At 63.3% G+C, this 803,855-nt stretch carries 736 protein-coding genes, 2 tRNA genes, 2 other RNA genes, 15 pseudogenes and 1 riboswitch; of the genes and pseudogenes, 435 read left to right on the forward strand and 320 right to left on the reverse strand.

Annotated features, from left to right (window positions below; genetic code table 11):
- Window positions 1-148: 148 nt before the first annotated feature.
- From ABIC03_RS17945 to ABIC03_RS17955, 3 genes are all read right to left on the reverse strand, one after another.
- Complete coding sequence (locus ABIC03_RS17945) at window positions 149-1,771, reverse strand: peptidoglycan L,D-endopeptidase MepK (protein ID WP_354059728.1); 1,623 nt, start codon at window positions 1,769-1,771, stop codon at window positions 149-151.
- 289 nt (window positions 1,772-2,060) lie between these two features.
- Entirely contained in the window at window positions 2,061-4,214 is a 2,154-nt protein-coding gene (locus ABIC03_RS17950) for a L,D-transpeptidase scaffold domain-containing protein (RefSeq protein WP_354059730.1), read from the reverse strand.
- A 347-nt stretch (window positions 4,215-4,561) separates the two neighbouring features.
- Complete coding sequence (locus ABIC03_RS17955) at window positions 4,562-6,055, reverse strand: sigma-54-dependent transcriptional regulator (protein ID WP_354059732.1); 1,494 nt, start codon at window positions 6,053-6,055, stop codon at window positions 4,562-4,564.
- 127 nt (window positions 6,056-6,182) lie between these two features.
- Between ABIC03_RS17955 and ABIC03_RS17960 the strand changes: the two genes are divergently transcribed.
- From ABIC03_RS17960 to ABIC03_RS18010, 11 genes are all read left to right on the forward strand, one after another.
- Window positions 6,183-8,165, forward strand: a complete 1,983-nt coding sequence (locus ABIC03_RS17960) for a M3 family oligoendopeptidase (protein WP_354059734.1) — start codon at window positions 6,183-6,185, stop codon at window positions 8,163-8,165.
- Window positions 8,166-8,440: 275 nt separating this feature from the next.
- The gene (locus ABIC03_RS17965) at window positions 8,441-11,407 is read left to right on the forward strand and encodes a patatin-like phospholipase domain-containing protein (protein ID WP_354059736.1); all 2,967 of its coding nucleotides are present in this window, start codon (window positions 8,441-8,443) and stop codon (window positions 11,405-11,407) included.
- Between the two features lie 141 nt (window positions 11,408-11,548).
- Window positions 11,549-11,701 carry an aa3-type cytochrome c oxidase subunit IV gene (locus ABIC03_RS17970; protein ID WP_007596280.1) on the forward strand — a complete coding sequence of 51 codons (153 nt, stop codon included), beginning with the start codon at window positions 11,549-11,551 and terminating at the stop codon, window positions 11,699-11,701.
- 137 nt (window positions 11,702-11,838) lie between these two features.
- The gene (locus tag ABIC03_RS17975) at window positions 11,839-12,966 is read left to right on the forward strand and encodes a Re/Si-specific NAD(P)(+) transhydrogenase subunit alpha (protein WP_354059739.1); all 1,128 of its coding nucleotides are present in this window, start codon (window positions 11,839-11,841) and stop codon (window positions 12,964-12,966) included.
- Window positions 12,967-12,977: 11 nt separating this feature from the next.
- Window positions 12,978-13,295 (forward strand): proton-translocating transhydrogenase family protein, encoded by a 318-nt coding sequence (locus tag ABIC03_RS17980; protein ID WP_007596278.1) that lies wholly within the window; start codon window positions 12,978-12,980, stop codon window positions 13,293-13,295.
- Between the two features lie 42 nt (window positions 13,296-13,337).
- Window positions 13,338-14,735, forward strand: a complete 1,398-nt coding sequence (locus tag ABIC03_RS17985; protein WP_085349147.1) for an NAD(P)(+) transhydrogenase (Re/Si-specific) subunit beta — start codon at window positions 13,338-13,340, stop codon at window positions 14,733-14,735.
- Window positions 14,736-14,905: 170 nt separating this feature from the next.
- Window positions 14,906-15,703 carry an alpha/beta hydrolase gene (locus ABIC03_RS17990; protein ID WP_354059742.1) on the forward strand — a complete coding sequence of 266 codons (798 nt, stop codon included), beginning with the start codon at window positions 14,906-14,908 and terminating at the stop codon, window positions 15,701-15,703.
- A complete protein-coding gene (locus ABIC03_RS17995) occupies window positions 15,657-17,138 on the forward strand; it encodes a sodium:proton antiporter (protein WP_354059744.1) in 1,482 nt (493 codons plus the stop codon). Before ABIC03_RS17990 ends, ABIC03_RS17995 begins: the two co-directional genes overlap by 47 nt.
- 50 nt (window positions 17,139-17,188) lie before the next feature.
- Window positions 17,189-18,286 (forward strand): calcium:cation antiporter, encoded by a 1,098-nt coding sequence (locus tag ABIC03_RS18000; protein ID WP_354059746.1) that lies wholly within the window; start codon window positions 17,189-17,191, stop codon window positions 18,284-18,286.
- Window positions 18,287-18,320: 34 nt separating this feature from the next.
- Window positions 18,321-18,605, forward strand: coding sequence for a cupin domain-containing protein (locus ABIC03_RS18005; RefSeq protein WP_275169581.1), 285 nt, complete (start codon window positions 18,321-18,323; stop codon window positions 18,603-18,605).
- A 92-nt stretch (window positions 18,606-18,697) separates the two neighbouring features.
- The gene (locus tag ABIC03_RS18010) at window positions 18,698-19,675 is read left to right on the forward strand and encodes a hypothetical protein (RefSeq protein ID WP_354059748.1); all 978 of its coding nucleotides are present in this window, start codon (window positions 18,698-18,700) and stop codon (window positions 19,673-19,675) included.
- Window positions 19,676-19,702: 27 nt separating this feature from the next.
- Here ABIC03_RS18010 and ABIC03_RS18015 read toward each other — a convergent pair whose 3' ends face one another.
- Both ABIC03_RS18015 and rpsU read right to left on the reverse strand, forming a co-directional pair.
- Entirely contained in the window at window positions 19,703-20,353 is a 651-nt protein-coding gene (locus ABIC03_RS18015; RefSeq protein WP_354059750.1) for a tetratricopeptide repeat protein, read from the reverse strand.
- Window positions 20,354-20,478: 125 nt separating this feature from the next.
- Window positions 20,479-20,793 (reverse strand): 30S ribosomal protein S21, encoded by a 315-nt coding sequence (rpsU, locus tag ABIC03_RS18020; RefSeq protein ID WP_007614218.1) that lies wholly within the window; start codon window positions 20,791-20,793, stop codon window positions 20,479-20,481.
- A gap of 260 nt (window positions 20,794-21,053) precedes the next feature.
- On the opposite strand from rpsU, the gene aqpZ reads away from it, so the two are divergent.
- Window positions 21,054-21,776: an aquaporin Z gene (aqpZ, locus tag ABIC03_RS18025; protein WP_354059752.1), complete on the forward strand. Its 723-nt coding sequence runs from the start codon at window positions 21,054-21,056 to the stop codon at window positions 21,774-21,776.
- 36 nt (window positions 21,777-21,812) lie between these two features.
- Here aqpZ and ABIC03_RS18030 read toward each other — a convergent pair whose 3' ends face one another.
- Window positions 21,813-22,919 carry a 5-(carboxyamino)imidazole ribonucleotide synthase gene (locus ABIC03_RS18030; protein WP_354059754.1) on the reverse strand — a complete coding sequence of 369 codons (1,107 nt, stop codon included), beginning with the start codon at window positions 22,917-22,919 and terminating at the stop codon, window positions 21,813-21,815.
- Complete coding sequence (gene purE / locus ABIC03_RS18035; protein WP_354059756.1) at window positions 22,916-23,404, reverse strand: 5-(carboxyamino)imidazole ribonucleotide mutase; 489 nt, start codon at window positions 23,402-23,404, stop codon at window positions 22,916-22,918. Before purE ends, ABIC03_RS18030 begins: the two co-directional genes overlap by 4 nt.
- A gap of 141 nt (window positions 23,405-23,545) precedes the next feature.
- Between purE and ABIC03_RS18040 the strand changes: the two genes are divergently transcribed.
- Window positions 23,546-24,307, forward strand: coding sequence for a GGDEF domain-containing protein (locus tag ABIC03_RS18040; RefSeq protein WP_354059758.1), 762 nt, complete (start codon window positions 23,546-23,548; stop codon window positions 24,305-24,307).
- Here the strand turns inward: ABIC03_RS18040 and ABIC03_RS18045 are convergent, their stop codons facing one another.
- The 3 genes from ABIC03_RS18045 to ABIC03_RS18055 form a co-directional block, all read right to left on the reverse strand.
- Window positions 24,308-24,559, reverse strand: a complete 252-nt coding sequence (locus ABIC03_RS18045; RefSeq protein WP_275169574.1) for a hypothetical protein — start codon at window positions 24,557-24,559, stop codon at window positions 24,308-24,310.
- Between the two features lie 23 nt (window positions 24,560-24,582).
- Window positions 24,583-24,801 (reverse strand): hypothetical protein, encoded by a 219-nt coding sequence (locus ABIC03_RS18050; RefSeq protein WP_354059760.1) that lies wholly within the window; start codon window positions 24,799-24,801, stop codon window positions 24,583-24,585.
- Between the two features lie 116 nt (window positions 24,802-24,917).
- A complete protein-coding gene (locus tag ABIC03_RS18055) occupies window positions 24,918-25,124 on the reverse strand; it encodes a YdcH family protein (protein ID WP_027519980.1) in 207 nt (68 codons plus the stop codon).
- A 327-nt stretch (window positions 25,125-25,451) separates the two neighbouring features.
- Between ABIC03_RS18055 and ABIC03_RS18060 the strand changes: the two genes are divergently transcribed.
- Complete coding sequence (locus ABIC03_RS18060; protein WP_007596254.1) at window positions 25,452-25,631, forward strand: YdcH family protein; 180 nt, start codon at window positions 25,452-25,454, stop codon at window positions 25,629-25,631.
- Between the two features lie 168 nt (window positions 25,632-25,799).
- Here the strand turns inward: ABIC03_RS18060 and ABIC03_RS18065 are convergent, their stop codons facing one another.
- Entirely contained in the window at window positions 25,800-26,903 is a 1,104-nt protein-coding gene (locus tag ABIC03_RS18065) for an NAD(P)/FAD-dependent oxidoreductase (protein ID WP_354059763.1), read from the reverse strand.
- A 202-nt stretch (window positions 26,904-27,105) separates the two neighbouring features.
- Between ABIC03_RS18065 and ABIC03_RS18070 the strand changes: the two genes are divergently transcribed.
- From ABIC03_RS18070 to ABIC03_RS18095, 6 genes are all read left to right on the forward strand, one after another.
- On the forward strand, window positions 27,106-29,793 hold the full coding sequence (locus ABIC03_RS18070) for an EAL domain-containing protein (protein WP_354059765.1): 2,688 nt from the start codon (window positions 27,106-27,108) through the stop codon (window positions 29,791-29,793).
- 39 nt (window positions 29,794-29,832) lie between these two features.
- Complete coding sequence (locus ABIC03_RS18075) at window positions 29,833-31,293, forward strand: glycerol-3-phosphate dehydrogenase (protein ID WP_354059767.1); 1,461 nt, start codon at window positions 29,833-29,835, stop codon at window positions 31,291-31,293.
- Between the two features lie 75 nt (window positions 31,294-31,368).
- Entirely contained in the window at window positions 31,369-32,538 is a 1,170-nt protein-coding gene (locus tag ABIC03_RS18080; protein WP_354059769.1) for an ABC transporter ATP-binding protein, read from the forward strand.
- A complete protein-coding gene (locus tag ABIC03_RS18085; RefSeq protein WP_354059771.1) occupies window positions 32,535-33,449 on the forward strand; it encodes an ABC transporter permease in 915 nt (304 codons plus the stop codon). The genes ABIC03_RS18080 and ABIC03_RS18085 overlap by 4 nt, the downstream gene beginning before the upstream one ends.
- Window positions 33,450-33,453: 4 nt before the next feature.
- Entirely contained in the window at window positions 33,454-34,266 is an 813-nt protein-coding gene (locus ABIC03_RS18090; protein WP_354059773.1) for an ABC transporter permease, read from the forward strand.
- 13 nt (window positions 34,267-34,279) lie between these two features.
- Window positions 34,280-34,777 (forward strand): DUF6622 family protein, encoded by a 498-nt coding sequence (locus ABIC03_RS18095; protein ID WP_354059775.1) that lies wholly within the window; start codon window positions 34,280-34,282, stop codon window positions 34,775-34,777.
- On the opposite strand, the gene ABIC03_RS18100 is transcribed toward ABIC03_RS18095, so the two are convergent.
- From ABIC03_RS18100 to ABIC03_RS18120, 5 genes are all read right to left on the reverse strand, one after another.
- On the reverse strand, window positions 34,778-35,770 hold the full coding sequence (locus ABIC03_RS18100) for a hypothetical protein (protein ID WP_354059777.1): 993 nt from the start codon (window positions 35,768-35,770) through the stop codon (window positions 34,778-34,780).
- A gap of 113 nt (window positions 35,771-35,883) precedes the next feature.
- Window positions 35,884-36,735 (reverse strand): carbohydrate ABC transporter permease, encoded by an 852-nt coding sequence (locus ABIC03_RS18105; RefSeq protein ID WP_007596245.1) that lies wholly within the window; start codon window positions 36,733-36,735, stop codon window positions 35,884-35,886.
- Window positions 36,732-37,604, reverse strand: coding sequence for a carbohydrate ABC transporter permease (locus ABIC03_RS18110; protein ID WP_354059779.1), 873 nt, complete (start codon window positions 37,602-37,604; stop codon window positions 36,732-36,734). The genes ABIC03_RS18105 and ABIC03_RS18110 overlap by 4 nt, the downstream gene beginning before the upstream one ends.
- Window positions 37,605-37,698: 94 nt before the next feature.
- Window positions 37,699-39,084: an ABC transporter substrate-binding protein gene (locus ABIC03_RS18115; protein WP_354059781.1), complete on the reverse strand. Its 1,386-nt coding sequence runs from the start codon at window positions 39,082-39,084 to the stop codon at window positions 37,699-37,701.
- Between the two features lie 208 nt (window positions 39,085-39,292).
- Entirely contained in the window at window positions 39,293-41,221 is a 1,929-nt protein-coding gene (locus ABIC03_RS18120) for an AsmA family protein (protein ID WP_354060860.1), read from the reverse strand.
- Between the two features lie 288 nt (window positions 41,222-41,509).
- Between ABIC03_RS18120 and ABIC03_RS18125 the strand changes: the two genes are divergently transcribed.
- The 3 genes from ABIC03_RS18125 to ABIC03_RS18135 are packed head-to-tail and all read left to right on the forward strand — an operon-like array spanning window position 41,510 to window position 43,542.
- On the forward strand, window positions 41,510-42,217 hold the full coding sequence (locus tag ABIC03_RS18125; RefSeq protein ID WP_354059783.1) for a CoA transferase subunit A: 708 nt from the start codon (window positions 41,510-41,512) through the stop codon (window positions 42,215-42,217).
- 18 nt (window positions 42,218-42,235) lie between these two features.
- A complete protein-coding gene (locus ABIC03_RS18130; RefSeq protein ID WP_354059785.1) occupies window positions 42,236-42,886 on the forward strand; it encodes a CoA transferase subunit B in 651 nt (216 codons plus the stop codon).
- 20 nt (window positions 42,887-42,906) lie between these two features.
- Window positions 42,907-43,542: a GNAT family N-acetyltransferase gene (locus ABIC03_RS18135; protein WP_354059787.1), complete on the forward strand. Its 636-nt coding sequence runs from the start codon at window positions 42,907-42,909 to the stop codon at window positions 43,540-43,542.
- A 43-nt stretch (window positions 43,543-43,585) separates the two neighbouring features.
- Here the strand turns inward: ABIC03_RS18135 and ABIC03_RS18140 are convergent, their stop codons facing one another.
- The 3 genes from ABIC03_RS18140 to ABIC03_RS18150 form a co-directional block, all read right to left on the reverse strand.
- The gene (locus ABIC03_RS18140; RefSeq protein ID WP_275169562.1) at window positions 43,586-44,464 is read right to left on the reverse strand and encodes an SUMF1/EgtB/PvdO family nonheme iron enzyme; all 879 of its coding nucleotides are present in this window, start codon (window positions 44,462-44,464) and stop codon (window positions 43,586-43,588) included.
- 51 nt (window positions 44,465-44,515) lie between these two features.
- Window positions 44,516-45,613 (reverse strand): copper-containing nitrite reductase, encoded by a 1,098-nt coding sequence (nirK, locus tag ABIC03_RS18145; protein ID WP_354059790.1) that lies wholly within the window; start codon window positions 45,611-45,613, stop codon window positions 44,516-44,518.
- A gap of 237 nt (window positions 45,614-45,850) precedes the next feature.
- Entirely contained in the window at window positions 45,851-46,057 is a 207-nt protein-coding gene (locus tag ABIC03_RS18150) for a hypothetical protein (RefSeq protein ID WP_354059792.1), read from the reverse strand.
- A 159-nt stretch (window positions 46,058-46,216) separates the two neighbouring features.
- On the opposite strand from ABIC03_RS18150, the gene hemN reads away from it, so the two are divergent.
- Both hemN and ABIC03_RS18160 read left to right on the forward strand, forming a co-directional pair.
- Entirely contained in the window at window positions 46,217-47,569 is a 1,353-nt protein-coding gene (hemN, locus tag ABIC03_RS18155; RefSeq protein ID WP_354059794.1) for an oxygen-independent coproporphyrinogen III oxidase, read from the forward strand.
- A 180-nt stretch (window positions 47,570-47,749) separates the two neighbouring features.
- Complete coding sequence (locus ABIC03_RS18160; protein ID WP_354059796.1) at window positions 47,750-47,947, forward strand: DUF1858 domain-containing protein; 198 nt, start codon at window positions 47,750-47,752, stop codon at window positions 47,945-47,947.
- Between the two features lie 87 nt (window positions 47,948-48,034).
- Here the strand turns inward: ABIC03_RS18160 and ABIC03_RS18165 are convergent, their stop codons facing one another.
- Entirely contained in the window at window positions 48,035-48,745 is a 711-nt protein-coding gene (locus ABIC03_RS18165) for a Crp/Fnr family transcriptional regulator (RefSeq protein ID WP_275169558.1), read from the reverse strand.
- A 128-nt stretch (window positions 48,746-48,873) separates the two neighbouring features.
- Between ABIC03_RS18165 and ABIC03_RS18170 the strand changes: the two genes are divergently transcribed.
- Complete coding sequence (locus ABIC03_RS18170; RefSeq protein ID WP_354059798.1) at window positions 48,874-50,085, forward strand: NnrS family protein; 1,212 nt, start codon at window positions 48,874-48,876, stop codon at window positions 50,083-50,085.
- Between the two features lie 2 nt (window positions 50,086-50,087).
- Here the strand turns inward: ABIC03_RS18170 and ABIC03_RS18175 are convergent, their stop codons facing one another.
- Window positions 50,088-51,116: an AraC family transcriptional regulator gene (locus ABIC03_RS18175; RefSeq protein ID WP_354059800.1), complete on the reverse strand. Its 1,029-nt coding sequence runs from the start codon at window positions 51,114-51,116 to the stop codon at window positions 50,088-50,090.
- A gap of 202 nt (window positions 51,117-51,318) precedes the next feature.
- Here ABIC03_RS18175 and ABIC03_RS18180 point away from each other — a divergent pair, with 202 nt between their 5' ends.
- Entirely contained in the window at window positions 51,319-51,939 is a 621-nt protein-coding gene (locus ABIC03_RS18180) for a response regulator transcription factor (protein WP_275169555.1), read from the forward strand.
- A gap of 168 nt (window positions 51,940-52,107) precedes the next feature.
- Window positions 52,108-53,784, forward strand: coding sequence for a mucoidy inhibitor MuiA family protein (locus tag ABIC03_RS18185; RefSeq protein ID WP_354059802.1), 1,677 nt, complete (start codon window positions 52,108-52,110; stop codon window positions 53,782-53,784).
- Here ABIC03_RS18185 and ABIC03_RS18190 read toward each other — a convergent pair.
- The 4 genes from ABIC03_RS18190 to ABIC03_RS18205 are packed head-to-tail and all read right to left on the reverse strand — an operon-like array spanning window position 53,781 to window position 56,847.
- Window positions 53,781-54,590 carry a heme ABC transporter ATP-binding protein gene (locus tag ABIC03_RS18190; protein WP_354059804.1) on the reverse strand — a complete coding sequence of 270 codons (810 nt, stop codon included), beginning with the start codon at window positions 54,588-54,590 and terminating at the stop codon, window positions 53,781-53,783. The genes ABIC03_RS18185 and ABIC03_RS18190 overlap by 4 nt on opposite strands.
- Entirely contained in the window at window positions 54,587-55,684 is a 1,098-nt protein-coding gene (locus tag ABIC03_RS18195; protein WP_354059806.1) for a FecCD family ABC transporter permease, read from the reverse strand. The genes ABIC03_RS18190 and ABIC03_RS18195 overlap by 4 nt, the downstream gene beginning before the upstream one ends.
- Window positions 55,681-56,634 (reverse strand): heme/hemin ABC transporter substrate-binding protein, encoded by a 954-nt coding sequence (locus ABIC03_RS18200; protein WP_354059808.1) that lies wholly within the window; start codon window positions 56,632-56,634, stop codon window positions 55,681-55,683. The genes ABIC03_RS18195 and ABIC03_RS18200 overlap by 4 nt, the downstream gene beginning before the upstream one ends.
- Window positions 56,635-56,640: 6 nt before the next feature.
- Window positions 56,641-56,847, reverse strand: coding sequence for a hemin uptake protein HemP (locus ABIC03_RS18205; RefSeq protein WP_354060862.1), 207 nt, complete (start codon window positions 56,845-56,847; stop codon window positions 56,641-56,643).
- A 257-nt stretch (window positions 56,848-57,104) separates the two neighbouring features.
- Between ABIC03_RS18205 and ABIC03_RS18210 the strand changes: the two genes are divergently transcribed.
- The 6 genes from ABIC03_RS18210 to ABIC03_RS18235 all read left to right on the forward strand — a co-directional run bounded on the left by ABIC03_RS18210 (window position 57,105) and on the right by ABIC03_RS18235 (window position 62,597).
- The gene (locus tag ABIC03_RS18210; RefSeq protein WP_354059810.1) at window positions 57,105-59,501 is read left to right on the forward strand and encodes a TonB-dependent hemoglobin/transferrin/lactoferrin family receptor; all 2,397 of its coding nucleotides are present in this window, start codon (window positions 57,105-57,107) and stop codon (window positions 59,499-59,501) included.
- A 134-nt stretch (window positions 59,502-59,635) separates the two neighbouring features.
- A complete protein-coding gene (gene hmuQ, locus ABIC03_RS18215) occupies window positions 59,636-59,968 on the forward strand; it encodes a heme-degrading protein HmuQ (protein WP_275169549.1) in 333 nt (110 codons plus the stop codon).
- A 29-nt stretch (window positions 59,969-59,997) separates the two neighbouring features.
- The gene (gene hutX / locus ABIC03_RS18220; RefSeq protein WP_354059812.1) at window positions 59,998-60,510 is read left to right on the forward strand and encodes a heme utilization cystosolic carrier protein HutX; all 513 of its coding nucleotides are present in this window, start codon (window positions 59,998-60,000) and stop codon (window positions 60,508-60,510) included.
- Window positions 60,511-60,537: 27 nt separating this feature from the next.
- Complete coding sequence (gene exbB / locus ABIC03_RS18225; RefSeq protein WP_275169548.1) at window positions 60,538-61,317, forward strand: tonB-system energizer ExbB; 780 nt, start codon at window positions 60,538-60,540, stop codon at window positions 61,315-61,317.
- A gap of 3 nt (window positions 61,318-61,320) precedes the next feature.
- Window positions 61,321-61,767 (forward strand): TonB system transport protein ExbD, encoded by a 447-nt coding sequence (gene exbD / locus ABIC03_RS18230; protein WP_354059814.1) that lies wholly within the window; start codon window positions 61,321-61,323, stop codon window positions 61,765-61,767.
- Entirely contained in the window at window positions 61,767-62,597 is an 831-nt protein-coding gene (locus ABIC03_RS18235; protein ID WP_354059816.1) for a TonB family protein, read from the forward strand. Before exbD ends, ABIC03_RS18235 begins: the two co-directional genes overlap by 1 nt.
- Before the next feature lie 60 nt (window positions 62,598-62,657).
- On the opposite strand, the gene ABIC03_RS18240 is transcribed toward ABIC03_RS18235, so the two are convergent.
- The 7 genes from ABIC03_RS18240 to ABIC03_RS18270 form a co-directional block, all read right to left on the reverse strand.
- Window positions 62,658-64,013 carry an esterase-like activity of phytase family protein gene (locus ABIC03_RS18240; protein WP_354059818.1) on the reverse strand — a complete coding sequence of 452 codons (1,356 nt, stop codon included), beginning with the start codon at window positions 64,011-64,013 and terminating at the stop codon, window positions 62,658-62,660.
- Window positions 64,014-64,116: 103 nt separating this feature from the next.
- The gene (locus tag ABIC03_RS18245) at window positions 64,117-65,121 is read right to left on the reverse strand and encodes an alpha/beta fold hydrolase (protein WP_354059820.1); all 1,005 of its coding nucleotides are present in this window, start codon (window positions 65,119-65,121) and stop codon (window positions 64,117-64,119) included.
- Between the two features lie 50 nt (window positions 65,122-65,171).
- On the reverse strand, window positions 65,172-66,143 hold the full coding sequence (locus ABIC03_RS18250; RefSeq protein ID WP_354059822.1) for an MBL fold metallo-hydrolase: 972 nt from the start codon (window positions 66,141-66,143) through the stop codon (window positions 65,172-65,174).
- Between the two features lie 133 nt (window positions 66,144-66,276).
- Window positions 66,277-67,173: a carbohydrate ABC transporter permease gene (locus tag ABIC03_RS18255; protein ID WP_106942023.1), complete on the reverse strand. Its 897-nt coding sequence runs from the start codon at window positions 67,171-67,173 to the stop codon at window positions 66,277-66,279.
- Entirely contained in the window at window positions 67,166-68,122 is a 957-nt protein-coding gene (locus ABIC03_RS18260) for a carbohydrate ABC transporter permease (protein ID WP_354059824.1), read from the reverse strand. Before ABIC03_RS18260 ends, ABIC03_RS18255 begins: the two co-directional genes overlap by 8 nt.
- A 137-nt stretch (window positions 68,123-68,259) precedes the next feature.
- Window positions 68,260-69,603 (reverse strand): ABC transporter substrate-binding protein, encoded by a 1,344-nt coding sequence (locus ABIC03_RS18265; protein WP_354059826.1) that lies wholly within the window; start codon window positions 69,601-69,603, stop codon window positions 68,260-68,262.
- Window positions 69,604-69,690: 87 nt separating this feature from the next.
- The gene (locus ABIC03_RS18270) at window positions 69,691-70,734 is read right to left on the reverse strand and encodes a C-terminal binding protein (protein WP_354059828.1); all 1,044 of its coding nucleotides are present in this window, start codon (window positions 70,732-70,734) and stop codon (window positions 69,691-69,693) included.
- 250 nt (window positions 70,735-70,984) lie between these two features.
- Between ABIC03_RS18270 and ABIC03_RS18275 the strand changes: the two genes are divergently transcribed.
- Window positions 70,985-72,670: a methyl-accepting chemotaxis protein gene (locus tag ABIC03_RS18275; RefSeq protein ID WP_354059830.1), complete on the forward strand. Its 1,686-nt coding sequence runs from the start codon at window positions 70,985-70,987 to the stop codon at window positions 72,668-72,670.
- A gap of 153 nt (window positions 72,671-72,823) precedes the next feature.
- Here the strand turns inward: ABIC03_RS18275 and ABIC03_RS18280 are convergent, their stop codons facing one another.
- Together ABIC03_RS18280 and ABIC03_RS18285 are read right to left on the reverse strand one after the other, a co-directional pair.
- Entirely contained in the window at window positions 72,824-73,801 is a 978-nt protein-coding gene (locus tag ABIC03_RS18280) for a Bug family tripartite tricarboxylate transporter substrate binding protein (RefSeq protein WP_354059832.1), read from the reverse strand.
- 97 nt (window positions 73,802-73,898) lie between these two features.
- Window positions 73,899-74,834, reverse strand: a pseudogene (locus ABIC03_RS18285) (DMT family transporter).
- Between the two features lie 105 nt (window positions 74,835-74,939).
- Between ABIC03_RS18285 and ABIC03_RS18290 the strand changes: the two are divergent.
- The gene (locus tag ABIC03_RS18290; protein WP_354059834.1) at window positions 74,940-75,329 is read left to right on the forward strand and encodes a DUF1330 domain-containing protein; all 390 of its coding nucleotides are present in this window, start codon (window positions 74,940-74,942) and stop codon (window positions 75,327-75,329) included.
- A gap of 51 nt (window positions 75,330-75,380) precedes the next feature.
- Here ABIC03_RS18290 and ABIC03_RS18295 read toward each other — a convergent pair whose 3' ends face one another.
- Window positions 75,381-76,313, reverse strand: coding sequence for a DMT family transporter (locus ABIC03_RS18295; protein WP_354059836.1), 933 nt, complete (start codon window positions 76,311-76,313; stop codon window positions 75,381-75,383).
- 368 nt (window positions 76,314-76,681) lie between these two features.
- Here ABIC03_RS18295 and ABIC03_RS18300 point away from each other — a divergent pair, with 368 nt between their 5' ends.
- Both ABIC03_RS18300 and ABIC03_RS18305 read left to right on the forward strand, forming a co-directional pair.
- Window positions 76,682-77,974: an adenylosuccinate synthase gene (locus tag ABIC03_RS18300; RefSeq protein WP_354059838.1), complete on the forward strand. Its 1,293-nt coding sequence runs from the start codon at window positions 76,682-76,684 to the stop codon at window positions 77,972-77,974.
- A 37-nt stretch (window positions 77,975-78,011) separates the two neighbouring features.
- Window positions 78,012-79,637, forward strand: coding sequence for a hypothetical protein (locus tag ABIC03_RS18305; protein WP_275169533.1), 1,626 nt, complete (start codon window positions 78,012-78,014; stop codon window positions 79,635-79,637).
- Between the two features lie 160 nt (window positions 79,638-79,797).
- Here ABIC03_RS18305 and ABIC03_RS18310 read toward each other — a convergent pair whose 3' ends face one another.
- The 3 genes from ABIC03_RS18310 to ABIC03_RS18320 all read right to left on the reverse strand — a co-directional run bounded on the left by ABIC03_RS18310 (window position 79,798) and on the right by ABIC03_RS18320 (window position 80,842).
- Window positions 79,798-80,073, reverse strand: a complete 276-nt coding sequence (locus ABIC03_RS18310; RefSeq protein ID WP_354059840.1) for a hypothetical protein — start codon at window positions 80,071-80,073, stop codon at window positions 79,798-79,800.
- 259 nt (window positions 80,074-80,332) lie between these two features.
- The gene (locus ABIC03_RS18315; protein ID WP_007614124.1) at window positions 80,333-80,560 is read right to left on the reverse strand and encodes a hypothetical protein; all 228 of its coding nucleotides are present in this window, start codon (window positions 80,558-80,560) and stop codon (window positions 80,333-80,335) included.
- Window positions 80,561-80,596: 36 nt separating this feature from the next.
- Complete coding sequence (locus ABIC03_RS18320; protein ID WP_247431606.1) at window positions 80,597-80,842, reverse strand: hypothetical protein; 246 nt, start codon at window positions 80,840-80,842, stop codon at window positions 80,597-80,599.
- A gap of 143 nt (window positions 80,843-80,985) precedes the next feature.
- Here ABIC03_RS18320 and ABIC03_RS18325 point away from each other — a divergent pair, with 143 nt between their 5' ends.
- Both ABIC03_RS18325 and ABIC03_RS18330 read left to right on the forward strand, forming a co-directional pair.
- Complete coding sequence (locus ABIC03_RS18325) at window positions 80,986-81,411, forward strand: DUF5413 family protein (RefSeq protein WP_275169530.1); 426 nt, start codon at window positions 80,986-80,988, stop codon at window positions 81,409-81,411.
- Window positions 81,412-81,472: 61 nt separating this feature from the next.
- The gene (locus ABIC03_RS18330) at window positions 81,473-82,030 is read left to right on the forward strand and encodes a DUF4112 domain-containing protein (protein ID WP_354060864.1); all 558 of its coding nucleotides are present in this window, start codon (window positions 81,473-81,475) and stop codon (window positions 82,028-82,030) included.
- Window positions 82,031-82,108: 78 nt separating this feature from the next.
- On the opposite strand, the gene ABIC03_RS18335 is transcribed toward ABIC03_RS18330, so the two are convergent.
- The 4 genes from ABIC03_RS18335 to msrA all read right to left on the reverse strand — a co-directional run bounded on the left by ABIC03_RS18335 (window position 82,109) and on the right by msrA (window position 84,054).
- Window positions 82,109-82,402, reverse strand: coding sequence for a hypothetical protein (locus tag ABIC03_RS18335; protein ID WP_007596188.1), 294 nt, complete (start codon window positions 82,400-82,402; stop codon window positions 82,109-82,111).
- A 210-nt stretch (window positions 82,403-82,612) separates the two neighbouring features.
- Window positions 82,613-82,777 carry a DUF3309 family protein gene (locus ABIC03_RS18340; protein WP_354059843.1) on the reverse strand — a complete coding sequence of 55 codons (165 nt, stop codon included), beginning with the start codon at window positions 82,775-82,777 and terminating at the stop codon, window positions 82,613-82,615.
- Window positions 82,778-82,885: 108 nt separating this feature from the next.
- Window positions 82,886-83,305 (reverse strand): peptide-methionine (R)-S-oxide reductase MsrB, encoded by a 420-nt coding sequence (msrB, locus tag ABIC03_RS18345; RefSeq protein ID WP_354059845.1) that lies wholly within the window; start codon window positions 83,303-83,305, stop codon window positions 82,886-82,888.
- 44 nt (window positions 83,306-83,349) lie between these two features.
- Window positions 83,350-84,054, reverse strand: coding sequence for a peptide-methionine (S)-S-oxide reductase MsrA (gene msrA / locus ABIC03_RS18350; RefSeq protein WP_027519935.1), 705 nt, complete (start codon window positions 84,052-84,054; stop codon window positions 83,350-83,352).
- A gap of 245 nt (window positions 84,055-84,299) precedes the next feature.
- Here msrA and ABIC03_RS18355 point away from each other — a divergent pair, with 245 nt between their 5' ends.
- Window positions 84,300-85,997, forward strand: a complete 1,698-nt coding sequence (locus tag ABIC03_RS18355; RefSeq protein WP_354059847.1) for a caspase family protein — start codon at window positions 84,300-84,302, stop codon at window positions 85,995-85,997.
- Between the two features lie 97 nt (window positions 85,998-86,094).
- Here ABIC03_RS18355 and ABIC03_RS18360 read toward each other — a convergent pair whose 3' ends face one another.
- From ABIC03_RS18360 to napE, 6 genes are all read right to left on the reverse strand, one after another.
- Window positions 86,095-87,210, reverse strand: a complete 1,116-nt coding sequence (locus ABIC03_RS18360) for an ATP-dependent DNA helicase (RefSeq protein WP_354059849.1) — start codon at window positions 87,208-87,210, stop codon at window positions 86,095-86,097.
- Between the two features lie 100 nt (window positions 87,211-87,310).
- On the reverse strand, window positions 87,311-87,964 hold the full coding sequence (locus tag ABIC03_RS18365) for a NapC/NirT family cytochrome c (protein WP_275169526.1): 654 nt from the start codon (window positions 87,962-87,964) through the stop codon (window positions 87,311-87,313).
- Window positions 87,961-88,431: a nitrate reductase cytochrome c-type subunit gene (locus ABIC03_RS18370; protein WP_354059851.1), complete on the reverse strand. Its 471-nt coding sequence runs from the start codon at window positions 88,429-88,431 to the stop codon at window positions 87,961-87,963. The genes ABIC03_RS18365 and ABIC03_RS18370 overlap by 4 nt, the downstream gene beginning before the upstream one ends.
- On the reverse strand, window positions 88,428-90,941 hold the full coding sequence (gene napA / locus ABIC03_RS18375; RefSeq protein WP_354059853.1) for a nitrate reductase catalytic subunit NapA: 2,514 nt from the start codon (window positions 90,939-90,941) through the stop codon (window positions 88,428-88,430). The genes ABIC03_RS18370 and napA overlap by 4 nt, the downstream gene beginning before the upstream one ends.
- A gap of 16 nt (window positions 90,942-90,957) precedes the next feature.
- Window positions 90,958-91,272: a chaperone NapD gene (locus ABIC03_RS18380; RefSeq protein WP_354059855.1), complete on the reverse strand. Its 315-nt coding sequence runs from the start codon at window positions 91,270-91,272 to the stop codon at window positions 90,958-90,960.
- 26 nt (window positions 91,273-91,298) lie between these two features.
- Complete coding sequence (gene napE / locus ABIC03_RS18385; RefSeq protein WP_007596178.1) at window positions 91,299-91,484, reverse strand: periplasmic nitrate reductase, NapE protein; 186 nt, start codon at window positions 91,482-91,484, stop codon at window positions 91,299-91,301.
- Between the two features lie 274 nt (window positions 91,485-91,758).
- Here napE and ABIC03_RS18390 point away from each other — a divergent pair, with 274 nt between their 5' ends.
- The 10 genes and pseudogenes from ABIC03_RS18390 (at window position 91,759) to ABIC03_RS18435 (ending at window position 100,646) form a co-directional block, all read left to right on the forward strand.
- Window positions 91,759-92,964 carry an LLM class flavin-dependent oxidoreductase gene (locus tag ABIC03_RS18390; protein ID WP_354059858.1) on the forward strand — a complete coding sequence of 402 codons (1,206 nt, stop codon included), beginning with the start codon at window positions 91,759-91,761 and terminating at the stop codon, window positions 92,962-92,964.
- A 37-nt stretch (window positions 92,965-93,001) separates the two neighbouring features.
- Window positions 93,002-93,361: pseudogene (locus ABIC03_RS18395) on the forward strand (DUF2200 domain-containing protein).
- A 116-nt stretch (window positions 93,362-93,477) separates the two neighbouring features.
- Entirely contained in the window at window positions 93,478-94,266 is a 789-nt protein-coding gene (locus ABIC03_RS18400) for a helix-turn-helix transcriptional regulator (RefSeq protein ID WP_354059860.1), read from the forward strand.
- 77 nt (window positions 94,267-94,343) lie between these two features.
- On the forward strand, window positions 94,344-95,510 hold the full coding sequence (locus ABIC03_RS18405; protein WP_354059862.1) for a cytochrome P450: 1,167 nt from the start codon (window positions 94,344-94,346) through the stop codon (window positions 95,508-95,510).
- Between the two features lie 359 nt (window positions 95,511-95,869).
- Window positions 95,870-96,820, forward strand: coding sequence for a sulfonate ABC transporter substrate-binding protein (locus ABIC03_RS18410; RefSeq protein WP_354059864.1), 951 nt, complete (start codon window positions 95,870-95,872; stop codon window positions 96,818-96,820).
- Between the two features lie 141 nt (window positions 96,821-96,961).
- A complete protein-coding gene (ssuD, locus tag ABIC03_RS18415) occupies window positions 96,962-98,119 on the forward strand; it encodes an FMNH2-dependent alkanesulfonate monooxygenase (protein ID WP_354059866.1) in 1,158 nt (385 codons plus the stop codon).
- The gene (ssuC, locus tag ABIC03_RS18420; RefSeq protein ID WP_354059868.1) at window positions 98,116-98,922 is read left to right on the forward strand and encodes an aliphatic sulfonate ABC transporter permease SsuC; all 807 of its coding nucleotides are present in this window, start codon (window positions 98,116-98,118) and stop codon (window positions 98,920-98,922) included. The genes ssuD and ssuC overlap by 4 nt, the downstream gene beginning before the upstream one ends.
- Window positions 98,923-98,942: 20 nt before the next feature.
- Window positions 98,943-99,779, forward strand: a complete 837-nt coding sequence (locus tag ABIC03_RS18425; protein ID WP_354059870.1) for an ATP-binding cassette domain-containing protein — start codon at window positions 98,943-98,945, stop codon at window positions 99,777-99,779.
- 31 nt (window positions 99,780-99,810) lie between these two features.
- The gene (locus ABIC03_RS18430; protein WP_354059872.1) at window positions 99,811-100,392 is read left to right on the forward strand and encodes a flavin reductase family protein; all 582 of its coding nucleotides are present in this window, start codon (window positions 99,811-99,813) and stop codon (window positions 100,390-100,392) included.
- Between the two features lie 98 nt (window positions 100,393-100,490).
- Window positions 100,491-100,646 (forward strand): hypothetical protein, encoded by a 156-nt coding sequence (locus ABIC03_RS18435; protein ID WP_007596165.1) that lies wholly within the window; start codon window positions 100,491-100,493, stop codon window positions 100,644-100,646.
- 152 nt (window positions 100,647-100,798) lie between these two features.
- Here ABIC03_RS18435 and ABIC03_RS18440 read toward each other — a convergent pair whose 3' ends face one another.
- From ABIC03_RS18440 to ABIC03_RS18485, 10 genes are all read right to left on the reverse strand, one after another.
- A complete protein-coding gene (locus ABIC03_RS18440; RefSeq protein WP_354059874.1) occupies window positions 100,799-101,947 on the reverse strand; it encodes a M20 family metallopeptidase in 1,149 nt (382 codons plus the stop codon).
- A gap of 163 nt (window positions 101,948-102,110) precedes the next feature.
- A complete protein-coding gene (locus ABIC03_RS18445; RefSeq protein WP_354059876.1) occupies window positions 102,111-103,361 on the reverse strand; it encodes a vanadium-dependent haloperoxidase in 1,251 nt (416 codons plus the stop codon).
- A 289-nt stretch (window positions 103,362-103,650) separates the two neighbouring features.
- Window positions 103,651-105,036, reverse strand: a complete 1,386-nt coding sequence (gene flbD / locus ABIC03_RS18450; protein WP_275169513.1) for a sigma-54-dependent transcriptional regulator FlbD — start codon at window positions 105,034-105,036, stop codon at window positions 103,651-103,653.
- Between the two features lie 44 nt (window positions 105,037-105,080).
- Window positions 105,081-105,431 (reverse strand): flagellar motor switch protein FliN, encoded by a 351-nt coding sequence (gene fliN / locus ABIC03_RS18455; RefSeq protein ID WP_007614079.1) that lies wholly within the window; start codon window positions 105,429-105,431, stop codon window positions 105,081-105,083.
- A 3-nt stretch (window positions 105,432-105,434) separates the two neighbouring features.
- On the reverse strand, window positions 105,435-106,055 hold the full coding sequence (locus ABIC03_RS18460) for a FliH/SctL family protein (protein WP_219681649.1): 621 nt from the start codon (window positions 106,053-106,055) through the stop codon (window positions 105,435-105,437).
- A complete protein-coding gene (fliG, locus tag ABIC03_RS18465) occupies window positions 106,055-107,146 on the reverse strand; it encodes a flagellar motor switch protein FliG (protein ID WP_354059879.1) in 1,092 nt (363 codons plus the stop codon). Before fliG ends, ABIC03_RS18460 begins: the two co-directional genes overlap by 1 nt.
- A 17-nt stretch (window positions 107,147-107,163) precedes the next feature.
- The gene (gene fliF / locus ABIC03_RS18470) at window positions 107,164-108,774 is read right to left on the reverse strand and encodes a flagellar basal-body MS-ring/collar protein FliF (RefSeq protein WP_354059881.1); all 1,611 of its coding nucleotides are present in this window, start codon (window positions 108,772-108,774) and stop codon (window positions 107,164-107,166) included.
- A gap of 192 nt (window positions 108,775-108,966) precedes the next feature.
- The gene (gene sciP / locus ABIC03_RS18475; RefSeq protein WP_002714638.1) at window positions 108,967-109,242 is read right to left on the reverse strand and encodes a CtrA inhibitor SciP; all 276 of its coding nucleotides are present in this window, start codon (window positions 109,240-109,242) and stop codon (window positions 108,967-108,969) included.
- A 369-nt stretch (window positions 109,243-109,611) separates the two neighbouring features.
- The gene (locus ABIC03_RS18480) at window positions 109,612-110,319 is read right to left on the reverse strand and encodes a flagellar hook assembly protein FlgD (RefSeq protein ID WP_275169509.1); all 708 of its coding nucleotides are present in this window, start codon (window positions 110,317-110,319) and stop codon (window positions 109,612-109,614) included.
- Window positions 110,320-110,332: 13 nt separating this feature from the next.
- On the reverse strand, window positions 110,333-111,979 hold the full coding sequence (locus ABIC03_RS18485) for a flagellar hook-length control protein FliK (RefSeq protein WP_354059884.1): 1,647 nt from the start codon (window positions 111,977-111,979) through the stop codon (window positions 110,333-110,335).
- A 348-nt stretch (window positions 111,980-112,327) separates the two neighbouring features.
- Here ABIC03_RS18485 and mnmA point away from each other — a divergent pair, with 348 nt between their 5' ends.
- From mnmA to ABIC03_RS18510, 5 genes are all read left to right on the forward strand, one after another.
- Complete coding sequence (mnmA, locus tag ABIC03_RS18490; protein WP_354059886.1) at window positions 112,328-113,509, forward strand: tRNA 2-thiouridine(34) synthase MnmA; 1,182 nt, start codon at window positions 112,328-112,330, stop codon at window positions 113,507-113,509.
- 21 nt (window positions 113,510-113,530) lie between these two features.
- Complete coding sequence (locus tag ABIC03_RS18495) at window positions 113,531-114,169, forward strand: class I SAM-dependent methyltransferase (RefSeq protein ID WP_354059888.1); 639 nt, start codon at window positions 113,531-113,533, stop codon at window positions 114,167-114,169.
- A 44-nt stretch (window positions 114,170-114,213) separates the two neighbouring features.
- On the forward strand, window positions 114,214-114,570 hold the full coding sequence (locus tag ABIC03_RS18500; RefSeq protein ID WP_027519907.1) for a hypothetical protein: 357 nt from the start codon (window positions 114,214-114,216) through the stop codon (window positions 114,568-114,570).
- Window positions 114,571-114,940: 370 nt separating this feature from the next.
- Window positions 114,941-115,017, forward strand: a tRNA-Met gene (locus ABIC03_RS18505).
- A 427-nt stretch (window positions 115,018-115,444) separates the two neighbouring features.
- Entirely contained in the window at window positions 115,445-115,714 is a 270-nt protein-coding gene (locus ABIC03_RS18510) for a hypothetical protein (RefSeq protein ID WP_275169478.1), read from the forward strand.
- Between the two features lie 109 nt (window positions 115,715-115,823).
- Here the strand turns inward: ABIC03_RS18510 and ABIC03_RS18515 are convergent, their stop codons facing one another.
- Together ABIC03_RS18515 and ku (ABIC03_RS18520) are read right to left on the reverse strand one after the other, a co-directional pair.
- The gene (locus ABIC03_RS18515) at window positions 115,824-116,552 is read right to left on the reverse strand and encodes a DUF72 domain-containing protein (protein ID WP_354059890.1); all 729 of its coding nucleotides are present in this window, start codon (window positions 116,550-116,552) and stop codon (window positions 115,824-115,826) included.
- Window positions 116,553-116,596: 44 nt separating this feature from the next.
- Window positions 116,597-117,523 (reverse strand): annotated as a pseudogene (ku, locus tag ABIC03_RS18520) (non-homologous end joining protein Ku).
- A gap of 929 nt (window positions 117,524-118,452) precedes the next feature.
- Between ku (ABIC03_RS18520) and ABIC03_RS18525 the strand changes: the two are divergent.
- From ABIC03_RS18525 to ABIC03_RS18535, 3 genes are all read left to right on the forward strand, one after another.
- Entirely contained in the window at window positions 118,453-118,941 is a 489-nt protein-coding gene (locus tag ABIC03_RS18525; RefSeq protein WP_354059892.1) for a hypothetical protein, read from the forward strand.
- Window positions 118,942-119,055: 114 nt separating this feature from the next.
- Window positions 119,056-119,343, forward strand: a complete 288-nt coding sequence (locus ABIC03_RS18530) for a PilZ domain-containing protein (protein WP_354059894.1) — start codon at window positions 119,056-119,058, stop codon at window positions 119,341-119,343.
- A 117-nt stretch (window positions 119,344-119,460) separates the two neighbouring features.
- On the forward strand, window positions 119,461-119,847 hold the full coding sequence (locus ABIC03_RS18535) for a response regulator (protein WP_354060866.1): 387 nt from the start codon (window positions 119,461-119,463) through the stop codon (window positions 119,845-119,847).
- Window positions 119,848-120,487: 640 nt separating this feature from the next.
- Here ABIC03_RS18535 and ABIC03_RS18540 read toward each other — a convergent pair.
- Both ABIC03_RS18540 and ABIC03_RS18545 read right to left on the reverse strand, forming a co-directional pair.
- A complete protein-coding gene (locus ABIC03_RS18540; RefSeq protein ID WP_354059896.1) occupies window positions 120,488-120,871 on the reverse strand; it encodes a response regulator transcription factor in 384 nt (127 codons plus the stop codon).
- A gap of 85 nt (window positions 120,872-120,956) precedes the next feature.
- Window positions 120,957-121,589: a response regulator transcription factor gene (locus tag ABIC03_RS18545; RefSeq protein ID WP_354059898.1), complete on the reverse strand. Its 633-nt coding sequence runs from the start codon at window positions 121,587-121,589 to the stop codon at window positions 120,957-120,959.
- A 396-nt stretch (window positions 121,590-121,985) separates the two neighbouring features.
- Here ABIC03_RS18545 and ABIC03_RS18550 point away from each other — a divergent pair, with 396 nt between their 5' ends.
- The 5 genes from ABIC03_RS18550 (at window position 121,986) to ABIC03_RS18570 (ending at window position 125,238) form a co-directional block, all read left to right on the forward strand.
- Window positions 121,986-122,816, forward strand: coding sequence for a glycosyltransferase family protein (locus tag ABIC03_RS18550; RefSeq protein WP_354059900.1), 831 nt, complete (start codon window positions 121,986-121,988; stop codon window positions 122,814-122,816).
- Between the two features lie 138 nt (window positions 122,817-122,954).
- The gene (locus tag ABIC03_RS18555; protein WP_354059902.1) at window positions 122,955-123,374 is read left to right on the forward strand and encodes a hypothetical protein; all 420 of its coding nucleotides are present in this window, start codon (window positions 122,955-122,957) and stop codon (window positions 123,372-123,374) included.
- 229 nt (window positions 123,375-123,603) lie between these two features.
- Complete coding sequence (locus ABIC03_RS18560) at window positions 123,604-123,888, forward strand: hypothetical protein (RefSeq protein ID WP_354059904.1); 285 nt, start codon at window positions 123,604-123,606, stop codon at window positions 123,886-123,888.
- A 165-nt stretch (window positions 123,889-124,053) separates the two neighbouring features.
- On the forward strand, window positions 124,054-124,284 hold the full coding sequence (locus tag ABIC03_RS18565; RefSeq protein ID WP_354059906.1) for a hypothetical protein: 231 nt from the start codon (window positions 124,054-124,056) through the stop codon (window positions 124,282-124,284).
- A gap of 204 nt (window positions 124,285-124,488) precedes the next feature.
- On the forward strand, window positions 124,489-125,238 hold the full coding sequence (locus ABIC03_RS18570) for a tetratricopeptide repeat protein (protein ID WP_354059908.1): 750 nt from the start codon (window positions 124,489-124,491) through the stop codon (window positions 125,236-125,238).
- 727 nt (window positions 125,239-125,965) lie between these two features.
- Here ABIC03_RS18570 and ABIC03_RS18575 read toward each other — a convergent pair.
- The 4 genes from ABIC03_RS18575 to ABIC03_RS18590 form a co-directional block, all read right to left on the reverse strand.
- Complete coding sequence (locus tag ABIC03_RS18575) at window positions 125,966-126,262, reverse strand: helix-turn-helix transcriptional regulator (protein WP_354059911.1); 297 nt, start codon at window positions 126,260-126,262, stop codon at window positions 125,966-125,968.
- A gap of 50 nt (window positions 126,263-126,312) precedes the next feature.
- Window positions 126,313-128,736: a DUF3631 domain-containing protein gene (locus ABIC03_RS18580; protein ID WP_354059913.1), complete on the reverse strand. Its 2,424-nt coding sequence runs from the start codon at window positions 128,734-128,736 to the stop codon at window positions 126,313-126,315.
- Between the two features lie 63 nt (window positions 128,737-128,799).
- The gene (locus ABIC03_RS18585; RefSeq protein WP_354059915.1) at window positions 128,800-129,213 is read right to left on the reverse strand and encodes a hypothetical protein; all 414 of its coding nucleotides are present in this window, start codon (window positions 129,211-129,213) and stop codon (window positions 128,800-128,802) included.
- Between the two features lie 178 nt (window positions 129,214-129,391).
- On the reverse strand, window positions 129,392-130,057 hold the full coding sequence (locus ABIC03_RS18590; RefSeq protein WP_354059917.1) for a hypothetical protein: 666 nt from the start codon (window positions 130,055-130,057) through the stop codon (window positions 129,392-129,394).
- A 725-nt stretch (window positions 130,058-130,782) separates the two neighbouring features.
- Between ABIC03_RS18590 and ABIC03_RS18595 the strand changes: the two genes are divergently transcribed.
- Window positions 130,783-131,028, forward strand: a complete 246-nt coding sequence (locus ABIC03_RS18595) for a hypothetical protein (RefSeq protein ID WP_354059919.1) — start codon at window positions 130,783-130,785, stop codon at window positions 131,026-131,028.
- Here the strand turns inward: ABIC03_RS18595 and ABIC03_RS18600 are convergent.
- Window positions 131,006-131,773, reverse strand: a complete 768-nt coding sequence (locus ABIC03_RS18600) for a recombinase family protein (protein ID WP_354059921.1) — start codon at window positions 131,771-131,773, stop codon at window positions 131,006-131,008. The genes ABIC03_RS18595 and ABIC03_RS18600 overlap by 23 nt on opposite strands.
- A 445-nt stretch (window positions 131,774-132,218) precedes the next feature.
- On the opposite strand from ABIC03_RS18600, the gene ABIC03_RS18605 reads away from it, so the two are divergent.
- The 12 genes from ABIC03_RS18605 (at window position 132,219) to ABIC03_RS18660 (ending at window position 147,123) form a co-directional block, all read left to right on the forward strand.
- On the forward strand, window positions 132,219-132,728 hold the full coding sequence (locus ABIC03_RS18605; protein WP_354059923.1) for a septal ring lytic transglycosylase RlpA family protein: 510 nt from the start codon (window positions 132,219-132,221) through the stop codon (window positions 132,726-132,728).
- 90 nt (window positions 132,729-132,818) lie between these two features.
- Window positions 132,819-133,196 carry a hypothetical protein gene (locus ABIC03_RS18610; RefSeq protein WP_354059925.1) on the forward strand — a complete coding sequence of 126 codons (378 nt, stop codon included), beginning with the start codon at window positions 132,819-132,821 and terminating at the stop codon, window positions 133,194-133,196.
- A gap of 599 nt (window positions 133,197-133,795) precedes the next feature.
- Window positions 133,796-136,573, forward strand: coding sequence for an autotransporter family protein (locus ABIC03_RS18615; RefSeq protein WP_354059927.1), 2,778 nt, complete (start codon window positions 133,796-133,798; stop codon window positions 136,571-136,573).
- 269 nt (window positions 136,574-136,842) lie between these two features.
- Window positions 136,843-137,601 carry an outer membrane protein gene (locus ABIC03_RS18620; RefSeq protein WP_354059929.1) on the forward strand — a complete coding sequence of 253 codons (759 nt, stop codon included), beginning with the start codon at window positions 136,843-136,845 and terminating at the stop codon, window positions 137,599-137,601.
- 181 nt (window positions 137,602-137,782) lie between these two features.
- The gene (locus tag ABIC03_RS18625; RefSeq protein WP_354060868.1) at window positions 137,783-138,010 is read left to right on the forward strand and encodes a helix-turn-helix domain-containing protein; all 228 of its coding nucleotides are present in this window, start codon (window positions 137,783-137,785) and stop codon (window positions 138,008-138,010) included.
- 399 nt (window positions 138,011-138,409) lie between these two features.
- Window positions 138,410-138,778, forward strand: coding sequence for a response regulator transcription factor (locus ABIC03_RS18630; protein WP_354059931.1), 369 nt, complete (start codon window positions 138,410-138,412; stop codon window positions 138,776-138,778).
- 574 nt (window positions 138,779-139,352) lie between these two features.
- Window positions 139,353-140,714, forward strand: a complete 1,362-nt coding sequence (locus ABIC03_RS18635) for a DUF2252 domain-containing protein (RefSeq protein WP_354060870.1) — start codon at window positions 139,353-139,355, stop codon at window positions 140,712-140,714.
- Between the two features lie 87 nt (window positions 140,715-140,801).
- Entirely contained in the window at window positions 140,802-142,319 is a 1,518-nt protein-coding gene (locus ABIC03_RS18640) for a phospholipase D family protein (protein ID WP_354059933.1), read from the forward strand.
- Window positions 142,320-142,675: 356 nt separating this feature from the next.
- Window positions 142,676-143,767, forward strand: a complete 1,092-nt coding sequence (locus ABIC03_RS18645; RefSeq protein ID WP_354059935.1) for a DUF2336 domain-containing protein — start codon at window positions 142,676-142,678, stop codon at window positions 143,765-143,767.
- A complete protein-coding gene (locus tag ABIC03_RS18650) occupies window positions 143,767-144,090 on the forward strand; it encodes a PilZ domain-containing protein (RefSeq protein WP_354059937.1) in 324 nt (107 codons plus the stop codon). The genes ABIC03_RS18645 and ABIC03_RS18650 overlap by 1 nt, the downstream gene beginning before the upstream one ends.
- A gap of 89 nt (window positions 144,091-144,179) precedes the next feature.
- Window positions 144,180-145,226 (forward strand): HD-GYP domain-containing protein, encoded by a 1,047-nt coding sequence (locus tag ABIC03_RS18655; RefSeq protein WP_354059939.1) that lies wholly within the window; start codon window positions 144,180-144,182, stop codon window positions 145,224-145,226.
- Window positions 145,227-146,196: 970 nt separating this feature from the next.
- A complete protein-coding gene (locus tag ABIC03_RS18660) occupies window positions 146,197-147,123 on the forward strand; it encodes a hypothetical protein (protein WP_354059941.1) in 927 nt (308 codons plus the stop codon).
- Between the two features lie 79 nt (window positions 147,124-147,202).
- On the opposite strand, the gene ABIC03_RS18665 is transcribed toward ABIC03_RS18660, so the two are convergent.
- Window positions 147,203-147,583 carry a hypothetical protein gene (locus tag ABIC03_RS18665; protein ID WP_354059943.1) on the reverse strand — a complete coding sequence of 127 codons (381 nt, stop codon included), beginning with the start codon at window positions 147,581-147,583 and terminating at the stop codon, window positions 147,203-147,205.
- A 427-nt stretch (window positions 147,584-148,010) separates the two neighbouring features.
- On the opposite strand from ABIC03_RS18665, the gene lpxD reads away from it, so the two are divergent.
- The 3 genes and pseudogenes from lpxD (at window position 148,011) to ABIC03_RS18680 (ending at window position 151,858) form a co-directional block, all read left to right on the forward strand.
- Window positions 148,011-149,036, forward strand: a complete 1,026-nt coding sequence (gene lpxD / locus ABIC03_RS18670; RefSeq protein ID WP_354060872.1) for a UDP-3-O-(3-hydroxymyristoyl)glucosamine N-acyltransferase — start codon at window positions 148,011-148,013, stop codon at window positions 149,034-149,036.
- 1,530 nt (window positions 149,037-150,566) lie between these two features.
- Window positions 150,567-150,707, forward strand: a pseudogene (locus tag ABIC03_RS18675) (helix-turn-helix domain-containing protein); the annotation flags it as partial.
- A 629-nt stretch (window positions 150,708-151,336) separates the two neighbouring features.
- Window positions 151,337-151,858 carry an HdeA/HdeB family chaperone gene (locus ABIC03_RS18680; protein ID WP_354059945.1) on the forward strand — a complete coding sequence of 174 codons (522 nt, stop codon included), beginning with the start codon at window positions 151,337-151,339 and terminating at the stop codon, window positions 151,856-151,858.
- A gap of 231 nt (window positions 151,859-152,089) precedes the next feature.
- Here ABIC03_RS18680 and ABIC03_RS18685 read toward each other — a convergent pair whose 3' ends face one another.
- Window positions 152,090-152,263 (reverse strand): hypothetical protein, encoded by a 174-nt coding sequence (locus ABIC03_RS18685; protein ID WP_354059947.1) that lies wholly within the window; start codon window positions 152,261-152,263, stop codon window positions 152,090-152,092.
- A 231-nt stretch (window positions 152,264-152,494) separates the two neighbouring features.
- On the opposite strand from ABIC03_RS18685, the gene ABIC03_RS18690 reads away from it, so the two are divergent.
- On the forward strand, window positions 152,495-153,517 hold the full coding sequence (locus tag ABIC03_RS18690; protein WP_354059949.1) for an AraC family transcriptional regulator: 1,023 nt from the start codon (window positions 152,495-152,497) through the stop codon (window positions 153,515-153,517).
- 491 nt (window positions 153,518-154,008) lie between these two features.
- Here the strand turns inward: ABIC03_RS18690 and ABIC03_RS18695 are convergent, their stop codons facing one another.
- On the reverse strand, window positions 154,009-154,725 hold the full coding sequence (locus ABIC03_RS18695) for a hypothetical protein (RefSeq protein WP_354059951.1): 717 nt from the start codon (window positions 154,723-154,725) through the stop codon (window positions 154,009-154,011).
- Window positions 154,726-155,011: 286 nt separating this feature from the next.
- The gene (gene ppk2 / locus ABIC03_RS18700) at window positions 155,012-155,860 is read right to left on the reverse strand and encodes a polyphosphate kinase 2 (protein WP_354059953.1); all 849 of its coding nucleotides are present in this window, start codon (window positions 155,858-155,860) and stop codon (window positions 155,012-155,014) included.
- 546 nt (window positions 155,861-156,406) lie between these two features.
- Here ppk2 and ABIC03_RS18705 point away from each other — a divergent pair.
- Window positions 156,407-157,759, forward strand: a complete 1,353-nt coding sequence (locus ABIC03_RS18705) for a phospholipase D family protein (RefSeq protein ID WP_354059955.1) — start codon at window positions 156,407-156,409, stop codon at window positions 157,757-157,759.
- A 340-nt stretch (window positions 157,760-158,099) separates the two neighbouring features.
- Here the strand turns inward: ABIC03_RS18705 and ABIC03_RS18710 are convergent, their stop codons facing one another.
- Complete coding sequence (locus ABIC03_RS18710) at window positions 158,100-158,873, reverse strand: bestrophin-like domain (protein WP_354059957.1); 774 nt, start codon at window positions 158,871-158,873, stop codon at window positions 158,100-158,102.
- Window positions 158,874-159,184: 311 nt separating this feature from the next.
- Window positions 159,185-160,621: a tyrosine-type recombinase/integrase gene (locus tag ABIC03_RS18715; RefSeq protein ID WP_354059959.1), complete on the reverse strand. Its 1,437-nt coding sequence runs from the start codon at window positions 160,619-160,621 to the stop codon at window positions 159,185-159,187.
- A gap of 858 nt (window positions 160,622-161,479) precedes the next feature.
- Here ABIC03_RS18715 and ABIC03_RS18720 point away from each other — a divergent pair.
- From ABIC03_RS18720 to ABIC03_RS18730, 3 genes are read left to right on the forward strand one after another with little or no spacing between them, the layout of a single operon-like run.
- Complete coding sequence (locus tag ABIC03_RS18720; protein ID WP_275169475.1) at window positions 161,480-161,674, forward strand: hypothetical protein; 195 nt, start codon at window positions 161,480-161,482, stop codon at window positions 161,672-161,674.
- A gap of 22 nt (window positions 161,675-161,696) precedes the next feature.
- A complete protein-coding gene (locus tag ABIC03_RS18725) occupies window positions 161,697-162,098 on the forward strand; it encodes a hypothetical protein (protein ID WP_354059962.1) in 402 nt (133 codons plus the stop codon).
- Between the two features lie 57 nt (window positions 162,099-162,155).
- Entirely contained in the window at window positions 162,156-163,982 is a 1,827-nt protein-coding gene (locus ABIC03_RS18730; RefSeq protein ID WP_354059964.1) for an SDR family oxidoreductase, read from the forward strand.
- Here the strand turns inward: ABIC03_RS18730 and ABIC03_RS18735 are convergent.
- The 12 genes from ABIC03_RS18735 to ABIC03_RS18790 all read right to left on the reverse strand — a co-directional run bounded on the left by ABIC03_RS18735 (window position 163,942) and on the right by ABIC03_RS18790 (window position 176,019).
- Complete coding sequence (locus ABIC03_RS18735) at window positions 163,942-166,341, reverse strand: glucose/quinate/shikimate family membrane-bound PQQ-dependent dehydrogenase (RefSeq protein WP_354059966.1); 2,400 nt, start codon at window positions 166,339-166,341, stop codon at window positions 163,942-163,944. The genes ABIC03_RS18730 and ABIC03_RS18735 overlap by 41 nt on opposite strands.
- Before the next feature lie 5 nt (window positions 166,342-166,346).
- Window positions 166,347-166,715 carry a c-type cytochrome gene (locus ABIC03_RS18740; protein ID WP_354059968.1) on the reverse strand — a complete coding sequence of 123 codons (369 nt, stop codon included), beginning with the start codon at window positions 166,713-166,715 and terminating at the stop codon, window positions 166,347-166,349.
- 19 nt (window positions 166,716-166,734) lie between these two features.
- Complete coding sequence (locus tag ABIC03_RS18745; protein WP_354059970.1) at window positions 166,735-167,370, reverse strand: c-type cytochrome; 636 nt, start codon at window positions 167,368-167,370, stop codon at window positions 166,735-166,737.
- On the reverse strand, window positions 167,370-168,209 hold the full coding sequence (locus ABIC03_RS18750; protein ID WP_354059972.1) for a substrate-binding domain-containing protein: 840 nt from the start codon (window positions 168,207-168,209) through the stop codon (window positions 167,370-167,372). The genes ABIC03_RS18745 and ABIC03_RS18750 overlap by 1 nt, the downstream gene beginning before the upstream one ends.
- Window positions 168,193-170,028, reverse strand: a complete 1,836-nt coding sequence (locus ABIC03_RS18755; RefSeq protein WP_275169469.1) for a methanol/ethanol family PQQ-dependent dehydrogenase — start codon at window positions 170,026-170,028, stop codon at window positions 168,193-168,195. Before ABIC03_RS18755 ends, ABIC03_RS18750 begins: the two co-directional genes overlap by 17 nt.
- A 111-nt stretch (window positions 170,029-170,139) precedes the next feature.
- A complete protein-coding gene (locus tag ABIC03_RS18760; protein ID WP_275169468.1) occupies window positions 170,140-170,931 on the reverse strand; it encodes a GlcG/HbpS family heme-binding protein in 792 nt (263 codons plus the stop codon).
- Window positions 170,932-170,989: 58 nt separating this feature from the next.
- Window positions 170,990-171,928 (reverse strand): cytochrome c oxidase assembly protein, encoded by a 939-nt coding sequence (locus tag ABIC03_RS18765; protein ID WP_275169467.1) that lies wholly within the window; start codon window positions 171,926-171,928, stop codon window positions 170,990-170,992.
- Complete coding sequence (locus tag ABIC03_RS18770; RefSeq protein WP_354059975.1) at window positions 171,916-172,269, reverse strand: hypothetical protein; 354 nt, start codon at window positions 172,267-172,269, stop codon at window positions 171,916-171,918. The genes ABIC03_RS18765 and ABIC03_RS18770 overlap by 13 nt, the downstream gene beginning before the upstream one ends.
- Complete coding sequence (locus ABIC03_RS18775; protein ID WP_354059977.1) at window positions 172,266-172,865, reverse strand: cytochrome c oxidase subunit 3; 600 nt, start codon at window positions 172,863-172,865, stop codon at window positions 172,266-172,268. The genes ABIC03_RS18770 and ABIC03_RS18775 overlap by 4 nt, the downstream gene beginning before the upstream one ends.
- Window positions 172,862-174,775, reverse strand: a complete 1,914-nt coding sequence (ctaD, locus tag ABIC03_RS18780; protein WP_354059979.1) for a cytochrome c oxidase subunit I — start codon at window positions 174,773-174,775, stop codon at window positions 172,862-172,864. The genes ABIC03_RS18775 and ctaD overlap by 4 nt, the downstream gene beginning before the upstream one ends.
- Entirely contained in the window at window positions 174,772-175,746 is a 975-nt protein-coding gene (gene coxB / locus ABIC03_RS18785; protein WP_275169463.1) for a cytochrome c oxidase subunit II, read from the reverse strand. Before coxB ends, ctaD begins: the two co-directional genes overlap by 4 nt.
- A 150-nt stretch (window positions 175,747-175,896) precedes the next feature.
- Window positions 175,897-176,019 (reverse strand): hypothetical protein, encoded by a 123-nt coding sequence (locus tag ABIC03_RS18790; RefSeq protein ID WP_275169462.1) that lies wholly within the window; start codon window positions 176,017-176,019, stop codon window positions 175,897-175,899.
- Window positions 176,020-176,150: 131 nt separating this feature from the next.
- Here ABIC03_RS18790 and ABIC03_RS18795 point away from each other — a divergent pair, with 131 nt between their 5' ends.
- Window positions 176,151-176,369: a DUF6894 family protein gene (locus tag ABIC03_RS18795; RefSeq protein WP_354059982.1), complete on the forward strand. Its 219-nt coding sequence runs from the start codon at window positions 176,151-176,153 to the stop codon at window positions 176,367-176,369.
- 14 nt (window positions 176,370-176,383) lie between these two features.
- Window positions 176,384-176,851 carry a metallophosphoesterase family protein gene (locus ABIC03_RS18800; RefSeq protein WP_275169460.1) on the forward strand — a complete coding sequence of 156 codons (468 nt, stop codon included), beginning with the start codon at window positions 176,384-176,386 and terminating at the stop codon, window positions 176,849-176,851.
- 20 nt (window positions 176,852-176,871) lie between these two features.
- On the opposite strand, the gene ABIC03_RS18805 is transcribed toward ABIC03_RS18800, so the two are convergent.
- Window positions 176,872-177,060 (reverse strand): hypothetical protein, encoded by a 189-nt coding sequence (locus tag ABIC03_RS18805; RefSeq protein ID WP_081747987.1) that lies wholly within the window; start codon window positions 177,058-177,060, stop codon window positions 176,872-176,874.
- Between the two features lie 42 nt (window positions 177,061-177,102).
- Window positions 177,103-177,672, reverse strand: coding sequence for a DUF1236 domain-containing protein (locus ABIC03_RS18810; RefSeq protein ID WP_354059985.1), 570 nt, complete (start codon window positions 177,670-177,672; stop codon window positions 177,103-177,105).
- Between the two features lie 148 nt (window positions 177,673-177,820).
- Here ABIC03_RS18810 and ABIC03_RS18815 point away from each other — a divergent pair, with 148 nt between their 5' ends.
- A complete protein-coding gene (locus ABIC03_RS18815) occupies window positions 177,821-177,994 on the forward strand; it encodes a hypothetical protein (RefSeq protein ID WP_354059987.1) in 174 nt (57 codons plus the stop codon).
- A gap of 791 nt (window positions 177,995-178,785) precedes the next feature.
- Here the strand turns inward: ABIC03_RS18815 and ABIC03_RS18825 are convergent.
- Window positions 178,786-179,001: a hypothetical protein gene (locus tag ABIC03_RS18825; protein ID WP_354059989.1), complete on the reverse strand. Its 216-nt coding sequence runs from the start codon at window positions 178,999-179,001 to the stop codon at window positions 178,786-178,788.
- A gap of 88 nt (window positions 179,002-179,089) precedes the next feature.
- Window positions 179,090-179,569 carry a DUF4142 domain-containing protein gene (locus ABIC03_RS18830; RefSeq protein ID WP_354059991.1) on the reverse strand — a complete coding sequence of 160 codons (480 nt, stop codon included), beginning with the start codon at window positions 179,567-179,569 and terminating at the stop codon, window positions 179,090-179,092.
- Window positions 179,570-179,796: 227 nt separating this feature from the next.
- Here ABIC03_RS18830 and ABIC03_RS18835 point away from each other — a divergent pair, with 227 nt between their 5' ends.
- From ABIC03_RS18835 to ABIC03_RS18855, 5 genes are all read left to right on the forward strand, one after another.
- Window positions 179,797-180,306 carry a DUF2243 domain-containing protein gene (locus tag ABIC03_RS18835; protein WP_354059993.1) on the forward strand — a complete coding sequence of 170 codons (510 nt, stop codon included), beginning with the start codon at window positions 179,797-179,799 and terminating at the stop codon, window positions 180,304-180,306.
- A complete protein-coding gene (locus ABIC03_RS18840; protein ID WP_275169454.1) occupies window positions 180,278-180,442 on the forward strand; it encodes a hypothetical protein in 165 nt (54 codons plus the stop codon). The genes ABIC03_RS18835 and ABIC03_RS18840 overlap by 29 nt, the downstream gene beginning before the upstream one ends.
- Window positions 180,443-180,516: 74 nt before the next feature.
- Complete coding sequence (locus ABIC03_RS18845) at window positions 180,517-181,302, forward strand: succinate dehydrogenase iron-sulfur subunit (protein WP_354059995.1); 786 nt, start codon at window positions 180,517-180,519, stop codon at window positions 181,300-181,302.
- Between the two features lie 74 nt (window positions 181,303-181,376).
- Window positions 181,377-181,850, forward strand: coding sequence for an NUDIX hydrolase (locus ABIC03_RS18850; protein WP_354060874.1), 474 nt, complete (start codon window positions 181,377-181,379; stop codon window positions 181,848-181,850).
- Window positions 181,851-182,711, forward strand: coding sequence for an SIR2 family NAD-dependent protein deacylase (locus ABIC03_RS18855; protein ID WP_354059997.1), 861 nt, complete (start codon window positions 181,851-181,853; stop codon window positions 182,709-182,711).
- Between the two features lie 152 nt (window positions 182,712-182,863).
- Here the strand turns inward: ABIC03_RS18855 and ABIC03_RS18860 are convergent, their stop codons facing one another.
- Complete coding sequence (locus ABIC03_RS18860) at window positions 182,864-183,100, reverse strand: DUF3551 domain-containing protein (RefSeq protein ID WP_354059999.1); 237 nt, start codon at window positions 183,098-183,100, stop codon at window positions 182,864-182,866.
- Between the two features lie 161 nt (window positions 183,101-183,261).
- On the opposite strand from ABIC03_RS18860, the pseudogene ABIC03_RS18865 reads away from it, so the two are divergent.
- Window positions 183,262-183,546: pseudogene (locus ABIC03_RS18865) on the forward strand (NADH-quinone oxidoreductase subunit D); the annotation flags it as partial.
- Between the two features lie 412 nt (window positions 183,547-183,958).
- Here ABIC03_RS18865 and ABIC03_RS18875 read toward each other — a convergent pair.
- The 4 genes from ABIC03_RS18875 to ABIC03_RS18890 form a co-directional block, all read right to left on the reverse strand.
- On the reverse strand, window positions 183,959-184,846 hold the full coding sequence (locus ABIC03_RS18875; protein ID WP_027566451.1) for a manganese catalase family protein: 888 nt from the start codon (window positions 184,844-184,846) through the stop codon (window positions 183,959-183,961).
- Between the two features lie 204 nt (window positions 184,847-185,050).
- Window positions 185,051-185,392 carry a hypothetical protein gene (locus ABIC03_RS18880; RefSeq protein WP_354060001.1) on the reverse strand — a complete coding sequence of 114 codons (342 nt, stop codon included), beginning with the start codon at window positions 185,390-185,392 and terminating at the stop codon, window positions 185,051-185,053.
- A 72-nt stretch (window positions 185,393-185,464) separates the two neighbouring features.
- Window positions 185,465-186,319: an MBL fold metallo-hydrolase gene (locus ABIC03_RS18885; protein WP_354060003.1), complete on the reverse strand. Its 855-nt coding sequence runs from the start codon at window positions 186,317-186,319 to the stop codon at window positions 185,465-185,467.
- A 29-nt stretch (window positions 186,320-186,348) separates the two neighbouring features.
- Entirely contained in the window at window positions 186,349-186,936 is a 588-nt protein-coding gene (locus tag ABIC03_RS18890) for a NuoB/complex I 20 kDa subunit family protein (RefSeq protein WP_354060005.1), read from the reverse strand.
- A gap of 227 nt (window positions 186,937-187,163) precedes the next feature.
- Here ABIC03_RS18890 and ABIC03_RS18895 point away from each other — a divergent pair, with 227 nt between their 5' ends.
- Together ABIC03_RS18895 and ABIC03_RS18900 are read left to right on the forward strand one after the other, a co-directional pair.
- Entirely contained in the window at window positions 187,164-187,661 is a 498-nt protein-coding gene (locus ABIC03_RS18895) for a ferritin-like domain-containing protein (RefSeq protein ID WP_354060007.1), read from the forward strand.
- A 133-nt stretch (window positions 187,662-187,794) separates the two neighbouring features.
- Window positions 187,795-188,055 carry a hypothetical protein gene (locus tag ABIC03_RS18900; protein ID WP_354060009.1) on the forward strand — a complete coding sequence of 87 codons (261 nt, stop codon included), beginning with the start codon at window positions 187,795-187,797 and terminating at the stop codon, window positions 188,053-188,055.
- Window positions 188,056-188,098: 43 nt separating this feature from the next.
- Here ABIC03_RS18900 and ABIC03_RS18905 read toward each other — a convergent pair whose 3' ends face one another.
- The 15 genes from ABIC03_RS18905 to ABIC03_RS18975 all read right to left on the reverse strand — a co-directional run bounded on the left by ABIC03_RS18905 (window position 188,099) and on the right by ABIC03_RS18975 (window position 203,795).
- The gene (locus tag ABIC03_RS18905; protein ID WP_354060011.1) at window positions 188,099-189,166 is read right to left on the reverse strand and encodes a UDP-glucuronic acid decarboxylase family protein; all 1,068 of its coding nucleotides are present in this window, start codon (window positions 189,164-189,166) and stop codon (window positions 188,099-188,101) included.
- Between the two features lie 11 nt (window positions 189,167-189,177).
- On the reverse strand, window positions 189,178-190,302 hold the full coding sequence (locus ABIC03_RS18910; protein WP_354060013.1) for a CgeB family protein: 1,125 nt from the start codon (window positions 190,300-190,302) through the stop codon (window positions 189,178-189,180).
- On the reverse strand, window positions 190,299-191,387 hold the full coding sequence (locus ABIC03_RS18915; protein WP_354060015.1) for a CgeB family protein: 1,089 nt from the start codon (window positions 191,385-191,387) through the stop codon (window positions 190,299-190,301). The genes ABIC03_RS18910 and ABIC03_RS18915 overlap by 4 nt, the downstream gene beginning before the upstream one ends.
- Window positions 191,384-192,514, reverse strand: a complete 1,131-nt coding sequence (locus tag ABIC03_RS18920) for a CgeB family protein (protein ID WP_354060017.1) — start codon at window positions 192,512-192,514, stop codon at window positions 191,384-191,386. The genes ABIC03_RS18915 and ABIC03_RS18920 overlap by 4 nt, the downstream gene beginning before the upstream one ends.
- On the reverse strand, window positions 192,511-193,614 hold the full coding sequence (locus tag ABIC03_RS18925) for a glycosyltransferase family 4 protein (RefSeq protein WP_354060019.1): 1,104 nt from the start codon (window positions 193,612-193,614) through the stop codon (window positions 192,511-192,513). The genes ABIC03_RS18920 and ABIC03_RS18925 overlap by 4 nt, the downstream gene beginning before the upstream one ends.
- Window positions 193,611-194,897, reverse strand: a complete 1,287-nt coding sequence (locus ABIC03_RS18930; protein ID WP_354060021.1) for a TIGR04295 family B12-binding domain-containing radical SAM protein — start codon at window positions 194,895-194,897, stop codon at window positions 193,611-193,613. Before ABIC03_RS18930 ends, ABIC03_RS18925 begins: the two co-directional genes overlap by 4 nt.
- Window positions 194,894-195,958: a GDP-mannose 4,6-dehydratase gene (locus ABIC03_RS18935; RefSeq protein WP_354060023.1), complete on the reverse strand. Its 1,065-nt coding sequence runs from the start codon at window positions 195,956-195,958 to the stop codon at window positions 194,894-194,896. Before ABIC03_RS18935 ends, ABIC03_RS18930 begins: the two co-directional genes overlap by 4 nt.
- Entirely contained in the window at window positions 195,958-197,070 is a 1,113-nt protein-coding gene (locus ABIC03_RS18940) for an NAD-dependent epimerase/dehydratase family protein (RefSeq protein ID WP_354060025.1), read from the reverse strand. The genes ABIC03_RS18935 and ABIC03_RS18940 overlap by 1 nt, the downstream gene beginning before the upstream one ends.
- A gap of 209 nt (window positions 197,071-197,279) precedes the next feature.
- Window positions 197,280-198,485, reverse strand: coding sequence for a phosphopentomutase (locus ABIC03_RS18945; protein WP_354060027.1), 1,206 nt, complete (start codon window positions 198,483-198,485; stop codon window positions 197,280-197,282).
- The gene (locus ABIC03_RS18950) at window positions 198,473-199,426 is read right to left on the reverse strand and encodes a glycoside hydrolase 5 family protein (protein ID WP_354060029.1); all 954 of its coding nucleotides are present in this window, start codon (window positions 199,424-199,426) and stop codon (window positions 198,473-198,475) included. Before ABIC03_RS18950 ends, ABIC03_RS18945 begins: the two co-directional genes overlap by 13 nt.
- Window positions 199,423-200,190: a TIGR04290 family methyltransferase gene (locus ABIC03_RS18955; protein WP_354060031.1), complete on the reverse strand. Its 768-nt coding sequence runs from the start codon at window positions 200,188-200,190 to the stop codon at window positions 199,423-199,425. The genes ABIC03_RS18950 and ABIC03_RS18955 overlap by 4 nt, the downstream gene beginning before the upstream one ends.
- Window positions 200,187-200,993: a sugar phosphate nucleotidyltransferase gene (locus ABIC03_RS18960; protein WP_354060033.1), complete on the reverse strand. Its 807-nt coding sequence runs from the start codon at window positions 200,991-200,993 to the stop codon at window positions 200,187-200,189. Before ABIC03_RS18960 ends, ABIC03_RS18955 begins: the two co-directional genes overlap by 4 nt.
- Window positions 200,994-200,995: 2 nt before the next feature.
- Window positions 200,996-202,099, reverse strand: coding sequence for a CgeB family protein (locus ABIC03_RS18965; RefSeq protein WP_354060035.1), 1,104 nt, complete (start codon window positions 202,097-202,099; stop codon window positions 200,996-200,998).
- Window positions 202,096-202,695, reverse strand: a complete 600-nt coding sequence (locus ABIC03_RS18970; protein ID WP_354060037.1) for a histidine phosphatase family protein — start codon at window positions 202,693-202,695, stop codon at window positions 202,096-202,098. The genes ABIC03_RS18965 and ABIC03_RS18970 overlap by 4 nt, the downstream gene beginning before the upstream one ends.
- Window positions 202,695-203,795 carry an inositol-3-phosphate synthase gene (locus ABIC03_RS18975; protein WP_354060039.1) on the reverse strand — a complete coding sequence of 367 codons (1,101 nt, stop codon included), beginning with the start codon at window positions 203,793-203,795 and terminating at the stop codon, window positions 202,695-202,697. The genes ABIC03_RS18970 and ABIC03_RS18975 overlap by 1 nt, the downstream gene beginning before the upstream one ends.
- A gap of 368 nt (window positions 203,796-204,163) precedes the next feature.
- Here ABIC03_RS18975 and ABIC03_RS18980 point away from each other — a divergent pair, with 368 nt between their 5' ends.
- Both ABIC03_RS18980 and ABIC03_RS18985 read left to right on the forward strand, forming a co-directional pair.
- Complete coding sequence (locus ABIC03_RS18980; RefSeq protein WP_354060878.1) at window positions 204,164-204,451, forward strand: hypothetical protein; 288 nt, start codon at window positions 204,164-204,166, stop codon at window positions 204,449-204,451.
- A 38-nt stretch (window positions 204,452-204,489) separates the two neighbouring features.
- Window positions 204,490-205,416: a glycosyltransferase family protein gene (locus tag ABIC03_RS18985; protein WP_354060041.1), complete on the forward strand. Its 927-nt coding sequence runs from the start codon at window positions 204,490-204,492 to the stop codon at window positions 205,414-205,416.
- Here ABIC03_RS18985 and ABIC03_RS18990 read toward each other — a convergent pair.
- Window positions 205,382-206,164, reverse strand: a complete 783-nt coding sequence (locus ABIC03_RS18990) for a Crp/Fnr family transcriptional regulator (RefSeq protein ID WP_354060043.1) — start codon at window positions 206,162-206,164, stop codon at window positions 205,382-205,384. The genes ABIC03_RS18985 and ABIC03_RS18990 overlap by 35 nt on opposite strands.
- Before the next feature lie 1,043 nt (window positions 206,165-207,207).
- Window positions 207,208-207,750, reverse strand: coding sequence for a winged helix-turn-helix transcriptional regulator (locus ABIC03_RS18995; RefSeq protein WP_354060045.1), 543 nt, complete (start codon window positions 207,748-207,750; stop codon window positions 207,208-207,210).
- Between the two features lie 224 nt (window positions 207,751-207,974).
- Here ABIC03_RS18995 and ABIC03_RS19000 point away from each other — a divergent pair, with 224 nt between their 5' ends.
- Window positions 207,975-208,712, forward strand: coding sequence for an SDR family oxidoreductase (locus tag ABIC03_RS19000; RefSeq protein WP_007614048.1), 738 nt, complete (start codon window positions 207,975-207,977; stop codon window positions 208,710-208,712).
- 48 nt (window positions 208,713-208,760) lie between these two features.
- On the opposite strand, the gene ABIC03_RS19005 is transcribed toward ABIC03_RS19000, so the two are convergent.
- Together ABIC03_RS19005 and ABIC03_RS19010 are read right to left on the reverse strand one after the other, a co-directional pair.
- Complete coding sequence (locus tag ABIC03_RS19005; protein WP_354060047.1) at window positions 208,761-209,657, reverse strand: SMP-30/gluconolactonase/LRE family protein; 897 nt, start codon at window positions 209,655-209,657, stop codon at window positions 208,761-208,763.
- A 34-nt stretch (window positions 209,658-209,691) separates the two neighbouring features.
- Window positions 209,692-210,351, reverse strand: a complete 660-nt coding sequence (locus tag ABIC03_RS19010; RefSeq protein WP_275169423.1) for a GntR family transcriptional regulator — start codon at window positions 210,349-210,351, stop codon at window positions 209,692-209,694.
- Between the two features lie 229 nt (window positions 210,352-210,580).
- On the opposite strand from ABIC03_RS19010, the gene ABIC03_RS19015 reads away from it, so the two are divergent.
- The 9 genes from ABIC03_RS19015 to ABIC03_RS19055 all read left to right on the forward strand — a co-directional run bounded on the left by ABIC03_RS19015 (window position 210,581) and on the right by ABIC03_RS19055 (window position 218,161).
- Window positions 210,581-211,597 carry a TRAP transporter substrate-binding protein gene (locus tag ABIC03_RS19015; protein WP_354060050.1) on the forward strand — a complete coding sequence of 339 codons (1,017 nt, stop codon included), beginning with the start codon at window positions 210,581-210,583 and terminating at the stop codon, window positions 211,595-211,597.
- A gap of 76 nt (window positions 211,598-211,673) precedes the next feature.
- Entirely contained in the window at window positions 211,674-212,183 is a 510-nt protein-coding gene (locus tag ABIC03_RS19020; RefSeq protein WP_354060052.1) for a TRAP transporter small permease, read from the forward strand.
- Window positions 212,184-212,244: 61 nt separating this feature from the next.
- Window positions 212,245-213,525 (forward strand): TRAP transporter large permease subunit, encoded by a 1,281-nt coding sequence (locus ABIC03_RS19025; RefSeq protein ID WP_275169420.1) that lies wholly within the window; start codon window positions 212,245-212,247, stop codon window positions 213,523-213,525.
- Window positions 213,526-213,557: 32 nt separating this feature from the next.
- On the forward strand, window positions 213,558-214,052 hold the full coding sequence (locus ABIC03_RS19030) for a type II 3-dehydroquinate dehydratase (RefSeq protein ID WP_275169419.1): 495 nt from the start codon (window positions 213,558-213,560) through the stop codon (window positions 214,050-214,052).
- Window positions 214,053-214,066: 14 nt separating this feature from the next.
- Window positions 214,067-214,723: a hypothetical protein gene (locus ABIC03_RS19035; RefSeq protein ID WP_354060055.1), complete on the forward strand. Its 657-nt coding sequence runs from the start codon at window positions 214,067-214,069 to the stop codon at window positions 214,721-214,723.
- A complete protein-coding gene (locus ABIC03_RS19040; RefSeq protein ID WP_354060057.1) occupies window positions 214,723-215,538 on the forward strand; it encodes a sugar phosphate isomerase/epimerase family protein in 816 nt (271 codons plus the stop codon). The genes ABIC03_RS19035 and ABIC03_RS19040 overlap by 1 nt, the downstream gene beginning before the upstream one ends.
- Window positions 215,539-215,565: 27 nt before the next feature.
- Window positions 215,566-217,287 (forward strand): FAD-dependent oxidoreductase, encoded by a 1,722-nt coding sequence (locus tag ABIC03_RS19045; RefSeq protein ID WP_354060059.1) that lies wholly within the window; start codon window positions 215,566-215,568, stop codon window positions 217,285-217,287.
- Between the two features lie 157 nt (window positions 217,288-217,444).
- On the forward strand, window positions 217,445-217,606 hold the full coding sequence (locus ABIC03_RS19050) for a DUF2934 domain-containing protein (RefSeq protein WP_354060061.1): 162 nt from the start codon (window positions 217,445-217,447) through the stop codon (window positions 217,604-217,606).
- Between the two features lie 267 nt (window positions 217,607-217,873).
- On the forward strand, window positions 217,874-218,161 hold the full coding sequence (locus tag ABIC03_RS19055; RefSeq protein WP_354060063.1) for a DUF2934 domain-containing protein: 288 nt from the start codon (window positions 217,874-217,876) through the stop codon (window positions 218,159-218,161).
- A gap of 253 nt (window positions 218,162-218,414) precedes the next feature.
- On the opposite strand, the gene ABIC03_RS19060 is transcribed toward ABIC03_RS19055, so the two are convergent.
- Window positions 218,415-219,146 carry a DUF3750 domain-containing protein gene (locus ABIC03_RS19060; RefSeq protein WP_354060065.1) on the reverse strand — a complete coding sequence of 244 codons (732 nt, stop codon included), beginning with the start codon at window positions 219,144-219,146 and terminating at the stop codon, window positions 218,415-218,417.
- 121 nt (window positions 219,147-219,267) lie between these two features.
- Here ABIC03_RS19060 and ABIC03_RS19065 point away from each other — a divergent pair, with 121 nt between their 5' ends.
- On the forward strand, window positions 219,268-219,528 hold the full coding sequence (locus ABIC03_RS19065) for a hypothetical protein (RefSeq protein WP_007614033.1): 261 nt from the start codon (window positions 219,268-219,270) through the stop codon (window positions 219,526-219,528).
- A 163-nt stretch (window positions 219,529-219,691) separates the two neighbouring features.
- On the opposite strand, the gene ABIC03_RS19070 is transcribed toward ABIC03_RS19065, so the two are convergent.
- A complete protein-coding gene (locus ABIC03_RS19070) occupies window positions 219,692-219,907 on the reverse strand; it encodes a hypothetical protein (protein ID WP_354060068.1) in 216 nt (71 codons plus the stop codon).
- Between ABIC03_RS19070 and ABIC03_RS19075 the strand changes: the two genes are divergently transcribed.
- Window positions 219,906-223,022, forward strand: a complete 3,117-nt coding sequence (locus ABIC03_RS19075; RefSeq protein WP_354060070.1) for a DEAD/DEAH box helicase — start codon at window positions 219,906-219,908, stop codon at window positions 223,020-223,022. The genes ABIC03_RS19070 and ABIC03_RS19075 overlap by 2 nt on opposite strands.
- Before the next feature lie 3 nt (window positions 223,023-223,025).
- Here ABIC03_RS19075 and ABIC03_RS19080 read toward each other — a convergent pair whose 3' ends face one another.
- From ABIC03_RS19080 to glgA (ABIC03_RS19100), 5 genes are all read right to left on the reverse strand, one after another.
- On the reverse strand, window positions 223,026-224,297 hold the full coding sequence (locus tag ABIC03_RS19080; RefSeq protein ID WP_354060072.1) for a DUF892 family protein: 1,272 nt from the start codon (window positions 224,295-224,297) through the stop codon (window positions 223,026-223,028).
- 147 nt (window positions 224,298-224,444) lie between these two features.
- A complete protein-coding gene (locus ABIC03_RS19085; RefSeq protein WP_275169411.1) occupies window positions 224,445-224,738 on the reverse strand; it encodes a hypothetical protein in 294 nt (97 codons plus the stop codon).
- A gap of 103 nt (window positions 224,739-224,841) precedes the next feature.
- Window positions 224,842-227,079, reverse strand: a complete 2,238-nt coding sequence (gene glgX / locus ABIC03_RS19090) for a glycogen debranching protein GlgX (protein ID WP_354060074.1) — start codon at window positions 227,077-227,079, stop codon at window positions 224,842-224,844.
- Between the two features lie 43 nt (window positions 227,080-227,122).
- Entirely contained in the window at window positions 227,123-227,380 is a 258-nt protein-coding gene (locus ABIC03_RS19095; protein WP_275169409.1) for a DUF3606 domain-containing protein, read from the reverse strand.
- Between the two features lie 74 nt (window positions 227,381-227,454).
- A complete protein-coding gene (glgA, locus tag ABIC03_RS19100; RefSeq protein WP_354060077.1) occupies window positions 227,455-228,864 on the reverse strand; it encodes a glycogen synthase GlgA in 1,410 nt (469 codons plus the stop codon).
- A 334-nt stretch (window positions 228,865-229,198) separates the two neighbouring features.
- Here glgA (ABIC03_RS19100) and treZ (ABIC03_RS19105) point away from each other — a divergent pair, with 334 nt between their 5' ends.
- Both treZ (ABIC03_RS19105) and ABIC03_RS19110 read left to right on the forward strand, forming a co-directional pair.
- Entirely contained in the window at window positions 229,199-231,010 is a 1,812-nt protein-coding gene (treZ, locus tag ABIC03_RS19105) for a malto-oligosyltrehalose trehalohydrolase (protein ID WP_502916934.1), read from the forward strand.
- 63 nt (window positions 231,011-231,073) lie between these two features.
- Window positions 231,074-231,931 carry an SDR family oxidoreductase gene (locus tag ABIC03_RS19110; RefSeq protein WP_354060081.1) on the forward strand — a complete coding sequence of 286 codons (858 nt, stop codon included), beginning with the start codon at window positions 231,074-231,076 and terminating at the stop codon, window positions 231,929-231,931.
- A 104-nt stretch (window positions 231,932-232,035) separates the two neighbouring features.
- On the opposite strand, the pseudogene ABIC03_RS19115 reads toward ABIC03_RS19110, so the two are convergent.
- Window positions 232,036-232,487 (reverse strand): annotated as a pseudogene (locus ABIC03_RS19115) (DUF892 family protein).
- A 148-nt stretch (window positions 232,488-232,635) separates the two neighbouring features.
- Here ABIC03_RS19115 and ABIC03_RS19120 point away from each other — a divergent pair.
- From ABIC03_RS19120 to ABIC03_RS19130, 3 genes are all read left to right on the forward strand, one after another.
- Window positions 232,636-232,830, forward strand: a complete 195-nt coding sequence (locus tag ABIC03_RS19120; protein WP_275169405.1) for a hypothetical protein — start codon at window positions 232,636-232,638, stop codon at window positions 232,828-232,830.
- Between the two features lie 46 nt (window positions 232,831-232,876).
- Window positions 232,877-233,134: a hypothetical protein gene (locus ABIC03_RS19125; RefSeq protein WP_354060084.1), complete on the forward strand. Its 258-nt coding sequence runs from the start codon at window positions 232,877-232,879 to the stop codon at window positions 233,132-233,134.
- A 335-nt stretch (window positions 233,135-233,469) separates the two neighbouring features.
- Complete coding sequence (locus tag ABIC03_RS19130) at window positions 233,470-233,655, forward strand: hypothetical protein (protein WP_275169403.1); 186 nt, start codon at window positions 233,470-233,472, stop codon at window positions 233,653-233,655.
- Between the two features lie 47 nt (window positions 233,656-233,702).
- On the opposite strand, the gene ABIC03_RS19135 is transcribed toward ABIC03_RS19130, so the two are convergent.
- Complete coding sequence (locus ABIC03_RS19135; RefSeq protein ID WP_354060086.1) at window positions 233,703-235,490, reverse strand: peptide ABC transporter substrate-binding protein; 1,788 nt, start codon at window positions 235,488-235,490, stop codon at window positions 233,703-233,705.
- 392 nt (window positions 235,491-235,882) lie between these two features.
- Between ABIC03_RS19135 and ABIC03_RS19140 the strand changes: the two genes are divergently transcribed.
- The 9 genes from ABIC03_RS19140 to ABIC03_RS19180 all read left to right on the forward strand — a co-directional run bounded on the left by ABIC03_RS19140 (window position 235,883) and on the right by ABIC03_RS19180 (window position 244,976).
- Window positions 235,883-236,677 (forward strand): MetQ/NlpA family ABC transporter substrate-binding protein, encoded by a 795-nt coding sequence (locus tag ABIC03_RS19140; protein WP_354060088.1) that lies wholly within the window; start codon window positions 235,883-235,885, stop codon window positions 236,675-236,677.
- A 136-nt stretch (window positions 236,678-236,813) separates the two neighbouring features.
- Window positions 236,814-237,848, forward strand: a complete 1,035-nt coding sequence (locus ABIC03_RS19145) for a putative FMN-dependent luciferase-like monooxygenase (protein ID WP_354060090.1) — start codon at window positions 236,814-236,816, stop codon at window positions 237,846-237,848.
- 47 nt (window positions 237,849-237,895) lie between these two features.
- Window positions 237,896-238,522 (forward strand): CMD domain protein, encoded by a 627-nt coding sequence (locus ABIC03_RS19150; protein WP_354060092.1) that lies wholly within the window; start codon window positions 237,896-237,898, stop codon window positions 238,520-238,522.
- Between the two features lie 12 nt (window positions 238,523-238,534).
- Entirely contained in the window at window positions 238,535-239,119 is a 585-nt protein-coding gene (locus tag ABIC03_RS19155) for an alkylhydroperoxidase domain protein (protein WP_354060094.1), read from the forward strand.
- A gap of 60 nt (window positions 239,120-239,179) precedes the next feature.
- Entirely contained in the window at window positions 239,180-240,337 is a 1,158-nt protein-coding gene (locus tag ABIC03_RS19160; protein WP_354060096.1) for an ABC transporter substrate-binding protein, read from the forward strand.
- A 13-nt stretch (window positions 240,338-240,350) separates the two neighbouring features.
- Entirely contained in the window at window positions 240,351-242,174 is a 1,824-nt protein-coding gene (locus tag ABIC03_RS19165; RefSeq protein WP_354060098.1) for an ABC transporter permease, read from the forward strand.
- Entirely contained in the window at window positions 242,174-243,007 is an 834-nt protein-coding gene (locus ABIC03_RS19170; RefSeq protein WP_354060100.1) for an ABC transporter ATP-binding protein, read from the forward strand. Before ABIC03_RS19165 ends, ABIC03_RS19170 begins: the two co-directional genes overlap by 1 nt.
- Window positions 243,004-243,744, forward strand: a complete 741-nt coding sequence (locus ABIC03_RS19175; protein WP_354060102.1) for an ABC transporter ATP-binding protein — start codon at window positions 243,004-243,006, stop codon at window positions 243,742-243,744. The genes ABIC03_RS19170 and ABIC03_RS19175 overlap by 4 nt, the downstream gene beginning before the upstream one ends.
- A gap of 155 nt (window positions 243,745-243,899) precedes the next feature.
- Window positions 243,900-244,976, forward strand: coding sequence for a HoxN/HupN/NixA family nickel/cobalt transporter (locus ABIC03_RS19180; RefSeq protein WP_354060104.1), 1,077 nt, complete (start codon window positions 243,900-243,902; stop codon window positions 244,974-244,976).
- 16 nt (window positions 244,977-244,992) lie between these two features.
- On the opposite strand, the gene ABIC03_RS19185 is transcribed toward ABIC03_RS19180, so the two are convergent.
- The 3 genes from ABIC03_RS19185 to ABIC03_RS19195 form a co-directional block, all read right to left on the reverse strand.
- Window positions 244,993-246,504: a helicase HerA domain-containing protein gene (locus ABIC03_RS19185; RefSeq protein ID WP_354060106.1), complete on the reverse strand. Its 1,512-nt coding sequence runs from the start codon at window positions 246,502-246,504 to the stop codon at window positions 244,993-244,995.
- A 102-nt stretch (window positions 246,505-246,606) separates the two neighbouring features.
- A complete protein-coding gene (locus ABIC03_RS19190; protein ID WP_354060108.1) occupies window positions 246,607-247,425 on the reverse strand; it encodes a CxxCxxCC domain-containing protein in 819 nt (272 codons plus the stop codon).
- 506 nt (window positions 247,426-247,931) lie between these two features.
- Entirely contained in the window at window positions 247,932-248,996 is a 1,065-nt protein-coding gene (locus ABIC03_RS19195) for a ketopantoate reductase family protein (RefSeq protein WP_354060110.1), read from the reverse strand.
- Window positions 248,997-249,889: 893 nt separating this feature from the next.
- Between ABIC03_RS19195 and ABIC03_RS19200 the strand changes: the two genes are divergently transcribed.
- Complete coding sequence (locus tag ABIC03_RS19200; protein WP_354060112.1) at window positions 249,890-250,972, forward strand: alpha/beta hydrolase family protein; 1,083 nt, start codon at window positions 249,890-249,892, stop codon at window positions 250,970-250,972.
- 38 nt (window positions 250,973-251,010) lie between these two features.
- Here ABIC03_RS19200 and ABIC03_RS19205 read toward each other — a convergent pair whose 3' ends face one another.
- Complete coding sequence (locus ABIC03_RS19205) at window positions 251,011-251,490, reverse strand: MarR family winged helix-turn-helix transcriptional regulator (RefSeq protein ID WP_275169389.1); 480 nt, start codon at window positions 251,488-251,490, stop codon at window positions 251,011-251,013.
- Between the two features lie 501 nt (window positions 251,491-251,991).
- Here ABIC03_RS19205 and ABIC03_RS19210 point away from each other — a divergent pair.
- On the forward strand, window positions 251,992-253,584 hold the full coding sequence (locus ABIC03_RS19210; protein ID WP_354060115.1) for a porin: 1,593 nt from the start codon (window positions 251,992-251,994) through the stop codon (window positions 253,582-253,584).
- 1,200 nt (window positions 253,585-254,784) lie between these two features.
- Here ABIC03_RS19210 and ABIC03_RS19215 read toward each other — a convergent pair.
- The 4 genes from ABIC03_RS19215 to ABIC03_RS19230 form a co-directional block, all read right to left on the reverse strand.
- A complete protein-coding gene (locus ABIC03_RS19215) occupies window positions 254,785-255,420 on the reverse strand; it encodes a MarR family winged helix-turn-helix transcriptional regulator (RefSeq protein ID WP_275169387.1) in 636 nt (211 codons plus the stop codon).
- A gap of 851 nt (window positions 255,421-256,271) precedes the next feature.
- Entirely contained in the window at window positions 256,272-257,597 is a 1,326-nt protein-coding gene (fliI, locus tag ABIC03_RS19220) for a flagellar protein export ATPase FliI (RefSeq protein WP_354060117.1), read from the reverse strand.
- Window positions 257,598-257,633: 36 nt separating this feature from the next.
- The gene (gene flgF / locus ABIC03_RS19225; RefSeq protein ID WP_275169385.1) at window positions 257,634-258,362 is read right to left on the reverse strand and encodes a flagellar basal-body rod protein FlgF; all 729 of its coding nucleotides are present in this window, start codon (window positions 258,360-258,362) and stop codon (window positions 257,634-257,636) included.
- Window positions 258,363-258,365: 3 nt separating this feature from the next.
- Window positions 258,366-259,154, reverse strand: coding sequence for a DUF1217 domain-containing protein (locus ABIC03_RS19230; protein WP_275169384.1), 789 nt, complete (start codon window positions 259,152-259,154; stop codon window positions 258,366-258,368).
- Window positions 259,155-259,296: 142 nt separating this feature from the next.
- Between ABIC03_RS19230 and motA the strand changes: the two genes are divergently transcribed.
- The 37 genes from motA (at window position 259,297) to ABIC03_RS19415 (ending at window position 290,059) form a co-directional block, all read left to right on the forward strand.
- Entirely contained in the window at window positions 259,297-260,196 is a 900-nt protein-coding gene (gene motA / locus ABIC03_RS19235) for a flagellar motor stator protein MotA (RefSeq protein ID WP_007613972.1), read from the forward strand.
- Window positions 260,193-261,131 carry a flagellar motor switch protein FliM gene (locus ABIC03_RS19240; RefSeq protein WP_245446762.1) on the forward strand — a complete coding sequence of 313 codons (939 nt, stop codon included), beginning with the start codon at window positions 260,193-260,195 and terminating at the stop codon, window positions 261,129-261,131. Before motA ends, ABIC03_RS19240 begins: the two co-directional genes overlap by 4 nt.
- Window positions 261,112-261,426, forward strand: a complete 315-nt coding sequence (locus ABIC03_RS19245) for a hypothetical protein (RefSeq protein ID WP_275169383.1) — start codon at window positions 261,112-261,114, stop codon at window positions 261,424-261,426. The genes ABIC03_RS19240 and ABIC03_RS19245 overlap by 20 nt, the downstream gene beginning before the upstream one ends.
- 76 nt (window positions 261,427-261,502) lie before the next feature.
- Window positions 261,503-261,883 (forward strand): flagellar motor switch protein FliN, encoded by a 381-nt coding sequence (fliN, locus tag ABIC03_RS19250; RefSeq protein ID WP_007595899.1) that lies wholly within the window; start codon window positions 261,503-261,505, stop codon window positions 261,881-261,883.
- 2 nt (window positions 261,884-261,885) lie between these two features.
- Entirely contained in the window at window positions 261,886-262,926 is a 1,041-nt protein-coding gene (locus tag ABIC03_RS19255) for a flagellar motor switch protein FliG (protein WP_007595897.1), read from the forward strand.
- A gap of 13 nt (window positions 262,927-262,939) precedes the next feature.
- Window positions 262,940-264,025 carry a flagellar biosynthesis protein FlhB gene (flhB, locus tag ABIC03_RS19260; protein WP_275169382.1) on the forward strand — a complete coding sequence of 362 codons (1,086 nt, stop codon included), beginning with the start codon at window positions 262,940-262,942 and terminating at the stop codon, window positions 264,023-264,025.
- 85 nt (window positions 264,026-264,110) lie between these two features.
- The gene (gene flgB / locus ABIC03_RS19265; protein WP_354060123.1) at window positions 264,111-264,491 is read left to right on the forward strand and encodes a flagellar basal body rod protein FlgB; all 381 of its coding nucleotides are present in this window, start codon (window positions 264,111-264,113) and stop codon (window positions 264,489-264,491) included.
- Between the two features lie 11 nt (window positions 264,492-264,502).
- Window positions 264,503-264,919 (forward strand): flagellar basal body rod protein FlgC, encoded by a 417-nt coding sequence (gene flgC, locus ABIC03_RS19270; protein WP_063995056.1) that lies wholly within the window; start codon window positions 264,503-264,505, stop codon window positions 264,917-264,919.
- A 2-nt stretch (window positions 264,920-264,921) separates the two neighbouring features.
- The gene (gene fliE, locus ABIC03_RS19275) at window positions 264,922-265,251 is read left to right on the forward strand and encodes a flagellar hook-basal body complex protein FliE (RefSeq protein ID WP_354060125.1); all 330 of its coding nucleotides are present in this window, start codon (window positions 264,922-264,924) and stop codon (window positions 265,249-265,251) included.
- Between the two features lie 15 nt (window positions 265,252-265,266).
- Window positions 265,267-266,055, forward strand: a complete 789-nt coding sequence (flgG, locus tag ABIC03_RS19280; RefSeq protein WP_007613959.1) for a flagellar basal-body rod protein FlgG — start codon at window positions 265,267-265,269, stop codon at window positions 266,053-266,055.
- Window positions 266,056-266,068: 13 nt separating this feature from the next.
- Entirely contained in the window at window positions 266,069-266,545 is a 477-nt protein-coding gene (gene flgA, locus ABIC03_RS19285) for a flagellar basal body P-ring formation chaperone FlgA (protein ID WP_354060128.1), read from the forward strand.
- Window positions 266,542-267,672, forward strand: a complete 1,131-nt coding sequence (gene flgI, locus ABIC03_RS19290) for a flagellar basal body P-ring protein FlgI (RefSeq protein WP_354060130.1) — start codon at window positions 266,542-266,544, stop codon at window positions 267,670-267,672. Before flgA ends, flgI begins: the two co-directional genes overlap by 4 nt.
- Before the next feature lie 64 nt (window positions 267,673-267,736).
- Window positions 267,737-268,495 (forward strand): MotE family protein, encoded by a 759-nt coding sequence (locus ABIC03_RS19295; protein WP_354060132.1) that lies wholly within the window; start codon window positions 267,737-267,739, stop codon window positions 268,493-268,495.
- The gene (gene flgH / locus ABIC03_RS19300; RefSeq protein ID WP_275169377.1) at window positions 268,496-269,191 is read left to right on the forward strand and encodes a flagellar basal body L-ring protein FlgH; all 696 of its coding nucleotides are present in this window, start codon (window positions 268,496-268,498) and stop codon (window positions 269,189-269,191) included.
- A 42-nt stretch (window positions 269,192-269,233) separates the two neighbouring features.
- Entirely contained in the window at window positions 269,234-269,677 is a 444-nt protein-coding gene (locus ABIC03_RS19305) for a flagellar basal body-associated FliL family protein (protein ID WP_354060135.1), read from the forward strand.
- The gene (fliP, locus tag ABIC03_RS19310) at window positions 269,674-270,414 is read left to right on the forward strand and encodes a flagellar type III secretion system pore protein FliP (protein ID WP_007595877.1); all 741 of its coding nucleotides are present in this window, start codon (window positions 269,674-269,676) and stop codon (window positions 270,412-270,414) included. Before ABIC03_RS19305 ends, fliP begins: the two co-directional genes overlap by 4 nt.
- A 264-nt stretch (window positions 270,415-270,678) precedes the next feature.
- The gene (locus tag ABIC03_RS19315) at window positions 270,679-271,587 is read left to right on the forward strand and encodes a flagellin N-terminal helical domain-containing protein (protein ID WP_275169375.1); all 909 of its coding nucleotides are present in this window, start codon (window positions 270,679-270,681) and stop codon (window positions 271,585-271,587) included.
- Window positions 271,588-271,856: 269 nt separating this feature from the next.
- A complete protein-coding gene (locus tag ABIC03_RS19320) occupies window positions 271,857-272,768 on the forward strand; it encodes a flagellin N-terminal helical domain-containing protein (RefSeq protein WP_275169374.1) in 912 nt (303 codons plus the stop codon).
- Between the two features lie 304 nt (window positions 272,769-273,072).
- Window positions 273,073-274,704 (forward strand): flagellar basal-body MS-ring/collar protein FliF, encoded by a 1,632-nt coding sequence (fliF, locus tag ABIC03_RS19325; protein WP_354060138.1) that lies wholly within the window; start codon window positions 273,073-273,075, stop codon window positions 274,702-274,704.
- Window positions 274,701-275,414 carry a hypothetical protein gene (locus ABIC03_RS19330; protein WP_354060140.1) on the forward strand — a complete coding sequence of 238 codons (714 nt, stop codon included), beginning with the start codon at window positions 274,701-274,703 and terminating at the stop codon, window positions 275,412-275,414. The genes fliF (ABIC03_RS19325) and ABIC03_RS19330 overlap by 4 nt, the downstream gene beginning before the upstream one ends.
- Window positions 275,415-275,420: 6 nt before the next feature.
- On the forward strand, window positions 275,421-276,752 hold the full coding sequence (locus tag ABIC03_RS19335) for a MotB family protein (protein ID WP_354060142.1): 1,332 nt from the start codon (window positions 275,421-275,423) through the stop codon (window positions 276,750-276,752).
- Complete coding sequence (locus ABIC03_RS19340; RefSeq protein ID WP_354060144.1) at window positions 276,749-277,930, forward strand: chemotaxis protein; 1,182 nt, start codon at window positions 276,749-276,751, stop codon at window positions 277,928-277,930. The genes ABIC03_RS19335 and ABIC03_RS19340 overlap by 4 nt, the downstream gene beginning before the upstream one ends.
- The gene (gene fliK, locus ABIC03_RS19345) at window positions 277,927-279,291 is read left to right on the forward strand and encodes a flagellar hook-length control protein FliK (protein ID WP_354060146.1); all 1,365 of its coding nucleotides are present in this window, start codon (window positions 277,927-277,929) and stop codon (window positions 279,289-279,291) included. The genes ABIC03_RS19340 and fliK overlap by 4 nt, the downstream gene beginning before the upstream one ends.
- Window positions 279,242-279,823 (forward strand): transglycosylase SLT domain-containing protein, encoded by a 582-nt coding sequence (locus tag ABIC03_RS19350; RefSeq protein WP_354060149.1) that lies wholly within the window; start codon window positions 279,242-279,244, stop codon window positions 279,821-279,823. Before fliK ends, ABIC03_RS19350 begins: the two co-directional genes overlap by 50 nt.
- 95 nt (window positions 279,824-279,918) lie before the next feature.
- Window positions 279,919-281,145: a flagellar hook protein FlgE gene (locus ABIC03_RS19355; RefSeq protein ID WP_275169367.1), complete on the forward strand. Its 1,227-nt coding sequence runs from the start codon at window positions 279,919-279,921 to the stop codon at window positions 281,143-281,145.
- A 34-nt stretch (window positions 281,146-281,179) separates the two neighbouring features.
- Window positions 281,180-282,655 carry a flagellar hook-associated protein FlgK gene (flgK, locus tag ABIC03_RS19360; RefSeq protein WP_354060151.1) on the forward strand — a complete coding sequence of 492 codons (1,476 nt, stop codon included), beginning with the start codon at window positions 281,180-281,182 and terminating at the stop codon, window positions 282,653-282,655.
- Window positions 282,656-282,658: 3 nt separating this feature from the next.
- A complete protein-coding gene (locus tag ABIC03_RS19365) occupies window positions 282,659-283,705 on the forward strand; it encodes a flagellar hook-associated family protein (protein ID WP_275169365.1) in 1,047 nt (348 codons plus the stop codon).
- A 67-nt stretch (window positions 283,706-283,772) separates the two neighbouring features.
- Entirely contained in the window at window positions 283,773-284,117 is a 345-nt protein-coding gene (gene flaF / locus ABIC03_RS19370) for a flagellar biosynthesis regulator FlaF (protein WP_275169364.1), read from the forward strand.
- Window positions 284,117-284,527 (forward strand): flagellar biosynthesis repressor FlbT, encoded by a 411-nt coding sequence (flbT, locus tag ABIC03_RS19375; RefSeq protein ID WP_275169363.1) that lies wholly within the window; start codon window positions 284,117-284,119, stop codon window positions 284,525-284,527. Before flaF ends, flbT begins: the two co-directional genes overlap by 1 nt.
- A 14-nt stretch (window positions 284,528-284,541) precedes the next feature.
- On the forward strand, window positions 284,542-284,955 hold the full coding sequence (gene flgD, locus ABIC03_RS19380; protein WP_354060154.1) for a flagellar hook assembly protein FlgD: 414 nt from the start codon (window positions 284,542-284,544) through the stop codon (window positions 284,953-284,955).
- Entirely contained in the window at window positions 284,952-285,218 is a 267-nt protein-coding gene (fliQ, locus tag ABIC03_RS19385) for a flagellar biosynthesis protein FliQ (RefSeq protein WP_018453982.1), read from the forward strand. The genes flgD and fliQ overlap by 4 nt, the downstream gene beginning before the upstream one ends.
- Before the next feature lie 92 nt (window positions 285,219-285,310).
- Entirely contained in the window at window positions 285,311-287,392 is a 2,082-nt protein-coding gene (gene flhA, locus ABIC03_RS19390; RefSeq protein WP_275169361.1) for a flagellar biosynthesis protein FlhA, read from the forward strand.
- A complete protein-coding gene (fliR, locus tag ABIC03_RS19395; RefSeq protein ID WP_275169360.1) occupies window positions 287,389-288,141 on the forward strand; it encodes a flagellar biosynthesis protein FliR in 753 nt (250 codons plus the stop codon). Before flhA ends, fliR begins: the two co-directional genes overlap by 4 nt.
- A gap of 6 nt (window positions 288,142-288,147) precedes the next feature.
- Window positions 288,148-288,567 carry a hypothetical protein gene (locus ABIC03_RS19400; RefSeq protein WP_354060157.1) on the forward strand — a complete coding sequence of 140 codons (420 nt, stop codon included), beginning with the start codon at window positions 288,148-288,150 and terminating at the stop codon, window positions 288,565-288,567.
- Window positions 288,564-289,049 carry a rod-binding protein gene (locus ABIC03_RS19405; RefSeq protein WP_354060159.1) on the forward strand — a complete coding sequence of 162 codons (486 nt, stop codon included), beginning with the start codon at window positions 288,564-288,566 and terminating at the stop codon, window positions 289,047-289,049. The genes ABIC03_RS19400 and ABIC03_RS19405 overlap by 4 nt, the downstream gene beginning before the upstream one ends.
- A 42-nt stretch (window positions 289,050-289,091) precedes the next feature.
- Window positions 289,092-289,604: a flagellar biosynthesis protein FlgN gene (locus ABIC03_RS19410; RefSeq protein WP_354060161.1), complete on the forward strand. Its 513-nt coding sequence runs from the start codon at window positions 289,092-289,094 to the stop codon at window positions 289,602-289,604.
- A complete protein-coding gene (locus tag ABIC03_RS19415) occupies window positions 289,601-290,059 on the forward strand; it encodes a hypothetical protein (protein WP_007613914.1) in 459 nt (152 codons plus the stop codon). The genes ABIC03_RS19410 and ABIC03_RS19415 overlap by 4 nt, the downstream gene beginning before the upstream one ends.
- A 175-nt stretch (window positions 290,060-290,234) precedes the next feature.
- Here ABIC03_RS19415 and ABIC03_RS19420 read toward each other — a convergent pair whose 3' ends face one another.
- On the reverse strand, window positions 290,235-291,005 hold the full coding sequence (locus ABIC03_RS19420; RefSeq protein ID WP_354060163.1) for a response regulator transcription factor: 771 nt from the start codon (window positions 291,003-291,005) through the stop codon (window positions 290,235-290,237).
- 819 nt (window positions 291,006-291,824) lie between these two features.
- Here ABIC03_RS19420 and ABIC03_RS19425 point away from each other — a divergent pair.
- Complete coding sequence (locus tag ABIC03_RS19425) at window positions 291,825-292,811, forward strand: hypothetical protein (protein ID WP_354060165.1); 987 nt, start codon at window positions 291,825-291,827, stop codon at window positions 292,809-292,811.
- A gap of 14 nt (window positions 292,812-292,825) precedes the next feature.
- On the opposite strand, the gene ABIC03_RS19430 is transcribed toward ABIC03_RS19425, so the two are convergent.
- The gene (locus ABIC03_RS19430; RefSeq protein ID WP_354060167.1) at window positions 292,826-293,404 is read right to left on the reverse strand and encodes a MarR family winged helix-turn-helix transcriptional regulator; all 579 of its coding nucleotides are present in this window, start codon (window positions 293,402-293,404) and stop codon (window positions 292,826-292,828) included.
- Between the two features lie 487 nt (window positions 293,405-293,891).
- Here ABIC03_RS19430 and ABIC03_RS19435 point away from each other — a divergent pair.
- A pseudogene (locus tag ABIC03_RS19435) lies at window positions 293,892-294,208 on the forward strand (MFS transporter); the annotation flags it as partial.
- Window positions 294,209-294,347: 139 nt separating this feature from the next.
- On the forward strand, window positions 294,348-295,235 hold the full coding sequence (locus ABIC03_RS19440) for a dienelactone hydrolase family protein (RefSeq protein WP_354060169.1): 888 nt from the start codon (window positions 294,348-294,350) through the stop codon (window positions 295,233-295,235).
- Between the two features lie 57 nt (window positions 295,236-295,292).
- Here the strand turns inward: ABIC03_RS19440 and ABIC03_RS19445 are convergent, their stop codons facing one another.
- Window positions 295,293-296,555: a serine hydrolase domain-containing protein gene (locus ABIC03_RS19445; protein ID WP_354060172.1), complete on the reverse strand. Its 1,263-nt coding sequence runs from the start codon at window positions 296,553-296,555 to the stop codon at window positions 295,293-295,295.
- A 120-nt stretch (window positions 296,556-296,675) separates the two neighbouring features.
- On the reverse strand, window positions 296,676-297,527 hold the full coding sequence (locus tag ABIC03_RS19450; protein WP_354060174.1) for an SDR family oxidoreductase: 852 nt from the start codon (window positions 297,525-297,527) through the stop codon (window positions 296,676-296,678).
- Between the two features lie 144 nt (window positions 297,528-297,671).
- Between ABIC03_RS19450 and ABIC03_RS19455 the strand changes: the two genes are divergently transcribed.
- On the forward strand, window positions 297,672-298,388 hold the full coding sequence (locus ABIC03_RS19455; RefSeq protein WP_354060176.1) for an HAD family hydrolase: 717 nt from the start codon (window positions 297,672-297,674) through the stop codon (window positions 298,386-298,388).
- Between the two features lie 67 nt (window positions 298,389-298,455).
- On the opposite strand, the gene ABIC03_RS19460 is transcribed toward ABIC03_RS19455, so the two are convergent.
- Together ABIC03_RS19460 and ABIC03_RS19465 are read right to left on the reverse strand one after the other, a co-directional pair.
- Window positions 298,456-298,863 (reverse strand): nuclear transport factor 2 family protein, encoded by a 408-nt coding sequence (locus ABIC03_RS19460; protein WP_354060880.1) that lies wholly within the window; start codon window positions 298,861-298,863, stop codon window positions 298,456-298,458.
- 100 nt (window positions 298,864-298,963) lie between these two features.
- Window positions 298,964-300,448, reverse strand: a complete 1,485-nt coding sequence (locus ABIC03_RS19465; RefSeq protein WP_354060178.1) for a mannitol dehydrogenase family protein — start codon at window positions 300,446-300,448, stop codon at window positions 298,964-298,966.
- Window positions 300,449-300,593: 145 nt separating this feature from the next.
- Between ABIC03_RS19465 and ABIC03_RS19470 the strand changes: the two genes are divergently transcribed.
- The 6 genes from ABIC03_RS19470 (at window position 300,594) to uxuA (ending at window position 306,831) form a co-directional block, all read left to right on the forward strand.
- Window positions 300,594-301,406, forward strand: coding sequence for a FadR/GntR family transcriptional regulator (locus tag ABIC03_RS19470; RefSeq protein ID WP_354060180.1), 813 nt, complete (start codon window positions 300,594-300,596; stop codon window positions 301,404-301,406).
- 87 nt (window positions 301,407-301,493) lie between these two features.
- Complete coding sequence (locus tag ABIC03_RS19475; protein WP_354060882.1) at window positions 301,494-302,453, forward strand: sialic acid TRAP transporter substrate-binding protein SiaP; 960 nt, start codon at window positions 301,494-301,496, stop codon at window positions 302,451-302,453.
- A gap of 136 nt (window positions 302,454-302,589) precedes the next feature.
- Complete coding sequence (locus ABIC03_RS19480; protein ID WP_027570511.1) at window positions 302,590-303,168, forward strand: TRAP transporter small permease; 579 nt, start codon at window positions 302,590-302,592, stop codon at window positions 303,166-303,168.
- A gap of 4 nt (window positions 303,169-303,172) precedes the next feature.
- Complete coding sequence (locus ABIC03_RS19485; protein ID WP_354060183.1) at window positions 303,173-304,579, forward strand: TRAP transporter large permease; 1,407 nt, start codon at window positions 303,173-303,175, stop codon at window positions 304,577-304,579.
- A complete protein-coding gene (locus ABIC03_RS19490; RefSeq protein ID WP_354060185.1) occupies window positions 304,576-305,625 on the forward strand; it encodes an L-idonate 5-dehydrogenase in 1,050 nt (349 codons plus the stop codon). Before ABIC03_RS19485 ends, ABIC03_RS19490 begins: the two co-directional genes overlap by 4 nt.
- A 15-nt stretch (window positions 305,626-305,640) precedes the next feature.
- Complete coding sequence (uxuA, locus tag ABIC03_RS19495) at window positions 305,641-306,831, forward strand: mannonate dehydratase (protein WP_354060187.1); 1,191 nt, start codon at window positions 305,641-305,643, stop codon at window positions 306,829-306,831.
- Here the strand turns inward: uxuA and ABIC03_RS19500 are convergent.
- Window positions 306,825-307,763: a LysR family transcriptional regulator gene (locus tag ABIC03_RS19500; protein ID WP_354060189.1), complete on the reverse strand. Its 939-nt coding sequence runs from the start codon at window positions 307,761-307,763 to the stop codon at window positions 306,825-306,827. The two genes, uxuA and ABIC03_RS19500, sit on opposite strands and share 7 nt — an antisense overlap.
- Window positions 307,764-307,975: 212 nt before the next feature.
- Here ABIC03_RS19500 and ABIC03_RS19505 point away from each other — a divergent pair, with 212 nt between their 5' ends.
- The 12 genes from ABIC03_RS19505 to ABIC03_RS19560 all read left to right on the forward strand — a co-directional run bounded on the left by ABIC03_RS19505 (window position 307,976) and on the right by ABIC03_RS19560 (window position 320,050).
- Window positions 307,976-309,058 (forward strand): ABC transporter ATP-binding protein, encoded by a 1,083-nt coding sequence (locus ABIC03_RS19505; protein WP_354060191.1) that lies wholly within the window; start codon window positions 307,976-307,978, stop codon window positions 309,056-309,058.
- A 36-nt stretch (window positions 309,059-309,094) separates the two neighbouring features.
- Window positions 309,095-309,811, forward strand: coding sequence for an HAD family hydrolase (locus ABIC03_RS19510; protein ID WP_018454007.1), 717 nt, complete (start codon window positions 309,095-309,097; stop codon window positions 309,809-309,811).
- A 15-nt stretch (window positions 309,812-309,826) separates the two neighbouring features.
- Window positions 309,827-311,134: an NAD(P)/FAD-dependent oxidoreductase gene (locus tag ABIC03_RS19515; protein WP_354060193.1), complete on the forward strand. Its 1,308-nt coding sequence runs from the start codon at window positions 309,827-309,829 to the stop codon at window positions 311,132-311,134.
- A gap of 27 nt (window positions 311,135-311,161) precedes the next feature.
- Window positions 311,162-312,217, forward strand: a complete 1,056-nt coding sequence (locus ABIC03_RS19520) for an ABC transporter substrate-binding protein (RefSeq protein ID WP_354060195.1) — start codon at window positions 311,162-311,164, stop codon at window positions 312,215-312,217.
- A 73-nt stretch (window positions 312,218-312,290) separates the two neighbouring features.
- Window positions 312,291-313,103, forward strand: coding sequence for an ABC transporter permease (locus ABIC03_RS19525; protein WP_354060884.1), 813 nt, complete (start codon window positions 312,291-312,293; stop codon window positions 313,101-313,103).
- The gene (locus ABIC03_RS19530) at window positions 313,100-313,885 is read left to right on the forward strand and encodes an ABC transporter permease (RefSeq protein WP_354060197.1); all 786 of its coding nucleotides are present in this window, start codon (window positions 313,100-313,102) and stop codon (window positions 313,883-313,885) included. The genes ABIC03_RS19525 and ABIC03_RS19530 overlap by 4 nt, the downstream gene beginning before the upstream one ends.
- 198 nt (window positions 313,886-314,083) lie before the next feature.
- Entirely contained in the window at window positions 314,084-315,745 is a 1,662-nt protein-coding gene (locus tag ABIC03_RS19535; protein ID WP_354060199.1) for a thiamine pyrophosphate-binding protein, read from the forward strand.
- A 3-nt stretch (window positions 315,746-315,748) separates the two neighbouring features.
- Window positions 315,749-317,014 carry an NAD(P)/FAD-dependent oxidoreductase gene (locus tag ABIC03_RS19540; RefSeq protein WP_354060201.1) on the forward strand — a complete coding sequence of 422 codons (1,266 nt, stop codon included), beginning with the start codon at window positions 315,749-315,751 and terminating at the stop codon, window positions 317,012-317,014.
- Between the two features lie 9 nt (window positions 317,015-317,023).
- A complete protein-coding gene (locus ABIC03_RS19545) occupies window positions 317,024-317,767 on the forward strand; it encodes an aspartate/glutamate racemase family protein (protein WP_354060203.1) in 744 nt (247 codons plus the stop codon).
- A gap of 312 nt (window positions 317,768-318,079) precedes the next feature.
- On the forward strand, window positions 318,080-318,619 hold the full coding sequence (locus ABIC03_RS19550; protein WP_354060205.1) for a thiamine pyrophosphate-binding protein: 540 nt from the start codon (window positions 318,080-318,082) through the stop codon (window positions 318,617-318,619).
- The gene (locus ABIC03_RS19555; RefSeq protein WP_275169317.1) at window positions 318,619-319,209 is read left to right on the forward strand and encodes a thiamine pyrophosphate-dependent enzyme; all 591 of its coding nucleotides are present in this window, start codon (window positions 318,619-318,621) and stop codon (window positions 319,207-319,209) included. Before ABIC03_RS19550 ends, ABIC03_RS19555 begins: the two co-directional genes overlap by 1 nt.
- A 58-nt stretch (window positions 319,210-319,267) precedes the next feature.
- Window positions 319,268-320,050 carry an SDR family NAD(P)-dependent oxidoreductase gene (locus ABIC03_RS19560; protein WP_275169316.1) on the forward strand — a complete coding sequence of 261 codons (783 nt, stop codon included), beginning with the start codon at window positions 319,268-319,270 and terminating at the stop codon, window positions 320,048-320,050.
- Window positions 320,051-320,195: 145 nt separating this feature from the next.
- On the opposite strand, the gene ABIC03_RS19565 is transcribed toward ABIC03_RS19560, so the two are convergent.
- Genes ABIC03_RS19565 through ABIC03_RS19575 form a run of 3 tightly spaced genes read right to left on the reverse strand, consistent with a single transcriptional unit; the run spans window position 320,196 to window position 323,963 of the window.
- Window positions 320,196-320,990 (reverse strand): IclR family transcriptional regulator, encoded by a 795-nt coding sequence (locus tag ABIC03_RS19565; RefSeq protein WP_354060207.1) that lies wholly within the window; start codon window positions 320,988-320,990, stop codon window positions 320,196-320,198.
- Window positions 320,987-322,741 carry an FAD-dependent oxidoreductase gene (locus tag ABIC03_RS19570; protein WP_354060209.1) on the reverse strand — a complete coding sequence of 585 codons (1,755 nt, stop codon included), beginning with the start codon at window positions 322,739-322,741 and terminating at the stop codon, window positions 320,987-320,989. Before ABIC03_RS19570 ends, ABIC03_RS19565 begins: the two co-directional genes overlap by 4 nt.
- A 7-nt stretch (window positions 322,742-322,748) precedes the next feature.
- A complete protein-coding gene (locus tag ABIC03_RS19575) occupies window positions 322,749-323,963 on the reverse strand; it encodes an ABC transporter substrate-binding protein (RefSeq protein ID WP_354060211.1) in 1,215 nt (404 codons plus the stop codon).
- 348 nt (window positions 323,964-324,311) lie between these two features.
- Here ABIC03_RS19575 and ABIC03_RS19580 point away from each other — a divergent pair, with 348 nt between their 5' ends.
- The 9 genes from ABIC03_RS19580 (at window position 324,312) to ABIC03_RS19620 (ending at window position 335,428) form a co-directional block, all read left to right on the forward strand.
- Window positions 324,312-325,613 (forward strand): MFS transporter, encoded by a 1,302-nt coding sequence (locus ABIC03_RS19580; protein WP_354060213.1) that lies wholly within the window; start codon window positions 324,312-324,314, stop codon window positions 325,611-325,613.
- A gap of 260 nt (window positions 325,614-325,873) precedes the next feature.
- Window positions 325,874-327,223, forward strand: a complete 1,350-nt coding sequence (locus tag ABIC03_RS19585; protein WP_247358416.1) for an ABC transporter substrate-binding protein — start codon at window positions 325,874-325,876, stop codon at window positions 327,221-327,223.
- A gap of 39 nt (window positions 327,224-327,262) precedes the next feature.
- Complete coding sequence (locus tag ABIC03_RS19590) at window positions 327,263-328,195, forward strand: ABC transporter permease (protein ID WP_275169309.1); 933 nt, start codon at window positions 327,263-327,265, stop codon at window positions 328,193-328,195.
- On the forward strand, window positions 328,192-329,097 hold the full coding sequence (locus ABIC03_RS19595) for an ABC transporter permease (RefSeq protein ID WP_354060216.1): 906 nt from the start codon (window positions 328,192-328,194) through the stop codon (window positions 329,095-329,097). Before ABIC03_RS19590 ends, ABIC03_RS19595 begins: the two co-directional genes overlap by 4 nt.
- Before the next feature lie 7 nt (window positions 329,098-329,104).
- A complete protein-coding gene (locus ABIC03_RS19600; protein ID WP_354060218.1) occupies window positions 329,105-330,211 on the forward strand; it encodes an ABC transporter ATP-binding protein in 1,107 nt (368 codons plus the stop codon).
- 24 nt (window positions 330,212-330,235) lie between these two features.
- Window positions 330,236-330,724 carry a (2Fe-2S)-binding protein gene (locus tag ABIC03_RS19605; RefSeq protein WP_502916935.1) on the forward strand — a complete coding sequence of 163 codons (489 nt, stop codon included), beginning with the start codon at window positions 330,236-330,238 and terminating at the stop codon, window positions 330,722-330,724.
- A 2-nt stretch (window positions 330,725-330,726) separates the two neighbouring features.
- Window positions 330,727-333,114, forward strand: a complete 2,388-nt coding sequence (locus tag ABIC03_RS19610; RefSeq protein WP_354060222.1) for a xanthine dehydrogenase family protein molybdopterin-binding subunit — start codon at window positions 330,727-330,729, stop codon at window positions 333,112-333,114.
- A gap of 11 nt (window positions 333,115-333,125) precedes the next feature.
- Window positions 333,126-333,923, forward strand: coding sequence for an FAD binding domain-containing protein (locus ABIC03_RS19615; RefSeq protein WP_354060224.1), 798 nt, complete (start codon window positions 333,126-333,128; stop codon window positions 333,921-333,923).
- Between the two features lie 17 nt (window positions 333,924-333,940).
- Window positions 333,941-335,428 (forward strand): amidase, encoded by a 1,488-nt coding sequence (locus tag ABIC03_RS19620; RefSeq protein WP_354060226.1) that lies wholly within the window; start codon window positions 333,941-333,943, stop codon window positions 335,426-335,428.
- Between the two features lie 3 nt (window positions 335,429-335,431).
- Here the strand turns inward: ABIC03_RS19620 and ABIC03_RS19625 are convergent, their stop codons facing one another.
- The gene (locus ABIC03_RS19625) at window positions 335,432-336,331 is read right to left on the reverse strand and encodes a LysR substrate-binding domain-containing protein (protein ID WP_027519799.1); all 900 of its coding nucleotides are present in this window, start codon (window positions 336,329-336,331) and stop codon (window positions 335,432-335,434) included.
- 198 nt (window positions 336,332-336,529) lie between these two features.
- On the opposite strand from ABIC03_RS19625, the gene ABIC03_RS19630 reads away from it, so the two are divergent.
- The gene (locus tag ABIC03_RS19630; protein ID WP_354060886.1) at window positions 336,530-337,327 is read left to right on the forward strand and encodes a fumarylacetoacetate hydrolase family protein; all 798 of its coding nucleotides are present in this window, start codon (window positions 336,530-336,532) and stop codon (window positions 337,325-337,327) included.
- 191 nt (window positions 337,328-337,518) lie between these two features.
- Here the strand turns inward: ABIC03_RS19630 and ABIC03_RS19635 are convergent, their stop codons facing one another.
- Window positions 337,519-338,370, reverse strand: a complete 852-nt coding sequence (locus ABIC03_RS19635; RefSeq protein WP_354060228.1) for an HpcH/HpaI aldolase/citrate lyase family protein — start codon at window positions 338,368-338,370, stop codon at window positions 337,519-337,521.
- A complete protein-coding gene (locus tag ABIC03_RS19640) occupies window positions 338,370-338,822 on the reverse strand; it encodes a MaoC family dehydratase (protein WP_007595761.1) in 453 nt (150 codons plus the stop codon). The genes ABIC03_RS19635 and ABIC03_RS19640 overlap by 1 nt, the downstream gene beginning before the upstream one ends.
- Window positions 338,823-339,050: 228 nt before the next feature.
- Between ABIC03_RS19640 and ABIC03_RS19645 the strand changes: the two genes are divergently transcribed.
- Entirely contained in the window at window positions 339,051-340,217 is a 1,167-nt protein-coding gene (locus ABIC03_RS19645; protein WP_354060231.1) for an acyl-CoA dehydrogenase family protein, read from the forward strand.
- Window positions 340,218-340,272: 55 nt separating this feature from the next.
- On the opposite strand, the gene ABIC03_RS19650 is transcribed toward ABIC03_RS19645, so the two are convergent.
- The 3 genes from ABIC03_RS19650 to ABIC03_RS19660 all read right to left on the reverse strand — a co-directional run bounded on the left by ABIC03_RS19650 (window position 340,273) and on the right by ABIC03_RS19660 (window position 343,223).
- Entirely contained in the window at window positions 340,273-341,859 is a 1,587-nt protein-coding gene (locus tag ABIC03_RS19650; RefSeq protein WP_354060233.1) for an AMP-binding protein, read from the reverse strand.
- A gap of 33 nt (window positions 341,860-341,892) precedes the next feature.
- The gene (gene upp, locus ABIC03_RS19655; RefSeq protein ID WP_275169298.1) at window positions 341,893-342,528 is read right to left on the reverse strand and encodes a uracil phosphoribosyltransferase; all 636 of its coding nucleotides are present in this window, start codon (window positions 342,526-342,528) and stop codon (window positions 341,893-341,895) included.
- A gap of 227 nt (window positions 342,529-342,755) precedes the next feature.
- A complete protein-coding gene (locus tag ABIC03_RS19660) occupies window positions 342,756-343,223 on the reverse strand; it encodes a hypothetical protein (protein ID WP_354060235.1) in 468 nt (155 codons plus the stop codon).
- A gap of 235 nt (window positions 343,224-343,458) precedes the next feature.
- On the opposite strand from ABIC03_RS19660, the gene ABIC03_RS19665 reads away from it, so the two are divergent.
- The 7 genes from ABIC03_RS19665 to ABIC03_RS19695 all read left to right on the forward strand — a co-directional run bounded on the left by ABIC03_RS19665 (window position 343,459) and on the right by ABIC03_RS19695 (window position 351,865).
- On the forward strand, window positions 343,459-343,629 hold the full coding sequence (locus tag ABIC03_RS19665; RefSeq protein WP_354060237.1) for a hypothetical protein: 171 nt from the start codon (window positions 343,459-343,461) through the stop codon (window positions 343,627-343,629).
- An 11-nt stretch (window positions 343,630-343,640) separates the two neighbouring features.
- Window positions 343,641-343,730, forward strand: coding sequence for a K(+)-transporting ATPase subunit F (locus ABIC03_RS19670; RefSeq protein WP_018454042.1), 90 nt, complete (start codon window positions 343,641-343,643; stop codon window positions 343,728-343,730).
- A 31-nt stretch (window positions 343,731-343,761) separates the two neighbouring features.
- The gene (kdpA, locus tag ABIC03_RS19675; RefSeq protein WP_354060240.1) at window positions 343,762-345,465 is read left to right on the forward strand and encodes a potassium-transporting ATPase subunit KdpA; all 1,704 of its coding nucleotides are present in this window, start codon (window positions 343,762-343,764) and stop codon (window positions 345,463-345,465) included.
- An 82-nt stretch (window positions 345,466-345,547) separates the two neighbouring features.
- Complete coding sequence (kdpB, locus tag ABIC03_RS19680) at window positions 345,548-347,662, forward strand: potassium-transporting ATPase subunit KdpB (protein WP_354060242.1); 2,115 nt, start codon at window positions 345,548-345,550, stop codon at window positions 347,660-347,662.
- Between the two features lie 154 nt (window positions 347,663-347,816).
- Complete coding sequence (locus ABIC03_RS19685) at window positions 347,817-348,419, forward strand: K(+)-transporting ATPase subunit C (protein ID WP_354060244.1); 603 nt, start codon at window positions 347,817-347,819, stop codon at window positions 348,417-348,419.
- 36 nt (window positions 348,420-348,455) lie between these two features.
- Window positions 348,456-351,179, forward strand: coding sequence for a DUF4118 domain-containing protein (locus ABIC03_RS19690; RefSeq protein ID WP_354060888.1), 2,724 nt, complete (start codon window positions 348,456-348,458; stop codon window positions 351,177-351,179).
- Window positions 351,176-351,865: a response regulator gene (locus ABIC03_RS19695; RefSeq protein ID WP_354060246.1), complete on the forward strand. Its 690-nt coding sequence runs from the start codon at window positions 351,176-351,178 to the stop codon at window positions 351,863-351,865. Before ABIC03_RS19690 ends, ABIC03_RS19695 begins: the two co-directional genes overlap by 4 nt.
- 225 nt (window positions 351,866-352,090) lie before the next feature.
- Here the strand turns inward: ABIC03_RS19695 and ku (ABIC03_RS19700) are convergent, their stop codons facing one another.
- Window positions 352,091-352,975, reverse strand: coding sequence for a non-homologous end joining protein Ku (gene ku / locus ABIC03_RS19700; protein ID WP_275169290.1), 885 nt, complete (start codon window positions 352,973-352,975; stop codon window positions 352,091-352,093).
- 118 nt (window positions 352,976-353,093) lie between these two features.
- Here ku (ABIC03_RS19700) and ligD point away from each other — a divergent pair, with 118 nt between their 5' ends.
- Window positions 353,094-355,778 carry a DNA ligase D gene (gene ligD, locus ABIC03_RS19705; RefSeq protein ID WP_354060248.1) on the forward strand — a complete coding sequence of 895 codons (2,685 nt, stop codon included), beginning with the start codon at window positions 353,094-353,096 and terminating at the stop codon, window positions 355,776-355,778.
- A 93-nt stretch (window positions 355,779-355,871) separates the two neighbouring features.
- Here the strand turns inward: ligD and ABIC03_RS19710 are convergent, their stop codons facing one another.
- On the reverse strand, window positions 355,872-356,036 hold the full coding sequence (locus ABIC03_RS19710) for a DUF3309 family protein (protein ID WP_007595743.1): 165 nt from the start codon (window positions 356,034-356,036) through the stop codon (window positions 355,872-355,874).
- A 184-nt stretch (window positions 356,037-356,220) separates the two neighbouring features.
- Here ABIC03_RS19710 and ABIC03_RS19715 point away from each other — a divergent pair, with 184 nt between their 5' ends.
- Entirely contained in the window at window positions 356,221-356,538 is a 318-nt protein-coding gene (locus ABIC03_RS19715; RefSeq protein ID WP_354060250.1) for a polyhydroxyalkanoic acid system family protein, read from the forward strand.
- A gap of 3 nt (window positions 356,539-356,541) precedes the next feature.
- On the opposite strand, the gene treY is transcribed toward ABIC03_RS19715, so the two are convergent.
- Genes treY through ABIC03_RS19745 form a run of 6 tightly spaced genes read right to left on the reverse strand, consistent with a single transcriptional unit; the run spans window position 356,542 to window position 370,545 of the window.
- Window positions 356,542-359,328 carry a malto-oligosyltrehalose synthase gene (gene treY / locus ABIC03_RS19720; protein ID WP_354060252.1) on the reverse strand — a complete coding sequence of 929 codons (2,787 nt, stop codon included), beginning with the start codon at window positions 359,326-359,328 and terminating at the stop codon, window positions 356,542-356,544.
- Window position 359,329: 1 nt separating this feature from the next.
- The gene (gene treZ / locus ABIC03_RS19725) at window positions 359,330-361,084 is read right to left on the reverse strand and encodes a malto-oligosyltrehalose trehalohydrolase (protein WP_354060254.1); all 1,755 of its coding nucleotides are present in this window, start codon (window positions 361,082-361,084) and stop codon (window positions 359,330-359,332) included.
- Window positions 361,081-363,159, reverse strand: a complete 2,079-nt coding sequence (gene glgX / locus ABIC03_RS19730) for a glycogen debranching protein GlgX (protein WP_354060256.1) — start codon at window positions 363,157-363,159, stop codon at window positions 361,081-361,083. Before glgX (ABIC03_RS19730) ends, treZ (ABIC03_RS19725) begins: the two co-directional genes overlap by 4 nt.
- A 3-nt stretch (window positions 363,160-363,162) precedes the next feature.
- Window positions 363,163-365,301 (reverse strand): 1,4-alpha-glucan branching protein GlgB, encoded by a 2,139-nt coding sequence (gene glgB, locus ABIC03_RS19735; protein ID WP_354060258.1) that lies wholly within the window; start codon window positions 365,299-365,301, stop codon window positions 363,163-363,165.
- Window positions 365,294-368,587: a maltose alpha-D-glucosyltransferase gene (gene treS / locus ABIC03_RS19740; protein ID WP_354060259.1), complete on the reverse strand. Its 3,294-nt coding sequence runs from the start codon at window positions 368,585-368,587 to the stop codon at window positions 365,294-365,296. The genes glgB and treS overlap by 8 nt, the downstream gene beginning before the upstream one ends.
- 11 nt (window positions 368,588-368,598) lie before the next feature.
- The gene (locus tag ABIC03_RS19745) at window positions 368,599-370,545 is read right to left on the reverse strand and encodes a maltotransferase domain-containing protein (protein WP_354060261.1); all 1,947 of its coding nucleotides are present in this window, start codon (window positions 370,543-370,545) and stop codon (window positions 368,599-368,601) included.
- A 204-nt stretch (window positions 370,546-370,749) separates the two neighbouring features.
- Here ABIC03_RS19745 and malQ point away from each other — a divergent pair, with 204 nt between their 5' ends.
- Both malQ and ABIC03_RS19755 read left to right on the forward strand, forming a co-directional pair.
- Window positions 370,750-372,711, forward strand: a complete 1,962-nt coding sequence (gene malQ / locus ABIC03_RS19750) for a 4-alpha-glucanotransferase (protein WP_354060264.1) — start codon at window positions 370,750-370,752, stop codon at window positions 372,709-372,711.
- 43 nt (window positions 372,712-372,754) lie between these two features.
- Complete coding sequence (locus ABIC03_RS19755) at window positions 372,755-374,557, forward strand: glycoside hydrolase family 15 protein (protein ID WP_354060266.1); 1,803 nt, start codon at window positions 372,755-372,757, stop codon at window positions 374,555-374,557.
- 4 nt (window positions 374,558-374,561) lie between these two features.
- Here the strand turns inward: ABIC03_RS19755 and ABIC03_RS19760 are convergent, their stop codons facing one another.
- The 6 genes from ABIC03_RS19760 to ABIC03_RS19785 are packed head-to-tail and all read right to left on the reverse strand — an operon-like array spanning window position 374,562 to window position 382,077.
- Window positions 374,562-375,374: an HAD family hydrolase gene (locus ABIC03_RS19760; RefSeq protein ID WP_354060268.1), complete on the reverse strand. Its 813-nt coding sequence runs from the start codon at window positions 375,372-375,374 to the stop codon at window positions 374,562-374,564.
- A gap of 23 nt (window positions 375,375-375,397) precedes the next feature.
- Entirely contained in the window at window positions 375,398-375,928 is a 531-nt protein-coding gene (locus tag ABIC03_RS19765; RefSeq protein ID WP_106945853.1) for a gluconokinase, read from the reverse strand.
- Entirely contained in the window at window positions 375,915-376,664 is a 750-nt protein-coding gene (gene pgl, locus ABIC03_RS19770; protein ID WP_354060271.1) for a 6-phosphogluconolactonase, read from the reverse strand. The genes ABIC03_RS19765 and pgl overlap by 14 nt, the downstream gene beginning before the upstream one ends.
- Entirely contained in the window at window positions 376,664-378,175 is a 1,512-nt protein-coding gene (gene zwf / locus ABIC03_RS19775) for a glucose-6-phosphate dehydrogenase (protein ID WP_354060273.1), read from the reverse strand. Before zwf ends, pgl begins: the two co-directional genes overlap by 1 nt.
- A 40-nt stretch (window positions 378,176-378,215) precedes the next feature.
- Window positions 378,216-379,214 carry a phosphogluconate dehydrogenase (NAD(+)-dependent, decarboxylating) gene (gnd, locus tag ABIC03_RS19780; RefSeq protein ID WP_354060275.1) on the reverse strand — a complete coding sequence of 333 codons (999 nt, stop codon included), beginning with the start codon at window positions 379,212-379,214 and terminating at the stop codon, window positions 378,216-378,218.
- 13 nt (window positions 379,215-379,227) lie between these two features.
- Entirely contained in the window at window positions 379,228-382,077 is a 2,850-nt protein-coding gene (locus ABIC03_RS19785) for a bifunctional transaldolase/phosoglucose isomerase (protein ID WP_354060277.1), read from the reverse strand.
- A gap of 309 nt (window positions 382,078-382,386) precedes the next feature.
- On the opposite strand from ABIC03_RS19785, the gene ABIC03_RS19790 reads away from it, so the two are divergent.
- The 4 genes from ABIC03_RS19790 (at window position 382,387) to ABIC03_RS19805 (ending at window position 388,109) form a co-directional block, all read left to right on the forward strand.
- A complete protein-coding gene (locus ABIC03_RS19790) occupies window positions 382,387-383,037 on the forward strand; it encodes a hypothetical protein (RefSeq protein ID WP_354060279.1) in 651 nt (216 codons plus the stop codon).
- A gap of 299 nt (window positions 383,038-383,336) precedes the next feature.
- Window positions 383,337-385,280 (forward strand): PrkA family serine protein kinase, encoded by a 1,944-nt coding sequence (locus tag ABIC03_RS19795; protein ID WP_275169273.1) that lies wholly within the window; start codon window positions 383,337-383,339, stop codon window positions 385,278-385,280.
- A gap of 19 nt (window positions 385,281-385,299) precedes the next feature.
- Window positions 385,300-386,577 carry a YeaH/YhbH family protein gene (locus ABIC03_RS19800; protein WP_179950138.1) on the forward strand — a complete coding sequence of 426 codons (1,278 nt, stop codon included), beginning with the start codon at window positions 385,300-385,302 and terminating at the stop codon, window positions 386,575-386,577.
- Window positions 386,574-388,109 carry a SpoVR family protein gene (locus tag ABIC03_RS19805; RefSeq protein ID WP_354060281.1) on the forward strand — a complete coding sequence of 512 codons (1,536 nt, stop codon included), beginning with the start codon at window positions 386,574-386,576 and terminating at the stop codon, window positions 388,107-388,109. The genes ABIC03_RS19800 and ABIC03_RS19805 overlap by 4 nt, the downstream gene beginning before the upstream one ends.
- A gap of 204 nt (window positions 388,110-388,313) precedes the next feature.
- Here ABIC03_RS19805 and ABIC03_RS19810 read toward each other — a convergent pair whose 3' ends face one another.
- The 6 genes and pseudogenes from ABIC03_RS19810 to ABIC03_RS19835 form a co-directional block, all read right to left on the reverse strand.
- The gene (locus ABIC03_RS19810; protein WP_354060283.1) at window positions 388,314-388,748 is read right to left on the reverse strand and encodes a DUF1801 domain-containing protein; all 435 of its coding nucleotides are present in this window, start codon (window positions 388,746-388,748) and stop codon (window positions 388,314-388,316) included.
- Window positions 388,745-388,957, reverse strand: a complete 213-nt coding sequence (locus ABIC03_RS19815) for a hypothetical protein (protein ID WP_502916936.1) — start codon at window positions 388,955-388,957, stop codon at window positions 388,745-388,747. The genes ABIC03_RS19810 and ABIC03_RS19815 overlap by 4 nt, the downstream gene beginning before the upstream one ends.
- A 56-nt stretch (window positions 388,958-389,013) precedes the next feature.
- Window positions 389,014-389,445: an SRPBCC family protein gene (locus ABIC03_RS19820; RefSeq protein WP_354060287.1), complete on the reverse strand. Its 432-nt coding sequence runs from the start codon at window positions 389,443-389,445 to the stop codon at window positions 389,014-389,016.
- Window positions 389,442-389,768 (reverse strand): ArsR/SmtB family transcription factor, encoded by a 327-nt coding sequence (locus ABIC03_RS19825; protein ID WP_007595691.1) that lies wholly within the window; start codon window positions 389,766-389,768, stop codon window positions 389,442-389,444. Before ABIC03_RS19825 ends, ABIC03_RS19820 begins: the two co-directional genes overlap by 4 nt.
- A 215-nt stretch (window positions 389,769-389,983) precedes the next feature.
- A pseudogene (locus ABIC03_RS19830) lies at window positions 389,984-390,433 on the reverse strand (DsrE family protein).
- Window positions 390,434-390,464: 31 nt separating this feature from the next.
- On the reverse strand, window positions 390,465-391,085 hold the full coding sequence (locus ABIC03_RS19835) for a hypothetical protein (RefSeq protein ID WP_354060289.1): 621 nt from the start codon (window positions 391,083-391,085) through the stop codon (window positions 390,465-390,467).
- Between the two features lie 309 nt (window positions 391,086-391,394).
- Here ABIC03_RS19835 and ABIC03_RS19840 point away from each other — a divergent pair, with 309 nt between their 5' ends.
- Both ABIC03_RS19840 and ABIC03_RS19845 read left to right on the forward strand, forming a co-directional pair.
- A complete protein-coding gene (locus ABIC03_RS19840; RefSeq protein WP_354060291.1) occupies window positions 391,395-392,921 on the forward strand; it encodes an SUMF1/EgtB/PvdO family nonheme iron enzyme in 1,527 nt (508 codons plus the stop codon).
- A 17-nt stretch (window positions 392,922-392,938) separates the two neighbouring features.
- Entirely contained in the window at window positions 392,939-393,382 is a 444-nt protein-coding gene (locus tag ABIC03_RS19845; protein WP_275169265.1) for a DUF4399 domain-containing protein, read from the forward strand.
- Window positions 393,383-393,386: 4 nt separating this feature from the next.
- Here ABIC03_RS19845 and ABIC03_RS19850 read toward each other — a convergent pair whose 3' ends face one another.
- From ABIC03_RS19850 to pqqA, 10 genes are all read right to left on the reverse strand, one after another.
- Complete coding sequence (locus ABIC03_RS19850) at window positions 393,387-394,442, reverse strand: 2-oxoacid:ferredoxin oxidoreductase subunit beta (protein WP_275169264.1); 1,056 nt, start codon at window positions 394,440-394,442, stop codon at window positions 393,387-393,389.
- Entirely contained in the window at window positions 394,439-396,286 is a 1,848-nt protein-coding gene (locus ABIC03_RS19855; RefSeq protein ID WP_354060294.1) for a 2-oxoacid:acceptor oxidoreductase subunit alpha, read from the reverse strand. Before ABIC03_RS19855 ends, ABIC03_RS19850 begins: the two co-directional genes overlap by 4 nt.
- Complete coding sequence (locus ABIC03_RS19860) at window positions 396,256-398,055, reverse strand: FAD-dependent oxidoreductase (protein ID WP_354060296.1); 1,800 nt, start codon at window positions 398,053-398,055, stop codon at window positions 396,256-396,258. The genes ABIC03_RS19855 and ABIC03_RS19860 overlap by 31 nt, the downstream gene beginning before the upstream one ends.
- A gap of 235 nt (window positions 398,056-398,290) precedes the next feature.
- Entirely contained in the window at window positions 398,291-398,968 is a 678-nt protein-coding gene (locus tag ABIC03_RS19865) for a hypothetical protein (RefSeq protein WP_354060298.1), read from the reverse strand.
- Between the two features lie 15 nt (window positions 398,969-398,983).
- Window positions 398,984-399,970, reverse strand: coding sequence for a prolyl aminopeptidase (gene pip / locus ABIC03_RS19870; protein ID WP_354060300.1), 987 nt, complete (start codon window positions 399,968-399,970; stop codon window positions 398,984-398,986).
- A complete protein-coding gene (gene pqqE / locus ABIC03_RS19875) occupies window positions 399,960-401,159 on the reverse strand; it encodes a pyrroloquinoline quinone biosynthesis protein PqqE (protein WP_354060302.1) in 1,200 nt (399 codons plus the stop codon). Before pqqE ends, pip begins: the two co-directional genes overlap by 11 nt.
- Window positions 401,156-401,467: a pyrroloquinoline quinone biosynthesis peptide chaperone PqqD gene (gene pqqD / locus ABIC03_RS19880; protein WP_354060304.1), complete on the reverse strand. Its 312-nt coding sequence runs from the start codon at window positions 401,465-401,467 to the stop codon at window positions 401,156-401,158. Before pqqD ends, pqqE begins: the two co-directional genes overlap by 4 nt.
- 10 nt (window positions 401,468-401,477) lie before the next feature.
- Window positions 401,478-402,269, reverse strand: coding sequence for a pyrroloquinoline-quinone synthase PqqC (pqqC, locus tag ABIC03_RS19885; RefSeq protein WP_354060306.1), 792 nt, complete (start codon window positions 402,267-402,269; stop codon window positions 401,478-401,480).
- Window positions 402,266-403,195, reverse strand: coding sequence for a pyrroloquinoline quinone biosynthesis protein PqqB (gene pqqB, locus ABIC03_RS19890; protein WP_354060308.1), 930 nt, complete (start codon window positions 403,193-403,195; stop codon window positions 402,266-402,268). Before pqqB ends, pqqC begins: the two co-directional genes overlap by 4 nt.
- A gap of 117 nt (window positions 403,196-403,312) precedes the next feature.
- Window positions 403,313-403,393 (reverse strand): pyrroloquinoline quinone precursor peptide PqqA, encoded by an 81-nt coding sequence (gene pqqA, locus ABIC03_RS19895; protein WP_007595659.1) that lies wholly within the window; start codon window positions 403,391-403,393, stop codon window positions 403,313-403,315.
- A 249-nt stretch (window positions 403,394-403,642) separates the two neighbouring features.
- On the opposite strand from pqqA, the gene ABIC03_RS19900 reads away from it, so the two are divergent.
- The 5 genes from ABIC03_RS19900 to tarD all read left to right on the forward strand — a co-directional run bounded on the left by ABIC03_RS19900 (window position 403,643) and on the right by tarD (window position 407,583).
- Entirely contained in the window at window positions 403,643-403,900 is a 258-nt protein-coding gene (locus ABIC03_RS19900; protein ID WP_007595657.1) for a DUF6894 family protein, read from the forward strand.
- Window positions 403,901-404,134: 234 nt separating this feature from the next.
- Window positions 404,135-405,535, forward strand: coding sequence for an amidase family protein (locus ABIC03_RS19905; RefSeq protein WP_354060310.1), 1,401 nt, complete (start codon window positions 404,135-404,137; stop codon window positions 405,533-405,535).
- A 2-nt stretch (window positions 405,536-405,537) separates the two neighbouring features.
- On the forward strand, window positions 405,538-406,014 hold the full coding sequence (locus tag ABIC03_RS19910; RefSeq protein ID WP_354060312.1) for a glutathione peroxidase: 477 nt from the start codon (window positions 405,538-405,540) through the stop codon (window positions 406,012-406,014).
- The gene (locus ABIC03_RS19915; RefSeq protein ID WP_018318553.1) at window positions 406,011-406,268 is read left to right on the forward strand and encodes a DUF3297 family protein; all 258 of its coding nucleotides are present in this window, start codon (window positions 406,011-406,013) and stop codon (window positions 406,266-406,268) included. Before ABIC03_RS19910 ends, ABIC03_RS19915 begins: the two co-directional genes overlap by 4 nt.
- Before the next feature lie 145 nt (window positions 406,269-406,413).
- Window positions 406,414-407,583: a D(-)-tartrate dehydratase gene (gene tarD, locus ABIC03_RS19920; protein ID WP_354060315.1), complete on the forward strand. Its 1,170-nt coding sequence runs from the start codon at window positions 406,414-406,416 to the stop codon at window positions 407,581-407,583.
- A 152-nt stretch (window positions 407,584-407,735) separates the two neighbouring features.
- On the opposite strand, the gene ABIC03_RS19925 is transcribed toward tarD, so the two are convergent.
- Entirely contained in the window at window positions 407,736-409,088 is a 1,353-nt protein-coding gene (locus ABIC03_RS19925; RefSeq protein WP_354060317.1) for a malonyl-CoA decarboxylase, read from the reverse strand.
- A 293-nt stretch (window positions 409,089-409,381) separates the two neighbouring features.
- Entirely contained in the window at window positions 409,382-410,179 is a 798-nt protein-coding gene (locus ABIC03_RS19930) for an AraC family transcriptional regulator (protein WP_275169245.1), read from the reverse strand.
- Between the two features lie 59 nt (window positions 410,180-410,238).
- Here ABIC03_RS19930 and ABIC03_RS19935 point away from each other — a divergent pair, with 59 nt between their 5' ends.
- Both ABIC03_RS19935 and ABIC03_RS19940 read left to right on the forward strand, forming a co-directional pair.
- Entirely contained in the window at window positions 410,239-411,411 is a 1,173-nt protein-coding gene (locus tag ABIC03_RS19935) for an MFS transporter (protein ID WP_354060320.1), read from the forward strand.
- Between the two features lie 436 nt (window positions 411,412-411,847).
- Entirely contained in the window at window positions 411,848-414,109 is a 2,262-nt protein-coding gene (locus ABIC03_RS19940; protein WP_354060322.1) for a cation:proton antiporter domain-containing protein, read from the forward strand.
- Here ABIC03_RS19940 and ABIC03_RS19945 read toward each other — a convergent pair.
- Complete coding sequence (locus tag ABIC03_RS19945) at window positions 414,106-417,264, reverse strand: efflux RND transporter permease subunit (RefSeq protein ID WP_354060324.1); 3,159 nt, start codon at window positions 417,262-417,264, stop codon at window positions 414,106-414,108. The two genes, ABIC03_RS19940 and ABIC03_RS19945, sit on opposite strands and share 4 nt — an antisense overlap.
- Window positions 417,265-417,279: 15 nt before the next feature.
- Window positions 417,280-418,473: an efflux RND transporter periplasmic adaptor subunit gene (locus ABIC03_RS19950; RefSeq protein WP_354060326.1), complete on the reverse strand. Its 1,194-nt coding sequence runs from the start codon at window positions 418,471-418,473 to the stop codon at window positions 417,280-417,282.
- 255 nt (window positions 418,474-418,728) lie between these two features.
- On the opposite strand from ABIC03_RS19950, the gene ABIC03_RS19955 reads away from it, so the two are divergent.
- Window positions 418,729-419,547, forward strand: a complete 819-nt coding sequence (locus ABIC03_RS19955) for an ABC transporter substrate-binding protein (RefSeq protein WP_354060328.1) — start codon at window positions 418,729-418,731, stop codon at window positions 419,545-419,547.
- 99 nt (window positions 419,548-419,646) lie between these two features.
- On the opposite strand, the gene ABIC03_RS19960 is transcribed toward ABIC03_RS19955, so the two are convergent.
- From ABIC03_RS19960 to ABIC03_RS19975, 4 genes are all read right to left on the reverse strand, one after another.
- Window positions 419,647-420,720 carry a hypothetical protein gene (locus ABIC03_RS19960; protein ID WP_354060330.1) on the reverse strand — a complete coding sequence of 358 codons (1,074 nt, stop codon included), beginning with the start codon at window positions 420,718-420,720 and terminating at the stop codon, window positions 419,647-419,649.
- A gap of 41 nt (window positions 420,721-420,761) precedes the next feature.
- Entirely contained in the window at window positions 420,762-421,223 is a 462-nt protein-coding gene (locus tag ABIC03_RS19965) for a cupin domain-containing protein (protein WP_354060332.1), read from the reverse strand.
- Window positions 421,224-421,286: 63 nt separating this feature from the next.
- Window positions 421,287-423,128 (reverse strand): ATP-binding protein, encoded by a 1,842-nt coding sequence (locus ABIC03_RS19970; RefSeq protein ID WP_354060334.1) that lies wholly within the window; start codon window positions 423,126-423,128, stop codon window positions 421,287-421,289.
- A gap of 141 nt (window positions 423,129-423,269) precedes the next feature.
- A complete protein-coding gene (locus tag ABIC03_RS19975; protein WP_354060336.1) occupies window positions 423,270-423,902 on the reverse strand; it encodes a cupin domain-containing protein in 633 nt (210 codons plus the stop codon).
- Window positions 423,903-424,120: 218 nt separating this feature from the next.
- Here ABIC03_RS19975 and ABIC03_RS19980 point away from each other — a divergent pair, with 218 nt between their 5' ends.
- The 7 genes from ABIC03_RS19980 to ABIC03_RS20010 all read left to right on the forward strand — a co-directional run bounded on the left by ABIC03_RS19980 (window position 424,121) and on the right by ABIC03_RS20010 (window position 433,072).
- A complete protein-coding gene (locus ABIC03_RS19980; RefSeq protein WP_354060338.1) occupies window positions 424,121-425,812 on the forward strand; it encodes a peptide ABC transporter substrate-binding protein in 1,692 nt (563 codons plus the stop codon).
- 27 nt (window positions 425,813-425,839) lie between these two features.
- On the forward strand, window positions 425,840-426,790 hold the full coding sequence (locus ABIC03_RS19985) for an ABC transporter permease (protein WP_275169229.1): 951 nt from the start codon (window positions 425,840-425,842) through the stop codon (window positions 426,788-426,790).
- A 2-nt stretch (window positions 426,791-426,792) separates the two neighbouring features.
- A complete protein-coding gene (locus ABIC03_RS19990; protein ID WP_354060340.1) occupies window positions 426,793-427,668 on the forward strand; it encodes an ABC transporter permease in 876 nt (291 codons plus the stop codon).
- 43 nt (window positions 427,669-427,711) lie between these two features.
- Window positions 427,712-429,040 (forward strand): NAD(P)/FAD-dependent oxidoreductase, encoded by a 1,329-nt coding sequence (locus ABIC03_RS19995; protein WP_275169226.1) that lies wholly within the window; start codon window positions 427,712-427,714, stop codon window positions 429,038-429,040.
- A gap of 12 nt (window positions 429,041-429,052) precedes the next feature.
- A complete protein-coding gene (locus ABIC03_RS20000) occupies window positions 429,053-429,979 on the forward strand; it encodes a 2-hydroxyacid dehydrogenase (protein WP_354060342.1) in 927 nt (308 codons plus the stop codon).
- A gap of 9 nt (window positions 429,980-429,988) precedes the next feature.
- Window positions 429,989-431,857 carry an ABC transporter ATP-binding protein gene (locus ABIC03_RS20005; protein ID WP_354060344.1) on the forward strand — a complete coding sequence of 623 codons (1,869 nt, stop codon included), beginning with the start codon at window positions 429,989-429,991 and terminating at the stop codon, window positions 431,855-431,857.
- Window positions 431,858-432,145: 288 nt separating this feature from the next.
- Window positions 432,146-433,072, forward strand: coding sequence for a helix-turn-helix domain-containing protein (locus ABIC03_RS20010; protein ID WP_354060346.1), 927 nt, complete (start codon window positions 432,146-432,148; stop codon window positions 433,070-433,072).
- 2 nt (window positions 433,073-433,074) lie between these two features.
- On the opposite strand, the pseudogene ABIC03_RS20015 reads toward ABIC03_RS20010, so the two are convergent.
- Window positions 433,075-434,001 (reverse strand): annotated as a pseudogene (locus ABIC03_RS20015) (catalase family peroxidase).
- A 569-nt stretch (window positions 434,002-434,570) separates the two neighbouring features.
- On the opposite strand from ABIC03_RS20015, the gene ABIC03_RS20020 reads away from it, so the two are divergent.
- Window positions 434,571-435,086 carry a hypothetical protein gene (locus tag ABIC03_RS20020; protein ID WP_354060348.1) on the forward strand — a complete coding sequence of 172 codons (516 nt, stop codon included), beginning with the start codon at window positions 434,571-434,573 and terminating at the stop codon, window positions 435,084-435,086.
- Window positions 435,087-435,403: 317 nt separating this feature from the next.
- Complete coding sequence (locus ABIC03_RS20025; protein ID WP_354060350.1) at window positions 435,404-438,733, forward strand: adenylate/guanylate cyclase domain-containing protein; 3,330 nt, start codon at window positions 435,404-435,406, stop codon at window positions 438,731-438,733.
- Between the two features lie 129 nt (window positions 438,734-438,862).
- Here the strand turns inward: ABIC03_RS20025 and ABIC03_RS20030 are convergent, their stop codons facing one another.
- The gene (locus ABIC03_RS20030) at window positions 438,863-440,086 is read right to left on the reverse strand and encodes a polyhydroxyalkanoate depolymerase (protein WP_354060352.1); all 1,224 of its coding nucleotides are present in this window, start codon (window positions 440,084-440,086) and stop codon (window positions 438,863-438,865) included.
- 183 nt (window positions 440,087-440,269) lie between these two features.
- Here ABIC03_RS20030 and ABIC03_RS20035 point away from each other — a divergent pair, with 183 nt between their 5' ends.
- On the forward strand, window positions 440,270-440,926 hold the full coding sequence (locus ABIC03_RS20035; protein WP_354060354.1) for a glutathione S-transferase family protein: 657 nt from the start codon (window positions 440,270-440,272) through the stop codon (window positions 440,924-440,926).
- Window positions 440,927-441,204: 278 nt separating this feature from the next.
- Here the strand turns inward: ABIC03_RS20035 and ABIC03_RS20040 are convergent, their stop codons facing one another.
- Window positions 441,205-441,429 (reverse strand): hypothetical protein, encoded by a 225-nt coding sequence (locus ABIC03_RS20040; protein ID WP_027570609.1) that lies wholly within the window; start codon window positions 441,427-441,429, stop codon window positions 441,205-441,207.
- 182 nt (window positions 441,430-441,611) lie between these two features.
- Between ABIC03_RS20040 and ABIC03_RS20045 the strand changes: the two genes are divergently transcribed.
- Entirely contained in the window at window positions 441,612-441,968 is a 357-nt protein-coding gene (locus ABIC03_RS20045; protein ID WP_354060356.1) for a hypothetical protein, read from the forward strand.
- A 9-nt stretch (window positions 441,969-441,977) separates the two neighbouring features.
- On the opposite strand, the gene ABIC03_RS20050 is transcribed toward ABIC03_RS20045, so the two are convergent.
- Entirely contained in the window at window positions 441,978-443,081 is a 1,104-nt protein-coding gene (locus ABIC03_RS20050; RefSeq protein WP_354060358.1) for a mandelate racemase/muconate lactonizing enzyme family protein, read from the reverse strand.
- 177 nt (window positions 443,082-443,258) lie between these two features.
- On the opposite strand from ABIC03_RS20050, the gene ABIC03_RS20055 reads away from it, so the two are divergent.
- The 4 genes from ABIC03_RS20055 to ABIC03_RS20070 all read left to right on the forward strand — a co-directional run bounded on the left by ABIC03_RS20055 (window position 443,259) and on the right by ABIC03_RS20070 (window position 447,527).
- Window positions 443,259-444,092 (forward strand): GyrI-like domain-containing protein, encoded by an 834-nt coding sequence (locus ABIC03_RS20055; RefSeq protein WP_354060360.1) that lies wholly within the window; start codon window positions 443,259-443,261, stop codon window positions 444,090-444,092.
- 134 nt (window positions 444,093-444,226) lie between these two features.
- Window positions 444,227-445,153: an SMP-30/gluconolactonase/LRE family protein gene (locus ABIC03_RS20060; RefSeq protein ID WP_354060362.1), complete on the forward strand. Its 927-nt coding sequence runs from the start codon at window positions 444,227-444,229 to the stop codon at window positions 445,151-445,153.
- 117 nt (window positions 445,154-445,270) lie between these two features.
- Window positions 445,271-445,864: a GNAT family N-acetyltransferase gene (locus tag ABIC03_RS20065; protein WP_354060364.1), complete on the forward strand. Its 594-nt coding sequence runs from the start codon at window positions 445,271-445,273 to the stop codon at window positions 445,862-445,864.
- Window positions 445,865-445,880: 16 nt separating this feature from the next.
- On the forward strand, window positions 445,881-447,527 hold the full coding sequence (locus ABIC03_RS20070) for a GMC family oxidoreductase (protein WP_354060366.1): 1,647 nt from the start codon (window positions 445,881-445,883) through the stop codon (window positions 447,525-447,527).
- Between the two features lie 406 nt (window positions 447,528-447,933).
- Here the strand turns inward: ABIC03_RS20070 and ABIC03_RS20075 are convergent, their stop codons facing one another.
- Both ABIC03_RS20075 and ABIC03_RS20080 read right to left on the reverse strand, forming a co-directional pair.
- Window positions 447,934-448,776 (reverse strand): AAA family ATPase, encoded by an 843-nt coding sequence (locus ABIC03_RS20075; RefSeq protein WP_007600695.1) that lies wholly within the window; start codon window positions 448,774-448,776, stop codon window positions 447,934-447,936.
- 91 nt (window positions 448,777-448,867) lie between these two features.
- A complete protein-coding gene (locus ABIC03_RS20080) occupies window positions 448,868-449,113 on the reverse strand; it encodes a GlsB/YeaQ/YmgE family stress response membrane protein (protein ID WP_354060368.1) in 246 nt (81 codons plus the stop codon).
- A 123-nt stretch (window positions 449,114-449,236) separates the two neighbouring features.
- Here ABIC03_RS20080 and ABIC03_RS20085 point away from each other — a divergent pair, with 123 nt between their 5' ends.
- The 3 genes from ABIC03_RS20085 to sseA all read left to right on the forward strand — a co-directional run bounded on the left by ABIC03_RS20085 (window position 449,237) and on the right by sseA (window position 451,888).
- Complete coding sequence (locus ABIC03_RS20085) at window positions 449,237-450,412, forward strand: vWA domain-containing protein (RefSeq protein ID WP_018454121.1); 1,176 nt, start codon at window positions 449,237-449,239, stop codon at window positions 450,410-450,412.
- A gap of 45 nt (window positions 450,413-450,457) precedes the next feature.
- Window positions 450,458-450,871 (forward strand): rhodanese-like domain-containing protein, encoded by a 414-nt coding sequence (locus ABIC03_RS20090; protein ID WP_354060371.1) that lies wholly within the window; start codon window positions 450,458-450,460, stop codon window positions 450,869-450,871.
- A gap of 162 nt (window positions 450,872-451,033) precedes the next feature.
- Window positions 451,034-451,888, forward strand: coding sequence for a 3-mercaptopyruvate sulfurtransferase (sseA, locus tag ABIC03_RS20095; protein WP_354060373.1), 855 nt, complete (start codon window positions 451,034-451,036; stop codon window positions 451,886-451,888).
- Window positions 451,889-451,890: 2 nt separating this feature from the next.
- Here the strand turns inward: sseA and ABIC03_RS20100 are convergent, their stop codons facing one another.
- Window positions 451,891-452,733, reverse strand: a complete 843-nt coding sequence (locus ABIC03_RS20100; RefSeq protein WP_354060891.1) for a hypothetical protein — start codon at window positions 452,731-452,733, stop codon at window positions 451,891-451,893.
- A gap of 321 nt (window positions 452,734-453,054) precedes the next feature.
- Between ABIC03_RS20100 and ABIC03_RS20105 the strand changes: the two genes are divergently transcribed.
- Both ABIC03_RS20105 and ABIC03_RS20110 read left to right on the forward strand, forming a co-directional pair.
- Complete coding sequence (locus ABIC03_RS20105) at window positions 453,055-454,245, forward strand: L,D-transpeptidase family protein (protein ID WP_354060375.1); 1,191 nt, start codon at window positions 453,055-453,057, stop codon at window positions 454,243-454,245.
- 153 nt (window positions 454,246-454,398) lie between these two features.
- Window positions 454,399-455,367, forward strand: a complete 969-nt coding sequence (locus ABIC03_RS20110) for an NAD-dependent epimerase/dehydratase family protein (protein WP_354060377.1) — start codon at window positions 454,399-454,401, stop codon at window positions 455,365-455,367.
- A 4-nt stretch (window positions 455,368-455,371) separates the two neighbouring features.
- Here ABIC03_RS20110 and ABIC03_RS20115 read toward each other — a convergent pair whose 3' ends face one another.
- On the reverse strand, window positions 455,372-456,334 hold the full coding sequence (locus tag ABIC03_RS20115; RefSeq protein ID WP_354060379.1) for a D-2-hydroxyacid dehydrogenase family protein: 963 nt from the start codon (window positions 456,332-456,334) through the stop codon (window positions 455,372-455,374).
- A 103-nt stretch (window positions 456,335-456,437) separates the two neighbouring features.
- Entirely contained in the window at window positions 456,438-456,653 is a 216-nt protein-coding gene (locus ABIC03_RS20120) for a hypothetical protein (RefSeq protein ID WP_275169192.1), read from the reverse strand.
- A 232-nt stretch (window positions 456,654-456,885) separates the two neighbouring features.
- On the opposite strand from ABIC03_RS20120, the gene ettA reads away from it, so the two are divergent.
- Window positions 456,886-458,535, forward strand: a complete 1,650-nt coding sequence (gene ettA / locus ABIC03_RS20125; RefSeq protein ID WP_027519709.1) for an energy-dependent translational throttle protein EttA — start codon at window positions 456,886-456,888, stop codon at window positions 458,533-458,535.
- A gap of 7 nt (window positions 458,536-458,542) precedes the next feature.
- Window positions 458,543-459,769: a lytic murein transglycosylase gene (locus ABIC03_RS20130; RefSeq protein WP_354060382.1), complete on the forward strand. Its 1,227-nt coding sequence runs from the start codon at window positions 458,543-458,545 to the stop codon at window positions 459,767-459,769.
- Window positions 459,770-459,857: 88 nt separating this feature from the next.
- Here the strand turns inward: ABIC03_RS20130 and ABIC03_RS20135 are convergent, their stop codons facing one another.
- Both ABIC03_RS20135 and ABIC03_RS20140 read right to left on the reverse strand, forming a co-directional pair.
- Window positions 459,858-460,142 carry a hypothetical protein gene (locus ABIC03_RS20135; protein WP_007613695.1) on the reverse strand — a complete coding sequence of 95 codons (285 nt, stop codon included), beginning with the start codon at window positions 460,140-460,142 and terminating at the stop codon, window positions 459,858-459,860.
- 212 nt (window positions 460,143-460,354) lie between these two features.
- Complete coding sequence (locus ABIC03_RS20140; protein ID WP_275169189.1) at window positions 460,355-460,699, reverse strand: hypothetical protein; 345 nt, start codon at window positions 460,697-460,699, stop codon at window positions 460,355-460,357.
- 134 nt (window positions 460,700-460,833) lie between these two features.
- On the opposite strand from ABIC03_RS20140, the gene ABIC03_RS20145 reads away from it, so the two are divergent.
- The 3 genes from ABIC03_RS20145 (at window position 460,834) to bfr (ending at window position 462,188) form a co-directional block, all read left to right on the forward strand.
- A complete protein-coding gene (locus ABIC03_RS20145) occupies window positions 460,834-461,133 on the forward strand; it encodes a hypothetical protein (RefSeq protein WP_275169187.1) in 300 nt (99 codons plus the stop codon).
- A gap of 160 nt (window positions 461,134-461,293) precedes the next feature.
- Entirely contained in the window at window positions 461,294-461,566 is a 273-nt protein-coding gene (locus ABIC03_RS20150) for a (2Fe-2S)-binding protein (RefSeq protein ID WP_027570626.1), read from the forward strand.
- 133 nt (window positions 461,567-461,699) lie between these two features.
- Window positions 461,700-462,188 (forward strand): bacterioferritin, encoded by a 489-nt coding sequence (gene bfr, locus ABIC03_RS20155; protein ID WP_007600720.1) that lies wholly within the window; start codon window positions 461,700-461,702, stop codon window positions 462,186-462,188.
- 85 nt (window positions 462,189-462,273) lie between these two features.
- Here the strand turns inward: bfr and ABIC03_RS20160 are convergent, their stop codons facing one another.
- From ABIC03_RS20160 to ABIC03_RS20175, 4 genes are all read right to left on the reverse strand, one after another.
- Window positions 462,274-462,876: an MSMEG_1061 family FMN-dependent PPOX-type flavoprotein gene (locus ABIC03_RS20160; RefSeq protein ID WP_354060385.1), complete on the reverse strand. Its 603-nt coding sequence runs from the start codon at window positions 462,874-462,876 to the stop codon at window positions 462,274-462,276.
- A 31-nt stretch (window positions 462,877-462,907) separates the two neighbouring features.
- Window positions 462,908-463,309, reverse strand: coding sequence for a DoxX family protein (locus tag ABIC03_RS20165; protein ID WP_502916928.1), 402 nt, complete (start codon window positions 463,307-463,309; stop codon window positions 462,908-462,910).
- Between the two features lie 74 nt (window positions 463,310-463,383).
- Window positions 463,384-463,728: a hypothetical protein gene (locus tag ABIC03_RS20170; protein ID WP_354060389.1), complete on the reverse strand. Its 345-nt coding sequence runs from the start codon at window positions 463,726-463,728 to the stop codon at window positions 463,384-463,386.
- A gap of 143 nt (window positions 463,729-463,871) precedes the next feature.
- Complete coding sequence (locus tag ABIC03_RS20175) at window positions 463,872-464,963, reverse strand: alpha/beta fold hydrolase (protein ID WP_354060391.1); 1,092 nt, start codon at window positions 464,961-464,963, stop codon at window positions 463,872-463,874.
- 125 nt (window positions 464,964-465,088) lie between these two features.
- Between ABIC03_RS20175 and ABIC03_RS20180 the strand changes: the two genes are divergently transcribed.
- Together ABIC03_RS20180 and ABIC03_RS20185 are read left to right on the forward strand one after the other, a co-directional pair.
- Window positions 465,089-465,355 (forward strand): DUF2277 domain-containing protein, encoded by a 267-nt coding sequence (locus ABIC03_RS20180; protein ID WP_018454139.1) that lies wholly within the window; start codon window positions 465,089-465,091, stop codon window positions 465,353-465,355.
- 96 nt (window positions 465,356-465,451) lie between these two features.
- Window positions 465,452-465,667, forward strand: a complete 216-nt coding sequence (locus ABIC03_RS20185; RefSeq protein ID WP_007613682.1) for a hypothetical protein — start codon at window positions 465,452-465,454, stop codon at window positions 465,665-465,667.
- Between the two features lie 5 nt (window positions 465,668-465,672).
- Here the strand turns inward: ABIC03_RS20185 and ABIC03_RS20190 are convergent, their stop codons facing one another.
- From ABIC03_RS20190 to ABIC03_RS20200, 3 genes are all read right to left on the reverse strand, one after another.
- Window positions 465,673-466,185 (reverse strand): collagen-like protein, encoded by a 513-nt coding sequence (locus ABIC03_RS20190; RefSeq protein WP_354060393.1) that lies wholly within the window; start codon window positions 466,183-466,185, stop codon window positions 465,673-465,675.
- Between the two features lie 113 nt (window positions 466,186-466,298).
- Window positions 466,299-466,547 (reverse strand): helix-turn-helix domain-containing protein, encoded by a 249-nt coding sequence (locus ABIC03_RS20195; protein WP_018454141.1) that lies wholly within the window; start codon window positions 466,545-466,547, stop codon window positions 466,299-466,301.
- Between the two features lie 216 nt (window positions 466,548-466,763).
- The gene (locus ABIC03_RS20200; RefSeq protein ID WP_354060396.1) at window positions 466,764-467,531 is read right to left on the reverse strand and encodes an SDR family NAD(P)-dependent oxidoreductase; all 768 of its coding nucleotides are present in this window, start codon (window positions 467,529-467,531) and stop codon (window positions 466,764-466,766) included.
- A gap of 111 nt (window positions 467,532-467,642) precedes the next feature.
- Here ABIC03_RS20200 and ABIC03_RS20205 point away from each other — a divergent pair, with 111 nt between their 5' ends.
- Window positions 467,643-468,128, forward strand: coding sequence for a J domain-containing protein (locus ABIC03_RS20205; RefSeq protein ID WP_354060398.1), 486 nt, complete (start codon window positions 467,643-467,645; stop codon window positions 468,126-468,128).
- Between the two features lie 4 nt (window positions 468,129-468,132).
- Here ABIC03_RS20205 and ABIC03_RS20210 read toward each other — a convergent pair whose 3' ends face one another.
- From ABIC03_RS20210 to ABIC03_RS20220, 3 genes are all read right to left on the reverse strand, one after another.
- Window positions 468,133-468,768: a hypothetical protein gene (locus ABIC03_RS20210; RefSeq protein ID WP_354060400.1), complete on the reverse strand. Its 636-nt coding sequence runs from the start codon at window positions 468,766-468,768 to the stop codon at window positions 468,133-468,135.
- Between the two features lie 247 nt (window positions 468,769-469,015).
- Window positions 469,016-469,276, reverse strand: a complete 261-nt coding sequence (locus ABIC03_RS20215) for a hypothetical protein (RefSeq protein ID WP_007613673.1) — start codon at window positions 469,274-469,276, stop codon at window positions 469,016-469,018.
- A 152-nt stretch (window positions 469,277-469,428) separates the two neighbouring features.
- On the reverse strand, window positions 469,429-469,815 hold the full coding sequence (locus tag ABIC03_RS20220; RefSeq protein WP_354060402.1) for a RidA family protein: 387 nt from the start codon (window positions 469,813-469,815) through the stop codon (window positions 469,429-469,431).
- Window positions 469,816-470,267: 452 nt separating this feature from the next.
- Here ABIC03_RS20220 and ABIC03_RS20225 point away from each other — a divergent pair, with 452 nt between their 5' ends.
- A complete protein-coding gene (locus tag ABIC03_RS20225; protein WP_027519692.1) occupies window positions 470,268-470,702 on the forward strand; it encodes a hypothetical protein in 435 nt (144 codons plus the stop codon).
- Window positions 470,703-470,829: 127 nt separating this feature from the next.
- On the opposite strand, the gene ABIC03_RS20230 is transcribed toward ABIC03_RS20225, so the two are convergent.
- Window positions 470,830-471,522: a glutathione S-transferase family protein gene (locus tag ABIC03_RS20230; RefSeq protein WP_354060405.1), complete on the reverse strand. Its 693-nt coding sequence runs from the start codon at window positions 471,520-471,522 to the stop codon at window positions 470,830-470,832.
- Window positions 471,523-471,678: 156 nt separating this feature from the next.
- On the opposite strand from ABIC03_RS20230, the gene ABIC03_RS20235 reads away from it, so the two are divergent.
- Window positions 471,679-473,262: an outer membrane protein gene (locus ABIC03_RS20235; RefSeq protein ID WP_354060407.1), complete on the forward strand. Its 1,584-nt coding sequence runs from the start codon at window positions 471,679-471,681 to the stop codon at window positions 473,260-473,262.
- A 121-nt stretch (window positions 473,263-473,383) separates the two neighbouring features.
- Here the strand turns inward: ABIC03_RS20235 and ABIC03_RS20240 are convergent, their stop codons facing one another.
- The 9 genes from ABIC03_RS20240 to ABIC03_RS20280 form a co-directional block, all read right to left on the reverse strand.
- The gene (locus ABIC03_RS20240; protein WP_354060409.1) at window positions 473,384-474,034 is read right to left on the reverse strand and encodes a glutathione S-transferase family protein; all 651 of its coding nucleotides are present in this window, start codon (window positions 474,032-474,034) and stop codon (window positions 473,384-473,386) included.
- 379 nt (window positions 474,035-474,413) lie between these two features.
- The gene (locus ABIC03_RS20245) at window positions 474,414-474,971 is read right to left on the reverse strand and encodes a mismatch-specific DNA-glycosylase (protein WP_502916929.1); all 558 of its coding nucleotides are present in this window, start codon (window positions 474,969-474,971) and stop codon (window positions 474,414-474,416) included.
- Between the two features lie 49 nt (window positions 474,972-475,020).
- Window positions 475,021-475,311, reverse strand: coding sequence for a hypothetical protein (locus ABIC03_RS20250; RefSeq protein ID WP_354060413.1), 291 nt, complete (start codon window positions 475,309-475,311; stop codon window positions 475,021-475,023).
- A gap of 220 nt (window positions 475,312-475,531) precedes the next feature.
- On the reverse strand, window positions 475,532-477,430 hold the full coding sequence (gene thiC / locus ABIC03_RS20255) for a phosphomethylpyrimidine synthase ThiC (RefSeq protein ID WP_354060415.1): 1,899 nt from the start codon (window positions 477,428-477,430) through the stop codon (window positions 475,532-475,534).
- A gap of 172 nt (window positions 477,431-477,602) precedes the next feature.
- Window positions 477,603-478,211, reverse strand: coding sequence for a thiamine phosphate synthase (locus ABIC03_RS20260; protein WP_354060417.1), 609 nt, complete (start codon window positions 478,209-478,211; stop codon window positions 477,603-477,605).
- Window positions 478,198-478,980, reverse strand: a complete 783-nt coding sequence (locus tag ABIC03_RS20265) for a thiazole synthase (RefSeq protein WP_275173969.1) — start codon at window positions 478,978-478,980, stop codon at window positions 478,198-478,200. Before ABIC03_RS20265 ends, ABIC03_RS20260 begins: the two co-directional genes overlap by 14 nt.
- Window positions 478,981-479,149: 169 nt before the next feature.
- Window positions 479,150-479,347: a sulfur carrier protein ThiS gene (thiS, locus tag ABIC03_RS20270; RefSeq protein WP_007600772.1), complete on the reverse strand. Its 198-nt coding sequence runs from the start codon at window positions 479,345-479,347 to the stop codon at window positions 479,150-479,152.
- Complete coding sequence (locus ABIC03_RS20275; protein WP_354060420.1) at window positions 479,338-480,348, reverse strand: FAD-dependent oxidoreductase; 1,011 nt, start codon at window positions 480,346-480,348, stop codon at window positions 479,338-479,340. The genes thiS and ABIC03_RS20275 overlap by 10 nt, the downstream gene beginning before the upstream one ends.
- Window positions 480,336-480,464, reverse strand: a riboswitch (TPP riboswitch). It overlaps the preceding gene by 13 nt.
- Window positions 480,465-480,516: 52 nt before the next feature.
- On the reverse strand, window positions 480,517-481,065 hold the full coding sequence (locus ABIC03_RS20280) for a transglycosylase SLT domain-containing protein (RefSeq protein WP_354060422.1): 549 nt from the start codon (window positions 481,063-481,065) through the stop codon (window positions 480,517-480,519).
- Between the two features lie 244 nt (window positions 481,066-481,309).
- On the opposite strand from ABIC03_RS20280, the gene ABIC03_RS20285 reads away from it, so the two are divergent.
- The 3 genes from ABIC03_RS20285 (at window position 481,310) to ABIC03_RS20295 (ending at window position 482,364) form a co-directional block, all read left to right on the forward strand.
- Window positions 481,310-481,525, forward strand: coding sequence for a hypothetical protein (locus ABIC03_RS20285; RefSeq protein ID WP_275173965.1), 216 nt, complete (start codon window positions 481,310-481,312; stop codon window positions 481,523-481,525).
- A 15-nt stretch (window positions 481,526-481,540) separates the two neighbouring features.
- On the forward strand, window positions 481,541-481,693 hold the full coding sequence (locus ABIC03_RS20290; RefSeq protein ID WP_354060424.1) for a hypothetical protein: 153 nt from the start codon (window positions 481,541-481,543) through the stop codon (window positions 481,691-481,693).
- A 125-nt stretch (window positions 481,694-481,818) separates the two neighbouring features.
- Window positions 481,819-482,364 (forward strand): PRC-barrel domain-containing protein, encoded by a 546-nt coding sequence (locus ABIC03_RS20295; protein WP_275173963.1) that lies wholly within the window; start codon window positions 481,819-481,821, stop codon window positions 482,362-482,364.
- Window positions 482,365-482,511: 147 nt separating this feature from the next.
- Here the strand turns inward: ABIC03_RS20295 and ABIC03_RS20300 are convergent, their stop codons facing one another.
- Window positions 482,512-482,787 carry a hypothetical protein gene (locus ABIC03_RS20300; RefSeq protein WP_354060426.1) on the reverse strand — a complete coding sequence of 92 codons (276 nt, stop codon included), beginning with the start codon at window positions 482,785-482,787 and terminating at the stop codon, window positions 482,512-482,514.
- Complete coding sequence (locus tag ABIC03_RS20305; RefSeq protein ID WP_354060428.1) at window positions 482,780-483,574, reverse strand: DUF899 domain-containing protein; 795 nt, start codon at window positions 483,572-483,574, stop codon at window positions 482,780-482,782. The genes ABIC03_RS20300 and ABIC03_RS20305 overlap by 8 nt, the downstream gene beginning before the upstream one ends.
- Before the next feature lie 147 nt (window positions 483,575-483,721).
- On the opposite strand from ABIC03_RS20305, the gene ABIC03_RS20310 reads away from it, so the two are divergent.
- The 8 genes from ABIC03_RS20310 to ABIC03_RS20345 all read left to right on the forward strand — a co-directional run bounded on the left by ABIC03_RS20310 (window position 483,722) and on the right by ABIC03_RS20345 (window position 493,403).
- A complete protein-coding gene (locus ABIC03_RS20310; protein WP_354060430.1) occupies window positions 483,722-484,942 on the forward strand; it encodes a helix-turn-helix domain-containing protein in 1,221 nt (406 codons plus the stop codon).
- 30 nt (window positions 484,943-484,972) lie between these two features.
- Window positions 484,973-485,611 (forward strand): Vgb family protein, encoded by a 639-nt coding sequence (locus ABIC03_RS20315; protein WP_275173956.1) that lies wholly within the window; start codon window positions 484,973-484,975, stop codon window positions 485,609-485,611.
- Between the two features lie 141 nt (window positions 485,612-485,752).
- Window positions 485,753-487,321 carry a DUF4403 family protein gene (locus tag ABIC03_RS20320; RefSeq protein WP_354060432.1) on the forward strand — a complete coding sequence of 523 codons (1,569 nt, stop codon included), beginning with the start codon at window positions 485,753-485,755 and terminating at the stop codon, window positions 487,319-487,321.
- 134 nt (window positions 487,322-487,455) lie between these two features.
- On the forward strand, window positions 487,456-488,595 hold the full coding sequence (locus tag ABIC03_RS20325; RefSeq protein WP_354060434.1) for an ABC transporter ATP-binding protein: 1,140 nt from the start codon (window positions 487,456-487,458) through the stop codon (window positions 488,593-488,595).
- 87 nt (window positions 488,596-488,682) lie between these two features.
- Window positions 488,683-489,732 (forward strand): ABC transporter substrate-binding protein, encoded by a 1,050-nt coding sequence (locus ABIC03_RS20330; protein WP_354060436.1) that lies wholly within the window; start codon window positions 488,683-488,685, stop codon window positions 489,730-489,732.
- A 21-nt stretch (window positions 489,733-489,753) separates the two neighbouring features.
- On the forward strand, window positions 489,754-491,016 hold the full coding sequence (locus tag ABIC03_RS20335; protein ID WP_354060438.1) for an ABC transporter permease: 1,263 nt from the start codon (window positions 489,754-489,756) through the stop codon (window positions 491,014-491,016).
- Window positions 491,013-491,840: an ABC transporter permease gene (locus ABIC03_RS20340; RefSeq protein ID WP_354060440.1), complete on the forward strand. Its 828-nt coding sequence runs from the start codon at window positions 491,013-491,015 to the stop codon at window positions 491,838-491,840. The genes ABIC03_RS20335 and ABIC03_RS20340 overlap by 4 nt, the downstream gene beginning before the upstream one ends.
- Before the next feature lie 348 nt (window positions 491,841-492,188).
- The gene (locus ABIC03_RS20345; RefSeq protein ID WP_275173944.1) at window positions 492,189-493,403 is read left to right on the forward strand and encodes an ABC transporter substrate-binding protein; all 1,215 of its coding nucleotides are present in this window, start codon (window positions 492,189-492,191) and stop codon (window positions 493,401-493,403) included.
- 114 nt (window positions 493,404-493,517) lie between these two features.
- Here ABIC03_RS20345 and ABIC03_RS20350 read toward each other — a convergent pair whose 3' ends face one another.
- On the reverse strand, window positions 493,518-493,928 hold the full coding sequence (locus tag ABIC03_RS20350) for a c-type cytochrome (RefSeq protein ID WP_354060443.1): 411 nt from the start codon (window positions 493,926-493,928) through the stop codon (window positions 493,518-493,520).
- Between the two features lie 113 nt (window positions 493,929-494,041).
- Complete coding sequence (locus tag ABIC03_RS20355; RefSeq protein WP_354060445.1) at window positions 494,042-494,749, reverse strand: L,D-transpeptidase; 708 nt, start codon at window positions 494,747-494,749, stop codon at window positions 494,042-494,044.
- A 274-nt stretch (window positions 494,750-495,023) separates the two neighbouring features.
- On the opposite strand from ABIC03_RS20355, the gene ABIC03_RS20360 reads away from it, so the two are divergent.
- From ABIC03_RS20360 to ABIC03_RS20370, 3 genes are all read left to right on the forward strand, one after another.
- Window positions 495,024-496,076 (forward strand): glycosyltransferase family 4 protein, encoded by a 1,053-nt coding sequence (locus tag ABIC03_RS20360; RefSeq protein WP_354060447.1) that lies wholly within the window; start codon window positions 495,024-495,026, stop codon window positions 496,074-496,076.
- Window positions 496,077-496,112: 36 nt separating this feature from the next.
- Window positions 496,113-496,802, forward strand: coding sequence for a class I SAM-dependent methyltransferase (locus ABIC03_RS20365; protein ID WP_354060449.1), 690 nt, complete (start codon window positions 496,113-496,115; stop codon window positions 496,800-496,802).
- 124 nt (window positions 496,803-496,926) lie between these two features.
- The gene (locus ABIC03_RS20370; RefSeq protein ID WP_354060451.1) at window positions 496,927-497,586 is read left to right on the forward strand and encodes a hypothetical protein; all 660 of its coding nucleotides are present in this window, start codon (window positions 496,927-496,929) and stop codon (window positions 497,584-497,586) included.
- Window positions 497,587-497,732: 146 nt separating this feature from the next.
- On the opposite strand, the gene ABIC03_RS20375 is transcribed toward ABIC03_RS20370, so the two are convergent.
- Window positions 497,733-499,397 carry an aminotransferase class III-fold pyridoxal phosphate-dependent enzyme gene (locus ABIC03_RS20375; RefSeq protein ID WP_354060453.1) on the reverse strand — a complete coding sequence of 555 codons (1,665 nt, stop codon included), beginning with the start codon at window positions 499,395-499,397 and terminating at the stop codon, window positions 497,733-497,735.
- Between the two features lie 35 nt (window positions 499,398-499,432).
- Here ABIC03_RS20375 and asd point away from each other — a divergent pair, with 35 nt between their 5' ends.
- Both asd and ABIC03_RS20385 read left to right on the forward strand, forming a co-directional pair.
- Complete coding sequence (asd, locus tag ABIC03_RS20380; RefSeq protein WP_247401800.1) at window positions 499,433-500,296, forward strand: archaetidylserine decarboxylase; 864 nt, start codon at window positions 499,433-499,435, stop codon at window positions 500,294-500,296.
- A 66-nt stretch (window positions 500,297-500,362) separates the two neighbouring features.
- Window positions 500,363-500,926, forward strand: coding sequence for an NUDIX hydrolase (locus ABIC03_RS20385; RefSeq protein WP_354060455.1), 564 nt, complete (start codon window positions 500,363-500,365; stop codon window positions 500,924-500,926).
- A gap of 184 nt (window positions 500,927-501,110) precedes the next feature.
- Here ABIC03_RS20385 and ABIC03_RS20390 read toward each other — a convergent pair whose 3' ends face one another.
- Both ABIC03_RS20390 and ABIC03_RS20395 read right to left on the reverse strand, forming a co-directional pair.
- Window positions 501,111-502,565, reverse strand: coding sequence for a FecR family protein (locus ABIC03_RS20390; protein WP_354060893.1), 1,455 nt, complete (start codon window positions 502,563-502,565; stop codon window positions 501,111-501,113).
- A 273-nt stretch (window positions 502,566-502,838) separates the two neighbouring features.
- Window positions 502,839-503,630 (reverse strand): DUF2147 domain-containing protein, encoded by a 792-nt coding sequence (locus ABIC03_RS20395; protein ID WP_354060457.1) that lies wholly within the window; start codon window positions 503,628-503,630, stop codon window positions 502,839-502,841.
- Between the two features lie 194 nt (window positions 503,631-503,824).
- On the opposite strand from ABIC03_RS20395, the gene ABIC03_RS20400 reads away from it, so the two are divergent.
- From ABIC03_RS20400 to ABIC03_RS20440, 9 genes are all read left to right on the forward strand, one after another.
- A complete protein-coding gene (locus ABIC03_RS20400) occupies window positions 503,825-504,673 on the forward strand; it encodes a DUF2147 domain-containing protein (RefSeq protein ID WP_354060459.1) in 849 nt (282 codons plus the stop codon).
- Window positions 504,674-504,979: 306 nt separating this feature from the next.
- Complete coding sequence (locus ABIC03_RS20405) at window positions 504,980-506,170, forward strand: extensin-like domain-containing protein (RefSeq protein WP_354060461.1); 1,191 nt, start codon at window positions 504,980-504,982, stop codon at window positions 506,168-506,170.
- A 320-nt stretch (window positions 506,171-506,490) separates the two neighbouring features.
- A complete protein-coding gene (locus tag ABIC03_RS20410; protein ID WP_354060463.1) occupies window positions 506,491-507,789 on the forward strand; it encodes a M20 family metallopeptidase in 1,299 nt (432 codons plus the stop codon).
- Complete coding sequence (locus tag ABIC03_RS20415; RefSeq protein ID WP_354060465.1) at window positions 507,786-508,625, forward strand: ABC transporter permease; 840 nt, start codon at window positions 507,786-507,788, stop codon at window positions 508,623-508,625. Before ABIC03_RS20410 ends, ABIC03_RS20415 begins: the two co-directional genes overlap by 4 nt.
- A gap of 29 nt (window positions 508,626-508,654) precedes the next feature.
- Window positions 508,655-509,665, forward strand: coding sequence for a taurine ABC transporter substrate-binding protein (locus tag ABIC03_RS20420; protein ID WP_354060467.1), 1,011 nt, complete (start codon window positions 508,655-508,657; stop codon window positions 509,663-509,665).
- A 62-nt stretch (window positions 509,666-509,727) separates the two neighbouring features.
- Window positions 509,728-511,107 (forward strand): amidase family protein, encoded by a 1,380-nt coding sequence (locus ABIC03_RS20425; protein WP_354060469.1) that lies wholly within the window; start codon window positions 509,728-509,730, stop codon window positions 511,105-511,107.
- Window positions 511,108-511,154: 47 nt separating this feature from the next.
- The gene (locus ABIC03_RS20430; protein ID WP_354060471.1) at window positions 511,155-511,883 is read left to right on the forward strand and encodes a Crp/Fnr family transcriptional regulator; all 729 of its coding nucleotides are present in this window, start codon (window positions 511,155-511,157) and stop codon (window positions 511,881-511,883) included.
- A 210-nt stretch (window positions 511,884-512,093) separates the two neighbouring features.
- Entirely contained in the window at window positions 512,094-512,282 is a 189-nt protein-coding gene (locus ABIC03_RS20435; protein ID WP_275173914.1) for a hypothetical protein, read from the forward strand.
- A gap of 228 nt (window positions 512,283-512,510) precedes the next feature.
- On the forward strand, window positions 512,511-513,296 hold the full coding sequence (locus ABIC03_RS20440; protein ID WP_354060473.1) for a potassium channel family protein: 786 nt from the start codon (window positions 512,511-512,513) through the stop codon (window positions 513,294-513,296).
- Window positions 513,297-513,430: 134 nt separating this feature from the next.
- Here the strand turns inward: ABIC03_RS20440 and ABIC03_RS20445 are convergent, their stop codons facing one another.
- Both ABIC03_RS20445 and ABIC03_RS20450 read right to left on the reverse strand, forming a co-directional pair.
- Window positions 513,431-513,772 carry a DUF6665 family protein gene (locus ABIC03_RS20445; protein ID WP_354060475.1) on the reverse strand — a complete coding sequence of 114 codons (342 nt, stop codon included), beginning with the start codon at window positions 513,770-513,772 and terminating at the stop codon, window positions 513,431-513,433.
- Window positions 513,773-513,816: 44 nt separating this feature from the next.
- Window positions 513,817-514,452, reverse strand: a complete 636-nt coding sequence (locus tag ABIC03_RS20450; protein ID WP_354060477.1) for a TetR/AcrR family transcriptional regulator — start codon at window positions 514,450-514,452, stop codon at window positions 513,817-513,819.
- A gap of 197 nt (window positions 514,453-514,649) precedes the next feature.
- Between ABIC03_RS20450 and ABIC03_RS20455 the strand changes: the two genes are divergently transcribed.
- The 4 genes from ABIC03_RS20455 to ABIC03_RS20470 all read left to right on the forward strand — a co-directional run bounded on the left by ABIC03_RS20455 (window position 514,650) and on the right by ABIC03_RS20470 (window position 521,331).
- Window positions 514,650-515,969: an HlyD family secretion protein gene (locus tag ABIC03_RS20455; RefSeq protein WP_354060479.1), complete on the forward strand. Its 1,320-nt coding sequence runs from the start codon at window positions 514,650-514,652 to the stop codon at window positions 515,967-515,969.
- Between the two features lie 26 nt (window positions 515,970-515,995).
- Complete coding sequence (locus ABIC03_RS20460) at window positions 515,996-517,582, forward strand: DHA2 family efflux MFS transporter permease subunit (protein WP_354060481.1); 1,587 nt, start codon at window positions 515,996-515,998, stop codon at window positions 517,580-517,582.
- Between the two features lie 484 nt (window positions 517,583-518,066).
- A complete protein-coding gene (locus ABIC03_RS20465) occupies window positions 518,067-519,866 on the forward strand; it encodes an ABC transporter ATP-binding protein (protein WP_354060483.1) in 1,800 nt (599 codons plus the stop codon).
- A gap of 58 nt (window positions 519,867-519,924) precedes the next feature.
- On the forward strand, window positions 519,925-521,331 hold the full coding sequence (locus ABIC03_RS20470; RefSeq protein WP_354060485.1) for an MATE family efflux transporter: 1,407 nt from the start codon (window positions 519,925-519,927) through the stop codon (window positions 521,329-521,331).
- A gap of 69 nt (window positions 521,332-521,400) precedes the next feature.
- Here the strand turns inward: ABIC03_RS20470 and ABIC03_RS20475 are convergent, their stop codons facing one another.
- Entirely contained in the window at window positions 521,401-522,144 is a 744-nt protein-coding gene (locus ABIC03_RS20475) for a sulfite exporter TauE/SafE family protein (protein ID WP_007600830.1), read from the reverse strand.
- A gap of 230 nt (window positions 522,145-522,374) precedes the next feature.
- On the opposite strand from ABIC03_RS20475, the gene ABIC03_RS20480 reads away from it, so the two are divergent.
- Window positions 522,375-522,632, forward strand: a complete 258-nt coding sequence (locus ABIC03_RS20480; RefSeq protein ID WP_354060487.1) for a hypothetical protein — start codon at window positions 522,375-522,377, stop codon at window positions 522,630-522,632.
- A gap of 58 nt (window positions 522,633-522,690) precedes the next feature.
- Here the strand turns inward: ABIC03_RS20480 and ABIC03_RS20485 are convergent, their stop codons facing one another.
- Window positions 522,691-524,061 carry an aminotransferase-like domain-containing protein gene (locus ABIC03_RS20485; RefSeq protein ID WP_354060489.1) on the reverse strand — a complete coding sequence of 457 codons (1,371 nt, stop codon included), beginning with the start codon at window positions 524,059-524,061 and terminating at the stop codon, window positions 522,691-522,693.
- 49 nt (window positions 524,062-524,110) lie between these two features.
- Here ABIC03_RS20485 and ABIC03_RS20490 point away from each other — a divergent pair, with 49 nt between their 5' ends.
- Both ABIC03_RS20490 and ABIC03_RS20495 read left to right on the forward strand, forming a co-directional pair.
- Entirely contained in the window at window positions 524,111-524,575 is a 465-nt protein-coding gene (locus ABIC03_RS20490) for a DUF983 domain-containing protein (protein WP_354060491.1), read from the forward strand.
- Window positions 524,576-524,647: 72 nt separating this feature from the next.
- The gene (locus ABIC03_RS20495) at window positions 524,648-525,361 is read left to right on the forward strand and encodes an alpha/beta fold hydrolase (RefSeq protein WP_354060493.1); all 714 of its coding nucleotides are present in this window, start codon (window positions 524,648-524,650) and stop codon (window positions 525,359-525,361) included.
- A 162-nt stretch (window positions 525,362-525,523) separates the two neighbouring features.
- On the opposite strand, the gene rnpB is transcribed toward ABIC03_RS20495, so the two are convergent.
- An RNA gene (gene rnpB / locus ABIC03_RS20500) (RNase P RNA component class A) lies at window positions 525,524-525,950 on the reverse strand.
- Window positions 525,951-526,099: 149 nt separating this feature from the next.
- On the opposite strand from rnpB, the gene ABIC03_RS20505 reads away from it, so the two are divergent.
- Window positions 526,100-526,453 (forward strand): YciI family protein, encoded by a 354-nt coding sequence (locus tag ABIC03_RS20505; RefSeq protein WP_018454229.1) that lies wholly within the window; start codon window positions 526,100-526,102, stop codon window positions 526,451-526,453.
- A 22-nt stretch (window positions 526,454-526,475) separates the two neighbouring features.
- Entirely contained in the window at window positions 526,476-527,708 is a 1,233-nt protein-coding gene (locus ABIC03_RS20510; protein WP_354060496.1) for an RNA polymerase sigma factor, read from the forward strand.
- A gap of 73 nt (window positions 527,709-527,781) precedes the next feature.
- Here ABIC03_RS20510 and ABIC03_RS20515 read toward each other — a convergent pair whose 3' ends face one another.
- Window positions 527,782-528,564, reverse strand: coding sequence for an N-acetylmuramoyl-L-alanine amidase (locus ABIC03_RS20515; RefSeq protein ID WP_275173891.1), 783 nt, complete (start codon window positions 528,562-528,564; stop codon window positions 527,782-527,784).
- A 523-nt stretch (window positions 528,565-529,087) separates the two neighbouring features.
- On the opposite strand from ABIC03_RS20515, the gene rsmH reads away from it, so the two are divergent.
- The 19 genes from rsmH to ligA all read left to right on the forward strand — a co-directional run bounded on the left by rsmH (window position 529,088) and on the right by ligA (window position 555,094).
- Window positions 529,088-530,077, forward strand: coding sequence for a 16S rRNA (cytosine(1402)-N(4))-methyltransferase RsmH (rsmH, locus tag ABIC03_RS20520; RefSeq protein WP_354060498.1), 990 nt, complete (start codon window positions 529,088-529,090; stop codon window positions 530,075-530,077).
- 3 nt (window positions 530,078-530,080) lie between these two features.
- The gene (gene ftsL / locus ABIC03_RS20525; protein ID WP_354060500.1) at window positions 530,081-530,473 is read left to right on the forward strand and encodes a cell division protein FtsL; all 393 of its coding nucleotides are present in this window, start codon (window positions 530,081-530,083) and stop codon (window positions 530,471-530,473) included.
- A complete protein-coding gene (locus ABIC03_RS20530) occupies window positions 530,470-532,224 on the forward strand; it encodes a peptidoglycan D,D-transpeptidase FtsI family protein (protein ID WP_354060502.1) in 1,755 nt (584 codons plus the stop codon). Before ftsL ends, ABIC03_RS20530 begins: the two co-directional genes overlap by 4 nt.
- Before the next feature lie 84 nt (window positions 532,225-532,308).
- Entirely contained in the window at window positions 532,309-533,781 is a 1,473-nt protein-coding gene (locus ABIC03_RS20535) for a UDP-N-acetylmuramoyl-L-alanyl-D-glutamate--2,6-diaminopimelate ligase (protein WP_354060504.1), read from the forward strand.
- Window positions 533,778-535,157, forward strand: a complete 1,380-nt coding sequence (locus ABIC03_RS20540; protein ID WP_354060506.1) for a UDP-N-acetylmuramoyl-tripeptide--D-alanyl-D-alanine ligase — start codon at window positions 533,778-533,780, stop codon at window positions 535,155-535,157. Before ABIC03_RS20535 ends, ABIC03_RS20540 begins: the two co-directional genes overlap by 4 nt.
- A gap of 164 nt (window positions 535,158-535,321) precedes the next feature.
- A complete protein-coding gene (gene mraY / locus ABIC03_RS20545) occupies window positions 535,322-536,425 on the forward strand; it encodes a phospho-N-acetylmuramoyl-pentapeptide-transferase (protein ID WP_106945343.1) in 1,104 nt (367 codons plus the stop codon).
- 7 nt (window positions 536,426-536,432) lie between these two features.
- Window positions 536,433-537,833: a UDP-N-acetylmuramoyl-L-alanine--D-glutamate ligase gene (murD, locus tag ABIC03_RS20550; RefSeq protein WP_354060508.1), complete on the forward strand. Its 1,401-nt coding sequence runs from the start codon at window positions 536,433-536,435 to the stop codon at window positions 537,831-537,833.
- Between the two features lie 227 nt (window positions 537,834-538,060).
- Window positions 538,061-539,212, forward strand: a complete 1,152-nt coding sequence (gene ftsW, locus ABIC03_RS20555; RefSeq protein ID WP_018454238.1) for a putative lipid II flippase FtsW — start codon at window positions 538,061-538,063, stop codon at window positions 539,210-539,212.
- 111 nt (window positions 539,213-539,323) lie between these two features.
- Window positions 539,324-540,424 carry an undecaprenyldiphospho-muramoylpentapeptide beta-N-acetylglucosaminyltransferase gene (murG, locus tag ABIC03_RS20560; protein ID WP_354060511.1) on the forward strand — a complete coding sequence of 367 codons (1,101 nt, stop codon included), beginning with the start codon at window positions 539,324-539,326 and terminating at the stop codon, window positions 540,422-540,424.
- Between the two features lie 137 nt (window positions 540,425-540,561).
- On the forward strand, window positions 540,562-541,965 hold the full coding sequence (gene murC / locus ABIC03_RS20565) for a UDP-N-acetylmuramate--L-alanine ligase (RefSeq protein ID WP_354060513.1): 1,404 nt from the start codon (window positions 540,562-540,564) through the stop codon (window positions 541,963-541,965).
- A gap of 4 nt (window positions 541,966-541,969) precedes the next feature.
- Complete coding sequence (gene murB / locus ABIC03_RS20570) at window positions 541,970-542,890, forward strand: UDP-N-acetylmuramate dehydrogenase (protein ID WP_354060515.1); 921 nt, start codon at window positions 541,970-541,972, stop codon at window positions 542,888-542,890.
- A 109-nt stretch (window positions 542,891-542,999) separates the two neighbouring features.
- Complete coding sequence (locus ABIC03_RS20575) at window positions 543,000-543,986, forward strand: D-alanine--D-alanine ligase family protein (RefSeq protein ID WP_354060517.1); 987 nt, start codon at window positions 543,000-543,002, stop codon at window positions 543,984-543,986.
- 350 nt (window positions 543,987-544,336) lie between these two features.
- Window positions 544,337-545,365, forward strand: a complete 1,029-nt coding sequence (locus ABIC03_RS20580) for a cell division protein FtsQ/DivIB (RefSeq protein WP_354060519.1) — start codon at window positions 544,337-544,339, stop codon at window positions 545,363-545,365.
- Entirely contained in the window at window positions 545,362-546,684 is a 1,323-nt protein-coding gene (ftsA, locus tag ABIC03_RS20585) for a cell division protein FtsA (protein ID WP_275173872.1), read from the forward strand. Before ABIC03_RS20580 ends, ftsA begins: the two co-directional genes overlap by 4 nt.
- Window positions 546,685-546,771: 87 nt before the next feature.
- Complete coding sequence (gene ftsZ, locus ABIC03_RS20590) at window positions 546,772-548,577, forward strand: cell division protein FtsZ (RefSeq protein ID WP_354060522.1); 1,806 nt, start codon at window positions 546,772-546,774, stop codon at window positions 548,575-548,577.
- A 360-nt stretch (window positions 548,578-548,937) separates the two neighbouring features.
- Window positions 548,938-549,900: a UDP-3-O-acyl-N-acetylglucosamine deacetylase gene (gene lpxC / locus ABIC03_RS20595; RefSeq protein ID WP_275173869.1), complete on the forward strand. Its 963-nt coding sequence runs from the start codon at window positions 548,938-548,940 to the stop codon at window positions 549,898-549,900.
- 296 nt (window positions 549,901-550,196) lie between these two features.
- Window positions 550,197-551,102, forward strand: coding sequence for an outer membrane protein assembly factor BamD (locus ABIC03_RS20600; RefSeq protein WP_354060524.1), 906 nt, complete (start codon window positions 550,197-550,199; stop codon window positions 551,100-551,102).
- A 13-nt stretch (window positions 551,103-551,115) separates the two neighbouring features.
- Window positions 551,116-552,789 carry a DNA repair protein RecN gene (gene recN / locus ABIC03_RS20605; protein ID WP_354060526.1) on the forward strand — a complete coding sequence of 558 codons (1,674 nt, stop codon included), beginning with the start codon at window positions 551,116-551,118 and terminating at the stop codon, window positions 552,787-552,789.
- A 151-nt stretch (window positions 552,790-552,940) separates the two neighbouring features.
- On the forward strand, window positions 552,941-555,094 hold the full coding sequence (gene ligA / locus ABIC03_RS20610) for an NAD-dependent DNA ligase LigA (protein ID WP_354060528.1): 2,154 nt from the start codon (window positions 552,941-552,943) through the stop codon (window positions 555,092-555,094).
- 156 nt (window positions 555,095-555,250) lie between these two features.
- On the opposite strand, the gene ABIC03_RS20615 is transcribed toward ligA, so the two are convergent.
- Together ABIC03_RS20615 and ABIC03_RS20620 are read right to left on the reverse strand one after the other, a co-directional pair.
- Window positions 555,251-556,525 (reverse strand): multidrug effflux MFS transporter, encoded by a 1,275-nt coding sequence (locus tag ABIC03_RS20615; RefSeq protein ID WP_354060530.1) that lies wholly within the window; start codon window positions 556,523-556,525, stop codon window positions 555,251-555,253.
- A gap of 324 nt (window positions 556,526-556,849) precedes the next feature.
- Window positions 556,850-558,679, reverse strand: coding sequence for an aminopeptidase P family protein (locus tag ABIC03_RS20620; protein WP_354060532.1), 1,830 nt, complete (start codon window positions 558,677-558,679; stop codon window positions 556,850-556,852).
- Window positions 558,680-558,867: 188 nt separating this feature from the next.
- On the opposite strand from ABIC03_RS20620, the gene ABIC03_RS20625 reads away from it, so the two are divergent.
- On the forward strand, window positions 558,868-559,050 hold the full coding sequence (locus ABIC03_RS20625; RefSeq protein WP_354060534.1) for a hypothetical protein: 183 nt from the start codon (window positions 558,868-558,870) through the stop codon (window positions 559,048-559,050).
- 20 nt (window positions 559,051-559,070) lie between these two features.
- Here ABIC03_RS20625 and ABIC03_RS20630 read toward each other — a convergent pair whose 3' ends face one another.
- The gene (locus ABIC03_RS20630; protein ID WP_354060536.1) at window positions 559,071-559,958 is read right to left on the reverse strand and encodes a 50S ribosomal protein L11 methyltransferase; all 888 of its coding nucleotides are present in this window, start codon (window positions 559,956-559,958) and stop codon (window positions 559,071-559,073) included.
- Between the two features lie 163 nt (window positions 559,959-560,121).
- Here ABIC03_RS20630 and ABIC03_RS20635 point away from each other — a divergent pair, with 163 nt between their 5' ends.
- Entirely contained in the window at window positions 560,122-560,277 is a 156-nt protein-coding gene (locus tag ABIC03_RS20635; RefSeq protein WP_456769831.1) for a Flp family type IVb pilin, read from the forward strand.
- Between the two features lie 274 nt (window positions 560,278-560,551).
- Here the strand turns inward: ABIC03_RS20635 and ABIC03_RS20640 are convergent, their stop codons facing one another.
- Window positions 560,552-562,162: a phytoene desaturase family protein gene (locus tag ABIC03_RS20640; protein ID WP_354060538.1), complete on the reverse strand. Its 1,611-nt coding sequence runs from the start codon at window positions 562,160-562,162 to the stop codon at window positions 560,552-560,554.
- 250 nt (window positions 562,163-562,412) lie between these two features.
- On the opposite strand from ABIC03_RS20640, the gene ABIC03_RS20645 reads away from it, so the two are divergent.
- Window positions 562,413-564,692, forward strand: a complete 2,280-nt coding sequence (locus ABIC03_RS20645; protein ID WP_354060540.1) for a spermidine synthase — start codon at window positions 562,413-562,415, stop codon at window positions 564,690-564,692.
- 147 nt (window positions 564,693-564,839) lie between these two features.
- Here ABIC03_RS20645 and ABIC03_RS20650 read toward each other — a convergent pair whose 3' ends face one another.
- On the reverse strand, window positions 564,840-565,835 hold the full coding sequence (locus ABIC03_RS20650; protein WP_354060542.1) for a glycerophosphodiester phosphodiesterase: 996 nt from the start codon (window positions 565,833-565,835) through the stop codon (window positions 564,840-564,842).
- Window positions 565,836-565,995: 160 nt separating this feature from the next.
- Between ABIC03_RS20650 and ABIC03_RS20655 the strand changes: the two genes are divergently transcribed.
- From ABIC03_RS20655 to ABIC03_RS20670, 4 genes are read left to right on the forward strand one after another with little or no spacing between them, the layout of a single operon-like run.
- A complete protein-coding gene (locus ABIC03_RS20655) occupies window positions 565,996-566,421 on the forward strand; it encodes a hypothetical protein (protein WP_354060544.1) in 426 nt (141 codons plus the stop codon).
- Between the two features lie 5 nt (window positions 566,422-566,426).
- Window positions 566,427-566,954, forward strand: a complete 528-nt coding sequence (locus ABIC03_RS20660) for a fatty acid desaturase (protein ID WP_354060546.1) — start codon at window positions 566,427-566,429, stop codon at window positions 566,952-566,954.
- Window positions 566,955-566,999: 45 nt separating this feature from the next.
- Window positions 567,000-568,382: an MBOAT family O-acyltransferase gene (locus tag ABIC03_RS20665; RefSeq protein WP_354060548.1), complete on the forward strand. Its 1,383-nt coding sequence runs from the start codon at window positions 567,000-567,002 to the stop codon at window positions 568,380-568,382.
- A 25-nt stretch (window positions 568,383-568,407) separates the two neighbouring features.
- Complete coding sequence (locus ABIC03_RS20670) at window positions 568,408-569,370, forward strand: hypothetical protein (RefSeq protein WP_354060550.1); 963 nt, start codon at window positions 568,408-568,410, stop codon at window positions 569,368-569,370.
- 6 nt (window positions 569,371-569,376) lie between these two features.
- Here the strand turns inward: ABIC03_RS20670 and ABIC03_RS20675 are convergent, their stop codons facing one another.
- The 3 genes from ABIC03_RS20675 to ABIC03_RS20685 all read right to left on the reverse strand — a co-directional run bounded on the left by ABIC03_RS20675 (window position 569,377) and on the right by ABIC03_RS20685 (window position 572,352).
- Window positions 569,377-571,077, reverse strand: coding sequence for a fatty acyl-AMP ligase (locus ABIC03_RS20675; RefSeq protein WP_354060552.1), 1,701 nt, complete (start codon window positions 571,075-571,077; stop codon window positions 569,377-569,379).
- Window positions 571,078-571,101: 24 nt separating this feature from the next.
- Entirely contained in the window at window positions 571,102-571,356 is a 255-nt protein-coding gene (locus ABIC03_RS20680) for an acyl carrier protein (protein WP_354060554.1), read from the reverse strand.
- A gap of 225 nt (window positions 571,357-571,581) precedes the next feature.
- Window positions 571,582-572,352, reverse strand: coding sequence for a L,D-transpeptidase (locus ABIC03_RS20685; RefSeq protein ID WP_354060556.1), 771 nt, complete (start codon window positions 572,350-572,352; stop codon window positions 571,582-571,584).
- A 306-nt stretch (window positions 572,353-572,658) separates the two neighbouring features.
- On the opposite strand from ABIC03_RS20685, the gene ABIC03_RS20690 reads away from it, so the two are divergent.
- Window positions 572,659-572,982 (forward strand): hypothetical protein, encoded by a 324-nt coding sequence (locus ABIC03_RS20690; protein ID WP_275173846.1) that lies wholly within the window; start codon window positions 572,659-572,661, stop codon window positions 572,980-572,982.
- 49 nt (window positions 572,983-573,031) lie between these two features.
- On the opposite strand, the gene ABIC03_RS20695 is transcribed toward ABIC03_RS20690, so the two are convergent.
- Together ABIC03_RS20695 and ABIC03_RS20700 are read right to left on the reverse strand one after the other, a co-directional pair.
- Window positions 573,032-573,793: an ABC transporter permease gene (locus ABIC03_RS20695; RefSeq protein ID WP_354060558.1), complete on the reverse strand. Its 762-nt coding sequence runs from the start codon at window positions 573,791-573,793 to the stop codon at window positions 573,032-573,034.
- Window positions 573,790-574,713 (reverse strand): ABC transporter ATP-binding protein, encoded by a 924-nt coding sequence (locus ABIC03_RS20700; protein ID WP_007600889.1) that lies wholly within the window; start codon window positions 574,711-574,713, stop codon window positions 573,790-573,792. The genes ABIC03_RS20695 and ABIC03_RS20700 overlap by 4 nt, the downstream gene beginning before the upstream one ends.
- Window positions 574,714-574,992: 279 nt before the next feature.
- Here ABIC03_RS20700 and ABIC03_RS20705 point away from each other — a divergent pair, with 279 nt between their 5' ends.
- Together ABIC03_RS20705 and ABIC03_RS20710 are read left to right on the forward strand one after the other, a co-directional pair.
- Window positions 574,993-575,706 (forward strand): hypothetical protein, encoded by a 714-nt coding sequence (locus ABIC03_RS20705; protein ID WP_354060560.1) that lies wholly within the window; start codon window positions 574,993-574,995, stop codon window positions 575,704-575,706.
- A 421-nt stretch (window positions 575,707-576,127) separates the two neighbouring features.
- Window positions 576,128-577,117 carry a zinc-binding metallopeptidase family protein gene (locus ABIC03_RS20710; RefSeq protein ID WP_354060566.1) on the forward strand — a complete coding sequence of 330 codons (990 nt, stop codon included), beginning with the start codon at window positions 576,128-576,130 and terminating at the stop codon, window positions 577,115-577,117.
- Between the two features lie 23 nt (window positions 577,118-577,140).
- Here the strand turns inward: ABIC03_RS20710 and ABIC03_RS20715 are convergent, their stop codons facing one another.
- A complete protein-coding gene (locus ABIC03_RS20715) occupies window positions 577,141-577,992 on the reverse strand; it encodes an alpha/beta fold hydrolase (RefSeq protein WP_354060568.1) in 852 nt (283 codons plus the stop codon).
- Window positions 577,993-578,118: 126 nt separating this feature from the next.
- On the opposite strand from ABIC03_RS20715, the gene ABIC03_RS20720 reads away from it, so the two are divergent.
- Together ABIC03_RS20720 and ABIC03_RS20725 are read left to right on the forward strand one after the other, a co-directional pair.
- Entirely contained in the window at window positions 578,119-578,736 is a 618-nt protein-coding gene (locus tag ABIC03_RS20720; RefSeq protein WP_354060570.1) for a CGNR zinc finger domain-containing protein, read from the forward strand.
- A 128-nt stretch (window positions 578,737-578,864) separates the two neighbouring features.
- On the forward strand, window positions 578,865-579,797 hold the full coding sequence (locus ABIC03_RS20725; protein WP_354060572.1) for a LysM peptidoglycan-binding domain-containing protein: 933 nt from the start codon (window positions 578,865-578,867) through the stop codon (window positions 579,795-579,797).
- Between the two features lie 343 nt (window positions 579,798-580,140).
- On the opposite strand, the gene ABIC03_RS20730 is transcribed toward ABIC03_RS20725, so the two are convergent.
- The 4 genes from ABIC03_RS20730 to ABIC03_RS20745 form a co-directional block, all read right to left on the reverse strand.
- Window positions 580,141-580,380, reverse strand: a complete 240-nt coding sequence (locus tag ABIC03_RS20730; protein WP_354060574.1) for a hypothetical protein — start codon at window positions 580,378-580,380, stop codon at window positions 580,141-580,143.
- Window positions 580,381-580,404: 24 nt separating this feature from the next.
- Window positions 580,405-580,722, reverse strand: coding sequence for a hypothetical protein (locus ABIC03_RS20735; protein ID WP_354060576.1), 318 nt, complete (start codon window positions 580,720-580,722; stop codon window positions 580,405-580,407).
- A gap of 117 nt (window positions 580,723-580,839) precedes the next feature.
- A complete protein-coding gene (hspD, locus tag ABIC03_RS20740) occupies window positions 580,840-581,295 on the reverse strand; it encodes a small heat shock protein HspD (RefSeq protein WP_354060895.1) in 456 nt (151 codons plus the stop codon).
- 230 nt (window positions 581,296-581,525) lie between these two features.
- Window positions 581,526-582,599 (reverse strand): tartrate dehydrogenase, encoded by a 1,074-nt coding sequence (locus tag ABIC03_RS20745; RefSeq protein WP_354060578.1) that lies wholly within the window; start codon window positions 582,597-582,599, stop codon window positions 581,526-581,528.
- 133 nt (window positions 582,600-582,732) lie between these two features.
- Here ABIC03_RS20745 and ABIC03_RS20750 point away from each other — a divergent pair, with 133 nt between their 5' ends.
- Window positions 582,733-583,650 (forward strand): LysR substrate-binding domain-containing protein, encoded by a 918-nt coding sequence (locus ABIC03_RS20750; RefSeq protein ID WP_275173402.1) that lies wholly within the window; start codon window positions 582,733-582,735, stop codon window positions 583,648-583,650.
- 37 nt (window positions 583,651-583,687) lie between these two features.
- Complete coding sequence (locus ABIC03_RS20755; protein WP_354060580.1) at window positions 583,688-584,512, forward strand: aspartate dehydrogenase; 825 nt, start codon at window positions 583,688-583,690, stop codon at window positions 584,510-584,512.
- A 3-nt stretch (window positions 584,513-584,515) separates the two neighbouring features.
- Here ABIC03_RS20755 and ABIC03_RS20760 read toward each other — a convergent pair whose 3' ends face one another.
- The 8 genes from ABIC03_RS20760 to ABIC03_RS20795 form a co-directional block, all read right to left on the reverse strand.
- Window positions 584,516-585,820 carry a PQQ-dependent sugar dehydrogenase gene (locus ABIC03_RS20760; protein ID WP_354060582.1) on the reverse strand — a complete coding sequence of 435 codons (1,305 nt, stop codon included), beginning with the start codon at window positions 585,818-585,820 and terminating at the stop codon, window positions 584,516-584,518.
- A gap of 141 nt (window positions 585,821-585,961) precedes the next feature.
- Window positions 585,962-586,171, reverse strand: a complete 210-nt coding sequence (locus tag ABIC03_RS20765; RefSeq protein ID WP_275173407.1) for a hypothetical protein — start codon at window positions 586,169-586,171, stop codon at window positions 585,962-585,964.
- 245 nt (window positions 586,172-586,416) lie between these two features.
- Window positions 586,417-587,043: a methyltransferase family protein gene (locus tag ABIC03_RS20770; protein WP_354060584.1), complete on the reverse strand. Its 627-nt coding sequence runs from the start codon at window positions 587,041-587,043 to the stop codon at window positions 586,417-586,419.
- 30 nt (window positions 587,044-587,073) lie between these two features.
- The gene (locus tag ABIC03_RS20775; protein WP_354060586.1) at window positions 587,074-588,105 is read right to left on the reverse strand and encodes an NAD-dependent epimerase/dehydratase family protein; all 1,032 of its coding nucleotides are present in this window, start codon (window positions 588,103-588,105) and stop codon (window positions 587,074-587,076) included.
- 29 nt (window positions 588,106-588,134) lie between these two features.
- Window positions 588,135-588,671, reverse strand: coding sequence for an Mpo1 family 2-hydroxy fatty acid dioxygenase (locus tag ABIC03_RS20780; RefSeq protein ID WP_354060588.1), 537 nt, complete (start codon window positions 588,669-588,671; stop codon window positions 588,135-588,137).
- Between the two features lie 154 nt (window positions 588,672-588,825).
- Entirely contained in the window at window positions 588,826-589,497 is a 672-nt protein-coding gene (locus tag ABIC03_RS20785; RefSeq protein WP_275173413.1) for an OmpA family protein, read from the reverse strand.
- Complete coding sequence (locus tag ABIC03_RS20790) at window positions 589,497-589,913, reverse strand: hypothetical protein (RefSeq protein WP_275173415.1); 417 nt, start codon at window positions 589,911-589,913, stop codon at window positions 589,497-589,499. The genes ABIC03_RS20785 and ABIC03_RS20790 overlap by 1 nt, the downstream gene beginning before the upstream one ends.
- Window positions 589,914-590,005: 92 nt before the next feature.
- Window positions 590,006-592,591: an ATP-dependent helicase gene (locus ABIC03_RS20795; protein ID WP_354060591.1), complete on the reverse strand. Its 2,586-nt coding sequence runs from the start codon at window positions 592,589-592,591 to the stop codon at window positions 590,006-590,008.
- Between the two features lie 241 nt (window positions 592,592-592,832).
- Between ABIC03_RS20795 and ABIC03_RS20800 the strand changes: the two genes are divergently transcribed.
- Window positions 592,833-593,006, forward strand: a complete 174-nt coding sequence (locus ABIC03_RS20800; RefSeq protein ID WP_007600914.1) for a DUF1328 domain-containing protein — start codon at window positions 592,833-592,835, stop codon at window positions 593,004-593,006.
- Window positions 593,007-593,011: 5 nt separating this feature from the next.
- Here ABIC03_RS20800 and ABIC03_RS20805 read toward each other — a convergent pair whose 3' ends face one another.
- Window positions 593,012-593,518 carry a thioesterase family protein gene (locus ABIC03_RS20805; protein WP_354060593.1) on the reverse strand — a complete coding sequence of 169 codons (507 nt, stop codon included), beginning with the start codon at window positions 593,516-593,518 and terminating at the stop codon, window positions 593,012-593,014.
- Window positions 593,519-593,605: 87 nt separating this feature from the next.
- On the opposite strand from ABIC03_RS20805, the gene ABIC03_RS20810 reads away from it, so the two are divergent.
- Together ABIC03_RS20810 and ABIC03_RS20815 are read left to right on the forward strand one after the other, a co-directional pair.
- A complete protein-coding gene (locus ABIC03_RS20810) occupies window positions 593,606-595,030 on the forward strand; it encodes an FAD-binding oxidoreductase (protein ID WP_354060595.1) in 1,425 nt (474 codons plus the stop codon).
- 50 nt (window positions 595,031-595,080) lie between these two features.
- A complete protein-coding gene (locus ABIC03_RS20815; RefSeq protein WP_354060597.1) occupies window positions 595,081-595,443 on the forward strand; it encodes a hypothetical protein in 363 nt (120 codons plus the stop codon).
- Between the two features lie 6 nt (window positions 595,444-595,449).
- Here the strand turns inward: ABIC03_RS20815 and ABIC03_RS20820 are convergent, their stop codons facing one another.
- From ABIC03_RS20820 to ABIC03_RS20835, 4 genes are all read right to left on the reverse strand, one after another.
- The gene (locus ABIC03_RS20820) at window positions 595,450-597,117 is read right to left on the reverse strand and encodes a SulP family inorganic anion transporter (RefSeq protein WP_354060599.1); all 1,668 of its coding nucleotides are present in this window, start codon (window positions 597,115-597,117) and stop codon (window positions 595,450-595,452) included.
- A gap of 164 nt (window positions 597,118-597,281) precedes the next feature.
- Complete coding sequence (locus ABIC03_RS20825) at window positions 597,282-597,548, reverse strand: hypothetical protein (RefSeq protein ID WP_354060601.1); 267 nt, start codon at window positions 597,546-597,548, stop codon at window positions 597,282-597,284.
- Complete coding sequence (locus ABIC03_RS20830; protein ID WP_354060603.1) at window positions 597,542-597,823, reverse strand: GCG_CRPN prefix-to-repeats domain-containing protein; 282 nt, start codon at window positions 597,821-597,823, stop codon at window positions 597,542-597,544. The genes ABIC03_RS20825 and ABIC03_RS20830 overlap by 7 nt, the downstream gene beginning before the upstream one ends.
- Window positions 597,824-597,914: 91 nt before the next feature.
- Window positions 597,915-598,244, reverse strand: coding sequence for a hypothetical protein (locus ABIC03_RS20835; RefSeq protein ID WP_354060605.1), 330 nt, complete (start codon window positions 598,242-598,244; stop codon window positions 597,915-597,917).
- Window positions 598,245-598,416: 172 nt separating this feature from the next.
- Between ABIC03_RS20835 and ABIC03_RS20840 the strand changes: the two genes are divergently transcribed.
- Together ABIC03_RS20840 and ABIC03_RS20845 are read left to right on the forward strand one after the other, a co-directional pair.
- On the forward strand, window positions 598,417-599,127 hold the full coding sequence (locus tag ABIC03_RS20840) for a response regulator (protein ID WP_354060607.1): 711 nt from the start codon (window positions 598,417-598,419) through the stop codon (window positions 599,125-599,127).
- An 18-nt stretch (window positions 599,128-599,145) separates the two neighbouring features.
- On the forward strand, window positions 599,146-600,492 hold the full coding sequence (locus ABIC03_RS20845) for a sensor histidine kinase (RefSeq protein WP_354060609.1): 1,347 nt from the start codon (window positions 599,146-599,148) through the stop codon (window positions 600,490-600,492).
- Here the strand turns inward: ABIC03_RS20845 and ABIC03_RS20850 are convergent.
- A complete protein-coding gene (locus ABIC03_RS20850) occupies window positions 600,486-601,976 on the reverse strand; it encodes a caspase family protein (RefSeq protein WP_354060611.1) in 1,491 nt (496 codons plus the stop codon). The genes ABIC03_RS20845 and ABIC03_RS20850 overlap by 7 nt on opposite strands.
- Before the next feature lie 194 nt (window positions 601,977-602,170).
- Here ABIC03_RS20850 and ABIC03_RS20855 point away from each other — a divergent pair, with 194 nt between their 5' ends.
- Genes ABIC03_RS20855 through ABIC03_RS20870 form a run of 4 tightly spaced genes read left to right on the forward strand, consistent with a single transcriptional unit; the run spans window position 602,171 to window position 606,299 of the window.
- On the forward strand, window positions 602,171-602,386 hold the full coding sequence (locus ABIC03_RS20855) for a hypothetical protein (RefSeq protein ID WP_354060613.1): 216 nt from the start codon (window positions 602,171-602,173) through the stop codon (window positions 602,384-602,386).
- Window positions 602,387-602,404: 18 nt separating this feature from the next.
- Window positions 602,405-603,436, forward strand: a complete 1,032-nt coding sequence (locus ABIC03_RS20860; protein WP_275173433.1) for a TRAP transporter substrate-binding protein — start codon at window positions 602,405-602,407, stop codon at window positions 603,434-603,436.
- Between the two features lie 7 nt (window positions 603,437-603,443).
- Window positions 603,444-605,309: a TRAP transporter large permease gene (locus ABIC03_RS20865; protein WP_354060615.1), complete on the forward strand. Its 1,866-nt coding sequence runs from the start codon at window positions 603,444-603,446 to the stop codon at window positions 605,307-605,309.
- A gap of 12 nt (window positions 605,310-605,321) precedes the next feature.
- On the forward strand, window positions 605,322-606,299 hold the full coding sequence (locus tag ABIC03_RS20870) for a hydroxyacid dehydrogenase (RefSeq protein ID WP_354060617.1): 978 nt from the start codon (window positions 605,322-605,324) through the stop codon (window positions 606,297-606,299).
- Between the two features lie 6 nt (window positions 606,300-606,305).
- Here the strand turns inward: ABIC03_RS20870 and ABIC03_RS20875 are convergent, their stop codons facing one another.
- Entirely contained in the window at window positions 606,306-607,472 is a 1,167-nt protein-coding gene (locus tag ABIC03_RS20875; protein WP_502916931.1) for an ABC transporter substrate-binding protein, read from the reverse strand.
- Window positions 607,473-607,788: 316 nt separating this feature from the next.
- Between ABIC03_RS20875 and ABIC03_RS20880 the strand changes: the two genes are divergently transcribed.
- The 3 genes and pseudogenes from ABIC03_RS20880 to ABIC03_RS20890 all read left to right on the forward strand — a co-directional run bounded on the left by ABIC03_RS20880 (window position 607,789) and on the right by ABIC03_RS20890 (window position 614,297).
- Window positions 607,789-610,179, forward strand: a complete 2,391-nt coding sequence (locus ABIC03_RS20880) for a bifunctional diguanylate cyclase/phosphodiesterase (RefSeq protein WP_354060621.1) — start codon at window positions 607,789-607,791, stop codon at window positions 610,177-610,179.
- Between the two features lie 88 nt (window positions 610,180-610,267).
- Entirely contained in the window at window positions 610,268-611,560 is a 1,293-nt protein-coding gene (locus ABIC03_RS20885; RefSeq protein ID WP_354060897.1) for an MFS transporter, read from the forward strand.
- Between the two features lie 152 nt (window positions 611,561-611,712).
- A pseudogene (locus tag ABIC03_RS20890) lies at window positions 611,713-614,297 on the forward strand (EAL domain-containing protein).
- 28 nt (window positions 614,298-614,325) lie between these two features.
- Here ABIC03_RS20890 and ABIC03_RS20895 read toward each other — a convergent pair.
- Entirely contained in the window at window positions 614,326-615,129 is an 804-nt protein-coding gene (locus ABIC03_RS20895; RefSeq protein ID WP_354060623.1) for an isocitrate lyase/PEP mutase family protein, read from the reverse strand.
- Between the two features lie 55 nt (window positions 615,130-615,184).
- Window positions 615,185-616,180 carry an alpha/beta fold hydrolase gene (locus tag ABIC03_RS20900; RefSeq protein WP_354060625.1) on the reverse strand — a complete coding sequence of 332 codons (996 nt, stop codon included), beginning with the start codon at window positions 616,178-616,180 and terminating at the stop codon, window positions 615,185-615,187.
- 32 nt (window positions 616,181-616,212) lie between these two features.
- Here ABIC03_RS20900 and ABIC03_RS20905 point away from each other — a divergent pair, with 32 nt between their 5' ends.
- The 3 genes from ABIC03_RS20905 to ABIC03_RS20915 all read left to right on the forward strand — a co-directional run bounded on the left by ABIC03_RS20905 (window position 616,213) and on the right by ABIC03_RS20915 (window position 618,838).
- Window positions 616,213-616,701 (forward strand): MarR family winged helix-turn-helix transcriptional regulator, encoded by a 489-nt coding sequence (locus ABIC03_RS20905; RefSeq protein WP_354060627.1) that lies wholly within the window; start codon window positions 616,213-616,215, stop codon window positions 616,699-616,701.
- Between the two features lie 176 nt (window positions 616,702-616,877).
- The gene (locus tag ABIC03_RS20910; protein WP_354060629.1) at window positions 616,878-618,251 is read left to right on the forward strand and encodes an HD-GYP domain-containing protein; all 1,374 of its coding nucleotides are present in this window, start codon (window positions 616,878-616,880) and stop codon (window positions 618,249-618,251) included.
- Window positions 618,252-618,382: 131 nt separating this feature from the next.
- A complete protein-coding gene (locus ABIC03_RS20915; protein WP_354060631.1) occupies window positions 618,383-618,838 on the forward strand; it encodes a hypothetical protein in 456 nt (151 codons plus the stop codon).
- A 76-nt stretch (window positions 618,839-618,914) separates the two neighbouring features.
- Here ABIC03_RS20915 and ABIC03_RS20920 read toward each other — a convergent pair whose 3' ends face one another.
- The 4 genes from ABIC03_RS20920 to ABIC03_RS20935 form a co-directional block, all read right to left on the reverse strand.
- Window positions 618,915-619,337: a hypothetical protein gene (locus tag ABIC03_RS20920; RefSeq protein WP_354060899.1), complete on the reverse strand. Its 423-nt coding sequence runs from the start codon at window positions 619,335-619,337 to the stop codon at window positions 618,915-618,917.
- 22 nt (window positions 619,338-619,359) lie between these two features.
- The gene (locus tag ABIC03_RS20925) at window positions 619,360-619,713 is read right to left on the reverse strand and encodes a hypothetical protein (RefSeq protein WP_084462369.1); all 354 of its coding nucleotides are present in this window, start codon (window positions 619,711-619,713) and stop codon (window positions 619,360-619,362) included.
- A 58-nt stretch (window positions 619,714-619,771) separates the two neighbouring features.
- Entirely contained in the window at window positions 619,772-620,308 is a 537-nt protein-coding gene (locus ABIC03_RS20930) for a hypothetical protein (RefSeq protein WP_275173453.1), read from the reverse strand.
- Between the two features lie 185 nt (window positions 620,309-620,493).
- Complete coding sequence (locus ABIC03_RS20935; RefSeq protein ID WP_354060633.1) at window positions 620,494-621,105, reverse strand: TetR/AcrR family transcriptional regulator; 612 nt, start codon at window positions 621,103-621,105, stop codon at window positions 620,494-620,496.
- A 129-nt stretch (window positions 621,106-621,234) separates the two neighbouring features.
- Here ABIC03_RS20935 and ABIC03_RS20940 point away from each other — a divergent pair, with 129 nt between their 5' ends.
- The 4 genes from ABIC03_RS20940 to ABIC03_RS20955 all read left to right on the forward strand — a co-directional run bounded on the left by ABIC03_RS20940 (window position 621,235) and on the right by ABIC03_RS20955 (window position 628,007).
- Complete coding sequence (locus ABIC03_RS20940; protein WP_354060635.1) at window positions 621,235-622,464, forward strand: cytochrome P450; 1,230 nt, start codon at window positions 621,235-621,237, stop codon at window positions 622,462-622,464.
- A gap of 138 nt (window positions 622,465-622,602) precedes the next feature.
- Window positions 622,603-626,262 (forward strand): AsmA family protein, encoded by a 3,660-nt coding sequence (locus ABIC03_RS20945; RefSeq protein ID WP_354060637.1) that lies wholly within the window; start codon window positions 622,603-622,605, stop codon window positions 626,260-626,262.
- Between the two features lie 367 nt (window positions 626,263-626,629).
- On the forward strand, window positions 626,630-627,745 hold the full coding sequence (locus tag ABIC03_RS20950) for a DUF2336 domain-containing protein (protein ID WP_354060639.1): 1,116 nt from the start codon (window positions 626,630-626,632) through the stop codon (window positions 627,743-627,745).
- 19 nt (window positions 627,746-627,764) lie between these two features.
- Window positions 627,765-628,007, forward strand: a complete 243-nt coding sequence (locus ABIC03_RS20955) for a hypothetical protein (protein WP_247288059.1) — start codon at window positions 627,765-627,767, stop codon at window positions 628,005-628,007.
- Between the two features lie 50 nt (window positions 628,008-628,057).
- Here ABIC03_RS20955 and ABIC03_RS20960 read toward each other — a convergent pair whose 3' ends face one another.
- Entirely contained in the window at window positions 628,058-628,957 is a 900-nt protein-coding gene (locus ABIC03_RS20960) for a LysR family transcriptional regulator (protein WP_275173464.1), read from the reverse strand.
- Between the two features lie 252 nt (window positions 628,958-629,209).
- On the opposite strand from ABIC03_RS20960, the pseudogene ABIC03_RS20965 reads away from it, so the two are divergent.
- From ABIC03_RS20965 to ABIC03_RS20985, 5 genes and pseudogenes are all read left to right on the forward strand, one after another.
- Window positions 629,210-629,994: pseudogene (locus ABIC03_RS20965) on the forward strand (carboxymuconolactone decarboxylase family protein).
- 168 nt (window positions 629,995-630,162) lie between these two features.
- On the forward strand, window positions 630,163-630,558 hold the full coding sequence (locus tag ABIC03_RS20970) for a (R)-mandelonitrile lyase (RefSeq protein ID WP_275173559.1): 396 nt from the start codon (window positions 630,163-630,165) through the stop codon (window positions 630,556-630,558).
- A gap of 114 nt (window positions 630,559-630,672) precedes the next feature.
- Window positions 630,673-631,065 (forward strand): putative quinol monooxygenase, encoded by a 393-nt coding sequence (locus ABIC03_RS20975; RefSeq protein ID WP_354060642.1) that lies wholly within the window; start codon window positions 630,673-630,675, stop codon window positions 631,063-631,065.
- A 13-nt stretch (window positions 631,066-631,078) separates the two neighbouring features.
- The gene (locus tag ABIC03_RS20980) at window positions 631,079-631,462 is read left to right on the forward strand and encodes a DUF1330 domain-containing protein (protein WP_354060644.1); all 384 of its coding nucleotides are present in this window, start codon (window positions 631,079-631,081) and stop codon (window positions 631,460-631,462) included.
- A gap of 237 nt (window positions 631,463-631,699) precedes the next feature.
- A pseudogene (locus tag ABIC03_RS20985) lies at window positions 631,700-632,881 on the forward strand (MFS transporter).
- On the opposite strand, the gene ABIC03_RS20990 reads toward ABIC03_RS20985, so the two are convergent.
- Complete coding sequence (locus tag ABIC03_RS20990; RefSeq protein WP_354060646.1) at window positions 632,863-633,360, reverse strand: GNAT family N-acetyltransferase; 498 nt, start codon at window positions 633,358-633,360, stop codon at window positions 632,863-632,865. The pseudogene ABIC03_RS20985 and the gene ABIC03_RS20990 sit on opposite strands and share 19 nt — an antisense overlap.
- A gap of 163 nt (window positions 633,361-633,523) precedes the next feature.
- Between ABIC03_RS20990 and soxC the strand changes: the two genes are divergently transcribed.
- From soxC to ABIC03_RS21020, 5 genes are all read left to right on the forward strand, one after another.
- Entirely contained in the window at window positions 633,524-634,795 is a 1,272-nt protein-coding gene (gene soxC / locus ABIC03_RS20995; protein WP_354060648.1) for a sulfite dehydrogenase, read from the forward strand.
- Window positions 634,782-635,330, forward strand: a complete 549-nt coding sequence (locus tag ABIC03_RS21000) for a c-type cytochrome (protein ID WP_354060650.1) — start codon at window positions 634,782-634,784, stop codon at window positions 635,328-635,330. Before soxC ends, ABIC03_RS21000 begins: the two co-directional genes overlap by 14 nt.
- Window positions 635,331-635,340: 10 nt before the next feature.
- Complete coding sequence (locus ABIC03_RS21005; protein ID WP_354060901.1) at window positions 635,341-635,811, forward strand: DUF302 domain-containing protein; 471 nt, start codon at window positions 635,341-635,343, stop codon at window positions 635,809-635,811.
- A 46-nt stretch (window positions 635,812-635,857) separates the two neighbouring features.
- Window positions 635,858-636,211, forward strand: coding sequence for a hypothetical protein (locus tag ABIC03_RS21010; protein ID WP_275173480.1), 354 nt, complete (start codon window positions 635,858-635,860; stop codon window positions 636,209-636,211).
- A 312-nt stretch (window positions 636,212-636,523) separates the two neighbouring features.
- The gene (locus ABIC03_RS21020) at window positions 636,524-637,699 is read left to right on the forward strand and encodes a GAF domain-containing sensor histidine kinase (protein ID WP_354060652.1); all 1,176 of its coding nucleotides are present in this window, start codon (window positions 636,524-636,526) and stop codon (window positions 637,697-637,699) included.
- A gap of 227 nt (window positions 637,700-637,926) precedes the next feature.
- Here the strand turns inward: ABIC03_RS21020 and feoB are convergent, their stop codons facing one another.
- The 7 genes from feoB to ssrA form a co-directional block, all read right to left on the reverse strand.
- On the reverse strand, window positions 637,927-639,798 hold the full coding sequence (gene feoB / locus ABIC03_RS21025; RefSeq protein WP_354060655.1) for a ferrous iron transporter B: 1,872 nt from the start codon (window positions 639,796-639,798) through the stop codon (window positions 637,927-637,929).
- A gap of 21 nt (window positions 639,799-639,819) precedes the next feature.
- Entirely contained in the window at window positions 639,820-640,095 is a 276-nt protein-coding gene (locus tag ABIC03_RS21030; protein WP_007600961.1) for a FeoA family protein, read from the reverse strand.
- 152 nt (window positions 640,096-640,247) lie between these two features.
- Window positions 640,248-640,502: a ribbon-helix-helix domain-containing protein gene (locus ABIC03_RS21035; protein ID WP_007600962.1), complete on the reverse strand. Its 255-nt coding sequence runs from the start codon at window positions 640,500-640,502 to the stop codon at window positions 640,248-640,250.
- The gene (locus ABIC03_RS21040; protein ID WP_275173486.1) at window positions 640,499-640,687 is read right to left on the reverse strand and encodes a DUF4169 family protein; all 189 of its coding nucleotides are present in this window, start codon (window positions 640,685-640,687) and stop codon (window positions 640,499-640,501) included. The genes ABIC03_RS21035 and ABIC03_RS21040 overlap by 4 nt, the downstream gene beginning before the upstream one ends.
- 275 nt (window positions 640,688-640,962) lie before the next feature.
- Window positions 640,963-642,435, reverse strand: coding sequence for a class II fumarate hydratase (gene fumC / locus ABIC03_RS21045; RefSeq protein WP_354060659.1), 1,473 nt, complete (start codon window positions 642,433-642,435; stop codon window positions 640,963-640,965).
- A gap of 87 nt (window positions 642,436-642,522) precedes the next feature.
- On the reverse strand, window positions 642,523-643,038 hold the full coding sequence (locus ABIC03_RS21050; RefSeq protein ID WP_275173488.1) for an SspB family protein: 516 nt from the start codon (window positions 643,036-643,038) through the stop codon (window positions 642,523-642,525).
- A 114-nt stretch (window positions 643,039-643,152) separates the two neighbouring features.
- Window positions 643,153-643,518, reverse strand: a transfer-messenger RNA (tmRNA) gene (gene ssrA, locus ABIC03_RS21055).
- Between the two features lie 84 nt (window positions 643,519-643,602).
- Between ssrA and ABIC03_RS21060 the strand changes: the two genes are divergently transcribed.
- The 11 genes from ABIC03_RS21060 to ABIC03_RS21110 all read left to right on the forward strand — a co-directional run bounded on the left by ABIC03_RS21060 (window position 643,603) and on the right by ABIC03_RS21110 (window position 653,304).
- The gene (locus tag ABIC03_RS21060; protein ID WP_354060661.1) at window positions 643,603-644,220 is read left to right on the forward strand and encodes a chromate transporter; all 618 of its coding nucleotides are present in this window, start codon (window positions 643,603-643,605) and stop codon (window positions 644,218-644,220) included.
- The gene (locus ABIC03_RS21065; protein WP_354060663.1) at window positions 644,217-644,747 is read left to right on the forward strand and encodes a chromate transporter; all 531 of its coding nucleotides are present in this window, start codon (window positions 644,217-644,219) and stop codon (window positions 644,745-644,747) included. Before ABIC03_RS21060 ends, ABIC03_RS21065 begins: the two co-directional genes overlap by 4 nt.
- 95 nt (window positions 644,748-644,842) lie before the next feature.
- Window positions 644,843-645,604: a tripartite tricarboxylate transporter TctB family protein gene (locus tag ABIC03_RS21070; RefSeq protein WP_354060665.1), complete on the forward strand. Its 762-nt coding sequence runs from the start codon at window positions 644,843-644,845 to the stop codon at window positions 645,602-645,604.
- A gap of 7 nt (window positions 645,605-645,611) precedes the next feature.
- Window positions 645,612-647,177: a tripartite tricarboxylate transporter permease gene (locus ABIC03_RS21075; RefSeq protein WP_275173492.1), complete on the forward strand. Its 1,566-nt coding sequence runs from the start codon at window positions 645,612-645,614 to the stop codon at window positions 647,175-647,177.
- 227 nt (window positions 647,178-647,404) lie between these two features.
- Window positions 647,405-648,199, forward strand: a complete 795-nt coding sequence (locus ABIC03_RS21080; RefSeq protein WP_354060667.1) for a thymidylate synthase — start codon at window positions 647,405-647,407, stop codon at window positions 648,197-648,199.
- 5 nt (window positions 648,200-648,204) lie between these two features.
- Window positions 648,205-648,690, forward strand: a complete 486-nt coding sequence (locus ABIC03_RS21085; RefSeq protein WP_354060669.1) for a GNAT family N-acetyltransferase — start codon at window positions 648,205-648,207, stop codon at window positions 648,688-648,690.
- On the forward strand, window positions 648,690-649,199 hold the full coding sequence (locus tag ABIC03_RS21090) for a dihydrofolate reductase (protein WP_354060671.1): 510 nt from the start codon (window positions 648,690-648,692) through the stop codon (window positions 649,197-649,199). Before ABIC03_RS21085 ends, ABIC03_RS21090 begins: the two co-directional genes overlap by 1 nt.
- Before the next feature lie 153 nt (window positions 649,200-649,352).
- On the forward strand, window positions 649,353-650,489 hold the full coding sequence (gene hflK, locus ABIC03_RS21095; protein WP_275173495.1) for an FtsH protease activity modulator HflK: 1,137 nt from the start codon (window positions 649,353-649,355) through the stop codon (window positions 650,487-650,489).
- Window positions 650,486-651,382, forward strand: a complete 897-nt coding sequence (hflC, locus tag ABIC03_RS21100) for a protease modulator HflC (protein ID WP_275173496.1) — start codon at window positions 650,486-650,488, stop codon at window positions 651,380-651,382. Before hflK ends, hflC begins: the two co-directional genes overlap by 4 nt.
- Window positions 651,383-651,453: 71 nt before the next feature.
- Entirely contained in the window at window positions 651,454-651,660 is a 207-nt protein-coding gene (locus tag ABIC03_RS21105) for a DUF2065 domain-containing protein (protein WP_275173497.1), read from the forward strand.
- Between the two features lie 144 nt (window positions 651,661-651,804).
- Window positions 651,805-653,304 carry a Do family serine endopeptidase gene (locus ABIC03_RS21110; RefSeq protein WP_354060674.1) on the forward strand — a complete coding sequence of 500 codons (1,500 nt, stop codon included), beginning with the start codon at window positions 651,805-651,807 and terminating at the stop codon, window positions 653,302-653,304.
- Between the two features lie 136 nt (window positions 653,305-653,440).
- Here the strand turns inward: ABIC03_RS21110 and serB are convergent, their stop codons facing one another.
- Window positions 653,441-654,346, reverse strand: a complete 906-nt coding sequence (gene serB, locus ABIC03_RS21115; RefSeq protein WP_275173499.1) for a phosphoserine phosphatase SerB — start codon at window positions 654,344-654,346, stop codon at window positions 653,441-653,443.
- Window positions 654,347-654,357: 11 nt separating this feature from the next.
- Between serB and miaA the strand changes: the two genes are divergently transcribed.
- From miaA to ABIC03_RS21170, 11 genes are all read left to right on the forward strand, one after another.
- Entirely contained in the window at window positions 654,358-655,314 is a 957-nt protein-coding gene (gene miaA / locus ABIC03_RS21120) for a tRNA (adenosine(37)-N6)-dimethylallyltransferase MiaA (RefSeq protein WP_354060677.1), read from the forward strand.
- 330 nt (window positions 655,315-655,644) lie between these two features.
- Entirely contained in the window at window positions 655,645-657,420 is a 1,776-nt protein-coding gene (locus ABIC03_RS21125; RefSeq protein WP_027570800.1) for an acetolactate synthase 3 large subunit, read from the forward strand.
- A gap of 153 nt (window positions 657,421-657,573) precedes the next feature.
- Window positions 657,574-658,557, forward strand: coding sequence for a threonine dehydratase (locus ABIC03_RS21130; protein ID WP_354060679.1), 984 nt, complete (start codon window positions 657,574-657,576; stop codon window positions 658,555-658,557).
- Window positions 658,558-658,580: 23 nt separating this feature from the next.
- Entirely contained in the window at window positions 658,581-659,123 is a 543-nt protein-coding gene (gene ilvN, locus ABIC03_RS21135) for an acetolactate synthase small subunit (RefSeq protein WP_007613340.1), read from the forward strand.
- A 3-nt stretch (window positions 659,124-659,126) separates the two neighbouring features.
- Window positions 659,127-659,816 carry a class I SAM-dependent methyltransferase gene (locus ABIC03_RS21140; protein ID WP_473319136.1) on the forward strand — a complete coding sequence of 230 codons (690 nt, stop codon included), beginning with the start codon at window positions 659,127-659,129 and terminating at the stop codon, window positions 659,814-659,816.
- Window positions 659,817-659,885: 69 nt separating this feature from the next.
- Window positions 659,886-660,782, forward strand: a complete 897-nt coding sequence (locus ABIC03_RS21145; protein ID WP_354060681.1) for an EamA family transporter — start codon at window positions 659,886-659,888, stop codon at window positions 660,780-660,782.
- A 2-nt stretch (window positions 660,783-660,784) separates the two neighbouring features.
- A complete protein-coding gene (locus ABIC03_RS21150; protein WP_354060683.1) occupies window positions 660,785-661,387 on the forward strand; it encodes a LysE family translocator in 603 nt (200 codons plus the stop codon).
- Between the two features lie 147 nt (window positions 661,388-661,534).
- Window positions 661,535-662,554, forward strand: a complete 1,020-nt coding sequence (gene ilvC / locus ABIC03_RS21155) for a ketol-acid reductoisomerase (protein WP_148740630.1) — start codon at window positions 661,535-661,537, stop codon at window positions 662,552-662,554.
- 473 nt (window positions 662,555-663,027) lie between these two features.
- Window positions 663,028-663,879, forward strand: coding sequence for an SDR family oxidoreductase (locus tag ABIC03_RS21160; RefSeq protein ID WP_354060686.1), 852 nt, complete (start codon window positions 663,028-663,030; stop codon window positions 663,877-663,879).
- 63 nt (window positions 663,880-663,942) lie between these two features.
- Window positions 663,943-664,233: a DUF1330 domain-containing protein gene (locus tag ABIC03_RS21165; protein ID WP_018454346.1), complete on the forward strand. Its 291-nt coding sequence runs from the start codon at window positions 663,943-663,945 to the stop codon at window positions 664,231-664,233.
- A gap of 231 nt (window positions 664,234-664,464) precedes the next feature.
- On the forward strand, window positions 664,465-666,177 hold the full coding sequence (locus ABIC03_RS21170) for a sulfatase-like hydrolase/transferase (RefSeq protein WP_354060688.1): 1,713 nt from the start codon (window positions 664,465-664,467) through the stop codon (window positions 666,175-666,177).
- 153 nt (window positions 666,178-666,330) lie between these two features.
- Here the strand turns inward: ABIC03_RS21170 and ABIC03_RS21175 are convergent, their stop codons facing one another.
- Both ABIC03_RS21175 and ABIC03_RS21180 read right to left on the reverse strand, forming a co-directional pair.
- Complete coding sequence (locus ABIC03_RS21175) at window positions 666,331-667,887, reverse strand: glycine betaine ABC transporter substrate-binding protein (protein ID WP_354060690.1); 1,557 nt, start codon at window positions 667,885-667,887, stop codon at window positions 666,331-666,333.
- Entirely contained in the window at window positions 667,884-668,666 is a 783-nt protein-coding gene (locus ABIC03_RS21180) for an ATP-binding cassette domain-containing protein (RefSeq protein ID WP_354060692.1), read from the reverse strand. Before ABIC03_RS21180 ends, ABIC03_RS21175 begins: the two co-directional genes overlap by 4 nt.
- 131 nt (window positions 668,667-668,797) lie before the next feature.
- On the opposite strand from ABIC03_RS21180, the gene ABIC03_RS21185 reads away from it, so the two are divergent.
- Both ABIC03_RS21185 and ABIC03_RS21190 read left to right on the forward strand, forming a co-directional pair.
- A complete protein-coding gene (locus tag ABIC03_RS21185) occupies window positions 668,798-669,616 on the forward strand; it encodes an ABC transporter ATP-binding protein (RefSeq protein WP_354060694.1) in 819 nt (272 codons plus the stop codon).
- The gene (locus tag ABIC03_RS21190) at window positions 669,616-670,401 is read left to right on the forward strand and encodes an ABC transporter permease (RefSeq protein ID WP_354060696.1); all 786 of its coding nucleotides are present in this window, start codon (window positions 669,616-669,618) and stop codon (window positions 670,399-670,401) included. Before ABIC03_RS21185 ends, ABIC03_RS21190 begins: the two co-directional genes overlap by 1 nt.
- A 39-nt stretch (window positions 670,402-670,440) precedes the next feature.
- On the opposite strand, the gene ABIC03_RS21195 is transcribed toward ABIC03_RS21190, so the two are convergent.
- The gene (locus ABIC03_RS21195) at window positions 670,441-670,890 is read right to left on the reverse strand and encodes a cupin domain-containing protein (protein WP_354060698.1); all 450 of its coding nucleotides are present in this window, start codon (window positions 670,888-670,890) and stop codon (window positions 670,441-670,443) included.
- Window positions 670,891-671,027: 137 nt separating this feature from the next.
- Here ABIC03_RS21195 and ABIC03_RS21200 point away from each other — a divergent pair, with 137 nt between their 5' ends.
- The 9 genes from ABIC03_RS21200 to ABIC03_RS21240 all read left to right on the forward strand — a co-directional run bounded on the left by ABIC03_RS21200 (window position 671,028) and on the right by ABIC03_RS21240 (window position 681,810).
- Window positions 671,028-672,053 carry an ABC transporter substrate-binding protein gene (locus ABIC03_RS21200; RefSeq protein WP_354060700.1) on the forward strand — a complete coding sequence of 342 codons (1,026 nt, stop codon included), beginning with the start codon at window positions 671,028-671,030 and terminating at the stop codon, window positions 672,051-672,053.
- Window positions 672,054-672,082: 29 nt separating this feature from the next.
- Window positions 672,083-672,787 (forward strand): NUDIX hydrolase, encoded by a 705-nt coding sequence (locus ABIC03_RS21205; protein ID WP_354060702.1) that lies wholly within the window; start codon window positions 672,083-672,085, stop codon window positions 672,785-672,787.
- Between the two features lie 95 nt (window positions 672,788-672,882).
- A complete protein-coding gene (locus ABIC03_RS21210; RefSeq protein WP_354060704.1) occupies window positions 672,883-674,193 on the forward strand; it encodes an ABC transporter substrate-binding protein in 1,311 nt (436 codons plus the stop codon).
- A gap of 31 nt (window positions 674,194-674,224) precedes the next feature.
- Window positions 674,225-674,995, forward strand: coding sequence for an ABC transporter ATP-binding protein (locus ABIC03_RS21215; protein ID WP_275173513.1), 771 nt, complete (start codon window positions 674,225-674,227; stop codon window positions 674,993-674,995).
- Window positions 674,995-675,699: an ABC transporter ATP-binding protein gene (locus ABIC03_RS21220; RefSeq protein WP_354060706.1), complete on the forward strand. Its 705-nt coding sequence runs from the start codon at window positions 674,995-674,997 to the stop codon at window positions 675,697-675,699. Before ABIC03_RS21215 ends, ABIC03_RS21220 begins: the two co-directional genes overlap by 1 nt.
- A gap of 13 nt (window positions 675,700-675,712) precedes the next feature.
- On the forward strand, window positions 675,713-676,594 hold the full coding sequence (locus ABIC03_RS21225) for a branched-chain amino acid ABC transporter permease (protein WP_275173515.1): 882 nt from the start codon (window positions 675,713-675,715) through the stop codon (window positions 676,592-676,594).
- Window positions 676,591-677,610 carry a branched-chain amino acid ABC transporter permease gene (locus ABIC03_RS21230; protein ID WP_354060709.1) on the forward strand — a complete coding sequence of 340 codons (1,020 nt, stop codon included), beginning with the start codon at window positions 676,591-676,593 and terminating at the stop codon, window positions 677,608-677,610. The genes ABIC03_RS21225 and ABIC03_RS21230 overlap by 4 nt, the downstream gene beginning before the upstream one ends.
- A complete protein-coding gene (locus tag ABIC03_RS21235) occupies window positions 677,570-678,520 on the forward strand; it encodes a polyphosphate kinase 2 family protein (protein WP_354060711.1) in 951 nt (316 codons plus the stop codon). Before ABIC03_RS21230 ends, ABIC03_RS21235 begins: the two co-directional genes overlap by 41 nt.
- 959 nt (window positions 678,521-679,479) lie before the next feature.
- Window positions 679,480-681,810 (forward strand): mechanosensitive ion channel domain-containing protein, encoded by a 2,331-nt coding sequence (locus ABIC03_RS21240; protein WP_354060713.1) that lies wholly within the window; start codon window positions 679,480-679,482, stop codon window positions 681,808-681,810.
- Between the two features lie 675 nt (window positions 681,811-682,485).
- Here ABIC03_RS21240 and ABIC03_RS21245 read toward each other — a convergent pair.
- Window positions 682,486-682,803 (reverse strand): hypothetical protein, encoded by a 318-nt coding sequence (locus ABIC03_RS21245; RefSeq protein ID WP_354060715.1) that lies wholly within the window; start codon window positions 682,801-682,803, stop codon window positions 682,486-682,488.
- Window positions 682,804-683,135: 332 nt separating this feature from the next.
- On the opposite strand from ABIC03_RS21245, the gene ABIC03_RS21250 reads away from it, so the two are divergent.
- From ABIC03_RS21250 to ABIC03_RS21265, 4 genes are all read left to right on the forward strand, one after another.
- Window positions 683,136-684,134: a Bug family tripartite tricarboxylate transporter substrate binding protein gene (locus tag ABIC03_RS21250; RefSeq protein ID WP_354060717.1), complete on the forward strand. Its 999-nt coding sequence runs from the start codon at window positions 683,136-683,138 to the stop codon at window positions 684,132-684,134.
- 266 nt (window positions 684,135-684,400) lie between these two features.
- Window positions 684,401-686,053 carry an NAD-dependent malic enzyme gene (locus ABIC03_RS21255; RefSeq protein WP_354060719.1) on the forward strand — a complete coding sequence of 551 codons (1,653 nt, stop codon included), beginning with the start codon at window positions 684,401-684,403 and terminating at the stop codon, window positions 686,051-686,053.
- Between the two features lie 239 nt (window positions 686,054-686,292).
- Window positions 686,293-686,808 carry a septal ring lytic transglycosylase RlpA family protein gene (locus ABIC03_RS21260; RefSeq protein WP_354060721.1) on the forward strand — a complete coding sequence of 172 codons (516 nt, stop codon included), beginning with the start codon at window positions 686,293-686,295 and terminating at the stop codon, window positions 686,806-686,808.
- Window positions 686,809-686,921: 113 nt separating this feature from the next.
- Complete coding sequence (locus tag ABIC03_RS21265; RefSeq protein ID WP_354060723.1) at window positions 686,922-687,077, forward strand: hypothetical protein; 156 nt, start codon at window positions 686,922-686,924, stop codon at window positions 687,075-687,077.
- Between the two features lie 21 nt (window positions 687,078-687,098).
- Here the strand turns inward: ABIC03_RS21265 and ABIC03_RS21270 are convergent, their stop codons facing one another.
- From ABIC03_RS21270 to ABIC03_RS21280, 3 genes are all read right to left on the reverse strand, one after another.
- Window positions 687,099-687,404, reverse strand: a complete 306-nt coding sequence (locus ABIC03_RS21270; RefSeq protein WP_247358856.1) for a hypothetical protein — start codon at window positions 687,402-687,404, stop codon at window positions 687,099-687,101.
- Between the two features lie 89 nt (window positions 687,405-687,493).
- Entirely contained in the window at window positions 687,494-687,766 is a 273-nt protein-coding gene (locus tag ABIC03_RS21275; protein WP_106946928.1) for a hypothetical protein, read from the reverse strand.
- Between the two features lie 128 nt (window positions 687,767-687,894).
- Complete coding sequence (locus ABIC03_RS21280; protein WP_354060726.1) at window positions 687,895-690,585, reverse strand: flavin-containing monooxygenase; 2,691 nt, start codon at window positions 690,583-690,585, stop codon at window positions 687,895-687,897.
- 191 nt (window positions 690,586-690,776) lie between these two features.
- Here ABIC03_RS21280 and ABIC03_RS21285 point away from each other — a divergent pair, with 191 nt between their 5' ends.
- Together ABIC03_RS21285 and ABIC03_RS21290 are read left to right on the forward strand one after the other, a co-directional pair.
- Window positions 690,777-691,022 carry a hypothetical protein gene (locus tag ABIC03_RS21285; RefSeq protein WP_354060728.1) on the forward strand — a complete coding sequence of 82 codons (246 nt, stop codon included), beginning with the start codon at window positions 690,777-690,779 and terminating at the stop codon, window positions 691,020-691,022.
- An 81-nt stretch (window positions 691,023-691,103) separates the two neighbouring features.
- Window positions 691,104-692,564 (forward strand): carboxylesterase/lipase family protein, encoded by a 1,461-nt coding sequence (locus ABIC03_RS21290; protein WP_354060730.1) that lies wholly within the window; start codon window positions 691,104-691,106, stop codon window positions 692,562-692,564.
- Window positions 692,565-692,581: 17 nt separating this feature from the next.
- Here ABIC03_RS21290 and ABIC03_RS21295 read toward each other — a convergent pair whose 3' ends face one another.
- A complete protein-coding gene (locus tag ABIC03_RS21295) occupies window positions 692,582-692,761 on the reverse strand; it encodes a hypothetical protein (RefSeq protein WP_027519499.1) in 180 nt (59 codons plus the stop codon).
- 158 nt (window positions 692,762-692,919) lie between these two features.
- Here ABIC03_RS21295 and ABIC03_RS21300 point away from each other — a divergent pair, with 158 nt between their 5' ends.
- Window positions 692,920-693,717, forward strand: coding sequence for a DODA-type extradiol aromatic ring-opening family dioxygenase (locus tag ABIC03_RS21300; protein WP_354060732.1), 798 nt, complete (start codon window positions 692,920-692,922; stop codon window positions 693,715-693,717).
- A gap of 47 nt (window positions 693,718-693,764) precedes the next feature.
- Here ABIC03_RS21300 and ABIC03_RS21305 read toward each other — a convergent pair whose 3' ends face one another.
- The 3 genes from ABIC03_RS21305 to glgC are packed head-to-tail and all read right to left on the reverse strand — an operon-like array spanning window position 693,765 to window position 696,776.
- Window positions 693,765-694,025, reverse strand: coding sequence for a SemiSWEET transporter (locus ABIC03_RS21305; protein ID WP_354060734.1), 261 nt, complete (start codon window positions 694,023-694,025; stop codon window positions 693,765-693,767).
- A gap of 37 nt (window positions 694,026-694,062) precedes the next feature.
- Window positions 694,063-695,517, reverse strand: a complete 1,455-nt coding sequence (gene glgA, locus ABIC03_RS21310) for a glycogen synthase GlgA (RefSeq protein ID WP_354060736.1) — start codon at window positions 695,515-695,517, stop codon at window positions 694,063-694,065.
- The gene (gene glgC, locus ABIC03_RS21315) at window positions 695,514-696,776 is read right to left on the reverse strand and encodes a glucose-1-phosphate adenylyltransferase (RefSeq protein WP_275173549.1); all 1,263 of its coding nucleotides are present in this window, start codon (window positions 696,774-696,776) and stop codon (window positions 695,514-695,516) included. Before glgC ends, glgA (ABIC03_RS21310) begins: the two co-directional genes overlap by 4 nt.
- Before the next feature lie 345 nt (window positions 696,777-697,121).
- Here glgC and ABIC03_RS21320 point away from each other — a divergent pair, with 345 nt between their 5' ends.
- A complete protein-coding gene (locus ABIC03_RS21320) occupies window positions 697,122-697,592 on the forward strand; it encodes a hypothetical protein (RefSeq protein WP_275173550.1) in 471 nt (156 codons plus the stop codon).
- A 204-nt stretch (window positions 697,593-697,796) separates the two neighbouring features.
- Here ABIC03_RS21320 and ABIC03_RS21325 read toward each other — a convergent pair whose 3' ends face one another.
- Window positions 697,797-697,976, reverse strand: a complete 180-nt coding sequence (locus tag ABIC03_RS21325; RefSeq protein WP_275173551.1) for a hypothetical protein — start codon at window positions 697,974-697,976, stop codon at window positions 697,797-697,799.
- Between the two features lie 172 nt (window positions 697,977-698,148).
- Here ABIC03_RS21325 and ABIC03_RS21330 point away from each other — a divergent pair, with 172 nt between their 5' ends.
- Complete coding sequence (locus ABIC03_RS21330) at window positions 698,149-701,247, forward strand: ATP-binding protein (RefSeq protein ID WP_354060739.1); 3,099 nt, start codon at window positions 698,149-698,151, stop codon at window positions 701,245-701,247.
- Between the two features lie 5 nt (window positions 701,248-701,252).
- Here ABIC03_RS21330 and ABIC03_RS21335 read toward each other — a convergent pair whose 3' ends face one another.
- Window positions 701,253-702,347 carry a catalase family protein gene (locus ABIC03_RS21335; protein WP_354060741.1) on the reverse strand — a complete coding sequence of 365 codons (1,095 nt, stop codon included), beginning with the start codon at window positions 702,345-702,347 and terminating at the stop codon, window positions 701,253-701,255.
- A gap of 441 nt (window positions 702,348-702,788) precedes the next feature.
- Here ABIC03_RS21335 and ABIC03_RS21340 point away from each other — a divergent pair, with 441 nt between their 5' ends.
- The 3 genes from ABIC03_RS21340 (at window position 702,789) to ABIC03_RS21350 (ending at window position 705,268) form a co-directional block, all read left to right on the forward strand.
- Entirely contained in the window at window positions 702,789-703,631 is an 843-nt protein-coding gene (locus ABIC03_RS21340; protein WP_275173554.1) for a CmcJ/NvfI family oxidoreductase, read from the forward strand.
- 106 nt (window positions 703,632-703,737) lie between these two features.
- On the forward strand, window positions 703,738-704,049 hold the full coding sequence (locus ABIC03_RS21345; RefSeq protein WP_085350223.1) for a septal ring lytic transglycosylase RlpA family protein: 312 nt from the start codon (window positions 703,738-703,740) through the stop codon (window positions 704,047-704,049).
- A gap of 49 nt (window positions 704,050-704,098) precedes the next feature.
- On the forward strand, window positions 704,099-705,268 hold the full coding sequence (locus ABIC03_RS21350) for a Gfo/Idh/MocA family protein (RefSeq protein ID WP_354060744.1): 1,170 nt from the start codon (window positions 704,099-704,101) through the stop codon (window positions 705,266-705,268).
- Window positions 705,269-705,484: 216 nt separating this feature from the next.
- Here ABIC03_RS21350 and ABIC03_RS21355 read toward each other — a convergent pair whose 3' ends face one another.
- The 10 genes from ABIC03_RS21355 to ABIC03_RS21400 form a co-directional block, all read right to left on the reverse strand.
- A complete protein-coding gene (locus ABIC03_RS21355; RefSeq protein ID WP_354060746.1) occupies window positions 705,485-706,795 on the reverse strand; it encodes an ABC transporter substrate-binding protein in 1,311 nt (436 codons plus the stop codon).
- A gap of 156 nt (window positions 706,796-706,951) precedes the next feature.
- Window positions 706,952-709,468: an excinuclease ABC subunit UvrA gene (gene uvrA / locus ABIC03_RS21360; RefSeq protein WP_354060748.1), complete on the reverse strand. Its 2,517-nt coding sequence runs from the start codon at window positions 709,466-709,468 to the stop codon at window positions 706,952-706,954.
- Window positions 709,469-709,642: 174 nt separating this feature from the next.
- Window positions 709,643-710,884, reverse strand: coding sequence for an ABC transporter substrate-binding protein (locus ABIC03_RS21365; protein ID WP_354060750.1), 1,242 nt, complete (start codon window positions 710,882-710,884; stop codon window positions 709,643-709,645).
- Between the two features lie 41 nt (window positions 710,885-710,925).
- Window positions 710,926-712,422, reverse strand: a complete 1,497-nt coding sequence (locus ABIC03_RS21370) for an ATP-binding cassette domain-containing protein (RefSeq protein WP_354060752.1) — start codon at window positions 712,420-712,422, stop codon at window positions 710,926-710,928.
- Window positions 712,406-713,332 (reverse strand): branched-chain amino acid ABC transporter permease, encoded by a 927-nt coding sequence (locus ABIC03_RS21375; protein ID WP_219683503.1) that lies wholly within the window; start codon window positions 713,330-713,332, stop codon window positions 712,406-712,408. Before ABIC03_RS21375 ends, ABIC03_RS21370 begins: the two co-directional genes overlap by 17 nt.
- Window position 713,333: 1 nt before the next feature.
- A complete protein-coding gene (locus tag ABIC03_RS21380; RefSeq protein WP_354060754.1) occupies window positions 713,334-714,209 on the reverse strand; it encodes a branched-chain amino acid ABC transporter permease in 876 nt (291 codons plus the stop codon).
- Between the two features lie 104 nt (window positions 714,210-714,313).
- Window positions 714,314-715,555, reverse strand: a complete 1,242-nt coding sequence (locus tag ABIC03_RS21385; RefSeq protein ID WP_354060756.1) for an ABC transporter substrate-binding protein — start codon at window positions 715,553-715,555, stop codon at window positions 714,314-714,316.
- A gap of 252 nt (window positions 715,556-715,807) precedes the next feature.
- Complete coding sequence (locus tag ABIC03_RS21390; protein ID WP_354060758.1) at window positions 715,808-716,911, reverse strand: NAD(P)/FAD-dependent oxidoreductase; 1,104 nt, start codon at window positions 716,909-716,911, stop codon at window positions 715,808-715,810.
- A 9-nt stretch (window positions 716,912-716,920) separates the two neighbouring features.
- Entirely contained in the window at window positions 716,921-718,102 is a 1,182-nt protein-coding gene (locus ABIC03_RS21395; protein ID WP_354060760.1) for a calcium-binding protein, read from the reverse strand.
- A 199-nt stretch (window positions 718,103-718,301) separates the two neighbouring features.
- Window positions 718,302-719,525: an SMP-30/gluconolactonase/LRE family protein gene (locus tag ABIC03_RS21400; protein WP_354060762.1), complete on the reverse strand. Its 1,224-nt coding sequence runs from the start codon at window positions 719,523-719,525 to the stop codon at window positions 718,302-718,304.
- A gap of 279 nt (window positions 719,526-719,804) precedes the next feature.
- Here ABIC03_RS21400 and ABIC03_RS21405 point away from each other — a divergent pair, with 279 nt between their 5' ends.
- The 5 genes from ABIC03_RS21405 (at window position 719,805) to ABIC03_RS21425 (ending at window position 724,378) form a co-directional block, all read left to right on the forward strand.
- Window positions 719,805-720,068, forward strand: a complete 264-nt coding sequence (locus tag ABIC03_RS21405) for a hypothetical protein (protein ID WP_354060763.1) — start codon at window positions 719,805-719,807, stop codon at window positions 720,066-720,068.
- A gap of 437 nt (window positions 720,069-720,505) precedes the next feature.
- Window positions 720,506-722,068 carry a 2-isopropylmalate synthase gene (locus ABIC03_RS21410; RefSeq protein ID WP_354060765.1) on the forward strand — a complete coding sequence of 521 codons (1,563 nt, stop codon included), beginning with the start codon at window positions 720,506-720,508 and terminating at the stop codon, window positions 722,066-722,068.
- Window positions 722,069-722,291: 223 nt separating this feature from the next.
- On the forward strand, window positions 722,292-723,296 hold the full coding sequence (locus ABIC03_RS21415) for a TRAP transporter substrate-binding protein (RefSeq protein WP_275173760.1): 1,005 nt from the start codon (window positions 722,292-722,294) through the stop codon (window positions 723,294-723,296).
- Between the two features lie 192 nt (window positions 723,297-723,488).
- Window positions 723,489-724,124 carry a Spy/CpxP family protein refolding chaperone gene (locus tag ABIC03_RS21420; protein WP_354060767.1) on the forward strand — a complete coding sequence of 212 codons (636 nt, stop codon included), beginning with the start codon at window positions 723,489-723,491 and terminating at the stop codon, window positions 724,122-724,124.
- 178 nt (window positions 724,125-724,302) lie between these two features.
- Window positions 724,303-724,378 (forward strand) — tRNA-Lys (locus tag ABIC03_RS21425).
- 263 nt (window positions 724,379-724,641) lie between these two features.
- Here ABIC03_RS21425 and ABIC03_RS21430 read toward each other — a convergent pair.
- Window positions 724,642-724,797, reverse strand: a pseudogene (locus ABIC03_RS21430) (Lrp/AsnC ligand binding domain-containing protein); the annotation flags it as partial.
- Window positions 724,798-725,311: 514 nt separating this feature from the next.
- Between ABIC03_RS21430 and ABIC03_RS21435 the strand changes: the two are divergent.
- Both ABIC03_RS21435 and ABIC03_RS21440 read left to right on the forward strand, forming a co-directional pair.
- Window positions 725,312-727,039: a cache domain-containing protein gene (locus tag ABIC03_RS21435; RefSeq protein WP_354060769.1), complete on the forward strand. Its 1,728-nt coding sequence runs from the start codon at window positions 725,312-725,314 to the stop codon at window positions 727,037-727,039.
- A gap of 168 nt (window positions 727,040-727,207) precedes the next feature.
- Window positions 727,208-728,161 (forward strand): ABC transporter substrate-binding protein, encoded by a 954-nt coding sequence (locus tag ABIC03_RS21440; RefSeq protein ID WP_354060771.1) that lies wholly within the window; start codon window positions 727,208-727,210, stop codon window positions 728,159-728,161.
- 280 nt (window positions 728,162-728,441) lie between these two features.
- Here ABIC03_RS21440 and ABIC03_RS21445 read toward each other — a convergent pair.
- The 3 genes and pseudogenes from ABIC03_RS21445 to ABIC03_RS21455 all read right to left on the reverse strand — a co-directional run.
- Window positions 728,442-728,786, reverse strand: a pseudogene (locus ABIC03_RS21445) (SAM-dependent methyltransferase); the annotation flags it as partial.
- Between the two features lie 1,170 nt (window positions 728,787-729,956).
- Window positions 729,957-730,169 (reverse strand): hypothetical protein, encoded by a 213-nt coding sequence (locus ABIC03_RS21450; RefSeq protein ID WP_275173764.1) that lies wholly within the window; start codon window positions 730,167-730,169, stop codon window positions 729,957-729,959.
- An 852-nt stretch (window positions 730,170-731,021) separates the two neighbouring features.
- Window positions 731,022-731,309, reverse strand: coding sequence for a hypothetical protein (locus ABIC03_RS21455; protein ID WP_354060773.1), 288 nt, complete (start codon window positions 731,307-731,309; stop codon window positions 731,022-731,024).
- A gap of 735 nt (window positions 731,310-732,044) precedes the next feature.
- Between ABIC03_RS21455 and ABIC03_RS21460 the strand changes: the two genes are divergently transcribed.
- Window positions 732,045-732,251, forward strand: a complete 207-nt coding sequence (locus ABIC03_RS21460; RefSeq protein WP_354060775.1) for a hypothetical protein — start codon at window positions 732,045-732,047, stop codon at window positions 732,249-732,251.
- A 1,817-nt stretch (window positions 732,252-734,068) separates the two neighbouring features.
- Here the strand turns inward: ABIC03_RS21460 and ABIC03_RS21465 are convergent.
- Both ABIC03_RS21465 and ABIC03_RS21470 read right to left on the reverse strand, forming a co-directional pair.
- Window positions 734,069-734,278 (reverse strand): hypothetical protein, encoded by a 210-nt coding sequence (locus ABIC03_RS21465; RefSeq protein WP_275173765.1) that lies wholly within the window; start codon window positions 734,276-734,278, stop codon window positions 734,069-734,071.
- A 213-nt stretch (window positions 734,279-734,491) separates the two neighbouring features.
- A pseudogene (locus tag ABIC03_RS21470) lies at window positions 734,492-734,846 on the reverse strand (SOS response-associated peptidase); the annotation flags it as partial.
- A 613-nt stretch (window positions 734,847-735,459) separates the two neighbouring features.
- Here ABIC03_RS21470 and ABIC03_RS21475 point away from each other — a divergent pair.
- The 3 genes from ABIC03_RS21475 to ABIC03_RS21485 are packed head-to-tail and all read left to right on the forward strand — an operon-like array spanning window position 735,460 to window position 736,558.
- Window positions 735,460-735,675: a hypothetical protein gene (locus tag ABIC03_RS21475; RefSeq protein ID WP_354060777.1), complete on the forward strand. Its 216-nt coding sequence runs from the start codon at window positions 735,460-735,462 to the stop codon at window positions 735,673-735,675.
- Entirely contained in the window at window positions 735,675-736,100 is a 426-nt protein-coding gene (locus ABIC03_RS21480; protein ID WP_354060779.1) for an NUDIX domain-containing protein, read from the forward strand. The genes ABIC03_RS21475 and ABIC03_RS21480 overlap by 1 nt, the downstream gene beginning before the upstream one ends.
- Window positions 736,097-736,558 carry an arsenate-mycothiol transferase ArsC gene (locus ABIC03_RS21485; protein ID WP_354060781.1) on the forward strand — a complete coding sequence of 154 codons (462 nt, stop codon included), beginning with the start codon at window positions 736,097-736,099 and terminating at the stop codon, window positions 736,556-736,558. Before ABIC03_RS21480 ends, ABIC03_RS21485 begins: the two co-directional genes overlap by 4 nt.
- A 381-nt stretch (window positions 736,559-736,939) precedes the next feature.
- On the opposite strand, the gene ABIC03_RS21490 is transcribed toward ABIC03_RS21485, so the two are convergent.
- Window positions 736,940-737,098, reverse strand: coding sequence for a hypothetical protein (locus ABIC03_RS21490; protein WP_354060783.1), 159 nt, complete (start codon window positions 737,096-737,098; stop codon window positions 736,940-736,942).
- 181 nt (window positions 737,099-737,279) lie between these two features.
- Here ABIC03_RS21490 and ABIC03_RS21495 point away from each other — a divergent pair, with 181 nt between their 5' ends.
- On the forward strand, window positions 737,280-737,810 hold the full coding sequence (locus ABIC03_RS21495; protein ID WP_275173771.1) for a hypothetical protein: 531 nt from the start codon (window positions 737,280-737,282) through the stop codon (window positions 737,808-737,810).
- Between the two features lie 191 nt (window positions 737,811-738,001).
- Here ABIC03_RS21495 and ABIC03_RS39275 read toward each other — a convergent pair whose 3' ends face one another.
- The 6 genes from ABIC03_RS39275 to ABIC03_RS21520 all read right to left on the reverse strand — a co-directional run bounded on the left by ABIC03_RS39275 (window position 738,002) and on the right by ABIC03_RS21520 (window position 743,041).
- Window positions 738,002-738,289, reverse strand: a complete 288-nt coding sequence (locus tag ABIC03_RS39275) for a DUF7662 domain-containing protein (RefSeq protein WP_473306187.1) — start codon at window positions 738,287-738,289, stop codon at window positions 738,002-738,004.
- A 135-nt stretch (window positions 738,290-738,424) separates the two neighbouring features.
- Entirely contained in the window at window positions 738,425-738,721 is a 297-nt protein-coding gene (locus ABIC03_RS21500) for a hypothetical protein (RefSeq protein ID WP_275173772.1), read from the reverse strand.
- Window positions 738,722-739,206: 485 nt separating this feature from the next.
- Complete coding sequence (locus ABIC03_RS21505; RefSeq protein ID WP_247363357.1) at window positions 739,207-739,803, reverse strand: DsrE family protein; 597 nt, start codon at window positions 739,801-739,803, stop codon at window positions 739,207-739,209.
- A gap of 34 nt (window positions 739,804-739,837) precedes the next feature.
- Complete coding sequence (locus ABIC03_RS21510) at window positions 739,838-740,398, reverse strand: hypothetical protein (protein ID WP_247363356.1); 561 nt, start codon at window positions 740,396-740,398, stop codon at window positions 739,838-739,840.
- Window positions 740,395-741,414 carry a TAXI family TRAP transporter solute-binding subunit gene (locus ABIC03_RS21515; RefSeq protein ID WP_354060786.1) on the reverse strand — a complete coding sequence of 340 codons (1,020 nt, stop codon included), beginning with the start codon at window positions 741,412-741,414 and terminating at the stop codon, window positions 740,395-740,397. The genes ABIC03_RS21510 and ABIC03_RS21515 overlap by 4 nt, the downstream gene beginning before the upstream one ends.
- Before the next feature lie 124 nt (window positions 741,415-741,538).
- The gene (locus tag ABIC03_RS21520; RefSeq protein ID WP_354060788.1) at window positions 741,539-743,041 is read right to left on the reverse strand and encodes a coiled-coil domain-containing protein; all 1,503 of its coding nucleotides are present in this window, start codon (window positions 743,039-743,041) and stop codon (window positions 741,539-741,541) included.
- Between the two features lie 3,091 nt (window positions 743,042-746,132).
- Here ABIC03_RS21520 and ABIC03_RS21530 point away from each other — a divergent pair.
- The 3 genes from ABIC03_RS21530 (at window position 746,133) to ABIC03_RS21540 (ending at window position 748,761) form a co-directional block, all read left to right on the forward strand.
- Window positions 746,133-746,378: a hypothetical protein gene (locus tag ABIC03_RS21530; RefSeq protein ID WP_354060790.1), complete on the forward strand. Its 246-nt coding sequence runs from the start codon at window positions 746,133-746,135 to the stop codon at window positions 746,376-746,378.
- Window positions 746,379-746,576: 198 nt separating this feature from the next.
- Window positions 746,577-747,695: a serine/threonine protein kinase gene (locus ABIC03_RS21535; RefSeq protein WP_354060792.1), complete on the forward strand. Its 1,119-nt coding sequence runs from the start codon at window positions 746,577-746,579 to the stop codon at window positions 747,693-747,695.
- Window positions 747,696-747,741: 46 nt separating this feature from the next.
- On the forward strand, window positions 747,742-748,761 hold the full coding sequence (locus tag ABIC03_RS21540; RefSeq protein WP_354060794.1) for a nucleotidyltransferase family protein: 1,020 nt from the start codon (window positions 747,742-747,744) through the stop codon (window positions 748,759-748,761).
- Window positions 748,762-748,832: 71 nt separating this feature from the next.
- On the opposite strand, the gene ABIC03_RS21545 is transcribed toward ABIC03_RS21540, so the two are convergent.
- Window positions 748,833-749,216, reverse strand: coding sequence for an H-NS histone family protein (locus ABIC03_RS21545; protein WP_275173779.1), 384 nt, complete (start codon window positions 749,214-749,216; stop codon window positions 748,833-748,835).
- 624 nt (window positions 749,217-749,840) lie between these two features.
- Here ABIC03_RS21545 and ABIC03_RS21550 point away from each other — a divergent pair.
- The gene (locus ABIC03_RS21550) at window positions 749,841-750,209 is read left to right on the forward strand and encodes an H-NS histone family protein (protein ID WP_275173780.1); all 369 of its coding nucleotides are present in this window, start codon (window positions 749,841-749,843) and stop codon (window positions 750,207-750,209) included.
- Window positions 750,210-750,277: 68 nt separating this feature from the next.
- Here the strand turns inward: ABIC03_RS21550 and ABIC03_RS21555 are convergent, their stop codons facing one another.
- The 3 genes from ABIC03_RS21555 to ABIC03_RS21565 form a co-directional block, all read right to left on the reverse strand.
- On the reverse strand, window positions 750,278-751,747 hold the full coding sequence (locus ABIC03_RS21555) for an exopolysaccharide biosynthesis polyprenyl glycosylphosphotransferase (protein WP_354060796.1): 1,470 nt from the start codon (window positions 751,745-751,747) through the stop codon (window positions 750,278-750,280).
- 108 nt (window positions 751,748-751,855) lie between these two features.
- Window positions 751,856-753,859 (reverse strand): hypothetical protein, encoded by a 2,004-nt coding sequence (locus ABIC03_RS21560; protein WP_354060798.1) that lies wholly within the window; start codon window positions 753,857-753,859, stop codon window positions 751,856-751,858.
- Window positions 753,860-753,926: 67 nt separating this feature from the next.
- The gene (locus ABIC03_RS21565) at window positions 753,927-756,263 is read right to left on the reverse strand and encodes an AAA family ATPase (RefSeq protein ID WP_354060903.1); all 2,337 of its coding nucleotides are present in this window, start codon (window positions 756,261-756,263) and stop codon (window positions 753,927-753,929) included.
- A gap of 354 nt (window positions 756,264-756,617) precedes the next feature.
- Between ABIC03_RS21565 and rfbC the strand changes: the two genes are divergently transcribed.
- The 9 genes from rfbC (at window position 756,618) to ABIC03_RS21610 (ending at window position 772,180) form a co-directional block, all read left to right on the forward strand.
- Window positions 756,618-757,175 carry a dTDP-4-dehydrorhamnose 3,5-epimerase gene (rfbC, locus tag ABIC03_RS21570; protein ID WP_354060800.1) on the forward strand — a complete coding sequence of 186 codons (558 nt, stop codon included), beginning with the start codon at window positions 756,618-756,620 and terminating at the stop codon, window positions 757,173-757,175.
- Window positions 757,176-757,189: 14 nt separating this feature from the next.
- The gene (gene rfbB / locus ABIC03_RS21575; protein ID WP_354060802.1) at window positions 757,190-758,248 is read left to right on the forward strand and encodes a dTDP-glucose 4,6-dehydratase; all 1,059 of its coding nucleotides are present in this window, start codon (window positions 757,190-757,192) and stop codon (window positions 758,246-758,248) included.
- A gap of 7 nt (window positions 758,249-758,255) precedes the next feature.
- Window positions 758,256-759,245 (forward strand): dTDP-4-dehydrorhamnose reductase, encoded by a 990-nt coding sequence (rfbD, locus tag ABIC03_RS21580; RefSeq protein WP_354060804.1) that lies wholly within the window; start codon window positions 758,256-758,258, stop codon window positions 759,243-759,245.
- The gene (gene rfbA, locus ABIC03_RS21585) at window positions 759,154-760,050 is read left to right on the forward strand and encodes a glucose-1-phosphate thymidylyltransferase RfbA (protein ID WP_354060806.1); all 897 of its coding nucleotides are present in this window, start codon (window positions 759,154-759,156) and stop codon (window positions 760,048-760,050) included. The genes rfbD and rfbA overlap by 92 nt, the downstream gene beginning before the upstream one ends.
- Before the next feature lie 96 nt (window positions 760,051-760,146).
- Window positions 760,147-767,034: a DUF4082 domain-containing protein gene (locus tag ABIC03_RS21590; RefSeq protein WP_354060808.1), complete on the forward strand. Its 6,888-nt coding sequence runs from the start codon at window positions 760,147-760,149 to the stop codon at window positions 767,032-767,034.
- Window positions 767,035-767,044: 10 nt separating this feature from the next.
- Entirely contained in the window at window positions 767,045-767,368 is a 324-nt protein-coding gene (locus ABIC03_RS21595; protein ID WP_275173788.1) for a hypothetical protein, read from the forward strand.
- Entirely contained in the window at window positions 767,346-769,559 is a 2,214-nt protein-coding gene (locus tag ABIC03_RS21600; protein ID WP_502916933.1) for a peptidase domain-containing ABC transporter, read from the forward strand. Before ABIC03_RS21595 ends, ABIC03_RS21600 begins: the two co-directional genes overlap by 23 nt.
- Before the next feature lie 107 nt (window positions 769,560-769,666).
- Window positions 769,667-770,983: an HlyD family type I secretion periplasmic adaptor subunit gene (locus ABIC03_RS21605; RefSeq protein ID WP_275173790.1), complete on the forward strand. Its 1,317-nt coding sequence runs from the start codon at window positions 769,667-769,669 to the stop codon at window positions 770,981-770,983.
- 24 nt (window positions 770,984-771,007) lie between these two features.
- Window positions 771,008-772,180 (forward strand): hypothetical protein, encoded by a 1,173-nt coding sequence (locus ABIC03_RS21610; protein WP_354060905.1) that lies wholly within the window; start codon window positions 771,008-771,010, stop codon window positions 772,178-772,180.
- Here the strand turns inward: ABIC03_RS21610 and ABIC03_RS21615 are convergent.
- A complete protein-coding gene (locus ABIC03_RS21615) occupies window positions 772,118-773,083 on the reverse strand; it encodes a glycosyltransferase family 2 protein (protein WP_354060812.1) in 966 nt (321 codons plus the stop codon). The genes ABIC03_RS21610 and ABIC03_RS21615 overlap by 63 nt on opposite strands.
- A gap of 191 nt (window positions 773,084-773,274) precedes the next feature.
- On the opposite strand from ABIC03_RS21615, the gene ABIC03_RS21620 reads away from it, so the two are divergent.
- The 11 genes from ABIC03_RS21620 (at window position 773,275) to ABIC03_RS21670 (ending at window position 785,273) form a co-directional block, all read left to right on the forward strand.
- The gene (locus tag ABIC03_RS21620; protein ID WP_354060814.1) at window positions 773,275-774,069 is read left to right on the forward strand and encodes a WecB/TagA/CpsF family glycosyltransferase; all 795 of its coding nucleotides are present in this window, start codon (window positions 773,275-773,277) and stop codon (window positions 774,067-774,069) included.
- Between the two features lie 3 nt (window positions 774,070-774,072).
- Entirely contained in the window at window positions 774,073-775,197 is a 1,125-nt protein-coding gene (gene wecB, locus ABIC03_RS21625; RefSeq protein ID WP_354060816.1) for a non-hydrolyzing UDP-N-acetylglucosamine 2-epimerase, read from the forward strand.
- The gene (gene wecC, locus ABIC03_RS21630; RefSeq protein WP_354060818.1) at window positions 775,190-776,452 is read left to right on the forward strand and encodes a UDP-N-acetyl-D-mannosamine dehydrogenase; all 1,263 of its coding nucleotides are present in this window, start codon (window positions 775,190-775,192) and stop codon (window positions 776,450-776,452) included. Before wecB ends, wecC begins: the two co-directional genes overlap by 8 nt.
- 37 nt (window positions 776,453-776,489) lie before the next feature.
- Window positions 776,490-777,554 (forward strand): Gfo/Idh/MocA family protein, encoded by a 1,065-nt coding sequence (locus tag ABIC03_RS21635; RefSeq protein WP_354060820.1) that lies wholly within the window; start codon window positions 776,490-776,492, stop codon window positions 777,552-777,554.
- 53 nt (window positions 777,555-777,607) lie between these two features.
- Window positions 777,608-779,083 (forward strand): oligosaccharide flippase family protein, encoded by a 1,476-nt coding sequence (locus tag ABIC03_RS21640; RefSeq protein WP_354060822.1) that lies wholly within the window; start codon window positions 777,608-777,610, stop codon window positions 779,081-779,083.
- A gap of 33 nt (window positions 779,084-779,116) precedes the next feature.
- The gene (locus ABIC03_RS21645; RefSeq protein WP_354060824.1) at window positions 779,117-779,635 is read left to right on the forward strand and encodes an acyltransferase; all 519 of its coding nucleotides are present in this window, start codon (window positions 779,117-779,119) and stop codon (window positions 779,633-779,635) included.
- Between the two features lie 95 nt (window positions 779,636-779,730).
- Window positions 779,731-780,909 (forward strand): DegT/DnrJ/EryC1/StrS family aminotransferase, encoded by a 1,179-nt coding sequence (locus ABIC03_RS21650; RefSeq protein ID WP_354060826.1) that lies wholly within the window; start codon window positions 779,731-779,733, stop codon window positions 780,907-780,909.
- Window positions 780,882-781,907 (forward strand): NAD-dependent epimerase/dehydratase family protein, encoded by a 1,026-nt coding sequence (locus ABIC03_RS21655; RefSeq protein ID WP_354060828.1) that lies wholly within the window; start codon window positions 780,882-780,884, stop codon window positions 781,905-781,907. Before ABIC03_RS21650 ends, ABIC03_RS21655 begins: the two co-directional genes overlap by 28 nt.
- A complete protein-coding gene (locus ABIC03_RS21660; protein WP_354060830.1) occupies window positions 781,847-783,043 on the forward strand; it encodes a DegT/DnrJ/EryC1/StrS family aminotransferase in 1,197 nt (398 codons plus the stop codon). Before ABIC03_RS21655 ends, ABIC03_RS21660 begins: the two co-directional genes overlap by 61 nt.
- The gene (locus ABIC03_RS21665; protein WP_354060832.1) at window positions 783,040-784,530 is read left to right on the forward strand and encodes a class I SAM-dependent methyltransferase; all 1,491 of its coding nucleotides are present in this window, start codon (window positions 783,040-783,042) and stop codon (window positions 784,528-784,530) included. Before ABIC03_RS21660 ends, ABIC03_RS21665 begins: the two co-directional genes overlap by 4 nt.
- Window positions 784,527-785,273, forward strand: coding sequence for a class I SAM-dependent methyltransferase (locus ABIC03_RS21670; RefSeq protein ID WP_354060834.1), 747 nt, complete (start codon window positions 784,527-784,529; stop codon window positions 785,271-785,273). Before ABIC03_RS21665 ends, ABIC03_RS21670 begins: the two co-directional genes overlap by 4 nt.
- 74 nt (window positions 785,274-785,347) lie before the next feature.
- Here ABIC03_RS21670 and ABIC03_RS21675 read toward each other — a convergent pair whose 3' ends face one another.
- Entirely contained in the window at window positions 785,348-786,814 is a 1,467-nt protein-coding gene (locus ABIC03_RS21675; RefSeq protein WP_354060836.1) for a glycosyltransferase family 4 protein, read from the reverse strand.
- Window positions 786,815-787,080: 266 nt separating this feature from the next.
- Between ABIC03_RS21675 and ABIC03_RS21680 the strand changes: the two genes are divergently transcribed.
- Window positions 787,081-788,058 carry a glycosyltransferase family 2 protein gene (locus ABIC03_RS21680; RefSeq protein ID WP_354060838.1) on the forward strand — a complete coding sequence of 326 codons (978 nt, stop codon included), beginning with the start codon at window positions 787,081-787,083 and terminating at the stop codon, window positions 788,056-788,058.
- 109 nt (window positions 788,059-788,167) lie between these two features.
- Here the strand turns inward: ABIC03_RS21680 and ABIC03_RS21685 are convergent, their stop codons facing one another.
- On the reverse strand, window positions 788,168-789,439 hold the full coding sequence (locus tag ABIC03_RS21685; protein ID WP_354060840.1) for an O-antigen ligase family protein: 1,272 nt from the start codon (window positions 789,437-789,439) through the stop codon (window positions 788,168-788,170).
- Complete coding sequence (locus ABIC03_RS21690) at window positions 789,436-790,230, reverse strand: FkbM family methyltransferase (RefSeq protein WP_354060842.1); 795 nt, start codon at window positions 790,228-790,230, stop codon at window positions 789,436-789,438. The genes ABIC03_RS21685 and ABIC03_RS21690 overlap by 4 nt, the downstream gene beginning before the upstream one ends.
- Window positions 790,231-790,371: 141 nt before the next feature.
- Between ABIC03_RS21690 and ABIC03_RS21695 the strand changes: the two genes are divergently transcribed.
- Both ABIC03_RS21695 and ABIC03_RS21700 read left to right on the forward strand, forming a co-directional pair.
- A complete protein-coding gene (locus tag ABIC03_RS21695; RefSeq protein ID WP_354060844.1) occupies window positions 790,372-791,457 on the forward strand; it encodes a glycosyltransferase family 2 protein in 1,086 nt (361 codons plus the stop codon).
- Between the two features lie 26 nt (window positions 791,458-791,483).
- A complete protein-coding gene (locus ABIC03_RS21700; protein WP_354060846.1) occupies window positions 791,484-792,320 on the forward strand; it encodes a right-handed parallel beta-helix repeat-containing protein in 837 nt (278 codons plus the stop codon).
- Between the two features lie 22 nt (window positions 792,321-792,342).
- Here ABIC03_RS21700 and ABIC03_RS21705 read toward each other — a convergent pair whose 3' ends face one another.
- Complete coding sequence (locus ABIC03_RS21705) at window positions 792,343-793,308, reverse strand: class I SAM-dependent methyltransferase (protein WP_354060848.1); 966 nt, start codon at window positions 793,306-793,308, stop codon at window positions 792,343-792,345.
- 900 nt (window positions 793,309-794,208) lie between these two features.
- On the opposite strand from ABIC03_RS21705, the gene ABIC03_RS21710 reads away from it, so the two are divergent.
- The 4 genes from ABIC03_RS21710 (at window position 794,209) to ABIC03_RS21725 (ending at window position 801,512) form a co-directional block, all read left to right on the forward strand.
- Window positions 794,209-796,707 carry an Ig-like domain-containing protein gene (locus tag ABIC03_RS21710; RefSeq protein ID WP_354060850.1) on the forward strand — a complete coding sequence of 833 codons (2,499 nt, stop codon included), beginning with the start codon at window positions 794,209-794,211 and terminating at the stop codon, window positions 796,705-796,707.
- 319 nt (window positions 796,708-797,026) lie between these two features.
- The gene (locus tag ABIC03_RS21715) at window positions 797,027-798,730 is read left to right on the forward strand and encodes a type I secretion system permease/ATPase (RefSeq protein ID WP_354060852.1); all 1,704 of its coding nucleotides are present in this window, start codon (window positions 797,027-797,029) and stop codon (window positions 798,728-798,730) included.
- Entirely contained in the window at window positions 798,727-800,040 is a 1,314-nt protein-coding gene (locus ABIC03_RS21720; RefSeq protein WP_354060854.1) for an HlyD family type I secretion periplasmic adaptor subunit, read from the forward strand. The genes ABIC03_RS21715 and ABIC03_RS21720 overlap by 4 nt, the downstream gene beginning before the upstream one ends.
- 857 nt (window positions 800,041-800,897) lie before the next feature.
- The gene (locus ABIC03_RS21725; protein ID WP_354060856.1) at window positions 800,898-801,512 is read left to right on the forward strand and encodes a transglutaminase-like cysteine peptidase; all 615 of its coding nucleotides are present in this window, start codon (window positions 800,898-800,900) and stop codon (window positions 801,510-801,512) included.
- Window positions 801,513-801,677: 165 nt separating this feature from the next.
- On the opposite strand, the gene ABIC03_RS21730 is transcribed toward ABIC03_RS21725, so the two are convergent.
- On the reverse strand, window positions 801,678-803,855 hold a 2,178-nt coding region (locus ABIC03_RS21730), incomplete at its 5' end, for a Calx-beta domain-containing protein (protein ID WP_354060858.1).

Genomic DNA, 803,855 nt, shown 5'->3' on the forward strand with positions numbered 1-803,855 from the left:
CTGCGGCTCCCCCCCGCCCCGAGGCGGCGGGCTGTCGCACCCTCGGCGCGTACCTGGATCACTTCCGGTGCTGCGTGTCTTCGCGCGCGCGCCCCCCGCCCCCCCCCCCCCCCCCCCCCCCACCGCGGAGGTCTTGAAGGCCCGCGCCTCAGCGCAGCGAAGCCGTCCGCATGACGAACGATGTCGTCTCGAGCTTGGCGGTCGCCGTGCCTGAGAAACTGTCGCAGGACAGGCCCTGCATCGGATCGTCGGCAAATCCCATGGCGATCACGGATTGCGGCTTGACGAAGTAGGCGCGCATTGCGGCCGTGTCGACTTCGCCCATCAGCGTCACCGACATCGCGCGGCTGGCGCTCGGCGACAGCATCACGATCTTGAGCCAGATGCTTTCGCCCTTGGCTGCGGAGAGCCGGGTCGCGGTTGCGACCATGCCGTCGACGCGTTTGCCGACCACCGTGTTGATCTCGGTCGCGGGCGTAAGGTTGCGCGACGCGGAGGCGGGACGGGCAGGGCGCGGGATCGGCGCGGAGGCGGCGACGACGTTGGCGCGGTCGACCGGAGAGGCGGACGCCGGCGCGTAGGCCAGGGCCTGATAGGCGGCACTGGACACGCTCGCGGTCGGCTGCGGATCGGTGGCGGCCGCAAGCGCCTGGCGGGCCTTCAGCGCAGCCACTTGAGCAGGCGTCGCCTGCTGCGGCGTAGCCGGGGCGTCCCAGAAGCCACGGGCATTGATGATGTCGGCGGGGGTCTCGGGCTTGGCATCAGCAGATTTGCCGGCGGCCGGCTTGTCAGCCACGGGCGCGGGCTTCGACTTGGGCAACGCGACGATCTGCGCATCGGCCGAGGCGAGCTGAATGGTCGCCGCGACTGACGGCTTGGCGCGCGGCGTCGGCACCGGATCGGCTGGCTTGGTCGCGGCGGCGACCAAGGTCGGCGCAACAGTCTTCGCGGCCGGCGCGGGCGCGCCCTCGTCATCCTCGTCGTTGCTCGCGGCGGCCGGAGCCGGCTTGCCCTTGAACAGGTTGGCAAAGAAATTCGATTTGCTGCCGGAATCCTCGCCGCTGCCGCGCCGCTCGATCTCGGCCTTGGCGAGCTCATAGCCCTTCAGCGGCGTGCCGTCGGTCGGGACGTGGACGGTGCGTCCGTCCGGGAAGACCCGGGCGAGCTGGTCATGCGTCATGCGCGGCCAGTGCCGGATGCTGCCGGTGTCCAGATGCACGAACGGCGAGCCTGAGGTCGGGTAGAAGCCGACGCCGCCGCGCTGGAGGCGCAGGCCGGCGAAGCGGATCTGCTCCAGCGGCACGTTCGGGATGTAGAAGTCCATCGCATGCCCCAGCATGTGCTGGCTGAAGCGCGCCACGCCGGAGGACCGGCGGCGGAGCATGGAGTTGGTGGCGGGCGAGCGGTAGGCGGAGATGATCTGGATCGGCTGCTTGCCGTCGACGTCGCGATAGACTTCCCACAGGATGTCGAAGAGGTGACGGTCCATGACCGTCTCGTCCTGGCTACGCCAGTCGCGCAGGAAGTGGTTGAGCTGCTTCAGCGCCGCTTCGTCGTAGCGCCCGTCGCGCTTGAAGGTGACGGTGAGGTCTTCGCCGGAATGGGTGTGGTGGAAGGAGAGCGTCTTGGTCTCGTTCAGCGCGGCAGCGTCATGAACTGAACCCGCGGCAGCAAACAGCAATACGGCAGCGAGGCCGATCCTGGATCCGGCCTTCACTCCCGCATGGGACAACGACAGCACAGCGAATTGGCGTGCGATACCAGTCAGCACGTTAGAGCCCACCCAGTCGACGAGCGTTCAAAATGGACTCTCCCGCAAACCCCGTTAGCGCGCGAAAGAGGATGAACGCTTTGTTAAAGCGAGAAGGTTAATTCGAGGTTGACCTTCCCGCCCCCAAACCAAGTCAGATTGCGAACCTAACCGGGTGAGTGTGGCGAAAAAACGCCCGCTGCCCGAGGTCAGGTGGAGAATGGTTAACGTTAAGCGACCCCATCCAGAGGATGAGGTCGCTGATTTTATTGCATAATTTCAGCAAATCAGGCGTCGGGGCGGGCCTGCCTCAGCGGGTGAACACCCGCTGCTGCTGGGGACGGCGGCCGACCGGAGCCGGCGGCGGGGTCGGGGCTCCGAACAGCCGCTCGAAGAAATTCGGGCCGGACGAGCCGCCATTGTTGGCTGCCAGCACGCCGTTCGGCAGCGTCGTTGCCGGGCGTGAATAGCTCGGCTGGGAGTGCGCCACGACGTTCTCGAGATCCCTGCCGCGGCCGTTCTTCAGGATGTTGATCATGGTCGCGTCGCGGCCATAGACGTCCTTGCGGAATTGCAGCTTGCCGCCATCATCCACGAATGCGGTCTGATAGGTGATGTTGACCGGGATCGGGGTCGGGAATTTCAGGTCGATCTCGCTCTTGCCGTACATGCTGCGCACGCGCTCCGGCGTGTACTTCTCGTTCGGCAGCGCGATGTTGAGCAGGACCGAGGCGTACTGATCCGGGTTCTGTACGCGCATGCAGCCGTGGCTAAAGGCGCGTTCGTCCCGGGCGAACAGGTTCTTGTCCGGCGTGTCGTGCTGATAGACCAGGAATTTGTTCGGGAAATTGAAGCGGATGCGACCGAGCGCATTGGCTTCACCGGGCGGCTGCGAGATGTGCACCGAGCCGTCGCGGTTCTGCTCGAGCTTGAGCCCCATCCGCTGGAGCACGGTCGGGTCCTGCTGAAGCGCCGGCAGATATTCGTTGTAGACGATCGACGGCGGCACGTTCCAGGTCGGATTGACCGTGATGTACTTCATCGTCTCGGTGAGCAGCGGGGTCGCATGCGTGCCGGGCTTGCCGGTGACGACGCGGGTGGTCCAGACCTGCTGGCCGCGCTGCATCACCTTCAGCGTGTAGTCCGGAATGTTGAGTATGACGTAGGCATCGCCGAGCGCGGGCACGCCCAGGTCGCGCGGCAGCCAGCGCCAGCGCTCCATGTTCACCAGCACCACGTCGATCTGCTTGTCGCGCTTCGGGGTGTTGATCGCCTTGACCGTCTTGTCGTCGAGGATGCCGGTCGCCTTGAGCTCGGCGCTGTTCTGGAACTTGCGCACGGCTTCGGCGACCGCCGCGTCATAGCGGGTGTCGCTGGCGTTCTCGGCGATGCCGAGCTTGGCCCGCAGCTGCGGCACGCGCGGATCTTCAACGACGATTTCAGCCTGCTTCTTGCCGGCCGGGGTGTATTTCAGCGTCGGACCATCGGCGATCTCGATCATCGGGCCGTTGCCCTGGCCGCGGAGCTCCGCGAGCTTCGCCTTCAGCTCCTTGTAGAGCTTGTGCGGCGGATTGTAGCTGTCGAGCGCCGCGGAGGCGTCCGCTGCGGTCGTGACTTTGGCGAGCACCTCGTTCGGATCGACCGGATGCTCGGGATAGAGGATGTCGCCGCTGACCTGCGACCAGTGCATGCGGCCGCTCTGGGCCTGGCGCGCATAGTCGAACATGCTGGCGGTGAGCTTGAGCTCGGCATCGGCGAGCGCATCGGGCGTCGTGGCGGCGGCGAAGTCCGGCAGCGGATAATCGGCGGGATTGAGACCGTCGGACGCTGCATCCTTCAGCCGAGCGATCACGTCCTTGGCCGCAGCGGTCAGGCTGCCGCCTTGCGTCCAGACCGGTGCGAAATCGCGTGCGCCGTAAAACTTCTCGATCGCCGCGCGTTCGTTCTTACGGTCGAAATAGCGCGCAGTCTTGGCGCCGACGATGTCCTTGAGCTTGTCGGCGACCGGCTGGTCGGCCGCGGGAACGTTGCTCGCGGCCTTCACCGGCTCCGAGGCCGGAGCAGCAGCGGTGGCGGGCGCGGCCGGCGTGTCGGCCTTGGCAGGTTCGGTCTTCGCCGTCTCGCTTTTCGGCGCCTCGGCGGCGGGCGTGGTGGCGACGTCGGAAGGCTTGGTCTCGACCTTGTTTGGCGCGGGAGCGGCTTCCGCATTCACGGGTTCCTTGACCGGCTCCTTTGCCGAGTCCTGAACCGTGGCGGTGGTGTCGAGCTTGATATCGGATGCGGTCGGGGGCGGGACGTTTGCGGGTTCGGGGCGCGGGATCGCGGCTTCGATCGCAAGCTCGGCAGCGCTGCTGCGCGCCTGATCCTGCGCCAGGGCCGAGCTGGCCGATACCGTGAGGAAGGTTGCCGCGACCGTCATCAAGACACGGTCAAAGCCTGCACGGTGGTTCAAACAGTCACGCATTGTGTCGCACCCCTCGGGTGAACTGTCCCCCATGGAACAGCTTCGTTATCGCCTATTGAGCTTCGGCTAAACCGCGCCGGCCTCTCGAAAGTTGCACGCCTGCACGCAACGATTCCTACGCAGACGATATACAGGCCCCGATTTCGCGGCCAGCGCTACCCGGGACAACTCACGACAAACTGACTTCAAGGAAGCCTCTTGGCAACGGATTGTGCGCTTCTGCCACGCGCTTTTCCGTGTGTCTGTCACTTACAAGTCACGGTTCAAATCGCAGTCGAATTCCGTCGTCATGCGAACGGCTTACAGTCGTATCGCACCGCCCGGACGAACCTCCGTTCGCGTCCGGCTCAGTGCGTCTCCTCACCGCTTTTGCCGCCATGGCCGGGAACCCCGGCTTCATCGAGTTTGCGGTAGAGGGTGGAGCGGCCGATTTTGAGGCGGCGGGCGACCTCGGACATCTGCCCGCGGTAATGCGAGATCGCGAAACGGATGATCTCGTTTTCGATCTCCTCCAGCGGTCGGACGTCGCCGGTCGCGGTCAGCATGGAGAGAGCACCAGCTTGGGGCAACGGCGCGATCGGTATTTCATTACCCGATACGACAGAGGGGGCCGCGATCGGCTCCAGCATCAGCGGCGCGGTCGGAATGTCTGTTCCCGGGTGCGGCTGCGAGGCGATCAGGGGGAAGTCGTCAAGGCCAAGCTGGTCGCCGTCGCTCATCACCACGGCGCGGTAGACCGCGTTTTCGAGCTGGCGGATGTTGCCGGGCCAATCGAGCTGGGCGAGATGCGCAACAGCCTCGCCGCTGATGCCGGTGATGGGGCGGTTCTCTTCGGCGGCAAAGCGGGCCAGGAAATGCCTGAGCAGATGTGGAATGTCCTCGCGCCGGGCGCGCAGCGATGGGATCGTCAGCGGCAGCACGTGCAGCCGATAGAACAAATCTTCCCGGAAGTGGCCCTGCTTGACCCGCTCAAGCAGCCTGCGGTTGGTCGCCGAGATGATGCGGACGTCGACCTTCACGGGTTTGCGGCCGCCGACCGCCTCGACCGCGCCTTCCTGAAGCGCGCGAAGCAGCTTGACCTGCGCGCTCAGCGGCAGCTCGCTGACCTCGTCCAGGAACAGCGTGCCGCCATGGGCTTCGACGAACTTACCGTTGTGGCGTTCGGTAGCGCCGGTGAAGGCACCCTTCTCGTGACCGAACAGGATGGACTCGACGAGGTTGTCGGGGATCGCGCCGCAATTGACCGCGACGAACGGCTTTGCCTTGCGCTCGCCGCTGCCATGAATGGCACGCGCGAACATCTCCTTGCCGACGCCGGACTCGCCCTCGATCAGCACGGGGATCGAGGAGTTTGTTGCTTTCTGCGCCGCGCGCATCACGCCCGCCATCGCCTCGGCGCGGGTGATGATATCGGAGAAGGTCAGCCGACCCTCGCGGCTGTGACGGATGCGCTGCAATTCGCCCTTGAGCGCGGACGAATTGAGCGCGTTGCGAAGAGAGACCTGGAGCCGCTCGAGGCCGACCGGCTTGACCACGAAATCGGCCGCGCCCGCGCGCATCGCCGAGATAACATTGTCGATGCCGCCATGGGCCGTCTGCACGATGACCGGGATGCTGAGGCCCGCTTCGCGGATTTTCGCCAGCACGCCCATGCCGTCGAGGCCGGGCATCACGAGATCGAGGATGACGCCGTCGATGGCCGCGTCAGGGGCGGTGAGGGCGGCGATCGCCGCGTCGCCGGAGTCCACCACGATCGTCTCATAGCCGCATTTCTGCACCATGTTTTCGACCAGCCGGCGGGCTACAGCGTCGTCGTCGGCGATCAAAATACTGGCAGCCATGGTGTTCCCCGCACGCTACTACTATCTGTATCGAATCGGGGCACTCTGGCCGAAGCCGATTAACGCACTGTTAAACCCTGATGCCCCCGCCCGCCGTCGCGATTGTTGAACACAGGTTTCCCACACAATGAATTCGCGCTCCAAGTCTGCAGTTAAGAAGTCCGCCATCAGCAAGCCCGCTCTTCGCAAGCCGAACACCAAGACATCCGCAGCCAAGGCAAAACCCTCCAAGCGTTCACCCACCAAGCGTTCACCCACCAAGCGTTCACCCACCAAGCCTTCACTCGCCAAGTCTTCTCGCGCCAAGTCTTCGCCTGCCAAGCCTGCGAGCAAGACCGGCAAGCTTCCGGAGTGGAACCTCGCCGACCTCTATTCCGGGATCGATGCGCCGGAAGTGGCGCGCGATCTCGCAAAGATGGATGCCGATTGCGTCGCGTTCGAGACGGACTACAAGGGCAAGCTCGCCACAGGAACAGCAAAGGAAGATGGCGGAAAATGGCTCGCTGAAGCCGTGCGACGCTATGAGGCGGTCGACGACCTCGCCGGCCGGCTCGGCTCGTACGCCGGCCTCGTTCATGCCGGCGACAGCGTGGACCCCAAGATTTCAAAGTTTTACGGCGACGTTTCCGAGCGCCTGACGGCGGCATCGACGCATCTGCTGTTCTTCGCGCTCGAGCTCAATCGAGTCGATGACGATATTTTGAACCGCGCGATGCAGGCCAGCGAGCTTGCGCACTACCGTCCCTGGATCGAGGATCTTCGCAAGGAGAAGCCGTACCAGCTCGACGCCAAGCTCGAGCAGCTCTTCCTGGAGAAGTCGCAGACCGGCTATTCAGCCTTCAACCGGTTGTTCGACCAGACCATCTCGAGCCTACGTTTCAAGGTCGGGCCCAAGGAGCTCGCGATCGAGCCGACGCTCAATCTTCTACAGGACCGCGACGGCGCCAAGCGCAAGGCCGCGGCAGAGGCGCTCGCAAAGACCTTCAAGGCCAATGAGCGCACCTTTGCGCTGATCACCAACACCCTGGCCAAGGACAAGGACATCTCCGACAGCTGGCGCGGCTTCAAGGACGTCGCGGATTCCCGGCATTTGAACAACCGCGTCGAGCGCGAGGTAGTGGATGCGCTGGTCGCCTCGGTCCGCGCGGCCTATCCAAAATTGTCGCATCGCTACTACGCGCTGAAGGCGCGCTGGTTCGGCAGGAAGCGCCTGGCCTATTGGGACCGCAACGCGCCGCTGCCTTTTGCGGCGACCGACGTGATCGGCTGGCCCGATGCGCGAAGCATGGTGCTCACCGCCTATCGCGGCTTCTCGCCAAAGATGGCTGACATCGCCGAGCGCTTCTTCACCGACCGCTGGATCGACGCACCGGTGCGCCCGGGCAAGGCGCCGGGTGCCTTCTCGCATCCGACCACGCCGTCCGCGCACCCCTACGTGCTGATGAACTACCAGGGCAAGCCGCGCGACGTGATGACGCTCGCCCACGAGCTCGGCCACGGCGTGCACCAGGTGCTGGCGGCCGGGAACGGCGCGTTGATGGCGCCGACGCCGCTGACCTTGGCGGAGACCGCGAGCGTGTTCGGCGAGATGCTGACCTTCCGGCGGCTGCTGGCGCAGACCAAGAGCGCAAAGCAGCGTCAGGCGCTGCTCGCCGGCAAGGTCGAGGACATGATCAACACCGTGGTGCGGCAGATCGCGTTCTATTCCTTCGAGCGCGCGGTCCACACGGAACGCAAGAACGGCGAACTCACCGCGACGCGGCTCGGCGAGATCTGGCTCTCGGTGCAGGGCGAGAGCCTTGGTCCGGCAATCGAGATCAAAGCGGGCTACGAGAACTACTGGATGTACATCCCCCACTTCATCCATTCGCCGTTCTACGTCTACGCCTATGCGTTCGGCGATTGTCTCGTGAACTCGCTCTACGCCGTCTACGAGAACGCGGCCGAAGGCTTTGCCGAGCGCTATCTCGACATGCTCGCCGCCGGCGGCACCAAGCATTATTCCGAACTGCTGCGGCCGTTCGGGCTCGATGCCAAGGATCCAAAGTTCTGGGACGGCGGCCTGAGCGTCATCGCCGGCATGATCGACGAGCTGGAAGCGATGGGCTGAGGCAGGCACGAGCCGGCTGTTACCGGAGCGGCACGAGACGAGCCAGCCGGCTCAGCGAGCGGCCCGCCCCGGCGGACCGGTCTCGAACGAGCAGGCGCCGGCGGCGGCGCCATATTTTCAGCCAGCGCATTTCGCCGCGACGTTCGAGACGGCCTCGATATCCTGGTAGGGAGTATTGAACGTCCGAGCCCGAGGCGAGACTAACCCCGTAGATACCCGCTTTATTTTTACAATTATTGATTGCAGATCACCCTCTTGCCGCTCGGGAGGCCCGCATGCCCGATCAAGGACAGGTCCGCCTACCTGGCGCGCGGAACGCCGCTGCGTTCGAAGAGGAAACGCCCTGGTGCGAGAAGCACCAGCAGATCGTCCGCGACGAGATCGAGGCGATCAACACGCGCCGCGAAGAGGCGCGGCAAGTCGATCCGGAGGGCACAGAGGCGTGCCAGATGCTCGACGTGGTCGGGCTCGCGCTCTCCGGCGGCGGGATCCGCTCCTCGGCCATGTGTCTCGGCGTGCTCCAGGCGCTGAACCACCACGATTTGATCGGACGGATCGATTATCTGTCCACCGTGTCGGGAGGCGGCTACATCGGCACCTCGCTCAGCACGACCATGACGGTGACAGGGCGGTTTGTGTTCGGCCAGCAATCGGCCGGGAGAACTGCGACCGCCAGCGAGATCAGCGATACGCCGTCGGTCGGACATATCAGGAATTATTCCAACTATCTGATCCCGGCCGGCTTCCGCGATCTCTTGACCGGGATTGCAATCGTGGCGCGGGGCCTGATCGCCAATATCGGATTGACGCTGCCCGTCGTGCTGCTGCTCGCTGCCGTCACGATCTGGTCGACGCCGCTGCGGAGCTGCCTGACGGTCGCAAATTTCTTCGGCGTCGATATTGCCGAAGGTGCTTTGCCGCAGTGTGAGCTGCATCATTTCGGCTGGATCGCGGACCGCTTCGGCTTCACTGCGATCGGGGCGATCGTCGCGCTGGCGCTGCTTGCTTGCGGCGGGATCGCTTATCTGAGTTCGCGCGCGGAGCGGGGCATCGGCCCGACCATCTTCCTGACCTATGCTGCGGCCATCGCGTTCCTGCTCGGCATCGCCTGCGATTTCGCGCGCGTCCTTCAAATTGCGCATTTCGCGCTGACGCTGGCAACGGCGATCATCGGCGTCGCCCTGTTCTTCGGCTGGGCGCTCAAGCAGTCATTTGCAAGTCCCGAAAAGCGTCAGGAGTTCCGCTCGCATTGGCCGACCGCCGGCGCGACTTTTTTGGTCCTGCTTGCCGCGATTGCGTTCTTCGAATTCCAGCCCTTCATGCTGTCGCAGATGTTCGATGTCGCCGACAGCAACGCGATCGGCGGTCCGGTCCGCGGCGTCGCGGTCACCTGGGTTCAGTCGCTGGCTGCAATTGCCGCGCCAATCGGTGTTTTCGTTACTGCTTTCAGGCAGCAGTTCGCCGAATTCCTGAAGGGCGACAGCGTATCCTCGCAATGGGGCTCGATGATGCTCGCGATCATTGCCAAGGTCGCGTTGTGGACCGCCGGATTGGCGCTGCCACTGATCATCTGGGTCGCCTTTCTCTACTTGTCTTATTGGGGCATCGCCAACGATCCGATCGAAAAATGCCAGGCGCCTCTGACCGCCATGGCGCAGAAGGGTTGCCTTGCGGCCAACAAATCAACCGTGCCCGCGTCGGGCAATCTGTCGGGCAAGATCGAATTCGACGCGAGCGCCGGCACCTTCTCAGCCGAGATCACGCCAACGGCCGCCGCAGCCACCGGGACCACGGACTGGCTGACGCCCGTATCCCACGTTCCGGCCTGGCTCAGGTCTGGCGCGAGCAATATCGCACGACAATTCGACTGGTTGGATAGAGGCTCCGGCTATGCGCACAGCCTGCCCGTGGTGATCCTGTATACGCTCGTCGGCCTGCTGCTGTTTGCGATCTCGTGGTCGCTGACGCCCAACGCGAATTCGCTCCACCGGCTTTACCGCGACCGGCTGAGCAAGGCTTTCCTGTTCGATCCGGGCCGGTCGGCAGACGGCAATATCGCGCGCGCCGAGGCCAGCCTCGATCAGGGACGCGATTTCAAGCCGCTCGATCGCATGAGGTTGAGCGAGCTCTATGCGGCCCCGAGTGACCAGGTCGCGACGGGGGACCGGCCTGCCGCGCGGAAGCTGGGGGCGCCCTATCATCTCATCAACACGGCGCTCAACATCCAGGGGTCGGACTTCGCCAACCGGCGCGGCCGCAATGCCGACTTCTTTGTGTTCTCGCCGCTCTATGTCGGCAGCGAGGCGACGCGCTACGCCAAGACCCCGGCGGTCGAGCATCTTGAGCAAAGCCTCGACCTCGCCACCGCAATGGCGATCTCGGGGGCGGCGGCGTCGTCGAACATGGGCTCGAACTCGATCAGGGCGCTGACGCCGACGCTCGCGCTGTTGAACGTGCGGCTGGGCTACTGGCTGAGCAATCCGCGCTATGTCGAGGCCACTGTCCGGCCGCAGCGCCGCTCCACGCCGCTCTTCCTGTGGTCGGAAATCTCGGGCCGTCTCTACGAGAATAGCGACGGCGTCTACCTCACCGACGGCGGCCACATCGAAAACCTCGGCGTCTACGAGCTGCTGCGCCGGCGCTGCAAGGTGATCGTTGTGGTCGACGCGGAAGCCGACGCGGCGATGAATTTCTCCTCGCTGATGAAGCTCCAGCGCTACGCCCGCATCGATCTCGGCGTCCGGATCGATTTGCCATGGACGCCGATCCGCGACCGCACGCGCGCCATCATGGCGGCGAACGCCGACAAGAAGTCCACACGAACCTCTCCTGAGACGCCGGACGAGGCCGGCGAGCACGTTCATGTGGCGATCGGCACCATCGACTATGGTGGCGATGACAGGGGCTATCTCGTCTACATTAAGTCCTCGCTCTCCAACGACGAGAACGACTACATCCGCGACTACGCGCGGCGTAACGACACGTTCCCGCACGAGACCACCGGCGATCAGTTCTTCTCGGAGGAGCAGTTCGAGGTCTATCGCGCGCTTGGTTTCCACATGACCCATGGCTTCTTGGCCGGGGACCACGTGGTGGCGGTCGGCCCCGGGACGGCCCCGCGGATGGCTCGATTCACCGAAGCAGGCGAGCCGGCGGTTGACGCGGTCCGCGAGGCACTCGGTCTCCCGGTACCCCAGCGAGCGGCCGTGAACATCACCGCCACGATGATTGATCAGGGCTGAGCGGCTGTAGCGCGGGGCTTTCCCGCCAATCGGAATTCCAAATGACCTGATTTGCCGGGAAACCGCGCCCCCGTGCCGTTGCCCTGCCCGAAAGTTTGCGGTATCCAGCCATGAAATTCGACTTTCGACTGGGGACAATTCATGGCCGACCATAGCGAAGTGGCGTACAGCACCGCCGACGGCAACGACTACGTTGCCCACGAGCAGACCTACGAGGGCTTCATCAAGCTGGTGAAGTACGGCACGGTCTCGGTCGCGCTTATCGTGATCCTGATGGCGATCTTCCTGACCTGATCCATCCCCTGCAGCACCGCCAGCGTCGTCGGTGCCCATAAAATTTGCAATCAAGCCGGATTGAAAACCGGTATCCAACGTTGCGGGAGTAACGCTAAGTTCGCGTGCGCGCTTCTTCCCGCGTCGCCGGAGGGCCTATGAAGATCGCCGTTGCCAAGGAAATCGATCCGTCGGAGCCGCGGGTTGCCGCTTCGCCGGATACGGTGAAGAAGTTCAAGGCGCTGGGCGCCGAGATCGCCATCGAGCCGGGCGCCGGCCTCAAGTCGGGCCTGCCGGACTCCGAATTCACCGCCGTGGGCGCCACCGTCAGCGCCGACGCGCTGAAGGACGCCGACATCATCATCAAGGTGAAGCGCCCTGAAGCCTCCGAGTTGGCGCAGTACAAGCGCGGCGCGCTCGTCATCGCCATCATGGACCCCTACGGCAACGAGGCCGCGCTGAAGACGATAGCCGATGCCGGCGTCTCCGCCTTCGCGATGGAATTGATGCCGCGCATCACCCGCGCGCAGGTGATGGACGTGCTGTCCTCGCAGGCCAACCTTGCCGGCTACCGCGCCGTGATCGAGGGCGCCGAGGCCTTCGGACGCGCCTTCCCGATGATGATGACCGCAGCCGGCACGGTGCCCGCCGCAAAAGTGTTCGTGATGGGCGTCGGCGTCGCCGGCCTCCAGGCGATCGCGACCGCGCGCCGTCTCGGCGCCGTCGTCACCGCGACCGACGTCCGGCCCGCCACCAAGGAGCAGGTCGAATCGCTCGGTGCGAAATTCCTCGCCGTCGAGGACGAGGAATTCAAGAACGCGCAGACCGCCGGCGGCTACGCCAAGGAAATGTCCAAGGAGTACCAGGCCAAGCAGGCCGCGCTCACCGCCGAGCACATCAAGAAGCAGGACATCGTGATCACCACCGCGCTGATTCCGGGCCGGCCGGCGCCGAAGCTCGTCACGGCCGACATGGTCAAGTCGATGAAGCCGGGGTCGGTGCTAGTCGATCTTGCCGTCGAACGCGGCGGCAATGTCGAAGGCGTCAAGGCGGGCGAAGTCGCCGAGGTCGATGGCATCAAGATCGTCGGCTACACCAACGTCGCCGGCCGCGTCGCGGCATCGGCCTCCAGCCTCTACGCGCGCAATTTGTTCAACTTCATCGAAACGATGGTCGACAAGACCAGCAAGGCGCTGGCCGTGAACTGGGACGACGAACTCGTCAAGGCGACTGCGCTGACCCGGGACGGCGCCGTCATCCACCCGAATTTCCAGCCGAAAGCGTAAGGGGAGCCGTCATGGAGCATATTGCACAAGTCGTCGATCCCTTCGTCTTTCGGCTGTCGATCTTCGTTCTCGCCGTCTTCGTCGGCTATTTCGTGGTGTGGTCGGTGACCCCTGCGCTGCATACGCCGCTGATGAGCGTCACCAACGCGATCTCCTCGGTGATCGTGGTCGGCGCGCTGCTGGCGGTCGGCGTCGGCATGATCTCGAGCGGCTCGGGCTGGGCGCGCGGCTTCGGTTTCATCGCGCTCATTTTCGCCTGCGTGAATATCTTTGGCGGCTTTCTTGTCACCCAGCGCATGCTGGCGATGTACAAGAAGAAAGTGAAGTGAGCGGCGTGCACCTCGGGGTGACGAAGACAAAGGGGACCTGAGATGAACGCCAATCTGGCTGCAGTTCTGTATCTCGTGGCAGGTGTGCTGTTCATCCTGTCACTGCGCGGGCTGTCCAGCCCCGCCTCATCGCGGCAGGGCAATTTCTTTGGCATGATCGGTATGGCGATCGCGGTCGCCACCACGCTCGCCAGCCATCCGCCGGCGGACGGCCTCGCCTGGATCCTCGTGATCCTTGGCATCGCGATCGGCGGCAGCGTCGGCGCGGTGATCGCCCGTCGCGTGCCGATGACCTCGATGCCGGAACTGGTCGCCGCCTTCCATTCGCTGGTCGGTATGGCCGCGGTGCTGGTCGCCGCCGGTGCGTTCTACGCGCCGGAAGCCTTCGACATCGGCAGCCCCGGCAACATCCATCCGCAGAGCCTGGTCGAGATGTCGCTCGGCGTCGCCATCGGCGCGCTGACCTTTACCGGTTCGGTGATCGCGTTCCTGAAGCTGTCCGCGCGCATGAGCGGTGCGCCGATCATCCTGCCGTTCCGTCACATCATCAACATCGCGCTCGCGATCGCGCTCGTCGTCTTCATCGTCGGGCTGGTCATGACGGGCAGCGCGCTCGACTTCTGGCTGATCGTCATCATCGCGCTGGCGCTCGGCGTCCTCATGATCATCCCGATCGGCGGCGCCGACATGCCGGTCGTGATTTCGATGCTGAACTCGTACTCGGGCTGGGCCGCGGCCGGCATCGGTTTCACTCTCGGCAATTCCGCCCTGATCATCACCGGCGCGCTGGTGGGATCGAGCGGCGCGATCCTGTCCTACATCATGTGCCACGCGATGAACCGCTCCTTCATCTCCGTCATCCTCGGCGGCTTCGGTGGCGAGACCGCGGCGGCGGGCGGTGGCGGCGGCGAGCAGAAGCCGGCCAAGCTCGGCTCAGCCGACGATGCGGCCTTCATCATGAAGAACGCGCAGAAGGTCATCATCGTGCCCGGTTACGGCATGGCGGTGGCGCAGGCTCAGCATGCGCTGCGCGAAATGGGCGACATCCTGAAGAAGGAAGGCGTCGAGGTGAAATACGCCATTCACCCGGTCGCCGGCCGCATGCCCGGCCACATGAACGTGCTGCTGGCTGAAGCCAACGTGCCCTATGACGAGGTGTTCGAGCTCGAGGACATCAACTCCGAATTCGCGCAGGCCGACATTGCCTTCGTGATCGGCGCCAACGACGTCACCAATCCGGCGGCCGAAGAGGACAAGACCTCGCCGATCTACGGCATGCCGGTGCTCCAGGTCTGGAAGGCCGGCACCGTGATGTTCATCAAGCGCTCGCTCGCTTCGGGCTATGCCGGCATCGACAATCCGCTGTTCTATCGCGACAACACCATGATGCTGCTCGGCGACGCCAAGAAGGTCACCGAGAACATCGTCAAGGCGATGTAGCGCAGGGGCAAGCAGACCACTGCGAAGGCGACGCGCGAGCAGCGCGTCGCATGGTACGCCGCTCAGCAGGCGGCGTGCGGCCGCCGCGCCTTTCCGGCGCGCCTCGGGCGACGTCATGAAATTGCTGCGGAGCTGTCGCAAGTCCTGAACGGGGACCGGGCCGCGTCATCATGACCATCTTCAAGTGGATCGCCATCCTGCTCGTGACCGTCTATTTCGCCGGTCTCTTCGTGCTGTATGTCAGGCAGCGCGAGATGCTGTTTCCGATCCCGCCCGTCGGTCGCACCACGCCGGACGCCGCAGGCCTCCCTGAGGCCGAAGAGCACGTCCTGACCACCTCCGATGGCGAGAAGGTCATCGTCTGGCACGTGCCGGCGAAGCCCGGTCGTCCCGTGATCCTGTATTTTCCGGGCAATGGCGATTTTCTCGCCGGTCGCATCAGCCGTTTCAAGGCCATGACGGCGGACGGCACCGGCCTCGTCGCGCTGTCCTATCGCGGCTATGCCGGCTCGAGCGGGGCGCCGAGCGAGGCGGGCCTGCTGCGCGATGCCGCGGCCGCCTACGCCTTCACCACTGTGCGCTACGCGGCGGAACGAATCGCCGCCTGGGGCTTTTCGCTCGGGACCGGCGTGGCGGTCGCAATCGCCTCGGAGCATCGTATTGGAAAACTCATCTTGGAAGCTCCCTACACATCGACGGTCGACATTGCAGCTTCATCGTTCTGGTACGTTCCGGTGCGCCTGCTGATGCGCGATCCATTTCATTCCGACGAGCGTATCCCGCGCGTCACTGTGCCGCTATTGGTGATGCATGGCACCAATGACCTTGCCATTTCGATCGTGTTCGGAGAGCGTCTGTTCGCGCTCGCGCATGAACCGAAGCAGTTCGTTCGCTTTGCGGGCGGCGGACACGACAATCTCGATGCGTTCGGTGCGATTGAAACGGCGAGGCGCTTCATTGCTTTCTAGACGGCTTGTCGTTCGGCGCGGGAGCGGGTTCATCCCCGCGATCCTGGTCGTGTTGTTGCCACAGCACGCATGGGCTGCGACCGGGCTCGACGGCGCGGCGATGGGCTGGCCCTATGCGCTGCCCTTTGCCGGCCTGCTGCTGTCGATCGCGCTCGGGCCGCTGCTGTTTGCAAAAGTCTGGCACCATCATTACGGCAAGATCGCCGCGGCCTGGTCGCTGCTGGCACTCGCCTCGCTGGTCATCCTTGCCGGGAGCATGGCGACGGTGGCTGCGCTCGTTCACGCCATGCTCGCCGAATATCTCGGCTTCATCGTGCTGCTGTTCTCGCTCTATGTCGTGGCGGGCGGCATTCTCGTGACGGGCGACATCAAGGCGACCCCGGCGGCCAACGCCGGCATCCTCGCGCTCGGTACGGCGATGGCGAGCGTCGTCGGCACCACCGGGGCGGCCATGATCCTGATCCGCCCTCTGATCCGTGCCAACCGGCCGCGGCGCTACAACGCCCATGTCGTCATCTTCTTCATCATCCTGGTCGCCAATGTCGGCGGCGCGCTGAGCCCGCTCGGCGATCCCCCCCTGTTCGTCGGCTTCCTGCATGGCGTCGACTTCTTCTGGACCACGAGGACCATCTGGCTGCAGACGGCGATCGTTGCCGGACTGCTGCTCGCGATCTTCGTCGTCATCGACGTCTGGCGCTTCCGTAGCGAACCCTTGCTCGGCGCCGCCGGCGCCGCGAAGCCGGTCCGCATCCGCGGCCTCGTCAACCTGGTGCTGATCGCAGCCATCGTCGCGAGTCTGCTGGCCTCGGCGATGTGGAAGTCCGGCATCGCCTTCGACATTTTCGGAACCAGGCTGGAGCTGGAAGGCATCGCCCGCAACGCGGCGCTGCTGGCCATAGCGGCCCTGTCGGTGTGGTTGACGCCGGACGAGCACAGGCAGGCCAACGGCTTCACCTGGGAGCCGATCCGCGAAGTCGCAAAGCTGTTCGCCGGCATTTTTATCGCAATCATCCCGGTCATTGCCATGCTCGATGCCGGCCATCACGGCGCGTTCGCCTGGCTGTTGTCGGCTGTGACCGGGCCGGACGGCGCGCCGCGCGAGGTTGCGTATTTCTGGTTCACCGGCCTGATGTCGGCGTTCCTCGACAATGCGCCGACCTATCTGTTGTTCTTCGAGCTCGCCGGCGGCGACCCGCAGGTGCTGATGCACGAGCTCTCGGGCACGCTCGCCTCCATCTCCATGGGCGCAGTCTACATGGGCGCGCTCACTTATATCGGCAATGCGCCGAACTTCATGGTGAGCAGCATCGCGAGCGAGAACGGCATCGAGATGCCGAGCTTCTTCGGTTATTTCGTGCGTGCCAGCGCGGTGCTGATCCCGCTATTCTTGCTGCTGACGCTACTACCGTTCGCGCCGATCCTGCGCTGGCATTGAATCTGCCGCCCGATTTGCTACTGCTCGGCTGAGACAATTGGAGCCGATGGATGAGCGCGCATAATCCGATGCCTCGGTCGGCCTGGATCTTTCCGACGCTGGCCGTGCTGCTGTTCGCGGCCGTCAGCGCGACGGACTATGTGTTCACGCTGTCGTTCGGCGGGCTCGTCTTCGCCCTCGTGCTCCTCGTCATCCTGTTCGGCACGGTGTTTGCCGCGGTCCATCATGCCGAAGTGATCGCCGAGCGGGTCGGCGAACCCTACGGCACGCTGGTGCTGACGCTCGCGGTGACCATCATCGAAGTGGCGCTGATCACCACGATCATGCTGGGCGACAAGCCTGCCCCGGAACTTGCGCGCGACACCGTGTTCGCCGTTATCATGATCGTCTGCAATGGCCTCGTCGGGCTCTGCATCTTCATCGGCGGCCTGCGCTATCGCGAGCAGGGCTTTCAGCTCTCCGGCGCCAATGTCTATCTCAGCGTGCTGTTCGCGCTCGCGACCATCACCCTGATCATGCCGAACTACACAACCACCACGCCGGGCCCGGTCTATTCGGCGGTTCAACTCGGCTTCGTCGACGTGGTCACGCTCGCGCTGTACGGGGTGTTTCTCTACACCCAGACCGTGCTGCACAAGGATTACTTCGTTCACGAGCGGGCGGATGGCGGCAGCGGCGAGGCGCATCTAGCGGGCCGGACCTTGGCGCTCAGCGTCGTGCTGTTGCTGATTGCGCTGCTGGCGGTCGTGCTGCTGTCCAAGAAATTCTCGCTGGTCGTCGATGCCGTTGGGGCCAGGATCGGTGCGCCGCCTGCCTTTGCCGGACTTCTGGTCGCGCTCCTGATCCTGCTGCCGGAAGGCGTCGCGGCCGTGTCGGCCGCCCGCAAGAACGACCTCCAGAAGAGCATCAATCTCGCGCTCGGCTCGTCGCTCGCCACCATCGGGCTGACCATCCCGGCCGTCGGTGTCGCAACCTATGCACTCGACAAGGAGCTCACGCTCGGCCTCAGCGACCAGGGCAGCGTGCTTTTGCTCCTGACCTTCTTTTTGAGCATGCTGACCTTCGGTACGGGCAGGACCAATGTCCTGTTCGGGCTGGTCCATATGGTGGTATTTGCCGTCTACGTGTTCATGGTTTTCGTGCCCTGAACCGGTTTTCCGGATATGCCCCAGGAGAGTTCCGATGCTTGCCGCCAAGTCCGAAGTTCAGGTCGACAATGAGCAGGTTCGGGTGACCGAGTGGCGGCTCGCGCCAAACAGCGCCACCGGGCATCACACCCACGGCATGGACTACGTCATTGTTCCCGTGGTCGCAGGGGAAATGACCATCGTGGCACCCAGTGGCGAGCGGTCCAAGGCACAGCTCGCGGCCGGAAAATCCTATTTTCGCAAGGCCGGCGTCCAGCACGACGTGCTTAACGAAACCGCAACCGAGATCGTGTTCCTTGAGGTCGAGCTGAAGCCGTAATTCCGGCGTACCCCTTTGCCATTGATCTGTCGCAGTTGATCCCTCACTATGCCTCAAAGTTCCCGCATCAGATCGCGCGGGGAGTGGCCGGAATGCTGAAATACATCGCTAAAATCTCGATGGACATCTTCCCCTCGGTGCTCGCAACGATCATCGGGGCATACATCGTTAATCATTACATCAACGCCAAGCCGGCGGCGGATGCACCCGCAGCCGTGATGGCGCCCGCCGAGGCTGGAAAGAACGGCAAGCCCGCCGATCTGGCCAACCTGCCCGCGCCCGGCGTCAAGGCCAAGGGCATTTCCGAGAAGAAGGTGGCGGACAAGCCGGCGGCCGAGAAGGCAGCCGATCAGCCCGCCGCGGAGTCGAAGACTTCTACGGCGGACGTGGCGCCGGCAGAGGCCGCCCCGCGCGGCAAGCCGTCCGCGCGCGACAAGGCCGTCGCCAAGTCCACCCCGGCCGTCAGTGCACCCGCTCCCGCCACCCCGGTGGTGGAGGCCAATTCGGCGCCGGCTGCTGCCGCGCCGGCCGCCACCCCCGACGCCAACGATCTGGTGCGCGCCGCGATCGAGCGCCTGCGTAAGTCGCCTGAGGGCAAAGCGGTTGAGGCCAAGTCGTTTGAAGCCAAGTCGGTTGAAGCCAAGTCGGTTGAAGCCAAGTCGGTTGAGACCAAGTCTTCGGAGGCAAAGCCGCCCGAGAAGACTCAGGAGCCTGCGGTGCGCGAAGCCGCCCGCACTCCGGAGGCCCCGCGTATCATCCCCCTGGATCCGTCAACGGTGCGTCCGTTGCCGCCGCCGATCACGGTCTCGACGCCCGCAGCCGAGGCCTATGGCAATGGCGGCTCGTCGCAGGCGAGCCCGCCCTACACGGCCTCGGTCGGCAACGAGAACCCGAATCGGCTGACGCCTCCGGCTGATATTCCGGTCCCGATGATTGCGCCCCCGCTCGATCTACGCGCCGATGCCGGCGGGTCCATGCCGCGGCCGAAGACCAATGTCGCCGACGACATGCTGTCGGGCGTCAAGTCCATGTTCCACTCCGTTCTGCCGAAGAGCGTCACCCCGGATTAAGACGGCGCCTGCGCTGCGCCAGGATCGTCAGCCGCCGACGCGGGCAAGGCCGCTGCGGGCGGCGTCATCGCGTGGACGAAGCGAGACCGCCTTGGTGTAGGACGCCGCCGCCTTGGTCCTGTCGCCCAGCCGTTCATAGGCCTGCCCGCGTATGGTCCAGACCTGGGCATTGTGGGGATCGGCCTCGGAAGCCTCATCCAGATCGGCCGCGGCCTCCTTGACCTTGCCGAGGGCGAGATAGCTGATGGCGCGGCCGAGCAGGGGCTCGACCTTCTGCGGGTTGAGTCCGCTTGCGGCGCTGAAATCGGCGATGGCGAAGTCGTGCTGGTTCTTGCCCTGATAGATCAGGGCGCGGCCATAGAGCGCCTGCGCATTGTAGGGATCGAGTCCGACCGCGTGATTGAATTCATCGAGCGCAGCAGCTGCGTCGCCGGACTTTGCCAGGGCCTGGGCCTTTGCCGTATGGGCCTGGGCTTCGCTGACATTGCCGGCGCTGACCACGTTCTCGGCGGTCGCAGCTGCCTTGGGTGCCTCCTGCGGCTTCTCCTTATCCGGCGTCAGCGATCCCAGGTCGAAGGAGCAGCCGCACAGCGAGATTCCCATCAAGGCCAGCGCAAATGGCTGCAGCAAGATCCGGCGTAACCGCGCCAAGCCGCGCTTGGGGAAAGGGGAAGCCATCTACGGTTCGCTCGCGCTAGTGCCGCATCGGTAGTGCCCCATCCCAGGAAGGCACCGCTCACAAAACAATAACGCGGGCCAGGGGCCCGCGTCATCGAAAACTGAAGTCTCTCAAGTCCGGTAAATCAGCGCGGTCCGCGCGGACCAGCACTTGCACCTGCACCTGCACCCGGGCCGCCGCGACCGCCACGATCACCGCCGGGGCCAGCGCCGAACACCGGCTTCGGCTTCATCGGCAGCAGGCCTTCGCGCTGCAGCTTCTTGCGGGCCAGCTTGCGTGCGCGACGCACGGCTTCGGCCTTTTCGCGAGCCTTCTTCTCGGAGGGCTTTTCGTAGTGACCGCGGAGCTTCATCTCGCGGAAAATACCCTCGCGCTGCATCTTCTTCTTCAGCGCCTTGAGAGCTTGATCGACATTGTTATCGCGAACGAGAACCTGCACGCGGCATCCTCTTCAGTGGATCGGATTTGAATTCTGGTAAGTCAAAGGGGATGGCGAAACGCACAAGCCCTTAACCTTGAGGGCGCGGATGTATCAGACAAAACCTGGGATGTCCACCGGCCAAGCGGGTTTTCGGGCCAAGTTCAGCCATTAAATGAGGCGAAATACCTCTGTGCGGCCCTGATTTGGGAGATTTGACGCCAAGGGTGGGGCCGTTTTCGGAGCTTTGTTCCGGAATCTTTGAAAGCAGGGGACGACACATGGATATGAAGAAGTACGCAGCCGAAGCTATCGGCACCTTTTGGCTCACATTCGCAGGTTGCGGAAGTGCGGTGATCGCAGCCGGCTTTCCGCAGGTTGGCATCGGTCTGGTCGGTGTCTCCCTGGCATTCGGGCTGAGCGTGGTCACCATGGCCTATGCGATCGGCCACATCTCAGGCTGCCATCTGAATCCGGCCGTCACCGTCGGTCTCGCCGCCGGCGGACGTTTTCCGGCGGGACAGATCCTGCCTTATGTGATCGCGCAGGTGGCCGGCGCGATCGTGGCCGCGTGGCTGCTCTACGTCATCGCAAGCGGAGCTCCCGGCTTCGACGTCAGCAAGGGCTTCGCGTCCAATGGCTACGACGCCCATTCTCCCGGCCAGTACAGCATGATGGTGTGCTTCCTCACCGAGGTGGTGATGACCATGATGTTCCTGTTCATCATCATGGGCGCCACCCACGGTCGCGCGCCGGCGGGCTTTGCACCGCTGGCGATCGGGCTCGCGCTGGTGATGATCCATCTCGTCAGCATCCCCGTCACCAACACCTCGGTGAACCCGGCGCGCAGCACGGGTCCCGCGCTGTTCGTCGGCGGCTGGGCGCTGTCGCAGCTCTGGCTGTTCTGGGTCGCGCCTCTGATCGGCGGCGCGCTGGGCGGGGTGATCTATCGCTGGCTCAGCGACGAACCCTCTGGCGTCGTCGCGGGCGCGAAGACGGCGTAGCTGCAAAGCGGGATCGCGGCATGTGCCGCGGTCCCGTTACTTGCCAGTCGTGGGTCGCACTTCGGTGACATGCCCCATCTTGCGGCCGGGACGCGGCGCGCCCTTGCCGTAGATGTGCACGGTCGCGCCCGGCACGCTCAGCCACTTGTCATAGTCGTTGATCTCGTCGCCGATCAGATTGGTCATGGTGACGACTTCGCCGTGGCGCACGGGCTTGCCGAGAGGCCAGCCGGCAATGGCGCGGATGTGCTGCTCGAACTGCGAGACGGACGCACCGTCGAGCGTCCAGTGTCCGGAATTGTGCACGCGCGGAGCGATCTCGTTGACCAGCACCTTGGGTCCGGTGCCGTTGGCGAGCACGAACATCTCGACGGCAAGCACGCCGACATAATCGAGCGCGCCTGCGATCTTGCCGGCAATGCTGCGCGCTTCCTCGGCGAGCACATCCGGGATCCGGGCGGGCGCACGGGAGATCTTCAGGATGTGGTCGCGGTGCTCGTTTTCGGTGACGTCGAAACACTCGACCTGGCCTGTGGCCGAGCGGGCGGCGATGACGGAAATCTCACGTTCGTAGGGCACGAAGGCTTCCAGGATCGCCGATTTGGTGGCGAGACTGGTCCACACTTTCGCAATGTCGTCGCCCTCGCGGATGATGGCTTGGCCCTTGCCGTCATAGCCGAAGCGGCGGGTCTTCAGCACCGCCGGAAGGCCGATCCTGGCGATCGCCTCGCGCAACGACGGGACCGAGGTGACGTCGGCATAGGCTGCAGTGCCGATGCCGAGCCGCGTCACGAAATCCTTCTCGGCGAGCCGGTCCTGGGTGGTCTCGAGGATCTTGCGATTGGGCAGCACCGGGCGGCGAGCATCCAGCACCATCGCGGCCGCCGACGGTACGTTCTCGAATTCGTAGGTGATGACGTCGACGTCGTTGGCGAACAGCTCGAGCGCTTCGACATCGGCATATTCGGCGCAGGTCGCATTCAGGACGACGTCGAAGGCCGGTGAGTCCGGATCGGGCGAGAACACCTGGCAGCGCAGGCCGAGCCGGGCTGCCGCCATCGCCAGCATCCGCCCTAATTGTCCGCCGCCGAGGATGCCAATGGTGTCGCCGGGCTTCAGCTTCACCTGCTTTGCGTCAGTCACGCCTTGTCCTCCGGGCGCTCGGCCACGGCCTCGGTCTGCGCCTTGCGCCAGGCGGCGAGGCGGTCGGACAAGGCCGGGTCGGACAAGGCCAGCACGGCTGCCGCCAGTAGCGCCGCATTGATGGCGCCGGCCTTGCCGATGGCGAGGGTGCCGACCGGGATGCCTGCGGGCATTTGGACGATCGAATAGAGCGAATCGATGCCCTTGAGCGTCCTGGATTCGATGGGAACGCCGAACACGGGCAGTTCCGTCAGCGCAGCCGCCATGCCGGGCAGATGGGCTGCGCCACCCGCGCCGGCGATGATGACCTTGTAACCAGCCGCCTTGGCGCCCTTGGCGAACGCAAACAGCCGGTCGGGGGTGCGGTGTGCCGAAACGATGCGGGTGTCGGTGACAACGCCGAACGCTGCAAGCGTGTCGGCGGTATGCCGCATCGTGTCCCAGTCCGACTGGCTTCCCATGATGATGGCGATTGGCGCGGTCATGACGTCAATTGTGCTCGAAAAACAGGAAGATAGGCCAGATTAGCGGTTCCGGCCGGTGGCTCGCAAGGCGGTGGCAAGGAGAAGGGAATGCACTATCCTGTCTTGGTGAATCCCCGCAAGCCTTCATTGAGCAGGATGCCCATGAAGAAACCGAAAAGGGCGAGCGCTGCGAAGGCCAAAAAGGGCCCGAAAATCAGCGCCCGTCGCTCCAAAGTTGCTCCCAAGCGTCAGGGCAAGAGTCCGGCCAAGAGTCCTGCCAAGAGTCCAGCGCGGCGTCCGAGCAGGCCGCCGCGGCGCGAAGCGTCTGCCAGTGACGGCGCCAAGCCGGCCATCAACGCGACCATCCGCGACCTCCGGAGCAAGCTCAAGGGGGCGCTGCGGCGGGTCGCGGAGCTGGAGGCGGCCGCCGACACCGACTTCCTGCTCGAAATTCCGAACCGGCGCGGCTTCGAACGCGAGCTCGCACGCGCCGTCGCCTACATGAAGCGCTACCGCGCCAGCGGCGCCCTTATCGTGCTCGACGTTGATCGGCTGAAGCCGATCAACGATTCCTTCGGCCATGCGGCTGGCGACGAGGTGCTGAAGGCGATTGCCACCACGCTGACGCGGCAGATCCGCGCCTCGGATGTGGTCGGCCGGCTCGGCGGCGACGAGTTCGCGCTGCTGCTCTGGAACCTCAGCGAGACCGATGCCAAGGCGAAGGCCGCGGGCTTCGAGCAGGCCATCGACGAATTGTCCTTTGTCTTTCGCGGCCAGCACGTGAGCGCGGGCGCCTCCGCCGGGGTCGCCCTGCTCGGAGTGCAGTCCGACGCCGCGCGCGCCCTGGAGGAGGCCGATGCTGCCATGTATGTGCGCAAGGCCCATCGGCGGCACGAGCCGCGCATCAGGCTCGTCAGCAGCTAATTACAGCGTGCCGAGGTCTTTCGGTACGTTGCCGAAGCTGCGGAGCAGTTTGGCGTCACCGAATTCGCCGGTCATGGGATCGCCGCTGCGGCTGAACGCGACCGCACCGGTGTGGCCGACGCCGTGCGACATAATCTCGGCGCGCCGTAACGCGGCCGCCACGCTCTGGCATTCCTCGGCCGCACCGGCGACCGGCGATCCGTCCTCGTCGGTGAGGAAGGGTAATGCAACGTAGTAGGTGACATCGGACATGGTCGGCTCCGATAGTTGACAGCTCAGGCGGCGCTGCTCTTGCTCCGCATCTTGCTGCGCGAGGTCTCCGGAATGCAGCCGGCGGAAATCGCCGCCTGCAATTCCTCCAGCTCGGCCTCCAGATATTCATTGGCCATGATCAGCGCCTTGATGGTGCTGCGCAGATTGCCGTCGCACATCGCGATCGCCTGATCGCAGGCCTGTTCATAATGGCTGTTGTCGAGAAGCATGGTTGCCGACATCTGCGTTTTCCTTGGACGGTTTTCCGGGGCGTTGGTGCTCAAATGTTCTTATTTTGTTCCTTTCGAGTCAAGCGGATTCAGGTGCGGCGGGGCCGACCTAAAGCTCTACCTGTGGATCAGGCGATGATGTCGGGCGTGATCTGGTCTTCGATGAACGCGATACGGTCACGCAACAACAGCTTGCGTTTCTTCAACCGCTGTAACCGCAACAGGTCGGGGGCGGGCGATTGATGCAGTGCATCGATCGCCGCATCGAGATCTCGGTGTTCCTGGTGCAACCGGGCGAGCTCGGATTCGAGTTCGCGCGCATCTTCATTGGTCATGTCTGCGGTGGCCGAAAAACCGATAGGCGTGAGATTAAGGCTGTGGATGCCCTGTGGAAACTATCGTCCTTGCGCGCCGTGATCGCAAGCGATCTCGGGCTGTCCCGCGTCGATCTCCCGCGAGATATTTCTGCGGTCGCTCCGGCGTTGCGCAAGCGCATTGATATCACGGATTTATCCCGCGTGGTTCCCTTACTCACGCTTCGTTACATATGAATTTTCAAAAATGACAGTGCGACGACGGATACCCATCGACAGAACGAATCGGTGATGTACACTTCGTTGTCCGGTCGAATCCAAGGTTCCCCCCTACCGAGGAGGTTTCGAATGACAATTCAGGCACATCTGGTTGAATTGGAACGGAAGCATAAAACTCTCGAAAACGAATTGCACGAAGCTCTCGTGCACCTTTCAACAGACGACCTGCAAATTGTTGAGTTGAAGCGCCGGAAGTTGATGGTCAAGGACCAGATCGAGCGTCTCAGGCACGGCGACACGCTCCACTAGTAACCCCTGCAACAGCGTAGAGTTGAACGTACCCTTTCTGGCAGGGATGGGAGCCTTTGCGCTCATCCCTGCTGCGAGGTGCGCATCGTGCAAGGATTTGCGCGGCTCTAGATTCGTGTCTGGGCGCGGTTCTTCACGCGCAACCGGAATCCACTTCGCTTTAGAACACTAGATGTTTGCGAGCTCGGCGACGTGATCCGCGATCGCGAGCGATGACGTCAATCCCGGCGACTCGATGCCGAACAGATTGATCAGGCCTTCGACGCCGTGATCGCCCGGACCTTGCATCAAGAAATCCTGCGTGGCCACCGCTGGCGGCACGATCTTCGGGCGGATACCCGAATAGCTCGGCATGAGCGCGCCGTCAGGCAGCATCGGCCAGTATTTGCGGATGGCCGGGTAGAAGCGTTCGGCGCGCGACGGGTCGACCTCATAGTCGATCGTTTCGATCCACTCGACGTCGGGGCCGAAACGTGCCTGCCCTGCCATGTCCAGCGTCAGATGCACCCCTAGACCACCGGGTTCTGGCACCGGATAGATCAGGCGCGAGAACGGTGCCCTGGCATTGCAGCTGAAGTAGTTTCCCTTGGCGAGGTAGGCCGTTGGAATCCGTTCCAGCGGCATGCCCTCGATGTTGCGCGCCACCGCGGTCGCCGAGAGCCCGGCGGCGTTGACGAGGAGGCTGCATTGCAGCGTCATCGGCGCTTCGCCGCCCGCCTCGATCTCGATCACGCCGGCGGTTGCCTTGGCACGGATCAGCGGGGTGTGAAACGCGAAGGCCGCGCCCGCGTCCTCGGCTTCGCCGCGCAGCGAGAGCATGTAGGCGTGGCTGTCGATGATGCCGGTCGACGGCGACAGCAGCGCGGCGTCGCAGGCGAGCGCCGGCTCCAGCGCAGATGCCGCATCGCCCATGAGCAGCTGCATGTCGAGCACGCCGTTGGCCTCGGCATGCGCCTTGATCGATTGCAGCTTCTCGGTCTCTTTCGGATTGGTCGCGACGATCAGCTTGCCGCAATTCCTGTGCGGGATGCCGCGCTCGGAACAGTAACGGTAGAGCGCGTGCTTGCCGTCGACGCACATGCGCGCCATCCAGCTTCCGGCGCGGTAGTAGATGCCGGCATGAATCACCTCGCTGTTGCGCGAGGAGGTGATGGTGCCGATGGCCTCGGCTTCCTCGAGCACGATCACCTCGCGCCCGGCCTGCGCCAGCTTTCGAGCCACCGCGAGCCCGATCACGCCGGCTCCGATGACGACGCAGTCGACCCTATCCATGGTTGTGCAGGACGTCCGTTCGAAGCGACGATGGCCTCACGCCTGGGGACGGCGGCGCGGGGGCGTTTTCCGTTAAGGAAGCATTTATCATGTCAGGGCAATTGCCGTATTTTATGCCACATTTTTCCGTTGCGCGTACAGGCGTTTACCCGATCCAAACCCGCGAGGCCAGACAATCCGACGTTGAAATCGCGGGTGGCTGATGGCTGAGAAGAACTGGCACGCGGGCAGCGCGCTTCCGATTGCGGTGCAGGCCGTCGTGTGCCTGGTCGCAGCGGTGGCGCCTGCGCGCGCCTTTGCCCTCTCCGACAGCTTCACTCCTCCGAGCTATCTCGGCCACCTCGATCCCGACGTGATCTGGGAAGCCCTGATCGCCGGCGTCGTGATCTGCTCGTTCCTCGTCGCGGTCGCGCTGTGGATCCATTCCTCGCTGCGCCGGACCAGGCGCCTGCAGCTGCGGCGCAATGCCTTCGTCTCATCCGCGATGAACAACCTTAACCAGGGCGTGGTGATGACGGATGCGCAACGGCGCATCATCTTCTGTAACGACCGCTATCTCGATATCTACGGCCTGATGCGGTCGGACATCTGGGCCGGAATGACCGGCCATGACATCCTTGAGCTGCGACGCAAGCGCGGAGTGCTCGGCGGCGCCTCCGACGAGGAGTTTTACGAGAAAGCGGCAAGCACCAACGGCCTGATCACCGAACTGCCGGACGGCCGGGCCATCCTGGTGAAGTATTTCGTGCTGCCCAATGGCGGCTCGGTGGCGACGCATCTGGACGTCAGCGAGCAGCGCAGGCTGTCTCGGCAACTCGCCTCCACCAAGCAGTTCCTGGAAACATTGCTGGACCACGTGCCGGCCTGCGTGGCCGCGAAGAACATCGATGATGGTCGCTACATCTTCGCCAATAGCGCCTATGAGCGCTTCTGGGGATTTTCGCGGGACCAGGTTGTCGGCAAGAACGCGCGCGAGCTGTTCGGGCCAAATTCGGCGGCCACCATCGAGGCGACCGATCGGGCGGCGCTCATCGCGCCCGCCGGCCAGTACCGCAACGAATTCGAGGTCGAGCGCGGCGCGACCCAGCGCATGGTAGCCTCGATCCGGATCGTGGTTCGCAACGAGAGCAACAAGCCTGAATTTCTGCTGGTGGTGTTCGAGGACATTACCGACCGCCGCTCGCTGTCGCAGGAGCTGGAGAGCACGAAGAAGTTCTTGGAGCTCGTGGTCGACAACATCCCGGTGGCCCTGATCGTCGAGCAGGTCAAGGACGGTCGCTATCTGCTCGCCAACCGCAGCGCGGAGACGATCCTCAACCGCAGGCGCGAGGAAGCCACGGGCCTGACCGCGTCCGACATCTTCAATCCCAAGGAAGCCAAGCTGATCATCGCGCGCGACGAAGCCGCGATCAAGAAGCGCGGGATGATCACCGAAGAGCACCCGATTTCCACCAAGGACGGGCTGCGGCTGTTCCTCACCCGCCGTGCCACCGTGCTGAGCGACACCGGCGAGCCGCAATATCTGATCAAGACCCACGAGGACGTCACCGATCGCCGGCAGACCGAGTCGCGCATGGCGCACATGGCCTATCACGACGGCCTCACAGATTTGCCGAACCGTGCCGCTTTCCTGCAGGCTTTGACCCAGATGATCGAGGCCTGCGAGGGCACCGGCGAAGAGTTCGCGGTTCTGTGTGTCGATCTCGACGGCCTCAAGGAGGTCAACGACGTCTTCGGTCATGCGCACGGCGACAAGCTCCTGGTCGAGGTGGCCCAGCGGCTCCAGGATTCCGCGCGCGGCGGCGTGGTGGCGCGCCTGTCCGGCGACGAGTTCGGCCTGATCATCGACGGCAAGCAGCCGGAGGCAGGTCTCGCGCTGGCGCAGCAGATCGGTAAAGCCATCGCCGAGGAATTCCAGATCGACGGCCGCCCGGTCCGCGCCGGTGTCACCACCGGCATGTCGATCTTCCCGCACAACGGCGCCGACGCCGCCTCGCTGCTCGCCAATGCCGGCGCGGCGCTGTTCCGCGCCAAGCAGAAATCGCGCGGCACGATCAGCCTGTTCCAGCCGGAGATGGACCAGCAGATTCGCGATCGCCGCGTACTGCACCAGGACCTCTCGATGGCGATCAAGAACGGCGAGCTCTCGCTCGCCTTCCAGCCGCAGGGAGCCGCGGGCCACAGCGTTGCGGAGAGCGAGATCATCGGCTTCGAGGCGCTGGCGCGCTGGCAACATCCGGTGCGCGGCCAGGTCTCCCCGGCCGAATTCATTCCGATCGCGGAGGAAAGCGGCCTGATCGTCGAGATGGGCGAGTGGATCCTGCGCGAGGCCTGCCGCGAGGCAGCGTCCTGGCCGACGCCGCTTCAGATCGCGGTCAACCTGTCGCCGGCGCAGTTCATGCACGGCGACGTGGTCGGGCTCGTCCATTCCATCCTGATCGAGACGGGTCTCGCACCTGGCCGACTGGAACTCGAGATCACCGAGGGCGTGCTGATCGAGGACTTTGATCGTGGTCTTGCGCTGTTGCGCCGGCTCAAGGCGCTCGGCGTGCGCATTTCCATGGACGATTTCGGCAGCGGTTATTCCTCGCTGAGCTATCTCCAGGCGTTCCCGTTCGACAAGATCAAGATCGACCGCGCCTTCATCATCAATCTCGGCCGCAACCCGCAATCGGCGGCGATCGTACGCGCGGTGATCGATCTCGGCCATGGCCTGGACATGTCGATCGTTGCCGAGGGCGTCGAGACGCTCGAACAACTCGCCTTCCTCGCCGCGGAAGGATGTGACGGCGTGCAGGGCTATCTGCTCGGCAAGCCCTTGCCGATCGGGAAATATGCCGGCCTCGTCGGCCGCGCCGAAGTCATGGAGCTCGCGCTCAAGACCGGCTAGTGAGGGTGGGCGCTTCTTTCGCTCTCATTCGACGGCCTCATGGCGGATTACGACCTTGCGATCATCGGCGGCGGCCTGAACGGTGTCAGCCTCGCGCGCGATGCTGCCGGCCGCGGCCTGCGGGTCATCCTGTTGGAGCAGGGCGATCTGGGCGGCGCGGCGTCCTCGGCAACACCGCGGCTGATCCATGGCGATCTCTCGGTCCTGGAACGGCGCGGCTTCCGACGGGTGCGCCGGGCGCTCGCCGAACGGCGGACCTGGCTTCGGATCGCGCCGCATCTGGTTCGGCCGATGCGATTCGTGATCCCGGCGCATTCCGACGAGCGCCCACCATGGCTGCTGCGCGTTGGCCTGTTCCTCTACGACAGCCTCACCAGCCGGAGCGGCCTGCCTGCAACGGCGGTCCTCGACATCACGCATCATCCGGTCGGCAACGCGCTGAAGCGACCGTTCGGCACGGCCTTCGAATATTCGGACTGCGTCGTCGACGATTCCCGACTGGTCGCGCTCACGGCACTGGATGCGGCCGAGCGCGGCGCCGTGATTCGGACTGGAGCGCGCTGTGTGCGCGCCGACCGAACCGACACATGGCGGCTCGCGGTGGTCGACCGCGGCCATCGCCGCACGATAACGGCCCGGGCACTGGCCAATGCCACCGGCGGCTGGACATCGATGGTCGCCGAGACCGTGCTGCGGCAGCCGCAACCCGCCATGGCGGCGATGCAGATGAGCCAGATCATCGTCCCGCGGTTGTTCGATTCCGATAACGTCTACGTTTTCCAGAACAGCGATGGCCGGTTGATCTTCGCGAGCCCTGTCGAACGCGATTTCACGCTGATCGGCACAGTCACGCACGATTTCACCGGCGATCCCGCGATCGTCGCGATGCCGGGGGCCGACATCGGCTACCTCTGCGAAGCGGCCAGTCGCTATTTCCGCGAGCGTGTCGCCCCGACCGACGTGGTGCGCGCGGTCTCCGGCGTCAACCTGACGCTTGCGTCCGCGCGCCGACGTGACGGCACGACGCTGTTCCACGCGCGGCGGCGCAAGGCGCCGCTGATCACGATGTTCGGCGGTGACGTCACCACCTCGCGCCTGCGGGCGGAGCGCGCGGTGGCGAAGTTGACGCCGTTCTATCCGATGTCGCCGCCCTGGACCGCTGGCGCTGCGCTGCCGGGCGGAGATTTTGCCTGGGATCGTTTCGACACCGAGGTCGATCTTGCGCGCGACCGCTGGCGCTTTTTGTCGGAGACGCAGGCCCAACGCCTCGTCGCGGCCTATGGCTCGCGGTTATCGGCTGTGCTTGCCGAGGCGAAGACCCGCGACGATCTCGGCCCCGCCTTCGGTCCCGAGTTGACCGGCGCGGAGGTGCGCTATCTCGTGACCCACGAATGGGCGCGTTTTCCCGAGGACATCCTGTGGCGCCGCTCCAAGCTCGGCCTGACGATGTCGGCGGAGGGATGCGATGCGCTGGCTGCGTTCATGGCGAATCCGATGTGAACGAACCGCCTCTAACCGGTTGAGTGAGGAACGATCGGCCGCTAGCGTGCGGCGGGATTGGGGTTGGCAGGGACCATGACTGACGAGTTGCCCGGAACAGACGCTATTGCGGAGGCGGTCGGAGAGAGGCAGTTCGCGGCCGGCGAGCCGCTGCTGCGCATTGAGGGCGTCGCCAAGGCGTTCGGGACGTTCCGTGCCGTGGATGGCGTGTCGCTCGACATCAAGGCCGGCGAGTTCTTTGCACTGCTCGGGCCGAGCGGCTGCGGCAAGACCACGCTGCTGCGCATGCTCGCCGGCTTCGAAGCGCCGGATCAAGGCCGTATCCTGCTCGGCGGCAAGGACATCGCGCAGGCGCTGCCGCATGAGCGGCCGATCAACATGATGTTCCAGAACTACGCGCTGTTTCCGCACCTGTCGGTGCGCGACAACATCGCCTTCGGCCTGAAGCGCGCCGGCATGGCGCGCGTCGACATTGCCACGCGTGTCGCGGAGATGGTTGCGCTTGTGAAGCTCGACGGGCTCGAGAAGCGCAAGCCCGACCAGCTCTCCGGCGGTCAGCGCCAGCGCGTGGCGTTGGCGCGCGCACTGGCGCGACGCCCGCAGCTCCTTCTGCTCGATGAGCCGCTCGCAGCGCTGGACAAGAAGTTGCGCGAAAGCACCCAAGGCGAGCTGATGGAGCTGCAGCGCCGGCTCGGCATGACCTTCATCATCGTCACCCACGACCAGGAAGAGGCGATGACGATGGCGAGCCGGATCGGCGTGATGAGGGACGGCAAGCTCGCGCAGGTCGCGAGCCCGCGCGAGCTCTACGAGGCGCCACGCTCGCGCTGGATCGCGGAGTTTGTCGGCGACATCAACCTGTTCGACGCCGAGTCCAAATTGCGCGACGGTCATCGTCTGGTCATCGGCACGCGCGATGCGGGACCGCTGGTGGTCGCGGAGCCGCGCGAGCCGCTCGGCGAGGTCAGATTATCGGTCGCGATCCGCCCCGAGAAGGTCAAGCTGTCGCGCCGTGGTCCCGTGAGGGAAGCCGGTCATGAAACGGCGATCAACCAGCTGGACGGCATGATCGCCGACATCTGCTATCTCGGCGGCACCACCACTTACAAGGTAAAGCTCGACGCCGGCGGGATGCTGCAGGCTTCGGTCGCCAACAGCGCGCGCCTCGACGTCGATGCCTACAGCCTGAACCAGCCTGTCGTCGCCTGGTTCACGCCCGACGACTGCGTGGTGCTGCCGTCATGAGCGCGCGCCGCATTTTTGCGCGACCGGCTCGCCTTGCCGCGATAGCGCCCTATGTCTGGATGGTGCTGTTCTTCCTGGTGCCGTTCGGCTTCGTGCTGAAGATCAGCCTGTCGCAGACGGCGATCGCGCAGCCGCCTTACGAGCCGGTGTTCGACCTGATGGCGGGATGGGGGGCGCTGAAGGCCGCCTTTGCCGCGCTCTCGACCGACAATTTCAAGCTGCTCGCCTCCGACGACATCTACGTGTTCGCCTATGTGCGTAGCCTCACAGTCGCCGTCACCGCGACCGCGCTGTTGCTCCTGATCGGCTATCCCATCGCCTACGGCATGGCGCGGCTGCCGGCGCGCTGGCAGGCCGTAGCGATGGTGCTGGTGATCGTGCCGTTCTGGACTTCGTTCCTGATCCGCATCTATGCCTGGATCAACATCCTCCAGCACGACGGACTGCTCAACCAGATCCTGCTGGCGCTGCATCTGGTCGGCCAGCCGGTGGTGTGGCTCTCGACCGACAGCGCGATGTATATCGGCATCGTTTATTCCTATCTGCCGTTCATGATCCTGCCGCTCTACGCCACGCTGGCGAAAATGGAGCCGGTGCTGGAGGAGGCCGCCTCCGATCTCGGCGCGCCGCGCTGGCAGGTGTTCTGGCTGGTCACCTTCCCGCTGTCGCTGCCCGGCGTCGGCGCCGGCGTGCTGCTATGCTTCATCCCCATCGTCGGCGAGTTCGTCATTCCGGATCTCCTGGCCGGCTCCAATTCCCTGATGATCGGCCAGACGCTGTGGCTCGAATTCTTTACCAACAAGGACTGGCCGGTCGCCTCGGCCGCGGCCATCGTGCTGTTGGTGGTGCTGCTGGTGCCGCTACTGCTGTATGAACGGCTGCAAAAGCGTCAGCTGGAACAGGGTCGGTGAGACGATGCGCAAGGTCTCCCGCCTGTCCCGCTTCAACGTCGCCTCGCTCTCGCTGGGTCTGGCCTTCCTCTATCTGCCGATCCTGATCCTCGTCATCTATTCCTTCAACGCCTCGCGGCTGGTGACGGTGTGGGGTGGCTGGTCGCTGCGCTGGTATCACGAGTTCTTCAATGATCGCGCCATGATCGAGGCGGCCTGGATGAGCCTGCGCGTCGCCGTTTCGTCGGCGACCATTGCGACCCTGATCGGCACGCTCGCCGCAGTGGCCCTGTCGCGCGGCGAGCGGTTCCGCGGCCGCACCCTGTTCTCCGGCATGCTCTATGCGCCGCTGGTCATGCCGGAGGTAATCACCGGCTTGTCGCTGCTGCTGCTGTTCGTGGCGCTGAATGCCGAGCGCGGCTTCTGGACGGTGACGATCGCGCACACCACGCTGACGATGTGCTTCGTCGCCGTCGTCGTGCAGTCCCGCCTCGGTTCGCTCGACCGTTCATTGGAAGAGGCCGCGATGGATCTAGGCTGCGATCCGGTGCGCGCGTTCGTGGCCGTGACGCTGCCGCTGATCGCGCCCGCGATCGTCGCGGGCTGGATGCTCGCCTTTACGCTGTCGCTGGACGATCTCGTGATCGCGAGCTTCACCACCGGCCCGGGCTCGGCGACGCTGCCGATCCGGATCTATTCGGAGGTGCGGCTGGGAGTGAAGCCCGAGATCAACGCAATCTGCACGCTGGTGATCGCCTTGATCGCGGTCGTCATCGTGATCGCCTCGCTCGCCTCGAAACTGTCGAGCTCGCAGGGCGAGAGCGCGGCGCCGCTTTGAGAGGGAGGCGTTGATGACGTTCGCCTATCAGGTCCTGGTGCATACGCCGGTCTGGGTCTTCGCATTGCTTGCCTATCTGATCTGGCAAGGCGTCCAGGCGATGCAGCCGCGCACGACGCCGATCTGGCGAGCGCTGATCGTACCAGTCGTGTTCATCGTCTGGGGGATGTCCCGGATCGGCTTCGGGCATCAGGACAGCGCATGGCCGCTGGTCGCATGGTTCGTCGCCGCACTCGCGCTGCTGCCGCTAGGTGTGCTGACGCCGCGCCCTTTCGAACTGGATCACGCGACCGGGCAGATCATCCGTCCGGGCAGTCCAATCGGTCTGGTCCGCAACCTCATCGTCTTCGCCTCGCAATATGCGGTCGGCGTGATCTCGACGATCGATGCCGGCGATCGTGCGCTGGCCATCCTCGTCGGCCGCGCCATCTCGGGCGCGACCGCCGGCTATTTCATGGGTTCGACGATCGCGCTGCTGATCGCGTATCGACGTAAGAGCGCGGTGGGATGATCAGGGCGACCGGGATGGGTGTTTCACAGCCTTGGTGCCTGTAGAACGCGATCGTGTCGCTGAGGCTGCGGCGGGCTCTGCGTACCGCGCGCGTACCGCGTCCTGAGCCGCAGCTCCAACCTGCCGCAGCGCAAGGCTGTCGAGCGGAAATTCGAGCAGGATGTGGATCAGGCTCAGCGCCAGCAGGAAGGTGAAGCCGAAGGCGTAATCGTAGAAGTACAGCGCGGTCGAGACGGCGCTGGCGCCGGCCATCGCCACCAGCCGCGCCTTTGGCACAGCGGTCCAGCGGATCACGTCGGCTTTGATGAACCAGTTGAGATAGTGATAGGTGTAGACGAAGGCGAGCAGGCTGGTCAGCCTGACATCGAGGACGAGTCCGGGCATGCCGAACAGCCGGCCGAGCGCCGGGCCGACATTGCCGAAATAATCCTGTCCGACGCGGGCAAAGCTCGTGATCCGGATTTCGGCGGTTGGCGGCAGCAGCAGGATCGTGGCGATCGCGACGAGGTAGACAGCCAACAGCGCGGCCTGCACGCGGCTGCCGGATCGGTAGGCACCGAGCACCATGAAAATCAGCGTGAACAGGCAGACGTGGATCAGGGTCGGAATCAGGATGCCGATGACCGCGAGTGACGACCCGCTCGAATACATGATGGCGGACAGCGCGATTGCCGCCATGAACAGCAGCATGCTCTCGATCGCCGAGGTGGTCGCCGCCAGCATGGCGCAGACGATCAGCGCGCCCCACATCGCAAAGCCGAACCATGACGCATTGTCGATCAGGGCCGCGACCACGGCGACAACCGCCAGGACAGCGGCAATCCCGCGGTGAGGCAGATAGTAGCTGCGATCGTGCAGCCATGAGATCTCGGTGAAATAATGCGCCGGGCCGAGCACAACATAGGCCAGCAGCAACAGCTCGAACGGCACCAGATAGGACGCCGCGAGCGCCCCGAGCATCAGGCCAAGATGGAGTGCATCGTTGCTGCGCATGAGCGCCCCGCCGGCTTTGCGGGACGCAAGTTAGAGCAGACGCGAACAACTTGCAATTGTCCGCTGGGCTGCTCAAGCGCCTTGCTTGTGGCGACCCGATCCGTCCTGTTGCGTCAGGACTTCACCGCACCTGCCGTGAGCCCGCCCACCATGTAGCGGCGGAAAGCGTAGTAGATCGCCGCCGGCGGTAGCGCGTAGATGAAGCCGGTCGTCATCAGCAGCTCCCACGGCGAGTCGTCGGCGGCCAGGAAGTTGCCGAGCGCGACCGGCAGTGTGATCTCGCGGTCGTTCGAGAGCAGCAGGAACGCGTAGAGGTATTCGTTCCAGGCGAGCAGCACCGCGTAGGTGCCGATCGCAACCAGCGAGGGCATCATCAGCGGCAAATAGACCAGGCGGAAGATCTGGAGGGTCGTCGCGCCGTCCATCACGGCGGCCTCGTCCAGCTCGACCGGCAGCTTGTCGGAGGCCTGCTTGAGCACCCAGATCGCGTAAGGGCTGGCGATCGTCACCATGGCCAGGATCAGCGACCAATGATTGTTGAGCAGGCCGTAATTGCCCATGGTGCGATACATCGGCACCGCGAGGAACGCCGCCGGGATGAAATAGGTGAACAGCGCGAGGTTCATCACGATGCGCCCGCCGGGCACGCGCAGCCGCGAGATCGAGAACGCCGCCGCGGTCGCGATGACCAGCGTCAGCACGCCGACGGCGGCCGCGATCACCAGCGAATTCCAGAACTGCACATAGAAGTCGCGCAGGAAGTAATGCTGCTGTTTGAACACGATTTCGAAGTTGTGCAGCGTCGGATGATCCGGCCACAGCTTGCCCGAGAACGCGTCCTCCTTCGGCGAGATCGCGAACAGGAACATGTGATAGATCGGTATCATCGTCCAGAGCAGGACGGGAATGCCGATCAGGAGCAGCCGCGCCTCGGTCGCGACGTCACGGAGAGAGGGAAGCTTCATCGCGACAACCGTTTCATCATGAAGTACATCAGCGGCAGGACGAACGGTATCGCGCAGACGATGGAGGCCATCGCGAGCGAGAGCTGGTCGAGCCGGAGATAGCGGATGCCGAGCGTCGACAACACGTGGGTGAGGTCGGCCGGGCCGCCGCCGGTGAGCAGATAGACGCTGTTGAAGTCGCCGAGCGTCCAGATCATCGAGAGCAGCGTGCAGGTGATGTAGAGCGTCTGCAGCGACGGCCAGGTGATGTAACGGAATTTCTGCCACCAGCTCGCGCCGTCGACCTCTGCGGCCTCGAACAGGTCGTGCGCGATCGCAAGCCGTCCGGTCATCAGAATCAGCGTCCAGAACGGCAGCGATTTCCAGATGTGGACGCCGATCGCCATGGTCAGCGCCACCGTCGGGTCGTTCAGCCAGTTCGGACCGTCATCGCCGGTCAAGGAGAAGATGAGGTGGTTGACCATGCCCCATTCGGGGTTGAACATGAAGCGCACCGACAGGATGGTCGGGATCGACGGCACTGCCCAGGGCAGGATGAAGACCACGGAGAGCCATTTGATCCAGGTGCGCTGCTGCGCGAAGAAGCCGGACAGGAACAGCGCGATCAGCATCTTGATGTTGATGCCGATGACCAGGAAGATCAGCGTGTTGACGGCGGCGCGCGCAAAGATCGGGTCGTGATAGAGCGCGACATAATTCGACGGAGCCCGCGCCAGCCATAACCCGTAACAGACGGGGTAGACGACGAAGGCGAGGAAAACGAGCAAATAGGGTGCGAGCAGCACGATGCCCCAGATTTGCGCCGGGGTCAGCCGCGACGACAAGGGCGGTGCGGGGATCGACTGATCACCAGAGAGCGTAATCGCCATTCTTGTTGGACTCTTCAAAGAGTTGCCGGCCGCGAAACGCGGCCGGTACTGTTCTTATACCTTCACCCGCAGGGCGGGGCGAGGGGATGATGACTTAACCCGCGACCTGCTTGATGCGGGCGATCAGTTCGTCGACGGCCTTGTCGACTGGAACCTTCTCGCTGACCACCCGGTTCATCGCCTTGGCCCACACGTTCTCGTTGTTGAGAATCGTGAACTTCCAGTTCTTGGTGAAGTCGAACGCAGCGGTGCCGCCGGTGAACTGGGCGTAGACCGCCTTGCGGTGCTTGTCCGCCTGCCAGAACGGGCTGGCCTGGCTTTCCTTCGTCACCGGGAACCAGCGGCCGAGCGCACCCTCGATGTAGGGACGAACGTTTTCTTCCTGGAGCAGGAAGGCGATGAACTGCTTGGCCTCGGCCTTGTTCTTGGCCGCGGTGAACACCAGCCCGGTCTTGACGTCGGAGCGATAGCGGATGGTCGAACCATCCGGCGCCTTCGGGAAGGACGCCGTAACGATGTCCTGCTCATAGGCCTTCTTGCCGGCGTCGCGCTGCTCCTGCGTCAGAGACTGATTCTGGGAATCCTCGAACCACTTCGCCGCGATCGAGATCGTGAAATTGTGGGTCATCACGATGGTCTTGTTGTGGAAGGCGACGTTGTTGTCCGGATCCTTCCAGGTCGTGGAGGACGGCGGCGTGCAGCCCTTGATATAGGTGTCGGTGTAGTCCTTCAGCGCGCCGATCAGGTTCTCGCGCACCTTGGGATCGTCGACCGTGAGCTTGCCGTCGTCGTCGACCAGCTTGACGTGGTAGGCGTCCATGAAGGTGTAGAACGACTGGAAGGCGTCGGTGGATTCGACGCCCATCGGCTGGCCGACGCCATAGATGCGCTGGCCGGTGGCCTTGCGGATTCCCGGCTGCACCTTGTCGCACCAGAACGTCCAGTAGCCCGCCCAGTCGGTCGGGATGTCGGCGAGCTTGAAGCCGGCCTTCTCCAGCATGTCGTTCCAGATCTCGACATGCATGCTCTGCTGCTTCAGCGGGAAGCCGTAATAGGCCTTCTTCTTGGTGACGTCGTTATAGAGGATCGAGGCGTCCAGCGTGTTCTGCACGAATCGGCTCTTGATCGGCTCCATGACTTCCGAGAGGTCCTCGAGCTTGCCCTCATAGGCCCACTTGCCCTGCGCCTGCACGTCATAGGAATCGGAATAGGCGACATCGGGCACGGTGCCGGCATCGAGCGCGGCGACCGTCTTCGGAATCATGTCCTGGATCGCGTACTGCGACAATTCGACCTTGATTCCAGTCTTGGCTTCGAACTTCTTGATCGTCTCGATCAGCGCGTCGTCTTCGGAGCGGTAGAAGCCCTTGCCCCACCAGACCGTAATCGTCTTCTGCTGCGCAAATGCGGGTGCAGCGGCTGCGAACAGCCCGGCCGCAGCGACCGCCAGTGATACTGCGCCAATAACCTTGGATTTCACGTTTTTCTCCCTCAAACGGCCGGTGTTTTTAACCGGTCGTATAAAACACTAGCGCATGGCCGTGGTACGATCTAGCGGCTTGTTGTCAGACATAGGTCGTGGGGGTCTCGGGCGAGAGGAGATGCTTAATGGAGGCATCGATCCAATCGCCGCATCAATGCGCCCTGATCAATTCGCACGATCGGCTGGTGCCGCTTGATCGCCGTGCTTAATTGGACTTCGCGCCTTCCTTGGCGTTCTGCGCCGTCGGCGATTCGGCCGGTGCAGGACGTTTTCCGGTGCCGGTGATGCGTTCGATCGCGGAGCGCACCGCGTCGCCCGGCTTGCGGTCTTTCAGCATGTCAAGCAGGGGCGCAGAGGCCGGCGAGCGGCGGATCAGGCTTTCCGGATCGGGAAAGACGAGGGGATCGTCCCAGGGGCCCTGCACCACGAAGGGCAATTCGAACCCCGACGCGCTGTTGAGGCTGGCCACGCCCTTCATGTCGTATTCGCGCGTCGGCACCGAGGCGGTGCCGGTCATCGTGATCTTCGCTGCAGGTCCTTCGACGCGGATGTCCTCGGCGGTGGCGACGCCGTCGGAGAACTTCACCGCGATGGTGAGATTGTCGTAAGGGGTGGAGCCGTTGCGGAAATTGCCGCCGCCGGACAGCGGCCGGCGCTCGAGCCGCTTCAGGAGCTGCTCGGCATTGAAGCCCGAGATCGCGCCGTCATGCCCGGTCACGGTGGCGCTGCCGTCGAGCGACTGCATGAGGCCGAACGGGCTCGAGCCGGATGCGAGGAGCGAGACGTTGATGTTGCCGCGGCCGGACAGCTTGTTGATACCGAACAGCTCGGAGGCGCAGGCCTGAAGGTCGACATCGGTGAACTGGAATTGCGCCTTGATGTCGGCGACGGTGTCGGAGCGCGCGATGCCGAACGAGCCCTTGGCGATGCCGCCATAGACCTGGGCCTCGCCGACCGAGAGCGCCAGCGTGCCGTTGCGTAGATTCGCGCCGATCGCGGTGCGGCCGAGTTTCGACGCCCCGACCGTCAGCTTGGCTGCCGACAGGCGCATGTCGAGGTCGGTGGTCGACAGGGCGTTGAGGTCGAACAGCTGCCTGTTCCAGTCGCGCGCGCCGCTCGCGAGCAGGCGGAAGGTCGAGATGTAGGGTGTGAAGTCGAGCGCGTCGGCTGCGAGCGTCGCCTGCAGCGTCTGCCGGCCGTTATTGGCGTAGGTCATCACGCCCTCGGCGGTGTTGCCGTCGAGCTCGACATTGACGTTGGTGAGCGCGATCGAGGCGCCGACGACATTGGCGCGCGCCTTCAGCGCGAAGCGGCCGAAGCCGCCGCTGGCGGGCTGCGGCTGGCCGGTCCAGCGCAACGCGTTGCGCAAGGACGGGCTGTCGATCGTGAGCGTGCCCTCCATCATCGGGCTGGTGCGGTTGGCGACGTTGCCGTCGAAGGCGAGCTTGAGCGGCGCGCTCGCGATCCGCGCCTTCAACCCCGAGCGCTCGCCGGAGAGGGCGGCGACGAAATCGGAAAAGCTGATCGAGCCGTCGACCCGTTCGCCGCGCCAGTCGAACTGTCCGGTCGCGGCGAAGGAGCGCGAGATCGAGGGCCAGGCCAGCGACAGGTCGATGTCCTCGAACTTCTCGGTGCCGTGCGTGGCAGCGTCCTCGTAATTGAGCACGCCGTCCTGGATCCGGATCTCGGAGAACGACACCTGATTCTCGGCGCCGGGCTTCATGGTGCGCGCGATGGTCTGGATGAACGGCGTCCAGTTGCTTTCGCCGTCCGGCTTCAGGCTGACATGGATGCGCGGCCGCAACAGCGTCAGGTCGGCGATCTCGAACCGTTGCAGCAGCAGCGGCAGCAGCCGCAGGTTCGCTGTAAGCACGTCGACACGGAGCGCGGGGTCGCTGGTGCCGCCGCCCTTCAGGCCGACGTCATGGAAGGAGATGTAGCTTGCCGGCAGCACCGAAATGTCGATCGCGCCTGCGACATTGACCTCGAGCCCGGTGACGTCGCGGATCTGCGTTTCCACGGCCTTGCGCAGCGCGTCGCGGTTGATGAGCCATGAGGTCGCGATCAGGGCGATCAGCGCCACGCCGAGCAGCGCCGCGATCGGCGTCCCGAGGCGCTTCATTCCTTGGGCCATGGTCAATGGCATGTCCTGATCGAGTTGGTCGCTGGAGCCAGAAGGCGGGCCGGGAAACCTGCGCGCCTCACGCCCAAGACCTATTGTGTTAAGTGCCGAAAGTTGATGGGTTTTCTTGTCGCTTTCAAGGCCGCGGGAACGGTTGCGCCCACAGCTTGGGCAGCTTCTATCACCCAGCGGCGGAGCGGAGAACCCCGTATCATTGACGGCTTTGGACGATTTCGCCTAATAATCGCCGCCAATAAGGCGCGACGCCTGCAAGCCGAAGGTTCAGTCGAGGTTTTTTGCATGAACAAGGTCTATCCCGACGCCAAGTCGGCTCTCGAGGGCGTTCTAAAAGACGGCATGATGATCATGTCGGGCGGCTTCGGCCTCTGCGGCATCGCCGAGACGCTGTCGGACGCGATCCGCGACTCCGGCGTCAAGGACCTGACGGTGGTCTCAAACAATGCCGGCGTCGACGGCATCGGCCTCAGCCGCCTGCTCGAAACCCGCCAGATCAAGAAGATGATCTCGTCCTATGTCGGCGAGAACAAGCTGTTCGCCCAGCAATTCCTCGCCGGCGAGCTGGAACTCGAATTCAATCCGCAGGGCACGCTGGCCGAGCGAATCCGCGCCGGCGGCGCCGGCATTCCGGCCTTCTACACCAAGACCGGCGTCGGCACGCTGATCGCCGAGGGCAAGGAAGTGAAGGAATTCGACGGACAGAAATACCTGATGGAGCGCGGCCTGTTCGCCGACCTCGCCATCGTCCACGCCTGGAAGGGCGACACCGCCGGCAACCTCATCTACCGCAAGACCGCGCGCAATTTTAACCCGATGATGGCGACCGCCGCCAAGGTCACGGTGGCCGAGGTCGAGCATCTGGTTCCGGCCGGCGAACTCGATCCCGACCACATTCACACGCCCGGTCTTTTCGTCAAGCGCATCGTCGAGGTCGGAACGGCCAACAAGCGCATCGAATTCCGCAACACCCGCCCGCGCACCGCCGCTTAAGCGTATCAGGAGAACCACATGGCCTGGACCCGTGAACAGATGGCTGCGCGCGCCGCGAAGGAACTGCGTGACGGCTATTACGTCAATCTCGGCATCGGCATCCCGACGCTGGTCTCGAACTACATCCCGGACGGCATGGACGTCAGCCTTCAGAGCGAGAACGGCATGCTCGGCATGGGCCCGTTCCCGTACGAGGGTGAAGAGGACGCCGATCTCATCAACGCCGGCAAGCAGACCGTGAGCGAGCTGCCGTCGACCTCGTATTTCTCCAGCGCGGATTCCTTCGGCATGATCCGTGGCGGCCACATGGATCTGTCGATCCTCGGCGCCATGCAGGTGGCCCAGAACGGCGATCTCGCCAACTGGATGATCCCCGGCAAGATGGTCAAGGGCATGGGCGGCGCGATGGATCTCGTCGCCGGCGTCAAGCGCGTGGTCGTGGTGATGGAGCATTCGGCCAAGGACGGTGCCAAGCTCCTGAAGCAGTGCAATTTGCCGCTGACCGGCGAGCGCGTGGTCGACATGGTCGTGACTGACCTGGCTGTCTTCACCATCGACAAGCACGGCAGCGGCGGCATGGCACTGATCGAGCTCGCCGACGGCGTCTCGCTCGACGAGGTCAAGGCCAAGACCGAAGCCGAATTCCGCGTCGCACTGAAGAACACGTAAGGTTTTCGCGAAGGGGGCGCATGACGATACGGTCTGCGCGTCCCGAAGACGCTGATTTCATCGCACAAACCATCCTGTCATCGCAGCGCGGCTACCGGCAGCGCGGCTGGTTCGACGTTGCGCTCGGCTGGCCTGAAACACAGTGCCGCGAATTCATCGCACGCGTCGCAGCCGTCCGTGCGGTGTCGATGTGGCACGTCTCGCAATTTCTGGTCGCCGAGATCGATGGCAAGCCTGCTGCCGCCTTGTGTGCGCTACCGGCGGCCGGCACGGGACCAGCGGCCTGGCGTGCGATCGAGGAAGTCGCAGCCGCGTCCGGGCTCGCCCCGGCAGAGCTGGAGGCCATTCGCCAACGTGGCGGCTACACGCGCGCCTGCTGGGTTCAGGGCGGCGAGGGCGACTGGATGATCGAGCATGTCGCGACCGATCCCGCCTATCGCGGCCGCGGCCTGGTGCAGTCACTGATCGCGCATGCGCTGGAGAAGGGGCGGGCAGCTGGATTTGCCCGGGCGACGATATCGTTCCTGATCGGCAACGAGCCGGCCGAGCGCGCTTATGCCAAGGCCGGCTTCGTCCTTGCCGAGGAGAAGCGCGATCCTGCCTTCGAGGCGATCATCGGTGCGCCCGGCTTTCGCATGTTCGCGCGGGCGATGTGAATTCCCGGTGTCGTGCTGGCGAAGGCCATGACGCTACGATCCCTCACGACCTCGCTGCCCACGTCTTGCTCCACCGCGCCGACACGCTGGCGACCCACGACGTTTCCTCGCGAACCAGGCGGAAGCCGAGATTGGCGGGCGGGACGCCTTGCGCGCAGCCGCCGGCGCGGGCGTCGCGGATGAAATCGGTGACATAGGCGCGGTGCGCACCCTCGGCGACACGCACGCCGCAATTCACGGTGGGGCGGCCGGCATTGCCGGCCTCGTCGATCCGCGAGCGCACGAAGCAGGTCGAGGTCCACTCCCAGACATTGCCGGCGAGATCCTCGATGCCGTGCTCGTTCGAACCGAACCTGCCGAACTGATGGGCCGTCGTGTCGAAGAGGTCGCGCTCGGATTCACGCTCGTAGCGGCCGATCCAGCGCTTCGATGGATCTGCTGCGTCCACCGGAAGGCCGTCATCCTTGAATCTTGAGCCGGCCGCAAAAGCCCATTCCGCGTCGCTCGGCAGGCGGTAACTGTGACCGGACTTGCGCGAGAGCCAACCGGCATAAGCCTCGGCATCGTGCCAGCTCACCTGCACCGCGGGTCGATCGGAGGCGATTGCCACGTCGCGATCAAGCGCGCGACAAGCTCCCTCCTGCACGCAAATCTGGTAGTCGGATGACGAGACCTGATGCCGCATGATGTGCAGCGGCCTCTCGAAGCGCATCGCGCTCAGCGGCGCTTCCGCCTGCTGCCCGCCACGGGTGAAATCGCCGGCCTCGCGATAGGACAGGCTGCCTGGTGCGACCCTGACGATGGCGGGCTCCGTCACGGTGCCGCCAGGCCCGATGTCCGACACCAGCGGCGCTACCGCGATCGGCCCTGCGAGCCCGGCGGCGCAGGCGAGGAACAGTTTCAGCTTGAATGCGATCAGCATGGTCGTTCCCCAAGGAAAAAGGGGCCGGTCATCACCCGCCCCTCGTCGCGTCTAGTTGGTGTTGGGGGCCGGGATATCGGCAGGGGCCTTCACCTGCATCATCAGATCGTCGTTCCATTTGCCTTCGACCTTGAAGTGCGCGGTGGCGCCGAGGTCGGCGGCCTCGATCAGATTGTGCGTGACATAGGCGTAGATGCCGGGCTGCATGAACTTGTACAGCGCAGCTCCCGCCGAGCCGCCGCGGATGAACCAGGTCTCGAGCCCGGTCTCCGGCGCGTTGGAGAACTTGCCGGTCTCCCAGACATAGTCGCCATGGCCGCCGATCAGATGCGGACGGCTGTCGCGATTGGCCTGCGAATGCACGATCAGCACGTTCTCGCCGACATTGGCGGTGAGCGCGTTCTTGCCGGTGAGCGCGCCGACCTTGCCGTTGAACACGACATGGGAGGGGATCAGCTTCCTCATCACCTCTTCGGTGTCGGTGAAGGCTTCGCCGGGCGATTCATAGGACTTGAAATTGCCCTTGTCGTCGCGCGGCACGTACATATCCTGCTCGCCGACATAGTAGATCTTGTCGTATTTCAGAGCGTGGCCCTTGCCGTCGTTGAGGCCGTCGCGCGGCAGCACCATCACGGCGCCGTTCATGCCGGAGACGACGTGCCAGGGGATCATCGGGCCGCCCGGTGCGCAATGGTAGACGAACACGCCGGTCTTGGTCGCCTTCCAGCGCAAGACGACCTGCTCGCCGGGATTGACCAGCGTGAGCGCGCCGCCGCCGAGCGCACCGGTCGCGGAATGGAAGTCGATGTTGTGCGGCATGGAGTTGGTTGCGGGATTGACCAGCGTCGTTTCGACGTAGTCGCCCTCGTGCACGACCATCATCGGACCTGGCATCGAGCCGTTGAAGGTCATCGCCTGGAAGGTGGTGCCCTTCTCGTCGATGACGACCTTCTTCTCCTCGATCGTGAGCGTGAACTCCACGATCTTGGGGCCCTGCTTGGTCGCTTGCTCGTGCGCATGCACGAAGGGCGGAGCGACCAGCTCGACCTTCTGGCGCTGCAGTTTGAGATCGTCGGCAGCCAAGGCGGGTGTCGCCAGCATCAGGGCGGTTGCGGCGGCGCTGATCAATGCGGCTCGGCGGGTGAACATCGGAAGCATCCTTCATCTGAAATGGTTTTGATGACGGAATGCAGTGTGCGCCGATCGCGGCAAGCGTGTTTGTGCTGCAACAAGCTTTTGCCGTATTCGCCTCCGGTAAAATCCTTAGGCAGTTTGTTGAAGATCGCATCGGCGATACCAAAGACGCGCCGGCGCTCGACGTCAGCCGCGCCGGCCGCAAATCGTTCGCATGTTCAGTTGCATTTATTGTGAATGGGTTGTCGTCGACTAGAGCAACTGGATCGCAATCCAGACCGTCCCCCAAACCGCGAGCGACAGCGCGGCGAAAACGGCGGCCGTGATGACCATCACGCGTACGAGGTGGCCGGCGCCAACGGCAGGGGTGGAGGGGACGGGACGAAAATCGTCGAAGCGCGGGATATGGCCGCGAACGCCGGTGAGCCACAGAACGAGATCGAGGGCGAACGACGCCATTGCCTGTCTCCAGAGCGCAATCATCAAATATCACCATGGCTCCGATCCGGTGCGCGGACTTTGAGCGAGCGCAAGGTTTCGCACCCGAAAACGGGTAATTTAGCGCTATCCGGGATGCGCCGCCCCGCTGCGCAGCATTGATTGACGAATGGGTAGGATATGAGGGCCGATCTTGCGGTGAGTTACGGCGAGGAACGACTGCCGCGCTACACGAGCTACCCGACCGCACCGCATTTCTCGCCGGCGATCGGCGCGGGTGCCTACGCCCGGTGGCTGGCGGAGCTCCCGTCGTCGGCCAGCGCGTCGCTTTATCTGCACGTGCCGTTCTGCCGCGAGATGTGCTGGTATTGCGGCTGCCATACCCAGATCGTTCGTCGAGACGGTCTCATCGCGGCCTATCTGCGTACGCTGCGCAGCGAGATCGCGCAGGTGTCCGAGACCATCGGCCGGCGCATCAAGGTCGAGCACATCCATTTCGGCGGCGGCACGCCGACGATCATGGCGCCGGAGGCTTTTGCCGAATTGATGGCGGCGATGCGCCAATCGTTCTTCGTGCTGCCGTCGGCCGAGATTGCCGTCGAGATCGATCCTCGCACGCTGACCGCCGACATGGTCGAGGCCATGCGGCTCTCCGGCGTCAACCGCGCGAGCCTGGGCGTGCAGAGCTTCGACCCAGTCGTGCAGCGCGCGATCAATCGGGTGCAGAGTTTTGAGCAGACGGCTTCCGTCGTCGACATGCTCCAGCGCGCCGGCGTCAACGGGATCAACTTCGATCTGATCTACGGACTGCCGCACCAGACCGTTGCCTCGTGCCTGAATACGGTGCGACGTTCGCTCGAGCTTGGGCCCGACCGCTTCTCGGTGTTCGGCTACGCGCATGTGCCTGCTTTCAAGAAGCACCAGCGCATGATCAACGAGGCGGTGCTGCCCGACGGCCTTGCGCGCCACGACCAGGCCTGCGCGATCGCCAATGCGTTGAAGGAGGCCGGTTACGTGCAGATCGGGCTCGATCATTTCGCGCGACCCGGCGATTCCATGGCTGTGGCCTTCGAGCAACGCACGTTGCGGCGCAATTTTCAGGGCTACACCACCGACAAGGGCGAAGTTCTGCTCGGCTTCGGCGCGAGCGCGATCGGACATTTGCCGCAGGGCTATGTCCAGAACGAGGTGCAGATCGGCGCCTATGCGCAGAGCATCGCCGAGGGCCATTTGGCCACCGCGAAAGGCTATGGGCTCACCGACGACGACCGGCTGCGCGCCGACATCATCGAACGCATCATGTGCGAGTTCAGCGCCGATCTCGGCGACATCTGCGCGCGTCATGGCGCAGAGGCCGGGGCAATGCTGAAATCGGCGTCGCGTCTGAAGCCGCTGATGTCCGACGGCGTCGTGAGACTGGACGGCGACCGCATCGCAGTCGCAAAGGACTCGCGCTTTCTCGTGCGCAGCGTCGCCGCCGCATTCGACGCGCATCTCGATCCCGCGAAGCAGTTGCATAGCCGGGCGGTGTAGTCCCGTCATTCCGGGGCGCGCCACTTGGCGCGAGCCCGGAATCCATTTCACCTCTTGGCCTGTTGCCCGATGGATCCCGGGCTCGCGCTTCGCGCGCCCGGGAATGACAACCAGCTTGCGCTCCAACAAAGAGACTCCCGCCCGCTCCGCTAACGTGGTTTCGGAACGGAGGTGTTGTCCATGCCTTTTGGATCCGACGATCTGGTCGATGACATCATGCGCACGGCGCCGTACACGATCCGCGTGTTTCTCGCCTTCAGGATGGCCTGCGTGGGCTGTCCGATCGCAACCTTTCACACGGTCGATGACGCCTGCCGCGAGCATGGCATCGATCGCGACAAATTCCTCGCCGCGCTGCGGGACCGCGTGCCGGCGTGAACCGGTCCGGACTTCGCGCGGGCCGCGCGCGGATTCCCGGGTGAGGGGCGCTTTCGCCGTAAGCGGACGCGACCCTCACCCCTGGCCCTATGCCGCGCCGCTGTCCGGGCTTCGCTCCGCCAGCACAACGATCCCATGCGGATCGCGCAGGATGATGCGCTGACGGCCGCTTTCGACCAGCCCCTGCTGTTCCCAGCCGCTCAGGATGCGGCTCACGGTGTGCAGCGTGGTGCCGGTCATCTGCGCGATGTCCTGGCGGCTGATCGGGAAGTCGATCTCGATGCCGCGGTCGAGCTTCTTGCCGGATTGTTTGGCGAGGCGCAGCAGCGCATGCGCGACGCGCTGCTCGACCTGCTGGGTCGACATTTCCAGGATTCGGGTGTGGCTCTCCTGGAGCCGCGTGCCGACAGTCTGGAGCGTGTTGGCGGCGAGCGAGGGAAATCGCTCGACCAGTCGCGGCCAGGCCGAGGTCGGCCAGATCAGGGCGACGCTGTCGTCGACCGCGATCGCCGTGGCCGGATAGCGCGCGGCCCCGATCGCCATCGCGAGACCGAACGTTTCGCCCGGCGCGACATAGCGGACCACGATCTGCTCGCCGGTCGGTGTGGTCTTGGCCGCGCGAACATGGCCGTGCAGCAGCAGGAAGAAGGATTGCGCGTCCGCGCCCTGCTCGAAAATGGCGCTGTTCTTGGGATAGCGCGCCGAGCGGGCTTCGCGCAGGATCTCATCGAGGTCCTCCGGTTTGACACCCCCAAACAGCGGCAAATGCGCAACCAGCGATGTGTCGACCTTGGCCATCCTGCCTCCTTGGCGCTGAAAGTGTGATGACACCTGCAATCGTCAGGGTGTTTGCGATAGCTCAAAAACGAGCCGGCCGGACGGCAGTATTTTTCCAGGCGACGATTTGAATCGACTGGAGTTGACCCATGGCTGGCGCCCGATCCCGTAACTTTGAGGGCTGGCCGCTGTTTGCGAACAGCTTTCGGCCCTTTTTCCTGCTCGCCGCCATCCAGGCAGGGCTTTCGATCCTGGCCTGGCTGCCGATGTTCTACGGCGAATTGTCGATGAGCTCCGCTTTCGCGCCGCGCGACTGGCACGTCCATGAGATGCTCTATGGCTTCCTGCCGGCGGTGATCACGGGATTCCTGTTCACGGCGATCCCGAACTGGACCGGCCGGCTGCCGATCCAGGGGCCGTCCTTGGGCGCGCTGCTGGCGGTCTGGCTCGCCGGGCGGGTCGCGGTGACGCTGTCCGCCGATATCGGCTGGGGGTTCGCGCTTGCCGTCGATGCCGCCTTCCTGACGCTGGTCGTCGCTGCTGCAACGCGCGAGATCATCGCCGGCGGCAACTGGCGCAACCTGCCCGTCGTGGTGCTGGTACTGGTGCTGCTCGCCGGCAATGTCGCCTTCCATCTCGAAGCGCATTATGCGGGTGCGGCTGATGTCAGCATCCGCGTCGGCATCGGCGTGGTCGTTCTGATGATCTCGCTGATCGGCGGCCGCATCATCCCGAGCTTCACCCGAAACTGGCTGGTCAAGTTCAACCCCGGCCGTCTCCCGGTGCCGTTCGGGCGTTTTGACGGTGTGGTGATCGGGTGCAGTGCGCTGGCGCTCGTCTCATGGATCGCCGCGCCGTTGAGTACGGTCACCGCGGCGGTGATGGCCTTGGTCGGTGTGCTGCACCTGGTGCGACTCGCACGCTGGGCCGGTGACCGCACCTTCCGCGAGCGGCTGCTCCTGATTCTCCACGTCGGCTATGTCTTCGTGCCGCTCGGCTTCCTCCTGCATGCTCTTTCCGTCTTCGGCGCATTGCCGCCGAGCGCGGGCATCCACGCCTGGATGGCGGGCGCGGCCGGGACCATGACGCTCGCGGTGATGACCCGTGCGAGTCTCGGCCATACCGGACAGGCGCTGACGGCTTCGCCGGCGACACAAGCCATCTATGCCGCGATCATCGTCGCGGCGCTGGCGCGGGTCGCGGCGGTGGCTTGGCCTGCGCACAGCGATGCATTGCTGCACCTTGCCGCCTGCGGCTGGATCGTTGCGTTCCTCGGCTTTGCCATCGCGTTCGGCCCGCTGCTCGCCGGCAGCCGTCGCCGCGCACTCGCCATCATGGGCGTGCCCGTCCCGGCACGCTGAATTCAAGCCGCGGTCGCCACGCTCGATGATTTCGGTGGCCGGACGCCTTTGCGCCATGCGGTGATGGTGCAGCCGAAGCGGCCGCGGAACCAGCGGGCCATGGCGCTCTGTGCGGAGAAACCGAGCTGCACGGCGATGTCGGCCAGCGGTCGGCCGGGGTCGTCGATCAGCTGGACCACGAGATCGGCGCGCTGGGCGTCGAGAATGGCCGAGAAGCTGGTGCCGGCTTCGGCGAGGTGGCGGTGGATGGTGCGGCGGGTGCAGGCGAGGTGCTCGGCGACGCGCTCGACCGTGCAGTCGCCGCCGGCGAGCAGGAGACGCACGACCTCGTCGACCTTCTCCTCCCAGCTTGCCGGCCGCGTCTCGATCGCCTCGATGCGCTTCCGTAGATAGCTCGCGATCAGCGGATGCGCGCTCGGGATCCGGCGCTCCATGTCGTGTGCCGACAACAGGATCGAATCGTCCTCCGCGTTGAAGGTCACACGACAGCCGTAGAACTCGCGGTAGCGCTTGCGGTCGTGCGGCGGTGGATAATGCAGGTGCACTTCCTGCGGCCGCCAATCGCTGCCGAACAGCGACTGGATGATGCGGTGGACGCTGCCGAGCGCCATGTCGATCGACTGGCGCGGCGCGGTCGGTTGCCGGCCGCGCAGGTGCAGCGTGACGATCACGGTCTGCTTGTCGCGGGTGACGTCCAGCTTCATGCCGTCGTGATGGATCGGGATGAAGCGCGAGAAGGCTTCGATGGCTTCACCGACCGTCGCCTGTTCGCGCACGATCAAGCCGACCGCTCCGAAATTGGTCAGCCCGCCGCGCTCGGCAAGGCGCAAGCCGAAATCTTCGGCTCCGGACGCCTCTGCCGACAATTCGAGCAGACGTCGCAGGCCGGTGACGGCAATGGGCGTGTCGGGCTTGTCGAGGCAGGCTAGCGGCAGCCTGACCTTGCGCATCATTTGTTTGGGGTCGAGCCCGACCGACCGGGCGACCTCCGGGTAATAGCTCAAGCCTGCGCTACGAATGAGGTCGGTCATGCGACCCGTTCCTGCCAGCCATTCCCGCAGATGTCCCGAAATGTAAAGTTTATGTCCCGATCCGTCAAATCCGGGAACCAGGTGGAACATACATAAGTGAAACCGAAGCACGGGCGCGAATGCCGTGCATATGACGGCGCGGCGCGATGAGGCCCGCTGCCGTCTCGGACCATTTGACCAAAGACATTGCTGGATCGGAATTATGCCGGGGAACATGCTTTCCAAGGGTGAGGTATTCGTCATCGACACCGATGCCGCCTCCCGCGAACAACTTTCCACCGCGCTTCAACAGAGCGCATACAACGTGATCTGCTTCGCCGACGGCGCATCTCTGCTCTCGGAAGCCAAGGCGCGGATGCCGGCCTGCGTGCTGCTGGAGATGCCGCCCGATCGCTCCGGTCTCGACGTGCTCAAGCGCCTGCGCGAGGAAAACTGCATGGCGCCGGTGCTGGTGACCGCGGCAAACGGCAGCATCGCCATGGCGGTCGACGCCATCAGGAGCGGTGCGGCCGACTTCATCGAGAAGCCGTTCCGCACCCGCGACATCGTCGACCGGATCGGTGCCGCCATCGACGAGTTCGCGCAGCCCGGCTCCAACCGGCAGCGCTGGTTGCCGGGCTGCGAACCCCTGAGCGCGCGTGAAGGCGACGTGCTCGAGCATCTCGCCGCCGGCCTGACCAACAAGGAGATCGCCCGGCGCATGCATCTGAGCGCACGGACGGTCGAGGGCTATCGCGCCGGCATTCTGAGGAAGGCCGGTGCCAAGAACGTGACAGACCTGCTTCGCCGCATCTTCGGGCAGGGTTCGTCTGCTCAGGATTAAGGGCTTCGTCGCGGGCCGACGACATATTGCGGGCCTTGCTGCCGCCGCGGCGACGCCCCCCGGAAACCCCAATCGAACCAATTCCTTCCCTGCCGCGTCCAACCATGTTGGCGAGGCATTGGATCGTGCGTCCGGCTGGCGGCGGCGATGAGTTGGAGGAGGGACTTGATGCGCATCACCGCAAAATGTTTGGCAACGACGAGCCTGGTTCTGTTGACCACGGCATTCGCGTCGCCGTCATGGGCCGCAGAATTGGACGCCACATCGGCCATCGATACCGTCACCGTTTACCCCGATGGCGCGACCGTCACCCGCGTCATCGCGGTGGACCTGCCGTCTGGTGACTCGACGCTCATTGCCAAGGACTTCCCGCTTGGTCTCGACACCTCCTCGATCCGGGTGGAGGGCGAGGGGGGAGCGAAGCTCACCATCGGCACGATCGATGCGCGAACACCGCGTGCGGCGCCGGTCAATTTGCCGGAGCTGGACAAGCGCATCGAGGCGCTGAACGACCAGCGCGCCGACCTGCAAGGCGCGATCGACTCGGCCAATGCGCGGCGCAAATTCGCGGAGCATTTTGCGGAAGCGTCGCCCGCGGGCATTGGCGACAAGGGCGAGGCGCGGCCGATTGCCGAATGGCGCACGGCCTTTGCCACCGTCGGTGAGGAAATTGCGAGCGCCGATACCGCCGTCCGCGACGCCACGCGCAAGATGCGCGAGATTGATCGGCAGATCGCCCAGCTCGAAGTCGAGCGGAAGGCCAAGCCGCCGAGCAAGCTCGAAGTCCGCATGGACATCGCCGCGCCGGCAGCAACCAAGGCGACGTTGAGGGTCACCTACAATGTCCGCAACGCCCGATGGCTGCCGCTCTATGACGCCCGGCTCGACACCGGCGCCAAGGACCGCAAGCCGCAGCTCGAATTGGTCCGCCGCGCCGAGGTCACGCAATCCACCGGCGAGGACTGGTCCAACGTCACGCTTGGCGTCTCCACGGTCCGCATCGGCCGCGGCGGCAGCGCGCCGGAGCTGAATTCGCTGGTCGCACAATATCCGCAGGTACCGAGGCCGCGGGCGCTGGGTTCGCTTTCGGATTCGTCAATGCCTGCGGCGGCGCCAATGCAGCAGCGAAAGATGGAAACGTCCGCGGCCAAGGCGGCCGACGACATTCGCGAGCGCGCCGAAGAACAGCAGGCGGTCGCCGAGATCGGGGACTTCCAGGCTACCTACAAAATTCCCGGCCGCGTCAGCCTCGGCGCCGCCGAGGGCGCCAAGAGCCTGCGCATCGCCTCGGTGACCGTGCCCGCCGATCTCACGGTGCGCGCGGCACCGGTGATGGATCCCACCGCCTTCCTCGAAGCCAGCTTCAAGCAGGCCGACGACACGAGCCTGTTGCCGGGCAAGGTCGCAATTTATCGCGATGGAACCTTCGTCGGCCGCGGCAAGCTCTCGCCTTCGGCCAAGGACGATATTGTGCGGCTCGGCTTCGGCGCAGACGACAAGGTCAGGATCGAGCGCGCGGTGCTCAAGCGCAACGAAGGGTCGGCCGGTCTCCTGGTCACGACGTCGAAGACCGACGAGCGATCGTTCAAGACGACGATCCGCAATGGTCACGACTTCCCGATCAAGGTCGCGATCGAGGACCAGTTGCCGATCAGCGAGAGCGAGGACATCCTCGTCGAGATGCTGCCTGCGACCACGCCGCCGACCGCAAGCAACATTCGTGACCGGCGCGGCGTCCTGGAATGGTCGTTCGACGCCAAGCCCGGTGAGGTCAAGGACATCAACTTCGCCTGGCGCATCCGTTGGCCGAAGGACAAGAGTATGGTGATCGTGCCGGCGGGCTAAATTCCCGCCACAGGCGGCACCGCGCGCATCGATTGCGGCAACACGTAAGGTACGCCGTCGTCAGCCTGATGGACGACGGCGTCGATCTCGAAGATGTCGCGGATGGTCTCGCGTGTGACGACATCGGCGCGCGGGCCGTCGGAGGCGAGCCGGCCGCGGTTCAGCACGACCAACCGGTCGGCAAATCGGATCGCAAGATTGAGATCGTGCAGGATCGCGATGACGGCGGTGCCATCCGCCGCGCGGCGGCGCGCGGCTTCGACGAGGTCGATCTGGTGACGCAGGTCGAGGCTCGAGGTCGGCTCGTCCAGCAGCAGAAGGCCCGGTCCGTGCTCGGCCTCGCCGCAGGCGAGCTGCACCAGCACGCGGGCGAAATGGGCGCGCTGCTGCTCGCCGCCTGACAGCGTCGGCAATTGTCGTTCGCGAAATTTCGTCAGGCCAACCTCGTCCAGTGCGGCATCGACAAGCGGACCGGGATCGCGCAAGCTGCGGTCGCCCGCGCCCATCAGCACGATCTCCCCGACCGTGAAGGGGAAGGTGACGTTGATGTGCTGGGACAACATCGTGCGGCGCGCGGCGAGTTCCCGTGGCGTATAGCTGCGGAGATCGCGCTGCTGCAGCCGCACCTCGCCTTCGCTCGGGCGGAGGTCGCCCGAGAGCAGCCGCAGCAGCGTCGACTTGCCGGCGCCGTTCGGACCGATGATGGCGACCATCTCGCCGGCCCCCACGCTCAGGTCGACGCCATCGAGTAGCGTCGCGCGTCCGGCGCGCTTGGTTAAAGCACGGGCTTCGATCACGGCGCTCATAGCGAGGCCAGCCCGCGCTGCCGCAGCAGAATCCCTAGGAAGAGGGGGGCGCCGACCGCGGCGGTCAAGATGCCGATCGGCATTTCCGCCGGCGCCACGATGGTGCGCGCCAGCGTGTCGGCGCCGACCATCAGGATCGCACCGAGCAGCACCGAAGCCGGAAGCAGCAGGCTGTGCGTCGGGCCGATGACGAGGCGCAACAAATGCGGCACGACAATGCCGACAAAGCCGATGACGCCGCTGATCGACACCGCGACGCCGGTCATGGCGGAGACCATGACGATCGAGATCCGCTTCAGCCGCTCGACGTCGACGCCGCCATGAAAGGCGTCGGCCTCGCCGAGCACCAGGAGATCGAGACCGCGCGCGATGTAGGTGCAGGCCAAGAGCCCGACGACCAGGATGGGCGCGAGCACGGCGGCCTTGGTCCAGGTCGCGCCGCTCATCGAGCCCAGCAGCCAGAACGTGATGTCGCGGAGCTGGCGGTCGTCGGCGACGAACACCAGCAGGCCGATGCCGGCATTGGTGATCGCGGTGATGGCAACGCCGGCGAGCAGGAAGATTGCGATCGAGGTCCGCCCCGAGCGGCTGGAGATGCCGTAGAGGGTCGCGGTCGTGACCAGCGATCCCGCAAAAGCCGCAAGCGGCAACAGCTCGGTCTGCAGGAAATGCAGCGTCTCGCCCAGGCGTGAATCGGTGAAGACAATGGCACTTGCGGCCGCGAGCGCGCCGCCGCTGGAGACGCCGACCAGCGCAGGATCGGCGAGCGGATTGCGGAACAGGCCCTGCATGATTGCGCCGGCCGCGGCGAGCAGGCCGCCGACTATCGCGGTCGCCGCGATCCGGGGGATGCGGATCGACCACAGTACGAGCTGGTCACGGGCAGTCATGGCATCGGCGGCTGCGTTGCCGGCAAAGCCGAGCGCGGCAGGCAGCCGCGAGAGGGGAATGCCGGCCGCGCCGACGGTTAGCGCAACGGTCGCCATGACGGCGAGCGCCGCGAGGAGAAGGGGAAGCGCAACCGACCCGAACCTGCGTCCCCTGCCGGCGCGTTGCGCAGCGCTACGCGCTCCAGTCCCGACCGCAACACTCATTGCCGGCAGTTCGCCGCCGACAAGGCCGAGGCGAACGTACCACCCCGGTCGGACAATGCCGGATAGAGCTTGACGGAGAGATCGCGCGCCGCCGCCGCGGTGCGCGGCCCGAAGCCGAGCAGGTAGAGCCCGTTCATCGTGATGAAACTCTTGTTGGCTGCGACCGGCGTCAACGCAAAGCCGGGATGGGCATAGATCGCGTCGGCCTGGAGTGAGTCCTTGCCGCGCTCGATCGAGAGCACGACATCGGGCTTCGCCGCTACGATCGCCTCGTCGCCGATGATCTTGTAGCCGTCGTAGTCGTCCACGGCATTGGCGGCGCCCGCGAGCTGGATGATCTCGTCGGCGGCGGTCTTGTGGCCGGCGACCATGGCGCGTCCGTTCTGGAGCGACATCACGAACATCACGCGGACCGGCTTCGTCACCTTGGCGCGCAGTGCGCGCAGCTGCGCGAGATCGGCGCTGACCGCGGCGCTCAGACATTCGGCGCGCGCGTCGACGCCCATGGCATGGCCGACCAGTCTTATTTTCTCGATCAGGCCGTCCTCAGTGAAAGTCTCCGGCACCAGCACCAGCGGCACCTTCGCCGTCTCCAGCAGGTCCATGGTCTCGCGCGGGCCCGACCCCTGGATCGCCAGGATCAGCGTGGGGCTGAGGCCGAGCACGCCCTCGGCTGAAATCTGGCGCATGTAGCCGACATTAGGTTTGTCGCGCAGCGCCGCTGCCGGATAAAGACTCGTGGTGTCGACACCGACCAGCCGGCTCTCGAGCCCGAGCGCATAGAGAATCTCGGTGATGGCGCCGCCGATCGAGACGGTCCGTGCAAAGTCGGCGACAGCGACATCGCGGTTGCGCGCGTCATGCACGGTGATACCGGCGGCGTACGCGCTGGACGCGAACGCGATCGTGCCGGAGAGCAGGAGCTTCTTGAGGGTGCGACAAAATGCCATTGCAGGTTACTTCGTCAGGATCAGCTTGTTCTGCGAGGTCAAACGCAGGCGATAATTGTCCTCGCCATGCGCGATGATGATCTCGCGCTCGGCCGCAAACAGCTCGCGGCTGTCGATCCGGCTCCCTCGCATAATGAGGGTTCTCGTTGTTGCAGAAGGGCTTTGTGTCGGCCCTGCCGCATCGCCGTCGCTGTCTCCGGACGTTGCTGACATGGTAGGTGTGATGCGCTTTCGAAATTTCAGATGCGTCTTGCTTGTATAAGCGGCGCGAAGCGCATTCCAACGGCGACGATTTACAATCGATATAAACTGCAACCTGATGTCATTGACCGTCGAAGTGTTGCCACGTAACCAATTAAGGCAGCGGACAGCTTGTCCGCGTCTCGAGAACATCAGCCAGCCAGTCGTTCGCTTTGCGAACGCACGCCAGCCAAAAGACTCCAAAAAGTGAAGTGCAGGCTGGGGCTGATATGGCTGACGGGGCTAGGTATTCGCGCGCCCTTATTTTGGGCGCGTCGGTGGTTTCAATTGCGGCATTGGTGACGGAGAGCGGCCTCGCGCAGACTGCTCAGCCGCAAGCCGAGAGTGTGTCGCCGGAGCGGCCGAAGCAGGCCAAGCGCAAGCAGCCCAAGCCGCGGGTCGCGCAGCAGGCGGCGCCCGATGCCATGAACGCCCGCGCCCAGGCCGGCGGCGTCGCGCCCGTTCAAGCGCTCGACACCATCACGGCCGCGGCCTCAAAGACCGAGGAGCGTGCCGTCGATGCGCTTGCGCCGGTCAGCGTCGTGACGTCGGCGCAGATCGAGGCGCGGCAGGCCAGTACCGTCGGCGATCTCATCTACAACGTGCCGGGCGTGTGGGTTCAGAATCGCGGCGACGAGCCGTCGACCTCGATCAACATCCGCGGCTTGCAGGATTTCGGCCGTGTCGCTGTCGTCGTCGACGGCGCGCGGCAGAACTATCAGCGGACCGGTCATTTCGCAAACGGCTCGTTCTTCCTCAATCCCGAGCTGATCGGCGGCATCGACATCGTCCGTGGCCCCACCGCCAACATCTACGGCTCCGGTGCGATCGGAGGTGTGGCGTCGTTCCGTACCAAGGACATCGAGGATGTCGTGCGCGCGGGAGAGCGATGGGGCGTGGACGTCAAGACCATCCTTGGCAGCAATTACGGGCGTGCGCTCGGCTCAGCCTTCGGCGGCGTCCGCGTCAATCCGGATGTCGACGTGTTCGCCGGCGGCACCTACTCCACGCAGGAGAACTACAAGGACGGCACGGGCTTCGAGGTTGCCAATACGGGCAACCGCCTCACGAGCGGCATCGCCAAGCTGACGGTGCGGCCTGCGGACGGGCACGAGGTCAAGCTCGGCACGATCTTCCAGGAAGACATCTACCGCGTGGGCCAGCCGCCACGGCGCGTCGGTGATCCCAACTCGACCAATGCGAACGGCACCAACAATCTCGGCGGCACGTCGATCTACGCATCCAATGTCAAGAACTACACCACGACGCTCGGCTGGAAATATTCACAGCCGGACAATCCATGGGTCGATTGGGACGCGAAGGTGTACTGGAATCGCACCGAGAACGATCAGGTCAAGAGCGCGCATACGAGCGTAACGCCGTCGGTCTATTGCGGCGGCGTGCCTGGAAATGCCGTGTCGGGCTGTATCGGCAGTAATCGCGGATATCTGCTCGACACGATTGGCGTCGACGTGCACAACACGTCGCGCTTCGAGACCGGAAGCTGGCGTCACGCGTTGACCTACGGACTGGACGCGTTCCAGGACAAGGTATCGTCGCGCGACACGACCGGCACGTCGGAGGTCACGACGCCCGGCGGTCAACGCACGGTGTCTGGCGGCTTCGTGCAGTGGAAGGCGAACTATACCTCGATGCTCGAGGTGATCGGCGCGCTCCGGTACGATAACTATCAGCTTTCCTCGGCTTCCTCGTCGTCCGGCGGCGATCGGCTGTCGCCGAAGATCACGGTTGCGCTTGTTCCCACCGCGGTCGTGACGCCGTATGTCAGCTATGCCGAAGGCTATCGCGCTCCATCGATCACGGAGACGCTGGTCAGCGGGCCGCATTCGGGTGCCACGATCAACGACTCCTTCTTCCGCTGTCCGTCAGGCACACCGGGACCGGGCGCGGATTCGACTTTCTGCTTCGTGCCCAATCCGAACCTGCGGCCCGAGGTCGGCAAGAACAAGGAGATCGGCTTCAACATCAAGAAGAATGACCTGTTCACGCCGGGTGATACGCTGCGCGGCAAGATCAACGTATTCCGCAACGACATAACGGACTTCATCGATCAGGTCGCCTACGGAAATCCCCTGGTCGTTCCCACCGGTCCGCCGCCGGCACCGAGCATCACCGTGCTGCCGTTCCTGCAATATCAGAACGTGGCGTCGGCGCGCATTCAGGGCTTGGAAGCCGAGGCGATGTACGACGCAAACCTCTGGTTCCTCGGTCTCTCCGGCACTTATCAAAGTGGCAAGAACCTGCAGACGGGGTTTGGCCTGTACAGCATTCCACCGCAGAAGATCACCACGACGGCCGGCGTGCGCCTGCTCGACCGAACCCTGATCCTCTCGGTGATGTGGACATCGGCCATCGCCAATTACGACATCCCACGAAGCTACACTCCGGCGACCTCGTACGATCTCGTGAATCTCTATGCCCAATATCAGCCGACGTCGGACCTCACGCTCAATTTCTCGGTCGAGAATCTCTTCAACCGGTATTACCGGCCTTATGCCATTCCGGTCGGCAGTACCGGCGATACGCAAAACGACGTGAAATGGGCGAGCGCCGGCGCGGGGCTCGTGATCAAGGGAGGCCTCAAGTACCACTTCGGCGGTACCTAAAGAGACTGCCGGCGATCCCGATGGGGGACCGCATCGCCTCCAAAGCCACGCCGATGTCCCCGGCGTGGTTTCGGCGCGTTCTGAAGACCCGGTCGGCGTTCGCCGATCTGCATGACTGATAGGAGAAGAGTTAAATGTTTATCGCCATGAACCGTTTTCAAGTGAAGAACGGCGCGGAGACCGCGTTCGAAACCGTCTGGGCTACCCGCGAATCCTATCTCGGCAGCATGCCGGGCTTCGTCGAGTTTCATCTCTTGAAAGGTCCCGAGGCCGAGGACCACACGCTCTACTCCTCGCACACCACCTGGGTCGACAAGGCGGCGTTCGAGGCGTGGACGCGCTCGGATCAGTTTCGTCGTGCCCATGCCCGCGCCGACAATCCGACCGGCGAGAGCCTCTATCTCGGCCATCCCAAGTTCGAAGGTTTCGAGGTGATCCAGAGCGAGCGCAAGGCCGCGGCTGCCTGAGGCAGCGCGAAGCACGAGAGGAGCTGGACATGCTGAGCACCGATCTCGCCGATCTCAAGGCGTATATGGCCGACAATCCCGGCGCGGTGATCGAGGACGTCGCGCGCGAGCGCAAGGTCACGCCGCGCGCAGTGATCGAGGCGCTGCCGTCGTCGATGGTTCGGGTGGGTGGCGGCGAGCATTTCGTCGCTGCCATGCAAGACATCGCCGCGTGGGGCGAGGTGACGCTGATCGTTCATACGGACGATGCGATCTTCGAGTTCACCGGCGCGATCCCGGCAGGCGAGATCGGCCGCGGCTATTTCAACCTGATGCAGCCGAAGGGCTTGCACGGCCATCTCCGCCACGAGCGCTGTGCGGCCGTGGCCTTCGTCGAGCGTCCCTTCATGAGCAAGACTTCGGCCTTCGTCGCTTTCGTCAACGCGGACGGCGGCATCATGTTCAAGGTCTTCGTCGGCCGCGACGAGACCCGGGCGCTGCGTGCGGACCAGCTTGTGCGGTTCCGGCAGCTTGCGGACCGCACGGCCGCGCCGGCCGCGTAGCTTTCACTGTCTGTTGGGAGATCAGGCATGCGAAGCATTTCCAGCCTTCGGCACATGATTGGATCCATCCTGCTGGCGGCACTCGCACCGACTCCAGCTTTCGCGATCGACGAAGCGCTGTTGCCGCGCAATTTGTCGCCCTGGGGTATGTTCCTCGGCGCCGATATCATCGTGAAGACGGTGATGGTGGGGCTCGCCATCGCCTCGCTGGTGACGTGGACGGTCTGGCTCGCCAAGTCCATCGAACTACGCCGCAAAGGCGCGCTCGCCTTGCAGCGGACGCGCGCGCTCGAAGGCAACATCAAGCTGATCGAGGCGGCAGAACAGACCGGCGACGCACATGACGCCGTCGCCCAGCTCATCCAGTCCTGCGCGAAGGAAGCAGAGCTCTCCGGCGGCATCCTGGACGACGGCCTTCAGGAGCGCGTCGCGCTGCGGCTGGAGCGGGTCGAAGCCGCGATGTCGCGGCAGATCGCGCGCGGCACCGGCGTGCTCGCGACCATCGGCGCCACGGCGCCGTTCGTCGGCCTGTTCGGCACGGTCTGGGGCATCATGAATTCCTTCATCGGTATCTCCGAGAGCCACACCACGAGCCTCGCAGTGGTCGCGCCCGGTATCGCGGAAGCGCTGCTCGCGACCGCGCTAGGCCTCGTCGCCGCGATTCCGGCGGTCGTGATCTACAATCACCTCGTCCGCGGCATCGCCAACTACCGGGCGCTGCTGGGCGATGCCTCGGCACAGCTCATGCTGCTGGTGAGCCGGCAGCGCGACCACAGAGAGTTCCGCATGGCGCGGGCGGCGGAGTAGGCCATGGCCGCGAAGCTCGGCGCACGGTCGGGATCGCCGCTCAAGCGCGGCGACCCGGATGATCTCGACGTCACCCATGAGATCAACGTCACGCCGTTCATCGACGTGATGCTGGTGCTGCTGATCATCTTCATGGTCGCCGCCCCACTCGCCACCGTCGACATCGGCGTCGAGCTGCCGGCGACCGCTGCCGAGCCGGCGCCGCGGCCGGACAAGCCGGTCTTCCTCACCGTGAAGCCGGATCTCTCGATCGCGGTCGGCGAGGACGTCGTCGCCCGCGATGCGCTCGGCACGTCGCTCTATGTCGCCACCAAGGGCCGCAAGGACGAACGCATCTACCTGCGCGCCGACAAGGCCGTCTCCTATGGCGACCTGATGGAGGTGATGAACACCTTGCGCAACGCCGGCTATTTGAAGGTTGCGCTGGTCGGGCTCGACGGACGCAGCTGATGGCCGCGAACGCCTTTGCCCTGCACGAGCCGCTCGGCGAGCGCGAGGGGGCACGATGGAGCGTAGCGGCCGCGGTGATCGTGGCGTTGCACGTCGCGGCCGCGCTTCTTGCGACGAGCTGGCTCAAATCGCTGCCCGAGCGGGGCGTCAGCCTGCCGGCGATCATGATCGATATGGCGCCGGTGACGTCGGCACCGCAGTCGGTGCAGGACGACGTCGCGCCGGGACCGGTGATGCAGGAGGCCGACGCCTCGCCGCCGGAGCCGGTGCAGCAGCAGACCGCCGAGGACACCATCGCGCCGACACCGCCGCAGGAGAAGCCGGACGTCGTCGCGCCGCCGGAGCAGAAGCTCGAGCCGACACCGGCGAAGCCCGAGCCGGCGAAGATCGTGCCGGTGGAAAAGCCTGCGCCGGCGAAGCCGAAGCTGGTCCGCCGCGAGGCCAGGAAGCCGTCGGAGGCGATGCCCGCACCGCGCACCAGCGCTCCGCCGCGGGCCGAGCGTGAGGCGCCGATGGCATCCGCGATGAGCGCCGGCGCGGTGGCCTCCGTGATCGCATCCTATAATCAGCGGGTTCGCGCGCATCTGATGCGCTTCCACCAATATCCGTCCGGCGGCGGCGGTCAGCGCGGCGTTGCCAGGCTCAGCTTCACCCTCAGCCGCAGCGGACAGGTCACGTCGAGCCGGCTCAGTGGCTCGTCCGGTGTTGCCGCGTTCGACGCCCAGGCCATGTCGATGGCCCGCCAGGCCTCGCCATTTCCGCCGATCCCGGACGAGATCAGGAACGGCGTGATGAGCTTTACGATTCCGGTGGAGTTTACGGTGCGATAAGCCCCCCGCTGTCATGCCCCGGCTTGACCGGGGCATGACCCGCATTGAGAGAGCGTCAGCTTATTTCGCCTTCAGAAAATCCGCGACATCGAGCAGCATGAACTCGTCGTCGTCGGCCTTGTTGGGATCGCGGCTGGACGAGAACGGCAGATTGTTGTCGTTGCCGACGATGATGTGGGTTTCATCGACACGATCGACGTTCTCGATCGTGAAGAACGGGAAGGTGTAGACGCCGTCATTAAGCGGCTTCTTCGCCTTCGTGTCGGGATCCCTGATCTTCAGGAGATCGATGTAGCCGATCTTGCGCACGGGCTTGCCGACATTGGCGTCGGTGAGCTCGATCTTGTAGACGCGCTTGAACTTGGCCACATCAGGGAAGCAGTTCTCGCCGCGGATCCCCTGAGGGCAGGCCTTGTCGGGCGTGCCTTCGCCGTTGTCGCGCTCGATGATCAGGCCGGCGCTCGGGTCGATCATGTTGAAGTCGCCGATGGCGTTGCCGTTCTGCTCGAACACATACTGCCAATAGCGGCCGGTGAACTTCTCCGCGGCGACGTCGAATTCGAGGATGCGGGAGGCTTCCTTGCCGTCGACTTTCTCCCAGTCCTTCTTCTCGGCATCCCACAGCGGGCCCTCGAGCAGGCCGTAGAGGAATTTGCCGTCCTTGGAGGAGGCGAAGCCCTCATAACCCTTGGAGCGACGCAGGTTGACGTTGGTGTAGGTTGCGCCCGGCGCGCCCGGCGTCGCCGCCGCCCAATGATCCGGCGATCGCACCGGTTTGCCGTCAGTGACCGTCTCGAACAGCCCGAGGATCTTGCCGGTCTTGTCGGCCTTCAGGATGTAGGGGCCGAACTCGTCGCCGATCCAGATGGTGTCGCCGATGATCTGAAAGCCCTCGGTGTCGAAGTCGGAGCCGGTGAGATAGCGCTTCTCGGTATCTTCATGCACGATGCGGAACGGCACGCGTTTGTCGGGATCGTGCAGGAACACGGTCTCCAGCCGCTCGATCTTGCCGCCGGCCCAATCCATCTTGTAGCGGTTGAGGTACAGCATCGAATCCGGCGAGTTGGCGCGCGCGCCCATGCCGTTGTCGGTGATGACCCAGAAGGTGCCGTCCGGCATGGTCTTGATGCCGGAATGACCCTGCAGCGGCTGGCCCTTGAACGGCAGCGACACGCCGGTCGCCCGCTCGTAGGACTTGCCCATCACCGTGCCGAGCGCGTCGACCCGCTTGCCGGTGGTGTATTTGCCGGATGTCTTGAGATCGGCGGGCGCGTCTGCCGGCGCGTCGATGAACGTGGCAGCCGGCATCACCACGTGGCCGGCGAGCTTGGCGGGGAATTCACCTTCGCTCTGCGCGAGCGCGGAGCTCGCGGTGAGAATGATCGTTGCGACGGTGCCAAGAAAAGTCGCGCGCATGTGCGTCTCCTGTTAACGGAGACCGTCTTATGCGGACCGCGCATTGCAGTTTTGTGAAGCCGGGCGAAACGCCGCAGCCGACGGTTATTTTCTTCCGGAATGATCAGGCGATCTTGCGGGAGAGGAAGCCGCGGATCAGCGGGACCATTTCGTCGAACTTGTCCTCAAGCGCGAAATGGCCGGTGTTGATGAGGTGAAATTCCACCTGGGGCAGGTCGCGTTTGTAGGGATGGGCGCCATCGGCCGGGAAGATGAAATCGTTCTTGCCCCAGACGATCAGTGTCGGCGGCTTGTGCTTGCGGAAATAGGCCTGTACCGCGGGATAGAGCGGCAAATTGGTCCGATAGTCGTAGAACAGGTCCATCTGGATTTCGCTGTTGCCGGGACGGTCGAGCAGCGCCTGATCCTGGACCCAATTGTCGGGTGAAATCCGGCTGACGTCGGACATGCCGTCGGTGTACTGGAATTTCGTCGTTTCCAGCGTGACCAGCTTCATCAATGCCTGCCGGCTGGCAGCGGATCCGTCGGCCCAGTATTGCTTGATCGGATTCCAGAACTCCTTCAGCCCTTCGTCATAGGCGTTGCCGTTCTGCACGATCAGGCCGCTGATGCGCTCTGGATTCTTGAGCGCGAGGCGCCAGCCCACGGGAGCTCCGTAATCCATGACATACATCGCGTAGCGGGTGACGCCGAGCTGGTCGAGCAGGCCGCCGACAAGCTCGCCGAAACGATCGAACGTGTACTTGAATGTCGCGCGCGGTGGCATCTCGCTCTGGCCATATCCAGGATAGTCGGGAGCGATCACGTGGTACCTGTCGGCCAGTGCCGGGATCAGGTTGCGGAACATGTGGGAGGACGTCGGGAAGCCGTGCAGCAACAGCACAACCGGGGCGTCCTTTGGACCCGCCTCGCGATAGAAGATCTTGATCCCGTCGACGGTCGCGGTTCGATGATAGGTGACCGGATAGGCAGCGGCGGTGTGTGCGTCGCGCTCCGGCTTCGCGGATGCTGCCGTCGAAGAAAATGCGACAGCCGCTCCGGACAACCCAAGAACGAGACGGCGACGATCGAGGAGCGATGGCTTGCGTGTGGTCTCCGCGGTTTTCATGTCAATGTCCTTTCAAAACGATGAGTTCGCCGATGGCCGCGAGGCGTTTTTCAAACGCCCTGATAGACCAGCCGGGTGAAGAAGCCGGGATCGATCACGAACTGCCCCCATATCGCGTCGAACGCCGCTGTCGGCTTCGCCGCAACGGTTTCATCCCGCGTTCGTCCCTGCTTCTTGAGGCGAGCGACGTTGTCGCGAATCCCGACGAGCATATCGCGAAAGGCCTGGAACTCGGCTTTGTTGCCGACGGGTTTGCCATGCCCGGCGATGACGATCGTGTCCTTGTCCATCGCCGCGAGATTGGCGTCGCATGCAGCGATCATCCCGTCGATGCTGCCGCCGGTCGAATAGTCGATGAACGGATAGATGCCGTTCCAGAACATGTCGGCGACGTGAACGATGTTGGCTTCCGCGAAGGTGACGGAGATATCGCTGTCGGTGTGCGCGGGCCCGTAATACTTCAGGCCGATCGAGCTTCCGTTGAGCTTAAGCTCGCGGCTGTGGGCAAAGACTTCGCTGGGGATTCCGCCCGCGCCGAGCGGAAGGAAATTGTAGTCCCAGTCCTCGACCCGCTGCACTTCGGCAAGGTGTTTGCGGGTGTTTTCCTGCGCAATGATTTTGGCGCCGGCTGCATGCAGCCATTCGTTGCCATCGGCATGATCGAAATGCCAGTGGGTGTTGACGAGATGGGTGACTGGATCGGCGCCCAGATCAGCCAGCGCTTTGGTGAGCTGGGGACATGAGGCGCGGATGCCCGCATCGATCAGCACTTTGCCGTCGGGCCCGGTCAGCACGGCAATGTTGCCGCCGGAGCCTTCCAGCACGGTGATGTTGTTTCGGAGCTTGTGCGTGACAATCGGCGATACCGCAGCACTGTCCTTGATCAGGCTGACGATGCCTCGCGCTTCTGCGTAGGCTTGCCTGGGGCTGAGCCATCCCGAAGCGGCGGCGGACGCGGCGGCGCCGACGCAACACAGGCAGAAACCGCGTCGAGATAACGACGGGAGCTTTGGCGAACGCATGCAATTCTCGCTTTCTCGAGCGACAATCGACGGCGCCAATGATCGACCCCGCTGTCACGATGGAGGGTGGGGCCAATGCAGCAAGCAGTCTATCACGATAGCACGATCGACTGCGCTTGCGCGCAGCCGCGAGTTACTCCTTTACCGCCCCCGTCAGCGACGACACGTAGTAGTCGACGAACAGCGAGTAGAAGATCGCAACCGGCAGCGAGCCGAGCAGCGATCCCGCCATCAGCGCCCCCCACTGGTAGACGTCGCCGGTGACGAGCTCGGTCAGGATCGCGACCGGCACCGTCTTGTTGGCGCCGCTCTGGATGAAGGCGAGCGCGTAGATGAACTCGTTCCAGGACAGCGTGAAGGAGAAGATGCCGGCCGAGATCAGGCCGGGCACCGCCAGCGGCAGCGTGATCCGGCGCAGGATCTGGAGCCGTGTGGCGCCGTCCACCAGCGCGCATTCCTCGAGCTCGTAAGGGATCGACTTGAAATAGCCGATCAGGAGCCAGGTGCAGAACGGCACCAGGAAGGTCGGATAGACCAGGATCAGGGCGAGCGGGCTGTCGAACAGGCCGAACTGCACGACCACGGTTGCGAGGGGAATGAACAGGATCGACGGCGGCACGAGATAGGCGAGATAAATGCCGAGGCCGACATAGGGGCTGCCGCGGAAGCGCAGGCGTTCGATCGCATAGGCGGCAAGCGTGCTCGCGATCAGCGACAGCGTGGTCGAGCCGATCGCGACCAGCATCGTCGTCCATAGCCAGCGCGGATAGGCGGTATTGAACAAGAGGTGTTTGATGTGCGCCAGCGTCGGCGAGGAGATCCAGAACGGATTGTGCTCCTTGTAGTTCATCAGCTCTGCGTTCGGCTTGAATGACGTGATCGTCATCCAGTAGAACGGAAACAGGAGGATCAGCACGAAGCAGCCGAGCGGCAGATAGATCATCATCAGCCGCCGCAACCCGGAATCCCAGGCCATGGTGTCCGGTGGCGTGGTGGCGACGGCGGCCGGTTGGGCGGCGGTATCAGTCATTGCTCTCTCCCTGCTGCCATTTGCGGCGCGCCAGGCCGAAATAAGAGAACAGCGTCGCGAACACGAGGAACGGGATCATCGACACCGCGATCGCCGCGCCCTCGCCGAGCTCGCCACCGGCAATGCCGCGCTGGAAGGCCAGGGTTGCCAGCAAATGGGTTGAGTTGCCGGGGCCGCCGCGGGTGATGGCGTAGACGAGCTGGAAGTCGGTGAAGGTGAAGATGATCGAGAAGGTCATGACGATGGCGAGGATCGGCATCATCATCGGGAAGGTGATGTAGCGGAACCGCTGCCAGGCGCTGGCGCCATCGAGCATCGCGGCCTCGTAAAGTGAGGGCGAAATGGTCTGCAGGCCCGCTAGCAGCGAGATCGCGACGAAGGGAATGCCGCGCCAGATATTGGCGGCGATCAGCGAGAAGCGCGCCGGCCAGGGCGAGCCGAGGAAGTCGATATTTGTGGTGCGCCAGTGCAGCACGTCGACCAGAAGGTAGGAGATGATCGAGAACTGCGGATCGTAGATCCACCAGAACGCCAGCGCCGAGAGCACCGTCGGGACGATCCAGGGCATCAGGATGATCGCACGCAACAGGCTCTTGAACGGAAAATGGTTGTTGAGCAGCAGTGCGAGCCAGAAGCCCAGCGCGAACTTCCCGAAGGTCGCGATCCCCGTGTAGACCACGCTGTAGAACACCGCGTTCCACCACAGGGAATCGGTGAGCAGATACTGGAAATTCTCGAAGCCGACGAAGACGCCTTTTCTGCCGATCGTGGTGTCGGTGAAGGCGAGCCAGATGCCGAGGCCGAGCGGATAGGTCAGGAACACCGTGAGCAGCCCGATCGCGGGTGCAAGGCACATCACGATCAGGAACGGCTTGTAGTCGAACAGGCGCACCAGCCAGGACGGCTGCCGCTGTGCGAGGGCGAGATTGGGAAGTGTGGTCACGGACATCGGTTTGTTGTCCCGTCTCTGGAAGTCACCACGCCCGTCATTGCGAGGAGCTCTAGCGACGAAACAATCCAGGCTGTAACCGCGGAGACAGGCTGGATTGCTTCGCTTCGCTCCCAATGACGCGCTTCTGTCCAGCGTTACTTCTGCCGCCGGAAGTACCGCTTGCAGCGCTGCTCGGCTTCCGCGGCCGCGGCTTCCGGCGTGGCAGCGCCGGTCGCGACGGATGCGAACATCTGGATCAGCACGTAGTCGGCGCTCACGGCGCCGGTCGCAGTCGAGATCGGGCCCGCGTAACCGTCGTAATAGGTGCTGTTCATGGTGTTCTTGAACAGCTGCACCTTGGGATCCTGCGACCACACCGAGGCCTCGGCATAGGCGGCCAGCGGCTGGGACCAGTAGCCGGAATTGGCGTTGAGCCACGGCTCGTACTGGTCCTTTTCGAGCATGTATTGCAGGAAGGCCTTTGCGGCGTTGGGGTACTGGCTGTGCTTGAACACCATGGCGTTCAGCGTCAGGCCCGCCATCGGAGAGACCTTGGCCAAGCCCTTCGGCAGCAACTGATGCTCGCTGTCGTCGGCGATCGCCTTGGTCGCCGGATCGTTCTTCAGCGAGAAATACAGCGAGACGCCGTTGGCGGTCAGCGCGATCTCCTGCGCGGCGTAGGCGCGGTTGTTGCTGACGTCATTCCAGGACGTCGTGCCGGCGATGAAGGTCGGGTAGAGCTGCTTGACCCAGTTCAGCGCGGCGATGGTCTCCTTGCTGTTGATGACGACGTTGCCCTCTTCGTCGAGCAGGGCCGCGTTGTGCGACCATAGCGCCCAACTTGCGAACCCGTTGCCGTCTCCTTTGGCGTTGCCGAGCGCGAAGCCCGCCGGCTTGCCGGCCTTCTGGAGCTTCTGGCACAGGTCGAGGATTCCGGCATGGTCTTCCGGCACCTTGTCGAAGCCGACCGATTGCAGGATCGACTTGCGGTAGATCACGGGGCCCGCGGTGGCTCCGAACGGCAGCCCGATCCAAATGGGGCTCTTGTTCTTCTTGCCGTAGCGCTGCGCCAGCGGCAGCCAGCCGCCGTACCGTTTGCCGAGATAATCGGCGACGTCGGTCAGCTCGACCAGCTTGTCGACATAGATGTGCGGCGCATCGGAGAAGCCGATGATGATGTCGGGACCGGCGCCGGAATTCGAGGTCACCGCGGTCTGCTGGTTGATGTCCTCCCAGCCGACGAAATCAACCTTGACCTCGACGCCGGTCTCCTTGGTGAATTTTGCCGCATTGGCGCGGAACACATCCTCGTCGGCCTGGACGAAGCGTACCGGTCGCAGCATGCGCAGGGATGCGCCTTTCTCGATCGGCAGTTTCGGTGTGGGGACGTCCGCGGCCTTGATCGCGGATTGCGCATTTGCCGGAGCACCGGTTGCCGCGATTGCCGCAGCGGACAGGCCCAGCGCCAAGGCATCACGACGTGTGATGTCGTTCCTCATCGGTTCCTCCCTATATGTTTCCCTTCCCGGCGTTGGTCGCCGGTGAAGGGTCTTTCCGGTTGCCGGCGCGCCTTCGCGGCCGCCCGCCTAGCTGTTCGGGCCGCGGTCCATGCTGACAGGCTGCCAGCGGCGGAGCGCGGTGTCTTGCAGCACCGACGGATTGACGCAGCTTACCGGCCACATGCCCTGAAGCACCAGTGACAATTCGTAGCCCACCCGGCGCTTGCGCGCCTCGTCAAACCGTGCCGAGGCGGAGGCGACATGGGCGGTCAGGGTGACGTTTTCCATGCCGAGCAGCGGATTGTTGTGCGAGGGCGGCTCTTTCTCCAGCACGTCGAGGGCGGCATGGGCGATCCAGCCCTCCTGAAGCGCCTTGATCAGGCTTTCCTCGTCCACGGTGGCGCCGCGGCCGGTGTTGATGAAGACCGAACCCTTCTTCATCTGCCGGAAGTGCTTCTCGGTGAGCATGTGATGCACCTCGGGCCGGGCGGGGGCGTGCATCGAGAGGAAGTCGGATTGCGACAACACCTCGTTCAGCGTCGCCGGAATCACGCCGTGGTCGGACATCAGCGTTTCCTGGATGAAGGGATCGTAGGCCATCATCCGCAGGCCGAAGGGAGCTGCGCGTTTCGCAACTGCACGCGCGACGCGGCCGAACGAGATGAAGCCGAGCGTCTGGCCCATCAGCCGCGGAATCTTCGACAGCGCCGGCCGGCCTTCGGCCCAGCGGCCGCTGCGTACCATCCGGTCCTGCTCGACCAGCCGGCGGAAGCCCGCGAGCAGCAGCATCATGGCATGGTCGGCGACCTCCTCGATGAAGGTGTCGGGGATGTTGGTGACGGGAATGCCGCGCGCGGTTGCGGCCTTGATGTCGACGCTGTCGACGCCGACCGAGCCGAGCGTAATGACCTTGCAGCTCTCCAGCGCGTCGATGATGGTCCTGGTGATCGGGATGCCCTTGGCGTAGATGGCGTCCGCTGTCTTCGCGGCGGCAATGAACCCGGCCTCGTCGGCCGGCGCCTCGACGATCTCGGCGTCGATCGGATCGAGCGCTTCGCGCTCGAAGGAATAATCGCTGCTCGCGACCGTGAAGCTCGCGCCCTTCGGCGTCACCACCCTGTATTTCGGCATATCCTGCTCCCGATTTGGTTTCTTGTTGTGACCCGGACTTTGCGCGGGCCTTTGCGTCTTTTACGCGAAATCAGGGCGGTTGCGTACAATCGGCGGTTGCCGTGGCGGCGATTTGTGCGACGGCCCGACGTTTCCTCCGGGCTTTTACGGGGCGCTCCGTAACAGGTTGCTAAGGGCTCGCCACTAAAAGTTGATTCAATTGCGATCGATTCCCTCGCGCGTCCTTATCCCTTTGTTGCCGGAGCATCCCGTGAAATTGAGCAATCTGAAGATCGCCCCCAAGCTCGGCATTCTCGTCGGCGTCACCTTGTTCGGCCTGTGCATCTCCGGATTTCTGGCCGGCTATCTGATGAAGCAGGAGATGGTGAACGCGCGTATCGAGCAGGCCAAGGCCATCGTCGACATGGGCCGCAACTATGCGGTGGCGCTGAAGAAGCGGGTGGATGCGGGCGAGATGACGAAGGATGCCGCGATGGCTGATCTTCGCCGCTACGGCAACGCGATGACCTATGACAAAGGCGCCGGCTATCTATTCGGGACGTCCTATGACGGTATCACGCAGCTGGCGCCAGATCCAAAGCAGATCGGCACCAACCGCATGGAAGTTCTGACCAATGGCCGCAAACTGTCCTTGGAGCTGATGAACGGCGCGAAGGCTAACGGTTCGATCCTTTTGACCTATGAATACGCGAAACCGGGCCAGGAAGGCTTGATCCGGAAGATGGGCTACGCGGTGGCCGTCCCCGAACTCGAGATGTATCTCGGCACCGGCGCCTATCTCGACGACATCGACGCAAAGATGGGCCCGGCCTACTGGCTGCTCGGTCTCGCCATGTTCGGTATCGTCATCGTCGCCGGAAGCGTCGCCTGGCTGCTTGGCCGCAGCATCAGCCGTCCCTTGGCGCTGCTCGGCACCCGCATGAAGGATCTCGCCGAGGGCAAGCTCGAGGGCGACATTCCCGGCGTGGGCCGTGGCGACGAAGTCGGCGCAATGGCGTCGACCGTCCAGATCTTCAAGGACAACGCACTGCGCATTCGCGACCTCGAGAGGACCGAAGCCGATGCGAAGGATCGTGTCGCGGAGGAGCGTCGCAGCGCGATGGAGGGCATCGCCAGCGAATTCGAACGCAGCGTCAACGGCATCGTCCGATCGGTCTCCTCGGCCGCGACGGGCATGCAAGCCACTGCGCAATCCATGACCGCGACCGCTAGCGACGCCTCTTCCCGTGCGGCGACCGTCGGCGCGGCCTCGCAGAGAGCGTCGGGCAATGTCGGCACGGTAGCCGCGGCGGCCGAAGAGCTGTCGAGCTCGGTTGCGGAAATCTCGCGCCAGGTCACCCGCTCGACCGAAGTGGCGAGCCGTGCCGTCAACGACGCCGAGCGCACCAATGCCACGGTGCAGGAACTCTCCACCGGCGCCGAGAAGATCGGCGAAGTGGTCAAGCTGATCCACTCCATCGCGGCACAGACCAATCTGCTCGCCCTCAACGCCACCATCGAGGCGGCGCGTGCCGGTGAATCCGGCCGCGGCTTCGCCGTCGTCGCTTCCGAGGTCAAGGCGCTTGCCAACCAGACCGCCAAGGCGACCGAGGAAATCTCCGCCCAGGTCGCGGCGATGCAGACCTCGACCAGCGATGCGGTCGCCGCCATCGGCGGCATCACCCAGACCATCGCCGAGATGAGCGAGATCACCGCGGGCATTTCCGCGTCGATCGAGCAGCAGGGCGAGGCCACCCGCGAGATCGCCCGCAACATCCAGTCGGTCGCCGCCGGGTCGAGCGAGATCAACGCCAATATCGGCAGCGTCACCTCGGCCGCGGAAGCCACCGGCACGGCGGCAAGCGACGTGCTCACCAATGCCCGCGAGCTCGACAGCCAGTCCGGCGCGCTGCGCAGCGCAGTCGACGGCTTCCTCGCCAAGATGCGCGCGGCGTAAGCCGCCACACCAGAGCGATCCATCTACTCCATCGTCATGCCCGGGCTTGTCCCGGGCATCCACGTTCTGGGACACCGTACGCGTCGATAGGCGTGGATGGCCGGGACAAGCCGGCCATGACGGAAAATGCGGAGCGCGCAGCTTCGCGAGCGCCTACTGCTTCTCGATCCCCGCCTCCCGGATCAGCTTCTCCCACAACACCAGCTGTTCGTTCACGAACGTGCCGAGCTGCTCGGGCGTGCCCGAAAACGCGTCCATGCCGAGGGTGGCGAGCTTGGCCTTGATCTCCGGCTGCTCGATGATCTTCCGGATCTCGGCATTGAGCCGCGTCACGATCTCCCTGGGCATGCCGGCGGGTCCGAAATAGCCCTGCCACGACGAGATGTCGAAGTCCCGCACGCCGGCCTCCTGCATCGAGGGCAGGTTCGGCACCAGCGACGAGCGGTCCTTTGTCGTGACGGCGAGCGCGCGTAGCGCGTTGCCCTGGACATGCGGCAGGCCGGTCAGGATGTCCACGAACATCATCGAGACGCGGCCGCCCATGACGTCGTTGAGCGCCGGCGGCGAGCTCTTGTAGGGAACGTGCAGAAGGTCGAGCCCGGCATTGTGCGCAAAGGTCGCGCCCGAGACGATCGCCGAGGACGAGCCCGAGGCGTAGCTCAGCTTGCCCGGATTGGCCTTGCCATAGGCGATGAGTTCGCCGACGGTCTTGGCCGGCACCTCCGGGTGGATCACCAGCATGAAGGGCAGGTCGCCGGTGCGCGCGATCGGGGTGAAGTCCTTGACCGGATCATAGGTCAGGCTTTTGAGCAGATAGGGATTGGCCGAATGCGTGGTGTTGGTGGTCACCAGCAGCGTGTAGCCGTCGGGCGCGGCGCGCGCGACATAGGTGGCGGCGATCATGCCGTTGGCGCCCGCCTTGTTCTCGATGACGATGCCGACGCCGAGTGCCTGCGACAAATGCTGCGAGATCAGCCGCGTCGTGGTGTCGGTGCCGCTGCCGGCCGCGAACGGCAGCACCAGCGTGATGTTGCGGCTCGGATAGTTGTCGGCCTGCGCAGCGGATGCGGCGGCGAGACAAACGGCGGCCGTACCGATGGCACGCAGGTTTCGGATCAACGCTGAAAGCATGTCTGTTCGTTCCCTCTTTTTTCGTTGGCGGGGAACCTAGCGTCTCCTCGTCGAAATCGGAAGGCGCGAGTTTGTCGCTTCGTCTCGCGCTGCGGAATTACTTCACCGCAGACCCCTGGCGCGAGGCGATCACGACGCCGGCGAGCACCAGCAGGTAGCCGATCAGGTGGAATGGCTGGATCTTTTCGCCGAGCAGCAGGATCGCCATCGCCGAGCCGAACACCGGCACCAGATGGAAGAACGGCGCGGCGCGGTTCGGGCCGATCAGCGCCACGCCCCGGTTGAAGAACAGATAGGCCAACGTCGAGGGAAAGATCAGGATGTAGCCCAGCGTCGCCAGCGTCATCCCGTCGAGTTGCAGGACGCGGCCGCTCCAGGCCTCCCAGATCGCGGTCGGGAGCAGCATCGTCGCGCCGCAGCAGGTGGTGAAGGAGAGAAAGGAGAGTTGGTGGATCTTCGGTCGCCGCGGGATGAAGGCGGAGTAGATCCCGAACGCCACCAGCGAGGAGGCGAACATGATGTCCCCCCTGTTGAAGCTGATGCTCGCGAGCGCGGCGAGATCGCCGCGCAGGATGATGATCAGCACGCCGAGAAGCGAGATCGCGATGCCGGCGAGCTGCGCACCGGTCAGCCGCACGCCGAACAGCACCAGCGATCACAGCGCCACGAACAGCGGTCCGGCCGACTGGATCAGCAGCGCGTTCAGCGCCTCCGTGTACTGCATCGCCCAGTACGAGATCGCGTTGTTGAAGGCAAAGCCCACCAGCGACAGGAACAGCATCAGGGGCAGGCTCTTGCGCAAATTCGGCCAGTCGCGCTTCAGGTGCGGCCAGGCGAAGGGCAGGAGGATCAGGAACACGCCGAACCATCGGATCGTGGTCACCGTCAGCGGCGGCACATGCGCACCGACGTGGCGCGCGAGCACGATGTTGCCGGCCCAGAACAGTGAGCTCAGGCTAAGCAGCAGATAAGGCTGGTTGTTGAGCCAACTGGCCGGATTGGAGGCCGGTGGCGCGGGCGAAGCGATCGTCATTGGCGTTGGATACAAGCTTGCGCCGGATGTACGTCGTGACACAAGTCACGCGGCCGCAATGCTACAATGCAGGCATGACCAGAGGAGGCGGGATTGGCGGTTAATATGTTGAACATCGACGGCCTGGAGCGGCTCGATCCGCATGCACCGGTGGTGATGTTGAACCTGATGCGCTTCCGCGCGCGCTCGGGCGACGGCGACGGTTCCGGCTGGGACGCCTATTTGCGCTACAGTGCGGTCACGGTGCCGATGATCAAGGCGCGCGGCGGCACGCTGCTCTGGACCGGCGAGGCGAAGGCGGTCGCGCTCGGCCCGCAGCAGGGCAACAACTGGGATTTCGCGGCGCTGGTCTATTATCCCACGGTTGCGGCTTTCGTCGACATGATGACGTCGGAGGCCTATGAGACCGAGGCCGATCCGCATCGCCTCAACGCCTGCGCCGAGCACGTCATCATTGCGACGAACGAAGCGTACAGCAAGTTCAAGACGAAATAGCCCTCGCTGCCGCGCCGCGCTTTTCCCTCTCCTACGGCGGAGAAGGAGGACCTATGCCGCCTGCTTCCGTGACGCCACGAACACGCCGGCCAGCACCAGCGCGAAGCCGATGAAGTGGAACGCCTGCGGGTGCTCGCCCAGAAATGCCATTGCCATGATGGAGCCGAACACCGGCACGACATGGAAGAACGGCGCGGCGCGGTTGGCGCCGATCAGGCGGACACCGCGATTGAAGCAGAGATAGGCGAGCGTCGAGGGGAACACCGCGACATAGAACAGGGTCAGCAGGTTCGGCCCGTCGAGCTTCATCACGGGACGCGCGGACAGCTCCCAGATCTCCAGCGGAATGAGACAGGCAGCACCACAGCCGAACGTGAAGGCGAGGAACGACAGGCCGTGCATCGGCGGCCGCTTCAGGGTCAGCACCGAATAGAGCGCGAAGATGATCAGCGCGACGATGAAGATGAGGTCGCCCTTGTTGAAATCGATGTTCGACAGTGTGGTGAAATCGCCATGCAGCAGAATGATCAACACGCCGCACATCGACAGCAGCACGCCGAAGGCCTGCGCCACGGTGAGCCTGACACCGAGGATGGCGAGCGACCACAGCGCCACGACCAGCGGCGCGGCGGATTGCAAGAGGAGAGTGTTGAGCGCCTGCGTATGCTCGAGCGCCCAATATTGCAGCGTGTTGAAGGCGCCGATGCCGGTGATCGAGAGCGTGACCATCAGGCCGAGCTTGCCGCGGATCGCGGGCCAGTCCTGCGCGAGGTATTTCCAGGCGAACGGCAGCACCAGCAGGAAGGCGAAGAACCAGCGCAGGAACGACAGCGTCACCGGCGGGATGTGACCGGCGGCGAGCCGTCCGACGATGGCATTGCCGGCCCAGCACAGCGCGGTGATGCTGAGCAGCAGATAAGGCTGGTTGGCGATCCAGTTGTGGCCGGTCGTGGCGGCGCCGGTGGTCTCGTCGGTGGCGGACATCGTGATTGTTGTGGCCCCGCGTCATGCGCCAAGCCTCCGGCCCGGCGGCACCCGGGCCGGCTCGTAACCCGGCTCCCTCAAAGACACGGAAATCGAGGTTGCATCAACGGGCGCCAGATGCATCGCGACCATGCAGCGGTGGAAGCAGCCTCTCACGCTTTGGTCGAAGCCATTGCGCTTGTCGCGAAGGGTTCTGAATTTTCCGGGGATATCAAAGGCTTGGAGCGCGCTCGCGGCCCCAAAAAGGCCCCGTTCTTGCTTGCTTACAGAGGCTGCATCCTTTATCCGGTTGGCTGCCTCGCGTTCGAGCGGCCCCGGCCGTGATTGGGCTGGGCGCATCTAACAGATTGCATAGGGATTACCCGCGAATGGCCAATGTTGTCGTCGTCGGCGCCCAGTGGGGCGACGAAGGAAAGGGCAAGATCGTCGACTGGTTGTCGGAGCAGGCGGACATCGTCGTCCGTTTCCAGGGCGGCCATAACGCCGGCCATACGCTGGTGATCAACGGCAAGACCTACAAGCTGGCGCTGCTGCCCTCGGGCGTGCTGCGCGAGCAGAAGTTGTCGGTGATCGGCAACGGCGTCGTGTTCGATCCCACCGCCTTTCTCGACGAGGTCACCAAGCTGCGGTCGCAGGGCGTCGCGGTCAGCCCGGACAATCTGCGGGTCGCCGAGAACGTCACCCTGATCCTGCCGCTGCATCGCGAGCTCGACGCTCATCGCGAATCCGCCAATGCGGCGACCGCGATCGGCACCACCCGCCGCGGCATCGGCCCGGCCTACGAGGACAAGGTCGGCCGCCGCGCCATCCGCCTGATGGACCTCGCCGATCTCGACACGCTGCCGCACAAGATCGACCGGCTGCTGGCGCATCACAACGCATTGCGCCGCGGCCTCGGCCTGCCGGAGTTCGACGGCAAGGAGATCCTGAAGGAATTGACCGCGCTCGCGCCGCAGCTCCTGCCCTATGCCGAGACGGTGTGGCGGCTGCTCGACATCAAGCGGCGCGAGGGCAAGCGCATGCTATTCGAAGGCGCGCAGGGCGCGCTGCTCGACGTCGATCACGGCACCTACCCTTACGTCACCTCGTCCAATACGGTGGCGGCGCAGGCCGCGACCGGCTCGGGCCTTGGCCCCGCCGCGGTCGGCTATGTGCTCGGCCTCTGCAAGGCCTACACGACCCGCGTCGGCCAGGGCCCGTTCCCGACCGAGCAGGACAACCCGACCGGCCGCAAGATCGGCGAACGCGGCCGCGAGTTCGGCACCAATACCGGGCGTCCGCGCCGCTGCGGCTGGTTCGATGCGGTTCTGGTTCGCCAGGCGGTCCGGACCTGCGGCATCAACGGTCTGGCGCTGACCAAGCTCGACATTCTCGACGGCTTCGACACGATCGAGGTCTGCACCGGCTACAAGCTGGACGGCAAGGAGATCGATCATTTCCCGGCGGGCGAAGGCGCCCAGGCCCGGGTCGAGCCGATCTACGAGACCATCGAGGGCTGGAAGGAGCCGACCGCCAATGCGCGGTCCTGGGCCCAGCTGCCGGCCCAGGCGATCAAATATGTCCGCCGGATCGAGGAATTGGTGGGGTGCCCGGTCGCACTGCTTTCCACCAGCCCCGAACGCGAGGATACTATCCTGGTACAAAATCCGTTTGAGGCTTAACGATCTCTTACCGGGACGCGCGTATAATTGAGTAGAAATGGCTGATTACTATCCGCTGATCGCCCGCGCTATTGCCGCCCTGGACCCCAACGCTCCCGGCGAGAGCCGTCGCGCGCTCTACGAGCGGGCGCGTACGGCGCTGATCGCGCAGCTCCGCAGCGTGCAGCCGCCGCTCTCCGAATCCGAGATCACCCGCGAGCGACTTTCGCTGGAAGAGGCCGTCCGCAAGGTGGAATCGGAGGCTGCTCAGCGTGCCCGCGAGGCCTCGCGCCCGGGTGGCGGTGCCCGCAGCAGCGGTAGTGGCGATGCCTTCCGCCGCGCCAGCACCCGCGCCACCGAGGGCAACGCGCCCGCGCCCCAAACTTCTGCCCCGCCGCGCACCCGTCCGGCTCCGCCGCCGCCGCGCGCCGACCGGCCCTCCTTCAACGTCGATGACCAGGGCGAGGCCCCGCGCGCGCCGCGGGCTCCGCGTTTCGACGCGCCGCGGCAGCCGGGTCCGTCGGCACCGCCGTCGATGCCGGAGCCTCCGCCGCCCGGACGTGATCGCGCCAGCGGGCGCCGTCCGCCCGACATGGGACCTCCGCCGCCGCTGCCGCCGGCACCGGGCGTGCGCGGCTTCCGCGACATCACGGCCGACGCCAACGATCTCGGCGGCGCCGCCGCGCAGGCCAACCGTGCCGCGCGCCGCACGTACGCCAACGTGCCCTCGCCCTCGCCGGAATTCGACCGGCTTGAGCCGAGCCTGGAGAATCGCGCCGCCGGGGCGGACGCGCCCTACTCCTACGACGAATCGATCGAGGAGGCCGAGCGCTACGCGCCGCAGTCGCAGCCGCCGTCGCAACGTCCGCACATCCCCGTTCTCGACCGCGACACGAAGAAGAAGCGCGCCCGCACCGGCCGCGCCTTTCCGTTCAAGAGCGCGATCGCCGTCGGCATCGTGCTGATCCTGGTCGGTGCCGGCATCCTCTGGGGCAAGCAGCTGGTCCAGACCGCGACCAACCTGTTGAAGTCTTCGCCGACGCAGGTGGTGGAGGCGCCCAGGGATTCGTCTCAGCCGCAGAGCAAGCCCAAGATCCCGGATCGCGTCGGCCAGCCCTCGGCCAGCGACCAGCCGGTTGCGCCGGTGGCGCAGAAGGTCGTGCTCTATGACGAGGATCCATCGGATCCGAAGGGCAAGCAATATGTCGGCTCGGTGGTGTGGCGGCTCGAGCCGATCAAGGCGTCGGGCAACCAGAAGGCCGACGTCGCCGTGCGCGCCGACATCGAGATCCCGGACCGCAAGTTCAAGATGACGATGTCGTTCCGCCGCAACACTGACTCCTCGCTGCCGGCGAGTCATACCGCGGAGCTGACCTTCGTCCTGCCGTCGGACTTTCCGGGCGGCGGCGTCGCCAACGTGCCGGGCATCCTGATGAAGTCGAACGAGCAGGCACGCGGCACGCCGCTCGCAGGGCTCGCGGTCAAGGTCACCGACGGCTTCTTCCTGGTCGGCCTCTCCAACGTCGACGCCGACCGCAGCCGCAACGTCCAGCTCCTGAAGGAGCGTTCCTGGTTCGACGTGCCCCTGGTCTATGCCAACCAGCGCCGCGCCATCATCGCCATCGAGAAGGGCGCTCCCGGCGAGCGCGCCTTCAACGACGCCTTCGCGCAGTGGGGCGACTAGATCTCTACTCCGTGAGACCTCGGCCTGCATGGTTCGAGACGCCCGCCTAGGTGGGCTCCTCACCATGAGGGTTTGATATCTCGCCGCGAAACGCGACCCCATCCTGAGGGCCCGTCCTTGGGCGGGCGTCTCGAAGGATGGCCGCAGGTACGCTCTCTCTCTACTGCGCCGTGGCTTCCCGCTTGCGCGATCCTGTCGCGGCTGCGTGCTCGCGGTCCATCACGGCGCGACAGCCCGGGCTGACCTGAGCCTTCTTCTGCACCATGCAGGCCCTGATCCTGGGGATGTCGGGGATCTCACTCGAGCACAGCCGCATGGCATCGCCGGAGCACATCTGCTGCGCTTCGGACGAGAAGGAATGGCCGGGCGATGTCTGGAATGCGATGGCTGCGGTTGTGACGGCGAAGAGAGTTGCGATGGTCTGGTAGCGTGTCATGCGGAATGCGTCCCCGAGTTCCGTGGGTTGAGCCACTTGGTTTTGGGGCGCCGCACGCGGCTTGATCGGCCGCATGTCACAGCCTTCACGCCGGGACCTCAATCCCGCATGTGGTCGCTCGATCTCTCGTGATGTTCGAATCGAAAAGTGCTGCGCCGCCCGAATCAAGTATGCGCCATTGTCGCGCAGCTGCAATGGCGGGCAAAAAGGAATTCGCAATTGTTGCGCGCACGTCACGCACAATGCGACTCGCGTGCGATCAGATCAACCGATCGGAGGACACGCTCGCTTGTTCCGCATCGCTTGCGCCAAGCGCTGCGTGCTCCTCGACAGCAGTAACGCCCTTTGCCGTGAGCTCGAATAGATCGCCGTCCTTCATCACGTAACCGTCGGCGATCAGCTCGCCTATCTTGCCGTGCCGGTCGTCGGCAAAGGCGATGGATTGGCTGATGTCCCTGAGAATCGAGAGCTGTTCGTCGCGCAACATGGCTTCACTCTCCATTATCCGGGAATGTTCCGGTCCTTACATGCCGTGGCTCTGAAACACCTTGCTGCAAGAGCGCGACAGCTTGGCTCTGTTGGCTTGCAAGCAGCCTTGTACCGCCATGTCGTTGCCGAGGTCCTTGCGGCAGAAGCGCGAGGCGTCCCGCGAGCAGGCCTGCTGCTCCTGCGGCGAACCCATATGGCCTTGTGCGAGAGCGGGCGCGTTCGACAGGCCGCTCACGGCCGTCAGCGCGATCGTCGCCAGGAAGAACAGTTTGCGGGACATCGGCGGCTCCAAATCTGACAGGTGAGTTTCAGGTCCTGTCTGAACTCGTCGCTGTGCCGCTTGTTCCCGACGCAGTGCCGCACCCCCGCTATTCAAGGTTCCCGCGGCCCTGCTATAAACGGGGTGAAGGATGAGGGTGCCTGATGAAACGCTATCTCGTGTTTGCGCTGGTTGGCCCGTTCGTGGGCGGGTTCCTGCTGCTGCTGACGACGACCTACCAGTCCGGCTATTGGACCCAGACCAGTCTCGGCGAGGTCGGCAAGCTGTTCGCGGTGTTCTTCAAAACCCTGCAATACAGCTATCTGTTCGGCTTTCTGCCCTCGCTGATGATCGGTGCGGTCGACGACATCCTGATCCACATCCGCCGGATCGGCCCGGTGCTGCGGATGCTGCTGGTCGGCGTGTTCGCCTTCATCCTGGCCTCGCTGACCTACAGCTCGCGCGGGCCGGACTCGGGCGCGGTGCAGTTCATCCTGTACGGCCTCGTCGGGTTCGTGCCGGCGGTGATTTCATCCTGGCTCGTGCATAGATATGTCGAGGAGCCGCAGCCGGCGGCGGCACAGACTTGAGGGCGCGACCTTCGATCACGCCGCAGCAACCTCCGCCGCGCTGGCGCGTTCCCTACAGGCCATGACCATGCCCGATGACGATATTCTTGCTCCGCGTCGATCCCGTTCGGGAAACCGCTCGGGTGCGGCCTCTTCGGGCATCGGGGGCCGTGGGCCGATCATCGATCAGGACGGTCACGAGATCCGGCCCGAAACGCTCGAGCAGGGCTTTCGCGAGTTTCGCTACGAGTTTGGGAAGGACAGTCCCTTTGCTGGCAACCCGTTTGGCAATCTGACGCGCGAGCAGCGGATCGCGCGGATCGAGGCGATCGCAAAGCTGCTCGATGTCGCCTTCGTGCTGCCCGGGACCAATATCCGCTATGGCATCGACGGCTTGATCGGACTGATCCCCGTCGTCGGCGACATCATCACCACCGCGATCTCGCTCTGGCTGGTGCGAGAGGCGAGGGCGCTCGGGGCACCCTGGTACATCACCGCGCGCATGCTCGGCAATGTCGCCCTCGACGGCGTCGTCGGCATCGTCCCGTTCGCGGGCGACGCCTTCGACGTCATGTTCCGTGCCAACATGCGCAACGTGCGCCTGCTCCGCCGCTGGCTCGACAAGCAGCCGCGCATCTGACACGCCCCAAAACGCAAAAAACGCGACGGCCTTTCGGCCATCGCGCCCTGAGCGCACATCGGAGTGGCTTACGGAAACTTACGCCGCGTCAGCAGCGTCGGTGCTGGCCTCAACCGGCTTGCGGTGACGGGGCAGCGGGAAGGCTTCGCTCTCATACAGCGAGCGGATGCCGTTCTGGTCGAAGCGCGCTTCCTCGACCTGGAGATAGGCTCCGTTCAGCGAGTCCGTCGGCAACTGCTCCATCGCGAACTGGACGGCTTCGGCCGCAGTGCCGAACCGGCGATAGGTGAAGCCTGCACGCTTCTTCTTGCGGATCGCAGCGGGGAAGAGTTCGGCGGAAGTATTGAAGTTGAACGGACGCAGTGGACGCATGGTCAAAGACCTCGTGATCTCTCTGGGGCTTTAAGCGCGTGGGGTTTAGACGGGCAGAGGCCACGATTGAGTGGGCGCCGCACATGTCATTTTCGTCCTCTAATATAGCCCGTTTTGACAAAATTGCGACCCCCGCGATGCGAGATGATGAATCCGCGCATGGCTGCTCCGCAACCTGGAAAGGTTCAACAATATCAGTGCCTTCAAGGGTTATAGCTTGCCAAGGAGCAGGAGCACGAGCAGCACCACAAGGACAAGGCCGCCGATCCCCATGCCGGAATGACCCATTCCGTAGCCGTAGCCACCGAGGCGGCCAGACAGGCCGCCGACGAGATAAATGATCACCAGGATGATCAGGATGGTCCCAAGCGTCATGGCATCCTCCCTGGCGGCCGCCGCAGCGCCATGGCCGGCCGCACCACGGGGGAAGAAAAGCACATCGCGCCGCCGGGTTCCATGACGGAACCCGGCGGCGCGCAAGGTTTATTTGGGTTCGAGCTTCAGCGCCGCGGAATTGATGCAGTAGCGCAAGCCGGTCGGCCCCGGGCCGTCGGGGAAGACATGGCCGAGATGGCCGCTGCACTTGGCGCACAGCACCTCGGTACGGATCATGCCGTGGCTGACGTCCCGCTCCTCGTCGATGTGGCCCTCGACGGCCGGCTGGGTGAAGCTCGGCCAGCCGCAGCCGGAATCGAACTTCGCGTCGGACTCGAACAGCACATTGCCGCAGCCGGCGCAGGTATAGGTGCCGGCGCGGTGGTCGTGTTCATACTCGCCGGAGAAGGGACGCTCGGTCGCCTTCTCGCGCAGCACCGCGTATTGCATCGGCGACAATTCGCTGCGCCATTGCTGTTCGCTCTTGATGACCTTGTCGTCCGTGGTTTTCGTGTTGGTGTCGGGCATGGGTCTCCCGTTTTTTCGATGATCTTGTTTCGATGATCTCGCGATCAGTTGGTGGCCTTGCTGGCGCTCACCAACGTCGGCTTCTCGATATAGTTATCCGCGAACAGCTTTTTCAGGTTCTCGACCTTCGGGAGGTCGTTGTAGGCGATATAGGGCTGGTTCGGGTGCAGGGTCAGATAATCCTGGTGATAGGCCTCCGCCGGATAGAACGCCTCAAGCGCGCCGACCTTGGTCGCGATCGGCTTGCTGAAGACCTTGGCGCCGTTGAGCTGGGCGATATAGGCCTCGGCCACCTTCTTCTGCTCGTCGGAGGTGGTGAAGATCGCCGAGCGATATTGCGTACCGGTGTCGGGGCCCTGCCGGTTGAGCTGGGTCGGGTCGTGCGCCACCGAGAAGTAGATCTGCAGGATCTTGCCGTAGGAGATCTTCTTCGGGTCGTATTTGATCTCGACCGATTCCGCGTGGCCGGTCCGGCCGCTCGATACGGTCTGGTAGTCGGCCGTCGCCTTGGTGCCGCCGGCGTAGCCGGAGACGGCGTTGACGACGCCTGCGGTGTGCTGGAACACGCCCTGGACGCCCCAGAAGCAACCGCCGGCGATCACGGCGGTCTGGATCCCGCTTGCGGGCGCCGCGTCAACGGCGGGAGCGGGGATCACGACCGCATCCTCTGCGGCCCGGGTCGGCGCGGCAAAAGCCAGCGTCAGGGCGGTGGTTGCGGCGAGCAGGGACAGGAGGGCAGGTCGGCGCATGGCGATCCTCTTTCCGAAGGTCTGACAGTCTAGGGCGGTTGGGGCCGGGCGAACAGCCTGCCCGGCATTTTCGGACATTCGAGATACGGGCGGACCGGGCGATTGTTACGGCCGGACGGACACGAGTGTGTGAAACGCGCCGCCTGGAGCAGCCCGGCTTGGCGAGGACCGGAACTCCGCGCTAGATGAACCGGCGCGATCGGTGATCGACTTAAAAGAATCGTGGCTGGAGCTGACCTGACAACATGCTGCGCGTCGCATCCCTGACTCTCGTCGCTGTTCTCGCCGTCCTGGCCGGCTGGAGTTCGATCGCGGCAGCCGATCCGAAACCCGGCGACGACCTCGCCCTTTGCCGCGACCGCCAGGCGGATGCGCAGGCGAGGGCGCAGGCCTGCGACAATTTGCTCAACGCCGACCGGCTCACCGGCAGGGACAAGGCCATCGCGCTCTCCGTGCGCGGCAATACGCTGATCAACAAGCGCGACTACGTCCACGCGATCGAGACCTTGTCCATGGCCGTCGACCTCGATCCCGACAACGTTGTCACGCTCAATTTGCGCGGCCTCGCCTATGAGCGGACGGGCCAGGACGACCGTGCGATGGCGGACTACAACCTCGCGCTCCAGAAGCGCCCGACCTACGGTGTCCCCTACAACAACCGCGGCATCATCCAGGTGCGCCGGGGGGCGCTGCAAAGCGCGCTCGACGATTTCAACCTGTCGATCAAATACGCGCCCAAGTTTCTGCTCGGCTACACCAACCGCGCCCGCGTGCGCACGCTGATGAAGGATTTTGACGGCGCGCTCGCCGATTTCGCGGAGGCCGAGAAGATCGAACCGGCCGCGCCGCAGATCACCAGCAATCGTTGCATCACCTACGGCATGATGGGCAAGTTCGACCAGGCGTTCGCCGATTGCAACGGCTTGATCGAAAAGCAGCCGAAAAACGTGTACGCGATCAACAATCGCGCCGACGTCAACATGTTGAAGGGCGATTTCGACGCCGCGCTGAAGGACTACAACATTGCGATCCAGATCAACCCGAACAATGTCCGGGCACATTCGGGTCGCGGCCAGATCTACGAGCGCAAGAAGGATCTTGCCCAGGCCCGTGCCGACTATCGCGCGGCGGCCTATTCGCTGACGAAGTTCGACGAGTTCGATGTCGCGCGTGCCCGCGCGATCGCACAGGAACGATTAGCCGCGCTGACCCCGCAGCCGTCGGCCGGATCCACGGGACGCCGCGTGGCGCTTGTGATCGGCAACGGTGCCTACAAGAACGTCCACGCCTTGCCCAATCCGCCACGTGACTCGAAAATGATCGCAGCCGTGCTGCGCGATGTCGGCTTCCAGACCGTGATATCCGTCAGCGACCTGACCCGCGACAAGTTCTTCGAAGCGTTGCAAACGTTTGCGGCCGAGGCGGAGAAGGCGGATTGGGCGGTGGTCTATTACGCCGGCCACGGTTTCGAGATCGGCGGCGTGAATTATCTCGTTCCCGTCGATGCCAAGCTCGCCGCCGACAGGGACGCCGAGACCCAGGCGGTTGCGCTGGAGCAGGTGATCGCGGCGGTGGGCGCTGCGCGAAAAGTGCGTCTGGTGATGCTGGATGCCTGCCGCGACAATCCGTTCGCGCCGACCATGCAGCGCACGCTGTCGCTGAAGCTGGTAGACAAGGGCTTTTCCAACATCGAGCCTGGCGCCGGCTTCATGGTGGTCTACGCCGCCAAGCACGGCGAGACCGCGATGGACGGCGACGGCGGCGCCGACAGCCCGTTCGCCACCGCGCTCGCCCGCGAAATCAAGGTGCCGCGCGTCGAGATCCGAAAACTGTTCGATATCGTCCGCGACGACGTCTGGCTTGTGACCAAGCACGTGCAGCAGCCGTTTTCATACGGCTCGCCGCCGGGCCGCGAGGATTTTTATTTCGTCGCGGGGAAGTGAGGTTTCGTAGGGCGGGTTAGCGAAGCGTAACCCACCACTGTTGCGATCCGAGGAGAAAGAGGTGGGTTACGCCTTCGGCTAATCCACCCTACGGGCTTCACACCACAATGCTCAACCTTTTAGCCGCCCGCGTAATTCCCGTGTACAGCCACCTCGCGCGGCTCTCCTGAAACGCAAAGCTCTCGTCGAACAGCACGACGTCGTCCCATTGCGAGCCTTGCGACTTGTGCACGGTCAGCACGTAGCCGTAGTCGAACTCGTCATAGGGCTTGCGCTGCTCCCAGGCGATCGCCTCGACGCCGCCCTCGAAACAATCGGCGCGCACCGAGACCTTGGTCACCTTGTGGCCGAGATCCTCGTCCGGCGACAGTCTCATGCTGAGAATGCGGGATTTCGAGCGCGAGGTGTTGCGCGACTTCACGCGCCACAGCCCGCCGTTGAACAGGCCCTTCTTGCGATTGTTGCGCAGGCAGACCAGCTTGTCGCCGGCGACGGGGAAGACGTCCTCGATGTTCTGGCGCTGGCGCACCCGCATATTATACGCGCGCCGCGTGTTGTTGCGGCCGACCAGCACCTGGTCGGCGGCCATGACGCGATCAGGATCGAGCTCCTTGCGTGATACCACCTCGCTCTCGCCGTAGCGGCCGATGTCGAGCTCGCGTCCCTCGCGAACGTCCATCGACATCCGCACGATCGGGTCGTCCTGGGCCTGGCGGTGCACCTCGGTCAGCATCGCATCCGGCTCGGTATTGGTGAAGAAGCCGCCGCCCTGGATCGGCGGCAGCTGGGCGGGATCGCCCAGCACCAGCAGCGGGCAGTCGAACGACATCAGGTCGCGGCCCAATTCGGCATCGACCATCGAACATTCGTCGATCACGATCAGCTTGGCCTTGGAGGCCGGGGCGTCGTCCCACAGCTCGAAGCTGGGTTGTTCCTCGCCGGATTCGCGGGTGCGGTAGATCAGCGAATGGATGGTGGAGGCTTCGTCGCACCCCTTGTTGCGCATGACCAGCGCCGCCTTGCCGGTGAAGGCGGCGAACTTCACCTCGCCGTCGACGCCGTCGGCGATGTGCCGCGCCAGCGTGGTCTTGCCGGTGCCGGCATAGCCGAACAGGCGGAACACCGGCGGCGTGCCGTTGCGGCCGGGTTTGGCCTTGAGCCAGTCGCCAGCGGCCTTGAGCGCGGCATCCTGATGCGGGGTGAATGTGGCCATGTCTGTCTTGAGGAGGGGGCGAAACGGAGCGATTCGCCAGCCCCAAAACTAACCATTCGCACCGCCGGTTCAAGCGGCGCAAATCCGGTTGCCAGCGGCCCTATTGCCAGCCGGGAACGCCGCGCATGTCGGGCAGATGGTGGGCGATGCCCTTGTGGCAGTCGATGCAGGTCTTTTCCTTGGTGAACAGGAAGCGCTGGTGCGCGACCGAGGCCCGCGGCGACTGCTTGGTGATGTCCATGGAATCGGCGCTGTGGCAGTTGCGGCATTCCAGCGAATCGTTGGACTTGAAGCGCGCCCATTCATGCGCCGCCAGCTCGAGCCGGTGATCCTGGAATTTCTCGCGGGTGTCGATCGTGCCGAAGATCTTGCCCCAGACCTCCTTGGAGGCTTGCATCTTGCGGGCGATCTTGTCGGTCCAGTTGTGCGGCACATGGCAATCCGGACAGGTCGCGCGCACGCCGGAGCGGTTGGCGAAGTGGATGGTCGACTTCAGCTCGGCATAGACGTTGTCCTTCATCTCGTGGCAGCCGGTGCAGAATTTTTCGGTGTTGGTCAATTCAAGTGCGGTGTTGAAGCCGCCCCAGAAGATCACGCCGGCCATGAAGCCCGCCAGCACCAGCACGCCGAGCCCGAACACCGAGCTCGGACGGATCAGCACCTGCCAGAGCTCGCGCGCAAAGTCCAAGCTTCGCGCGACGAAACCGCCCTTGGCCTTCATTCCCTCGTCGGGATCATCAGCGGTCGTCGTCATCGGCGACCACCGGGGCTTGCGCGCGACAGCAGCGTGTCGATGTCGGTGAAGTCGTTGCTGACGGGTGGCGTCGCCGTGTTCTGCGGCACGTGGCATTCGGTGCAGAAAAAGCGGCGCGGCGAGATCGAGGCCAGGAACTGGCCGTCGCGATCCATGAAGTGGGTGATCGAGACCATCGGCGCCTGCGATTCCGCGATGCGCGCCCGCGCATGGCAGGATAGGCACTTGTTGCCGTTGAGATCGACCTGATAGCCATCGATCGCATGCGGGATGACAGGCGGCTGCTCCGGATAGTTGCGCACTTCCCTTTCGGAGGTGTTGCGGTTCGGCAGCATCGGCGGCGCCGGCCCTTCGTCGTTGAGCGGCGTCGGGCCGCGCAGCCCTGACGTCACCGTCTGCGCGGTCAGCGAACTCGCGCCAGCCGCGATCGCGATTGCGAGCAGCGCTACTCCAAATCGTTTCATCATGACACGTTCACCCGCTCGATGCGCACGGCGCACTTCTTGTAATCGGTTTGCAGCGAGATCGGATCGGTGGCGTCCAGCGTCACCTTGTTGATCAGCTTGGATTCGTCGAACCACGGCACGAATACGAGGCCACGCGGCGGCCGGTCGCGGCCGCGCGTCTCGACGCGGACACGGATGAAGCCGCGGCGGGAGACCACCTTCACCTCGTCGCCGCGGCGGATCTTCGCCTCCTGCGCGTCGTCAGGATGCATGAAGCACACGGCCTCGGGGAAGGCCTTGTAGAGCTCGGGCACCCGGCGCGTCATGGTGCCGGAATGCCAATGCTCCAGCACGCGGCCAGTCGAGAGCCAGTAGGGATATTCATTGTCGGGCGATTCCGCCGGCGGCTCGTAAGGCAGGGCGAAGATGCGCGCCTTGCCGTCCGGATAGCCGTAGAACTGCACGTCGGTGCCCTGCTTGACGTAGGGGTCGCTGCCCTCGCGGAAACGCCATTTGGTTTCCTGGCCGTTGACGACAGGCCAGCGCAGGCCGCGTTCGCGGTGATAGGTGTCGAACGGCGCGAGGTCGTGGCCGTGGCCGCGGCCGAAGGTGGCGTATTCCTCGAACAGGCCCTTGTGGACGTAGAAGCCGAACGCCTTGGACTCGTCGTTGAGGTAGCCCTGCTCGATGTCGGAGACCGGAAACTTGTCGACCTGGCCGTTCTTGTAGAGCACGTCGAACAGCGTCTTGCCGCGCACGTCCGGCTTCTTGGCGATCAGCTCCTCGGGCCAGACCTCCTCGATCTTGAAGCGCTTTGAGAACTCCATGAGCTGCCAGAGATCGGACTTCGACTCGCCCGGGGCAGCGACAAGCTGATGCCAGAACTGCGTACGCCGCTCAGCATTGCCGTAGGCACCTTCCTTCTCCACCCACATCGCGGTCGGCAGGATGAGGTCGGCGGCGAGTGCGGTGACCGAGGGATAGGCGTCCGAGACCACGATGAAATTGTCGGGATTGCGGAAGCCCGGATAGGTCTCCTCGTTGGCGTTGGGACCGGCCTGAAGGTTGTTGTTGACCTGCACCCAATAGGCGTTGATCAGGCCGTCCTTCAGCATCCGGCTTTGCAGCACGGCATGTGCGCCGGGCTTGTCGGGAATGGTGCCTTCGGGCAGCTGCCAGATGTGTTCGGTCTTGGTGCGGTGTTCCTTGTTGGTCACGACCATGTCGGCCGGCAGACGGTGCGAGAAGGTGCCGACTTCGCGCGCGGTGCCGCAGGCCGAGGGTTGGCCGGTCAGCGAGAACGGGCTGTTGCCGGGCGAGGAGATCTTCCCGGTCAACAGATGAATGTTGTAGACGAGGTTGTTGCACCAGACGCCGCGGGTGTGCTGGTTGAAGCCCATGGTCCAGAACGAGACCACCTTGGTCTTGGGATCGGCATAGAGCTCGGCCAGCGCCTCCAGCCGGTTGAGCGGCACGCCCGACATCTCCGCCGCCTTCTCCAGCGTGTACTCGGCGACGAACTTGACGTACTCGTCGTAACTCATCTCGGTGGAATCGTTGGCCTTCGCCGCGCCCGTCGCCTTCTTCTGCAGCGGATGTTCGGGCCTCAAGCCGTAGCCGATGTCGGTCTGGCCGCGCCTGAAGATGGTATGCGCGGCAACGAAGTCCTTGTTGACCCGGCCGGTCTTGATGATGTGGTTGGCGATGGCGTTGAGGATGTAGAGGTCGGTCTGCGGCTTGAAGATCATGCCGATGTCGGCGAGGTCGAACGAGCGGTGCTCGAAGGTCGAGAGCACGGCGACGCGGACATGCGGCGCGGAGAGCCGGCGGTCGGCGAGGCGCGTCCACAGGATCGGATGCATCTCCGCCATGTTGGAGCCCCACAGCACGAAGGCATCGGTGGCCTCGATGTCGTCATAACAGCCGGCCGGCTCGTCGATGCCGAAGGTGCGCATCATGCCGGCGACGGCGGAAGCCATGCAGTGGCGCGCATTGGGATCGATGTTGTTGGTGCGGAAGCCGGCCTTGAACAGCTTCACGGCCGCATAGCCCTCCCAGACCGTCCACTGGCCGGAGCCGAACATGGCGACGCCGTTCGGGCCGCGCTTCTTGATCGCCTCCTTCCACTTCACCTCCATGATGTCGAAGGCTTCGGTCCAGGAGATGGGCGTGAATTCGCCGTTCTTGTCGTATTTGCCGGCCGTCTTGCGCAGCATCGGCTGCGTCAGGCGGTCGTGGCCGTACATGATCTTGGAGAGGAAGTAGCCCTTGACGCAGTTGAGGCCGCGGTTGACCTCGGCCTTGATGTCGCCGTGGGTGGCGACGACGCGATTGTTCTTGGTCGCAACCATCACGGAGCAGCCGGTACCGCAGAAGCGGCAGGCGGCTTTGTCCCATTTCAGTTCGGCGACGTCGCGCTCGGCGACGAGATTCGCGGCGAGCGCCGGTGCCGGCATGCCCGCAGCGGCGGCCGCGATGGCGGCGGCCTCGAGCTTCAGCATCTGGCGGCGGTCGAGCTTTGGCGATGTCATAATGGCTCTTCCTGACTCAGGCGGTTTCGATGGCGTGAAAGACCAGCGCTGCGGAATAGACGTCGGGCAGCGACTGGATGGTGTTGAGCAGGGTGCCGAGGCTGCCGGAATCAGGCGCCTCGGTCACGACGATGAGCTTTCCTCGCGCATCGCGGCCGTGGATCTCGCAGCCGCCAAGGGCGGTGATCGCAGCTTCCAGCTGGTCCAGACGCTCGGGGCGCGCCTGCACGATGATGCTGGCAATTTCGCAACCGGGCGGCGCGACGATGCGGTCGGCGCTGAGCACCCGGCCGGTGATCAAGGCGCGGCGGTTGAGTTTGGATTCGGCCATGATGCCTGTCTTTCGCTTCGAGGAGATCAATGCGGCGAGGGCGGCGGGCCGGGAGGGCCGGCGAACATCTGGTAGATCCAGACGCCAAGCCCGTATGAGCCGACCGTTCCGACCGCGAGGACCGGCATCACGATTGCGGTCAGGAACAGGAATGCGAAAATCTCCATGCGCTTGCGGCGCACGCGCGAAGTCGCGTCGTCGGGGGCCGACATATTCGGTCTCGTCTGAAATGTGGGGATTGGGACGGCATCCGGGCCGTTGCCTTGCTGCATTTTAGATGCAGCAGGGCCACCGACGCCTTGATCTGGATCAATCCGTCAGGCCGCCGGATTGTCGCAGCGCGGCTTCTCGGACCGCGCGTGGCGACGTATGCGCGAAAATCGATCTCCCGCACGGCGGAATTGTGTTCTCGTAGACAGCGCTGCCTCGCGCATTAAGATGAGCGCAACAAAATAAGCGGGCAAGAAAATTGGGAGAGACGGCGTCATGAAGTTCGGCATCTTCTATGAGCTGCAACTGCCACGTCCGTGGGTGGCCGGCGACGAGCTCAGCCTCTACCAGAACGCGCTCTCGCAGATGGAGCTTGCCGACGGGCTCGGCTACGACCACGCCTGGGTTGTCGAGCATCACTTTCTCGAAGAATACTCGCACTCGCCCTCGCCGGAATCGTTTCTCGCAGCCGCGAGCCAGCGCACCAGGAACATCCGGCTCGGCCACGGCATCCTCCAGCTCACCACCAACCACCCTGCACGTGTCGCCGAGCGCGTCGCGGTGCTCGACCTGCTCTCCAACGGCCGCTGCGAATTCGGCATGGGCGAGAGCGCCTCCATCACCGAGCTGACGCCGTTCGGCCGCGACATGGAGACCAAGAAGGAGGTGTTCGAGGAAGCCGTCGCCGCGATCTTCCCGATGTTCAAGGACGCGGGAAGCGAGCACCACGGCAAATATTTCGACATCCCGTTGCGCAACGTCGTGCCGAAGCCGGTGCAGAAGCCGCATCCGCCATTGTGGATGGCCTGCTCGCAACTACAGACCATCGAACGCGCGGGACGGCACGGCTTTGGCGCGCTCGGCTTCCAGTTCGTCAGCGCGGACGCCGCGCATGCCTGGGTGCACGCCTATTACAACGCCATGACCAAGCGGCTCGCCAAGCTCGCCGATTACGAGATCAACCCGAACATGGCGCTGGTGTCGTTCTTCATGTGCGCGAAGACGGACGAGGAGGCCCGCGCCCGCGCCGACGGCGCCACCTTCTTCCAGTTCGCGTTGCGCTTCTACGGCGCCTCGCAGAATCGCCAGCGTCCGGCGCCCTACACCGTCAACATGTGGGACGAGTACAACAAGTGGAAACGCGATAATCCGGAGGCGCAGGAGGCCGCGCTGCGCGGCGGCCTGATCGGCTCGCCAGAGACGATCCGCAGGAAGCTGAAGCGCTTCCAGGGCTCGCATATCGACCAGGTGATTTTGCTCAACCAAGCGGGCAAGAACAGCCACGAGCACATCTGCGAGTCCCTGGAGCTGTTCGGCCGCGAGGTGATGCCGGAATTCCAGAACGATCCGGCGCAGGCGGCGTGGAAGCAAGGCGTCATGAGCGGCGAGATCAAGCTCGAGGAAATCGACACGGAGGCCTTCACCGACCGCTACGGCAAGCTCGCCGTCAGCGTCGCGCCAGCGAAGGCGGCTGCGGGGTAGGGTGTCACGTCCTGCAACAAGCAATCCCGGAATGCTCATGACAAAACACCGGATCTATACCACCAGCTTCGCAAGCGTTTACCCGCTTTACGTTGCGAAGGCGGAGAAGAAGGGACGCACCAAAGCAGAGGTCGATCAGGTCATCTCCTGGTTGACAGGCTACGATCAGAAGCAACTGGAAGCTCAACTGGAATAGCGGACGGACTTTGAAACGTTCTTTGCGAAGGCCCCGAAGATCAATCCTTCGCGAACCCTGATCACAGGCGTGGTTTGCGGCGTCCGGGTCGAGGATGTCAAAGAGCCGACGATGCGAGAGATCCGCTACCTGGACAAGCTGATCGATGAGCTGGCCAAGGGAAAGGCAATGGACAAGATTTTGCGAAAAAGTGCCGACTGAGGCGCTCCCTTCGTCCGCCTGCCTCGGCGACGTTGCGGCAGATATCCGGCGACACCCGCCTTCCGCTGCGCGGCCATTGCTGATAAATTTCATCAAAAGGCGATGGGGAGAAAACGATGCGCCCTCACGGGACGCCCGCAAATCCGGCAGCTGGCGATGTCACGCCCGCGGTGCTCGCCATCGGTCGCCCGAATTTCCCTGATATCCTGATCGATACACTGCGCCGGGAGGCCGGGGTCGGGCATTGCATGGTGTTTTCGCTGAGCCGCGCGGGCGCCGCACACTGCCTGCTCGATGCCGGCAACATCCCGATCGGCGGCGATCTCGGCGCCGCCTATGCCGGGCAGTTCCACCAATCCGATCCCAACCGCGATGCGCTGTTCGAAGGCGAGGGCCGCGCGACGCTCGTGCTGCCCTCCTTCGCGCCGCGCATGTACGGCGCCCGCTACCGAAAACTGTTCTTTGTGGATTCCGGCATCGTCGACAAATGCGCGACCGCGATCTGGGTCGACGACACCTGCTTCTACGTCAACTTCTATCGCATCGCTGTCCAGGGCCGCTTCAGCGACGTCCAGCGTGCGCGGCTTCAGGCCATCGCACCGGCCATCAGTGCGAGCGTGGCACGCCATTTCCAGCACAGCTCGGCGGCAACGACCGAGCAGTCTCTCGCCGCGCTCTTCGCGACGCGCGCGCCGCTCGCCAGCCTCACCCCGCGCGAGCAGGACGTTTGCCGGCGGATCCTCTCCGGCTTCAGCTCCGAGGCGATCTCGCAAGCGCTCGGCATCAGCCTGCATTCGACGCTGACCTATCGCAAGCGCGCCTATGAGCGGCTCGGCATCTCCTCGCAAAGCGAGCTGTTTGCGATCGTGCTACGCCTGCTCGCCGGCCCGCGCAGCCTGAACTGAAGCTGTCCCAATCGCTGGGGACAGACGGCGCCTCCTGAAGCCGCTAACCTTGGTGGCGAACAGCAATGGAGCGAAGCTTGAGCACGGCGCCGCGCATCGACATCGACCCGGCGGCATTCTGGGCCGACCCCTATCCGATGCTTGCAAGAATGCGGAAAGAAGCGCCAATCGCCTTCGTGCCGCAGCTCGGCTCGACGCTGCTGACGTGCCGCGACGACATCTCGATCTCCGAGAAACAGATCGACGTCTTCTCCTCGCACCAGCCTGCAGGCCTGATGAACCGGCTGATGGGCCACAACATGATGCGCAAGGACGGCGAGGCGCACCAGGTCGAGCGCCGCGCGATGTTTCCGACGGTGTCGCCGAAGACGGTGAAGGCGCACTGGAGCGCGCTGTTCCAGGCCCATGCCGACCGCATCATTGACGCGATCGAGCCCGGGCGCATCGATTTCATGCGCGACTTCGCGTTGCCGTTCTCCGGCGAATGCCTGAAGTCGATCACCGGCCTCACCAATATCGGCTTTGCGGATATGGACGCCTGGTCACAGGGCATGATCGAGGGCATCGCCAACTACGCCGGCGATCCCGCGGTCGAGGCGCGCTGTCATGCGGCGACGTCAGGCATCGATGCCGCCATCGACGACATCCTGCCGGTGATGCGCAAGCATCCCGACCAGAGCATCCTCGGCGTGCTCCTCGCGTCGGGGATGGCGATGGAGAGCGTGCGCGCCAATGTAAAACTCGCGATCTCCGGCGGCCAGAACGAGCCGCGCAAGGCGATCGCCGGCACGGTGTGGGCGTTGCTGACCCATCCCGACCAGCTCGATCTCGTGCGCAAGGGCGAGGTGACGTGGCTCCAGGCCTTCGAGGAATATGCCCGCTGGATCTCGCCGATCGGCATGTCGCCGCGACGCATCGCGAAGCCGTGGACGATCCGCGACGTCGCATTCGAAACCGATGAACGCGTATTCCTCATGTTCGGCTCCGCCAATCGCGACGAGAAGCACTTTGAGCGCGCCGACCAGTTCGACGTGCGGCGTGACACGGCCAAGAGCGTCGCGTTCGGCGCTGGCCCGCACTTCTGCGCGGGCGCCTGGGCCTCGCGCGCTATGATCGCCGACGTCGCGCTGCCGACATTGTTCGCCCGTGCCAGCCGGCTCGAGATCGCCGACGACGAACCGGTGCGGATCGGCGGCTGGGCGTTTCGGGGGCTGCAAAATCTGCCGGTGAGGTGGCTGCATTAGTCCGGCAAGGACCGGTCCATCCGCAACGCCGCCATGATGACATCCTGCTCCTGTTTTGCCCGACGAGTCAAACGCATTTCGGATAATGCGTAAGTCATTGTTTTCGCACGGCCCGGCTACTGTGCATGGGGTTGTTTTCGCGATTTTTTTATCTCGGCCCGGTTGCGTGCGTTTTTCACATTCGCGTGCGGAAAAATATCCCCTGCATTCGCTCCGTGGATTGAAAGATTAATCATGCGCTCTGCCACCCGCGCAGTGCCTGCATCGCTATTTTTCCGCGCGTCTCGACACCTCCGATAAGCCACACCATCATTCCCGAGCACGAATGAAGGACGGCCGCACGCGATCGGGAGTGTCGGATGCAACGTCGGGACTTTCTCAAACTATCCGCTGGAACTGCGGCAGCCGCCGCATTCGCTTCAAGCGCCAAAGCACAAGGCGCGGTGAAGGAAATTCGTATCGGCTACCAGAAGACCGGCGTGCTGGTTATCACGCGTCAGCAGGCCGCCCTGGAAAAACATTTCGCGCCCTTGGGCATCGACGTCAAATGGGTCGAATTCTCGTCGGGACCTCCGATGATGGAAGCGATGAATGTCGGCAGCGTCGATTTCGGCGCGGTCGGCGATTCCCCGCCGGTGTTCGCCCAGGCTGCGGGCGCGGCGATCGTCTATGCCGCCGGCCAGCCCATCACCAACGGGCAGGGCATCCTGGTGCCGAAGGACTCGCCGATCCGCGGCATCGCCGACCTGAAGGGCAAGCGCGTCGGCTTCACCAAGGGCTCCAGCGCCCACAACATCGTCGTGCAGACGCTGGAGAAAGCGGGCCTCACCTATGCGGACATCACGCCGGTCTATCTGACGCCGCCGGATGCCGGGCCTGCCTTTGCCAATGGCAGCATCGAGGCCTGGGCGATCTGGGATCCGTATTTCGCGATCGGCGAGACCAAGCAGAGCGGCCGCATCCTGATCAATGCGCGCGAAGTCACCAAGACCAACTCCTTCTTCATCGCCAACCGCGATTTCGCGAAGAACAACGGCGCCATCCTGCAACAGATCATCGACGTGACGACCGCGGCCGGTCAATGGGCCGAACAGCACCGCGACGAGGTCGCCAAATCGCTAGCCGCGATCACCGGCGTCCCGCTGGACATCCAGACCGTCGCTGCCAATCGCGCGAATTTCGTGGTCGGCCCGGTCACCGACGACATCGTCACGACCCAGCAGGGTGTCGCCGACCGCTTCCACAAGCTCGGCCTGATCCCAAAGCCAATCGTGATCCGCGACATCGTCTGGCGCAACCCGGCAGCCTGATCGTGCCCACCAATCTCCCCATCTCAAAGGGTTTGAACATGAGGCGTATCGTTCAACGCGTAATCGCAGCCATCGTTATGTCGATCGGCATCGTCGCCGCCGCGGTCGGGACGACCTACGGCTAGTCATCGGAGCACATCCATGAGCAACGCCAACATCCTCTGGTTCCTGCCGACCCACGGTGACGGCCGCTATCTCGGCACCGGCATCGGCGGCCGCGAGGTCAATTTCAACTATCTGCGCCAGATCGCGCAGGCCGCCGACCAGCTCGGCTATTTCGGCGTGCTGCTGCCGACCGGGCGATCTTGCGAAGATTCCTGGATCGTCGCCTCCTCGGTCGCGCCGTTCACCGAGCGGCTGCGCTATCTCGTGGCGGTCAGGCCCGGCCTGCAATCGCCGAGCGTGGCCGCGCGCATGACCGCGACGCTCGACCGCATCACCAACGGCCGGCTCCTGGTCAACGTCGTCACCGGCGGCGATCCCGTCGAGAACAAGGGCGACGGCATCTTCCTCGCCCATGACGAGCGCTACGAGGTCACCCGCGAGTTCCTCAGCGTCTATAGCGAGCTGCTCGCCGGCAAGACCGTCAATGTCGAGGGCAAGCACATCCACGTCGAAGGCGGCAAGCTGCTGTTTCCTCCGGTGCAGTCGCCGCGTCCGCCGCTCTATTTCGGCGGCTCGTCGGATGCCGGCATCGACGTCGCCGTCGACACCGTCGACAAATATCTGACCTGGGGCGAACCGCCGGCCTTGGTCGCCGAGAAGATCGCCAAGGTGAGGGAGGTGGCCGCCGCACGCGGTCGAAAACTATCGTTCGGCATCCGGCTCCACGTGATTGTCCGCGAGACTAATGACGCGGCCTGGCGTGCGGCGAATGAGCTGATCAAGCACGTCAGCGACGAGACCATCGCGACCGCGCAGAAGAACTTTGCGCGGATGGATTCCGTTGGCCAGCAGCGCATGGCGCAGCTCCATGGCGGCAAGCGCGACAAGCTCGAGATCGCCCCGAACCTGTGGGCCGGTGTCGGCCTCGTGCGTGGCGGCGCCGGCACGGCGCTGGTCGGCGACGCCCAGACGGTCGCGGCCCGCATTAGGGAGTATCAGGACATCGGCATCGATACCTTCATCATGTCGGGCTACCCGCATCTGGAGGAAGCCTATCGTTTCGCCGAGTTGGTGTTCCCGCTGCTCTCGCTGGAGCAGCCCAGCAACGTGACCCGGCTTCACTTCAATGGTGGCCCTTTTGGTGAAACGGTCGGCAGCGATTATCGTCCGCAGCAGCAGGTGTCGCAATCATGAGCCTGATCGACAGCGTTTCACTCCCGCGCAGTTTGCGCCTGCCGCGAGTCGACGGCCTGATCCAGTGGATCGTGCCGCTCGCCATCATCGCGATCTGGCAGGTCGCCAGCGTCACCGGCTTCGTGCCGACGCGGGTGCTGCCGGCGCCGAGCGACGTGTTGCTTGCGGGCTGGAAGCTGCTGCTCTCCGGCGAGCTGGTTCGCAACATCTGGGTCTCGTTCTGGCGGGCCTCGATCGGCTTCCTGATCGGCGGCAGCATCGGCTTCGCGTTCGGTCTTGCCAACGGCTTGTCCCAGCTCTCGGCCAAGCTCACCGACACCACGCTGCAGATGGTGCGCAATGTGCCGCATCTGGCGCTGATCCCGCTGGTGATCCTGTGGTTCGGCATCGACGAGAGCGCGAAGCTGTTTTTGGTCGCGCTCGGCGTGTTCTTCCCGATCTACCTCAACACGCTGCACGGCATCCGCACCGTCGATCCCCAGCTGATCGAGATGGGCCGCATCTACGGCATGACCGACGGCGAGCTGTTCCGCCGCGTGATCTTCCCGGGCGCGCTGCCCTCGATCTTCGTCGGCATCCGTTTCGCACTCGGCATCATGTGGCTGACCCTGATCGTCGCGGAGACCATCGCGGCGTCCTCGGGCCTCGGCTACATGGCGATGCAGGCGCGCGAGTTCATGCTGATCGACGTCGTGGTGCTCTCGATCCTGATCTACGCGCTGCTCGGCAAGCTCGCCGACAGCGCCTCCCGCGTGCTGGAGCGCCTGACGCTCTCCTGGCACCCCGCTTATTGGAAACGCTGAGCAGACATACTGGGAATCACATGCAGACAGCCCTTCGTACCTCCCTTCCGGACACCGAACTCGCCAGCCGTGCCAATTTCGCGCCTCACGCCCGCGTCGTGCGCGAGGAGCGCCCGGTGCAAACGAGCGGCCTGCCGCTCAGCATCCGCGGCTTGCGCAAATCCTACGGCGACAACGAGGTGCTGCGCGGCATCGACCTGCACATTCCGGCCGGCCAGTTCGTTGCCATCGTGGGAAAAAGCGGCTGCGGCAAGAGCACGCTGCTGCGCCTCATCGCGGGCCTGGAGAAGTTCGACGCCGGCAGCATCTCGCTCGGCGACACCGTGAAGCCCGCGGATATCCGCGTGATGTTCCAGGAGCCGCGGCTGTTGCCTTGGGCCCGCGTTCTCTCCAATGTCGAGGTCGGCCTCGGTCGAGATCGTTCATCCAGTGATGCGCATACACGCGCCAATAAGGCGCTGACCGAGGTTGGATTAACCGACAAGCGCGACCAGTGGCCCTCGGTACTGTCGGGCGGCCAGAAGCAGCGCGTCGCTCTTGCCCGCGCGCTGGTCTCGCGTCCCCGTGTGCTCGCCTTCGACGAGCCGCTTGGCGCGCTGGACGCGTTGACCCGCATCTCGATGCAGCGGTTGCTGGAGCGGGTCTGGCGCGACCAGGGCTTTACCGCGATCCTGGTGACCCACGATGTCGCCGAGGCGGTCGCGCTGGCCGACCGGGTGCTGGTGATCGAGGAAGGGCGCATCGCCCACGACGTCGTGGTTAACACGGCCCGGCCCCGCGAACGCGGCTCGGCCGAGCTCGCGGGTCTCGAAGGCTCGATCCTGAGCCACCTTTTGTCGGCGGACGATCGTACCTAAATAGAGGGAACCCCGCTTCGGGGAGTATGCCATGAATGTAGTGCCCCGCGATCTCATGACTGAAATCCCCGTTTCGCCCGCCGATTTCCGCGGCGCCATGCGCCATCTCACCGGCGGCGTCAGCATCATCACCGCCGGACGGGGCAAGGACATCACCGGCATGACGGTCACCTCCGTCGCCTCGTTCTCGGTCGATCCGCCGACGCTGATCGTCAGCATCAACCGCGATGCCTCCTCCTTCCCGCTGATCCGGCGCCATGGCGCCTTCGGCGTGAACATCCTAGCAGCCGATCAGCTCGAAATCGCCGAGCGCTTTGCCGGCAAGGGCGGGCTCAAGGGGGCCGATCGTTTCGCGGGCGCCAGATGGGTGACCGCGGTCTCGGGTGTTCCGCTGCTGGTTGGCGCATTGTCCGCCGTCGATTGCGAAGTCGAGGAGATCATCGAGCGCCATTCGCACGGCATCGTCATCGGGCGGGTGCGCGATGTCAGGAATTCGACCCGCAACGCTGCGCTGGCCTATTGGCACGGTCAGTACGTGGCGGTGGATCAGGACGAAGACGCGGTCAGGCTTGCGGACGTCAGCGTTCCCACCCAGGTCCGGCGCGGCATTTGATCGCCGCCGGCGACAGGCCGTGCAGGCTGGCCTTTTCGCCCTCATCGCTCTAGAAGCGCTGCCTGAGCCTCCCGCCGGGACAGCAATGGAGCGCAATGATGAAACGCGTCGCGACCTGGGCCTTCTACGCGGTCGGCGCGCTCGCGATCGCCTATCTCGCGCTCTACGCCTATGCCATGTTCAGCGGCCATCCGATCGTGCCGGGCGACCCCATCCAGATCTTCCGCAGGCCGGATGCGCCGAGCTATTCGTGACGGCTCTCTCCTCGTCATGGCCGGGCTTGACCCGGCCATCCACGCGCAGCCGCGATTCCCGGAGAGACGTGGATGCCCGGGCTTCGCCTCGCCGAAGCGGCTTCGGCCGCGCAGGCGGGACAAGCCCGGGCATGACGGCGGAGTGTGTGCGACTACCCCCGCAAGATCGCCAGCGCCAACGCCTGCGCGCGCGGCACGATGCTGTCGAGCTCGAGATATTCCTCCGGCGTGTGCGCGAGCCCGCCGACCGGGCCGAGCCCGCAGATGGTCGGCGTCCCGACCGCGGCGGTGAAGCCGGAATCGGCGCAACCACCGGAGAACTCGCCCTGAAGCGTGGTGAGACCGGCCTGCCTTGCGGCGGCCTGATAGTTCTCGAACAGCGCCTTTGAATCGGCGCTCTGCACCACCGGCACGAACTCGCCCTTGACGGTCAGCGTCGCGCTGGTGCCAGGCACGTAAGGTGTCGTGATGATCGTCTCGATCGCGGCCATCACCCTCGCGCGATCTGCGGGATCGACGTAGCGCAGGTCGATCTGCCCTTCCGCGTAAGGCGCCGTGGTGTTGACGGACTGCCCGCCCGAGACGAGGCCGACATTAAGCGTGATGCCCTTGTCGAGATCGGTCAGCGCGTGGATATGCACGATCTTGTGCGCGAGCTCGCCGATTGCGCTGACGCCGGCGGCGAAATTGGCGCCGGAATGCGCGGCTTTGCCGGTAATGGCGAAATGCATGAAGATGCCGCCCTTGCGTCCCGTGACGATATTGCCGGTCGGGCGGCCCGGCTCGGAATTGAACACGGCGCGCGCGGTGCGTCCCTCGCGCTCGATCACCGGCCGCGAGGAGGGCGAGCCGATCTCTTCGTCCGAGGTGATCAGCAGCTTGATCGGGTGCGGGTTGCCGCCGAATTTGTGAAAGGCGGTTGCCACGAATATGTTCATGACGACGCCGGACTTCATGTCGGCAACGCCGGGACCATAGGCGCGCGTGCCCTCGATCGTAAACGGACGCCGACCGGCCTCGCCCTTGCCGAACACGGTGTCGCGATGTCCCATCAACAGCACCGGCTTCTCGTTGCTGCCGGGCTTTGCCACCTCGGCGTGGATCGCATCGCCGAAAGTACCGTGGCTTTCGCGCCGGAACGGAATGCCGTGCTCGGCGAAATGCTGCTCGAACCGCGCCCCGACCGCATCGACGCCTTCCTTGTCATAGGATCCGGAATCGATGTTCACGACATCGCGCAGCAGGTCGATCATCGCCTGCCGCTGTGTCGCCAGCCAGTCCGTGATTTGAGCTTGAGACATGTTGACCCTCGCGTGGTTTCACGCGGGGTTATAGGGCCTTGCGCCGGTGTGACCTAGTCGGAGAACGCGGTGCGGCCATGTGCCGGTCCACGGAATTGGACGCACCGTGCCTCCCACGTCGTCCCGGCTATCGCCAGAACGAGGTTGACGGTGTGGCAACCGGCTAACGGCTCGGCTCCGCCATCGCTTCCACGCCGCGAAGCTGCGTGGCGATGGTCAGGGCGCCGATCTTCCGGCCCATCTCCTTGCCGATCTCGGTCGAGAACCGATAGTGAAAGCCGGCCCAGATACGGGCGTTGGAGACTTCGTCGCTATAGTCCTGGAGCCGCGTCCATTTGCGGGTGACGCCTGGTGCCGTGGGGCTGGTCACCGAGAACTCGCCGAAATCTCCAACGATGGTCTGGAGCACGGTCGAAATCGCTGCCGACGTAATGCAGTGAGCACAGGGATATTCCGGATGCATCGGCGTGTCCCCCAGCGGCAGCCAGGATGCGTCGCGAGGCGTCGCTGCGTTCGACGTCAGGTCGGCGTTGCGTATGGCCGTGATCGGCCGCCAGAAATTGTAGTGGTACTTCGCGTCGAAAACGGCGACGAAGGCGTCGTTGCCGGCAATTGACGTCAGTGCGTACAGCCGGGCGCAGTCGACGAGATCCATACCCTTGGCCGTTGCCGCCTGCCTCACAATCGGATTGTAAGTGCGGGCACCGACAAAGAACCAGAATCGACCGACGGTGGTTTGCTCGGGCGTCCGGATCGCACTCGTTCGGCTGCCGACCTCGCGGATTTCGTTGACGTCCCGGGTCCACACCTCTGAACCAAGCGCCGGCGGCGGGCCGGGGCGATACTGCGATCCGGACGTCATAATCCAGGGCGTCGTTGCGCCCGCGGTCGAGAACAGCGGGACAGTGGTCGCAACGTAGGCACCCGGCGTCGTCACGGGCCGGTAAGTTTCAGGGGCGGCGCTACCATCGTTGGCACGAAGTGCAATGATCTGCATCGCGGCCTCCTTGCCGAGGCCGATGCCCGCGACCTTGGACTGGCCGTTGGCGATCGGTACCAGAGAATTCGTCAGCGCCGCATCCAGCTCCGGCTTGAGGTCCGGATAGAGCGACAGCAGCACATCGTGAGCCGCAACTGCGGCCGCAGCTTCCCGCGACGTCGAACGATCCGCGGATAAGGCAAGTTTATAAGGCGCGTACCGGCGATCGATCGCGTTGACCGCTTCGAACATCGCGACGTGCATCATGGACAAGGCACGGCTGTGGGGCGCTGGAAGGATTTGCTTTTCGGTGGCGATCGCGTCGGCCTTTGCATTCCAATCCATGATCACATCGGCGCGCGCAAGCGGCGCCGACGCTGCGATCAGCGTTACAATCAATGAGAGGCGGAACATGGTCCACGGCGAGTTCTTCATGGGATGCCCTTTCGATGTAAAGGACGTTTCGCGAGACCAATGCGGCTCTGCCCGACATCACGTCGCGCGGCTCGAGGACTCTAACCATCTTGTTGTGGTTTGATTGTGAACTGCTTCACGCGGCGGAAGGGTAGCTCCGAATGGGTCGGCGTGGCTTACCGTTCGCACTGAGTGATGGATCCTGACTTTCGCCGGACGCCACCGATTGTGGCGACTGTTTTGCGTTCTTCTCAAGAAAAATGCCCGGGACCAGCCCGGGCATTCGTTTCTCTCGGTCAGCGTAGAGCGCCTACGCACCCACCATCGGCATGCGCGGATATTCACCCGGCGTGCCGGCGGGGGTGATCGGAATACCGCCGTCGGAATATTCGTTGAGCTTGTTGCGCAGCGTGCGGATCGAGATGCCCAGGATGTTGGCGGCATGGGTCCGGTTGCCGAGGCAGTGCTTCAGCGTCTCCAGGATCAGGTCGCGCTCGACATCCGCGACAGTGCGGCCGACCAGCGCCCGCGTCACCTGCTCGGCAGCCATGGTGGCATGCGCCACGGCCGGCGCGGTCTTTGCGAGGTCGAGGCGGTCGCCGTCGGGCGTGAGGATCGCATCGGCGCCGATCTCGTCGCCCTGCGCCATCAGGACCGAACGGTGCATGGTGTTTTCGAGTTCGCGGACGTTGCCCTGCCAGCGGTTGGTGGAGAGCACGCGGCGGGCTTCCGCCGAGATCGGGCGCATCGGCACGCCGTTGGCTTCGGCGTATTTCTTCACGAAGTGCTGGGCGAGCTCGAGGATGTCGAGGGGACGCTCGCGCAGCGGCGGGATCTTCAAATTCACGACGTTGAGCCGGAACAGGAGGTCCTCGCGGAACGTGCCTTCGCGTACGGCCTCGACCAGGTTGCGGTTCGAGGTCGCGATGATGCGGATGTCCACCGGGACGGGCTTGGTGCCGCCGACACGGTCGATCACGCGCTCCTGGATGGCGCGGAGCAGTTTGGATTGCAGGCGGACGTCCATCTCCGAGATTTCGTCGAGCAGCAACGTGCCCCCGGTTGCCTCCTCGAACTTGCCGATGCGGCGGGCGATCGCGCCGGTGAAGGCGCCCTTCTCGTGGCCGAACAGCTCGGACTCCAGCAGATGCTCGGGGATCGCGGCGCAGTTGATCGAGATGAACGGGCGCTTGGCGCGCGCCGAGCGGGTATGGACGTAGCGGGCCAGCACTTCCTTGCCGGTGCCGGATTCGCCGGTGATCATCACCGAGGCGTCCGAGCCCGCGATCTGCTGGGCGAGCTTGATCACCTTGGCCATCGCCTCGTCGCGATAGACCAGCTCGCGGGAATCGTTGGCGACGGCAGCCAGCACCGCCGCGATCAGCTCCGGGTCCGGCGGCAGCGGGATGTATTCCTTGGCGCCGGCGTGGATCGCGGCGACCGCGGCGCGGGCGTCGTTGGTGATGCCGCAGGCGACGATCGGGGCGTGGATGTGTTCGGCCTCGAGCCGCATCACGAGATCGCGGATGTCGAGGGCGACGTCAACCAGCAGCAGGTCGGCGCCCTTGCCGCCGCGCAGCACGCGCATCGCCTGTTCGTTATCCTCGGCGTGGGTCACGGTGGCGCCGTTCGCCATCGCGATCTTGGTGGCGGTGGTGAGCTGGCCCTTCAATGTGCCAACGATGAGAAGCCGCATGTCAGTCTCCTGTCCGTCTGGTCGCGCTGCCGCGCGTCGTCGCTTTAGGCGCGTTCAGTCTTGATGATTTCGGTCATGGTCACGCCGAGCTTGTCCTCGACCAGGACGACTTCGCCGCGGGCGACCAGCTTGTTGTTGACGTAGATGTCGATGGCCTCGCCGACGCGCCGGTCGAGCTCAAGCACCGTCCCGGGTCCGAGCTTCAACAGCTCGCTGACGTCCATCTTGGAGCGGCCGAGCACGGCCGAAACCTGCACCGGCACGTCGAACACGGCCTCGAGGTCGGCGGCGGCGCGCGTCGCGTATTCGTCCTCGTTGTAGCCGACGTCGGTGCCGGCAGGCGGCATCGGGCCGTTGAGATCGGGCAGCGGGACCTGTCCGTCGGTGTCGCTCATGGCTTAGCTCCCCCTGCGGGACGCAACATAGCGTCCCACCATTTCGTCAATCTTGGCCGCGATGGCGGCGCGCTCCAGCACGACGCCACCATCGGCCCATTCGATCCGGCAGTCGCCGGTGGCAATCTCGGGCTCGGCCAGGATCACCAGCCGGCCTTCGAAGCCGTTCTGCCTGGCCAGCCGCTCGATGTTCTCGCGCGCGGAATCGTAGAGCGCGTCGTTGATGCGGACGACGAGATGCGGCGTCGCGACCAGATGTGAGAAGCAGTCCTTGACCAGCGCGACGATCTCGCCGAGCGGCTCGGCGGCGACCAGATCGGCGCACAGCTTGCGCGCCACTGCGACCGCGACGTCGACCGCTTCGGTCTCCATCTTGGATTCGATGTTGCCGATGCCTGAGGCGATGCCCCGGATGGCGATGTTGATCTCTTCCATGGCGAGCGCGACACGGCGGTCGCTCTCGGCCTTGGCCTCGCGTTGGCCGGCGGCGAAGCCGTCCTGATAGGCGCGCGCCTCGGCTTCCGCGACCTTCTGGGCGATCTCGGCCGCGGTTGCGGCCTTCTCGCGCGTCCGGTCGGGCGCGGCGAAGTCGTTGTCGAACAGGAATTTTGCCGGAGCGGCCATCAATACACCAGCTCGTCGTCGGCGCGGTTCTTGGTCAGCATGATCTCGCCCTTGGCCGCGAGGTCCTTGGCGAGGTTGACCAGCAGCGCCTGGGCCTCGTCGACGTCGCGCAGGCGGACCGGACCCATCGCCGCCATGTCGTCCTGGAGCATTTTTGCCGCACGCGAGGACATGTTGCCGAAGAAGAAGTTGCGGACGTCCTCGTTGGCGCTCTTGAGCGCGACGCCGAGCTTGTCCTTGTCGACGTTGCGCATCAGGGTCTGGGCGGAGCCGGAATCGAGCTTCACGAGGTCATCGAAGGTGAACATCAGCGCCTTGATGCGCTCGGCCGATTCGCGGTTGTCCTCTTCCAGCGAGGTGATGAAGCGGGTTTCGGTCTGGCGGTCGAAATTGTTGAAGATTTCCGCCATCACCTCGTGGGCGTCGCGTCGGCGGGTCTGTGACAAATTGGACATGAACTCGGTGCGCAGCGTCTTCTCTACGCTCTCGATCACTTCCTTCTGCACCGCCTCCATCTTCAGCATGCGGTTGACGACGTCGAGGGCCAGATCCTCCGGGAAGATGCCGAGCACGCGCGCGGCGTGTTCCGGCTTCAGCTTCGACAGCACCACCGCGATGGTCTGCGGATATTCGTTCTTGAGATAGTTGGCGAGCACCTCTTCCTGCACGTTGGAGAGCTTCTCCCACATGTTGCGGCCGGCGGGGCCGCGGATTTCGTCCATGATGCCGTTGACGCGCTCGGGGGCCAGATATTGCTGGAGCAGCCGCTCGGTGGCGTCGAAATTGCCCATCAGCGCGCCGGAGGCCGACATCCGCGAGACGAACTCGAGCAGCATGTCCTCCACGGTGTCGACCTCGACGGTGCCGAGCGTCGACATCTCCAGCGAGAGCTGGCGCACCTCGTCGTCGTCGAGCAAGCCCCAGATCTTGCCGCCATATTGCTCGCCGAGCGCCAGCATCAGGATCGCGGCGCGCTTCGGCCCCGCCACGGCTTCGACCTTCGCGCCTGCACGGCTGCCGGCACGCTGACCGAGCGTGGAGATCACGCTGGTGATGTCGTTGGAATTGGCGTTTTGCAGGGCAGCGGCCATGTCAGATCACTTCTCGATTATTTTGTGGGTTCGGTCAGCCATTGGCGGATGATGGCGACGGTCTCGTTGGGATTGCGCTCGGCGAGTTCGCCGACACGATGGACGGATTGGGCATGGACCTGGCCCTGGACGGTGGCGACGTCGATCGCGCTCGCGGCGCCACTCGGGAGGAGCGGCTGGCCGCTGGGCGCTGCTTCGTCGCTCGCGGCGGGACCGGTGAGGACGCCGGAGATGGCGGCCGCGACTTCGTCGGATGCCAGGATCCGCCTGACCAGCGGGCGGATCACCAGGAACAGCACGACCAGGCCGAGCAGCATCATCACGCCGAGCTCGACGAAGTACATGACGTCGTCCTTGGTGAACTGGAGCATGCCGAGCAAGCCGCTCGGCTCCGCGATCGGGGTGGTGGAGGGAGCATCGGCAAAGCGCAGATTGACGACCTCGACCTGGTCGCCGCGCTTCTGGTCGAAGCCGATCGCCGAGCGCACCAGCGTGGCGATTCGGTCGAGCTGCTCCTTGGTGCGTTCCTGGTAGGCCAGATCGCCCTTCTCGTTCTTGGAGTAGATGCCGTCGACCAGCACCGCGACCGAGATGCGGTTGACCCGGCCGGCCTCGGTGACCTCGGTCTTGGTGGTGCGGGAGATCTCGTAATTGTTGGTCTCTTCGCTCTTCTTGCTCTGGTCCTTGGCCGCGACGCCGCCGTTCTGCTGGTTGCCCGGCAACTCGTTGTTGACGGTGACCTGGCCGTTGTTGTCGGCGGTCATGCTCTGCTCTTCGCGGGTCTGGCTCGAGCGCAGCACGCGGCCTTCGGGATCGTACTTGTCCGAGGTCTGGGTAATCTTGTTGAAGTCGAAATCGGCGGAGAGCTGGACCCGGGCGCGCCCCGTGCCCACCACGGAGGAGACGATGTCCTCGACCTGCTTGCGCATCCGCTTCTCGAAGGCGGTGCGGCGCTCGTCGCCGATCTGCTGGTCGGGGTCGGTCTGGGCGCCGTCGGCGAGCAGCTGGCCGGTCTCGTCGACGATCGAGACCCGCTGCGGCTTCAGCCCGTTCACGGCCGAGGCGACGAGGTGGCGGATGGCGCGGATCTGCTGGGCCTCCAGCGCGCCGCGGACCCGAACCACGATCGAGGCCGACGGCTCCGGCGCCTCGCGCGAGAACAGCGGACGCTCGGGCAGCACCAGATGGACGCGGGCGGCCTGGATGCGGTCGATGGCGCGGATGGTGCGGGCGAGCTCGCCTTCCAGCGCGCGGAGATGGTTGATGTTCTGGACGAAAGAGGTGGTGCCGAGCGCATCCGACTTGTCGAACACCTCGTAGCCGACGCCGCCGCCCTTGGGCAGGCCACCCTCGGCGAGCTTCATCCGCAGGCGGGTGACCTTGTCCTTGGGCACCATGATGATGGTGCCCTCGTTACGTAGCTCGAACTGGATGCCCTGGCGCTCCAGGTCCTTGATGATGCCCGAGGAATCCTCGACGCTGAGGTCGGTGAACAGAGTCGTCATCTGCGGCGTGGTGACGCGCATGATGACGAACGCAAAGAAGCCGACGAGCGCGGCGGTGACCGCGATCATCGCCCCGAACCGGGCGGCTCCGATACCCTTCAGAAAGTCCGCAAGACCTTGCAAGCAACCGCCCCGACAGATTCGGCTGCTTTCACAGGAAAGGCCGACTGGGCAATTATTGCCTAGGTGATGGTTTCGATATGGTTAACGAAGGTTAAGAGCTGCGACAAAAGTAGCGCCAAAACGAAACGTGAAAAAAATCGGCCTCGCAAGGCGAGGCCGATTTTCGTCAAAAGCCGCAGATTTCCGGATTGCCTACTGGCGATATTGCTGGATACGGGTGGTGCGAAGTCCCGCCAGACCATGCTGGTCGATCGAAAACTGCCAGGAGAGGAATTCGTCAACCGTCAGGGTGTAACGGCTGCAGGCCTCCTCGAGGGAGAGAAGACCGCCACGGACTGCGGCGACGACCTCGGCCTTGCGGCGGATGACCCAGCGTTTGGTGCCGGGTGCAGGCAGATCCGCAATCGTCAACGGACTACCGTCCGGCCCGATGACGTATTTTACCCTCGGGCGATGGGGTTCTGTCATGGCGTACTCACAAACTCTCAACCACTGAACTCACTCAGGAACCCTACGCCCGCCGGCTTAAAAATCCGCTAAGCCTAAGGCTTCAATACAATTCTCGTTGAAAATGGCTGGAACGCAGCCGTCTCGACCGGCGGGACGGTGCGTCCAGGCGGGCCGAGGGGGTGTTCGTAAATACTTTACTAACGAACGAGGCCTGCGCGGGGTGTCGCAAGGCTCCAATTGTCGTCCTGGCGAAAGCCGGGACCCATTACCCCAGGGAGTAGTCGCTACGACGACTCGGGGTCACGTCCTCGCACCAAAACGGCTTGCGGTGGTTATGGGTCCTGGCTTTCGCCAGGACGACACCGATTATCCAGCGGCATTCCGCCTTTAATTGCTGGCCGTCGCGATGATGCTCTTGACCTGGCTCAGGGTGTAGCTGGCGCCGTCGATGGTCAGCAGCGGCGGCGACTGGGTCAGGTCGACGGACGACACCGTGCCCTGCACCTGCGCGGCGATACCGACATTGTTGTTGGCGACATCCTTACCCGTGGCCGAGATCGTGTACTTGCCGTCGGGCCATTGCGTGCCGTCATTGCCCATTCCGTTCCAGGTGAACGGGACGTCGGTGCCCGCGCCGGCGGTGTATTTGCCGGTGAACACGGTCTGGCCGCTGGCATTGGCGATGGTGATGTCGACGGTGGCGTCGCTGGGCACGTTGAGATGCCAGGTCGCCGACGAATTCGTCATGGTCCCGGTCGTGCCGTCGACCAGGGCGGTCTTGCCGACGAAGCCGAGCGCCTGGGTCGCCTGCGTGGTCTGTTGCAGGGTGACGAGTTGGGACAGCGAGTCGTTGGTCTTGAGCTGCTGCTCAACGCCGGCGAACTGTACCAGCTGCTGGGTGAATTGGTTGGTGTCGAGCGGATCGAGCGGGTTCTGGTTCTGCAGCTGCGTCGTCAGCAGCGTCAGGAAGGTCTGGAAGTTGCCGGCCAGCGTCGCGCCGGTGTTCGAGCCCAGGCTCGTGTTCGACGAGGATTTCGGCAGGTCGGTCGTGCCGGAGACAACGGATGGGGCGGTGGCGGAATTCGTGGTGGTCATGTCTCGATACTCCTCACACTCTGATGTCGACGCCGCTGCTCGATCCGAGCATGCGGCCGTAGCTGCGCCCGACCGGGGCAGCGGGAACTGCGTCCTCGTCGCTGATGATCAGCCGGCGGGCATTGCCGCCATTGTCGTTATTCTGGCCGGAGTGCTGGCCCGATGAATTCTGGTCGCGCAGGCTGAAGGACAGCCCGTTGCTGCCGGTCTTGAGGCCGGCATCGTCGAGCGCGCGCTGCAATTGCGGCGCGTCCTGCCGCAGCATCTGCAGCGTCTCCGGCTTCTCGACGGTGAGATGCGAGGTGACCTGGCCGTTGCGGTCGACATTGATGCGGACGTCGATGCGGCCGAGGTCGAGCGGATCGAGGCTGATGTCGAACCGGGTCTTGCCCGCGCGTGCGGCGGCGGCAATTTCGATCGGCACGCCGCTGATCGGAATGGCGTTGGCATTCGCCGCGGTCGCCGTGAGCGTCGCGGTCGATGCGGTCGCGGCCGAAGTCGTATTGGTCAGCGGCGCTTGAATGGCGGATGCCGCCTGCGCGCTGCTGTCGTTGGTGGGGACAGCGGCCTGCGTGCCCCCATGGGCATGATGAGTTGCCGTCGCGGGTGCCGCATCGGCGGTGCGGTCGGAAGTCCCAGCCTTGGCCTCGGCTGCGTTCGCGTCCATTGCTGGCTTGTCGGCTTGCGGATGCGCCGTGTTGGCGGACGCAGCCGTCGCCGCGGTCTGCGCGGCGTTGGCCTTGCCGGTATCCTGGCCGATATTGGAGACGTCGCTCCCGCCTTGCGCGAGGGCTGCGGCCTGGAACGAGGTTTTTGGCGTGCCCTGGTCGACGGCGGCAATCAGGCCGGCATTTGTCTTCGCATCCGTCGCGGTCGAATCGGTCGCCCCGGTCGCGGCATCGGCCAGCGTCGCCGAGGTGTCGGCATCGACCATGGCACTTGCGGTCTTGGCGCTCTTGTCGCCCGGCGTCGCGGTATCGATCTTGGTGCCGGCGATCTGCGCTGCGATTGACGCACTGGCAGCGATGCCGGCGGCGGCGATCGCCAGCGGCGAGGAGGCGGAGCCGGCGGCCTGGTTCGCAGCCGCGTTGGGATCGACCGGCACGGCCACCACGAGTGCATTCGGATCGAGTAAGGCGGCCTGCGTCGTGTCAATCTGCGCGGCGGCGGCGGTATCGACGGCGGCGGCGAGGCCATCAGTGCCGCCGGCCTCGTCCCCCTTGGTCTCGTCGGACTTGTCCGCAGACGTGTCGGCCGATTTGGCGTCGGACGCCTCCGGTTTGTCCTTGGTCTTGCTATCAGCCTTGGCCGCATCAGCCGTGGAGTCGCTCTTGGCGTCGCTCTTTGCGTCGTTCTTGGTGTCGTTTTTGGCGGACGCGGAATTGTCGGCGTCGTCGCTGGCCTTGCTCTGCGAGGACTTGTCGGTCGCCGAACGATCGCGCGGGCCCTTGTCCGAGGCCGAGGACGATGAATCGGTCCGGCGCGGGGAGTCCTGCGCGGCGGACGCCGCGCTGTCGCTGATCGCCTGGGTATTGCTGTCCACCAGCGAGCCGAAGGAATCGTTGGCGGAGCTCTCTTTCGGTGCTTGCGACCGGGCAGGCTTTTGCTGCGCGCTCTGGACTTGCACGCTTGCCACGACATCTGACGTACGACCGACCACAGGCAACCCCTTGGAAACATCTTCGCCATGAGAGGTAGCAAGGAGCGGGCCACCCTCGCGCGCAGCAATTTTATCGAGTAAAATCAAAGTCTTGATGATTTGGCGCTCCGCCGCTGGCCCTTCCCGAGCCCCGCCATTTCTGCCTCCCCGGCAAGAATTGCCGTAAACCTTGCGGGGTCCGTGATTGCTTCACCGGAAGGCCGCCTATATTAAAGAGACAGCTCTCAGCCGCTTTCGACCGGGCAGGCCGCGCCCTTCGGGAACTCTAGGTTCCCGGGGATCGCTTTTGTCCCGCCGGAAGCATCCAAGCGGATCGCCCAACGCGCCGTCCACAACGCTTTAAGGCCCATGCTCAACAGTCTGGATCTCGAAGGCCGTCCTGAGGATACCAGGGTCGTCGTTGCCATGTCGGGCGGCGTCGATTCATCGACGACGGCTGCGCTTTTGAAGGCGGAAGGCTACAACGTCGTCGGCATCACGCTGCAGCTCTACGACCATGGCGCTGCGACCCATCGCAAGGGCGCCTGCTGCGCCGGCCAGGATATCCACGACGCCCGCGACGTCGCCGCCAAGCTCGGCATTCCCCATTACGTGCTCGACTACGAGGACCGCTTTCGCGAATCCGTCATCGATAATTTCGCTGACAGCTACGCGCTCGGCGAGACGCCGGTGCCGTGCATCGAGTGCAACCGCTCGGTCAAGTTCCGCGACCTCTTGAAGACCGCGCGCGAGCTCGGCGCCACCGCGCTCGCCACCGGCCATTACGTCGCCTCGCGGCGCCGCGACGACGGCTCGCGCGCGCTGGTGTGTGCCGCCGATGCCGATCGCGACCAGAGCTACTTCCTGTTCGCGACCACGCAGGAGCAGCTCGATTATCTGCGCTTTCCGCTCGGCGACATGACCAAGCCCGAGACGCGCGAGCTGGCGCGGCGCTTTGGGCTCGCGGTCGCCGACAAGCACGACAGCCAGGACATCTGCTTCGTGCCGACCGGGCGCTACACCGACATCATCACCCGCCTGCGGCCGAACGCGATGGACCCCGGCGACATCGTCGATCTCGACGGCCGCGTGCTCGGCCGTCACAACGGCATCGCCAATTTCACCATCGGCCAGCGCCGCGGCCTCGGCATCGCAGCCGCCGCACCGCTGTTCGTGGTGCGGCTGGAGGCCGCCAACCGCCGCGTCGTCGTCGGCCCGCGCGAGGCGCTGAAGATGCACCGCATCGTGTTGCGCGACGTCAACTGGATCGGCGATGGCGACATCGACCGCGCCATCGGCAATGGTCTCGAAATGTTCGTGCGCGTGCGCTCGACCCGCGCGCCCCAGCCCGCTTGGCTGCGCGGTGCGAACGGTCATTACGAGGTCGAGCTCGTCGCCGGCGAAGAGGGCGTTTCGCCGGGACAGGCCTGCGTGTTCTACGACGCAGCCGGTGGCCAGGGCCGCGTGCTCGGCGGCGGCTTCATTCAAAGCGCCGCCGCGAAGGCCGCAAGCAGCACGACGAGGCCGCTCGCAGAAGCGGTCCGCGGCTAAAAAATATATAGGGCAGGGGGCATGGCAGCAGACATCTCGCGGGCCGGGGTCGAGAAGGCCTATGGCCGCTGGGCGCCGGTCTACGATCTCGTGTTCGGCAAGGTGTTCGACGCGGGAAGGCAGTCGACCATCGCCGAGGCCGACCGCATCGGCGGCCGCATCCTCGACGTCGGTGTCGGCACCGGGCTCTCGCTCTCCGACTATGCGCGCACCACAAGGATCTGCGGCGTCGACATCTCCGAGCCGATGCTGCGCAAGGCGCAATCGCGCGTGCGGAGCTTGCGGCTCTCCAATGTCGAAGTGCTCTCGGTGATGGACGCGAAAAACCTCGCCTTCCCCGAAAACTTCTTCGACGCGGTGGTCGCGCAATACGTCATCACCGCCGTGCCCGATCCCGAGGGCACGCTCGACGAGTTCGTGCGCGTCTTGAAGCCCGGCGGCGAGCTGATCCTGGTCAACCACATCGGCGCGGAAAAGGGTTTGCGAAAACTCTCCGAGCTCGCGTTTGCGCCGCTCGCCCGTCGCCTCGGCTGGCGCCCCGAGTTTCCATGGCAGCGCCTGGTCGACTGGACCGCCAAACACGGCGGCGTCACCCTGGCCGAGCGCCGCCCGATGCCGCCGATGGGACACTTTTCGCTGATCCGCTACCTCAAATCGTGATCGGGGGCGCGGAACACGCGGCGGCGCCCGCGCGTTTCCCTCCCATGCGCACCACATCAAAAATCATTCTGGCCAGCCTCCTGATCGCCGCCTCCGGCAGCGCGATCGCGCAGGCCCCGCCCGCCCCGGCGACGCCGCCGCAACAAACCGCGCCGCCATCCCCGCAACACGCCACCGGTTGTACGCCGCAGGACCGCCCGAACCGCTCCGCTGACGGCACCACCACCGGCCAGTCCCGGGAACCGCTCGGCGACAAATTGGCGAAATCGGACGGCGTGCTCTGCCCGCCCTCCGGCGTCGACCCCGAGATGCACGCCCCGGCGCCCAGCACGAACGGCGCCATGCCCGTCATCCCGCCCCCCGGCAGCCCCGGCGGCGACCCGACGGTACGGCCGAAATAGCCCCGTCGCGACGAAGCCTTGGCGTAGGCGAAGCCCGTTACGCTTCCCCAATTTCGCCGTCATGCCCGGGCTCGTCCCGGGCATCCACGTTCTGCTGGCCGCCCGCAAAGGTCGTGGGCGGCCGGGAAGAGGTCGTGGATGGCCGCGACAAGCCGGGCCATGACGAATCTGGCCCGAGATTCGGCCCAAAACACACCCATCCATTCCTGCCCGCCGACATGTCCCGCCGAAGCTTTAGCGAAGGCGGAAGCCTTGGCGAAGGCGGAAGCTTTAGCCCAAGCGGAAGCAAACTCGGATTGACAGCCCGCCGCCCCCTTCCTTATATGCCGCGCGTTCGCGAGATCGGCTGTTTCGGCCCTCGCGACCCTGTGGCGGGGTAGCTCAGCTGGTTAGAGCACGGGAATCATAATCCTGGGGTCGGGGGTTCGAGTCCCTCTCCCGCTACCAAAAAATCAGGCACTTCCTGCTAATCTGGGATCCTCGAACTTTCATGGTACCACATTAGTATCACGAGTTTTTCGCGAAGGCGGCGGTGGTACAGCGTTTGACGGTTCGGCGCCCGGAGTTGAAGGGTGGGCGCGCCTCAGCGGGCAGAACCCTTGCGATCTATTCTAAGGATGGGCCAGACCCACCAAGCACCGGGAAGCCAAGCGGGACAGCTATTGGTCCGAGTGTAGGATTTCCGGGAGTTTACGAACTGATCGAAACTTTCCGCGGCCTCTTCGGCCGAGCCGTGCTGCAGCCGAACGCGATCGTGCCAGAGCGCGGAACACGGGACAAACCTCAGCTCTGCCGATTGCGAATCCCTGCTGCGTGCTAAGCGCTCGGAACGAGAAGACGGGCAAAAGGATTCGTCCGGGCAGGAGCAAGTTCGATGCTGATGACGAAGGAAAGGCGGCCAGCGATCCGAACGCTGCGCGGATGGGCGCTCAGCGTGCTGCAGGAGGCGGGCGCCATCCACGAATGCGAGGAGCACGGCTGGGCGAAGGACCGGGCCGACCCGCATGCGCGCGAGCACGCATTGGATATCGCCAGGCAGGAACCACCCGAGGGCTTGTCTCCGGATCAGGCCGTCGGGCAAGTGCGCGAGGTTTTGCATTCGATTGGCGATACGTGCCCGGAGTGCCCGCCACGTTCCGATTAGGTCGCCTGCGCTGTCGCGCCGCTCGGATGGCAACGGGTGCGTGCGAGCCTCAAAGCCTTCGACGAAGTTGGAGGACGTGAGGGATATCAACTGGCCGCTGCAAAGCCCTTCAAGCGAGCAAGTCTAGTGCGTTCTCGAGTGCTGCCCCGGCGGCGGTGTTGTCGAAGATGCACCAGGTCTCACTCGACAAAGACGCAGCACCGAGCCGCCGCTTCAGGGTCCGAAGGAACGCGCCGTCGTACGCGGAGTAGTAGATGCGCGGCGCTCCATGCAGTCGAAAATAGCACAGGCACGGCCACCCGCCCGGCAGGTCGGCATCGGGCACCCGCGCCGGATCCGCGGCGACGCGGCCAATCTGACGTTCCCTGAGCCAAGCGCCGACCTCGGGCGTGAACCAGCTGACGTGACGCGGCTCGCAAGCGAGAGCGGCCGAGGTCCTTTCCTGCAGTGCGCGGAACAGGAACTCCGCATCGGACTCAACGAACATTCTGCGAGGCGCAAACTGAACGAGCAAAACCCCGAGCTTCGCGCCAAGTCCGGCGCTCTCTTCGATGAATCGATCGAGTTCACCCCGCGCAAGCTGTGACGAATGAGTAACAGACTTCGGCACCTTTACCGAAAAGCGGAAATCATCTGGCGTCGCGTTCGCCCACTTCTCATAGGTCGAACGCCGGTGCGGCTTATGAAATGATGAGTTGATCTCCGTGGCATTCAACACCCGCGCGTAGCGTTCAAGTTGGTTACCTACCCCGCCAACTCTTTCCTTCGAGACTCGCGGAACATTCCATCCCGCTGTGCCGAGCCGCAGCTCAGCCCTGACATGCGCGACCTCTTCCATGTCAGTCCGTAACTGCCATCGGGCATCACCGGATGTTCACAAACTCACGCCGACTTCCTCCGCGCGCCTGCTGTCGGCTTCTTCGCCGCTTCCTTACCCGGCTTCTTACCGGCGATCGGCATCAGCATCTCCTTCTGAGCCGCGGCAGCCTTCTTCGTCTTCTTGGCAGGCTTTTTCGGAGCCTCGGTCTTGGCTGCTGCCCCGCCGACGCTCTTGCGTAGCGCGTCCATCAGATCGACGACGTTCTCGCCTTTCGGCCGATCCTTCGGCACGATCGGCTTGCCGGCACGCTTCTGGTTTATGAGCTCGATCAGCGCGGTCTCGTAGTGGTCCTCGAACTTCTCCGGCTCGAACGATCCGGCCTTCTGGTTCACGATGTGCTTGGCCAGATCGAGCATGTCCTTGGTGACTTTGACGTCCTGGATCTCTTCAAAGTATTCTTGCTCGCTACGGACCTCGTAGGGATACCGCAGCAAGGTGCCGACCAGGCCCTTGTCCATCGGCTCGAGCGCGATGATGTGCTCTCGGTTGGTGAGCACCACGCGCCCGATCGCAACCTTGTTCATCTCGCGGATGGTCTCGCGGATGACCGCGAAGGCGTCGTGGCCGACTTTTCCGTCCGGACGGATGTAGTAGGGGCGGATTAGGTAGCGCGGATCGATATCGGCCTTGTCCACGAACTCGTCTATCTCGATGGTCCGCGTGGATTCCAGCGCGATCTCCTCAAGCTCCTCCTTGGTCACCTCGATGAACTGGTCCTTCTCGAGCTGGTAGCCCTTGACGATGTCCTCGTTGGACACCTCGTCCCCGGTGTCGGCGTCGACTTTCACTTACTTGATCCGATGACCGGTCTGACGGTTGAGCTGGTTGAAGGAGATCTTCTCACTCTCCGACGTAGCCGGGTAGAGCGCCACGGGACAGGTGACCAACGAGAGACGCAAAAAGCCTTTCCAGTTCGCGCGGGGGGCCATGCTACGCAACACTCCATTACGGGGACTTGGACTCAAGACGAACGGCGCGGCACAGTTCCGACACCGCCCGCAGGTGTCCACCGCAAATTGATGCCACGTCCCGGTCAGGCGCTCGGAATACATGGCGGGCAGCCTTGACCGGCACGAACGAAATAAGAACAGACGCGGTGACCCGACCCATGGCAGATCCCTCGGTCATTAGACCTCCGTGGAAATCAGCCAATCCGTTGCTCTAAGGGGAGCGGCACCAGCCCCGTCGGGCAACACACCCCGTCAACCCCTCTCCATAAAAATATTCCACTTTACCGAAATTCGGAATTGGCGTATGTGTCGCTCATCCCGGCTCATTCTTGAGGGGCGATCTTGTGTCGTCACGTTCGCGAGCCGGGCTTGCGGTGGACGCGGCAGCGTTCGGGTGCGAGAGGCGTGGGCAGGGCGGATTGCTCTCCGTGAGCCCAAGGCTTCGTTCCGACGAGCGGCGCTGCTAGGCTTCGTCTCGTCATCAGGTCGGCGGCAACGTGCACAACGTCGTCGAAACCGGTGGCGAAATGGCGGGCCGTGCGTACGGCAAAACCGTGTGGTCCTGGCGTCCAGTCATTTCGGGCGGTCGGGGAAAACTAAAAAGCCTCGACCAATGAACGGCTTATCAGGATGGGCGCGCGGCGTCGCGTCCGGCCGGAAAGGGCCGGGCCCTATTAGGCCCTAGTTTCACATCCGGCGGCCCGTAGACGGTCGGACGCGGTTTCGAACGGGTCGCTGTGGGCGTCACCACGCCGCCGCTGAGCCGGTATCCCTCCTGTGCTTGGCCCGAAGAAGGCGCTGTGTGGACGACGGGGTGGGAGCGAATAGGTTACTGCTACTTCTTCCCTATCACCCGGGAACGTAAACTGTCGCAGCCGCGTTCGCTAACCCAAACGGGGAGTTGTTCAATGGCGACAGGCACGGGCGCATTCTTTGCGGGGATCGGTACGACTTTTGTCATTTTGGCGGTCGGCTTCGGTGGTGGATTGTTAACGGCAGGGTCAGCCCTGAATGCGCCTAGCGGGCTCCACCATCGTTCTACTAGCGAGGTGCCCGCCCCTGTTCGCGTTGTGCTGCCCAGTTCCGCAGAAGCCGCTCAGCCGCCTCAGCAACTTGCTCAGCAGCAGACATCGGTCCAACAACCTGTCATGCAGCCAGCTTCGGAGCCGATAAAGGAAGTGCAACTGCCGGTCCAAAAGCAGGTGGAGAAGGTGGAGACCCGAAAGGCTGATGCCGAAGAACGGGACCGGAAGCGCCGCTACGCTGAGCGAAAGGCGAGGCGCGCGGCAGAGGCCCGTGCGCGACGTGACCAGCAGCGGTCGCCGCAGCAGGAAGCGCCTGTTATGGCCTTCGGCGGGGACAACTCATCGCAATATGGCGCGTGGTCCGGCAACTAGTCGCGAGATCACGTCCTTATCTCTCGCGAACTGTTGTGCCGCTTTTTCCCACGCGCGGTTACCGCCTCTTAGTCCATCTCGCTTACATGAACTAAAAACGGTTCGGTATCGAAGATGGCGAAGGAAACAGACAAAGACGGAAGGCGTGTCACGTTTGAGCGTGCCCTTCCTGCGCACATGATGGCCATCGATGGCACTTGGCGCCGTTCATGTACCATCAAGGATGTGTCCGAGACGAGCGCAACACTCCAAGTTGAAACTTCGATTGAAGGGTTGCCACTGGCGGAGTTCTTCTTGCTGCTTTCCTGCACTGGCCTTGCTTATCGTCGTTGTCAGCTTGACGGCGTCAACGGCGAGGAGATTTCGGTGAACTTCCTGCGGCAGAAGCAGAAGGGAAACTAGAAGCGGGCGCCTCGACGGGGCAAATGTAATTTTTTAGTCCCCTCCGGAACTTTCTTATTCTGTCCACTTTGTAACGTCCAGCACGGTTGCGAGCACGGGAGGGGGGAGTTCGTGGAATTGCCGACGGTACTTGTTGTCGAAGACGACGAAGCAGTTCAAGTCATGGTCGCAGACGTGTTGAACGAGGGCGGCTTCGAGCCAGCCACCGCGCGAACCGGCGAGGAAGCCGTCACTCTGCTGAAGGGTCGCCAGACCCGGTACAGCGCGCTCATCACCGACATCAATTTGCTGGGTCGATTTAATGGTTGGGACGTCGCGCGGGCGGCCCGTGCGGTCGATCCAAATTTCCCTGTGGTTTACATGACAGGTGTCGCTGCTGACGAGTGGCCGATGCTGGGTGTTCCGAACAGTGTCCTTCTTCGGAAGCCGTTTGCGCCCGCGCAGATCGTGACAGCCATTTCACAGCTATTGAATGTCGGCTCATCGTCCATATCCGGCAACTGAGTTGCCTGCCATTGTGTGGTGTAGCCGGGCGCTGTCGGCGCTCCTATCCGGTCGAACTTATCATTGGGTCAGTCCCGCTGTTGAAGCGTCGGCTTCATTGGTTGGGGCGCGGCGCGCTCCATTGCGCGACCGCGTGATGACTACGCGATGACATGATGTCGTTCCCTGTCCCGTCGGCTCGCGACTTTCTCAGCTGACCGGGCTTGCGGAGGTTCATTAGGAGTGAAACAATTCACCTTCATCTAAGCGTGCAGGGGGCGAACAGCCGTGCGCTATTACCCCGGTAAGGACGTCGAAGAGAGCCACCGCAGCACACTCGATGAGCATCCGCACGCAAAAAGAGCCGTGCAGGAGCAAATAAAACGCTCACGCGCACAGATCGCCGCATCTGAAGAACTTCTGCGCCGACCAGCAATCGGCGGATCCGGACCTGCTGAGATACCCACGGCAGCAGATTGCCGGGAATTCGCCGTTGCGTTCAGATGCAGGGCCGCTGAACCCGGCACACCCGAGCGAACAGTGAACGTGTTGAAGAATATATCTCGCAGTTTTACGGGCCTCGCGAGTCAGCTTGCGATACTGGAGACTGCAGACAAGGCAGACCGCAGGGCCTCAATTTAGGGCCTGTTCGCTGGCGGCGCTACTGCCCGCGCTCCAGCGGGCCGCGCGCCTGTTTGAGCGGTTCAATCAGCTCGTGCGCTGAGAACGGCTTCGTTAAAAATGCGACGCATCCAGATCGCAGTGCAGCCTCGCGGGTCGAAGAGCTCGCATTGCCCGTGATGAAAATGACGGGGACCGCAATGCCTTCGGCCTTGAGTTGATGCCGCAGGTCGATCCCTGATCTGCGGTTGTTAAGGTCGATGTCCAAGATGATGCAGAGTGCTTTGTCGATGTCCGCGTGCTGCTCCAGCTCTTCGGCAGACGAGAAGAGGATCGGCTCATAGTCATGCTGCCGGAGGAGCCGCTGGTTAGCCCTCAGCATTCCAAGATCGTCGTCAACGACTATGACCTGCCTACTTTGCACACCGCGACCACTTGACCGTTCTGGGGTGCATAAACGCTATCAGCTCTGCCGAGCCGTGGCGTTTACCTATGATAATCTTGCCAGCTTAGAGGGTGTGTTCGGTGGTTGGGGAAATAGCGCCGATCCTCTCGGCAACAGACACCAGCTCGGCTAACGAGCGAACCTGCATTTTTTCCATCACACCGTGACGGTGAGCTTTGATGGTGCGCTCGGTCGTTCCGAGCGTGTGTGCGATCTGCTTGTTAATATTGCCCCGAATGACAAGGTCGAAGACCTGTCGTTCGCGCGGCGTCAGTGTCCTGATGCGGGCGTGAATGACACCCAGTTTGGTCTGCTGTTCGCGAGAGGCTTGGTGATGCGCCAGCGCGCGTTCAATGGCCGGAAGCAGGTCGTCGGACGATACTGGCTTGGTGAAAAAGTCATCCGCACCCGCCTTGATCGCGCGCACCGTGGCCGGGATGTCGGGGTAGCCCGTAAGAAATATGATCGGCAACATCGAGCCGAGTTCGCTTAACTTCTTTTGCAGCGCGAGGCCGTCCAAGTCGGGGATTTGAACGTCGAGGAGGATGCAGCTCGGGATCGGGACGGTCGGTAAGCGATCCAGCAATGCCTGCGCTGAGGCATAGACAGCGACTTCATAACCGGCGTGCTTTAAATGACGCTCCATAGCCGTCCGAAAGGACGGGTCGTCGTCAACAATATGCACGAGCCCCGCCACCGCACCCCTTTTCGTTGCAAAGAGGATAGCGAACAATTGAAGGTGAGTAAGTGTCTTTCGGCGCTCTTTCAGAGCATGGCTGACCTGTCCTTGCGAGGCGATCTATGCATTTGTACCACGCCCCCCCGCCATGGCGGCCCTCCGACGACGGCGACCCTGCGCCATCGGTCTGCAGGTACTGTAAGGAAGAAGGAGCTGTGCCGGGACCGCGCGATCCTGCCTATCGATGGTATCTGGTCCGAGAAAATCGTGGTTGCAGTTACAGAAAGGCAAGGCCTTTGCTCAAGAATGCGCTGCGCCCCTAGGGCGAACATCAGCGCTACAAATTCTTAGCTCTTGCCGTTACTGCGCCTTCGCTCCATCATTGGCTAATTCGTTATCGGACAGGTGGTAGTCATGCCGGGCACGAGTGGTTGGCAGCTCCGCGACGGCGAAAAAATCATTGCTTGCAATAAAAGCCTACTGGGTCGTAGGCACTTTTTGATTGGCATTACCCGTATTCGCGATGAGGCGCTAATTCTCCAAGACGCCCTGGACTACGTCGGCAAGCACGTCGATGCCATCATCGCCTATGATGACGCGAGTACGGATCGCACGCTCGAAATCCTTAGCGGACACCCAAAGGTCGCACTGATTATTGCAAATCGGTCGTGGGAGGCGGACATTGAGGCACGCCGGATCGCCGAGGTGCGACATCGCGGTCTCCTGCTGCAGGTTGCGCGCGAACATTTTCAGTTCGAGTGGATGTTTTGCTTCGATCCGGACGAGCGGGTTACTGGAGATTTACGCGGGTTCATGGAACGAACGCATTCTACCGATTGCGACGGCGTACGAGTTCAACTTTTCGACGCCTATTTGACACCTGACGATCAGGCTCCCTATCAGGCCAATCAGGCGCTGTTGGATTTTCGTCGTTTCTTCGGCCCCGAACAGCGAGACATTCTAATGCTGTGGCGAAACCGGCTGGAAGTCATTTTCGCGAATGGGCGAGTGCCCAGCGGCGTAGAACGCGTGGAAACTGGTCTGCACTGCCAACACTATGGTAAGTCATTGTCGGTCGGACATTGGGAAGAAACCTGCGACTACTACATTCGACACTTTCCGTTCGATACCTATGGACGAAAATGGAGCGACCGCAAGGGTCGAGCAATCCACACCCAATCCGACTTCATGCGGCCGCTATACGAGTGGGGTGACACGCTATTTGCGGATGCGGTCAAGATTTGACACGACCCAAAATCGAGCGTGCAGCGCCAATGCGACCGCTTGGCTAGGAGGCTCAGGAGATGGTGCACTGCTATAGGCTCCACGGTCGCTATGCCGCGGAAGGCTGAAGTGAGCTGGCGACGCAATAGGAACGAACACATGATGGCTGATACCGCCGCCATGGACCACTCGCCCGTCGCCAAACCGGCCTCTCGACGGCAATCCGTCCAGCCCGCGACCGTCAGCGCATCCGCGCTGGCACAGCACCTCGATTGCAGCAGGACCTACATCGGCAAGCTCGAAGCCGAAGGCGTAATCCAGCGACAGAGTAACGGCTTCCCGCTCGATCAGAGCCGCGTTGCCTACCTGCGATACTTGCGGCGCGAGCGGCAGCAATCGCCGCGGGCGGAGGCGGACGCTGATCACGTCAAAGTCAAGACCGAGATGCTGCAACTGCGGCTCATGGAAGAGAAGCGCGAACTCGTGCGCCGAGAGGATGTCGATACGCTAATCGACGGGATTGCCGGTGCCACGTTGACCGCACTGTCGAGCTTGCCTACCCGGTGCGCGCCGTGGTGATCTAGCGATCCGGCGCAGCATCGAGCGGGTCGTCTTCGAGGTGCGCACCGAAATCGCCAATGTCTGCCAGTAGATGGCCGACAAAGCCGGTGAGCCGCCGCTTGATAAGCAGGACTGAGCGGCGCGTCCCCGCCGTTGTGCCCGGCACGCTATCCACCGCAATCTGTAGCGGCTTGCCGTTGCCGCGCCGCCCGGCGCATCCTCTCCCGAATGGGTGAAGGAGGCAGGAATGTTACGCTCAAAGAATTCTCTTTCGATTTTAGCTATTCTTTTCCTCGCTATGCTGTCGAGCGGCGAGGGTTTCGGACGCGTTGCCAAAGCGCAAACGGTTGCGAGCGATCTGGCTGCTCAAATCCGAAGCCAAGGCTTTGCTTGCGATGTAGCGCAGAAAGCAACGCGAGACACGAAGCTGTCAAAGCCGGATTACGATGTGTGGGTTCTAACGTGCAAGAATGCCACCTACAGAATAGGCCGATACCCCGATCTGTCCGCAAAGGTGGAAAAAATGAAATAGGACGATGCGCTCAGGATCGTCATGCGCGGGGCCGATAAAGAGGACAAGTCCACAGCATGACCGAGAGCAGCAGCCCAATCCGGCCATTGACGAAGATTAAGGTTGCGAAGGCGCAACTGGCAATGGCGCTTGACCTGTTCGTCCGCGACAAGGAGCGGCGGCGAAGTGGCGGAAAGGCTGGCGGAGACGCACGGCGAAGAGCCGTTTGCGATGCACATCCTCACAACGCAGCCACATATGGATCGTAAGGCAATCCGCCGAACGAGAAACCAGTGCTGGAATGCGTTTAAGCACTTTTTCGACCTCAAGAGCCTGCCCCGTGAGGACGAGGAATTGCTCGCTCAATTCAGCGACATCAACAACGACGTTGCGCTGTTCGTGGGCTGGTGGGATTAACGGTCCATTGAGAAATACCGCAAGGATCGCAACCTGCTCGCCGATCCCGCAACCGAAGTCTCTTAATCGTGGTCAAGGCGCAGTCGCCGGAACAGCGCGCCCCGCTCGTTGGGCCGGTCGCTCCACGCCAAGTCTGTGACCGCCACTTGATACGGGCGGCTATACAAGCCAAGCTCGCGGCAACGACGGGAGGGGCAACGGAAAATGAGCTTCAAGATTATCGCGACAATCGTTCTGGCGCTATGCGTTGCCGCGCCTGCGGTGGCCGAAGGTCCGAAGGACATTTGGGACGACGCCTTCGCCGCGATGAAGCGCGATGACTATCCAACGGCGGTGAGACTGTTCCGGTCATTGGCTGAACTGGGCTATCCCAGCGCCCAGTTTCAACTGGGTTTCCTTTATCGCCGTGGCGACGGCGTCCCGCAAGATTACGCCGAAGCTGCGAAGTGGCTTCAGCTCGCCGCCAATGGGGGCCATGCATGGGCGCAAAGCAATCTCGCATTCATGTATCGCGATGCAGAGGGAATGCCGCAGGATTTCATCAGGGCGCATATGTGGTGGAATTTGGCCTCCGCCGGGGCATCAGCAAAAGATCGCGGCATGTATGTCGAATACCGTGATGAGCTCGCCAAAAAGATGACGTCAGCGCAGATCGCCGAAGCACAGAAACTCGCGCGCGACGGAAGGCGGCGAAGTAGCTTTCTCATTGACGGCGTGGCAGCAAGAGATGCGGGATTGGGGACGATGAAATCCGAAACTTGGCTTGCAGTTTACGCAGCAGTTGTGGCTACCGCCGCGTTTGGGCTGAATTTTAGGGCTTGGTTCGAGAAACTGGTCCGGCTGAACCTATCATTGATGCCTGATGCCATTTTGATTGGGGGCCATGGCGCGGATGATGACAAGAACCTGATGGCCATAACGGTGATCAATCGCGCGGCCAGACCACCACTTTGACAAATCTTGTTGTGTTGCGGTTCGCCAACGCATGGAAGAGATGGCGAATTCGGCCTTCCGCGAGTTTCATGATCGCCAACCCGCAAGTCGGCGGCACAGGCGCGCTCCCTTGTGAACTCGATCCGGGCAAAAAATGGACGGGCATCATTCGCAAACGCCCGGACGTCATTCCCGATGTGCAAGATGGGACCTATTGTGCCGGAGTTTACGGCTCGAACCAAGACCGGCCTCATCTAATCAGAATTTCCTAAGCCACGCTCAAAGTTACCGCCAAACAGACGGCGCGCTCGTAAGTCCTCGATCAGCGAGGCGGGCTGGATACCCGCGCGAGCAAACACCTAAGCCCTGCGCGACGGATCGATGTCGTCGCCGTCGCGGTTGGATCGGGTGGAGCCAGCCGAGGAGCAACCGCTCCGCCCTGACGCGCCGTCGAACAGCCGCTGCCCTTCGGCGCGGTCTGTGATTGGAGTGCGCGAGGACGGTCAAGGACTGTCCGCGCAGCGCATCCGTCACCCGCTCAGTTGGCACGGAGCCGGGGCGGATGCGCATCTCGCTCATCGTCCGCCGACGATGTTGTAACCATGCTTCGGTGAAGTCGGACGGCAGGTCCGCGCGCGGTCCGTGACCAGCCGCACCTGCAAGATCGCAACCGGCGAGCAGTCGTCGCGATGCTCGACCGGCAGTACCGCGGCCTGGCTTTCAACCCAATCCTCAGCGCGTATTCGAATCAACCCCCAACAGCAACAATCCGGCGCGTGCGCCGGCCCTTGCCCCGCGCCCGACGCGGATTGAATTCATCGACCGAATTCTGCCACTTGACGATTTCGTCTTCGTACCAGACGCGGCGGTTCGGGCTGATGTAAGTGCACTTCGGAAACCGGCCTGCCTTCTCCATGCGGTAAAGCGTGGTGCGGCTCACGGGGATGATCTCGAGCACCTGTGTCTCGGTGAGCATGCGGCGCGCAGCGGTGATGTGCACCACTTCGGTGTCGGCTCCCGCGAGTGCTGCTTTTTTTCCGGTCATCGTGTACTTCCACTATCTCGGCGGGCCGGTAGAACTGGTCCGCGTCTTCATTACTTGGCCGCGTACTCCAGGGGGGCGCAAACGACCTGCATCACGCGCTCGGACTCGATCTCGATGAACTCGGGGAAAACACCGTGGTCCGAGAGAATCGCGCGCAGTTCGGCATCCAGTGCCGCCTGCCGGACCGTGCCGGTCGCCAGCCGCTCTTCCTCGACTTTGCCCAGATACCACTCGGCAAGCTCGCGGATGAAGCGAACGCTCAGGCCCTTCTCGGAACCTTCCACCGCAAGCCTCGTCGGCCTCTCTGTGCCGCCCGGAAAAGGCGTCACATCCGTCACATCCGTCACAGCGTCTGTAGCCTGAGCATTGTGATGTGACGGATGATCCTTGCTGGTGACGCTGCAATCGTCACAAGCGTCACCGGCTGCCCCCTGAACAGCCTCGCTTGTGACGCTTGTGACGGTTGTGACGCCTTCTCGGGGACTGAGAGAGACGGGAGGGGGCAAATAGCGCCGCCACGCATCTTCCAGATCGGCGAGGAGGTAGCCCTTGCACTGGTTCGCCCCATGCGGCCGGAGCTTGTCGGACTTGATGCCGTAGCCATGCAGCCGGCTCGCCAGGGAATGGTCGTTGAAGGGCTCCTTGAGGTGGCTCCACGGGGCTGCCTCAAGCGCGTGCAGCGCCTCCAGAATTGCCTTGGTTGGAAGCCCTTGCGGGACGGTCGTCTGGACCGCCGCGTCGGCGGCGCCGAAAATCGTCCGCAAATCAGACAGCAGGCGGATGTTCAGGCTCTGTGGTGCATCGGTGGTCGCGGCGGCAACCAGCGCGACGGCAGCTTTGCGCGCCAGTTCAGGCCACTTGCCACCCGCCAAGTCTGCGACCGCCAGCAGCGGCTCCCACACGTCTGCGGTGCGGTCCTCGATGCCTGAGGGCATTTCCGGTCGCGCTGCCTCGGCGTGGTCTGCCTTGGCTGCCGCCCAGTCTTCGAGCCGGAGGAACAGATTCCTCCCGATGGGGGAATGGGTGCGGTGACGGAAAGCCTCGACGTGCTCGTTGGGCGCGCGCCGCCGCATGCGGATGACCACGCTGCGCGTCATGATCGAGTCCGGCAGCCAGCCCAGCCCTGCCAGCGCGACGGCAGCGAAGCTCTGCACGTCCTCCGTCTCGACGCGCTTGCCGTAGATGATGCAACGACCGAAGGTGGCGCCGCGGCGGTGGCCGCTGTTGAGGAACGACCGAACGTCCTCATGCTCCCTTGCCTTGGGGCCAAAGATAGCGTCGATCTCGTCGAACAGAATCGTCGGCGGTCCTTCTTCGCCCCCGCACTTCCGATACAAATAGGCAGGCGAAACGTTCGTGGCGTGAACCGGCCTCGGCACCAGCGGCTCGCTCACCTCCAAGGCGCGAGTCTTGCCCGACCCCGGTTCCGGCGAAAGGAATGCAAGCCGTGCGGTGCTCTCCCATGCGCTCATCAGGTGCGTGTGTGCGACCCAAAGAGTGTGCGCAACGGCCGCATGCACGGAAGGGTAGCTGACAAACCGGCACAGAAAGGCACGCACGTCATCAAGGAGCGTGGCGCCGGATTCGGCGGGTTTAGCGGCAACGGCGTGGGGCGGGGGCTTGGCGGCCTCAGTCTTCCGCTTCACGGCTCCGTCAACGAGGCGTGGAATGTCGGAGACACGCTCCTGCCAGCGTTCGTCGTGCGGGGCGGTGGACTGCTCCATCAGCCCCCGCAGGCAATTCACGACGGCGCCCGGCTCCATTCCCGCATAGATCATCTTGCAGGAGAGATCGCGCAAATTGTCGTGGAGAGAATGCCCGGCAAGAATGTCGCGCTGCAGCACTTCCCAATCGGTGTTTGTGGGCTTGAGTTCGTGGCCGTTGCGGGGCTTGCGGGACGTCGCTAGCCGGTAGCCGTGCGCCTCGACGAGCACGTGCGCGATTTCGTCCAGCAGGGCTTCCGTTTCTGCCTGATCGATTGCAGGCAAAACGTCGCGCGGGGTGTCGTGCAGTGCGGCGCCGAACCAGGAGTAGGGCTTGCTGGTGCCTTCATGGATGCCGTGGACGATTACCTGCCTGCCGTCGGCCAGCATCTCAACCTTCTGCTTCGTGTCGCCGTTCGGAGCAGCAAACTTGCGCTCGGTATGTTTGAACGGCGTTTCCGTCTTGAAGAAGATCGCACGGCGAGGGGAACGACCGAAGCGAACGCAGATCGCGCCCCGCTCCTCGAACCGTTCGCGGACGACCGCTTCGACGGCATTGGCCGCATCTGCATCCTCGATGTCGATGTCGAGGCAGGGGACGGTCGCGCACAAAATGCCGGTATTGGTGTTCGGGTAGAGTCCGGACCACATCTCGATGTCGCCGGCTGACGTCCGACCGCGCTTAGTCCAGTGCGGCAACACGGGCACCTTGCCAGCCGTCGGGATGGGCTGGTAGCCTTGCGCGAGCAGCTTGAGGCGGATTTCGGTCATTGTCGTTGCAACGCAAAAAGAGAGAAGCCTCGACTGCCATCGAGGCTTCCCAGTGATTTTGGACTAGAACGGGATGTCGTTGGAGTCGGGCCCCGTCGGTCCCGGCTCCGGCGCCTTGAGCACCCTCACGCGAAGGGCGGGCTTTCCGTTGAAGATGAGGGTCGGATCGGTGTAGACGCCGACGACCGCCCCCACCCAGGCCGGCGGATCGCCCAGTTCCGCCTTCAGCGTGCGCCGGTTGGTCTTGTTCAGCTGCAGCATCTCGGAGGTGTCCGAGAAGTGCAGCACCGGCTTGATCTCCGAGCTGCCATCTTCATTGATGAACCTCTGCTTCTTGACCTTGGAAATGGCCAGGCGGAGCTTGCGGCTGCCGACAGCAGTGGAGGTCAGATACTTGCTCGCGAGAGATTTCGCCAAATCCTCCGCCGTGAAGTCTTCGTCTTCCTCTTTGGCCATGATGGCCTCCTTGAGCGCCATTACGGTATCGATCGCCGTGCCGCGCCCTGAGCGCAGCGACCGGTAACGCTGCAGGAAACGTCGGCCAGTATCAGCCGGTGTCGCCTTCGCGTGAGCGCCACGATGTTGAGGGAGGTGCGCGATTCATAGCGACAAGTCGCGACAGTCGCGACTTTGTCGCCACTTTGTGCGTCGGGGCTTAATCCGGCCGCAAAGACCTCAATGCCCGTTGGATAGTTTTGACGCTAATCTGGTCTTTGTAACGCCGCTGGAATTCCTGGAGAATCGCGTCGTTACGCTTTTTCGCTCGCCCCTTGTAACCATCCGGCCAAAGATGCTCGCAGATCTCCAGCACCTTCAGTTGAAGGTCCGGCACGTCGCCCGGTGAGGCCGGCGAACGCATCCCTCGACCAACGACATCGCGACCGCGAGGCGGCGCCGCTGCTGCCACAGCCTTGTCGACCGATTGGCGATCTAAGAAAAGGGTGACCTTTCCACTTTTTGCGGTGGCGACACCCGCTTCGAAGACACCCAGCGCTTCGATCGCAGCAGGATGAGCCGCGTTCAGGGCCGCAACTTCCTCCAGCTGCTGATCTGACAGGACACTCAAGTTGGTTCCCATCGAAGCCCAGTTGGCTCGATCTACTTGCAGGTTGCTCTTCCTCTGAGCGTCCCAGAACAATGCGACCAGTGATCCTTCAGCGAGCCTGTCGCGGAGCCACGCGCTCGCACGCAGCTGACCGCTTCGCAGGCTTTCCGGGCTGCCACCATCTTGAATACCCTGACCAATTGTTCTGCGAACGAGATCGAGGGCGTCGGAGATGGAGATCATCCCCTCGGGGATTGAATCCTTAGTGAACGACATGGCTCTTCCGCAACGAGCATGACCGAACCTTGTGACGCGGCAGGCCGGTGCGGTCTCGGCTTTTCGGGTGGCCTACCCTATCCGCGCGAAGACGATCTTAGCGTTAGCGCGAGCCGTGCGCCACTTCGCGCCATGTCGCCTGATACGATACACGGAGAGTTGGGGCGCGTAGTTAAGCACGCGACTGATGCGACGATTGGAACTTTGCCGCTGGCAAATGTACGCCGACGTGGCTGCGGCTAGGCAAAAGGTATTGTAATATAGCTGCGCTATGGAGTCTCGATGGAGCGACATCTGATGCTGCACAATTACCTCGAGGCACGACATCCGAGATCAGTTGGCAAGTCTTCTTGGCTGCGATCTAGCTAGATCAGACTAGCGTCGACGGCTGGAGGTCGCCTCAACGACAGAGATTGAGGATGGTCTAGAGGTGATCCATCCAGAGAGGTTGCTGCAGATGTTGCCGAAGGATGACGCGGAATCGTTGCGAGCGAGACTGATTGCGCTACGACGGTTCGACGTCGTTTCCGAACATGAAACACGGATGTCTAACGCCGGGCAGCTTCTCACAGCGCCGAAACAGTAAGTTGTTCCGAAGCGGATTGTGGAATAAAAAGAGTCACGTACCAAGGCGATGAGAGGGGTTCGTGAGTAGACCAATTGGAAGCGCGAACAAGGAACGGCCCTTCGCCGACGCGCTCCGGATCGCGCTTAGGAGCCGCCCGTTGGCGCTGCGGAGGGTCGCGGACCAGCTGCTGGACAAGGCGGAGCAGGGCAATCTCGCCTACATTCACGAATTGATCGACCGCTTGGATGGCAAGCCAGCCCAGATTATTGACCGGCAGGACGTTCCGCTTGAACAGCTCAGCGATGAGGAGCTCTATCGCATTGCGGCTGGTGGACGGCCGAGGGAAGAGCACCAGTTGCTGCTAAGCTCGCCTGCGAAGGTCAAGTCGGACGACCGGGAATAGGGTGCTGCTCAAGACGATTCAGCAATCTGATCACTTGGGTCGCCTGCCAGATGCCGCCCCGCGCCGTGAGGATCTTCCGGTCGTTCAGGATCGCAGAGATACGCTTGGCCGGAAGACCGAGAAGAGGTGCGATGATCGAGCGAAACTGCTCGGCCTTCACCTCAGCTTCCTCCTGGCGCGCTCTCCCGATTTCAGAATTGCCGAGCTTTCGACCGCGCGCCTTGGCGGCTGCGAGGGCTTCCCTGGTGCGCTGAGCAATGCGCTCGCGCTCTTTCTCAGCTACCGCAGCGTGGATATGGAGCATGAACGGGTCCACGTCAGGCCCGAGCTCGGTAACGATGAATGGAATCCGCTGCACCATAAGGCCGCTGATGAAGTGAACGTCACGGCTCAGTCTGTCCAGCTTGGCGATGATAATCGGTGCCGCGCCTGACTTGCCACCTCGGCCAAGCTTGCGGGCAAGCTTCATAGCGGCTGCGAGCTCGGGCCTACGCTCCAATGCATCAGCGCCTTTGCCGGTCTCGACCTCGCGGTACTCGGCTTCGATGCTGTAGCCATGCTGCGCGCAGAACAACCTTATTGCAGCCTGCTGCGCTTCGAGGCCGAGGCCGCTGCGACCCTGTTTAGGTTTGGATACGCGAATGTAGGAAACTGCCGGTCGCATAGAAGATTTATCCTCCAAAGAATTACGCGTGATCGCACGTTCATGTGTAAACGTCAGTGAATCTATCTGATCGATACGCAATTCGGAATCCACTTTCTTCGGAAATGCAATTCGTCGTGCAATGACTCACGGCTCATCGCCGGGCGCGATGGCTCTTTTTGCAAGCGGGTGGGGGCTGCAAGATCAGACCTGCCCAAGTTTCTGACCAAAGGGGTGGGGGAGGGAAAAAGTTTTGGGGAAAGCATGCTTGTGTGAATAGAGCCTCCGCCGAAACCGATTGCTCGAATTTGAATAGATCGTGCGGCGCAGGTCCCATCAGTTGATCGTCCATCTCGGGCTCTTCTCTCCGAGGCGCTGGTCCGCCTAGCAGACCATTTTGCCCCATTTCCGGCACCTTTGCCGATCAACAGAGTTAGAAGCTGCCTATGGGCTTGGCGTTTGACCTCCTGCTCCGTAGGACCTCCGATTGGACTTAGCGGTGAGGCGACACTGTCGCAGCGCCTCTTTCACACCCGAGGGATCCAGCATGAAACGCATGGTCGTGACCGGCATGTTCCTCCTCTCGCTCTCTTCCGTGGCCGAGGCGCATCGTCTCTCCGGGAGCGCCACTTATTACGGCGGGAGTGACCGCCTGTGCGGTCGCCGAACGGCCTCCGGGGGCGTGCTCAACTGCGCTGCAATGACCGCCGCCCACAGGACGCTGCCCTTCGGCACGGTCCTGATGGTCCAGAGCGGCGGCCGGTCGATCCAAGTCACGGTGACCGATCGGGGTCCATTCACCGGGGCGTTCCTTGATCTGTCACCTGGGGCCGCTAGTGCGCTCGGCTGTCGCTGCACTCATCGCAACGTGACCGCGACCATTGTGCAAATGGGATCCGGCGGGACTTTGGTCGCGAGCCGCAACCGTCAACGTCCCGTCGCTGCGGCAGCCATGCCAGTATTCTTCCAACCGACCGAGGATGTCATGCGTCCGTTGGGAACGTTCGGATCGTCAATGGCAATGGCTCCTGCGCCGCGTCATCACCGTCGCCACTAGTACAGGAGGCAGCCCGTGGCATTGCGGCGAGTTGCCATATGCTCGACGGCAGAGCCATAGTCAACAAATCGCATATCGAGGAGCCCCGTGATGCGGTTGTCCAGTTTGGCTATTGTCGCGCTTATCGTGGGTGCCTCCAACCCAACTTATGTTTCTATCGCGATGGCAGCTCCAGAATGTTCAAGATCGATGGAGCTGGCGGATTGGGGAGAGAATTCGACCGGTGACATCAACGTTGCGTCTGGGGAAAGTTGCACTTTCCCGATCACGTTGCGCGGCGCAACGACTAGCTCGGAAATCTCGCAAAAGCCAGCACACGGCAAGCTCAAGAAGGTCAGCGTTGCGATTTACGAATACAAGACAAAGGCCCGATACAAGGGAAGTGACACCTTTGCCATCAAGGCAACGGGTAAGGGGCCGAAGACTTCTGGCACATCGGTGATCACGGTCCACGCGACGATTAAGTAGCGGGTCGAACAGTTGAGCGACGCCTACGAGGCCGCACCAGTCTCGCGGCTGTTGATGGCGTCCGACCTGGGGCCGTCCGCGATTGCGAAGACGTTGAAGATCGGCCGAACATCAGTTTATCGCGCACTTGCAGAGTGAGCCGCTCTCACGTGCGATCCGCAAAGCTTCTATCCGGTACGCGAGGCGCTTGCGGCGCCTCCAGAGCTTCACGCGTCCAGCAACAAGATCAGGTCGAGCAGTTTTCCGGTCGAGGCGGGAAGGGGAGAGAAAGAAGCTTGCTGTCTGTTCGGTCTGTATTGCTGTCCATTGCGTGGCTCGGGAGCATCATCAAGCTGCGAAAACCAAACCCGAGCGGCCCTCGTCACAATTCAGGCAATACGTTGTACGACTGTGGTTCCGGTGATTTGCAGGCTGCTTTTTTTCGCGCCCTCTGTGAGATCGCCAGGAGCTGTTGGGTGCGCTCAGTCCTTCGACGTCAGCGATTGGATAACCGCCGAACTGATGCCTCAACCTGCAGCCCTGCGGGCATCACCCCGGCATTCCATACATCGGTCTGGAGACGCATATACGCGACAGTGCTGCCGATACCGATCGGAGCTGTGATCGCGCCCGCGACTCTCGCTCTGCTTGCGTCCGGCGCCGTGGTTGAGAGGGCGACCGCCCAAGCCTGTACCGTTGCAGGATCCACCGTCACGCTCACCAGTGGATCTTGTACCATTGCTCCCGATACCATTCTCAACGGCTCGCCTGCCGTTCATGCGCTCACCAGCGCCAACATCACCACGAACAACGTCAATATCAATCCTTTCAACGGCGGAAGCACCGGTGGTTTGGCCGAATCGAACGGCAAAATCACCTTCAGTTCCGGATCCAGCATTAACGGCAACTGGAGCATCGCTGCATCAGCGCAAAGCGGCGGTCAGATTATTTTCCAGACGGGATCGGCCATTAACCCGCCCTTCGGCGGCGGAAGCACCGCATTGCTCGCCAATGGAGCGAACAGCCAAATCAGCGCGACCGGTCTCTCAGTAAGTCTCAACGGCGCAGGGGGCAACGTGGCCGCGAGGGCAACCAATGGCGGCACCATCAACCTGATAGGGGGTAATTCAATCGGTTACGCGGCTGGGGGAGGAGGCAATACCGGTCTTTGGGCAACCGGCGCCGGCAGCCAGATTTTATTGACGGGTACGACCTTATCGATGCCGGGTGGTGGTGGTGGCGACATCGGCGCGAAGGCGGAAACAGGTAGCAAAGTGAGTTTGACCGGCGGCAGTGTCACCGTCAGTGGAAACGGCGGGGGAGAGACGGGACTTCTGGCGACTGGCACTGGGAGTACGATTACAGCAAACAACGTAGTCGTCTTCGTTAGTGGAGGCGGCGGTAACGCCGGGGTGAGTTCAGCGAACGGCGCCGGCATCATGACGACCGGCGGTTCGGTATCTGACGTCAACGGCGCAGGCGGCCGGCTTCAGAACGGCGGCAGCGTGACGATGGCCGGCACTAACGTGACGGCTTCGGGGAATGGCGGCATCGGCTTTCTTTTCAACAACGGCGGCGCCGCCAACACGTTGCAGTACACCAATGCGACGATTATGGCGAGCGAGGCTTCCTTCCTGGTGCAGGGCGCCACTGCCAACATCAATCTCAGCAACACGATCGCGACGGCGAACAACAACACCCTGCTCGACACGAACTCGTCCGGCAACACGACGTTCAACGCTCAAGGGGCGACCTTGCAAGGAGTGATCTCGACGCAGGGCGGCAGTATGAGCACGGTAAATCTCACGCAAAATACCATCTGGACGATGACCGGGAGTTCGACGGCAACAACCGTCATCAACGACAACAGTCAGATCGCCTACACCGCGCCGAGCGGGAATCCCACGCAACTGTCGAGCTACAAGACGCTAACCGCGGGCAACTACGTGGGCGCGAACGGCACAATCGGGCTCAACACGTTTCTCGGCACCGACGGCTCGCCTTCGGACAGGCTCATCATCAACGGGGGCAGCGCGACCGGCAATTCCATCTTGCACATCACCAATGCGGGTGGCCCCGGCGCAGAGACGGTGGCGAATGGCATCGCGGTGGTACAGGTAATCAACAACGGTACAACGGTGCCCGGTGCCTTCGCGCTCGCCGGCGAGGTGCGCGGCGGCGCCTTCGACTATTTTCTTTTCCGTGGAGGCCTCGGCGGCAGCAGTCCAAACGACTGGTTTCTCCGCTCGACCTTCGTCGTCCCCCCGGAGCCGATCGAGCCGCCAACAGTGCCGCTCGTGCCACTCGGACCGGCACTACCAACCAATCCGCCCCCTGGGACGCTGCCCCCGGGTATCTACCCAATCGTCGGGCCGGAGATCGCGACCTATGGCGTGGTCCAGCCTATCGCACGGCAATTGGGGATGACGACGCTTGGCACCCTGCATGAACGCATCGGCGATACGTTGCTCGACGCAAATGCGGGCGCGCCATGCCCCGCCGGCGGTCTGGTACCAGCGCGAGCGCCGACCGATTGCGCGAGCGCCGGCTGGGGTCGGGTCCTCGGTCAGCAGATCGACAGCCACTACAGGGCATTCGCGGATCCGCGGGCCTCCGGCCAGGTGCTGGGCTTTCAGACCGGCCTCGATCTGTGGCGGGGCGAATGGATACCGGGCCATCGCGATTCCGGAGGCATTTATGTCGGATATGCCAATGCCAATGTCGATGTGAGCGGCCTCGTCACGAACGAAGCAGCGACCGGCTACGTGCTCCGTCACACCGGCGGTCTCAATCTCAATGCATGGTCGGGCGGCGCTTACTGGACGCATTACGGCCCGAATGACTGGTACCTTGACGCGGTGGCGCACGCGACGCGCTACGAAGGCGTGGCGTCCACGCAATTCGCCAGCCTTTCGACCACCGGGTTCGGCTTCCTCTCGTCGTTGGAGACGGGCTATCCCATTCGGTTGCCGATGTTCGGCCCGGGCTTCGTACTGGAGCCGCAGACGCAGATCGTCTGGCAACATGTGTCGTTCGACGACGCCAATGATGGCCTGGGTGCGGTCGCGCTGGGTACAACGTCGGGCACCAGCGGGCGGATTGGCCTGCGCGGCCGATGGACCGTCGTCAGCGACGGCGGGCAGGTGTGGCAGCCTTATGTTCGCGCCAATCTGTGGCGCGATTGGGCGGCGCAGGCGACGACGACGTTTTCCGGTGTCGATCTGGTGCCCTTGCTTGAGCAGGCCACGCGCCTGCAACTCGGAGGTGGGGTGAGTGTGAGGATGAACGCCAACGTCAGCTTCTACGCCAATGCCGACTACCAGTTCGCTGTCAGCGACACCGACGGCGGCAGGCGTGATGGCATTCGCGGAGCAGCTGGCGTCCGGTACACGTGGTGAAGCTGGGGAAGACATCTGCTCACGTTCAGTTCTTCCATTTTTGACCCCGAGCGGACTCGGCTGCAATTTGAACACCCAAACTGCGGACCGATGGAACTCAATTGTTAAGCTGGATTAACAACTTGCGGGCCAATTTCGTCCGCAAGTGTGACTTCCACGCTACATCCCACAGGCAGCATCTCGCCTAAAAAAGGAGCAGGAATCATGAGGGGCGCTCCTGCCTAGCCTGACGCTTCGGGGACAACGGAAGCGGACTGGGAGAAATTCATATGAAGAAGATTTTGGTTGGTGCAATTTGCGCTGTGGCGCTGAGCATGTCCGCTCCTGCGAGCGCTGCAGATATGGCGGCCCGTCCCTACACCAAGGCGCCCCCGATGGTTGCGCCGATCTATGATTGGACCGGCTTTTACATCGGCGCGAACGGTGGCTGGGGTCAAAGCCGCAATTGCTGGGATTTCGTCGGTGCGGCCGGCGTGGTGACTGCTGATGGCTGTCGCGAACGCTCTGGCGGCCTGATCGGCGGTCAGGTTGGGTATCGATGGCAGGCGAGCCAGTGGGTGTTTGGCCTGGAAGCTCAAGGTGACTGGGCGGACCTCAGCAGCCAGCGTGTCAGCCTGATCAACCCGGCGTTCTCGACCCGCACGAAAACGGACGGCATCGGGCTATTCACCGGCCAGATCGGCTATTCCTGGAACGCGTCTTTGCTGTACGTCAAAGGCGGCGCGGCGGTGACGAGCAACCGCTTCAGCATCCTGGGCACGCTCAGCGGAGCTGAACTGGCAGCTGCAAGCGCAACCCGCTGGGGCGGGACGGTGGGTGTCGGCTGGGAGTATGGTTTCGCACCGAACTGGTCAGCTGGCATCGAGTACGATCACCTGTTCATGGGCAACGCAAACAACTCGTTCTCGGTTGCCAACCCCATCGTTGCGGGTGCGCTGAACCGGATCAACCAAGACGTAGATATGGTCACACTGCGCGTCAATTATCGCTTCGGCGGGTACGGTGCGCCGGTGGCGGCGAGATACTAGGCCTCGTCCTTCCATCCTTTCTCCAGTAAATTGGGCCGGCAGAGATGCCGGCCTTTTTATTGGAGAGAACATGTCCGAAAAATCTCTCAAGCTGCCAAGCCGCCCCTTAAGCCGCCGCGACGCGGCCGACGCCATCAATCGCGCCTTTGAGAGTTCGGACATCACCGAGGTCTGCTAGGCCATCGGCTCTGCTCTCCGCGACTACAACGTCTCCGACATCGCCAACGAATGCGGGATCGCGAGGCAGACCCTCTATCGCGCTTTTGCCGGTGGTCGTCCAAAGCATCCAAATTTCACAACCGTTTTGACGGTCCTGGACGCGCTGGGCTTGCAACTGCATGTCACGGTGCGCCGGAAGGCTCGGGCACGATCGGCGCTCCATAAGGCAGTTCCGCCACCGGAAAAATGATCGGTCCTGCGATGGCCCGGCGGTTGTAGTTCTCACGTTGTAATGCCAAGCATGCGAACAAGCCTATCAACTAGGTCGAGCCTGAAGGGAAAGGGTTCGTACGGTTGAGGAGCACCTCGTATCTTGGCTGTCCCTGGGTTTTTGCGTGTACCTTGGGACAATGTGCCTGAGGACAACTATTCTTCGCTTGGATTGTTAGGTTCACTGGGATTGCACCAACCCCAATGGTGCACCAGCCCCCAAGGCCCCAGTCTCGCGCGGGACTGGGGCCGACCCCGTTCGGCGGGACACAACGGGGAGAAGCCGCTGTAAGCTCTTACAGAGCAAAATGATTAAGCACCAAGAAGTGGATGAGTGCTTTGCGGCCAACTCAGATCGCGCTCGTAGAATCGAGAACGGATGCAGGCCTGCGATCACATCATAATCGTTGACGACGATCCTAGCATACTGAAGGCGGTCGCCAGACTGCTGCGTCGCGAAGGCTACAAGCCCGTCCCGTTCTCATCGGTCACCGCCTTCAAAGCCAACGCTGAGCTTGAGCGGGCGGCTTGTGTCATCCTCGACATCAATCTGCAGGATGGATCAGGCATTGAGCTGAGGCAATATCTCAATGCCTCACGCGCTGACGTACCAGTCATCTTTATCACTGGCAACGAGGAGCCGGCCGTCCGCCAGGCTGCGCTGAACGCCGGATGTGTTGCTCTCGTCAGCAAGCCGTTTTCCGCTTCTGAATTGCTGGTGCCTATAAAAAAAGCTGTTGGTGCCTGACCGATACAGCAGGCAGGAGAGCGGGGAGCTGGAGATACGGAGCGGCCATGTTTACGCACCATGTGCCAAGTTTGGCGTGTGAACAAGAAGACAAGCCGTCATCCGGCTATGGCACAACGGTGGGAAGGGCGACAGCACCAATGCAGCGTCGGGCAACGGAAGGTGCTGCTCGCCAACCAGGATCGCCTTCCACACGGCCCTCTTAATACCCTGGTGCGCTAACAAGACATTAGGTGACCTAGTTCGAGCAGGCCTTCTTCATGCGGATTTGGCGGTAGTGATCCTAGAGGATCTAGCAGAGCAGTAGGTATGCAGAACTGCAAGCTCGTCCGAGCCCTTGACGCAGATCAACATCAGAGAGCGCCTCAGCAGTCAGATTTTGGCTGGTATGTGCAGGAGAGACTTTCCAGCTCGCGCGGTCTGATCCTCGCGTTCCAGGTGAGTTGCGGCGCATTAGGCGGGTAAGGAAGGCAGGTGAGCGCTCGTGCCGAAGCTAGATGATTTCTTCAGACAGAGTGCGAGCCGAGCAGATCTTGCGAAGCTGAGCCAGCTCAAAGCGGGTCATCTTACTCGTATGGATCGGATTGCAAATGGAAGAGCACTCCGTAGCAGTGTCCCGCGCTCCTCCCACGGAGAGCTGTTTCTCAGCCGCTCACGATCCGACCCTCTTTTAGTTCTCCAGGCCCAGAATGCTACGCGCATAAAGGAACTAGTGCCGGTGCGAATGGCACGAATGCTGGCTTCCCCGTTCGCCTTTATGCGAGGAAGTGCAGCAATCATGGCCGGCGATTTGGCCAACTCTCCCCGCACAAACCTTCAGGTCATGGCCTGTGGAGATATGCACCTCCTGAATTTCGGCCTGTTCGCATCGGCCGAACGAAATCTAGTTTTTGCAATTAACGATTTTGACGAGGTTCTTCCCGCGCTTTGGGAGTGGGATCTAAAACGTTTGGCCGCAAGCGCGGCCGTTGCTGCTCAATTCATGGCCGGTGACCGCGTAGATGCCGAACATGCTGCGCGTGCTGTTGTCGAAGCACACATCGCGAGAATGCGCGGGTATGCAGAAATGGATTTTCTGGAGGTGTGGTACGACCTTATTGACGAGAAAACTATTTTGGCATCGGCGCCTCCTCGTATGCGTAAACTTGCGCAGAATACATTCAAGAAAGCGCGCGGGCGGGGCCACATTCGGGCTCTCGATCGATTGACAGAGGAGGTGAATGGAGAGCATCGCATCTTGGAGGATGTGCCGCTGATCGTTCGTGCAAAGCATCTCCCAGATGGCACCCCAGTGACTGAAGCATTAACATCAATGCTTCGTTCCTATTTGGAGTCACTGCCTGAAGATCGCAGACGATTGTTGTCGCGGTTTCGGGTAGTGGACGTGGCCCGCAAAGTGGTGGGGGTTGGAAGCGTCGGCACGAATTGCTGGGTAGTACTGCTGGAGGAGCACGGTGCTGGTAGCCCGTTATTCCTACAGATAAAGGAAGCGCAGGAGTCGGTGTTAGCTCAATTCCTGGATGGAGCAAGAGAAGTCAAGCAGCAAGGTCGGCGCGTCGTGGTGGGTCAGCGGATGATCCAAGGGTCACCCGACGTTTTTCTGGGCTGGGGTCCGGTGGACGCGAGTAAGACGAAGCGCCATTACTATGTGAGGCAGCTTGCAGATATGAAGGGCGGCCTCAGCTTGGCCGAGGGCGACAGAAAAACCCGTGACGGTCTACCAGACTATTGCCGCCTCTGCGGTTGGGCGCTCGCACTTGCTCACGCCAAGTCTGGCGATGCCGCTATGATTTCAGGTTATTGTGGCACAGGCGACGTGCTTCCGGACGCAATTGGAAAATATGCACTAGCATATCTTGAGCAGACCGAGCGTGACTATGGAGTGCTGAAGACCGCCGCTCGCAACGGCAAGGTGTCTGTAGCGAAACAAAGATGAGGGTAACGCGTCGCTCGAAGGTTCTCCAGATCGGAGCGTCAAAATGCCATGCAAAACTGTCGCCGACAGACCTCCTAAGGTGTGCTCTTGTTTCTGACCTGGATTAATCAGGTCCTTGGGCTGGTGGTTCCGACGAGGCGTCGCGATTATCGACGCACGTGCTCGAGCGCATATGAAGGCTTCGCTTCAACGTGCCTCAGTAAACAATTAGGGCCCGACGGAGACACAAAAGAAGATCATTCAGGATTTGGCCTGTTGATCCACGGGCGAGAAGCCTTTGCCGTTCGTCTGGCACTGGCGGACCTGGCCGAGCATAGCCTCGATTTGCAGTACTACATGTGGGATGGCGACACCACGGGCCGGATCATGGTTGATCATGTCATGAGGGCCGCCGCACGAGGCGTGAGAGTTAGGCTTCTTGTTGACGACCCCTTTTACAAGGACAGCGACTCCGTCAAAGCCTGCTTGGACGCCCATCCGAACGTCGAGATTCGTCTATTCAATCCGCTCGGAAATCGGCGCTGGGCTATCCTGGACTTCCTCTTTGACTTCGCTCGCGTTAACCGCCGCATGCACAACAAATTGATGATCGCCGATAACGCGGCCTCGATCGTGGGTGGTCGCAATATTGGTGACATTTACTACGGTGTGAATGTCAGTGCCAACTATCGTGATCTGGATGTCCTGGCGGTTGGACCGGTCGTTCGCGATCTGTCAAACGTTTTTGACCGATACTGGAATAGCTCATCTGCGGTACCGATCGCCGCAATCGTCAGGCGAACATATGGTGAGGCTGACCTTCAGGTTATCCTGACTCGCCTCAGGGAGGAGATCGCCACGACTGATTACCCCTATCCCATTTCTCAGCATCCTGAGCAGCTGGCTGTGCTGTGCAACGAATTGCGCGACGATTTGATATGGGCGCCAGGGCGAATCGTCGCCGATGATCCCGAAATTGTTCCCGGAAAGGAGAGCAATAGCGTTGTGATCTTCATCGGTGAGCGTGTAGCCAGTTTGGAACGAGAGCTTCTTGTTGAGTCACCTTATTTCGTTCTGCCGGCTGGGGCTCAGGCCACTGTGAAACGATTGCAGGATCGCGGAGTGAGGGTGCGGGTGCTTACAAATTCGCTTGCATCGAATGACATGCTCCCAGCGCACGCGGGCTACGCCAAGACGCGGAGAACACTTCTGGAGAATGGCATGGAATTGTATGAGCTCAGGCCCGACACTGACGCGTTCCGGCCGGGCTGGTCGATCGTGGCCGGGAGGTCCGCAGCGGCATTGCACACAAAGGCGATGATATTTGATCGAGAAGCCGTGTTCATTGGCAGCTTCAACCTCGATTCTCGGTCCGCCTTCATTAACACCGAAGCGGGGCTCTATGTCGAAAGCCCAGAACTCGCCCGGCGGTTGACGGCTTACATGGAGATGGGAGTTGGGCCGGCGAACAGCTACCGTGTCTTTCTTGAGCCAGACGGCAAACTCGCCTGGGAGACGAGGAAAGATAGCGAACTGATGCGGTATTCGGACGAGCCCGCCACTGGTCTGCGACGGCGTGTCCTCACGACTCTCCTGAAGCTCCTTCCTATTGACTCGCAGCTTTGAAGTGGCGTGGGAGACCTACCAGCAGAGCGAAGCTGCCATTGACCAGTCTCCGTTAACAAGCCGAATTGAGCGGGACTGGACAAGCAAGCGTATGCGATAGCTGGATCAGGAAGAGGCACAAGAGTTCTCTGGGCCAGGCGAGGACCGTCACGCAAGTCATGGCAGCTACCGTTCCGAGTTACAGGTTCGGCAGTTGTCCACCCGTAGGCCGCAGCGTCAGATAGCAGGTACTTTAGTACGCTGCGGAGCTCCGTTCAGATGAATAGGAACAGCCTCTCGTATGTCACGGTTGGCATATAAAGGAATCTTAACAACTTAAGCGCGTAATACGTTGGATTTGACGTGACGATATTAGAATGAATTTGGGCCAGCCAATGAGGGCAAATCCTGCGGCCGATCTCATTACTGAGTTGGATGCCGCCATCGCGAAGAGCTCATCCGAACGTTGTGCGCGCATGCTCTGGCGCACCACTGAGCTGCTCGCTGACGGTAATCACCAATTACAAGAACCGCAAGTCGGGTTGCTTGACGACGTTCTAGTTCGCTTGGCCCGGCGGATCGCGCCCGGGACGCTCGCCGAGCTCAGCACGACGCTCGCCGAGCTGCGTGCTGCTCCGATGAAGACCCTGCGATGTCTCGCCTCAAGCGGCGATCCGGCAATCGCAGTCCCTATCCTTACGAAATCTCCCGCCCTATCGCCGGCTGATCTCGTGGCGATCGCGACGTCCGGCAGCGAGGATCACCTTCTCGCCATTGCTGGCCGGCGCAGGATCGAAAGTCCAGTGACTGAGGCAATATTGCAGCGCGGCAGCAGCAAGACTTGTCTGGCCCTCATCGGCAATTCGGGCGCTGAATTCTCAGGCGCGGCCTATGCCCACTTGATCGGTAGAGCTGTGGAGGACGACGAGATCACGAAGGCGCTGACACTGAGGCCGGACACCCCGGACATGGTGGTTCGCGAGCTGCTGTCGGCATCGCCGAGGCCGGCAATTAAGGCTTCCACCGCAAGCGAGCCTTCGCAAGTATTAGCGACGGCAAAGCAACCTTGCGACGCTGAGTACGCCGCCGCGAGGCCGGAGATCATATCCCTTAATCGGAGCGGAAAGCTGAGCGATTCGACTGTCAATCGGTTCGCGATTCGGCGTGAGGCAGCCAACCTGTTCACGGCCTTGTCGGTGCTGTCGGGAGCACCGATTGAGGCCGTCGAGCAGGTGATGAGAGAGTCCGGTTACGAAGGCGCGGTTATGGCGTGCCGGGCATCGCGCTTGAATTGGCAGACCACGCTGGCGGTCCTCAACATTCGCGGCGCGGGGCTTTCACCAGGCGAACGCGTGCGAGCGCAGGAGCTGTTTGAAGCGCTTCATCTCTCGACTAGCCAATGGTCCGTTCGTTGGGGAGAAATCTCCGCGCGCGCCCACCGCGGCACTGCAAGATCGGCAGGAATATAATGAAATTCGACGGTCGCAAGGCGTCTCGGGTGCGCATGGACAACAGACAGCCCGTGAACCTGATGGGCTCCGACGGCACCTGGCGGCGAAGCTGCGTCTTGCTGGATATCTCGAACACCGGCGCCAAGATCGAAGTCGAAGGGTCGCTCGATGTTCTCTCGGCCAAGGAGTTCTTCATGCTGCTGTCGTCGACGGGACTGGCCTATCGACGCTGCGAGCTGGTCTGGATCGACGGAACCACGGCTGGCGTCCACTTTATCCAGGCAAATGGCAAGAAGGCCCAAACGACAGCGAGCGACAGGCGCGCGCATAAACCAAATTGAGCCGAGCAGTCTCATCGAAGTGAGCCAATCAAGTTGCACCACCGACGAGGCCCATTCAGCCCGGCACCCGACGAACGAAGGCACCAGTCATGCTCGTGCACGTATTGGCCGACACTTCCGAGAAGCTCTTCGGGCTCTGCTCGCTTTTTGGAGAACAGTTCACCGTTGCCGGCGAGCGGCTCGATGTAGAAGCAAAGCTTCCGCACGATGCTGCTGCGGTCGTCGTCCGTGCCGACCTGCGAGCGCTCGAAAACATTGTCGCGCTGAAAAGGAGAGCTGCGCGGTTAGCCAAAGCAAAGAAGCGGATCTTCCTCGTCGAGCAAATCTCCCACGTTTGCATCTCGCAAGCTTATGCGCTCGGCGCAACGTCGGTGTTGCGTGGGAAGATCGATGCGGCCAAAATCCTGGCCGCTTTGGCCGGAGCCGGCGACGAGAGTGGGCCGACGAGCGGCAGCTCAAAGTCTGACAATGCGGTTGACGCCGCAGCGAGCGCGATTGCATCGATGTTCACCTCGATCACCCTCGGTGAGCGGGTCGACGTGGCCGGTCCCAAAGAGGCGGGCCGCGAGATCACCAACCGGATTTCCGAGCATGGGTTAGCCGAATGGCTGACCACGGTGCGACGCCATCACGAGGGAACGTTCCAGCACTGCCTGCTCGTGACCGGCATCGCCGTCGATTTCGGGCTGAGCCTGGGGTTCCGCAAAAGTGACCTTGAACGGCTCTCCACTGCTGCCATGTTCCACGACATAGGAAAGGCGAGGGTGCCGTTGGCGATCCTGGACAAGCCAGGGCGCCTCGACGAGGACGAGCGAGCGTTGGTCGCAACCCACCCGGCGGCGGGTTACGATGTGCTGAAAGGGCACTTGGACATCTCACCCGAAGTTCTCGATGCGGTCCGGCATCATCACGAATATCTCGATGGCAGCGGGTATCCTGACGGCCTCTGCGCCGAGAACATCACCGACATCGTACGCGTCCTAACCATTTCGGATATCTTTGCGGCGCTGATCGAACACCGGCCGTACAAGCCGACAATGCCTCGTGCCGCGGCATACGAGATTCTCTGCGGCATGAGGGGAAAGCTGGACAGGGCGCTAGTCGCCTCCTTTAAGCATGTCGCGCTTACCAGATGATTGGCCCAAGCCGCCCAGTTCAACCCGGCAACTAAGACGGGATTTAGCCTTGACACAACGCAAGGCTGGATGCTCAAGGAGACATCGGAACGATCAGGCGATGACATACGTGATGCGGCATGCGCTTCGCTCAAGGGACAGCGCAAAGGCCCGGTTTGATGGGGTTCTCTCCGGGCCTCTGGCTCCGCTTCGTCGCACGCCGGTTCGGGATCGAGAACCCTCGCAGACGAGACGCCGGCAACGTAGAACCACAGCCTGAGTCGGATGGTGAAATTGAGGCGCAGACAGCGCCGCGTATGCACGGCGATCCGCGTTGGCCTGCGGAGCACCTCAGAAAGACAAGACAAGCAGTGCCACCAGCACGAGGTTGAACGTGCCTAACGCTAGCACGGCGACATCAAAAACCCGGGTCAAACTGATCGTAGTGTCCCCCGATACACGCCAACCGGGTGAAATAGTAGAACTGCCACAGCACCCGATGATGGAAGGCTCTCCACGCAGACTGCAACTGACTCGATAGGGAAGATCGCCTGAGGAGCCGAGAGCACTTGTCCCAACACTGCTGAAGAAGCGGGTCAGTTAAGAACCTTTGATCCATCTCAAGTCTTGGAAGCAAGTGCGACGTCAGCTTGGCCCGTTCATCGCTCTTCGAGGAGGTGAGAATGATCAGGTTGGTTGCAATTGGCGCGCTCGCTCTGTCTCTCGCGGTGTCGGCGCAAGCCGCGCCCGTTGCTCCTGTGCTCGCGCAGCCGGACAGCATAATCACGGAAATCGCTGCTGCCTGCGGCGCGGGCAGAACTCGGGTGAACGGTGTTTGCGTGGCACGAACAACCGTCCGGCAAACCCGTTGAGCCGTCCGCAGATGTGCGACCGGAATGACCTGCTAGCGCCTGGCTCAAATAGAGCAGTAGTTTCTCTCGCGGTCAGCGTAGCTGATTAGGCGAAGAAACGCGTCTCGACCGGTAGTGCCGTGGCCAATGAGCAAAGCCCCGCATGGATTGAAGAGCACCGCGTGCGCGGTGCACTGGACGACGTGATCATCGTTCCACTTGCTTTCATAGCGATCGCCGCGAACAAGATCCTGCGTTTCACTATCGCGGTTTTAATGCGATTGCTCGACTATACTTTCCCTCTGGTCATGGAGATCGTCTGGCTTCCGCTTTTCGCGGCCAAGGTTCTGGGTAACCTAATGGTCGCTGTCACCGCCGGTGCGCTGTGGATCCTTCCTCTGTCTGAGGCGAGGCGTCGAAATTGGATCGTGTCGATGCGCCGTCGCTGGTCGTGGCTCCGGCGCAAAATTAGCTATCGGGCGTTCGAGCGAAGCCTGCACGTTGCCTTTGCAAAAGGTATGGCGTGGGTGTTTCGAAAATGTCGTCATCTCACCCCGAACACTGCATTGCTTGTAATCGTGGCTGCGGTAGTGTGGCTTCCGATCTCTTTCGGGGTCGCGACAGTGATGCATGCGGTATTGTTTGCCAAATTAGCGTCTTGGCCAGCCTGGATGCAGCTTTTGCATCCGTTGGCTACGGTGATCGCTAAGAGCAAGCTTCTGGTATTGCCGGTTTATCCGGCAGCGTGGCCGCAGGCGAAGAAAAGTTCGTTCGCTCGGCTCATGGGCAGGGCCTACGAAAACATCCAGCGTCAGTACGTCATTAAAAAGCTAGGCTACCGTTATAGACAGGCCGATACGGTCGGCCTCGCAGTGCTTCACGCGTTGATGCGCTCAGCCTGTTTTGCGTCGCTCGCCGGATGGCTTCGCAATGCGCACGTCGCTGAACATCTTGGCGTGGAAAGACCCACGCAGAAATTGCGTTCGTTCTTCTCCCGGTGGTCGATCAAGTTTTCAGCCGAATATTACGAAGCACAGGAGCGGCAAGCTTCGAATGTTCCGCGATAGATCGCTGCGAAGACACTGCCGGGCTGGCTACGGAGATAAACCTGTTGCAAGATGCACAGACCGGCGGGAGCCGCCCCGTTCAGTTCCCTGCCACTCCTCCATTTGTCCTTTTCTCGCGCAGTTCCAACCCGATGGCGAACGCGCGATGTTCCGTCTTCATCTGATCATCGCGTGCGAGAGTTTGCGCATCAGACGGGGATACGGAGGCCGCCCTCTGGAGACGTTTTCTGACAGCAGCGCTACAAAACCGAGTGGCGGCCACCGCAACATTCTGCAGGCTGATGGGTGAACTGCCCTTTGGCTCCAATAGTCGGGCGACTTCTTGGTAGAGGCATTCTTCTCTATCGGTGACTTCGGCCGCATCGACAATCGCGGTGGCCTGGATCGGGTCAAGCTGCGCGTCGGTTCTGCACGATGCGCAAAGGATTGCCACCACAATGAAGAGCAATGCTCGCGTCATCTTTTCATCTCAGAAACCGGAAGCTCGAGAATTACCAGCCTGTCCCGATCAAAAAAGGGCGATCGCCGAGCGGAAGGTTGATCTAAGTCAACTCTGACGTGCCTGGAGAAGAGCCGGCAGGTCCAACGTTTCAAGATGCTAGGGGGGCAAGGGCGGCTTGGTGGCACCAGCAATATTACCACTATCAAGTGGCTTGTAACCGCTTTCTGAACGCGTTGCGGGTCCCGTTATCCAGTGCGAAGTGCTCAGCCGAAGATGCGGCTTGATCTGAATCAATTCTGCCGACGGCAGAGAGCAACATTGCTGTTGGCCCAAGGCATCTAGGGAACGCTTTTCGCCGCGGCTGCGACTGACCAACATACATGGATGGGCCGGGACAGGCGTAGGACGAATGCCAGTCGAACCGGGTTTGCTGCAGGGGGACGTGATGCTCGAAACAGTGCTGGGCAGTGCAAGGTTCTTCCGGCGAACTGGTCCGCATCCACTCGCGCTCGTCGCTAGCACGGCGCGGGGTGTGGCAGACGAACGTGAACTATTGCTGGAAGGTTTGGCCCCTTTGCAAGCGGCCGGGCCGACTCAAGTGAGCTTTCTAGACAATCGCCGTTACGCTTCCGCCCTGGATCAAACCTCCGCCGGCGCGGTGCTCGTTCACCCTGATATGGCTTCACGAGTACCAGCGGCAACTGTGGCGATCCAAACGAGCGAACCGTATGCGGCTTGGGCCCGCGTTGCTGCCCTGTTCTACCCTGTACCACCGCCATGTCCTGGTGTTCACCCTTCGGCAATAATAGCGGATGGCGCTCAAATTGATCCTTCAACAGAAGTTGGACCCCTGTGTGTGATCGGAAGCGGAGCGGAAATAGGGCCGGGCTGTCGGATCGGTCCTTGCGCAGTCATCGGAAGCGGCGTCAGCATCGGTAGGGACTGCCGGATTGGCACACATGTGAGCCTGAGTTACGCGGTATTGGGAGCACGCGTTTACGTATATCCGGGTGCGCGGATTGGCCAGGAAGGGTTCGGATTCGCATCCACCAACGGCGGGTTTCTCTCGATCCCCCAGCTTGGGCGAGTTATTCTGGAAGATGATGTTGAAGTTGGTGCCAATTCGACGATTGATCGCGGATCATCGCGAGACACCGTAATTGGCGCTGGCTCCCGCCTCGATAACCTCGTGCAAATCGGTCACAATGTTAGTCTCGGCCGCTGTTGCGTCGTAGTTGCACAGGTGGGGATCTCGGGTTCAACTGTACTTGAAGATTTCGTCCGCGTTGGGGGGCAGGCTGCTATGGCAGGGCATCTTCGAATAGGCCGAGGTTCGGAAATCGGAGCGCAGGCGGGCGTCATTTCGAATCTAGCACCCGGTGCTAGGGTTCTCGGAAGCCCTGCCCAGTCGATAAAAACCTTCTTCCGACAGATTGCCACGCTTAAGAAGATCGCCGCCCAGAGGAACTGAAAAGGCGGCCAGACTGGCTTGATCTACCTCAAGGGTGTTGAGCGGCGATGCGCGTTGAGGACGAGTCGCAGGAGGAGCCTAGGCTTAGGGGGCTTTGGTAATTCCTTATGGTAAAACGCGACCCGTCACTGCCGGATGAACACCGTTGCAAGGGGTGGTCGCGGCGCGACGTAGAAACGCGCTGCGCATCTCACACAGGACAAGTGCTCGGCGATATCAACGCGCAGTCCGGATCGCAATTGGTCCGATCCGCAATCCGGACACTTTCCGACGTTTAGAGATTTAAGAATGTCTGTCTCGCTCATGGCCCACGACGGTCAGACGCCGAACGAACGCTTGATGTGCTTCGCCATAACGATAGCCGCCTCAGTATACTTTCCATTTGATACTTGCTGATCACACAGCAACAAAAAAAGCAGCGCGACAACGGCGATCATAAAGCCTTTGAGCATAACGGTCTCTCCATGAAGAGACTGCCAACCGAGCAGATCTTGATAATGGTAAGTTCAAACGAGTGTCGCCGCCGCGACGATCGCAATGGTCTCATCGTTGGCAAGGACCTATTAAAGTTCCGTAAAACAGAACCGAAGGGGCGAGCGCCCTCGATCTTCGGACCAATCAATAATCCCTCGGTGAAGCATGGGAAGACGCCTCTAACAGGCTGGTCAATATAGTTGGCGTAACCGGCAGGACCTATCAACCCGCGCCCGCCTCAGTTGTGACGAGAGGTTCGGCTATTGATTCGCTTCGTATTCTAGCGTTCCTCGAGGTCGCCCAACGATCCCTTAGAACTCACAGCTTGGATCCGCCAACGATGGCGGGCAAGGGCGCCTAGTCTCATCCGGGCGCCCTTATGCTGACGTCTTAAGACCCGCGCCAGACGTGCAACACGCCTTCGCGAAAGCCGCCGACGAAATGATCTGACAGGTCCGCTGGCAGCATTTGGGCTGAGATCATCAAACGACCCGCTCACCATGGTCGCGAGCTCGTGTGCCGACGCATGCTCTGCCCAGCGGCGACCCAACGCCAAACTCGTTGCCGATCTGCCGTTGCGTCCATGGTCCAGGACTATCTCCGCCTCCGTGGCCCCGGCGAAGCGGATGCCGCGCCGGGGCCTGTACGTTCTCGCCAATTCTGAGAAGCTTGGGGGCTGGAAAGAATCGGCAAGGCGCACCGTAGACAAGCAGATCTGCAGCCTGCGGCTACTGCACTTTGTGCCAATGGGTGAATGCCGACCGGAGTCGCTGTCGGGCTGCCGGCAACATCGATCGAAGTCCGCAGATGGTTCGACGAGCGCTTCGCCGCGAACGACCTCGGCGGCTCTCAGCGACACCGGAATCGCTCTGGCTCTTTCGGACTACGGCCCTTAGTCAGCCTGTTATGCAGAAACCGCACGCGCCGAAAATGAGACGGCCTCAGTCTGGAAGACTGAGGCCGGGGGGCATTGAGTACCGTTGGGGTCGGTACTCTACAATTCTAATCACGACAGGCAAATTTGCGTATTGACCTAGAGGACAACAGGAGCAGCTTCCCGTATCCGAAGTTGCTTGGCTGCTTGGCTATCGCGAGCTGAGTTCACTCAGACACGCGTTCAAGCGATGGACCGGACTGACACCACGACAGTTCCGGTCCAGGTCTCCACACAGGCGGAGTCGCAGCGCAAAACCCTAATTGCCGTTGATTACTTTCGACGAGCGCAGTGCTTGCCTGCGTGTGGAGCGAAGAAGGGTGACGTCATTGGCGCTCGGGTTTGCAGGCCGGCTCAAGTGCTATTCATAGTGTACTCAAGGACAATGCCCTTCGGTGCAATTGCGAGTCCCTCTGCCCTGCTGCAGCTTGCTCCGGAGCAGTTCACTTGTAAGAGGGGGAGATCATGTCTTGTCATGCCTCGATCCGACGGCACTTCCCGGACCCGTCAATCACGACCGAGGACCGCGAGACGTCGCTGGCGCAAGAACCGCGGCGAGGTTCTATTTCGATGCTCGCAGGATTCCGAACCGAAGTTGAGACCCAATTGGTGATCGATCGACTCTTGAGTGAGTACTTTACGCCCGAATCGCGGCAGGCGTAAGCGCCTTCGCGGTCTCTTGCGCCAGTGCTCGCCATCCTTCCTTCGCGAGGACATACTTTGCTCGAGCCGGAATGGTTGGCAGGGACATTGCTTCGCCGGCGTTGATCTAGATCAACTAGGCAGTCGCCACGACGCCCGAATACAGTTGTGGTCACGGAATGTGTGATCATGCTGTTGCTTGATCTAATAGCCAATCGTTGCTCGGGAGGTCATCATAATGAGGTGCAGATTGCTTCTGCTTGCGCTGGTCGTAGTCTCCTCAGCTTTCGCCAGTGAGGCGCGCGCCACGACGGCCGATATTCGCAGCATCACCTGTGGCGAATATCTTGCCATGTCGGCTGCCCCGTCAAGCAAGTTTTCGGCTTGGATGACCGGTTGGTTTAGTTATGAAAGTCGGAGGACGTTTGTAGATTTTGACCTGCATCGGGCAAATGTCACAAGCGTAAGAGGGTGGTGCCAATCCAACCCAAATGCCAGTGTGATGGTAGGGCTGGAAAAATCGATAGGCGTAACTGCTGTGCCTACTGCTACGCTGGATTTTAACAAGATCACCTGCGGAACTTGGCTGGCATACGGTCCAGCAGATCAAGATTTCGTAAGATACTTCATGAGTGGCTATTACAACGCAGCGGCAAGCAACAGTGTATTGGATTACGACCGCCTGCAGCGGAATTCCAGTGCGGTCGTTGCGTATTGTAAGAAAAACAAATCCCGGACTCTACCAACGGCCATTCAGAATAGAGCTACCTAGGTCGAACCAGTTTGCAACCGCTTGCGAGCAACGGAGCGCGCTGCATTAGCGTGGCTCCTGCGTAACAGCGCAATTCATTTGAGCTTCGTTCACTGTGGCATGTTGGACTAGACTCGGTTCACCGTGATTTTGGTTTTTGCCAGTTCGTTCGGCTCTGATGAGCACGCATGTGCGAAAGGCTTACCGATAAACGTTTTTAGAAGGAAGCCAACCGCCCACGTCCCGATCTGATCATTGCACTTGTCGCAGTACTGATTTTTTGAGGTCTGCCAAAAGGCGGTAGTCATTCGCCATCTGCAACAGTTTCTCCTTCATCGGCGATCCCGGCGGCAGCGCGGCCGCGTCCTCACGCATCGCGTTCTCAACTTCATCGCACTGAGCCGCGGTCAGCGGTTTTTCACACACCGGTCCCCTCCGCCAATCTGTCTGATTTGAACCAATTCAGAACGGGGCGCTCCGAATGCTTCTTTTGTGCGCGCGCTGAGAAGCTGTCACAGGCTTGTCACACGGCCTATGCGACTTCGGCGCATCTCACAGAAATTTCTTTGCCGTTTTCGCATAGCGTAGCCGTATCGCTCGGTTAGGATTATTGTCATTGCACCCTGAGCGTGTACGCATTGATTTAGTGGGCCCAAAGTGTCGCGGAGCAAAGTACTCGGTTTCGTCGATCCCTTTCAGTACGCGGCAAACGTCCGCTCGGCTGACATTGAGATATTTCCCACGGTTAAAGGCAAATTCGGTGCTCAGCTGACGCAAGTAACGTTCGCCCAACTGTGGATGCAGCGCTTCGAGGAAACTCTGCCGCGCATTCACAGAGGAACGATTAAGCCTGATCGCAAGGTATTCACCTTCCTCACCGAAGATCAACCAGAGGTCTACAACCGCGGCAGGCTGTTTTCGTTCGGTGAAGTGTGCGCCAATGACAGCGACATGCAGCATGTCGTGACGACTGGAAATTATCGTCTTGGTGGCATTTCGCTCAAGGTTGACGAGCTTGCCGCGGCGTGTGAATCGGTCATGGGCGTCGAGTTCCGCCCAGAGCAATGCAATGGCTTCCTTCGGCCTGATCCAGAGCTGCTGAAGCGCTTTTTGGAATTGCATGCATTGGTGGGAGCCTTCGCCGCGACCACCCCTGAGCTTCTAGAAATTCCTGAACTCGTCCGTTCGGTCGAGCATACAGTGACGCACGCCTTCCTTGCGTGTATCGTTGATTGCAGCTCGTCGAAGATAAAGGAGAGGGGGCTGCGTCAGAAGGTTGTCATGGACCGGTTCGAAGCCTTCATCGAGGCACACCCAAACAGCCCATTGTACCTCGATCAAGTTTGCATGGCCGTCGGGGCCGCCGAGCGAACGTTAAGGAGCGCCTGCGAGGACGATCTAGGGATGGGACCGATCCGTTACCTGACCCTGCGGAGAATGCATCTCACTCACCGTGCATTGCTGGCGGCGCTACCAGGTTCCGCGACTGTTACGCAGATCGCGACCGCGTACGGTTTTTTCGAGCTGGGTCGCTTCGCAGTTGCGTATCGCGAACTATTTGGTGAGCCTCCGCTCGCCACCCTGCGTCGCCCGATGCACGAGCGAGGTGCGAATGCAAATCGTCGCTCAGCGATCTTATCGTCTCGGAATGAAAGCCGAGGGCCGATTTGGACGCACTGAATGGGTGCCCTTGCATCATCGGGTTAGGGTCATTCGCGCGAAAGTTTGGGGCATCCTGGGCGGCATAGCAGATGAAACATACTTGGTACGTCACCTATGAAGTGCCCGCTGATGGCACACTGCTAAGACGCCGGCATCCGCGCCTGACAAAGATGTTTGTAACCGAAGCAGAAGCGCGAGATTTTGCGCGGGCCAAATACAATGCCGGACTGATCGTTACCGCCGGGACCATACTCCCGCATCTCCCGAGAGCATTGATTCCTTCCGAGGAAATCCCATGCTGGCTTACGCCGACCAGATGTTGACCTAGCGATTCGATCCGATCTGCCAGCATGGTTCATCTCGCCGAGGACCTTCGCTGTCATAATCATTCTCACCATCGTGCTTGCTGTTCGCGCTAAGACGACTTAACCGGTTCGACAAATGCTTGCCGCAGAAAAGTTATACTCCGTGTTTGACTCGAAGAATTTGGATCGTGCCCGCGCCGGCAGTCACGCGTGTGTCGCCGAATGGACAGGCGGAGAAGCAAGCTCGCGGAGTATGGTGACTAGCTCCGCGTGAACGGGCGATGTTCGATCACTGAACGCCTCGATTGGATTGGTTTCAGTGAGCCGGTTGATGCGCGTCAACAGGCGAATGCGCTGACGGCGGGTAAGTTTGGCCTCGGACGAGCGCCAGCGGAAGAACAGACGAAACAGTTCGCCGTCACCGAAGAGTTGGTTAAGCTCGTGTGTCGTGACGTAAGCAAGGAATAGGACCATCAGCCATAACTGTATTGATAGGAAACGGGCCAACGGGAACTGATCCGCGAAATGGTCACCGAAGTCGGCGACCGCGCCTCCTGCAGCGACGAAGTGGACGAGTTCCTCGGCCAGCCGCACGATCAGCACGCAAAACCAATAGATCGCGCTCTTGAATAAGATGGGCTGGATCAATGGAGCACCGTCGAATCGGCGCATAAAGGGCAGATTGTCAGTTACCAAGACGGCCTTTCCGATTAGCAGCGCTGCTACTAACGCTATGAAGAAGCCGCTGAACTCGATGCCGTGCTCCTGCAGTATCAGGTGTTTGGTCCATAGGATTAGGTTGAAGCCGACGAGGAAAAAAATCGTCGGAGGAAGTGCATGCCTAACCTGTGCAAGCCACCAATTGATGGCCCGCCGTACAAGCTTAGTCAGCGAGGAGGCCGTAATGGCAGGCTGGCTCATGCGTAGCTCTCCAAGGTTTGCGCCGAACTGGCCGTGGCGATCACCAAGGTGTTGACAGGCTAACGGCAACTCCTCCGAGCAGTCTTTTGGCTCGGGCGCAGGTCATTGACCTAAATCAAAGATAGAAGATCGCGAACGGGTGCGACGGAAGTCAATGCGGCGATCCGAGCAACGTGGAAAACCGTCTTCCCGCGAATCTCCAATTTCGTCAGGTGCTTTGAGTTTGGCTGGACAGCAACGGCGGCGCCTTCCGCTCGTACGCAACGCCGGCATAACACGGTCCAAATCAGTAGTGGCTGGCAATCGGTTGGCCGGCGCGTAGACCCTCCGCAGCATTCTTGGGACGCTGCTGCGCGTTGGGGATCTTGGGTAGGGCGACATCGACCTTCCTATAAGGAATGCTGTCGAGCAGGTGCCGGATCAAGTTTAGACGTGCGCGCCGCTTGTCGTCGGCGGGGACGATGTGCCAAGGCGCCCATGGTGTGTGGGTGGACTCGATCATGCGCTGGTAGGCCGCGGTGTAGTCCCACCAGCGCCGCACCGATTCAGTGTCCATCGGGCTCAGCTTCCAGTGCTTCATCGGGTCGTTGATCCTGGCCTCAAACCGGCGCCGCTGCTCCTCCTGGCTGACATCGAGGAAATACTTGAGCAGGGTGATTCCATTGTTGACGACCATCTCCTGCTCGACCATGGGCACCATCTTCATGAAGCGCTCGTACTGCTCGTCAGTGCAAAAACCCATTACTCGCTCGACCCCGGCCCGATTGTACCACGAGCGGTCGAAGAGGATGATCTCGCCCGCCGCTGGAAATTGCGCAATGTAGCGTTGGATGTAGACTTGGGTCTTCTCGCGGTCGGAGGGGGCGGGCAGGGCTACGTGGCGGAAAACCCGCGGACTTGTACGAGCGGTGATCCGGCTGATCACGCCGCCTTTACCCGCCGTGTCCCGGCCCTCGAAAACAACAATGACCCGGGCCCCCTGGTCTTTGACCCAAGTCTGCAGCCGGGTTAGCTCGACTTGAAGCTTCGCGAGCTCCTCCTCGAAATGCTTGCGGGGGATCTTGCCGTTCTTGCCGAACGACGCGTCTGGAGCCTCGATTACCTCGCGATTCTTCTGCTTGCTTTTCGACGCCATCGCCAATCCTCCCTGCCAAAAGGTATTTATCCCTTACTCAAGTCCATCCGCCGTGATGCCATTGATCTATCTCAACGCTTCTCACAGCAATTAGCCTCCATCCCGGAGGAGGTGACCGCCTGCAAGGCGAGTAGCCTTGGACGGTAAGGGCAGCGACCGATGATATGGACACCCCAATAGTCGCAAGGTCGCTAGCTTGCACTTGACGGATTGCTATTATGTCGTTTGCGTTATTGACCGTGGAGGTTGGAGAGCGCCATGTGCCGCGAAACTGCCTACCACGACGCAGGCGTCCGCCGGACGGACGCCGACACACAGCGAGCCGGCAGTGCTGTGGAGTCTGTCGAGCCTCGGGCACTCGCTCGTCACGGACTCCCACGCACACTTATAATTTGGCTTGCTGAAGTTCTCACCCCCGGTAGCACCGATCGGACAGGCTTTCCCCGAAAGCCATCGACAGCATTTAGCGACCCTGCGTCGACGAGGCTGGGCCAATTCTTCGGGTCGGCGGCCGATCAGCATCCTGGCCTTTCCGGCTTCAGCCTCTTGAGCGGCGGGCGCGAGGCTTTCATCGTTCGTCTGGCGTTGGCCGACTTGGCCGAGCGTAGCCTCGACATGCAGTACTACATGTGGGATGGCGATACGACCGGTCGGATCGTCGTCGACCACGTGATGAAGGCTGCCGATCGCGGCGTCAGGGTGCGCCTCCTCGTCGACGATCCCTTCTACAAGGACAGCGATTCCGTCAAAGCGTGCCTCGACGCTCACCCCAATGTTGAGATCCGTCTGTTCAACCCGCTCACTAACCGGCGCTGGTCAATTCTCGATTTCATTTTTGATTTCGGCCGGGTCAATCGACGCATGCATAACAAGTTGATGGTTGCTGACAACGCGGCCGCAATTGTCGGTGGCCGCAACATCGGTGACATCTATTATGGGGTGAACACCATTGCTAATTATCGCGATCTGGACGTGTTGGCAGTTGGGCCTGTCGTCCCAGATCTCTCGAGGGTTTTCGACCAGTACTGGAACAGCTGCTCAACCGTGCCGATCTCAGCCATCGTCGATAGCGAGCATGGCGCAGACGATCTCGATGTCGTCATGTTTCGATTGCGTGAGGCGATTGCGGCGGCCAACTATCCTTATCCAGTCGACCATGACCTCGACCAGTTGGCGACCCAGAGCGGCGAGCTTCGCGACAATCTCGTATGGGCTAACGGCTATATTGTCGCCGACGATCCGGAAAGCATCGCCCCCGGCAGGGAGAGTGATAATGTCATTGCTTTCATCCGGGAACGGATCGCACATCTGAAAAAGGAACTTTTGGTCGAATCGCCGTACTTCGTCCTGCCGGCCGGAGCGCAGGCGACCGTTAAGGGGCTGCAGCAGCGGAATGTTCGTGTGCGCGTACTGACAAACTCACTCGCTTCGAACGACATGCTTCCGGCCCACTCAGGTTATGCCAAGACCCGACGGCGGCTGCTCGGGGATGGTATGGAGCTATACGAACTGCGCCCGGACACTGACGCTTTTCGGTCTGGTTGGTCGCTCGTTTCCGGGCGGTCACGAGCGGCATTGCATGCCAAGGCCATGGCCTTCGACGGTGAAGCCGTGTTCATCGGTAGCTTCAATCTCGATCCGCGCTCTGCCGTGATCAACACCGAAGCGGGCCTCTACATCGAGAGTGCAGAGCTGACTAAAAGGCTGACTGACTACATGGGGACCGGTGTGGCTCCCGAAAATTGCTACCGCGTCCTCCTCGATCCGAAAGGGGAATTGGTGTGGGAGACGGAGAGGGACGGTCAAAAGGTGAGCTATCGGGACGAGCCCGACGCTGGCTTTCGAAGACGTTTGGCCGCCAACCTATGTAAGCTCCTACCTATCGACTCGCAACTTTGACGCTGGTTCGTTCGCGACCGACGGCGAGCAACAGCCATGACTTCCGAACGAGGCGCAGAGGCCGCTTGCAATTGTGGCCAGCACACTATCCGCGGCAACCCCTAGCGGCTTGGCATTCCACGCCCCCCGTCGAATCGCAGTCCCCGGGCTGGAAGTCTGCGAAATGACTGCCGTTCTGCCGCCTGTGATGCGTCGCCGCGCGTTCAAACAGGCCCATAGCTTGCATTCGCTCGCATGCGAACTGGGCAGGCACGCTCAACCGTTGCAGCGCTGTTGCCCGGCCTCCATCACGCTATGCTCTGCTTTGACGTGGAATTGAGCGCGCATCTCGGCACCAACGCTAGTCGTTAAAGGTTGAAAGGCTTGCTAATGTGTCGATCAATGGTTGCTGACTTATCGTAATGAAGCCGACATTTGGGCGGTCCAGATCGAGTATTACGAATATTACGCTACAGACTAGAGCAGCCGTAATGAGAACAGGAGTTCGAGTCCGGAGCGGGTCAAGCCCGCTTGCATAGCCCGCAAAGCCGCACGCAACAGCAGCCATGCCGGAAAGCATTAGTAAGACAATGTGCGGAATGAAGTTTTGCAACGCCGCAAGACGCTTTCCTTGGTCGTCGATCATCTCGTTAAGCGCTTGAATAAATAACCCTGTTGGCACCATACTATTATCTTTGGCAGAAAGAGCTATTACCTGCTGCCATAGCGCTTCTTGGATCGTGTTCGAACGATCAACAAGTGTCGGAAGTTCCGCAAAAGGCTTGCCGGCCGGAACGATCCGTATCTGGGCATATTCCCGAAGGAGCTTCAGTGATTCGGCCCGATGAGGTGCTGGCAGGAGGCGTGCGCGCAGAGCCGTCGTGCCAATCGCGTTCGCTTCAACGAGAACCGCTTCGCGCCGAGCTTCGAAACGCGTGAGCGCCATCAGAAAAGTGAACCCAATAATCAAAGCTAGCAATCCCAAAAGCGATTGCTCCAGCGCAGAGATGTTGGCGCTCGCGCCGTGACCCTCGGTCCGTATTCCCAGTCGCCATCCAAATTCGCTCGCTAGAAAGACAATGGCGGCGCCAATTGAGAAAATGACGAGAAAGTAGAAGTTGTACAGTTGCCCCACGACCTCACCTTGAAAATTCCCCCGGTCGCTTGTGATGCTCAGAACAACTGATCATACTTTTGATCGAGATCATGGTCTTGGTATTAGTCATCCGCTGACCGGAGCGCGAGCGGGCCTCCACTGCTACCCACAGGGCTTCTGAACATTCATATATTGTCTCGCAGCCGGCCGTCGCCGGATCGCACACAAATGTAGACACATGATCGCCATTGCCTTGATATACTTAAGTTTTTTAGGCCTAAACCTTCCCTACGCAGGGGGATGGCCTGGCCCGAGACCTGTGATGGGCTCAGAGTTGGTCGGTGGCGCAGTCAGGCGACGAGCCGTGGCCCTCCATGCTCCAGGCCCTCGGCGACAGGCTCGCCGACGATCCGCCGCAGCTCGGTCGCGATTCCGTCCAGCACCGCCCGCTTTTCCTTCATCCGTTGGGAGTGGTTGTAGACCTTGCCCGTGACGGTCGGCACGATGGTCTCGCCCTTCTTTGTCACGGCGTGGTCAAGGCATTTGGCGATGGCAGCATCGTCAAAGCCAAGATCGCCGGCCAATGTTGCCGCTGTCCGGCGCAGGTCGTGCGGCGTGAACCGCTTGAGTCCGAGCAACTCGCAGAGACCGGTGGTCTTGGTCTTGTTCTTGTTCGTTTCGTGTTTCGTGCCGCGCAACGCGTCGGCCATCGCTTTGCGGTGGATCGGCTGGCCCTTGTATATCGGGCTCTCGAATACGAACTGCTGATCATCCGAGGTCAGCGCCTCCTTGATGATCTCAAGAGCCAGATCCGACAACGGCTGCTGGATCACCCGCCGCTTCTTGACCCGCTTGAGAGGTACGTCAAAACGCGGATATTTGCCTTTGATGTCAAACAACTCGTCGCGATGCGCACCGAGCACTTCGCGTGATCTCAGCATGGTCACCAGCTCGAACTTGAGCGCGAGGCGGGTGCGGCGGTCATAGGGCAGATCATTGCGGTCGAGGCCATGCCAGAAAGTCCTGATCTCGTCCTCGGAGAGAACCCGAGTGCGCGGATGCTCGGGATCGAGCTTGGGCAGGTTGATGCAAGGGCTGGCCGTCACATAGTCGCGGCCTGCCTCCGCCGCCCAGTTGAACAGGCCCGACGCTGCCTTGCGCATGTGGCGCGCGTTGCTGACCGAGGGCCTGCCAAACTTCCCCGCGACGATGTCGTTCGATAGCGTCGCGATGTCATGCTTTGTGACATCGCCCGCGAGTGTTTTACCAAGCCGGGCACCGAGGAAGCGGCGCAGGTGGGTCGCCGTATTTTCCCAAGCCTCCAGCCGGGGCCGCATCTCGCCGTCCGGCTTGCGGACTGGCTTCTTCATCCAGTCGATCCGCTCCTCGATGATCTCGGCGACGGTCTTGCCGCGCTTTGCCTTGTTGGCCTTCTGGTCCCGGAAGGTCTGGGCGAGAGCCTCGCCACCCCTTGCCTTGAGGCCATAGACCCTGCTGCGCGCGTCCTCGACCGTGAAGGTCTCCGCATTGTAGACGCCGAGCCAGCCGGTGCGCTGCTTCCCGGTCTGCCTGTCGGTGAACTTGAACGAGAAGGTTGCTGCGCCAACCGCAGTGATACTGACATAGAGGCCGGCGCATTTGCGGTCGTAGAACTTGGTACGCTTGGCAACCCGCTTCTCGCACAGGCGGTCGGTCAGGATGACGCTGCTGTTGCGGCCGCGCTTGCCGACGGGGGAGGGGGCGATGCTACTATCCATGTGGTTTCGGCTCCTAAGGCTTGGGACCAAAGGGCTCGGCTTGAAGGCTTTCAGTTTGTCGTGCGGACGCTGAAAGACTTAGGGCCGGGCCCTTAAGTTGGTGAAGCCCGCTGAAACAGCCTGCATCAGGGTAGTCGAAAAGCTCTTGTTTCAAAGTCTTTTGTTAGTTTCGGCGTGTTTCACCGAGTGCCAAAATATAGACGTGTGGTCCTGGCCGTCGTTGCTACGGTCAAGCCCTGGCGAATGCGGCATCCGCGTCAACCGGCGCGATGCCGGTGAATTTCGTTGGGGCGAGGGAGGCCAGCAGGAACTCGGCTCCCGGGAGAGCACGGCATAAGCCGTCCAACCATCGCGCAGGGAAGGCCGAGTGATTGGCTACACCTGTATGCTGCTGTGCGGTTTCCTTGCGCTACATTTTCGCGCAGCGGACCGCGGGTGCCAGCCGGCACCCGGCCTTCCCTGTGCCCTCTTGGCTTTGAGGGTGGAGTGACCAGGCAAAGCTCGGGCGAAATGCGCCGCGAGAACGAGAACTCATGTCCACTGTTGGAAAGGTCGCTCTATCATTTGCCACGTGATTCCTTTTGGGAAAGTGGTTCGTTCTGCGGCTCTTGGAGATGGCCGCTTTCGTTCGGCATCCAAGGCTGTCGACCGGGGTCCGAGAATGGAAGCATCGTCATGTGCTTTTGCGATCGCATCCACCAAGCGTTTCCCTCTCCAACTGACCAAGCTGCTGCTGATGGCGCCATACCGCTCGTGGATCGCCCAGCAGCCGGAGACCCCGCCAAAGGCGACGGGGTGGCCAAGCCAGCAAATTTTCAGATCATTAACAATGTTGAATCACAGGCCGGAGCGGTTGCCCTACCGTGAACCTTTCCGCTGGGGCTTTCCATGATCGATACCGCGACCAAGGCGTTGTTGCGCACCGTTCTCGACGAGGTGTGTGAAGGTGTTCCACGCTGTGAGATTGGCGCCCGGACCCGCGTCGCATCGAAGCTTCTGGAGACTGCAAGCAGGGGTGACATCTGTGCGGATCGCCTCAAACAGGCGGCCCGCAATGCCCTCTCTGAAATCCCGACGATGTGACGATGGTCATGTGGGGGCGGGGGTGAATTTCCACGTGACGGTCCTCAAGATCCTGGTGAGCTACCCGGATGGGTTCGCCGCAATGGAGGATCTCAAGCGGGATATGGCCATTCTGGCGACCAGCGGTCGCGACTGGACGGAGCGTACCCGGCGGCTGGGCGCGCGGGTGCCTGGCCTGGACATCTTTTCGCAAGGGCTGATCGACCGGACAAATGGCGGGTGGCGCATCACGGACAAGGGCCGCTCCGTGCTCGATCTGATGGAAGCTCGTCCGGACCAAGCCCCTGTTGCGGCCGAGGAACGCCAGTCAGAGCCGGAGCTTGCCCCGGCGATCTCGCGGCACATTCCGGCGGAGAGGGGCCGAGGACGACTCGCGGCGCGCCGCCGCCGACGCAACGCCCGCAAGCAGGCTCGGGCGTCCTAGCGAGGAACGAGCGTCGCTCCCGAAGCTTGAGCAAACGCCTTGTGATGGAAGACGCTCATGCAAAGTTCCGACGCCACCTTGTCGACCGCCCGTCTGTCGCGCGTGACGGACGATATCTGGGTCGTGGACGACGCCCCGATCAGCGCCGCCGGTCTGAAACTCCCGGTGCGCATGACCGTCATTCGGCTGTCAAACGGCGATCTTGTGCTGCATTCGCCGGTGAGATATTCGCCGGCCCTCCGCGGTGAGCTGGAGCGGCTTGGGACGATAAGGTACTTGCTCGCGCCGAATATCGCGCACTGGATGTTCCTGCCCGACTGGCAGAGGGAGCTGCCACAGGTGACGATTTTCGCGGCGCGGGGCCTTTCGGCGCGCAGGCAAGTTCGAGCAGCACGCATCCGCATCGACCGCGAGCTCGGAGACACGACGCCTGAGGAATGGAGGGCCGACCTCGAAGCCGTCTCGGTGAACGCTCCGATGTTCTCCGAGATCGAGCTGTTCGACAAGCGCAGCCGGACACTGATCCTGACGGATCTCGTGCAAAATCTCGATCCCAATGATCTCAGCGCGCCAAACGAGGCGGCGGCGAACCTCCTGGGCATTTCCAAGCCGAACGGCACGGCCCCGGTCTATCTGCGGCTTCTGCTGCGCCTCGGCGGCCGTTCCGCGCGATCCGCAGCGGAGCGGCTCGTACGGCTATCTCCGGAGCGGGTGATCTTCGCGCATGGCGACTGGTTCGAAACGCATGGGGTCGAGCGCCTCCGGCGATCCCTGCACTGGCTGCTTCCGGCGAGCGGCTCCGGATCTGAGCCGCGGCAAATGACTGGCACGCGCGTCGTCATAACCGGCGCTTCCAGCGGAATCGGGCGTGCTGCGGCGCTGGCCTTCGCCGGCAAGGGCGCAAGCGTGGTCCTGGCGGCACGCCGTGCTGAAGTCCTGACGAGCCTCGCCGCAGAATGCCAGGCGCTCGGAGGCCGCGCGTTGGCGATCGCGACCGATGTCACCGATGCCGAGGCGGTGCAGCGACTGGCCCGAGAGGCCGACGACGCGTTCGGTGGCATCGACGTCTGGATCAACAACGCCGGCACGGGCGTTTTCGGGGCCTACCAGGATGCGGATATCGCGCTTCATCGCCGAACGATCGAGGTCAATCTCCTCGGCACGATGCATGGCGCTTTCGCGGTGCTCCCGATCTTCCTGCGCCAGAACCGCGGTATTCTGATCAACAACATCTCGCTCGGCGGCTGGGCGCCGACGCCCTTTGCTGCGGCCTATACGGCCAGCAAGTTCGGCCTGCGGGGCTTCACCGCGAGCCTGCGTCAGGAGCTCAGGGCTCACCGCAACATTCATGTCTGCGGCGTCTTCCCGGCCATGGTCGACACGCCGGGCTTCGTCCACGGCGCCAATATGTCCGGCCGAACGCTCGATCCCGGTCCGCTGCTGTATCAGTCGGAGGACGTTGCCGAGACGTTCGTGAGCCTCGTTCGCGCACCCCGAGACGAGGTCGCCGTGGGCTGGCCGGCTCGTGCCGGCCAGATTGCCTATGCGATGGCTCCGCAGATCACCGAGAACATCGTGGGAGCTGCCTTCCGCTACCTGCTGTCGCGCGCGCACCCCGCAAAGAGCAGCGAGGGCACCATGATCGAAGCTGGTCCGCAGGGCACGTCGATCGACGGCGGTTGGCTGTCGCGCAAGCAACTCCCACCTGCCGGGGTCATCAGTCAGGGGCTCGCGGCGCTGGGACTAGCTGCGGGCGTGGCTCTCCTGGCTTCAGCAGTTGCGCGTCGCGCCGGCAGACCGGGACAAGGCGTGGGCAAGTACAAGCAAGTCCTGCCGAGGCAGATCACGGCAGCGCGTAGGCCCGCACGTAATCGCCGAGTTTAGTTCCGAACGAGCCGTGGCCGCCGTCGACCGTTACAACGTATTGCTTGCCGCCGGCCTCATAGGTCATCGGCGTCGACTGGCCGCCGGCAGGAAGGCGGTCCTGCCAAAGCTGTCGGCCATCGCGAACGTCAAACGCGCGGATGTAGTCGTCCATCGTTCCCGTGATGAAGATAATGCCGCCCGCGGTGACGATCGGACCGCCCAGCATGGGAACGCCGAGCTTGAATGGCAGCGGCAGCGGGGCCTGATCGCGGATCGTGCCGATGCGATGCTGCCAGACCACCTTGTGCGTTTTGAGATCGATCGCTGCGATATTGCCCCATGGCGGGGCAAGGCAGGGGATGCCGAGCGGCGAGAGAAAAATGCCGAGGTCGACGCCGTAGGGCGCGCCGTACATCGGCTGCACGCCGAGCTCGGTTCCCGGCGGATGCGCCGCATTCGGCGCGGCCGGATTGTCCTTCCCGCGCGGCACCAGGCGCGAGACGAAGGGAATCGATTGAGGGTTTGCGATCGCGATCTGGCGCTGCGGATCGACGGCAATGCCGCCCCATTCGAACATGCCGAAGTCTCCGGGAAACACCAGCGTGCCTTGTTCAGACGGCGGAGTGAACGGCCCCTCATAGCGCAGGCGCTTGAACTTGATCCGGCAGGCGAGCTGGTCGAACATCGTGCTGCCCCACATCTGCGCGTCCGTCAGCATGCCGGAGGGGCGGAAACTCAATTCCGAAAAAGGTTGGGTTGGCGACAGCCGGTCTCCCTTCGCGGCGCCCTGAGGCACCGGCTTCTCCGGTGCGGGCACCAACTGACGTCCGTCGCGGCGGTCGAGCACGAAGATGTCGCCGGTCTTTGCCGGGATGTAGATCGCAGGCGTGACGCCGCCGTTGGAGCGCAAATCGACCAGACTGGGCTGCGACGGCATATCCATGTCCCAGAGATCGTGGTGTACGTTCTGGAACGACCAACGCAGTTTTCCGGTCGAGACATCGAGCGCAATCAATGCCGAATCGTAGCGCTCGTTTTCGCGCGAACGGCCGCCGCCCCAGATATCCGGAGAACTCGAGCCGAGCGGCACGTAGACGAGTCCGAGCTTCTCGTCGACCGCCGAAATGCTCCACGAATTGGGTGAGCCGGCCGTGAAATGATGCGAGGCGGAGGGCATTTCGTTCGGATCGGAATTGCCGGCATCGAACGCCCAGATCAACCGTCCCGAATAGATATCGAAGCCGCGGATCACGCCCGACGGGACGCGATCGGAATAGTTGTCGATCACCGCTCCGCCGACGATCAGCACCTTGTCCGTGACCACGGGCGGCGAAGTGCCCTCGTAGAAGCCGAGTGTCTGGATCTCGCTGCCTTGCTTGAGATCGATCTGTCCCTGGTTGCCAAAACTCTGGCAAGGCACACCGCTCTGGGCATCGAGCGCGAACATCCGCCCGTCGTTGGTTGGGACGAAGATGCGTCCCGCACAATCGTTCAGGGCCGGCGCGCCGTTGGCAGTGACCGCGCCGGGCCTGGTCGCGTGATAGGACACGCCGCGGCAGGTCATGTGCTGGAACGCCTTGTTGTGCTGGACCTGCGGATCGAACTTCCAGCGCAGTTTTCCGGTCGCAGCTTCAAGCGCGAACACGATCTGGTGCGGCGAGCAAGTGTAGAGCAGATCACCCACCTTGAGCGGCGTTGCCTGGTTGGTGATCTCGTCGGGATCATCAGGGCCCTTGTGGTCGCCGGTGCGGAATTCCCAGGCGAGCTTGAGGTCCTTGACGTTGTCCTTGGTGATCTGGCTCAGCGACGAGAAGCGGGTGCCGAAGCCGCTGCCGCCGTAGGCCGTCCAGTTCTGGCCGGCGTCGGTCGGGGTCGGCTCGGACGAGGCAACAGCGCCTGTCGTTTCGATCTCCGGTATCGTGCCGGCGATATCATGCCGGTCCCTCGTCAGGGAAACGCCGAGCACGACGACGGCTACGATCAGCACGAGGCCGAGCGCCCAACGTGCGGTCCGCATGCTCGGTGCCAGTCGACGCGCAATGAAGGGCAACAGCAGCCAGACGCCGAGTGGTGCCAATACGTCGCCCCGCGGGGCGAGCGACCAGAAATCGAATCCGGCTTCCCAGATCGCCCATGCCATCGTTCCGGCCAGGAGCGCGGCATAAATCCAGAGCGCCTCGGCACGACGGCACGCGAGCAGCCAGCTCGTGAGCAGAAGCATGATGCCCGCGATCAGATAGTAGATGGAGCCACCGAGGGCCACGAGCCAGGCGCCGCCGGCGAGGAGGCCCAGTCCCATGATAGCGACGACCACGACGGTGACGGCCAGCAATGGCTCGTCACGGAACCAATTCGTTGAACGGTGTGTCGGTGTCATGATGGTCACTTCAGCGTGTAGAGAAACGCCGCGATGTCCCGAGCGTCCTTCTGCGGGATGCCCATTCGCGGCATGGCATTGCCCGGCAACGCCCTCTGTGGATCCTCGATCCAGTCAGCCATGTTGTCCGGCGAATTGTGGATGTAGCCGGCGATGTAGGTCCGCGTGCCGATGCGATGCAAGGGTGGGCCGACGTTACCGTCTGCACCGGCAATACCGGGAATATCGTGACAGCCGCCGCACTGGTACTGCTTGACGAGGTCGGCGCCACGACGCGCGTCGCCGACGAAGTTGTCCGGGCCCGCAGCCTCGCAGGCGGCGGTAGCGGTAGCCAGGAGTGCAGTGATTAGCAATCTCGTGATCGGATTCACCATCGCTGCTCCGCTCGGCCGATCAGGGCTTCTGGCCGAAATTGAAAGACTTGGTGGCAGACCAGGGATCGGTCGTGGAGACCTGCTCGCTCGGGACCTGCTCGACCTCGGGCGACGGCAGACTCGCCGAAAAGGTGCGGCCCCATTGGTGGCTAGGCTCGTTGCTGATCTTGCCGATATAGGTGACGAGATCCCACATCACGCTGTCGGGCAGCACGCCGCCCCAGGCCGGCATCCCGTTGGGCCGCCCCTGGTAGATCGAGAGAAAGATGTTCTCGGGCTGCGAGCCGTAAATAAAGATGTTGTTGCTCAGCGCCGGCCCCATCCCGCCACCGCCATTGGGCGCGTGGCAGCCGACGCAGTTGAGGTTGACGTAGTAGGTCATCCCGCGCTGCTGCGCGTTGGGATCGCCTTGCACGGGATTCTTGATTTGCGGCGGGTCCGGCTGCGCGCCGGGATGGAGGTGGCTGACCGGAACCTGCATGAAGACGCCGGGTTTGCCATTGCCAACGCTGCCACCGAAATTCGGGCGCGGGGACAGCGTCGGCATCTGCGCCTCCTGGGATTGCGGCAGGGTCTGCTGGGCGATTGCCGCGCCGTTCGGCACGGTCGCCAGCAGCAACGACAGGGCGCTCGCGCGCAGTACTGGAGCAGACATCACTCATGTCCTCCCGATACCGTAACGGATTGGTCCACCAGCGGAACGCCGTAACTTCGCAGCAGCGAGCTGATCTCGGACCGATGCTCGTCGATGAATGCATTAAGTCGGTCGCGCAAGGCGTCGTCGCCTTTGCGCACGCCCATCGCGATGGCGAACTGGAATTGCTGGGATGGAAAGCGTTCGTAATCCCGGATCGGCGTGACCGTCAGGGGGACGGGAGAGCGCTGGGCGAAATATCCGCCGAGCGGACCCCAGGCTGCGGCGACATCGATCTTGCCGCTTTCGACCGCCTCGATCAGGCGTGCCGGCGGATCGGCCTGGCGATAGTCACCGTAGATGGAGTAGCCGCGGACGTTGTCGACGATGCCTTGGTCGCCGAGCGCCTGCGCAGGCGGCGGATTGTTGCCGTCGTCACCGATCAGATGCACGCCGATCACGAGGTGATGCAAGCGCGGGTCGAGCAGGGACGAAAGCTCGAGGTGCTGGTCCTGCCGCGTGACGAACACGTAGCTCGATCGATAATAGGGCTTGGTCGTCTCGACGAGTTCATAGCCGGACGGCACGCCCATGACGACGTCGCATCTGCCGGCTTTCAGCGTGTTGCGGATGAAGCCGCGGCGCTGCGCCCACCAGATGTAGGAGACCTGCTGGCCGAAATGCTCGGCCACCATGGCCGCGAGCCTGTTTTCGAATCCTGCTTCGGCACTGTTCGAGAATGGCAGGTTGTTCGGATCGGCACAGACGCGAAGCTCACCCTCCGACGCTGCCGCTGCCGTTGTCGCGAGCGCGAAGAGAATGCCAAACGATATGCGGGGACGCCTATTTAGAGGGCGCATGGCTGGTGTCCTCACCATTTGCGCCGCCGAGTTTGAAGACCAGCAGCTCGCTCCCACCGGCGGTGTAGAACGGCAAATCCTGCGTCGCGCCGGTAAAGCCAAGGGCGCCGTTGCGCACCCGCGGATCGACCTCGGCATTGGCGACCACCCCCGGCCAGCCGCCGACGCCCGACAGGATCGCGATGTATTGCTGTCCGTCGGAGCCGCGATAGGAGATCGGCTGGCCGATGAACCCGGATCCAGCGCGGAATTGCCAGAGCACGCGTCCATCCTTGGCATCCACCACTTTGAAGAGCCTATCCATGGTGCCGTAGAACGCGACGTCGCCAGCCGTCACCAGCGCGCCGCTCCAGACCGGCAGCTTCTCGTGAATCTCCCAGACCTTCTTGCGCGCGATCGGATCCCACGCCATGAACTCGCCGCGATAGCCGCCGGGGCCGGCATACATGTCGACGTCTGCGCCGACATAGGGCGTCCCGGCGATGTAGCCGACTTGAGAAGCCTTGAAGCTCATGCAGAGATGCTGATGCGGAACGTAGAGAAGTTTTGTGCGCGGTGACCACGCGCTCGGCTGCCAATCCTTGGCGCCGGGCGCGCTCGGGCAGATGTTCTCGACTGTCTTCCCGACAAGCGGAGTCTTCTCCTCGTTCGGGATGATCTTGCCTGTCTTCAGATCGACGCCCTTGTAGCTGTTAACGAAATCATACGCGTCCGCCGAAATCACTTCACCGGTGGCGCGATCCATCACGTACATGTAGCCGTTGCGGCCGGGGTGGATCAGCACCTTGCGCGGCTGTCCATTCAGTTCGAGGTCGACGAGCACGTTCTCATTGATCTCGTCGTGATCGAACAGATCGTGCGGGTTGACCTGGTAGGCCCATTTCGCCTGGCCTGTGTCTGGATTTCGCGCGAAGATCGACGCGCTCCAGAGATTATCACCGCTGCGCTGGTTCGCGTTCCAGGGACTTGGATTGGCCGTGCCGTAATAGATCAGGTTCAGATCGGGATCGTAAGAGATCCAGCCCCAAACCGTGCCGCCACCGACCTGCCAGCGGTCGGCGGGCCAGCTCTTCACGCCGAGATCCTGGCCTTTGAGATTGTCGTAGAACGGCTTGAAATCGTCGCCGATCAGCACGTCCTTATCGGGCCCTGTTGAATAAGCGCGCCAGGCGATGGCGCCGGTGGTCTCGTCGAGTGCGGTGACCCAGCCGCGCACGCCCAGTTCGCCGCCGCTGTTGCCGACGAGAATTTTGCCTTTCACCACGATGGGAGCCATCGTGATGGTTTCGCCCTTGTTGATCTCGCCGAGCTTCGTGTGCCAAAGCTCTTTGCCGGACTTGGCGTCGATCGCGACGGTGTGGTTATCGAGCGTGTTGAGGAAAACCTTGCCATTGTCGAAGGCCAGTCCGCGATTGACGACGTCGCAGCAGGCAACGCCCGCGGCCGCGGGCTCCGGCTTCGGCGCGTAGGACCATTTCAATTCGCCTGTCGTGGCATCAAGCGCGAAGACACGATTGGGGTAGGGTCCTGCATAGGGGCCGACCACATACATGGTGCCGTCCACCACGAGCGGCGCCGCCTCCTGGCCTCGATCGGCGCCCACCGAGAACGTCCATGCAAGCTGGAGACGCGAAGCGTTGGACGTGTTGATCTGATCAAGGTCGCTATATCTGGTGTTGGCGTAGTCGCGCGCCGCCATCGGCCATTGGCCTGGATCCTTCATGCGGCTGGCCAGATCGGTCTGTGCCGAGGCGGATGACAGCAACGCGCAGGACGCGCACACCACGCTCACCAACTGCGTGAAGCTACGCACTAACATATGTAAAGATCTCCACGGCAGTGACGAGGCCGTGCGCCGTTGCAGGCCGGTTTACGGACGTACAAACGTTCCGCCTTTCCTTGGTTCCAAAATGCGGCGAGCGACGAAGCACTATCTCACGACATTGCCCGAAACGCCGGCGCCGAGATCTACCGCGATCTGATCCTCTTTGCCGTTGCACTTGGGATGACCGAATCCCGACGGGCTTTTGCCGTCAGGTCCGATGTCATAGATGATCGCGTCCTTCATGTTCGGGCTTACTCCGGCGGGCACCCGGTCGAGCCCGAGCTGGTGGCGCACGCGCCAGGCGACGTTGTGATCGGCGCAGGAACTGTCACCGCTCACACCCAGCGCACCGGCCACGCCGTTGCCGTCATAGAGCGCCAGCCCGCCTCCGAACACGATGGTGCCGCCGATCGGCTTGCCCACCATCGGATCCTGGGCCGTGCCGAAGCTGTCCGGAGATCCGGCGTACAAGGCTTCCGGGGACGGCGGGTTGCCGAGCGCCGCGCCGAACAGGAATCCGCCGGGCTGCGCACCGGCATAGAGATTGGCCGTCGCCATGGCCTTGTCCTTCAGGCTGAATGCATTCGCCGTATTGGCCTTCTCGGCTGCGATGGCCCGGCTGCCAAGCCACTGATCATCGGCCTCACTGCCGCTATAGGCGACGGCGCAGACGACACCCTGTCGATTGACGACGGCAGCCCATTCGTTGTTGTCGAGACCTCCGTTGCTCGGGCCGCCGCCCGGCTTGACACTCTTCTTGAGGATATCGGCGAGCTTGTCATGGTCGACCGGGCACGACATCCCTGGCCGGGGTGGGTCCTGCGCGTTCAAGGTTGCAGGCATCAAGAATGCCGCGGTGAAGATAGCCGTTGCCGCCATGACGGATCGTTTTTCCATGTGGCCTCCGTGGAGTGTCGCAGTCGACAGGCGAACGTCCGAACAGAAGTTGCGGTTCCTATGCAGCATCGCTCAGCTCGGATGTTGAAGAGAGCGGCAGGTGGGAATGGCCGCCGTTCGCAGTCAGCCACCGATGAGCGAAAAACAACGCCGCGCCGGTATAGAGTATGCCCATGGGCACCCACATCAGGATGCCGGCGAGCTGCTGATCCTCCAGTGCCGAGAGGCCGAATTCGCCAGCGAGGGCGCCCTGGCCCGGGATCCACAGCCGCGGCGACACCGTCAGCAGAGCCCCGAGCACACCCGAATGTAAAATCGTGATGAAGAGACACGCGACAGCGATGCCGTCACGAATTCGGGTGCTACGGCCCTGACCGCGGCCATGAAGCAGCACCCACCAGAACAACAGCGCGGTCGCGAAAAAGCTGATGTGCTGGAGACGATGGATCGCCGTATTCTCTAGCGCCCATGCATATAGCGGCGGTGCATGCCAGATCCAGAGCGCCGCACCGTGCAGGATGGTCGCGCTCATGGGGTGGCTTACAAAACGCCACGGCCACGCCAATATCGGCAGATTGAGCATGCGACCCGCCGCCGGGCGAAGCCGGGCCGGCAGGCTCCACAGCATCGGCCCATTGATCCGGGCGAACGCCATCAGCGGTGCCGCGACCACCATGAGCAGTTCGTGCTCGACCATGTGCGCGGTGAACAGACGCTCGCCGAGCCAGTGCAGTGGCGAGGTCACCGCGAGCGCGGCCACCAGCCATCCGGTCCAGAATGCCGCCACCTGGCGGAAGCTGACGCCACGGCCGCCGCCCGCATGGTGCCAGAGCCGCTGCGTTCCGACATAGAAGGCGATAGCGACGGCATAGAGCGGGGCCATGAGCCAGGGATCGTAGCTCCACAGCGAGCCGGGATCGACCTCCGATAGTCCGTGCGCGGCGGCCGGTGCCGCGAGCAGCGCGAGCAGCAGTGCTGCGAAGCTCAGCGCAGGCATGGGCTGATCATGAGCGAGGCGGCGAACTGGTTCGCAATCACCAACGCAAACAGCACGCCGGAGCCGACGCCGAGCCAGGCCATGAACGTTCGTGGCCCGCCGCCTTGCGCATCCGTCCATTCAGCCCCAGCGCCGCGTTGAACGGCGCGGGCTGAAATGACAGTGCCTGCGAGAGCGACGATAGCTAGAACCGCACTCATGATCGCGCCACTGATCCTGGTCTGTTCGCAGGAGAAGTGCGCGAGCACGTAGACGCCCTGCAAATTGATACCCCAAGCGATGGGTCCGAGCGCAACGCCGGCCCAGTAAAGCAGTCTGGAATGTCGATCGGCTGCGGTCATAGGCGTGGCACCCAATCGAGCAAGACGTAGAGCGGCAGCCAGGCGAGCACGACGAAGTTCCAGTAGAACACGTTGTCGGTCACATCGCTGAACCGGCGCGGTTTCGCATGGCGCGTGAACATCAACACCGCCAGCACGACGGTGTCGCCGAGATCGGTGGCAAGGTGAGTCGTGTGCAGCCCCAGAATGAGCCATACGATCGAGCCGTAGGCTGAATTGTCCCATCGGGTGTTGAGATGCGCGAATTCGAAGCCGCGCAGCACCAGCAGAGCGATGCCGATCAGGGCCATGATAATCAGGCCCATCCGCACCTTCGCGAGATCCTGCCGGTGTGCGGCCCGGTTGGTGAACTCGTTCGGAATGATGCTCAACACATAAATCACCGTCTCGACCGTTCCCGGCCAGAGATCCGGCGGGGAGGCTCCGATCGGCCAGCTCGGGTTGACTGCGTAGAGATAAAGGTACGCGCCGATGGCAACGGCAAAGCCCATGCCTTCGAGGGCCATGAAACCCATGGCGCCCCACCAGGGGCCACTGCGCGGGCCGTAGCCGTAAGTCGGCAGGTCCGAGACGTCGCGGACGATAGTCTGTCTCACTCCTCGTCCTCCTTGCTGCCGGTCGGCCAGAACCACCCGATCAAAGTTACGGCCATCGGCGGCGTGCCCCAGAGCACCGCCCAGGGGGTGAAGATCGATCCGATGAAGAAGATCGTCGTTGCGATCGCCGCAAGCAGCGGCCAGATGCTTGGGTCGGGCGATGCCTCGCGGATTTGCGGCTCGGCTTCCGCGAGCGAGGTCAACAGAACTTCGCGCCGCTCTGCACTCAGGCCCGCGACCACGGGCAGGCTCTCGCTATCAGCCCACAGCGGCTCGCGGTGCTTGACCACCGGAATACGGTCGAAGTTCTGCGGCGGGGGCGGCGACGAGGTCGCCCATTCCAGCGTCGAGGCATCCCAGGGATTGTCGCCTGCAAGCGTGCCCTTGCGCAGGCTGTAGATCACATTGACCAGAAGCAACGCGAAGCTGAGCGCGAAAATCAGCGCACCGCCGCTGGACAAGAGGTTCAGATGCGCCCAATCCATGTCGGCCCTGTAGGTGTAGACCCGGCGCGGCATCCCAATCAGCCCGAGGATGTGCATGGGAAAGAACGCGACGTTGAAGCCGATGAAGGCGAGCCAGAAGTTCCAGCGCCCAAGTCTTTCGCTCAGCATGCGGCCCGCGATCTTGGGAAACCAGTAGTAGACCGCGCCGATCAGCGGGAAAACAGCGCCGCCGATCAGGACATAATGGAAGTGGGCCACGACGAAATAAGTGTCGTGCACCTGGGTATCGATCGGGACCGAGGCGACCATGACGCCGGACAATCCGCCGAGCACAAAGATCACGATGAAGCCGATCACGAACAACAGCGGCGTCCGGTAGACCGGACGTCCGTCCCAGAGCGTTGCCAGCCAGCAGAAGATCTGCAGTCCACTCGGCACCGCGATCAGCATGCTGGAGGCGGTGAACAGGGCCGCGCCGAGTTGGGGCAGGCCCGTGACGAACATGTGGTGGACCCAGAGGCCGAACGACAGGAAGCCGGTCGCGATCAGGGAGAGGATCACGACGGGATAGCCGATCACCGGCCGCCGCGCGAACGTCGCGAGGATCGCCGAGACCATCCCCGTGCCCGGGATGAAAATGATGTAGACCTCGGGATGGCCGAAGAACCAGAACAGGTGCTGCCAGAGCAGGGGATGTCCACCCGATGAGGAATCGTAGAAGCGGGTATTGACGAGCCGATCCAGGATCAGTGACGTCGATGCAACCATGATCGATGGCATGGCGAACATCACCAGGAAGGCCGTCACCAGCATGGCCCAGACGAACAGGGGAATGCGGTCGAGCGTCATGCCGGGCGCGCGGAGCTTGAACACGGTGACGACGATCTCGACGGCGACTGCGAGCGCCGCGACCTCGGTAAAGGTGATCATCTGCGCCCAGACGTCGGCGCGCTTCGTCGGTGTGAACTGCAGGCTGGAGAGGGGAACGTAGGAAAACCAGCCGACATCGGGGCCGACATTGAACAGGAAGGAGATCCACAGGAAGCAGCCGCCGAACAGAAACATCCAATAGCTGAAGGCGTTCAGCCGCGGAAAGGCGATGTTCCGCGTGCCGACCATCAAGGGCACCAGATAGACGGCGAACGCCTCCATGACGGGCACAGCGAACAGGAACATCATCGTCGAGCCGTGCATCGTGAAGACCTGATTGTACTTGTCGGCGGAGAGAAACGTCTTCTCCGGCCCGGCAAGCTGAACGCGCATCAGGACCGCAAGGATGCCGCCGAGGAGCAGGAATACGAACGCCGTGACGATGTAACGGCGGCCGACCACCTTGTGGTCGACTGCCATCAGCGCGCCCATCCATCCGGACGGCGTGCGCCACACCCGCTCGAGCTGCGTCGAAAGCTGCAGGCCGTTCAGGACGTCATCCCGCAAATCATTTGGTTCAGCGGCGATGCTCACTTGAGCTGCTCCAGATAATGAATGATCGCGATCAGCTCATCCGATTGCAGCGGCATCTTCGGCATGAGATTGCCGGGCTTGATGTGCTGGGGATCGGCGATCCAGGCGCCGAGCGTCGCGGGAGTATTCGGCAGCGTCCCCGCCGCGATGGTCGTGCGGCTGCCGATATGCGTGAGATCCGGGCCGAGCTGCCCGCCGGCCAGCGTGCCGCTGATGTTGTGGCACAAGGCGCATCCGCGTCCCCGGAACAGAGCCTCGCCCTGTTTGCCGAGCTGATCCGCGGGGCTGTTCGCGCTCTGGTTTTCATGGTCACGCCAGCGGCCGAACTCGTCGGGAGACATCGCGATCACCGCGAACGCCATGTGGGCGTGCTGGATCCCGCAGAACTCGGCGCATTGTCCGCGATAGACGCCGGCATTCTTCGCCGTGAATTGCAGCTCGTTCTTCTGCCCGGGGATCAAGTCCATCTTGCCGGTCAGGCTGGGCACCCAGAAGCTGTGGATCACGTCGGCGGATTCAAGCTCGACCTTCACGGGCTGGCCGGTAGGGATCCGGATCTCGTTGGCGGTCACGAAACTCTGGTGCGGACTGTCGGCCTCGTAGCGGACCTCCCACCACCATTGGTGGCCGATGATCTTGAGCGTGTGGGCTTTCTCGTCCTTGACGAAGACGGTGCGCTGACCGGCATAGCTGACAAGGGAGAGGCCGAGCACGATGACGGTGGTTGCAATCCCGAGCGCGAGGATGACGCGCCCGGAGCGTTCCTCAAACGCCTGGTGAAGATCGAGCGGCCGATCGGCCGAACGCTTCCGCCGCAACATTCCGATGCCCAGGACGATCACGACAGCGGTCCAGACCATCGCTGCCACGGCGAGAAAGATGAACAGCGTGTGCAAGATCTGACCGGATTGCGGCCCTTGAGGGTCAAGCGCCGACTGCCGGCCCGCGCACGCAGCAAGCGGCCAGGTCATGCACAACACCAGAACCCTTCGCACCCAGACCCGCATTGACGTTTTGTCGCACTCCGCTTCACAGGCGGAACCGGTCAGGCCTACAAAGGTTCCTATGCGCCAATCGGGGCGATCGGCCCAACAGGGATATGTCCGACATCGATCATCGGGCTAGAATGGCCAGCCCTTCACGGCGATCACGATCGCCGCGTCACCAGCGGCCATCAGCAACAGGACGGCAAGGCTGGCGATGATAGCGCCCGGCTGGGCAAGCACGCGCAACTCTCTGAGCATGTGTCGGCTCCAAAAACGCAGCAATGCCGCGATGACCCTGAGGGTTCCTGCGGACATGCCCGGAGTTGACGTGCGAGCGCCGGAACGAAGGCTTGAGATCGCGCGTTCCTGCGACGAATTTGAGGGTTCACGTGCCGCGCTATCATTTCGATCTGATCGACTCCAAGACCGTTGCAGACGAGGGGGGTGCTGAATTGCCTGACGACATCATGGCGCTGGATGTTGCCGAAGAGATCGCGAGGAGACTTCTTGCGGAGCGTCCCGAACTCAGGAACCGTCACTTTTCGATCCTGGTCACGAACCATGAGGGTGAGGAGATCGGGAAGGTACCCCTTGATGTCCTGCACTGAAGCCTTGGTCTGACATGGCATTGAGGATCGGAGTGATCTCCGACACGCACGGCCTTCTCAGGCCGGAGGCCGAACGCTGTCTTGCGGGAGTGTCGCATATCATCCACGCCGGTGATATCGGCGCGCCGGAGGTTCTGGAGAGGCTTTGCCGAATAGCGCCGGTCACCGCCATCAGGGGAAACGTCGACGTCGGCAGTTGGGCGATGCGCTATCCCGAAACCGAAACGGTGCACCTCGGCGCTCGTTGCTTCTACCTCCTGCACGATCTCAAGACGCTCGCCATCGACCCCGCAGCGCACGGTGTGAACGTGGTGATATCAGGACATTCGCATCGGGTGCAGGTCAACACGAGAAACGGAGTGCTTTTCCTGAATCCCGGGAGCGCCGGTCCAAGGCGCTTCAAGCTGCCGATCACGCTGGCGACGCTCGAACCGGATGAGGGCGGCGACCTGCGCCCCACCATCCATGAGCTCGACGGGTGAACGAAGTACGTGCGTGCCAGCTAGTGGGTATTCGATTTTTGCCACCGCTCCAGATCAATCGGGGGACGCTTTGGGTCGATCTGCTCCTTCTCGGGATTCCCCTGCCAAGGCTGGTCCGTCTGCCGGTGGGTCGGCAAATCGGTCTGCTGTCGCGGATCGTCGACCGGTGTTTCTCTCGGGTCGTTTTCAGGCGCTTTCGCTCTCGGCATAAGTTATCCTCTTTATGGTTCTGTCGATGCGGCGGCACGCGATCAGCGTACGCCAGCGATGATTGCCGCGACGCGGCGCGAATGCTGATCGACAATGACGAGATCCTTCCCAGCGATCAGGTATTGATCGCCCCAGAACCCGTTCAGCACTTGGGTGACTTCGGGCGGCAAGTCGGCCACCTCGGTCTGGCGCGGCACCGAAGTACCGATCATCATCTCGAAATTTGGACGATCCATCGTGGGGCCGTGCGCCGACGAGCCGATGGCGCGGAGCTGTTCGCGCTGCTGATCGTTGAGGCCAGCCGGCTGGGCGGTCTGTTTGACATCCCGCGCACGGGCGCCGGTCGTATCTTCATTGCCAGCCGGGTTTTCCTTCGCCGCTTTGCTGACCGCTTCGCGTTGCGTGGGAACTCCCGTGCCGACGGTTGTGGCAGGGGCACCTTTGTCGGCGCCTGTAGAGGGGCGGCCCAGATAGTCTGTTGTCCCGAACATCTGGGGCACGGCGAACCAGACGATGAAACCTACAAACAGGACGGCTGCCACCGCCGATCCCACCATCATCAGCTTCCGGGTGCCGTCCTTCTCCGCTTCACGCGATAGATCCTTGACCATGAATAAAAAGCCTTCGGTATGAACTGCGGGTCAACCCGCGCGGGAATCGTTCGTTCCTACGGGCATGCATCAGCATCGATCAGGAACGACCGCCGCCGCATCTCATTGCCAGCGCATGAGGTCGCGAGACCGAAACAAGGAGCATGCAATGACCAAAATGCCCCCCGTACCGCCAGAGCAGCGCAGCGACAAGGGACCCGGATCTGATCCAAAGATCGAAACGGACGAAAAGGTGCCCGGCCGCGAGAACTTCGACACCCAGGGACGTCACGGCAACATCAAGCAGAACACGACAAACCAAGGCTACCAGCAGGACCGATGAATGCCACACAAGAACTCAGACACTGAACGCTTCGGTGGTCCGGGCTCCTCGCGGCAGGACCGCAAGCACCCCGAAAAGGGAGGTCGCGAGCATGAGCGCCCTGCACCCGGAACGCCCACCAACGACCGCAAATCACACGTCTCGGGAGGCGGTGGTGAGCGCGACCAACATCACACGCACAATGATCGTGAGAGGAGCTGAGCAATGCGTAGGACAAGTTCGAGCTTGATACTGATCGCCTTCCTGGCGAGCGCGTCGATAGGGGCCGCCTCGGCGCAGACTGGCGGTGGCGGCGGTGGCGGTGGCGGCGGTGGCGGTGGTGGTGGTGGTTCGGGCGGAGCAAGCGCGAGCGGCGGCGCCGGCGGTGCCTCAAGCCCTGGGTCGGCCGGCGGTGCCTCGAGCCTTGGGTCGGCAAGCCCTGGATCGGCAAGCCCTGGATCGGCAAGCCCTGGGTCGGCAGGCCTTGGGTCGGCAGGAGCTACAGACCAGACGGGGGATGTATCACCCAACCTGGGTAATCCAGCCGACGCGGCCGCGGCTTCGCGCGGGACGACGGCTACCGGCACGAACACCGCTGGAACGGCCCAATCAACCGGTGGCGGTCCGCGAGGATCGACCACCGTCGGGCGGGCCGGCAATCCCGCAGGAGGCACCAGCAGCGGGCGGATTGACGGAACTGCGACACCCGGTCCGTCGATGCCGGGCGACGCCGAAATACGCTCGGAGAACTCTCAGGACTCCCACGTCGATCGAAAGATCAAGAGCATCTGCAAAGGCTGTTAGATCGATGATCAGGACGCCGGGTTTCCCGGCGTCCAATCGAGGTCGTCTTCGCTTCGAGCTTCGGGGTCCGGCGAGCAGGGCTTGATCTGCAGGTCGTCCTCGAGCGTAGGCTTGCCCCCGCTGCTTTCGACCAGACCGGCGTCGTCGGCCTTTTTCAGGGTTTCCTCTTTCGTTGAAAACGTCCGGCTGAGTTTTTCGTCGTCCTTGAACAGGGCATACGCCATATCGGCTCCTCGCGGTTTGAATCATCGACGACTTTGACGGCGGCCGTCACGCACGGCCCCGCCGCTCCTTCGTCGCTGGGGTAAAGCTCTAGCCGACTTCCCTGAGATTGCTCAGGATCGCCAGGTGACGCTGAATGATCGGCAGCGACATCTGTGCGACCTGCTGTTCGCCGGGGTTGCCACCGGATCGCAAATACGACGCGTTGAGCGCGAGCAATTCACGGTGCCCCCGGATCTGCCCCTGCACATACATCCGGTCGAAGGGACCCGATGGTGTGGCCTGAAGGCGCTGAAGCAGGGCGGCATGATCCGGCCGCAGCGGTGCCGATCCCGGCGCTGCTCCGAGCGCGCTCGCGACCTGGACCTGTTCAGCGATCTCTGCATTCGCGAAGTTGATGACGTCGGGATTGCCGGTGCGCGTCAGGGCGAGCTGACTCGTCTGCATCGCAAACGCCCCACCCATCAGGTCGGCCGTTCGAAAATCCCGCTGTGGGGCTGGTTTGGATTGCGCAGCGTAGGTCGATAGTCCGAGGCCGACCAATGCAAGTAAAAACGATCTTCTCAGCATGATGAATCTCCAATGTTGAATTCACAAGACGCTGCGACCGTTTCGAACGCTCCTATCGTTGGCAAGAGCAGCCGAGCGACGCTCCGCAAAGCGTCTTCGCCGTCATGAGATGAGCAGGCAGCTTAACGCAGGTTATTGGCACGGGAGGTGCGTCATGATCATAGGAACGGCAGCACTGAGGATGGTTTGTCCATCATCCAGATGCCGATCGGCGCACGAGTCAATTCATGCAAGACAACAATTCATCCAGCTTCCCGATTTCCGCGGGTGTCCTTCTCGGGCTTGGTCTGGGCGGATTTTTCGATGGCATCGTGTTTCATCAGCTGCTGCAATGGCATCATATGTTAAGCGGCTGGTACCCGCTCAACTCCATCGACAACATCAAGCTCAATACGACCTGGGACGGTATCTTCCACAGTGCGACCTATCTGCTTGTGCTGCTCGGCCTGTATGTCCTGTGGCAAAGGGCGCGCAGGTCCGACATTCATTTGTCGGGCAGCCGGTGTCTCGGAGCGGTCTTGCTCGGATGGGGCATCTTCAATCTGGTTGAAGGTGTGGTGGACCATGGGATCTTCAAGCTGCATCGGGTGAATGAGACAGTCCCCGACGAACAGCGCATCTTCTGGGATCTCGGCTTCCTGCTATGGGGTGCGGCCATGCTGGTTGTCGGCATCGCCATGACGCGTGCCGGCAAGCAAGGGAGGGTACATGCGGAAAGCAGTCTACAAGCTCGCTAGAGAGACTCCGCCGGCTCTGGTCTATGCCATTTTCATAGTGCTGCTGGCGCTCGCGACAGCACCAGCCTTTCGCATCGTGCTGTTTGGTGTGTCGCTGGATGATCTTCTGCAACTCCGTTGCTTCAATCTCGGCTGATGCGAGGTTCAGCTGCGCAAGTGGAGTTGAACGCCGCGGCCTTTGTCAACGCCTCATGTCCGCCCGGAGGTAACATGGTCGAGTTCAGGCTTCCGAAACACTCCCGCGTGGAAAAGGGAAGGATCTGGCCCAAGCCGGACAGCAAATCGTTGCGCGAATTCCAGGTCTATCGCTGGAATCCCGACGACGGTCGCAATCCCCGGCTCGACACCTACTTCGTCGATATGAGCGATTGCGGGCCCATGGTGCTGGATGGTCTGATCTGGATCAAGAACAACATCGATTCCACGCTGACGTTCAGGCGGTCCTGCCGCGAAGGCGTGTGCGGCTCCTGCTCAATGAATATCGCCGGCCAGAACACGCTCGCCTGCACCAAGTCTATGATCGAGGACGTCCCGCAAGGCGAGCCGCTGCGCGTCCTGCCTTTGCCGCACCAGCCCGTGGTGAAGGACCTCGTTCCGGACCTGACGAATTTCTACGCCCAGCTCGCATTGATCGAGCCTTGGCTGCAAACCGTGTCGCCCACGCCACAGAAGGAATGGCGGCAGAGCCATGAGGATCGGGCCAAGCTCGATGGACTGTACGAGTGCATTCTCTGCGCCTGCTGCTCGACATCTTGTCCAAGCTACTGGTGGAATTCGGAGCGTTTCCTCGGCCCAGCCGCTCTGATCCAGGCGGCCCGCTGGGTCAATGACAGCCGCGACGAGGCGACGGGCGAGCGCCTCGACAAGCTCGAAGACCCCTTCAGGATATATCGCTGTCACACCATCCTCAACTGCGCGAAGGCGTGTCCCAAAGGCTTGAATCCGGGCGAAGCCATTTCCGGATTGCGTCTCAAGATGGTCGAACGGAAGTTCTGATCGGGGACGGACGCTACTGCGCAGAAGGAACGATGGCTGCGGCGTTGGCTTATCGACCAGACTGGAGGCTCCTGATGGGTAAGAAACAATTCGCCGCGTTGCCGTTCATGCTGAAAAATTCCGAACTGCGCGTGATGCTGATTACGACCAGGCGCAAGGGCAGGTGGAGTGTCCCGAAGGGATCGCCGATGCGCAAGACGGAGCCGCATCGTACGGCTGCGCTGGAGGCGTACGAGGAGGCCGGTCTTGTCGGGGTCACCGCAAAGCGCGCGCTGGGCTCCTTCAAGCATCGTAAACGGAAGGGCGATCGCAAGCGGACCATGAACGTCGCCGTCTTCCCCATGAGGGTCCATGGGCAGGAGCGCTGGTGGCCGGAAAAGGGTGAGCGCGAAGCAATCTGGGTCTCGCCGAAAACGGCGGGCCGTCTGGTCCACAAAGCGCAGCTTCGGCGTCTGATCGCCCGGTTCGCGGCGCAGACGGAGAAGACCGCTTCCTTATCGCTGGGCGATGGCCCAGGAACCCGCGTCTCGTCCAGCTATTCAAGGTAGATGAACCAACAACCGACCGGACTCGCATTCGAGGAGCGACCGCCTCACGAGGTCCTGGCCGCTGCGATCAAGCGGCGCTGCGCCATCCTGTTCGTCGGCGCCGGCGTCTCGATGGCTGTCGGCCTGCCGTCCTGGCAATCTCTGATCGACCATCTGCTGGATGACCTAGGACTTGAGCGCAACGTGATCGATGGAATGCACGGCGGCTATCAGATGCTGGCGGAGTACTATCGGCTGAAGCGCGGCGGAATTGGCCCGCTCCGCAGCTGGCTCGATCGCAACTGGCGCGTCGACCCGGACAGGATCGCGGCCTCCCGCCTCCACAAGCTGATCGTGGAGCTCGATTTTCCGACCATTTACACCACGAACTACGACCGTAACCTCGAGACAGCCTTCGAGGTCCTGAAAAAGCCCTACGCCAAGATCAGCAACGCAAAGGACATTGCAGGCGCCCGTTCCGGCGTCACGCACATCATCAAATTCCATGGCGACTTCGACGACGATGCCTCGCTCGTCCTGACCGAGACCGACTTCCTCAACCGGCTCGCGTTCGATTCGCCGCTCGACATCCGGTTTCGGGCCGATGCTTTGGGAAGCACGTTGCTTTTCATCGGATACAGCATGTCAGATCCCAACATTCGGCTCCTGCTGCACCGTATTTGGCAGAGTTGGGACGAGTCGGGACACCGCCAGGACCGACCGAGGTCCTTCGTTTTCGTCACCCAGCGCAATCCGGTGCAGGAGGCGGTATTGGCGAACTGGGGCATCATCACTGTCGCGCCGCCTGACGGCGTCAGCCCGGATGATGGTGTTACCCGGTTCTTGCTGGACATCCGCCAGCGTATCGACCGTAAGAAGTGAGGGCCTCGAACGCGCCGCCATGATACGCGCCAAGACCGAAACCGCCGGCGAACACGACGGCCGTGAGCGTTTACTCTGATGCCATGGGGCGCTCGGCTCAGCGGCGGGGTCGGTCAGAACGGGCTCGATTGCCAGTCCGCAAGCGGGACTGGTCACCGATATCCTCTATAGCGCCGGGCATAGGCATAGCGCGGATTGACGCCGCAATAGGCGTTCGTTCCCGATGCGGTCGCCATGCACTGAGCGTAGCTGGCGAACTGGCAGTTGCCCGGATAGCCCCAAACGCGGCCCTGAAGGCAGTAGCGGTCTTGTGCGATGGCGGCCGTCGAGGAGCCGAAGCCCGTCACAAGCGCGAGAGACGCGGCAGCCAGGAGCAATCGATGCTTCATGGAAAATCTCCAATTCAACATTGAACGTCCCTCGTGAAGCAGGGTTCCAAAGGGCAACGCTCACGGCTCCTTTTCTCCAGTTCGACGCGATCGTTAACCTGTGTGAAGCCGTTCGACGTCGATCGCGATTAAGGTGACCGATGTCCTCGATCGGAAGCGATATGCTTGACCAGTCTCCCAGCTTGAGAAACTTCACCATCAATTTCGATCCCCTGCATCCCGCCGCGCATGGCGTGCTGAGGCTCGTGCTCGAACTGGACGGCGAAATCGTCGCACGCGTCGATCCGCACATTGGTCTTTTGCACCGGGGCACAGAAAAGCTGATCGAGGCCAAGACCTATCTTCAGGCGATCCCCTATTTCGACCGGCTCGACTATGTCGCTCCCCGCGGACGGCACGAACCGTCCCTACAAGTGCAAGATCAGGTCGCCGGGGTTCGCCCACCTGCAAGCGATGGACTTTCTCTGCAGGGGGCATTTGCTCGCGGACGTATCGGCGATCCTCGGGTCGCTCGACATTGTCTTCGGCGACGTCGATCGCTGACTGGAGAACCGCATTGGAGGATCAACATGGATATCAAAGAAAGCTCCGCCATGACCGAAGCATCCGGCCTCGTGGACGATCAGTTCACCGCGCAGAGCGGCTCGCACGCGCCGCACGGTAATACAACAACAGGACTCGATACGCCTTCCCAAGCGCCCTCGGCGCAATTGGCCGACCAGTTGCGGAAGATGACCAGAGCAGCACCGCTGCAAGCGGTCTTTGCGGCGTTTCTGTTGGGCGTTCTGGTGGCTCGGCGTCGCTAGACGTCGGCCGGGGCCGTCCCTTTATTGGACGACCCCGGCCGTTGCACGAGTATCAGGCCAGCGCGTTCGTCACGGGCGGCTCGTTCATCTGCTCGACCTGTGCGCCGCTATCCGGCCGCGCCGGTCCGAGCACCGGCTCCTCGCCCAAAGGCTCGAACCCGGCGCGGAAGCTGAACGACCCTTGCCCGTCGAGCGAAGGACCTTCGCAGTAGCGCCCCGGCTGCAGCGGTGCCGCATTGCGTTCGGTGCCCATGAACATGTAGCTGAATTCGGTCGCCTCCTTGCTGCGGTCGAAGCTGTTCGGAATGGGCAGGGCGGCATCCGCGCCCATCTCCTCGATCACCGCGAGCCATTGCTGTTGATGCATGGTGTCGCGCGCAATCAGGTAGCTCAGCATGTCCTGCATGCCGGGATCGCTGGTGGAATTGAAGAGACGCACGGCGAGGGTCCGGCCGGTGGATTCAGCCGCGACGTTGCAATACATGTCGGCGGCCAGATTGCCGCTGGCATAGACATGCGAACAATCGAACGGGACGCCGTCGCAATTGGCAGGGAAGGCGGCCATGCCGGTCGAGAGCAGATGCCGGTGCAGCATGCCCTCGATCACATGCCGCGGCCGCTCGCCGCCGTTCATCACCGCGCCGACGACCGGGTTGGCCTGCAGGCTGGTCTCCTGCATCGTTGCCGGCGCATTCTCCAGGTTCAACGCGACCGCGGTCGCGAGCATCTCGATGTGGCTGATCTCTTCGGTCGCGGTATTGAGCAGGACGTCGCGATATTTGGCCGGCCCCCGCGCGCCCCAGGCCTGGAAGAAATACTGAAGGCAGACGCGGATCTCGCCTTCGACGCCGCCGATGGCTTGCTGCAGCTGGCGAGCGAAGATCGGATCGGGCTTCTCGACCCTGACCGGATATTGCAGTCGTTTGTCGAAATAGTACATGCGCAGCTCCTTTTGTGTTCACGCTATTGCGCAATGAGTGCTGCCGGGTTGCGTTCCTATGGAGTTTCTAGCGACTATTTTGAAAGCCTTTAAGTTGAGACGTGAACGCGATGCGGCCCCGGCGAGGAGAGGGATCTCGCCGGGGCCGCTCTCATGCGCGCAACCGCAAGGAGCGCGCTTTAGAAAATTGCGAACCGTGAACCGCTAGCGGCGCGGCATGGTGCCGTTGGACGGAGGGGTCGTCTCGTTGCGCATGCCGGAAGGACTGGAGGCACCTTGTCCGCCCCGCTCGACATGCGTGATGCCGCCGCCACCCGATCCGCCGGCTCCGCCCGAGCCGGCTCCTGCACCGCCAGCTCCAGCACCGCCGGCACCTGCGCCGCCGGCACCAGCGCCCGCGCCGCCTCCGGCGCCACCCGCGCCAGCACCGGCGCCGCCGCCTGCGCCACCACCAGCGCCGCCGCCAGCACCTTGCGCGTATGCTGCGCCCACTGAAGCGCCTGCAAGCATCGCGGCCGTGAAGATCGTCAGGATTGTCTTACGCATGTTATTTCTCCTTGAGGTTTCGATGTCGGACAATCACGTGAAGCATCGACCGTTCCTAGCCGTGCCGTGTGATTAAGCTCCACGTCGATATTGCGAAGGCACGGCAACTTCGTCGAACCGTTGGGCGAGAGCATCGAGAGCCGCGCGCATCTGCGGCCCCTGCATGGCCGCGCCGTGCCCGGTGACGACGATCTCCGGGGCGAGCGCGGCAAGTGCGCGCACCGATCTCTTCGCGCTTTCCCAATCGGGCGTGAAATACATCGGGGGCCCGTGCATCTCCGGCGTTTGGGTCACTGCGGCGTAAGCGGATTCCTGCCGCGTCGTGATGAAGGCGTCGCCGGCGATCAGCACGCGATCGCCTTTGCGCCAGAGCGAGATATGTCCTGGGGTATGGCCGGGCGTATGGATCCACTGCCATTCCGGCATGAAGGGTACGCTGTGATCACAGGGAAGATCATAGAGGCGCGATGCGACGTTGACCGGCTTGGTCGGGAATAGCGGAGAGAGCCGAGCGAGCAGCCCGCCACCGACGCTGGGATCGGCCGACGGGTAGGATTGGCTTCCGTCAAGATAGGGATGCTCGGCCGCATGGGCATAAACCGGCACCTCCCACTCACTCGCCAGCGTTTCGAGCACGCCGACGTGATCGAAATGCCCATGCGTCATGATGATGCAGGCGGGCCGGCCGTTTCCTCCAAATCTGGCTTTCGCGGCGGAGCGGATGGCGCCAGCCGATCCGGGAATGCCGGCGTCCACAAGCACCCAATTGCCGTCGCCGGCGTTCTCGAAACCCACGAAAATAACGTTGACGATCGCAAGCTGACGATAGGCGACGTCAGCGACGATCTGCCGCGTGTTGTCGTTGCGGTCGAGGTCGGATTGCGGATGCTCCGCGTCGGCGGAAGAGGGAAGCGAGATCTGCGTCATGTCCATTCGGGTCCGATTTGGTCAGCTCACTAGCGCTCGATCGTGCCGATGCGCCGGATCTTCTTCTGAAGCAGCATCACGCCGTACAGCAGCGCCTCCGCGGTCGGCGGGCAGCCGGGCACGTAGATGTCGACCGGCACGACGCGGTCGCAGCCGCGCACGACCGAATAGGAATAGTGATAATAGCCGCCGCCGTTGGCGCACGACCCCATCGAGATCACGTAGCGCGGCTCAGGCATCTGATCGTAGATTTTGCGGAACGCCGGCGCCATCTTGTTGGTCAGCGTGCCCGCGACGATGATCACGTCGGATTGGCGTGGCGATGCGCGCGGAGCGAATCCGAACCGTTCGGCGTCGTAGCGCGGCATCGACATCTGCATCATCTCGACCGCGCAGCAGGCGAGCCCGAACGTCATCCACATCAGCGATCCGGTCCGCGCCCAGGTGATCAGCTCCTCCGCGGTCGCCGTGAAGAAGCCCTTGTCCGCAAGATCGTCGCGGATACTCATGAAGAACGGATCGGAAGTGTTGTCCGGTCGTCCCTCACCCGGCCGGCCAAGTCCAGGCCTGCCAAGCGAAGGGCCTGAGTTGCTGGCATGCGGAAAGCTGCCTGTCATTCTGGTCCCTGAACGCTGCGGTCGTTTGGAGATGCGACCACATGCTTCGGGAAACAGTCATTTGCATGCCGCGTTCCTGCGGCGGTAGGTGGATTTGTGTTCTGTTATCGCAGGTTAGCTTCGGGTCCGGCCGCCGGAACCCAGCGTTCGCGTCACGGATCACCCTAGGAACGATCCACCAAAACTGCGGTTGGCGGCAACAAGGCCCGTGAAATGGAGAACATGAGATGACGAACGCAGCCCGCGATACATTCGTGATTGGACTACGCAATGCGCATGCGATGGAAGTGCAGGCGCGAGAGTTGATGGAACGTCAGTCGGAACGACTGGACGAATATCCTGAGGTCAAGGCCAAGGTCGCCGCCCACCTTCAGGAGACCAACGAGCAGCTGAAGCGCTTGGAGAGATGCCTGGAAGCCTGCGGCGAGAGTACCTCCAGCCTCAAGGATACGACGCAATCCATGATGGCGAACATGCAAGCCATGGCACACTCGGTGGCCGGCGACGAGATTCTCAAGAATACGTTCGCCAACAATGCCTTCGAGAATTTCGAGATCGCTGCCTACAAGTCTCTGCTCGCCCTCTGCGGCGCCGCCGGGCTTGCGGAGGCCAAGGAGCCGCTCGAGACGTCCCTGAAGGAGGAGCAGCGCATGGCCGCCTGGATCGACTCGAACGTCGAGAAGGTGACGATGGAATATCTGGCGCATCAGCGCCAGGCGGCCTGATCGCACTCCATCCCCACCACGGCGAGATCGCCGGTCCCGCCCGGTGCGAGACCGGCGGGTTCGGCCGCTGAGTCTGCCTGCGCTCTCATATGGGCCCGCAGGACCGAAACCCTCTCATCCGCGTTTTGCTGTCATGGCGCACATCATCTTCAGCGACTACCGCAGTCCTGCTGCCGAACAAGCCTATGAGATCGCATGGGACTTTCTGGCCCGCAGCGGGGCGATCCACGATGAGTTCGATGCGTGCGTATTTCTGGCTCAACGCATCACCATGATGGTCGAGGAAGGCCAGGCAAACCGGATCCGGATGGCCAACCGGGCGATCTCCGAATACGAGTACCATCTCGAAAACCTCTGCAAGCGGGCCCGTGGCGCGGCCGCTTCACGGGCTTGAGGGCTCGCCCGGGTTCCTCGGGCTCGTGGGCTCTTTCTGCCGCTTACTGCCGATCGGCAATTGTCAGCTGGCCGCGTGCCCCGGTACGTCCGTTCCTGCGCGGTGCAATGGCCGGAACGAGTGCCGGCGCTTCCCCGGCGATGCGCATGGCGAAATAGGCGATCGTCGCCTTGAGACCGTCTTTGAGCGCCACGCGCGGGCGCCATCCCAGCGCTCGAACGGCTGTGTCGATCACCGGTTTGCGGCGCTTTGGATCGTCCTTGGGCAACTCCTCGAACCGGAGCGGGGAAACTGACTCCGTGTACGCCAGCACGTCACGCGCAATAGCCTCGATGGTGACCTCGTGGGGGTTGCCCAGATTGCACGGACCGGTAATCGAGGATGGACTCTCCATGAGCAGCTGGAGGCCGCGCACGAGATCGTCGACGAAGCAGAAGCTCCTGGTCTGCGTGCCACCTCCATAAATCGTGATCGGCTCTCCGCGAAGCGCCTGCACAATGAAGTTGGAGACCACGCGCCCGTCGTTCTCCAGCATCCGGGGTCCGTAGGTGTTGAAGATGCGCGCGACCTTGATTTCAACCCCGTACATGCGATGGTAATCGAACATCAGCGTTTCCGCGGCCCGCTTACCCTCGTCGTAGCAGGCCCGGGGCCCGATCGGATTGACGTTGCCGAGATAGGTTTCCGGCTGGGGATGGACCTCCGGATCGCCGTAGACCTCGCTGGTCGATGCCTGCAGCACCCGGGCGCTTTTCCGTTGCGCGAGCTCCAGCATGTTGATGGTGCCGAGCACGCAGGTCTTCATCGTGCCGACCGGATCCTTCTGATAATGACGCGGCGACGCCGGGCAGGCGAGGCTGTAGATCCGGTCGATGTCGCCCTCGATCTCGACGGGATCGCGCACGTCGTGTTCGATGAAGCGAAAATTCGGATGATTGAGCAGCGGCCGGATGTTGTCGATCGTTCCCGTGAACAGGTTGTCGAGGCAGATCACGGTGTGGCCGCGTTGCAAAAGCGCGTCGCAGAGGTGCGATCCGATGAAGCCGGCGCCGCCGGCCACCAGAACGGTGGGAGAGCGGCGGGACGCGTTGATGCGGGTCTGAACTGTCATGGTGCTGCCTTTCAGATTTGAGCGACCTGCATGGGACGCGAGGCGGGAAGTTGCGGGGCTTTCCGGCGGCGACGGACCGATGCCTCGGCGTAGTAGGTCTCCACTTGCCGGGCGCGATGGTCGGAGGTGTGGTCGGCCAGAACGCGGCGCCGTGCGTTTTCCGCGATCGTGCGCCGTCGCTCCTCGGGCATGTCGCGCAGGATCTCCACGACGTCGCGGGGGCTCGATGCGAGCAGGATCTCCCGGGAAGGTTCGAAGACGGTCTCGATGCCAGGCCACCGGTCCGAGATGACGGGCGTGCCGCACGCGGCCGCTTCGAACAGCCGAACGCTGGGAGAGAAGCCGAGCGCGCGCATGTCGGCACGGGTGGCGTTCAGCGTAAAGCGTTGCTCCGCGTAAAATCCCGGATGATGTTTGGGCGTAAGGTGCTCGATCCGGGCGACATTGACGGGCCAGACCACCTCATCGGGATATTGCGCGCCGGCGACGACGAATTGCTCGCGCGACAGAGTGCGAGCGGGGGCGAGCAGCAACTGCTCTAGAACCGGCTGCCGGTCCTCGCTGTAGGTTCCGAGATAGCCTAGTGCCCATTTCTTCTGCGCGCGTTGCGGCGCATAGGTGTCGGTGTCGGCACTGCAATACAGCGCCCGAGCCAGCGGACTGCCATAGTTCTCCTCGATCATGCCGGGCACCGGGCCGCCGGCAAAGGACAAATAAAGGTCGAAGCGAGGGATCATCGCCGCGGAAAGGTAGTCCAGGCCCTGCTCGAGCTTGGCAAGCGTGACCGGCGTGTCGATGTCGTAGAAGGCGGTAATCCCCCGGGCGTGGGTCGTGATCCATTCGGAGATCGCGATGCCGTCGGGCACGTAGGAGCCGATGACCACCAGATCGGCATCGCGGATCATCTTTCCAAAACGCTGCGGGATGTCCTTCAAGGATTGATAAAGCTCGACGGTCCAAGCGGAAGGCTTGGCAAGATCACGATGCTCGCGATACCAGGGAACGTCGCGTTCCAGAAACGTGACGTGGTGACCTCGTCGTGCCAGGGCTTCGATCAGGGCGCGATAGGTCGTGGCATGACCGTTGCCCCAGGACGAAGTGACCGAAAGACCGACGACGACGATATTGAGGTTCATTCTGCTGCCTCGATTCGCGAACTGCTTGCGGCAAAGAGATCGTTGAACTGGCGCGCGCGCTGCCGGTAGGTGTGGTGGCTCAGAACGCGCGCACGAGCGCGCGCTGCGATCGCCTGAGCCCGGTCGGGGCGCAGTGCAGCAAGATGCTCTGCGACCTCCGCCCCGGTCGCGGCCACCAGCACCTCGCGATCTGGCTCGAGAAAATGATCGATGCCGTCCCACTGGTCGGTGATCAGGCAGGCTCCGGCACCGATGGCTTCGAACACGCGTGTTGGCGGCGAGAAGCCGTAGCGCGCCATGCTGTCGCGATTGACATTCAGCGTAGCCAGACCGGAGCCGAAGAACGCGTTGTGGTCGCCGGTCCCGACATGCCCGACCTTGTGCAGATTGGCTGGCGTGTCTTTGGAGTCCCACCCCGATCCGCCGAGCACGAACGTCTTGTCCGGCAATTGGCGTGCGACGTCGAGAAAGAACCGCTCGACGCGCTGCTCGCGATCGGGGAGGCGATTTGCCAGCAGGCTCAGGTCGCACGTGAAGTGCGCATTGGGCGGCGCAGGAAAGTGCGTGGCGGGGTCGAGCGCATTGTAGATCGGCACGCAGTCTCGCGCACTGATGCCGCGATAGGCGGATACGACGGCATCGCCGCCGCCATAGGTCAAAACCATGTCGTAGGACCGGATCGCATGGCGTAGATGATGGTCTGGATTGTCCGCCACCGATTCCAGCGTCGCGGGGGCATCGACGTCCCAGTAGATGCGCATCGCATTCGACGGAATTTCGGCGACTGCGTTCTCCAGCTCCTGATCGAAGACGCCGACGCCGCTGGCCTTGACCAGCATGTCGGCCGAGCGGGCGGCTTCCTCAAGCGAGCTTCGCCACCCCTCGGGCGTCGCGGCGTAGACCACCACCTTCGCCCAGTCGGGATCGTCGATGTCGCGATGGGCCTGGCGCTCGAAAGCATCGGGCTCGAAGAATGTGACGTCGTGGCCGAGGGCCGCAATCTCCTTCAGCATGCCGCGGTAATAGGTGGCGGCACCGTTCCAGTAGGATGAGACGAGGCTGGACCCGAAGAAGCAGATCTTCATGCGGAGGCTCCGATGTATCGCTTGGGCTGTGTGGAGTGGCCTGTGGCCCGGAGGTCCTGCGCGATGCCGACAAGCTGCTCCGCCCGATGACGGCAGGTGTGACGCTCCTTGATCGTGCGGAGCCCGGTCTCCACCGTGGCGGACCACAACTCCCGGTCATCGAGCAGCGCACGAAGCGCCCGCTTCATTTCGGTGCCGTCGGAAGCGCTGAGATAGGCACCTTCCGGGAACAGGCCTTCCGCATCGGACCAGGGGGCCGAGACCAGTGGAATGCCGCACGCCATCGCTTCGAAGACGCGAATGGTCGGAATGCCCGGAAGCAAGCGGACATAGGGGCCGCGGGGAACGTGGACAGTCGCGCGTGCGCCGGCGAAAGCAATGGGAGCCCAGTGTGCGGGCAGCCAGCCGCCATACCGAATGCCTGCCGCCTGAATGGTCGCGAGCGCCGCATCTGAATAGCGGACGCCATAGACCCCCGCGCTCAGCTTCAGCTCGGCCACGGGTTCGACCAGAAATTCGTTGAGCTCGGCGCTGCGTTCGCCGTCCCCCCAATTGCCGATCCAGACGACATCGTCGGTGCGCTCGATATCTGGCAGCTGATGGTACAGGGCGATGTCGGCTGCCTCGTGCCAGGTGAAGGCCCGGTCGGCCCAGCCGAGCTTCAGATAGATTTGACGAAGGACCTCGCCGAAGGCGAGCACACCGTCGAAGCCGTCGAGGTCGAACTGCGCAAGCTCGTACGGCGCGCTGACGGCGCGATGATGGGTGTCGTGGAACAGCAGCGTGAACGGAGCGCCGTGAGCCCGTCTCGATCCGATGTCTGCGATCAGATCAGGCGAATTCCATTCGTGGACGACGACGAGATCGGCGCCGTGCAAGGCTTCATCGAGATCAAGGAAGGCGTCGTAGCGGCGGATGCCGATGCCGGGAAACAGCGTTGGAATATCCTCCATTGTCTGACTGCCACCCTCGCGGATCGCATTCAATCGGCTCCAGCCGTCGATCGGCTCGAACACGACGACCTCATGACCGAGCGCGTGAAGTTCGCGGGCGTAGCCGCGCAGGAAATGGGCATTGCCGTTGTTCCAGCAGGAGGTGAACGCATGGTAGAACAGAACGCATTTCATGCGCGTACCTCCATGGGGGAGGGCGCGCGATGGACGGCAAGCAGCTCCTCGTAGAGGCTGAGATAGGCGCTCGTGGTTCGGGTCAGCGAGTAGGTCAGGGAATGCTCAAAGGCGGCTCGTTGCAGCCGCACCCGCTCGCGATCGTCGGTGCACAGACCTGCGAGTGCCCGATGCAGCGCATTGCTGTCGGTAGGGTCGACGAACACCGCAGCCCCGCTCCATAATTCCCTGAAAGTGGGAATGTCGGACAGGACGAGGGCGCATCCCGCGGCCCCGGCTTCCAGAACGGAGAGGCCGAACGGCTCATAGAGCGCGGGGCTAGCGAAGATGGCCGCGTGCTGCAAGTGCGCGCGCATGGCTTCGTGAGGCAAATGCCCAAGCCAGGTGACGGAAGCCGAAGGGCACTCGTCCGCCGGCCCGGCGACCTGAACGGGCCAGTCCAGCCCAGGCGCCGCGGCCGCCAGGACCTCGATGTTCTTGGCGCGGTCCCAGAGCCGGCCCGCCGCAAAGACCATGTCTTGCTTCCGTCCCGCAAAGCCCTGAAGGCCAATTCCATTCCAGATCACGATGCCGCGCGAGCGAGGCCGATAGATTTCCGCAATGTCATCGTGGAAGGATTGGCTGGGACAAACCCAGGCCTGTGCGGTGTCGAGTGCGGCGGTCACCCGTTCGCTGTAGCCGCGCCATTTCGGTTCGCCGAGCCAGCTCGTATCGCGGCAGGCGAGCCCCCAGGAGTTGACGCAGGAATGCGCGACGACCACGACCGGAGCGCGCCACGCGAAGGTCGCCTCGCGAAAACTATTGAGGTGAACGACGTCGGGCCTGATTCCAGCTTCGAGCTTCGCGAGGACGCGCCTGGCCTGGGACAGATCTTGTCCTTCCGGATCATGCCATTCGAGTGCAAGGTCCGTTTCGATCAGGTGGACCCGCGAGCCACGCAGCATCTCAAGCTGGCCGGCCCGCGCGCGGGGGCCCATCGTCACCAGGGTGACGTCGGCCCCCTGTGCAGCAAGGGACGAAGCAAGTGAGGACGAGTAGGTCCAGACGCCTCCGACGGTATCGGTCGTCATCAGGATCCTGAGCTGCGAGCTGCGGCTCATGATGCCACCTGCAGTTCGAGAGCCTCGAGCGGCACCGGACGATCGTTCTGCACGTCGCTGAACTGATCGAACATCGCGAGATAGTGCCGGTGTGCGCGCTCCCAGGCGTAATCGTCCGGCTCGCCCCACAGCTTCCGGTAATCCGGCGAGCCCGGATAGGGATACAGCGGGACCGGATCGTTGGCCCAGATGCCGGCATCCTGCATGGTGCGGCGCCAGCGCTGCACGATGGGGTCATCGTCCTCGGGGACTTCGATCAAATTGGCCTGCACGAAAGGAACGTGACGGCGCGCCTCGACCAGCCGTTCGGCAAGTTGGTCGGTCGTCATCTTGCAGTTCTTGGCGAGCGCGGCGCGGCCCTCGACCGTGAGGCTTTCGATGCCGGCTTCAATCGAGACGCAGCCGGCGCGGCCGAGCAGAGCCAGCATGTCCGGCTTCCAGAGGTCGATGCGGGTTTGCACACCGAACTTCAGCCCGCGTGTGGTCAGCCCTTCCAGCAGTTCTGCGTTCGGTAGGAAAATCTCGTCGATGAAATAGACATATTCGATGCCCTGATGACGCAGGCCGTCGATCTCTTCGAGAACGATGGAGGCAGGCCGCTTGCGATAGGCGTTGCGGAAGTTCTCCTTGGCGCAGAACGTGCAATTGTACGGACATCCCCTGGACGACTCGACCTCGGCGCCAGGTGCCTGTGGCTCGGCTTCGAAACGGTGGTGGTGATGGTGATGCCGCCGGATCATTTCCTCCGGCCAGTTAAGCGGCGGCTGATCCTTGAATGCGACCGCCTGCGGACCGCCATTGACGCGGAGCGATGCGCCATCGGCGAAGCACAAGCCCGGAAAGTCCCGTTCGCCATTGGCAAGACGCAACAAGGACGCCTCGCACTCGCCCATCACGACGATGTCGGTGCCGAGCTTTCGAAGCGCCGCTTTTGGCACGGTCGAGCCGTGGGGGCCTACCGCGACGAGGATCGGAGCCAGGTCCCGCACCGCCCTCGCAAGCGCCTGCGGAACGCGGAGCTCGGGAGGGGCGCACCGCCAGAACAGATAGGTCGGTGCCGTCGTGATGACGATCTGGTCGGGGCCGAACGCGCGCAGCTCGGCTTCGATCTCGGCGAGAGAAAGGTCGAACATGTGGGCATCGAGCAGCAGCGTCTTGTGCCCGGCCGCTTTCAGGTAATGCTCGGAGATCCCGAGTTCGAGCGGAAGGTGAGGGGATCGGCAGCCGAAATAGATGCTGCCGCCAAAATCCCAGTTTGGGTTGATGAGGGCAACACGCGTCATGCCAGCGCCTCGCGGCTGCCTTGTGACGATCCGAACCGGCCGTCCAGCCAGCTGTGAAGGGATCGGAGGCCGTCTGCGAACGAAACCTGAGGGGCCCAGCCGAGTGCGCTGGAGAGCGCGCGCGTGTCGGTCACGTACCAGGGCTGATCGCCGGGCCTCCAATCGGCAAAGCGATAGGCCACCTTGCGGCCGGTCAGATCGGTGATGCGGTCGATCAATTCCAGCAGACTGATCGCGTTGGCCGGACCGCCGCCGAGATTGAATACGCGTCCACGGGCGAGCGCGATGCCATCGAGCACGGCGAGCCAGGCCGAGGCCGCGTCGGAGACGTGAAGCGCATCGCGGACCTGATGGCCGTCGCCATAGATCGTCAGCTCTTTGCTGCGGATGGCGCTCAGCAGGAAATGCGCGATCCAGCCCTGATCCTCGGTGCCGAATTGGCGGGGCCCATAGATGCAGCTCATCCGCATCACCACGGTCTGGAGTCCGTAGACCCGCGCATAGTCGTGGACGTATTGATCCGCCGTTCCCTTGGAGCATCCATAGGGGCTGTAGAAGTCGAGCGGCGCATTTTCCGAGATGCCGGCGGCGAGCAGGCCGCTTGTCGGCGTGTAGCGTCGGCCGGTGAGCGCGATGTCGCCATCGTCGATCAGGCGTCCGTAGACCTTGTTGGTCGAGGCGAACACGATCGGCGCGGCGTTGTTGTGGAGCCGCACGGCTTCGAGCACGTTCAATGTGCCCCGCGCGTTGATCTCGAAATCGGCGGCCGGATCGCTCACGCTGTCGGTGACGGCGACCTGGGCCGCCAAGTGCAGCACGGCGCGGGCTTCGCGGACGGCGTCGATCACCGGGATCGGCTCGCGGATGTCGGCCACGGTGATTGTGACCCGATCGCCATGCCGGGACTTCAGCCACTGCGCATTCTCCCGCACGCCGGCGCGGGCGAGGTTATCCAGGATCAGCACCGGCTCGCCGCGCTCCGCCAGCCGGTCGGCCAGGTTGCACCCGATAAACCCGCAGCCGCCGGTGATCAGGACGGGTCTGTTGTCTCGTTCACTCATCACGCGACCAATCCTCGTTGCTGCAGCTCCTTGGTGGCTCGCTCCGCCTGATCGTCGGCGATCTGGTCGGCGAGATATTCCGCCAGCTCTTCGAGCCCGTCCCTGAATGCGACGCGCGGCTCGAAGCCGAGCACGTCGCGGGATTTTCCCATGTCGGCGAAGCAGTGCCGGATATCACCGGCGCGATATTTCCGCGTCAGCTCGGGCGCAATGTCGCGGCGCCCCATGACTTCGGCCAGATCCTCGGCGACCGATAGAATGGTGCGACTCTGGCCCGAGCCGACGTTGAAGACGTCGTGCGCGTGCTCCGCCTCCAGCGCCATCCGGCAGGCGCGGGCGACGTCATGCACATGGACGAAGTCGCGGCGCTGCCGACCGTCCTCGAAGACGAGGGGAGGACGGCCGTTGAGCAGCCGGGCGGCAAAGATGGCCAGCACGCCGGTATACGGATTGGACAGGGCCTGACGTGGCCCGAACGCATTGAAGAAGCGTAGCGCCACGGTCGGGATGCCATACGCCTTGCCTGTGATCAGGCACATACGCTCCTGCGCATATTTGTTGAGCGCATAGATCGAGCTCAGCGAAGGCTGCTTTGTCTCCGGCGTGGGGACGGGATCGAGCGGGTTGCCGGCGGTATCGCGCAGCTCCCAATCGCCGCGGCGAAGCTGCTCGACCGCCCGCTCCTCGCAGGCAACCACGCTCTGATCGGCGCTCCGGTACAGGCCCTCGCCGTAAATACTCATGGACGAGGCCACCACGAGCCGCGCGATCGGGCGCTTGGACAGTGTCTGCAACAGCACGGCGGTACCGAGCTCGTTGGTCCTGACATAGGGTTCGATGTCGTACATGCTCTGGCCGACGCCGACCGCTGATGCGAGATGCAGGACCATGTCGGTGCCGCGCAACGCATGATCGACCGCGAGAGCGTCGGTGACGTCACCGACGACGAGCTCCGCGTCTTTGGCAAGATAGGCGGGACGCTGACGGTCGCCTCCGTGGACCTGCGGCGAGAGATTGTCGAGCAGGCGGACTTCATAGCCGGCCGCCAGCAGCGCGTCGGCTGCATGCGACCCGATGAATCCCGCGCCTCCAGTGATCAATACTCGCGTCATTCACCGCTCCGTGCCGCCGTGAGATCGATCCTGCGGGATCAATCCGTGATGAGATGAAAGCGCGCTGCTGTTCTGGTCGGGCGACCGGCGCGCCAGTCACATTTGGAATTAGAAGCGATGCAAGGAATGTTCGTTCCTGCGAAACCTACAAACGAATATTTCTCTAACCTGGATCAATAACCCAGGTGAATCTGCCGAGCGCAGCGGAGCTAAAAACACACGCCGTGAACCGGCGCCTGCAGTTCGAGATGGCTCGCGACCGTCGCGCCAATGTCCGCAAATCCGGCGCGCTTGCCGATCGGAGAAGTTGACCGCGCGCTCCACGCCAAGATCGGTACTTGTTCCCGCGTATGATCGGTGCCGCTCCAGGTCGGGTCGCAACCATGATCGGCCGTGATGATCAGGAGATCATCGTCGCGCAGGCGGCTCAGCAGATCCGGAACGCGCGCGTCGAAGGTTTCGAGCGCCGCTGCATAGCCCGCCACGTCGCGCCGATGGCCGTACAGCGTGTCGAAATCGATAAAATTTGCGAACAACATCCCGCCCTCTGCGAGCGTGGCCAGCCCATCAAGCGTGGCATCGAACAGCGCCTGGTTGCCATCGCCGCGCAAGTTCCTCCCGGTCGCGCGATGGGCGAAGATGTCGTCGATCTTGCCGATCGTGACGATGTCACGGCCTGCGCTGTCGGCAAGATCGAGGATCGTCCGCTCCGGCGGCGGGACGGAAAAGTCCTTCCTGTGCGATGTTCGCTTGAAGTCGCCTGCCGACGTGCCGATGAAGGGACGTGCGATGACGCGCCCGATGTTGAGGGGATCGACCAGTCGGCGGGCAACGCGGCAGACCTCATAGAGGCGTTCGAGTCCGAACGTCTCTTCGTGCGCTGCGATCTGGAACACGCTGTCGGCCGACGTATAGCAGATCGGTTCGCCCGTTCTGATGTGACGCTCGCCGAATTCGGCGATGATCTCGGTGCCGGAGGCGTGACAGTTCCCGAGGATGCCGGGCAATCGAGCCTGTTCGCACAGGCGCTCCGTCAGGTCGCGCGGAAAGCACGGCTTGGTTCTTGGAAAATAGCCCCAGTCGAACGGCACCGGCACGCCGGCGATCTCCCAATGACCGGATGGCGTGTCCTTGCCTTTGGAGATCTCGCTCGCGCAGCCAAAGCGCGCGTGCTCAGGCCGGCCATCCAGGCCCGGCGGCACGCGCCCGGTAGCGAGATGGCAAGCTCGGCCAAGTCCGAGCGCAACCAGATTGGGAAGTCGAAGCGGCCCCGCCCGGCGTGGTCCGTCGGCATTACCGGCCATGCACATTTCGGCAATGTGGCCGACGGTATCGGCACCCTCGTCGCCGTAATTGATGGCATCGGGCGCGGCGCCGATCCCGACGGAGTCCATCACCAGGATCAGGGCGCGCATGTCGGCTCCGAGATGGCCGGGCGCGAAGACGCTGCGGACGGCGCGAGCCCGGTTTTCGCGCAATAGCGTTCGACCATCTGTGCGCAGAAATCCGCGAACTCGTTCACGTCGAGCGGCGGGCTGGTGTGATGAGGCTCGACGCCCCGATGTTCCGGAGTGAAGCAGAAGGTCACTGTGACCTGAAACTCCGCCAGCGCGTCCATCTGCCGATCGAACCAGGCGAGCGCGTTCGGACGGAAGCTGTCGGCCCAGGACAGGCCGGTCCTGAGATGCTGCACGCCGAGCCGGCGCATCCAGAGCACGGCGTCATCGAGGCGGTGGTCCTCGAAGTGAAACCACTGGCACAGGCCCATCGCTGGTGCATATTGGGCGAACAGGTCCGCCGAGGCTTTCGGCGTTCCGTCCTCGCGCAGCAGCCCCATGTGGAAGTGCCGGTAGTAGGAGGAACCTTCAGCTTCCTTGTGCCGCGTCGTCGCCTCCCAGCTCGAAGGAAGATCGTACAGGCTGTACCAGTGAATTCGCGGTGCCTGGCCAGTCAACAGCTCGGCGGTCCGCGTCAGTCCCCAGGCCTGCACCTCCTCGGCACCGAAGGACGAGACTCCCACCTCCGTGACCCAGACCGGCAGCGAGGTGACCGCCTTGATCTCGTCGAGCTTGGCCGGCCATTCCGCGATCTGCCACAAGTTCCAGTCGAGCGGAAAGCCGTGCACGGCCACGGCATCGACATGATCGAGCACGCCGCGCGCCTGCATGTTGCGTATGAAGGTCGGATCGATCGGCGATATGCCGCCAAGCACACGCGGGAGTGTGGGATGCGCGCTGCGGATCGCCTTTCCGGCAGCGAGCGCCAGGCTCGCGAACATGGTCCAATCCGGATCGATCAGGATGTCCCAGTGCGACTTGTTGTTGGGCTCGTTCCAGATCTTGGCGGCTTCGATCATCGGCTGGTCTCCCGCGACGGATAGACCGGACCTTCCGCCTGCGGCCTTGTTACCCGCTTGCAGAGATAGACTTCCTCTTCCGGATGCGCCGCGATCGCAAAGCCGGCGCTGCGCAGCATGGCTTCGGCGCAGGCGCGGTTCGGCACCCACCAATTGGTGGGGTCGTCGGCATATTTGTTCTCGATGAAGTGCAGCTTTGGATAGCCCGGGGAATCGAACTGATCGGTGGTCCAGAAGTCGTAGTTCTTGTCGAGGGGATCCACGCGGCTGTCGCCGCGCTGCATCGACTGGAACAGCAGGAGATCGCCGGCGACGTGCTCATGGATCAGGTCGAGGGCCAGCAAAGGGTGCCTCAGATGGTAGAGCACGCCCATGAAGATCACGAGATCGAACTTTTCGCGCAGCTGTCCGACATCATAGGCTGACATCTTGCGGAATTCGATCCTGAGCCCGTTCACCTCGGCCGCGAAGCGGGCTTGCGCGAGATATTCGTCGTCGGTGTCCAAGCCGAGGACGCGCTCGGCGCCGCGCCGCTTCATCTCCATGGCGTAGAAACCGGCATTGCAGCCGATATCGAGCACGGTCTTGCCTTCGAGGCGGTCCGGAATGATCCCGGAAAAGCGGCGCCATTTCACGTTGGGATAGTCGCCGAGAAAGTGTGAAGGCGCTGTCGGCACGCCATTCAGGTCCAGATTGTGAAACCATGGCCCGAGCGCATCGACGCGCTGGCGGATTTCCTCGCGCGAGAGGGCGCCTCTGCTCATGCGGTCACTCCATTGTTCATTGCGTGGGCCGGGCGGGCTGCCTCCGACGAACCGCCGGCCAGCAGTCGAGAGCGTCCGTTCCCGGGGGAGCTTTCCGCGAGCAACGCCATTGCCGTCCGGTAGCCGTCGATGGTGCCGACGTCGACATAGGATTCGCCGGCCTTGACGCCGAGACCCTGGCCGCCGGCCGCGATGTAGGCATTGACCAGCGTCCCGAAATATTCATCCCGGCGCTCGCGCTTCGTCCACAGTGACTGGAGCTCGCGAAATCCGTTGCCGGACATCTTGAAGGCGCCCCATATCCATTTCGACGCCGCATCCTGCTTGACCTGGATCTCCGTGACGCGGTCACCGTCGAGCACGACGGCATCGAAGAACTCGGGATGTTCGACCGGAAACAGCAGAAACGACAGGTCAGCGGCCGGCAGTGCCTGCAGGGCCGCCTTGGGGAACCAGACGGTATCCGGAAGTCCGACCAGGATGTCTTCGTCATGGCCAACGACCGTGCCCGCCCTGAACACGGCATCGCACAGCCCCGACGCATCGGGCTGCACGACATAGGCGAGCTGGGCGCTGCCATAATGATCGCCGAAATATTCGAGGATGTCCGATTTGCCGGGGGAGATCACGAAGCAGATCTTGTCGGCACCCCCAAGGATCAACCGCTCCAGCAGATATTCGGAGACGGCGCACGGACGGTCGATGCCGTCGTCCCGTTGGCTTCCGACCGGAAGCAATTCCTTGGAGAAGGCGAGCGGCTGGATGCGGCTGCCGCGGCCCGCGGCCGGAACGATGCCCCACATGATCAGGCCTCCTCGGGTTGCTGTCGGCGCGCGCCGAGGGATGCCGTCTGTTCGAGCAGCGAAATTAGTTCGGCCGCGCGCTTATCGGATGTGTGCTGATCCATGGTCCGTTCGTATGCGCGTCCGGCGATGTGCTGAAGCTCGGCGTCGGCCATCGTCAACGCAGCAAGCGTGTCCTTCGCATCGCGTGCGATCAGGATCTCCTGTCCGGGTGCAAAGAATTCATTCAGTCCCGGCCAGTCGTCGCTGAGGAGTGGAGCCTTGCAGGCAGCAGCTTCGAACAGGCGGCCGGAGGGGCACCAGCCCATCTCCGCCATGGCGCGGCGCGTGACGTTGAGTGTCAGCCGAGACGACGCAAAGAACGACGCGTGCTCCGAGGGCGGCAAGTGCTGCACGAAGTAGATGTTTGGCGACCAGGGAAAATCTTCCGGGTATTGTGCACCCCCAATCAGGAAGCGCCGATCCTGCCTGCTACGTGCGGGTTCGACGAACAGAGCCTCGAGCGCGCGCTGGCGATCCTGCGAATATGTGCCGAGATAGGACAGATCCGCACGGTAATGCGGCTGCGACGGCACGGGGCGATGGATGTCCGTATCGACATGGCCGTAGAGCGGACGGACATTGCAGGCGCCGAGCCTGTCGCGAAATTCGTTGCAGATGCGGGGACCGCCGGTGAAGCTCAGGACCAGCGCGAAATCCCGCAGGCCGCGCGGCCCGATATAGGGAACGGCCTCGCCGGCCATCAGCTTCGCCAGCGTGACCGGCGTGTCGAGGTCGTAGAACGCGGGCACCGCGCGACCCTCGGACAGGACAAGCTCCGTCGCGGCGATCGCGTCGGGACAATAAGAGGTCACGATCGCGACATCGGCATCTCGAATGTCGCTGCGCGCCAAAGGAAGCACATCGTCCCAGTTCGAGAACAGTCGCAGTTGGCCGCCGGGCAGTTCGTGCAAATCCCGCGCGCCGGCGTAGTAGGGCACGTCGCGCTCGAAAAAGACGACGCTGTGGCCGGCTTGCGCGAGATGCTTGCAAAGCCCTCGCCACAAGGTGGCGTGACCGTTGCCCCAGGACGAGGAAATTGTCAGGCCGAAAATGACGATCTTCACGCTGGCACCCGCTGATTGATCCCGGTGATCTTGATTCCCCGATTGTCCACGCTGAGGGTGCTGACGCTGCCGGGGTCGATCTCGATCGAGAGAAAGTCGTCGAGCTCTTTCCGGGAATAGTGCAGCAGCGCCGCGCGGATCGGTTCGGCATGGCTGACGGCGACGACAACGGTGCCGCTACCATGATCGTTGCGCACCTGTTCCAGATGGGCGACGACGCGCTTCTGGAGCGACCGCATGCTTTCGCCGCCCGGGGGACGGTTCGTTCCGCGTTGTTCGTTCCAGCGCGACCAGCGGGGGTCCCGGGCGAGCGCTTCGAACGACAGTCCGGTCCATTCGCCGTAGTCGAGTTCGTCGAGTGCCGGCACGATCTCGACCGGCAAGCCGAAGCGCGCCGCCAGGATGCAGGCCGACTGCATGCAGCGCCGCTGCGGGCTCGACTGAACCATGCTCGGGGACGGCGTGAAGGTATCGGCGCATCGCGCGATTTCCTCACAGCCGAGATCATCGAGTTCTACGCCCTTCATCCGGCCACAGAGCGTGCGGCCGAGCAGGGCATGATGCCCGTGGCGGATCAGATGAATGATCTTCGCCATCAGGTGTACGCCTTGTCGTCAATGAAGGCGCGCGTTCGCCGTCCGGCTTCCTCGTCGGTGAACTGCTGAGGCGGCGACTTCATGAAATAGCTCGAAGGGCCCGTCAGCGCGCCGGCCTGCCCGCGGTCCATCGCAAGCTTGGCGCAGCGGACCGCATCGATCACGACGCCCGCCGAGTTCGGGGAGTCCCAGACCTCGAGTTTGACTTCCGCGCTCAAGGGAACACCGCCGAAGGTCGTGCCCTCCAGGCGGATAAAGGCCAGCTTGCGGTCGGTCAGCCACGGCACATGGTCGCTCGGGCCGACATGGATATTGTCGGCATCCATCGGCACGTCGAACTGGCTGGTCACGGCTTGCGTCTTGGAGATCTTCTTTGATGTCAGCCGCTCACGCTCGAGCATGTTCTTGAAATCGGTGTTGCCGCCGACATTGAGCTGGTAGGTTCTGTCCAGCCGCACGCCGCGTTCGCGGAAAAGGTTGGCGAGCACGCGGTGCAGAATGGTGGCGCCGACCTGGCTCTTGATGTCGTCGCCGACGATCGGCAGGCCTGCATCCTCGAAGCGCCGCCGCCAGTCGGGATTCGAGGCAATGAAGACCGGGATGCAATTGACATAGCCGCAGCCGGCCTCGATCGCGCGCGCGGCGTAAAATTCGCTCGCGCGCTGCGAGCCGACGGGAAGATAGGACACAAGCACGTCCGTGCGCGATGTCGCGAGCACTTCGGAGACGTCGGCTTCCGGAACATCCGCAATCGGAACGTCGTCCTTGAGATATTGGCCGACGCCGTCCATGACCGGGCCGCGTTGGACCGTGACGCCGGTGGGCGCGACCTCGGAGAAGCGGTGCGTGTTGTTCGGTGCTGCGAAGATCGCCTCGGCCACGTCGCGTCCAACCTTGCCGGCATGGACGTCGAAGGCCGACGCGACCTGAATGTCGCTGATGTGGTAGCCGCCGAGATCGGCGTTCATCAACCCAGGTACCGGCTCATTCGATTTGGCGTCCCGGTAATAGGAGAGCCCCTGAACGAAGGAGCTCGCACAATTGCCGACACCGACGATGCCGACGCGCACGCGCCGCCTGTCCTGAAGACGAGAATGCATGGATCTAGGCCCTCCGGAAGACGTGCAGCGTTAAGGCATGCAGTGTTGAAGGATATGCAGTGTTGAAGACTTGCAGTGTTGACGTAAGTACGTCGGCGAACGTGAGGAACGTATGTTCGTTCCTGAACTCACGGCACTATGTCCGCCTCACGTCAGATTCCGGCCAAAAAAATTTCGCGCCCTTAACCTGGGATAGAATCCCGGGCAGTTTGGCGGGAACGAAAAGCTTCCATGATGAAGATGAAGAAGATGCTGCTCCAAGAGAGCCCGACACCACGAAAGAACAAATCCCTGCGTCCGGCGTTCACGGCGAACAGTCTGACGCGACCTATTCGTCGCTCGCTCTTTGTCAGCAGTCGAGGTGTCACATGTCAACCAAATCACAAACCAGCGAAGCCCAACAGACCACCAGCCATAACGTCATCCGGAAATGGGCGGAGGAGCGCGGTGGAAAGCCCGCAACGGTCAAGGCTACGGAGGAGGACGGCCACGCCGGCATTCTGCGCATCGATTTCGATCCGCCCGACGAAGGGCTCGACCGGATCAGTTGGGACGAATTCTTCGCCAAATTCGACGAGACCGGCATTGCGTTCCTTCACCAGGACCGCACCAAGGACGGCAAGATGAGCCGCTTTCACAAATTCGTGCGTCGTTGATCGGATCACCGCGGGTGTCGGGCGGTTGGACGGAGGCGATGCGGGCAGGCGACTTCGAACGCGCCTGGGCGATCAGCGACCGCGATCTGATGATGCTTGCCTATCCACCAAAGCACACCGGGCCGCGTCACCTCCAGCGGATCTGGCGCGGCGAGGCCCTGGTGGGCAAGCATGTGCTCGTCCGCTGCTACCATGGGCTTGGCGATACCATCCAGTTCCTGCGCTTCATGCGACCGCTCCGTGATCTCGCGCGCAGCGTCACTGTGTGGTGCCAAGGCGAACTTCTGCCGCTGGTGGAGCGTGTGGCGGGCGTCGATCGTGCGTTTCCGATCCACGATGGTACGCCTGAGATCGACTTCGAGGTCGATATCGAGATCATGGAGGTGCCGCATGCCATAAGGGCGAGACGGGAGCACGTCGAGATGCGTGCACCTTACGTATCGCTGCCGCCGGTGCTCGAGCTACCACTGCCACAAGGTCTTGCCGTCGGCCTGGTTTGGGAAGTCGGCAATTGGGACAAGCGAAGGACCATCCCGCCGTCCCTGCTAGGGCATCTTGCCGTTCCCGGAGTAACGCTCTGTTCGCTGCAACGCGGGGCCCGAACGTGCGAACTGGCCGAGATCGGCGCGAAGGACGTCAGCACGCCTGACATTACGGTTCTCGGTCATCTCCTCCAGCGGCTCGATCTGCTCATTTGCGTTGACACCATGGTGGCTCATCTTGCGGGCGCACTCGGCTGTGACGCGTGGGTCTTGTTGCATGCGGATTGCGACTGGCGCTGGCCGTCGTCCGAGTCCCATTCCCCTTGGTATCCGAGCCTACGGCTGTTTCATCAGAGGGCACCAGGCAATTGGGATGATGTCATTGGAGAGGCGCGGGAGGCCCTGATTGCACGCTCCGCAAGTCTCCAAGGTGTCGTCGGAATCGGGCTCAAGCGAGCGCAAGTTCCGCCGCGAGTGGTCTGAGACGCGAGGACGACGACTCGTCGCGGCTGGACGGAATGCCCAGGTAGGTCGGATCGAATCTTGCGAGCCGCACGAGTCCGGGCCAGTCCGTGATCGTTACCGTTTTGCCCTGCCATCGCAGGAGGTTGCATCGTCGCAGTTCCTGAATTGTTCGGTTGGCGTGGACTGGGGAAATGCTGCACGCTGCAGCAAGGTCCGATTGGGTGAAGGGTGATGGCAGCCTGAGATCTCTCGCCAAGCCGACGCTTTGCAGGCGGGTGGTGATCTCGCACAGCAGATGCGCCACACGCGTCAAGGCATCACGGCTACCCAGGTTCACTGTCCAGTTGCGCTGAATGGCGTGGCTGGTGAGCAGCATCAACAGCAATGCGCGAGACATGGCGGGCGAACGCGCGGACAAATCGTGAAAGAAGCGGTGTGGCACGAGAGCGACGATGGCGGGGCCGAGCGCGATCAGGTTGCCGTCAACGCGAGGACGATACAGCGTGTGTAGATCGGCGATGTCACCGGGAACATGGAGCGACGTGATCTGCCCGTCCACGCTCTCGGCATCCTGCCAGGACAGATACCCCTGAAGCAGGAGACAGCACTGGGTCGCATCGTCGCCATGCCGCAAAACGGCCTGACGCGAACTGAGATGTGCGATTGTGCTTGCCATGTCCGCAAGCAGGTGGAGATCGTCGGCCGTTACGGGAGTGAGGCTCGCCAACCGGTCGGCGAGCTTGGAGAACGCAAATCCTGCCTGCATTGGTCGCCTAATAACTCAGAGCCCGTCCCCAATCTGATCGATGAGAACGACAGAACGCATTAAACTTTGATACTTTCGCTCCACGCAGATCATTATCGGATCTCGGACGATCCGGGAACCGGAAGCGCGAGAGGCGCTCGACGCTCGATGGACCATCGAGCCAGTTGTCCAGAATGGCAATAAGTATACTGCTGCTGCTTCCCTGTGGCGAACGGCTACCATCTGCGTCGAACTACGATTTAGTATACTTAAACCCTCGAACCATCGCGTTGTTCTGACTCCAAGGCTTTGACGGATGTGATGGCTGCCTGTCGGGCAACACACCCGCCACCCAAGTCAACCCCATCCCGCAAAAATATTCCGCTTTACCGAAATTCGGTTTTGGCGTATGTGTCGCTCATCCCGGCTCATTCTTGAGGGGCGATCTTGTGGTCGTCACGTTCGCGAGCCGGGCTTGCGGTGGACGCGGCAGCGTTTGGGTGCGAGAGGTGTGGGCAGGGCGGATTGCTCTCCGTGAGCCCAAAACTTCGTTCCGACGAGCGGCGCTGCTAGGCTTCGTCTCGTCATCAGGTCGGCGGCAACGTGCACAACGTCGTCGAAACCGGTGGTGAAATGGCGAGCCGTGCGTACGGCAAAACCGTGTGGTCCTGGCCGTCGTTGCTACGGTCAAGCCCTGGCGAATGCGGCATCTGCGTCGACCGGCGTGGTGTCGGTGACTTTCGTTGGGAGGAGGGAGGCCAAAAGGAACTCGGCTCCCGGGAGAGCACGGCATAAGCCGTCCAACCACTGCGCAGGGAAGGCCGAGTGATTGGCTACACCTGTATGCTGCTGTGCGGTTTTCCTGCGTGTGCTTTTCGCGCAGCGGACCGCGGGTGCCAGCCGGCACCCGGCCTTCCCTGCGCCCTCTTGGCTTTGAGGGCGGAATGACCAGGCAAAACTCGGGCGAAACGCGCCGCGAGAACGAGAGCTCATGTCCGCTGTTTGAAAGATCAGTCGTATCATTCCCGGGATATGTCGAGCGTTGATCGCGCTACGCAGTTATCTCACGCGGCGCTGCGGTGGGCCTTTGCCTTTGTCTTTGCCCTTGTCTCTAGCTTTGACTTGGGCTTCTCCGGCGCCGCCGATGCGGGGCTGCGTCGAGCACCGGGACCGGGGTGGGTATGAACCTCCTTGGCCGAAAGCGGTTCGCCACATTCGGAGCAAACCATGACCGGATCGAAGTCCTTGCCGCATTTGCGGTGTTGATGCAGCAAAGGTCGTCCGCGCGCGTCGACCATATGAGTGTCGCCCCAGTGCACGATCGCCATCATGATCGGATAGAGATCGAGCCCCTTCTGGGTGAGGATGTATTCGTGCCGCTTGGGCGAGTCCTGATAGGGGATACGACGCAACACGCCCTGCCGGACCAGCTTCTTCAGCCGTTCGGCGAGCAGGTGGCGCGTGATTCCGAGCGATGACTGAAACCCCTCGAAACGGCGTGTGCGCAGGAAGCATTCACGCAGGATCAGAAGGGTCCAGCGGTCGCCGATCACGCCGATGGTTCGGGCCATCGAACACGGCTCGTCCTCCAGCTCACCCCATTTCATTCCAGATCTCCACTCTGCCCGCGGCTTCTGCGCAAATCGTCCAGGAATCCTTTGGTCCGAGGACCATTCTAAATCGGCACTTACTGCGAGAGCAATGTTTCTCTGATACCGAATTCAGCAGTAAATCGACCAAGATTGACAGTTCTGTTTTAGAACTGTAGAAATAGTCTGCGGCTTGGATGATGGTCCGACGACCGGATTCAGACCTGACCGGGAGAAGACCCTTGCAAAAGAGAAATGCGACCGTGGCCGTGATCGGCGCCGGTGATTTTATCGGCAGCGAGATTGCAAAGAAGTTCGCCTCCGAGGGCTTTACGGTGTTCGCGGGGCGCCGCGACGGCGCCAAGCTCGAACCGCTCGTCAAGGAGATCGAGCAAGCCGGCGGCGAAATTCACGCGCGCGCGCTCGATGCGCGCAAGGAAGACCAGATCATCTCGTTTCTCGGCGATGCCGACAAGCACGCCCCGCTCGAGGTTTGCATCTTCAACGTCGGCGCCAACGTCAACTTTCCGCTTCTGGACACGACCGAACGGGTGTTCCGCAAGGTCTGGGAAATGGCTTGCTATTCCGGCTTCCTCGCCGGCCGCGAGGCCGCGCGCCTGATGCTGCCCCGTGGCCAGGGCAACATCTTCTTCACCGGTGCGACGGCGAGCTTGCGCGGCGGCAGCGGCTATGCGGCCTTTGCCAGCGCCAAGTTCGGCCTGCGGGCGGTCGCGCAAGCCGCGGCGCGTGAATTGGGCCCGAAGAACATTCACGTGGCGCATCTCATCATCGATTCCGGCGTCGACACGGAATGGGTCCGGCAACGGCGGATCGAGGCGCTCGGTCCGAACGCGCTGGACAATCCCGACCTCCTGATGCCGCCATCGTCGGTCGCCGAGTCCTACTGGATGCTCTATCAGCAACCCAAGAGTGCCTGGACCTTCGAGCTGGAGATTCGTCCCTTCGGCGAGAAATGGTAGCGAAGCCGGTTCACGATGGCCCGTGCAAGGGTTCAGACTGAAAAGGGTTCAGATTGAATTGCCGAAGCGGTGCTCTGGAAGTCCCTGTGCGATGCCATTAATGGCCAGAACATGACCCGCTTGGGGTTCGCGGCTCAATTGCTCGCGATCCAGAAATTTTCTGGCCGTCGTCACGAACAGTGTCTTCAGATCGGTTCCGCCGAAGCACACGCAGGTCGGATTGGTCGCGGGCACTGGAATGACGGTGTCGATCCGGCCGTCCGGCCGATAGCGTATCACCCGGCCGCCGGAGAAGAAGGCGGTCCACAGTCCGCCGGCAACGTCGATACACGCGCCGTCGGGCCGCTCACCGGAGGCGCTGTAATCCGCGAACAACCGTCTGTTGCGGATCGCGCCGTCATCGAGATCGAAGTCGAACTGCCAGGTGCGGTAACGCCTCGTATCCGTGAAATAGAGCGTGCGATTGTCAGGTGAGAACGCGATGCCGTTCGTCACGACGACATCGCCGAACATACGCGTCCGGCCGTCGGCGTCCACGCGATACAGCGCCCCGTTCGGCCGATGCAGCTGGTTGTCCATGGTGCCGATCCATAGCCGGCCCCGGGCGTCGACGCGTCCGTCGTTCAGGCGGTTGTCGAGGCCGCTTTCGATTTCGCAGAGCTGACCTGGAGCACCGTCACCGGACGCGCGGCGATAAAGGCCCAGATCCTGCGCGAGCAGGTGGGAGCCATCCGCCGTCAGAGCCTGGCTGCCGAGGAAGTTGCATGCGTACGGAACAACCTGATGCGCGCCTGTTGCCGGATCGAACGATTGATGCAGCCGCCGGTCGATGTCGACCCACCACAGCTTGCGGGATCGATCGCACCACAATGGCGTCTCGCCGAGGGTATCGCCTGCGGCGACCGCCGTTTCGACGCGATGCGCGGGGACCATGTGGGGAGTCATTCCGCTATCCGATTGCAGCCACGAGCGCTGGCGATCAGCCCTCGTTCCAGGAGGCGAGGGCGTGCGCGACGCAGCCGTTGATGTGCTCGGTGAGCACGGCCTTGGCGCTTTTGATGTCGCGCTTGAGGGCGCAGTCCAGCAGCGCCTTGTGCTGATTGATCGTCTCCGCGCCGCGGTAGCGCAGCGCATAGCGGAAATATTTGTCGAACACGACCGCGTGCGTCTGCATCAGCTCGCGCGAACCGCAACTCGAGATCAGCGCCTGGTGGAATTCGCCGTCATAGCGTTTGCGCAGCTCGGGATCGTCGCCTTCGCTCAGCACGGTGCGTTCGGTCGCCGCCAGCTTGTGATGCGCCGACACCACGCGGCCTTCCCACTCCACGTCGCCGGCGCGGAACGACTCGGCCATTGCATGATGCTCCAGCAGGATGCGGAGACCAGCGAGCTCACGCAGGTTCTGGATGGATATCGGCGCCACCTCGAAGCCCCGCTGGCCCTCGGCAACCACGAATCCCTCGGACGTCAGACGATTGAGGATCTCGCGCAGTGTGCTGACGCTGAGGCCGTAATCTTCCTTCATGGCATCGAGCTTGAGGCGTCCGGATGGCGTGAGCACTCCGAAAATGATGTCGGCCCGGATGCGCTGATAGCCGCTGTCGCCTGCCGACAGGGGCCGTTCCTCGAGTGACGTCATGCCTTCTGATCCCGCCTGTCCCGATCGCCGGCCACTTCGGAGGGCGGCCGAACCATCAATGTTGCCAGCACTATAGCAGATTTTCGGTGTATGACGTACTGCAAATCATCATATGAAATAGGTATCATCATTTGACATGGAAATATATGTGTGGTGTCTAAATAGGCTGAGGGTACGAAAAATAATGGCTTAAGCCGTCGTTCGTGCCCGTCCGAACAGGGAGGAAACGATGAGCTTGTTGGTACGGGCGCTGTCTGCGACGGCGATCTGCGTGGCGCTGACGGTCGGTGCATCCGCTCAGGAGATTCAGGAGCGGACGATCAGGTGGGGACACCTGAACAACACCGATCACCCCGTCAGCGCGGGGGTGCAGAAATTTGCGGAGATCCTGCTGGCGAAGAGCGGGGGCAAGATGAAGGTCCGTGAGTTCGCGGCCTCGCAGCTCGGCAACGAGCTGCAGCAGCAATCGGCACTGCGCGGCGGTACCCAGGAAATGCTGTCGGCCTCGACGACGTCGCTCGCAACCGTAGTGCCGGAGTTCGGCCTCATCGACTTTCCATTCATCGTGAAGACCATCGAGCAGGCCGACGCGCTCGGGACCGGCAAATTTGGCACCACAATGCTCGATACGTTGCCGTCGAAGGGGCTGATCGGTCTGGGCTATTGGGGCCTCGGTTTCCGCAACGTCACGAACAGCACGCGGCCGATCACCAAGGTCGAGGATTTCAACGGCCTCAAGCTCCGCGTCATTCCGAACCCGGTCTATCTCGAGACCTTCGGATCCTTCAAGGCTAATCCCGTTCCGATGGCCTTCGGCGAACTCTATTCGGCGCTGGAGACGCGCACCGTCGATGGCGAGGAGAACCCCTTCACGGTCATTCTCTCCAACAAGTTCTACGAAGTGCAAAAATACGTTTCCGCCACCAATCACACCTTCACACTGAACATCATCCTGGTGAGCAAGGCCTTCTGGGACAAGCTTTCGCCGACCGAGCAGCGCCTGATGCGCGAGGCGTACGAGGAAAGTCGAGGCTATCAGAAGGAGCAGACGCGCCTTCAGACCGAAAAGGCCCTGTCGGAACTGCAGGCGAAGGGCATGCAGTACAACACCGTCGCGCCGGAAGAGCTCGATCGGATGCGCAAGACGGCGCAGCCGGTGGTCGACAAGATTGCCGCCAATCTCAAGCCGGAGGCGGTCAAGCTGTTCAACGACGAACTCGAGCGCATCCGCAAGGACGTGAAGTAGTCGATCTCGTCAGTATGCAAGAGGCGGAGCCGACCGGTCGGCCGGCTCTCGAATTGACTTTGCCTGGACGGCCCGTATGGCACGATTGCTCGACCTCTATTGCACCCTGCTGAAGGGCACCATCGCCGCATTTCTTGCGGTGATGGTGGTGCTGGTGTTCGGCAACGTAGTTCTGCGCTACGGCTTCAACTCCGGTATCGCGATTTCCGAGGAGCTGTCACGCTGGCTCCTGGTCTGGCTGACTTTCCTCGGTGCGGTCGTGGCAATGCGTGAGCACGCCCATCTGGGAGTCGACGCCATCGTGCGGATGCTGCCGGCCGTCGGCAAGCGCTTCTGCTTCATCATCAATTACTGCCTGATGCTGTTCGCCGATTGGCTTCTGCTCTCGGGAAGTTGGCGGCAGACGATCATCAATATCGACGACCGCGCGCCGGCGACCGGCCTGTCGCTTGGCATCTTCTATGGCGTCGGCGTGATCTTCGGCGTTTCGGCCGGAGTGATCCTTCTCTACGACCTGTTCCGTGTCATCTCCGGACAGGCCAGCGAAGCCGACATGGTTGCCGTCAGGGAATCGGAGGAGCACTGATGCTGTCTCCCCGTATCGTGCCGCCCGGCGCTCACATCCTGAAAATCACCGGGATCACGCCATGACGATTGCCGTCTTCACCTTCTCGCTGCTCGGCGCCATGGCGCTGGGCATGCCGATCGCCTTTGCGCTGATCGTCTGCGGCGTGGCCTTGATGAGCACGATCGACATGTTCGACGCCCAGATCGTGGCGCAGAACGTCATCAACGGCGCGGACAGCTTTCCGCTGATGGCCATTCCCTTCTTCATGCTGGCCGGCGAGGTCATGAACAAGGGCGGTCTGGCCAAGCGAATCGTCAACGTTGCGCTCGTCGCCGTCGGACACTTTCGGGGCGGACTCGGTTACGTCACGATCCTCGCGTCCTGCATCCTCGCGTCGCTCTCGGGCTCTGCGGCGGCCGATGCCGCGGCGCTCGCCGCCCTGCTGGTGCCGATGATGGTGGCGGCGGGCCACAAGAAGTCCTATGCGGCGGGCCTGGTGGCGGCCGGCGGCATCATCGCGCCCGTGATTCCGCCCAGCATCGGATTCGTCATCTTCGGTGTCGCCGCGGGCGTGTCGATCTCAAAACTGTTTCTGGCCGGGATCGTCCCGGGGATGTTGCTCGGGGCAGGGCTCTGCCTGGCCTGGTGGTGGGTGGTGCGCCGGGAGAACCTGACGCCCCCGCCAAGAGCATCGCTCTCGGAAATGGTGAAAGCAGTGGTCGACGGCTTCTGGGCGCTGATGCTGCCGGTGATCATCGTCGTCGGCCTGCGCTTCGGCATCTTCACGCCCACGGAAGCCGCAGTGGTCGTCGCCGTCTATTCGCTGTTCGTCGCGACCTGCATCTATCGGGAATTGAAGCTGTCGCAGCTTTATCAGGTCTTCGTCTCCTCGGCCCTGACGACGAGCATCGTGATGTTTCTCGTGGCAGCGGCGCTGGTGTCGTCCTGGCTGATCACCGTGTCCGAGATTTCGACACAGATCGTCGCCCTGCTGAAGCCTTTCATGGGCAACAACACGCTCCTGATGCTGGCGATCATGGTCGTGGTGGTGATCGTGGGAACGGCCCTCGACATGACACCGACCATCCTCATCCTCACGCCGATCCTGATGCCGATCGTCAAGGCGGCGGGAATCGATCCCGTTTATTTCGGCGTCCTCTTCATCATCAACAATGCGATCGGCCTGATCACGCCGCCGGTCGGCATTGTGCTCAATGTGGTTTGCGGTGTCTCCAGGATCAGCATGGAGGACATCGTCAAGGGCGTCTGGCCCTTCTTGATTGCACAATTGATCGTCCTGTTCGCGATGGTGCTATTCCCGGGACTGGTGACGATCCCGGCCAAATGGTTTGCCGGCTAGATGCGTCGGCAGCAAACGAAGGAAGAACGAAAATGGCCGCAAGGATCATGATCCTCAACGGACCCAATCTCAATTTCCTCGGCATCCGCGAGCCCCACATCTACGGCTCGACGACGCTTAGGGAGATCGAGGCGAGCTGCCAGGCGCTGGCTGATCAGCTCGGAGTTTCGATGTCGTTCCATCAATCGAACATGGAGGGCGAACTCGTCACCCTGATCCAGTCCGCTCAGGGCAACGCGGACGCCCTCATCATGAACCCCGCGGCCTATTCATTCACCTCGATCGCGCTGATCGATGCGCTGAAGATTTTCGAGGGTGTGAAGATCGAGGTGCATATCTCCAACATTCACGCGCGGGATGAGCTGCACCGCCACTCGATCACGTCGAGCGCCTGCACGGCGGTCATTTGCGGACTGGGTTCGTATGGCTATCTCGCCGCGATGCTCGCGGCCGTCCAACGGCTGGGGCAATTGCCTGAGACCATTGCACCGGCTCTGCACGGGCTTGCGGCCGGCGGCAAGGCGTAGGCATGGAGGGCGGGATGCGCGGCACGGGATTTCTGGCCATCTGGAGCGACGTCGAGGCTCACGACCTGACCGACTACCGGCACTGGCTGACGCGTGAGCACACGACCGAGCGCGTGACGACGAGGGGCTTCCTGGCATCGCGTGTCTTCCGCGTGGCAAGGGACGACATCAACCGCTTCTTCATTCTGTATGAGCTGGAGACGCCGGAGGTCCTCGACGGCGAGGCCTATCTGGCGCGCCTCAACGCACCGACGCCGTGGTCACAGCGCATCATGCCGAAGCTCGGCAATTTCATGCGCGGCGGCGGCGTCATGATCGCGCGGGGAGGGCGAGGCGAGGGCGCCTCGGTCGTGGCGCTCCGGATCGAGACATTGCCGAAAGATCCTCGGGGTCTGGCTCAGGCGCTTGTTGGGTGCGACGGGGTTGCCGCCGTGCAGATCGGCGCGACCGACGAGGCGCGGACGTCGGTGCGGACGACCGAGAAGGGCATGCGGAAGAACGAGGGCTTTTTCGCCGGGCTGTTGCTGATCGAGGCGCTCGACGTCGCGTCGTTGCGGGCTGCCTTGCAGCGGGCGAGCGAGCTTGCGCCCGACGCCATGACCGGGGCGAGCGAGCCGGAAGTTTATCAAAGCATGTTTGCGCTCGACGCCCGTATCGCGGATTTCGGCTGATGACGTTCTCGCTCGCCGCGTTGACCGTGCTCGAGCTTGCGCCGCCCGAGATGATCGAATTGGCGGCGCATTGCGGCTACGAAAAAGTCGGGCTCAGGCTGTTGCCTGCCACGCTTGGCGGTGTTGCCTATCGCCTGATGGACGATGCCCCGCTCCTGCGGGAGACGCTCCTGCGGTTGGGGTTGACGGGGGTGACTGTCGCCGATCTCGAGGTCGTTGCGTTCAGACCGGAAACCGAGATGGCCTCGTTTACGCCCTTCTTCGAGGTAGGTGCGCGGCTCGGCGCCAAACACATCCTCGTCGCGGCCTATGATCCGGATCTGGCGCGGTTTTCGGATCGCTACCAGCAATTTTGTGAGGCGGCAGCAAGCTACGGCCTCACCTCCGACCTCGAATTCATGCCCTGGACGAGCGTTCCAGACCTGAAGACCGCGATCCGGATCGTCGGCGACGTCGAACGTCCCGGAGCCGGCATTCTGGTCGATGCACTGCATTTCGATCGGTCGCAAAGTTCGCTTGCGGACCTCCGCGCCATCCCGGCGCAACGCTTTCACTACTGGCAATTATGCGATGGCCCCGCCGAACGCCCATCGACCACTGAGCAGCTCATCCATGCCGCTCGCGAGGAGCGGATGTTTCCGGGCGAGGGCGGAATAGACTTGATGGGGCTTGCAAGCGCGATGCCGCATGACCTGACCATCAGCATCGAGGTTCCGACCGTTCAACTGGCAAAGAGCGTCGACGCCGCGTCGCGAGCACGCCGGGCGTTGGCGGCGGGCAAAGCCGTCGTGGAGCGGGCGCGCAGCCAGAGGTGAGAATTCGGGACGGAAGGGTAGTTCGGGATGCCGCAAGCCGATCGCTCCTGGGACGTCGAGACCGATCTCCTGGTCGTCGGGGCGGGTGCCGCCGGCATGACGACATCGCTGGTGGCTGCCCTTGAGGGGCTCGACGTGATCCTTTGCGAGAAGTCGGACACGGTCGGCGGTACGACTGCGACCTCCGCCGGCACCATCTGGATTCCGGGCAATCGGCAGGGACTGCTTGCAGGGATGTCAGACTCCACCGAGGCGGCGCGGGTCTATCTTGAAGCATTGCTCGGCGAACACGCCGCGGACCCGCGCGTGGATGCATTTCTCAAGGTGGGTCCTCTCATGCTTGATTATCTCGGGCAGAGGACGAGCGTACGGTTTGCGGCGCCACCGGTACATCCCGACTACAAGAATCTTCCTGGGGCAGCGATCGGTGGTCGTGCTCTCGGCGCCGTTCCGTTCGACGGCCGCAAGCTTGGCAAGGACTTCGAGCGCATTAGGCCCCCGCGGCGAGAGTTCATGGTCCTCGGCGGCATGATGGTCGGGAAGGCGGACATTCCGGCGTTGCTGGCGCCATTCCGCAACTGGACGAACTTCAGGCATGTCGTTGGCCTTCTCGGTCGGCATTTGCTCGATCGACTTCGCTACAACCGCGGAACACGTCTGATCATGGGCAACGCTCTCGTCGCGAGGCTGTTTGACAGTCTCCGTCGTTCCGGCGTGGATCTGCGATATGAGACCAAGCTCACTGAGCTCATCCGTAGCGGCGACGCAGTCGTCGGGGCCGTTTTGTCATCGTCCTCAGGAGCATTGGCAATACGTGCCCGCAAAGGCGTGGTGCTGGCAACGGGAGGCATCGGCTGGAGCCGCGAACTCCGCGAAAGGTTTTTCCCCGAGGCCGCGCACCGATTTTCACTCGCGCCTTCGTGCAATACCGGGGACGGCCTGCTCGCGGCCGAACGCGTCGACGCGGTCATCGAGCGCGATTTCGACAGCCCCGCCTTGTGGATGCCGAGTTCGGTCATGACGCAAGCGGACGGCCACGTCTCGGTATTCCCGCACATTATGCTGGATCGTGCCAAGCCGGGACTGCTTGCGGTGAACAAGTCAGGCCGCCGTTTCGTCAATGAAGCCGACTCCTATCACGACTTCGTGGAAGCGATGTTGCGATCGGACTCCTCTTCCGTATTGGCTACGCCGGCTTTCCTGATTTGCGATCGCGCCTTTATCGGCGACTATGGCATTGGTCTCGTTCATCCCGGGACGAGGGATTTGGATAAATTTCTGAAGGCTAAATATCTGCTGGCAGGCGAAACGATCGAAGCACTGGCCGAAAACATCGGCGTCGATGGCGGCGAGCTTGCTCAAACGATCGAGCGATACAATCGCTATGCCGAGAGCGGTGTGGACGAAGAGTTCGGCCGCGGTTCAAGCGAGTTGAACCGGTTCAATGGTGATCCCCGGACCATGCCAAACCCGTGCCTGCGGCGGGTCGGTCCCGGGCCATACTATGCCGTCGCAGTATGGCCGACGGATCTCGCTAGCAGCGCCGGCTTGTGCACGGATTCAACCGCCCGCGTCTTGTCTAGCCGTGGGACGGCCATACCCGGACTCTACGCCGTCGGTACTGATTCATCCTCCATCTTTCGAGGCACTTATCCGGGTCCGGGCACGATGATCGGGCCTGCGATGGTATTCGGATGGTGCGCGGCAATGCACGCCGCGGGGGCTTCAGCTCAGGAAGAAGGCAACTGAAAGCCGGTCGTTCGCTGCGCCGAGCTAGGAACTCTTGCGCACCATCGAGGCTTGACTCAGCGGGCCAGCGTCGCCGCCGATTTGCTGGCCTGCACGGCCCCGCCTCCAAGCCCCCATACCCCCCAGGGTGGGGCCGTGTCTCTTCACAGGAGATGCAATGCCGGAGCCGACCGATCACGACATCAGAGAACGCGCGCACCGCTTATGGGAACAGGCGGGCAAACCGGAAGGCCGCGAGCAAGAGTTCTGGCACGCGGCCGAGCAGGAGTTGCGCAACGAGGACAAGTCGAACCCCATGCGGACGCCGGATACGCTGTGACCAACAAGAGCTGCCCATTCTGCCGCGGTCTGGGATGGGTCTGCGAAAACCATCCGCTCCGGGCCTGGAGCGACCAATTGGGTGGCTGCCGGTGCGGTGAGGGCATGCCCTGCACCTGCAACGCGACGGAAGATCCCGAAACAAGGGCGGTGATCGTCGAAGCGGACACGACGTGGCATTGAAGGCGGAACAGAGTCTTCCAGCAGGAATTGAGGTTGTGAGCAGCACGGGCTGCGACGCAGGCCCGTGCCTACGGCGGGGTTTGCGGTGGACGAGCGGCAAAAGATAGAGCACCAGATCGAACTCGCAACGCGAGCGGCAGCCCTTGTCAAAGACGAAACCACTGTCCAGCGATTCAGGACGTTCGCCGAGGAGCTGAAGCAAAAGCTCCTTCGCATGATGCGGCGCGGCAAGGTGCGAGCGCGTGCGTACGAGCTCTGGGAGCAAGCCGGTCGTCCGGCCGATCGGGACGTGGAGTTCTGGGTCGAAGCGGAACGGCAGATCGAAGAAGAGCGCGATCAGCGGAGGCTCTCGGATCCCTCAGACAAACGATAGAGAGCGAAGCGATAGGACGAAACGATACACAAAGAAAAAACCGCCGAGTTCTTCACCCTGGCGGTTTCAAAAGTCCGTAGCTGTTGGTCGCCTCTCCAGCCTCGTGCGTACCGCCGTTACCTTGTTTGCGGCCATGCAAGTTCATTCTAGGCCAAGGCGCTCGATTCTGCTGTGACCTGAAGCACACATTGGAAGGACGATGTCGGGAAGCTTGGGAGGGCAGCGACTTTGATAGACCTGCTCCGTCATCGTCCTACGCGCCGGCCGCGACGCCCAGGCGGCCTATGCCTGGAAGCTTCAGCGCGGGGCGGCGGATGTCGAGGCCGAGCACCGCGCCGAGGAAATTGATCTCGACCCCTTCGACCCAGCCGACGGTCATGCCGAGATAGCCGGACAGCGAGGCGTAGAGCCCGGTGCCGGACGCCGTGATGCCGGCCCAGCGTCCGCTGTAGGGAAAGTCCTTGCCGATGGCGGTCGGCGGCAGCACAGCGCGCAGCTCGGGAACGGCGTCCAGCGCCGCCTGCACGAAGGTGTTGGAATTCGGTCCCGGCCAGGCGCTGTAGTCGCCATAGGTGCGGAACTTGTAGTTCTCGATGACGGCACGGATCTTCGGAATCAGCGCTTCGGCCCGCGCGCCGTCGACGGCGACGACCGTTTCCGGGAGGGCGCCGAACCAGCGGCCGTCGGGCGCAAAGCCGTTGCTGCGAACAGGGTCGCCCCAGGCCGTGTAGTCGTATCGGCTATAGGTCGCGGCGCCCTTCTCCTTGACGACGATCCAGGTGTGGACAGCAAAGATACTGCGCCAGCGCACCGTGCGCGCGGCGAACACACGGATCAGCGCGTCCGGATTGGCGGATGCCGGCGGCAGCAGGCCGGCGCTGGAGCGATCCGCTGTCTGCCAGTTGCCGCGGCCGTCGCCGCGCAAATAATAGCGGCCGGCCGACATGGCGATCGGCAGGAAGATCAGCAGCAGGAACAGAATCAAGGATTTCCTCAAGGGCAAACGGCGGTCAGGCGGGACGATGCCACCAATATAGTTCGCAAGGCACGCCGCGCCAGCGCTCTCCTGCTCTTGCATTCGGGTGGTGCGGCCATATGTTGCGTCCATGAGGAAGTTGTCGCTCGTCGAGGACCAGGCCATCCAGGCGCGAATCGCGTACATCGCGGGCGCCGAGATTTTCGATCGCCTGTTCGCCGGCATCCGGTTCGACGAAATCGACGGCAATCTGCTGTTTGCCATTGCCAGCGACGAAGACTGCGCGGCCGAGATCGAGGACGAGTTCTCGCACCAGCTCGCCGTGGTCGCAACGCAGATCCTCGCGCAGAGCGTGGACGTGGTCGTGGTGCTGCCGAAGGTCCTACAATAAATAGCTTGCTGCCCGGCAGCCTTCTGCCCGTTAAGGCCGCTTGCCTTCGCCCTCTGTCTCTGCTTTCCAACGCAATTGCAAAATTGTAATGACGTCATTGGGCGCTCAGGCCCGAGGCGCGTTATCGACGGAGCTCGACGGGAGGGCTCGTCGTCGCTCGCCTCTATTTGCGAAACAAAGTTGGATACACATTGGCGCCCACCAGGAAAGCCCGGGCCACGACCGGCGCGATAAAGACAAAAAGCAAGAGCTCAACAAGCAAAGGCTCGATAAGCAAGAGCGCGAAAAGCAAGAGTTCGAAAAGTACCAGCTCGACAAGCAAGCGCGCGGACAAGAGCGCCTCGCGCTCCGCGGTCGCCTCCTCATCGCCGCTCGGCATGCTGGCGCTGCATCTGCTCGAGCAGTGGGAGAAGTCCGGCCGCGACGGCCTCGTCTTCCTCTGCGACGACGAGAGCAGGGCGGAGCGACTGGGCGGTGTGATCCACGCCCTCGATCCCTCGGTCGATGTGCTGGTGTTTCCGCGCCTGAACACGCTGCCCTTCGACGGCCTCGAGCCATCCCGCGAGATCGCGGGCCGGCGCAGCTCGGTGCTTCGGCGTCTCGCCAAGGCAAAGAAGCCCGTCTTCCTGGTCTCCACCGCGGAAGCCATCATGGAACGGTTGCCGCTGCCGGCGAGCTGGTCGCGGTCGAGCCTCACGCTGAAGGTGGGCGCGCCCTATTCCGGGCCCGATCTGGAGACGCGGCTGGAAGCGCTCGGCTACGACCTCGACGAAGAGGCGGAGTATCCGGGCGGCGTCCTGTTCCACGGCAAGACGTTCGAAGTGTTTCCCGCCGGCGCGCTCGCTCCCTTCCGGATCGAGCATTCCGGAGACACGATCCGCAAGATCGTCGCGGTCGATCCGATCGAGCACGAGGTCGTCTACGAGACCGCCGAATTGATCATCGATCCCATGTCCGAGCGGATCGCGCTGGGGGCTACGCGCGGACAGCGGGCGACGCTGCCTGATTATTGCAGCCGCGCGCGATGGATCGCGGATGCCGGGGTGTCGACACACGCCGAGAGTTGGCTGGGCACGATCGAGGACGCCGCCGGCCGCAGGGATGCGGAGCGCGAGTATCTGGGGCAGGCGGACTGGAAGCAGCTGAAGAGGCGCATCAGCGTGCTGCCGCGCAAGGCCGCCTTCGTCTCGACGCCTGAGTTCTCGAAGCTGGCATCGCCGCGCAAGGCGCTTCGCGCCTTCGTCGACGACATGCAGCGCGGCGGATCGCGGCTGCTGTTCGTCGCCGCCGTGGAGGATGACCTTCGCGCGATGGAGCGCATGAGCGGCATCAAGGCGGAGCGCCTGGCCGATTGGAGCGAGGTGGCGAAGGCACGGAGCCGCGAAGGCGCGCTGCTGGCCGATTTCGACGCGGGGTTCATTGGCGCCGGCCGCAAGCCGCTTGTCGTCGTGACCGCGTCCGACGTGCTCGGCAGCCGGGCCCATCATCCCCAGCCGATGGCGCGAGCCTGGAACCCGGCGTTCGATCATCCTGATGTGCCCGAAAAGGGCGCCGCCATCGTCCATCTGCAACGCGGGCTAGCCGTGCTCGATGGCTTACAGACCCTCGACATGGGCAAGGGATCGCGACGCGAGATGATCAGGCTCAAATTCGCGGGCGAGAATGCTGTGCTCGTACCGCCGTCCGATCTCGCCGTGATCTGGCCCTATGCCGGCGAGCCCGGCAAGCTGACGCTGGACAAGGCGGACGGCAGCAGCTGGTGGGCGCGGCGTACCGAGGCGGAAGCCGAAATCCAGGTCGCCGCCAAGGCACTCGCCAAACACATCAGCCAGCGCCTCCGCCGTCGCGCACCCAAACTGGTGCCGCCGGGGCCGGCTTACGAAAAATTCGTCGCGCGGTTCCCCTATTTCACGACAGTGGACCAGGGCCAGGCGATTCAAGACGTCCTCGACGATCTTGCGGTGGGCCATCCTATGGACAGGGTGATCTGCGGTGACGTTGGCTTCGGCAAGACCGAGGTCGCGCTGCGGGCGGCGGCCGCGGTGGCGCTGTCGGGCAAGCAGGTGGCGATCGCGGCGCCGACGACCGTGCTGGCGCGGCAGCATGTCGAAACCTTCCGCAAGCGGTTCGGCCCCCTCGGGATCGAGGTGGGAAGCCTGTCGCGGGCCAGTTCAGGCCCGGAGACGCGAGAGACCAAGGAGGGGCTGCGGCGCGGCACGCTGAAAGTTGTGGTCGGCACGCAGGCGCTTGTGGCAAAGGACGTGAAGTTCGCCGATCTCGGCCTCGTTATCATCGACGAAGAGCAGCATTTCGGCGCGGCGGAGAAGGGGAAGCTTTCAGGCCTCGCCAAGGGCGCCCATTCGCTGTGGATGAGCGCCACGCCGATCCCGCGCACGCTCGCGGCGGGTCTTGCCGGCTTCAGGGATCTCAGTGTGATCGCCTCGCCCCCGGTTCATCGCCTTCCCATCGTGACCAGGATCGCGCCGCTGTCCGACGCTGCCATCGCCGCGGCGCTGCTCCGCGAGCGCAGGCGGCACGGTCAGAGCTTCCTGATCTGCCCGCGCATCCAGGATCTGGAGCCGATGTTGGCCCGTGTGCAATCGGTGGCACCGGAGCTGCGCATCGTCTGTCTTCACGGCAGACTGCCCGTGGACGAGATCGACGACCGGATGATGAGCTTCGTCGATGGCGAGGCGGATGTGCTACTGGCGACCAATATCGTGGAAAGCGGTCTCGATATTCCGCGCGCGAATACCATCGTGGTGTGCTGGCCCGAAAAGTTCGGACTTGCGCAGCTGCATCAGCTCAGGGGGCGGGTGGGACGCGGCGGCACGCGCGCGTTTGCTCATCTGCTGACGGAATCGACCTCGGAGCAGTCCGAGAAGCGTCTGGCGGTGCTGGAGGAGTTCAGCAAGCCGGGGGCCGGCTTTGCGATCAGCGAGCGCGACCTCGACCTCAGGGGCGCCGGCGATCTGTTCTCGGAACAGCAGTCCGGGCACGTCCAGGTGTTCGGACCGGTGCTCTACAGTCATCTGCTGAAGCGGGCGTCCGAGCGAGGCAGCGATACCGGCGCCGATCTGTGGGTGCCCGATCTCAATATGCCGTTGGCCGACATGCTGCCTGAAGGTTACGTGCAATCGGAAGCGGTCCGGCTCGAGATCTATGGCCGCGCTGCCAGGTGCCGAAACGACGACGATCTGGAAGATCTGGAGGAGGAGATCTCGCGTCGGTTCGGCAGGCTGCCGCCGGAGGCCCGCGACTTCTTTGCATCCGCCAGGCTCCGGATCGATTGCAAGCGGCGCGGCATCGTCAGGCTCGATGTCGGGCCCGAGGCCGTCGCCGCGACGTTCCTGCCGGGGCGACTGCGGAAATCGAGGGCGAAGTCGCAGGCGGGAGCGCTACAACGCGACGGCGACCGCGTCGTCTACGCCGGTCGCCGTGATCAGGACCCGTTCAGGCGCGTCGAGGAATTCCTCGAACTCCTCGACGCCTGAGGATCATTCGGTCTGCTCGACTGCCGCGGGCATTTTCGCCACCGACATCAGCGAGCGGGCCACCTGGTTGAGGAGCTGATCGGCGTTCTCCTCCTCGGCGAGCGATTTCGACAGCAGGGCGACGACGGCACTGTGGCGAAGTTGCTGGGCGAGGTTGCGTGCCGTGGTGTAGCCGGCGATCTCGTAGTGCTCGACGCGCTGCGCCGCGCCGATCAGAGCAAGGTCGGCCGCCGCGTCCTCCTTGTCCTCGCCCTCGGCCATGATCTCCTGGCCCTCCTCGACGAGGCCCATCATGCCCTTGCAGGGCTTGGCGCGGGCGGATTTGCCGAGCATTTCGAAGCACTCGTTGATGCGCTCGACCTGCGCTTCGGTCTCTGCGAGGTGCTGCTCGAACAGCTCGCGCAACTGGTCGAAGCGAGCGGCCTCCGCCATCTTGGGAAGCGCCTTGGTCAATTGCTTCTCGGCATGCAGGATATCGCGCAGCTCGTTGATGAGCAGATCGCCGAGACCCGCTTCGTCCGCCGGCGGCGAGCTCTCCGTGACGATGGCTGTAGCCGGACCCGGTTCGCCCGCCTGGATCGCCGGCGACTCCGTGAAGACCCAGTCGCCGCCCTCGTTCCACGGCCCACGGGTGTCGATCTCGCCATGATCGCCGGCGCCGGTGGAATCGTTGAAGAATTGATCCACGAGGCCCGGCGTCGGAGCGATGCGGCCGATGCTGAACGCAGGCTTTTCCATGCTCTCGAGCGCCAGCGCGAACGCTTTCATGTGCGTGATCTCGCGCGTCATCAGGAACTGCAGCGCGTCCTTGCTGCCGGCGTCGTCGCAAAAATTGATCAGCCGCTCATAGACAATCTTGGCCCGTGCTTCTGCGGCGATGTTGCTGCGCAGATCGACGTCGAGCTCGCCGGTGATCTTCAGATAGTCGGCGGTCCAGGCATTTCCCTGCGAGTTGAACAGATTGACCCCGCCGCCGCCGGCGATGGCGATGAGGGGATCGGCTTCGGCCGCCTGGCGGTCGAACTTCGAGGGCTTGAGATGCATCCGCGCCAGCGTGCCGACCACTTCCAGATGGCTGAGCTCTTCGGTGCCGATGTCCATCAGCAGGTCCTTGCGATCGGGGTCCTCGCAGTTCAACCCCTGGATCGAGTACTGCATCGCGGCAGCGAGCTCGCCATTGGCGCCGCCGAACTGCTCCAGCAGCATGTTGCCGAAGCGGGGATCCGGCTCGTCGACGCGAACGGTGAACATCAACTTTTTGACGTGGTGATACATGGAGGGACTCTCGGATTGGAAGGACAGGAAAAGAAGGTGTCTTCCGAACGGGCGGCTTCAGCGTTCGTTCCTCGCGAAACGACCTGCGCCGATGATATCAGGCGCAGGTCGTTCGAAGTCGATCGGCAGGATTGTGGACGTATTCGTTTAGCGCTGGTCCGGACGCTTGGCGGGCGGCCCACTCTTGTTGCCTGGTGCGCCCTTAATATTCGACGGGTCCTGCGATTGCACGGCGGTGTTGCCAGTGGAGCTTGTCGAACTCGATCCGACGGTTTCACCGGGCTTGGCGGCCGGACCGTTCTTGTTGCCGGGCTGTCCGGCAATGCCGGCACCCGAATTCTGCGCACTCGGCGCGGACGAAACGTCAGGCTTGCTGGCCTGCGCCCAGGCTGCTCCAGGCAGCGCGAGAGCGGCGAGGATAACGGCACCTGTGAACTTCATCTCGGTGTTCTCCGACTGATGCCCCATCTACTCGAACGCCGGTAACCTGCGTGCGTTCCCTGTCGTCATCAACTCGACAGCGTCGGCACCGTGTCACGCCGAACTATCCCGGCAACGGCGCCTCCACGACGTCCAGCAGCGCGCCGAGGCCCTGTCGCAAACGGCGCGTGGCGATGCTCTCGGTGGCGAGACCGAACACCACGAGGGATCGCCCGGTCATCGCATAAACGTGCCCGAAGTCGAACGCGGGCATCTGCCCTTCCGGTTGATTGGTGTCGATCAACCCGACCCAGCTGCGTCCCTCGGCGACGGCAGGCAAGGTGAAATTGACGACGTCGTGATGGGCGTTGTAGATCAGCAGCATGGTTGCGTCCGAGCCGCGGCGCTTGATCCCGGTCTCCTGGGCGCGGCCGTCGAGCAGCAAAGCAAAACATTTGGCGTTGCCGTCCTGCCACTGCTCGGTTGTCATTTCCTCTCCGGACGGCGCAAGCCACGTCACGTCCTTGACGTCCAGCTCTTCGTTGTGGGAGCCGACCAGAAAGCGGCTGCGGTAGAGAATCGGAAATGCCTTGCGCGTGGCGATCAGCTTGCGCGTGAATTCGCGAAGGCTGCGGCCGTTCGCGGTGATGCCCATCCAGTCGAGCCATGTGGTCTCGTTGTCCTGGGCGTACGCGTTGTTGTTGCCGTGCTGGGTGTGTCCAAATTCGTCGCCGGCAAGCAGCATGGGCGTGCCGTGAGACAACAGCATGGTTGCCAGCAAATTGCGCTTCTGGCGCTCGCGCAGCGCAATGATGTCCGGATCGTCCGTCGGTCCCTCGGCGCCGCAGTTCCAGGAATGATTGTTGCTGTGGCCGTCGCGATTGTCCTCGCCATTGGCTTCGTTGTGCTTGTCGTTGTACGAAACGAGATCATTGAGATTGAAACCGTCATGGGCGGTGACGAAGTTGACGCTGGCCCACGGCCGGCGGCCGCGCTTGTTAAAGAGATCGCCGGATCCAGACACGCGCTTGGCGAAGTCCGCGATCGATCCTTCGTCGCCCTTCCAGAAAGCGCGCACGGTGTCTCTGAATTTGTCGTTCCACTCCGCCCATCCCGGCGGAAACTGACCGACCTGATAGCCGCCCGGACCGATGTCCCAGGGCTCGGCGATCAGCTTGACGCTGGAGAGCACGGGGTCCTGGCGACAGGCATCGAGGAAGCCGCCGCCTTCGTCGAACCCGTAGGGCTCGCGCGCCAGAATGGTGGCGAGGTCGAACCGGAAGCCGTCAACCCGCATCTCGGTCGCCCAGTAGCGCAGGGAATCGGCGACCAGTTGCAGCACGCGGGGGTGCGACAGGTTCACAGTATTCCCGGTACCGGTATCGTTGATGTAGTAGCGCTGCTTGTCCGGCAGCAGGCGGTAATAGCTGGCGTTGTCGATGCCCTTGAACGACAGGGTCGGGCCGAGCTCGTTTCCTTCAGCGGTATGATTGTAGACGACGTCGAGGATCACCTCGATGCCATGGGCGTGGAACTGGTTGACCATGGCTTTGAATTCGTTCGCGAACGGCGTCTTGAGGTAACGCGGCTCCGGCGCGAAGAAGGCGAGGGAGTTGTAGCCCCAGTAATTGCGCAGGCCTTTCTCGACCAGGTAGCTGTCGTCGACGAAGGCGTGGATCGGCAACAATTCTGCACTGGTGATGCCGAGCGATCGCAAATAGGCCGGGACCTCCGAATGCGCGAGACCGGAGAACGTGCCGCGGTCTGCGTCGGGCACCAGCGGATGCAGCTGCGTAAAACCCTTGACGTGCATCTCGTAGACGATCGTCCGCTCCCACGGCACTTCCGGCTTGCGCGCGGCGCCCCAGGTGAAGGCGGGGTCGATGACGCGGCATTTCTGCATCAAGGGCGCGCTGTCGCGTTCGTCGTAGGAGAGATCCTTGTCGGCATGGTCGAGCTGGTAGCCGAACAGCTCCGGTCCCCAGCGCAACCGGCCGACCAGCTGCTTGGCGTAGGGATCGAGCACGAGCTTGTTGGGATTGAAGCGGTGTCCCGCGTCGGGTTCGTACGGGCCGTGAACGCGGTAGCCATAGACGGTGCCGGGACGGGCGGCGGGCAAATAGCCATGCCAGACTTCGTCGGTATATTCCGGGAGTTCGATCCGCTCCAATTCGGTCTCGCCGTCGTCGTCGAACAGGCAGAGCTCGACCTTGGTGGCATGGGCCGAAAACAGCGCGAAATTGACGCCGAGCCCGTCCCAGGTGGCGCCGAGCGGAAACGGCTTGCCCTCGCTGATCCGGGAGCGGCGCAGGCTGGAGGCCGCTCGCGTCAGGGCGTCATCCGAATGTACTTGTTGATCCATCGTTCCCCCCGAACAGCCCCTCAAGAATTTGGTGCAGTTGCCGTCACTTCCGCGTCGCTTGCTCGCCGACGGTCGCCGAAGCGATCACGGCGACAGGAGGCACATCGTCCGGCTTGGGCAGCGTGGTTGCCCTTTGCAGCGCCGCCTCCTTGCTGATGGCCGCAATCGAGTTGCCGGTCCGCTCGACGATGCTGGTCAGCTCCGCGTCGGACAGTCCGAGACGCTTTCTGACGAGGCGCACCTGGGTACGGTCGGCCAGGTCGAGCTTGTTGCGGATCGGTTGTGGCTTCGAGCGGCGCATGGCGAAAACTCCTGTGTAGAGCTGCAACCGCCCCCCAAGTGATTCCGTTCCCTGCTTGCCTTGCAGTTGCGCGTCTAGATCGAAGATTTGTAGATCGCCGCGTACGATTTGGCCGACTGGGTCCAACTGAAGGCCTGTGCCATGGCCGCGCGCCGCATGTGATCGAGGCGATCCTTCATGCCGAAGGTGGAAAAGGCCCGGCAAAGGCTTCCAAGGAAGCCGGGGGCTGACGCGCGGTCGAACAGGAAGCCCGTTTCGCCATCCACGATCGTCTCGGCGAGGCCGCCGGTACGATGGCCGATTGGCAGCGAACCGAAGCGCTGGGCGTACATCTGGCTCAGCCCGCAGGGTTCGAAGCGCGACGGCATCAGGGTAAAGTCGCTGCCGGCGAAGATCTTTCGTGCCTCGGCGTCGTCGAAGCCGATCTTCACGGCGATCGAGCGCGGCGCGCGCACTTGCGCCTGCAGCAGCGCTTCCTCGAACCGCGTTTCGCCCTTGCCTGTCACGACAATCTGGCCGCCCGCATCGACGATCGCTTGCGCACTCTCGATCACGAGGTCGACGCCCTTCTGGTGCACCAGGCGCGCCACGAGCGCGAACAGGGGACCTCTTGAGACCGCCAGTCCGAACTGCTCCCTGACGTCGTCGGCGTTCAACGACCGTTCGGTCCAGTCCCCGGCGCCGAACGGCTGGAACAGCGAGGGGCAGGTGCGCGGATCCCAGCTCTCGTCGATCCCGTTCAAGATGCCGGAAAGCTGGTTGCGATCGGCCCGTTGCCGCAACAGCCCTTCGAGACCGCAGCCGAACTCGGCAGTGGTGATCTCGCGGGCATAGGTCTGGCTGACGGTCGTCAGGTGGGAAGCGTAGACCAGGCCGGCCTTGATGAAGGACAGACGATTGTAGAATTCCACGCCGTCGATGTTGAAGCTCGCCTCGGGAATGCCCAGCGGCGCGAGCGAGCTGCGGTCGAAGACGCCTTGATAGGCGAGATTGTGGATCGTGAACACAGTTGGAATGTGCGCGTACTGCCATTCCAGATAACCGGGGATCAGGGCACATTGCCAGTCATTGGCATGGACGAGATCGGCGGCCCAATCCTTGTCGACCAATCCTCTCGCGACCTGCGCTGCGGCATAAGAGAAGGTCGCGAACCGGACATTGTTGTCGCCCCAATCGGCCCCGCGGCCATCGGCATAGGGGGTGCCGTCTCGTTCGTACAGCGCCGGGCACCAGACGACGTAATAGGTCATGCCGTCGGCGGTATGCCCGAGATCGATCGCGAAGGCCGGAAGGGCCGCGAATGGCTGGCACCAACCGACGGTCGTAAGGTCTTGTAACCCGCGCAGGACAGCCGGATAGCCGGGGATGATGACGCGGACGTCGGCAAAATCGCGCAAGGCGCGCGGGAGAGCCGCCGAGACGGCGGCGAGTCCGCCCACTTGAATGAAGTCTGATACTTCAGGCGTCGCGAAAAGGATCCGCATGCGCTAGGCCCCCCGGCCCAAGGGACAACACCGGCCTCTGCCAACCATCTTCGCAATTCCAATTGCGCTTCCCCAACGGAGCGCAAATCCTGAATTCCGCACCGCAACAAACGTTCCTAACTTTCGCCACCGATCAGACTTTTTTCGTCCTCAGTCCAAAAGTGCACATAGAGCGTGTGCGCCGGGTGCGACGCTCGCCTGAGGAACGAATGCCTGCATCTCGGCTTCTTTCGTCCTGAGCATGCTTAAGCGATCGTAAAATCGAGCCTCGCGAAGCGTGTCGTCACTTCCAGCCATGCACGTAAAGGCGCCAGGTTTGAGTCACAGATTGGGAATGGCCGGGCAGGCGCGACACCACGGTCCTCGATGCCTCGATCACGGGGTCTGCTTCAATCTCTGGGCGCCGACGGCGCGCTCGGTCGAATTGCTCGAAGCCGGCCAGCCGCCCCACCGGATGACGCGAGACGACGACGGCTGGTACCAATGGTTGAGCCCCACCGCGCGTGTCGGCACGCGCTATCAGTTCAGGATCAACGAAGATGTGGTCGTTCCCGACCCCGCCTCGTTCTTCCAGCCCGACGACGTCGGGGCGCCGAGCGAGGTGGTCGACACCGCGGCGTTTCGGGATCCGGTGCTCTATCCCGGCCGCCCCTGGGCGGAGGCCGTGATCTACGAGCTGCATGTCGGCACCTTCAGCGAGGAAGGCAGCTATGCCGGCGTCGAGAAGAAGCTGCCCTATCTGCGCGATCTCGGCATCACCGCGATCGAGCTAATGCCGCTCAATGACGTCCCCGGCCGGCACAATTGGGGCTATGACGGCGTGCTGCTGAATGCGCCAAATGCACGCTACGGCAGGCCGGAAGACCTCAAGCGGCTGTTACGCGCGGCGCATGCCCTCGACATCATGGTCTATCTCGATGTCGTCTATAACCATTTCGGGCCGCAGCTGAACTATCTGCACCTCTATGCAGAGAGCTTCTTCACCGCGCGCCACAGCACCGGCTGGGGGCCTGCGGTCAACCTCGAGGGACACGACGGCGCGTTCGTGCGCGAGTTCCTGATCGAGAACGCGTTGATGTGGCTGTGCGACTATGGCTTCGACGGCTTGCGGCTCGACGCGGTCCATGCCCTGAAGGACGATTCCGAACGCCATTTCCTGATCGAGCTTGCCGAGACGGTTCGCAGTCAGCTGCCGGGCCGGCGCGTGCATCTGATGCTGGAGAACGAGGCCAATCAGGCCCACCTGCTCAACCGAGCGCAAGGGCGAACCCGGCTCTATGATGCGCAATGGGGCGATGATTTTCACAACGCGCTCCACGTGCTGTTGACGGGCGAGGACGAAGGCTATTATCGCGCCTTCGCAGACAAGCCGCTTGAACATCTCGCGCGAGCGCTCACCGAGGGCTTTGCCTACCAGGGCGAAGTCTTTCCGCTGCATGACGCACCGCGCGGAGAGCCGAGCGCCCATCTGCCGCCCGAGGCCACCATCTTCTTCGCCCAGAACCACGACCAGATCGGCAACCGCGCTTTGGGGGAGCGGCTTTCAAGGCTGGTCGGTCCGGAGAAACTGGATCAGGCCATGGCACTGGTTCTCTTGAACCCGCATATTCCGATGTTGTTCATGGGTGAGGAAGCCGCGGCCGAGACGCCGTTCCTGTTCTTCGCGGATTGGTCGGGCGAAGCGGCCGAGCTGACGCGGGAAGGGCGGCGCAAGGAGTTTTCTCACTTCAAGGCGTTCTCGACGCCTGACATGCGCGCCAGGATTCCGGATCCGTGCGATGAAAAGACCTTCGAGGCATCGAAGCTCGACTGGACCGGCATCGACCGTTCTCCCGCCAGCGCCAGGTTTCGCGGCCTGACAGCCCAATTGCTGAAGATACGGCGCGAGAAGATCGTGCCGCTGATCAAACGGGGTTTCGTGTCGGCTGATTGCAAGTTGCTGGGGGAGGACCAGCGCAAGGGTGGCCTGGATGCCCGTTGGCGGACGGAGAAGGGAGACATCTTGCAGATTGTTACCAATTTCGCTGACCGCGAACTGCCGATGCCGCCGCTGGTTGCGGGAGAGAGCCTATGGCGGTTGGGCGCCGGCGACGCGCCAGCCCTATTGCCGAACGACATCATCGTGCGGCTTGGCCAGGAGGCGTGATGGAACGGCGAGGAACGCTTCCGAAAGCTTTCCGTTAGCGGAGCAAATCTCTGGAGCCGCTTCATGACCGAATATCCAAAGCCGCCTTATCCTCCGCAACAGCAACCGATGCCCGGTTCAACCCGCGCGATGAATCCGCGACCGGATCACGGCGAGGAGAGTTATAAAGGCGCCGGGCGCCTGGCCGGAAAGAAAGCGATTATCACCGGAGGCGACAGCGGCATTGGCCGCGCGGTCGCGATCGCCTACGCCCGGGAAGGTGCGGACATTGTCGTCGCCTATTTGAACGAGGACGAGGATGCCGCCGAGGTCAAGGCGCTGGTGGAGCGCGAGGGACGCAAGGTCGTCCTGATCCCCGGTGACATCCGCAATCCCGATCATTGCCGCGCGATCGTCGCCCGCACCGTCGAGGCCTTCGGCGCAATAGACATCCTCGTCAATAACGCGGCCCATCAGGACACGTTCAAGGAGATCGCTGATATCAGCGACGAGGAATGGCAGCGGACGTTCGAGACCAACATCCACGCCATGTTTTATCTCACCAAGGCTGCGGTGCCCCACATGCGCCCGGGAGCGGCGATCATCAACACCGCGTCGGTGAACTCCGACATGCCGAATCCGACCCTGCTCGCCTATGCCACGACCAAGGGCGCCATTCAGAATTTCACCGGCGGGCTCGCCCAGATGCTGGCGGCGAAGGGCATTCGGGTCAATGCGGTCGCCCCGGGGCCGATCTGGACGCCGCTGATTCCGTCGACCATGCCGGAGGACAAGGTCAAGAATTTTGGCAAGCAGGTGCCGATGCAGCGGGCCGGCCAGCCGGCCGAGCTCGCGACCGCCTATGTCATGCTGGCCGATCCGCTCTCGAGCTACACATCGGGAGCGACCCTGGCGGTCACCGGCGGGAAGCCGTTCATCTGACCGAACGTGCATCTGACCGAACGTGCAACGAGAACGTGGCAGCCCCGCGAGCGGGGCCGCCACATCCAGTACTTCACCAGCACGTCTTAACTGGCACGTCTCGATCAAGCGGCGCTGGACGCCTTGGCATTGACGCCCTTGCGAAGCGCCACGGTGTTCAGCTTTGTGTTGGCGGCCTTCTCTTCGTTCAGGTTCGTCGTGAGGAAGCGCACGATGTCGTCGTGCCCGAGTTCCTCCGCCCATGCGATCAGCGTGCCGTAGCGGCACATCTCATAATGCTCGACGGCCTGTGCGTTGGCCACAATCGCGGCGTCGAGCACAGCCTTGTCCTCGATCTCGCCGGCGGTCTCGTCGGCCTCCTTGATGATGCCGTCGATGGCAGGACAGTGCGTTCCGCTGGGCTCCTTGCCGAGCTTCGCGAACACCTTGCCGAGCTGTCGACTTGCTTGTTGGTCTCTTCCAGATGAGCTTTCAGCCCGGCGACGAGGTCTTTGTTCGTCGCCTTGTCGATCATCTTCGGCAGCGCCTTGAGGATCTGCTGTTCCGCGTAATAGATATCCTGCAGGCCGTGCAGCAGCAGGTCTTCCATCGATTTGATGTCCTTGGTGAAGAATCCCATAAATGATGTCTCCTTTCACAATGATGGAACTGGAACGCCGCAAAGCCGCAGCTGTTCCATCCCCGGACCAGATCAGGAGAGCCCAATGAGCGATGGAGTGGATCATCTTGCGGGCCTGCTCGGACGAGCGGCGATGGACGTGTGGGGCGACATGCCGCGCGACATCCAGGAAGCGCTGTTCGAGACTGCCATGAAGGGACGCGCCGCGGAACGGGAAGAGCTTGCGCGGCTGCTGCACGAGAGGCATCCCCGTACGCTTCATCCGGCGCGGCCGGGCTGAGTCGCGGCAGGAACGATCGGGCAAGAAGCCGATTTGTAAAATGTGCATGCGCGGCGAACGGGATTCGACGAAGCCCGCGAGCCGTAGCTCCGCCCAGGATCAAATCGGTGGGTCGATCGGCGTGACTGAAATGATGATCGGAAAATGGTACGACCCGATCTCCCAGAGATGGATCGTGCCGCGCGAGGCGCGCCCGGTGGCGGGCTATTCGCAGTCGAACCCGGAGAAAGGGCCAGAAACCCGCGCATCGGGCGATGCGGAGCGGATCTGGGACCTGTTGGTCGATTGCTGCGCGCGCGGGTGATGTCCGAGCCGCACCATCATTCGCTCTGCTGTCGGCAAATCAAAGAGTGATGACATAGATCGTGAAGGCAATGATGAGTGCCAGACTCACGACGGCGGTGCCGATCAATATCTTGCCCATGGCGCGTCCGTGCTGTCTCACGGCGTCAATGAAAGAGCCGTCATTTTCGTTCCGGACCGGCAGCTGAAGGCAGCTCGAACTGGTCACATGTGAACAAAGGGCGTCGGCACCAAATGGTTTGAACTATATCATTTGATACAGACACGGCTGCGCTCGCTCTTATCATTGGCCGTCCAGAAAGGCACCGCATGGTGCCATGACATGGAGACCCGATCGTGCTCAGGCGGCATCGCGTTCAGCAAACCACCACCCTTCAAGAGCGGCTTGCGGAGTTCACCAGGACCATCCGTGAGAAGGCCGAGTCGTTGCCCGACGGCAAGGAGAGGGATGAGCTGATGAAACGGCTGAGAAGCGCCGACACGGCGTCAAACCTCGACCGCCAATTCGCGGGCAGGGATTGAGCTGGTGGTCTGCCGAGACGGAGATCGAGCGTTCAGCCTCTCCGGCGTCAGCTGCGGTACCAACCCGCCAGATTCCAGGTCGTAACGTCCCATCCCGACATGTCCACCATGAGGTTGTTGACCCCTGCGTTGACGATGTTGCGGGATAGAAGCGGCAGGAACACGTTAGCCTCGCAAAAGGTTTCGTCGACCTTGATCAGCAGCGCGGCGCGCTTGACCGGATCAAGCTCGTTCTGTGCGGCCTTGTAGGCCTTGTCGGCCTCGGGATCAGACCAGCGCGAGACGTTGCGGCCGAGCCATTTGTTGTCCTTGTTGGAGATCTCCCAGGAGACGCACTGGTTCAGGAAGCGCTCCGGGTCGGGCTGCGGCTGCGTGGTGTTGTACATCTCCATATCGGCATAGAATTTCGAGTAGGTGTCGGGGTTGCCGACGTCGGACGAGAAGAACACCGATGCCGTGACCGCCTTGATTTCGATCTCGATGCCGGCCTTCTGGCAAGCCTGCTTGATGATCGCCTGCGTCTTCTGACGCGGCGCATTGGTCGAGGTCTGGAAGACGAATTTGAGCTTCTTGCCGTCCTTCTCGCGGATGCCGTCCGCGCCCTTTGCCCAGCCGGCTTCATCGAGGACCTTGTTGGCCTTGTCGATGTCGAACTCGTATTTCAGCTTGGTCGACTTGAACTGTTTGGGTGCGTTGACGAAGCTCGCCGTGGCGATGCCGCCGCGCCCGTAGATGAACTTCTGGATCGACTCGCGGTCGATCAATAGGTTCATCGCGCGGCGAACGGCGGGATCGGACAGCGTCGGGTGCTTGGTCTTGGGGCTGGAGCGCTCGCCGTCCACCTCGGTCCACGGGTCCGTCGTGTTGAGGATGATGAACTCGACATTGCCTGAGGGCGTGACGTCGAGCTTGCCCTTGCCGCTGGCCTCCATGCGCTTGAGGACCTCCTCCTCCACCTGCATGTTCCAGGCATAGTCGTATTCGCCGGTCTGGAGCACGGCGCGCGCCGCGGACACCGCATCGCCGCCGCCCTTGATTTCGAGCGTGTCGAAATGCGGCTGGTTCTTGACGTGATAGTCGGGATTGCGTTCGGCCCGGATCAGGTCACCTGGTTTGAACTCGACGAATTTGTAGGGACCGGTGCCGACCGGCTTCAGATTGCCGGGCGCTTCGCGCGACTTCGCGCCGACATAGTCGCCGAAATGATGTTTCGGCAGGATCGGACCGACCGAACCGACGAACGGGTCGGCCCAGAACGGGGTAGGGGCCTTGAAGAGCACCTTGACGGTGTGGTCGTCGATCTTCTCGACCGTGATGTCCTTGTAGGAACCGGTGGTGTACGCCGCTGTGGCGAGATCAGAGGCGTATTGCCAGGTGAAGACGACGTCATCGGCGGTGAAGGGCTTGCCGTCGTGCCACCTCACGCCCTGCTTCAGTTTCCAGGTCACGCTCAGGCCGTCCGGGGAAAGGCCGCCGTTCTGCTTGGATGGGGCCTCGGCCGCGAGGCAGGGGACGAGATTGCCCTCCTTGTCCCAGCCGGCGAGCGGCTCGAAGAAGACGCGCGAGGCGATCTGATCCTTGGTGCCGAGCGCGAAATGCGGATTGAGCAGCGTCGGAGCCTGCCAGAGCAGGATCTTGAGCGGGCCGCCGCCCCCGGCCTTGGTCGGCTTGTAGGGCAGCGTGGCGTCCGCCATCGCCACGTCGTTCCAGACCAGGATCTGGCTCGCGACCGGCGCTGCGATCCCGATCGCAGCCATGGTCTGCATGAAGGAGCGTCGCGACAGCTTGCCCTGCTTCACCTCAGCGATGGACTTGCGGATTTCGTTCTCGTTCATCGGATGATCCCCACTTCACAGACAAGTCGTCACCGGCCAGGGCCCATCATGTTTCATCATGGGCGAGGCGGCAATGCCGACAGGGTCAGAAAACCCTGCGGCGAAATGACGAACGTGTGGGGGGAGGTTTGAAGCCCGGATGGAGCCGAGCGCAAACCAGGATAAGTCCTGCCGCGCAGGCGGCGTCCCGAGTCGCGCTTCGCTCCATCGGACTACGGGCAACGATCCGTGCCGTTTTGCCGTGATGCGCCTCACGCTTGCGCGGGTGCATTCGTTCCCCACATGCGATCGAACGGAGAAGTGTCGTCCGCGTCAGCCGGCCAATATGGATTTCCATTTCATTGATTTCGCCTCGCGGAGAAGCGAATACGGTTCCAATTATTGCCCGAGTCATGGAGACCAAGATGTCGTTCCGTTCCACCCTGATCCTCGCGATCGTGCTCGCCGCCTGGTCGGCCGCCGCTTCGGGCGAGACCATCAAGATCGGCGTGACGCCGGGGCCGCACGCCCAGATCTTCGAGGCCGTGAAGCCGATCGCGGCCAAGCAGGGTCTCGACATCAAGCTCATCGAATTCTCCGACTACGTCGTGCCGAACGCCGCGCTCGATGCGGGCGAAATCCACGCCAATTCGTTCCAGAACCAGCCTTATCTCGACAACCAGAAGGCCGACCGTGGCTACAAGATCGAAGCCGTCGGCCTGACCGTGAATTTCCCGATCGGTGTCTATTCCAAGAAGCACAAGGCCTTCGCCGATATCCCCGAGGGCGGCAAGGTCTCGATCCCGAACGATCCGACCAATGGCGGCCGCGTGCTGCTGCTCCTGCGCGACAAGGGCGTGATCAAGCTGAAGGACGGCACGGGCTTCAAGCCGACGGTGCTTGATATCACCGAGAATCCCAAGAAGCTGAAGTTCATCGAGGTCGATGCGGCGCAGGCGCCGCGCGCGCTCGACGATGTCGACGCTGCCGCGATCAACACCAATTATGCAACCCAGGCGGGCCTCGATCCCGTCAAGGATCCGATCCTGCGCGAGGACCCAAAGGGTCCCTACGTCAATCTCATCGCTATTCGCACAGTCGACAAGGACAAGCCCTGGGTCAAGATCCTGGTGGACAGCTACCACACGGCAGAGGTCAAGGAGTTTGTCCTGACCAAGTTCAAGGGCGCGGTGCTGCCGAGCTGGTAGGCAGTCTGCCTAGTCAAAGTCCAGCTCAGGGCGATCCCGGCGGCCAGCCTTGCGTACTAGCCCTGCGCAATGCCCGCTTGTCTGGAGCTGCGGCAACCGACATCATCGGGGCCCATCCTCGTCCGACAGGGGTCGTATGAAACGCTTAGCAAACCTGAAACGCCTGGGGTTTTTCACACGGCTTCTCGACGAGGCGCCGCCCGCCGACCGATATCGCTTCGCGGCCGAGCAGATCGTGCGCGCCGAGAAGGCGGGCCTCGATTCCGCGTGGATCGCGCAGCACCATTTCCACGAGCGCGAGGGCGGCCTGCCGTCGCCCTTCACCTTCCTCGGTTACGTCGCAGCCCAAACCTCGCGCATCCGGCTCGGCACCGGCATCGTCACCTTGCCGCTTGAGAATGCGGTGCGCGTGGCCGAGGACGCCGCGGTGCTCGATCTGCTCTGCAACGGTCGCTTCGAACTCGGTGTCGGCACCGGCGGCAATCCCTCGGCGTTTGCCGCGTTCGGCCTCGACAGCGCCCAGCGCAACGAGATCTTTGCGCGCAATCTGGAGGTCGTCCGCACGGCGCTGGTGGGCAAGCCGCTCGACGGTGGCGACACGCTCTATCCGCAGCGGCCGCAACTGGACGACAGGATCTGGCAGGCGACGTTCTCTGTGGCGGGCGGCGCGCGTGCCGGCAAGGCGGGCGATGGCCTGTTGCTGTCGCGCACTCAGCCCCGGACTAAGGAAGCGCCGAAGGCAACGCTGGCCGAGATTCAGAACCCGGTGATCGATGCCTATCTCGAAGCACTGCCGCCGGGACGCGAGCCCCGCATCATGGCTTCGCGCACCATCTTCGTCGCCGACGACCGCACTGAGGCGTTGCGCCTTGCCGATATCGGGCTGCGGCGCGCGCTGCCCCAATTCCTCAAGGGCGGCCACGCCAAGCCGGGCGAGACGCTGGAGGAGATGATCGCGGCCTTCGACACCCATGTCGGCGCGGCCGACGACGTCATCGCTTCGCTCCGCGCCGACGCCACGCTGGAGCGGGTGACCGATCTCGTCTTCCAGGCGCATTCCGTCGATGCCCCGCATCCCCATATCCTGCGCTCGATCGAGCTGGTCGCGGAGAAGGTCGCGCCAGCACTGGGCTGGGCGCGGACGGCGCCCGACGTGGCGCTGGCGGGATAGTCGGAATGAACGGAATCGCGTTGCACCAGGCTGCAAGAGGCTCAATGATGGCTACGAAAGATATCATCGACACGCTCGCCGGGATCGAACGGGGTTCAGCGCTCGATACCATTCGCGGGCGCCGCCTGCAGGCGCGCGACAACGCGCAGCAGAGCTATCTCTCTCTGTTCGAGCCGATCGACGCCAGTGACTTCTCGCTCGTCGAGCGCGCCGCGGTCGCGCTCTTCGTGATCGGCCTTCACCGCGAGCCGACTGTAGCTGCCTTCTATCGCGCGAAGTTAGCTGCGATCGCCGACGGCGCACGCTTGGTCGAGGCGATCGAGGTTGAAATCGTGCGGGGCGAGACCTCTGGCCCCTACGGTGCCTTTCCGGATGGGCCGCTGTCGGTCGAGAACAAGGCGGGCCTGATCTACCACGTCAGCGCGGAGCGCAAGGCCGATCTCGGGGGCCGGCTCGTTGTGGCGTTCGAGCATGCGCATCTGCTGGTGTTCCGCCCGCGCGATGCGGCTGCGGCCGACATGAAGGCGCTGCTCGCCGCCGGCTGGTCGAACACCGGCATCGTCACGTTCTCTCAGCTTGTTGCGTTCCTGTCGTTCCAGGTGCGCGTCGTCACCGCACTGCGCGTGCTCGGTGCCTCGCTCGGGCGCACCGCGAACGCCGCGGCCGGCGCGTAAGGAGGTTGCATCATGACCGCTGCAAGCAATGTCAATCCGCCCGTCGCCTTCACCCAGGATGAACTGGGCTGGGTGTCGTGGATCGATCCGCTGCCCGAAGCCGAGCTGACCGAGCGGCATTTCGCCGGCCTCGTCGATCGCTCCCGTTCCAAGTCCGAGTATTTCCGTCTGCTGGTGCGCGATCCCGAGGTGCTGGAAGCCCGCACCAAGACCGACAAGGACATCTTCTACAATGTTGCCGACGGCCTGCCGCGCGCCGAACGCGAACTCGCGGCGGCTGCGACCTCGCGCTACAACGGCTGCATCTACTGCGCCTCCGTGCATGCGCGTTTCGCCAGCACCTATTCCAAGCGCCGCGACGATGTGCAGCGGCTGCTTGACGAGGGCGTTGGCGCCGATCTCGGCGAGCGCTGGAATGCGGTCGTCAAGGCCTCGGTGGCGCTGGCTGCGACGCCGATCGCGTTCGGCCCCGACAATGTCGATGAGCTGCGCCGTGCCGGTCTCGACGATGCGGAGATCGTCGACGTCATCAACGGCGCGTCGTTCTTCAACTGGGCGAACCGGCTGATGCTGTCGCTCGGCGAGCCCTCGAAATAGGCAATCTCACCGGCATAGAAATTGCTGGTTGTTTCAACACCTGACAGGATGGAGCCGTCCATGAGCAACATCGATCGTCGTACCCTGGTCAAGGGCTCGCTTGCCGCCATGATGGCGGGAGCAGCCTTCTCGCGCGCCGCCTTCGCGCAATCGTCCGAACCGATCTTGCTGGGCGTCAGCGGTCCGCTCACCGGGCCGAACGCGCAATATGGCACGCAATGGAAGCAGGGTTTCGATCTCGCGCTCGACGAGATCCAGGCAGCGGGCGGCATCAACGGCCGCAAGCTCGCCTATAGTTTCGAGGACAGCCAGAGCGACCCGCGCCAGTCGGTGGCGATCGCCCAGAAATTCGTCTCCGATCCCAGGATCGTCATGGAGCTCGGCGACTTTTCAAGTCCCGCCTCGATGGCGGCCTCGCCGATCTACCAGCGCGGGGGGCTTGTGCAGTTTGGATTTACCAATTCGCATCCCGATTTCACCAAGGGCGGCGACTTCATGTGGAGCACCTCGGTCAGCCAGGCCGATGAGCAGCCGCTGCTGGCGGCCTATGCCGTGAAACGTCTCGGCCTGAAGAAGCTCGCCGTGCTGCACCTCAACACCGATTGGGGCCGCACCAGCCGCGACTATTTCGTCAAGGCCGCGAAGGAACACGGCGCCGAGATCGCCGTCACCGAAGGCTACATCGCGGAGGAGCGCGACTTCCGCTCTACGCTGGTGCGTGTCCGCGATGCCAGTCCGGACGGGCTGATCCTGATCTCCTATTATTCTGACGGTGCGCTGATCGCGCGCCAGGCACGCCAGGTCGGGCTGAAGCAGGTGATCTGCGCCGCAAGCTCGGTCTACTCGCCGAAATTCCTGGAGCTCGGCGGGGAGGCCGTCGAGGACGTCCATGTCGGCACGCGCTACTTCCCGGAAGACCCGCGCCCCGAAGTGCAGACGTTCATCGCGGGCTTCAAGAAGAAATACAACGGGGTGGAGCCCGACGCGTTCAACGCCTACGCCTATGACGCGATGAACATGGCGGCCGCCGTCGTCAAGATCGGCGGCACCGACCGGCGCGCGATCCGCGACGCTTTTACGAAAGTGAAGGATGTCTCGAGCGTGATCTTCGGCAAGGCGACGTTCGACGTCGAGAGCCGGCGCGTCAAGGGCGCCATGAACGCCGAGCTCGTCGTGCGCAAGGGCCAGTTCGCGCTCTGGGACGGCAAGCCGACCTGAGGGGATCTCCTGCGTGTCTTCCTGGCTCGACTACACGATCAACGGGCTGATCGTCGGTAACGTCTACGCCCTCGTTGCGGTCGGGCTCGCGCTGATCTTCGGCGTCAGCCGGCTGATCAACTTTGCGCAAGGCTCGATCTACCTCGTCGGCGCCTATATCGGCTGGGTCGCGGTGGTGCAGCTGCATACGCCGCTGCCGCTTACCATCATCGTGGTCGCGGTGGCGGCGGCGCTGGTTGGCCTGATCATCGAACGGTTCGGCCTGCGTCCGCTGCAGAACTCGGTGCGCATCGCCCCGCTGTTGGCGACCATCGGCATCAGCTTCGTGCTCGATCAGCTCGTGATGCTGACGTTCTCCCCCAATCCGCGCGCGCTGCCGAGCCAGCTGCCAGACGTCCGCTTCCAGATCGGCGGCGGCACGATCGGACCGCTCGATCTCTTGATCGCCGGCGTCGGCATCACCAGCGCGCTGCTGCTGTTCGTGTTCCTGCGCTACAGCAAGCTTGGCTGGGCCATCCGCGCCACGGCCCAGGATCGCGACGCCGCGATGCAGATGGGTGTCGACGTCAACCGCGTCAATCAAGCCGTGTTCGGCATTGCGGCTGCGCTCGGCGGCATTTCCGGTCTGCTGGTCGGCATGTACTACAACCAGATCGACACCGCGATGAGCCTGCAGGCGACGCTCAAGGGCGTCGTCGCCGAAGTCGTCGGCGGCGCCGGCAACGTGCCGGGTGCGGTGATCGGCAGCCTGCTGCTGGGATTGGTGGAGAGCTACGGCGTCGCCGTGTTCGGCACCAGCTACCGCAATCTGTTCGCGTTCCTGCTGCTGGTCGTGGTGCTTGTGCTGCGCCCGAACGGCCTGTTCGCCAGCGCACGGCAGGCGCCGCCCGAGCCGCTCACCGGCACTTTCATCGCGCCGAGCCGCCCGGTGCGCATTCCGCGCTGGGCTCTGCTGATCGCTACCGCGGTCTTCGCGATCCTGCCGCTGTTGCCGGTGTCGTTCTACGTGCTCCAGACTCTGATCAACGCCTGGCTGCTCGGCATGCTCGCGCTGAGCCTTACGCTGGTGGCGGGCACGATCGGCCAGGTGTCGCTCGGACACGCCGCGCTGCTCGCGATCGGCGCCTACACCTCCGCGCTGCTGTCGCTCACCTTCTCCGTTCCCGTCGGCCTCGCCATCATCGGCGGCGGCCTGATGAGCGCGGCGCTCGGCACAGCGCTGATCTCGCCGTCGTTCCGGCTGCGCGGGCATTATGTCTCGATCGCGACGCTCGCGATCGGCGAGATCGTCTCGCTGGTGATCCTGAACTGGGAGAGCGTCACGCGCGGGCCGATCGGCATCTCCGGCATCCCGCCGCTGTCGCTGTTTGGCTATGAGCTGGTCAGCCCGATTTCGATCTACTGGTTCAGCTTCATCGCGATGGTCGTGCTGGCGCTGCTGCAGGGACGCCTGCTCGGCTCGCATCTCGGCCGCAGTTTTCGCGCCATTCGCGATGACGACATCGCCGCGCGCGCCTATGGGCTCAGCCTGAATCGCTACAAATCGCTGGCCTTCATCTTCGGCGGGTTCGCGGCCGGCGTCAGCGGCGGCATCGCCGCGCATCTCTATTCCTACATCAACCACGAGACCTTCAATACGCAGCAATCCATCCTGGCGCTGACGGTCGTGATCCTCGGCGGACTCGGCAATGTCGTCGGGGCCATCGTCGGAGCGGTCGCGCTGGTCGGCCTGCCGGAAGTGTTCCGGATCGCGGCGGAGTACCGCATCCTGATCTACGGCATCGTGCTGCTGCTGCTGGTGCGGTTCAGGCCGCAGGGCCTGTTGGGGACGATGTGATGGGCACGACCATGCTGTCCCTGCGCGGGCTGACGCGGCGCTTCGGCGGCCTCACCGCGGTCGACGCCATCGATCTCGATCTCGCCAAAGGCGAGCTGATCAGCATCATCGGCCCGAACGGGGCCGGCAAGACGACGCTGTTCAATCTCGTGACCGGGCTTGACCGGCCGGACGCCGGGACGGTTCGCTTCGAAGATCAGGACATCACGGGTTTCTCGCCGGAACGGCTCGCCGCCGAAGGCATCGCGCGCACGTTCCAGCTCGGCCGTGTCTTCGGCAATCTCAGCGTGATGGACAACGTGTTGATCGGTGCCCACACGCGGCTGCGTGCGGTCAGGCCGACCGTGCCGGTGATCGGCCCGCTGCTGGAATTGGGATTGGCGCTGCTGCGCCCCGCCAGTGTCAAGGCCGAGGAGGAGCGGCTGCGCGAGGATGTGAAGGTCATTCTCGCGCGCTTCGGCGAACGGCTGCTGCCGCGCATCGACCAGCCGGCCTACAGCCTCTCTTACGCCAACCGCCGCCGCGTCGAGATCGCGCGCGCGCTCGCGCTGAAGCCGCGCCTGCTGCTGCTCGACGAGCCGACCGCCGGCATGAACCCGACCGAAACCACTGAGATGCAGGGCCTCGTCGCCGAGCTGAAGGCCGAAGGACTGACGATCTTGCTGATCGAGCACAAGCTCGAAATGGTGATGCGCCTCTCCGATCGCGTCATCGTCATGGACGAAGGCAAGAAAATCGCGGAAGGTCCGGGCGAAGCGGTGCGCGGCGATCCCAAGGTGATCGAGGCCTATCTCGGCCACGGCCTGACGACGAAGCAGGAGAGCGCGGCATGACGAACACGCCGCCCGATGCGCTGCTGGCGCTTACCGACGTCAACACCTTCTACGGTCAGGCCCAGGTGCATTTCGATCTGTCGATATCAGTTCCGCGCGGCCACATCGTCTGCCTGCTCGGCGGCAACGCCAGCGGCAAATCGACGACGATGAAGATCATTTTGGGCCTGGTGAAGCCGCGCTCGGGCGATGTGACTTTCGACGGTGCCTCGCTGCTCGGGCTGACCACGCCGCAGATCGTCCGCCGCGGCATCGCCTCGGTGCCGGAGGCACGGCGCCTGTTCGCGGACATGAGCGTGCGCGAAAACATCCTGATGGGTGCCTTCGTGCGCGACGACCGCGAGGCGATCGCGCAGGATCTCGACAAGATGCTCACGCTGTTCCCGAAGCTCGGCCAGCGGCTATCGCAGCGCGCCGGTTCGCTCTCCGGCGGCGAGCAGCAGATGGTCGCGATGGCGCGCGCGCTGATGAGCCGTCCCAGGATGATCGTGATGGACGAGCCGACCATGGGCCTGTCGCCGCTCTATGTCGACCGCGTGCTGGAACTGATCCGCACCATCAACCGGGAGGGCGTCTCGGTCTTCATGGTCGAGCAGAACGCCAGTCTCGCGCTCGAGATCGCGCACGAGGCCTATGTGCTCCAGACCGGCAAGATCGTTCTCTCCGGCTCCGCCCGCGCGCTGAAAGACGATCCCCGCATTCGCGACGCCTATCTCGGCGGCTCCGAGGCGGCGTGATGCAGTGCGCCGACGTCATGGCCGGGACAAGCCTGGGCATGACGACCTCCCGCAAATCCGCATATGCGATCATCAGGCGGCCGCCGGGTCTGGTCAGTATGACCATCCTGTGAAAAGATCATACCGCTCGTGCGTTGGTGCGTGCAGCGGACGGAATGATGGTCGTGACGAAATTATCTCTGCGGGCGGTCGAGCCCGGAACGGTGCTGCTGTTCGGCGGACTGATCGCGGCCAACATCGGGGCGTGGACCTGGGCCTTCGCGGCATTCGGTGACAGGCCGACGGTGATGGCGACCGCGCTGCTCGCCTGGGTGTTCGGCCTGCGCCACGCCGTCGATGCCGACCACATCGCTGCCATCGACAATGTCGTGCGCAAGCAGATGCAGGCAGGCGGCGCGCCGCGCAGGGTCGGACTCTATTTCGCGCTCGGCCATTCCACAATCGTCGTGGTCGCGACCATGCTGCTCGCGCTCGGCGTCGTCAGCCTCGGTGGCGACAGCCTGCTCAAGGAGATCGGCGGTTTCATCGGCACATCGGTCTCGGCGCTGTTCCTGCTGGTGATCGCGGCCATCAATCTCGTCATCTTCGTCGGCCTGTGGCGGACGTTTCGCGCGGCACGGGAGCGGGGGATTCACGACGCGGAGGGCGTCGATGCCCTGCTTGCCAATCGCGGCGCCCTGGCGCGGCTGCTCGGCCCGATGTTCCGCCTGGTGACAAAACCCTGGCACATGTACCCGCTCGGCTTTTTGTTTGGGCTCGGCTTCGACACCGCAACCGAAATCGGCCTGCTCAGCATCTCCGCCGGCGAAGCCGCGCGCGGCGCTTCGTTTGCCGATGTCCTCGTTTTCCCCGCGCTGTTCGCGTCGGGCATGGCGCTGGTCGATACCGCCGACTCGGCACTGATGGTGAGCGCCTATCGCTGGGCCTTCGTCGATCCGCTGCGCAAGCTCTGGTACAACCTCACGATAACAGGGGCTTCCGTGGCGGTGGCGCTGTTGATCGGCGGAATCGAGGCGCTCGGGCTGATCGCGGACCAGCTCAGCCTGTCCGGCGGCGTGTGGGCACTGGTCGACGCACTCAACGACTCGCTCGCCAATGTCGGCTTCGCCGTGATCGCGCTGTTCACGATTGCATGGCTGGTTTCGGCCGTGCTCTATCGGCGCATGTTTGCGGTTGAGCGGCGTCGCGCGGCGGATGCGCTTATCGGCGCCGATGTCACCGAAGCGGCCTGATCGACAATCCGCTGGCTCAAGCCGGCGCCGCGCTCGCGACCTGCTCTGCCGGCAGGTGGTCGGCATTGGGATCGCCCGGCGCGGTGGCCCAGGCGAGCTCCACCAGCGTCACGATCCGGCGGCCGGCGCCGTCGAGCTGACAGACGATCAGGCCCTGCTCCTCCATGTAGCCGAGCAGGCGTTGTGCCCGGCGCAGCGAATGCGAGCCGTAGGCGCGGGCGATCGCGGCGTCTCCGGGGCAGGGCCAGCCTTCCTTCGCGGCACGCGCGATCATCATGAACACGCCCTGCATGTCGTCGGGCAGGATCGAGGCGCGGAGCGATACGTCCTGCCAGGCGTCGTCCTCGGCGTGCTCGGCGCCGAGCCCGGCGCGTGCGCGTGTCAGCATGCGCCGAAATTCGGTGAGGTCGGGCACCGCCGAGCCGAGGCCCTCGATGCGGCAGCGGACCACGAACTCCTGGTAGAGCACGCCGACCGCGCGGAAACCGGCATCGGGCGCGGCGAGGACGGCACGAAGGGTCCGATCCACGCGCTCGCGCCGCTCTGCGAGTTCCTCGGCACTGACCGGGACCTCGATCATTTCGGGGCCGATCTCCGGTGCCGCAGCCTTTGCGGCGCGGAGCTGCTCGAGCAGATCGGGCGCGGGCCGGCGCTGCGGCCGGCTGGCATCGGGCGGCGGCGCTGCCAGGATCACGGCGCGCATATTTTCGAGCGTGGCCTCGGGCATCGGCATCAGCCGCGGCGTGGAAGTGCGCGGCTGGGTTTCGGTCGCTCCGATATTCAAACGCAGGGGGCGTCGCGACAGCGCGGGGCCGAGCGCCATGAATTGTCCGCGTTCGAGATCGCGAAAGGATTCGGCCTGCCGCCGCTCCATGCCGAGCAGGTCGGCGGCGCGCGCCATGTCGATGTCGAGAAAGGTGCGGCCCATCAGGAAGTTGGACGCTTCGGCCGCGACGTTCTTGGCGAGCTTTGCCAGCCGCTGGGTCGCGATGATCCCGGCAAGCCCGCGCTTGCGGCCGCGGCACATCAGATTGGTCATCGCGCCGAGCGAAAGCTTTCGCGCTTCATCAGAGACTTCGCCCGCGACCGCAGGCGCAAACAGCTGCGCCTCGTCGACGACCACCAGCATCGGGTACCAATGGTCCCGGTCCACGTCGAAGAGCCCGCCGAGGAAGGCCGCGGCGCGGCGCATCTGGTTCTCGGCGTCGAGCCCTTCGAGGTTGAGCACGGTGGAGACGCGATGCAGCCGGGCGCGCTCGCCGGCAACCTGAAGGCCGCGTTCGGTGTGATCCTCGGCCTCGATCACGAGATGGCCGAAATGCTCCGCCAGCGAGACGAAATCGCCTTCGGGATCGATGATGGCCTGTTGCACCCAGGGCGCGCTCTGCTCCAGCAGCCGCCGCAGCAGGTGTGATTTGCCGGAGCCCGAATTGCCCTGCACCAGGAGGCGGGTCGCCAACAGTTCCTCGAGGTCCATGGCCGCCGCGGCGCCCGCCGTGGTCTGCCCCATCTCGATCGCAACCGTCATGCCCGACTCAAGTCCCATCATTCGCGGAGAGGGGCTTATCAACCCGGCCGCGGCGCGTCGAGCGCCACGGCGAGAATCATGCGTCGTTGCCCACGGCGGAGTTCAGGCGTGATTCGATTGCCGTAGAAGTGCGGGCCGATAGGGGGCTTGCGGATCGTCGTCCTCGTTCTCCGGGATGGCGCAGGAGCCGAACTCCTGCCTGATCCGCTCGATCTCGGCGATGCGCTCGTGCAGCCGCTGCAAATGCTCCGGGGATTTCGCCCGCCAGAATCGAAATGTCTCGGCCGTGAGCGGCAGGAACGCGGTGCCGAACAGCGTCGGCTCGGGAACGACGGTGCGCCCGAGCAGCAGGAATCGGTCGGCGCCGGAGACGACGAGGGTCGCGTAGCCGCGGTTTCCGATTCGCCTGATCCCGTTCAGCGACCATTCGGCGAGCTTGCTAAAATAGGGCTCGTCGCGCCAGCGATCGGGGCAATGGTCGTCGACCGTCACGTTCACGGCGTCCTGGCTGAAATGCACGATGATGCCCGACTTCGCCGGAAACCAGTCGTCGTCGAGATGGCCTTGCAGCCAGGCGCAGACGAATGAACGGCACATCTGGGGACGGCGCTCGTAGATGCTGCAACCCGTGCCGGCCTGCCAATGGTTGCACAGCTGGTTCACCGGCTTGTCGACGGCGGCCACTTCGAGGATGTCGCAGCAGGCATTGCACGAGCCGCATTGCCGCGCAGGCTGGGCCGTCTTCGTCGGACCGGTTCCGCGAAAACCCTGGCCGTCGCGGACCAGCAGCTTCTGCTTCTCCAGCGCGTTCAACGCACGTTCGATTTTGAGGCGAGACAGTCCGGTGGCGTCGATCACGCCCTTCATCGTCGTCGCGCCTGCCTCTACTGCGCGGACGACGCTCAGCATCGCCTGGTCCATGCTTCTTTTCTTCGATTTTTCTTGTCTGGATCCGAACGCGGGGACCGCAAACGGTGTCTGGACAAGCCGTAGAAGACAGTTGCAAACCTATGTTGCTCAGGCCTGTCCGCGAGACAAGGCAACGAGCCTGCCGCGCGCGCATGCGGCGTTTGCGCAAATGAAGGATCTCGTCCGAAGCCCGCGACATCGTTCGCGCGCGCGGCGGGCAGAAATTGTGCGCTTTGGTTCAGTTCGAGCGGAAAGGCAGCATTTTCTCGCTGCGCCACGTCGAGACATGACGGGCAACATGGCTCTGTGTCATTCAGACGTTATTTGCGGGTGAAAGCAGGAGGGAACTGAAAGCGACACGATTGCGTGATCGACGAGACGCCATCACGCCTGTTGAGTGTGAATCACACCGGGAACAGTGCCGCGCGAGATGATTTGCGGGTAGGGCATGGTGACGCTCAGCCCCGGTGTCCTGGGAGCGCAAGCGCCGACGCGTTCGATGGCGATGGAAGCGCCCGTTACAGCGCGCCCGATCCGCCCTGCACGATCTTCTCGTTGAGCTTCAGGTCCACGGTCTCGACCGTGCGGTCGATCTCTGCATTGGGCGCGCCGAGCTGATGCGAGATCAGCTTCACCAAGAGGTCGACGCGCTCGATGAAGGGCGCGCCGCCCGCCACCGCGCGTGCGGCCGACGACGGCTTCAGCAGGCTCTCGGCAGCCTTGGCGTATTTCGCGAACGGCACCTGGTCTTGCGGATCGGCGCCGAGACGGCGGGCGATGGCGTCGACATGCTCGTAGATGGTCTGCGAGCGCGCGAGATCACCGTGCACGGCGTCGCGGATCGACTGCGGCTCGTGCGGCGTGATGCAGCGGTAGTTGCCGGTCAGCAGCATCGACCATTTCGCCAGCGGCACGAACAGAGAATCGAACACCTTCAACTTCACCGGCACGTCGTGGCCGTCGAGCGTCACCGCGTCGATGTCGGCTTCGAGCTCGCGCAGCACCTTGTTGTGCGTCTCGTCGGCGAACACGGATGCCTTGAAATTCGTGGGCAGGCCGACGTGAAGCACGTTCGCAGCCTCTTCCGGCGGACGAAACGCCTGCGGATCGGGCGAGCACAGGGTCACCAGCCCGGGCTCGAAGCGCTCCCACACCTGCGCATTGGTATAGGCCTCCTCGAGATCCATGTCGGCGAGCGAGGGGATCCGCTTCAGATAGGGCAGCGGCGGCATGTTCATGATCGACAAGCACGGCAGCTTCGCCGCGGCGATCCTGACCATGAGAACGCGCACCGTGTGGTTGGTGTATTGCGGCTCCTGCATCGCAAGGCCGACCATGTCGTATCGGGACAAGTCCACATTGGCCGGCGTCACGGCGTCGAGCTTACCGGGCAGGTCGCGCGAGAAGATGGCGCGGTGAACCGCCTCATCACGCAACTTGATGCGCACCTCGGTCCCCTCGCGGTTGATCAGCTCTGCGGTCTTGGTGCGGCAGACCAGGGTCACGTTGTGCCCGGCCATCAGCAGCTTGGTGCCCAGCAGGGAGCCGTAGGAAGCCCCGAGAATCAGGATGTTACGCGCCATGTCTCGTCCCTTTGACAATTTGTGCGATTTTTGAGCCCCGGCCGTCATCCGCGGCGAGTTTGGCGGGCATGTAAGGCAAAGTGCGCGGGAATGGCAACTGGGATAATGGATACAAGGCGCAGAAGGCGCGGCAGGCGGCCCGGCGTGTGCTTGACGGCCAAAAGCGAGACGACGCCCTGCTGGCGACAGGGTTCTGCAGGTACTTGATCTGCTCAAATAACTGGCTAACCGAAGTAGGGAATGTTGTACGTTCTCGATCGCCCTGGCTCGCCCAGAACGCGATTATACCTCGTCACGTCTCGCGCGCCGGGTGCGGATGAGCGCCTTAGGATTTGTTGCGCCGGTTTTCCTGCGGCACTAACAGCCGGAAAGTCCCTTGGCGAAGGCCGTCGGCATCGATCAGGCGGAAAGCCGCCGCATATTTTATCGCTATCGTGATGGGTGGCACGCCGGATCGGCGTCATCAGGAATTCATGATGGAAGCCGACACAGGCGATGGGTTTTCCGTCACCGAATGAGCTCCAATTTTAGTCGTCCACCGCAACAAAAAACGACAAACGCGGGACTGCAAAAAATGGCAGAGTGGTGCGGGGCCTAAACTGTGTATCAGCAACAGCCAACACCGAATGATCGTCAGCCTCGGGGCGCCGCCGCGCGGACTGAACCGGACACTGGCTATTGTGACCTTTCGCTGCGCGCCCAAAGGGCCGGGAAAGAGATCAAGGCACGTTGCACCATCGGCGGACACGAGCATGACGGCCGCGATCATGCCCGCCCACGATCGTACCTTGTGCATGGCGCTGCGCTGAAAGCGAAGCCGGCAAATCTTTGCAATTCAGGTCTTTGGCAGTCCCTGTCCGGGCAAGCGTTCACGGCGCCGTTAGGGGACTGACATGGATGGTGCTCATTCGTCTCGCTGCTCGCGCGACGGCGCGGGTGGCAATCTGGCACGCTTGCGCAGTCGCGCGTCGGAGTTTTTCGAGAACCTGTCCGTCACGGAACTTGCGCGTGAGGCGCACAGGCATCTCTGGGTTTCAGAGTGGTCGAGGATTGCCGACGACTACCGGATCTTCGCCGAATCCGCGCGGGACGATGGCTCCGTCTGGATTTCACGCGAGGCGTGGCTGTGCTCGCTGACAGCCCTCGAAATCGCACGAAGTCTATCTTGTCCGGAAGATTCCACGCGCCTCGACCTCGCAGACAAGGCCGGGATCGGCCTGAGAGGCTTCGAGGATGATGCCGGTCAGGTGATCGAGCGCGTGAAGATCGATGGCTTCGATCAAGAAGCGTTGACGGGCCTCTTTTTGCCCGCTTGTCGTCGTGAGCCTGGGGCACCCGCACTCATCTGCGTCGGTGACGATGAGGGCTCCTTGGCCTCGATGATGAGCCGATTGTGGCCGGCCGCACTCTGCCGGAATGTGTCACTCCTGCTTGTCCATGCCCGCGCTTCAGCTGCTCGTCGCTCCTTCAAGCCGGAGCACGTCCTGCAGTGCTGGCTGGACTATCTGGAGGCTCGGCCGGATGTCGATGGACAGCGGATTTCGGTCTACGGCGAAGGGATGTGCGCCAGTGATGTATCCCGCCTCGCCTTATATGATCGCAGGATAGCTGCCGCGGTGTGCGATGGCGGCCTTTTGGCGTCGGTCAAGCGTCGTGCGTCGGTTCACTGGATGACCGGCGTCGAGCAGACGGTCCTTGACGGGGCCTCGACAGGCTCGCTGCTGCCGTCGCGTCAAATCGCTTGCCCGCTGCTCATGGTCGTCGGGAGCCGCTCGATGGTCCGGGAAGCGGAGGCTCTCGAGCTGCAGGCCGGTTATCGGCACGCCGGAGCCGATTGCTCGGTCGTCGTGCCAAACCGGATCCCGTACCCTTTGGGCGAGATCGAGAATTTCATCTCCGTGGACGATTTCATCTTCCAGTGGCTGGACAGCAAACTCGGAACGGCCGGTCGGATCGATCCCGTAACCTACCTCTAGGCGTGACAGACGCACATTCCACTCAGGACATCGGAAGATCAGGACACGTCGATTGCCAGCAATCGTGCAGCCAGCCGGGCATTCTTGGCAATCGTCGTGAGCGCATCATTCAGGTCTGTCAGGGTCTTCTCGTCGAGCTCGTTGAACATGGTCGAGTTCAAGGCAAGCTTTCTCTTGGAGAGCTTTTCGATCTCCGTGGTCGCCTTTGCGGTGAGCGACATCAGGACGAAGCGCGCGTCGTCCTCTGCAGGCCGCCGCGACAGGAAGCCCCCCTTTTCGAGACTCTTGGTCTGGTTGGTCACGAAGGCCGGGTGGACGCGCAGCTTGTTCGCGATGTCGATTCCGGCGACACCTCGCCCTTCGTCCAATTCGGTGATGGCCATCAGGATCAGCCACTGCGGCTCGGTAATGCCCAGCAGTCCAGCCCAGCTGGTGTGGATGTCCTCCAGCTGGGAATGAATTTCGACGACGTTCCAGATGAAGTCCGTAATCGCCCTGTCGAGTTTCTTCTCGATCATGTGGCTCCCTCCCCGTTTATCCCTTGCCTATCTTTAATGGGATATCTTGGAAGCGTCTCGAAAATCGCGCGCCGGCCAAACGGAGGTACCGCGCGGAAGAAATCGTAGACCAAATTATTACTTGCAAAGAACAATTAATTTTATTATCGACTATCGTGCTCTATTTCGCTTTCTTGACCCACTCGATGGACAGCGATGCGAGACCTCCAAGAAGCCCTCGGGATGCCCCCTGAGGGCTTTTCTTGTTCCAGGCAACGGCTCTTCTGGGGGATATCGCCGATGTTGCTCTTAGGACACATCGCGGCTCGAACTTTCGATTCATCAAATCAATAAATTGAGGCAGTTGTTTTTATAAACTATATGTGAAGCCACGACGGAGGGGGGGCACCTCACTGTCGTTTCAGTCCGGACCTTCGTGCGGATCTGAATTGAGCGAAATTGAGAGGGTAAAGCGGCTTCCTCCGGGAGCCGAGCCCCCTGAACCGACCTGGAGGTTTACTAATGAAGTTGACGAAGACACTCTTTCTGGGCTCGGCTGCCGGCCTGATGGCCGCATCCGGAGCGTTCGCTGCCGATCTCCCCGTGAAGGCCAAAGCGGTCGAATACGTAAAGATCTGCTCGCTGTACGGCGCCGGCTTCTATTACATCCCGGGCACCGACACCTGCATCAAGCTCGGCGGTTACATGCGCGCTGACGCCGTGCTGGGCTCCAACTCGGACTTCAATCCGAACCAGGGCGGTACTGCCGGTGCTCGCAACCGCATGATGAACTACTACACCTTCCGTTCTCGTGAAGACCTCAACATCGACACCCGCACTGCGACCGAGTACGGCGTGGTCCGCACCTTCTTCGACGGCGTCTTCACCTGGACGAGCGGCAATTACACCCCGACCGGTTCGGTAACGGGTGGCACCCAGTACAGCGGCGCGCTCGGTCTCAACGCCGCGGGCACCGCCCTCGTCGGTTCGAATGGTAGCGGCAGCGTCAACGGCACCGACGGCAACACCTCGGCCGGTGCGCTCGGCGTGTACTATGCCTTCATCCAGTTCGCCGGCTTCACGATGGGTAAGGCCGTGTCGCAGTTCGACGCGCCCTGGACCAACTATCCCGGCAACATCACCGACAACCTCGTCGGCGGCAGCGGCACGGTCACTGGTGTCAACCAGTTCACCTACACCGCCGACTTCGGTCAGGGCATCACGGCAGCGTTCTCGGCTGAAGACGTCTCGGCCTACTATCAGGCCGGCAACCTCAACATGAGCGGCGCGACCGCGGGCGGCATGATCGGCGGTTCGTACGGCACCAACGCCATCGGCGGCACCCGTTCGCCGAACCTCGTTGCTATGGTGCGTGTCGACCAGGCTTGGGGTCTCTTCCAGGCGTCGGTGGCTGCGCATGACAACCACGTTGGTTACTACGGCGCGACCGAGCCGACTGGCCACCCCGACGACAAATGGGGTTGGGCGGTTCAGCTCGCTCTGTCGATCAAGAACATCCCGACCGGCGCGGGTGACACGATCAACATCCAGGGCGTCTACACCGACGGTGCGACCCGCTACAACTTCCAGAATCTGTCGGGCAGCTCCTATGCGCTGTACGGCAACTCGGGCATTGCTGGCTCTTACGGCAGCATCGGCTTCGCCAATGCTCCCGACACGGTGTTTGTTGGTGGCGCAACGCCGAGCCAGCAGGAAACTGTGAAGACCTGGGGCTTCCGCGGCGCCTACACCCACAACTGGGATCCCAACTGGAACTCCGCGCTCTACGGTGCCTACGCTCAGGCCCAGTTCGGCACGCTGGCCAAGACCACCCTGTGCGGTGCTGGCGGCGGCGGCGGCGTGTTCGGCGGCCTGGCGGGTGTGACGGGTTGCAACCCGGACTTCGCGATCGGCCAGCTGGGTGTCGTCACCCGATGGACCCCGGTCAAGAACCTGACCTTCTCGGCTGATGTCTCCTGGACCCATCTCGACCAGAAGTACTCTGGCACGGTTGGCATCTCCCCGTCGGCCACGACCGCCAAGCCGGCCGCGGTCTACGAGCTGAAGGATCAGGACTCGATCGCCATGATCCTCCGCGCTCAGCGCAACTGGTAAGATCTGTCGAAACACATCAACGAACACCCGGCGGGAAACCGCCGGGTGTTTTTTGTTGGCACGGCCGATGATGTAAAGCGGCGAAGCCGGAAGCCGGTGCCCGAGCGCAAGCGTGATCCGCGGCCACTCTTCCGGCGCGAGACCTTGCTCGAATTGCGGCGCGCTCGCTTCGGGCGACGGCCGCTCATCACCCGTCGGGCAAAACACCTGAAAGGCTGTCAATCGGCCGCCGCAAAAATATTCCACTTTACCGAAATTCGGAAACGACGTATGTGTCGCCCATCCCGGCTCATTCTTGAGGGGCGATCTTGTGGTCGTCACGTTCGCGAGCCGCGCTTGCGGTGGACGCGGCAGCGTTCGGGTGCGAGAGGCGTGGGCAGGGCGGATTGCTCTCCGTGAGCCCAAGGCTTCGTTCCGACGAGCGGCGCTGCTAGGCTTCGTCTCGTCTGTAAGTTTCCGGCTCCGTCGACAGGGCTGGGAAAACTGCGGCGAAATGGCGGGCCGTGCGTACGGCAAAACCGTGTGGTCCTGGCCGTCGTTGCTACGGTCAAGCCTTGGCGGATGCGGCATCTGCGTCGACCGGCGCGGTGCCGGTGACTTTCGCGAGGGCGAGGGAGGCCAGCAGGAACTCGGCTCCCGGGAGAGCACGGCATAAGCCGTCCAACCATCGCGCAGGGAAGGCCGAGTGATTGGCTACACCTGTATGCTGCTGTGCGGTTTTTCTGCGTGTGCTTTTCGCGCAGCGGACCGCGGGTGCCAGCCGGCACCCGGCCTTCCCTGTGCCCTCTTGGATAAGAGGGTGGAGCGACGAAGCAAAGCTCGGGCGAAATCAGCCGCGAGGATGCGAAGGTGTGTCCGCAATTCAAAATGCGAGGAACAGTGGCGCTATCGCCTCATACTCCGTCATTGCGAGCGCAGCGAAGCAATCCAGTCTGCCGCCGCGGAGGGATTCTGGATTGCTTCGCTGCGCTCGCAATGACGATGTGGAGAGAGTGTGTGCCACACTCCGCTCCCGTGCCCCGGACGCAGCGCAGCGCTCTTGCGGTACGCTGGAGAGCCGGGGCCCATGTCGCGACATGGGACCGTGTCGCCATCTGGATCCCGGCTCTGCGCTGCAAGGCTTCGCGCTGCAGCTTGTCCGGGATATGAGAGACGAAATTGTCCGCAGCGCAAGCTCCGCGCGCGGAAATCACGCGTGCCTCACCCCTGGTTCGCCACGCGCGCGCGGTCGAGATGCTCCTCGATCTTGGGACGGTCGCGGGTGCGCTCGAAACTGGTGCAGAGCAGTTCGGTCTCATCCAGCGAAACCGGGGCGCGATACAGGCGGCACATGAATTCGGCCGTTGCGCGTCCCTTGCCGGTACCCGGCCCGCGTTCGGCGAGAAACATGCAGTCCCGGCAGATGCTGGCATCGAGCCGCTGATGTGCCGCGTCGAGGTGATTGAGGATCTCGCGCAGCGAATCGCGAAGCCTGACGCACTCGTCGGGTCCGAGCGCCGTGACCGCGTTCAGCACGTGATTGATCGGATCGTGCTGGCTCAGGCACTTTTCGCCCTGCGCAGTGACGTGCAGCACGACAGAACGCTTGTCTTCGTGCGACGGCTTTCGCACCAGGAAGGACTTGCCCTCCAGCGTCTTCACGATCTGCGATGCGGTCGCCCTGGTGGCGCCGATGAAGCCGGCAAGCGCGGACGGCGTACGCGAAAACCTGTTGGCGCGGCCGAGAAAGCGCAGCGCCATCCATTCCCGGTCGCGCAACCCATGCTGATTGCCTTCGAAATACCAAGCCCTCGCCGCCTGAACCAGCAGCTCGACGGCTTCTCTTGCCAACGGCATGAATTCCTACCTTGCCCCGGGAGTCACGTTTGCGGCGCCCCGGAGCCGCCTTCCGTAGTTGCGCACGAGCCGTTTGCGAGAAGCCGTACCGACCGCGATATCCGACACATGCACCGTGCTCTTCTCTCGCGTAAAGGCACGGCCTGCCTGGCGCCCGACATGGACGGATGGGCACTGCAGGTTATGACGCGGGAAGCGGTGTTGCTGTTGGTATGCCATTCGCGGCGTCGTCGCACGGGAGCCCGAATAGCCGTCGCCAGCAGACGATGGATCGGAGTAGTTCAACCGAAGCCCCTAAGGTTCAAGTCACACGCAGACGTTTCTTATCTTCGACGAAACGATGAATGAGCTTCTCAACAAAATCAAGTAGAGACCCTCTCTGAGACAGGATGTCGTCGCAGGCGAATGTAACGTTCAAGACAATCTCGCACTTCGGGGACACATGATGGTGAACGCAATACCCTGTCCCACGAGCAACATGCACGCGACTATGCGACGGTTTTATTGCACGGCACGTTGTTGGCTGTCGTTGATGCAAGTTGGTCGAAGCTTGTGCATGACGACGATGTGCGTCGGCATGTCATCCACAACTTGTGCGTTCTGCCAAGGATTGTCCGAGGGAACTCACAGGAATTACACGCGGCGGTTGTCCGGACCGAATCACGGAATCGTCGTTCAGTCGCATTCGGCGCGGCTGCGCGATTCCCTCACCCGAACGGTGGAGGCGTTCACGGCGGAGACCGCAGACAACCGTGCATGCGCGGGAAGCGTGGCGGCATTCGCAATCACCCGTCGAAGACCACGAGCAAGGGGCGATCGCGGGGCGCCTCGCCGACTCAAGCTGAGACTTGCTAGTCGCCCTTGAGCATGTCCCGCAGCTCGCGGAACGGATCGGCGCTTGGCGGAGCCGAAGCGTCCTGCTGCATCGCGCCGTAGATTCTTGGGACCATGTCGACCGCCTGGTCGAGCCCCGAATCACGTCCCGCCTGGTATCCGCCCATCAGGCGAAGGTCGCGGGTGTCCTCGTATTTGGCGATCATGGCCCGCAGCTTGCTCACCAATTCACGCTCTTCGGGGTCCCAGACGTTATGGGCGAGGCGGGAGACCGAACCCAGAACGTCCACGGCCGGGTAACGCGCCTGGTCGGCGATGTGCCTGGAGAGCACGATGTGCCCATCGAGTGTGCTGCGGATGGTATCGGCGATCGGCTCGTTGTGATCGTCTCCGTCCACCAGCACCGAGAAAATCCCGGTGATCGTCCCGGATCCCTCCTCGCCGGGTCCGGCGCGCTCCAGAAGGCGCGGCAGATCGGTGAAGACGGTGGGTGCGTAACCGCGCGCGACCGCGGGCTCACCCGCGGCGAGCGCGACTTCACGGGCTGCGTGGGCGAAGCGGGTGATCGAATCGACCATGAGCAGGACGGATTCGCCCCGGTCTCGGAAATATTCGGCGACCGCCATGGCCGTCTTCGGCGCCAGTCGCCGCATCATCGGGCTCTCGTCTCCCGTCGACACGATCGTGACGGCGCGGTGACGGTCGGCGCCCAGCACGTCCTCGATGAACTCGCGCACCTCGCGGCCGCGCTCGCCGACCAGGGCCAGCACGACGGTGTCAAAACCCTGACTGCGGGCGAGCATCGCAAGCAGCGTCGATTTGCCGACGCCGGAGCCGGCAAAGATGCCGACGCGCTGCCCGGCGCAGATCGGGGCGAACAGGTCGATGACGCGTACGCCGGTGCGCAGCGGCTTGTGGACCCGCGCGCGCTTCATGGCCGAAGGCGCCTCCGCCTCGGCCGAGACCGGACGCGACCCGGGGGTGAGAGCGCCCTGTCCGTCCAGCGGCGCCCCGAGCGCGTTGATGACGCGGCCCTTCCAGCTCGGATCCGGCGCAAAGGACATGGGGGGCATCCGGTAGGCGACCGAGCCGAGGCCGCCGGCGAACTGCCGGTCGAACGGCTTGGCGATGATGCCCTCGCTGTCGATCCGCACCACCTCGCCGATCTGGGGCTTGCCGCCGGAGTTGACGCCGATCAGTTCGCCCAGCCTGACGAAGCGCGACAGGCCGGAGACACGGAAATGCGTCGACGCGATCTCGGAGATCGCGCCGCTGACGTTTGCCAGGGGAGTGCTCTGCTGAAGCTCCAGCAGCGCCCACTCAAGTTGCCGAAGAGCGTTCAAGGAAACCGTCCAACCTCATTGCGCGCGGGGCGCAGTCTATTTGCCGGGTTCGCCCAGCGTCCGGATTGCGTTCTGGAGCGAGCTCTCGGTGCCCTCGATCATCGAATTGGTGCCGTCGAAGGCGCGCGAGGCCGCGATCAGCTTCGTCAATTCCATCATCGGATTGGCGCCGGAGCCCTCGACATAGCCCTGCTTGAAGCCGTCGCGGGAGAAGTCGGCGATGGCGGTCGCAGGCCGGTCGGGCGTGACGCCCGAATTGCCGTAGCGGTCGAGATTGGCGTCGGCGGGAATGTTGAACAGGCCGATAGTGCCGATCTCGTTGTTGTCCTGGGTGATCGCGCCGCTCCGCGCAATCGAGACCGGTCCGCCGTTCGGATCGAGGGTGATCTGCGCGCCGCCGGAATCGATGACGGGGAAGCCGGACACGGTCTGAAGGTCGCCGTTGGCGGCGATCTGGAGACGGCCGTCGCGCGTATAGACCGTGCCGTTCGGACCGGCGAAAGCGATCCAGCCCTGTCCGACCACGGCGACGTCGAGCGGGTTGCCGCTCTCCGTGATGCTGCCCATCTCGCGCGAGATGATGTTGTCCCCGGGCGAGGAGAAGGCGACCGGGTTCGCGCCCGCCTTGGACAGCACCGTCTCGAACTTCACCACGTCGGTGCGGAACGCCGCCGTGTTGACGTTGGCGACGTTGTTGGCGATCGTCTGGAGGCGCTTTTCGAGGGCGACCTGCGCCGACAATCCTACATAGAGGGCCGATTGCATGACCTACCTGTTGAACTTAATGTTCTGAAGTGTCGTGAGCACGTTGGTATCCATGCCGATCGACGTTGTGGCGCCGCCGATTAGGACCAGCGCCGGGTTGGTCGAATTGTCGCTCTGGGCCTGGGTCGCATCCCACATCGCCGCGAAGCGCTGCACGAATTTGGTGACCTTGGCCGGGTCTTGGAAATCGGTCAGCTCGATCTTGCTCGTGATCATCTTGGCCTGGGCATCGATATCAGCCGAGCTGATCGTCGAGGGCAGGCCGAGCGCCGTCTGGACCACTTGCGTCATCGCCTTGTCAGCGAGGATCTGGTAGGAATTGGTGATCGTGGAGGCCTTGCGCGTGAAATAGAGCGCCAGCCGGAGGCCCTCGTTCTGGTCGCCGGCCTTCTCCTCCATCGTCTGCGTGACGAACTGGGTCGCCGTGCCAGTCGTGGCCGCGGCGGTTTGGGTCGCCTTGTCGCCGAGGGCGGCGAAATTGAATGCGGCGGCGAATTGCCGGTAGCGGGTGTCGGTCAGCTTGTTGGCGAAGGTCTTGTTGTCGGCGATACCCTCGGTCAGCACCTTGCGCATGAACGCCTTGGCGTAGGTCATGTCGCTGAGGCCATATGCCTTCATCGCGTAGGAATAGAGGCGATAGTCCTTCAGGAAGTCGTCGATGGTCTTCACGTTGCCGATGTGGCTGAGGAAATAATCGGTGTCGCGGCTTACGTCCGGTTGCGTCGCGACCTGCGTCAGCGACTTGCCCATGTCCTTGGTCAGTCTGGTGTAGTCCGCGATGGTGGATAGCATGACACGCGCCCCTCTGGCCGCTCTCGCGACGTCGTCCCAAGCTGCCGTGAATCGCTTGCGCGAGGCTGGCGAGGGGGAAGCCAGCCTCGCGCAAGGCTCGCCGACTAGATATTCCCGATGGGATCGGTGATGGAGCGGCGCGTTGGGCAGTTTCGTGGGGATCGTCATCACGGTAGCGGCACTGCTGGGCGGATTTGCCGCCATGGGCGGGCATCTGGGCGTGCTGATGCAGCCGTGGGAGTTCGTGATCATCATGGGCACCGCGGCCGGCACCTTCATCATGGCCAATCCCTGGAAGACGGTCGCGGATACCGGGCTTGCCTGCGTGCAGGCTGTGACGGGGGCGGTGCCCGGTCAGCGCTACTATCTCGATCTGCTCGGTGCACTGCACGCGCTGATGCGGGAGCTGCGGGGCAAGGGCCGCAACGAGGTCGAGGCGCATATCGACGATCCCGCGTCCTCCGAGATCTTCAAGGCGTTCCCGAGCGTGCTCGGAGATCCGTCGCTGCTCCAGTTCATCTGCGATTACGTCCGCCTCATCATCATGGGTAACGCGCGAACGCACGAGATCGAAGCGCTGATGGACGAGGAGATCCACACCATCGTGAAGAGCAAGCTGGCGCCCTACCACGCGCTGGTGGTGGTCTCGGAAGCGCTGCCTGCGCTCGGCATCGTCGCCGCGGTGCTCGGCGTCATCAAGGCCATGGGCGCGCTCGACCAGTCGCCGAAGCTGCTGGGCGGCTTCATCGGCGCCGCCCTCGTCGGCACTTTCGCTGGTATTTTCCTGTCCTACGGCATCATTTCGCCCTTCGCGATGAAGGTGAAGATGACGCGCGAGAAGCGTTGCCGGCCCTACATCATCGTCAAGCAGACGCTGCTGGCGTTCATGAACGGCGCCATGCCGCAGATTGCCGTCGAGCACGGCCGCAAGATGATCGCGAGCCCCGAGCGGCCCTCGATTGACGTCGTCGAGAACGAGACGATCGCGGGTCCCAAGGCTGTCGTGACCGAGGTTGAACCGAAGGCTGCGCGCGCATCATGATGGAAGCCCTCGACGTCGATCAGCGCAAGCCGCTGCCGAACTATCTGCTGGACGCCGCCGGCATCTCGATCGAGCGCATGCCGATGCTCAATGTGATCTTCGATCGCATGGCGGCGTCGTGCACGGACAGCCTGCAGCCGATAGCGGGAACGCCGTGCTATTTTTCGGTCAACGGCATTACCAACGACCGTGTCGGCGACATCATCAAGGACTACGAGGCTAATGCGGTTGCGGCTGTGCTCTATGCCGAGCAGTGGGATTCCCGCATCATCATCATGCTCGACCGCGACTTCGTGTTCACCATGGTCGAGGCGATGTTCGGTTCCGACGGCGCCGAACCGCCGCTCGACGTCGAGCGCAGCTTCTCGAACATCGAGATCCGCCTGGTCCAAGCGCTATTCGAGCGGTTCGCCAAGGCGCTGCAATCCGCTTTCGCCGGCACCTCCAACGTCACCTTCCGCGTGGAGCGGGTCGAGACCGCGATGGCGTCGCTGGCGATCGGGCGGAGCGGCAACATGTCGATCTGCGCGAACATCATGCTGCAGGCACTCTACCGCGGCGGCCAGATGTTCCTCATCATTCCCCATTCCGCGCTCAACCCGCTCAGGCAGAAGCTCGCGACCGTGGTCGTCAGCGACGGCCGCGCGGCCGATCCGCGCTGGCGCGAGCAGATGGAGACCGAGGTTCACCGAACCGAGGTGACGCTGAGCGCGGTGCTGGACGAGAAGATGATTTCGCTCGGCGACGTCGTGAAGTTCCAGGTCGGGCAGGTGCTCGAGCTCGAAGCCACGCCGCGCACGCTGGCTCGGCTCGAGAGCAACAACCAGGTGCTGTTCTGGTGTCAGATCGGCCAGCTTGATGGCTATTACGCCATGCAGGTGGCAGATCCCGTCGATCAGAAACGGGAGTTTGTCGATGATATCCTATCTCGTTGATGCCGTGCTGCTGATCGCGCTCGCCTTCACCAGCATGCGGGTGACCCGGATGCATCGCGAGCTGGCGCGGTTGCGCAGCTACCAGGGCGAGTTCTCGACCATCGTCCAGGAGACGGCGGGCGCCTTCGACACGGTCATCACCGCGGCGCATGATTCCACCGCAAATCTCGGGCGGCTCGCCAACGTGCTGAGCACGAAGATCGATCAGGCCCACGAGGCGATCGCGGCGCTCGATGCGAGGAGCGGGCTCGCATCCCCGGCGACCGCGGGCGGCGCCGACGTGAACAAGCATTGAAGCCGAAGCCGGCGGAATAGATACGATCGGAACGTCGCGGCGCTCCGGGAGCGGAAATACCAAGAGGCGATACCAGATGGCGCAATCCTTCGACTATGAGTCAGCATCGGCGTCCGACGAGGGACATACCGAGACATCTCCGCTGGAGCGGCTGGCGGAGATCGCCGCGCGCACGGCGGAAGAGACCGGCAAGTTCGCCAATGTCGATGCCATCCTGCGCATTCCCGTGACGATGCAGGTGGTGCTGGGATCGGCCACCATTCCGGTGGCGAACCTGATGAAGCTCGGCCGCGGCGCGGTGGTTCCGCTCGATCATCGGGTCGGCGAACCCGTCGACGTCGTCGTCAACGGCCGCGTCGTCGCCCGCGGCGAGGTGGTCGTGGTTGAAGAAGACAATTCCCGCTTCGGCGTCTCGCTCACCGAGATTGTCGGGCCGTTGGGGCAGGGTGATACCTGACCATGGCGGCACAGGTCGGCATGGCTCCCATCAAGCAGCGAGGCGTTGCCACGCTGGGCGGGACAGAGAAGGTCGCGGCACTCCTGCTCGCCATGGGCCGGCAGGCGGCCGCGAGCGTGCTCGCGCAGTTCGAGCCGCAGGATATCCGCACCGTTACAAAGGCCGCGGCCGAGCTGCGGCCGATCACGGCGCAGGAACTCGAAGCGATCGTCGAGGAGTTCGCCCAGCAATTCTCGATGGGTGCCAACATTCTCGGCACCCTCGGTGGCCTGGAAGCCGTGCTCGGCGACGTGCTTCCGGCCGACCAGGTCTCGGCCATCATGTCGGACCTGCTCGGCAATTCGAGCCGGTCCGTGTGGGACCGCGTCTCGTCGGTGTCGGAAAACTCGCTGGCAAGCTACCTGTCCAAGGAGCATCCGCAGACCGCGGCGCTCATCCTGTCCAAGGTCAAGCCGTCCTGCGCCGCCAAGGTCATGAGCCAGCTGCCGTCGAGCCTGCGCAACGAGCTGATGCGGCGCGTTCTCAGCCTCAAGCCGATCGTCGACGACGCCCTGAGGGTCCTCGAGAAGACGCTGCATGAGGATTTGACGCTGAACTTCGCCCGCAACCTCGGCGCGGACACCTATGCCCGCGTCGCCGACATCATCAACAAGATGGAGCGTGGACACATCGAGGACATGCTCAAGAGCCTGTCGGAGAAGCGGCCGAAGTCGGCCGAAGTACTGAAGGAGCTGCTGTTCACCTTCGACGACGTGACTAACCTGACGCCGAAGGCGCGCACCATGATCTTCGACCAGGTGCCGACCGATCGCATCGTCATCGCGCTGAAGGGCACCGACAAGCACTTCCGCGAGATGATCCTGTCCTCGGTCGCCTCGCGCGTCCGCCGGGTCGTCGAGCACGAACTCGCCATTGGCGAACCGTCGAACCAGCGCGACGTGCTGGAGGCGCGGCGCGTGATCACCGACCTCGCGCTCGACCTCGCGGAAAAGGGCGAAATCGAGCTCAACCCCGAGCAGGAGGATGAGCTGGTCTTCCGCTGACCGCTGAACGGGCATGGCAGAAACAACCGATCAGGAGAGCAAGACAGAAGAGCCGACCGAGAAGAAAGTCCGCGATGCGCTCGAACAGGGCAAAATCCCGGTCTCTCGGGAGGCTTCCATCTTCGCATCGATGGCGGCTCTGATGGTGATCCAGATGTTTCTGATCGGCCAGGGCGTGCAGCAATTGACGCCGATGCTGACGGGCTTTCTCGACGATCCCGACGGCTTCCCTCTCAGCACCGGGGCTGACGCACTCAATCTCCTCACCGTAGTGGGCCTTCAGGCACTGCGGTTCCTGACGCCGCTGGTCGTCACCCTGGCGGCGTTCGGGCTCGCAGCCTCGCTGTTGCAAAATGCTCCCAGCCTGGTGCTCCAGCGTATCACGCCGGATCTGTCGCGAATCTCTCCGCTCAGCGGCTGGAGCCGGCTGTTTGGATCGCAGGGTCTCGTCGAGTTCGCCAAGTCGCTGTTCAAGCTCGCTGCGGTGACTATCGTCGTCGTGTTCGTGCTGCGCTCGTCGGAAGCGAAGGCGTTCGAGGCGATGTACACCGATCCGGTCGCGCTGCCGGAGATGATTCTAAACATCGCCATGCGAATCGTCTCGGCGATCTGCATCGCGACCATCGTCCTGGTCGCGGTCGATCTCGCTTGGGCGCGCTTCCACTGGCGGCGCGAGCTGCGCATGACGCGGCAGGAGATCAAGGACGAGCACAAGCAGGCCGAAGGCGATCCGCTGATCAAGGCGCGCCTGCGCTCGCTGGCGCGCGACCGCTCGCGCCAGCGCATGATCGCTTCCGCATCGCGCGCGACGCTGGTGATCGCGAACCCGACCCACTTCGCGATTGCGCTGCGCTACAATCGCGAGGAAAATCCAGCGCCGATTGTCGTGGCGAAGGGTATGGACGTAATTGCGCTGAAGATCCGCGAAGTCGCCGAGCAGAACCGGATTCCGGTGATCGAGAACAAGGCGCTGGCGCGCGCGCTCTACGAGGCGGTTCAGGTCGACCAGGTGATTCCGGCGGAGTTCTTCCGCCCGGTCGCCGAGATCATCTACTTCCTGCAGTCCAAGCAGACGCCGCGGTCCGAGAAGGTTCAGTAGAATTCCGAGGACGGCGCCCCTTCCATCAGCCTGACGAAAGCTTGCGACCCTAAGGTTACACCGTCTGAACCAGAATGGTGCTGCCGTGGGACCGCTCTATCTCTTCGAACTAGCATCCTCGCAGGCGCGATACCTCGAGCTCCGCCAATCGACGATCGCCACCAACGTGGCCAACGCCAACACGCCGGGCTTCAAGGCGCGCGACGTCGAGCCCTTCAACAAGGTGCTCGATGGCACGCCGGTGAGGCTCGCGACGACGGCGCCATCGCACATGCAGCTCTCCGCTGCCGAGAGCGACACGCGGGCGACCGCGAAGAAGGACAGCTGGGAGGTGGTTCACTCCGGCAACTCCGTCAGTCTCGAGCAGGAAATGATCAAGGGCAGCGACGTCAGTCGCGACTACTCGATGAACTCGGCGGTCGTGCGGTCGTTTCACCGCATGCTGCTGTCGAGCGCGAAGACCTGAGGTGAACTGACATGCTGGACTCACTGCAATCCTCGTTGACGGTCGCGAGCTCCGGGCTCGAAGCGCAGTCGACGCGCATGCGCATCGTCTCGGAGAACCTCGCCAACGCGACGTCGACGGGGCGCGTCGCCGGCGCCGATCCGTATCAACGCAAGACGATCACCTTCGATGCCGCGATGGACCGCGCCTCGGGCGCGCAGCTGGCGAAGGTCAAGGAAATAGGAGTCGACACCACGCCGTACCGCGTGGAGTACGACCCGGGGCATCCCGCCGCCGACAAGGCCGGCTACGTCAAGCTGCCGAACGTCAACATGATGATCGAGATGGCCGACATGCGGGAAGTCAATCGGTCCTATGAAGCCAATCTCCAGGTCGTGAAACAGGTGAGGTCGATGCTGGGCATGACCATCGACCTGCTGAGGAGCTGACAATGCTTGAGGCAATATCATCCACCGCGATCTCAACTGCGCAGGCGGCGAGCCGCGCGACCGAGACGCAGGCCATCTCGCCGGCGGCGACGCCCGCGATCCAGTCCGGCGGCGAGGTCGGATTCGAATCGGTGATGAAGCAGGTGACGACGGACGCGATCGGGACGCTGAAGGCGGGCGAGGCGGCCTCGATCTCGGCGATGCAGGGCAAGGAATCGACGCGGCGCGTCGTGGAGGCGCTGATGTCGGCCGAGCAGGCCTTGCAGACGGCGGTCGCAGTCCGCGACAAGGTCGTGCAGGCCTACCAGGAAGTCGTTCGGATGTCGATCTGATCAAGGAGTGACGCTGTGAAATCGCTTGCCATCGCGGCCACGGGCATGAACGCCCAGCAGACCAACATCGAAGTCATCGCGAATAACATCGCCAACATCAACTCGACGTCGTACAAGCGGGCGCGCGCCGAATTCACCGATCTGTTCTACCAGATGGACCGCATGCAAGGCGTTGCGAACACCAGCGGCTCGTCGCCGATCCCGGAAGGTGCCAATCTCGGCCTCGGCGTCAAGTCGGCGGCGATCCGCAAGCTGCACATCCAGGGTGCTCTCACCCAGACCGGCAATCCGTACGACATGGCGATCAACGGACGCGGCTGGTTTCAGGTGCTCGGCCCGAACAACGAGGTGCAATACACCCGCGCGGGTTCGTTCAATACCAATGCCAACGGCCAGCTCGTCACGATCGACGGCTACCTGCTGGATCCGGCCATCACGGTGCCGCAGGGGACGGTTCAGGTCACGGTCAACCAGACTGGACAGATGTTCGCCAAGCTGGACACCGAAGTGAACCCGCGGCAGATCGGCCAGCTCAACCTCGCCAATTTCGCCAACGAGGCCGGCCTCGAACCGCTGGGCAGCAATCTCTATCGCGAGACCACGGCGTCCGGCACGCCGGTCGTCGGGCTGCCCGGCGATTCCGGCTACGGCAAGATCAACCAGCAATATCTCGAAGCCTCGAACGTCGACCCGGTCAAGGAAATCACCGAGTTGATCTCCGCCCAGCGCGCCTACGAAATGAATGCCAAGGTCATCCAGGCCTCGGATGAAATGGCCCAGACGGTCTCGAAGGGCATGCGCTAGTCCCGGTGTATCCATGTTGAACAGGATGGGCTCGATCATGCGCGGGTTGGCCGCCGTGCTGCTGGTTCTCGTCTCGGCGCGTCTCGCCGCGGCCGAGGAGAAGCGGCTCCCCGTGCCGGCCGTCTCGATCCGCGCCGGCGAGCTGATCCGGGACGACATGATCACCGAGCGCGCCTTCGCGCCGAACGTGCTCGGCGTCGCCATGTTCATCGAAGGACGCCAGGTCCTGGTCGGCCGCATGGCGCGCCGCGCGCTGCTGCCCGGCCAGCCGATCCCGACCAACTCGGTGGAAGATCCCTGGACGGTCGCCCGCGGCGCAATGGTCAAGGTCGTGGTCGAAGACAGCGGCCTGTCGATCGTGACCTACGGCGCAGCGATGCAGTCTGGCGCGCCCGGCGCGCTCATCCCGATAAGAAACACCGATACGGGCGTGATCATCAGGGGCGTCGTCCAGCCGGACGGAACGGTCAAGGTCGTGGACGGGTCATGACCAGAGTCCTGCTTGCGCTCGTCCTGCTCGTTTCCGCCGTCAGCGCCGAGGCCGCCGTCCGCATCAAGGACATCGCGGACATCAAGGGATTGCGCGAAAACCAGATCGTCGGCTACGGCCTCGTCATCGGCCTGAACGGCACCGGCGACACGCTCCGCAATGCACCGTTCACGGAGCAGTCCCTGCAATCGATGCTCGAGAACATGGGCATCAATGTCAGGAACGAGACCACCAGCACCAACAATCCCCCGCGTCCGACGACGCTGCGCACGCGCAACGTCGCGGCCGTGATGGTGACCGCGGACCTGCAGCCCTCGATCGGTGCGGGCGAGCGCATGGACGTGACCGTGTCGTCGCTTGGCGATGCGACCTCACTGCTCGGCGGCACCCTGGTGATGACGTCGCTGCGTGCGGCGGACGGTGCGGTCTATGCAGTGGCGCAAGGCGCGGTCACGGTCGCCGGTTACAGCGTCGGGGGCCAGGCCCAGAACGTCAGCCAGGGCACGCCGACCGCGGGCCGCATCCCGAACGGGGCGCTGGTCGAGCGCGAGGTGCAGGGTAGTCTCCATGAAATGGAGTATCTTGTGCTGGAGCTCAAGAACCCAGACTTCGTCACCGCAACGCGAATCCTCGACGCCATCAACCGCTACGCGGGCGGACGCTACCGCGCCCAGATCGCCTTCGAGCGCGACTACCGCACGATCGTGCTGTCGAAGCCGCGCCACATCGGACCTGTCCGCTTCCTTGCCGAGATCGGGGAGCTGACGGTCGAGCCGGACACGCCGGCGCGGGTGGTGATCAACGAACGTACCGGCACGGTGGTGATCGGGCGCGACGTACGGATATCGACCGTTGCCGTAACGCATGGCAATCTGACGGTTCGCGTCACCGAGCTTCCCGTGGTGTCGCAGCCGGCGCCGTTCTCGCGGGGGCAAACGGTGGTGGTGCCCCAGACAGTGGTCGAGGCCAACGAAGCCGGATCGCAGGTGGCGATCCTGAGCGGCGTCGATCTGCAGCGCCTGGTGCGCGGGCTGAACCAGATCGGCCTGAAACCATCCGGCATCATCGCGATCCTCCAGGCGATCAAGACGGCCGGCGCCCTCCAGGCGGATGTCATCGTGCAATGACGCGTAAGCGCCCGGCAAGCTTGGTCGCTCAATGCTCTCTCGACCGAGAATCGCACGCGGGCCGATGTTGAAGCTGGATCATAAAGCCAAACTCCTCCTCCTGGTCGCGGCCTCTGCGCTCGCGAGCGCTTCGCCCGTTCTGGCGCTGGATGAGGCCAAGCCGTCGAAGCCGCTCAACCTGCTGTCCTTCGCGCGCGCCCGCGCGCCTGGCCCGCAGAAGCCGATCTCATCGATACCGAGCGACAATGCGTCGATGCGAGCGACCGCGTGGGCAGCCGAAGATTCGGGAGCCGCGACCACGGGTGCCGTGCCGGCCTCCGAGAAGCCCGCGCCGGCACCCACGTCCGCGCCGCGACTGGCGAAGCCCGGCAGCGTCACGGCGCCGCCAAAGCCGGTGCCGCCCCAGGCCGCTGCAACCGCGGACAACGAAGTCGCTCTGTTCTGCAGCAATGTCGCCGACCCCGCAGTCGATGCAAGGCTGGCCTGGCAGCTCAAGGAGCTGGAGAAGGCCGAGAACCTGCTGCGCGAACGGATCGCCGAGGTCGAGGCCAAGCGCGCCGAATACGAGAAGTGGATGGCATTGCGCGACGACTTCCTGAAGAAGGCCGAAGCGAGCGTCGTCGAGATCTACTCGCGCATGAAGCCGGATGCTGCCGCAACCCAGATCGCCGGGATGGCGGACGAGACGGCTGCGGCCGTGCTCGCAAAGCTCAGCCCGAGGAGCTCGAGCGCAATCTTCAACGAGATGGAGACGGGGCGCGCGGCGCACCTCGCCGATCTGCTCGGCGGGATGCGTCGCGTGGATGACGGAAAGACCAAATAGATGAAGAATCTGATCCTCATCCTGTCGCTGTTATCGCTTGCCGGATGCGTCACTGATCCGGCCGAGGTCCTGACTGGCCCGCGATTGTCGCCGGTCGGGAGCGGGTTGAGGACGCAGGCCGATCCGATTCCCGTGACGCCCCGCATGCGCTCGCCCGTCAGCTATCGCTCGACCTGGGACGACGGCACCGACCTATACCGCGATCCCCGTGCCCGGCGGACCGGCGACGTCGTGACAGTCATCATCTCGATGCAGGACAAGGCCAAGCTCGACAACAAGACCGACCGCTCGCGCGATTCGCAGATCAAGTTCGGGCTCGACTGGCTGATGGACGTTGCGGGATGGCAGGACAAGGGCTCGACGAGCGCCAACCTCAACACCAACACCCAGATCAAGGGCAACGGCCAGATCGACCGCACAGAGGATATCAAGCTGTCGATCGCGGCCATCGTCACTGACGTGTTGCCGAACGGCAATATGATGATCAGCGGCTCGCAGGAATTCAAGGTCAACACGGAGATGCGCGTGCTCAACGTCGGCGGCATCGTGCGTCCACGCGATATCTCGCGAACCAACACGATCTCATACGACAAGATCGCCGAGGCGCGCGTGGCCTATGGCGGTCGCGGAAATCTCTCTGACGTGCAGCAGCCTGGATGGGGACATCGGATCTATGACGCCGTGGCGCCGTTCTGAGATGCGCGACCGTCGGGCCGCGTCGCGGGGGCAGGGGACGTCATGCGCCTGATTGCAGCCATCGTGGTGCTGACCCTGATCGCGATCGGCGCGGGCGCGCTTGCCGGCCTGCATCTGTTTGCGGCCGCCGAGCGCGTCGCCGATGCGAAGAAAACCGCCACGCCGCCACCTCTTGCCTCCAGCTACGCCGGCAGCGCGCGGCTCAGGAAGCTGTCCCCGATAGTGACCAATCTCGGCGCGCCGGCCAACAACTGGGCCCGCATCGAAGCCTCCATGGTGACCGACAGCATGAGCGACGAGGATGCCGGCATCCTGGCGGCCCATATCAGCGAGGACATCGTCACCTATCTGCGCTCGGCGACGGTTGCGCAGTTCGAGGGATCTCGCGGGCTTCAGCATCTGCGCGACGACCTGACCGAACGCGCCAATATCCGCTCCTCGGGCAAGATCCGCGAATTGATCATTGAGACGTTGGTGATTCAGTGAAACTGAGAGTCCTGCTGCTTGCGTTGCTCCTGGTCGTGCTGCCCGAAGTGGCGCTGGCCCAGATTCCGGACCTCAATTCGCTGCTGCCGCCGGGCAACGGCTCGACCAGCGGGCGCATCATCCAGCTGATGGCGGTGATCACGGTGCTGTCGGTGGCGCCGGGACTGCTCATCATGGTGACGAGCTTCACGCGATTTGCGGTGGCGCTGTCGTTCCTGCGCGCCGGGCTCGGCCTGCAGACCACGCCGGCCAACCTGGTGCTGATCAGCCTCGCGCTGTTCATGACCTTCTACGTGATGGCGCCGACCTTCGACCGCGCCTGGGAGACCGGGATCCAGCCGCTGATGAAGAACGAGATCTCGGAGGAAGAGGCCTATCTGAAGATCACCGATCCGTTCCGCGAATTCATGCTGGCCCATGTTCGCGACAAGGATCTGCAGACCTTCGAATCGCTGGCCGCGGAGAGCTTCCGCAGGAAGTTTGACGACAAGCGCGTCGACATGCGCGTCATCATTCCGGCCTTCATGATTTCCGAGCTCAGGCGTTCGTTCGAGATCGGATTTCTCATTATCCTGCCGTTCCTCGTCATCGACATGATCGTGGCGACGCTGACCATGTCGATGGGCATGATGATGATGCCGCCGACGATCCTCGCACTGCCGTTCAAGATGCTGTTCTTCGTGCTGATCGACGGCTGGAACCTGCTCGCCTCCGGGCTGGTGCGGTCGTTCTCTTGACGGCAACGAGCGCCAGCTGAACGGTTATGGTTAGCGAGAAGTACTGGCCTATGGTTAGCAATAGGTAACGTTAACCATCTGATTTTACAGCACAATTCAAGCCGATCTTAATCTGCGCGCAAGATTCGGCATGTTAGCAATGCGTCACGGCGGGTTGGACCCCACCCACATCAGTCCAAAGGCATGATGCCGCCCCTCCGTACCGGTGAAAGCCCGGTATGTCCCCTCGTGAAAATGTAACGCGTACATAAAGGGACATTCGCAATGTCAAGCCTGCTTACGAACTCGACTGCCATGACCGCTCTCCAGACCCTGCGGTCTGTGAGCTCGCAGCTCTCCACCACGCAGACGCGCATCTCCACCGGCCAGCGCGTCTCGACCGCTTCGGACAACGCTGCCTACTGGTCGATCGCGACCTCGATGCGCGCCGACAACGCCGCGCTCTCCGCCGTCTCCGACTCGCTCGGTCTGTCGGCTGCGACCGTCGACACCGAGTATACCGCTCTGACCACGGTCATCGGCGACAAGGACTCCGGCCTGACCAAGCTCCAGTCCCTGCTGGTCGAAGCCAAGACCGCCGGTATCGACCGCAGCAAGATCCAGGCCGACGTCACCCAGATCCAGCAGCAGATGAAGGCGACAGCCACTGCGGCGACCTTCAACGGCATCAATTGGTTGAGCACGACCGCCACCACGCCGACGACCTTCAGCCTGGTGTCGTCGTACTCGCGTGTCGGCGGTACGCCCACCATCGGCTCCATCACCGTGACGACCGCGAACTATTCGCTCTACACCTCGACGCAGACCGGCATTCTGGATACGGCCGGTTCGACCGCTCCGTCGATCAACACGATGAGCATCTCCGCGTTGACCGACTCGGCAGCTGACCAGACCACGCTCGATGGCTACATCGCGCAGGTCACCGCTGGCATCAATTCGGTGGCCTCGGCCGCCGCCAATCTCGGTGCCGTCAAGAACCGCCTCTCCACCAACACGGACTTCGTGAAGTCGCTGATGGACTCCGTGGACCGCGGTATCGGTCAGCTCGTCGACGCCGACATGAATCAGGAGTCCACCCGCCTGTCGGCCCTCCAAGTCCAGCAGCAGCTCGGCGTGCAGGCGCTCTCGATCGCCAACAACAGCAGCCAGAGCATCCTGTCGCTGTTCCGCTAAGCCTCAAACGATTTTGGGGAGGGCCGCGCTTCTCACGAGGCGCGGCCCTTTCATCTTGGCGTGACATCGCGCGCCGCAATTTCGGCCGCCTTGTTGCGGCAAAGACACAGAGCCACAAGCCCCGCGCAAGCTTCGCGGGCTATCGTCGCCGTTACGACAGGTTGGGCCTTGACGCTTTTGCGCAGCCCAAAGGCATGACGCCGCCCTGCCGTACCGGTGTAAGTCCGGTATGTCCCCAAATCTAATTCAATCTCCAAAGGGACATCAAAATGGGTTCTAGCCTCCTCACCAACTCGTCTGCAATGACCGCGCTGCAGACCCTTCGCAACGTCAGCTCGCAGCTCGCGACGACGCAGAACCGGATCTCGACCGGTATGCGCGTCTCGACCGCTTCGGACAACGCTGCCTACTGGTCGATCGCGACGTCGATGCGCTCCGACAACGCCGCGCTTTCCGCGGTCTCCGATTCGCTCGGTCTGTCGGCTGCGACCGTCGACACTGAATATACCGCTCTGACCTCGGTTATCGGCGACAAGGACTCCGGCCTGACCAAGCTCCAGGCGCTGCTGGTCGAAGCCAAGACCGCCGGTATCGACCGCACCAAGATCCAGGCTGACATCACCCAGATCCAGCAGGATATGAAGCTCAAGGCCAACTCGGCGACCTTCAACGGCATCAACTGGCTGAGCACGACCGCCACCACGCCGACCACCTTCAACCTGGTGTCGTCGTACTCGCGTGTCGGCGGTACGCCCACCATCGGCTCCATCACCGTGACCACCGCCAACTACTCGCTCTACACCTCGACGCAGACCGGCATTCTGGACACGGCCGGTTCGACCTCTCCGTCGATCAACACGATGAGCATCTCCGCGTTGACCGACTCGGCAGCTGACCAGACCACGCTCGACGGCTACATCGCGCAAGTCACCGCCGGCATCAACTCGGTGGCCTCGGCCGCTGCCAATCTCGGTGCCGTCAAGAACCGACTCGCGACCAACACGGAGTTCGTCAAGACCCTGATGGACTCGGTGGACCGCGGTATCGGCCAGCTCGTCGACGCTGACATGAACGCGGAATCGACCCGCCTTCAGGCGCTCCAGACCCAGCAGCAGCTCGGCGTTCAGGCGCTCTCGATCGCCAACCAGAACAGCCAGAGCATCCTGTCGCTGTTCCGCTAAGCCGCGGCTTCGAAAACGACCGTGCTCCTCAGGGAGCACGGTCTCCGCCATGAACGGCGGATCTGACGGCACACGACGTGCCCACATCGATCTCCTGACGCCACCTTCCAGGCAACACGCCGTCGCCGATCGCACCGCGATGCGACCGGCCGCCCGCTTGTTGCCGACGCGCGCGATCGCGTCACTCAGTCTCTTGTAAAATTGCAACGCCTCGCCGGCGAACCGACACATTCGTGATCTCGCGCAACCTTCAGACAAGGTTGGCAGCAGAGTGTCCTCTACGTTCGCATTGGTACGAGGTCACATGCTGCTCAGTCGTGCGCAGGTACAGCAACTGCTCAACAATCTGCTGGAGCTTGGGCCGCGACGCCTGATGGCCTTGGGATTGATCGGTTTCGCCGTTCTCGTCACCGTCGTGGGCGGCGCCTATTATCTGAGCCGACCTGAATTCGAAACGCTGTATACCGGCCTTTCCCGCGAAGACGTGACGCGTATGGGTGCCGCGCTGCGCGAACAAAACATCACCTTCGACGTCAACACAGCCGGCGACGCCGTCTCCGTGCGTCCGAGCCAGACCATGCAGGCGCGGATGCTGCTCGCCGAGAAGGGGCTGCCGACCAGCGCCAATTCCGGCTACGAGCTATTCGACAAGATCGGTTCGCTCGGTTTGACCTCGTTCATGCAAGAGGTCACCAAGCTCCGGGCGCTGGAAGGCGAGATCGCCCGCACGGTGCAGTTGATGAAGGGCGTGAAGGCGGCGCGGGTGCATATCGTGATGCCGGTGCGGGGGTCGTTCCGCGCGACGCAGCAGCCGCCTTCGGCATCGGTCGTGCTGCGCACCGACGGCGCGATCGAGGCGCGCACGGCTCAGTCGATCCGTCATCTCGTAGCGGCGGCCATTCCGGGCATGAGTCGCGACAAAGTCACGGTGCTGGACGCCGACGGTTCGATGCTGCTTGCCGAAGAGGATGAGGCGACGGCTGCTCCGACCAAGATGGCGAGCCTGCAGAAGACGGTCGGCGGGATGGTGCAAGAGAATATCCGTAAGGCGCTGACGCCGTATCTGGGCCTCGACAATTTCGAAGTGAGCGTTGCATCGCAGCTCTCCACCGACAAGCGGCAGATCAACGAGACCGTCTACGATCCGGAGAGCCGCGCGGAACGTTCGGTGAGGAACGTCCGCGAGAACGAGAAGTCGCAGAATGCGGACCGTTCGCAGCCGACCACGGTGCAGCAGAACCTTCCCGACCAGCAGGTGAACGCCGGCGGCACCAAGAATTCCAGCGAGGACAAGACCCGCCGCGAGGACGTCACCAATTTCGAGGTCTCGTCCAAGACCACGACGACGGTGAGCGACGGCTATTCGGTGAAGAAGCTGTTCATTGCCGTGCTGGTCAACCGCGGGCGGCTCATTGCCGACCTCGGGGACAAGAGCAACCAGGCTATCGTCGACAGCAAGCTCGCCGAGATCAGCCAACTCGCAGCCACGGCCGGCGGGCTGGACAAGGCGCGCGGCGACCAGATCCAGGTGACGGCCGTCGATTTCATCGAAGGCTCTCGCGAACTGGCACCGGTGCCGCCGATCAGCTTCGTCGAGATGATCAACAAGCAGCTCGGCAGCGTCATCAACGCAGTGACGATCCTGGCCGTCGCTTCGATGCTGGTGTGGTTCGGACTTCGTCCTGCGGTCAACGGCATTTTGACCCATCGTGCGGCGCAGGAGCAGACCGAGGCGGCGGAAGCTGCCGAGCTCGAGTCGGCCGCTGGCGCCCTTGCATTGGCGGACAGCGAGGAGGCCGAGCTCAACCTGGTCGAAGACCTCGAAGGCAAGATGCAGCGAACGCCGCAGAAGCGGTTGGAGCAGATCGTCCGTCTCGATCAGATGCAGGCGGCAGCGATCCTTAAAGACTGGATGCGACGCGAGGAGGCGGCATGAACGCGGCAATCGGAAAGCTCCTGACGCAGTTCGACGCGAACGGGCGGGTCAAATCGCCTCCGCCTCCACCGCCGCCCAAGATCCAGGACGTGCTGACGAGGCCGAGGGAAGCCCGGCGCGAGCCTCAGCCGCAGCCCCAGACCCAGACCCATTCGCAACCGCAGTCGCAGCCGCAGCTTCAGTCGCCGCCTCCGGCGCCGAAGGCGGAAGCCCCGGCGGTCAATCTCCTGGACGATGCCTTTCGGCGCGGCCATGCGGCCGGCGTCGCGGAGGGCGAGTCCAGGATCGCCGAGGAACGAGTTCGCGGCGCGATCCGGCTCGGCGAAGAACGGGCCAAGTGGTCCGACCAGCAGGCGGTGGCGGTCGTCACCGGTTTCGAGACGGCTTGTCGCGAAATCGAGACCAACATCGCGAGCTCGGTTGCGCGGATATTGCTGCCGTTCCTCGCCGATGCGGTCCGCGACAAGGCGATCGGATCGCTGGTCGAGCAGGTTGCGGCGCTGACCGGCAATTCGCCGGTGCCGGTGTTCAAGGTGACCGGCCCGAGCGAACTGCTCGACCTGGTGAAGACGCAGCTCGGGACGGCGCGGCGAACGGGCTTCGAGTATGAGGCCGCAGATACTTTCGAGGTTCGCGTCGTGGCCGACCAGACCGTGATCGAGACGCAGATCACGGCCTGGAGCGAGCGCCTGAAAGAGGCGCGCCGGTAGTCCGTCATGAATGAGGTCAAGTCAGAACTCGTCATCATCCGCCGGCGGAGCGCCTTCGACGACGAGAAGCCGCACGGCGGCGTCTGGAAGATCGCCTATGCGGACTTCATGACCGCGATGATGGCGTTCTTCCTGGTGATGTGGCTGATCAATGCACTCAACCAGGATCAGAAGCAGGTGGTCGCGAGCTATTTCAATCCGATCAAGCTCGCGGAGAACGCACCTGCCCCGAAGGGGCTCAAGGATCTCTCCAAGAAGGAGCCGTCGTCGTTCGACGGCCAAGACGGCAGGCGTCAGCCGGGAGGACCGAGCGAGGAACGTCGCGGTGACTCTCCGACGGCCGAGAAGCCGCCCTTCTACGAGGAGAAGGTCCTGTTCCGCGATCCCTATACGACGCTCGCCGAGATCGCCAGCAGCGCGAACCAGGCCTCGGGCCAGCGGCGCGCCGGCGCTCTGACGTCCGCCGAGGAGGACGGCCTCAAGGGAGGCGACGCCTACCGCGATCCGTTCGATCCCGGCTATTGGAAGCTTGCGCCGCAGGCAGCGAAGGACGCCGATCGCATCATCGAGGGCGAACCCAAGCCCGAGTCCAAGCCGAATGCGGCCGCGCGCGACACTGCGCCTGGCACAGGCGAGACGCAGGCACGCCGAGCCAGGCAGGACGATGCTGGCGGAAGCGTGGCTCCGAACGCCGATGCGTCGTCCGCAAGCCTGTCGGCCTTACTGCCGCCGGCGCCCGCGCCGTCGCAGTCTTCACGCGAAGGGAGCGCGCAGCCGGGTGCCCAGGCCGGTAATCAAGCCAACGCCGCCGCGCAGCCGCGCCCCAACGACACGACGAAGGAATCCGAGTCGCGCGACGCGATTCAGGCCCAGCAGCTAGCGGTCAGACAGCTTCAGTCGGCGATCGCGGATGCGCTGTCGGACGTCAAGGCCGGCGCGGGACCGGTGGCCGAGGTGCGTCAGGTCGAGGACGGCCTGCTGATTAGCCTGACCGACGATGCAAACTTCGGCATGTTCGCGGTCGGCTCGGCTGAGCCGCGGCCCGAACTCATCCGTGTGATCGACAAGATCGGCCCGCTGCTGACGAAGCGTCCCGGCGTGATCATCGTCCGCGGCCACACCGACAATCGGCCATACCGTTCGGAGACCTACGACAACTGGCGGCTGTCGACGGCGCGTGCGCAGATGGCCTATTACATGCTGGTCCGCTCCGGCGTCGATGCGCAACGCATCGAGCATGTCGAGGGCTATGCCGATCGGCGGCCGAAACTTCAAAACGATCCGGCGGCCGCGCAGAACAGACGGATCGAGATCATGGTCCGGGAGAAGCGTCCTTGATCAGGCCTCTTCTCCGCGCTGCGCTGCTGATGCTGCTGCCGTTCACGGCGGCAGGCGCATTCGCCGAGGCGGCACCGACATCGAGCGAGCCGTATGAGCTCGTTCGGGCGTTGCAGGCAGTGCAAGACGGCATCGCCAACGGCGATAATGCGGCGCACGGCAGCCACGGTGCATTGATCCGGCAGATCGGCGAAAAACTTCTCGCGGCCGATCCGGCCGTGTGGAGTAATCCGCAGAACGGCCAGGCCGCCGTCATCTACCTGCTCAGCGGCGGCGCGCCGCAAATCATCCGCAAGCTGCCGCGCGACAAGCTGAATGTCGACGGACGGCTGTTCGACGGCGCGCTTGCCTATGTCGAGGGTCGTCAGGACGAAGCGCGCGAACTGCTCAAGGATGTCAAACCGCGGACGATTCCGTCGGGTCTGGGCGGGCAGCTCGCGCTGGTCCAGGGCGCCCTGTTCGCACGCGCCGAAGCATCGTTTGCCATCGAGCGTCTGGATGACGCGCGCCTGCTCCTGCCGGGCACATTGGTGGAGGAGGCCGCTTTGCGGCGCGAGATCCTGCTGGTCGGGCAAGCAGAGGATTTCGACAAGTTCGAGTTCCTGGCGCTGGCCTACATCCGGCACTATCACAAGTCAGTCTATGCCGGGGACTTCTGGCAGCGTTTTTCCACGGGCCTGACGCAATCGAGCCTCGCGCTCGACGAGCGTCGGTTTGCGCGGATCTCCACCCTGCTGGAGCAGATCGACCGCGCGAGCCGCCTCAAGCTGTATCTCGTGATCGCGCGCACCGCGATGGTGCGCGGGGGGCTGGTCGTGACCCGGCTCGCCGGCGAACGCGCGCTGACTCTTAGCGCCGATGCCTCGGCGGAGCGCGAGCGGGCGCATTTGTTCCGCGGCGTGGCGCGGGCGCTCACCGACGAATATGACGGCGGTCTCGCCGAGTTGAAGGCGCTCGAGCGGTCGAAGCTGCCGGAGCGCGACATTCCCTTTCTCAATGCAACGATGCAGCTCGCACTCGACGTTCGCAAGCCGTTCGCCGGCGGATCCGCCGCCGCAGCCGACAAGCCCCCGGTCACGCCGGCGCGTGTCGATCTCGCGTCGTCGACCGCAACGCTTGCGCGTGCACAGAAGCAGCTCGGTGAGCTCGCACTCCTCACCAGGGATCGCCGTCCATGACGAAGCTCAGTGGAACCTCCGGACCGGTCTTTTCGGGTCTCGCCGAAAGCCTCAACATGCGGGGCACATCGCGCTCTGGGAAGGGCGCCGGGACGAAAGCGCAGGCGGACTCGTCCTTCAACGACCTGCTGCACACCGTCTCGAACCTCGCGAAGCGCGCGCTCAACGACGAGGGCAGCAACACGGCCGTGAAAGCCGGAACGCTGCGGACGCGCCTGGCGCATCAGAGCGAGAAGCACAAGGCGACGGACGAGACGGTGCACGAGCGGACCGCGGCGGTCGAAGAGCCCGGATCCAGCGAGAAGCCCACCGAGAAATCTTCCGACAAAAAGATCGACAAATCGTCCGGCAAACATGGTCCCCTCGATCACGCCGAGCAGGCCGACGTTCAGAGCCGAACGAGCATTGCCGGGATCATCGGACAGGAGATCGTTGCCGGGCCGCCGGTCGTGATGCCGCAGATGCAAGCACCGGCCGACGACAAGAAGGATGCGTCCGGACGTGACGAGCGGCCTTCCACGACGAAGCGCGACATTCAGGCCATGGGCACGGCGAAGGCGACGACAGCTGACTCCCCATCTCACGCGGCTCCAACCGCTGCGCATTCGCAGGCCGCGGCTTCGCACGCGACGGCTACCGACCAGGCGACATCGGCGGACGGCAGTGAGCCATCGCCTAAGGCAACGGCACCCGGCTTCGAGGCCATCGCGGCCAATGTCGAGCGTGCCGCGAAGGCCTCGGCGCGGGATGCATTGCCCGAGACGACCAAGGTCACCGTGGTCCAGCAGGAGACCCATCTGCCCCCGGCGCAGTTCAACGCGCCGCAGCAGGTTGCCAACGCTGTCGTCGCCGAGCTGAAGGAATCTCCGGCACCGACCGCGTCCGCAGCTCCAGATCTTGCAGCGTCTCAAGCCAATGCGCCGGATCAGCCGCTCAAGATCCTGACCATCAATCTCGAGCCGCCCGCCCTCGGCAATGTCACCGTGCGCCTTCGTCTCGTCGGCAACGAGGTGTCCGTCCACCTCGCCGCCCAGCGAAAGGACACGAGCCAGATGCTGGACCAGCAGCGCGACTCGATCCGCGACCTGATGCAGTCGGCGGGCTACGTCGCCGAAATTGCGCCCGTCCAGCACGGCTCGCTGGATGGATTCCAGAGCGGCTCCGGCCAGTCGCAGCCGCAGCTTTCAGGCCAGCAACAGCCCTCGTCGCAGTCGCAAAGCACGTTCGACGGCACGAGCAATTCGTCGGGACAGTCGGACGGCGGCGCGAAGCAGGCCCGACAGGAGCGCCAGTCCAACCAGGAGACGCGTCATGACCAGGACGTGGCGCCGCAGATTCGTCGCGGCCCTGTTTATCTGTAACGCCGGCACCGCGGCTGCGGCGACCGACAATTCGCGCCGCTGTGAGCGCGAGATGGCGCGTGCGTCCCAGCAGCACGGAATTCCGCTCGGCATTCTCTACGCTGTCGGCCTGACCGAGACCGGGCGGCGCGGCGCGCTTCATCCTTATGCGCTCGGCGCCGAAGGACAGACCGTGTTCGCCAAGGACATGAACGACGCGATCGCCAACTTCGAAGCCATGCGAGCCAAGGGGATCAAGCTGATCGACCTCGGCTGCATGCAGATCAACCACTACTATCACGGCGACAAATTCGCCTCGGTCCGGGCGATGTTCGATCCCGCCGGGAATGTCGACTACGCCGCGCGCTTCCTGAAGGAGCTGAAGCAGCGCGAGGGCAGCTGGACCATGGCAGTCGCCCGTTACAATGCAGGCCCCAACAACCAGCCGGCGCAGAAACGCTACGTCTGTCACATCGTTGCGCATCTTGTCTCCAGCGGCTTCGGCGCGTGGACCGACAAGGCGCGCTCGTTCTGTCAGCCCAAAACGAGCTGAAGGGCCGACATCAAGTTGTGCATCGGTCCCCATCATCAGCCTCGCGCAAGCAACAGCCTCCATTGTAACTGCAACCTACCAAAGGAGCCCAATTCATGAGCCTGTATGGTGTTATGCGCACCGGCGTTTCCGGGATGAACGCGCAGTCCAACAAGCTGTCGACAGTTTCGGACAACATCGCGAACGTCAACACCACCGGCTACAAGCGGGCTTCGACCGAGTTCTCCTCGCTGATCCTGAAGAGCGGTTCGGGCAATTACGATTCCGGCGCGGTCGAGACCACGGTCCGCTACGCCATCAGCGATGCGGGCAATTACCAGTTCACGACCTCGGCGACGGACCTCGCGGTCCAGGGCAACGGCTTCTTCGTCGTGCAGGATCCGAACGGCAACAATTTCCTGACGCGCGCCGGCGCGTTCGTGCCCGACAGCACGGGCAATCTCGTCAACTCCGCCGGCTTCCAGCTGATGGGCTACAACATCGCGAACGGCGCCACGCCCACTGTCGCCGCCAATGGCTTCGGTGGTCTCCAGGTCATCAACGTCAACCAATTGGCGCTGCAGGCCGCGCCATCGACCAAGGCAAGTGTCGCCGCCAATCTGGATCCGAGCGCTGCGATCATCGCGGGCCCGCCCGGTCCCGGTGCCTATACCTCGAAGACTTCGGTCGTCACCTACGACAACATCGGCAACGCCGTGACCGTCGACGTCTATGCCGCGAAGACCGCCGCGAATACCTGGCAGATCCAGCTCTACGATTCCTCGACAGGTACCGCGCTCGCGGGTGGTCTCAACACCTTCACCTTCGACGTCACCGCAGTGGGCAAGGGCAAGCTCGCCGCCGCAAGCCCGACATCGCTGACCGTGACCATCCCCGGCGGCTCGTCCTTCAACATGGACCTGTCGGCCATGACCCAGGTCGCCTCCAGCTTCGACTTCAAGGCGACGGTCGATGGCAACGCTCCATCGGCGGTCGAGAAGGTGAACATTGACGACAAGGGCGTGGTCACGGCTGTCCTGAAGAATGGCACCGAGCTGCCGAGCTTTCAGATCGCGCTCGCGACCGTTCCGAGCCCCGACCATTTGACGCCCGAAGTCGGCAACGTCTACTCGCCGAACCTGGATTCCGGAAACGTGCAGGTCGGCCTCGCCGGCCAGGGCGGGCTCGGTACGATCCAGTCGGGTGCGCTGGAAGATTCCAACGTCGACCTCGCGGACGAGTTGACCTCGATGATCGAGGCGCAGCGAGGTTTCACCGCGAACTCGAAATCATTCCAGACCGGCGCCGATCTGCTGGACGTGGTCGTCAACCTGAAGCGCTGATTTCTTCAGCGCTCGTTCCCGGCAAGAGCAGATCATGAACCTTACCGCCGCTCTCGAATCCGCCCGCTCCTCGCTGATGGCGTCGGGCATCCAGTCGTCGGTCATCTCGCGCAACATCGCCGGTGCCAGCTCCACCGGCTATTCGCGCAAGATTGCCGTGCTGGACAACCTCCCGGGAACCGGTGTCTACGTGGCGGCGATCCAGCGCGCCGCCAGCTCGGGTCTCTACACCAACGTGCTGACCGCGACCTCGTCGTCGGCCAAGCAGAGCGCGATCCTTGACGGTCTCCAGAAGATCGCAGCTGCCACGGTGGACGATCCGGAGCTCGACCAGTCGCCGACGGCGCAACTCAATGCGCTGAAGAAGGCGCTCCAGCAATATGCCAACGCCCCGGACAACACCACGCTGGCGCAGGCGGCGGTGGCGTCGGCCAAGGACATGGCGACCACGCTCAACCAGGCAACCCAGACCGTGCAGTCTGTCCGGGAGGGCGCGGATGCCGACATGAATACGTCGGTTCAAAACATCAATCGGTTGCTCTCCCAATTCCAGACCGTGAACACCGCAATCGTGAAGGGGACGATCTCCGGCGACGACATCACCGACTACCTCGACCAGCGCGACAGCATCGTCTCGCAGCTGTCGCAGGAGCTCGGCGTCACAATGTCGACCCGTCCCAACGGAGACGCGGCGCTCTATACCGACAGCGGCGCCGTCCTGTTCGACAAGTTGGCGCGCACGGTGAGTTTCGCGCCGACCAACGCTTATACGGCCGGTACCACCGGCAATGCGGTCTATGTCGACGGCGTGCCGGTGACCGGCGCCAATTCTGTGATGCCGCTGAAATCAGGCAAGCTCGCAGGCTTCGCTCAGCTGCGTGACCAGGACACAGTCACCTATCAGAGTCAGCTCGACGAAATCGCGCGCGGCCTGATCGATACCTTCAAGGAGAGTGATCAGTCCGGCGCGGCGCTGCCCGACGTTCCCGGTCTCTTCACTTATCCCGGTTCGCCGGCGATGCCGGCGAGCGCCACCGTCTCGGTGGGACTCGCTGGCACGATTTCGGTTGCTGCATCGGTCGATCCGGCCCAGGGTGGCAATCCTAACCTGCTGCGCGACGGTGCGATCAGCGGCAACGTCGCATACCAATACAATACTGCCGGCAACGGCGGGTACTCGGCCCGGCTGCAGCAGCTCATCGGCGGCATGGATGCGTCGCAGCCGTTCGATGCAACCGCGCAAGGAAAGCCGAACGGCAGCTTGATCGATTTCGCGTCGTCCTCGACGAGCTGGATCGAAAACCAGCGCAAGACCGCCGACTCCAACGTCACCTACCAGAAAACGCTGCTCGACCGCAGCACCGCGGCGCTGTCGAACGTCAGCGGCGTCAACATGGACGACGAGATGTCGTTGATGCTTCAGGTCGAACGCACCTATTCGGCTTCGTCGAAGATCATCTCGACCGTCGACGAAATGCTGCAGAGCCTGCTGGCCGCCGTGGGAAATTAAGTGATGATGAGCGCGAACTACATCTCGACCTTGATGCTGTCTTCGTCGTTGAGGTCCTCGATCACGAACAATCAGGCCGCGCTGGCCAAGGCCTCGAAGGAAGCCACCACCGGCCGCTTCGCCGATGTCGGCCTCGAGCTTGGCGCCACGACGGGAAGCGACGTCAGCCTGCGGGCGGACCTGAGCTTCGCCGATCAACTCGTCGATACCAACGGGCTGGTCTCGGGACGCCTGGACATAACGCAGAGCCGGATCACCCAGCTTGGTTCGACCGCAACGGACTTCCTCAAGGACCTTATCGCGGCTCGCAGTACCGACGGCGGCGGGCGGATCATCCTGCCGCCTGCGTCCTCCAACCTCCAGGATTTGATTGGCGCGCTGAACGTATCCTATAACGGCTCGTCTCTGTTCTCGGGCATCAACACGCAGAACACGCCGATCACGGCCTACACCGCGGGCTCCGCGAGCAAGAACCAGGTCGACGCCGACTTCCTTGCGACCTTCGGCTTCTCGCAATCATCGCCCAGCGTGAGCAGCATCACCCCGGCTCAGATGCAGACCTTCCTGGACACCACCTTCGATGCGGAGTTCGCGAGCCCGGCCTGGAACACCAATTGGTCGTCGGCGACCGACCAGGTCATGCAAAGCCGTATCTCCACGACCGAGATCGCCGATACCTCCGTCAGCGCCAATCAGCCAGGCTTCCGCAAGCTCGCCGAGGCCTACACCATGATGGCGGATCTCGGAAACGCCAGCCTGGATCAAGCGACGTTCCAGGTCGTCGTGGACAAGGCCATCGGCCTTGTCGGAAACGCCATCAGTGACCTTGCGACCCTCGGCGGCAACATCGGTACGGTCCAGCAACGGATCACCTCCGCAACCGACAAGCTCAAGACGCAGCAGGATATTCTGAACAATCAGATCGTCGGTATAGAGAAGGTCGATCCGACGGAAGCATCGGTCCGGGTCAACACCTTGCAGACGCAGATCCAGACGGCGCTTGCGCTCACCTCGCAGCTCCAGAAGATCAGCCTCATCAACTATCTCTGAGTCCAGCTCCTTCGTAAGGTTCGTAACCCTTGTCTTGTTGTTCGGTCTCCTGCGCAGAGTTGTCCTGATGACGTTTGAAGCCTATGAAGCGGTCGTCGACGAGAGCGGCTATGAGGCGCGGGGCCGCGAGCGGCAGGCGCTCAGCCTCGGCATCGACCGGCTCGAGCGGATCCAGAAGGACCGCTTCAGCCTCGAGGATCTGGTCGAGAGCCTACTCTATGTGCGGCGGCTGTGGACGATCTTCATCGAGGATCTCGCGCATCCGGAAAACGGGCTTCCGGAAAAGCTGCGCGCGGACATCATCTCGATCGGCCTGTGGGTCGTCAAGGAAGCCGACCGCCTTCGCGAAGAAAGGTCGAATGACGTGATGCAGCTCATCGAAATCAACCGCCTGATCCGAGACGCTCTTTGATGAAAATATCCTTGCGCGCGGGCGAACGGGTCTACATCAACGGCGCGGTGCTGCGCGTGGACCGCAAGGTCTCCGTCGAGCTCGTCAACGACGTGATGTTCCTGCTCGAAGGGCAGATCATGCAGGCCTCCGACGCCACCACGGCGCTGCGGCAGCTCTATTTCATCGTCCAGCTCATGCTGATGAATCCGACCGACGTCCGGGACGCTGCAGCTCTTTACGGGCAGCATCACGCGGCCCTGCTCGCCGTGTGCGAGAGCCAGGAGATGCTGGTCGGGCTTGGCGCGGTCGACGACCTGGTCGGGGCCAGCCGTTACTTCGAGGCGCTCAAGCGGATCCGGGCACTGTTTCCGGTGGAGCAGGCCATCCTGGCCGGCGCCAAGATCGATTCCCCATTCGAGGCTGCCTGACAGCGGAGAGATACATGAACGTCACCAGCGCGACCGATAGCACCAGCAAGTCGTCCAGTTCGACGACGTCGACGTCGAGCACCGGCGTCGACTACAACACGTTTCTTCGGCTCCTCATTGCGGAGATGAAGAATCAGGATCCGACCAATCCGATGGATACCTCCCAATACATGAGCCAGTTTGCGCAGCTTTCGTCGGTCGAGCAGGCAATGCAGACCAATAGTAAGCTCGACGCTCTGCTGTCTTCGCAGTCGCTGTCGCAGGCCAATGGGCTGATCGGAAAGACCGTGAGCTTCACGGACTCGACCGGCGCGAGCTTCAGCGGCAAGGTCGCTTCGGTTTCCATCAACAGCGACGGCTCCGTCGCGACACTCGAGAACGGCACGAAAGTCGCGATCGGCCCCGGTCTCACGATCAGCCAGTCATGAACGAACGGGATGCTCTCGACATCGTCCAGGCGGCGATCTGGACCATCATCGTCGCCTCCGGGCCCGCCGTCGGTGCCGCGATGCTGGTCGGCACTATCATCGCGCTGATACAGGCGCTGACCCAGATCCAGGAGGTGACGCTGACCTTCGTTCCGAAGATCATCGTCATTCTCGTGGTCGTCGCCGTCTCCGGCTCCTTCATTGGAGCCCATCTCTCCACCTTCACCGAGATGGTCTATTCGCACATCGAGCGCGGCTTCTGATCCGGACTGTCCTGGTCACTCTGCCACCCTGCCACCACCCCCGCGTAAGCTTTGCACGGCAGATTACGGGCCGGATCCTCTGCCGGTGACCCATGGCCGATACGTTAGCTGCTAGCCTGCCGACCCCGCGACGATTGGGCGCCGACGCCTTTTTCGCAGGCGGCATCGTGGCCATGCTCACGATCCTGTTCCTGCCGATACCGCCGATCTTGATCGATCTCGGCCTCGCATTCTCGATCGCGCTGTCGGCGCTGATCCTGATGGTCGCGCTGTGGATCCAGCGGCCGCTCGATTTCTCGGCCTTCCCGACCGTGCTCCTGATCGCGACGATCCTGCGGCTTGCGCTCAACGTCGCGACGACTCGCCTCATCCTGTCGCGCGGCGGGGAGGGAGAAAACGCCGCGGGCCATGTCGTTGCCGGTTTCTCGAAGTTCGTCATGGGTGGTGATTTCGTCATCGGCCTGATCATCTTCGCCATTCTGGTCACGGTGAACTTCGTCGTGATCACCAAGGGCGCAACGCGTATCGCCGAAGTCGGCGCCCGTTTCACTCTGGATGCCATCCCCGGCAAGCAGATGGCGATCGACGCGGATCTGTCCGCGGGCCTGATCGACGACAAGGAAGCCCAGCGCCGGCGCCGCGAGCTGGAAGAGGAGAGCGCGTTTTTCGGCGCCATGGACGGTGCCTCGAAATTCGTCCGCGGCGACGCCGTCGCCGGTTTGATCATCACCGCGATCAACATTTTCGGCGGTATCATCATCGGCGTGACGCATCACGGGTTGACCCTGGCACGGGCCGCCGACGTCTACACCAAGCTCTCCGTGGGCGACGGTCTGGTAACGCAGATGCCGGCGCTGATCGTGTCGCTGTCGGCGGGCCTGCTCGTCTCGAAGGGCGGCACCAGGGGTTCGGCCGAGCAGGCGGTGTTGCGGCAGCTCGGCGGCTATCCGCGCGCGGTGTCGGCCGCCGCGCTGATGATGTTCGTGCTCGCCTTGATGCCGGGGCTGCCGACGGCGCCCTTCCTGCTGCTCGGCGGCGTCATGGCTTTCGTCGGATACTCGCTGCCGAGGCGGCAGGCAGCCCTGAAGCAGAAGGAAGATGCGCGCAAGGCCGACGAACGCGCCCAGGTCGATGCCAAGGAATCCGTCAAGGAATCGCTCAAGACGGCGGAGATCGAGCTGGCGCTCGGCGGCCACCTCTCGGTCCACCTGCTGGGCTCGCGCCACGAGCTGGCGCACCGCGTGGCGAAGATCCGCAAGAAGTTCGCCAAGCAGTACGGCTTCGTGGTTCCCGAGATCAAGCTCACCGACAATTTGTCGATCGATCCCAAAGGATACCAGATCCGGATCCACGACACCCGCGTCGCGCAGGGCGAGCTCCGGCTCGGCGAAGTGCTGGTGCTGGTCGACAAGGACGGCAAGCCCGACGTGCCGGGCGAAGAGGTGATCGAGCCGGCCTTCGGCATGAAGGCGCTGTGGGTGACGGACGCGTTCACCGACGAGGTCAAGCGTCAGGGCTGCAAGCCGGTCGACAATCTGTCGGTGCTGCTCACGCATCTGAGCGAAGTGATCAGGGCCAACCTCGCCCAGCTGCTGTCCTACAAGGACATGCGCGGCCTGCTCGACCAGCTCGATCCCGAATACAAGCGTCTGGTCGAGGACCTCTGCCCGTCGCAGATATCGTATTCGGGGCTGCTGGCGATCCTGAAGATCCTGCTGGCCGAGCGCGTGTCGATCCGTAACCTCCATCTGATCCTCGAAGCCATCGCCGAGATCGCGCCCCATGTGCGGCGCTCCGAGCAGGTGGCAGAACATGTGCGTACACGTCTTGCCCAGCAGATTTGCGGCGATCTCTCCGACAATGGCGTGCTCAACGTCGTCCGTCTCGGCAACCGTTGGGATCTCGCGTTCCACCAGAGTCTGAAGCGCGACGCCAAGGGCGACGTCGTCGAATTCGACGCCGATCCGCGCCTCATCGAGCAGTTTGCGACCGAAGCCAGCGCCGCGATCCGCAAGTTCACCGAGAACGGCACCAGCGTGGTGCTGGCGGTGACCCCGGAAGCGCGTCCCTACGTCCGGATGATCCTGGAGCGGGTCTTTCCGACACTGCCGATCCTGTCGCATGTCGAAGTCGCGCGCAGCACCGAGATCAGGGCGCTTGGAGCCATATCGTGATCAGCGGCCTCACCGACAGCGTGCTGGTGACGTTCATCGTGTTCTGCCGCATCGGTGCCTGCCTGATGCTGGTGCCCGGCTATTCCAGCGTCAACGTTCCGGCCCAGGTCCGATTGTTCGTCGCGCTCGTCACGACGTTTGCGCTGACGCCGATCCTGATTGCTGTCCTGAAGCCTCTCACGGACAACGCGGCGCCGCTGACGCTCGTGCTGCTGATCTGCTCCGAGCTCGTGGTCGGCAGCGTCATCGGGCTCGGCGGTCGCGTGTTCTTCCTCGCACTCCAGACCATGGCCACCATGATGGCCAGTGCGATCGGGCTGAGCAACATCCCGGGGACGCCGGTGGGCGACACCGATCCGGCGCCGGCCCTGGTGCCGCTGATCATGACGGCCGTCACCACGCTGTTCTTCATGACCGACCAGCACTGGCAGGTCCTGCGCGGGCTGATGAACTCCTACGACGTCTGGCATCCCGGCGACCGGCTCGGCGGCAGCATGCCGCTCGACCAGCTCGTGGGCCGGTTGTCGGAGGCATTCGTGCTGACGCTGCGGATCGCCAGCCCTTTCATCGTCTATTCGGTCGTCGTCAACCTGGCGGTCGGCCTGATCAACAAGCTGACGCCGGCGATTCCTGTCTATTTCATCTCGGTGCCCTTCGTGCTGTTCGGCGGATTCCTGCTGCTCTACCTCACCAGCGACGAGCTCTTGACGCAATTCATGCTCGGCGTCTCGTCCTGGCTGGCGGAGTGATCGGTCATGACGTCGCGCGCGGACAAGCTCGGCCGGATGGTTTCGCTCGTGAAGCTCCAGCTCCGGCTGTCAGAATGGCAGCTCGCGCATCTGCGGCAGCAGGAGCGCAGCTTGCAGGACGAGCAGGAATGGCTGGTCGGAACTCTCAACGAGGGGAAGCCGCCGGCGGGATCATCGAGCGAATCGATCGCGCGGCGTCTGACTAGAACCAGCGTCGGCGCGCGTGCGATTCAGGCCCAGGCCTCGCAGCAGCTCGTCCAGGTTCGCGCGGAGAGCCGCCGTGTGAAGCAGTTCGAGCAGGTCGCGAAAGCGGCGCTCGCGGACAAGCTTCGCGACGCCGAGAAGCGATCGCTCGAGGAGATGACGGGAACAAGCCTCACCGTGCGCGAGTGGACGCCACGGCCGGCCAACCGGACCAAGACATGATCGTGACAGCGACACCCGACCTCGTTCTCGACGTCCTCGACGCCGCCGATCCCGTGACGCAGCGCGCGGCCACCGCGAAGCTCGACGCGCTGAAATCATCGGACACGGATTTTACCGCCACGATGGACGCGGAGGTCGGCAAGGCGAAGGCCAAGGCGGCTGCTGCCGATCAATCCGCGGCGAAGGTTTCGGAACCGCAGTCGGGTGCGGTGAACGGGGCGCCGGTGCAGGTGATCAAGGCGCCGGCATCCGGCGAGGTGTACCGCAAGTTCGAAGCCTTCATCCTCCAGACCTTCGTCGAGACGATGCTGCCGAAGGAGTCGGAGGAGGTCTTTGGCAAGGGCACGGCCGGCGGCGTCTGGAAGTCGATGCTGGCGGAGCAACTTGGTGCGCAGCTGGCAAAGGGCAAGGGCATTGGCATTGCCAAGCAGCTCGCTGCCGCGCATCCGGCGGGACCGGTCGCTACGGGCAAGGCCGGATGACGATCCGGCAATGGATGACAGAAGTTGAAGGGTGAATTTCCTATGCAGGCACAAGAAGGCGCGGCGGCCATGGTAATGGAGCAGCCGGCCGTGGACACCGAGGCGATGACGACGGCAGGCGTTTCGGGCGATGCGCTGCTGCCCGTGCTGCTGTCGAATGTCGGCGGCGAGGTGGCGAACGACGGCGCGGACGCGGCGAGATCGGACGAGGTGCGCGGACTGCTGGCTGCGATCCGCCGGCTCGCAAGCATCGTCGAAGAGGAGACGGCCGCGCTCGCGACGGGCAAGAAGATCGACTTCGACGAGTTCAGCGCCCGGAAAAGCCGGAGCATGCTGGAATTCGTCCGCCTGATGCGGGCACGAATGCATCTCGGCGGCGAGGTCGAGATCACCGAGGAGATCCAGCGGCTGCGCGAAAAGCTCGAGCGCAACCGTTCCATCCTCGAAATGCATTACGATGCGGTGCGCGAGGTCGCGACCATCATTGTCAAGGCCATCAAAGACGCCGAGTCGGACGGCACCTATACCGGCCGCGCAGCACAGGACGGAAAATGATCAGACTCGTGCTGGCCGGGCTCTGGGTATGCATCCTCACCGCGGGAACGAGCTATGCCGTGGCCTATTGGAAAGAAAATGGCAGCCTGCTGCCTGCAAAGGACGAATATCTCGAGGGGCTGCAGTACCAGAAGACGCGGGCGCTGAGCGTGCCGATGGTCGAGAGTGGCAACGTGCAGGGCTACATCGTCGCGCGCTTCGTCTACACCGTGGAGGCGCGGACCATGCACCAGCTCAACGTGCCGCCCGAGCCGTTCGTCGTCGATGAAGCCTTCCGCAGGATCTATGCGGACGATCGCCTCGATTTCAGAAAACTCGCCCGTTACGACCTCTCCATCCTCACGACGGCCATCAAGCAGCGTGTCAACGAGCGAATGCAGGCCGAAGTCGTCCAGGACGTCCTTGTCGAGGACTTCAATTACGTGTCGAAGGAAGAATTCCAGCAGAAGCCCTAGGGCATTATCGGTTCTGATCGAATCAGAAGCGAAGCTCTAGAACCTAGTTTGGACGCGTGCCGCAGCGTCGGTACTGCCGCGCCTCTGTTCGCCATTGACGTCGCTGAAACTACAACGGCCTCTGCGAAGGAAGTTCGCAGCGGCCGTTGTCGGTTTCGTAGCAGCGCCCTGCCGATCAGTTTCCGGCCGGATACGCCGCCGGGGCGGCATGCGTCCTGTTCAGCAGGATGCCGACCTCGTCGAGCTCCTGCATCGGCACGTCGATGGTTTCGCCGGCCGGGATGTCGAGCCGGTATCCGACGTAGCGCCGGGCCACGATCGCATCGAAGCCGAGGCGATCGCGGAGTTTCTTGCGCAGCTTGCTGACGTGGCTCTCGATTACGCTCTCGTCGAATGTCGCTTCGAAGATGCCGTAGACCGCGTTGAATATCTGCGTCTTGGTGACCCACTTGCCGTGGTTGCTGACCATATATTCGAGGATGCGCAGTTCGCGGCGGGGCAGGGTGAGGGCGTGGCCAGCGATCTCGGGGTCACGTCCGTTGAAGAAGACCTGGATCCTGGTCTCGCAGGGCCTCGGCAGTTCCCCGACCCGGCGGCGCGCAATTGCGGCCGTTCGGGCGAGGATCTCCCGGAGGTGAATCGGCACGTGGACGACGTCATCGACGCCCGATTCGAACAGCTCCAGCGTGTTCTTGAGCATCTTCTGGCCGCTCATGGCGATGATGGGCGCCGAGGAGCGCTTGCGCATCGCCCGCGGCAGGCTTCCGCGGGTGTCGCAATCCCCGAGGAGGAAGGCGTCCACCGCGGCCAAATCCGGTTCACTCGCAGATTGTAGCCAGTCCCAGAATTCTCCGGAGGAGAAGCCGATCGACGATACACCTTCGCGAACGAGCCCTCCGACATAGCTGTTCGTGACGCTCTCGCGATCATCAACGATAATATACATCAGTTTGTCGCCCCTGTTTCGCACTTGTTACGGCCGGTTGGTTGTTGTGATGCCCGGCTCGGCAACTGTGCTGTTTGACGATATTCCTTCCCGCGAACCGTTATTATGGTTTCGATATTCGCGGGCAGCCCTACGCATTCAGTGCCTGCGTCTCGCAGGCCTGCTACTTCGACTCGATACTGAACGCTTACTGCATGAGGCTCGGCGGGTGTCTTGCGGATCACCTCGCGGAGCGGATTGAGAAAGCGACCTAGAACAGTTGCGCCAAGTTGCTCATTGCATCCGAACGCTACTGCACTGTGTCGATCTCCTCGCCAACTGGCGAGAATCACTTGAGTAGGACCGTAACAATTGCCGATTTCCGATCAAGCGTGCGCAACTAAGCGTTTGCTACACGTGCTTGATGCAGTTGATTCGGTTCGAGTTGTTTCTTTGTATATTCAATCGCATCAGTTGATTTGGAATTCGAACTAGTTTTGCACCCTGGCGGTTCTAAAGTTCCGCATCCCCGTATGATTACAGCCATTTTGGGTAATGCTGCGCATCATGCATATTGAGGGATTTTCAACCCCGGATTGACTCTCGTCGTCGTGTTTCCACGTGCGACAATTCGACTCATGTATGGCGAAGCGACTCCAGCTTGGCGAAATCTTGGCAAAGGTGTGTCTTTCGAGTCGCACTCTCGCCGCGTGCGTGACGCTTTTGACTCATGTGACGTCGCATCGCGCGTGATGAAAAGTTTTCGATCCGCACGTTTCAGGCAAGCTTCGGCAAATAACGTCACCGTTCGACAGATCGAACCGAACGGAGCATTCTCGCATGTTGTCCGATGGACAAGCTCGTCCCAACGCAACCGCCGATGCTTCCGCAACGGCGAAGCCGGCTACAGATGCGCGCGATCCCAGGGACAATGCGGCGCCGACCGCCAAGCCTTTTGCAAATACCAAGCCTTTTGCAAATACTAAGCCTACTGCAAATACTAAGCCTGCTGCGAATACCAAGCCTGCGTCGGCAGCAGCTAGCGATGAAACTCTGGCGAAAGAGGCGCTCGAGGGCCTGAAGCGTATTCGCGCCAAGGCGCGCCTCGACAAGATGGCAATCCCCAAGCCTACGCCCACCGTGATCAAGCCGGCCGTGATCGTGGCTAAGCCGCCGCCGCCGCGTCCGACATGGGTCGTGCCGCTCGCGACATTGGCGGTCGCTGCGGTCCTGGTCGTCTGCGCCTGCACCGGCGTGATCGCCTATCTCACCACGCAGCCCGCCCAGAGCAACGTCGCCGCCAATACTGAGATCAGGAATCTGCGCGAGACGGTGACGCAACTGCGCAGGCAGGTGTCGGGCGTGTCCGATAATCTCGACGGTCTGCGCACCGCGGTCGATCAATCGAGCAAGGCGACCAATGACCGTTTTGGCCGTTTTGGCGAAAATCTGGATCGCATCGAACGGGTGAGTTCGTCCTCTACGGTGAAGCTGGACAAGCTTGCCCAGGCGCAGGCCCAGGCTCCGGCGCCCGTCGCCTCACAGCCAATGCCGATGATGGCCTCGGCCGCTACGCCCGAGATCACGGGGTCAGTATCTCCGGCCGAGCGCATTTCGGCGCCGCGCAAGACGGTCAAGGGCTGGTCGGTCCGCCAGGCCTATGAAGGGATTGCGATCCTGCAAGGCCCGAACGGCGTCATCGAGGCGGTGCTGGGACAACAGGTGCCCGGCCTTGGCCGCATCGAGGAGATCAGAAACGAGAACGGACGTCTGGTGGTCGAGTCCAGCGGGGGCGTCATCTATTCGTCACGCAAGGCAACGCCCTGATCGAGGGCCGCCTTCTATTTGCGGTGATGCTCGAAGCTGGTGCATAGCAGATCGACCTCCGCCTCGGCGATCGGCGCGCGAAACCGGCGGCAGCTGAACTCGGCCGTCGTCCTGCTGTCCGTGGTGCTGCGATCTTCGCGGAGGAAGATGCATCGCTTGCAGACGTCGGTATGGTGCCGCTGTTCGGCTGCGTCCGACTGATCCAGCACGTGGCGGAGCGCGTCGCGGAAGCTGACTTTCGCCTCGTCCTCGAGCACGGCGATGGACTCGAGGAGGACGTTGACGGGGTCGCGCACCAGGAACTTCTTGCCCTGTTGTGTCACGTTCAGCATCACCGACCGCTTGTCCTGGGCCGAGCGCTTTCGCTCGAGATATCCGAGCCGCTCCAGTTCCCCGATGATGAACGAGGCGGTGCCACGAGTGGTGCCGATGTAACTTGCGAGCGCCGACGGCGTCCGAGAAAACCGGTTGGCGCGAAAAAGGAAACGCAGCGCCATCCACTCGCGGTCGCGCAAGCCGTGCTTGGCGCCTTCGAACCACAGGATACGGGCGACCTGTTCCAGCAGTTCAATCGATTCGCGAGCCAAGTTCATTTCAATTCCAGGTCAGTAAATCTTAATTCAATTGAGCTTTTGGTAGCGCAATCCGGGCGGCTGATAATGAAGCTCCCTGAGAGAGGCGGAACCTTCGGCCGTGGAGCTAGAGCGTCACGAAGAAAGTTCGAGTAAATCGCCCGGCTCAACTCTTCTGAAAATTTCAGTCAAATGGACGCGGTGTACGCGCAAATTCCGCTAGCGCGGGATGTGCGTGCAACATGATGTGTCGCTGCGACCATCGCGGAGCCCATTTGTTGCGTGAACCGCTTTGGATTGCGCGAGCAGGCCGATGGGCCGCAACTCGTGGCAGCGCAAATGGGGACGAGCGAACCGCTATTTTCGGTTAATGGATGTTGCGCCGCAATGCGGCCAGGCGGTTAAATCGAAATAGGATCGAGCCGGAAATGCCAGTGTGTCGTCCGTGATCGAGCAAGTGAAGCCGTTCAGCGTCAAGCGCGCAGCATTGGCCGCCACCGTCGGCAACATGCTCGAATTCTACGACTTCATCACCTACAGCTTCTTCGCCATCCAAATCGGCCATACCTCTTCCCGACGGGAAGCGAGTACGGCAGCCTGATGCCGTCGCTGGCGACCTTCGGCGCCGGCTTCGTGACGCGGCCGATCGGCGGAATCGTGCTCGGGATCTATTCCGACCGGATTGGCCGACGGCCTGCCATGCTGCTGAGCTTCGCACTCATGGAGCTATCGATCCTGACCATCGCGCTCACGCCGTCTTATCAATCGATCGGCCTTGCAGCGCCCGTCGTCGTGATCGCGGCGCGTATGGCGCAAGGCTTCGCCAGTGAAACAGCATCAGATCAAGACCTGAAAACAAGGCCTGAAAGCGGTGCGCTCGTAGGCTGGTGATTTGCGTTTCGCCGGCAACTATTGGCGAATGCGCCGCCTGAAGGATCAGGCGCGCATCAGGAAGGACGAACCGATGAGTATCGAAACCACCATGACATCCGACGTCGTCGGGCTGACCAAGGTCGCCCCGGTCTCGCGCCGCGGATTCATGAGCGCCACCGCGGCGGTCGCGGCCGGCCACACGCTTGCGGCAGGGCCCGTGCGCGCCGAGGCGATCACCACTGATACCGGCGGCCTCCAGACCGGCGACGTCAAGATCAAAGTCGGCTCCGAGGAGATGCCTGCATATTTCGCGCGCCCCGCCGGCAACACCAAGGCGCCGGTGATCATCGTGGCGATGGAGATCTTCGGCCTGCACGAATACATCAAGGACGTGACGCGGCGCCTGGCGAAGCTCGGCGCCTTCGCGATCGCGCCCGACTATTATTTCCGCAAGGGCGTCGATTTGACCAAGGTCGCCGAGATCAAGGACCTGCTGCCGATCGTCAATGCCAAGCCGGACGGCGAACTGCTGTCCGATCGCGCTGCGACGGTGGCGTGGGCGGGATCGCAAGGCGGCGACACCGCGAAGCTCGGCGTCGTCGGCTTCTGCCGCGGCGGACGCACCGTCTGGGAGTATGCCGCTCACAGCGGCGGCCTCAAGGCTGGTGTTGCATTCTACGGCACCGTCGTCGATCCCGCCAATCCGCTGTGGCCGAAGAGCCCGATGCAGCTCGCGCCCGAGATGAAGGCACCGGTGCTCGGCCTCTATGGCGGCGCCGATACCGGCATTCCCGTCACTCAGGTCGAGCAGATGAAAGCCGCGCTCGAGCAAAACAAGAAGACGGCCGGGTTCAAGATCTATCCGGAAGCGCCGCACGGCTTCCATGCCGACTACCGCGGCAGCTACCGCAAGGACGCCGCAGAAGATGCCTGGAAGCAGGCCCAGGCCTGGTTCAAGAAGTATGGCGTGTTGAGCTGACGCTGATTTTAAAAGGGCGGCCCGAGTGGCCGCCCTTTCTATTCCAAGGCGTCGATCTCACTTCACCATCGCGCCATAGACGATGTCCTGGACCTGTTCGCGATAATATTTGCGCAGTTCGCCCGGCGCCGCCGTTCCGACCACAACGACAAGACGCTCCTTGGGATCGCAGAAGAACTGCGTCCCGTAGGCGCCGTTCCAGGTGAACTCGCCGGGATTGCCGGGGACCGACGACAATCCTTCGCTGGTGCGGACCGCGACTGCGAGGCCAAAGCCGAAGCCGGCGCGATGCGGTTCGATGTTCGCCACGTTGTTCTTGATCTCGGGGCCGAGATGATTGGTCATCATGTGATGCACGGTCTTGGGACCGAGGATGCGCTGGCCATCGAGCTCGCCGCCGTTGAGCAGCATCTGTCCGAAGCGGATGTAGTCGCCGACGGTGGCGAACGAGCAGGCGCCGCCACAGTCGAATTTTGTCGGCGTGTCCAAAAGCTTGATGGCTTGCGGCTTTCCGGTCAGCGGATCGTTGGCGAACGGGCGGGCGAGGCGAGGGCGCTGTGCGTCGGTCGGATGGAAGGTCGCGTCCTTCATGCCGAGCGGCTGCCAGACATTGCCGGCGAGATAGTCGCCGAGCTTCTGCTCGCTCACCTTTTCGACGACGGCGCCGAGCACGTCGATCGAGAAGCCGTATTCGAACTCCGTCGAGGGCTGATGCGCCAGCGGCAGTTTTGTCATCCGATCGATGAAGGCTTGGGTGTCGCCCTCGATCGCCGGTGCGACACCGTCGGGATATTGCCGCGCCACCGGGCTCGATGAGTCCGGGCGGCCGCCATACATCAATCCGGACGTATGGCGGTACAGGTCGTGAATGAAGATCGGTGACGCCTGCGGTTCGAGTTTCAATGAACCGTCGCCCTGCTGAACGCCGACTTTCATGTCGGCAAAGCCGGGATAGTAGTCGGACAGCTTGGCCTGAAGCGGTAGCTTGCCTTGTTCCATCAATGTCAGGCCCGCGACTGCCGCCATCGGCTTGGTCATCGATGCCAGCGCGAAGATCGCGTCGATAGCCATCGGCGTGCCCTTGTCCGGATCGAGCATGCCATAGGCCTTGTAGTGGACGAGCTTGCCGTCCCGCGCCACCGCCACGACGGCGCCGGGCACGCGCTTGGCGGCGATCTCACGCGCGAAAAAATTGTCGAGCCGTGCAAGGCCTTGTTTCGAGAAGCCGGCGTCGTCTGGGCTGGCTTCGGGCAGCGGCGCGGCGCGCGCTGCACCGAGTGTGATGACGGCAGCCGCCGCGACCATGACGATCGTCTTCATTGGATCCTCCCAAGCGCGGGCTCGTTTTGCAGTGGCCCGCTCGATGGTTAGATCACGACCGTACCGGAGCGAAGTCAAGCGCGAGCAGGGCATGCCTGGGACGCCGGGAATGCCGGAACGCTATCGTCCCTCTCCCGCGTGCCACAACGTATCCAGGGCGTGGCGATAGGTCGGATACGCAAGCGTGACGCCGAGCTCGCGCTTCATTTTCGCGTTGGAAACACGAGCGCTGCTGGCATAGAAGCTGCGGGCCATCGCCGACATCTCGGCGGTCTCGAACGCCTCTTCGGGCGGCGGTGCAACATTCATCAGCTTCGCCGCGTACGCAATCACATCCTGCGGCGGTGCGGGCTCGTCGTCGCAGACGTTCCACGTACCGCCGCTCGGGTAATGAACCGCGGCCATGATGGCGCTCGCGATGTCGTCGACGTGGATGCGGTTGAACACCTGTCCTGGCTTGATGATGCGCCGGGCCGTTCCAGCGCGGAGCGTCACCAGAGCGTTACGACCGGGGCCATAGATACCCGCAAGCCGCAGGATCGCGGCGTCGCCACCGGTCGCGTCCGTCCAGGCCTGTTCCGCCGCGACCCGCATGCGCGTGCGGTCGAGGTCGGCCTTCGGCAGCGTGCTCTCGTCGACCCAGCCGCCGGCATGGTCACCGTATACGCCGATGGTGGAGAGATAGATGATCCTGCGGTGGCGGTCCGCTGCCAGCACGTCCGAGAAGGTCGCAATGGCAGGATCGCCGGCGCTGCCGGGCGGGATCGAGATGAGAAGAACGTCGGCGTCGCTGATACGTTCGACCGTCTCGCGTGCCGGACTGCCGCCGGAGAAAGCGTGCACCTCGATGCCGGCGAGATCGCCCCGCTGCGCGGGATCGCGCACCGTGCCGGCGATATGCGAGAAGCGGCCACCGAACAGGCGGACGAAGTGCCGGGCACTGTAGCCGAGGCCAAGGATAAAGAGCCGCATACGTCTTCCTTGCAGGTCGAAGTTCCCGTTCACGCCGCAGCGCTCCTCCGCTCATAAGAGATTTTTGGGTCCGGCAAAAGATATTGCAATTTGTCCCGCCCGCCTGTGGAGGCGATGGTCGCTCATCGGAGGGACACATCGATCATGCAGGCAGAAGCGCTCGCTATAATGCCATCTGACGCCGCTGAGCTGGTCCGCCGCGCCGCCGCGCTGATCTTCGATGTCGACGGCACCCTGGCCGAGACCGAGGAGCTGCATCGGCAGGCTTTCAACCATGCCTTCGCCCGCCACGGCCTCGACTGGAAGTGGGACCGGGCCGTCTACAAGGACCTGCTGCGGGTCACCGGCGGCAAGGAACGGATCCGCGCCCACCATGAAAGGCTGCCGATCGCGGCGCCATTGTCGGATGTGGACATCGCGGAACTCCATCGCATCAAGACTGCGCGTTATGCCGAACTGGTCGAGACCGGCTGCTGCCCCTTACGGCCCGGGGTGACGGATCTGCTCGCTGCTGCCAAGGCGCGCGGCCAGCGGCTCGCGATCGCGACGACCACGTCGCACGCCAATATCGATGCACTGCTGTCGCAGGCCCTCGGAAAGCGCTGGGCCGCGGATTTTGATGCGATCGTGGCCGGGGATGACGTGCGGCATAAAAAGCCTGCGCCGGACGTCTATTTCGAGATCCTGGCGCGGCTAAAGCTCAACGCGTCCGACTGCGTCGCGATCGAGGATTCCGCCAACGGCCTGATCGCAGCCTCAAGGGCGAACATTCCCGTGCTCATCACCAGAAGCATGTTCTTCCGGGACGAAGATTTTAGCCAGGCGCGGGTCGTGCTGGATGATCTGTCCGGGCTCGGGTGAGGCGCCAAAACAAAAAAATGAAAAACAACCCCATGCACAGTAGAATGTGCCTGCGGGCCGGGCGCCCTCAATGGACGCGGTGGCTCGCTCTATCGTCCTCAGCTTGCTCGACAATTTGCGCGATCGGACTCGACTGGTGGTGCACCAGGCGCCAGTCGTCCCCGACGCGCCGAAAATGGTTGGCAGCGGCCAATGCCGTGCCGTCGACGATCTCGATGCAGAGCACGCGCGCGCTGTCGCCATCGACAATGGCCTGCGGTTCCGCGCAGACGATCTGCGGGCGTTCCGGACTCTGCAGGATGTCGCGCCAGCTTCCGATCACCGTGGCCCGGCCGATGATGGCCGGCCAGCCGGGATGAATGCAGGAAATGGCGTCATCGTCCGCCCACATCCGCTCCATTTCGTCGAAATCGCCGGTCGAAAAGGCGGCGTAGAACGCTGCGTTCGCGGCGATCACCTTGTTGTCCTTTGCCATGCCTCTCGGGTGGGGCAATGACAGGGAAAAATCAAGCGCGACTTCCGTCGACTTTCCGTTCGATCTGGACCGCAATGCAGCATTGCTGCCCGTTTTGTGGTCACGCTGAGACAAGCGTCTCCACCGCACGCCGCGCGCCATCCTTATAGAGTCGGCCGAGCGCCACGGTCACGGCCTCGCGCAGGCGCGGCTCCGCGCCCAGCGGTCCGAACACTTTTTCGACGCCGAGCAGGGCGGGCGCCAATCGTTCGGCGACGGGACCTGCCTCGCGCGCCAAGCCAGCGAACTCGGCGGCGAGCGGATCACGCACGTCGATGGTGCGGTCCTTCTCGTCGCGGCCGGTGACGTAGCGCATCCAGCCGGCCACCGCGAGCGCATGCGTCGCGATCGGCAGGTTGCTGGCGAGACGATCCTGGATCGCGCCGAGCAGGCGCTGCGGTAGCTTTTGCGAGCCATCCATCGCGATCTGCCAGGTGCGGTGATGCAGTGCCGGATTGGCGAAGCGCTTGAGCAGCGAGGCGCGATAGGCGGCGAGATCGGTGCCCCCGGGCATCGTCAGCGTCACCGCGGCCTCTTCCATCACCTGCGCCGCGAGGCGTGCGAAATGCGGATCCAGCATGGTGTCGGCGATGGTTTCGTAGCCGGCGAGATAGCCAAGATAGGCCAGCGCCGAATGGCTGGCGTTGAGCAGCCGCAGCTTCATCAGCTCGAACGGCTTGACGTCGGTGACGAGCTCGACGCCGGCAGCGGCAAGATCGGGCCGGCCTGCCGTGAAACGGTCCTCGACCACCCATTGCGTGAACGGCTCGGTCATGACGGGCCATGCGTCGCGCAACCCGAGCGCCGATGAAACCGCATCGCGGTCACCATCCGTCGTCTCCGGCACGATGCGGTCGACCATGGTCGAGGGGAAGGCCGCGGTATCCGCGATCCACTTGCCGAGATCCTTCGAGCGCAGCGCGGCGAATTGCGTCACGATCCGCTGCACGGTGTGGCCATTGGCGGCGAGGTTGTCGCAGCTCAGCACAGTGAAGGGCGGGGCGCCCAGGGCCCGCCGGCGCGCCAGCGCGGCGACGATGAAGCCGGGTGCCGAGCGCGGCGCGTCGAAATTGTTGAGGTCGTGCACGACATCAGGATGCCGTTCGTCGAGATCGCCGGTCTGCGGCGTGTGGCAATAGCCTTTCTCGGTGACGGTGAGGGAGACGATGCGAATGGCGGGATCGGCCATTCGCTCGACCAATCGTGCCGGGCTCTCGCGCGCGACCACGCTGTCGAGCAGCGAACCGATGATGCGGTGTTCGGTGCCTTCGACCGCACGGACGGCAACCGTATAGAGATGATCCTGCGGGGCGAGGGCGTCGCGTGTGTCAGGGCTGCGCAGGCTGGCGCCGACGATGCCCCACGAGGTGGTGCCGGCGGCAAGGCAATCGTCGATGACGACGGCCTGGTGGGCGCGATGAAACGCGCCAAGGCCGAGATGCACGATGCCGGGCGTGACGCGCGAACGGTCGTAGGCCGGACGGCGGATGCCTGGTGGCAGCCGGTCGAGATTGGCGCGGCCAAGGCGCGTTGGATCAAGGCGCATGGTCGTCTCTCCCCTTGTTTGGCGGCTGCTTGACATGGCGCCTGTCCTCGGTCAATGCTGCGGTCAATTGGTAAGACCAATTTTCCAAAATTGGCGGGCTGCGGGCAGCGAGAGCTGCCGGCGTGGCCTTTTCGGGAGGACCAGCGTGCCGCTGGAAGCTGTGGAGGCGAGACGGCTTTATCGCCAGGTCGCCGATCAATTGCGAAACCTGATCGACAGCGGCGAGTACGCGGTCGGCAGCCGCTTGCCGACCGAACGCGAGCTCGCCGAGCAACTCAAGATTTCCAGGCCGACGGTGCGTGAAGCCCTGATCGCGCTTGAAGTCGAGGGCCGCCTCCGTATCCGCGTCGGCTCCGGCATTTATGTGATCGAGCCCGCGGCCGTTGCCGCGATCGCGCCTGCTTCCGTCATCGAGGGCCCGTTCGAGCTGCTGCGCGCCCGCGAGTTCCTGGAAAGCGCCATTGCCGAAGAAGCCGCGCGCGTGGCGACGAAGGACGACGTTGCCCGCATCGATGCGTCCCTTGTCGCGATGGAGAATGTAGAACACCCCGGCGAAGCCTCGATGGTCCATGACCGCGCCTTCCACGTCGCGATCGCCGGAAGCCTCGGCAATGCCGTTCTGGTGCGCGTGGTCGGCGAGTTGTTCGACCAGCGCCTCAATCCCTATTTCGCGCAGCTTGCGCATTATTTCGAGAGCCCGGGCACGTGGCGCACTGCGCTCGACGAGCATCGCGCGGTGCGCGACGCGATCACGGCGCATGATCCCGAGGCCGCGCGCGATGCGATGCGCGATCATCTCGCACGATCCCAGGAGCGCTTTGCGCAGAATTTTGGCGCCGAGACCGCGGCAGGATCGTCTTCGGCACGCGGCCGATCGGCAGGCTCGCCGGTAACGCCGGCAAAACCGGAGCGAGCGCTGAAGAAGCGGGCCAAAAGCGGCAGCGCGCGGCGGCGATGAGATTGGGCGGCCCGCGTCCACTTCAGGCGGGCGAACAAGAAGTAGACTTGAAAAATGGAGGAAAAGTCAGTGTTGAAAAAGATGACAATGGTGGTGGCGGTCTCGGCCGCGGCGATGATTGCTACGACTGGCGCCGGCATGGCGCAGACCAAGCTGAAATGGGCCCATGTCTACGAGACCTCGGAGCCCTTCCACACCGCGTCGGTCTGGGCCGCGCAGGAGATCGGCAAGCGCACCAACGGGCGCTATGCGATCGACGTCTATCCGGCGTCGCAGCTCGGCAAGGAGGCCGACATCAACCAGGGCCTTTCGCTTGGTTCGGTCGACATCATCATCTCCGGATCGAGCTTCGCCGCGAAGAGCTTTCCGCCGATCGGCGTTACCTATTATCCCTACACCTTCCGCGATGCCGATCATCTGCTCGCCTACACCAAGAGCGACATCTTCAAGGAGCTTACCAAGGGATATGAGGACAAGAGCGGCCACCACATCGTCGCGGTGACCTATTACGGGGTGCGCCAGACTTCGTCGAACAAGCCGATCAAGACCTGTGTCGACCTCAAGGGCCTGAAGATGCGCGTGCCCGACGTTCCCGCCTATCTGGCGATGCCGCGCGCCTGCGGCGCCAACACCGCGCCGATCGCGTTCGCTGAAGTCTATCTCGCGCTCCAGAACGGCACCGTCGAGGCTCAGGAGAACCCGCTGACCACGATCGAGGCCAAGAAGTTCTACGAGGTGCAGAAGCACATCGTGCTGACCGGCCACATCGTCGACCACCTCAACACGGTGGTGGCCGGCGCGCTCTGGAAGAAGCTCAGCGACGAGGACAAGAAGATCTTCACCGACGTCGCGCAGGAGGCCGCCGCCAAGGCGACCGCGGAGATCAAGCAGAACGAGGCCAAGCTGGTCGCCTTCTTCAAGGAGAAGGGCCTGACCGTGACCGAGGTCGACAAGAACGAGTTCCGCGACACCGTGCTGAAGAACGTCGCGTTCGAGACGTTTGGCTATCGCAAGGCCGACTGGGAACGCATTCAGGCGGTGAAGTAACGACGTATCGTCATCCCGGGGCGGTCCGCAGGACCGAACTACGGTGCGCAATCGCGCACCTGAGAATCTCGAAGGTTCCGGGTCTGGTGCTAGCGCACCATCCCGGAACGACGTGATCAGTTTGAGGAGCACACCCATGTCCACCGCCGAAACGCACCGGCAGATCACCGCGGACGAGATCGCCCACACCTTCGAGGAGGAGGCGGCACCCAAGGTCGATCTCGGCATCTACGCTTTCGAGGACTGGGTCGCGCTGGCGATCTTCTGGGTAATGGCGCTCGCCGTCTTCCTCCAGTTCTTTACCCGCTACGTGCTCAACGACAGCTACGCCTGGACCGAGGAGATCGCGACCTACTGCCTGATCGGCGTGGTCTTCATCGGCTCCTCGATGTGCGTGCGGCTGTCGCGGCACATTCAGGTCGACCTGCTCTATCGCTATCTGCCGCACCTCGTGGCGCGGGCGTTGTCGACGGTGATCGACCTGATCCGGATCGCCTTCTTCGGCTACGCCATCAAGCTGGTCTGGGTCTACATCCAGATCATCGGCGACGAATCCATGACCACGATCAATCTTCCCAAGGACTACGTCTACTACGCGGTGCTGCTCGGCTTCGTGCTGATGTTCGTGCGCTCTCTGCAGGTGGCCGTGCAACATTTGCGACAGGGCTATTCGATCCTCGAACGTCCCGGCGCCTACGATGGTTTTGAAGGGTAATCCCATGTTGCTGTTGCTTGGAGGCTTTCTCGTCCTGATGCTGCTCGGCGTACCCGTGGCGATTGCCATGGCGGCGTCGTCGCTGCTCTACATCCTGGTCAGCGGCGTGACTCCCGACGTCACGCTGGCACAGCGCATGATCGCCGGCGTCGAGAGCTTTCCGCTGCTCGCCGTGCCGTTCTTCATCCTGGCCGGCAATCTCATGAACATCGCCGGCGTCACCGGGCGCATCTACAAGTTCGCCGTCGCGCTGGTCGGCTGGATGCGGGGCGGCCTTGGCCATGTCAACATCATCGGCTCGGTGATCTTCTCCGGCATGTCCGGCACCGCTATCGCGGATGCCGCCGGTCTCGGCACCATCGAGATTAAGGCGATGAAGGACCACGGCTACTCGACGGAATTCTCCGTCGGTGTCACCGCGGCGTCGGCGACGCTCGGGCCGATCATCCCGCCGTCGCTGCCTTTCGTGATCTACGGCATGATGGCCAATGTCTCGATCGGCGCGCTGTTTCTGGGGGGTGTCATTCCAGGCGTCGTGCTGACGCTGCTCATGATGGCTACCGTCACCTATTTCGCGCACAAGAACAAATGGGGCAACGATACGCCGTTCTCCTGGCCGCAATTGGGGTCGGCGGGGCTCGAGATCCTCGTCGTACTGAGCTTCCCGATGGCTGTCTGGCTTCTGACGGTCGCCGGTCTCTCCACCAATTGGGCAGTTGGGATTGGTCTGGTCGTGCTGCTCGCGATGGACTGGTACTTCGACTTCTCCGCGGTGATGGCGCTGATGGCGCCGGTCATCCTGATCGGCGGCATGACGCTCGGCTGGTTCACGCCGACGGAAGCGGCGGTCGCCGCCGTGATCTGGTCGCTCTTTCTCGGCCTCGTGCGCTACCGCACCATGACAATGAAGACGGTGGCGAAGGCGACCTTCGACACCATCGAGACCACGGCGTCGGTTCTGTTCATCGTCACGGCCGCCTCGATCTTCGCCTGGCTGCTCACGGTGTCGCAGGCAGCCCAGATGCTGTCGGACTGGATGCTCAGCATCACCCACAACAAATGGGTGTTCCTGGCGCTCGCCAACGTCCTGATCCTGTTCGTCGGCTGCTTTATCGACACCACGGCGGCGATCACCATTCTGGTGCCGATCCTGTTGCCGATCGTGCTCAAGCTCGGCATCGACCCGATCCATTTCGGTCTGATCATGACGCTGAACCTGATGATCGGCCTGTTGCATCCGCCGCTCGGCATGGTGCTGTTCGTGCTCGCGCGCGTCGCAAAACTCTCGGTCGAGCGCACGACGGTGGCGATCCTGCCCTGGCTGGTGCCGCTGATGCTCGCGCTGCTCGCGATCACCTACATTCCCGAACTGACCCTCTGGCTGCCGAAATACATGGGACTTTCCAAATGACCTCAACTGCTCTCGCCGCAACCCTGTTTGGCCCCGAAGATCTGCGCATGGTCGAGCATCCGCTCGACAAGCTCGCGGAAGGCATGGTGCGCATCCGCTTCGGCGCCGGCGGCATCTGCGGCTCGGACATGCATTATTTCCGTCATGCCCGGACCGGCGATTTCGTGGTGAAGTCGCCGCTGGTGCTCGGCCACGAGATCTCCGGCGGGGTCGTGGAGATCGCGGGCTCCGCAGCGAACCTGAAGGTCGGCGACCGTGTCGCCGTCAACCCGTCGCGCTGGTGCGGCCACTGCGTCGCCTGCCGCCAAGGCCGGCAAAACCTCTGCGAAAATATCTACTTCATGGGCTCGGCCTCGAAGACGCCGCACATGCAGGGAGGCTTTGCCAATTACTTCGACGCAATCCCGGCGCAGTGCGTGAAGATCCCCGATCATGTGTCCTATCAGGCCGCGGCGCTGGCGGAGCCGCTCGCGGTCTGCCTGCACGCGGTGGCGCGTGCCGGCAACATCGAAGGCAAGCGCGGCATCATTTTCGGTGCCGGTCCGATCGGGCTTCTGACCATGCTTGCCGCGCGCCGCGCCGGCATGACAGACATCACAGTGGCCGACATCGCGCCGGCGCCGCTGGCCTTTGCGACCCGGCTCGGCGCCTCACACGTCGAGAATGTCGCAGCCGGCGAGGAAGGCCTGAAGGCGCAGGCCGCGTCGCGCCCCTACGATGTCGCTTTCGAAGTCTCGGGCACGGCTGCAGGCCTTGCCAGTGCGATCGGTATCGTCAGGCGCGGCGGCGTGGTGGTGCAGATCGGCAATTTGCCGGGTGGCCAGATTCCGGTACCGGCCAATGCGGTGATGGCCAAGGAGATCGACCTGCGCGGCTCATTCCGCTTCGGGCTCGAGTTCATGACGGCGGTGGAGCTGATTGCGGACGGCAGCGTCGACGTGCTGTCTCTGGTCACCGCCGAGCGGCCGCTGTCCACCGCGCCGGACGCGCTGCGGCTGGCCCTCGACCGCTCGCAGAGCGTCAAGGTCGTGCTGACCGCGAACTGATCCGGGAGAATTCTTATGATGCTCGAGGGATGGCGCTGGTACGGGCCCGATGACCCTGTGTCGCTGGATGATGTCAGGCAGGCCGGCGCGAGCGATATCGTCTCGGCACTGCATCAGGTGCCGATCGGCGAAGCCTGGACACGCAAGGCGGTCGAGGAGCGCAAGAATTTCATCGAAAACGGCCAGCCCGGCCGTTCGCAGCTGACCTGGTCGGTGGTGGAATCAATTCCGATCCCCGACGATGTCAAGCGTCTCGGGGCTAAGGCGACGCGCTCGATCGAGACGTGGATCGCCAGCATGGAGGCGGTGGCCGCGGCCGGCATCAAGATCATCTGCTACAACTTCATGCCCGTCGTGGATTGGTGCCGCACCGATCTCGAATGGGAGTTGCCGAACGGCGCTCGTGCCATGCGCTTCGACCAGGACCGTTTCGCCGCCTTCGAGCTGCAGATCCTGAAGCGGCCGGCCGCCGCCGCCGAGTATTCGCCGGAGCAGCAGGTTCGTGCGAAAAAGCTGTTCGACCAGATGAGTCAAGCCGATATCGATTACCTCGTCATGGTGATCGCCAGCGCGCTGCCGGGCTCGACCACCGAGCCGATGACCATCCCGCAATTCCGCGACCGGCTCGAAACATATCGCGACGTCACGCCAAAAATCCTGCGGCAGCATCTGGCCGAGTTTTTGGGCCGCGTCACACCCGTCGCCGAGCAGCTCGGGGTCTCATTGACACTGCATCCGGACGACCCGCCGCGCCCGTTGTTCGGCCTGCCGCGCGTCGCGTCCAGCGCCGATGACTATCAGGCGTTGTTCGATGCCGTGCCGTCCAAGGCGAATGGTATCTGCCTGTGCACGGGGTCGCTCGGCGTGCGCGCCGAGAACGATCTTCCCGCGATGGCCGAACGCTTCGGTCCGCGTATTGCCTTTGCGCATCTGCGCGCGACCAAGCGCGAGGGGGATGGCCTGTCCTTCTACGAGTCCGATCATCTCGACGGTGACGTCGACATGGTCGCGGTGCTGAAAGCGCTGCTGAAGGAGAACGCGCGACGTTCGCCCGACAACCAAATCGTCTTTCGTCCCGACCACGGTCATCGCATGCTGGACGATCTCGCCGCCACTAAGCGCACCAATCCGGGCTACACCGCGATCGGCCGCCTCCGCGGCCTGGCCGAGCTCCGCGGCGCGATCCGCGCGATCGAGCATCAGTAGCACGCGGCCATCGCGCCGAGGTTCGGATAGAGCCGGTCGATCGCGGCAATCTCGCCTTGCATCTGCGCGATGATCCAGTCGCGGATCTCGGCGGCGATGGGGCGCATCGGCCGGTTGCGCGGTGGCAGGAATTCGCAGATGCGGCGTGTGGTGGTGAGCGTGTCGGAGGCCGGCACCAGCGCGCCGGTCAACAGCCAGTGCGAGGCGACCGTCAGCCAACCGAGCGCGATGCCCTGGCCGAGCAGGGCGGCCTGCATCACGACGGCATAGTCCGTGAAGCTCAGCGCCTTGGCCGCACCGCGGCGCCCCGTGAGAAGCGATGCGTAATCCGCGGCCCAGTCGCCCGGCGTCTCGGCGAGCCGAATGATGGTGTTGCCCTCAGTGGGATCGGTTTCGCCGAGATAGGCTGGGCTGCACATCGGCAGCATGACCTCCTTCATTACCAGCGTGCCGCCGGATGACGGCTCCTCGCGATCGCGGAAGCGCATGCCGAGATCGACATTTTCCACCGGTCCGCGCAGCGCGCCGGAGATCAGTTGAAAGCGCAAATCGACCTGCGGGAATTGCCGCTGCAGCTTGTCGATCCGCGGCATCAGCCAATGCGTTGTGAAGGCGGAGGAGACCGACAGCGTCACCGTCTCCGTGCCCTTGCGGCGTCGCTCGATCTCGACCAACCCGCTCTCGATGCTGCGAAAGCCTTCGAGCACGCGGCGATACAAGAGTTCGCCTTCCTCGGTGAGCACCGCGCGTCCCGCCTTGCGGTCGAACAGGCGGACGCCGAGATGGTCCTCGAACTGGCCCAGCATCCGGCTCACCGCGGGCTGGGTGACGTTCAGTTCGGCGGCCGCCGCCGTGAAGCTGCCGTTGCGCGCCGCTGCGTCGAAGACGAACAGGGCGTTACTTGAGGGCAGCATCCGGCGCAGCTCGGGCATAACGCCATGTTATGAGCCGGGTGAGAATTTGGCAATTGCCGAGTTTTGCCAAGTCTGGTGTCATCGACATGACAGCTTAAAGACAGGGCTTGCGAGCGAAGAACTTGGTGCGGTGCACGCTTCGAGCGTGAATGTTCAAGTTTCTTGTCTATAAAGCAGGCTTATGGCGCGCAGTGAGGCACGCCATTGTAGGGACATGGCGAGGTCGATCGTTGGACAAACGAGCGGAAAGCGTCGAGATCAGATCCGCGAGCAAGGCCTATGGCGCCGTTCGCGCTCTCGACGACGTGTCCCTCAATGTCGCCGCCGGCGAATTCGTCTCGCTGCTCGGCCCCTCCGGCTCCGGCAAGACCACGTTGCTCGGCATCCTCGGCGGCTTCATCCTGCCATCGAGCGGAACGATCCTGTTCGGCGGTCGTGACGTCACCTGGATGCCGCCGCACAAGCGCGACATCGGCGTCGTGTTCCAGAACTACGCGCTGTTCCCGCATATGAGCGTCGGGGAGAACGTCGCCTTTCCCTTGCGCGCGCGACGGCTGCCGAAGGCGGCCTGGCCGGACAAGGTACGCGCGGCACTTTCGATCGTCGGCCTTGCCGGCTACGAAGAGCGCGGCATCGCGCAACTCTCCGGCGGCCAGCGCCAGCGCGTGGCGCTCGCACGCGCCATGATCTTCGAGCCGCGGCTGATCCTGATGGACGAACCGCTGTCCGCGCTCGACAAGCAGCTGCGCGAATCCATGCAGATCGAGCTGCGCACGCTGCACAGGCGCATCGGCGCCACCATCATCTACGTCACCCACGATCAGCGCGAAGCGCTGACCATGAGCGACCGCGTCGCCGTGATGAAGGACGGCAGGCTGATCCAGATCGACGCGCCCGAGCGGCTGCACGATCATCCCGCCGATTCCTTCGTCGCGAGTTTCATTGGCGAAGCTACGATGCTGCCGGTGCGGCGCATCGATGCCTCCGGCGTTGCACTCGGCAATGTCCTTCTGCGCAGCGCCCGCGCCATTCCTGACGGAGACTCGCTGATGCTCGCCGTGCACAGCGAAAAGCTGCTGATCGACGACGGCGCGCAGGACACCGCCTGCAATCGGCTCACCGGAACGGTCACCGACATCGTCTATCAGGGCGAGAGCCTGCGCATCTTCCTCGCGCTCGCCGACGGCGTCGTGCTCAGCCTGCGCCAGGCGAGCCACCACGAAGCCTACAGCCGCATCCCGCCGCTCGGCGGCAGTCTCACCGTGACCCTTCATCCCGAGGACACCATCGTCGTGCCCAGGGTGAGGGACTGAACCGAAGTCTTGTCCAACCGAGAGAAGAAGCCAAAAATGTCGTCAGCAGCCTCGTTCAGCAATTTCAAGGTTCTCACCTTCGACGTCGTCGGCACCTTGATCGATTTCGAGACCGGCGTGCTCTCCGCGGTGCGCAGGATCTCGGGCAAATCGCCGGCCGAGCTCAGCGACGACAAGATCTTCGAATCCTATAAGCGTGGCCGCGACAAGCACCATGAGCGTTCGAGCGAGGTGATGTTCCATGTCTATCGCTATCTCGCCAAGGAGCTCGGGCTGCAGGCCGATGACGCCTCCTGCGACGTTTTCCAGCTCGCGGTGCTGCGCTGGGGACCGTTCCCGGACTCGGTCGAGGCCTTGAAGCGCCTGCGCACCAAATTTCGGCTGGTCGCCATGACCAACGCCGACCGCGTCGCGCTCTCCTGTTACGCGCATGCGCTCGGCAATCCCTTCGACGATACCGTGTGCGCCGACGAGACTGGCGTTGCGAAACCAGATCCGGAGTTCTTCGCCTACAACAAGGGCCGCCAGTCCGCTTTCGGCTACAAGCAGTCCGATATCCTGCACGTCGCGCAGAGCCAGTATCACGACATCGGGATCGCGCGGAAACTCGGCTACAAGGTGTGCTGGATCGAGCGCCGTCAGGGCATGGCCGGCTTTGGCGGTACACCGGCCGTGGAGACGCTGACCAAGCCAGATTTCCATTTCCCGACATTGAAAGCGCTTGCCGATGCGGCCATCGGACCGGCGGCGTAGGGCATGAGCGGCGGCATGACACGGGACTGGAACGCGCTGCCATCGGCCAATTCGCTGTGGGCCGCCACGGCGGAGCCGGCGCGCGAGTTTCCGGTCCTGTCGGGCGAGCAGCAGGCGGATGTGGTGATCATCGGGGCGGGCTATACCGGCCTGTCGGCGGCACACCACATCGCCAAAAGCGGTTTGTCGCCGATCGTGCTCGAGGCCAACCGCCCGGGCTGGGGCGCGAGTGGCCGCAATGGCGGCGTGATCACCGCAAAATTCCGCCTCTCGTTCCGCGACATCGACGCTGTGCACGGCCGCGCCGTGGCGCAGCGCATGTACGAGATCGCGCATGAATCGATCGACATCGTCGAGGAGCTCGTCGCCGAATATGACATCACCAGCGCAAATCTGACGCGCTCCGGCCAGGTCAAGGCGGCGCACAACGAGACGACGCTCCGGGCCGCGATAGACGAAGCCAACTGGATGACGCGCGAGATGGGGAGTGCCGAGGTCCGCATCCTCGACAAGGGGCAGGTGCGCGACGAGACCGGCTCCGACATTTTCGTCGGCGGCGTGCTCAATCCCGGCTCCGGCGGCATCCATCCGCTGAACTATCTGCGCGGCCTCGCCGGAGGCGTGGCGCGCCGCGGCGTGCCGATTTACCAGGAATCGCCGGTCGTAAGCCTCCGGCACGAGAACGGCGGCATCGTCGCCGAAACGCCGCAAGGCGCGGTGCGGGCAAAGCAGGCGATCATCGCCACCAACAGCTACTCCGACCTCACCGGCGCGACCGCGAACATGCAGCGCACGCTGATCCCGTTCCGCAGCGCCATGATCGCGACCGAAAAGCTGCCGCGCAATCTGGCGGGCAAGCTGATGCCGGCGGGCCGCACCTACACCGAGACCAAGCGCATGATGCGCTGGTTCCGGATGGTCGACAATCGCGTGATCTTCGGTGGCCGCGGTGCCTTCGGCAAGCAGGACTCCGCAGCCGCGTTCGATGCGCTGCGCAAGGCGATGGTGGGTATCTTCCCCGACCTTGCCGATATCCCGCTTGCCTACAAATGGTCGGGCCTGGTCGCGATGACGCTGGACTCGGTGCCGCATATCGGCCGCATCGACGACCGCACGCTGTTCTCGATGGGCTACAACGGCGCGGGCGTGGCGATGTCGAGCCTGATGGGCCGCTATCTCGCCGCCTTCGTGCGCGGCGAGACGCCAGAGGTCGGACTGCTCGACGCGCGGCGATTGAAAGCTATCCCGTTCTATCCGTTGCGCGAGCCCGCCGTGCGCATGGTCGCCGGCTGGTACCAGTTTCTCGATGCGATCGGTCAGTGAATTTAATTGGTGACAGAGGAGGCGAGGATGACGACGAAACGAGATTTTCGATTTGGCTACGCTTTGTTGGGCGGATCGCTCGGATTGTTTGCAACAACCGGCATCGCCGCCGCCGAACAGATCACCTTCGTCTCGCAGGGCGGGGCCTACCAGCAGGCGCAGACGGTGGCGATCCTCGATCCCTCCGCCAAGAAGCTCGGCATCACCGTCAACCAGGACTCCATTCCCGACGCCTGGCCCGCGATCAAGACGCAAGTCGGCAGCGGCAAGCCGATCTGGGATGTCGTGGATACTCCGACCGGCAACTGCCTGCGTGGCGGCGAGCAGGGGCTGATCGAGAAGCTCGACTTCTCGAAGATTCCGAACGGCGCGGCGATGCCGGAGGGCTATCGTAGTCCGTACTCGGTGTCCTACGAGTTCTATTCCAGCGTTCTGTCCTACAGCCAGAAGACATTCCCGAAAGAGGCGCCGAACAGCTGGGCCGACTTCTGGGACGTGAAGAAATTTCCCGGCCGTCGCGCACTGCGCAACCACCCGTTCGCGACGCTCGAGGCGGCGCTGATGGCCGACGGCGTCGCGCCCGACAAGCTCTATCCGCTCGACGTCGACCGCGCCTTCAAGAAGCTGGAAGAAATCAAGCCGAATATCACGGTGTGGTGGACCTCCGGCGCCCAGTCGGCGCAGCTTCTCAATGACGGCGAGGTCGACATGGAGATGGCCTGGAACGGCCGCGTCAGCGCGGTCGCCAAGGAGGGCGCCAAGGTCGCCTTCACCTACAACCAGGGCGTTTTGCAAAGCACCTCGCTCTGCATCCTCAAGGGCGCGCCGAATCTCGAGACGGCCGTCAAGTTTCTCAACGAGGCCGTCGATCCCGTGCACCAGGCCAATCTGCCGCTGCATATCGACTACGGTCCGGGAAATCCAAAGGCGTTCGAGGCCAACGTGATCAAGCCCGAGCGCGCCGCGCAATTGCCGAGCGAGCCGGCCAATGCGGCCAAGCAGGCGCTGATGTCCTACGCCTGGTGGTCCTCGCCGGCGGGCGAAGCCGCCGAGAAGCGTTGGGCGTCGTTCATGCAGAAGTAAGCGAAGCGAGGCTGCGTTGACGATATCCGTGCCAGATCCATCGCAAAAGCATCAGCGCCGCGAGCATGCGCTGATGCTGGCATTGGTGTCGCCGGCGCTGCTGGTGATCTTGGCTCTGATCGTGCTGCCGGTCGGCTGGCTCGCCTGGCAGTCGATCTACCACAACGGCTTCACGCTGGAGAATTATCGCCGCGTCTTTACCGAAGACATCTACTGGCGAAGCTTTGCGCTGACCTTCGAGATCAGCCTCGCGGTCACGGGAATCGCGCTGCTGCTTGGCTATCCCGTGGCATATCTCGCCAATTCGGTGCCGAAAGGGTGGAGCATCCTCATCCTGTCGCTGGTCGTGCTGCCATTCTGGACCAGCGTGCTGGTGCGGGCCTATGCCTGGCTGGCGCTGCTCCAGCGCACCGGCGTGATCAACCAGTTGCTGCGTTATCTCGACGTGACAGGCGAACCGCTTGCTCTGGTGCACAACACCTTCGGCACGGTGGTTGCGACGGTACACATCCTGTTGCCGTTCATGGTGCTGCCGCTCTACGCCACCATGCAGAAGATCCCGTCCGATCTGATGCAGGCGGGCGCGAGCCTGGGGGCGAGCCCGTCGCTCACTTTCGTCCGCGTCTTTCTGCCGCTGTCGTTGCCGGGCGTGCTCGCGGGCTGCACCATGGTGTTCGTGCTCTGTCTCGGCTTCTACATCACCCCGGAGCTGCTCGGCGGCGGCCGCACGGTGATGGTGTCGATGCTGGTGAGCCGCAATGTCGAGCTCTACAATCAGTTCGGCGCTGCGAGCGCGGTCGCCGTCGTGCTGCTCGTCAGCGTGCTCGCGATCTTTTTCGCCGTCAGCCGCTTCATCTCGCTCGATCGCATATTGGGGCAGAAATGACGCGATTGTCGCCCGCCCGGATCGCCCTCTATATGATCAGCGCGCTGGTGCTGGTCTACCTGATCCTGCCGGTGCTGATCATCGCGCCGATCTCCTTCTCCAGCGCGCGCTTTCTGACCTTTCCGCCGCCGTCGTTCTCGCTGCGCTGGTATCAGCAGTATTTCTCCAGCACGGCCTGGATGCAGGCGACGCGGGTGACGCTGACGGTCGCGCTGCTGACCGCGGTTATCGCGACGCCGCTCGGCGTCGCCGCCGCCTATGCCATCAGCCAGTCGAAGCTGCGCATCATGCGGCTGATCCACATGATGCTGCTGTTGCCGCTGGTGGTGCCGATCATCATCACCGCGGTGGGCATCTTCTTCCTCTATGCGAAAGTCGGCTTGGTCGCGACACTGCCGGGCCTGGTACTGGCAAACGTCATGTTGGGCCTGCCATACGTCATCATCTCGGTGCTGGCGGGCCTGCAAAGCTTCGATCCGGCGCAGGAAATGGTGGCGCTTAGCCTCGGCATGAACCGCCTGCGCAGCTTCTTCGCGGTGACCTTACCGCAGATCAAGTCCAGCGTGGTCGCAGGCGGCATCTTCGCCTTCATCTCGGCGATGGACGAGACCATCGTCGCGCTGTTCATCTCCGGCGGCCAGTATCAGCCGCTGACCAAGCGCATGTTCACCGCGCTCCGCGACGAGATCGACCCGACCATCGCCGCGATCTCGACACTGATGACGGCGGCCTCGTTCATGCTGGTGCTGCTGGCGAGCGCGCGGCAGCGCAAAGGGGCATGATGGCAAGGGGGCCTGCTCCCCGGTCGACGTCCGAGAGAGGCATGGCTGCCGCCGCTATTTGCCGGAGAGGCATGACGAGGCCGTAATGCCGGGCAGCGGTTTCGGCCTTGCACCTTGTTTCCGGCTGTCCTACGCCAGCCCGGAACAAAATTTTCGCGAAGCTGCGAAACGCATCGCCAAAGCCTTGAGGGAGCCGTCATGACCATTCGCAACACCCGCACCGGGGGCCAGATCCTGATCGATCAGCTCGTCGCGCAAGGCGTCGAGCGTGTCACCTGCGTGCCGGGCGAGAGCTACCTTGCGGCGCTCGACGCGCTGCACGACAGCCCGATCGACGTCATGATCTGCCGCGCCGAAGGGGGGGCCGCGATGATGGCGGAGGCCTATGGCAAGCTCACCGGCCGCCCCGGAATCTGCTTCGTCACCCGCGGCCCCGGCGCCACCAATGCCAGCCATGGCGTCCACATCGCGATGCAGGATTCCACGCCGATGATCCTGTTCGTCGGTCAGGTCGACACCGGCATGCGCGAGCGCGAGGCGTTCCAGGAGCTCGACTACAAGGCGGTGTTCGGCACCATGGCGAAATGGGCCGTCGAGATCGATCGTCCCGACCGCATTCCGGAACTGGTCGCGCGCGCCTTTCGCGTCGCCATGCAGGGCCGTCCCGGTCCCGTCGTGATCTCGCTGCCCGAGAACATGCTGACCGAGACTGCTGCCGTTGCGGATGCCATGCGCATCGAGCCGGCGGTGAGCTGGCCGGCGCCTGCCGATATCGAGCGCGTTGGCGCCATGCTTGCGAGCGCCAAAGCACCGCTCGTCATTCTCGGCGGCTCGCGCTGGACCGATGAGGCGACCAAGAGCATCGCGCGCTTTGCCGAACGGTTCGACCTGCCGGTCGCAACCTCGTTCCGCCGCGCGTCGCTGATCGACGCCGATCACTCGCACTATGCCGGCGATCTCGGCATCGGCCCGAGCCCGGGCCTGAAGACGCGCATCGACCACGCCGATGTGATTCTGCTCATCGGCGGCCGCATGTCGGAAATGCCGTCCTCATCCTACACGCTGCTCGACATTCCGACCCCGCGGCAGAAGCTGATCCACGTGCACCCGGGTTCGGAAGAGCTCGGCCGCGTCTATCAGCCCGAGCTCGCGATCCAGGCCACGCCCGCCGCGTTCGCGGCCGCGGTCGAGACGCTGAAGCCCGCCGGCGCGGTCGCCTGGAAGGGCGAAGCCGCCAAGGCGCATGCCGATTACCTCGCCTGGACCGACAAGGCACGCGAGCTGCCGGGCACGTTCCAGTATGGTCAGGTCATGACCTGGCTGCGCGATCGCCTGCCCAAGGACGCGATCGTCTGCAACGGCGCCGGCAACTATGCCGGCTGGATTCATCGCCATCACCGCTTCCACAGCTTTGCCTCGCAGCTCGCGCCGACCTCGGGCTCGATGGGTTATGGCGTGCCGGCGGCAGTGCTCGCGAAACGACAATATCCGGACCGCACCGTCATAGCCTTCGCCGGCGACGGCTGCTTCCTGATGAACGGCCAGGAGTTCGCGACCGCCGTCCAATACGACGCAGCCCTCGTCGTCATCGTCGTCGACAATGCGCAATACGGCACCATCCGCATGCACCAGGAACGCGACTATCCCGGTCGCGTGGTCGGCACCCAGCTCAAGAACCCGGATTTCGCGATGTACGCAAAAGCGTTCGGCGGCCATGGCGAGCGCGTCGAGCGCACCGAGGAGTTCGCGCCGGCGTTCGAGCGTGCGCTCGCCTCGGGCAAGCCGTCGATCCTGCATTGCATCATCGATCCGCGCGCGATGTCGGTCAGCAAGGACTTTGCGCCCGTGGTGAAGGCTTAAGCGATGTCGGAGGGCCGCCACGTCGCCATCATCGGTGCCGGCGCGGTCGGCGTGATCAGCGCCATTGAGGCGCTGCGCGAGGGCCATCGCGTCACGCTGATCGATCCGGGCGATCCCGGTGGCGAACAGGCGGCGAGCTACGGCAATGCCGGCTGGCTCTCCTCGCATTCGGTGATCCCGCCGGCTGAGCCCGGCGTCTGGAAGAAGGTGCCCTTCTATCTGATGGATCCCCTCGGACCGCTCGCGATCCGCTGGTCCTATCTGCCGAAGGCGCTACCCTGGTTGATCAAATATCTGCTCTCGGGCTGGACCGAGGCGCGGGTCCAGACGACGGCCTTTGCGCTGCGCGACCTTCTGAAGGACGCGCCTCTGTTGCACAGGAAGCTCGCGGAGGAGGCGGGCGTCCCTGAATTGATCGAGCGTAACGGCGTGATGCACGTCTTCCTGTCACGCGGCAATTTCGACAATGATCTCGGCTGGCGCGTGCGCAAGCGCGTCGGCGTCGAATGGCTGGAGCTTTCGGCCGACGAGATGCGTCAGCGCGAGCCCGATTTGCATCCACGCTACACTTTCGGCGTGGTGGTGGAGGAGGCCGGGCGCTGCCGCGACCCCGGAGCCTATGTCGCCGCGCTCGCGCAACATGCGCTGGCAAGCGGCGCCAAGCTTGTGCGCGCCAAGTCAATCGGGCTGAAGCTATCCGGCAACAAGCTCGTGGCTGTCCTAACCGAGACCGGCGAGATCCCGTGCGATGCCGCGGTGATTGCCGCCGGCGCGCATTCGAAGCGGCTCACCGCATCCGTCGGCGATCCGCTACCGCTGGAGACCGAGCGCGGCTATCACGTCATGATCGAGAATCCGGAAACGGGGCCACGCAGCTCGATGATGGCCTCGGATGCGAAGATGGTGGTGAACTGGACCGACAAGGGTTTGCGTGCCGCCGGGACGGTCGAGATCGCAGGCCTCGAGGCCGAGCCGAACTGGAAGCGCGCCGAGATTTTGCGCAACAACCTCTTCAGCATGTTCCCAAAACTGCCGACGGACATTCCGGCTTCGCGTATCAAGACCTGGTTCGGCCATCGGCCGAGCATGCCGGACGGACGTCCCTGCATCGGTTACGCGCGGGCCTCGCGCGACATCGTCTATGCCTTCGGCCACGGCCATATCGGCCTGGTCGGCTCGGCGCGCACTGGTCGTCTCGTCGCCCAGCTTCTGAGCGGCAAGTCGCCGGAAATTCCGCTCGCGCCGTTTTCGCCCGATCGTTTTCTCTGAGACCGCATCATGACCGCTCCAGCCAACTCGTCCTCCCGAATCGCCCGCGGCGGCAAGGCCATCTATGGAGCGCCGCTCGGCATCCTGATGCTGGAGGCGCGCTTTCCCCGCATTCCCGGCGACATGGGCAACGGCACCACCTGGCCATTTCCCGTGCTCTACCGCGTGGTGAGCGGTGCCTCGCCGGAGAAGGTGGTGTTGAAGGGCGCCGCCGGTCTGCTGCCGGATTTCATCGATGCGGCGAAGGATCTGGTGCGGCTCGGGGCCGAAGCCATCACCACCAATTGCGGCTTCCTCTCACTGTTCCAGAAGGAGATCGCCGCCGCCGTCGGCGTTCCCGTCGCGACCTCGTCACTGATGCAGGTGCCGTGGGTGCAGGCGACCTTGCCGCCGGGCAAGCGCGTCGGCCTCGTCACGGTATCCGGTTCGACCTTGACGCCGGCCCATCTCGCAGGTGCCGGCGTGCCGCTCGATACGCCGCGGGTCGGCACCGAGGACGGCAAGGAATTCTTCCGCGTCCTGATCAAAGCCGAGAAGGACGACATGGACATCGCGCAAGCTGAACGTGACGTGGTCGAGGCCGGCAAGGAGCTGGTCGCCAGGAACCCGGATGTCGGCGCGATCGTGCTGGAATGCACCAACATGCCGCCCTATGCAGCGGCGCTGCAGGCCGAGGTCGGATTGCCCGTCTACGATATCTATTCCATGATTACGTGGTTTCATGCCGGACTGCGGCCGCGTCGGTTTGGCTAGAGGTCGAGAAGCTGCCGATGACTCCTCTTCCTTCTCCCCTTGCGGGAGAAGGTGGCGCGAAGCGCCGGATGAGGGGTATCTCTCCGCGCGTGAATGCGCGGTGAGATACCTCTCACCCTTGCGAGTTCGTATCAGCCTGCGGTGATGCCCTCTCCCGCAAGGGGAGAGGGCGCAGCCATGCGCATCGTGCGCTGTCCCACCGGCAGTGGAAGAGGCAGCTATACAATCCCTCGATACCTGATCGCGCCAGACGGTCAGAGCTTTCGGGCCTGAACATCGCTAGAGTGCCGCTCGAAATCACGGAGACAAGCGGTGCACAGCCTTCAATCCAATCCCGACACGCGCGCAGACGATTGGCCGTCCGAGCTCTACCGCATCCTGAAAGCCGCCGACGTGCGGCAGATGTCCTACGTCCCCGATGCCGGCCACAGCCAGCTCATCAGCCTGTTCTCGGCCGACCGCGACGTCACCACCAACGTGCTGACGACGGAAGAGGAGGGCGTTGCCATCGCCGCAGGCGCCTGGCTCGGTGGACAGCGCAGCGTGCTCTTGATGCAGTCGAGCGGGGTCGGCAATTGCATCAACATGCTGTCGCTGTCGGCAATCGGACGATTTCCACTGCTGATGCTGGTGACGATGCGCGGCGAATGGGCCGAGTTCAATCCCTGGCAGGTGCCGATGAGCCGGGCTACCCAGCCCTCGCTGGAGGCGATCGGCCTGAAGGTGATGCGCGCGGAGACAGGAGAGGATCTGATCGAGACGGTCGAATCGGCCGCGGCGCTTGCCTACGAATCCGATCAGCAGATTGCCGTTTTGATCGGGCAGCGCCTGATCGGCAAGAAGAAGTGGTGATGCCAATGCAAGCTCAACTCGATCGCCGCGCCGCGGTCGCCGCGCTCCTGAAGAATCGCAAGGACACGCTGGTCGTCTCCGGCCTCGGCTCGCCTACCTATGACCTTCATTCGGTCGGCGACCACGACGGCAATTTCTATCTCTGGGGCGCCATGGGCGGCGCCGCGCTGATCGGGCTTGGCCTCGCGCAGGCCCAGCCGGGAAAGCGCGTCCTCGCCTTGACCGGGGATGGCGAGCAATTGATGGGCCTCGGCGGCATGGCGACCATCGGCGTCGCACGCCCGCGCAATCTCGACATCGTCGTGATCGACAATCAGCATTTTGGCGAGACCGGGATGCAGGCCAGCCACACCGGGCGCGGCGTCGATCTCACCGCGATTGCTGTGGCCTGCGGCTTTGCCGCGACCGGAACCGTGCGGACGCTCGAGGAGGTGGCACGTCTGGCGACGCAGCTCGACGAGACGGCCGATGGCCCGCGGCTTTTTGTCATCAAGGTACTGGCCGAAAATCCGCCGCGCTCGCTGCCCTCGCGCGATGCTGTCTTTATCAAGAACCGGTTCCGTGCTCATCTCGGCTTCGCGGCGGCCTGAGCCGGGTTTCTCGCCCGGCGACAGTCTGCTGTCGAAGCAGATACTCTGGAGTGAGACCATGAAACTATCCGGCAAGGTCGCCGCCATCACCGGCGCGGCGCGCGGTATCGGCAAGGCTTGCGCGAAACGATTCCTGGACGACGGCGTCAAAGTCGTCATCTCGGACGTCGATGCCGATGGCTTGGCCGCGACGGCTGCCGAGCTCGGACGGCCGGAGGCCTTGCGCACTGTCGTCGGCAATGTCGCAAAGCGCGCCGATGTCGACCAGCTGGTCGCAACTGCCGCAAAGGAGTTCGGCCGGCTCGACATCATGGTCAACAATGCCGGCGTCGCCCGCAACCGGGACCTCCTGGAGATTTCCGAAGAAGAATTTGACGAGATCATCGGCATCAATCTGAAGGGCGCGTTCTTCGGCGTGCAGGCGGCGGCGAAGCAGATGATTGCGCAAGGTAGCGGCGGCGGAGTCATCATCAACATGTCTTCGGTGAACGCGCTGCTGGCGATCCCGGCGCTTGCCACCTACGCCATGTCCAAGGGCGGCATGAAGCAGCTCACATCAGTGGCCGCCGTCGCGCTGGCTCCGCACAATATTCGCGTCGTCGCTGTCGGGCCGGGCACGATTTTGACCGACATGGTGGCATCGTCCATCTACACCTCGGAGGATGCCCGCAAAACCGTAATGTCACGCACGCCGGCCGGCCGCGGCGGCGAGCCGGGCGAGGTGGCCTCCGTCGTGGCGTTCCTGGCAAGCGACGATGCGTCGTATATCACGGGACAGACGATCTATCCGGATGGTGGGCGGTTGATCCTGAATTACACGGTGCCGGTGAGGGACAAGTAGGGCGGACCCATTCTCTGTCATCGCCCGGCTTGACCGGGCGATCCAGTACGCCGAGACGCCCGCGGTGAACCGAGGTGCCGCGGCGTACTGGATGCCCCGCTTTCGCGGAGCATGACAGCGGAGGTCGGATGAGGCAGCGAGCCCCTCACTCCGCTGCAGCCGTCATCCCGTGACCCAGCCGCTTCGAGATCCCGCCGGCGCAGTCGCGCAAAGCGTTTGCGATCGGGCTGTCCCAGCGCGCGTCAAAAGTGCCTTCCGGCCCCATCGCGGTGATCACCAGCGCGACATGGCCGGAATGGTCGAACACCGGTGCGGAGAATGCGTTGACGCCGGGCAGGGGGTCGCCGAGCGCGCGGACGAGGCCGTGCTTGCGGACCTCGGTGAGCATGTCGGCGAGCTTCGCGCCTTTCATGGTGCGCTTCGGATTGTAGCCGACGCCGTGACGATCGAGGCCGCTTTCGAGTGCGGCGTTGATGGTTTTCTCCGGCAGGAAGGCCGCAAAGGCTCGACCCGTGGCCGTCTCCAGCAGCGCCATGACCGAGCCGGCCCGCATCACGATGTGAACGGGCTGGCCGGGTTCTTCCAGCTGCACCACGGTCGGGCCGTGCGTGCCCCAGACCGCGAGCGAGACCGCATGCCCGATCTGACTTGCGAGCGCTGCGATCTTCGGTCCTGCGATGCGTACGCCGGACAGGCGGCGCAGGCTGATCAGGCCGAGCTCCAGCGCCAGCGCGCCGATCTCGTAACGGCCGGTGGTCTCGTCCTGCTCGATCAGGCCGATGCGGGAGAAGCTGGCGAGATAGGGATGCGCCTTGGCCGGCGTCATGCCGGCCTCGCGTGCGAGATCGCGCAGCATCATCGGCTCGCCGCTGCGGGCGAGCGCGCGGAGCAATTCGCCGCCGACCTCGATCGACTGGATGCCGCGGCTTTCTCTCTTCATGCGCCTCCTGGCGTGGCTGACGCCGCGTTGCGCCTGGCGGCGCTGTCGGCGAGATGACGGCCGGCAATGTAGCCGAACGTCAGTGCCGGCCCAAGCGTGATGCCGGCGCCGGGATAATTGCCGCCCATGATGCTCGCCATGTCGTTGCCGGCGGCATAGAGCCCGGGAATCACACGTCCCTCCGCATCGAGCGCCCGCGCGTTCTCGTCGGTGACGATGCCGGCATAGGTGCCGAGATCGCCAACCACCATCTTGATGGCGTAGAACGGCCCGTTCTCGATCGGCGCGACGCAGGGATTCGGGCCGTGCAGCGCATCGCCCTGATAGCGGTTATAGGCCTTTGACCCCTTGCCGAAGGCCGCATCATGTCCCTGTGGTGCGGTCGCATTGAACTGCTTGACGGTCCCGACGAACGCCGTGCTGTCGATGCCCGCCTTTGCCGCGAGCGCCTCCAGCGTCTCGCCGCGCATGAGATAGCCGGTCTTGAGGTGATGACCCAGCGGCATCGGGAATGGCGGTACGCAGCCGAGGCCGTATTTGCGCAGGGTCTGGTGATCGCAGACCAGGTAGGCCGCGATCTCCTCGCCGGGCTTCGCCGCCTTGACCATGGCCTGGACGAAGTCGTGATAGGAATTGCCCTCGTTGGCAAAGCGCTTGCCGTCACGCATCACCGCGATCACGCCGGGTTTGGCGCGGTCGATGAAATGCGGCATCACGCCGTTTGAGCCGTCCTTGCGCTTGGTGACCGAGACCGGGACCCAGGCTGCCGCGTTCGGCAGGCGGTCCTCGATGTGTCCGCCGGCGTTCTCGGCAAGGCGCAAGCCGTCGCCGGTGTTGCCGGTCGGTCCCGGCGAAAAATGCTCGTTCCCAGTCGGCGCGTGTGGGAACATCTTCTTGCGTCGTTCGACATCATGCGGGAAACCGCCGCAGGCGAGCACGACGCCTTGTCTTGCACGAATGCGGACGTCGCGTCCCTCGCGGCTGACAATGGCGCCGGTGACAGTGCCGTTCTCGACGGTCAGCTCGCGCATCGGCGCAGACAGCCACATCGGAATCTTCAAATCCTGTGCGGACTTTGCCAGGCGCCCGGCGAGCGCATTGCCGTTGGTCAGCGTCATGCCGCGGCCATAGCGCAGCACGTCCATCAGATGCCGCGACAGGCGCTTTGCGACATAGACCGCCGAGGTCAGCGACTTCGTCGCGCGCATGAAATGGACGATGTCCTTGCCGGATCCGAGCATCATGCCGAATACGGTCAGCTCGGGCAGGGGCATGCCGAGGGTCTTGATCTGGCCGCCGAGCTCGCGGCCGTCGAACGGGCGTGCCACCATCGAACGACCGCCCTGGGTGCCGCCGGGCGCCTCGGCGTGGTAGTCCGGGAACACCAGCGGCATGTCGAAACGGAGCGCCGTCTTGCTGGTGAAAAAATCGACCGCCTCGGGCCCGGCGCTCAGGAACGCATCGACCCGCGCGGCGTCAAAGTTGTTGCCGGCTTCGTGCCGCAGGTAAGTCCGCGCCTGCTCCGGCGTGTCCTCGATGCCGTAAGCCTTTGCCAGCGACGTGCCGGGAATCCACAACCAGCCGCCGGACCGCGCGGTCGTGCCGCCGAATCGCGGCTCCTTCTCGACGATCAGGACGTCGAGGCCGCGATAGCGTGCGGTGATAGCGGCCGACATGCCGGAGCAGCCCGATCCGGCCACGAGCACATCGCACTCATAGGTTTCGCCTGCGTTGCGCTCGTTGCCGGTCATGCGGGCCTCACTTCTTCAGCAGCGGACATTTGGACTCGGAGACCGGGCGGAAGGCGTCCTCTCCCTTCACCGTCTTGATGATCTCCAGATAATCCCAGGGTTCTTTGGACTGCTCGGGTGTTTTCACCTTGGCGAGATACATGTCGCGAATGACGCGGCCATCCTCGCGCAAGCGTCCGCCATGGACGAATGTATCCTCGATCGGCAGCTCGCGCATCTTGGCCATCGCCTTGGCGGGATCATCGGTGCCGGCGGCCTTGATGGCCTTGAGATAATGCAGCACCGAGCCGTAGACGCCGGTCTGGATCATGGTCGGCATCACCTTGGTGCGCTCGTAGAATTTCCGCGACCATGCGCGGGTCGCCTCGTCCATGTTCCAATACGACGCGGTGGTCATGTAGGTGCCCTGCGCGGATTTGAGGCCGATCGCATGCACGTCGGTGTCGAACATCAAGAGGCCGACCAGCTTCTGGCCGCCCTGGACCAGGCCGAACTCGCCGGACTGCTTGATCGCATTGTCGGTGTCCTGGCCGGCATTGGCGAAGGCGACGACGTCCGATTTCGAGCTTTGCGCCTGGAGTGCAAAGGAGGAGAAATCGGCCGTATTGGTCGGGTGCTTCACGCCACCCAAAACCTTGCCGCCCATCTCGTTGATGAAGCGCGTGGCGTCCTTCTCGAGCTGCTGGCCGAAGGCGTAGTCGGCGGTGATGAAGTACCAGGATTTTCCGCCTTCCTTGATCACGGCGGAGGCCGTCACCTTCGACAGCGCGTAGGTATCGTAGGTGAAATGCACGGTGTTGGGGCTGCAAAGCTCGTCGGTCAGCGAACTCGCGCCGGGGCCGGAGAGCAGCGCAATCTTGTTGCGCTCGCGCACCATGTTGTGCACGGCGATCGCGATTCCGGAATTGGGGATGTCGACGACGGCATCGACTTTGCCGTTGTCGAACCAGCCGCGCACGATCTGTACGCCGACGTCGGTCTTCATCTGGTGGTCGGCGCTGATGATCTCGATCGGCTTGCCGAGCACGGTGGGCCCGAACTCCTCCACCGCCATTTTCGCGGCCTCCACGGAGCCCGGCCCACTGTTGTCGCGGCCCCAGCTCGACAGATCCGTCAGCACGCCGATCCGCACCGCGTCGTCGGAGATTTGCGCGTTCGCAACGGTGGTCATGGCAACCGAAGTCATGGCCGCGAGCATGGCGCAGGCCAAAAGCCCTCTCATCGTCGTTCCCTCTCTTTTTGGGCCGCTTGGCGCGGCTGGTTGTTCTGGCAGACAAATTAGATAATGGCGAATAAGTTTGTCAATGGTGAATACGGACTACGTCGTCCCGGCGAAGGCCGGGACCCATACCGCGTGGTCTATCGCTGCCGGGCGGTCGCAGTACCGGAGCACGGGTCCTCGCCAAGCTCCTCCCTGTGGTTATGGGTCCCCGGCCTTCGCCGGGACGACGGTGAGGAGGCAGTGGCGCGAAAATCTCGCATCGTGATCTGGGGAGAACTAACACTCCCACAAGTTGCAACCACCATCCTGATTAGCCATGATGCCACCCGGAAATTGTGGGGCGCGGCAATGACGGCAGCATCAGGGGTCTCCAGTGCGGCGGAGAAATCGACGACGGCGCATGTGGTGTGGGCGAGCGCGCTCGGCACCGCGATCGAATGGTACGACTTCCTGATCTACGGCACGGCGGCGGCGCTGGTGCTGAACAAGCTGTTCTTCCCGAGCTTCGATCCCTTCGTCGGCACACTGGCGGCATTCTCGACCTATGCGGTCGGCTTCGTGGCGCGGCCGATCGGCGGCGCGATCATTGGGCATTATGGCGATCGGCTCGGCCGCAAGAAGATGCTGGTCGCGACCATGATGGCGATGGGACTGGGCACGTTCCTGATCGGTTGCCTGCCGACCTACAGTCAGATCGGCGTCTGGGCGCCGATCTTCCTCGTCATTCTGCGCTTCATCCAGGGCATCGGACTCGGTGGCGAGTGGAGCGGCGCCGTGGTCATGGTGGCCGAGCACGCCGGCAACCGCCGCGGCTTCTACGGCAGCCTGGTGCAGATCGGCTTCCCCGTCGGCGTCGCCGCGTCTACCGGGATTTTTGGTCTGATGACGCAGCTGCCCGAAGCGGACTTCCTGAGCTGGGGCTGGCGCGTGCCGTTTCTGATCAGCATCCTGCTCGTCGGCGTCGGCTTCATCGTACGGCTGAAACTCGCGGAGACGCCGCACTTCAAGGAGGTGCTCGAGCGCAAGGAGGTGCTGGCGCAGCCGGCGCTGGAAGTCCTGCGCCGCGACTGGCGCAGCTTCCTGCTGGCGGTCGGTATCACCGTGTCGGAAGTCGGGCTCGCTTATCTCCTCACTGTCTTCACCGTGGTCTATGCCACGACGCAGCTCGGCCTGCCGCGGCAGGTGATCCTCAATGCGGTGGTCTATGCCGCGCTCGTCGAGCTCGCGACGCTGCCTCTCGCCGGCTGGCTGTCCGACATCTTCGGCCGCAAAGCGCTGTATCTCGCCGGCGGCGTGTTCTCGGTGGCGTTGGCGTTTCCGTTGTTCTGGTTCCTCGACACCAGGGAGCCGGCCCTGATCACGCTCGCGCTCGTCGTCACGATGACACTGACGCATGCGCTGCTGTTCGGGCCGAAGGCTGCCTTCATGCCGGAGCTGTTCCGCACTCAGGTGCGCTACAGCGGCGCATCGCTGGGAGCCAACGTTGCCGCCGCGCTGAGCGGCGGCTTCTCGCCGCTGATTGCGACGGCACTGCTGGCATGGGCCGGTTCTTACTGGGCCGTGTCGGTCTACATCATCGCACTGTCGATCGTCACGATCATCGCGACGCTGATGGCGCCGGAGACGGCGCGGGACCAGCTCAGGTCCTGAGGGCGCCTTCATTACGTCTGCGCGCGAGCGGGCCCGCGCGTTCGAAGCCATCATTTTGTATGCAGGTCTTGACGCCTTCTTATGCGCGTTGCCAAAAGCCGATGCAGTGGGGCGAACCATTAGCCGCGTTTATGCAGCGAATTTTTACTTCCAATTTTACTTCACAACATCCCGCCCATAGCCTCCCTCGCAATTGATCACATCCGCAGCCGGTCAATGGCGACCGGTGCGAGCGTTCATCGTAACCAACGAGGGTTGCCATGCTTGACAGGGACAAGGGGACATCCACTGCCAATCCGGCGGGGACGAGCGACAAGCCTGCGAAAAAGCTGAGCAGGCGCACGCTGTTGAAGGGCGCCGCGGCGGTGGCCGGCGCGGCCGCAGGATCGGACGCGATCCGCGGATTCCCGACCATCTGGGCGCAGGAGATCAAGGATATCGAGCTGCGCCATGTCGGCGTGTCCTATTCGGTGGTGAAGGCGATCGGCGACCAGGCGGCCAAGGATCTCGGCTTCAAGGTGACGATGCAGAACCTCGACACTTCCGCTGCCATCAACCGCTTCATAAGCCAGCCTAATACGGTCGATATCGCCGATCTCGAAGGCTGGCAGGCCAAGCTCGCCGCCAAACGCGGCGTGATCCAGGGCATCGAGGTCAAGAAGGTCAAGGAGTTCGACAACATCCTGCCGATCTTCACCAAGGGCGAGATCGACGGTCACAAGATCCCGCGCCAGGGCATCTCGCCCTACGAGGCCATGTATATCGCCAAGCCCGATTCGACCGACCTCAACGACGGCGTGACCGAATGGGCGACCTTCCTGCCGCAGGTTTATAACGCCGACTCCATCGGCTACCGCCCCGACCTCGTCGGCCATGAAGTCACCGAATGGAAGGATCTGATCGATCCCAAGTTCAAAGGCAAGGCCGCGATCCTCGACGTGCCCGCGATCGGCATCATGGACGCCGCGCTCTGCTTCGAAAGCGCCGGCCTGATCAAGTACGGCAACAAGGGCAACATGACCAAGGAGGAGATCGACTTCACCTGCAACAAGCTGATCGAGCTCAAGAAGCAGGGCCAGTTCCGGGCGACCTGGACCACCTTCGACCAGTCGGTGCAGTTGATGGCGGCGGGTGAAGTGGTGATCCAGTCGATGTGGTCGCCGGCGGTTGCCGCGGTGCGCGTGAAAGAAATCCCCTGCGTCTACGCGCCGGTCAACATCAAGAACGGCAAGGAAGGCTATCGCGGCTGGTGCAACGGCATGGGCCTGATGAAGCATCTCTCCGGCAAGAAGCTGGACGCGGCCTACGAATATCTCAACTGGTATCTGTCGGGTTGGCAGGGCGGCTTCGTCGCCCGCTACGGCTATTACAGCCCGGTGCCTTCGACTGCGAAGAAATTCCTCACGCCGGCCGAATGGGCATTCTGGTACGAGGGCCAGCCCGCGCCCGAGGTGGTCAACGACCCCTATGGCGTGCCGATGGAGAAGAGCGGCACCAAACGCGACGGCGGCTCGTTCCTCGACCGCGTCAAGAACATCTCCTGTTGGAACACGCTAATGGACGAAGCCGCCTACATGAACAAGCGCTGGAACGACTTCAAGGTGGCCTGAAACCTGCTTTCCCTGACTGAACGAAGCGCCGGCGCGACGATGCGCCGGTGCCAAAAGATCGACTTCGAGGCGTTTGCCGACATGCAGCCAAGTCTTAGTCCAGCTCAAACCTCACCACGCGCAAATCTCGCCGGCTGGCTCTACGTGTCGCCGCTCGTGCTGGTGCTGGTGCCGTTCTTCGTGGCGCCGATCCTGGTCGTGCTGGCGGCGAGCTTTTTCGCCACTGACGGCTTTGGCGGGCTGACGCCGGGTTTCACGCTCGCAAGCTATGTCGAGGTGCTGCATTCGGCACTGACGCTGAAGCTGTATCTGGCGACGATCAAGTTCACGGTTCTGACCTGGATCTTCACGCTGATCATTGGCTTCTTCGTCGCATACTTCCTGGTTTTCCACGTCCGCAACCAACTGCTGGCGATTGGTCTGTTCCTGCTCTGCACGGTACCGTTCTGGACCTCGAACATCATCCGGATGATTTCCTGGATACCGCTCCTCGGCAAGGAAGGCCTGATCAACCAGGTGCTGCTGGGGCTCGGTGTGATCCGCCAGCCGCTTGAAGTGTTGCTGTTCTCCGACCTCGCGGTGGTCATCGCCTATGTCCATCAGCTCACCATTTTCATGATCGTGCCGATCTTCAATTCCATGGCACGGATCGACAAGAAGCTGATCGAGGCCGCGATCGATGCAGGCGCCAGCCGTTTCGACATCATGCGCCTGATCGTGGTCCCGATGTCCAAGAGCGGCATCGCGCTCGGCACCATCTTCGTCGTCTCGATCGTGATGGGCGATTTCTTCGTGGTCAAGGTGATGTCCGGCGGCGGCTCGGCCTCGGTGGTCAGCGCGTTCTACGAGGACGTCGGTGTATTGCAATATCCGACCGCAGCCGCGAGCGCCGTGCTGCTGACGCTGGTGCTGGTCGCGATCGTCTCGCTGATCCTGCGCACCGTCGACATCAGGCAGGAGATCACGCGATGAGCGCGGTTCTCGCCGACATGCCCAAAACCGACATGTCAAAGATGGTCGCGCCCGCGACGACCAAGGCGATAGCACCGAGCAAGGGCGGCCGGCCGTGGACGTTCTATCTTCTGGCGACGCTATTCGGGTTCTATGTGATCGCGCTGTACGGCCCGATGTTCTGTATCTACGTCCTGTCGTTCCAGGATATCCGTGGCGGCCTCGTGTTCCCGATGAAGGGCCACTCGCTGCACTGGTTCGTCGATCTCTTCACCCAGGTGCGGACCGGCGACGTCAAGGGCTCGTTCGACCGCTCGATCAAGCTCGCCGTCATTGTCACCGCCATCACGGTGGTGGTCTCGTTCCTTGCCGGGCTCGGTTTTCGCAAGCGCTTTCGCGGCGATACCGTCGTGTTCTACATGATGATCGGCAGCCTGGTCGCTCCGGGTCTCGTGCTCGGCCTCGGCACCGGTCTGTTGTTCCAGGCCCTCGGGCTCAATGCGAGCTGGTACACCTCGGCGCTCGGCGCGCAACTGTCCTGGACGCTGCCGTTCGGCGTGCTGGTGATGTTCGCGGTGATGTCGCGCTTCAACCACGTCTGGGAGGAGGCGGCCTACGACCTCGGCGCCAGCCGCTGGCAGTCGATTCGGCTGGTGATGATCCCGGTGCTGGCGCCCGGTCTGGTCGCGGTCGCGCTGTTCGGCTTCACGCTCTCCTACGACGAGTTCGCGCGCAGCCTCCAGACCGCGGGCTCACTGAACACGCTGCCGCTGGAGATCTGGAGCATGACCCTGAACGTCACGTCCCCCTCGCTTTACGCGCTCGGCACGGTGACGACGATCGTCTCCTTCATCGTCATCGGCGCGAGCCTGGGCAGCATCGTGCTGATCCAGAAGAAGCGCGGCAGCAGCACAAAGGGTTGAGCTGGGAATGAAGAGCGATCGCGGCGATATCGAACTGGCGGGCATCTGCAAGAGCTTTGACGGCGTCACCAATGTGGTGGACGGCGTCAATCTCAAGATCGCCGACGGCGCCTATTGCTGCTTCATTGGCCCGTCTGGCTGCGGCAAGACCACGATTCTGCGCATGATCGCCGGCCATGAAGACCCGAGCGCGGGTGAGATCGTGATCGGCGGCCAGAACGTCGTCGGGCTGGCGCCGGTGCAGCGGCGCACCGCGATGATGTTTCAGTCCTACGCGCTGTTCCCGCATCTCACGGTGCGCGACAACATCGCGTTCGCCTTGCGCGTGCGCGGCATGTCGAAGGCCGATCGTCTGCGCGCTGCGGATGCTATGATCGAGAAGGTGCGTCTGACGCAATTCGCCGACCGCCTGCCGGCCCAGCTCTCCGGCGGCCAGCAGCAGCGTGTGGCGCTGGCGCGCGCCGCGATCACCGAGCCGAGGGTGCTGCTGCTCGACGAACCGCTGTCCGCGCTCGACGAGCAGCTCCGCGTGCAGATGCGCCAGGAGCTCAGGCGGATGCAGCAGGAGCTCGGCATCACCTTCATCCACGTCACCCACACCCAGCTCGAGGCGATCGCGCTCGCCGATCTGGTCGTGGTGATGGAGCAGGGCAGAATCAAGCAGGCGGGAGCGGCGCGCGACGTCTATGCCCATCCGCACGATCGTTACGTCGCCGAATTTATGGGCGGGCAGAACGTCCTGTCGGGGCGGGTCGAGAAGGTCAACGGTTCGACCTTTACGCTCGCGCAGGCCGCGCCTGACGGCATCGAGGTCCCGCTTCAGGCGCGGTCCACGGTCAGCGTCGGTGACAGGATCGATATCGCCGTGCGTCGCGACGATGTCGCACTGGTCCGGCCGGGCAGGGAGCTGCCGCCGGGCTGCTCCACGTCGCTGCCAAGCCGTGTGCTTGCGATCGAGTACCAGGGCTATTTCGTCAAGGTCATGCTGGACACCGTGCCGGATGACGCGTTCGTCGCCTATGTGCCGGAAAAGACCTTCTTCGCGGATCCCTTCACCGTCGGCGACGTCGTGATGGCCACATGGGCCACCGGCAGCGCGCTTCCACTCGCCTAAAGACCCGTCGCGCACAGGAGTATGATCGTGCAGATATCCTTCACACTCAACGGACGGCCAACAACTGTCGAGGTCGAGCCGGCGACGCTGGTTGCCGAGCTGCTGCGCGAGCGGCTGAATCTCACCGGTACCCATATCGGCTGCGACACCAGCCAATGCGGCGCCTGCGTGGTGCATCTCGACGGCCTGCCGGTGAAGAGCTGCACGCTGCTGGCGCCCGCGCTCGACGGTGCGACGCTGCTCACCGTCGAGGGGCTTCAAGGTGCGCCGGGTTCGAACCAAATGCATCCGATGCAGGAAGCGTTTCGTGAGCATCACGGTCTGCAATGCGGCTTTTGCACACCCGGCATGCTGATGACGGCGGTGGCGCTCGCGACCGAAAAGCCGGACCTGACGGAAGCCGACGTCCGCCACGGCCTTGAAGGCAATATCTGCCGCTGCACCGGCTATCAGAACATCGTCGTCTCGGTCATGGCAGGCGCTGCCGCCATGAACGCCGCCAAGGGAGAGTGACCATGGGCAATGTGATCGGGATCGGCGCTTCACCTAAACGGAAAGAGGACCAGCGCTTCCTCACCGGCCGCGGCAATTACGTCTCCGACATCAAGCGGCCCGGCATGACGGCGGGTGTGTTCGTGCGCTCGCCGCACGGACACGCGATCCTGCGATGCATCGACAAGCGTGCGGCACTCGCATCGCCCGGCGTCATTGCGGTTCTTACCGGCGAGGATGCCGCCACGGACAAGCTGGGATCGCTGCCCTGCGGTTGGGGTATCACGGATGCCAAGGGCGTGCCGATGAAGGAGCCGCCGTTCCCGATGCTGGCGCAGGGCAAGGTGCGCTTCGTCGGCGACATGGTCGCCTTCGTCGTCGCGGAGACGCCGGCACAGGCCAGTGCGGCAGCCGAGCTGCTGACTGTCGATTACGAGGTGCTGCCCTCGGTGGTCGGTGTGCTCGAAGCCGTGCGGCAGGGTGCGCCGCAATTGTTCGACGACGTTCCGAACAACATCTGTTGCGATTGGGAGCTCGGCGACAAGGCCGCGGTCGAGACCGCGTTCCGGAAAGCGGCACATGTCGCGAAGCTCAGCCTCGTCAACAACCGTCTGATCGGCAACCCGATGGAGCCGCGCGCGGCGATCGCCGAATATGAGCCCGGCACGGATCGCTTCACGCTGTGGACCACCAGCCAGTTCCCGCATGTCGTTCGCTTCCTGATGGGTGCGCTGGTGCTGAACATCCCGCAGCAGAAGCTGCGCGTGGTGGCGCCCGATGTCGGCGGCGGCTTTGGCGTCAAGCAGTTCCACTACGGCGAGGAGGCCGTGATCACCTGGGCCGCCAAGCGCGTGATGCGGCCGATCAAATGGGTCGCGAGCCGGTCGGAAGGCTACGTCTCCGATCGCCATGGCCGCGATCACGTCACCGAGGCCGAGCTCGCGCTGGACGAGACCGGGAAGTTTCTGGCCTTCCGCGTCAACACGCTCGCCAATATGGGTGGCTACCTCTCGACTTTCGGGCCGAACATTCCGACCAATCTCTACGGCCCCTTGCTCGGCGGCGTCTACACCACGCCGGCGATCTACTGCAACGTGAAGGTGGTGTTCACCAACACCGTTCCGGTCGACGCCTATCGCGGCGCCGGCCGACCCGAGGCGACTTTCGTGTTGGAGCGCATCGTCGACGTCGCGGCAACCGAAATGGGGATCGACCGGGTCGAGATCCGCCGACGCAACATGATCCCGAAGGAGGCCTATCCGTATCAGACGCCGGTGCTGGTGCAGTACGATTCCGGCGATCCGATGGGGTGTCTCGACGGCGCTCTTGTCGCGGCCGACGTCAAGAACTTCGGTATCCGCAAGGCGGAGTCGGCGCGCAGGGGAAAATTCCGCGGGCTCGGCTACTCGACCTATGTCGAGGCCTGCGGCCTCGCGCCGTCGCGCTTCGCGGGACGATTGGGCGCGCGCGGCGGGCTCTATGAGAGCGCCACGGTGCGGGTGCATCCGACCGGCCAGGTCACGGTCATGATCGGCACCCACAATCACGGCCAGGGTCACGAGACGACCTTCGCGCAGATCGTCTCGGAAAAGCTCGGCGTCGCGTTTGACAATGTCGATATCGTGTTCGGCGATACCGATCGCGTGCAGTTCGGCATGGGTACCTACGGCTCGCGTTCGCTGGTGGTCGGCGGCGCGGCGCTGTCGAAAGCGACGGACAAGGTGGTCGCGAAAGGCAAGAAGATCGCGGCGCATCTGCTCGAAGCAGCCGAAGTGGATGTTCACTTCGAGGCCGGAAAATTCTCGGTCGCAGGGACCGACCGCATGAAGACGTTCGAGGAGATCGCGGGCGCCGCCTACGTTCCGCACGACTATCCGCTCGAAGTGCTGGAGCCGGGGCTCGAGGAGCAGGCTTATTACGATCCCGTTAACTTCACCTATCCCGGCGGCTGCCATATTGCCGAGGTCGAGATCGATCCGGAAACCGGCACGGTGACGCTGGTCAACTACACCGCGGTCGACGACGTCGGCACCGTCATCAATCCGATGATTGTCGAGGGCCAGTTGCACGGCGGCATCGTGCAGGGCGTCGGTCAGGCGCTCTATGAGAACGCGGTCTATGACGAGGGCTCGGGCCAGCTGCTGTCGGGCTCGCTGATGGACTACTGCATGCCGCGCGCCGACCACATGCCGATGATGAAAATCGCGACCCATTCGACTCTGTGCACGCACACGCCGATGGGCGTGAAGGGCTGCGGCGAGGTCGGCACCATCGGTTCACCGGCCGCGGTCATCAACGCGGTGGTCGATGCGCTCTCGCATCTCGGCGTCACCCACGTCGACATGCCGGCGACGCCGAACCGGATCTGGCGCCTGCTGCAAAACGCGTCGCTGCCGGTCGCTGCTGAATAGGGAGGATGACAATGAAGCCGTTTGCCTATCACCAGCCGGACCGGATTCCCGACGCTGCCAAACTGCTGACCTCGATCGAGGACAGCAAGCTCGTCGCCGGCGGCATGACCCTGATCCCGACGCTGAAGCAGCGGCTCGCCAGTCCGCCTGCCTTGGTCGACCTGTCGAGGCTCGGACATCTGAAGGGCATCACCGACGATGGCGCCGCTATCATCATCGGTGCGATGACGCCACATGCGGTGGTGGCCGCCTCGAAGCTGGTGCAGGCAAAGATTCCAGGTCTTGCCGCGCTGGCCTCGATGATCGGCGATCCCGCCGTGCGCATCCGCGGCACGATCGGCGGCTCCGTCGCGAACAACGATCCGGCGGCCGATTATCCGGCAGGTGTGCTCGGTCTTGGCGCGACCGTCGTCACCAGCACGCGCGAGATCGCGGCCGACGGGTTCTTCCGCGGCCTGTTCGAGACCGCGCTTGAACCTGGCGAGATCATCACGGCGCTCCGCTTTCCGGTGCCACTCAAGGCGGGCTACGCCAAGTTCAAAGCGCCGGCGTCGCGCTATGCGCTGGTCGGCGTGTTCGTCGCGAAATACGCCGATGGCGTTCGCGTGGCCGTGACCGGAGCGGGCTCCGGTGTATTCCGCGTTCCCCCGATGGAAGAAGCGCTGTCGCGAAATTTCGATCCGTCCGCGATCGCGGCGATCAGGATCGACACCGACGGTCTCACCTCCGACATCCATGCCGAAGCGGACTACCGTGCGCATCTCGTCACGGTCATGGCCAAGCGCGCCGTCGACGCGGCGCTCAGCTAGCACTTTTAGGGTTGATGATGACTGATGGTTCCGGCCGAACGGCCTTCCCGCCGGCGCCGACTGGCCTTGGCTCGCTTTCTGCAACCGAGATCCTGGCCGGCTACCGGCGCAAGGCGTTCACTCCGCGCGATGTCGTCGACGACACTATTGCCGCGCTGGAGGTGACGAACGAGGCCTGCAACGCGGTGGTGACGCCGATGTACGAGCAGGCGAGGGCGGAGGCCGATCGTCTCACCAGGGAGATGCGCGCCGGCGATGCCAAGGGACCGCTCGCTGGTGTACCCGTCACAATCAAGGATCTGGTCTTCGTCGCAGACGTGCCGGCCTATGGTGGCTCGCCGATGAACAAGGCCTTCGTGCCCGATGTTGATGCGGCGGTTGTCTCAGCGCTGAAGGAGGCGGGTGCCATCATCACCTGCAAGACCACGACCTGCGAGTCCGGCTATAAGTTGACGGCGGACAGCCCGGTCACCGGCACCACGCGCAATCCCTGGAACCCCGGTCGCACCAGTGGCGGATCGAGCGGCGGCGCGGCGACAGGCGTTGCCGCCGGCTGCGGTCCGATCGCGATCGGAACCGATGGCGTCGGCTCGATCCGCGTGCCCTCGTCCTTTTGCGGGGTGTTCGGTCTGAAGCCGACCTTTGGCCTGGTGCCGCGTTCGCCCGGCTTCTCGCCACCATCCTGGGGCTCGCTCGCACATACCGGGCCGATCACGCGCACGGTCGCGGATGCCGCGCTGACGCTGCAGGTCATCGCCGGCTACGATCTGCGCGATCCCGCGAGCCTGCCGGTGGCGGCGCGGCGATTCGATGCGAAGGCCGAGCCGTTGAACGGCGTTCGTATCGGGGCCAGCGTCGATCTCGGCTACGCCGCCGTCAGCCCCGATGTGCGCGCGGCGTTCGGCAAGGCGCTGGCCATTCTCGACGCCTGCGGCGCGCAGGTCACCATGGATGGTCCTGGCCTCGATCCCGGCATCCTCGAGCACACGCTGAAGCCGATCGCCTTCACCGAACAGGCGGCCGCGGTCGGGAGCAAGAGCACGGCCGATCTCGCCAGCTCCGAACCAGATTATCTCGATGTCATCAGTGCCGGCCGGCGCTACAGCGGGACGGACTATATCGAAGCGGGGTATCGCCGCGGCCAGGCTCGCAGCGGCTTCCTGAAGCTTTTCGAGCGCGTCGATGCGCTGGTGACGCCGACCGTCGCGGTGACCGCGTTCGAGGCCGGCCGCCTCGGCGTCGACGCGATCGACGGCGGCAAGGTCGATCCGCATCTGGGCTGGTCGCCCTTCACCTGGCCGATCAATCTCGCCGGCCTTCCGGCGGCGACGCTGCCCTGCGGCTTCGATCGTGATGGGCTGCCGATCGGCCTTCAGATCGTTGCGCGCTGGCTCGACGAGCCTACGATCTTCCGCATCGCGGCTGCGTTCGAAGAGGCCCAGCCATGGGCGGCGTTCTGGCCGTCACTGGCGCTCCGCGAAAGTGCCGCGCGCGGGAAGGTATGAAGCTCAGGACAGCTCGATCGGGTCGCCGCGGCCGCTGAGCTCCTCGTCGAGGCGTAGATAGTGCGCGAGGTAGTCGTGCAAGGCGGTCGCCGCCTTCGAGGTCGCGCCGCTCGACTTGTAGAGCAGCAGCTCGATCTTCGGCAGTGGCGGCAGGCCCTCGTTCGGGCCGATCTCGCGCATCGCCGGCACCAGCGCACTGCGGCCGAGTACGGTCACGGCCATGCCGGCGAAGGCCGCCGCCTGGAGGCCACCGACGCTTTCGCTGACGCAGGCGATGCGCCAGCGCAAATTCGCGCGTTCCAGCGTGTCGATCGCGTAGTCGCGATAGATGTTGCCGGGCGGCAGCAATGCCAGCGGAATGGGCCGTTCCTGGTGCGCGGCGGACTGCTCGCCGGTCATCCAGACCAGTTGCTCGCGCCGCACCACCTGGCCGCCCGTAAAATCGTTCATGCGGGTGACGAGCGCGATGTCGACATCGCCGCGCTTGACCAGGCCCACCAGCGGCGTCGAGAGCGCGCAATTGAGCTCGACCTGGACGCGGGGGAAGGATTTTCGGAACACGCTGAGGATCTGCGGCAGCATGAAGGCGGCATAGAGGTCGGGCGTGCCGAGTACGACCTGACCTTCGATCTCCTGCGACGCCAGCTGCGAAATCAATTCGTCATGCAACCGTAGGATGGATTTGGCGTAGGTGAGAACCGTGGTGCCGTCCTCACTCAGCGTCAGCCGGCGGCCGGCATGCTCGAACAATTGCTTCCCGGTCAGCTCCTCCAGCCGCTGCAATTGCAGCGTGATGGCCGGCTGGGTGCGGCCCAGCCGCCGCGCGGTCTCGGTGATGCTGCCGGTCTCGACCACGGAGATCAGCGACCGGAGCATGCGGATATCGAGGCTGATGAGGTTCATGCGGCGTCCATGTCGCCCAGAATTTATGCAAGTTCCATGCTAGGGCGAAGGGGAGCCGGGGTGGGAAGGCTCAGTCGCAGACGGCGTGTTCTCAATTGGACGACGTGCCGGTCCAGCATTGCTGGCATACTGAATATTGATTATCAGGCGGCTCGGCGCGCATGATGCGCCCAACGAACATAAAAAGGGAGCGCAAACATAAAAGAGATCTCAGCAACGCGACGGGAGCTGCTCGCAATTGCCGCGGCCGCGAGTGCTGCCTCAATCGCGGAAGTTGCGCCGGCTGCGGCGCAGGCCGGCCCGAAACCGCTCTTTCCGGTGCCGATGGTCACCATTCCGATCATCGGCGAAACCCAGGTGTTCCAGGTCCGCCGCATCTACTGCATCGGGCGTAACTATGCGGCGCACGCGATCGAGCGGGGCTCGGACCCGAACCGCGAGCCGCCGTTCTTTTTTCAGAAGCCGACCGACGCAATCCAGAACGTCGCTGTAGGCGAGGTCGCCGATCATCCCTACCCGTCGCTGACCAAGAACTATCACCACGAGGTCGAACTGGTCGCCGCGCTGAAGTCCGCCGGCAGCAACATCCCGGCCGAGAAGGCGCTCGACCATGTCTATGGCTACGCGCTCGGCCTCGACATGACCCGGCGCGATCTCCAGAACGGGATGGCCGCGGAGAAGAAGCCCTGGGAGATCGGCAAGAGCTTCGACCACGCCGCGGTGATCGGCCCGATCCACCCGGCCAGCAAGACCGGTCATTTCGACAAGGGCGCCATTTCGCTGGCGATCAATGGCACCGTCAAGCAGAGCTCGGATCTCAGCAAGATGATCTGGAACGTGTCCGAGCAGATCGCAAAACTGTCGGAAGCGTTCGAGCTGAAGGCCGGCGACATCATCTATTCCGGCACGCCGGAGAATGTCGGCCCGGTCGTGAAGGGCGACGTGCTCTTGTGCAAGCTCGACGGCTTGCCGGACATGTCGATCAAGATCGTCTGATTGTCTTCGCCTCTCCCCGTTTGCGGAAAAGTGAGGGGCGGGACGTTTTCGCTTCGTCATGCCCGGGCTTGTCCCGGGCATCCACGTTTTTGGGTGCCGGTTGCGTGGAAGCCCGTGGATGGCCGGGACAAGCCCGGCCACGACGACGCTGAGAGCGGCTTCGATCCCATGTCGCAGCGCGGCGTCCTGATCTAGCTTTGGCCGAGGATCTTCATCGCGGCGCGAAGATGCGGCTTGTCGATCATCTGGCCGTCGAGGCGCAGGGTGCCGGAGTTCGGATTGCTCGCGAACGCCGCGATCACCTTCTCGGCCCAATTGCGCTCGGCCTCGGTCGGTTCGAACGCCGCGTTGACCACGTCGACGTGCTTGGGATGGATCAGCGCTTTCGCCGAAAAGCCGTCGCGCCGCGCCGCGCGCGTTTCCTGTTCGAGCCCCGCCAGATTGTCGATATCGGTATAGACGGTGTCGATCGGCGCGACCTCGGCCGCGGCGGCTGCCATCAGGCAGAGATCGCGCGCCAGGCGATAAGGACTGTGGAACACGCCGCCTGACGCCTTTTCAGTAGCGCCGAGCGAGGCCGAGAGATCCTCCGCGCCCCACATCAGGCCGGCGAGGCGAGGGGAGCAGCCCTTATAGCTGCCGAGCCCGAAGATCGATCCTGCGGTTTCGGTCGCGACGCAGACGATGCGTGTTGAGCCGATCGCGATACCAGCCGCAGCTTCCAAAGCTTCCAGCCAGGTCGCGACCTGCCGCACGTCGTCGCCGCCCTGCGATTTCGGCAGCACGATGCCGTCGGGCTTGCCTGGAATCACCGCGGCAAGGTCGGCGAGCGTCATGCCGGTGTCGAGCGCGTTGACGCGGACATAGAGCCGATGGGGCTTGTTGCGGGCCTTCAGCATCGCCAGCGTCAACCCGCGCGCCTCCGGCTTCTTGTCGGTGACGACGGAATCTTCGAGATCGATGATCAGCGCGTCGGCGTTGCCTCCGCTGGCCTTCTCGAATTTGCGCGGGGAGTCGCCCGGCACGAATAGCATCGAACGCATCAGACCGGCCTCTTGTGCATCATCGCCATGCGGCGGCATTTGCCGACGATCTCGTCATTCTGGTTGAGAGCGTGATGCTCGAACTCGACGATGCCCGCCTTGGGGCGCGATTTGGATTCCCGCAACGAAAGCACCTTCGTCGTCGCCCGCAGCGTGTCGCCATGGAAGACCGGCTTCGGAAAAGTGACGTCGGTCATGCCGAGATTGGCAACGGTGGTTCCCATGGTCGTATCATAGACCGTCATGCCGATCATGATGCCGAGGGTGTAAAGGCTGTTGAAAATGCGCTGTCCGAACTCGGTCTGCGCCGAAAAATGTGCGTCGATGTGCAGCGGCTGTGGATTGAGCGTCAGCAGGCTGAACATGGTGTTGTCCATCTCCGTGACGGTCCGCGTCAGCGGATGCCTGAACTCCTGGCCCACGGAAAACTCCTCGAAATAAAGTCCGGCCATCGCGGTCTTCCTCCCTGCGAAATAACGGCGCGCTCACACCGTCGCGCCGCATGATCCCATGCATCGTACACACAGTTGGCAGGCAAATTCACGTATCTGTCCCCCGTTTTTCGAGCTAAAGAACGCAAGCGAGGGCACGCGAGCACAGAAATCGGCCACGGCCTTCGCGTGGGAAACGCGAAGAGGCGGGGAGATTGCGCGGGCGCGGCTCCCAGCAAGGAGACCATCATGGATTTCGCGCTCACGGATCAGCAGGAGGCCATTCGCGACGCTATCGCGAAGATCTGCGAAGACTTTCCCGACGCCTATTGGCTGAAGAAGGACCACGACGGCGGTTTTCCGCACGACTTCCACAAGGCGCTCGCCGACGCGGGCTGGCTCGGCATCTGCGTGCCGGAGGCCTACGGCGGCTCCGGGCTCGGCATCACCGAAGCCGCGATCATGATGCGTGCCATCGCGGAATCCGGCGCCGGCATGTCCGGCGCATCCGCGGTGCACATCAACGTGTTCGGCCTCAATCCCGTGGTCGTGTTCGGCACCGAGGAACAGCGCAAGCGCATGCTGCCGCCGATGGTCGAGGGTCGTGAGAAGGCCTGCTTCGCCGTGACCGAGCCCAACACCGGCCTCAACACCACCCAGCTCAAGACCCGCGCGGTGGCCAAGAACGACCGCTACATCGTCAACGGCCAGAAGGTGTGGATCTCGACCGCGCAGGTCGCGCACAAGATCCTGCTGCTGGCGCGCACCACGCCGTTGGAGGACGTGCGCTCGCCGACGCATGGGCTGAGCCTGTTCTATACGGACTTCGATCGCAACAGGATCAAGGTCCACGAGATCGAGAAGATGGGCCGCAAGATCGTCGATTCCAACGAGCTGTTCTTCGAGGACTTCGAGATCCCCATGGAAGACCGGATCGGCGAAGAAGGCAAAGGCTTCCAGTATATCCTCGAAGGCATGAACCCGGAGCGCATCCTGATCGCAGCGGAAGCAGTCGGCCTCGGCAAGCTCGCGTTGTCGCGCGCGACTGAATACGCCAAGACCCGCGTGGTGTTCAACCGACCCATCGGCAAGAACCAGGGCATTCAGCATCCGCTGGCCGTAAACTGGGTCGAGCTCGAGGCGGCCTGGTTGATGGTGATGTCGGCGGCCTGGCAATACGACAAGGGCATGCCCTGCGGCGGCGCCGCCAATGCCGCGAAATACATTGCGGGTGAGGCCGGATATCATGCCTGCGAGCAGGCGGTGATGACCCATGGCGGCTTCGGCTATGCCAAGGAGTTCCATGTCGAGCGTTACTTGCGCGAAGTTCTGATCCCGCGCATCGCGCCGGTCAGCCCGCAGCTCGCGCTCAGCTTCATTGCGGAAAAGGTGCTTGGACTGGCCAAGTCATACTAGCTAACGCGCGACCTTTTGGCCTAGACGAGTTCGCGCGCTAGCCCAGTGGCCGTGCTTATTCAGCAGCGATCCGCTCCATCGCCATAGCCCGAAGCCGGGCGCGCTGGATCTTGACGCCATTCGCGCTGTCGGTGACGGGGAAGGCCTCCACGACATAGATCCGCGCCGGGACCTTGTAGCCGGCGAGCCGCTCGCGCAAGCGCGTGATCAACGCGTCCTGCCGCGGCGGCTCGTGGTGGAGGTCCTGGATGGGGATCACGAAGGCAACGCAGCGGGCGTTTCCCTTCAGATCGACCGCGACGACCTGGGCGTCGGCCACGCCAGCGCACGATTTGAGCTCGTCCTCGATCTCGCCGGGCGCAACCAGGAAGCCGCCGAGCCGCATGGCATCGCCCGCGCGGGTTTCGTAGACGAAGGAGCCGTCGCCGCGCAGCCGGCCGATATCCCCGGTGCGGAAGAAGCCGTCCGCGGTGATGGCGTCGCGCGTCGCGTCGGGATTGTTGTAGTAGCCGAGGAAGCGTGACGGCGCACGGATCTCGATCTCGCCGGAGACACCTGGAGCGGCGAGTTCGCCGGTCTCGGTGTCGCGCACACGGACCTTGGCCTCCGGCGACATCGGCCAGCCGCCGCCCTCGATGCGATCGGTGAAGGCGTCACTCGCGCGTGCGATCGAGAACAGCGCCTGCACCTCGCTCGAACCGTAGAGGCCGAACAGGGGCATGCCGCGCGCCTCGGCCTCCGCGGCGAGTTCGCGCCAGCCGGGCTGGAACGCGGCAAAGCCGCAGATTTCGAGCTGCGGAAACGGATGCAGCGCGTCGGCGAGGGTGAGGATGCGGCGGAACATCTCGTCCGAGCCAAAGGCGTGGGTGATCCCGTACTCGCGGAGAATCTTCAGCGCCGGCGCGCCCTCGAAGGCGTCGAGCGCATGGACGGTCGCGCCCGCTGCGATGAAGCCGAGCAGGCTCGTCATGCCGAAGGTGCCGCAGAACGGCAGCATGGCCAGCAGCGCATGGCGCTGCGGCGAGAGTTTTAGCGCCTTGGCAACGGAGGCGGCGTGCGTGGCCAGCGTGCGCTGCGAATGCGCGACAAGCTTCGGTCCCTTGGTGGTGCCCGATGTCGTGTAGAGCAGCAAAGGCAGATCGACGTCCTCATCCGCTGGGGGAGCCGGCGGATAGGGCTTGTCGAAGGCATCGAAGCGCACGCACGGCCAATGTGCGGGGATCGCATCCCCGCCAACTACCGCGAGTTCTCGCAGCGCAGGCACCTCGTCCTTGGCGACGTCAGCGAGAATAGCGGCAAAGTCGATCGAGCGGAACGCGGCTTCGATCACCATCAGCCTGGCGTCGGACAGCTTCAGGAGATGAGCGACCTCCGCGCTGCGGTAGCGTGTATTGACGGCGGCGACGATTGCCCCGAGCCGGGCGGCGGCGAACAGCAGCGCGATCCATTCGATCCGGTTGACCAGCCAGACCGCGACGACGTCGCCCTTGCCAATACCCTGCGCGGCAAGCCAGGCGGCGGTCTGCTCGATCTTTTCCGAGAATTCCGCGCGCGAGACCGGCGTGCCGTCGAACACGAAGGCCGGATCGGCGGCGGCTTCGGTCCGGATCAGTGTTTGCAGCGAAAATACGTTGGCGCTCATGACAACCGGACTAACCCGACCGCGCGAACCTGTCTACTTGGTGCCGAACATCCGGTCGCCGGCGTCGCCCAGCCCCGGCACGATGTAGCCGTGGTCGTTCAGCCGCTCATCGATCGCGGCGGTCCAGACCGGCACGTCGGGATGTTCGCTCTGGAACTGCGCGACGCCTTCAGGCGCGGCCAGAAGGCAGACGAAGCGGATGTCGCGGGCGCCGCGCGCCTTCAGCAGCGAGGCGCCGGCGCAGGCCGAGTTGCCGGTCGCCAGCATCGGGTCCATCAGGATCACGGTGCGGTCCGACAGGTCCTGCGGCGCCTTGAAGTAATATTCCACGGCCTGCAACGTCTGGGGATCGCGGTAGAGTCCGATATGGGCGATGCGCGCCGAGGGCATCAGCGCCAGCATGCCGTCGAGGAAGCCGACGCCGGCGCGCAGGATCGGCGCCAGCGTGAGCTTCTTGCCGGCGATCTTGGGCGCCCGCATCGGCGCAATCGGCGTCTCGATCTCGACCAGCTCCAGCGGCAGGTCGCGCGTCACCTCGTAGCCGAGCAGCATCCCGATCTCGTTCAGGATCTCGCGAAAGCTCTTGGTCGAGCGGTCCTTCTCCCGCATCAGGGAGAGCTTGTGCTGGACCAGGGGATGGGCGACGACGTTGACGTTGCTGGTGCTCATGAACCCGATCTACACGGTTCCGCGAAATTTCGCCAGATCGGCCGGGTGTTTTTGGCCACGCCCTCTCCGAGGGGATACGCACCCTCAACCGGGCATCGTGACCGCGCTGCGGAGCCGGTTGCTCGCCTCCTAGGCAGCCATGGTCAATTCGCGGTCGATGGCGTGAGGGCTTATGCTCCGAGCCCGCGCGCCACGAGTGTGATGACGAGCGTCAGGACCGCGCCCCACTAGCCGAAATTCTCGCAGCCGACCGGCTCATAGAGCGGGTCAGGCGCGGAACGAACAGTGGGAACGCTCGGACGCGAGACGGCCAGGATCGATGCCTCGACCTCGACGAAGGCCGACAGCAGCGCGAGCGCGAGATCGGCGTGGTGGGCTTCGACCGCGGCGTCGAGCCAGTCCGGCAATTCGCGCTCGCGCGAGAGAGCACAGTGCCATTCGCCCTCGTCATAGGCGATGCGGCGGACCTGCCAGAGTGGCAGCTCCAGCTCCATCAGTGCCAGCGCGGCATCGGCCCAGGCCTCGACATCGACCAGGCGCATGATGCGTGCGGTGCGTTCGCTTTGTCCAAGCGAAGGGAAGCGACGGCAGGCGTGCGCGATGATGTCGAGCATCAAGGGCCGCGTCATCGCCTGCGTGCTGCGCAAGCGGTCGCTGAGTGACGGCGGTTCGTGGTGTCGGCGGGCGGCGGTCATGTCAGGCCTCCTGGATTGGCGTCGGTCAGTCGGCCGGCCTCTCCAAGATGGCCAAAACGGCATTTGAAAACGAGATGGGGACGGGGCGGGAGATATAGCGATTTCATAAGTGTGGGCATCGGACCGCCGCTGGCCTTTATGAGATTCCTATAACTTCGCCACGGCCCTCGTCTCGAAAACCTATCCCCGCGGTGGCACTTCAGCCCGGTCAAAAGTCCCGGTAGGCCCCGTGGAAATGCACCGGCGTTTCCTTTCACGCGCCGACCGGGTCTCCCAAGAAAACGGTTGCACCGAAATCAAGGGCGCAACGAGGAGTATCTCCATGATGGACATTCTGATGCTGGCGCTGGGCTTCGGCTTCTTCGCGCTCGCGATCGGTTACACCTACGCCTGCGAACGGCTTTGAGGGAGCGGACCATGATCTTCGATTATTCGCTCGCCGGTGCCGTCTCGCTCGGTCTCCTGTTCTACCTCACTTACGCGCTGCTGCGGCCCGAGCGGTTCTGATCGTGCTTACGAAGCCTGAAGGGTTAATTCCATGACTGTGATCGGTTGGCTCCAGATCATTCTTTTCTGCGTCATTATCGTTGCGCTGACAAAACCGCTCGGCTGGTACATGACGCGCGTGTTCAACGGCGAGCGGACCTTCCTGTCGCCGGTGCTGCGTCCGATCGAGGCCGGCATCTACTGGTTCTCCGGCGTCGACGAGAAGCGCGAGCAGCATTGGCTGACCTATACGGTCGCCATGCTTTTGTTCCACGTCGGCGGCTTCCTCATCATCTATGGCGTGATGCGGCTGCAGGATGTACTGCCGTTCAATCCGGCCGGGCAGTCGGCGGTCGCCGCGGATTTGTCCTTCAACACCGCGATCTCCTTTATCACCAACACCAATTGGCAGAACTACGGCGGCGAGAGCACGATCTCCTATCTCGTGCAGATGCTCGGCCTGACGCACCAGAATTTCCTGTCGGCGGCAACCGGCATCGCTCTTGCTGTGGCGCTCATCCGCGGCTTCTCGCGCGCCTCGATGCGCACGATTGGAAATTTCTGGGTCGACGTCACGCGCTGTACGCTCTACGTGCTGCTGCCGATCTGTGTCGTCTACACGCTGTTCCTGGTCTGGCAGGGCATGCCACAGACGCTCGGTGACTATGTCGAGGCCACCACGCTCGAAGGCGCCAAGCAGACCATTGCGGTCGGGCCGGTCGCCTCGCAGGTCGCGATCAAGATGCTTGGCACCAACGGCGGCGGCTTCTTCAATGCCAACGCGGCGCATCCGTTCGAGAACCCGACCGCGCTGTCGAACTTCGTGCAGATGCTGTCGATCTTCACGCTTGGCGCCGCGCTCACAAACGTGTTCGGTCGTATGGTCGGCAACCAGCGCCAGGGCTGGGCAATTCTGTCCGTGATGGGCGTGCTGTTCCTCGCTGGGGTCGCCATCACCTATTGGGCGGAGGCCAACGGCACTTCGACCATGCATGCGCTCGGCCTGACCGGCGGCAATATGGAGGGCAAGGAGGTTCGCTTCGGCATCGTGGCGTCCTCCCTGTTCGCCGTGATCACGACGGCCGCCTCCTGCGGCGCGGTCAACGCCATGCATGACAGCTTCACCGCACTCGGCGGCATGATTCCGCTGATCAACATCGAGCTCGGCGAGATCGTCGTCGGCGGCGTCGGCGCCGGCATGTACGGCATGCTGCTGTTCGTCATCCTCGCGATCTTCGTGGCGGGCCTGATGGTCGGTCGCACGCCAGAATATGTCGGCAAGAAGATCGAGGCGCGCGAGGTCAAGATGGCAATGCTGGCCATCCTGGTGCTGCCGCTGATGATCCTCGGCTGGACCGCGGTCGGCGTGGTCTATCCGGCGGCGGTCGCCTCGATGGCGAATGCCGGGCCGCACGGCTTTACCGAGGTGCTCTACGCCTTCACCTCGGCGACCGGCAACAACGGCTCGGCCTTCGCAGGCCTCACCGGCAACACCTTCTTCTACAACCTCACGCTTGCAAGCGCGATGTTCGTCGGCCGCTTCTTCATGATCATCCCGGCGATGGCGATTGCGGGCTCGCTGGCCGCCAAAAAATCCATCCCGCCGTCCGCGGGTACCCTCCCGACGACCGGCGGGCTGTTCGTCGGCCTCGTCGTCGGCGTGATCCTGATCATCGGCGGCCTGACCTTCTTCCCGGCCCTCGCTCTCGGCCCCATCGTCGAGCATCTCGCGATGAACGCCGGCCAAGTGTTCTGAACAGCAAGTGTTCTGAACAGCAAATCTTCTGAACAGCAAGTGTTCTGATCGACAGCCTTCTGATTGTTTTGGAGTGACCTCCATGGATACCATGAAACTGCAAAAACACGCGTCCGTCTCGGCGATGCTCGATCCCAAGATCGTCGTGCCTGCGATCCGCGCGTCCTTCACCAAGCTCGATCCGCGGCTGATGATCAAGAACCCCGTGATGTTCGTGGTCGAGATTGTGGCTGCGCTTACCACCGTGATCTTCGTCCGCGATCTCGTCACCGCCGGCGGGAATCTCGGCTTCACCTTCCAGATCATCGTCTGGCTCTGGTTCACGGTGCTGTTTGCCAATTTTGCCGAAGCCGTGGCCGAAGGCCGCGGCAAGGCGCAGGCGGAATCGCTGCGCAAGACCCGCACCGAGAGCCAGGCCAAGCTGCTGAGCGGCGCCGGCCCGGCCTTCAATCTCGTGCCGGGCACCAGCCTCAAGGTGGGGGACCTCGTTCTCGTCGAGGCCGGCGATACCATTCCCTCCGATGGTGAGGTGATCGAGGGCGTCGCGTCCGTCAACGAGGCCGCCATCACCGGCGAGTCCGCACCCGTGATCCGCGAATCCGGCGGTGACCGTTCGGCAGTGACCGGCGGCACCCAAGTGCTGTCCGACTGGATCCGCGTGCGGATCACCGCAGCACAGGGCTCGACCTTCATCGACCGCATGATCAAGCTGGTCGAGGGCGCCGAGCGGGCGAAGACCCCGAACGAGATCGCACTCAACATCCTGCTGGCCGGCCTCACCATCATCTTCGTGTTCGCCACCGTCACCATCCCGAGCTACGCGGCCTATGCCGGCGGCTCGATCTCGGTGGTCGTGCTGGTCGCACTGTTCGTCACGCTGATCCCGACCACGATCGGCGCGCTGCTGTCGGCGATCGGCATCGCCGGCATGGACCGCCTGGTCCGCTTCAACGTGCTGGCGATGTCCGGCCGTGCCGTCGAGGCCGCCGGAGACGTCGACACGCTGCTGCTCGACAAGACCGGAACGATCACACTCGGCAACCGCCAGGCGACCTCCTTCCGCCCCGTGCGCGGCGTCACCGAGCAGGAGCTCGCGGACGCGGCCCAGCTCGCCTCGCTGGCCGACGAGACCCCGGAGGGCCGTTCGATCGTCGTGCTGGCCAAGGAGAAATACGGCATCCGTGGCCGCGACATGGCCGAGTTGGGAGCCACCTTCATCCCATTCACGGCGCAGACCCGCATGAGCGGCGTCGATGCCGGCGGCTCGTCGGTGCGCAAGGGCGCGGTCGATGCGATTCTCAACTATGTCGGCGGTGGTGCGCCGCTGGCGGTCGCCTCAGGCAACACGGCTCGTTCCATCCAGCCCGCCGGGCTCTCAGACATCGGCCGCGAGATCCAGACCATTGCCGACGAAATATCAAAGGCCGGCGGCACGCCGCTGGCGGTCGCTACGGACGGCAAGCTGCTCGGCGTCATCCAGCTCAAGGACATCGTCAAGGGCGGCATCCGCGAGCGCTTTGCCGAGCTGCGACGCATGGGTATCCGCACCGTCATGATTACCGGCGACAATCCGATGACGGCCGCCGCGATCGCAGCGGAAGCCGGCGTCGACGACTTCCTGGCGCAGGCAACTCCCGAGGACAAGCTCAAGCTGATCCGCGACGAGCAGGCCAAGGGCAAGCTGGTGGCGATGTGCGGCGACGGCACCAACGATGCGCCGGCGCTCGCGCAGGCAGACGTCGGTGTCGCCATGAATACCGGCACACAGGCGGCGCGCGAGGCCGGCAACATGATCGACCTTGACTCCAATCCGACCAAGCTGATCGAGGTGGTCGAGATCGGCAAGCAGCTGCTGATGACGCGCGGCGCGCTGACCACGTTCTCGATCGCCAACGACGTCGCGAAGTATTTCGCGATCATTCCGGCGATGTTCCTGGCGTTCTATCCCCAGCTCAACGTGCTCAACGTCATGAACCTGTCGAGCCCGCAGAGCGCCATCCTGTCGGCGATCATCTTCAACGCGCTGATCATTATCGCGCTGATCCCGCTGGCGCTGAAGGGTGTCGCCTATCGCGCGGTCGGTGCCGGCGCACTGCTCCGGCGCAATCTGCTGATCTACGGCCTCGGCGGCATCGTCATTCCCTTCATCGGTATCAAGGCGATCGATCTCGTGGTCGTTGCCTTGCACCTGGCTTAACCCCGTCATTGCGAGGAGCGAATCTCTCGTCATTCCGGGGCGCCTCGAAGAGGCGAACCCGGAATCTCGAGGTTCCGGGTTCGATGCTTCGCATCGCCCCGGAACGACGGCAGGGATGCTCCGCTCGAGATGACGAAATAACTGGAGACCTAACATGCTCAGAGAGATCCGCCCTGCCATCGTCCTGCTGCTGGTACTCACCGCCATCACCGGACTTGCCTATCCCCTCGCGATGACCGCTATTGCCGGCGCAATCTTCCCCGCGCAGGCGCAGGGCAGCCTGGTCGAGAAGGACGGCAAGGTGGTCGGCTCCGCCCTGATCGGGGAGGAGTTCAAGGACGACAAATATTTCCACGGCCGTCCCTCGGCGACGGTGGCGCCCGATCCGAACGATCCGACTAAGACGGTACCGGCCCCCTACAACGCCGCGAATTCGGGTGGCTCCAATCTCGGCCCGACCAGCAAGGCACTGGCCGACCGGCTGAAGGAAGACGTGGACAAGCTCAGGGGCGAGAATCCGAATGCCGCCGTGCCGGTCGACCTCGTGACGACCTCAGCCAGTGGCCTCGATCCGGATATCTCGCCGGAAGCGGCGCAATTCCAGGTGCTACGGGTAGCAAAGGCGCGAAACGTGCCGGAGGATCAGGTCAGGCAACTGGTGGCTTCCAACATCCAAGGCCGCCTGCTCGGTCTGATCGGCGAGCCCCGGGTCAACGTGCTGGCTCTGAATCTCGCGCTCGATCGTGCCACGAAGTAGTCTAGGCTAGGCCCGCGCGGATGTTATATTGACTTGATGGTCCGAGAGCGCCGCGATCCCGAACAACGTCCTTCGCCCGAGGCGCTGCTGGAAGCCGCGCGCCGGGAGGAGGGCGTGAGCGGCAAGCTGAAGATCTTCGTTGGCGCCGCTCCCGGCGTCGGCAAGACCTACGAGATGCTGCAAAGCGCCCACGCCAAGCGCAAGGCCGGCATCGACGTCGTAGTCGGCTTCGTCGAGACCCATGGCCGGGCCGAGACCGAGGCGCTGGTGCGCGGGCTGGAAGTGATCCCGCGCAAGAAGCTCGATTACCGCGGCCAGATTGTCGAGGAACTGGATCTCGACGCCGTGATCGCGCGCCGGCCGAAAATCGCGCTGGTCGACGAACTCGCTCACACCAATGCAGCCGGCAGCCGCCATCCAAAGCGTCATCTCGATGTCGAAGAACTGCTGTCCCACGGCATCGACGTCTACACCGCCGTCAATATCCAGCACATCGAGAGCCTGAACGACGTCGTCGCCCAGATCACCCATGTGCGGGTGCGCGAGACCGTGCCGGATTCGGTGTTCGACCGCGCAGACGCCATCGAACTGATCGACCTCACGCCCGACGACCTGATCCAGCGGCTGAAAGAGGGCAAGGTCTATGTCCGCAGGCAGGCCGAGCGGGCGCTGGAGCATTATTTCTCGCCGGGCAACCTGACCGCGCTGCGCGAACTCGCGCTGCGGCGCACGGCCGAACGGGTCGACGAGCAGCTGCTCACCCACATGCAGGCGAACGCGATCGCCGGCCCCTGGGCCGCAGGCGAGCGCATTCTCGTCTGCGTCAGCGAAGATCCGCGCGCGGCCAGCCTCGTGCGCTACACCAAGCGGCTGGCCGACCGGCTGCACGCGCCGTTCATCGCGGTGTCGATCGAGACGCGGCGCTCCCTGCAAATGTCCGATGAGGAGCGCGACGGGCTGGCCGATACGCTGCGGCTCGCAGAATCGCTCGGCGGCGAGGCGCTGACGATTCCGGGCGTCGGCCGCCGCATCGCCGACGACGTCGTCAACTTCGCGCAAGGCAACAACGTAACCCAGATCGTGATCGGCAAGTCGACGCGCTCGCTCTGGTTCGAGATGACGCGCGGCTCCGTCGTGCACGATCTGGTGCGCCGCGCCGGGAATATCAGCGTACATGTCATCCCTGGCGACGAACTCACGAGCGAGCCGGCGCCGAAGACGGCGGTGCAGACCGCAACGCGATCGGACCCGTTCGATGCGCGACCTTACCTGAAGGCACTCGGGATCACCGCGCTTGGCCTCGCTGCCGCCGTGGCCATCAAGCCCTATTTCGGCATTGAGAACGTCGACCTGATGTTTCTGACCGCCGTGGTGACGGTTGCGGTGCGCTACGGATTGTGGCCGTCGTTGCTTGCGAGTATCGCGGCGTCGCTCGCCTACAATTTCTTCTTTCTGCCGCCGGTCTATACCTTCACCATCACCGATCCGACCAATGTCGCGGCGTTCTTTTTCTTCATGCTGATTGCGTTCGTAGTGTCGAACGTGGCGGGGCGGGTACGTACCCAGGCCGATGCTGCGATCGGCCGCATCCGGACCACCGAGCAGCTCTATGCTTTCAGCCGCAAGCTCGCCGGCACCGGCACGCTCGACGACGTGCTGTGGGCGACCGCCTACCAGATCGCGCTGATGCTGAAAGTCCGCGTGGTGCTGCTGTTGCCGGACGAGGGCCTGCTCACGGTGAAGTCGGGCTATCCCCCCGAGGACGATCTTGATCAGGCCGACCTTGCCGCCGCCAACTGGGCCTGGAGCAATGATCGCCCTGCAGGCCGCGGCTCGGACACGCTGCCGGGTGCAAAACGGCTGTTCCTGCCGATGCGCACCGGGCGCGGCCCGATCGGCGTCATCGGCATCGACGACGACCGCACAGGTCCCTTGCTGACGCCCGACCAGCGCAGGCTGCTCGACGCGCTGGTCGATCAGGGCGCGCTGGCGATCGAGCGCGTGCTGCTGGTCGAGGACGTCGATCGCGTCAAGCGCTCCGTCGAATCCGAGCGGCTACGTTCCGCATTGCTCACCTCGATTTCACACGACCTGAAGACACCGCTCGCATCCGTGCTGGGTGCGGCCTCGACCATGCGCGATCTCGCCAGCGCGCTCTCCGAGACCGAGAAGCGCGACCTGCTCGCGACGGTTATCGACGAATCCGAACGGCTCAACCGCTTCATCGCCAATCTGCTCGACATGACCAAGCTCGAATCCGGCGCCATCGTGCCCAACGCTGCGTTGCACGATCTCGGAGAGATCGTCGGCAGCGCGCTCCGGCGTGCAGCCAAGATCCTCACCGCCCACAAGGTGGAGCTGGAGTTGGCCGCAGACCTTCCTATGCTCCAGCTCGATGCCGTGCTGTTCGAGCAGGTGCTGTTCAACCTGCTCGACAACGCCGCCAAATATTCGCCGCCCCACGCGACCGTCTCGATTCGCAGCCGGCGCGACAGCGATCATGTGGTGCTCCAGATTGCCGACGAGGGCGACGGCATTCCGTCCGAGGAGCTCGAGAGCGTGTTCGACAAGTTTTATCGCGTGCAGAAGGGTGACCATGTCCGGCCCGGCACCGGGCTCGGGCTCGCCATTTCCCGCGGCTTCGTCGAGGCGATGCATGGCACGATCTCGGCCGCGAATCGCAGCGACCGGAGCGGTGCGGTTCTGACCATCCGTCTGCCCATTCCGGCCCGGACCCGCGCATTGGATACCGCCGCATGAGCGCTGCCCCGATCAAAGTGCTGGTCATCGACGACGAGCCGCCGATCCGCAAGTTGCTGCGGATGGGGCTCTCGACGCAGGGCTATGAGATCCTGGAGGCGTCGAACGGCAAGACCGCGCTGGAGAAGCTCAGCGAGGGTCCCGCGCTGATCATCCTCGATCTCGGCCTGCCCGACATCCAGGGCCATGAGTTGTTGCGCACCATCCGCGCCCGCAATGAAGCTGTGCCGATCGTGGTACTGTCGAGCCGTGGCGACGAGGCCGGCAAGGTGGAGGCGCTCGATCTCGGCGCCGACGATTACCTGACAAAGCCGTTCGGCATGGACGAGCTGCTGGCGCGCCTGCGCGCCGCGCTGCGGCACCAGCTTCAGATCCAGGGCGAGCGCCCGGTGTTCCGTGCCGGCGATCTCTCGGTCGATCTGGTGCGCCGGATCGTCAAGGTCGGCGAGCGCGACGTCAAACTGTCGCCGAAGGAATATGACCTCCTGCGCGTGCTGGTGCAGCACGCCGGCAAGGTGCTTACCCACCGCTTCCTGCTGAGGGAGCTCTGGGACGAACTGACGGATGCACAATATCTGCGCGTCTATGTCCGCCAGCTGCGGCAGAAGATCGAAGCCGATCCGGAACGGCCGCAATATGTGCTGACGGAGACGGGGATTGGGTATCGACTGAAGTCGGCGGATTAGGCTGCCCACGTGCGACGATCCGTCATGGCCGGGCTTGTCCCGGCCATCCACGTCCTGATGTGGGGGACCCGAGAACGTGGATGCCGGGACAAGCCCGGGCATGACGACCGAAATGGCGGCGCAAGCCTGCATCAACATCGTCATTGCGAGCGCAGCGAAGCAATCCAGAATCCCTCCGCGGAAAGATACTGGATTGCTTCGCTGCGCTCGCAATGACGGAGCAGGTCAGCTCGCCTTCCTCTGCCGCGCCGTCGACCGATGCGTCTTCTTCGCGGCGCGCGTTCGCCCCGACGCCCGGCGCGCATGGGACTTCGCCGCGGTCTTCTTCCCGCCGCGGCCCTTCAGGCTCTGCTTCAGCGCATCCATCAGGCTGACGACATTGCTCGGCTTCTCCTCGGGCTCCGGCAGTTCGATCGTCTTGCCGCTGGCCTTGCGCTTCACCAGGGCCTTCAGCGCGTTCTCGTAGTCGTCCTTGAACTTGCTGGGGTCGAAATGGGAAGCCTTGGTCTGGAGGATGTGGCCCGCGAGCTCGACCATGTCCTTGGTGATCTTCGGGCTCTTGATATCGTCGAAGAACTGGTCTTCGTCGCGCAGTTCGTAGGGGAAGCGCAGCGTGGTGCCGAGCAGACCTTTGCCGAGCGGCTCGATCGCGATGATGTGCTCGCGATTGGTGAGCACGATCTTGGCGAGCGCGACGCGATCCTGGTCCTTCATGGCGTCGCGGATCACGGCAAAGGCATCGACTGCGGCCTTGCCGTCGGGCGCGATGTAGTAGGGATGGTTGAGATAGCGCTGGTCGATCTCGTCGCTCGGCACAAAACTCTCGATGTCGATGGTGTGGTTGCTCTCGATCTGGACCGCTTCGAGCTCCTCCGGCTCGATCTCGACGTATTTACCCTTGCGCAGCTCGTAGCCGCGTCCCTTCTGGTCGCTTTCGACGACGTCGCCGGTCTCGGCGTCGATCATCTGCTGCTTCAATCGGTTGCCGGTCTCGCGGTTGATCATGTGAAACCGCGTCTTCTCGGCCGCGGTGGTCGCCGGATAAAGCACAACGGGGCAACTGACCAGCGAGAGCTTCAACGTTCCCTTCCAATAGGCGCGCGGTGCCATTCCGTTCTCCAGCGTCTTCGAGTCAGTTTGGAACCCCAACCGTCCCGCGGGGTTTTGGTTCCGGGTGGGGTGCGGGCCGTGATAGGCTTCCACGCCGAACGAGAATCCGGGACCAGTCGTGCTGCAAAAGCTCTCCAAGTATCGACAGAAACGTGATTTCGAGAAGACGCCGGAGCCGTCGGGAAAGACCGCGGTGGCGCAATCGAAGCAGCGGCGCTTCGTGATCCAGAAACATGACGCCTCGCGGCTGCACTACGATCTGCGGCTCGAGTTCGACGGCGTCTTCAAGTCCTGGGCGGTGACGAAAGGGCCCTCGCTCGATCCGCACGACAAGCGGCTGGCCGTCGAGGTCGAGGACCACCCGCTCGACTATGGCGACTTCGAGGGTACGATTCCGGAGGGCCAATACGGCGGCGGCACGGTCATGCTGTGGGACCGCGGCACCTGGGAATCCGAAGATCCCGAACGCGGTTTCAAGAAGGGCGATTTGAAATTCACCCTGCATGGCGAGAAGCTGCACGGTAGCTGGGTCCTGGTGCGCATGCGCAACGACCGCACCGGCGGCAAGCGGACCAATTGGCTCTTGATCAAGCATCGCGACGAACATGTCCGCGAGGGCGCAGACAACGACATTCTCGAGGAGGACAAGTCGGTCGCCTCCGGCCGTGCGATGGAGCAGATCGCCGGAGGCAAAGGCCGGGCGCCAAAACCGTTCATGCTGGCGAAGGGCACCAAGGCCAAGGCCGACGCGGTCTGGCAGTCCAACCGGGCGGACGAGGCGAAAGAGCGCACGGTCAAGCCGGCACCCCGCGCGGCGTTGAAGACCGGCAAGACGGCAAAGAAGAAAGCCACAACCGCGACGACCGCGAAGAAGGCGGAGATGCCGGATTTCGTCGCGCCGCAGCTCTGCACCTCGGTCGAGCGCCCGCCGGGTGGCGATGGCTGGTGCCACGAGATCAAGTTCGACGGCTACCGCGTGCAGCTGCGGGTCGAGGGCGGCAAGGCGACGTTGAAGACGCGCAAAGGCCTCGACTGGACCGAAAAATTCGCAAGCATCGCGAAGGAAGCGGGCGCGTTGCCGGATTTGATGATCGACGGCGAGATCGTCGCGCTCGACCACAATGGGGCACCGAACTTTTCGTCGCTTCAGGCCGCGCTCTCGGACGGCAAGACCGACGAGCTCATCTTCTTCGCTTTCGACCTCCTGTTCGTCGAACGCCTCGATTTGCGGCGGCTGCCGCTCGGGGAGCGCAAGGACCGCCTCAAGGAACTCCTGGAGGCACGCAAGAAAAAATCGAGCCAGATTCGCTATGTCGAGCATTTCGAAAGCGGCGGCGACGCCGTGCTGCAATCGGCCTGTAAGCTCGAGCTCGAGGGCGTGGTGTCGAAGAAGCTGGACGCACCTTATCGTTCGGGGCGGACAGAAAGCTGGACCAAGGCCAAATGCCGTGCCGGCCATGAGGTCGTGATCGGCGGCTACAAGACCACCAATGGTAAATTCCGTTCGCTGATGGCCGGCGTGCACCGCGGCGATCATCTCGCCTTCGTCGGGATGGTCGGAACCGGCTTCGGCGCCGACAAGGTCAAGCGCATCATGCCGTCCTTGAAGGCTATGGAGGCCAAGCAAAGCCCCTTTGGCGGCAAGAACGCACCGAAAAAAGCGCGCGAGGTGCACTGGCTGAAGCCGGAGCTTGTGGCGGAGATCGAGTTCGCCGGCTTCACTGCCGACGGCAACATCCGCCAGGCCGCCTTCAAGGGTCTGCGGCAGGACAAGCCGGCGGAGGAGGTCGAGGCCGAGACACCGGTCGATACCGAGCTTGCCGAGCCCTCGACCAAGCGGCGTGCCAAGCCGCGCGCGCAAGCGAAGACCGGCGCACGAACGGCGCAAGGTGGCAGTGCCGAAGTGATGGGTGTCGTCATCTCCAAGCCGGACAAGGAGCTCTGGCCGGACGACGGCAATGGCGATCCCGTCACCAAGCTGGATCTCGCGCGCTATCTCGAAGCCGTCGGCGAGTGGATGATCGTGCACCTGAAGGGCCGGCCATGTTCGCTGATCCGCGCCCCTGACGGCATCAAGGGCGAATGCTTCTTCCAGCGCCACGCCATGCAGGGCACGTCGAACCTCCTGGAGCTCGCGCGGGTCTCCGGCGACCGCAAGCCTTATTTGCAGATCGATCGCATCGAGGGGCTCGCGGCCGTGGCGCAGATCGGCGGCGTCGAGTTGCATCCCTGGAATTGCGCGCCTTACGCCTACGATACTCCGGGCCGGCTGGTGTTCGATCTCGATCCCGCGCCCGACGTCGTCTTCGCCGACGTCGTCGAGGCCGCCAAGGAGATGCGGCAGCGGCTGACCGACATCGGCATGGAGAGCTTCTGCAAGACCACCGGCGGCAAGGGCCTGCACGTCGTGGTACCGCTGCGACATGGCGCGCGCGACCAGGTGAGCTGGAAAGAAGCCAAGGCCTTCGCGCAAGGTGTCTGCCAGTGGATGGCGGACGACAATCCCGAGCGCTATCTGCTCAACATGTCGAAGAAGCTGCGAATGGGAAAGATCTTCCTGGACTATTTGCGCAACGATCGCATGTCGACGGCGGTGGCCCCGCTGTCGCCGCGTGCGCGCGCCGGTGCCACTGTGTCGATGCCGCTCACCTGGGCGCAGGTGAAGACCGATCTCGATCCGAAGCGCTACACGCTGCGTAGCGTGCCCGGCCTGCTGCCGCGGTCGAAGGCGTGGGATGGTTATGACGATGCGGCCGTGTCGATCAAGGCAGCGATCAAGAAGCTGGCGGATAAAAAGAAGTAGGGTGGGTTAGCGAAGCGTAACCCACCCCTTCTGTTGACGCGGAAAGAAAGAGGGGGGTTACGCCTTGCGGCTAACCCACCCTACCGAACCCGGCTAGATCCGTCCCAGCAGCAGCAGGATCAGCAGGATCACGATGACGAGCCCGAGACCGCCGCCGCCGTAATAGCCGGTGCCGTAGAACGGGCCGCCGCCGATGCCGCTGAAGCCGCCGAGCAGCGCGATGACCAAAATGATCAGAATGATCGTACCGATAGACATGCGAAATCTCCTCCAGCCCTTCGTTGGAAGGGTCGTTGCAACCTGTCCCGTTGTGCGAGGGCAACTTGCCGCAGGTTTTAAAGTTCCCCCAATGAAACACCGGTTGCACGCTCCACTTGCATGGAACCTTTGTGGTACCGGCGGGCATGATTATGTGAGGTTCAATCACTAACTGGGCAGAGCCATGTCAGCACCGCTTGTCGTCTCCATTCCCCATCGCCTCGGCCGCGAGGAGGCGGTGCGCCGTCTCAAGACCGGGCTCGGCCGTGCCGCCGCCAGCATTCCCGTGATGCAGGTCGAGGAGGAGCGCTGGAACGGCGACAGCATGAATTTCCGCATCCGCGCGCTCGGGCAGATCGCAACGGGGCAGGTCGACGTCGCCGACGATCACGTCAAGGTGCAGGTGGTACTGCCTTGGCTGTTGCAGCGCTTTGCGGAGATGGCGCAGGCCACGATCCGCAAGCGCGGCCAGCTGCTGTTGGGCAAAGACGCGAAAGGCTAGCGTTCAAGCGCGGCTGCGCTGTCGGACTGGCTTCGCCGCATCCGCGGGGCGCGCCGGGATGACCGAAGCTGGAAAACCGCGAAGCGCCTGCGCGAGCGGCAGATCGTTGCCTGCAAAACCCGGCACGCTATAGCCCGTGACGTCGATGGTGGCGTCGACCCCATCGAACGCCGGCCATTCGCGTCCTGCTTGCGTGAAAAGAGCGAAGTGGCGCCCGACCGCGACGATCGCAGCATTGCGGCCGTGGCGGCGGGCAAAGGCCACGACATGGTCGGCATGTGCGCCCCGCACCGGAAGCGGCTGGTAGTCACCTCGCGCGAAGGCGTCGGGCAGCTCGTTGCGCAGCTTGAGCAGGTGCCGCGTCCAGGCCAGCTTGAGCTGGCCGTCCGGCCAACTCTTGATCAGATGATTCCAATCCGGATTGTCCAGCGTGCCCAGCACCGTGTGTCGCGCGGAAAAATCCACCGGGCGGCGGTTGTCGGGATCGACCAACGACAAATCCCAGAATTCGGTGCCCTGATAGAAATCGGGCACGCCCGGCAGGGTCGCCTTGAGCGTGAGCTGGCTCAACGCGTTCAGCGCGCCGAGCAGCGCGACGCGGCGTGCCAGGGTTTGCAGCGCCTCCAGGAATTCGCCTGACAGCGCGGGATCGAGGATCTTCGCGATGAAGCTCTTGACGCCGTTCTCATAGGCCTCGTGCGGGTTGAGCCAGCTTGTCTCCTCCTTACCCTCGCGCGCGGCCTTGAGCGCATAGGCCTGGATACGCTCGACGAAGCCGGCTTCGGCCGTCTCCCCGAGCGGCCAGGCGCCGAGCAGCGTCTGGTAGAGCATGTATTCGAACGTGGCCGAAGGAGCGCGCAGATTGCCGTCGAGCGCGAGGTGCGGCGCGTTCAGGACTTTCCAGCGTGACACGGCACTGGTCCATTCGCCGGGAATTTCACTTAAGGCAGAGATCCGCGCGCGGGCGTCCTCGCCACGTTTGGTGTCGTGCGTGGCGGTCGCCGTCATCCCTTGCGGCCATTCCCTGGCGCGGGTCTGCATGATCTCGTGGAAAGCGGGAATGGTGAGGCCCTTGCTCGCGGGATCGCCACCGACTTCGTTCAGGGCGAGCAGCCGGTGGAATTGATAAAAAGCGGTGTCCTCCAGCGACTTCGCCATCATCGGCCCGGTGAATTGCTGCACCTTCAGCGCAAACCGACGCACGCGCGGGGCGCTGTGCGGGGGACGGCCAGGCTTGAGCAAATCCATGATGAGCGCATCGCGCAGGAAGTCGAAAATGCCTTCGTCCGCGGCGAACCATTCCCGGCGAGCGGCATCGATGGTGTCGTCGATCAGCTTGCGATCGTTCGCCGTTGGCGCGCTTGTCGTCAGGTAGGTCCGGTACACCGGGAAATGCAGCACGTAGAGTTCGAGCGCCTGCCGCAGGCTGTCGGCTGAAAAGTCGCGGGTCGAATAGTGCCCGTTGGCGATGCGCGCAAGCAGGCGCGTCAGAACCGTGAATTCGCTGGTCAGCAACGTCTCCAGCACGCGCCGTTTGGCGTCCTTGACGTAAGGCGCGAGCCGTGGCGACCGGTTGCTGATCTGCCGCCAGGTCTCGTCCAGGGCCTCCAGCCCCTTGGCGTCGACCAGAACGTGAGTGATGGCATTCATCCACTCATAGCCGGTGGTGCCCTGGACGCCGGCGAAATGCGGCAGGCGCTCGTGCTCGCACAGGATTTTCTCGATCACCGTATAGAACGGCTTTATGGTGCCCTGCGCGTCGCGCACCAGCCGGCGCAGCCGCTGACAATATTGCGCGGGATCGCGCAGGCCGTCGATATGGTCGAGCCGGATGCCTTGCAGTTTGCCGTCGGCAATGAGTTGCTTCACCAGCCGGTGCGTGGCGGCGAACGTGCCGGGATCCTCGACGCGCATGCCGGCGAGCCCGTTGACGTCGAAGAAGCGGCGATAGTTGATGTCGCTGGAGGCAAGCCGCCAGTGCCCGAGCTTGTAGTGCTGGCGTTCCAGCAAATGATGTAGCGCCAGCGTCTGTGCGGGGCGATCCTTGGCGGCGCGATAGGCGCCGAGGCCGCGCGCGATGATATCGGCGCTGCCTGCGATCTCCCTAAGCTCCGCCTTGAAGCCGGGTGCTTCCTTGCGGTTGGGACGGCGCAGTCCCGTGTAGCGGGCCGCGAGCGACAGCAGGCGCTTGCCGGCCTCGGTCTCGGCGGCGTCGGCTTCCTTCACGATCATCCGCAGCATCTCGCCATAGCGCTCCGGCGCGATCGGCAATCGATGCTCGAAATACCAGGCGGAAAAACTACCTTCGTCGGGATCGTAGCGCAGCTGGATGTCGCCGCTCTCGAGCGCTTCGCCATAGGACGCTCCGAGGATCGGCAGCAGCACGCCGCCACGTGCGCGGAAAGCCAGTTGATCCCAGTCGATGTCGAAGGAGACAGCGTGCGGCGAGGCCTGGCCCCATTCCAGCACGTCCAGCCACCAGGGATTGTCGGCAAAGTGCACGCCGACATGGTTGGGTACGAAATCGATGACGAGGCCGAGGTCGTTCTGCGTCAGCGCCTCGCTCAGCCGCCCAAAGCCGGCCTCGCCGCCGAGCTCCGGATTGAACTGGCTGTGATCGACGGTGTCATAGCCGTGCGTCGAGCCCTTGCGGGCCTTCATCACCGGCGAGGTGTAGAGATGCGTGATCCCCAACGCCTTCAGATACGGCACCACCGCGGCGGCCTTGTCGAAGTCGAAGTCCGCGGTGAGCTGAAGCCGGTAGGTTGCGAGAGGAATGGCTGAAGGCATGTCAACCTCCGAGGCGCCAGACCACCGACCAGGGCGCAAGCCGGTCGCCGGTCGCGCCGCCCCAGATCAGGGTCCCCACGCCGTCGTCGGAATACGCAATGTCCTTGTCGGAGAGATTGGCCACGAGGCGCAGCGTCGTGCCATCTCCCATGTGCCAATGTGCGGTGAGCAGGCCGTTATCGGCCACGGCGGCACCGCCAAAGCGAGCACCTTTCAGTCGTGGCGCGATCTCCTTGTGGCGGAGTGCGAGCAGCTCCCGCACCAGCGCGAGACGTGCATCCTGCTCCGGCGTGTGGCCGGTCCAGTCGAGCACGGCCGATTGCAGCGTTGCCGGATCGAGCGGGTCGGGCACCTCCTCGCCGTACGTCTCATAGGCCCAGGCGTATTCGTGCTTGCGCCCCTTGCGCACGGCATCAGCCAGCCCGCCCTGGAAGTCGCAGAAGAACGGGAAGGGCGCGGTCGAGCCCCACTCCTCGCCCTGGAACAGCATCGGTACCATCGGCGCGAGCAGGGTCACCGCGAGTGCGGCTTCGATCTGCTTGGGCGGTGCCAGGCTTTCGAGCCGGTCGCCGAGCGGCCGGTTGCCGATCTGGTCGTGATTTTGCAGGAAGTTGACGAAGGTTGCCGGCGGCAGCGCGTCACTCTTCTCGCCGCGCGGCTTCTTGCCCCAGAATTCAGAGATCTCGCCCTGATAGACGAAGCCGGAGGCGAGCGCGCGTGCGAGATCGAGCCGCGGCGTTTGATAGTCCGCATAATAGCCGGCCAGCTCGCCCGTCAGCATCACGTGCCAGACATGGTGGTAGTCGTCATTCCACTGGCCGCGATATTTACCGTTCGGGGGCTCCTGCGCGGCGTCGAGCAGGCTCGCGCGGTTGTCGCCGTTCTCCAGCACGAGATGGATATGCCGCCCCGTCGCCTTGGCAAGCTCGCCCGCGGCGACGCTGAGGTCTTGCAGCATCGATTGCTCGCCGGGGATCGCCATGATGTGATTGGCGGCATCGAGCCTCAGGCCGTCGAAGCGATAGTCGCTGAGCCACGACAGCGCGTTCTCGACGGCAAAAGCGCGAACCTGCGGCACGCGATAATCGATCGCACTGCCCCATGGCGTGTGCGCGTCGGTGAAGAAGGCTGGCGCGTAGCGGCCGAGGTAGTTTCCCTCGGGGCCGAAATGATTGTAGACGACGTCGAGGACCACCATCAGCCCGCGCAGATGGGCTTCGTCGATCAGCGTCTTCAATTCATCGGGATGGCCATAGGCGCTGTCGGGCGCGTACCACAGCACGCCATCATAACCCCAGCCGCGGCGACCGGCGAAGTCGGCCAGCGGCATCAGCTCGACCGCGGTGATGCCGGTCGCGACGAGATGATCGAGCTTGTCGATCATGGCGCGGTAGGTGCCTTCCGCGGTGAAGGTGCCGACATGCGTCTCGATCAGCACCGTCTCTTCCCAGGGACGGCCGCGCCAATCGGATGCGCGCCAGGCGAAGGCGTCATGATCAATCACCTCGCTCGGGCCGAACACGTCGTCCGATTGGAATGCAGACGCCGGATCGGGCACGTCGATCTCGTCGTCGATCCTGAATTTGTAGTTGCTGCCGATGGGCAGGTCGGCAATGTCGGCGACATACCAGCCATCCTGCCGGCGCTGCATGGCGTGTCGTCGGTCGAGCAGGAGATCGACACGGCGCGCGGCAGGCGCCCACAGCCGGAACGACACGCCGTCCTTCGTCGGCCTCGCCCCGAAGGATGGCCTCATAGCGCCCCCGCGAAAGCGAGCACGGAGCGCGGCGGCGCCTTGCTGTCGCTTCCGGGCAGGAAGTCGACCGTGTTCAGCTTGGCGTCGGTCGTGTTCAGGATTTGTTGCCAGCTCTTGTATTCGGTCAATTTTGGCAATTTGAATGCGATCTCTTCGGGGGCTGCGTTGAGTACGATAAAGATCGCCGCGCTGCCCGGTTCCATCGGCCCCATCACATAGGAGAGAAACCGCCCTTCCGGAAATTTCCAGTCGCTTTCCGTCATTTCGTCACCCGCCGGTGTCAGCCACAGCGCGCCATAGGAGATGCCGTCCTTGGGGCGGCCGTCGAGCCAGCGATGGCTGCGAAGCTGCGAGAATCGGCGGCGGATCTCGGCGAGTTCGGCGACGAAATCGACCATGTCGTCGCCGTCCTTGCCGAGATTGTCCCAGCCGACCCAGCCAACCTCGTTGTCCTGGCAATAGGCGTTGTTGTTGCCCGATTGCGAATTCCCGACCTCGTCACCGGCGAGGATCAGCGGGATGCCCTGCGCCAGCATGAGGCAGGCCAGCACGTTCTTGCGAAGCTGCCGGCGCAAGCTGACGATCTGGGGATCGTCGGACGGGCCCTCGACACCGCAATTGTTGCTGTGGTTGTCGTTTGAGCCGTCGCGATTGTCCTCGCCATTGGCCTCGTTGTGCTTCTCGTTGTAGCTGAAGAGATCGGCGAGGGTGAAACCGTCATGCACGGTGATGTGGTTGACGCTGGCGCGCGGCCGCCGTCCACCGTGGTTGAACAGGTCGGAGGATGCCGTCATGCGGCTGGAGATGTCGCCGATCAGGCTGCCTTCGCCGCTCCAGTAGCGGCGCATGGCGCTGCGGTAACGGTCGTTCCATTCCGACCATTGCGAGGGAAATGCGCCGACCTGGTAGCCGCCGAGCCCGAGGTCCCAGGGTTCGGCGACGAGCTTGACGCTCGCCAGCACAGGGTCCTGGCGGATCGCGGTCAGGAACGAGCTGCCGCGATCATACCCGTTCGGCCCGCGCGCCAGCGTGGTGGCGAGGTCGAAACGGAAGCCGTCGACGTGGCAGACCTCGACCCAGTAGCGCAGGGAATCCATCACCATCTGCAGCACGCGCGGGTGGGTGAGGTTCACCGACGAGCCGCAGCCGGTGAAGTCGTCGTAATAGCGCGGGTTCTCGCGGTTCAGCCAGTAATAGGAGGCGTTGTCGATGCCGCGGTAGCACAGCGTCGGGCCGAGGTGATTGCCCTCGGCGGTGTGGTTGTAGACGACGTCGAGCATCACCTCGATGCCGGCATCGTGCAGGCGTGCGACCGTGGTGCGGAAGGAATCGAGGGCGTTGTCCTGGGCGTAGCGCTGCTCGGGCGCGAAGAAGGACAAGGTGTTGTAGCCCCAGTAATTAGCGAGCTTCTTCTCCACCAAGATGCGGTCGTCGACGAAACTGTGCACCGGCAGGAGCTCCACCGTGGTGACGCCGAGCTTCCTCAGGTGCTCGATCATGGCCGGCGAGGACAGGCCGCCATAGGTGCCGCGCAAATTCGGCGGCACGTCGTCGCGCTTTTGTGTCAGTCCCTTGACGTGAGCCTCGTAGATGATGGTGTCTTCCCAGGGAATGTTGGGCCGGATCTCGCGGCGGCCCCAGTTGAAAGTCTCGTCGACGACGACAGCCTTGGGCATGCCGCGCGCGTTGTCGCGCCGGTCGAACGACAGATCCTCGCGCGGGCTTCCGGTGCGATAGGCGAAATGCGCATCACTCCAGACCAGCCGCCCCGAAAGCCGCTTGGCATAGGGGTCGAGCAGCAGCTTGTTGGCGTTGAAGCGGTGGCCCTGTTCGGGCTCGTAGGGGCCATGCACGCGGTAGCCGTAGAGCTGGCCGGGCGAGACGTCGTTGAGATAGCCGTGCCAGACATCCTCGGTGCGCTCCGGCAACTCGACGCGCTCGAGTTCGCGGCGGCCCTGCATGTCGAACAGGCACAGCTCGACCTTCTGCGCGTTGGCGGAGAACAGCGCGAAATTGGTGCCGCGTCCGTCCCAGCTTGCGCCGAGGCGTGCGGGCGATCCAGCAGTCAGGCGCATCGTTCAGCTTTCCGGAACGAGGAAGATCGCGGCGAGCGGCGGAATGGTGAGGCGGAGCTCGCCATTGACGGCGTGGACCTCGCCGATGTTGCCGACATTGCTGCCGCCGTAATGGGCGGAGTCCGAGTTGAACACTTCCTTCCACTTGCCGCCGAAGGGCGCCCGAACGCGGTAGTTGCGATAGACGTTAGGTGAGAAGTTGACGATCACCATACACCGGGCGTGCTCGTCAAATCCCTTGCGCAGCCAGGCGAACACGTTTCGGTTGGCGTCGTCGGTGATCAGCCACTCGAAACCGGCCGGCTCGCAGTCCATCTGGTGCAGAGCGGGCACCGCGCGATAAAGCCGGTTGAGATCGCGGATCAGCGCCTGGATGCCTGAATGGGGCTTATACCCGAGCAAGTGCCAGTCGAGCGACTGGTCGTGATTCCATTCGCGGCTTTGCGCGATCTCGGCGCCCATGAACAGCAGCTTCTTGCCGGGATGGCCGAACATGAAGCTGTAATAGGCGCGCAAATTCGCGAAACGCTGCCATTCGTCGCCGGGCATGCGTCCCAGGATCGAGCGCTTGCCGTGCACGACCTCGTCATGCGACAGCGGCAGGACGAAGTTCTCCGAGAAGGCGTAGTGCAGGCCGAACAGGATGTCGCCGTGATGATGCTTGCGGTGGATCGGGTCCTTGCCGATGTAGTTCAGCGTGTCGTGCATCCAGCCCATGTTCCACTTGTAGCCGAAGCCGAGCCCGCCGAATTCGACCGGACGCGAGACCTGCGGCCAGGCGGTGGACTCTTCGGCGGCCGTGGTCGCCTGCGGGAAACGCGCGAACAGCTCGGTGTTGAAGCGGCGCAGGAACGCGATCGCCTCGATGTTCTCCCGGCCGCCATGCTGGTTCGGAATCCACGCGCCGGGCGGACGGCTGTAGTCGAGGTAGAGCATGGAGGCGACCGCATCGACGCGCAGTCCGTCGATCGCGTAGCGCTCGAGCCAGAACAGCGCGTTCGACACCAGGAAGTTCGTCACTTCGGTGCGGCCGTAATTGTAGATCAGCGTGCCCCAATCGAGGTGACGGCCCTGGAGCGGATTGGCGTGCTCGTACAGCGCCGTGCCGTCAAAACTGCCGAGCCCGTGCGGATCGTCAGGGAAGTGGCCGGGCACCCAGTCGAGCAGAACGCCGACTCCCTCGCGGTGGCAGGCATCGACCAGCGCGGCAAAATCCTCCGGCGTGCCGAAGCGGCTGGTCGGCGCATACAGGCCGGTCGGCTGATAGCCCCATGAGCCGTCGAATGGATGCTCGCTGACGGGGAGGAATTCGAGATGGGTGAAGCCCATGTCGCGGGCGTAGGCCGGCAACTGCTCGGCCAGCTCGCGATAGGTCAGCCATTCATCGCCGTTCTTGCGCCGCCACGAGCCGAGATGGACCTCATAGATCGACATCGGCGCGGACAACGCGTTGATGCCGTCGGGTGCCGGTCGCGGCCGCGGCAGATGCGCTTCGTCGAACACGATGGAAGCGGTCTTCGGCCGCACCTCACTCGCAAAGGCCATCGGATCGGACTTCAGCGGAAGTAGATGGCCATGCGGTCCGATGATTTCGAACTTGTAGTGGTCGCCGGCCTTGGCGTGCGGGATGAACAATTCCCAATAGCCCGCGCCGCGCACCCGCATCGGATGGCGCCGCCCGTCCCAGAAGTTGAAGTCGCCGACCACGGAGACACGCCGGGCGTTGGGCGCCAGCACCACGAAGCCGATGCCATCGATGCCTTCGAGCCGCATCGGATGCGCGCCGAGCTTGTCGTAAAGGCGCTGGTGGGTGCCTTCGCCGAGCAGATAGAGATCGAAATCGGTCAGGATCGGCGGAAAGCGATAGGTGTCCTCGAACTCGATGACGTTGTCGCCGAACTTGGCGCGGAGCTGGTAGTGCTTCGCGCCGTTCGGTAGAGCGCCGATGAACAGGCCGGCATCATGGACGCGATCGAGCTTCGCCACCTCGCCGTGCTCGCCCACCGCTTCGACGTTGGAAGCATCGGGAAGAAACGCGCGCACCACGCTCTTGTCGCCCTCGGGATGCAGCCCGAGATAGTGGAAGGGATCGGAGTGGCGACCCTCGATGATCGCATAGGCCTCGGCAGGGAGTTTAGGCATGGGCTTCGCTCTCGATACTGGACAGAATGCGAAGCAGTCCGGACAGCGGCGCATGGAGCCCCTCAGGCCGGTTGGACAGCTCGTACTCTACTTCCTCGAACGCATGATCAAGCAGGAAAAAGCTTAACAGGCCTGCCGCGGATTGCGGATCTTCCGGCCACAGCCGCCGATCGGTCATGGCGTCGCGGTAGGCGGTGAGGAACGTCGCGGTGGTGCGCTCGCGCCATTCGTCGAGCGCAGCCGTAAGCCGGCCCTGTTCGTCGGAGGCGCCCGTGAGCGCGCGATGGAGCGCCGCGTTAACCGAAAGATCAATCGAGCGGATCAGGCCGGCAACGTCGCGCGCCGCAGGCAGCTTGCGCCGCTTGTCGGCCTGCGGCAAACGCGGATCTCCGTCGAAGTCGATGATGAAGATATCGTCCTTCACGATCAGAGTTTGCCCGAGGCGGAAGTCGCCATGATGACGGATGTTCAACCCGCCGATCTCGGAAGGTAATAGCGCGTTGAGCCGGCCGGACAGGGACGCGCGCTCCGCGACGAGCTGATTGATCAGCGGTCGATCCGCCTCCCGCAGGCCGTCGGTGCTGGCGGCCAGCCGCTCGAAGACCCGTTCGGCCCGTGCCTTGAGCTCGGATGACCAGCGCTTGATTTGTACGGAGCCAATCGGCTCCGGCGCGAGATCGCCAGGCTTTGCGGCGGCCAGAGCCACATGCAGCTCGGCGAGCCGCCGGCCGATCTGCGTAATGAAGTGCAGATAGGGCGCTTGCTCCTGGGTCTCGCGGGGCATCTCGCCCGGAGGCAGCACCCGCTGCTCGTCGATATAGCGGTCGAGATAGCCCGCGGTGACGCCCCAGCCGTCGCCCTGGTTCTCGACATAGGCGTGCAGCACGCCGACCGCGCTGCGGCGGTCGTCTTCGACCAGCTCGACGCTGCCGAGCAGTGCCGGCGTATTGGCAAAGCGGGCGATTTCGGTGAGATAGGAGCCGATCTCGATCTCGGGATGGATACCGGCTTCGAGCTGGCGATAGATCTTGGCGACATACTGGTTGTCGACCAGCGCGGTGCTGTTCGACTGTTCGATCGCGCGGATGCGTTCGGGCTCCTTGATGGTGTACTCGGCAAACCGGCTGGTCGCCTTGAACTCCAGCCGCAGATTGTTTTCCTCCACCACTAGGTTCTGCGACAGATTGCGCAGGAACAGGCCAATGAAAATCTGCTCGGTTGCCACATCCAGCAGCGTGCCTTCGCGGGCACCCTGGCGTACGGCGGCGAGCGCCCTGGGATTGAAGCGTTCGCGGTCGAAGCGAACCCATTCGATCTGCATCGGCAGCACGTAGCGCGTGGTGACGTCGCCCTGCGCCGCCTCGAAGAACGCGATCCAGGGCCTGTTGTCGCCGATGTCGCAGAACGGCACCGCCGAGGTCAGCGTCGGTTTGATGTGCTTGGGATTGTGCTCCGGATACCAGCGTGTGCGCGACAGGAAGCCCGGCAGCACCTCATGCTCGAACACGCCGCGCTCGCGCGCCAGCGACACCCAGGTCGAGTTCACCGGCACCACCAGCGTCTCGAATTCCGGCACAGCGCGCGGTGTCACCGGCTCGGACTTGTCGCGCTCGGCGAGCTGGAACCAGTAGAAGCCATAGGGCCCCAGCGTGACCATGTAGGGCAGTTCGCCGATCGCCGGAAAACGCGTGCGGCCGAGCATCTCCTGCGGGATGCGGTCCTTCCAGGGCGACAGATCGAGCTCGGTCGCCTGGGCTGCGCGCGACAGATTGGCGACGCAGAGGATCACCTCGTCGCGGTACTGCCGGACATAGGCCAGCACGGCGCGGTTGGCCGGACGGATGAAGGTCATGGTGCCGCGGCCGAAGGCGAGCGTCGATTTGCGCACCGAGATCAGGCGCTTGGTGGCGCTGAGCAGCGAGGACAGGCTGCGCGACTGCGCCTCCACGTTCACTGATTCATAGCCGTAGACGGGATCCATGATCAGCGGCGCATAGAGGCGGGCAGGGTCGCAGCGCGAGAAGCCGCCGTTGCGGTCCGGGCTCCACTGCATCGGCGTGCGCACGCCGTTGCGGTCGCCGAGATAGATGTTGTCGCCCATGCCGATCTCGTCGCCGTAATAGATGATCGGCGTTCCCGGGAAGGACAGCAGCAGCGAGTTCATGAGCTCGATCTTGCGCCGGTCGTTGTCCATCAGCGGCGCGAGGCGCCGGCGGATGCCGACATTGATGCGGGCGCGCGGATCGTTGGCGTAGGTGGTCCACAGATAGTCGCGCTCGACGTCGGTCACCATCTCCAGCGTCAGCTCGTCATGGTTGCGCAGGAACAGCGCCCATTGGCAGCTCGCCGGAATGTCCGGCGTCTGGCGCAGGATGTCTGTGATCGGGAAGCGGTCCTCCTGCGCGATCGCCATGTAGATTCGCGGCATCAGCGGGAAGTGGTAGGCCATGTGGCATTCGTCGCCGCGGCCGAAATATTCCTGCACGTCCTCCGGCCATTGGTTGGCCTCGGCCAGCAGCAGCTTGCCCTTGGAGTAGGAATCGAGCTCATGGCGGAGCCGCTTGATGATGGCGTGCGTCTCCGGGAGGTTCTCGTTCGAGGTGCCTTCGCGCTCGCAGAGATAGGGAATGGCGTCCAGCCGGAAGCCGTCGACACCGGCGTCCAGCCAGCGCTTCATCACCTGGATCAGGGCGCTGACGACGCGGGGATTGTCGAAATTGAGATCCGGCTGGTGCGAGAAGAAGCGGTGCCAATAGAACGCGCCGGCCTCGTGGTCCCAGGTCCAGTTCGACTTCTCGGTGTCGGTGAAGATGATGCGGGTGCCTTGGTATTTCTGGTCGGTGTCGCTCCAGACATACCAGTTGCGGGCGCTCGAGCCCGGAGGGCTGCGGCGCGCGCGCTTGAACCAATTGTGCTGGTCCGAGGTGTGGTTGACGACGAGCTCGGTGATGACGCGCAAGCCGCGCTTCTGCGCCTCCTGGATGAAGCGCTTGAAATCCTTCATCGTCCCGAAATCGGGATTGACCGCGCCGTAGTCGGCGATGTCGTAGCCATCGTCGCGGCCGGGGGAAGGATAGAACGGCAGCAGCCACAGCGCGGTGACGCCGAGCTCCTGCAGATAAGGCAGCTTCTCGGTCAGGCCTGCGAAGTCGCCGATACCGTCCTGATTGCTATCGGCAAACGCCTTGACGTGGAGCTGATAGATAATGGCGTCCTTGTACCAGAGCTCATCCACGATCTCGGCAGCCTCGGCTTTCTTGGTGTCGACGGAAGACAATACGTTCATGGCGTGCGCCCTTACGCCAGGCAGCGGAACAGCAGCGCCGGATCGCGCTCGGGATCGATACGCAACCTGATCCCGCCCCATTCGATGCGGGCCTGTTCGCCGGTGAGGAGGTTTTCGAGTGCCGACACATGGTGTCGCTTCCCGCCGGCGTCAACCGTGACGTCGGCGAGCGGCAACCAGAACTCGCGAACGTCGCGCGAGAGCGCAACCACGGCCACGACGATGTTGGCCGGGCCGGTCGCTTCCTTGACGAAGGCGATCGTCTCGCCGTCTTCGATGCCGAGGAAGCGCAGGTTCGCCGTCTGCTGAAGCGCAGCATTCTCATTGCGGATGCGATTGAGCTCCGTGATGTAGGCCTTGATGTTGCCGGGCTTGTTCCAGTCGCGCTGCTTGATCTGGTATTTCTCGGAGTCGAGATATTCCTCGCGGCCGGGGACCGCGTCGTGCTCCAGCAACTCGAATCCGCTGTAGACGCCGTAACTGCCGGACAAGGTCGCCGCCAGCGCGACGCGGGATTTGAACGCCCATGTCTCGCCGCCCTGGAGATGATAGGGCAAAAGATCGGGCGTGTTCACGAACAGGTTCGGCCGATAGAATTCACGTTCGGGGTAGCGCGTCAGCTCGCCGAGATATTGCTCCAGCTCCCACTTTGCCGTGCGCCAGGGGAAATAGCTGAACGATTGTGCAAAGCCGAGCTTGGCGAGCCCCTTCATCAGCTTCGGGCGCGCGAACGTCTTGGAGAACAGGATCACCTCGGGATGCCGGCGGCGGATGTCACGGATCAGCCACTCCCAGAAAGCGAGCGGCGCGGTGTCGTGATTGTCGATGGCGAAGATGGTGACGCCGTGGTCGATCCAGAACAGCATGGCGTCGCGAAACGCATTCCACAGTCCAGCCCGGTCGAGGGACGTGAAATCGGGGATGACGATATCGGAATAGGGGCCGTCAGCCGTCCGCACCGAGCGGTCCGGCCGCCATTTGAACCATTCCGGATGCTGCGTCAGCCACGGGTGGTCCGGCGAGCATTGCACGGCGAAGTCGAGCGCGAGTTCGAGGCCGTATTCCAGGCAGGTCGCGACCAGCGCGCGAAAATCCTCGATCGTGCCGAGTTCGGGGTGCAGCGCATCGTGCCCGCCCTCGATGGCGCCGATCGCATAAGGCGAGCCGGAATCGCCGTCGCCCGCTACCGGAGCATTATTGCGGCCCTTGCGCCGGCTGCGGCCAATGGGATGGATCGGCGTGAAGTAGAGCACGTCAAAGCCCATCGCGGCGATGTCGGGCACGCGCGCTATGCAGTCGCGGAGTGTGCCGTGCTGTCCCGGCACCGCGCTCTGGCTGCGCGGCATCATCTGATACCAGGCGCCGAAGCGTGCCTTGTCGCGGTCGACGAACAGTGGGAATAGCGCCGAGCGCGTGAGGTCGGGCCGCAACTGGCTCTCCGCCATGGCTGCGCCGAGCTCGGTTGCCAGCAGCGGGGCAACGTCGCCGGTCTGAAGATAGTCCTCGCATTGCCTGACGATGAGAGCGGCGGCGTCCTGCTGCGCGCCATGCGCCTTGGTCAGGAGGCCGGCGCCCTCGATCGCATCGAGCGTGACGTCGGCGCCGGAGCGCTGCTTGCGCGCGACCGCGTGCGACCACGTCGCGAACTCGTCGGTCCAGGCTTCGATCGCATAGACATATTTGCCGGGCTCGACGGGTGTGAACGCGCCGGACCAGCGGTCATTGCCGTGAGGGATCATCGGCTCGCTCTGCCATTCGCGGTCCTGCTCCTGTCGCCAGATCAGCGCTGCGCCGATCACGGCGTCGCCGTCGCGGTAGATGTCGGCCCAGACCTCGACCGGTTCGCGCGCAATCCGCTTCACGGGGAAGCGCCCGCCGTCGATCAGGGGATAGACGTCTTCGATGAGGAAAGTGCTGCCCGCTGCGGCACTCTCGACAGTTTGAATTGTCTTGTTCACGGTGATGCCATTGACAAGAAAGCAGGAGCCCGTTTCCCTTGCCGGGAACCTACGCTTGATACCACTATAGAAAGCCGCTTGTGTGTCATTGGTTCCGTTGGGAACGGCAGGCGCGGCTCGCGAGTTAACCCTGACTAACCTCTTCCGCGACCTCGTTAAAATCGATGCCCCCGGCCAAAAAATGGCCTGCAAGCTGCGTGCCGAATGGATCTTTTAGCTCAAGCCCGGATCAAGGGCGTTCAATCCGAATTCGTCGATGCCCTCGGAAAGCTGCGGGTCACCGATCCCGTGGCCCTCAAATCCATCCTCGACGCCCTGCCGGAGAAGCGGGTTTACCGCTTCGTCAGCGGGCCCGTGGTGGTACGCGCCTTGGGACATCCGCGCACCGAATTGACGACGATCGGTGCGCCGCCGCTCAAATGGAAGATCACGGGCAACGGCAATTTGATCGCGCAAGGCGAGACGCGCGAGCCCGTGATTGCCTGGCCCGCCGGCCTGCCGCTCGGCTATCACCGCCTGACGCTGACCGATGCCGAAGGCGTGACCGAAGAAGTGCCGATGATCGTGGCGCCGGAGCGGGCCTTTGGCGGCGATTTCGACCGCGGCTGGCTGCTTGCCGTGCAGCTCTACAGCGTCCGCTCGGACCGCAATTGGGGCATCGGCGATTTCACCGACCTCGCAGGTCTCGTCCGGCTCGCCAAGCAGTTGGGGGCTGACGGCGTCGGGCTCAATCCCCTGCATGTGTTGTTCGACGACCATCCGGCCGATTGCAGCCCCTATTCGCCGAACAGCCGGCTGTTTCTCAATCCGCTCTATATCGACGTCGAGGCGATCCCGGAATTTTCCTCCGACCTCGTCCCCGACGCGGCCGCGACCGCCGCGCGGCTCCGTAAAGGCGATCGTGTGCCCTATCCAGACATGGCGGCCTTGAAATGGTTGGCCTTGCGTGCCGCCTTCGACAGCTTCGTGAAAACCGCGAGCGGCGTCCGCCGCAACCAGTTCGACGCCTTCCGCGCGGCTCGCGCGCCGCTGTTGTCCCGCTTTGCCTGTTTCGAGGTGCTCCGTCATCGCTTCGCGGCGCCGTGGTGGGAATGGCCGATGGAATGGCAGCAGCCGGACGAGGCGAAATGCGCCGAGCTGCGCAGCGGGCCCGACAAGCACGAGGTCGAGTTCGTCGAATTCGTGCAATGGACCGCCGATAGCCAGTTGCATGCCGCCAAGGAGCTGGCCGGCCAGCTCGGCATGCGGGTCGGGCTTTATCTCGACGTTGCCGTCGGCGTGCAGTCGAACGGCTTCGATGCCTGGAACGAGCAGGGGGCGATCTCCCGTCATCTCGCCGTCGGCGCGCCGCCGGACGTGCTCAACACCGTCGGCCAGGATTGGGGCCTCGCCGGCTTCAATGCCGGCGGCCTGGAGGCGCAATCCTTCGTGCCGTTCGCCGATATGCTCGCGGCTTCGATGCGCCATTCCGGCGCCATCCGTCTCGACCACGTGCTGGGCCTGAAGCGGCTATATCTGGTGCCGCGCGGCTTCAAGCCCGACAACGGCGCCTATGTACAGATGCCGTTCGAGGCGCTGCTGGCGACCGTGGCGCGCGAGAGCGCGGCCCATAAGTGCATCGTGATCGGCGAGGATCTCGGCACGGTGCCGGAAGGTTTTCGCGAGACCATGCAGGATTTCGGCATCTGGTCCTACCTCGTCATGATGTTCGAGCGCGACGATGCCGGTCACTTCCGGCCCGTCGACCACTACCGGCCCAACGCGCTGGTGACGCTGAACACGCATGATTTGTCGACCTATGCCGGCTGGCGCTCCTTCAGCGATCTCAAGATGAAGCGCTCGCTCGGGCTCGATCCCGGCGAGAACGATCAGGCCCGCTGGGATGCGCTCGGCTTGCTCGACGAGATCCTGCGTGCCAACGGCATCCGTGCCAATGATGTCTATTCGGTGCTCGCCTTCCTGTCGCGCACGCCGTCGCGGCTGCTTGCGGTGTCGCTGGAGGATCTGCTCGGCGTGATCGACCAGCCGAACATTCCCGGCACGATCGACGAGCATCCGAACTGGCGCCAGCGCCTGCCTGTGACGCTCGACAAGATCGCCTCGAAAGTCGATCTCGCGGCTTTGAAGGCCGCCACACGGGAACGCTCGTTGCCCGGCGGGCGTTGATCGCCGGGTCGTCCAGGACGCCGTTTTCGAGGCTCGCACGACATTGTCTCAGAGGATTGAGGACTATGCGCTGATCGGCGACTGCGAGACCGCGGCGCTGGTCGGCCGCAACGGCTCGATCGACTGGCTGTGCTGGCCGGCCTTCGATTCCGACGCCTGCTTTGCCGCGCTTCTCGGCACGCACAAGAACGGCCGCTGGCTGATCGCGCCGGGCGAGGACGTCACCGCGACGTCGCGCCGCTATCTCGGCGACACCCTCATCCTCGAAACGCGCTTTGAGACGAAGAGTGGCACCGTTGCTCTGATCGACTTCATGCCGCCGCGCGGCAAGGCCTCCGACATCGTGCGGCTGGTCCGTGGTGTGAGCGGCACGGTGAAGATGCGGATGGAGCTCGTGATCCGCTTCGGCTTCGGCGTCGACATCCCGTGGGTGCGGCGGATCGACCATTCCCTGCTGGCGGTCGCCGGGCAGGACATGACCGTGCTGCGGACGCCGGCGAAGACGCGCGGCGAGGATCTGACCACGGTTTCCGATTTTGAGGTGAAGGCCGGCGAGACCGTGCCGTTCGTGCTGACCTACGGCCCCTCGCATCTCGAGCCGCCGCCGTCGATCGACCCGGAGCTCGCGCTCCAGGAAACGGAAAAATTCTGGCAGGACTGGTGCAGCCACTGTAATCGCGATGGCGACTATCGCGACCTGATCGTGCGCTCGCTGATCACACTCAAGGCGCTGACCTTCGGTCCGACCGGCGGCATCGTCGCGGCGCCGACCACCTCGTTGCCGGAGAAGCTCGGCGGCGCCAGGAATTGGGACTACCGCTTCTGCTGGCTGCGCGATGCCACCTTCACGCTGCTGGCGCTGATGAACTCGGGTTACACCGAGGAAGCCTCGGCCTGGCACAATTGGCTGTTGCGCGCGGCGGCGGGCTCGCCGGCGAACATGCAGATCATGTACGGCATCTGGGGCCAGCGGCGGCTGCTGGAATGGGAGGCGACCTGGCTCGACGGCTACGAGGGCGCGCAGCCGGTGCGCGTCGGCAACGCCGCGCATGCGCAGCTCCAGCTCGACGTCTACGGCGAGCTGATCGACGCCTTCCACCAATCGCGCATGGCCAAGCTCAAGCTGGATGATGAGACGACCTGGGCGCTCGAATGCGCCGTGCTCAAGCATCTCGCCGAAGTCTGGGACCAGCCCGATCACGGCATCTGGGAACGGCGTGGAGAGCCGAAGCACTATGTCTTCTCCAAGGTGATGACCTGGGTCGCCTTCGACCGCGGCATCAAGAGCGCCGAGACCTTCGGCTTCAAGGCGCCGCTGCTGCACTGGCGCACCTTGCGCGACGCCATTCATCGCGACGTCTGCAACCGGGGCTTCGACGCGGAGGAGAATGCCTTCGTGGAGTCCTACGGCTCGAAGCTGCTCGACGCCAGCGTGCTGCTGCTGCCGGCCGTCGGCTTCCTGGAAGCGTGGGATCCGCGCATTCGGGGCACCATCGCGGCGGTTGAAAACCACATGCTGCGCGGCGGCTTCGTGCTGCGGCACGATCCCCGCGAGGTGCCGGCGGGGCAACCGCCGCTCGAAGGCGCCTTCCTCGCCTGCAGCCTGTGGCTGGCCGATGCTCACGTGCTGTCGGGCGATCTCGACAAGGCGCAGATATTGTTCGATCGCGTGGTCGGTATCGCGAATGATGTCGGGCTGCTGGCCGAGGAATATGATTCAGGCGCCAAGCGTCAGACCGGCAATTTCCCGCAGGCGCTGACTCACATCGCGCTGGTCAACACCGCGCATAATCTGTCGGCGGCAAGGCAGGGCAGCCAGAAGCCTGCAATGCAGCGGTCGAAGTAGTGACCTAGGCGACTCCGTTCCGCTTCAAGATCATCTCCATCGCCTCAGCAAAACCGTCCTGCTCGTTGGACGCGGTGACGTGGGTCGCCTGGTCCTTGACGTTGTCGGCCGCATTGCCCATCGCGATCGAGGTGCCGCTGACGCGGAACATCGCGAGGTCGTTCTGCATGTCGCCGATGGTGGCGACTGCGTCCGTTGAAATGCCGAGGCGCTTGGCCATGGCTTGCACGAATGTGCCCTTGTCGAAGCCGGGCGGGGTGATGTCGAGATAATAGGTTTGCGAACGCACGGCGGTCGCCTCGCTGCCGAGCGCCTGCTGCATCGCCTTCTCGCAAGCTTCGAGGCCAGCTGCATCGGCGCTGGCGCCGACGATCTTGCAGGCGCTCGCAAGGTAGGGCGAGAAGTCCGTCACGATGGTGGGATCGGAGCGGATCGTGTGCTGCTCGTGAGCGACGTATTGGCCATCAGGCCTGTCGATCAGCCATTGGTCCGTGGTGAACAGCCAGATATCGGCGCCGAAGTCCCGGAGAATTTGCAAGCTTCGCTCGGCCGCGCCGGCCGGGATGAGATGCTGCTCGACTGGATTCATCTCGGGATCGACGATCGAGGAGCCGTTGAACGGGCCGACCGGCAGCCAGAGCGCCAGCGGCTCGATCAGGAAGCGCAAGCCGATCGCGGGGCGGCTCGACGTAATCGTGAAACCGATGCCGGCCTGGTGCAGCCGCTGCACCGCGGACCTCGCGCGGTCGGTCAGCGTCTTGTCCTTGGTCAGCAGCGTACCGTCGACGTCCGAGACGACGAGCGAGATTTTTGTCATGGCGGTCCCTTGGGTATTTGGCCTCAGCGTTTCGCGCCGCCCAGTTTCAACTGCCGCACCGCGCCGTCCACGATCGCTTCCACGGATTCGTCGATCGAGACGGTGATCACGTGCTCGCCAGCCTCCGGCGGCTCCAGCGTGTTGAACTGGCTCGTCAGCAGGCCGGGCGGCATGAAGTGCCCCTTGCGTTGCGCAAGGCGAGCGGCGATCAGCTCCTTCGTGCCCCTCAGGAACACGAAGCGAACGTCGTCGCGTCCGCGCAGGAGCACGTCACGGTAGGTGTGCTTCAGCGCCGAGCAGGCGATGATCACGTGCTCGCCCTTGTCGCAGACCCGCGCGATCTCGTCGGCAATGGCGTTGAGCCAGGGCCAGCGGTCCTCGTCGGTGAGGGGATGGCCGGCCCGCATCTTCTCGACATTGCTGGCGGGGTGAAAGCTGTCGCCGTCCTCGAATCGCCAGCCGAGGCGCTCGCCGAGGGCTTTTGCAACCGTGCTCTTGCCCGAGCCCGACACGCCCATCACGATCAATGCACAAGGTGCTTCAACGCCCGCCACGAATTCCCTCCGGAAGCGCGGCCTGGTCGACCAGCCAGACGGTCTCGCCATTCGAGCGCGCGCGTACAGCCGGCAGAGTCTCGCCATTGAGGAGGCGCGTCAAGATCGGCTGCTTGTCGTGCCCCGCTATCTCGAACAGCATTTCGCGGCAGGACGCCAGCGCGGGCAGGGTGAGCGAGACCCGCGGCACGAAGGGCGCAACATTGGCCTTGGGGACGCCGACCACCCAGCGTCCCGTCTCCTCGATGGCGGGGTAGCCGGGGAAGAGCGAAGCCGTGTGGCCGTCCGGGCCCGCACCCATCAAGACCATGTCGAACAGCGGCCGTGCCGGATCCAGGCGTGCAGTGCCGTAGAAAGACTGCAGCTCGCGCGCATAGGCCTCGGCGCTCTGATCAGGGTCGTTGGCCGCGGTCGGGATCGGGTGAACATGGCCGGAGGGCGCGTTGCGATCGAGGAAGGTCGCGCGCGCCACCGCCATGTTGTTGAGGGGATCGCTTTCGGGCACGAAGCGCTCGTCACCGATGAACCAGTGCACGCGCTCCCACGGGATCTTTTCGCGCCAGGCGTCGCTGCCCAGCAGCTGATAGAGCTTCTTTGGGCTGGAGCCGCCGGTCAGGCAGATCGCGATGCGCCCGGGATTGGCCGCGATTCGCGCCATCACCCGTTCGGCCGCGGCTTGGGCGAGAGCCTCGGCGTCGGGCTCGACGATCAGCTTCGGCTGTCCGGCCGCCGCCATCACGAAAACTTACGCCAGCTTCGGCCGTCGCGGCGGAGCAATTCATCGGCGCAGGTGGGGCCGTCGCTGCCGGCTTGATAGGTCTCGATGCCGTTGCTGCCCGCGTTCTTCCAGGCGTCCAGGAATGGCTGCACCGCCTGCCATCCGGCTTCGATGCCGTCGGCGCGCTGGAACAGGATGTTGTCGCCGATCATGCAGTCGTAGATCAGCGTCTCATAGCCGGTCGAGGGATCGGCCCGGAAATAGTCGCCGTAGCGGAACTTCATCTCGACGCCGTCGATGGTGACGCTCGGCCCCGGGATCTTGGCGTTGAACTGGAGCTCGATGGTCTCGGTCGGTGCGATGCCGATGGTGAGGAAGTTCTGCGAGAGGCGATCGACAGCCGTGCCTGAGAACATCGACAGCGGCGCCTGCTTGAACTTGATCGCGACCTCGGTGCGCTTGTGGCCGAGCGCCTTGCCGGTACGCAAATAGAACGGTACGCCGGCCCAGCGCCAATTGTCGATCATCAGCTTCAGCGCGACATAGGTCTCGGTGGTGCTGCCGGGCTTGACGTCCTCGGTCTTGCGATAGTCCGGGATCTCATCGTCGCCGACGCGCCCCGAGAGATATTGGGCGCGCACCGAGCTCTTCAGCGCCTCCTCTTCGCTCGGACGCTGAATCGAGGTCAGAATTTCGGCCTTCTCGGAGCGCACGGAATGGGCGTCGAAACGCGCCGGCGGCTCCATCGCGACCAGCGACATCAGCTGAAACAGATGGTTGGGCACCATGTCGCGCAGTGCGCCGGTGGCGTCGTAGAAGCCGCCGCGATGGCCGACGCCGAGCTTCTCCTCCACCGTGATCTGGATGTGGTCGATATGGTTGCGATTCCAGATCGGCTCGAACATGCCGTTGGCAAAGCGCAGCACCAGGATGTTCTGCACCGTCTCCTTGCCGAGATAGTGATCGATCCGGTAGATCTGGTGCTCGTCCATGATCTTCAGCAGCTCGCCATTCAGCGCGCGCGCCGAGGCGAGGTCGGTGCCGAACGGCTTTTCGATCACCAGCCGCCGCCACGCGCCGTTCTCCTTCATCATGCCGGTGCGGCCGAGCTCGCGCGCGGTCGGCGCGAACGCAGCCGGCGGGGTCGCGAGGTAGAACAGCCGGTTGCCGCCGGTACCTTCCGAACATTCCAGCTGATCGAGATGCGCGCGCAGGCGGTCAAACGACGGCGGGTCCTTGGCGTCGGCCTCGACGAAGGTGACGCATTGCAGGAGCTGCCGGGCGACGACGTCGTCTACGGGGCGGGTCGCGAACTCGCGCAGGCCTTTCATCAGGCTGTCGCGCAATTCGTCATCCGACTGGCCCTTGCGGGCCACGCCGACGACGCAGAATTTCTCCGGCAGCATTTTCTCGGCCGCCAGATTGTAGAGCGAGGGCATCACCAGCCGATGGGTGAGGTCTCCGGTCACGCCAAAGATGACGAAGGCGCAATTTTCCGGCTTGCGCTTTGGCTGCGGGTCTTTTGTCACGAACTATTGGCCTTCGCTTGTTACGTTTTACTTCGGCTCGCTATTTGCGCTTCGAAGCAGCCGGCTGTTTCGGCTCCTTGTGGCCGCCGAAGCCAGCTCGCATCGCTGAGAGAATTTTCTCGGCGAAGGTGTGTTCCTTGCGGGAACGGAAACGTGCGAACAGCGCCGCGGTCAGGACTTCGGCCGGCACGGCCTCGTCGATTGCGGCGTTCACGGTCCAGCGTCCTTCGCCGGAATCGTCGACGAAGCCGGAATACTCTGTCAACGCCGGGCTGTCGGCGAGTGCGGTCGAGGTGAGGTCGAGCAGCCAGGACGGGATCACGCTGCCGCGCCGCCACACTTCGGCGATATCGGCGAGATCGAAATCGTAACGATGATCCGCCGGCAAGGCGTCGATGTTGGCGTTCTTGAGGATATCAAAACCTTCGGCGTAGGCCTGCATCAGGCCGTATTCGATGCCGTTGTGGATCATCTTGACGAAATGACCGGCGCCGACAGGGCCGGCATGGATGTAGCCCTGCTCGATGCGGGGATCGCGCCCCTCACGTCCCTCGGTGCGTGGAATGTCGCCGGCGCCGGGCGCGAGCGCGGCGAAGATCGGATCGAGCCGATCGACCACCTGTTTCTCGCCGCCGATCATCATGCAATAGCCGCGGTCGAGGCCCCAGACGCCGCCGGAGGTGCCGACGTCGACATAGTGGATGCCACGCTCCTTCAGCGCCCTGCCGCGACGGACGTCGTCCTGCCAGAACGTGTTGCCGCCGTCGATGATCACGTCGCCTTCTTGCATCGCGCCCGCGATCGTATCGATCGTGGTCTCGGTGATGTGGCCGGCCGGCAGCATCACCCAGGCCGTGCGCGGCCGCTCCAGTTTCGAAATGAACTCTTCGAGCGTCGCCGAGCCGACCGCGCCGTCTGCGGCAAGTCCCGCGACGGCCTTGGCGTCCTTGTCGTAGACCACGGTCGAATGTCCCTGGCGCATCAGGCGGCGAACGATGTTGCCGCCCATCCGGCCGAGGCCGATCATGCCGAGTTGCATTTGAGGAATTCCCTTAATTCAGTGCGTCGTTGAGCGCCGCATTGAGCGCCGCGAGACCCTTCTTGAGCCCACCCTTCAGGTGGACCCGCAGCGCGCGCCGGCCGCGCTCGGTGAGCACGTCGAAGTCGCCGCGCGCCTGCGCGGCCTTGATGACGCCGAAGCTGGCCTTCTGACCCGGCACCGGCAAGTCCTTGGCATCGTCGGCGGTGATCTGGAGGAACACGCCGCTGTCGGGGCCGCCCTTGTAGGCCTGTCCTGTCGAGTGCAGGAAGCGCGGTCCGAACTCGGCGCAGGTTGCGACATGTCGCTTCTCGCGGACTTCGAGCCGCATGGCCTGGAGTGCGTCGATCGTCGCCTTGTCGCGGGCGATGTAGCCGAGCAGGGCGACGTAATCGCCATGGTTGGAGCGCGACAGATGCGCTTTCAGCCATGAGGTGAGGTCGCCGTTGGCGCCGGCGGCGCGTAGGGCCGCGGCATTGGTCTCGTCGGTGTAGAGATCAGCCTCGGTGGTGCTGACCACCGGCCGTTCGGCCGGCAGCGAGCCGGTCTTCTCGAACGACGCCGTGAGCTCCCGGGTCTTGATCTTGGCCGCTTCCACGTCCGGCTGGTCGAACGGGTTGATGCCGAGGATGCTGCCCGCCACCGCCGTTGCCATTTCGAAGCGGAAGAACTCCTGGCCGAGATGGTCGATCGACTTCATCACGATGCGCACGACGGGATGGCCGGCCGCTTCGATCGCAGCAAGCTGTGAGTCATGGGCGGCGTCCGCTTCGCCCTCGATACGGATGTCGATGAAGAGCCGGTCATTGCCGTAGACCGCGGGCTCGCCCAGCGGCTCGCCGTCGATCGGGATCAGGCCCTTGCCGTCCTTGCCGGTCGATTCCGCGATGAGCTGCTCGGCCCAGGCGCCGAAATCGGCGATCTTCTTCGACGACAGGATCGTCACCTTGTCGCGGCCTTCGAGGGCTGCATGGCCCATGGCAAGGCCGAGCTGCACGCCGGGGTTCTCGGCTGGCGGCACGTCCGGTCCGCAGGAGCGGGCCATCGCAAGCGCATGCTTGACGAAGGTCTTGATATCGATGCCCGCGGTTGCCGCCGGCACCAGGCCGAACGGCGAGAGCACCGAGTAGCGTCCACCGATGGAGGGCTCGCCGTGGAAGATGCGCGCATAGTTCAGCGTCTTCGCCGCCTTTTCCAGCGACGATCCGGGATCGGTGACCGCAATGAAGCGATGGCCGGTCTTGACCTTCGGCCCGACCGCCTGCGCGACGCGCTCGTGGAAATAATCCTTCATCGCATTCGGTTCGGTGGTGCCGCCGGATTTGCTGGAGACGATGAACACGGTGTTGGCGATGTCGATCCTGGCCTCCATTGCCCGCACCTGCGCCGGATCGGTGGAATCCAGCACGTGCAGCTTCGGGAACCCGGGCTTCTTGCCGAAGGTCTCGGCCAGCACCTCCGGCCCGAGGCTTGACCCGCCCATGCCGAGCACGACGGCGTCGGAAAATTTCTGGCCTTTCACGCGGCTGGCATAATCCTCATAGTCGGCGACGTCGGCCTTGGCGGCGCTGTCCAGCCAGCCGAGCCATTTGTCCTCGTCGGTGCCGGTCCAGACCGATCTATCGCGCTGCCACAGCCGGCGGATCTTTGCCGACGCGCGCCATTCCTCGGTGCTCTTGGCCACGGCCTTGCCGAGACCGTCGCCGAGCGAGAGAAGTTGGCGGTCGATCGCGGGCCCGAGCACGGTGGCGCGCTTGTGGGCGACCGCGCCATAGAGCTTGTCGGCGGCATCGGCAAACTGCCTGACGCCGTCCTTGACGAGCTCCTCGGTGATGGCGTCGAGCGAGACGCCGGAGCGCTCCAGTTCTTCCAGCACGCGCCTGGCGTCGTCGACATTCTCTTCCAGGCTGTCGCGCGGCGTGCCGTGGTCGCGGAACGCATCCAGTGTCGCCGGCGGCACGGTGTTGATGGTGTCGGGACCGATCAATTCCTCGACATAGAGGACGTCGCTGTAGTCCTTGTTTTTGGTGCCGGTCGAGGCCCACAGCATGCGCTGCGGTTTGGCGCCTTTGGCCGCGAGCTTGTCCCAGCGGGGACCCGAGAAAAGCCGCTTGTAATCCTGGTAGGCGACCTTCGCATTGGCGATCGCGACCTTGCCTTTCAGCGCAGCGAGCCGTTCCTTTTCGCTCGGATCGTTGGCGCGGGCGATCTTGTCGTCGAGCTGCTTGTCGACCACCGAGTCGATACGGCTGACGAAGAAGCTCGCGACGCTCGCCACGTGCGAGGGGTCGCCGCCACCTGCGACGTATTTCTCCAGACCGGCGAGATAGGCCTCGGCGACCTGCAGATAGACGTCCCTGGAGAACAACAGCGTGATGTTGATGCTGATGCCGTCGCCGATCAGGGTCTCGATCGCCGGCAGGCCCTCCGGCGTTGCCGGCACCTTCACCATCAGGTTCTTGCGATTGACGTCCTTCCAGAGCCGCCGCGCCTCGGTGACCGTGCCGCTGGTGTCCATCGCCAGATAGGGCGAGACTTCCAGGCTGACATAGCCGTCGCCGCCCTTGAGGCGGTCGTAGACCGGGCGCAGCACGTCGGCGGCGTTCTGGATGTCCTCGACCGCGACGGCCTCGAACAGGTCGGCGACCGACCGGTCGCCGCGCTTCAACGCCTTGCCGATCGGCGCGTCGTACTCGTCGGAGCTGCCGATCGCTTTCTCGAAGATCGAGGGGTTGGAGGTGATGCCCTTGACGCCGTCGGTGTCGATCAGCCGCTTCAGGTCGCCCTTGGCGATGAAGCCACGGGCCAGGAAGTCCAGCCAGACGGCTTGTCCGTGCTTTTCCAGTTCTTTGACGGGATTCATGATGCTAATTTATCTCCAAGCCTGCGGGCGAGGGGTTTCCGCGCCGGTCCTGACGCGCTATCCTCTAGCTTACATGCTTCCTTGAGGGAACCAATCAAGGGTATGGGCGTCATATCCTCCAGTGTAACTCCGTCGCGATCATGGCGATCCGCGTAGAGGGAGCCGAGTTGCGTAGATGGGTCGTTGGCCGCGAGGAATCGGCCATGCCCTTGTCGTGTAACGCCAGCTGCCTCGCCTCGCCGCTAGCGGCTGCGCGGAGTACTCATCAGCGGATTCCGGTCCGCCTGATGCATTGTGGCTCGGTCGCGAATGGCCATGCTGGGGGAAGGCATGCAAGCACATCATGACCGTCCGGCGCTCGCTGTTACAGACAGCCCCCAATCGGTCACGTCGACCGGATGCGTCGATGCGTCCCACGATCTCGAAATCGGTCCATGTACGACCCGACTGCGGCTGCTGGTCGTAGCGGGCTTCGCCATGACGCTGCTCAGCGCAACGCTCGCCTTGGGCTGGTGGAATGCTTTTGGCCATTACGACACGATGGTCGGCTATGCCGGCGTGGTGGTGTTCGCCCTGATGACCGGTGGGCTGATCTGGGTGCTCCCCGCCGAACGGGGATCGGTGGTGATCGTCACCCCCTACGGCATTCGCGATCTCCGCATCGGCAATGAATTTCTGCTGTGGGACTCGATCGCGGAGATTTCGGCTGCAGAACGCCGCGGGCGCAAGGTGATCGTGCTGACCCCGACGCCGGCTCTGCAGCGGCAGCTCAGCAGCATCCGCGGCTTGGCCCGCTGCGTGAGGGACGACCGCATCGTCATCCAGTCGGATGGCCTGGCGACCGATTTTGATACACTGCTGCGCACTTGCCGCGACTGTCACGCCGCCAGCGGTCCACGCACCGCATTGCAGCAGGAAGATGAACGCGGCACACAAGGCTTCGCCGTACAAGCGTCATAAGATCGCCGTTCGCAGACGGCTATGATGCAGTGCCGGATGAACGCATCCCCGGTAATGCCCGGATGTTGCGAGCGAGTGACATTTTCTGGAAATGAGCCAATATAGACAAAGATTCGCTCAAATATCAGGCAGGTGCCTGTTCGTAACTCACCCTGTGCCTACGTTGTGCGTTGCGCCGAGAAGGCGCCCGGGTGTCGAATGATCGTCATGTGCTCACGCTGATTCGAGAGTGGCGCTAAGGAACGGTCCGGTCGCTGCTTTCGTTCAATTGTGTAGCGGAACTCACGCGGAGAGGGATCATGTATAACGATTCTCTATTCAACGCTTTCGCTAAGTCGTTCGAGGCGAGAAGCCAACACGACATGTCGATGGCGGAATATCTGGAATCGTGTCGAAGCGATCCCATGAAATACGCGAACGCGGCCGAACGACTGCTAGCAGCGATCGGTGAGCCCCAGACGATTGACACGGCCAAGGACCCACGCCTTGGCCGTATTTTTTTGAACCGCACGATCCGCACCTATCCGGCCTTCGCCGGCTTCTACGGCATGGAGGAAACCATCGAGCGCATCGTCGGTTTCTTCCGTCACGCGGCGCAGGGCCTCGAAGAGCGCAAGCAGATCCTGTATCTGCTCGGTCCGGTCGGCGGCGGCAAGTCCTCGCTCGCCGAGCGGCTCAAGTCGCTGATGGAAGTGCATCCAATCTACGTGCTCAAGGCCGGCGACGAGCTCTCGCCCGTGTTCGAAAGCCCGCTCAGCCTGTTCGATCCGGATCAGCTCGGCCCGATGCTGGAAGAGAAATACGGCATTCCGCGCCGCCGTCTCACCGGCCTGATGAGCCCGTGGTGCTACAAGCGGCTGGAAGCCTTCGGCGGCGACATTTCCCAGTTTCGGGTCGCAAAAATCCAGCCGTCGCGGTTGCGCCAGATCGGGATCGCCAAGACCGAGCCGGGTGACGAGAACAACCAGGACATCTCCTCGCTGGTCGGCAAGGTCGACATCCGCAAGCTCGAAACCTACGCGCAGAACGATCCCGACGCCTACAGCTATTCCGGCGGCCTTAATCGCGCCAACCAGGGCGTGCTCGAGTTCGTCGAGATGTTCAAGGCGCCAATCAAGATGCTGCATCCGCTGCTCACCGCGACGCAGGAAGGCAACTACATCGGCACCGAGAATATCGGCGCGATCCCGTTCACCGGCGTCATCCTCGCGCACTCCAACGAGGCCGAGTGGTCGAGCTTCAAGGCCAACAAGAACAACGAAGCCTTCATCGACCGCATCTGCGTGATCAAGGTGCCTTATTGCCTGCGGATCACGGAAGAGCAGAAGATCTACGAGAAGCTGATCCAGGGCTCCGAGCTCGCGGCCGCGCCTTGCGCGCCCGCGACGCTGGAGACATTGGCGCGGTTCTCGGTGATGTCGCGCCTGCGCAAGCACGAAAATTCCACGACCTACGCCAAGATGAGGGTTTACGACGGCGAGAGCCTGAAGGAGACCGATCCGAAGGCGCGCAGCGTCCAGGAATATCGCGATGCCGCCGGCGTCGACGAGGGCATGGACGGTGTTTCCACCCGCTTTGCCTTCAAGATCCTGGCTGCGACCTTCAACCACGATCCGCAGGAAGTCGCCGCCGACGCCGTGCATCTGATGTACGCGCTGGAGCAATCGATCAAGCGCGAGCAGCTGCCCGAGGAAATCGAGAAGCGCTACCTCGAATTCATCAAGGCCGACCTTGCACCGCGTTATGCCGAGTTCATCGGCAACGAGATCCAGAAGGCTTATCTCGAATCCTACTCGGATTACGGCCAGAACCTGTTCGACCGCTACGTCGACTACGCCGACGCCTGGATCGAGGATCAGGATTTCAAGGATGCCGACACCGGCCAGCTGCTTGATCGCGAACTCTTGAACCAGGAATTGACCAAGATCGAGAAACCGGCGGGCATCGCCAACCCGAAGGATTTCCGCAACGAGGTGGTCAAATTCTCGTTACGGTCGCGCGCCCAGAACGGTGGCAAGAATCCGACCTGGATCTCCTACGAGAAGATTCGCGATGTGATCGAAAAGCGGATATTCTCCCAGGTCGAGGACCTGCTTCCGGTCATCTCCTTCGGGTCGAAGAAGGACGGCGAGACGGAGAAGAAGCACGGCGAGTTCGTCGCACGCATGGTGGAGCGCGGCTACACCGAGCGTCAGGTTCGCCGGCTCGTCGAATGGTACATGCGCGTGAAGCAGGCCGGTTGAGGCGGATGGAAAAGTGCCGATTCACATTATTGACAGGCGCCTGAATCCAGGCGGCAAGAGTCTCGAGAACCGGCAGCGGTTCTTGCGTCGGGCCAAATCCCTGGTGCAGGGCGCCGTCAAGAAGACCTCGCAGGAACGCGACATCAAGGACGTCCTGGAGGGTGGCGAGGTCACCATTCCGCTCGACGGCATGCATGAGCCGCGTTTCCGCCGCGACGGCGGAACGCGCGACATGGTGTTGCCCGGCAACAAGAAGTTCATCGAGGGCGACTATCTCCAGCGCTCCGGCCAGGGCAGCGCCAAGGATTCCGGTCCGGGCGAAGGCGACAGCGAGGACGCCTTCCGCTTCGTGCTCAGCCGCGACGAATTCGTCGATCTCTTCCTCGATGATCTCGAACTTCCCGATCTCGCCAAGCGCAAGATCGCGCAGACCGAGAGCGAGGGCATCCAGCGCGCCGGCTACACCACGTCGGGCTCGCCATCCAACATCTCGGTGAGCCGCACGGTTCGGCGCGCAATGGCGCGCCGTATCGCGCTCAAGCGTCCCAGCAAAGAGGAGATCGAGGAGCTGGAATCCGCCATCGCCGCATGCGCGGATGAGGACGAGCGTCTGGTGCTGATGGCCCAGCTCGAAAAACTGAAGGCGAAGTCCAAGCGCATTCCCTTCATCGATCCGCTCGACATCCGCTATCGCCGCTTCGAGACGGTGCCCAAGCCCGTTGCCCAGGCCGTGATGTTCTGCCTGATGGACGTGTCGGGCTCGATGTCCGAGCACATGAAGGATCTCGCCAAGCGTTTCTACATGCTGCTCTACGTGTTCCTGAAGCGTCGCTACAAGCATGTCGACATCGTCTTCATCCGCCACACCGATCGCGCCGAGGAGGTGGACGAGCAGACCTTCTTCTACGGCCCGGCTTCCGGCGGCACGCTGGTCTCAAGCGCGCTGCAGGCCATGCACGAGATCGTGCGCGAACGCTTCAGCCCGTCGGACTGGAATATCTACGCCGCGCAGGCCTCCGACGGCGACAATTCCTATTCCGACGGCGAGCTCGCGGGCATGCTGCTGACCGACAAGATCCTGCCGGTCTGCCAGTTCTTCGCCTACCTCGAGGTCGGCGAGTCCGGCGGCAGCGCCTTCGATCTGTCCGATTCCTCGCTCTGGACCCTCTACGAGCGCCTGCGCAACAGCGGCGCGCCGCTCTCGATGCGCAAGGTCAGCGAGCGCAGCGAGATCTTTCCGGTTTTCCACGATCTGTTCCAGCGCCGCGACACTGCCCAGGAGAAAGCCGCTCCATGACGGAACGCTTGTTCGAAGGCGCCGATTGGGATTTCCACACCTTGCAGCGCATCACGGATGCCTGCGAGGAGGTGGCGACGAAAGATCTCGGGCTCAACGTCTATCCGAACCAGATCGAGGTGATCACCGCCGAGCAGATGCTGGACGCCTATTCGTCCGTCGGCATGCCGCTGTTCTACAAACACTGGTCGTTCGGAAAGCACTTTGCGTATCACGAGGCCTCATACCGCAAGGGCCTGATGGGGCTCGCCTATGAGATCGTGATCAACTCCTCGCCCTGCATCTCCTACCTGATGGAGGAGAACACGGCGACGATGCAGACCCTGGTGATCGCGCACGCCGCCTTCGGCCACAATCATTTCTTCAAGAACAACTATCTGTTCAAGCAATGGACCGACGCCGACGGCATCCTGGACTATCTGGATTTCGCCAAGAACTACGTCATGCAATGCGAGGATCGCTACGGCCGCGTCGAGGTCGAGCGCACCCTCGATGCCGCGCATGCGCTGATGTCGCACGGGATCGACCGCTATCCCGGCAAGAAGAAGCTCGATCTCCGCGCCGAAGAGAAGCGGGCAGGGCGCCGCCGCCAGCATGAGGAGGAGGTCTTCAACGACCTCTGGCGCACCGTGCCGGCGGGAAAGAGCAAGACCCGGTCCGCGCTCAGCATCGAACGCCGCCGCAAGCTGCTCGGCCTGCCGCAGGAAAACCTGCTGTATTTCCTCGAGAAGAGTGCGCCGCGGCTGGCGCCCTGGCAGCGCGAGCTGTTGCGCGTCGTCCGACACATCGCGCAATATTTCTATCCTCAGAGCCAGACCAAGGTGATGAACGAGGGGACGGCGACCTACGTCCACTATCGCATCATGACCAAGCTGCATCAGCAGGGCCGCATCAGCGACGGCAATTTCCTCGAATTCCTGCAGTCGCACACCAATGTCGTATTCCAGCCCGAATTCGACGACCAGCGTTTTTCCGGCTTCAATCCCTATGCGCTCGGCTTCGCCATGATGCAGGACATCGAGCGCATCGTCACCAGTCCGGAAGACGAGGACCGCGAGTGGTTCCCGGACATCGCTGGCAAGAACGACGTGATGGGCGTGATGCGCGACGTTTGGGCCAACTACCGCGACGAGAGTTTTATCGCCCAGTTCCTGAGCCCGAAGCTGATGCGGCACCTCCGCATGTTCCACTTGCACGACGATCCCGAGGAACGCGCCGGCATCCGGGTCGACGCCATTCACGACGAGCGCGGCTTCCGCCGCGTCCGGCGCGAACTGGCACGGCAGCACGATGTCGGCTACATCGACGCCAACATCGAGGTGGTCGACGTCGATCTCTCTGGCGACCGGCGGCTGATCCTGCATCATCATGTCATCAAGGGCGCGCAGCTCAACGAGACCGACGCCAAGCGCGTGCTCCAGCATCTGGCCGATCTCTGGACCTACGACGTCGCGCTGATCGAGGTCGACGCCAACGACAAGGTCCTGCGCGAATATGTCGTGAGCCCCCGCCCGATCACCGCGGCGGCCTGACGCTGCTGACAATGCGGAGCAATGCGCGTTGATGTGCCCTCGCCCCTTGTGGGAGAGGGCGGCGACGCCGGGAGACACAAGCTCGCTGCGGTGAGGGGTATCTCTCCACGTTTCCTGTGCCGATAGAGACCCCTCATCCGGCGCTTCGCGCCACCTTCGCCCACAAGGGGAGAAGGAAAGCGTTCTTGCTCTACAACGGCTGTTTTATCCGGAACGTTTCGCTGGCTTCTTCTTGGCTTTCGACGCATTCAGCTCCACGGCCGCGCGGATCAGCGCCTTCAACGCCTTCTCGTTGATCTTCTCGCCCTCGCGAAAATCGATCGCGCGCCGCACATTTCCCTCGAGGCTGGAATTGAACAGGCCCGACGGGTCCTCCAGCGCCGCGCCCTTGGCAAAGGTCATCTTCACCACGGCCTTGTAGGTCTCGCCGGTGCAGATGATGCCGTCGTGCTCCCACACCGGCACGCCGCGCCACTTCCATTCCTCGACGACATCAGGGTCGGCCTCCTTGATCAGGGCACGGATTCGCCCGAGCATGTCGCCGCGCCAGTCGCCGAGCTCCTTGATCCTGCCGTCGATCAGCTTGGAGGGCGACGGTCCATTCGCGTCCTTCTTTGTCGGGGTCGCGGCCTTTGTCACGATCGCGCCTCCTGTCGCGTGCCGTCGCCCCGGCCGAGATAGGGCTGCGCGAACATATAGAGCCCGGTCGCGAGCAACGGGATCAGCGGGACCAGCGCGAGGAAACCGATCCAGATGGCCTGGAGCTGCATGGTCATGGCGACGATGTTGGCGATGACGGCCAGCGTGAAAGCGATCGACAGCCAGCGATGGATCTGCCGAACCCACATGCTTCCGGTCAATGAAACCTCCTCTTGAGATGATCGAATGAAGGCCGGTGGCCGAGCTAGTCTGCCCTTGCCAGCAGTTCGTCCAGCTTGGCGAGAAACTGCTTCCAGCCGGCATGCGCGCCGCCAAAAGCCTGCTTCTGCGTCGGGCTGAAGCCCGCTTGCTCGACACGCAAGTGAGTGCCTGCGCCCGTCGGCGTCAGCGTGAAGGTCACGATGCTCTTGAGATCGAAGGCCGCGTCGTCATGCGAGAAATTCCAGGTGTAGGCGAGCCTCTTCTGCGGCTCGATGGTGAGGACCTTGCAGTCCAGCACGCCGCCCCACTCGCCGCGAAGGTTGAAGCGGTGGCCCACGTTCGGCTTGAAGTCGTTCTTCATCAGCCATTCCTCGATCAGATGCGGCTGCGTCAGCGCACGCCAGATCCGCTCTGCCGGAAAGGCAAATTCGCGCTCGACGACGACAGATCGGGTTTCGGTCGCGGATTCGTTCATTGGTCCATCCTCTTCAGGAGATCGTCGAGCGCATCGAGCCGGTTTTGCCAGAATCCGGCCATCTGGCTGGTCCAGTCGATCAGCGGATTGAGCGCGCCGGGCTGGGCGCTGTAATGGGTCTGCCGCCCTTGATGCCGGTCGCGCACGAGGCCAGCCTGCTTCAGTGCGCCGAGATGTTTTGAGACCGCCGGCTGGGACACGCCCGACAGTGCCGTCAGGGCCCCGACCGTCTGTTCGCCCTCGCGGCACAATCGCTCGAAGATCGCCCGACGGGTCGGGTCGGCGAGCGTCCTGAACAGAAGGTCGTGGGCGGCGGCAGGCATACATTCATAACCTGTAAGTTATGGATGTACTCATAACCGTGGAGTTATGGGTAAGTCAAGCGCGTTGCGAGGCTGTGGCACTCGCTCGCGCAACCCGCTCCGCCGTCATTGCGAGGAGCCCTTGCGACGAAGCAATCCAGTCTGCTTCCGCGGAGGGACTGGATTGCTTCGCTGCGCTCGCAATGACGGACAATGTAGCGGCGCCTCCCGCGCCCCTACGGCCGCAAATAGAGATAGCCCTGCGACTGGAGCTCGGCCAAACGGACCACGCCGCCCTTTTCCGCGCTGACGAAGCCCGGCAAGAGATCCGTGAGCGTGACGTTCTGCACCTTCATGGTATTGCCGCAGGCGGCAAGCTCGACGCCGTCCTTGGAGAAATCGCCGACGCGCTTGCTGATGTCAGGATTGGCCTGCGGCGAGTGAAACGCCTTCAGCGCCGGCCCATGGATCACCAGCGCGATCGTCACATGGTCCGGACCGCCGACGCCGCCGATGTGGTTCTAGATGTTGCCGAGCACGAAATTGACCTTCTCGGCATCGCTCAAATGATAGACCACCTTCAGCTTGTTGCCGGTGCCGGCGTCCGTCGCGGCCTTCGCGCTGGAGACGCCAAGCGCCGCGCCCAGGCCCGAGACGGCGCTCCACAACATGTTCCGGCGGTTCATGACGATCTCCCTCGATTGCGCCGGACACATATCATTTGTGGCGGAGCGCGGCGAGTTCCCTGCGGTCGGTCACGAGCGAGGCGCATTCCTTGTTGTCCGTTCGATCTAGGCGGAAAATCCCGTCATCGGCACCGGCGACCAGTGATAGTTCAGCATCGTCATCCGGCTTGTTGTTCTGCCAGACCCTGACTCGCGCGAGCCGCACGATCGCCGATTTGTCGTCCCTTGAGAGCGCGACGCCGATGCCGCCGCCCTCGCAGTCGACGCCGCAACCGAGGCGGATTTCGGTGCCGTCCTTGGTGAACACGGCGTGATGACAGGAGCCGCTGGAGTCGAAATCGCTGGAGCGGTGACGATATCTGAAGCCGAGGCGGAAGGAGTTGTGGAGCTGCTTGTCCTCCGTGTCCAACTCCGCCGAGATCAGCAGCTTCATCGCGGCGACCTTCTGCTTCGGATGACGCGCCAGATGCTCGGCATCGTAGCGCCGCACGAAGCAGGCATAGGCCTTGTTGCCGGGTGAGCCCGCATACATGCGTGCGTTGAAGGTCTCGACTTCGGCTTTGCTGGCCTCACGGATATCGTCGGCCTCTTCGGCGTAAGCAGCGCCGCCGAGCGCGGCAAGGAAGACGGCAGCAACGAGAGAAAGCTTCATGATGATGGCCTCGCGTGCAGCGGCTGAGCTGTACGCTGTAGACGCGGCCCGGGTGCGACGCGTTCAACGTCCGCACATCTGACAGGATCATCGCTGGGCGGAGCCAGGTGATCAGTTCCACGCCGGGCTTTAGTCATCGGTGGGGTCATGAAGGTTCATTCGACGTGACCCCTTCGCCTTTCGGAACCTGACGCCCTGCGGTTCTTACGACATTACCCGACGTCATCGATGTGATAGCCTTCACAGACGATCGTCTTTGGCAGTCGTAGGCTGGGGTCTGCCTTTGTAAGTTTGTGGAGTCCCCCCGCAATGGGCGAAATTCGCAACTTCAGATCCGGGAATGACGAGCCGCCTTCGCACGGCCCTATGCCTCGTCGCCTCGCGGCCATCATTGTCGGTGACATCGCTTCCTACAGCCGCCTGATGCAGGCCGACGAGGAGGGCACGCACGTCCGCGTCAAGCGGATCGAGCGGGATCTCATCCGGCCCAGCATCGTCGAGCACAATGGAAGTCTGGTGAAGACGACGGGCGATGGCTTCATCGCGATTTTCGACAGTCCGGTCGAGGCCGTCCGATGCAGCATCGTCATCCAGCAGAATCTCATCGGCCGCAACGCCTCGCTACCGAAGGAGACCCGGATCGAGTACCGGATTGGCGTCAACCTCGGTGACGTCATCGTGGAGCCGGACGACGTCTACGGCGACGGCGTCAACATCGCAACGCGCATCGAGGGCATCGCCGAACCAGGCCAGGTCTTTATCTCCGGCGCGATCTACGAGCAGATCAAGCACAAGGTCGTGTGCGGTTACGAGTCGCTCGGGGACCGCAAGGTCAAGAACATCACCGATCCCGTGCGCGTCTATAAAGTGCTGCCGGATGCAGACGCGGTCGGCAGGACGCGGGGGCGGCGCGAGAATACTCTGATCTTTCTCCTGGGTATCACGCTGTCGGTGATTGCCGCCGGTGTGCTGTGGTATCTGCTGGCTCAGACACCGGGCAGGGTGAGCGAGCAGGCCGCCGTCACTACCGTTTCTCCTGCCGCATCGCCAAGCCCGCAGCCTCCGCCGCGCGAAGCCGCGCCGCAGACGCCGCAGCCTTCTCCCTCGTCGGCTTCGTCATCCCCGTCGCCCGCTCCGGCGCCAACTCCATCGCCAATTCCCGTCCGCGAACCCGAAATGGTCGCCATCCGCGGCGGCAGCTTTGCGATGGGAAGCAACGACGACCCGACCGAGCGTCCTGTCCATCAGGTGACGGTGAAGCCGTTCTCGATCGGCAAATATCCGGTGACCGTGCAGGAATGGAACGAGTGCGCCGCTGCAAAGGCGTGCGGCTTCACGGCCATCGGCAAGGACGATGCGCCGGTCAGTAATGTGAGTTGGACCGACGCGCAGCAATATGCGGCCTATCTCGCTCAGGCGACAAAGAAGACTTATCGGCTTCCGAGCGAAGCCGAATGGGAATATGCCGCGCGGGGCGGAACGCAGACCAAATATTGGTGGGGCGACAAGCTGCAGCCGGGCATGGCCGGTTGCAAGGATTGCGGTGATCTCGCGGCCGAGCAACCAGCGAAGGTCGGCAGCTTCAGGCCTAATCCGTTCGGGCTCCACGACATGGGCGGCGGTGTCGATCAGTGGGTCGAGGACTGCTGGCACAAGACCTATCAGGGCGCGCCCGGCGACGGCTCGGCATGGAGCAGTGGGGACTGCAGCGCCCATGTCCTGCGCTCGGGCTCCTGGAAGAACGATTCCAGATATGTGCGGCCGTCCAACCGCGATGGCTACGACACCCATGTTCGTTATCCGACGCACGGCTTCCGCGTGGCGCTCAGCCCTTAAGTGGAGGAGTTGGTTTGATGCAGATCCTTCGTTGCGTCGCGCTGGCGGCGGCGCTCGCATTGCTTCCGGCGACGGCCTTTTCGCAAGGCAAGGCAGCTCCCAAGGACGCAAAGCTCTATTTCATCACCCCGCATGACGGGCAGAAGGTCCGCGGCGGATTCTGGGTCCGGTTCGGCTTGCGCAACATGGGTGTGACCCATGCCGGCGATGAGTATCAGAACGCCGGTCATCATCATCTGCTGATCGACGTCAACGACCCCATCGATCCCAAGGAGCCGATCCTGCAGGACAAGTCGCATCTGCATTTCGGGGCAGGGCAGACCGAAACGCTTCTCGAGCTTCCACCCGGGACGCATACGCTGCAACTCGTGCTGGGCGATGCCAAGCACTATCCGTTCGAGCCGCCCATCGTGTCGGAGAAGATCACCATACGCGTCAGGCAGCCCGCCGCGGCGCGATAGGCGATCACCGCAGGCTGGCGTTGAACTTGTCCAGCATCGCCGAGCCCGGGCAGAGCGTGTCCGCTTCCAGCGTGTTGAGCGGCGTTTCGACCGTGTTGAGATGCTCGTGCAGATCTTCCGCGTCGGGGTCGACGTAGAGCAGGCCGGTGACGATCTGTCCCTTGGCGGCGTGCTTTTGCAGGAAGGTCTGGGCGCCGAGCCGGTCGTGCGGATCGTAGTCGGCGTCGATCTTGCGCAGCGCGATCCTGCTGCCGTCATGCTGCTCGACCATTTGCACCGTGCCCGGTGCGTAATCCACCGCAATCGGATCGCGGCCGACCAGCACGTCGAGCCGGTTCACCGCGTCATTGTGCTCGCGGACATAGTCGAAGCTCTTGGTCGAGCCGGCGTGGTTGTTGAAGGCGATGCAGGGGCTGATGACGTCGATGAACGACGCGCCCTTGTGGCCGATCGCGGCCGCGATCAGCGGCACGAGCTGGGTCTTGTCGCCGGAGAACGAGCGCGCGACGAAGGTGGCGCCCAGCTGCAGCGCGATGGCGACGAGGTCGATGGCGTTGTCCGTGTTGGTGACGCCCTTCTTGGACTTCGAGCCGCGGTCGGCCGTCGCCGAGAACTGGCCCTTGGTCAGACCGTAAACGCCGTTGTTCTCGACGATGTAGGTCATGTTGACGCCGCGCCGGATCGAATGCGCGAACTGGCCGAAGCCGATCGAGGCGGAATCGCCGTCGCCGGAGACGCCGAGATAGATCAGGTCGCGATTGGCGAGGTTGGCGCCGGTCAGCACGCTGGGCATGCGGCCGTGCACGGAGTTGAAGCCGTGCGAATTGCCGAGGAAATAATCGGGTGTCTTCGACGAGCAGCCGATGCCCGAGATCTTGGCGACCCGGTGCGGCTCGATCGAGAGCTCGTAGCAGGCCTCGATGATCGACGCCGTAATCGAGTCATGGCCGCAGCCGGCGCACAGCGTCGAAATCTTGCCTTCGTAGTCGCGATGGGTGTAGCCGAGCTCGTTCTTCTTCAGCCCGGGATGGTGGAATTTCGGCTTTGCGATGTAGGTCATGACACGGCCTTGCGGAGCGGGGTCACCTTAAGGTGATCCTGGTGGTCGCCAATGGCTTTCGCGATGAAGCGAGCGGTGATCGGCGAGCCGTCGTAATGCACGATCGGCACCAGCCGCACCGGGTCGATGCCGTTCTCGTTGATGATGAGCTGGCGCAGCTGGCTGTCGCGGTTCTGTTCGACGACGTAGACGAAATCGTGCTCGGCGAGGAAGCTCGCCACGCTGGAGTGGAACGGGAAGGCGCGGATGCGCAGGCGATCGAGCTGATGGCCTCGTGTCTCCAACAATCCGATCGCCTCGTCCATCGCCGGCGTGGTCGAGCCGAAATAGATCACGCCGTATTTGGTCGGCCGTTCCGCATTGGCCTGGAGCGGCCGCGGCACCAGATCCTGCGCGGTCTCGAATTTGCGCATCAGGCGCTGCATGTTGTCGGCGTAGACCGAGCCTTCCTCGGAGTAGCGCGCATAGCGATCACGCGAGGTGCCGCGGGTGAAATAGGAGCCCTTGGTCGGATGCGTGCCGGGATAGGTTCGGTAGGGAATGCCGTCGCCGTCGACGTCGAGGTAGCGGCCGAAGTCGCGGCCTTCCTCCAGCATCTCCGCGGTCATCACCTTGCCGCGGTCATATTGCTTGGAATCGTCCCATTTCAGCGGACGGCAGAGCCGGTGGTTCATGCCGATATCGAGGTCGAGCATCAGGAAGATCGTGGTCTGGAGCCGCTCGGCGAGATTGAAGGCCGCGGCCGCGAACTCGAACGCCTCGGCGGGATCCTCAGGGAACAGCAGCACATGCTTGGTGTCGCCATGCGAAGCATAGGCGCAGGCGATGATGTCGCATTGCTGGGTGCGGGTCGGCATGCCGGTCGAGGGACCGGCGCGCTGGATGTTCATGATCACGGCCGGGATTTCGGCGAAATATGACAGGCCGATGAACTCGGTCATCAGTGAGATGCCGGGACCGGAGGTTGCCGTGAAGGCGCGCGCGCCGTTCCAGGAGGCGCCGATCACGATGCCGATCGAAGCCAGCTCGTCCTCGCCCTGCACGATCGCGTATTTCGCCTTGCCGGTCTCCGGATCGTGCCGGTACTTCTTGCAGTGGGCGGTAAAAGCCTCCGCCACCGACGAGGACGGCGTGATCGGATACCAAGCGCACACCGTCGCGCCGCCATAGACGGCGCCGAGCGCGGCGGCGCTGTTGCCCTCGATGAAGATGCGGTCGCCGACCTTGTCGGACTTCTTCACCCGCAGCCCGGTCGGGCATTTCAGATTCTGGAGCGCCCAGTCGCGGCCGAGATGCAGCGCGTGGACGTTGGAGGACAAGAGCTTCTCCTTGCCCTTGTACTGCTCGCCGATCAGCTGCTCGATCAGCTTCGGATCCATGTCGAGCAGCGCCGAGAGCGCTCCGAGATAGATGATGTTCTTGAACAGCTGGCGCTGGCGCGGATCGGTATAGGTCGAGTTGGTGATCGCGGTCAGGGGGACGCCGATCACGGTGATGTCGTCGCGGAATTTGGTCGACGGCATCGGCTTGGTGGAATCGTAGAACAGATAGCCGCCGGGCTCGATGCCGGCGACGTCCTTGTCCCAGGTCTGCGGATTCATCGCCACCATCATGTCGACGCCGCCGCGGGCGCCGAGATGGCCGTCTTCGGTCACCCGCACCTCGTACCAGGTCGGCAGGCCCTGGATGTTGGAGGGGAAGATGTTACGGGGGCTCACCGGAACGCCATGGCGCAGGATCGCGCGCGCAAACATCTCGTTGGCGCTGGCCGAGCCCGATCCGTTGACGTTGGCGAAGCGGACGACGAAGTCGTTTACGCTGCTGATCGGCTTTTTGTCGGACATGCTGAACCTGCGTGAGTCATCTCGATCAAATATTTCTGCATATCCCAGGCACCGGTGGGACAGCGCTCGGCGCATAGCCCGCAATGCAGGCAGACATCCTCGTCCTTGACCATCACGCGCCCGGTCTTGAGGTCGCTGGACACGTAGAGATCCTGGTCTGGATGCAGCGAGGGCGCTTTCAGGCGCTGACGGAGATCGCCTTCCTCGCCATTGTCGGTGAAGGTGATGCAGTCCATCGGACAGATATCGACGCAGGCATCGCACTCGATGCAAAGCGAGGTCGAGAACACGGTCTGGACATCGCAGTTCAGGCAGCGATGAGCTTCGCCCAACGCGAGCTTGACGTCGTAGCCGAGCTCGACCTCGGTGCGGATGTCCTTCAGCGCGATCACCTTGTCGCGATGCGGCACCTTGTAGCGCTTGTCGTTGGAGATGTCGTTGTCATAGCTCCATTCGTGGATGCCCATCTTCTGCGAGGAGACGTGCACTTCCGGCAATGGCCGCTCGGTGACGTCCTCGCCCGAGAGCATTTTATGGATCGACAGCGCGGCATCATGGCCCTGCGCCACCGCCCAGATGATGTTCTTCGGCCCGAACGCGGCGTCGCCGCCGAAGAACACCTTCGGATTGGTCGAGACGAAGGTTTGCGGATCGACTTTTGGCATGTGCCATTTGTCGAACTCGATGCCGCAATCCTGCTCGATCCAGGGGAAGGCGTTCTCCTGGCCGACCGCGACCAGCACGTCGTCGCATTCGATGGTCTGGTCCGGCTCGCCCGAGGGCACGAGGTTGCGGCGGCCCTTGGCGTCGTATTCGGCCTTCACCTTCTGGAAGGTGATGCCGGTGAGCTTGCCATTGTCGTGGATGAAGGCTGTGGGGACGAGGAAGTTGAGGATCGGGATGTCCTCGTGGAGCGCGTCTTCCTTCTCCCAGGGCGAGGCCTTCATCTCCTCGAAGCCGGAGCGCACGACGACCTTCACCTCTTCGCCGCCGAGGCGACGCGCGGTGCGGCAGCAATCCATCGCGGTGTTGCCCCCGCCGAGCACGATGACGCGCTTGCCGATCTTGTCGGTGTGACCGAACGAGACCGAGGACAGCCAGTCGATGCCGATATGAACGTTGGCGGCTGCTTCCTTGCGCCCGGGAATGTCGAGCTCGCGGCCGCGCGGCGCGCCGGAGCCGACGAAGATCGCGTCGTACTTCTCCGCGAGCAGCGCCTTCATGCTCTCGATGCGGTGGCCGCCCTTGAAGTCGACGCCGAGACCCAGGATGTAGCCGGTCTCCTCGTCGATGACTGAATCCGGCAGGCGGAACTTCGGGATCTGCGAGCGCATCATGCCGCCGGCTCGTGGATCACCGTCGAACACGGTGCAGTGATAGCCGAGCGGAGCGAGATCGCGCGCCACCGTCAGCGAAGCGGGACCGCCGCCGACGAATGCAACGCGCTTGCCGTTCTTGGCCGAGGGCCGCGGCAGGCGTTGCGTAATGTCGTCCTTGAAGTCGGCGGCGACGCGCTTCAGGCGGCAGATCGCAACCGGCGTCTCCTCAACCCGTCCGCGGCGGCACGCCGGCTCGCATGGACGATCGCAGGTGCGTCCCAGGATTCCGGGAAACACGTTCGATTTCCAATTGATCATATAGGCGTCGCTGTAGCGGCCTTGGGCGATCAGTCGGATGTATTCGGGAACGGCAGTGTGCGCAGGACAGGCCCATTGGCAATCGACCACTTTGTGAAAGTAGTCGGGGGCCGCAATATCGGTCGGTTTCATTCCTACCCTGTCCGCGCAGGCTCAAAGACCCCGCGGCCTTTTCTTGAGCTTGGCGAACGCTAACGCGCGGCGATCTGGTTTCTGAATGACGTCATTGGGTTAGCTTATTAGAACCGTTCCGAAGTACAACGGCAAATTTGGGGGATCACCGGCTTTCATGGGAGCCCAGCGCACACAGCATTAACGCCGCGCGCGAGATGCGTGCGGTGCAGCATGTTGCGATGCGTCCGATGGCTTAGTTGCGCGCGATGTCGCTCTTCGGGAGGTCCCACATCAGGCTGTAGGTGCCGACCGACACGGGAAGCGGGAACGGCGAGGCGGCAGGGCCGGTGAAGCGCGCGGCGATCACGGCGGAGACCGCGCCGACATGCGTGCCGTCGATCAGCACGAACCAGTCGCGCGCGCCTTCGTTGCGCACCGCCGGAATGTCCGCCGTCGCGCCCGACAATTCCGGTTCGCTTTCGAGCAGATGCATGGAGATGATGCCGTCGTGCTTTTCCGGCGCCAGCCGTTCTTGCAGTGCGTCACGCCATGCGACTGCATTGTCCGGCGTCGGCCGCAGCCGCACGAGCCCGAGCGCCGCGCCCCGTCCGGTACCGTTGCTGATCGTGATGCGCGCGACGACCCGCAGCATGTCCTTGAAATGCGCCATGCTCCGTCGCGACCATTCGGTCTGGTTGGCGAGCCGCGCCCGGTAGGCGGGACTGTCGAGCACGTCGAGCGTCGCGGTTGAATACAGCGAGAGATATTTGGGATTGGCGGCGTGCGCGACATAGCGCCGCGCCTCCAGAAAGCCCTCGATCGCGACGCGCTCTTCCAGATGCTCGCGATCGTACCAGCGGTTGAAATCGGCTTCATCTGAAACGTCGATGTTCATCGACGTCAGCAGCATGCCCTTCCCGGCGAGTGGCATTTTCTTGTTGTCCTGTTATCGCGAGATCTTCGAAGCGATGTCCGCGATCGACTTCATGACCGCGTCTCGCACGCCGGTATCATAGAGCGAATGGCCGGCTTCTTCCACGATACGAATCTCGGAACCCGGCCACGCGTTCGCGAGCGCCTGCGATGTCTCGGGAGGACACAACAAATCGTAGCGGCCCTGGACGATGATGCCGGGAATGCCGTCGAGCTTGCCGGCGTTCCGCAACAACTGGTTCTCCGTCATGAAGCTGTCCTGGACGAAATAATGCGCCTCCATGAACGGCGTCGCCGGCAATGTGCGCCAGACGTTCAGCGACGCCAGGTCGATCCGCGTCTTTGCCGCCTTGTGTTCCGATAACGCGCGCTCGGTATCGTGCCAGGCGCGCGAGGCCGGGCCATGCACGGCCGGATCGGCATCGAGGATGCGGCGATAGTAGGCTTCCACCGGCCGCGCGCGCTCCTCCAGCGCCAGCACGCTGAGAAAATCCTCGTAGAGCGCGGGGTAGAATTGCGACAGGCGCGAGGTGAAGGCGATCTCGACTTCGGCACGCGTGCCGAGAAACGTCGCGCGGAGCGCAATGCCGGAGACGCGCTCGGGATGGGTCTGCGCATAAGCCAGCGCCAGCGTCGCGCCCCAGGATCCGCCGACCACCATCCAGCGCGCGACGCCGAATTTCTCGCGGATCTTTTCCATGTCCGCAATCAGATGCTGCGTGGTGTTGTGCTGGCGCGATCCCTTCGGCCGGCTGCGGCCGCAGCCGCGTTGGTCGAACAGCACGGCATGGAAACGGTCGGGATCAAACAGCCGGCGATGGTCGGGCTGGCAGCCGCTGCCGGGGCCGCCATGCAGATAGACCGTGGGGATTCCGTCGGTGCGGCCGACGCTCTCGACATAGAGCTCGTGCCCGTCGCCGACGTCGAGCATTTCGGAGGTCAGCGGCGCAAAGGGATCGGCGCGCTTGACTGAGCTGGCCGCGTCGGCGTCAGGCATCATTCCCGGATTCCAGAGTGCCGCCGGCGAAATTGCGATAGAGGAAGCGGTTGGTTTCGCCCTCGGCTTCGCGCTCGGCCTGCTTGAAGATGGTCTCGTGCAGTGGCGACAGCGCACAGGCCGGGTCGGTGTTGGCGGCATCACCGGTCAGCGCAAAGGCCTGGCAGCGGCAGCCGCCGAAATCGATCTCGCGGAATTCGCAACTCTTGCACGGCTCCTTCATCCAGCCGGTGCCGCGATAGCGATTGAAGGCCTCGGAGTTCTGCCAGATCCAGGCGATCGAATGGTTGGAGCGCACCGATTCGAAGTCGAGCCCGGTGATGCTCTCGGCGGCGTGGCAAGGCAGCACCTTGCCGGCCGGCGAAATATTGAAGAACTGCCGGCCCCAGCCGCCCATGCACTTCTTCGGCCGCAGCGCGTAATAATCGGGCACGACATAGTCGATCGTCAGCCGGCCCTTCAGCCGCTCGCGCGCTTCCTCGACGATGCGGGTGCACTCGTCGAGCTGCGCCACCGTCGGCATCAGCGCGGCGCGGTTCTTCAGCGCCCAGCCGTAATATTGCACGTTGGCAACCTCGAGCCGGTCGGCATCGAGATCGACCGACATCTGGATGATATCGGGCAACTGGTGCAGGTTCTGCCGGTGCATCACCGCATTCACGGTGAGCGGCAGGTCGAGCTCGCGGGTCCATTTTGCCACTTCGAGCTTCTTGCGGTGGCCGTTTTTGTAACCGCCAACGCGATCGGCCAAGCTCTCTTCGACGCCCTGGAAGCTGATCTGGACGTGGCAGAGCCCGGCATCGGCAAGCTCGCTCAGCCGCTCGCGCGTCAGCAGCACGGCCGAGGTGATGAGGTTGGTGTAGAGGCCGACGTCGCTGGCGTGCTTGACCAGCTCGACCAGGTCCTTGCGCGCGGTCGGTTCGCCGCCGGAGAAATGCACCTGGAGCACGCCGATCTCGGCGAGCTCGCTCAGGACCTTCTTCCATTCCTCGGTGGTCAGCTCCTTGCCCGAGCGGTCGAGCTCGACCGGGTTGGAGCAATAGGGGCATTGCAGCGGGCAACGATGGGTGATCTCGAGCAGCACGGCGAGCGGAATGCCGAACGTCTCTGCCGTCGAGCGCTGCTTCTCCAGCACCGCGAGGCTGTCGCTGGCATCGGGCGGGATGGTGGGATTGCCGAGCACATCGCTCATGACGTCTTCTCCCGGGCCTCCGTAAGAAAGCCCTTGTCGGCGAGATCCTGCAGCATGACGATGACGTCGGCCAGGATCGCCTCGCGCGGCGCGGCGTATTTTGCCGCGAGCTGGTCGGACATTTCGCCAACATTGCGCTTGCCGTCGCAGAGCTGCAAGACCTCGACCGCGATCTCGTCGGGCGCCAGCACGCGTTCGGGCGCCAGGATCACCCAGACTTTTCGCGTCTCGTCATATTTCAGCTTGGCGTGCCGCGGCAGCACCGGCCGGCTGGTCTCGCTGACGCTGATGTGACGCGGCCCGGCCATCGCTTGTTCCTCAGCTCGCTTTTTGGTGTTCTTGGGGCACGAACGCGCCCGGCGGAATGTGGCCCTCGACATAGGCGTGCTGGAGCGCGTCGAGCTGCACCCACAGCACGTTGGTCTTGAAGATCAGCGCGTTGCAGACGGAGGCGCGTTGCTCCGGCGTGGTGGCATGCGCCTTGACATAATCGAGCGCAAACCCGGCGTCGCGCGGCGCCTGCGCCAGCCGGCGCTTGAAGTAGCTCATGATATCAGGATTGACGAAGTCGTAGTGCTCCAGCATCCCGGCAATGCGCTCTTCGTGCAGGTTCGGCGCGAACAATTCGGTGAGCGAGGAGGCGATCGCCTCCAGCGGCGACTTCTCGCGGCAATAGTGCACATAGGCTTCCACCGCAAAGCGCGTCGCTGGCAGGATGCCTTCGGTTGATTCCACGTAGGCCGTGTCCAGCCCGAGGCCGTCGGTCAGCTTCAGCCAGCGTTCGATACCGCCTTCGGAGCCGATATCGCCGTCATGGTCCTCGATGCGGTGGCGCCATTCCAGCCGCGTGGCGCGGTCGCGGAAGCGCGAGATCACCACCGCGTCCTTGATCGGGATGGTGCTCTGGTAATAGTAGCGATTCAGCGCCCAGGCCTGGACCTGGCCTTTGTTGAGCTTGCCGCCGTGCAGCATCTTATGGAACGGATGCAGGCTGTGATAGCGCGTCGCCCCGATATGGCGCAGCGTCGCCTCCAGCTCCTCGGCCGAGTTAAGTCTGATGTCCTTGCCGATCGAGAGCGCGGTCATTCCAGTCAGTGACGCGGCATTCACAGCACGATCTCCGTTCCGTCAGCGGGTATCTGCCAGCCCGCCGCTTCAGCGGCCTTGCGCTCGGGGGAAGCGGGCAGCAGCGCCGGGTTCGAGTTATTGATATGCAGAAATATCTTCCTGTCGAGTGTGAGGTCGGCGAGCCGCGCGATGGCGCCGTGGTCGCCGGACATCGCGACATGGCCCATGCTCTTGCCGGTCTTGTGGCTAAGCCCAGCCTTGATCATCTCGTCGTCCTGCCACACCGTGCCGTCGAAGAACACCAGCGCAGCGCCGTCGATCTCGGCCTTGAGCGCGTCGGTGATCTCGGCGCAGGCGGCGATGAAGTAGAAGCATTTGCCGGTCGATTTATCGGTGATCTTCAGCCCCAGCGTATCGCCCTCGCCGGCGTCGCCGCCCGGATGCGCCTTGCCTTCCAGGTACCAGGCCGATTTGCCCGAGACCGCGAAGGGCAGCACCTCAAGTCCTGAGCGCGCCCCATCCGGCAGCCGCGGCTCGAACGGCTCGTTGATGCCGACCGGCTGTCGCTGCACGTTCTTCTCATTCAGCACGTTGAAGATGCTGTTGGCCTTCAGGATCGCCAGCACCTTCTCATGCGCATAGACCGTGAAGGGCGAGCCCTCGCGCATCGACAGCAGGCCTGCCACTGCGTCCACTTCGCTGTTGGTCAGGATCACGCCTGCGATCGGCGTATGGCGCAGCGCGCCTGCCTTCGGATGCAACTGTGGCGTGGCATTCAATTGCTGGCGGAGGTCGGGGGAGGCGTTGATCAGGAACCAGTTCTCGCCGTCGCCGCTGAAGGCGACCGAGGCTTGGGTCCGTTGCAGCTCTTGGCCGTTTTCACGGGCCGTTCGGCAGCCCTCGCAGCCGCAATTCCATTGCGGCACTCCGCCGCCGGCTGCGGCGCCCAGGACGACGACGCGAAGCATGATCCGTCTCCTGGAAGGAACGCTGCGAGGTGGATCTCAGGCCAACACAGTTTCCGTCGTTCGGAAACCTGCCGTGACCGAAAGACCCACCTGCGCTGAACGTAGATCGCCAGCCACTTACTTGCGGGTGGCGCTCACATACATGTTGATTTCCATGCCACAGGGCACTTCGACGATCTTCGGGGCTTTCCAGGCCATTTCGGCTCTCCATTTTCGAGAATTCGGACGTATCCGCCCAACCCTTAAGTTAGTGCGGGTGGAAAAGTTCGCCAGTGAAATTTTCCCGAGAAGCCCATGTTGCGGCGCGAAAAATGCTGGCGGAACAATACTTGCTGGTGATGCTGCCTTGCGCTTGGCGCATTCGGTCGCGAACCCTGTCCTGATAAAGCAGTTGTGAGTGCAGTGCAGCTTTCAATCCGGTACAGGCGACCCAACTGGAACTTCGTGATGCCTAGATATTTCTTCAACACCCGTATCGGCAACGAACTGATCGTGGATCCTGAGGGAGAGGATCTGCGCAATCCTGACCGCGCCTGGGAGGTTGCCCGCCAGATGATTCTGGAGGTGCTGCGGTCGGAAGGCACCCAGCCGGCCCTGCTCGAGGCTGTCATCGAGGTCACCGACCGCGAAGGCGAGATCGTGCTCGAATTCCCCTTCACCGAGGCATTGCTGGACATCCCGGACCAGTCCGCCACCCGGCATTAGGGCGTGGTGCGCTCCCTCTCCCGCTTGCGGGAGAGGGTGCTTCCGCGAGCGAGAACCCCCAAGGGGAAAGAGCCCTCACCCGCCGCTTCGCGCCGACCTCTCCCGCAAGCGGGAGAGGTTGCAGTGCGCTTCGCGGTGAGATCACGACAGCCTGACAGCCCTTTGCCCCTGCGAAATCCGCATGGCTTTGCCGCGTTCCCGGGGCTAAAAGACGCCGGTTAAACGGAGCAAGCCATGCAAGATCTCTGGCGCCTGTCGGCGGCCGACCTCGCCAATCTCGTCAAAACCAAAAAGGTCTCCGCCAGGGAGGCCGCGCAGGCCGGCCTGGCGCGGCTCGACGCCGTCAATCCCCAGCTTAACGCCGTGATCGACCACCGGCCGGAGGACGTGCTCAAGCAGGCCGATGCCGTCGATGCCGCCATTGCAAGGGGGGAGGACCCCGGCGTGCTGGCCGGCGTGCCCGTCACCATCAAGGCCAATGTCGATCAGGAGGGCTTTGCCACCACCAACGGCCTCAAGCTCCAGCGCGACCTGATCGCGCGCGAGGACAATCCGGTGGTCGCCAATTTCCGCAAAGCCGGCGCCGTTCTGCTTGGGCGCACCAATTGCCCGGCTTTCTCCTATCGCTGGTTCACCACCAATCTGGTCCACGGCGACACCAAGAACCCCCGCGACGCCTCGCTGACGCCGGGCGGCTCGTCCGGCGGCGCCGGTTCGGCGGTCGCGGCCGGCATCGGCCATATCGCCCATGGCACCGACATTGCGGGCTCGATCCGCTATCCCGCCTATGCCTGCGGCGTGCATGGTCTGCGCCCGACGCTGGGCCGCATCCCGGCCTTCAATCCAGCCCTGCCGGAGCGCCCGATCGGGCCGCAGATCATGGCGGTCTCGGGGCCGCTGGCGCGCACCGTCAACGACATCAGGATTTCGCTCGCGGCCATGTCGGCCCGCGACATCCGCGATCCCTGGTTCGTGCCGGCGCCGCTGGAAGGCCCCGCGCGGCCGAAGCGCGCCGCGCTGTGTCTCAATCCGGATGGCCTGGCCACCGCGCCCGAGGTGAAGGCCGCCGTCATCGACGCCGGCAAGCGGCTCGAGCGTGCCGGCTGGACCGTCGAGACAATCGAGAACACCCCGCCGATGCGCGAAGCGGTCGAGTGGCAGATCAAGCTCTGGCTCGGCGACGGCTATGAGGCGCAGCTGGAGATGGCCGAGCGTGAAGGTGATCCCGGTGCGCTGGCGTGCCTGCGCGGCAACCGCGCCAGGGTCACGCCGATGGACCAGGCGAATTACGCCAAGGCATTGACCCGCCGCGCCACGCTGACCCGCGACTGGATGCTGTTCTTCGAGACCTATGCCGTGCTGCTGACGCCGGTCTCCGGCGAACTGCCGTTCCCCGATCATCTCGACCGCAAGGACGACGACTCCTTCAAACGCGTGTGGGAAGCGCAGCTGCCGCAGATCGCCATTCCCTTTATGGGCCTGCCTGGCCTCGTGGTCTCCACCGGGCTCGTCGGCAAGGCCCCGGTCGGCGTGCACATCGTGTCCGGCCGCTATCGCGAGGATCTCTGCCTGCTCGCAGGCGAGGCGATCGAGGCGGGCGGGGTGCCACCGTCGCCGATCGACCCCGTGGGTTAGCGATGTCGGTGATCTACGACTTCAAGGCCAACTCGCTTCGCGGCGAAGAAGTCGCCCTGCGCAGCTTCGAGGGACAGGTGCTGCTGATCGTCAACACCGCGAGCAAATGCGGCTTCACACCGCAATATCGCGGGCTGGAGGATCTGCATCGCGACCTCAACCCGCGCGGCTTCTCGGTGCTCGGCTTTCCCTGCAACCAGTTCGGTGCGCAGGAGCCTGGACCGGCGAGCGAGATCCAGGCGTTCTGCTCGACCAATTACGACGTCACCTTTCCCCTGTTCGAGAAGATCGACGTCAACGGCAGCAATGCACATCCGTTGTATGAGTACCTGAAACGCCAGCAATCCGGCCTGCTGGGCGCCTCCATCAAATGGAATTTCACGAAATTCCTGGTGGACCGCGCCGGCAAGGTGGTCGCGCGCCATGCGCCGACCGCCCGGCCCGAAGGATTGCGGCAGCAAATCGAGACCCTGTTATGAGCGAGACAATCATGAGCGACGAATTTCCGGACCGCCTCTCGGTCGATCCGAACAGCCCCTATTACAACGCGGACATCCTGGCCCGCGACGTCGGCATCCGCTTCAAGGGTGTCGAGAAGACCAATGTCGAGGAATACTGCATCAGCGAAGGCTGGGTCCGCGTCACCGCAGGCAACGCCAAGGACCGCCACGGCAACCCGCTGACCATCAAGGTGCACGGCCCGGTCGAGCCGTATTTCAGGGATAAGAAGTAGGAGCGCGCTCTCTCCTCGTCATTGCGAACGCTCTCTTCTCCGTCATTGCGAGCGAAGCGAAGCAATCCAGGATCTTTCAACGGCGGCAGTCTGGATTGCTTCGTCGCTTCGCTTCTCGCAATGACGAAAATGAAAGGCCAAACCCATGTCCGTCCGCATCGTCGACGTCCGCGAGATCACGAAACCGATCTCTTCGCCGATCCGCAACGCCTATATCGATTTCACCAAGATGACGACGAGCCTGGTTGCCGTCGTCACCGACGTCGTCCGCGACGGCAAGCGCGTCGTCGGCTACGGCTTCAACTCCAACGGCCGCTACGGGCAGGGCGGCCTGATCCGCGAGCGCTTTGCCTCGCGCATCCTGGAGGCCGATCCGAAATTACTGTTGAACGCGGCCGGCGACAATCTCGACCCCGACAAGGTCTGGGGCGCGATGATGACCAACGAGAAGCCGGGTGGTCATGGCGAGCGCTCCGTCGCGGTCGGCACCATCGACATGGCGGTGTGGGATGCCGTGGCGAAGATCGAAGGGAAACCGCTGTTCCGCCTGCTGGCTGAGCGTCACGGCGTCAAAGCCAATCCGCGCGTGTTCGTCTACGCCGCCGGCGGCTATTATTATCCGGGCAAGGACCTCTCGATGCTGCGCGGCGAGATGCGCGGCTATCTCGATCGCGGCTACAACGTCGTGAAGATGAAGATCGGCGGCGCCGATATCGAGGACGACCGCACCCGCATCGAGGCGGTGCTGAAGGAGATCGGCAAGAACGCGCAGCTCGCGGTCGACGCCAACGGCCGCTTCGATCTCGAGACCGGGATCGCCTATGCCAAGATGCTGCGGGATTATCCGTTGTTCTGGTACGAGGAAGTCGGCGACCCCCTCGACTACGCGCTGCAGGCAGCCCTCGCCGAATTCTATCCGGGACCGATGGCAACGGGCGAAAACCTGTTCAGCCACCAGGACGCCCGCAATTTGATCCGCTACGGCGGCATGCGGCCCGACCGCGACTGGCTGCAATTCGATTGCGCGCTGTCCTACGGCCTGTGCGAGTACCAGCGCACGCTGGAAGTGCTGAAAACTCATGGCTGGTCACCGAGCCGCTGCATCCCCCATGGCGGCCACCAGATGTCGCTCAACATCGCAGCCGGCTTAGGCCTCGGCGGCAACGAGAGCTACCCCGACCTGTTCCAGCCCTATGGCGGCTTCCCCGACGGTATCAGCGTCGAGAACGGCCACATCACCATGCCCGATCTCCCGGGCATCGGCTTCGAAGGCAAGTCGGACCTCTACAAGGAGATGAAGGCGCTGGCGGAGTAGGCCGCGCTGCGGCCCAAACTCAGTGTCGTCCCGGCGGAGGCCGGGACCCATAACCCCAGGGAGAGGTTATGGATTGAGTTGGCAACTCCGAGTCTTCATCAAACTGCGTTTAGTGGCTATGGGTCCCGGCCTTCGCCGGGACGACAGCATAGCTACGACAACCTCATATCCAGCAGCCGCCGCCCTTCGCCCTTCAGCAGCTTCTTCACCGCGCTCGAGGCCACGACCTCGCCGTCATTCGCATAAGCTTCGTGGTTCTTCTCGATGTCATCGAGGCGATAGAGATAGTTGACCATCACGCCGGCGGACTCGCGCACGCCCTTGGGCGAGAGATCCCCTAACCAGTTGATGCGCTCGAGGCGGGCGCCGTTGCCGAGATGGAAGCGCGCGACGGAGTCGATCAGCTTGCCTTTCGGCGTGCGCGCCTTGAGGAAGTAGTGCGCCGCGAGCGGCTCGAGCACGCCGCGTAGCAGCGTGGTGGTCTCGGGGTTCTCGAACCATTTGGGATCGTCGAGCCGCTTCAGCACTTCGCGGTCCTCGTCCGACAGCGGCAGGTCCTTGTCCTGCTTCACCCATGGCATGAAGCCCGGCACCGGCGACAGCGTCACGAAATTGTCGAGCTTGGGCAGTTCGCGGCGCAGCTCCTCCACCACCTGCTTGATCAGGAAGCTGCCGAAGGAGATGCCGCCGAGACCGCGCTGGGTGTTGGAGATCGAGTAGAACACGGCGGTGCGGGCGCGCTCGATCGGGACGGAGGGGCGATCGACCGCGAGCAGCGGCGCGATCGCGCCGGGGATCGTCTCGGTCAGCGCCACCTCGACGAAGATCAGGGGCTCGTCGACCATGGCGGGATGGAAGAAGGCGTAGCAGCGGCGGTCGACCGGATCGATGCGGCGGCGCAGATCGTCCCAGTCGCTGATCTCGTGCACGGCTTCGTAACGGATGATCTTTTCGAGGATGTTGGCCGGGGTCGACCAGTCGATCCTGCGCAGCACGAGAAACCCCCTGTTGAACCATGACGAGAGAAGATGCGAGACATCGCGATCGAGCGCGGCGAGATCGGTGTGCCCGTTCATCATGTCGAGCAGATCGGCGCGCATCTTGACGAGATCGCCGGTGCCGCCGGGCGCGCGGTTGAGGCGGCGGATCAGCTCCTGCCGGCGCGGCTCGGAGGCAAAATGAAGGGCGCTGGCATCCTCGTCGGCCGGCTTGGCGCGCCATGTCTCGATCGCCTTGGACAGGCGCTCTCGATCCGGGCCGAAATCGCGCACCAGGGCTTCGAAAAAGGCGCGACGTCCCGCCGCATCCAGGTCCTGGTAGATGTCGAGCACCTCACGCGCCATGGCGGTGCCCGAAGCTTCGCCCCGGCCCGACAGCAGCGCGCCGCAGAGCTCGATGAGTCCATCGGCGTCCGGTTTGGTGTCCGCAGAATCCCCGCGCCGGAGCAGCGTGCGGCCGCGCTCGGAGATCGTGGTAAGCAGGTCGGAGAAGAAGGCGTTGGCCATCGGGGCTTTCGTGTCGGTTTGTGCGGTGCGGGAATCTTACACGGGATTTGGGCGGAAGCCGATCACAATCAAGCGGGGGATTTTGGCAAGTTTAGCGGGGGGTGTGCGATCCAGGATTGCTGTCATGCCCCGCCACGGCGAGGCAATTGCGCATGAAAGTTTGGGGCGCTGCAGCTTCCACATCGTCATGGCCGGGCTTGTCCCGGCCATCCACGACCTTCGTTGGCACCCCAGAGAACGTGGATGTCCGGGACAAGCCCGGGCATGACGACCTCTTGTGAACGTTCACGGCCCTACTTCCCCGCAAACTCCGTCGGCGTCCGCCCTGTCACCTGGCGAAACGCGGCGGAAAACGCCGGCACGCTGGCATAGCCGAGCTGGGTCGCGAGCTGCTTCACCGACACATTGGCATCGGTCGACAGCCGCTGGATCGCCGCCGCAATTCTGGCGCGCTGGCACCAGCTCTTGAAGCTCAGCTGCGTCTCTGTCGAAAACAGCCGCGACAGCGTGCGCGCGGAGGTTCCGACCTCGCGCGCCAGCGCGTCGATGTCGTGCAGGCCGGTGGGATCGTCGAGCACGATCATGGCCGCGCGCCGGCAGCGCGGCTCGTGCGGCAGTGGCACGAAGGTCGCGGAATCCTCGGCTTGGACCAGTTCCAGCATCACCAGGCGAACCAGCAGATCGGTCCGCTCCTCGGTATTGCGCGCGTCGAACAGTGCGAGGATCGCCTGGTTCAGCAGCGGCGACACCCGCACCACGAATTCCTTGATCAGTCCCTCATGGCGCTGCTCGCGCTTCAGCCAGGCGAGGTCGAAATACAGCGTGCGCATCTCGATGTCGGCGAGCAAATCAATGGCGTGCTGGAGCCCGGCCGGCACCCAGACCGCGCGGTCCGGCGGCACCAGCCAGCGCCCTTTGGGCGTCGTCACCTGCATGGTGCCCTTGGCGGCATAGATCAGCTGGGCCTCGCGGTGCATATGCGGAGCGATCCGCATGCCCTTGGGGTAGTCGCGCGCGACCAGATGCACGCCCGCAGGCGAGCGGTGGTTGCTCCGGACCGCCCGGAGGATTGGCGTCTCGACGACAGTCATTGGCAGCATCCCGTCATGCCCAAGACATATAACTCATTTCGGAGCAGGAGAGGATTCCCATGAACAGCCCCAGCCGGGTGATCAGTTTCGTCAATGCGGGCCATTTCATCGACCATTACGCGATGCTGATCTTTGCCGCCGCGGTGATCATCATGGGACCGGCGCTCAGCATGGCCTATTCGGAACTCTTGCCTTATGCGACGCCGGGCTTCGTTGCCTTCGGCGCCGGCTCGCTGCTCACCGGCTGGCTCGGCGATCGCTGGAGCCGCCGCCACATGATGCTGATCTTCTTCGTCGGCATCGGCGCCTCCATGATCTCGGTCGGCTTCGTGCAGACCCCGGCGCAGCTCGGTGCGGCGCTGCTCGCGATCGGCATTTTTGCCTCGATCTATCATCCCGTCGGCACTGCCATGATTGTGTCCTACGCTGACAGGCTCGGCCGCGAGATGGGTATCAACGGCGTCTGGGGCAATCTCGGGGTCGCGTCGTCGGCGCTGGTCACCGGCGTGATCGGCCAGTATCTCGGCTGGCGTTTTGCCTTCATCGTCCCGGGCATCGTCACCATCCTGATCGGCATCGCCTTCGCGATGATGGTCGTGCACGAGGACCGCAAGGGCTCGAAGCAGGCGGCAGCGCAGGCGCGGGTCGCCAAGCAGGACATGTGGCGCGTGATCCTGTCGCTGCTGATCGTGGTGATCGCGATCTCCACCACGTTCAATGCCGTCACCGTGGCCCTGCCAAAGCTGTTCGCCGAGCGGCTCGCCGATCTCACCAAAAGCCCGGCGCTGCTCGGCGTCATCGCGGCCTGCGTCTACGTGTTCGGCGCGATGACGCAGTACACGATCGGCCGGCTGCTCGACCGCTATTCGCTGAAGACGGTGGCGCTGCCGCTGTCCTTCATGCTGGCGCCGTTCCTGTATCTGGCCGCGAGCCTGTCCAATCTGCCGCTGATCCTGGTTTCGATCGGCATCGTCATGGGCGCGTTCGGGCAGGTCACGGTCAACGATGCCATGGTCGGCAAATACACCAGCGAGGAATGGCGCTCGCGCGCCTATGCCGTGCGCTATTTCATCGGCTTCACCGCGGCCGGCGCCTCGGTCGGCCTGGTCGCCTGGCTCTACGAGCAGGGCGGCTTCGTCACCATGCTGCACGCCTTCGCCGCACTCTGCCTGCTCGCGATCGCAGCCGCGATCATTCTCCCGCGCGAGATCAGGACACCGCAGGCGGTGTGAGGGATCTGCGTGAGGCGCGCGCCCGTTTCAACCGCGTCATTGCGAGAAGCGTAGCGACGAAGCAATCCAGAATCCTTCCGGGGAGGGACTCTGGATTGCTTCCGCCTTCGCTAAAGCTTCGGCGGACAAGTCGCTGCGCTCGCAATGACGGCGGATGTGGCGGCGGCTCGCTTAGTCTGCCGATGATGCCATCATGCCAGTGTTTTGCCCGACGGAGCAAGCAATTTCGGCAAAGACGAAATTCTGGCTTCGGCGCACACAAATTTTTCTCCAGCCTTTTCAACCCCATCTCTACTGTGCATGGGGTTGTTTTCGCGCTTTTTGGTGTTGCCTCCCTAACCACCTGCAAGCGACAGGAACCTGCTGGGCCTGCCGCGGGTTCTATCCCCGTCATCCCGGCACCTCGCCGGGGCAGATGAAGGGGTAAAATTCCTGCATGCAGTGGAGCCTGCTCCGACCGGTCGGCCTTGTCGCCGCGGCTCTTGTCCTCACCACCGTTGCGACCAGCGCCGAGGGCGGCAAATCGGCCGGTCCGTCCGAATTCCTGCTGGTGGCGCAGATCGTGCTGTTGATCGCGGTCGGCCGCGGTCTCGGCGAGATCATGCAGCGCCTCGGCCAGCCCTCGGTGATCGGCGAACTGCTCGCCGGCATCCTGCTCGGTCCCTCGCTGTTCGGTTGGGTCTGGCCTGACGCGCAGCACGCGATCTTCCCCAAGACGCCCGAGCAGAAAGCGATGATCGACGGCATCGCGCAGTTCGGCATCCTGCTGCTGTTGCTGCTGACCGGCATGGAGACTGACCTCAAGCTGGTCAGGAAGGTCGGCAAGGCCGCGATCGCGATCTCGATCGCTGGCATCCTCGTGCCCTTCGCTTGCGGTTTCGCGCTCGGCGAATTCCTGCCGGACGCGCTGTTGCCGAACCCGCAAGCCCGCCTGGTGGCGTCGCTGTTCATGGGCACGGCGCTGTCGATCTCCTCGGTGAAGATCGTCGCGGTGGTCGTGCGCGAGATGAACTTCATGCGCCGCAATGTCGGCCAGATCATCGTCGCCACCGCCGTCATCGACGACACCATCGGCTGGATCATCATCGCCGTCATCTTCAGCCTGGCCTCGCACGGCACGCTGGATATCGCCTCGGTGGCGAAAGCCGTGCTGGGCACACTGGCCTTCCTCGCCATCAGCTTCACCATCGGCCGCCGCCTCGCGTTCCAGCTCATTCGATGGGCCAACGACAATCTCGTCAGCACCGCACCGGTCATCACGGTGATCTTGCTGATGATGTGCGCCATGGCGCTGATCACGCATCTGATCGGCGTCCACACGGTGCTCGGCGCCTTTGTCGCCGGCATTCTGGTTGGAGAGTCCCCGATCCTGACGCGGCAGATCGACGAGCGCCTGCGCGGGCTGATCTCCAGCTTCTTCATGCCGGTGTTCTTCGGTCTGGCCGGCTTGAGCGCCGACCTCACCGTGCTCCGCGATCCCAACCTGCTGATGCTCACCGGCCTGCTGGTCGTGATCGCCAGCGTCGGCAAGTTCGGCGGCGCTTTCATCGGCGGAACCGTGGGTGGGTTGAACACACGGGAGTCGCTGGCGCTCGCAAGCGGGATGAACGCGCGCGGCTCGACCGAGGTCATCATCGCCACCATCGGTCTTTCCATCGGCGTGCTCAGTCAGAACCTGTTCACGATGATCGTGACCATGGCGATCGTGACCACGATGGCAATGCCGCCGATGCTGCGCGCGGCGCTGGCGAAGCTGCCGATGAGCGAGGAGGAGAGGGAGCGCCTGGAGCGCGAAGAGTTCGAGAAGCGCGGCTTCGTCGCCAATCTCGAACGTCCCTTGCTGGCAGTGGACGAAAGCGTCAATGCCAGCTTCGCCGCCCACATCGCCGGCCTGATCGCCGGCATGCGTGGCCTGCCAATCACGGTGCTGCACATCGGCAAGCGCGCCAAGGAGCAGGAGAAGGGCCGCGACGAGGAAGAAAGCCCCGAAGCGGTGGTGAAGAAGGCGGCTGAAGCGGTATCAGCGAGCGGTGACCAGGATGTCCGCAGCGTCGATGTCACGACGCGGGTCCGCAAATCCGGGCTCGGTGAGACGATAGGAGACGAAGCGAAGAAGGGCTTCGATCTCCTTGTCGTCGGTATCGACAAGGTCGCGGCTACCAAGGATCGATTCGACCGCAAGATCGAGGACATTGGAGCGGAGTTCGAAGGGCCGCTCGCGATCGTCGCGGCCAAGGGCAAGCACCTGAAGCAGCCGATGCCCGAGGCGCTCAACATCCTCGTTCCGGTCTCCGGCAGCGGCGTCTCCAAGCGCGGCGCCGAGGTCGCGGTCGCACTGGCGCAGGCGGGATCAGGCTCGCTCCGGGTGATCTACGTCGCGACGACACGCGACAAGGGCGCGCAACGCTCTCGTGGTCTGAGCCAGGAGGCCGGTATCCTGAAGGACGCCAGCGATCTCGCCGCCCGCTACGAAGTCGACATCACCACGACCTTGCGCGCGAACCGGACACCTGAAGCGGCAATCCTGCGCGAGATCGAGACCACCGACGTCGACCTCGTGGTGATGGGCGTCGACCGCATCCAGGCCGATCACCTCTCCTTTGGCGGCGTCGCCGACGCCGTGCTCAGGCAGGCAAAGGTCTCGGTGCTGCTGGTCTCAAGCGGCGAGGCGCGGCCGAATTCCACGGAGAAAGCCTAGGACTTCACCTCGGCCACTGCCACCGCCTTGGGCGTCTTCTTCGACGCACGCCAATTCTCGAAGCGCTGCACCACCACGAAGAACGCCGGCACGAACAGCACCGCGAGGCAGGTCGAGGCCAACATGCCCGAGAACACCGTGATGCCGATCGACTTGCGCGCGCTGGCGCCGGCGCCGGTCGCGATCACCAGCGGCACCACGCCGAGGATGAAGGCGAACGACGTCATCAGGATCGGGCGGAAGCGAGCGCGCGCAGCTTCGATGGCGGATTCCAGCACCGGCTTGCCGTCGCGGCCGTGCAGCTCGAGCCCGACCTCGACGATCAGGATGGCGTTCTTGGCCGACAGCGCGATCAGGAGAATCAGGCCGATCTGGCAATAGAGGTTGTTGTCGATCTTCAGTGCGTTGAGGATCAGCATGGGGCCGAGCAACGACAGCGGCACCGCCAGGATCACCGAGATCGGTGCGTACCAGCTCTCGTACTGGCCGGCGAGCACGAGATAGACCAGCAGCATGGCGAGCCCGAACACCCAATAGATCTGGTTGGAGACGGCCTTCTCCTGATACGACATCGCGGTCCATTCGTAGCCGGTGCCCGGCGGCAGCGTCTTGTCCGCGATTTCCTCCATCAGCTTCAGCGACTGCCCCGAGGAGTAGCCCTGCGCGGGCAGGCCGATGACCGTCGAGGACGGATAGAGATTGTAGAGGCTGATCAGCGAGGGACCGGTGGCCGGCGTGATCGTGGCGACGGTGCCGATCGGGATCATGTCGCCGTTCGAGTTGCGCACCATCATGTTGGCGATGTCGCGCTCGGTGACGCGGAAGGCGGGATCGGCTTGGGTGTAGACCTGGAACACGCGGCCGAACTTGTTGAACTGGTTGACATAGGACGAGCCGAGATAGGTCGACAGCGCTGCGAACACCTGGTCCGTCGTAACGTGCAGCGTCTGGGTCTTGATGCGGTCGATCTCGACGTTGAATTGTGGCACCGAGGAGCGGAACGAGGACTGCACGCGCTGCAGGGCGCTCTGGCCCTGGCCGTTGCTGACCATCGCGCCCGTGATGGCCTGGAGCTTGGCGAAATCGCTGTTGCCGTCGCGCAGCTCGACCTGCATCGAGAAGCCGGCTGCGTTACCGATGCCCTGGATCGGCGGCGGCGGCAGCACCAGTGTGCGTGCCTCCATGATCACAGCGAGCTTGTCGTTCAGCCCGTAGACCAGCGAGCGCAGATCTTCGCCCGGTCCTTTGCGCGCGTCCCAGTCCTTCAGGATGATGTAGGCGACACCGGCATTGGCAAGGCTGGCGCTGTTGTCGAGTGCGGAGATGCCGGCGATGGTGATGACCTGCTGGACTCCAGGCGTGTCCTTGATCAGCTCGCTCGCTCTGTCGAGCGCCTTCTGGGTCCGCTCCAGCGCGGCGCCGTCGGGCAGTTGCACGGCGGCGATCAGATAGCCCTGGTCCTCGATCGGCAGGAAGCCGGTCGGCACCCGGGACAGGCCGTAGCCGCCGATCCCGATCAGCACCAGCGCGAATGCGACCGAGATCGTGGCATGCCGGCACAGGAAGCCGATCAGCCTCGTGTAGCCACGCTCGACGCGATCATAGACCGCGTTGAAACCCCGGTAGAAGAAATTGCGCTGCTCGGGCGGCACGGTCGGCCGCAGCCAGAGCGCACATTGCGTCGGCTTCAGCGTCGCGGCGTTGATAGCAGACAAGAGCGCGGTTGCCGCGATCACCAGTGCAAATTGCGAATAGATCCGGCCCGTGAGGCCCGCGAGGAACGAGGCCGGCAAGAACACCGAGATCAGCACGAGCGTGATGCCGACGATCGGCGCGAACAGCTGGTCCATCGCCTTGATCGCGGCGTCGTGGCCATTCATGCCCTGCTCGATGTTGTGAGCAGCACCCTCCACCACGACGATGGCGTCGTCGACAACGATGCCGATCGCGAGCACGATCGCGAACAGGGTCGACATGTTGATGGTGAAGCCGAGCGCCGCCATGGCGGCGAAGGCGCCGATGATGGTGACCGGCACCGTGGTTGCCGGCACCAGCATCGCGCGCCAATCCTGCAGGAACACCAGGATGACGACCAGCACCAGGAGGCCGGCCTCGATCAGCGTCATGTAGACCTCGTGCACCGAGGCCTGCACGAATTTGGTGGTGTCGAACGGCGTGTCGTATTTCATCCCTTGCGGGAAGGCCTTTGCAAGCTGCGCCATCTTCTTTTCGACGGCCTGCTCGACCTGGAGTGCATTGGCGCCCGGCGACTGGAACACGCCGATGCCGGTGGCCGGCTGCTTGTTCAGGGAGAAGATCTGGCTGTAGGTCTGCGCGCCGAGTTCGACCCAGCCGACGTCGCGCACCCGCGTCACGTCGCCGCTGGTGCCCGATTTGACGATGATGTTCTCGAATTCGGTGGTGTCGTCGAGCCTGCCGTTGACGTTGAGGGTATACTGAAACGCCTGTCCCGACGGTGTCGGCGGTGCGCCGACCTGGCCGGCGGAGACCTGCTGGCTCTGCTGCTGGATCGCCTGAATGACATCCTGCGGCACCAGGCCACGAACCTGCAGCTTGTTCGGATCGAGCCACACCCGCATCGAATATTGGCCGGCGCCGAACACGGTGACGTTGCCGACGCCGGGCAGGCGCGAGAGTTCGTCGCGAAGGTTGATGGTGGCGTAGTTGCTCAAATAAAGGCTGTCGAACGTCTTGTCGGGCGAGGTCAGCGTCACGAACAGCAGGATCGACGTCGACCGCTTCTGCACGGTGACGCCCTGGTTCTGCACCGACTGGGGCAGCTGCGACAGCGCGCTGGAGACGCGATTCTGCACCAGCACCTGCGCGAAGTTGAGGTCGGTGCCGATCTTGAAGGTCACGGTCAGCGTATAGGTGCCGTCCGAACCGCTGTAGGACTGCATGTAGAGCATGTCCTCGACGCCGTTGACCTGCTGCTCGATCGGCAAGGCGACGGTGTCGATCACGGTCTTGGCGCTGGCGCCGGGATAGCGGGTCGTGACCTGCACCGTCGGCGGCACTACATCGGGATATTGTGCGATCGCGAGATTGAACAGCGCGACGCCGCCGATCAGGATCATCAGCAGCGCGATGACGTTCGAGAGGACCGGCCGCTCGACGAAGAATTTTGAGATCATGGCAGGCGCTCCTACTTACTTGGCAGACGCCTGCGGCTGCTCGATCTTCGTCACCTGCGGGTCGATCTTCTGGCCCGGAATCACCCGCAGCAGCCCTGCGATCACCACGCGGTCATCCGGCTTCAAGCCGCTTTCGATCACGCGCAGGCCGTGGTCGACGGGACCGATCTGCACCTTGCGTTGCTCGACAACGTTGTCGCTATTGACGACGAGGAGATAGCGTCCGCCCTGGTCGCTGCCGAGCGCTGTGTCGGGCACGAGCAGGGCGTCCTTCTCCTGGGTGAAGGGCACGCGGACGCGGACGAAATAGCCGGGCAGCAGCACCCGCTTGTCGTTGGGCACGAGACCGCGCACCGCGAGCGTGCCGGTCGACTGGGTGAGGGTCGGGGCGACATAGTCGAGCTTGCCCTCATGCGGATAGCCGGCCTCGGTCTGCAGGCCGACTTGAATCGGGAATTGCTTCATGTCGGCGGCGGTGAGCCCCCGGCGGGCGGCCTCGGCACGGATGCGCAGCACGTCCTGCTCGTTGACGGTGAAGTTCACATAGATCGGGTCCATCGCAACGATGGAGGCGAGTTGAGTCGGGGAGGAGACCCCGACGAGTTCGCCGATCGAGACCATATGCGCGCTGACGACGCCGTCGAATGGTGCGCTGACCTTGGTGTAGCCGTAGTTGACTTCGGCGAGGCGGGTATTGGCTTGGGCCTGCTGGAGGTTGGCCTGTGCGTTGTCGCGGTTCGAGGTCGAGTTGTCCAAGGTCGCTTGCGAGGCCGCTTGCCGCTGCACGAGATCGCTCTGCCGCTTGTAGTCGGCTTCCGCCTGCCGGAGCGAGGCCTGCGCGCCGGCCTCGGCCGCCTGCGCCTGGTCGAGCTTGAGCTTGTAGGTCTCGGGCTCGATCGTGAACAGCTGGGTGCCTTGCTTGACGAACGCGCCGTCCTGGTAGTCGATTGATTGCAGGAATCCCTGCACGCGCGCGACGAGATCGACATTCTTGACCGGCGCGGTGTTGCCGGTGGCCTCGACATAGCGGGTCACCGGGCGCTGCACCGGCGCGGCCACGTCCACCTTGGGCGGGGGCGGCGCGACGAACGTATTTTTGTCCTCGCAGCCGGTGAGCGCGGCCACCGCCATCGCGGCGGCCAGTGCCTGCCCGACATGTCTCCACGCTCCGTTGCGCCGTGCGGGAGATGCGGGATTCGCGCAGGTCATTCGGTGGCCCCCGGTTGCTGTCTGTCGGGGCGTGAGGCTACCAACAAATGCCCGGACGTGGAACACCATAGCCATGGCAGTCGTCGGCCTTGTGCTACAGCCTGCGCTGTGGCCTTTGGCAGTTTTGCCATCACAAACCGCTTTTCATCGCGCGCACGATCGACCAGAATTATGTCAAAGGCCGTGCGGCGGCACGCGGAGTAGTCGGGACGAACAAGAGAAGAATAAAAGAAGAAAAGGTCGGGAGATCATGACATGCCCACGTCTCTCCAGTCGGTGCTTGAGTCGGTCCTTGCCGGCCTCGTTCTCGCAGCGGCGGTTGCCATGCCCGCGCTAGCCGATGGTCTGAAGGACGAGATCGCGCCGACCGGCAAGCTGCGGGTCGCGATCGCGATCAGCCCGGCGGGCGGCGCGTTCTGGTCCACCAAGACCGAAGCCGGCTATGCCGGCGTTCCCGTCGATCTCGGCAGGGAGATGGCTGCGCAGCTCGGCGTGCCCGTCGAATATGTCGTGCACCAGAATTCCGGCCAGATCACCGATGCGGCGTCGAAGGGGACTCTTGAAAAAGGTGCTTGGGACGTCACCTGGCTGCCCGAGGATCCCGAGCGCGAGACCAGGATGATGTTCGGCCCGATCTACGAGGTCGCGGACGCCACCTACATCGTCAAGCCCGGCTCAAGCGTCACCAATTTCGCGACGCTCGACCAGCCCGGCGTCAAGGTCGCGGCCGTCAACGCCACCACCACCATGCGCGGCGCGGTCACGCATTTGAAAAACGCGAAGGTCTGGGGCTATCAGACCTACGACGAAGTCTTCGGCCTCCTGAAGAGCGGCGAGATCGACGCCTTCGCGCTGTCGCGCGACCAGCTCAACAAGATGGCGCAGAGGATTCCGGGCACGCGAGTGCTCGACGAGACGTTCAAGAAGACCCTCACCGCGGTCGCCGTCCCGCTGGGCCACAGCCATTCTCTGGCGTTCGTGAGCAAGTTCATGAACGAAGCGACGACGAACGGCACCTTGCGCAAGACCTATGACAATAACGGCCTGAAGGACTCGCCGATCCGCACCGAATAGGATGGGCCAGCGCGACGTGCTCGGCCTGCATGGTTCGAGACGACCGCTTTGGCGGGCTCCTCACCATGAGCGTTTGATGTCCCGCCGCAAAACGCGACCTCAGCGCGGTTTGATCTCTGCGTATTTCGCCATCGCCTTCTCGAACTTCCGCTTGAACAGCCACATCGCCGCGAGGATCTCGCGGAAGCTTGCGGAGGAGCGCGCCCGGTCGGCCTGTCCAAAAGCAAAAATGCTGTTGTTGCGCAGGTGCTTCATGATGGTCGGACTGGATACCCTGTAGTTCAGGAGATCGCCGGACTTGAGCGCCGACCGCGTCGGCGTGGGAACGATCTGGATCAGCTCGAACAGCTTCATCTGGTCGATCGGGTCGGGCAGCGTCTTCACGATTCCCGGGATATCCCGGAAAACATCCGCATGCGCGTTCATCAGGCCGTCGCGCACGTTGGTCCAGTGATTGAAGCGATGATCGGTGCCGCGGGCCCGCGCCTCCTCCTTGTCGTCGCGCGCGCTCAACCCGGGATTGGCCGCCGCGATCTCGCCCTTGATGGCGTCCCATTTCCTGCGGCCGTTGCGGTCCTCGGACGGGCCGGTCTGGAAGCTGCCCATATAGGTGTTCGAGCGCCCGTTGCGGACGTTCTGCTTGCCGTTGGTCTCGGCGAAGAACAGCCCGAGGCTGATGCGGCCCGCGGCTTCGGCGTGGTCAGGCGCAAGCCCCTTGGCGCGCGCGATCGCGACCGCGAGATCTACGACGTCCCTGAACGGCGTCGCCGAGTTCTGCGCGCCGGCCGGCGGTGCTTCCATGATCTCGAACAGCTTTGAGTATTCGTCCACCAGCGGCTCGATGTCGGCATCGAAATAGGCCGGAGGTATCTCGAATTTGTTGGGCCTGCCGATCCGCGACGGCATGGCGTCGGTGAGATCCTTGTAGGCACTGATCACCGCGACGCGTGCCAGATACACCGCTTGGCCCGGCAGGTTCGGCAACGGCTGCCTGGCGTCGATCTGGCGGCGCCGCTCGGCCAGGATCGCCTTGAAGTCGTCGAGCGCACGCTCGTAGGAGGCAAGCGCTTCCGCTTGCCTGGCCGTGAGCGTTTGCGCCCGGCTCGGGACGAACGTCGTAAGCAGTAGCCCAAGCGCCGCGATGATTGCGAGGAGTTGACGTCGTGCAGGCATGGCCGGTTCCCCCAACGATTCGTCGGTCGGGGGATCGTAGCCTAATCGTTGGCTTCGGGCGGCAGGAAGTCGACATCGTGCAGCGCCGAGATGCGCACGACCTCGGCCGGGTCGGTCAGGTCATGGAGCTGATTGAACAGCGCCTCCAGCTTCTGCATCGGCGAGACCCAGAACAGCGCGCGGGCCGGCTTGTCGGATTTGTTGAAATAGCCGTGCGGGATACCGCGCGGCAGGCGGACGAGGTCGCCGGCATGGGCTTTCACCCATTTGCCGTCGAGCTTGAGGTCGAGTGTGCCTTCCTGCACCAGGATGAATTCGTCCTGGGTCGGATGGATGTGCACCGGCACGAACTGGCCGGGATCGCTGTTGGTCTCGAACGCGAAGGTTGACTCGGTGACGGCCTTTGGGAAGTAGACCTGGCCGAGGATGTTCCAGGTCTTGCCGCCATAGCCCGTACCGTTCGCGGTGCGCCCTTTTCGAGTGCAGTCATGGCTCGCCTCCAATGGGATTGTAACTGATACGAGTGTTGCGCAGCAGCCATGCGCTGTCCATGCGCAAGACTCGCACTAATGCCTGTCGCGTTCAGCCGCCTGCCTGCGCAGAAAGCCTTCGAGATCAGCCTGCACTGAATAGGGCGTCGGGATCGGATCGCCCGCGTCGTCGACAGCGGTGTCGAGAGAGCGGCGCAGCATGCGCGCGAGCTCGGCCTTGCGGTAGGGCTTGGTCAGAAGCGGCGCGCCCTTGGTGGCGCGTCCCTGCGAATGCGGGGCGTCGTAGGCATAGCCCGACGTGAACAGCACCCGCAGCGAGGGGCGCGCTGCCACCATTTCGTCGGCGAGCTCGCGTCCATTCAAGTTGCCGGCCATCACGATGTCGGTGAAAAGCAGGTCGAAGGGCGTGCCTTCGGCCGCGATGGCCAGTGCCTCGGCCGCATTGCCGGCCGGGATGACCTTGTAGCCGAGGCTTTCGAGCTGGACCGTGACGTACTGGCGGACGTCGCGGTCGTCCTCGACACAAAGGATCGTTTCCGTCCCGCCCACGACCTTGCGCTCGTCGTAGCCGGTGGGGCGAAGCGTGCTCGCCTCCGCCTTCGGCAGGTAGATCGTGAAAATCGTGCCGCGTCCTTCTTCGGGCGAGACCTTGATGCCGCCGCCGGACTGCTTGACGAAACCGAACACCATGCTGAGGCCGAGCCCGGTGCCCTTGCCGACGTCCTTGGTCGAGAAGAAGGGATCGAAGATCCGTTCCAGGATGGCTGGCGGAATGCCCGTGCCGGTGTCGGCGATCTCGATCTCGACATAGTCGCCGGCATAGCCGGCCCCGATCGCCACGGCCTCGCGGACGCCGAACACGACGTTGCGCGTCGTCAGCGTCAGTCTGCCGCCACCCAGCATCGCGTCGCGGGCGTTGATCGCGAGGTTGAGAAGCGCCGAGCTCAATTGGCCGCGATCGACGAGGGCGAGCCAGACGTTGGCGTCGAGCCGGGTCACGATCTCGATCTTCTTGTCGAAGGTTGCCAGCAGCAGCTTTGCGAGCTCTTCCAGCAGTTCATTGATGTCGCTATCGGCCGGCTTGAGCGCCTGCTTGCGGGCAAAGGACAACAGGCTCGACGTCAGCGCGGCGCCGCGGTCGGCGGCGTCGCTGATCAGCTTGGTGATGGTCGCGAGCGGCGGATTGTCCTTCACGGCGTCGGCGAGGATCTCGATCGTGCCCGTGATCACGGTGAGCATGTTGTTGAATTCGTGGGCGATGCCGCCGGTGAGCTGGCCGACCGCCTCCATCTTCTGGGCCTGGATCAGCTGCTCCTCCGCGGCGCGCTTCCGGGTGACGTCCTTGACGAAATTGTTGATGAGGGTGCGACCCCCGATGTGGAGCGCCGTGCTGGACGCCTCGATCAGGATCTCGTCGCCGTTCCGGTGCAGCAGGGTCGCTTCGAACCGGATGCCGATCGGCGTATCCGACAGTTCCGGCAGCAGCCGCATCATGCGTTGCCTGAAGCCGTCGCGCAGTGGCTCGGCAATGAGGAGGTTGACGACGTCGGTGCCGAACGCCTCCTTGCGCGTCCATCCCGTCAAGGCCTCGGCCTGAAGGCTCCATTCCAGCACGATGCCGTTCTGGTCGGTCTGAACGAAGGCGTCGAGCGCGGTCTTGATGACGGCTTGCGTCATCTGTGCGCTGGCCCGCGCTTGCTCGGTCAGCAACGCGGCGGCGCGTTTTTCCTGCGCCGTTTCGATCGCGCGCGTGCACAGACGAGCGAGCAGGACGGCAATGGCGCCGCTTGCGAGCAGGGCGACGATCTGGGCAATGCCGAACCCGATTCCGGTCGCGGCATAGGAGACGAGGAGAGCCGCCGCGGTCACGATGACCTGCGCGGCCATCGCGAGTGTCAGAAGCCCCCTGAGTTTCATGGTCTCACACCAACGCGTCAGTCGCGGACCCCTCGTGTCCGCCCTATCAATGTCCGGCTCCACGTGAGCTACAGATGTCAGCTACAGATTCCGCGCGGCGGCGTCGAGGGGCAATTTGCGGTGGTGTCGGGTGGTGGTGCTTCAACCTGCCGGCGAATCGGTCTGGCGCAGCGTCGTCACCCAGATCACGCGCGCGGTCTGCTGGGTCGGGTTGTCGAACATGTGCGGCACGATGCTCGGAAAGCGAAAGCTGTCGCCGGCCTCGAGCAGATGGGCCTGGTTGTCGAGCCACAGCCGCAGGCTGCCCGAGAGGATATAGCCCGCCTTCTCGCCGGTGTGCTGCAGGAAGTCGGTGCCGGACGAGGCGCCGGGATTGAGCGTGAGCTCATAGAGTTCGAGTTGGCCTTTGTCCGCCGGCGTCAGCGCTTCCTTGACGACGCCGCTGGCGGTGAGCCGCAGCAGGCGCCGGCTGTTCTTGCGCACAATGTAGCGCTGCACGTCGGCGGGATCGGTGGTCTCGAAGAAATAGGAGATGGGAACGTCCAGCGCGATGCTGAGCAGGCGCAGCGTGCGAATCGACGGCATGGCGCGCGCGCGTTCGAGCTGGCTGATCATGCCGTTGGAGAGGCCGGTCTTGTTGGCGACGTCCTGGATCGACAGGCCCGCACGCTGGCGCAGAAGCCGCACGGTTTCACCGAGGCGCTGGTCGACGGCGCCGTCGGCCTCGATCGCCGGGGTATCCTTCGGATCGTTGATCTCGCCGCGACCATCCATGTCGCTCTCCCATGCATCATCTCAGCCCGGAGGACGACGGTCCGGAGCTTCAGTCGAAGTGAAAAGGTCGCGCATCCTAGCAATGCGATTGACAGCTGTATTTAGTCGTGATGAACTTTTGATAGAAAAATTTAGAAGCACTAAAGCCCACTCCTGTCCCTTGCCGGGGATCTCGGGGGCGCGGGAGACGGTGCCGCGTGCGAGAACGGAGAGTGGTCATGGCGGACGACACCGGGAAGTTCGGCGTTGGGGCACTGCAACTCGGCATTCCGAATCGCCGTCAGATCTTTCAGCTCGGTGCGGGCGCCGCGGCGGGATGGACGCTTTCGGGCAACGCATTTGCGCAGACCGAACGCCCGACCCAACCGCCGGACAAGCCGCGCGGGCAGGTGATCGCGGCGCTGTCGCAGGAGCCGACGGTCTTTCATCCCCTGATGCCGGGCATCGAAGTCGATCAGGGCATCTGGTGGCAGGTGTTCTCTCCGCTCTGGTTCATCGATCCCGACGGCAAGTTCGTTCCCGACCTCGCCCGCGAAGTCCCGACCATCGAGAATGGCGGCCTGTCGGCCGACGGCCGGACCTGGAAGATCAAGCTCCGCAGCGACGTGAAATGGCACGACGGTACGGCGTTCACCGCCGAGGACGTCAAGTTCTCGCTCGAGCTGATCAACAATTCCGATTTTCGCGCGCGCAGCCGTGTCGGCCATAGCCTCGTGAAGGACATCAAGGTCGTCGCGCCGGACGAGATTCACTGGCGCATGGAAGCTCCCTATTCGCCCTATATGTCGATCCTGGGATCGCTGACCTTCATCGTACCCAAGCACATCCTGGAGAAGGTGACCGATCCGAACGCCTCGCCGTTCCACAACGCGCCTGTTGGCACCGGGCCGTTCCGCTGGGGCGAGCGCGTTCCCGGCGACCACATTCAGTTGAATGCGCATGCCGGATACCACGGCAAGGGACCTTACGTTGAGCGCTTGGTCTTCAAATACATTCCCGATCTCACCGTGCTCTACACTCAGTTCCGTACCGGGCAGGTCGATTACACCGGCCTGCAAGGCATTTTGCCGAACTTCGTGCAGGAGGCGAAGACGCTGAAGGGGCGCAAGATCTTCGTCTCCTCGACGTCGTCGGTGGAGCACATCGCGCCCAATCTGGAGTTCGGCGCGTTGGCGGACCGCACCGTGCGCGAGGCGCTTTATCTTGCGATCAACAAGCAGGCGATCATCGACGCGCTGAACTACGGCTTGCCGACGCAGACCGAAAGCTTCGTGCCGCAACAGGCCTGGTCGTTCCAGCAGGGACTGCCGCAGCACAAATACGATCCGGCCAAGGCCAACACGCTGCTCGATGCGGCCGGTTGGGTCCGCGGCGCCGGCGGCGTGCGCGAGAAAGGCGGCGTCAAGCTCGAGTTCGCCAATTCCACAACGTCGGGCAATGCGGTGCGGGAGCAAACCCAGCAACTGCTGATCCAGGACTGGCGCGCGATCGGTGCCGCGATGCGCGTGAACAACATGCCGGCGGCCGTGATCTGGGGCGATTTCTGGCAGCAGTCGAAATTCAATTCGGTGATCGTGGGGGTGAATTTTATGCTCGGCAGCGACCCCGACGTGACGCCTCGCTTCGGCTCCGGCGCCATTCCTGCCAAGGGTGGCCGCGGCTACAACACCTATCAGTATCGCAACCCTGAGGCGGATCGGCTTCTCGCAGAAGGTGCCAAGCAATTCGATCTGACGCAGCGCAAGTCGACCTATGGCAATCTGCAAAAGCTGATCCGCGACGACCTCGCGATCCTGCCGCTGTTCCAGGGCTTCATCGCCGAAGGCGTGAAGGAAGGGCTGCAAGGCTTCCGTCCCAACATCAACATGTCGATCAACTGCTGGAACATCCGCGAATGGTACTGGGCCTGATGGATCAGGTGCGCGAGATCGCCTGAGATGGCCCGTTACGTCGCCAATCGCCTGGCGCAGGCGATCATGTTGCTGGTGATCGTGTCCGCGATCGGCTTCGCCATCCTGCATCTGGCGCCTGGCGGTCCGCTCTCGCAATTCGCGGCGTCCGCGCAGATGACGCAGGAGGACCTCGATCGCGTTACCCGGCAGCTCGGGCTCGATCGGCCGCTGCCGATCCAGTATCTCGATTGGTTCGGCCGGATGCTGAGGGGCGATTGGGGCCGCTCGTATCGCGACGGCGAGGCGGTGCTGTCGGTGATCTCTTCTCATCTCGGCGCCACGCTGGAGCTGATGGCGACCGCGACCATCATCGCCGTCCTGCTCGGCTGCTGGATCGGTGTGCTCGGTGCGCTACGCCGCTATTCGCTGTTCGATACGCTCGCAACCGTCGGCGCCATGATCGCGCTGTCGATCCCGACCTTCTGGTTCGGACTCGTCACCATCTACGTGTTCTCGGTGAAGCTCGGTTGGCTGCCGGCCGGCAACCGGCAGACCGTCGGCGATGGCTCCTTCCTCGACTTGCTGCATCATCTGATCGCGCCGGCCCTGGTGCTCGCGCTGGTCGAGACCGCGATGTGGGGCCGCTTCATGCGCTCCTCCATGCTCGAAGTCATCAACCAGGACTACATCCGCACCGCGCGCGCCAAGGGCATGCCGGAATGGCGTATTCTCACTGTTCACGCCCTGCGCAACGCGCTGCTGCCGATGATCACGGTAGCCGGCCTTCAGTTTCCGACGCTGCTCGGGGGCGCGCTGGTGGCCGAGACCGTGTTCACCTGGCCCGGCATGGGGCGCCTGTTTCTCGATTCCATCGGATATCGCGACTATCCCGTGGTGATGGGCATCCTGATGTTCTCGGCGATCATGGTGCTGATCGGATCGCTGCTCGCCGACATCCTCTATGCCGTCGTCGATCCGCGCATTCGGGTGGGCTAGCGATGACGACGGCCGCCCTCTCCACCAATCAACTTGCGCCGGGCCAGGCCGCCTGGCGGCGCTTCCGCCGGCACCGGCTCGCGCTCGCGGGCGCCGTGATCATTCTGCTGCTCATCCTCGGTTCGGCATTCGGCCCGTACCTCCTGCCGTTCGACGATACCTATATCGACATCATGAAGCGCTTCGCGCCGCCGTTTTCCGGCGCGCACGTCCTCGGTACCGACGAACTCGGCCGCGATGTGCTGGCCCGGTTGATGATGGGCGCGCGTGTCTCGCTGTCGATCGGCTTCGTCGCGATGGTGATCGCGATGGCGGTGGGCATCGCCGTCGGCGCCTTCGCCGGCTTCTATGGCGGCGCGGTCGGTGCGGTGCTGATGCGGCTCGTCGATGCCATGCTCTGCTTTCCGACCATCTTCCTGCTGCTTGCGCTCGCGGCGCTCATCGAGCCCGGCTTCGTCACCACCACCGTGCTGATCGCGGCAACCGCATGGATGTGGGTGGCCCGCGTCGTCGAGGCCCAGGTGCGCTCGCTGCGGGAACGCGAGTTTGCGGTTGCTGCACTCGCGTTCGGCTCGTCGAACCTGCGGATCATGTTCCGCGAGCTCGTGCCCAACGCGGTCGCGCCGATCGTGGTGGCTGCGACGCTGAACGTCGCCAAGGCGATCCTGCTGGAGTCCTATCTGAGCTATCTCGGTTACGGCATCCAGCCGCCGGCCGCGAGCCTGGGCAACATGCTCAACAACGCGCAGATCTATCTCACCAGCGCGCCTTGGCTCGCGATTGCGCCGGGCCTCGCCATCACGCTGGCGGTGACGAGCTTCAACTTCCTCGGCGACGGCCTGCGCGATGCGCTCGATCCGCGAATGAACATCCCATGACAAGCCGACGAGCTTCCATCGAACTGAATATCTGGAGTGTCCCATGTCCCCGCCGCTCACCCGCATAAACAGCGACGAACGCCTGCCGGCGCAGGTGGATGTCGTCGTCATCGGCGGCGGCGTCATCGGCGTCTCCGCGGCCTATCACCTCGCGAAGAAGGGCCTCTCCGTCGCCCTGGTCGAGAAGGGCCATGTCGGCGGCGAGCAGTCGAGTCGCAATTGGGGCTGGTGCCGCCAGCAGGGTCGCGCGCGTGAGGAGATCCCGCTGGCGCGCGAGGCGCTGCGGTTATGGGAGGATATGCAGAACGATGCCGGCGTCGATGCCGGCTTCCGCCGTACCGGCGTGCTGTTCCTGACCAAGAGCAAGGACGAACTCGCCAGCTGGGAGCGATGGGCCGCAACGGCGCGCGAGATGCAGGTCCACTCGACCGTTCTGACGCCGGCGGAAGTCGCCGAGCGCGTGCCCGGCAATTCCGAAACATGGGTCGGCGGATTGCACACGCCCAGCGACGGGCGCGCCGAGCCCTCGATGGCCGTGCCGGCGCTTGCGACCGCCGCGCGAAAACACGGCGTCACCATTCATCAGGGCTGCGCCGCGCGTGGGTTAGAGACGCAAGGCGGACGGGTGAGCGCCGTCGTCACCGAGAAGGGCACCATTCGCACGCAATCGGTGCTGCTGTCCGGCGGCGCCTGGTCGTCGCTGTTCTGCCGCCGCCATGGCATCGAGCTGCCGATCGGCCTCGTCAACGCCACCGCGTGCCGGACCACGCCGGGGCCGGAGATCACCTCCGGCGCGCTCGGCACCGACTTCTATTGCATCCGCCGCCGCCTCGACGGCGGCTTTACGCTGGCGCTGCGCAACCGCGGCACGGTCGAACTGTCGCCCGATCTGTTTCGCTACGCGCGGACCTTCTGGCCAACCTATCTGCATCGCAAGAACGGCTTGAAACTGTCGTTCGGCAAATCCTTCTTCGACCAGCTCATGCGCGGCACGAGCTGGAGCTTGGACAAGCTGTCGCCGTTCGAGACCGAGCGCGTGCGCGATCCCGCGCCTGACATGTCTCTGGTCAATGCCGCGCTGGCTTCGTTGATCAAGTCGAACCCGGAGCTGAAAGAGATCGAGATCGCGGAAGCCTGGGGCGGGACGATCGACTGCACGCCGGACACCATCCCCGTCATCTCGCCGGTCGACGCCATGCCCGGCTTCTTCCTCGCCACCGGCTTCTCCGGCCACGGCTTTGGCATCGGTCCTGCGGCTGGCAAGCTCGCCGCCGACATCGTAACGGGCGCGACGCCGCTCGTCGATCCCGCGGCCTACAGCCACAAGCGCCTGATCGACGGCCGCCGGCTCGCGCCGGTCAGCCCCTTCTGAGGGTTTTGCGGCATGACGGTCCTCTACAAGGCCAACATGGTTCGGGGCGCTGAGTGGGCGGGCTTCTTCGCCGAGCGCGCGCCCGATGTTCCGTTTCGGCTCTGGCCCGACATCGGCGATCCCGCTGACGTCCGCTATCTCGTGGCGTGGGTGCCGCCGGACGACATCGCGACGACTTTCCCCAATCTCGAGCTGGTCTTCTCGGTCGGTGCGGGGGTCGACCAGTTCGACGCGTCAAAAGTTCCGCCACACATTCCGCTGGTGCGCATGCTGGAGCCCGGCATCGCCGAGACCATGGTCGAATACGTCACCATGGCGGTGCTCGCCCTGCATCGCGATCTCCTGCACTTCATCGCCCAGCAGAAGGCGCAAGTTTGGCGCGAGATCCGGATCACGCCGGCCAAACGTCGTCGCGTCGGCGTGATGGGTCTCGGCCAGCTCGGCCAGGCCGTGCTCGAGCGGCTCAGAGCTTTCGACTTTCCGCTTCTCGGCTGGAACCGCTCGCCGCGCGAGATCGACGGCGTCACCTGTTATGCGGGCATGGAGACGTTGCCGGATTTCCTTGCGCAGACCGACATTCTCGTCTGCCTGTTGCCTCTGACCGACCAGACCCGCGGCATCCTGAATGCGGACTTGTTCGCGCGCCTGCCGCGCGGCGCGTCGCTCGTCAACGTCGGGCGTGGCCCGCATCTGGTCGAAGCCGACTTTCTCGCGTCGCTCGACAGCGGCGCATTGTCAGGCGCCGTCCTCGACGTCGCCGAACCGGAGCCGCTGCCCGCAGGCCATCCGTTCTGGGGCCACCCGCGCATCCTGGTCACGCCGCACAATGCCAGCATGACCACGCCGGACACGGCGGTCGATTTCGTGCTGGACGTGATCGCGCGTCACCGCCGCGGTGAAGAATTGCCGGGGCGTGTCGACCGTACTCGTGGCTATTAGGACACTGGCATGAGCATGGGCGCAAGCGGAGCTGATCAAGTCGCTGTCAACGCGCAGTCGCCGGTGCTGTCGGTTAGCGGCCTGACGACGTCCTTCCTGCGCGAGCGGCAATGGATTCCCGTGGTCCGCGAAGTATCGTTCGATATTGCCTCGCGGGAAACCGTGGCGATCGTCGGCGAATCCGGTTCGGGCAAGAGCGTCACCGCGCTCTCGATCATGCGGCTCATCCCGAAGGAGACCGGCCGCGTCGAAGGCAGTGTCCGGCTTGCCGGTCACGACCTGATGACGCTGCCCGAAGCGAGCATGAAGGATGTTCGCGGCAACGACATCGCCATGATCTTCCAGGAGCCGATGACGAGCCTCAATCCGGTGCTCACCATCGGCTTCCAGATTGCGGAAGCACTGATTCAGCACCGCGGCCTGTCGCGCGCGGCGGCGGAGGCCGAGACCATCCGCCTGCTCGACCGTGTGCGGATACCCGCGGCGAAGTCGCGCTTCCACGAGCATCCGCATCGCTTTTCCGGCGGCATGCGCCAGCGTGTGATGATCGCGATGGCGCTGGCCTGCAAGCCGAGGCTGCTGATCGCCGACGAGCCGACCACCGCGCTCGACGTCACCATTCAGGCGCAGATCCTGGAGCTGTTAAAGGAGCTCCAGAACGAGGAGGGGATGTCGATCCTCTTCATCACCCACGATATGGGCGTGGTGGCCGAGATCGCGGATCGCACCGTGGTGATGTATGGCGGCCAGGCGGTGGAGACCGACGATACATCGCGTATCTTCGCAGCTCCTTCGCATCCCTATACAAGGGCACTGCTCGCGGCCGTGCCACGCCTCGGCTCGATGGACGGGCGGACGCGGCCGATGCGTTTTCCGATCGTCGACAAGGTGACGGGGACCTCGGACGAGCCGGCGGAGACGCCCGATACGGTCTCGATTGCCGAGCGACCGCTGCTCGAAGTCTCCAACCTCACGACGCGCTTTCCCATCCGCTCGGGCCTGTTCGGCAAGGTCTCGGGCCGCGTCCATGCGGTCGAGAACATCTCCTTCACCTTGCGCGCTGGCGAGACGCTGGCGCTGGTCGGCGAATCCGGCTGCGGCAAGTCGACGACGGGCCGCTCCATTCTCAAGCTGACGGAGCCGGACAGCGGCACCGTCCTGATCGACGGGCAGGATGTGCTGGCCATGAATGCCCGCACTTTGCGCCACTTCCGCAAGCAGATGCAGATCGTGTTTCAGGATCCGTTCGCGAGCCTCAATCCGCGCATGTCGGTGGGAACGGCGATTGCGGCCCCATTGCTCGCCAACGGGCTCGCCACGGCGTCGCAGGCGCGGGAGAAGGTCGCCGACCTGCTCGTTCGCGTTGGTCTCACCGCCGACATGGCCGCGCGCTTTCCGCACGAATTCTCCGGTGGCCAGCGCCAGCGCATCTGCATTGCCCGCGCGCTCGCTCTCGGACCGAAGCTGATCGTCGCGGACGAAGCGGTCTCGGCGCTCGACGTTTCGGTCAAGGCGCAGGTCGTCAATCTGATGCTGGACCTTCAGGCCAGTATGGGACTTGCCTATCTCTTTATTTCGCACGATATCGCGGTGGTCGAGCGCATGAGCCATCGCGTCGCGGTGATGTATCTCGGTGAGATCGTCGAGACCGGTCCACGCGCGGCCCTGTTCGGAAATCCGCAGCATCCCTATACGAAGAAGCTGATGGCTGCCGTGCCGGTGCCGGATCCAGCGCGCCGCGGCACCAGGCGCGAGGTAGCGAACGACGAGATCAGAAGCCCGGTGCGCGCGCCCGACTACCAGCCGCCCGTTCGGCAATATCGCGAGGTGTCGCCGGGCCACGTCGTGCAGGTCTGGGGCGAGGAATGGTCCGCCTGACGAAGGCCATGAGCGCATGGCTCTCTGTCTACGCATCATTTCCAAAATGCACGATGGAGTCGCGCGGCGATCTGCCGGGGAGGTCAACGATGGTGTCCTTCGCGGCGCCGGGCCTGTGACATCACGCTGAAATCACAATGAAATCATCGCGGCGCGATCCAGTGCGACAGCCTGCCGCGCCAGCCTCGTGTTATGCGCTGCGGCTGGACCGTCGGCCGGCGATCTCCGATAATGTGCGGATCTCGGGAAGGCCGGCGAAGACGTGCCTTTACGGATGGATTTACTGAAATGACACAAGCAGGCGTCTACGGGCAGAGGCTCGGGCAGGGCCTTCGCTCGGAGCAAGCACCGGTCCTGATCACGCGTTCGCTGCACAGCTCCGAACTCGCGGTCACCGAAGTCCGCAACGACGATCCGACACCGGATATTTCCGGCTCGCTGGCTGCGGAAGATGCCTATCTCGTCAGCCTGAAACTCCGCGACTATCCGGATTGCGAATGCTGGGAGGAGGGCCGCTGTGTCACCAAGGCGGATGTTCGCGCAGGTGCGACCTATCTGTACGACCTCAAGCGCGACCCGCGCTATGTGATCGACAAGCCGTTTCATTCGCTCTTCTTCTATTTGCCGCGATCGGCGCTCAATGGCGTTGCCAGGCAGCCGGGCGGGCCGCGCGTTGGCGAGCTCAGCTACGCGCCCGGTGTCGGTCATGACGATGAGGTCGTTCGTCATGTCGGCGCCTCGTTGCGGCAAGGATTGTGTCGGCCTGACGAGACCAACCAGCTTTTCGTCGATCACATGATGCTCGCGCTCACCGCCCATGTCGCCCAAACCTATGGTGGGCTGAAGCTAGCCGCAGAACCGAGCCGCGGCGGTCTCGCGCCATGGCAGGTGAAGCGTGCGTGTGACCGGCTCGATTCCGATCTCTCGGGCAAGATCGCGCTGCAACTGATCGCGGCCGAGCTTGGCCTGTCAGTCAGCCACTTCTCACGCGCGTTCCGGATCTCCACCGGCCTCCCGCCGCATCAATGGCTGCTCCAGCAGCGCGTGAAGGCGGCCAAGCAACTGATGTCGGTCCGCGACCTGCCGTTATCCGAGATTGCCATATCGGCCGGATTCGCCAATCAGAGCCATTTCACGCGGGTGTTCTCGTCCATTGTCGGCGTCAGTCCGGGCGCGTGGCGCCGCGACACGGATGGCGGACGGGACAAGACTTGAGTTTACCGGCGCTTCGCCAGTGAGATCGTGTAGGCCGTGCGGCGCGCGGCAAAGATCTCGTCCGGCGGATGGCCGATGCCGTCGGCAAGATTGACCGGATTGAAGATGGAGCCGTCGCAGGCCTCACTGGCCTCGAGGCTGGTGATGACGATTGTCCCTAGCCGCACCTGCTCACGGTTGTCCTCGTCCGGCCATCGCAGGGTCACGTCCATGGTGGGATCGCCGGGACGGTCGAGCAAGGCCATCACGTTGAAGCGGACATCGCCGGCTGCGATCCTCCGCGCGAGATCGTCATGCAGGAAATCGGCCGACTTCCCCCCGGCTTCGTCCTCGCTCAAGGTGACGTCACCGCCCACAGGCGCGACCTTGACTTGATGAAGCGGGTCTCGCCCTTCGCGTTCGTCGCGGGAAAGGCGTGCACGCCCCAATAGGTCGTGCCGGCAAAGCTGCCGGGCAGCCGGCGTGCCGCGACGTAATTCGCCTGGTTCAGTGTTTCAGGATTGGCCGCGGAAAAGGCTCGGACCTTCTCGATGTCAGGCTTGCCCGTCCGCGCCTGGGATGCGCGCCTCGAGGAAGGCGAACATCTGGTCGAGCGTCCGTGCAAAATGCACCGGAGCGGTTTCCGTCAGGATGTCCGAACGATGGGCATCGTCGCCAAGCCTAAAGCTGAAGCCGCGCAGGACGAGATTGTTGGTGTCGGTCACCCCGGGATTGCCGCCGCCAACAGAGAAGCGCGCCAGCACGCGCGACGGTCTTGTGAAGCTCAGCGATCGCGTGATCTCTGCCGCGTGGTCGGACGGCGCATAGGTCCCGCGCACACATCGACCCTTGGCGAAGATCGCGCGCACCTTCGGCGGATTGCCTGCGACCGCCTTCAATGCATCGACGACCGCGGCGGGCGTTGCAGCGGGGATGGGAAGTTCGGACATGGCTTGGCCTCCGGCGCGAGCGGCATGGCCAGGTTTTAGGTCTGGTGCAGCGCCGACGTCTTTCCCAAAGCCGCGCTGCCTTGTCCGATCCTGCTGATTGCTTGCTCGCGCTTCGGGAATTCACGTGCGCAAAACATGGTATGAGTGGATCGATCTGATGTCGGCGAGACGCGGGACAACTTGTTTACTGATGGCTCTTTCAGCTCCCGCGCTCCCGGGTCTCGCGACGATGCAGACTTGTCCTCCGGAAATTGTGATCGGATAGAGCGGCGGGGAACCGCGTTATGTGAACCGTCTCATATTTCATCACTCTCTTTTCGAGCTATCACTCCCGCAAGAATTGCCGCACCCAGACTTAACTGACAGACACGGGTGAGATGCAATGCCTGCGTAGCCGCGTGCTCGCAGCTTTGGATTGGCTCTCGTTTTGCTCACGAGCAAGCCAGCCCCATCACTCAGCACAGATTTTTCAGAAATTGGAATCAAGGCAATCGCAAAACGCGTCCACGAGGCTGCCTCCATTCGGAGTCGGCCGGTAGGCCGCTACTTACCTAAGAAGGAGACCCCCAATGAAAATTAGTGATGCAATTTCCAGCGCATTTTCCCTAACGAGGGGCTCCGGCAATCTTCGGATCGCTCGTTCCGGTCTGATCAGGTCGGCCCATCTTCTTGAAAGAATTGGGCTCGCAGCCGTTGGGGCCTCTTGCGGCCTCTACGTGGGTGCGGCCCTGTTGCGTGAGAAAGGCGGACTGTTTGAAAGCGGCTGGATCGTGCTGATAACGATGCTCTACGGAGCTCTTAGCTATTACGTTGGAATTGATTTGTCTCGCAGTGTCGCGCGGAAGTCGATTTCGAGCACCTCGGAAGAGTGGAATGGTTCCGAGCAGGCTGAGATCATGAGCGCGGCCGGAACGTTCGGCGCCGCGATTGCCGCAACTCTGTCCGTCAGCATCCTTGTCCTTGATCATAACCCAGCCAATGGCCTGATAGCCTTTGTTGCCGGCTGTTGGGTGGTTGGCTCTTCGCTCCAAGTCGCGGCGGGCACGATGGCTCGCAACTACGAAGCGCGCATGGACAAGCAATGAAGGAATTGTGCTCACCCAAGAACGTCTGCTTGGCGTCATGACGAGAGCACAAGCCGCAGCGTTGGATTCGGCTTCAGGTCCCGAGTGAGTCGTGACCACTCATCGCAACCTCTGTCGTGCAACGCTGCGTGAAGACGATGTTTGGTAGCGCAGTCGTTCGCATCGGGCGGCGACCCGGCTTGGAAGCCGTGTCGGTACTGAGTAACCTAAATTATCGCACAACAAACAAGACGTGCCATCATGGCGATGTTAGGATATCGTCCCCGCGCCGTGGTCCAAAATCCTGCTAACCGCCAACCACACGATCGGTGGAGCCAATGCAGATTGCGGAGTGGCTCGACAAACTGGGGCTTGGGCAATACGCAGAGCGTTTTGCCCAGAATGCAATCGACGTGGGCATCCTCCCCGAACTGATGGACGAGGACTTTGATAAGCTCGGAGTCCTGCTCGGCCATCGCCGCAAAATGCTGCGTGCTATTGCCGACCTCGATCCAGCCGCGTTGATCGCATCGCCGACGCCTCCTCAGGACGCCGAGCGGCGCCACCTCACCGTTATGTTTTGCGATCTGGTCGGCTCGACCGCGCTCTCGGCGCGTCTCGATCCCGAGGATATGTGGGAAGTGATCCGGGCCTACCGCGCCGCCTGCGCGAGCGTCGTTGCGGCTTATGACGGCAGGATAGCCAGGTTCGTCGGCGACGGAATACTCGTCTATTTCGGCTATCCTCGCGCCCACGAGGATGATGCGGAGCGCGCAGTGCGAGCGGGTCTCGACACTATCTCCGCAATTGGGCAGCTCAAAACAGGCGCCGACGAACGGGTCGAACTGCGCATCGCAATTGCGACAGGGCTTGTGGTGGTCGGTGACCTCATCAGCGGAGATGCGTCAGAGGAACAGGCAACCGTCGGCGACACACCAAACCTTGCCGCTCGGCTCCAGAGCCTGGCGGAACCGGGCGCGGTCGTCGTTGCTTCGTCGACGCGCCGGCTGCTTGGTGATCTCTTCACGTTTCGCAATCTCGGCCGCCGTGAGGTCAAGGGCATAGCCGAACCCATCGCAGTCTGGGCGGTGGAGGGAGCGATCGCATCCGAGAGTCGCTTCGAGGCGGTCCGCGCGGTACGCTCGACCGGTTTTGTCGGCCGCAGGGATGAGATCGAGTTCACTCTCTCGCGCCAGCGGCTGGCATGGCAGAGGCAGGGGCAGATGGTATTGATTTCTGGCGAAGCGGGCATCGGCAAGTCGCGCATTGTCGCAACGCTGTCCGAAAGCCCCTCGTTGGGGGCTCACCGCCGGGTGCGATATCAGTGTTCGCCCTACCATATCAACAGTGCGCTCCATCCCTTTGTCGCGCAGCTCGAGCGCGCCGCCGGCATCCGGTCGCACGACACGCCTGGGCAAAAGCTCGACAAGCTCGAGGCAATGCTGGCGCTTGGAACACAGCAGGTCGCCCAAGCGACACCGCTCATTGCGGCTCTCCTTTCGATTCCCACCGGCGACCATTGTCCGCCGCTGAGTTTGAGCCCGGCGCAGCAGCGGCGACAGACATTTGCCGCCCTTCTGGATCAGCTTGAGGGGTTGGCGCGAGAGCAACCCCTGCTGATTATCTGCGAGGATATGCATTGGGCCGATGCCACGACACTTGAACTGTTCGATCTCGCGGTCGATCGGATCAGAGGCCTGCCGATACTCGTGCTCATGACATCCCGGCCAGAGTTCGAGCCCTCCTGGTCGGGCCTTGCCAACGTTAGTCTGTTGCGGCTCGACCGACTCGATCGGCAGGACTCGCGCGCGCTGGTCGAACAGGTGGCCGTTGGTCGCCAGCTGCCACGCGAGATGATGAAGCAGATCATCGATAGGACGGATGGCATCCCACTATTCGTCGAGGAATTGACCAAGATGGTGCTGGAGTCCGGGCTACTCGTCGAAGATGCCGGGCGCTATCGCCTCGATAATCCGCTCCCGCCGCTCGCTATTCCCGCAACGCTGCAGGATTCGCTGATGGCGCGGCTTGACCGGCTGGCCCCAGTCAAGGAGTTGGCGCAGATAGGCGCCGCCATCGGTCGCGATTTTTCATACGCGCTGCTGAGATATGTGGCGGGACGCGATGATCTGACGCTGAGCGCTGCGCTAGCGCAACTCGAAGAGGCCGAACTGCTGGTGCGTCGCGGGGCTCCGCCCGAAGCAAACTATAGTTTCAAGCACGCTCTCGTTCAGGAAGCGGCCTACGAGAGCCTGCTCAAGAGCAAACGGCAGGTGCTTCACAAGCGCATCGGCGATGTCCTGCGCGAGAAGTTTCCAGTCGTCGCCGAGACTGAACCGGAAGTTCTGGCACACCACTTCACTGAGGCGGGGCTGAACGAGGTCGCCCTCGAATGGTGGCGCAAGGCGGGCCTGCAGGCGCTGAAACGCTCCGCCTATTCCGAGGCGATTGCACATCTCGGCAAGGCGATTGCCGTCGCCGATGAGCTGCCCGATGAGCACGACCGGATGATGAGTAGGCTACATCTTCAAATCGCATATGGCCGTGCATTACGGGGCAGCCTCGGGCACAGCGCTCCCGAAACGGTAGCCGCATGGACGCGCGCCCGACAGTTCGCAGCCGACATCAATGATCCGGTTGAACTTGCGCCAGTCCATTCGGGTCTCTTCAATGCCTGCCTGACACACGGCGAACTCGCGCCGATGCGGGCGCTGGTGGATGCCATCGTGAACGCCGCTGAACGGCGACCGGACTCACCGGTGGCCGCCGTCGTTGCACATTGGACGGGCGGGGTTACCTGCTGGTTCGGGGGCGACTACTTGAACGCGAGAGTACATCTTGAGAAGGCACTAGAGATCTATGGTGACGAGCCGGATCCCGCGACGTTTAGGGGCTCGGCACTGGATCTCCCATTCGTGATCATGAGGTTTCTTGCCCTGGTGCTTTGGCCGCTTGGCAGGATCGCTCGCGCACGTCGCCTCGCCGTGGAAGCGATAAGTGCTTCCGGAGAAAAACGGGCGCTTTCTCAGGCCAATGCGCTTGTTCATCGAGCTGTGTTCGACGGACTATGCGGGGGCATGTTGCAGCAAACAGAGACGATCCTGGCGCTCGGTCTCGCTCGCGACCACACGATGCCGCTGTATGTGGCCGCCGGCACCTACCTGAATGGCCTGGCCAAGTGGCGTGCCGGCGACGGAATGGCCGGGCTAACGGAAATGCGTCGCGGCTGGACCTTGCTGCACGAGAATGACTGCTACCTCTGTGAGCCGTTTTGGGGGATGCATGTCGCGATGGCGGATGCAGAGTCGGGCCGACTCGAAAACGGGCTGGAAATCTTGAGCGGATTGATCACATGGGCGGGGCAATCCGGTCAGCATTGGCTTGATGCCGAGCTGCATCGCGTCTACGGGGAGCTTTTGTTGCGTCATGATCCTTCGGACCTAGCCAGTGCCGAAAATGCGCTAAACCGAGCGCTGGAAATCGCACGGCACCAACGGGTGAAGACTTTCGAGCTGCGCAGCGCCCTTGGACTTGCACGCCTGCACAAGACAAATGGCCGAGCGGGCGCGGTATCCGAGGTGCTCGCTCCCGTGCTCGCTGAATTCGATGCGGAGCGCAATCTTCCCGAAGTCGTTGAAGCCAGAGAGCTGCTCAAGCAAGTGCATTAGGCACGTGCGGTTTCTCTAGCTAGCCGTTTGGTCAGGAGAGGCGTCGAGATCCTGCCCCAGCATCTCCGGTCGCCTCACTGCAATGCGCGTTGAAGTTCGCTCGTGACGTACGGGCCAGGGGCTGACGGGTTACGAATTCACGTGCACGAAATCCCGCAGCAGCGGATAGATTTCGTTGTTCCAGCGCTTGCCGGAGAACACGCCGTAATGGCCGACGCCGGCCTGCATGTGATGGACGCGGCGGTAGGCGCGCACGCCGGTGCAGAGGTCTTGCGCGGCCAGCGTCTGGCCGATCGAGCAGATGTCGTCCTTCTCGCCCTCGACCGTCATCAGCCCCATGCGGCTGACGGCCTTGGTGTTCACCGAACGTCCCCGATGCATCAGCTTGCCCTGGGGCAGAAGGTGCTCCTGGAAAACGTCGCGGACCGTCTCGATGTAGAATTCCGCAGGCAGGTCCATCACGGCGAAATATTCGTCGTAGAAGGTCTTGATGCTGGCCGCCTTCTCCTTCTCGCCCTTGGCGATGTGATCGGCGAGATCGATGTGCTGCTTGATGTGGCGCTCGAGATTCATCGAGACGAAGGCGGTGAGCTGCACGAAACCTGGATAGACTTTCCGCAAGGCACCGCGGCACTGCATCGGCACGTAGTTGATCAGGTTCTGCTCGAACCAGTCGATCGGCCTGCTCTTGGCGAATTCGTTGACCCTGGTCGGCTGGATGCGCGTGTCGATCGGCCCGGCCATCAGCGTCAACGTCGCTGGCCGTGAAGGATGGTTGCCCTCGCACATGATCGCGGCGGCCGCGAGCGCCGAGACCGAGGGTTGGCAGATCGCGACCATATGCGGGCGCGGGCCCAGTTGGCCGAGGAAATCGATGAGATGCTCGGTGTAGTCGTCGAGCCCGAAACGGCCCTCGCTGCGGGGAATGTCGCGCGGATTGTGCCAGTCGGTGATGTAGACGTCGTGGTCCTGCAGCAGCGTCTTCACCGTGCCGCGCAGCAACGTCGCGAAATGGCCGGACATCGGCGCCACCAGCAGCATGCGCGGCTGCTCGCCCACGCCCTCCTTCTTGAAACGCAGCAGCGAGCCGAACGGGGTCGCGTAAGCGATCTCCTCGGTCACGGCGACCTCGCGATTACCGACCATGACGCTGTCGATGCCGTAGGCGGGGCGGTGATAGGTGAGGGTGGAGCGGGAGATCAGCTCCAGCGCGGCCGACAGCCGGCCGACGACTTGATCCGATAAGCCCTGCGGCACCAGATTGAGGAATCTGAGTGCGGACGAAGCCCCCGACCGCCACGGCGCCGTCAGGTCCATATGGTTCTGAAAGGCCTGATAATACATCGACATCATACTGAAACGCCCACCTGTCCCCGTGCTGCTATGCAATATCGGAGCCAAACCTGGGATGGGCCGTCCTCAAGATTGGCACGTCGCTTGCTGCTCTTTTCGCGGGAAGCACAGGCGGTGCGCACTCGCGCAGTCCGGGCGGGGTGCAAGTCTTAGGCGTGAGTCACAGGCGTGAGGGAAGGTCACATGGCGAAGGCGACACTGACCATCAGCAGCAAGAACTATTCGTCCTGGTCGCTGCGTGGCTGGCTGCTGACGAAATTTTCCGGGCTCGATTTCGAGGAGATCGTCACCGCGCCGGACGACGCGTCGGCGCGCGCCGAAATCCTGCTGTTGTCGTCGTCGATCCTGGTGCCGTGCCTGCGGCATGATGGCGCGATCGTCTGGGATACGCTGGCGATCGCCGAATATCTCAACGAGGCGATGCCGAACGCCGGGCTGTTGCCCGCGGATCGCATCCAGCGCGCGCATTGCCGCTCGATCTGCGGCGAAATCCATTCCGGCTTCACCACCTTGCGCGCCTCGCTGCCGGTCAACCTGAAGGGGCACTTCCCCGGCTTCAAGATCTGGTCGCGCGCGCAGGCCGACATCGATCGCGTCTGGGCGATCTGGCGCGACTGCCTGGACAAATCGGGCGGGCCCTTCCTGTTCGGCGAGACCCGCACCATGGCTGACGCGATGTACGCCCCGGTGGTGACACGCTTCGTGACCTATAACGTCAAGCTCGAGCCGCAGTTGCAGGCTTATGCCGATACCATCATGGCCATGCCGGAGATGAAGGAATGGATCGCGGCGGCCAAGGACGAGCCGGCCGAGATCGAGGAGCTCGAGGTCGAATATTAGGCAGGCCGGGTGCCATCTGCCTGTTTTGCGAGCGAGCATTCAACCGCCGCACCCCGCAGTCAGGTCATTGAAGCCGTTAACTTTTGGCGCCCATGGCTGGCTGACCCTGCTCAGGCGCTGCGCAGATATTGTATGCGCCTGGTGACCAGTTGCGACATCTAGCCGTGAACAGGCGCGTACAGGGACCTACGGCTGATTCGGACGTGATTCGTTCGGGCCGCGTTCCGAAGGTTAAGCCGGGACGCGGCACCGTTGCATTTTGAGACAGACGCCGGTGCTCAGGCTACGCCCGAATGCTTCATGCGCGGGACGCGCCAGCCGATGACGGTAGCTTCAACCGCGACGCCGGCCGCGTGGTTCTGCCAGCGTCCCTCGACATAGCGGCAGGCGAACGGCAGCTGATAAGTCCCGCTGTGGTCCTCGCACAGCACTTCGACTGCAAGGCCAGGCGGCGGTTCTCCGGCGCCGTCGAATTCCGCCAGTCGTCTGTCGCGCGTTGCCATCAAAAAACTCCCCTAAACAAAGCCGCAGAAGGAGCGCCCATTTCCTCCGCATGCAGATCATCGCTCCCCGTCCGAGGGAACAGCCGCAAGCTCAACGCGAGAATGCGGTGCGAGTGTGGTAGCCTCGACAGGCGGCGTGCAAAAAGCGCACATTGCCGTGATTGATTTGACGAGGAACTTGCATGCTGCTTCGAAGCGCCGGCGTCTGTTTCGCGATGTTGCTGCTCGCTACGCTGGCGATTGCGCCGGTCCGCGCGCAGGACGTGCCCGGCATCGAGATCTGCACCGTCGAGAAAACCATGGAGCGCCGCACCAGCTGCCTCCAGAGCAACGTCGACTTCCTCCAGAAGACTATCACCAAGCTGAACCTCGATCACCAGCAGAAGCTGGATGCCGCGGGGCGCCAGATCGATGCGTTGAAGACGACCGTGGCCGGCTTGCAGAAGATGCTCGGCGATCTCCAGGCCGCGCAGGCGAAGACCGCGGAGGATGTGAAGAAGAAGCAGGATGCGCCGCCGCCGAAGGATGCGGCGAAATAGGCGCCGCGCTCAGGCGACGCGATATCGCTCCATCACGCTGCGGTCGGGCTCATAGCCGAGCCCAGGTCCGGTCGGCACCGCGACATGGCCGGTAGCATCGACATCGGCGCGGTCGCCCCAGAGGCAGGCCTCGCGCTTGAGGTAAAACATCTCGACCAGCCCGTCGTTGCGCCCCGCCAGGAGATGCAAGGTCGCCAGCAGGCCGGGGCCGAAATACGGGGAGTGCGGAACGACCTTGACACCGAGCCGATCTGCGAGCGCCGCAACCTTGAGAAATTCCGTGATGCCGCCGACCTTGATCACCGACGGCTGGGCGTGGCTGACCGCGCCCGCATCCATCATCTGGCGGAATTGATATTCCGTGCAGGCGTTCTCGCCGGCAGCGACGCCGAGCCCGCCCTTGCTGCGGACCTCGGCGAGCGCCGCAAAATCCTCCGGCGGCCAGACCGGCTCCTCCAGGAACATCGGCTGCGCGTCCCGGCATGTCCTGGCGAACGCGATCGCCTCTTCGCCTGACAGCGGGCAGTTCATGTCCACCATCAGCGGAATGCCGGGCCCGATCGCCGCGCGCGCGGCAAACACCGCCGGTGCCGTGGTCTCGTGCAGCTTGATGGCGCCATAGCCGAGCGCGAGCGCCTTCTTGCATTCGGCAGCGATGTTGTCGGGCGAACCGATCCGCAACAGGCTCGCATAGGCCGGAATGGCCGGGCGCCTGGTGCCGCCGAGCAGGCGGTGCAGCGGCACGTCCTTGACCTTGGCGGCAAGGTCCCACAGCGCGATGTCGAGCCCGGAGATCGCGAACATGGTGATGCCGTAACGCCCGAACAGATGCAGATTACGCTGGATCTGCTCCATCACCGCAGGAATGCCGGCGGCATCGGGAACCTCCAGTCCGCGGGCCTGGGGTGCGATCATTTCCTCGACGGCACTGCGCGTGGTGCGGGGGCAGACATAGGCGAAGGCATCGCCCCAGCCGGTCAGCCCGGCGTCGGTGCTGACCTCGACCATCACCATGTCGAGGGCGGTGATCGCCGAGGCGCCCTGACGGAAGCTCGCGACACCGGCGTCATAGGGGATGCGGATATGGTGCGCCCGCACATCGGTGATCTTCATGACGCGGTTCCTCCTGCTTTCTTGTGAGCGGTTTCCAGGACGTCCCGAGTGTAGCCATGAACGCCCGGACGTTGCCAGTGGCTGTTCCGGCGTTATCATCTTGCGGGACCGCAACGCCGATCAAGCGAAACCCGCGGACTTCCGTGCATCATGGTCGCGCTTCGAACGAGAAACGCCATGAACCCAGCCCAGCGCGCGCTCTGGTATGTCGAGAGCCATCTGGCCGAGCCGATGACGCTCGACGAGATCGCTGCGATGTCGGGCGTGTCGCGGTTCCACATCGTGCGCGCGTTTGCCGCAGCCACCGGCGTGCCGGTGATGCGGTACGTGCGCGCGCGGCGGCTGACCGAAGCGGCGCGCAGTCTTGCGAACGGCGCACCGGACATCCTGTCGCTGGCGCTGGAGGCGGATTACGGCTCGCACGAAGCATTCACCCGCGCGTTCCGCGACCAGTTCAGCACCACGCCCGAAGCGGTGCGGACCGCGCAATGCACCGGTCATCTCAAGCTTCAGGAGCCGATCCTCATGGACTCAACCATCGCAGACAAGCTCGCCGCCCCGCGCTTCGAAACCACAAAGGCCTTCCTCGTCGCAGGCATCAACGAGCGCATCTCCTGCGACAACGGCGCGGCCATTCCTGGACTGTGGCAGCGCTTCCACCAGGAGGTCGCCGACATTCCCGTGCGCGTTGGATCGGTCGCCTATGGCGTCTGCTGCAACGGCGACGATGCCGGCAATTTCGACTACATCGCCGGCGTCGAGGTCGACGATTTCTCCGAGCTGCCGCGCCGCTTCGGCCGCATCCGTATCCCCGAGCAGCGCTATGCGGTGTTTACCCACGCCGACCACGTCGCCTCGATCAGGCGCACCGTCAACGCGATCTGGAATCAGTGGCTGCCGGCCTCCGGCCTGAAGGCTGCCGATGCGCCGAACTTCGAACGCTACGGTGAAAAATTCGATCCCGCCACCGGCAATGGCGGCCTGGAGATTTGGATACCCGTGCGAGATTAGCGCGCAACGCTGGCATACCATCCCGCTTGCTTGGCAAGCCCCGGCGACTTTGTCATAACCGCAGGCAATCTTGCGTGTGGGGCCCGTGCCGGACATCCCGTGCAAGTCATAACAAGCAGCCGGGAGGGTCCCACATGTCCAACGTCCGCGTTCTCGCCACCGACCTCGAATTTCCCGAAGGGCCGGTCGTGATGCCGGACGGCTCGGTGGTGCTGGTGGAAATCCGCGGCCAGCGCCTGACCCGGATCCATCCCGACGGCCGCAAGGAGATCGTCGCGAAGATTCTGGGCGGCCCGAACGGCGCAGCCCTCGGCCCCGACGGCAAGATCTACATCTGCAACAATGGCGGCTTCTCCTGGATTCCGACCCGCAACATGATCATGCCGGGTCCGCAGCCCGACGATTATCTCGGCGGCTCGATCCAGCGCGTCGATCTGCAATCCGGCCAAATCGAAACCGTCATGACCAGTTGCGGCGAGCACGATCTGCGGGGGCCGAATGATCTGGTGTTCGACAAGCAGGGCGGCCTCTGGTTCTCCGATCTCGGCAAGCGCCGCGCACGCGAGATGGACGTCGGCGGCATGTACTATCTCAAGCCTGGCATGAAGGAGATCGTCGAGGTCGTGCACGGCATACTGCCGGCGAACGGCATCGGCCTGTCGCCGGACGAGGCCACCGTCTACATCGCGGAGACGCCCACCGGTCGGCTCTGGGCCTACGAGCTCTCTGCGCCCGGCACGCTCAAGCCGCGCGATGTGATCTATCGCGGCGAGCGGGGCAAACCGATCTGCGGCCTCGGCGGCTACCAGATGTTCGACTCTCTGGCGGTCGAAGCGAACGGCAATGTCTGCGTCGCCACCCTCGTCTCCGGCTGCATCTCGGTGATCGCGCCTGACGGTACCCTGGTCGAGCAGGTGCCGACCGGCGACCGCGTCACCACCAACATCGCCTTCGGCGGCCCCGAGCTGAAGACCGCCTACATCACGCTCTCAGGCAAGGGCGAGCTGATCGCCATGGACTGGCCGCGCGGCGGATTGCCTCTCAATTTCCTAAACAAATAAACGGTGCTAGTGACCGTCATTGCGAGCGAAGCGAAGCAATCCAGGAATGCGTCCGCGGTGACAGTATGGATTGCTTCGTCGCTTCGCTCCTCGCAATGACAAAGGAGAGAGTTTCAAATGCCCTGGCCTGATCCCATCACCCTGCGCGGACAGCATGCCGGTCTGGAGCCGCTGTCGCATCAGCACCGCGAGGGGCTGATCGAGGCCGTGAAGGACGGCGAGCTCTCTACCATCTGGTACACCGCGATTCCGACGCCGGACAACATGGGCAAGGAAATCGACCGCCGGCTCGGTCTTCAGGCCGCGGGCTCGATGCTCCCCTTCACCGTGCTCGATGGCAGCGGCACGATCGTGGGCATGACGACCTACATGAACATCGATGCCGCCAACCGCCGCGTCGAGATCGGCTCGACCTGGTATGGCAAGAGCGCGCAGCGCGGTCCGCTCAACACGCAGTGCAAGCTGCTGCTGCTCACCCACGCCTTCGAAACCCTGGACTGCATCGCGGTGGAATTCCGCACCCACTTCTTCAATCACCAGAGCCGCCGCGCCATCGAGCGTCTGGGCGCCAAGCAGGACGGCATCCTGCGCAGCCACCAGGTCGCGCCGAACGGCACGCTGCGCGACACGGTGGTCTACAGCATCACCGCGGCCGAATGGCCGACGGTGCGAACGCATTTGAATTATCAACTCAACGACAAGCCGCGCTAGAGGCGGCCGAGGCACCATGGACAGATTTGATTATGTGATCGTCGGCGCGGGCTCCGCCGGTTGCGTGCTCACCAGCCGGCTGAGCGAAGACCCCGCTACCAGCGTCTGCGTGCTCGAGGCGGGCCCGAGCGACTGGCATCCCTACATCCATCTGCCGGCCGGCTTCATCAAGACCTTCCACATGAAGAGTATCAACTGGGCCTACCAGCAGGAGGTCGGGCCCTGGACCGGCGGGCGCAGCATCTATGCGCCGCGCGGCAAGACGCTCGGCGGCTCGTCCTCGATCAATGGCCATATCTACAATCGCGGCCAGCGCATGGATTTCGACACCTGGGCGCAGATGGGCAATCGCGGCTGGGGCTATGCCGACGTGCTGCCCTACTTCCGGCGGCTGGAGAAACGCGTCGGCGAGGGCGAGGACATTTATCGCGGCCGCGATGGTAATCTTACCGTCACCACCATGAACTGGCGCGATCCACTTTGCGAAGCCTTCATGGAAGGCGCGGTGAGCCTCGGCATTCCGCGCAACCCCGACTACAACGGCAAGACCCAGGAAGGCGTCTCCTACTGCCAGCGCACCATCGACAAGGGCTTGCGCGTCTCCGGCGCCACCGCTTTCCTCAAGCCTGCGATGAAGCGGCCGAACGTGCATGTCCACACCCACGCGCACGCGACCGAGATTATCTTCGAAGGCAAGCGCGCCGTCGGCGTGCGCTACATGAAGGGCGGCTCTGGCGGCACGCCGGTTGAGGTCCGCGCCAACAAGGAAGTGATCCTGTCCGGCGGCACCTATAATTCGCCGCAGCTCTTGCAGCTCTCCGGCATCGGTTCGCCCGATCTGTTGCAGGCCCACGGCATTGCCGTGCGTCACGCGCTGCCGGTCGGCGAAGGCCTGCAGGATCATTATGCGCCGCGCACGGTCGCGCGCGTCAAAGACATCAGGACCATCAACGAGCTTCGTCGCGGTTGGCGTCTCTGGGTCGAGGCCATGAAATGGGCGACGGCGCGCAAAGGCCTCCTCTCACTGTCGCCGACCATGGTCTATTGCTTCTGGCACTCCGGCGAGAGCGCGGACAGCTCCGACCTCCAGCTCACCTTTACGCCTGCGAGCTACAAGGAAGGCGTGCAGGGCCAGCTCGAGGACGAGCCCGGCATGACGGTGGCCTCCTGGCAGCAGCGCCCCGAGAGCCGCGGCTATGTCCGCATCCGCTCGTCTGATCCGTTCGCGCCGCCGATCATCCAGACCAATTATCTCGACGCCGAGCTCGACCGCCGCGTGATCGTCGGCGGCATGAAGCTGGCGCGCAGGCTTTTGAAGAGCGCGCCGCTCTCGCCCTATTACGCCTACGAGGACTTCCCCGGCCCTGACATCAATACCGACGACGAGTTCTTGGCCGCCGCCACCGAACGCGGCACCACCACCTTCCACCCCGGCTGCACCTGCCGCATGGGCCCGGCGGATTCCACCTGGGCGGTGGTCGACGACCAGCTCCGCGTCCACGGGTTGGAAGGCCTGCGAGTGATCGACGCGTCGGTGATGCCGCGCATGATCTCGGCGAACCTCAATGCCTCAACCATGATGATCGCCGACCGCGCCTCGGACCTCATCCGCGGCAAGCAGCCGATGGAAGCCGCGCGTGTACCGGACGCCGCGGTGGCGTAGCAAGGTCTCGTGCTCCGGACGCAGCGTAGCGCTTCCCCGGCGATGCGAAGCATCATCCGGTGCAGCGATGCGCTGCAGAGCCGGGGCCCATCTCACAACCTTCGTCCGCCCCTCGCGATTTGAAGCGCGAATTGGAGAGGGCGATGCTCGTCCTTGCTCCGTCATTGCGAGCGCAGCGAAGCAATCCAGTATCTTTCCGCGGAGGCAGCCTGGATTGTTTCGCTGTGCTCGCAATGACGAGGTGGAGAGAGTGAGCCATACTCTCGGTGTCATCGCCCGGCTTGACCGGGCGATCCAGTATTCCAGAGGCGGTTATGATTGAGTCGAGAAGCCGCGGCGTACTGGATTCCCCGCCTTCGCGGGGAATGACACCGGAAGGTGGGGCGGCAGCGGAGTGCGCTCGAACCTACACTTCTCTCCGGCTCAGGAACGCCAGCCGCTCGAACAGATGCACGTCCTGCTCGTTCTTGAGCAGCGCGCCGTGCAGCGGCGGGATCAGTTTGCGCGGATCACGTTCGCGCAGCTGCTCGACGCTCATGTCTTCGTTGAGCAGCAGCTTGAGCCAGTCGAGCAGCTCCGAGGTCGACGGCTTCTTTTTCAAGCCGGGCACTTCGCGGACCTCGAAGAAGATGCGCAGGGCTTCCTCGACCAGCCGCTTCTTGATGCCTGGGAAGTGGACGTCGACGATCCGGGTCATGGTGTCGGCATCGGGGAACTTGATGTAGTGGAAGAAACAGCGGCGCAGGAATGCGTCCGGCAGCTCTTTCTCGTTGTTGGAGGTGATCATCATGATCGGGCGCTGCTTGGCCTTGATCGTCTCGCCGGTCTCGTAGACATGGAATTCCATCCGGTCGAGTTCGAGCAAAAGATCGTTCGGAAATTCGATATCGGCCTTGTCGATCTCATCGATCAGCAGCACCGGGCGCTGCTCGGCGGTGAAGGCATCCCACAGCTTGCCGCGCTTGATGTAGTTCTTGATGTCGGACACGCGGGCATCGCCAAGCTGGCTGTCGCGCAGGCGCGACACCGCGTCGTATTCGTAGAGGCCTTGCTGCGCCTTGGTGGTCGACTTGATGTGCCAAGTCAGAAGCGGGGCGTTCAGCGCCTTCGCCACTTCCTCCGCCAGCACCGTCTTGCCGGTGCCGGGCTCGCCCTTGATGAGCAACGGGCGCTCCAGCACGATCGAGGCGTTGACCGCGACCTTGAGATCGTCGGTCGCAACATAGTCCTTGGTGCCGGTAAATTTCATTGCGCGTCCTTGTTAATCGTCGTCCCGGCATGCCCCGGTCGCGACATGGGAACGGCCGCGCATGGCGGCCGTTCCTGGTTCGGTCAGGCTTTCAGACCCGTTTTATCAGCGAAAGGATGACGAGCACAATCACCGCGCCGATCATGGCATCCACGATGGCCCCGACCGTGCCGGTTGCGAGCTGGATGTGCAGCTGAGGCAGAATCCAGCTCGCCACGAGCGCACCGATGATGCCGACGACGATGTTGCCGATCAGCCCAAATCCCGCCCCATGGACAATCTTGCCGGCAAGCCAGCCTGCGATCGCGCCAATGATGAGCGCTGCGAGAATTCCCATTGCAAACGTCCCCAAAACAATCCCGTGAGACCGCCAATTCTAGAGCAAAAACCCTCCCGGTCCAGCGCAGGGCAGTGGCCTCCGCCCCTTGACGTTCGCCCCCCGACGGGCAATCTGTCGCCCATGTTCCTGCAATTCTTCACTTCTCTGCGCGATGCGCAGGTCCCCGTGACGCTGCGCGAATACCTCACGCTGATGGAGGCGCTCGACGCTGACCTCGCGGACTATTCGGTCGAGAATTTCTACTATCTCTCGCGCACCTCGCTGGTGAAGGACGAGCGCAACCTCGACAAGTTCGACCGCGTCTTCGGCACCGTGTTCAAGGGGCTGGAAAGCCTGCTCGACGCCATGGAGGGGGCCGAGATCCCCGAGGAGTGGCTGAAGAAGCTCGCCGAGAAATACCTGACGGACGAAGAGAAGAAGCAGATCGAGGCGATGGGCTGGGACAAGCTCATGGAGACCCTGAAGAAGCGCCTCGAGGAGCAGAAGGGCCGGCATCAGGGCGGCTCGAAGTGGATCGGCACGGCCGGCACCTCGCCGTTCGGCGCCCATGGCTACAATCCCGAAGGCATTCGCATCGGCCAGGACAAGAACCGCAACAACCGCGCCGTGAAGGTGTGGGACAAGCGCGAGTTCAAAGATCTCGACGGCAATGTCGAGCTCGGCATCCGCAACATCAAAGTGGCACTGCGCCGCCTGCGCAAGTTCGCGCGCACCGGCGCGCCTGACGAGCTCGATCTCGACACCACCATCCGCGAGACCGCCAATCACGGCTATCTCGACGTGCACATGCGGCCCGAGCGCCGCAACGCGGTGAAGCTGCTGGTGTTCTTCGATATCGGCGGCTCGATGGACGCGCATATCGAGCAGGTCGAGGAGTTGTTCTCGGCTGCGAAGAGCGAGTTCAAGCACATGGAGTATTTCTACTTCCACAACTGCCTCTATGAAGGCGTGTGGAAGCAGAACAAGCGCCGCTTCACCGACCGCACCCCGACCTGGGACGTGCTGCATAAATACCCGCACGACTACAAGATCGTGTTCGTCGGCGACGCATCGATGTCGCCCTACGAGATCATGGTGCCCGGCGGCTCGGTCGAGCACGTCAACGAGGAGCCCGGCTCGGTCTGGCTCGACCGCATCATCCGCACCTATCCGCATTCGGTGTGGCTCAACCCTGTGCAGCAGAAGCACTGGGACTATTCGGAATCCACCACGATCATCAAACGCATCTTCGCCAACCGCATGTATCCGATCACGATCGAAGGGCTCGAGGGTGCGATGAAGGAATTGACACACTAGCTCGCGCTCCGCGCGCCCCGGAATGACAACAAGAGGGAGAACCACATGCCCCAGACCATCACCCGCGGCATCAAGGCGCTGATCGACGAGGCCAATGCCGAGATCGAAACGCTCACCGCCAAGGACGCCATCGAGATATCGAAGAACGGCGACGTCGTCATCGTCGATATCCGCGATCCCCGCGAGATCGAGCGCGACGGCCGCATCCCCGGCGCGTTCGCCTGCACCCGCGGCATGCTCGAATTCTGGATCGATCCGCAGAGCCCTTACGCGAAGCCGGTGTTCCAGGAGGACAAGAAGTTCGTCTTCCATTGCGCCGGCGGCTTGCGCTCTGCGCTCGCCGCCAAGACCGCGCAGGACATGGGACTCAAGCCCGTCGCCCACATCGCCGGCGGCTACGCCGCCTGGCGCGACGCCGGCGGGCCGACCCAACAGTGGGAGCCGAAGAACAAGGGGTGAGGTGAATACCTCTCTCACCACACACTCCGTCATGCCCGGGCAAAAGCGCGAAGCGCGTCTTCGCGCTAGATGACCCGGGCATCCACGTCTTCGCCGCAAGAAGAACGTGGATGGCCGGGACAAGCCCGGCCATGACGACTGACACAACTGCCGGAGCATGCAATGACGCCCACCGATCCTCTCGTCTCCACCGAATGGCTCGCCGCCCACCTCAACGATGCCAACGTCAAGGTGCTCGACGCCAGCTTCAAGCTGCCGGGCGTGCTGCCATTGCCGAAGGACGATTATCTTGCCGCGCATCTGCCGGGCGCGGTGTTCTTCGACGTCGATGCGGTCTCGGACCATTCCAACCCGCTGCCGCACATGTATCCGACCGCCGAGCAGTTCGGTCGCGACGCAGGCCAACTCGGCATCTCCAATGCCGACACCGTCGTGATCTATGATGCCGGCGGCTGGGTCGCTGCTCCCCGGGCATGGTGGATGTTCCTGGCTTTCGGCCATGGCAATGTGCGCATCCTCAATGGCGGCCTGAAGAAGTGGCGCGCCGAGGGGCGTCCGGTCGAGAGCGGCGAGGTCAAGCCGAAGCCCGCGACATTCAAGGCGAGCTATGATTCAAAGCGCGTGCGCAGCATGCAGCAACTGATCGCCAACGTCGAAAGCCGTGCCGAGCAGGTGATCGACGCGCGCGCCGCCGACCGGTTCGAGGGCCGGGCGCCGGAGCCGCGCGCGGGCATCCGCTCCGGCCATATCCCCGGTGCGCGCAACGTGCCCTACAATCTCCTGTTCGATGCCGCGACCGGCACGATGAAGCCGCTCGATGATCTCCGCGCCGCCTTCACCAACGCCGGCGTCAAGCTCGATGCGCCCATCGTGACGAGCTGCGGCTCCGGGGTCTCTGCCGGCGTGCTGACGCTGGCGCTCTATCGCCTCGGCATCACCGACACCGCGCTCTACGACGGCTCGTGGTCGGAATGGGGCCAGGAAAAGGGACCGCCGATCGCAACCGGCCCGGCGTAACCTTACTGACGTGCGCGCGTCGTCGTCGCGGCGAGCGTGGGTTGCGGCTGCCCGAACGGATCGAGTTGCTGAACCGGCGGCGGCGGACGCCGGACGATGCGGCGGCGCTTCTTCACCCGATGCGCCCGCGGCTTGGTCGCTTTGCTCTCCGGCGAACTGCTGTCGGCCTTAGAGTCGGCCTTGGGCTTCGCAGGCGGATCCTTCCAGGCCGTGGTCGCCGGGTCGTTCAATGCGGCGAACTTCGCGCTCGCCATGTCGAACGTGGACGAAGCAGAGGCTCCGCTGGGGGCGGTAGGTGCTGGTTTGCTCGTGAGAGCGATCGAAACGGGCTTGGTCTCGGCGATGGAGGCGCTGGCGTCGGCCGGAGTAAGCGTGTTGCTTGAGGCCGGCGCCGCGGCGTCCACCGTCGTCTCGGCCTTGGTCTCCGCATTGGCCGGTTCGGTCGGGACGTCAGCCGGAGCTGCAACGACCAGCGGCGGCTGACGGTCGGTCTCGGTCGTCAGCGCGAAGACCGGCTCGGGCTCGTTCGCCGGTAATCCGATCGTCGGCACCTGGTCACGCCGCGACGGCGCCGGATCGGTGGCTGCTTCCGGCTCGGCGCGCAGAACCGCGAGCACGGGCTGGGCCGGCTCGGGAGCTTGTGCAAACACCTGCTCCTGCGGACCATTCCGCCAGGAGGGGTTGCTGACATACTGCTCGTGGCTGGCCCGCAGCAGCGCGGCGGCGCCCAGGCCGAATACCAGGATGGAAGCTGACAGCAGGATCGCGGCAAACAGGAAGCGAAAGCCGGGAAGCATCGAGGGATTGCGAATTTCCGCCCCGGCGGCGAAGTGGCCAAGGCCCATGAGCCATCTGAACGCGGTGACGGTACTGCTTGCCGCGTTCGCCACGCGGGGATCGAAGCTCAAAGCGGGGGCGAATCAGGCTGATTCGAACATACCGCAACGATTCCCCGCCGTTCCGTAAAAAACGGAGCCGGCGACTCCGGCAATCTCAGTCGTGGGCTGATTTTCGTCCCGTGATGCAAGGAGGCAACGGTAGTCTTGCGGATCACAAATCGGCAAATCAGGCACAAATCCGCCTGCAATGTCTTGAATGTGCCGCTATCTTCGGTCATCTGGCCGTTAACGGTCCGGACGGGGCCCGGGGACTATACAAGAGCGATGATGATCAAACATTTTCTGACGATATGCGCTGCCGCAACAGTCGCTGCGGCGGGAACCTCGCTCGCGCAGGCCCAAAGCTATCCGGTCCAGCAGGCGCCGAGCTATGGCGCGCCGGCCGAATATCGGCCCGGCGACCGCGCGCCGAACTTCGACGCTATGGACGATGAAGACGATTCGATGCCGCAGGCGGCGCTGCCGCCGCCCGGCCCGGATCCGCGCTACTACGGTCGTCCAGCCGGCGCTCCCCCGGTGTATTCCGCCGCGCCGCCGCAGGGTCCGGTGATGTCGCCCGATGATCCCCGTTATGGCCGTCCCGCAGGCGCCCCCGTGTACTCGGCCGCGCCGCCGCAGGGTCCCGTGACGTCGCCCGACGATCCGCGCTACGGCCGCCCCGCCGGCCCGCCTGCGGTGATCTACGCCGATCGTCCGGGTCAGGCGCCCGGCAGTGACGGCCTGCGTCCGCCGGAGGCGGTCGGTGGTCCCGGCGCGACCGGAACGGTCCAGGCCGGTCAGCCGCCCGTTGGCGCCGACGGCCGGCCGATGGCGATCGCCTCGCTGCCGCCCGAAGAGCAGCCCGACGCCGCTCCGGCGCAGTTGCCGCAGAACCTGCGCCGTCAGGAGGTCTCGCTGGCGACCAAGGAGCCGGCCGGAACGCTCATCGTCGATACCCCGAATACCTACCTCTATTACGTGCTCGGCAACGGCCGTGCGATCCGCTACGGCGTCCGCGTCGGCCGCGACGGCTTCACCTGGACCGGCGTGCAGAAGATCACCCGCAAGGCCGAGTGGCCGGATTGGCATCCGCCGACCGAGATGATCGAGCGCCAGCCCTATCTGCCGCGCTTCATGGCCGGCGGTCCCGGCAATCCGCTCGGCGCCCGCGCGATGTATCTCGGCTCGACCGTCTACCGCATCCACGGCACCAACCAGCCCTCGACCATCGGCAAGTTCGTGTCCTCCGGCTGCATCGGCATGCTGAACGAGGACGTCTCCGACCTGTTCGATCGCGTCAAGGTCGGCACCCGCGTGGTGGTGATGCCGGGTGGTCCGCCGCCGGGAACTGCGACCGCATCCGCCGCGCCCGTGCCCGGCGCTGCCGGCCCCGCGCCAATGGCCGCGCAGGCCGGCCCGGTCGGAGGCACCCAGCCGACAGTGGTGCCGCCGCTGCCCGAGCCCGTCACCGTGCGCTGAACCGGCTTCCCAGGAATTGATCTGATACGGCGCGTGATCTTCGGTCACGCGCCGTCGTCATTTGACCCATGCGCATGTCTCGCTTGCGCATGCTTGAACGGCTCCGCACCTCGATTACGTCCGGGAGGATTGCAACGAATTGAGGAGCACAGGATGCGCATCTTTGTTGCGGGCGCGACCGGCGCGGTCGGTCAGTATCTTGTTCCGGCGCTGGTCGCCGCGGGTCATTCGGTGATCGGCACGACACGGAGTGCAGCGAAAACAGAGCTTGTGCGGCGATTGGGTGCGGAGCCGGTCGTCGCCGACGGCCTCGATGCCGACAGTATGCGCGCTGCGGTGATTGCGGCAAAGCCCGACGCCGTCATCCACCAGATGACAGATCTCGCGGCTGCTACGGACCTCCGGCATTTCGATCGGGCTTTCAAGCGAACCAACGAGCTCCGCACCCGCGGAACCGACATTCTGCTCAACGCCGCACGCGAGGCCGGCGCTAGGCGCTTCATCGCGCAAAGCTTCTGCGGCTGGACCTTCAGTCGCGCCGGGGGAACGGTGAAGACCGAGACCGATGAGCTCGACCCGCATCCGCCGCGAGAGCTACGGCGCACGCTTGAGGCAATCCGGTATCTGGAGCGAAGCGTCAGCGCTTCGACGAAGCCGGAGGGCATCGTGCTGCGCTATGGATTCTTCTATGGACCTGGCACCGGAACGCTCTCGCCGGCGATGATCGACCAGCTGCGTCACCGGCGTGTGCCAGTGATCGGCGATGGCGGCGGCACGTGGTCGTTCATTCACACCGAAGATGCCGCCTCTGCCACGCTTGCCGCGCTCGAACGCGGACGCGCCGGCAGCATCTACAATATCGTCGACGATCATCCGGCGCTGGTGAAGGATTGGTTGCCCGCGCTGGCCGAACTGCTTGGTGCGAAGCCGCCGCGTCACATTCCCGCCTGGCTCGGGCGCCTGCTTGCGGGCGAGCACATGGTTGCAATGATGACGGAGGTGCGCGGAGCATCCAACGGTAAGGCCAAGCGCGAGCTCGGCTGGCTGCCGGCGCATGCCTCTTGGCGCGGCGGCTTTGCCGATGCGGCACGGCAGCCCACCAGCCACCGCTGGGCGGCCTGAGGCTTCAGGCCAGCTTCCGCGGCAGCTCGCTGTCCTTGGTGAAGGCGTCGATCGCCTCGACCATCTGGCCGTAATGGATGCGCAAGCCGTCCTCGGTGGCGTAGCCGAGATGCGGCGTCAGCACGAGATTGTCGAGCTTGCGGAAAGGATGGTCCGTCGGCAGCGGCTCGACCGAGAATACGTCGATGCCGGCACCTGCAATCCTCTTCTGCTGCAACGCCTCGAGCAGCGCCTGCTCGTCCACGATCGGCCCGCGCGCGGTGTTGACGAGGAAGGCCGTCGGCTTCATCCGGGCGAGGTCGGCAGCCCCGACCAACCCGCGAGAGCGCTCGCTCAGCACCACATGGATGCTGACGATATCGGCCTTGGCGAACAGCTCCTCCTTGGTGGCGTAGCCGACGCCGGCGTCCTTGCACTTCTCCGGGGTCAGATTCGGGCTCCAGGCGATCACGTTCATGCCGAACGCCGTCGCGATATGAGCCATCTTGCTGCCGAGCTTGCCGAGCCCGACGACGCCGAGCGTCAAGCCCTCGATCTCGACGCCGGCAAAGGCTTGCCAGGGCTCGCCCGCATGCATGCGCGCGTTCTCGCGGCCGATGCCGCGGGTCAGTTCCAGGATCAGGCCCATGGTGAGGGGCGCGGTCGGATCGCGTGAATATTGCGTGCCGCCGATGGTGACGCCCCGCGCCTTGGCGGCCTCCATGTCGATCGAGGCGTTGCGCATGCCTGAGGTCAGCAGCAGCTTCAGCTTCGGCAGGCTCTCGAAGAGGCTCTTGGGGAACGCGGTGCGCTCGCGCATCGCGCAGACGATCTCGAAATCGGCCAGCGCGCTCGCCGCGGCCTGCTCGGAGGCGAAGGGATGGCTGAACACGGTGACGTCGATGCGGTCGGACAGGCTTTGCCAATCGGCGACATCGAGGGCGAGGTTGAAATAGTCGTCGAGAATTGCACAGCGCAGCCGCGTCATCAGCGTTCTTCCATAGCGAGAGGTGGAACCAGGCCATGGTTGCGCGCAATCAGGACCGTGCGCAAGCCGTTCGCGTCTTCAAAAATCCGACAGGTGATGAGGCTCAGAGGTCGCGGGGCTTGAGCCGGATCGGCGCATTCATGCCGTGCTTGGCGCGCCAGGCGGGGCCGGGCCCGCGCATGTAATGCAGTTCGGGCCGGTAGGGGTTGAAAGCGGTGGCGAAGAAGCGCTTCCAGAAGCCCTTGATCTCCGAGGCGAACGCGGAGGCGCTGCCGGCTTCCGCCGGAACGGGAAGGGAATTGGTCTCGATCATGGCCATGACGCTGTCTCGCTGTGCTCCCGTTCATTCTGAGCGGGTGGCGCTGTTTCCGCGCGAAACCGAGCTTTGGCCTGATTTATTAAAAGATAGTTTCAATTGTCCGGATCGGCGGCGGGATGGTGTCCGTCCCGTATTCATCCGTGGTGAACGGAGGGAAAACATTGCCCTTTGGGGGCGGGATCGCTACATCGGCGGCAAGCAAATTTCCTCAAATCGAAGGTTTTCGGGACCGATGGCGCGCCAGTTCATCTATTTCATGCAGGGCCTGACCAAGAGCTACCCGACCCGGAAGGTGCTCGATAACATCCATCTGTCGTTCTACCCGGACGCCAAGATCGGCGTGCTCGGTGTCAACGGCTCGGGCAAGTCGACGCTGCTCAAGATCATGGCCGGCCTTGACAAGGAGTACAACGGCGAGGCTTGGGTCGCCCAGGGCGCCCGCGTCGGCTATCTCGAGCAGGAGCCGCATCTCGATCCGGCTCTCAGCGTGCGCGAGAACGTCATGCTGGGTGTCGCCAAGCAGAAGGCCATCCTCGATCGCTACAACGAACTGGCGATGAACTACTCCGAGGAGACCGCCGACGAGATGACCAAGCTGCAGGACGAGATCGAGGCCCAGGGCCTCTGGGATCTCGACAGCAAGGTCGACCAGGCCATGGACGCGCTGCGCTGTCCGCCCGACGATGCCGACGTGTCGAAACTCTCCGGCGGTGAGCGCCGCCGCGTCGCACTATGCAAGCTGCTGCTCGATCAGCCCGAGCTCCTGCTGCTGGACGAACCGACCAACCATCTCGACGCGGAGTCGGTGTCGTGGCTGGAAGGCCATCTGCGCAACTATCCCGGCGCGATCCTGATCGTCACCCATGACCGCTACTTCCTCGACAATGTCACGAGCTGGATTCTCGAGCTCGATCGCGGCAAGGGCATCCCTTACGAGGGCAATTACTCGTCCTGGCTGCAGCAGAAGCAGAAGCGGCTCGAGCAGGAGGGCCGCGAGGACGCTGCGCATCAGAAGACGCTGGCCCGCGAGCAGGAATGGATCGCATCCTCGCCGAAAGCCCGCCAGGCTAAATCCAAGGCGCGCTATCAGCGCTATGACGAACTGCTGAAACAGGCGAGCGAAAAGCAGACCCAGACCGCGCAGATCACGATTCCAGTGGCCGAGCGCCTAGGTCAGAACGTGGTCGACTTCGAAGGGCTCAGCAAGGGTTTCGGCGATCGCATGCTGATCGACGATCTCACTTTCAAGCTGCCGCCCGGCGGTATCGTCGGCGTGATCGGCGCCAACGGCGCCGGCAAGACCACGCTGTTCAGGATGATCACCAAGCAGGAACAGCCGGACAAGGGCACCATCACGGTCGGCGAAAGCGTTCATCTCGGTTACGTCGACCAGTCGCGCGACGCGCTCGACGGCAGCAAGAACGTGTGGGAGGAGATCTCCGGCGGCAACGAGCTGATCCTGCTCGGCAAGAGGGAAGTCAATTCGCGCGGCTATTGTTCGTCGTTCAACTTCAAGGGCGCCGACCAGCAAAAGAAAGTCGGCGCGCTCTCCGGCGGTGAACGCAACCGCGTGCACCTTGCGAAGATGCTGAAATCAGGCGCCAACGTTCTGCTGCTCGACGAGCCGACCAACGACCTCGACGTCGACACCTTGCGTGCGCTCGAAGAGGCGCTGGAGGATTTCGCCGGCTGCGCCGTCATCATCAGCCATGATCGCTGGTTCCTCGACCGCATCGCGACCCACATCCTGGCCTTCGAGGGCGACAGCCATGTCGAATGGTTCGAGGGCAACTTCCAGGACTACGAGAAGGACAAGATGCGCCGGCTCGGCCAGGACAGCATCATTCCGCATCGCGTGAAGTACAAGAAGCTGACGCGGTGATCTCAGCATGATGCGGCGGGTGCTCATAGCTGCGGTGATCGCTATCACCTGTGGCCTGTCGCCCGTCCGCGCCGCCGACGCCGCCTTCACCCAGTTCATCGCCTCGCAGTGGCCGGAGGCGGAGGCCGCCGGCGTGTCGCGCGCGACGTTCGAGCGAGAGACGCGCGGGCTCGAGCCTGATTACAAGCTGCCGGATCTCATTCTGCCGGGGCGCCCAGCGACCGGTGCGCCGTCGCAGGCCGAGTTCGTGCAGGTGCCGGCCGACTATGTCAGGGAAGCCTCGATCGCGCGGCTTGCGGGCGAGGGGCAGCGGCTGCTCCAAAAACATCGTCAGGCGCTGACCGAGATCGAGAAAAACTCCGGCGTGCCCGCCACCGTCATGCTGGCGATCTGGGGCCGCGAGACCGACTACGGCCGCTACACACTGCCTTACGATCTCGTGCGCGTGCTGGCGACGCAGGCCTATGTCGGCCGCCGCAAGGACACCTATCGCAACGAGTTCATCCTCTCGCTGAAAATTCTCGGCGACGGCGTGGTGACACGCAAGGACATGCGCTCGTCCTGGGCCGGCGCGACCGGGCTCACGCAATTCCTGCCGTCCGAATATTACAAGCACGGCGTCGATTTCGACCGCGACGGCCGCATCGACATCTGGCATTCGGTGCCGGATGCGCTGGCCTCCGCCGCGCAGCAGCTCGTCAACAAGGGCTGGCAGAGCGGCGTGCGCTGGGCTTACGAGGTGCAGGCACCGGCCAAGGTCGATTGCACCGCCGGCGTGCCCGAGGTGACGAAGCCGATCGGCCAGTGGCTGCGCGAAGGCTTTGTGCCGGTGCGTGGACAAAAGCTCACTGCCGCCGAGCAGGCTCACCCGGCCTCGCTGTTGCAACCGGAAGGCATCTACGGCCCGTCCTTCCTGACCACGAAGAACTACTTCGTCATCAAGGAATACAATTTCTCCGATCTCTACGTGCTGTTCGTCGGCCATCTCGCCGACCGCATGACGAGCCCGCAACCGTTCGCGACGGCGTGGTCTGCCTCGAAGCAATTGCGAACCAAGGACGTCGAGGCGATGCAGCGCGGGCTCACGCGCGTCGGACTCTACAAGGATAAGATCGACGGCAAGGCCGGCATGCAGACGCGCGCTGCGCTGGGCGCCTACCAGAAGTCGGCAGGGCTCAAGGTCGATTGCTGGCCAAGCGAAGAGGTGCTGCGCTCAATCCAGGCGGCGCGATAGCTGCTGCAGGGCCAGCTAAAAGAAAAAGCCCGGCCGAGGTGCTCGGCCGGGCTTCGATCGCGGCGCTCATGAGCGCCGTGCGATCAGATCAGTAGCAAACGCGAACCGGGCGGACGGTCCAGCCGTAGCCGTCCCAGTAGCGCTGGCGCTGCCAGTAGCAGGGCGGGGGCGGCGGGCCGGGCTCGGCCACATAAACCGGTCCACCATAGGCGGGACGGCTCGATGCGATGGCGCCGCCGACGATCGCGCCGCCGATCAGGCCGGCTGCGATGCCGACGCCGACGCCGTCATGGGCCTGGGCGGACGGCGTGGCAGTCACCAGCGAACCGGCGATCGTCGCAACCGTGAGGGCGGCAACTAAAGTCTTCTTCATACGCTTAGCTCTCCTGAGAGATGGATGCTCCTTGTTAGGAGCGCCCGGGGTTCAAAGGTTCACGCAGACTCTGATGGATTTGGCCTTGCAGCTAGGAAGCGCGCAAATGGTCAATCCGCGGTAAACGCACACGGAGCTGTGACGAGAAAAAGCGGTCTTTTTCAGGCCCCTGGATGAACGGCGCATCCGGAATGAACCGGCCTGGGACGACTTCAGCCACAGACTCTGGCGCGGCGGACGCGCCAGGCATAACCGTCCCAGAAGCGCTGCTTCTGCCAGACGCAGCCGTCGCCGTAATAGTCGTCGGCGACGTAGCCCGGGCCCGGTGCGTAGTAGCGCGGCGGATAGTAGCCCGGGCTATATCCCGGACCATATGCGTAGCCGGGGCCAGGGCCGGGCCCGTAATAGTACGGAGAGGCCAGCGCCCCACCGACAATGGCGCCGCCGATGATTCCGGCCGCCACGCCCGCGGCGACGCCGCGTTGCGCCTGGGCTGGTGTAGCGGCGCTAAGGGCCACAGCGGCGACGGCAGCGATTGCCAGGAGCGACTTCTTCATTGGCTGACCTTTCGAGCAAAACACGCGGGAACTCTTTGGCGGTAAAGTTCCATATTTCGATTGAATGATCAATGAACGCACCGTTGCCGGGGACGACCAATTAGCATGGACCGCAGCTCAGCCAGGGGAGGGTGATGGTGGGCAACGCGATGATAAATGCATTGATCGCTGCCGGGATCGTCTCCGCGATCGGCTACGGCTGGATCACCCATCTCCAGAACCGCGGCCAGCGGCGCTCCCGCGCCGGGGCCAGCGGCAACAGCGGTGGCGACACCTCCACGGGCACCAGCGACGGCTTCTCGTTGGGGAGCTGGTTTTCCAGCGATAGTTCCGGCAGCCCGGCCGACAGCGGCAGCTGCTCCAGCAGCGATAGCGGCAGTAGTGGCGGAGATTGCGGGGGCGGCGGCGATGGTGGAGGCGGCGGGGGCGACTAGATCCGCCGCAATCTTGATCCAGCGCAAGGCCCTATTTTAGAGCCGTTCTAGGCTGTTCCGGGCTAGTTTGGAATAGCTTCAAATTCCGCTTTTTCCTTTTGCATCCGGCCGGCCCCTTAAATATCGATGATGGCGCATCACCAAAGGGCCTGCCGCTTCCATGATCGTTTGTTCCTGTAACGTGCTGAGCGATGACGACATCCGCGCCGCCGTCGCCGAGTCCGACGACGCTGTGCGCCATGCAAAGCAGGTTTATGGTTGTCTCGGCTGTAGCGCCGAATGCGGCCGCTGTGCTCGGACGATCAAGACCATTATCGACGAAGCGCTCGGCCCCTGTGCCTCGTCCTGCTGCTCCGGCTGCCCGCACAACCACACTGTGGCTGCCAATGACGAGACGGCTCAGCCGGCCGAGTTCGCCCTCGCGGCCTGCTGAAATCTTCCGCAACCCTGGCTGAGCTTTTCCCCGGCTGCGTCCCCGTAGCCGGTTGCTCCAGTCCTCAAACCCATTTAGAAGCGTTCTAAACTCGGTTTACGGCCGATTTGGACTGCAAGAGCTGGAGTGAACCATGCAGGGCGACGCAAAAGTTATCGACTATCTCAACAAGGCACTGCGTCACGAGCTGACTGCGATCAACCAGTATTGGCTGCACTACCGCTTCCTCGACAATTGGGGCCTGCGGGACATGTCCAAGGTCTGGCGCAAGGAGTCCATCGAGGAGATGGAGCACGCCGACAAGCTTACCGAGCGGATCCTGTTCTTCGACGGCTTCCCGAACATGCAGGTGCTCGATCCCTTGCGTATCGGCCAGAACGTCAAGGAGATCATCGAGTGCGATCTCGCCGCCGAGATGAGCGCGCGGGCGCTGTACCAGGAAGCGGCGACCTACTGCCACAGCGTCAAGGACTACGTGACGCGCGACCTGTTCGAGAAGCTGATGAGCGACGAGGAGCACCACATCGACTTCCTCGAGACCCAGCTCGACTTGATCGGCCGCATCGGCCTCGAACTCTATACCCAGAAGCACGTTGGTGGGCTCGAGGGCGAGGGACATTAGTTTGGCGCGTTAGCGCTGCCCACAAATTCCGTGTCGGCCTGATGCGCAAATGCGCACCAGGCCGGAACGACAGCCTGGACGCCAGCTACAACTGCGTCTTGTAGAGCTCTTCCACCATCTCCTGACTCTGCGGCTCACCAAGACCGGTCTGCTCGTGGACCACCTCGACGATGCTCGGCATCACCGAGCGCGGCACCTTCTCGGATGACCACAGCTTCGAGCGCATCAGGGCCTTGCCGCAGTGGAAATAGACTTCGCTGACGGCGACGTTCAGCACCGCGCGCGGCGACTTGCCAAACTCCACCATCGACGCGAGTAGGTCCGGATCGGCCGGCAGCGTACCGCGGCCGCCGACGCGCAGCGTCTCGTCGATGCCGGGGACGAAGAACAACAGATGCACGAAGCCCGAGCCCTCGACGACATTTCGAAAACTGTCGATCCGGTTGTTGCCGGAGCGATCAGGCATCAGCAGCTGGTTGGGGCCGGCGACGTGGACGAAGCCAGTGCCGCCGCCGCGTGGTGAGGCATCGACGCTGCCGCCCGCTCCCGATGTCGCGAGCACGCAGAACGGCGACATCTCGATGAATTTCTTCGCATGCGCATCGATCGCGGGACGCGCTTTCGCGATCACGCGCGGGCTCGGCTGGGCATAGATGGTGGCGAGGTCTTCGGCGCAAAGATCAGTCACGAAGGTCTCCCTGATTGAATGCCCGAGAATATCATCTCTCGGCCCGATCGCTATCCCCCTTGTCGCGCCGCCACGGCCAGTCGATCACGCCCGCGCAGTACAGGGCCCACCAGATCAGCATCGGCTGAAGCGCCAGCCGCGGCCCGTGATAGAGCCAGCTGTTGGGGATGGGTGGAAGGTCGATGCCCTCCAGGGCATGCTTGATGTTTGCCGGCCACACGCAAAGCGCATAGAGCGCGAGCGCAACGCCCGCCCACCAGCGCAGCGGCTTCGTCACCAGCGCAATCGCGCCCGCGATCTCGCAGACGCCAGTGATGAGGATCAGTTGTGTTGCAAACGGAACCCAGGCCGGCGTGATCGCAAGCAGCTTGTCGGGAACAAGGAGATGCGCGATGCCAGCCGCGATGTAAAACGCTGCCAGCACAAAGCGCATGACAGCGTGTGTTCTGTCGTTCGCAGGAGCCATCGGTCGAACTAGCACGCGCGGCGCCGAGGCGCTATCGCGCGCTACACCGCGTCCGCCGGCACAAAGCAACTGATGATGATGGCTCCGCGGTGACGGACGTACCACACCACGGCCTGACCGACCGGATTGCCGCGGTCGCGGATGATGGCGCGCTCGGGCACCTCCATCCATTGTCCCTCGATCGGCACCCAATAGGCGCCACTGCGCACGTCGTACTCCGTGCGATGGCCGTCGGAGACGTCGCAGCAGGGCACGCCGTTCGGTGCGATCACGCTCTTGAACCAGGCGCGGATGTCGGGCGGGACGTGATCATATTGCCCGTTGTCGAACGCGAAAGCGGCGCTCGTCAGCGCGGTCAGCCAAACGCACAGTGCGAGCCTGTGCATGCGATCCTCCTCATCGCGTGTCGTGCCATACGCGTGATTGTCTCACGCGTCGATTCGTACATCGATGCGATTAAGCCCGAGCCGCCAGCGTAATGCATGCTCAAATAATATGCGGGGTAGACGGCCGGTGATGCGATGCAAAATCAGCGACGCGCAGATTCGATCGTTTGCTGCGGCGCGGCTTGCAGCAATTGCTGGACCTGCTCGCTGTAGAATTTTGCGTTTCCGGTGGTGCCGTGGCCGCGCGTTTGGGTGCTGGCGGGGATGAGATACAGCTTGCCGTTCTTGACCCGCGTCATCGCGGCGTCCGTGATGCCGGTCTCGGGCGGGTTGCGTTCGTCGTCCGCGGAATTGATCAGCAGCAGCGACGCTTCGATAGCCTCCAGCTTCTCGCCGGCATTGTAGTCATGCGAGGACTCCCACTGGTAGACGAAGTCGTTGGCATCCGCCGTGATCGGCATGGCCAGCCGCTCGTCGACGATCTTGTCGGCCTTGGCCGCCGTCGGCGCCTGCGATTGATAGGCCAGCGTTCCGCCGATGCTCGCGATGCCGTAGGCGGTGATCGCGTATTTCATCATGCGCGGCTGGCCGGTGTAATTACCGCCGTTGTAGTCGGGATCGCTGCGGATGGTGTCGAGCATGATCCGCCGCAGCATCCAGTTGCGGGACGCCATCTCGGTCGGCTGCGAGGCCATCGGGATCAGCGCGTCCATCGCCTTCGGATATTTCTCGCCCCATAGCCAGGTGTGCATGCCGCCCATCGAATTGCCGATGACGAGCCGCAGGTGCTTGATGCCGAGCCCTTCCGTGACCAGGCGATACTGGGCTTCGACCATGTCGTCGTAATTGTATTTCGGGAAGCTCGTCTTCATCCCGTCGGACGGCTTTGACGATTTGCCATGGCCGACATTGTCGGGAATGATGATGTAGTATTTGGAGGCATCGAGTGGCTGTCCCGCGCCGAACAGCTCGCCGGCAAACGCTGATGACAGCATGCTCGCGCCCGAGCCGCCGGTGCCGTGCAGCACCAGGACCGGCTGGCCGCTGGGTTCACCCACGGTGGTGTAGTGCAGCTTCAGCTCCGGCATGGTCTCGCCGGTGTGGAACTTGAAGTTCCTGGCGACCCAGTCGCCCTGTTTCGGCGCCGGATAATCGGCCGCCCATGCGGATGTCGAGATGGCCGACAACGAGACGGACAACAGGATGGCTGACAGTGCCGCGCAAGAAGCTTTCATGTTTATTCCCCCCGTGCGGCTCTGGTCGGCGGCCGCGTTGCGGCGGAACTTAGCAGAACTGTCCGGAAGGATGTAGGATTTCGTTTTCGCCGTTCGTCCTCGAGGGAAAGGTCAGGAGAGACTGCATGTGCCGCAACATCAAGACGCTGTTCAACTTCGAGCCGGAAGCGACGGAGGACGAGATCCACGCCAGCGCACTCCAGTTCGTTCGCAAACTGTCCGGCTTCAACAAGCCGTCGCAGGCCAACGAGGCGGCCTTCGATCGTGCGGTGGCGGAGGTCTCGGAGGCTGCGCGAAAACTGCTGACGTCGCTGCACACCCACGCCCCGGCACGCGACCGTGAGGTCGAGGCGGAAAAGGCCAAGGAACGTTCGCGGCTGCGCTTCGGTTAGGCGGCTCGCGCGTCCGTTCCGTGACTTGGCTCACGGTGGAAGCGGTCGCAACGCGCAATGATGTTCGCCGGGCTTTTGACACCCCGGAGCACGACCATGAGCCGCCCCCTTCTTCCGCTGAAAGCAGGTGCCATCGTTTTCACGCTGCTGTGGACCGCGTGGATGACGTGGTGGAGTGGCTCGTTCTCGAGCGCGAGCGTCGTGATCTTGGCCTTGTGCGGCGCAGCGGTCGGCTATCTCTGGTACCGCGCCATGCGCTGGCAGTTCGAGCGCATGGGCATGCTGCCGCGACGTGAGAACGGGACGAAATAGATTCGTCAGTCCTTGCCGTGCTTCTTCTTTTTCTTCTTTTTCCTGAGATCGCCTTCGCTGTCCTCGTCCTCGTGACCGAGGGGCGCATCGTCGGTCTCCTGCACGGCTGCCTCGAGCGCCTCGCGCTCGGCGGCTTCATGCTCGCGCTGGCGGCGGCGCTCGTCCCAGGCATCGAACAGTTGATCGAGCCACGGCAACACCTGTTCGATCGACGGCAATGGGCCGGGCGGACCGGGCTCGCCACGCGGGCCCTGCGGCCCCGCCGGCCCTTGCGGTCCGACAGGTCCCTGTGCACCGGCCACCCCGCGCGGTCCGGCTTCGCCCTGCTTGCCTTGCGGACCGGGCTTGCCCAGCGGTCCGGCCTTCCCGACCGGACCCGGCTTGCCCTGCGGACCCGGCTTGCCGCGCGCGCCATCCGGCCCGCGCTTGCCTGGATGACCCTGCGGTCCCGGCCGCCCCGGTTCGCCCTGCCGTCCGCGCGGTCCCTGAGGTCCCTGCCGTTTTTGTTCGTCTGCCACGCCACTGCTCCCTTGACCGGAAGCAAGCTAATTAGCGGCGTTTGACGACAGCAGCAATTCCGCCCGGGCTCGCGCCTGGGCATGATCAACACCAATCGGCGGCACGTCGCGCGCTAGTCGTGATAGGCGGGGACCTCGATGCCGGAGGCGGCATAGAGCCTGATCTTGTTGCGCAGCGTGCGCACCGAGAGGCCGAGCACGCGCGACGCGCGCGTGCGATTGCCGTCGCAGCGCGCGAGCGTCTGGAGCACGAGCTCACGCTCGACCTCGTCGACGGTCGCGCCGATCAGCAGCGGAACGATCTGGTTCGGTGAAAGGACATACGCGCCCGGTTCGGACGCAGCGACATGAACAGTGGTCATCGACACACTCCCCGATCAACGCCCGCTTCCGTCTTTGGAAGCGGATCGAGAACAAACGACCCCCAAGCCGTAAATCTACGGTGGGCGGGTTTGGTTAACGAAAGGTTAACCGCGGGGCGATCGCACCAATTGACCTTGGGAATGCCGCCGCACCGCCGCGATTGGCACGGACTGCATATTCCTGCGAGCATACTCCGCATTACAAAGCAGGCTCGCTCACACGGTCCGGTATCCGCCGTCCACCATCACGATCGTTCCCGTGACGTAGGCTGACATATCCGACGCAAGGAAGATCGCTGGACCCACGATGTCCTCGGGCTTGCCGGTGCGCGCCAGCGGGGTGTGATCGACGAAGGCCTGCACCAGCGCGGGATTGGTCGCGCGCACATTGGCGTTGATGTTGGTCTCGATGAAGCCCGGCCCGATCGCATTGACGCGCACGCCCTCCTTGCCAAGCTCGACCGCGAGCGCCTTGGTGAAGCCGAGCACTCCGTGTTTCGAGGTGGTGTAGGCGGCCGAGCTCGGCGTGCGCAGATGCACGAAGGACTGGATCGAGCCGATATTGACGATGCGACCCTTGGCTGCGCGCAACGGGCTGAGGAACGCCTGCGTCATGTTGAAGACGCCGTTGAGGTTGAGCGAGATGATGTCGTTCCAGTCCTTCGCCACCGTCTCCGGCTCGGCGGTGAAGGCGTTGCGGCGGGTGATGCCGGCATTGTTGACGAGGATCGAGACCTGCCCGATCTTGTCGGCGACCTGCCTGGCGAGCGAAAAGCAGTCGTCGCGTTTGGTCACGTCGAGGGCGAAGCTCTCGGCCTTGCCCCCGGACTTGCGGATGCCCTCGGCGGCTTCCGCGACCGTGTCGGCGTTGACGTCGAGCAGCACCACTTGCGCGCCCTCGCGGGCGTAGCCGGCCGCGATGGCCCGGCCGATGCCCGAACCGGCGCCCGTGACGATCGCGATGTGGTTTGCGAGCAATGCCATGACAATTTCCTCCCGATTTCTTTTCGAAGTTTCATGAAAGGCTAACTCGAAATTAAGGGGTCGGAAACGGCGGCCTTGGCATACTGGTCTTGATTGCTAAACGTTGCGCGCATGATGGAACGGCTTGAATCCTGGAAACTGGCACTCGAACGCCTGCGGTCGGCGGACGGCGCCGATTGGGCCGAGGCGGGCCGGCTGGTGGCCGAGATCGCGCGGATGAGCACCGATACCATGCTGCGTCAGGCTGCCGAGCAGGCGCTTCCGGTGCTGCGCCAGGCCGTGGACAACGACGATCACAGTGTCACGCTGGCGGCCCGCCGCCGTCTCGGTGTGGTGCTCGACGTCATTCACGACCTGACCGCGCCGCGCTTCGGCCGCCGCAATGCTGCGCCGAAAAAATTGTCCAGCGAGGATCGCGCCCGCAAGGTGCTCGGCCTGCCGCTCGCGGTGCAGCTCACCTGCGAGGACATCAACCAGGCCTATCGCCGCGCGGCCAAGGGCATGCACCCCGACCAGGGCGGCAGCGCGCAAGCCTTCATCGACCTCGCCGCCGCGCGCGATGTCCTGATCCATCCCCGCGCGTACAAGGACGCGTGAGGGCTCAGCTCTTGTTCACGCAGCTCGGATAGGGCGCGGCTTCGCCTGCTACGATCGGGCAGAGCTCGATCGGGCTGAGCGCGCGCAAACGCGCCTGCCAGCGGTTGTCGTTCACCGGCGGCTCGTCGGTTTCGGGGCCGCGCTCGGCCCACTGGATCGTGTAATAGTCGCTCGTGCCCTTCAGCGTGACCAGCAGTGCGGTCTCGCTGTGCCGCGTCGGGCCGCTATCCACGCGGCCGCAGCCGATCACGGCGACGAAACCTTCGAAGCGGCCGAACGTGGTGGCGCCGAGCGGCCTTGCCGCAAAGCTGTCGGGGCAGGCGGATTGGAAACCGCTCGCGATCGAGCCCGCGAATTTCTCCGGCGATGCCCCTGGAGCGAGCGTCATGCCCTTCTCGCCGGTCACGGTGATCATCTCGGTCCAGCGTTCAGGCGTCTCGCCCCTCAGCACGGCCTCGCGGATGTAGTGGACGCCCGTGGTGTTCTCGAACACCACGGAAAAATTCGAAGGCATCGCGAAGCTGACCAACTGGCCGAACACCGGCGAGATCACGCGAAAGGATTGCGGGGCCTGCGCGTTCGCCGTTGCGGCGAGCAGGAGCAATGCGGCGAAAATCGTTGCTGTCGCCGGTGCGCGCATCGATTGGCTCCAAGGCCAGGAGGTGAAAGAACGAGCGTGCAAAAACAAGCAGGCAAGGATGCTGGTTGGCGCGGGACGCTTGGGGGTGCGCCCGGGAAAGATGTGAGTAGGTCCGCCAACCGGCCAGGTTCAAAGCGCGTGCGCGGAATTGCGTGATTTCGCCCGGAAAGCCAGTTGTCCGTCCCAAAAGAAAAGGGCGGACCGCTTGCGCGATCCGCCCCTTCAAATCCGATCTGTCGCGTCACGCTTAGAGCGTGCAGCGGCGCTCCGCGCGCAGCTTGATCTGGAGCTCCGAGGCGGCCGTGAAGGTCGGGAGCGGCTTGCTGACGACCTTGTAGGTCGACACGCCCCACTGGAACGGCTTGTACTTGAGGTCTTCGTTCCAGACCTGGCAGATGCCGGTGTTGTCCCAGCGGATCACGTAATAGCCGACCGCGGCAGAGGCCGGCACGGCGAACACGGAGGTGGCGATGCCGGCAACGGCACAGAGGGCGAGAACGCGACGCATGAAATATCTCCTGATGGGAACGTGAGACAGAAACTGGTGCGGCAAAATGGTGCGGCTGGCAAGCGGGGCGGCGACCGTTCACGGACATGTCAGCCGTTGGTCGGCTGTTCGGATGACCCTTATGCCTTGACTGTCGCCTGACTATCACACGTCTATCCCTTGGCCAGCGATGCCACCGCCTCGATCTCGATCAGCATCTTCGGATCGGGCAGTGCGTGGACCACGCAGGTGGTGCGGGCAGGGTAGGGTGGCGGGCCGAAGGCGCCGGCATAGAGCGCGTTCATGGCAGCGACATCGGAGGCGCGGGTCAGCAGCACGTTGACCTTGACGAGATCACGAATGCCAGCGCCGGCCTCCGCCAGCACGCGCTTGATGTTGACGACGACATTGGCGAACTGCGCCTCGAAGCCTTCGGGCAGCGCGCCGCTCGCGTCGAAGCCGGGAATGCCGGAGACGAACAGGAGATCGCCGGCGCGCGTGGCAAAGGACAGCGGCGGCGCCTTGACGTGGGGCGGGGGCGCGAAATGCTGGATCGGCATGGGATCACCTTGGATGGACGGCTGGAAGCGCAAGCGTAGCGGCAGGCCAGGGCGCCTCCAACAAAAAACGCGAAAACAACCCCATGCACAGTAGGCATCCGGCGGAAATCATTGATGTTTCTTTTTGACTTCGGGAAAAGCAAAATAATCGTTGCTCCGTCGGGCAAAACAGGAGCAGAATGGCATGATGGCGGGTGAGCGTCTTGTCGCGCCAAGCTCCGCCGTCATGCCCCGGCTCGACCGGGGCATCCAGTACGCCGCGGCGTCTCCGTATCACACCGCGGTCTCTGGAATGCTGGATCGCCCGGTTAAACCGGGCGATGACAGTTGAATGCGCTGCTGCAGCTCGCGCCTCAATGCCGCCCCCATCATGTTGCCGCCGCGATGCATCGGATACATTCGCTGCGTCTGATTCGTTTCCCTCGTTGAAGAATAGCCCCCGGAGACCCCCAATGAAGTTCGCATCCACCCTTCGCGCCGCGCTGGTCGGCATTGCCGCGCTCGCCGGCCTCTCGACCTCGGCGCTGGCCGACGGCGGCACCGTGGTGCTGACGATCTACAAGGCGGGCTGGATCATCGGCGGCTCCGGCGGCTCCGGCGTGCTGAACTTCCGCGGCCGCGCCTATTCGCTCTCGACCGGCGGTCTCGACTACGGCCTCGTCTTCGGCGGCTCCAAGACCGTGCTGCGCGGCCGCGTCTCCAACATCAACCGGCCCTCCGACATCGCCGGCGTCTACGGCGCCGCCGGTGCGGGCATCGCGGTGGGTCGCGGCGCGCGTGCGATCGTGCTGACCAACCAGAAGGGCGCCGTGCTCGAGCTGTCCGGCACGCAGGTCGGCCTGATGGCGAATGCGGATCTGAGCGGGCTCGCGATCACGATGCGGTAGGGCGAGTGCCGGAGGACTTGCCGTAGGGTGGGCAAAGGCGCGCAAGCGCCGTGCCCACCACGGTGTCAGCCGCATACGAAAAGTTGGTGGGCACGCTTCGCTTTGCCCACCCTACGAGACCTGCGGACTACGCGCTCACCATCGCATGCACCCTCTCGCAATGCGCGACGAGATTTGCGTGCGCATCGACGAAGGTTTTCAGCGGCGTCGGGATCGGGAAGTAATAGATGTTGGCGATGAAGCCGTAGATGCCGGCATCGATGCTGGCAGGCGTCGCGCCGTGGATGAAGCCGGCCGCCGGCACGATCTCCGCCAGCACCTGCAGATCGGCGAGTCCCCGCGCATAGGCCTGCTCGGGCGTGTAGCGGCCGATGCCCTGGAAATGATAGCGCTGCGCATTATACGCTTTCGCCTTCTCGAACCCTGCCGCGTCGATCTGCGGATGTTGCGCGATGAAGGCGTCGCGGAACGCGGGATAATAGCGTTCGTCCTTCCAGCGCGAATACGACATCACCCAGTAGAGATCGTCGAGCATGCGCGTGACGAAGTGGTTGATGCGGCGCTGCTCCGGTGAAAGCCCCGCGTCGATGGTCAGGCGGTATTTCGCGATCGCGTGCGCGATGATGGTCTCGCTGTCGCCGAGCGTCTCGCCGTCATCCACGATATAGGGCAGCTGCCCGCGCGGCGCCGCGGAGCCATCGAACACATGCTCATGCACGAACGGTACGCAAGCGAGTTTCAGGAAGGCATAGACCTTGAGGCCGTAGCCGTTGTTGTCGGCGACGCCGAACAGGTCTGGATAGGAGTAGAGGGTCAGCATCGGACGCGCTCCTCAAGCTGAAGTCGTATCGCCGCAGTGACGCCCTTGCAACAGTCTCGCGCTTTGTGCGCCGCCTCCTTCGATCGGAGGACGATAGGCGTCGCCCGTTCGCAGTATGGAATCGCTCGACATTCCTGCAGCGACCCAAGGCCCGACATGCGACGTTCATCGACCCGCCGAGTGATTGCCGCCCTGTGCTGTGGCACGGCATTTTTGGCCGGACTGGCTCTCGTCGCACCGGCGAAGGCCGCGGACATCGCGCCAAAACCGTACACGAAAGCGCCGCCGCTCGTGGCCTCGTCCTGGACCGGATTCTACGCCGGGCTCGGCCTCGGTTTTCGATCGACCAGTGCCGATCTCACCACCACGTCAGTGCTGCAAGACGGCGTTGCCCGCGACCTGACGCGAGCCGTGCTCACCCAGCCGTTCGACGGCACCGCCTTTCGCGTCAATCCCTATGCCGGCTTCAACTGGCAGGTCGCACCTAGTTGGATTGTCGGCGTCGAAGGCGATATCGGCTTCGGTGACAAGACCACGGCACTCCCCGGGTTTCGCGCCTCGCCCTGGGCCGGCTCGTCGACCTTTGGGGTCGACAGCCTGTCGGTCAAAGCGGGCTGGGATGCGACCTTGCGCGGCCGCGCCGGCTATCTGCTGACGCCGGCGACGCTGATCTATGTCACCGGCGGCCTCGCCTGGCAGCACTATGACGTCTCCCTGGTCTGCGTCAGCGCCAGCTGTGCCAGCAACGGCCTCGCACCCAATTTGATCTCGAAGTCCGCAACCAGTACCGGCTGGACATTAGGTGCCGGCATTGAGACCGCGCTTTGGGGCAACTGGCTCGTGCGCGCCGAGTATCGCTACGCGGATTTCGGCGCCGCGGCGTTCAATTTCACGCGCACGGCGACCGCAGGCCCGGTGCTCACGGTCGACAATTTCGACGCGAGCTTGCGGACCCACTCCGCAAGCGTCGGCCTCGCCTGGAAGTTCGGCGAGCCCGTCATCGGCGGCCGTTCGCATCCGCTGGCCGCGCAGGCCGCGATCCTGCCGTCCTGGACCGGCGCGTATGTGGGCTTGGGCCTGGGTGCGCGCGCCACGCGCACCGATCTCATCACGACGTCGGAATCGCGTGCCGGCTTCCCCGAGGATCTGACGCAGCGCGCCACCATTCGCCCGATGGACAACACCGCGTTCCACGTCAACCCCTATGCCGGCTATCTCTGGCAGTTCGCCCCGCAATGGACCGCGGGCGTCGAAGGCGAATTTGGTTTTGCCGACAGCACCACCACGCGCGAAGGCTTCACCACCATATCGCTCGCCGACTCCCAGTCGCGCGGCGAGAGCCTGGCGATTCGCACCAAATGGGACGCCAGCCTGCGGGGCCGGCTCGGCTATCTCGTGACACCGCAGACGCTGCTCTACGCGACCGGCGGCGTGGCCTGGCAGAACTACGAGCTGACCTCGACCTGCGTCAGCGTCGTCTGCGGCCTTTTCGGGTTGACGCCGGCGATCATCACGGGGTCAACCACAAAAGCAGGGTGGACGGCCGGCGGCGGCATCGAAACCGCGCTCTTCGGCCAGTGGCTGGCACGCGCCGAATATCGTTATGCCGACTACGGCAGTTCGTCCTTCACCTTCGCCAGATCCGCCACCGACGCCAGCCGCAATCCGTCCGCTAGCACCTACGACGTCGCGATGCGGACGCATCTGGCGACGTTCGGGGTGACGTATCGGTTTCAGTGAGTGGGAGCGTAGCGACGGTCTCGTAGCCCGCAAGGAGCAGAGCGGAATGCGGGGCGGTGGTCCCCGATTGCGCTTCCGCTTTCGCTCTCCGAGCTACGGCCGACAAGCCGCTCCATCCGGGTTACGAAGCCGGCGCAGCCTTGAACACCGCCAATTGCGCATCGAATGCCCGCCTGAACGCCGGCCGCGCTTCGCCGCGGGCGACATAGGCGGCGATATCTGGATACGCATCCAGCAGACCCGATGCGTTCAACCGGCGCAGCACGGTCACCATCATGAGATCGCCGGCGCTGAACGCGCCGTCGAGCCAGTCGGCATCGCCGAGGCGGCGGGCCAATTCGCCGAGCCTGACACGGACGCGATCCCTGAGCATCGGCAGCCGCTCCGCGTACCAGCTCTTGTCGCGCTCGAACAGCATGGCCATCCCGAGCTCGACGATCGGCGGCTCCAGCGTGCTCAGCGCGGCAAACATCCACGCGATCGCGCGGGCCCTGGCGTTTGGCTCAGTCGGCAGCAGCCCGGCACGGCGCTCCGCGATATGGAGCACGATCGCGCCGGATTCGAACAGGGCGAGATCGCCGTCCTCATAGGTCGGAATCTGCCCGAACGGATGCAGTGCGAGATGGGCCGGGTCCTTCAGCGCCGCGAACGACACCAGGCGGACATCATAAGGCTGGCCGACTTCCTCCAGCGCCCAGCGCACCCGCATGTCGCGCGCCTGTCCCTTGCCGCGGTCTGGCGAGTTTGCGAAGGCGGTGATGGTGGGAGGCATCGGGAGATCTCCATTCGTCGTCATTGCGAGCGCAGCGAAGCAATCCAGACTACCACCGCGGAGAAGGTCTGGATTGCTTCGTCGCAAGGGCTCCTCGCAATGACGGGGATGCGGCAGCGCCGCTCGGTTTCGTAGTTTGCGTGCGGAGGACGAATGACGCGGGCAGATTCCGACAGCTTACCCGCGTCCATTTTGGCGGTATCGTGTTGCCCAATCCACAGTGTCGTCCCGGCGAAGACCGGGACCCATACCGCGTAATTTGTCGGTTGCGGGTAGTCACAATACCGAGCGACCAGTTATCGCAAAACGTCTTCTGAGGGTATGGGTCCTGGCCTTCGCCGGGACGAGGGCTGAGTGTTGGCGATATTCTCAACCTGCCTTACGAACCGATCCACGCCGCCAACTCCCGCCACGGCTCCAGCGTCCAATGCCCGGACGCCGCCCCGGACGGCGAAGGCAGCACGAACACCTCGGGCAAACTCTCAACGCGCGGCTGCCGCCCCAGCGCAATCCCGCTCGATGGCCTGCCGTAAAACAGGCTCGCCGCCTTCTTGCTCGTGAACGCAATCGTCCTCGGGCGAAACTTCTCGATCTTGGCCCTGAACCCCGGCACGTCGATCGTCTCAGCCGCGATCTGGTGATCCATCCCGGCGCCCGACTTGGAGAGATCGGTGAAGCCGATCCCGAGCTCGATCAGCGCGGCGAACTCGCCCGGCTGGTAGCGCCGCGGCGTGATCCCGGCCTCATGGATTGCGCGCCAGAAGCGGTTGCCGGGATGGGCGTAGTAGTGCCCGAGCTCGGCCGAACGAGTGCTGGCGGCGGTGCCGACGAAGACGAGGCGGAGGTTGGGGAGGAGTTGGTCCGGGAGGCGGTGCAGCGGGGCTTCGGGCAAATTGTCTATCCGTGGAGCTGCAGCCCGTGTGAGCGGGGGCGGCATTTGGGTGGGCTGTCAATGCGGGATGTCGCTTCGCTCATCCCGGCTACAGTCAATGCGCTCCGCGCTCTTTCAGTCTATCGATCCACTCGCCGTTTAGGCCATGGAGAGCACCTTCAATTGGCCAGCCGGGAGATGTCTCGATCAAGTGAAGCAGCGACCAAGCAATTCCGAGACAATCATCTGGCCCGAACAGCCGCACCAAAGCTTTTGCCTCGTCATCCGTAATCGGTGTTTGCACTTCGCCGAGCAAAACTTCCAGTTCCCGCAATTCCGGCGCGGTGGCAGCACTTGAACTCGGCAACGGGCCGATTTGAGCAAGGCGCTCAACGGCTGGCTGCATTATTGCTTTCTCCTCTCGTCTTCTCATCGGCTCGGGAAAGGCTCCACGACGGATACTCAAGGTTACGAAGCGTCCGTTGTGGGTTCAAGTATTGTGCCGGTCGGACCTATTCGGAAGCTGTACATCTAGATGGATGTCATCAAAAATGAAGCCGAGCTCTCGCCCGGCTTCGCTTCCGATGGATGCCCGAGCAAGCCCCGCCATGGCGAGGAAGGGGCGCTCACAACACCCGATTGCTCTCCTTCACCTTCTCCGCATCCAGATACAAGTTCTCGCCCATCTCCTTGAACTTCGCGCTCATCTTGGCCATGCCGTCCTCGGCGGTCCCGCCCATCGACATGCCGACGCCGTTCGGATCGTTCAGCGTCGCCGCGTAGTCCCGCACGTCCTGGGTAATCTTCATCGAGCAGAATTTTGGGCCGCACATCGAGCAGAAATGGGCGACCTTGTGAGCTTCCTTCGGCAGGGTCTCGTCGTGGAAGTTCTTGGCGGTGTCGGGGTCGAGGCCGAGGTTGAACTGGTCGCTCCAGCGGAAGTCGAATCGGGCGCGGGAGAGCGCGTCGTCGCGCAGCTGGGCTGCCGGGTGGCCCTTGGCGAGATCGGAGGCGTGGGCGGCGATCTTGTAGGTGATGACGCCGACCTTGACGTCGTTGCGGTCGGGCAGGCCGAGATGCTCCTTCGGCGTGACGTAGCAGAGCATGGCGCAGCCGAACCAGCCGATCATGGCTGCACCGATGCCGGAGGTGATGTGGTCATAGCCCGGCGCGATGTCGGTGGTCAGGGGCCCGAGGGTGTAGAACGGCGCTTCGCCGCATTCCTTGAGCTGCTTGTCCATGTTGATCTTGATCTTGTGCATCGGCACGTGGCCGGGGCCTTCGATCATGACCTGGCAGCCCTTGTCCCAGGCGATCTTCGTGAGCTCGCCGAGCGTCTCGAGTTCGGCGAACTGCGCGCGGTCGTTGGCGTCCGCGATCGAGCCCGGGCGCAGGCCGTCGCCTAGCGAGAACGAGACGTCATACTTGCGCATGAGGTCGCAGATCTCGTCGAAATGGGTGTAGAGGAAGCTTTCCTTGTGATGCGCCAGGCACCACTTCGCCATGATCGAGCCGCCGCGGCTGACGATGCCGGTGACGCGGCTGGCGGTGAGGTGGATATATTGCAGGCGCACGCCGGCGTGGATGGTGAAATAGTCGACGCCCTGTTCGCACTGCTCGATCAGCGTGTCCTTGTAGAGCTCCCAGGTCAGCTTGACGGGATCGCCGTCGCACTTCTCCAGCGCCTGATAAATCGGAACGGTGCCGATCGGCACCGGCGCATTGCGCAGGATCCATTCGCGGGTGGTGTGGATGTTGCGGCCGGTGGAGAGGTCCATCACGGTGTCGGCGCCCCAGCGGATCGCCCACACCATCTTCTCGACCTCTTCCTCGACCGACGAGGTCACCGCCGAGTTGCCGATATTGGCGTTGATCTTGGTCAGGAAGTTGCGGCCGATGATCATCGGCTCGAGCTCACTGTGGTTGATATTGCAGGGGATGATAGCGCGGCCGCGGGCGATCTCGCTGCGGACGAACTCCGGGGTGATGAAAGCGGGGACTTCGGCGCCAAAACTTTCGCCGTCGGCGAGGGCTGCTTCGGCACGTTCGAGCTGCTGTTTGCGGCCGAGATTTTCGCGGGCGGCGACGTAGATCATCTCCTTGGTGATGATGCCGGCACGGGCGAATTCGAGCTGGGTGATCTTGTGGCCGTCGAGGCCGCGCAGCGGCTGATGATAGGCCGAGAAGGCGCGCGCGGCCTTGTCGGTGGAGACGCTGCCATTGTCCTCCGGCTTGATCTGCCGGCCCTGATATTCCTCGACGCCGCCGCGCTCCAGCACCCAGGCCTTGCGGCCGCGCGCGAGACCGGCGTTGACGTCGATGGTCACGGACGGGTCGGTGTAGGGCCCGGAGGTATCGTACACCGGCAGGTTCGGCTCGCCGGCGCCTTCGGACAGGATGATCTCGCGCAAGGGCACGCGGAGATCAGGGGCGGCATCGGGCGAGGCGAAGATTTTTCGCGACGAGGGCAGCGGGCCGGTGGTGACGGCGGGGACGGTCTTGTCGGGATTGGAGCGGATGTTCATGGGATCCTCCGGTTTAATTCGGTTGTGTGTGCGCCGAAACGACGCTGGTGATCATTTGCTCCGTCATTGCGAGGAGCTCTTGCGACGAAGCAATCCAGACTGTCTCTGCGGAGAGACTCTGGATTGCTTCGCTGCGCTCGCAATGACGGGGTGAGAGAGTGAGGCGCACGCATCACGCCGCCTCCGCGGACAGGCCGAGCCACTGCCGCACCCGCGCATCGGGGTCGGCGTTCTGGGTGACGTCGCTGACGACGGCGATGGAATCCGCGCCGGCGGCAAAGATCTCCGCGGCGTGCTCGAACTTGATGCCGCCGATCGCGACCAGCGGGATGGTGCCGATGCGCTTCTTCCATTCCGCGATCTTTGGAATGCCCTGCGGCTCGAAGCGCATCGACTTCAAGGTGGTGAAGAAGATCGGGCCCAGCGCGACATAGTCGGGTTTTGCGGCCAGCGCCGTTTCCAGCTCGGCATCGTCATGGGTGGAGACGCCGAGCGACAGGCCGGCCTCGCGGATGGCGCCGAGGTCTGCGTCGGCAAGGTCCTCCTGGCCGAGATGCAGATACTTTGCGCCGGCGACGATCGCCGCGCGCCAATAGTCGTTGACGACGAGCTTGGCTTGCGTGCCCGCGGTGATCGCGAGCGCATCGGTGACCATCTGCAGCGATTGCGAATCGTCGAGGTCTTTTGCCCGCAGCTGGATGGTGCCGACGCCGAGTCTGGTCAGGCGTTCGACCCAAGCGAGGCTGTCGACGACTGGATAGAAGCGATCAGGATACGGCATGCCAAAAGGGTGTCCCAACGACAGGGGTGGAAGGGGAGGCGAAATCGCGGGCGTTCATCAGCCCGGCTTCGTAAGCGGTGCGGCCGGCCTCGATGCCGAGGCGGAAAGCGTTGGCCATCGCGACGGGATCGGCGGCTTTTGCGATGGCGGTGTTGAGCAGCACGGCGTCGTAGCCGAGCTCGAGCGCCTGCGCCGCATGCGAGGGCGCGCCGATGCCGGCATCGACCACCAACGTGATATCGGGCAGCCGCTCGCGCATCAGCTTGAGCGCATCGCGGTTGGTGATGCCCTTCGCGCTGCCGATCGGCGCGGCCCACGGCATCACCACCTTGCAGCCGGCATCGACCAAGCGGTTGGCGACCGAGAGATCCTCGGTGCAATAGGGGAACACCTCAAAGCCGTCCTTGATCAGGATGGTGGCGGCTTCCACAAGTCCGACCACATCGGGCTGCAGCGTGTCGTTGTCGGCGATGACTTCGAGCTTGATCCAGGACGTCGCAAACAATTCGCGCGCGAGCTTGGCTGTGGTCACCGCCTCGCGCACGCTGCGGCAGCCGGCGGTGTTCGGCAGCACGGTGACGTCGAGCTCGCGGATCAGGTTCCAGAACGCATCGCCGGTCTTGCCGCCGGCGGATTCGCGCCGCAGCGACACGGTGACGATGTTCGAGCCCGAGGCGCGGATCGCCGACTGCATGATCGCAGGCGAGGGGTAAAGCGCGCTGCCGATCAGCAGGCGGGAGGGGAAGGTCTTGCCGTAGAAGGTCACCATGGGGAAGGTGTCTCCTCAAATTCAACTGTCGTCCCGGCGAAGGCCGGGACCCATACCGCGTGATTTCCCTTAGGGCAGCTTGGCAGAGACCTTCCGTCCCAATGAAGGACGGTGGCTATGGGTCCCGGCCTTCGCCGGGACGACAAGGAGAGAGAACGTGCGATCATCCTCACCCTCCCTGCCGCGGCGTGATGATCTCGATCTCGTCGCCGGCCTTCAGCGCGGTCTCGGCCCAGCGGCTCTTCGGCACGACGTCGTAGTTCAGCGCGATCGCGAAATGGGTGCCCTCGTAGTCGAGCTCGCTGAGCAGCGCGTCGACGCTGGCCGAATTGATCTCGCGTTGCTCGCCGTTGACGATCACGCGCATTGCATCACCTCATTGTCGATCTGGCCGCGCTCGACAAAGCTAAGCGTCAGCTCGGCAAGCGCCGGCGCGATCAGGAAGCCGTGGCGGTACAGGCCGTTCACGCTGATCGTGTTGCCGCGAATGCCGATGCGCGGCAGATTGTCGGGGAAAGCGGGGCGCAGGCCGGAGCCGAATTCGACGATGCGGGCCTCGCCGAAGGCGGGATGCACGGCATAGGCCGCGCCCAACAGCTCCAGCGCCGAGCGCACGCTGACCCCGGTGTCCTCGGCCTCGATCGAGGTCGCGCCCAGCATGAACAGATTGTCCTCGCGCGGGATCACATAGAGCGGCCAGCGCGGATGGATCAGCCGCACCGGGCGCGCGAGCTGCACCTCGGCGGTTTCGATCAGGATCATCTCGCCCTTGACGCCGCGAAGCTCCGGCTGCTCGTCGCGCGCGGAAAGGCCGCGGCAGTCGATGACGATGCCGTCTAGGTCCGTGGCGGCGACGTCACTGTCGAATTTGATGGTGCCGCCGGCGGCGCGGATGCGCTCGTGCAGTTTCGGCAGCACGCGGCGCGGCTCGACATGGCCCTCGGTCGGAAAGAACAGCGCGTCGCGGAAGCGGCCTTCGAGCGACGGCTCGAGCTCGGCAAGGCCGGCGGCATCGAGCCGGCGATGGCCTTCGGTCATCCGGGCAAAACGCTCGAAGTCGTTGCGCTCGCGCGGGTGGGCGACGACCAGCGAACCGTTGAAGGGCGTGTCGGGCAGCTCGCGCCGCCAGATGTCGAGCGAGCGCAGGCCGAGCCTGGAGATGATCGGTTCGGAAACTTCCGCCTCGCAATAGGGCGCGAGCATGCCGCCGGCCCAATGGCTGGTGGCATCGGTCATGTCGGCGTCACCGCGCTCGTGCAGGGTGACGGCGTGGCCGGCCTGCGCGAACAGCAGAGCCTGCCAGGCGCCCGCAATGCCTGCGCCGATGATGGATACCGGGGAATCCGGTCGCTTGGTCGTCTGCAACATCCCTGTCCCTTCGCCGGCATGACCCGGATCAGGTTCAAAGGGTCACCGCGGTCCTGGGCGGATTTGCCCATTTAGCGGTATCTCAGCTCCTCCTCGGAGCACCCCTCGGAACGGCTCTAATGTATGCCAGCAGGACTGGGTGGTCAACGCGTTTGGCGGGAACCGCGCTTACCTGGGCGCCTGCGCCCGGGCGTTGCGAACGCGCTGGGCGAGCTTACGGTGCGGGACGGTGCCGAACATCGGCTGCGGATTGCCGTTCGGCTCGAGCCAAGGGGCGCTCATATTGGCCTCGCCCATATTGGCGACTTGGACGGCCTCCTGCCGCTGCCGCTTTGCGGCGTAGTAATAGCCGCCGGCGAAATAACGAACGGCTCTCGCATGATCGCCATTGGCGGCGTGATAGGCGCCGGCGAGATATTTCACGGCATAGGTGAGGTTGGTGTTGGGATCGCGCAGGCCGGCGGCGTCGCCGGTGTAGCCGACCCCGCGGGCGGTCGCGAGCTTGATCTGCATCAGCCCGATGGTGCCGCCATGGCCGACCAGGCCAGGCTGATAGCGGCTCTCGCGCATGATGACGCGATGCACGAGCGCCTCCGGCACGCCGTTGGCGCGCGCATGGGCCGCGACCATCTCGGCGTACTCCGCTTGGCCCGCGAATGCGGCCTGCGGCAACGTCAGTCCGGCCGCGAGCAGCGCGGCAACATGTAAAATTTTCATCAGATATCCCGGAGGTCCCTGAGACTGATTGAACGCCTGCGCCCGGCTGCCGTTTAGGCCCCCGAACGCGGCGATGATGTGACCAAACGCCACCGTTAAATGTTTGTGCGGCGCCGAGCCGCTGTGACGACTCAATGCTGGCGCAGGAGTTCCTTCAGGCGGACAACTCGCGACAGCAGGCCTGTCTATTCGCATGGGCGGACGAAAGCGAGTATGTCACGGCCAGCGAATCGGGAGAGGTGCCATGACAAAATCAACCATGGTCAATGCCCACACCGGCGAGATCCCCAGACATAACCCCTGTGCTCAATGCGGCACGCCGATCGCGCAGCCCGACTGGATCGAGCCGGGCGAGGGGCGCGTCTCCTATCTCTGGACCTGCCACGCCTGCAATTATCGCTTCGAGGCGGTGGCGATCTTCGACGAGGCCGCGCTCCAACACCCGCCGCTCGCGGCCTGAGGTTTATCTTTGGGCATGATCTTTTCGGAAAACCGCTGCACACTTTTCCGGATCATGCCTCAAGCCGCAAAGCCGCGGCTGCTGCCGCACAAGCAACTGCATCCGCTCGATCACGCGCGCGCGCGATCGTCGGCGGGAAACGGTGCGCTGCAAAATGTTCCTGAGTGACTTAGGAACAATCACGCGCAGCTCTGATACTCGCGCATCGCGCGACGAAATTGCAGCGCGCGCGGAACTGGGACTGATCCGGACTGTTTTCTCCGCACAAGTTTTCTGCTGAAGGAGAGGACAATATGTTGATGAAATCGATCGCGGCCGGTCTCGCCGGTACCGCACTGCTCGCAACCGTTGCGTTCGCGCAAAATCCGACCGCCACCACCGACAAGGCGCCGGCTGCCGCCGCCTCGACCACCACCACGACCGCGTCGGGACAGTGGCGTACGTCCAAGATGGACGGCATCAAGGTCTACAACGACGCCAACGAGAACATCGGCTCGATCAATGATCTGCTGATGGACAAGAGCGGCAACATCAAGATCGCCGTGATCGGCGTCGGTGGCTTCCTCGGCCTGGGCGAGCATCTGGTCGCGGTGCCCTATGAGAAGCTGAAGTTCGTCAACGAGGCGGTTGCCTACACCGGCGCTGCTGGCAACAACCCGAACAGCGCAGCCAACCGGCCCGCGGCGAGCACCACGACGGGTGCCGCGACCGGCACCGACAACAAGCCCGCGACGACAACGACCGCGTCGTCCTCGTCGAAATGGTATCCGGACCACGCCGTGTTCAATGCGAGCAAGGACGAGCTGAAGAACATGCCCGAGTTCAAGTACTCGGAGTAATTCGGCTCTGAACGGCTAAACGAAGCGCGCCCGGTTTTTGCCGGGCGCGCTGTCGTGTCTTTTTTCGTCTGCCGTCATTGCGACCCTCAGTCCGAGGAGCCCGCTGCAGGCGGGCTCTCGAAGGACGGGGCGGGCGCGGGATAGCCGCTAACGGCCAACTCCGCCCCGCCACTCCGCAATCAGCCTCAGCCATGCCGCCGAATGAAACGCGCTCATCAGCAGATACATCGGCACCATCCCTCCGAGCATCGCCCCGTGTCCGGAGCCGCACAGCGCGTCCGCCGGGCCATCGAGCACGGCCGTCAGCACGGCCATGATCGCGAAGGTCGGCGTGGCCGCCAGCCCGAGCCATGTGGCGAGGTGGCGCGCCGCCACCACACCGTTGCGGCTCGCGCCGGCAGTTGCGCTGAGGGGACTAGTCACGTCCTTCAGCGGCCTCCTCGCGAAAGGCCTTTTCGCCGGCGGTCGAGATCTCGACCCATTTCTTGTCAGGTGCCGCACCTTCGGTGTAGCTGTCGTGCCAGTTCCACCATTTGTAGGTCGGCGTCTGCGGGTAGCCTTTCGGCGAATCCTCCCAGACCTCCTGCCGTCCCAGCGGCGTGATGTCGAGATAATTCCAGGTGCCGCCCATCTGCTCGTCGCCGCGGCTCTTGACGAAGTAGGTGCGGAATATCCGATCTCCGGCGCGGTAGAACACGTTGGTCCCGTGCCATTCGTCGACGCCGAAATCCGCATCGAAGCTGTCGGTGACGGTGACCCATGGCATGGTCCAGCCCATCCGCTGCTTCAGCCTGATGATATCGGCCTGCGGCGCGCGCGAGGCGAACACCAGCGTGGTGTCGCGGGCATTCAGGTGCGAGACATGGGCGACCTGATCGGCCACCATGGAGCAGCCGCGGCAGGCGTGATCCGGCCAGCCGAACACGCCCGGCTCGAAGAAGGCGCGGTAGACGATCAGCTGCCGCCGGCCCTGAAATAAGTCGTGCAGACTGACCTTGCCGCCGGGCCCCTCGAACGCATAGGTTTTGGTCACTTCCATCCACGGCATGCGCCGGCGCTCGGCGGCCAGGGCGTCGCGGGCACGGGTATGCGCCTTTTCCTTCACGAGCAGTTGCTGACGGGCGGCCTCCCAGTCCTGCGGCGACACCACCGGCGGTGTTTGCATGGCGGCCTGTCCGTTATTTCCTGCGTTGTCAGCTGATGTCATCATGGCTCTCCAACTTTTCCCGGGCGGTCGTTCCGTATCTCACTATGCAAGATGCGGAACCGCTCGCTCCTCGCCGCACATTGTCGGCCGTCAACGATCTCTCGCACCGGACAGTTGCGCGGTGGGAGTAACAAGTGTGGCGGGATTTGAATGGAGTCGCTGATCACGGCCGCGGCCCGCGCGCTCGAAGCCGGCGATCCGCTCGGCGCGCTGAACCGCGTCGCGCTGCGCAACGATGCACCTTCGCTGGCGCTGCGCGGCATCGCGATGGCGCAGCTCGGCGATCTCGCGAAGGCGAAGACGCTGCTGCGCAGCGCCGCACGCGCCTTCGGTCCGAGAGAGGCGGTCGCGCGTGCAAGATGCGTGGTGGCGGAGGCCGAGATCGCACTCGTCTCGCGCGACCTGAATTGGCCGGCAAACACGCTCGCGGCGGCGCGGGCGACGCTCGAAGGTCACGGTGACCTCGCCAACGCCGCCCATGCGGGTCACATCGAGGCGCGCCGACTGCTCCTTCTCGGGCGTCTCGACGAGGCCGAACGCACGCTGGCCGAGATCAAGACCACGCCGATGCCCCCGGCTGCGCAGGTCGCCCGCGAGCTCGTGATCGCCGGCATCGCCATCAGGCGGCTCCGAACGAAAGACGCGCGCGTGGCGCTCGGGCGCGCGGCGAGCGCAGCGCGGCAGGCCGGCATTCCAGCACTTGCGGCCGAGGTCGAAGGCACGAGCCGCGTGCTCGACACGCCCGCAGCGCGCCTGATCACGCGCGGGCACGAACGGCCGTTGCGGCTCGAGGAGGTCGAGGACCTCGCGACATCGGAGGCGCTCGTGGTGGACACATTCCATCACGCGGTTCGCAGGCGAGGCATCCTCGTGCCGCTCGGAAGACGGCCGGTGCTGTTCGCGCTCGCCCGCATCCTGGCGCAGGCCTGGCCCGCCGATGTCTCGCGGGAAGCGTTGATCACGGGAGCGTTTCAGGCGAGGCACGTCGACGAATCGCATCGCGCCCGGCTCCGCGTCGAAATCGGGCGGCTCCGCACCAAGCTCGAGCCTCTCGCCGACATCAGCGCGACGAAGGAGGGTTTTGTGCTGACACCGCGCAAGACGCGGCAGGTTCTCGTGCTGGCACGGCCCGTCGAGGAGAAGCACGCCAGCGTGCTGGCTTTCCTCTCCGACGGCGAGCCCTGGTCGAGCTCGGCGCTCGCGCTGGCGCTGGCAACGAGCGCGCGCACCGTGCAGCGGGCCCTCGAAGAGCTAGCACGATCGAACAAGGTGCAGTCCTTCGGACACGGACGGGCGCGGCGCTGGATGACGCCGCCCGTCCCGGGTTTCCCGACAGGCTTGTTACTCCCCGGATCGCTCATGAAGACGTAAGGTGGGATTCACACCACAGGGACCGAGCAGATGAAACGTTCAGCCGCCGAGATCGTCAGGGAATACGGGCCCTTTGCGGGCGTCGAAGCCGTGCACGGCGTCACCTATGACGGCAGCCATATGTGGTTCGCATCCGGCGACAGATTGAATGCGGTCGATCCGGCCGACGGCAAAATCGCCCGCTCCATCGATGTCGCCGCGCACGCGGGAACGGCGTTCGACGGCCGGCACTTGTTCCAGATCGCCGAGGACCGCATCCAGAAGATTGACGCTGCGACCGGCAAGGTGCTCGCCACCATCCCTGCACCTGGCGGCGGTGGCGATTCCGGATTGGCCTGGGCCGAGGGCTCGCTCTGGGTCGGGCAGTATCGGGAGCGCAAGATCCATCAGGTCGATCCCCAGACGGGAAAAATTCTCCGCACCATCGAAAGCAAGCGCTTCGTCACCGGCGTGACCTGGGTCGACGGCGAGCTCTGGCACGGCACCTGGGAAGGCGAGGACAGCGACATCAGGCGGATCGACCCAGATACGGGCAAGGTGCTGGAGCAGCTCGACCTGCCCGCCGGGACGATGGTGTCAGGATTGGAGTCCGACGGCGGCGACCGTTTCTTCTGCGGTGGCGGAGATCGCGGCAATGTGAGAGCGGTCCGCCGTCCCAAACGCGGCTAGCCTCGTGAGGGCTGCCTGAATCCGCGGCAATTGCGCACTCGCAGCCGTTAACCCATTCGCCGCAATTCCACCCCATCGGTACGCTCTAGCGCCCCTCTCTCCCGCCCTGTAAAATCCCTTCCCGGGCGGCCTGGGGGATTGATGCGACTAACTCTGAACTTGAAGACCATCCTGATCGCCGTCGCGGTGCTCGCGGCGTCGTTTTTCATCAGCCTGAAGGCGATGGACTTGCTGTCGCCGCGGGCGACGAATTCCGCGCCGCCGGTCGCGCAACTGCCGCCGCTGCTGCAGGTCGCGAAGAGCTCGATCGTGGTGGCGCCGGTCGCCATCGCGCTGTCGGCGATCCGCGAGCAGGCCGAGAAGGCCGCCCCGCGCAATTTCGCCGGCAAGGCCGAGAACCCGATTTCGCAAATCCTGGAGAACGCCGACATCGGCTGGTCCGCCGTGCGCGGGCCGATGTCGGCGGTCGGCGACAAGGACGTGCTGACGATCTCGACACCGCTCACGGGCAAGCTGAACGTGACGGGATCGCTGTCGTCGAAAGCCACCGGCGCCCTCGGCGAGGCGCTCGGCAGCGTGCTCGGCGGCAATGCCGCAAAACAGATCGGCGCGGTCAACATCAAGAATCTGAACGCCAGCGCCGAGATCAAGGGCAACGTCGTCGTCACCTCGCGGCCGAAGCTCGCGGCCAACTGGCATCTCGAGCCCAATCTCGGCGCCCAGGTCAATCTTGGCGACACCAACCTCAACGTCTCGGGCGCCAAGGTCAACGTGCCGGCGCAGGTGAAGCCGCTGATCGACAAGACCGTCGGCGAACAGATCAACGCCGTCTCCGAACGCATGCGCAACGATCCGACCTTGCGGGAGAACGCGAAGCTGCAATGGGCCAAGGCCTGCCGCTCGATCCCGCTGCAAGGCTCGGGCTCCTCGGCCGCGCTGCCGCCGCTCTGGCTGGAGATGAAGCCGATCCGCGCCATCGCGGCGCAGCCGCGCGTCGATGCGCAGGCCGTGACCCTGCTGCTGGGCCTGGAAGCGGAGACGCGCGTCACGTCCACGCCGACCAAGCCCGACTGCCCGTTCCCCGACAAGATCTCGATCGTGCCGCCGACCGGCACCGGTGTGAATATCGGCGTACCCATCGACGTGCCCTTCACCGAGATCAACAAGCTGATCGCGGCGCAGATGGTCGGCCGCACCTATCCCGAGGACGGCTCCGGTCCGGTGGACGTCACCGTCAAGAGCGTCAACGTGATCCCGTCGGGGGAGCGCCTCCTGATTTCGCTGCTGGTGCGCGCCAAGGAGAAGAAGAGCTGGCTTGGTCTCGGCGCCGAAGCGACCGTGCACATCTGGGGCCGGCCGATGCTCGACCAGGCGCAGCAGACGCTGAGGCTCGCCGACATCCAGCTCGCGGTGGAGTCGGAGGCGGCCTTCGGCCTCCTGGGTGCCGCGGCGCGGGCGGTGGTGCCGCAGATGCAGCAGGCGCTGGTACAGAAAGCGACGATCGATCTGAAGCCGATTGCCGCGAACGCACGCGAGAAGATCGCCGCCGCGATCGCCGACTTCCAGAAAAACGAGGACGGCCTCAAGGTCGAGGCGAAGATCGACAGCCTGACGCTGGCCGACATCGCCTTCGATTCCAAGACGCTGCGCGTGATCGCGGAAGCCGGCGGCTCGCTGAATGTATCCGTGACGAAACTGTCGGGAATGTAACGCGCGCCTTTCCTCGACGGGTTCGTGCGCGTCGTCGCTTGCGCCGCTGGCAATCTGGTCGGAGGATGCTAAGCTGTTCCTCGCACCTTCGGACGAGGTGCTGACAGCAGTGTGGCTGATAACGCGAGGACGACATGGAAGCCGGCATGGTCACGCCTGCGCCGGCGCTGGTGCGCTTTTCCGGCATTCAGAAGACCTACGATGGCGAGCACCTCGTGGTGAAGAACCTCGATCTCGACATCAGGAAGGGCGAGTTCGTCACCCTGCTCGGTCCGTCGGGCTCGGGCAAGACGACCACCCTGATGATGCTGGCGGGTTTCGAAGTTCCGACCCATGGCGAGATCTACCTCGCGGACCGGCCGATCAAGAACGTGCCGCCACACAAGCGCGACATCGGCATGGTTTTCCAGAACTATGCCTTGTTTCCGCACCTGACAATTGCGGAGAATATCGCCTTCCCGCTATCCGTCCGCAACACGAACAAGGCCGAAGCGCAGGAGCGCGTGAGGGCAGCGTTGCGCATGATCAAGATGGAAAACCTGGCTCAGCGCCGGCCCGGGCAGTTGTCCGGCGGTCAGCAGCAGCGCGTGGCGCTGGCCCGCGCCCTGGTTTTCAATCCGCAACTCGTGCTGATGGACGAGCCCCTGGGCGCGCTGGACAAGCGCCTGCGGGAGCAGATGCAACTGGAGATCAAGCAACTGCACGAGACGATGGGCATCACCGTCGTCTACGTCACCCACGATCAAAGCGAAGCGCTTACGATGTCGGACCGCATCGCCGTGTTCAACGACGGCATCGTGCAGCAGATCGACAGGCCCGACGCGCTGTATGAGCATCCGGTGAACAGCTTCGTCGCCCATTTCATCGGCGAGAACAATGTGCTGTCCGGCACCGTCGAGACGGTCGAGAAAGAATATTGCCGCGTTGCGCTGGCGGGTGGCGGCGCCGTGACCGCACGAGCGGTCAACGTATCGGGCGCGGGCGCATCGACCTCGCTGTCGGTGCGGCCGGAGCGGATCGCCATTATCCCGGATGGCACCTCCAGCGACGAACCGAACCGACTGCCTGCCAAGGTGCAGAACACCATCTATCTCGGCGACCACGCGCTGGCCGTGCTCGACGTCGCCGACAACAGGGAGTTCATGGTCAAGCTTCAGCCGGGGACGCATGACGGCCTGAGAGCCGACAGCCTGAGAGCTGGCGGCCTTACACCCGGCGATGACGTGTTCATCACCTTCCGCCCGGAGGACTGCCTGGCTCTCGATCCCGTCTGATCCAACCATGCAGCAAATCTCCCACGCGGGCGGACCTGCACCGACCAAGCTCAACGCAATTCACGTGAAGAAGAAGGAACAAAGACCATGCTGAAGCGCAAGATTGTACTGGGGTTCGCCGCGGCATTCACCGCCAGCGCGGCGCTGGCCACGGTCGCGCAGGCGCGTGACCTCACCGTCGTGTCGTGGGGCGGCGCGTATCAGGATGCCCAGAAGAAGGTCTATTTCGAGCCGTTCAAGAAAGCGGCCGGTATTCCCATGAACGACGAGTCCTGGGACGGCGGCGTCGGTGTGTTGCGAGCCAAGGTGCAGGGTGGCGCCGCCACCTGGGACGTCGTCCAGGTCGAGAGCGACGAACTGGCGGTCGGCTGCGAGGAAGGCCTCTTCGAGAAGCTCGACTATTCGAAGATCGGCGGCGAGGCCGCCTATATCCCGCCGTCGGTGAACGCTTGCGGCGTCGGCGCCATCCTCTACGATTTCGTTCTCGGCTACGACAAGGACAAGCTGAAGGAGGCTCCCAAAGGCTGGGCCGACTTCTTCGACACCAAGAAGATTCCGGGCAAGCGCGCTTTGCGCCAGGGCCCGAAGACCACGCTGGAGATCGCCCTCATGGCCGACGGCGTCGCGCCAAAGGACGTCTACAAGGTGCTGGCGACCGACGAAGGCGTCGAGCGCGCATTCAAGAAGCTGGACACCATCAAGGCCGACATCGTCTGGTGGAAAGCCGGCGCTCAGCCGCCGCAATTGCTCGCCTCCGGCGAGGTGGCAATGACCTCGGTCTACAATGGCCGCATCGACACGGCGAACAAGAACGAGAAGAAGAATTTCGGCATGGTGTGGGACGGAGCGCTGTTCACCCTTGACACTTGGGTGATCCTGAAAGGCAGCCCGAACAAGGACGCGGCCTACAAGTTTCTGGACTTTGTCGGCAAGGCGGAGAACCAGTCGAAACTGTCGGAGAACATTGCTTATGGCACCTCGAACAAGGCCGCAGCCGCTCTGCTCGCGCCTGCTGTTCTGAAGGACCTGCCGACGGCACCCGACAACATCAAGAACGCGGTCGAGATCAACGTTGCCTTTTGGCTCGAGAACATCGACCGCCTGACCGAGCGCTTCAACAAATGGGCAGCGAAGTAGCGCGCCCGCAGGGCTCGACCAATGACGGATGCGCTCTTGACCGGCGCCAACGCATCGACCGGGGTACCGCTCAAGCGCCGATTGAGGCGCGCGGAGCGCGCACGCCAGATCAAGGCGCTGGTACTCATTCTGCCGCTTCTCGTCTTTCTGCTCTTCACCTTCGCAGGCCCGATCGCCGGCATGCTGTGGCGTGCCGTCGATGACCGGGAAGTGCGTCTGGTTCTGCCTCAGACCATCGCGGCTCTCGCCAGTTGGGACGGCAGGGATCTGCCGGACGAAAAGGCCTACGCGGCGCTGGCAAGCGACATCATGGCGGCGCGCGCTTCCGGCACCATTGCGATTGCGGCCAAGCGGCTAAATTACGCACTGAACGGCTTCCGCACGATCCTGACCAGCACCGCACGCAATCTGAAGACCGTGCCCGAGCCCGGCACGGCGAGGGAGACGCTGGGCAAGATCAACCCCGCCTGGCGCGAACGCGCCACTTGGACCACGATCAAGGACGCCAGTGGTCCCATGACCGGCTTCTATCTTTTGTCGGCGCTCGACCTGACGCGGAACGTGGACGGCGCGATCGTCGCGGCCCCGCCGGATCAGGCCATCTACCGCGACGTTTTCGCCCGCACCTTCCTCATCAGCCTCAGTGTCACGGCACTTTGCCTGATCCTCGGCTTCCCGGTCGCTTACTTGCTGGCCGCGCTGCCGCCCGGCCGGTCGAACCTGCTGATGATCTTTGTCCTGCTGCCGTTCTGGACGTCTCTGCTGGTCCGCACCTGCGCCTGGATCGTTCTGTTGCAGGGCAAAGGCGTCGTGAACGAAAGCCTGCTCTGGCTTGGCATCATCGATGCGCCGTTGCGCCTGATCTACAACCGCTTCGGTGTCTGCGTGGCCATGACCCACGTTCTCCTGCCGTTCATGATCCTGCCGCTGTACAGCAGCATGAAGGCGATCTCGCCTGCCTACATGCGTGCCGCCGCCTCGCTCGGCGCGCCGCCGCTTACCGCCTTCCTGCGCATCTACCTGCCTCAGACGCTGCCCGGCATCGGCGCGGGAAGCCTGCTCGTTTTCATCCTGGCGCTCGGCTATTACATCACGCCGGCACTCGTCGGGGGCGCCGCCGACCAGATGATCAGCTACTTCATCGCGCTCTACACGACCGAGACGGCCAATTGGGGCCTTGCTTCGGCACTGGGTGCGGTGCTGCTGCTCGCCACTATTCTGCTCGCGCTCGTCTACGGAAAGCTGGTGCAGGGACAGCAGGTGACGGGAGGGATGAAGAATTGAGCGACAGTCCCTCCCTCCGCACGCCCAGCCAGCGAATCGCGTGGACCGCGACCATCGTTATCTCCACGCTGGTGTTCATCTTCCTGATTGCGCCGATCCTCGCGATCATGCCGCTGTCCTTCAGCTCGGGCTCGTACCTCACCTATCCGCTGCCGGGCCTCTCCCTGCGCTGGTATGACGACTTCATCAATTCGCCGCGCTGGATGAATTCGCTGAAGAACAGCATGATCATCGGTGTGGCCTCGACGCTGCTTTCGATGGTGCTTGGCACGCTGGCGGCGCTGGGGCTGGCGCAGTGGAAGAGCCGGTTCAAGCCGCTCGTGCTGGCGTTCGTGCTGTCGCCGGTCGTCGTGCCCGGCGTCATCACCGCGGTCGGCCTGTATTTCTTCTTCGCGCCGATCGGACTGACCGGCAGCTATCTCGGCTTGATCCTGGCCCACACCGCGCTGGCGACGCCCTTCGTGGTGATCACGGTCGGCGCGACGCTGCAGAGCTTCGACACCAATCTGGCACGCGCCGCCGCCTCGCTCGGCGCTTCGCCGCTTGATGCGTTCCGCCGTGTGATCCTGCCGCTGATCCTGCCTGGCGTGGCGTCGGGGGCCCTGTTCGCCTTCGCGACCAGCTTCGATGAGGTGGTGATCGTGCTGTTCATGGCAGGTCCGGAACAGCGCACACTGCCGCGCGAGATGTTCAGCGGCATCCGCGAGAACATCAGCCCGACCATCACGGCAGCGGCGGTGATTCTGACCACGGTCTCGGTCATCCTGCTCGCCACGCTGGAAGGCTTGCGCCGACGCAACGAACGGCTCAGGGGCAGCGCGTGAGCGGGATCGGCGCTTCTCGCTCGCCCCGCTTGCGGCAGGGCTATTGCATGTGAACATGCGCGAGAGGTCGTCATGCCCGGGCTTGTCCCGGGCATCCACGTTCTTCGTGCCGCATGGTTAGACGTGGATGGCCGGGACAGGCCCGGCCATGACGCGGAGGCTTCGCGCCCAAACTCTCGGATCAAATTCGATTGCTTTCCCGCAAGCGGGGAGAGACGAAGGAACACCGCCGCGCCCTGCTTATTTCTCAACCCTCCTCGCACATCCCGGGCTTTGCTCCCGCCAGCGATTGTCGCTAGAACGGCTCCCGCAACAAAGCCCAAACAACAACACAAAGGGAGAAACAAAATGCAAAAACTCATCGCCGCGGTCGCGGCCGGTCTCGCTCTCGCCGCCACTTCGGGCGCCGCGCAGGCGCAGATTTCCGACGACGTCGTCAAGATCGGCGTGCTCACGGACATGTCGAGCCTCTATGCGGACGCGACCGGCAAGGGCTCGCTCGCAGCCGTGGAGATGGCGGTCGCCGATTACGGCGGCAAGGTCGCGGGCAAGCAGGTCGCCGTGGTCTCCGCCGATCACCAGAACAAGCCCGACGTCGGCGTCAACATCGCCCGCAACTGGTACGACAACGACAAGGTCGACGCGATCTTCGACGTGCCGACCTCGTCGGTGGCGCTGCCAATCTCGGCGCTGACGCGCGAGAAGAACAAGATCCACATCAATTCCGGCGGCGGCTCATCCGATATCACGGGCGTCGCCTGCTCGCCCAACACGGTGCACTGGACCTACGACACTTATGCGCTGTCCAACGTCGCCGGCAAGGCGATGGTCAAGCGCGGCGAGGACTCCTGGTTCTTCGTCACCGCCGACTACGCCTTCGGCATGGCGCTGCAGCGCGACGCCGCCAACGTCGTCAAGGAGAGCGGCGGCAAGGTGCTCGGCGAGGTCCGCCATCCGCTCAACTCGTCGGACTTCTCCTCCTTCCTGCTCCAGGCCCAGGCCTCCAAGGCCAAGGTAGTCGCGCTGGCCAATGCCGGCGGCGACACCACCAACGCGCTCAAACAGGCGGCCGAGTTCGGCCTGACGCAGGGCGGCCAGAAGATGATCGCCTTGCTCATGGAGATCACCGACGTCCATTCGCTCGGCATCAAGTCGACGCAGGGTCTGATCATCACCGACGCGTTCTACTGGGACACCAACGAGGAGACGCGCGCCTTCTCCAAGCGCTTCAACGAGAAGGTCGGCCACATGCCGACCATGATCCAGGCGGGGCTCTATTCGGCGACCATGCATTACCTGAAGGCGATCGACGCCATCAAGTCCGACGAGGCACCGAAGGTGATGGAGCAGATGCGCAAAACGCCGGTCAACGACTTCTTCGCCAAGAACGGCAAGATCCGCATCGATGGCCGCATGGTCCACGACATGTATCTGTTCGAGGTCAAGAAGCCCGAGGATTCCAAGGGCGAGTGGGACCTCTACAAGCTGATCGCCACCGTGCCCGGCGACGAAGCCTTCCGTCCGCTCGACAAAGGCGGCTGCCCGCTGGTGAAGGGGAACTAGGATAGATAACCGGCCGGCGTCAATTCCTCACCCTGAGAGCCCGCTGCAGGCGGGCGTCTCGAAGGATGGCTACGATCACCGACCAAACGAAGCGGCCCCTGCGTCGGGGGCTGGTTACGGCGAAGCCGCCTGCAAATAAGCAACCACCTTCGCCGCTTCCTCTGCCGAGACGCCGCCATAGGGCTGCATCTTGTTGCCGGACACGACCTCGTCCGGCTTGACCATGAAGCGGGTGAGTTTGTCCTGGTCCCAGACGAAGCCAGCTTCTTTCATCGACGAGGAATAGTTGTAGTTCGGCAGCGAGCCGGCTTTGCGTCCGACGATTTTATTGAGGTTGGGGCCCAGACGATTGTCGCCCTCTTTCACCGAGTGGCAGGTTCGGCAGGAATTGTTGAAAGCCTGCTGGGCTGCGTCGTCGCTCGCCGGCTGCTGTGCGAGCGAGGCGGGCGCGGTGAGCAGCAGTGCCACTGCGCCGGCGAACACGTGCAGCCATGTGCCTTGCGGCGTTTGCGGACGTGATTGCATTCGCGCCTCCATCGGGGATCGCGCCGCAGCACGCGCGCGCATCGGGATGCCGAGGGCCAACGAAAACGGCCCCGGTGGGTTCCGGGGCCGTTTGCGTCACAATGTCCTGTCGCTTACCGCGTCGCGGCGCCGAGGTCGGCGCGGCGTTCCGTCATCGGCAGCACGATGACCTTGGTGCCGACATTGACGCGGGAGTAGAGGTCCGAGACGTCGTCATTGGTCAGGCGGATGCAGCCGGAGGAGACCTGCTTGCCGATGGTCTCGGGCGCGTTGGTGCCGTGGATGCGGTAGATGGTGCCGCCGAGATACATGGCGCGGGCGCCGAGCGGATTGCCGGGGCCGCCGGCCATGTGGCGCGGCAGATAGGGCTGGCGGGCGATCATCTCCGGCGGCGGGGTCCACGCCGGCCACTCCGCCTTCCTGGTCACCGACTGCACGCCGGACCAGGTGAAACCGTCGCGGCCGACACCGATGCCGTAGCGTATCGCCTGGCCGTTGCCGAGCACGAGATAGAGGTAGGTGTTGGGCGTATCGATGATGATGGTGCCGGGCGCCTCACGCGTCGCATAGGAGACCGTCTGACGACGAAAGCGGGCGGGTGTTTCAATGACGTCCTGATCTTCGGACGGCGCGGCCTGATAGGGCGTCGCTTGATAGGGTTGGTACGGCTGCGGCGCTGCGATCGGCGGCAGCGGTTGGAAGAACGGGAAGAGCTGCACGGGCGCGGCCTTCGCCGGTCCGGCGAACGCGATCGCGGTGACAGCCACTGCGCCAAACGCAAGGGCGCGCGAATAAGTCTTCAACGTCTCCAGATTGATCATTGGTCGCCCCTGTTTGCGCGGTGTTGCTTGGCCGCCCCGGCACCGCTTCGGTGCTCTGTTGCGTAAATCACTAACGGCAAGAAGTTTCGGGACGTTTGCGCGGAAAACCGAAAACGGCTTCATGGCGGCAAGGATTGTTTCATGACGGTTTCGTGGCTGCGTGGATCCGTTAACGAACAAAACAGCGGGCCGACACTTACATGACGTCACACGCCTGAAATATCCGTGGTTGATGGTCCAAAGCCGAGAATCATAAAAATCTCGGGATTTCCCCATGCGGGTATTAATCGCGACTGACGCCTGGCATCCACAGGTCAACGGTGTGGTGCGGACGCTGACCTCGCTGGCTGGCGCGGCCAAGGCATTGGATGTCGAGATCGACTTCCTCACGCCGGACGGCTTTCGGTCGTGGCCGTTGCCGACCTATCCGGGGCTGCGCATTGCGCTGCCGAGCGGCAGGGAGATTGCGCGGCGGATCGAGAAGGCGGCGCCGGAAGCGCTGCACATCGCGACCGAGGGGCCGATCGGCTGGGCGGCGCGGGCTTATTGCCGTCGCAACGGGCTCGCCTTCACCACCTCCTACACCACGCGCTTTCCGGAATATGTCTCGGTGCGAACCGGCATCCCCGCGAGTGTCGGCTACGCCGTGCTGCGCCACTTCCACGATGCCGCCGCGATGACGATGGTGGCGACGGCCTCGCTGCGGCAAGAGCTGTCCGAGCGCGGCTTCAAGCGGCTCGGCTTCTGGACCCGCGGCGTCAACACCGAGCTGTTCCATCCCGACTCTCCGGCCAAGCTCGATCTGCCTGGGCCGATCTTCATGACGATGGGCCGCGTGGCGGTGGAGAAGAATCTCGAGGCGTTCCTCTCGCTCGACCTGCCCGGCACCAAGGTCGTCGTCGGCGACGGCCCGCAGAAGGCTGCGCTCGAAAAGAAATATCCTGATGTGGTCTTCCTCGGCGAGAAGAAGGGCGCCGATCTCACCGCTCATCTCGCCGCCGCCGACGTGTTCGTGTTTCCGAGCCTGACCGACACGTTCGGCGTGGTGCAGCTCGAGGCGCTCGCCTGCGGCACGCCGGTTGCGGCGTTTCCGGTGACGGGTCCGAAGGATGTCATCGCCGATCATCCGATCGGCGCGATCGACCACGATCTGCGCGCCGCGTGCCTGCGCGCGCTCACCATGTCGCGCCAGACCTGCCGCAACTTCGCGCTGGAGCGCTCCTGGGAAAACAGCGCGCGCCAGTTCGTCGGCAACCTCACCTCACTTCAGCCCAGCCGTGCCTTGCGCGCCTCGCCTCGCATGGCGCGGCGGCCGGTGCGCGGTTGACCCAAAACGTTTTGAACCACAGCGAGAACCTCATCGATGGCTAAGATCATGAACCTTGACGGCACCCAGCAGCTCGACCTCACCCGTGGCACGGTCGAGCAGGCCTATGATCGCTGGGCGCCGGTCTATGACCTGGTGTTCGGGGGCGTGTTCGCCAAGGGCCGGCAGGCCGCGATCGCCGCCACCAACAAGATCGGCGGCCGGGTGCTCGAGGTCGGCGTCGGCACCGGCATCTCGCTGCCGCTCTACGCGCCGCATCTGCGCATCTTCGGTACCGACATCTCGGAGGCGATGCTCGACAAGGCGCGCCAGCGCGTCGCCGAGGGCAAGCTCAAGAACGTCGAAGGCCTCGCTGTGATGGATGCCGAGAAGCTCGAATTCCCCGACGACTCCTTCGACGTCGTGATGGCGCAATACGTCGTCACGGCCGTGCCGAATCCGGAAGTCGCGCTGGACGAATTCGCCCGCGTGCTACGCCCGGGCGGCGAGCTGATCATCCTCACCCGCGTCAGCGCCGATACCGGCATGCGCCGCTTCATCGAGCAGAAGCTGCAGCCGGTGGTGCGTCCGCTCGGCTTCCGCACCGCGGAGTTCGCCTGGTCGCGTTACGCCAAATGGCTGGCCGGTGCCGACGGCATCGAGCTCGCCGAGCGCCGCCTGATCCCGCCGCTCGGTCATTTCTCGCTGGTGCGCTTCCGCAAGCTCGACGTCGCCAAGGCGGCGTAACCCAAGCTCACGCGTCGCGTGCGTCACCGCGTCGCTGCACATCGTCACATGACAAAATGATGATGTCACACGGCCTACATCGAATCTCTGTAAATCCTGAACCCGAAAGCATTTGGGGGAGAGCATGATCAAGAATTATCTCGAACAGCTGCGGATCCAGCGCTGGGACGACCATCGCTACTATCACCACAGCCGCATCAATCAGAGCCTGCACTTCGTCAGCGCGCTGAGCTTTCTGTTCGCCTATGTCTGGCTGTTCGTCGATCCCGTGGTCTCCGCGCTGGTCGGCTGGCTGGTGTCGATGACCTCGCGCCAGGCCGGCCACTTCTTCTTCGAGCCGCACGGCTACGACCACGTCAATCAGGCGACGCACGAGCACAAGGAAGAGATCAAGGTCGGCTACAACCTTCAGCGCAAGGTGGTGCTGATGTCGATCTGGGCGCTGTCGCCACTGGTGCTGTTGGTCGATCCCACGCTGTTCGGACTGTTCACGCCCTGGGTGGGCGCGACCGACTTCATGCGGCAGGTCGCCAAGATCTGGCTCGTGGTCGGCGGCGGCGGTCTCCTGTTCCGCACGGTGCACCTGTTCTTCATCCGCGACGTCGAGACGGGCCTCGTCTGGATGACGAAGATCCTGACCGACCCCTTCCACGATTTGATGCTCTACCGCAACGCGCCGCTGGCGCTGATGCGTGGCGAGCTGATGGATCCCGGCCTGCATCTCAAGCCCGAGCACACGCTGGGCCTCATCGGCGAGCCCACGCTCGAAGAGCAGCACGCCTGAGCGCGCCGTTCTCACCAAGGCCTCCGATGTCTGATGATTGCGTCATGCCCGGGCTCGCCCCGGGCATCCACGTGTTGGAGTTCTCGCGCGGAGCCGCGTGGATGGCCGGGACAAGCCCGGCCATGACGCCGTTGGAGGAACTAGCCTCAGCGCCCGAAGCGCTTGGCGAGCATCTCTTTCAGGATCTGCCGCTTGATGGTCTTGTTGGTGAGGACGCCATCATGCCACCAGAAGCCGTCGGCCTTCATCTTCTCGGCCGCGCGGACGAAACGCTCGGCGACCTCGCTGAAATCGGCGTCGGTGTAGTTCAGGCTGAAGATCAGCCGGCCGGTGCCGACCCAGCTCAAGGACAGGCCTTCGGCGCGCAGGTAATATTGCAGCATCCAATTGTAGCGGGACGGGGTGGTGTATTTCACCGTCCAGATCGACGAAAAGTTCGCGAACCGCACCGGCAGGTCGGCCTCCGTCATCATCCGGTTGAGCTTTTCCGCGCGCTCGTTCCAGGTCTCGTCCAGTCCGTCATAGACGGCGCGGAAATTCGGGCTGGCGAGCCGGCTCAGAAACTCGTCCATCGCCGTCATGACGTAGGGGTGCGAGTTGAAGGTGCCGCGGGCGAAGCAGACGTCGGCCGGGCGGTCGTCGCGGAAGCGGCGCATCAGCAGGCGTTTGCCGCAGACCACGCCGATCGGCAGGCCGCCGGCGAGGCTCTTGCCGTAGGTCACCATGTCGGCGCGGACGCCGAAATACTCCTGGGCGCCGCCTGCGGCGAGACGGAAGCCGACGAAGACCTCGTCGAAGATCAGGACGATGCCGCGCTCGGTGCAGACCTCGCGCAGCTGCTTCAGCCACGCGGTGTAGGCGGCGCGGTCGAAATTGCCGCCCCGGGAGGAATCGACCAGCGAGGAATCGCCGGGCGCGTTGCCGTTCGGATGCAGCCCCTGCAGCGGGTTGACCAGCACGCAGGCGATGTCCTTGCGCGTACGCAGCACGTGCAGCGTCTTCTCCGACATTTCGGCGAGGGTATAGGTCTCGTGCGCAGGAATCGGATTGCCGACGCCGGGCTGCACGTCGCCCCACCAGCCGTGATAGGCGCCGGCGAAGCGGACGAGATGGCTGCGCTTGGTGTGATAGCGCGCGAGCCGCACCGCCTGCATCACGGCTTCGGTGCCGGACATGTGGAAGGACACTTCGTCGAGGCCCGAGATCTGGCACAGCCGCGCCACGTTCTCGAGGATGACGGGGTGGTAGGGGCCGAGCACCGGGCCGAGCGCGTGCGCCCGCTTCTCGGAGCCCTCGATGCACTCCTTGTAGAAGTCGTTGCCGAAGATGTTGACGCCGTAGGACCCCGTGAGGTCGTAGGAGGTGTTGCCGTCGACATCCGTGATGGTGACGCCGCGCGACGACTCCACGAAAGTCGAGGTGCCCAAATGCTCGCGAACCAGACGCGAGAACTGGAACGGCACGCGGTAGGTCTCGGTGAAGTGCAGATCGGAGATCTTTTCCGCCGCTTCCTTCGTCATCGCGCGGCCGTTGGGGTAGCGCTCGGCGTAGAGGCTTGCGAGGCGGAAGAAGCCGTCCTTGCGCTGCATTGCGATGTTCGCCGGCGCGCCGTCGCAGGCGAAGTACGCATCGCCTTCGAACTCGTAGAACGGGAGCAGCTTTGCGACCCGGCGCGACATCTTGGAATGTCCGGCGAGCGAGCGGTGTTTGGCGCGGGACAATTCGATCCGCGCCTTGATTTTCGGGAAGGCGGCGGCAGCGGACGCTGCGGCGGCCACGGACAAAGAAAGAATCGGGAGTGTCGTTTCCATGACAACAAGCGCTAATACTGCGAGCTGACAGATTCATGACAGTCAAAGCCCTCATCGCCTCTTTCACCCAGCAGGAAGACCTCAACTTCCTGTTGACCAACCGCATCCCCCGCGCGGCCCTGACCCGTTTCATGGGCTGGTTCTCCAAGATCGAGAACCCGCTGGTGCGGGACGGCTCCATCGCGCTGTGGAAGCTGTTCTCCGACCTCGATCTGTCGGAGGCGCGCAAGACCCATTTCAGGAGTCTGCACGACTGCTTCACCCGGGAGCTCAAGCCCGGCTTGCGGCCTTTTGATCCCGACCCCTCCATTGTCGCCAGTCCGTCCGACGGCATCGTCGGCGCCCATGGCCGGATCGCCGACACCGAGCTGTTCCAGGTCAAGGGCGCGCCGTACTCGCTACTCGATTTGCTCGGAGACTCCGTGCTGGTCGACCAGCACCGCAACGGCTCCTTCGTCACGCTGCGGCTGACCTCGAGCATGTATCACCGCTTCCACGCGCCTTTTGACGCGCATATCGAGCGCGTCACGCTGATCCATGGCGATGTCTGGAACGTCAACCCGATCGCGCTGAAGCGGGTCGAGCGTCTGTTTTGCAAGAACGAGCGCGCGGTGATCCGCACGCATCTGCCGACGGGCGAAGCCGTGACGCTGGTGCCGGTCGCCGCGATCCTGGTCGCGAGCATCCGGTTGCACTTCCTCGACATGGTGCTGAACGCGCAGACCAGGGGGCCGGTCAATTTCCCCTGCGACGTCAACGTGAGCAAGGGCGAGGAACTCGGCTGGTTCGAGCATGGCTCGACCATCATCATCCTGGCGCCTGGCGATTTCACCTTTTGCGACGGCATCGCCGAAGGCACGCGCATTCGCGCGGGTCAAGCGCTGCTGAGAAAAAACTAGCCTTCAATCCGCCGGGTCAGGCGCCTATAGCTTTCGTGGGGACGTTCTACGACTGCGGATTGGGTGATGGCACGGGCGCCGGTCATGGCGGCGGGTGGTATTGTGCTGCGGCGAGGTGCGCCGCCGCTGATTGCCGTCGTGCGCCAGCGCAAGCGCAACGAATGGGTCTTGCCCAAGGGCAAGCTCGACGACGGCGAAACGCCGAAGCAAGCCGCGCATCGCGAAGTGCTGGAAGAGACCGGCCACGACGTTGCCATCCACGAGTTTTTGGGCACGCTCGTCTACCAGTCGGGCGGACGTTCCAAGGTGGTGCATTTCTGGCGGATGGAGGCCGGGGACGGTCCGGTCCGCAAGCTGATGAACGACATCAAGGCGGTCGACTGGCTGACGCTGGAAGACGCGCTCGCGCGCCTCTCGCGCGAGTACGAGCGCGTATTCCTGACGCAGATCGGCCCGATCGCGCTTGCGGCGGCGGGGCTTGCATCCTCGCCTGCGTCCGAGCCGACGCTGGCAATCGACGATGTCGATGCAGCTTTGCAGACACTGACACCGGCTGAAGCGGCCTCGGTCGGCGAGTTGCGGCATGGTCTGTTGCAAAAGATGAAGGCGTGGCTACGCGGCGAGGCGTGAGCTGTTGTCGCGCCCTGCTTACGAGTGCAGAAGCATCCGCGGGTTGACGGCGGAGATAGCATCACTCCCTCCAGATCGTCATCGCGAGCGTAGCGAAGCAATCCAGAATCTTTCCGCGGAGGGACTCTGGATTGCTTCGCTGCGCTCGCAATGACGGGGAGAGAGAGCAGCAAGCTGACGCACGTCACCGCCGCTCCTTCTCCTTTGGGGCCGGCACTGGCCTTCGCGGCGCTGCGGGGCGTTGTGCGGCGGGCGGGCGCTGCTGGAAGCTGCCCGGTCGCTGCATGCCCGGCTGTTGAACCGCGGGCGGCTGGCCCGGCTGCAATCCGGTGCGCGGCAGTCGCGGCTGCAGGCCGGGCTGCTGTTGCGCTCCGCCCGGCTGCTGCGGCGCGACTCCGCCGGGCTGCGTCGGAATCTGTCCACCGCGTTGCGGCCGGGTTTGCGGCGTGCCGTCAGGCTGCGTGCCTTGACCGGCACGCGGTAGGCCTGCCGGACGCCCCGCGCGTTGCTTCTGGCCTTGTTGCTGCTGACCTCGACCCGCGCGCGGCGTACCCGGTTGCACCGCGCCGCCTTGGCCCGGCCGCTGCGGCGGCTGGGCGCCTTGCTGGTTGCCTTGGCGACCTGGCGCGCCCGGCTGCTGTTGGCCTGGACGGTTGTTCTGACCGGGCTGGCCGTTCGGCCGCTGCGGCTGTTGGCCGGGCGCCGTGTTAGGCCGCAATTGTTGCTGTTGCGGCGGTTGGAACGGCCGCGGAATGCGCGGGCTCGCGGTCGGATTGGCGCGGCGGAAGTCGCGCTGCTCGGTGACGATCTGCCGGCCCGTGGTCTGCGCCAGATGCACCTGGCCGACGAAGCCGCGGTCGCGTGCGATCTGCTGTGGCGCAATCGTGATCGGCACCGCGGCAAAGCGCATGACGCCGGCAGCGGCTGCGCCCGGCCGGATTGCAAAACCGCTCGCGCCTTGCGTCAGCGCACCGAGCCGCGTCCCGCTCGTGCGATCGTCGACGTCGATGTGTCCGACCCGGCCGTCGGCGTCGGGATAGAGCTTGATGTTGACGTTGTTGGCTTTGTTCGCGGCCCCGCCTTCCGGCACGTCGACGACGCCCGTGGTGCCGCGGATGCCGAGCGTCGCCGTCGGCGTCGTGATCTTCATGTCGCCGGTCTTTGCCACCGCCGCCGCGACGAAGGCGACCGTGCCCTTGCCGATGTCGAAGATTCCTGCGTTGTGCTTGCCGCCGTCCTCATAGACGTAAGTGTCGATGGTGATCTTCGTGCTTGCGGAAAGGTTGAACGTGGTCGCGTCGTCGAAGGTGATGCCGAGCGAGGAGTTCGACGAAGTCTGCACGACGTCGTTGAGATAGATGTCGTCGCGCACCCGCAGCGGATAGGAATTTTTGTCGCGGATCACGGTCGCGATGCCCGTCACCGTTGCGACATTGCCGATCGGCTCGACGGCGGCGGGCTGCACCTCCGTCGCGGGAGCGGGTGAAGCCGATGGAGTCGGCGAGGGGGCGGGCGACGGCTGCGCTTGTGGCTGCGCCTGCGCAAGGTGGATTGCATCGGATGCAGATGCTGCGTTTGAGCCGGCCGGCGGCAAGGCCAGCAAGGCGAGCGCGAACAAGAAGCGGCGCCAGGCCACGATAAAATTCACGAGGAGGTCCCGGTGAGAAACGCGAGGCGAGATCGACCGATATCATCCTGATGCAGGTGAACGGCGGATGAATGTCTATCGCACGGGGGGCAGCGAACGTTCAAACGGTACGCGATACTAGCTTGTGGCCAAGCCTCTCCACCGTCATGGCCGGGCTTGTCCCGGCCATCCACGCCTTGAAGCGCAGGACTAAGAACGTGGATGCCCGGGACAGGCCCGGGCATGACGAAGAATGTGCATGTGTTGGAGACGTCACCTTTGGCGTCAGCTCACGCGCTTCCAGGTCTGGCCGCCGCAGAACATGCCGCCGAAGGCGCAGCCCTGCACGCGCATTGCATTGGGGCCCTTCATCGCGATCGTCGAGTCGTAGTTGCGGCCGGAGTCGGGATCGTGGATGCGGCCGCTCCACTTCGCGCCGTCGGGCTTCATGTTGATCAGGATGCGCTCGTTGGTCTTTGCGGCGTAGCCGCAGAGATTGACGCCGCACTGCTCGACGCGGACATTGCCCTTGTTCTCTTCGGTCGCCCAAACGCCGATCGGTGTGTTGGCAACCGCGACAGGCGCGGCGACGGGAGCCGGAGCGGGGGTCGGCGCAACCGCGAGCGGCGCGGGGGCGGCAGCGGGAGCAGGGGCCGCAACGGGCGCAGTCTGCGTCGTCGCGTCGTAGCCGGCGGCTGGAGCAGCGGCAACCGTCGTGGCCGGAGCCGCGATAGCGGGCGCTGCCGGCGCGGTCGACTGCACCGGGGCCTGCTGCACGGGCTGCTGCTGCATCGGCGCCGGCGCGGGCTGCGCGGTCGTGGCCGGAGCCGGCGTGGTGTCGACGTCATCGTCCTTGGAGCTGGAGCCAAGGCCCTTGAGGTTGATGTTGTTCAGCTTGATCGGCTTGTCCGACAAGCCGGGCGCCACGATGGTCACGCAATTGAGCGAGGCGCAGTTGCGCGGCGTCTCGATGCGGATTTTCTGGCCTTCGATCTGGAACGAGAGCGAATTGCCGGCATGCGCGGCGGCGGTGGACGCGAGGAAGAGAGCGGTGGCGGCGATGGTGAGCTTGTTCATGACAACCTCCGAAGAATGTGTGGGTCCCGATGGGACTGAAGTCGCTGGTGGATGAAGCGTGGTTCGACCCTATGCCGGGCTGATCGGACGTTCTGTGATAGACGTCACAACGCTCGCGGCCGCTGGGTGACGCAGCGCACATTCATCTGCGATTCCATCTGCGTAACCTCGTCGCGACACAGAGGGAGGTGCCGATGACGCGGCTTGTGACTTCGCTTGGCACATTGATCGCGCTGATGGCGATTGCGCCCGCAGCCGAGGCTGGGTCCTACGCGTTCTCGATCGGCGGTCATCGATTCCAGGTCGAGTCGTCCAGTCGTTGCCGATCGGCTTCCTGTGTTTCGGTTTCCTCCCATCGCAGCTTTCGGGCGGACGTTGATACGACACCGGCGCCGACGCCGGTGCTTCCGCCGCCGCAGCCGCTCTATCCCGTGGCTCCGGTCAGGCCGCCGCAAGCCATCGAGGTCGCGCCCGCGCCAGCGCCGGGGGCTCCTGTCCTTGCCTCAACGACGTCGCAGCCAATTGTTCTGCCGCCGGCGCCAAGCGCCAATCCGCCACGGGTCGAGCTACCGCGGACGGAACCGCCGAAGACCGTCGCGCTCGATCCGCCGCGCATGGAGGCACCTGTCGTGGCGCCAAGGCCGGAGCTCAAGCAGGCCGTGACCAGCCCTGAGCGCGGCGACGACGAACTCGCCTATTTGCCGCTCGGCGAATGGGAGAGCGCAGGCGCCAAGGGCACGGTCCGCATCGAACGCTGCGGTCCTGCACTGTGCGGCTTCGCGCTGACTGAAGCGTCGACCAGGGGCGAGAGCGTGCTCGTCAACATGAAGCCGAAAACCCACGACGTCTGGACCGGCAATATCTACAGTCGCTCCAGCGGCAGCACCTATTATGCGAGGATGACGCTGAAGAGCTCCGGCGAGCTTCACGTCGAAGCCTGCGCACTGGGCCATTTCTGGTGTTCCGGAAACGACTGGACGCGAGCCGAAGAGCGGCCGGAGAAGCTGATCACGACATCGCGGCAGTGGAGCGCGCGGTCGTAAGGGATGCGTTCGATAGCTTCGACTGAAGCCGCTAGACCATGCCGAGCACGATGGCGCCGACAAAGGCCATGGCGAGGTACGCGGTGATAACGCTCAGTTTCCCGGCGAACGTCATGAGGTCGCTCCCGCTGTCGCGCCGCCTTGCGCAAGAGCGTCATGGTTAACAGAAAGTCTCTTTTGGAAAAAGTCAGCCTTGCTGTCGCTCGCCCCCGGCAGGGCATTAGGCGCGCGCGGGCTGACATGGTTAAAGAACACTGAAATCAACACGTTGAAGAGTCTTTAAGTAAATTCACCGAACGTGCGTGCATGACGCGCGGAGTTCGTTTGTATCTCGTCGGCTCCATCGTCCTTGTTTCGTTAGCGGGTTGCGGACGCGGCTTCTTCCAGGCCGAACGTGAACCGTGGCGGGCCGAGGCCGAAGCCGCATGCCTGAAATCAGGCGCGGTGAAAGAGGGGCCGGATCTCGTTCGCATCGACCCGATCTCCGGGCCGGGCATGTGCGGCGCCGAGTTTCCGCTCAAGGTCGCCGCCCTCGGCGAAGGCTCGAGCAGTTACGGCTTTGCCGATGAGGAATTGCGTCCGCCCGGGAGCGTGGGCAGCCAGCCGCGCTGGCCGGTGACGCAGCCGCGATCGAATTACCCGCAAAGCCAGAACTATCCGCAACGCTCAAACTATCCCGAGAGCGCGGTGCGCCAGCCGTCCGGCTATGGCGCGCCGTCAGGCCCGGTGTCGTTGAACGCACCCGGCGTGGCGCAGCAGGAAGACGAGATCGATCTGCCGCCCGAGGGCACCGATGCCGCGGGCGCGTCGCGCTACATGAATGCGCCGAGCTATCCGGCGCGGCCGGCGCCGTACTCGCAGGCGCCCGCGCAGCAACCGCCGCCGCGTCTTGGTCCGGCACAGGGCAATCCCGTCACTGCCGTCGGCCCTGTTGCGATCAAGCCGGTTGCGACGCTGGCCTGTCCCATCGTGTCCGAGCTCGACCGTTGGCTCGCCGACACCGTGCAGCCATCGGCCATGCGCTGGTTCGGCACCCGCGTCGCGGAGATCAAGCAGATCTCCGCCTATTCCTGCCGCGGCATGAATGGCAATTCGCACGCCCATATTTCTGAGCACGCCTTCGGTAACGCGCTCGACATCGCCGCCTTCGTGCTCGCCGACGGCCGCCGCGTCACCGTGAAGGATGGCTGGCGCGGCATGCCGGAGGAGCAGGGATTCTTGCGCGACGTGCAGTCGGGCGCGTGCGTGCATTTCACCACGGTGCTGGCGCCGGGCTCGAACGTCTACCACAACGATCACATCCACGTCGATCTGATGCGCCGCGCCAGCCGACGCCTGATCTGCCAGCCCGCCGCCGTCTCCGGCGAAGAGGTCGCCGGGCGCGCGCAATCGCGCAGCCCTTACGCCAGCAGGCGCGATCCCACCATCACCGGCTCGCTGGGTACGCGCAAGAGCACGCTTCGCAAGCACGAAGAGGACGAGTACGCCGACGATTGAGGCTTGCGCGTGACCCGTAGCCTCGATGGAGCGAAGCGCAATCCGGGGACGGCGTTCCCGCACTCCGCTTCGCTCCATGCGGGCTACGACCCCACGCCGGGCGGCCTCGCGCTGAGCCTTGCCTGTTCAGCCGACGTCGCGTCTTCGGCAGAGCGCATCTCGAGCGCAAAAATTTGCGCGCGCGCAAATCCCGCCTAAGCCATTGAAGTCAGAAAGACAATTGTGCCGCGACGGGCTTTTTCGGCGGTTGGCACGGTCGCTGCAATGAGGAGGCTGCCACGAAGCGGCGCTGCCGGCGCCGTGAGCCAGCGGATCCCGTCATGCAGATGCCTGTCACCCCTCCTTATTCGGATCTCGAACAGCGCGTGCTGTCGCGCATCACGGAGGAGCGGTGGCTTGAACTCGCGTCCGAGCTGATCCGCACCGGCCAGCCCCGTTCCGGCAATCCGCTGGATCCCGATTTGCCGCCTGCCGAGGAAGAGGCGATCTCGATGCTGGTCGCGGGCAAGCTCGAAGCGCTCGGCATGGAGGTCACCAAGCACAGCGCGCAGCCGCACCGGCCGAACGTGCTCGGCGTGCTCAAGGGGCGCGACGGCGCCCCCTCGCTCATTCTCAACGACCATCTCGACACTTATCCGGCCGTCGAGCCCGAGAAATGGCACATGACGGATTTCGATCCGTTCAAGGCGACGCGCCATGGCGATCTGCTCTATGCGCGCGGCACGTCCGACACGCGCGGAAACCTCGCGGCATCGTTGCTCGCGGTGCAGGCCCTGACCGAAGCGGGTGTGAAGTTCGATGGCACCTTGATGTGCTGCTACACCGTCGATGAGGAGCGGAACGGCACCGAAGGCTCCATCTACATGCTGAACAAGGTCGGCCTCACCGCCGACTACGAGATCACCGCCGAGCCGACCGCCTGGGGTGACGTCAACAAGGACTGGGGCATGAACCTGTCGGTGGCCAATTCCGGCCACTGCCTGATCGAGCTCACCGTTCACGGGATCAAGTCGCACATCTGGCGACCCGACATCAGCGTCAACGCCATCATGGAAGCGGCAAAGCTGTTGCCGAAACTGAAGGACATGGCGTTCACGCATGTCCCCAGCAAGTTCATGGGACATACGCCGCCCTGCTGCGCCGTGGTGCGCATTCGGTCCGGCCTACCTGGCGAGATGCAGTTCTCGCCGGATGCCTGCACCATCACGCTCGCCGTGGTCGGCGTCGTGCCCGGCATGACGCTGTCGAGCGTGATTGCGGACATCGAGCGTCTCGGACGGGACACTTTTGCGGGCGTGAACGACGTCAAAGTCGAGGTGCGCCAGGTGCCGGGCTCGCTGTTCGTCAACGCGACCGAACCGGTGCCGGTCGAGGAGGAGCCCTGCCGCTCCTTGCGCGCGGTTTACCGGCGTCTGATGGGCCGCGAGCCCGGGGTCAACCGCAAGAATGCCTTCAACGACACGATCCGCTTCCGCGAAGCCGGAATCAATGCGGTGACGTTCGGTCCCGGAGAAGACGGCTGGGCCGTCGACAACGAGAACATCTCGATCACCAAGTCGGTGATGGCGACGCGGATCTACGCGCTGACCATCATGCAGATCCTGGGAGTGCGGACATGAGCGTCGAGGCGACCCACATGACGATTCCAATCTCGCCGGATCGCACCCGACGCGGCAGCCTGCGGCTGGGGCTTCCGAAGGTCTCGCGATCGGTGCTGCTCTCGACGTTGACCGTCGCCGTGCTGCTGGCTGGCTGGGCCATCGTCACGGAGATGGGCTGGGCCAACGAGCTGTTCCTGCCGAAGCCGCAGGCGGTCTGGGCCGCGTTCGTCAAGACGATGACGAAGGGATATCAGGGCGCGACCCTGCTTCAGCATCTCGGCGCAAGCCTCTATCGTATCCTCACGGCCTTCACGCTGGCCTGCCTGATCGGCATTCCGCTCGGTGTCCTCATGGGCGTGTCGCGCAACGCTCGCGCGCTGCTCAATCCCTTGATCGAGTTCTACCGGCCACTGCCGCCGCTCGGCCTTTATACGCTGCTGGTGATGTGGCTCGGCATCGGTGAGAGCTCGAAGCTGTCTTTGCTGTTTCTTGCCGGCTTGCCGGGCATCGTCATCTCGACGATCCAGGCCGTCACCAGCGTGGATCCCGTTTACGTGCGCGCCGCACAGTCGCTCGGCGCGACCCGGCGCCATCTGCTGTTTCACGTCTATTTGCCGGCGGCGGGACCGCTGATTCTCGCCGGCATGCGCATCTCGCTCGGATTTACCTATACCGTTCTCGTCGCCGCCGAAATCGTCGCGGCCTCCGCCGGTATCGGCTGGATGATCTGGGACGCCGCAAAATTCCTGCTGTCCGACGTCGTGATCATGGGGCTGATCGTGCTCGGTCTCACCGGCGTCGTGCTCGACCTCATGATGCGCGGCATCGCGAAACTGTTGATGCCGTGGGCCTGAATCCAATTCTGATCGTAGGGGAGACCTCCATGATGAAGAGACTGATTGCGACGCTCGCAGTTGCCACGTTGGCGCTCACGGGCGCAGGACGCGCCGAGGACAAGCCGGCGAAGGTGACCGTCGGCTATCTGAACCTCGTGAATGCGCAACTGGTCACCAAGCACCTTGGCCTGCTCGCCAAGGAGATGCCGGGCGTCGACATCAAATACGTCAAGATCGGCGGGGGCGGCGACATGCTGCGCGCGATCGCCGGCAACGACGTCGACTTTGGCGGCCTCGGGAATCCGCCGACCGCGATCGGCGCGACGCGCGCCCTGCCGATCAAGGGCATCCTGGTGATCAACATGCTCGACTACGTCGAGTCGTTGGTGGTTCGCACCGACAAGAACATCACCTCGCTCAAGGACCTCAAGGGCAAGACGGTGGCCGCGCCGTTCGGCTCCACGACACACTACCTCCTGCTCCAGGCGCTCAAGGACGAGGGTGTCGATCCCGCCTCGATGAAGATTCTGGACCTCGCGCCGTCGGACATCGCGGCGGCCTGGCTTCGCGGCGACATCGACGCGGCCTGGTTCTGGGAGCCGAATCTCGGCAAGACCGTCAAGAACGGCGGCAAGATTCTCGTCACCTCGGGCGAGATGGCCAAGCGCGGCTACCCGACCTGGGACATCGGCGTCGTCATGAACGCGTTTGCGGAGAAGTATCCGTCCTACGTCGACAAGTTCATCAAGGCCGAATGCGAAGGCATCGATTTCTGGCTGAAGAATCCGGAGAAGACCGCGGAGATCATCGCGGAAGAGCTTTCGCTGCCCATCGAGGACGCGCAGCGAATGATGAAGGGCACCGGGATGGTCCCCTGCAACAAGCAGCTCACGGAGGAGTATCTCGGCACGTCCGCGAAAAAGGGCAAGTTCGTCGACACGCTGATCTCGACCGCCGATTTCCTGGTGAAGCAGGAGCGCCTGCCGAAGTTGCTGCCGCGCGCCGATTTCGAAGCCTTCATCCAGCCCGCCTATCTGGAGAAGGTGATCGGCCGCTAGGGTCGGTGCCGGCAGGCTTGCCTCGCCGGTACATTGCCAATTCCTGCAAGCACGTGACCGACATGAATCTCGCACCTCGTCACCTCCGCGCCGCCTATCGCAGCGGTGAGCTCAAGCCGTCCGATGTCGCCGCACATGTGCTTTCGCGCCTTGACGACGCCGACCAGAGCGGCGTCTGGATCTCGACGGCAAATCTCGAAGGCGTCATGGCAAAGGCCCGCGCGCTCGATGCCCGCATTGGCGAGATCGCCGAGCTGCCGCTCTACGGCCTCGTGTTCTCGGTCAAGGACTGTATCGACGTGGCCGGCGAGCAGACCACCTCGGCCTGCCCGGAATTCGCCTACACCGCGAAAGACACGAGCCCGGTCGTCGCCGACGCCATCGCCGCCGGGGCGATCTATCTCGGCAAAACCAATATGGATCAGTTCGCGACCGGCCTCGTCGGAGTGCGCTCGCCCTATGGCATCGCCCGCAACCCGCACAATCCGGACTACATCCCCGGCGGCTCGAGCTCAGGCGCAGCGGTATCTGTTGCGACAGGCACCTCGTCCTTTGCGTTCGGCACCGATACCGGCGGATCGGGCAGAGTGCCGGCGTCCTATTGTGGCGTCACCGGTTTCAAGCCGGCGCCCGGCGCCTTCAGTCAGCGTGGCATGGTCTACGCCTGCCGAAGTTTTGATACCATCTCGCTCTACACGCGCGATCCCGGCGACGGCCACGAGGTCTATCGCGTGTTGGCGCGGCGCGATGCCGAGGACTGTTTTTCGCCGGAAGCTTTCGCCGGATGGACGGAGCAGGCATCTCCAGCGCGGCCGCTCAACATCGCAACGCCGCGTTCGGATCAGCTCAGGTTCTTCGGCAATTCGGAGACGGAGGCGCTGTTCGGCGACGGGCTTCGCAAGCTGCGGCAGCTCGATCTGTCGGTGGCATCGGTCGATTTCGCGCCGTTCATTTCGGTCAACGATTTGATTTTTTTCGGACCTTTCCTCGCCGAGCGGGACGTCTCGGTCGGCGCGTTCCTCGACGCCAACCCGGATGCGGGCGTGAAGATCGTGCGCGACCTCGTCGTCGGCAGCCGGAAGTTCACCGCGGCCGACGCCTATCGAGCGCTCTACAAGGTCAAGGAGGTCCAGCGATCGCTGCGCGATTTCTGGCAAGTTCACGATGCGCTGGTCGTGCCGACGGTCGGCACCGTGCTGAGCATCGACGACGTCGCGCGCGATCCGCTGACGGCCAACTTCAACAACGGCTATTACACCAATTACGCCAACCCGCTGGGCCTGGCCGCCATCGCCGTTCCGAACGCCGTCACCGCGGCGGGCGTGCCCTATGGCGTGACGTTCCTGGCGCCGGCCGGCCGGGAGCGCCTGCTCACGGATGTGGCTTGTGCTTTCATGGAGGCTTCGGCCGAGCCCGACCATCTGCGCCGCGTTGCAATCTGAGCGGAGACCTCCTAGCCTTCGAGCCGTCACTCGAAGGGAGACCGATCGTGGGGCGCAGCGATGCGCATGAGGTGGCCGATCCAGCTGAGCCGCGCGCCGAACTGCCACGGCCCGGGACCGGACGTTATGTGCTGAAGGCGTTGGACAAGCCCGATTTGGAGCTGGTGATGCGAACCGGCAGGCTCGCGACCTACCAGAATCGCGAATACCTGCTGCGGGAGGGCGAGCCTGCGAACGGCGTCCACATCATCCTGAACGGGATCGTCGAAAGCACCCATGCCGGCACGCAAGGGCGCGAACTGATGCTGTCGACCTGGGAGGCCGGTGACTTCGTCGGCGCGCCCTATATCCTCGGCGATCACCGCCACAGCTGGTCGGCCCGCGCGCTCGGGCGGGTCGAAGCACTGCATCTCGACCAGGATGCGGTCCGCCGGTTGATCGCGCAGTCGCCGTCGTTCGCAGTCGCGCTGATCGAGTGTCTCGGCTTCAAGGGCGAGACCTATTCGATGCTGGCGCAAACGCTGGCGGGACAGAAGGCGGCGGAACGGCTGGTGCTGCTGCTGGTCAAGCTGTGCGAGAACGCGGCCCAGGACGAGAACGGCCCGATCTCGCTCGGTCGCATCACGCAGGCCAATCTCGCGCGCATGATCGGCGCGACGCGCCAGTCGATCAGCCTGATCCTCAGCCGCCTTCAGGACGACGGCATCATCTGGACTGGCCCGACCAAGATGGTCGTCAACGATCTCGCTGCGTTACGGAAGCAGGTGACCGACTAGGTCGTGCCCATCAAGGTCAGCTTACCGACGCAAAACCGAAGTCTCCCGCCTTGAGGATGATGGGCGGCTTGTGACCGGAGCGAAGGTGCTGTTTGTCTGAATCAGCTTCGGGCCAGTAAACGCACTAGCTTCCACCGAACTGGAACAATCTCCAAGCGATCCGGTTGAATTCCTGGAGAAGCCTGTCGTTTATCAGGGAAGGTGTTTCACATGGATGACGAACGAAAATCATCAAAAGCTGGGGAACGGGCCGCTGAAGGCTTGCGCGAAGCGACTGCTAAGGAAGAAGCGAAAAACGAGAGCAAGACGGGACACGATTTAGCGAAGGGCGCTGATCGCTTCGAAGAACGCTCTAAAAGCTCCGATGGAAGAAGCGCAGAAGAGAAACAAAAAGGGTGAATGTATACGGCAGACCCGGCGCGGCATTTCAGTGGAGGAAAGCAGGCGAGCCGGGACCCGATAGCATCGAGGTTGTGCCGATGACAGTCCGTCCCGGTAACAGCCACCTGACGCTGGTGCTTCGGACTGTCACGGAAGCGTCAACTAGCTCGAACTTGTCGCACTGACTTAGATCTCGTAGCGCGAAGGGGCGTCCCAGCTGCAATCATCTGTGCAAAGTGCGAGCATATGGCAGCTGTGAACCACACCTCCCTGAGAAGCCGCGTCCGTCGCCTCTACGAAGGTACAACGCCTAGCGCCGTTGGTTTCCGCTATGCGTTGCTCGCGTTTGATGTTGTGACCATACTGTTCATCATCGGAACGTCGTTCCTGCACCCCAGTGAGATCATCGAAACGTTCGACCTCCTATTCGGCGCAATGATATTGGCCGATTTTTCAGCACGGCTACTCGCCGACCGGCACCCGCTTCGAAAGTTTGCCCGCCTCTCGACATGGGCTGACATAGTCGCCATCGTTTCATTCCTGGCGCCCCTCGCTGGCGAGGCGGGCGGCTTTCTGCGGATTTTGCGGACGTTGGGACTGCTTCGTGACTACCAGATGCTCGCTAGGTTGCGCATGGATTCGTCATTCTTCCGTCGCAACGAGGAGGTCATCTTTGCCGTCACCAACCTTGCGGTTTTCATATTTGTCATGACGGGGATAGTTTACGAGACTCAGAAGTTTCGCAACGATCAGATTCGGAACTATGCTGACGCGCTGTATTTCACTGTTACCGCGCTGACGACGACCGGCTTTGGCGATATTACCCTGCCAGGCACAATGGGTCGTTTGATAACCGTCGTGATCATGATTTTCGGAGTAACCCTGTTCTTCAATCTCGCGCGCGCATTGTTGAGTCCGAACAAGGTTAGATTTCCTTGCCCAACTTGCGGACTACAGCGGCATGAGAGCGACGCCGTGCATTGCAAAGCATGCGGCGCTGTTCTCAATATTCCCGATGAAGGTTTGGCGTAGCTGTTGCTACCTCGGCGATCGAGACGTATTGCCGTCATCAGGAGCGGTGCCCAAGCGGCCATTCGGCGTGGATGGCGTTTTTCGGTCGTGGGTGCCCGCTCGCGAGGAGCTCTAGCGCCGGGCGCCGTCGAAAATCACTTTCGGGTCGACTTCGACGGTGCCGGGACCAGCCCCATGCACAGCTGCACCTCGGACGGGACATTGTAGGTCCGCATGATGTGGCGGCTGTCGCGCAGGCCGGTCGCCTCACGCTGCACCACGAACATCCAGAGCGCGTAGCCGGCTTCCATCACCAGCTTGCGCCTGGCCGGCTGCATCGAGGCCGGCACCTCAGGGAGGGCATGGGCGGCGTCGAACTCGCGCAAGCGCGCCAGCGCCTGTTCGAGCGTGCGGCCCATCCGTCCGAGGGCGGAAGCCTGTTCCTGGACAATCTCGTAATGGAGGATATCGACGGGCGGGCGGAGATCACGGGACATGAGCCCCAATATAGGACCGACGGAACGGCCTGCAACGCGTGCCGTTACTTCGCCCGGTACGCCGCCAGGAACATTCGCGTCGCGCTGTCGACGACTTCGCTCATGCGCTCTTCCGACGGCGCAGGCGCGGCCTGGAAGACGAAGGGCAGGAACAGCGAGGCCTTGCACAGTTCCATGAATTGCGAGGCCGCCAGGTCGCAATCGTCGATCGCGAGATCGCCGGAGGCGACATGGGCTTTGAGATAGTCGGAGAGGCGGTTGATGGTCTTGTCCAGCACCCGCGCATAATAGCGGCGGCCGACGTCGGGCATGCGCTCGGCGATAGCCATCACAGTCCGGATCGCGGACCCGCCGCCGGGCCGGCACAGCAGATGGATGTAGGCCTGGCCGAAATCCTTCAGCGTGGTCTCGGCATCGCGCGCGGGATCGAAATTGAAAGCGACCTGACCGTGCTGGAGCGCCTCCTGCTCGAGGATGGCTTCGAACAGCGCGCATTTGTCGGCGAAGTAGACGTAGAGCGTGCCCTTGGAGACCTGCGCCGCGCGGGCGATCTCGCCCATGCTGGCCCCGTCAAACCCGAGATCCATGAACACCTTGCGGGCCCCGTCCAGGATCTGGCGGCGTTTGGAGCTGTCCTCCTCTTGGATGACGTGCAGATGTTCGCGAGCGGCTACAACCATTGGTTCAGGGTCTCGGAAAGTTTTTCCATCGGTCCAGGGCCATGAAACCGAAATAAAGGATTCGGGCCACTAGGCTCCGCCCGGGAATATTATCTATATTGACCGAACCGTTCGGTCAATGATATTTGGGATAGGCGAGAGGAAAGCGGCCGCACGGCGGCCGTCCCTCAACGCGCTTTTTTTTGGGGGAGGCCTTCATGGCCGTATTGAGAGACCAGGCTGCGCGGGTCCTTCGCAAGGACGCCGTGGAGACGCCGACGCCCGCGGGTGGCGACGCTGCCACCGAGACGTCTGTAGCTCTCGCCGAGCAGTTGCGCTCTCATGTGGCAGAGGAGGCCAAGCGCCTTCCCAGCGAGGCGCCGGAGAAGCCCGTGACCGACAAGCCGGCCGCAGCCCCAGACGCGCCCGCCGCCCCCGGCGCGCCGAAGTCCGGCAAGCCCAAATTCGTGATGATGGGAGTAGGGCTGCTTCTGGCGCTCGCGGCCGCGAGCTATGCCGGCTATTACACGCTGGTCGGCCGCTTCTACGTCGCGACAGACGATGCCTATGTCCGCGCCAACAACACCATGCTGGGCGCGCGCGTTGCCGGCCACATCTCCTCGATCCTCGCCGGCGACAACACGACGGTGCGCGCCGGCGACATCGTCTTCCGCATCGACGACGGCGACTACAAGATCGCGGTCGACGCCGCGGCGACCAGGATCGCGACACAGCAGGCCACCATCGATCGCATCGGCCGCCAGGTCGCGGCGCTCGACAGCCAGGTCGCTCAGGCCAAGGCGCAGCTCGTCTCCGCCGAAGCCGGCCTCAAGCGCGCCGACCTCGATTATGAGCGCCAGCAGGCGCTGAGCAACAAAGGGTTTGCCTCCCGCGCCACCTTCGAGAGCTCCGAAGCCGGACGCGACCAGGGCGCCGCCGCGGTCAAGGCTGCGCAGGCCGCCTACGATGTCGCGCTCAGCAATGTCGACGTCGCCAAAGCGCAGCAGGCCGAAGCGCAGGCGCAGCTCGCCGAGCTCAAAACCACGCTCGCCAAGGCCGAGCGCGATCTCGCCTTCACCGCGGTGCGCGCGCCGGTCGACGGCACGTTCTCGAACCGCCTCGTCAGTGCCGGCGACTTCGTCGCGGTGGGCCAGCGGCTCGGCAACGTCGTGCCGCTCGACAACGTCTATATCGACGCCAATTTCAAGGAGACCCAGCTCAAGCGCATCCGCCCCGGCCAGCCGGTGACGATCAAGGTCGACGCCTATGGCATGCGCAAATTCTCCGGCGTCGTCGACAGCATCGCGGCGGGCTCGGGCTCCGTATTCACGCTGCTGCCGCCCGACAACGCCACCGGCAACTTCACCAAGATCGTGCAGCGCGTGCCGGTCCGCATCCGCGTGCCGAAGTCGGTCGCGAAGCAAAACCTGCTCCGCGCCGGCATGTCGGTCTACGCGAGCGTCGATACCAACAAGGGCGCGGCCGACGCCGACAGCGAGGTCGATCTCGACGACGCCACCATGATCCATCCGCAGTAGCGCGCCTGCGCCCGCGAGGACAGATCATGGCGAACGCCACGACCGCTTCACCTGCCATGATGGCGGACCCCGCTTCGGAGCGCATCGCGCCGAAGCGGCTGTTTGCCTTCATCATCATGGTGTTCGGGATGTTCATGTCGATCCTGGACATCCAGATCGTCTCGGCGTCCCTGAGTGAAATCCAGGCCGGCCTGTCGGCGAGCTCCAGCGAGGTCTCCTGGGTCCAGACCGCCTATCTGATCGCCGAAGTGATCGCGATTCCGCTCTCGGGATTTTTGTCGCGCGCGTTTGGCACGCGGCTGTTGTTCGCGATCTCGGCGGCCGGCTTTACCGCATCGAGCCTGCTCTGCGGCTTCGCGACCACCATCGAGGAGATGATCCTCTGGCGCGCGCTGCAAGGTTTTCTTGGCGCCGGCATGATCCCGACCGTGTTCGCTTCGGCCTATACTGTTTTCCCACGCACGAAATTCCACATCGTCGGTCCCATCATCGGGCTCGTCGCGACGCTGGCCCCGACCATCGGGCCGACCGTCGGCGGCTACATCACCGACCTGATGTCCTGGAACTGGCTGTTCTTCATCAACATCGTGCCCGGCATCGGGATCACCATCGGCGTGCTGGCGCTGGTCGATTTCGACGAGCCGCATTTCGAATTGCTCGATCGTTTCGACTGGTGGGGGCTGCTGTTCATGGCCGGCTTTCTCGGCACGCTGGAATACGTGCTGGAGGAAGGCCCGCAATATGAATGGATGCAGGACCCCTCGGTCGCGATCTGCGCCTGGATCTGCGGCATCTCGGCGATCGCCTTCTTCTGGCGCGTCTTCACGGCGGCCGAGCCGATCGTCAATTTACGCACCTTTTCCAACCGCAATTTCGCGATCGGCTGCGTCCTTCAGTTCTGCATCGGCATTGGCCTCTACGGTCTGACCTACATCTATCCGCGCTACCTCGCCGAAGTGCGCGGCTACAGCGCGCTGATGATCGGCGAGACCATGTTCGTCTCGGGCATCACCATGTTCCTGGTCGCGCCGGTGGTCGGCCGTCTCATGGCGAAGTACGACATGCGCTACATGATCGCGTTCGGGCTCGTCGTGTTTGCGCTCGGCTCCTACCAGATGACCTGGATCACGCGCGACTACGATTTTTACGAGCTGCTGATTCCGCAGATCCTGCGCGGCGTCGGCATGATGTTCGCGATGGTGCCGACCAACAACATCGCGCTCGGCACGCTTGCGCCCGACCGGGTGAAGAACGCCTCGGGCCTCTTCAACCTGATGCGCAATCTCGGTGGTGCCGTCGGCCTCGCCGTCATCAACACCGTGCTCAACGACCGCACCGACCTGCACATCACGCGCCTGCAGGAGCGCGTGACCTGGGGCAACGCGACCGCGACTGAAACCCTGACCATGTTCATGCAGAAGTTTCAGGGGCTTGGCGATTCCACGCTGATGGCGATGAAGCAGCTCAGCCAGCTCGTGCATCGCCAGGCCGTGGTGATGAGCTTCGGCGATGCTTTCTTCATCCTCACGCTGTTCTATCTCGGCCTCACCCTGCTCGTCACACTGTTGAAGAGGCCGGCCTCGCCGTTCGGCGCCAGCGGCGACGCGCACTAAGCCAGCCACTCATCCGGTGTCATCGCCCGCGAAGGCGGGCGATCCAGTATTCCAGAGGCCTTGGTTGGAAAGCGCGCTCCCGCCATAGAAGCCGCGGCGTACTGGATGCCCCGGTCAAGCCGGGGCATGACGGCGGAGAGCGCGGCGACGGGCACTAATTTGCAACACTCGTGCGTGATCTCGCGCGAGCCCCGTTGCAAATCACCAATGACACATCTATAAAGCGCACCTCATTCCATCGAACCGGGAGGATTTGCATGATTTCGTCGCATTCGCAGATCGCGCGCCCGCGCTCGATGATGCTCTGGCTCGGTATGTGCGCGGCCTCCTAGAGGCCTCTTCCGCCAGCTTCGATTGGGCTTTCAGTCCCGATCGCTTCGCTTCCCAGATCAAAGCCAACTTTAAGTGACGCCGTCTCGGCCCTCGCGGCCGGCCTGCGTCCATCAATGGAGCCGGCCCGCGCCACAAGCGGCCGGATGACGCCATGACCGCTCTGTCAAAACGGCCCGCGGCGATACGCGTGGTGCTGCCCTTCGTGTTCCGGCACTGGCTGAAGCAGCCGGGGCGTACCCTCATCGTGGCCGGCGGCTTGCTGGGCGCGACCATCGCCGACCTGTTCATGCCGGTCTTTTCCGGACATCTGGTCGACGCTCTGACGCGCGGCCCATCCGATCCCGCCGCGCGGCACGCGGCGCTGATGGCATTGGGCGGTATCGTGGCGCTGGGCGCGGCGTCCATGGTCCTGCGGCTGACCGGCCTCCAGGCCATCGTGCCGTTCTCGCTGAAGATCATGTCCGAGGTCGCGCAGGAAGCCTTCATGCGCGTGCAACGGTTCTCGACCGACTGGCACGCCAACTCCTTCGAGGGATCCACGGTGCGCAAGGTCACCCGCGGCATGTGGGCGCTCGACCTGTTGAACGACACCATCTTGATGGCGCTGGCGCCGTCGCTGCTGGTGCTGATCGGTTCGATGATCCTGCTCGGCCTGCACTGGGCCTCGCTTGGCGCGGTGATCGCGCTCGGCGCGCTGGTCTATGTCACGATGACGGTGCTGTTCTCGACGCGCTACATCGCGCCGGCCGCGCGCATCTCCAATGCCTGGGACACCAAGGTCGGCGGCACGCTGGCGGATGCGCTGACCTGCAACGCGGTGGTGAAATCCTTCGGCGCGGAAGCGCGCGAGGATGCGCGGCTTGCCCGTGTCGTCAACCGCTGGCGCGTGCGCGTGCGGCGGACCTGGCTGCGCTACAACTACACCAATCTGGCGCAGCTCTCGGTGCTGCTGGCCCTGCGCGCCTCCGTGATCGGCGGCGCCGTGCTGCTGTGGATGTCCGGGCGAGCCTCGCCCGGCGACGTCACCTATGTGCTGACGAGCTATTACGTCATCCATGCCTATTTGCGCGACGTCGGAATGCACATCAACAATCTCCAGCGCTCCGTCAACGACATGGAGGAGCTGGTGGCGATCCACGACGAGCCGATCGGGATTGCGGATGCGCCGGACGCGCGGCCGATCGCGATCGAGCGCGGCGAGCTCGTGTTCGACGACGTCACGTTCCATTATGGCGGCCATCACGCGCCGCTCTACGAGGGGCTATCGGTCATGATCCGCGCCGGCGAACGCGTCGGTCTCGTCGGCCGCTCCGGCTCCGGCAAGACCACTTTCGTCAAGCTGGTGCAGCGGCTCTACGACGTCACCGGCGGCCGCGTTCTGATCGATGGGCAAGACATCGCCAGGGCCGCGCAGCATTCGCTGCGCAGCCAGATCGCGATCGTTCAGCAGGATCCGATCCTGTTCCACCGCTCGCTCGCCGAGAACATCGCCTATGGCCGGCCCGGCGCCAGCCTGGAGGCGATCGAGCAGGCGGCGCGGCTGGCCAACGCGCACGACTTCATCGTGCGCCTGCCCAAGGGCTACGGCACGCTGGTCGGCGAGCGCGGCGTCAAGCTCTCCGGCGGCGAGCGGCAGCGCGTGGCGCTGGCGCGCGCCTTCCTGGCCGATGCGCCGGTGCTGATCCTGGACGAAGCGACCTCGAGCCTCGATTCGGAATCCGAGGCGCTGATCCAGCAGGCGATGGAGCGGTTGATGAGAGGCCGTACCTCGATCGTGATCGCGCACCGGCTGTCGACGGTGCGCAGCCTCGATCGCATCCTGGTGTTCGACCGCGGCGAGGTCGTCGAGCAAGGCACGCATGCCAGGCTCGCGGCCAGGCCCGGCGGCATCTATCGCGGCCTGTTCGAGCGCCAGGTGGTGGAGCTCGGACAGATCGCAGCAGCGGAATGAGTGGCGCGCGGCGGCGGGACGAACGTCCCGCCGTCGCGGCGCCAGAGGATGGAACGACATGAAGGACCTGACGCGCGGCTCCATCGTGAGCCACATCCTGAGCATGGCGCCACCGATCGTGGTCGGCATGATCACGATCATGATCTGCCAGCTGGTCGACCTGTATTTCGTGTCGGGACTAGGCGATGCGGCAATCGCGGGCGTCGCCGCGGCCGGCAATGCCGGCTTTCTCGTCAATGCGCTGATGCAGGTGCTCGGCGTCGGCACGGTGGCGCTGATGGCGCACGCCGTGGGGCGCAAGGATCGCGGCGACGCCAACCTCGTCTTCAACCAGTCGGTCGTCCTCTCGGTGCTGTTCGGGCTCCTGACCCTCGGCGCAGGCTTCGCATTGTCGCGTCCATATATGCGCGCGGTCGCAGCCGATGAGGCCACGGTCGAAGCCGGCGCGATTTATCTGCTCTGGTTCATGCCAGCTTTGGCGCTGCAGTTTGCGTCGCAGGTCATGGCGTCTGCGTTGCGGGCGACAGGCATCGTGCGGCCAAGCATGCTGGTTCAAGCGCTTGCAGTGGCCATCAATATCGCGCTGGCGCCGGTCCTGATCTCGGGTTGGGGCACCGGGCACGCGCTCGGTGTTGCCGGAGCGGGCCTCGCAAGCTCGATTGCCGTCTTCATCGGTGTGCTCATGCTGCTGGTGTATTTCCTGAAATTGGAACGCTATGTCGCCTTTGATCCCGCGCAATGGCGGCCGCAGCTTCAGCAGTGGAAGAGGATCCTCAATGTCGGCCTGCCCGCAGGCGGCGAGTTCGTGATGGTCTTCATCATCATGGCCGTGGGCTATTACGTGCTCAGCGTTTTCGGCTCGGCGGCACAGGCCGGATTTGGCATCGGAACGCGTCTGCTCGGCCTGATGCAGATGCCGGCGCTCGCCATCGCCCTTGCTGCAGGGCCGATCGCCGGCCAGAACTTCGGCGCCGGCAACGGAGCGCGCGTGAGAGAGACCTTTGTCAAGGCGGCGCTCATCGCGACCGCCGTGATGATCGTTTTCTTGATCCCGGCGCAACTCGCGCCTGGTCTGTTGCTAACCGGCTTCTCGAAGGATCAGGAGACGATGGCGGTTGCGTCGCTTTTTCTGCGCATCGTCTCGCTCAACATGGTGGCGCAGGGGCTGATCTTCACCTGCTCCAGCCTGTTTCAGGGGCTCGGCAACACCAAGCCGGTGTTGTTGACCTCGGCAACGCGGGTCCTCACCTATTCCCTGCCGTCGATCTGGCTCTCGACGTGGCCGGGCTTCCGGATGGAGCATGTCTGGTACCTATCGATCGCGACGACCACGCTGCAGGCCACCTTGAGCCTATGGCTGCTACGGCGTGAATTCCGGAATCGCCTTGTCATGCTCCGACCTGAGGAGCCCCCCGCTCAGGCTGCCCCCAAGCCCGTGGCGTCTCCTGTACGCGCGCCCGCGTAGCGAGCGCTTATCTACGTGCTTGGCGTCGGCGTTAGGCGGCATGGCGCTCGCCGCGAAGAAAATACGGAGTTAGTGCGTGCCCAAACTGTTCCAGACCAGGCCGAGGCCCGACAGGAACAAGAGACCGAGCACGACATCGCCAAAATGCTTGTCACTCAGCGCGTGATAGACGCGCGCGCCGGCCCATGCGCCGATCAAGGTGCCCGGAAAGGCAACCACCGCGAGCCAGACCACCTTGAACGCGACGAGGCCCGAGGCCGTCTGCAACACCAAAGCGGTGGCGAGCACGGTGAAATTGAAGAGCTGGAAGATGCCGCGCCGCTCGTGCTTGTTCCAGCCGCGAATGTTCGCCCACAGGATCGGAAGCGGCCCCGACAATCCGGCGAGACCGCCAAGAATGCCGCCGGCAAAGCCGATCGCACCGTCGGCGATGCGACCGCCGAACGTGATGGCGAGCGGCTTCTTGTTGAGGTACAGCGCGGTCGAGAAGATCAGCAGCAGCACGCCGACGCTCAGCTTGAACACTTTTGGATCGGCAGAGGCGACCAGCATGGTGCCCAGCGGCACGCCGATCAGTCCTCCAATCAGGAACGGCCAGACCAGCGAGAGATCAAAACTCTTCCACATGGACGGCAGCGTCGAGCTCTGCGCGATCACGGAGCAGATCAGCACCAGGGGCACCGCGAGCGAGGGCGGCAGCACGTAGAGCCAGATGCCGAGAGCCATGAGCGCGGTGCCGAATCCGGCTAGGCCCGAGACGAAGCCCCCGGCGAGTGCGCCGAGCAGCAGCAGCGCGTAGGTGAGTATTTCCAACAGATTGTCCCTGTTATCTGGACGATCCCGAACTGTTGATCGCCATCGCTCGCATAGCACAGCTGCGGCCGTGCAGGTCAATTTCAAAACCGCACGCAAGCGTGATCCCCAGCGGCGGGCGTTCGCGAAAGACAGGCCTACATGATGCTCGTACTTCAATGTAGGGCCCGCTCGACGCGATCATGCGGTTCGATCGGCCAGTCTCCCGAATGAACATATGGAGAAGGACGATGACTCGCACGAAGATTGCCGTCGCGGCCGCGCTAGTGTCGGCGGCGGCCTTGATGCCGACCATGGCGCAGGCCCAGTTCTCCGAGCCTGCGGCCTATCAGGCTGCCCATCCGGACCGCGACGTCCTGAATGGCGGTCAGCTCACGCCCGCCGCGCGCGGGGCTCTCGGCCAGCCGAGCGATGCCTACGCATCGCAAGCTTATCCATCGGCTGTTGCGCCAGTCGTGCGCTCGCGGCATCGCCGTCAGCATCGATAAGTATTTTTTGGAGCATGATCTTTTCGGAAAACCGCTGCACACTTTTCCGGATCATGCTCTAGACGATCTGTCTGATGTCGGCGGGCCTGTGCAGCGCGTTGACCAAGATGCGGAGCGCTTCCGTCAATTCCGCCCTGTTGCGCGCCGCGCCAAGCGAGACGCGTGCCGCGTGTGGCGGCGTTCCGTCGACGGTGAAGGCCTCGCCGGCGACGACTGCGAGTCCATTCCGCAGCAGATGCGCCGCGACGTCGGGACGGCCCTCCGGCAGCCGTAGCCACAGATGGTGAGCGGCGGGCTCGGCCTCGAACTCGAATCCTTTGAGCGCGCGTTGCGCGAGCTGCTGGCGGCCGATCGCCTCGCTCCTGATGGCGGTGATGATGCGGTCGGCGATGCCGGTCTCGATCCAATGCGTCACCAGCGCGACCATCAGCGGCGCCGGCATCTGCACCGTCGCTTGCAAATAGCTGCGCATCTCCCGCTGCGAGCCGCCGTCGGGCGTCACCAGATGGGCGACGCGTAGCGCGGGCGCGATGCATTTTGACAGCGTGGTTGCGAGATAAGTCCGTTCCGGAATGAGATTGGCGATCGGCGATGCCGAGCGATCGAGCAGCCCGTAGGCGTCGTCTTCGATCAGAACCGTATCGGAATCGCTGATGATCTTTGCGATGGCGCTGCGGCGGTCGGGAAGAAGCGTCGCGGTGGTGGGATTGTGCAGCGTCGGAATGAGATAGACGGCCTTCGGCTTATGCGTGCGGCAAGCCTTTGCCAGCGCGTCGGGCAGGATGCCGCCGTCGTCCATGGCGACGCCGACAAGCTTGACGCCGAGCCGCGCGGCGGCGGCCCTGATGCCGGGAAAGGTGAGGGCCTCCGTCAGCACGATGTCGCCGGGCCGGGCGAGGTGGGCGAGCAGATTGAACAGGATCGTCTGCGCGCCGGGAAAGATCACGAGCCTGTCGGCGTGCGCATGTGGCACACGTGTGCGCATCCATCGCGCCGCGACCTCGCGCTCGTGGGCGCTGCCGCCCGGCGGCTGATAGTTGAGATGCGCCGTCAGGCCCGATTGCGCGCGGATGGCTTCCATCCCGGCGATGATGCGCTCGTCGAGCTGCGCTTCGAGTGGCTGCGGCGGCACGTTCATCGAGAGGTCGATCGCGACGGGATGCGGCAGATCGACCGCGCGGCGCGCGCTGGTCTCCGACACGAACGAGCCCTGGCCGACCCGGGCCTCCATGATGCCGCGGCGCCGCGCTTCGGTATAGGCGCGCGTCACCGTGGTGAGATCGATGCCGAGCGCCTTTGCCAGCGCCCGCTGCGTCGGCAGTTGCTGGCCGCGCACCAGCCGGCCGGCGGCGATATCGGCCTCCATGGCCTCCACGATGCGCTGATAGCGCGGCCCGCTCAGCTCCGAGATTGTAGGGGTCCAATCCATGCAATTAACGTCCATATCCTTTGAATGTATGGATGCAAGATATTATTGTATGGATCGTAGAAAAGGAAGAGGTGGGGTCATGGCGACCGGTTCAGTTTCTCTGGCAAAGGCGATGTGGCGCGGTTTCTTGGGCAAATGCCCGAACTGCGGCGAAGGGCATGCGTTCGGCCGTTTCCTGAAGGTGGCTGATACGTGCGACCATTGCGGCGAGGAGCTGTTCCACCAGCGCGCCGACGATTTTCCGGCCTATCTCGTGATGGTTGTCGTCGGCCATCTCGTGGTCCCTGCAATCCTCGCGGTCGAAACCGCCTATGCGCCGGCCGTCTGGCTGCAACTGGCGGTGTGGCTGCCCGTGACCTTGTTCGCTTCGCTCGCGCTGCTGCAGCCGACCAAGGGTGCCATCGTCGGGCTGCAATGGCAGATCGGCATGCACGGTTTTGAGGCGGGCAAGCTGCGGCGCGAAGCTGGTCAGGGTGCACCCGTCCTCGTGAAGGTGAACACGCGCGCGGCTTAAAGAGCCGTAGCGTTTACATCGCGCGGTCGGCCGCTACACTCCATCGTACAAACAAGAACGATGGAAACGCTGATGGCCGTACGCTCAAAAACCTTCCTGCTTTGTCACGGCGCGTGGTCCGGCGGGTGGGCTTGGAAGAAGATGCATCCGCTGCTGGCAAAGGCCGGCCATCGCCTGATTGCGCCGACCTATACCGGGCTCGGCGAGCGCGCCCATCTGGCCAGCCCCGCGATCGATCTCGACACGCACATCCAGGACATTCTCAACGTCATCAGGTTCGAGGACCTCGAGGACATCGTGCTGCTCGGTCACAGCTATGGCGGCATGGTCGCCACCGGCGTCGCCGATCGCGTGCGCGAGCGTGTGTCGCAATTGATCTATCTCGACGCCTTCGTGCCGCGTGACGGCCAATCGCTGTTCGATCTCCATGAGGGCGGACGCGAGCCGATGCGCAAGGCAGCAAGCTCAGGCGACGGCTACCGCATCCCGCCGAACCCGCCGCCGCCGGACACGCCGCAGGCCGATCTCGACTGGCTCAACGCCCGCCGGATCAACATGCCGATCAAATGCTTCGAGACAAAGCTGAAGCTCGAACATGGCGAGCCGGCGATGCCGCGCAGCTACATCTATTGCACGCGCATTCCGCCGGGCGACGTGTTCGGACAGTTCGCCAGGCGCACCAAGAGCGAGGATGGCTGGCGTTATATCGAGCTCGACGCCAGCCACGCGCCGAACGTGACAGCGCCGGACGCGCTGATGGGCGTGTTGCAAGAGATCGTCGGCTAATCCTCTACTGTCATTCCGGGGCTCGCGAAGCGAGAGCCCGGAATCCATTCATCACCCATACTGCGGCCCAATGGATTCCGGGCTCGTGCTGCGCACGCCCCGGAATGACGGCGCCAAATGGTGAGGGGCTCGATGCGGTCAGCATCGAACCCCTCGTTGCAAGATATCAGCCGGCCTGTAAGCCGGGTTCTGTAGGGCACCGTCCGCTTGCGCGAACGATACGTGACGGCCATTCCTCTGGGACCATGTTTGCACATGGCCTCGAGCAACCTACCCGGACGGCGGGCCTGACATCGCCCCGCGGCGTTATCGCTTTCGCGAACAGCCCGCTACGCCGTCCCTATTCGGTTTTGCTCCCGGTGGGGTTTACCATGCCGGCTCCGTTGCCGCAGCCGCGGTGCGCTCTTACCGCACCTTTTCACCCTTACCCTGCGAAGCCCGAAGGCGAAGCAGGGCGGTTCGTTCTCTGTGGCACTTTCCCTGGGGTCGCCCCCGCCGGACGTTATCCGGCACCGTATGTCAAGGGAGCCCGGACTTTCCTCCCCGGCGGCCTTTCGGCACTTGCCGGAGCGGCCGTCCGGCCGACTGACGGCTTACGCATGAAGCATTTGTGTCGGTTCCGCAAGCCGATAACGCCATGCCCGCTTCGCCCGAAATAATTTATCCTGAAGATGTCGTTGGGCGCGTGTCCCGTTCGACTGGATGTCGGCGATCCAGCCGTGCAACAGGAGTTAAGCGATGCAGTATTTGCTGATGATCTACCAGAACGAAGCCGAGTACGCGAATATGCGTCCGGCTGCCGGCCAGCAGATGACGGCGGAATATCAGACCTTCACGCAAGGCATCATCCAGAGCGGCAATTTCAAGGCCGGCGACCGGCTGCAGCCGACCACGACCGCGACGACGGTCCGCGTGCGCGACGGCAAGACGCTGACGACCGACGGCCCGTTTGCCGAAACACGCGAGCAGCTCGGCGGCTACTACCTCGTGGAGGCCAAGGATCTCGATGCTGCGATCGAGATCGCGTCGCGGATTCCGTCGGCGCGCATCGGCTCGATCGAGGTGCGGCCGATCTGGGTCTACGACAAGTGATGGCGCAGCCGCGCATCGGGGCATGACACTGTCTGAGATCGACAAGGTCTTCCGCGACGAGGCGGGGCGGGCGCTGGCCACGCTGATCCGCCTCGTCGGCGATTTCGATCTCGCCGAGGACGCGCTTCAGGACGCCTTTGCGGTGGCACTGGAGCGCTGGCCCGCGTGCGAGGTCCCCGACAATCCGCGTGCGTGGCTGGTCAATGTCGCCAAGCACAAGGCCATCGACCGTATCAGGCGCCAGGCCGTCTTCCGCGGCAAGGAGCAGGCGCTCGTGCACGAGCTCGAGCTGAACGCGCAAGCGCCCAACGAGCCGCCGGCAATGCTCGACGACGATATGCTGCGGCTGATCTTCACCTGCTGCCATCCTGCATTTGCGCCCGAAGTCCAGGTCGCGCTGACGCTGCGCACCGTCTGCGGGCTCTCCACGGCGCAGGTCGCGCGTGCCTTCCTCGTCACTGAGGAGGCGATGGGGCAGCGTCTCGTCCGCGCCAAGCAAAAGATAAGGCTGGCCGGCATTCCCTATGAGGTCCCCGAGCGCGACACGCTGGTGCCGCGGCTCGACGGTGTGCTTGCCGTGATCTATCTCGTCTTCACCGAAGGCTATGTGGCGACATCCGGTGCGGATTTGATGCGGCCCGATCTTGCGGCCGAGGCGATCAGGCTTGGCCGTTTGCTCGACCGGCTGCTACCCGATCGCGCCGGGATCAAGGGCCTGCTGGCGCTGATGCTGCTGCACGATGCGCGCCGCGCAGGGCGCCAGACCGCCGCCGGCGACATCGTGCTGCTGGAGGAGCAGGATCGTTCGCGGTGGCACCGTGCACAGATCGAGGAGGGGCTGCGTCTGGTGGACGACGCACTGCGCGTGCCCGGTCGGCCGCAGCCTTATGCAGTACAAGCCGCAATCGCCGCGCTGCATGCGCGCGCGCCGAGCTATGAGCAGACAGACTGGCCGCAGATCGCCGGGCTCTATGAAGTGCTGCTGCGGATCAATCCGTCGCCGGTGATCGAGCTGAATCACGGAGCGGCAGTGTCGATGGTCGATGGTCCCGCACGTGCGCTCGATCTCGTGGATGCGACCGCTGCACGCGGCGGACTTCACGGCTATGAGGTGTTGCCAGCGGTGCGGGCGGATTTGTTGCGGCGGCTCGGCCGGAATGAGGAGGCGCGCGAGGCCTATCGCACGGCGACCGAGGCGACGCAGCTCGAGCCGCTGCGACGGCTGTATGCGCGAAGAATGAGAGAGATGGAATAGTCGCCACATACTCCGTCATTGCGAGGAGCACTTGCTTCGCTTCGCTCGCAATGACGGGGTGTGGCAGTCGCCGTCACTTCGTCGCGATAGTCGTTGTCTCCTGAGGGAGACTCCCCAACAGCGCCTGCAAGGTCGACAGCGTCGAGTGATCCGCGACCCCATCCAGTCGCGCCGGGCGGAAATGGCGCTGGAACGCGGTGACGACTTCCATGGTCGCGGCGTCGTATTTGCCGGTGAGGGGAACGCCGTAGCCGTATCGGGCGAGCGCCTGCTGCAGGCTCAGCACCTCGTCGCTGATGGTGCCGAGCATCAGGCTCTCGCCGCGCACGACCGGCGCGGGCGTGACCCAGTGGCCGACGCCAGAATTGGCCAGCGAATGCCACGGAAATTTTTCGCCGGGATCTTTCTTGCGCGCGGGCGCCACGTCGGAATGGCCGAGCACCCGGTGCGCGGGCACCTTGCGGCGGAGCATGATGCCGCGGCACAGCGCGATCACGGCGGCGATCTGGCGCAGCGGAAACTCCGGATAGCCCCAGTCGTGGCCGCGATTGACGATCTCGATCCCGATCGAGCAGGAGTTGATGTCATCCTCGCCGGCCCAGGACGAGACGCCGGCATGCCAGGCACGCCTGGCCTCCGGCACGCATTGCACGATGCGGCCGTCTTCCAGCACGACATAGTGTGCCGACACCTCGGTGCCCGCGGAGCAGAGCCGCGCCAGCGCACCTTCGACGTCGGGCATGCCGGTGTAGTGCAGCACGATCATATCGGGCTGCCGGCCTTTGTTGCGGTCGCCATGGTTCGGTGAAGGGATGATGTCGGAGACGATCGAGGAATCCGGCTCGAACGTCCGCATGTTCGCGGCGGCCTTGGGAACCGGGAGAACACGTTGACGCTTCGAATCAGATCCAGACGGCGTGGACGAACCGGACGACATAAACAGCTCGAGACAGACAGAGAGTGGGCCAAGCCCTTCTCTTTACTATTCCTTTACCCTCGACCGTGCGCAATCGCGCGACGGGGTTAACGGATGCATTTTGGCGCATGTGTGTGGATGAAGCATCACCGCCGCGTCAGCTTTTCGACTTGTCGCGAGCCGATCAACGCTTTCTTAACGCTAAGGGCCGTTACTGAGAGATGAAGAGCCGACCCGCGTCCGGAGGCGGCCAAAGCGTATTTTGGCTCGAAATCCCATGGCTGCCCGACAAATTCCAAGGGGAATACTGGGTTGGTGGCCCGGGACGACCGGGCTCGGTAACTATGTTGGACGGGGGTTGGGTCGTGGAACCGCCGCGACGCGGAATCATTCGAGGCGTTATGAGCTTGTTCGTCCCCGATCTCACTTGGGAGTCCGGCGGGGCGATTGGCAGGCCTGGCGCATGAGCTCGGCTGCGCACATCCCCGTTCTTGGCCGTGAGGCCATCGACCACCTCGCCCCGCGCGAGGGCGGCCTTTATATCGACGCGACCTTCGGTGCCGGCGGCTACAGCCGCGCGATCCTCGACGTGCCGGGAACCCGGGTGATTGCCATTGATCGCGACCGTACTGCGATCGAGGGCGGCGCCGAGCTGGTCGAACGCTCCGCGGGGCGGCTGACGCTCGTCGAAGATCGCTTCTCCAACCTCGCCGAGGTCTGCGCGGCTCAAGGCGTTGATGGCGTCGACGGCGTCGTGATGGACGTCGGCGTGTCCTCGATGCAGCTCGACCAGGCCGGCCGCGGCTTCTCGTTCCGCCTCGATGGTCCGCTCGACATGCGGATGGGGCAGGCAGGCCCGACTGCGGCCGACATCGTCGCGCGCGCGTCGGAAGGCGATCTCGCCGACATCATCTATCTCCTCGGCGAAGAGCGGCAGTCGCGTCGCATCGCCCGCGCCATTGTCGCGGACCGGCAGGAGTCGCCGTTCACGACCACGCGCACGCTCGCCGATCTCGTCGGCAGGGTGGTTCGTTCCAAGCCTGGCGATATTCACCCGGCGACGCGGACGTTTCAGGCCCTGCGCATCTTCGTCAACGAAGAGCTCGAGGAGCTCCAGAGTGCGCTCATCGCTGCCGAGCGTGTGCTCAAGCCCGGGGGTCGCCTCGTGGTCGTCTCATTCCATTCCCTGGAAGACCGCATCGTCAAGAATTTCCTTGCCGATCGGTCCAAGACAGGTGGCGGCTCACGCCATTTGCCGGAAGTGTCGCAGGCGGTGCCGAGCTTCCAGCTTCTGACGCGGCGGCCGGTGATCGCAGGCGAGGACGAAGTCGCGCAGAACCCGCGCGCGCGGTCGGCAAAACTTCGCGCCGCCGAGCGCACCTCGGCGCCTGCGCATGACGATCGCGAGCAATCGTCCTGGCCAAAACTCTCCGACATCATGAGAGGTGGCTAGCGCATGCGCTTCATCCACCTCCTCGTCATCGGTGCGCTGATCTTCGCGGCGGCCCATGTCTACCGGATCAAGATGGACTCCACGGCGCGCACCGAAAAGGTGCTGCGGCTGCATGCGGAGATCCGCGAGCAGCGCGATGCGATCGCGGCGCTGCGCTCCGAATGGGCCAAGCTCGATGCGCCCCTGCGCCTGCAAGGCCTGTCCGACCGCCATCTGCAGCTCAAGCCGGTCAACGGCACGCAGTATGATTCACTGAAGAATTTGGCCGAGCGTCCGCCGCGGATGTTCAGGCCGGGCGAGCCGGATCCGATCGGCGCCATGCTCAATACCATCGAAGCCGCCAGCGATCCCGATAATGTGACGGGCTCCGTGCCTCAGCCCGAGGACAAGCCATGAGTGCTGTGACCCCGGCCAAGCCTGCAGAAAAGCGGACCGAGCCTTGGCGGCAACGGCTGATCCGCAGCCTGCTTTATGGGCGCAACGTCGATCGTGCGGCCAAGGCGCGGGCGCGCGTCGGCCTGGCGATGCTCGCCTTCGGCGCGGTCTACGCCCTGATCGGCGGCCGGCTCGTGATGTTCGCGATCGGCGCCGACGCCCACGGCGCGCGCCGCGCCGCGGCGCAGGAGGTGGTCGCGACCGCGCGGCCCGACATCGTCGATCGCAACGGCGCGATCCTCGCGACCGACGTCAAGGCGTCGAGCCTGTTCGGCGAGCCGCGCCGCATCATCGACAAGGATGAGGCGATCGAGCTTCTGACCGCCACCGTGCCCGACCTCGACGAGGCCGAGGTGCGCGAGCGCCTGAAGACGCGCAAGGGCTTCGTTTGGCTCAAGCGCGAAATCACGGCGAAGCAGCAGCAGGATATCCACAAGCTCGGCATTCCCGGCATCGGCTTCCTGCGCGAGAACAAGCGCGTTTATCCAACCGGCAACGAGGTTGCCCACCTCATCGGTCTCGTCAATATCGACAATCAGGGCATCGCCGGCATGGAGAAGTGGCTCGACAATCAAGGGCTGGCCGATCTCCACCGGGCGGGCTTTGCCACCGACCGGCTGCAAAAGCCGATCGAGCTCTCGGTCGATCTACGCGTCGAGCACGCACTGCGTGACGAGTTGCTGAAGGCCAAGGAGAAATATCACACCAAGGCCGCCTCCGGCATCGTCTCCAACGTCAAGACCGGAGAGATCGTGGCGATGGTTTCGCTTCCGGATTTCGACCCAAACAATCCGAAGGAAGCGCACGATCCCGACCGCATCAATCGCCTGACCACCGGCGTCTACGAGATGGGCTCGACCTTCAAGGCGTTCACGCTGGCGATGGCGCTCGACTCCGGCAAGATCAATTTGAACACGTCGTGGGATGCACGCGGAAACCTGCACTACGGCAAGTTCACCATCCACGACAGCCATCCGCTCGGACGCTTTATCAACACCAAGGAAGTGTTCACGTTCTCGTCCAATATCGGCGCCGCGCGGATCGCGCTGGGGCAGGGCGTCGAGGCCCACAAGGCATTCCTCGCCAAGATGGGCCAGTTGACACGGTTGCGCACCGAACTGCCGGAGAGTGCGGCTCCGCTGATACCGCGCCGCTGGGGCGAGCTGAACACGGTGACCATCGCGTTCGGCCAGGGCATGTCGGTGGCGCCGCTGCAGGCGGTGATGGGCATCAATGCGCTGGTGAACGGCGGCTATCTGATTCCGCCGACCTTCATGAAGCGCAGCGAGTCCGAAGCGGCGGCGATGGCCAAGCGCGTCATCAGGACCGAGACCAGCGACAAGATGCGGTTCCTGATGCGGCTCAATGCCGAAATCGGCACCGCCAAGACCGCTGACGTCAAGGGTTACTACGTTGGCGGCAAGACCGGCACGTCCGAGAAGGTTATCAACGGCCGCTATGCCAAGAAGCGGGTGCTCAACTCCTTCACCGCGATCATGCCCTGCGACGATCCGAAATATCAGATCCTGATCATGCTGGACGAGCCCCAGGCGATTCCCGAAACAAAGGGTTTCATCACCTCGGGCTGGAACGCGGTGCCGACCGGCGGCAAGGTGATCGAGCGGATCGCCCCGCTTCTGGGCGTCGAACCGCGGTTCGACCTGCCGCCGTCTGAGCGCCTTATTCTTGCAGCATCCAGGACAACCCAGTAATCAACCGGGTGGGCCGTTGCCGCTGCTGAGTCGGGATTTCCCTGGAGATTCGGCGATCCGGTCCGGCATGTCGACTGGAAGACCATGAAGCTGCGCGACCTCCTCGATCAGGACGTTCAGGGTAATGATGCCGCAATTGAGCCCGCGGTCGCGGCGCTCGACGTGAGCGGCGTTGCCCTCGACAGCCGCGCGGTCAAGCCGGGTGATCTCTTCTTCGCACTTGCGGGCAGCAAGACCGACGGTGCGCGTTTCATCGATGCCGCGATTGCCGCAGGCGCGTTGGCGGTCGTCGGCGACCATGCGCCTGATGGCTGCAAGGTGCCGTTCATCACAGTCGCCAATCCGCGCCGCGCGCTGGCGCTCGCCGCGGCAAGATTCTACCCCGCGCAACCCGCGACCATTGCGGCGGTGACCGGCACCAGCGGCAAGACCTCGGTCGCCGCATTCACCCGGCAGATCTGGGAGAGGCTCGGGCACGCTTCCGCCAGCATCGGAACCATCGGCCTGGTCTCGCCGAAGCGTACCGTCTACGGCTCGCTGACGACGCCCGATCCGATCGCGCTGCACCGGCAACTCGACGAGATCGCGCGCGAGGGCGTCACGCATCTCGCCTTCGAGGCCTCCTCGCACGGACTCGATCAGTATCGCCTCGACGGCGTGCGCGTGTCCGCCGGCGGCTTCACCAATCTCTCGCGCGACCACATGGACTACCATCGGACCGTCGCGCATTATCTCGCGGCCAAGCTCAGGCTGTTCCGCGAACTTGTGCCGCCGGGAGGCGCGGCCGTGATCTCCGCCGATCATGATTGCTCGGCGGAGGCAATCAGTGCTGCGAATTCGCGCGGCTTGCGCGTGATGGCGGTCGGTCGCAACGGCGACGGGGCAGGCGAGGGCATTCGTCTCGCGGGTGCGGAGGTCGAAGGGTTTTCGCAAGTGCTCGCGCTCGAACATCGCGGCAAGCGGTATGCGATCCGGCTGCCGCTGGTCGGCGAATTCCAGATCGAGAATGCGCTGGTGTCGGCCGGTCTTGCGATCGGCACAGGCAGCGACGCCGCAAACGTGTTCGCGACCCTCGAAGGTCTCGAAGGCGCCAAGGGCCGGTTGGAGCGTGTCGGCGAGCGCAACGGCGCGCCGATCTTCGTCGATTACGCGCACAAGCCCGACGCGCTGGCCAAGGCGCTGCAGGCGCTGCGTCCCTACGCCAGGCGCAGGCTGGTCGTCGTGTTCGGTGCCGGCGGCGACCGCGATGCCGGCAAGCGTCCGATCATGGGCGAGATCGCGGCCGGCAACGCCGACGGAATCATCGTCACCGACGACAATCCTCGCAGCGAGAAACCGGAATCCATCCGCGGCGAAATCCTGGCCACTGCGAAGGGCGCCCGCGAAATCGGCGACCGCGCTGCGGCGATCCGCACCGCGATCGAGGAATTGCAAGATGGCGATGCGCTGCTCATCGCCGGGAAGGGCCACGAGACCGGGCAGATCGTCGGCGGAGAGGTTTTGCCCTTCAGTGATCACGAGGCGGTCGCCGCCGCACTAGCGTCGAGGATTGCATGAGCGCGCCAATATGGACGGTGGCCGAAGTGGCGCGCGCGCTGGGCGCTGTCGGATCGTTCCCGGATACACCGATCGACTTCGTCACCCAGGACAGCCGGCTGGTGAAACCGGGCAGCCTGTTCGTGGCGCTCAGCGGCACGCCGAGCGGCGGCTTCATCTCGGCCTTCGCCAGCGCGCGCGACGGTTGGGAGTTCGCGGACAAGGCGGAGGCTTCCGGCGCGGTCGCGATGATCGTGCCGCACGAGATCGCGGGCATCCGCATTCCCCAGATCGTGGTCAAGGACACGCTGATCGACGGTCTCTGGGGCCTTGCGCGCGCGGCACGTGCGCGCTTCAACGGGCCGGTGATCGGGCTCACCGGCAGCGCGGGCAAAACCAGCACCAAGGAATTCCTCGCGGCCTACCCCAATGCCTATGCCAGCCCGTCGAGCTTCAACAATTTCTGGGGCGTGCCGCTGACGCTGTGCAATGCGCGGCCCGATGCCAGTCTCTGGGTCGTCGAGATGGGCATGAACCAGGCCGGCGAAATCGCGCGGCTCAGCGAACTGACGCGGCCGACAGTCGCGCTCGTCGTCAACGTCCAGCCGGTGCATCTGGAGAAGCTCGGTTCGCTTGAAGCCATCCGCCGCGAGAAGGTGTCGATTGCGCTCGGCCTGCCCCCGGAAGGCGTGCTGGTGCTGCCCGCCGGGATCAAGGCGCCGGACTGGAAGGGCAAGGTCATACGCTTCGGCGACAAAGCCGAGGTGCACGAGGTCGCGCACGCGCCGCATGGCGACAGCTGGCAGGTCGTGGCCGCGCTCGGCAAGAAAGAGATCGCGTTCAGCCTGACGCCGGGCGCGCCGCACCGCGTCCAGAATGCGCTCGCGGCGCTCGCATCGATCCGTGCGGCGAACCTCGATGCGGCGACGCTTGCAATCAAGCTCGACCGGGTCGGCATCATGACCGGCCGTGGCGTGGAGCAGGCCGTCGGCGGCATCACCGTGATCGACGACAGCTTCAACGGCAATCCGGCCAGCGTGGCTGCCGCGCTGCAAAGCCTGCAGGCGCGCAACACGACCGGCGGCCGCCGCATTGCGGTGCTCGGAGACATGCTGGAGCTGGGCGCCGGCGCGCCGGCCTACCACACCGACCTCGCCAGGCATCTCGACGGCATTGACGGGGTCTATTGCGTCGGGCCCCTGATGCGTCACCTTTTCGAGATGCTTCCAGCCGGCAAGGGTCTCGGCTGGCACAGCGACCCCGTCACGCTGAAGCCGGGCGAGGTCGCAAATCTGCTGAGGGCAGGCGATGTCGTGGTTGTCAAGGGCAGCAAGAAGATGTTCTGGGTCAACAAGTTTGTACCGGGCCTAGTGGCCGCCTTGCAGGCAAGGGCGTAAACTGCTTGGAAGGCGCTGTTCCCGAATCCCACCGTTTCCGGCGCGAAGCCGTTCGTTTTCTTTAGAGGTCGCCCGACCCCATGATGAAGACCAGCGAATGCGCGTGAGGCAGGTTGACAAGGCCAAGATCAAGGCGCGTGCAAAGGCGCCATAGGACCGTCTGAATGTTTTACTGGTTGATCGAGCTCTCCAACACATTTCCGGGCTTCGGTGCCGTTCGCACCTTCCTGAACGTCTTCCGCTACATCACCTTCCGCACCGGCGGCGCCGTCGTCACCGGCGCGCTGTTCGTGTTCCTGTTCGGCCCCTGGATCATCGACCATCTGCGCATCCGGCAAGGCAAGGGGCAGCCGATCCGGGCCGATGGTCCGCAATCGCATCTCGCCAAGAAAGGCACGCCCACCATGGGTGGGCTGATGATCCTGTCCGGCCTCACGGTCGGCACGGTGCTGTGGGCCAATCCGCTCAATCCTTACGTCTGGATCGTGCTGGCGGTGACGCTCGGCTTCGGCTTCGTCGGCTTCTATGACGATTATCTCAAGGTGACCAAGCAGACCACGACCGGGTTCGGCAGCAAGCTTCGCCTGCTGATCGAGGCGGCGATCGCGCTGGTTGCCTGCTACGCGCTGGTGCGGCTGAACCGCGATCCCGCGTCGACCGCGCTGACGATTCCTTTCCTGAAGGACACCGTGCTGCATTTCGGCTGGTTCTTCGTCATCTTCGGCGCCTTCGTCATCGTCGGCGCCGGCAATGCGGTGAACCTCACCGACGGTCTCGACGGCCTTGCCATCGTGCCCGTGATGATCGCGACCGCGAGCTTTGCGATGATCGCCTATCTCGCCGGCAACGCGGTGTTCGCCGATTACCTCCAGATCAAATATGTCGCCGGCACCGGTGAGCTCGCGGTGCTCTGCGGCGCCCTGCTGGGCGCGGGCCTCGGCTTCCTCTGGTTCAACGCGCCGCCGGCCTCGATCTTCATGGGCGACACCGGCTCGCTCGCGCTCGGCGGCATGCTGGGTGCGATCGCGGTCGCGGTGAAGCACGAGATCGTGCTCGCGGTGATCGGCGGCCTGTTCGTGCTGGAGGCGGTCTCCGTCATCGTTCAGGTGGTGTCGTTCAAGATGACGGGAAAACGCATCTTCCGGATGGCGCCGATCCATCACCATTTCGAGCAGCTCGGCTGGACCGAGCCGCAGATCGTGATCCGGTTCTGGATCATTTCTGTGATGCTGGCGCTCGCCGGCCTGTCCACGTTGAAGCTGCGGTGACCGCTCGATGATCCCGGTCACGTCCTTTGCCGGCAAGACGGTCGCGGTGTTCGGCCTCGGCGGCTCGGGGCTCGCCTCCTGTCACGCGTTGAAGGCGGGCGGCGCCGAGGTGATCGCCGCCGATGACAATGCCGAGAATGTCGCCAAGGCCGCGCAAGCGGGCTTCATCACGGCTGATTTGCGCAACGTCTCCTGGACGAATTTCGCCGCGCTGGTGCTCGCGCCCGGTGTGCCACTTACCCATCCGGTGCCGCATTGGAGCGTGCTGAAGGCACGCGAGGCCGCTATCGAGGTGATCGGCGACATCGAGCTGTTCTGCCGCGAACGGCGCCGGCACGCGCCGGATGCGCCGTTCGTCGCCATCACCGGCACCAATGGCAAATCGACCACAACGGCGTTGATCGCGCATCTGACCAAGGTCGCCGGCTACGACACCCAGATGGGCGGCAATATCGGCACCGCGATCCTGTCGCTGGAGCCGCCGCGCATGGGCCGCGTCCACGTCATCGAGATGTCGTCCTACCAGATCGACCTCACGCCCTCGCTCGATCCCTCCGTCGGTATTCTGCTCAATGTCAGCGAGGACCACATCGATCGCCATGGCACCATCGCGCACTACGCCGCGGTGAAGGAGCGCCTGGTTGCCGGTGTGCAGCCGGGTGGCACGGCGATCGTCGGGGTCGATGACGGTTTTTGCCGCGATATCGCCGACCGGCTCGATCGCGCCGGCAAGAATGTGGTGCGCATCTCGGTCAGAAATCCGCTGGCCTCCGGCATCCATGTCGAGCATGGCACCATCGTGCGCACCGCGGGTGGCGCGCGCAGCGAAATCGCAAAACTCGGCGGCATCGGCTCGCTGCGCGGCCAGCACAATGCGCAGAACGCGGCGTGCGCGGCCGCCGCCGCGCTCGCGATGGGGATCGGCCTCGATGTCTTGCAGAACGGACTGCGCAGCTTTCCCGGCCTTGCACATCGGATGGAGCAGGTCGGCCGCCGCGGCAACGTGCTGTTCGTCAACGACTCCAAGGGCACCAATGCGGACGCCACCGCGCATGCGCTGTCGTCCTTCTCCGACATCTTCTGGATCGCGGGGGGCAAGCCGAAGGCCGGCGGCATTACGGGCCTCACCGGCTACTTCCCGCGCATCCGAAAAGCCTATCTGATCGGCGAGGCCGCGCAGGAGTTTTCGGGGACGCTGGGCACGCAAGTGCCGCACGAGATCAGCCAGACCCTCGACGTCGCCGTCGAGCAAGCCGCACGCGATGCGGAAGCGTCGGGGATCACCGACGCGGTCGTGCTGCTGTCACCCGCCTGCGCCTCCTTCGACCAGTATCGCAATTTCGAGATCCGCGGCACCAGGTTCCGCGACCTGGTGCAGGCGCTGCCTGGCGTGAAGCCGGTGGTGTAGGGACGCTGCTGGTTCTTGCTCCGCTGTCGTCGCCCGGCTTGACCGGGCGACCCAGTATTCCAGAGGCGGCGCTTGAGCCGAGGGGCTGCGGCGTACTGGATGCCCCGGTCGAGCCGGGGCATGACAGTGTGTTTTGCGGCGACGGCTGAGATCATCCGCGATTCCTTAACCCCCCGGTAACCAACCTCAGCGACCAATGGACCGACCTCTGTCCGAAAGCGGCCGCCATGCTCTCCCGTGAAGAACGCACCCCCTTTTCCGAGTGGTGGTGGACCGTCGACAAGCCGCTGATGGGTGCCATTCTCGCACTGATGCTGACGGGCGTGATCCTGTCGCTGGCGGCGAGCCCGCCGGTTGCGACCCGCATCGGGCTCGATCCCTTCCACTTCTTCAGCCGCCACGTGCTGTTCCTGGTGCCGTCCTGCATCGTGCTGCTCGGGGTGTCCTTCCTGTCGCCGCGGGCGATCCGTCGCTCGGCGCTGATCATCTTTGCGGTCAGCATCGTCCTGATCGTGCTGACGCTCGCGATCGGCCCCGAAGTAAAGGGCTCGCGGCGCTGGATCACGCTGCTCGGCCTCAATATCCAGGCCTCCGAGATCGCAAAGCCGTCGTTCGTCGTCATGGCCGCCTGGCTGTTCGCGGAATCCACTAGGCGACCAGAAATGCCGGCGACCTCGATGGCGCTGGTGCTGCTCTTGATGCTGGTCTCGCTGCTGGTGATGGAGCCCGACTTCGGCCAGACCATGCTGATCCTGATGGTGTGGGGCTCGCTGTTTTTCATCGCGGGGATGCGGATGATCTGGGTGTTCGGGCTCGCCGGCCTCGGCGCCGCCGGACTGTTCAGCGCCTATCTTTTTGTTCCGCACGTCGCCGGCCGCATCAAGCGCTTCATGAATCCGGCTTCGGGCGACACCTTCCAGGTCGATACCGCCATGGAGGCCTTCTACAACGGCGGCTGGTTCGGGCTCGGACCGGGCGAGGGCATTGCCAAGCGCAGCCTGCCGGACAGCCACACCGACTTCGTGTTCGCGGTTGCCGCCGAAGAGTTCGGCATCATCCTGTGCCTCGCGATGCTGGCACTGTTTGCTTTCGTCGTCATCCGCACGCTGTCGCGCGCCTATGCCAACGAGGACATGTTCTCGCGCTTCGCTGCCTCGGGTCTTGCGATCCTGTTCGGCGTGCAGGCCGCGATCAATATGTCGGTCAATCTCCAGCTCATCCCCGCCAAGGGCATGACGCTGCCCTTCATCTCCTATGGCGGCTCCTCGATCGTGTCGCTGGCCTACGGCGTCGGCATGATGCTGGCGCTGACGCGGCTGCGCCCGCGCACCGAGGTCGAGGCAAGCGGCCACGCCGAGGCGATGCGCAGCTACGCGTAGTTTTTCGTCATTGCGAGCGAAGCGAAGCAATCCAGAATCCCTCCGCGGTGGCAGTCTGGATTGCTTCGCTTCGCTCGCAATGATGGGAGAGACATTGTAAAACTCGTCGCCATGGACACATCCCCCCTGATTCTTCTCGCCGCGGGCGGCACCGGCGGCCATTTGTTTCCGGCCGAGGCGCTCGGCGTCGAGCTGATCCGGCGCGGATTCCGCGTCCGCCTCGTGACGGACGAGCGCGCGCTGCGCTACAGCGGGCTGTTCACCAAGGACATGATCGACGTGGTCTCGAGCGAGACTGCGCGTGGACGCAATCCGCTGCAGCTCGCCTATGCCGGCCTGACTCTGGCGGCCGGCACGCTGTCCGCCTACAGCCTGATCAAGCGATTGAAGCCGGTCGCTGTCGTCGGCTTCGGCGGCTATCCGACGCTGCCGCCGCTGGTCGCCGCAAGATTCGCCGGCGTGCCCGGCATCATCCATGACGCCAATGCCGTGCTCGGCCGCGCCAACCGGTTTCTGTCGAGCCGCGTCCGCGCCATTGCGACATCATTGCCCGGCGTGCTCGATCGCGATCCGGCGCTATCAGGCAAGACCACGACGGTCGGCACGCCGATGCGTCCGGCGATTCTCGCCGCAGCTGGCGTGCCATATGCTGCGCCTGAAGCGAACGGTCCGCTGCGCCTGCTCGTCGTCGGCGGCAGCCAGGGCGCGCGCATCATGGCCGACATCGTGCCGGGCGCGATCGAGCGCCTCGAGCCTGCACTGTGGAGCCGGCTTGTGCTCACCCAGCAGGTGCGCGACGAGGACATGGCGCGCGTGCGTGCGGTCTACGACAGACTGAAGATCAAGGCCGAGCTCGCGCCGTTTTTCACCGATCTGCCGGCTCGGCTCGCCTCCAATCATCTGGTGGTGTCGCGCTCAGGCGCCGGCACCGTGGCCGAACTCGCCGCGATCGGGCGGCCCTCGATCCTGGTGCCGCTGCCGGGTGCGATCGACCAGGACCAGTTCGCCAATGCCGGCGTGCTGGCCAAGGTCGACGGTGCGATCCGCATTCCGCAAACCGAGTTTTCCTCCGATCGCCTCGCCGCCGAGATCTCCGCCTTCGCCGCCGAGCCCGCGCGCCTTGCCGCCATGGCGCAGGCCGCCCGTGGCGCCGGCCGGCTCGACGCAGCGGAGCGGCTGGCCGATCTGGTAGCCAAAATCGCGGGAATCTGACGCCAAACGTGGAATTTCCATAGTTTTACCGTCATGGCCGGGCTTGTCCCGGCCATCCACGTCTTGCAAGAAAGACGCTAGGATTCGTGGATGCTCGGGACAAGCCCGGGCATGACGAGGGAACTGCGGGATACGCCATGAGACTGCCGCGCGAGATCGGACCCATCCACTTCGTCGGGATCGGCGGGATCGGCATGAGCGGCATCGCCGAGGTGCTGCTCAATCTCGGCTATACCGTGCAGGGCTCGGACGCCTCCGACAATTACAATCTCGACCGTCTCCGCAAGAACGGCGCGAGGGTCTCGGTCGGCCATAAGGCGGAGAACGTCGACGGCGCCGAGGTCGTCGTGGTCTCCACCGCCATCAAGCGTGACAATCCGGAACTGACGGCGGCGCGCGAACGGCGCATTCCGGTGGTGCGCCGCGCCGAGATGCTGGCCGAGCTGATGCGGCTGAAGAGCTGCGTCGCCATCGCCGGCACCCACGGCAAGACCACCACGACCACGATGGTTGCGACGCTGCTCGACGCCGGCGGCCTCGATCCCACCGTCATCAACGGCGGCATCATCAATGCCTATGGCTCCAACGCGCGTCTCGGTGCGGGCGACTGGATGGTGGTCGAAGCGGACGAGAGCGACGGCACGTTCCTGAAGCTGCCGACCGAGGTTGCGATCGTCACCAATGTCGATCCCGAGCATCTCGATCACTTCAAGACCTTCGAGGCAGTGCAGGACGCCTTTCGCCATTTCGTCGAGAACCTGCCGTTCTATGGCTTCGCCGCGATGTGCATCGATCATCCCGTGGTGCAGACTCTTATCGGAAAGATCGAGGATCGGCGCATCATCACCTATGGCGAGAATTCGCAGGCCGATGTGCGCTTCGTCGACCTGACCCCGACGGGCGGCGGATCGAAGTTCAAGGTTGCGTTCCGAGATCGCAAGACGGGCGCCGTGCACGAGATCGCCGATCTCATGCTGCCGATGCCGGGACGCCACAATGCCTCCAACGCGACCGCCGCGATTGCGGTCGCGCGCGAGCTCGGCGTGTCGGACGAGGCGATCCGCAAGGCGATTGCCGGCTTCGGCGGCGTCAAGCGCCGCTTCACCAAGACCGGCGAATGGAACGGCGTCACCGTCATCGACGATTACGGCCATCATCCGGTCGAGATCGCGGCGGTGCTGAAGGCGGCGCGGGAATCCACCAACGGCAAGATCGTCGCCGTGGTGCAGCCGCATCGCTATACCCGCCTGCAGTCGCTGTTCGAGGAATTCTGCACCTGTTTCAACGATGCGGATGCGGTGATCGTCGCCGAGGTCTATGCCGCGGGCGAGACGCCGATCGAGGGCATCGACCGCGACCATTTCGCCGCGGGCCTGCGCGCCCACGGCCACCGCGAGGTGATCCCGCTGCCGGCAGCCTCCGATCTCGCCGGCATCGTCAAGGGGGTGGCGAAGTCGGGCGATCTCGTCGTGTGCCTTGGCGCCGGCAACATCACGCAATGGGCGTATGCCTTGCCGGGCGAATTGAAGGCGCTGGGATAGGGCAGTGGGCTTCCCCGACATCACACCCTCGCTCAAAGCCGCGATGCCCGACCTTCGCGGCCGGCTGCTGGCGAACCAGTCGCTGGCCGAACTCACCTGGTTTCGCGTCGGCGGTCCGGCGCAGGTGCTGTTCACGCCGGCGGACGAGGACGATCTCGCCTACTTCCTCGCGCATCTCGCAAGCGACATTCCGGTCTATGTCGTCGGCGTCGGCTCCAACCTGATCGTGCGCGACGGCGGCATTGCGGGCGTGGTGGTCCGTCTGGCGCCGCGCGCCTTCGGCGAGGCGAGCGCGAGTGGCGATGTCGTCACCGCGGGCGCGGCCGCGCTCGACAAGCGCGTGGCGGAAGTCGCCGCGTCAGCCAATATCGGCGGCCTCGAATTCTATTTCGGCATTCCCGGCACGGTCGGCGGCGCGCTGCGCATGAATGCAGGCGCCAACGGCGGCGAGACCAAGGACGTGTTGATCGAGGCGCGAGGCATCGGGCGCGACGGCACGAAGCACGTCTTCTCCAATGCCGACATGAAGTTCGTCTACCGCAACAGCGGCGTCGATCCCTCCATCATCTTCACATCCGCGCGTTTCCGCGGCGAGATCAGGGATGCCGAGGCGATCCGCGCGCGCATGGCGGAAGTGCAGAGCCATCGCGAGACCGCGCAGCCGATCCGCGAAAAGACCGGCGGCTCGACGTTCAAGAACCCGCCCGGCCATTCCGCCTGGAAGCTGGTCGATGCCGCCGGCTGCCGCGGTTTGCGCGTCGGCGGCGCCGAGGTGTCCGAGATGCACTGCAATTTCCTGATCAACACGGGCAATGCCACCGCGCACGACATCGAGACGCTGGGCGAGACCGTTCGTGAACGGGTGAAGACGAATTCCGGAATTGAGCTACACTGGGAAATCAAGCGGATCGGAATTCCCGCGTGAGTGTCATTCCGGGGCTCGCGAAGCGAGAGCCCGGAATCTCGAGATTCCGGGTTTGATGCTTCGCATCGCCCCGGAATGACGAACACAGACAGGTGACGGACCAAAGAACATGCGCATCACCATCCTCTTCGGCGGCTCCAACCGCGAACGTCTGGTTTCGGTCGCTTCAGCCCAGGCGCTGCATCAGGCGCTGCCCGAGGCCGATCTCTGGTGGTGGGATGTCGAGGACAAGGTGCATGTCGTGCAGTCCAGACAGCTGCTCGAACATGCCCGTCCGTTCGAGGATGAATTCAAGCCGGGCACGTCAGGCATTCCGTTGGAGCAGGCGCTCGACCAGGCCGGGGGGGAGAACCGCGTGCTGGTGCTCGGCCTGCATGGCGGGCGTGCCGAGAACGGCGAATTGCAGGTGATGTGCGAGGCGCGTGGCGTGCCTTTCACCGGATCGGGCTCGGCCTCCTCGCATCTCGCGTTCGACAAGATCGCAGCCAAGCATTTCGCTGCGCTCGGCGGCGTGACACCGCCGGCCAACGTTGCGCTGGACCAGATCGACGAGGCCTTCGCCGAATACGGCCGGCTGATCGCAAAGCCCGCCAGGGATGGCTCGAGCTACGGCCTGATCTTCGTCAACGCCAGGCAGGATCTCGTCGCCGTCCGCAATGCCGCGAAGCACGAAGAGTACGTGATCGAGCCCTACATCGCCGGCGTCGAGGCGACCTGCGGCGTGCTGGAGCGGCCGGATGGCTCGATCATCTCGCTGCCGCCGATCGAGATCATTCCGGGCGAGGGCAGTTTCGACTACGCGGCAAAATATCTTTTGAATTCGACTCAGGAGATCTGTCCAGGCCGCTTCACGGCGGAGATCACCGCGGCGCTGAAGCAGCAGGCGATGCTGGCGCACCGGGCGATGTCGTGCACCGGCTATTCCCGTTCGGACTTCATCGTCTCGGACAAGGGGCTGGTCTATCTCGAAACCAACACGCTGCCCGGCCTGACCAAGTCCTCGCTCTACCCCAAGGCGCTGAAGGCCGAGGGCATCGAGTTCGTCGACTTCCTGCGCGGCCTGGTCGAGCTCGCCGTGGCCGGTGTGCGAAAATAATTAGGACTGGTTAACGGCCGAATCGGCGAAACGGCCGGTTTTGGAACCCAAAACCGGTAAAATGCCGGATATTGCGGCATAAATGCCTCACAGGCCTGGGCAAAAAGCTCACGTCGTTAACGAACTTTACCTTTTGTTTACCAGGACGTCCGAAGGTTAACGCTGGCGGCGCATATGACGCTTTGGCTGCCGGCGCGTGGACCGTTGCGGGTGTTGTCACCTCCGACGAACGCTCTGAAGGGGAGAGGTTTTCTTCTGCTGAAGACCAGCACCCGGCCCGGCAAGTCCGAGACGTCATGTTCGCCAGGACCCGCGCGATGTCGCGGGCAAACTGTTGACGAGCTCGTGCAATGGATGGAGCAGGAAGCCTCACTCGGTCGCTTTTCAGATCGCTGAGGCCCCAAGCTGACCTGAAGGCGGCCGCTATCGGAGCGGTCGTGCTTCTGCGCGAGTGGGTGCAGGACAAGCGCCAGGAAAGAGTTCACGGCGCGCGTGCTGCAGCCAAGGAAAAGATCAGGGCCAAAGCCGTCATCGAGCGCGAGCCGCCGCCGCGGCTGGTCGCGCTGGTCGAGCGCTATCTGCCGCGCCGGGTTGGGATCAGCATGACGGTGCTGCTCCTGATCGGAAGCTGCGGCTTCGGTATCGTCAAGGGCGGCCATCTCCAGGATTTCATCACGGCGGTCAACGACACCCGCAACGCGCTGGCCAATTCCGCCGGTTTCCGCATCACCTCCGTCGTGATCAACGGCCGCAAGCAGCTCAGCCAGGACGAGATCCTCGCGATCGGCGGCGTCAGCGGCCGATCCTCGCTGCTGTTCCTCGACGCCGACGCCGTGCGCGACAAGCTCAAGGCCAATCCCTGGATCGCGGATGCGACCGTGCTGAAGCTGTATCCGGGCCAGCTCATGATCGAGCTCACCGAGCGCAAGGCGTTCGCGCTGTGGCAGGAGGCCGGCCGCCTCTCCGTCATCGCCGATGACGGCGCCGTGCTCGAGCCCTATGTCTCCCGCCGGTTCCTGTCGCTGCCGCTCGTGGTCGGCAAGGGTGCCGAGACGCAGGCCCGCGACTTCCTCGCTTTGCTGGCGCGCTATCCGCAGGTCAACTCGATCACCAAGGCCGCGATCTTCGTCGGTGAGCGGCGCTGGAACCTGAGGCTCAAGGACGGCCTCGACATCCGCCTGCCCGAGCAGGACGTCGGCAACGCGCTTGCGATGCTGTCCAGGCTCGACAAGGAGGACAGGCTGTTCTCCCGCGACATCGTCGCCATCGACCTGCGCCTGCCCGATCGGCTGGTGGTGCAGCTGTCCGAGGACGCCGCCAAGGCGCGCGACGATTTGTTCAAGGACAAGAAGAAGAAAAAGGCCGGGGACGCTGCATGACCGGTCTTGATCGCACCCAGACACCGAAGACACGCCCGATTCCGCACAAGCGCGGCGGCCTCGTCGCCTGCCTCGACATCGGCACCAGCAAGATCGCCTGCATGATCGCGCGGCTGAAGCCGTCGGCGCCGAGCGAAGCCCTGCGCGACCGGACCCATGCGGTGGAGCTGATCGGCTACAGCCAGATCCAGTCGCGCGGCATGAAGGCCGGCGCTGTGATCGATCTCGGCGAATGCGAGCAGGCGGTGCGACAGGCCGTCGGGCTTGCGGAGAAAATGGCCAAGGTGCGGGTCGAGTCCGTGCTGCTGTCGGTGTCCGGCGGCCGGCTCTCCGGTCAGCTGGTCGAAGCCGCGGCCGACATCCGCGGCGGCGCGGTGACGCCGGCCGATGTCAGCCGCGTCACCTCCACCGGCATGCGCCACGCCACCGGCGAAGGCCGCACCGTGCTGCACGCGCTGCCGGTCGGCTACACGCTCGACGGCGTCAAGGGCATCCGCGACCCCCGGGGCATGGTTGCGCATCAGTTCGGCATCGACATGAACGTCGTCACCTGCGACGCCACCGTGGCGCGGAACCTGATGCTGGCGGTGGAGCGCTGCCACATCAACGTCGAAGCCATGGCGGCAAGCCCCTATGTGGCAGGTCTGTCGGTGCTGACCGACGACGAGGCCGATCTCGGCGCTGCCGTCGTCGAGATGGGCGCGGGCACCACCACGATCGCGGTCTTTTCCGGCGGCCGGTTCGTGCATGCCGCGGGTTTTGCGGTCGGCGGGCAACACATCACGATGGATCTGGCGCGCGGGCTCTCCGCGACCATTGCCGATGCCGAGCGAATCAAGACGTTATACGGGACCGTCATCACCGGCGGATCGGACTCGCGTGAGCTGATGTCTGTACCGACAGCCGGTGACGAGCAGGATCTGCCGCAGATCGTCTCCCGCGCTACCATCGCCAACATCGTCAAGCATCGTGCCGAGGAAGTCTTCGAAATGGTTCGGGACAAGCTGAAGGATTCGCCCTTCGCCTCAGAGCCCAACGGCCGCGTCGTGCTCTCGGGCGGGGCCTCGCAGCTCACCGGTCTCGTTGAGCTCGGAACGCAGATTCTCGGCCGGCCCGTGCGGGTCGGACGTCCGCTCGGCTTCGGCCGGCTGCCCAACGAGGCGAAGAACGCCGCCTTCGCGGTGCCGGCCGGACTGCTCGTCTACCCGCAATATGTTCACCACGAACATGTCGAACCGCGGCATACGCGGCAGCAGGTCAGGACGGGGACCGGCGGGTATTTCGGAAAGGTCGGACGATGGCTACGCGAGGGCTTCTGATGACTCCTTCCCGCAATATTCGATTTTCACCAACTCCCGCGGCCGCCGGCCGGGGCGAACCCACGCGCGCGTGATCGAGAGGCAAACATGACCATCAGCATCAATGTTCCTGATATTCACGAACTGAAGCCCCGCATCACCGTGTTCGGCGTCGGCGGCGCCGGTGGTAACGCCGTCAACAACATGATCACGGCGGGCCTGCAGGGCGTCGACTTCGTGGTCGCCAACACCGACGCGCAGGCGCTGACGATGTCGAAGGCGCAGCGCATCGTGCAGATGGGCACGGCCGCCACGCAAGGGTTGGGCGCAGGTTCGCAGCCGGTCGTCGGCGCCGCCGCGGCCGAAGAGGTGATGGACGAACTGCGCGATCATCTCTCGGGCGCCAACATGGTGTTCGTCACCGCCGGCATGGGCGGCGGCACCGGCACCGGTGCGGCTCCCGTGATCGCCAAGATCGCGCGCGAGATGGGCATCCTCACCGTCGGCGTCGTGACCAAGCCGTTCCACTTCGAGGGCGGTCGCCGCATGCGCACCGCGGAAGCAGGCATCAACGAACTGCACAAGGTCGTCGACACCCTGCTGATCATCCCGAACCAGAACCTGTTCCGGGTCGCCAACGAAAAGACCACCTTCGCCGACGCCTTCGCGATGGCTGACCAGGTGCTCTATTCGGGCGTTGCCTGCATCACCGACCTGATGGTCAAGGAAGGCCTGATCAATCTCGACTTCGCCGACGTCCGCGCCGTCATGCGCGAGATGGGCAAGGCGATGATGGGCACGGGCGAAGCCTCCGGCGACAAGCGCGCGCTGACCGCCGCCGAAGCCGCGATCGCCAACCCGCTGATCGACGATAGCTCGATGAAGGGCGCCAAGGGCCTCCTGATCTCCATCACCGGCGGCAAGGATCTCACCCTGTTCGAGGTCGACGAAGCTGCGACCCGCATCCGCGAGGAAGTCGACCAGGACGCCAACATCATCGTCGGCGCCACCTTCGACGAAGCCCTCGACGGCCTGATCCGCGTCTCGGTCGTCGCTACCGGCATCGAGCAGGCCGCGATCGCGCGCAACAGCCAGGCCACCAGCGCTCCCGTGGCGAACCCTGCTCCGCAGGCGCAGCAGGCTCCCGCTGCTCCGGCCGCGGCTGCCGAGAGCCGTCTTGCCGATCTGACCGCACGGTTGCGCGCCGACAATCAGCGCATGGCCGAGCGCGCCCAGAAGTTCGAAGCGCAGACCCCGGCCGCCGGATCGGGCCAGTTTGCCGCCGCTCCCACGGCTCCGCGTCCGAACGTCGAGCGCGCTGCGCTTGCCGCCATCGCCGCCGCCGTTGCGGACGTCCCGCAGGCTCCCGCGCCGATGCAGACCTATGGCGACGTCACCGTGCGCCCGATCGCGCAGAAGCCCACGCTGTTCCCGGAGCCCGAGCAGGCGCCGATGGCCATGCATGAGCCGATGACGCCGGAAACCTTCATCCCGCCGCAGGCCGAGCGTGCGCCGGTGCGCACACCGCGGATGCCGCGGATCGAGGAACTTCCGATGCCCGCTCAGGCCGAGCTTCGCCAGGCCCGCGGCGAGGTCGAGGAGGAGACTCCGCAGAAGACCCGGCTGTCGCTGCTGCAGCGCCTCGCCAATGTCGGCCTCGGCCGTCGTGACGAGGAGAGCGAGGCGCCGATCGCGGCCCGCACCGCCGGTCCCGCGATGCCGCCGCTGCCCGATCGCCGCCCCCAGAAGTCCGTGGCGCAGCAAATCGCGTCCGCCGAGCCGGTGTCTGAGTATGCCCGTCGTCCCGCACCGCAGGGCCTGGACATGCATGGCCGTCCCGCGCCTGTTGCCCCGGCGCCACAGGGAGATGACCATCTTGATATCCCGGCCTTCCTGCGGCGGCAGGCGACCTGAGGATTGTTACAATAAGGCAGACGAAAAAAGGTCCCGGCGGGAAGCTTGCCGGGACCTTTTCTTTTGCCCCGTGCATATCCGGATTGCGTGGCCAAGCAACTGATTTTAAATCATTAATTACGTATTCGGTGGTTCAGTAAAATTGCCGAAAACGGCTCCGAACTCCGGTCCAATTTGGTTAAGCCTTGGCGCGAATACGGCGGGTTTGGGGTAACAATCGGTAAAAAAGCGTGAGTTGGCGCTGTTTGAGGCAGTGACTATGGTTTGCCGTGACTTGGGGATACGGATTCGGAACGAGCGGTCTTGGCCGCTCAGTCGGGTTCAGTATAAGTCGCGATAGTCGTAGTGGGGCGGTTCCTGATGAAATTTAGCCGGCAAACAACGCTTCGTGCGCAAGCCAGTGTGGCAGGCGTCGGCGTTCATTCCGGTCTTCCCGTCACGCTTACGCTTGGACCCGCGCCTGTCGACGCGGGCTTTGTTTTCGTCCGTACCGGGCTTGAGGGAAGCGACCGCGAAGTTCAGGCCACCGCCGAGCAGGTGATCGCGACCGATTTCGCCACCGTCCTCGGTGATCGCAACGGTCCGCTGGTTTCCACCGCCGAGCATGTGCTTGCTGCGCTGCGGGGCATGGGCGTCGACAACGCCATCATCGAGATCGACGGGCCCGAAGTGCCGATCATGGACGGCAGTGCGGCAGCCTTCGTTGCGGCGATCGACCAGGCCGGCATCGTGACCCAGCCGGCACAGCGCCGCTTCATCCAGGTTTTGAAGCCGATCTCGGTCAAGATCGGCGACTCCTTCGGTGAGATCAGGCCCTATGCCGACGGGTTCCGCGCCGAGGTCGAGATCGACTTCACCAATCCTGTCATCGGCCAGCAGAGCTACGCCTTCGACCTCAACCCGGAGCGTTTCCGCCGCGAAGTCGGCCGGGCCCGGACTTTCGGTCTGATGTGCGACGTTGCGCGGCTCTGGAGCGCCGGCTATGCGCTCGGCGCCTCGTTCGACAACACCGTCGTGTTCGACGAGGAGCGGCTGCTCAACACCGAAGGCCTGCGCTACGCCGACGAATGCGCCCGCCACAAGGTGCTGGATGTGATCGGCGACCTCGCGCTGGCCGGTCTGCCGTTGCTCGGCGCCTACCGCTCGGTACGTGGCGGCCACAAGCTCAACCACGCCGTCCTGACCGCGCTGCTCGCCGACCGCACCGCCTGGCGGGTGGTCGAGGGCGAGGCAGCCCGCCGCACCACGCGTCCGGTGGCCGAAACCGGTCGTGGCATCGTCGGTGGCCGGATCGCCGCGGTCTACGGGCCAGACGTTTCCTGAAGACAGACGTTTCCTGAAGCGGGCGTTTCCTAAGAGAGAGACGGGTCCTGAAGAGACCCGTTGCAATAGGCGTTTGGCGGCGGCTTTCCCCGGGAAACTCCTGGTAACGATGATCGGCTAGGATTGCGGCGCGTTCGCCTTAATCCGGGCGGAATGCCTGCCTATCCGGTTGGTTGAAGATCGTTTTTCGGTTACACCGGCGTGGCTGCATGGCAGGCACCACGGCTATATTTCGCGCCCAGGACGGGGTTCATGGGCTGGCGGACACCGCACCACAGGGCGTCAGGGCAATACTCATGTCGGCACAGCGTATGACGCGCGGATATCTTCAAGTCCTGTCTCGAGAAGTCTCGTCTCGAACCCGTGGGCTGATTCAGGCTGTCGCCCTCTTCGTGCTCGCGCTGCCGCTGGCGGGCTGCGGCACCGGTGCGCTTTGGGACAAGTTCACCGCCAAGGACGACACCTTCGTCGAGGAGCCCGCCGACAAGATCTACAATGAGGGCCTGTACCTCATGAACGAGAAGAAGGACATGAAGGCGGCGAACAAGAAGTTCGAAGAGGTCGACCGCCAGCATCCTTATTCCGACTGGGCCCGCAAATCGTTGCTGATGTCGGCCTACGCGTCGTACCAGGGCGGCGATTATGACAATTGCATCGGCGCGGCCACCCGCTACGTCACGCTGCATCCCGGCAGCCCGGATGCGGCCTACGCGCAATATCTGATTGCCGCCTCGCATTACGACCAGATTCCGGACATCAGCCGCGACCAGACCCGCACCGAGAAGGCGATCGCCTCGCTGGAAGAGGTGGTGCGCAAATATCCGACGTCCGAATATGCGACCTCGGCCAAGGCCAAGATCGAAGGTGCGCGCGACCAGCTCGCCGGCAAGGAAATGAACGTCGGCCGCTATTACGCGCAGAAGCGCGACTACACGGCGGCGATCAACCGCTACAAGGCCGTGGTGACGCAGTATCAGACCACCCGCCATGTCGAGGAGGCGCTGTACCGCCTGACCGAGGCCTATATGGCCATCGGCATCGTCGGCGAGGCCCAGACGGCCGCCGCCGTGCTCGGGCACAATTTTCCTGACAGTCGCTGGTACAAGGACGCCTATAATCTTGTAAAATCAGGCGGTCTCGAACCGAGCGAGAATCAGGGGTCCTGGATTAGCAAGACCTTCAAGAAAATGGGTCTCGGCTAGGAAATAGAGTTCCATGCTGGCGCGTCTGTCGATCCGTGACATCGTCCTGATCGAACGGCTCGATATCGAATTCGCAACGGGCCTCGCGGTTTTGACCGGCGAGACCGGTGCGGGCAAATCCATCCTGCTCGATGCCTTTGCACTGGCGCTCGGCGGCCGCGGCGATGCCGGCCTCGTGCGCCATGGCGCGGAGCAGGGGCAGGTCACTGCCGTATTCGATATCCCGAAAAACCATCCCGCGGCCAAAATCCTTGCGGAGAACGGGCTGGAGGATACCGGCGAGATGATTCTCCGCCGGGTCCAGCTCGCCGACGGCCGCACCCGCGCCTTCATCAACGACCAGGCGATCAGCGTGCAGACGCTGAAGGCGGTCGGTGCTGCCCTGGTCGAGATCCACGGCCAGCACGACGAGCGTGCGCTGGTCGATGCCGCCACCCACCGCCGCCTGCTCGACGCCTTCGCCGGCCTCGAAAAGGACGTCTCGGCGGTCGAAGCGCTCTGGGACGCCCGCCGCACCGCCAACACCGCGCTGGACGAGCATCGCGCCGGCATGGAGCGCGCCGCGCGCGAAGCCGATTACCTCCGTCACGCCTCCGACGAATTGAAGCAGCTCGCGCCCAAGGACGGCGAGGAGACCTCGCTGGCTTCGAGGCGCACGACCATGATGCAGGGCGAGAAGATCGCCTCCGACCTGCGCGAGGCGCAGGAGGCGGTCGGCGGCCACCATTCGCCGGTCGCCTCGCTGTCGGCCGCCGTGCGCCGGCTCGAGCGCCGCGGCGTCAACTCGCCGGCGCTGGTCGAGCCCGCGGTGAGGGCGATCGACACCGCGATCAACGCGCTGGAGGAAGCCGACCAGCATCTGCAGGCGGCGCTTGCCGCGACCGATTTCGATCCCTCAGAGCTCGAACGCATCGAGGAGCGGCTGTTCGCGCTGCGTGCAGCCTCGCGCAAATATTCGACGCCGGTCGACGGGCTCGCCGCGCTTGCTGCCAGATACGCCGCCGATGTCGTTCTGATCGATGCCGGCGCCTCACGGCTGAAAAAGCTGGAGCAGGCCGCGATCGAGGCCGATGCGCGCTATGCGACGGCCGCCAAGAAGCTGTCGATGGCGCGGCAGAAATCGGCGGAGAAGCTCAACAAGGCGGTCAATGCCGAGCTCGCGCCGCTCAAGCTCGAACGCGCCAAGTTCATGACCCAGGTCCAGACCGACGAGGCAGCTCCAGGGCCGCAAGGGTTCGACCGCGTCGAGTTCTGGGTGCAGACCAACCCGGGCACCAAGCCAGGGCCGATGATGAAGGTCGCCTCCGGCGGCGAGCTGTCGCGCTTTCTGTTGGCGCTGAAGGTCGTGCTGTCCGACCGGGGCTCGGCGCCGACTTTGGTGTTCGACGAGATCGACACCGGCGTCGGCGGCGCGGTCGCGGACGCGATCGGCGGACGGCTGGCGCGGCTCGCCGGCAAGGTTCAGGTGATGGCCGTGACCCACGCCCCGCAGGTCGCCGCCCGTGCCGACCAGCATTTGCTGATCTCCAAGGACGCACTGGACAAGGGCAAGCGTGTCGCCACCCGCGTCAATGCGCTCGCCGCCGACCACCGCCGCGAGGAGATCGCGCGGATGCTCGCCGGCGCCGAGATCACCGCCGAAGCAAGGGCTGCCGCGGACCGGCTGCTCAAGGCGGCGACGGCTTGATTTCGTGTCCCGGACGCGCGTAGCGCGAGCCGGGACCCAGAATCTCGCCCCGGCTCTGCAGCGCACCGCTAAAGAAGCGCTGCGCTGCGTCCGGGGCGCGAGACTTCAACCTGCCTTTACCCTCCCGTCCGCTCCGTCGTATTCAAGCACCATGGCCAGAGCAGTAAAATCCAAAGCAACACCGCTTCGCGACGTCGTCGACCTCACCAAGGCGCAGGCCAAGGTCGAGCACATGCGGCTTGCGCTCGAAATCGAGGGGCATAACGAACGCTACTATCAGGAGGACGCGCCCACCGTCACGGATGCCGAGTATGACGCGCTGCGCCAGCGCTTTAACGCGATCGAGAAGCGCTTTCCGGAATTCGTCAGCGCGGACTCGCCGTCGCAGAAAGTCGGCGCTGCACCGTCAGGCCGCTTCAAGAAAGTGCGGCATTCCGTCCCCATGCTGTCGCTCGACAACGCCTTTGCGGAAGAGGATCTGCGCGACTTCGTCGGCCGCATCGTGCGCTTCCTGAAGCTCGACGACGACAGAATCGATTTCTCCGCCGAGCCGAAGATCGACGGCCTCTCGATGTCGCTGCGCTATGAGGGCGGTGAGCTCGTCACCGCCGCGACTCGCGGCGACGGCGCGGTCGGCGAGGACGTCACCGCCAACATCCGCACCCTCGAAGACGTGCCGCAGAAGCTGAAGGGCCGCAACGTCCCAGACATCTGCGAGGTGCGCGGCGAGGTCTACATGACCAAGAAGGCGTTCTTGGCGCTCAACGAGCGGCAGAAGGCGGAAGGCAGCACCATCTTCGCCAATCCGCGCAACTCGGCCGCGGGCTCGCTCCGGCAGAAGGATCCGACCATCACCGCCTCGCGCCCCCTTGGCTTCTTCGCCTATGCCTGGGGCGAGATGAGCGCGATGCCGGAGGGCACGCAGAGCGGCATGATCGGCTGGTTCGAGCGCTGCGGATTCAAGACCAACCCGTTGACGAAACTCTGTCACTCGGTCGAGGAACTGCTGGCGTTTCATCATGCGATCGAGGAGCAGCGCGCAAAGCTCGACTACGACATCGACGGCGTCGTCTACAAGGTCGACCGCATCGACTGGCAGGAACGGCTCGGCTTCGTCTCGCGCACGCCGCGCTGGGGCATCGCCCACAAATTCCCCGCCGAACGCGCCATGACGGTGTTGCGCGACATCGAGATCCAGGTTGGTCGCACCGGCTCGTTCACGCCGGTGGGAAAGCTCGAGCCGGTCGGCGTCGGCGGTGTGATCGTGCAGAACGTCACGCTGCACAACGAGGACTACATCAAGGGCATCGGCAACAAGGGCGAGGTGCTGCGCGAGGGCCGCGACATCAGGATCGGCGACACCGTCGTGATCCAGCGCGCCGGCGACGTCATCCCGCAGGTGGTCGACGTCGTCCTCGACAAGCGGCCGAAGGCTGCCAAGGAATTCCAGTTCCCGAAGAAGTGCCCGTGCCCGTTGCACACCGATGTCACGCGCGAGGAAACGGCGGCGGGCGAAGAGGGCTCACGCGCTCGCTGCACCGGCGAGTTCGCCTGCCCCTATCAGAAGATCGAACATCTGAAGCTGTTCGTGTCGCGGCGCGCCTTCGACATCGACGGTCTTGGCGAGAAGCAGCTCCAGTATTTCTTCGACGAGGGTTTTGTGAAGGAGCCAGCGGACATCTTCACGCTGGAAAAGCGCAACGCAAAACTCAAGCTCGAGGACATCGAGGGCTACGGCGCAACCTCGGTGCGCAATCTGTTCAGCGCGATCGAGAGCCGTCGCAAGATTGCACTGGAGCGCTTTATCTACGCGCTCGGCATGCGTCATATCGGCGAGACCACGGGGCTGGCACTGGCACGCGGCTATGGCTCCTGGGACGCCTTCCACGACGCCAGCCTCAAGGTCGCCAAGGGCGACGAGGAGGCGATGGCCGAGATGGATGCGCTCGACCAGATCGGCGAGACCGTGATCAAGAGCATCGCCGATTATTTCGGCGAGAGCCACAATCGCGGCATCGTCGAGCGGCTGACCGAGGAGGTCGAGATCGTCGACGCCGAGAAGCCGAAGAGCAACTCCGCCGTCGCCGGCAAGACCGTAGTGTTCACGGGCTCGCTGGAGAAGATGACGCGCGACGAGGCCAAGGCCACCGCTGAGCGGCTAGGCGCAAAAGTGTCCGGATCGGTGTCCAAGAAAACCGATCTCGTCGTCGCCGGTCCCGGCGCGGGTTCGAAGCTCGCGGAAGCCAACAAGCATGGCGTCAAGGTGCTGACCGAGGACGAGTGGCTGGCGCTGATCGGGGAGTGAGGAGGGCGCGCTGGCGCGTCTCGCTCCGCTGTCATTCCCCGCGAAGGCGGGGAATCCAGTATTCCAGAGACAGTGCGAGGATACGGAAAAGCCGCGGCGTACTGGATCCCCCGCTTTCGCCGGGGATGACACCGAGGTCGTGGCGATCGCCGTCCCTCACATCATCCCGCTCTCTTCCTCTTCCGCCTGCTCGATCAGCGTCTCGCTCACCATGATCTCGCGGCGGGGGACGACGAAGATCATCGTGCAGGCGCAGAGCAGGGAGATCGCCAGCACCGCGGCGGTGAGCGGCAGCGTGGTGGCGGAATGGCCGCCGAGATAGGCGCCGAATTGCGACATCAGCGCGCCGATGCCTTGCTGGAGGAAGCCCATCGCACCTGACGCCGTGCCGGCGGCCTCGGGACGGATGCTGATCGCGCCGGCGGCCGAGTTCGCCATTACGAAGGCATTGCCGACCATCACGATCATCTGCGTGCCGAACAGCCAGGCGGGTGCCTCGTTCCAGCCGGCGAAGCTCCAGAGCAGGTTCAACAGGCTGCCGCAAAGCTGGAGCGCGAGGCCGAACCAGATCAACTTCTCCAGCGAGTGCCTGGGCGCAAAGCGCACGCAGAGCAGATTGCCGACGAGATACGCAAAACCCGTCGTCGCGAACCACGCGCCGTATTCGGCGCTGGTCCTGCCCATCTGCGTCACCACGATATAGGGTCCGCCGCCGGCGAAGGTGAAGATGATCTGCGAGGCCAGCACCTGGCACATCACGTAGCCGACGAAGGCGCGGTTGCGGATCAGGATGCCGACGTCGCCGCAAAAGCCGCTGCCGGCGGCGCGGTCTCGGCGGGTCTCGGGCAGCGCGATCGCGATGCCGACGGCGACGATGATCGCGGCGACGGTGATGGCGTAGAAGATCGCGCGCCAGCCGAATGCGGTCTCGATCAGGCCGCCGGTGAGCGGGGAGACCATCTGCCCGATCATCAGCGCCGCGACGACGAGGCTGATCATCGAGGCGACGCGGTCGCGCTCGTAGATGTCGCGGATGATGGCGCGGCTCACCACCATGCCGGCGGCGCCGCCCAGCGCCTGGAAGAAGCGCGCGGCGATCAGCTGCGGCAGCGTTTCCGCGAAGATGCAGGCGACGCTGGCGACGACCATCAGCGCCAGTCCTCCGAGCAGCACCGGGCGTCGCCCGAAACGGTCCGACAGCGGGCCCATGATGAGTTGCGACAGCGCGATGCCGACCATGTACAGCGACACCGTCATCTGCGCGACCGAGATGTCGCTGCCAAATGTCGTCGCCAGCACCGGCAGCGCCGGAACCAGCATGTAAAGCGAGATCGGCGCGATCCCGGTCATGACGACGAGCAGCAGCAACACCACGCGCGAGGTCGCGAGGTTCTTCGCCGTTTCCGGCGGTTTGCTCATCATGCCGTGCATGCGTGTCCGTCTGGTAGAAATTCGAACCGGACTGTAGCGTGCTGGCACATGACGCATATCGGCGTTTCGGAATGCGGCTATACGGATTCCGGGACGGTTGTGATGGCGGCGCGATGGCCACCGATTGGGGCGCGATGTTCGTGCCAGAAAGTCGGTGTCATCGCCCGGCTTGACCGGGCGATCCAGTACGCCGCGGCTTCTCCGCATACGTTTGCTGTCTCTGAAATACTGGATTCCCCGCCTTCGTGAGGAATGACAGCGCGGGTGGAAATGAGCCTTGCGCAAATCGCGTGGTGCTATGCGTCGAGCCCGTGAATGGCGAACTTACGCCTTCAGCTCCGCCGTGGCCTGGTCCAGCCAGGCCTTCGTCGTCGCGTCCAGCGCCGGCCGCACCTCGGCCCTGACGCGCGCATGGTAGGCGTTGAGCCAGTCGAGCTCGTCCTTGCCCAGCATGGCCACATCGATCAGCCGGCGGTCGATCGGCGCCAGCGTCAGCGTCTCGAACGCGTTCATCGATTTTTCCGCGCCCTTGATGTCGGCAGCGACCACCAGTTCGAGGTTCTCGATGCGGATGCCGAAACCGTCGGTCTTGTAGTAGCCGGGCTCGTTGGACAGGATCATGCCGCGCTTCAGCGGCGTGGTGCCGAGCTTCGATATCCGCGCCGGTCCTTCGTGCACCGAGAGATAGCTGCCGACGCCGTGGCCGGTGCCATGCTCGAAATCGATGCCAGCGGCCCAGAGATATTGCCGTGCGAGTGTGTCGAGCTGCGCACCGGTGGCGCCGTCTGGAAAGATCGCCCGCGCGATCGCGATGTGGCCGCGCAGCACACGCGTGAAACGGTCGCGCATCTCGTCGGTGGGCTCGCCCACGGCCATGGTGCGGGTCACGTCGGTGGTGCCGTCTTCGTATTGTGCACCTGAATCGATCAGCAGCAGATCGCCGGGCACGATCCGCCGGTTGCTCTTGCGGGTGACGCGGTAGTGCACGATGGCGCCATTCGGGCCGGTGCCCGATATGGTCGGGAACGACACGTCCTTGAGCGCGCCGGTGTCGCGGCGGAACGTCTCCAGTGCCTCGACCGCGTCGATCTCGGTGAGCTTGCCGCTTGCCGCCTCGCGGTCGATGAAGGCGAGGAAGCGTGCCAGCGCCACGGCGTCGCGCCGGTGCGCCGTTTGCGTGCCCTTGATCTCGGTCGTGTTCTTGACCGCCTTGAGCAGCGCGATCGGATCGCTGCCGCGCACCGGCTTGCCGCCGGCACCCGTGATCAGCCGGCTGAGGGCGTCGGCCGCGGTCGCATTGTCGAGCGCAATCGATCCACCACTCTTGGCGAGCGCCATCAGCGTCGGCGCCATCGCATCGGGCTCGCGCACGTCGGCGGACTGCTCGAGATGGTCCCGCGTCAAATTGGAGAGCTTGCGGTGATCGATGAAGATGGTGGGGCGGCCGTCCTTCGGCACCAGCGCATAGGACAGCGGCAGCGGCGTATGCGCGACGTCGGCGCCGCGGATGTTGAAGGTCCAGGCCACGGCATGGCTGTCGGACAGCACCAAGGCATCGACGCCGAGCTTGCCGATCTCGCTCCTGATCTGCGTCAGCTTCTCGGCTTCAGTCACGCCGGCATGTTGCATCCCGTGCACCGTGACCGGCGCAATCGGCGGCTGTGGCCGGTCCTGCCAGATCGCATCGACCGGATTGCTGTCGACCGCGACCAGCTCGGCACCGGCCTTGGCGCAGGCGGCGGCCAAACGCTCGGCTGCCGCAAAAGTGTGCAGCCACGGATCAAATCCGAGGCGGTCGCCGGCCTTCAGGTGTGCCGATATCCAGCTTTCCGGCGGGGGATCGATCAGAGATTCCACGGCCCAGGCCCTTGAATCGACCTGCTTGGCCGCCTGGATCGTGTAGCGTCCATCGACGAAGACCGCAGCCTCGTGCGTCAGCACCACCGCCAGTCCCGCCGAGCCCGTAAAACCGGTCAGCCAGGCCAGACGCTCTTCCGACGGCGGCACATACTCATTCTGCTGCTGATCGGCGCGTGGAATCACGAAACCGGTCAGCTTGCGGCGGGCGAGTTCTTCACGGAGCGCGGCCAGCCGGGCCGTCAATGCGACGCCGGCCTCGGGCTCCTCGAATGTCTGGAAGTGCGCTTCGAACATGGTGGATCACTTTAGGATCATGCGGATCAGTCCGCAATGTAGACGCATTTGAGGTCGCATCTGGCATGGACTGTGCTTGAACAAGTTCCATTCGAATTGAGTGGAGTACAGGATGCGGCAGTTGCGCTTCGTCCGGATAACAGGGAAATTCGAGCAAGTTGTTCATCTCAACGACGAGGGGACACTCGATGCCAGCGTTCACGTTTGAGAAGATTACGCCGCCGGTGCGCCGCGCTCCGGCTGCGGCGACAACACCGAAGAAGCCGCGCGGCCTCATCAGCCAGATGATCGACCGTTTCGCCGAACGCCGAGCGAGGCGCGCCTCGCAGGCCGAGCGCGCGATGCGCCGGGACGAGAAGGCCGCGAAGTAGCGGCATCTACGGCACCACTCCTACTCACCCATCTTCCGCAGCAGCAGGCTGCTCCACCCCTCGATCCGCAAGTGCTTCAGAGGCACGAGGCCGCGCGCGCGGTAGGCGGCGATCACGGCGCGGACCTGGGGCGTCAACAGGCCGGAGAGGATGACGCGCCCGCCAGGGGCGAGGTGCCGCGTCAACGGGCCCGCCAATTGCCGTAACGGATTGGCAAGGATGTTGGCCAGCACCAGGTCGAACGGGCCGCATCTGCCGAAATCAGCCGCAGCGAAGCCGGTGGCGCGGATCACTCGCACATGGTGACCGACCTCGTTCAACAAGGCGTTCTCGGCTGCCACCTTGACCGAGGCCGGGTCGATGTCGGAGGCCAGCACCGCGTGATGCAGCGCCTTCGCCGCCGCTATCCCGAGCACGCCGGTCCCGGTGCCGAGGTCGAGCACGCGGCCGGGCCGGGTGCTTTTCAGGACATGGTCAAGCAGGAGTAAACAGCCGCGTGTGGTGCCGTGATGGCCGGTGCCGAAGGCGAGAGCGGCCTCGATCTCGATGGCGAGCTTGTTTGGCGGCACGCGGTCGCGGTCATGGCTGCCGTGGACGACGAAGCGCCCGGCCGGCACCGGGACGAGATCTTCCAGGCTTGATTTGACCCAGTCCCTGGCTTCGACGGTGTCGAAGGCCAGCGTGTCCGCGATCTCATTTCCTGCTGAGGTTGCAACGAGTTCGCGAAGCCACGCCCGGTCCGGCGCGTTCGCGAAATGCAGCGCGACGTCCCACTGTCCGTTAGGCTGCTCGAAGGCGGCGACCGCCGCATCGTCCTCGAAGAACATTTCGGTGAGGACGTCGACAATGCGCCTGGCGGCGATCTCGCTGCCGATCGAAAAACTGGCGCGATGGGTGGAGGGCTGCATTCTCAGGGTTCCGTCCGGTTCAATTTTTGGAACTTTTGTTCCCAATTTTTCGCATAACTTGCATTCTTGAGATTAACCCGACCGCAGGTTGTAGGACGTAAATTTGCGGATGTTGGGCAAACCACACAGCTCGAAATGGAATAGGAGGCGAGACTTGAAGCGCATGATTTTGAAGTTCTGGACCGACGATTCAGGTGCAACCGCAATCGAATACGGCCTGATCGCAGCAGGTATCGCGCTGGCGATCATCACCGTGGTGAACGGCCTGGGCACCACGATGAACGAGAAGTTCACCTCGATTAGCACCTCCTTGAAGTAATTTCCGCCTCCCATTTCCGGCGGGGCCATTTCTCCATACGACTGCTTTCGACCAGCGCCCGCCGGGGGGAATTGCCCCCTGGGGGGCGACGTCGTTTTTGGGGGGCTTTCACAGAATGCCCACAGGCTATCCGCTCGCTTGTCCGGACATTGGCCACAGATTGTCCCGCCGCTCATCCCCGGATTTTCCACCAACTTGTACCAGGCATGGACGAGCGTAACCCACAGCTCTTCCACAGCTCTGCCAACAACCTGTCCACAGCTTATCCCCGGGCTTATCCACGCCTTCCGAACAGCGACCTGTGATCTCTCAGGATCGCCTGCGCGGCGTTGTGGCCGGGGGCGCCGGTGACGCCGCCGCCGGGGTGGGCGCCGGAGCCGCAGTGATAGAGGCCCCTCACGGGTCCGCGATAATCGGCGTGGCCCAGCATCGGCCGCGCCGAGAACAGCTGGTTCAGCGTCAGCGCGCCGTGGAAGATGTCGCCGCCGAGCAGGCCGAATTGCCGTTCGAGATCGAGCGGTGACAGGATCTGGCGGCCGAGCACGCTTGCCGCAAAACCCGGCGCGTATTTGTCCACCGTCGCGATCATGAGGTCGGCGACCTCGTCGCGATGGTCGTCCCACGACTTTCCATCGGGAAGCTCCGGCGCGACATGCTGGCAGAACAGGCTCGCGACATGTTGTCCTGCGGGCGCGAGGGTATCGTCGAGCGTCGAGGGGATCAGCATTTCCACGACCGGCTCTCGACTCCAGCCGTGCGCCCGGGCATCGAGGAAGGCGCGGTCCATGTAGCCGAGATCAGGGGCCAGGATAATGCCCGAGGTGAGATGATCGCCGTCGCCTGGCAGCGCCGTGAAGGAGGGCAGGCGGTCCAGCGCCACGTTCATGCGGAAGGTGCCGGAGCCGTTCTTCCAGTGCCGGATGCGGTCGAGGAAGTTTTGGGGAAGGGCATCGGCGGCGACCAGCCGCGTATAGAGCAGCTTCGGATTGACGTTGGCCGCGACATATTTCGCGCGGATGGTTGTGCCGTCCTCCAGCGCCACGCCGACCGCGCGGTCGCGCTCGACGATGACCTCGCGCACGCCCGCATCGGTGTCGATCACAACGCCGCGGTCGCGTGCGGCGCGCGCCATGGCTTGCGTGATCGCGCCCATGCCGCCGATGGCGTGCCCCCAGACGCCCTTCTTGCCGTTCACCTCGCCGAAGGCGTGATGCAGCATCACATAGGCCGAGCCCGCGGCGTAAGGGCTGGCATAATTGCCGACGATGGCATCGAAGCCGAACAGCGCCTTGACCAGATCATGCTCGAAACGTTCATCCAGCATCTCGCCGGCCGAGCGGGTGAAGAGATCGAGCAGGCTGCGGTTCTGCTCCAGCGATAGCCCACGAAGGATGTTGGCGCTCTGGAACGCGTTCACGGCTTCGCGGATCGAGGCCGTGCCGAAACCGTCGAGCAGGTTTGGCGGCGCGCGCAGCACGAACTGCCGGAGCACGTCGGCGATCTCTTCGAGCTCGCGCGAAAACCCATCGAGCGCGTTTGCATCATGCGCGCTCAGCCGTGCGACGGACGCCTGCGTCCGCCCCTGGCCGGTGAGGAGATAGCTGCCGTCGGGCGCGGGCAGAAAATTCTGCGCGCGCCGTTCGACGATCCGCAGGCCCTGCTCGGCCAGCTTGAGGTCCCGGATCACCTGCGGATTGAGCAGGCTCACGGTGTAGGCCGCGACCGAATTGCGGAAGCCGGGATGAAACTCCTCTGTGACCGCGGCCCCGCCGACCACCTTGCGGCGCTCGACCACGCGCACGCGCAAGCCGGCCATCGCGAGATAGGCCGCGCAGGTGAGGCCGTTATGGCCAGCGCCGATGATGACGACGTCGGTTTCGATCATGCGTCCCTGGTGGTGTCATTCCGGCGTGCGCGAAGCGCGAACTGTGGTGCGGGCTCCGCACCGGAGAATCTCGAGGTTCCGGGTTCGATGCTCCGGGCCGCGCTTCGCGGTCCCGTCGCATCGCCCCGGAACGACCGTCTTATATCAAGCATTCCCCGCTGCAACATCACGAGACCCTTTATTGCTCGTTCAGGCGCCTTGTGCTCCATTGCGCGCGCCCGGCGCCCGCCGGGATTATGCCGGAGCTTCCATGGATTCGATCGTGCAACCCGCCGCCACGGAGCAGCCGTCCTCGTCGCGCAACCGGCTGCTGCTGACGGTCTACACCGCCGCGATCTTCGTCAGCGCGCTGTTGCTGTTCTCGGTGCAGCCGCTGTTCACGAAGATGGTCCTGCCGCGGCTCGGCGGCTCGCCGGCGGTGTGGTCGGTGGCGATGGTGTTCTTCCAGTCGCTGCTGCTGGCGGGCTACGCCTATGCGCATGTGTTGATGCAGGTGAGGAACCGCATCGTTCCGGTGGTGGTGCATCTCCTGCTGCTGATCGCAGCCTTCGTCACGTTGCCGCTCGGCATCGCCTCGGCCTATGGCGAGCCGCCCGGCTCGGGCTACGCGATCTGGCTGCTCGGCCTGTTCGTGATCTCGATCGGGCTGCCGTTTTTCGCGCTCGCCGCCAACAATCCGTTGCTGCAGGCCTGGTTCGTCCGCACCGGGCATCCTGCCGGACATGATCCCTATTTCCTCTATGCGTCCTCCAACATCGGCAGCTTTCTCGCCCTGCTGTCCTATCCGTTCCTGCTGGAGCCGATGTTCACGCTGCACACGCAGAACCGGCTCTGGACCGGCGGTTACGGCATTCTGATCCTCCTGATCGCGGCATGTGGCGTGCTGCTGTTGCGCTCGCCTAAGCTGGCCATGGTCGATGCGCGCACCGAGGATATCAACGCGCCGGCGCCCGGTTTCATGACGCGGCTGCGCTGGATATTCCTCGCCGGGGTGCCGTCCGGCCTGCTCATTGCCGTCACCGCCCACATCTCGACCGACGTTGCGGCAGCGCCGTTGCTGTGGGTGCTGCCGCTGTCGCTCTACCTCTTGACTTGGGTGGTGGTGTTCCAGTCGCGGCCGCTGCTGCCGCACAAATGGATGCTGATGCTCCAGCCGGTCGCGATTGCGGGCGTCGTCTTCCTGCTGGCGTTCGGCGGCGAACAGAATCTGCTGCTGACGCTCGGCGGCCATCAATTGTGCTTCTTCGTCATCGCGATGGCCTGCCACGGCGAATTGGCGCGGACCCGGCCGGCCGCTAAATATCTCACCGGCTTTTATGTCGCGCTGTCGTTCGGCGGCATGGTCGGGGGCCTGTTCGCAGGGCTCGTTGCGCCGTTCACATTCTCCTGGATTGCCGAATACCCGATCCTGGTTGCGCTTGCCGCGCTGTGCCGTCCGCCCGCGAACGAGCGGCTGGCGGGCATCGTCAAATGGTACTGGCTGGCGCTTGCCGCGCTTGCCGTCGTGCTCGTTGTGCCGTCCACCACGACGGGCGGGCTGTCGACATGGTTCGAGGATCACCGGGTCTGGACGGCCGGCGGCGTCGGCGTTCTCGCCGCGCTGCTGGCGCTGGCGGTCAACGCCGACCGCTGGAAGATTTTCGCCACCGTCGTGCTCGCGCTGGCGTTGATCCGGGTTTATCCGGCGGACGAAGGCCGCGTCACCACGGTGCGCAGCTTCTTCGGCGTGCACAAGATCGTGGTGACGCCCGGCGGCTATTTCCATGTGCTGATGCACGGCACCACGATCCACGGCGCCGAGCGTTTCCTCAACAATGACGGCACGCCCGTCACCGGCCGGCCCGAGCCGATCACCTACTATCACAGGGATGGCGGCATCGGTCAGGCCGTCACCGCGATCCGCGAGCGCAAGGGCGCGCCGCTGAAGGTTGCCGCAATCGGCGTCGGATCGGGCACGCTCGCCTGCGCCGCCGAGCCGGGCGAAAGCTGGACCTTCTTCGAGATCGATCAGTCCATGGTCGACGCGGCAAGCAATGCGAAGAATTTCCGCTACATATCGAGCTGCATGCCGGGCCTGAAGCCGGTGATCGGGGATGCTCGTCTCACCTTCGCGAAGGAGCTGGACGGCGCCTATGATCTCATCATCGTCGACGCCTATTCGTCCGATGCGATCCCGATCCATCTTGCGACCGAAGAGGCGATGAAGATCTACAAGGACAAGCTCGCTCCGCACGGTGCCGTGGTGATGCACGTCTCCAACCGCCACCTCGATCTCGAGACTGTCGTGGTCGGCATCGCCGATGCCAACGATCTCAAGAGCTGGGTCTACAACGAGGATTCGGGGCGCGATGGCGACTACATCTTCTCGACCGACGTTGTCATCTCCGCCCGCGAGGATGCCGACGTCGGCAGGCTCGCATCGTCGAAATCATGGGAGCAGACCGAAGCCGACGACAGGGTGCGGGTCTGGACCGACGATTACTCCAACATTTTGGGCGCGCTGTACCGGCGCTTGCGGGACGGGGAGTAGGCTTCGCGCCACTCATGGTCTCGTGCCCCGGACGCTGCGCAGCACGAAGTGATGCGCAGCAGAGCCGGGGCCCATCGCAACTTCTGGGTCCCGGCTCTGCGGAGCAGCGTTGCACGCTGCACCGCGTCCGGGACACGAGACCTGGTCTTAAGGCTCCACCGGTGTCCCCGCGGGCAACGCAATTCCCTTCTCGCCCGCGACCTGTCGCAGCAGGTCGGGCCTGTCGGAGATGATGCCGTCGACGCCGATCTCGATCATGCGCGCCATGTCCTCAGGCTTGTTGACCGTCCAGACCACGACGCGCAGCCCGAGCGCATGGGCCTCGGCGACCAGCGCCGCGGTCACATCGCCGAAATAGGGCGACCAGACCGCGCCGCCCGCAGCCTTGATGGTTCGGGGCAGCGACCCGCCATGGTCGGCCGGGCTGAATCCCGCCGTCCAACTGGTGGCCTTGTCCAGCGCCACCGTCTGGCCCGAGCCGCGCTGGAGTGTCAGGTACACCGTCGGCATCTTCGGTGCCCGCTGCTGGACGAGCAGCAGGGTCCGCCAGTCGAACGACTGGATCATGACGCGGTCGGAGAATTTTGCGGCTTCGACCACGCCGAGCAGCCTGGTAACGAAAGCTTGCGGATCGAGCGTCTCGTCCGGATGGTTGGGATCGATCTTGGTCTCGATGTTGAAGCGCACGCGCGTGTTGCCGGATTTGCGCACCAGCGCGAACAGCTCGCTCAGGGTCGGAATGCGGGTCCCGGGCATGGCGCGCTGGTCGGGGAATTGCTTCGCGTAAGGGCTGTCTGGCCGGATCTCGCCGACGTCATAGGTCCTGACGTCGGCGAGCCGCAGTTTCACGAACGGCGTGCCGGGAGGCGCGATGTAGGCGCCGCCCGCATCCCGCGCGAGATCAGGATTGAGCCCGCGCTCATGCGAGACGACGACTTCGCCGTCGGCGGTGATGCCGACGTCGAGCTCCAGCGTGTCCACGCCCATCGACAGCGCGTTGGCGAACGCCGGAAGCGTGTTTTCCGGCAGCAGTGCCCGCCCGCCGCGATGGGCCTCGAGGTCGAAAGCCGAATCAGCCCCCATGGCCGGTCCCGCAATGAGAAGTGACAGTACGGTCAAGATCGTCGCAGCACGTGACGGCATGGCGGCTCGTGGGGCAAGCGGAAAGGGTGATATTTCAACGCATTTGGGCGCGTTCGGCCCATAGTATAGGCTTTCGTGGCTGTTGAAACCTTGGGCGGCGGCTTGGGTTGCGGCCGCCGCGGGGGTATGTACTCATAGTCGGCGCCCTGGAAATCCGCCCGTGCAGCAGCAACGCGATCATCGAATTATCCGCAGCCGGCATTTTCGCCGGATGCAGCGCCGGCATTTCATCATCTTCGACGTTTTGCCCTTCCTCGGCACGCTGCTGGCACTGGCCCTTCTGCTCTACCGCCCGATCGGCGCGATGGAGCTTGGCCTGTTCGTTGGCTTCTGGCTGGTCACCGGCCTCGGCCTTACCGTCGGTTATCACCGGCTCTTCACCCACCGCGCCTTCGCGACCTCCACGGCGATGAGTGCGATCCTGGTCGTGATGGGATCGATGGCCGGCCGCGGTCCCATGCTGTCCTGGGCGGCAATGCACCGCCGGCACCACGAATTGTCCGATCACGACGGCGATCTGCATTCGCCGCGGCTGCACGGCGAGGGCCCATTCGGCCGCGGCGCGGCTTCCTGCACGCGCATTTGACCTGGATGATCGAGCACGATTATCCCAACGTTGCGCACTATGTCCCGGATCTGATGGCGGATCGCAGGCTGGTTGCCGTCAACAGCTACTATTACACCTGGGTCGGTCTCGGCCTGGTGCTGCCCGCCGCGATCGGCGGCCTCGCCACCATGAGCCTGTGGGGCGCACTCACCGGCTTGCTCTGGGGCGGCGTGGTGCGCATGTTCGTGGTCGAGCAGACCATGTCGGCCATCAACTCCGTGATGCATAGCTTTGGCGCGCAGCCCTTCGTCACCCGCGACGACAACAGCCGCAATCTCGGCGTGATGGCCTGGCTTGCCTGGGGCGAGGGCTGGCACAACAACCACCACGCCTTTCCCTATTCCGCGGCGTTCGGCCTGCGCTGGTTCGAGTTCGATCCCGGCTTCATCTTCATCCGGGCTCTGGAAGCGCTCGGATTGGCCTGGGACGTCAAGGTGCCGAGCGAGGAGAAGATTGCGCGACGCATGCTGCGGCAGCCCGGCGACGCTGCGCCCGACCTCGAAACGGGCTGAGCATCATCCGCCGGCTCGCGCCGGCGATGGCGCGGCTTTGAACCGATGCTGTTCAACGACTATCCCTTTCTCCTGGTCTTCCTGCCCGCGGCGCTGCTGATCTATCGCCTGGCCGATCCTCATCCGCAGTTGCGCATCGGCGTGCAGGTCGCGCTGTCGCTCGCCTTCTACGCCTGGGGTAGTCCGTCCTTCTTCCTGCTCCTGATCGGCTCGATCGCGATCAACTGGCTCGCCTCGGTCGCTTATGGGCGCGTGAAGTGGCCGGCGGTGCTGACGCTGGTGATCGTGCTCGATTTTGCGGTGCTGGCGTTGTTCAAATACGCCAACTTCCTTCTCGCTAATCTCGGTCTCGTGCTGGGTACGACGTTGCCGGTGCTCGACGTCGGGCTGCCGCTCGGCATCTCCTTCTTCACCTTCCACCACATCATGTACCTGGTCGACCTCAAGCGCGGCAGGGCGCCGCTCTATGCGCTCGACCGCTACGCGCTCTACATCGCCTTCTTTCCCCAGGCGATCGCCGGTCCCCTGGCGCGCTGGTCGGAGGTGATGCATCAGTTCGGCAGACAGGTCTACGTTCCGGGCTGGCAGCGTCAGTTCTGCGTCGCGACCTGCTTCATTGCGATCGGCCTGTTCGAAAAAATCGTGATCGCCGACGGCCTCGCGCATCTGCTCGATCCCATCTACGCGCAGGCAGCGAATGGCCCGCTTGCGAGCGGTGATGCCTGGCTCGCCTTCTGCTTCTCCTTCCAGATACTGTTCGATTTCTCCGGCTATTCCGACATCGCGATCGGCCTCGGCCTCCTGTTCGGCGTGCAGCTGCCGTACAATTTCAACGCGCCGCTGCGCTCGACCAATATCCAGGATTTCTGGCAGCGCTGGCACATCACATTGATGCTGTTCCTGCGCGACTACGTGTTTTATCCGCTGGTCAATCTGCGTCTTTTGCCGCGGAGCTGGCGGCCCGTGCAGTTTTTCGGCGCGATGATGATCACGATGGCGCTGTGCGGCCTGTGGCACGGCGCGAGCTGGACCTTCGTGCTGTGGGGCGTGCTGCACGGGCTTGCGCTGGTCGCCTGCACGCTGTGGCGTCGCTATGGCCCGAATTTCCCGTCATGGCTCGGCTGGGCGCTCACCGTGCTGTTCGTGCTCGCAACCGGCGTGGTCTTCCGCGCGGGGTCGGTGGAGGCGGCATGGCACGTCTTCTGTGGGCTGGTTTCGCCGCTGCCGCTCGAGCGCGGAAAGCATTTGTGGCCGCTGATCGCAGCGCCGCTGTTCGCCTTCCTGCTGCCGGCGAGCCAGGACATCGTGGCGGTGTTCACGCGCCGTCCCAATCCGTGGCTCGCGGGTCTGCTCGGTCTTGGGCTATTCGCATTGCTGCTCCATATGGGTGGTCGGGATCTCCATGACTTCGTCTACTTCAAGTTTTGAGACCGACCCCGGCTGGGGCCGGAGCTTGCTCGCGTGTCTGGGCACGCTGATCGGCGCTGCGCTGCTGGTGCTCGCACTCATGGTGGTGGTCGATCCCTATGACAGCGGCAAGCTCGGTCTGTTCGGTATCGACGGCGTCGACAATCGTCTGACCCAGATCACGGCCGCGAGCCGCGCTAGGAATCCGGATTTCAATGCCGCTATCCTGGGCAACTCGACGGCGCAGATGATCGAGCCGACGAAATTGTCGCGCGCGACCGGCCTGCGCTTCGTGCAGCTCTACATGACCGGTGCGTTTCCCCGCCAGGAGCTCGCGGTGCTGGACTTCTTCCTCCGGAATCACGAGCACGTCGGCGCACTGGTGATCGTAGCCGACCCCGGCTGGTGCGCGCATGCACGGGCGAAGGAGGAGGGCGGCGCCCCATTTCCCGACTGGCTCTATGACAGAAGCGTCGTCACCTACGCGGCACGTCTGATCTCATGGCAGGCAATCGAGCAGGCTTTTCAACGGATCAGTATCGGGCTCGGCCGGCGACCACGGATGAACCCCGACGGCTTTGTCAGCTACGAGGACATCTGGCCGCCGGGCCAATTCAAGGAAGTCGGCTGGCCCAGGGATCCGGCGCCGTCTTCGTCCGCCGAGATGCGGGCGACATTTCCCGAGATCGCTGCGCTGGCAGATAGCGTCAGGACATTGCCGGCCGATGTGCCCGTCGTCATCATCGTGCCCCCGACCTTCGCGACCACCGTGCCGAAGCCCGATACGGAAGCCGCCCTGGAGCGCAGCGCCTGCGACGCCGCGCTGAAGAAAGTGGTCGCAGGCCGCCCGCGCAGCAATTTCATCAGCTATCGCGTTGACAACGATCTCACGCGCGACCGCGCCAATTTTGCCGACTTCATCCACTATCGCCCCATCCTCGCGCGCAAGATCGAGCAGGGGATCGCTGCGAGCCTGCGCGATGGAGAGAGCGCGAAGATCGATTTCTGAATCGTCTCAGCCGAGCTGCTCGAAACCGCCATCGAGCCAGAGCTTGCGCGCCAGCTTGCGCTGGATCTTGCCGCTGGTGGTCTTCGGCAGGGTGCCGGGCCGGATCAGCGCGATGTGGCGCGCGGAGAGTTCGTGGTTGTCGGTGACGGCCTCGCGAATCCGGCCCGTGATCGCTTCGGTGTCGATCGAGTGGCGCGCGGTGCGCTCGATTTCCTGGACGATGACGAGCGTTTCTTCGCCGGTCTCGTCCGGCACCGAGAACGCCGCGCCGCAGTTTTCGCGCAAAGCTTGGTCGAGGGACTGCACCGTGCGCTCGACGTCCTGGGGATAATGGTTGATGCCGCGGACGATGATGAGGTCCTTGATCCGTCCCGTGACGAACAATTCGCCTGTGACGTCGATGAAGCCGAGGTCCCCGGTGCGCAGCCACGCACCGTCTTCGCCGGCAAGCTGCGCATTGAGCCCCTCGCGCGTCGCCTCGTCGTTGCGCCAATAGGCGCGTGCGACATTGGCCCCGTTCACCCATATCTCGCCGACGCGGTCCGCGGGCAGGCGCGTCCGATTGTCCGCGTCCACGATCGCGATCCGTTCGCCGGTGAGCGCGCGCCCGCAGCCGACGGCGATTTGCGTATCTTCGGCGATGGAAGGCGCCTCCGCCGCGTGCGCCTGAAGCGCCGTGCGGCTCACGGTGCGTGTGACATGACCGCCGCCGCGGCGTCCGCCGGAAATCAGGAGCGTCGCTTCCGCCATTCCGTAGGCGGGATACATCGCGCGCGGGTCGAAGCCGTGCGGCGCAAATGTCTGGGCGAACCGTTCGATGGTTTCCGCATGCACCGGCTCTGCGCCGTTCAGCGCGATCCTGAGCGAGGACAGGTCCGCGCTATCCATGTGGTCGGCCCGATAGCGGCTGACGCAGAGGTCGAAGCCGAAATTCGGGCTGCACGCCACTTCCGCGCGATAGTGCGAGATCGCGCGGAGCCAGCCGAGCGGCCGCTGCATGAACGCGTTCGGCGCCATCAACACGCAGGTCGCCCCGACATAGAGCGCCTGCAGCGCGTTCAGGATCAGCCCCATGTCGTGATAGAGCGGCACCCAATTCACGTAAGTCGATTGCCGGGTGTTGCCGAGCCCGAGCCGGATCATCTCGAGATTGGCAAGCAGATTGGCGTGGCTCACCATCACGCCCTTGGGCGCGGACGTCGAGCCGGAGGTGTATTGCAGGAAGGCGATGTCGTCCCGCGCCGGTTCGGGTAGTTCGATCGTCTCGCCGTCGGCCGCGGCGAGATCGACCTCGATCCATCGAATGTTCTCCTGCGTGAAGCGTGCCCGCAGATCCCCACGGAGCGCGACGGCCGAATTGGTGAGTGCCAGCGTCGGCGTGCAATTGGCGAGTATCGTGGCGCTGGCGTCGCGCGCGCTGTTTCGCCGCGGCATCATCATCGGCACGGCGATGATGCCGGCCATCAGACAGCCGAAGAACGCCACCATGAATTCGATGCCGGGCGGAAACACCAGGATGGCGCGGTCGCCCGGACGCGCAGCCGCAGTCAGTCGCGACGCGAGCGCGGATGCGGAGTGATGCAGTTGGCGGAAGGTGAGGACAGCTTCCTCCGCCCCGCGATCAGAGACGAAGACATAGGCGCGGTCGTCGGCCTGCTCCTCTGCACGCCGGGCCAGCAGTGCCACGAGCGAGCGGAAGGTTTCCATGGGTTGCGCCGGCTTCAGCCGCCCTCAGGCGGCGGGGCGGATTGCGCGCTTGTCGGCGAGAAATCGCGACAGCGCCTCAACGGTCGGATGGTCGTAAAAGTCGTCCGTCGATAGTTCGAGGTCGAGCTTCTCTTCGAGTTCCATCATCAGGTAGACCAGCATCGCCGAATCGAGCCCGAGGCGGCTGAATTTCGTGCCGATGTCGACGCGGTCCTTCGAAATGCGCAGGATATTTGCCAGGGCGGTAACGCAGAAATCCGAAATCTGCTCGCGTGTCATGTCATGCCCCAGAAACAATGGGAACGACAATACGGGCGACCCCCTGGTTGTCAATTTGGTCGGAACGCCGCTGCGTTGAAGGTTGTGGACTGTTGCTTCCTTGCGTCGGCCGGTGCCCAATCCGTGCACAGGCTGGCGCTATTTCCTGCGCTCCACTGCGGCAAGCGCCCGTCGCCGCAGCGGCTTTCTGATTCGCTGGCGCGGCAACGCCGCGTCCAGATAGGGTCAGTTCTGGTAGTAATAGCCACGCGGCTGGTAAACCTGCCGGGGCTGCGGCTGATAGTAGGTGCCGTTGCCCTGATTGTAATATTGCTGCGGCTGCTGCTGATAGACCTGCGCGTCATAGATCGGGCGGCTCCCGCGCGGGGCGGGGTAGCGCGCGCCGGTGTCGCTGCCATCGGCCGGATAGATGTAGTTGTCATCCTGCGGCATGTAGCGGCGGGCAGGCGCGGCCTGAGGCGCCAAGTTCACGGGATCGCCTGATGTGGCGTATTGCTCTTCGGCGGCCTGCGGCGCGCGGGCCACTGCCGTGGGGTTGCGGCCACGCGGATTGCGCGCCAGCGCCACCTGCGCCGAGCCGGTCAGCGTTACCGTGGTGTTGAGCACGCCCTGCTGCTGTACCAGCGCGTAGAGCGTCGTGGCATTCTGGCGCGACAGCCGCACGCAGCCATGCGAGGCGGGGGTGCCGAGCCGGCCGACCGAGTCGGTGCCATGGATGGCGTGCCCGACCTTCGTAAAGAAGATCGCGTGCGGCATCGGCGCGTCGTCGAATTCCTTGGAGTAGTGATCCTCTTCCATGCGGAAGGTGCGGAACGCGCCGTTCGGCGTCTCCCGCGAGGGGATGCCTGTCGACACCGGCCAGTGGTAGCGCGCGACGCCGTCGACAGCGACGGTCATCTGCTGATTGTCCTTGTCGACGGTGATCTCGACCTTGGCCTGCGCGGTGCCCGCGCTCAAAAGCATCAGGGAGGTGAAAGCAATAAAAAACGAACGCATCTGACTTCTGGCCTCCGGCCTGTTCACACTAGGCGCCGCGGCTCTCCGTCCCCCGGCGTGCACTATGCCTGCAATCCGGCTTTCGTTCCAGCGGCCTGCCCGCCCATCGTTAACGGGACGCCCGGCGTAAGCAAGGCCGCTTTGTGCCGCAAAGCCATCGGCGGTGCTGACATTTTCGCGAGCGGAAGATGCGTTCACAACGCCGACAATTGGTCACATTGGCGCAACCATTTGGCTGCATCAGCGTTGCGATTGACCTGCCTTGGCTGGCGACCTACGCCGCTGGTTTTACCTTTGGGAATGAAGATGAACAGAGTTTGTGTCGCCGCCGCTTCACGGCCGGCTGGTCTGCCTTTCCGTCTGCTCTTCGCTGGCGCCGCCGTTCTGGCCGCGCTGTCCTGCATCCCACAGCCTGGCCATGCCCAAGGCATCGTTCGGGGCGCCCAGGAAGGTTCATATGAAGGCAACCGGATCGCCGGCCCCGTGGGCGGCGTGGTGGGTGGCGCGGTCGGCGCCGGTGTCGGCGGTGCCGTCGGCGCGGTCGAGGGGGTGTTCGGCATTCCCCATCGCGGCCACCGTCGCTGCCGCGGCTATTACGACGGGTACAACCGCTTCCACTGCTATCGGTGACCGCTGGCGATTCCGGGGCGCACCAGTGCCCCCGGAATGACGGCCAGGATCAGTTCTTCAACCGATACCCCGTGCGGAAAATCCACCAGATCGCGACCAGACAGATCACCAGGAACGCCGTGGTCATGCCGATGCTGACGGCCATGCTGACGTCCGCGATCTCGTAGAAGCTCCAGCGGAAGCCGGAGATCAGATAGACGACCGGATTGAGCAGCGCCACCGTGCGCCAAGCGGGCGGCAGCATGTCGATGGAATAGAAGCTGCCGCCGAGGAAGGTCAGCGGCGTCACCACCAGCATCGGGATCATCTGCAGCTTTTCGAACCCGTCGGCCCAGATGCCGATGATGAAGCCGAACAGGCTGAACGTCACCGCCGTCAGCACCAGGAAGGCCAGCATCCAGACCGGATGATGGATGTGCAGCGGCACGAACAGGCCGGCCGTGGCGAGGATGATCAGGCCGAGGATGATCGATTTGGTCGCGGCCGCGCCGACATAGCCGAGCACGATCTCGAAATAGGAGATCGGCGCCGACAGGATCTCGTAGATCGTGCCGGTGAATTTCGGGAAGTAGATGCCGAACGAGGCGTTGGCGATGCTCTGCGTCAGCACCGAGAGCATGATCAGGCCCGGCACGATGAAGGTGCCGTAGCTGACGCCCTCGACCTGGCTGATGCGCGAGCCGATCGCGGCGCCGAATACCACGAAATACAGCGAGGTCGAGACCACCGGCGAGACGATGCTTTGCAGCAGCGTGCGCCAGGTGCGCGCCATTTCGAACAGGTAGATGGCGCGGACAGCCCGGTAGTTCATGACGCCCTCACGAGATCGACGAAGATGTCCTCGAGCGACGATTGCGTCGTGTCGAGATCGTTGAAACGGATGCCGGCGGTGCGAAGGTCGCCGAGCAGGCTGGTGATGCCGGTGCGCTCGCCCTTGGTGTCGTAGTCGTAGACCAGCGTCGCGCCGCCGTCACAGAGGTCGAGCTCGTAATGGCCAAGACTCTCCGGCAGCGCATCGAGCTTGCCTTGCAGGTGCAGCGTCAGCCGCTTCTTGCCCAGCTTCTGCATCAAGGTGGCCTTGTCCTCGACCAGCACGATCTCGCCCTTGTTGATGACGCCGATGCGGTCGGCCATCTCCTCGGCTTCCTCGATGTAATGCGTGGTCAGGATGATGGTGACACCGGATTGCTGAAGCGTGCGCACCACCTCCCACATGCCCTTGCGCAGTTCGACGTCGACGCCGGCGGTCGGCTCGTCCAGGAATAGGATTTGCGGCTCGTGCGACAGCGCTTTGGCGATCATCACGCGGCGCTTCATGCCGCCGGAGAGCGTGATGATCTTGCTGTCCTTCTTGTCCCACAGCGAGAGGTCCTTCAGCACCTTCTCGATATGATCGGGGTTCTTCGGCTTGCCGAACAGCCCGCGGGAGAAGCTCACGGTCGCCCACACGCTCTCGAAGGCATCGGTGTGCAATTCCTGCGGCACCAGCCCGATCAGCGAGCGCGCCTTGCGATAGGAGGTCTGGATGTTCTCGCCGCCGACGAGGACCTTGCCTTCGCTCGGATTGGCGATGCCGCAGATGATCGAGATCAGCGTGGTCTTGCCGGCGCCGTTGGGGCCGAGCAACGCGAAGATTTCGCCGCGCTTGATGTCGAGATTGACGTTCTTGAGCGCCTTGAAGCCGGACCCATAGGTCTTCGACAAATTGGCGACGGAAATGATGGAGGACATGATGGCCGCAAGTCTGAGGGGCAAAGGCTGGGGAGGGAGGCTGGAACCAGCCGGGAGGGGCGGGTCAGCGGAGCCCTGAGATAGGAAGGCCCTTGCGCGGCTGCAATCAGCGGGAGAAAAATGGCCTCAAAACGGACCCTTCGGTGGCAGGTTTCGGGCAAGTGTTGCGCGATGGTCACGGCTCGCCGCTAAGATCGTCGTTCACGCGGCTCTTTGTTGCGTCTGCGAGCAGGCCATGGCTACGATTCCGATCGAAGCATACTCCCAGGGAAAAGATCGATGAGACCGAACGGCCGTCATACCGCCGGCGCCAGCCAGTTGTCCGCCCTCCGTGCGTGGGCGATGGGCCTGCTTCTGCTGTCAGCTGTTGCCATCAGCCCGACCGCCGCCAAGGCGGCGCCGAGCCAGGCTGCGGTCGCGACCACGCATGTCTACCTGCTCCGCGGCGTGCTCAACATCTTCTCGCTCGGGCTCGACACGATCGGCGCCCGCCTCCAGGCGCAGGGCATCCCGGTGACCGTCGCGAATTTCGTGTCCTGGTCCTCGCTCGCGGACGAGGCGGCTGCCGCCTACAAGGCCGGCCGGCTCAAGACCATCGTGCTAGTCGGGCACTCCTCCGGCGCGACCGCGCTGCCGGACATGATCGCCAAGCTCAACCGTCTTGGCGTTCCCGTGAAACTCGCGGTCGGGCTCGACTCCGTGTTCAAGACCAAGCTGTCGACCGGCGCTGAACGCTACATCAACATCTATATCGGCGACGGCCCCGGCGAGCCGGTGAAGCGCGCGGACGGGTTTCGCGGCAAGCTCGACAATGTCGACGTCCGCGGCTCCGGCGTCGGCCACATCTCGATCGACAAGAACGAGGCGATCCAGCGCCGCGTGATTGCCGAGATCGACGCCGCAATCATGCGCTCGCGCGCACCGGCTCCGGTTGCCGAACCCGGCGCGCCCAGGCCGGCGCGTTCGGCGGCGGCAACGGCTCCCCGGAATTAAGCCCTTCGCCGCAAGGCGCTGAATTGACAATGCCGCCGTCATGCCGACGGCGGCATTGTCGTATCTGCGCCAGCCAGACTTCTGCACAAGACAACGCTTGAGCACCTGCCGGTCGGAGGAAGGGAACTCGGCACCCGATCTGGTGTTGTCACACCATGACAAGAAAACGAAACGTCGGCCCCATGGCGGTTCAGCCCGAGCGGGCGTGGGCCGGTCGACCTGTTTCCGAAAATGTCCTTGAGAAAAAGCCGCAGCCGCAATCGAGCCAGTTGAGCGCGACGCGAGCCGGCCTGTTGAGGCAGCACGCGCTCCGAACGCAGCGTGCGCTGCTCGCCGGCAACAGCGACGGTCGCAAGAGTTAAGAGTTCCTCGAATTGACAGGCCGGTTTTCCGGTGTGCCGTCTGTCTGGGGCCAGTCCACGTGAAGTTTTTTCAGTGCCCGTCATGCCGCCATCCTGTCTCGTTCGAGCACGTCGCGTGCGCGAATTGCAGCACCGAGCTGGCGTTCGATTCCTCGCGCATCGAGATGACGAAACTTGCATCCCATCAAGCTTGCCGGAATCGCGAGATCATCGGCTGCAACTGGTGTGTCGAGGGCGCGGACTGGTATTGCGGCTCGTGCCGCCTCACGCGCACGATTCCAAACCTCGGCAGCACCAGAAACATCATGCTCTGGCGCCGCATGGAGGAAGCCAAGCGCCGCCTTCTCTATGATCTCGGTCGCCTCAGGCTTCCTCTCGCATCGCGCACCGGCGAACAATTGGCGTTCGACATTCTCTCGGACGAGGTCAGTCCGATCCTGACCGGGCATCTCTCGGGCCTGATCACGCTCAACCTTGCGGAGGCCGACGATGTCGAGCGAGAATCTCGCCGTGTCGCATTCCGGGAGCCGTACCGCACGTTGCTCGGGCATTTCCGGCACGAGATCGGTCACTTCTATTGGGACCTGCTCGTTGACGGCACGACATTCCAGGCTCCGTTCAAGCTGATCTTCGGTGACCAGGCGCAGGACTACCAGGCCGCGATCAACACCTATTACAGCCGCGCCGATCGTTCATACGACCGAAGCGGCTTCATCAGCGAATACGCCACGTCCCATCCCTGGGAAGATTGGGCGGAAACGTTCGCGCATTTCCTGCATATCGTGTCGACGCTCGACTCGCTGGCAGGTTTGCCGTTGTCGCTGGACGAGCGCGCCCGCCAGACCCTGACAGATCCCTATCTCGAGAGCGACTTCGAGGCGCTCCTGGCCCTGTGGATGCCGCTTGCTCGTAGCATCAACGAACTCAACCGCTCGCTCGGGATGAGCGACGCATACCCGTTCGACATATCGCCGGCGGTCAAAGGCAAGCTGCATCTCGTCCACATGGCCATCAGCGCATTCCGCGATCAGCAGAGCCTGGCGGCGTAAACGTCGCGGCGGACAGCCCCCCGCTACGTCAGGAAGGCGCGAATGGAATCCGCGATCTCCTTCGCGTGCGTCTCCAGCGCGAAATGACCGGTGTCAAAGAACTGCACCTGGGCGTTCGGATTGTCGCGCTTGAATGCCTTGGCGCCGGGCGGAATGAAGAATGGATCGTTCTTGCCCCAGACCGCGAGGAACGGCGGCTTGTGCTTGCGGAAATACTCCTGGAAGGCGGGATAGAGCGCGACGTTGCTCTTGTAGTCGCCCATAAGATCGAGCTGCACGTCGTCCGCGCCCGGGCGCGCAAGGTAGAAATTGTCGAGATTTTGCCCGTCCGGTGACACGGTCGTCGGATCGGGGACCCCATGCGTGTACTGCCAGCGCGTCGCTTCCGGCGTGAGGAAGGCGCGCAGCGCATCGCGATTGGCGGGCGACGGATCCTGCCAATAGGCCCTGATCGGTGTCCAGCCCTCACTCAGGCCATCCACATAGGCGTTGCCGTTCTGCGAGATGATCGCCGTGATCCGCTCGGGGTGACTGAGCGCAAGCCGGAAACCTGTCGGCGCGCCGTAGTCGAAGACGTAGACCGCGAACCGGTCGAAGCCGATCACTTCGGTGAAGCGTTCGATCACGCGTGCGAAATTGTCGAACGTGTAACGGAAGCTTTCGCGCGAAGGCATGTCGGATTGGCCGAAGCCCGGAAGGTCGGGCGCCACGATATGAAATCTGTCGGCAAGCAGTGGGATGAGGTCGCGAAACATGTGGCCTGCGCTGGGGAAGCCGTGCAGCAGCAGGAGTTTTGGCGCTCCGACGGTGCCGGCCTCGCGATAGGCCACCTTGAACCCGTCGACATCCGCGCTGCGGTACGTGATTGAGGCCATGACATTCCCATTGGAAGTAACCATATAGAAGCTTTTTAAGAGGTTACTATCCGCCGTCGTAACTTGTCAATGGCACCCTAACTGGTTATCTACGTCCATGTTCTCCCGACCGGCCAAGGACCGCTCATGGACCGCCCGCCCGCCATGTTCATCGCCGACTCGCTCGGCCTAGACTTCCTCAATTCGGTGGCGACGCCGGTCGATACGCCAATGGACTGGATCGACGATGGTGATGGCCTGATCGACTGGCTGGCGCAGGCGAAGCTGGTGCCGGCGGATGATCTGCACACGCTGACGGCGCGCGCCACGCCCGACGAGCTGGACAAGGTCGCGGATCAGGCGCGCGCCTTGCGCGAATGGTTCAGGGGGTTCGTGCGCAAGCATGCAGGCAGGCCGCTCACGACAGATGCACTGCGCGAGCTCGGTCCATTGAACAGCCTGCTGGAGCGCGAGGAAGCGTTCAGCCGGATCGAGCCCGGGCATGACGATGGCGGCGCTCTCGCACTGCGAATGAAGCGGCGCTGGCGATCGCCGGAAGCGTTATTGCTCACGGTTGGCGAAGCCATGGCGAAGTTCGTATGCGAGGAGGACTTTTCGAACGTCAAGGCATGCGGGGGTCACAACTGCACCATGCTGTTCGCCGACCACACGCGCAGGCGCGCGCGACGATGGTGCATCATGGCGGTCTGCGGCAACCGCGCGAAACAGGCCGCGCACCGCAGCAGGCTCAAGAGCATCCAGTGATTGGGCGTCGAGATGCTCAAATGAGCGTCGATCGAGCCCCGGTTCCGTGCCCCAAATTCCACCCAATCGGTCGTCACTAAGCGCCTTCGGGGGAGGCTGCAGCCTCCCGGAGTGGGACTGCTGGACTGATGATCGATTTGAGGCGACTCCTCGCGGTGGCAGCCGTTGCGCTGCTCGCCTTGGGCATCGGGACGGCCGTTGCCTCACCTGCCAAGACGAAGCCCACGGCGGCCGCACCCGCGGCGCCACCGCCCCCACCGTTCGAGCCATTGCCGCCGCCGAAAATCTACCTGTTCCGTGGCGCCATGGGGCCGTTCTTCTCCACCGGCATGGACCGGCTCGAAGAGAAGCTGACGCAGGCCGGCTTTTCGGCCAACGTCTATGAATTCACCATCTGCCGATGGATCGGCGATCGTGCCATCTCCAGCTACAAGGAAACGCCGGCGCCGATCGTGCTGATCGGGCATTCGATGGGCGGGCTTTGCTCGATCGTCATCTCCGAGATGGCGGCCAAGGAGAACATCCCGATCAGCCTCGTCATCACCATCGATCCCGCGCATGCGACCGGCGACGTGCCGCTCAATGTCGAGCGCTTCATCAACATCTACCTCTCCGACAGCGTGCTCGGCGGCGGCAACGTGGTCGCGGTGCCGGGCTATCGCGGTCATTACGCGAGCTATGACCTGAAGGAGAACGCGCGGGTCAGCCACATCAACATCGAGAAGTCCGACGACATCCATCGTCAGATCGTCGACATGGTCACGCAGTTGCCGCGCATCCCGCCCCAGACGCAGGTCGATGCCGTGCCGCTGCGTTATCTCGTGCCGGCGAATACGCTGGTCGAATTGTGGGACAGTGGCGTGCGGCTACCGGTGCGCCGCGGCGACACCATGGAGAGCATCGCGGCGGCCAACCGCGTGCCGCTGTGGTCGCTCGCGCAGAGCAACTCGCTGCCGGAGAACGCGACGCTCACCCCCGGCCAGTCCATCATCGTCCCGCGCCACCTGACGCCGCCGGAGCCGACAGCCGCCATGGCAACCCCACCGCCCGCACGGCGGTAAGCGGCCAGCAACGGAGATGGCCGGGATGGAGCTTGTCTGCTGCCAGGCACCATCCCTCGCGGCCCCTGTCATTCACGCATCTTGTGCCGCGGCACCCATCCTGATGCGGGTGTCGCCAGGGAGGAGCGAGCCGTGGCGCAAGCCCGACCCGCCGGGCGATAGGGCGCGGCGAGAAGCATCAGAAACAACGCCCTTTCAGCCGCATATTTGGCGGCGGGGCGGCCATTTTCGAAGCCGTGCATGACCAGGCGTCCTTCCGTCGTGCAGACACGCCACCGCCATCTCCGTCGACCGCATTTCTTCAGGAACACTTCGAACGTCGGGAGCTGTTCGGGCATGTCGATTACCCGTGGCTGCTTGCCGCCAGGCGCGTGGCTGCGTTCCCCGTCGCCCGGTTCGGAGCCTGAAAGGTGAGCGGAAAGGCGGAGACGGCGAGCTTCTCGATCGCCGAGCGCTCCTCAGACACACGTCTCTCGATGAACCGCCGTTCGAACTCGGTCAGCTCGGTCTTGAGCAACCGCTGATAGCGGCTGATGTTGCTGCGATGGCTGCGCAACAAGGCCAGCTCTTCATCGACCATCATCGCAATCCCCGTAGCTGTCGTGGCCTAGGCTGCGAGGCCGGTTCGTTCGACGGATCGCGTGCGGACCGGCTTGCCGCCCGGAGGCCCCTTCGGATGGTGGTCGAGGCTCGCGAGCGCTTCCAGAATTTCGTCGATCGTGACGGCCTTGCCCGAGCCGGGAAGCTCCCGCAATGTCGGACTCGAGGCGACACTGGCTGCATCCGAAGCCCAGGACGCGAGGATCGCGCGCTTCTCGCCGATCGACAGAGTTGGGTCGGCTAGGACGTCGCGGGGATGATCATAGACAGAGCCAGGGTGCAGTATCGCGTTCAGATCGATGATGTTGTCGACATGATCGAGCATGAGAGGTCCTCCTCCTTTCTCTAAACCTCTGACTTGCATTCGGGTACGCGGTCGAAGGCCATGGGCGATCCCGCCCGACCATCGGGCGGGATCACGCAGGTCTCCGACAGACCGAATTCAAGCGGCTTTGCCTTCGAGTTGATGCACGTTGCCGGACGGCGCCGCATTGATGGCAATTCGCCGCGGCTTCATCGCTTCAGGGATTTCCCGGACCAGTTCGATCTTGAGCAGGCCGTTCTCGAACGAGGCGCTGTGCACCTGAACATAATCGGCCAGATTGAACTGCCGCTTGAACGGCCGTGCGGAAATGCCCCGGTAGAGATATTCGCGTTCGGTTCGGTCCGGCTTGTTTCCCTCGACGGTCACCGCGTTCTGCTCGGCAGTCACCGTGACCTCGTTGGGTGCAAAGCCCGCAATGGCCAGCGAAATCTGGTAGCGATCCTCGCCGATCCGCTCGATGTTGTAGGGGGGATAGTTGTCCTCGGCGGCACGCTGTGCCGTTTCAACGAGGTCGAAGAGGCGGTCGAAGCCAACGGTCGAACGCCACAAGGGGGAGAAGTCGTAAGTGCGCATAGCCAGATCCTCCAAGGAGCAAAATGGATACGAACGACACCGGACACGACCGGTGCCCGTCTCAGCTTCCCGACCCACCAGGCGTCGGGAACGCCACCTCTCGGCGGCAGCGGAAAAATAAAAAAAGCCCGTTTTGGTTTCAAGAGGGGGTCTGAAATTTTTTGGAATCCCTGGCGCTTCCCGCGCCAACCCTCTCCCGCAGAACGGGGGAGGGAGGAGACGCACCTCGACTAGACGTTCGATCCGTGGATCGCCTCGATCACGGCATCCGTCACGTCCTTCGTCGTCGCCGTGCCGCCGACCTCGGGCGTCAGCACGCCGGCTGCGCAGACGCGCTCCACCGCCGCCATCAACCGCACCGCCGCGTCTTTCTCGCCGAGATGCTCCAGCATCTGTGCGCCGGTCCAGAACGTCGCGACCGGGTTCGCAATGCCCTTGCCGGTGATGTCGAAGGCCGAGCCGTGGATCGGCTCGAACATCGAGGGGAAGCGGCGCTGCGGATCGATATTGGCGGTCGGCGCGACGCCGAGGCTTCCCGCCAGCGCGCCCGCGAGGTCGGAGAGGATGTCGGCGTGCAAATTGGTCGCGACAATGGTGTCGAGGCTCTTCGGATGCAGCGTCATGCGCACCGTCATGGCGTCGACCAGCATCTTGTCCCAGGTCACATCAGGGAATTCGGCCGCGACCTCGGCGGCGATCTCGTCCCACATCACCATGCCATGGCGCTGCGCGTTCGACTTGGTCACCACGGTCAGGAATTTGCGCGGGCGCGATTGCGCCAGCTCGAACGCATAGCGCATGATCCGCGTGACGCCGACGCGGGTGAACACCGCGACCTCGGTGCCGACCTCTTCGGGAAGACCTCTGTGGGCGCGACCACCCATGCCGGCATATTCGCCCTCCGAATTCTCGCGCACGATCACCCAGTCGAGGTCGCCGACACCGACATTGCGCAGCGGCGAGGCGACGCCCGGCAAGATCTTGGTCGGCCGCACATTGGCGTATTGGTCAAAGCCCTGGCAGATCGCCAACCGCAGGCCCCACAGCGTGATGTGGTCGGGCACGTCGGGCGCACCGACCGCGCCGAAATAGATCGCGTCGAACTTCTTCAACTCGGCGAGGCCGTCGGCCGGCATCATCACGCCGTGCTTCTTGTAATAGTCCGAGCCCCAGTCGAAGGTTTTGATGTTGAAGGCGAGGTCGCCGCTGCGTTTGGCCAGCGCCTCCAGCACGCGAATGCCGGCGGAGATGACCTCGGGGCCGATGCCGTCGGCGGGGATCGCTGCAATCGAGTGGGTGCGCATGAGGATGCTCCGTCCAGATGTCGGTGGGATTGCGTGACGCTAGCGAGCCTAGGCGGGGAGTGGCAGGGATTCAATCGGCGCTGGTTTATACAAAAAAATGATATAATCCCGTCACAGGATCAGGGGACCGCGAATGGAATTGCATCAGTTGCGATGCTTCGTGGCGGCGGCCGAGCAGTTGCATTTCGGCCGCGCGGCGCAGCATCTCCAGATGCTGCCCTCCGCACTCGGCCGCCAGATCAAGCTGCTGGAGCAGGATCTGGATACGCGGCTGTTCGCGCGGACGACGCGTGCGGTATCGCTGACGGAAGATGGCGCGACGCTGCTGCGCGATGCCCGTGCCATCCTCGCCCGCGTCGAGGCGGTCGAGAGCAATCTGCGCAATCGCTCGCGCGCGGGGGCTGCTCGAAAACTCCGGGTCGGCGCCATCGACAGTGCTGCGGCGGGACTGTTGCCGGCCTTGCTACGCGATTTTCGCGCAAAGCATCCTGAGATCGCGGTGCAGCTTCTGGAGGAGAAGACCGTCCGGCTGCTGCCAAAGATTCTGACCGGCGCGCTCGATCTCGCCTTCGTGCGCCCGCCGGCTCAGCGGGACAAGCGGCTCGACTTCCGCGATCTGCTGCAGGAGAGCGCCATCGTGGCGTTCCCGCAGCGCCACGCGCTGGCCAAACGCAAGTCGATCACGCTGGCGGAGATCGCCGAGGAGGCGATGCTGGTGCCGGACCGTCGCTCGCGGCCGCACAGTCACGACCTTACGATAGAATTGTTCGAACAGGCAGGCCTCACGCCGCGCATCGTGCAGGTCGCCGACGAGAAGCAGACCATCATCAATCTCGTCGCAACCAGGCTCGGGGTCGCGATCGTGCCGCGCTGGTCCACGCGGATGGCGGTATCAGGCGTGCGCTTCGTGCCGCTGCGGCCCAAGCAGATCGGGCCCGTCGGCCGGCTGCCGCTCGCTGCCGCATGGCTGCGCGGCTCGCGTGATCCGGCCCGTGACGCCATGCTGTCCGTGCTCGAGACGCGTCTGCGCAGCTATGCGCGCGACGCCTGAGGCGCTATGACATCGGCTGGACGAGAGGGGTGATGCGATGATTGAACCGAGAGCTTCGAACCAATTGCGGGTTGCCATCGCGGGGCTCGGCTCGATCGGCACCAAAATCGCCACGGCGCTCGATCAGGGCATCGAGGGATTGACGCTCTCTGCCGTGGCGGTGCGCGATCCCGCAAAGCATCAGAAATTGCTCGCCAGCCTGCGTCGTCCGCCATCCGTATTGCCGCTCGACCAGCTCGGCGACGCCGCTGACATCGTGGTCGAATGCGCGCCGAGCAGCCAACTGCGCGCGATCGTCGAGCCCGCGGTGAAACGCGGCAAGGCCGCGGTCGTCGTCAGCGTCGGCGGGCTGCTCGACAATTTCGATCTTGTCGATCTCGCCCGCGCCAATGGCGGCCGCATCCTCGTGCCGACCGGCGCGCTGATCGGGCTCGACGCCGTCAACGCCGCCGCGATCGGCACCATCCATTCGGTGAAGATGGTGACACGCAAGCCGATCGACGGCCTGAAGGGCGCGCCGTTCATCGTCCAGAACAATATCGATATCGACAATCTGCGCGAGCCGCTGAAGCTGTTCGAGGGCACAGCGCGGGAGGCTGCGAAAGGCTTTCCGGCCAATCTCAACGTTGCGGTCGCGCTGTCGCTCGCGGGCGTCGGGCCGGATCGCACCCAGGTGCAGATCTGGGCCGACCCGACCGTGACGCGCAATGTTCATCGCATCGAAGTCGAGGCGGATTCGGCGCGCTTCTCGATGTCTATCGAGAATATCCCGTCCGAAAATCCCAAGACCGGCTTGATCACGGCGCTGTCCGTGATCGCGCTGCTCCGCAAGCAGCGCGCCACGCTCAGCGTTGGAACGTGACCGTTACGCCCCCGTCACGCGCCAGATCACGTTGCCGACGTCGTCGGCCATCAGCAGCGACTTCTTGTCGGGACCGATCGCGACGCCGACCGGACGGCCGTAGGATTCCTTTTCGTCGGGCGCCAGGAAGCCCGACAGGATGTCGCGACCAGGACCCGAGGGCTTTCCGTTCTCGAACGGGATGAACACCAGCTTGTAGCCGGACAGCGTGCTGCGATTCCACGAGCCGTGCTGGCCGATCGCCATGCCGTCCGGGAAGCCCGGCAGTGTGCCCGCGGGCATCCAGCACAGGCCGAGCGAGGCGGTGTGGCCGCCGAGCGCATAGTCCGGCGTGAGCGCCTTGGCGACCATCGCCGGATCCTGCGGCACGCGGTCGTCCACGGTCTTGCCCCAGTAGCAATAGGGCCAGCCGTAGAAGCCGCCGTCGCGCACCGAGGTCAGATAGTCCGGCGGCGTTTCGTCGCCGAGGCCGTCGCGCTCGTTGACGACGGTCCAGAGCACGTTCGTGTTCGGCTCCCAGGCGAGACCAACGGGATTGCGCAGGCCGGCGCCGAAGATGCGGTGCGTGCCGGCGACGAGATCGAGTTCGTAGACCGCGGCGCGGCCTTCCTCGACCTCCATGCCCATCTCGGCGATGTTGCTGAGCGAGCCGACGCCGGCATAGAGTTTTTTGCCGTCGGGGCTTGCGAGCAGGCTGCGGGTCCAGTGGCCGCTCGGCTTGAAATTGGTGAGGCGCTTGCCCGGCGCGGTGATGCAATCGGCATTTGCCACATACGGGAAGGCCATCACACCATCGGTGTTGCCGACATAGAAGGTGTCGCCGACCAGCGCCATGCCGAACGGCTGGCTGAGATTTTCCATGAACGCGCCCCGATACTCCGCGACGCCATCGCCATCCTTGTCGCGCAGAAGCGTGATGCGGTTGGCGCTGACGCCGAGCGCGGCTGCGCGCCGCATCGTCGCCTGCATCGCGTAATGAAACACCGACCTCGGGGCCCCCGCGATCTGCGTTGCCTCCGCGATCAGCACGTCGCCATTGGGCAGCACCTCGATCCAGCGCGGATGGTCGAGGCCGGTCGCGAACGCATTGACCTTGAGCCCGGGTGCGACCGTCGGCTTCTGTCCTTCGCTCCAGCCCCGCGCCGTCGGCATCTTCAGTGTCGGGATGGCGCCCTGCGGCTTTGCTTCGGGAATCGCGGGCGACTGGCCCCAGGCCGGCGCAGGCACGGTACCCGACAGCTTTCGCCATTGCAGCGCGACGCCACCGAGAAGCGCAACGAACTGCGCAAAGATGCTGGAAAAAGTCATGAGAGGCCCCTGTTTGCGCGCGCATCCAACGGGCTGGCGGGGCAGACGTCAACCTGTGTGGAGCGCCGCGGGGCTCTATTCCCGCGGAATGGCAGCCGTTCGAATTTGCATGGGACAAACGCCGGCCGCTGGGCCCGGAGGTCAGCGCCCGATCTGCCGCTCCGCCCGGCGCGCCGCGCGAAAATCATCCAGCTGGTGGATGTTCGGCGCCAGCGCCGCCTCTCTGGAGAGGAGATGATAGACACGCGCCACCGTGCGCTGCTTCTGCTTCGGCCGCCCGGGCGGCAGCGCCCGCGCCTTGCGGACGGCGGCGATCGCGTGCTCGCGAAAATAATCGTAGGCGTCGGACATGGCTCGATGCTCTGCGGTGTGTGGCAGGTATCGAGGGGCTAACGGGCTGGAGGGAGGGCAGTTCCTCTGGCTGTCGTCCCGGCCTAGTGCGCAACTGCGCACGGGGGCCGGGACCCATACCGCGGAATCCATCGTTTGCAGATGGCAGAAGTACCGAGCGACGAGTCTTCGCCAAACCGCAGCCTGTGGTTATGGGTCCCGGCCTCCGCCGGGACGACATCGATGTGGGGCGCGTTCCCCGCGCCTCAGCGCGGCGACAGGAACGGGATGATCATCGGCACGCGGCGGCAATAGGCGCCGTAGGCGTCTTCGCCGAGCTCCTTGGACAGGAACACCTCTTCCATCCGGCCCTTCTGCCACATGCCGAGCGAGATCAGGATCGCGCCGAGCATCGCAGTCACGGTGCCGACCGCGATGCCGGTCACCAGCATGCCGAGGATCAGGCCGGTGTAGATCGGATGACGCACGATGCCGTACGGGCCGGTGTCGATGACGCGGTGGTCTTGCTTGTGAGTGATGGTGTTGGACCAGAACTGTCCGAGATGCAGCCGTCCCCACCATGTGAAGGAGATGCCGGCCAGCACGATCAGCGCCACGATGTAGACAGCGGTGTTGCTGAAAACCCAGAGCGGCTTCTCGCCGAGCACTTCCGCGGTCCACGGCGTGAACAGGATGCCGCCGACCAGGATCGGGATGCGATAGCGGCCGGACTCCAGCGTCATCACCTGCTTCTGGGTGCGGCCCTGCCAGAACGAGGCGCCGACCCAGCTTGCGAGCCAGGCGAGCCAGATCAGGGCGAGCAGTTGCGTCGGCCAGGTCGTGGTCCAACCACCCCAGGCGACAGAGAGAAGCTTGCTGAAATCGAAGGACATGCGGAAAGGTTCTTTGGGTTGGGCGGCAGCTCAGCTGGCGCGCGAGGAGAGCGCGTGATGCTCGATGGCGCCGGAGGCAAGCGCGCCGCCGCGGGCGAGAAGATGGGTGATGGTTTCGCGCAGGACCGGCTCGATCGGGCGCGGCGCGTAGCCGAGTTCGGTGCGCGCCTTGCCGATCGAGAGGTCGCTCGCGGCGAGCGCGATGCGCACGCCCTCGGCGGTGCCGTTGGGCGGCCTGCGCGTGACGTGATCGGAGAGATATTCGAGCATGATGCCCGACAACTCGGCCATCTTGCCGGGAACGACGACCGGGAATTGCCGGCGGCCGCTCATCGCGGACATCATCCGCAGAATCTGGCCGAGCCTGACGCAGTCGCCGCCGAGGATGTAGCGCTGGCCGTTACGCCCGCGTTCCATGGTCAGCACCAGGCCCATGGCAACGTCGCGGACGTCGACGAGATTGACCGGGAAGTCGAGATGCGGCTGCACTTTCTTCTGCAGGAAGTACCACAGCATCGCGGTCGGCGGCGTCAGATTATGATCGGCCGCACCGATCGGCATCGTCGGCGTGCCGATCACCAGCGGAAAACCTTCAGCCGCGGCCTTCGCGGCGCAATGCTCGGCCAGCGATTTCGACCGCGTGTAGGCGCCCGGCATCACATCGGCCGGCTGGAGCGCCTCTTCGGCGGGAACACCGTTGAGGTCGCAATAGGGGAACAGGATCGATTCCGTCGAGCAGTGCAGGAAGCGCGAGATGCCGCGCTTCATCGCGGCCGCGAGCACGATCTCGGTGCCGCGGCAATTGACGTCGTGAAAGGCTTGCTTGTCGGCGACCCACATGCCGGGCAGGCCGGCGAGGTGATAGACCTGATCGACACCCGCGATCGCGGCATCGACCGCGGCGCCGTCGAGCACCGAGCCATGGGCATATTCAACGTCGGCATACGGCGTGGCCGGCGCACGGACATCGAGCACACGCACCCGCTGCCCACGGGCGCGGAGCGCTTCTACGAGATGATGTCCGATGAAGCCGCTGCCACCGGTAACCAGTACGAGAGCCATGCAGAAGGTTTGCTGTTTCGCGTCTAGAGCTATCGGGTTGAAAGAGAATTGGTCGGAACAGGCGCCAGAATCGCGGCAAGGTCGCGACGGAAGCCCAATGCAATGAATAATTTTGCCATGACAAACATCGGTCCAAGCAGAAAATGCGTGGGGTGGTCGACCATCGACGGCTGCCGCTCCTCGAAAACCTTGTGGCCGACGATCTGCGAAGCGACGCCAAGTCCGATCAGCACCGCAAAAATCGACCACATCATGACGATCGAGACCTGATTGCCGATCGCGGTTGCGACCGAAAGCAGCACGATCATCGAGGCGAGGATGCCGAGCCCGATCCCGGCGTCCAGCATCAGCCAGTAGACCAGCACCGGCAGGGCAAGAATCACGGCCAGGCTCACCTCGATCCCGAACAGCGGGAAATGGACCAGCGTCAGCGGCAGCACGGCGCCGGTGAAGAGCAGGAGGATGCCGACCACGTGCATCGCGCAGTTCCAGGGATCGCGATGATATTCGACGTAGTCGGCCAGCTGGCGTTGAAAATAACTGGCCATCTCGGTCTCGTGCAGCATGGGGTCGGGAAGGGCGAAAAAAGCCTATAGCACCTGATAGGGCGGTGCACAAACCGGCGCGATTGTCGCCCGAAACCGCGCTGTTGCGCTGTGAGACAGGTCACAAAACGATCGGGACTTCAAAGGGTTCCGTCGGGCGCCGCGGCGCGTCCGCTCAGCGCTTCTTGGCGGGCTTTTTCGCCGCAGGCGCAGGTGTCGCAGCCGGATGCGCAGGCGCTTCCTCCGGTACCTTGGCGTAGGTCGCGATTTGCAACTGGCCGTTGACGGCCGAGCTTGGCCTGGCCCGGTCGAGAAACTGCTCCTCGCCGAGGCCGATCGGATGCAACCGCTTGGTCGAGATCTTGAACGTGTTCACCAGCACGTCGCGAATCGCGTCCGCCCGGCGCTGGCTCAGGATGGCGTTGGCCTCGCGCGTCTTCGCGTTGGATTCGACATGGCCGACGATCAGGAACGTGTAGGGCAGCAGTGAAGCATGGACCAGCGCGTCGGCGAGGCGGCCGACGGTCTGGTAGGACGCCGGCTGGATGATCGGCGTGTCGGCGTCGAACTGAATCTGCGCGGTGAAGGTCGGCAAATTGACCAGATCGGGCGCGATCAGCGGCCGGTTCACCGGACCCGGATCGTTCTTGATCCTGGCCTTGGCCCGCTCCATCACCTGCAGCTTCAGCGCGGGAAGATCGATCTCGGCGGGCTGTTCGAAATGGTTGAGCTTGCCGACGATGTCGTCGCGGGTCGGCGGCGCCGTCTGCGCTTGGGCTGCGCCCGCGAGCAAAGCGAGGCCGAGCGCGATGGATATTCCGGCGGTGAAAAGCCTGTTCGCCGGCATCACCGATACCCCGCGTCGTCGACGGCCTTCAGGCAGTTGTTGCTGATGCCTTTGGGCGTCGAGACCAGGCAGGGGACCGCCTTGCTGGTCTCCTTGGTCGAGCCGCCGCAGACCTTGACGATCTCGCGCTGGCAGGCGTTCGCCACCGTGACCCGGGCGGCGACGCGCTTCTGGATGGCATCGAAGGCGCCGAGATAGTCGCTCTGGCACTGCTGTGAGAGCACGTCGCGGTTGCGCGACAGGCACTCCTTCAGGCGGGTCGAATCCGGGTTGACGCCGCGGCAATTGGCGACGATTTCCGCACCGCAACTTTTCGCCAGCATCCCGATCGAATCGCCAAAGCTCATGGTCTCCGCCGCTGCAAGCGACGGCATAACCAATGCCAGTACGATCAGTGTGATGGAGCCCCGGACCATGGCCGCATCTGATACGGGGAAGTTCGCGGTGGTCAAGGGGCGTAGAAGGAAGAAACGGCAGCGTAACGCCACCGCCACACAGGGCAGGGGCCTCACGCCCGCTGCACAAAACTGTCCACGACCTTCTTTTCCCCCGCCTTGTCGAAGGCGATGGTGAGCTTATTGCCGTCGATCTTGGTGACGCGGCCGTAGCCGAATTTCTGGTGGAAGACCCGGTCTGAGACGGAGAATTCCGAGGTCGTGCCGGTGGATTTGGCCACCAGCTCGCCCTCGATCGTCAGCGGCCCACGGCGGCGCGAGGAGAAGCTGCCGAAATCGGGCGAGGACGACTGGGACGAAAACGACGAGGCCTGTTCCTCGAAGCTGCCGCGGCCGCCATTGCCGCCCCCACCGCCGCCACGATTGCGATTGGCCTGGGCGCGCTGCCAGCCCGGGGTCGAATAGGTGGAGCCGAACGCTTCCATGTCGTCGAAGCGGGAGGCCCCGTAGCCGCCGGTGCCGCCCCAGGCCGAGCCGCCCTTGGATTCCGTGATCTCGACATTGGCCGCCGGCAGTTCGTCGAGGAAGCGCGACGGGATCGTGGTCGACCAGGTGCCATGGATCCGGCGGTTGGTGGCAAAATAGATTTTGGCGCGACGGCGGGCGCGGGTTAGGCCGACATGGCCGAGCCGGCGCTCTTCCTCGAGGCCGGCGCGGCCCTGTTCGTCCAGCGTGCGCTGGCTCGGAAACAGGCCCTCCTCCCAGCCGGGCAGGAACACGTTGTCGAATTCCAGCCCCTTGGCCGAATGCAGCGTCATCAGCGACACCGCGTCCTCGTCGGCGCCGCTGTCGCGGTCCATCACCAGCGAGATGTGCTCCAAAAACCCTTGCAGATTCTCGAACTCCTCCATCGAGCGCACCAGCTCCTTGAGGTTTTCGAGCCGGCCCGCGGCGTCCGCCGAACGGTCCTTCTGCCACATCTCGGTGTAGCCGCTCTCGTCGAGCACGATCTGGGCGAGATCCGTGTGCGACGTGACCTCGCGCTGGGCGCGCCAGCGGTCGAACTGGGCGACGACGTCGCGCAAGGAGCCGCGCGCTTTCGGCTTCAGCTCGTCGGTCTCGACCACCGCGCGCGCCGCCTCGAACAGCGGGATGCGGCGCTTGCGGGCGTGGTCGTGCAGCATCTGCACGGTGGCGTCGCCCAAGCCGCGCTTGGGCGTGTTGACAATGCGCTCGAAGGCGAGATCGTCGGCCGGTGAATTGATGACGCGCAGATAAGCCAGCGCGTCGCGGATTTCGGCGCGCTCGTAGAAGCGCGGGCCGCCGATGACGCGATAGGGCAGGCCGAGCGTGACGAAGCGGTCTTCGAACTCGCGCATCTGGTAGGACGCGCGCACCAGGATCGCGATCTCGTTGAGCTTGTCGCCCTGGCGCTGGATCTGCTCGATCTCCTCGCCGATGCCGCGGGCTTCCTCTTCCGAATCCCACGAGCCTGTCACCGTGACCTTCTCGCCGTCATGGTCCTCGGTGCGCAGCGTCTTGCCGAGCCGACCCTCGTTGTGGGCGATCAGGTGCGAGGCGGCGGCGAGGATGTGGCCGGTCGAGCGATAGTTGCGCTCGAGGCGGATGACCTTGGCGCCGGGAAAATCATGGTCGAAGCGCAGGATGTTGTCGACCTCCGCGCCGCGCCAGCCATAGATCGACTGGTCGTCATCGCCGACGCAGCAGATGTTTTTGGTGGGGCCTACCGGGACAGCCGTCATTCCGGGATGCGCCGAAGGCGCCGACCCGGAATCTCGAGCTGAGGACTCATCTCCGGATGCCGGGTTCGGCTCTTCGAGCCGCCCCGGAATGACAGTGGGCGAGGTTGGCTTCGACGGCGCCTGCGACAGCAGCCGCAGCCACAGATACTGCGCGACGTTGGTGTCTTGGTACTCATCGACCAGAATGAATTTGAAGCGCTGCTGGTACTGCCGCAGGATATCCGGGTGCTCGCGGAAGATGCGGATGTCCTCGAGCAGCAGATCGCCGAAATCGGCGGCGTTCAAAATCTTCAGCCGCTCCTGGTAGCTCGCATAGAGCTTGCCGCCCTTGCCGTTGGCGAAGACGGCGGCTTCGCCCGAGGGCACCTGCGACGGCGTCAGGCCGCGGTTCTTCCAGCCGTCGATCAGCCCGGCCAGCATGCGCGCGGGCCAGCGCTTGTCGTCGATGTTGTCGGCTTGCAGCAGCTGCTTCAGGAGCCGCACCTGATCGTCGACGTCGAGCACGGTGAAGTTCGACTTGAGCTGCGCCAGCTCGGCATGGGTGCGCAGGATGCGTCCGCCGATGGAGTGGAAGGTGCCGAGCCACGGCATGCCTTCGACCGCATGGCCGAGCATCTGGCCGAGCCGGTGCTTCATCTCGCGCGCGGCCTTGTTGGTGAAGGTCACCGACAGGATCTCGGAGGGGCGGGCGCGGCCCTGGCTCAGGATATGGGCGATGCGCGTGGTCAGCACGCGGGTCTTCCCGGTGCCGGCGCCGGCCAGCACCAGAACCGGGCCGTCCAGCGTCTCCACAGCCTCGCGCTGCTCCGGATTGAGCCCGGACAGGTATTGCGGGCCTACCGAGGCCCGCGCACGCGCGGCGATGCCGCCGGCTGCGGGTTGGTGGTCGGGGACGCTCTGGGACGTGATCTTGCTCGGCTCGGTCATGCGAATCATTTGCCCCACGTTGGCACCGCGGGGTGGTGAAAGGGGAGCCTTCTTAACAGGGATTGGTCCCTATATGGGGCCGCGGTCGGGGGTTTTCCACGTGCGCGGAAAGCCAATTTGTTCCTGCGGGTCAGGCGAATTTCCGGCTCCAGCGGGCCGGAACCATTGTTCCGCGTTGGCGATTGGTTCTGCAAGTGAGGCGCGTCAGCCGCGCCGATCGCAGACGGACATCGAAACAGAGGTTCGGATCATGCTTAGCTGGGTAGTGACGTTTCTGGTTATCGCCCTGATCGCCGGTATCCTGGGCTTTGGCGGCCTCGCCGGCGCGTCGATCGAAATCGCCAAGATCATCTTCTTCATCGCGGTCGTGCTGTTCCTGGTCTCGGCCGTTGTTGGATTGGCCCGCGGCCGTAACAGGGTCTAGCGCGCTTACCGCTTCGAGGGCATCGCCACGTTGCGGCCGATGCCCTCGGGCCGCTGCACGGCGCTGTGGGCCTTGACCACCGCTGCAATGCGCTCACGGATGTCTGGTGGAAAAGCCGCTACCTTTCGTGAGCCCATGTCGATGTGAAGCGACATGTTCTCCGACGTGGCGGACAGCCAACCCTCGGTCGCGTGTCGCAGCTCCTGGAAGGTGTGCAGCCGCTTGTCGTCGGCTTCCAGCAGCCAGACCGAGACCTGCACGGGATCGCCGAGGTGGATTTCGCGCAAATACCGCACGTGGCATTCGGCGGTGAAGGTCGAGCCGCTGCGCTCCTTCATGTAGCCCGGACCGATCCCGAGCGTCAGCCACATCTGGTCGATCGCGCGGTCGAACATCACGTTGTAATAGGCCATGTTGAGGTGGCCGTTGTAGTCGATCCATTGCGGCTCGATCTGCATGATCGAGGCGCGGAACGGTGCGCCCTCGATCGTCGTGGCAGCAGTCTCCGGCATGTGTCCTTCCCCAGCTATGCGTCCGGTCGCTTGACTTGACCGGTGAGATGTCCTTTGCCACGGTTCGTCTCGTCGGGAGGAACGTCCGTGGGTACGACCATCACCAATAATCCGCCGCGGCCGGCGCCGAAAGCCCTGGCGAACGCGCTGGAGCAGCTTGCCGCGCGGTTCGGTAACCGCCTCATCACCTCGCAAGCCGTCCGCGAGCAGCACGGCCATACCACCACATGGATCGTGAACCAGCCGCCGGACGGCGTGGTGATGGCGCAGGAGACCGCCGACATCCAGGACGTGGTGCGGATCTGCGCGAAAAACGGCGTGCCCGTCATCGCCTTCGGCACCGGCACCTCGCTCGAGGGCCAGGTCAACGCACCCGCCGGCGGAATCTGCATCGATCTGCGCGACATGAACAAGGTGCTCGCGGTGCATGCCGAGGACCTCGACTGCGTGATTCAGCCTGGGGTCACCCGCAAGGCGCTCAACGAGCATCTCCGCGATCAGGGCCTGTTCTTCCCGATCGACCCCGGCGCCGACGCCTCGCTCGGCGGCATGGCCTCGACCCGCGCCTCCGGCACCAACGCGGTGCGCTACGGCACCATGCGCGACAGTGTGCTGGCGCTGAAAGTGGTCCGCGGCGACGGCGAGATCATCACGACCGGCACGCGTGCGAAGAAATCATCCGCCGGCTACGACCTGACGCATCTGTTCGTCGGCGCCGAGGGTACGCTCGGGATCATCTCGGAACTGACCATCCGCCTGCGCGGCATCCCCGATACGATCGCGGCCGGCGCGGTGTCGTTCGAGACCGTGCACGGGGCGTGTCAGGCCGTGATCCTGGCGATCCAGACCGGCATTCCCGTCGCGCGTATCGAGTTGCTCAACACCGCGCAGGTGCGGGCCTGCAACGCCTATTCGAAGTTGACCCTGCCGGAAACGCCGCTGCTGCTGATGGAATTCCACGGCAGCGAGATCGAGGTCGCCGAGCAGTCCAAGGCCTTCGCCGAGATCGCCGGGGAGTACGGCGGCGGCGATTTCTCCTGGACCACCAAGCCGGAGGATCGCACAAAACTGTGGCAGGCGCGGCACGACGCCTACTGGTCGGTCAAGGCGCTGCGGCCCGGCGACAGCATCGGCGTGGTCGCGACCGACGTCTGCGTGCCGATCTCGCGGCTTGCCGAATGCGTCGGCGAGACCGAGGAAGACCTCAAGCGGCTCAACCTGTTGTCGCCGATCGTCGGCCATGTCGGCGACGGCAATTTCCACTGTTCGCTGGTCTGCGACACCAACGATGCCGACGAGATGGCGCGCGGCGAGGAGTTCATGCATCGGCTGGTCGAGCGCGCGCAGGCGATGGACGGCACCTGCACCGGCGAGCACGGCATCGGCCAGGGCAAGCAGAAATATCTCAAGGCGGAGCTCGGCCCCGAGGCGATCGATGCAATGCGGGCGCTGAAAAAGGCGCTCGATCCGCAAAATATCTTCAACCCCGGCAAGATCGTACCGGAGGCGTAGCGCGCGGCGTGGCCGCCGTTTATGCTCGCTCCCTCACCACGGAGCAGGCAATGCAGTGGTTCGCGCGCAAGACGCGCCAGGACATTTGGGACGAAGCGATCGAACGGCCGCTCGGCGACATCGAGGCCGCCGAGCGCATCCGTGCGATCTGTGACGCCGCTGCGGCCAGCGCGGCAGGGTCCGCGCGCAACGACAAGCGCGACAGCGAGCGCTACGAACGCGCGGCCAAGGTCGCGATGGAAATCGCGATGAAGATCTCGGATGGACTGATGCGCGACGACGCAGTCCGTCGCATCGTCGATCTCTGCATGAAGGCGAACGACCTCAAGACGGCGCAGATCCTGTTCCGCGCGATCCATGCCAGCTGGGTCCGTGAAACCGTGCAGCGCGATCACCCGACATTGGTGCAGTGAGCGCAGTTATTTCGCCAACTTCCGCACGGCCTCGTCGACGCTGTGGAAGACGTTCTCCCGGGGCAGCGCCTCGAACAGCCTGAACCGCTCGAACGCGTCCTGCGCACGTACCGATTCCAGTCGGGCCAGCGCGACCGTAACGCCCTGTTCGCTGCACGCCCTGAACATTTCGAGCAGGATCTGCGCGGCGGTGAAGTCGATCTCGACCATGCCGCTCGCCTCCAGCACCAGCAGCTGCGGCGGCGTCGCGCCGAGCACCTTGGTCACGTCGCTGCGAAAGCCGGGCGCGTTGAGGAACGACAGCGGCGCCTGCAGTCCGATTACGGCGACGCCGGCGATGCGCTCGCCGGCGATGTGCGGATGCGCCGGCCACCAGATCGTGGTGCCCGGCACGCGCTCGAACTCGACCAGCCGCGCGCGCATCGTGCTCCAGATGCCGTGCAGCAGCGACAGCACGATGCCGAGGAACGCACCCTGCTGGATCGGCAGCACGATGATCAGCGCGGCGGTGGCGACGATCAGGAGGAATTCGCTCGGGGATTGGCGATAGATCGTGGCGATCTGCTTCACGCGGATGATGCGCAGCGCGACGAACAGCAGGATGCCGCCGAGGGCTGCGTCCGGAACGTGCTGCAGCAATCCCGTTCCGAATGCGAGCAGCGCCAGCACGATCGCAGCGGCGGCGAGGCCCGCGAGCTGCGATTGTCCGCCGGTCTCGGCGACAATGCCCGTCCGCGGCGGGCTGGCATTGACCGGAAATGCACCGAACAGCCCCGACAGTACGCTGCCTGCGCCCGCGCCGAGAAAGTCGCGGTCGACATCGGCCGGCTTGTCGGGATCGGACGGGAACGAGCGCGTCGTCGCCGCAGTCTGCACCATCACCACGACCGTGATGACGAAGGCGAGCGGCACGAGGCGGACCCATTGCTCCGGTGCAAGCTCGGGGAAGGTCGGCCGCGGCAGCGTCCCCGGCACGAGGCCGACGACATTGACGCCCTTGCTCTCGAGGCCGAGCGCGATCGTGGCCAGGGTCGCGGCGACGAGCCCGATCAGCGCGCCCGGAATTTTTGCGCTGACCTTCTCGGAGACGAAGACCACGGCCAGCACACCGAAGCCGATGCACAGCGTGAAGGGATTGGTGCGGCCGAGCTCGCTTGCGAGCACGCCGATGCGATCGAGCGTCGGCCCGCCGGGCGAGTCCAGACCCAGCACGCCCGGTACTTGCGACACGATGATGTGGACGGAGATGCCGGCGAGGAAGCCGACCATGACCGGCACCGACAAGAGATTGGCGATGCCGCCGAGGCGGAAGGCGCCGCCGGCCAGCATCATCGCACCGACCATCAGTGCCAGCGCGATCGCGAATCCCTGATACTCAGGCGAGCCGGCGGCGGCCAGCGCCGCCAGCCCGCCGGCGAAGATCGGCGTGATCGTGGAATCGGCGCCGCAGGACAGGAAGCGGTTGCCGCCGAGCATCGCAAAGCCGAGCGATCCCGCCATGAAGGCGAAGAAGCCGATCTGCGGCGCGAAGCCGCCGAGCCGCGCCGTCGCCATCTGCTCGGGAATCGCGATCGCCGCGAGCGTCAGGCCGGCCATGAGGTCGCCAGGCAGCGAATAGGACGCAAGCGAGCGAAATAGCGGCCATGATGTTGCGGTGTGAGCGTCCTGCGCCATCAGCAGCGAATCCCCGAAGCGTCCCGTTGGCCGACCAGACCACAGCTGCCGGTCGTCGGCAAACATGCGGTTGCCGGCCTCGCCGCTATATCGTGCGACACCGCAGGGCCCGCAGGCACTTATCGCGTCTGCAAGCCCCACGCGCACTCTCGCGAGACTACGCTCTATGGCCTCGACGCCTGCGCCTGCTTCAGCGCGCTCTTGCAGCCATCCGATAGCTGGTCGAAATGCTCGATCATGCACTGCTTGATGCGGCCGCCTCCCGGCATGATGCCGGAGCACAGCGCGCGCATGTCCGCGGTGCACGCTTGGCGTACCTCCTGTCGCGGTTGCTGGGCGGACGCGGCGCCCGCGGACGATACCGCGACCGATGCGGCGATGATGGCCGCGATCGCGCGTCGCAGCTCCCGCAGCTGTACAGGTCTCACCATGCGCAGACCCTCCGCGCGCCGAATGGCGTGCTGGTCCACCAACAAGCCCCCGGATAGGGAGGCGCCGCATAGGCATAGGGTGGATGGGCATAGGGCACGATGTTCCGCCGGCACAGGCCGTTGGCCGTCAGGTGCCAGCCGGGCCCGCAGCCGCCGCTGACTTCGGTGAGGCCGTCGGACATGGCGGGGTGAGGGCTGGGAGTGAAGGCTAGCGCGGTCGAACCTGCGGCCAGTGCGGCTGCCGCGGCCGACGCCAGGATCGTCAATCGTCGCATTCGAGATATCCATGTTTGCAGGTTGAGGGAAGGCAGTCCGCGGCCACTGTTCTGACCCTGGCCGGAATTTCATGGTCGTGCGGCGCGACGGTCAGTACCGGTATCCGTAATAGGGATGGGTCACGACCGTGCCGCTGCGCGTCACGCTATTGCCGTTCGGACCCGTCGTGGTGCGCGTGTAGTCGAATGCATGCGGACCCACGCGCGTGATGCTGCCGCTGCGTGCGATCGTGCCGCCATAGGGCCCCGTCACCGAAGCCGAACGCGAGCAGGTACCGCCGGCGCATCCGCCGCTGGCGCTGCCGTAGTAGGTGCCGCGCCAGGTCGTGACGCTGCCGCTGCGAACCCAGGCGTTTGCATCGGAGGCGCTCGTGAGGGCCAGCACCGTTGCGAGTGATAGCGAAGCCAGGATGAGTTTCATCGGATACTCCCGTTTGCGAGGACGCGCCGGAACGAGACCGGTCGCCGCATGGGGGCCAATCTCGCCTCGATGTTTTGCCGTGATGTTGCCGGCGAGGCCGGATATGTAACGTTTTGTAACCGGTGATGGGCTCGCCACATTCCCGCCGGCGGGTTGCTCGATAGAGGTCGCGATGGATACTCGGACGATCATGATCGTGGAGGACGACCGCGAGATCCGCGCGCTCCTGGCGGACCTGCTGACGCGGGAGGGCTATGCGCCGGTTTGCGTCGAGAACGGCGCGGCGATGGACCGGGCGCTGATGCAGGCGTGCCCGGATCTCATCGTGCTTGACATCATGCTGCCCGGCGAGGACGGACTGTCGATCTGCCGGCGCCTGCGCAGCAAGGGCCGCACGCCGATCCTGATGCTGACGGCCAAGGCCGACGATGTCGACCGCATCATCGGCCTGGAGCTCGGCGCCGACGATTATCTGCCGAAGCCCTTCAATCCTCGGGAATTGCTGGCGCGCATCAAGGCCGTTTTGCGGCGTGTGGACGGCCCGCTGCAGATGCCGCCGCCGCGGCGCATTGCTTTCGGCAGGCTGGTGGCCGATCTCGACGGGCGCAGCCTGTCCAACGACCAAGAATGCATGGTCGAGTTGACGGCAGCGGAGTTTGATCTGCTGGCATGCTTCCTCGAACGGCCGAAGCGGGTGCTATCGCGCGACCAGTTGCTCGACTGGACGCGCGGCCGGACCGCGGATCCGTTCGACCGCGTCATCGACGTGTCGGTCAGCCGGCTGCGCCGCAAGCTCGTCGCCGCGGATCCCAAAGCTGCATTCTCGATCAGGACCGTGCGAAATGGCGGCTATCTCTTCAGTGCTGACGTCCGCCCGCTCTGATCACGGAGCCTGTGCGGGATGAGCAGGCTTCATATCGCCGCCCGCCTCGGCCTTATCGTCGTCGGCGCCATCATTCTCGTGCAGTTGCTGTCGCTCGCTATCTATTTCGTGGAGCAGCGCGGCCGCGGCGAGCCGTCCGGATTTGCCGCTTTGTTCGCGCAGGTCGCCGCCTTGGCGGAGGCGATCGACAGGGTCCCGCGCGACGATCGTGACCTGGTGCTGCGCGCGGCCACGACGGCGCGATTCAAGCCGGTCGTGCGTCAGGACGTGCCGCCCAACCCGTTGCATGGCCGTTTCCTGGGCAGTGCGGAGCAACGGCTGCGCGCGCTGAGCGGTGTGCCGGCGGAGCGGCTGGTCGCGTTGTCCTTCGTCAACATCAGGGACGGCCAGCAGGTGGCCCGCTTGCGTGATCTCGTCACCTCGCGCCTGCAAGCCGTCATTGAACTTGCTGGCGGCGGCTATCTGGTGATCGAGACCGCAGGCGAGCTCGGCCTTCGCCTGCTCGGCATTCCTGTCGGACTGCTGGCCGGAATTCTCGGCTTCATGGTCGCTTTGGCGGCCTTGCTCGCGGTCCGCCACGAGACCAGGCCGCTGTCCGAATTGACCGTCGCCATCGAGCGCTTCGGCGCTGCCATGGAGACCAGACCGGTCAGCGAGCGGGGTGCTCCCGACGTCCGGGCGCTGATCCGCGCCGTCAACGCCATGCAGGCGAACATCGCCGAACTGCTGCGCAGCCGCACTCTCGTGCTCGGCGCGATCAGCCATGATCTGCGCACCTATGTCACGCGGCTGCGGCTACGTCTCGAGCTGCTGCCCGAAAGCGTGCAGCGGGACAAGGCAACCGTCGATCTCGACGACATGCAATCGCTGATGGATGATGCGCTCGCCTTTGTCCGCGCCTCGTTCGCAGGCCCGTCAGCGGAGACCGTCGATCTTGCTCGCGTCGCGCGGACCGAGTACGAAGCGCGCAAGGGCGCCTGCGCAGCGGTGACGCTCACCTGCGAAGATCCGGCTCTCCTCATCCGCGGCTCGGCTGCGGGCATGGCTCGGGTCATTGCCAATCTGGTCAACAACGCGATCCTCTATGGTGGCGCCGCAGACATCTCCTTGCATGCCGAGACCGGTGTGATCGAACTCCTGGTCGAGGACCGCGGGCCGGGAATCCCGGTCGACGAACGCACCCGCGTATTCGATCCATTCTACCGGCTGGAGACCTCGCGCAGCCGCGAGAGCGGCGGCGCAGGATTGGGACTCACAATCGTGAGGCAAGTTGTCGAAAGCAACGGCGGCACGGTCGCCATCGAGGATCGTCCCGGTGGCGGCACGCGTGTCCGCGTCCGGCTGCCGCGCGAGCGGTCTCAGTAACGGCTGCGATAGCCATCGCCGCGTCCCGGGCCGCCGTAGTTGCCGCCTCGGCCGCCCATGCCCATGCCAATTCCGATGCCTATTCCGACACCTATGGCTTCTGGCGGCGGGCCGGCGGGCGGCGCGCGCTCGTAGATCACTTCATCGGGCGGCGGCCGGCGCGGCCTGGGCGGCGCGTCGACCACCTTGCGCTTCGGCGGCGTGTCGTCGACGCGCTTCTTGATCACGGGCGCGACCGTCGGATTGACCGGCGTTGCCGGTGTCGGAGGCGTCGAGCACGGGCAGGTTGGCGCCATCGCGATGGCGACCGGGGCAGGAGCGGCCGCAACCACGGCAGGCAAGACGTAGTTGCGGTTCTGCACGCGGAGCAGCAGCCTGCGTGCGGTCGCAGCCAGATCGCTGTTGTCCCAGTTCGCCAGATACGCCTCGAACGAGGCGCGGGTGTTGATCGCGGTGGCGCGCTCCCACGCTAGCATCTGGCGCCGGCGCTCCATGATCGTGCGCAGGCGCGGCGTGCGGGTATCCTGAGCATACAACTCGATATAGGCCTGATACGCCGGCACGGTGTCGTCGGTGATCACCATCTCATAGGCGACCATGGCCGGCTTGCCCTGCAAATCCTTGCGCCAATCCTCGAGGCTGCGAGTGCCGCTCGCAAGTGCCATGGAGGATGCGCCAGGAAGCGCAGTCTGACCGCCGCTGCTGTCGCCGCCGAAGAACTTGAAGTCGGTCGTCAGCGACGAGCTTTCCCAGGGGATCTGGCGCCCGTCGGTCGATTGCGCCACGGCGACGCGAATGCGCTTGAACACTTCCTCGATCGGCAGATTAGGCTGCTTGGCGACGGTCAGCGCTGCGGTGGTGTAGGGGCTGTCGATGCCAGAGCCATCCTCGGCTTCCGAGCCCGGCGAGGTCGAATAGGAAATGAAGGAGCCCGGCGCGCCGGCCTTGGTGTCGACGATCGCAAGCCCGTGTCCGGCGCCGCTGAGGGCAGGGAAGGGATTGTTGCGGCAGGCGTCGAGCATGAAGATGCGCGCCCGCGTCGGCAGCGCGCCGAGCGTGTTGAGCAAATCGTTGAGCCGCACGCCCTGAAGGGGGATATCGGCCTCGCGCTTGGGGTCGAGATCGACCGGCACCAGATAGTTCTCGCCGTCGATCTGGAGGCCGTGGCCGGCATAGAACACCAGCGCGACGGTGTCGGCGCCGCTGGCGCTGACCTTGCCGGCGAAATCCGAGATCGCCTGACGCATATCGTTCTGCGCCAGATTGGACGCCGTGGTGACGGTGAAGCCGGCATTGCCGAGCAGCTCCGTCATGCCCTTGGCGTCGTTGGCTGCGTTGGGGAGTTCCGGCACGGTGCGATAGGCCGATTGACCGATCACGAGTGCGAGCCGCGCTTCGGCCGCGGCCTCCGTCGGAATCGTCAATTGCGAGAGCGCGAGAAGACCGGATGCAAGAAACAAATTGCGAAGAACTGGACGGCGCATGGTGTCACCTCCGTCGGCAATGCGCACGATGATGTCACCCTTTCTAGGTGGCCGCCATGCGTCTGTCTGTGCAGTGGATCACGTTGAGCTGCGGCAAAATGGGGCAGGAGGTCTGCCAGAGCCAGTGCGGCATCGTTCTGGCGCCATCCATGTGAATTGCGCATTGATCCATGCGCCAATTGGATTGATCGCCGATGCCGCGCGAAAGCATCCTCTCGCACATCTGGCCCGATGCCGGTCTGAGCGAGAATCCCGCAAAAAACACGGTTGTTTCGCCGCGCGCTGATGCCGTCGATCTTCGCGACATGCCGCTTTGCAACGGCTGGCCGCAAGTCTTGCCTGCGCCGTCGCTTTGGCCATACAGTCCGCGCAACGGGCTGCGGCAACGTCCGCGGCGCGAAAAACAATAATCGGGGAGAGACCGCACCATGTCCATCGTGCCCGTGAACCGTCGCGCGTTCATCAAGTCGTCGACAGGACTTGCCGCCGGCCTCGTGTTCTCCCCCGCACTCATCGGCCGCGCCGAAGCCGCGACCTTGAAGCTGAAATGCTCGTCCTCGCTGCCGAACGATCCCAAATTCGCCAACGGCCGCGTCTATTACGACAATCTCGTGAAGAACCTGAAGGCGAACGGCCTCGGTGAGCAGGTCGAGGTCGCGTTCTTTCCCGACAACCAATTGGGTCAGGAAATCGACGTCATCAACTCGGTGAAGCTCGGCGTCATCGACCTCATGGTGTCGGGATCGTCGATCTCGGCCAATCTGGTGCCGCTGGTCGGCACCTTCGATCTCGGCTTTCTGTTCTCGAGTTTCCCGCAGCAGACCAAGGCGTTCGATTCTGGCGCGGCCAAGCCGATCGAGGACGCGCTGCTCAAGGGCAGCAACATCCGAATCATCGCCTGGGCCTATAATTTCGGCTCGCGCAGCGTGTTGGCGCGGAAGCCGGTGAAGACGCCGGAAGATCTCGCCGGTCTCAAGATCCGCACCCTGCCAAATCCTGTCATCACGGAATGCCTGCGCCTGATGGGCGCCGCCGCGACGCCGCTGGCGTTCGGCGAAATCTATACGGCATTGCAGGCCGGCGTGCTGGACGGGCTGGAGCACGATCCGCCGACCATCCTGGCCAGCAAGTTCTTCGAAACCGCAAAATTCTATGCACTGACACAGCACAATTTCTCGCCGCTCGCGATCTATTTCAGCGACACGACCTACAATCGCATGGATCCGAAGCTGCGCGACGGGTTCCTCGATGCCGCGAAGAAGGCTGCGGCCGACACGCGTACCCACGGGCTCGCGGTCGAGAAGGAGGCGCTGTCGGCCTTGACCGAAAAGGGCGTGACGGTGGCCGAATGCGACCGCGAGGCGTTCAAGAAGCGCGTCGCGCCGCAGATCGAGAACTTCATCAAGGCGCGGCCGGACTCCAAGGCCGTCATCGACATCATCCGCGCCACGCAGGCCTGACGTGGCAATGACGGCTGCCGTATCTCTCTCGGGCGGGCGCCACGGGAGCATCGCCCTGCTGCTTCGCGTCAGCGACGCGATCGCGGCCATTTTGCTGGCTGCGGATCTCGTCGTCGTCTGCGGTTCCGTGCTGCTGCGCTTCTGCTTCAACGCGCCGGTGGAGTGGTCCGACGACGTCGCGCGCGGCCTAATGGTCGGCTCCGCCTTCTTCGGCGCGGCGAGCGCGCTCGCGCGCGGCGAGAATGTCGGCGTCTCCTTCTTCCGCGACATGGCTCCGGCACGGCTGCGCGCGCTGGTCGACGCCGCCAGCGCGCTGCTGGTGGTGCTGATCTCGGGCTACGTCGCCTACAACGCCATCAAGCTCGGCTCGCTGACGGCGGGTCAGACTACCGGATCCGGCTTGCCGCTGGAGTTGACCTTCTACCCGATGGGCGCCGGCGCGCTGTTCATGACGGTGTTTGCGATCGACCAACTCTGCGCCAGGCCACTCCCTGACATCGTCAGGGGCCTCGTCGCGATTGCCGTCGTGACTGGCCTCTATCTCGCCTGGGATTATCTGTCGCCCGCCACGGTCCCGTCGGCGGGCACGCTGATGCTGATCGGTTTCTTCGCGACGTTGGTCGGCGGGTTGCCGATCGGCTTTGCGCTGGCGCTGGCCGCGCTGATCTTCATCTGGGTCGAGGGCGCGCTGCCCGGCGTTATCTTCGCGCAGCAGATGGCGCGCGGCATCGACAATTTCGTGCTGCTCGCGATTCCGTTCTTCATTCTCGTCGGCTACCTCATGGAAGCCAACGGCATGTCGGTGCGCCTGATCGAGCTGTTGCAACGCGGGGTCGGACGCATGCGCGGCGGCCTCAACGTCGTGATGGTGGCCTCGATGGTGCTGTTTTCCGGCATCTCCGGTTCGAAGATGGCCGACGTCGCGGCGGTCGGCTCCGTACTGATTCCGGCAGCGCGCCGCTCCAAGCAAAATCCGGGCGGCGCCGTGGCGCTGCTCGCGGCCTCCGCGGTGATGGCGGAGACCATCCCGCCCTGCATCAATTTGATCATCCTGGGCTTCGTCGCGAACCTGTCGATCGGCGGCCTGTTCGTCGCAGGGCTGTTGCCGGCGGCGCTGATGGCGCTGGCCTTGATCGCCGTCTCCATCATCTTCGGCAAGACTCCAACTGAGACCCCAACTGATGAGGAGGACATCGAGCCCCAGATTCCGGTGTCGGGCCTGTGGAGCGGCGCGATCGCCTCGTTCGGCCTGATCTTCATGATCTTCTTCGGCTTCAAGAGCGGCTTTGCCACCGCGACTGAGATATCCGCCTTCGCGGTGGCCTATGCGCTCGTCGTCGGCAGCGTGGTGTTCCGCGAGCTCAGCTTCACATCGGCCGCACACAGCTTCGTCCAGGGCGCAACGCGCGCGGGGCTCGTGCTGTTCATCGTTGCCGCAGCGCAATCGCTGGCGTTCACGCTGACCTTGCAGCAAGTGCCACATGCGGTCGGCGATTTCATGCTGGGATTGTCCAAGACCAGCGGCACCTGGCTGTTTATCCTGCTCGCGATCGGCGTGCTGATCGTGATGGGCTCGGTGCTGGAGGGCGCGGCCGCGCTGATCATCTTCGGGCCGTTGCTGCTGCCGGTGGCCGTGCAGCTCGGCATCGATCCCCTGCATTTCGGCGTGGTGCTTGTGATCGCGATGGGCATCGGCCTGTTCGCGCCGCCGCTCGGGCTCGGGCTCTACGGCGCCTGCCTGATCGGCAACGTGCCGATTGAGCAGACAGTGAAGCCGATCATGGGCTATCTCGGCCTGTTGTTCCTTTGCCTGCTCGTGATCGCGTTCGTGCCATGGCTGAGCACGGCATTGCCGCGCGCGTTCGGCTATTGAGGGAGTCTTGCCGTGAAAGTCCTGCTGGCCCACACGCCGGAGATGCGCCGCAATTACTACGGCGATCGCAGCCTGAACGGTTTGCGCGCGGCCGCCGAGGTGATCCTGCACGAAAGCGATGAGACGCTGGTCTCAGCCAGCCTCGTGCGCGCTGCGCAAGATGTCGACATCATCGTGGCCGACCGCATGACCGAGGGACGCGGCGAGATCTTTGCACAACTGCCGCGCCTGCGCGCCTTCGTGCGCTGCGCTGTCGACATCCGCAACGTCGACGTTGAGGCCGCGTCGAACGCCGGCGTGCTCGTGACCCGCGCCGGGCCCGGATTCGTGCAAGCCGTTGCCGAGCTCGCGGTTGGCTTCATGGTCGATCTCTCCCGCGGCGTATCGCGGGCGACGGCCGATTACCACGCCGGCCGCAAGCCCGAAGCGCGGATGGGCCGTCAGCTCGCCGGCAGCAAGATCGGCATCATCGGCTATGGCAGCATAGGGCGCTATCTCGCCGACATCGCCAAGGTGATGCGCATGGAGGTGCTGGTCGCAGATCCCTTTGCGACCGTGAGCGACAGCGCCATCCGGCAGGTCAGCCTCGACGAACTCCTTGCCGCGTCCGACTATGTCATCTGCCTTGCCATCGCCAACGAGCAGACCGAAAATCTGATCGGCGAGGCGGCGCTGCGGCGCATGCAGAAGCATGCGGTCTTCATCAATCTCTCGCGCGGCAACCTCGTCGATGAAGCGGCGCTGGCGAAGGCGTTGCTTGAGAATCGTATCGCGGGTGCCGCGATGGATGTCGGCCGCGCGCCTGACCAGATGCCAAGTCCGGAGCTTGCGAAGCTTCCCAACGTCATCGCCACGCCCCATGTCGGCGGCCTGACGCCGCAGGCGATCGAATATCAGTCGCTGGAAACTGTGCGGCAGGTCGAAGCGATCGTCAAAGGCGAGGCCCCCCAAGGCGCCGTCAACGCCGACCGCTGGACGCGGCGGCCGTGAGCGGCTCTAAAGCCGGTCCACGGCTTTGAACGTCCCGTCCTTCTGGATCACCGTCAAAAACACCTTCGGCGGCGCGTCGAGCATGCGCATGCCGACGGTGACGATGCTGCCGCTGATGTCGAAGTGGCCGACATCGTTGATGGCGCGCAGCAGGCCCGCGCGCGTCGGTTGCGGTCCGGCTTGTTCCAGCGCCGCGGCCGCGAGACGGCCGGCGATATAGCCTTCGAGCGACACGAAATTCGGTGTCAGCGCGGGGTCGAACGCCGTCTGCGCCGCCTGGTAGTCGGCGACCAGCTTGAGCGAGCGGTCCCAGGGAAACGGCACGACCTGCGAGACGACGACGCCTTCGCCCTCGGGGCCGAGCTCCCGGGCGAGCGCCACGGCGCCGACGAAGGAGATGTTGACGAAGGTCGGACGCGCGCCGCTGCGGTGCGCGAGCTTGATGAACTCCGCGCAGGGACCGTAGGTCCCGACCATGACGATCGCCTCGGGGTCGACGCGCTTGATCGTGCGCCAGGCCGACGCGACCGCGCGGGTGTTGCGCTCGAAGGTGCCTTCGGCGGCAAGCTCGAGACCGCGTTTGGCAAGCGCGCGCTTCACGCTGGAAAGACCGTCGCGCCCGAAGGAATCGTCCTGGTAGAAAATGGCGATGCGGGTGAAATGGCGATCCTCCGTGAGGTGCTTGACCCACGCCTCGGCCTCGGCGCCATAGCTCGCACGGATGTTGACCACGTTGGCATGCTGGAGGTCGCGCAAAAATTCGGCGCCACTGAAAGGACCGATGAAGGGCACGTTCCTGGCGCTGGTGATCGGTATCGTCGCCATCGCGGTCGGCGTGCCTACCGCACCGATCAACGCGAACACCTTGTCGTCCTCGATCAGCCGCAGCGTCTGCACCGTCGAGCGGTCGGGATCGTAGCCGTCGTCGCGGCTGATGAGCTGGAGCTTGCGGCCATGGACGCCGCCCTTGGCGTTGATCTCGGTGAAGGCTGCGACGATGCCCTGGCGCATCCGCTGTCCGAGTGCGGAGGAGGGACCTTCGAGCGCTGCGGCCTGGCCGAACAGGATCGCATCCTCGCTGACGCCGATTTCGTCGGCTTTCGCCGGCAGCATGATTGCTGCCAGGACGGCGACGGTCATGACGATGCATGTCGCAGATCGAGATCGATACATCAGGAAAAGTCTTGCCGGGTGCGGTGAGTAGCTTTGTGAAAGCTATCGCCGCAGGATGAATCGCCGATGTATCGAAGGCTCCGTACTACTCCGGGGAAAACCGGCAACTTATTGCGACAAAGTCCGCATCATCCTGCACTTCATTAACTAAGCTGGATAATGCGGAAAAACCGGGCTCCGAAATTGTGCAGTTCTTAACCGCGGTCCTGTTCCGATAGTGGCTCCGGCGGCTCAACCAGAGGTTCGGTTGGCCGGGAGAGGGACGGCGGTTTCTGGAATGGGCGGTCGGGATCAGAACGATCAGGATCGGGGGCGTATGACCGGATGGTGGCGTGCCGCGCCGCTGCTCAGGCTCTATCGCCCTGCGCTCGTCGCCGTCGGAATCGGTCTTCTGTTTTCGGTCGCGGGTGCGGCCGCCGTGGCGCGATGGGAAGGTCGCGTCAACAAGATCGAGTTCGAAAACGCGGCCGAGACTGAAGTGATCGTCATGCAGAACGGCATGGGCGAGTACATTTCCAGGCTCGTCGCGCTGCGCACGCTGTTCGAATCGACCAACCAGGAGATCACCCGCAGCGAATTCGAGACCTTCAGCGCCCGCCTGTTCGAACGCCATCCCGGCATGCTGCGCATTTCCTGGGTGCCGCGCGTGAACCGCAAGGAGCGCGCCGAATACGAGGCCGCGGCGATCACGGACGGCGTCTCCGGCTATCGCATCAAGTCGCTCCAGGGCGATGCGTTTGCGACCGCGCCGCAGAGCGACGAATATTTTCCGGTGCTCTACTCGACCCAGCCGAAGACGTCTCCGGTCTACGGCATGGACTACGCGACCGTTCCGGAACGCCGCGCGGTCCTCGAGCGCGCGCGCGACACCGACCGGATCGCGGCCATTCGCACCCGCCTCTTCGAGCCGAAGGCGGGCGGCCGGTTGCCCGACGTGCTCGTCGCCATTCCCGTCTACGCCAAGGGAACGTCGCGCGACACGGTCGTGGACCGGCGTCGCAATCTCGCCGGCTTCGTCGTCGGCGTCTTCGACCTGCCGCTGCTGATCCAGTCCATTCGCGTGACCACCGGGGCAAGCCCCGCGGTCAGCGTGAACGTCTATCCGCCGCTCCCGGGGCAGATCGTCGGCCAGGAGGACATGCTGCCGGATTATTCGTCGGCCGCCACGGCGCCGCAGTCGATGCGAGACGTCGCGGGGACGCTGCACTGGTCGGGCAATCTCAAGATCGGCGACTCCGATTGGCAGGTGCGGGCGGTTCCGGCTGCCGGCGGTTCGCTGGAGACGACCTACGATCGCGCGGGCGCGGTGCTGATCGTCGGCATGCTGCTGACGCTGTCGCTTTCGACCTATCTCATGCTCGCAAGCCGCAATTCGCGGCGGCTCTCGCTGGCGAACCGGCGGGTGCTCGAACTCGCCCAGACCGACATCCTGACCGGATTGCCGAACCGCGCCTTCTTCCTCGCCCGGCTCGACGAGCTCAATGGCCGTTTGAAGGACGGCGGTCCGACCTTCTCGATCCTGATGCTCGACCTCGACCGCTTCAAGAACGTCAACGACTCGCTCGGTCACGGTGCCGGCGATGTGCTGCTGCGTCAGGTCGCACAGCGGCTGAAATCCGCGCTGCGCGCCGGCGACGTGCTGGCCCGGATCGGCGGCGACGAATTCGCCGTCATCCAGGAAGCTTGCGAGGATCAGCGCGTCTGCTCGACCGAACTGGCGGGGCGGATCGCCAAGCTCGTGGCCGAGCCGTTCCTTCTTCCCGGACACCGCGTCGAGATCGGCACCAGCATCGGCATTGCGATCGCGCCCGATCACGGCAGCGATCAGGAGCAGCTGCTGAAGAAGGCTGACCTCGCGCTCTACCGCTCGAAATCGTCGGGCCGCAACTGCTTCACGATCTACGACAAGGCGATGTCGGCCGAGCTCGAGGCGCGCAGCACGCTGGAAGGCGATCTGCGCGACGCCATCGCGCGGTGCCAGCTCGAGGTGCACTACCAGCCGTTCGTCGACGCCCTTAGCGGCGCGCGGCGCGGCTTCGAGGCGTTGGTGCGCTGGCGGCATCCGACGCGCGGCTTGATTCCGCCGGACCAGTTCATCCCGCTTGCGGAGGAGACCGGATTGATCGTGCCGCTCGGCGAATTCGTGTTGCGGCGCGCCTGCGCGGACGCGGCCGGCTGGCCGTCCGACCTCGCAGTCGCCGTCAACCTGTCGCCAATCCAGTTCAAGGAGGCCGAGCTGTTCGAGATGATCAGCGCCGCGCTCGCGGATACCGGGCTACCGCCCCAGCGGCTGGAGATCGAGATCACGGAATCGGTGCTGCTGGAACGCGGCGTCGAGAACCACGCGTTCATGGAGCGGCTGAAGAGCATCGGCATTGCGCTCGCACTCGACGATTTCGGCACCGGCTATTCGTCGCTCAGCTATCTGACCGCGTTCCCGTTCGACAAGATCAAGATCGACAAATCGTTCATCCGCAACCTCACGCATCAGCCGCGCAGCTCCGCCATCATCTCCTCGATCGTGACGCTGGCGCGCGGGCTGGACATGTCGGTCACCGCCGAAGGCGTCGAGACCCGCGAGGAGTACGAGCGGCTGAAGGCGCTCGGCGTCAATTTCGCGCAAGGCTATCTGTTCGGCCGCCCGCACCCGATCGAACGGATCCTGTTCGACGCGCCCGTCAAACCATCCGAACGCGACGCCGCCTGAGCGCGGCCGCCCATGGGGCATGCGCGAAAAGCGCTTGACCCGGGCAGTCCCGGATGGTCGGAAGGACCGTCCAGGGATGAAACACACAATGCGGCTTCCGTTCTTCTACGGTTGGGTCGTGGTCGCGGTGACCTTCGTCACCATGGCTATCGGCGTCAACGCGCGCACCGCCTTCTCGCTGTTCTTTCCTCCCATCATCTCCGAATTCGGCTGGGAGCGCGGCGTCACCGCGGGCGCCTTTTCCTTCGGGTTCGTGGTATCGGGCATGGTCAGCCCGCTGATCGGCCGGCTGATGGACCGCGCCGGCCCGCGCGCGGTGATGGAGCTCGGCGTGGCTCTGATGGGTGGCGGGCTCCTGCTCGCGCCGCTCACGAGCCAGCCATGGCATCTCTACGTCACCATCGGCGTCATGGTCGGCGCCGGCTCGGTGTGTCTCGGCTATTCCGGCCAGTCGCTGTTCCTGCCGAACTGGTTCATCCGCACGCGCGGCCTCGCCATCGGCATCGCCTTCGCCGGGGTAGGCATCGGCTCGGTGACGCTGCTGCCGTGGGTGCAGCACATGATCGAAGGGACCGGCTGGCGCACCGCCTGCACGGCGATGGGCTTGATGGTCCTGATCGTGCTGGCGCCGATCAATCTGTTCCTGCATAGGCGCCCCGAAGATATCGGTCTGCGGCCGGACGGCGATGCCGCGCCGGCCGCGGGCGCCGCAAAACCGGCCTCCAACATCGTCGATCCCGTCTGGGCCGGGACCGAATGGACACTTCGGAAAGCAGTCGCCACGGCGCGGTTCTGGTGGATTGCGCTCGGCTATTTCTGCGGCCTGTACATCTGGTACGCGGTGCAGGTGCACCAGACCAAGTTCCTGCTCGATATCGGCTTCAGCCCGGGTGTCGCGGTGTGGGCGCTCGGCATCGTCAGCCTGCTCGGCATTCCCGGCCAGATCCTGCTCGGCCATGTCTCCGACCGGATCGGGCGGGAATGGGTGTGGGCGATCAGCTGCGCGGGTTTTGCGATCTCTTTCGCGGCGCTGATGGCACTGAAATTCCAGCCGTCATTGTGGCTGGTCTATCTCATGGTGTTCACGCAAGGCGCGCTCGGCTACGGCCTGACCTCGATCATGGGCGCAGTGGTGTTCGAGATTTTTCAGGGCAGGCACCAGGGCAGCATTTTCGGCACGATCATGCTGGCGGCATTGGCCGGCGGTGCGGCCGGTCCTTGGGTCACCGGCTTGCTTTACGATCGGGTCGGCGACTACACGCTCGCCTTTGGCGTTGCCATCCTCGTGAGCGGATTATCGGCGCTCTCGATCTGGCAAGCCGCGCCGCGCAAGGTGCGCGCCGTCGCCGGCAAGCTTCAGGCGGATGCCGGCGCCGAATAGGTTCCGTACGCACCCAATTACCTTCGCGTGTTTGGCGGAATGTTAAGCATGTCGCGTCTTGGCGCGGTGCGAGCGGACTGCAAAAACGTCTTGGACACCATCGCGGCGCTAGCGTCGGTTGCCGTATCTTCCCGATGCCTCCGGGTCTAGCGATGTCCACCTCCGATTGTGCCATGACAGAAACTCCGGAAGTGCTGTTGGCCGCGCTCGAACGCGCCGAAGAGGGCATTGTCATTGTCGACAGCGCGCATCGCATCACGCATTTCAATGCCGGTGCGGAGCGGATCTGGAAACTCGCACGCGCTGATGTGCTCGGCCGCGATTCCGAAATTCTCACCCTCAAATGTCTTCGGGCCGAACCGTGTGCGGACTTCCGTGACGAGATCAGCCTCGTGCGATACGACGGCAGCCGGATCCGCGCGGCCATCTCGCTTTCATCCATTGCAAGTGGCGGCGTGACCCATCAGGTGGTGTTCGCGCGCGACGTCACCGCGGACGCCGAGCGCCGCGTCAGGATCGGGCTTCTCCACGCCGTCTCCGACCAGACCAACCGCGCGGTGCTCATCACCGACACCGATCAGAACATCGTCTACGTCAATGCCGCCTTCACGACGCTGTTCGGCTACACCAGCGAGGAAGCCGAGGGCCGCCGTGCGAGGGGGCTGATCGCCGGCCGCCACACCGATCGCAAGGCCGTTGCGAAGCTCATCAAGCGCCTGATGGATGGCGGCCACCGCGGCGAGCTCGAGATGCTCGCCTATGACAAGGACGGCGAGGAGATCTGGGTCTGCGCCCGCATCGATGCCTTCCGCGACAGGAAGGGCCAGGTCAAGCACATCTTCGCGCTGCTCGAGGACATCACCGAGACCAAGCAGTTGCGCTCGCTGCAGCAGCTCATCATGGGCGCGCTCGCCGACGAGGTTCCGATCGGCGAGATCGCAGACCGGCTGTGCCGCCGTGTCGAGCAGATCGCGCCTGACGTGGTCTGTTCGCTGCTTCACATCGACGCCGCGGGCCTGATCCATCCGCTCGGCGGCCCAAGCCTCCCGAGGACTATTCCCGCGCATTGGAGGGCATTGCGATCGGCCCTAATGTCGGCTCCTGCGGAACCGCGGCCTTCTACGGCGAGCCGGTGCTGGCGACCGATCTGGAGACCGACCCGCGCTGGCAGCCCTACAAGGCGATGCCGCTCGCGATCGGCCTGCGCGCATGCTGGTCGACGCCGGTCAAGGCCAAGGACGGACGGGTCATCGCCACCTTCGCCTTCTACTACCGGGAGCCGCGCGCGCCGAGCAATTGGCACCGCCGCATCGTCGAGGCCTGCGTCAATCTCGGCGCCTTCGCGATCGAGCGCAAGGAAGCGCGCGCCGAGATCGCGCGGCTCGCCTATCACGATATCCTCACCGGTCTGCCGAACCGCGCACAATTGCGGCGCCTGATCACCACCGCCATCGATGCCTGCCCGACCGGCAGCCACGTCGCGCTGGCCTTCCTCGACGTCGATCATTTCAAGGACGTCAACGACACGCTCGGCCATGCCGCCGGCGACGAGCTCCTGATCCAGCTCGCGCAGCGCCTGCGCGAGCAGATCGGACCCGAGGACATGCTGGGGCGGCTCGGCGGCGACGAGTTCGTGATCCTGCTGCCGCGGCGCAACGCCGAGAGTGCCGAGCGCGTCGCGGCCGGAATCACCGAAGCGCTGGCCGCGCCGCTGCGGCTCGGCTCCAGGCAGCTGCAGATGTCGGCGAGCATCGGCGTCAGCCTCTATCCCGATCATGCGACCGACATCGACACCTTGATGCAGCAGGCGGACGCGGCCATGTACATGGCCAAGCAGGCGGGACGTTCGACCCATCGCCTGTTCAGCGCCGAGATGAACGGGCTCACCGAGCAGCGGTTGGCCTTGATCGCGGCGCTGCGCCGCGCCGTCGCCGAGGGCACGCTGACCCTCAGCTACCAGCCGCAGATCCGCAGCTGCGACGGCGCGATCCATGGCGTCGAGGCGCTGGCGCGCTGGCATGATGCCGAACTCGGCGACGTCTCGCCGGCAAAATTCATCCCGCTCGCCGAAGAGTGCGGCCTGATCGAGCAGATCGGCCTGTGGTCGGTGCGCGAGGCCTGCCGGCAGATGGCGAGCTGGCGCCGCGCCGGGCTCGACATTCCATCTGTGTCGGTGAACCTGTCGCCGATCAATTTCCGCAACGTCACGCTGGCCGCGCGGCTCAAGGACATCCTCGCCGAATACGATCTGCCGGCGGATGCGCTGATGCTCGAGATCACCGAGGGCGCATTCATGCAGGACAGCGTCGCCGCGCTCGAGACGATGAACGCAATCCGGGAGCTCGGCGTCGGGCTTTCCGTGGATGATTTCGGCACCGGCTATTCCAGCCTCAGCCGGCTCGCCCATCTGCCAATCCGCGAGCTCAAGATCGACCGCAGCTTCATGCGCGACATCGAGCGTGACGCCGGCGCGCTCGCGATCGCCACCGCCGTGGTGCGCGTCGGGCAGGGCCTCGGCATGACCGTCGTCGGCGAAGGGGTCGAGACCGAGGCGCAGCGCAAGGTGCTGGCCGAACTTGGCTGCGACGTCGTGCAGGGCTTTCTTTACGCGCCTGCGCTCGCGCCCGTCGCCTTCGAGCGCTGGCTGATCGAGCACTGCGCCGAGCAGGCGCAGGCGATGTTGGCTCGTCTCGACATTGCACCGGCCGGCGTGACCGCGGTGAAGCGGTCGGCGTAGAAGCGACTTTGGCCGGTGATGTCAGGGCTCAGGCATCCGGTTGCAGGAACGTGCCGTATTGCTTGGTCGCGGCGACCGCAGCCGCGGCCTGTCCGATCATCCGCATCGCTGCCATCATCGGCCACGGCCCAAGACTCACCCGCCGAACGCCGACGCGAGCCAGATCCGGAATTGCGGGAACGCCTTGTGTCACCATGATGTTGACCGGCAGAGGCGTGAGCTGAACGAACTTTTCAATGAGAGCGAGGTCGGTGAGGCCGGGTACGAAAATTCCATCCGCGCCGGCCTCGGCATAGACCTTCGCCCGCCTTGCCGCTTCATTCATGCACTCATCCGGCGATCCGAATTTCAGCAGGAATGGATCCGTTCTCGCATTGATGAACAGTCGAACTCCCAAATCTTTCGCAGCGTCCCGCACCGCCTTGATCTTGGCGGCATGGAGTTCGGGGTTGACGAGTTGCCGCTTTCCCTCCGATAGCCCGTCCTCGATATTGATGCCGACGGCGCCGGCCTTCAAAATCTCAGTCGCCGATCCGGCGGCGGCCTCTGGCGTGTCGCCATATCCTGCCTCCAGATCGATTGAAACTGGCACCGACACGGCCGCGGTCATCCGCGACACCAGGCCGGTCACCATGTCGAGCGGGACATTTTCTCCGTCGGCGTATCCAAGTGCGGAGGCGACCGCTCCGCTGCTGGTCGCGATGGCCGGAGAGGTCTTCGCGATGGCTTTGGCGCTGGCGGCGTCCCAGGCGTTGAACAGGACGAGCGGATCGCCCTTCGTGTGAAGGGCATGAAAGGTCTCGGCATATTGCTGCTGTGTCTTGGCGTCCATTGCGCGCACTCCAGATGAGAACTCAAAGGATGTTGTGGGCTACTGCCCGTTGCGTTCAGTCAGGCGCGTGCGTCTTGAACCAGTCCATGATCAGGCCGGTGACTTCGTCCTCACGCTCGAGGTGGGGGAAGTGGCCGACATCGGGCAGGACGATCCGCTTGTGCGGCCCCTTGAACAGACGCTCCTCCTTGACCGAGTACCTCGCTGTCGGATCGTTGCTGCCGTAGATCGTCAGCGTCGGCGTGTGCATGTCATTGATGGGCAGCCGGCCCGCGAGCCCCGCATCGGTCAGGCCTCCGTAATATTTAAGCGCTGCGGCCATCGTGCCGGGTGAGCTGAGCGTCTCCTTGATCGAACGAATATGCTCGGCATTGTTGAACGTCGGCGACCACAGCTTCCAGAGATAGTCGACAAAGGGAAGTCCCTCGGTGTTGACCGCCGATACCGCGCCGGGCAGCTGGAAAAAATAGACATGGAAGACGGCTCGAACGAGCTCCGGATCCCGTCTGATGCTCGAAATTGTAATTGGATGTGCGGTGTTCATGACCACGGCGGCCTTGATTGCCGATGGCGCCGTGGCCAGCGCCTGAAAGGTCGACGTGCCGCCCCAATCCATGCCAACGACGCGTGCCTGTCCGTCGTCGCTCAGCGCAGCGATGAGGCCTTCAAGATCCTTGCCCAGTGCGATGGGATCGAAAATGCCGTCCGCCGGAATCTCGGTCGGTGCATAGCCGCGCAGGAACGGCGCGACCGCACGATAACCTGCATCCGCGAAGACCTGCAGCTGCTTTCGATACGACCAGGCATTGTCGGGAAAGCCGTGCAGGAACATGACAAGAGGGCCGTCGCCCTGTTCGAGATAGGCGAAGCGCACGCCGTTCGCCCGCACGTATTTCAAGGCGGGTTCAGTGCCTCCGGTATTCGCTTGGGCATTCGCTTGTCGTGCCGCGCTCCCAGTCTTCATCGTCATTCTCCATCTCATCGTGCCCCGATCCAGAATATGTGCGTAGCGCACATATTGGTCAAGTTGTTTTTTGTGCGCTCCGCACATATTGTCGGCGCATGGAAACTGGAATCGCAAATTTGCTGGGGGCGCTTTCGCTCGCCGTCATGGATCGGATCGAGCAGGGCGCGCGCGAGGTCATCGGCCGCGGCGGCGAGACGCCTGCCGCCTTGGTCGTCATCGGCTATGGCCAGGGCATGACCAACGACAAGCTGCGGCGGATCCTTGGCCTGTCGCATTCGGGAACGGTCCGGCTGGTGGACCGTCTGGTGTCGGATCAGCTGGTCGAACGTCGGCCCGGACAGGATGGCCGGGAGGTTGCCCTGCACCTGACGGCGAAGGGGGCCGCAACCCGCAACGACTTGATGACGTCGCGGATTTCGGCCGTCGCGTCGCTTCTGGATGTGCTGTCGCCGGCTGAAACCAAACGACTCGAAGCGCTGCTCCATGAGCTGTTGGCTCGGCAGGATACGTCCGAGATGGATCGCTTCACGATCTGTCGCATGTGCGACGACAGCGTTTGTACGAATTGCCCGTTGCCCACGGACAAGGGCAAACGCGCTCGCTAGCGGGCGTTCTCGCGATGGCCACGGAACTTTGCCGAGCAGGCGGGGGCGATCTCGGAGACTTCCTGTCGACGGATCGCTCGCAAACAACCTCCTGTTAATCCTCTGGTGTTCAGTTGATCGACTGGTGATGTGATCCGCCCTGTTCACTGGCCGCACCAGTCCCGGAGCCCCCGTCAATGGACCCCATTCCGCACGCCCCCAAGCCGCTCGATCGGATCACGCTTTCCGAATTGCTGGGTGCGCTGAGCCACGCGCTCGATCTCTCGGAGGGGCAGCCGGCCGGACATTGCGTGCGATGCAGCCGCATCGGCGTCATGATCGGCAAGGAGATCGGTCTCGGCGAAGACGAACTTGTCGAACTCTATTATGCCCTGTTGCTGAAGGATCTCGGCTGCAGCAGCAACGCTGCGCGCATCTGCGAGCTGTATCTGACCGATGATCTCTCCTTCAAACAGGACTTCAAGCTCATTGACGGGAGCCTGCCGCAAGCGCTGCGCTTCGTGCTGGGCCATACCGGGCTGAAGGCCGGCCTGGCCGAACGGTTTCGCGCCATCGTCAATATCTTCCAGAACGGCGGCGAGATCGCTCGCGAACTGATCGAGACGCGCTGCCATCGCGGCGCCGACATCGCCCGCAAGATGCGCTTCTCCGAACCGGTCGCGGAGGGCATCAAGAATCTCGATGAGCATTGGGATGGGGGCGGCAAGCCGCTCGGCATTCGCGGCGCGGCCATCCCGATTTACTCCCGCCTCGCCTTGTTGGCCCAGGTGGTCGATGTGTTCTACATCGCGAACGGTCCCGAAGCCGCCCTTCGTGAGGCCCGGAATCGAGCTGGCACCTGGTTCGATCCAGACCTGGTAGCCGCTTTTGAACGCATCGCGGCGCAGCCTGGATTCTGGGACGTGCTTGGCACTGAAGACGGGCCCGAGACTGTTCCTCTGCTGCCGCAGCAGGCGAGCGTGCGGGTCGATGAGGACTATCTGGACGACATCGCGGCGGCCTTTGCCCAGGTGGTCGATTCAAAAAGTCCTTACACCAGCGGCCACAGCGAGCGCGTCACGCTCTTTACCGACATGATCGCGGAGCAGCTGGAGTTCACTGCGGAGCGGCGACGCTGGCTCAAGCGTGCCGCGCTGTTACACGACATTGGCAAGCTCGGCGTCAGCAACGCAATCCTGGACAAGCCGGGTAAGCTTGACGACTTCGAATGGGAGATCATGCGCAAGCATTCCGCGCATTCGGAAGCGATCCTGTCGCGCATCGGCGCGTTTGGCGATCTCGCTCCGATCGCCGGGGCGCATCACGAGCGGCTGGACGGCAAAGGCTATCCCCGTGGGCTCGCGGGAGACCAGATCTGCCTGGACACCCGAATCATCACGACCGCGGATATCTTCGATGCGCTGACCGCGGAACGGCCGTATCGGGCCGCGATGCCAGTGACGAAAGCTCTTGCGATCATGTCGGAGATGGTCGGCACCCAAATAGACGCAGACTGCTTTGCGGCCCTTCGCCGGGCTCTTGGACGCGTGGACGAGACGCTCGCGGCTTGACGAGGGTCCGGCGTCATCCGGCTTGCAACGTCCGGTGAGCCGACCGGGAGCAACCGCGCGTTCACGTCGCGGAAAGGAACGTCCGGCGCTTCTCCACGTTGTCGGCCGTCGAGCGCAAACCGGTTCATACGATGAAAAAGATCGCCACCATCCTTGTGATGCTCTGTAGCTTGCCGGCCGCTGCCGGTGCGGAGAGTTGGAGCGGCTATCGCATTCCCGAAACCGGGACCAGCGTCGACATCCCTTCGTCCATCTTCACCGAGCAAGCTGGTCGCCCCGACGGCTATGGCATACAGTACCGGACCAGCGACGGCCGTGCGGATCTGACGGTGCAGGCCGTTCCGAACGAAGGCAGCTCACCGGCGGCTTTCCTGGCGCGGAAGAATCCGCCGTCCGGCATCACCTACAAGCGCATCACGCCGCGCTTCTTCGTGGTCTCCAGCACCCGCGGCGGCAAGATCTGGTACGACCGCTGCAACTTTGGCCGCCGCTACGTGCATTGCGTGCTGATCAACTATCCGGCCGCCGAGAAGCGGCAGTGGGATGCTGTCGTGACCCGCGTCAGCCGCACGCTGAGCGGCGGTTGATCCGTTCACAAAGAAAAGCCTGCTCACAAAGAAAAAACTGCCCGCCGGTTGCGGGCAGCAGTGTCGTGAGGATGTTTCAGCGCACGTTTGTCGATGTCGTCGACATGGTCGGCTTGGAGCCTGGTACGTGCGACATGGTCTTGGTGGTGGACCCGACCTCCTCGCCCGCCTTCACTTTCGTGCGGGTGTGGGAGCGGCTGAACGTGCCACCCTCATGCGCCTGCGCGCGCGCATTGGAATTGAGCACCGGACCGTTGCCCTTGTTCATGCTGGTGCCGGACTGCGCCTTGCCGTTGGCGGACGCGGCGCTGCCGCCGGCTGCAATCGAGGAGCCGGTCTGTCCAGAGCCCGACGTCGACGTGCCGCCGGTGCCGAGCGTGCTGGCCGAGGTGCCGCCGGCCGCAGCCGAGCCCCCGGTGCCGCCGGTCATGCTGGTTTGCGCCGACAACGGCGAGGCGGCGGCGAGCAGGAGTGCGACCGACGAGGTCGCGATTATCATTCTCATCTGTGAAATCCTTTTGCTATGGCGACGATGTCGAGATGGTGCAGCCGTTGACCGTGACGGTGCTCGCGCTGGTCGAACCGGGGCCGCCGGCCGTCGAGGACGAACTCGACACGTTGCCGCCGCCAGCCTGGACGTGCACCGACGATCCGCCGGCCGAGCTCGAGCTCGACAGCGAGCCGCTCGATGAGGTCGAGCCGGTTGTGCCCGAACCCGATGATCCCAGCGCGGTGATGCTGCCGTCAGGATGTTTTTCGACCGTGACCCGGCAGGTTTCGCCGGATGCGGTCTTGCCGGTTTTCTGCATGGTTTCCCCCACAGCGGCGCTGCTTATCAAAGTCAAAACTGCGATCGCAACGATTGATCTGTTCATGCCAGTCCTCCTCCAGCAGAGAAAAGGGAGCGGCGTATTGGCCGCTCCCCGGGTCGGACTAATTCTTGTCCTTCTTCATCTCGTCCTTGTGGTGACCTTTGCCCTTTTCCATGCCCATGTCGCTGGCATGTCCCGCGGAGGAGCCGGCCGCTCCCACAGTCGAGCCGCTCTTGCCGCCGCCCGCGGACGAGCCGCCGGTGCCGACTGTCGATGCCGAGTTGGAGCCGGAGCCTGCCGCAGAGCCGCCCGTGCCGACGCTGGACGAGCTCTTGCCGCCGCCCGCCGACGAACCACCGGTGCCGAGCGTCGAGGCGGAGCCTGAGCCGCTGCCGGAGCCCGCGGCAGAGCCGCCGGTGCCGACCGACGAACTGCTGGTGCCGCCGCCGGCCGACGAGCCGCCGGTGCCAAGCGTCGAGGCCGAGCCCGATCCGCTGCCCGAACCCGCCGATGAACCGCCCGTGCCGACGGTCGAGTTGCTGGTGCCACCACCGGCTGACGAGCCGCCAGTGCCGACGGTCGAGCTCGACTGCGCCACGGCGAGCGCCGTACCGGCCAGCAGCGCAGCTGCGGCCGCAGACAATTTCAGAATCCTCATCGCTGTCTCCTCCAATGATCAAATTGCCAAAACAGGCTCGGGATAAAGTGGCAGGCCACCGAAACGTTCCTTCGATCGGTATGACGATGTGGAAAATGCGCGCGTATGATCGTGGTCAGGTTCCAGCGGCGAAGCGCAGCGAACCGATGACGAGCGGGAACAGCGAAGTTACGAAAGAGAGCGCGCTAGTCCGACGACAATCCCGTCCTGCGCCGCAAATCCGTGATCGCGCGCAGAAAGCTGTCGGCCGGCGTCGTCTCCGGATCGATCAGGCGGTGCAGACGAAAGCCGTCTTCCAGCGCCAGCACGACGGAGGCCATCCATGGCGGATTGAGCGTGTCGCCTTTCGCGTTGCTCTTTAGCGTGGCCTCGACGATGTCGGCGACCAGCTTGCGCCGCGCGCGCAGGCGTTTTGCAAGTTCGGGCCGGCGCTTCTCGGCGCGCGCGACAAACAGGATCATCTCCATGTGCAGCAGTGGCGAGCGGCCGAGCGGGTCTTGCCGGGTGCGATCCATCGCCTTCAGCGCGGCGATGAAGTCGTCGAGATTGTCGTGCTGCGCGAGGATGTCCATGTTGCGCCGTATCGACTGCGCGACATGGTCTTCGAGCATGGCGATGATCAGCTCGTCCTTGCTCTTGAAGTTGGAATAGAACGCGCCCCGGCTGAAGCCGGCCGCGGCTGCGATCGCCTCGATGCTGGCGCCGCCGATGCCGTCTTGCTCGAACACGCGCGCGGCCGCCTGGAACAGCTTGTCGCGCGTGTCGTCCCTGGTCGGCCTGGTTCTCACCCTTGACATCGGAGCAGTTTAGGGCAGAATGCAACTCGATACAACAATGTATCGAGTTGATAATTCAGGGGTGGTTACGCTGCGCAAGAGGGGCTGCCCGGCGTATGCGATTCATGCGGCAACCGATATGAGGTCACCATGAACGAGCACGTGCAAGGCACCGGCGGTCCGCTGTTCAACCCGCTGTCGCCCGACTTCATCCGCGATCCCTATCCGCATTATGAGCGGCTGCGCGTGATCTTTCCGATCCACGTGACGCCGTTCGGCCAGTTCGTCACGAGCCGCCATGCCGATGTCAGCCTCGTGATGCGCGACAAGCGCTTCGGCAAAGATTTCGTCGAGCGTTCCAAGCGCCGCTATAGCGAAAAGATCATGGAGGAGCCGGTCTTCCGCAGCATGAGCCACTGGATGCTGCAGGCCGATCCGCCCGACCACACCCGCCTGCGCGGCCTCGTCGTGAAGGCCTTCACCGCCCGCCGCGTCGAGGACATGCGGCCGCGCATCGAGCAGATCGTCGACCAAACCATCGATGCCGTGATCGACCGCGGCCACATGGACCTGATCGAGGATTTCGCCTTTCGCCTGCCTGTCACCATCATCTGCGACATGCTCGGCATCCCCGAGGACCATCGCGAGACATTCTATAACAGCTCGCGGGACGGCGGACGGCTGCTCGACCCCGTGCCGCTCTCGCCGGAGGAGATCGCCAAGGGCAACGCCGGCAACATGATGGCGCAGATGTATTTCCAGCAGCTGTTCGAGCTGCGCCGCCGCAACCCCGGCGACGATCTCATCACCCAGCTGGTGCAGGCCGAGGAAGACGGCAACAAGCTCACCAACGAGGAACTGACCGCCAACATCATCCTTTTGTTCGGCGCCGGCCACGAGACCACGGTCAATCTGATCGGCAACGGCCTGCTTGCGCTGCATCGCAATCCGGACCAGCTCGCGCTATTGAAGGCGCGACCGGAGCTGATGGTGGGCGCGATCGAGGAGTTTCTGCGCTACGATTCCTCGGTGCAGATGACCGGGCGGGTCGCGCTGGAGGATATCGACGATGTCGGCGGCGCCAAGATCCCGAAGGGCGAGACCGTGCTGTGCCTGCTGGGCTCGGCCAACCGGGACCCGGCGGTCTATCCTGACCGCCCCGACCGGCTCGACGTCACCCGCCAGAATGTGAGGCCGCTGTCGTTCGGTGGTGGCATCCATTTCTGCCTGGGGGCCCAATTGGCGCGACTCGAGGCCGAGATCGCCATCGCCACGCTGTTGCGTCGGCTGCCGGATCTGCGCATCGACGACGTCGAAAACCCGGAATGGCGGCCGACCTTCGTGCTGCGCGGCCTGAAACGGCTGCCTGCGAGCTGGTGATAGCCGCCGGCGTTAACCTCCGCGCGCAACAGTCGCTGTGACTTCGCCACACTTCCCCCTATATAAGGGCTGTTCCGGTACGTCTGAGGCCCTGCGGCTCAGGCAAGGCCCGCATCCGGTTTGGCCGAGGGGAGACCCGTGCAGACGACGCTGCTCGGATTGGCGATTGCCTTTATCTTAGCGCTGCTGGCCGCTCTGATCGGGCCTTACTTCGTCGACTGGAACCAGTTCAGGCCCCAGTTCGAAGCGGAGGCCGGCAGGATCATCGGCGTGCCGGTGCGGGTGGCGGGCGAACTCGACGCGCGGCTGTTGCCGGCGCCGACGCTGCGGCTGCGCGGGGTCACCTTCGGCGGCAACAACGATCTCGGTCGCCTGCGCGCCGACAAGCTCGACGTCGAGTTCAGCCTGAGCTCCCTGATGCGCGGCGAATGGCGCGCCACCGAGCTTTCGGTCAACGGCATGGCGGTCGATCTCGGCCTCGACGCGCGCGGGCGGGTCGATTTGCCCTCCACCGCGAGCGGCAGCTTCAATCTGGCTTCGCTGGCGATCGAGCGGCTGAACCTCACCGGCCGCATCGCCCTGCATGATGCCGCCAGCCGTTCGACACTGGAGCTCAACGACATCGCCTTCTCCGGCGACGTGCGCTCGCTGGCCGGCTCGGTCCGGGGCGACGGCAGTTTCACCGCCACTGGCGTCCGCTATCCATTCCGCGTCTCCACCGGCCCGAGCGCCGATGGCAATGCCACCCGCCTCCATCTCAACATCGATCCCGGCGAGCGCGCCATCCTGGCCGATCTCGAAGGCGTGCTTGCCTTCGACAACCGCCTGCCGAAATTCGAGGGCGCGCTGACGCTCGCGGTGCCGGCGCCGAAGAAGCCGGGCGAGGCGGGGCCGATGCCCTGGAAGCTCACCACAAAACTCAAGGCCGATCCGGCCGGCGCCAAGTTCGAGCAGATCGACGCCAGCTTCGGCACTGAAGACACCGCGCTGAAGCTCGGCGGCGTAGGCGATATCAGGTTCGGCGCTTCGCCGCTGCTGCGTGCGGTGCTGTCTGCGCGCCAGGTCGATGCCGACAAGCTCACGGCTAAAGTCGCTAGCGAGCCGCAGCGCATCCTCCCGGCGCTCCGCGCAGGGCTCGCCGCAATCCCGCAGGCGCCGATCCCGGCGCAGATCGAGTTCAACTCCGACCAGATCATGCTCGGCGGCCGTCCGCTCCAGAACATCACGGCCGAGCTTGCGACCGACGGACGATCCTGGACCTTCCAGCGGCTCGAGCTGCGCGCGCCGGGCCAGACGCAGCTCTCGCTCAACGGTGCGACACCCGGCGCCGACAGTTTCAGCGGCCGCCTCAGCGTCGATTCCTCCGATCCCGATACGCTGGTGGCCTGGCTCCAGGGTCGCAACGAGGTCAACCGCCGCAGCACGCGGCCGCTGCGCCTTGCCGGCGACGTGACCATCGCCGCCAACCATTTCGCCATCGACAGGCTGAAGGCGGAGATCGAGGGCGGCGCGGTCGAAGGCCGCATCGCTTTCGTCCAGACCGGCGCCAGCAAGGGCTCGCGGATCGACGCGGAGCTCAAGGCCGACCGCCTCAACCTCGATGCCGCCGCAAGTTTTGTGCGGGCGCTTTCGGGGCCGCAGGGCGAATGGCCGGAGGAAGCGAAGCTGTCGCTCGATATCGGCCGCGCGATCTCGGCGGGCCAGGAGCTGCGGCCGTTCACCGCAAAACTCGGCTACGGCCCGGCAACGCTCTCGCTGGAGCAGTTGCGGTTCGGCCAGGCCAGCGGCGTGACCACGGAAGCGAGCGGCAGCTTCGACCGCGCCAAGGCCATTGGCAAGCTCGCGCTGAAATCCTCCGCCAATTCGCTGCGCGATCTCACCGCACTTATCGAGCCGTTTGCGCCTTCGGTGCGCGCGCGCTTCGACGCCATGCCGTCGCTGCCAGGCGCGACCCGCCTCAAGCTCGACCTCAGCCTCGACAAGAACGCCGAGCACGCCGATCGCAACGACGCACGCGCCGTGCTCGAGCTCGACGCGCCGCAGCTCAAGGCCACCGCGACGCTGGCGGCGCAGACGCTGGTGGCCGCCGTCAACGGCATCGACATCGACCGCTTGCGCAACAGCGACTTCACGCTGGATTCGAAAGTCTCGACACCGCAGGCCAGTTCGCTGCTGGCGTTGCTCGGGCTCGATCGCGTGGTGGCCGCAGGCGAGGGCGCTTCGCAGTTCGAAGGCCACTTGAGCGGTGCGTGGCGCCATCAGCTGCAATTGAATGCAAAGCTCAGCGGCGGCGGGCTGGACGCGGACGCACAAGGCAACGTCGAATTGTCGGAGCCGAAAGGCAGCGTGAATTTGCGGGTGCGCAATGCCAATCTGGCGCCGCTGTTCGGGACCAGCCCGGCCGATAAATCCGTGCAGAGCGTCAATCTGTCCTCGCGCGTCGGCCTCTCCGGCAACCGCCTGACCTTCAACGATCTCGACAGCACACTGGCCGGCTCGCATTTGCGGGGGCATCTGGCGGTGACGCTCGATCAGGAGAAGACCGTCGACGGCGAAGTCGGCCTCGATTCGCTCGACCTCGTGCCGGCGCTCGCGATGGCCATCGGCGCGGCCGGACACGATGCAAATGCGCCGTTGAGTGCCGGGCTTCTCGGTGGCTGGCGCGGCCGCGTCGCCTTCCAGGCGTTGCACGGCACGTTGCCCGGCGGCATCGAGCTGCGCCCCTTCGGCGGTACGCTCCGGAGCGACGGTCAGTCGCTCGCTCTCGACGCACTGAAGGGCGGCGTCGGCGGCGGCGAGATCTCGGCAAGCCTCGATGCGCGCAATGGCGCCAATGGTCTGACGTTGAACGCGCGCATCGAGCTCGGCAATGTCGATGCGGCGGCGCTGCGCTACCGCGACCTCGCGCTGCCGAAGGGACGCGCCTCGGCGCAGATGGCGCTGACCAGCCAGGGCCGCAGCGTCGCGGCGCTCACCGGCGCGCTCGCCGGCAACGGCACGGTGACGCTCGAATCCGCTGAAATCTCCGGCCTCAATCCGCGCGCCTTCGAGATCGCCATCCGCGCCAGCGACGGCGGCCAGGTTGCCGACGACAACCGGCTGCGGCAGCTGGTCGAGCCCGCACTGTCGGCGGGTCCGATTGCAGTGGCCTCGGCGCAGATCCCGTTCACGATCCGCGACGGGCGCCTGCGCGTCGGCGCAACGTCGCTGGAGGCGAAGAACGCGCGTGCCATCGTCTCCGGCGGCTACGACATCCCCGCCGACCAGGCCGACATCCGCGCCAGCCTGACGCCGATCATGACCGGGCTGTCCGGCGCGCCGCCGGAAATCCAGCTGTTCGCGGCAGGCCCCCCCGACAGGCTCAATCGCACCGTCGATCTCGGGCCGCTGTCGTCGTGGCTCGCGGTGCGCACGATCGACCGCGAGACGCGCCGCCTGGACGCCATCGAGCGCGGCGAGCCGCCGCCGGCCACAGCCGCGCTGCCGACACTGGTGTCGCCAGACCCGGTGCCGGAGCCGTCGCTCACGGATGTGCCGATGCCCGGCCGCGATCCGCGCCGTGCGCCGCAGCCGAAGCCGAAGGCCGATATCAGGGTTGCGCCGACACCCAAGGCGCCGCAGGCTGCTCCCGCAGTGCCAAGCCCGCCACTGACAAGCCCGCCACTGACAAGCCCGCCGCTCGCAAGCACGCAGATCGCGCCGTTGCCCCCGCCGATCGACGTCAGGCCAGCCCCGGGCCCGCCCCCCGCAAAGCCCAAGCCAAAGCCGCCGCTGGTCCTGACGCCGTCGAATCCGTAGGCGATAGTCCGTCATGCCCGGGCTTGTCCCGCCTGCGCGGCCGAAGCCGCTTCGGCGAGGCGAAGGCCCGGGCATCCACGTTCTTCGTCCTAAGCGGTGAGACGTGGATGGCCGGGACAAGCCCGGCCATGACGCCGGAGAGACATCCTCTCTCCAACCCTCTCCCGCAGGCGGGAGAGGGAGCGCACCTTCGCCGGTGGCCCCCGGGGTAAACACATTCCCTGGCTTTTTAACGAATTTTGCTCGGCAAAACTGATCTGACGACTTTACCGGATTCTCGCGTTTGTTCCCTAGTCTCTGTTCCCAGAGGAACTCGGCGTCCTGCCGGCACAAGCAGGATGGCTAGCCAAGAACTGGGGTCATCGGGATGAACGGCGCGACAACACTTCTGCAGGATCTGGACGACGCGATCGCACGCGGCACCGACGAAAGCCGGACCAAGGCGCTGTGGCACGCGACCGACATTCTGATCACCGGCCGCTACAGCGACGACGAGATCAGCACGTTCGGCGAAGTCATCGGTCGGCTCGCCGACGAGATCGAGGTTGCTGCGCGCGTGCAACTCTCCGAGGTGATGGCAGCCTGCGATCACGCTCCGCTCAATGTCATTGCGCAACTCGCGACCGCCGACGAGATCGAGGTCGCCGGTCCCGTGCTGCGCGATTCCAATCGTCTCGACGAGAAGCTGCTGGTCGAGAGCGCCATGACCAAGAGCCAGTTGCATCTGCTCGCGATTGCCCAGCGCAAGTCGATCGGCGAGGCCGTCACCGACGTGCTGGTCAAGCGCGGCGACCAGGAGGTCGTGACGTCGGTTGCCAGGAACGAGGGCGCGCGCTTCTCCGGTTCGGGTCTGCTCCACATGGTCCGCCGCGCCGAGGGTGACTCGATTCTTGCCGAGCAGCTAGGGCTGCGCAAGGACGTGCCGCGCCACATCTTCCAGCAGCTGATTTCGAAGGCGTCGGAGGACGTCCGCCGCCGGCTCGAGCACGAGCGCCCGGAAATGATAGCGCAGATCCAGAGTTCGGTAAGCGACGTCACCGGCGATCTGCACTCCAAGTTCGGCCCGTCCTCGCGCAGCTATTTCGTCGCCAAGCGCGTGGTGACGACGCAGTACCGGCAGGGCAACCTCAACCAGGATTCGATCTCGAACTACGCGCGCCAGCACCGCTTCGACGAGGTGCAGATCGGCCTGTCGCTGCTGTCGTCGCTGCCGGTCGACGTGATCGAGCGAGCGATGATGGACCGCAACCGCGAGATGATCCTGGTGCTGTGCAAGGCCCTCGATTTCTCCTGGGACACCACGATGTCGCTGTTGTTCCTCGGCGCCAAGGATCACCTGATCACGGCGCGCGAGCTCCACGACAACGAGCGCGATTTCGGCAAGCTCAAGATCGAGACCTCGCGCAGCGTCTTGAAATTCTACCAGTCGCGCAAGACCGCGGGTGCCGACGCGGGCCGTCAGCCCGAGCTCCAGGTACACTGAGCGAGAGGGAGTATCTGCAATGTTGCCTCAATTCGGCACCGCCGTTCGCAAGAAGAACCTCAACAAGGCCGCAGCCGGCGAGATCGGCGGCGGAGCAGCGGACCAGGCCTCGGTCGATGCCGCCTGGCTCGTGCTGGAAGCCGCCAACGACCTCGGTGACCATGCCGCGATCGAAGCGTGCCGCCGCGTCATCGACGCCGAGCTGAACGGCACGGCGGCCGGCAGCGCGGATGTCGATCTCGTGTTGGGGTATTTCAGGTAACAGTCCTGCCCGGCCGAGGATTGTCAGGCACCGTGAGCGGTGGTGAGATCCTACTTGCCGCGATATCGAAGGGCCTCGACGAGCAGCGAGAATGCCGGTGAAGGTTGGCGCCGACTGGGATAGTAAAGGTGGTAACCCGAGAACGGCGGACACCAATCCGACAGGGCCCTGATCAGCCGACCCTGCGAGATGTATGGCTGCACGTGTCCTTCGGTGAGGTAGGCAAGGCCGAGGCCTTTGAGCGCTCCCTCCAGCAGAAGCCCTGCGCTGTTGAACACAAGCTGTCCTTCCACGCGCACGTTGAGCTCCCGCCCGTTCTTCTCGAACTCCCAGGCGTACAGGCTGCCGCCGTGGGTCGGAAGGCGCAGGTTCAGACAATTGTGGCCGGTTAGATCCTGAGGCGTCCTGGGCCGCTTGCGTTCGGCGAAGTAGGACGGCGACCCCACGACGGCCATTCGCAGATCAGGGCTGACGCGTACAGCGATCATGTCCTTGGCGACGAGCTCGCCCGGACGAATGCCCGCGTCGACCTGCTGCGCCACGATGTTGGTGAGCCCGTAATCGATGATCACCTCAACGTGAATGTCTGGATATTGGGGAAGAACCTTCCCCAGCGCCGGCAGCAGGATCTCGGCGGCGGCGTACTCCGTTGCCGTCAAACGCACGGTTCCAGCGGGCTTTTCTCGGAGCTCACTCAGCGCAGCGAGATCAGCATCCATCTCGGTGAATTTGGGCCCGACGCTCGCGAACAGCCGTTCTCCGGCTTGAGTTGGCGTGACACTCCGGGTCGTTCGGTTGAGAAGACGGACCCCCAGCCGCTCCTCCAACTTTCGGATGATCTGGCTCAGCGCCGATTGCGTCATGCCAAGCTTGGCTGCGGCACGCGTGAAGCTGCGTTCCCTCGCCACGGCGAGGAAGGCCAGGATATCGCTGGCGTCGTCCCGGTTCATTGATAAGCTTGTCTTATGACTGCATGCGGATTTTATCACCTAATCGGACGGAGGCGGAAGCCTTAGTTTCCCATCAACATGAGCGGCACTTGATCTTCTCTTCGCCCGAGGGCTCGCCAGCCCTGCGCTCGTTGATCGCAGCCTGACGCGATTGAACGTCCGGGTTTCTCGTGAGCGCGGGCACCGTGCTCTGCGCAGCACTCGTCGCCTTGTGGCTGATGGTGCACCCGACAACCTGGAAGGATACTCGCGATGAGAATGCTCGCAGCGGCCTTGTTTTCGATCTGCCTATTTGCTGACGGCCCGGTGGCGGCCCGAGACGGATCCATCGAAGGAGCAAAGACCATGTCAAAGCCGGTAGACGTCCGCGCGGTCGCGCCAGCTCTCGAAGGCTACGCGCAAAAATTCGTCCACGGCGATCTGTGGAAGCGACCGGCTCTCTCGCCTCGGGACCGCAGCATCGTCACCGTCGCGGCTCTCATCGCCCGAGATCAGAAGGTGGAACTGCCATACTATCTAGGTCTCTCGCTGGACAATGGCGTGAAGCCGTCGGAGATATCGGAGATCATCACGCATCTGGCCTTCTACACCGGCTGGGCCAACGCGATTGATGCGATCCCGGCTGCGAAGGAAGTCTTCGAGAGCCGCAACATCGGGCCCGATCAGCTTCCCCCGGCGTCGGGGCCGCAACTGCCGCTCGACGAGGCGGCGGAGAAGCAGCGGGCAACGCGCGTCGGAGAGCAGTTCGGGCAGATCACGCCCAGCCTGTCCAGTTTACGACCGACGTGCTGTTCCGCGACCTCTGGCTCAGGCCGGCGCTGGCTCCGCGCGACCGCAGCCTGGTTACCGTGAGCGCGCTGATCGCCACCGGTCAGGTCGCGCAGATCACCTACCATTTGAACCGCGCCATGGACAACGGGTTGACTCGTGAGGAAGCGGGCGAGGTGCTCGGCCATCTCGCCTTCTACGCCGGTTGGCCTAGCGCTTTCTCCGCGGCGCCGGTGGTCAAGGACGTCATCGAAAAGCGACCGCGCTGAGGGAATGACAATGCCCGGTCGACAATCCTGTTCGCGAGCCGCCACGAGCGGACGCATGCCGTGGTGACGCGTAGAGACATCCTCGTTGGCGGAAGCGCCCTCGCCGGCGCGGGAATTCGACTGGCGCCGGCGCTCGCGTCCGAAGCACTGAAGGAGACTGCAATGGACATCGACATCAAGAGAAACGGGTCCCGCCCTTCCCAGAAGGGCCCCGAACACTGGTTCACCGGGACGGTGCGTATCGACCCACTGTTCGCGGCTCCCGAGCCCGCACGCGTCAGCGGCGCTCAGGTCACTTTTGAACCCGGCGCACGCACGGCCTGGCACACGCATCCGCTCGGGCAGACGCTGATCGTGACGGCCGGTCTGGGCTGGGTGCAGCGAGAGGGCGGGCAGATTGAGGAAATCCGCGCCGGCGACGTCGTGTGGTTTCCGCCGGGCTTGAAACATTGGCACGGAGCGACGCAGACCACCGCAATGACGCACATCGCCATTCAGGAATCCGTCAACGGAAAGAACGTCGATTGGATGGAGAAGGTCGCCGACAACCAATATCTGAAGTGAGATCTGCGATGCGCGGGTGCGACAGCGATGAACTGTACGATATCGCCAAAGCCGCGAGCACCCTTCGAGCAATCCAAATCAGGTAGGGCCAGTGAAGCTTCTGAGGGGGAGAACATGAAGAAGAAGCAGCTTTTCTCGTACGGCCTATCGATGCTGGCCGCTGTATTCGCCGGCGGCGTCGTCGCCCAACAGGCGGACGAACGATATGTCCAGGTGGCGGAAATCGAGATCGATCCCGTCCAATTGGACGGCTATAGGGCTGCGGTGCAGGAACAGATCGACGCAGCAATTCGCAAGGAGCCCGGCGTCCTGGTGCTCTACGCCGTTTCCGAAAAAGACAACCCGACCCACGTCAAGGTTTTCGAAATCTACCGGGACAGGAGCGCCTACGAAGCTCATCTCGGAACAGATCATTTCAAGAAATACAAGACGACGGTTGAGAAGATGGTGAAGTCGCTCAAGCTGATACAGGCAACCCCGATCGTGCTCGGCGCCCAATCGAAGTGAGGATAGAATCGACATGAACAACTCGATCGCGATGGCCGCGGCGCTGGCGGCCGGAATCGGTATCGGTAGCTTCGGCGTTCAGACTCTTCATGCGCAGGCGAAGCCGCCCGTCTATATGATCGAAGATAACACGGTAATCGACCCCGAGGAGTTCGCGAAGGAATTCGCTCCTCTAGCGCGTGAAAGCCTCAAGACGTACGGGGGACGGTATCTAGGAGGCGGCAGTGGCCTTTCAATCGACGGAGATCCGCCGAAGGGGCGTGTCGTTCTTGTCCAATGGGACTCGGTCGAGCAAATGAGGAAGTGGCGACATTCGCCGGAATACACCGCCGCGCGTGCCGTGGGCGAGAGGTATGGTCGTTTTCGCATCTTTGCGGTCGATGGCTTGTCCAAGTGACCAATTCCAACCGGTTCCAGCGGACGTCGGATCTCATCATTCATCGGCTTAGTGTCGTCGTGCTGGCGACAGAAACGTCCGTGAGATCCCCATGTTCATGGTCGGCGCAGGACGGACGAACCGTCGAATGAATGGAGAAGGTGAGTGACGAGCAGTACCGAAATGTAAGGCCCCGCATCCCACCCCACATCCTCCAATCGGGGCGAACGCGCGCGCCAATCATTAGGAGAGGTTTTCATGAGCGTACAACTCGCTCGAAGCAACGAGGCGCTGTCGCGCGGTCCGGCATGGAGTGCAGTGTTTGCGCTGACCCTCTGCGTCGGGACCTTGATTGCCTCCGAGTTCATGCCGGTCAGCCTGCTCACCCCCATCGGGACCAATCTCCACATGACCGAGGGGCAGGCGGGCCAGGCCATCGCGGTCTCCGGGCTGTTCGCCGTCTTCACCAGCCTTGCGATCTCCTCGGTGACGCGGGGCATCGATCGACGCATTGTTCTGCTTGGCCTCACCTCGGCGATGATCGTATCGGGACTAATGGTGGCGCTGGCGCCCAACGCGCTGGTGTTCATGGCAGGGCGCGCGCTGCTCGGGGTCGTCATCGGCGGGTTCTGGTCGATGTCGGCGGCCACCGTAATGCGTCTTGTGCCTGAAGAGCAGGTTGCGGCAGCTCTCAGCCTCCTCAACGGGGGGAACGCACTCGCGACCACGATCGCCGCACCGCTCGGGAGCTTCCTCGGCCAGTTCATCGGCTGGCGCGGCGCCTTCTTCTGCGTCGTCCCGCTCGCCATCGTCACCCTGGTCTGGCAATACGCCACATTGCCCTCGATGCCCTCCGAGCGCAGTGCCGCGGGGAACGTATTCGGGTTGCTTCGCCGGCGGGCAATCGGCATTGGGATGCTCTCGGTCGCTCTCCTGTTCATGGGCCAGTTCGCGCTTTTCACCTATTTGCGGCCATTTCTGGAGACCGTGACGCGCGTAGACGTCTCGACGCTCTCGGCCATCCTGCTCGTGGTCGGCGTCGCGGGCCTGCTGGGGACTTACCTCATCAGCTTCCTTCTGCGGCGGGGCCTGCAAGGACTTCTGATCGGGATGCCGCTTGCTATGGCTGCCCTTGCCCTCGGCTTGATCGCCTTCGGACGTTCAACCGTTGTGGTCACTGTGCTGCTGGCCGGTTGGGGCCTCATCGGCACGGCCGCACCGGTCGCTTGATGGACCTGGATGAGCAGGGCGCTGCCTGAGGATGCGGAGGCGGGCGGCGGCCTGATGGTCGCGGTGCTCCAGCTCGCCATAACGGCGGGCGCCTCCCTCGGAGGATTCTTGTACGACAGCAGTGGATACCGGAGCGCCTTCATTGCCGCCGCCGTCGTGCTCTGCGGCTCCGGACTTCTGCCTTTTGGGGTCTACCGCCGAATACGGTAGATCACGACGTCTTCGCCGTGACGGATCTTACTTCGCTCGAGGAGATAATTCGATTTCTCCAATACACGGCGCGATGCGCCATTGCCGACATAGACCAGGCCGATCAGAGACGGCAGCTCGTAGTGTAACAGTCCGATATCCGTCAGCGCCGTGGCGATCTCGCTTGCAAGTCCGCGGCCCCAGAATTCGCGCTTGAACGCATAGGCAATCTCGATCTCGTCGATTTCGTCCACCAAGATGTGCCGGATGCCCGCTCGCCCGGCGAATGCGCCGTCTTTCGTTCGCAGCACCCACAGCCCGAAGCCATGCTGGTCCCAATGCGCGATATTCGCATCGAGATAGGTCTTGGTCCTCTCCGCCGAACGGACGCCGCCGAGATAGCGCGACACGTCCGCATCGAGATGCAATGCGACGAGGTGCGCGAGGTGATCCTCACGAAGCCTCTCGGCGGTCAGGTTCTCGGTGCTGAAATGATCCATGGACCCGGATAGAAGCTTTCGGAGCAGGGCAGGATGACGCGCCTTCGCCGCCCCCTCATGATTTCTAACACATCCTAACGGGCAATTTCGGCGGCATCCGGTCAATGTCCCCATGGAAAAGCGGTGGAATTTCCAAATCAGCACGAAGGCCGACGGAGATTGCATGACGTCCAAAACGCAAATCGAATCACTGCAACGGCGCGCGAGCGTCTCGCGCCGCGGTTTTGTGGGAGGCCTGTCGGCGGGCGTTCTGGGGGCGGTTGCGACCGAAGCGGCGGCCGCGCAAACGCTGGCCGAAATCCCTGATCGCGGGCCCGGCGCCGATCTCGGTGCGCACAGCGAACGATCGCGGTTCGTCAAGATCGATCGCATTCCCGAGGCGGGACCAGGCAAGCGCAACGTCGACCCCAGTGATGCCATCAACTCCAAGACGCCGCATCAGAAGCTGGTTGGCAACATCACACCAACCGATCTGCATTACGAGCGCAGCCATTCCGGGGTGCCGGACATCGATCCCGCGCAGCACCGTCTGCTCATCCATGGCCTGGTTCAGAAGCCGCTGGTGTTCAACGTCGACGATCTCAAGCGGATGCCGTCGGTCACGCGCGTGGTCTTCATCGAATGCACCGGAAACGGCTGGGAAAACTGGAAGAAGGCAGACCCTGACCTGACGGTGCAGAACACGCACGGCCTCGTCAGCACCAATGAGTGGACCGGCGTTCCGCTGAAGTTCCTGATTGGTCTTGCGGGCAAGGAGAAGAATTCGAACTGGATGCTCGCCGAGGGAGGCGACGGCGCGGGCGTCGACCGCAGCATTCCGTTGACCGACGAAATCGTGAACGAGGCCTTTGTCGCCTACGGTCAGAACGGCGAACCACTGCGCCCCGCGCACGGCTTTCCAATGCGACTGGTGATGCCGGGTTTCGAGGGCAACCTCAACATCAAATGGCTGCGCCGTCTCAAGTTCGGTACTGAGCCCTGGATGACCCGCTGGGAGACGGCGCGCTACACGCAGCTGCTCGCCAATGGCAAGGCCCGCCAGTTCCAGCTGAGGATGGAAACCAACTCCGTCATCACACAGCCCTCGGGCACGATGCAGATCCAGCCCGGCTACAACATTATCTCCGGTCTCGCCTGGAGCGGCCATGGCAAGATCGCCAGGGTCGAGATATCGACTGACGGCGCGAAAATCTGGAAACAGGCGCAGCTGAATCAGCCGGTGCTGTCGAAGGCCCAGGTTCGATTTCAGATGGATTGGGTCTGGGACGGTAAGCCGACAAGTATCGTGAGCCGCGCGACCGACGAGCAAGGCAACGTTCAGCCGGACCGGCAGTCCTTCATCGCCGCGATGGGGAGCAATGCGCTGTTCCACTACAACGCCCAGCAGACTTGGAGCATCGACGAGGCCGGGAGGGTTCGCAATGTCCTCGCATAATAATCGGCTTGTCGCTGCGGCTCTCGCGCTCGACCTGCTCGCGGCGCCCGCATGTGCATTCGATTTCGGCCGTCCCGCGACTCCGGAGGAGATCAAGCTATGGGACATCGACGTAACACCCGATGGCAAGGGGCTGCCTGTCGGCAGCGGCACGGTTGCGCAGGGTAAGCAGGTCTTCGCCGACAATTGCACGGCCTGTCATGGCGACAACGGCCAGGGCGGGATCAAGGATCGTCTGGCCGGTGGGCAGGGCACACTCGCCTCCAGCGCGCCGGTCAAGACCGTCGGCAGCTTCTGGCCCTATGCGACGACCTTGTACGACTACATCCACCGCGCGATGCCATATCCCACACCGGGTTCGCTCAGCACCGACGACACCTATGCCGTCACTGCCTACATCCTGAGTCTGAATGGCATCGTTCCCGCCGACGGCAAGGTTGATAAGGACAGCTTGCCGAAGATCAAGATGCCCAACCGCGACGGCTTCATTCCGGACCCGGAATTCGATCCGGCAAAACTATTCAGCAAGAAATGAGCATGTGATCATGAGGGTTTCGGCGCTGCTCAAGATCCTCGTCCTGGTTGCTGCGACATGTTTATGGGAGACCCAAGCAATGGCCGTCGACGGACTGATCACGATCAGGAGCAGTTTCGGCCCTGAAGAGACGATGAAGCGGCTGGAAGCCGAGGTGATGGCCAAGGGCCTCACTATATTCGCCCATGTCGATCATGCCGCGGGCGCCGCTGCTGCCGGCCTGCCGTTGCGCCCGACCAATCTCATCATCTTCGGGAACGCAAGAGGTGGTACGCCATTGATGCAGCAGTCGCAGACCAGCGGCATCGATCTGCCGCTGAAGGCGCTGGTCTGGCAGGACGAACAAGGCGCGACCTGGTTGTCCTACAATGATCCGGCGTATATCGCCGGGCGTCACGGCATCGGCGAGCCGGCCAAGGCTGCAATCGTCGCCATGACGGCGGCCCTGCATGCGATTGCGACCAAGGTCACCGCACCCTAGCGCAGTTGGGGCGGCCGCGTGACGCGTGCGCCACGAGGAGAGATCCATGAACAGCACAGACGGGCAACCGGAATCACCCGCTCCCGGGGACGGCAAGATCGCCAGATGGGCGGTCATAGCGGTGTTGTGCGCCCTCCTCGTCGGTGCCGGCGCGCTCGGCTATCTCGGCTGGTTCAGCACGACAACGGAGGTGCCAGCGTCGGGCTATGTCGCACTGGTGCTCGGTGTCGTGTTTTCGCTGGTGGTCGGCATCGGCTTGATGGCGCTGGTGTTCTACAGCAGCCGCAAGGGTTATGACGAACCGGCGGTGCTGATCCGGGAGCCGGAGAGCGATTCGAACGAAGAAAGCGTCAGCTCAGGCTCCACCACACCGAGTGAGCGCACCGAGAGAGTACGCTGAGCCGGATGCTCGCTTCGAATCCCGGGGGGTCTTCGTTCTCTCCGCCGGACGCACGCCGCCGAAATATCGGGACACCTCGGCATGGAGATGCAATGCGACGAGGTCGGCCAGGTGATCCTCTCGAAAGCCTCTCGGCGCTTAGCCTGCCAATACCCGATTGTTCCGTTGGGAACAGATAGCCGTTTCAATGGTGGAGAGTCGTGCAACATTGACGCGGAATAACTTGGCTGGCAGTGCTTTTCACCGTGGCAAGGACGCGCTTTAGTTGGGGTGACGGTCTCCCCGGGGCGAATGTTCCGAAGCGGAGTGGCAATGGATTTCGAGCGCGACATAGCCAAGGTCAGCGGAATCGCTGCGGTCTCGACCATCCTCGACGTGGTCAGCCGGACCACCGGCATGGGGTTTACGGCCGTCGCCCGCGTCACCGAGAACAGGTGGATCACATGTGCCTCGCGTGACGAGCTTGCGTTCGGGCTGAAACCCGGTGACGAGCTCAAGGTCGAGACCACGATCTGCCATGAGATCCGGCAGAGCCGTGACGCCGTCGTCATCGAGAATGTCAGCGAAGACGCCGCGTACTGCACGCATCACACACCTGCGCAATATGGCTTCCAAAGCTACATCTCCGTGCCGATCATTCTTCCCGACGGTTCATTCTTCGGAACTCTTTGCGCCATCGATCCGAAGCCGCGCAAGCTTCGGACCCCCGAGATCATCGGCATGTTCAAGCTTTTTGCGGAGCTGATCGCGTCTCATCTCGATGCGGCCGAGCGCGTCGAGCTGATCGAGAACCGGCTCGCGCTGGAACAACGCAATGCCGAACTGCGCGAGCAGTTCATTGCCGTGCTCGGTCACGACCTCAGAAACCCTCTTGCCTCGATCCAGGGCGGCCTGCGGCTTCTGAACAAGAAGGTCGATGACGAGGGGAAGAACTGGATCAACCTGCTGCAGGGAAGCGTGGCCCGGATGGCGGGCCTGATCGACAATGTCATGGACTTCGCCCGCGCGCGGCTCGGCTCCGGGATGCAGCTCAAGCTGAAAGAACAGCCGCTCGAGCCTGTCATCAAGCAAATTGTCGCGGAGTTCGAGAACGTGCATCCGGATCGTGTGATGGAAACGGTGGTCAACGTTCCGGTGAGTGTGAGGATCGACGCCGACCGCATAGGTCAGATGCTGTCCAATCTTCTCGGCAACGCGATTTCCTATGGCGCCGCCGACGAGCCGATCAGGGTGCTGGCGCAGACGACCGAAGCCGGCTTCGACATCAGCGTTATCAACAAAGGCGCGCCAATTCCGGCTGATGCGATCCCGCGCCTTTTCACTGCGTTCGATCGTGGCGACGTTCTGCCGAACCAGAAGGGGCTTGGGCTCGGATTGTACATCGCCCAGGAGATCGCGCGCGCCCATGGCGGGTTGATCGCCGCGTCGTCGATGCGGGATGAAACGGTGTTCACCGCGTCGTTCCCAGCAACACAGGCCAGCGGCTGAGAAGGCGTGCCACGCTCCGGTATCTGGCCGTCACCGAGCGTCTGGCCAATTCTCGGACAATGCCATCATGCGCCTGTTTTGCCCGACGGCGCAACCGGCCTTGTGTGCCGGCGTTGGGTCGGGCCAGCTACGGTCAGCTGATTTTAGCACACGCGTAACCCATTGATCTCACAGCGTCGGTCTACTGTGCATGGGGTTGTTTTCGCGTTTTTGATTTTCGAGAGGGGCTACCCCGCCCCGAACGCGAGCGCGACATTGTAGGTCAGAAGGCTCGCGGCATAGGCCAGCACCAGCATGTAGAAGAAGGTGACGGCCATCCAGGTCCAGCTTCCGGTCTCGCGCCGGATCACGGCCAGCGTGGATGCGCATTGCGGGGCGAAGATGTACCAGGCCAGCATCGACAGCGCGGTCGCAAGCGACCATTTCGTCGCTAGCACCTGGCCGATCTGCTCGGCCGCTTCCTTGCCGCCTTCGATCGCATAGACGGTGCCGAGTGCTGCGACCGCGACCTCGCGCGCCGCCATGCCGGGGATCAGCGCGACCGCGATCTGCCAGTTGAAGCCGACAGGCGCCAGCAGCGGCTCGAGCGCCTTGCCGATGATCGCGGCCAGGCTGAAGTCGATCGCCGGCTCGGTTGCGCCCGCGGGCGGCTGCGGGAACGAGGCCAGGAACCAGATCAGCACCATCATCGAAAAGATCGTGGTGCCGGCGCGGTGCAGGAACATCTTGGCCCGCGTATAGACGCCGATCGCGATCGATTTCAGCCGCGGCATCTTGTAGTCCGGCAGCTCCAGCATGAACGGCGCCGGCGCATAGTCGCGCAACATGAAGAACTTGATCAGGAACGAGACGGCAAGTGCGCTGGCGATGCCGACAGCATAGAGGCCGAACATCACCAGGCCCTGGAGGTTGATGAAGCCCCAGACGTCTCTGGCCGGAATGAAGGCGGAGATGATCAGCGTGTAGACGGGAATGCGCGCCGAGCAGGTCATCAGCGGCGCGATCAGGATCGTGGTCAGCCGGTCGCGCTTGTTGTCGATCACGCGCGTCGCCATGATGCCGGGGATGGCGCAGGCAAAGCTAGACAGCAGCGGAATGAAGGCGCGGCCGTGCAGGCCGGCGCCGCCCATGATGCGGTCCATCAGGAACGCGGCGCGCGCCATGTAGCCGAAATCTTCCAGCAGCAGGATGAACAGGAAGATGATGATGATCTGTGGCAGGAACACGATCACGCTGCCGACGCCTGATATCACGCCGTTCTGAAGGAAGCTCTGCAGCAGGCCGGCGGGCAGGGTCGCGTGCACGAACTCGCCGAGGGAGTCGAAGCCCGAATTGAGCAGCTCCATCAGCGGCTGCGCCCAGGCGAACACCGCCTGGAACATCACGAACAGGATCGCCGCGAGCACGATCAGCCCGCCGACGGGATGCAGCACGATCGCGTCGATCCGCGCGGTCCAGGTGTCGGGGCGAGCAGGCAGGCTGACGCAGTCGGCGATGATGCGGTCGGCTTCGCGCTGGGTGGCGCGCAAGTCGGCCACGCTGAGCGCCCGCCAATTGTTCTCTCCCGGCTCGGCGGCGAGCTTTGCCGAAATCTCGTCGGTCAGCGACAGCAGGTCGGCCGTGCCGCCCTTGCGCACCGCGATCGAGGTGACCACGGGCACGCCGAGCTCCTTGGCGAGCCGCGCGACGTCGACAGTGATGCCGCGGCGGCTCGCGATGTCGAACATGTTGAGCACGAGGATCATCGGCCGGCCGGTGCGCTTGAGCTCCAGCAGCAGGCGGATCGTCAGGCGCAGATTGGTCGAATCCGCCACGCACAGCACGAGGTCGGGCAGGGTCTCGCCGGTGGCCTTGCCCAGCACGAAGTCGCGGGTGATCTCCTCGTCCGGGCTGCGGCCGCGCAGCGAATAGGTGCCGGGCAGATCGACCACGGAGACCTGACGTCCCAACGGCGTGACGAAGAAGCCTTCCTTGCGCTCGACGGTGACGCCGGGATAGTTCGCGACCTTCTGCCGGCTGCCGGTCAGCGCATTGAACAGCGAGGTCTTGCCGCTGTTTGGCGTGCCTACCAGGGCGAGATGAAGTAGGGGCAATTCCATGGGAGTTGGGGTCCGGTCGCTTCAGGCGACGATAATGGCCATGGCTTCGCGACGGCGGACCGCGATGGTGATGCTGTCGACCCGCACCGCGATCGGATCGCGCCCGACCAGCCCCTCGTGCAGGACCTCGACCCGGGCGCCCTCGACGAAGCCGAGCTCGATCAGCCGGCTCTCGAGTTCGATGTCCGAGAGCGCCGAGCCCGCGTCCTTGGGGGAAAGGTGCTGGATGACGCCGGTATAGCCGCGCTGGGCCAGGCCCAGCGGCATCTGCGGACGCGTATCATGGATGTCGGTCATGCCCTGTATTTTCAACGCAGGGCATCGAGGTCAAGCGCGCTCGGTCGCTGAAACTGCACCTTAGAGTGATTTTAAAGTACCAGCTTCGTGACGGAGGCGATTGGCGCCGGGATCGGCGCCAAGATGAGCGCCTAGGATCGGCGCAAAGTCGGCTACTGGGCCGGGACCTTTTCCGCCTGGATGGCGGCCATGGCGCGGCTCTTGAAGTAGTCGAGCACGAACAGGCGGATCGCCGAGGACAGATTGCCCTGCTGGCGGTTGCCGTCGATCTCGCCGACCAGCTCGGACAGCGTCATGTTGCGCAGGCCCGAGATCTCCTTCATGCCGTTCCAGAACGCCTCTTCCAGGCTGACGCTGGTCTTGTGACCGGCGACGACGATCGACCGTTTCACGACGGGCGACTTCATGGCTGCTCCTCGCGATCGATCTGGTGCTGGTCCAGGTGCGCCTTCGCCTGGTCCGCGCGCGTCTCCTCCGCCGACCGCTCCGCCTTCGTGCGGCCGAACTTCGTTCGGTTGGCGTGCGCCTGCTTCGCCGTGGCTTCCCGCTCGGCGCGCTTCCGGAAACGATTCAGGTTGATGACGTTCGCCATGTCGCGTCTCCATCATCCGATCCTCCGTGGGCAGGATGAAACATTCAGAAACTGTGCGCCGCAATGCGCCCAATGAGACTTGATCGCCATTCGCTTGTCCTCGTCAATCGACCCTTGGGCCATCAAACGATGAATTCCGCCCCGTGGGAGCGGAGGGGCTGCGTAACACGCAATCCCGCCGCGACATTGACGGTAATCAAATCCCGTCCTTTAAGCCCTACATTTAATGGAGCCAGGGGCTCCGTATCATTACGGATGGCTATCGGAATTCGGAATTATCCCGGGCTGGTCATCTTCTCGGGGCGCACCAGGCGGTCGAATTCCTCCGCCGAGACGAAGCCGAGCCGCAGCGCCTCTTCCTTCAGCGTGGTGCCGTTGGCATGCGCCGTCTTGGCCACCTTGGCCGCGTTGTCGTAGCCGATCTTGGGGGCGAGCGCCGTCACCAGCATCAGCGAACGCTGCATCAGTTCCCTGATGCGCTTCTCGTCGGCGCGGATGCCGCTGACGCAATGCTCGGTGAAGGAGCGCGCGGCGTCCGCCATCAGCCGGATCGAGTGCAGCATGTTGTATGCCAGCACGGGCTTGTAGACGTTGAGCTCGAAATGGCCCTGGCTGCCGGCGACCGTGATCGTGGTGTGATTGCCGAACACTTGGCAGCACACCATCGTCATCGCCTCGCACTGCGTCGGATTGACCTTGCCCGGCATGATCGAGGAGCCCGGCTCGTTCTCCGGCAGCATCAGTTCGCCGAGGCCCGAACGCGGACCCGATCCGAGCAGGCGGATGTCGTTGGCGATCTTGAAAAGGCCTGTCGCGACCGAATTGATGGCGCCGTGCGCCAGCACATAAGCGTCGTTCGAGGCCAGTGCCTCGAATTTGTTCGCGGCACTAGTGAAGGGCAGCTTGGTGATCCCGGCAACGTGCTTTGCGAACAGTTTTGCAAAGCGCGGCTTCGAATTGAGGCCGGTGCCGACGGCGGTGCCGCCCTGCGCCAGCGGATAGAGCTCCTTCACCGCGACCTTGAGCCGGGCGATGCCGCTTTCGACCTGTGCGGCATAGCCGGAAAATTCCTGGCCGAGCGTTAGCGGCGTCGCGTCCTGGGTGTGGGTGCGGCCGATCTTGACGATCTTTGCGAACTCCTTCTCCTTCTTGCGCAGCGCGCGCAGCAATTCGCCGAGGGCAGGGACGAGATCGGCGGTGATGCGGCTTGCCGCCGCGATATGCATCGCAGTCGGGAACGAGTCGTTCGACGACTGGCTCATGTTGACGTGATCGTTGGGATGCACCGGCTTCTTGGCGCCGAGCTCGCCGCCCAGGAGCTCATTGGCACGGTTGGCGATGACCTCGTTGAGGTTCATGTTGCTCTGCGTGCCCGAGCCGGTCTGCCACACCACCAGCGGAAAATGGTCGTCCAGCTTGCCCTCGATCACCTCGCGCGCGGCGCGGATGATGGCGTTGGCGCGGCGCTGGTCGAGCAGGCCGAGCTCCTGGTTAGACTGCGCCGCGGCGAGCTTGACGACGCCGAGCGCGTGCACGAGCGAGATCGGCATGCGATCGGTGCCGATGCGAAAATTCTGCCGCGAGCGTTCGGTCTGCGCCCCCCAATAACGATCGGCGAGGACCTCGATGGGGCCGAAGCTGTCGGTCTCGGTGCGGGTCGCCGGGCGTGAGGAGCTGTCGGTCTTCGAGCGGGCGGCCTTCGAGCGGGAAGTCTTCGAGAGTGAAGTTTTGGCCATGAGCACATCCATTCCGCCGCGCGAAATGCCACGCGGCCTCTTCATGTGCCTCTATATAGGGAGTTTGGCCGCCCGCGACGGGCGCCAGTCCGATCTAGATCATTTCTTGCGGAAACGATCCAAGCGCACGACTTCGGCGCCGCCCTGGTTCGGAGCCGCCGGCTCTTCGGCGCCTTCCGCAGGTTCAGTGGCAGGGGGCACCGCGACCGCTGACGGGGCGGGAGCGGCCGGCAATGTCTCGGCCGAGAGGTCGGCGACATCGGAGGTGTCGAACTGGAGGCCGAATTTCACGGATGGATCGAGGAAGCTCTTGATGGCGCTGAACGGCACGATCAGCCGCTCCGGAATGCCGCCGAAGGACAGGCCGACCTCGAAGCGGTCCTCGAGCACGGTCAGATCCCAAAACTGGTGCTGCAGGATGATCGTCATCTCTTCGGGATATTGGGCCAGCAGCCGTGAGGACAATTTCACGCCGTCGGCCTTCGACACGAAGGTGATGAAGAAATGATGCTCGCCGGGCAGTCCCTGGGACGCGGCGTCGGTCAGCACCTTGCGCAACACGCCGCGCAGTGCGTCGCGGGCCAGCACATCGTATCGGATATGATCGGTCGCCATGGTGGTCCTGTTGCATTCCAGGAGCTGGGCCCTGCCGGCCCGACTCGCCAAGCCGCAATAGTACCGCGCCTGACGGGTCAGCAGGAGTCCCCGCGGGGTAGGAAATAAGAGGTAAGTGGAGGCTTCTGTTGCCAGGTGCCTCCGAACCCCGCCTAACGGAGCTTAACCCGTTAGGACTTCAGAATGGTCTTTCAAACTGCGTTACGCAGCCTGAGCAACCGGAGCAAAGTTGTCGTTGGCAACTATTGCATAGCCCGATAACGGCGGAACAATACCGAGAAAAAGAACGCCCTTTACGCCCTCGTCGATCCTATTTCGCCCCCGCCAAAGCCCGCCTCAGGGCCAGCCCGCTGGTGGGCTTTGGTGGAGGCGCCGGGTACCGCCCCCGGGTCCGAATGGTTTATTGCGACGACCATTTATTTCCATAGCCGGCGAACCGGCACTCCCAATATAGGGGGCAAAGGTTTCAAATAACAGGTGTTTCGAGCGATCATTCCGAGGTTCCCTTTGGATAGGTTCCCGGTAGCCTTGGCCGCGCACCGGCCGGCGTTCTAAGCTCCTGACATGTCCGAGGATTCCGCACCGGCTGCCCCACAACGAGATCACGAGCCGGACCGACCAGCCATCAGCGCCGTTCCGCCGGGCCTGCTCGCGCTGTTCCTGGCCTTCGCCCGGATGTCGCTAGCGGGCTTCGGCGGGGTTTTGGTGTTCGCCAGGCAGGCCATCGTCGAGCAGCACCGCTGGATGACGGCGGACGAGTTCAACGAGACTTTTGCGCTCTGCCATTTCCTGCCCGGGCCCAACATCGTCAATCTCTCGATGGTGTTCGGCGCGCGGCTGCGCGGGATCGCCGGCGGCATCGCCGCCTTTGCGGGTCTGTTGCTGCCGCCCACGCTGATCATGACGGTGCTCGCGATCATCTACGCCCGGTTCGGCGATGTGGAGGTGCTGCGCCGCATCCTCGCGGGCGTTTCCTGTGCGGCCGTCGGCCTCTTGATCGCGGTGGTCTTCCGGATGGCGACGCCGCTGCTCAAGCGGCTGGACGCCGTCGCGCTCATCCTGATGCTGGGCGTATTCCTCGCCGTCGGCGTCCTTCGCCTGCCGCTCCAGACCGTGCTTTTGGTCGCGATTCCCGTCAGTATCGGCACTGCCTTTCTGATGGGGCGGAAGGTAGCAGCATGAACGCGGAGAACCCGATCTGGGCCCTGATCTCGACCTTCGGTCTGATGTCGCTGTTCGCGGTCGGCGGCGCCGCGGCGGCGGTGCCCGAGATGCACCGCATCGCGGTCGATGTGCATCACTGGATGACCGACAAGCAGTTCGCCGACGCCTATGCGATCGCGCAGCTCTCACCAGGTCCGAACGTACTTATCGTCACGTTAATCGGCTATGCCGTCGCCGGCATTCCTGGCGCTCTGGCGGCGACCTTGGCCATGTGCCTGCCCACCGCGCTGCTTGCCTATTATGTCAGCCGGCTCCTCAATCGGCCGAGCCAATCGCGCTGGCCGGGGCTGATCCAGGCTGCACTGGTTCCGCTCTCGATCGGCTTGATGGCGGCGAGCGCCCTGATCCTGGCCCAGTCGACCGATCGCACGCTTGCTGCGCTGCTTCTGACCGCGACGGTTGCAGTGGTCGCATCCGTCTCGCGCATCAATCCACTATGGATTTTGCTGGTCGGGGGCTTGTTGGGTTTTGCTGGCATTGTGTAATGAAAATGGCTAGGCAGTGATCCGGGCGGGGGGATCGATTTCCAGCCGATTAGAACAACAGTGCTCGTGGCTTACGGGTCGCGGAGGAGACATGCATGGCCGATACGATGGGCCACTCGGCGACAGCCAACCGAAACACCTCGGTGGTGATCAGCTTTTGTCTGCTGGCCATAGCGCCGCAGATTTTCGAATTCATCTGGTCGTTCGGGACGTTCTTTGGCTGGGGCGCGGGACGCGGCCCGGCCACCGTCGTGATCAGCCACGCTACGGCGCTGCTCGCGGGCGCGCCCGGCGCGTTGCTCGGAGCGGTCGGCGGTGACACCAAGAAGGCGTCATCCGATGTGCTGCTGGCGCTGATCTATTCCTATCCGATCTTTGCGGTGGCGATTCTCACGATCTTCATGACGATCAGGTCGGCGCAGGACTATGTCGGCGGGATCGTGCTGATGGCGCTCGCCTTGTTCGCACTGTGGGCCTCCAGCGACTTGCAGGGAATGCGGGGCTTCTCCTTTGGCGCCGGCACGGCGCCGCGCATGTTTGGCGGGTTGCTCGTCGCACTCGGCGCCGGCATTGCGTTGACGGGACTTCTGACCGACGGGCCCGGCATGGCGCACTATGCCTGGCGTGGGCCGCTCTTCGTGATGGTCTCGATCGTCTTCTTCGCGTTGGCGATTCGTCCGCTCGGGGTGGTGGTTACGGCGTTCGCAAGCTTCATGATCGCGGCGATGGGCACGCATGAGACGCGCTGGGTCGAAGCGCTCATCGTCGGCGCCTGCCTAACGCTGGGCTGCGCGGTGCTCTTCCCCTACGTGCTAGGCCTGCCGATGCCGATGTTCCCGCGCTTCCTGGTTCAGTGAGGGTGTGATGTTCGATCTCTTCCACAATCTGGGCCTCGGTTTCGGTGTGGTGTTTCAGATCTCGTGGTGGTCACCCTGGTGGCTCTACGGTCTGTCGCTCCCGATCTCGATCAATATTCTCATGTGCCTGATTGGTGCGTTGGTCGGCACGCTGGTCGGCGTGCTGCCCGGTATCGGCACCGTCGCAACCGTGGCGATGCTCCTGCCGATCACGTTCGGATTGCCGCCGGTCGGCGCGCTGATCATGCTCGCCGGCATCTATTATGGCGCCCAGTACGGCGGCTCCACCACCTCGATCCTGGTCAATATTCCCGGTGAGGCGACCTCGGTCGTCACCGCAATCGACGGCCACCAGATGGCAAAGCAAGGCCGTGCCGGCCCGGCGCTGGCGATCGCGGCGATCGGTTCGTTCTTCGCCGGCTGCGTCGCGACCGTGCTTATCGCCGTGCTCGGCGCGCCTCTGACCAAGCTGGCACTGGCGTTCGGTCCGGCCGAATATTTCTCGCTGATGGTGCTCGGCCTGATCTTCGCGGTGGTGCTGGCCAAGGGCTCGGTGCTGAAAGCGATCGCGATGATCGTGTTCGGCCTGATGCTGTCGATGGTCGGCTCCGACATCGAGACCGGCGCCTCGCGCATGGCGTTCAACATTCCGGAGCTTGCCGACGGTCTCGGCTTTGCGACGGTGGCGATGGGCGTGTTTGGCTTCGCCGAGATCATCCGCAACCTCGACGCCGGCGCCGAGATGAACCGCGATCTCGTGCAGCAGAAGATCACCGGCCTGATGCCGACCAGGAAGGACCTGATCGACTCGACGCCTGCGATCCTGCGCGGCACCGTGCTCGGCTCGATTCTCGGCATCCTGCCGGGCGGCGGCGCGGTCATCGCGTCCTTTGCGTCCTACACGCTCGAGAAGAAGATCGCCAAGAACCCGTCGCGGTTCGGCCGTGGTGCGATCGAGGGCGTGGCGGCGCCGGAAAGCGCCAACAACGCCGCGGCGCAGACCTCCTTCATCCCGCTGCTGACGCTCGGCATCCCGCCCAACGCCGTGATGGCGCTGATGGTGGGCGCGATGACCATTCACGGCATCGTGCCGGGTCCGCAAGTGATGCAGAAGCAGCCGGAGCTGGTCTGGGGCATGATCGCCTCGATGTGGATCGGCAATCTGATGCTGATCATTATCAACCTGCCGCTGGTCGGAATCTGGGTGCGGCTGTTGCGCGTCCCTTACCGGCTGATGTTTCCCTCGATCGTGATCTTCTGCGCGATCGGCATCTACTCGGTGAACAACGCGCCGGTCGACGTCATCCTCGCAGGCGTGTTCGGTCTGGTCGGCTACTGGCTGATCAAGCACGATTTCGAGCCGGCGCCGCTGCTGCTCGGCATGGTGCTGGGGCCGCTGATGGAAGAGAACCTGCGCCGTGCGCTGCTGATCTCGCGCGGCGACTGGAGCGTGTTCCTGACGCGTCCGCTGTCGGCCGTGCTGCTCGCGATTGCGGCTTTCCTCCTGGTGCTCACGGTGCTGCCCGCGTTGCGTGCCAAGCGCGACGAGGTGTTCACGGAATCCGAAAACTAGGGGGGCGACCCGCCCAGCGTCGGGCGCGCCGTGGCTCGAACCCAAGTTGGCAAGTTAGCCAGCAGGATCAATCTGATAGACGAGGGGCGGGACGCTGAGTTCCGCCCCTTGTCGTTTGCACCGGGAACGCTCACTTTTCCGGGTATAATGCGTATGGATGGCGAATCGCCGCTGTCGCAGCGCGGGGGCGGCCGCTAAATTCGCCGCCTCCCCAAAGGCTCACGCACATGCACCAGTATCAGGACCTGCTCGAGCGGATTCTTTCAGACGGCGCCGAAAAGACCGACCGGACCGGCACCGGCACGCTGTCGGTGTTCGGCCATCAGATGCGCTTCAACCTGTCCGCCGGTTTTCCGATGCTGACCACCAAGCGCCTGCCGCTGAAGGCGATCGTGCATGAGCTGTTGTGGTTCCTGAAGGGCGATACCAACATCAAATATCTGCGCGACAACGGCGTCACCATCTGGGACGAGTGGGCCGACGCCCATGGCGATCTCGGGCCCGTCTACGGCCATCAGTGGCGCTCCTGGCCCGCGCCAGACGGACGCAGCATCGATCAGATCGCGAACGTGATCGACATGATCAAGCGCAACCCGGACTCGCGCCGCCTGATCGTCTCGGCCTGGAATCCGGCCGAAGTTGACAAGATGGCGCTGCCGCCGTGCCACTGCCTGTTCCAGTTCTACGTCGCCAACGGCAAGCTGTCGTGCCAGCTCTATCAGCGCTCGGCCGACGTGTTTCTCGGCGTGCCCTTCAACATCGCCTCCTACGCGCTGCTTACCATGATGGTGGCGCAGGTCACGGGCTTGAAGCCCGGCGACTTCGTGCATTCGTTCGGTGACACCCATCTCTATTCCAACCATCTGGAGCAGGCGAAGCTCCAGCTCACGCGCGCGCCGCGGGCGCTGCCGGTGATGCGGATCAACCCCGACGTGAAGGATATCTTCTCCTTCCGATACGAGGACTTTGAACTCGTCGGCTACGATCCGCATCCGCACATCAAGGCCGCGGTCGCGGTCTGACGCCGATGTCGCTCAATATTCGCCGTGTGCGTCCCGGCGAAGCCGGGCTGGTACTCGCTTTCATCCGCGAGCTCGCCGAGTACGAAAAGCTCTCGCACGAGGTCGAGGCGACCGAGGCGATGATCGCCGACGCACTGTTCGGCGGGCGACCGCAAGTCCATTGCGCCCTCGCCGAGTGGAACGGTGAGCCGGTCGGCTTCGCGGTGTGGTTTGCTAATTTCTCGACGTTCAGCGGCCGCCACGGCATCTATCTCGAAGATTTGTATGTGCGGCCGTCGCATCGGGGCAGGGGCCTCGGCAAGGCTCTGCTCGTGTACCTTGCCAGGGAATGCGTCGAGAACGGCTGGTCGCGGCTGCAATGGGCGGTGCTCGACTGGAACGCGCCGTCGATCGCGTTCTACAAATCGCTCGGTGCCGTCATGCTTGATGATTGGACGCTGTGCCGCGTCACCGGTCCGGCGCTGACGCGGCTTGCCGGGAGCGCGTCCTGATGGAGATCGTCTTCGTCGTCGCGATCGCGGAGAACGGCGTCATAGGGGCCGGCAACGCGATGCCGTGGCGAATGAAATCCGACATGGCGCGCTTCAAGGCGCTCACGATCGGCAAGCCCGTGATCATGGGCCGCAGGACCTTCGAATCCCTGCCCCGGCCGCTTCCGGGCCGCACCAATATCGTTGTCACGCGCGATGCGGATTACCGCGCCGCTGGCGCCATCGTCACCACATCGACCGCCGAGGCAGACGCCATCGCGCGCGGCGATGCCCTGCGGCGTTCGGTCGCCGAGATCGCCGTGATTGGCGGTGCCGAAATCTACCGGCAATGGCTCGATCGCGCCGATCGTCTCGAAATCACCGAAGTGCATGCGCGCCCCGAAGGCGACACGCATTTCGACATCAACAGGGCGGAGTGGGATGAGGTTGAGCGCATCCGTCATCCTGCCGGCCCCCACGACAGCGCCGACTACTCCTATGTGACATATCGTCGGCGGGTGGGCCATTAACCGCATTTGCCAATGTTAACATTGACTTTTCTGCCCCCGAGCTTAGCTCGGAGGGCGGCGAGGGCTGCGTTGTAAGGGACCTGCCTGTCCCCTATAAAGCCGGACCGGACAAAGCGGGCGGGGGCAATTTCACCCTGCCGAGGAGAGCGTCGAATGCCGTGGAAGAATCAGGGCGGTGGCCCATGGGGCTCGGGTCCGAAGGGACCATGGGGCAACGGCCCGCAACCGGTCGGGCCAAGGCCGCCGGATCTGGAAGACCTTCTGCGGCGCGGCCAGGATCGCCTCCAGCAGATCATGCCGGGTGGCTATTTCTCCGGCATCGGCATCACGCTGATCGTGCTGCTCATCGTCGCGTTCTGGCTGCTGTCGGGCTTCTTCCGGGTGCAGTCCGAAGAGCTCGGCGTCGTGCTGCGCTTCGGCAAGCATGTCCGCACCGTGGAGCCCGGCCTGAACTATCATCTGCCCTATCCGATCGAGACAGTGCTGCTGCCAAAGGCATTGCGCGTTTCCACCATCTCCATCGGCATGACACTGATCGACGATCCGGCACGGCGCGGCCGCTCCATTCGTGACGTGCCGGAAGAGAGCCTGATGCTGACCGGCGACGAGAACATCGTCGACGTCGACTTCACCGTGCTCTGGCGCATCAAGCCCAACGGCGTCGGCGATTTCCTCTTCAACATCCAGAATCCCGAAGGCACCGTGAAGGCAGTCGCCGAGAGCGCGATGCGCGAGGTGATCGGCCGCTCGCAGATCCAGCCGATCCTGACCGGCGCGCGCAACGTCACCGAACAAGGCGTGCAGGAACTGATCCAGAAGACCCTGGACAGCTACGGCGCCGGCATTCAGATCAGTCAGGTGCAGATGCAGAAGGTCGACCCGCCGGCTCAGGTGATCGACGCCTTCCGCGACGTCCAGGCGGCGCGCGCCAACCTCGAGCAGTTGCAGAACGAGGCGCAGACCTATGCCAACCAGGTCGTGCCGCAGGCACGCGGACGTGCGGCGCAGATCATGCAGGCGGCCGAAGGCTACAGGGAGCAGACGGTCGCCGAGGCCAAGGGCCAGAGCTCGCGCTTTCTGAAGGTTTACGAGGAATACAAGAAGGCGCCCGACGTGACGCGTGAACGGATTTATCTGGAGACGATGGAGCGCGTGCTCGGCGGCTCGGAAAAGCTGATCTATGACGGCGGCCAGTCGGGCCAGGGCGTCGTGCCTTATCTGCCGCTCAGCGAATTGACGACCAAGCGGCCACCTGCAGCCGGCCAGCAGACGACCGGAGGCAACCGATGAGATCTCCGGTTACAGGCATCGCCACGCTGCTCGGCCTCCTGCTCGTCGTGATCGTGGGCTACATGTCCCTGTTCACGGTGGCGCAGACCGAGCAGACCATCGTGCTGCAGTTCGGCAAGCCCGTCGACGTGGTCACCGCTCCCGGCCTGCACTTCAAGGCGCCGTGGAATTCGGTGATCAACATCGATAAGCGCATCCTCGATCTGGAGAACCCGTCGCAGGAAGCGATCGCGTCCGACCAGAAGCGGCTCGTGGTCGACGCCTTCGCGCGTTACCGCATCAAGGACGCGTTGCGCTTCTATCAGAGCATCGGATCGATCCAGGCCGCCAACATCCAGCTCACCACGCTCTTGAACGCGGCGCTGCGCCGCGTGCTCGGCGAGGTGACCTTCATCAACGTGGTCCGCGACGATCGCGAGAAGCTGATGCAGCGCATCCGCGATCAGCTCGACCACGAGGCCGACGGCTACGGCATCCAGGTCGTCGACGTCCGGATCCGCCGTGCTGATTTGCCGGAGCAGAACAGTCAGGCGGTCTATCTGCGCATGAAGACGGAACGCGAGCGCGAAGCCGCCGAGTTCCGCGCGCAGGGCGGCCAGAAGGCACAGGAGATCCGCTCCAAGGCCGACCGCGAGGCGACCGTGATCGAGGCGGATGCGAGGTCGCTGGCCGAGCAGACGCGCGGCGTCGGCGATGCCGAGCGCAACCGTCTGTTCGCCGAAGCCTACGGCAAGGATGCGGATTTCTTCGCGTTCTACCGCTCGATGGCGGCCTATGAGACCGGGCTGCGCGCGAACGACACCCGCTTCCTGCTGCGGCCGGACTCGGATTTCTTCCGGTTCTTTGGTAACCCGTCCGGCAAGACGGCGACCACGACGCCGGCGAAGCCGTAAGTGAGACAAGGGCGGCAGGTCTGGCCGCCCTTCGTCCAGACAAGAACAGCACAACGGGAGGTTCCAATCCGATGAGGTCCATTGCGTTCACCGACTTCCTCATCGGTTTGGGCATCCTGTTCGTGCTGGAAGGCTTGATGTTCGCGGCAAGCCCGGCCTGGATGCGCAAGGCCATGAAAAGCGCGATGGCCACACCGGACAATATCCTGCGGGCGGTCGGCATTGGTTCGGCCGTGGCCGGCCTGATCCTGATCTGGGTTATGCGACGTCCAATTTAACCGTCGCACCAACGCCAAAGTGAAGGCGAGGGACCGGTTTTCGCCTTATTATCCGGGTCTTGAGGCCCGTTAAGGTCCGCGCTTGCGCCGTCCCCCCGTTCGAGCGCAGTCTTGACGTCGAATCCTTGTTTCCTGGAGATCACAATGACCGCTGCCACCATTGCCCCGACCCGTTTGCGCTTAGGGCTGGCCGCGCTCGCCTTTGGCGTTTTCAGCGCACTCGGCACACCGGCCTATGCGCGCGGACCGGATGGCATCGCCGACGTCGCCGAAAAGGTGATCGACGCGGTCGTCAACATCTCGACCTCGCAGACCGTCGAAGCCAAGGGCGGGGGCGGCGGCAATGCCATGCCGCAATTGCCGCCCGGTTCGCCCTTCGAGGAGTTCTTCGACGACTTCTTCAAGAATCGCAAGGGTCCCGGCGGCGGCAGCAAGGGCGGCGAGAACAGCCCGGCGCCGCGCAAGACCAACTCGCTCGGAAGCGGCTTCATCATCGACACATCAGGCGTCGTCGTCACCAACAACCACGTCATCGCGGACGCCGACGAGATCAACGTCATCCTCAACGACGGCACCAAGATCAAGGCCGAGCTGGTCGGCGTCGACAAGAAGACCGACCTTGCCGTGCTCAAGTTCAAGCCGTCGAAGCCGTTGGTGTCGGTGAAGTTCGGCGATTCCGACAAGCTGCGCCTCGGCGACTGGGTCGTCGCGATCGGCAATCCTTTCAGCCTCGGCGGCACCGTGACGGCCGGTATCGTCTCGGCGAAGAACCGTGACATCTCCTCGGGTCCCTATGACAGCTACATTCAGACCGACGCCTCCATCAATCGCGGCAATTCCGGCGGTCCGCTGTTCAACCTCGATGGCGACGTCATCGGCGTCAACACGCTGATCATCTCGCCCTCCGGCGGCTCGATCGGCATCGGCTTCGCCGTACCGTCAAAGACGGTCGCGGGTGTCGTCGACCAGCTCCGCCAGTTCGGCGAATTGCGCCGCGGCTGGCTGGGCGTGCGCATCCAGAGCGTCACTGACGAGATCGCCGAGAGCCTGAACATCAAGCCGCCGCGCGGTGCGCTGGTTGCCGGCATCGACGACAAGGGCCCGGCCAAGCCGGCCGGCATCGAGCCCGGCGACGTCGTCGTCAAGTTCGACGGCAAGGACGTCAAGGACCCCAAGGATCTCTCTCGCGTGGTCGCCGACACGGCGGTCGGCAAGGAAGTCGACGTCGTCATCATCCGCAAGGGTCAGGAGGAGACCAAGAAGGTCACGCTCGGCCGGTTGCAGGATCCCGAGAAGGTGCAGGCCGCAGTGAAGACCGACGAGCCCGCGCCTGAAAAGACTGTGACACAGAAGGCGCTCGGCCTCGATCTCGCGGCGCTGAGCAAGGATCTGCGTGCACGCTACAAGATCAAGGACACCGTCAAGGGCGTTGTCGTCACCAATGTCGATGCCAATTCGGATGCCGCCGAGAAGCGCCTCTCTGCCGGCGACGTCATCGTTGAAGTCGCGCAGGAGGGCGTTTCCAGCGGCGCCGACATTCAGAAACGGGTCGACCAGCTCAAGAAGGACGGCAAGAAATCGGTGCTGCTGCTGGTGTCGAACGCCGACGGCGAGCTGCGCTTCGTGGCGTTGAGCGTGCAGTAAGGACCGAGTCGCCACACGTTCACTGTCATGCTCCGCGAAAGCGGGGCATCCAGTACGCCGCGGCTTTTCCGTATCCTCGCCCTGTCTCTGGAAACTGGATCACCCGCTTTCGCGGGTGATGACAGCGGAGAGGAGACTAAGCCTCCACGAACTCCTCGCGTCGATACCCCTGCGCATACAGCAGCGCGGTGAGATCGCCATGGTCGATCCGCGCCGCCGCCGCCGCGGCTACCGCGGGCTTCGCATGATACGCCACGCCCAGTCCCGCCGCCTGGATCATCGCGAGATCATTGGCGCCGTCGCCGACCGCCAGCGAGTCGATGTCGTCGAGATCGAACGACTCCATCAGATCCACCAGGGTCGCGAGCTTTGCAGCGCGCCCCAAGATCGGCTCCTTCACCTCGCCGGTGAACTTGCCGTCGCGGACCACGAGCTCGTTGGCGCGGTTCTCCTGGAAGCCGATCCTGGTGGCGACCGCGCTGGTGAACAGCGTGAAGCCGCCGGAGACGAGACAGGCATAGGCGCCATGGGCGCGCATGGTCGCGACCAGTTCGCGGCCACCCGGGGTCAGTGTAATGTGCTTCGCCAGCACCTCGTCGACGGCACTGGCGGGGAGGTCCTTGAGCAGCGCGACGCGCTCGCGCAGCGCCGGCTCGAACTCGACCTCGCCGCGCATCGCGCGTTCGGTGATGGCGGCCACATGGGCCTTCACGCCGACGAAATCGGCGAGCTCGTCGATGCATTCCTGGCCGATCATGGTGGAATCCATGTCGGCGAGAAAAAGCTTCTTGCGCCGGAAGCCGACTGGCTGCACGACGATGTCGATGGGCAGGTCGCCGCGAAGCTCGCGGAGCCGCTGCTCGATGGCGTGACGGTCGCCTTCGAGGTTACTGTCGGCACCGAAGGGGATATCGACTGCAACCCCGTCGAACAGCCAGTGCGCGGGAGCTGCCTGAGGCAGCACAGCGCGGGCGCCGTCGACGATGGTCGAGTCGAGCGCGGGATTATTCGGGTTGCAGATCAGCGTGGCGACGAGGGACATGTGAGGTTTTCGTGAGCGAGGGGCAAGTCGGCAGAAGGCATGTTGGCAAGGCGGTGCTTATCGCAGGCCCGACCGCCAGCGGCAAGTCGGCGCTGGCGCTGGAGCTTGCGCTCGCTGCGGGCGGGGTCGTGATCAATGCCGATTCCATGCAGGTCTACCGCGACCTCCGCATCATCACCGCGCGTCCCACAGATGGCGACGAGGCGCAGGTGCCTCATCGCCTGTACGGCCATGTCGATGCGGCCGTGAATTTTTCGGCTGGTGCCTGGGTGAGCGACGCGGCGAAGGCGCTTGAAGAGGCGCAAGCCGAAGGCCGCCTGCCGATCTTCATCGGCGGCACCGGGCTGTACTTCAAGGCGCTGACGGCGGGCCTTTCCGTGGTACCGCCAATTCCCGCCGAGGTGCGCGAGGACGTTCGGGCGCGGCTGGAGCGGAACGGCGTCGAGGCGCTGCACGCGGAACTCGCAGCCGCCGATCCTCGAGCCGCCGAACGATTGAACCTGCGCGATCGCACGCGCATTGCGCGCGCGCTCGAAGTGGTCGAAGCCACCGGCCGTTCGCTGCTGGACTGGCACCATGAGGGCCAGCCGCCGCTGCTGCCGAAGGACAGTTTTCGCGCCGTGTTCATCGCCCCCGAGCGCGATGAGCTCTATGCCCGCATCGACGCCCGCTTCGACGCCATGCTGGGCGCTGGCGCGCTGAAGGAGGTCGAGCGTCTCGCCGCCCGAAATCTCGATCCGCTGCTGCCGGCGATGAAGGCTCATGGCGTGCCGGCGCTGATCCGGCATCTGCGCGGAGAGCTCAGCCTGGAGCAGGCGGCCACCATCGGCCGCGCCGACACCCGCCACTACGCCAAGCGGCAGTTCACCTGGTTTCGGCACCAATTGCCCGAATTCGAGTGGGTGAAGCCGGAGGAGACGACGGGCTGGCGGGCGGCGATGGTGAATGCGGCACGGGGCTCCGGCTGACACGCTTTTGTGCCTCGGGTCGCGAATTTACCTCTCGCTCAACCCCGGGAACACCGCTACACTGGCAAAATCGCGCGGGAACGGCCGCATTGCCTTGACATCGGGGCGCCGGCCGCTATGTTTCGCGCAACCTTTGGGAAGCCGGGCACCTGCCATGCGTAACATTATTACCAAACTCCTTATCGCCGTCGTACCCAGGCACACCGCCGGGGGTGGCTAGCTGCCATCCACATGACAGGCGGTGTGCATGGGTCCCTCTTCGGGGCCTTTTTTATTTCCCGAACCCGAGACGAACGAAGCCGCTGACAACAGCGCATCCGGAGCAAGCCAATGAGCGACAAGAGCCACGATCCGAACCAGATGACCGGCGCCGCGATGATCGTCCGCGCGCTCATTGATCATGGCGTGACCGACATTTTCGGCTATCCCGGCGGCGCGGTGCTCCCGATCTACGACGAGATCTTTCAGCAGAGCGAAGTCCAGCACATCCTGGTCCGCCACGAGCAGGGCGCGGGCCACGCCGCCGAGGGCTATGCGCGTTCGACCGGCAGGCCGGGCGTTGCACTGGTGACCTCCGGCCCCGGCGCCACCAACATGGTGACGCCGCTCACCGACGCGCTGATGGACTCGATCCCGCTGGTCTGCATCTCCGGCCAGGTGCCGACGCATCTGATCGGCAACGACGCGTTCCAGGAATGCGACACCGTCGGTATCACGCGCCCCTGCACCAAACACAACTGGCTCGTGCGCGACGTCAACGATCTCGCCAAGGTGCTGCACGAGGCGTTTTACGTTGCGACCACGGGTCGACCCGGCCCGGTGCTCGTCGACGTGCCCAAGGACGTGCAGTTCGCAACCGGCACCTATCATCCGCCGCGCAAATCCGACGTGCATCGCTCCTACGCGCCGCGGGTGAAGGGCGATGCGACGCAGATCCGCAAGGCCGTGGCGCTGCTCGCAGGCGCCAAGCGCCCCGTGATCTACAGCGGCGGCGGCGTGATCAATTCCGGCCCCGAGGCAACCAGGCTGCTGCGCGAATTGGTCGAGGTCACCGGTTTCCCGATCACCTCGACCCTGATGGGCCTCGGCGCCTATCCCGCGTCGGGCAAGAGCTGGCTCGGCATGCTCGGCATGCACGGCACCTACGAAGCCAACATGACCATGCATGATTGCGACGTCATGCTGTGCGTCGGCGCGCGCTTCGACGATCGCATCACCGGCCGCGTCGACGCGTTCTCGCCGGGCTCGAAGAAGATCCACATCGACATCGACCCGTCCTCGATCAACAAGAACATCCGCGTCGACGTGCCGATCATCGGCGACTGCGGCAACATCCTCGGCGACATTCTCCAGGTGTTCAAGGCGGAGGCGAAGAAGCCCGACATCAAGGCGTGGTGGCAGCAGATCGCGCAGTGGCGCGCCCGCAACTCGCTCTATTACAGGAAGAGCAACGACGTCATCCTGCCGCAGCATGCGATCCAGAGCCTGTTCGAGGCGACGCGCGGCAAGGACACCTACATCACCACCGAGGTCGGCCAGCATCAGATGTGGGCCGCGCAGTTCTACGGCTTCGAGGAGCCGCATCGCTGGATGACCTCGGGCGGTCTCGGCACCATGGGTTACGGCCTGCCGGCCGCGGTCGGCGTGCAGGTTGCCCATCCCGACAGCCTCGTCATCGACATCGCGGGGGATGCCTCGGTGCAGATGACGATGCAGGAGATGTCGACGGCGGTGCAGTACGAGCTGCCGATCAAGATCTTCATCCTGAACAACCAATACATGGGCATGGTGCGGCAGTGGCAGCAGCTGCTCCATGGCAACCGCCTGTCGCATTCCTACTCGGAGGCGATGCCGGACTTCGTCAAGCTCGCGGAAGCCTATGGCGGGGTCGGCATCCAGGTGCACAAGCCCGGCGATCTCGACGGCGCCATCCAGGAGATGATCTCGGTCAAGCGCCCGGTGCTGTTCGACTGCCGCGTCGCGTCGCTCGAAAACTGTTTCCCGATGATTCCCTCCGGCAAGGCGCACAACGAGATGCTGTTGCCGGAGCAGGCGAACGACGAAGCCACCGCAAAGGCGTTCGCCGGCGGCAAGGCGCTGGTGTGAGCGTGATCGTCACAAATTCAGCTGTCATCGCCCGGCCTGACCGGGCGATCCAGTACGCCGCGGCCTCTCGATCGCCCTCGGGGGCCTCTGGAATACTGGATCCCCGCCTTCGCGGGGATGACAGTCGCGAGAGATGGTTGATGGGAAGGTAAAATGTTCGACCTGAAGGAGCTCGAACGCGCACATGCGATCGTGGGGCAGGCGGTGCCGGCAACGCCGGCGCACGCCTGGCCGCTGCTCGCCGAGCGGCTCGGCACGCAAGTTCTGGTCAAGCACGAGAACCACACGCCGACGGGCGCCTTCAAGGTGCGCGGCGGGCTCGTCTATCTCGATCGGCTGAAGCGCGAACGGCCGAACATTCCGGGCATCATTTCGGCGACGCGCGGCAATCATGGCCAGAGCCTCGCCTTTGCGGCGAGCCGCCATGGCGTGCCTGCCGTGATTTATGTGCCGCGCGGCAATTCGGTTGAGAAGAACCGGGCGATGAAGGCGTTTGGCGCCGAGCTCGTTGAGCATGGCGAGGACTTTCAAGCCGCACGCGAGGAAGCCGGACGCCACGCGCAGTTTGCCGGGCTGCACATGGTGCCGTCGTTCCATACGGACCTGGTGCTGGGCGTGGCGACCTATGCGCTCGAATTGTTCCGGGCCGCGCCGGATCTCGACATCCTCTATGTGCCGATCGGGCAAGGCTCGGGGATCTGCGGCTGCATCATGGCGCGCGATCTGCTCGGCCTGAAGACCGAGATCGTCGGCGTGCAGTCGACCGAGGCGCCGTCCTACGCGCTGTCGTTTGCGGCGGGCCACGTCGTGACGACCGAGACCAGCAACACGCTCGCGGACGGCATGGCGACGCGGATTCCCGATCCGGAAGCGCTCGCGGTCATCCTCAAGGGCGCCTCGCGTATCGTCCAGGTGACGGACGATGAGATCGCGCTCGCGATCCGTGCGCTCTGGACCGACACGCACAATCTCGCCGAAGGCGCCGGCGCCGCCGCGCTCGCTGCGGCGCTTCAGGAAAAGAAAAGATTGTCGGGCAAGCGCGTCGGTCTCGTGCTGTCCGGCGGCAATATCGATTTCGATCTGTTCCGCGGTTGGGTCGGAACGGATGCGCCGGTCGCTCATCGGGCGACGGCGTAACGACGAGAATGAAGGGGACGACAATGAACCAGCCCGCATCCGCCTATTTCATCGAGGAGCGCCACGACCCGAACGAGACGCACACGCTTTCGGTGCTCGTGCAGAACGAGCCCGGCGTGCTCGCGCGCGTCATCGGCCTGTTCTCGGGGCGCGGCTACAACATCGAGAGCCTCACGGTCTCGGAGACCGAAAGCCAGAAGCATCTCTCCCGCATCACCATCGTCACCACCGGCACGCCGATGGTGATCGAGCAGATCAAGCATCAGCTTGACCGCATGATACCTGTGTATCGCGTCGTCGACATGACGCTGACGAAACGCTCGATCGAGCGCGAGCTTGCGATGGTCAAGGTGCGCGGGCAGGGCGAGCATCGCGTCGAGGCGCTGCGGCTGGCGGACGCGTTCCGCGCCCGCGTGATCGACGCCACCACCGAGAGCTTTGTGTTCGAGATCACAGGCAATACCGACAAGATCAATCAGTTTATCGACCTGATGCGTCCGCTTGGCCTCGTCGAAGTGTCGCGCACCGGTGTTGCCGCGATTGGCCGCGGGCCTGAAGGAATGTGAGTCATGCTGGCGCGCGACTGGTACTACAACGAGCGGAATCGGATGGGGATCGGGCCTGCGGTGGCGTCGATCTACGACAGTCATGACGATGCCGATCTACGGGCGCGCGCCGCGCTGAAGATGCTTGGCGTCCAGCGCGGCTGGCGCATTGCCGACATCGGTTGCGGCAACGGCGTGCTCGCGACCGAGGCTGCGCTGATGGGCGCCGAGGTCGACGCCATCGACATCTCGCCCGCGATGCTGGCGCTCGCCGAGATCTACGCGCGCGACCGCAAGGCGCCCGTGCGCACGCAGTCCGCCGGCCTGCTCAGCTTCGCCTACCGGCCGGAATCCTATGACCTGATCGTCAGCGAGTTCACGCTGCACCATCTGCCGGATTTCTGGAAGGCGGTGGCGATGTCACGGATCTATCGCGCGCTCAAGCCCGGTGCCACCTTCTATTTGCGCGACATCGTCTACGCCTCGATGCCCGATGCCGTCGAGCGCGACGTCGATCAATGGGCCGACTTTGAGATCAAGAACCACGATGTTCCGCGTGAAAGCGTCGTCACCCACATGCGCGACGAGTATTCCACTTTTGGCTGGGTCATGGAGCGGATGCTGGCCGACGTCGGCTTCACGCTGGTCTCGGCCGATTACCACGCCCCGATGCACGGCACTTATCTGCTTCGGAAACCCAATTCTTCCACGTAAAGGCCGGCGAGCAAGGCTTGACCAGAACAACAAACAGGGCTGCACGACAGGGCAGAACCGGGAACGACAATGAAGCCGGCCGACATCCTCATCGCCATCCTGGTGGCGATCATCTGGGGGCTTGCCTTCGTGGCGAGCCGGATCGCGCTCGACGAATTTTCGCCGGAGCTGATGACGGCGATGCGCTTCGCCATTGCGGCGGTCCCCTGCCTGTTCATTCGTAAGCCGAAGGTCGCCTGGTCGCTGCTGATTGCGATCAGCTTCACGCTCTTTCTCGGCCAGTTTCTGAGCCAGGCCTACGGCATCGCCCATGGCGTGCCGGTGGGGCTGACCAGCGTCGTCGTGCAGAGCCAGGCGCTGTTCACCATCGGCTTTGCCGCGATCGCATTCGGCGAGCGGCCGACGCCGGTGCAGACGCTGGGCATCGTCATCGCAGCAATCGGTCTTTTGATGATCTGCGGCACGGTCGGCTATGATTTCAGCGTCGGTGCGTTCGCCGTGCTGATGATCGCGCCGGTCAGCTTTGCGGTCGGCAATATCCTGTTGCGCGGCGCCCGCGGCGTGCCGATGTTCGATCTGTTCGCCTGGTTGTGCCTCGCCACCGCGGTCCCGCTGTTCGCGCTCACGCTGGTCGTCAATGGACCGACGCCGACCTGGCAGTCGCTGATCCACATGTCGCTCACCGGACTCATTTGCCTGCTGTTGATCGGCGGCATCTCCACCAGCATCGCCTATTGGCTGTGGGGCCGGCTGCTGCGTGACTATCCCCCCGCACAGGTGGTGCCGTTCGCGCTGCTGGTGCCGTTCGTCGGCTCGGCCGCGTCCAGCATCGTGTTCGGCGAGCGGTTCGGTCCGCTGCGCCTCGCCGGCATGCTCACAGTGATCGGCGGTATCGCGGTGATGGTGCTGGCGAAGCGCCCCCAGGCGGTACTCCACAAAACCACAGCCGAAGGCCGCGTGAGGTGAGCATGTCCCAATCGCTGCTGTATGGCTTCCTCGCCTTCATGGCCGTGATGTATTTCACGCCTGGGCCGAACAACATCATGTTGCTGTCCTCGGGGCTGACCTATGGCTTCCGGCGCACCATTCCCCACATCGCCGGCGTCGTTATCGGCTTCGCCTTCATGATTGCAGCGGTCGGCCTCGGGCTTGGCACGGTGTTCTTGGCCTATCCGATCCTGCAGACCATCTTGAAATATGCCGGCGCCGCCTACCTGCTCTACCTGGCCGCCGTGATCGCTTTCTCGGGTCCGGCCAAGCCGGGCGAGGGAGACGGCCGCGGCCCGATGACCTTCCTGGGGGCCGCCATGTTCCAATGGATCAACGCAAAAGGCTGGGTGATCGTGATCGGCACTATCACCGCCTATGCGGCTATCGCCCAATTCCCGCTCAACATCGCGATCCAGACCTTGATCAGCCTGCTCGTCGGCACGGTCTCGACGGTGGTCTGGGCCTTCTTCGGCACCGCCCTGCGGCCGGTCCTGACCTCCGTCCGGATGGTCCGCGCCTTCAACGTCCTGATGGCGATCCTGCTGCTGGCGTCGCTCTACCCCGTGGTCATGGATGCATGATGCCCCAGTTTTCCATGCAGAAACGGGTTTCCCAGGGGGCCGAAAATGCTCTAGACAGCCCCCGAAATCCGCAAATTTCACCATCCGAGACCTGACTGACAATACCTGACCAACGGCCGATTCCGGCCCCTGAACGAGGAAACGACCATGCGTGTTTATTACGATCGCGACGCCGACCTGAACCTGATCAAGGGCAAGAAGGTCGTCATCGTCGGCTATGGCAGCCAAGGCCACGCCCATGCGCTGAACCTGAAGGATTCCGGCGTCAAGGAAGTGGCGATTGCGCTCCGCAAGGGTTCGGCCTCGGCCAAGAAGGCGGAAGCTGCCGGCTTCAAGGTGATGGAAGTCGCCGAGGCCGCCAAATGGGCCGACCTGGTCATGATGCTGACCCCGGACGAGCTCCAGGGCGACATCTACCGCGAGCACCTGCACGACAACATGAAGAAGGGCGCCGCCCTCGTCTTCGCGCACGGTCTCAACGTCCATTTCAACCTGCTCGACCCGCGCGCCGATCTCGACGTTCTCATGATCGCGCCGAAGGGCCCCGGCCACACCGTGCGTTCGGAATACCAGCGCGGCGGCGGCGTGCCCTGCCTGATCGCGATCGCCAAGGACGTCTCGGGCAACGCCCACGACCTCGGCCTGTCCTACGCCTCTGCCGTCGGCGGCGGCCGCGCCGGCATCATCGAGACCACCTTCAAGGAAGAGTGCGAGACTGACCTGTTCGGCGAGCAGGTTGTGCTCTGCGGCGGCCTGGTCGAGCTGATCAAGGGCGGCTACGAGACCCTGGTCGAAGCCGGCTACGCCCCGGAGATGGCCTATTTCGAGTGCCTGCACGAAGTGAAGCTGATCGTCGACCTGATCTATGAAGGCGGCATCGCCAACATGAACTACTCGATCTCCAACACCGCCGAGTACGGCGAGTACGTCACCGGTCCGCGCATCGTCACCGACGAGACCAAGAAGGAGATGAAGCGGGTTCTGAACGACATCCAATCCGGCAAGTTCGCCCGCGACTGGATGCTCGAGAACAAGGTCAACCAGACCTCGTTCAAGGCGACCCGCGCCAAGCTCGCCGAGCACCCGATCGAGGAAGTCGGCGCCAAGCTGCGCGACATGATGCCCTGGATCAAGAAGGGCGCGCTGGTCGACAAGAGCAAGAACTAACTCGCGGTCGTTCGGATGCGGCGTATCGGTTACGCCGCGTCCGGACACGCGATCGAAAACACAAGCTTCGCTCGCCAAACCAATTCTTAAATCTTCGCGACTATATTCGAGCGAGATCGCAGCCAGCGATCTCGCTCTTTCTGTCTCGCGCGAAGCATTGCTGCTTCATTCAAATTCTTCGCGAGCCGAAGTGCTTTCTGAGCACGAAGAACTGACGCTTAAACCACATTCTTGGTCTCGCGTTGTTTCTCAGGATTTTTCAGAAGCTCCCGATCCTCAAAAACCCAGCGGTTTCAGGATCAAGGATTCCGCTCTTAATCCATATCTTCATGATGCAATCATCTCACGTCGCGACCTTCGCGCCTCGCTTCACCTTAAGAACTGACATCTGCGGCGTCTCCTTGACCGGTGGCGGCATTGCGCCCCGGCACCTTTCCCCTGCATGATCGCGGGAGCTCTTGGGGGGAAAGATCATGCGATCCGTCGTCGTCACCGGCGCGTCCACCGGCATCGGCTGGGCCATTGCTAAATTTCTGGTCGGGCGCGGCTACCGTGTTTTCGGCAGTGTCCGCAAGCAGGCCGATGCGGATCGGCTTACGGGTGAGTTCGGCGCAAACTTCACGCCGCTGCTGTTCGACGTCACCGACGAGGCGGCGGTCCTCGCGGCTGCGCGAAAAGTCCGCGAGGCGCTGAGCGGCGAGACGCTGGCCGGTCTCGTCAACAATGCCGGCGTCGCGGTCGCCGGTCCCGTGCTCGAGCTGTCGGCCGATGATTTCCGGCGCCAGATGGACATCAACGTCATCGGCCCTGTCATCGCGACGCAGGCTTTCGGGCCGCTGCTCGGCGCCGACCCGTCGCTGAAGGGGCCGAAGGGCCGGATCGTGATGATCAGCTCGGTCGCCGGCAAGAACGGCAATCCGTTGTTGGCGCCATACTGCACCTCCAAGCATGCCATCGAAGGCCTGTCGGAGAGCTTGCGCCGCGAATTGATGCTGTTCGGCATCGACGTCATCATCGTCGCCCCTGGCGCAGTCAAGACGCCGATCTGGAGCAAGGCCGAACAGATCGATCTCTCGGTCTACCAGAACTCGCCTTATCTGCCGGCGTTGAACAAGGTCATGACGTTCATGATGAAGCTCGGCGAGACCGGGCTGCCGGCCGAGCGGATCGCCGAGGTCGTTTTGGAGGCGCTCACCGCTGAGAGGCCCAAGGTTCGCTACCAGATCACGCCGGACCGGATGCGACATTTGATGACGGCTACGCTGCCCAAGCGTGTGGTCGACCGCATCATCGCCAAGCGGCTCGGGCTGCTGCCGCAGGGCTGAGCCTCTGAGGTGAGACCATTGCCAGACAGGTGATCGATTTCCGATCGTGGGAGCGTCTTGAAGATGCCGGCTTATGTGATTTTTGACGTCGAGATCAGGGATTTGCAGCAGTACCAAAGCTTTATGTTGGGCGTGAAGCCCGCCCTGGAAGCCGCCGGAGCCAGATATCTGGCGCGCGGGGGCGCCCACAAGGTTTACGAGGGAGATTGGCAGCCCCGCAGGATCGTTCTGCTGGAATTCCCATCCGTCGCAGCCTGGGAGGCGTTCTACACAGGCGCGACCTACCAGGGACTCAAAGCGGTCCGGGACGCTTGCAGTTCTGCCCGCCTGGTCAGCGTCGAGGGCCTCGACTAGACGGCAAGTCGGTTCTGCACTGCGGGATTTCCCTGGGGAGGAGTTGGGCGCGGAGACCAATCGGCTTCCGCTAACATTAAGCGAAGGTCGGATCGCGACACGCGTTGCTTGTCCGTGACCGTTCAATTACAGTTTTATGACACGGTGCAGGCCTTCCGGCTGCGCCGAACGCCGCAGGCCCGGTCAGCCGGCTCGGCATCACCGTGCCGGACCAGCAGTTGCGTGTCGTCGATGGCGTCCGCGCCCAATCCAGGTCCTTCTGCCACGACCGCCGTACTGGCGAGCGTCGCCGCGCTCGGCATCTGGCGGCTGCTCGCTGTTGCGGCGCCGCATCTCGCTGCGCTCGTCCTGATGTACGAGACCGAGACGGATTTCGGCGCACGGCTCTCCTTCGTGCTGGCCTGGGGCATCCTCAACTTCTTCTGGATCATGCTGCTGCGGCGACCGGCGCTCTCGGGTGCGCTGTCGCTGACCCTGGTCGTGGTGCTGGTGCTGCTATCACGGCTGAAGCACGACGTCGTGCAGATGACGGTGAACTTCATCGACTTGATGATGATCGACCGCGACACGGTGGCGTTCCTGTTCACGATCTTCCCGAATTTGCGCTGGTCGGTGATCGGGGCCGGCCTCGTCACGCTGCCGCTGATGTATGCGCTATGGTGGCTCGACCCATTCCGCATCCGTAGGCTGCCGGCGCTCGCCTGCAAGCTCGCCTGCCTCGCCGCGCTGGTCGGCTATTCGCTCTATCATCCGGACGAGGCCTGGCGCGGCTATTACGACGACGGCTATCTCTCGAAGTTCTTCCGCTCCGGCGTCAGCGCGGTCTCCGACTTCGCGCAATACGGCTTCATGGAGTCGACGGCTTCGACCAACGAACGGCTCAACATGCCGCTGGTCGATGCTTGCCATCCCGCCGGCCGGCGGCCGAACATCATCATGATCCATGATGAATCGAGCTTCGACATCCGCGCTGCGCAGGGCATTAAGGTGCCGCCGGGCTACGGCAGCCATTTCAAATCCTGGGACGGCAAGGAGCGCGCGTTTCTGGCCGAGAGCAATGGCGGGCCGAGCTGGTTCACCGAATACAATGTGCTCGCGGGGTTGTCGTCGCGCTCGTTCGGCCGCTTCGCCTATTTCGTGACCCGCATCGCGACGGGCCGCGTCGAGCGCGGTCTCCCGCTGGCGCTGCGCCGCTGCGGCTACGATACGATGTCGCTCTACCCCGCCCATGGCGGCTTCATGGCCGCGCGCAGCTTTCAGGTGACGACCGGCATCGAACGCTTCCTCGATTCCAAGGATCTCGGCGCCAAGGATGTCGAGCCGGATAGCTTCTTCTACGACAAGGCGCTCCGGCTGATGGGTGAGCGAACGCCGAACAAGCCGCTGTTCACCTTCATCTATCTCGGCGCCAATCATTTCCCCTGGGAGACGCGCTTCCGCCCGGATCTGCTGCCGAACTGGCGCGCACCGGGCAATGTGCCCTCCATCGACGAATATCTGCGCCGGCAGGCGATGAGCGCCGAGCAATACAAGGCTTTTCTCGCGAGCCTGAAGAAGAAATTTCCCGGCGAGCCCTTCCTGATCGTGCGCTACGGCGATCACCAGCCGGAATTCGCGCCTGCTATCCTCGAGCCCGGGCTCGACGAGGGCGCTCTCGGCAAGAAGCTCGACGCCTACGACCCACGTCTTTACGCGACCTACTACGCGATCGACGCCGTCAATTTCGAGCCGGTGAAGAGCGAGGCCGTGATGGACACGGTCGATGGCCCGTATCTGCCGCTGGTCATCCAGGAAGCTGCCGGCATCCCGCTCGATCCGTCCTTCGCTGAGCAGAAGGAGATCATGCTCCGCTGCAAGGGCATATTCTACGGTTGCAAGGACGGGGCCGAAGCGCGCCGGCTGAACCGGCTGCTGATCGATGCGGGGATGATCAGAGGGTTGTAGTCGTCATCACCGTCACCCTGAGGTGGCCGCTTCTTCAGCGGCCCTCGAAGGGCGACGGCCCGGCTGCATCGCGGCCGTTCATCCTTCGAGGCTCCTCGCGCACTGCTTCGCAGCGCACGCCTCGCACCTCAGGATGACGGGACATAGGGCAACTTACTTCCCCACCTTCTCCCACAGCCATTTCGCCACCGCATCCGGCGACGAATTCGCATCATTGCCGGCGGCGCGTAAATTGGCTTCGCGCATGGTCGCGATGTCGATCTTGCCGAGCAGCGGTTTCAGTGCGGCCTGCAACCGCTCGTCGCCGGCCCGTTTCGGGGCCAGCAGCAGGATGGCGTCGTAGGGCGGGATCGCGTGCCTGGGATCGTCGAGCGCAACGAGATCGTATTTTGCGATCAGCCCGTCGCTGGTGTAGCCCGCGATGACATCGACCTCGCCGCTGGCGACGGCCGCATACATGAAGTCCGGCTGCATCTGGCGCTGGGCGCGGAACGAGAGGCCATAGGCCTTTTGCAGCGCCGCCCATTCGGGTCGCGAGAAGAACTCATAGTCGCCGGCGATCGACAGGGTCGAAGCCTGCGCGGCGAGATCGGCGATGGTGCGGATGCCAAGTGCCTCGGCGCGCTTCTTCGGGATCACCAGCGCATAGGCGTTCTCGAATCCGAGCTCGCCGAGCAGGGTGATGTTCTCCTTCGCAAGCGCCGTTTGCAGCTCCGCCAGCAGCTCCGCGCGCGGCTTGATGTCCGTGCGGTGAAGCTGATTGGCCCAGAGCGTGCCGGAGTAATCGACATAGAGATCGATGTCGCCGGCTTTCAAGGCCTCGAAGATCACGCTCGAGCCGAGACCGGATCGTGCAACGGCGGAGAGACCGGCGGCCTGAAGCCGGTCCCGCATCAGCGCCGACAGCACATATTGCTCGGCAAACGTCTTGGCGCCGACGACATAGCTCTGTGATGAGCGCCCCATCGTCGGCACCAGTGTCGCGGCGACCAGTGCGGCGATCCCGGCCGCGCCAAGCGCTGTACGCACGCGGCTGCGCCAGCGCAGGCCGCTCTCGATCAGGCCGAGCAGTTGATCGACGGCGAGCGCCAGCAGAGCCGAGGCAAAGCAGCCGAACAGCACGAACACCCAGTTCTGGGTCTGGAGCCCGGCAAAGATGTAATTGCCGAGGCTGGTCTGCCCGATCGGGGTCGACAGCGTCGCGGTGCCGATCACCCACACTGCGGCGGTACGGATGCCAGCCATCATCACCGGGAGAGCCAGCGGCAGTTCGACCATCACCAGCGACTGCGGTGCGGTCATTCCGACACCCTTCGCAGCCTCGATCAGCGCGGGATCGATGCCGTTGAGGCCGGTGATGCCATTGCGCAGCACCGGCAGCATCGAATAGAGCGCCAGCGCCAGCATCGCCGGCAGGAAGCCGAAAGCGGAGAACGAGACGCCGAACCAGGCCAGCGTCACGGAGGCCGCGAGCAGCAGGAGGGGATAGAACAGCGCAAGCAGCGCCAGCCCGGGCACCGTCTGCACGATGCTGGCGAGCGCGAGCAGCACGGCGCGCGGCGTGGGGCGGTTGCGGGTCAGGATCGCCAGCGGCAGGCTGACCATCAGGCCGAGCGCAAGTGCGGCGAGACTCACCCGGACGTGGTTGCCGAGATAGTCGGGCAAATGCGCCAGCGCCTCGCCCCAGCGTGGATCGGTGAAAAGGCTCATGCCGCCCCGCTCTGTGGCAGCAGCGCGTTCAATCGCTCGACCTGGCGACGCGGCGTCCGCAGCAACTCCAGTACGTAGGCGTCTTTGCTGTTCGAGAGCTCCACTGGCGTGCCCTGCGCCAGCAGCTTCCCGCCGCGCATCACGGCGATGCGGTCCGCGAGCAGGATCGCTTCCGTCATGTCGTGGGTGATCATCACGGTCGTCAGGCCGAGCTTGCGGTGCAGCTCGCGAAAATCGTCGCCGAGTGCATCGCGGGTGAGGGGATCGAGCGCGCCGAATGGCTCGTCCATCAGCACGATCCGGGGCCTTGCCGCAAGCGCCCGCGCCACGCCGACACGCTGGCGCTGGCCGCCCGAGAGTGCGTCCGGCAACCGCTCGCGATGCGCGGCCCGGTCGAGCTGCACGAGCTCGAGCAACTCATCGATCCGCGTTGCGATATCCGCCGCCGGGACGCCGAGCAGTTTTGGCGTGATCCCGATATTGTCGGCCACGCTCAGATGCGGGAACAGCCCGCCGCTCTGGAAGACGTAGCCGATGCGGCGCCGCAGCGCGACCGGATCGACGGATTGCACGTCGTGGCCCTCGACCGTGATCGTGCCGCCATCCGCCTCGATCAGGCGGTTGGCGAGCCGCAGCAGCGTCGTCTTGCCCGATCCCGAGCCGCCGACGACGGCGATAAACTCGCCTTCGGCGATGTCGAGTGACACATCGTCCACGGCCTTGAGCGCGCCGAAGCTCTTGGTGACGTGGGCATAGCCAATCATCGGCCTGGATCGCATCGGGCGGGCTCACTGCGCTAACCCGCCCGTGGGGCAGGGGATGACGAGGCCCATGCGTAGCACGCTTGGCGGCTTGATTGAACTTGGCTGCGCGAGCGGCTAAGGCATCGGGCCAAGTTTGGAGGGAATACATGACGACGCCTACGGCGGTGGCGCTGGAAGATGCCAAGGTCGCGTTCCGGCTGGGGGACGAGCGGGTCTATACGGCGGTGGAGAAGGCGAATCTGACGGTCGGAGAGGGCGAGTTCGTCGCCATCGTCGGCCCAACCGGCTGCGGGAAATCGACGCTGCTCAACGTCGCGGCCGGGCTGCTGAAGCCGGCTGCCGGGAGCGTCAGGATATTCGACCAGCCGCTTGCCGGGCTGAACCGGGATGCCGGCTATCTGTTCCAGGCCGATGCGCTGTTCCCCTGGAAAACCGCGCTCGACAACGTCGCGATCGGGCTCGAAGTCAGCGGCACGCCGCGCAGCGAGGCGCTGCCGCGGGCGCAAAAGTGGCTGACCTCGGTCGGCTTGGGTGCCTTCGCCAACCGCTATCCTCACATGCTCTCGGGTGGCCAGCGCAAGCGCGTGGCGTTGGCGCAGGTGCTGATCCGCGATCCAAAGATCCTTCTGATGGACGAGCCGTTCGGGCCGCTGGATGCGCAGACCCGGCAGGTGATGGGCAACCTGCTGCTCGACCTCTGGAACGCCGACCGCAAGGCCGTGCTGTTCGTCACTCATGATCTGGAAGAGGCGATCGCGCTCGCCGACCGCGTCGTGATCATGTCGGCGGGGCCGTCCTCCCGCATCATCGGCGACTGGCGCGTGAGCCTGCCGCGCCCGCGCGACATTTTTGAAGTGCGCCTGGACAAGGAATTCCATGCGCTTCATCGCGAGATCTGGAGCGTGCTCAAGGACGAGGTCATGAAGGGCTATGCGCAGTCCACGCAAGCGGCGGAGGCGGTGTGATGTCGCGGCTGACGCTGCTCTCGCTGCAAGTGCTGGTCGCGGTGGTCTGCCTCGCGCTGTGGCAATTGCTGTCGACCGTGCCCGTGTTCGGCAAGATCCTGCTGCCGCCGTTCTTCTTCTCCAACCCGGTCGACGTCTTCGCCCAGATCGTCAAATGGTTCTCGTCCGGTGTGATCTGGAAGCATCTCGGCATCACGCTGACGGAATCGATCCTGGCCTTCGTGATCGGATCGGCCGGTGGCGTGCTGATCGGCTTCTGGTTCGCGCGCCAGCCGCTGGTCGCCGCGGTGTTCGATCCCTACGTCAAGATGGTCAACGCACTGCCGCGTGTGGTGCTGGCGCCGATCTTCGCGCTGTGGCTTGGACTGGGCATCTGGTCCAAGGTCGCGCTCGGCGTGACGCTGGTGTTCTTCATCGTGTTCTTCAACGTCTATCAGGGCGTCAAGGAGGTCAGCCGCACCGTGCTCGACAATGGTCGCATGCTTGGCATGAGCGAGCGGCAGCTGATGCAGCACGTCTATTGGCCCTCGGCGCTATCGTGGATGTTCTCCTCCCTGCACACGTCGGTGGGCTTTGCCGTGGTCGGTGCGGTCGTCGGCGAATATCTGGGATCGGCGGCGGGGCTCGGCTATCTCATTCAGCAGGCCGAGGGCGTATTCGATGTCGCCGGGGTGTTCGCCGGCATGTTCGTGCTGTCGGCCTTCGTCATTCTGATCGATTTTGGTGTGACGCTGGTGGAGCGGAGACTGCTGGTCTGGCGCCCGACCGTGGACGGACGCGGCTAGGCCGCAAGGGGCCCGCGCGCCGCGCGAGCCCCGGATCGATCAATCCAGCAACTTGGTGTCGTCGGGGGCCTGCGGCGGCGTCTTGATCGCGATCGCCTTGACCTGTCCGCTGATCGGCTTGGTGCCGCCATGCGGCGTCCCCTTCGGGATGATGACGAGGTCGCCCGGCTTCACTGTGACCTCCTTGTCGCCGAACCAGATCGTGCCGGTGCCCTCCAAAATATACTGGATCTCGTTGGTGTTGGGATGCATGTGCTTGGGCACATTGCCGACCTGGATCGAGATGGTGGCGCCGTCGGCACTCGCGAACATCTTGGAACGGAAGCCGACGGCATTGGCGTTCCCGAGCGCGTCGCCCTCCATCTCGCCAGTGTGGATGATCTGCGGAGTGATATTCTCCGTGGCCAGCGCCGGCCGCAGCAGGTGGGTTGCGCCGCATCCGGCGGCAAAAGCGGTGGCGATCGACAGTCCGATTGCAAGGCGATTCATGGATGATCCTCCCCATCAAGAATTGTTCTTGTGGGCTCATGCTATTGCGCCGAAAGGCCGATGGCCAGCGCCTTCGGTCCTGCTTCTCAAGCCAGTCCGGCTGCTCTATGGTGCCGCCAGCCGAACGGAGGAAACCAATGAAGAACACGATAGCCAGGCTCGCGGGCGCGTTGATCGCGCTGACGCTCACCACCGCTCTTGCCGCGGCGCAAAGCAAGGTCACCATCGCGATCGGCGGCGGCTCCTGCCTGTGCTACCTGCCCACGGTGCTGGCAAAACAGCTCGGCGAATACGACAAGGCGGGTCTCAATGTCGAGCTCGTGGACCTCAAGGGCGGCTCGGACGCGCTCAAGGCCGTGCTCGGCGGCAGCGCAGACGTGGTCTCCGGCTATTTCGACCATTGCGTCAACCTCGCGGCCAAGAAGCAGGAGCTTCAGGCGTTCGTCGTCTATGACCGCTATCCCGGCCTCGTGCTGGTGGTTTCGCCCTCGCACACCAACGAGATCAAGTCGATCAAGGACCTCGCCGGCAAGAAGGTCGGCGTCAGCGCGCCCGGCTCCTCCACTGACTTCTTCCTGAAGTATATGCTGAAGAAGAACGGCGTGGATCCCGCCAGCACCGCCGTGATCGGCGTCGGCCTCGGCGCCACTGCGGTCGCCGCCATGGAGCAGGGCCAGATCGACGCCGCCGTGATGCTCGATCCGTCCGTGACCGTGCTCCAGGGCAGCCACAAGGATCTGCGCATCCTCTCGGACACCCGCACGCAAAAGGATACGCTCGAGACGTTCGGGGGCGAATATCCGGGCGGCGCGCTGTACTCGACAGCAGCCTGGGTTGCCGGCCACGAGAAGGAGACGCAGGCGCTGACCAACGCGATCCTGGGCACGCTCGCCTGGATCCACTCGCACTCGCCCGAGGAGATCATGGCGAAGATGCCGGAGGAGACGGTCGGCAAGAACAAGGACCTCTATCTCGCGGCCCTCAAGAACACGATCCCGATGTACTCCGAGACCGGCAAGATGGACCCGAAGGGCGCTGACGCCGTGCTCGCGGTGTTCAGCGTCGGATCGCCCGACGTGGCGAACGCCAAGATCGACGTCAGCAAGACCTTCACCAACAAGTACGTCGAGCAGGCCAAGAAGACCACGGGGAGCGCCAAATAACCGACGCGAAGGCGTGGTCATCAGGCGTCATGACGTCACCAATTATTCATCGGGTCACGACGCTTGAACTTGCCGTGCGGCCGATCGTCTGGGTGTTTGCGGAGGAGCGGCGCGCCGAGATCGCCGCGCATTTCGCCGAGAAGCAGCGCGAGCGGCCAAAGCTCTGGAACGGTCGCGTCCTGCTCGGGCGCGATGCAATGTTCGCCGACGGCCATCTCGCCGCCACCTACTTCGAGACCGATTTCGCGAGCTTCCTCGCCTGGCGCGACTGGGGCTTTCCCGACAAGGCCGTGTTCAACGGCTTTGGCATGGGCGCGCTGCGCACGTCCGACGGCGCATTCGTGATGGGCGAGATGGCGCAGCACACCGCCAACGCAGGCCGGATCTATTTCCCGTCGGGGACGCCCGATCTCGATGACGTCAGGGGCGACACGCTCGACATTCCCGGCAGTGTGATCCGCGAACTCGAGGAAGAGACCGGCCTGACCGCGACTGACTATCGGGTCGAGCCGGACTGGCACTGCGTCGTCACTGGTCCCGCGATTGCAATGCTGAAAATTATCAACCTGGACATGCCGGGTGATGTGGCGCGTGCGCGGATCGAAGCCAATCTGGCGGGCGAGGCCGAGCCAGAGCTCTCGGCCATTCATCTCGTGCGCGACATGAGTGATCTCACGCCGTCCATGCCGCGATTTGTCACGGCCTTCGTCGAGCAGCAGTTCGCGTTGCGCTGATGCGCGAGGCTTGACATCGCTGCGCTCAGCCCATGTGATGGGCAAAATTGCAAACCTAAAAAGAATGCAATGCACAATCGTCCAGGGAGGTTTTGATGCGCGTGCGCATGGCTGCCCGTTTGGTACGTGGGCTGTTGGTCGCGATTTCAGCGACGGGCTTGGCAGTGTCCGCCCACGCTCAGGAAAAGAAGATCAAGATCGGCGTCGTTTTCGATTTGACCGGGCCTCTCGCCGGCGGCGGCTCTGAGCTCGGCTATATCGGCGCAAAGATCGTCCTTGACCATTTCGCCAAGACCGGCGTCGAGGGTTACAAGATCGAAGCGGTCTACGCCGATGCGCAGAGCAAGCCCGACATCGCGATCAACGAATCCGTCCGCCTGCTCGAGCAGGAAAAGGTCGACATGGTGCTCGGCTTCTTCTCCTCGGCGCAATGCGTGCCGGTCGCGGCGCGCGTCGAGCAGCTCAAGAAGTTCATGTGGATGACGACCTGCATCTCGTCGGCCGTGTTCAACGAGAAGGGTTATAAATACGTCTTCCGCCCGCAGGCGAGCGGCGACCAGTTCGGCATGATGACGATGGATTTCATCGCGCAGAACGCCAAGGCGAAGTTCGACAAGGAGCCGAAGGATCTGCGCGTCGCCATCATTCACGAAGACGGCGCCTATGGCGTCGATGTGTCCAGGGGCAACGAGGCCGGCGCGAAGAAGGCGGGCTTCAATGTCGTGATGAAGGAGGGCTATTCGGCCACCGCGCCTGACCTCTCCGCGCTGGTGACCAAGTTGAAGCGGGCCAAGCCCGACGTCATTTTCCACACCGGCTACAACCCCGATATCACGTTGTTGCTGCGTCAGGCCCGCGAACAGGGGCTGAAGTTCGGCGCGCTGATGGGGCACGGTGCGGGTTACGGCGTCTATGAGAAGCTGAAGGAAGGCATGGGCGCGGATGCCACCTACATCTTCAACACCGACCCGATCTCGATCTGGCTTGCCAACCAGAAGACCATGGATCCCAAGCTCCCGCCCGTGATCAAGATGGTCGGCGAGGAATTCGACAAGATCCGGCCCGGCGTCGCCATCCGCTCGGCGCATGTCGGCATCGGTGCGTCCAACACCTATGTGTTCATGAATGACGTGCTGCCGCGCGCGATCAAGAAATATGGCGGGGTCGATCCGGATGCGCTGCGCAAGGCTGCGCTCGACACCGATATTCCCGAAGGGGGCACCATGCTCGGCTTTGGCGTCAAGTTTTACGGCGAGGGCACGCCGATGGCCGGACAGAACGAGCGCTCGTTCCCGGTCGTGATCCAGTACATCGACGACAAGTCCTCCGTGGTTTGGCCCAAGAGCCAGGCGCAGCGCGAGGCCGTGCTGCCGCTGCCGAAGGGCACCACCTACAGCAATCAGTAGCGCCAATGCGCGCAGAGAGGAGAGCGGGACGGTGCTGGAAGTCAGCGGGCTGGTGAAGCGGTTTGGTGGCTTCACCGCCGTCAACAATGTGTCGTTCAAAGTCGATCAGGGCGAGATCCTCGGCCTGATCGGACCCAACGGCTCGGGCAAGAGCACGATCTTCAACATGCTCTCGGGTACGCTGGCGCCGACGTCCGGTTCGATCCTGTTCGGCGGCTCCGAGATCGCAGGCCTTCCGCCGCACCGGATCATCAACAGCGGCATCGGTCGCACCTTCCAGATCCCGCGGCCGTTTCGTCGCCTGACGATCTTCGAGAACGTCGCGCTCGCCGGATTCTACGGCCAGGGCCGCCACAGCCGTGCCAGGGCCGAGGAGGCTGCCGAGCGATCGCTGGCGATGGTCGGCTTGCCGACCGATCGCCATGCCAGCGTCGATGGCCTCGGTGCGGCCGGCCTAAAGAAGCTCGAACTGGCGAAAGCGCTCGCCACCGCGCCAAAACTTCTGCTGGCCGATGAGAGCCTCGGCGGCCTCGACGAGGCCGAGATGGGGCAGGCGGCCGACATGCTGCGCAACATCCGCGACGAGCTCGGCATCACCATCATCTGGGTCGAGCACATCATGGGCGTGCTGATGCGCGTCGTCGATCGCGTCATGGTGCTCGATCACGGCGAGAAGATATCGGAAGGTTTGCCGAGTGCCGTTGCCGGCGATCCCCGCGTCATCGAAGTCTATCTCGGCACCGATGCCGAGACCACGCAGGCCGCGGCCGCCGCAGCGCGCCGCCGCGCGGGGGTGCAGTGATGCTGGAGCTCCGCGGCGTTAATGCCGGCTATGGCACGTTCCAGGCACTGTTCGACGTCGATCTCGACGTGAAGGCGGGTGAGGCTGTCGGCGTCATCGGGCCGAACGGGGCCGGCAAGACCACCTTGATGCGCGTCATCTCCGGCCTGATCCGTCCCTCGCGTGGGTCGATCGGAATGGAAGCCGTCGACGTCGTGGCCACGCCGCCGCACAAGATCGTCAGCCTCGGGATCGCGCATGTGCCGGAGAATCGGCGGCTGTTTCCGCAGCTCTCGGTCGACGACAATCTCAAGATGGGCGCGTTCATGAAGGAGGCGCGCGACCACTACGCCGAACGGCTGGACGTGGTGTTCGAACTGTTTCCGCGCCTGAAGGAGCGCCGCCACCAGATGGCCGGCACCATGTCCGGCGGCGAGCAGCAGATGTGCGCGATCGGCCGCGCGCTGATGTCGAATCCCAAGCTGCTGCTGCTCGACGAGCCGTCGGCGGGGCTCGCGCCAGTCGTGGTGCAGCAGGTGTTCGAGCTGGTGAAGCGGATCCGCGCCAGCGGGCTGACCGTGCTGATCGTCGAGCAGAATGTGCAGCAGGTGCTGCGGGTGGTCGATCGTGCCTACCTGATCGAGGCGGGCACGATCAGGTCCTCAGGCACCTCGGCCGAGATGCTGGCAAGCGACACGGTCAAGGAAGCGTATCTCGGGGTGTGAGGTTCATGCGGGCATGCAAGCGTTTTTAGACATTTTCGACATCTACCTGCTGGAGGCCGTGATCAACGGCATCCTGCTCGGCGGCGTGCTGGCGCTGCTCGCGCTCGGGCTCAATCTGATCTTCGGCGTCATCGACGTGACCTGGATCTGCTACGCAGAGCTGGTGATGATCGGCATGTACGCCATGTATTTCCTGGTGCAGTATTACGGCATCAGCTATTTCCTCGCCGCGCCGCTCACCATCCTGCTGGTCGCGGTACTCGGCGCGGCGCTGCATTACCTCGTGATCGCGCCGCTGCTCACCGCGCCGCCGATCAACCAGTTGCTCGCGACCGGCGGGGTGCTGTTCGTGCTGCAGAGCTTTGCCACCGTCGCCTTCGGCATCGACTTCCGCAACCTCGGCATCCGCCTGCCGGTGCTCGCCTTCGGCGAGATGAATTTCAGCTACGCACGACTTCTGTCCTTCCTGGCTGCGCTGGTCGGCATGGTCGCGGTCTATCTGTTCATGACGCGGACCTTCACCGGCACCGCGATCCGGGCGATCTCGCAGGACCGGCAGATCATGGCGCTGATGGGCGTCGACACGAAGCGGATCTATCTCATCACCTCCGCGATCGGCGGGGGGCTGGCCGGGCTCGCCGCCTGCCTCCTTGTGCTGCAATATGACGTGCATCCCTTCGTCGGCCTGTCGTTCGGGCCGATCACTTTCCTGATCTGCGTGCTCGGGGGGTTAGGCAATTTCATCGGCGGCTTCATCGCCGCCTTCGTGTTCGCCGAGATCATCTCGCTCGGCGGCCTGTTCTCCGATCTCGAATGGGGCTACGTGCTCGCCTTCGCCTTCTTCATTGTCATGATGTTCATCCGGCCCGCGGGCCTGCTCGCGAAGCGCCGATGATGGGGCGGGGACGACTTGCAGCCTGGGCGGTGGGATTGGCGGCGCTGGTCGCGCTGCCTTTCGTCTATCGCGATCCCTATCATCTGCACATCCTGGTGCTGATCCTGATCTGGTCGTTCGCCTATACGTCCTGGTCGATGATGGGGCGGTTCGGCCTGGTCTCGCTCGGCCATGGCGGGTTCATGGGAATCGGCGCCTATGTCACCGCGCTACTCTGGAATCACCTGGGATGGTCGCCCTGGATCGGCATCCCCATGGGCATGGTCGCAGCCGGCGCGCTGGCGCTGATCGTCGGCTATCCCTGCTTTCGCTTCCGCATCACCGGGCACTATTTCGTGCTGGTGACGCTCGCGCTCTCCGGCATCGTGCTCCAGGTCATCACGGCGACGCGCGACTATACCGGCGGCTCGCTCGGCTACACGCCGAACCGGGCCGCGGGCAACAAGCTCTGGGCGCTGCAATTCGACGACAAGATCACCTGGTATTTGATCGCGCTCGGGGTCTGGCTTTTCGGCATCGTGGTCTGGCACTGGGTCGATCGCAGCATGGCCCGCTATGCGCTGGAGGCGATCTCGGAGGACGAGGACGCCGCGGCCGCGGCCGGCGTCGACGTGACCGCGGAGAAGCTGAAGATCACGCTGCTCAGCGCGCTGATGACGGCGCTTGCGGGTGCGATCTACTGCCAGTACCAGATGTTCATCACGCCAGACACGGTCAGCGGCATCGCGGTGTCGCTCCAGATGGTGTTCGCGGCCATCGTCGGCGGCCTGTTCGTCTCGCTCGGCCCGACCTTTGGCGCCATCATCACGATTATGCTGGCTGAGACCCTGCGCATCGGCTTTGGCACCAAGGCGGTCGGCTGGGACAATCTCGTCTACGGCGTGCTGCTCGTGCTTTTCATCATATTCCTTCCGAAGGGCATCCTTGGTAGCTTGCTCGATCGATTGAAGCCGCAACGCAAGGTGCCCCGCGCTCATGAGCAAGAAGTCGTCCAAATCGCTCGCCCAGGAGCTTGACCGCTACATCACGCCATTCCGCTATGATGGTTCGGGCAAGTTTCATCTCAAGGACCACAAGACCGACGAGAAGGGCGACCTCGACAAGGAGAAGGCGCAGGAGATTCTCGAGGCCAACAAGAAGCGGCTGATCGCGTTTCAGGAGAAGCTCTACGCCCAGGACCGCTGGTCGGTGCTGATCGTGTTCCAGGCGATGGACGCCGGCGGTAAGGATTCGGCGATCAAGGCGATCTTCGAGGGCATCAATCCGCAAGGCTGCGCAGTCAGTGCCTTCAAGGCGCCGAGCAGCAAAGAGCTCGACCACGACTTCCTCTGGCGCCACGCGGTCGCGCTGCCGGAGCGCGGCCATATCGGCATCTTCAACCGCTCCCATTACGAGGAATGCCTAGTGACGCGCGTGCACCCGGAGATCCTCGCCAAGGAGAAGCTGCCGCAGAAGGTCCTCACCAAGAACATCTGGAAGGAGCGGTTCGAGGACATCTCTGCGTGGGAGCGCTATCTCTCGCGCAACGGCACCGTGGTGCTGAAATTCTTCCTCAACCTGTCCAAGGACGAGCAACGCGAGCGCTTCCTCGACCGGCTGGAGGAGCCGGCCAAGCAGTGGAAGTTCTCGATGGACGACATCAAGGAGCGCGCGCTGTGGCCGCGCTATCAGGCAGTTTATCAGGACATCGTCCGGCACACGGCCACGCCGCATGCGCCGTGGTATGTCGTGCCGGCCGACCACAAATGGTTCGCCCGCGTCGTGATCGGGTCGGCCATCGTCGCGGCGCTGGAGAAGCTCGATCTACGCTTCCCCCGCGCCGACAAGGCCTCGCTGGGCGAATTCGACGAGGTTCGCAAGGCGCTGGAGAAGGAGGAGAAGGCGGACAAGAAACAAAAAACGCGAAAACAACCCCATGCACAGTAGCCGGGGATAGCGAAATCAATGACTTGAAGGCCAGCTCGATCGATTGCGGATTTGTCGAAGCGGTTTGACTCGTCGGGCAAAACAGGGGTATGATGTCATCATCCCCAATCCCTCAGTACCCACGCGCCAACCCGTAGCAGACGCGCTCTACATTTGCGGGAAGGGCAGTCTCGTAACTCGTCCACTTCTCGTGTTTCGGCAGCGGTGAATCCGTCGCCCTGGAATGGAACGCGCCCTCAAATGTGATTTGCGCGCCATTGATCTTGCTTGACAGTCTTGCGTCACGGGAGGACCATCCCAATGGTCGCAAACAAGCGACGCGCAACGTCCACATCAAGAGCAAGGGGAGGTCTATGACACCACCTCCGCAGAACCAGCCGCGTTAAGTGCGATGGAGCTCGTTCGGACTATCGCATAGCGGCAGAAACGCGAACGGCACGCCGGGCCAAGGTCTAGTGGGCTGCATCAGTGTGGCATAGCCCCTACCTGCCCGGCGCTGTACTCTGCATCAGATCGATTGCATCACAGCGATCATGTCGGATGGCCGTAACAAGGCCGCCGCGCTTTTGACATCCTGCTTCTCTCCTCCTCCTCATCGCGTCATTCCGGGCCGACTCCCGGAATGACGCAGGGCGATCGCATATTAGGGCGATCGCACATGACGTCTCGGCGGCGCCTGAGCGAGCGCCCTCGTCCTTCGAGACGACCGCTTCGCGGCCTCCTCAGGATGAGGCTCAACTGCATCAATCTGCATTGAAATGCTGCCGCATACTCTTCCCTCGGCTTGAGTCCACGGTTCCCGCTTCCTGCACCGCGGCAAATGCCAAGAGAATGTCGCCTCATTGGCCAACTTCCGACACAGCGCCCGGGCGAATAGCGTCGATCCGACATGATGCATGTGCTTCGGCGGTGACGGGCCCGACGTCGCCGTCGCATTCATTTTTCCCAGGGAATCCCTCGTGTCGCATAAGCTTGCCTCCGCGCTTCTCGCCGCGCTCTTGATCGCGATCTCCTCTCTCTCCAGCACCCGCGCCGCGCCGCCTGCGCCGACGGCAAACAGCGCTGCCGCGTTGTCGCCCGATGAGGCCAAGCGGGCGCTGGAAACGCTGCAGGACGACAAGAAGCGCACGCAGATGATCGACACGCTGCGCGCGATCGCCAATGCGTCCGGTCCACAGCAGCCTATGCCCGAGCCAAAATCGCCGATCCCGCTCGCGGCCGACGGCCTCGGTGCGCAGCTCATGCTCACCGTGTCTGAGGAGATCGGCGAAATTTCGCGAGACGTCGCCGATATGGCCAGGACGCTCACGCATTTCCCGGCGTTCTATTACTGGATCGTGCGGACCGCGAACGATCCCGCGGCCTACAATCTCCTGATCGAGATCGCCTGGAAGCTCGGTCTGGTGTTCGGCTGCGCCTTTTGCGCCGAATGGGTGATGTTCCGTCTGATCCGGCGCCCCGTCGTGTTCCTGGAAGGGCGCATGCCGCAAACGGCGCGTCTGCCGGTGCAGGTGTTGCCCATTGCCGATCCGCCGTTATCGGTCGCCGATGTCACCCCCGCGCCCGAACTGCACAGGCGCCGCCACAGCCTGGCGCGGGCTTGGCAAATCATGCTGCGGCTGCCCCTCGTGCTGGGACGCTTCCTGCTCGAGCTGCTACCCGTGTTGGTCTTTGTCGGCGTCGCCACGGCGCTGCTCGGCACCGAGATCGGGGAGCCCACCACCGTCCGTCTCGTGATCCTCGCGGTCGTCAACGCCTATGCGTTCTCGCGCGGGCTCATCTGTGTGGTCCGTGTGCTGGCGGGACCGTTCGGCTTGTTTCCGGTCAAGGCCGAGACCGCTGCCTATATCGAGATCTGGGCGCGCCGTATCGTCGGTGTCGGCGTCTCCGGCATCGCCTTTGCGAATGTGGCGCTGCTGCTCGGCCTGCATCGCGGCGGCTATGCCGCGCTCCTGCGCATGGTGATGCTGGTCGTGCATCTCTTCATCGTCGTGATCATCCTGCAATGCCGCCGCCAGGTCGCCGAAGCCATCCGCGCGCCGGCCGACCGGCAGGGGATCGCGGCGGGACTGCGCAACCGCATTGCGGGCGGCTGGCATTATCTCGCCATCGCGCTCGACTTGGCGCTATGGGCCGTGTGGGCGCTGAACATTCGCAACGGCTATTCGTTGCTGCTGCAATATTTCGTCGGCACCATCGCTGTGGCGCTGATCACGCGTGTCGCCATCATGCTGACGCTCGGCCTGATCGACCGCGGCTTCCGCATCAAGCCGGAAATCCTCCAGCGCTTTCCAGGCCTCGAAATCCGCGCCAATCGCTACCTGCCGCTGCTGCGCAAGATCGTATCTGGCGTCATCGCCTTCATCGGTCTGGTGGCCGTGCTCGAAGTCTGGGGCGTCGACGCCATCGTCTGGTTCTATGGCGGCCAGATCGGCAGCCGGCTGATCTCGGCGGTGGTGACGATCGGACTTGCCGTATTCATCGCGGCGGCGATCTGGGAAGCCAGCAACGCGCTGCTGGACCGCCAGATCAACACGCTGTCGCGCGACGGCCACTATGCCCGCGCCGCGCGGCTGCGGACCTTTCAGCCGATGCTGCGCACGGCCTTGCTGTGCGTGATCGCCACCGTCGTCGGCCTCACGGCGCTCAGCGAGATCGGCGTCAATGTCGCGCCGCTGCTGGCGGGCGCCGGCATCGTCGGCATCGCCATCGGCTTCGGCTCGCAGAAGCTGGTGCAGGACCTCATCACCGGGCTGTTCCTGCTGCTGGAGAACACCGTCCAGGTCGGCGACAGCGTCAGCGTGTCGGGGCTATCGGGCGTGGTCGAGAACGTCTCGATCCGCACGATCAGGCTCAGGGCCGGCGACGGTGCCGTGCACATCGTGCCGTTCAGCGCGGTCACGACCATCACCAATGCCAGCCGCGGCGCCGGCAATGCGTCCGTCAGCGTCAACGTCGCCTACAAGGAGGATACCGATCGCGCCGGCCAGATCCTCAAGGAAATCGTCGACGAGATGCGCCGCGAGGTGGAATTCCGCAGCCTGATCCGCGGCGATCTCGAGCTCTGGGGCATCGACAAGGTCGACGGAGCCATGGTGTCGATCGTCGGCCAGATCCGCTGCACCGAGGCCGGCCGCTGGCCGGTGCAGCGCGAATTCAACCGCCGCATGAAGCAGCGTTTCCAGCACAACGGCATCGAGGTCGCATCCGCCACCCAGACCATCCTGATGCACATCGCGCCGCCGGCCGATAGCGCCGCTCATCTGACGCCGCGTCGAGCGGCAGGATAGGGCGTGCACCCCTAAACGTCGGCTTACCAATCCAAAGCGGAAGTCTCCCACCCTGCGTGTGATCGGCGGCTCGTGACCCGAAGCGGATATCCCTGCAGGGATAACGTCAGCAGGCAAGAGCCGACGATCTATTCCTGTATCTTCAACCTTTTGTTAGCTTCGGTTCAATTTGGGAGATGACCCAGTTTGCTGAAGGATGGCAAAATCACGGATTATGACGGGGTGGCTGACCATAATAAAATCGATCGGCGGGTTTGTCGCCGGTTGGGGCGCCTGCGTATTAGTAGCTTGGATAGGGCTTGCCCAGCTGTGCAACTGGTACACGACAGGAGGACTGCTCGTCTCGTTTGGACGCGGGGTGGACAACCTCCGCCACTGGCAGATCATCACTTATGAAACTCACCCTATAGGCTTGGTTGCGCATCTCGCTCTTTGCGTGATGATGGCTGCATTGGGACTGGCGTTGTGCGCAGGGCAGCTTTTGGTAATTCGAAGATGGTGGCTGAATAAACCGAAACCGACCCGTGAGTGACGTCGTCGCGGCTGGCATCCCTGTTAGATGATAGCCGATGTCGGCTATTGGCCCGTACCCGACCTCGCGGTGCATCCGGTCGAAGGTCGCTTGTGACCCCAAACGGACATTTGGACTCGCCGCCGACGTGAGCGCTAACGGCTCTATTTTGGAGCGCCGGTCTGATTACCCGAACCGGTGGTCCGTTCGCTTTCCGGCCGGCCCGGAGGGTGCGCAGAAGCGCCCGGCTTGTCTTGATCTGCCACGAACCCGGACTGTCCGGAATTGCGTGTCTTGAGCCCCTTGTCTGCATCACGCTGCATCTGCTCGTTGGGCTCGCTAGTCTTGAGCCCACTGTCTACACCACGGTGCATCTCCTCCTTGGTTTGCTCACTAGGTGCGGCCTTTTGCTGTTGGGCCACTGCTTGGAAGGCAATCGCGCTTCCGGCAACGACTATCATCGCGAGAGTTGTTGTTCGCATGCTTTCCTCCAGTGTGTTGCCCCGTCTCCCTAAACGCGCGGACTTCCCAGTGTTTCCTAGTTCCGATTGCTATTTCAAAAGTACGCCGAACGATCGGATTGGATGGGCTCAAAATGTCGCCTATTGGCCCAACTCGGACCTAGGGTGAGGTGCGCCAACACGGCCGGTATCGGAGGCAGGGCGGACCTCACACGAAGTGCAGCGCGAGTTTATGAGTACATGTCCTAAGCGGTCCGGCATCATTTCCGGCTTGCCTCCATCCGTTCGACAGCGTTCACTCCGGCTCCAGCCCGCTGACAACATGCGGGCGACAAAAAGGGTGGGAGAGATTGATGCGGGGGCGGTGGGTTGGACTGCGCGGTCATGTGATCGTCATTTGTGCGTTGCTCGGAAGTGCAGCGTGGACTGCTCCAGCGAGAGCGCAGCCGTTCCCATCGCGCCCCATCACTCTCGTGGTGCCGTTCGCGGCGGGCGGTCCGACCGACACGCTGGCGCGCATCCTGTCCGAACGCATCGCCGCCGAATTGCACGCGACGATCGTGGTCGAAAACGTGGCGGGCGCCTCCGGCAGCATCGCCGGCGCCCGCGTGGCGCGCGCAACGCCTGACGGCACCACGATCACGATCGGCCATTGGGGCACGCATGTGCTCAACGGCGCGATCTTCAAGCTGCCCTATGACGTGATCGCAGATTTCGAGCCGGTCGCGATGATCGCGATGGGCACGCAGCTCATCGTCGGCCGGAAGTCGCTCGAGGCCAACAATCTGAAAGAGATGATCGCGTGGCTGAAGGCCAACCCCGGCAAGGTGACTGCCGGCACGGCCGGCGCCGGCACGGGTGCCCACGTCGCCGGTGTCTTCTTCAAGGAGAGAACCGGCACCGACTTCCAGTTCGTGCCCTATCGCGGCGCGGGGCCCGCCATGATCGACCTCGTGGCCGGGCAGATCGACATCATGTTCGATCAGGCCTCGAACTCGCTGCCGCATTACAAGAACGGTGCGATCAAGGCGTTCGCGGTAACGTCGCCGACGCGGCTCGCCTCCGCACCCGATATCCCGACGGTCGACGAAGCGGGGCTGCCCGGTCTCTACATCTCCTACTGGCACGGCATCTGGGCACCGAAGAACACGCCGAAGGAGATCGTCACGAAGCTCAACGCGGCCATCGTCACCGTGCTTGCCGATCCCGCCGTCAAGCAGCGGTTTGGCGAATTGGGGCAGGAGATTCCTCCGTCCGATCAGCAAACGCCCGCAGCGCTCGGATCCTTCCAGAAGGTCGAGACCGAGAAATGGTGGCCGATCGTGAAGGCCGCCGACATCAAGGCTGAATAATACCCTCCTCATCCTGAGGAGCCCGCGGAGCGGGCGTCTCGAAGGATGCGCCGCGGGCGAGATGGGGCCTGCATGGTTGGAGACGCGCGAAGACGCGCTCCTCACCATGAGGAGCGGGAGCGTTACGGCATTAACCTTTGCCCGTCACCAAAACCTCGCTGCGGTGCGGGATCACAATCATTGCCGCAGTTTTCTGCGTCCTTGATCTCAGGTGAGCGCTGGCCGACAATGCCCGCCCTTCAATAAGAAACTCCCTGGGGGAATTCGTGAATAGACCTGCTCGGGTCAGCGCCCATTCGACATCGTCCGATTCCGTGCACGGCATGGCGCTGCTGCGCGATCCCCTGCTCAACAAGGGCACCGCCTTCACCGCGCAGGAGCGCGACGATCTCGGGCTGCGCGGGCTGCTGCCGCCGTGCGTTCTGACGATGGAGACCCAGGTCGAGCGGGTGCTCGTGAATCTGCGCACGCTGCCGACCGATCTCGAAAAATATGTCGCGCTGAATGCCTTGCATGACCGCAACGAGGCGCTGTTCTTCCGCGTCGTCGTCGACAATATCGACGAGATCCAACCGATCATCTACACCCCGACGGTCGGGCTCGCCTGCCAGAAATACGGCCTGATCTTCCAGCGTCCACGCGGCATGTTCATCTCCTCGCGCGATCGCGGCCAGATCGCCGAGATCCTGAAGAACTGGCCCTATCCGGCCAAGCTGATTGTCGTCACCGATGGCGAACGCATCCTCGGCCTCGGCGATCTCGGCGCCAACGGCATGGGTATTCCGGTCGGAAAACTCTCGCTGTATTCGGCCTGCGCCGGCGTGCATCCCGAAACGTGCCTGCCGATCGTGCTCGACGTCGGGACCAACAACGAAGAGCTCCTGAAAGACCCTTATTATCTCGGCTTGCGCGAGCGGCGGCTCACCGGCGAGGCCTATGACAGCTTCGTCGACGAGTTCATGGTCGCCGCGCGAAAGACCTTTCCGGGTGTGCTGATCCAGTTCGAAGATTTCGCCAATCATTCGGCATTCAAGCTGCTGCACAAATATCGCGACGAGGCCTGCGTCTTCAACGACGACATCCAGGGCACGGCTGCGGTGGCGCTCGCCGGCCTGTTCTCGGCCCTGCGCGTCAACGGCGGCAGACTGAGGGATCAGCGCATCCTGTTCCTCGGCGCGGGCGAGGCCGCGACCGGCATCGCCGATCTCGTGACGTCCGCCATGATGGCGGAGGGCGCCTCCGAGGCGGAAGCGCTCCGCCGCAACTGGCTGGTGGATTCCCGCGGCCTCGTCGTCGGCGGCCGCGAAGGCCTGTCCGGTCACAAGCTCCGTTACGCCCATGCCGACCAGGCGCCGATCGCCGACTTCCTCACCGCGATCAGGACGCTGAAGCCGACGGCCATCATCGGTGTTGCCGCGGTCGGCGGCGCCTTCACGCCCGACGTGCTCAAGGCGATGGCCGAGCTCAACGAGCAGCCGATCGTGTTCGCGCTCTCCAATCCGACCTCGAAGGCCGAATGCTCGGCGGAGGACGCCTACCGCTACACCGGGGGCCGCGCGCTGTTTGCCTGCGGCAGCCCGTATGACCCGGTCAAGCTCAACGGCCGCACCTTCGTGCCGCGCCAGGGCAACAATTCCTACATCTTCCCGGGCGTCGGCCTCGGCGTTATCGCCAGCCGCTCGCGGCTGGTGACGGACGAGATGTTCATGGCGGCCGCCCATACGCTCGCCGATTGCGTCGGCAAGGACGATCTTGCGCAGGGCAGCCTCTATCCGGCGCTGCCGCGCATCCGCGAGGTCTCGGTCCGTATCGCCGCCGCCGTCGCCGACGTCGCTTTTCAGCGCGGGCTCGCGGACGGACCCGCACCCAATGATGTGAAGGGACTGGTGCAGTCCCAGATGTACGAGCCGCAGTACTGACGCTTACATTCAAGCCGGGCTCGCGGAGGCGGCTCCTCACCACTCCCTCTCGCCGCAAGAACGGGGGAGAGGGAGTGAGAGAGGTGCTCGCGAAAGAATCTGTCTCGATTCAGGACAAGCCAGTGTGGTGGAATCGCCACAGCTAAACGCGAAACGGCTGCGGCCTCAGGCGCGCTTTCGTTCCGACAAGGTTCTGCCCTCATTGCCCGCCGAAACTCGGGGCATTCGGAGGGCGCATCATGTCTTGCTTTGCACGTGCCGAAAATGCCCGGATTTCGTTGGCAACCCTGTGCCGGATACTGCTCGCCATCATCGGCGCGGCGTCGCTTGCGGCGTGTGCGCAATCGCCGGTCGGCCGCCAGAAGGCCGATCTGGCCGGCACGAGCCGGCAGGCCATCGTCGAGCGTCCGCACAGGGTGGCGGCGCTGCGTCCGCGTCCGATCAGCCGGGCGCGCGTCCCCGACGGCGCAAAGCAAAGCGTCTCGCATGGTGTCGCCAGCTTCTATTCGGATACGGAGACGGCGAGCGGCGAGAGGTTCGACAAGAATGAATTGACCGCGGCCCATCCCAGCCTGCCTTTCGGCACAAAGCTGCGCGTCACCGACGTTTCGTCCGGTCGCTTCGTGACCGTCAGGATCAACGATCGCGGGCCGTATGTTCGCGGACGCGTGGTCGACATCTCTCCCTCCGCGGCCGAGGCGCTGGGAATGGTCGACAAGGGTGTCACCAATGTCCGGCTCGATGTGGTGCAATAATTTGCAGCTATATCGATCCGAAACGCTGTGCTTAACCGGCTGTTAGCCGCCTCCAGCCACCATGGATACCCAAACATTGGGGACTCCAGATCTAAGCTCTTGGGAGGCGGCGTTTGAACACGATCCAGTATCCCGAAGATCAGGCTACACGCGCCGAGCGGCTCGCCAAGCGGATCACGGATACATTGACGATCGAAAAGCTCCTGACCTTCGCAGGCGAACGCCGCCGCGAGATCGAGGTCATCGCCGGCAAGTACCGACGCGCCTGATACTCATCACACCATGCGCGCTCAGCTATGGCTCTCGACGAAGTCGCTGAGATAGTCGGGCAGGGTCATGCCATCGATGTCGCAGCGCGCCCGAATCTCGCCGGCAACGTCGGTCGAGATATCCTTCATCCAGTGCTCGAGCGTGTTGAACGAGATGACCTTGACGGGGTCGTTGAAGCAGCCCGCGACGAGTTCGCCAATCGTGGCGTCGAGATCGCTTCGCTCGACACGGATTTCAGTCGCCTTGTCGAGGCGGTCGATCACCACGAACAAGGTCTGGTCTGCGCCATAGGGCACGACCGGGGCTGGTACGCCGGCTTCAAGCATGTGAGGCACTCACGCCTTCGCTTCCGATCACCATCAACGGGAAAAACCGGAAGAAGGTTCCTGCGCTCAGCCGGTGCTTTCTGCGAAGATCAGAGAAATTCGCGCAGCCGCGCCAGCTCGGTGATGTGCTCGGGCGAGAGGATGTCCGTGACCAGCGGCGGCTGCGCGATCGTGCGGATCTCATAGAGATGCCTGGTCGCCGCCGGCTTCGCCATGAACGCCGAGATGCATTCGTCGAGCGTGCCCTCGATCACCTGGTAGGACGCCCTGTCCGATCGCCGCTGGTTCGCAAGCGATGGCCATTTATGCAGCACCGCCAGGACACCAAAATCGACCTTTGAATCCTCAACCACGTCCCCCATCGTTCCGCCTCACGCAAAAAGAACCCCGGCACACAAGCCTGCGTGCCGGGGCCTACACCCAATACTGCATCTCAATGCCACAGCACCAAACGCGATGATCGGGAAATAGTTCCCGCCAACATTCGCTTTCAGCTCGCGGCCGCCGCGATCCTGTGCCCCGGGCTGGTACGAACCTGGCTGTGATCGTCGCCGCGGCTGACCTCCGGTGGCAACCCGGCGAAGCGCCGCAAGGCCTCGGCCATCTGCACCCGGCCCGGCGCGCCGGTGATGATCACGTCCACCATCGTGAAGGACGAATGGAAATGGCCGCGGGCCTTGAGTTGCTCGACCGGGACGCCGGCGGCTGCCATCGCTTCGGCATAGGCGATGCCTTCGTCACGCAGCGGATCGAATTCGCAGGTGACGACGAAGGCCGGCGGCAGGCCTGCGACCTTGCCGCGGAGCGGCGAGACGCGCGAATCGGTGCGGTCGGCCGGCGAGCAATAGAGGTCCCAGAACCAGTACATCAGCGAGCGGGTCAGGAAATAGCCGGTCGCATTGTCGTTGTAGGAGGGACGGTCGAAGGTGCAGTCGGTGACCGGACAGATCAGGAGCTGGCCCGCAATATCCGGCCCGCCGCGATCGCGCGCAAGCTGGCAGGTGACGGCGGCGATGTTGCCGCCGGCGCTCCAGCCCGCGACCAGCACCGGGCCCGGCCTGCCACCGAGCTCGGCGGTGTGCTCAGCAATCCAGCGCGTCGCCGCATAGCCGTCTTCGGCCGCGGCCGGGAAACGATACTCGGGCGCATGACGATAGCCGACGCTGACGAGCATCATGCCGGTCCGCCGTACCATGTCGCGGCAGAACGGATCGTCCGACTGCTCGTCGCCGAGCACCCAGCCGCCGCCGTGGAAATAGACCACGACCGGATGCGGCCCTGATGTTGCCGGCTTGTAGACCCGATATGGCAGGGGACCGTCGGCGCCAGGCAGGGTGCCGTCGACGATGTCGCCGATCGGCCGTCCGGCGGGACGGCCCTTGTTGAACTCATTGACGAAGGCGCAGGCGCCTTGCGCGCCCATCGACTCGATCGGCGGCAGGTTGAGCGACGCCAGCAGGTTCAGCACCAGCCGCACGTCCGGCTGCAGCCGCACCACCTCGCCGTCATTGCATTGCGCGGCGACATCGGGGCCGGTCAGCTTGAAGCCGAGCATGCCGCGGCTGACCACCTCGTCGCAGATGCTGCGATAGGGACCGACGCCGCCGGTATAGGGCATCAAGCCCTGCACCTTGCCGGGCACGTTGGCGCCCGTGTACCAGGTGTTGGCGAGCCGGTGCAGCGTCACCATCGAGCAATCGGCCATGTGCCTGTTCCAGCCGGCCTGCGCCGTCTCGGTCGGCTCGATCGTGGTGAACCCGGCGTCGCGCAACGCCTTGAGCCGATCGACGACCCAGTCGACATGCTGCTCGATTGACACCGCCATGTTCGACAGCACCGACGGGCTGCCGGGCCCTGTGATCATGAAGAAGTTCGGAAAGCCCTCGACCGTAAGCCCGAGATAGGTCTGCGGCCCCTGCGCCCAGACATCGGTGAGCGACTTGCCGCCACGTCCGCTGATCGGATGCACGGCGCGGATCGCGCCGGTCATGGCGTCGAACCCGGTCGCGAACACGATCACATCGACGTCGATGCTGCGCTTGGCCGTGGTGATCCCACTTGCGGTGATCGCCTTGATCGGCTCCTGGCGCAGATTGACCAGCGTGACGTTCGGCCGGTTGTAGGTCGCGTAATAGTTGGTATCGAGGCAGGGGCGTTTGGCGCCGAAGGGATGATCGTCCGGCATCAGCGCCGCGGCGGTCTCGGGGTCATTGACGGCGGCGCCGATCTTCTCGCGGATCAGGTCCTGGATGATCTTGTTGCCGTCGATGTCGACCGCCTGGTCGGCCCAGAGCTGGGTCAGGATGTGGACGAGGTCGCCGGCCGCCCAGGCGCGTTCGAACCGCTCACGGCGCTCGGCATCGCTTAATTGCCAGCTCACGACCGTCTGTTGCGGATAGGGCACGCCAGCCATCGACTGGCGCGCCTGCTCGCGATAGGCCGCGCGATCGCCTTGCAGCAGGCTCATGCGATCGGAAGGCGCAGGGCCATTATGCGCCGGCAGCGCGAAATTCGGCGTGCGCTGGAACACGGTCAGGTGTGCGGCCTGCTCGGCGATCAGCGGGATCGACTGAATGGCCGACGATCCCGTGCCGATCACCGCGACGCGCTTGCCGGCGAGATCGACGCCGTCATGCGGCCAGCGTCCGGTGAAATAGACCTCGCCCTTGAAGTCCTTGACGCCGTCGATCTCCGGCGGCTTCGGCGCCGAGAGGCAGCCGGTGGCCATGATGTAATGGCGGCAGGAGACCGGCGCGCCATTGTCGGTGGTGAGCTGCCAGCGTTCGGTCGCCTCGTCCCATTTCGCTTCCGTGACCTTGGTCTTGAAGCGGATGTCACGCCTGAGATCGTAACGGTCGGCGACGAAGCCGAGATAGCGCAGGATCTCGGGCTGGGTCGCGTATTTCTCCGACCAGGTCCAGGCGGTTTCGAGATCCGGATCGAAGGTGTAGCTGTAGTCGATGGTCTGGATATCGCAGCGCGCGCCGGGATATCGGTTCCAGTACCAGGTGCCGCCGACGTCGCCGGCTTCTTCCAGGCCGACTGCCGTGAGGCCGGCCTTGCGCAGCCGGTGGAGAAGGTAGAGGCCGGCAAATCCGGCGCCGACCACGGCAACGTCGACCTGCTGGCTGGTTCCGCGCCCCGCGTCAGAGGCACGCGCAGCAACCATTGCATCAGGCATGGCATTTCCTCCCGTGTGTTTTGTTTTGCCGGCAGGCTATCGCTGCAGGTTCGGCTTGTCATCACGCCATGTGCAATCTTCGGTAGCCATTTGCGGCGTCATCATGGCCGCGTGAATGTTGCGGCAGCACACGCATCGCGATGCACAAGGGCCGTGATTTCCCGGGCTAATCAGGGTCGATCCATCTGTGTATGCTCTTGTTTTTGCCACGCGTGCCGACGGGCGTCATGACAGAGTTGAGTGAGCGGACCAAAGCGAACATGGACGTCGTCTTGGAGGAGACGTGCCGCCAACTGCCGCACGGCGGCGATCACGACAGCCGCAGGTTCATCGCCCAGCGGCTGATCGAGGCGGCGCGGTCCGGTCACACCACGCTCGGTGAACTCGGCATCATCGCACGGCACGCACTGGCGGAGCTTGTCGCCAAGGGGAGCTAGGCGCGGCCGCGACGCTTGCCTCGCAGCGGGCCACGGACATAACCTGCCTAAAATCCTTCCGCGCATCGAGATGCTCCGAAGATGCGGTCCGTGTTCGCGCTATTTGCGACGTCTCTCGTCCTCTGTTGCGCCGGCTCGGCCGCGGCCCAGCCGGTTGGCCAGTTTCCATTTGCGCTGACGCGCGAAGGACAGATGCTTGGCGCCGTCGAAGGCGAAGTGGCCTCGTTCAAGGGGCTGGCCTATGCGGCCGCGCCGATCGGGCCGCTACGCTGGCGTCCGCCGCAGGCTGCACCCGAGAGTTCGGAGATGCGCACCGCCTATGCCTATGGCGCGCCGTGTCTTCAGCCGTCGCTGCCGGGATCGAGCGAGGATTGCCTTACACTGAACGTGTTCCGTCCGTTCGGGGTCGACGGCCCGCTGCCGGTGATGCTGTTCATCCACGACGGCGCTTTCGTCAGCGGCACCGCGAACGATCCGCTGTTCGACGGTGCCAGGCTGGCGCAGGCCGGGCTCATCGTGGTGACCGTGAATTTTCGCCTCGGCGCGTTCGGCTGGCTCGCCGATCCCGCGCTGTCGGAAGGCGGCTCCGGCAATTACGGCCTGATGGACCAGATCGCGGCGCTGCATTGGGTGCACGACAACATCGCTGCCTTCGGCGGCGATCCGAACAATGTCACTCTGTTTGGCAGTGGTGCAGGCGCGACCTCGATCGCGCTGCTGATGCTGTCGGCGCAAGCGCGCGCGCTCTTTCAGAAAGCCATTCTGCAATCGATCCCCGGTCGTGCGCGCCTGCGTTCGGCACAAGAGGCCGAGATTGTGGGCCGGCAATTCTTAGCAGCGCTGGGGCGACAGGCCGATCTGCGCACAGCCGAGCCGCGAGCTCTGCTTGCCGTCGAAAAACATCTCCTGGAAAAATCGCCGCGCAGCTTCGCGCCGACGATCGACGGAAGTCTGGCGAGCGAGGACGTCGCCGCAGGCTTCGCGGCCGGACATGAGAGCCGCATTCCTCTGATCATCGGCTCGAACGACGACGAGACGGGTTTCGATAGCGAACTTGATATCCGGGAAGAGCTGGTGTCGTCAGGTACCACCAGCGATGAACTGCGCAGGCTCTATCCCGACCTCGCCAGACCTTCCGCCCGCGCGGCAAGATTCTACACCGACAGGGTCTTCTCCGAGCCGGTGAGATTGCTGGCACGCTTGCATGCCGCCAGCGGTGCGCCGACCTTTCGCTATCGCTTCGCCTATGTGCCGGAGGCACGGCGCGCAAACCCCGAGGGCGGTCATGGGCGGGAATTGCAGTTCATCTTCGGCGTCGAAGGTGTGCCCGGTGCAGGCATCTTGTCACGAGCCGATCGCGAGGTCGCAAATCGCATGCGCGCCTACTGGATCAACTTCGCCAGGAGCGGCGATCCCAACGGTGCGGACCTGCCGCATTGGGATGCGGCCGCAGGCAACGATCGCCTGCTGCTGATCACGAACGATCGCATCGCCAGCGGAGACGACCCCTTATCGGAGCGCCTGGACCGGTTCGGGCGTTAGGGCAGGATGAGTTGGACTTAAGCCGCGAGTTCGACGCGCGGCGCCGGGCTCAGCCGGTCTTCCTCCAGATAATCCATCGCGCCGTCCTTCTCGACGGCGTAGAACTGCTGGCCTTCCTTCGACCTGTAGGCTGCGCGAACCACGCCGCGGCGGCCCTTGTCACTGTTGACCACGTCCCCCAACGCAAACTTCTTCATTTCACGTCCCTGGCTGCTGGCCGACTCCTTCGGCTACGCCCGGGATTCTGGGCGGAAAATCGTTAACGTCTTGCTAACCATACGGGTTTGCCTATGCTCGCGGCCGATCGCGCGGGCAGCTCGCACGCGCTTATTGCCAACGAAACGAGCCTTCACCCATGGTGCGATTTCCGACCTTCTTCCTGTCCCATGGCGGCGGTCCCTGGCCGTTCATGGAGGACAGGCGGGTGCAATATGCGAAGACCGCGGAGGCGTTCGGCCGGCTGCCGCAGCTCTTGCCGGAGAAGCCCAAGGCCGTGCTCGTCATCACAGGACATTGGGAGGCTGACGCCTTCACCGTGTCCACCTCGGCGCATCCGCCGATGGTGTACGACTATCACGGTTTTCCCGAGCACACCTATCACCTCAAATATCCGGCGCCGGGCCGGCCCGAGCTCGCCGCGGAGGTGAAGGCGCTGCTCACGCGCGCGGGCGTCGATTGCCGGGAGGATCCCAACCAGGGGTTCGATCACGGCACCTTCGTGCCGCTCGGGCTGATGTATCCGAACGCCGACATGCCGATCGTGCTGCTGTCGCTGAGATCGAGTTACGATCCGGCCGAGCACATCAAGGTCGGGCAGGCGCTTGCCTCGCTGCGGGACGAAGGCATTCTGATTGTCGGCAGCGGGCTCACCTATCACAACATGCGCGGGTTCGGCCGCGCGGAGTCGAAGCCGGTCTCATATGATTTCGAGGCGTATCTGAACGAGGCGATCAGCCACAAGGACGCGGCGCGCCGCAACGCGATGCTGGTTGACTGGGAGAACGCACCGAGTGCGCGTCTCGCGCATCCGCGTGAAGATCATCTGCTGCCGCTGATGGTGGCCGCCGGCGCTGCCGGCAGCGATGCGGGCAAGCGCGTCTTCGTCGACGAGGTCGCGAATGTCGCGATGGCGTCGTATGTGTTCGGTGGGTGATCCTCTCCCTCTTCCCCCGCAAGCGAGGAGAGTTGAAGAAGGGTGGCTCACCCGTATTTCAGCTTCATGAACAGGATGCCGCCGGCGAGCACCATGGTGATGGCGTTTGCGGCGACGAGAGGTGCATCGCCCGACAGCAGGCCGTAGACGAGCCAGAGCGCCAGCCCCAGCACCGTGACCAGGAACATGCCGAGCGAAATATCGCCGGTGGAGCGGGTCTTCCACACTTTGATGGCTTGCGGCGCGTAGGCCACGGTGGTGCAGGTCGCGGCGGCAAAGCCGATCAGCTTGATCACAAAGGGGTCCATGGCGGCTCTATAGCATTGATTCGACGATGGTCGCGCCTCAGGCGCGCGCCGTCATGAGGCCGCGATAGAGCGCGGCATAGTCACCGGCGCGGTTGCGCCAGGACACGTCGGTCGCAAGGCCGCTCAGTTGCAGCCGGCGCCAGGTCAGCTTGTCGTGAAAGGCGATGTTGGCCTTGCGCAGCGTGCCGGCCAGGGCATCCGCGGTGACGGGTGCGAACTTGAAGCCGGTGGCATCGTGGCCCGATTTATCGGCCTCGCCGATATCAACGATGGTGTCCTCGAGGCCGCCGACGCGCGATACGATGGGCACGGCGCCGTAGCGCAGCGCGCAGAGCTGGGTCAGGCCGCATGGCTCGAACCGTGACGGCACGATGAGCGCGTCCGAGCCGGCCTGGATCAGATGCGCCATGATCTCGTCGTAGCCGATCACGACCCCGATCCGGCCGGGGTTCGCGCGCGCAACGGCCTGATAGCGATCCTGCAGATCGCGGTCGCCGCTGCCGAGCAGCGCGAGCTGCATGCCTTCGCGCAAGATGGTCGGAATGGCCTCGAGCAGGAGATCGAGCCCCTTCTGCCAGGACAGGCGACTGATGACGCCGAGCAACGGCGCTTCGTCCGAGGAATCCAGATTGAACTGTTGCTGGAGCACCGCCTTGTTCGCGGCCCGATGTGTGAGGTCCTCCGCGCCGAAGCGGTAGGCGATGTGCGGATCTTCTTGCGGATTCCAAACGGATACATCGATGCCGTTGAGGATGCCGCTCAGCACGTTGGCGCGGGCGCGAAGCAGACCGCCAAACCCCATGCCGCCCTCGTCGCTCTGGATCTCCTGCGCATAGGTCGGCGACACCGTGGTGATGCGATCGGCGAATTGCAGGCCGGCCTTCAAAAAACTGATGCCGCCGAAATATTCGAGGTCGTTGACGCCGTAGGCGCGCCACGGCAGGCCAATCGAACCGATCAGCTCGGGCGCGAACTTGCCCTGATAGGCCATATTGTGGATGGTCATCACGGTGGCGGGCCGCGGCCGGTTGTCGTAGTGCAGATAGGCTGGCGCGAGCCCGGCCTGCCAGTCATGGGCATGCACCACGTCGGGCACGAAGGCGGGAACGAGGCCGTGGCCGATATCGGCCGCGATGCGCGACAGCGCGGCGAACCGCACGCCATTGTCCGGCCAGTCCAAGCCTTCGGGCGTCACGTAGGGGTTGCCAGGCCGCGCGTAGAGATGCGGCACGTCGAGCACGAACAGATCGAGGCCGTCATGCGAGCCGGCGAGCAGACGTCCCGGGCCGCCGAAGTAATCCGGCCAGCGCCGGATTTCGTCGGCTTCCCCCAGCCCCCGCATCACGTCGGGATAGCCCGGCATCAAGGTGCGCATCTCGACGCCATGCGCCTTCAGCGCGATCGGCAGCGCGCCCGCGACATCGGCGAGGCCGCCGGTCTTGACGATGGGATAGACTTCAGAGGCGACCGCGAGGACGCGAACAGGCGTCATGTATTGAGCCTGTCGAGCATCGGCTGGGTGATGAGCGAAATGCCCTGCTCGGTGGTGCGGAAGCGTCTTGCATCCAAATCGGGATCTTCGCCGACGACGAGCCCTTCCGGGATCTCGACGCCGCGATCGATCACGACGTTCTTCAGGCGCGCGCCGCGACCGACATTGACGTAAGGCATGATCACGGCGTTCTCGACGTTGGCGTAGGAGTTGACGCGCACGCCGGTGAACAGCAGCGAGCGTCGCAGCGAGGCGCCGGAAATGATGCAGCCGCCCGAGACCAGCGAGCTCACAGCCTGGCCGCGCCGGCTTTCCTCGTCGTGGACGAATTTTGCCGGCGGTGTGATCTCCGAATAGGACCAGATCGGCCAGGCGCTGTCGAACAAATCGAGCTCGGGCACCACGTCGGTGAGGTCGATATTGGCGGCCCAATAGGCATCGACCGTGCCGACGTCGCGCCAATAAGCGCGGGGGTCGCTACCGGAGCGGACGCAGGAGGTCGAGTATTGGTGCGCCATGGCGCGGCCGTTCTTGACGAGATAGGGGATGATGTCCTTGCCGAAATCGTGGTTGGAGTTCGGGTCCTCGGCGTCGCGCTTGAGCTCCTCGAACAGGAATTTCGCGTCGAACACGTAGATGCCCATGCTGGCGAGCGAGACGTCCGGCTTGCCCGGCATAGGCGGCGGGTCTTTCGGTTTTTCCAGGAACTCTTTGATCCATCCGTTCTCGTCGATATGCATGATGCCGAAGCCGGAAGATTCCTGACGCGGCATCTCCAGGCAGCCGACGGTGACGTCGGCGCCGCTGTCGACATGCTGGCGCAGCATCACCTCGTAATCCATTTTATAGATATGGTCGCCGGCGAGAACCACGATGAAACGGCAGGCGTGGGATTCGATGATGTCGATGTTCTGGTAGACCGCATCGGCTGTGCCGACATACCACATGTTTTCGGAGACGCGCTGGCTAGCCGGGAGGATGTCGAAGCTCTCGTTGCGCTCGGGACGGAAGAAATTCCAGCCCATCTGAAGGTGCCGGATCAGGCTGTGCGCCTTGTATTGGGTGGCCACCGCGATTCGCCGGATGCCCGAGTTCACCGCGTTGGACAGTGCGAAATCGATGATGCGGGATTTTCCGCCGAAATAGACCGCGGGCTTGGCGCGCCGGTCGGTCAGCTCCAGCAGCCGGCTGCCGCGTCCGCCGGCCAGGACGAACGCCAGCGCCTGACGGGCAAGCGGCTCGGGTCTCGCGGCACTCATGTCATTCTCCCACAACTCTGGCGCTCGCGAGAAGCCTCCCGGCCGCGCACATTTGGAACCGATAGTAACGGCACGAATAGTAAATCGGGAAGGTGGTTGTTGGTTGCGAATGCGCCGGAAGCTTAATGCTTTGCCGCGGTGATCGGGCCCCAGTCGCCGTCTTGCCGGTGTCACACGGCGCGAGGTTGTCGAGCCCGTCGGGGACCGGTTGATCACAATGGAGGCATGCGTCTTGTGCGGTGCACGCAAATTCGAGGCCGAATTTCTGGCTTTGACCTTGCGCCAGGATGCCCGATCATGGGCTGCGTCCATGTCCAAGGGAAACGTCAGACAGGGAGTGAGACGATGACGATCTGGAAAACGGCAATCGCCTGTTCGCTGGCCGGCGCGGTGATGGCCGGCCAAGTCGAGCGGGCCGCCGCGGGCCCGATGCCGACAAATGTCGCGACCATGAAGGCCGCGGTCGGCGATGATGTCACGCAGGTGTATTGGCGCGGCCGAGGTTTTGGATGGGGTATTGGCGGCCTCGCAGCCGGCGCGATCATCGGCAGCGCCATCGCCAGCAGCGCCTATGGCTACGGCTACTATGGCGGCGGTCCATATTACGGCGGCTACGGATATCCGGGGCCGGCTTACGGCTATGCGCCTGCCTATTATGGCGGCTATGGACCGAGTTACGCCTATGGACCGGGCTACGGTTATGGCGGCTATTACGCGCGTCCGCGCTATTACGGCTATCGCGCCTATCGTCCATATTACGGTCCCCGTTACGGCTACTACCGGCCGTACCGGGCCTATCACCGCGCGTATTGGTGATTGATCAAACGGGCGGACCCGCTCGCCGCAGGTCGACGATGCTGAAAGGGTTTGAGGGCCGCTGTACGCAAGCGGCCCGATCGGCTTGCGCGCGTTGAACCCGGTGATGCGGCACGACGAGCCGGCCATGCCCGCCCGCGACAATGCCGATGCAGATCGCGGCGATGATCGCGATCTCGATGTACCATTCGAGCGGTCCCGAGCTCATGGCAGCGCGATGGTGTTGGTAAGATCGAACTCGGACAGGCCCGGGCCGCGGCACGCGAGGTAGATGGCGAGGAGGAAGATGCGGCTGAGGACGGTGACGCCTAATATGACCCTCACGTCGTAATGACGAATGGCAAAAGCGAGAGGCGGGATCGCCAAATGTTTTATAATGCTCATGGCTAACTCCTTGCCAAAATTCAGGCATCGACTGCCTGTCGACTGAAATGACAGCGTGATGAAAAGGCCGTCCGACGCCTTCGGCGTCTCTAAATGGACAGGCCAATGCTAGTGCCGGCGCAGGGCGCAGGTCTTTATCGTGTCCTTACATTTGGCTGAGCTTTCCCTTAAGATGGGGGAGCATCCGGGGGTCGGAGCCGTGCGTACAGACGCGCTTGCCTTTGGTGAATTCCGCCTCGACCGTGCCAACGCGCTATTATGGCGAGGCGGGGAGCGGATCGCGTTGGCCCCGAAGCCATTCGAGGTTCTTTGCCATCTTGTCGGTCGGCCCGGTGAACTCGTCACCAAGGAAGAGTTGCTCGACGCGGTCTGGTCCGATCTGCACGTCAGCGAGTCGAGCCTCGCCGTTGCCGTGAACGCGCTACGCTCGGTGCTCGGCGACGACAGACAATCTCCCAACTACATCGAGACGGTCACGCGGCGCGGCTATCGCTTCATTGCGCCGGTCGCGATCGCCGAATTGCCTGCGATCGAGCGGGCGGCCGAAGAGGAGGCGGCGTCCGCCACGGAGCAGGTGGTCGATCGACGCCGGCACTGGAGGGTCGGGCGCACTGGGCCACTCGATACGCTGGACGAGGCGTTGCAACTTGCTCGTACCGGACAGCGTCAGGTCGTCTTCATCACCGGCGAGGCCGGGATAGGCAAGACCACCCTCTTGCAAATGACGCTCGACAGGATGAACCAGCAGGGACTGAGCGTGCTGCACTGTAGCTGCAACGAGTTGTTCGGCACCCACGAGGCCTTTCTTCCGCTGATCGGAGCGCTGAACGAGTGCTGCCGTCGAACCGATGGAGCATCGCTGCTGACTGCGATACGCGAGCACGCGCCGACCTGGCTTGCGCAAATGCCCGGTTTCCTCGGCGAAGCAGACCGGGCCGCATTCCAGCATGAGGTCTTCGGCGCAACCCGGGAGCGCATGCTGCGGGAATTTGCCGATCTCATGGAGCATCTCGCCGTCAGCCGACCATGGGTGATCATCCTGGAAGATCTGCATTGGAGCGACTTCGCCACCGTGGATGTGCTCTCCCGGCTTGCGCGCCGGGATCGGAGGGCTTCTATCCTCGTGCTGGCCACCTATCGGCCGATGGAAGTCGCCGTCGGCGGACATCCTATCCGTGCGGTTCACCAGGACTTGCGGATTCACGGACACGCCACCGAGCTCGCGCTCGATCGGCTGACCGGCACCGACGTCGAACGCTATCTTTCGCTGCGCTTCAACTCGGCCGATTTTGCCAGAGAGCTGGTCGAGCGCATCTTCGTGCGAACCGGCGGGCATCCTCTGTTCGTGTCGTCTCTGCTCGACCATCTCGTGGCGCAGGGCGCGCTGGTCGAGCACGAATTGGGCTGGCGGCTGGTCAGCGAAGACGCGGCCTCGCATGACAGCATGCCGCGCGATCTCGAAGGAATGATCAAGCAGCAGATCGATCACCTCACCGTGGATGAGCGCTGCCTGCTCGAGGTCGCCAGTGCGGCGGGAGCGGAGTTTTCCGCGCTCCATATCGCCGGTGCGCTGGAGCGTCCTGTGCTGGATGTCGAGCAGATGTGCGAGGACCTGGCGCGGACCGATCACATTATTGTCGTTGCCGGCATGACTGAGTGGCCGAACGGAGGTGTCTCCGGTCGCTATGCGTTCCAGCACGCGCTTTACCAGGAGATCCTCTACCAGCGGCTCGCGCCGGCGCGCCGCATGAAAACCCATGCGCTGCTTGGGGCGGGGCTCGAGCAGGGCTATGGGCCGCAGGCTGGGGAGATCGCCGCCGTTATTGCGCGCCACTTCGAACTGGGCCGTGATTTCCCGAAAGCGATGCATTATTTGGGCGCGGCCGCCGAGGGTTCGGCGCGAAGGTTCAGCACACGCGAGGCCGCCAACTACCTGTCCCGCGCTTTGGAACTGGTGCCGCATCTGCCGCCGGGGTTTCGGGTGACGACACGTCTGAAGTTGCTGCTGCAGCGCGCCTGGGCCTGGCGGGCCAGTGGAGATTTCCTGAATTCCTTGCAGGATCTCAGCGCAGTCGTCGCGCACGCGGCGGAGAACGGGCACGTGCGCGAAGAGGTGAACGCACTGGTCGATCTCAGCAGATTCTGTCTTTACGTCGATCGACGCCAGAGCCTGCCTGTGGCCGAACAGGCCCTTGTCAAGAGCAGGGCGATCGACGACGCCGCGTTCAGCGCGCTGGTCCAGGGGAACGTAGCCAATTTGAAGCTGATGCTCCGCGGCTGGGACCGCGAGAATGCGGACCTTGCCGAGCGTGCGTCAGCACTGATCACCGGAGAGCAAGATCTGAGCATGCGGCTGCGACGCTGCTCGATGGAGATGGTGCTGGAGTTCCTGCGCGCGAATTATCCGGCCTGCTGCGATGCGACGAGCCGGGGAAAGGAGCTCGCCCGCTTGGTCGGTGACGTCTATCTGTTCGTACTCTATGAATCGGTCGAGGCGTTCGCCCAGATTTATCACGGTGAATGGGGCCAGGCGCAACGAAACCTTGTCTCCGCGTTGGCTATCTCGGAGCGGAATGCAAATCCGCAGGCCGTCGCGCTGTGTCATCTCGCGATCGGATGGCTGTATTCCGAGGCGGAGGAATATGGCAGCGCGTCACGGCGCGCGGAGGATGCACTCGGCCCGATGATCGAGGCCAATCCGTTCACCTTCTTCGTTGGCAGGAATTTGCTGGCGCGAGCTTACATCAGGATGGGCGATCTGGCTCGGGCGCGGCAGCATCTCGATGCGATGGAGCGGCGAATGGAGGTCGATCGGGTGCCGATGGAGTCGCTGGTCATCCCGCATTATCTGCTGACTTGCTGCGACTATTGGATCGCGATCGGCGATCTGGACCGCGCCCAGAGTTCGGCCCGCCAGTTTCATGAGGTGACGAGCGCGGCGCCCGACCGGCCGTTTCTCGCGCTGTGCTACGAGGCCATGGCGAGAATTGCGATCCTGAAGCAGGATGCGCAACTCGCCGGCCAGCATTTGTCGACGGCCATTTCGATCGTCCGCCATGCCAGGTTGCCGCATGCCAGCTGGCGGGTTTATCGCACGACAGCGGTGCTCTATGGGAGCCTCGGACAAGCGCAAAGGGCTGCCAAATGGCGGCACCGCTCCTGCCAGGTGATCGCATCGCTGGCAGAGACGCTTGATCCCGGCGATCCGCTGCGGTCGGCATCCTTTTTCGACGCAGACCGGCACACCGGGCCCGATATTGCGGGACGGTGATCGGCTCAATCCGGCAGGTCCGCGATCTCTCGCGGTTCTCCGGGCCGTTGCTTGACCCTGAATTGGTTTTGCTGCTGCCGCAGCGTGCGGGAGGCTCTGTAGGCATCCCTGCGCAACCGCATGATCGAGCCGAGCGGCTGATGCGCGGCGAGACATCGCCATGGATCGAACGAAAGCACCTCGTCGGAATAGACGCGACGCGCTGGGCTGTCGGCGGTCTGGCGCGGAAGCGTGATCTTGCCGAGTGCTTGCGGCGGCGCGACGTCTTCGGGCCAGTCGATCGAGGCATCTTCGATCGGTGTTCGCTGCAGGTCGGTGCAGAGCTGGGCAAACAGTTCGTACTCGGCCGCATTGTCCTTGAAGAAGGCAGCGACGCTGTTCAGCACGGCATCATCGGCATCGTGGCAGGGCTGGCCGGTGAGTTGGCGAACCGAGGCCGAGATCGGCACCAGGCGAAGCCTTGCGATATAATCGCCAAACCGCAATGCTCCCTCCGTGTGAAAGGTTTCTCCGAGAATGTTGCTGCCGGCATCACCGAGCGCTTTCAAGACGATCGGGATCGGAATGCCTGTTCTGTCCGATGCGGCGACCAGCACGCGCGCGAGAAAGCCTATGGGTACGTACGCCAGATCAGGCAGGAACAGGGTGCGCTCGACCTGGTGCTGTGCGCGCATATAGGCCATCGCATCCGCGAAATAGCTGGGGTGATTGACGAGCAGGAGATCCTGGTTCGTCGTATCGTCGTCGCCGAGCGCCTTAGCCCCAGTCACGCCCAGGACCTTGATGGCAAACCCCCGTGGCGAACGTACGCGATCGCTCCTGTTGAATGCAGTGGATAGGCGGACGATGATCGGGAAGTGGCCAGCCTGCTTGAACAGGCCCTGGCGCAGATGATCAGGCAAATCCTCGTAGACGATCAGCTCGCCCCGGAGATAGCCGGCGCCCTTGGCGTGCTGCTGCCGGGTCCCATGCTTCTCGTTGTGAAAAGTGCGGGCGCTCGTCCGCGAGATCGAGGCAACGATCGCCTCGACGGCCGCAGCTTCCTCCGGCTGGATTTGTTCGACGGACGGATCGTAACGAAGATACTGACTGGCTGACATGGCGCTGATCTCCAGCCCGAAGGTCGCCTTCCCATTGCAAGCGTCGACGGCCGCAGGGCGCATCACTGTAAGCCCGTCCAGTCGGGATCGGCAATCCAAGAGCGGGCTGCGTTTGCCTGGACAAGCCGGGGATGAGGCATCCTGCTACCGACGAGATCACAGGATCGATGCTAGGCCGATGGCGGCTCGTAAGTCCTTATGAGCTCCTTATGTTGTCCTGATGTTTTCCTTAAGGCCGGTCGGACGAGGCACGAGATCTCACAAGGCTCTCAAGCATCCGTGAAGCGGATGGAGCGCATTCCAACCCGACAGGACTCCGCGAAACGTTCGTTCTGCGTTTCATGCCGACGACAAAACCCGCATTGCTATTTGCACGACCTCCCTTGCGTCACGCCCGGCCCCCTCAAAAATCATCCAGACGACCACATCGGGAGACCGGCCATGGGCCTGCAAGAAACAAAAATCGAATCGCTTCCCTTCGTCACCGCTGAACTCAATTACCTCGCGCCGGTTTCGGGCAAGCCGCGCACCTATGCCTTCGATCCGCCGCCGGGTGAGCCCAAGAGCACATCATTGCCGGAGCCGCATCAGGTCCCGATCTTCGATGCGCGACTGATCGCCCATAATTTCTCGCTCGACCGCGAAGGCTTTGCGCTGGTGCGGCATCCGAACCAGGTGAAGGACTTCTCCAACGAGGAGGAAATCAAGGCGGTCTACTATCCCGCCGTCGAGGCCTTCCTGCGCGCAACGCTGAAAGCCGACCGCGTTGTTATCTTCGACCATACCGTGCGCAGGCGCGTCGAGGGCGCCGCGGACATTCGCGACGGCGGACCGCGTCAGCCGGCAACGCGCGTCCACGTCGACCAGACCGCCGTCTCGGGCGCCAACCGCGTGCGCGAACATCTGCCAGATGAGGCCGACGAGCTGCTGAAAGGCCGCGTCCAGGTGATCAATCTATGGCGGCCAATCCGTGGCCCGTTGCGAGATTCGCCGCTGGCGATGGCAGATGGCACGACGGTCGCGCCCGACGATCTCGTCGCCTCCGCTCTCATCTATCCCAACCGTCGCGGCGAGATTTATTCGGTGAAATACAATCCGAACCATCGCTGGTTCTATTTTCCCGAGATGACGACGGACGAAGCGCTGCTGCTCAAATGCTACGATTCCGCAACAGATGGCCGCACCCGCTTTGGGCCGCACACCGCGTTCGTCGATCCGACCACGCCAGCAGATGCGGCGCCGCGCGAAAGCATTGAGGTTCGGACGCTCGTGTTCCACAAATAGTAACAATGTGTGATGGCACTGCCGGGCGCGGCCCGGCAGTTGCTCAGGAACCCATGGGAACCAACAAACGTTTCTGCGCGGGGTAGGGCCAACCGGGAGCGGTGCCGTGCGAGCGCAGACCACGTTATTTTCTTGCCTTGCCACTTTTTCGCTTTCTGCTGTTTCCTTTGCCCACGCCGAAAGCGGGCTTGCCTCCTATTACGGATACGGAAAAGCCGGGAAAGGCGAGCTGACCTGCGCGCACCGGACGCGCCCCTTCGGAAGCGTGCTGAGGGTGTCCTACGGCAGCCGCTCGATTCAATGCCGCGTCAACGATCGCGGCCCCTTCATCCGCGGCCGGATCGTCGATCTGTCGGTGCCGGCCGCCAAAGCGCTGGGCATGATGAGCGCCGGTGTGGTGCGGGTCTCGGTGGAATAGACCCGCCGGCGCGCTATAGTGCTGCCCAAAGCATGGGTCTGGGGGCGCTATGGCCAAGATCAAAGTGGGACTCGTCGGCTGCGGCTTTGTGTCGGAGCTGCATATGTATGCGTTCCGGCGCGTCTACGGCGTGGATGTGGAGGTCGCGGCGGTCGCTGCGCGCGGCGACCATGTCGTCGAATTTGCGCAGCGCCACCAGGTCCCGCGGGTCCATCGCAGCTTCGCCGAGCTGATCGCAGACCGCGAGCTCGATGTCATCGACATCTGCACGCCGCCAAATCTTCATGCGGGGATGATCGTCGCCGCCATGCAGGCAGGCAAGCACGTGATCTGCGAAAAGCCGTTCGCCGGCTATTTCGGCCGCGACGGCGACCGGCAGCCGATCGGCAAGCATGTGCCGAAGGCGCTGATGTATGAGCGCGTGCTGGAAGAGATGGACGCCACGCGTGCCGCGATCGAGCGCACCGGAAAGCTCTTCATGTATGCCGAGGACTGGATCTACGCGCCGGCCGTGACCAAGACCGCGGAGATTCTGAGAGCGACCAAGGACAAAATCCTGTTCATGAAGGGCGAGGAGAGCCATTCCGGTTCGCATGCGGCCCATGCCGCGCAATGGGCGATGACCGGCGGCGGCTCGCTGATCCGAATGGGCTGCCATCCGCTTTCCGCCGTGCTGTATCTCAAGCAGGTCGAGGCCAAGGCGCGCGGCGAAACCATTCGCGTCGCCAGCGTCAGCGGTGACGTCGGCAACGTCACGGCCGTCCTGAAGCCGGAGGAGCGCACCTACATCAAGGCCAATCCTGTTGACGTCGAGGACTGGGGCACCCTGACTGCCACCTTCTCGGACGGCACCAAGGCCACCGTGTTCTCCGGCGACATGATCATGGGCGGCGTCCGCAATCTGATCGAGACCTACACGTCAGGCGGCTCGCTGTTCGCCAACATCACGCCGAACAATCATCTGATGAGCTACCAGACCTCCGAGGAGAAACTCGCCTCCGTCTACATCACCGAGAAGGTCGACCGCAAAACCGGCTGGCAATATGTCTGCCTCGAAGAGGAGTGGACGCGCGGCTATCTCCAGGAGATCCAGGACTTCATGGAATGCGCCGCGACGGGGCGGCAGCCGCTGTCGGATCTGGCGCTGGCGTACGAGACGATCAAGGTGAACTACGCAGGCTATTGGGCGGCGGAGGAGGGACGACGGGTGGTGTTGTAGGGGCGTGATGAACTCACTGAGCTAACCGCAGGCACGCTGCCAATCCTTCTCCCCCTTGTGGGAGAAGGTGGCGCGAAGCGCCGGATGAGGGGTTGTCTCCGCGGATTCAAATGAGAGATGGATTCGCGGAGACAACCCCTCACCCGTCTCGCCGCTTCGCGGCGAGCCACCCTCTCCCACAAGGGGGAGAGGGTGCACCGTCTGCGCGGCTTCAACCTACGTCCCGTAAGTCGACCCCTTCGGCAGCGGAAACACCGGGTCTTGCGTCCGGATGTTCGTCGGCCACACCACCGAGATGTGCTCGCCGGCGTTCTGCATCACGACCGGGGTCGAGCGCTCGTTCTGGCCGGAGAGCGGCGTGCCCGGCGGGAAGAATTTCACGCCATAGCCCTGGATGGTGCCGCCGGCGGGAATGTCGACGTCGAGCGCGGCCTTGCGAATGGCCTCGGGCTCGAAGCTGCCGTACTTCTCCTTGGCGACCGGCAGCACGTTGTTGAGCAAGATCCAGGTCTGGTTGAAACCCATCGAACAGTGCGGCGGCACGTCGGTGGCGCTGGTCTTGGCCTGGTAGCGCGAGACCATGGTCTTGGTCAGATCGCCGATGCCAGGCGCGAGCTTGGCGGCATCGAGCAGTTGCGCCGGTACCGGATCGATGTTGCAGAAATTGTCGATGTCGGGGCCGAAGGTCGCGCGCAACTTGTCGAGCTGGCTGTAGCCGGCGCCCGCGCCGAACAGCATCTTGAAGCGCAGGCCGCTCTCGCGCGCCTGGCGCAGGAACAGGGTGATGTCGGGGTTGTAGCCGGCATGCGAGATCACATCGACCTTGGCGCGCTTGAGCTTGGTCACGAGCACCGAGAGGTCGGGCGCGGAAGCCGAATAGCCTTCGCGCATCACCACCTGGATGCCCGCCTGCTTGGCATAGGCCTCGTCCGCCGCCGCGACGCCGACGCCATAAGGGCCGTCCTCGTGAATCAGCGCAACCTTGACGTCCTTCGGGTCCATGCCGAGCTTGCCTTGCGCGTGCTCGGCGACGAAGCCCGCGAAGGCCTGGCCGTACTGATCGGAATGGATCTGCGCGCGAAACACGTATTGCAGGTTCTTGTCCTTGAACACGGCGGTCGAGACCGCGGTCGTGATCCAGAGGATCTTCTTCTGCTGCTCGACCTTCGCCGCCATCGGCACCGCATGCGCGCTGGAATAGACGCCGTTGATGATGTCGATCTTTTCCTGGCTGATCAGCCGCTCGGCCTCGTTGATCGCCACGTCGGCCTTGCTCTGCGAGTCCGCCGCAACGGGCACGATCTTGGTCTTGCCGCCGATGCCGCCCTTTTCGTTGACGAGGTCGATGGCGATCTGGGCACCGACCGAGGAGGCGACCGAGCCGCCGGCGGCGAACGGACCGGTGAGGTCGTAGATCAGGCCGATGCGCAAATTCTCGGCTTGCGCCTGGGCCCGTGTCCAATCGAGGCTGAGTGCGGCGGCCGCGGCCGCCGAGCTCTTCAGCAGCTGCCTGCGTGAAGTCGGCATTCTATCCTCCCTCAAAAACCGTCTTATGATTTGGTCTTGTTATTCTTTTTCGAAGTATGGGGAGCGGGGCGGCGGAAAGTCAACATGGCGAAAGTCGGGGGCCGGCCTCCGCGTCGCAGATCGCAATTGCGAAATGGGCGGCGACGAGATCGCGCGCTACTGTTTCAAGCGACGGGCGAGATAGCTGGCGGTCTTCCCGCCGGCTTCGGCGACCTCTCGCGGCGTCCCCGACGCGACGATACGGCCGCCTTCCTCGCCGGCGCCGGGACCGAGGTCGATGATCCAGTCGCTATGAGAGACGACATCCATGTCGTGCTCGACCACGACCACGCTGTTGCCGGCATCCACGATGCGCTCGAGCTGGGCGATCAGCCGCTCGACATCCCTGGGATGAAGACCGGTGGTCGGCTCGTCCAGGACATAGAGTGTGTGACCGCGTTGCGGCCGCATGAGCTCGGTCGCGAGCTTGATGCGCTGGGCTTCTCCGCCCGACAATTCGGTGGCGGATTGGCCGAGGCGGATATAGCCGAGGCCGACCTCGCGGACGACCGATAGCGACCGGTTCAGTGTTGGATCTCCGCGGAAGAATTCGAAGGCCTCGTCGACGCGCATCGCCAGCACATCCGCGATGGATTTTCCGCGGATTTTCACCTCCAGCGTCTTGTCGTTGTAGCGCGCGCCCTTGCAGGTCGGGCAGGGTGCGTAGACGCTGGGCAGGAACAGAAGCTCGACGCAGACAAATCCCTCGCCCTCGCAGGTGCTGCATCGACCTTTCGCGACGTTGAAGGAAAAGCGCCCGGCATCGTAGCGGCGGGATTTTGCCTGTGGCGTCGCCGCGAACAACCGCCGGACGTGGTCGAACAGGCCGGTATAGGTGGCAAGGTTGGATCGTGGCGTGCGGCCGATCGGCTTCTGATCCACCACGACGAGGCGATCGACCTGGTCGAGGCCGGCGGCAATCTTTCCGCCTAATGTCTCGACCGTGGGTGCTGCCAGGCTGTCGTCGTCCGCTTCCGTGGCGCGTGCATGGCCGAGATGCTCCGCCACGGCATCGACGAGGAATTGGCTGATCAGGCTCGATTTGCCCGAGCCCGATACGCCGGTCACGCTGGCGAGAACCCCCAGCGGGACATCGACGTCGAGGCCGCGCAGATTGTTCCGGGTCACACCTCTGATCTTCAAGCGTCCCTTGGGCTCGCGGTGGACCGTGGGCAGCGGCTTTCGTGGATGCGCGAGATAATGGGCGGTTCGCGATTGCGCGACCTGCCCGAGCCCTGCGGGCGGTCCGCTATAGAGGATATTGCCGCCGCCTTCGCCGGCATCCGGCCCGACGTCGACCAGCCAGTCGGCATGCCTTATGACCTCGATCTCGTGTTCGACCACGAAGATCGAATTGCTCCCGTGCTTCAGCCGGTCCAGCGCCCGCAGCAGCGCCTCGGTGTCGGCAGGATGCAGACCCGCCGACGGTTCGTCGAGCACGTAGACGACGCCGAACAGGTTGGAGCGGACCTGTGTCGCAAGTCGTAGCCGCTGCAACTCGCCCGGCGACAGCGTCGGTGTGCTGCGTTCGCAAGCGAGATAGCCAAGCCCAAGGTCGAGCAGGACGGCCAGTCGCGCCGACAGATCCTCGCAGATCCGCCTGGCGACGATGGTTTTCTCCGATGCGCCCTCGGTCGCAGTCTTCGCGAACGGCTTCATCAACTCCTGCAGCTGCTTGAGCGGCAGATGAGACATCTCGGCGATGTTGAGGCCGGCGAATTTGACCTTGAGCGCCTCGGGCTTCAATCGCGTGCCGTGGCAGGTCGGGCAGTCCTGAGTGATCATGAATTGCGCGACGCGGCGCTTCATCATCGCACTCTCGGATTTGGCGTAGGTCTGCATCACGTAGCGCTTGGCGCCGGTGAATGTGCCCTGATAGCTCGGCTCCTCCTTGCGGCGCAGGGCCCGTTTGACTTCGGCCAAGTCGTAACCGGCATAGACCGGAACGGTCGGCTGCTCCTCCGTGAACAGAATCCAGTCGCGGTCCTTCCTGGGCAGCTCACGCCAGGGCTTGTCCACGTCGTAGCCCAGCGTGGTCAGGATGTCCCTGAGGTTCTGTCCCTGCCAGGCACTCGGCCAGGCCGCGACGGCGCGCTCGCGGATAGTCAGGGTGTCGTCGGGCACCATGGATTTTTCGGTGACGTCGAGCATCCTGCCGATACCGTGGCAGGTCGGGCACGCGCCTTCCGGCGTGTTGGGCGAGAACGATTCCGCATAGAGCATCTTTTGTCCGCGCGGGTAATCGCCGGCACGGGAATAGAGCATCCTGAGCAGGTTCGAGATGGTCGTCACGCTGCCGACGGACGATCTCGTCGTCGGCGCGCCGCGCTGCTGCTGGAGCGCGACGGCGGGCGGCAGCCCTTCGATGTCGTCGACCTCCGGGATTTGCATCTGGTGGAAGAGGCGCCGCGCGTAAGGCGACACCGATTCCAGATATCGCCGTTGAGCCTCGGCGTAGATCGTCCCAAAGGCGAGCGAGGATTTCCCGGACCCCGACACGCCCGTGAACACGACGAGGGCGTTGCGCGGAATGCTGACGTCGACGTTCCTGAGGTTGTGCTCACGCGCGCCGCGCACGCGAACGAAGCCGTCGTCCTGCACCAGGCCATCGGGTTGTCTTGGTCGGTCGTCCATCTGGCTGCTCCGGCCCACGCATGGAAGGTTAACGGCAGGATCGCAGGATGGGTCCACCGATGCCAGCGCACTGGTTGCGTTCTGCACACAACGAAGGCCCGTCGCGATTGAAGCGACGGGCCTTGCAAGGGTGATGGGGCGCTCGGTACCGAGCCCGGTGGCCGGCCCGGCGTGTTACTGGGACAGCTTCACGAAACTCGGAAACTTCAGCTTGCCCTCCGCGATCTTCTCCGGCCAGACCACGACCTGCTTGGAGTCCTGCCACTGGAAGACCAGACCGGATACGGTCGTCGGACCCGACTTGATGCCGTGGGTGAACTCGTCGTCCTTGCCGTAGAACTGAATGCGGCCGATCGTGCCCTCGTAGTCGGTCTTTTCGAGTTCAGTGACCATCTTGTCGGAATCGGTCGAGCCCGCACGCGTGATCGCCTCCGTAATGAAGTAGACCTCGTCATAGGCGGTGTAGCCGGTATAGGCCGGCGGCGAGCCGAACTTGGCCTTGAACGCCGCCGCGAACGGCTTCGTCTTGGACGTCACGGCGACGTCGGGCGTTGCGACCGCCAGCGACGGGACGCCGTCGGCGGCGCCATTGGTGTCCTTCCAGAAGGTCGGGCTCAGCGCCTGCGCGCTGATGCCGAACATCGGAATCGGCACCTGCTGGTTCTTCCACTGCACCGTCGGCTGGACGCCGACATGCGAGATGCCGGTGACGATGACGTCCGGCTTCTTGGCCTCGATATTGTTGAAGATCGGCGTGAAGTCGGTGGTGTCAGGCGAGAACCGCACGTGCTCGACGACCTTGAGGCCTGCTTTCGGAAGACAGGCCTCGTAGCCGACGTCGAGAGGCTTGGTCCAGGCGGCGTCCTCGCTCATGATCGCGACCGTCTTGAACTTGAGCTTGTCCACTAGAAGGACCTTGGCGGCGTCGCAGACGAGCTGCGCTTGCGCGGCCGAGGTCAGATAGCCGTGGAAGGTGTACTTGTTCTTCTCGTAGTCGTTATGGATTGCCTTGGTGATCTCGTTCGAGGCGGCACCGGGGGTGATCAGTGGCATCTTCAGCCGCGCCGCCCAGGGTTCGAGCGCCAGCACGACCTCGCTGATGTAGCTCGCGATCACGGCGGAGACCTTGTCCTCGCTCACCGCGCGCTGGAACGCACGCACCGAGTCCGCCGAGGAGCTCTTGTTGTCGTAGGTCACGATCTCGATCTTGCGGCCGAGAATGCCGCCCTTGGCGTTGATCTCGTCGGCGGCGATCTGCGCGCCGCCGGGCGTCGCGGCACCGGCGATCGATTGCACTTCAGCGATGACGCCGATCTTTATTGGATCCTTCGATTGCGCGTAGGCGGGAGCGGCAAGGCACAACGCGAGCGCGGAGGCGAGGAGAAAGCTGCTGTTCGGATTCGTCGATGGTCGCATGGTCGTTTCCCTTTCGTTTGTTTCTTGTTGATGCTTGCGAACTAGAGAAAATCGGCGCCAGCCTCCGCGGCGAAGCGGCCGGGATCGCCCTCCCAGACGATCCTTGCATGTTCGAGCACATAGACGCGGTCGGCATGCGGAAGCGCGAAGGTCACGTTCTGCTCGCCGAGCAGCACCGTGATCGACGTCGTCTGCCGCAGCCTCGTTAGGGCCTTGGACAAGAGTTCGAGGATGACGGGGGCGAGGCCCAACGTCGGTTCGTCCAGGATCAGGATCTGCGGCTGCATCATCAGCGCACGGCCGATCGCCAGCATCTGCTGCTCGCCGCCGGAGAGCGTTTGCGCCATCTGGCCCTGACGCTCTTTCAGGATCGGGAACAGCTCGAACAGCCAGGCGAGCTGTGCCGCGCGCTTGTCGTCGGCCAGATGTTGCCCGCCGAGGTCGAGGTTTTCCCGCACGCTCATCTCGCCGAACAGCTCGCGCGATTCCGGGCACTGCACGAGGCCGCTACGGGCGATCTTCGCCGGCGTCGTGCCGCGCAGCTTCTCGCCGTTGCGCACGATCTCGCCGCTATAGGGCAGGAAGCCGGAGATGGTGTTGAACAATGTGGTCTTGCCGGCGCCGTTGAGGCCGACGATCGAGACGAACTCGCCCTCATGGACGTGGATCGAGACGTTCTCCAGCGCCTGCGCCTTGCCGTAGAACACGCTGACGTTCTCGACCTGGAGCAGCGGTACCTTGTCCTTGAAGCTGGTCTCGGGCCGCGCATGGGTCTCGATGGCGCCGCCGAGATAGACCCGTCGCACCGTCTCGTTCTTCATGACGTCATCGGCCTTGCCGGTGACGATCTCCTCGCCGAGATACATCGCGAGCACGCGGTCGACCAGCGCCGCGACACTCTTGACGTTATGGTCGACCAACATCACCGCGCGGCCCTCGTCGCGGAAACTGCGGATCAGGTCTGAGAAGATTTCGACCTCGGCCCGCGTCAACCCGGCAAAGGGCTCGTCCACCAGCACCACCTTTGGGTCGCGCGCGATCGCCTTTGCGAGCTCGAGCCGGCGCAGGTCGGCGAAGGGCAGCGTCGGCGGGCGGCGGTTCATCACGTTGCCGAGGCCGACGCGGTCGGCGATCCATTTGGCGCGCTCGACCAGCGCCTTGTCCGGAAACAGCATGAACAGGCTGTCCGGCAGCAGCGCGACCATGATGTTCTCCAGCACGGTCTGCCGGTTCAGCGGCCGCGAATGCTGGAATACCATGCCAAAGCCTTTGCGCGCGATCTTGTGCGCGGGAAGGCCGGCGACGTCCTCGCCCTCGAAGATCACTTCGCCTGATGTCGGGCGCTCGATGCCCATCACGCTCTTCATCGCCGTCGATTTGCCCGAGCCATTCGGCCCGATCAGGCCGAAGATCTCGCCGCTATTGACCTCGAAGCCGAGGTTCTTCACCGCCGTCAATCCGCCGAAGCGCTTGGTCAGGCCGCGGACTTGAGCACGGCCCTGTTTGAAGATCGCATATCCATCACGAGCGAGCCTCACGCGAGAGGGCCGCCCCGAGGAAGCCGCCGGGGAAGAACAACACGACGAGGAGCGCGACCGCGGAGACGATGAAGGTCGCGAGCTCGCCGGTGGGCCTTAAGAACTCGCCGGCGACGATCAGGAAGATCGCGCCCAGCGCCGCGCCAAGCACGGTGCGCCGGCCGCCGAGCACGGCGGACACGATCACGTTGACGCCGACTGCGACGTCGACGACGGTGCCGACCGAAGCGGTGCCGAAATAGAACACCAGCAGCGCGCCTGATAACCCCGAGAAGAACGCGCTGACGATGAAGGCGGCGAGCTTGTGCTTGACGATGTTGAACCCGAGCGCGCCGGCCTGCACCGGATCCTGGCCGCTGGCTTGCAGCACCAGGCCAACAGGCGATTGCGACAGGCCGTAGAGGATCGCCGCCGAGATCGTCATGAAGCCGAGTGCGATCCAGTAATTGACACCGGCGTTGATGGAGATGACGTCGGGGATGGTCAGACCGATCTCGCCGCCGGTGAGGTCGGCAAACACCACGATGAAATTCTGCAGCATCAGCACCGCGACCAGCGTGGTCAGGCCGAAATACGGTCCGCGCACCCGGAGCGCCGGCAGTGCCAGCACGAGGCCGGCGATGACGGAGGCGAGCGCGCCGAGCACGATGCAAGCATAAACCGACCAGCCGAATTGGGCATTCAGGATGCCGGCGGTGTAGGCGCCGACGCCGATCAGGAAGGTCGGCCCGAAATTGACCTCGCCGGCGAAGCCGAACAGCAGGTCCCATGCCATCGCGAACACGCCGAAATAGAAGGCGACGGTGAGAAGCCCGAGCACGTAGCCGGAGACGTAGAGCGGCAGCGTCGCCGCGATCACGACCAGCGCGAGCGAGATGAAGAACAGGCGGGTCGTAAAGAAGCTGGCCATCTCAGCGCCTCCCCAGAAGGCCCTGGGGCCGGATGTACATCACGAACACGAGCAGCAGCAGCGCCGGAATGGTGCGGTAGGCCGGCGAGACCAGATAGGCCGTGAGCGTTTCGAGATAGCCGACCACGAAGGCCGCGATCAGCGAGCCGGAGACGCTGCCGAGACCGCCGAGCACCACGATCGAGAACGCGCTCGCGGTCAGCGGTCCGACGCTGTAGGAGCTGACGCCGAGGAACATTCCGAGCAGCACGCCCGCGATGCCGGCGAGAATGCCGTAGATCGCCCATACTACGACGTAGATGTTGGTGAGCTCGAGGCCGAGCAGGGTGACGCCGCGCGGGTTCATCGAGGCCGCCAGCACCGCCTTGCCGGTGCGGGTGCGGTTCACCAGGAGCCACAACAGCGCGATGACGAAGCAGCACACGATCGCGGTAAAGATCTCGTTCCTGGGCGTGCGTACGCCGAGAATCTCGACGACGCCCTCGACGATCGGCAGCACGGTCTTGGCGTTGTTGGTGAAGAAGTAAGCGATCACCTCCTGGATCATGATCCCCCACAACAGCGTGCCGGTGAGGACGAAGATCTCCTTCTCTTCATTCGGGATCCGCCGGGAGTCCTGGATCGGCTTCACCACCGCGAAATAAGTCGCGAAGGATGTGAGGAGGGCGACACCGACGCCGATCAGTGCGCCGGCGGAGGTGCCGACATTCAGGATGCTGGCGGCGGCCCAGGCCGCCACCGCTGCCGCCACCATGATGGCCCCGTGGGAGAGATTGAGGACGCCGGAGACGCCGAAGATCAGCGTGAAACCGGTGGCACCGAGAGCATAGAGAGCGCTGATGGCAAAGCCATCGATCAGAATCTGGAAAGCACGCATCTAGGATTGGCAATCTGATTGATGAGAGACGATGTTGCTGGAGCCACGTGCGGCGGGAGCCGCATGTGGAAGCTCCCGGGAGCTGGTCCCGGGAGCGTGTCCCGCTAGTTCGAGAGCTTGATGAAGCTCGGGAACTTGATGTCGACCTTGGCGACTTCCTTGGGCCAGACCGCGCTCTGCTTGCCGCCCTGCCATTGCAGCATCAGCCCGGTGATCAGGCCCTTGCCGTATTTGATCGAGTGCGTGAACGGATCGTCCTTGCCGTAGAACTGCACGCGGCCGATCGTGCCTTCCCAGTCGGTCTTCTCCAAGGCATCGACGAGCTTGTCGGCGTCGGTCGAGCCGGCGCGCTTCACGGCGTCGGCGATGTAGTAGACCTCGTCATAGGCGGTGTAGCCGGCATAGGAGGGGTAGTTGCCGAACTTCTTCTTGAAGGCTTCGGCGAACGGCACCGATTTCGGCGTCACCGCGACGCCTGGACCGGAGACACCCTGGTAGAGCACGCCTTCCGCCGCCTGATTGGTGTCCTTGCCAAAAGTCTCGTTGGTGGCCTGCGAGGCGATGCCGAACATCGGGATCGGCACCTGCTGGTTCTTCCACTGCACCGTCGGCTGCACGCCGACATGCGAGATGCCGGTGATGATCACGTCGGGCTTGGAGCCTTCGATCTTGTTGAAGATCGGCGTGAAGTCGGTGGTATCGGGCGAGAAGCGGATGTGGTCGAGCACCTTCAGCCCGATCTTGGGCAGGCATTCCTGGTAGCCGACGTCGAGCGGCTTGGTCCATGCGGCGTCCTCGCTCATGATGACCGCGGTCTTCATGTGCATCTTGTCGACCAGCAGGTCCTTGGCGCCGTCGCAGACAGAAAGCGCCAGCGCGGCGGAGGTCAGATAGCCGTGGAAGGTGTACTTGTTCTTCTCATAGTCGGCATGCACGCTCTTGCTGATCTCGTTGGAGGCTGCACCGGGCGTGACGAACGGCGTCTTCAGCCGCGAGGCCCAGGGCTCCAGCGCCAGCACCACTTCGCTGATGTAGCTGGCGATGACCGCGTTGACCTTGTCCTCGTTCACCGCGCGCTGGAACGCGCGCACCGAATCTGCCGAGGACGAGTGATTGTCGTAAGAGACGATCTCGATCTTGCGGCCCTCGACTCCGCCATTGGCGTTGATCTCGTCGGCGGCGAGCTGTGCCGCCTGAGGGATGGAGGCGCCGGCAATCGCCTGCGCTTCCGCGATCACACCGATCTTGATCGAGTCGGCCGCGAGTGCCGCGCCTGAGGTCATCAACACAACGGCCGCGGCGGTACCGAGTGTTATTCGCAACGCAACAGAGAGCGGTTTCTTCATCTTGTTCTCTCCCTTAACAGGCCTCTTATGAGCCATTATGCGCGCGACTATACCGGCGGAGACATTCTCGGCAAGTGAAACCGCGTTCAGGATTGTGAGGCACGGACTAAAGTCTAGCGCTGCGCAAATAGCTGGCAGGAAAGCTGCCGGACCCGTTTCACGCGCAGTCATGCAGATTTCGTTGGTAGGCATGCGCAGCTATCGCACGCGCGCAGCAACCCAATCGTTGGATTGCGATGCCGTCGCGTCGGCTCAGCGCGCTCGCAGCAGCGATGGATCGAGCGGCTCGAGGCGAGCCGGATCGAATGCCGAGATATCGACGTTGCGCGTCGCACCTTCCGCGATCAGTTGCGCCATGGCCTCGCCCGTGGCGGGCGCATTCAGGATGCCCCACACATTGTGCCCGGTCGCAACATAAAGACCTTCACTTCGCGGCACCTTGCCGATCAGCGGCAGGCCGTCCTGTGTCACCGGTCGGAAGCAGGCTTGCCGCGCAATGATTTTCTCGGCGCGGAACAGCGGCGACAGCCGCTCGGACATGGTCTGCAGGCGCGCGATCGCATCGTGGTCCGGCGTCACGGCCGCCGGATCGAGCGGAAGCGGCGCGATGTCGGAGAGCGCGGTGATATGCGTGCTGCCGTCAGCGCGAGGAAAGACTTCGATCGACACGGCACTGCCATTCTCTTCAGACTCCAGAAACAGCGCATCGGCCGGCACATCCGTGCCGGTGTCGTACACGATGCTCGGGCTGCGCTGGCCGTAGACGGCGGGCAGGCTCATCCATTGCGCGGCGAGCAGCGACCATGGTCCCATCGCGATCACGACGGCGTCCGCCTCGACGATGCGGCCGTCGACCTCGACGCCTGTCGCGGTCGTACCGTTCGTATCGCGCATGATGCCGGTCACCTGGCCGGTGCGAAGCTCGGCGCCTTGCGCGAGCGCCGCGTTCATCACGGCTGAGGTGAATTTTCTGGGGTGAACGATCGCAGTGGTCTCCATCGTGCCGATGCGCTGCGCGGTGATGACGCCGTTGCTGAGCCAGCCGAGCGCGGACGGTGCATCCCGGCGCGGATGGCCATCGGCGGCAACGAAGCCGCTATAAGCGGTCATCGGGCGATAGCCCCAATCGCCTGCGATCTGTTCCGGCAGTTGCGCATGAATCGCAAAGCTCCGTCGCGCCAGCGCATCGAGCGGCGAGCCCTCGCACCAGTCGCGCGCGAGAAAGCCGCCCGCCTTGCCTGACGCCGCGGCCGCGACGTCCGTCCGCTCCACGACGACGACGTCGATGCCGCGGCGGCGGAGAAACCAGGCGATGCAGGCTCCGATCACGCCGCCGCCGCAGATCACAACGCGCATGAATTCCCTCTACACAATGAAATCCTTCGCATGGAGGTCCGCGGTATGGACCCCCGCCAGCGTGATCGTATCGGTCGCGGTCAGGTGGATCACCGCATTTCCCGTGCTGTCATCACTGATCAGGCTTTTCAGCGCCGCCCAATCTGCGAAGCCGTAATCGTGCAAATTGATCACGTCATGCTCTCGCGCCGTGCTGCCGACAGCCTTGTTGCCCTGATCGAAATCGTTGATCACGTCCAGACCCGAATTTTGGTCGAAGACGAATCTGTCGTTGTTCGGTCCGCCCCAGAGTTGGTCATTTCCGCCACCGCCATTCAGCATGTCGTTGCCGCCCGTGATCGAGCCTGCCGTGAACGGGGCGTAGGTCCGTGCATCGCCATACAGCAAATCGTCGCGGCTGCTACCGTGGAGGATATCATCTCCGCCATGCGCATTGCCTGACATGTTCGAGGCATCTCCGACGAGCACGATGGACGTGGAGTCCGGGTTGCCGTCGACCGCCGCGATCAGGATATCGTTGCCGCCACGGGTATCGTCGCTCATATAGCCGGCGTCTCCGACCAGAGACGCGCCTCCGGATTGGGCGGCGGCACCGACCGTGTAGATGAGGATGTCGTTGCCGCCGCGCGCATCGCCGCTCATGGAGACGAGAGCGTCGCCCGATATCGAAGCGCCGCCGTAACTGCCGACCTGGGTCACGCTGAGGATATCATTGCCGCCACGCGCATGATCGCTCATGGAACCGGAGTCTCCGCTGAACGTGCCGGACGATCTGTTTCCCATCGATGCCATGACGACGTCATTGCCGCCCCTCGCGTCGGCCGACATGGCGCTTTCGGCATCGCCAGAAATGCCGAGGGTCGCGTAGATCGATGAGGATGCATCGACGTGAAGTACATCGTTGCCGCCATGGGCGTCGCCGGACATCGCCTGCGCATCCCCGTCCAGGATCGCGTAGTCGCCGAAGCCCGTGACGGTCGCAGCGAGATGGTCGTTTCCTCCGTGAGAATGTCCTTGCAGGGTCTGGTCGTCGCCAACGAATGTCAGGACCGCGTTGCTCCCGTCGACGGTCGCGATCATCTTGTCGCTGCCGCCCCGGCCGTCGTTCGGCAGGCCCGGGTCTCCGAACTCAGTCACGAATTGCTGGTTCCCAACGCTGACGATGATGGTGTCGTTTGGCATACGGCGCATCGCGCAACTCCCGGTTCAAGTCGGACGCGGGAACGAAGAGCATCATGCCTCGCGCCGCGTTGCGGCCCTGCCGCGCGATTCAATCTTCGTTGGATTGATGGCGGAGATTTGCCCGAGGCGTAGCTTGATTGCGATCAGGGAACCACGGGCGCCGGCGGTCCATGCCGACGCCCATGCTTGCGATCTCGCGCGCGGGGGCTCAGCCCGGGCCTGCGCCTTGCGTGGCGGTGTACACAGCATAAAGCGACTGGCTCGCGGCCATGAACAGGCGGTTGCGCTTCGGGCCGCCGAAGCAGACGTTGCCGCACACTTCGGGCAGCCGAATACGGCCGAGCAGCTTGCCGTCCGGCGACCACGTCGTGACGCCGCTGTAGCCGACGGCACGGCCGGCATTGCTGGAGGCCCAGACATTGCCGTTGACGTCGCAGCGCACGCCGTCCGGCCCGCACTTCACGCCGTCGATCACGCACTCGCTGAACCGCTTATGGTTGGTGAGCTTGTTGTCGGCGCCGACGTCGAACACGAAGATCTCGCCCTTGCCGCCGGGACCGGTGTCGCCGGGTCCCTTGCCGGTTGAGACGACGTAGAGCTTCTTGAAGTCCGGCGAGAAACATAGCCCGTTCGGATCGGGCACCTGCTCCTCGGTGACGACGAGATCGACACGGCCGCTGGGATCGATGCGATAGCAATTGGTCGGCAGCTCGCGCTTGCCCGGTGCGAAGCCGGCCGGCTGTCCAATCCGCGGATTGAGCTTGCCGCCGGAATTGCTCGGACCGCCCGCGGCGTCGGGCTCACCTTCGTAGAGCTGGCCGCCATAGGGCGGATCGGTGAACCAGTAGCTGCCGTCGGGATGCGCGACGACGTCGTTCGGCGAGTTCAGCTTCTTGCCGTTGTAGTTGTCGCAAAGCACGGTCGCGGTGCCGTCATGCTCATAGCGCGTCACCCGCCGGGTCAAATGTTCGCAGGAGAGTTGACGACCCTGGAAGTCGAACGAGTTGCCGTTGGAATTGTTGGACGGCGAGCGGAACACGCTGACGCGACCGTCGTCTTCGCTCCAGCGCATCTGCCGATTGTTGGGAATGTCGCTCCAGAGCAGATAGCGGCCCTGTGCACTCCACGCCGGGCCTTCGGCCCACAGCAAGCCCGTATAGAGACGCTTGATCGCCGTGTTGGGCTGCGCGAGATCGTTGAAGGACGGATCGACCGCGATGACGTCGGGGTCCCAGAAATAGGTGGTCGGCGCGCCATTGGGACCGAAATCGCGTGGCGGGGTGGTGATCGTCGACGGCGGCGCGGCCGGTCCGGTCTGGGCCCGCGCGGAGCCGGCGCCGGCCATTGTGGCGGCGGCGCCGAGTGCAAGCCCCTGAACGAGCGTTCGTCGTGAAAGCGCAGCATCCTGGTCACGCTGCTTTTGGCGTGTCATCGCGTCCTCCCGATCATATCGGCTAGCCGGTTGATCCGGCCGAGCAGGGCAAGGTTAGTCCGGTCCGATGACGGTTGCGAGGGGGAGGTACGCATCCTCAGCGAGATCGGGGCGGCAAAAGCGCTGCAACATTGAACATGGAAACGACAAATTCGTCCGGCGGGATCGGGTTTACCGGAGCTGCCTTCGGGACACTGCCAAGCGGGGAAATGTCAAGCCTTGACCTCCTGCGCGATGCTGGCAGAACGTCATCCGGGGCGGCGTAAGTCGGAGTTTGCTGTGGTCGCTGTCGTCGTACTGGTTTTGCTGCTCGGGATTGCATTTGCGGCCGGCTATTTCACCCGCGACCACGTCTCCCGCAAAAGGAGAGCCGAGGCGCGCCGCTGGCGTGAGTACAGCGAGCCGGATTGGCTCAGTGCCAACGAGCCCGCCAACACCAACGAGATCGCGATCGCCGGCAAGGCTGCGCCGGTTGCCACCGGCGAGCTCGGTCAGATGCTGAACCGCTGGGAGAGCAGGGCTCGCGCCCGCCGTACGGCGTAGCTCGACGGTCTCGCCTGGGTCCAATCGGCCAGACACACCGGCACCGGGTCCTTCCGCGCATCCGGCGGTGCGATCATGTCAGCCCTTCTGTCCATCTTTTGGCGTTGCAGTTGCTGCCATTTCTCGTTTAGAAACGGAAGATCGAGCCTCCCGGCAACCAACCGTCAACGGTTTTGACCGAGGATCTGAGGGCTCAAAGGGTCTGGCAATGCTGATTCGCGGCCAAATCGATGGGATTTCGGGGGAGGTGGCTCTGGCCGCCGCCACGATCCCGGCCGCACTGCTGCCCACCCTCCTGATTGGCGGGCTTCTTCTTACTTGCCCCTGAGGGCCGGCTGGGCGTCATGCGCCTGGGCGCTCAGGGGTTGGTCGAGATCACCGGACACCTCAAGCGCCCAGAAGACTGTCGGCGCAAAAGCTCAAAAGGAATTTTCGAAATGGCCTCCGTGAACAAGTCCGATAAGGACCGCGTCATCATTTTCGACACCACCCTGCGCGACGGCGAGCAGTGCCCCGGCGCCACCATGACCTTCGAGGAGAAGCTCGAGGTCGCCGAGATGCTGGATGATATGGGCGTCGACGTCATCGAGGCCGGCTTCCCCATCACCTCCGAAGGCGACTTCCAGGCGGTCAGCGAGATCGCCCGCCGCTCCAAGAACGCCATCATCGCCGGTCTGTCCCGCGCCCATCCGGCCGACATCGACCGCTGCGCAGAGGCGGTGAAATTCGCCAAGCGTGGCCGCGTCCACACCGTGATCGCGACGTCGCCGCTGCATATGCGGGTGAAGCTGAACAAGACCCCGGAGCAGGTGCTCGAGACCTCGGTTGCCATGGTCGCGCGTGCCCGCAACCAGATCGACGACGTCGAATGGTCGGCCGAGGACGGCACCCGTAGCGAGATGGACTATCTGTGCCGCATCGTCGAAGCCGTCATCAAGGCCGGCGCCACCACGGTGAACATTCCGGATACCGTCGGTTACACCACACCCGACGAATACACCCACTTCATGAAGACGCTGATCGAGCGCGTGCCGAACTCGGACAAGGCGGTGTTCTCCGTGCACTGCCATAACGATCTCGGCATGGCGGTGGCGAACTCGTTGGCCGGCGTGATCGGCGGCGCACGCCAGGTCGAGTGCACCATCAACGGCATCGGCGAGCGCGCCGGCAATGCCGCGCTGGAAGAGATCGTGATGGCGATCAACGTCCGCAACGACAAATTCCCGTTCTGGAACAAGATCGACACCACGCAGCTCACCCGGGCCTCGAAGGTGGTGTCGGCGGCGACCTCTTTCCCGGTGCAGTACAACAAGGCGATCGTCGGCCGCAACGCGTTCGCGCATGAGAGCGGCATCCATCAGGACGGCGTGCTGAAGGACGCCTCGACCTACGAGATTATGCGGCCCGAGATGGTCGGCCTGAAGCAGTCTTCGCTGGTGCTGGGCAAGCATTCCGGCCGCCATGCCTTCGTGCACAAGCTGGAGGAGATGGGCTACAAGCTCGGTCCGAACCAGCTGGAAGATGCGTTCACCCGGATGAAGGCGCTGGCCGATCGCAAGAAGGACATCTACGACGAGGACATCGAGGCGCTGGTCGACGAGGAAATGGCCGCTTCGCACGACCGCATCAAGCTGACCTCGCTGACCGTGATCGCCGGCACGCATGGCCCGCAGCGCGCGACCATGAAGCTCGACGTCGACGGCCAGATCAAGATTGAGGAGGCCGAGGGCAACGGTCCGGTCGACGCGGTGTTCAACTGCATCAAGCGCCTGGTGCCGCACGAAGCCAAGCTCGAGCTGTACCAGGTCCACGCAGTGACCCAAGGCACCGACGCGCAGGCCGAAGTCTCGGTCCGGCTGTCGCATGAGGGACGTGCGATGACCGCGCGCGCGGCGGATCCGGATACGCTGGTGGCCTCGGCCAAGGCCTATCTCGGCGCGCTGAACAAGATCGTCATGAAGCGTCAGCGCGACACCGTGACGACTGCGGCGGCGAGCTGACGAACGAAGTTTGTCATTCCGGGGCTCGCGAAGCGAGAACCCGGAATCTCGACATTCCGGGTTAGGTCCTAACGGACCTCCCCGGAATGACTCTGCATGTGGCGGCGAATACCTGCCCTGCTAAGGGCCAATAGCGGCTCCGCCTCCCAGCCGCTATTGATGCAACCGGCATAAGGACAGGCCACCCGCGCGACGGGTGGCCCAAACAACAAAGGGAGAGATTATGCGCATCTTCGCGATCGCTGCGTCCATGGCGGTCCTGGCACTTGGCTTGACCGGGCCGGCATCGGCCCAGTCGCCCATCATCATCAAGTTCAGCCACGTGGTGGCTACCGACACGCCGAAGGGCAAGGCGTCGGAGAAGTTCAAGGAGCTTGCCGAGAAGTACACCGGCGGCAAGGTCAAGGTCGAGATCTACCCGAACTCGACGCTTTACAAGGACAAGGAAGAGCTCGAGGCGCTCCAGCTAGGCAGCGTGCAGATGCTGGCGCCGTCCAACTCCAAGTTCGGCCCGCTCGGGATCCGCGAGTTCGAGGTGTTCGATCTCCCGTACATCCTGCCTGATCTGAAGACGCTGCGGAAGGTGACGGAAGGTCCGCTCGGCGCAAGGCTGCTCAAGCTGCTGGACTCCAAGGGCATCACCGGCCTTGCCTATTGGGACAACGGCTTCAAGGAGATGAGCGCCAACAAGAAGCTGGTGACGCCGGCCGACTATCAGGGCGTCAAGTTCCGCATTCAGTCCTCGCGCGTGCTCCAGGCCCAGTTCAAGGCGCTCGGCTCGCTGCCGCAGGTGATGGCGTTCGGCGAAGTCTACCAGGCACTTCAGACCGGCGTCGTGGACGGGCAGGAGAACACCTGGTCGAACATCTATACCCAGAAGATGCACGAGGTGCAGAAGTACATCACCCAGACCAACCACGGTTATATCGGCTACGTCGTGATCGTGAACAAGAAGTTCTGGGACGATTTGCCGGCCGACATCCGCGACCAGCTTACCAAAGCGATGAAGGAAGCGACCGACTTCAACAACACGCAGTCGCAGAAGGAGAACGAGGACGCGCTCGCCGAGATCAGGAAGAGCGGCAAGAGCGAGATCATCAAGCTCACGCCGGAGCAGGACGAGGCGATGCGCAAGGCGATGGAGCCGGTCTACAAGGACGCCGCAGGTCGCATCGGCCAACCGCTGATCGACGAGTTCCAGAAGGAAGCGAAGGGCACGACGAACTGATTTGACCGGACGATGATGGGGCTTCCGTGCGGGCACGGAAGCCCCTTTTGTTGCGAATGATTTCCGATTGCGACTGAACTAAAATTCAGGAGCGTTACATCTTCGAAAGAACGCGCTCCCTGTCCAACTTGTAAGTTGCGCGTAAGCCGCGCTGCGCCCATCCTCACGACATCCTTCCAGAGGAGAGTTCGCATGAGGAAGTTCACCATCGCCGCCATCGCCGTGCTCAGCATCGCCGGCTCGGGCGCGGTCTATGCCCACTATCATCGCCCGTGGATGCACGATCACATGCGCCACATCCGCATGAATCCGGAAGACCGCGCCGCCATGGTCGACGCGCGGATCGCCGCCGTCCATGCCGGGCTGAAGCTCAACGCCGACCAGGAAAAGCTGTGGCCGCCAGTCGAGGCCGCCGTGCGCGACTTCGCCAAGCTGCGCATCGACCGTGCCAATGCGCGGATGAATGCCGGTGCCGGCGATGCCGGCAAGGACGCTAATAAGGACGCCAACAAGGATGCCGACAGGCCGGAGGATCCGGTTGCCCGCCTGCGCCAGCACGCCGAGGACATGGGGGCGACGTCGGCGGCCCTGAAGAAGATCGCCGATGCCGCCGATCCGCTCTACAAGACCCTGGACGAGGGCCAGAAGCGGCGCCTCGCCGTGCTGACCCGCCACCGCGGCCCGTTCGGCGGCGGCGAAGACGGCCCGCGCCACCACTTCATGGAGCGTGGCATGGACCGCATGATGGAGCGCGGCATGGACCACTTCCACCGTGACCGTTTCGACCGCGACGGCGGCCCGGACCGGGACCGCGAGGGCCGGCTCTGAGCCTGCAAGGGCTGCCGCGATCAGCCCTGGCGAAGCCGCTGGAATCCAGCGGCTTTTCGCTTTTTTGAGGGATGTGGGCGAACCCTTGGCATACCCTTGGAAAACTTGCGTGCCATCGCTTGCCAGACCCGGATCGCTTTGCTAAACGACCGGCCTCGCAAGGCTTTAGCCGCCTTTCGGGCGCATAGCTCAGTTGGTAGAGCAGCTGACTCTTAATCAGCGGGTCCCAGGTTCGAGCCCTGGTGCGCCCACCAAAGGAAAATACTTATTTTCCAAGACCTTCGCGGAGTGGTCGCCGAGAGCAAAATGGGTCTCGTGCGACGTTTTCCAAATCGACCGCATCGCCAGCGCGGCACGACTTCTCCTCCGTTTTATATCCCTACCCGTTCCATAAAGCGTGCAGTCCAAACGGTACAGGCCGATTGGCCGCTCTAGTAGAATAGGATGTTAGAGCGAGCACACGGACGATCTGTGCGGGCCGTCCGTACGGAGTAATCGTCCTGCGAACTGTGTGTGTTTACTCGGTCATCAGGGCCGGGCTCGGCAGCGCCGTGATCGACTTCACCTTCTCCATCGCAAAGCGCGAGGTGACGCTTTTGAGCGGCACGGCGTTGATCAGCTTCTTGTAGAACACGTCGTAGCACTGCATGTCGGGGATCACGACGCGCAGCATTGGGGCGTTGGAGTGCCAATTGGCAATCCCGGTTCTTGATCGGTAGTTCCCGTTGTTGGATTGGTATTTGCATTCGGGGCAGCAGCCGACGGGCTCGCTGGCGCGCCCGAGTTCGCCATACTCGCTGCTCCCGCGCCCGAAGGAGATGTTGCGGCCGAACCTCCCGTACCCGTATCGTCGTTGAAGTCCGTTTCGGGTCACAAGCGGCGAGCCTAGACGAGCCTTCTCATGTCCGACTATGCCCGTTGCGATGGTCTGGCGATCCTCCGGTGCTAGAGGCCGGAATGCAACAGTCATGTTTTGTCTCTTTGGTGCGGATGATCGACTGGGAAGGCATGGCGCACGCTGTGCGCCTGTTCGATACGCGGACGCCGCCCAATCGGCTGTCACGGTCAGTGCGTTAGGAGGGACCCCGGTGTTGCGAAATCCAAAGCTTAAATGAACTTCGCTGGGGAGAGAGCGACATGTTATTCTGATCGATAGTCTCTATTTTGATTGTACAGGAGACCGGATCATGATTCCTCAAGATCGGTTTCGCAGCCTCTTTCCTAAATATTTGCTCGCGCTTTTCGTGGCTGTCGCAATCCCGCTAGCCTTCAACGGCGTTATCGAAGGGTGGTTCGGCTATCGCGATCAGCGCGCGAGGCTTGACCAGTGGCTTGGTCTCCAATCAGCATCTGCGGCTGCCGAAATACACGATTTCATCTACGGTGTCACAACTCAGCTTGGATGGCTGGTTCAGCTTCCGTGGACTGAGGAGCCCGACGAACGCCGGCGAACCGACGCGTTGCGCCTCCTTCGCCAGGCGCCCGCCATCACCAGTCTTACGCTCCTCGACGGCAATGGTCTGGAACGTCTCTACATCTCTCGGATCGGCCTCAATCGAATTGAGAGCCGCGCGGATCGATCAGCCGATCCCGCCTTGGCTGGTGCCCGGGTAGCTCAGGTCTGGTTTAGCGAGGTCAGCTACAATCGAGGCTCCGAACCGTACCTGACGGTGTCGATTGTCGGCAATCGACCGGCTGTCGGTGTTGTCGTCGCCGATGTCAACCTTAAGCTGATTTGGGACGTGATCTCCGCGATCAAATTTGGAAAAACCGGCTACGCCTTCGTTCTGGACCGATCGGGCCGCCTAATCGCCCATCCCGACATCAGCCTCGTTCTGCGCGGGGCGGAAGAAGCAACCTCCGAACCTTTCCGCGCTATACGCGACGCTATAGGTCCGGGGCGGGGTTTCGCAACGAGCCGGGATGCACAGGGGCACTATGTTGCTGCCAGCGCGGCTCCCGTACAGGGTCCCGATTGGACCGTCGTGGTCGAGCAGCCCCTATCTGAAGCTTACGCGCCGCTCTATGCCGCCCTATGGCGGACCGTCATGCTTCTGGCAATGAGCAGCATACTCGCAGGCATTCTGGCCTATGTACTGGCGGACCGGATGACGGTGCCGATTAAATTGCTCGAGGAGGGCACGGAGAGGATTGGTGCCGGGTCCTTTGACCACCGCATCTCAATCCACACCCGGGATGAGTTTCAGCGTCTTGCAAACAGTTTTAACAGAATGGCTTCCGAGTTGGAGCAGGCACAACAGCACCAGGAGCGCATAGCCAAGCTCAAGCGTTTCCTTGCCCCCCAGGTCGCCGATCTCGTCGATAGAGCTGGCGACGACAGTGTGCTGGACGGCCGCCGTACGGAAGTCGTCGTTGTGTTCTGCGATCTGAGAGGTTTCACCGCGTTTTCAGCAGGAGCTGCGCCTGAAGAGGTCATGAGCGTACTGTCGGAGTACTATGAAACCCTCGGCAGGGTCATTGCGGAATTTGAAGCAACGCTGATTAACTTCTCTGGGGACGGGCTGATGGTTTTGGTGAACGCACCAGTCCCCATCGAAGAGCCCGCCTTGAGAGCAATCGATCTCGCCGTCGACATGCAGAGGAACGTGCAAGCCCTGATCGCCGGCTGGCGATCGCATGGCTACCACGTTGGTTTCGGAGTCGGCCTTGCTAGCGGGCCCGCGACAGTCGGCCGGATCGGCTACAAGGACCGGCTCGACTACACTGCCATTGGCAGTGTTGTGAATCTCGCTGCCCGACTGTGCGCATCTGCCGCAGACAAGGAAGTTCTGATCGACGCCGAAGTCGCAGCAGCCGCCAAGGGCAAACGGCCCCTTGAGGAGCTTGGGGACCGCAAAATCAAAGGATTCGACGAAGCTATTCCGATCTTCGGGATATCCTTCAGCTGTCTCTAGCAGAGCCTGACCGCCGGATGCCTGCACAATCTCGTCGAGGACTGTCTTGGCATTCAGGGCTATGCTGTGGCAATCGGCCGACGGCAGCGGATCGTAGCCATGAGGTGCGCCAACTCCAGAGCGGTAACGCTACGAAGACGTGCCAAGCGGCGTGATGTCCTGCTTCTGATGGCAGGTATTGCGACGTGGACAACTAAATCGTTTGCGCAGAAACCCTCCTTGCCCGTCATTGGCTATCTTTGTCCAGAATCGCCCGAGCTCTTTGCCACTCGACTTCAGGCTTTTCAGCAGGGGCTTGGAGAAGCCGGCTTTGTCGAGGGCCGCAATGTAAAAATCGACTATCGATGGGCCCGCGGTGAGTATTCCCGATTGCGTGCGTTGGCAGCCGAACTGGTCGCCCGCAATGTGGATATTATCGTAGCACCTGGGGGCGCTCCCGTGGCACTTGCCGCGAAAGCTGTGAGTTCGACCAAGACAATCGTTTTTGAGATGGGCGGCGACCCCGTCCAGCTACAGGTGGTCGATAGCTTGTCGCGGCCGGGCGGAAACATGACGGGAGTTTCGAGCCTGAGTGTCGACGTCTCGCCAAAGCGGCTTGAACTTATGTGCGATCTGGTGCCCACGGCGACGAAACTGACGGTTGTCGCCAACCCGACAAGTCCGACCGCACAGTCACAATTGCAGAAGCTTCACGCAGCTGCGGGCACCTTGGGCGTTCGATTAGATATTTTGGACGCAAGTAAGGAAGATGAGTTTGAAACGGTGTTTGATACCGTGGCTAAGGACACGGCAAGTGGACTTGTATTTACCTCCGATCCCTACTTTGCCTTTCGCAGTTCGCAGTTGGCTTATCTCGCGACAAAGTATCGTGTGCCCGCGATCACACAGACCCGAGACTTTCCCGTTGCTGGAGGTTTGATGAGCTATGGAGGAGATTTCATGCAATCGCATCGGCGCGCGGGGCTCTATGCTGGAAGGGTACTGTTGGGGGAGAAACCTTCTGATCTTCCAGTCCAACTCGTTACGAAGGTGGAACTCGTTATCAACTTGAAGGCGGCCAAACTGCTAGGTCACGCGTTCTCCTCTGCATTCGTTGCCGGCGCAGATGAGGTGATCGAGTAAACTACGCGGTCCGGCTGTCGTCGGCTCTCATAGACTATCTTGGACGGCTAATTGTTCGTGTCACCTCACGAAGTAGACCTTGCGCCGCTCCGAGCTACAGTCAGCATGAGCCAACGTGGCGATCTGCCGATTCACACAAGCCTCTGAAATAAAGACCGTCCGACGACGGTCTTTATTTCGACAAGTTGTTTCAGCCAGGCGATGCGTAGACGGTCTACCTGCCGTCGACGGACTATCGCCCGGGATTTCGGCTGACCGCAGACTTGGCGCGATCAGCTGGCTAAGGTCGCGCTTCAAGAATCATGTTGAAAGGGGTCTCCGTGGCCCGACGCACGCTCGAGAACCCGCCACTGTGGATGACTTCGCGCAATTTTGCTTCACCCGCCTGTGCACCAAGAGCTGCGCCAACCTCTAGAGATCGTGAAGTAGGCTGGCAGATCATGGTCGAGCCAGCGTAGTAGAGACGCCCGACCGGGTTCATATTCCGCTCCAGAGTATCGCCTGCCATCGGCTCAACAATCATCCAGGTCCCATCGGATTTCAGCGATTGACGAATGTGAGCGGCGGCGCCGGCCGGGTCTCCCATGTCATGCAGACAATCGAAGCAGGTTACGAGATCGAAGTCTTAAGACGACTTGTGTCGGTGCTGTCGCCGTCATGGCGTATCAAGACCGATCGACTGCAGTAGGTTTCCGTCCACTCAGCGGGCGGGGCGGACGCTTTGGCAAGATGATCCCGCAACACGATGGAGTGGTCACAGGCGACCGTACTGCACCCTTGGCGCGCCGCTCTGCAATTTTGATTTTGGATCGAAGGTCTTCGAGTTCTGAGAACTTAGAAGCGATTTCGTTCAATCGCTGGGCAAATCGGAATTTGCGAAAATTCTGCAAATGCGCCTCCCATCACGCCATTCTGAAAAATTCACTAAGAGCGGCGAGGCGGATTAAAGCAAGTGATCTGTAAAGCTATCGGTCCTGCCACCGCTCGCGCTGCTATCAGTTCCGAAAATGGAACTGCAGCTTGTCGCGCGCCATTGGGCCCCTCGATTTTAGCAACATGCGCAGAGCTTCAATGTGAAGCCTTCCCTTCGCATCGCTTGTAGAATCGCTCTACGCTGGCTCAGCCAAACCTTACGGGGAAAGCAGGGAACTACGAAAAGGCACGTGGCAATTGCGAGAATGACGTCGGCGCCGAAGTCTCCCGAATACATGGAAACCAGAAATCCCGCGCCGAGAGCAGCTACAATCACTTTGAGCGTCATCATTTGACATCCCCTCTTAAGTCGCGAAGACAAATATTGGCTCGGTCTGTTTCCGGGGTGCTTCGGGGCTTCAGCAAACAGTTTCGTTCACCGAGGTGTTATCAACCGGCGGCCTAAGAGGATTCTCGGGTGACTATGCCCTGCGGGTAATCGAGCGTAGCCAAACGGAACGCAAAGAGGCCCCCTCCGAAGACAATCAGCGCGCTCCAAGCGCTGATGTTATCCGGGCGCCGATACTACAAGGCCGACAAGCGACGACAACGAGGCGCCTTGGTACTTGGCGTCATATGAAGGGCGCGCCTCGCAACCCTCAAAAATTGGGAAGACGCCACTAGCTCGCTAGCGAACGCGGTTATTCCAGTGCGGGCGGAAGAGCAAAGGAACAAGGCACGCGAAGCGAGAGTTTGTGATCGTTTGCATGCACGGAAGCAAAGCCGAGCGTGCGCTCCAGACGGTGCATGCTGGCGGGCCGGCGCCCGCTTTGATCACGTGTATCAAATTGGGTACACGCTCAGGCGGCGATTTTCGGCACTTTCACCGCTCCAATTCCTTGATGGCGTCCTTTAGCAGTTCGAGAAGCCGGATTTCACATGCCCCCATGACGAACTGATCGGCGTCGTCAGGCACGACGATCTGCCCCTGCACGTGTCCATCGTGGGATTGGATGATGAAGTCTCGGGCCTTGCACGCTTCGTTGCGGACGTTCGTCATCGCCTCAAGCAAGCCCCATTCGATTTTGACAGCCATTGCTAACCCTCGCTCTTGGGGGCACGCGCGTGAGCTACCGCGAGTCATGAGAGTTGAGAAGCGGCAAAGCCGGCAGATCGATCGGCTCGCCCGGAGGTCGATCAACTCTGTTCGCTTCCTTCCGCTGACGAGGACACCGATATAGCCGGCACCCACCAGTGGGGCCCCTGCGATCATCAGCTAGTGGGGGAATGAAGGACATGATCCTGCCCTTGAATACAGGCGCTATGACGAAACCTATCAACCATTTCGTGATTGTACAAATCAAATATTTAATTTATTTAATTGGTATATTGAAATGTTTATTGTGAAATATTAAATGCGCGGGGTGCACTTCAGCACAGGACCTTCCGACCAGCACCCCTATGATCGCGGGCTGGGTGCGCCCCCTGCGCCGCGTCCTCCGCCAAGTCGGCCGATCGACGCCGGACCCGAGGCCGCGAACGACAACACGGGCGCCTGGCCTCTGCTATCGTTTCCTGATGGCTGGTACGCCACCTGCTGAGTTGGACGCAGCGTCTGCCTCTATGCTCGGCAACCGGCAAAGCGGGCACCTGGCCGGACCGGGCTGAGCCTGCTCGGCGTGGCCCGCATGTCTTCGAGGCATTGCTGAACCACCTGCCCCGCCAAGTTGGTGCGCACACCTACGACACCAACGCCTACTTCAAGGCAGCTCAACCGAGCCAGCGAAGGTTAAACAGCGTCCCATTGGAGGGGTCCTAAGGCGCGCGATTGCAACCCAAGATCCCTAGCAGTCGTCGTCCCAGCATGACATAATGATTCTTATTTGCGTTTCGGAGGGAAAGCCCGATGCGCTTGGCATTGCCTTATCTCGGAATTTGTCTCTGCGCGTCACTCGCGGCGTGGTTCTCCTTCACGCTGATCTATTGACCGAGCAGACCATCGCCAGTTGATAGCAGCCCCATGTAGGTACCGCTCTCGTGCAGTTCCAGCCAGCCCGACGGCGCACCTGATGCCGGCGGCGAAATCGATGCCGCTTCCCTTGAGCATGTAAAGAAATGGGTAGTTGATCTTCTCGATACGGATTCGGCCGTCTCGTACCGGCTCGATGCCCGAAGCAACGAGTTGGCGGACGGCGACTTCTGGATTGGCGAAAGGACGTTCAGTGACGAGTTTCATTGCTGGAATCAAAACCTCGCCCCAATGCTTGGCCTGACTTGCCCGCGACTGTCATGCCAGTTCGGGACGATATGCACAGATCCTGCAGCGCTGCATGCCGAGCAGACCAGGCGCACGCCGACGCGCGACCACGGCTGATCCTGCGGGAGCGTATCGAACCGCACCTCCACCCTGCGATCGCAGCGGCCGTTCAGGCATCGGATGTTGCAAGTCATATGGCCGTCGGCGAGCCATTCCGCAGGGCCGTGGGGCGGAGAATGGCCTGTCCATTTCGTGTATCGGCGAGTGCGCGTGCCGCCATCCGAGCGGCATCCCAAGTAGCGCGCAAATTATCGATTCCTAGTAGCTCGGAACGCGCTCAAGCTACCGCTTGTCGTAAGTTGGGAAAAGTTGCTTGAAGCTCTGACGGTTTACGCTGGCAGGTGCTCGCCTGAGCCGGCAAACAAAATAAGGCCAGCGCCGGGCAAACAATACCTTGGCCCGGCGGCGATGGGTTCGATCCAGCCCCGAGAGGAATCAACAAAATCCCGGATACTGATGCTAGGACAGAAGCGCGCGAAGTTTCAGTGCACCTCTCCGTTCATTGCAATTCGAGGTCCGCCGGTTCACGCTGGCGGGGCCCTGTGCTAGCACCACGGGGGTGCCGCGCCGATCGTGCGGAACGTTGCGGCATCGGCCGCAGGCTACACCAGAGCGGCTCCTGCGACAAAAGGCCCGGCTGCTGGCGGGCCTGACATGCTGCGCTTCCTGCAATTGCGGCCCGCCGACGCGGGTGAACCTCTCGCCCGGGAAAAACTGGCATTGCGAGGCGGCTTGCCGCTGCTGAAATCCGGTCTCACCTCAGAACCCCGGTTGTTGCATCCGCCGCAAACGAAGCGCGGCTCGATATCCGACAAGCGAACATCGTCTGGCCAGCGATCGGCGCTGAGAGCAACGTTATGACCGCAATGGCAATAGACCAGGACGCCACGCAGGCCCATCTCGCGCATCTGGCCGAAGGTGATGTTGATCGGCCGGCCGTAGGCGTGTGGCGGACGGAGCGGGACATGCTGCCTATCAATGCGGCATCCTAGTTACCTCGCAAATTATCGAATCTTAGTTGGTCGAGGCGCCCCGCTAGCTACTGCGCGTTGTGGGTTGGAAATGGGCACGTGTGAACTAACTCACAAGCGACGAGCGCGCGGGCTGCTACAAAGGCGTCATTGCTTGACCAATTCATTTGAGAACACCCCAGTGCTCCCTCCAAGGCACTGGGGTTTTTCATTGGATCAGGCATAAAGCCGACCGCCACCGATCCGCACCCGCACGGGGCTGACTACCTACTGATCGTCAGGGCCTGCGGGAGTCTGATCGGCCGCATGGGGCAGCATCAGCACGATATGGACGAGCTCGCGTGCATGGAGCGCATCTGCCTGGCGTTGGCGGAGCAGACAAGGGTGCCGGCGAGGGCCGGTGCACTGCGCGAATTGGCTGAAAATCACGGCCTCAAGGTTGCGAAGAGGACCGTGATCAGGATCGTAGATTGCTTCCGGCGCAGGCGGAAAAGACGAGCCATTCGGGCGGTTGACAGGATACCCCTTCCGCCCCACTGGTTGTCCACGCAACCCGTAGGACGGATCTCGCACGGCACGCAAAGTCCAAGCCGCTTGCGGTCGAAGCGGCGGCAGCTCCACGATTTGAACGTACGGTGGGGCAGGGGAGTGAACGTTTCTTTGATTGGCTCCAATCGGACGCCGATTGCTGAAGCTAGCGCAAACTTGCCCATGATTGACTGGACCGAGAGTTCAAATTTTCCAATTCGTAGAAGGCGGCGTGTGCACGACGTGTGCACCGATAGATCAAGAAAAATCTAACAACGGCAAGCTTGAGCGGTTGCTCCGAAGCGCGTTGTAAAGGGGGACGCGAGGGGATGTGGTCGAATCGACGTGAAAAGCCGCGTACTGCAATCCAAAAGCTACACTCGCTCATGAGAAACGGAGAATGGACAAGCTCTTCGTATTGATGTCGGAAAGGGGCTCGCTTGGTCGGTACAAGAACAAAGTATCGAAATGTCGGGGATTCGAGTCCCTCTCCCGCTACCACGTGTCCCCCACTATTGCGGTGGGCCTCAGAAAGACCTCGCCTTTTAGTGTGGCGAGCTTGCCTTTCACTTCGACCTCGAAGCCTTTCCAAGCCCCCTTTGGAGGGACGGTGACGCTGTGAAGTTCACTCCCTTCAGGGCAGTCGAGCTGCACAGTCTCCACGCTCGTTCGCTAACGCAGGTTAAATCGGGTTCCGGTCACTCCTCGGGGGTCTGCTGCCCCGCGTCTGGCCGTCGCTGCGATTGAGTGCCCGGCGGCGATTGCAATGCAGGCACAGACGAGGCGCGTCGCTCCGCCTCTTGGACTTTATGCCGGAGATCTTCCAGATCTGACAGTTGGGCAAAGAGGTCGTTCAACCGTTGGACAAGAAGGATCGAGCGATAACCTTGCATCAACGCCCTCCTGAGTCTGCAGTTATCCCGACAGCAAAAGGACCCCAGCTCCAGGGCGGTGAAGCTGGGGCTGTTAAGCTGCCTTGGCGAAGGCAGCCGCCCCTTTGGGGGAGGGGCACGGGAAAACTTGGCAATCGGCAAGTCGTTCCTAGCCAAAAAAAATGAGCCCCAGCTCCGGTTCAATGGGAAGAGCTGGGGCCCGGTTGGATTGAATTACCCACTTGGGGATGGCATTGGAAAAATTGGTAATCGACGAGCCGTTCCAACTGCCATGCCGCCAAAAATGTTAGCGGCCTCTGTCGTCCTTGCCGTTGGGGCTGCCATCGCCGCCGCCGTTACCCCAGCCATTGTTGCCGTGGACCGCGCTCGCACCCGATTTAGCAATCGCATCGGACGTGAGGGAAGTGGAGAGCAGTAGCGTCATGGATGGAGGTGTCACGGCAGCGAACTTTCCGCAGGTCTTCAGAAATTCGCGGCGGTCGTCCTGGTCAGGCATGGGTTCTCTCCGGGGCTGGCAGAAGATTAAATACCTTAAATTCAATTAAATCAATATCCTATGTTAATAGGCTCGTCACGAAGTACGACCATAAGATTCGGCACCAGGTGTTCGCTCTTCGCTACTCCCATCATGGAGCCGAGCCCATCAGCCCCGCCGCGAGGTAAAGGGTATATCTAGCCGCGCTTGGCGAGTAGCCAGTCGCGCTGTTTCCTCCGCGTTCGGCTCCGTGGAAAGTAACACATAGAGCTCGTTCGTGGTCTCGCCTCCCACCCTTGACCTCCCTGCCCGACGTCCAATTGGTCCAGATGTCGGCAAAGCACAGGGAGGGGCGGGTCTCGTCTCCGGCTACGGCGTTGTTGAACTCGCTGAACGACCTGAACGGCACCACACATCGGTGCTCCGGAGCCAGCCATCGCGTCCAAAGTTTGCTTTTCACGTTGCCCATGTTGGTGGTCCAGAATCCGGCTCCATCCAGAGCAATTCCTTGAAGTCGACCGCTTGCCCTTGGCCTCCAGCTTCCGCGGCTCGCTTCTTTGGTCGCCTCCATGAGCTCGTGCGCCGAGGAGTGGTCAATCGATAGGCAGTCTCGACCGATCGAAAGCGCGACTGGAAGACTACAAATTAGATTGAAATTCCAAATTGAATTTGGTTTAATATAGAAAATTAAATCGAGGTTGTATTTTCGAGGTTTTGAGATCATGCCTCATTCTCCGTCCATCGTGCCCCATCCATATTCACGTGACGTCTATCTTGTGCTTGAGGATTTCGGAGGTGGGCTCGGACGTGCCTGGAGCGAAACCTCCGAAGACGACGTTGGTCGAGCGACGCTGATGCGCCAAATAATGGAAGGCCAATACAAGCATCCTGCTCGGATCGTAGTCTTCAACACGGTAGAGGGCTGGTCCCGTGATGTAACTGTAGAGATTGCAGATGAGCTGCGCCGGTGTTTTGTCGAGTTCGATGACATTGCCCCAGCCGCGTTGGAATTCATCGAGAGAGTTGGAAGGAGTTGATTGTGGTGCCCGCCCGATCCTTAGTTTGCGCTAATCTCACCAGCTTATCAGACATGAGGATGCTGCGGCAGCACGAACGAACAGGCTACCTCGGCGAGGCGTGAGACGAGCCTGGTGGGGTATAAGGCCAGCCCGTTATTATGTTTGATTGTGTTTGGAGCTGCCATGTCGGTGGGTTGGGATCGCGCTGTTGAATGGGACGGAAAGGTCCTCACGGGTTGGGTGGTCGTAAATGGCGTGACCACCAAAGTGACTGCGGACCGAGCGACGATCCATGCCCGTGCTGCAGGGTTTAGCGATGCGCTTAGCTGGGAGATTAAGCGCTTTCGGACGGAAATCTTTGAAAAGCTGATGCCATTCTTCGTTCGTCAGAACAGTTGATGGCAAGCTATGACCTTGCGTGTTCGGGTTTTTCCGCAGTGATGGACAACGTCGGACGCCTTCCTCATCTGCGAGATGACAAGCGTGGTACAGCGCAGCCAGGAAAGAGTTCATTTTTCGGTGGCCGAAGGGAACAGGGCGACACGCCCCTCCAATCCGTCGCTCGCAAAATCGCTGAAGAAATCGGCATAACGATCCCGCCAGAACATTTCCAGTATTTAGTGCGGTTTGACATACCTCATTCGGAGAATATCGCAGTGTTTGAAAAGGCGTGTATTTCCTTTGCGCGCGGCCTAAACGGATCCGCGCCGGATACCGCGGAAAGTGAGCCGTTGATCGTTGAGGCCGAGGAGGTGGCGGCATTCGAGACAACTCACGTCTCTTGCGGCCGTCGTGGTCCACCGTTTCCTGGCCTCCCGCAATGACTGATGGCTGCAAGCGGGTTCTTTTTCTTTGTACTGGCAACTATTACCGCAGCCGGTTTGCCGAGGAACTATTCAATCACCTTGCTGAACAAGAGGAATTGCGTTGGCGAGCATTCTCCAGAGGCGCTGCCGAAAGGGGGGCGCCGGAGAACACGGGATCCATCTCCCGCTTTGCGCTCGAGGCGTTGCAAGCACTGGGAATTAGCCCGAGCAGGGCTGATGAACTTCCGCAGCCGTGCACCTTAGCTGACTGCCGGCAAGCAGATATCGTCATAGGATTGAAAGAGGCGGAGCATCGATCGATGGTCGAACGCCGCTTTCCGGCCGTCGCGGATCGGGTCCTATATTGGCAAGTGGACGATCTCGACGTCGCCGAGCCCGGCGATGCCCTGCCACACCTGGAGCTAATGGTCGCGAACCTGATCGCTATGTTGCGAACGGACGACCCGCGGTCCTAAAGGCCTGCTGGCGAGCCCGAGGCAGGAACGGTAGGAGGCGCGGGGCAGCCTCCGCTCGATGGCGAGTCGTCAAGGTCCGCGTTGATAGTCGTCAGGATGTAGCCGAACGGTGAGCGCAAGGCATTCAGTTCCTCGACCTCGCTCTCCATCCGTATTCCCCATGCGGAATCGTTGCGGTGATCTCGACGTCATTGCCCGCCGACACGCGCCAGGCTGCCACCCCGAAGCACAAGGTCAGGGTCAGGGCGAGGGCAAGCAGAAGCATAGAGACGAAATGGCTCACGCGCGTGTACCCGCAAATCTGAAACCAGTTGAGAGCGTGCACAGAGGCCCGATTCGGAAAATGCAGACGATCTGACGCATCGGCCGTTTTCCCCATCCTTACACGGGGCCAAAAGCGCTCACGATCCCGATCGTGATCGGCACGAGCGCGACCACCATCCACAAAGCGGGCGAGTTGGAGGACAGGCCAACGACCAGTATCAAAACACCGATACCCACGAGGGCCGCTGAGATTGCGTAGGCGACTGCCTTTTCCATCTGTCGATCCACGACAACAAGGGATCGGTCGCACAAGCAGGACTCGAGGCAAATCGAAACGTTCCTTTCTCGATTTAATTCGGCTTCAAATTCTATTTAATTCTGTTTTTGCGACTTAATTTCGCCAAATTAAAAGGCGCTTTCTGCGCACTGGGGCAGGGCTATTAACCCGGAGTCCTGCATGTTCAATCGAGTAGTCGTAGCTTTAGTGCTCGTTTTTGCGACATCCATTTCTTCTGAAGCGCGTCCCTTGCGCGCCGCTTCGCCACCAGAATGCAACGTGATTATGCCGTGCGACTTTTCATCTTCGCTGGTGCAGGCGCAGAGATACACGAGACCGGCACCGCGCCTGCAGCGAAGTGCCGTTGCTAGCCTACGGATGTCTGTGGCCAGCTCAGGGGCCTTAACTAGTGAGATCGTCAGCGGTCGTCCGGCCGGTTGCCCTCGCTCGTTCTGCGGATGTGGTGCGGCGATACGAGTGTTTGGTCGGGTAGTACCGGAACTGAACCTCGCAGCCAATTGGCTGCGCTTTCCCCGCACCTCGCCAGCACCGGGAATGGTTGCCGCGCGACGTGGACACGTCTTCGTCCTTGAACAGCACATCGCCGGTGACATCTGGAAGGCGTACGATGCCAACTCAGGTGGGCACGCAACGCGAATTCACCCGCGCTCCCTGCGAGGGTACACCATCGTCAACCCTCATGCGGCCTAGGGCCATCGCGCAGCGTTCCCATTAGATTTTTCTCGCCACGTTCCGGAGCATCCGGCTCGCGGCTTGCGCTCAAAAACAGGGCCGCAACAGTTTTCGCCGCGGCCCTGAAGTTGCAACTTGATTCTGCGCCGGCTTGTTCTCGCAGTTTGTCCCGAACAACGAGGTTGATAGGTCCGCCATCACGGAAAGCGTCAATGCAGCCAAGGCGTTCCATGACGATCATTGGTGTTCACTTCAGAACGATAGAATTCGACGATGCGGTGCTTCATTGAGACCCGGACACGATAACCAGCGGATATCCACGCTCTCGCTTGAGGACCTGCTCTCTTCAGTGTGCTCCACCACGCAGTGAAGGTGTAGGCCGATCTCGGCAGAGGCTTCCCCAAGATCGCTTCAATTTCTGAAAAGGTCAGGCGGAGACTTTGACCGTTCTCCGTTCGCAGCCTTTCATGCAATGGCTGGTAAATCGACCTCGGCATGCGAGCACTATGTCGACAAAATGGGCCAGCTGCCCGGCATTAGAATAGCAGTCTGGTGCATATAGAGCGCGGAGGCAAAAGGCATTATCATTCTGGTCTGCAAGACCTCGCGGAGCCTGACGCAGCGATATCTCTTCAGTGTTCCCTTAGCTCTAGGTCTCTCAGCAGCACGTGGAGAAAGTCGCTGGCGTGGTCATAGCGTTTACGACCATTCACGATCTTGCGGGTGCGCTGCTCCAGTGTGTTGGCGATGGCTTCCGCGCCGGGTAGATCAGCCTGGTGCGACCACTGCTGTAGCAGCCGATCCGGAATGTCTTGAGCGGATCCAAACAGCTTCAACACACAATATTTGCCATCGTGCTTGCGATCAGCTTTCACAGAAAAAGCGAATAACCCTCGAAAGGTATTACGGGAAACGGCAGGTTTTGCCATTAACATCCCCCAACGTAAAATCGACTCGCTTTAAGTCTAGAAATCTGACGCGTTAACAAAATAAAATCCAGCGGAATTTAATCGCTTGCCTTCGAAAAAGAGGTCATCAGAACTGACGTAAATCGAAGCACCGTGTGTCACAGCTCGCGCCGTCCTGCGTCTCCGATACCCTATGCTGCTACGGGACAGTCGACCTTAGCAGGCGGCCGGGTAGGACGGGCGGGCCAAAGGGCTGCCCCGCAAAATTGCTACCAGACCTCGCAAGTGACTGAGACGAACCGATGTTCGCTCAACCCTCTCCCGAAGTCGCTCTCGTGCGCATGATCAGACAGTCGGTCTGGCGCTGCCCGGTGAATGGCGCGCGATAGATCTGTCCCCGATCGAGGCCAGTTCAATTTGCATCGGCTGCGGCGACCCACTCGATCGGAGTGGCGCGACCGCAGGCCGGCACCTAGCCGCTCGATAGGCATTGTCTGGTCGCCATTTTATGGTTTGACGTAGGTCCATCCCTGCTCCTGCAACTGCATCACCCTAACGACGCCCGACCTCACCACTTGGGCTTGGGCAACGATCGGAATGTCTTTGTTTTCGGCCTTTTGCATTTTCTCTTGCGTGTTTCCACAGGCTTTGAATGATACTTCCGGCGTGCTCAGAGCCATTTCCTCAATTCGCGCTTTCACCGGCGACGTGTCATCGCGGAGCATATGGAGGCCGGGGCCGAAGGTAATCACCTCAACTTTCACTCCTTCACCAACCTCCTTGTAGTATTGCGCGACGTTGAGTGCGTTGTTCAACGCAAGATTCATTGACGCGGAGTCGCTTGTGTTGACCTGAAGGATTAAGCGGTGCTCTTTCTTGGCAGCAGACGATGGCGCGATGCGCGCCAGCTCAAATTGTTTTGGCGTCGCGGCCCGCGCCGATGAATTCGCGTGCGTTCTGGCCGCGCCATGTGTTGAGGCTGCAGGCAAACTTGGCTGTGCCGGGAGCAGGCGAGTCTCCTGTGCCGCGGAACTAGACAGCCCGACCAGGAGCGAGATGATTGTCGCGATCATCGCTGTGATAATCTTCGGAAATTTGGGCATTATGTTGTTTCTCCAAGCAAGCTGAGGTTCATGATCAATTGTTGGGCTTCGCGATCGCGCGTGGCCATTTGCATGTTGCCGCCAATTTTGCACGCACGCTCTCGATACCATCGAGAGCGAACACTGCACCGGCGCCGGTCCCCGTTCGGCGTGACACATGCACGGAAAGTGCGCTGTGGCCGGGGATCGATTGCAACAGGCGAACGACATCGCTTTCAAGCGCGACACCGCGCGCTGACGTGATTGTCGAGACCTGAAAAGGTGGATCATCATTGATGCGCAGGGAAAGGGTGTAATCCTCGCGGCGGCCCGAAAGGCCGGCTCCATCAAGCAACACTTCGGTCAGGCCGCCGCGACAGCGTATCGACAGGCTCATTGCTGCGTCGGAACTGCCCCCTTGAGATGGCAGTGTAGCCTTGATGATCGATGAATAATCAACTGGCGAGGTGGTCTCGCTGACGATCCACGCCCCGGCTCCATTTGCGGACCGATCAGAGACGCGAACCGGCGCCATAGGGTCTTCGGCGCCTCGGGGCCGAGCGAGGTCATTTGCGATCGCGAGCGTCACGACGAGAGCGATCAGGGTGAACGTCATTGTGTCGCCTGGCTCGAACGCGGCAGACGATCGAGCCAGGCCTGCGCCGCGGGAAAACGCGTCAGGCCAGGGACCGTCGCCGCCAAGTTGATCGACTTCCATTTCGGATCGAAACCGGGCTCCTGCAGCTTGTTGATCCGCGAGAACAGGCGGTCGACAAAGCGCGCCACACGATGAAAGCGATTGGATTTGGTCGGCCAATTGAAAGCGACCAGCACGGTCGGAACGGCAATAGTTGTCACGCGTTCCCCCTGCCTGATCAAGTTCGGGTAATCAGCTGCGTCCAGCCAAGATGGCAGATAATAATCTTCAAACTTGCTCTCGTAGGGGACCGGCAAGAACTTGAAGCCGGCATCCCAGCGACCACGTATGAATGCATCCACCGGCTTTGATGTTATGAAAACGACGGCGGCCAGCTCACCCCTGCGCATTTGTTCCATCGCAACCTGATGTGGGATGAATGCTTTATCGACCTCGATCCCCAGCCGGCTGAAGATCAGCGGGCCCGAATAAGCTGCGGCGGTACCTTGGGTGTTGAAATTGACCTTCTTTCCGACCAGATCACTCAAGCTCTGAATTTCGGGCCTGACGAATACGTGCAGTTCAGATGGAAACAGGTTGAGCACATAGGTGATCCGTCGCTGGATGTCCGGCACTTGGCTCTTGTACTCGTCAAGTGCGTCGGAATTGATGATTGCTGCATCAATGCCCCGCAAATACAGCAGCGAATTGACGTTTTCGGTTGCGCCACGGGTCACGATGGGCAACACGTGGAGGTCCGTTCCATCATCGGCCACTCGCGCCATTTCCGCGGCAAGCCGAATGGGAGCTCCTTCCAGCAGACCTCCGGCAATTCCAACAGTCCAATCGTTCATGGCCGCAACTTCCGCCCTTGCATGATCCGCACGCGCCCGCGGAGTCTGCTGGGCCGTTGCTAGGCAACAGCCCATGATCAGAAGCGGAGCGGCTATCACGATGAGGAGAAACCAAGAGCGTATTCCAACCAGCTGCTTCATCGATCCGGCTCCCCTAGGAACGTCTATTCTGTTTTGTCCGCTGCGCTCTTCACTTCGACACGTAAGTTTAAGTTCGATCTGACTAGTTGATACAGCGCACGACCATTTGTCTGCACCGATGCTGCTAACGACCAAGTGCGTCGAACCGCTCCCTTGCTTCCTTGACCCCTCCGGCTGCTGCTCTGGCGTAAAGCTCTCGCGCCTTGGACGTGTCACCGCGCGTTCCGCTCGCGCCCCATTTTGCAAGCAGGCTCGGATCATACGTTTCTGCGAGCGCGAAACTTGCCGGTGCGCTCCCTAATTCAGCAGCACGCTCCAGGACAACTCGTGCCGCGCCAATGTCGCCTTGTCGAAGCAATCCGGTTGCGCGAGCGATCAATCGCACGAGCTCGGCGGCGTTTTCGTTCCCGAGAACCGGAGATGGCGCCTTTGGCTCAGCTGGTATCATCACGAGTTCTCGCGGAGTTTGCTCGGGCGCGGGCTGCGGCGATCCCGGCAGCAGTGTCCTGAGCAGCTCCCCTGTCGGCGAAGTGCTGGCTCCGCCTTCATCCGCCCCCTCGGGTAGCCGCGGTCCGATATTCGGGCGTGCTGCGGCAAGTTCTTGCTCACCTCCGCTAGGTCGATCGCTTTCTCGCTGAAGCTGCTCTTTCAACTGTTCGGCTCGATCATCGTCTGCTGCGGCTTGCGCTTCATACGCGAAGAGTCTGGAACGCGCCCACGAGAGCTCTTGCGCCCGTGCATCTGCTTTTTCCTGCTCTTCCTTCAATGCGAGCTTCAGTTTAGCCGAGGTATCCTCGGTCGCTCGCTTGGTCTGCGCCGCTTCTTCTGTTGCCTTCGCGATCTGCCAGGCACGGCTGTCGAGCTCGATTCGCATCGTCGCGAGCGTCTCCTCCAGCTGTTTGGTGCGATCGTGCTCCTGTCTGAGGCTTGCCTGTGCCTCGGCCAATGCTCTCTCCGCAACCTCTTTCGCATTGATTGCCGCGACTTGCCTGGCTAGCTCTGCCGACTGGGTCTCCAGGCCATGGTGGGCGGCTGACAGATCCCGCTCCAACTTGTTTGCCCGATCTCGCTCCCGCTCGGCAGTGTGTTGCAGCTGTCGCGGGTCACTCTGTGCCGGGTGTTTGAGTTCGCAACCCTCGGTGCCAATTTCGCGACTTAGCCGCGCCTGCAATTCGAGATCGTGACGCGTCGTGGCAAGTTCCCGCTCCAGACGCTGCGTGCGCGAGCGCTCCTCCCGGAGCGATTTGTGCAGTTTCTCGGTTTCATTCTCGGCGGCTTCCGCGATGCTGTTCCATTGCTCGCGTGCATGTTGCAACAGTCCCAGCACGGTATCCTGCTCTTGTCTGCACGTTCGAAGGTCACCGACAAGGGTCTGTACCCTTTCCTGTTCCGAGGTCTGCGTTTGCCATGCCCCCCCGGTGTTGCTGAGCGTGGCTTGTGCGAGCTTCAGAATCTTCGTGTCGGCGGATTGTTTCAGCTGCGCCGGACGCCGCTCCCCAGTCGCGCCGCGCAGGTGCGTCGTCATGGTATGGGTGTCGATCGCCGGCCGGTTTGGTTGCCGCGCGAGAACGGGTGTCGTCAATACCGACAATATCGTCAGGATAGTCGATGCAACCCACATCGACATTGTTGCGCACTTGCGCACATAGCTAAGAACGTCATCCGGAGCAAACCAGACCTCTCCGCGGCGCAGGGGCGATCTAAGGCCCGATCCTACCTGCATCGGCGCTTGCGCTCCCATCCGCGACATTAATGGGCGGCCCGTTTTATATCGACAATTCGGATATAAACAAAAATAAACCATATAATCAGTTTAATCAACGTTTTATATGTCAACCTAATTTTTACAAACGCGACTCGTGACTTTCGCCTCAGAAGGAGATGGTCCAATGATCCACCGAATCCGTTCGCTCATTGCTGCGATTATCACCAGCGTTGCTATGCTGGCCCTGCCCGAAAGAGGCGGCGCAATGGCGGGCTCCGCAGGATCCGGCACTGGGACAGGCACGAGCAGCGCCAGTACTGGCGGCTCAGCGCCGTCCGGCATGGGTACAAATGCGAGCAGCGCCAACCCTGGTCGCTCGGCGCCTCCAGGAATGGGGACGCAAGACGTCGGCACTGGTGCAAACCTGAACCGCAACATCCAAACCAACAGTCCGGACGTTCAACCCGCCACGTCAAGGTCGCGCGCTGCAGCGCAGGCCAAAAGAAATGCCGGCGCTGGCCACGCTCCAAATGGTCTGCCGATCGGAGCTATTGGCACCGGCACGAGCAACGAGGAGCAAATGGTCGTTGGACCGTCACTTAGCCGAAACAGACCGGCAGCGAGGGTCGATGGAAACACCGCTGGAACATTTGGGAGGGGCTCCAGCCTTTCGGACCAGGTGAGCGGGCCACGCGCCGCACCAGCTGGGGAAAAAGTGCTGGACGCCCAAGCGGTAATCCAACGGCGAACGACAGTTTCGCATAAGCGCATTCCCGGCCCAGAAAATGGAACCCGGTAGTCCGAGCGGCCCGAGCCGGGCAGCGAGCGCGCTCCGGCATCAACCTGCTCAGGTCTGCGCGCCGTCGGGCCATTCGTTCGAAATGAGCGTGTGACCGGTCGACTGGACTGGGAGCCGCCGGCAGAGTCTGGTTCTCTACGAGACGCCCTGAAGAGGACTTGCCTGGCTTCCGGCCGAGGGCTTGGGCGAGGGCATTCACGCGGTGATGCGCGCGCTCGATTCGGCGGCATTCGGATCATCTCGGATCGGTGGAGGCGGGGAGCCAGCCGTGCATTGTTCGAAATGCTCGCGAAGGACGCCATTAGCCAAGTGCTCCCAGAATTCGGCCTCCGCGAGAAGCTTCCAGCTTCGATCAGGATAATGCGCGGAAGTCTGTCGGCACAGCGACGCCATCGCGCGCAAGCGGCGTACGGTCTCCATTCACTCCTCCCAATTCTTTTCCACCACCTTATTTTCTGTTTTGTGTCGGATTAATTATGATTATATCGAAGAACTAAATTCGCTTCCATGGCGTTACTGCCGATGCGATTTCCACTTTCACTTTGCTTTCAAATCGTCTTTCAGATGAAGCGCGGCTTCATAAAACCAATATACAGATAAGAGCCCCACGGACAGCCAATCGACTGGCTTGGAGCTATGTCAGGAGGTGATTGGGGGATTCAGCGGCGATCTCTGAAACGATCGTCTTCGAGCTCGCTGGAAAATTACGCCCGCTGCTCGCTCTTATTGAAACCTCGTGCGGCAATTAGTCCCAAGCCGGCGCCTCCGCATTCGGGATGCCGACCCTAGCCTCGCTCTTTCTCCGAGGCTTCGCCTTTCCGCCCTTCGCACTTGCTCTCGAAGCATCTGTAATTGAGCAAGCAAGCTGACGAGCTCCATCGCCTTTCGACGCAGAACAGCCAAGCGGCTGCAAACTCGATTACTCACTAAAATATCCCCAACCAGGTCCTTGCGGGATCAGCGACCGAAAGCCTGAGCTTGTGACGACCTGCCGGTGTGATGCTTAACGCGCGGTTCATGAGGGCGTCAGTTCGCTTTACGACGATCGGCCAAAATATTTTCGCATCCCTCCAGAGCATCCCTAAGAAAGCCGTGACAAGAAGCAGGTGCCTCAAAAGAAGATCTGTATGAGTGCTGCTCCGTGATCGAGCGCATCTAATCCCTGTCAAGCCCGGTTCTGAGCCGGTGCGACAACCATGTCGCTCCAGATCAACTGCGAACGCCAAATGAGGCGGTCGGCCCGAATTCGTGTAATGCGGTCAGTTCGGCTACGTCGGTATCGAAGCCCGCTACGCATCAGCACAGCGGCGTTCCATCGAATATCTCCCTGGCCCGCACCACCGGCTCCTCGACCCAGGCCTCGCGAGCGAACCAGTTGTGATTGGCGCGACAGACCGGACAATGAGTATTGCCGTAAAACACAACGCTCCGCAGGAAAGCCTCACGGTCCGACCTAATACCAGTAGGAATTGCGCGACCAGTTTGGGGACATTTGACCATGATCATACCCACGTGAGCCTCCCTGGAAAATTACTCGTTGTCGAAGGAAAAAGAACCGGCCGGCTGGAGGGCGTCGTCATCTCAGTGCGGGTTACTTGGGGGGCATCGCACACTGAGAGTGCTTGTTCGAGCAAAGGGCGGCTTGCTCGTGACGGCGTTTTTCCAACCGGCCGGATCGCTGCTTGAGCGATCCTTGGGCGCCGCCGAGTCTTTGGCTCGGCAGGGCGGGCGTTGATTATGCGGCCCTCGAGAGCTCCTGGGGCGCCGCTGGAATGGGCCAATCTGAGCGGGTGGGAGTTTTGTGCGGACTATGCCGCCTGCGACGAAGACGATTAGGCTGCCTAATGATGGACAAATTGGCTAACTCGATCACCTGCTTTCACCCCACTCTCGTCAGCGAAATATTTCTCGTAGATTAACCCTGCAGATTAAACCTTGCGCCGTCAGTCCGGTTTGCGACTCTCGTTAAGCATTATTTTTTGCTGTCCTGCAGGCTTGCCGGCAGGGAGGCCAAGATCATCGCGGCGAGCCTCTACGACGCTGTTCCCGTTGCTTGGCGTTTCGGCACGGAACACGCTTCTTGGTACTTGAATGATTGCATCCGGTTCAAACATGAAATAAATTTTGATTATATGGCGAAGATATAAATCCCCTTGTTAATTGCCGTCAATCCCGTAAGTTATTTTTTATTAAGCTTTTTGGTCGGAGGATACGATGCGGAAATCGATCCAGAAGAAGCACAACTCCACCTCGGTTGCGCAGCAGTTGGCCCAAATGCGTGAGAAACTAGCGAGCATAGACGAAAAAGAGCGCGTCTTAAGCGAGCGGAGTGCCCATCGGGAAGTTTACCGGTATCTGCTGGACTCTCACCGGTTGATTGCGCCGGTGAGCTTTCCTGGAGAACAAGTGTTGAATATTTCTTCGTCTGGGGTGAGCGAGGGTGGTCAGCTGGCGGCGTGACTGGGGCCGTAGCGTCAGTTCGAACGAATCCGAATCAGGTGATGTGCACGCGCGCCGGATGTGCATTCGCGCCGCTGCAGTACGGCGATCAAGCTGAATTTCCTCGGCTACTGTAGCTCGTTTGAATGCGCGGATGATACACCGCAGGATGTTGTCGACACAGCGGCGAGACGGATATCGCTGATACTGAGCATAGCCATGCTGGAAAAAACATCGGCAGAGATGGTGTTCAGACCGGCCGCGGGTGCAGTCTTCGCGCTGCTGGACGGTCGATCAGTGCTTTTCACCGCGACAGGGCAGAAGATCTATGAGCTGGATCAGGTGGGGGCATTCATTTGGTGCAAGTTGGCACAAGGCGCTTCTCTGGAAGAGGTCCATCAGGAGCTTGGCGAGCTAGGCATCGGCGAGCGCGCAGCGCGCGAGTTCACGAGGCAGGCGATGAACGTCTGGATCGATCGAGGGTTGCTCGAGCTCGACTGGCGAATGTCGGCCAATTGCGCCTTCTCAACGATTCTTGGTCAGCGCAGGATCAGTATCCGGGCCTCAAATTGGGACCTCCTGCAACAGTTGATTTCGCTGTTTTGTGTTCCGGACGACAGCGGCGGGGAGGCGGAGGATATTGCGATCGAGACAACGGTGCTGGACGATCAGGTATTCTTCCGCGGGAATGACGCGAGCATCCACAAATGTGAAGCCGCAGCTCTGGCACCGACAATCAAAGCTTACATCACCGAGCGACTTATCAGAAGCAATCAGTGGGCTTTTGCGCTCCACGCCGCTTCTCTTGCGAAGGGCGGCATGGGTTTGCTGCTGTGCGGCCAACCGGGAGCCGGCAAGTCAACTCTCGCACTGGAGCTGGTGGACGCTGGATTTCAGTATGCCGGCGATGATGTTGCGCTGATTGCGGTTGACGGAGCGATCTGCGGCATCCCATTTGCTCTCACCGTCAAGAAGGGGTCGTGGGAGTTGCTGTCGCGACTGTACAGCAATTGGAACGGCATGACGCATTGCCGGTCGGATGGCGCCGAGGTGCGGTATTTGCCGATTTCGGATGCGCGCAATGGATGCCTTTCCGCCAAATGGATCATTTTTCTGAACCGGGTTGCAAGCGGCCCAGTCGAGCTGACCTCGTTGGATCAGCTTGATTCGATCAAGCGGCTCATTGAGGGCGCATTTGCCGCGGACGGGAAGTTGTCGCAGGCCGGCTTTTTCGCTTTGAAGCGGATTGTTGCGGGCGCGCAATCGTTTCAACTTACCTATTCCGAATCGGCGATGGCTCGGCGGCTGCTGATAGATTTGTGCAATGGCCAGGCATAGTGCGGCACTGACGAGCCTTTGCAATTGCTTGCGGGGGTTGCCGCCCGTGGAAGTGGAGTGGACCTCCCTGATTGGGCTCGCAAACCAGACGTTAACGACGCCTGCTCTCATTGACTTTGTCGATCAATTTGCATCGGTGTTGCCAGAGGACGTCTGCGCGTACGTCCGCCTGATCCATCGCCGAAACGTGCTGCGCAACGAGCGGTTGGCCGGTCAATTGGAAGAGGCTCTCATAGCGATGAACGGCCGGGGAGTTACGCCGGTGTTGCTCAAGGGGGCGGCAATGTTAGTCACCGCGCCTGTCGAACGGCGAGGAGTTCGTCTGATGTCCGATCTGGACATCATGGTCATGCCGGACGAAGCTGAAAGAGCGATCGCCTCTCTGGGCGCAATTGGCTATGAAGTTCATGATCAAGCGCGGCCCGAAAGTGCGAGGTGGTATGTCGAGCTAAGTCGACCGCGGGATGTCGGAACCATCGATCTGCAGCGAGCCGCTCCAGGACCCGCGCACCTCTATGCTGGCCCGGGACATGCCCTGAACCATTGCGTTCCCGCACTGTTGGGGCGGGGAAGCGCGTACGTCCCGACGCCCACTTATCAAGCGCTCATGTTGATCATCCATGATCAGTTTCAAGACCACGGTTATTGGCTTGGCGAACTCGATCTGCGGCATCTTGTTGAGTTGCGCGACCTGAACAATTCCGTCGAGGGCCTGGACTGGGATGAACTTGCCGCTCACGTCTCGGGCGAATTGATGAAGAACGCCGTCGAAACCCAGCTGCTCGCTCTCGCTGCGCTGCTTGGGGTCGAGATCCCGCGCTCAATGCGCTCCCGATTGATTCCTCGTCTGCAGTTCATGCGACAATTGATGCAAGCGCGGTTTCCGGCCACACGTGTGCCGTTCCTCGCAATGACGGTCCTGGACCTCAGAAATTACCGGAGGGCGGCGACTTCTGGCTACACGCAAACCGGCATGCGCCGGCCTGGCTTGTGGTCCGTGCCAAGAACGGACACCTTACAGTTTCTGTTGAGGGCAGCCACCGCAGTTCGTGTGGGAAAGGTTTAAAGCTAACAACGCACGAGCGCCTTGGCAGGGCCAAACAGCTTCAGCAACCAGCATTCTGCAGTTGCGCGGAGCTAATGACTTTGACCACCAGCATTCCGATCGGACGATTCATCGTTCTCGCGAATCCTGAACTCTTCGAGCGTGTGCCCCAATTGGAGCGCGGCAACTAGCCAGCGAGGCTGTTTTCCACGTCCCGACCAAGTCTCTGTGGGGTGGAGTGGATTGAAATATTTCGGCACGACCTTCGGGTATTTGCGGCGCGGTGGCTGGTCCGTTTCATCCTTGGCCGCCCCGCTTTTAGCTTGACCGAATTGATCCGGTTGGTTGAGTTGCGCAAGGCGTTTCTCGAGCTCCTGCTTCTCGACTTTAATCTTTTCGGCAAGTATCTTCGTCAGCTCTTCGTGGAGCATCCAAAGTTCCTCGAAATCCATGGCTTCGAGATCTTGCCGACGCATAGCATTCTCGTCACCGTTCGACTGACGCCTGATCCATCCGTGAGCGCGTGGACCAAAGTCAGTGGTTAAATTGACGCGATAATGAATAAATAATATATAATTAAATAATTATAGCGAGGATTATTTTGCTAAAATGAAAGGCAATCAACGATTTGCTGCAGCGCGGGAAAAGAGGAGGGCTCAATCGTGCTCCTCCTGGGCGTCTTTAAGATTTAACCGGAGCGTCCTTCCCCGGTTGCACCGTCGGACATTCGAGACCCGAAGGCCCAAGTCAAGCTCAGGCGACCAGCGCTAAGGGACATTGAAAGGGTAAACCCGCAAGCTACCCGTATTCGTGGAGAATACTGCGTTGCAGCTTGCCGGTATGGCCACTTTGATGTGGTTCTCGCACGTCGGCGGTCGCTTTGAATGGTTCCATGCCCGCTCGCGGGGTGAATTTCGCCCCATCCGCGTTTTAACTGTGCGTATAGCTCATTTTTTCGGCTTGATTAGCTGGTGCAACGCAGTTATCTGGAGCGCGAATTTAAGCTTGGTTCCGTATATTTCTTTGGGTAATCGAGTTCACCGTCTTGATTAATCCCGATCTGGGGCAATAATAAGTTGGGCGCAACTACGGGTGCAAATATGCCGGCTAAGAAACTCGAATTAGAATCGATGTCCCTTGACGATCTCTGGTCGCTCCATGAGGAAATTAGTGGGATCTTATCGGATCGGATCAAGGCAGAAAAGCACGAACTAGAGAAGCGCTTGGCGGTTCTCGGGGGCGGGATGGCTGTTTTGGCGGACGCGAGCGGGTCGGGCGTGTCTCCGAACGGCAAAGTGAGACGCAAGTATCCGCGGGTGCTGCCGAAATACCGGAACCCCCAGACGTCGGAGACTTGGTCGGGTCGCGGCAAGCGGCCGCGGTGGTTGGTTGCTGCCGTGAAGTCTGGCCGTAGGATTGAGGACTTTCGAATAGGGGATGCGAGTTCGAAGCTTCGTCAGCGCGCGTGACCTAATCTGCACTGATCGATGGGATGGTTGCGGTCAAATGGCCGGCGCAGCGCCGTGATCCTGTGCGCCTAATAGGCGTTGCGTCCCCGCAGCACTTCGATTGGAGTTCGCAGCAGGATTACAAGATCAAGGCGAAGGCTCCAGTTGTCGATGTACCAAAGATCGTATTGTACTCTTGTTTCGACCGTGATGGCTGTGGGGGTCGGACCGCGGCAGCCATGGACTTGGGCCCATCCGGTCAATCCTGGCCTGACCCTGCGGCGAAGGGCGTAGTTCCGCACGAGCTTGTCAAATTCTCCGTCGTGAGCCAAGGCATGAGGACGCGGACCCACCAGCGACATGCTGCCGTCGAGAACATTCAACAGCTGTGGCAGTTCATCGAAGCTTGTTCGACGCAGCCATTTGCCGACGCGGGTGACGCGTCGGTCGATGGGATGGGCCTGACGGATCGCGGGCCCGTCCTCAAGCACATGCATTGTCCGGAATTTACGGATCAGGAAGATCCGGCCATTAAAACCACAGCGTTGTTGTCGAAAGAATATGGGGCCGGGCGAATCCAGCTTGATCGCAAATGCGGCCATCACAAGCAGCGGGGCAAATATCGTCAAGGCGAGCCCCGCGACGAAAAGATCAATCATTCGCTTGGTCGCACAGTCCAGCGGCGTAAGAGGACCACGCTGGAGTTCAACACAAACGGTACTTCCAAGACTTCGCGTAGGATGTCGAAGCAGTTCGGATGTCGTACCGACCGGCACGAACACGACTGGTAGCGGCAAGACCCGCAAGTCGGCAACGAAGGCCCGAAGTTCGGGCCACCGTTCCGGGTCCGCTTCCACCACCACCTGGTCGAACTCGGAACTGCGAATGTGGTCAATCACGCGAGCAGTAAGCCGCCTTCGGCAGGCAGGACCGAAGCCGATCGGGGGCAAGCTGAACCGGCCTCGGACAGAATAACCATGCATCGCCAGCGTTTCAGACAGTCCGGCGTCTTTCGATGGCGGCTGGTCACTAATCAGAACAATGTTTGTGGTGGCGAATTTTCTGCCGCTCAAGCCTCTTCCCAGAAGCGCTCTCACTCCCCACCGCTCGGCCAGAAGCAAGCCCAGCCCCAGGACAGCGAAAAGTGAGCCTGCTTGGTGAGAAGAGCCGGGACCAATTGCAAAGCCGCACCCGGCCCATATCAAGAGCAACAACGACGCCCATGCGATCCAGACGGCGCGCATCTGACTTCGGAGGACAAGAAGCTCAGCTGGCCGATAAAGGCCGTGGGTCTTCAATAGACAAACAAGACATGCTGCGCTTACTAGCGCCAAGCCAAGTGCGTCGCTAAAGTCGCCTGCAGCCCACCCATTCTGAGTTTGGCACAGCCACGTCGAAACGACGCTCGCAAAAACAATGGTCGCAACATCCGCACAGAGCGCCACGTATTCGATCGAGTCGTAACGGAGAGGCCATTTGTGTTGGCGGGATACTATCGGTCCGGGACTGACACGATCCGTAACCTCCCGATCGGGGAAATGTCGGTTCACGAAATTCATTGTCTGGACACCAGCTAGTTAATATTTAATATATTATTAATTAGACTAATTTATCAAGAAAAAATCTTGGTTTTAGGCGATTAAATATGTCGCGCTGCTCGGAGGATCCTATCTAGATCCCTGCCGCGAGTTCCGTGCGCGCATGCTGTCGAGATAGGTCGGATCGAGCTCCGAAATCAGGTTCTCGAGATAGATCTTCCCCTCGGCCGAGGCTGATCGGTACGCGGCCACAAGCGCTGGTCTGATAGCAGGTCGACGCGTAACGACGAGGCTGACGTCCCGCTTGATCAAGTCTCGAAATTCAAGCTCCCGTACCACGGCATCTGTAGCGAGTGCGACGGATAGCCTTAGCGGAAGCAGATCCAGATCATTCGGCGCAGTATAGTATGACATCTTGAGCATGGCTGCCGTCTGGATCGAATTCTGTTTCGACGCCGCCGCGAGCATGAGCCAAATGTCGCCGCGGAGCGGCGACGAGCGTAGCGCGCGGGCAAACGCATTCGACGCTGCCGGAAGTTCCGTTTTTTGCTCGTCCGCGGCGAGAGCCGGATCTTTACCTGATCGTGATTCCCCTCGGATCCAAAAGTCTTCATGCGCTGCCGCAACCGAAACTGGTTTCGAGATCTCGTTCGGCCATCCTGCTGCGGCCGAAATAGCTGCCGCTAACGAAGACTGACCTCCGAGATACCACCCAGGGAGGATCATCCATATCGTCGGTATGATCAGCGCTATTCCAAGCACCGCCAGGGCAACGCGCGGCCAAAGGGTGAGAAACGCTGGCGCGAGCCTTGGACGAGATGCCGGAACTGGACCGGCCATCCGGTCCGAAGCCTCTTTCGATTCCCAGGACATGGCCTCACGGCCCGCACCGGAGACGCTTTGACCGAATGCCAGTCCAAAAAGCGCAGCGACCAAAAGCGATGCTCCCAAACTCAGAATTCCATGGTCGGCAAAGGCCAGTATCGTCAGTGCAATCGAAGCGCCAGCGCCCAAGGCTGGGTACACGTAGTCGTAAGCTCGTGAAAGAGAACGCCTGATCAGAATACAAGCGGCGAGCATCGCTATAGCTACAACGCCGCAAAGGAACGCCCAGCCCATGTCTATAACCATTGCGGCGGCAGCCGTTGGCCTTTCTCGCGGGGCGCCAATTCCCATGTCCCGATAAAGCGGCAAAAGGACCGTCGAAGCGCCTGCACCGGATCCCGCCGGCCTGACGTCCTGGAGCATCCGTTCCGTCGCGATCTGGCTGCTCGTTGACAAGGCGATCGTCACATCGGTGTTCGTCCTAAACGGAATGACCGTTACGCTGGCAACAAAGAATATTGCGGCGGTCGCGAAAACGCCGGCGGTACCCCACAAGCCCAAGAACCACCTGCGAATTGCGAACACCGAGAGCAAGATTCCTGATCCGAGGAGGGCAGCGATGACGGCGGTGGAGTTGGTCCGAACGAGCAGCGCGGCCAAGCAGACAATCATTGCGATGGTCGCGGCGCACAGAACAAGGAGCGGAGCTGGCGCAATTGTTCCTGGCCGACTGTGTCGCGCGATCTGATCGGCCGCGCGTATTGCCGTCGCGCAGGAGAACAAGACGCCGAGCACTGCGACGGCTGAGCCATCGGCCCCGCCGATACCGGCAGTTTTCTTGCCGAACCATATGGCCGTGGCAATCGTGGCTATCGCCAGCAGAATATGCAGGACTTGCGCTGCGCGATATCGGTCAAGCGTGATGACCCCTGTGACGAGGGCCGCGGCGAGAACAGCGCAATACTGCGCGAGCGAGAGCATCGTCGCCCCCTTGTCGACTGTGATCGTTTCGGCGAGGGGCTTGCCTAGGGCCGCCGAAGCGGTTGCCCAGATGGGATTGCCGAGAGTGTCCATAGGCATCGGCACCGCCTGTAGCGCCATCCAGAGGGCCGGAGCCGCGAGCACAACGACGGCACCAGGCCGGAGCACCTTGGCGACCCCGGAGGCGGGGGATGGAAAGATCGCTACAACCAGCGCGGCTGTTGCTAGTATGAATGATGCCAATCCCAAGCTTTGCAGGCTTTCCGGCATTGCGAGCGCCGCGGTGATCGCCACAAACTCGGCTGACATGACAAGCCAGAAAATCATGTAAACACCATCGTGTGGTGCGGCCACTCCGCTGGCCGGAGAACGTGCAGGCGGTTACGAGACAACCTCAAGAGCCAGAAAGACCGTAACGGATGTAGTGGCTGTCATGATAGTAGTAGCTCCGATGCCCGTCATATCGAGCCATTGCCTTGGTATCCGTTTTGCTGAGAACTGCCCCTATCAGCGATTCGTGAACGTTGGGTGCGGTGTGCAGAGCGTGCTGCACGACATCGATTTTGGTCCGGCCCCATTCCACGACTAAAATGTAGCAGTCAATTAGAGACGAAGTGGCTCGGACATCAACCAAGGGGGTCAGGGGAGGGAGGTCGACGATGATGTAGTCATAGTCATTTCGCAAACGGTCGAACAGCTTGCTTATCGCGTCGGCGCACAGAATTTCGCTGGTGTGAAGCAGGGGTCCCCGCCGCACGCCGGGAAGAAACGCAAGGTTGGTCGTGGGATCTCGCCAAATAGTGTCCGCCAGAGATCGGCTGCCGTTTGCAACTTCGATGATTCCGTTGACAGCCTTGGGCGCAAAGATCGCAGAAAGTGACGGATTCCTGAGGTCGCAATCGACGATGATAACTTTCTTGCCGGTGTGCCCGATCAATTGCGCGAGCGAAGCTGCAATCGTAGTCTTGCCCTCATTCGGCAGGGCCGAGGTAATGCCGATGACCTGAGAGGAGATTTTCGCCGGATTGTGGTCGATGGCTAGCTTGATAGAACGAATTGCCTCGGTATACCGAGATAGCGGCATCCCGACCACGGTTCGATGAATTGCCGTCGGAGACGGAATTATCCGTTGTTGAACATCATCATCGGTTGGCTGGGAGCGAATTGGTAGCTTCGCGGATTTGCGAGCCGGCAACAATGGGACCAGAGATATGCAAGGCAATTCCAACACAGTTTCCACTTGTGAAGAGGTCCGAAAGACGCGGTCCATGAGGTCTCTCAGGAGCGCCAGGCCGACGCCCAACGCGAGACCGCCGAGAATGCCGAGCGCCAGTACCAGCCTTGTCTTCGGCTTGCTCTTGCTCGCCGGCGGCGAAGCGGGAAAAAGTACCCGCGTTTCTGAGATAGAAAATGTCTCCTGCTGTGCGGATCCCATGTAGCGCTGCAGGAAGGTCTCGTACAAACTACGCAAGCCCCTTGCCCGGCTTTCCAAGTCCTTGATAGTCAGCTCAGCCGAATTGACTGAACGGGACCGCGAAACGGCCGCAGACAGCTGCTTTTCAATTTCTTGCTGCCTCCGGTTGGCGAGTTCGAACTCGCTTCGGCTGACTTCGGCAAGTCTTTTGACTTCGTCGAAAATGGAGACGCGGAATTCCCGCTCCCGGTTCCGGATATTGACAACTGCCAGGTGGTCGCGACCCACCCTGGCCGACAACTCGGCCTCACGCCTCGCAAGTTCTAGATACTGCTGACGCAGCGCCGTAATAATCTGACTGTTCGTCGCATCGGTCCCGACAGCATCCAGATTGCCCATCGAGGACGGCTTTGTCGGATCTGAGGCCAGGAGAGTTTCGTAGCGAGCCAGCTTGGCCGCGGCCTCGGAGATCTGGGCGCGTGCAGCACCCAATCGATTGTTGAGTTCGGTGATCTGCTGTTCTTCGATGGGCTTTCCGTCCGAGGACACGATATTGTTCTGGGTCTTGTAGACGTCGACGGCACGTTGAGCAGCAAGGGCTTGGTCGCCCAGATCGCGCAGCCTGTCCTGCAGCCAGCTTGTTGCCCTGCGATTGGCATCGAATTTTGCATTGAGCTGGTCCGCAACATAAGTATTGGCTACCGCGTTGACGATCTCCGCGGCTCGGGCTGGGTTGCTCGAACTGAAATTGATCTCAATGACGTTGCTGTACCCGACACGCCCTGCTGAAAGCCGGCTCAGAAATGCGTCTACGAGTGCGTCCGACGATCCGGTCTGCGTATCGAGTGGGCCATCTTTCTTCGGCCCAGGCGAGGCCCAAGACCGAATTCGCTGCCAGAGCGACTGTAAAGACAGCCCTGCCCCATTCAAGTCCGGATCGTCCGCCAGTTTCAACTGGTCGATAACCGCCACGGCAGTGGCCTTTGATCTAAGGAGTTGAAGCTGGGTTTCGATTTGGCTGAGATCGAAAGCCGGCTCGGCGATAAGTGATTGCTGCTGGACGAATTGAGGCTTGGGATTAGCCAACAGGATCTGAACCTGCGCGGTATAGGTTGGAGACGCCAACCGGAGATAGAGCAGGCTGGCTGCAGTTACGAGCCCGGCAGTGACAAGGATCATGACATATTGGCGTCGCAGAAGCCCGATGCCGAGATTGATGACGTCACTAATTCCCCCGCTGTCCGCCTGAACGGGTTGGGCCAGCCCGGTCACAGGCAGCCGTACGCTATCCGTGTGTCGAAGATTGTTCTGGAGCATCACGTACCTGTCCGACGGTGGGTCACGTTGGGCCGCTCGCCCGCAGGCCAATGTTTAGGGAGCGCGCAAGCGGCGGGAGATTATATGCATATAAAAATCCGCTTGCCAAATTAAATAAATAATATATTAATGAGAATGAAATCGAAATATCGGTGGTGCCGGCCATTTTCGATCTAGCTCTGGTAAAATATAGTATGTTCTACGGGTTGCGGTCCGGCCGGCATTTGCATCGAGAATAATGTGAGCGTTCCGAGACGGATTGCGGGTGGATAATTAAATTCCGTTTGATATTTTTGGTCGGTCAAACGACCGCCGATGGGATAAGCGAAATTGAGGGCCGGCCGGAGGTGCCCAATGCTGGAACTGCGATCCTTGGCGATCCCTGATGTCAAAGTAATTCGAACAGATCGGTTTTCCGATGCCCGCGGCTACTTCTGTGAGACGTTTCAGAGATCGGCTTTTGCTGAGAAGGGAATTCTCCATGACTTCGTGCAGGATAATCAGTCCAGCTCAGATCGGATCGGCACGGTGCGCGGCTTGCATTTTCAGCGACCGCCTTTCGCGCAGGCCAAGCTCATACGGGTGTTGAACGGGGCCATTCTCGATATTGCCGTTGATCTCCGGCGATCATCGCCCAACTTCGGCAAGCACATTGCCATCCAGTTGGATAGCGAAAGCGGGGAGCAGCTGTTCATTCCGAAGGGATTCGCGCATGGGTTCTGTACCCTGCAGCCCAATACTGCCGTCTTCTATAAGGTCGACCAAGTCTACGCGCCGAGCCATGACGGCGGCGTCTATTGGGCTGATCCAGCATTAGCGATCAAGTGGCCCTTCACACCGTCAGAGGCCCAGATATCACCAAAGGACCAGACTCTTCCTGCGTTCAACCAGCTTGCTTGCATTTTCGAATAGTGGAGATAAGTGGAATGCGTATCATGGTGACCGGCGGAGCGGGCTTTATCGGTTCTGCTGTGTGTCGCCGTTTGGCGCTGCAGACCCGTGCCGCCGTGCTCAACATCGACAAGTTGACATACGCAGCCGACCTGACTTCGCTGGCGAGCATCGAGGGGCTGGGGTCTTATGCGTTCCTGCAGTCCGACATCTGCGATCGAGAGGCTATGGATCTTGCGTTCGCCGACTACGAGCCGGATGCGATCATACACCTGGCCGCCGAAAGCCACGTCGACCGTTCTATCACCGGACCCGAGGCCTTCGTCAGCACCAATATAGTTGGTACCTACACGCTGTTGGAGGCGGCCAGGACCTACTACGAACGTCTGCCGCTTCCGCGGCGGAAGCAGTTCCGCTTCATCCACGTGTCGACAGACGAAGTCTACGGGTCATTGGGACCGGAGGACTTGTTTCGCGAGGACACGCCCTACAGGCCGAGTTCGCCGTATTCGGCGAGCAAGGCGGCCTCGGACCACCTCGCACTCGCGTGGTTTCGAACCTACGGTCTGCCGGTCATCGTATCGAATTGTTCGAACAATTACGGGCCGTACCAGTTCCCGGAAAAACTCATCCCGCTGACGATCCTCAATGCGCTCGACCGGAAGCCGTTACCGGTCTATGGCGACGGCAGAAATATCCGCGACTGGCTTCATGTCGATGATCATGCCGCTGGCTTGATAAGACTTCTGTATGAAGGAAGACCGGGCGAGAAGTACAATTTCGGCGGAGATGGCCAGCGATCCAACCTGGAGGTGGTCACCAGGATTTGTGACGTGGTGGATCGGTTATCCCCGGGCGCGGGAGCGAGACGATCTCTCATCAGGTTCGTGCCGGATCGTCCAGGACATGATGCGCGCTATGCGATCGACGCGTCGAAGGCACATCGCGAACTAGGCTGGGAACCGACGAGAACCTTCGAACATGGCTTGGCCGAAACAGTCGGATGGTATCTCGACAATCGTGCATGGTGGCAGCGTGCTCGCTGCGGTGTCTATGACGGCTCGCGTCTGGGCCTGCTCGCTACTCAACATTGAGGTGAAGATGACAGATCGACCCATCCTCATTGCCGGGCGGAACGGTCAGTTGGCAAAGTGTCTTCGTAATCTCGCTGCAATGCGCGGTCTGCCCGCGGTGGCTCTCGGGCACCGAGAACTCGATCTGGAGAACCGCGAAGGGATCGACGAGCTCATCGCATCGATCGCGCCGTCTGCAATCATCAATACGGCCGCTTATACGGCGGTCGATCGGGCCGAATCTGAAGCGGCGAAAGTGTTCGGCATCAACCGCGATGGTGCGGCAGCGCTGGCAAATGTCGCTTGGCAGATGAATATTCCACTCATCCATCTCTCGACCGACTATGTGTTCGACGGCGCAAAACTGGATGCGTACGACGAAAGCGACATTCCCGCGCCGTTAAATGTCTACGGCGCGTCGAAGCTTGCCGGCGAAGCTGCTGTATTGGCCGCGCATCCGCTCGCGACCGTGATCAGATGCTCGTGGCTTTACAGCCCCTACGGCAGCAACTTCGTTCGAACGATGTTGCGGTTATGCGAGACGCAGCCCATCGCAAGGGTTGTCCGGGATCAACAGGGAAATCCGACCTACGCATACGACCTCGCGGAGGCTGTCCTTCAGATCGCAGAACGGTCAGTAACAGTCGATCGCAGGGCCGCGGCCGGCATCTTTCATCTCGCCGGTCAAGGCGAGACAAGCTGGCATGACTTTGCGAAGGCAATCCTCGACGGGCTTTCCCGCCGTGGTGCGCGGATTCCGGCGCTTGAGGCGATCACGACTGAAGAGTTTCCGACCGCTGCGCGTCGACCTCGAAACTCGCGCCTGGATTCATCCAAGGCCGAACGCGTGTTCGGAATTCGATTGGCACCCTGGCGCCATTCACTGGAAGCCTGTCTTGACCAGCTGGTCGGAGAAGGAGATACCGATGCTGAAGGGAATCGTTCTGGCTGGCGGCAGCGGAACGCGCCTCTATCCGATCACGCGCGTGGTCAGCAAGCAGTTGCTCCCGATCTATGACAAGCCAATGATCTATTATCCCCTGTCAACGCTGATGTTGGCAGGGATCCGCGAAATTCTGATCATTACCACGCCGGCAGACCGGTGTCAGTTCGAGCGGTTGCTGGGGGACGGCAGCCAATGGGGCCTTCGGCTCACATACGCGGAACAGACCCGTCCCGCCGGTCTCGCCGACGCCTTCATTGTTGGTGCCGATTTCATCGGCAGCGATCGTGTGGCGATGGTGCTTGGAGACAATATCTTCTTCGGCGATGGCCTGAGCGAACTGCTTGCCAGGGCGGCAGGGCGTGAGGAAGGTGCAACAGTTTTTGCTTATCACGTGAGGGACCCAGAACGATATGGCGTCGTCGCGTTTGATGAGGCGGACCGTCCAGTATCGATTGAGGAGAAACCCAGACGGCCAGCTTCGAATTGGGCGATTACGGGCCTGTATTTTTTCGACAATCGCGTTGTCCGCTACGCTCGTCGCGTCGAGCCATCGTCCCGCGGAGAGCTCGAGATTACCGATCTTCAGATGCGCTATCTTTCGGCCAATATGCTACATGTTGAGCGCATGGGGCGAGGGTTCGCCTGGCTGGACACCGGCACGGTTGAATCTCTCATTGATGCCGGGACGTTCGTGCAGACTCTGGAAAAGCGACAGGGAATGAAGATTGCCTGCCTCGAGGAGGTCGCCTTCAGGCTTGGCTTCATCGATCGTGATCAGCTTCTCGCGCTGGCGCAACCGTTGGAGAAGAGCGGCTACGGCAGATATCTGAACGAAATCACCCGGCTACCGCCTCGCAGTAGTGAGGCCATTCAATAATTGTTTGGAACTGTGTAAAATGTATGCGCATTTAATTGACGAGTTGTTTAAAGAAGATTAAAATATAAAAACTATTTTATTTTAATTGGTGTAGCCATGCTGGTTCAGAAGGCGAGCGTCTTCAGCCGGGGAGCCCGGGCCGCTCTACCAGGGGAAGATATTCCCGCATTGGATGTTTTTCGGCGAGAAGCGCCGTTCTGGAATGCGTTCGATGGCTCCGATCCGGCCGACCGGTGGGTTCCGCCGTTTGCTAATCCGCCAGTAGATGACGCCACTTTCTTTCCGCAATCGTCTCGGGCTGCGGGCGATCCGCTAGACTTGCGCGGCGTTTTGCCCCGTCTCTTCTCCACATCTTTCCAGTCGCGATTGTCTGCTCTGCTGTCTTCGACGTCTTTGACGAGCCGCTATCAGAGCTTGGTCCCGACATCTCCATCTGCGGCAAGCAGAGGGACGCCGCCGACGTCATCATCGGTTTCGACCACGGGCACCACTCGCTGGACCAATCCGAGGGACGGAGCCTGGAATGACGCCACGAACTGGAGCGCCGGCGTCCCGGGGATCATTGATTCAGCGATCCTCGATGCGATGGGAACGTATGTCGTCACCAGCACCGCCAGTGTTGATATCAGGAGCCTGGTCGTTGATGCAGGCGCAACGCTTTCGTTCGGTGCCGGGTCGCCCTTTGTCGTCGAAGGCGACGTAGTGAACAATGGGATTATCGACGCCGGGGCGTTCCTTGGTAATCGCATTGCTACGGGATACTTCAAGGGCGACGTCAGCGGCACAGGATCTTTCGAGATTTCAGACACGGCGATCCTGGAGATCGGGGGGGCGGTTTCCGGGCAGTTCTTGAATGGATCGTTCTCCGGCATAACGGTGTCGTTCGACACGGAAGCTGGCACGTTGGTCCTCGATCAGTCGACCGAATTCCACGGATTGATCGGAGGTTTGTCGCCGGCGGCGCCGCTTTCGCCAGGGAACCTCATCGACCTGAAGGATCTACCTTTCACATCCTCGATGACGGCAACCGTCCAGTACGACAACAGCTCGAATATCAGCGTGGTCGATTTCAGCAACGGTGCCGCAAATGTCACTTTGCTGTTCTCGGGGATGGACCTGAACTGGAATTTCAAGAGCGATGGGCGGGGAGGAACCCTTGTCTCTGATCCACCCACAAACTCCATAGTACTGGAAAATCAGAAGCCGGGTACGCCGAAAAGTGTCTGGCAGATCCAGCCGGGAGACAATTCGACTCAGACCCAAGGGTTTACAACTGCAATCAGCACCAATGTCGGGGGGCTGGTCCAATTCAAGATCAACAACCTGACCGGCAACCCGAACTATCACGTCGATCTTTACCGGCTAGGCTATTACGGTGGCAATGGTGCCAGACTGGTTACGAGCCTGCAGCATCAGGGCGCAACTGCGGTCGTCCAACCTGCACCGTTGACTGACCCGTCGACCGGCCTCGTAGACGCCGGCAACTGGAGCGTGACCGACTCCTGGAGTGTACCAACCGATGCGGTCTCGGGCGTCTATATCGCCAACATCGTCAACGGCACTCAAATCTTCCAGGTCCCATTCATCATAAGGAACGATGCTTCGCACAGCGACGTCGTCCTCCAGACAACCGATCAGGACTGGCAAGCCTACAACGGGTGGGGCGGGGCCAATCTCTATTTCGGCAACGGTCCGGGTGTCAACGGATCAGCCTACGCAGTCAGTTACAATCGACCTATCGTAACTCGTGACGGCACCGGCACGTTTGCCGAGGGTGGAGACTCCCCGTTCGCCGCTGAGATTGCGGCTATCTATTGGCTGGAGCAGAACGGGTACGATGTCTCCTACATCTCTGGAATCGATGCAGCGACAAACGGTTCGTTGTTGCTCAACCACAAAGTCTTCATGGACGCGGGGCATGACGAATATTGGACCGAAGCTCAGCGCGCCAACGTAGAGGCCGCAGCGCATGCGGGCGTGAACCTTGCGTTTCTTACAGGCAACGAGATCTTCTGGAAAACAAGATTGGCAGCCAGCATCGACGGCAGCGGATCGGCCAACCGTACACTCATTAGCTACAAGGATACGCACGCAAATGCCCTGATTGATCCAACGGGACAGGCGACCGGAAATTACGCTGACCCGCGGTTCGGTCCGGCTCTTCCCGCAAACTCATTGACTGGTACATTGTTCGCGGTCAACGCATTCCGGTATGACACGATCACGATACCGTACCCGATGACCCAATTGCGCTTCTGGCGCAATACAGCTGTTGGGCAAACGTCACCCGGACAGACCGCCTCGCTCGTGCCGGGCCTATTGGGCGTCGAATGGGACACCGCGCCGGACAACGGATTTCGTCCAGCTGGGTTGATCAATGTCTCCTCTTCAACGGTGCAGGTGGACGGAAAGTATCTCCTTGATTATGGCAACACATTCGGAGCAGGCACGGCGACCCATAATCTCGTGGTGCATCGGGATCCCGTTAGCGGCGCACTGATATTTTCGGCCGGTTCAATGAACTGGTCCTGGGGGCTTGCTAGCGACCACGATGGGCCGGCGACTCCGGTAGATGTCAATGTACAGCAGGCGATGGTGAACCTTTTCGCCGACATGGGGGTTCAACCGGCGACGCTGCAAGCGAGCTTAGTAGCCGCGTCCCAGTCGACAGACGGTACGGCGCCGACCTCTGCCATCACCAATCTCTCGGCTGCCAGCGTTGTCGAGGGGCAATCGATCACAGTGACGGGGACGGGCACTGACGCGGGTGGAAAAATTGCCGGCGTCGAAATCTCCACGAATGGCGGAACAACCTGGCATCCAGCCAACAGCAACGTCGGCGCGGCGAACGTGACATGGTCATATACGTTCGTCGCAGGCGCTCAGGGGACATATAATCTCAAGACCAGGGCGGTCGACGACAGCCTGAACTTGGAAACACCCGGGGCGGGCACTACCTACACGGTCACGCCATCGTCCAGCCTGACACTCTTCAGCACGACCGATACGCCTGCGGTGATCTCAAACAGCGATTCCGACTCGGTTGAGCTTGGCCTCAAATTCGTCCCCGCTGTATCGGGAAAGATCACCGGCATCCGTTTCTACAAAGGGCCTGAGAATACCGGTACCCACATCGGTGATCTCTGGACCACAAACGGCACGCTGCTTGCGAGCGCCACCTTTAGCAACGAAACCGCGAGCGGCTGGCAGCAGGTTGATTTCGCGACGCCTGTCAATGTGCAGGCCGGCGTCACGTATGTCGCCTCCTATCACACGAACACCGGCCACTATTCCTCAACCGACTACTACTTCATCAACTATGGGGGCCTAACGAAGGGTGCGCTCACCGCGCCTGGAAGCAGCCTCAACGGCGTCTATGCCTATGGCAGTGGCCCGGTCTTCCCCGGCAACGCTTCCTACATCGACGCCGCGAATTACTGGGTAGACGTCGTTTTCACCGATTCAGGCACGACGTCGCCGCAAGCTCACGAAGACAGCGGCTTCACGGTTAGCCAAAATAATGTGCTGAACATTCAGGCATCAACGCTACTCGCCAACGACACCAATCCGTCCGGGCTGGCTTTCTCGATTACCAGCGTCGGTAACCCAGCCAATGGAAGCGTAAGCTACAATTCGCAGAACCAGACCGTGAGCTTTACCCCCGCCATTGGCTATGCCGGGGCGGCGAGTTTTACCTACACGATCACGGACACGAGCGGCCAAAGCGGGTCCGGCCAGGTGTCGCTCCAGGTCAACTATCCGGCCTCCGCACAGAGCCTATTCGGCACCAGCGATGCGCCAAACGTGGCCAATTCCGGCGATACCAGTCCCATCGAAGTCGGAGTCAAGTTTAGCGCATCCGTGAACGGGACAATAACCGGCCTGCGCTTCTACAAGGGATCATTGAACACCGGCCTCCATATTGCGGATCTCTGGAGCTCGACCGGAGCCCTGCTTGCAACTGCTACATTCACGAACGAGACAGCCAGCGGCTGGCAGCAGGTCAATTTCTCCAATCCCGTGGCCATCACGGCAGGCACCACCTACGTCGCGTCCTATCACACCAACGGCAATTATTCCGGTACCCAGAACTATTTCGTGACATCGCTTGCCAACGGCCAACTAACGGCGCTGGCTGGCGCCAACGGAGTCTATAGCTACGGATCCGGAAGCGCGTTCCCGACGAGTACCTTCAAATCCTCCAACTACTGGGTCGATGTCGTCTTCAATGGCTCCTCCGCTGCCAGCGTGCCACAAGCTAACGCCGACAGCGGCTTCACGGTTAGCCGAAATAGTGTGCTGAACATTCAGGCATCAACGCTACTCGCCAACGACACCAATCCGTCCGGGCTGGCTTTCTCGATTACCAGCGTCGGTAACCCAGCCAATGGAAGCGTAAGCTACAATTCGCAGAACCAGACCGTGAGCTTTACCCCCGCCATTGGCTATGCCGGGGCGGCGAGTTTTACCTACACGATCACGGACACGAGCGGCCAAAGCGGGTCCGGCCAGGTGTCGCTCCAGGTCAACTATCCGGCCTCCGCACAGAGCCTATTCGGCACCAGCGATGCGCCAAACGTGGCCAATTCCGGCGATACCAGTCCCATCGAAGTCGGAGTCAAGTTTAGCGCATCCGTGAACGGGACAATAACCGGCCTGCGCTTCTACAAGGGATCATTGAACACCGGCCTCCATATTGCGGATCTCTGGAGCTCGACCGGAGCCCTGCTTGCAACTGCTACATTCACGAACGAGACAGCCAGCGGCTGGCAGCAGGTCAATTTCTCCAATCCCGTGGCCATCACGGCAGGCACCACCTACGTCGCGTCCTATCACACCAACGGCAATTATTCCGGTACCCAGAACTATTTCGTGACATCGCTTGCCAACGGCCAACTAACGGCGCTGGCTGGCGCCAACGGAGTCTATAGCTACGGATCCGGAAGCGCGTTCCCGACGAGTACCTTCAAATCCTCCAACTACTGGGTCGATGTCGTCTTCAACGGCTCCTCTTCGGCTACAAACTCACCGCCGACCGCGGTCGCAGATACCACTGATGCGACCGAGAAGGGTGGCGTAAACAACGGCACGGGCGGCACGGCGGCCAGCGGCAACGTACTGACCAACGATACCGATCCCGATCCCGGTGACACCAAGACTGTCACTGCAGTCAGCTTCGGCTCGACCAATGGCACACCCGGTTCGGCTCTCGGGGGCGCGCACGGCACCTTGGTTCTCAACGGGTCGGGTGCCTTCACTTACGCGGTGAACGAGAACGATGCAGCGGTGCAAGCCTTGCGGCTGTCGACCAATACGTTGACGGATGTCTTTAGCTACACGATGCGGGACTCTGTGGGCGTCCCATCGTCGGCCACGCTCACTGTCACTATTCATGGCGCCAACGACGCGCCGGTGCTGGCGATTCAGACCGGCAGCCAGACTGCGACCGTTGGCTCCGCGTTCTCGCTGACAGTGCCCGCAGGCACTTTCACGGACGTCGATTCCGGCGACTCGCTCACCTACGCCGCAACCGCCGCTGACGGTTCGGCGCTTCCAGCGTGGCTTGCGTTCATTGCGTCGACCCGCAGCTTTAGCGGGACGCCAACGTCTTCGGACCTTGGCACGCTCAGCGTCAGGGTCTCTGCTGCTGATCTTGGTAACCTCACTGGCAGTGAGACGTTCGATATCGCGGTGTCGGCAGTTCCTTCAACGGTGAGCCTGTTCTCAAGCTCGGATACCCCGGCAGTGCTGTCCGGTTCGGATACCTCCCAGGTCAACCTCGGAGTGCAATTCACGTCGTCCGTGGCAGGCACGATTAGCGGCATCAAATATTACAAGAGCGCAAATGATCCCGGTACCCACACGGGCTCGTTATGGAGCAGTACCGGCACGCTACTGGCGACCGCGACTTTCACGAACGAGAGCAGCAGCGGCTGGCAAACCGTCACCTTCAGCAATCCCGTGTCCATCGCGGCTGGCACCAGCTACGTCGCGAGCTTTCACAGCAACGGCCATTATGTCTCCAGCACTAGCTACTTCACCACCGCTCGCACCAACGGTCCGCTCACGGCTCCCGCGAACATCAACGGCGTCTACACCTACGGAGCAAGCAATCTGTTCCCGACCAGTGCCTATAACGCAAGCAACTACTGGGTGGATGTCGTGTTCAACAGCTCGAGTGGCGGCGCCAACCAGTCACCGGTCGCTGCGAACGACAGCGGCTTCTACGCCACTCAGAACGTCCCCTTGGGGATTCCGGGATCGGCACTGCTTGCCAACGACACCGATCCCGACGGCAATACGCTCACGATCACGGGCGCAAGCGGCGGTGTGAATGGCGTCGCCAGCTTCAACGCCCAAAGCAATAGCGTGGCCTTCACTCCGACAGTCGGCTACACGGGGCCGGCGTCCTTCAACTACGGCGTCTCCGACGGCCATGGCGGCGTCGCCAGTGCATCCGTCGCTCTCAACGTGAACGCTGCGTCTTCGACGACGGTGCGCCTGTTCAGCGCAAGTCAGGAGCCCAGCATCGTGGCGGCCAATGATCCAAAGTCAGTGGAACTGGGCATCAAGTTCCAGGCGTCTACCCCAGGCGATGTTATCGGCCTTCGCTTTTACAAGGGCCCATCCAACACGGGCACCCACGTTGCGGATCTTTGGAGCAGCAGCGGGACTTTGCTGGCAGCCGCGACCTTTACAAACGAAACGGCCGACGGCTGGCAGCAGGTCAATTTCGCAGCGCCCGTGACGATCATGCCGGGAACCACCTACATCGCCTCCTATCATACCGCCGGCAATTACGCGGCCGACCCGGGCCTGCTGGCCAACGCAATTACCAACGGTCCGCTGACGGCCCCGTCCTCGGCATCGATCGGTGGCAACGGTGTGTTCGCGTACGGGACAGGTAGCCTATTTCCGACCAACACCTACAACGCGACGAGCTACGGCGTTGACGTAGTTTTTAGGCCGCAGATAGCTGCATAGGAGAAGTAAGATGCACGCCGAACTATATACAGACGGAATCGAAGAAATTACCGTCAGCGGAACTATCGTCCGCATCGATCTGGTCAGTCTTTCACCGACGGAGCGTGACGCCAACAACGTCCCGAAACGCGTGTTTTCTCAGCGGCTGATCTTTTCGGTCGAATCCTTCGCCAATTCGGTCGATGTGATGCAGAAGGCGCTTCAGGGGTTGGTCGACGCGGGCGTAGTCCGGCGAGGTCAGCCAGCTGAGTCGCACAACGGTGCGTCGGTCGTACGCGATGCGCTCGCGCCCAGCACGCCACGGTCCCATAATGTCTCTTCGAACTTCCGGTGAAATCGACGCCCCTGGTGGCGCGAAAGGCCTGGTTGTGGACCCGCCTGGATTGGCGACGCAGACGGCATTGGAGTGCCTGTCCAAGATTGCCGGTCATCACGGCGTCGACCTGGCGGTCGAGCGTCTAAAGCACGCCTATGCCGTAGCCGCTCCGCTCTCGTTGAACCTTCTGTTGCGCATGGCCAAGGATGCAGGTCTGCGCGCGAGAAGCACGAAAATGGAGTGGGGTGCGCTGATCCGTCTCGGAGAAGCCTATCCGGCGCTGACGCGGCTCGCCAATGGCAACTGGATCGTTGTCCTGGGTGCAGGACTGGAAGCTGAGGGCACTGAGGTCGTCAGCGTCTTCGACCCGCTCGCCGACCGCAAGGACGAGGTCTTGTTTGTCGACCGAGACCGATTCTGTGCCCAATGGGCCGGGGACATCATCCTGATCAAGCGCGAGCAGTTGACACGGGAGGCTCCCAGGACTTTCGGCCTCCGGTGGTTCGTGCCGGAATTGCTTCTTCAATGGCGACTGTTCAGGGACGTCGCGATTGCGGCCATCCTGCTCTATGCGCTGGGACTCGTCATCCCGATCTTTTTCCAGCTCGTCATCGACAAAGTTCTGGTTCACGAGAGCTTCACCACGCTCTACGTACTCGCGGCAGGGGCGGCCGCAGCACTCGTCTTTGACACGATATTCGGCTTTCTGCGGCGCTACTTGCTGCTTTATGCGACCAATAAGGTCGACATTCGAGTTGCTACAAAGACGTTCGGTCATCTCCTCGGGCTGCCGGTCACCTTCTTCGAGCACATGGCAGCGGGGGTCTTGGTCAAGCACATGCAGCAGGCGGCGCGAATCCGTGAGTTTCTGACCGGCCGACTATTCTTAACCACCCTAGACGCGCTTTCGCTATTCGTCTTCCTGCCGGTACTTGCGCTCTACAGCGTGAAGTTGACGCTCATGGTTCTGGCCTTCACTGCCGCGAGCGGCGCTGTTGTCGGCCTGCTCATGGGTCCTTTCAGGCGACGTCTCTACGATCTTTACCAGGCGGAAGGTGCGCGGCAGGCTCTCCTCGTCGAGACAGTTCACGGTATGCGCACGGTGAAGTCGCTGGGGATGGAGCCCGTGCAGGGCAGGATCTGGGATAGCCGCTGTGCACAGTCGATTACCATGCGATTCGGTGTCGAGAAGATTTCCGCCGGTGCCCAAGCGCTCACCGGATTTCTCGAGAAGATCATGACAATTGGGATCATCGCTGTCGGAGCCCTCGATGTCTTCGCTGGAGAAATGACAATCGGCGCGCTGGTCGCCTTTAACATGTTGGCCGGCAGGGTCTCCGGACCACTGGTCCAACTCGTGACCATGGTGCACGAATACCAGGAAGTTGCTCTTGCCGTGAAAATGCTCGGCGAGGTGATGAATCAGAAGCCTGAGCGTGACGGCAAGAAAGATGGGCTGCGCCCCGATATCGCCGGCAAAATCGAGTTCGAGAATGTTTCCTTTCGCTACGGAGCTGAGGGAGAGCCGGCGCTCGATGATGTCTCCTTCACCGTCGAGCCAGGTTCGATCTTCGGGATCGTAGGCCGAAGCGGCTCCGGCAAGACGACGCTCACAAGGCTGATTTCGGGCATGTATCCGGTGCAGCAGGGGCTGCTCCGTATCGACGGTTACGATTCGAGGGAGCTCGACCTGGCACACCTGCGCCGAAACCTCGGAATCGTCTTGCAGGATAATTTCCTGTTTCGAGGGACGGTTCGCGACAATATCGCCTGCGTGAAACGGGACGCGACATTTGCCGAAGTCGTCGCTGCGGCGCAGCTCGCAGGCGCCGATGAGTTCATCGAGCGGTTGCCCCGTGGCTTCGATACCATGCTTGAGGAAGATGCCTCGAACCTGTCCGGCGGGCAGAAGCAGCGGCTCTCGATTGCGAGGGCTCTGATCGTCAATCCACGGATCATGATTTTCGATGAAGCGACGAGTGCCCTCGATTCCGAAAGCGAAATGATTATCAAGCGCAATCTCCGCCGTTTGGCGGCGGGACGTACCGTCATCATTGTCTCGCATCGGCTGTCCATGCTGACTGAAGCAAGCCAGATCCTGGTGATGGACCGCGGCCGAATCGTTGACCTGGATCGCCACGACCACCTCCTGTCGAAATGTACCATCTACAGGCATTTGTGGAACCAGCAGATGAAACAGATTGCATGATGGAGCCAAGGCAACCACGGACGGACGCGAACAGGAACGGTCTGGTCCCGGCCAGGACGGTCGAGCGACGGCTGAAGCTATTCAGGCCAGTGCCAAGACAGGCGCCTGTGATCGCCGAGTTCCAGTCCGATGCAACCGAAGTCGAGCACCAAGCGCCGCCGCGGCTCGCGCGCCTTACCCTCTACGGCGTGCTTGGGCTAATTGCCTTCGCGGTCACCTGGGCATCCGTTTCGCAAGTGGAGACGATCGTCACGGCGCAGGGGAAATTGACCACGACACGTCCAAACCTGGTCGTACAGCCGTTGGAAACGTCGGTCATACGCGAGATCCACGTCAAGGCCGGTGATCGCGTCAACCGCGGCGACGTTCTGGCTACGCTCGATCCGACCTTCTCGCAGGCCGATTTCGATCAATTGCGCGGGAAGGTGGCTGGTTTCGATGCGTCGATCGATCGCCTTGGCGCCGAATTGAATGGAACGGAGTATGCCGCCAAGGAGCTCACAAATGCGGACCAAATCCTGCAGGGCAAGTTGTTCTTGCAGAGGAGAGCCGCCTATGAGGCGCAGATCCAGAACTACGACGCACAGATCGCTTCCGCTCGAGCCAATCTGAAGACAGCGCAGGACGAAGAGGCGGTTCTCCTTCAGCGACTCGATACGATGCGTTCTATTGAAGCCATGCGCACCACGCTGATGGACAAAGAGGTCGGTTCGAGGCTGAATTTTCTACTGTCTCGCGATGCACGGCTCGAAGTTGAGAGCAATCTGGCGCGCGTTCGTGGCAGTATCGCCGATACGACCCATCGGCTGGACAAGGCCCGCGCTGACCAGAAGGTCTTCGTCGAGGAGTTTCGTCGCGCCACTTATCAGGAAGTGGCGGAGACGCTACCGAAGCGCAATGGTGCAGCAGAGGAATTGAAGAAAGCCGAGCTTCGTCGACAGTTGGTCGTCCTGCAGGCGCCGGCAGATGCCGTGGTGCTGGATATCGCAAACCGGACAGTCGGCTCGGTGGTTCGCGAAGCGGAAACGCTGTTTGTCCTGGTTCCGCGTGACGTGCCTCTTCAGGCGGAGGTCAACGTCGAGGGTCGGGATATCGGTCAGGTGGCGCTTGGACAAGCGGTCCGGATCAAGTTCGAAGCGTTTCCGTTCCAGAAATATGGAACTGCAACGGGGGAAGTCCGCATCATCAGTCAGGACACGTTCTCGCCGGACCCGAAGGCCGAAGGTGCGCGCCGCGCGTCAGCTCCCTATTACCGCGTACTGGTCGATTTGTCGGACACGCACCTTCGGCTGCCGGCTGAGCGCATTCAACTGATTCCAGGTATGGCGGTGACGGCCGAACTGAAAGCTGGCAAGCGCACCGTGATCTCCTATTTCCTCTATCCATTGCTGCGCGGATTGGATGAAAGCATTCGTGAATACTAACCCGGCTTGGAATGGCGATTGACCATGATCATTAGTCCGAATTTTGGGGCGAAGCTCCTAGTGCCCACAGCGGCGGGCAAGCTCTCGCAAAATTCACCGCTCGTGAACTATGCGCTCAACGGGCTGGAACGTTGTTGGCTACCTGAACATCGTCGGTGGTCCCATATTTACCATCTTGATGGACGTTCTTCGCCCAACGAATCGGTACCCAACAGCGACGTATTCTATACTCTCAACGTTTTACTCGGGATGTCGCGCGTCGCTGGAATTCCAAGTGGTATTGATCTGCCGGAAATATTCCATCGCAATGTTCTGTTACTCACGAGGCTCCCGGTGCGCAAGTACGCCTTCGGTATGGCGCTATGGAGCGCCGCCGAGCTCGGCGTCGAAATACCGGAGCCGGTCAAACACCAGCTAAGAGCCATTCTTGCCGATGAGTCCCGGTGGAGGGCTTTCCGTGCGCAGGATCTTGGCATGCTGCTCACGGGGATCGTGGCTCAGGCGAGGGCGGGCGAGAACGAATGGTGGCGCTACGCCATGCCGCTATATCGGTTTTTGAAGGAACGCTTGCACAGCGAATCGGGATTGTTTTTCGATGCACCGTTCGGCTTTCGGCGCCGTTTCTCGTCATTTGCAGCGCAGACCTATCTCTCGATCGCCTGTTATCAATATGGTGAATTCGCTGGCGATGCTTCCGCGCTTGTCATGGCCGATACTTGTGTGCGCAATCTGATAGCGCTTCAAGGTCCACAGGGCGAATGGCCCTGGTTTTTCGACGCGCTGAACGGTCGCGTCCTTGATTTTTACGAAGTCTATTCTGTCCATCAGTATGGAATGGCTCCGGCACTGCTGGAATGGGCAGAGCGCTTTGGCCAGAGGGGATCGCGGGACGCCCTGGTCAAGGGATTCAACTGGGTACTCGGCCAGAACCAACTGGGCCGAGCCATGCTCGTGCCTGAACTCAACCTGACCCTCCGCTCGCAGGTTCGCAAAGGTGAATTGACAACGAGGGCGCCCCGGGTATTGCGCGCGCTCAAGAACGCCTGGCTCGGAAAAGGGCCGCGGCTGATCGACGACACTAACGTGGAAGTTCGGCTTGAGTGCCGCAGTTACGAGCTGGGTTGGATCCTGTGGTCATTCGGCCGGCGTACCGACTTGCCGGAGCTGACTCACAATTGTGCCTTTGGCGGCGCCTGACGGAATTGCCGGTTCGCTAACGTTCCAAGCTACGGCGCGCCGGCCTTGTAGGTGTGAGAGCATCGTCATGGCGCGGTGCACTCGGACAGCGCACAATACGGCAATTGCTTTCAGGCGGACGCCGCTACCATGCAGGCGGTCACTGGCAAGCACAGTCAAAGCGTTTGGCGCAACTGATGCGAGGACGAGCAATGCTTGCGCGATCCAGCGCAATCGCCAGAGAGGTTTGCCTTCCGCCATATTGCGATAGTGCGCGATGTGTCGATCCCATTTGGCATAGAGCTCCAGGAGAGAGCCCCGGGAAGGATGGAAGACGATCATCTCAGGGGTGTATCGAAATCGAAGTCCCGTGCGCAGCGCACGCTGCCCCCACTCCATGTCTTCGGCGACCTCAATGCCAGCAAAAGGGCCGACGCGATCGAAGTCGCGGCGAGACACCGCCATATTGCCAGTGCCGGAATAGCCGTGGCGCTCGATATAGAGCTTGAAGCGATAGGCGAAGACGCTCTCGTAAGCCGCAATGGCGTCAAGCTTTGCGTTTTCCGGCCGCCAAATGCGAACGTCACCCCCGAGAACCGTGCCAGCTGGCGACAACTGAGACCATCTCATCACACTGCTCAGCCAGTCCTGACGGGCCCGACAATCTGCATCGATGAAAGCGAGGATCTCGCCGCTGGCCGCGGCGACGCCTGCGTTTCGCGCTGGGCCGGGACCTGGATGCGATTCTTGCTGCAGCCGTACACCGGGATGACCAGCGACGACGTCCTTCGGAGGCGTTGCCGAGCCGTTGTCTACCACGATGACCTCGTACGAGTGTCGAGGCAGGGTCTGTGCGTCCAGGCTACGCAAGCATGCTTCCAGCGCGTCAGGCTGGTTGAGGTGGGGAATAATGACCGAGATCATACGTTAATTCCCTATTTAATTTATGTCGCGCTTGTAGCTTGCTCGTTTTGCGCGGCGGCCTTCATTTTCAGCGGGTACGCGACAAGGGTGGCGTATTTAAAACTTGCAATTAAATATCGGATGGGTATTATCTATATAATAATCTTAAATGCAACTTAAATTGCATTGTGATTTCTGAGGAGTAAGTTCCAATGCGCGCATCATTTCTGGGATGTCCCGTCGACCTCCTGACAATGGCGGAAACCGTCGAATTGGCGCGCGGGGCCATGCGTAGCCGCCAGCGGTTGCAGCATGTGGCGCTGAACGTTGCCAAATTCGTCAACATGCGTTCCGACTCCGTGCTCGCGGCCGATGTCGCCAGCAGCGATGTTGTCGGAATCGACGGCATGGGGATTCTCTGGGGCGCCCGAGTGCTCGGGCTCCCGGCGACGTCGCGGGTAGCGGGCGTGGATCTCCTTGCCGAGCTGCTTGCGGTATGTGCGCAGGAAGGGTTCAAACCCTATTTCCTGGGAGCCACTCCTTCCGTACTGCAGCAGGCGATGCAAGCCGCGCGCGAGAGGTATCCTTCACTTGCCTTTGCGGGCTGGCACGACGGCTACTTCAAACGCGAGCAGGAGAATGGCGTTGTCCGGGACATCCGATCCAGCGCGGCCGATTGTCTTTTCATTGGCATGCCGACGCCGCGGAAAGAACGCTTTCTCGCCGCCCATCGCGATGATCTCGGCGTACCCTTTATCATGGGCGTGGGTGGTGCGTTCGATGTTCTAGCAGGCACCGTTCGGCGTGCGCCGGTACAGATTCAGAGGCTCGGCCTCGAATGGCTGTACCGCATCTATCAGGAGCCTGGGCGGATGTGGTGGCGATACGCCACGACGAACACCCTGTTTGCGGGCATCCTGGCGCAGGCCATCGTCAGGCAGGCCCTTCACCACCCGCTTGGTGCGCCCGGCGTCGTTCCGCCGGGGCCGAGCCGGATCGGAGGGTAAGGCGTGCGCAAGCATTTTTTCATCCTTCTGGGAACCCGGCCGGAAGCAATCAAGCTCTTTCCAGTCATCAATCTGCTCAAGGCCGAGAAGAGCAAGGACATTTCCGTGACGATCTGTGCGACCGCACAGCACCGGCAACTGCTTGATCAAGTTCTCAAGCTGGCCAAGGTGGTCCCGGATTTTGACCTGAACGTCATGACGACCAATCAGACGCTGGATCATCTGACCGCCCGGTTGCTCGGACAAATCGGCGAACTCCTCGAAAAATTGAAGCCCACCAGGGTTATCGTCCAGGGCGACACGGCGACTGCCATGACGGGTGCACTGGCATCCTATTATCACCGTATACCGGTCTCGCACATTGAGGCCGGGCTACGCAGCGGTGACATCTTCGCGCCTTGGCCTGAGGAGGTGAACCGCAAGATTGTCGGCTCGATCGCCGATCAGCATTTTGCTCCGACAGAGCGCGCGGCGCGCGCGTTGCGTTCTGAAAATGTCTCGGATGACCGCATTCACGTTACCGGAAACACGGTGGTGGACGCCCTCATCCTCGCGAAAGCCATGGTCGAATCCGATCCGGGACTGTCGTGCCGCTGGGATGGCATTAAGAAGCGTCACGGCAATCGGCGGATCATCCTGGTGACCTGCCATCGCAGGGAAAACTTCGGCGGCGGCGTCCTTAACATCGTGAACGCGCTGGAGACCATCTTGCAACGGGAGGACGTGGCTGTTGTGCTCCCTGTGCATCCGAATCCGAATGTCCGTGACCTGTTTGCGTCTCGGTTTTCAGACCACCCGCGAGTCGTACTTATTTCTCCTCAGGAATACACGGATTTCGTGAGCCTGCTCTCGCTCTCTTATCTGGTCCTGACAGATTCAGGCGGCGTACAGGAGGAAGCCCCCACTTTCGGAAAGCCGGTTCTGGTGATGCGCGACACGACCGAGCGTCCTGAGGGAGTGGAAGCGGGGACGGCACGTTTGGTCGGTGCGAACTACGAGAGGATCGTTGCGGAGACATTTCGCTTGCTCGACGATGATCAGACCTATGCTGCCATGTCGCGTTCGCACAATCCGTTTGGTGACGGGCACGCGAGCGAGCGAATCGTGAAGGTCCTTCTCGATGCATGAATTACAAAAAATCAATGTCCTGGGACTTGGCTATATCGGTCTGCCGACCGCGGCGCTGGTTGCGAGCCGAGGGCTGCAGGTGGTCGGTATCGATACGAATGAACGCATCGTTGACACCGTTGCTTCTGGCAGAATTCACATCGCCGAGCCCGACTTGGATGGCCTAGTTTCCAAGGTCGTGTCGAGTGGTGCCCTCACGACTGCCAGAAAGCCTCAGCCGGCGGACGTGTTCATCATCGCAGTGCCGACGCCGATTGATCACGACAGCCGTCCGGACTTGTCAAGCGTGAATGCCGCAGTCGACTCAATCGTAGATCTTCTCGCGCCAGGCAATCTTGTCATTCTTGAATCGACATCGCCGATTGGGACTACTGAAGCCATCGCAAAGCGGATCCTTGAACGCAGGCCGGAATTGCACATCGGCGTCAACGGCAAGGAAGATGGCGCGATTTACGTCGCATACTGTCCCGAACGCGTGCTGCCGGGACGGATCTTGACCGAGCTTATCAACAACGACCGGTGCATCGGCGGGATTACGCCAACCTGCACGCGGCGTGCCCAGCGGTTCTACAAAATGTTCGTTCGCGGCGCTTGCGTCGGTACTACGGCGCGCGCGGCCGAACTGGTCAAGCTGACGGAAAATGCCTTTCGCGATACCAACATAGCATTTGCCAACGAGCTATCGCTGATTTGCGACAGGTTCGACATCAACGTCTGGGAGGTGATCGATATCGCCAACCGCCACCCTCGCGTAAACGTATTGCGGCCCGGACCTGGAGTGGGTGGGCACTGCATTGCGGTCGACCCCTGGTTCATCATCGACTCTGCGCCGGACCTCGCGCGCGTTATGCGAACAAGCCGGGAGGTGAATAAAGCCAAAACGCAGAAGATCATCGAGCGCACAGAGGCACTGATCGACGATCACCCCTATGCGAACATTGCTTGTTGCGGACTTACCTTCAAGGCCAATGTCGACGACGTGCGTGAGAGCCCGGCCATGGAGATAGCCACGCATCTCGCGGCAAAATACGGTGAACGGATCAAGATTGTTGAGCCGAATCTGCGCCGTCTGCCTCCTCAATTGGCCGATCATCGTGTCGCATTCATGAATATCGACGAAGCCCTGCGCAGTTGCGAGATCGCGATTCTTCTCGTCGATCACGACGAATTCAAGATGGTGCCGTTAGCAGAGCGCCGGCACCTCGACGTGATCGATACGCGAGGCATCTGGCAGGATATGCCGGCGCGGACATAACGTATTGCAGCGTAATCCCCAATGGATCGAGGTCAGTATGCGAGATAGCCAGGTGGGAATCGGGGTCGTGGGATACGGCTATTGGGGCCCTAATCTCGTTCGCAACTTCTCGATCAATCAGGACGCTCGCGTCGTCAGCGTCAGCGACCTTGATCCAGGCAGGCTCGGTGCCATAAGGCAGGTTTATCCGGGGGTATCAACTACGGCTCGATATGACGATCTGCTGAAGGACACCTCGATTGATGCAATCGCTATCGCCACGCCGGTGCACACACATTACGATCTGGCAATTGCGGCGTTGAGGGCTGGCAAGCACGTGTTGGTTGAGAAGCCCCTGGCGCCAAGCACAGAGCTCGTGTCCCGCTTGATCGACGAAGCGGACCGTCGCGGATTAACGCTGATGGTCGATCATACCTTTCTCTACACACCAGCGGTTCAGAAGATCCGTGAACTCTTGGTGAAGGGAGAGCTCGGAGACGTCTACTACTACGATAGCATACGCTCGAGCCTCGGGCTGTTTCAAAAAGATGTAAATGTGATCTGGGATTTGGCGGTGCACGACATCTCGATCATCAACCATATCCTCGATGAGGAGCCGGTCGCGGTCTCGGCAACGGGCTCGTGCCATGTTGCCGGTTCGCCGGAAAACATGGCCCACATCACATTGTTCTTCCCCAACGCATGCGTGGCCCACGTCAGCGTCAACTGGCTCTCGCCTGTCAAGGTACGCCAGACGTTCATTGGTGGCAGCAAGAAGATGATCGTCTACGACGATCTCGAGCCGACCGAAAAGGTGAAGGTCTATGACAAGGGAATTACCCTTGATAGGCCTCCCGAGAGTGCACATCAATTTCGGATCGGCTATCGCGCCGGCGACATGTGGGCTCCGCATATCTCGCCCAAGGAGGCGCTGCAAACGGAGGTCGAGCATTTTATTGACTGCGTGCGCACCGGCGGACCGCCCATTTCCGGCGGCATGTCTGGGCTGCGAGTGATCGAGGTGCTTGAGGCCGCTTCGCGATCGATCGCCGAACAGGGCAAACCGGTCGCGATCAGGCAGTTGCCGGGCAAGCTACCGGAGCGGGCCCGGGCCACGGCTTGATTGGCAGGTTGGTCGTGGCTGTTCGTTCGCCGAGCCCCCGCGACGGAGTCGCAATGAACTCAGTACAGCGTTCAGTCTTGTTTTCTGCGGCGGACCGCTATGCGGGTCTTGTGCTTTTCCTCGTCTCGACGGCGGTACTTTCGCGTCTGTTGACGCCGGCGGAATTCGGGGTCTTCGCGGTTGTCAATGCGCTCACCGCCGTGATCGCGGCCGCTTTTCAGGAATTTGGGGGCGCGAATTACCTGATTCAGAAACATGAGCTATCGCGCGGGACTATTCGCACAGCGTTCACTATCACCTGGGCGATCTCACTAGCAGTTGCCCTGATCCTGTTGGCGTCGGCCAACGCCATATCGCAACTCTTTGGGCAGGACAGTCTAAGGCGAGGTATCGAGGTTTCTGCGCTAAACCTTCTCCTTCTACCGGTCTCCGGAACGTTGGCTGCCTTGCTTCGCCGTGACATGCAGTTCGGAACGCTCGCGATCTGCAATCTTGCAAGCAACACGACGATGGCGCTGGTCTCGATCGGACTGGCGGCAATGAACCTCAGCTACATGGCTCCGATCTGGGGTGGAGTGGCAGGGAGCATGGTTCTCACGGCCATGCTGCTGAGCTCGTATCGGGATTTCAGCGTGTTACGTCCTTCGCTGTCCGAATACCGGGACGTCCTCGAGTTCGGTCTCTTTTCCAGCGGCGTTAGCGCCATCAATATCTTCTACAACCTTGCGCCCCAGCTCTTTCTTGCGAAAATTCTCGATTTTACGGCTGTCGGTCTCTATAGCCGGGCGATAAACCTGACCCAGGTATTCGACAGGCTCGTCACGCAGGTGCTGAACCCGATCATCATGCCGGCAATCGTGACGAGGCGTGCAGCCGGGGCGGATCTAAGGGGCGTGTATCTTGACGCGGTCCAACTGCTTTCCGCAGTGCAGTGGCCATTCCTCTCGTTCATAGCGATTATGGCAAAACCGATCGTTTTGCTTTGGCTGGGTGAAGCTTGGCTGGAGGTCGTTCCGTTAGTGCGCATCCTTTGCCTTGCAAATCTAGCGTTGTTCGCTGCGTGTCTGACGTATCCTGTATTCGTGGCAGTTGGGCGCGTGCGCGACGCGCTTGTCTCGTCATTCATCTCGTTGCCGCCATCGCTTCTTGCCCTTCTGGGTGCGTCCTTCTTTGGCGTGGAGGCAGTCGCAGCGTGCGCCTTGTTGACGTTGCCATTCCAAGCAGCAGTGGCGATTTACTATCTCAGTCCGCACCTGGCGCTGCTGCCCGGCCAATTTTGCCGTGCCCTGCTGAAGAGCGGTGTCGTGACGATGGTGACTGCCTCGGGCGCAGCGACCTGTGCGGTGTTGATCGGGACGGGGACTCTTAATCTCATTGTAGGGTTCATATCAGCGTTGGTGGTCGCCGCCGTCTGCTGGTTGTGGGGATTGATCGTGACAAGGCATCCTCTGCTGCAGCACCTTCGTCAAGCGGCGGAGGGGCTTGCCGAAATGGCGCCCCGGCTGATTCCGTCACGCCCGCTACCGTGAAGGCTTGCCTGACTGAATAGATGAGGAACTGACATGCCAATAAAGGACACCGAGCTTGGCCGCGATGTCCGCATTCTGCATCCGGACCTGGTCAACCTGTATGGTTGCGCCGTTGGTGACGAGAGCAGGATCGGAACCTTTGTCGAGATCCAGGCGGGGGCAAAGGTAGGTGCGCGTTGCAAGATATCGTCGCACAGCTTCATCTGCGAGGGCGTCACGATCGAGGACGAGGTGTTTGTCGGGCATGGCGTGATGTTCACGAACGACAAATTTCCCAAGGCAACAACCGCGGATGGTCGTCCTCAGCAAGCTTCGGACTGGACACTGCAGCGCACTCATGTCGGCAGGGGGGCTTCCATCGGCTCGAACGCCACCATTCTGTGCGGTGTGACGATCGGCGCCGGTGCCTCCGTGGGCGCGGGGGCGGTGGTGACGAAGGATGTTTCGCCCGGCAGCATCGTCGCGGGAGTGCCCGCTCGGGTTTTGTCTGCGGCCGAAACCGCCGTCTCGGGCGATCGTGGCTTGTCAGAGGCGTCTCGTAAACCATTTTAAATCGCCGTATATATATCTAAATTTAATGCTTGATTAAATGCCGCATCGCTAGTTAATTGGCTTATAATGTTGGTCCCAACAAAAGGTCTTGAATCTTGATACCTTTCCTGGATCTGAAAGCCCAATATAGCGCGATCAAGCCGGAAATCGACGCGGCGGTCGCGAGGGTCGTCAGCAGCGGGCACTTTGTGCTTGGCCCCGAGGTAGCTGTCTTCGAGGAGCGCTTTGCGGAGTATTGCCGGGCCGCCCATTGCCGCGCGGTGAACAGCGGAACTTCGGCGCTTCACCTTGCCTTGTTGGCGGCCGGCATCGGACCCGGTGACGAAGTCATTACGGTATCCATGACGTTCGTCGCGACAACCGCAGCCATTCTCTACAGCGGCGCGAGGCCCGTGTTTGTCGACGTTGACCCGCTAACATGGACGATGCATCCCGGCTCGATCGAAGCTGCGATAACACCACGAACCAAAGCGATCCTGCCGGTCCATCTCCACGGGCTGATGGCCGACATGGATCCGATCATGGAGATCGCGAGTCGTCACGGTCTGGTCGTTATCGAGGACGCCGCACAGGCGCATGGCGCGGAATACCGCGGACGTCGCGCAGGCTCGATTGGCGATATGGGATGCTTCAGCTTTTACCCGGGCAAGAATCTTGGAGCGTTTGGCGAAGGCGGGGCCGTCGTAACCAATCGGCCTGAATTGGCGCGCCGGGTGTCAATGCTGCGGGATTGGGGACAGGAGACGAAATACAATCACGTCATTCCCGGATACAACTATCGCATGGACGAAATTCAGAGCGCGATACTGAACGTCAAGCTGGACTACATTGAGCGCTGGACGGAAGCGCGTCGGTCGCTCGCTGACCAATACAATGCACTGCTGTCTGATCTCCCATTCGCTCGTCCCCAACCACCCCGGTACGCCCGTCACGTGTATCACGTCTATGCGGTCAGATCGCCGCGCCGCCATGAGGCGCTGACGCTATTGCGTGACGCCGGCATCGCAGGGGGAATCCACTATCCCGTTCCGGTGCACCTGCAGACGGCATACGCAGAACTCGGCTATCGTGCTGGTGATCTTCCCGTCACTGAGATGCTGGCGAACGACTTCCTCTCTCTTCCAATTTATCCGGAATTGCTGCCGGAGCAGGCGGTCGAAGTTGTCTCCACATTGAGGAACGCGGCGGCACGGCGGCCTAGCGGAGTGGTCAGCGACCGAGCAGAAGATCCACAAAACGTCATGACATGGTCGCACAACAGGAGAGCGTCTTGATTGATCTCAAGGGAAAGCGCGTTCTGGTCACCGGCGGGGCGGGATTCATCGGCTCCCACATCGTTGATCTGCTCTGCGACGAGGGCTGTATCGAGATTGTTGCCATAGACAACATGATAAGAGGCCGGCCGGAAAATCTTCGGCGCGCGCTCGGGCGTGGGCCGGTGAGATTGGTTCATGGCGACATACGCGATCGCAAGCTGATGGATGCGCTGGTCAAGGCTGCCGATATCGTCTTTCACCAGGCCGCACTCCGCATCACTCATTGTGCGGCCGAACCACGCCTTGCCAAGGAGGTCATGGTGGATGCCACCTATGACCTGCTGGAGCTGTGCATCAAGTACGATATCCAGAAGATCATCGCAGCGTCGTCGGCGTCGGTGTATGGCATGGCCGAGGAGTTTCCGACGACCGAGCGGCAGAATCCGTACAACAACCGAACTCTCTATGGAGCCGCCAAGGCGTTTAACGAAGGCCTCCTGCGGGCGTTCAACGATGTATGCGGCCTCGACTATGTGGCCTTTCGGTATTTCAATGTCTACGGCAGCCGGATGGACCTCCACGGACGGTATACCGAGGTCTTGATACGCTGGATGGAGCGGCTGGAGGCCGGATTGACTCCGATTATCTTTGGTGACGGGCAACAGACCATGGACTTCGTTCACGTCCGCGACATCGCCCGCGCCAACATCCTAGCGGCCAGGTCAAAGATCACCGATGAGGTCTTTAACGTTGGAAGCGGCACTGAGACCAGCCTGGCGGAGCTGGCTACGATGCTTGCGTCTGTGATGGGACGCCGCGGCCTGACACCCGAATTCGGGCCGGAACGCTCGGTTAATCCAGTGCCGCGCCGGCTGGCATCGACCGGTAAGGCAGAGCGTTTGCTGGGTTTCCGCACCACCGTTTCTCTGGAGCAGGGGCTCGCCGAACTCGTGAAATGGTGGCGATCCGAACGCGAACTCGCTGCGGACCACCAGCGCCAGGCGGCGGCATCGTGATTCCGATCGCGCTGCCGCTGCTTGCGGACGAAGAAGCCGACGCTGCGCGCGCGGTCGTGCTGTCGGGCTGGGTGTCGCAAGGTCCGCAGGTGGCGGCGTTCGAGCGCGAGTTCGCTACGTTTGTTGGCGCGCCGTACGCCTGTGCCGTCTCCAATTGCACCACCGCCCTGCAACTCGCCTTGGCAGCGTTGAATATCGGCACCGGCGACGAGGTGATCACTGTCAGCCATTCCTTCATTGCGACCTCGAATGTCATCCGACATCAGGGCGCCACTCCGGTTTTTGTCGATATTGATCCGGAGACCTACAATTTGGATTGCGCTCGGCTGGCGGAAGCCATCACCGAGCGCACGCGCGCGATCATCGTGGTCCATCAGATGGGCATGCCGTGTGATATGGCAGCGCTCATCGCCGTGGCGCGACACCACGGGATCGCGGTGATCGAGGACGCGGCCTGTGCCGTTGGATCGCAGATCCGGATGAACGGCGAATGGGAGCCGATCGGCAAGCCGCATGGAGACATTGCCTGCTTTTCCTTTCATCCACGAAAGGTGATCACGACCGGCGAGGGTGGGATGCTCACCACCGCGGATGCCGAGCTTGATCGCAAGTTCAAGCTGCTGCGCCAGCACGGTATGAGCGTTCCCGATACAGTGCGTCACAACTCGTCGTCCGTAATCTTCGAGGAGTACGTCGTTCTTGGCTACAACTACCGAATGACCGATATGCAAGCTGCAATTGGGCGAAGGCAGCTCGAGCGGCTTCCAGAACTGGTGGCACGCCGGCGAGCGGTCGCCGCTAAGTATTCCGAACAGCTGGGCAATCTGGACGGTCTGCGGTTACCAAGCGAACCGGCGTGGGCCAGATCCAACTGGCAGAGCTATTGCGTACGTCTCCCTGACCGCCTCGACCAACGCATTGTTATGCAACATTTGCTCGATAAGGGCATTGCGACCCGCCGCGGTATCATGTGCGCCCACCGTGAGCAGCCCTATTCGAGCCTCACCCAGGGGCAGGATCTGCGTCAATCCGAACTCGCCCAGGATCGGTCGATCTTGCTGCCCATTTATGCACAGATGGACCTGGAGGATACCTTGAGGGTGGCCGCTGCGGTGCGGACAGAGTTGGAACGATGACCTCGGGGACCGCCGATCAAGAGGCATTGCGGCTTTTGGTCGTGATCGCGAGCTATGGGACGGCCAATAGCGCCTACCTCGATCGAGTGATCAACGAGTACCGGTCCATGTCGTTCGACGTGGACGTCGTGATCATATCCAACATTGACAAGAAGCCAGCCGCAGACATCGAGTGTGTCGTTGGTCTTCCCAATAAGAATCCCTGGTCGCTTCCGTTCGCGCACAAGGAGTTGTTTGCAGCGCGAGTTGATCAGTACGACCTTTTCATCTATTCCGAAGACGATATCCTGATAACTGAAAGGAATATCAGGGCATTTCTCGATGTGACTTCAGTCTTGAATGAGGACGAAGTTGCCGGACTAATGCTCGTCGAGAAAGCGTCAAACGGCGAGCTGAATTATCCGCAGGCCCATGGCTCTTTCCACTGGGACTGTACGTCGGTAAAGATCAGGGGAAATTACTACCTTGCTCATTTTACCAACGAGCATGCCGCCAGCTATGTGCTCACGCAGCAGCAGCTTGCGAGAGCAATTGCGTCCGGTGGGTTTTTGGTCGGACCTCACGAAGGCAAGTACGATCTGCCGTGCACTGCTGCGACCGATCCATACACGCAGTGTGGTTTCAAGAAGTTGATACCTATTTCCAATATCGATGATTTCTCGGCCCACCATCTACCGAACAAATATATCAACCGGCTCGGCGTCGATCGCCAGCAATTGGATGCACAACTATCCGTTCTGATGCAGATCGCGCGTGAAGGAAACAACGCGGTTCCGCTATTCAGTGCCGAGACGAAGCTCTGGCATAGCATGTATTCAAAGGACTATTACGAACCGGCCAGGGACGAAGTGTTGTCCGGCGTACCGAAGAGCGCAGCCGTATTATCGATTGGATCCTGCTCCGCTGCAAACGAGCGCCGACTGCTGGAGAGAGGAAACCGCGTGGTGGCTGTGCCCCTCGACCCCGTTGTGGGCAACGGCCTGGCCCAGCTCGGGGCCGAGGTGGTGTTAGGGGACGTCTTGACGGCGAGAGCGAAAATTGCAGCCGAGCGATTTGACCGGCTGCTTCTCGTCGATGTTTTGCAATTCGTCCGCGATCCGGTACATCTGCTTAGGCTACTTGTCGATCTCTTGGCTCCAGACGGAAGGGTAATCATAAGTGTGCCAAATCGACCGTCTCTTCGTTACGCCTGGGAATGCGCGAAGACCAGCAACGTCTTTCAACACTGGGGGAGCTTCGAGGCCGTTGGAATCCACAACACGACGGCCGGAAAAATTCAAGGCTGGTGTGCGGGGGCCGGTCTGGCGATCGAGAAGATCGAAAGGTGCGCTCCGCATCGAATCAGTCCAATGTTGCAACTCCTGTCCCCCATAATTGCATCCAACCTTGTTGCGACCGCCACAAGGCAGGAATCGCGAAAGCGGTTCTTCCGCGAAGATCACGGAATGGAGCAAATGGAGGTTTCCAGAGGGAGCGTCGTTCAATGAGCTTGGAGGCCGCCAAAAGAATTGAAGTCGGTGAGATGCAGCGACACGATGGTGCTCCGCAGGGCTCGGCTGCAAAGAACTACTACAGCCGCTCTCGTCGCGAGATTCGATCGTTGTTGCCCGGCCGCGCCTCTCGGATACTCGAAGTAGGACCTGGCGCAGGCTTCACTCTGATCTGGCTTAAGTCGATCTACCCCGCTGCCACGACATGCGGAGTCGAGCTCAATCCAGCACTTGAGGCCGACCTGCAAGAGCATGCCGATGTCGCGATCATCGGAGACATCGACCATTTGATATCGCGGGTGGCAAGCAAATTTGACCTGATCTTGTTGCTTGATGTCCTTGAGCATGTCCCGGATCCAACTCGTACGCTTCAGGCCATCACGAGAAACCTTCTCGTGGATGGTGGGCGCGTGATTGTTTCCGTTCCGAACATCGCGCATCTGAGCGTGACCCTTCCCCTGCTTTTCCAGCGTCGATTTGAATACGCAGATTCGGGAATCCTTGACCGCACCCATTTGAAGTTCTTTGTCGAAGATACCGCCGTCAAGCTTCTGAACGATTCAAATCTGATAATCAAAGATGGTCTGGTTACAGGCCTTGAAGGTCCAAAATCCAAGATGTTGGATGGACTTACCCTCGGGTTCCTGACCCATCACTTGGCAAAGCAATACATTATGGCGGGTGAGCCGATTGGTGAACTTACCGCGCAGCCGAAGATCAATTGGAAGAAGGCCGACTGACGGGATAGCGGGGGGTGATGATTGCGAGGTGGCCCCCCAGTCTCGCAGCGCGCAGTACTCGTCGGGGGCGTCGACTACAGGCGACCACAATCCGCGAATTCACCCTTCATCATGGATCGTGAAATCGCCCAAAGGAGAACCTCCGCATGCCGCTTGGAGCATGTGACGGGATCGAAGCGGCTTTTTGAATCCGCAGACAGTTGCCCGCGTATCCCTGACCAATAGTCTCGGCGTGCGATGACTGACCTCATCGCGGAGACGAGTTCATCCATGTTTTTTTGCGGCTGAAACCGCATAAGGCTCGAGCTGTGCCAATTCGCGCTCTCGGGATCGCCAACCGGGTTCGCTACCACGAATCCGCGGCTACCGTCCATCCCGAGTTGCTCACGCGCACCGCCGACGTCACTCACAATTGTGGGCAAGCCCGCGCTTAAGGCTTCCATGGAGGCCAATGACCATCCCTCGAAGAAGGAGTTCAGAACAAAGCAATCGGCGGCGGCTAGCAGGATGGACGGATCTGGAAACGAGTGCCGGAGATGAACTCGCTCCCTGCAAGGCATCTTATCGCGAAGAGTGCGCACCTGCCGCGTGTACACGGCATCGTCCAGGCGGCCGGCGATCAGCAGATGAACCTTGTGGTCATCCTCTGCGACTTCGGAGAACGCCCGTATCAGGCCGTATGCATTCTTCTGAACCGTGTGACGACCAAGCGAGAGGAAGAGAAATTCATCATTGAGGCCCAGCCAGGCGCGGGCTTCCGATCTGTTCACCAGCGGGCGATGTGTCTGGTTGAAGGCATTGGGGATGGTGATAATGGCGCGATCGGGATAGGACGGATTGCCTGATAGGTACTGACGCCTCACGAGCTCGCTGACCGCCACAAAGCAGGTAACGAATTTCGATCTCTGGCGCTCTTCCGTCCAATCCGTGCTTATGGGAGTTGGAACGCCGTGGAGCGTTTCGACGATTGGAACGCGGGCGTCACTAGCCGCCCGCAAAAGCCAGCTGGGCGGATCGTGCGCGCTGACGACGTCAGGACAATTCGCTTGCATCCATAAGCAAGCGTCGCTGGGCGAGGCGGCAAGAACGGCTGTGCCTTCCCCCTGCAATGCCGTGAACAGTTGTCCGACGGGCGCTGACGATGAATCTGCGCACATAACGGTGACGCGAAATCCGAAGTGGGGCAGGCGCCGCGCGAGAAAGGCGACAAATTCATCAAGGCCTCCGGCGTCGAGCACCGGAGTGACGATGAGGCAATGCACACTGCCTGGCGACACGAGAAGCTCGTTTGGGTTCGACACGCTGCTGGTCGGAATCGAGGCGGGCGCCGCCGGTGCATTCGGCGCAACCGCGGCATGGTATGGCAGGAGTGGCTTCGACCAGTCGTCGACAATATCGTCGCTTCCGGAGGCCAACTCGCTGCTAATGAACAGTTTCTTTGCGATACGCCTAACGCTTCCCGGCAACCGCCAGGAGTTTCGCTGTGCCCAAAGTGTCGCACGCCCTCGCAAAGAAAGGTCGTTTTGACTGAGACCCGCCATTCGTTCAAATGCCGTCCGTCTGGGTGTGCTGAGGTTGAGAAGTAGCACGAAAATTAAATATTAAACATATATTGCGCAAAACCAAAAAGCCAATTAAATGGACGGAATTATCTTTGCCGCAACTGCGATGTACAATCAAGTGTGTCGCTGCGCGCTTGATGAATGGTCAGTCTGCAGTGGGTAAGCAACATTGTGACGTGGGGCCCAAGAATCCCAAGAATCATGGAAAGCTCTTTCCAGAGGCCTTTGGCGGGAATGGACACGCCGTGAGTTCCGTCGATGCGATCATTCCCTGTTTTCAGTATGGGCATTTCCTCCAGGAATGCGTCGACAGCCTCTTGAAGCAGTGCGGACCCGAGTTGCGGGTGCTGATCATTGATGATGCTTCGACGGACAGTACGCCCCAGGTTGCGCAAGAACTGGTTCGTGCAGATCCTCGGGTCGAGTTTCGCAGGCATTCTGCCAACAAAGGCCACATCGCCACCTTCAATGAGGGGATCGCTTGGGCCGCTGCGGACTACATGATTTTGCTGTCCGCGGACGATTACTTGATGCCCGGTGCAATTGAGAGGGCGACGAGACTGATGGATGAGCATCCCTCGGTCGGCCTCACGTTTGGCGGCGCGGTCGCGCTTTATCAAGGTCACGAGGAGATCGTGGCACCGCCTCCGGAACTTGGGCCTGGTACAAAGATACTTTCCGGGCGAGAGTTCATAAAAATCGGGGGCGCCAGAAATATAGTGATCGCACCGAGCGTGATAGTGCGAACGAGCCTGCAGAAGAAGGTGGGAGGATACTTACCGGACTTGACGCACAGCGGTGATATGGAGATGTGGTTGCGGTTCGCGGCGCATGGTCCTGTCGGCTTTATCGATGCGATCCAGGCTGTGTATCGACGACATTCAACCAACATGTCAGGCGGATATTCGGCAGAGCAGGACTTCCTTCAACGCAAACTGGCGTTTGAGCATTTCCTGGATAGCTGTGCCCCGGTGCTCGCAGACGTGAATTATCTTCGGTCGTGGTTGATAAGCCATCTGGCGCTCGACGCGACCAGTTGCGCGAGCCGAGCCTTCAACGACGGAGACGTTGAATTATCGGAGCGCCTTTCGGCGATTGCGTCAAAGCTGGACCCCAAGGTCACGAGATCGCGTCGTTGGTTGCTTCTCGCCTGCAAACGGCAGTTGGGATTGCGCGGATGGCAGTTGGTACGGCCGGCTATCAAGCGTCTAAGGTCGCCGTAATCGGCTCTGAGGCGTCTCGGGCCGTTCTGCAATCGGCGTTTCCGCTCTGACTGCGAATTGCTTGGGATGCCGCAGCTACGAAATCCGCGTGTTTGGCCGGTTGGCAAGGCTAGACCTGGTACATCGAGAACTCGCGCAGCGACGCCCTAATGCCGATGCATACTCCCCAAAATATCCAGAGGTAATTCCAGTAGTGGACCGTCAGCCCGGTAAACATGAGCATCACTATTGCGATGGTCAACGCGATGCGAAGATCTGGCGCGCGAGGATCCTCCATTATGCCCGTGAAGCGACTTTTCGCCGGTAGGATGCTCGCAACGTTTGTCAAGACAAGAAGGACAATCATCGGAATCCCGAACCGAAGCGAAAACACCAACCATACAGAGTCGATCGTGGTATCGAGAATGTCGTGATTGAGCGGGCCGAATGCGTACCCGGTAAAAGGAGACTCCATAATCTTTTGTGTAGCTGCGTCCCAGATCAGCATTCGAAAGTATCCCGACACGGGATCGAAGGTCAGGTGGGAGATGATCCAGCCAAGCGGGTGATTGGCCACGGCCATGATCACGACAACGATCGTAACAAGACACAGCTGCAGCACGCGCCATCGTCCAGGGTATTCCTTCAGTGCCGTATTATAAAGGTAGAGCATCAGGACAATGAGACACGACAATAGCGGGGCGGAGGACAACGACAAGAGGCAGCCGAAAACACAAAGACTCGCCCAGAGCATCTTTGACAACGGGCGTTGTTCCGAAAACAGGAAGATGCCGCAGGCGACAGTGCAGTAGGTGCCCAACAGAATTGGGTGGTCGAATGTCGAGGCAGCTCTTACCCAATAAAGCCTAAAGTCGGGCGAGAGCGGCGCAAAGCTGCCGAAAGCGGCAGAAAACGTTTCCTGAACAATGAGCCGACCCGAAAGATTATCGAAAAGCGCCAGCAGGACGATGTAGGCAGTCACAATCTTGAATGGTCGAATGAAGCTGTAAATTGCCGCTGGTCCGAAGAAAAACCCGCGCGCGACAAGATAACCGCCCAGAAACTCGAGGCTCTCGGCGCCGGTCGATGAAATCGCACTCGGCCCGCTCGTGTAGTAAGCGGCTGCGAACATCCATGCTGCGACGGCACATGCAAGATAGTCCGAGGCGAGTGTATGACGACCAACCCTGGCTAGTCTTGCCACCGCAGGTACTATGAGGAGCAGGATACCGATCCGACCTATCGTCAATTTCGCGTCGGCGAGGTACAGTTGGACTTGTGCTGCTGGCAGAACGAGTCCGATCAGCAGCAGCCAAGCCGGCAGCGTACTGGACCGCTCGGAGGCTCTCGGCAAAGCCGTACTTGTCAGGCCGTAATCGCTGCCTGCAACCGTGACGCTCATGAGAGAACCGCCTCGCTCGGTGACCCAGTTTCTTCGACCTGAACGCTGCGGCTGTGATCGTCAGTCAAATACCACGTGAAAGTGACTGAACGCGGCGCCACTCCCCTCTCGAAACGTCCGTTCTGAAAGATGTGCGGCCGATAGCCGATGTCGGAAACGAACTCCGAAAGCTCGTCCGATGCAAAGGCACACATCAGTGCTGGCTTGTGCCGTCTCAGCGTCTGCTCCGACCCTTGCAGGATCTCCAACTCGGCTCCCTGAGCGTGGACCTTCATCAGGGACGGCGACATGGCAAAGGAATCGAGCGTGCGACATTCGATCCTGTGTTCGCCCACGGTTAGCTTGGACCGATCGAAACGGTACATGCGGCCGGAATCACTCAGCCACTCGGTGGCCGCCCTGCGGGAGGTCGCCGCCATACCATCGCAAGCCCACCAACCGTATGAAGGAACGAAGAATGTAATGGTGCCCGGCTTGGCCCCTAGAGCGCAGGCGAATATCGAGACGGACCGATCTCCGGAGAACCGGCTTTTGAGCCGCTCGGCCGAGACCGGTTCGGGTTCGAAGGCGACAATGCTCGATTGAGGCCTGAGTCTCTTAAACGCGCGAATGCTTTGTCCGCGGTTCGCTCCGATGTCGATGATTAATCCATCGACCCTAGCGGTCCAAGTCGCGCCACCGTACTCGGGTTTTGCAAGGTAGGAGGCCGCCGCGTCCTTAAATGCAAATCGCGCGGCGGCAACGCCGGGGATGTTCGCATATGCGAAACGGGCGAAGGGCTTCAAATTCATGACGATAGGACCTTGCCAAGGCAGAGGTTACGCGCGGCCATCGATATCTCAAGATTAAACCGGATAAATCAGATTGCAATGCCGACTATTTAAAGCTACGACAATATATATTATCTATTAAATGCTCGGAGCGTAAGCCCCATGACGATCGGCTTGAAGGCCAGCGAAACAGATGCTTCGTATGGGCTGGCGGAGGACCTGGTTTCCGAGGTCGCGGTGCTTATCGTCGGCTATCGCAACTCACAAGACATCGTTGATTGTCTGCTGGCGCTGTCGCGTGCGACGGCTTCGCCGGCTTTCGACATCTTCATTTGCGAGAATGGCGGTGATGATGCCTATCACCGCCTTGTTGACGCCCTGATCAGCAAAGGAGGCCCTTGCCTGCGGGGCCAATCTCCGGGAATCGGGATAGATTGCGATACCAACCGATTTACCGACGTTGAACGCCTGGTTCTGCGAGCAAGATCGTCAAATGTGTGGGTTGCGTGCGCCTCCGACAATCTGGGCTATGCGGGCGGGATTAACGCGTGGTTGCGTCCGCTCTCTGCGATACCCACCTGGCGGGCCATCTGGATCTTGAATCCGGACACCCAGCCGACCGAGTCTGCGCTGGCGGCGCTACACCAACGGGCGGAGTCCGGCCGAAAGGCGATGGTGGGCAGCACCATTCTCGACAGCCTGGACGCCGATCACGTGAGATTCCGCGGCGGGCTCTCCTGGCAGAAGCTGGCGGCGAGGGACGTTGCCATCGGCCTCGGAGACCTTCTCAACGTGTCCTGCAACATCGCCGCCATCGAAGACGCGATGGATAGCCCTTCGGGGGCATCGATGTATGTGACCCGCTGGTGCATCGAGCGGATCGGTATGATGGATGAAAGCTATTTCCTGTTTTACGAGGATATGGATTGGGGACTTCGCGCGAGACATTTGGGGCTCGGTTACGCGGCCGATTCGATCGTCGTCCACAAGCGAGGTACGACGACGGGATCGGCCAGAGGTTCATCGGCCATACCAGTACTCTCCGTTTACCTCCAGCACCGCAATTGCGTTCGCTTTGTACGGCGACATTTTCCGTGGTCGGTGCCTCTTCGAATTGCGGTTTCCCTCCTTTATGCACTCAGGTTCTTGCTGCAGGGAGCGCCAAACAACAGTCGCGCAGCGATCGAAGGACTTGTCGCCGGATTGAGGGGCGAAATAGGCCGGCCGAAGGAGCGGATGGCCCAGTAACGAACGCAAGTAGGGGGCAGTTCCAGATGCGGCAATCAAGCTTGATTCAGGCGCTTTTATTGCTTGCGGCCGCAAGCCTCGGAGTAGCTGGCGTTGTTGCGCGCGCCGCCGAGCGCGATCAGATACCCACGTTCGAGTGGCCCAACGCAACGAATACAGGGGTGCGTGCGAATGTGAAGCTGACGCCTTCCGGCGATGTTGTGGCAGACTTGGCCGGCGCAACCATCTCGGGCCTCGACATCGAAGGCCGCGTCTATATCAAGGCACCGAACGTAACGTTGATCGACTCCAGGGTGACTTCTGCCTCGTTTTACATCGTGAGAATCGAGCCCGGTATTACTGGCACGGTGATCAAGAATTGCGAGATTAACGGCGTTGGCTCAGGCAATGATGGTTCTTACGGCATAGTAGGCCAGGGTACGTTCGTCGCAAACAACATCTACAATGTGGAAAACGGAATTGGTGTGTCCGGGTCCGATACGCTCATCCAGGACAACTACATTCACGATCTCCTTGCTTCAGGCTCTCCGCACTACGATGGCATTTCGATCGATGGCGGCAACGTCAACATCGTTATCAGGCACAACACGGTCATCAACATGCACACGCAGACGTCGGCGGTCATGATCGATAATTATTTCGGGCCGATCTCAAATATCGAAGTCGACGGCAACCTGCTGATGGGCGGTGGATACACGGTTTATAGCTCTGCACAATTCAACGGCGGATCGGTCGAGGGAGTTTCGTTCACGAAGAATCGGATGGGCAGAGGGAAGTGGGGCTATAGTTCGATTGTGAAGAACGTCCCGGTCTGGCGAGAAAATGTGGACAACGTGACAGGCCGCCCCGCCGGTCCCCGGTAAGTCATCGGCGCACTCAGGTCCCCTATTTATTCAGCCGCCGGAACCAGAATGAGCCTGGCTCGCGCCACTGTTCGCGCATCCAAACCGGACACGCGTTGTTCAGCCTGGCTCCGTGATGGCGAGCAAGCCAGTTGACTGCGCCAATAATCTCGAAATGTGCGTTGAAACTCAGGAAGGCCTCAAGAAGATATTGCTCATTCCACAGCCAGCGATCGCGAAGTAGCCATTGAGCAGGGTAGTCGTGCGGCGTGAAGACGTCGTGGACATGGACGATCACGTTGGGGCGGAGGAGACCGAGCACGTGCAGATATTCGTGCAGGACGTCGCCCTGCGGCCGGATGATGTGGGAGGAATCGATGAACAGAATGTCGTTCTGGTCCAAAGTCTCAAACAGGCTGTCGGGACAGCACTCGACCTTCTTTCTCAGGACCGTCACACCGGCCGCTTCGAGCCACGGTTGCTCGAACGGCTCAATACAGATTTGCTCACATTCGTAGCCCGGATTGTCCGCCCTGTTCGCCTTTATCGCGAGGCGGGCCATGAGGGTCGAATTGCCACTTCCGACCTCAATTATCCGTTTGGGTTGGAAGTGACGTATCATGTCATAAAGAAATTCGGCGTCTCCAGGCTCGAACGAGCCGTTGTGGTACCCAAATTCGCCGGGGCCCTTTTGAACGGTTGGGATTTTGAGCAGTTCGTCGCGGTAGTTAAATTGATCGACCAGCTCAAGCTGCGCCGCTTCGTTCAAGTCCAGTCCGGCAATTTCTCTCGGAAGAGTAAGATCGCGCTTCAGGTCTTTCGCGAAAAGGATGGGCTCGTAGTAGTGATGCCGCACAATGGCGAACTGAAATCTGTCGCAGACCGACCTCGACAAGGGAGCCCGATCACGAAGGCGGCTCAGGAGGACTGCAAGCGGCGCAAAAAGCAAAACGACGGGCGTCAAAATCAAATCGAGTGTTCTGTAAACAGACTTGCGGAAATAGTGCATGGATCATGACTTCCGAGCTGAATGAAGAGAAAATGGGGACAATCTGCGGGTCTAACAACACTCCACTGATGCACGAGAATATTGTGACCCATTGTCATTCGGCCGTCCAGACCAGGCGCCCATGCCGAGGTCGCCAAGGCCGTAAGAACCCGGCTGCCTTTGCCGGGCCGAGAAAGCCTGCATCTTCGGGCCTCGCCCTGCCACGACAATGCAGCGAGTCTGGCCTCAGCGGTCGATCGCACGAGCGCGACGACTCAGCGCGCGCTTCATAAAAGATACAGCGGCTACGCAGCAGGATGGCCGGCAACATCAGGTGCTTCAAACGGCTTCTCGACGCTTTCGACCGCCACATCTTAGGTGAGTGCCGCCAGAGGATGCGCAGCACCCGGCCGAGCTCTGCTGACGAGTTCGCACGAGGCCCGTCAGATCGAGTGGCTCGATTCCAACGCCATTCGTAGTCAGAGGCTTCCTGGCGGCGAGCCATTTTGCGAAGGCAGACATTATATATCGCAAATTAAATATGATAATGCTGACGGCTCACTGGTGATGACGCAGCTTGTGCCGATGCCTGCGTAGATAGGAGTGAATAAATCCGGGTGTGCTCTTGTGGCAACGTCCGAACACCCGCAACCTCTCGGAGCCTACATGGCGGAGTTGCTTCGGTTTTTTTTAATCGTGATTGAATTTAGCCGAGCTTGTACCCAAAGAATGACCCAAGTGGTGCCGCCATCTCGTCCCAAAAAAGCCCCCGCCGGTGGAGCATGACACCGGTCGGACGCGACCTTTGGGGATACCCGCGCCTACGTGCACTGCACGTTCGATTTAACTGCGAAGGAGAGTAATATCTTGGCAACGACAACTGCTTGGCCTGATGCTACGAATACTGGAGTGTCGGCGGGCGTGACCCTCACTCCCTACTACGGGGATCTCGTCATCAACACGGCGGGAGCCGTGATCAGCGGCCTCGACATTCATGGATCGGTCTTCATCAACGCTCCGAATGTCACCTTGGAGAACTGCAAGGTGACGACGGATGCGTTCTACGCCGTGCGGGTTGCGACGGGCGTGACCGGAGCGGTGGTCCAGCACAATGAGATCAATGGCGTCGGCTCAGGCAATGACGGCGACTACGGAATCATGGGACAAGGGAAGTTCATCGCCAACAACATCTACAACGTCGAAAATGGGATCGGGGTGGATGGAGGGAATACCCTCATCCAGGATAATTACATCCACGATATGATCGCGTCGGGATCTCCGCACTACGACGGTATTTCGATCGACGGGAAGAACTTCGATATCACCATCCGCCACAACACGGTCATCAATGACCATACCCAAACGTCGGCAATCATGATCGACAACTACTTCGGGCCGGTCTCGAACGTTGTTGTCGACAATAACTTGCTGTACGGCGGCGGTTACAACATCTACAGCTCGTCCCAGTTCGACGGCGGATCGGTCACTGGTGTGGTGGTCACGAACAACCACATGGGTGGAGGTTATTGGGGCCCGACCGCGTTCACCGGCAACTCCCCGGTTTACACCGGCAACGTCGATGACAGCGGATCACTTATCTCGGCCCTCAACACATCGGCGAATAGCGGCTCGGGCTCGACAGCCCCGGTGGCACCGGACGCTCCCGTCGTCGGGTCGTTCTCGACAGATAGCGGCACTGCTGGCGACAAGATCACCAACGACAATACCATCGAGCTCAAGGGGGCCGCTGCGGCCGGCAGCACGGTCAAGGTCTACGACGGTACGACTCAGCTCGGTTCGACGACTGCGGATTCAAGCGGCAGTTGGGACTACATCACAAAGGTCCTCACCGACGCCAAGCATACGCTCACCGCAACGGCGACCAACACGTCGGGGCAGACCAGCGCGGTGTCGTCCGCGTTGGCAATCACCGTCGACACCAAGGCGCCGACCGCGCCGACCGTTGCCAGCCATACGGTGAACACCGCCAATCAGGTGGTAATGTCGGGCAGTGCCGAAGCGAGCAGCGTCTTAAAGGTGTTCGACGGCGCGACCCAGATCGGGACTGCGACAGCCAGCAGCACTGGTGCGTGGAGCTATACCAGCAGCGCCCTTGCCGCCGGTTCGCACAGCCTTACCGCGACGGCAACAGACGCGGCAGGCAACACCGGCGCGGCATCCACCACCTTCACGGCTAGCACAAGCGGCACCTCGGCGCCGTCCGCGCCGTCATCGCCTACCACACCGACGTCCCCGACAGCTGGCACCGTAATAGAGTCAGCTGGTGCGACACGTCTCATTGAAAGCGGTGACAAATACTACCTCAGCACAAGCACTGGAACGGGTCCCTCGCTCAAGTATGGCGGTGCGGAGTTTGTTGACGGGTCAGATGGCACCTGGGCTCCCATTGCTGCAGAGAAGACAGCGACGGGCTATGAGGTTGCCTGGAAGGAGGCGAGCACCGGTCAGTACACGGCGTGGAACACCGACAACAACGGCAACTACGTTTCCCATGTCAGCACCCTGACCGGCTCCACGGGGGGCGGCTCGGTGTCGGGTTCGGACTCCGGCCTTAAGTCGCTTGAGACGAGCTTCCATCAGGATCTCAACGGTGACGGACAGATCGGTGCTTCCAGTGCAGCGGCACCGACATCGCCAACGTCGACTGCTGGCACTGTCATCGAGTCGGCCGGTGCGACACGTCTCGTTGAAAGCGGCGACAAGTACTACCTGAGCACCAGCACCGGAACGGGTCCCTCGCTGAAGTATGGCGGTGCGGATTTTGTTGACGGGTCAGATGGCACCTGGGCTCCCATCGCTGCAGAGAAGACAGCGGCGGGCTACCAAGTTGCCTGGAAGGAGGCGAGCACCGGTCAGTACACGGCCTGGAACACCGACAACAACGGCAACTACGTTTCCCATGTGAGCACCTTGACCGGCTCGACGTCGGGCGGGTCCGTGTCGGGTACGGACTCTGGCCTCAAATCGCTGGAGACGAGCTTCCATCAGGATTTGAACGGTGACGGGCAGATCGGTACTTCCACCGCAGCTGCGTCGTCCACCGTATCCGACAGCACCAGTCAGGTCGTTGCCACTTCGGGCAGTACGCTCGTCGCCTCAACAGGCAACACGACGCTGAAGGGGACGTCAGGCGATGACATCTTCGTTGGCAGCAGCCAGGCCGACACTTTCGTGTTCGGCGCGAACTTCGGCCACGACGTCATCAAGGACTTCGTTGCCCGCGGTCCTGCGCACGACACGATCGAGTTCAGCAAGGGTGTGTTCGACAGTTTTGCAAGCGTACTCTCCCACGCGGCCCAATTAGGCCAGGACGTCGTGATCGCGACGGGGAGCGACACGCTCGCGCTGAAGAACACCAAGCTAGATGCGCTGACCAGCCACGACTTCCACTTCGCATAAGGGACGGGCCAACCACACAGAGTAGTACTCAACAACTGCCTCGGGGATCTCTGGCGGATCTCCGAGGCTTATTTCAAGGGCGGGTGTCATGACTTTCTCTGAACGGCCGGGGGGGATCTCCCCGCTTGCGAATTCCTATCGAATCCCACTTATGCATCTATCAGGATTATGGTCTGCCGGTCGACAGTGGGCGGATGACGCTGAACTGCGGACGCCGCGACTGATCGGCTGGGCAAAGCGCCTGGTCGAAGCCCTGCGGCAACAGATATTCGCTGGTCGACCCCGACCGGCGGAGGATTATGACGAGTCGCAGTCAGAGATGTCGGCTTTCCTGCGGTCTTGCCGCCGGATTTTCTGGGCCATCGCGGCCTTCAGCGGGATGAGCAATCTCCTTATGCTCACCGGCTCGTTTTTCATGCTGCAAGTCTATGATCGGGTGCTGCCCGGGCGCAGCATACCGACGCTGATCGCCTTGATGGTTCTGGCGACGGTACTTTACCTGTTTCAGGGTGGGTTGGACCTCGTCAGGAACAGGATCAGTTCACGGGTCGGGCGGTATTTCGATGAAAGGCTCAACGTTCGCATATTTGACGCGCTTGTTCGCCTGCCCTTGAAGACGAGGGCCGATGGCGATGGCTTGCAGCCGGTGCGGGACCTTGATCAGGTCCGCAGCTTCCTGTCGAGTGGAGGGCCGACTGCGCTCTTCGATCTCCCCTGGATGCCGATCTATCTCGGCATCTGCTTCCTGTTTCACTTCTGGATTGGCGTGACTGCGCTGGCCGGCGCGCTGGTCTTAGTCGGCATTACGATCCTTACGGAAACACGTACGCGAGGGCCGGCAAAGGCAACCTCGCGTCTCGCCGTCTCGCGGACCGCACTGGCGCTCGAAGGGCGGCGAAATGCCGAGGTCCTGCAGGCCATGGGCATGCGGCAACAGGCGGGCTTACGTTGGCGGGATGTCAACGCGAAGTACCTCGCGGCCCATGAGCAGGCAAGCGATGTCGCAAACGGACTCGGTGGCGCCTCCAAGCTCTTCCGGGCGATCTTGCAATCGCTGGTTCTTGCCGTGGGCGCCGTCCTCGTTATCAATCAGGAATCCACGGCCGGCATCATCATTGCCGGTTCGATCCTCACCGCACGAGCATTGGCGCCCGTCGAAATGGCCATCGCGAATTGGAAAGGATTCGTCGCCGCGCGGCAATCGGGGCAAAGGCTTGATCACTTGCTGAAGCTTCTGCCTCGCGAGGAGGAGCGGTTGGCATTGCCTGCGCCCGTTGAAACTCTCACTGCCGAGCACCTCTATATTGGTGCCCCGAACTCGGAGAGGCCCACCGTCAGTGAAGTTTCGTTCCAGCTGCGGAGCGGGCAAGCCGTCGGAATCATCGGTCCGAGCGGGTCCGGCAAATCGACGTTGGCACGCGCGCTGGTGGGAGTGTGGCCGTGCATTCGAGGCAGGATCCGGCTCGACAACGCTTCGCTCGATCACTGGTCTTCGGACGCCCTCGGCAAGCACATCGGTTATCTGCCTCAGGACGTCGAATTGTTCGACGGCAGCATTGCAATGAACATTGCACGGTTCGATCCGCAGGGAACGGCCGCCGCAGTTCTGGAAGCTTCGCATGCCGCTGGCGCGCACGATCTCATCCTCTCGCTTCCAGACGGCTACGGCACGAAGATCGGCGAAGGAGGGTTAGCGCTGTCGGCAGGGCAGCGGCAGCGTATCGGGCTCGCGCGCGCCTTTTACGGCAAGCCGTTCCTGGTCGTACTTGATGAACCCTCTTCCAATCTCGATGCCGAGGGCGAGGACGCCTTGACCGAAGCGATCTTGAACGTGCGCCGTCGAGGCGGAATTGTCGCCGTTGTTGCGCATCGTCCGAAGGCGTTGGAAGGTGTGGACCATGTCTTGTGCCTCGGGGAAGGCAAGGTGCAGTCCTTCGGCAAGAGAGAGGAGGTCCTCAAGAGAGTGTTGCGAAATCCCACACCGCTCAAGGTCGTCGCGGAAGCTCAAGGAGGTGGCCGATGAATGGCCAGGTGACGCCGGCGATGCAATCCATCCAGCGTTACATGATCGTGGGTATGATCATGTTTGGTTTGGTAACCTTTGGGGTCGGCGGCTGGGCGACAACGACCCAACTGTCGGGCGCGGTGATCGCCCAAGGCGTGGTCGTGGTGGATTCGAGCGTCAAGAAGGTTCAGCACTCCACTGGCGGGATCGTGGGAGAGTTGCGCGTGCGGGAGGGCGCGCGGGTTAATGCAGGGGATATTTTGATTCGCCTCGACGAGACGCAGACGCTCGCGAATGCCACCATCGTTACCAACAGCCTCGATGAGCTGTTCGCGCGGCAGGCTCGTCTGGAGGCCGAGCGCGATGGCGCCGAGCAGGCTGTCTTTCCCAAGGTGCTGCTTGACCGCGCCAAGGAGAGCAACTCCGAGGCGAGCCGTGCGATTACTGCGGAGCGAAAGCTCTTCGAGCTGCGTCGTCAGGCGCGGAGCGGCCAAAAAGCGCAGCTGCAGGAGAAAAGCGCGCAGCTGGAAAACGAGATCAAAGGCCTTACGGGGCAGACCGAGGCCAAGCAGAAGGAAGTCGAATTTATCCGGCAGGAGCTGGAGGGCGTGCGCAGTCTCTGGCAAAAAAACCTGGTGCCGATCACGCGGCTCAATTCCCTCGAGCGCGATTCCGCCCGCCTCGAAGGCGAGCGCAGCCAACTGGCAGGAATGATTGCTCAGTCGAAGGGCAAGATCGCCGAAATCGGACTCCAGATCATTCAGATCGACCAGGACCTGCGGACGGAAGTGGGCAAGGATCTGATCGAAACGCGATCGAAGCTCTCCGAGCTGAGCGAGCGCAAAACTGCAGCGGTCGATCAATTGAATCGGATCGATATCAGGGCGCCGCAAACCGGCCGCGTCCACGAGCTGAGCGTGCACACCGTTGGAGGTGTGATCTCTCCCGGCGAGCAGATCATGCTGATCGTGCCCGATGCGGACTCGCTTGCGGTTGAGGTCAAGATCGCACCGCGCGACATCGACCAGGTCTATATGGGGCAGACCGCGACAATGCGCTTTGCGGCGTTCAACCAGAAGACCACGCCCGAAATCGACGGGGAGGTCAGCATGGTCTCGGCCGACATCACCCAGGATCAGCGCGCCGGCACGAGCTACTACACGGGCCGCGTCCTGCTGAAGCCGGAAGAGCTGGCGAAACTCGGGTCGGCCAAGCTGTTGCCCGGCATGCCGGTCGAGGTTTTCATCAAGACGGCAGGTCGTACAGCACTATCCTACCTGCTCAAGCCGCTGCACGATCAGGCGGAGCGCGCATTCAAGGAGCGCTGACTCTTCGCGGGAAGATAGTACCGCTCGACTGCGCGAATTCGGGCTGGCGCCCTATCCGTGGGCGCCAGCGTTGCGATTAGCCTCTGAAGGAAGGCACCGCTGGGCGGCTGGAAGCATCCGCAGCGGGCGTGGCTGGCCGACGAGTGCGCGTCACAAGCCAGGACGGAGCCTGCGGTCTGGTTTGAAGGCTCGACCGCGGCGTTCTGGTAATGTCTGGTCGGCGCAAGAGATTTGGTGGGGCGAGCGCGGTGAGATCGACCCACTTCCTGATCAACTGCAATAGATCGCGCGGCTTTCGACGGATCGCCGTAGTGGATGCCTGTTATCCGTGGGCGAGACTACGGATCGCTCGAACGACCGTCCGCTCAGCACATCCATTCGCTTAGCGTACAGGGTCATTGCCGCGTCGAAGACGAGTATCGTGGCTTCAGCCCCAGAACGACGAGTAGCTCATCCGGCATATGAAATTGTCCTGCCCGAAGAAGTATTGTTTGAAGATCCGGTCTCGGCGAATAATCAAATCGGCAATTGAAATTATATGTGGCGCTGAGATGTTGCATGGCGCTCGATGCTCGAAGCATGTCCCGGTCCGTCCTTGACGGTCCCTTCCATCGGGGACACCCGAGCCGATCAGAACTTCTCAACCCCTTTCATTCTTTCCTCCGGCAGGGCCCCGCGCGCAATCCCGGCTGTCTACGTGCGACATCAGCGCCGATTTAAATGATAAAGTTAATATTGCCAGTTAAATTAATTATAATTAAATAGTATAATCTGGACGATTGGTCGCTCCCAAGACCGGGGCGGCCCCGCTGACCGGTGAATCCGGACCTTAGTTGGCGATCTCAGGGGATCGGCAGATGCAACAGACCTCGGGACTGGTCGTCGCGACAGTTGTAGCTGTCATGATCGGAGGCGCTCAGTGGGCGCGTGCTGCATTGTTGACCGTGCCAGGGGTTCCGCAAGCGGCTCTTGCACATGTCGAGCTGGGACGCCCGACGCTTCCGCCTTTCAGTTATTCGGTGTTTTGCTTGCGCTATGAGGCCGAATGTCGCCCGCGGCGCTTCTTCCGCGGCGGGCCGATCCGGTTGACGAAGGGGCGATGGGCGCAGTTGAAAGCAGTCAATAGCGCCGTGAACCGCGCCATTGCTCCGCAGCCCAATGAACTCGGCCTTGCAGGTGAGGAGTGGATCGTTAACCCCGATCGCGGTGATTGCAATGACTACGCAGTGAGCAAGCGTCATGAACTGCTGCAGCGCGGCTGGCCCGCGCGGGTCCTGCTATTGAGCGAGGTGGTCACCAGTTCTGGAGACCATCACCTTGTGCTGGTGGTGCGCGCCAGGACTGGCGATCTGGTCCTCGACAATCTGACGCCCCAGATCAAATCCTGGTCGCAGGTGCTATATCGCTGGGTCCGCATGCAACGGCCGAGCGACAGCCGGCTGTGGGCGACGATCGGCCGTCCAGGAGCATGACTCCTACCGCGCGGCCGGAATCGCGCTGGGCTGGCGCCGGCGGGATGCTTGAGCCGAAGCATGCAAGTGCACGCATCCGCAGGTTTTCGGGAGCCGAAGTGCCCTCGGCTCTGTCGTGGACCTAAACAAGTCTCACAAGCGGCGCCTTCTCCAGGGCGCCGCCCGTCACGACGCCGCGAGGCCCAGCGTGTTCCCGGCGGCGGCCGAGGGGTCCACCCAACGTCGGATCGTGCCGTCATATATATCGGCGCCGTAGAGCCAACCATCGGGCCCCTTTTGCAGGTCCACAATGCCTTGTACATTGTCCACCAACTGGACGCTTGCGACCCGCCGGCTTGCATTCAACGTCGCGGCGTAGATTGTTCCATTGTAGACGTCGTCGAAGAATATGGTGTTCTGATTGTAGAAATCTCCCGCGGTGATCACATGGGCGTTGTCGGGCGCACCGTGGCTTAGGGGTAAGATCGGAAACACGGCAGCCGGGTCCGACAAATTGTTGCGGTTGCCATTGTTGTAGAAGGTGATCGCCTGGGAGAGATTCTGGTAGCTGGCGGTTTTGTTCGGACCTTCAAAGTAGGGCCATCCAAAATTCGAGCCGGCTGGCCCCGTATCGATCTCTTCCCAGTTGTTCCAGCCCACATCTCCAAGCACAGGCAGATTCGTCACGGGATCGAAGCTGAAGCGATACGCGTTGCGGACGCCGTAGTAGAACACTTTCGACTGATTGCTGTTTGGATCGCCAGCCTGATAATACGGATTTCCGGGCGCTCCCTCGCCCGTAACAGGATCGATCCGCAGGAGCTTGCCCGAGAGATTGTGGATGTCTTGGACCCGCACTGCGCGAGGATCGACGAAGTTGTACGATGTACCATCTCCGACCGTCAGGTACAGGTAGCCGTCGGGGCCGAAATGAACCGCACCTATCGAGTGCGAATCGCTGTCGGTTGCAAGATAGTCCCGGATGTTCTGGTTCTGGATGCCGGCCCTGTCCGGATCGTTGTCCTGCGATCCTACCTCGATCTGACTCGCGGGAGCCGTGATCGTGGTGCCGTTGACGATCCCGGAAGGAACGATGCTGAGATCACCGCCGCTGTTCGCGTCGGGGCGGCTGATATAGGCCCAGATGCTGTTCTTGCCGACCAGCACCACTTCACTGGACGGATCTGCAATCATTGTGTTGGGGTCGACAGTGACTCTCACCAGACGACAAGGTCGGTTGCCGCCCTGATCGGCGGCCGCGAGACCGCTCTGGCCCGCCGTCTCAGGCGGATCGTAAGTGTAGAGCAAGTAGACATAGTGGTCGCTTGCGAAGTTCGGGTTAACCGCGATCCCCAGCAGCCCGCGATCACCGAAATCATTTACCTCGCCCGAAAGGTCGACGAGCGGAGTGGATCTCAATGTGCCGTTGTCCACCACGCGGACCACGCCGTCCTTCTGCGCGACCAACATGTAGCGGCCGTCGGGAGTCCAGTCCATCGCCGCCGGTTGGTTCAGTCCCGTCACGGCCGTCTCGCCCACCAGATTGCCGAGAGCGGGGTTGTCATTATCCAGGATCTTCACTGTCGTTGTCGCCTGAGAGCCGAGAGTGGCACCCGTCGGGTTGCTCAAGGTGACCGTGAAAGTCTCGTCGTTCTCAGGCGTCGTATCATTGATGATCGGCACCGAGATGGTTTGGCTCACCTGACCAGCAGCAAATGTCACCGCGCCGGACGAGGTGGTGTAATCGGATCCTGCGAGTGCGCTGCCGCTGCTCGTCGTGAAACCGACCGTGGCTGCTTGATTGACGCTCCCGCTGCGCAGCAGCGTGATCGTCGCCGTCGGGCTATTCTCGGAAACACTCACCACAACGTCAGCCATTGCGATCTTGGCGGGTGCGTCATCGTCGATGATGGTTACGAGCACAGTGCGTGGGGCTCCGAGGGATCCGGAGCCGGGATTTTGAAGCCCGACGGCGAACGTTTCGTTGCCCTCGGTAAGCTGATCGTTGACGATGGGGATGGTGAAGCTCTTGGTGCTTTCCCCCGGTCCGAAGATGATCTGGCCGGTGTTCGTCCGACCATTGAAGGTGGGCTGGATGAAGTCCGATCCAGCCGTCGCAGTCTCGGCGGTGCCGATTTCATTCGTCGTGTATTCAACAGTGTTTTGAGACTGGAGGTCCCCGGAGCGTGTGACGGTGATGGTGGCCGTGCCGGCCGCTTCACTGACGTAGATCGTAGAAGTGTTAAGGAGCGCGATGACGTTGGATGGGGCGAACACGACGTCGCGGAAATAGTTTGTATTCTGGTAGACGGCGGCTGGGAAGACGCCCGCGCTGTAGTCGAAGACGCCGGCGCCGGCCGGTGC

Origin of the sequence: Bradyrhizobium sp. RT6a (assembly GCF_040547675.1) — a bacterium.
GTDB lineage: Bacteria > Pseudomonadota > Alphaproteobacteria > Rhizobiales > Xanthobacteraceae > Bradyrhizobium.

Coding starts and splice junctions, on each gene's coding strand:
- ABIC03_RS17950 (WP_354059730.1), bottom strand. CDS start 4,214: ATGCGTGACTGTTTGAACCACCGTGCAGGCTTTGACCGTGTCTTGATG.
- ABIC03_RS17955 (WP_354059732.1), bottom strand. CDS start 6,055: ATGGCTGCCAGTATTTTGATCGCCGACGACGACGCTGTAGCCCGCCGG.
- ABIC03_RS17960 (WP_354059734.1), top strand. CDS start 6,183: ATGAATTCGCGCTCCAAGTCTGCAGTTAAGAAGTCCGCCATCAGCAAG.
- ABIC03_RS17965 (WP_354059736.1), top strand. CDS start 8,441: ATGCCCGATCAAGGACAGGTCCGCCTACCTGGCGCGCGGAACGCCGCT.
- ABIC03_RS17970 (WP_007596280.1), top strand. CDS start 11,549: ATGGCCGACCATAGCGAAGTGGCGTACAGCACCGCCGACGGCAACGAC.
- ABIC03_RS17975 (WP_354059739.1), top strand. CDS start 11,839: ATGAAGATCGCCGTTGCCAAGGAAATCGATCCGTCGGAGCCGCGGGTT.
- ABIC03_RS17980 (WP_007596278.1), top strand. CDS start 12,978: ATGGAGCATATTGCACAAGTCGTCGATCCCTTCGTCTTTCGGCTGTCG.
- ABIC03_RS17985 (WP_085349147.1), top strand. CDS start 13,338: ATGAACGCCAATCTGGCTGCAGTTCTGTATCTCGTGGCAGGTGTGCTG.
- ABIC03_RS17990 (WP_354059742.1), top strand. CDS start 14,906: ATGACCATCTTCAAGTGGATCGCCATCCTGCTCGTGACCGTCTATTTC.
- ABIC03_RS17995 (WP_354059744.1), top strand. CDS start 15,657: ATGCGTTCGGTGCGATTGAAACGGCGAGGCGCTTCATTGCTTTCTAGA.
- ABIC03_RS18000 (WP_354059746.1), top strand. CDS start 17,189: ATGAGCGCGCATAATCCGATGCCTCGGTCGGCCTGGATCTTTCCGACG.
- ABIC03_RS18005 (WP_275169581.1), top strand. CDS start 18,321: ATGCTTGCCGCCAAGTCCGAAGTTCAGGTCGACAATGAGCAGGTTCGG.
- ABIC03_RS18010 (WP_354059748.1), top strand. CDS start 18,698: ATGCTGAAATACATCGCTAAAATCTCGATGGACATCTTCCCCTCGGTG.
- ABIC03_RS18015 (WP_354059750.1), bottom strand. CDS start 20,353: ATGGCTTCCCCTTTCCCCAAGCGCGGCTTGGCGCGGTTACGCCGGATC.
- aqpZ (WP_354059752.1), top strand. CDS start 21,054: ATGGATATGAAGAAGTACGCAGCCGAAGCTATCGGCACCTTTTGGCTC.
- purE (WP_354059756.1), bottom strand. CDS start 23,404: ATGACCGCGCCAATCGCCATCATCATGGGAAGCCAGTCGGACTGGGAC.
- ABIC03_RS18040 (WP_354059758.1), top strand. CDS start 23,546: ATGAAGAAACCGAAAAGGGCGAGCGCTGCGAAGGCCAAAAAGGGCCCG.
- ABIC03_RS18045 (WP_275169574.1), bottom strand. CDS start 24,559: ATGTCCGATGTCACCTACTACGTTGCATTACCCTTCCTCACCGACGAG.
- ABIC03_RS18050 (WP_354059760.1), bottom strand. CDS start 24,801: ATGTCGGCAACCATGCTTCTCGACAACAGCCATTATGAACAGGCCTGC.
- ABIC03_RS18055 (WP_027519980.1), bottom strand. CDS start 25,124: ATGACCAATGAAGATGCGCGCGAACTCGAATCCGAGCTCGCCCGGTTG.
- ABIC03_RS18060 (WP_007596254.1), top strand. CDS start 25,452: ATGACAATTCAGGCACATCTGGTTGAATTGGAACGGAAGCATAAAACT.
- ABIC03_RS18065 (WP_354059763.1), bottom strand. CDS start 26,903: ATGGATAGGGTCGACTGCGTCGTCATCGGAGCCGGCGTGATCGGGCTC.
- ABIC03_RS18070 (WP_354059765.1), top strand. CDS start 27,106: ATGGCTGAGAAGAACTGGCACGCGGGCAGCGCGCTTCCGATTGCGGTG.
- ABIC03_RS18075 (WP_354059767.1), top strand. CDS start 29,833: ATGGCGGATTACGACCTTGCGATCATCGGCGGCGGCCTGAACGGTGTC.
- ABIC03_RS18080 (WP_354059769.1), top strand. CDS start 31,369: ATGACTGACGAGTTGCCCGGAACAGACGCTATTGCGGAGGCGGTCGGA.
- ABIC03_RS18085 (WP_354059771.1), top strand. CDS start 32,535: ATGAGCGCGCGCCGCATTTTTGCGCGACCGGCTCGCCTTGCCGCGATA.
- ABIC03_RS18090 (WP_354059773.1), top strand. CDS start 33,454: ATGCGCAAGGTCTCCCGCCTGTCCCGCTTCAACGTCGCCTCGCTCTCG.
- ABIC03_RS18095 (WP_354059775.1), top strand. CDS start 34,280: ATGACGTTCGCCTATCAGGTCCTGGTGCATACGCCGGTCTGGGTCTTC.
- ABIC03_RS18100 (WP_354059777.1), bottom strand. CDS start 35,770: ATGCGCAGCAACGATGCACTCCATCTTGGCCTGATGCTCGGGGCGCTC.
- ABIC03_RS18105 (WP_007596245.1), bottom strand. CDS start 36,735: ATGAAGCTTCCCTCTCTCCGTGACGTCGCGACCGAGGCGCGGCTGCTC.
- ABIC03_RS18110 (WP_354059779.1), bottom strand. CDS start 37,604: ATGGCGATTACGCTCTCTGGTGATCAGTCGATCCCCGCACCGCCCTTG.
- ABIC03_RS18120 (WP_354060860.1), bottom strand. CDS start 41,221: ATGGCCCAAGGAATGAAGCGCCTCGGGACGCCGATCGCGGCGCTGCTC.
- ABIC03_RS18125 (WP_354059783.1), top strand. CDS start 41,510: ATGAACAAGGTCTATCCCGACGCCAAGTCGGCTCTCGAGGGCGTTCTA.
- ABIC03_RS18130 (WP_354059785.1), top strand. CDS start 42,236: ATGGCCTGGACCCGTGAACAGATGGCTGCGCGCGCCGCGAAGGAACTG.
- ABIC03_RS18135 (WP_354059787.1), top strand. CDS start 42,907: ATGACGATACGGTCTGCGCGTCCCGAAGACGCTGATTTCATCGCACAA.
- ABIC03_RS18140 (WP_275169562.1), bottom strand. CDS start 44,464: ATGCTGATCGCATTCAAGCTGAAACTGTTCCTCGCCTGCGCCGCCGGG.
- nirK (WP_354059790.1), bottom strand. CDS start 45,613: ATGTTCACCCGCCGAGCCGCATTGATCAGCGCCGCCGCAACCGCCCTG.
- ABIC03_RS18150 (WP_354059792.1), bottom strand. CDS start 46,057: ATGGCGTCGTTCGCCCTCGATCTCGTTCTGTGGCTCACCGGCGTTCGC.
- hemN (WP_354059794.1), top strand. CDS start 46,217: ATGAGGGCCGATCTTGCGGTGAGTTACGGCGAGGAACGACTGCCGCGC.
- ABIC03_RS18160 (WP_354059796.1), top strand. CDS start 47,750: ATGCCTTTTGGATCCGACGATCTGGTCGATGACATCATGCGCACGGCG.
- ABIC03_RS18165 (WP_275169558.1), bottom strand. CDS start 48,745: ATGGCCAAGGTCGACACATCGCTGGTTGCGCATTTGCCGCTGTTTGGG.
- ABIC03_RS18170 (WP_354059798.1), top strand. CDS start 48,874: ATGGCTGGCGCCCGATCCCGTAACTTTGAGGGCTGGCCGCTGTTTGCG.
- ABIC03_RS18175 (WP_354059800.1), bottom strand. CDS start 51,116: ATGACCGACCTCATTCGTAGCGCAGGCTTGAGCTATTACCCGGAGGTC.
- ABIC03_RS18180 (WP_275169555.1), top strand. CDS start 51,319: ATGCCGGGGAACATGCTTTCCAAGGGTGAGGTATTCGTCATCGACACC.
- ABIC03_RS18185 (WP_354059802.1), top strand. CDS start 52,108: ATGCGCATCACCGCAAAATGTTTGGCAACGACGAGCCTGGTTCTGTTG.
- ABIC03_RS18190 (WP_354059804.1), bottom strand. CDS start 54,590: ATGAGCGCCGTGATCGAAGCCCGTGCTTTAACCAAGCGCGCCGGACGC.
- ABIC03_RS18195 (WP_354059806.1), bottom strand. CDS start 55,684: ATGAGTGTTGCGGTCGGGACTGGAGCGCGTAGCGCTGCGCAACGCGCC.
- ABIC03_RS18200 (WP_354059808.1), bottom strand. CDS start 56,634: ATGGCATTTTGTCGCACCCTCAAGAAGCTCCTGCTCTCCGGCACGATC.
- ABIC03_RS18205 (WP_354060862.1), bottom strand. CDS start 56,847: ATGTCAGCAACGTCCGGAGACAGCGACGGCGATGCGGCAGGGCCGACA.
- ABIC03_RS18210 (WP_354059810.1), top strand. CDS start 57,105: ATGGCTGACGGGGCTAGGTATTCGCGCGCCCTTATTTTGGGCGCGTCG.
- hmuQ (WP_275169549.1), top strand. CDS start 59,636: ATGTTTATCGCCATGAACCGTTTTCAAGTGAAGAACGGCGCGGAGACC.
- hutX (WP_354059812.1), top strand. CDS start 59,998: ATGCTGAGCACCGATCTCGCCGATCTCAAGGCGTATATGGCCGACAAT.
- exbB (WP_275169548.1), top strand. CDS start 60,538: ATGCGAAGCATTTCCAGCCTTCGGCACATGATTGGATCCATCCTGCTG.
- exbD (WP_354059814.1), top strand. CDS start 61,321: ATGGCCGCGAAGCTCGGCGCACGGTCGGGATCGCCGCTCAAGCGCGGC.
- ABIC03_RS18235 (WP_354059816.1), top strand. CDS start 61,767: ATGGCCGCGAACGCCTTTGCCCTGCACGAGCCGCTCGGCGAGCGCGAG.
- ABIC03_RS18240 (WP_354059818.1), bottom strand. CDS start 64,013: ATGCGCGCGACTTTTCTTGGCACCGTCGCAACGATCATTCTCACCGCG.
- ABIC03_RS18245 (WP_354059820.1), bottom strand. CDS start 65,121: ATGAAAACCGCGGAGACCACACGCAAGCCATCGCTCCTCGATCGTCGC.
- ABIC03_RS18250 (WP_354059822.1), bottom strand. CDS start 66,143: ATGCGTTCGCCAAAGCTCCCGTCGTTATCTCGACGCGGTTTCTGCCTG.
- ABIC03_RS18255 (WP_106942023.1), bottom strand. CDS start 67,173: ATGACTGATACCGCCGCCCAACCGGCCGCCGTCGCCACCACGCCACCG.
- ABIC03_RS18260 (WP_354059824.1), bottom strand. CDS start 68,122: ATGTCCGTGACCACACTTCCCAATCTCGCCCTCGCACAGCGGCAGCCG.
- ABIC03_RS18265 (WP_354059826.1), bottom strand. CDS start 69,603: ATGAGGAACGACATCACACGTCGTGATGCCTTGGCGCTGGGCCTGTCC.
- ABIC03_RS18270 (WP_354059828.1), bottom strand. CDS start 70,734: ATGCCGAAATACAGGGTGGTGACGCCGAAGGGCGCGAGCTTCACGGTC.
- ABIC03_RS18280 (WP_354059832.1), bottom strand. CDS start 73,801: ATGCTTTCAGCGTTGATCCGAAACCTGCGTGCCATCGGTACGGCCGCC.
- ABIC03_RS18290 (WP_354059834.1), top strand. CDS start 74,940: ATGTTGAACATCGACGGCCTGGAGCGGCTCGATCCGCATGCACCGGTG.
- ABIC03_RS18295 (WP_354059836.1), bottom strand. CDS start 76,313: ATGTCCGCCACCGACGAGACCACCGGCGCCGCCACGACCGGCCACAAC.
- ABIC03_RS18300 (WP_354059838.1), top strand. CDS start 76,682: ATGGCCAATGTTGTCGTCGTCGGCGCCCAGTGGGGCGACGAAGGAAAG.
- ABIC03_RS18305 (WP_275169533.1), top strand. CDS start 78,012: ATGGCTGATTACTATCCGCTGATCGCCCGCGCTATTGCCGCCCTGGAC.
- ABIC03_RS18310 (WP_354059840.1), bottom strand. CDS start 80,073: ATGACACGCTACCAGACCATCGCAACTCTCTTCGCCGTCACAACCGCA.
- ABIC03_RS18315 (WP_007614124.1), bottom strand. CDS start 80,560: ATGTTGCGCGACGAACAGCTCTCGATTCTCAGGGACATCAGCCAATCC.
- ABIC03_RS18320 (WP_247431606.1), bottom strand. CDS start 80,842: ATGTCCCGCAAACTGTTCTTCCTGGCGACGATCGCGCTGACGGCCGTG.
- ABIC03_RS18325 (WP_275169530.1), top strand. CDS start 80,986: ATGAAACGCTATCTCGTGTTTGCGCTGGTTGGCCCGTTCGTGGGCGGG.
- ABIC03_RS18330 (WP_354060864.1), top strand. CDS start 81,473: ATGACCATGCCCGATGACGATATTCTTGCTCCGCGTCGATCCCGTTCG.
- ABIC03_RS18335 (WP_007596188.1), bottom strand. CDS start 82,402: ATGCGTCCACTGCGTCCGTTCAACTTCAATACTTCCGCCGAACTCTTC.
- ABIC03_RS18340 (WP_354059843.1), bottom strand. CDS start 82,777: ATGACGCTTGGGACCATCCTGATCATCCTGGTGATCATTTATCTCGTC.
- msrB (WP_354059845.1), bottom strand. CDS start 83,305: ATGCCCGACACCAACACGAAAACCACGGACGACAAGGTCATCAAGAGC.
- msrA (WP_027519935.1), bottom strand. CDS start 84,054: ATGCGCCGACCTGCCCTCCTGTCCCTGCTCGCCGCAACCACCGCCCTG.
- ABIC03_RS18355 (WP_354059847.1), top strand. CDS start 84,300: ATGCTGCGCGTCGCATCCCTGACTCTCGTCGCTGTTCTCGCCGTCCTG.
- ABIC03_RS18360 (WP_354059849.1), bottom strand. CDS start 87,210: ATGGCCACATTCACCCCGCATCAGGATGCCGCGCTCAAGGCCGCTGGC.
- ABIC03_RS18365 (WP_275169526.1), bottom strand. CDS start 87,964: ATGACGACGACCGCTGATGATCCCGACGAGGGAATGAAGGCCAAGGGC.
- ABIC03_RS18370 (WP_354059851.1), bottom strand. CDS start 88,431: ATGATGAAACGATTTGGAGTAGCGCTGCTCGCAATCGCGATCGCGGCT.
- napA (WP_354059853.1), bottom strand. CDS start 90,941: ATGACATCGCCAAAGCTCGACCGCCGCCAGATGCTGAAGCTCGAGGCC.
- ABIC03_RS18380 (WP_354059855.1), bottom strand. CDS start 91,272: ATGGCCGAATCCAAACTCAACCGCCGCGCCTTGATCACCGGCCGGGTG.
- napE (WP_007596178.1), bottom strand. CDS start 91,484: ATGTCGGCCCCCGACGACGCGACTTCGCGCGTGCGCCGCAAGCGCATG.
- ABIC03_RS18390 (WP_354059858.1), top strand. CDS start 91,759: ATGAAGTTCGGCATCTTCTATGAGCTGCAACTGCCACGTCCGTGGGTG.
- ABIC03_RS18400 (WP_354059860.1), top strand. CDS start 93,478: ATGCGCCCTCACGGGACGCCCGCAAATCCGGCAGCTGGCGATGTCACG.
- ABIC03_RS18410 (WP_354059864.1), top strand. CDS start 95,870: ATGCAACGTCGGGACTTTCTCAAACTATCCGCTGGAACTGCGGCAGCC.
- ssuD (WP_354059866.1), top strand. CDS start 96,962: ATGAGCAACGCCAACATCCTCTGGTTCCTGCCGACCCACGGTGACGGC.
- ssuC (WP_354059868.1), top strand. CDS start 98,116: ATGAGCCTGATCGACAGCGTTTCACTCCCGCGCAGTTTGCGCCTGCCG.
- ABIC03_RS18425 (WP_354059870.1), top strand. CDS start 98,943: ATGCAGACAGCCCTTCGTACCTCCCTTCCGGACACCGAACTCGCCAGC.
- ABIC03_RS18430 (WP_354059872.1), top strand. CDS start 99,811: ATGAATGTAGTGCCCCGCGATCTCATGACTGAAATCCCCGTTTCGCCC.
- ABIC03_RS18435 (WP_007596165.1), top strand. CDS start 100,491: ATGAAACGCGTCGCGACCTGGGCCTTCTACGCGGTCGGCGCGCTCGCG.
- ABIC03_RS18440 (WP_354059874.1), bottom strand. CDS start 101,947: ATGTCTCAAGCTCAAATCACGGACTGGCTGGCGACACAGCGGCAGGCG.
- ABIC03_RS18445 (WP_354059876.1), bottom strand. CDS start 103,361: ATGAAGAACTCGCCGTGGACCATGTTCCGCCTCTCATTGATTGTAACG.
- flbD (WP_275169513.1), bottom strand. CDS start 105,036: ATGCGGCTTCTCATCGTTGGCACATTGAAGGGCCAGCTCACCACCGCC.
- fliN (WP_007614079.1), bottom strand. CDS start 105,431: ATGAGCGACACCGACGGACAGGTCCCGCTGCCCGATCTCAACGGCCCG.
- ABIC03_RS18460 (WP_219681649.1), bottom strand. CDS start 106,055: ATGGCCGCTCCGGCAAAATTCCTGTTCGACAACGACTTCGCCGCGCCC.
- fliG (WP_354059879.1), bottom strand. CDS start 107,146: ATGGCCGCTGCCCTGCAAAACGCCAATTCCAACGACATCACCAGCGTG.
- sciP (WP_002714638.1), bottom strand. CDS start 109,242: ATGACAGAACCCCATCGCCCGAGGGTAAAATACGTCATCGGGCCGGAC.
- ABIC03_RS18480 (WP_275169509.1), bottom strand. CDS start 110,319: ATGACCACCACGAATTCCGCCACCGCCCCATCCGTTGTCTCCGGCACG.
- mnmA (WP_354059886.1), top strand. CDS start 112,328: ATGCTCAACAGTCTGGATCTCGAAGGCCGTCCTGAGGATACCAGGGTC.
- ABIC03_RS18495 (WP_354059888.1), top strand. CDS start 113,531: ATGGCAGCAGACATCTCGCGGGCCGGGGTCGAGAAGGCCTATGGCCGC.
- ABIC03_RS18500 (WP_027519907.1), top strand. CDS start 114,214: ATGCGCACCACATCAAAAATCATTCTGGCCAGCCTCCTGATCGCCGCC.
- ABIC03_RS18510 (WP_275169478.1), top strand. CDS start 115,445: ATGCTGATGACGAAGGAAAGGCGGCCAGCGATCCGAACGCTGCGCGGA.
- ABIC03_RS18515 (WP_354059890.1), bottom strand. CDS start 116,552: ATGGAAGAGGTCGCGCATGTCAGGGCTGAGCTGCGGCTCGGCACAGCG.
- ABIC03_RS18525 (WP_354059892.1), top strand. CDS start 118,453: ATGGCGACAGGCACGGGCGCATTCTTTGCGGGGATCGGTACGACTTTT.
- ABIC03_RS18530 (WP_354059894.1), top strand. CDS start 119,056: ATGGCGAAGGAAACAGACAAAGACGGAAGGCGTGTCACGTTTGAGCGT.
- ABIC03_RS18550 (WP_354059900.1), top strand. CDS start 121,986: ATGCCGGGCACGAGTGGTTGGCAGCTCCGCGACGGCGAAAAAATCATT.
- ABIC03_RS18555 (WP_354059902.1), top strand. CDS start 122,955: ATGATGGCTGATACCGCCGCCATGGACCACTCGCCCGTCGCCAAACCG.
- ABIC03_RS18560 (WP_354059904.1), top strand. CDS start 123,604: ATGTTACGCTCAAAGAATTCTCTTTCGATTTTAGCTATTCTTTTCCTC.
- ABIC03_RS18570 (WP_354059908.1), top strand. CDS start 124,489: ATGAGCTTCAAGATTATCGCGACAATCGTTCTGGCGCTATGCGTTGCC.
- ABIC03_RS18575 (WP_354059911.1), bottom strand. CDS start 126,262: ATGACCGGAAAAAAAGCAGCACTCGCGGGAGCCGACACCGAAGTGGTG.
- ABIC03_RS18580 (WP_354059913.1), bottom strand. CDS start 128,736: ATGACCGAAATCCGCCTCAAGCTGCTCGCGCAAGGCTACCAGCCCATC.
- ABIC03_RS18585 (WP_354059915.1), bottom strand. CDS start 129,213: ATGGCGCTCAAGGAGGCCATCATGGCCAAAGAGGAAGACGAAGACTTC.
- ABIC03_RS18590 (WP_354059917.1), bottom strand. CDS start 130,057: ATGTCGTTCACTAAGGATTCAATCCCCGAGGGGATGATCTCCATCTCC.
- ABIC03_RS18605 (WP_354059923.1), top strand. CDS start 132,219: ATGAAACGCATGGTCGTGACCGGCATGTTCCTCCTCTCGCTCTCTTCC.
- ABIC03_RS18610 (WP_354059925.1), top strand. CDS start 132,819: ATGCGGTTGTCCAGTTTGGCTATTGTCGCGCTTATCGTGGGTGCCTCC.
- ABIC03_RS18620 (WP_354059929.1), top strand. CDS start 136,843: ATGAAGAAGATTTTGGTTGGTGCAATTTGCGCTGTGGCGCTGAGCATG.
- ABIC03_RS18630 (WP_354059931.1), top strand. CDS start 138,410: ATGCAGGCCTGCGATCACATCATAATCGTTGACGACGATCCTAGCATA.
- ABIC03_RS18635 (WP_354060870.1), top strand. CDS start 139,353: ATGGATCGGATTGCAAATGGAAGAGCACTCCGTAGCAGTGTCCCGCGC.
- ABIC03_RS18645 (WP_354059935.1), top strand. CDS start 142,676: ATGAATTTGGGCCAGCCAATGAGGGCAAATCCTGCGGCCGATCTCATT.
- ABIC03_RS18650 (WP_354059937.1), top strand. CDS start 143,767: ATGAAATTCGACGGTCGCAAGGCGTCTCGGGTGCGCATGGACAACAGA.
- ABIC03_RS18655 (WP_354059939.1), top strand. CDS start 144,180: ATGCTCGTGCACGTATTGGCCGACACTTCCGAGAAGCTCTTCGGGCTC.
- ABIC03_RS18665 (WP_354059943.1), bottom strand. CDS start 147,583: ATGACGCGAGCATTGCTCTTCATTGTGGTGGCAATCCTTTGCGCATCG.
- lpxD (WP_354060872.1), top strand. CDS start 148,011: ATGCTCGAAACAGTGCTGGGCAGTGCAAGGTTCTTCCGGCGAACTGGT.
- ABIC03_RS18695 (WP_354059951.1), bottom strand. CDS start 154,725: ATGAGCCAGCCTGCCATTACGGCCTCCTCGCTGACTAAGCTTGTACGG.
- ppk2 (WP_354059953.1), bottom strand. CDS start 155,860: ATGGCGTCGAAAAGCAAGCAGAAGAATCGCGAGGTAATCGAGGCTCCA.
- ABIC03_RS18720 (WP_275169475.1), top strand. CDS start 161,480: ATGATCGATACCGCGACCAAGGCGTTGTTGCGCACCGTTCTCGACGAG.
- ABIC03_RS18730 (WP_354059964.1), top strand. CDS start 162,156: ATGCAAAGTTCCGACGCCACCTTGTCGACCGCCCGTCTGTCGCGCGTG.
- ABIC03_RS18735 (WP_354059966.1), bottom strand. CDS start 166,341: ATGACACCGACACACCGTTCAACGAATTGGTTCCGTGACGAGCCATTG.
- ABIC03_RS18740 (WP_354059968.1), bottom strand. CDS start 166,715: ATGGTGAATCCGATCACGAGATTGCTAATCACTGCACTCCTGGCTACC.
- ABIC03_RS18745 (WP_354059970.1), bottom strand. CDS start 167,370: ATGTCTGCTCCAGTACTGCGCGCGAGCGCCCTGTCGTTGCTGCTGGCG.
- ABIC03_RS18750 (WP_354059972.1), bottom strand. CDS start 168,209: ATGCGCCCTCTAAATAGGCGTCCCCGCATATCGTTTGGCATTCTCTTC.
- ABIC03_RS18755 (WP_275169469.1), bottom strand. CDS start 170,028: ATGTTAGTGCGTAGCTTCACGCAGTTGGTGAGCGTGGTGTGCGCGTCC.
- ABIC03_RS18760 (WP_275169468.1), bottom strand. CDS start 170,931: ATGGAAAAACGATCCGTCATGGCGGCAACGGCTATCTTCACCGCGGCA.
- ABIC03_RS18765 (WP_275169467.1), bottom strand. CDS start 171,928: ATGCCTGCGCTGAGCTTCGCAGCACTGCTGCTCGCGCTGCTCGCGGCA.
- ABIC03_RS18770 (WP_354059975.1), bottom strand. CDS start 172,269: ATGACCGCAGCCGATCGACATTCCAGACTGCTTTACTGGGCCGGCGTT.
- coxB (WP_275169463.1), bottom strand. CDS start 175,746: ATGACCTGGCCGCTTGCTGCGTGCGCGGGCCGGCAGTCGGCGCTTGAC.
- ABIC03_RS18790 (WP_275169462.1), bottom strand. CDS start 176,019: ATGCTCAGAGAGTTGCGCGTGCTTGCCCAGCCGGGCGCTATCATCGCC.
- ABIC03_RS18800 (WP_275169460.1), top strand. CDS start 176,384: ATGGCATTGAGGATCGGAGTGATCTCCGACACGCACGGCCTTCTCAGG.
- ABIC03_RS18805 (WP_081747987.1), bottom strand. CDS start 177,060: ATGCCGAGAGCGAAAGCGCCTGAAAACGACCCGAGAGAAACACCGGTC.
- ABIC03_RS18810 (WP_354059985.1), bottom strand. CDS start 177,672: ATGGTCAAGGATCTATCGCGTGAAGCGGAGAAGGACGGCACCCGGAAG.
- ABIC03_RS18815 (WP_354059987.1), top strand. CDS start 177,821: ATGACCAAAATGCCCCCCGTACCGCCAGAGCAGCGCAGCGACAAGGGA.
- ABIC03_RS18825 (WP_354059989.1), bottom strand. CDS start 179,001: ATGGCGTATGCCCTGTTCAAGGACGACGAAAAACTCAGCCGGACGTTT.
- ABIC03_RS18830 (WP_354059991.1), bottom strand. CDS start 179,569: ATGCTGAGAAGATCGTTTTTACTTGCATTGGTCGGCCTCGGACTATCG.
- ABIC03_RS18835 (WP_354059993.1), top strand. CDS start 179,797: ATGCAAGACAACAATTCATCCAGCTTCCCGATTTCCGCGGGTGTCCTT.
- ABIC03_RS18840 (WP_275169454.1), top strand. CDS start 180,278: ATGCGGAAAGCAGTCTACAAGCTCGCTAGAGAGACTCCGCCGGCTCTG.
- ABIC03_RS18845 (WP_354059995.1), top strand. CDS start 180,517: ATGGTCGAGTTCAGGCTTCCGAAACACTCCCGCGTGGAAAAGGGAAGG.
- ABIC03_RS18850 (WP_354060874.1), top strand. CDS start 181,377: ATGGGTAAGAAACAATTCGCCGCGTTGCCGTTCATGCTGAAAAATTCC.
- ABIC03_RS18855 (WP_354059997.1), top strand. CDS start 181,851: ATGAACCAACAACCGACCGGACTCGCATTCGAGGAGCGACCGCCTCAC.
- ABIC03_RS18860 (WP_354059999.1), bottom strand. CDS start 183,100: ATGAAGCATCGATTGCTCCTGGCTGCCGCGTCTCTCGCGCTTGTGACG.
- ABIC03_RS18875 (WP_027566451.1), bottom strand. CDS start 184,846: ATGTACTATTTCGACAAACGACTGCAATATCCGGTCAGGGTCGAGAAG.
- ABIC03_RS18880 (WP_354060001.1), bottom strand. CDS start 185,392: ATGCGTAAGACAATCCTGACGATCTTCACGGCCGCGATGCTTGCAGGC.
- ABIC03_RS18885 (WP_354060003.1), bottom strand. CDS start 186,319: ATGACGCAGATCTCGCTTCCCTCTTCCGCCGACGCGGAGCATCCGCAA.
- ABIC03_RS18890 (WP_354060005.1), bottom strand. CDS start 186,936: ATGACAGGCAGCTTTCCGCATGCCAGCAACTCAGGCCCTTCGCTTGGC.
- ABIC03_RS18895 (WP_354060007.1), top strand. CDS start 187,164: ATGACGAACGCAGCCCGCGATACATTCGTGATTGGACTACGCAATGCG.
- ABIC03_RS18900 (WP_354060009.1), top strand. CDS start 187,795: ATGGCGCACATCATCTTCAGCGACTACCGCAGTCCTGCTGCCGAACAA.
- ABIC03_RS18905 (WP_354060011.1), bottom strand. CDS start 189,166: ATGACAGTTCAGACCCGCATCAACGCGTCCCGCCGCTCTCCCACCGTT.
- ABIC03_RS18910 (WP_354060013.1), bottom strand. CDS start 190,302: ATGAACCTCAATATCGTCGTCGTCGGTCTTTCGGTCACTTCGTCCTGG.
- ABIC03_RS18915 (WP_354060015.1), bottom strand. CDS start 191,387: ATGAAGATCTGCTTCTTCGGGTCCAGCCTCGTCTCATCCTACTGGAAC.
- ABIC03_RS18920 (WP_354060017.1), bottom strand. CDS start 192,514: ATGAAATGCGTTCTGTTCTACCATGCGTTCACCTCCTGCTGGAACAAC.
- ABIC03_RS18925 (WP_354060019.1), bottom strand. CDS start 193,614: ATGAGCCGCAGCTCGCAGCTCAGGATCCTGATGACGACCGATACCGTC.
- ABIC03_RS18930 (WP_354060021.1), bottom strand. CDS start 194,897: ATGACGCGTGTTGCCCTCATCAACCCAAACTGGGATTTTGGCGGCAGC.
- ABIC03_RS18935 (WP_354060023.1), bottom strand. CDS start 195,958: ATGAGTGAACGAGACAACAGACCCGTCCTGATCACCGGCGGCTGCGGG.
- ABIC03_RS18940 (WP_354060025.1), bottom strand. CDS start 197,070: ATGACGCGAGTATTGATCACTGGAGGCGCGGGATTCATCGGGTCGCAT.
- ABIC03_RS18945 (WP_354060027.1), bottom strand. CDS start 198,485: ATGCGCGCCCTGATCCTGGTGATGGACTCCGTCGGGATCGGCGCCGCG.
- ABIC03_RS18950 (WP_354060029.1), bottom strand. CDS start 199,426: ATGATCGAAGCCGCCAAGATCTGGAACGAGCCCAACAACAAGTCGCAC.
- ABIC03_RS18955 (WP_354060031.1), bottom strand. CDS start 200,190: ATGAGCAGAGGCGCCCTCTCGCGCGAGGAAATCCGCCAGCGCGTCGAT.
- ABIC03_RS18960 (WP_354060033.1), bottom strand. CDS start 200,993: ATGTGGGGCATCGTTCCGGCCGCGGGCCGCGGCAGCCGCATCCAGCCG.
- ABIC03_RS18970 (WP_354060037.1), bottom strand. CDS start 202,695: ATGGCGAAGATCATTCATCTGATCCGCCACGGGCATCATGCCCTGCTC.
- ABIC03_RS18975 (WP_354060039.1), bottom strand. CDS start 203,795: ATGCATTCTCGTCTTCAGGACAGGCGGCGCGTGCGCGTCGGCATCGTC.
- ABIC03_RS18980 (WP_354060878.1), top strand. CDS start 204,164: ATGTCAACCAAATCACAAACCAGCGAAGCCCAACAGACCACCAGCCAT.
- ABIC03_RS18985 (WP_354060041.1), top strand. CDS start 204,490: ATGCGGGCAGGCGACTTCGAACGCGCCTGGGCGATCAGCGACCGCGAT.
- ABIC03_RS18990 (WP_354060043.1), bottom strand. CDS start 206,164: ATGCAGGCAGGATTTGCGTTCTCCAAGCTCGCCGACCGGTTGGCGAGC.
- ABIC03_RS18995 (WP_354060045.1), bottom strand. CDS start 207,750: ATGAAATGGGGTGAGCTGGAGGACGAGCCGTGTTCGATGGCCCGAACC.
- ABIC03_RS19005 (WP_354060047.1), bottom strand. CDS start 209,657: ATGACTCCCCACATGGTCCCCGCGCATCGCGTCGAAACGGCGGTCGCC.
- ABIC03_RS19010 (WP_275169423.1), bottom strand. CDS start 210,351: ATGACGTCACTCGAGGAACGGCCCCTGTCGGCAGGCGACAGCGGCTAT.
- ABIC03_RS19015 (WP_354060050.1), top strand. CDS start 210,581: ATGAGCTTGTTGGTACGGGCGCTGTCTGCGACGGCGATCTGCGTGGCG.
- ABIC03_RS19020 (WP_354060052.1), top strand. CDS start 211,674: ATGGCACGATTGCTCGACCTCTATTGCACCCTGCTGAAGGGCACCATC.
- ABIC03_RS19025 (WP_275169420.1), top strand. CDS start 212,245: ATGACGATTGCCGTCTTCACCTTCTCGCTGCTCGGCGCCATGGCGCTG.
- ABIC03_RS19030 (WP_275169419.1), top strand. CDS start 213,558: ATGGCCGCAAGGATCATGATCCTCAACGGACCCAATCTCAATTTCCTC.
- ABIC03_RS19035 (WP_354060055.1), top strand. CDS start 214,067: ATGCGCGGCACGGGATTTCTGGCCATCTGGAGCGACGTCGAGGCTCAC.
- ABIC03_RS19040 (WP_354060057.1), top strand. CDS start 214,723: ATGACGTTCTCGCTCGCCGCGTTGACCGTGCTCGAGCTTGCGCCGCCC.
- ABIC03_RS19045 (WP_354060059.1), top strand. CDS start 215,566: ATGCCGCAAGCCGATCGCTCCTGGGACGTCGAGACCGATCTCCTGGTC.
- ABIC03_RS19050 (WP_354060061.1), top strand. CDS start 217,445: ATGCCGGAGCCGACCGATCACGACATCAGAGAACGCGCGCACCGCTTA.
- ABIC03_RS19065 (WP_007614033.1), top strand. CDS start 219,268: ATGAGGAAGTTGTCGCTCGTCGAGGACCAGGCCATCCAGGCGCGAATC.
- ABIC03_RS19075 (WP_354060070.1), top strand. CDS start 219,906: ATGCTGGCGCTGCATCTGCTCGAGCAGTGGGAGAAGTCCGGCCGCGAC.
- ABIC03_RS19070 (WP_354060068.1), bottom strand. CDS start 219,907: ATGCCGAGCGGCGATGAGGAGGCGACCGCGGAGCGCGAGGCGCTCTTG.
- ABIC03_RS19080 (WP_354060072.1), bottom strand. CDS start 224,297: ATGTATCACCACGTCAAAAAGTTGATGTTCACCGTTCGCGTCGACGAG.
- ABIC03_RS19085 (WP_275169411.1), bottom strand. CDS start 224,738: ATGAAGTTCACAGGTGCCGTTATCCTCGCCGCTCTCGCGCTGCCTGGA.
- glgX (WP_354060074.1), bottom strand. CDS start 227,079: ATGGATCAACAAGTACATTCGGATGACGCCCTGACGCGAGCGGCCTCC.
- ABIC03_RS19095 (WP_275169409.1), bottom strand. CDS start 227,380: ATGCGCCGCTCGAAGCCACAACCGATCCGCAACAAGCTCGACCTGGCC.
- glgA (WP_354060077.1), bottom strand. CDS start 228,864: ATGCGGATCCTTTTCGCGACGCCTGAAGTATCAGACTTCATTCAAGTG.
- treZ (WP_502916934.1), top strand. CDS start 229,199: ATGGCCGGGCAGGCGCGACACCACGGTCCTCGATGCCTCGATCACGGG.
- ABIC03_RS19110 (WP_354060081.1), top strand. CDS start 231,074: ATGACCGAATATCCAAAGCCGCCTTATCCTCCGCAACAGCAACCGATG.
- ABIC03_RS19120 (WP_275169405.1), top strand. CDS start 232,636: ATGAGCGATGGAGTGGATCATCTTGCGGGCCTGCTCGGACGAGCGGCG.
- ABIC03_RS19125 (WP_354060084.1), top strand. CDS start 232,877: ATGCGCGGCGAACGGGATTCGACGAAGCCCGCGAGCCGTAGCTCCGCC.
- ABIC03_RS19135 (WP_354060086.1), bottom strand. CDS start 235,490: ATGAACGAGAACGAAATCCGCAAGTCCATCGCTGAGGTGAAGCAGGGC.
- ABIC03_RS19140 (WP_354060088.1), top strand. CDS start 235,883: ATGGAGACCAAGATGTCGTTCCGTTCCACCCTGATCCTCGCGATCGTG.
- ABIC03_RS19145 (WP_354060090.1), top strand. CDS start 236,814: ATGAAACGCTTAGCAAACCTGAAACGCCTGGGGTTTTTCACACGGCTT.
- ABIC03_RS19150 (WP_354060092.1), top strand. CDS start 237,896: ATGGCTACGAAAGATATCATCGACACGCTCGCCGGGATCGAACGGGGT.
- ABIC03_RS19155 (WP_354060094.1), top strand. CDS start 238,535: ATGACCGCTGCAAGCAATGTCAATCCGCCCGTCGCCTTCACCCAGGAT.
- ABIC03_RS19160 (WP_354060096.1), top strand. CDS start 239,180: ATGAGCAACATCGATCGTCGTACCCTGGTCAAGGGCTCGCTTGCCGCC.
- ABIC03_RS19170 (WP_354060100.1), top strand. CDS start 242,174: ATGGGCACGACCATGCTGTCCCTGCGCGGGCTGACGCGGCGCTTCGGC.
- ABIC03_RS19175 (WP_354060102.1), top strand. CDS start 243,004: ATGACGAACACGCCGCCCGATGCGCTGCTGGCGCTTACCGACGTCAAC.
- ABIC03_RS19180 (WP_354060104.1), top strand. CDS start 243,900: ATGATGGTCGTGACGAAATTATCTCTGCGGGCGGTCGAGCCCGGAACG.
- ABIC03_RS19185 (WP_354060106.1), bottom strand. CDS start 246,504: ATGACGGTTGCGATCGAGATGGGGCAGACCACGGCGGGCGCCGCGGCG.
- ABIC03_RS19190 (WP_354060108.1), bottom strand. CDS start 247,425: ATGGACCAGGCGATGCTGAGCGTCGTCCGCGCAGTAGAGGCAGGCGCG.
- ABIC03_RS19195 (WP_354060110.1), bottom strand. CDS start 248,996: ATGGCGCGTAACATCCTGATTCTCGGGGCTTCCTACGGCTCCCTGCTG.
- ABIC03_RS19200 (WP_354060112.1), top strand. CDS start 249,890: ATGGATGGTGCTCATTCGTCTCGCTGCTCGCGCGACGGCGCGGGTGGC.
- ABIC03_RS19205 (WP_275169389.1), bottom strand. CDS start 251,490: ATGATCGAGAAGAAACTCGACAGGGCGATTACGGACTTCATCTGGAAC.
- ABIC03_RS19210 (WP_354060115.1), top strand. CDS start 251,992: ATGAAGTTGACGAAGACACTCTTTCTGGGCTCGGCTGCCGGCCTGATG.
- ABIC03_RS19215 (WP_275169387.1), bottom strand. CDS start 255,420: ATGCCGTTGGCAAGAGAAGCCGTCGAGCTGCTGGTTCAGGCGGCGAGG.
- flgF (WP_275169385.1), bottom strand. CDS start 258,362: ATGCAATCGGCCCTCTATGTAGGATTGTCGGCGCAGGTCGCCCTCGAA.
- ABIC03_RS19230 (WP_275169384.1), bottom strand. CDS start 259,154: ATGCTATCCACCATCGCGGACTACACCAGACTGACCAAGGACATGGGC.
- ABIC03_RS19240 (WP_245446762.1), top strand. CDS start 260,193: ATGATGGAAGCCCTCGACGTCGATCAGCGCAAGCCGCTGCCGAACTAT.
- ABIC03_RS19245 (WP_275169383.1), top strand. CDS start 261,112: ATGATATCCTATCTCGTTGATGCCGTGCTGCTGATCGCGCTCGCCTTC.
- fliN (WP_007595899.1), top strand. CDS start 261,503: ATGGCGCAATCCTTCGACTATGAGTCAGCATCGGCGTCCGACGAGGGA.
- ABIC03_RS19255 (WP_007595897.1), top strand. CDS start 261,886: ATGGCGGCACAGGTCGGCATGGCTCCCATCAAGCAGCGAGGCGTTGCC.
- flhB (WP_275169382.1), top strand. CDS start 262,940: ATGGCAGAAACAACCGATCAGGAGAGCAAGACAGAAGAGCCGACCGAG.
- flgC (WP_063995056.1), top strand. CDS start 264,503: ATGCTGGACTCACTGCAATCCTCGTTGACGGTCGCGAGCTCCGGGCTC.
- fliE (WP_354060125.1), top strand. CDS start 264,922: ATGCTTGAGGCAATATCATCCACCGCGATCTCAACTGCGCAGGCGGCG.
- flgA (WP_354060128.1), top strand. CDS start 266,069: ATGTTGAACAGGATGGGCTCGATCATGCGCGGGTTGGCCGCCGTGCTG.
- flgI (WP_354060130.1), top strand. CDS start 266,542: ATGACCAGAGTCCTGCTTGCGCTCGTCCTGCTCGTTTCCGCCGTCAGC.
- ABIC03_RS19295 (WP_354060132.1), top strand. CDS start 267,737: ATGTTGAAGCTGGATCATAAAGCCAAACTCCTCCTCCTGGTCGCGGCC.
- flgH (WP_275169377.1), top strand. CDS start 268,496: ATGAAGAATCTGATCCTCATCCTGTCGCTGTTATCGCTTGCCGGATGC.
- ABIC03_RS19305 (WP_354060135.1), top strand. CDS start 269,234: ATGCGCCTGATTGCAGCCATCGTGGTGCTGACCCTGATCGCGATCGGC.
- ABIC03_RS19315 (WP_275169375.1), top strand. CDS start 270,679: ATGTCAAGCCTGCTTACGAACTCGACTGCCATGACCGCTCTCCAGACC.
- ABIC03_RS19320 (WP_275169374.1), top strand. CDS start 271,857: ATGGGTTCTAGCCTCCTCACCAACTCGTCTGCAATGACCGCGCTGCAG.
- fliF (WP_354060138.1), top strand. CDS start 273,073: ATGCTGCTCAGTCGTGCGCAGGTACAGCAACTGCTCAACAATCTGCTG.
- ABIC03_RS19330 (WP_354060140.1), top strand. CDS start 274,701: ATGAACGCGGCAATCGGAAAGCTCCTGACGCAGTTCGACGCGAACGGG.
- ABIC03_RS19335 (WP_354060142.1), top strand. CDS start 275,421: ATGAATGAGGTCAAGTCAGAACTCGTCATCATCCGCCGGCGGAGCGCC.
- fliK (WP_354060146.1), top strand. CDS start 277,927: ATGACGAAGCTCAGTGGAACCTCCGGACCGGTCTTTTCGGGTCTCGCC.
- ABIC03_RS19350 (WP_354060149.1), top strand. CDS start 279,242: ATGACCAGGACGTGGCGCCGCAGATTCGTCGCGGCCCTGTTTATCTGT.
- ABIC03_RS19355 (WP_275169367.1), top strand. CDS start 279,919: ATGAGCCTGTATGGTGTTATGCGCACCGGCGTTTCCGGGATGAACGCG.
- flgK (WP_354060151.1), top strand. CDS start 281,180: ATGAACCTTACCGCCGCTCTCGAATCCGCCCGCTCCTCGCTGATGGCG.
- ABIC03_RS19365 (WP_275169365.1), top strand. CDS start 282,659: ATGATGAGCGCGAACTACATCTCGACCTTGATGCTGTCTTCGTCGTTG.
- flaF (WP_275169364.1), top strand. CDS start 283,773: ATGACGTTTGAAGCCTATGAAGCGGTCGTCGACGAGAGCGGCTATGAG.
- flbT (WP_275169363.1), top strand. CDS start 284,117: ATGAAAATATCCTTGCGCGCGGGCGAACGGGTCTACATCAACGGCGCG.
- flgD (WP_354060154.1), top strand. CDS start 284,542: ATGAACGTCACCAGCGCGACCGATAGCACCAGCAAGTCGTCCAGTTCG.
- fliQ (WP_018453982.1), top strand. CDS start 284,952: ATGAACGAACGGGATGCTCTCGACATCGTCCAGGCGGCGATCTGGACC.
- flhA (WP_275169361.1), top strand. CDS start 285,311: ATGGCCGATACGTTAGCTGCTAGCCTGCCGACCCCGCGACGATTGGGC.
- ABIC03_RS19400 (WP_354060157.1), top strand. CDS start 288,148: ATGACGTCGCGCGCGGACAAGCTCGGCCGGATGGTTTCGCTCGTGAAG.
- ABIC03_RS19405 (WP_354060159.1), top strand. CDS start 288,564: ATGATCGTGACAGCGACACCCGACCTCGTTCTCGACGTCCTCGACGCC.
- ABIC03_RS19410 (WP_354060161.1), top strand. CDS start 289,092: ATGCAGGCACAAGAAGGCGCGGCGGCCATGGTAATGGAGCAGCCGGCC.
- ABIC03_RS19415 (WP_007613914.1), top strand. CDS start 289,601: ATGATCAGACTCGTGCTGGCCGGGCTCTGGGTATGCATCCTCACCGCG.
- ABIC03_RS19420 (WP_354060163.1), bottom strand. CDS start 291,005: ATGTATATTATCGTTGATGATCGCGAGAGCGTCACGAACAGCTATGTC.
- ABIC03_RS19425 (WP_354060165.1), top strand. CDS start 291,825: ATGTTGTCCGATGGACAAGCTCGTCCCAACGCAACCGCCGATGCTTCC.
- ABIC03_RS19430 (WP_354060167.1), bottom strand. CDS start 293,404: ATGAACTTGGCTCGCGAATCGATTGAACTGCTGGAACAGGTCGCCCGT.
- ABIC03_RS19440 (WP_354060169.1), top strand. CDS start 294,348: ATGAGTATCGAAACCACCATGACATCCGACGTCGTCGGGCTGACCAAG.
- ABIC03_RS19445 (WP_354060172.1), bottom strand. CDS start 296,555: ATGAAGACGATCGTCATGGTCGCGGCGGCTGCCGTCATCACACTCGGT.
- ABIC03_RS19450 (WP_354060174.1), bottom strand. CDS start 297,527: ATGCGGCTCTTTATCCTTGGCCTCGGCTACAGTGCCCGGCACTTCGTC.
- ABIC03_RS19455 (WP_354060176.1), top strand. CDS start 297,672: ATGCAGGCAGAAGCGCTCGCTATAATGCCATCTGACGCCGCTGAGCTG.
- ABIC03_RS19460 (WP_354060880.1), bottom strand. CDS start 298,863: ATGGCAAAGGACAACAAGGTGATCGCCGCGAACGCAGCGTTCTACGCC.
- ABIC03_RS19465 (WP_354060178.1), bottom strand. CDS start 300,448: ATGCGCCTTGATCCAACGCGCCTTGGCCGCGCCAATCTCGACCGGCTG.
- ABIC03_RS19475 (WP_354060882.1), top strand. CDS start 301,494: ATGGTGGTGGCGGTCTCGGCCGCGGCGATGATTGCTACGACTGGCGCC.
- ABIC03_RS19480 (WP_027570511.1), top strand. CDS start 302,590: ATGTCCACCGCCGAAACGCACCGGCAGATCACCGCGGACGAGATCGCC.
- ABIC03_RS19485 (WP_354060183.1), top strand. CDS start 303,173: ATGTTGCTGTTGCTTGGAGGCTTTCTCGTCCTGATGCTGCTCGGCGTA.
- ABIC03_RS19490 (WP_354060185.1), top strand. CDS start 304,576: ATGACCTCAACTGCTCTCGCCGCAACCCTGTTTGGCCCCGAAGATCTG.
- uxuA (WP_354060187.1), top strand. CDS start 305,641: ATGATGCTCGAGGGATGGCGCTGGTACGGGCCCGATGACCCTGTGTCG.
- ABIC03_RS19500 (WP_354060189.1), bottom strand. CDS start 307,763: ATGCCCGAGCTGCGCCGGATGCTGCCCTCAAGTAACGCCCTGTTCGTC.
- ABIC03_RS19510 (WP_018454007.1), top strand. CDS start 309,095: ATGTCGTCAGCAGCCTCGTTCAGCAATTTCAAGGTTCTCACCTTCGAC.
- ABIC03_RS19515 (WP_354060193.1), top strand. CDS start 309,827: ATGACACGGGACTGGAACGCGCTGCCATCGGCCAATTCGCTGTGGGCC.
- ABIC03_RS19520 (WP_354060195.1), top strand. CDS start 311,162: ATGACGACGAAACGAGATTTTCGATTTGGCTACGCTTTGTTGGGCGGA.
- ABIC03_RS19525 (WP_354060884.1), top strand. CDS start 312,291: ATGCTGGCATTGGTGTCGCCGGCGCTGCTGGTGATCTTGGCTCTGATC.
- ABIC03_RS19530 (WP_354060197.1), top strand. CDS start 313,100: ATGACGCGATTGTCGCCCGCCCGGATCGCCCTCTATATGATCAGCGCG.
- ABIC03_RS19535 (WP_354060199.1), top strand. CDS start 314,084: ATGACCATTCGCAACACCCGCACCGGGGGCCAGATCCTGATCGATCAG.
- ABIC03_RS19540 (WP_354060201.1), top strand. CDS start 315,749: ATGTCGGAGGGCCGCCACGTCGCCATCATCGGTGCCGGCGCGGTCGGC.
- ABIC03_RS19545 (WP_354060203.1), top strand. CDS start 317,024: ATGACCGCTCCAGCCAACTCGTCCTCCCGAATCGCCCGCGGCGGCAAG.
- ABIC03_RS19555 (WP_275169317.1), top strand. CDS start 318,619: ATGCCAATGCAAGCTCAACTCGATCGCCGCGCCGCGGTCGCCGCGCTC.
- ABIC03_RS19560 (WP_275169316.1), top strand. CDS start 319,268: ATGAAACTATCCGGCAAGGTCGCCGCCATCACCGGCGCGGCGCGCGGT.
- ABIC03_RS19565 (WP_354060207.1), bottom strand. CDS start 320,990: ATGAAGAGAGAAAGCCGCGGCATCCAGTCGATCGAGGTCGGCGGCGAA.
- ABIC03_RS19570 (WP_354060209.1), bottom strand. CDS start 322,741: ATGACCGGCAACGAGCGCAACGCAGGCGAAACCTATGAGTGCGATGTG.
- ABIC03_RS19575 (WP_354060211.1), bottom strand. CDS start 323,963: ATGAGAGGGCTTTTGGCCTGCGCCATGCTCGCGGCCATGACTTCGGTT.
- ABIC03_RS19580 (WP_354060213.1), top strand. CDS start 324,312: ATGACGGCAGCATCAGGGGTCTCCAGTGCGGCGGAGAAATCGACGACG.
- ABIC03_RS19585 (WP_247358416.1), top strand. CDS start 325,874: ATGCTTGACAGGGACAAGGGGACATCCACTGCCAATCCGGCGGGGACG.
- ABIC03_RS19590 (WP_275169309.1), top strand. CDS start 327,263: ATGCGCCGGTGCCAAAAGATCGACTTCGAGGCGTTTGCCGACATGCAG.
- ABIC03_RS19595 (WP_354060216.1), top strand. CDS start 328,192: ATGAGCGCGGTTCTCGCCGACATGCCCAAAACCGACATGTCAAAGATG.
- ABIC03_RS19600 (WP_354060218.1), top strand. CDS start 329,105: ATGAAGAGCGATCGCGGCGATATCGAACTGGCGGGCATCTGCAAGAGC.
- ABIC03_RS19610 (WP_354060222.1), top strand. CDS start 330,727: ATGGGCAATGTGATCGGGATCGGCGCTTCACCTAAACGGAAAGAGGAC.
- ABIC03_RS19615 (WP_354060224.1), top strand. CDS start 333,126: ATGAAGCCGTTTGCCTATCACCAGCCGGACCGGATTCCCGACGCTGCC.
- ABIC03_RS19620 (WP_354060226.1), top strand. CDS start 333,941: ATGACTGATGGTTCCGGCCGAACGGCCTTCCCGCCGGCGCCGACTGGC.
- ABIC03_RS19625 (WP_027519799.1), bottom strand. CDS start 336,331: ATGAACCTCATCAGCCTCGATATCCGCATGCTCCGGTCGCTGATCTCC.
- ABIC03_RS19635 (WP_354060228.1), bottom strand. CDS start 338,370: ATGCGTTCGATGCTATTCGTGCCGGGCGACTCCCCGCGCAAATTCGAG.
- ABIC03_RS19640 (WP_007595761.1), bottom strand. CDS start 338,822: ATGGCCGGACTTTATTTCGAGGAGTTTTCCGTGGGCCAGGAGTTCAGG.
- ABIC03_RS19645 (WP_354060231.1), top strand. CDS start 339,051: ATGGATTTCGCGCTCACGGATCAGCAGGAGGCCATTCGCGACGCTATC.
- ABIC03_RS19650 (WP_354060233.1), bottom strand. CDS start 341,859: ATGAGCGCCAACGTATTTTCGCTGCAAACACTGATCCGGACCGAAGCC.
- upp (WP_275169298.1), bottom strand. CDS start 342,528: ATGAGCACCAGCAACGTCAACGTCGTCGCCCATCCCCTGGTCCAGCAC.
- ABIC03_RS19660 (WP_354060235.1), bottom strand. CDS start 343,223: ATGACCGCCGCCCGCCGACACCACGAACCGCCGTCACTCAGCGACCGC.
- ABIC03_RS19665 (WP_354060237.1), top strand. CDS start 343,459: ATGCACCGGCGTTTCCTTTCACGCGCCGACCGGGTCTCCCAAGAAAAC.
- ABIC03_RS19670 (WP_018454042.1), top strand. CDS start 343,641: ATGATCTTCGATTATTCGCTCGCCGGTGCCGTCTCGCTCGGTCTCCTG.
- kdpA (WP_354060240.1), top strand. CDS start 343,762: ATGACTGTGATCGGTTGGCTCCAGATCATTCTTTTCTGCGTCATTATC.
- kdpB (WP_354060242.1), top strand. CDS start 345,548: ATGGATACCATGAAACTGCAAAAACACGCGTCCGTCTCGGCGATGCTC.
- ABIC03_RS19685 (WP_354060244.1), top strand. CDS start 347,817: ATGCTCAGAGAGATCCGCCCTGCCATCGTCCTGCTGCTGGTACTCACC.
- ABIC03_RS19690 (WP_354060888.1), top strand. CDS start 348,456: ATGGTCCGAGAGCGCCGCGATCCCGAACAACGTCCTTCGCCCGAGGCG.
- ABIC03_RS19695 (WP_354060246.1), top strand. CDS start 351,176: ATGAGCGCTGCCCCGATCAAAGTGCTGGTCATCGACGACGAGCCGCCG.
- ku (WP_275169290.1), bottom strand. CDS start 352,975: ATGGCACCGCGCGCCTATTGGAAGGGAACGTTGAAGCTCTCGCTGGTC.
- ABIC03_RS19710 (WP_007595743.1), bottom strand. CDS start 356,036: ATGTCTATCGGTACGATCATTCTGATCATTTTGGTCATCGCGCTGCTC.
- ABIC03_RS19715 (WP_354060250.1), top strand. CDS start 356,221: ATGTCAGCACCGCTTGTCGTCTCCATTCCCCATCGCCTCGGCCGCGAG.
- treY (WP_354060252.1), bottom strand. CDS start 359,328: ATGCCTTCAGCCATTCCTCTCGCAACCTACCGGCTTCAGCTCACCGCG.
- treZ (WP_354060254.1), bottom strand. CDS start 361,084: ATGAGGCCATCCTTCGGGGCGAGGCCGACGAAGGACGGCGTGTCGTTC.
- glgX (WP_354060256.1), bottom strand. CDS start 363,159: ATGCGCCTGACTGCTGGATCGCCCGCACGCCTCGGCGCAAGCTGGGAC.
- glgB (WP_354060258.1), bottom strand. CDS start 365,301: ATGCCTAAACTCCCTGCCGAGGCCTATGCGATCATCGAGGGTCGCCAC.
- treS (WP_354060259.1), bottom strand. CDS start 368,587: ATGAACGTATTGTCTTCCGTCGACACCAAGAAAGCCGAGGCTGCCGAG.
- malQ (WP_354060264.1), top strand. CDS start 370,750: ATGGATCTTTTAGCTCAAGCCCGGATCAAGGGCGTTCAATCCGAATTC.
- ABIC03_RS19760 (WP_354060268.1), bottom strand. CDS start 375,374: ATGACAAAAATCTCGCTCGTCGTCTCGGACGTCGACGGTACGCTGCTG.
- pgl (WP_354060271.1), bottom strand. CDS start 376,664: ATGGCGGCGGCCGGACAGCCGAAGCTGATCGTCGAGCCCGACGCCGAG.
- gnd (WP_354060275.1), bottom strand. CDS start 379,214: ATGCAACTCGGCATGATCGGCCTCGGCCGGATGGGCGGCAACATCGTT.
- ABIC03_RS19785 (WP_354060277.1), bottom strand. CDS start 382,077: ATGAATCCCGTCAAAGAACTGGAAAAGCACGGACAAGCCGTCTGGCTG.
- ABIC03_RS19790 (WP_354060279.1), top strand. CDS start 382,387: ATGGCCATGCTGGGGGAAGGCATGCAAGCACATCATGACCGTCCGGCG.
- ABIC03_RS19795 (WP_275169273.1), top strand. CDS start 383,337: ATGTATAACGATTCTCTATTCAACGCTTTCGCTAAGTCGTTCGAGGCG.
- ABIC03_RS19805 (WP_354060281.1), top strand. CDS start 386,574: ATGACGGAACGCTTGTTCGAAGGCGCCGATTGGGATTTCCACACCTTG.
- ABIC03_RS19815 (WP_502916936.1), bottom strand. CDS start 388,957: ATGTGGGTTCGGCAGATCCATCGCTGGCTGTCGATCGCTTTCACGCTG.
- ABIC03_RS19820 (WP_354060287.1), bottom strand. CDS start 389,445: ATGAACGAATCCGCGACCGAAACCCGATCTGTCGTCGTCGAGCGCGAA.
- ABIC03_RS19825 (WP_007595691.1), bottom strand. CDS start 389,768: ATGCCTGCCGCCGCCCACGACCTTCTGTTCAGGACGCTCGCCGACCCG.
- ABIC03_RS19835 (WP_354060289.1), bottom strand. CDS start 391,085: ATGAAGCTTTCTCTCGTTGCTGCCGTCTTCCTTGCCGCGCTCGGCGGC.
- ABIC03_RS19840 (WP_354060291.1), top strand. CDS start 391,395: ATGGGCGAAATTCGCAACTTCAGATCCGGGAATGACGAGCCGCCTTCG.
- ABIC03_RS19845 (WP_275169265.1), top strand. CDS start 392,939: ATGCAGATCCTTCGTTGCGTCGCGCTGGCGGCGGCGCTCGCATTGCTT.
- ABIC03_RS19850 (WP_275169264.1), bottom strand. CDS start 394,442: ATGACCTACATCGCAAAGCCGAAATTCCACCATCCCGGGCTGAAGAAG.
- ABIC03_RS19855 (WP_354060294.1), bottom strand. CDS start 396,286: ATGTCCGACAAAAAGCCGATCAGCAGCGTAAACGACTTCGTCGTCCGC.
- ABIC03_RS19860 (WP_354060296.1), bottom strand. CDS start 398,055: ATGAAACCGACCGATATTGCGGCCCCCGACTACTTTCACAAAGTGGTC.
- ABIC03_RS19865 (WP_354060298.1), bottom strand. CDS start 398,968: ATGCCACTCGCCGGGAAGGGCATGCTGCTGACGTCGATGAACATCGAC.
- pip (WP_354060300.1), bottom strand. CDS start 399,970: ATGATGCCTGACGCCGACGCGGCCAGCTCAGTCAAGCGCGCCGATCCC.
- pqqE (WP_354060302.1), bottom strand. CDS start 401,159: ATGAGCGATGTGCTCGGCAATCCCACCATCCCGCCCGATGCCAGCGAC.
- pqqD (WP_354060304.1), bottom strand. CDS start 401,467: ATGGCCGGGCCGCGTCACATCAGCGTCAGCGAGACCAGCCGGCCGGTG.
- pqqB (WP_354060308.1), bottom strand. CDS start 403,195: ATGCTTCGCGTCGTCGTCCTGGGCGCCGCAGCCGGCGGCGGAGTGCCG.
- pqqA (WP_007595659.1), bottom strand. CDS start 403,393: ATGGCCTGGAAAGCCCCGAAGATCGTCGAAGTGCCCTGTGGCATGGAA.
- ABIC03_RS19900 (WP_007595657.1), top strand. CDS start 403,643: ATGCCTAGATATTTCTTCAACACCCGTATCGGCAACGAACTGATCGTG.
- ABIC03_RS19905 (WP_354060310.1), top strand. CDS start 404,135: ATGCAAGATCTCTGGCGCCTGTCGGCGGCCGACCTCGCCAATCTCGTC.
- ABIC03_RS19910 (WP_354060312.1), top strand. CDS start 405,538: ATGTCGGTGATCTACGACTTCAAGGCCAACTCGCTTCGCGGCGAAGAA.
- ABIC03_RS19915 (WP_018318553.1), top strand. CDS start 406,011: ATGAGCGAGACAATCATGAGCGACGAATTTCCGGACCGCCTCTCGGTC.
- tarD (WP_354060315.1), top strand. CDS start 406,414: ATGTCCGTCCGCATCGTCGACGTCCGCGAGATCACGAAACCGATCTCT.
- ABIC03_RS19925 (WP_354060317.1), bottom strand. CDS start 409,088: ATGGCCAACGCCTTCTTCTCCGACCTGCTTACCACGATCTCCGAGCGC.
- ABIC03_RS19930 (WP_275169245.1), bottom strand. CDS start 410,179: ATGACTGTCGTCGAGACGCCAATCCTCCGGGCGGTCCGGAGCAACCAC.
- ABIC03_RS19935 (WP_354060320.1), top strand. CDS start 410,239: ATGAACAGCCCCAGCCGGGTGATCAGTTTCGTCAATGCGGGCCATTTC.
- ABIC03_RS19940 (WP_354060322.1), top strand. CDS start 411,848: ATGCAGTGGAGCCTGCTCCGACCGGTCGGCCTTGTCGCCGCGGCTCTT.
- ABIC03_RS19945 (WP_354060324.1), bottom strand. CDS start 417,264: ATGATCTCAAAATTCTTCGTCGAGCGGCCGGTCCTCTCGAACGTCATC.
- ABIC03_RS19950 (WP_354060326.1), bottom strand. CDS start 418,473: ATGACCTGCGCGAATCCCGCATCTCCCGCACGGCGCAACGGAGCGTGG.
- ABIC03_RS19955 (WP_354060328.1), top strand. CDS start 418,729: ATGCCCACGTCTCTCCAGTCGGTGCTTGAGTCGGTCCTTGCCGGCCTC.
- ABIC03_RS19960 (WP_354060330.1), bottom strand. CDS start 420,720: ATGCCTGCACGACGTCAACTCCTCGCAATCATCGCGGCGCTTGGGCTA.
- ABIC03_RS19970 (WP_354060334.1), bottom strand. CDS start 423,128: ATGAAACTCAGGGGGCTTCTGACACTCGCGATGGCCGCGCAGGTCATC.
- ABIC03_RS19975 (WP_354060336.1), bottom strand. CDS start 423,902: ATGGATGGTCGCGGCGAGATCAACGATCCGAAGGATACCCCGGCGATC.
- ABIC03_RS19980 (WP_354060338.1), top strand. CDS start 424,121: ATGGCGGACGACACCGGGAAGTTCGGCGTTGGGGCACTGCAACTCGGC.
- ABIC03_RS19985 (WP_275169229.1), top strand. CDS start 425,840: ATGGCCCGTTACGTCGCCAATCGCCTGGCGCAGGCGATCATGTTGCTG.
- ABIC03_RS19990 (WP_354060340.1), top strand. CDS start 426,793: ATGACGACGGCCGCCCTCTCCACCAATCAACTTGCGCCGGGCCAGGCC.
- ABIC03_RS19995 (WP_275169226.1), top strand. CDS start 427,712: ATGTCCCCGCCGCTCACCCGCATAAACAGCGACGAACGCCTGCCGGCG.
- ABIC03_RS20000 (WP_354060342.1), top strand. CDS start 429,053: ATGACGGTCCTCTACAAGGCCAACATGGTTCGGGGCGCTGAGTGGGCG.
- ABIC03_RS20005 (WP_354060344.1), top strand. CDS start 429,989: ATGAGCATGGGCGCAAGCGGAGCTGATCAAGTCGCTGTCAACGCGCAG.
- ABIC03_RS20010 (WP_354060346.1), top strand. CDS start 432,146: ATGACACAAGCAGGCGTCTACGGGCAGAGGCTCGGGCAGGGCCTTCGC.
- ABIC03_RS20020 (WP_354060348.1), top strand. CDS start 434,571: ATGAAAATTAGTGATGCAATTTCCAGCGCATTTTCCCTAACGAGGGGC.
- ABIC03_RS20025 (WP_354060350.1), top strand. CDS start 435,404: ATGCAGATTGCGGAGTGGCTCGACAAACTGGGGCTTGGGCAATACGCA.
- ABIC03_RS20030 (WP_354060352.1), bottom strand. CDS start 440,086: ATGATGTCGATGTATTATCAGGCCTTTCAGAACCATATGGACCTGACG.
- ABIC03_RS20035 (WP_354060354.1), top strand. CDS start 440,270: ATGGCGAAGGCGACACTGACCATCAGCAGCAAGAACTATTCGTCCTGG.
- ABIC03_RS20040 (WP_027570609.1), bottom strand. CDS start 441,429: ATGGCAACGCGCGACAGACGACTGGCGGAATTCGACGGCGCCGGAGAA.
- ABIC03_RS20045 (WP_354060356.1), top strand. CDS start 441,612: ATGCTGCTTCGAAGCGCCGGCGTCTGTTTCGCGATGTTGCTGCTCGCT.
- ABIC03_RS20050 (WP_354060358.1), bottom strand. CDS start 443,081: ATGAAGATCACCGATGTGCGGGCGCACCATATCCGCATCCCCTATGAC.
- ABIC03_RS20055 (WP_354060360.1), top strand. CDS start 443,259: ATGAACCCAGCCCAGCGCGCGCTCTGGTATGTCGAGAGCCATCTGGCC.
- ABIC03_RS20060 (WP_354060362.1), top strand. CDS start 444,227: ATGTCCAACGTCCGCGTTCTCGCCACCGACCTCGAATTTCCCGAAGGG.
- ABIC03_RS20065 (WP_354060364.1), top strand. CDS start 445,271: ATGCCCTGGCCTGATCCCATCACCCTGCGCGGACAGCATGCCGGTCTG.
- ABIC03_RS20070 (WP_354060366.1), top strand. CDS start 445,881: ATGGACAGATTTGATTATGTGATCGTCGGCGCGGGCTCCGCCGGTTGC.
- ABIC03_RS20075 (WP_007600695.1), bottom strand. CDS start 448,776: ATGAAATTTACCGGCACCAAGGACTATGTTGCGACCGACGATCTCAAG.
- ABIC03_RS20080 (WP_354060368.1), bottom strand. CDS start 449,113: ATGGGAATTCTCGCAGCGCTCATCATTGGCGCGATCGCAGGCTGGCTT.
- ABIC03_RS20085 (WP_018454121.1), top strand. CDS start 449,237: ATGTTCCTGCAATTCTTCACTTCTCTGCGCGATGCGCAGGTCCCCGTG.
- ABIC03_RS20090 (WP_354060371.1), top strand. CDS start 450,458: ATGCCCCAGACCATCACCCGCGGCATCAAGGCGCTGATCGACGAGGCC.
- sseA (WP_354060373.1), top strand. CDS start 451,034: ATGACGCCCACCGATCCTCTCGTCTCCACCGAATGGCTCGCCGCCCAC.
- ABIC03_RS20100 (WP_354060891.1), bottom strand. CDS start 452,733: ATGGGCCTTGGCCACTTCGCCGCCGGGGCGGAAATTCGCAATCCCTCG.
- ABIC03_RS20105 (WP_354060375.1), top strand. CDS start 453,055: ATGATCAAACATTTTCTGACGATATGCGCTGCCGCAACAGTCGCTGCG.
- ABIC03_RS20110 (WP_354060377.1), top strand. CDS start 454,399: ATGCGCATCTTTGTTGCGGGCGCGACCGGCGCGGTCGGTCAGTATCTT.
- ABIC03_RS20115 (WP_354060379.1), bottom strand. CDS start 456,334: ATGACGCGGCTGCGCTGTGCAATTCTCGACGACTATTTCAACCTCGCC.
- ABIC03_RS20120 (WP_275169192.1), bottom strand. CDS start 456,653: ATGGCCATGATCGAGACCAATTCCCTTCCCGTTCCGGCGGAAGCCGGC.
- ettA (WP_027519709.1), top strand. CDS start 456,886: ATGGCGCGCCAGTTCATCTATTTCATGCAGGGCCTGACCAAGAGCTAC.
- ABIC03_RS20130 (WP_354060382.1), top strand. CDS start 458,543: ATGATGCGGCGGGTGCTCATAGCTGCGGTGATCGCTATCACCTGTGGC.
- ABIC03_RS20135 (WP_007613695.1), bottom strand. CDS start 460,142: ATGAAGAAGACTTTAGTTGCCGCCCTCACGGTTGCGACGATCGCCGGT.
- ABIC03_RS20140 (WP_275169189.1), bottom strand. CDS start 460,699: ATGAAGAAGTCGCTCCTGGCAATCGCTGCCGTCGCCGCTGTGGCCCTT.
- ABIC03_RS20145 (WP_275169187.1), top strand. CDS start 460,834: ATGGTGGGCAACGCGATGATAAATGCATTGATCGCTGCCGGGATCGTC.
- ABIC03_RS20150 (WP_027570626.1), top strand. CDS start 461,294: ATGATCGTTTGTTCCTGTAACGTGCTGAGCGATGACGACATCCGCGCC.
- bfr (WP_007600720.1), top strand. CDS start 461,700: ATGCAGGGCGACGCAAAAGTTATCGACTATCTCAACAAGGCACTGCGT.
- ABIC03_RS20165 (WP_502916928.1), bottom strand. CDS start 463,309: ATGCGCTTTGTGCTGGCAGCGTTTTACATCGCGGCTGGCATCGCGCAT.
- ABIC03_RS20170 (WP_354060389.1), bottom strand. CDS start 463,728: ATGCACAGGCTCGCACTGTGCGTTTGGCTGACCGCGCTGACGAGCGCC.
- ABIC03_RS20175 (WP_354060391.1), bottom strand. CDS start 464,963: ATGAAAGCTTCTTGCGCGGCACTGTCAGCCATCCTGTTGTCCGTCTCG.
- ABIC03_RS20180 (WP_018454139.1), top strand. CDS start 465,089: ATGTGCCGCAACATCAAGACGCTGTTCAACTTCGAGCCGGAAGCGACG.
- ABIC03_RS20185 (WP_007613682.1), top strand. CDS start 465,452: ATGAGCCGCCCCCTTCTTCCGCTGAAAGCAGGTGCCATCGTTTTCACG.
- ABIC03_RS20195 (WP_018454141.1), bottom strand. CDS start 466,547: ATGACCACTGTTCATGTCGCTGCGTCCGAACCGGGCGCGTATGTCCTT.
- ABIC03_RS20200 (WP_354060396.1), bottom strand. CDS start 467,531: ATGGCATTGCTCGCAAACCACATCGCGATCGTCACGGGCGCCGGTTCG.
- ABIC03_RS20205 (WP_354060398.1), top strand. CDS start 467,643: ATGATGGAACGGCTTGAATCCTGGAAACTGGCACTCGAACGCCTGCGG.
- ABIC03_RS20210 (WP_354060400.1), bottom strand. CDS start 468,768: ATGCGCGCACCGGCGACAGCAACGATTTTCGCCGCATTGCTCCTGCTC.
- ABIC03_RS20215 (WP_007613673.1), bottom strand. CDS start 469,276: ATGCGTCGCGTTCTCGCCCTCTGTGCCGTTGCCGGCATCGCCACCTCC.
- ABIC03_RS20220 (WP_354060402.1), bottom strand. CDS start 469,815: ATGCCGATCCAGCATTTCGCGCCCCCGCCCCACGTCAAGGCGCCGCCG.
- ABIC03_RS20225 (WP_027519692.1), top strand. CDS start 470,268: ATGAAGTTCGCATCCACCCTTCGCGCCGCGCTGGTCGGCATTGCCGCG.
- ABIC03_RS20230 (WP_354060405.1), bottom strand. CDS start 471,522: ATGCTGACCCTCTACTCCTATCCAGACCTGTTCGGCGTCGCCGACAAC.
- ABIC03_RS20235 (WP_354060407.1), top strand. CDS start 471,679: ATGCGACGTTCATCGACCCGCCGAGTGATTGCCGCCCTGTGCTGTGGC.
- ABIC03_RS20240 (WP_354060409.1), bottom strand. CDS start 474,034: ATGCCTCCCACCATCACCGCCTTCGCAAACTCGCCAGACCGCGGCAAG.
- ABIC03_RS20245 (WP_502916929.1), bottom strand. CDS start 474,971: ATGCCGCCCCCGCTCACACGGGCTGCAGCTCCACGGATAGACAATTTG.
- ABIC03_RS20250 (WP_354060413.1), bottom strand. CDS start 475,311: ATGCAGCCAGCCGTTGAGCGCCTTGCTCAAATCGGCCCGTTGCCGAGT.
- thiC (WP_354060415.1), bottom strand. CDS start 477,430: ATGAACATCCGCTCCAATCCCGACAAGACCGTCCCCGCCGTCACCACC.
- ABIC03_RS20260 (WP_354060417.1), bottom strand. CDS start 478,211: ATGCCGTATCCTGATCGCTTCTATCCAGTCGTCGACAGCCTCGCTTGG.
- ABIC03_RS20265 (WP_275173969.1), bottom strand. CDS start 478,980: ATGGTGACCTTCTACGGCAAGACCTTCCCCTCCCGCCTGCTGATCGGC.
- thiS (WP_007600772.1), bottom strand. CDS start 479,347: ATGCGCGTGATCGTCAACGGCGAGCAACGCGAGATCAATTCGGCCAGC.
- ABIC03_RS20275 (WP_354060420.1), bottom strand. CDS start 480,348: ATGTTGCAGACGACCAAGCGACCGGATTCCCCGGTATCCATCATCGGC.
- ABIC03_RS20280 (WP_354060422.1), bottom strand. CDS start 481,065: ATGAAAATTTTACATGTTGCCGCGCTGCTCGCGGCCGGACTGACGTTG.
- ABIC03_RS20285 (WP_275173965.1), top strand. CDS start 481,310: ATGACAAAATCAACCATGGTCAATGCCCACACCGGCGAGATCCCCAGA.
- ABIC03_RS20290 (WP_354060424.1), top strand. CDS start 481,541: ATGATCTTTTCGGAAAACCGCTGCACACTTTTCCGGATCATGCCTCAA.
- ABIC03_RS20295 (WP_275173963.1), top strand. CDS start 481,819: ATGTTGATGAAATCGATCGCGGCCGGTCTCGCCGGTACCGCACTGCTC.
- ABIC03_RS20305 (WP_354060428.1), bottom strand. CDS start 483,574: ATGATGACATCAGCTGACAACGCAGGAAATAACGGACAGGCCGCCATG.
- ABIC03_RS20310 (WP_354060430.1), top strand. CDS start 483,722: ATGGAGTCGCTGATCACGGCCGCGGCCCGCGCGCTCGAAGCCGGCGAT.
- ABIC03_RS20315 (WP_275173956.1), top strand. CDS start 484,973: ATGAAACGTTCAGCCGCCGAGATCGTCAGGGAATACGGGCCCTTTGCG.
- ABIC03_RS20320 (WP_354060432.1), top strand. CDS start 485,753: ATGCGACTAACTCTGAACTTGAAGACCATCCTGATCGCCGTCGCGGTG.
- ABIC03_RS20325 (WP_354060434.1), top strand. CDS start 487,456: ATGGAAGCCGGCATGGTCACGCCTGCGCCGGCGCTGGTGCGCTTTTCC.
- ABIC03_RS20330 (WP_354060436.1), top strand. CDS start 488,683: ATGCTGAAGCGCAAGATTGTACTGGGGTTCGCCGCGGCATTCACCGCC.
- ABIC03_RS20335 (WP_354060438.1), top strand. CDS start 489,754: ATGACGGATGCGCTCTTGACCGGCGCCAACGCATCGACCGGGGTACCG.
- ABIC03_RS20345 (WP_275173944.1), top strand. CDS start 492,189: ATGCAAAAACTCATCGCCGCGGTCGCGGCCGGTCTCGCTCTCGCCGCC.
- ABIC03_RS20350 (WP_354060443.1), bottom strand. CDS start 493,928: ATGCAATCACGTCCGCAAACGCCGCAAGGCACATGGCTGCACGTGTTC.
- ABIC03_RS20355 (WP_354060445.1), bottom strand. CDS start 494,749: ATGATCAATCTGGAGACGTTGAAGACTTATTCGCGCGCCCTTGCGTTT.
- ABIC03_RS20360 (WP_354060447.1), top strand. CDS start 495,024: ATGCGGGTATTAATCGCGACTGACGCCTGGCATCCACAGGTCAACGGT.
- ABIC03_RS20365 (WP_354060449.1), top strand. CDS start 496,113: ATGGCTAAGATCATGAACCTTGACGGCACCCAGCAGCTCGACCTCACC.
- ABIC03_RS20370 (WP_354060451.1), top strand. CDS start 496,927: ATGATCAAGAATTATCTCGAACAGCTGCGGATCCAGCGCTGGGACGAC.
- ABIC03_RS20375 (WP_354060453.1), bottom strand. CDS start 499,397: ATGGAAACGACACTCCCGATTCTTTCTTTGTCCGTGGCCGCCGCAGCG.
- asd (WP_247401800.1), top strand. CDS start 499,433: ATGACAGTCAAAGCCCTCATCGCCTCTTTCACCCAGCAGGAAGACCTC.
- ABIC03_RS20385 (WP_354060455.1), top strand. CDS start 500,363: ATGGCACGGGCGCCGGTCATGGCGGCGGGTGGTATTGTGCTGCGGCGA.
- ABIC03_RS20395 (WP_354060457.1), bottom strand. CDS start 503,630: ATGAACAAGCTCACCATCGCCGCCACCGCTCTCTTCCTCGCGTCCACC.
- ABIC03_RS20400 (WP_354060459.1), top strand. CDS start 503,825: ATGACGCGGCTTGTGACTTCGCTTGGCACATTGATCGCGCTGATGGCG.
- ABIC03_RS20405 (WP_354060461.1), top strand. CDS start 504,980: ATGACGCGCGGAGTTCGTTTGTATCTCGTCGGCTCCATCGTCCTTGTT.
- ABIC03_RS20410 (WP_354060463.1), top strand. CDS start 506,491: ATGCAGATGCCTGTCACCCCTCCTTATTCGGATCTCGAACAGCGCGTG.
- ABIC03_RS20415 (WP_354060465.1), top strand. CDS start 507,786: ATGAGCGTCGAGGCGACCCACATGACGATTCCAATCTCGCCGGATCGC.
- ABIC03_RS20420 (WP_354060467.1), top strand. CDS start 508,655: ATGATGAAGAGACTGATTGCGACGCTCGCAGTTGCCACGTTGGCGCTC.
- ABIC03_RS20425 (WP_354060469.1), top strand. CDS start 509,728: ATGAATCTCGCACCTCGTCACCTCCGCGCCGCCTATCGCAGCGGTGAG.
- ABIC03_RS20435 (WP_275173914.1), top strand. CDS start 512,094: ATGGATGACGAACGAAAATCATCAAAAGCTGGGGAACGGGCCGCTGAA.
- ABIC03_RS20440 (WP_354060473.1), top strand. CDS start 512,511: ATGGCAGCTGTGAACCACACCTCCCTGAGAAGCCGCGTCCGTCGCCTC.
- ABIC03_RS20445 (WP_354060475.1), bottom strand. CDS start 513,772: ATGTCCCGTGATCTCCGCCCGCCCGTCGATATCCTCCATTACGAGATT.
- ABIC03_RS20450 (WP_354060477.1), bottom strand. CDS start 514,452: ATGGTTGTAGCCGCTCGCGAACATCTGCACGTCATCCAAGAGGAGGAC.
- ABIC03_RS20455 (WP_354060479.1), top strand. CDS start 514,650: ATGGCCGTATTGAGAGACCAGGCTGCGCGGGTCCTTCGCAAGGACGCC.
- ABIC03_RS20460 (WP_354060481.1), top strand. CDS start 515,996: ATGGCGAACGCCACGACCGCTTCACCTGCCATGATGGCGGACCCCGCT.
- ABIC03_RS20465 (WP_354060483.1), top strand. CDS start 518,067: ATGACCGCTCTGTCAAAACGGCCCGCGGCGATACGCGTGGTGCTGCCC.
- ABIC03_RS20470 (WP_354060485.1), top strand. CDS start 519,925: ATGAAGGACCTGACGCGCGGCTCCATCGTGAGCCACATCCTGAGCATG.
- ABIC03_RS20480 (WP_354060487.1), top strand. CDS start 522,375: ATGACTCGCACGAAGATTGCCGTCGCGGCCGCGCTAGTGTCGGCGGCG.
- ABIC03_RS20485 (WP_354060489.1), bottom strand. CDS start 524,061: ATGGATTGGACCCCTACAATCTCGGAGCTGAGCGGGCCGCGCTATCAG.
- ABIC03_RS20490 (WP_354060491.1), top strand. CDS start 524,111: ATGGATCGTAGAAAAGGAAGAGGTGGGGTCATGGCGACCGGTTCAGTT.
- ABIC03_RS20495 (WP_354060493.1), top strand. CDS start 524,648: ATGGCCGTACGCTCAAAAACCTTCCTGCTTTGTCACGGCGCGTGGTCC.
- ABIC03_RS20505 (WP_018454229.1), top strand. CDS start 526,100: ATGCAGTATTTGCTGATGATCTACCAGAACGAAGCCGAGTACGCGAAT.
- ABIC03_RS20510 (WP_354060496.1), top strand. CDS start 526,476: ATGACACTGTCTGAGATCGACAAGGTCTTCCGCGACGAGGCGGGGCGG.
- ABIC03_RS20515 (WP_275173891.1), bottom strand. CDS start 528,564: ATGCGGACGTTCGAGCCGGATTCCTCGATCGTCTCCGACATCATCCCT.
- rsmH (WP_354060498.1), top strand. CDS start 529,088: ATGAGCTCGGCTGCGCACATCCCCGTTCTTGGCCGTGAGGCCATCGAC.
- ftsL (WP_354060500.1), top strand. CDS start 530,081: ATGCGCTTCATCCACCTCCTCGTCATCGGTGCGCTGATCTTCGCGGCG.
- ABIC03_RS20530 (WP_354060502.1), top strand. CDS start 530,470: ATGAGTGCTGTGACCCCGGCCAAGCCTGCAGAAAAGCGGACCGAGCCT.
- ABIC03_RS20535 (WP_354060504.1), top strand. CDS start 532,309: ATGAAGCTGCGCGACCTCCTCGATCAGGACGTTCAGGGTAATGATGCC.
- ABIC03_RS20540 (WP_354060506.1), top strand. CDS start 533,778: ATGAGCGCGCCAATATGGACGGTGGCCGAAGTGGCGCGCGCGCTGGGC.
- mraY (WP_106945343.1), top strand. CDS start 535,322: ATGTTTTACTGGTTGATCGAGCTCTCCAACACATTTCCGGGCTTCGGT.
- murD (WP_354060508.1), top strand. CDS start 536,433: ATGATCCCGGTCACGTCCTTTGCCGGCAAGACGGTCGCGGTGTTCGGC.
- ftsW (WP_018454238.1), top strand. CDS start 538,061: ATGCTCTCCCGTGAAGAACGCACCCCCTTTTCCGAGTGGTGGTGGACC.
- murG (WP_354060511.1), top strand. CDS start 539,324: ATGGACACATCCCCCCTGATTCTTCTCGCCGCGGGCGGCACCGGCGGC.
- murC (WP_354060513.1), top strand. CDS start 540,562: ATGAGACTGCCGCGCGAGATCGGACCCATCCACTTCGTCGGGATCGGC.
- ABIC03_RS20575 (WP_354060517.1), top strand. CDS start 543,000: ATGCGCATCACCATCCTCTTCGGCGGCTCCAACCGCGAACGTCTGGTT.
- ABIC03_RS20580 (WP_354060519.1), top strand. CDS start 544,337: ATGGATGGAGCAGGAAGCCTCACTCGGTCGCTTTTCAGATCGCTGAGG.
- ftsA (WP_275173872.1), top strand. CDS start 545,362: ATGACCGGTCTTGATCGCACCCAGACACCGAAGACACGCCCGATTCCG.
- ftsZ (WP_354060522.1), top strand. CDS start 546,772: ATGACCATCAGCATCAATGTTCCTGATATTCACGAACTGAAGCCCCGC.
- lpxC (WP_275173869.1), top strand. CDS start 548,938: ATGAAATTTAGCCGGCAAACAACGCTTCGTGCGCAAGCCAGTGTGGCA.
- ABIC03_RS20600 (WP_354060524.1), top strand. CDS start 550,197: ATGTCGGCACAGCGTATGACGCGCGGATATCTTCAAGTCCTGTCTCGA.
- recN (WP_354060526.1), top strand. CDS start 551,116: ATGCTGGCGCGTCTGTCGATCCGTGACATCGTCCTGATCGAACGGCTC.
- ligA (WP_354060528.1), top strand. CDS start 552,941: ATGGCCAGAGCAGTAAAATCCAAAGCAACACCGCTTCGCGACGTCGTC.
- ABIC03_RS20615 (WP_354060530.1), bottom strand. CDS start 556,525: ATGCACGGCATGATGAGCAAACCGCCGGAAACGGCGAAGAACCTCGCG.
- ABIC03_RS20620 (WP_354060532.1), bottom strand. CDS start 558,679: ATGTTCGAAGCGCACTTCCAGACATTCGAGGAGCCCGAGGCCGGCGTC.
- ABIC03_RS20625 (WP_354060534.1), top strand. CDS start 558,868: ATGCCAGCGTTCACGTTTGAGAAGATTACGCCGCCGGTGCGCCGCGCT.
- ABIC03_RS20630 (WP_354060536.1), bottom strand. CDS start 559,958: ATGCAGCCCTCCACCCATCGCGCCAGTTTTTCGATCGGCAGCGAGATC.
- ABIC03_RS20635 (WP_456769831.1), top strand. CDS start 560,122: ATGATTTTGAAGTTCTGGACCGACGATTCAGGTGCAACCGCAATCGAA.
- ABIC03_RS20640 (WP_354060538.1), bottom strand. CDS start 562,162: ATGATCGAAACCGACGTCGTCATCATCGGCGCTGGCCATAACGGCCTC.
- ABIC03_RS20645 (WP_354060540.1), top strand. CDS start 562,413: ATGGATTCGATCGTGCAACCCGCCGCCACGGAGCAGCCGTCCTCGTCG.
- ABIC03_RS20650 (WP_354060542.1), bottom strand. CDS start 565,835: ATGCCGTCACGTGCTGCGACGATCTTGACCGTACTGTCACTTCTCATT.
- ABIC03_RS20660 (WP_354060546.1), top strand. CDS start 566,427: ATGATCGAGCACGATTATCCCAACGTTGCGCACTATGTCCCGGATCTG.
- ABIC03_RS20665 (WP_354060548.1), top strand. CDS start 567,000: ATGCTGTTCAACGACTATCCCTTTCTCCTGGTCTTCCTGCCCGCGGCG.
- ABIC03_RS20675 (WP_354060552.1), bottom strand. CDS start 571,077: ATGGAAACCTTCCGCTCGCTCGTGGCACTGCTGGCCCGGCGTGCAGAG.
- ABIC03_RS20680 (WP_354060554.1), bottom strand. CDS start 571,356: ATGACACGCGAGCAGATTTCGGATTTCTGCGTTACCGCCCTGGCAAAT.
- ABIC03_RS20685 (WP_354060556.1), bottom strand. CDS start 572,352: ATGCGTTCGTTTTTTATTGCTTTCACCTCCCTGATGCTTTTGAGCGCG.
- ABIC03_RS20690 (WP_275173846.1), top strand. CDS start 572,659: ATGAACAGAGTTTGTGTCGCCGCCGCTTCACGGCCGGCTGGTCTGCCT.
- ABIC03_RS20695 (WP_354060558.1), bottom strand. CDS start 573,793: ATGAACTACCGGGCTGTCCGCGCCATCTACCTGTTCGAAATGGCGCGC.
- ABIC03_RS20700 (WP_007600889.1), bottom strand. CDS start 574,713: ATGTCCTCCATCATTTCCGTCGCCAATTTGTCGAAGACCTATGGGTCC.
- ABIC03_RS20705 (WP_354060560.1), top strand. CDS start 574,993: ATGAGACCGAACGGCCGTCATACCGCCGGCGCCAGCCAGTTGTCCGCC.
- ABIC03_RS20715 (WP_354060568.1), bottom strand. CDS start 577,992: ATGGCCTCAATCACGTACCGCAGCGCGGATGTCGACGGGTTCAAGGTG.
- ABIC03_RS20720 (WP_354060570.1), top strand. CDS start 578,119: ATGGACCGCCCGCCCGCCATGTTCATCGCCGACTCGCTCGGCCTAGAC.
- ABIC03_RS20725 (WP_354060572.1), top strand. CDS start 578,865: ATGATCGATTTGAGGCGACTCCTCGCGGTGGCAGCCGTTGCGCTGCTC.
- ABIC03_RS20730 (WP_354060574.1), bottom strand. CDS start 580,380: ATGATGGTCGATGAAGAGCTGGCCTTGTTGCGCAGCCATCGCAGCAAC.
- ABIC03_RS20735 (WP_354060576.1), bottom strand. CDS start 580,722: ATGCTCGATCATGTCGACAACATCATCGATCTGAACGCGATACTGCAC.
- hspD (WP_354060895.1), bottom strand. CDS start 581,295: ATGCGCACTTACGACTTCTCCCCCTTGTGGCGTTCGACCGTTGGCTTC.
- ABIC03_RS20745 (WP_354060578.1), bottom strand. CDS start 582,599: ATGCGCACCCACTCGATTGCAGCGATCCCCGCCGACGGCATCGGCCCC.
- ABIC03_RS20750 (WP_275173402.1), top strand. CDS start 582,733: ATGGAATTGCATCAGTTGCGATGCTTCGTGGCGGCGGCCGAGCAGTTG.
- ABIC03_RS20755 (WP_354060580.1), top strand. CDS start 583,688: ATGATTGAACCGAGAGCTTCGAACCAATTGCGGGTTGCCATCGCGGGG.
- ABIC03_RS20760 (WP_354060582.1), bottom strand. CDS start 585,820: ATGACTTTTTCCAGCATCTTTGCGCAGTTCGTTGCGCTTCTCGGTGGC.
- ABIC03_RS20765 (WP_275173407.1), bottom strand. CDS start 586,171: ATGTCCGACGCCTACGATTATTTTCGCGAGCACGCGATCGCCGCCGTC.
- ABIC03_RS20770 (WP_354060584.1), bottom strand. CDS start 587,043: ATGTCCTTCGATTTCAGCAAGCTTCTCTCTGTCGCCTGGGGTGGTTGG.
- ABIC03_RS20775 (WP_354060586.1), bottom strand. CDS start 588,105: ATGGCTCTCGTACTGGTTACCGGTGGCAGCGGCTTCATCGGACATCAT.
- ABIC03_RS20780 (WP_354060588.1), bottom strand. CDS start 588,671: ATGCTGCACGAGACCGAGATGGCCAGTTATTTTCAACGCCAGCTGGCC.
- ABIC03_RS20785 (WP_275173413.1), bottom strand. CDS start 589,497: ATGCCGGCGAACAGGCTTTTCACCGCCGGAATATCCATCGCGCTCGGC.
- ABIC03_RS20790 (WP_275173415.1), bottom strand. CDS start 589,913: ATGGTCCGGGGCTCCATCACACTGATCGTACTGGCATTGGTTATGCCG.
- ABIC03_RS20795 (WP_354060591.1), bottom strand. CDS start 592,591: ATGATTCGCATGACCGAGCCGAGCAAGATCACGTCCCAGAGCGTCCCC.
- ABIC03_RS20800 (WP_007600914.1), top strand. CDS start 592,833: ATGCTTAGCTGGGTAGTGACGTTTCTGGTTATCGCCCTGATCGCCGGT.
- ABIC03_RS20805 (WP_354060593.1), bottom strand. CDS start 593,518: ATGCCGGAGACTGCTGCCACGACGATCGAGGGCGCACCGTTCCGCGCC.
- ABIC03_RS20815 (WP_354060597.1), top strand. CDS start 595,081: ATGCAGTGGTTCGCGCGCAAGACGCGCCAGGACATTTGGGACGAAGCG.
- ABIC03_RS20820 (WP_354060599.1), bottom strand. CDS start 597,117: ATGGCGCAGGACGCTCACACCGCAACATCATGGCCGCTATTTCGCTCG.
- ABIC03_RS20825 (WP_354060601.1), bottom strand. CDS start 597,548: ATGGTGAGACCTGTACAGCTGCGGGAGCTGCGACGCGCGATCGCGGCC.
- ABIC03_RS20830 (WP_354060603.1), bottom strand. CDS start 597,823: ATGCGACGATTGACGATCCTGGCGTCGGCCGCGGCAGCCGCACTGGCC.
- ABIC03_RS20835 (WP_354060605.1), bottom strand. CDS start 598,244: ATGAAACTCATCCTGGCTTCGCTATCACTCGCAACGGTGCTGGCCCTC.
- ABIC03_RS20840 (WP_354060607.1), top strand. CDS start 598,417: ATGGATACTCGGACGATCATGATCGTGGAGGACGACCGCGAGATCCGC.
- ABIC03_RS20845 (WP_354060609.1), top strand. CDS start 599,146: ATGAGCAGGCTTCATATCGCCGCCCGCCTCGGCCTTATCGTCGTCGGC.
- ABIC03_RS20850 (WP_354060611.1), bottom strand. CDS start 601,976: ATGCGCCGTCCAGTTCTTCGCAATTTGTTTCTTGCATCCGGTCTTCTC.
- ABIC03_RS20855 (WP_354060613.1), top strand. CDS start 602,171: ATGCCGCGCGAAAGCATCCTCTCGCACATCTGGCCCGATGCCGGTCTG.
- ABIC03_RS20860 (WP_275173433.1), top strand. CDS start 602,405: ATGTCCATCGTGCCCGTGAACCGTCGCGCGTTCATCAAGTCGTCGACA.
- ABIC03_RS20865 (WP_354060615.1), top strand. CDS start 603,444: ATGACGGCTGCCGTATCTCTCTCGGGCGGGCGCCACGGGAGCATCGCC.
- ABIC03_RS20875 (WP_502916931.1), bottom strand. CDS start 607,472: ATGTATCGATCTCGATCTGCGACATGCATCGTCATGACCGTCGCCGTC.
- ABIC03_RS20880 (WP_354060621.1), top strand. CDS start 607,789: ATGACCGGATGGTGGCGTGCCGCGCCGCTGCTCAGGCTCTATCGCCCT.
- ABIC03_RS20885 (WP_354060897.1), top strand. CDS start 610,268: ATGCGGCTTCCGTTCTTCTACGGTTGGGTCGTGGTCGCGGTGACCTTC.
- ABIC03_RS20895 (WP_354060623.1), bottom strand. CDS start 615,129: ATGGACGCCAAGACACAGCAGCAATATGCCGAGACCTTTCATGCCCTT.
- ABIC03_RS20900 (WP_354060625.1), bottom strand. CDS start 616,180: ATGTGCGGAGCGCACAAAAAACAACTTGACCAATATGTGCGCTACGCA.
- ABIC03_RS20910 (WP_354060629.1), top strand. CDS start 616,878: ATGGACCCCATTCCGCACGCCCCCAAGCCGCTCGATCGGATCACGCTT.
- ABIC03_RS20915 (WP_354060631.1), top strand. CDS start 618,383: ATGAAAAAGATCGCCACCATCCTTGTGATGCTCTGTAGCTTGCCGGCC.
- ABIC03_RS20920 (WP_354060899.1), bottom strand. CDS start 619,337: ATGATAATCGCGACCTCGTCGGTCGCACTCCTGCTCGCCGCCGCCTCG.
- ABIC03_RS20925 (WP_084462369.1), bottom strand. CDS start 619,713: ATGAACAGATCAATCGTTGCGATCGCAGTTTTGACTTTGATAAGCAGC.
- ABIC03_RS20930 (WP_275173453.1), bottom strand. CDS start 620,308: ATGAGGATTCTGAAATTGTCTGCGGCCGCAGCTGCGCTGCTGGCCGGT.
- ABIC03_RS20935 (WP_354060633.1), bottom strand. CDS start 621,105: ATGTCAAGGGTGAGAACCAGGCCGACCAGGGACGACACGCGCGACAAG.
- ABIC03_RS20940 (WP_354060635.1), top strand. CDS start 621,235: ATGAACGAGCACGTGCAAGGCACCGGCGGTCCGCTGTTCAACCCGCTG.
- ABIC03_RS20950 (WP_354060639.1), top strand. CDS start 626,630: ATGAACGGCGCGACAACACTTCTGCAGGATCTGGACGACGCGATCGCA.
- ABIC03_RS20955 (WP_247288059.1), top strand. CDS start 627,765: ATGTTGCCTCAATTCGGCACCGCCGTTCGCAAGAAGAACCTCAACAAG.
- ABIC03_RS20960 (WP_275173464.1), bottom strand. CDS start 628,957: ATGAACCGGGACGACGCCAGCGATATCCTGGCCTTCCTCGCCGTGGCG.
- ABIC03_RS20975 (WP_354060642.1), top strand. CDS start 630,673: ATGAAGAAGAAGCAGCTTTTCTCGTACGGCCTATCGATGCTGGCCGCT.
- ABIC03_RS20980 (WP_354060644.1), top strand. CDS start 631,079: ATGAACAACTCGATCGCGATGGCCGCGGCGCTGGCGGCCGGAATCGGT.
- ABIC03_RS20990 (WP_354060646.1), bottom strand. CDS start 633,360: ATGGATCATTTCAGCACCGAGAACCTGACCGCCGAGAGGCTTCGTGAG.
- soxC (WP_354060648.1), top strand. CDS start 633,524: ATGACGTCCAAAACGCAAATCGAATCACTGCAACGGCGCGCGAGCGTC.
- ABIC03_RS21000 (WP_354060650.1), top strand. CDS start 634,782: ATGTCCTCGCATAATAATCGGCTTGTCGCTGCGGCTCTCGCGCTCGAC.
- ABIC03_RS21005 (WP_354060901.1), top strand. CDS start 635,341: ATGAGGGTTTCGGCGCTGCTCAAGATCCTCGTCCTGGTTGCTGCGACA.
- ABIC03_RS21010 (WP_275173480.1), top strand. CDS start 635,858: ATGAACAGCACAGACGGGCAACCGGAATCACCCGCTCCCGGGGACGGC.
- ABIC03_RS21020 (WP_354060652.1), top strand. CDS start 636,524: ATGGATTTCGAGCGCGACATAGCCAAGGTCAGCGGAATCGCTGCGGTC.
- feoB (WP_354060655.1), bottom strand. CDS start 639,798: ATGGAATTGCCCCTACTTCATCTCGCCCTGGTAGGCACGCCAAACAGC.
- ABIC03_RS21030 (WP_007600961.1), bottom strand. CDS start 640,095: ATGACCGACATCCATGATACGCGTCCGCAGATGCCGCTGGGCCTGGCC.
- ABIC03_RS21035 (WP_007600962.1), bottom strand. CDS start 640,502: ATGAAGTCGCCCGTCGTGAAACGGTCGATCGTCGTCGCCGGTCACAAG.
- ABIC03_RS21040 (WP_275173486.1), bottom strand. CDS start 640,687: ATGGCGAACGTCATCAACCTGAATCGTTTCCGGAAGCGCGCCGAGCGG.
- fumC (WP_354060659.1), bottom strand. CDS start 642,435: ATGGATGTGCTCATGGCCAAAACTTCACTCTCGAAGACTTCCCGCTCG.
- ABIC03_RS21050 (WP_275173488.1), bottom strand. CDS start 643,038: ATGGCGACCGATCATATCCGATACGATGTGCTGGCCCGCGACGCACTG.
- ABIC03_RS21060 (WP_354060661.1), top strand. CDS start 643,603: ATGTCCGAGGATTCCGCACCGGCTGCCCCACAACGAGATCACGAGCCG.
- ABIC03_RS21065 (WP_354060663.1), top strand. CDS start 644,217: ATGAACGCGGAGAACCCGATCTGGGCCCTGATCTCGACCTTCGGTCTG.
- ABIC03_RS21070 (WP_354060665.1), top strand. CDS start 644,843: ATGGCCGATACGATGGGCCACTCGGCGACAGCCAACCGAAACACCTCG.
- ABIC03_RS21075 (WP_275173492.1), top strand. CDS start 645,612: ATGTTCGATCTCTTCCACAATCTGGGCCTCGGTTTCGGTGTGGTGTTT.
- ABIC03_RS21080 (WP_354060667.1), top strand. CDS start 647,405: ATGCACCAGTATCAGGACCTGCTCGAGCGGATTCTTTCAGACGGCGCC.
- ABIC03_RS21085 (WP_354060669.1), top strand. CDS start 648,205: ATGTCGCTCAATATTCGCCGTGTGCGTCCCGGCGAAGCCGGGCTGGTA.
- ABIC03_RS21090 (WP_354060671.1), top strand. CDS start 648,690: ATGGAGATCGTCTTCGTCGTCGCGATCGCGGAGAACGGCGTCATAGGG.
- hflK (WP_275173495.1), top strand. CDS start 649,353: ATGCCGTGGAAGAATCAGGGCGGTGGCCCATGGGGCTCGGGTCCGAAG.
- hflC (WP_275173496.1), top strand. CDS start 650,486: ATGAGATCTCCGGTTACAGGCATCGCCACGCTGCTCGGCCTCCTGCTC.
- ABIC03_RS21105 (WP_275173497.1), top strand. CDS start 651,454: ATGAGGTCCATTGCGTTCACCGACTTCCTCATCGGTTTGGGCATCCTG.
- ABIC03_RS21110 (WP_354060674.1), top strand. CDS start 651,805: ATGACCGCTGCCACCATTGCCCCGACCCGTTTGCGCTTAGGGCTGGCC.
- serB (WP_275173499.1), bottom strand. CDS start 654,346: ATGTCCCTCGTCGCCACGCTGATCTGCAACCCGAATAATCCCGCGCTC.
- ABIC03_RS21125 (WP_027570800.1), top strand. CDS start 655,645: ATGAGCGACAAGAGCCACGATCCGAACCAGATGACCGGCGCCGCGATG.
- ABIC03_RS21130 (WP_354060679.1), top strand. CDS start 657,574: ATGTTCGACCTGAAGGAGCTCGAACGCGCACATGCGATCGTGGGGCAG.
- ilvN (WP_007613340.1), top strand. CDS start 658,581: ATGAACCAGCCCGCATCCGCCTATTTCATCGAGGAGCGCCACGACCCG.
- ABIC03_RS21140 (WP_473319136.1), top strand. CDS start 659,127: ATGCTGGCGCGCGACTGGTACTACAACGAGCGGAATCGGATGGGGATC.
- ABIC03_RS21145 (WP_354060681.1), top strand. CDS start 659,886: ATGAAGCCGGCCGACATCCTCATCGCCATCCTGGTGGCGATCATCTGG.
- ABIC03_RS21150 (WP_354060683.1), top strand. CDS start 660,785: ATGTCCCAATCGCTGCTGTATGGCTTCCTCGCCTTCATGGCCGTGATG.
- ilvC (WP_148740630.1), top strand. CDS start 661,535: ATGCGTGTTTATTACGATCGCGACGCCGACCTGAACCTGATCAAGGGC.
- ABIC03_RS21160 (WP_354060686.1), top strand. CDS start 663,028: ATGCGATCCGTCGTCGTCACCGGCGCGTCCACCGGCATCGGCTGGGCC.
- ABIC03_RS21165 (WP_018454346.1), top strand. CDS start 663,943: ATGCCGGCTTATGTGATTTTTGACGTCGAGATCAGGGATTTGCAGCAG.
- ABIC03_RS21170 (WP_354060688.1), top strand. CDS start 664,465: ATGGCGTCCGCGCCCAATCCAGGTCCTTCTGCCACGACCGCCGTACTG.
- ABIC03_RS21175 (WP_354060690.1), bottom strand. CDS start 667,887: ATGAGCCTTTTCACCGATCCACGCTGGGGCGAGGCGCTGGCGCATTTG.
- ABIC03_RS21180 (WP_354060692.1), bottom strand. CDS start 668,666: ATGCGATCCAGGCCGATGATTGGCTATGCCCACGTCACCAAGAGCTTC.
- ABIC03_RS21185 (WP_354060694.1), top strand. CDS start 668,798: ATGACGACGCCTACGGCGGTGGCGCTGGAAGATGCCAAGGTCGCGTTC.
- ABIC03_RS21190 (WP_354060696.1), top strand. CDS start 669,616: ATGTCGCGGCTGACGCTGCTCTCGCTGCAAGTGCTGGTCGCGGTGGTC.
- ABIC03_RS21195 (WP_354060698.1), bottom strand. CDS start 670,890: ATGAATCGCCTTGCAATCGGACTGTCGATCGCCACCGCTTTTGCCGCC.
- ABIC03_RS21200 (WP_354060700.1), top strand. CDS start 671,028: ATGAAGAACACGATAGCCAGGCTCGCGGGCGCGTTGATCGCGCTGACG.
- ABIC03_RS21205 (WP_354060702.1), top strand. CDS start 672,083: ATGACGTCACCAATTATTCATCGGGTCACGACGCTTGAACTTGCCGTG.
- ABIC03_RS21210 (WP_354060704.1), top strand. CDS start 672,883: ATGCGCGTGCGCATGGCTGCCCGTTTGGTACGTGGGCTGTTGGTCGCG.
- ABIC03_RS21220 (WP_354060706.1), top strand. CDS start 674,995: ATGCTGGAGCTCCGCGGCGTTAATGCCGGCTATGGCACGTTCCAGGCA.
- ABIC03_RS21225 (WP_275173515.1), top strand. CDS start 675,713: ATGCAAGCGTTTTTAGACATTTTCGACATCTACCTGCTGGAGGCCGTG.
- ABIC03_RS21230 (WP_354060709.1), top strand. CDS start 676,591: ATGATGGGGCGGGGACGACTTGCAGCCTGGGCGGTGGGATTGGCGGCG.
- ABIC03_RS21235 (WP_354060711.1), top strand. CDS start 677,570: ATGAGCAAGAAGTCGTCCAAATCGCTCGCCCAGGAGCTTGACCGCTAC.
- ABIC03_RS21245 (WP_354060715.1), bottom strand. CDS start 682,803: ATGCGAACAACAACTCTCGCGATGATAGTCGTTGCCGGAAGCGCGATT.
- ABIC03_RS21250 (WP_354060717.1), top strand. CDS start 683,136: ATGCGGGGGCGGTGGGTTGGACTGCGCGGTCATGTGATCGTCATTTGT.
- ABIC03_RS21260 (WP_354060721.1), top strand. CDS start 686,293: ATGTCTTGCTTTGCACGTGCCGAAAATGCCCGGATTTCGTTGGCAACC.
- ABIC03_RS21270 (WP_247358856.1), bottom strand. CDS start 687,404: ATGCTTGAAGCCGGCGTACCAGCCCCGGTCGTGCCCTATGGCGCAGAC.
- ABIC03_RS21275 (WP_106946928.1), bottom strand. CDS start 687,766: ATGGGGGACGTGGTTGAGGATTCAAAGGTCGATTTTGGTGTCCTGGCG.
- ABIC03_RS21280 (WP_354060726.1), bottom strand. CDS start 690,585: ATGCCTGATGCAATGGTTGCTGCGCGTGCCTCTGACGCGGGGCGCGGA.
- ABIC03_RS21285 (WP_354060728.1), top strand. CDS start 690,777: ATGCTCTTGTTTTTGCCACGCGTGCCGACGGGCGTCATGACAGAGTTG.
- ABIC03_RS21290 (WP_354060730.1), top strand. CDS start 691,104: ATGCGGTCCGTGTTCGCGCTATTTGCGACGTCTCTCGTCCTCTGTTGC.
- ABIC03_RS21295 (WP_027519499.1), bottom strand. CDS start 692,761: ATGAAGAAGTTTGCGTTGGGGGACGTGGTCAACAGTGACAAGGGCCGC.
- ABIC03_RS21300 (WP_354060732.1), top strand. CDS start 692,920: ATGGTGCGATTTCCGACCTTCTTCCTGTCCCATGGCGGCGGTCCCTGG.
- ABIC03_RS21305 (WP_354060734.1), bottom strand. CDS start 694,025: ATGGACCCCTTTGTGATCAAGCTGATCGGCTTTGCCGCCGCGACCTGC.
- glgA (WP_354060736.1), bottom strand. CDS start 695,517: ATGACGCCTGTTCGCGTCCTCGCGGTCGCCTCTGAAGTCTATCCCATC.
- glgC (WP_275173549.1), bottom strand. CDS start 696,776: ATGAGTGCCGCGAGACCCGAGCCGCTTGCCCGTCAGGCGCTGGCGTTC.
- ABIC03_RS21320 (WP_275173550.1), top strand. CDS start 697,122: ATGACGATCTGGAAAACGGCAATCGCCTGTTCGCTGGCCGGCGCGGTG.
- ABIC03_RS21325 (WP_275173551.1), bottom strand. CDS start 697,976: ATGAGCATTATAAAACATTTGGCGATCCCGCCTCTCGCTTTTGCCATT.
- ABIC03_RS21330 (WP_354060739.1), top strand. CDS start 698,149: ATGGGGGAGCATCCGGGGGTCGGAGCCGTGCGTACAGACGCGCTTGCC.
- ABIC03_RS21335 (WP_354060741.1), bottom strand. CDS start 702,347: ATGTCAGCCAGTCAGTATCTTCGTTACGATCCGTCCGTCGAACAAATC.
- ABIC03_RS21340 (WP_275173554.1), top strand. CDS start 702,789: ATGGGCCTGCAAGAAACAAAAATCGAATCGCTTCCCTTCGTCACCGCT.
- ABIC03_RS21350 (WP_354060744.1), top strand. CDS start 704,099: ATGGCCAAGATCAAAGTGGGACTCGTCGGCTGCGGCTTTGTGTCGGAG.
- ABIC03_RS21355 (WP_354060746.1), bottom strand. CDS start 706,795: ATGCCGACTTCACGCAGGCAGCTGCTGAAGAGCTCGGCGGCCGCGGCC.
- uvrA (WP_354060748.1), bottom strand. CDS start 709,468: ATGGACGACCGACCAAGACAACCCGATGGCCTGGTGCAGGACGACGGC.
- ABIC03_RS21365 (WP_354060750.1), bottom strand. CDS start 710,884: ATGCGACCATCGACGAATCCGAACAGCAGCTTTCTCCTCGCCTCCGCG.
- ABIC03_RS21375 (WP_219683503.1), bottom strand. CDS start 713,332: ATGGCCAGCTTCTTTACGACCCGCCTGTTCTTCATCTCGCTCGCGCTG.
- ABIC03_RS21380 (WP_354060754.1), bottom strand. CDS start 714,209: ATGCGTGCTTTCCAGATTCTGATCGATGGCTTTGCCATCAGCGCTCTC.
- ABIC03_RS21385 (WP_354060756.1), bottom strand. CDS start 715,555: ATGAAGAAACCGCTCTCTGTTGCGTTGCGAATAACACTCGGTACCGCC.
- ABIC03_RS21390 (WP_354060758.1), bottom strand. CDS start 716,911: ATGCGCGTTGTGATCTGCGGCGGCGGCGTGATCGGAGCCTGCATCGCC.
- ABIC03_RS21395 (WP_354060760.1), bottom strand. CDS start 718,102: ATGCGCCGTATGCCAAACGACACCATCATCGTCAGCGTTGGGAACCAG.
- ABIC03_RS21400 (WP_354060762.1), bottom strand. CDS start 719,525: ATGACACGCCAAAAGCAGCGTGACCAGGATGCTGCGCTTTCACGACGA.
- ABIC03_RS21410 (WP_354060765.1), top strand. CDS start 720,506: ATGGCCTCCGTGAACAAGTCCGATAAGGACCGCGTCATCATTTTCGAC.
- ABIC03_RS21415 (WP_275173760.1), top strand. CDS start 722,292: ATGCGCATCTTCGCGATCGCTGCGTCCATGGCGGTCCTGGCACTTGGC.
- ABIC03_RS21420 (WP_354060767.1), top strand. CDS start 723,489: ATGAGGAAGTTCACCATCGCCGCCATCGCCGTGCTCAGCATCGCCGGC.
- ABIC03_RS21435 (WP_354060769.1), top strand. CDS start 725,312: ATGATTCCTCAAGATCGGTTTCGCAGCCTCTTTCCTAAATATTTGCTC.
- ABIC03_RS21440 (WP_354060771.1), top strand. CDS start 727,208: ATGGCAGGTATTGCGACGTGGACAACTAAATCGTTTGCGCAGAAACCC.
- ABIC03_RS21450 (WP_275173764.1), bottom strand. CDS start 730,169: ATGGCTGTCAAAATCGAATGGGGCTTGCTTGAGGCGATGACGAACGTC.
- ABIC03_RS21455 (WP_354060773.1), bottom strand. CDS start 731,309: ATGAAACTCGTCACTGAACGTCCTTTCGCCAATCCAGAAGTCGCCGTC.
- ABIC03_RS21460 (WP_354060775.1), top strand. CDS start 732,045: ATGCTGCGCTTCCTGCAATTGCGGCCCGCCGACGCGGGTGAACCTCTC.
- ABIC03_RS21465 (WP_275173765.1), bottom strand. CDS start 734,278: ATGCCTGACCAGGACGACCGCCGCGAATTTCTGAAGACCTGCGGAAAG.
- ABIC03_RS21475 (WP_354060777.1), top strand. CDS start 735,460: ATGTCGGTGGGTTGGGATCGCGCTGTTGAATGGGACGGAAAGGTCCTC.
- ABIC03_RS21480 (WP_354060779.1), top strand. CDS start 735,675: ATGGCAAGCTATGACCTTGCGTGTTCGGGTTTTTCCGCAGTGATGGAC.
- ABIC03_RS21485 (WP_354060781.1), top strand. CDS start 736,097: ATGACTGATGGCTGCAAGCGGGTTCTTTTTCTTTGTACTGGCAACTAT.
- ABIC03_RS21490 (WP_354060783.1), bottom strand. CDS start 737,098: ATGGAAAAGGCAGTCGCCTACGCAATCTCAGCGGCCCTCGTGGGTATC.
- ABIC03_RS21495 (WP_275173771.1), top strand. CDS start 737,280: ATGTTCAATCGAGTAGTCGTAGCTTTAGTGCTCGTTTTTGCGACATCC.
- ABIC03_RS39275 (WP_473306187.1), bottom strand. CDS start 738,289: ATGCCGAGGTCGATTTACCAGCCATTGCATGAAAGGCTGCGAACGGAG.
- ABIC03_RS21500 (WP_275173772.1), bottom strand. CDS start 738,721: ATGGCAAAACCTGCCGTTTCCCGTAATACCTTTCGAGGGTTATTCGCT.
- ABIC03_RS21505 (WP_247363357.1), bottom strand. CDS start 739,803: ATGCCCAAATTTCCGAAGATTATCACAGCGATGATCGCGACAATCATC.
- ABIC03_RS21510 (WP_247363356.1), bottom strand. CDS start 740,398: ATGACGTTCACCCTGATCGCTCTCGTCGTGACGCTCGCGATCGCAAAT.
- ABIC03_RS21515 (WP_354060786.1), bottom strand. CDS start 741,414: ATGAAGCAGCTGGTTGGAATACGCTCTTGGTTTCTCCTCATCGTGATA.
- ABIC03_RS21520 (WP_354060788.1), bottom strand. CDS start 743,041: ATGTCGATGTGGGTTGCATCGACTATCCTGACGATATTGTCGGTATTG.
- ABIC03_RS21530 (WP_354060790.1), top strand. CDS start 746,133: ATGCGGAAATCGATCCAGAAGAAGCACAACTCCACCTCGGTTGCGCAG.
- ABIC03_RS21535 (WP_354060792.1), top strand. CDS start 746,577: ATGCTGGAAAAAACATCGGCAGAGATGGTGTTCAGACCGGCCGCGGGT.
- ABIC03_RS21545 (WP_275173779.1), bottom strand. CDS start 749,216: ATGCGTCGGCAAGATCTCGAAGCCATGGATTTCGAGGAACTTTGGATG.
- ABIC03_RS21550 (WP_275173780.1), top strand. CDS start 749,841: ATGCCGGCTAAGAAACTCGAATTAGAATCGATGTCCCTTGACGATCTC.
- ABIC03_RS21555 (WP_354060796.1), bottom strand. CDS start 751,747: ATGAATTTCGTGAACCGACATTTCCCCGATCGGGAGGTTACGGATCGT.
- ABIC03_RS21560 (WP_354060798.1), bottom strand. CDS start 753,859: ATGATTTTCTGGCTTGTCATGTCAGCCGAGTTTGTGGCGATCACCGCG.
- ABIC03_RS21565 (WP_354060903.1), bottom strand. CDS start 756,263: ATGCTCCAGAACAATCTTCGACACACGGATAGCGTACGGCTGCCTGTG.
- rfbC (WP_354060800.1), top strand. CDS start 756,618: ATGCTGGAACTGCGATCCTTGGCGATCCCTGATGTCAAAGTAATTCGA.
- rfbB (WP_354060802.1), top strand. CDS start 757,190: ATGCGTATCATGGTGACCGGCGGAGCGGGCTTTATCGGTTCTGCTGTG.
- rfbD (WP_354060804.1), top strand. CDS start 758,256: ATGACAGATCGACCCATCCTCATTGCCGGGCGGAACGGTCAGTTGGCA.
- rfbA (WP_354060806.1), top strand. CDS start 759,154: ATGCTGAAGGGAATCGTTCTGGCTGGCGGCAGCGGAACGCGCCTCTAT.
- ABIC03_RS21590 (WP_354060808.1), top strand. CDS start 760,147: ATGCTGGTTCAGAAGGCGAGCGTCTTCAGCCGGGGAGCCCGGGCCGCT.
- ABIC03_RS21595 (WP_275173788.1), top strand. CDS start 767,045: ATGCACGCCGAACTATATACAGACGGAATCGAAGAAATTACCGTCAGC.
- ABIC03_RS21600 (WP_502916933.1), top strand. CDS start 767,346: ATGTCTCTTCGAACTTCCGGTGAAATCGACGCCCCTGGTGGCGCGAAA.
- ABIC03_RS21610 (WP_354060905.1), top strand. CDS start 771,008: ATGATCATTAGTCCGAATTTTGGGGCGAAGCTCCTAGTGCCCACAGCG.
- ABIC03_RS21615 (WP_354060812.1), bottom strand. CDS start 773,083: ATGATCTCGGTCATTATTCCCCACCTCAACCAGCCTGACGCGCTGGAA.
- ABIC03_RS21620 (WP_354060814.1), top strand. CDS start 773,275: ATGCGCGCATCATTTCTGGGATGTCCCGTCGACCTCCTGACAATGGCG.
- wecC (WP_354060818.1), top strand. CDS start 775,190: ATGCATGAATTACAAAAAATCAATGTCCTGGGACTTGGCTATATCGGT.
- ABIC03_RS21635 (WP_354060820.1), top strand. CDS start 776,490: ATGCGAGATAGCCAGGTGGGAATCGGGGTCGTGGGATACGGCTATTGG.
- ABIC03_RS21640 (WP_354060822.1), top strand. CDS start 777,608: ATGAACTCAGTACAGCGTTCAGTCTTGTTTTCTGCGGCGGACCGCTAT.
- ABIC03_RS21645 (WP_354060824.1), top strand. CDS start 779,117: ATGCCAATAAAGGACACCGAGCTTGGCCGCGATGTCCGCATTCTGCAT.
- ABIC03_RS21655 (WP_354060828.1), top strand. CDS start 780,882: ATGGTCGCACAACAGGAGAGCGTCTTGATTGATCTCAAGGGAAAGCGC.
- ABIC03_RS21660 (WP_354060830.1), top strand. CDS start 781,847: ATGGTGGCGATCCGAACGCGAACTCGCTGCGGACCACCAGCGCCAGGC.
- ABIC03_RS21665 (WP_354060832.1), top strand. CDS start 783,040: ATGACCTCGGGGACCGCCGATCAAGAGGCATTGCGGCTTTTGGTCGTG.
- ABIC03_RS21670 (WP_354060834.1), top strand. CDS start 784,527: ATGAGCTTGGAGGCCGCCAAAAGAATTGAAGTCGGTGAGATGCAGCGA.
- ABIC03_RS21675 (WP_354060836.1), bottom strand. CDS start 786,814: ATGGCGGGTCTCAGTCAAAACGACCTTTCTTTGCGAGGGCGTGCGACA.
- ABIC03_RS21685 (WP_354060840.1), bottom strand. CDS start 789,439: ATGAGCGTCACGGTTGCAGGCAGCGATTACGGCCTGACAAGTACGGCT.
- ABIC03_RS21690 (WP_354060842.1), bottom strand. CDS start 790,230: ATGAATTTGAAGCCCTTCGCCCGTTTCGCATATGCGAACATCCCCGGC.
- ABIC03_RS21695 (WP_354060844.1), top strand. CDS start 790,372: ATGACGATCGGCTTGAAGGCCAGCGAAACAGATGCTTCGTATGGGCTG.
- ABIC03_RS21700 (WP_354060846.1), top strand. CDS start 791,484: ATGCGGCAATCAAGCTTGATTCAGGCGCTTTTATTGCTTGCGGCCGCA.
- ABIC03_RS21705 (WP_354060848.1), bottom strand. CDS start 793,308: ATGCACTATTTCCGCAAGTCTGTTTACAGAACACTCGATTTGATTTTG.
- ABIC03_RS21715 (WP_354060852.1), top strand. CDS start 797,027: ATGTCGGCTTTCCTGCGGTCTTGCCGCCGGATTTTCTGGGCCATCGCG.
- ABIC03_RS21720 (WP_354060854.1), top strand. CDS start 798,727: ATGAATGGCCAGGTGACGCCGGCGATGCAATCCATCCAGCGTTACATG.
- ABIC03_RS21725 (WP_354060856.1), top strand. CDS start 800,898: ATGCAACAGACCTCGGGACTGGTCGTCGCGACAGTTGTAGCTGTCATG.